Below are 922746 nucleotides of genomic sequence, written 5' to 3'. Positions count from 1 at the left end.
GCTGTCTCGGGGCGGTCATCGATACTGACCATGCCCACGATCCGCGCTGATCGCTCACCGGCCGACTTCCTCGGTGTGCGCACGGTGCGTTTGGACTGCAGCAGGATGCCCTGAGCAGCCAACTCTCCCTTCGGGAGAGCGTAGATCCACCGATAGATCGATTCGTGTGAAATGCGGCGTCCGTGGGCGTTCGGTGATCCCGTCATGGGGTCCACTGTGGAGTCTTCGGACTCGAGTTTCAATCGGCCAGCGATCTGTCTGGGTGTCCGCGATGCGCGCAGGTCGGATCGTACTCGTTCGGCGAGTACCGAGTCGGTGTCGATCGTTCTGGTCTGTGGGCGGGCTCGTCGTGCCTTCGCTTGCTTGTCGGCGTGTATGACGCGATAGGTGCCGGCATTGGTGGCGTTGCGTTTGATCTCTCGCGACACGATCGACTTGTCCCGGCCGATCTGCTCGGCGATCGCGGTGACCGTCATCCCCGCCCGTCTGCCGACGGCGATCTCCGTTCGATCCGCCACCGTCAGCATCATCCGTCCAAGCCCCACCCGGGTCTCCCGTCGTGCTACCTGCAACCCCTGGTGGCCTGCAGTGTTGCTACGACGCTATGACACCGCCCCTCTTTGCCAGCGCCCTATGGGGCCCTGCCGCACCACGAAAACACGATCGCAATTGTGCGCCATGACTGTGAATGGAGCTCTCACCGGCTGGCGCTCTACTTGTAGGTCTTGATCCCGACATGCTGGACGACGAGTCGGTGCTTCTCTGTTTCGAGCGCGAAATGAATACGTCCGCACTCGTTGAAACTGACGGCATCGTTCACCTTGACATGCGGAGTAGCGTTGAGAACTTCGCCTTCGAACTCGAAGCTGTTGAGCCAGCGCATCTCCTTCCTCCTGAACTTGGTGATCGTCTGATCAGTCAGCGCAATGCTCAGACCGTGGCGCTCCTTGAACCACGCGTCGAGATGGGGAATGCTCCCCACCTCGCCGTCGTAGAGCTCGACCGCTGCCCGTGCGAGCGCTATGAGCTGCGCGGTCATGTCATCCGGTTCCGGATAATCGATGTCCGACCACGACTTGTGCGCCCGGTCAGTGAACACGATTCGTTCCGATGCCGCATCGGAAATCGCGAGGAACGTCGCTTCAGGGGCTGTGCGCGGAACGAGATCTGGGATCGCGGCCCAGACGTCCATCGGTTCAGCGGGTTCCACAGACTTACCTGCAGAGAGGTTCCTGTACGAGTCCTGCCACATCTGCGCTTCCTCGCGCGCCCGGTCTCGTTCAGATTCCAACGTCCGCACGCGGTCGCGACTCGCTGCAGCTTCCTGCATCATGCCTTCAAGGACATCTTCGAACTCGACGTTGGTGGCCTGTAACGCGTCGACCTGCTCCTTCAGCGCAGCGATCTCACCTTCCGTATCGCCGCCCTCACGGGCACTAGCCGCCTGGGCAGCAAGCTCTGCGATCCGCGCACTATCGGCGGCAGCCCGAACTCGACGCCACGCTGTGTCCTCGCCGTTGCCGAGCGCCGCGAGCACACCGAGCCGTTGCATGAGATTTTGACGAACGCTATTAGCCCCGAGGTCAGCTAGTTGCTCCGCCGACACGGTCAACGACGGAGCTTTCAGACCGGGCCAGACGATAGCGAGCCCGCCGAAAGGAACCCGAGCGTCCGCGTGTGCCCCGGCGATGACGCTCGCTGTCTCGAAGTTGACTGTCACCGTGCGGACGAGCCCCAGCAGCTTCCTGGCGAGTTCGCCCGCCAAATCCCATGTCTCCTTCGACCTCACATGAATGAGAGCCAGCGGCAGCCGTTCCTCACCGGAGAGGACCTCGGCGACAGCTTGAGCCTCTCCCACCGTCTTCACTGGGATATAGCGTCGATTGACAAGCTGACCTCTGGCTCGAAGGGTGAGATGCTCATCCTCATCAAGAAGTCGCAGAATGCCAGGCTGGTAGATATCGGTCGCACCGACCGGCACCAGGTTCTGGCGTGTCGTCTCACGCCCGATACCGACACGGAAGTGTATAGCGCCATCGATCTCTGTGACTGTGATCCGAGTCGTAACCTCGAGGTCAGTACCAGCCGCCTGCGACACAACGAACTTCAGCGCACGGTGACCTACAACCTCCACGACTTCCCACTCGCCATGGCGAGCGAATTGCCCATGGGGAGTCCGAGCGGGCACGAGCGCGCTAGCACCGCTTGTCAAGAGATCCTCTGGGGCGAGGTGCACTTCGGCGCTTCCCAGCCACCGCGCTAGGTGTGCGATGACACGATCGAATGCACTGTCCCCTTCAACATCGAGATCGACAACGTACAAGAGCTGCATTTGGCGATGCCTTCCCACGTGGCTGTGTGCGTATTATGCAGGTTCGCACAAGGAACGGGCGCGAGCTGGGGGCGGATTGATGGTGCTTCCAATTTCAGATTGCGATGAGTCCATCGGCGAGCTGGTCGCAGTGCAGTAGGGACCGCAAGATGGAGTAGTCGAGGTTGCGGTGCGCTCGCGGAGCAGATCGGCAAGGATCATCGTCTACGAGCCCTACCTCGCCGGAACCCATGACGAGAAGATGTATCGCCTCGTCAACGACCGAGCCTCCTGGTTCGACATCGTGATGGGCGCAAAGGTGGTCGACGACGAGCTCACTACGGACCGCGTCGAGAAGCGAGTGGCACTGCACCCGACCATTGCCGAGGCGGTCCGCATGGACCTGACCTGCGGATAGGTTCTCGTTTTCACTACAGGGAGGTAGCCCAGAATTGTCGTAGGCAGGTGACACACTGCTCGCATGATGTTGCCGCCGGATCCCACCGCAAAGTCCTCCGACTCCTTCGCCTACGACGAGCCGCGCAGCAACTGCCCGAAGTGCGGAAGCGGCGAAGTGACCCACTTCTTCTGGGGCATGCCCACCCAGGCGACCTACGAGAACAGCCCGGCATGGGTGTCGTTCGGAGGGTGCTGTCTCCCCGAGGTCATGGCCGACCGAGCATGCAGCAGCTGCGGCTACGAGTGGGCAATCGACGACGACGGCAATCCGGTGACCCCACGACGACTTGGCAGCAACGGCCGGGTCCGCGCACGACTGTGGAACTTCGACGGCCGGCACAACGGCCTTCCCGGAGTCGTCCCTCTCGGCGTTGACGACCGGGACCGCGTCGTCGAGGGCGAACTCCTCATCGAAGACGTCAACACTCCATTCGGCAAGGTCCAATTCCTTGTCGCCGAAGACGACGGCCAGGTCACCTTGGTGGAAGAAGACACCATCGAGCGGTGGTAGGCGACCGACCGAGTGCCCGGGCCCTCGAGGCCGCCACGCGGTGTGCCGCAATGGTTCGGTGACGGTCGATAGCGTCGGCGCATGATCAACAATCGACCCTGGACAGCCCTCCGTGAGGCCTCGAAAGAGACCTTCGGCATCGTCAGCACCGAGCAATCGGCGCGCTACGGCATCGCTGTCGAGCAACTCGAGGCCGCAGCAGCCCGCGGGGAGGTGTGGAAGACGCCCGACGAGCTGTGGATCGTCGAAGACGTCGACATCTTCCGCATCGAGGACTGGGCGGCCGCATGGCTGGCCATCGACCTGGACACCCCGATCAGTCTGCGGCGCGCCAACCCTGAGTCGTTCGTCAGCCACCAGTCAGCGGCGATGATCCTCAGTATCGGCGACGTCACCACACGGGACTTCATGTTGACCGTGGCGCAGCCACTGCCGTGGGTGCCGGCGATCGTGCGTCAGATGGTCGGTGCACTGGGCCGGCAAGGTGTGGATTGGGAGTTGGTGGACGGACTTCCCGTGGCCACCCCCGCCCGGATCGTCGCCGACCTGGCCGCCGCCCGCAGTGTCGACGGTTCGCATCTGGGCACGGTGCTCTATGACATCCTCGCCGAACAACTCCTCACTGCCGACGAGCTTGCCGAAATCATGCGCCCGTACCTGCACTTCTGGAGCCACCAACCTGAACTAGGTCCGCACTACGTCATGGACCTGCTCATCGCCAGTTTCCGGGGATAGGGCCTGGCTCTCCGACGGGCGCACGCGATATGCCGCAGCGGTTCGGCGCGGGTCGATAGCGTCGGCGCATGACCGTCGACCGACACTGGACAGCCCTCCGCGAGGCCTCGAAAGAGACCTTCGGCATCGTCAGCACCGAGCAGGCTGCGCGCTACGGGGTCGCCGTCGAACAACTCGAGGCCGCAGCCGCCCGCGAGCAGGTGTGGAAGACACCCGACGAGCTATGGGTGGTCGAAGACGTCGACATCTTCCGCATCGAAGACTGGGCAGCGGCATGGTTGTCCATCGATCTTCACACCCCGATCACGCAGCGGCGGCACAGCCCCGAGTCGGTGGTCAGCCACCAGTCGGCGGCGATGGTCCGAAATCTGGGCACGATCACCACCGATTACCTCATTCTCACGGCGCTGCACCCACTGCCGCGCACGCCGAAGATCGTGTGGGAGGTTGCGGGAGACCCGGGTCTGGCCGGGCGCGACTGGGATCTGGTCGACGGACTGCCTGTGTCCACCCCGAGCCGCATCATCACCGATCTCGCCGCCGCGAACGGCGTCGACGGATCACACCTGGGAACTGTGCTCGCCACCATCCTCGACGAGAAGCTCCTCGCGGCCGACGAGGTCGGCGAACTCATGCGCCCCTACCTGCACCGCTGGACACAGCACCCCGAGCTGGGCCCCGGCTACGTCATCGAGCTGCTCATCAACAGCAGCTACGGCTAGCGCGCTGCCTCCCCTAGAGCGAGACGACCGTGGCGCGCACGCCGAAGGCCACCCCGATCTCGACCAGCGCGTCCAGGGAGAAGTCGGCGATCCGACCGGCACTGAGTTCGCGCATGTGCGGCAGGGTGATCCGAGCCCGCTCGGCGGCGGCGCGGGGCGTGAGACCTTCGGCCTCGATCCTGGTGAGGATTGCGGTCATCAGTTCGGCACTCAGCCGCAGGATCGCGGCTTCGCCGAGGGTATCGGTGACCGCCTCGAAGGGATCTGCCTCGATGAGGTCTGGCTCGATGAGGTCTGGGGCGTCGTCGTTCATCACTCTTCCTTCCGTACTTCTCTGCCCCCGGCCCGGGGCAGAGAAGTGGTGATCGGTACCGCTGGTCCGGACTAATAGATCGCGTCGGCGGGGGCGTCGTCGTCGAACAGCTCGGCCGGCAGTTCGGCAATGGCTTCCGCGCAGTCGCCCCGCGGACCCGCTGCGGCGATCATCGCCGCAGCAATGTCTTCGACGATTCGGTCGCCGGTGAACGGACCGAATCGGTAGTACAGGCCGGGCTGCGCGACGAGGACGTCGGACCGCGTCAGCAGCGCGTTCTTCGCCGCCTCGATCCACCCGGGGTCTCCGGACCACGATCCGTCCGCGGACAGGTCGTCGCGGTCGTCGCGCACCCAGCTGATCCAACGGTCGCCGCCATGCTCGTCGATCGTGATCCGCACGCGCCGATCCGGCACCACGCAGACCGGGGTCTGGTCCTCGCCGAGCACCGCGACCGACCGGACCGGGAAGCCGACCACCGAGGAGAACACCGACGCGGCTTCGTCGAGGCGAGTGCGGTCGGCGCACGACGCAGTGAGCGCGGTGAACGTCGCCTGCGGTCCGAAGCGGACCATCGACTGCGCGCCCAGCAGATCAGCGGTCTGCGGATGCCACGCCGGCTCCGACCGGTGCCGATTGCCGAAATCATGCGCCGACGACCGCAGGTTGTAGGCCACCCGCAGCAGATCGGCGCGCACCCCCATGTCCCGGACGATCCCGTAGTCGGAGTCGACCCGCACGTGAATGTTCAAGCGGCGCAACAGTGCTGCCGCCAGCGGCCGCACCTTCGCGTCTCCCTCGTTGTAGGTGGCGACCACCATGAACCCGTCCCGCGCGGTGATCGCCGGCAGATCCGGACGGTCCGCAAGAATCAGTTCGCGACGCTGATCCAGCGCGGACAGCAGCACATCGTCGACATCGGCCGGCGCACGATTGAGCTCGTCGAACAGCAGCACCTTGCCCTCCCGCATGGCACGCGTCAGCGGCCCGTCGGACCAGCGCCAGCCACCGTCGTGCGGCAGATACTGTCCGCACAGCGCAGCCACCGTCAATCCGCGATGCCCCTGGACCGACACCACGTCGTCACTGAACGCCGCCAGCACCGCCGTGGTCTTGCCGGCGCCGGGCGGACCGGACAGACGAGCATGACCGCGCACGGTCCGGAGCTCGCGCAGGAACTCCACGTCGCTCATCCCGAACAGTGGGCGGGGCTGATAGCTGCCGGTCGCCGTCGGCACCGATCGGAACGACGACGGATCGCCGTCGCGGGGTGCGTCCGCGAAGTCGCTGGACACCAGCACCGCCTCGGCGGCCTCGATCTCGGCTGCCGCACGCTCGGCGTACATGTGCACACCCGGCTGCACCTTCACGTACTCGAGCACCGAGTCGACGTCGGCGAGCGTGCCGTCGGCATCCACTGCCGCCGGGAGGTGGAACAGCTCCACCGTGTGCGAACCCAGCGCGGTGTCGGCATCGTCGACCTGCCAGGTGTCGCCCATCAGCAAGTCGGGGCCGATCATCAGGCCGCGCATGGCGTTGACACCGGACGAGTACGTGCGCGTCACAACAGGACGCTCGGGCTCGTCGTACGGGTACCAGCCGCCCGTGTTCCGCACAACCATGGTCCAGACGCCGTCGACCTGGTTGCGGTAAACGATGCGCGTCTCGTTGTAGTTCTGGTCGACGGCCATCGGGATGAGGGGATTGCGAGTCATGGTCTTGCCCTTCTGTGGAGGAAACGTGGTCGGGACCTACGCTCTCAAAGGGGTCCGCCAGGTTGCGGCAACTCGTTGACCAGCAATTTTCTCCAGTAAGCACTCGGCTCCCCGATGAGGACAACGGATCGTCGGGCGCCGAGAAGGCAGGTGCCGCAGCCCGTCCGGGGCACCGACGACGATGTTCGCCATGAACTCCACCAACGCACAGATCGCCGCCCACCTCACCGCTCACATCGCACGGATCAGTCCTCGACACGACCTCGTCGTCACGCTCGACGATCACCTCGACACCGACGCCCGCTACTGCCCCGCCACCTCCGTGATCACCCTCAACCTCGGGCGACTGGTGCACCCCGACGATCGACCGCAGCTCGCGCCCCGGCCGACCGCCGTGCTGAAGTTCCCCGCAGTGCGCGGCGCACTGGCCCGCGCGGCCGGCCATGCCGATCACACCCGACCCCACGCCTTTCCCTCACCGGTCGCCGACTGGATGGCGATCCTCGAGGAACCACGGATCGACCGGATCCAACTCGCCCACGACGACCCCGCCGTCCGTGGTGCCGTTCCGTGCTGGCCGCTGCTGGAATCCACGGAACCGACCGACGCGCTCGACGCGATTCGACTCTTCATCCGCGTCGTCGGGCGCATGCTGGCGGGCGCGCTCGACGCTGCAGCGGCCTGGCAGAGCGTCACTCGCGCCGTCGTGCTGCTGCCCGACGACGACGCCGCCCTGCTTCGGACGCTCACCGTCGAAGCCATCGGCTTGAACGACGACGACCACGAGCAACAGGCTGCACTCGCCGAACAGGTGCACGCGATCGCGCGCCGCAACCTCGGCGAAGCAACCACCTCCGGCTCCGGTGCAGCATCCGACGATCAGCCCCCGACCACCGCCCCCTCCGCGAACACCGCCGAGGATCTTCGTTTACGGCCGCCGTCGTCGTTCTACGACGGGCCGCGAAATGCTCGGCTGCGGCGGGCGCGCCTCCAAAGCTCCCGCACCTCCGACTGGCTCACCGTGCGACCCCTGCCCGCCGAGTCGTACACCGCGCGGGCGGCGGCTCCCGACGACTACGCCACTGCCGCACAACTGAAGTCGCGGCTGCTAGGGAACCAGGAACTCGACGACCTCGACGTCACCGTCCCGTGGCAAGCCCCGCCGGGATCCATCGACATGGCCGAACTGGTACGGGCCACCGCGCAACACGATCTCGGGCTGCGCGTCACCGCGAGCCCATGGCACCGGACGCTGACACGATCCGAACCGTCCGCCCCGATCGATCTCGGGCTGATCGTCGACACGTCCGGCTCGATGCGGGCACAGATGGACCGGGTCGCCACCGCCGGGTGGGCGCTCGATCGTGCCGTCCCGACGCAGACCGGACGGGTCCAGACCTGGGTCTTCAACGCCGCTGCCTACACGCTGCCAACGGTCGGGCCCGACCAGATCGCCGTGCCCCACGCCGCCGACGCGACGGACGCGCTACTCCCGGCGCTGCACGACTACACCCGCTGGGCTCGCCCCTGCGGCACTTCTCGCGTCCTGGTGATCCTGTCCGACGGAATGCTCTCTGGCGATCCAGTGCGCGACGAACTGGTCCGCGTCGCCGACGTCGGGGTCCGAGTCGTCGGTCTGGTGCCCCACCGCAGATTCGTCGAGCACCTCTCCTACCACCTGCCCGATAATGTCGACGTCGACGTGATGGCCGACGACGTCGTCGCACAACTCGCAGAAATGCTGATCCAATGAGTAGGGATGAGGAGAACGTGAACCCCACCGACCGAGACGGTGCGGTCGGACGTCAGCCGGCCATCACCACGATGGCCGAGATCAGCATTCCGTTCGCGCCCGTCACCAGGTTGGCGAGCAGCGCGCGGAGAGCGATCGGCACGACCGACGCTCGGAGCGCGACGGACCGGAACGGTTCCCTCAAAACCCTACAAAGATGCCATCGAAACTCTGTAGAAATCGTACATGTGTTCCCATTAATTGTGGCTTTACTCTGTAAGTAGGGCGACAGCTCTACCTGCTCTCCCCTCCACGAGGGAGGGTGCGCGTTCTTTGAGAAGTTCATATCGACAACCGGAGAAATCCGGGGAGGCCCTGCACCGTGAGAGTGCTCGGCCTCCCCCGGTCGACGAGCCATGCCCGCATCACCCATCCGGGTCGGCCCGAGGCACCGAACTACGTCCTGCGCCAGTTCGCCGGCCGGGTAGTGCCGTGCCGCTCCTGATACTGCGCCCACGACAGTTGGCTGCCGTCGTCGGCGCGGTGGGCGGGAGCGTGCCGTCCGAGGCTGGCGAACCACAGCCCGCATTCGTGGCACTGAGAACGATCACCGTCGTCGAACAAGTCCCCGAACCGGCTCAGCCGGAACGGCGCGGTCGGCGCCCAGGTGTCATCCGGGCGCATGCGCAGCAGCTCGGTCATCACCACCGAATCCTTCACGCCGACTTGATCGGCGAAGTCACGTAGATTCAGGTGCCGCGCCGCCAGATCCGCCAGCGCGTCCTCCCACGATCCGTATCCGTGCGCCGCCAACCGCTCCGTCCACAGATCCTTGGGCTCGCGATCGGTCGGCCGCGCGGTGGCCGCCGCCCACAGGTCGTCGGACAGACCGTGCCGCTCGCGATAGGCCTGCACCGCCAGTTTCCGGCCGTCCACCATGTGCGACGGAATGTGCTTCGTGATCCGCCGGAACCACAGGCCGCACTCGTGGCACTGGGAGTAGTCCCCGTCCCGCGCCAGCACTCCGGGCCTGCTCAATCGGTACGGCTTGTTGGCCGCCCACGGGTCGCCGGAGATCGATTTCGCGATCACCGTCGGCAGCGCATCGCTGCGCACACCCAACTGTTCACCGAGCTCCGCCAACCCGAAGTGCTCAGCCGCCGCAGCGATGATCGCCTCCTCCCACGAGGCATATCCGGCCTGAGCCAGCCGCGGCCCCCACAGGTCTTCCTTGGCGCGGCGCACATTGCCCCGACTACGCAGCGGCAGATCCGCCGGGAGCCCGTGGCGCGTGCGATACCCGTCCTCGGTCAGGCGGTCACCGTCGTCGTCGACGTGCCCGGTCAGGTGTCTCGTCAACGACCCGAACCACAATCCGCACTCGTGGCACTGCAGCCGGTGCCCGTCATCGGCCAGCGTCCCGGCGACGCTGGTGCGCAAGTGCGCGGTGGCAGCGAACGGGTCCCGCGGATTGGCCACGCTGATCCGCTTGAGCAAAGAGTCACCGCGGATATGCACCAGCTCAGCCAGCTCCGTCGACGTCAGATGTTCGACGATGCCGTGCGCCAGCAGGTCGGTGGGATCGGTGAAACCCGCCACGCGCGCCCGCGCGGCCATGTCCTCGAACGACGACAGCTGTTTGCCACGAGCGATGTTCCGTTCGCGGGCGGCGGCGCTGCGGGCGGACCGGTCCAGCGACCAGTCCGGATCCAACCGATCCAACTCGGCGACGGCCCGCCGCGGCAACGTGCCGGCCGCCTTCTCGTAGCGCAGCTGGGTGAGCCAGCTCGACAACGCTCCCCGGGTGTTCAGCAGACTGCCGTGCCGCTCGGCGTGCTCGGCCGCCGCACGCGCCCGACGCTTCCACAGCGGCGGCAGCACCACGCCGTCGGCCAACCCGACCGCACGCGCCTGCTGGTGGGTGATGTCCAGCTTGCGGGCGATATCCGCCCACCCCTTGTCGTGCTCGATGGCCCAGTCGACGGCGGCCTGCCACGACGACCAGCCCGCGTCGGCGAGCCTCCTCGACCACAGTTCCTCCGCCAGCACCTCGTACTCGGCGCCCACCGGACCGCGGTCGGGATAGGTGGCGGCAACAAACCGCGGCAGCTCCATCTCGCCGGCCTGGTCGATCCGCTGCAAAGCGTTGGCCCGCGCCAGATTCCGATGGGCGTCCGCCGCCAGCGGGATGGTGGCCGGCAGATCCCACTCGTATCGGTACTGCTCGGACGTGAGGTCGTGCACGGGCAGGTGGCTCGACAGCGAGCGATACCAGCCGCCGCACTCGTGACACTGCACGCGTTCGCCGTCCGTGGCGAGAATTCCCCGCACCGATTCGGTGGGCATCGAGCCTGTGCTCGTCTTCCCCCTCGTCGCCACGTGTCCCCCTCAGCTACTCGCGTCGTGCGCGTCGGTCTTCCGCGTCGACCCTACGTTGCCGCACGGCGGCTGGGCCTTGCGGAAGCCACAAGACCAGGCCTGCTCACCACAGGCCTCCATGCTGCCGGTCTCCGAACCACTGTCGGACCCTCGTGATTCCATAGCTTCAGAACCGGTGTCGACCGGTAGAGCGGAGGGGAAGTCATGTCCGTGGTGGGCGACGTGTACCGCATCTCGGCTTTACGTTCCGACGATGCAGCGTGGGCCCTGCTGCGCGCAAAGAACGCACCGGTGATCCTCGCGCTCCTCGGCCGGCACTTCGGCGACGGCGTCCGACGACTCCCCGCCCCCGAATTGTTCGCGCTCCTCGACGCCGACCTCGAAGAACTCCGCGACAGCGGAGCAGACCTGCCCAACACGGGCCAGGGCTACTGCGCCGAGTGGGTCCGCTCCGGGTTCCTCCTGCGACGCTCCTCCGCCGCCGCCGCCCGCGAAGAATCGCTGGAGCCGACCGACGGCGCCTTCGCCGCCCTCGACTTCGTCGGCTCCTTGCGCACCCCCGTCACGTCGGTCACCGAATCCCGATTGTCGACGCTGTCGACGCAGCTGAGCGCCCTGGCCCGGGACTCCGATCCGGACACCGAGTCCCGACTCGCCCGACTCCGTGCCGAGCGCGACGCGCTCGACCGCCGGATCGCCGCCGTCGAGTCCGGCGACTTCCCGGTCCTCAGCGGGGCCCGCGCGCTCGAACGCACCCGCGAGATCCTCGCCCTCGCTTCCGAGGTGCCCGCCGACTTCGCGCGAGTCCGCACCGATTTCGACGAACTGAACCGCAGTCTGCGCGCGCGGATCCTCGACGACGAGAACGACCGCGGCGACACCCTCGGCGACGTCTTCCGCGGTGTCGACCTGATCGCCGAGTCCGACTCCGGCCGCAGCTTCGCCGCGTTCTACGACACCATCCTCGATCCGGCCCGCTCCGCCGAGATCGACGATGCGATCACCGCCGTCCTGGACCGACCGTTCGCCGCCGAGCTCGACGCCGACCAGCGTCGCAAGCTGCGCCGACTGCTCACCGACATGGAGGTCGCCGCCGGCGAGGTCCACGAGATCATGACGTCGCTGTCCCGCTCACTGCGCCACTTCGTGCAGTCCCGCGCCTACGAGGAGCACCGCCGCATTCAGCAGCTGATCCGATCGGCGCAGCAGAAGGCCACCGCCGTCGCTGAAGTTCGACGACCGTTCGACGTCCTCGACCTCGACCTGGTTCGGGTGGGCATGGCGATCGAATCGATCACGTCGCTGCGCATGCACAATCCGGCCGACGACCGCGTCACCGACGAGGTGGTGGTGCACCAGTCCGGGGTGGCCGACCTCGCCGCCCTCCGCGCACTGGTCCGCGAGTCCGAAATCGACTTCGACGAACTGACCGCCAACGTCGCCGACCTTCTCGCTGCCAAGGCCCACGCCACCGTCGGCGACGTCCTCGCCGACCACCCCGCGACGCAGGGCCTGGCCAGCGTCGTCGGGCTCCTGGTCCTGGCCACCCGGCACGGACGTCGCGTCGACGGCACCGAACACATCACCTGGACGTCGGTCCGCGGCACCCCGCGCTCGGCGGTCATCGCCCGCCACCAGTACGACCCGACTGCCCCGGAGCTGCAACGATGAGCCCCTACGATCCTCCGTCCGACGCCGACCACGACGCCTCGGCCGATGATCTCGCAACGACGGCGCAATACCCCGGTGACACCGGCGAACTGGCCCTGCCGAGCCGTCGCGCCCTGATCCAGCTCCTCAAAGGCCCGCTGATCACGTCGACGAAGCACGCCGAGATCTGGCGCACCGTGATCAGCGATCAACGCCTCCTCCGGTCCCGCCTCGCGGACGTCTTCCTCGACCTGGTGATCGACGAGGAGAACGAGATCGCCTTCACCCGGCCTGCCGATACCGGCGAGACCGTCGACGCCCCGAGCGTGCTGCGCACCGAACGACTCACCTTCATGGACACCGTGATGCTGCTCGCGCTCCGCCAGTTGCTGCTGCGCGCCCAACCCGGCGAACGCGTGATCATCGATCGCGACGAAATCGCCGACCAGCTCGAGGTGTACCGCCGCCACACCAACACCGACCCGGCCGGCTACCGCAAGCGGATCGACTCGTCGTGGAGCAAGCTCACCAAATACTCCCTGCTGAACAAGACCACCTCGGAAGACCGCATGGAGATCTCCCCGGTACTCCGCCAACTGTTCGACGCCGAGCAGGTAGCACTCGTCGGCGCCGAGTTCGACCGCATTCTCGCCGCGACCGACGACGAGCAGGAGCAGTCATGACCGCCGCGCCCGAACAGCGCCGCCTGGCCCGCGTCCAGATCCACAACTGGGGAACCTTCGACGGCTACCACCAGATCCCGATCTCCCGAGACGGCTACCTGATCACCGGCAATTCCGGCTCCGGCAAGTCGACGCTGCTCGACGCGATCTCGGCCGTTCTGATGTCCGGGGACCGCGTCCAGTTCAACGCCGCTGCGCAGGAATCCGACCGGTCCGGCCGCACCCTCGTCAGCTACATCCGCGGTGCCTGGCGTCGGGACACCGACGCCGAATCGGACGTGCTGGTCAGCAGCTACCTCCGCACCGGTGCCACCCGCAGCGCCGTCGCCCTCACCTATCGAACCGCCGACGACCAGCCGCCGGTCACCCTGCTCAAACTGATGCATCTGGGCCGCGCGAAGAACACCAACGCCGACGTCTCACACCTGCACATCGTGATCGACGACGAACTCGACCTCACCGACATCCTCCCCTTCATGAGCGACGGGATCGACCGCCGCGCCATCCGCAAGCGCTGGCCGGAAGCCGACGTCAATCCGTCCTACGCCCCGTTCGCCCGCAAGTTCCGGTCCCGGCTCGGCATCTCCACCGAGTCCGCGCAGCGACTTCTGCACCGCACCCTGTCGGCCAAGAGCCTGGCCAGCCTCGACCAGCTGTTCCGCGACTACATGCTCGACCCGCCGGAGACCTTCGGCCTCGCCGACCGGGCCGTCGAGCAATTCCAAGACCTGCGCGAGGCGCACCGCGTCGTAGTTGATGCCCGCCGTCAAGTCGAGGCCTTGGCCCCGCTCACCGATCTGGCCCGCACTCGGGAGGAGTCGCTGGCCGTGGCGACCGCCACCGAGGAGGAAGCCACCTGGCTCGACGCGGCCCACGCGCAACGCACCGCCGAGATCCTGCGGGGTGAACTCACCGAGCTCGCCTCGCAGACCCCGCTCATCGAAGAAGCCACCGCCGCGGCCCGCGCCGACGACACGCAGGCCCGCGACGCGGTGCTCGACGCGAAGGTCGCCGTCGAGCAGCTCGGCAGCGGCCGCTTGACGGTGCTGAACAATCAGCGCGAGCAGCAGCAGGAGGCGGTCCGCCGAGTGACGGCTCGGCGCACCCAGCTCGAGCGCGCCGTGACCGCGTGGGGCGGTAGCGTCCCGTCCGACATCGAGGCCTTCACCCGCCTGCAGGGCCAGCTCGAAGACCAGCTCACCGACTCCGCGCGCGGCCACGAAGACCGGCACCGCGAGCTGTACGAACTCTCCGCGCGACGCGCTCAGGCGCAGGAGAAGTCGCGCACGCTCGTCGCCGACCGCGAAGCACTCGCCCGGCGACGCTCCAACCTCGACCCGGAACTGTTGCGTGCACGCGAGATCCTGTGCGCAGCAACATCGTTGACCGAAGATCTGCTCCCGTTCGCCGGTGAGCTGCTGCAGGTCCAGAGCGACCAGTCCGAATGGATCGGCCCCATCGAGCGAGTGCTGGGCCCGCTCGGGCGCACGCTGCTGGTGCCCGACGAGCACTATCGCGCAGTCGCCGCCGCCGTGGACCAGAACCGGATGGGCGCACGCCTCGTCTATCGACGACTCCCGCGGCACACCAACCGGGCACCGCGCCGAACCGGTCCCGCCTCGCTGGTGCGGAAGGTCGACGTCGCCCCCGGACCGATGGCCGAATGGCTCCAACAGCACCTCGCCGACCGGTACGACTACGCGTGCATCGACGACTCCCGGGACTTCGGCGCCCACGACCGCGCCGTGACCCGCGCCGGGCAGGTCAAGCACTCCGCCGAACGGCACGAGAAGGACGACCGACGTGCCATCGATGACCGACGACGCTGGGTACTCGGCTTCGACAACGAGGACAAGCTGAACGACCTGCGCAGTCGGATCGACGAGCTGGACGCCGAGGCCGCCACCCTCACCGCGCGGTTGGATCAGCTCGATCGCGCCGACCAGCAGATCGCGGCCCAGAATCGTGCCGCGCAGACCGTGCTCGACGCCCAGTGGCCGGAGATCGACCTCGCTAGCGCGCAGGCCGAGCTCGACACGCTCGACACCCGGATCGCGCAGTGGCAGCAGGAGAACCCCGAGCACTCCGCGCTGACCCATCGCTACGAGGAGGCCGCCGCCGTCGCCGAACAGTCCGCGGCTGCCCTCGTCGCGGCCGTCTCTGCGGAGCGGGCACACCACGCCGAGATCACGCGCCGCACCGACCTGCTCGCCAAGGGTGCGGCCACTGACCACGAGCCGGTGCCCGACGCGATCGCCCTCCGGCTCGACGAGCGGTACCGGGCCGTCGCCCGCCGCATCACCAGCGGCAACGTCGATTCCGCGTTGCACACGGTGAGCAAGGCGATCACCGCGGAGCAGCAGCGCGCGAGCCGAGAGCTCAGTCGCGCCAACGACGGCATCGTCCGCGTCCTGGCGAAGTACCTCAGTGAATGGTCCGCCAGAACCGGCGAACTGCGCGCCGAACCGGACTTCGCCGACGACGCGCTGGCCGTGCTGAATCGGCTGCGCGCCGAAGGTCTGCCCAACTACGAGAACCGCTTCTTCGAGATGCTCAAGGAGCAGTCCACACAGAATCTCGGTCGGCTCGCGCTGACCATCCGACGGGCACCGGGCGAGATTCGCGACCGGATCGATCCGGTCAACGACTCCCTGCGCGCCTCCCCGTTCGACACCGACCGCTGGCTGCGCATCCAGGTCCGCGAACGCCGATCGCAGCGGGCCGCCGAGTTCCTCGACGCCCTGACCGCCACCTCGACGGGCTCCTGGGCACAGGAGTCGAAGGCCGACGCCGAGGCCCGTTTCCTCCGGATGTCCGAACTGCTCGACCGCCTCGGTTCCTCGGAACCCGCTGACCGACGCTGGCGGCTCCAGGTCCTCGACACCCGCCTGCACGTCGGCTTCATCGGTGAGGAGTTCGACGACGACGGCGAGATCCGCAACTATCACGATTCCTCGGCCGGGCTGTCCGGCGGCCAGGCCCAGAAGCTCGTGTTCTTCTGTCTGGCCGCCGCCCTGCGCTACCAGCTGAGCCCTGACGGCAGCGGCGTCCCGCGCTACGGAACGGTGATCCTGGATGAGGCCTTCGACCGCGCCGACGCCACCTACACCCGGCGCGCTCTCGACGTCTTCGACCAGTTCGGCTTCCACCTGGTGCTGGCCACTCCGCTGAAGCTGCTGCAGACGTTGGAGGACTACATCGGCGGCGCCGCCACCATCAGCATTCGCGACAGCAAGCACTCCCAGATCGACCTCGTCGAATGGTCGACCGATGGCTAACACCGAGGGTCGCCAGCTCAGCCCGGCCCAGACCGCGGACCGCGCCGGCACTGCCGTGCGGTCCCGACTCCGCCAGTGGCTGACCGATCCGATTGCGGCACAGACGGATTCGGTCAGCATCGGCTTGCACCCGCCGACAGAACGACTCGTCGCCGTCGACCCGGATGCCGCCCGCGCGTGGGTCCGGTTGTGGCAGAACTACACCGGGCCCGGCGTCGTCGACTGGGAGCCCCGACGCTGGCCGAGCTTCGGCACCCAGGACGTTCCCGTGCGACTGCGGCTGACCGGCGTCGAGGAGATCTGCCGCTCCGCGGGCGCGGGCGCGCGCTGGCAGCGGCTGCGGACCCGGCGCGATGCGCTGGCCGCGCTGGCGGCACCCGAGGACTTCCCCGCCGTCGTCGCGAAGAACGTCAAGCGTTGGGAGTCGTTGTCCGACACCGACTTCACGAGACTTCTCGCGACGGCGTCCTGGCTTCTCGCCCACCCTGAGTCGGGGCTGTTGATCCGCCAGTTGCCGATCGAAGGCGTCGACACCAAATGGCTCGCCGCGCATCGTGGCCTCGTCGACAGCCTGGTCCTCGGTGCCACCGGATCCACCGACCTCGGTATTCGCACGCTTCCGTCGTTCTACGAGATCGCGCTTCTCGACGACGCGATCCTGCCCGGCATGCCCCGTGTGTTCGCCGCCACCATTGACAGTCTCGCCGCCTTGCCGGTGGCCCCGTCGCGGGTCGTGATCTTGGAGAACCGCGAGGGCGTGCACGCGCTGCCACCCATCGCCGACACCATCGCGCTGCACGGCGGCGGCAACGCGGTCACGTCCATGGCGCACTTCGGCTGGCTCGCCGACGCCGACGTCGTCTACTGGGGTGACCTCGACACGCACGGCTTCGTCATCTTGGATCGGCTGCGCCGCCGGCTCCCGCACGTGCGCAGCCTGCTGATGGACCCGGCGACGTTCCACCGGTGGACGCACCTGGCGATTCCTGAGCCCGCGCCGGCGACCGAAGCACCGACGATCCTGACCGCTACCGAACAGCAGGCGCTGGCGGACGTCCGCGCCGCGTCCCTCCGTTTGGAGCAGGAACGTATCCCGTGGACCTACGTCCTCGAGCGCCTCGCCGCAGCAGGCCTCGCGCCGACCTGACATGGCGGCTGCCCGACGTCACCGGCTCGCGCGGGCGCGCAGGATCTTCTCCAGGTCGCGCTTGCCGGTGACCTTGACGAGCGGAATGCTGTCGATCTGGTCGAAGGTCAGCACCTGCTCGGGTCGGGTGATCCGCGCAACGTCGTCCTTCGACGGCTCGGGCACCGCGGCGGCCGCGTCGCAGAAATCCCAGGCGTCGATCGAGTCGTGCTCCCACTGCCGCTCGCCCTCCGGCAGTTGGTGGTCGGCGGAGATGAACCAGTTGGCGATCAGTCGTTCCTGCCCGGGCAGCAGGGTCCAGAACTTCACGCGATCGATCCGAGCGTGCGCGTCCGGCCGGGACACCGCGACCCACGCGAGGCCGCCGTCGGCGTCGAGCATCCGCCAGAACTGCCACTTCTTGAAATCAACCATCGTCGCTCCCCTCCTACGCAGGACCCCTTGCGGACCGCTCTGCGTGCATGGTCGCAGGCGCATCCGACATCGATCAGGACCAATGTCCCCGCATGTCCGATTCGGCGGACAGCGTCGTCGAACAGCGATTGACTGCAAAGCGATACGCACGCAACGAGATTGAGGAGCAGATCATGGGTGGACGACTCGACGGACAGGTAGCACTGATCACCGGCGCGGCACGCGGACAGGGGCGGGCGCACTGCCTGCGCATGGCCTCCGAAGGCGCCGACATCATCGCCGTCGACCTGGCCGCGCCGCTCCCCGACGCGGTCCCCTACGAGTCGGCCACCCTCGACGACCTCGCCGAAACCCGACGCCTCGTCGAGGAGACCGGCCGCACCATCATCACCGCGCAGGCCGACGTCCGCGACCTCGACGCCCTGCGCACCATCGTCGACGACGCCGTCGCCCAGCTCGGCAAGCTCACCACGGTCGTCGCCAATGCCGGCATCTGTATTCCGGTGATCTGGGATCAGACCTCGCCCGAGTTGTTCGACGACGTGATCGGCGTGAACGTCCGCGGCGTCTGGAACACGGTGATGGTCTCGGCGCAGCACGTGATCGACGCGGGCGGCGGCTCGATCATCCTGATCAGCTCGTACGCCGGCAAGAAGGTCCAGCCGTTCATGGTTCCGTACACCACCAGCAAGCATGCGGTCACCGGCATGACCCGCGCCTTCGCCGCCGAGCTCGGCCAGTACAACGTGCGCGTCAACAGCATTCACCCCGGCGGCGTCGCGACCCCGATGGGCGGCGGGGACATGGTGGCCGAACTCGAACGCACCGGCGCCAGCAACCCGAAGCTCAACCTGATGGCCACCACCTTCACCGAGCAGACCTACGCCGAGCCGGAGGAGATCGCCGCCGTCGCCGCCTTCCTGGCCTCCGACGACGCCAAATTCATGACCTCCGAACACCTCAGCGTCGACGGCGGTTCGCAGTACTTCTAGCCGTGGAAGGCCTCGTCCACCACGTCGGCCACACCGTCGACGCCGCCGGTCATCGCCGGACCGTAGGCCGCGAGGATCGCCGTCAACATCTGGTCGAACGGCAGGTCGGTGTACTGGCCGTGGTCGCGCACGTACTCCATGTGCCGGCGACCGGCGACGTCGTACGCGTGCATCAGTGCGTCCGAGGCGCCGTCGAACTCGAGCATCTTGGTGCCGAACCGCTCGCACATCTCGCGGTTGAACGCGGGGCTCGCCTTGCGCCATTCGCCGTCGACCCAGAGGGTGCTGTAGCCGTGGTAGACGAACAGGTCGGTGCCCATCAGGGCGCGCAGTTTCTCGCTCTGCAGGTGGTTGCGCACGTCGGCGAAACCGAGTCCGGCGGGGATCCCCACTGCACGACAGGCCGCGGTCAGCAGCACCGACTTGGGCACGCACCAGTTGGGGCCGCCGACTAGTACCGCGGAGGCACGGAAGGTCGCCGGGTCGTCGGTGAGGCTGTACGGGTCGTAGCGCCATCCGTCGCGCACGGCGTCGAACAGCGCCACCGCCTTCTCCCGGTCGGTCTGCGCGCCCGCGGCGGCGATGGTGGCGGTCGCGAAGTCGACGATCCGCGGATCGTCGGAGTCGATGAACCACGTCGGCGCGCTGCAGGAATCCTGAGGCGGCGTGGCGACGAGGTCGGCCGAACCGGTGTGCGTCATGCCTCCAGCATGGCCCACGCCGATCCGCCGCAGAACCCGGGTCGACGTCCCGCCGCCGGACATACAGTGGACTCATGGCCCCCACCACTAACTCCTATTCACATCTGCTCGCCCCCGGCACGATCGGCCCGATGACGCTGAGCAACCGCGTCGTCATGTCGGCGATGGACATGAACCTGTCCACCGACGGTGTGATCGAACCCGGCGACGTCGACCACTTCGTCGCCCGCGCAGCCGGCGGCACCGGCATGATCATCACCGGCTGCTGCTCGGTGGGCTATCCGGCGGGCAGCACCAGCACCAAGGAACCCGGCCTCTCGTCGGACCACTTCATCCCGGGGTTGAAGGCGTTGGCCGACGGTGTGCACGCGGCCGGCTCCAAGCTGTGCGTGCAGATGGTGCACCACGGCAAGGTCGCCCGCATCGACACCATTCAGGACCGTCCGCTGCAGGTGGTCTCCGAACCCCGCGACCAATACGACCTGAGCGCCCTCGCCGACAACACCCCCGACGAGCTCGCCAAGATGGCGGCGGTGACCGGCGGCAAGGCGCCCAGCTATCACGCGGTGACGCTCGACGACATCGCCGAGATCACCGCGCAGTTCGCCGACGCGGCCCGGCGTGTGCGCGATGCCGGCGCCGATGCCGTGGAGATCCACTGCGCCCACGGCTATCTCCTCAGCGGCTTCCTCACCCGCGCCGACAACCGCCGCACCGACCAGTACGGCGGCTCCATGGAGAATCGGGCCCGCTTCGCCTGCGAGGTGATCACCGCGGTTCGGAACGTGGTCGGGAACGACCTCGCGATCCTGGTCCGCGTCTCCGGCAGCGAATACGGCGAGGAGGGTTGCCTCACCACCCCCGAGGCGACGATGGCCGCGAAACTGTTCGAGGCCGCCGGCGCCGACGCGATCGACGTGACCGGCTGGGGCCGCAATCCGTTCTCCAACTTCACCGACGGCCCGCTGCCGGACAAGATCGGCGCCTTCGTCGACACCGCCGCCGCGGTGAAGGCCGCCGTGACCATTCCGGTGATGACCGTCGGCCGGGTGCTCCCCGAGGTCGGCGAGCGCGCGCTCGCCGAGGGGAAGGCCGATTTCGTCGCGATGGGCCGCCAGCTGCTGGCCGACCCCGACCTGGTGAACAAGCTCGCCGCCGGCACGCCCGAGCGCGTCCGTCCGTGCATCAACTGCTACGTCTGCGTGCAGGAGAACTTCTGGGACGACACCCCGATCTGCGCGGTGAACCCGGCCCTGGGCGACGAGGACAAGACTCCGCTCACCCGCGTCCGAGCCGCCGTGTCCAAGCACGTCGTGGTGGTCGGCGCCGGCCCCGCCGGGCTGGAGACCGCGCGCGTCGCGGCGCAGCGCGGCCACCGCGTCACCGTGCTCGACAAGGTGGACCGTCTCGGCGGCACGCTGTGGTTCTCGTCGCTCACCACCCCCGCGAATTACCCACTGCTGGAATGGCTTTCCGGTGAGACGGCGCGCCTGGGCGTCGACATCCGACTGAACACCGAGGCGACGGCGTCGTCGATCACGGCGCTCAAGCCCGACGCCGTGGTGATCGCGACCGGCGCCGTCCGCGACCGGCCGACGGTGCCGGGCGGCGACCTGTCGCACGTGCACACCGGCGACACCATGCGCGCTCTGATGACCGGCGTCGGCGACACCTCCGGTCAGGCCTGGTACCTGCGCGCCGCCGGTCGCCTCGGCAAGCTGACCGGGCTCACCAAGACCCCGGCGCGCATCGCCAAGCTCACCCGCACCATCCTGCCGGTGGGCCGCAACGTGGTGGTGATCGGCGGCTCGCTGGTGGGACTGGAGTTGGCCGAGTTCCTCGGCGAACGCGGCCGCCACGTGACGCTCTTGCACGACGGTCAGCAGCTCGGCCTGCCGATGGCGCTGCCCCGCCGGTGGACCGCGGTGCGCCACGCCAAGGAAGCCGGCGTCACCATCCACCGGAACACCCGGGTCACGCGGATCACCCGCGACACCGTCGACTTCGAGATGGACGTGGTGGACCGCCGCGGCACGGTGACCGAGACCAAGACGATGAGCGCGCCCGCCGCGATGGTCATCATGGCCTCCGGCGTCTCAGCCGCCGCGCCCCTCGCCGACCAGCTGCGACCGCTGGTCCCCGAGGTGCACGTGGTGGGCGACGCCGGTGCCGTCGACTACATCCAGGGCGCCATTCACACCGCCTGGCCAGTGGCGTCGGCGCTCTGACCGCGGACGGCGTCGTCGATCCCACCCGGGATTAATACCCCTAAGGGTATAGTGAGAGGCATGCAGAAACTACCGCATCACTACGACGCCTGCGCCCTCAGCGAGCCGGGCGAGGCGATCACCGTCTCCTCGCCCGGTCTCGACGCCCTCACCACCGAGACGCCGCCCGAGTTCGGCGGACCGGAGGGGATGTGGTCGCCGGAGACCCTCATGATGGGCGCGGTCGCGAACTGCTTCATCCTCACGTGGCGGGCCATCGCCGCGCACAACGGTGTCGAGTGGATCGACATGCGCGTCGACGTCACCGGCGAACTGGATCGCGTCGAGCGTGTCACCCGCTTCACCAAGGTCGTCCAAAAGGCTTACCTGGTGGTCCCGACCGGCGCCGACCGCGCCAAGCTCGAGGAACTCCTGGCCAAGACCGAGACGTCGTGCCTGGTGGCCAATTCGATGAACGCCGAATTCGTCCTCGAAACGGAGATCACCGAGGCCTGACCGGCCGATGCGGTGATCGGCGGCGTCGAGTCCGGCCGCTAGACTCGACGCCGTTATGCCGGTTTGTCCGGCGGGTAGTACGACGAGAGGTCCAGGCAGTGACTACGCAGATTCGGGTCGGCATCGTCGGCTACGGCAACCTCGGCCGCGGCGTGGAGACCGCCATCGGACTCAACCCGGACATGAGCCTGGTCGGCGTCTTCACCCGCCGCGCCCCGGAAACCGTTGCGACGGTTGGCGATTCGACGCCGGTCTTCGCGATGAGCGACCTGGAGGCCGGGCGCGACGACATCGACGTCCTCGTCCTGTGCGGCGGCTCGGCCACCGACCTGCCCGAGCAGAGCCCGGCGCTCGCGGCCAAGTACTGCATCGTCGACAGCTACGACAACCACGCGAAGATCCCCGAGCACTTCGCCGCGGTCGACGCCGCGGCCCGCCCGGCCGGCACCACCGCCGTGATCTCCACCGGCTGGGATCCGGGCATGTTCTCGCTGAACCGCGTGTTCGGCGAGGCACTGCTCGCCCAGGGCAGCACCTACACGTTCTGGGGCCGCGGCCTCAGCCAGGGTCATTCCGACGCGCTGCGCCGCGTACCCGGCGTGGCCGGCGGCGTGCAGTACACGCTGCCGTCGGAGACCGCGATCGAGCGCGTCCGCGCCGGCGAGAACCCCGAGCTGTCCACGCGCGAGCGCCACACCCGCCAGTGCTTCGTGGTGCTGGCCGACGGCGCCGACGCCGACACGGTGCGCGCGGCGATCGTGAACATGCCGAACTACTTCGAGCCCTATGACACCACCGTCGAGTTCATCACCGCCGACGAGCTGGAACGCGACCACCAGGGAATGCCGCACGGCGGCTTCGTGATTCGCAGCGGCACCACCTCCGAGGGCACCAAGCAGGTCATCGAGTACAGCCTCACCCTGGAGTCCAATCCGGAGTTCACCGCCAGCGTGCTCGTGGCCTACGCCCGCGCCGCCGCGCGCCTGAACAAGGCCGGCGACATCGGCGCCAAGACCGTGTACGACATCGCCCCCGGTCTCCTCTCCCCGCTCTCCCCCGAGGAACTCCGCGCCAACCACCTCTGAGCGTTCCCGACGCCGGCGGCGCGGACTGCGCGGCGCAGCGGACTCATAATCCGTTGGCCATGTCGTAGGCCCGTGCTTTCCTGACGCCATGGTCAAGCTCGGACTGATCCTCGTCGTCCTCGTCGCGGGCGTCTTCGCGGTGTCCGCTGCCGCGACGCTCCTGTGGTCGTTGTGCGCCATGCTCGCTGCGCTGATCCTCGCTCCGTTCCAGCACGGAACCGCGCGCCGACAGCAGCGGATCGCGCGGCGACGGCGCCGGGCCGAGGACGCCCACCCGCTGGCGCAGTTGGAGCGCCGCCGCCGCGCCGGACGCATCGACCGGCAGGCACAGTGCGACGAGTTGCTTGCCGACGTCCGCGCCCGGCGGTGGACGCGCGAGGACACTCCCCAGAAGGCCCACGGCTATCTGGTGCTGGCGTGGGATCAGTGGACCGGCAATGAGTTCGCCGATCGCCCGGTGCGCTCGTCCGGCTGGTTCAGCAGTCAGGACGGACCGGCCGACGACTCCCTGCCCGCACGCCTGGCGCACGACTACGTCCTCGCCGACGAGGACAAGACCGCGCTGCGCCGGCTGCAGAACCACAGCCTCGGGCAGTTCCCGTGGGTGGCGGCGCAGATCGTCCACCGGATCGCCGGGCGACCGGTGTGGGAGCACGACTTCTTCGACGAGCACGCCGTCCGCCTCGACCTGGTCGACGAGCTGACCGCCATCGGCGCCCGCGCTCGCGCACTCAACGCGCAGCAGGCCCAACTCGGCCCCGCGCCGAGCGGCGACCTCCGCGAAGACCCCGACGTGGTGGACCTCTACGTCCGCAAGGCGGACCTCATCGACGAGGCCGTCGACCAGCTCCTCGAGCGTGTCAGCGCGCTGGCTTCCTACGCGGAGATGGTCGACCGCGTGCAGGCCATGCATCGCGACCAGCGCTACCGCGCTCGCCTGGAATCCTCCGACGACCTCGAGCAGATGGTCGAGACCGAGGTCGACCGCCACGAGAGCGCCCGCGTGCAGCAGGCCGCCGCCGACTCCGCCGCGGCCACTGCCCTGTTCACCTGACGGGGGCGGTCGCGAGACCGACGCACTTGATGGTCACAGCACACCAAGCGCGTCGGTTTCGCGGCAGCGCTGCTTCATCGGCCGGATGAAGAAGAAATACACCGCGAGGAACTACACGGCAGCGCGGGCGGAGAGCTTCACCGAGAACGGGACCGGGCGCAGGGTGCCGCGCTCGGTCATCTCCGGATCCGACCCGGCGGCCGGCTCGGCCAACGACAGCTCGAACGCGTCGCAGATCCGCGACACCAGCAGCGCCGACTCCTGCATGGCGAAGGCCCGGCCGATGCAGCTGCGCGGCCCGGTGCCGAACGGCGTGAAGTAGCGGTCGGGGTACTCGCGCAGCGCCTTCGCCTCCCAACGCTCCGGATCGAAGGCCGCGGCGGTCGGACCCCACACCTCGGGGTCCCGCTGCGCGGCCAGCGTCAGGACGAACACCGCGTAGCCTGCGGGGATGTCGTACCCGCCCAACTGCTGGTCCTTGCGCGAGACCCGGAAGATCCCGGGCACCGGCGGCCACAGCCGCAGCGACTCGTTCAGGATGTTGCGGGTGGTCCGCATGCCGGCCACCCCGGAGTAGTCGAAGCCGCGGGTTCGCGCCTCGTCGGTCACCTGCTGCGCCAGGCCCGGCCGTGCGGCGAGGTACCAGAGCGTCACCTCCAGCAGCGCCGCCGTGGTCTCGTGTCCGGCGACGAGGAAGGTCAGCACCTGGTCGCGCACATTCTGGTGCGGCAGCTTCTCGCCGGTGTCCGGGTCGACGGTGTCGAGCATCAGCCCGAGCAGGTCGTCGCTCGCGGGCTCCTTCCCGCTCACCCGGTCGGCGACGATGCCGTCGATGAATGCCCGCGTCCTCTCCAGGTTCGCCTGGAAGGCCCGCTCCTGGAACAGTCCGCGCACCTGGCCCACGACGGGAAGATCGTTAGTCGATTCCGACGCCCACGTCAGCACCTGGTCGAGCGCCACCAGCAGCGTCTGCGCCTGCGGATCGGCGCCCTCCTGCGTGAACAACCCGAGGTTGCGCGAAAAGCCCGCGCGCGCAATCACTTCCAGCGTCGCGTTGGTCATCGCCGTGTGCACGTCGACCACCTCGCGGCCGGACCAGTACTCGATCAGATCGTCGGCCACCGACTGCATGGCCGCGTGATAGGTCCGCAACGCCGACTGCGCGAAGCCCGGCTCCAGCACCCGCCGCGCCTGGCCCCACAGCGGATCGGAGGTCTTCGCGGTGAACAGCCCGGAGCCGGTGATCCCGCGGAACTTCAGCGTGGGACCGGCCAACGCCCGCGCCCAGTTGTCCTCGTCGTTGCACTGCCCGGCGAGCTCGCCGCCGGCCACCAGCACCAGCCGGACGTCGAGCAGCTTGCGCTCGAAAATCGGCCCGAGTCGCTCCGCGAGAGTCATCTCGTGCTGCGTCGGATTGTTCCGGTCGACACCGAAGACGTCCCCCAACAGCGGAACTCGGGGACCCGGATGCGGAAGGCGCGAATCGAGTTTCACCGGCCCAGTCTGGCACGAACCCGCAGGGCCACCGGCCCGGGGCACCACCGCACGACTTACCCTGTTCACGTGCCAGGCTTCCTCAAGTTCTCCATCAACGACCTCACGCAGGCCGCGGTCTTCGCCGCACTGATCGTGGTCCTCGGCCTGCCCGGTCAGTTCAACCTCGCCGGCGGCGTCCCGATCACCCTGCAAACCATGGGCGTGATGATGGCCGGCGCCATCCTCGGCCCCAAGAAGGGCACCGCCGCCGTGGTCCTCTTCATGGTCCTGGCGATCGCGGGCCTACCGATCCTGGCCGGCTTCCGCACCGGCACCATGGCGCTGAGCTCGCCGACCGCCGGTTACTTCGTGGGCTTCCTGCCCGGTGTGATCGTGATCGGCGTGCTGACCGCGTTCATGATGCCGCGCTACAACCTGTGGCTGGGCATCGGAATCAACCTGCTCGGCGGCGTGCTGGTGATCTACGCGTGCGGCGTCGCCGGCCTCATGCTGCGCACCGACATCTCCTTCACCGCGGCGGTCACCTCGAACGGCGTCTTCGTCGCCGGCGACGTCATCAAGGCCGTGCTCGCGGCCCTCGTCGCGGCCGCCGTGCACCGCGGTCGCCCCGGACTGATCCATCCCCTCCGTATCCGGCGCAGCCAGTTCACCCAGGCCGCGGAATGATCCGGCCATGACCTCCATCGAGTTCGACGACGTCAGCCACTGTTTCGGCGACCGTCCCGTTCTCACCGGCGTCAACCTCACGCTCACCGAACACCGCATCGGAATCATCGGCGCCAACGGCAGCGGCAAATCGACGCTGGCCCGCATGATGAACGGCCTGGTCCGCCCGGACACCGGCACGGTCACCGTCAACGGCCTCAACGTCGCCAAGAACCAGCGCAAGGTCCGCAAGCAGGTCGGCTTCATCTTCTCCGACCCGGATCGGCAGATCATCATGCCGACCGTCCTCGAAGACATCGACCTCTCCCTCACCCGCGTCACCAAGGACAAGCGCGAGCGTCGCGAGCAGGCGATGGCCACGCTCGCCGAGTTCGGCCTCGCCGACCACGCCGACCAGCCGTCGCACACGTTGTCCGGCGGGCAGAAGCAGCTCCTCGCGCTCGCCGCGATCATGGTGATCGGGCCGTCGATCCTGATCGCCGACGAACCCACCACCATGCTCGACCTGCGCAACGCCAACATGCTGCGCGAGGTCCTCGCCGGGCTCGACGAACAGCTCATCGTCCTGACCCACCACCTCGACATGCTCGAGAACTACGACCGCGTGCTGGTGCTCGACGGCGGCCGCGTCGTCGCCGACGACGCCCCGGCCCCGGCCATCGCGTACTACCGCGGGCTGATGGAGTAGTCACCGCTCGCAAGCGGGTAGATACTGAAGTGTCCGCAGAACACGCACCACAGGAACGGTGATCGATCATGGCTGTGACCCCCTACCTCTTCTTCAGCGACAACTGCACCGAGGCGTTCGAGCGCTACCGCGAGATCCTCGGCGGCGAGCTGCAGATCATGCGCAACTCCGACGTCCCGGAGGCCGACCGGATGCCCGGCGGCGGCGACTTCGTGATGCACGCGTCGCTCACCCTGCCCGACGGCGGCCTGCTACTCGGCTCGGACGACCCCACCGGCGACGACGGCCCCAAGACCGGCTTCGCAGTCTCCACCAGCACCCCGGACATCGAAGCGGCCCGCACCGTCCACGCGGCGCTCGCCGACGGCGGAACGGTGTCTATGCCGGTCACCGCGACGTTCTGGTCCGCGGGCTTCGGCATGTGCGTCGACCGTTTCGGCGTGAGCTGGATGGTCGACGTCGAACACGCGAAACAGTGACGCCGCCGTGAGCATGCTCGGCACGTACGTGCCCGGGCGTTCCCCCATCCACCGGTTGCCCGCCGGGTTCAAACTGCTAGCCCTGATCGGCGCGATCATCGCGATGAGCGTGCTGGTGACCACGACGACCGGGGCGGCGGTCGCCGTCGGCGCCACGGTCCTGGTCTTCGCGGCGGCCGGCATCGGACCGGTACGCGCGTGGCCGCTCATGCGCGGGCCGCTGTTCGTCGTCGCCCTGATCTTCGGTTTCCAGCTCTTCATCACCGACTGGCAGCGCGCCGTGGTGGTGGCCGCGATCCTGCTGGCGTCGATCGGCTTGGCGGCCGTCGTCACGCTGACCACGCGCACCTCGGATCTGCTCGCGACGATCGTCGGCGCCCTGCGCCCACTCGAGCGTTTCGGCGTGCGGACGGATTTAATTGCCATGGCTTTAGCCTTGACAATTCGGTCCATACCGCTCATTGCGGAAGTCTTCACCCAGGTCGACCAGGCTCGGCGAGCCCGTGGCCTGCGGCCCGGGCCCCGCGTGCTGTTCGTGCCCGCCATCTTGGCGACGCTGGACACCGCGGACGGATTCGCCGACACTCTGGCCGCCCGGGGGCTGGACTAGGCTCGTTGTCATACGCATCACCCCACCGATGTCAAAGGAATTGCTGTGCCGAATGTGTTCGATGATGTGACCGCTGCCGTCGGTCGCACCCCGCTCGTCCGCCTCAACCGGATCACCGATGGCGCCGGCGCCACGGTGCTCGCCAAGCTTGAGTACTACAACCCCGCCAACTCGGTGAAGGACCGCATCGCGGTCGCCATCATCGACGCTGCCGAAGCCGACGGCACGCTGCCCGCCGGCGGCACCATCGTCGAGGCCACCAGCGGCAACACCGGCATCGCCTTGGCGATGGTCGGCGCGGCCCGCGGCTACAACGTCGTGCTGGCCATGCCGGAGACCATGTCGAAGGAACGTCGTGCCCTGCTGCGCGCCTTCGGCGCCGAACTGATCCTCACCCCGGGTGCCGAGGGCATGGCCGGTGCCGTGCGCCGCTCCGAGGAGATCGCCGCCGAGCGCCCCGGCGCCGTGCTGGCCCGCCAGTTCGCCAACCCCGCCAACGCCGCGATCCACCGCGCCACCACCGGCCCCGAGGTCTGGAATGACACCGACGGCACCGTCGCCGCCTTCGTCGCCGGAATCGGCACCGGCGGCACCATCACCGGTGCCGGCGGCTACCTCAAGAGCCAGAACGCCGACGTGAAGGTCTTCGCCGTCGAGCCGGAAGAGTCGCCCATCCTCAACGGCGGCGCCCCCGGCCCGCACAAGATCCAGGGTCTGGGCGCGAACTTCGTGCCCGAGGTGCTCGACACCGACGTCTACGACGAAGTGATCGACATCAACGCCGAGACCTCCCTCGCGTGGGCCCGTCGTGCCGCCACCGAAGAGGGCCTGCTGGTCGGCATCTCGTCCGGCGCCGCGCTTGCCGCCGCCGTCCAGGTCGCCCAGCGTCCCGAGTTCGCGGGCAAGACCATCGTCGTCGTGCTCCCCGACTTCGGCGAGCGCTACCTCTCGACTCCGCTCTTCGAAGGACTCGTGGACTAGTGACGCCCGACAGTCGCGGACTTCCCGAACGTCCGGGGCTCTTCTTCCTTCTCCGCGAGGACCTGCAGGCGGCCCGGGACCGTGATCCCGCCGCCACCTCCAGGTTCCTCGTGGCGATCGCCTACCCGGGCGTGCACGCGCTGTGGCTGTACCGCATCGCGCACGCGCTCTGGAACAAGAACCGTCTGCTGCGCCTGCCCGCGCGCCTCCTGTCGCAGTTCGCCCGTTTCATGACGGGCGTGGAGATCCACCCGGCCGCGGTCATCGGTCGACGCTTCTTCATCGACCACGGCATGGGCGTGGTGATCGGCGAGACCTCGGTGGTCGGCGAGGACGTCCTGATGTTCCACGGTTCCACCCTCGGCGGCACCAGCATGAACAAGGGCAAGCGGCACCCCACCGTGGGCGACCGCGTCCTCATCGGCGCCGGCGCCAAGATCCTCGGGCCCATCACCCTGGGCGACGACGTGAAGATCGGCGCCAACGCCGTGGTGGTGCACGACGTCCCCACCGGTCACGTCGCGATCGGCGTGGCCGCCAAGTCGCGTCCCGGCCCCGACGTGATCGACCCGTACGCCGAACCCGCGCTCTACATCTGAACAACTGCCCCTCAACCACAGGCCCCGCGGAGTTCCGCGGGGCCTGTGGTTGACTCCTCTTCGTACAACCCACGACCGGAAGGAGCCCGGGTGCACCCCGTGCTGAAGAGTAAGTGGTGGACGCTGGTGATCGTCTGCCTCGGCACCTTCATGCTGCTGCTGGACGTGACCATCGTGATGGTGGCCCTGCCGGACATGGAGCATGACCTGGGCGCGTCGTTCTCCCAGCTCCAGTGGGTCACCGACGCCTACGCACTGTCGTTGGCGGCGCTGCTGCTCACGGCCGGTTCGCTGTCGGACCGATTCGGTCGACGGCTCATCTTCGCCATCGGCCTCGCGATCTTCACCGCAGGCTCGGCCCTGTGCGGCGCCGCCACCAGCCCGGAGATGCTTATCGGATCGCGCGCCGCGCAGGGTGTCGGCGGCGCCATGCTGTTCGCCACGTCGCTGGCCATTCTCGCGGCCAACTTCTCCGGCCGGGACCGCGGCATCGCGTTCGGCGTGTGGGGTGCGATCACCGGTATCGCCACGGCCCTGGGCCCCATTCTGGGTGGCGCCATCACCACCGGGCTCGACTGGCGCGGCATCTTCTACGTCAACGTCCCGCTCGGCGCGATCGCCTTGGTCCTCACCTTCATCCTGATGAGCGAATCGAAGGCGCCGTATGCGCGCCGCATCGACTGGGCCGGCATGATCACCTTCACCGGCGGCCTGTTCGCCCTCGTCTACGCCTTCACCGAAGCCGGTGAAACGTCGTGGACCGACACCACCGTCCTCTGGTGCTTCGGCGTCGCCGCCGCGCTGCTGATCGCCTTCGGCATCGTCGAATGGAAGCTCCGCGAGCCCATGTTCGACCTGGATCTGTTCCGCGTGCCGACCTTCCTCGGCGGCTCCATCGCAGCGTTCTGCATGAACGGCTCCATGTTCGCGATGATGCTCTACTTCGTCCTGTACCTGCAGAACCAGTTGGGCTACAACGCCTTCGACGCCGGGCTCCGCCTCCTCGTGTTCTCCGCGATGACGATGGTGGTGGCCACCATCGCGGGCCGCCTCACCGACCGCGTGCCCGCCCGCTGGATGATCGGCCCGGGTCTGCTGCTGGTCGGCGTCGGATTGCTCACCATGATGGGCCTGGACGACGACAGCACCTGGACCCACCTGGTTGTCGGCTTCGTCCTCGCCGGTATCGGCGCCGGCCTGGTGAACCCGCCGCTGGCCTCCACGGCCGTGGGCGTGGTGACCGTCGACCGCTCCGGCATGGCGTCGGGCATCAACAACACCTTCCGCCAGGTCGGTATCGCCGTCGGTATCGCCGTCTACGGCACGCTGTTCTCGTCGAAGATCGTCGACAGTCTGCGCGAATCGCTCGGGCACACCCGCCTCGCCGACGACGTCGACGGCATCGCCAAGGCGGTCACCGCCGGCGACCAGAAGGCGCTCGTGGAGAAGGTACCCGCCGAGCTGCGCACCGACGCGGCCGACACGATCGCCACCGCCTTCACCGACGGCCTCAATCAGCTGTTCCTGGTCAGCGGCGTGGTCGCGGTCGTCGGCGGTGTCGCCGCGTTCTTCCTGATCCGCAGCAAGGACTTCGTCCAGGCCGAATGACGCCGGCCGGCCCTACGGGGCCAGCCAGGCGCGCGCCGCGGTCACCAGTGCGCTGACGCCCATGGTGAGGGTCGGCTCGATCACCGGGGCGTATTCGGGCGAATGATTCGACGGGATCTCGGCGAGCACCTGGAACAGGTCGGCCGGCGGCGCGAACAGCTGCGGATCGGCACCACCGAGGAACCAGTAGACCGCCGGAGCTGCCGCGGCCGCCCCGAACTGTCCGAAGTCTTCCGAGCCGGTACCCGCGGGGATCTCCATCACCCGGCCGGCGAACTGCTTGTTGAAGGCGCCCAGCACCGTGTCGAGCGCACCGGCATCGTTGTAGGTAGCCGGCCCGCTGTAAAGCGTCACGATCTCCGGTTCGCGCGGCGCACCGGAGGCGGCCGCTTCCGCGCGCACGATGCGGTCGATCGCGGCCAGCACCTTCTCGCGCACCACCGGATCGAAAGTGCGGACCGACAGTTTGAGGGTGGCGGTCTCGGGAATGATGTTGTTCTTGGTTCCGGCCTCGACCACGCCAACGGTCACCACGGCCTGATCGGTGGCCGCCACCTCCCGGCCGACGATGGTCTGCAACCGCAGGATCACCGCGGCGGCCATCACGATCGGATCCACGGTGGCCTCCGGCCGCGAACCGTGCCCACCCCGACCGAACAGGGTGATTTCCAAGGCGTCACTGGCCGACAGCGTGTATCCGGGATGGTAGAAGAGCATGCCCGCAGGGCCCGGTGCCACGTGCTGACCGAGTACCACGCTCGGGCGCGGAACGCGGTCGAGCAACCCGTCGTCGACCATCGCGCGCGCGCCGGACAGGTCCTCCTCGGCGGGCTGGAAGATCGCCACGACGGTGCCGCTCCAGTCGGCCGTGCTGTCCGCCAACTGCTGTGCCGCACCGATCAGAGCCGTGACGTGCATGTCGTGGCCGCAGGCGTGCGCCACCGGCACGGTGTCGCCGTCGGCATCGACCGCGGTCACCGTGCTGGCGTAGTCCAGCCCCGTCTCCTCGCGCACCGGCAGCGCATCCATATCGGCCCGCAGCCACACCACCGGTCCGTCGCCGTTGGTCAAGACGCCGACGACGCCGTAGCCACCGATTCGCTCGGTGACGGTGTACCCGGCCGCCGTCAACGCCGCCGACACGATGCCGGCGGTGCGGACTTCGGCACCCGCCAGTTCCGGATGCTGGTGGAGATCGAGGTAGATCTCAGAGAGCGCAGACATGGCGGGACGGCTTCCTTTCGACAGGGCAGACGGTGTGGGCGGGCACTAGAAGATCAGAAGTTGCAGGCCCAGGCCGATCGCGATCGCGAATCCCGAGCACAGCAGCATGGGCACGAGGAACGAGCCGTTGATGAGGATCGATCCCTGCTTGGTGGAGCCGGTCTTGTCGGTGATGATGCACGCCTGACCGAGGCCGCCCATCGAAGCCAGCAAGTTGTTGCCGCTGGCCGCGCCCAGCATGCCGGTCATCGGTCCCGCACCCAGTCCCGCGGCCGCAGCGGCCGGTACCAGGATCGTCAGCGAGGCCACCTGACTCTGGATCAGCGAGGCCAACATGAACAGCAGCAGCGCGAACAACATCACCGATACACCGATGGCGCTGCCCACGAAGGAGGTGATCGACTCCATGTGCGCATTGACGATGGTGCCGGCCAACACCGGAACGGCCAGCAGGAGCAGCGCGGCGATCAAACCCGTACCGATGATCGGTTCGGCGATCACCGTGGGCGTCTTGACGCGGCAGAAGATCATGATCAGACCGGTCACGGCGAACATCACGATCGGGATCATGAACGACATCGAGACCGCGACGTCGGCGTAGGTGCCGTCGGGCAGCTGCTTGGGGTAGGTCGGGCGGAGCTTCTGGAACAGGCCGAGGACACAGCCGACGATCACGCCGGCAATGAAGAAGTAGACGCTCCACGCTGCGCGCGGGCGCAGCTCGACCGGCGTGCCGTCCGGCGACGTCGACACCGGCGGTTCGATTTCGCCGGCCGCCAGACGGCGCTGGTACTCGGGATCGTCGTCCAGGTCCTTGCCGTAGCGCGACATCACCAACGAGGCCAGGATGGTCGCGATCAACGAGGCCGGCACCGTCACCGCGAGGGTCTTGCCGAGCGTGTTGCCGTCGGCCTCGGTCAGGTTGATGAAGACGTAGGTCACCGCCGCCACCGGGCTGGCCATCAGCGCCAGCTGGGACACCGCATTGGCGGTGGCCAGCACCCGTTCCGGCCGGATCTTGGCGCCGTAGGAGACCTCATACAGGACCGGCACCAGCGCGAAGGTGATGTTGCCGGTGCCGGACATGATCGCGAACAGCCACACCAGCAGCGGGCCGACCACCGGGATTCGTCCCGGATGCTTGCGGAGCCCTGCTCGGCCTTCTGCACCAGCCAGGCCATGCCACCCGCGGCGGTCATCGCCGCCGTGGCACTGATCACCGCGAGGATGATGAAGATCGCCGAGATCGGCGGCTGCCCGGGTACCAGTCGCATCACTTCGACCATGATGAAGATCGACACGCCCGACGCGCCGATCAGTGCCATCGGGCCGTACTTCGCACCGACCACCAACGGCAGTAAGAACAGCAGAATCTGCACCACAACTTGGAACGCCGCCACTGCGAGACACCTCATCGGCCAGGAGTCGGCACCACAGGGCTCGCCGCGAGAACCTGTGAAGTCAAGTGCGCAATGGACTCGGAAAGAGGGTATCGGCCCCGAGTGAGCGAACGCTCACGTTCTGGTGACAACTGTGGTGACGTGTCACGAATTCACGCACTGCGGTCCACAATCAGCCCGTCAATGGAGCATGGACCGCCGCTGCGGTGGGCAGTTCTAGCCCTGGTCGGCGGCTGCCTCCGACTGCGCCGCAGGGGTGTTCTGCACCGGGGTGATCGACAGGCGCAGCGCACCCGGGGCGCTCGCGGGCACCACCGGGGAGACCGGCGCGATCGGATCCATCCGTCGGTAGCTGTCGCCCTGGGCCGGACGCGCATCGTCATCGCCCTTGTTGGGCCACAGCGACGCGGCCCGCTCGGCCTGCGCGCAGATCGACAGCGACGGGTTCACTCCGAGGTTCGCCGAGATCGACGCCCCGTCGGTGATATGCAGCGTCGGGTAGTTCCACACCCGGTGGTACGGATCGATCACACCGTTGGCCGGATCGTCGGAGATCACGCAGCCGCCCAAGTAGTGCGCGGTGAGCGGCATGTTGAAGATGTCGCCCCAGGTGCCGCCGGCCATGCCGCCGGGCAGGAGGTCCGCGGCCCGCTGGTTGGCCTCGTTGCCCTTCGGAATCCAGGTGGGGTTGGGCTCGCCGTGGCCCTGCTTGCTGGTCACGTACTTCAGCGGACCGCGCTTACGCAGGAACGTGGTCAGCGAGTTGTTCGAGTTCTGCATCACCAGGGCGATCACGGTCCGCTCGCTCCACTTGCGCACCCACAGCAGGCGCACCAGCAGCAGCGGATTCTTGATCACCTCGCGCAGGAACTGTCCGAGGCGGTTCGGCACGCTGCCGCCCTGGGTCATCAGGGTCTGCAGGTACGCGATCGCGTTGCTGCCCTTGCCGTAGCGGACCGGCTCCACGTGGGTGTTGGGCTCGGGATAGAACGACGACGTGATCGCCACGCCCTCGGAGTAGTCGCTGGCCGGATCCACCTTGACGGCCTGCGCACCCAGGATCGACTCCGAGTTGGTGCGGGTCAGCACACCCAGCGAATCGGACACCTTGGGCAGCGTCGAGTCCTTGGCACCGAACATGATCTTCTGCGTGTTGAACGTGCCGGCCGCGACGATCACCTGATCGGCGGTGAATTGGCGACGACGCGCGCCGAATGGGCCCCACGCCGACGAGCCGCGGGTGGAGACCACCCAGCTGCCGTCGGTGCGCTGCTCGAGACGGTCGACGGTGGTGCGGTCGATGATCTGCGCACCGTTCGCCTCGGCCAGGCCGAGGTAGTTCTTCATCAGCGTGTTCTTGGCGCCGACGCGGCAGCCGGTCATGCAGGCGCCGCATTCGGTGCACGCGGTACGACGCGGACCGGCCCCGCCGAAGTACGGGTCGTCGACGGTCTGTCCCGGCGCGCCCTCTCCCCCGGTTTTGGCGCCGAAGTACACGCCGACCGGTGTGGAGCCGAAGGTGTCGCCGACACCCATGTCCTCGGCGACCTGCTTCATCACGCGGTCGGAGTTGGTGAACGTCGGGTTGGTGACGACGCCGAGCATGCGACGGGCCTGCTCGTAGTGCGGGGTGAGCTCGGCTTCCCAGTCGGTGATGTGCGCCCACTGCGGGTCGGTGAAGAACGGCGTCGGCGGCTTGTACAGCGTGTTGGCGTAGTTCAGCGAACCGCCGCCCACCCCGGCGCCGGCCAGGATCATCACGTCCTTGAGCGCGTGGATGCGCTGGATGCCGTAGAGGCCCAGGCGGGGCGCCCACAGCCACTTGTGCAGGCGCCAGCTGGTCTTGGCGAACTGGTCGTCCTCGAAGCGGCGACCGGCTTCGATCACGCCGACCCGGTACCCCTTCTCCACCAGGCGCAGCGCGCTGACGCTGCCGCCGAATCCGGAACCGATGATGAGGACGTCGTAGTCGCTGCTGGCCATAGCAAAGACACTAATGACCGTTGTCACGTTTCAGATAGGAAGCATGCCCTTACTTGCCGGTAGGGGGCGCCTCCGCGTCGCGGCGCACTTCTCGGGCGACGACACTCGCCCCGCTGGTCAGCAGGGCGCGACGCCACGGCAGCACGCCCTCGATCTCGATCTGGATGGACAGCGACAAGACGCTCCGAATCAGCACGATGAGACCCAGGATCAGCGCGTCCTCCATCGACGGCTTGGACGTGATGGTCCGAACCAGGTCGGCGGCGACGAGCACCTCCAGGCCCAGCAGGATGGCCCCGCCGAGCGTCCGGCGGATCACGCCGAACGCATCGCTGCCGGGCTGTCCGCGCAGCGCCGCCCGCATACCGAGCGCGATAGCGACCATCGCGCCGACCACCATCGTGACCGCCCCGAGCAACTCGAAACTCAGCGCCACCCAGGAGAAGGCTTCGTCGATCAGTTCTTCCACGCGCTCACCCTAGCCTTGCTCGCCTCCTGAGCCAGTCGAAGGGCAGAAGCCGAAATGCACACGCTCCCCGGGCCGGTCGCACACCCTTCGACAAGTTCAGGGAGCGGACCGCACGGGGAGCGTGTGCGGACGGATCAGGCGCGGACGGAGAGGCCCACCTTCTGGAACTCCTTGAGGTCGCTGTAGCCGGCCTTCGCCATGGAACGACGCAGGGCGCCGATCAGGTTAAGCAGGCCGTCCGGGTCGTCGGACGGGCCGGTCAGGACGCGCTCGAGCGAGGCCCGGCCTTCCGGCGGCGCCACCTGCAGCAGCGCGCCGCGCGGGGTGTCCGGGTGGGCGGCCGCCGACGGCCAGTACCAACCCTTGCCCGGGGCCTCGTCGGCGGCGGCCAGCGGGGTGCCGAGCGAGACCGCGTCGGCGCCACAGGCCAGCGCCTTGGCGATGTCGCCGGAGGTGTGCAGGTCGCCGTCGGCGATCACGTGCACGTACCGGCCGCCGGTCTCGTCCAGGTAGTCCCGACGCGCCGCGGCGGCGTCGGCGATGGCGGTGGCCATCGGCACGCCGATGCCGAGCACCTCGTTGGTGGTCGTCGCACCTTCGGCGGAGCCGTAGCCGACGATCACACCGGCCGCACCGGTCCGCATGAGGTGCAGCGCGGTGCGGTGATCCTGCACGCCGCCGGCGATGACGGGGATGTCCAGGTCGGAGATGAAGGTCTTGAGGTTCAGCGGCTCGGCGACGAGCCCCTCTTCCGTTCCGCGGTCCACCAGCGTCACGTGCTCGGCGGAGATGATGGTGCCGTGCACCACGAGGATCTCCACACCGGCCTCCAGCAGCGCCGGGGTCACCTCGGGCGCGTGCTGCGGGCTGACGCGGACGGCGGTGGTGACACCGGCGGCCCGCACCTGCTCGACGGCGCCCGCGAGCAGTTCCGGCCGCACCGGTGCGCGGTGCAGCTCCTGCAGGAAGGCCACCGCGGCCGACGGGTCGTCGTTGCGGTCGGCGATCTCCAGCAACTCGGCGAGCTTGGCCTCGACGTCGTCGTGGCGGGCCCACAGGCCCTCGCCGTTGAGCACGCCGAGCGCACCCAGGCGCCCGAGCTCGATCACCGTCGCCGGCGAGCCGATGGCATCGGTCGGATGGTTGAGGATCGGGGTTTCGAACCGGTAGGCATCGATCTGCCAGGCCGTCGACACGTCCTTGGACGAACGGGTCCGCCGGGACGGAACGATCGAGATGTCGTCGAGTTCATAGGTCCGACGAGCAGTCCGGCCCATGCCGAATTCCACGAGGTCACGCACGAGGGGCGCCTTTCTTCTTCGCTGCTTAGCGAGTGTAGTAATTCGGCGCTTCGGCCGTGAGTGTCACATCGTGCGGGTGGGACTCCTTGAGTCCGGCCGCGGTGATCTGAACGAACTGGGCCTGCTGCAGCTCGGCGATCGTCTGAGCACCGGTGTAGCCCATGGCCGCCCGCAGGCCGCCGGTCAGCTGGTGGATCACCTGGTTCAGCGGACCGCGGAACGGCACGCGTCCCTCGATGCCCTCGGGCACCAGCTTGTCCTCGGCCAGCACGTCGTCCTGGAAGTAGCGGTCCTTGGAGTACGACTTGCCCTGCCCGCGGCCCTGCATGGCCCCGAGCGAGCCCATGCCGCGGTAGCTCTTGAACTGCTTGCCGTTCACCAGGATCAGTTCGCCCGGCGACTCGGCGGTACCGGCCAGGAGCGAACCGAGCATGGCGGTCGACGCACCGGCGGCGAGGGCCTTGGCGACGTCGCCCGAGTACTGCAGGCCGCCGTCGGCCACCACCGGCACGCCGGCCGCCTGCGCCGCGGCGCACGCTTCCAGGATCGCGGTGATCTGCGGGGCGCCGACACCGGCGACCACGCGGGTGGTGCAGATCGAGCCGGGCCCGACGCCCACCTTGACCGCGTCCACACCGGCGTCGATCAGCGCCTGCGCGCCGCCGCGGGTGGCGACATTGCCGCCGATCAGCTGCACGCGATCGCCGATCTCGGCCTTGAGCTTGCTGATCATCTCCAGCACGCCGCGCGAGTGGCCGTGCGCACTGTCGACCACCAGGACGTCGACGCCGGCCTCGGACAGGGTCATGGCCCGCGTCCACGCCTCGTCGCCCGCGCCCACCGCGGCGCCGACCAGCAGGCGCCCGTCGGCGTCCTTGGTGGCGTCCGGGTGCTGCTCGGTCTTGACGAAGTCCTTGACGGTGATCAGCCCGGTGAGGCGACCGTTGCCGTCGACGATCGGCAGCTTCTCGATCTTGTGGCGACGTAGCAGCCCCAGCGCGGCCTCGGCGGAGACGCCCTCCTGCGCGGTGACCAGCGGCGCCGGGGTCATCACCTCGGAGACCGGACGCGACTGGTCGTGCTCGAAGCGCATGTCGCGGTTAGTGATGATGCCGATCAGCGCACCGGCGTCGTCGACCACCGGCAGGCCGGAGATCCGGAACCGCGCGCACATGGCGTCGACCTCGGCGAGGGTGTTCTCGGGGCTGCAGGTCACCGGATCGGTCACCATGCCTGCCTCGGACCGCTTCACCGTCTCGACCGACGCGGCCTGCGCCTCGATCGACAGGTTGCGGTGCAGCACGCCCATGCCGCCGGCGCGGGCCATCGCGATGGCCATCCGGGATTCGGTGACGGTGTCCATCGCCGAACTCACCAGGGGCACGCGCAGCGTGATCTCCCGGGTCAGTTGCGAGGACGTGTCGACCTTGTTCGGGACCACGTCGGACGCGGCCGGGAGCAACAGGACATCGTCGAAGGTCAGGCCGAGCATCGCGACCTTGTTGGGATCATCTCCACCAGTGCGTACGGGGGTCATCGCTCTATCGTATCGACAGGGTTCCCGAACGGCTCCCGCCGGTGACCGGGTCCACGCCAGAAGGAGCGCCGACCGGCCCCGATCGGCTACGGTGGAGGCGTGCACGACCACTTCCCTCCCGGCATGCCGCCGGACCCGTTCGCCGACGATCCGAGTGACCCGGCCGCCGCGCTCGATGCGCTCGAACCCGCTGTGCCGCTTGATGATCATGAGCGCGAAGCGGTCCGCGAGGATCTGGTCGACCTCGAAGTCTACGAACGCCTCCTCGCGCCCCGCGGCATCCGCGGGCTCGTCGTGATCTGCGAGGACTGTCGGGAAGATCACTTCCACGACTGGGACATGCTGCGCGCCAGCCTGCACCAACTGCTGCTCGACGGCTCGGTCCGTCCGCACGAACCCGCAATGGATCCTCGCCCCGAGGACTACGTCACGTGGGACTACTGCCGCGGCTTCGCCGACGCGCACGCGATCTTCCGCGACCGCCGCTGACGCTCATCTCACCGACGAAACCGGCGCCGACTTCACAGTCGGCGCCGGTTCGCGTTGAGGCTTGAGTCAGTCCTTCGGGGTCAGTTCTTCGGGACCGTGCTGGAAACGCTGCTCGACGACACGCTCGAACTGCCGGACGCCGTCGTCGAGGCCGTTGCCGACGACGAAGACGGCGGTGTCGACGACGAGGGCGGCGGCTCCGGCGAGGTCGGCGGCACCGACGGCGTCACCGTAACGGTCACCGACGTCGATTCCGACGCCTCCGCGGGCGGGGTGGCCGGATCGGTCGACGGGGTCGACGGCCGCGGCGTACTGGGAGCCGGGTCCTTGGCGAGAGCCTCACTGCTGCGAAGTCGGGCGATCCACTGCTGCATGCGCGTGCGAGTGTCCGCGTCCTGCACGGACTCCAGTTCCCGCTCCGCCTGATCGACGAGATCAGATGCATCGCTGATCTCCCCCTCCGACAGTGCGGTCTCGGCCCGCTCGAGGCCGTTCTGCACGTCGAACGCGGCCTGCGTCTGCTGGGCCTCGTCGGCGAAGACCACCTTCTTCACGTTCCACAGCGGGTCGCCGGGCTGCGAGTTCTCCGACAGCACCAACAGACCGGCAGCAGCGACCGCGGTGATGGCGGCGGCACCGGAGATCATCCGCAGGTGCCGCGACACGGCTTGACGCTTGCGGTCGTTGTCGGTGTCGGCGACGGCTTGCTCGACGTCCTCGAGCGTGGGCTCGGCCGGCATCGGCACGGCGAGCACCTCGGTGCGCCACGCGAACAGCAGGGCGCCGAGTTCGGCTTCGGCCGGGTCCACCGGGCCGTCGCCGGGCAGCGCGGTGCCTTCGATGAGCGCCTGCAGGAATTCGTCGTCGTGGTGGACGGCACTGATGTCGACCGACGGGTCGTGCGCGTTCATCGGCCACCTCCCGCGGCAATGATCTTCTTCAACTTCGTGAGCGCGCGGTGCTGGGCCACGCGCACTGCTCCGGGCGTGCTGCCGATCATCTCGGCGGTCTCTTCGGCCGACAGTCCGACCACCAGGCGGAGCACCAGGATCTCGCGCTGTTTCTCGGGGAGCTGGTCGAGCAGCTCACCCATGCGGCGACCGGCGTCGTTGTCGAGCGCTTGCTGTTCCGGACCGGACGAGAAGTCGACGGTCTCCGGAAGGACGTCCACGGGGTCGGCTTTGACGCGGGAGGCCGAGCGCATGGCGTCGGCGACCTTGTGCGAGGCGATGCCGTACACGAAGGCCATGAACGGACGTCCCTGGTCTTCGTACTTGGGTACGGCGGTCATGACGGCCATCAACACCTCCTGCGCAACGTCGTCAGCGGAGAATAGGTGTCGTTCGCCGGCACCTACCCGTGCTCGGCAGTAGCGCAGGACCGGTTCCCGCACGCTCTCGAGCACTGAGCTCAGCGCCGCGCGGTCCCCAGCCACCGCTTCCCGGACCATGCGGTCCAACGCCTCACCTGTCAGTTTCATCGTCACGTCGTGGTCGAAGTGTTACATCGTCGATCCGACGGGCTCGCGCGGCGGCGGGCAGCACGGTTCGACAGGTCACCAAGCCACCCTATCGGCCGTGCCGCTCGTCCGAGGACAAGGGCGCGAAGGGCATGCCGCGGCGGGCCAGCCGATCGCGGAGAACTCCCAGTTCAGACTGATATTCCGGGGCTCCGTCCACCCCCGCCAGCAACGCCGCGGCGGCCCATTGCAACGGCAAGAATCCATGCTCACCGGCGTCGACGAAGACGCCGCGACCGGCCGTCGCGGCAGCCTCGACGTCCCCGTCGGCCGCCGCGACGGCGGCGCCGATCAGCGCGGTCTTGATGCGATGGCGGGGCGACGGGACGACGGCGACCAGGTCGGCCGAGCGCGCGGCCGCGGCGCGGGCGACGTCCATCCGCCCGGAGTAGAGGCCCCATTCGCAGCGCACCCACGACAACCGCAGCGCGGTGCGGGGCGCGGTGCGCCAGTCGGCGCCGTCGTTGCGCGGCTGCGCGGCAGCGTGCGCGGCGGCGCGGTCCAGCAGTCGCCGGGACGCGGCGAAGTCGCCGAGCCCGAGGTTGTCGGCGGCCAGGCCGATCAGGCCGTCGAGCCACGCGGCGTGCAGCCACTCCGATTCGCTCGCTGCCGCGGTCGCGTCGACGGCCAGCAGGCACGCGCGGCCGTCGCCGATCCGCGCCACCCCGTGACCGCCGGCCTGCCGCAGCAGCGAAGCCCGCGTGCTGTGCGCGAGTGAGACCACCGCGGGCGCGGTGCGCGGGTCGTCGACCACCGTGGCCAGCACCCGGCGGGCCGCGGCGGCCCGCCCCTGCGCTCCCAGTTCGACGGCGTGCTGCCACGCCTGCACTCCGGTCGGCTCGCGCCTCATCGTCCTCTTCTCATCAGTTTCCCCAGGGGTAACACTCGGTGACTTCTCGTCGTCGCACCCGGGTCTACGGCCACCTCATGTTTACCCGCTGTTACTTCGCGGCGACGAAACCGCAGGAGCCGCACCGGTTGTTCACCTGGGCGCAAAAATGCAGTTCAACCCGGGTTTTCAAGCGGTTTGACGGGCCGGGAACGTCCGCCCTAGCGTGAGCGATGCACCCAGCCGTATCGAGAGAAGGAACAGCCGTGACCATCACCGCAGACCGACTGCCCGGGCCCAACGCCGACTTCTGGGATTGGCAGCGCGAAGGCGGGTGCCGGGGCCTCGACTCGTCCGTGTTCTTCCATCCCGAGGGCGAGCGCGGCCATGCCCGACTCCAACGCGAACGACAGGCCAAGAAGATCTGCGGCGCGTGCCCGGTGATCGAGCAGTGCCGCTCGCACGCGCTGTCGGTGGACGAGATCTACGGGATCTGGGGCGGACTGTCCGAGCACGAACGCAATCTGATCCGCCGCCGGGAGCCGGCCCGATACCTCGCCTCCTGACGACCGGGGACTCCGAAAAGCCAACTGCGACAACGACTCCGCCCCGGCGGGCCGAGAGGCCTGCCGGGGCGGAGTGGTCTAAGAGGTCAGCTCAGCTGACGCAGCTTCTGAGTCAGCTCAGCTGACGACGGCGAGGATGTCGCGCGCCGACAGGATCAGGTAGGCCTGACCGTTGTAGTTGATCTCGGTGCCGCCGTACTTGCTGTAGATGACGGTGTCGCCCTCAGCGACGTCCAGCGGGATCCGCTTGTCGCCGTCTTCGTCCCAGCGGCCGGGGCCCACTGCGATGACCTTGCCCTCCTGGGGCTTCTCCTTGGCCGAATCCGGAATGACCAGGCCCGAAGGGGTGGTCGTCTCGGCCTCGATGGCCTGAATAAGGATCTTGTCCTCAAGCGGCTTGATGTTCACGCCTGCCACGATGTCAGTCCTTCTCATCTCGTAAAACTGCTGAAGAGTGATCGGCTGGAGTCGGTTGCCGCGTCGTCGCGGGTGCCGCGGCGGTGATCCAGTACCGACTAGCACTCTACCCATGAGAGTGCCAGCGCTTCAACCCTTACCGTCGTCGAACCTCGCGGGACCCGGTCAGAGCTTGCTGACCTGCACCGACATCCCCGGATCGGTGGCCACCGTGAGGGGCGACGGCGGCGCTCCGCCGCCGATCACGTGCGCGCCGAGGGTGGCGACCATGACGCCGTTGTCGGTGCACAGGCGTGGCGCAGGCACTCGCAGTTGCACACCGGCGGCGTCGGCACGCTCCTGCGCGAGCGAACGGATTCGCGAGTTCGCGGTGGCGCCGCCGCCGAGCACCAGCGTGTCGACGCCGCGCTCGGCGACCGCCCGCATGGCCTTGGCGGTGAGGACGTCGGCGACGGCCTCCTGGAACGACGCCGCGACGTCGGGGACGCTCACCTCGCGGCCGGCCCGGACCTCGCCCTCCACGTAGCGGGCGACGGCGGTCTTGAGCCCGGAGAAGGAGAAGTCGTAGGCCGCATCCCGCGGACCGGTCAGTCCGCGCGGGAAGGCGATGGCGTGCGGGTCGCCGTCGCGGGCGGCGACGTCGATCGCCGGTCCGCCCGGGTAGCCCATGTCGAGCAGGCGGGCCACCTTGTCGAAGGCCTCGCCGGCGGCGTCGTCGATGGTGGTGCCGAGTTCGTCGATCGGCGTGGCCAGTGCGTCGATGCCGAGCAGGTGCGTGTGGCCGCCGGAGACCAGCAGCGCCACCGCCGACGGCATCGGCCCGTGCTCCAGGGTGTCGACGGCCACGTGCCCGCCGAGGTGGTTCACCGCGTACAGCGGCACATCCCAGGCCAGCGCGTAGGCCTTGGCCGCGGCCACGCCCACCAGGAGAGCGCCGGCCAGGCCGGGTCCGATGGTCACCGCGATCGCGTCGGGCCGGTCGATGCCGGCCGCTTCGCGGGCGCGCGTCATGGTCGGCACCATCGCCTCCAGGTGCGCGCGCGAGGCCACTTCCGGGACCACGCCGCCGTAGCGCGCGTGCTCGGCCTGACTGGAGGCCACTTCGTCGGCCAGCAGCGTGGCGGCCTCGCCGTCCCAGGAGACGACGCCGACGCCGGTCTCGTCGCAGGAGCTCTCGATGCCCATCACGATCACGACTGGTTCACCTCCGCAGCCGCGGGCCGCACCATGGTGTAGGCGTCGGCGCCGGACGGCTGATAGTAGTTGCGACGCACCCCGGCCACCGCGAAGCCGCTGCGTTCGTAGAGCGAGATCGCCACGGCGTTGTCGGTGCGCACCTCCAGAAATACCGGCGCGGACGCGGCATCGGCAACTTCCAGCAGCGCATCGAGCAGGGCCCGACCCGAACCCCGCCCGCGATGGTCCGGGTCGACGGCGATGGTGTGCACCTCGCATTCGTGCCCGCCGGGCGGGCCGAGCACCGAGATTCCGGCGTAGCCCACCACCGGGGCGTCCGGCTCGGTGCGCAGCGCGAAGTAGTGGTTGTACGACGCCGCGAGCTCGCTGACGAAGCCGCTCAACGGCCACGGCGAGTCGCCGGCGAAGAGTTCGGCTTCGAGGTCGGCGCACCGCGGCAGGTCGCGGGGCGTGAGGGCGTCGACGATCACAGCAGCGACTTGCGGCGCTGGTCCTTGAGCTCCACGGCGTCCGGTCGCCGCAGGTAGAGCGGTGTCAGCTCGGCCGGGGGCGCCGCGAGATCGGCGACGGCCACCAGCGCCGCCGCCGTCGGCACCGTGGCCGACGACACGGGCAGCTCGTACCGGTCGGTGAATCCCGGCGTGCCGGCCACGACGGTCGCCTCCCCGGTGTCCACCGCGTCCGGGGCGGTCACCTCGGGGCCGACGAGACGCTCCCCGTCGCGGTAGCGCGCCCAGTACACCTCGCGGCGTCGGGCGTCGGTCACCACCAGCACCTCGCCGGCCGGATCGGCCTCGGTCGGATCTTCCGTGTCTGAGGGGGTCGCGGCATGCGCGGCGGCGATCGCGTCGAGCGAGCAGACCCCGTAGGCCGGAATGCTCAAGGCATCGGCGTAGGCCGCGGCGGTGGCCATGCCGACCCGCAGCCCGGTGAACGGCCCGGGGCCGCAGCCCACCACCACGTCGGTGAGATCGGCTCCGCGACAACCGCTGTCGGCCAGCACCTGCTGCATCAGGGTGGTCAGCATCTCGGCGTGCCGCCGGTGGTCGTGCACCACCTGCTCGGCGAGAGTCGCCGGGCCGTCGTCGGTCACGGCCACCACGCCGACCACCACCGCGGGGGTGGCGGTGTCCAGCGCGAGCACCAGTCGTTGCGGTTCAGTCATTGCGCACCCATTCCCAGCTCACCTGCCGCACCTCGCTGAGGTCGTCGCGGCGCAGTCGCACCAACAGATATTCGTCGACCAGTCGTTCGGCCACACCTTCGCCCCATTCGACCACCACCACCGACTCGTCCAGGTCGGTATCCAGGTCGAGGGCGTCGAGGTCGTCGAGCCCGCCGAGCCGGTAGGCGTCGACGTGGATCAGGCCCGGCCGGTCCGGCCCGCCGGGCGGATGGGCGCGGGCGATGATGAACGTCGGCGACGACACGCGTCCGCCCACGCCGAGCCCGGCCGCCAACCCGCGGGTCAGGGCCGTCTTGCCCGCGCCGAGCGGTCCGTCGAGGATCACCAGGTCACCGGCGCGCAGCAGCGTGGCCAACGCGGCGCCGAAGGCTTCGGTGTCGGCCACCTCGGGCAGTTCGAGCGTGCCGGCGTCGCCCCGCGCCCCGATATTCATCGCGTCCCCGACGTTCATCGCGCGCCCCAGTACCAGCGCATCTTGGGCCGCGCCGGTGCGCGGCGGGAGCGCTGCACCAGATCGTCGATGCCCTCGGTGACCAGATCCGGCGCCTCCATCGGCAGCATGTGACCGCAGCCCTCGCCCACGCGCAGCCGCGAGTCGTCGCCGAGCGCGGTGAACATGCGCAGCGAGTTCGGCAGCGGCGTCAGGCGGTCGATGTCGCCGCACATCACCACCGACGGCACCTGCGCCAGGACCGGCAGCGCCGTGGACTCGTCGTGGCTTTCCAGCGCGTGCAGGAAGTTGACCATCGTCGAGATGGAAGTGTTCTGGATCATCGACTCCACCGCGTGTCCGGCGGCGGGACTGTAGAAGTCCGGACCGAAGCTCGCAGCCACCAGCACAGGTTCCACGGCTTGGCGGGTGATGCCGCGACCGGCCTGCACCAGTCGCGGGAAGTAGCGGACTGAGACGCGCAGGGCGTCGACCACCGGATTGTTGAGGCCCTCCCCCAGACCGGCCTCGGTGATGCCGCGGGCCGCGGTGGAGACCAGCGCGACGCCGGTGACCCGGCCCTTGTGCCCGAACAGGTCCGGGTGCGCCCGCGCCAGCGCCATGATCGTCATGCCGCCCATGGAATGGCCCACCAGCACCACCGGTCCGGTGGGGGCCACCGCGCGGATCACCGCGGCGAGGTCCTCGCCGAGCTGCGCGATCGACGAGCTGGCCGCCGACGACGGATCGCTGCGGCCGTGGCCGCGCTGGTCGTAGAAGACCATCCGCACGCGCCGCTGCGCCCAGCGTTGGGCCAGCTGGTAGCGCTGGAAGTGCCAGCCCGCCATCCGCAGCGTGAAGCCGTGGACGAAGATCACCGTCAGTTCGGGAGCAAGACCGTTCGCCGGTCCGGTGACGTGGGTGCGCACGGCGAGGGCGACGCCGTCGTCGACGATGACCGTCGACGATTCGTCGTCGTAGATGGTCTTGAAGTCGACGTCGGCGTACGGGTCCACCGCGGTGCCGGTCTTCTTGCGCCGCCGGGTACGCCGCACGTTGCCGCCGAGCGTGGCGCCCAGCGATCCGACGTCGCGCAGACCGGACGCCCAGCCCGCCTTCTCGCGGGCGGCCGTCGTCGCCGGGTTCTTCTGCGTGTCACCGGCGATCGGATCGTCGGAGCCCGTCGACTGCTCGTCTGGGCGACTCACTTGGCCTCCTCGCTCGGGTCGTTCACGTAGCGGCGCTGCGCGCGACCGCGGATACCGGAGATGATCTCGTAGTCGATGGTGTCGATGCGTTCGGCCCAGTCGACGGCCTTCGGCATCGCGGGCTCGCCCGGGACGTCGGCACCGAACAGGATCGCGCGATCGCCTTCGGCGACCCCGCCGCCGTCCGGGCCGAGGTTCACCACCAGCTGGTCCATGCAGATACGGCCCACGCCGGGGAACCGGCGGCCGTTGATCGACACCTCGAAGCGGCCCGACAGCAGGCGCGGCACGCCGTCGGCGTAGCCCGCGGGCAGCACGGCGACGATCGTGTCCTGCGGTGCGATCCAGGTGTGGCTGTACGAAACGCCTTGTCCCGCATCGACTTTCTTCACCAACGCCACCTCGGCGCTGAGGGTCATCGCCGGGACCAGACCGAAGTCGCCGCGGTCCGGGATCGGCGAGCAGCCGTACAGGGCGAGGCCGGGCCGCACCAGGTCGCGGGCCAGGTCCGGGCGGGTGAGCGCGGCCGGCGAGTTGGCCAGGTGCAGCACGTCGGGAATCACGTTGCGGCGCTTCAGGTCTGCCGCGGCCTCGTCCAGGCGCTGCGCCTGCAGCGAGTTCATCGGATGCTCGGGCTCGTCACCGAAGACCAAGTGGCACATCATCGCCCGCAGGCGGACGGCGCCGTCGGCTTGCGCCGCCGCCAGCAGGTCCGCGGTCTCGTCCCACTCGGCCGCGGCGATCCCGCTGCGATTGAGCCCGGTGTCGACCTTGGTGGTCACCGTCGCCGTGACGCCCGCGGCGCGGGCCGCCGCGATCACCGCCGCCAGTTGGCGGGGCGAGGAGACGGCGAGGTCGATATCGGCGGCGATGCCCGCGGCGAAGTCGGTGCTCGGGGTGTGCAGCCAAGAAGTGATGTGCGCATCCAGGCCGGCGGCCCGCAGGGCCAACGCCTCGGTCAGGTGCGCGACGCCCAGTTCGGCGGCACCGGCCGCGAGCGCCGCCCGAGCCACCGGTGCCGCGCCGTGGCCGTAGCCGTCGGCCTTGACCACCGCGATCACCGGGGCGCCGGCGCGTTCGGTCACCACGCGCACGTTGTGCCCGATCGCCGCCAGGTCGACGGTCGCCGCCAGCGCGGGCAGTTCCGTGGTCGTCATGTCCGTTGCACTCCCGTCGCTCCCCGTTCGTCCACCAGCAGGTCCCGCAGCGCCGTAGGGACCGCGCCGAGCAGGTCGGAGGCGCCGATCGGGACACCGCGCGCGGCGGTCTGCGCTGCGCGGGCGTGCACGCGCGCGGCGGCCGCACCGGCCACCAGCGGCGAGCGCCCGGCCGCCAGCAGCGCACCGGCGATCCCGGACAGCACGTCCCCGGCGCCCGCGGTGGCCGCCCACGACGAGCCCGCATCGTTGCCGTACACCTGCCCGGCCGGGTCGGCGACCAGCGTGATCCGGCCCTTGAGCAGTACCGTCGCCCCCAGCTGTGCGGCGAGCTCCCGCGTCGCCGTCAAACGATCGGATCCGACCGGAGCACCGGCCAGGCGCGCGAACTCCCCGGCGTGCGGGGTCAGCAGCGTCGGTGCGGTGCGCCCGGACAGCAGGTCGGGGCGACGCGCGAGGACGGTGAGCCCGTCCGCGTCCACCAGCACCGGAACGTCGGCGGCGACCACGCGCTCCACCGTGGCCTCGGCCTTCTCGTCTACGCCGAGGCCCGGCCCGACCACCCACGCCTGCACGCGCCCGGCGTCGTCGAACTTCTCGACGGCCACCACCTCGGGTCGATGCGCCACCACCTGCGGTGCGGCGGTGCCGACGAAACGCGTCATGCCGGAGGTCGCGGCCACGGCGCCACCGGTGCACAGCACGGCCGCGCCCGGATACTGCTGCGAGCCGGCCACGATGCCGACCACGCCCTGGGTGTACTTGTCGTCGTGCGGACCGGGCACGGGCCAGGCCGCGGCCACGTCGGCGTCGGTGAGCGCGGCCACCGAGCCGTCGCCCGCGGCGCCGAGGCCGATGTCGATCACGGTGACGCGTCCGCACTGCTCGGCGGCCAGCAGGTGGGCGCGCCGGAGGACGCCGAAGGTCACCGTGACGTCGGCGCGCACCGCGGGGCTGTGGATCACACCGGTGTCGGCGTCCACGCCGGACGGCAGGTCGACGGCCACCACCGTGGTGCTCGGGTCGAGGGCGGCGAAGACCGCGGTGGCGGCCGGCCGCAGCGGACCGCGTCCGCCGATGCCGACCACGCCGTCGACCACCGCGTCGAGCCCGGCGGGCAGGCTCGCGACGATGCGGCCGCCCGCGCGACGCAGCGCGGCCAGTCCGCCCTCGTGCGTCTGGTCCGGCGCCAGCAGCACCGCGGTCACCGCGACGCCGCGGCGTCGGAGTTCGGCCCCGGCGTACAGGGCGTCGCCGCCGTTGTTGCCCGCGCCGATCACCAGACCCACCGACCGGCCGTAGCAGCCGCCGGTGCCGCGCAGCTCGGTCAGCACCGCCTGCGCCACGCCGTGGGCGGCGCGCGCCATCAGGGTGCCGCCGGTCAGCAGATCACCGGTGGCCGCTTCGGCCGCCCGGACCTCGTCGGCGGTGCAGTAATAGACCGGCACGGCCCTACTCCACCGTGACGGACTTCGCGAGGTTGCGCGGCTTGTCGACGTCGTAGCCGCGCTCCTGCGCCACCGTCGCCGCGAACACCTGCAGCGGCACCGTGGACACCAGCGGCTGCAGCAGGGTCGGGGTGTGCGGGATCGGAATGAAGTGGTCGGCGATGGCCCGGGAGGCCTCGTCGCCCGGCTCGGCGATCATGATGGTGCGAGCACCGCGGGCCTGGATCTCACGGACGTTGCTGATCATCTTGGAGTGCAGCACGGCGCGCCCCTCCGGCGAGGGCATCACGACGATCACCGGCAGACCGTCCTCGATGAGGGCGATCGGGCCGTGCTTGAGCTCGCCGGCGGCGAAGCCCTCGGCGTGGATGTAGGCGAGTTCCTTGAGCTTGAGCGCGCCCTCGAGGGCCACCGGGTAGCCGACGTGGCGGCCCAGGAACAGCACGGTGTCGCTGGCGGCGTACTGGCGGGCCAGCTCGCGCACCGGCTCCATCTGCTCGAGAACCTTCTCGACGGCGGCCGGGGTCTCCTCGAGCGCCCGGAACTCGCGCACCACTTCGTCGGGGTATTTGGTGCCGACGGCCTGCGCCAAGGCCAGTCCCACCATGTAGGAGGCGGCGATCTGGGCGAGGAAGCACTTGGTGGACGCGACGCCGATCTCGGGACCGGCGTGCGTGTAGAGCACGGCGTCGGACTCGCGCGGGATCTGGGCGCCGTTGGTGTTGCAGATGGCCAGCACGCGGGCCTTCTGATCCTTGGCGTGGCGCACCGCTTCCAGGGTGTCGGCGGTCTCGCCGGACTGGCTGATCGCCACCACCAGCGTCGACCGGTCGAGCACCGGGTCGCGGTAGCGGAACTCGCTGGCCAGCTCCACCTCGACGGGCAGTCGGGTCCAGTGCTCGATGGCGTATTTGGCGATCATGCCCGCGTTGTAGGCGGTGCCGCAGGCCACGACGAAGACCTTGTCGACGTCGCGGAGGTCCTGGTCGGACAGGCGCTGCTCGTCGAGCACGATCCGTCCGTTCTCCAGGTGCCCCAGGAGCGTGTTCGCCAGCGCCTCGGGCTGCTCGGCGATCTCCTTGAGCATGAAGTAGTCGAAGCCGCCCTTCTCGGCGGCGGCCAGATCCCAGTCGATGTGGAACGGGGTGCCGCCGGTCGGATGGCCGTCGAAGTCGGTCACCTCGTAGGAGTCGGCGGTGATCACCACCACCTCGTCCTGGCCGAGTTCGACGGCGTTGCGGGTGTGCTCGATGAACGCGGTCACGTCCGAGGCGAGGAACATCTCGCCGTCGCCCACGCCCACCACCAGCGGCGTCGACCGGCGGGCGGCCACCAGGATGCCCGGGTCGTCGGCCGAGGTGAAGACGACGGTGAAAGCGCCTTCGAGGCGTCGGAGGGTGGCGTACGCGCTGGCCACGAAGTCGCCGGCGTGCGTGCCGGAGGCGTATTCGCGCTGCAGCAGGTGCACGGCGGTCTCGGTGTCGGTGTCCGACTCGAATTCGACGCCGACGTCCTCGAGTTCGGCGCGCAGCGGCGCATAGTTCTCGATGATCCCGTTGTGCACCACGGCGAACTTGCCGTCCAGGCTGCGGTGCGGGTGGGCGTTGCGATCGGTGGGCTTGCCGTGCGTGGCCCACCGGGTGTGGCCGATACCGGTGGCACCGGCGAGCTGGTCCGGGCCCACCTCGGCGATCAGCTTCTCCAGGTTCTCCAGGCGACCGGCCTTCTTCTCCACCGCGAGGTGTCCGGCGCCGTCGACGATGGCCACGCCCGCAGAATCGTAGCCTCGGTATTCCATCCGTCGCAGGGCCTCAACCACGACGTCCAGTGCCTGACGCTGCCCCACATATCCGACGATTCCGCACATGGTGGGCGAGTTTACCTGCCGAGCGCGGGCAGCCTCCGCTTGCTGGCGTCGTCGTCGGGCTTGTAGGCGGGGTTGCCCAGGAGTTGGGCGAAGTGATCGGCGTCGGCACGACGGACCTTGCTCTCCTCGAGGACCTGCGCGGCCCCCATCGAGGTCTCCGGGTCGGCGAACGCGGCGTACTGTTCCTCGCCGGCCAGCCGGTACAGCAGGTAGCCGGTGACCTGCGCCCGAACCGCTGCGTGCACCTTGCGGTCGGCACCGTTGACGCCGAGGAAGCCCTTCACGGTCGGGTTCTCCAGCAGGTCGTTGGCGCTCACGCCGGCCAGTGTGCGCAAAACCACGTCGCCGCCGAGAAGTTCGGTCAGTTCCACGGCGTTGCCGGTCATCGAATCGAGCGCATCGTCGGCCGCCACGAGCAACGCGGGGGCGGTGACCTTCGCCGCGTCGACCCGCAGGTCGGCGGCGGTCGGCGCCGGGAACAGCGGCACCAGGGCGCGCACCGGGATCGGCGGCCGCCCCAGCAGGGTGCGATCGGCGGCAGCGCGCACGGCCGCCGCCGCGCCGAAGCCGTGGCCCACCAGGCCGAGGCGCTCGGCGCTGACCGACACCCGACCGGGCGCGCCCAACTGGACGCCGGAGCACACCGTCAGCGCCGCGCGCAGGTCGGTGGCGAGCTCGATGTCGGAGGCCAGCGGACCGCGCTCGGAATCGGGTGCGGCCACCACGATGCCCCAGGAAGCGAGGTGGAAAAGGAGGTCGCGGTACGACTTGGAGCTGCGCATCCAGCCGTGCGCGAAGGCGACGGCGGGCAGGTCCTTGCCCTCGGTGGGTGCGAAGACCTGGCCGGCCAGTCCGACGATGCCCAGATCGCCGCGGTTGACCTTGTGCGGTCCGCGGCGAGCCAGGAGCTTCATCAGCTCGTCCGGCGGGGGCGCTACGACCTTCTTCTTCCCGAACACGGTCCTACCCTATCCAGTTCCACCGGCACCATCAGTCGCGGTAGCGATTCGGGTTCGTCGACGACCACCGGCGCGGGCGACGCGGGCGGCGCGGAACGACGGTACGCGCCCCGGGCCGCGGCCAGTTGGGCCCGCGCCCGGGCGCCGATCTCCTCCAATCGGGCCTGCGTGCTCACCGATCACCCGCCAGCACCAGTTCGCCCCCAGAGAGGTCCCACGCCGAGCGCCATTCGTCGCCCAGCACGGCGATGCTGTCGTCCACGGCCGCCGACGCCGCGCGCCCCGCCTCCGCCGCCAGTTCCAGGCGGGCGTTCAGCTCGGCACGCGCCTCCGGCAGGGCCAGTCCGGCGGCCAGCGGATCGGTCGCCGCGGACATCGTGGTCCGGTAGTCGTCGAGCACTCCGCTCAGCACGTCCCGCGCCGCGGTCGCCGAGGCGGCATGGCGCGCGACCGCCTCCGCGGTGGGCACCAGGTCGACGGCCAGTCGGCTCGCCGCCGTCTGCAGTGCCGTGGCCGCCGAGCCGGTCCAGCTCTGCGGCACCTCGGCGCCGACGTCGGTCAGTGCGCTCACGGCGTCGTGGAGGGTGCCGGACTGGCGACGGAGGGTGTCGGCCAGCTGCCCGAAGGCGTCCAGGTCGAAGGCACTGACCGCGGCGTGCGGGGCGTGCACGGCGTCGTCGTCGAAGGTCACCGCGCCGCGGTCGCGCCACTGGCGCAGCAACTCCAGGAACAGCTCAATCGGGTTCACCGACCGACTCCCGATCCGCCTGCACCACCGCCGCAGCGTGGCTGCCGATCCGTTCGGCGAGCCCGGCCGCCCCGGCACTGGCCGCCGTCAGGCGCTCGACGATGTGGTCCAGCCGCTGGTCCAGCGCGGCCGCGGCCTCCCGGTGCGCGGGCGACTGCGCCCAGTCGGGCCGCAGCGCCAACCGCTGCGCGCACGCGGCCAGGGTCTGCGCCACAGCGTGCTGTCGTGCGATGAGTCGGTCCAGGCCCGCGGCGTCGAGCCGCACATCTTCGGTCATGTCTGGTTAGACGCACGCCCCGTCGTTCCGGTTCCCCGACACGCCGATCCGCCCCTCCCCGCGTGTCGCGACCCTGTTGACGCGTCGCTCGCGGAGCCCCTTCGGCGACCCGTGAACAGGGTCGCGACTCGCCACGCGGTCGGCGGGGCGACGAGGAAGTGAGCGAACTCAGACGGCGGCGACGACGGCGGCGACGCGCTCGGCGATGGCCTGCGCGGCGTCGGCCGTGGTGGCCTCCACCATCACGCGCACCAACTGCTCGGTGCCCGACGGTCGCAGCAGAATCCGGCCGCTGCCTTCGAGTTCGAGTTCCGCCTCGGCCACCGCCACTTCGACGGTGCGGTCGACGGCGACCTGGTGCTTGTCGCTCACCGGCACGTTGATCAGCACCTGCGGGAGGATCGTCATGACCGACGCCAGGTCGGCCAGACGACGACCCGTTTCCGCGACGCGCCGAGCCAGCAGAAGGCCGGTCAGCACACCGTCGCCGGTGGTGCCGGAGCCGGGGATCACGATGTGGCCGGACTGCTCGCCGCCGAGGGCGTAGCCGCCGGCGCGCAGCTCTTCGAGGACGTACCGGTCGCCCACCCCGGTGATCCGGAGGCCGATACCGGCTTCCTTCATCGCCAGGTGCAGACCGAGGTTGCTCATCACGGTGGCGACGAGGACGTCGTCGGTGAGGGCGCCGCGTTCGTGCATCGCGAGCGCGAGGATCGCCATGATCTGGTCGCCGTCGACCACCGCGCCGGTGGAGTCCACGGCCAGGCAGCGGTCGGCGTCGCCGTCGTGCGCCAGGCCCAGGTCGGCGCCGTGTTCGAGCACCGCGCGCTGCAGGTTCCCCAGGTGCGTGGAACCGCAGTCGTCGTTGATGTTGAGGCCGTCGGGATCGGAGTGGATCGCGATGACGCGCGCGCCGGCCGCTTCGTAGGCGCGCGGGCCGACCTGCGAGGCCGCACCGTTCGCGCAGTCGACCACCAGGGTCAGGCCGTCGAGGTGGCTGCCGCCGGACGCGACGAGGTGTTCCAGGTACCGGTCGACGGCGTCGGGTGCGTCGACCAGACGGCCGACGTCGGCGCCGACGGGACGCGGCTGCGGGGCCGACATGGCGGCCTCGATGGCGTCCTCGACGTCGTCGCCGAGCTTGTGTCCGCCGGCGGCGAAGAACTTGATGCCGTTGTCGGGCATCGGATTGTGGGAGGCGGAGATCATCACGCCGAAGTCCGCCGCGTATTCGGCGGTCAGGAAGGCGACCGCGGGGGTCGGCACCACGCCGACCCGGATCGCGTCGGCGCCTGCGGCGGCGAGGCCGGCGCACAGGGCTGCTTCCAGGAATTCTCCGGACGCTCGCGGGTCACGACCGACCACCACGCGGGGGCGGGTCGAGCCGGGCGCGGCGAGAGCGTCTGCACCGAGAACGCAAACGGCGGCCGAGGCCAGGCCCAACGCCAGCTCTGCAGTGAGCTGATCGTTGGCCCGGCCCCGGACGCCGTCGGTGCCGAAAAGGCGTGCCATTTAGCGCTTGCTGTACTGCGAAGCCTTACGGGCCTTCTTCAGGCCGTACTTCTTGCGCTCGACAGCACGCGCGTCACGGGTGAGGAAGCCGGCCTTCTTGAGGGTCGGACGATCCTCGGGGCTGACCTCGATCAGAGCGCGGGCGATGGCCAGACGCATGGCGCCGGCCTGGCCCGAGGGGCCGCCACCGACGAGGTTGGCCTGGATGTCGAAGACATCGGGGCGCTCGACGGCCACCAGCGGCGACTTGACCAGCTGCTGGTGCACCTTGTTGGGGAAGTACTCCTCCAGGGTGCGGCCGTTCAGCTTGAACTCGCCGTTGCCGGGCAGCACGCGCACGCGCACGACGGCCTCCTTGCGGCGGCCGACGGTCTGGATGGCGCGGTCGAAGACGACCGGGCCGCGCGAAACGACCTCGGTGGCCTCGGCGTCGTCGGACTCAGTGGTGTAGGTCCCGTCTTCCAGGACGATCTCCTCGTCCACGACCTCGACCTCGTTGTTCACGTCTTCGTTGGTCACTGGGCCACCTGCTTGATCTCGAAGGGCGCGGGGTGCTGCGCCGCGTGGGGATGGTTCGGGCCTGCGTAGACCTTCAGCTTCGAGGCGATCTGATCGCCGAGCTTGTTCTTCGGGATCATGCCCTTGACGGCCTTCTCCACCAGACGATCCGGACGGGTCGCGAGGACCTCACCCACGGTGCGGGACTTCAGGCCGCCCGGGTGACCCGAGTGGTGGTAGATCTTCTTATCGGTGGCCTTGTTGCCGCTGATAGCGACCTTTTCGGCGTTGATGATGATGACGTAGTCGCCGGTATCCATATGGGGGGCGTACGTCGGCTTGTGCTTGCCACGGAGCAGCGTCGCTGCCTCCACGGCGAGGCGGCCGAGCACCACATCGCTGGCGTCGATGACATGCCACGTGCGGGTGATGTCACCGGCCTTCGGGCTGTAGGTAGACACAGTAGTCCTCACTGTTTGATGTACTTCTGCCGGTCACAATGCACTGACACAGCTGATTCCCGGCGACCAGTAGAGACCCGGGGCTGACGACGAGGTCATGCACCAGCGGACTAATCTACTGGACCCGGCCGCCGCAGGTCAAAACCGAGGAATAACGGGGCGACCCGCGGGCCGGGATGCGAGGGTGGTGGCATGAGCGATTCCTGGACACTGACCGACGACGACGGCGAGCTCCTCCTGCACACCGGGACAGCCGGCCGCGCCGCGCGCACCGGCCACAAGCTGACGATCGCCATGAAGAAGTGGACGGCCCAGGTGTCCGTGGACGACGGTCGGCCGGTCGCGGTGACCCTCACCGTCGACGTCGACTCCCTCACCGTCCTCAAGGGCGAAGGCGGCATCGCCCCGTGGACCGGCGCCGAGCCCGGCATCGCCCGCAGCAACGCCCTCAAGTCGCTGGAGGTGAAGAAGCACCCGACCATCACCTACGTCTCCACCGGGGTGACCCGCGACGGCGACGTCTACGCGGTCGACGGCGACCTCACCGTGCACGGCGTCACCCGCCCGCACCCGATCACCGTCCGCCAGGACGGTGCCCACTTCACCTGCGAAGCAACAGTCACCCAGACCGACTTCGGGATCAAGCCGTTCTCGTTGATGATGGGGACGGTGAAGGTGGCCGACGACGTGCGCCTGACCATCTCGGCCACCGCGCCGGCCGCCTGAGCGCGCGGCCTGCGACGGCGACCTACGAGAGAAGCCCCGAGACCGCCGTCTGTCGGCGTCGGAAAGGAGGCCGCCGTGCCCGACCTTCAGCACGTCGATCCACGCAGTGCGCGACGCCGCTTCATTCTCACCATTCTCGGCGCGATCTTCGGCGCGGTGATCACCGCGACCGGCGTCGCCATCGCGATCGGCCAATACTCCCAGGCCGACACGGCCGCCTACGTGCAGCGGGCCAAGGAGTGCCAGTCCAAGCTCACGCAGTTCACGCTCGACGGCTACGCGATCGACGTCGAGATCACCAAGGACATGAGGGAGTACGACACCACGGCCACGCTCACCCCCGCCTACCGCGGGCTCGTGCTCACCGGCATGGAGGCCGACGTGGTCTGCTCCACCGGCGAGGGCGACTTCTACTCCAGTGCCACCAGCGACGCGATCGAGCAGATCATCGACTTCTACACCGAGTCCTTCGGCACCGCGACCATGCCCGACGGCAGCCCGCTGACCGACGAGGCCGCCGACACGTACCTGGTCCCCCGCCTGGAGATCGTGGCCGACGCCGCCGAACGCGCCGCCGAGGCGTACGCCGACCGGCTGTCGTGAGCGACGCTCACCTCGCCATTCGATCACCGATGAACGACCGAGGTTAACCGCTAACGAGGTGCACGGCCCCCAGTGCGATCAGCATGAACGGCGCACCCCACGTACAGACGATCACGAATCGACGTGCAGCGCCTTCCGTATTTTCGGCGTCTTCGACTTCTTCACAACCCGGTAATTCCTCCGCCCTCGCCGCGCCATTTCCCCTCGACCATCGAAAGGCGAGGGAAAAACCAAAGACGACGGGCACGGAGAGCGCCACGGTTGCATATAGAACCAGCACCACAACGGCATAGGCAGGATCCAAATCCAGACCATTGAGAACCATCAGGCCACCAAAAAATGGAGCCGAAGTCACCGACTGCACAAAACCAAGTACAAGGCCTGCCCGAAATGAATTCCACCGAGAACCAGTCGTATATCCAACCACCCGCTTTGCGGTCGGATACATGTCTGATCCGCGAATCACCATAACCAGACCGATACCTCCGATTACGATGAACAACCACCCAAAGGCGGGAGATTCCAAGACAGCTGTCACGAGAGACGTGAATCTGCCGAAGAAGACGGCAACAACGATAGACAGACCCAGTACGGCCAGCCAATCGCCAGCCAAGAGAGCGAATGCCGTTCCGCGGTAAGCTTCTTGACCTGCCAGCACCCTCAGCGTTACCAGCACAGCGATCAACAAAACGTTGACCGCGTCGACGAACGCAAAAGAGACTACCGACAGCACCCGTGAGACTGTACACTCACCGGACTGCCGGGTGTTGACGGCATGACTGTGCCACCACCCCGCAGCTTCAGCAAGCAACCATCAGGCGTAATACCACCATTTGCCGTCCCGATGCGTCTCGCAGCCCTTCACATGCAGCCCCGGCGCACCATCGCCCCACTTCATCGCGGCAAGGCAACTCACCCGATTACTGTGCGGGCCGTGCCAGGTGTAGTTGTTCGCAACTTGAACCACAGGACTGCCAGTTGAAGCCTCGGCGGTGCCGACAGCGAGCCAGCTCGCACTCGAAGCCAATAACGTCACGGTTGCCGCGACAACGACCCTTTCATTTCTCCCCGATCTTTGTTGAGTTCAGCATCGACTGATGCTCTCACCAGAATAGAAGCCAGCATACTCCCAAGACGTGAGAGATCCGCCCACACCTCGTTACTCGTGTGCCGAACGGTGAGATGTACGCCACCGCCTTCGTGAGCGACGCTCACCCCGCCACCCGGACGCTGCCCACCGCACGACGGCAGGCATCGTCGACCCGGCCGGCACCGGTGCCCTCCTGACAACCGACGCTCACCTGCAGCCCGCCGTCGACGACGATGTACCAGCGCACCGACGGCCCGGACACCGGCGCCTCCCGATAACTGATCACCTGCCGCCCGCCGTAGGTGCTCGACGCCGCGAACTCCACCACCACGTCGTCGCCGCGCTGGGCCACCCGCTGGGCCAGGCTCGCTGCCACCGACGCTCGATCGGCGCCCGCCCGCAGCGCGGTCACCACCACGATGAGCCTGCGGCCGTCGGCCTCGTCGGCGAAGACCGCACGGATGCCGCGACCGTCCTCGGGCCGGTCCCCGGACAGTTCGGTGCGCTGCCAGCCGCCGGGCACGGTCAACTCCACCGGTCCGACGCGCGCCGCACCGAGATCGACGACGGCAGTCCGCGGCCAGCGCGCCACCAGCCCCGCCAGCCCGAGCGTCAACACCGCCGCGATGACGACCACCAGCAGTGCGCGCCCGCCGCGTCGTCGGGACGGCTCCGGCGGCGGCGGAAAGTCGAAGTCCAGCGGAGCACGCGGCAGATGTCGACCGCCGTGACGTATCAGCAGCGCCGGGTCGACGCGCGCCACCCGCGCATCCGGCAGGTTCCGCGCCAACTCGGCCGCAAGTTCCCGCGGGCGTGGGCCGTCGACCAGCACCACGTCCGCGGCCCGGCCGAGTTCGCGCAGTTCGTCGGGCAGCCCCACCGTCAGTTCGTCCGCCGCGCTGCGCACCACCTCCCACCGTCCGCCATCCCGGTGCAGCACCTGCGCCCGCCACAACGGCGGACCCCACCCGGGCGGCTCGCCCGGCACCAGCAGCTCCTCTATCACCAGGCATGTCTCGGCGGCGGCATCGCTGTGGCTGGCCGCGATCGCCACCGCACGAGGCACGGCCGGAGCGGTCACCGGGCCACCTGCACCATGTCGGCCCGGCGCGACCGCGAGATCAGCTCGCCACGCCCGGCCGGGAGCTTCTGCATGCGGTGCCGTCCCACGATGTAGCCCTCGTCCGGGTCCCCGGACAGCAGCAGCACCTCGCACGACAGGTCCCGCAGCCCGGCGACCAGCGGATCGAAGAGCCCGCGCCCGATGCCGCCGGACCGGCGGGCCAGCACCACCCGCAGCCCGATGTCGCGCGCATGCCCGAGCAGCTCCAACATCGGCGTCAACGGGTTGCCCATCGCGGTGGCGACCAGATCGTAGTCGTCGATCACCAGGTAGACCGTGGGTCCGGTCCACCAGTCGCCGCGCGCCAGCTGTTCAGCGGTCACGTCCTCGCTCGGCAGACGGGCACGCAGGTAGTCGGCGAGTTCGACCATCATCGGCGCGGCCGTCTGCGCCGAACTCGCATACCCGGCGAGGTGATCGGCATCGACCAGCCCCAGCAGGGTGCGCCGATAGTCGACGACAACCAGCTTGCAGACCTCGTGGCTCCCGCTCGCCATCAGTCCGGTGATCAGGGTGCGCAGCGTCTGCGTCTTGCCCGACTCCACGTCGCCGACGATCAGCAGGTGCGGTTCGGTCGCGAAGTCGGTCATCACCGGAGCGAGGTCCGACTCGCGCAGCCCCAGGACCGCTTGCCCGGCGCTCGGCGAATCTCCTTGGGCCGCAACGGCGTCGGTGACCGGACCGAGGGCAACGTCGTCGGCCAGTAACCGCACCCGCGGTGCCGCGCACTCGCCGTAGACCGCGGTCGTCGCGGCGACGAAGGCCGCGGTCCCCTCCGGCAGTGTCTCGACGTCGGCCACTCCGTCGGTGCGTGGGAGCGCCACCAACAGGTGCAGTTCCTCGCCGGTGAGGCCGCGACCCGGCCGCCCCGTCGGCACCGTGGCGGCCGCCTTGCGACTCATCTCCGAATCGAGCGGATCACCGAGCCGCAGCTCGAGCCGGGTGCCGAGGAGGTCCTTCATCGCCGGACGGACGTCGGCCCACCGCGCCGACGCCACCACTACGTGGATTCCGAACGAAAGACCCTGCGCCACAAGAGCGTTGACGTCGTCCTCGAGGGTCTCGAAATCGCTCCGCAAGGTGGTCAGTCCGTCGATCACGAGAACGACGTCACCGTGCGGGTCGTCGGTGTACCGGCCCGCCCGGCGCGCCGCCCGGTACTCCCGCATCGACTCCAGCCCTTCGGCTTCGAAAAGCGCTTCCCTGGTCGTCAAGAGGGTGCGGACCTCGGTGACGGTGCGGCGCACCGCATCCCGGCGCGCCTTGGTGGCGACCCCGGCGACGTGCGGCAAGCCGGCGAGCGCGGCCAGCGTGCCGCCGCCGAAATCCAGGCAGTAGAAGCTCAGCTGCTGCGGCGTGTGCGTCGCCGCGGCCGCGCAGATCAGGGTGCGCAGCGCGGTCGACTTGCCGGCCTGCGGACCGCCGACGACGGCGACGTTGCCCGCCGCTCCCCCGAGCTCCAGCCACAGCGTCTCGCGCCGCTGGTCGTACGGCCGGTCGACCACGCCCATCGGGATGCGCAGATCCCCGATCGAGGTGTGCCCGCTGGTGAAGGCGTCGAGGGTCGCCGCGGACTCCAGCGGCGGCAACCACACCGCGTGCGGGCGACGACCGTGCTCGGCGGCCCGACCGACCAGGGTCTCCAGCAGCGACGGCCTCTCCGACGACGCCGGCGCCGGTGCGTCGTCGACGACGTCGGGCAGCGGTACTCGCTCGGCGGTGAAGCGCAGCACGTCGCCCGTGGCCCGCCCTGAGCCGCGCGTGCCCTCGCCCCCGTGGAGCGGCGGCTCGTACGGCCCCGACACGAACGACGTGTTGAACCGCACCGGTGCCGCCGAGTCGCACTTGAGATAGGCCGCGCCCGGCGTGCTCGGCAGGTGGTAGGCGTCCGGCACGCCGAGGACGGTGCGAGATTCGTTGGCGGAGAACGTCTTCAGGCCGATCCGGTACGACAGGTGGCTGTCCAGGCCGCGCAGTCGACCTTCGTCCAGACGCTGCGACGCCAGCAGCAGATGGATGTGCAACGACCGCCCGAGGCGACCGATCGCGACGAACAGCTCGGCGAACTCCGGTTTCTGCGCCAGCAACTCGGAGAACTCGTCGACGACGATGAACAGCGCCGGCAACGGATCCAGCGGCGCCCCCGCCACCCGTGCCCGCTCGTACTCGCCCACATTCGCGAAGTTGCCCGCCGCGCGTAGCAGTTCTTGCCGCCGGTTGAGCTCCCCGGAGAGTGCATCGGCCATGCGGTCGACCATCGCGAGTTCCTGCTCCAGGTTGGTGATCACCGCCGCCACGTGTCGCGTGGTCAATCCCAAGAACGTGGCACCGCCCTTGAAGTCGACGAGCACGAGATTCAGTTCGTCCGGCGAATGCGTGGCGATCAGCGCGAGGACGAGGGTGCGCAGGAATTCGCTCTTCCCGCTGCCCGTCGCACCGATGCACAACCCGTGCGGCCCCATGCCGCCATGCGCGCTCTCCTTCAGATCGAGGTCCACCGGGGTGCCGTCGACGGTGTAACCGATGGGCACGCGGAGTCGTTGCTGCGCCGATCGGCCCGCCCACGCGCGCTGCGGATCGAACGCCCCCGCATCGGAAATCCCCAGCAGCGCAGGCAGTCCCGGATCGGCGGCCACCTGCGAGATGTCCAGCCCCGGCAGCGGCAAGCTGCTGGCCGGCCGGAACCGCGCAAGCCCGCGCGCCAAGGCTTCGGCGCGACCGAGGGACAGCGTGTCCGCGGTCGCGAATCGTTCGACCCCGGCGACCGTCTGCGCGGAGACACTTCCCGCTTCGACCACCAGTCTCAGTCCTCGTCGCGCCGCCAGGGACTCGGGATCGGGCCGCAGATCGAGCACCGTCAGGCCCTCCCGCCCGGCACCGACCGCCAGCTCTTCGTCGCCGGTGCGCGGCCCGCCGTCGAGCACCACGATCAGGTGCGGCCGGGCCCCGACCGGCGGCGCCGACCTCGAGAATCGGCCGCGTTCGGCCAGGTCGTCGGCGAGGTCGGTCTCCAGCGCGTCGAGGCTGTCGTAGAGCATGCGCGCCGCGCCCAGCCGGTCGCGCGTCGTCGGATGCGCCACGTGCGGCAGCCATTTGGTCCAGTCCCAGTCCGGGGCGCCGGGATCCTCCGCGGCGATCGCGATCAGCACGTGGTCCGGTCCGTGCAGCACCGCCAGTGCGCCGAGCATCGCCCGCACCAGTCCCAGCGTCGCCTCGCGCGGTCCGCTCACCCCGATCGCCGGAAAGCCGCGCAGCGACACCGCGCTCGCCAGGTGCGGCACCGTCGCATGGGTCTGGACGAAGCGTCGTAATGCCAAGGCGCACACCGGTTCCAGATCTTCGGCCGGGGCCACCTCCGGCGGGACGAGCGCGGTGGCGAGCGGTTGGGTGCCTACCCCGAGACGGATCTGTAGGAAGTCGGCGTCGCCCGGTCGGCGTTCCCACATCCGCACCGTGCCGAGCAGAACCGGCAGGGCCTCCGGAGCGGGATGGGACCAGGCCGCGCACGTCCGCTGGTCACGGACCGTCGCGCCGACGCTCTCCCGCGTCTGGGACAGGTAGCGCAGATAGTCCTTGCGATCCTCGTTCAGTTCCGCCGAGCGCGCAGGTCCGCCACGACCACCACCGGCCAGCATGCCCACCATCGACATCACCATCATCAGCGGGAACATCAGGAACAGCGGATTCGACAGCGCGCCCCGGCCGCCGGTCATCATCATCAGCGCGACCATGCCCACCACCGCGACCACCATGACCACGGGCAACAGCCGCACCAACATGCTCTGCGGTACTCCGCGGGCCACTTCCGGCGGCCCGGTGAGAACCAGTTCGCCGCCCGGCGTCACCGGCTGCGCCACGCGTCGCGGGCGCACAAAAGCCACCGTCGTACCCATCGGACTCCCCCCGAAGTCGTGTTCGACGCGATTCCCCCGAATCGCGTGCCGGTCGTCGTCTCCCGTGATTAGAGTCGACCACCATCGTCGCCTCACGGCGATGGTGAAGGTTGTATCAAGAACCTCGGGGGAGGGTTTGCGGAATGACCACGATTGACGATGCGCCACCGGCCGAATCGGGGACGACGGCCGCGGAACCGGAACTGGTGCGGCTGTCCATTCTCGGCGCCGACACCCAGCTCGACGTCGCCCTGCCGACGGGAACGGTGATCGCCGCACTCCTACCGGACCTGCTCGACCTGCTCCGACTGCCCGCCCCGCCGGTCGACGATCCCGACCTGATCGACCGACTTCCTCGCTGGACACTCGCCCGGATCGGCGCGGCGCCGTTCCCGGTGGAGGCCACCCTGGCCGAGGCGGGCGTGGTCGACGGCGAACTGCTCGTGATCGTCGACGACGGACCCTCCGCGCCCGAGGCGTTGGTCGACGACGTGGTCGACGGTCTCGCCCAGCTGGCAGGTCGGCACGCACTCGGCTGGACCGCGGAAACCGCTCGTATGCTCGGCTACGGTGCCGCCCTCGCCGGCACCCTGTTCGCGGTGACCGCGGGCCGTATCGCACCCGTGTCGGCGGTGGTCGGCGCCGCGGTCTTCGGCGCGATGGCGCTGGTGCTGCTGACCGCGGCGATTCTCGGCACCCGCGCGGGCGTCGATCCGCGCAGCACGGCGACGCTGTCGCTGTGCGCCACCCTCACCGCGGCGACAGCGGGTTCGTTTGCGCCGCAACCGAATACCGCGGGACCAGCCCTCGCCACCGCGGGCGCCTGCGGACTGGTCGCCGCCCTCGTCGTCCATCGGAGCACCGGCGTCGGCCCGGCGCTGCATGCGGGCTTGAGCACCCTCTGCGCGCTCGGAGGCGGTGCCGGCCTGATCGCGATGGCGACGTCGGGGAACCTGCGCAGCGCGGCCGCCGTGATCGCCGTCGTCGCCGTGTACGTGATTCTGCTGGCGCCGCGGACGGCGATCGCGGCGGCACGACTACCGCTGCCTCCGGTGCCGACCCTCGCTCCCCCGCTGCCGGAGCAGGTGGACAACGCCGTCGTCGAGGGCGTCGATTCGGTCGCGGCCATCGCGGATCTGGCGCTGGTGGATCTCGACCGGTTCGCGCGTCGGGCGAAGTTGGCGGGCGGCTACCTCACCGGCATCGTGCTGGGCGCCAGCGTCATTGCCGCGGCCGCGGCCGTGGTCGTCGCGACCGGCTGGGGAGGTTCCCTCACCTCACTGCTGCTGTGCGGCACGATCGCCGTCGCGCTGATCGCCCGCGGGCGCACCCACGCGGACCGCACCCAGAGCGCCGCGCTGATCGCCGCGGGCACCGCTTGCCTGCTGGCCACGCTGGCCGGCAGCGATTCGGTCCCCGCCATGGTGGGCGGCGGAATCGGCGTGGCCGCAGCGGCTTTCATGATCGGGACGACCGCCGACGCGCACGAGTTCTCGCCCCTGCAGCGCCGCACCCTGGAGCTGGCCGAGTACGCGGTGATCGTGGCGATCATCCCGCTGCTGCTGTGGCTCCTCGGCACCTACCGCGCCATCCGCGAATTCTGATGGCTGCGTCCGCAACCGCGACCCGACTCGTCGCGGTCGCCGCGCTCGCCGCCCTCGCCGCCGTCCCGGTACCGGCCGGCGCCCGTCCCGATCCCGTTGTCGCAGCACTGGTTCCGGTCAGCGCGCAACCCCTCGGCCCCGCGCAACCGACCGAGCAGCGCACCCAGTGCGCGCGCCCCGCGCCGCTGACCGCCGACCCGGCGGCCGAGCCTGCCGGCCATCGTCTTCTCGACATCGCGCAGGCCTGGCGGTTCAGCCGCGGCGCCGGAGTCACGGTGGCGGTGATCGACACCGGGATCACCCCGCACCAGCGCTTGAACCGGCCGACTGCCGGCGGCGACTACGTGAGCACCGGCGACGGCCTGACCGACTGCGACCTGCACGGCACGCTCGTGGCCGGGATCATCGCGGCCCGGCCGTCGGCTGACGGCTTCGCGGGCGTCGCACCGGAGGCCCGCCTGCTCGCGATCCGCCAGTCCAGCGGCGCCTACGAGGCCCGTGATCGTCGCGGGTCGGCACCGTCGATGGGCGCGGGGTACGGCCCGCTGAGCACGCTCGCGAAGGCGATCGTGCGCGCTACCGAACTCGGCGCGCGGGTCATCAACATCTCCGAGGCCGCCTGTCTCCCCGCCGGAACCGCGGTCGACGACGACGCCGTCGCCAGCGCTCTCGCCTTCGCGCGCAGCCGGGACGCGGTGGTCGTCGCCGCCGCAGGAAACCTCTCCGACGTCGGCGGCTGCCGCGAGCAGAATCCGCCGGCCGCCGCGTCGGCGCGAGACGCCTGGAACCAGGTGCGCTCCACCGCTTCCCCGGCACGGTTCGGTCGCGAGATCCTGACCGTCGGCGCGGTGGATGCGACCACCGCGGCGCCCACCCCCTTCAGCTTGGCCGGTCCGTGGGTCACCGTCGCCGCGCCCGGCACCGAGGTGGTGAGCGTGGCCGGCGGCCGCCTGGTCGACGCGCTCGACGGCGAGGACGGACCGCGCCGCCTGGCCGGCACCAGCTACGCCACCGCCTACGTCTCCGGGGTCGTCGCCCTGGTCCGAGCCCGTTTCCCGGAGCTGTCCGCCGACGAAGTGATCGATCGCATCGTGCGGACCGCCCGCGGCGGCCCCGACCAGGACGCCGCGACCGGTTACGGCGTCGTCGACCCGGTCGCCGCGCTCACCGCGGACCTTCCGAACGCCGCGGCCACACCGCCGCCCACTCGAATGGCCGCTCCCCGCCCGGATCGGCCGGACCACCGCGCCGTGATCACCGTCGTCTGCACCCTGGCTGTCGGCGCCGCGGTCCTGGCCGCGGCCTTCGCGCCGAGACGCCGGCGCAGTCAGCCGTCCGCGTGCACGAGGCGGTGATCGGCCAGCCGGTCAACAAGGACAACTTCAGCCGTCGGATGAAGCCTCCCTGGAACCGCTGCTCGACGACGGAGAACCCGTCCTGGCTGAGAGTCTCCGCGGCCGCCCCGCCGCCCTGTACCGGCTATTCGCCCGGACGCCCCCGGCGAATAGCCGTGGAAATTCCGGACCGGAACCGGAAAATGGGACCAGACCTGGGCATTCGCGACCCTCTCACCGCGATCGTCCGCGCGTGGACTCTAGCGTCGTCGACTATGAACAGTCCGACGACGACCGCGCCGCGCGGTCAGCGTATCCTTCTTTCGAGCCTGCTGGTCGTCGCCGGGGCGATGGTCGCCGCGGTCTCCGTGGCCATCCCCATCGGATTCGGCGCCGGACTGCTCTACGCGGTCGCCTGCATCGGCCTGGCCATCAGCGGCGGCACCCGCGTGATCCCCGCGTGGGTGTTCACTGTCGTGATCGCGGCGTTGCTCCTCGCCGCCGGCGTGGGCCTGACGAACGTACTGCTCCTGACACCCGTCTGACAGACGTACCCCCGCCGTTGGGCGGGGGTACGTCACGGTCTTACGCGAACGCGGGCGCGCTACCGCGGGTTGCGCGCCGGACGCAGTTCCCGCGGCAACGCGAAGGTCAGCGTCTCCTCCGCGGTGGTGATGGTGTCGACGTCGTGGAAGCCGTGTTCGGCGAGCAGCTCCACCACTCCGCGCACCAGGATCTCCGGCACCGAAGCGCCCGAGGTGACGCCGACCGACGTCACGCCGTCGAGCCACGCGGGATCGATCGCGGGCGTAGTCGACCAGGTACGACGCCTGCGCACCGTTCTGCAACGCCACCTCCACGAGACGGACCGAGTTCGACGAGTTCTGCGAACCCACGACGATCACCAGGTCGCACTGCGGCGCCATCGCCTTGACCGCGCTCTGTCGGTTCTGCGTGGCGTAGCAGATGTCGTCCGACGGCGGATCGTTCAGCAGCGGGAAACGCTCGCGCAGCCGGCGCACCGTCTCCATGGTCTCGTCCACCGACAGCGTGGTCTGCGAGAGCCACACCAGCTTGGACTCGTCGCGCACCTGCACGTCGTCGACCTGAGCGGGGCCCTCCACCACCTGAATGTGTTGCGGCGCTTCGCCTTCGGTGCCTTCCACCTCTTCGTGGCCGACGTGGCCGATCAGCAGAATGTCGTAGTCGTCGCGGGCGAAACGCTTGGCTTCCTGGTGCACCTTGGTCACCAGCGGGCACGTCGCGTCGATGGTGCGCAGGTTCCGCTTCTCCGCGTCGGCGTGCACCGCCGGGGAGACACCGTGGGCGGAGAAGACCACGAGCTGCCCCTCGGGCACCTCGTCGGTCTCGTTGACGAAGACGACGCCCTGTTCGGTCAGGGTGTCGACCACATGGCGGTTGTGCACGATCTCCTTGCGGACGTACACCGGGGCACCGTGCTTGGCGAGAGCGCGTTCGACGGTTTCCACCGCTCGATCGACGCCTGCGCAATAGCCCCGCGGTGACGCGAGCAGGACGCGTTTGGTACTGGACATAAGTCCCAGCGTACGGGTGTGGCACAGTAAAAGCATGAGACGTCCTCCGTACCCAGCCCTCGTGGCCGCCGGAGTCTTGGTAACCACCATCGATGAGACCAAGCGCCTGCCCACCCGCATCATCACTTTCCCGATGACGGCGGTCAGCCGCGGCCTGCAGGCCGGCATGCGGTTGCAGCAGAACATCGCCGAAATGGCGATCAAGGGCGACGAATTCTTCGCCCCCTACTGCGAGAAGGCCGAAGAGCAGCCGGAGTGGGCGCGGTTCGACGAGGACGACGACCCGGTGATCTCCATCCCACCCGCCGTGTCGGCGACCGAACCGGCGGTCGTGGCCCCGAAATCGGTCGACACCACCGCGAATGGGGCACCCACGAAGGCCTCGCCCGCGAAGAAGGCCCCCGCCGCAAGGCCCCGCACGCAAGGCCGCAGCGCGCAAGCCCGCCGCCGCCCCGGCCGTCGAGGCCGAGGCTCCCGCTGCGACCGGTCGTTTCGCGCTCTACAGCACCCCGCCGGCCGAGGTCGTCGCCGAGGCCGAAGCCGAGGCACCGGCGGTCGCGACCGGCGATCAGCCCGACGTGGTGATCCTGCTCGACTACGACACCCTGACGCTGGCCCAGCTGCGCGCCAAGCTGCGCGGTCTGAGCGCCGACGAGCTCGGCGAGCTCGCCGACTACGAGCGCGACAACCGCAATCGCGCGCCGTTCGCCACGATGATCGACAACCGCATCGCCAGCCACCAGAAGAAGTCCGGCGCCTGACTCGTGACCCCGACGGACCTCCCGTGACTTCGGGAGCCCCACCGAACTCCGCGGACACCCCCTGGCCGGTGCGGACCCTGAGCCTCAAGCTCGCGGACTGGATTCACCGTCTCGGCCAGGTCTGGGTGGAGGGACAGCTCACCCAGATCAACGCCCGCCCCGGCACGCGCACGGCCTTCCTGACGCTGCGCGACCCGGCCGCAGACCTGTCGCTGTCGGTGACCTGCGATCCGAACCTGTTGCGCCGCAGCGAGATTCCGCTCACCGAAGGCTCGCGCGTGGTGGTCTACGGTCGGCCGAACTTCTACACCGGACGCGGCACGCTGTCCCTGCGCGTCACCGACATCCGACCGGTCGGCATCGGGCAGCTGCTGGCGCGGATCGAACGGATCAAGGGCCTGCTGGCCGCCGAGGGACTGTTCGACGCCCGGCGCAAGCGCCCCCTGCCGTTCCTGCCGCACACCGTCGGCCTGATCAGTGGCCGCAGCAGCGCCGCCCAGCGCGACGTGGTCGCCGTGGCCACCGCCCGGTGGAGCAGCGTCCGCTTCCGCATCGGCGAGGCGCCCGTGCAGGGCCCGACCGCGGTGCCCGCCATCCTCGATCGACTGGCCGTGCTCGACGCCGACCCCGAGGTCGAGGTGATCATCATCGCCCGCGGCGGCGGCAGCGTGGAGGACCTGCTGCCGTTCTCCGACGAGACGCTGCTGCGTGCGGTGGCCGACTGCCGCACCCCGGTGGTCAGCGCGATCGGTCACGAGCCGGACAATCCGCTGCTCGACCTGGTCGCCGACGTCCGTGCCGCCACCCCCACCGACGCCGCCAAGCGGGTGGTCCCGGACGTCGCCGCGGAGACCGCCGCGATCGAGACCCTGCGGAACCGGAATGCGCACGCACTGCGCAACTGGGTCGCCCGCGAACTGCGCACCGTCGAAGGCCTGCGGGCCCGTCCGGTGCTGTCCCGGCCGCAGCGGCTGATCGACGAGCAGCGCACCGTGATCGACCGTTTCCGCGCAGACCTGCGACGCGCCGTCGACCATCACCTCACCGTCGAGCAGCATCGGCACACGCAGCTCGCGGCACGACTGGCCACCCTCGGCCCGGCGCAGACCCTGGCCCGCGGCTACGCCGTGGTGCAACGCATCGACGACGCCGCCCCGCACGCGGTCCGCAGCGTCGATCAGCTGCCGCCGGGGTCGCGGGTGCGTATCCGGGTGGCCGACGGCGCGGTGGGCGCCGTCGTCGACTCGACCGAAGCAGCAACCCCCGACTCGGAAGGAACAGCATCGTGACCGATACGGCAGATGTGACCACCCTCGGCTACGAGGCGGCCCGCGACGAACTCGCGCAGGTCGTATCGACGCTGGAGCACGGCGGCCTGGGCCTCGACGAGTCGCTGGCGCTGTGGGAGCGCGGCGAGAAACTGGCCAAGCACTGCCTGGCGCAGCTGCAGGGCGCGTCCGAGCGCATCGAGTCGGCGCTACAGTCCGGCGACGCCGCCGACGACTAGACCCGCGCACACATCCGCGCGCCGGAGGCGGCAGCGCTGGCCGAAGCCCGAGCTCGCCGCGCGGCTACTGCCAGCAGCCCTTCAGCGTCTGGAAGTCACCGGCGAAGGCGAAGCCCTTGCCGGTGCACACCGGGCCGTTCTTGCCGTCGATCACCACCTGCGCACCGGGCCCGGCGATGCCGATGGCCAGGCCGGGCTTCCATCCGGTCGCGGTCACCGAGGAGTCGGGGCCGAGCGCGATGGCCGCCGGACCGGACAGGCCGCGTGCGTCCGCGGTGGCAACGCCGCCGTTGTCGCTGATCGCCAGACTGATGGCATCGCTTTTCGCGGTCGCCGAGCAGTGGGCCATCGTCGACGACTGGCCGGGCAGTGCGCCGCAGACCTGGGGAGCAGCGCTCGCGGCACCGCCGCCGGCGATGCCCGCGGCACACGCGAATGCGGCGCCGCTGATGAGCATTCCAGCGGCAAAACGTGAGGTCGTCTTCATGATCGCTCCTTTGCTGAATGGCAGTGAGCTCTCTCACTGCACACCGGGCATTCGGAACCGTTCCGCAACCGGATGGGTGCCCCTTACGGCTTGGGCAGCGGCTGCGCCTTCTGCACGGCTTCGGCCAGCGTGGCCAGCGGCGGATCGATCCCGCGGCCCAGCAGTCCGATCCGGACGTCGCCGAGATCAGTGACCCAGACCGTGCGATCGCCCTCGGGATTGTCGTAGGTCACCCACGTGGTGCCGGCGACCTCCGTGGTGCCGGTGCCCATCACACCCTCGCCGCCCAACATCGGGACCAGCGAAACCTCCGGACCGGCCGTCTGGGTGAGCTGCACAAACGTGCCGTTCTCGGTGATCCACCCGACGTTGCTCGCCAGCGACGTGCCGACGGTGTTGGTGGAGCCGGAATTGGACTGCCACTCCGCGGGCACCGCGGGCTCGCGGATCGGGAACGGCATGCTGCGCGCGTCCGCGGTGAACGCGGCTTCGCTGTTGAAGGTCGGCACCTTCTGCTCGTTGGCTGCGTCACCGAAACCCCACGCACAGCTGCCTGCGATGCCGGCGATCACCAGACAGATCAGCAGCAGCGGGATGATGGACCAGACCATGTCTCGGCTGTCCTGCAGGATGCGAGGTTTCTTTTCCGCCATGCCGCCCAGTATCGCAGTCGGGCCGGAGCCCAAGCGAATCGCAGGTCATGGCAGAATTAACGGGATCTCACGCAACGACGCAAGGAGTCGACAGCATGTCGAAGCAAGCCCCGGACCGTAACCTCGCCATGGAACTGGTGCGCGTCACCGAAGCCGCAGCGCTCGCTGCCGGCCGCTGGGTGGGCCGCGGCGACAAGAACAGCGGCGACGGCGCCGCCGTGGACGCCATGCGCGAACTCCTCTCCACCGTCTCGATGCGCGGCACCGTCGTGATCGGCGAGGGCGAGAAGGACGAAGCCCCGATGCTGTACAACGGCGAAGAGGTCGGCAACGGCGAGGGCCCCGAGGTCGACGTCGCCGTCGACCCGATCGACGGCACCACGCTGATGGCCGAGGGCCGCCCCAACTCGATCGCCGTCATCGCCGTCTCCGAGCGCGGCACCATGTACGACCCGTCGGCCGTGTTCTACATGAACAAGATCGCCGTCGGCCCGGATGCCAAGGGCGCCATCGACATCAACCAGCCGGTGGCCTGGAACATCAACTCCGTCGCCGCCGCCAAGGGCATCGACGTCGCCGACCTGACCGTCGTGGTGCTCGACCGTCCCCGCCACGCCGAGCTGATCCGCGAGATCCGCGAGGCCGGCGCCAAGATTCGTCTGATCTCCGACGGCGACGTCGCCGGCGCGGTGGCCGCGGCCGACGACAACAACTCCGTCGACATGCTGATGGGCATCGGCGGCACCCCCGAGGGCATCATCTCGGCCGTCGCCATGAAGTGCATGGGCGGCGAGATCCAGGGCAAGCTGTGGCCGCAGGACGAGGCCGAACGCCAGAAGGCGATCGACGCCGGTCACGACCTGGACATGGTCCTCACCAACGAGATCCTGGTGCGCGGCGAGAACTCGTTCTTCTGCGCCACCGGCGTCACCAACGGCGACATGCTGCGCGGCGTCACCTACCGCCCGAACGGCGCCACCACCCGTTCGCTGGTGATGCGTAGCAAGTCCGGCACCATCCGCCGCATCGAGGCCGTGCACCAGACCACCAAGCTGCGCGAGTACGCACGCCTGGACCTCTGAGTCCCGCCCAACCGTAAGTCCAGCACGGACCGAATACCCCGGCCGCCCTTCCGATTTCGTTCGGAAGGGCGGCCGGGGCCGTTTCGGGGAGTTGCTAGGCGTCGACGAGGTCGCTGTCGAGCAGTCGTCCGTCGAGCATGTGGACCAGCGCGTCCGCACCCGTCGCCGAGCCGACCTCCAACGACTGCAGGTCGTGCGTCACCAGCAGCGCCGCCAGCTCGCGTTCGCGGCTGAGCCGCACGATCAGCTCCACCACCGCGCGGCCACGTGCCTGGTCGAGCGCTGACGTCGGCTCGTCGATCAGCAGCACCTTGCGCGGCCCCATCAGCGCGCGAGCGATGTTGACGCGCTGCCGCATACCGCCGGAGAGCTGGCCGGGCAGCTTGTTCTCGTGCTCGGACAGGCCCACCGCGTCGAGCAGCTCGCGGGCCTGCGCCCGGTTCTTCGACGGGCGTTCACCGCGCACATGCGCCGTCAGCAGGATCTGCTCCAGCGCCGTCAGGTCGGGTAGCAGGTTGTCGTTCTGGAAGACGAAGCCGACGGCCTCGCGCCGGATCTTCGCCCGCTCGGGCTCCTTGAGTTCGCCCACCGCGGTGCCGTCGATCTCGACGACGCCCGAGTCGGGGCGGATCAGGGTCCCGGCCACCGCGAGCACCGAGGACTTGCCGCAGCCGGAGGGGCCGGTCAGGGCGATCACTTGGCCCGGGGCCACCGTCAGGCTCGCACCGTCGACGGCGGTGACACGGCCGTCGTCGCCGTCCGGATAGGTCAGGGTCACGTCGGACAGTCGCAGGCTCATCAGATCTCCTCTGCTCGTAGCGGGTGGGAACGGTGGGTGTTCATCGGTTGAGGGCGGTCAGCGGATCGACGGACGTCAGCGGTCGCAGCGCGAGCACCGCGCCGGCCAGACCGAGCACCGCCATGACGACCACCGGCAGCAGCACACCGCTGGCGGTGATGGCGATGGGGACCACGCCCTCGGCCGCCCAGGCGACTCCGGCGCCGGCCGCCGCACCGACGGCGAGGCCCGTGAAGAGCACCACCGACGCCTGGCCGAGGCCGTCGCGCACCAGGTAACCCTTGCTGGCGCCCATGGCGCGGACCACGGCGAGCGAGGCCAGCCGATGTCCGGTCCACACGGCGAAGAAGGCGCCCACGACCACCGCGGAGATCACCAGCAGCAGCCCCTGGATCAGCAGCAGCGAATTGTGCTCGGACGAGTACCCGGGAATCAGATTCAGTCGAGCGTTGCCGTGCGCGTAGGAGACGCCGTCGATCCCGCTGATCTGCTTGGTCGTGATCATCGCGGAGACGTCATCGCGGTGGGCCGCCTGGCGCCACAGGTCGAGGTTCACTTCGGCGACCGGCGAATGGGCGAACTGCTGGGTGTCACCGATCGACGACACCCGCGACTCGACACCGCCGATCGTGACCGGCGAACCGACCTGCACGCCGAGCGTCTTGGCCGTCTCGTCGTTCAGGCGCACGCCGGGGCCGGCGTTGTCGCGACCGAAGACCGCCACCGCCGAGTTCACGTCCTGAAAGCCCACGCTGGTCATCGTGATGCCCAGCGGCGCGGCACCGGGGTCGGCGGACTCGATCGCCCGGACCGCCGTCGGATCCAGCCGGCTGTCGCCCAGGCCGACCGCTGCCCCCGAGCCGTCGACCTGCACGGCCAGACCGCTGCCCGGCAGGTCCTCGACCGCCGACACCGACTGGTCACGCAAGCCGCCGGTCAGCGCCGACAACGCCACCACCATGAACGCCAGCAGCGCGATCACCCCGGCCATGAGGCCGAACTTTCCCGCCGACCGTCGGATTTCTCGCCATCCGATGTACATCTGCACCTCCCAGATCCCGTGCCTGAAAATCTCTCGAGTCCAGCCTGCTAGCTTCCGCGTCTCGAGGAATCGCGCAGAAGACCGGTTGTGCCTCCATCGAAAGTTGGAGGCGCGCACCGCGCCCGGGCCCGATACTGGTGACGTGCCCACAACCGACCGCCGCCAGCTGACCGTCGACCGGTACATCCAATGGGGCGGCCACCTCCTGTTCGCCGTCCTGATGGCGGTCGGCCTGCTGCGCGCGGTCCAGGACACCGCGAGCAACAATCTCGCGGCCGTTCTCGGCGCCACCGCCCTCGCCGGCTGGTATCTGTTCGGCGTCATGACGATCACGGTGCGGCACAAGCAGATCGCGGTGATGTGGACACTCGTGTTGCTGGCCGGTTGGGCGGTGCTGACCGTCTTCGCCCCCGACTTCATCTGGTTGGCCTTCGTGCTCGCCATGCTCGCCTGGCACTTCTTGCCGCGCGCTCTCGCCATTCCGGCGGAGCTGGTGATCGCCGCGGTGGCCGTTGCCGCCTCGCTGGCCACCGAGCCGGAGGGCGCGGGCGCCGTGGTCGGCCCGGTCATCGGCATCGCCACCGCCGTGGCGGTCACCGAGGCGGTGCGCCGGGTGATCGACGCCTCCGCGGCCCGCGACGCGCTGCTGCAGGAGTTGGCCAGCACGCAGCTGCGCCTGGCCCAAACCGAACGCGAGACAATGCTGGCCGCCGAACGCGAACGCATGGGCGGCGAGATCCACGACGGCGTCGGTCAGGCGCTGGCCGGCATCGTCATGCTGCTGCAGTCGGCCACCGACCGCTCCTCTCCCCCGCCGCAGCAGCGCGCCCAAGCGCTCACCGCACTCGACATGGCGACCAGCGCGCTGGCCCAGACGCGCGGCTTCCTGCGCAGCCTCGACACCCCCACGGTGGCCCCGGACGAACTGCTCGAAGGGCTCAGCGCCGCCGTCGAACAGGCCCGTCGTCTCGGCCTGCCCACCGAACTCCACGTGCACGGCGACGCCGCCGGACTCGACCACGAGGTGCGCGCCACCCTGCTGCGCACCGCCCAGGAGTCGCTCGCGAATGCGGTCCGCCACGCGCACGCGAAGCGCGCCGTGGTCACGCTGACGGTGCTCGACGACGAAGTGCACCTGGACGTCGTCGACGACGGCCGCGGTTTCGATCCGTCGCACACCGGCGGGCACGGCACCGGTTTCGGCCTCGCCGCGCTCCTCGCCCGGGTCGAGCGGGCCGGCGGGACCGCTACCATCGAAACCGACCTCGGCGACGGCACCACGATCGGCGTCTGTCTGCCGCTGCCCACCCCCACCGAAGGCGCGCGATGATCCGGATCATGCTGGTCGACGACCATCCCGTGGTGCGGGCCGGCCTCCGCGCCGTCCTCGAACCGGTCCCCGATCTGGAGGTCGTCGCCGAAGCCGCCGACGCCGACGAGGCCATCGCCCTGGCCGCCGCCGGCGACCTGGACGTGGTGCTGATGGATCTGCGCCTGCAAGGCACGGTGGCCGGCGGGCGCGACGGCGTCGTCGCCACCGCCGAGATCCGGGCGCTGGAGAATCCGCCCCGGGTGCTGATGCTGACCACGTACGCCTCCGACGCCGACATCCTGCGGGCCGTGGACGCCGGGGCGACGGGCTACCTCCTCAAGGACACCGCACCGGAGACGCTGGTGGCCGGGATCCGCAGCGCCGCCGCCGGCGAGACCGTCCTGGGTCCGGCGATCGCCGCACGCCTGCTCGACCGCATGTCCGCGCCGGAGCAGGCCCTCACCGCGCGCGAGTTGGAGATCGTCGAACAGTTGGCGGTGGGCGGTGCCAACAAGGAGATCGCCAAGCGCCTGTTCATCTCCGAGGCAACGGTGAAGTCGCACCTGGTGCACATCTTCGGCAAGCTCGACGTCAACAGCCGCACCAAGGTGGTCGCCGTCGCGCGCGAACGCGGCCTCATCTCCTGAGCGGGACGACGTTCTCGGCGACTCGTCGTCTAAGCCGCTTCGTCGGGCAGGTCGTCGGCGTACCAGGGCCGCGGCCCGTGCCATCCGAACTTGAGCGACGCCAACCGCACGCTGATCGCGATAACCGCGCACGCCAACCCCATCCAGGCCTGATAGTCGGTGTAGCGCAACAGGATCGCCACCACGGCGGCGCACGCGAGAGCCGGGATGGCGTACAGGTGCTCGCCGGGACGCAACACGCTCGGCACCTGCCCGGAGAGCATGTCGCGGATCACGCCGCCGCCGACCGCCGTCATCAGACCGAGTAGCGCGGCGCCCGGCGCCGACAGGCCCCACTGGTACGCCACCACCGTGCCGACCACCGCGAACATGCCCAGGCCCACCGCGTCGGTGATCTCCAACGGCCACCTCGTCAGGCGCGCCGGCACGCGCCAGGAGAAGATCACCATTCCGGTCACCACGGCGGCGATCAGGTAGCGCATGTCGGTGAACGCGTTCGGCGGGGTGTTGCCAATGGTGACGTCGCGCAGGATGCCGCCGCCCAGCGCCGTCGCCACGGCGAGCAGCAGAATGCCCACCACGTCGAGGTTGCGGCGCACGGCCATCAGGGCGCCGGAGGCGGCGAAAGCGATGGTGCCGATGAGTTCGCCGGAATGGTGCAGCAGCATCACGGCATCGTCGAGACGGTTCACAATTGTCCAACCGTACGCGGCCCCGGCGACGATGCGGCCACATCGACTTAGGATGCACTAATTCCCTGGTCAGGGCACGTCCGAAGTACCATCGGAAGCTGTGAGTGACTCAGCCCCCGCCCCCGAATTCCTCTACTCGGATCTGCTGCCGGCCGATCAAGACGACACCCCGTACCGTCTGATCACCACCGAAGGCGTCTCGACGTTCGAAGCCGGGGGACGCACCTTCCTCCAGGTGGAGCCGGAGGCGATTCAGAAACTCACCACCGAGGCGATGCACGACATCAGCCACTACCTGCGCCCCGCGCACCTGAAGCAGCTTCGCAAGATCATCGACGATCCGGAGGCCTCGGGCAACGACCGCTTCGTCGCGCTCGACCTGCTCAAGAACGTCAACATCTCCGCCGGCGGCGTGCTGCCGATGTGCCAGGACACCGGCACCGCGATCGTGATGGGCAAGAAGAGCGAAGGCGTCCTCACCGGTAGCGACGACGCCGAGACCATCTCGCGCGGCGTGTACGACGCGTACACCAAGCTGAATCTGCGCTACTCGCAGCTGGCACCGCTGACCACCTACGAGGAAAAGAACACCGGCACCAACCTGCCCGCGCAGATCGAGATCTACGCGACCGAGCAGGGACCCAAGGGTCCGGAGTACAAGTTCCTGTTCATGGCCAAGGGCGGCGGCAGCGCCAACAAGTCGTTCCTGTTCCAGGAGACCAAGGCCATCCTGAGCCCCAAGAAGATGCTCGCCTTCCTGGACGAGAAGATCCGCTCGCTCGGTACCGCGGCCTGCCCGCCGTACCACCTGGCCGTGGTCATCGGCGGCACCTCCGCCGAGTTCGCTCTCAAGACCGCCAAGTACGCCTCGGCGCACTACCTGGACAACCTGCCCACCGAGGGCTCGATGTCCGCGCACGGCTTCCGCGACACCGAGCTGGAGGAGGAAGTCTTCAAGCTCACCCAGTCGTTCGGGATCGGTGCGCAGTTCGGCGGCAAGTACTTCTGCCACGACGTCCGCGTGGTGCGTCTGCCGCGGCACGGCGCGTCGTGCCCGGTGGCCATCGCGGTCTCCTGTTCGGCCGACCGCCAGGCGCTGGGCAAGATCACCGCCGACGGTGTGTTCCTCGAGCAGCTCGAGACCGACCCGGCCCAGTACATGCCCGACGCCGGGGTGGCCGAGGACATCGACGGCGGCGCCGTGGTCGAGATCGACCTCAATCTGCCGATGGACGAGATCCTCGCCGAGCTCAGCAAGCACCCGGTCAAGACGCGGCTGTCGCTGACCGGCCCGCTGGTGGTGGCCCGCGACATCGCGCACGCGAAGATCGCCGAACGCCTCGACGCCGGTGAGCCGATGCCGGACTACCTGAAGAACCACCCGGTGTACTACGCGGGTCCGGCCAAGACGCCCGAGGGCATGGCCTCCGGTTCCTTCGGCCCCACCACTGCCGGCCGTATGGACAGCTACGTCGAGCAGTTCCAGGCGGCGGGCGGCTCCATGGTGATGCTCGCCAAGGGCAACCGGTCCAAGCAGGTCACGCAGGCCTGCGACAGCCACGGCGGCTTCTACCTCGGCTCCATCGGCGGACCGGCGGCCCGGCTGGCACTGGACTGCATCAAGAGCCAGGAAGTGATCGAGTACCCCGAGCTCGGCATGGAGGCGATCTGGAAGATCGAGGTGGAGAACTTCCCCGCGTTCATCGTCGTCGACGACAAGGGCAACGACTTCTTCACCGACCCGTCGGGCGCCGTGAACGTCCCGATCTCCGGCATCCGCGTCCGTTCCAAGGAGCGCTAGGCTCTCAACCCCCGTCGTTGCCGTCTGGTGCAGTCAGTATGTGACTGCACCAGACGGCAACGCGCGTTCTGGGGCGGGATCGGGGCAGGCTGCGCAACGGACGAACGGACCGGTCCATCCTCGACGACGCAGCACCGCGTCGACCTTCGCGGCCGTGGTGCAGGCGCGCCCGAACACCTGCCGGAACCCGAGTCGCAGCGTCAGCCGATCGGCACCGATCGCGGCGTCCAAGTCGCGCTCCAGGTCCCGGTCGCGCGCAGCGGCGTCGTCGTGCCCTTTGCGCCCGTCGAGTTCCACCACCAGCCCCCACTGCTCGTAGTCGACGTCGCGGAAGCCCGGGCGGCCGACCGTCGTCGGAGCTTGGCGGCGGCCGCACGGCAGACCGTGCGGACGTTCGACCCGGTCCAGGTAGCCGTGTTCCAACGCCGAGCAGGTGCCGTCGCGGATATCGGTCAGCAGACATCGCAGGAATGCACTGCGCGGCAGGCTCGTTCGGGTGGCGAGGGTGCGCAGCACGCGGTCCGCCGTCGTCCGTCGACCGATGCCGTCGGTCAGGACACCGATCGCGGCCGCGGTGGTCGACGCTCCCGCCGCCACGTCCAGCAGCGCCTCCTCCAGGCGCACGGCAGGCGGGTTGGCCGTCCACCGGACCAGGCGCGCGAGATCGGTCCGATAGTGCACCGCGACACCCGCGATCACCTCTACTTTCCGGGTCCGGTCGACGGCGATATGAATCGTGTCCCCACTCCCCGGGTGCAGCACCGACTCGTGACTGAGCGCCGCGGGATAGGCGACGAGCACGGCCGCCCACGCCCGCTGCTTCCAGGTCAGCGCACCCGTGTGGTCGACGTAGATGCCGAGCTGCACGATCGTCAGGTCCCGCTGGCGCACCATCCGCCGCAGATCGTTGTCGGTCGCCCCGCAGGCGACGGCCTGAGCGCGGTGGATGACGCCGTGCTGGCGGTCGAGCGTCGCCGCGAGATCGTCGCCCACCGTCTCCGGCGTCACGTGCACTCGCTGCCGACCGCGCTCATCTTCCCCCATCACCCCAGCCTCATCGCCGTCGACGCCGACCGCCAGTGCCCCGACCGTCGCTTGTGGACAACCCCTGCCGTCTGCTGCCGTCTGCTGCAGTCGGCAGCCGACTGCACCAGACGGCAGTCTGCGGATTTCGGTAGTGTTAGGTAAGCCTAATTTCTCCGACGAAGAGGGACGCAATGACCGAGTACCGCATCGAGCACGACACCATGGGCGAGGTCAAGGTCCCCGTCGACGCGCTCTGGCGTGCGCAGACGCAGCGGGCCGTGGAGAACTTCCCGATCTCGTTCCGTCCCCTCGAGCGCACGCAGGTCCGCGCCATGGGCCTGCTCAAGGCCGCGTGCGCCCGCGTCAACGCCGACCTCGGCCTGCTCGACGAGACCAAGGCGACCGCCATCGTCGACGCCGCGCTGGCGATCGCCGCCGGTGAGCACGACGACCAGTTCCCGATCGACGTCTTCCAGACCGGCTCGGGCACCAGCTCCAACATGAACGCCAACGAGGTGATCGCCTCGATCGCCGCGGCCGCCGGTGTCGACGTGCACCCGAACGACGACGTGAACATGTCGCAGAGCTCCAACGACACCTTCCCCACCGCCACCCACGTCGCCGCCACCGAGGCCGTGGTCAACGACCTGATCCCCGCCCTGGAGCACCTGCAGGACGCCCTCGCCGAGAAGTCGATGCAGTGGCGCGAGGTGGTCAAGAGCGGCCGCACTCACCTGATGGACGCGGTGCCGGTGACGCTGGGCCAGGAGTTCGGCGGCTACGCCCGCCAGGTCCAGGCCGGCGTCGAGCGCGTCACCGCGACCCTCCCGCGCGTCGGCGAGCTGCCGATCGGCGGCACCGCGGTCGGCACCGGCCTCAACGCCCCCGCCGGGTTCGGCACCAAGGTGGTCGACGAGCTGCGTCGTCTCACGCAGGTGCAGCAGCTGGCGCTGGCCGCCGACAACTTCGAGGCACAGGCCGCACGCGACGGCCTCGTGGAGCTGTCCGGTCAGCTCAAGACGGTCGCCGTGTCGCTGACCAAGATCGCCAACGACGTCCGCTGGATGGGCTCGGGCCCGCTGACCGGGCTCGGCGAGATCCACCTCCCCGACCTGCAGCCGGGCAGTTCGATCATGCCGGGCAAGGTGAATCCGGTGCTGCCCGAGGCGGTCACGCAGGTCGCCGCGCAGGTGATCGGCAACGACGCCGCGGTCACCTGGGGTGGCGGCAACGGCGCCTTCGAGCTCAACGTCTACATCCCGATGATGGCGCGCAACGTCCTCGAGTCGATCAGCCTGCTGGCCAACGTCTCTCGCCTGTTCGCCGACCGCTGCATCCGCGGCCTGGAGGCCAACGAGGAGCGGCTGCGCACGCTGGCCGAGTCGAGCCCGTCGATCGTCACCCCGCTCAACAGCGCCATCGGCTACGAGGAGGCGGCCGCCGTCGCCAAGCAGGCGCTGGCCGAGGGCAAGACGATTCGGCAGACGGTGATCGACCGCGGCCTCCTCGGCGAGAACCTGACCGAGGAAGAACTGGATCGTCGCCTCGACGTTCTCGCCATGGCCAACCTCGACCGCGAGCGGTAAGCCGGTACTCCACAGGCCCGCCAACGGGCCCTGGTGCGCGTGTTCCTCCCGTGCTGAGCTGGGGACATGCGGGAGGAGCGCACGTACCATGACAGTTGTGACCACGCAGATCCTGGGCCTGCCGCGGGGACGTGCCCTGACCCGCGCGGATCTGACGAACCTGCCCGACGACGGGCACCGCTATGAGCTCATCGACGGAACGCTGGTCGTGAGTCCCGCGCCGAAGCTGCGCCATCAGCGCGCGGTGACACGTCTGGCAGCGATCCTGCGCGCAGCGGTACCCGATCACCTCGAGGTGCTGGTGGCACCGTTCGACGTCGTCCTCGCCGACGACACGGTGCTGCAGCCCGACGTCCTCGTGGCGCCGATCGATCAGTTCACCGAGCGCGATCTGCGCGGTGCGCCGCTCGTGGCCGTCGAGGTGCTGTCCCCGTCGACGCGGGGCGTCGATCTGCTGTTGAAGAAGGAACGTCTCGCGCGGGCGGGCTGTGCCCACTACTGGATCGTCGATCCCGACGAGCCGTCGATCACCGCGTGGACACTCGTCGACGGCGACTATGCGCCCGCAGGACGAGCGCTGGGCGATCAGGACTTCGCCGGCGCCGTGCCCTTCGGGGTGCGGTGCACTCCACGCGAACTCACGGCCTGAGGCTTACACCTTCGAGGGCACCAGGTACGACGACACTGCCATCAGGATCACCGACAGGACCAGGGCGAGGTCGTAGCCCCACTCCATCTGCAGCGACATCGAGGCGGGGAGTTCGCCGATGTTGAGCCAGATCGTCCGCCCGAGCCAGGTGGACAGGAGCACGAGCAGCGTCACGAAGCCGCCGATCGCCGCGGCCGACGCCGCGGCATGTGCGGTCGGCCGTCGCCACACGATCACCGCGAGGACCACCAGCAGCACCACCAGGACGATCGCCCACATCGGGCTGCTTCCGACCGCAGTGAACCCGGACTGCAACTCGGTCCATCGACCGCTCAGGGTGCTCGACGCCAGCGTCTCGCCGTCCTCGTCGACCCGCACCCACGGCGCCGTGAACGCCAGGAGGCCGATCACGGCCAGGATGATCGTCGTGGCCAGCTGGGGCGCCAGCGCACGGTCGAACGAGGTGTCGGTTTCCGGCGGCGTGGTCATGGCTGCGTCCTCCCTGCGGGAATACCGCTAACGGGGCCGATCGTGTCCGAACGGTCGGAATGCAACTCTAGCGCTCGTCAGCGCACCACTTCGCGGTGGGAGCCGTCGACGCGGCGGGTCCAGCCGCGCGCATCCAGAAACTCCAGCAGCGGGATCGCGACGCGACGCGATGTGCCGAGCGCCTGCCGCGCCTGCGAGGTGGTGAACGGCTGCGGCAGGGCCGCCAGCTCGCGCATGGCCAGCGCCGGCGACTTCGGTGCCAGCACCACGCCGTCCGCCAGCCGGACGAGGCGTCCGGCCCGTTCGGCAGCCGCCAATTCCTTTGTGCCCAAGCGCAAGTGCGCGAGGTCGTCGGCCTCCGGCGCGGCGAACGGTGCCGCCGCGAGACGCTTCTCGAGTTCGACGATGCCGGCTTCGGCAGGTCCCAGATCGGCCCGCAGTTCGGGCAGGAACAGCAGCCCCGCCGCCGACTGCACGCCGGCACCGGCGATCACGTCCGGCAGCAGTTGCGCGTCCGGCAGGGCGATCTGATCGCGGGCCGCCCCGAACGACAGCCCGGCCGCCAGCGGATCCGTGCGGTGTGCCTGCACCACGGCCTCGCGCAGCTGCACCTGCCAGTGGTGCAGCGTCTGCTCGGCCACCCACCAGCGGCCGAGCTCCAGCACACCCTCCGGGGCGGCGTCCACCGGGAGACCGGCTGCGGCCAACTGCTCGACGAGCACCGCGCCGCGTCGCGCCACCTCCTCGAGGACCCGACCCTCGACGTCGCGCTGCGACAGCGCACTGCCGCGGCGGGCGCCGTCGCCGCGTCGCCGCAGGACCGGCGGATCCACGTCGAGAACGGTCGCTCCGCCGACGATGCGACCGGCACTCGGATCGCGCAGCAGGAGCGTGTCCTCGTGCTGCAGCGGCACCGGCCAGGCCAGCGTCAGACGCAGGTGCTCGTCGTCCAGGGCGCGGGAGCGGGCCGGAACGGCTGCGGTGCCGAGGTGCACGGTGAGCCACTCGGGCACTTCGCCGGCGGCACTGCGGACGTCGACGACGGCGGTCTGCGGCCACGCGCCGGGGGTGAGCAGGGCGTCGCCGCGGTGCACCTCGTCGGCCGCGATGCCGCGCAGGTTCACCGCCACGCGACTGACCGGCAGCGCTCGATCCACCTCCCGTCCGTAGCTCTGCAGGCCGCGCACCACCGCGCTCTGCGAGCCGTGTCGACCGACCACCTCCAGCGGCTGATCCAGCGCCAGCGTGCCCGCCGCCAGCGTCCCGGTCACCACGGTGCCCGCACCGGCGATGGTGAAGGATCGGTCCACCCAGAGTCGTACGCGTTCGTCGGTGCTCGGTGCGGGCAGCCCGCCGAGCAGTGCGTCCAGCTCCGCGCGGAGTGCATCGAGGCCGTCACCGGTGATCGCCGAGACGGCCACCGCGGGCGCCTCCGCGAGCCCGGTGCCCGAGAGTTCGTCCCGGGCCTGCCCGATCACCTCGGCGACGCGCTCCGGCGTCGCCCGGTCGGTCCTGGTCACCACGATCAGGCCGGCGGAGATCCCCAAGGCGGCCAACGCATCTCGGTGATCGGACGACTGCGCCATCCACCCCTCGTCGGCGGCGACGATGAACAGCACCACCGGCGCGGGACCGAGTCCGGCCAGCATGTTGCCGAGAAAGCGTTGGTGGCCGGGCACGTCGACGAAGCCGACCTGCCGACCCGAAGACAGTTCGGTCCAGACGAAGCCCAGGTCGATGGTGAGGCCGCGCTCGCGTTCGGCCGCCCAGCGGTCGGGCTCCATGCCGGTCAGCGCCTTGGCCAGGGTGGACTTGCCGTGGTCGACGTGCCCGGCGGTGGCGACGACGAACACGCTCAGATCCCGTGCATCGCCGCGACGACCGCGGCGGTCAGCGCGGCATCAGCCGACTCCGGGACGCAGCGCAGGTCCAGCAGCGCGGCGCCGTCGTGCAGGCGCGGCAGCACCGCGGGCGAGCCCGTCCGCAGCGGTCGGGCCACCGCTTCGGGCAGCCGGACAGCGAAGCCGCGCAACGGAACTCCCGGCGCTCCCCCGCCACCGACCCGGCCGTCGTGTTCGATCACGGCACCGCCGACGGCCGCGGCGAGTGCTTCGGTCCGAGCACGCAGGCGGTCGGGATCGGCGTGCAGGTACCGGGCGACGGGCGCGGTCGGCCCGGCCAGCGTCGCCTCCAGCGCGGCCAGGGCCAGCTTGTCCATGCGCACCGCGCGCGCGAGCGGGTGCTTACTCAGGCGCGTCACCAGGTCCGCGCGGCCCAGCAGCAGACCGGCCTGCGGGCCACCGAGCAGCTTGTCGCCGCTCGCGGTCACCAGGTCGGCGCCGTGACCGAGGGCAGTGGCCGCGTCGGGTTCGTCGGGCAGGATCGGGTCGGGAGCCAGCAGCCCGCTGCCCAGATCCACCACCAGCGGAAGATCGCGGTCGGCCGCCAGCGACGACAGTTCGCGCACCCCGACCGCGGAGGTGAACCCCTCGACGCGGAAGTTGCTCGGGTGCACCTTCAGCAGGCAGCCGGTGTCCGGGCCGATTACGTCGGCGTAGTCGGCCAGGTGGGTGCGGTTGGTGGTGCCCACCTCGCGCAGTCGCGCGCCGGTGGAGGCGATCAGGTCGGGCAGACGGAAGCCCGCGCCGATCTCGACCAATTCCCCGCGCGAGACGATCACCTCGCGGCCCGCGGCCAGAGCCGTCGTCGCGAGGACCAGGGCCGCGGCGCCGTTGTTCACCGCCAGCGCGTCCTCGGCAGCGGGACAGGCCGCCAGCAGGGCGGCGCGGGCGCCGATGCCGCGTCGGCTGCGTGTTCCGGAGGCGAGGTCCAGCTCCACGTCGACGTATCCGGCCGCCTGCACCACCGCGTCGACGGCGGCTTCACTCAGCGGCGCCCGGCCGAGGTTGGTGTGCACCACGACGCCGGTCGCATTCAGCACCGGAGTCTGCGCGGACAGCACCGCCGCGTCCAGTGCGGCGGTCACCACCTCGGCCACCGCGGCCGCCGCCAGCTCGCCGCGGCGCGCCCGGGCCGTCACGTCCCGGATCACGCCGACGATCACGTGCTCGGCCAGGCGGGTGCGCGCAGCCTCGACCGCCGGGAGCGCCAGGAGCACATCCGTGCGCGGAATCGCGCGACGCGCATCCCCTTGTGGCGCAACCTGTTCCACTGCGCACCCCTCCCCTCGATGATTGGCGGAGGCGGACGGGAATCGAACCCGCCAGACCGAGCTACTCGGTCTCACCGGTTTTGAAGACCGGGGGACCCACCAGGAATCCGTACGCCTCCGCAGACCAAGATAGCGCCTATCATCGGCCGCGTGAGCATTCCCAAGCGGCTGACCGACTATGCGCACGGCGGCGGTTGCGCCTGCAAGATTCCGGCCGGCGAACTCGAGGATGCGGTCCGCGGCCTCATCGGCCCCACCTCCGACGACGTGCTGGTGGGCCTCGACCACGGCGACGATGCCGCCGCGGTGCAGATCGCCGACGGCCTCGCGGTGCTCTCCACCGCCGACTTCTTCACCCCGGTGGTCGACGACGCCTACGCCTGGGGCGCCATCGCCGCGGCCAACGCGATCTCCGACATCTACGCGATGGGCGGCCGCCCGGTGGTCGCGATCAACCTGGTCGGCTGGCCCCGCGGCGTACTGCCGATGGAACTGATGACCGAGGTCCTGCGCGGCGGGATGGACATCGGTGCGCAGGCGAACTGCCCGGTGCTCGGCGGCCACACGATCGACGACCCCGAACCCAAGTACGGCATGGCGGTGACCGGCATCGCCGATCCGGATCGGCTGCTGCGCAACGACGCCGCCGCCGCCGGACTCCCCCTGACGCTGACCAAGCCGATCGGCGTGGGTCTGCTGAACAACCGGCACAAGGCCACCGGTGAACGCTTCGAGAACGCGATCGCCTCGATGACCGCGCTCAACCGCGACGCCGCACAGGGCGCGCTGGACGCGGGGGCACGAGCCGCCACCGACGTCACCGGTTTCGGACTGCTCGGCCACCTCTACAAGATGTGCCGGGCGTCGGGCGTCGGCGCGGTGCTCGACGCCGCCGCCGTCCCGGCGCTCGACGGCGCCCGGGAAGCCCTGCGCGACGGTTTCGTCTCCGGCGGCACCCGCCGCAACCTCGACTGGGTGCGCCCGCACCTGCAGTCCGGACCGGGGATCGACGAGGACGAGCTCCTGCTGCTCGCCGACGCGCAGACCTCCGGCGGACTGCTCGTGGTGGGCGAAGTGCCCGGCTACCCGGTGATCGGCCACACGACGGCCGAACCGGGTATCCGCGTCGGCTGATCAGGCCCCGGTGATCGAGTCGCCGGTGATGCCGGCGGCACGACGCTGCGCGAGCCGCCGCTTCTGCGGCTCGATGGTGTAGCGCGGATCGGCGGCCGAGTTCAGGCCCGCCTGGAACACCCCGAACCGGGTGCAGGCCGACGCCGCCATCAGTGCGACGCCGGACAGCGCGGCCAGCACGCGGCGCGCGCGTCCGGGACGGGCACCCGCCGCCAGCGCGCCCACGCCGCCGGCGATCGCGAGGCCCTCGGACCAGCGCATCAATGTGCCGGGGGTACCGGTGTGCAGCGGTTCGGCGGCCACCGGATCCATGCGACGATGCATGGTGCGCGTGGCGATCACTTCGCCGACCACGCCCAGCACCGCCAGGTTGCGGGCCGGTGCTGCCTGCTCGGCGCCGGTGGTGACCAGCGCCAGGCCACAGGCCGCCAGGCTCGCCGAGCTGACGAAGACGAACGGCAGATCCCGGTGCGCGGCGTTCCACGTCGGCATCGCGGTGTCGCTGAGCAGCACCGCGGTGTACGCGGCCAGCGGCGCGCCGAGCAGTCCGGCGCCCAGCCCGGCGGGCGCCTCGACGACCCGCAGCACGCGGCGCAGCGGTCCGAGCGGCAGGCGGTCGCCCAGCATGCGGTCCACCTCGTTGACCGCGGCCAGACCGACGGTTCCGCTGTAGCTCACCAGGATCCACGACCCGACGCTCATCGGCGAGGTCACCTTGAAGGTCCGGAGCATGTGCAGGAAGCGTTCGGGCCGACCGAGATCGGCGAGCAGTGCCACCGCGCCCAGACCGGCCGAGCCCAACCCGGCCAGGCGAGCGTTGCGCCGCAACGTCTTTCGGCCGCTGAGTTGCGCGCCGGCTGCCAGCAGACCCGAGCCGCCGGCCACACCGCCGAGGAACAGGTACGCGCCCACCGGCCACTCCCACGGCGGCGCCTTGACCACCGGGTGGCCGTAGTAGCCGCTCGCGTCGAGCTGCTCCACCTCGACCTGCGGGACCATCAGGTCGTCGCCGCCCCGGCGTCGCCCGCCGGAACCCTTGCGGCCCTTGCCCTTTCGCGGCGGTCGCGGGGGTCGGAACTGGTCGTACTCGGAACTGGTCACCGTCGACGATCCTTCCAGGCTCCCACGAACGACACCGCGACCGCGGCGGCCATGGTGGCCACCGCCAGTCCGGCGCGCTTGTACATCTCGGGCAGGTCCGCCGTCGGCACGCGCGGGTCCGGCGGCAGGCCGTACACCTCGGGCTCGTCGAGCAGCAGGAACACCGAGCCGGTGCCGCCCACGCCGTCGTTCGGATTGGCGCCGTACAGCCGTGCCTCGGTCATGCCCTCGGCGTGCAGCTGGGCCACGCGTTCGTGGGCCTTGGCCACCATGTCCTCGCGCTCACCGAACGAGATCGACGTGGTGGGGCAGGTCTGCGCGCAGGCGGGCGTCTGGTCGTCGCGGAGCCGGTCGTAGCAGAGGGTGCACTTCTGGGCGATGCCCTTGTTCGGGACCTCCGGCTGCTCACCCTTGCGGTCACCGACACCCGTCGTCGGTGCCACGGTGCCGTCGCTGCGTCGTTCCACCACCCCGAACGGGCAGCCCGCGACGCACGTGCCGCAGCCGTTGCAGACATCGGCCTGCACCACGACGGTGCCGAACTCGGTGCGCATCATCGCGCCGGTCGGGCACACATCCAGGCAGCCGGCGTGGGTGCAGTGCTTGCACACGTCCGAGGACATCAGCCAGCGGAACTCCGGGGTGTCCGGCGGCGTGGTGTCGACCGGTTCGGCGGCCGGTTCGGCGGCCGGTTCGGCCCCGCGGATCGACGGCATGCCCAGCCCCACCAGTGCGGCACCGGAGGTGCGGGCCTGCTCGATCCGCTCCTGGTCCTGCTCGATGAAGGCCACGTGCCGCCACGTGCTGGCGCCGAGGGACACCGAGTTGTCGTACGACATCCCGGTGAACTCCAGATCGCCGTCGCGCGGATTGTGGTTCCACTCCTTGCACGCCACCTCGCACGCCTTGCAGCCGATGCAGATGGACGTGTCGGTGAAGAATCCGCGACGCGGCTCATGGATCGGCCAGTGCGCGTCGGCACTCGGATCGGTGGGTCCGCTGAGCTGCCCCATCACTGTCCCTCTCGCGGCGTGAGCCGCACATTGTCGGTGTCGGTGGTGAGCTGCGCCCGCTGCTGGTACTCGCGGACCAGGTCGGCGGTGCCCGAACCGGTGGGTCGACGACCCGCGATCACCGCGCACGAACCGACCTTGGACTCCTGGATCAGCGCGTTCGGATCCATCGTCACACCGATCAGATCGTTCACGGCGTCGCCGGTGACGATCGCGTCCGAGCCGACGCCCCAGTGGTACGGCAGGCCCACCTGGTGCACGGTGCGGTCGTCGATCTGCAGCGGCTTGAGCCGGTCGGTCACCAGCACGCGGGCCTCGATCGCGGCGCGCGGGGAGATGATCGTCGCCCAGCCCTCGTGTTCGAGACCGCATTCGGCGGCCAACTCCGGTGACACCTCGCAGAACATCTCCGGCTGCAGCTCCGCCAGGTACGGCGACCAGCGACTCATGCCGCCCGCCGTGTGGTGCTCGGTGAGCCGGTAGGTGGTGAACACGTACGGGTACACGTCCACGCCCGGCTCGCCGGCGCTCGGCGCATCGAGATTGTCGTTGCGCGGCAACATCAGTCGCGCCGGCGACTGCTGCTGCGGGTAGAGCGCGTTGGCCACCGGCGATTCCTGCGCCTCGTAGTGCGTGGGCAGCGGACCGTCGACCAGTCCGTGCGGCGCGAACAGCCAGCCTTTGCCGTCGTCCTGCATGATGAACGCGTCGTTGCCGCCGATCGCGTCGGCGCCGCGCGCACCCGGCTCGGGCACCGTGCCCGGGGCCCGGTCCACCGGGAAGTCCGGGACGTCCTCGCCGGTCCAGCGTTGGGCGTCGGCGTCCCACCACACGTACTTCTTACGCTCGCTCCACGGGCGTCCGTCCGGATCGGCCGAGGCGCGGTTGTAGAGGATACGACGGTCGGCAGGCCACACCCAGCCCCACTGCGACTGGGTGGTTCCGCCACCGCCCTGCGGCTCGCGCCGGGCCGACTTGTTGACCCCGCCCGCGTAGATGCCCGCGTAGATCCAGCAGCCGGAGATGGTGGATCCGTCGGCCTTCAACTCGGTGTAGGTGTCGACGATCTTGCCCTCGTCGTCGCCGGAGACGTGCCTGCCGTTGATCTCGGCGAGCACCGCCGCCGGGTCGACGTCCCCGTGTTCGTTCATCGGGTAGTCCCACGTCAGATCGAGCAGCGGACGATCGCGCGGATCGTCGGAGTCGGCCAGGCGTTCCCGGATCCGTTGTCCCAGTTGGTAATAGAAGTCCAACTCGCTCTGCGCATCACCCGGCGGACGGACCGCCTGATGGCGCCACTGCACCATCCGCTGGGTCTGGGTGAACGAGCCCGCCTTCTCCACGTGCGTGGCCGCGGGCAGGTAGAAGACCTCGGTGGCGATCTCTTCGGTCTTGAGTTCGCCGGAGGAGATCTCCGGGCCCTCCTTCCACCAGGTGGCGCTCTCGATCATGTTGAGATCGCGCACCACCAGCCACTTCAGCTTCGACATCGCCCTGCGCTGCTGACCGGAGTTGGCCGACCCGACCGCCGGATTCTGGCCGACGATGAAGTAGCCGTCGACGTTGCCCTCGAGCATGTGCACCGTGGTCTGGTAGGTCCCGAGCGGACCGTTCAGATGCGGCAGATAGTCGTACGCCCAGTCGTTCTCGGCCGTCGCGGCGTCGCCCCACCACGCCTTGAGCAGGCTCACCAGGTACGCGTCGGCGTACTCCCAGTAGCCCTTGCCGGACGCCGGCTTCACCTGCGCGAGGTAGGCGTCGAGCGTCGGGTGCTTGTCCGCCGACGGCATCGGCAGGTAGCCGGGCAGCAGGTTGAACAAGGTCGGGATGTCGGTGGAGCCCTGAATGCTGGCGTGTCCGCGCAGCGCCATGATGCCGCTGCCGGGACGTCCGACGTTGCCGAGCAGCAACTGCAGGATCGTCGCCGTGCGGATCACCTGCGCGCCCGTGGTGTGCTGGGTCCAGCCGGTGGCGTAGGCGAAGCAGCCGGTGCGCTCGCGGCCGGAGTTCTCGGTCAGCGCGTTCGCCAGGTACGCGAAGTCGGCCGCGCTCACGCCGCACATCTGCGACACCATCTCGGGGGTGTAGCGCGCGTAGTGCCGCTTGAGGATCGCAAAGACCGACCGCGGATGCGTCAGCGTCTCGTCGCGCTCCCCGGTCATCGCCCAGGTGGACATGTCGTAGGTGCCGGTGGCCTCGTCGAACCCGGAGAACAGGCCGTCCAGGTCTTCGGTGTCCGCGAACTCCTCGCTCACCAGTTCCGCGGCGTTGGTGTACGCGGCCACGAACTCTCCGAAGTGCTTGCCCTCGGTGAGGACGTGGTTGATGAGTCCGCCGAGTAGGACGATGTCCGAACCGGCCCGCATCGAGATGTGCTTGTCGACCACCGCCGAGGTCCGCGTGAACCGCGGATCGACGTGGATGACGCGCGCACCGCGCGCCTTGGCCTCACTCACCCATTGGAAACCGACCGGGTGTGCTTCGGCCATGTTGCCGCCCATGAGCACGATGCAGTCCGCATTGGCCATGTCCTGGAGGAACTGCGTGGCTCCGCCGCGGCCGAACGAGGCTCCCAGACCGGGAACCGTGGCGGAGTGTCAAATACGCGCCTGGTTCTCCACCTGGATGGCGCCGGCGGCGGTGAAGAGCTTCTTGATCAGATAGTTCTCTTCGTTGTCGAGGGTGGCGCCGCCGAGCGAGGCGACGCCGAGGGTGCGGCGCAGCGGTCGTCCGTGCTCGTCGGTGTCCTGCCAGTGGTCGCGGCGCGCCTGCAGGAAGCGGTCGGCGATCATGTCGATCGCGGTGTCGCGGTCGAGGTCCTGCCAGTCCGTCGCGTACGGCGCCCGATAGCGAACCGTGGTCTGGCGCAACGGATTGTTGACGAGTTGCTCGCTGGAGGCGCCCTTCGGGCAGAGCCGTCCGCGGGAGATCGGCGAGTCCGGGTCGCCCTCGATGCCGATCACGCGCTCATCCTTGACGAACACCTTCTGGCCGCAGCCCACGGCGCAGAACGGGCACACACTCTGGACCGCGCGATCGGCGGTCACGGTGCGGGCCACGAGGTTCTTGGTCTTCGCCGACTCCACCGCGGGTCCGCGGCCGAGTCGGTCCCCGGTCCGCAGCTGACGCAGCACCGGCCAGTTCCATGGATTGATCCCAGGCCTCTCCATGGCCTCAGCCTAGCCCGCCGAAACGCGGAGTGTCCCCATCTGCGCCCACGGCGAAACGCAAGGTGCGACTTCACAGGAAGCCGCCACTGCGAGGGTGTCCACAGGCCCGCTGATCGCGCCATTGGCCGACGGGTCGCCCGGCACGACGGTGGACCCATGACCACCAGATCCGTGCCCATTCTCGACACCGACGAGCAGCGTCAGCTCCTCGAAGCCGCCCGCGCGCAGCTGCGGATCCTCCACCTCGATCCGGCCGACAGTGCCGTCGTGGTCGGCGGCGTCACCGCTGCGCGCCTGCACCGCTTGGTGCCGATCACGCCCGACACCGACCGCTACTACACGTCCACCGACTACTACCGCGACGAGTCGATCGACCTGCAGGATCATCGCGCTGCCCCGCAGAAGTTCCGGCGGCTGCCGGTGCGCTGTATGGTCGATCGCCGCCCGTACGATCCGGTCGTCATCGACGGCGTCCCCGTCACCTCGGTGGCACGCACCTTCATCGATCTGTGCCGAGCTCTGCCGCGCGACGACACCGGCATTCTGCTCGGCGACCGGCTGCTGCGCGACGGCGCGATCACCCGCGCCGACCTGGACACCGAACTCCGACTTCTGACCGCGCGGGACCAGCGCGCAGTCCGGGCGCTGCTCGATCGGGTCGACCCGCGGGCCCGCACCGACGACGAGACGCGCAGCCGCCTGGCGCTGCAGCGACTCGGCTGCCCCACGCCGGAATCGGCCGTGGAGATCGTCGACCGCGACGGCGCCGTGGTCGCGACGCCGTCGTTCGTCTGGCCCGACCATCTGGTGGCCGGATTCTGCACGGCCGACGACGATCACGACGACCGATACCTGGATGACGTCGAAAGGGATCGGCGGTACGCCGAACTCGCCGACATCGACGCCCGACTCACCGCGCTCGGCTATCGCGTCTTCCGGTGGCGCGGCGACCGAATCGCCGCCCAGCATTGCGCTGCCTGCGGCCTGCGCCCCGCACTCCGGACGCCCCGACACGTCAGCGGCGAGTACCGCGACCTGGTGGCCTATCGACAGCGGCAGCCGTCGATCTCCGGGTACGGTCGGCGCTATGACGATCGCTGACTTTCCCACCGACTGGTCCAACGCTCTCGTTCTCGTCGCCCACCCGGACGACCCCGAATACGGCATGGCGGCGGCCGTCGCCAAGTGGACCGACGAGGGCAAGAAGGTGACCTACGCTCTGGCCACCAGCGGCGAGGTGGGGATCGAGGGCATGCCCGCCGCGGAGGCCGGCCCGCTGCGCGAGGACGAGCAGCGTCGTTCCGCGGCGATCGTCGGCGTCGACGACGTCGAGTTCTGGGGCTTCGGTGACAGCGAAGTGTTCAACACGCCCGAACTGCGCGCCAAGATCGCCGAGGTGATCGCCCGCGTCGACCCGGACCTGATCCTGACCCTGTACGGCGGCCCCGCGTTCGCCCCCGACCGCCCCAATCAGCGCGACCACATCGAGTTCGCCGCCGCCGTGGTGCAGGTCTTCGACGAGCTCGCCGATCCCCCGACCTGGCTGTTCTCCAACGGCCCGGAGATCACCCACGCCGTCGACGTCGACGGTTACCTCGAGAAGGCCGTCGCCTCGCTCGCCGAGCACAAGGTCTACCTCGAGGTGCTGGACCCGCAGACCCCGGTGATCGACCAGGCCCGCGCCCAGGTGGAGTGGAGCACCGCGCCCAAGGAGGGCTTCCCCGCCGAGCACACGTCTGGCTTCATTCTGCTGCGCCCGCAGTAGCCGCGATCACCGCTACCGCAGAGTTCACCGGCACAGGAGAGGCCACCTTGGTCAATATGACCAAGGTGGCCTTCTCTGTGGCAGCGACCGGCTTGCCGAGTACCGTCACGCTATGACGAACACCCACCTCCCCGCCCGCAGGTAGTCCGGCCATGGCCGAGATCGGAGTGCGCCGGACGCGCGAGGGCTTCGCGCGGCTCATCACCTTCGCCGACGCCGTCGTCGCGATCGCCCTGACTCTGCTGGTCCTGCCGCTGACGGACCTGGCGAACGAAGGCGCCGAGAACGCCGGCTTCACGTCGTTCGTCGCCGAGAACTACCCCGTCATGCTGAGCTTCGCGATCAGCTTCGCGGTGATCTGGGTGCTCTGGCGCAACCACCACCGCATCATGGAGCATTTCGTCGCCTACGACGACGTCCTGGCGAAGCTGCACCTGGTCTGGCTCGCGACGATCATCGTGCTGCCGTTCGCGACGGCGCTGCTCGACAACTCGCGCATGCAGTGGTCGAACGTCTTCTACATCGCGGTGCTCGGGGTGTCCATCATCAGCCTGCGCGGCATCGCCCGCTGGGGCATCGCCCATCCCGCACTCCTCGACGACGACGCCGACACCCGGGCCTGGGCCGCCCAGCCCTCCGACTACGGCACCCTGATCGCAGTCGCCGCCGCCCTGATCGTGGCGATCGTCGTCCCCCAGGCCGACGCGTGGCCGCTCCTCCTGCTCCTGCTCTCCTCGCCGATCGACGCGCTGATCAACCGCTTCCGACACTGATCGCACCGAGCCGGAGATGCGCACCGGGGCCGCGCGCAGTGATCTGCACACGGCCCCGGGCGGGGAAATCGGCGACTACTTGGACGAGCCGGTCACCGACTGAAGCAATTCCGGGATCACGCTGGTGAACTGACCGAGGATCTGGCTCAGCGCGTCATCGCCGAGCGGCTGACCCTGGGGGTCGACGAGCGACGGCGCGTCCTTCACGTCGGCCGGGCTCTTGGTGTTCACCCCGATGCTGATCTTCGGGTTCTTGGCCGGGTCGAGCCACTTCAAGATCTCCACCATCTGCTCGCGACCGATAGCGACGCAACCCCACGTGGGCTCGTTGCCGACGTGCAGGAAGATCGCCGACGCGTTACCCGGAGTGTTGGTGGGGTTGTGCTTGACCTCCACCGCGTAGTCGTACGCCGGACCCATGTCGTACAGGTTCTCGCTGCCCTCGCCCGGAGTACTGGGCTGGCGCACCATCTGGTTATAGGTCGGCGACTTCATGTTGCCGTCCCACCAGTCCTGGTTGTCGACCTTCGTGTACGAGAGCTTGGTGCCCGGATTGTCCTGGCGTCCGAAGGCCCGACCGATCGCGAAGGTCCCCTCCGGCGTGCGGTGGACGTTGTCCTGCGACTTGCCGATGCCCTCGCTGCCGACCCAGGCCGCGGTCGGGCCGATGACCGGCTTCCACTGGCCGTTCGCGTCCTTCTCGAACGCGGTCAGCGTGCCCTGGGTGGCGGTGGCCGACGGCATCGACACCACGACCATCTGGCCGGTGTCGCCCACCGGGTTGCCCGGAAGCGGGGCACCCGGGGTGTCGCCGCCCGGCAGGAAGCCGCGCAGGAGGTTCTCGATCATCGTCTGGACGTCAGGCGTCGACGGCGCCGGGGTGGCCGGCTCGGCAGACGCGGTTCCGGGAACTGCGGCGAGAGCGACGACCGCCGCCAACACCACTAGTCCCAATTGCCACATTCGACTCATCAGTAACTTCAGCACCACACCAGTGTGACAGCGGATCCCGGCGAGTGCCACCCTCAGAGACCATCGTCACCCGACCGCAACACGGATGTTGCCGACTACCCTGGGCGGCATGGCGACAACTCCTCCCCGCTGGATCACCGACACCGACCCCGGTCACAGCGAGTGGTACATCGAACGCTTCCGCGCGATGGCGGCCGACGGCGACGACCTCGACGGCGAGGCCCGCTTCATCGATGCCATGGTTCCGCGCGGGGCCCGCATCCTCGACGCGGGCTGCGGACCCGGCCGCGTCGGCGCCGCCCTGCACGCCGCCGGCCACCGGGTGGTCGGCGTCGACGTGGACCCGACCCTGATCGCCGCCGCCGAGACCGACCATCCCGGGCCCACGTGGCTGGTCGGCGACCTCGCCGAACTCGACCTCCCCGCCCGCGGCATCGACGAGAAGTTCGACGCCATCGTCTGCGCGGGCAACGTGCTGGTCTTCGTGGCCCCGGACACCGAGGCGCAGGTCCTGCGACGGTTGGCCGCGCACCTGAACGACGACGCGCCGCTGGTCGTCGGCTTTCACACGAACCGGCACCTGACGCTGGCCGACTTCGACGACGCCGTCGCCGAAGCCGGCCTGCGCGTGGACCTGCGGCTGGCGTCCTGGGACATCCGCCCGTGGACGCCCGAGTCGGACTGGGCCGTCTCGATCCTGCGCCGCGCCTGAGCTCTCAGCCTGGAGCGCTCAGCCCTGACCGGGCGCGAACTCCTCGAGCATGTCGGTGACCAGCGCGGCGATCGGTGACCGCTCGCTGCGGGTCAGCGTGATGTGCGCGAACAGCGGGTGCCCCTTCAGCTTCTCGATCACCGCGGCGACGCCGTCGTGGCGGCCGACGCGCAGATTGTCACGCTGGGCGACGTCGTGCGTGAGTACCACCCGCGAGCCGGCGCCCAAGCGGGACAGCACGGTCAGCAGCACGTTGCGCTCCAACGACTGCGCCTCGTCGACGATGACGAACGAGTCGTGCAGCGAGCGGCCGCGGATGTGGGTCAGCGGCAGCACCTCGAGCATGCCGCGGGAGAGCACCTCGTCGATCACCTCCGGGGACACCAGCCCCTCCAGGGTGTCGAAGACGGCCTGCGCCCACGGCCCCATCTTCTCGTCGGCGCCGCCGGGCAGGTAGCCGAGCTGCTGGCCGCCGACGGCGTACAGCGGCCGGAAGACCACCACCTTGCGCTGGGTGCGTCGTTCCAGCACGGCTTCCAGGCCCGCGCACAGCGCCAACGCCGACTTGCCGGTGCCGGCTTTGCCGCCCAGCGAGACGATGCCGACCGACGGATCGAGCAGCAGATCCAGCGCCACCCGCTGCTCCGCCGACCGGCCGTGCAGACCGAACACCTCCCGATCCCCGCGCACCAGCTGCACCTGCTTGGTCTCGGTGACCCGGCCCAGCGCACTGCCGGTGGCGCCGACCAGTTTCACGCCGGTGTGGCAGGGCAGCTGGCGGCCGTCGTCGAGGTCGACGACGCCCTCGGCGAAGAGGTCGTCGATGTCGGCGTCGGACACCATCAGCTCGTCCATCCCGGTCCACCCGGACACCACCACGTCCTGCGCGTGGTATTCGTCGGCGGCCAGGCCGACCGCGCCGGCCTTGACCCGCAGCGGCGTGTCCTTGGTGACCAGCGTGACGTCGGCGCCCTCGGCGCGCAGGTTGAGGGCGCAGGCCAGGATCCGCGAGTCGTTGGAGGCGTCGCGGAAGCCGGAGGGCAGCACCGCCGGATCGATGTGGTTGAGCTCCACCTGCAGCGTCCCGCCGTCCTCGCCCACCGGCAGCGGCTGATCCAGCCGCCCGTGTTCTATGCGGAGGTCGTCGAGCAGTCGCAGGGCGGTCCGCGCGAACCAGCCCAGCTCGCTGTGATGGCGTTTGCCCTCGAGTTCGCTGATCACCACCAGCGGCAGGACCACGTGGTGCTCGTCGAAGCGGGTCACCGCCCACGGATCGGAGAGCAGAACAGAGGTGTCGAGAACGTACGTGCGTGCAGTCACGGCTGACTCCGATGTCCCGCGCGGCTCCCGCGCGAGCGAGATCTGTGGCCGGCCGGTTCGCCGTCGTTCTCGGTTATCCGAGGCGGACGAGGACCGGGGCCGGCCCTCTCGTGACAGTCATGTCGTTCACGAATCGAACCTCCCGAACGAACCGCTTCCCCACGGCCCGTCACCCATCAAGCTACGCCGCGCGCCCGAGGCCCCGGGGGACGCGAGGTCGCGTGTCGGTGAACGCTGTGTGACGGCCGGAAACGACGAAACCCACGGCGCCCCTCCCGCGATTCGGGAGGTTGTGCCGTGGGTTTCGACGAGAAGAACTCAGGCCTTGGCGGCGAGCGCGAGGATCCGCGCCCGGGCGGCCTCGGCGTCGGCGCTCAACTCCTGCGCGCTGTCGAGCTTGAGCTCGGCGGCCAGCTTCGCGGCGATCGCAGCGTCGGTCTGCTCGGTCTCGAAGTCGGCGAACAGCGTGCGCTGCGCGTCGAAGTCGGCGACGTCGGAGCCGATGTGCTCGATCTCAGCGAGAGCCTTGTCGACCGCGAGGATCGTGGCCTCCTGGTCGGCGACCATGCCGGCGATGAGGAACGCCTGGAAGGTCGCGGCCTGCACGGCGTCGTCGGTCTTGATCTTCTCCAGGATGGTGTTCAGCTGCGGGTCGGTGCTGCGCTCGACGAGGCGGGCGATGAACTGCGTGCACTGGTTCTCGTGCACGGCCAGCAGTGCCAGCGCGTTCATCGGGCCCAGCTGAGCGACGGCTTCCGGGTTCTGCTTCCAGCCGGCGACGACGTGGATACGACGACGGTTCTCCGCGTCCACCGGATCCATCGCGCGGGTCACGACGAGGTAGTCGCGCAGCGCGATGGCGTGCCGGTTGTCTTCCGCGGTCCAGACGCCGATCAGCTGACGCCAGTCGGAGAACGGCGGGAAGTGGATCGCCAGCACGCGGTGGAAGGACGGGAGGTTGTCCTTGGTCAGCAGCAGCGCCAGCAGCGGTGCCGCCGTCTCCGCGTCCAGAGTCTCCTGGCCGGGCTCGAAGTCGTCACCGCCGAGGAATCGGAAGTTCCGACCCTTGCTCCAGGGCACCCACTCGTGCGGATCCCACGCTGCCGCTCCGGCCTGGTGCTCCTCGGCGATGACCGGGAGAGCCTTTTCCAGAGCGGTGATCAGTTCGTCTTCTTCCAAAACAGCCACGGCTACACCCTAGTCGACGATCAGTGTCCGCTCATCATTCCCCAGTCCTCGAGACCCTCGTAGAGCGGGACGTCGAGGGCCAGCTTGGACACGCGGCCGCGCAGCGCGGCGATGTCAGCGTCCTTGCCTGCCGCCAGTGCGGTGGCGATGATGTCGGCGACCTCGGTGAACTCGGCGTCGCCGAAGCCGCGGGTGGCCAGAGCCGGGTGCCGATACGCAGGCCCGAGGTGACCATCGGCGGGCGCGGGTCGAAGGGCACGGCGTTGCGGTTCACGGTGATGCCGACCTCGTGCAGGAGGTCTTCGCCCTGCTGGCCGTCGAGCGCCGAGTCGCGCAGGTCCACCAGCACCAGGTGCACGTCGGTGCCGCCGGTCAGGACCGTGATGCCGGCGTCGGCCACGTCGGAGCCGGTCAGACGCTCCGCCAGGATCTGGGCGCCGGAGACGGTGCGACGCTGACGCTCGGCGAACTCCTCGCTCGCGGCGATCTTCAGCGCGGCGGCCTTGGCGGCGATGACGTGCATCAGCGGCCCGCCCTGCTGGCCGGGGAAGACCGACGAGTTCAGCTTCTTGGCGTACTCCTGCTTGGCCAGGATCAGACCCGAGCGCGGACCGCCGAGGGTCTTGTGGACCGTGGTGGAGACGACGTCGGCGAAGGGCACCGGGTTGGGGTGCAGTCCGGCGGCGACGAGACCGGCGAAGTGCGCCATGTCGACCCAGAGCTTGGCGCCCACTTCGTCGGCGATCTCCCGGAACGCGGCGAAGTCGAGGGTGCGGGGGTAGGCCGACCAGCCGGCGACGATCACCTTCGGCTGGGTGTCGAGGGCGATCTTGCGCACCTCGTCCATGTCGACCCGGAAGTCTTCCTTGCTGACCCCGTAGAAGTGGTTCTCGTACAGCTTGCCGGAGAAGTTCAGGCGCATGCCGTGGGTGAGGTGACCGCCGTGCGCGAGGTCGAGGCCCAGCATGCGGTCGCCCGGATCCATCAGCGCCATGAGGACGGCGGCGTTGGCCTGCGCGCCCGAGTGCGGCTGGACGTTGGCGAACTCGGCGCCGAACAGTTCCTTCGCGCGGTCGCGGGCGATGTCCTCGACGACGTCGACGTACTCGCAGCCGCCGTAGTAGCGACGCCCCGGGTAGCCCTCGGCGTACTTGTTGGTCAGCACGCTGCCCTGGGCCTGCAGCACCGCGCGCGGCACGAAGTTCTCCGACGCGATCATCTCCAGGGTGTCGCGCTGCCGCGACAGCTCCCCGTTCATCGCCGCAGCGAGATCGGGATCCAGCTCGGCCAGGGACTGCGAAAACTGAGTCATGGCGACCAGTTTAGGCCCCGAGCTCGGCGCGCAGGAGCGCCGGGGTCAACGGCTCGTCGAGGAGTCGGCGGAAGCGGTCCAGTCGGGTCTGACCGGGTGCGACGTCGTCGAGCCAGCCGTCGAGCAGTCGGTAACCCTCCACATAGGTGGAGATGTACGCGCGCCACAGCGGCGACGCGAGGAAGCGCAGCATCTGGCGCGCGCGATCGGCAGGGACCAGCAGCCATTTCTGGAGGAACCGGGCCACGTCGTCGGGGTCGACGTGGCGGTCGTGCAGGGCCAACGCCGCATCCTGGCGCACCGTGAGCAGATCGGCGGTGGCCGCCGACAGGGCGCGCGAGCGTTCGGCGTCGAAGCGCAGCCCGAAGTCGGCGTAGATCTCCGCCGCCCACGACTGCCAGTCCGGGCCCTGCGCCGCGACGAGCGCGTGGTCGGCCAGCCCCTCGGCCATGAGGCACTGCGGGGTGTTGACCAGGAAGATCGTCTGCTCGCGCTGAGCGCCGTCGGCCACCAGCAGCTGCTCCTTGCGGCAGTGTTCGGTGTGGTGCCCGGGGTAGGCCTCGTGCGCCACCAGCGACGGCAGCCCAGACAGGTACTGCGGCAGATCAGTGTTGATCGCGACGGTGGAGCGGTAGTCGCCGAGGTAGTAGTTGAAGCCCGACCACGGCTTGTCCGAGACGATCTCGAACTCGATGGTCTCGGCGGCAGGCAGCCCGAAGGTGCCGCGCACGCGCTCGCGCAGCGCGCCGCTGAGTTCGTCGACCAGCGGCTGGACCAGGGCCGGCGGGATCTCCTCGCTGCGCCGATGGGCGGCGTAGGCCTCACTCAACTGTGCGCCGGTGGCCCCGGGCACGCCGAGCGCGTCGGCGATCCGCGTGTGCGCCTGCGCATAGGCGCCCTCGTCGGCGGGGGCGATGTCGACGTCGAAGTAGGCCTTCACCTCGTCGACGAAGCCGATGTCCTCCCCCGCGAACTTGCGCGCCGAGCACTCCAGCGCCCGCAGGTGCGCGCCGACGAACTCGGCGCGGTCAGCCGGCAGTCCGGCGGGCAGCGCGGCCGCCAGGTCGCGGGCCCGGCGGGCGAGTTCGGCCGGGTCGGGCGCGGGAGCGTTGTCCACCTCGACGCGCAGCGCCGGGTCACCGGTGTAGGCATCGACGAATCCCGGTTCGATGCGGTCGAAACTCAAGCCCAGGCGCAGGTACTCGGTCACCAGGTCTTCGGCAGTGTCGACGCTCATGACGTCCCAGGCTACCGACCGCGCAGCTGCCCTGTAAGGTGCCAGCCATGGCGCGCCTTTCCAGCGATCGCGACCCCGGTCTCTACCTCGAGTTGGACCGTCGCCAGTGGCGCGAACTCCGGCGGTCGATGCCGATGGTGCTCGACGAGCACGACCTCGAGGAGCTCGTCGGTCTCGGCGAGCAGATCGACCTCAAGGAAGTCGCCGAGGTCTACCTCCCCCTGTCTCGTCTGATTCACCTGCAGGTGGAAGCCCGCCAGCGCCTGTTCGCCGCGACGTCGACCTTCCTCGGCGAGCGCCAGCGCAACCGTCAGGTCCCGTTCGTCATCGGCGTCGCCGGGTCGGTGGCGGTCGGGAAATCGACCACCGCGCGCGTGCTGGCCAAGCTGCTCTCCCGCTGGGAGTCGCACCCGAAGGTCGACCTGGTCACCACCGACGGCTTCCTCTACCCCACCGCCGAGTTGCAGCGCCGCGGCCTGATGCACCGCAAGGGCTTCCCGGAGTCGTACGACCGCCGGGCCCTGCTGCGGTTCGTCACCGAGGTGAAGTCGGGCATCGAGTCGGTGCGCGCGCCCGTCTATTCGCACGTGTCCTACGACATCGTGCCGGGCGCCTTCCACACGGTGAACCAGCCGGACATCCTGATCCTGGAGGGCCTCAACGTCCTACAGACCGGTCCGACGCTGACCGTGTCGGACCTGTTCGACTTCTCCATCTACGTGGACGCGAATCTCTCGCACATCGAGGACTGGTACATCTCGCGCTTCCTGCAGATGCGCACTACGTCGTTCACCGACCCGGCGTCACACTTCCACTTCTACGCGTCACTGACCGACGAGCAGGCCACCATCGCGGCCCGGGATATCTGGACGTCGATCAACCGGCCCAACCTGATCGAGAACATCCTGCCGACCCGCCCGCGGGCCACGCTCGTGCTCCGCAAGGACCGCGATCACTCCATCAACCGGGTCCGGCTGCGCAAGCTCTGACTATTCGACTTCCGACAGATTCACCGGGTACGACGGGAGGTCCGCCACCGGCGAGATCGGACGTCCCTCGATGGTCGGTGCACGCAGCAGCGCTTCGACGACGGTGCCGTCGACGGCGCTGACGTACACCGAGTCGTGGTACACCGGCTGCGCGATGGCGATGGATTCGTCGTCGTTCCACACCGCCACCGGGAAGTGTCGGCCGTTCTCCTCGGTGAAGTCGGCGAGTTCGCGGGCCGGAATCCGCAGCTGCAGCAGTCCGCCCTGTTCGATGAACGCGGCGGCATCACCGGTGGCCGGGCGGTCGCGGTCGGCGAGCTGGGCGGAGTCGGCGTAGCCCGACCAGACCAGAACGTTCAGTTCCTCGTCCGAGGCGAAGAGCGTCTGCAGCGAGGTGACGGTCTCGGCGTCGACCATGCCCATCGGCTGCGCGGGACGACGACGGACCGGCGTGCCGGCGGACGCTTCGCGGAAGGTGGTCAGCGCGGACAGGACCGACGGATCGGACTCGGCCCAGCGAATGGTGCCCTCCGGATCCTGCAGCCGGATCAGCGAGAAGACCCGCACCACCGCGGTGTCGGGAAGCGCGTACGCAGCCACTCGCGACAAGTCCCGGTCGATCCCAAACAGACCCACGACGATCTCCTCCAGTCTTCACAGGCTCGCGCCCTCTTCGTCACTTCCAGCCTACGTGGCTGCGTCGAGCCAAGCCTGTGCCGTCGTGGGGGTGGTGATCACGTCGCCGGTCGGCAGCAGTCCGCCCCGCCGGATGGTCGGGCCGCCGTAGTTGATGCCGATGACCCACCGCGGCGCTCCGTCGCGCTCTGCGATCCGGCGAGCTAGATTGCACAGGTCCATCGTCTCCGGGCCGGCCACCTGGATGTCGCCGCCTGGCGTCGTCACCGCGTCGGCGAGGACCTGTGCGGCGTCGGCCGCCGCGCACGGCTGCGACATCATGTGCGGCACCACGGCTACCGGCCCCAGCCGCATCTGCGACATCAGTCGCTGCGCCAGCTCGAACCACTGCGCCGACCAGACCATGGTGATCCGATCTCCGGCCAGCTCGCGATACACGCTCTCCTGCACGGCCTTGCCCTGGTAGTAGCCGAACTTCGCATTCACCGACGGGTGCGCGGCGTTGATGATCGACAGGCACACGATCCGCTCGATACCCGCGCGGTCGGCGGCCGCGACCACGTTGCGGGCGGCGACGCCGAAGAAGTCGCGGGCACGACCGGCGCTCTGCGTCGTCACGCTGAGCGAGTCCACCACCACGTCGGCACCGGCGAAGGCCGCGTCCAGGCCGGTACCCGTGTAGGCGTCCACACCGGTGGCGCGATGCGCGGGCACCACGTCCACGCCGCGGCCGATCAACGCCGGGACGAGCTCGCGTCCCATGTCTCCGCTGGCCCCCAACACCACCGCGCGCATCGCTGCTCCCCTTCCTCGAGTCCCCCGGCCGCTGCTGGTCAGAGCTTGCCGAAGGCCACGCCGCGCCAGCCCCAGCCGCACGCGAGTGCTGCTTCCCCATGGCTGGCCTCCGGACGACGTTTCCCTGTGAGATTACCCGGCAGATCAGGCGACCGCGATGGTCTCCACGATCGCACCGGTCACCGCGATCAGATCGGCTGGCGCCAGTTCGATCTCCAGGCCGCGTTTGCCCGCGCTGGCGAGAATGCTCTCGTACTGCATTGCGGAGGCGTCCACCACGGTCGGCAGCGGCGTCTTCTGTCCCACCGGGGACACGCCGCCGAGGATGTAACCGGTGGTGCGGGTGACCTGCGCGGCCTGCGCCATCACCACCTTCGGGACGCCGAACGCCTTCGCCGCCGCTTTGAGGGAGAGTTGCTGCGGGACCGGCAGCACCGCCACGCCCAACCGACGGTCCCCCAGGTCGACGACGAGTGTCTTGAAGATCTGCCCGGGCTGCACGCCGAGCCGCTCACTCATCACCGCGACCGCTTCGGCGCCGTAGTCGCTGTGCCTGCGGTCGTGGGTGTACTTGTGCACCTCGTGCGCGATGCCTGCGGCCTCCAGGGCCGCGATCGCCGGAGTCGCAGCCATCTACTTGCCGTACCGCCGACCGCGCGCGGCGAAGTCGCGAAGGGCACGGAGGAAGTCCACGCGGCGGAACTCCGGCCAGTAGGCGTCGGTGAACCACATCTCCGAGTACGCGCTCTGCCACAGCAGGAAACCGGACAGTCGCTGCTCCCCCGACGTCCGGATCACCAGGTCGGGATCGGGCTGACCGCTGGTGTAGAGGTTGGCGTCGATCCCGGCGACCGTGACGGCGTCGATCAGTTCCTCGGCCGTGGCACCGGCCGCCAGCTTCGCGCGCAGGAGCGCTTGGACGGCGTCGACGATCTCCTCGCGTCCGCCGTAACCCACCGCGACGTTCACCGTCATCTCCGTGCGGTCCTCGGTGCGCGCGGCCGCATTCCGCAGGCGCTGCGCCACCGCGTCCGGCAGCACGTCGAGGTTGCCGACGATGCGCACGCGCCAGTCGCCCGGCGCGTCGGCGATCTCGTCGACCACGTCCGGAACGATCTCCATCAGGGCGTCGAGTTCGTCGGAAGCGCGCGCCATGTTCTCGGTCGAGAGCAGGTACACGGTGACGGTGCCGATCCCCAGGTCCGAGCACCAGCCCACCATGTCGGCGATCCGCTTGGCGCCGACGCGGTGGCCGTGGGCGACGTCTTCGAAGCCCGCTTCCCGCGCCCACCGGCGATTCCCGTCGGCGATGATCGCGACGTGCCGCGGGATGCTCTCCGGGTCCATGAGCTGGACCAGGCGGGATTCGTAGACCTGATAGAGGCCGCCGCGCACACGATCAGGGATCAGTTTCACAGCGCAGATCTTACTCACTCGCAACCCTACTGGCGCGAAACCTACGGTACCGTAGGTTGCATGACCAGCACGCTCACACCGCCCACCGAGGCGGAGAAGCCGCGCCTGCGGGGCGTCATCCACAAGTACTCGGCGTTCATCGCCGCGTCGGTGGGCATCGTGCTGATCGCCGGTACCGCACTGCAGCGGACGGCGGTCGACGTGGCCGCCGTGGTGGTGTACGTCGTCGGCATCACCGGCTTGTTCACCACGAGCACCGTGTACCACCGCATTCCCTGGCGCAATCCGGCGCATCAGGTGGCGATGAAGCGTGCGGACCACTCGATGATCTTCGTGTTCATCGCCGCCAGCTACACGCCGTTCTGCGTCATGGGTCTGGACTCCCCGACGCGTTGGTGGGTGTTGGGCACCGTGTGGGTCGGCGCGCTGGGCGGCGTCGCACTCAAGGTGATCTGGCCCGGCTCGCCGCGGTGGCTGGGCGTCGTCGCGTACATCCTCCTCGGCTGGGCGATCGTCGTGGTGGCCCCGGCCCTGCTGCACAACGCCGGCGTCGCCGTCTTCGTGATGCTCGCCGTGGGCGGCGTCTTCTACAGCGTCGGCGGCGTGCTGTACGCCCTGAAGTGGCCCGAGCCCTGGCCCGGCGTCTTCGGCCATCACGAGGTCTTCCACGCGTGCACCGCGGTCGCCGCGACCCTGCACTACATCGCGGTGTGGCTGCTGGTGATCAGCGGCTGAACGCCGGGCACTAGTGCCCCGTGTTGGAAATTCATTGTCGGTATCCCGCGGCCAGATGAACGCCTGGCGGCGTTGTCGTCGGTCGCTGTAGCTGCCGCTACGGCTCCCTCCTCCGCCTTGCCATCCGCCCATCTGACTCGCGGGAACCATTCACCAATTTCCAACACGGGGCACTAAACTCTGCGCGTGCCCACCACCGCGCGGCCGATCCCGCCGCACGCCGCCCCCGGAGTACTGCCGCGCCTGCGCGCGGCCGTAGTCGGCGGCACCGGTGCGGGCACCGGCATTCTCGCGCACACCCTGGGCCACGGCGCGCTGCCCGGCGGTGGCGGCCTGCTCGTCGTTCTGGCGGCGGGCGTCGGTTTGGGTGTGCTGGCCGGAGGTCGCAGCACCGGCACGACGTCCACGGCGCCCGGTCGACTGCTCACCCTGCTCGCCGGTGGCCAAGTGCTGGTGCACCTGCTGCTCCTGGCACTCGCCGGCCACCACCAGGAACTGATCACCGGGCCGATGGCCGCGGTGCACACGGTCGGCACGCTCGTCGCGTTCGGGCTGATCGTCAGCGCCGAATCGCTGGTGCGCGCGCTGAGCGGTCGCGCCCGTCGGGTGGCCGCTCTGTGCACCTCGCGCCCGACCATCGACCGCATCACCACCATCGTCGTGGTGACGCCGCCGCGCCGGCCGCAGCGACTGCGGCAGCTGGGGACCGTCGGCACGCGCGGACCGCCCGCCCTCGTCTGAGTTCTGATTCCACTCCACCCGACCCGGGTCGGCGGCATCGTGCCGCGCCGGGCCGGTGGCTTCTGCTTCGACGAAAGGCGATCTCGCCATGTCTTTACCCACTGCCCCGCCAACTTCACCTTCCCCCTCATCGGCGTCCGGAGCGCCCGCCCGTCCGCCGGGCACCACCGCTCGGCTGCTGCGGCGGCTGCACTTCTACGCCGGTGTTCTCGTAGCGCCGTTCCTGCTCATCGCCGCCGTCAGCGGCGGCCTCTACGCGCTGGCCCCGTCCGCGGAGCAGCTGATCTACCGCACCCAGTTGCACACCGATTCGGTCGGGCCCGCCCAGTCGATCGCCGCGCAGACCGCCGCCGCGGTGGCCCACCGGCCGGATCTGACGGTGTCCGCGATCCGTCCCGCCTCCGAGCCCGGCCGCACCACCCGGGTGCTGTTCGACGACCCGACGCTCCCCGAGTCGACGCGGCTGGCCGTCTTCGTGGACCCGGCGACGCTGCGGATCACCGGTGCGCTGCCGAGCTACGGGAGCAGCGGTTCGCTGCCGGTCCGCACCTGGATCGACGGGCTGCACCGGGACCTGCACCTCGGCGAGCCGGGGCGCCTCTACAGCGAGTTCGCCGCGTCATGGCTGTGGGTGATCGCGCTCGCCGGCACCGGGCTGTGGCTCGTCGCCTACCGGAAACGGCGTCGTTCGCACGGCACTGCGCGACTCCTCACCGTCGATCGGACGCAGCGGGGACGGGCTCGCACGATGAGTAGGCACGCCGTGCTCGGTGTATGGATCGTCGTCGCGCTGGTGTTCCTGTCGGCGACGGGGCTCACCTGGTCGCGGTTCGCCGGCGAGAACGTGACCGAGCTGAGGGCGGCACTGCACTGGACGCAGCCGGTCGCGAACACCAGTCTGACCGGCACGAGCCCCTCCGGCGGAAGCGGGCACGGCGGACACGGCGACCACGGCGGCATGTCCCCCACCGGGGCCGACGGCACCGCATTCGCCGCCGAGAACGCCGGCTACGCCGACACCGCGCTGGCACTGGCGCGCTCCGCGGGGGTGGGCCGCGCCGACGCGGTGGAGATCTCGATTCCCGCCGAGCCCGACGTCGCGTTCACCGTCACCGAGGTGCGGGCGCCCTGGCAGTTCTCACCGAACACCGCGGTGGTCGACCCGGCGCACGACCGGGTGGTCGCGGTGAACTGGTTCGCCGATTGGCCGCGGGCGGCGCAGTTGGCGAACCTCGGCATCGCGCTCCACATGGGGATTCTGTTCGGACTGCTCAATCAGGTGGCGTTGTTCGCCGTCGCCGCCGTTCTCGTCGCCATCATCGTGTTCGGCTTCCGGATGTGGTGGCAGCGGCGGCCGCGCGGCAGCGCTCGCCCCGGGCGGGCGCCGTCCGCCGGGGCGCTCCGCGCGCTGCCTTGGCCCGCGATCGCGGCGATCTCGGTAGTGGCGGTGGCCGTCGGCTGGTTCATCCCGCTGCTCGGGTGGCCGCTGCTCGCGTTCCTGGTGGTCGACATCGCCGCCGGTCTGTGGCGGCAACGTCGACGAGCCTGACGACCCGGGGGGGTCAGCGTCCGGCGCGTGCGAGAGCGTCGAGCACCTCGGCGCTGACCTCCCACCCCATGCACTTGTCGGTGACCGACTTGCCGTACACCAGCGGTTCGGCGGTCACCGACTGTGCGCCCGGCTCCAGGAAGCTCTCGAGCATCACGCCGCTGATCGTCGGCTCCACCTTGGCGCGGCGTGCGGCCGCGACCATCTCGGCGACCTCGACCGCCACCTCGGCCTGCCGCTCGTGGTCCTTGCCGGAGTTCGCGTGCGAGCAGTCGATCATCACCTTGGGGCTCAGGCCGGACGCGGCGAGGCTCTCGACCGCGGACGCCACCGACTGCTCGTCGAAATTCGGTCCGGGGGTGCCGCCGCGCAGGATCACGTGGCAGTCCTCGTTGCCCGCGGTCTGCACCACTGCGCCGCGGCCGAAGTCGTCGACGCCGAAGAAGACGTGCCGACTGGCCGCAGCCTTGGCACCGTCGATCGCCACCTGCACGTTGCCGTCGGTGCCGTTCTTGAAACCGATCGGCATCGACAGGCCCGATGCGAGCTGACGGTGCACCTGCGACTCGGTGGTCCGCGCGCCGATGGCGCCCCACGCGACGGCGTCGGCGATGTACTGCGGGCTGGTGGGCTCGAGGAATTCGCAGCCCACCGGCAGGCCCAAGTCGATCACGTCGAGCAGCAGCTTGCGCGCGATTCGCAGGCCCTTCTCCACGTCGAACGACTCGTCCATGTCCGGGTCGTTGATCAGACCCTTCCAGCCGACGGTGGTGCGCGGCTTCTCGAAGTAGACACGCATGACGATCTTCAGGGTGTCGGAGTACGCGGCGGCCAGCGGCGCGAGGCGGCGGGCGTAGTCGAGGGCCGCCACCGGGTCGTGCACCGAGCACGGGCCCACCACGACGATGAGTCGGTCGTCGCGGCCGGCCAGAATGGCGGCGATCTCGTCCCGGTCGCGGGCGACGATCTCGGCGCGACGAGCGGTCAGCGGCAGTTCGTTGCGCAGGCTGTCCGGCGACGGAATCGGCGAGAAGGCGGTGACCCGACGGTCGGACGTCGATGTGGAATCGGCCGCGGGGTTGGTTGCGATGGTCATAAAACTGCCTTTCGGGTTTCGGCTGTAATGATCGGTTCCGGTTCCCGAGTGGCGTTCTGCGTCCCGGAAACGACGAAAGCAGCGACCATCAGGTCACTGCTCGGCTCCGGGATCTGTGCTGTGAGTACGCGTCAGCGCTTCATCGCAGGCTCGCCCGGAGCCTCGATAAAGCGCCAATAGGCGACGCGCACAGAGTTGATCACGGGCTCGACGCTAGCACAGGTCTCGGTGAACGCGCTTTTCTCAGTCGAAGGAGAGGTCGTTCGCCGAGGTCACCGGCAGTCCGCAGACGGTGCCGCGACAGAGGTAGGCGGCGTCGGCGCCGTCGACCGGTCCGCGGTCCTGCAGCAGCGGCAGGCTGTCGCGGGCGCCGGCCACCACCACGGTGCCGCCCGGCACCACACGGCGCACTTGCGCGGCCAGCTCCCCGTCGCTGCTGTCCGACTGGGCGACGGCCACCTGCCACGGACCCGCGAGTCGGGCCAGCGCGACGGCCAGCCAATGTCCGGCCGACCGCGGCATCTTCTCCAGAATCAGACCCGCGCGCGCCAAGGACTGATCGCACAGCGTCGCGTATCGGGCGGCCTCGCCCTCGTCCGGCGCCAGCAGCGACGCGGTGAGCAGGGCTTCGGCGAGCAGGGACGCGCCGGCCGGGGTGGCGCCGTCGACCGGGTCGCGGGGGCGGGTGATCAGCGCTCCGGGCGGTGCATCGAAGTACGCGCCCGGCGCGTCCGGATCAGCGAACCGGTCGATCGCCGCGTCGAGCAGGGTCAGGGCGTTCTCGCGCCAACGGAGATCGCCGGTGACCTGGTGCAGGGTCAGCAGGGCCGTCACGAATGCGGCGTGATCGTCGAGCGCCGCCTGCGGTGCACCGACCCGCCCGCCCAACGACACCCGGCGCAGGTCGCCGTCGACGCGGTGCAATGCCCAGAGCGTGTCCGCGATCTGCGCGGCCCGCTCGATCCAGGCCGGGCGGTCCAGGGTGGCGCCAGCTTCGGCCAGCGCGGTGATCGCGAGCGCATTCCAGGCCAGCACCACTTTGTCGTCGCGCGTCGGCTGCGGGCGTTGGGCCCGGGCGGCGAGCAGTCGTGCACGCACCGAGGCGAACCGGTTCAGGTCGTCGGGATCGCTGAGCAGTTGCAGCGTCGAGGCGCCGTCTTCGAAGGTGCCTTCCGCGGTGACGGTGAACGTGGCTGCGGACCAGGCGCCGTCGTCCTCCCCCAGGACGTCGCGGAGCTGCGCGGGGGTCCAGACGTAGGTGAGGCCCTCGACGCCCTCGGTGTCGGCGTCCAACGACGACGCATAGCCGTGACCGGTCCACAGCGCGTCGTCGAGGAAGCCGACCGTCTCGTCGACCACGCGCAGCGCCAGCGGATCGCCGGTGCGTCGAGCGAGGTGCGCGTACGCGCGCAGCAGCAACGCGTTGTCGTAGAGCATCTTCTCGAAGTGCGGCACCACCCATCCGGCGTCGACCGTGTATCGGGCGAAGCCGCCGGCGAGTTGGTCGTAGAGGCCACCGCGCGCCATCGCCGAGCAGGCCCGTTCGGCCGCGGCCAGAGCGTTCGGGTCGCCGCCGAGTTCGTAGGCGCGCAACAGTCCTTCGAGCGTGGCCGACGGCGGGAACTTGGGCGCGCCGCCGAACCCGCCGGCCGCGTGGTCCTCGTCGGCGAGAACGGACGCCACCGCGGCGGCCAGGAGCTGTCCGTCGATCCCGGGTCCGGGTGGGATGGCACCGGAGTTGGTGCGCAGGTGCTCGGTCACGCTCTGCGCGGCCTGGTGGACCTCGTCGCGCCGGTCCTGCCAGGTGCTGGTGATGGCGTGTAGAACCTGGCCGAAGCCGGGCATGCCGCCGCGCGGCTCGGGCGGGTAGTAGGTACCGCAGTAGAAGGGTTCACCGTCGGGAGTGAGGAAGCAGGTCATGGGCCAGCCGCCCTGGCCGGTCATCGCCACCGTCGCCGCCATGTAGATGGCGTCGATGTCGGGCCGCTCCTCGCGGTCGACCTTCACGCAGACGAAGCCCTCGTTCATCTGCGCTGCCAGCGCTGGATCCTCGAACGTCTCGTGCGCCATCACGTGGCACCAGTGGCAGGCGGCGTAGCCGACCGACAGCAGGATCGGCACGTCCCGTCGTCGCGCTTGCGCGAAGGCCTCGTCGGACCATTCCCGCCAGTGCACCGGGTTCTCCGCGTGCTGGCGGAGGTATGGGCTCGACGAGCTCGCGAGGAGGTTGCTCACGGTCGGGCTCCTTACCTGTGTCGGGCTGCGCCCCGCAGGGCCGGCGGTGACGTCAGTCGATCGCGTTGCCGCTGCCGTCCGGTCCGTTCCGCGGCGGTGCGGTGCCGTCGTTCGACGGCACATCCGGGCTGGTGACGGCCACGCCGTCGACCGTGTCAGTGCCCTCGTCGAAGGCCTGGTCGGCCTCCGGATGCTGTTCGTCGAAGGTCGGCGGCAGCTTCCGGAGCTGCTTGTTCATCGACCGGATCAGCAAGAAGGTGGCCACCAGCAGCACGATGATCACGAGCAGACCGATCGGCGACGCTTTACCGAACTCCGGCCCCTTGGTGTCTTGCGGGGCCGCCAACAGGACGGCGCTATCTGCCAAATACAGCAGGCTGTTCACTCTTCCTCGATTCCGGCGAAGAGGTCATTCTCCGGGATCGCCGTCTGGACGCGCGTCTGCGCCAGCTCGAACTCCTCTGTCGGCCATAGTCTTTGCTGCCATTCCAACGGGACCGCGAAGAAGAACCCGTTGGGATCGATCTGGGTGGCGTGCGCACGGAGTGCGTCGTCGCGCTGCTGGAAGTATTCGCTCGCTTCCACCTGGGTAGTGACGCGCGCCATCATGTCGCCCTGCTCACGCTTCCACTTCGCGAGCCACTCCCGGAACGGGTTCTCCATTCCGGCCTTCTCCAGCTCCTCGGAGAACCGGTAGATCCGGTCCCGGATGAAACCGTGCGTGTAATAGAGCTTCAGCGGCGTCCAGGGTTCGCCCGCATCCGGGTATGCCTCCGGGTCACCGGCCGCGTCGAAGGCGGCGATGGAGACCTCGTGGCACTTGATGTGGTCCGGGTGCGGGTAGCCGCCGTTCTCGTCGTACGTGATGATCACGTGCGGCTTGAACTCTCGCACCGCCTTGACCAGCGGTTCGGTCGCCTCGTCGTGCGGGACGAGCGCAAAGCAGCCCTCGGGCAGCGGTGGCAACGGATCGCCTTCGGGCAACCCCGAATCGACGAATCCCAGCCACATGTGTTCCACGCCCAGCGCCGCGGCGGCCTCAGCCATCTCCTTGCGGCGCACCTCGGGCAGGTTCTCCATGATGCCGGGCCGGTCCATGGCGGGATTGAGGATGTCACCGCGCTCGCCGCCGGTCAGCGTCACGACGAGAACCTCGTGACCTTCTGCTGCGTACTTGGCCAACGTCGCGGCGGCCTTGCTCGACTCATCGTCGGGGTGCGCATGCACCGCCATCAGTCGCAGGGGCCCCGTGCTATCGGTCACGCTTCCTCACCTTCGCTCGGTACTCCCCTACATGGTAGGTATTGACGCGTGAGTAGTTCAGATGGGGTCTCCGACCAGCCGAAACCGCAGAGCGGTCCGCGCGCGACGTATCCGGTCGAGCAATCGGCCAGTAGCAAGCGCCGCTGGTTCCTCATCCTGTCAGTGGGCGTCGTGCTCGCCGGGTTGGTCATCGCCTACATCGGTTTCCAGAAGTTCGGCGACCCCGAGGTGTCGGGATCGGCCACCGGCCACGAGGTTCTCAGCTCGGATCAGATCGCGGTGCAGTACACCGTCAACCGGCAGAACCCCGACGATCCTGTCGCCTGTGTGGTTCGCGCCCGCGCCCGCGACGGCGCCGAAGTGGGACGCCGCGAGGTGTTGATCCCCGCCGGCAACGACGTGCAGGTCGGTGCCCGCACCATCGTCTACACCTCGCGCCCCGCCGTGATCGGCGAAGTCTTCGGCTGCACCGCGTCGGTGCCCGACTACCTGCAACCGGATATGTGAGGCCCAGCCGATGACTGAGGAAGCACCCGCCCACTCTGGGCGGCCGGGCACCCCGACCCCGGCGTTAAAAGCGAACTTCGCAACGATCTCCTCCCCGTACTACCCGGTGCTGATGGCCGTCTTCGTCGGCATCATGCTGATCAGCAACATCGCCGCGACCAAGGGCGTCGGCCTGTTCGGCGGCTCACTCGTCACCGACGGCGCCTTCTTCCTCTTCCCGCTGAGCTACGTGATCGGCGACGTCATCAGCGAAGTCTACGGATTCAAGGCCATGCGCCGGACCATCTGGACCGGTTTCGCCATCCTGCTGCTGGCCTCACTGTCGTTCACCGTGACCATCGCTCTGCCACCGCTCGACGGCTACGAGAACCAGGCCGCCCTCGAGGCGGTGGCCGGCGCGGTGCCGCAGCTGGTCGCGGCCAGCCTGGCCGGCTATCTGATCGGCGAGTTCACCAACTCGTGGGTCCTCGTGCGGATGAAGGAGCACACCGGTGAGCGTCACCTCTGGGCGCGCCTGATCGGCTCGACCGTCGCGGGCGAATTCTTCGACACGATGGTGTTCTGCGCGATCGCAGCACCGGTCATCGGGGTCACCACCTGGGGACAGTTCGCCTCGTTCGTCCTGATCGGTTTCGTGTGGAAGACCTTGATCGAGATCGTGGTCATGCCCGGCACCTACGCCGCCGTGCGCTACCTCAAACGCGCCGAACCGTCGTACGCGCAATCGGAGACCACCGCCTGATCGACCGCCGATTCTCCACGGCGGACCGGCGTCAGCCGTGTGCGGCAAGCCACACTGACTGGTATCCTGGGAGCACACGGCCCCGTCAGGGGTCGTGTTGCTGCATATAGAGAACCATTCGTGCAGCGGCAACGAACACGCAGTCCACTCGCGGACGGCACTAAGGAGATCCACTATGACTGACACCGGCGTGACCTGGCTTACCCCCGAGTCTGCCCAGCGGCTCAAAGAGGAACTCGACTCACTGATCGGCAATCGCGATGCCATCGCCGCCGAGATCAACGAGCGCCGCGAAGAGGGCGACCTCAAGGAGAACGGCGGCTACCACGCTGCGCGCGAGGAGCAGGGCCAGCAGGAGGCGCGTATCCGCCAGCTGCAGGACCTCCTGAACAGCGCGAAGATCGGACAGGCTCCGACCCAGTCCGGCGTCGCACTCCCCGGCTCGGTGGTGACCGTGTACTTCGGCACCGACGAGAAGGACACCGAAACCTTCCTCATCGCCACCCGCGAAGAGAGCATCGCGACCGACGTCGAGGTCTACTCCCCCAGCTCCCCGCTGGGTTCGGCCATCATCGACGCGAAGGTCGGCGAATCTCGCTCGTACCTCGTGCCCAGTGGCGCCGAGATCACCGTGACCTTGGTCAGCGCAGAGCCCTACCAGCACTGAGTTTCTCGGTTCACACACCGACGGAAACCGGGTCGCAGACAACTGCGGCCCGGTTTTCTGTTTCCGCAGCTGTGTTCAGCGGGCCTGCGTCAGAGTCCGGGTTCGTCCGACGGTCGGCCTAGTCGTGCTCGCCACCGCCGGCCGCGGCCTTCTCCGCCGCGATCAACTCGGCGACCTCCGCCTCCACCCGAGACAACGCCATCGCCGACGCCTGCTCCCGCGACCGCGCGGGCAGCACCTTGTCGACGTCCGGCAGCAACCACATCGGCGGGACGTCGAGCGCGCGGGCCAGCCGATAGACGGTCGACAGCTGCGGATCCGAGATGTGGGGCGCCCGGTTGCTGGTGCCGCGTTCCAGGTTCGACACGGCGTTGCGATGCATCCCGCAGCGATGCGCCAGTTCCTCCTGCGACAGCCCTCGCTCCTTGCGGACCAGGAACAGACGGTGCGCGAACGAGTAGGCGTAGGTGTCCCACTCGAGGGATCCGCGTTCTCTGGACGGCACACAACCAATCTGTTCTATTCACAACGAATTGTCTGCCCACCATGATGTGCAACCAAAACCGTTGTGCCAGAACCGATTTCCGCCCGCACCGCCCACCACTGATCAACCGCCGACCAACGGGCGACGGCCGACCGGCCCCAATATAAAATTCTCAAACAACGCTCCGCGCCGGAACGGAAGTTCCGGCACCCATCACCCGCCGCGACACGCATGCCGCCACGGGCGAAACCCAACGAGGCCTGCCACTCAGCGACTCATGGAACCCGCCCCCGGAGGCCGTCGCCAACCTCTAGAACTATGGTGCCATCGAGGTATGACAAGAACAAATGTTTGAATGACTCCGTGCCCGCGATTCCCTCATCACGGCGGCATCTTGTCGATCGTCGCCTTCGTGAAGGCGATGGCTCGGTCGCACACTTCCGAGACAGGCGGGTGCGGAGGCCGGTGGTGAATAACCAAAGTGGTGATGCCGGCCTGCCCGGACTGCACATAAGTCATGCACTCACCCAGGTCGGGAGAGTCCGTCACGCCGACAACTCGCCCATAAACGGTCAAGTCCTCCATCCAATGATCCATCGAGTACTTCTCCTTGTATGCGGCTAACCCGCTGGAGTTCGCGACTGTCTGTGACACCGCCCAACGCTGCCCATCGGCGGTCGCTCGGTAGTCCCACGTACATCCGCGTAATGTCTGCCCATTCGTGCCCGCCGCATCGCGCACCGAACCAGAATCAACACCAACGCTTCCCAACTCCGAGGGCACCAGAGCAGTGCATGGCTCGTACTGACTCCCGTTGTTTGCCTCGTTCCATCGATCTGTGAAGGTCGAGGAGAACGGAAGGGCAACCGATGGACTTGAAGGAGCCGTAATAATAGGTGGCCTGCGGAACGCGGAGATGTCGCCCTGCTCCTCTCCTGAACCGCAGGAACTCACGACCAGCGCCACGAGGCCGAATACTCCAGCGCGACCTACCTTGCGCACGTTAACGCACCATTCGCCCGCTGGCTTGGTCAGCAGATTCGTACTGCGCCGCAGCAATTCGGCAACGCTCAGCGGTCGCCGCGAGACCTACCGTCAAACTGCCCATGTCCGCCTGCCACGCGGAGAGAATCCTGTGCAGTTCCTCAAACAGCGCAATCCCCTCAGCGCAGCCGTTGCCGAAGTAGTTTCTGCGAACGGTGCCTGAAGCCGCCTCTAAAAGGCGATCCAAGTCCTGCGCAGCCTCGTCGGCCATGCGCGCGCGATCTAGCCAGACTGCCGCATCCGCAACCACATCTGTCATGCGTCCACTTCCCGTCATCGTGGGTGTGTTGGAGGCCGGCCCCCCACTTCCGGCCTCCAACACGTTCCCCCCAAGCGCCGATTTCGCCATCCCCCCGGCTACCGAAATTGACGCGTATTAATTAGACGCAGCGGAGGTCCGTTCGGTTCCACATTCTCCGGAACTTTTTTCGAGCGGGCGCCAAGTAGAGTCCCGACCATGGCATATGCACTCGAATCCTTCGACGAAGACTTCTTCGCCACCGCCCCGATGCGCTACGAGATCGACGTGAACATCCCGGTGGCCCCGGACGTCGCCTGGGCGGAGTTCACCCGCCAGAACACCCTGGACTGGTGCCGGGCCCTGCGCGGTGTCACCTACACCTCGCCCGAGCCGTACCAGCCCGGCACCACGCGGTCCGTGGTCCTGGCGCCGGGCTTCATCAAGATGGACGAGGTCTTCTTCATCTGGGACGAGGACTCGGCGACGCAGACCTACCGGCACGCCTTCCACGGCGTCCGCGTCAATATCCCGGGGCTGCGCAAGTTCGGCGAGTACACCGAAGTCTCGCCCGCCGCCCACGGCTCGCGCCTGATCTGGCGCTTCGCCATGGAACTGGCCGGCGCCGGGCTCCCCGGATTCCTCTCCAAGCCGATCTCCGACGGCGCGTTCTCCACCGTCCAAACCGACACGATCAAGCACTTCGCGAGCTTCCCGTCAGCGTAAAGTCCGCCACGCGGCCCAGTGGTGCACCGCGACGCCGCGAAACCAGCGGTCGGTGGCCAGCGCATCGTCGAGCAGCTCGATCTCCCTCAGCAATACCGCGGCACCGTCGTCGGCGAACGTCGCCGACGACGGTATGCCCGGCCCGACCGGCATCGTCTCGACGCCGATCCGATAGGGCCGTCGCGCTGCGTGTGCCGCCTCGATCGCCGGCCGGGCGAATCGCAGAATCGCGTCGGCGCGATCGCGATAGGCGAGCACGGTGATCGACGACGCCGAACTCATCGCCCGACGCGCCTCGACGGGCAGGTCGTCGAACAGCCAGGGCACCACGTCGATCTCGACGGCGGTGCCGGGCAAGGCGTGAGCGCAGGCCTCGACCAGGTCCGCGTAGGCCGCGGCCAACCGTCGGGGATCGTCGGGCCATTCCGGCAACGCCCACGGCTCGACGTCCAGATGCAGTGTGCGGCAACCCGTTCGACGTAGGGCCTCGCGCGACCATGCGATCGCGCGATCGGGTTCCCACACCCACCGCGGGTCGCCGCCGAGGCACGCCGTCGAGACGGCCGCACCCCGCAGCGCGGAACACTGTTGCGCAGCTGCGCCGTCCGCGCCGTTGACGAAGACCTCAGCCAATCTCCGTGCCCGGGCGAACCGCACTACTGCACCGGGTTCGTCGGGCACCTCCCACAGCCAGCAGGCCAGGCGATCGCGGACCATGACGGCCCCGAGTCAGCCCGACAGCCGATCGCGTCAGAGCGCGGTCAGCCCAGCGCCTGCTCGACGTCGGCCACCAGATCCTCGACGTCCTCGATGCCGACCGAGAGTCGCACCAGATCGTCGGGCACCTCCAGCAGCGAACCTGCCGTCGACGCGTGCGTCATGGCGCCCGGGTGCTCGATCAGCGATTCGATGCCACCGAGCGACTCGGCCAGCGTGAAGATCTTGGTCCGCGCGCAGAAGTCGAGCGCGGCCTCGCGACCACCGGCAAGACGCACCGAGATCATGCCGCCGAAGCGCTTCATCTGACGCGCGGCCGCATCGTGGCCGGGATGGTCGGTGAGGCCCGGATACAGCACCGAGGCCACCTTCGGGTGCGCCGCAAGGAGTTCCACCAGCGCCTCGGCGTTGTCGCAGTGCCGCTCCATACGAACGGACAGAGTCTTGATCCCGCGCATGGTGAGGTACGCGTCGAACGGTCCGGGCACCGCGCCGGCACCGTTCTGCAGGAAAGCGATGTCGGCGTCGAACTGCTCGTCGTCGGTCACCATCGCGCCACCGACCACGTCGGAGTGCCCGCCGAGGTACTTGGTGGTCGAGTGCACGACGACATCCGCGCCGAGCTCCAACGGCCGCTGCAGGTAGGGCGTGGCAAAGGTGTTGTCCACCACCAGCTTCGCCCCGCCGGCGTGTGCGGCATCAGCCACGGCGGCGATGTCGCCGACGTTCAGCAGCGGGTTGGTCGGCGTCTCCAGCCACACCAGTTTGGTCTTCGTCGTCATGGCCGCGGCGACGGCGTCGACGTCCGCCACCGGGGCCACCGAGTACTCGATCCCCCACTGCGAGAACACTTTGTCGATGAGTCGGAAGGTGCCGCCGTAGGCGTCGTTCGGAATCACCAGGTGATCACCGGGGCGCAGAGCAGCGCGCAGGATGGCGTCGGTCGCGGCCATGCCTGACGCGAAACCCCGTCCGTACGTACCGTTTTCGATCGCGGCGAGGTTCGCTTCCAGCACCCGACGAGTCGGGTTCCCGGTGCGCGCGTACTCGAAGCCGTCGCGCATGCCGCCGACGCCGTCCTGGGCGAAGGTGGAACTCGCGTAGATCGGCACGTTCACCGCCCCGGTGCGGGCTTCGGGATCCCAGCCCGCGTGAATTGCCTTGGTGGAGAAGCCCTGATCGGTCACAGTGCGCCCTCTCGAGTCGGAAGCGGATGGGTGCTGGCGTACGCCAGGAGGTCGTGTCGGGTGATGACACCGGCGGGCTTGCCGTCGTCGACCACCATCAGCGCGTCGGTCTGGCCCAAGGCCTCCATGGCCGACGACACCGGCTCGCCGGCACCGATCAGCGGGAAGGGTTCGCCCATGTGCTTCGACACCGGGTCGGCCAGCGTGGCACGCCCCTCGAAGACCGCCGACAGCAGGTCCCGCTCGTTCACCGCGCCGGCGATTTCACCGGCCATGATCGGCGGTTCCGCGCCGACCACCGGCATCTGCGAGACGCCGAACTCGCGCAGGATCTCGATGGCGTCGCGAAGCGTCTCCTGCGGGTGCGTGTGCACCAGGTCGGGCAGCGCGCCGTTCTTGCCGCGCAGCACCTCGCCCACCGTCGACTCCGGCTGCTCGCCTTCGAGCGGCGTCCGCAGGAAGCCGTAGCTGCTCATCCAGTCGTCGTTGAAGATCTTCGACAGGTAGCCGCGCCCGCCGTCGGGCAGCAGCACCACGACCACAGCGTCCGGCCCTTCGCGCTCGGCCACCCGGAGCGCCGCGACCACGGCCATGCCGCACGATCCGCCGACCAACAGGCCCTCTTCGCGCGCCAACCGTCGCGTCATCTCGAACGAGTCGGCGTCGGACACGGCGATGATCTCGTCGGGCACCGTCGGGTCGTAGGCGCCCGGCCAGAAGTCCTCGCCGACACCCTCCACCAGGTACGGACGACCCGAGCCGCCGGAGTACACCGAGCCCTCGGGATCCACGCCGACCACCTTGACGCGTCCCTCGGAGACTTCCTTCAGGTAGCGGCCGGTGCCGGTGATGGTGCCGCCGGTGCCGACGCCAGCCACGAAATGGGTGATCGTGCCGTCGGTGTCGGCCCAGATCTCCGGCCCCGTGGTCTCGTAGTGGCTACGCGGACCTTCCGGGTTCTCGTACTGGTTGGGCTTCCACGCGCCGTCGATCTCGCGCACAAGGCGATCGGACACGTTGTAGTAGCTGTCCGGATGCTCGGGCGGCACGGCCGTCGGGCACACCACCACCTGCGCGCCGTAGGCACGCAGCACGTTCCGCTTGTCCTCGGCCACCTTGTCCGGGCACACGAAGACGCACTTGTAGCCACGCTGCTGCGCCACCAGTGCCAGTCCCACGCCGGTGTTGCCCGACGTCGGCTCGACGATGGTGCCACCGGGCTTCAGTTCCCCCGAGGCCTCGGCGGCGTCGATCATTCGGGTGGCGATCCGGTCCTTCGAACTGCCCCCGGGGTTGAGGTATTCGAGCTTCGCCGCGACAAGACCCGAACCCGGTTTGGTGACCGAATTGAGCTTGACGAGCGGGGTGTTTCCGACCAGGTCGACGACGTGATTGGCGATGCGCATACCTCCCATAGTTGCACTCATCGGGAAGCACTGTGCCTCCGGTCGGTTCATTGCGGGGTTGTGAGTTACCCTGACGACATGCCTGAAGCCGTTATTGTTTCCACCGCCCGCTCCCCGATCGGCCGTGCCGGTAAGGGGTCCCTGAAGGATCTTCGTCCCGACGAGCTCGCCCGCCAGATGATCGCCACCGCGATCGCCAAGGTGCCCGAGCTCGACGTCGCCGACATCGAAGACATCCACCTCGGCATCGGCCAGCCGGGCGGTGCGGGCGGTTACAACATCGCGCGCGTCGTCGCCGTCGAGCTGGGCCTGGACCACGTTCCGGGCGTCACCGTGAACCGCTACTGCTCGTCGTCGCTGCAGACCACCCGTATGGCCATGCACGCCATCAAGGCCGGCGAAGGCGACGTCTTCATCTCCGGCGGCGTGGAGAGCGTCTCCAGCTTCGCCACCGCCGGTGCTGCCGACGGTCTCCCCAACTCCAAGAACCCGATCTTTGACGAGGCTGCTGCCCGCACCGTCGCCACCGCTGAAGGCGGCACGGGCGCATGGCACGATCCCCGCGAGGACGGCCTGCTGCCCGACGTCTACATCGCGATGGGCCAGACCGCCGAGAACGTCGTGACCTACACCGGCATCTCCCGCGAGGACCAGGACCGCTGGGGCGTCCTGAGCCAGAACCGCGCCGAGAAGGCCATCGCCGACGGTTTCTTCGCCCGTGAGATCGACGCCGTGACCCTGCCCGACGGCACCATCGTCAACACCGACGACGGCCCGCGCGCCGGCACCACCTACGAGAAGATCAGCCAGCTGCAGCCGGTCTTCCGCCCCGACGGCACCATCACCGCCGGCAACGCCTGCCCGCTGAACGACGGCGCCGCCGCCCTGATGATCATGAGCGACACCAAGGCCAAGGAGCTGGGTCTGACCCCGCTGGCGCGCATCGTCGCCACCGCGGCCACCGGCCTGTCGCCCGAGATCATGGGCCTGGGCCCGATCGAAGCGGTCCGCAAGGTGCTGCGCGTGGCCGGCATGTCGATCAGCGACATCGACATGTACGAGATCAACGAAGCCTTCGCCGTGCAGGTGCTCGGCTCGGCCGACGTCCTCGGCATGGATCACGATCGCCTGAACGTCTCGGGCGGCGCGATCGCGCTGGGCCACCCGTTCGGCATGACCGGTGCCCGTATCACCACCACCCTGCTGAACAACCTCACCACGCACGACAAGACCTTCGGTCTGGAGACCATGTGCGTCGGCGGCGGTCAGGGCATGGCGATGATCATCGAGCGCCTCAGCTGATTCACGAACGACGACGGGCGGTCCGGAGCTTCTCCGGGCCGCCCGATTCGCATCGCACGTCCCCCAGTTGGTTGAACTTGCATGCAAGCGTCACGCGCGGCCGTAGACCCGGGAAGAATGTCGGACGAACCATCTGCCCCTGGTGAAAGAGCCTGCATGCGCTACAACCCGCCCCCGAACTGGCCGCCCCGCCCCGGGTGGCGGCGTTCCGCCGATTGGCGCCCGGACCCGAGCTGGGGCCCGGCGCCGCCCGGCTGGCAGTTCTGGGTGCCCGAGGACTCGACCGGCGCCCGGATTCTGGCCGCCGTGAAACACCCGGCCTGGGCGACGCTCGCCACCCTGGTCTCCGTCGCGGCCGTCGTCCTCGCACTCGTCGGTGTCAAAGCCTTCAGCGGAGCCGCGGACGGCGATTCCGCAGCACTCAAGGTCGCCGCCCTGACCTTCGGCACCCCCACCGACGTCGACGCGAAAGCGTATGGCAGCGGAATTCCGATCGAAGACGCCACCATGATCACCAATTCCGCGACGCCGATCGACATCACATTGAAGAACAGCACCGACTCGCCGATGCGGATCGTCCGTATCGAGACGTCGATCCTCGACGCGAAGACGATCTCCTGCAACCCACAGGGCAGCGGCGCCATGGTGTCGGCGTTCTACTCGGTGAAGATCCCCTTCGAGCCGTTCGCCAACAATCTTCCGTCGAAAACCGTGACCAGCGACATCGACTTCACCGTCAAACCGTCGTCCGTGGATCGCATGGTCATCACCGTCGGTCCTGATCCGATCGGAAACGGCAACCCCGTCGTCGTGTCGCTGTCCATGAAGCTGATTCCGGAATCCGGCGACCCGGTGGTCATCGCGCCCCTCGCACTGAGCCAGCCCGACGGTGTGGACCAGGAACTCCGCAGCATGACGCGGTACGCCTCGATGCAGTCGGCGTGCATCGACAAGACCGTCGGGGTGCTCGACGGTTTCCTCGTTGCAACCCAGATTCACTCACCGGACGTGACCCGCCTCAGCGACGCCTTCCGCGCCGCCTGACGACCCACAGATGCACACTGCCGTCTGGTGCAGTCGGTATACGACTGCAGCAGACGGCAGTGGTGTCTACGACGCCGCCGGGGGCGGCGGCGAGCGGGAGATCTAGTCGCTGTTGAGGTAGCTCAGCAGACGCAGGATCTCGACGTACAGCCACACCAGGGTGACGGTCAGGCCGAGCGCGACGCCCCAAGCGGCCTTCTCCGGTGCACCGGCCTTGACCAGCTTGTCGGCTGCGTCGAAGTCTAGGAGGAACGAGAAGGCGGCCAGCGCGATGCAGACCAGCGAGAAGATGATGGCGATCGGGCCACCGCTGCGAATACCCATGTCCACGCCGAACAGGCCGAGGACCAGGTTGCCCAGCACGAGGACCAGGACGCCGACCATGCCGGCCATCAGCATGCGGGTGAAGCGCGGGGTGACGCGGATGGCGCCGACCTTGTAGACGATGAGCATGCCGACGAAGACGCCGATGGTGCCGAGCACGGCCTGGCCGATCATGGCGCCGGCGCTGGTGCCTTCGGCGACGGCCAGGTTCGCGAACACGAACGAGATGGAGCCGACGAACAGGCCCTGGAAGGCCGCGTAGGCCAGCACGATAGCCGGGTTGTCCTGCTTGCGACCGAAGCTGGCGATCAGCACCAGGACCAAGCCGCCGATACTGCCGACGAGGAGCAGCGGCATGGCCAGCGCGACCTGCGCGTTGGTCTGCGCGGTGCCGACGAGGTCGGCGCCGCGGGTGGCGATCGCCGCGTACACCGCGACGGCCACGGCGATGAGCACCGCGAGGGTCATGCCGGTCTTCATCACCACGTCGTCGATGGTGATCTGACGGCTGGTGGTGGGAGCCTGGACGAAGTCCTGCTGGCTCTGCTGCTGGTACGGGGCCTGCTGATACGGGTTGGCCTGCTGCTGTCCCGCGTTCCAAGCGGCCTGCTGGGCGCCCGGAATCGCTTGGCCGAAACCGGCATAGGGGGCAGGCTGGTTATCGCGGATCACTCCGCGCATAACCGGGTTGCTGCTCTCGCGCACTGTTGTAGCTCCTTGTTGGATGGATGCTGACGCTTCTTACCGACTCAACGTGCCGCGCGCCACTTTAGTTCCGACTTTACCGACTCTTGACGAGATTCGTTCAACACCACCGACGCACCGGCCGAATTGGAACGTGTTCTACCGATCGCGTCCCCCGCGCGCAGGGGCGTGCTTGCATGGGAATCGTGTCTGCCGTTGCTTCGAATGCCGATGAGGGTCGCGAGATCGCGCGGCCCACCCAGTCCCAGCGCGAACCCGAATGGCTCCGCGAACGCCTGCACGCCTGGATCAAGACCCGGGCCGGAGACGACGCCGCCGTCACCGAGGTGGAACTCCCCTCCGCCAACGGCATGTCCAGCGAGACCCTGCTGGTTCAGGCCGTGATCGACGGCGCTCCGGAGAGCCTGGTGGTCCGAGTGGCGCCACTCGAGTCCAGCGACCCCGTCTTCCCGTCGTACGACCTCGACGGGCAGTTCCGACTGATCGGCCACGTCGCGGAGACGACGGACCTGCCGCTGCCGAAGCTGTGGTGGTCCGAACCCGACGACGGACCGCTGGGCGCGCCGTTCTTCGTGATGAGCCGAGTCGACGGCCGGATTCCCCCGGATGTGATGCCCTACACCTTCGGTTCGTGGGTCACCGAGGCCTCCGCCGAAGAGCGCGCGGAGATGGCGCGCCGCAGCGTCGCGGTGATCGCCCAGGTGCACGCCGCACCCACCGACGGGGCCGCCGTGGATCAGCCGCTCCCGGGCGAGACCGCCCTGCAGGCGCACATCCGTCGTCTCCGCGACTTCTATACGTGGGCCAGCCGCGACGGCGAAGGCGCACCGCTCATCGAACGCGGCTTCGCGTGGGTGCAGGAGAATCTGCCGGCCGAATCCGAGCCGGTCCTCTGCTGGGGCGATGCACGGATCGGCAACATGATCTACGACGAGTTCACTCCTGCCGCCGTGCTCGACTGGGAGATGGCCGCCCTCGGGCCGCGCGAGCTCGACGTCGCGTGGATGATCTTCCTTCACCGCTTCTTCCAGGACCTCACCGAAATGGCCGGGATGGAGGGGCTCACCGACTTCCTGACCCGCGAACAGGCCGCCGCCGATTACCAGGCCGCGACCGGTCACGAGCTCCGCGACCTCGACTTCTACACGCTGTACGCGGCACTCATCCACGCCGTCGTGATGTACCGAATCCAAACGCGCGCAATACACTTCGGCCAGGCGGCCGCACCGGACGACCCCGACGACATGATCATGCACCGCAGGACCCTGGAAGCCATGCTCGACGGCACCTACTGGGGGTCGATCAAGTGACGCTCTCCCCCATGGACGACTACCCCGTCCACCAGATCCCCGAAGTGATCCGGCACGTCGGCACGTCGGACCGAAACTTCTACGACCGCTACTACTTCAACTGCCACCGCCGACTGTCCAGCACTGCAGCCACATCCGACGATCCGTGGTTCATCTTCGGGCTCGGCGTGTACCCGAATCTCGGCGTGGTGGACTGCTTCGTGGTGGTGCGTCGCGGCGACGACCATCTCGTCGTGCGCGGTTCGCGCGCACTCGGCGCCGACCGCAACGACCTGCAGGTGGGGCCGTTCCGCGTCGAGGTGCTCGAGGGCCTGCAACGCCTGCGGATCTCGTTGGAGCCGGGTCACGGCGCGGTGTCGTTCGATCTGGAGTTCACCGCCGATGCGCCCGCGGTCCTCGAGCCGCGACACTTCCAGCGCCAGCTCGAGCGAGTCACGTTCGACACCCAGCGCTTCGTGCAGACCGGCGACTGGACCGGCACGCTCACCGTCGACGACGACGCGTTCGTCGTCGAACCCGAGAACTGGCGCGGCAATCGCGACCGGTCATGGGGTGTGCGCCCGGTGGGCGAGGCGGAGCCGCCCGGTCGTCGTGCGGCCGAGAGCGGATCCAACAGCTTCTTCTGGATCTACTCGGTGATGCGCTTCGACGGCTTCGCGGTGGTCGTCGTGGTGCAGGAGACCCGCGAGGGCGAGCGCATCATGGGCGACGCCCGGCTGGTCTGGGACGACCCGACCCGCGACGTCGAGTGGCTGGGCCGCGTCGAGCACGACATCAGCTTCATCCCCGGCGGCCGCGAACCCGGTGCCGCCACACTGCGATTCATCAAGCCGTCGGGTGCGACGACGACGGTCGAGTGCACGCCGCAGCTGGCCAACTTCATCGGCTTCGGCACCGGCTACGGGTTGGAGCAGGACTGGCGCCACGGGATGTGGCAGGGTGAGGAGAAGGTGGAGTCGCTACGACTCAAGATCTCCGAGCTCGACGCGACGATGAAGCTCTTCTGCCCGGTGGACTACCTGGCGTCGTTCCGACTCACGTCCGACGACGGCACGGTCCACCAGGGCGAAGGCCTCTTCGAGTTCTCGGTGATCGGCCCGCACGATCAGTACGGGTTCGCCGACTACGTGGACGTCGCGCCCGAGTAGTGCTCCCAGCCCTGGCGGAGGGCGTCGGTGAAGACTTCCGCCGGCTGGGCGCCGGAGATCACGAAGTGCCGGTTGAGCACGAAGTACGGCACGCCCTGGCAGTTCAATTCGTGGGCGAGCTTCTCGTCGTCGCGCACGGCCTGCGCGTAGCGGGTCTCGTCGGCGAGCACCTCGCGGACCTGCGCTTCGTCGAAGCCTTCGGCGACGGCGATCTCGACCAGCCGCTCGTGGCTGCCGAACAGCGGGCGTTCATCGCCGAAGTTGGCGTGCAGCAGCGCGAGGAGCATGTCCTCGGCGCGCCCGCTCTCGGCGGCGAAGTGCACCAGGCGGTGCATGTCGAAGGAGTCGCCGAAGTCGCGCCCGGACGTGATGTACGGAAGACCGAACTCCTTGGCCTTCTCGGCGAGCTGGAGTTCACCGTTGGCCGAATCTTCCGGCGAGAAGCCGTACTTCTCCGCCAGATGATCGACGACGTTGCCCGACGCGCCGCGTTCCTGGTTCGGATCGAGCTCGAAGGACCGGTGGATCACCTCGATCTGATCGGCCTTGTCGAAGTCGCCGAGCCCGACGAGAAACTGGTGCACTCCCAGGTAACAGAACGGACAGTTGATGTCCGACCAGATCTCGACCTTCATGCGTGCTCCCTCTGCAGTCTGCGCCACCCCTCCATGGAACCATCCCACCGAACCCGCCCTTCGACAAGCTCGGGGAACGCCGTCGACAACCTCCTCGTCGGCTGATCTCGTCGAAGCCCCCCACTCACCGCCCGCTCCCCGAACTCGTCGCGGGGTCCTGGCAAGATGACACCCGCGCCCCCATAGCCCAATTGGCAGAGGCAGCGGACTTAAAATCCGCGCAGTGTCGGTTCGAGTCCGACTGGGGGCACGGCGTCGCCGGTTGTAGCGGCCGACTCTCCGGAGCTGAGAGTGCGTAGCACTCGGCGAGGTCACACCCCTCGAATTTCCCCGGGTGACCACAGTCAGCCGCACCCGGAACTCAGCCATGGGCGCTAGTTCTGTGTCCTGCCAGGCCCCTTAGCGGTGCCTTTCAGGACGTAAAACTTTTCGAAAGCGGCAGGGTCCGGGCTGAGCAGCGTTCAGTGTCGGCTCGAGTCCGACTGGGGGCATCACCCGGCTCAGCTGGCGATAGCGCGCCAGACGCGGCGACGCTACCGTCGAATACTGAAGTCTCCACCGATAGCTGTGTAGCCAGAAGGAACCGCCATGAAGATCATCTCGGCCATCAGTCGTGCGCTGACCGGTATCCCCTACGTCATCCTCGGTTACGGTGCGGCGACCGCGCCCGGACAGCGCGTCGACGCCGCCGGCGCCATGCTGGCCCCGGTGCGAAGCGCCGTTCCGGTCCCGGTGAACGACGAAGCCATCGTCCGCCTCAACGGCGCCGCCCAGGCGGTGGCCGGCGGCATGCTGACCGCAGGCCTCTACCCGCGCGCCTCCGCCGGTGTGCTGCTCGCGTCGCTGGTCCCGACCACCGTCGCCGGCCATGCCTACTGGAACCACGAGGATCCGCAGATGCGGGCCATGCAGCAGGTCCAGTTCCTCAAGAACGTCGCCATGGCCGGTGGCCTGATCGCCATCGCCGCCAAGAAGAAGTAGTCGCAGCAATTGCCCGAATCCCTTAGGGCTGCACGGCTTTCGCCACGCTGATGCACTGAGTGATCCATGCCCGCTCGGAGCTGTCGAGGTCGCGTCGCATCCGCTTCGCGTCCTCGACGGCCCAGTGGGCGTTGAGCACCATGCGCACGATCACCCAGTCGCGGGCGCGCTCCTCGTCGAACCCGGCCGCCTCCACCGCGGTGAAGAATCGCCGCTGGATCGACTCGCGCAGATAGCCTGCCATCTCGTCCCAGCGGTTCCACAGCAGCGGGGCGATCTCGTAGTGCGGATCCCCCGACATCGGCTGCGGATCGATCACCAGCCAGGGCTCACGCTCGGCGGCCAGGACGTTCTCGTAATGCAGGTCGCCGTGAATGATCCGGCCGTCGGTGGCGGCGTCGACGACGAAGTCGCGGCCCAGGCTCAGCGCTTGGTCGATCAGACGGCGCGGCACCGGCATGTCCCGTACATCCGCCGCCATCGCGTCGAGCCACCGCTGGAGGTAGCCGCTCAACGGGTCAAACCGCGGCGACGCAGGCTTGTGCAGCCGCCCGTAGAAGCCCGCGATGAGCTCGCACGCCTGCAGGTCCCATTCCTCTCTCAAATCCGTCGACCCCAACCGCTCCAGCAGCATCGCGCGCCGCGCCGGATCGACGCGATACAGCCGCACCGCGCCGTCGCCTCCCCAGAGCTGCAGTGCCACATGCTCGTGCGCGGTCTCGGCGCTGCCGTCGAAGCCCACTTTCAGCACCGAGGCGCGGCCGTCGGACTCCCGCACCGGCACGACGATCGACGCGAATCCCTGCATGGGATCGCCGGTGGGCGTCAGCTCCCACTCCGCCACCAGGTCGTCGCATCGCCGTCCGAGTCCGTCCAGCCACGCCGCCCAATCCGGTCCCAACGCACGCTGTTTCGCTAGGCCCGCCGGAATCTCCACGACGACAGCGTAGTGCTGCCACAGGCCGCTGTCGGATCGCGGCACCGGCATTAGAATCGGTCCCATGCTGGCAAAGGTGTGCGGACTGACCGCGGTCGACGACGTCGAGGTGGCGGTGGGCGCCGGGGCGGACGCCATCGGTGTGGTGATGAATCGCACCAGCCCGCGCGCGGTGGACGCGGACCTGGCCCGGCGCATCATCGCCGCGGCCGACGGCGCCGTGGACACCGTGCTCGTGGTGAACGACATGCCGTCGGCCGACGCGGCCCGCCTCGCCCAGGAGATCGGCGCGTCGATCCTGCAATTGCACGGCACCTACACCGAAGCGGACTTCGCCGCGGCCGCTGCGATCTTCCCGCGGCTGTGGCGTGCCACGTCGCTCGCCCACTCCCCTGACCTGCGCGTCGGCACCTACGGCGAGGAGGCGTTACTGCTCGATGCCCCGCGCCCGGGCTCCGGTGAGCAGTGGGACCTCTCCGCGCTCACCGGCCGCGCACCGGACGGCCACTGGCTCCTCGCCGGCGGCCTGCGACCGGACAACGTGGCCGCGGCCATCGCCGCCGTCGCCCCCTGGGGCGTCGACGTCTCCAGCGGCGTCGAGTCGTCGCCCGGCGTCAAGGACCACGGACTGATCCGCGCTTTCCTGGCCGAGGTGTGCGCGGCCTCACGCTGAATTCTCCTTGCCGACAAAAGTGTTAGTCAGTAACACTTGTTGGCATGTCCTCTGCACTCTTTCGGCTCGGCCGCTTCTCGTTCCGCCACAAATGGTGGGTGATCGGCACCTGGGTGGCGCTGCTCGCCATCATGGGTGGCCTGGTCGCCGGGCTCAATCCCAAGTTCGCCAAAGACTTCGAACTGCCCGGCACCGACGGCGGCATCGCCATGGAGCAGATGCAGGAGAAGTTCCCGGCATTGTCCGAACAGCAGATGAAGGCGCGCACCACCGTCGTCATCGCCGCCGACGACGGCCTCGCCGCGCACACCGCGCAGATCGAGACTCTGACCACAGAGCTCGCCGCCCTGCCGTCGGTGACCGATCCGAAGCAGATCGTCGATCCGGTCCTCGTCGCCCAGTCCGATCCGGCGATGGCCTCGCAGGTGCTGTCCGACGACGGCAAGATCGGCCTCATCAGTGTCGGCCAGGACATCGACCTAATGGAGCTCGAACCCGCCGACAAACAGGCCCTGCTCGACGTCCTCGAACGCAACAGCGGCAACGGCCTGCAGGTGGAGGCCACCAGCGGCGTCATGGGCGCCATGAGCGGCGGCGGTACCGCTGAAGCACTGGGCTTCGGCGTCGCCTTCGTGGTGATGATCGTCGCCTTCGGTGCGCTGATCGCGGCCTTCATCCCGCTGATCACCGGCATCGTCGGTGTCGGCCTCACCATGCTGATGCTGATGGTCTCCGCGTCGTTCATGACTGTGAACCAGGCGGCCACCGGCATCGTCCTGATGCTCGGCATCGCCGTCTCGATCGACTACGCGCTGTTCATCGTGTCCCGCTTCCGCAATGAGGTGCAGCGCGGCGGCTCACCCGCCGACGCGGCCGGACGCGCGGTCGGTACCGCCGGTACGGCGGTGGTCTTCGCCGGCCTCACCGTGATCATCGCGGTCGTCGCCCTGATGGTGATCGGGATTCCGCTGATCACGCAGATGGGCATGGGCGCCGCCGTCGCGGTCCTGGTGGCTGTGCTGTCGGCCATCACGCTGATCCCGGCCATCCTCGGCGCCGTCGGACGCTTCGCGTTCACGCCGCGGATCCCGTGGATCCGCCACGCCGAACCGTCCGACGACGTCGACACCCTCGGCGTGAAGTTCGGCCGCGCGATCGTCGCCAAACCGATCCCGTTCATCGTCGTGGGCCTCGCGATCCTGGTGGCCGCGGCCATCCCGGTCAAGGGCATGGAGCTGGGCCTGGATATGACCGCCGACGACGAGATCGCCGCGCAGCAGCTGGTCAAGAAGGGCTTCGGCGAGGGCATCAACGGACAGCTGTTCGTGGTGGTCGCCGCCGACGACGACGCCGACGTGGCACCTGCCGCCGAGCGCACCGTGGCCGACATCAAGAAGCTGCCCGACGTCTACCAGCCCGAGTCCGTGGCCTGGATGGGCAACGGCACCGACCCGGCCAATCCCAACGCCGGCGCGAACACCGCGCTCATCGTGGTGACGCCGCTCAGCTCGCCGTCGTCCACCGAAACGCACGACCTGATGGAGTCCATTCGCGCACTGAGCCCGACTCTGGAGCAGCAGCGCGCGCAGCTGCACGTGGGCGGACAGACCGCGATCATGTCCGACCTGTCGACCAAGCTCGACAAGGCGCTGATCCCGTACATCGCAGTGGTCGTGGGCCTGGCGTTCCTGATCATGATCGCCGTGTTCCGCTCCATCTGGGTGCCGCTGATCGGCACCATCGGATTCGTCTTCTCCGTGCTGGCCACGTTCGGCATCACCACCGCGGTGTTCACCGACGGATGGCTGGGCCTGATCGAGAATCCGCGTCCGCTGCTGAGCTTCCTGCCGATCTTCCTGGTCGGCGTGGTCTTCGGCCTCGCCATGGACTATCAGGTGTTCCTGGTGACACGTATGCGTGAAGAATTCCTGCACGGCATGTCGCCCAAGGACGCGATCGTGGCCGGTTACCGCCACGGCGGTCGCGTGGTGACGTCGGCCGCGATCATCATGATCAGCGTCTTCGCCGCCTTCATGCTGTCCCCGGAGACCACCAACAAGATGCTCGGCTTCGCGCTCGCCATCGCCGTGTTCTTCGACGCCTTCATCATCCGCATGATCGTGGTGCCCGCGGTGATCTCGCTGCTCGGCGAGAAGGCCTGGGGTCTGCCGCGCTGGCTCGACAAGCTGGTCCTCAACTTCGACGTCGAGGGCAGTTCCGTCCGCCACCGCGGTGTCGGCACCACGGCCGAAGAAGAGGTCGCCCTGACATGACCGGAGAATCCCGGCTCGGGGTGCGCGCCCAGAACAAGGCGCGCACCCGGAGCGCGATCCGTTTCGCCGCCCTCGACCTGGTGACCAAACAGGGCTATCACGCGACGACGGTGGCGCAGATCGCCGAGGCTGCCGGCGTCTCGCATACCACCCTGTTCCGCTACTTCGAGTCCAAAGAGCAGGTGCTGATCAGCGACGACCTGGTCGAAGCACGGTTGGAGATCTTCGAGAACGCACCCGCCGGCCTCAGCCACTTCGATCTGCTACGGCACATCCTGCGCGAGCTGTTCGCCATCGGAATGGCCGACGAGTGGGCGGCGAACCCCGATCGCGCACACCTGCTACGCAGCGAACCCACGCTCCGGATGGCCAACCAGCTCGCCCTGGACGGCATGCTCCAGGAAGGCATCGCCCTCATCGCCGCATACACCGGCACCGATGAGTCGAGCCTGTCGCTGCGGGTCTTCATCGCCGCCGTCTCCGGGGTGCTGATGCACATCGTCGAGCGTGCCACCCTCCCCGACGAGGAGACCCTCGCCGAGCTCCTGGAGGCCATGGACCTCCTGGAGCGGGGGCTGCCGCTGTAACCTCACTCAGCATGACCGTTCCGGGGGATCGCAGTGGCACCATGCTGGGCCCGTACCGCCTCGTCCGACTGCTCGGGCGCGGCGGTATGGGCGAGGTGTACGAGGCGGTCGACACCGCCAAAGACCGCACTGTGGCACTCAAGCTGCTGCCACCGCAGCTGGCGCACGACGACGAGTACCGGACCCGCTTCCTGCGCGAATCGCAGACCGCGGCGCGCCTCAGCGATCCGCACGTCATCCCGATCCATGACTTCGGGGAGATCGACGGCCAGCTGTTTCTGGACATGCGGATCGTCGACGGCCAGGACCTGCGCGCCCTGATCCGGCAGGGCCCGGTGCCCGCCGACCAGGCGGTCGCGATCATCGAGCAGATCGCCGGTGCGCTCGACACCGCCCACCAGGCCGGGCTGACACACCGCGACGTGAAGCCGGAGAACATCCTGCTCGACCGCCGCGGGTTCGCCTACCTCGTCGACTTCGGGCTCGTGCAATCGGCCGGGCAGACGTCGCTGACCTCCACCGGTTCGGCGATCGGCTCGTTCAACTACATGGCGCCCGAGCGCTTCGGCACCGGCGCGCCGGTGGGCCCGCCCGCCGACGTCTACGCGCTCACCTGCGTGCTGTACGAATGCCTCACCGGAGCGAAGCCGTTCGGCGACGACAGCATGGAACAGATCATCGCCGGGCACCTGCACCGGCCGTTGCCGCCGACCGGCGGACCGCTGGACGCGGTGATCGCCCACGGCACCGCGAAGGATCCGGCGCAGCGCTTCGCCTCGGCCGGCGCGCTCGCCACCGCCGCGCGCCAGACCCTGAACGGCCGGCCGCCCGTCCTCCCGCACGCGACGACCCAGGTGGCGCCGGTCGGCGCCCTGGGTACGCTGCCGCCGCAGCCGCCGATTTCGCCGCAGCCGGTCCCGCCGCAGGGGTCGAACCGCTCGATGAACCTCGTTCTGGCCGGCATCGCCGCGGTCGCCGTGTTCGCCGCCGTCGGAACTGCGATCGCGTTGTGGCCCAGTGGAAACGACGACGATCCAGACCTCGCCGCCACATCGGTCACCACCACGATCGAGGCGAAGACCACCACGATCACCGAATCGGCGGCCGACGAACCGTCGACCACCGCAACCAGCGCACCGAGCAGGACGACGACCACGCTCACCCCGACGTCGACGCGCGGCACCGGCGACCTCGGCCTGTCGACGCCGATCACCACGCCGAGTTGCACGGGCGAGACCGTCACCTTCGTCTTCAACGCGATCACGCCGGGCGCGTACGCACAGGAGGTCGCCGCGGCACTGCAGCAGCATCCGGGAGCGTCGTACCTGCGCACCGATCAGGCCTGCGCGTCGCTCAAGCAGTCCCAGGACGGTAACCCGATCTACGCCGTCTACTACCCCGGCGCCACGGTGTCGGAGACGTGCGCCATCAAGTCCCGCATCGGCGGCGGCAGCTACTCGCGGCGACTGGATCACTCCACCGCGGTCGGCACCGAGATCTGCTGACCGGGCAGCGGCGCCGGGCGAGCTCGATTCCGACTGTGATGTTGGCAACTCCGAGCCCGGACAGCCTGGCCCGGTCGGCCCTGAAATGCCGGGTGGCAGCACTGATGTCTTCAACCCAACGCTGAGGCGAACGGTCCGAATCGTTCACCTTGAGGCGCTACCATCCAGTCGTGCTGGAAAACCTGAACAAGAAGGCCAAGAGTGTCGGCCTGCACATCGCCGATGCGAAGAAGCCGAAGCTGTACACGATCCGCAAGATCAAGAACGGCAAACTGGTCGCGAAGAACGTGTCCGGAGACGAGGCACTGCAGATCATCAAGAAGTACAAGTGATCCCAGGCGCCAGGTTCGTCGCGCAGGCTGCGTTGCGACCCGCGCGATTCCTACTCGACCTTCCCGACGGTTCACGTCCCAGCACCGTGACCTGACCGGCCACCTCGTGGTGATCACCGGCGCCTCCTCGGGCATCGACGAAGCCGCCGCCCATCAATTCGCCGACGCGGGCGCCGAGGTGATCGCCGTCGCGCGCGACCTCGACCGACTCACCGCCGTCTGCGATGCGCTCACTCGGACCGGTGCCACCGCCCACCCGATGACCGCGGACCTGTCCGACGTCGACGCCGCCGCCGACCTCGCCGCGCAGATCCAGGCTCGCTTCGGTACCCCGGAGGTGCTCGTGAACAACGCCGGCCGTTCCATCCGCCGCTCGGTCCTCGACACCGTCGACCGCTTTCACGACTACGAGGGCACCATGGCGCTGAACTACTTCGGCGCGGTCCCCCTGACCACCGCGCTCCTGCCCGCGATGCAGAATCGGGGCCGCGGCCGCATCATCAATGTCGTGACCTGGGGCGTCGCCGCCGGTTCCATGCCCAAGTTCAGCGCCTACCACGCGTCCAAGGCCGCACTCGCCGCCTTCGGCCGCAGCCTGGACGACGAGTGCCGCGGCACCGGCGTCACCGTCAGCAACGTGGGCTTTCCCCTGGTGCGCACCCCGATGATCGCTCCCACCGCCGACTACGACGACGCCGTCGCGCTGTCCGCGGAGGAGGCGGCGAGCTGCATCGAGCAGGCGGCGAAGACCGGCGAGGCCGAGATCTATCCGCGCTACGCGGTGGCCCTGCGCGCCGTCGCCGAGGTGTCGCCCCGCTGGGCGGGCGATCTGATCCGACGCGCCGGAATCTGAGACACTAGCGGGCATGGCCGACTTCATGTCCCGCGCAGACCTCGACTTCCTCCTCCACGACTGGCTGGACGTCGCCGCACTCACCGAACGGCCGCGCTTCGCCGAGCACTCGCGCGAGACCTTCGACGCGGTCCTCGACCTCAGCCACGACATGGCCGCCAAACTGTACGCGCCGCACAACAAGAAGTCGGACCAGACCGAACCGCAGATCGGACCGGACGGCAAGGTGGTTCTGCTCGACGAGATCGCGACCGCGGTGCACGCGTTCGCCGAGGCCGGCCTCAACGCCGGCTCGTTCGACGAGGAGCTGGGCGGAATGCAGTTGCCGCACACCGTTTCTCGCGCGTCGATGGTGAACTTCCAGGCCGCGAACGCGGCGACGTCGTCGTACAGCTTCCTCACCGTCGGCAACGCGAACCTGCTGGCCAAGTACGGCTCGCCCGAGCAGATCGACACCTGGGTGCGCCCCATGCTCGAAGGCCGTTTCTCGGGCACCATGTGCCTGTCCGAGCCGCAGGCCGGATCGTCGCTCGCCGACATCACCACCCGCGCGGTCCCCCAGGGCGACGGCACCTACGCGATCACCGGCACCAAGATGTGGATCTCGGCCGGCGACCACGAGATCACCGAGAACATCGTGCACCTCGTCCTTGCCAAGGCACCCGGCGGCGGCCCCGGCACCAAGGGCATCTCGCTGTTCGTGGTCCCCAAGTTCCTCACCGACGGCACCCGCAACGACGTCGCACTGGTCGGCCTCAACCACAAGATGGGCAATCGCGGCACCACCAACGCGCTGCTCAACTTCGGCGACGGTAGTTTCCCGGTCGACGGCGTCACCGGTGCCGTCGGCTATCTGGTCGGCGAGGAGCACAACGGCCTCCGGTACATGTTCAACATGATGAACGAGGCCCGGATCGGCGTCGGCTTCCTCGCCACCGCCCTCGGTTACGCCGGCTACCTGCAGTCGGTGGAGTACGCGAAGACCCGCGAGCAGGGCCGTCCCGTCGACGCCAAGGGGCCGGACGTGGCACCGGTGCCGATCATCGAGCACGCCGACGTGAAGCGAATGCTGTTGGCGCAGAAGGCCTACGCCGAAGGTGCACTGGCACTCGGTCTGTACGCGTCCCGGTTGGTCGACGACGAGATGACCGCACCGGACGAGGCCGACCGCGCGCGGGCACACACCCTCCTGGAAGTCCTCACCCCGATCGTGAAGAGCTGGCCCAGCCAGTGGTGCCTGGAGGCCAACAGCCTCGCGATCCAGGTGCACGGCGGGTACGGCTACACCCGCGAGTTCGATGTGGAGCAGTACTACCGCGACAACCGCCTCAACCCGATTCATGAAGGCGCACACGGGATTCACGGGCTCGACCTGCTGGGCCGCAAGGTGATCATGAACTCCGGTGAAGGCTTCGCCGTGCTGGCCGACGCCGTCGGCGCCACGGTGGCGCGCGCTGCCGAGGCGGGCGGGGACGCCGCGGTCTACGGCGACGCTCTCGCCGCGTCGCTCGCGCGCCTCGCCGAGGTGACCGCGGCGGCGTGGGCGTCGGGCGACCCGGCACTGGCCCTGGCGAACGCCACCGCGTACCTCGAGGCCGCGGGGCACATCGTGATCGCGTGGATGTGGTTGGAGCAGCTGCTGGCCGTCGGCGACCGCGCGGGCGACTTCTTCAGCGGCAAGCGTGCCGCGGCCCGGTACTTCTTCACCTACGAGCTCCCGAAGACCGGCCCGCAGCTCGACCTGGTGGCCGCCGGCGACCGCACCACGCTCGACGCCGACCCCGCCTGGTTCTGAGGTCGTTCGAACGGTTGAACCTGTGTCCTCCATAACGGGGAAACGCTCGGTATCCGCACCGACCGGCCGCAACCCTGAACATAACCTGAGCGCGCATTAACAACTTCTGAGCATTGGAGACACATGCACGCTCTTCGCCCCACCCTCCGCCAGACCGCGGCCGCGGTCGGCACCGCCTCCGTCGGCGCCGCGATCATCGCCGGCAGCACGCTGGCACCCCTGCCCACGGAAGCGCCGGCTTCAGCACCCGCCGTCGTCGAAGCCTCCCCCGAACTGTCCGCGGCCTTCGGCATTCTCGGTGGCGAGGCCTACGACACCAGCAAGGTCCTCAACGTTCCGGCGGGGACCGACCTGGCGATCGCGCTCGGGCCGGGCGGAGCCAGCGCGGTCGGCACCAAGGGCTCGGTCAGTCTCGCCTTCGCGCTCGGAGGTCTAGCAACTGCGACTTCCGTGGAGATCCCGGAGTACAACCTGAAGCTGGCGAATTCGGCATGCGTTGGAATGCTGACCTTTGCGGTCGCCTCCGGCGGGGCCGGTTGCTTCAACGTGCTCGGCCTCGGCGCGAACCTCAATGTCCCCGCGAGCACCCTGGCGCTGAACCTGTTCAACCCGCTGGCCCTCATTCCGACCCTGCTCGGCATGGATCCGATCGAAGGCATGAAGCCCAACATCGCCACCGTCACGCTGGGCGGCGACAAGGGCATCGAGTTCAGTTCGGACTACTTCGGCAAGAAGGACACGGCCGCGCCGACCCAGCTCGCCGGCGGCGACACGACGAGCCGCAACGCCCTCAGTTTCGGGGTTACCGACACCGACACCGGCACCAACGCCGACACTAACATCAACACCAACACCAACGCCGACACCGACACCACGACGGCGATCGAACTGCCCGCGTCTGGCACCACCAGCAGCCAGAGCAGCAGCAACAATCTCGACCTCGAGTGATCTCACCGAGATCGTAAAGAAAAGGGTTTCGACTCGCTGCCATGCACGCAGCGAGTCGAACCTTTTTCGATGGTAGACCCGGTCGGTGAAGCTGACCGGCCCGGTCAGTGCTCCGCGAGCCAGGCCAGCACGTCGTCGAGCACCTGCTCCTGCTCGGGCTCGTTGAAGATCTCGTGGTAGAGCTCCGGGTAGATCGTGGTGGTCACGTCGGAGCCGCCGCCGAGTTCCCCGATCAGGCGGGTGCCGTCGGCGTTGGCCAGGACATCGCTGCCGCCGTGCAGGGCCAGCGTCGGGACGCTCAGCGTGGGCAGACGTTCGGGGAACGACGCCATGGCGCCGACCAGCGCGCCGCCGAGGCCGGCCGGAATCTTGCCGTGCCACACCAGCGGATCGGCCTCGTACGCGGCGACCACCTGCGGATCGCGGCTCACCCCGGAGGCGGGCAGCGCAGTGGCGGGCAGCCCCGGCAGCAGTCGGCCCAGCACCGGCGCGAGCTTCACCATCACCGGCGGCAGATCGTCGCCCGGGACCACGGCGGGCCCGGACAGGACCAGCCCGGTGAGCTGATCGGGGTGGTTGAGGGCGTAGTCGAGCGCGATGGCGCCGCCCATGCTGTGGCCGAGCATGTACAGCGGCAGGCCGTCGCGCTGCACGCTCGCGATGACCCGTTCCAGATCGGCGCCGAAGTCACTGAAGTCGCTGACGCCCAGTCGCTTGCCGCCCGAGCGCCCGTGACCCGCGTGGTCGGGGGCGATCACCACGTAGCCGGCGGCGGTCAGCCGGTCGATCACGTGGCCGTAGCGGCCCGCGTGCTCGCCGAGACCGTGCACCAGCGCGACGACGCCGATCGGGTCGTTCTCCGGGCGATGCACGTCGTAGACGATGGTGCGTCCGCGACGCCCCTGCAACGAACGCTCTTCGGAAATCATACGACTGCTCCTTCTTACTGTTCTGCCGCGGTGGGCTCGGGGCCGCCGACGATGTCGGGGCGGGCGAACGGAAGCCGTTCCCACATCAGCGGGAACAACACTCCGGCCAGCAGACCGCCGATCAGCGGCGCCAGCCAGAAGACCCACAGCTGCGGCAGTGCGCCGTCGCCGTTGAAGAACGCGACCGCCGTCGACCGTGCCGGATTCACCGACGTGTTGGAGATCGGAATCGAGATGAGGTGGACCAGCGTCAGCGCGAACCCGATCGCCAGACCCGCGAAACCGATCGGTGCCCGACCGTGGGTGGCGCCCAGAACGATGAGCACGAAGAATCCGGTCAGGATCACCTCGGCGACGATCACCGACCCTAGGGAGTACAGTCCGGGCGAATGGTCGCCGTAGCCGTTTGCCGCCATGTTGCCGGTCGCACTGAAACCGGGCTTGCCGTTGGCGATCAGGAACAGCGCGGCACCGGCCAGCAGTCCGCCGATCACCTGGGACAGCCAGTAGCCGGGCAGATCCTTCCAGGGGAAGCGCCCGCTGACCGCGGCGCCCAGGGTCACGGCCGGGTTGAAGTGGCCGCCGGAGATCCAGCCCACGGCGTAGATCATGGTCAGCACCGAGAGACCGAAGGCCAGCGAGACGCCGAGGAAGCCGATGCCGAGTTGGACCTTGCCTACTGCACCGTCCTTGTCGACCAGGAAGGTGGCCGCGAAGATGGCGCTGCCACAACCGCCGAATACCAGCCAGAACGTGCCAAATGCCTCGGCCAACCACTTGGCGGGCTTGGAGTCAGAACTCACACAGGCTCCTCAATCGATGAATGCTCTTCGTCAATCGTAGGAGACAAGCCTCGTCGGACGGCGGACGGTCAAGCCCTGCTCCGGTCCGGCTTGTCGCCGAAGCCCAGCAGACCCACCACGCCGCGGCCGGCCGACTCGATCACCCCGAGCGGGCGCATCGCGACCTCGCCCAGCGCCACCAACTGCTCCACCTGGCCGACGACCCGTTCCAGACGCGTCACCACACCGGCCATACGGTTGACCGTCGTGTCGACTTTGTCCAGGGAGGTGTTGAGCCGTTCCAGGGTGGTCTCGAGATTCTCGATCGCGCCGTCGAGCTCGCCGATGGTGCCGGTCAGCCCCGCCAGCACCGGGCCCATGTCGCCGAGAATGCCCTCGACCTGATCCACCGTCTGGTCCGCGTTCATCGCCGCCTGTGCGAGCTTGCGCAGTCGTTGCCGCTCGCGGGCAGGTCGGTCATTCATGGGATTGATGGCCATACCGTTGATTATGACCGGCCGGGAATAGGTTTCGGTTGCGTTCGGTTACACGGGTTGAGATACTTCAAATCTGAACTAGCTGGAGGAACCCCATGCCCGCCGTGACCGCAGACACCCTGTCCCTGCCCCGCCTGACCGAGGCCGGCCCTGCCGACTCCGAGCGCACCGTCGTCTCGGTGACCAGCGGGCCGCGCTCCTACGAAGGCGAAGGCTTCCCCGTGGTGCGCGCCTTCGCCGGCGTCTCGGCGGCCGCCCTCGACCCGTTCATCCATATGGACCAGATGGGCGAGGTGGAGTACGAGCCGGGCGAACCGAAGGGCACCTCCTGGCACCCGCACCGTGGTTTCGAGACCGTCACCTACATGATCGACGGCCTGTTCCAGCACCAGGACTCCGCCGGTGGCGGTGGCCTGATCACCGACGGTGCGACGCAGTGGATGACCGCCGGATCGGGCATCCTGCACATCGAGACCCCGCCAGCCGAGCTCGTGGAGTCCGGCGGCACGTTCCATGGCATTCAGCTGTGGGTCAACCTGCCGGCCAAGGACAAGTTCCTCACGCCGCAGTACCAGAACCTCGAGGGCGGACAGTCGGCACTGGTCTCCTCGTCCGACGGCGGCGCCCTGCTCCGCGTCATCGCCGGCGACATCGACGGCCACGCCGGTCCGGGATCCACCCACACGCCGATCGCGTTCGCGCACGCCACCATCGCACCGGGCGCTCAGCTGTCGGTGCCGTGGCGCGAGGACTTCAACGGGCTCGTCTACGTGCTCTCGGGCAACGGCACCGTCGGCGCCGAGCAGCGCCCGATCACCGGCGGACAGCTCGCCGTGCTGGGCAAGGGCGACCGCATCACCGTCGCCGCCGACGCGCACGGGCAGGATTCGCACCGCCCCGCGATGGAGGTCCTGCTGCTGGGCGGACAGCCCATCCGCGAGCCCGTCGCCGCCTACGGACCGTTCGTGATGAACACCCGCGAGCAGTTGGTCCAGGCCATCGAGGACTACCAGGCCGGCCGTCTCGGCGTGATCCCCGACGACGCGCTGATGCCGCACGTCATGCGATGAACCTGACCATCGACGACGCCGATCCGCGGAGTCGGGCGTGGCGCCTGTTCATCGAGACCAGCGCACGCCTGACCACCGCGATCGACGAGCAACTCCGCAGCGAATCGGAGATGACCCTCTCCGACTTCCACGTGATGCTGATCCTGTCCGAGGCGCCCGACCAGCGCCTTCGGATGAAGGAGATCGCGCAGCGGATGGTGTTCACCGCCTCCCGTCTGACCTATCAGGTGGACAGTTTGTGCAAGCGAGGGTGGGTGCGCCGCGAAAAGGTCCCCGAGGACGGCCGGGGCAGCTACGCGATCCTCACCGACGAGGGACGCGCAGCCTTCGAGGCCGCCGCCCGCGGCCACCGCGACCTGGTGAACCACCTGTTCTTCACTCCCCTCTCCCGCAATGACGGTCAGGAGCTGGTCGACATCATGACCCGGCTCGCTGAACCTCTCGACCGAATGGAATAGAGCATGTCCGTCGAACTACGCCCCGCCGCCGACCGCCACTACTGGGCCAACGAATGGCTCACGTCCTGGCAGAGCTTCCCGGCCACCGGCAACTACGACCTGTTCGGCAATGCGCACGGCGTCCTGGTGGTGCACAACGACGACGTGGTGGCCGCCGGCGAAGGCTTGGACGCGCACCAGCACCAGAACATGGAGATCCTCACCTGGGTCCTCGAAGGCGCTGTGCGACATAAGGATTCCCGCGGCCACGAGTTGGTCCTGCAGCCGGGCACGCTCGGCTACATGCGCGCCGGTAGCGGTATCACGCACTCGGAGAAGAACGCCGACACCAGCCACCGCGGCGAGCAGCTGCGCGTGGTGCAGATGTGGGTGGCACCGCACAGCGACGGCCTGGAGCCGTCGCACGCCGAACGCGACCTCGCCGCGGCGCTGGCCTCCGGCGAGCCCGTGGTGGCCGCGTCCGGTCGGGCCGAGCATCGCGACTCGGGCGCCATCGAGATCGCCAACCGCTTCGCCGCGCTGCACCTGGCCCAGCCGCGCGCCGGGCAGGCCATCGAGTTGCCGGCCGCGCCGTTCGGCCACCTGTACGTGGCACGCGGGCAGGTCTCGGTGAACGGCGCCGAGCCGATCGTCGAGGGCGACGCGCTGCGCACCACCGACGCCGGTCCGCTGACCGTGACCGCCGTCGACGACGCGGAAATCGTCTACTGGGAGATGCACGCGGCCTTCGACGTGTGACAGTGGAGGTATGACCCAATCGCCTCTCGCCGACCACGTCGACGCCCAGATGCCCCTCGCCCGCACCGACCTGGCCGAACTCGTGAGCTTCGCGTCGGTGCACGGCGACGCCACCCGCGTCGACGCCAACCGGTCCAGCGCCGAGTGGGTGGCGGCGCAGTTCGCCGAGCTCGGCTTCGACTGCGAGGTGGTCGACACCTCGGACGGATCGCAGGCGATCGTCGGCCACCGGCCGGGGCCGGCCGGCAGTCGTACCGTGGCGCTCTACAGCCACCACGACGTGCAGCCCGCGGGCGACGAATCCCTCTGGACCACACCGCCTTTCGCACTGACCGAACGCGACGGCCGCTGGTACGGGCGCGGCGCCGCCGACTGCAAGGGCAACCTGGTGGCCCACCTGACTGCGTTGCGCGCGGTCGGCGCCGACGCCTCGTGTGGAGTCCGCATCATCATCGAGGGGTCGGAGGAGGCCGGCGGCGAGGGCCTGGAGGATCTGGTCCGGACGCGACCGGAACTGTTCGACGCCGACCTCATCGTGATCGGCGACGCCGGGAACATCGAGGTCGGCGTCCCGACGCTCACCACCAGCCTGCGCGGCGTCGTGAACGTCCGCGTACAGATCGACGCCCTGCACACCGCGGTGCACTCCGGCCAGTTCGGCGGCCCCGCACCCGACGCGATGGCGGCCCTGATCGCTCTGCTCGCCACCCTCCGCGACGCCGATGGCAACACGACGATCGACGGACTGCCCGCCGACCAGCGGTGGACCGGCGCCGAGTACCCGCCCGAGCGGTTCCGCCCGGACGCCGGCGTGCGGGACGGCGTCGACCTCCTGGGATCGGGTACCCCAGCCGACATGGCCTGGGCGCGACCGGCGGTCACCGTCATCGGCGTCGACGCCCCGAGCATCGACGAGTGCGCGGCCGCGATCATCCCGTCGGCCGCCGCGCTGCTCAACCTGCGGATCCCGCCCGGCATCGAGCCGGCCCAGGCCTACGACGCGCTGGTCGCCCACCTCGAGCGCCACGTGCCCTGGCACTGCTCCATCGCGATCAGCTCCGACGCCGCAGGCTCACCGTTCGCCGCGCGCACCGACGGACCGGGCTACGCGGCCCTGACCGCGGCGATGACCGAGGCGTACGACGGCGCGACCGTGGTGCATTCGGGTCAGGGCGGCTCCATCCCCCTGTGCAACGTGCTGTTCGAGACGGTGCCGCGCGCGGAGATCGCACTGCTCGGCGTGGAGGAACCGCAGTGCCGGATCCACGCCCCCAACGAGAGCGTCGACCCGGCGGAGATCCGTCGGACCGCGCTCGCCGAAGCCATCCTGCTGACCAGCTTCTAGTCTCCGTCGTCGCGGCGTCCGCTCCGCCTTACAGGCGGCAGTCCCACACATCCGCGGCAGTCGGCTCCACAGGCTGCAGCCTGGGCTGCCTCCTCTGGGGCGGAGTGCCGCCTTCGGCTAGCAGCGCCCGGCGGGGAACTTGTCGAGGTTGCGCAGCAGCCACTTGCCCACCCGCGTGACCATCGCGGTGCCGTCGCTGAACGATCCGCTGCGCGGTAGGGCCGCCACACTCACGCCGTACTGACCGCGCGGGGTGGTGATCACCGCGAGTTGGCGGACCACCTCCCGGCCGTCGGTGTCCGACGACGGACCCCACCCGCCCTTGACCGCGGCCCGCACTCCGCGCGTGCGGGGCTTCGCGACGCCCCACTGCTGGTTGGGCGCCACGTGGCTCATGTAGTTCAGCACCTGCCCGCTGTCGGGCAGGCACGGCAGGTGCGCGGCGAAGATCGACTGATCGGTGAGTGCCCACGGCGTATGGCCGGGGTAACTGCGCGGGCGGTCCACCTCGGACGACACCTGGGTGATCAGGTCATGCCCCTCGCGCAGCACCGCGGTGACCGCGTCCACGGACCGCTGGCCGCCGCCGAGCACGGCCCACAGGTCTTCGGCGGCGGCGTTGTCGGAGAACTCGATGGCCTTCAGTTCCTGCGGAAGCGCCTCCGCGCCGACGTGGCGCTGCGCCGCGATGGACACCGGCACCTTCAACGTCGACCACGCCCGCGCGGTCTTCAACGAGCCGAACGAGATCGGCACGTCCCCGCCTACCGGGGTGATCGCGACGCCGACCTTCCCTGGCAACGACTTGGCCATCGACTTGGTGAGACTACGAAAGCTCTTGTCCAACTGGGCCTTCGGTACCGTCGCCGCGCCGAGACTCCCGTTGCCGAGGCCGAACGGCAGATCCAACGCGTCGGCGGCCCCCGCCCCCGACATCGTCGCGCAGGTCACCGTGATCGTGACGCCCACCCCGAGCAGAAACCGCCGCACCTTAACCACACAAGCCCCTTACGCCTCACCAGTATCAGAGGTAACACTAGGGATCCCGCGGACGACGGCCAAGCCGTGCCGCCCGCCTGAGACCACGGCGTGGCCTGGCCGTTATCGGAGGCCTGTGGCTATGCGGGCGCGATCAGCACCGGCCGCCGGGCAGCGCCGCCAGGTTCGCCCCGATCCACTCACCCACCTGGTTGAGCGCGGCGATGCCGCTGCCCATCGACGCACCGGGCGCATAGGTGCTGAGTGCGACGGCGGTCTGCTTGCCATCCTTGCGAGTCACGATTCCGATCTGCCGGACCACGTAGCCGCCGTCGGGGCTCGGGCCCCAACCGCCTTTGACCGCGGTGGTGCGGTTGGGGATCACTTCGATGCCCCAGCTCTGGTTGGCCGAGACGCGCCCCATCAATCCCACCACCTCGCTGGAGCCGGGCAGGCAGGGCAGGTGCGCGGTGAAGGTCGCCGCGTCGTCGAGTGCCCACACCGTCTGACCGAAGACAGTGAACTCCGGCCGCGACTTCACCGACGGCACGATCGTGTTCTGGTCGCCGCCCTCGCGCAGCACCGCGGTCACCGCCTGCGCGGCCTGCTCGGCGGTTCCGAGGGAAGCCCACAGCGCTTCGGCGGACCCGTTGTCCGAGTCCACGATGGCCGGCGCCTCAGCGGGGAGCACGCCGTTCTTGCGCTGCGCCGCCAGCGCCAACGGCACCTTGATCGTCGACCAGGCGACCTGCGGCACCTGATCGCCGAAGCTCAGGACCTCACCGCCACCGACCGGCGCAATCGACACCCCGACCGGCTGCCCCAGGGCGGCGCTGAGCGTCGTGAACCGCGCGGCCAGCTTGGCTTTGCTCGGCGCTTTCCCGGCGGACGACGGTGCCGACGCACTCGCGCTCACCGACTGGCTCCCGGTCACGTAGACCACTTCGGTGGCCGTCGGGCCCACCGCGTCGTCGCCGGAACACGCCACAAGAGCGCAGCCGAGGATCACCGCGAGCACCGCGCTGCCGCCTCGACGCATGCTTGCACGACCACCCCGCATGAACGTCCCTCGACTCAGTAGATGTGAACCACGGCGTTGTTGCCGCCGCGGCAGACGACGATCCCAGACTCCGGAACACACGACATCTGATAGGTCTCTCCGGTCACCGGACTGGTGGCGCTGACCACTCGCGCTGCGCCATCGGCACCCGACGACAGATACGCGGACCGCACGTTCTCGGCGAACGGGCAGCTGGTGACACCACTGCCGACACCGACCGCCGAATTGCACGGCGTCGACCCGGCCGGCGGCGCCGCCGGGCCCGTCTGCGTCGGCTGCCCGGTCGGGGGAACGGTCGAGGTCAGAGTGGTGGTCGACGGCGACGCGGCGGTGGCGTCGTCGTTCTTGTTCGCGAAGCCGAAGTAGTAGACGGCCAGGCCGATCAGCGCCGCGACCAGCAATCCGATGAAGCCGACCAGAACCATTTGAGTGGTGCGGCCACCACCCGAATCCGTCGCCTGCGACGACGGATAGCCGACCGGCTGCGGGTAGCCGAGCGGCCCCGACTGCTGCGTCGCCGCGTAGCCGAGCGGTTCCGAGTACACCGGCGTCTGCGCCACCTCGGTCCCGGCGTAGGGCTGCGTCGGCGGCGCGACCTGAATGAACTCCGTCGCCGATTCCTGGCTCAGCGCGGCGCGGGCGGCCGCGGTGAGTTCGGCCGCCGACGCGTAACGGCGCGCCGGGTCCTTGGCCAATCCGCGAGCGAGGACGGCGTCCAGTGCAGGCGGGACGTCGGGGTTCAGGGAACTGGGCGTCGGCGCGTCCTGGAGGACGGCGGCCTTGATGATCGAGCTGACCGTCTCCCCGCCGAACGGCGGCCGGCCGGTAAGCATCTCGAACAGCACCGCGGCCAGCGCATAGACGTCCGACGACGGCGCGACGGGAGCGTTGTCGAAGTGTTCCGGCGCCAAGTAGGCCGTCGACCCGATCGCCGTGCCCGCCTTGGTCAGCCCGGAGTCGGTGCCGTCGTGCGCGATGCCGAAGTCCACGAGGTAGGCGAAACCGGTCGGCGTCACCAGGATGTTCTCCGGTTTCACGTCACGGTGGACGAGATGGGAAGCGTGCGCCGCAGAGAGCGCTTCGCCGACCTGCTCGGCGAACGCCACCGCGTCCTCGGCGGGCAGCGGCCCGACCCGACGCAGCACCTGACGTAGGTTCTCGCCCTCCACCAAGCGCATGTCCAGGTACAGGGTGCCGTCGATCGCACCGAAGTCGTGGATCGGAATGATGTGCGGCTCACCGAGTCTCGCCACCAGCCGACATTCGCGGCGGAAGCGCTCGGCGAACGTGCCGTCGTCGGTGCCGGTGCCGCCCAACAGTTTCAGCGCCACTTCGCGGTCGTGCACGGTGTCGTAGGCGCGGTACACCGCACCCATGCCGCCGCGGCCGATCAGTGCTTCGATTCGATAGGGACCGAAGACCGTCCCCACGCGCGAATCAGGCATCAGTCTTCCACTGCCCCATTCCGAGAATCACCATCACCAGCTGCCTCTCAGCGCGCCGGATCAGCTGATCAGCTGCCCCTGGACGACCGTCTCCGTCGAGCAGGTCTGCCACCGCCGTCATCATAATCGTGACGAACAGGTCCGCGGCCGTTTCCAGGTCGTCCGCCTCCCACCGGACCAGGGCCGGCACGCGCGCCAGGTCGATGGCCAACTCACGGGAGAACAACCGCAGCTCGGTGTTGATCGCGCGCCGAACCTCGCTCACACCGCCGTGCTGCTCGCGGATCAGGAACCGGAACTTGGCCTCGTCCGAGCGAACATGGCGGAACAGAATGTCCAATGACTCACGCGCACTGGGCATTCCACTCTTGACCAGATCTCGTCGCCCCTCGCGCAGCGCACGCCGGAGCACCCGCATCGAGTCCTCCACCAGGGTGACTCCGAGATCCTCCATCGAGGCGAAGTGTCGATAGAAGGCGGTCGGCACGATCCCGGCCCCGCGCGAGACCTCACGCAACGACAGGCTTCCGAAAGAACGCTCGTCCACTAATTCGATGGTCGTGTCGAGCAGCGCCTGCCGCGTCTCTTCCTTCTTCTCCGCCCGGGAACGACGACGCGCGTCCCCACCACCACCGGAATCCTTCGACGAAGCCACGTCGAACAGTCTAAGCGGTGACCGGCGCCACACTGCCCGACACTTGCCCGAAGCTCGCCGCATGTGTCATCGTTCTTTGTGTACACCCGTGCACTGAAACAGGAGGGAACCATGGCTTCTCGAATCGCAGGTCTGCTCGAAAACCTCGTCGAAGCGACCGCCACTCCGTACCCAGTGGATCGCTACCTGGAGTTCGTCAACCCGATGCTGACCTGGCGCGAGACCCGCGCCAAGGTGGTCGGCCGCACGCGCCAGACCGACCGCACAGTGACCCTCACCCTGGCCCCGACCCGCCAGTGGAAGGGCCACCTACCCGGCCAGTATGTCGAGGTCAGCACCGTCGTCGACGGCGTTCGCCACCGGCGCTTCTTCTCGCCGGCCAATGCCGCCCAGACCACCGGCACCCTGGAACTGACCATCACCGCCCACGCCGACGGCCTGGTGTCCCGACACCTGCGCGAGCACGTCGAGATCGGCGACGTGGTGGGCCTCTCCGCCCCCGCCGGCGACTTCGTCCTGCCGGCCCGGCGCCCCGAGCGGACCGTCCTGGTGAGCGGAGGTTCCGGTATTACACCCGTCCTCTCAATGTTGCGCACACTCGTGGCAGAAGGTCATTCCAAGCCCGTCACACTCGTGCACTACGCACGGTCCGAGCAGGACGTCCCGTACCTGGCCGAGCTGCAGTCGATCGCCCACATGCTGGGCAACGTCGACGTGGTGGTGCACTGCACCCGCACCGACGCCGACGGTCGCTTCACCGCTGCACATCTCGACGGCCTCGCCGACGCCGACGGTGCACAGGTGTTCCTGTGCGGGCCGTCGTCGTTGATGGACGCGGTGCGCGAGTATCACGACGAACGCGGCCTCACCGATCGCCTGCACAGCGAAGCGTTCACCCTCAATACCGCCCCGGTGCTGGATCCGAACCAGCCGATCACCGGCACCGTCGAGTTCGCCGCCTCCGGTACCGCCGCCGACAACGACGGCCGCACCCTCTTGGAGCAGGCCGAGGCCGCCGGGCTCAATCCCGAGTACGGCTGCCGCATGGGGATCTGCTTCTCATGCACCAAGGTCCGCACCTCCGGCTGCACCCGCAACATCCTCACCGGCGAACTCGACTCCGAAGCCGACCAGCCCATCCAGCTCTGCGTCAACGCGCCGGTCGGCGACGTCGTCGTCGATCTCTGAGACCACTCGCACTCTCGAAAGGACATTCGCCATGGCCATCAACCTCACCACCGCGAAGCGGACCGAAGCCGACCGCACCGAAGTGAATCTCTCGGCCGAACAGGTCGAGGCGATCGGCCGGGAACTCGACGAGTTGCGCGCTCGCATCGTCGCCGACCTGGGCCAGTCCGACCGCGACTACCTGTACAAGGTCATCGGCGCGCAGCGGAAGCTCGAGTTCGCGGGCCGCGCCATGATGTACGCCCCGTTCCTTCCGCCGATCTGGCTGGCCGGTGTCGGCGCCCTCGGCGCGGCCAAGATTCTCGACAACATGGAGATCGGCCACAACGTGATGCACGGCCAGTACGACTGGATGCGCGAGGACACGTACAACTCGCGTGAGTTCGACTGGGACACCGTGTGCCCGGGCGAGCAGTGGAAGCACAGCCACAACTACCTGCACCACACCTTCACCAACGTGATCGGCGAGGACCGGGACATCGGCTACGGCATCCTGCGCATGTCCCGCGACCAGAAGTGGAACCCCTACTTCCTCGGCAATCTCGGCTACGCCACCGCGCTCATGCTCCTGTTCGAGTGGGGCGTCATGCTCCACGACCTCGAAGCCGAGAACGTCCTCGCCGGGCGCCGCAAGTGGTCCGACGTCAAGGGCCTGGTGAAGGGCATGTGGCGCAAGGCCAGCAAGCAGGTCGCCAAGGACTACGTGATCTGGCCTGCTCTCACGGGACCGTTCTTCGTGTCCACGCTGATCGGCAACGCCGGGGCCAACCTGATCCGGAACGTCTGGACCTACTCGATCATCTTCTGCGGCCATTTCCCCACCGGCGCACAGACTTTCACCCAGGAGGAGACCGCCGACGAGACCAAGGGCGAGTGGTACCTCCGGCAGATGCTCGGTTCGGCGAACATCGAGGGCAGCGAACTGTTCCACATCATGAGCGGCAACCTCAGCCACCAGATCGAACACCACCTGTTCCCCGACGTCCCGGCCCACCGCTACCCGGAGATGGCCGTCGAGGTCCGCGCGATCTGCGAGAAGTACGGATTGCCGTACAACACCGGCTCGCTGAGCCGCCAGCTCGGCTCGACGTGGAAGAAGATCGCCAAGCTGTCGCTGCCGAACTCGTTCACCCGCGACGACAACGACATCGTCCTCAACATCGAGCGCTGCGGCGACGCCGCCAAGGCCACCCGCTCCACCAAGGCCGCATAGCGGTCGGGGTCGCCGTCGGCCCCGGTCGGTATCGTCGGTGCCGACGGGCAAGGACGAGAAGGAGTCGACGTGGTGGGCAAGCTGGAACGTAACAAGGACCTGGTGCAAGACATCGTCGAGAACACCGCCCACCGCGTCGGCACCATCGCGTCGATCATCACCACGGCCATCGTCGACGTGACCCGCGAGATCGGCGACCTGGTGACCGACGGCTTCGAGATGCGCGAGGCCGCGAAGGCCGCCCGCAGCGCCGAGACCACCGACGAGGACGCGCAGTAGATCCTCGATGTCCGACCCGCACGAGGTGCTGCGCACCGTCTTCGGTTACGACGCTTTCCGCGGCGACCAGGAACAGATCGTCCGCCAGGTGATCGACGGCGGCGACGCCCTGGTCCTGATGCCGACCGGCGGCGGCAAGAGTCTCTGTTACCAGGTCCCGGCCCTGGTGCGCGACGGCTGCGCCGTGGTGGTGTCCCCGCTGATCGCGCTGATGGCCGATCAGGTGGGCGCCCTGCAGCAGCTCGGCGTCCGCGCGGCGTACCTGAACTCCACCCAGAGCTTTCCCGAACGCATCGCCGTCGAAGAAGCCTACCTCGCCGACGAGCTGGATCTGCTCTACATCGCCCCGGAACGACTGAGCCAACCGCAGATGCGCGAATTCCTCAGTCGCGGAAAGCTGTCGCTGATCGCGATCGACGAAGCGCACTGCGTCAGCCAGTGGGGCCACGACTTCAGGCCCGACTACCTCGCCCTCGGCGAACTCGCCGAGATCTGGCCGGACGTCCCCCGCATCGCGCTCACCGCCACCGCGACCGACCGGACGCGCCGCGAGATCGTCGACCGCCTCCACCTCGGCGGCGCAGAGCAGTTCGTCTCCAGCTTCGACCGCCCCAACATCAGCTACCGCATCGAAGCCAAGGACCGCGTCGCCGGCCAGCTGCTGGACTTCATCAAGACCGAGGGCTTCGACGACGGCGTGCCGCTGACCGGCATCGTCTACGCGCTCAGCCGCAAGAGCGTCGAGAAGTACGCGAAGTACTTGAGCGACAACGGGATCGACGCGATGCCCTATCACGCCGGGCTCCCCGCCGAGGAGCGCGCGGCCACCCTGCGACGGTTCCTGGCCGAGGACGGCACCGTGGTGGTGGCGACCATCGCCTTCGGCATGGGCATCGACAAGCCGGATGTCCGCTTCGTGGCGCACGTGGATCTGCCCAAGAGCGTGGAGGGCTACTACCAGGAGACCGGACGTGCCGGCCGCGACGGCCTGCCGTCGGTCGCCTGGATGGCGTACGGCCTGGCCGACGTGGTGCAGCAACGTCGCATGATCGACATGTCCGACGGCGACCAGACCCACAAGATGGCGCAGGGCCGACTCCTCGACGCCATGCTCGCCCTCTGCGAGACGGCCACCTGCCGCCGCGTGCAGCTGCTGCGGTACTTCGGGCAGGAGATCGCGCCGTGCGGCAACTGCGACACCTGCCTCAGTCCGCCCGCCACCTGGGACGGCACCGTCGCGGCGCAGAAGGTGCTCTCCACCGTCTGGCGGCTCGACCGCGAATACAACGGCCAGCGCTACGGCGCCGGGCACCTGGTGGACATCCTCCTCGGCAAGTCCAACGCCCGCATCCAGCAGCTGGGACACGAGCAGCTGAGCACCTTCGGGATCGGCACCGAACTCGATCAGACCGGCTGGCGCGGCGTGATCCGGCAGCTCATCGCCCAGGGCTTCCTCGCCCCGCACGGCGAGTACGGCGTGCTGACCCTCACCGAAGCCTCCGGCAGCGTGCTCCGCGGCGACACCACGGTGACCTTCCGCGAGGAGGCCAAGCGGGTCCGGTCCTCGGCCGGTCGGCAGGCCAAACGCGCCGCCACCGACCTGTCCGAGCGCGACGGCGAGGTGTTCGAAGCGCTGCGCAGCTGGCGGACGTCGGTGGCCCGCGAACTCGGTGCCCCGCCGTACACGGTCTTCAACAACAACACCCTCGAGGAGATCGCCCAGCGGCGGCCCGTCGACCTGGACGCTCTGCTCGACGTCTCCGGCGTCGGCCAGGGCAAGCTCGCCAAGTACGGCGACGCCGTCCTCGAAGTACTCACCGAATTCCGCTGACGCCGTACCGACGGGACCTCCCCACGCCCGTTGCCCAGAGTTCGCTGGCGGCGTTGAAATCACGGCGGTTTCAATTGTGTCGCCGCCGTTGCCCCGCGACGTAGCCTGAGTCGTCCGGCGGAAGTCCGGCGACGATGGAGGCAGTGGTGACAGACGTGTTCACGAAGGTCGAGACGACGATCGCGGTGGAGGCGACCCCGCTCAGCGGTCCGCGCGCCTGGTTCGCCTTCCCGAACCCCGTCAACGACTACGCCGCGCGCAGCACCGCCGGCCTCGTGATCGCCCTCGCGGTCGCCGCCATCGCCGTCGACCAGTGGTGGCTGTACGCCGTGCTGGCCGTCGGGTTCGTTCTCCGCGTAGCCGGCGGTCCGCGCTATTCGCCGTTCGGCCGTCTCGCCGTGCACGTGATCGTGCCCAAGGTGGTCAAGAAGGAGAAGATCGTTCCGGGGCCGCCGAAGCGATTCGCGCAGGCCGTGGGCGTGGCCTTCTCGGTCACCGCGCTGATTCTCTCGCTGGTCGGCCTGGGCCTGGCGGCGCAGATCGTGGTCGGCGTGCTGATCGTCGCCGCGTTCCTCGAATGCGCCTTCGGCTTCTGCCTCGGCTGCTACGTCTTCGGCCATCTGCAGCGCGCCGGGGTCATCCCTGACTCGGTCTGCGAGGCCTGCGCCCGCTAAAGCGGAGGCAGCGCAGCCAGCTCGACGGCCGTCTCGTCGCCCAGCGACGGGACGGTCTCTGCTGCCGGCACCACCACGGAGATCACCGTCTCCGCCTCGAATTCGGCGCCGCTCGGTTCCACGACCACCAGGTGGTACGAACCGCGGAACTCGATCGCGGCCACCCGGCCGACAGCCTGCTGTCCCGCACGCGACGCGCTGACCGGCGCCAACCGCACCTCGTGCGGACGGACCACGTGCACCTGGCCGTCGAGCGCCACGCGATTCAGGTCGCCGAACAGCTCCCCCACGCGCGCGTCGGCCGGATTCACGTAGACGTCTTCGGGCGTGCCCGACTGCCGGACCTTGCCGTCGAGCAGCACCACCACCTGATCGGCCAACGCCAGTGCTTCCACCGGATCGTGGGTCACCAGCAGCGCGGTGGCACCGTACTGCCGCAGCAGTCGCCCCACCTCGGTGCGCAGCCGCGTGCGCAGCCCGGCGTCGAGCGCCGAGAACGGTTCGTCCAGCCCGATCAGCGACGGCGCCGGTGCCAGCGCTCGGGCCAGCGCCACGCGCTGCCGCTGACCGCCGGACAGCTTCGCCGGTCGACGATCGGCGACGTCGCCCAAGCCCACCAGCTCCACCATCTCCTCGACCCGCGCAGCGCGCCCGGCACGGCTCCGGATGCCGAAGCCGATGTTGCGGCGCACGGTCAGGTGCGGAAAGAGTGCGCCGTCCTGAGGCACCAGGCCCACATCGCGGTGTTCCGGCGCCACCTGGCGGCGATCGTCGGAGACCACCTCCCCGGCGATCGAGATCTGCCCGGCGGTGATCGGTTCCAGTCCGGCGATGGCGCGCAGCAGCGTGGTCTTGCCGCACCCGGACGGCCCGAGGACTGCGGTGATCGATCCGGCGGGCACGGTGAGGTTCACGTCGTCGAGGACGGTCCGGTTGCCGTAGGCCACCGACACCCCCGCCACGTTCAGCATCGTCTCGGTCAACGTCGGCCTCCGTTCGAGAGGAGCAGGGTGGAGAGGATCGCCGCGGGCACCGCGGCCACGGCCATCAGGATCAGGCCGAGGACGGCCGCTTCCCCGGACGCGCCGTCGTTGGACAGGCTCCACATGTGGGTGGCCAGGGTCGACGTCCCGATGGGTCGCAGCAACAGGGTGGCCGGCAGTTCCTTGGCGATGGCCAGGCCGGCGAGCATGGCACCGGCGGCGATGCCCGGCGCCACCAGCGGGAGGCGGACCCGCCACAGCACCGACCAGGGGCTCGCGCCCAGGGTGCGGGCCGCGTCCGACAGCGACCCGGCGGTCGCGTCGAAGCCGGTGCGGATCGGGGCGACGGCCATCGGCAGGAAGAGCATGGCGTAGCAGGCGATGAGCAGGCCGGGCGTGAGGTAGAAGTCGCGGCCGAGGCGAATGCCCAGGAACACGACGGCGAGACCGACGGTGACGCCGGGCAGCGTGTAGCCGAGGTAGGAGACCTGCTCCACCAGGCCCGCGCCGCGGCGCGGCGGTTTCGCGGTGTACAGCGCGATCGGGAGGGCCAGGACCGTGACCACCAGCGCGCCCGCCCCGGCGTAGCCGAGGGTCGCGGCGACGTCGGGCCAGGCCCAGGCCAGGATCTCGCCGACGGACCGACCGGCCAGCCGGCGCGACTGCGTGATCTCCCGAATCAGCGACACCACCGGGATCACGATGGCCACCGTCAGTGTGCCGACCATCGCCACCCACGCCAGCGTCCGCGCCCACGGACCGGCGCTGCGCGACCCGGTCTGCACCCCGCCCAGCGGTCGGCTGTCGGTACGACGGGCACGACGCTCCAAGCCGGCCAGAATGAGTGCCGCGGCGATCAGGATGACGCTGTAGACGGCCGGGAGCACCCGGTCGAACGCGCCGTTGTAGGCGTTGTAGATGCCGACGGTGAACGACTCGAAGCGCACCGACGCGGGGCCGCCGAAGTCGCCGAGTACGTAGAGCGCCACCAGGAGCGCGCCGCCGACGGCGGCCGGGCGGACCAGACGCAGCGTCACGGCTGTGAAGGTGCGCATCGGACCGCGTCCGAGGGTGCGTGCGACGTCGTGCAGGGAGCGGCCCGATCCCGCCAGTGCCGCCGCCACCGGCAGCAGGATCAGCGGGTAGCAGGCCACGGTCATCACCAGCACCGCGGCCCAGAAGCCTTCGAACCCGGGGAACAGCCGGGTCCAGGCGAAACCGGTCAGGTACGACGGCACGGCCAGCGGGGTGGCGAGCACGCCCACCATCCACGACCGACCGCCGCTGACCTGCGCGGCGGCCACCGCCAGGCCCACGCCGAGAATCAGCGAGAAAGCCGTGACGGTGAGCGCGAGACCGACGGTGGCCAGGGCCAGTTCGGCAGTGCGAGCCCGCCAGATGATGCCCCAGACGTCGTCGGCCTCGGCCACGCGAATGACCAGATACACCAACGGCACCGCGACCAAAAGGCAGATCGCGGTGACGATGAGTGTGAGTGCGGCCTTCCTTACAGCGCACCGACCTGAGTCAGGAGCGCTTCGGTGCCGTCCAGATCAGCGAGATCGTCGAGGTCCAGCTTCGGCGGGGAGAGCTCGTTGAGTCGGGGCAGGCCCGGGACGGTCAGCGGCACGTCGACGGCGATCGGGTACTCCCCGGTCTCCTCGGCGAAGTAGCGCTGCGAATCGTCGTTCAGCAGGGCGCGGATCACGTCGAAGGCGGCGTCCTTGTTCGGCGAGGACTCCAACACGCCGACACCGGCGACGTTCACCAGCGCACCGGCGTCGTTCTTGAAGAAGTGCAGGCGAGCGGGAACGTTCTCCTCACCCTTCTCCATCACCGCGGCAGCCCAGTAGTAGTGATTGATCAGGCCGGTCGCGACGGTGCCCGCGTTCACGGCGTCCAGAATCTGACCGTTCTTCTCGAACTTCTGCGGATCGTTGGCGAGGAAGGCGGTGAGCCAGGCGCGGGCGCCGTCCTCACCGCGCAACACGCGCAGCGCGGTCACGAACGACTTGAACGAGGCGTTGGTCGGCGCGTAGCCGATCTGGCCCTTGAACTTGGGATCGAGCAGCCCGTCGATGCCCTCGGGCAGGTCGGCGGCGGCCATCTTCTCCGGGTTGAAGGCCAGCACGCGCGAGCGCGCGGTCACCGGGGCCCAGTTGCCCTCGGCGGTCCGGTACTGCGGGTCGGCCACCTCGGTCAGGTCGGCCGGCAGCTTGGCGAGCAGGCCCGCATCCGAGAGGCGACCGAGCTCGCCCGCGTCCTGCGCGAAGAACAGGTCGGCCGGCGAGGCCTCGCCCTCTTCGAGGATCTGGGTGGCCTTGCGGTCGTAGGAGACCTGGATGTTCATGCCATCGGACTGATAGCGGGTGATCAGGGGGCCGACGAGCTCTTCCGAGCGTCCCGAGTAGAGGGTGACGGCGTCGGAGCTGTCGTCGCTCGAACCGCATGCGGTGAGCAGGCCGGCCGCCATCAGCATGGCGGCGCCCGCCGCCAGAGCCTTCATCGATCGCTTCATGGAGAGGTATTCCCTTCGTGGTGCCAGTTAGGCGAGCGTAGCCTAACCGGGAATCCCTCAGTCCAGCAGGCCCAGTGCGATGCCGTCGAGGATGTCGTGCTCGCTCACCACCAACTCGGAGATCCCGGCCCGACGCGAGAACTCCTGCGCGAGCGCGATGGTCACCAACGCTCCGCCACCGATCACGTCGACGCGGCCCGGGTGCATCGGCCCCATCGCCGCGCGGACGGCCCGCGTGTCCGCCACCAGATCGCGGCAGATCTTCTCCACGTCGGTGAACGCATGGCGGGACAGATGGATGGCGTCCGAATCGTACTCGGTCAGGCCCAGGTCGAGCGCGGCGATCGTCGTCAAGGTACCGGCCACCCCCACCCAGGTCCGCGCCCGCTCCACCGCAACCGCCTCGAAGGCCGGCGCAAGACGTTGCGCCACAAAGGCTTCCGCGCTTTCCACCTCGGCCGGGGTCGGCGGATCCGAGTGCAGCGAATGTTCGGTGAGCCGCACGCAGCCGATGTTCGCCGAGTAGGCGGCGTCGGTCATGACCACCTCGGTGCTGCCGCCGCCGAGGTCGGTGACCACGAACGGACCTTCGGCCGGGTCGAGCCCGCCGACCGCCCCGCGGAAACTCAGGTGCGCTTCCTCGTCGCCGGAGATCACCTCGGCCACCGCGCCCGGGACCACCTGACCGAGGAGCTCAGCGGTCATGGCGAAGAACGCGTCGCGGTTACTCGCGTCCCGCGTGGCCGACGTCGCGACCATCCGAACCCGGTGCACGCCATGGGTTCTCATCGCATCGACGTAACCGGCGAGGGCCACCCGCGTCCGCTCGATGGCGTCGTCACGGAAGCGCCCGGTGGCGTCCACCCCTTCACCGAGGCGAACGATCACCATGTCCCGCACCACGTCGACGAGGCCGCCGGCACCGTCGGAGTCGGCGATGAGCAGACGAATGGAATTGGTGCCGCAGTCGACGGCGGCTACGCGTGCCATCGGCTCAGGAATCCGAAGCCGCAGAAGGCGTTTCCAGGGCCGGCCAGTCGGCGGGCACCGCGATACCGCGCAGCTTCTCGACGTCGGCGAGCAGCGCCACCGTCTCGTCGCCCAGCGGATTCACGCCCGGCCCCTTGGCCAGCGAATGCGCGGCCAGCACGTGCAGGCACTTAACCCGGTCGGGCATGCCGCCGCCGGCGAAGTCGGTGCCGAGCGACTCGATCGCGTCGCGTTCGGCGAGGTAGCTCTCGTAGGCGCGTCGGTACCCGGCGGCGAGCTCGGCGTCGTCGAGCAGTCGTGCCGACATCTCCCGCATCACGCCGCCGGATTCGAGGCGGCTGCACGCACCGGTGAGGCGCGGATCGGTGAGGTAGTAGAGCGTCGGGAAGGGCGTGCCGTCGGGCAACCGCGGCGCGGTCTTGACCACGGCGGGCCGGCCGTCGGGCGTGGTGTAGCTGACTTCCAGCACCCCCCGCGGTTCCCGACCCAGCTGGTCGGCGATGGCGTCGAGTTGCGACTGGGAAATGCTCACTTGTCCTCCGGCGGTGTGGACACCGCGTCCCACAAATTCTGGTACCAGGGATTGGACGCGTACTTGCGTTCCTTCTCCTGTGCTTTCTCTTGCTGCTCGCGCGACGGATACGTCAGCACCAGCGGCTTCTCCCCCGGCATCACGTACTGCAGCTGCTCGCGCGCCGCGGCCTCGATGTAGGCGGGGTCGTTCTGTTCGGTCACGCGACGCTGATAGTGCTCGACGTCGCGGGCCAACTGTTCGTTGGCGGCCTGCAAGCGGTTGAACTCGCCGCGCTGCGACCAGTAGGTGCGCACCGGGACCGCCAGCGTCACCGCCAGCAGTACGAGCACCAGCGCCATGCCGAGCACCCGTCGCGAGTTCACCGAGGTGAACCGGGAGAAGATCGCCGGCAGACGCAGACCTGCGGACCCCGGTGCGTCGTCGAACACCTCGTCGTCGATGATCGGTGCGTCGACGACGGCCACCGACCCGGTCGACGTCGTCGACCCATCGGTGTCCCGACGGTAGCGAGTCCGGGTTCGACGGACCGCGGGCCCGGCCGCTCTGGACGTGCGTGCACGTCCAGAACCCCGCGCCCGGCCGTCTCGCCCGGACTCGCTCGTCGCCATCGTTCTAGCTAATCACGCTCACGCGCCGAAACGCGGGAACGCCTCGGCACCCGCGTAGCGTGCCGCGTCGCCCAGGCCCTCTTCGATCCGCAGGAGCTGGTTGTACTTGGCCACGCGTTCCGAGCGAGCCGGCGCGCCGGTCTTGATCTGACCGCTGCCGCAGGCGACGGCCAGGTCGGCGATGGTGGTGTCCTCGGTCTCGCCCGAGCGATGGCTCATCATGGTGGCGTACGCCGAGTTGTGCGCCATGGTGACGGCGTCCAGGGTCTCGGTGAGCGTGCCGATCTGGTTGACCTTCACCAGCAGCGCGTTCGCGACGCCCTTCTCGATGCCTTCGGCCAGGCGCTCCGGGTTGGTGACGAACAGGTCGTCGCCCACCAACTGCACCTTGTCGCCGAGCGCCTCGGTGAGCGACGCCCAGCCGGCCCAGTCGTCTTCCGCCAGGCCGTCCTCGATGGAGACGATCGGGAACTCGCCGACCAGCTTGGTGTAGAAGTCGATCATCTGATCGGCCGAGAGGTCCTTGCCCTCGAGGCGGTACTTGCCGCCGCTGAAGAACTCGGTCGACGCCGAGTCCAGCGCGATCGCGATGTCACTGCCGAACTTGTAGCCCGCCTTCTCCACGGCCTCGGCGATCGCGGCGATGGCCGACTCGGTGTTCGGCAGGTTCGGGGCGAAGCCGCCCTCGTCGCCGAGCGCCGTGCTCATACCCTGCTTGTGCAGCACCGACTTGAGGGAGTGGTACACCTCGGCGCCCCAGCGGAGCGACTCGGCGAAGGTCGGCGCGCCGATCGGCGCGATCATGAACTCCTGGAAGTCGATGCCGTTGTCGGCGTGCTCGCCACCGTTGATGATGTTCATCATCGGGACCGGCAGCAGGTGCGCATTGGCACCGCCGACGTAGCGGTAGATGGGCAGACCGGCCGACTCGGCGGCGGCGCGCGCCACAGCCAGCGACACACCGAGGGTGGCGTTGGCGCCGACGCGGGACTTGTCCGGCGTGCCGTCGGTCTCGATCAGGATCTGGTCGATGGTGCGCTGGTCGTCGGCGTCGTAGCCGACCACCTCCGGCGCCAGGTCGTCGAGCACGGCCTGCACGGCCTTGGTGACGCCCTTGCCGAGGTAGCGGTCGCCACCGTCCCGCAGTTCCACGGCCTCGTGCTCGCCGGTGGAGGCGCCCGACGGCACCGCTGCCCGCGAGAACGTGCCGTCGTCGAGGAGAACTTCCACCTCGACGGTCGGGTTACCGCGCGAATCCAGAATCTCCCGTGCGCCGACCTGCTCGATAATTGCCACTGCCCAGCCCCATTCGCCAGTCGTGCCGACGCCCGGTGTTGGCGTCGACGAGTTCGGGGTCCAGCCTAATGGAGGTCAGTAGCGCACGTTGACGGAGTAGGCATTGGCGTGGTTGCGCACCCGGATCACGTACGACATGGAGTTGTTGTACGTGAGGACCGCCTTCTCCCAACCGGCCGGCGTCGTCATGTCGCCGCCGGCGGACACGCACAGGTAGCGCGCCGCGGACAGCGCGGCGTCATCGATGTTGTCCGGGTCGGCCACACCGTCGCCGTTGGCGTCGACACCGAAGCGCTGCCAGGTCTCCGGAATGAACTGGAACGGGCCCATCGCACGGTCGTAGAGCGTGTCGCCGTCGAGCTTGCCGCCCTCGGAGTCGCGGATCTCCCAGTTGCCCTTGGTGCCGTCTAGCGCCATGCCGCGGATCTCCGGCCGGACGTCGCCGTTGGCGGCCACTTCCGCGCCGCGATGCTCGCCGTGCTTGCTCTCCACCCCGGCGATACCGGCCAGCGTGGTCCAGGCGAGGCCGCACTCGGGGTGCTGCTGCCGCTGGATCTCCGCGGCGTTGCCGTAGGCCTCGAGCGAGGTGACCGGAATCCCGGTGGCCTCGGCGATCGGCTCGGCCCACTCGCGCATCTTGTCGGCAGTGCGGCCGGGCTGATTGATGTCGATGTACGGCTGCTGCACACCCGGGCCGGGCGGGATGCCTTCGGGAATGTCCGGCTGATCCCACGGCATGGAGACACAAGCCGAGGCGGCCAACGCGACGCTACCGAGGAGCAGCGGCGCGACCAGGCGCCGTCGCAGAGTAGTCATATCGCAGTCGTTCCTTTCACCGATGGGTCAGGATGCCACACCAAGGGGGTAACGCCGCAATCTCGCGCGGAGTTCCCGACGTCGGACGTCGCCCGCCCGCAACGAGGTCTTCCGACCCCGATTCGGTTGCTCCGACCCCCGATTTCTGCAGTCCGACTTTGTGCGCTCCGACGGCCCGCGTTAGTGTTTTCCGAGGCAACTTAGGGTTGCCTACCCGAAACGGACAAACAGTAAGAAGTCACTTTCATGACAGTTCTCGCCGACGCAGCGCCGTCCGTTGTCACCAAGATGGTCGGCAGCGGCCTCATCGGTGTACGCGAGGGACTCGAAGCCGGGATCGTCGTGATGATTCTGATCGCCTTCGCCGCCAAGTCCGGTCGCCGGGATGCCCTGCGCTGGCTGTGGGCGGGTGTGATCGCCGCGCTGGCCATGACCATCGGCACGTTCCTGATCATCCAGTTCGGCACGTCGACCGTCTCCAATCTCACCGCGGAGCTGATCGCCGGAATCGCCTCGCTGGTCGCCGTGGCGATCGTCACATCCATGCTGCTGTGGATGCGCAAGGCGGCCGCCCACCTCTCCGGTGATCTGAAGTCGGGGCTGGCCTCGGCGTTGGAGATCGGCGGGATCGCCGTGTTCAGCGTGGCCTTCCTCGCCGTCGGCCGCGAGGGATTCGAGACCGCCCTGCTGATGGTCGGCTACGCCGAGAACGTCTCCGGCGGCATCTGGCCGCTGGTGGGGTTGCTGATCGGCATCGCGATCGCCGCCGGACTCACCACCCTGCTGTACTTCGGCACCGTCTCGCTCGACTTCAACAAGTTCTTCACCTACACCGGCCTGTTCCTGATCGTGGTGGCCGCCGGCATCCTGTCGTACGGCGTCCACGCCCTGCAGGTCTACGGCTGGCTGCCCGGCATGAACAACGTCGCCTACGACATCAGCTCCTGGTACGACACCAGCAGCTGGTACGGCGCCATCTTCTCCGGAATCTTCAATTTCTCGGCGAACCCGTCGTGGCTGCAGGTCATCGCCTGGGTCGCGTACGTCGGAATCGTCACTCCCCTGTTCCTGCTTCGCGGCCGGATCCCCTCTCGAAAGGTAGTCGCCGATGGCGCATCCGTTTAACGTCCGACGAGTGGCCGCCGTCGGCCTCGCACTCACCGTCCCGCTGACTCTGGCTGCGTGCCAAGCGAAGTCGTCGGCCGACGCGATCGCGGTCAGCTCCACCGACGACAAGTGCGATCTGACCACCAGCGAGGCGGTGACCGGCGACGTCAGCTTCGCCATCACCAACAACGGCAGCAAGGTCACCGAGTTCTACGTCTTCGGCCAGAACAACCGCGTCCTCGGCGAGGTGGAGAACATCGGCCCCGGGCTCAAGAGCACGATGACCGTGCGGTTCACCGAGCCGGGCACCTACCAGGTGGCCTGCAAGCCCGGCATGGTCGGCACCGGCATCCGCAGCGACCTCACGGTGACCGGTGAGGCCAAGGAGAAGTCGCAGGCGCCGGCCGACGTCGAGCAGGCCAAGGAACGCTACCTCACCTACGTGCGCGGGCAGCTCGACGGCCTGGTGGCCCAGACCGAGATCTTCGTCAACGCGGTGAAGTCCGGAAACCTGGACGCCGCGCGCGCCGATTTCGGCCTGACCCGCACCTTCTTCGAACGCGTCGAGCCGGTGGCCGAGAGCTTCCAGGACCTCGACCCGAAGATCGACATGCGCTGGGACGACACCGAGGACGGCCAGCAGGAGTTCACCGGTTTCCACCGCATCGAGAGGTACCTGTGGGCGCCCAAGCCCGAGCAGATCGGCGACGCACCCGGTCAGGTGGCGCCGGCCGACGCCGCACACGCCGCCAAGAACGACGACAAGGCGTCGATCGACAAGATCGCCGACGGCCTGCTCACCGACGTCAAGACTCTGCAGGCCGAGGTCAACAAGCCGGACTTCGACTTCGAGACCCGCATGTTCGTCCAGGGCCCGCAGGCGCTGATCGACGAGATCGCGGCTACCAAGGTCGGCGGCGAAGAGGACCGGTACAGCCACGCCGACCTCTGGGACTTCGCGGCCAACGTCGACGGCGCCGAGACGCTGATCGCCGAGATGGCGCCGATCATCTCCGCGCGCAACCCCGCCCTGATGGACAAGATCACCGAGCAGTTCGGTGTGGTGCGCGGCGAGATCGACGCACTCCGCTCGGGTGACGGCTACGTCTCCTACGACACCGTCTCCGAGGCCAAGCGCCGCGAACTGTCGGACAAGATCGACGCGCTGAGCGCCACCCTGTCCCAGGTGCCCGGCATCGTGATGCAGGAATGAGCGCCCGGTAGGGCCGGCAACGGACCCGGTGCCGCAGGAATTCGAACGAGGTGAAGCAGGAATGAGCAAGGTCAGTCGTCGCGCGGTGATCGGTGCCGCCGGCGTGGGCGCGGCCGCCGTCGGGTTCGGCGGGGGCTACGCCCTCGCCCGCGACGCCGACGTCGAGCGCTCGCACGTCGTCCCGTTCCGCGGACCGCACCAGGCCGGCATCGTCACCGAGGCCCAGGACCGCCTGCACTTCGCCGCCTTCGACGTCATCACCGACAAGCGCGAAGACGTCGTCGACATGCTGCAGAAGTGGACGGCGGCGGCCGAGCGGCTGACCCACGGCCACGAGGTGACGCCCGACGGCGCCGTCGGCCTCGGCGACTACGTGCCGCCCAGCGATACCGGAGAAGCACTCGGACTGTCGGCCGCGCACCTGACCCTGACCATCGGTTTCGGGCCCGGCCTGTTCGGCCCGAGCTCCGCCTACCCGGACCGGCCCGATCGCTTCGGGCTGGCCGCGCGCAAGCCGGCCGGGCTCACCGATCTGCCCGCCTTCGCCGCGGAGAAGATCGAGCCGCAGCGCAGCTACGGCGACATCTGCGTGCAAGCGTGCGCCGACGACCCGCAGGTCGCCGTGCACGCCATCCGCAATCTCGCGCGGATCGGCGTCGGCGTGGTGTCGGTGCGCTGGTCGCAGCTCGGCTTCGGCCGCACGGCGTCGACCACCCGCGCGCAGGACACCCCGCGCAATCTGTTCGGTTTCAAGGACGGCACCGCCAACATCCGGGCTGACGAGACCGACGACCTGAACAAGTGGGTGTGGGTCGACGAGGCCGACAATCCGCCTGCGGCGCAATGGATGACGGGCGGCACCTACCTCGTGGCCCGCCGGATCCGGATGGACATCGAGCCGTGGGATCGCGCCAACCTGCTGGAGCAGGAGCTGATCGTCGGACGCACCAAGGGGCCCGGCGCACCATTGGGTCAGGTCAACGAATTCGACGAGCCCGACTTCCAGGTGACCAGCGGTCGTGCGCCGGTGATTCCGCGCAATTCCCATGTGGCCGTGACGAATCCGAAGAATCGCGGCGGCGTCCGTATCCTCCGGCGCGGCTACAACTTCACCGACGGCTCCGACGGTTTCGGCCACCTCGACGCCGGGCTGTTCTTCATCGCCTTCAACCGCGACTCGCACTCGCAGTTCATTCCGATGCAGCACGACATGTCCCGCAAGGACGCGATGACCGAGTACCTGATCCCGAACGGCTCCGCGCACTTCGCTGTGCCCGCCGGCCTCAAGCCCGGCGAATACTGGGGCCAGCACCTCTTCTCCTGACAGCCCGCCTCCGCCAGCTGAGCAGTCCCGCCGGCTGAGTCGTCCCCGCCGGCTGAGCAGTCCCGCCGGCTGAGCCTGTCGAAGCCTCTTATCTTCACTTAACCCCGTAAGTGAAGATAAGATCGACCCGTGACGTCACCCGACGGAAGCACCTGGCCGAGCGTCGACCTCGAGCAAGTCGACTGGAACCCCACCGTGCCGTCGGAACTGCTCACCCGGGCGCAACGCGCGCGCTATCGCGGACCGTACCTCGCGGCCGCCGTAGCGCCGATCGCCGACCGCACCCCGTATCTCACCCCCGAGCTCCACAGCCTCGTCGACGACGCGAGCACGCTGATCACGCGATTCGATGCAGAACTCGGCGCCGAGCTCGCCCCGTTCGCCACCGTCCTGCTGCGTTCCGAAGCGGCCGCGTCGTCGCAGATCGAGAATCTGTCATCGGGCGCCAAACAGATCGCCCTCGCCGAACTCGGCAGCCGCGAGAAGCGGAACGCCACCGAGATCGTCGGCAATGTCGCCGCCATGCGCGCCGCGCTGGCGCTCGCCGACAACCTCGACGCCGACGCGATCTTGGCGATGCACGACGCGCTGATGTCCCACCACGCTCCGGACATCGCCGGACGCTGGCGCACCGAAGCCGTGTGGATCGGCGGGAGCAGTATCGGGCCGCACGACGCCGACTACGTCGCGCCACAGGCCGCGCACGTGCCCGAACTGATCGACGACCTGATCGGCTTCACTGCGCGCACCGATCTGCCGGCGCTGGCTCAGATCGCCCTGGCGCACGCGCAATTCGAGACGATTCACCCGTTCCCCGACGGCAACGGCCGCACCGGACGCGCGCTGCTCCAGGCGATGCTGATGGCCCTCGGGCTCACCCGCAATGTCACCGTCCCGGTGTCCGCGGGCCTGCTCACCGACACCGACGGCTACTTCCGCGCCCTGGACTCCTACCGCCACGGCGACATCACCCCCATCATCGAAGCCGTCGCGACGGCCGCGCAGACCGCGGTCGTCAACGGCAGTCGCCTCGTCGCCGACATTCGCGCCATCCGCACCGACTGGGATTCGCGGGTGAAACTCCGTGCGGACGCCCGCGCCCGGGACCTGATGGAGGTCCTCGTGCGCCAGCCGGTGGTCGACGGCGCTAGCGCGGCGGAAGCCCTGGGGATCTCCCCGACCAATGCCGCACGCGCGATCGGCCCCCTGGTCGACGCGGGGATCCTGCGCGAGTTCACCGGATTTCGGCGCAACCGGATGTGGTGCGCCACCGACGTCACCGACGCGCTCGACGACTTCGCCCGTCGCGCGCTGCGGAAGACCCCCTGACCGCAGCCGCTCAGCGGAAACGGTATGTGTGACACCCAACACTCCGCGAGTTCGCCGAAGAGTAAGGTCAAGCGACCGGGGGCGGACATGAGGAGTGCTTGGTGAAACTCGGACGACGCGGAGCCGCATTGGCCGGCGCCCTACTATTGTCAGCCGCCGCACTCGCCGGTTGTTCGTCGTCGAACGACGCCGATGATGCCACGCAGGCACTCAGAAACGAGCTGCCCCAACAGATTCGGGACTCCGGCAAGCTCACCGTCGGCACCGACGCCCCGTTCGCCCCCATGGAGTTCGACGAGAACGGCAAGCTGGTCGGCTTCGACGTGGACGTGCTCAACGCCGTCGCCGACAATCTTGGTCTCGAGACCGACTTCCGCCAGACTCCCTTCCCGGCGCTGCTGTCCAGCGTCGCCGACGGCAATAACGACGTCGCCGCCCGCGGCCTCTTCGACACCGTCGCGCGGCAGAAGCAGGTCGACATGGTGACCTACTTCAGCGCCGGGACGCAGTGGGCGCGCAAGGCCGGCACCGACGTCGACCCCAACGACGCGTGCGGGATGAAGGTCGGCGCCGAGACCGCCACCATCCAGTTCCTCATCGAATTGCCGGCCAAGAACGACGCCTGCACCGACACCGGCAAGAAGGCCATCGAGGTGGTCGGGTTCGACAGCCTCGACGCGGCCTTGACCGCGCTGCGCGAGGGTGACATCAACGCCGTGTCGGCGGATTCACCGGCCATCTTGTGGGAGGTCAAGAAGGACCCGACCGCCCTCAGCACCGCCGACGCCCCGTTCGACACCCAGCCGTACGCCTTCGCCGTCGCCAAGGGATCCGCCCTCGGACCGGTGCTGCAGCAATCGATTCAACGCCTGATCGACGATGGCGAGATCAAACGGATCGCGGAGAAATGGGGCTTGGCCGACGGCCTGATCCCGACGTCCCTGCTCAACGGAGCGATGAGCTGATGTCGACGATGCACCGCACCGCCGGCGGCCTGCTCGCCGCCCTGACCGCCGCAGTCCTCGTCGCGGGCTGCTCCACCGACACCGAGGGCAGTGCCGTGCCCGCGCCGATTCCAGCGAGCGAGGCCCCGGAGTCGTTCGCTCAGGTGATCGCGTCGTCGAACGTCGACGCCGAACGTTACGTCTATCCGGTCGCCGAGGGCGAGAGCGACCACGACCAGAACTGGGTGGACCTGTTCATGCCGAAGGGCGATCACCCCGACGGCTCGGTGCCGTTGGTGGTGTTGATCCACGGCGGCTCGTGGCAGTCGCAGATCGGCGCCGACACCTTCGTCACCTTCGCCCGGCGGCTCGCCGAGCGCGGGCTCGCGGTCTACAACCTCGAGTACCGGCGCCTCGGTTCCGGCGGCGGGTATCCGCAGACCTTCGCCGACGTGGCCGCCGCCCTCGACTTCGCGCCGCAGATCGGCAAGGCCAATCCCGCGATCGACATGAAGAACGCCGTCGTCGTCGGGCATTCGGCCGGCGGCCAGCTCGCCATGTGGGCGGGGACCCGACACAAGCTCGACGACGACGAGGTCGGCGCGAAGCCGAAGTACCGGCCCACCAGCGTCGTGTCGTTGGCCGGCCCGCTCGACATGCGCACCGCGGTGAAGCTGGGCGACGACCGGATCGTCCGCGCCCTCGGCGGCACCCCCGAGGAAGTCCCCGAGCGCTACACCTCCGTGGATCCGATCCAGAACATCGACCCGTCCATGCCGACAATCGCGATGGTCGGCGCCAAGGATCGCGTCGTGCCGCCGGTGGTCTCGCGCAACTACGTCGACGCCGCAACCAAAGCCGGCGGCACCGCGAACTTCGTCCTGCTTCCGGACACCAACCACGTGACCATCGTCGACCCCGCCGCCCCGGCCTTCACCCGCGTCTTGGAGACGATCAGCCGCGCCGCGCACAACGCCCACCACGCGTAGACGAACCAGCGGCCGTGCTGGCAGGGTGCCTACAACTGCGCGCCGCCCTCGGCCCATCGCGTGACGGCGATGCGTAGTTTCGCCGCTTGCTCGGCGGTCATCGACGACGACCAGTCGATGTACTCCTCGGCAGCGAGCTTCACTGCCGCGGTACTCACGATCGAATGGTCGACACCGGTCGCAGCGCTGACCTCCGCGATCCACGGCGCAGGATCAGCACCGTAGTCCTCGTCCCGCGGCCAGATGGCTTCGGTGTGCGTGCCGTCGACGAGCGCGGCGGCCGGTCGGTGGAAGCACGTCCATAGATGGACTTGAGTCAGCGATCTGTCCTCCGCCGCGAGCACGAAGACCTCGCTGCTGTGGAGCGTCGGGTCTGACCGGTCGTGGCCTCCCGGAGCGCTTCGCCGATCCCGAACCCAGTCGATCACCTCCACCACGCTCGACGCGTCTGAGACCACCAGCGAACTTCGTGCCAGTGTCGCCCGCGCGGGGTCCCCATACCAGTCGTACACGTAGTACACCGGGTTGGCGTCGACACGTTCCGACAGTCGATCTTGAACTCGCGTGACGTACATAGCGGTCCCGCTCCTCTCGTTGATGGAGTCACTCACTTGCAGACCACGTCACTTTCCGGACCCCACCCTGGTTGGAACGAGGCATATGGTTGCCCGTTGACCACGAAGTAGCCATCGCCGTACCCCTTGTAGATCCCCGATGTGCAGCGAGTGTCACCGTTTGACATGAAGGTGCTGCGTCTGCCCTTTCCCAATGGATCCTCAACAACCCGCATCGCGAAACTCTGATCCACTGAATGCCACTGATCCGGCCGAAGACGGAGTACACGCTTCTCGAAGAAGCCTATCCTCACAACGATTCGATCGATGGGGCCCCAGCAGTTCTTATTGTCCTTTGAGGCCTTGACGTCCATGAACTCAGGAGAGCCTTGTGATTGATGCACGTTGTGAACCTTGATCTCGCAGTAGGCGATCAATTGACTGCCACCGTCGACCTCACGGCGTGCTTCGAAAATGAGTCTGATCAGCGCCCGCTCAATAGGTCCGGCACCGATCGACGAATCGTCAATCGGCGGCTGTCCGGGCTTCACCCCTGACACAGGCTCCACCCGCTCAGTTGGGAGATCGCTCCCCTCGCGCCGTTGCTGCTTGTCATCGCCATGACGCTCAGGATCGTTGAATGGTTCATCGTGAGGTCCGACCGCTCCGGCCGGTGGCGCCGTCGACGGCAATGGCGGCTCCGCGCCGTCGCCCCCACCGCCACATCTGTAGGGCACGGGAGGCGGAGGTGCATCGGCTGCCTTCTTCCCTGGGTTCGCCTGCGCCCACGCGTTCTTCCAAGCGGAGTTGTACGTAGTCGTCTCACGCTTGCATCGTTCGGCGGGCGTCTCCGCTCCTGCCGAACCAGAGGGAACAGTCACCATCAGAATCAGTAGTGCCCCATAGAGTGATGTAGCCCGGTGACCGGGACCATGACGAGCAGCGTGTCGTTGCTCGGAGCGGGAGCGGTCACCGTGTGATCCTTCGAGGAATCTCCTACAACCCACTCGAACGGAGTCATCACGATGACCGCACCACACATTGTCGACCCTTCGGGCTTGCTGAGCCAAGCCCTGAGCGATGCGTCGCCGGACTTGATGCGCGAACTGCTGCAAGCTGTGATCAACGCCCTGCTCTCCGCTGATGCCGACGCGGTATGCGGCGCTGAATGGGGGCAGCGATCAGCTGAGCGCACCAACCAGCGCAACGGATACCGGCACCGCGCCCTCGATACTCGGGTCGGAACGATCGATGTCGCTGTCCCCAAACTGCGGCAGGGCACGTATTTCCCGGAATGGCTGCTCGAGCGGCGCAAACGCTCCGAAGCAGCGTTGATCACCGTGGTCGCTGACTGCTACCTCGCCGGGGTGTCCACCCGCCGCATGGACAAGCTTGTCAAGACACTGGGGATCAACTCGCTGTCGAAGTCCCAGGTCTCGCGGATGGCCGCTGATCTCGATGAGCACGTCGAGCAGTTCCGGCACCGCCCCTTGAGTGAAGCGGGCCCGTTCACGTTCGTCGCCGCGGACGCGTTGACGATGAAGGTCCGTGAAGGTGGTCGCGTGGTCAACGCGGTCGTGCTGGTCGCGACCGGGGTCAACGCCGACGGGCGCCGAGAGGTCTTGGGCCTGCAGGTAGCCACCGCGGAAACCACAGTGGCGTGGAACAGCTTCTTTGCCGACCTGGTCGCCCGCGGCCTGACCGGAGTCCGGCTGGTAACCAGCGATGCTCATGCCGGCCTCGTCGAAGCGATCGCAGCGAACCTGCCCGGGGCAGCATGGCAACGCTGCCGCACCCACTACGCGGCGAACCTGATGAGCGTCACCCCGAAAAGTCTGTGGCCGGCAGTCAAAGCGATGCTGCACTCGGTATACGACCAGCCCGACGCCGCCTCGGTCAACGCCCAGTTCGACCGACTGCTCGACTACGTCGACACCAAACTGCCTGACGCGCACGATCACCTCGACACCGCTCGGGCCGACATCCTGGCCTTCACCGGTTTCCCCGAAGGACTCTGGCAGCAGATCTGGTCTAACAACCCCAACGAACGCCTCAACCGGGAGATCCGACGCCGCACCGACAGCGTTGGGATCTTTCCCAACCGTGACGCGATCGTCCGTCTGGTCGGCGCAGTCCTGGCCGAACAGACCGACGAATGGGCAGAAGGCCGCCGCTACCTCGGCCTGGACATCCTCGCCAAAAGCCGACTCACCCCCGTCCCCGCCACCGGAATCGAGGTAAACGCCGACACCACCCACGAACTCAGCGCTTAACCAGCACCAACGAAGGATCGCAGCGCTACACCACTACTCGGGACTTGACCTCAGAATCACGGCAACGGCTGCCACGAGGCTGCCGACAACCGCCACAGCAGGCGAGCGTGCAGGGCTCCGTGCCGGAGCTACCGTCGTCGATGATCCAACCGATGACCTGGGCATTCTCGAATGAGGTTTCATCACACTCCAAGCTCTCCAAAGTGCCTCGGCCTCGACCCGAAGCTCGCAACGAACGCTAGAGGCAGACGGACGCCCGCGCGCCAAACGTTCTTGCATAGATGCAGGCAGAGGGCGAATAATATGTTTCCGGTCCGGAATTCACCCATTCCATGAACTGGATAACAGCAAGGACACCATCGGATGATCTACGCACCACTGGTTCACGGCGGCGCGCGAAGGTCGCAGATCCGCGAGGATGTCTTCGTCGAGTTCTCCAGCCGCCTGCCCGAGCGCAATCCGACCGCCATCAACGTCGCGCGCCGACGCTCTGGCTCCGGCGACGGCCGCTGAAAGTTCGTCTACGAAACCAACGTCCTCTAAGACACTGGCAAATTGACGAGGCTCGTCGCAGCGCTGAAGCCGAGTTGGCCGACGCTTACGTACCAATAGTCACCGACAGCGAAGCGACGCGCCCGTCGGACGACGAGGTCGGCGCGAGGCCGAAGTACCGGCCCACCAGCGTCGTGTCGTTGGCCGGCCCGCTCGACATGCGCACCGCGGTGAAGCTGGGCGACGACCGGATCGTCCGCGCCCTCGGCGGCACTCCCGAGGAAGTTCCTGAGCGCTACACCTCCGTGGATCCGATCCAGAACTTCGTGCTGCTTCCGGACACCAACCACGTGACCATCGTCGACCCCGCCGCCCCGGCCTTCACCCGCGTCTTGGAGACGGTCAGCCGAGCTGCGCACAACGCCCACCACGACTGAACAAAGCCAGAGGTGATGTCGGCAGCGGCCTCTACGGTCCTCACATGACCATGCCCAGTACGACGCTGTTCGCGGCCGACGCCGCGTCGCCGGTGATCCTCCACGTGCCGCACGCCTCACGGCACATCCCAGCCGAAGACCGCGCCGACTTCCTCATAGAAGGACCGGCGCTGGAACGGGAACTGGACGAGTCCGTCGACACTGCCACCGACCTCATCGCCCGCCTGGCCCGGGAGCAGGCGACGCCCCGGCCGGCGATGGTGATCAATCAATTGAGCCGCCTGGTGGTCGACCCCGAGCGCTTCCCCGATGACACCGAAGCGATGAACGCGCACGGTCGGGGAGCGCTGTACACCCGCACCTGCGACGGTGCTCCGCTGCGCGACCTGTCCGCGGACCGCAGCGACGAACTGCTGACTCGATACTTCAGGCCGTACGCGCAGCAGCTGACCGACCTCGTCGACCAGCGGTTGGCCGCGACCGAGCGCACTGTCGTGATCGACGTGCACTCTTATCCCGCGCAGCCGTCGTCATTCGAAAACCACGGACTCCCCCGCCCGGCGATCTGCCTCGGCGTCGACGAGTTCCACACTCCTCCCGAGCTCATCGACGCGGCCCGCACCGCCTTCGCGACGTTCGACGACATCACACTGAACGCGCCATACGCCGGCTGCTACGTCCCGCTGAAGCAGTACCGCACCAATCCCTCGGTCACCGCGATCATGATCGAGATCCGCAGGGACGTCTATCTTGATCTGCAACTGCGGCCCGACGACGACGCCATGGCTCGACTCGGCGCCGCGCTCGCAGACCTCTGCAAGAACCCACTGGCTTGAAGGGTGCCCGAGCCAGCACCAGGAAGTTTCCTCATCGACGCGAGTCCTCACCATAAGATCAGTGCATGCATGACCTCAACTTCGAATTGCTGAAGCGCGAAGCCCTCATGTCCACACTGGCCAGGAAGTTTGAGGAAGATGCCGTGCTGACCACCGAATGGCTAGAAAGCGTCGACTTCGGATGGGGACCTGAGCGAATCAAAGACACCACCCGCGGGATCTGGAACCCGCGCGGCTACGCAGCGACCCTGACTATCGTGAGTGACCCCAAAAGCGAGTACGACGATGGAGACCACGGCAGCTATCTGTACCGGTATTCGTACGAAAAGCCTCGCGCTGGCGGCGACCCCATGGGTGGCAGAAACGCAAAACTCCGTGCGGCCATGGAACTGGAACTACCTGTGATCATGTTGAGGAAGGTCGCTACGGCACGATTTGTTCCCATCATGCCGGTTTACGTTGTGAAGGATGAGCCGGAGAATCAGAGGTTTCTTCTGGCACTGGACGAAAGCCTTCGATTTATCGACCCAACGTCCGTCCCGGACCCGCAGAAGAGCTATGTCGAACGTCTAATCAGCCAGCGACTTCACCAGCCAGAGTTCCGTTCGCGGGTCCTCCGCGCATATGAGCTCAAGTGCGCCGTCTGCTCCCTCAAGAAGCCAAACCTTCTCGACGCCGCTCACATCATTCCAGATCGGATGCCTGGTGGGCAGCCGATCGTTCGGAACGGACTGGCCCTTTGCAAGATTCACCACGCTACATATGACCAGAATATTATCGGGATTTCCCCTGACTACGAGATCCGCGTAAACCAGGAAGTTCTTGAAGAAGTTGACGGCCCCATGCTGAAGCATGGAATTCAGGAAATGGACCACCGACAACTCTGGCTGCCTCCACGAACAGCTGACCGTCCTGACAAGCAACGCCTGGAACAGCGCTTCGCGGAATTCAAGGCCGCCGGCTGACGGGACCTACTCCCAGAGTGACCACCGTCGCCACCTGACGGTGGTTAACTACAGGCGATTCCGGCCGAAACTATGTTCACCACGAAACGAACCTCTCGTGGCGAGTGACAGTTCGATCGCGTTCCTACTCGTCGTCATCCCACTGGTTGCGAACAACCATCTGGGGGACGTCGACGTTGTAGGACACGGCGACGTCGCGCTCGGTGACCTCGATCGGGTCTGCGTCGACGATGCGATGCTTCGGCGGCGGGCCTGGGAAGTCCTCGGCCTCGGGGAATCCTGACTCGGGCTCCGGCTGAGACGGTTGGCCCCAGACCGGTGCGGCGAACTGGAAGTCCTTCGCCTCCGGCAGTCCGGAGGTGACCGGGATCGGGGTCGTGGTCTCGACAAGTGTGGGCGCCGAGACCGATGATTCGGCGTCGAGCTCGAAGTCGAAGTCGTGTCGGGTGTCTGCGGTCGAGCCGAGTCCGGCTGTTGCGTTGCCGGAGGTGCTCTCCGCTGCCCACGGGTTGTTGTGCTCGTGGTCGTCGTCGCCAGGCCAGACGGGCTCGACGGGCCACGGGATCGACGCGGGCCGGGGGGTTTCGACGAACTCAGCCGGCGAGGCGGGGCTTCGACGAGCTCGACCGGCGGGGCGGGGCTTCGACGAAGCTCAGCCGGCGTGGACGGCTCAGCCGTCGGGGCGGGCTCAACCGGCGGCGAAGTTCGGCGGGAGGAACGTCGTCGTGGGTCATGCCCAGGTACTTGCGCCAGGTGTTTTCGTCGCGGGGGTGGATGCCGTCGATACCGGCGGCGTTCTCGGCGGCGCGTACCTGGTTCATCAGCTGCAGGACAAGGCGGCGTTGGGTGTCCTCGACGCTATCGCGGGCGTGCTTGCGCACCGGGACGTCGATCCGCGTCAGGGACGGGCTGATGGCGTCGCGCGGGAAGTCGGCGCCGGCAAGGCGCTCGAACAGCTTCTGCGTCAACGACAGCACTGGCTGCTGAGTCACCACACCGTCGAGCACGCTCCCCCGATTGCGCTCGGCGGCCTTGCGCTCCTCCCACTCCTGGATTTGCCGTTCCAGGTCGGAGTGCTCGCCGGACAGCACGCCCGGCGTCCGGTACGAGACCTTGTCCACGAAGCTCTGCGCCACGTCGTCGATGGTGAAGGCGTCGACGGCCGAATCCTGGGCGATCCGCGCGTGGAACAGCACCTGCAGGAGCAGGTCACCCAGCTCCGAGCACAGCTCCTTCGCGTCGCCCTGGTCGAAGGCGTCGAGCAGCTCGTAGACCTCCTCCAGGAGGTACCGACGCAGCGAGTCGTGCGTCTGCTGCTGCTCCCACGGTCCGGTGCGCCGCAGCTGATCCATCAGGGCGACGGCCTCGAGCAGTCGCTTGCCCGCAACACCGTCACCGGCGATCACCTCGGCGCCGCGCGAAATCTGCTGCTGCACAAGCGAATGCTTACGGTCGGAGGTCAGCACGACGGCGTCGAACGGCAGGTCCCGCACCGCGCTGGCGAACTCGTACGACGGCAGGTTCCAGAGCAACGACGGGTGCACGTCTTCGGTCACGTAGACATGACCGGTCATCGAAGACACCGCGCGCACCGGAATCAGGTCGGGCAGCGCTGGATCCAACAGGATCACGGGCATGGTGGCACCTCCGCAAGTAGATAGGCAGAACCATACTCAGTGGGGGTCGACGGTGCCCGCACCCACACTGTGATTCCACCGATCGGAATGGACGGAATCCGACAAAGTCGTCGCGACGTGGGTGCTGTAGCCACGTGACCAGGGCGGTCAGGAGCCGATCTGGACGGTTCGGACCTCCGCGCGCACGCCGCGCCCGCGAGCACTGACCCCGGGCTCCACGGTGAGCTCGAAGATCCCGCTGTGCGGCGACGGCCCCACCATCATCGGCCCGCGCCGGTAGCGTTCCAGCAGTTCCTCATCGGTGCGGCGTTCGACGAAGGTCAGCGAGTAGCGCACGCCCTCGTCGTCCCAGGCGTACGACTCCCCCGGCGCCAGCCGGATCTCCTCCCCGGGACCGTCCGCGGCACGCACGAACAGCGTGTCGTCGAGGTAGCCGAACGAATAGTTCGGCGAGATCGGGAGCGGTGGCAGCGCCACGTCGCACCGTCCTTTCGAGTTCGGTCAGCGCGGCTCGGGCAGCATCTGGGTCAGGAACGTCACGAGGTACGTGATCAGCTCGTCGTCGCGCAGTCGCGGCGACCCCATGCCCGCGGTGCGCGGGATCGGCAGCGTCACCGCGTGCGTCGTCGCCCGGTAGTTGGCCGACGAATACAGGCGCGCCAGGCGAACCTGCTCGCTGTCGAGCAGCACCATCGGCGCCAAGCGGATCGACGTCCCCGCCAACGTCACCTCGGTGATCCCCCGCTCACGGCAGCGCAGACGCAGCCGGGCGATCGACGCCAACCGCTCGGTCTCCACCGGCGGCGGACCGTAGCGGTCGTTGAGTTCGTTGAGGACCTCGTCGACGTCGGCGTCGGAGGCGGCCGACGCCAGCTTCCGGTACGCCTCCAGCCGGAGCCGGTCGGCTTCGACGTACTCCACCGGGATGTGCGCGTCGACCGGCAGATCGATCCGCACCTCCTTGGTCTCCTCCTGCGAAACGGTCTCGCCGTCAGCGGCGGCGCGATAGGCCTCCACCGCCTCGCCGACGAGGCGCACGTAGAGGTCGAAGCCGACTCCGGCGACGTGCCCGGACTGCTCGGCGCCCAGCACGTTGCCGGCGCCGCGCAACTCCAGATCCTTCAGTGCCACAGCCATTCCCGCGCCCAGCTCGTTGTTCTGGGCGATGGTGGCGAGGCGGTCGTAGGCGGTCTCGGTCAGCGGCTTGTCTGGGCTGTAGAACAGGTACGCGTAGCCACGCTCACGACTGCGCCCGACGCGCCCGCGCAGCTGGTGCAGCTGACTCAGACCGAAGTTCTCGGCCCGGTCGACGATCAGCGTGTTGGCGTTCGAGATGTCCAGACCGGTCTCGATGATCGTGGTGCACACGAGCACGTCGAACTCGCGGTTCCAGAACGCGTCGACGGTCTTCTCCAGCAGCTCCTCGGGCATCTGGCCGTGCGCCACGGCCACCCGCGCCTCGGGCACCATGCGCGCGATGTCCTTGGCCATCTTGTCGATCGACGACACACGATTGTGCACGTAGAAGACCTGACCGTCGCGCAGCAGCTCGCGTCGGATGGCCGCACCGACCTGCTTGTCGGAGTAGGCGCCCACGTAGGTGAGGACCGGATGACGCTCTTCGGGCGGCGTCAGAATGGTCGACATCTCGCGAATGCCGGCCATCGACATCTCCAGCGTTCGCGGAATCGGCGTCGCCGACATGGTGAGCACGTCGACGTGCGTACGCAGCGACTTGATGTGCTCCTTGTGCTCCACACCGAAACGCTGTTCCTCGTCGACGATCACCAGCCCGAGGTCCTTCCAGACCACGCCGGTCTGCAGCAGTCGGTGGGTGCCGATCACGACGTCGACGTCGCCGGTCGCGAGGTCGGCGATGATCTGCTTGGACTCGGCGGGATCGGTGAAGCGCGACAGCCCGCGCACCTTGACCGGGAACCCGGCCATGCGCTCGGTGAACGTCTGAAGGTGTTGTCCGGCAAGGATTGTGGTGGGCACCAGGACCGCGACCTGCTTGCCGTCCTGCACCGCCTTGAACGCCGCGCGGACCGCGATCTCGGTCTTGCCGTAGCCGACGTCGCCGACGATCACCCGGTCCATCGGGACCGGCTTCTCCATGTCGCCCTTCACCTCGGCGATCACCGTCATCTGATCGACGGTCTCGGTGAAGTCGAACGCGTCCTCCATCTCGCGCTGCCACGGACTGTCCGGGCTGAACGCGAAGCCAGGTGCCGAATGGCGCGCCGCGTACAGCTGCACCAGCTCGCCCGCGATCTCGCGAACGGCCTTGCGCGCCTTGCGTTTCGTGTTCGACCAGTCCGAGCCGCCCAGCTTGGACAGCGACGGCTGCTCGCCGCCGACGTACCGCGACAGCTGATCGAGCGAGTCCATCGGCACGTACAGCCGGTCCCCCGGCTGGCCCCGCTTGCCCGGCGCGTACTCGATCACCAGGTACTCGCGCCGCGCACCGGAGATGGTGCGTTCGATCATCTCGACGAACCGCCCGATGCCGTGCTGGTCGTGCACCACCATGTCGCCGGCGACGAGCGCCAACGGGTCGACTTGGTTGCGGCGCTTGGCCGGCAGCTTGCGGCCGTCCTTCACGCCCACCACGCGGGCGCCGGTCAGGTCGGCCTCGGTGATCACCACGAAGGTCCCCACGAGCAGTCCGTGACGCAAGGTGCCGTGGTACACCGCCACGGCGTCAGCGGGCGGCTCGTCGCCGTCGCTCATCAACCGCGCGGGCACTTCGGCTTCACCGAGACGTTCGACGAACCGCTGCGCCGTCCCCTTGCCCGCCGCCACGACCGCGGCACGCCCGCCGGAGGCGAGCTGCGCCCGCAGGCTCACCAGCAGGTCCGCGATCGCCGAGTCGTCACCGTGCGGGGCCGGCCCGGCCTGCAGGTTCAGTTCCAGTTCCTCGCCGCTGCCGGACGACAACGGGCTCACCGTCCACCAGGAGCGGCCCGCGTCGACGGTGGCCTGCTCCACCTCGGCCACCGGCCGATACGAGCTGGCCTGCAGGTCGACGCTCTCGGCCTGCACCGGCGCACCCGCCCCGAGCGCCGCCGCATTCCACGACGCCTCCAGGAACTCCGCGCCGGTGCGCGCCAGATCCGTTGCGCGCGTGCGGACTTTCTCGGGATCGAGCACCAGCACGCGGGTGTTCTCGGGCAGCACTTCGGTGAGCAGTTGCATCTCGCCCTCGACGAGGGCGGGAATCATCGCCTCCATGCCGTCGACCGGAATGCCCTCGCCCAGTTTGGTCATCATCTCGGCCAGTGCTTCGTCGGCGGTGGTCTCCGCCAGCTCGGCGGCCCGCGCCCGCACCTGCTCGGTGAGCACCAGTTCTCGGCACGGATGGATCTGCACTGAGGGCGTCTCGATCTCCGGCTGGGTGCGCTGGTCGGCGACGGAGAAGGCGCGGATGTCGGTCACCTCGTCGCCCCAGAACTCCACGCGCACAGGGAAATCCGCGGTGGTCGGGAACACGTCGAGGATGCCGCCGCGGACGGCGAACTCGCCGCGTCGACCGACCATGTCGACGCGCTCGTACGCCATCTCCACCAGCTGGGCCACCAGGGCGTCGAAGTCGGAGTCCTCGCCCTCGGTCAGGGTCACCGTCCGCAGGGAACCCAGACCCGGCGCCATCGGCTGGATCAGCGACCGCACGGTGGTGACCACCACGCGCAGCGGCGCCGCGTCGGGATCGGCCAGCCGGTGCAGCACCGCGAGGCGCTGGCCGACGGTGTCCGCGCTCGGCGACAGTCGTTCGTGCGGCAACGTCTCCCAGGACGGGAACTGCGCGACCACCGCAGGACCGTCGTCGAGCAGCTCGCCGAGCTCGGCGGTCAGGTCGTCGGCCTCGCGGCCGTTCGCCGCCACCACCAGCAACGGTCCGGCATCCCGTGCGGCGAGGGTGGCGACGATGAACGGCCGCGCGGCGTCCGGCGCGGTCAGGTCCAGGCGGACCCGGTCGGCGTTCTGCGCCAGTTCGGCGAAGGCGCCGTCGCGCAGTGCATAGGCGGCCAGTCCGGACAGCGAAGGTGAAGTCGACACTCCAACCATTCTAGTGACCCGCTACCGACCGTTCAGCAACGAACCTCCCAGCGGAACCTCCTCGGTCGCGCCGGGCAGAATCGCGTACACCGACGAGCCGATCGGCGTGGTCCACACGTTGAGGTCGTCGTGCTCGGCGAGCCGCTGCTGCGACGGCAGGAACTGCCGCACCGGGTCGCGCTGCACGGTGGAGAAGATCAACCCCGTGTTCGACGTATCCGGCTCCTGCCCTGGCAATGCAGGCGCAGGCGGCTCGTCGTAGTTGTACGCGCGCCGCAGGTACTGCTCGTGGTCCGCGCGCCGATGCGCACGGGCGATGTGCGACGACGCCGGGATCACCGGCAGACCGCCTTCCGTCTTGGCGAAATCGACGGGATCGTGCTCGTTCGTCCCGGTCAACGGTGCGCCGTTGGTCAGGTTCCGTCCGATCACCAGTTCCCGGTTGCCCCGGTCGAGCTCCTCCCAGGTGTCCATGTGCATGGCGATGCGCCGCACCACCATCGAGGTGCCGCCGGCCAGCCAGGGCTGCTCGGCGCCGTCGTCCCAGATGAGGTCGTCGTACCGACTGTTGCGCGGCTGCTCGGTGCCGTCGACCTGACCGAACAGATTGCGCTGCGTCTGACTCTCGGGTTGCGTGCCGCGTGCGGTTCGGAAACCGCGCTGCACCCACCGCACGCGGGCGATGGTGCGCACCTCGGCGGTCAGGATCCGCGTGGCATGCGCCAGCGTCACCGGGTCGTCGGCCGCGATCACCAGCAGCAGGTCGGTCTGGCCCCACTGGTCTTGCAGTCGGTCGATGCTGAACGCGGGCAACGGCTTCAGCCACGACGGTCGACGACCGGCCAAGCGTGGATCGTCGAACACCCGCGGCCCCACCCCCACCGTCACGGTGAGGCGCGACGGCGCTGTGGCCAATTCGGGTTCCGGGTCGGCCAGCGCCGGGACGCCTTGGGTCAACCGTGCCCCGTCCTGCGTCCATAGGGTCAGTACCCCGGACAGCGAACTGAGATCGATCAGATCCACGCCGATGTAATTGGCGAACGCTGCCGGAGCGGTGATCACACCCGCCTGGTGGCGCCCGTAGAACTCCACGGTCTGCCGCGCCGGCTCGGCGTCGGACGATTCACGTTCGACGCCGAGACCGACTGCAGCAGCACCCACACCGACGCCGGCGAGGCCGGCCATTCCGGTGAGGAGTCCTCGGCGCGAGATCCGGGCGGATCCGCGCGAGGTGGTCACGGCTGGTAGTTCTCCTGGTTGCCCGCGAAGTCACGTGCCGTCGCGGTCACCGGGACCGTCGAACCGTCGGACATCCGCAGTTCGACGGTCACTTCCTGGCCGGCCGCGATGGGTTCCTTCTGGTCCATCAGCATGATGTGATCGCCGCCCGGCTTCAGCGTGAGGCTGCCGTGTGCGGGGATGACGTAGCCGTCCTTCTTCTCCTTCATCACGTTGACGCCGCCTTCGGAGACGGTCTCGTGCAGCTGAACTTCCCCGGCGACGGGCGTGCTGCCGGAGACGATCCGGATCTCGCTGTCGCTGTTGTTGCTCAGGGTCCCGAAGAGCGCGGTCATGTGCTCGTCGGAGGCCTTGACCCACTGATCGGTGATCACAAGCGCACTCTTCTGTTCCTGCGAGGCGCTAGCCGACGACGACGTGCTGTTGTCGGAGCTGCTGCTGCATCCGGTCAGGATGAGCAAGGGAGCCGCGGCGGCGATGAGAGCGACGGCGGGACGATGCATACGGCGAATTGCCATGGTGAAACTGCCTTTTCTGGCGTAGGGATAGTCACTTCCGGACTCGGGCCGGAAGTGCGAATGTCGTGGCGGAACTCAACCCAAAACGGGTGGAGCGCGCATCCCTACGGACAGTCGGGGCGTGAGGTCATGGAGAGCGACGGCGGGTTCTGCGGGAGTCACCGACGCCGTGAGTTCGGGTCGCGCAGGCAACGCGACGCGAAGCGCGGCGACGGTCGAGACCAGCAGCCGAAGCACGGCGCTGATCGCGCACAGTGCGATCACCGCGGCCGGGAGGGCGGCCAGATGCCACCCGATCATGGCGGCCGAGTTCATGGTGTGGTGCCCGGACGGCCTCCCGAGCAGAGAGAGCGACAGGTGCGACGCGAGCTGCCCGCCGGCCACCACCCCGGTCACCGCGAGCCACTCCGACGTCGAGCGGCCGCGGGCCCGATGCTGCTGTGCGCGATCGACCTGCGCACCGCGGATCGCCGCGACGCCGAGTCCGATGGCTGCGAGCAACAGCAGCTGACGCCCTTCCGGCCGATAACCACCGGCCAGGCCATGCGCTGCGATACCGAGGATCACGGAAACGGCACCGGCCAGCAGGCCGTTCGCTCGCGTGATCATGGCTCCAGTCTACTACCGGCGGTCGGAGCCGCCCCCATCGCAGCTGTGCGGACGGCTACTCCTGCACCGGTTCGACATAGTCGTGCTCGACGAGCACTGGATCGGGGTCCAAGCGGGTCAGTCCGTTCCAACACAGGTTCACCAGGTGGGCGGCGACCACCTCTTTCGGCGGTTCCCGGACGTCGAGCCACCATTGCGCGGTCACCGAGACCATGCCGACGAGCGCCTGCGCGTACAGGGGGGCAAGCGAGGGATCGAACCCTCGCCGCTCGAAGTCGCCGGCAAGGATGTGTTCCACCTGGCTGATGGCGTCATTGAGCAGGCTCCCGTAGCGCGTGCTCTCGCCGTCTTCTCCGGTAACGATCGACTCTCCGCGCACCAGGATCTGGAAGCCGTCCGTCCGCTCCTCCATGTAGGTGAGCAATGCGAGCGCCACCTGCTGGATCCGGTACAGCGAGCGGTTCTGTGTCAGCGACTTGGTGACCATCTCCAGGAGGGTCTCCATCTCGCGGTCGACGACCACCGCGTACAGGCCTTCCTTGCCACCGAAGTGTTCGTAGACGATGGGCTTGGAAACACCGGCGCGTTGCGCGATCTCCTCGATCGAGGTCCCTTCGAAGCCCCGCTCAGCGAACAGGCCACGGGCCACTTCGATCAGCTGAAGTCGACGCTGCGCGCCCGTCATCCGAGCCCGCGGTGCGCGCACCACTTCGCCACTGCCGTCACCGGGCCGATTCACTGCCATATCTCCACCTTAGGCGTGCGATTGTCGGTCGATGACCACCCCGCCGAGCGCGAGTCCACCACACGCGCACAGTCCCGCGGCGGCAGACAGTTGCCACTTACCCCATCCCCAACGAGGCACGACGACGCACCGACGGCGCCGCACACCAAAGCAGGACTGCCACCGACTCCATCCCCCCGAGGGGGTACGACGACGCACAGGCGGCACCTCGCTGCAAAGGCGGGTCGACGGCCACGCGTGTACCCGCGGCACTGGCAGAGCCTGCAGATGCGAAATGGCCCCCGAACCACAAGGGTCCGGGGGCCATTCCAAGTAATGTTCGGCGGTGTCCTACTCTCCCACACTGATTAGGGTGCAGTACCATCGGCGCTGGTGGGCTTAGCTTCCGGGTTCGGAATGGAGCCGGGCGTTTCCCCACCGCTATCGCCGCCGTAACAAGGCGAAACAAACACACAAAACGTGTGTTGCCTCAGAAAGTACATAGTGGATGCGAGACCAAACATTGGTGTTTGGGTGTTGTTAGTAAGTCCTCGGCCGATTAGTACCAGTCACCTGAACACATTACTGTGCTTACAGTTCTGGCCTATCAACCCCATGGTCTGTAGGGGGCCTTACCCCACCCGAAGGTGGGTGAGAAACCTCATCTTGGAACAGGCTTCCCGCTTAGATGCTTTCAGCGGTTATCCCTTCCGAACGTAGCTAACCAGCAGTGCTCCTGGCGGAACAACTGGCACACCAGAGGTTCGTCCGTCCCGGTCCTCTCGTACTAGGGACAGGTTTCCTCAAGTTTCTAGACGCGCGCGGCGGATAGAGACCGAACTGTCTCACGACGTTCTAAACCCAGCTCGCGTGCCGCTTTAATGGGCGAACAGCCCAACCCTTGGGACCTACTCCAGCCCCAGGATGCGACGAGCCGACATCGAGGTGCCAAACCATCCCGTCGATATGGACTCTTGGGGAAGATCAGCCTGTTATCCCCGGGGTACCTTTTATCCGTTGAGCGACACCGCTTCCACTTGCCGGTGCCGGATCACTAGTCCCGACTTTCGTCCCTGCTCGACATGTACGTCTCACAGTCAAGCTCCCTTGTGCACTTACACTCAACACCTGATTGCCATCCAGGCTGAGGGAACCTTTGGGCGCCTCCGTTACATTTTAGGAGGCAACCGCCCCAGTTAAACTACCCACCAGGCACTGTCCCTGAACCCGATCAGGGTCCGAGGTTAGAAGCCCAATACGATCAGAGTGGTATTTCAACAACGACTCCACGAACACTAGCGTGCCCACTTCACAGTCTCCCACCTATCCTACACAAACCGTACCGAACACCAATACCAAGCTATAGTGAAGGTCCCGGGGTCTTTTCGTCCTGCCGCGCGTAACGAGCATCTTTACTCGTACTGCAATTTCGCCGAGTCTGTGGTTGAGACAGCAGAGAAGTCGTTACGCCATTCGTGCAGGTCGGAACTTACCCGACAAGGAATTTCGCTACCTTAGGATGGTTATAGTTACCACCGCCGTTTACTGGGGCTTAAATTCTCAGCTTCGCCAACAAAGTTGACTAACCGGTCCTCTTAACCTTCCAGCACCGGGCAGGCGTCAGTCCGTATACATCGTCTTACGACTTCGCACGGACCTGTGTTTTTAGTAAACAGTCGCTTCTCTCTGGTCTCTGCGACCACCCCCAGCTCAGACCGAAAAAGTCGTCACCAGAAATGGTCCCCCTTCTCCCGAAGTTACGGGGGCAATTTGCCGAGTTCCTTAACCACAGTTCTCTCGATCGCCTTAGTATTCTCTACCTGACCACCTGTGTCGGTTTGGGGTACGGGCCGTGTACCAACTCACTAGAGGCTTTTCTCGGCAGCATAGGATCACAGAATTCACCTCAACGGCTACGCATCACCTCTCAGGCTACATGGAACACGGATTTACCTATGTTCCGCCCTACAGGCTTACACCAAGACATCCATCACTTGGCCCTGCTACCTTCCTGCGTCACCCCATCGCTTGACTACTACACCCAAGGTCCCACGCAGCCACCACCAAACCAACCCGAAGGAAGGAGAAGTAGCTTTTGGGCGGTTAGTACAGATGATTCATCATTGGGCGCGGATACACGGGTACGGGAATATCAACCCGTTGTCCATCGACTACGCCTGTCGGCCTCGCCTTAGGTCCCGACTCACCCTGGGCGGATTAACCTGGCCCAGGAACCCTTGGTCATTCGGCGGACAAGTTTCTCACTTGTCTTTCGCTACTCATGCCTGCATTCTCACTCCCACACCCTCCACCACACGATCACTCGATGGCTTCAACGGATGCAGGACGCTCCCCTACCCAACCACACCACTACACCACAACCCGCAGATCATGGTGGATGTCTATGTGTGATTGCCGCGGCTTCGGCGGTGTACTTGAGCCCCGCTACATTGTCGGCGCAGGACCACTTGACCAGTGAGCTATTACGCACTCTTTCAAGGGTGGCTGCTTCTAAGCCAACCTCCTGGTTGTCTAAGCAATCCCACATCCTTTTCCACTTAGTACACTCTTAGGGGCCTTAGCCGGCGATCTGGGCTGTTTCCCTCTCGACTACGAAGCTTATCCCCCGCAGTCTCACTGCCACGCTCTCACTTACCGGCATTCGGAGTTTGGTTGACGTCAGTAACCTAGTAGGGCCCATCAGCCATCCAGTAGCTCTACCTCCGGTAAGAAACACGCGACGCTGCACCTAAATGCATTTCGGGGAGAACCAGCTATCACGGAGTTTGATTGGCCTTTCACCCCTACCCACAACTCATCCCCTCCATTTTCAACTGAAGTGGGTTCGGGCCTCCACAGCATCTTACTGCTGCTTCACCCTGGCCATGGGTAGATCACTCCGCTTCGGGTCTAGACCCAGCGACTCAAACGCCCTATTCAGACTCGCTTTCGCTACGGCTACCCCACAACGGGTTAACCTCGCCACTGAGCACTAACTCGCAGGCTCATTCTTCAAAAGGCACGCCATCACCCACCAGCCACCAAAGACTGCACAGGCTCTGACGGATTGTAAGCGTCCGGTTTCAGGTACTATTTCACTCCCCTCCCGGGGTACTTTTCACCTTTCCCTCACGGTACTAGTCCGCTATCGGTTACCAGGAAGTATTTAGGCTTACCGGGTGGTCCCGGCAGATTCACAGCAGATTCCACGAGCCCGCTGCTACTTGGGAAAATATTGAAGCCAGACAGAACATTTTCAGTTACCGGACTCTCACCGTCTACGGCAGACCATTCCAGGCCACTTCACCTAACATCCTGTTTTCTCACTGACCGCCCAGCCGGCAGACCGGGCCACAACACTCCCACAACACCACACGCACAACCCCTGCCGAGTATCACATACGCATGGTTTAGCCTGATCCACTTTCGCTCGCCGCTACTCACGGAATCACAATTGTTTTCTCTTCCTGTGGGTACTGAGATGTTTCACTTCCCCACGTTCCCTCCGCACCGGCTATACATTCACCGGACGGTAACACCACATCACTGGTGCTGGGTTTCCCCATTCGGACACCCTCGGATCACAGCTCGTTTGACAACTCCCCGAGGACTATCGCGGCCTACCACGTCCTTCATCGGCTCCTGGTACCAAGGCATCCACCGAACGCCCTAAAACACTTACAACAACACCCACAAACACACCCACTCACATGGACACGAATGTGGACATTCCACAACATGAGTATTTCTACAAATTCTTACAGAGACACACAAAATAATTGCAGTACAAACACCAAAAACAAGATCTCCTGTAAAATCAACAGTCCTTGACTTTGATGCTCGCATCCACTATGCACTTCTCAAACAACACACACCCACACCACCCAACACCCACCAACCCGAAAGGGCCGACATGGGCGGAAAAGTGTGAGCAACCAAGAAAACCTCTGAACCGACCACCAGCCCCCGAAGGAACCCGTCATCGACCGGTGTTTTCTCAGAACCCCGATAGTGTGCAAAAGTCCAGGCCGGCAATCACTCGCACGGCCACCACAACGTCACAGTGATGATTCACCGTGACGTGTACGCATGGATTTCTTGTGTTTCACCCTCGAACAAACCATGGCCGGCACACATTCGGCACCGAAACCAATGATTAAATGTTTGCTCCTTAGAAAGGAGGTGATCCAGCCGCACCTTCCGGTACGGCTACCTTGTTACGACTTCGTCCCAATCGCCGATCCCACCTTCGACGGCTCCCTCCACAAGGGTTAGGCCACCGGCTTCGGGTGTTACCGACTTTCATGACGTGACGGGCGGTGTGTACAAGGCCCGGGAACGTATTCACCGCAGCGTTGCTGATCTGCGATTACTAGCGACTCCGACTTCATGGGGTCGAGTTGCAGACCCCAATCCGAACTGAGACGCGCTTTAAGGGATTCGCTCCACCTCACGGTCTCGCAGCCCTCTGTACGCGCCATTGTAGCATGTGTGAAGCCCTGGACATAAGGGGCATGATGACTTGACGTCATCCCCACCTTCCTCCGAGTTGACCCCGGCAGTCTCCTGCAAGTCCCCACCATTACGTGCTGGCAATACAGGACAAGGGTTGCGCTCGTTGCGGGACTTAACCCAACATCTCACGACACGAGCTGACGACAGCCATGCACCACCTGTACACCAACCACAAGGGAACCGACATCTCTGCCGGCGTCTGGTGTATGTCAAACCCAGGTAAGGTTCTTCGCGTTGCATCGAATTAATCCACATGCTCCGCCGCTTGTGCGGGCCCCCGTCAATTCCTTTGAGTTTTAGCCTTGCGGCCGTACTCCCCAGGCGGGGTACTTAATGCGTTAGCTACGGCACAGATCTCGTGAAATGAGACCCACACCTAGTACCCACCGTTTACGGCGTGGACTACCAGGGTATCTAATCCTGTTCGCTCCCCACGCTTTCGCTCCTCAGCGTCAGTTACTACCCAGAGACCCGCCTTCGCCACCGGTGTTCCTCCTGATATCTGCGCATTTCACCGCTACACCAGGAATTCCAGTCTCCCCTGTAGTACTCAAGTCTGCCCGTATCGCCTGCACGCCTACAATTGAGTTGCAGGATTTCACAGACGACGTGACAAACCGCCTACGAGCTCTTTACGCCCAGTAATTCCGGACAACGCTCGCACCCTACGTATTACCGCGGCTGCTGGCACGTAGTTGGCCGGTGCTTCTTCTCCAGGTACCGTCACTTGCGCTTCGTCCCTGGCGAAAGGAGTTTACAACCCGAAGGCCGTCATCCCCCACGCGGCGTCGCTGCATCAGGCTTGCGCCCATTGTGCAATATTCCCCACTGCTGCCTCCCGTAGGAGTCTGGGCCGTGTCTCAGTCCCAGTGTGGCCGATCACCCTCTCAGGTCGGCTACCCGTCGTCGCCTTGGTGAGCCATTAACCTCACCAACAAGCTGATAGGCCGCGGGCCCATCTCACACCGCAAAAGCTTTCCACCCCCAACCATGCAGTCAGAGGTCATATCCGGTATTAGACCCAGTTTCCCAGGCTTATCCCAGAGTGCAAGGCAGATCACCCACGTGTTACTCACCCGTTCGCCACTCGAGTACCCAGCAAGCTGGGCCTTTCCGTTCGACTTGCATGTGTTAAGCACGCCGCCAGCGTTCGTCCTGAGCCAGGATCAAACTCTCCAACAAAACTAGACCAAACACACCAACCCCCAAAGAGGCCAGCATAGTTTGAGCACTAGACCAGGAGAAAAGACCTGACCAAAATAATCCTTCAAAAAAAGAATTGACTGGCATCAAAAAACAATCAAAAACAAAAACAAAATTCTTGTCCAAAAAATCCTCGACACCAGCCAAAACATAACTGGCACAAGAAAATTTCTCTTACACACTATCGAGTTCTCAAAAAACACACACCCACCAACACCACACAACAACTTTCGCTGTGCGAACTTCAATGAGCAGAGCCTGTTGTCCGTCTCGCGGGCAACTGTTCCAGACTACATCCGGAACCCGTCCCGGTCAACTCGCTGTGGTCAGCCTCACCAGGAGGCCGGCACCAGACTTCCTGACCGGCAGGATCACTACTGTAAACAATCTTGATCCTGTTTGTCAACCTGCGATTCCGAATTTCTGGAAGAAACTTGGTCGCTGACGACTTGGACTAAGTTACACAGGGCCGAACGGGAACACAACTCGGCTGGTCAGAGGCAGAAACGGGTAGCGTCGTGGCATGCAGACCAGGCAGCCCCGTCGCGGGCGACTTCTTCGAGCCCTCGTTTCCGGTGCTGTAGGGACCGCCGTTGTAGCGGGCGCGACCGCGTGCGGCGACTACCCCAACAACAGGAGCGGTCCGGGCACCGGAGCGAAGGCGGCACAGGTGACCGTCGAAGACTTCGTGTCGTCGTACAACGAAGCCGGCCTCGGCGACGCCGTGGAACGGACGGTATGCACGGAAGCTCAAGCGGACTTCGCCGGCAAGCAGTCGTTGGATGGTTCGCCTTACACCGCCGGGTCGATGACTCAGACACAGCCGGCTTCGGTGAACGGGGACTCGGGACGGGCCGCCGTTCAGGTGGCCAGCGCGCAAGCGACGACGCAGTCGTACGAAGTAGCCCTGGAGCGGGACCGAAGCCAGGGCTGGTGCATCACCGGGCTGACGGCCAAGGACACCGCGCCGGGGCAGAGCTCGTCACCCGCTCAGTAGTGCGAGGGCGCGCCGAGCGCTTCGCGACCCTGTTGCCGCGCCGCGCTCGGGGCTCGGACCGCGACCCGGGATCAGGGTCGCGACACGCCAGGCCGGCGGGCAGGGGTCAGTAGTAGAGGTTCGGCGCGGGGCTGCAGTTGGCCGGGAAGACGGCCGCCGTGCCACGGGGCGGAACGATGGCGATCGACGGGTAGACGATGCCGTTGGGGCAGCGGTACTGACCGAAGCCGATGCCGATCACGTCGCCGCGGTTCTTGCAGATCGCACCGGTGCACGTGATCTGCGGTCCGGCGGCGGCCTCGCCGGCGGCGAGCGTCGTCGCCCCGAGCAGACCGGAGCCCACCACACCCGCGGTGGCCAGGATCGTCGCGATTCGTCGCATGCTCATTCGGTTTCCCCCCGTAGTTTCCCCTGCATACCGTTGCTCCGCCGCCAGGACTCGAACCTGAAATGCCTGAACCAAAATCAGGAGTGTTGCCGATTACACCACGGCGGATCAATGCGGGTTCGATTGTGCCACAGCGTCCGCCGAGCGCTCACGCAGAGGCCGAGTGGTCGGCGCCCTCCCAGAAACCGATCCCTTCCAGGCTCCGGACCAGGCGTTCTCGGGCGTCGACGAACCGGCAGTGGATCTCCGCACGGATGGCGTCGACATCGCCGTCGGCGAGGTGCGTGATCAGTCGACGGTGGCTCGCCACCGCCTGCTCACCCCACTCCACATCGCTCGTATACAGACCGTGCGGCGTGTACCGCGTCGCGGCGGACAGGAACCAGGCGAGCTTCTTACTGCCGCCGGCGAGATTCACGCGGCGATGGAACTCGTACTCGTGCTCACCGACGCGTAGAGCGTCCCCGGCACGGACGCTGCGCTCGAGGTCGTCGACGATCGCGGTCAGCGCGGTGAGTTCGCCGGCCAACGTCGCGCTGCGCGCCGCGTGCGTCGCCAGGCGCGCGGACAGTTCGGCCTGCATCCAGAAGATGTCCTCGATGTCGGCCCGACCGAGTTCGTCGACGATGAAACCGCGGTGCGGCGACGAACGCACCAGTCCTTCTCCACGCAGCGTCACCAGCGCCTCGCGCACCGGCGTGACGCTGCAGCCGAACTCGGCGGCGGCTTCGTCGAGCCGAATGAACTCCCCCGGCCGGACTTCGCCGGTGATGATCCGGGTTCGCAACCGATCGGCCACCTCGTCGGTCAGCTGGGTTCGCCGCACCGGTGCACTCACGCGTCCTCCTTGGTTCGGGATCGTCGTCGTTCGATCGCTTTGACCTCCGTTTAGGCCAAGGTCTGGTGCTCGCGCAGCCGTTCCGCGGAACGACGACGCTGCTTGCGGCCGTTGCGGCGCCGCCACACGCCAGGCCACCACGCCATCCGTCGCCGCCAGCGTCGCACCCGCTTGTCGAAGAGCTGCTGGTGCTCCTGCGACCACTCGACGCCGTAGACCTCCCGCACCTGCGGTCCGGCCGCACCCCACGTCAGCAGCCGGACCGTCGGTGCCATCCGCACGTAGCGGAACGGCAGCGAATAGGTGGAGAAGACCTGCGCGGCAACGTCGCCGGGCAGGAGCCGTTCGGGCGCGTCGCGCGAGTCCGAGCGCGGCAGCCGTGCCGGGAAGGTCCGCTCCCCCGCCTCGATGTACCGCAGGAAGGCGGCGTAGTCCTGCGGCCACTCGTCCACCGTCATCTGCAGCAATCCTCCGACCCGCTCGAAGTCGACGACCAGCTGGTCGAGGACGTCGTCGTCGATGTCGGAGATCATCAGCCGGTAGGCGTCGATCAGGCTGTGCAACCAGGTGGCCGCCACCCAGCCCTGATTGGCCGAATCGAAGGCGGGGCGACGCGGTCCGTCGACGTCGTGATCGACCGGCTGCCGCACCGACGCATGGATGCGGTTCACCTCGCGGATCAGCAGCCGCACCGACTCGTCGTCGTCGGAGGCCACCAGCCGCAGATACTCGATGGTGGCCCGCCACCGGTGCGCGCCGCGGTTGCCGTAGGCGCCGCTCTCCACCTCGGTCGGGGCGATCGCCGGATGGGCCAGCTGCATCAGCGCCGCGCGCGGCCAGAGCAGATAGCTGACCGGCTCGTCGAGCATTCGCTGCAGGGTCGGTCGCGACTTCGTGGACATCCCGGTCCCCTCGCGACTCAGATCATGTCCCGGCTGTGCTTCATGCGCCGCTGCAGATCCTTCATCAGCACGCGGCTGCCGCCGAAGCGGATCGAACGCGGCAGGAACTTGTTGACGATCGAGACGAACGTGAACAGGTGCTCGAAGCGGCGTCGATCGTCGTCGGTCCATTCCAGACCCAGCTGCGCGTGGAACAGCGGCGGCAGGGACCCGATGGTGAGGAACCGCAGCAGGTTCACGAAGGGCAGCCGGATCAACGGGTTGATCATCTTCAGATCGACGAGGTCGTTGAGGAACTCGCACGTGGTGTCGTCGATGACGATGCGCTGGCAGGCGGTGTTCCAATAGTGATCGAACTCGGCGCGGGTGGCCGGCCACATGTCCTCGGGCACCTGCAGCGTGGTGCCGAGCGTCTTGGCCGACTGATAGAAGCCCTCGGCCTCCTCCTCGTCCATCAACCCGTGCAGCAGCTGGTGGCTGTCCTCGATACCGACGAACAGGCAGGCCGCGACCCACAACTGCAGCTCGCGGTTGAAGGCGTTGTACTTCACCGGGCTCCGCTCGTCGGACTTCACGTGCCGGTGCGCGGAGTTCACCGCCTCGCGGAACGCCGTCTTCTCCTCCTCGGAACCGAGGATCGCGACCGCCAGATACTGCGTGGTGGTGCGCGCCCGCTTCCACGGGTGCTTCATCAGCGCGCCCGACTCCACCTTGGACTCCATCACCCCGTAGGCCACTTCCGGCCAGCCGAGCTGCATCACGACGTTGGCCGCGGCGCCCGAGAACGACCAGAAGTCGAGCGCCTCCTGCACCACGGCGGGCTTGCGCAGGCTGGTGACCCGGCGCTTACGCGTGGTGATGGTGATGCGGGTGTCCGCGGTCCGCAGTTCCGGCCGCTCCACGTCGATGTTCGGCAGGTACTTCATCGCGTACTTGCTGCCGGTTCGGTTCTCCAGGTTCGTCATCTCAGTGCTCCTACACCGTCTGAACGTCGTCGACGAGCCACGTGCCGTCGACCTTCTTGAGCTTCACGACCATGCGGTACGGCTGGCTGCGGCCGTCCGGGGCGACGACGTTCTTGGCCGTCTGATCGACGAACAGCAGCACCGTCGCCTGATCGCCCTCCAGCGAGGCCACCGCCGAATGCGTCACCTCGGCGGTCGCCTCGCCCTGACCGTTCGCGACGATCTCGGTGAGTGCGGCCACCATCTCGCCGTACTTCTTGCCGAAGTCCGGCGTGGACATCGCGGTGATCGACGCCCGGTTCTTGTCCAGGTCGCGGTAGTCGAAGCTGGACAGCTTCACCGCGTAGTCGTTGGCGACGGCCAGTACCGCCGCATCCGACGACGCACCGGACTTCGTCGAGGCGTCATCGGCGAAGAATCGGAAGCCGAAGAAGCCGGCCGCGGCGAGCAGCGCGGCGATCGCGACGCCGGCGGCCACCATCTGCCACGACACCCGAGCCGAGCGCACCGGCGCGACCCGGCGGGGCTTCGCCGCGGCGGATTCCCCTGCTGCAGATTCTTCGGCGAGGGTGTCGTCGTCGAGTTCGGGCTTGTCGATGGTTTCAGTTGCCATTTCGTGCTCTTTCCAGGAGTTCGGACCACATCTGCATGAGTTCGGTGCCGTTGGGGACCAACAGCGGATCAGTGACGGCCGGCGGACCGGACGCCCCGCCGGGCGACTTCCAGTTCTGCGTGCCCAGCCCGTTCGGCCGCGGCGCATTGACCGAGCCGCGCTGGCCGAGGCCGTCGCCGGGCGGGCAGTAGCGCGTCAGGTTCGGCTGCGACGGTGAGAGGTCGCCGATGGCGCGCCGCGGCTCGTCGTAGAACAGGCACACCGGGCCCTGCGTGCCGATCAACGCGAAGTCGGCCCGGTTGTTCTTGACGATGGACCGCAGATCCAACAGGCCCTGCGGGATGGTGCGCAGACCGGTGGCCAGCGCCGGCGTGCGATCAGAGATGATCGGCTCGACGGTCGCCAGATTCGCCAGCACACCGCCGAAGGTGCCGCGGTACTCGTCGAACAGCGCCGTCGCCTTGGCCAACCCTTCGGGCGACTGATCGAGCAGGTAGACGAATACCGGCTGCGACGCATCGAGCTGATCGGTGAAGCTCGCCACCGACCGCATGCCGGTCTCGAAACTCGCGCGCGTGTCGTCCATGGCGCCGAGCACGTCGAGCCAGTCGCCCATCAGCGACTTCAGCATCGGCGCGTTGCGGCGCACCACCTTCGCCAGGGCCGCGCCGTTGGTGATGAGCTTGGCGAGCGACTCCTGGTCGCCGCCGAAGGCCTGCGCCAGCTCGGTGCTGACGGTGGCGACCGAACCGGTGCGGAACGTGGCCAGCACCTTCGCGGCCTCGCCGATCAGCTCGTCCATCTGCATCGGCTGCTTCTCGGCGGGGGCGACGATCGCGGCACCGTCCTGCAGGTACACACCGTTGTCGCGGCCGGTCACGATGTCGACGCTCTGAATGCCGGCCATCGACGCCATCGTGACCTGCAGGAACGAGTCGCTCGGGATGCGCGTGTCACCGCGCACCACCAGCTGCACGTCGGCGCCGCGGCCGTCGGTGCGCAGCTGCACCTCCGACACCGTGCCGACGTCGACGCCGCGCACGGTGACCCCGGTGCCCGGCGTGAGGCCGAAGGCGTCGTCCATCTGCGCGTGCAGCCGCAGCTTGTCGCCGAATCCTTCCGGCCCGGCGATGTAGTCGATCCCGAACGGGATGACGAGCGCCGAGATCACCACGAAGAGCAGAAACTGGAACGTGCCCGTGGGAAACCGATCCCTCATCGCGATCCCTCCTTGGTCGTCGGAGCACTGGACTTCTCGGGCGCCTTGCTCGCCGTGGGGTCCGCCTTCTTCGGGGCAGTCTTCTTCTTCGGCGCTGAACTCTTCGGCGCTGAACTCTTCGGGGCTGAACTCTTCGGGGCTGAACTCTTCGGGGCACCCAGACCGCCGGACAGCAGGTCGGCGAGTTCACCGGGCGTCGGCAGCGGCTGCCCGGACAGCAGCAGGCCGCCGGTGAGGATCTTGTCGATACCGCCCGGGATGTCCAGCGCGCCGTCGAAGACGAGGTAGTCGCCGCGGATCGCGCGCGACATGTTCGCCATGAACGAGTTCATCTGCCCGAGCGTCGCTCCCACCTCGCCGTTGACGCTCGCGAGCGCGTCCACCAGCTTCTGTGCGTCCGGCACCAACTGGTTGAGGTCGGCGCGACGACCCTGCGTGATGGTGTCGAGGTTCGCGGCCAGGCCGCTGGTGAGGCTCATCAGCCCAGCGATCTGATCTCGTTGGCGGGCAAGGACATTGACCGCCGCGGGCGTCTGCTCGAGGAACTCGGCGACCTTGCTCTCCTGCGCGGCCAGCAGACTGGTCACGTCCGCGGCCGCCTGCATCGCCGCGTTGAAGTCGGCCGTGTAGGTCGACGACCTGCTGAGCAGCCGGTTCAAGGTGTCGATCAGGTCGCCGACCTTGTCCGAGCGGGTCGCGAAGGCCTCGTTCAGGCTCTGCATCACCGACTGGATCTGCCCCACACCGCTACCGGTGACGAGGTTGCCCAGTGCCGCGAGCGTGCTCTCCACCTGCGGCCCCAGCGACGTCTCGGAGACGTCGATGCGCGAGCCCGCCGTCAGCCGTCCTTCGGGCTGATCCGGTTCGGTGAGCCGGATGAACGGCGTGCCCAGCGCGGACGGGAGTTCCACGGCGGCCTGCACATTCGCCGGCAACGACGTGTCGCCGTCGAGGCTCAGCGTCAGGCGCGCCTGGCCGTCGACCAGGGCGATGTCGGTGACGCGACCGACGATCTGCTGGCCGCTGCGCACGTCGGCGCCGCTGACCACCCCGTCGGCGGTGCGCAGGTCCGCGGTCACCGGGAAGGTCTCGGCGACACCGGCCACCGGCAGGTCCTGCAGCCCGTAGGCGCAGCCGCTCACCGTTACCGCAGAAAGGGTGGCGGCCAGACTCACCGCCACCAGGCGGCCCCGCTTCGCTGTCCGACGTGCAATCATCGCGGACCCTCCTTCGGCGGCAGCTGTCCACCGGTCACCGCCGACACGATCCCGAGCGGATCGGAGGCGGAGATCGGGAACGAGATCGGATTGGTGAGGCCGGCCCCGATGCAGATCGGCATGGGGAAGCGGTCGCACAGCGGCTTGAGCGTCTTGAACTGGGTGAGCGTGGTGGACACGTTGAGGCGGATCCGCCCGCGCCGATCCGGCCCGATGGTGCCCGACAGGTTCTGCATCATCAGCGGCGCCAGGTCCATGAACTCGGCCAGGCCGGACTGGTTGGCCACCAACACCCGACCGAGCTCCTCCAGGTTGGCCGCCACCGTGCCGACCTGGTCGCCGTGCTGCAGAACGAAGGCGTTGATCTGGTCGAAGACCACGCGCAGGTCGGCGATCGGCGTCGCGATGTCCTGATCGGTCCCCGCCCACTGCGTCGACAGTTCGCCCATCGAGGAGATCAGCCCGTCCAACGAGACCTGCTTGGCGTGGAACGACGCCATCAGTCGGTTGAGTCCGGTGATCAGGCCTTCCACGTCCTCGCTGCGGGCACCGACGATGCCGCTGGCCGAGGCCAACTGGTCGAGGGCCTGCTGAAATTCCGGTCCGCGGCCGTCCCACGACTGCGCGGTTTTGGACACCAGGGTGCCCAGGTCCGTGGTGTCCGGTCCCTCCCCGGGACCGAGGATGTCGGTGAGAGCGCCGAGGCTGCCGAGCAGCTGGTCGAACCCGATCGGCGCGTGCGTCCGGCTCAGCGGAATGGTCGCGCCGTCGGCCAGCGTCGGGCCGCCGGTGTACGCCGGGCCCAACTCGAGGTGTCGCTCACTGATCACCGACGGGTTCAGCACGTAGGCGGAGACGTCGGCAGGCAGGTCGACGGCACCGTCGACGGTCATCGTGACCCGCACGTGGTCGCCGCGCGCCGACAACTCGTCGATCCGGCCCACCGGCACCCCGAGGACGGTCACCTTGGAACCGGTGAACAACCCGTTCACGAAGGAGAAGTCGGCGTGCACGGTGCGCACGTCGGGCTTGCGCACCAGAACGAACCAGCCGCCCACCACCAGGGTGGTGACCACCAGCAGGGCCAGGAAGATCCGGCCGCCGTAGCGCTTGCGCTGCCGCACTTCGCGGACTTGACGGAAAGCCATCAGCGGCACCCCGTCATCACGCCGAGCACGCACAGCATGCCGTCCGGAATCACGGCCGACGGCGAGGACACGTCAGCCCAGTTGCCGTTGCCCGTCGCGTCGGTGATGGTCCGCATCGCCGGCGGCAGCTTCTTGAGGAGCTGGTCGATCTGGTCGACATTGCTCTTGAGCGTGCCCGTCACCGCGGCCACATTCGTCACCAGTTCTCCCATCGGAACGGTCGGGAAGGTCTCGGCCATGGTGGAGAGCACCAGGCGCAGGTTGTCGACGAGGCGCGTCAGGACCACCTTGCGGACCACAAGCGTCTGCACGATCGCCTGCGTGCTGCCCATCGCGTTCGACAGCGAATCTGCTTGGCTCGCAGTCACATCCGCCAGCCGCTTGGCCACTCGGAGCAGCTGATCGAGTTGGGCGCCGGTGCCGGAGACGGCCAGGGCCGCCCCGCCGACCCCGTCCATCGCGCCGGACAGCTCATCGGAGTCGGGAACCAGAGCCCGCAGCGTGGTCATCATGGAGCGCACCACCTGCGGATCCACTTCCGCCGACGAGTCGACCGCATCGGACGAGATGTCGTCGAGCGTGTACGGAGAGTCGGTGCGCGACAACGGAATCGTGTTGTTCTCCCCGACCTGGCCGGAGCCGGCGGGGATCACCTCGAAGTACCGCTTGCCCAGGACGGTGCGCAGTCGCACCGTCGCCCGAGTCTGGTCGCCGAGCGGCTGAACGTTGTCGAGCCGGAAGCCGACCCGCACGCGGTCGCCGGCCAGCTCGATGGATTCGATGCGCCCGGCCGGGACGCCCGCCACCAGCACCGGATCAGACGTGATGAGCCCTCCCGCATTGGCCAGTTCGGCCGAGTACGGCGAGGTCTTCACGTGGTAGGAGATCCGCGGGATGCCGATGGCCACCAGCACCAGGACCACCAGCGTGAGGATGCCTGCGGTGCCGAGCACCGCGGGCGACGCGCCCTGCCCGCGCTTGTCGGACTTGAAGACGAACTCCAGGATGCCGACGAAGACGTCGATGAGTCGAACCAGAAACATGCCCCGCCCCTACCTGCACACCGGCGAATGCAGCGGGCCGAAGATGTTGGCCTCCAGATCGAAACCCTTGAGGGTGAAGTTGCAGAGGTACAGCATCATGAAGCCCCCGTAGCGTCCGCTGTGGTTGATTCGGTCGGCGAGCACCGGCATCCGAGCTAGGAAGGTGTCGAACTGCTGGGTCTGCGGGATCCACGCGCCGGTGACGTCACGCAGCCCGCTCAGCGAGTCGGCGAACGACGACCCGGCCGTCGTCATCATCTGCGCGAGCGACCCGAGTGCCCGGTCGCCGGAGTCCAGCAGCCGGGTCAGCTCTCCGTCGTCGCCGACGATGGCCGAGGTCAGCTGCCCGAGGCCGGCGAACAGCTCGGTGAGCTGCCCGCTGCGCGCATCGGCGCTGCCCATCAACGTGTTCAGGTTGGTGACGAGCTGGGCGAACACAGTGGCGTTGTCGGACAGGTTCGCGCCCATGTTGCCGATCTGCCGCAGCAGCAGATCCACCGATTTGGTGCGACCGGCGAACGTGTCGACGAAGCCCTGGGCCAGGTCGTTCACCTGGTCGGGTTCGAGCGAGGCGAACAACGGCTCGAAGCCGTTCATCAGCGCCGTGAGATTCACCGGCGCACTGGTCGCGGCGACCGACACGCGGTTGCCCTCGCGGGCCGGCGCATCCGGTCCCGCATCCGACAGCGCGATGTAGCGCGCGCCGAGCATGTCGCCGTACCGCACCGCGGCGTGCACCCGTTCGGGTACCGGGTGCGCGGCTTCGATCTGGACCGACACCCGCGCCAGCGCCTTGCCTCCGGACTGCGGATCGAGGCTCACCTCGGAGACCCGGCCGATGCGCACCCCGGACATCTTGACCGGATTACCCTCCACCAGCCCCTCGGCGTCGGTGAACATCAGCACGTAGGTGTCGGCCGCACCGCGCACCGGAACCCGCAGGGTGTTGACGGTCAGCGTCGCGGCGATGATGCCGACGAGGATGAAGACGAACGCCTTGGTCACCGTCAGGTACGAGACCTTGGTCATGACAGTTCCACCTGGTTCCCGCGGACCATCGGCCCGAGCATGAGCACCGTGGCAGCGTTCGGCGTGCCGGATGCCGAGGCGGGCGCCACCGCCGACTGGATACGGCCCATCGCGGCAGACTCCGCCTTTCCGTCGATCACTTCGGGCCCGGTGTACGCGGCCGGCGTGTTCCGCGGCTTCCGCTGCAGCACAGTCGAATTGCCCTCCCCCGGTGCACGCACCGCACCGCGCCCGTTCGGCGAGCCGGTGCCGAAGCACTGGGCGCCGCGCAGGCTCCCGTACGTCGGGCAGTCGGCCCCGGTGTACGGCATCGGCTCGGAGAAGGTCGGTACCGCGGTGATGTTGAACCGCCCGGTGGCGAACAGGATGGTCCCGGCCGCGCCGAACTTGCCGGCCTCGGTGATCGTGGTGCTGATCCCGGACGGCTGCTCGGCGACGGTGGCCAGGATCTTGCCGGTGGCGTCGAGGACCGTGATCAGATTCTTCCGCTCGGCGGCAATGAATTCTCCTGTCGCACTGACGAATCCGAGCGCGCTGGTGAAGAACGCGGCCAGCTCGTCGTCGTGCTCGACGATCCCGCGCGAGATGTTGGTGACCGAGTTCAGAGTCTCGATGACGTCGGGTGTCGCGCGGCGCAGCGACTCGGCGACGCGCCGGAACTCCGGGGTGGCGTCGAGGAAACGGTGCACCGTCGACTCCAACTCCTGCGAGGCCGCCCACCAGTCGTCGATCATCACGCCGAGTTCCTGGCCGCGACCGCCGACGGCCCGATTGACCGCCGCCAACGCCACGTTCACCTGGTCCGGCTCCACCTCGGCGATCAGGTCGGACAGTTTGGTGAAGATGTCATAGAGGTTCACCGCATCCGGCCCGTCGTCGACGGCCAGCTCAGCACCCGGGGTGAGCGACTTCCCCTGCTGCACAAGCGCTCCCGGCCGCTGAACCAGCTGCAGGTAGATGTCGCCGAAGAAGGTGCGCGGCAGCACGCGGATCACCACGGTGGCCGGAATCAGATCGAGTGCGCCCTCGTCGATGGTCAACCCGATGCGCGAGGAGTCCGCCCCCGCGTCGATCGAGGTGATCTCCCCGACCTTCACGCCGTGGTACCGCACCGGCGCGCCGGTCTGGATCAGTCCGGCGGACACCGGAATCTCCGCGTACACCTTGGGATCGGAGGAGAGGACACCCGTGCTCCGGGCGACCATCCAGACCGAAAAGGCGAGGATGAGGAGGCCCGCGATCAAGGCGCGCACCATATAGGCCCAGCGGGAGACCGGCTGGCCCGGCAGCATCACCGTCATGGCTACAACCCCAATCCCGGGATCTGCGGGACCAGACCCCACAGACCGAAGGTGAAGATCACGTCGAAGATGCCGATCGCGAGAATCGAGGTCCGCAGCGCCCGGCCGGCGGCCTGGCCCACGCCCTCGGGACCACCGGAGGCGAAGTAGCCGTAGGAGCAGTGCACGAGGGTCACGATCGCCGCGAAGACCACGGCCTTGATCGCCGAATAGAGCAGGTCGGTGGGCGTCAGTGCCAGGTGGAAGTAGTAGTCGTAGGTGCCCGGCGATTCCCCGTTGAACCACACCACCACCAGGCGGGTGGCGATGTAGCTGGCCAGCAGGCCGATCATGTAGATCGGCAGCACGCAGACCATCGCGGCGATCATCCGGGTGGTCGCCAGGAACGGCACCGACCGGATCGCCATCACGTCCAGCGCCGCGATCTCGTCGGAGATCCGCATGGCGCCGATCTGCGCGGTGAAACCGGTGCCGACCTTGGCGGCCAGGGCGATCGCGACCACGACGGGAGCCAGCTCACGCGTGTTGGCGATGGCCGCGAGCATGCCCGACAGCGAGGTCATGCCGACCAGCTGGAGGCCGCGGTAGGTCTCGACGCCGAGCATCATGGCCGCGGCGAGCGACATGGCCAGCACGATGCCCATCGTGCCGCCGCCGGACAGCAGCGACCGGGTGCCGAAGGTCATCTCGGCGATCTGCCGGACGACGTGCTTGCGGTAGTGGATCAGCGTGTACGGCACCGCGGCGATGGCCCGGAGGATGAAGGTGACGTATTCGCCGAACCGCACCACTCCGTCGGCCACCGGCACGACGCGGCGCCGGTAGCCGTCCCGGATCCGGTAGCTGACGTCGACGGACACCATCAGTACGCCCCCACGGCCGGAACCATCACCGAGTACAGCTCGGAGAGCACGGTGTTGAAGATGAAGACCAGCGCGAAGGCGATGACGACGGCCTCGTTGACCGCGTCGGCCACCCCGCTGGGGCCGCCGCGCGCATGCAGGCCCTTGAAGCAGGCGACGAGGGTGGCCAGCAGGGCGAACATCGTCGCCTTCACCAGCGCCATGACGAAGTCGCTGGTGCGGCCGTATTGACTGAACGTCGCCATGAAGGCGCCGGCCGGCAGGTGCTGGACGTACAGGTGATAGGCGTAGCAGGCGCCGACGCCGACGACGGTGATCAGCGAGCACAGCACCAGCGAGACGATCATCGCGGCGGCGATCCGCGGCGCCACCAGCCGCTCGATCACGTTGACACCCATCACCTCCAGGGCGTCGATCTCCTCGCGGATCTTGCGCGAGCCGAGGTCGGTGCAGATGGCCGAACCCGCGACGCCGGCCATCATCAGCGCGCACACCAGGGCCGCGGCCTGACCGACGATGACGAAGGCGACGACCGCGCCCGAGTAGCCGCCGGCGCCGATCCGCCCCGCGAGCTCCCCGACCGAGACCGCGATGAAGACGCCGACCGGGATCATCAGCAGCAGCGACGGGCCCGTGCTGACCCGGCCGATGAAGACCGTCTGATTGAGGGTCTCGCGCAGGGAGAGGCGAAACCGGAGAACCGCGACGACCAGCGCACCGATCGCCTGCAATGCGAACCCGAGGGTGTGACCGGCCTCAACGGCCAGATCACGCACCGGCCCTTTGGCTGCGGGCAGTTCGAACGTCATCTTGACCCCCATCGAGCTGACGACCCAGTGATCGCGGATCGGTGGCATCGAATGTCGCGGTTCCCCGACCTCACATGGCCGATGTTACAGCCACGCGAGAAACGTAACATACATCAAATATGAAATGCGACACTTTTTCCGAAAGAGTTTCATCCAGTGACTTCCGGACGCGATCCAGATCGCCGAACGGCGGCGTTTCCCGACGTCAGCGGGCGTATCGTCCGTTCATGGGAACGCCGAGAAACCGCCGAACCGCTCTGACCACCCTGGCCCTGGCCGCCGTCCTCGGCGCCGCCATCGGCTGTTCCAGCGAATCCCCGCCGGCCGCGCCCGCCCCGAGCGCAACTCCCGCGACGCCGGCCATCGCGAAGGTCAACCCGGCCTGCGGCACGCCCGAGGCGCCGCTGCTGAAGATCGACGTCCCGGAGGGACTGCCGGAGGTCCAGGTGCCGCTCCCGGAAGGGTGGACTACCGGCGGTCCGACGTCGGACAATCCCCCGAAGTCGCTGCGCGCGGTGCTGCACGATCCCGGGACGACCGGGACGCGCGTACAGGTCCTGATCGGTGAGGCCGCGCCGAACTACGACTTCGAAGCCACCATCACGTCACTGCAGAACTACTACGCCCAGAAGGGGACGCCGATCAGCGACGAATCCCGCGGCAAGACCTGCGGGATGGACATGTTCGCCTTCACCGTCTCGGAGACCACCGGCGCCACCGCACTCCAGACCAGCCAGCACACCGTCGTGCTGCCCGCGGCCGCGAACGGAAACGTCCCGAGCGTGACCCTGTCCATGGATGCGCCCACACCCGTCTCCGCCACCGCACGCGCGGCCTTCGACGTCATGCTGACCGGCCTGCAGATCACCCCCGCCGGCTGACCGCCCCGGCTACGACAGCCGCAGCATCGGCAGGATGAACTCCTCGGCCAGCGCGACCAGCGCCGGCTCGTCGTCGAGCGCGATCAGATCGCTGCGCGAGGTGAGGAACGAGCCCGTGATGCGGACGATCAAGTCGGCCGCCAGCCGGGTGGACACCTCCGGCAAGATGTTGCCGGCCTCCTGTTCCCGGGCGATCTGCATGGCGACGAAGTCCCGGACCTGAAACATGGTGCGCGAATCGCCGCCGCCGACCAGACCCGGCACCATCGCCGGCTCCAACTCCAGCAACCGGGTGATCAACGGATTCTGGCCGATGGTGCACAGCGAGGTGACGAAGCCGGCCACCACCCGGTCGGCCACCGTCTCCGCCGTCCGCATCTCGTCGATGAACTGCCCGAAGTACCGCTGGAACTCCCGCAGCATCACCGCGTCGACCAGCGCGTCCTTGCTGTCGAACTTGCGGTAGATGGTGATGCGCGCGGTGCCCGCCCGACGCGCCACCTCTTCCATCGACGTCCGGGCGATCCCCGTCTCGCAGAACTGCTCGTACGCCGCGTCGAGCAGCTTGATCCGCGTCTTGTCCTCCCGCGGGGCCCGAACCGCGGGCCCGTCGGACGCCGCACGCAGGGCGCGTTCGATGAGCGTGCCCTGCTCGGCCTCGTTCGGGTCGCCCCGGAAAGAACCTCGGGTCACCGGGGAATCAGGCCTTCGGGCCGCCGGCGACGTACAGCACCTGGCCGCTGACGTACCTGGCGCGCTCGTCGGCGAAGAAGGAGACCGCGTTCGCGATGTCGTCGGGCTGGCCGGCCAGCTTCACCGCGGTGTCGTCCGCGCAGGCCTTGAGGAAGTCGTCGAACGGCACACCGATCCGCTCGGCGGTCGCGCGGGTCATGTCGGTCTCGATGAACCCCGGGGCGATGGCATTGGCGGTGACACCGAACTTGCCCAGTTCCAGGGCGAGCGTCTTGGTGAAGCCCTGCATGCCGGCCTTGGCCGCCGAGTAGTTGGCCTGCCCGCGATTGCCCAGCGCCGACGTGCTCGACAGGTTCACGATGCGGCCCCAGCCGGCCTCGATCATGTGCCGCTGGCATGCCCGGCTCATCAGGAAGGCCCCGCGCAGGTGCACGGCCATCACCGTGTCCCAGTCCGAGACGCTCATCTTGAACAGCAGGTTGTCGCGCAGCACGCCCGCATTGTTCACCAGCACCGTCGGCGCACCCAGCTCGGCGACGACACTGTCGACCGCCGCGGCCACGTCGTCCTCGCTGGACACGTCCGCACCGACGGCGACGGCCTTGCCACCGGCGGCGGTGATCTCCCCGACGACGCCCGCGCAGGCGCCGGCGTCCAGGTCGAGAACCGCGACGGCCAGGCCGTCGTCGGCGAGACGGCGGGCGACGGCGGCACCGATACCGCGGGCCGCACCGGTGACAATGGCTACTTTCTGCGTGCTCATGCCGGGAACCGTACCTCGGTTGCGTAGGATTTCTCCCGCAGCTTCACATTGCGGCGCCGCCGACGAGCGCCGCACACCCGGAGGACCTGGATGACCGGACAGCCCAGCGGCGCGTACGAGCCCGACAGCGCGTACGACGAACAGCTCGCCGTGATCGTGCTGGCCGCCGGCGCGGGCACCCGGATGAAGTCCAAGACCCCCAAGATCCTGCACCGGATCGCCGGGCGCTCCCTGGTCCACCATGCGCTGGCCGCCGCCCACGAGGTGGCACCCGCGCACGTCATCCCGGTCGTCAGCCACGAGCGCGAGAAGGTCACCGCCGAGATCGAGCGGGTGGCCGCTCCCCTCGGCGACACGCTGAAGGTCGCCGTCCAGGACCGGCCGCTGGGCACCGGCGACGCCGCCCGCGCGGGCCTGACCGGCCTGCCCGACGACTTCACCGGCACCGTGCTGATCACCGTGGCCGATGCGCCGCTGCTCGACGGCGACACCCTGCGCGCCCTGATCGCTACGCACACCGCGCAGCCGGCCGCCGCCGTGACGCTGACCAGTTTCACCGTCGCCGACCCGGCCGGCTACGGGCGCATCGAGCGCACCGACGGCGAGGTCACCGCGATCGTCGAGCACAAGGACGCCACCGCGGTGCAACTGCTGATCGACGAGGTGAACGCCGGCATCTACGCCTTCGATGCCGCGGTCCTGCGCGAGGCGCTGCGCGGCCTGTCGACCGACAACGCCCAGGGCGAGTTCTACCTGACCGACGTGGTGCAAATCGCCCGCGAGGCCGGCCGGGTGGTGCGCGCCCACATCGTCGACGATCCGGCCGTCGTCGCCGGCTGCAACGACCGCGCCCAGCTGGCCGAGCTCGCCGCCGAGCTGAACCGGCGCATCGTGCGCCGCCACCAGCTGGCCGGCGTGAACATCGTCGATCCGGCCACCACCTGGATCGATGTCGACGTGACCATCGGCCGGGACGCCGTCATCGAACCCGGCACCCAGCTGCGCGGGCGCACCGAAATCGGCGACGACGCCGTCGTCGGTCCGGACACCACGCTCACCGACGTGACGATCGGCGCCGGCGCGCAGGTGGTCCGCACCCACGGCAGCGAGGCCGTCGTCGGCGCCGGCGCGACCGTCGGTCCGTTCGCCTTCCTGCGCCCGGGCACCCGGCTCGGCAAGGCCGGCAAGATCGGCGCCTACGTCGAGACCAAGAACGCGCAGATCGGCACCGGCACCAAGATCCCGCACCTGACCTATGTGGGCGACGCGGAGATCGGCGAGTACACCAACATCGGCGCCTCCAGCGTCTTCGTCAACTACGACGGCGAGAAGAAGCACCGCACCGTGATCGGCTCGCACTGCCGCACCGGCTCGGACAACATGTTCGTCGCCCCGGTCACCCTCGGCGACGGCGTCTACACCGGCGCCGGCACCGTCGTGCGTCAGGACGTTCCGTCCGGGGCGCTCGCGGTCTCGGCCGGACCGCAGCGCATCATCGAAGACTGGGTTCTCACCAAACGACCCACCAGCGCCGCCGCACAGGCGGCGCAAGCAGCCCGAGAATCGGCATCCCAGGAGGAGAGCAGCTCATGAAGTGGACCACTGACGCGCGGAAGAACCTGATGCTCTTCTCCGGCCGGGCGCACCCCGAACTGGCCGCCGCGGTGGCCGAGGAACTCGGCGTCACCATCACCCCGCAGACCGCGCGCGACTTCGCCAACGGCGAGATCTTCGTCCGCTTCGAGGAGTCGGTCCGCGGCAGCGACGCCTTCGTCCTGCAGGGCATGCCCTACCCCACCAACCAGTGGATCATGGAGATGCTCATCATGATCGACGCCCTCAAGCGCGGCTCGGCCAAGCGCATCACCGCGGTGCTGCCCTTCTACCCGTACGCCCGCCAGGACAAGAAGCACCGCGGCCGCGAGCCCATCTCGGCCCGTCTCGTCGCCGATCTGCTCAAGACCGCCGGCGCCGACCGCATCATCACCGTCGATCTGCACACCGATCAGATCCAGGGCTTCTTCGACGGCCCCGTCGACCACATGCACGCGCAGGGCCAGCTGGCCGAGTACGTCCGGGAGAACTACGGCACCGACAACATCTGCGTCGTCTCCCCCGACGCCGGCCGCGTCAAGGTCGGCGAGAAGTGGGCCGACGCCCTCGACGGCGCGCCCATGGCCTTCGTGCACAAGACCCGCGATCCCGACGTCGCCAATCAGATCGTGGCCAACCGCGTCGTGGGCGACGTGGCCGGCAAGACCTGCGTGCTGATCGACGACATGATCGACACCGGCGGCACCATCGCCGGCGCGGTGAAGGTCCTCAAGGAGGCCGGCGCCGGCGATGTCATCATCGCCACCACGCACGGCGTCTTCTCCGACCCGGCCACCGAGCGGCTGTCGTCGTGCGGCGCCAAGGAGGTCATCGCCACCGACACCCTGCCGATCGGCCCGGACAAGCAGTTCGCCAACCTGACCGTCCTGTCGATCGCCCCGCTGCTGGCGCAGACCATCCGCGAGGTCTTCGAGAACGGCTCGGTCACCAGCCTGTTCGACGGCAACGCCTGAGGCCGGTCATGGACGCGACGATCTACCACAATCCGCGCTGCTCCACCTCGCGCAAGACGCTCGACAAGCTGCGCGAGGCGGGCCTCGAGCCGACGGTGATCAAGTATCTGGATGCCGGGTGGACGCGCGAACAGCTCCAGCAGCTGTTCGCTGACGCCGGACTCACCCCGCGCGAGGCGGTCCGCAAGCGCGAGGCGCTCTACGCCGAGCTCAACCTCGGCGCGGCCACCGACGACGAGATCCTCGACGCGATGGTGCACCACCCGATCCTGGTGGAGCGGCCGATCGTGGTGACCGACAAGGGCACCCGGCTGGCCCGGCCCATCCAGAACGTCGACGAGATCCTGTAGGCGCCCGCCGAACCCGGCTCGCGCCGCTCAGGCCGTGCGGGCCGGCAGCGCGCTGACCGGCTTGCGCAGCGGTCGGCGCAGCGCGGGAATCGCCAGCGCGGCCACGCCGCGCGCGAAGGCCCGGGCGCAGTTCCAGAAGTCGAAGTAGTCGCGCCACACGACGATCACGCCGTCGCGCACCTCGTTGCGGCCGCACACCCAGAAGGTCATCCGCACCGGTCCGATGCGCAGCTCGTCGATGCGCTCGGTCAGCACGACGCCGTCGTCGTCGGCGCTGATCGCCAGGATCTCGGCGTCGAAGCCGACGCGGTCGCCGTTGAGCGCGCGCATCGCCCGGCCGAAGGCGGCCTTGCCGCGCACGCTCGGCAGGCCGACGTTCTGATAGAGGATCTGCTCGTCGACGACGGCCAGCGCCTGCTCGACACGGCCCGAAGCCAGGTTCGCGAAGAAGTCCGTGACCAGGTCAGCGGGTTTCTGGGAGGTCATCGCCCCATGATAGAGTGATCGCCGTTGTCTCGGCGAGGGTGGCCTGTCCACCGTGATCGGCGCGACCAGAAGTTTCGTCCCCGACTCGGGTGATGGGTGTCTTCCGGCCGTCGTCTGCCGCGAAAACCATCGATCAACGAGTAATGAGGAGACGTTCATGTCGACGCAGACCGCGAAGCTGCAGACCACCACCCGCACCGACACCGGCAAGGGTGCCGCCCGCCGCGCCCGCCGCGAGGGCCAGGTGCCGGCCGTACTATACGGCCACGGCAGCGATCCCAAGCACCTGCTGCTCCCGAACCTGGAGCTCGCCGCCATCCTGCGCGCCAGCGGCGTCAACGCCATCATCGACCTGGACATCGACGGCGAGAGCCAGCTGGCACTGACCCGCCAGGTCGACGTCCACCCGATCAAGAACTACATCCAGCACGTCGACCTGCTGATCGTCCGCCGCGGCGAGAAGGTCATCGTCGAGGTCCCGCTGGTGATCGAGGGCGAGACCGGCCCGGCCGGCGGCCTGGTGGTCCAGGACGCCTCGGTCATCGAGATCGAGGCCGAGGCCCTGCACATCCCCGAGCACATCGTCGTCTCGATCGAGGGCCTGGAGCCGGTCAGCAACGTCCACGCCGGCGATCTGGAGCTGCCCGCGGGCGTCACCCTCGTCTCGCCGGCCGACCTGCTGGTCACCTCGGTGAACGAGGAGAAGAAGTCCGCTGAGCCCGCCGAGGGCGAAGGCGCCGACGCCGAGGCTCCCGCCGCGGAGGCTGCGGAGTAATTCCCGCACTGATCGTCGGACTGGGCAATCCCGGTCCCGCTTACGAGAAGACCAGGCACAACATCGGCGCGATGGTCGCCGACGGCCTGGTCTTCTCGTACGGCGAGAAGTACACCGTGCACCGCAAGTCCGGTGCCGAGCTGGCCACCGTGCGAATCGGCGGCGAGCCGGTGCTCGTGGCGAAGGCCCGAACCTACATGAACACCACGGGCCGCCAGATCGGCCCGCTGGCGAAGTACCACGGCATCGCGCCCGAGGACGTGATCGTGCTGCACGACGAGCTCGACATCGACTTCGGTCAGGTGCGGCTCAAGCGCGGCGGCGGCGAGGGCGGGCACAACGGCCTGCGGTCGCTGACCGCGGCGCTCGGCTCGCGCGACTACCTGCGCGTCCGCCTGGGCATCGGGCGCCCGCCCGGCCGGCAGGATCCCGCCGACTTCGTGCTCAAGCCGTTCCCGTCGGCCGATCGCGCCGAGGTGGACCTGCTGATCCGCAACGGCATCGACGCCACCGAGTTGCTGCTCGGGCAGGGCCTGGAGGCCGCGCAGAACACCGTGCATGCATGGTGACCCCAGTTCTGGGACGGGATCTGACAAGAACTTGTTCTAGTCTGCGCTAGCCTGACTGCGTGTCACACGCTGAACCACTCCCCCTCGACGAGCTGCGCAGGCTGCGCTTCTCCGCCGCGACCGCCGCCTTCCAGATCGAAGGCGCCCGCTCCGCAGACGGCCGCGGCGCCAGCATCTGGGACGACTTCGTCGAGGAGCCCGGCCGCGTCTCCGACGGCTCCGTCGCCGAACCCGGCCCCGACAGCTACCACCGCTGGGCCGAAGACGTCGCCCTGGCCGCCGGTCTCGGCCTGGACCGGTACCGCTTCTCCCTCTCCTGGGTGCGGGTGCAACCCGACGGGCGCGGCGCGGCGCAGCCCGCCGGCCTGGACTACTATTCGCGCCTGGTGGACGACCTGCTGGCCGCCGGCGTCACCCCGTTCCCCACGCTCTACCACTGGGACCTTCCGGTCGGTCTCGAAGCCGACGGCGGCTGGCTGAACCGCGACACCGCGGCCCGGTTCGCCGACTACGCGGCGCTGGTGGCCGACCGGCTCGGCGACCGGGTAAAGCACTGGTACACCCTCAACGAGCCGGCCATGACCACCCTGCAGGGCTATGCGACCGGCGCCCTGGCGCCGGGGAAGTTCCTGCTCTTCGACGCGCTGCCCACCGTGCACCACCAGCTGCTGGCCCACGGGCTGGCCGCGCCCGTGCTGCGCGCCGCCGGCGCCGAGGCCGTCGGCGTGGCCAACAACCACACCTTCGTCCTCACCGCGGGCGACTCGGCCGCCGACCGCGTCGCCGCCGATGCCTACGACATCCTGCACAACCGGATCTTCGCCGACCCGCTGCTGCTGGGCGCCTACCCCGATCTCAGCGCCTTCGGCGGCTACGAGATGCCGGTGCACGACGGCGACCTGGAGCTGATCTCGGCGCAGCAGGACTTCTACGCGATCAACTTCTACAACCCGACCACCATCGGCGCGGCCGCGCCGGACAGCCCGATTCCGTTCGACATGCTGCCCACGCCGGGCGTGCCGGTCACCGGCTTCGGCGAGGAGTGGCCGATCATGCCGTCCGCGCTCACCGATCTGCTCGTCGACTTCACCCGCCGCTACGGCGCCGCCCTGCCGCCGCTGATCGTCAGCGAGAACGGGGCCTCGTTCCCCGAACCGGACACCGCGGGCCGGGTGACGGACACCGAGCGCATCGCCTACCTCGACGGGCACCTGCGCGCCGTCGCCGCGGCGATGGCGGCCGGCGCCGATGTGCACGAGTACACCGTGTGGTCGCTGCTGGACAACTTCGAATGGGCCGACGGCTACACCCAGCGCTTCGGCCTGACGCATGTCGACTTCGCCACCGGCACCCGCACCCCGAAGGCCTCGTACGACTGGTACGCCGGGGTCATCGCCGCCGCCGCGGAGGCCCGCGCATGAGGGCGCGCGTCGGACGCGGCTGGCTGCTGCTGTTCACCCTGGCATGGCTCACCATCTGGATGGTGCAGCTGACGCCCCTGCAGCTGCTGCTGCCGCTGCAGCTGGACGATCAGCTGTCCGCGGGCGGGGATCACTGGGTGCGCGGCGTCGTCTTCTCCGGCCTGATCCTGGGCATCGGCGGTATCGCCGGCGTGATCGCCGGGCCGCTGGCCGGTGCACTCTCGGACCGCACGGGCGGACGTCGCCGGCGCCCCTGGGCCGTCGGAGGCTCGCTGCTGACCGCGGTGTGCCTGGTCCTCACCGGCTTCGCGCACACACCGCTGCTCGTCGGCGCCGCCTGGATCGGGGTCTCGGTGGGCGTAGCGGTCGCCTCGGCCGCCTACACCGCGCTGATCGCCGATCAACTGCCGGCCGATCAGCGCGGCGCGGCCTCGGCCGCCGTCGGCTCGTCGCAGGCCGCGGGCATCGTGGTCGGTGTCGGCGTGGTGGTGACCCTGGGCCTGACGGTGCTGGCCGGCTATCTATTCCTGGCGGTGCTGATCGCCGTGGTCGGCGCGGGTGCGGCTCTGCTGCTCCCCGACCCGGTCAGCGAGCGGCAGAGCCGCGCCGCGCAGCGCGAGCACGATGCGCTGCGCTCACTGCGCGACCCCGACTTCGCCTGGATGCTCGTCGGCCGCTTCGTGGCCAACGTCGGCAACGCGCTGGGGACGTCGTTGTTCCTGTTCTTCCTGCTCTACGGGCTGCACCAGGAGAAGACCGCGGCCGAGGACAATCTGTTGCTGCTGGTGGTGGTGTACACGGTCTTCGTGGTGATCGCGTCCGTCGCCGGTGGCCTCTACTCCGACCGCACCGGCCGCCGGCGCAGCCCGACCGTCGTCGCGGCCATGGTCCAGGCGCTCTCCGGCTTGGTGATCTGCCTGCACCCCACCTTCACCACGACGCTGGTCGGCGCGGCGCTGATGGGCATCGGCTACGGCATCTTCTCCACGACGGGTCTGGCCTTCGCGACCGATCTGCTGCCGCACGAGGAGGACCACGGCCGCGACCTGGGCGTGGTGAACGTCGCCGCGTCCCTGGGCCAGCTGATCGGGCCGATGCTCGGTGCCGGCCTGGTGGCCGCGGTCGGCGGCTTCTGGCTGCTGTTCGCGATGGCCGCCGTGCTGTCGGTGCTGGGCGGTCTGCTCACCCTGCGCGCCCGCGAGAAGACCGTGATCGTCGAGACCCCGGTGACCTAGGGACCTAGGCCTCCCGCGGCGCGATTCGGCGGGTCATTACTATTTCACAACGAGACTCATCATCAGGACGACGTGACACCTGCGCCGGTCCACCAAGAGAACAGGACTGCTCAGTGGCAAAACTGGTCACCACCCAGGGCCATCCGAACGTGTCGATGCTCGGCATCGGCGCCTACCGGCCGGCCCGGCTCGTCACCAACGAGGAACTCTGCAAGGTGCTCGACTCCTCGGACGAGTGGATCTTCGAGCGCAGCGGCATCCACGCACGCCGATGGATCAGCGGTGACGAGGACATGCGGCTGATCGCGACCAAGGCCGCCGAGCGCGCCATCGAGAACTCCGGGATCGACCGCGAAAAGATCGACCTGCTGGTCTTCGGCAGCAGCAGCTGGCCGTCGAACACCCCGCACGGCGCCCCGATCATCGCCGCCGACATCGGCCTCAACGGCATCGCCGCGTTCGACGTCTCGGCCGGCTGCGGCGGCTTCGGCTATGCGCTCGGCACCGCCGTGGATGCGATCCGCGCCGGCAGCGCCACCTACGCGGTGGTGATCGGCGCCGAGACCATGTCGGTGGGCCTGGATCCGACCGACCGCAGCACCGGCTTCATCTTCGGCGACGGCGCCGGCGCCGTGGTGGTCGGCCCGACCGAGGAGAACGGCATCTCGCCGATCGTCGCCGGCAGCGACGGCGAGAACGCCGAAGCCATCGCCCAGAACATCAATACCGTCGACTTCATGGCGCGGGCCGTGGAATACCAGGGCAAGGATCCCGAGACCGATCCTGTCGGCCGCATGGTGATCTACATGGAGGGCCCGCGCGTCTTCCGCTGGGCCGCGGTCACCCTGCCCAAGGCGCTCACCGCGCTGCTCACCGAGTCCGGCGCGAGCGTCGACGACATCGACGTCTTCATCCCGCACCAGGCCAACGCCCGGATCAACGATCTGATGAAGAAGAATCTCGGCTTCCCCGAGGATCTGCCGATGGCCAACGACATCGAGCAGACCGGCAACACCTCGGCCGGTTCCATCCCGCTGGCGATGGAGGAGATGCTCGCGACCGGCAAGGCCAAGGGCGGCGACACCGCGCTGCTGCTCGGCTTCGGCGCCGGGTTGAGCTACGCCGGCGCCGTCGTCACCCTGCCGCCGGCCCCGAAGGTCTCCAGCTTCGACACCCTGGCCGACCAGCCGGTCGGCCCGCTGGCCGCGCATCTGGCCATGATCGACGACTGAGCCCCGCTCCCGCCGCAGACCTCGGCCGGTGCCGAGGCCTCGGCGGGTGCCGCGTCAGACCTCGTCGCTGACGGCGTCGCGGTCCAGGTCGTCGGCCCGGTCGTCGTCCGGCCGGTAGTCCGGCAGGCGCCGCGCCGGGATCATCGCGATCAGCGAGATCCCGGCGAGGATCCAGAATCCGTAGCGCAGGGTGCGCAGGCGCGCATCCTCGTTGAGGGCGACGGCGGCGTCGACCTGTTCGGGCGTCGCATCGGTCTGCGCCAGCACCGCCCGCAGGTCGTCGGTGGTGGTGAAGTTGACGTTGTCCAGGTCTACCTGCGCCGCCAGCGAGGCGGGCAGTTCCGGATGGTCGTCGACCGCAGCGAGCACGCCGAAACTCAGGATCTGCACCAGCAGGGCACCCATCACCGCGGTACCGATGGCCGAGGCCAGATTCTGCGTGGCCCCGCGAATGGAGCCGACATCGCCGGCCAGCCGCTTGGGCGCCGAGGTCACCAGAACGTTGAACACCAGGGTCACCAGGGCGCCCTGGCCGATACCGAAGACGATGAGGCCGAGGATCGTCGGGATCGACTCCCAGTTGTTGTTCACCACGAAGGCCAGCCACACCAGGGCGACGGTGGTGAGCACGAACGAGAAGACGCCGATCTGCCGCGGCGTGAACCGGCGGTAGACGCGGACCACCAGCGTCGCGGTGACGAACACCGTCAGGTTGAACGGGATCATCGCCACGGCGGTGTCGAACGGCGTGCGGCCCTGCACGATCTGCGTGTACACCGGGATGGTGAAGTTGACCGCCGCCTCCATCGCGACGATGACGAACATCGCGTAGACCGCGGAGCGTTCGCGCGGGCTGTGCAGGATCGACAGGTCCACCAGCGGCACCCGGCCGATGGCCATCCGGCGACGCGTCCAGCTGAAGAAGGCCTGCCCGAAGACGATGCCGAGCACCACCATCATCGGGGCCGGTGAGAGACCGGCGAGCGAGAACGGCGCCCCCGGATCGGCGAACAGCACGCCCCAGTTGTTGAGATTGTTGAAGCCGAGGGTCAGCAGCACCACCGCGATACCGATGAGCAGGGCGGCGACGACGTCGATCTCGATTCCCGGGTCGCCCGGCTCGGACCGCAGGGTGAAGCTCAGGGCGAAGACCAGCGCGGCGATGGCCAGCACGATGACGAAGACCGGCCGCCAGCCGACCCAGGTGCCCAGCGCGCCGCCGATGAAGAACGCCGTGAAGCCGGAGATCGCCCGCGCCGAACCGAGCGAGCCGATCGCCGTCGCCTGCTGATCCCCGGAGTAGTTCTGGGCGATGAGCGCCACCAGCGAGGGCACGATGATGGCGGCCGCGGCGCCGGCCAGCGCCTGGCCGCCGATCACCCAGCCCACCGACGGCGAGAGGATCATCATCAGCGACGAGACGGCGAAGACCACCAGCACGACGCGGAAGATCAGCAGCCAGCCGATCCGCTGGCCGAGTTTGGCGCCCACCATGACCAGCGCCGCCACGGCCAGGCCGTAGACGACGATGGTGGTGCTGGCGGTGGTGACCGGGACGTCGAAGGTCTCGGAGATCCCGCCCAGCGACACCGGCAGCGAGGCGACGTTGAACGACATCAGCACCTGCGCGAAGAACAGGCCGATCATCGGTAGCCAAGACTTACCGTCCACCCGGGAATCCTCGGTCATGCTGTCTCCTGTTCGGTGGCGGCCCGGGGTGCCGGGTCGGCGGTGGTCTGCAGCGCCGGGCCGGCGGGCTCGGACGCGAAGAGGTTGAGGCCGAGGGTGCGCGAGAGATACTTGATCGCGCGCTGACCGCGGACGCTGTTGCCGGCCGGGTCGAGCCGCGGCGCGAAGGTGCCGATCCCGCCCTTGCCGGGCGCCACGGCGAGGATGCCGCCGGCCACTCCGGACTTGGCCGGGATCCCGATCTCGAAGAGCCATTGCCCGGAGCGCTCGTACATGCCCGTGGCGGCCAGGACCGCCAAGGTGTCGCGGCACGACTCCTCGCTGACCACTCGGCGGCCGGTCACCGGGTTCACGCCGCCGTCGGCCAGGGTGGCGCCCATGATCGCCAGGTCCTGCGCGGTGACCCGCAGCGCGCACTGGCGGGTGTAGACGTCGACCACCTCGAGCGGGTCGCCCTCGATGCGCCCGTAGCTCTCCAACAGCTGGGCGATCGCCCGGTTCCGCGAGTTCGTCTGCATCTCCGAGTGGTAGACCTCGCCGTCGAGCACCAGCTGGCGCCCGGCGAACTCGGACAGCACGGTGCGCACCGTCTCCCACTGTTCGGCGGCGGTGGCTCCCGGAACCAGCGCGGTGGTCGCCATCGCGCCGGCATTCACCATCGGATTCATCGGATTGCCCGCGTTGAGCTCGATCGCCATCACCGAGTTGAAGGCCAGACCGGTGTTGTCGACGCCGATCCGCTCGCTCACCAGCCGGTGACCGAGTTCCTGCGAGACGTGCGCGTACACCAGCGCCTTGGAGATGGACTGGATGGAGAATTCGACCTCGACATCGCCCGCGCTGTGCCGGCCGCCCGCGGTGTCGGCGACCGCGATGCCGAACAGCTCGGGATCGACGCGGCCGAGGATCGGGATGTAGTCGGCGACGGCGCCCTCGGTGTCTGCGGCGTACCGCCGATGCGCGGCGAGCACCTCGGCGTCCACCTGATCCCAGCCCGGCAGAGTGCCGGTCGAAACCTGTTGTGGCGCGGCGATTTCTGTACGCACTGTGCAACCTTAACATGGCATGAGACATTGGAGGCATGGTTGAACTTGCCCAGACTCCCGGAATCTCGAGCTTCGGCATCCTCGGGATCGGCGCCCACCGCCCCGAACGGGTCGTGACGAACGACGAGATCTGCGAGCACATCGACTCGTCCGACGAGTGGATCTACACCCGCACCGGTATCAAGACCCGCCGCTTCGCGCGGCGCGACGAGGACGTCGTGGAGATGGGGGTGCTGGCCGGCCGCAAGGCGATCGCCAACGCCCTGCTCTCCGGGAGCGACATCGACGCGGTGATTCTGGCGACCAACACGCACCTGCTGCTGACGCCGGCCGGTGCCACCAAGATCGCCACCGAGCTGGGCGCCAACGGCGTGCCCGCCTTCGACGTGACCGTCGGCTGCGCCGGCTTCGGCTATGCGATGGCGCTGGCCGGAGACATGCTGCGCGGCGGCAGCGCCAGCCACATCCTGGTGATCGGCGCCGAGCAGCTCTCGGTGGCGCTCGACATGACCGATCGCACCAACTGCTTCATCTTCGGCGACGGCGCCGGCGCCGTGGTTCTCGGCCCCACGCCCACCCTGGAGGTGGGCCCGGTGGTCTGGGGCAGCGACGGCAGCCAGTACGACGCCATCCGCCAGGACATCGACTGGATCACCTTCCTCGACGGCGACGATCACCAGAACCGGCCGTACCTGCGCCTGGAGGGCACTGCGGTCTTCCGGTGGGCCGCCTTCGAGATGGGCAAGGCCGCCCAGCGCGCCCTGGACGTCGCAAAGGTCGACGCCTCGCAGGTCGACGTCTTCGTGCCGCACCAGGCCAACAGCCGAATCAACGAGTTGCTGGCCCGCAGCCTGCACTTCCCGGAGACCACCCGGATCGCGAACGACATCGAACACACGGGTAACACCTCGGCGGCCTCCATCCCGCTGGCCATGGAGCAGATGCTCTCGACCGGCGAGGCCAAGCCCGGCGACACCGCCCTGCTCCTCGGCTACGGCGCCGGCCTGAGCTACGCCGCCCAGGTGGTCACCATGCCACCCATCCCCTTCGAGTGACGATCCGTCGGCCGATCCTGCTGGAGTCCGATGACCGGATCCCAGCGGCCGCCGTCTGTCTGAAGCGGTATTACGGTGATCCGTTCCTATCCGCCGGCGCGTACTCCGGCGCCTGGTTCGACGAGTGGGACTCCACCCACACCCGGATGTCGGATGCAGACCGATTCACCGCCGACGACCTCATAGCGATCGAGTTCCTCTCGGTCCAGGCCGGACCATCAGCCACACGCGCTCTATTGCACGACGTTGCGGACCGGTTCAACGCGCTCCTGGCGGAGATCGGCGAGGACCGCGACCTCGCCGACGTCAGCGAACCGATCAACAAAGACTGGCCGGCCTGGCGTTTGGAGACCGCGCTGTGCAGCCTGCCTGGAATAGGACTGACGAAGGCGACCAAGCTGATCGCCCGCAAACGTCCCCGTCTCTACCCGATCTAGGACAGCGTCGTCGTCGACGTGCTCGAAACCCGGACTGCCCATCTCGCACCTATTCACGAAACCCTCCGCGAGGATCTCGGACTCAGGAGTCGCCTAGGCACGGCGAGGGAGGAAGCCGGACTTCCAGAGACGATCAGCGAGCTGAGGATTCTCGACGTCATCGCCTGGATGGAAGGCAAGAAATACTGGCCCAAGCCAGAGCACGAACTCCGGTAGCCATCCCTCGACACCGGCGTCAGACGCTTCAGTATCCGCACTGAATTCCTCTTGCCATAGCGGCAGATCAGGCGTAGGTTTGAAGTAGTAATCGAACATACGTTCTAGTTGCGGTCTTCGAGGACGAGGAGGGGCGATGAGTGCACGGGCGAGTGATTCGGCCGGCCGGCGGCCCGCCGAGCCGCGGCGCTGGCGCGACGCCGACCTCACTCCGCTGCACCTCGGCGCCAAGCTCGATCCCGGCGAGGATCCCACCTATCGCGAGCTGCGCGACGCCCAGCTCGACCGCGTTCAGCGTGTGCTGTCGACGTGCCGCGGAGAGTCGTACCTGATGTGGCTGCGCCTGGATGCCGCCGCCGATCTGCTGGTCCAGCACGGCTGCGACACCGACCCGACCGCGGCCGTCGACACCGCCGAGGCCACCCGGCTGCTGGAGCCGCGCACGCAACTGGCCGCGGCGCTGGCGACCGCGCTGTCCATCAGCCGCTTCCGCGCGGACACCCTGCTCGATCAGGGCGAGGCGATGCGCCACCGCATCCCCGAGTGCGGCCTGTTGCTGCGCGACGGCCTCCTGGAGCCCCGCGCCTTCGGTCGCCTGGTCTTCGAGACCGACGGCGTCACCGACGCCGCGCTGCTGGCCGAGATCGACCAGCGCATCGCCGACGCCATCCGCGCCTCCGGCCAGGTCGCGCCGCATGCCGCCGCCTCGCAGGCGCGCAGCATCGTCGCCCTCATCGACGCCGAGGGCGCCCGCACCGACCGCGAGCAGGCCAAGGACGACGTCGGCGTCACCGTGTTCTCGCGGCGCGGTGGCATGGCCACCCTGGAGATCACCGACAGCGCCGAGACCGTCGTCGCCGAAGAGGCCACGATCGACGCGCTGGCCGCCGGCGTCTGCCCCAACGATCCGCGCTCACGCCGGCAGCGTCGCGCCGATGCGGCCGCCGCGCACTTCGGTGCCCGCGCGTTCACCTGCCAGTGCGATCGCGACGACTGCACGGCCTGGATCCCGGCACCGGTCACCGGCGCCGGCGCCCAGCTCGTGGTGCACGTCATCACCGACGGCTCCACCCTGGAGGGCGGCGACAGCCGGGCCATCTCGGCGGCTACGGCACCATCGATGCCTCGCAGGTCCGCGACATCGCCGCGCGCTCGGACACCCGGATCCGCCCGCTGAATCTCACCGACCTCACCGGCCGCGCCGCCCAGCAGGCCGACCCGTACCGCCCGACGGCCGCCCTCGACGCCGTGATCCGCGGGCTGTTCCCCACCTGCACCTGGCCGGGCTGCGACCGCCCCGCCCATCGCTGCCAGCTGGACCACGTCACCGAATTCAACCACCGGAATCCGGAGGCCGGCGGGCCCACCTGCTACTGCAACCTCAATCCCAAGTGTCTCTTCCATCATCAGCTGAAGACCTTCGGCGACGGCTGGCTCGACGACCAGATCGTCGACGCCCACGGCGCCCTCTGGACCGAGGTCACCACGCCGCACGGCATCACCGTGCGCACCCGGGCCCTCAACACCTGGCTGCTGCCGAACCTGGGCCTGATCCCCTGCGGCCACGGACCGCCCACCGCACCCGGGACTACCGAGCCCGGCGACGAACCGACCCGCACGCTCACCCGCACCGAAGCGAAGCACGCCTACCGGCAGCGGCTGCGCGCCCGGAACCGCACCGAAGACCCGCCCTTCTGACCGATGGATGGCCCGGGATGAGGTCTGGGCTAGGGACGATATATGGGGTAGAGATGAAGTCATGGAACCCGAAGCCCCAGAACCCGAAGCCACAGAACCGGAAGTCTTCTTGACCTCGGACCTGGCGCGCGCCGCACGCGCTCTGACGAAGGTGTCGGCACAGGTGATCGCCGACAGCGCCGGCCTGACCCGCAAACAGGTGCGCGACTTCGAGAAGGGCAAGAGCCTGGGCAAGGGCAAGAAGGCACGGCTGCGCGAGGCACTCGAGCGCAACGGCGCCCTCTTCGTCCCCGAGGACGGTGTCGCGGGCTACGGCGTCCGCCGAATCCTCTCCCACGAACGGTTCATGAAGCTGAACACCTGGGAAGGCGAGGGCGGCAGCCTGTCCTGACCGGCAGGGGCGATACCGTGGACCGGTGAATTCTCCAGGGTCATCAGCGAGCACCGGGGCGTCAGCTAACACCATCGCCCGGGAAGTGAAGCGGCGCCGCACCTTCGCCATCATCTCCCACCCCGACGCCGGCAAGTCGACGATGACCGAGGCGCTGGCCCTGCACGCCCGGATGATCAGCGAGGCCGGCGCCGTGCACGGCAAGGGCGGGCGCCGCTCCACCGTCTCGGACTGGATGGAGATGGAGAAGGTCCGCGGCATCTCCGTCAGTTCCACCGCGCTGCAGTTCTCCTACGACGGCGAGCACAGCGGCGACGAACCGAACGTGATCAACCTGGTCGACACCCCCGGCCACGCCGACTTCTCCGAGGACACCTACCGGGTGCTCACCGCGGTCGACGCCGCCGTGATGCTGATCGACGCCGCCAAGGGCCTGGAGCCGCAGACCCTGAAGCTGTTCCAGGTCTGTCGGCACCGCGGTATCCCGGTGATCACCGTGATCAACAAGTGGGACCGGCCCGGCCAGACCCCGCTGGAACTGATCGACGAGATCACCGAGCGGATCGGCCTGATCCCCACCCCGCTGTACGTCCCGGTCGGCATCGCGGGTGATTTCCGCGGGCTGCTGGATCGCCGCACCGGCGACTTCATCAAGTTCACCCGGACCGCCGGCGGCGCGAAGGTGGCGCCCGAGGAACTGGTCGGCGCCGACGCCGCCCTCGACTCCGAGGGCGATGCGTGGATCGCCGCCGTCGAGGAATCCGAGCTGCTCGGCGAGATGGGTCAGGACCACGACCAGGAGATGTTCCTGGCCGGTCAGACCTCGCCGATGATCTTCACCTCCGCGATGCTGAACTTCGGCGTGCGCCAGCTGCTCGAGGCGCTGGTCGAGTTCGCCCCGGCCCCCGAGGGCCGCGCGGGCATCGACGGCGCCGAGCGCACGGTGACCGACCCGTTCAGTGCCGTCGTCTTCAAGGTGCAGGCCGGCATGGACTCCAGCCACCGCGACCGGCTCGCCTACATGCGGATCGTCTCCGGCGAATTCGAGCGCGGCATGGTCGTCACGCACGCCCAGACCGGCAAGCCCTTCGCCACCAAGTACGCCCAGGCCGTCTTCGGCCGCGACCGCTCCACCGTCGACACCGCCTATCCCGGCGACGTGGTGGGCCTGGTCAACGCCATGGCGCTGGCCCCCGGCGACACCCTGTTCACCGAGCCGAAGGTGCAGTACCCGCCGATCCCGTCGTTCGCACCGGAGCATTTCTCCTCGCTGCGCGTCACCACCGCCGACAAGTACAAGCAGTTCCGCAAGGCGATCGACCAGCTCGACGCCGAGGGCGTGGTGCAGGTGCTCCGCAACGACCTCCGCGGCGACGCCGCACCGGTGCTGGCGGCCGTGGGTCCCATGCAGTTCGAGGTGGTCACCGCGCGCATGAAGGCGGAGTTCAACGTCGACACGATCTTGGAGCCGCTCGGCTACTCGCTCGCGCGACGTACCGACGAGGCCAGTGCACCCGAGCTGGATCGCCAGCGCGGCGTGGAGGTGTTCACCCGCAGCGACGGCGCGATCCTCGCGCTGTTCGGCGACAAGTGGCGGCTGCAGTTCATCGAGAAGGAATTCCCCGACCTCGTCCTGGCCCCGCTGGTGGCCGCCGCCGACAACTGATGCGGCGCGCCCTCCACACCCGCTTGGGCCTGCCCGGGCTCGCCGTGATCGGTGTGCTGCTGACCGGCTGCGCCGACACCGGCGAGATGCCCGCCGAGCCCGCCGACGACCGCGCGGTGTCCTCCGCCCAGCCTGCGCCGCGCACCCCGGCACCCGCGCAGCGCCGCGGCCTCGAGGCCTGCGGCCAAACGCCGCCTGCCGGTCGTGTGGTGCGCAGCGGCTACGGCCTGGACTACTCCAGCGGATCGATTCACGTCGCCGTCACGCCGTACGCCGGTCCGGGCGCGGCGTGCGTCGAGTTCGCCAAGAGCGGTGCGGACGACCCGCAGGTGCCGCCGGACACCCTGCTGTTCACCTTCGCCGCCCCGAACGGCGAAGGCGCCCAAGTGGAGTTCGACACGGTCGCGTTGACCGGCGGCGTCCTGCCCCCGCTGGGCAACGGGTACGTCCCGAAGGTCGGCCCGCTCGACTACCCGATCAACGCGCGCGTCGGCGCGTCGATCGGCGGCACGTACTACTTCGCCGATCAGTGCGCGCTCCTGCTGCGCACGGTCACCGCCGAGGGCGCCAGCGGCCGGTTCGACTGTGCGGCCGCGGCGACGCGCGCCGCGAATCCGTTCGCGCCGTCCGACGACGTCGACTACAACCTCGACGACACCGTCCCGCCGCCGCCGACCGCCGTCTTGTCCGGTTGGTTCTCGGTCAAGCACTGACCGGGCCGATGTCGGCCGGGGTGCCGCCTACTGTCCGACGATCTGCGCCACGGCCATCGGGTCGACGTCGTCGAGCGTGGCCGGATCGAAGGCGGGGCTGCGGTCCTTGTCCACCAGGACCGCCCGCACACCTTCGATGAAGTCGTGCGTCGCGGTGATCTTCTCGGCCGCGCGCAGCTCCCGTTCCAGGCACTCCTCCAGCGACGACGACGCGCCCGCTTCCAGTAGCACGGCGGTGACCTGCAGGCTGGTCGGCGAGGCGGCCTCCATCAGGTCCGCGGCCTCTTGCGCCCAGTCGTCGCCGACGGCGCCGCGCAGGCCGCCGAGGAGGCCGGCCGCGTCCGCGCCGATCTCGAAGTAGCCGGCGATCTGCGTCAGCGGCAGGTCGGTGCTCACCGGATCGCGGTGGTCCTCCAGCGCCGCGCGCAGACCGAGCCCGGAGCGAATGGCCTCGGCCACGCCGTCGAGCCGGTCGGACGGCACGAAGTGCGTGGCCAGCCCCACCGCGACCGCGTCCGCGCCGCGCAGCCGCGCACCGGTCAGGCCCAGCCACAGCCCGACGCCGTCCGGCAGCCGCGGCAGGAAGTAGGTGGAGCCGACGTCCGGGATGAAGCCGATCGCGGTCTCCGGCATGGCGATGACGGCGCGTTCGGTCACCACGCGCACCTCGCCGTGCACGCTGATGCCGAGGCCGCCGCCCATCGCCGCGCCGTCGATCAACGCCACGTAGGCCTTGGGGTATTCGGCGATCAGCTGGTTGAGCCGGTACTCACTGGCGAAGTAGGTCGTGATGGCCGCGGCGTCGCCGTCCACCGCGCTCTCCCGGATGGCGCGGATGTCGCCGCCCGCGCAGAAGGCCCGCTCGCTGGCCGAGGTCACCAGCACCGTCTCGATGGCGTCGTCGTCGGCCCAGGCCAGCAGGGTGGCGTAGAGGTCGTCGATCATCGTCTGGTCGAGGGCGTTGAGAGCGCGGGGTCGGTCGAGGATGATCTCGCCGACGTCGCCGTGCACGGCGGTGCGGATATACGACATACCCCCAACGTTAGTGCCCCACTGGTGGACGGAAAACGGGTGGCCGGGACCAGAGGAGAGGCCGTAGCCTCGGTCCCACCATGTCTTCTTCTGCTCTGACCGCCGTCGGCCTGCACTTCGCGTGGCCGGACGGCGCGCCCGTCCTCGACGGCGTCGATCTGGCCCTCGGCCCCGGCCTCACCGCCTTGGTCGGCGACAACGGCGCAGGCAAGACCACCCTGCTGGAGATCCTCGCGGGCCTGCGTACGCCCGACGGCGGCACCGTTACCGCCGAGGGCCTCATCGCGCTGGTGCGCCAGGAGTCGGCGACCCCGGCGACGGCGTCGACGATCGCCGCTGCCCTCGGGGTCGCGGACAATCTGGCGGCGCTGGCCCGCATCGAGGGCGGCAGCGTGGACCCGGCCGACTTCGAAGCCGTCGGCGAGGACTGGGACCTCGCGGCCCGCGCCGTAGCCCAACTGGACCGGCTCGGCCTGCCGATCGACCTCGACCGCCCGCTAGACCGGCTCTCCGGCGGCCAGTTCCGCAGCCTGGCGCTGGCCCGGGCGCTGCTGTCGCAGCCCGGAGTGCTGCTACTCGACGAACCCACCAACGACCTCGACGCCGACTCGCGTGCCCGCCTGCACCGGGCGCTCGACGAGTTCGGCGGCAGCGTGCTCGTGGTGAGCCACGATCTGGAACTGCTCGATCGCGCCGGCCACACCCTGGAACTGCGCGAGGGCCGCGTGCGCGCCTTCGGCGGCAACTACACCCACTATCGCGAGGCGATCGACGCCGAGCTCGCGACGCACGCCGAGCAGGTGGCGACCGCCGCCGCCCAGGTGCGCCGCGAACAGCGCCAGTTCGACGACGCCCAGACCGCGCTGGCGCGACGTCGACGGACCGCCCAGCGCGCTCAGGCCGAGAAGCGGGTGCCGCCGATCGTCGCCGGTCTGCGTGCCAACAAGGCGCAGGTATCCGCGGGCAAACTCGAACGGGGACAACGGGATTCGGTGGCGAGTGCGCGGGCCGACCTGGCCGAGCTGCGCGCCGGCAATCGGCGTTCGGACACGCCGACGTTGCGACTGAACAGCCCGGACGTCGGCACCGGCACACAGGTGATCGTCGATCCGCGGCTGCCGATCACCGGCCCAGAGCGGGTGCTGCTGGCGGGCGGGAACGGTGCCGGGAAGTCCCGGCTACTGGCCGCGCTGACCGCCGACCCCGCCGCGATCGCGGTGCCCTATGCCTTTGTGCCGCAAGTGATCACCTTCGGCGACGAGGACCGCAGCGTGGCCGAGTCCGCCTACGAGTCGGCCGGGGGCACCGAGCCCGAACAGGTGCACGCGCACCTGGCCCGGTTCGGCTTCGTCGGCCAGAGTTCGCAGCGGCGTCTGGCCGATCTGTCCGGCGGCGAACGCCTCCGGGCGGGCCTGGCGGCCGCGCTGCTGGCCACCCCGGACCCGCACCTGCTGATCCTCGACGAGCCGACCAACAACCTGGACATCGCCACCGTCGAAGCGCTGGTGACGGCGTTGTCCGAGTGGACCGGTGCCCTGGTGCTGGTCTCGCACGACCAGGGTTTCGTCGACCGCGTCGACCTCCCCCGCACCGTCGTGATCAGCTAGGTCGACGGCCTACAGCAGGCAGCTGCCGCATTCGGAGCAGAAGACCGCGCCGGGCGGGTTCTGGGCCTGACAGCTCCCGCAGGCGCGGACCGCCGCGAGCGCGTGGCCGCAGTTCCCGCAGAACTTGCCGCCGCTGGTCTGCGACTGGCAGCCGGGGCAACGCGGAATGGACTGCTGCGCCACGTCGATGCCGTCGATCAACGACGTCTCGCGCAGCGCATCGCGCAACTGCGTGGTCCGGGCCTGCGCCTGCAGCTGGGCCAGTTCCTCGGACTGGATCGGCGTGCAGCGGGCGCACTGACCCACCTGATCGTTCCAGCAGACCTGTTCGCAGACCCAGTCGCCGCATCCGCGGCACTGGGTGAACATCGGCGAGATCTCGGTGACCGCCGCCCGCAGCGCCGCATCCTTCTCCGTCGAGTTGGTGCCGCGGTCGAGCGCGTTGCTCGCCTGGTAGGCGAGCGAACTGCCGCGGCCGCCGAGGAACCCGCCGACGCCGCGCAGCAGGGCCCCGCCCGTCTTGCGCATGCTGCGGCGGAAAGCGGATCGGTAGCCGTTCCCGCAGCGTTCGCAACGGAACTCGAACTGGTAGCCGTCACCGTTCGACAAGTCGCGATAGTTGTCGGTGAACGGGAGGGAGGACGACATCGACAAACCTTCCAAATGGGACGAAGTTCCCCCGATACTAACGGCTGCTCGTCACTCGAGCAGTTCGGCGGCGGCCATCCACTCCAGTTCGGCGACTTCCTTGTCCGCGAGCACCTGCTGCAGCTCGTCGTTCAGGGCGGCCAGGCGGTCGGGGTCGACGGCGGCGTCGATCATGGCCGCGTGCAGTTCGTCCTCCCGCTTACCGAGCTTCTCCATCTGTCGCTCGGCACGACTGACCGCCTTGCGCGCGGCCTGGTGTTCGGCCGGCGTCAAACCGGTGCTCGCCGGCGCGGCCGCGGCCTTGGTCGCACCCGCCGCCTTGGCCCGGCTGGTCTGCGCGTTGGCGTCGTCGGCCCGTCGCTCCAGGTACTGGTCGATGCCGCGCGGCAGGTTCGTCAGCTTGCCGTCGCCGAACAGGGCCCACGTGCTGTCGCAGATGCGCTCGATCAGGTACCGGTCGTGACTGATCACCACCAGCGTGCCCGCCCAGCCGTCGAGGATGTCCTCCAACTGCTGGAGCGTGTCGATGTCCAGGTCGTTGGTCGGCTCGTCGAGCAGCAGCACGTTGGGCTCGGCCATCAGGACGCGCGTGAACTGCAGGCGGCGCCGTTCGCCGCCGGACAGGTCCCGGATCGGCGTGCGCTGCCGGGCCGGCGAGAAGCCGAGCCGTTCGGCCAGCTGGCTGGCGGAGAGTTCCTTGTCGCCCACCATCACGTGCCCGGCCACCTCTTCGACGGCGTCGAGCAGGCGCAGGTCCTCGTCGAGGTCGTCGAGCTCCTGCCGCAGCCAGCCCAGCGACACCGTCTTGCCGACGATCCGGCGGCCCGGCGCCACCGGCACCTCGCCGGCCAGAGCGCGCAGCAGCGTGGTCTTGCCGGAGCCGTTGACACCGACCAGACCGATGCGTTCGCCGGGCGCCAGCCGCCAGGTGGTGTCCTCCAGCAGCACGCGCCCCTCGGCGCCGTCGACCGCCGCCGGTGCGCGCACCTGGGCGTCCTCCAGCTCGATCGCCACGCGGCCCAGTCGGCGCTTGGCGAAGGCCGACAGCGAGACGCTGTCCCGCGGGGGCGGCACATCGGAGATCAGCTTCTCGGCGGCCTCCACCCGGTACTTGGGCTTGGAGGTGCGGGCGGGCGGGCCGCGCCGCAGCCACGCCAGTTCCTTGCGTGCGAGGTTGCGGCGGCGTTCCTCGGCGGCGTCGGCCAGTCGCGACCGTTCGGCCCGGGCGAAGACCCAGTCGTTGTAGCCGCCCTCGTACGCGTCGACCCGACCCGAATGCACCTCCCAGGTGCGGTCGGCGACGGTGTCCAGGAACCAGCGATCGTGGGTCACCACCACCAGCGCGCTGCGCCGCGAGGTCAGGTGTTCGGCCAGCCAGTACACGCCCTCGATGTCGAGGTGGTTGGTCGGCTCGTCCAGGATCAGCAGATCGGCATCGGTGATCAGGGCCGCGGCGAGGGCCACGCGTCGCCGCTGACCGCCGGAGAGGGCCGAGACGTCGCGCTCAAGGAGCTCGTCGACGCCCAGTCCGGCCAGGATCCCGCGGATCCGCGCGTCGCCCGCCCACTCGTGTTCGGCGGTGCCCTCACCGAGGACCACGTCGAAAACCGTTGAGCCCGAAGGCAGTTCGCCGCGCTGCGTGACGGTCACCATCTCCAGGCCGCCGGTACGCGTGACGCGTCCGGAGTCCGGCTCGGTGATGCCCGCGATGATCTCCAGGAGGGTGGTCTTGCCGCCGCCGTTGAGGCCGACGACGCCGATGCGTTCACCTTCGTGCACGCCGACGCTCACCTCATCGAGTAGCGGCTTGATGCCGAAGCTCTTGCTCACCTTCTCGACGATCACCAGCGAGGTGTTGGTACCCGCATCCGCCGGACGCCGTGCCATGTTTCTCCGTTCGTTCTTGCCAGTAGTTTCGGGCGGGGTCAGCCGTGCGCCGGGATCAACCGCGCACCGGGCACCGGCCCGTGCGCGGTGCGCACCGCCTTGGCCACCCCGAGCCCGGATAGTTCGGCGGCCACCGCGATGGCCGCGTCGGCGTCGGCGCAGAGGAAGGCGCACGTCGGCCCGGAACCGGACACGATCCCGGCCAGTGCCCCGGCTTCCTTGCCGGCCCGCAGCGTGCGACGCAGCAGCGGCTGCAGCGACAGCGCCGCCGGCTGTAAATCGTTGTGCAGCAACGGCGCCACCGCGTGCACGTCCCCGGACGCCAGTGCCACCATCAGCTCGTCGGGCCGTTCCGGTGCCGGCACCGTCTCCCCGCGCCCGGCTCGCAGGCGGTCTAGCTCGTGATAGACCGCCGGGGTCGACAGCCCGGTCTTGGCCACCACCATCACCCAGTGCAGTTCCCCGCGCTGCAGCACCGGCAGCAGCTTCTCACCGCGGTTGGTGCCGAGCGCCGCGCCGCCGAGGAGGGCGAAGGGCACATCACTGCCGAGTTCGGCGGCGAGGTCCACGAGCGCCTCGCGTTCGATGTCGACTCGCCACAGGCGCGCCGCGGCCAGCATCGCGCCCGCGGCATCCGCGGAACCGCCGGCCATGCCGCCGGCCACCGGGATCTGCTTGGCGATCTCGATCGCCACGTTGGTATCGGACCGTCCGGCGTACTCCGCGACCGCGAGGACACCGCGCGCCGCGAGATTCGTCGGATCGGCGGGCACCTCGCCGGAACTCTCCCCGGTCACCGAGATCGTCAGCTCGTCGGCGGCACGCACCGTCACGTCGTCGTACAGCGAGACGGCACAGAAGACCGTGCTCAGTTCGTGGTAGCCGTCGTCGCGCAGCGGCCCCACGCCCAGGTGCAGGTTGATCTTGGCCGGCACGCGCGCCGTGGCCCCGCCCATCATCGGGAGCCTCCGGCCACGGAGGTCCCGGCGGCTTCGGCCAGGCGGACGAAGTCGGCGACGTCGAGCTTCTCCCCGCGGATCCCGGGGTCGATGTCGGCGGCCCGCAGCAGTTCCTCGGCGCGCGGTGCGCCGCCCGCCCATCCGGACAGCGCCGACCGCATGGTCTTGCGGCGTTGCGCGAAGGCGGCGTCAATGGCGGTGAACGTGGCGCGCCGATGGTCGGCGTCGGTGCCGAACTCGTCGCGGCGGTCGATGCGCACCAGCCCCGACTCGATCTTCGGCTCCGGCCAGAACACGTTGCGGCCCACGGCGCCGGCGCGTTTGACCGCGCCGAAGTAGCGGGCCTTGACGCTGGGGACGCCGTAGATGCGGCTGCCGGGATCGGCGGCGAGGCGGTCGGCCACCTCGGCCTGCACCATCACCAGCGCGGTCTTGATGGTCGGGAAGTGCGCCATCAGGTGCAGGAGCACCGGCACCGCCACGTTGTAGGGCAGGTTCGCCACCAGTGCGGTCGGCGTGACCGGAAGCTGTTCGGGCAGCACGGTCATCGCGTCCGCGGTCACCACGTCGAAGTCGGCGCGCCGCGTCGGAGCGAATTCCTCGATGGTCTGCGGCAGTCGCGCGGCCAGTACCGGATCGATCTCGACGGCCACCACCCGACCGGCGGTCTGCAGCAGTGCCAGGGTCAGCGAACCGAGGCCGGGGCCCACCTCCAGCACCACATCGTCGGGTCCCACGCCGGAGACAGCGACGATGCGGCGCACGGTGTTCGCGTCGTGCACAAAGTTCTGCCCGAGCTGTTTGGTGGGTCGGACGCCGAGTTCGGCGGCCAGGCCGCGGATCTCGGCCGGACCGAGGAGGCGCACGTCGGACGAATCAGTCACCCGGTCATTGTCCCTGGTGCGTCAACCCGCGTGTGCGGCGGGCGCGCGTCAGCGCAGGCCCAGGCGGGAGGTGCAGCTCGGCCAGGCGCCCCAGCCCTGTGCGGCCTGGGTCTTCTTGGCGATGGCGATCTGCTCTTCGCGGGTGGCCAGGTCGGCGCGCGGCGCGTACTCGAGGCCGCCCCAACGCTCCCAGGTGCTCTGGTTGAACTGCAGGCCGCCGTAGTAACCGTTGCCGGTGTTGATGGCCCAGTTGCCGGTGGCCTCGCACTGCGCCAGCGCATCCCACACGCCGTGGGGCACGTGCGGCGCGCCCGGCTTGGTGCCGATCCGGACGGTGGCGGGCTTCGGCTCCACGAGCACCTTCTCGCCCAGCTTCTCGCGCTTGGTGACCTTGCCGTCGACGGTGGTCACCTTGTAGGTCACGTCAGCCTTGCCCGGGGTGCCCGGCTTCTCGACCACCTTGCGGTCGCGGACCAGGGTGGGGTCCTTCTTGGTGATCTCCGGCGGGGCGACCTTCTCGGTGACGGTCTTGTCCTCGGTGCGGATCCGGGTGACCTTGACGGTCATGTCCTTGCTGACCGGGGTGTCGGCGGCCGGGAACACCTTGTCGGTGGGCGCCAGCGGGTTGCCGGTGCGTTCGAAGAGCTCGCGCACGGTCTTCGCCGCGACGACGGTGCGCTCCTTCTTGCCCGCGTCCACCACGACGACCGGCTTGGGCAGCGTCACGTCGAGGTCGGCGCCGGCCACCGGGACCTGGTGGTCGAGCGCGGTGGTGACGGCGGCGGAGGTGAGGCCCTGTTCGGCGAGGATCTCGCCGACGGAGTTCTTGTGCGTGGTCACCAGTTGCACCTGGCCGTCGAGGTTGAGCTCCACCTGCTTGAGGCGGTCGATGCTCAGGACCTGGCCGTTCTGCGGGGAGCTGTCGAGGGCGGCGCTCACCTTGTCGCCCGAGGCGGGCTCGATGCCCTGCTCGTTGAGCAGGTCTTCCACCGAGAACGCCATCGTGGAGACTTCGCGGGTCTGTCCGTCGACTGCCAGCGTCAGTTCCTTGTGCATCACCATGCCGGTGACGCCGCCGCCGGCGAGGGCGACGAGGAGTGCACCGGTGACGGCGCGAGCGCCCACCGAGCGCGTGGCATTAATACGCTGAAAAACAGACAAAACGAAGCTCCTGCACACAAATCCGCCCTACCGTCCCGAACGATGGGGTCACAGCACGGTAACGAAAAGGGGTGTGTTATTGCAACGGTAAGCCGTACGCCCGTCGTGCATTGGCGCCCAACGCCACCGCGAGTTGCTCCGCCGAATCGCCACGCACCTGCGCCAACGCCCGCGCCGTGTAGGGCAGGCAATACGACTGATTCGGCTGGCCACGGTAGGGATGCGGGGTCAGGAAGGGTGCGTCGGTCTCGACCAACAGCTGATCCTGCGGCACCAGTGACGCCGCCTCCCGCAGGGACGCGGCATTAACGAAGCTCACAGTGCCCGCGAAGCTCAACAGGTAGCCGCGGTCGATGCATTCGCGAGCGATCGCGGCGTCGCCGGAGAAGCAGTGCATGATGACCGTTTCCGGGCTGCCTTCGGCGGCGAGGATGTCGAGCAGGTCCCGATCGGCCTCGCGATTGTGGATCATCAGCGGCTTGCCGCTGCGCTTGGCGAGATCGATGTGCCAGGCGAAGACGTCCTTCTGCGTCGCCGGATCGGCGCAGGTGTCCGAATGGACCGTCCAGTAGTAGTCCAGTCCCGTCTCGCCGACGGCCACCACGCGATCGTCGGCGACCATCTCTTCGAGTTCGGCACGGTTCTCGTCGTTCAGGTCCGCGGCGTGCGTGGGATGCAGGCCCACCGCCGCGAACACCCGCGGATCCCAGTGCGCCGCCGCCACCGCCCACCGGGCGTCGACCATGTCGTCGGCCACGGTCACCACCTGCCCCACCCCGACCCGCTCGGCGTGATCGACGATCTCGATCACCGTCTCACGCGTGCGACCGCCACAGGCGGCGAGGTGGGTGTGCGCATCGACCAGGCCGGGCAGCGGCTGCGGGTCCGGCGGCGGCTGGCGCCGCTTGCGCTTGCGGATCTCCTTCGCCGACAGGCCCGACGTCTCGCTGTCGGTTCCGGATTCGTTCACAGTTCCCGGATCGTTCACAGGTCCACCGTCCCGGAGATCACAGTGCGGGTGCGGCCGCCGACCCAGATGTGCGCGCCGTCGTCGACGATCTGCACCCGACCGGTCCGCCCCAGCGCGGTGCCCTGGGCGGCGACGTACCGCTCGGGCACAGCACCGGTGCCGCGCAGCCAGACCGCCAGGCCGGCGTTGAGACTGCCGGTGACCGGATCCTCGGGCACCCCCGTGCCGGGGGCGAAGGCCCGAACTTCGTAGTCGGCGTCACCCGGACCCGGGCTGCCTTCGGCGGCGCGCCACGGACCGATCAGGCCGACGAAGTCGTCGGGTGCGAAGGCCGCCAGGTCCGGCGTCACGTCCAACACCCGCTGCCCGTCGGTCAGCAGCAGCCCCAGCCACGGCGGACCGTTGTCCACCCACTGCGCCGCCACCACGTCGCTGCGCCGCAGGCCACAGGCCGCGCGCACGCGCTCCAGCGTCTGGGCGTCGGGTTCCCCGGTGCGCAGCAGGTTCGGCGCGACGAAGGCGAAGCGATCGTCACCGTCGACGGTCACCGCGACGTTGCCGATGCCGCACTCCTGCACGATTCGGCCCTCGTCGGCGGGCCGCCCACCGGTGGACAGCCAGGCATGGGCCGAGCCCAGCGTCGGATGTCCGGCAAACGGCAGTTCGCCGCCCGGCGTGAAGATCCGGAGTCGGTAGTCGGCGGCCGCATCGACGGGTGCGCACACGAAAGTGGTCTCGGACAGATTGGTCCACCGCGCGAAGCGCGCCATGTCGTCGTCGGTCAGTCCGTCGGCGTCGAGTACCACGGCCACCGGGTTCCCGGTGGCGACGCCGGTGCCGAAGACGTCCACCTGTACAAATCTGCGCACGCTCACAGGGAGCAAGGATAGGGCAGGACAGGTAGCGTTCATCTCGTGCTCGGATTGCCTGCCCAGATCACCGTCGCGCTCTTCGACCTCGACGGAGTCCTCACCACGACCGCGACCGTGCATTCGGAAGCGTGGCGTCGTGCCTTCGACGCCTTCCTGGTGGCGCGTGCCGCCGACGGCGGCGGGCCCGGCGAGGACCTGCGACCGTTCGCCGACCGCGACTATCTCGATCATGTGGACGGCCGCCCCCGCCTCGACGGCGTGCGCGGATTCCTCGCCTCGCGCAGCATCGTGGTCGACGACGCCGCTGTGGAAGCGATCGCCGAAGCCAAGAACACCGAGTTCCTCGCCACCCTGGCCCGCGACGGCGTCACCGCCTACCCCGGCTCGGTGCGCTACTTGAACGCCGCCCGCGAGGCCGGGCTGCGCATCGCGGTGGTCACTTCCAGCAAGAACGGTGCCGCCGTCCTCGAGGCCGCCGGCCTGACGTCGTTCGTCGAACACCGGGTGGACGGCAACACCATCGTCGAGGAGCAGCTGCGGGGTAAGCCCGCACCGGACTCGTACCTGCGTGGCGCCGAACTGATGGGCGTCGCACCCGCGGAAGCGGCAGTCTTCGAAGACGCGATCTCCGGCGTCCAAGCCGGCGCCGCCGGACACTTCGGCTACGTGATCGGCATCGATCGCGTCGGCGGACCCCAGGCGGAGAACATGGCCACCGCGGGCGCCGACGTGGTCGTCACCGACCTCGACGCGCTCCTGTCCCACTGACCACGAGGAGTCTCCATGGCTGACCTGCACGGCAACCTGACCCACACCACGCACGGCGACACCTCCAGCCACACCGACCCGACCAACGTGCCCCATCACGGCGTCCATCCGGTGCACGGCTTCGACGTACACCCGTGGCAATTGTGCTGGCGCGGTTGGGATATCGACCAGATCGGTCGCACCGAGAGCCTGTTCGCGCTGTCGAACGGGCACATCGGACTGCGCGGCACCTTCGAAGAGGGCGAGCCCGTGGAGCAGCCGGGCACCTACCTGAGCGGCTTCTACGAGAAGCGCGCCCTGCCGTACGCCGAGAGCGGCTACGGCTATCCCGAGGCCGGCCAGACCGTGGTGAACGTGACCGACGGGAAGATCATCCGCCTGCTGGTGGAAGACGAGCCGATGGATCTGCGCTACGGCCGCACCGTCGACCACGAGCGGGTCCTGGACTTCCGCACCGGCACGCTGCGTCGCAGCACCCTGTGGACCTCGCCGACGGGCCGAACCGTCCGGATCCGCAGCGAGCGGCTGGTGAGCTTCACCAAGCGCACCATCGTGGCCACCCGGTACGAGGTGGAGCCGATCGGTGAGGACATGAGCCTGGTGCTGCAGTCCGACCTGCTGGCCAACGAGCCGGTCCCGCTGCCCGGGAACGACCCCCGGCTGGCCGCCGCACTCGACCAGCCGTTGGTCTCCGCGCTCGCCGACAGCACCGACACCAGCGCGGTCCTGGTGCACCACACCAAGCGTTCCGGGCTGACCGTCGCCACCGCGATGAGCCACGAGCTCGACGCCCCGGGAAACGCCGACGTGACTATCGGGGCCGACGGCGATCTCGCCCGGATGACCGTCGCCGCGCACGTCCCGCAGGGCAGCCGCCTGGTGCTCACCAAGTACGTCGCCTACGGGTGGTCGGCCCGACGCAGCGTGCCCGCGCTGCGCTCGCAGGTCGAGGCGGCGCTCGCCATGGCCGCCGAAACCGGTTGGGAGGCACTGAAAGCCGAACAGGTCGAGTACCTCGACGAGTTCTGGCGCGACGCCGACATCGAGGTCGACGGCGATCCGGAGGTGCAACAGGCCATTCGGTTCGCGCTCTTCCACGTTCTCCAGGCCGGCGCGCGCGGCCAGTCCCGCGCCATCCCGGCCAAGGGCCTCACCGGTCCCGGCTACGACGGCCACACCTTCTGGGACACCGAGAGTTTCGTCCTGCCGATGCTCACCTACACCGTCCCGGGCGCCGCGGGCGAGGAGTTGCGCTGGCGCCACTCCACACTCGGCCAGGCCAAGGCGCGCGCGGCCGAACTCGCCCAGCAGGGCGCGATGTTCCCGTGGCGCACCATCGAGGGCGACGAATGCTCCGGCTACTGGCCGGCCGGCACCGCCGGCGTGCACGTCTCCGCCGACATCGCGAACGCCACCGCGCGCTACATCCGCGCCACCAACGACGAGGGCTTCGAGATCGAGTGCGGCACCGAGCTTCTCGTGGAGATCGCCCGCTTCTTCGCCGGCTTCGGACACCACGACGTGAACGGCAACTTCCGTATCGACGGCGTCACCGGCCCGGACGAGTACACCGCCATCATCAACAACAACCTGTTCACCAATCTCGCTGCGCAGCAAACACTTCGGGACGCGGCGTGGACCGTGGCACGACAGCCGGCCGTGGCCCGGGACCTCGGGGTGACCGACGACGAGGTGGCCTTCTGGCACTCGTGCGCCGACAACATGACCATCCCGTACGACGAGGCCGCCGGCGTGCACCAGCAGAGCGAGGCCTTCACGCTGCTCGATCGCTGGGACTTCGACGCCTCCCTGGGTCGCTACCCGCTGCTGCTGAACTACCCGTACTTCGACCTGTATCGCAAGCAGGTGGTGAAGCAGGCCGACCTGGTCTTCGCGACCTACCTGTTCGGCGATGCCTTCACGCAGGCCGAGAAGCGCACGATCTTCGACTACTACTACCCGATCACCGTGCGCGACTCGTCGCTGTCGGCGTGCTGCGAATCGGTGTCGGCCGCCGAGGTGGGCTACCTCGACCTCGCCTACGACCTGATGTGCGAGTCGCTGTTCACCGACCTGCACGACCTGCACAGCAACGTCGTCTCCGGCCTGCACATCGCGGCCCTGGGCGGCGCCTGGACCGACTGCGTCGCCGGCTTCGGCGGCATGCGCGACTTCGGCGGCCACATCACGTTCGCACCGCGGCTGCCGTCGCACCTGAACTACATGTCGTTCCGGATGATGGTCCGCGAGTCCCGCATCGTCGTCGCCATCGACACCGACAGCGCGACCTACCGTCTGCTCGACGGACCACCCATCGAACTCGCGCATCACGGTGAACCGTTCACGCTCAGCGACGCGCCGGTGACCCGGCCGATCGCCCCCATTCCCGAGCAGACGCCACCGCTGCCGCCGATCGGGTGCGAGCCCTACCGTCGGACGAGCTGAAGCGCACGCAAGCGAGCCCGACACCACCGGTATCCTTCTACTCACTATGCGTCCTGCCTTCTACGTCACCACGGCCATCGCCTACCCGAACGGCGCGCCCCACATCGGGCACGCCTACGAGTACATCTCCGCCGACACCCTGGCCCGCTTCAAACGACTCGACGGATACGACGTCCTGTTCCTCACCGGAACAGACGAGCACGGCCAGAAGATGCAGCAGACCGCGGAGGCCGAAGGCATCCCCACCGGCGAGTTGGCGCGACGCAACTCCGATCGTTTCCAGGCACTGCAGGAGCGCCTGGGCTCCAGCTTCGATCGGTTCATCCGCACCACCGACGCCGACCACCATCGCGCCTCCGAGGAGATCTGGCGCCGGATGTCCGAGCGCGGCGACATCTACCTGGACTCCTACTCGGGTTGGTACGACGTCCGTGACGAGAACTTCGTCAACGAGGACGACACCACCGTCGACGACGACGGCAACCGCGTGGCCACCGAGAACGGCCACGTCCTGACCTGGACCGAGGAGGAGACCTACTTCTTCCGCCTCTCGGCCTACCAGGACAAGCTGCTCGAGCTGTACAAGACGCAGCCCGACTTCATCGGCCCGGACGTGCGCCGCAACGAGGTCGCCAGCTTCGTGGGCGGCGGCCTCAAGGACCTGTCGGTCTCGCGCACCACCTTCGACTGGGGTGTGCCGGTGCCCGACGGCGACGGCCACGTGATGTACGTGTGGGTCGACGCCCTCACCAACTACCTGACCGGCGCCGGTTTCCCCGACGATCCGGAGACCTTCGCCCGGTTCTGGCCCGCCGACCTGCATGTGATCGGCAAGGACATCATCCGGTTCCACTGCGTGTACTGGCCGGCGTTCCTGATGAGCGCGGGCATCGAGCTGCCCAAGCGCGTCTTCGCGCACGGCTTCCTGTTCAACAACGGGCAGAAGATGAGCAAGTCGCTCGGCAACGTGATCGACCCGGGCGTGCTGCTCGACGAGTTCGGCGTCGACCCGGTCCGCTTCTTCTTCCTGCGCGAGGTGTCCTACGGCCAGGACGGCTCGTACTCGGCCGAGGCCATCGTCGCCCGCACCAACGCCGATCTGGCCAACGAGTACGGCAACCTGGCCCAGCGCACGCTGAGCATGATCGGCAAGTACTTCGACGGCACCCTCCCGGCGCCCGCCGAGCTCACCGACGCCGACCGGGAACTGCTGGCCACCGCCGACGGCCTGCTGCCGATCCTGCGCCAGCACTTCGATGCCCAGGCCATCCACCTCGGCCTGGAAGCGCTGTGGTCCACGCTGGCCGCGACCAACCGCTACATCTCCGCGCAGGAGCCGTGGAAGCTGGCCAAGACCGATCTGGAGCGCACCGGCACCGTCCTGTACGTGTGCGCCGAGGTGATCCGCATCGTGACGCTGCTGGCGCAGCCGGTGATGCCGACCTCCACCGGAACCATCCTGGATCTGCTGGCCGTGTCCGACGACGACCGCGAGTTCGCCGCCGCCGGGAACCGCCTGCAGCCCGGCGTCGCGCTGCCCAAGCCGAGTCCGGTCTTCCCGCGCATCGAGTTGGCCAAGGACGAGTGAACGCGGCGTCGGCGCTGGATCTGTTCGGCGCCCTCGCCGATGCGGCCGACGCTGCGGGGCGACCGGGTCCGGCGGCCCTGATCGGCGATTGGTGCGATGCCGAGGCGGTGATCGCGCCGTCGATCGAACTGGTCCCCGGGCTGCGGCCGCCCGACCGCCCCGACCGATTCTGGTTGGGCTACTTGGGTTTTCCCGTGCGCGGCGAGCAGGGCCCGCTCCCGCCGGCGGTCGGCGGTCTGACCGACGGGATCCTCGTGCTCCGCGACGGCCGGTGGTCGTGGGAGAGCCCGGTCGGAGCGCCGCTCCCCGACTGGCTGCCGCCGTTGTCGGCGGGCGCGCCCGCGCCGCGGTCCGCATGGTCGACGTCGTGGACGCCCCCGGAACGCGCACCGCACCTGGCCGCCGTCTCCTCGTGTCTGGAGGCGATCGCCGCGGGCGAGGTGTACCAAGCCTGCATCTGCACCCGCTTCACCGGTCGTCTCGACGGCGCACCACACCGCTACTTCGCCGATCTCGCCGCCGCCACAAAACCCGCGAAAGCCGCCTTCCTGCACGGTGATTGGGGCACGGTGGCAAGCCTGTCACCGGAGACCTTCCTGTCCCGGCGCAGCACCACCGTGACGTCGTCGCCGATCAAGGGGACCGTGCCGCGCAACGTGGACCCGATGGTGTTGGCCGAGTCCGGCAAGGACATCGCCGAGAACGTGATGATCGTCGACCTGGTCCGCAACGACCTCGGGCGCGTGGCCCGCACCGGCACGGTGCGCGTCCCCGAACTCCTCACTGTGGTCGGCGCCCCCGGCGTGTGGCATCTGGTGTCCACGGTCGCCGCCGAGCTCGACGACGCCGTCGGCAACGACGCACTCCTGGACGCCGCGTTCCCGCCGGCGTCGGTCACCGGAACGCCGAAAATCCGTGCCGCCGAACTCATCTCGGAGTGGGAAGCCCAGCCCCGCGGTGTCTACTGCGGCGCCGTCGGGATCGCCGGCCCGGACGGCCTCCTCGATCTCAACGTCGCGATCCGCACCGTATCGATCACCCCGGACGGCGCGCTGACCCTCGGGGTCGGCGGCGGCATCACCTACGACTCCGACCCGGCCGCCGAATGGCAGGAATGCCTCGACAAAGCGGCGGCCATCCTGGCCCACACCCGCTCGAACTAGCCTCGGGCTTTCATCGCTGAATTCGGCCGACGTGCGGATTTCATGAAGAACGGTGCTCTGACCTGCAATAATCGTTGTTACGACACGACAATCACACGCAGGACGAGGAGCACCTTTCTGGTGAAGAACCGGCGGTGTCAAATCGTGGAAGCAACGTTGTCTTTGAGTAGGCGTTCGAAGGCTTCCCTCGGGGTGTAGAAGCCCAGGCATTGGCGTGGCCGCTCATTGAGCTCGCGGGCGATCGCTTCCAGGTAGAGCTGTCGACGACGCGTGAATACTGACCCCCAGACGACGGGTGAATGTTGACCCCCTTCGACACTCTGGAGGGTGTGATTTCTGTGGAAGATTGGGCCGAGATCCGTCGGCTGCACAAGGCCGAGGGACTACCGATCAAGGCGATCGTCAGGCGGACCGGTGTCGCCAGGAATACGGGCTCTTCGTATCTGAGAGTGCGTAGGTGAGGTTCGGGACGAGCGCGGGCGACCACAACATGTAGGCGGGCCCTGGGTGTGAGAATGAAGGCTCTGACACAAACTTCTCGCCACCACAGGACCCATGAACGAGCCTACTTGCCTCATCGCTGACACCATCTGCCGAACCGTCGAACTCGGCGTCACGATCACCGGGGCTGCCGTCGACGCCGAGGACCGGACCCACATATTCTGCGAGGTCCTCGACCCCGATCGCCGATGCCCGGACTGCAATATGGCAGGTCAACCACGCGATCGGGTCGCACGGGTCCTGACCGACACGCCCGCTGCCGGCCATCCAGTCCTCTTGCACGTGGCGGTTCCGCGGTTCGTGTGCCACACCAGCGACTGCTCCAGGTCGGTCTTCCACGCGAGGATCGATCACATCGCCAGGGCGCGAGCAGTGGTCACGAACAGGACGAAGCGCTGGATCGTGCAGCGCATCGTGGTCGACAAGATGAGCGTGGCCGCAGTCGCCGCCAACCTCGGTATCGCCTGGAGAACGGTCAATACCATCGCCACAGACGCCGCTCGCGCCCTGGTCTACAACGGCGACCACCTCGACGGTGTCCGCTGCCTCGGCGTGGACGAACACAAATGGAAACACGTTCGCGGACAAGGAGATTCGAGTTTCGTCACGGTCTTGATCGATCTGACCACGGTCATCGACGGGACCGGCCCCGCGCGCCTGCTCGACATGATCGGCGGACGCTCCAAACACGTCCTCAAGACGTGGATGGCCGCCCGAGACCAGCAGTTCCGGGATCGGACCTGAGTTGGACCTCTTTAGTGCCTGGATTTGAGGGCGTCGAGGATCGCTGTGGCGTCGGCGTCGAGTGGCGTGCGGGCGGTGATTTGGTGGCCGTTGACGTCAACGACGACGGTGTGAATGCGGCGTAGGTGTTGGATGATCTTCTTGATCGAGTAGCCGGTCGCGTTCTGAAGGTCGCGGGCGATCGCGAGGGCGGCGAATACGATGGTCAGGTGGGCTTCGATGGAGTCGCGGCGGCGGTGGAAGATTGGTCGGGCGGCTAGGTCGGATTTGGCCATCCGGAATGATTGCTCGACTCTCCAGAGGTCACGGTAGGCGGCCACGATGGTGTGGCCGTCCATGGTCGCTGGGTCGATGTTGGTGACGTAGCCCTTGAACCCGGCAGCGTCACGGGCTCGCGCAACGAGATCCTCATCGACGCCCACTTGTTTTCCCGAGACGGTGACGAATCGCTGTTTCTTCAATGATTCGGATTTGTCGGCGACGCGTTGGGCTCGTGCGACCTGGGCGTTGAGGGTTCGGTTGTCGCGGCGGTAACGCTCGAACGAGTAGTGCCACACCACTCGGCGGTTTCGCTGGTGAGGTCCCTGTCCCATCTGTCGGGTCAACTCGACCACTCCGTCGTCGGGTACGTGGGTGCCCTTGACGCCGAAGTGTTCTTCGAGTTCTTTGGGTGCTTTGGAGGTACGCGAGGCGACGATGAACTCCAGGCCGGCGTCCTCGAGAGCATTGAGGTTGGCCGCCGACAGCATGCCGGCATCGGCGACGACGATCATGTTCTTGATGCTGTGGCGTGTCTGGAAGCCTGTGACAACGGGGATCAGTGTCGTGGTCTCGGCCTTGTTGCCCTCGAAAACATGCACGTCTAGGGGGAATCCGTCACGGGCCACGAGCAGGCCGACGGTGATTTGTGGGTCGACCCGGCGTTCCTTGCTCATTCCGACTTTGCGGAGACGATCTTCGTACTCGGCTTCGAAGTACAGGGTGGTCAGGTCGTAGAGAACGACCGCGACACCAGGGCCGCCGTCGGCGGTCACGTGCGCCCAGCATGCTGCGGCGATCTGGGAACGGTAGTCACGTTCAGCGCAGCGGGCCAGCGCGCGTTTGATACTGGACAGGTGCGGGGCGGTCACGCCTAGCTCGGCAACGACGCCGATCGTGTCGAGTTTGCTCGTCGGTTCCACGAGCCGCGCTGCCACCAAAGTGCGGAAGGTGTCGTCGCCGACCTGATCGAAGCCCAGGCGCGCATAGGCGTCGGTGAGCGTATTCCAGAGCAGCTCACTGCGGTGCGCGGCAATAATTGCGTCGGTGCCACCGGCCGCTGGCTGCGCGAAACCCAGTCCGATCTCTTCTTGACCTGAATTGATCTTGGTTTTCGCGGTAGCGATCAGCGCCGCCAACTCGTCCTCGGAATGGGCCGACCCGAGGTGCTCGAGGATCTTGCGGCGACCGTGAACGGTCTGGGCGATCTGGACCGCGGTCGCCCCCGAAGCCGTCTTCACCTTACGAACATACGGAGGCACCCACCGAACATACCCGACCATTTAGTGCCCGAAACTGACCACCCGAACAGCCCTGGCCTGCACCGATCCAAGAACCGCCCCCGAAAATCAGCTCAGGAGGTCCAACTCAGGTCGGATCAAGGTCGTGGCGATGGACGGATTCACCGGCTACAAGAGCGCTACCACCGAAGAACTCCCCGCCGCTCGGGTGGTGATGGATCCGTTCCACGTCGTACACCTGGCCGCGAGCAAACTCGACCAGTGCCGGCAACGGGTCCAGCAGCAGGTATGCGGGCACCGGGGGCGCAAAGACGACCCGCTCTACACGATCCGCCGGATCCTGCATACCCGCACCGAACTCCTCACCGACAAGCAGAAGATCCGCCTGTTCGAGTCACTGACCAGTCACGACGACCATGTCGCTGTCGAGATCACCCACCAGATCTACCAACAGCTGATCGCCGCCTACGAACACCGACACCGCCGCGAGGGCAAGAAACTCATGTACAAGATCCTGCGCCGTATCCGCACCGGACTACCCGCCGGACTGGCCGAGCTGGCCCAACTCGGACGAAGCCTATGGAACCGGCGCGCCGACATCCTGGCCTACTTCGACACCGGCGTCTCCAACGGACCCGTCGAAGCCATCAACGGACGCCTCGAACACCTCCGCGGAATCGCCCAAGGCTTCCGCAACCTCGACCACTACATCTTGCGGTCCCTACTCCACTCCGGTCAGCTCGCCGAAAGGGTCAACGCACTCTGAAAAACGAAGAGCCGGATATGTAGTTCATACATTCTCGGATTGCCAGATTCCGGTCCGGTATCGATACCTCTCCGCATGACGGCGAGGAACCCTCTTACATGAGATCGTCCAGTAGCGCGATATCGCTGACCGTGAAGGGGTCCGATGCGACAAGGTTCGCTAACCACTCTGGGGTCGGTATTCGGCGGTTCTCTTCACGAGAGTTGAGGTCCGTGAAAACAAACTCGCCGTCACCCAGGAGGATGAAGCCGTCCGATTCGACGCGCTCCAGATAGGCGATACTGTTCGATCCGGAACCGACCGCTATCGCGTGGACCCTACGATCCTGAATGTCCGGAGCGATGGCGAATAAATAGCTGGCAAAATCCTGACCGAACCTGATCTCCGACACTTGTCCGTCGGTATCGACGTACCGGATGCCGTCATGGCTGGGCCATGAGATCTTCGCCCCGAAGGGTGCCTGGTATTGAGTATGTAATCCGCCGTGTTCCGCAGAACGCTCGGCCTGTTCGCGCGGGACGGGGGACCACTCGGCGCGGCCATCATCGACGCTCGCCGTCCAGAACCCGGACTTGATCGGCCGGCCTTCGGAAACCCCGTAGCCATCCGACATGTACGTCGAGACCCGTCCTGAACTGTCGCACGAATAGGGCATCCCGCCACCGGAGCCCTTGAAGTCGAAGATTCCTCGGGCTTTCGGGATATCAGGTCGGTTCTTGGACATGTCGATCTCAACTAGTTCGTGGACCTTGTCCGACCCGGCGCTCCCGAAACTGCGGAAGAAAACGGCATAGGGGATACCGGTGCATCTGCCGAAAGAAACGATCCGTCCGTCGATCTTGCGGATCGAAACTGAGCCGGCCGACGATACCGAGATCGCGGTAGTTCGATACTGGCCGTCCACTACACCGTCGTCAAGCCATAAGAAAGCGCCTTCCGTTTGAAGGTCGTACGGTGTTGACGCACGCAGTGACATCCCGCCTGCGTCGTGGGGTTCGACGCGTGTACCGGCTTTGGAGGTCACGAAATATCTCTCGTGGTCCGCAAAGACGATTCCGTCGCGATACCGTGCGATCTGACTTCGAAACATCCCCTTCTGGTGCATGTACCCCAGGGGTGTCATATCTCGATCGACGAAGACCACCCAGGAATTGTCCTGAACGGTGTTATACGAGAACTCGAACATCGGTGGCGCAACCATCACTGCGGCGTACGCCCGCTCAGGGATTCGATCGACTTCGGGCCCCAGAACTGATGTCTCCGGCAGAGCGTCGTCCGAACACGACACAGTGACGGCCACCATAAGCGACACCGCGATACCGACAACCAGACGGACGGGCGACCCCCGCCCCCTCCTTCGGCAAAAACGCATCAGTACGCCACAACTAGCGGAGACCCGGTGAGGTCCTTCGGATACACCCCGGGATTGGGGGACACGTTCCGGCCGAGCCATGATCCATATGAGTCCTTATCGAGGTCGATTCTCGAAGTCTCATAGTAGGCTGCCCACACCAACTGGGAACAGTTGAAATGCCCCACATCGGGGCCACCCTTCCTGTTGTTCGCGAAGCCCGCCGAATTGTACCCCTTACCGTCTTTAGATAGAGCGTATTCTGCCGCTAGGTGCTTCTGGTGGTTCGTCGCGTTCTCAGACTTGACATAGTACTTTTGCGGATTCACTCGCATGGAAGCGGCCGCGTTTTCAACGTCGTGGACCCCTTGATCGTCGCTCGCTTCCATAGTAGCTGACGGGGAGGTGAATATCCCATTGTGGCCATGGTTGTAGCCTCCCAAGCAGGAGTCCGAGTAGAAGAAGTCACCTTCTCCTCTAGCTTGACCGACTGGTTGGTTCGCAGGTTTCCCACACGTCGAATCGGCGCTGGGATTACTTACCTGTACGGCGTCAAAAGCATTCCGCTCGGCACTGGAGAGGACCTCAGAGTAGGGAAGGGACATCTGGCGGGCGAACGTCTGAAGATCGCTACGTAGCTTCCTGATTGAGGTATTGAAGTTCCTTACCGATATGTTGATCAGCTTCCGGAGTTCGTCGTCGGGAATATCTGGATACTCTTCTCTTTCCCCGCCCCCGACAGGACTCTGGTCCTGGTCGACACCGTTGGCTGGCTCGTTGCGCTCTGTCGACGGGTGGAGCGAAGGCCCACTGCTGCCGTCTGCCGGCTCAGCGGAGGTAGAAGGGGGCGGTGTTGCCGTCGAGCTCGGGGGCGCTGGCTCGTCCGGGCTAAACGTGGGAGGCTGGCCGCCGCCCCCGCCGCCCCCGCCGCACCTGTAGGGCACCGGCGGAGGCGGTGCATCAGCCGGTTTCGTTCCGGGATGAGCTCTCACCCAAGACGTCGCCCATGCGGAGTTGTACGCGGCAGTCTCCCTCTTGCAACGCTCCGCCGGCGTTTCGGCCGACGCATTTGCCGACAGCAGCGATGACGCCATCACGAGGGATACAGCGAGGGCGGCAACGCTTGCGCCCATCCCGCTGGATGCCCGCTTCCGCGCCGGTCGGTTGTTATCGATCTTCCTGTCTATCATCCGTGAAGCCCCCGCCTACAGACGGCTGGTCTGGCCGTGGGCGTAGTACACGTACACGCCGGTATCGGTGGTGACCGAGATTTTAGCGAATGGACGCACGCTGATCGGGCCGAGCGCGTTGGTAGCATTGAGCTCCACGTCGGACAGGACGATGTCGGCTACGGGCTGGGTCAACGCGATCTCGGCCAGGGTGACGGTGGTGATCTTGCCGGCCCCGACCTCGAACTCCAGGTCCGCTGACGGAATCACATTCGCTTCCACGCCCGCTTGGGCTCCGAGGTCGCCGAGCTTCGCGCCGCCTCCTGAACCGGAGATGGTGACTTCCGGGGCGACCTTGGCGTTGACCCCGCCGGTGAGCTTCAACTCGGGGGTGTGGGCGGTGACCTTCACTCCGTCGGGAGCGACCGATACCGCATAGCCGATCTTGTAGCCGACCTCGAGCGTGGCGCGCACGATCTTGTTGTCGATGTTCCCGATCCTGGCGTGCACATTTGAGGACAACAGCGCTTGCCCCGACAGCGGCGAGGAGTCCAGCGGCGGGACCGCGCGCGCCGACTGCTGGGCCGCGGTCAGGGCGATCGTTAACCCTTCGCGGGTCTTGTACGTCTTGGCCTCCGCGGGACCGCCGGCCAGCAGTGTGGTCATCGATAGCGCGCCCAACAGGGCGAGCAGAAGGGTGAAACCTCGTCTCATCATCACTCCGAGTTTCGTTGTGTTCGTGTGTGAGCCCCCGACTGAGAGCCCGCGAGAACGCTAAAACCGGTTGGCCAGCCAGTACTGGAGAGCATTTGCGAACTTGCAGGTAGAAGCAAGAAATACGATTCCGGTCCGGAATTTTCCGGAGTGGTGACGGTCAAGTCCCGGTTCACAATGGTGTTGACAACTGTTAGGGAATCTCTTCGTATCTGAGAGTGCGTAGGTGAGGTTCGGGACGAGCGCGGGCGACCACAACATGTAGGCGGGCCCTGGGTGTGATCATGGAAGTTCCTACACACCCTCGACGCACACCACAGGACCCATGACTGAGCTTACTTCCGATGTTGCCGACACGATCTGCCGAACCGTCGAGTTGGGCGTCACGATCACCGGCGCGGCCGTCGGCGCCGACGACCGGACCCATATTTTTCTGCGAGGTCCTCGACCCCGATCGACGATGCCCGAACTGCAACATTGCAGGTCAACCACGCGATCGGGTCGCACGGATCCTGACCGACACTCCTGTCGCCGGCCATCCAGTCCTCCTGCACGTGATGGTTCCGCGGTTCGTGTGCCACACCAGCGACTGCTCCAGGTCGGTCTTCCGCGCGAGGATCGACCACATCGCCAGGGCGCGAGCAGTGGTCACGACCAGGACGCAGCGCTGGATTCTGCAGCGCATCGTGGTCGACAAGATGAGCGTGGCCGCCGTGGCTGCCAACCTCGGTATCGCCTGGAGAACGGTCAATACGATCGCCACAGAGGCCGCTCGCACCCTGGTCTACGACGGCGACCACCTCGACGGGGTCCGCTGCCTCGGTGTGGACGAGCACAAGTGGAAACATGTTCGCGGACAAGGAGATCCGAGTTTCGTCACCGTCCTGATCGATCTGACCCCGGTCATCGACGGGACAGGTCCGGCACGGCTGCTCGATATGATCGGCGGACGATCCAAGCAGGTCCTCAAGACGTGGATGGCCGCCCGGGACCAACGGTTCCGGGATCGGATCAAGGTCGTGGCGATGGACGGATTCACCGGCTACAAGAGCGCTACCACCGAAGAACTCCCCGACGCCCGGGTCGTGATGGACCCGTTCCACGTCGTACACCTGGCCGCGAGCAAACTCGACCAGTGCCGGCAACGGGTCCAGCAGCAGGTCTGCGGGCACCGGGGGCGCAAAGACGACCCGCTCTACAAGATCCGCCGGATCCTGCATACCCGCACCGAACTCCTCACCGACAAACAGAAGATCCGCCTGTTCGAGTCGTTGACCAGCCACGACGCACACGCCGCCGTGGAGATCACCCATCAGGTGTATCAGCAGCTCATCGCCGCCTACGAACACCGACACCGCCGCGAGGGCAAGAAACTCATGTACAAGATCCTGCGACGGATCCGCACCGGACTACCCGCCGGACTGACCGAGCTCGCTCAACTCGGACGAAGCCTATGGAACAGGCGCGCCGACATCTTGGCCTACTTCGACACCGGCGTCTCCAACGGACCCGTCGAAGCCATCAACGGACGCCTCGAACACCTCCGCGGAATCGCCCAAGGCTTCCGCAACCTCGACCACTACATCTTGCGGTCCCTACTGCACTCCGGTCAGCTCGCCGAAAGGGTCAACGCACTCTGAAATACGAAGAGCCACTTTCCCTGGCCACCGCCGAGTGGGTCGTGTTCTACAACCGGCAACGACCAGCTACTGCCACGACCTCACCCCCGACCACGCCGAGCGACTCCACTACGATCGGATTGCCACCCCCAATCCGGAGGGGGCACTCACAAGGTGAACTCTCCGGAAACACCGGGACGGATCACTCACCCCCACCGCATCCATCTGGTCGGCCATCGCGGGCATTCGATGCATTCATTTCTGACCCTCCAGCATCCGATAGATCGTCGGTCGCGATACCCCGCGACCCTGGCCAACCCCGCCACCGTCTCGCCGTTGACCTGCGCCCGGCGAATCGCCGCTTGCGGATCAACTCCCGCTTGGCCTCAGCACGCTCAGCCTTGAGGGACACCTCGCACTCGGCCACCAGCAACAGGATGCCGATCATCATCTGTCCGGTGTAGGTGCCCGAGCCCAGCCCTCGGTCAGCAACCGAACCACGATGCCCCGCTCGTTGAGGTCCCCGCACCAACCATTGGCGCCCCACCGCCGGAATCCACACATAGTGGAATTTCCATTTACGGTCGATTCAAATTTAAATCAATCCACTCCAGCTCCTCTCTGATTGCCGAGATCCGATCGGGAAGAATCGTTTGCAACTGCGTGGCGAGAATTAGATCCGCCTGTTCAACGCTGAAGCCATACATTTCCTTCAGTTTCTCAACCGCCTCGACTCGGCTACTTGCATCAAGAACGGTAGAGCTAACCGCCCCGAAGTTTTCGGCGTAAAAGAGCACCGCCGATAGAAGGCCCCTTCGCTCAAGCGTCCGTAGCTCATCATCGCTAGGCACTAATCCCACGGTTAACTCTCCTAGTTAATCTAGTAGAACCACTGATCACCGTTGTCTGCGGTGAACCATCGAGGAGCAGTAGAAGTCTGGTGATACGCCTCATCGAGACGAGCCCCCTTGTAGTCCATGCGGACACCGAAGGACCACAATCCCCCGATGTAACGCTTCCCCCAACCCTGCCGATACTCCCTGTGGAGTGGTCTCGGCTTCGAGTTGCCGATAGTGGGAGGATTCTTCCCCCGAGGCATATTGGACACCCACGGAGATGATTTGACAAATGCGACGGGGAAGTTTCGCCATATTCTCAGGCCACACGTTCTCCTAGCCTCAATCTTTCGTCGTGGTTTTCTCCCGGCCTGAGCGGTTCGGATTGATTGCGGCGGAGCAGATTATGCAGGTCGGGTACGACAGGCTGGCCGGATGCCGCCGGATCGCGGCCGGGTTTCACGGGCCCGGAGGGTGTCTTTCAGGTCGTTCGGATACCAGCGGGAACTGGTGGTCAGCTGGTGTTGGTGAATGCGTCGAGCCGATGAAGCCCAGCGATGAGCAGCCTGGTGTGCTTGGCGTGGGCATCGAACCGCAGGCGTCGTTGACGGGCGTGGCGAGCGATCCTGGCCGCGATCGCGAACAACCGGAGACGCAATGTCTTCAGCTCCCAGGTTCGGGCGTTCGTGCTGGTCAACGCCAGCATCTGCATCCACGCGTTCAGGTCGAATGCCAGCGCGACGATCGCAGTCCATACCTGGTTCTGCGCGAACGAGAACAGCGGCAGATTCAGCAGGCCACAATCCTTGCTCTGCCGGATCCGATCCTCGCACCGCGCACGGCGGCGATGCCGCAGTTCCAGATCCGCGAGCTGCCCGAGCTTGGTGTTCGTAGCGAATGCGGTCAGCCGCCACCCGTTGCGGTCGGTGATCCGCAGTTGCGCACCCGGATGCGGTTTCTCTCGCCGCACGACCACGGGCATTGCCTGGCCGTAGCAGGATCGTTCCGGCTTCCCCGGCGCCGCCGGGCCCGTGGTCGATGAACGCGGTCATCGGATGGAATCCGTAGCCTCCCTTGTAATTTCCTGCAGCCGATTGCTTGTCGGAGTGCGCGGTGACCAGGGTCGCGTCGAGGTCGATGACCAGTGGCTTCTTCGCTGACATGGCATGGTTCGGCGCGGCGGTGCCGGCCAGCGACCACACGCGTGCCCGGGTCGCCGCTCGCGCGGCGGCGATCGCCGACAGCGCCTGGATCGGCGACTTGGCCAGGGTGGAGATCAGGCGGGACACCGTCGGGTCCGAGGCGACGTGGCCGAAGGTATCGGGGCGTTCGCGGATGGTCGCGATGTCGGCGAGGCAGTCGCCGCCGGCGACCAACGCGACGGCGAGGTCGGCGATGATCTTGCCCGGATCATGCGTCGCCAACGGTGCGCGCCACGGCGCCAGTGCGGTCGATACCTCGGCTGCCAGGCTGCTGGCCTCGACGGTCCGGGTCAACAGGACAGTTCCGGCGTGGGACACGAGGTTCTCGCCGTCGCCGGTGGCCTGGATAGAACACGGTAGAGTTGTTCACCAGAAAGGTGCTCCTTCGCTCTGACGTAATCGTGCTGTCGCAAGAACGATTATCGCAGGTGAGAGCACCTTTCTTCATGCTTTAGGCCTGGCGATTCGAATTCACCGATGAAAGATCCAGGCTAGCCGCGGCTTCATCCGTTCCGAGGAAGTCGAGCCGACGACTGCGCGATCAGTTGTCGGCCGCGCGGCGGGCGGCCAGTACCGCTTCGTAGACCTCGCGGCGACTGAACGGCGTCCCCGCCGCCGCCTGCTCGCACGCATCCTTGAGACGACTGCCAGCGTCGGCCAGCCTCTCGGCCGCGGCCACCACCGACTCGAGGTCCGCTTCGTCGTCGATCGCCGAAGCGCCGGCGACGACCACCGTGATCTCGCCCTTGACGCCGTCGGCGGCCCACCGAGCCAGCTCGCCGAGACCGCCGCGCTTGACCTCCTCGTAGGTCTTGGTCAGTTCGCGGCACACGGCCGCCGGCCGGTCGTCGCCCAGCACCTGCGCGGCGTCGGCCAAGGTCTGCGCCAGCCGGTGCGGAGATTCGAAGAAGACCACGGTGCGCGGCTCGGTGCGCAGCGACGCCAGCCAGTCGTGGCGCGCGCCGGGCTTGCGCGGGGCGAAGCCGTCGAAGCAGAACCGCTCCGAAGGCAGCGCCGACAGCGCCAGCGCGGTGGTCACCGCGGACGGGCCGGGCAGACAGGTCACGCGCAGGTCGGCGGCCGCGCAGGCGGCGACGAGTCGATAACCGGGGTCGCTCACCGACGGCATGCCCGCATCGGTGATCAGCAGAACGGTGGCGCCGTCGGCAATCGCCTCCACCAATTGCGGCGCGCGCTGGGCTTCGACGTGGTCGTAGTAGCTGACCAGCTTTCCGCCGATCGTCACGTCCAACGACGACGCCAAGCCGCGGGCCCGCCGCGTGTCCTCGGCGGCCACGATGTCCGCGGACGCCAAGGCCTCCCGCAGTCGCGGGGAGGCGTCGCCGGGCTGTCCCATCGGAGTACCGGCTAAGACGAGTGCTCCAGTCACCTGGCCAACCTACCTTCCTCTACCATCGGCCAGGTGAGTCCAGCCGTCCTCGATCGCGCCACCGTCGCACCCCGCGCGCGCACCGAGGACCTCGGCACCGCTCCCGGCCCGGAGATTCCCGAGCCGATCTTCGGCGCGACCGACCGTCGACGCGGCTTCATCGTCGGCGTCGTGCTGACCCTGATCGCGATCGTGACGCGCTTCTGGACCTCACCCATCCGACGGACGACGGCACGCCCGTCTTCGACGAGAAGCATTACGTGCCGCAGGGCTGGCAGGCGCTGACCGGCGGCGGCTGGATCGAGGACAATCCCGCGTACGGCCTGGTGGTGCACCCGCCCGTCGGCAAATGGATGCTGGCGATCGGCGAGGCGATGTTCGGCTACGGGCCGATGGGCTGGCGATTCACCGCCGCCGTCTCCGGCGTCATCATCGTCCTGGCGATCTATCTGACGGTGCGGCGGATGTCCCGATCCACGTTGATCGGAGCGCTGGCCGGTATCTTCGCCATCTGCGACGGCGTGCTGTTCGTGCAGTCCCGCATGGGCATGCTCGACATCTTCCAGGCGCTCTTCGTGGTGCTCGCCTTCGCCGCCCTCATCGCCGACCGCGACCAGATGCGCGCACGTATGCACCGCGCCTACGTCGAGGGCCGCATGCACCTGAGCCCGCTCGGACCCCGGCTGGGCTTCCGCTGGTACCGGTTCACCGCCGGCGTGATGTTGGGTCTGGCCTGCGGCACCAAGTGGTCGGGCATGTACTTCGTCGTCTTCTTCACCCTGATGTCCCTCGGCTTCGACCTCGCCGCCCGCAAGGCCTACCACGTGCGCAAGCCGTACAAGGGCGTCCTGGCGCGCGATCTGCTCCCGTCGGGCGCGTCGCTGGCAGTGCTGCCCGTGACGATGTACCTCGCCTTCTTCGCGGTGTGGTTCCGCGCGGAGACCTCGGTATACCGCTACGTGGTGGGCACGGAAGTCGGCGTCGACGGCCCCTTCGCCTGGGTACCGGCCGCCATCCGGTCGTTCTGGTACTACGAGACCGGAATTCTCGAGTTCCATTCCGGCCTCACCAACGCCGCCGGGAATCAACACCCGTGGGAGTCCAAGCCCTGGACGTGGCCGATGGCCCTGCGTCCCATGCTCTACGCGATCTCGTACGGCCCTGACCAGTGCGGCGGCGGCGACTGCATTCGCGCCCAGATGCTCATCGGCACGCCCGCGCTGTGGTGGCTGGCCCTGCCCATGCTGGCGTGGGCGCTCTGGCGCACCATCTTCCGCCGGGACTGGCGCTACGCCGCCGTCCTCGTCGGCTACGGCGCCGCCATCCTCCCCTGGTTCTTCTCGATCGACCGCCAGATGTACTTCTTCTACGCCACCGCGATGGCGCCGTTCCTGGTGATGGGCTTGGCGCTGGTCTGCGGCGACGTCCTCTCCAGTGCGGGAAGAGGGCGATTGTCGACGACGCGGCTGATCGCCGTCCTCGGCGTGGCGCTCTATGTGGGACTCGTGGTGACCAACTTCGCCTTCCACTGGCCGATCCTCACCGGGGTCCCGATCAGCAATCAGCTGTGGAACATGCAGCTCTGGTTGCCCAGCTGGACCTGACCACCCACTCGACCAGCCACCTTCGTCCGGCAAAAGACCTGGTCAAGGGCTTCCCGATGCCTTCAGAAATTCTTCGAAATATTTCTTCTCGAATGCTTGTTCTACTAGAGAGATAGGTGTAACGTGGAGTTAGCACACCAGATCAATCGGTGTGGCTGACTCGCTTGGGGAGGTGAGTAAGCATGACGAAGCTCGCCGCTTCCGCCTGGCCGCAGGCGGACTTGGCTTCCGTCGGCATGCCCTCGTCCACCGTTTCTCTCTCGGAACTGTCGACCGGCGACCTCGCCGAGGCCGTGCACTCGGTCAAGAACGGCCACTGCTTTCTCGACTGGCGGCTGTTCCAGTTCGCGCTGTCGATGTTCGATCACGTCCAGGCCGCTAGTAAGAACGTGGCGGTGACGCAACGGTCCATCCTGGACTTGGAAGCGCAGACCGCGCTCGAGTTGCAGATGAGTCTGGACAGCACCGACCACTTCGCCCGCTCGTTGCTCGACGACGCCGTCTGCGCCCGCGACCGCCTGCCCGCGGTGTTCTCCACCATGCGACTCGGCCTCATCGACCGCGCCCGCTTCCATCGGATCGTCGCCGAAACCCAGCTGGTCCACGACGACGAGATCATGGCCCTGATCGACCAGACCCTCGCCCTGGCGATCATGGGCCTGCGCGGCGGGGTGTCGTCGATGTCGATCACCAAAACCGGCCACATGGCCCGCAAACTGGTCGCCGAATACGACCCCGACGCCGAGAAGCTCGACCGCGACCGCGCCAAGGCGTCTCGGAACGTCGGTTTCCAGGCCCTCGACAGCGGGATGGCGCAGATCTCCATCACCGCGACCGCCGAAGACGTGCGCCTCGTGCGGCAAATGCTCGACGCCGTGATCGCCGGCCTCTGCCCGGACGATCCCCGCACCAAGGCCCAAGCACGCTCCGACGCCGCCATCGCCCTCCTGCAACGCACGCCGTTCAACTGCCAGTGCGACAGCGACGGCTGCACCGCGCAGATCAGCGACGTGCAGCTCGACGCCCGCGCGGCGCGGATCGTCGTCCACGTCCTCTGCGACGCCACCACCCTCGAGGGCGGCGACCGGTGCGGCTACCTCGACGGCTACGGGCCGATCTCCGGCGATCACGTGCGGCAGATCGCCGAGCGCGACGACGCCGTGATCCACCAGCACGACCTGAACGACCTTCTAGAACCCGAACCACTCGGCGACGACGACCTCGACGAGGCGACGGTCCACCGAAAAGGACCCCGCCCCGACAGCCCGGACGAGTGCCGGGCCGATGACCCACGCCCCGACCCGGAAATCGACGAAAACGGCGCGGCCGCAAGCGCATCCGACGCCGGATCCGACACCCAAGCGGCCGACGGCGTCTCCCCGCCGCGCTTCCTGATCGCGAAAACCGCGCTGCCGAGCGACCCCTACCGGCCGAACCTGCTCACCGACCTCGTCGCACGCTTCCTCTGGGGCACCTGTTCCATCCCCGGCTGCGAGCGCGCGGCCTTCGCCTGCGATCTCGACCACGTCGCCGAGTTCGACAACATCTGCCCGAGCAACGGCGGACCCACGTGCATGTGCAATCTGCTACCCAAGTGTCGCTTCCATCACCTGATGAAAACCCATCTGACCGGCTTCCTCGACGACCTCTGGATCGACGACGACAGGCACTACCACTCGTCGGTGACCACCCCGGGCGGCATCACCGTCGAACTCCTCGCACCCAACCAGTGCTGTTCCCGCAACTCGCCGACCTGCGGTGCCGGCACCAACTCGCACAGCAGGCAGCGGCGGGGTCCGCGGCGAGCACCGTCGAGCAGGCCCCGCAACGATCGCAGACCCGCACCGCGGCCAAGCATGCGCGGCGACGGGCCGAGCGGAAGGCCAACTACGAACAGCGCGCCGTCGACCAGGCACGACGGCAGGCCGCCGAAGAAGCCGCGGCCTGGGACCACTACGAGGCGAAACGGGCGATGGGCGAACCGCCGTTCTGACTGTCAGGCCATCGCAGCGCCGATGGCGCCGAAGACCCAGAGCAGGAAGATCATGAGCAGGGCCCACATGCCGCCCTGATAGACCTGCCAGCGACCACCGCTGCGCTGGCTGCGGAAGGCCCGCACCCCGAGCACCACGGCTCCGAGGAAGATCACCGCCGCCGATCCCAGGATCAGCACCTTGAACCAGACACCGCTGGTCACGGCGGCCCCGGCCACGAACAATGCGGCGATGCCGACGGTGACCACCACCTGCAGAATCGTCTGGCGGAGTTCGACGCGCGGCATCTCCGGCTCCAGCTCGCCGCCGGGTGACTGCTGCGGCAGCTCATGCTGCGATTCGATACTCATAACAACCAGGATACCGACGGTTTTTCGGCCGAGCCGAGGTGTGTCGAAGCAAACCGGGGCCCAAAGTCCCCACCCGCCGTGCATCCGGGTGGACGGTACGACAGAATAGTGATGAGGCTTGAAATTACGGATGCGCACTCCGTGCGTCCGGGCCGTAGCGAGCGAGGATGTGGGTTTCACGATGAGCGTGGTTCTTGTCGGTGTCGACGGATCGGCCGAAGCAGTCAACGCAGTGCGCTGGGCGGCGCAGGAAGCGAAACTCGAAGGCGCCGACCTCAAAATCGTTTCGGCCTACACCACCACGACCAGCGATTACGCGCCCGGCCTGGTGATCCCGCAGGACGTGATCGACGCGATCCGCGGCGAGGTCAGCAAGTACGTCCAGGATGCGGCCAAGGTCGCCGAGGAAGCCGCTCCCGGCATCACCATCCACGGCTCCATCGCCGAGGGCGACGCCGCACACGTGATGATCGACTTCAGCGAGGACGCCGAAATGGTGGTCCTGGGCAGCCGTGGCCTCGGTGGCCTGAAGGGCCTGTTCCTGGGTTCGGTCAGCACCAGCGTCTCCGCTCACGCCAAGAGCAAGGTGGTCATCGTGCCGCCCGAGGCCGTCATCGGCGACGGTCCCGTGGTGGTCGGCGTCGACGACTCCAAGGTCAGCGACCCGGCCGTGGCCGAGGCCTACCGCCAGGCCGACCTGCGCAACGCCGAACTCATCGCGGTCCACACCTGGACCCCGCTCGACGCCGACGCGCTGCACGGCTTCGGTCTGAGCGCCGACGAGATCGAGCAGATGAGCGAGCAGGCCGTCGGCGCGGTGGCCGAGCGCCTGGCCGGTTACTCCACCGATCACCCGGACGTGAAGGTCAATCGCGTGGTGATCCCCGAGGAGCCGGGCAAGGCCATCCTGGATACCGCAGGCGACACCGCGTCGCTGATCGTCATGGGCAGCCGCGGCCGCGGCGGCTTCACCGGCCTGCTCCTCGGCTCGCGCAGCCAGAAGGTGCTGCACCACGCCAAGGTGCCGGTGATGATCGTGCGTTCGCAGTCGCACTGACCGCCCGAGTTCGGCCTGATTCCGCGGCATGAAGCATCTCCCCCGCGGTCTGTGGGTTCTTCTGGCGGCCAATGTCGTCATCGCGCTCGGCTACGGACTGATCGCGCCGGCACTGCCGATCTTCGCCAGCACCTTCGGGGTGTCGGTGACGGCAGTGTCGGCGGTGATCTCCGCGTTCGCCGTAATGCGCTTGGCCTTCGCTCCGGCGACCGGCCGCCTGGTCACGGTGCTCGGTGAGCGCCGTATTTATCTGACCGGTCTGATCATCGTCGCCGCCAGCACGCTGGCGTGCGCGTTCGCCGCGTCGTACTGGCAACTTCTGCTCTTTCGCGCCGCGGGCGGCATCGGTTCCACGATGTTCACCGTCTCGGCGATGGCCTTGTTGATCCGGCTCGCCCCGCCGCAGCTCCGCGGCCGCGCCTCCGGCTACTTCTCCGCCGGGTTCCTGATCGGCAATCTCACCGGCCCGCTGATCGGTGCCGCACTGATCGGCGGCGGCCTCAAACTCCCGTTCGTGGTCTACGCCATCGCCCTGGTGATCGCGGCGCTCGGCGTGGCGTTCTTCATGCCCGCGGTGCCCGGCCACGCGGTCGACGGCGCGGGCGGCGCACACAAGGCCGTCGAGACGGTGACCTTCGCGACGGCCTGCCGAGACAACGCCTACCGCGCCGTCCTCGCCTCCAACTTCGCACAGGGCTGGGCGTCGATGGGCGTCCGCATCGCCCTGGTGCCGCTGTTCATCACCCAGGGCCTCGGCGAATCCGACGCCTGGGCCGGCGTGATCCTGGCCTTCTACGCCGGCGGCAACATGATCGCCATCCTGGTGGCCGGCCGGCTCTCCGACACCTACGGTCGTCGCCCGATTCTGCTGCCCGGATTGGCGATCGCCGCGGCGTCGACCCTGACACTCGGCTACTCCCCCAATCTCGCGGTGGCCGTCGCCCTGACCACCATCGCCGGCATCGGCTCGGGCCTGTTCGCACCCACCCATCAGGCCGCCCTCGGCGACGTCCTCGGCACGTCGCAACGCGGCGGCTCGGCGCTGGCCGCCTACGGCATGGCCTCCGACCTCGGCGCCGTGATCGGCCCGCTCGCCGCGGGTGCCGTCGCCACCGTTTTCGGCTTCGGCCCGGCCTTCCTGCTGACCGGCCTCGTGGTGGTCGTCGCCTTCGCGATGTGGCTGCCTGCGCGCGAAACCAACCCGGACGGGCACGTCACCGCTCCGGACGACGCGGTTGCCGTCGAGACGCTCGACTAGCTCTGCAGGCTCAGTTCCTGCGCATCGAGTTTGACCAGTTCGTCGGTGAGGGCACCGGAGCTGTAGGTGCCGCGGTCGCGGAAGGCCAGCAACATACGACGCTGCTCGTCGATCACGCGCCGTCGTACGCGGCGCAGCTCACGCGAGGTCTGCAGGCGCCGATCCAGTGCGTCGATCTCCGAGTCGTCCTCGTCGACGTCGGGATTCTCCAGTTCGCGGATCGCTCGTGCCTGCTCGGCGAGCGTCGGATCGGTGCCGATCACCGCCGGATCGGCCAGCGTCCGCTGCGCCACGTCGAGCATCTCCCCGCGCAACCGCTTGCGTTCGGCCCGGATGTCGGCGCTCTGATCGGGCAGCTTGAGCATGCGCAGCACCTGGCCCATCAGTCCACCCTGCAGGGTCAGCGACAGCGCGGCGACGAAGAAGGCCACCAGTACCAGCAAGGATCGGTACGGCGTATCGATCGGCAGGGTCTGCGCGGCCGCGAGCGTGACCGCACCGCGCAGGCCGCCCCAGACCACCACCAGGCCTTCCCGCGAGCCCATCGCCTCGGCCCGGTAGTAGTCGATGTCGGCTAGACGACGGTCCAGCTGCCGCCGCAGTCGTTGGCCGACGGCGTCGCCGTCGATCTGATCGGTGGGCAACTCTTCCCGCAGCGCCGAGAGCGTGGGTTCGCGGGCGATGACGCGCCGCGCACGACGACCGAGCCACCACACCAGCGGCGCCACGAACGCCCACCGGATGAGCAACGACAGTGCCAGCGCCGCCGCCGCCGGCCACAGTGCGTGCAACCACGTGTCGTGGGATTCGCGCACCTCCACCAGCAGGGTGTTGAGCTCGAGCCCCATCAGGAGGAATACGCCGCCCTCCAGGATCACCTCGATCATCCGCCAGTTCTGCACGTCGGACTGGCGATGCGCGGCCGACAGGTGCCGCACCGCCGTCCGACCGGTCACCAGGCCCGCGGCCACGGCGGCGACCAAGCCCGACGACCCGATCAGCTCGGCGGGCACATACGCCACGTACGGGATCGTGAAGGAGATCGCGGTGGCCACGGCAGGCACCGGGATACGCGCCCGCAGCCGACTGAACAGCCAGCCCACCGCAGCACCGACCACGACCGCGCCGATCAGGGACCACAGGAAGTTCACCGCGACGCCGGCGAAGGAGATGCTCGCGCCGGTGGCGGCGATCGCCGCGCGCAGCACCACCAGGGAGCTGGCGTCGTTGAACAGACTCTCCCCGGACAACACGGTCACGATCCGGTTGGGCGCACCCATCCGTTTGATCGTGCTCGTGGCCACCGCATCCGTCGGACTGAGAATGGCGCCCAGCGCCACCCCCAGCGCATAGTCGACGTTCGGCAGGATCGCGGTGAAGAAGAGCCCCAACAGCAGGGCGGAGACCACCACCAGCACGATCGACAGCGCACCGATCGCCGGGAAGTCGCGCTTGAAGTCCATCACCGGCATTGCGCGCGCCGCCGCATAGAGCAGCGGCGGCAGCAGCCCCACCAGAATCAGTTCCGGATCGACGCGGATCTCCGGCACCCGCGGCAGGAAGCTGACGCCGACGCCGACGGCCACCAATAGCAGGGGCGCCGCGACTCGAAGGCGCGGCGCGAGCGTATTCGCCGCCGCGATGGCCAGCACACACAGGACCGCGACGGCGGCGATCTCGACGGCATCCACGGCACTCATTGTGGCGTATACCGCATCGGTCGCCGCAATCAGCCGGATCCCACACACGCCACCGCCCGCTACCGTGACATTGAACGTTGACAAGATCAATGGGCGATGTCAACGTTAGCTGTGAACACGTTCTCATTCCGCGCCCCCTGCGCGGACCAGGAAAGGGAATGACGATGACCAGCACACAGCCGCGGCCGATCGCCTACGAGCCGCCTGCCGCCAAGACCGGCACCGACATCGACTACGACCAGGTCGTCGAGGACCTCTCGGCCGCCTCGGTCCATCGGAACTTCGACCCGTACATCCACATCGCCTGGGACGCCCCGGAGATGGCCATCGTGCCGAACGATCCGCGCTGGATCCTGGACCCCGAGGTGGATCCGGTCGGCAAGCACCCCTGGTACAAGGCGCTGCCGGAAGAGAAGCAGATCCAGATCGGCATGTGGCGGCAGGCCAACGTCGCCAAGGTGGGCCTGCAGTTCGAGTCGATCCTGATTCGCGGTCTGCTGCAGTACGCGTCGAAGCTGAAGAACGGCGACAAGCGCTTCCGCTACGTGACCCACGAGTCTAAGGAAGAGTGCCAGCACACGCTGATGTTCCAGGAGATGGTGAACCGGGTGGGCATGGACGTGCCCGGCATGCCACGCGGCATGCGCCTCGCCGACCCGATCATCCCGCTGTTCTCCACCTTCTGGCCGACGGTCTTCTTCTTCGGCGTACTCGCCGGCGAAGAGCCGATCGATCACCTGCAGAAGGACTTCCTGCGCGCCGGCGCCAACGTGCACCCGGTGATGGCCGCCGTGATGGAGCTGCACGTGGCCGAGGAGGCCCGCCACATCTCGTTCGCGCACCACCACCTGCGCACCACCATTCCCTCGCGGAGCGCGCCGACGCGCTTCGTGCTGTCGATGGCCATGCCCGTCGTGATGCGCGTGCTCTGCGGCGCCATCGCCCGCCCGCCGGTGCAGTTCCGTCGCGAGTTCGACGTGCCCGACCAGGTCTTCAAGGAGATGTTCTGGAAGTCGGAAGATTCGCGGAACTTCCTGAGCGACGTCTTCGGCGACGTGCGGATGCTGGCCGAGCAGTGCGGGCTGATGAACCCCGTCTCGCGCCGCATCTGGAAGGCGCTGGGCATCGACGGCCGTTCCTCTCGCTACCGCAGCGAGCCGTCGTACAACGCGCGCTGATATGCCGCACGTCATCACGCAACCGTGCTGCGGCGACGCCTCCTGCGTCTACGCCTGCCCGGTGAACTGCATCCATCCCACGCCGGACGAGCCCGATTTCGCGACCGCGGAAATGCTCTACATCGATCCGGACACCTGCGTCGACTGCGGCGCCTGCGTCACCGCCTGCCCGGTGGGCGCGATCGCCCCGATCCATCGGATCCCCGACGGTCAGGAACGCTTCACCGCCGTGAACGCCGAGCATTACGGCGATCAGCCGCCGAGCGTGCCGCGTTTCCCGGTCGACGCTCTCTGGCGCAAGCCGCTGGCGCCGATCAGCAAGCCGAAGGCGTTCGACGGCCTGCCCGATCCGATGGAGATCGCCATCGTGGGCTCGGGTCCGTCGGCCATGTACGCGGCCGACGAACTGCTCAAGCACGCCCAGGTCCGGGTCACTATGTTCGAGCGCCTGTCCGAGCCGTTCGGTCTGGCCCGCTTCGGCGTCGCCCCCGACCACAAGGCCACGCGCAGTGTGGCGGACCTGTTCAACACGATCGCCGCGCACCCGCGCCTGCAGATCTTGCTGAACACGCACATCGGCACCGACCTCACACTGGAGCAGTTGCGCGCCGACTACGACGCCGTGCTGTGGGCCGGTGGCGCCCCGACCGACCGCCGCCTGGAGATCCCCGGCGTCGATCTGCCGGGCGTGCAGAGCGCCACCTCGGTGGTGGGTTGGTACAACGGGCACCCGGATTTCCGGGAGACCGCTCCGGCGCTGACCGGCGACCGTGCCGTGGTCATCGGCAATGGCAACGTCGCCCTCGACGTGGCTCGGATCCTGACCGCCGACCCGAATCGGTTGGCGGACACCGACATCGCGCTCGAGGCCCTCGCCGCCCTGCGCGGATCCACCGTGCGCGAAGTGCTGGTGGTGGGGCGTCGCGGTCCCGAGCACGGTGCGTTCACGCTGCCCGAACTCATCGGACTGGCCGACGGCCCGGCCCGCGTGTGGGTCGACCCGGCCGATCTGACGGACGTCGACGTCGCTGCCCTCGACAGCCGCGAGGACGCGGAGAAGGTGGCGCTGCTGCGCGAGCTCGCCGCCCGCCCGCAGCCCGCCGCACCGTTCATCCGCCTGGCCTTCGGCCTCACGCCGCAGGAAGTGCGCGGCGCGGAGCGGGCGACCGGTGTGCGGTTCGTCCGCACCGGCACCGACGAGACGGTGGACGTGGACGCGTCGCTGGTGTTCACCGCGATCGGCTATCGGGGTCGCCCGATCCCCGACCTGCCGTTCGACGATGCCAACGGCACCGTCGCCAACGTGGCCGGCCGCGTCACCGTCGATCAGGAACCGGTACCGGGCCTGTACGTGACCGGCTGGATCAAGCGTGGTCCCACCGGTTTCATCGGCACCAACAAGACGGACTCACGCGAGACGGTGGACCATCTGCTCGCCGACGCCGACGCCGGGCTGCTGCCGCGTCGTCGCACGGCGGTGGGCGCCTGACCCGCCGCTGACACCGAACCCGAACGCCCGAGCTGTGCACAGCTCGGGCGTTCGTCGTCGTCGCTGTGGACAGCGCCGCGCCGCTCCCGCCGGTACGCGCGTCAATGGAAGGGACCACTTCCATCAGCGACGACGGGATCCCCGATGACCAGTCTCACCCCGGATGAGCTGCGCGCCCTGGCCGCGCAGTGGCGTCGACACGGCCGGTCCGTCAGCGCGCTGACCTTCACCGGCGGCCTCGGACCCGCGCCCGACTGCGCGATCGTCACCGGCCTGCTCGCGTGCACACGTGCCGCCGACGCGGCCACAGACCGGTACGGTGCCGCCGTCGACGGCTTGGGCGCGGCCGTCCACCAGTTCGCCGACCTGACCGAGTCCGCCGACGCCGAGGCCGCCGCGAAGATTCTCGCGACGAGCACGCCGTGACCGGCATCGCCGCCGTCCGCGGCTGGCCGCTGGATCAGCTCGGCGCGGTGGTGTTGGCGCTGGAGGCCGGGGCCGACGAACTGCTCGGCGCCGCGAGCGCGGTGCAGAACTCGGTGGCCGGCGCCGTCGACTGGACCGGCGCGACCCACGACGCGGTGACCCGACGTGTCACCGCACAGACCGCCACCACCCGCCGGACGGCGCACACCGTGGAGGCGGCGGCCGCCGCCGGACGGCAGGCGTGGGAGGAGATGGTGCCCGCGCGCACCCTGCTGGTGCAGTTGGTCGACACCGCGCGCGGCGCCGGGTTCACGGTGCACGACGACGGCGACGTGACGCACCCGTCGTCGTCGCGCACCGCCGACGCCGGGTATCTCGCCACCCGCATCCGGTCGTTGCTGAGCACCCTGCGCGATCTCGACGGCACCTTCGGGCTCCGCCTCACGCAGTTGGCCGGCCTCCTCGCCCGCGACGGGGAGTCCATCCCCCACCCGCTCGGCGGCTGGGCGTCGCCGCGCCAGGTGATCGCCACCCTGCAGGCCCTGCCGCAGGACGCGCGCCGCGACTTCTGGGACACGTTGTCGCCCAACGAGAGACAAGTGCTGATCGACGCCGATCCGCAGGTGATCGGCAACCTCGACGGCGTCGCCTTCACCGACCGGATCACCGCCAACCGGATCAGCATCCAACGCGCCTTGGCCTACGAGACCGCCATGCTGAACACGCTGTTGGCCGATCCCGGCCGGGTGGCCGATCTCAAGGAACTCCTCGCCCCGGCGCCGGGCCCCGACGGTCGGCTCGGGCCCCGGCAGTTCATCGCTTTCGACAACAGCGGCAACGGCCGGTACATCGAGCAGATCGGCGCACTGACGCCCCAGTCGCCGGGCGTCGGGGTGTTCGTGCCCGGCACGGGCGCCAATCTCGGCAACAGCGAAGCCCAGCGGCGTCGTGCCCTCGATCTGGCGCGCAGTTCCGGTGCCCCGGTCTTCGTCTTCGCCGACGGTGACCTGCCCCAGAAGGTCGCCCCGAAGCTCACGCTCGATCCCCGCGACGCCCTGACCGACTCGGCCGCCGATCCCGGTCCCGCGCGCCGGCTCGCCCAGAAGTTGGTGACGTTCGGTCGGGACCTCGATCACGAGGTCGCCGCCGCGACACCGGGCACCCCGGTCACCTACCTGGGGCACTCGTACGGCGGTTCGGTAGTCGGAACCGCCGAGCAGTACGGGTTGCGCGCCGACAACGTCGTCTATGCGTCGTCGGCCGGAACCGGCGTCGGCGACGGCCCCTGGCGCAACGCCAATCCCGACGTGCACCGCTATTCGATGACACCGCCGGGCGATCCGATTCACTACGCGCAGAAGCTCGGCGGCATGGTGCACGGCGGCGACCCGGACACCGCACCCGGCGTGCACCGCATGGATTCCGGGTTCTACTCGACCGACGGCGCCCGTCACGGCCGCCTGGTGTTCGGCACCGACGCCCACGCGGCCTACCTCGACGACCCCGGTTCCACCGCTTTCGGCAACCTGGCGGCGGTGCTGGCCGGGCGCGAGCCCACGCCCTACCTCGGTCGTGCGCCGGACATGCCCGCGGCGGCCGCCGTCGAGCAGACTCTGCACGGCCCGCTGCCCGGCCTCATCGGCTTCACGCTGAAGTTGTCGCTGAAGTCGCTCCTGCATCTGCCCTGACCAGCAGCGCAGCACGGACTGTCGGACAGATCGGACATACTGGAGTGGTTGTCCGAGGATCTGTGTGGGAGTTCGATGTCGAAGGTGTTGCGCCGGTGCGCTGCGGGAGTCGCGGCGGCCGCGGCGACGGTGGTGTTGGCGGGGTGTGAGCCGCTCGATTCGGCGCAGGCCGACGATGTCATGAGCTCGACGTCGACCGCGGTCGAGGCGCCGCGCTTCACCGAGCCGGAGACCACTGCCCCGAGCCTCCCGGAGACCACTCCCGACAGCCGTCCGCTGGACGAGCGGTCCACCGCCGCGCTGACCGCGCTCGCCGACCTGCCGGTGAAGGGACGCGCACCCAAGACCGGCTACTCGCGCGACCTGTTCGGCCAGCGGTGGAGCGACGACGTCGACGTCGAGTACGGCCACAACGGCTGCGACACCCGCAACGACATCCTGCGGCGCGACCTGACCCAGATCGCGACCAAGGCCGGCACCCGCGACTGCGTCGTGCTGTCGGGCACGCTGAACGACCCGTACACCGGCAAGACGATCGAGTTCGTCCGCGGATCGGACAGCTCCAGCGCGGTGCAGATCGATCATGTCGTCGCGCTGTCGGACGCCTGGCAGAAGGGCGCCCAGCAGCTGTCCTCGGACGAGCGGGCGAACTTCGCCAACGATCCGCGGAATCTGCTGGCCGTCGACGGCCCCACCAATCAGCGCAAGAGCGACGGCGACGCCGCGACGTGGCTGCCGCCCAACAAGAGCTACCGCTGCACCTACGTGGCCCGGCAGATCGAGGTGAAGGCCGCCTACCGACTGTGGGTGACCCAGGCCGAGAAGAACGCGATGACCCGTCTGCTCACCGACTGCGGCGGCGATGCGCCGGAGGCCACCGAGGAACCGGCCACGTCCGAGCGCACCACTGATCGCACCGCGGCCCAGCCGCGGCCGCAGCCGCTGGTCGAAACTCCCGATTCCGGCGGCTCCGCCTACTACGCCAACTGCTCGGCGGCCCGTGCCGCGGGTGCGGCACCGCTGCATGCCGGCGACCCCGGCTATTCGCGCAAGCTCGACCGCGACGGCGACGGCGTCGCCTGCGAGTAGGTCAGTCGCCCGGCTCCGGTGCCATCTCGGCGGCCGCCCGTCGTCGATGCGACACCGCCTCGACGGATTTGAGCACCGCCGACAGCACCGGCGCGCCCAGCACCATGCCGAGCAACCCCGCGACGGTGCCGCCGATGATCGTCGCCAGCAGCACCGAGATCGGGTGCAGCCGCAGCGATGAGCCGAGCGCCCACGAGCTGACGGCGCTCTGAATGGTGCCGTTGGAGATCAGGAAGGTGATGGCCATGATCAGCGCCGCCGTGGTGCCGCCGGAGCCGAACGCGATCAGAATCACGAAGCCGCCGGCGATCCAGGCCCCGAGGAACGGCACGAACGACAGCACGAAGTAGAGGATGAAGATCGGGATCGCCAGGGGCACGCCGAGCAGGACCAGCGGCACCATGAAGATCGGCGCCGTCAGCAGCGCGGTGATGGCGGTGCCGCGGAAGTAGCCGCGGATCGACGCGCGGGAGATCTCGGTGACCTCGGTGACCGTGTCCCGGTCCAGGCGGGTCGACGCCGCCAGCCAGTCGCCGAATCGTCGGCCGTCGCGCAAGACGAAGAACAGGAAGAAGAGCGCGAAGAAGGCACCCATGATCGCTGAGATCGCACCGTAGACGGTCGACGACACCGCGCCCAGGACGCCCTGTCCCACCGCGGGCGCGAGGTCCTCGACGGTGGCGCGGACACCGTCGATCAACGCGTCGTCCACGTCGAGCGACTCGAGCCACTTAGCCATGCTGTCCCAGCCGAGTTGCAGCTGCCGCTGGATCTCCGGCCACTGGTCGACGAAACCGCGGATCACGATCACGATGACGCCCACGAGCACGGCCAATGCCGTCAGCAGCGTGATCACCGGCGCCAAAGCGGCTGGAACCCGGTGGCGCACAAGGAAGTCGACCATCGGCTCCAAGACCACGCCGACGATCACCGCGATCACCAAGGGCACCAGGATACCGCTGACCGCCCCGATCGCGAGTGCGACTACCACGACCAACGCGACCATCCCGAGGACCGACCACGCGAAGACCCCGAGGCGGCGCACGCGTCTCAGGTCGATCAACTGCCGTTGCTTGCTCATACTTCCCTCACGCGCTGGCCCCGAACCGGCCGCCGAGGGTCGTCTCAGTATGCCGGACCTCAAGAAGGCCTTCAGACTTGACGTCGACTTCCGCCAGTGAACGGCGCATGTCGTGCGTAAACAGTGCGTGACCGCGGCCTATCCGCCCCGCGCACCCACCCTTCGTCGACATGGGATCAGCGCTGGTCGGCGGGCCCGAGAGAGACACTCGTGACTCGTGCCACAATCGGCGCGAAGTGTGATTTAGGGTAGCCTAACTTCCACGAAAGGGGTTGGCGTGTAACGCTTTTGGCACATCGATCGATGTGAACCGAACTCCGAAAGGACACGCAATGTTCCCCGCTCTGACCCAGTTCTTCAACGACTTCACCGTCTTCGGCGGCGACCTGCTGCACATCGCCATCACCTTCGGTTTCGGCGCCTGATCTAGCGCCACAAACCTGTCGGAGGACACTCACGCCGCCCGCCCCATTCGGGGCCGGCGGCGTGAGTGTTTGTAGAGCGCCGGACAGCACTGCCGTCTGGTGCAGTCACCAGGCGACTGCGCCAGACGGCAGAGTGCCGCCAATGATGCAGGAACCGCCCTCCCCGGAATCCAGGAAGGGCGGTTTTCGGTGGAGCTAGGGAGAATCGAACTCCCGACCTACTCGATGCGAACGAGTCGCGCTACCAACTGCGCCATAGCCCCGTGCTCGTCCTCGGGAAGCCCCTCGGATGAACCGTGCACCAGTTTAACCGGCTGCGCGCGGTAGGTGAAAATCGGGGTCCGCGCGGGGACAGGTAGCGTCGACGGCATGGCCTTGAACGACGCGCAGATCGTCACGATTCTCGACCGCACCGTCGCTGTCGCCGACCCGATTCTGGATGTCCTGGCGCACAGCGATCCGTTCGACCTCAAGCGGCGGACGCACGCGCGCTTGTTGGACCGGCTACCGCTGTCCCCCGGCAACGCCGCGGTCGCCGCACTGCAGGCAGCCGACTGGCCGGGCACCGCCGGCTGGGACGCGCTGAGCATGAACCAGCGGGCCGACTGGTGGGTGGATCGGATCGGCGCGGTCAACACCGTCGCCGTCGCCTTCCCCAGCATGTTCGGTGCGTGGACACGAAAGGTTCCGATCGGCGCCTTCCTCGGCGCCGCGAGCCAGGCCCTGATGGTGCTGGCGGTGGGACGCGAATACGGCGTCGTCGATCGCGCGGAGCAGATCGCCATGCTGGGGTCGGTGCTGTTCGGGCGCGAGGTGTCCGCGGCGTGCGCGAAACCCGCTGTGCGACAAGAGTTTCCCGAGGACGGGTCGGCGCTCGCCAAGGCCGTGCTGAAGGGCCTGTGGGACATCGCCTGGGGGCTGCGCAGCCTCGACAAGGCGCTCGGCGCACGACCGCAGGCACCGCGCCTGATCAGCTCACTGATGTGGCTGCCACTGGTCGGCGGCCCGGCCGCCTATCTCGGCGAGCGCGTAGCGCTGTGCCGGGCGGTCGGCGCCAGCCGACAGTGGATCGTCGATCACCGCACGGCGATCGACGTGTGAATCAGTCGTCGTCTTCGGCGTCGGCCGCAGCGTTGCGCTCGGCCGCGATCTCCAGTGCGCGACGCGCGTCGTCCTCGGTGGCGTACGGGCCCATGCGGGTGAGGGCGTGGGTCGCCTTGCCCTGGCTCACTTCACCGGTGGAGACGTCGTAGTACCAATCGCCAGTCAATCCGCTCATGTCCCCCACCTTAGACGGCGTGACGGTAGTCGTCGGCGATCTGCGCGTCGTTCGCGTAGGCGAAGTCGTAGGTCGGCAGGTGATCGAACGACGGGTCCTCGTCGTCGAGTTCCAGCACCACCATGCCGCCGGGACGACGACGCACCGGCGAGGCCGGCATCTCCGGACGGACCGCCAGGTCCCGCTCCTGCTCGCGGCGCAGACGCTCGTCCTCCGCGGCGTGGCGACGCAGACGCGCGGCACGCTGCGCGCGGTACTGCTGCTCGGCCACCGCCGTACGACGCAGGAAGTAGAGGTACAGGCCGGACAGGACCACCATCACGCCGGTCGCGAGGTAGCCGTAGGGCTGCCAGAAGAAGCAGCTGGCGATGGCCAGCACGGTTGCCGCGACGAGTCCGGCCACGATCCGCTGCCGCTCGCGGTACCGGCGGGCGTCGCGCTCGGCGATCGCGTCCGGCGTGTACGCGCGTCCACGCAGCTCCCGGGGCTTGGCCTCCGGGCGCGCGGGAACGTCTTCGTCGTCGAGGTCCTCGTCCGTGGCCTCGTCGTCATACTCGTCGTCGAGGTCGTCCTCGTACTCGTCGTCCAGATCGTCGTCGAGCTCGTCGTCAAGGTCCTTGTCGAGCTCGTCGTCAAGGTCCTCGTCGAGCTCGTCTTCGAGGTCTTCGTCGAGTTCGTCCTCGAGACCCTCCTCGACGTCGTCGTCCAGGTCCTCGTCCAGCTCCGCCTCGGCCGGCTCCTCGACGGTCTCGGCGTCCACGATGTCGTCCTCGGCGACCTCCACGGCGTCGAGCACATCGGTCACCTCGGCGGCGAGCTCGACATCGTCGACGTCGGCCGTCTTCACAGCCGGCTTCTCCACTGCAGTTTCGTCGATCGCGGAATCGTCCATGGGGGTCTCCTCGAGAACCGGTCGCTGGAGGGCGGGCGAGGTACGGGCGGGTTTACGCACATAGGAGGGGTCGCTCGGGTGCCGTCCGGCGGAACGACGACCGGCCGTGGCGCGTTGACCACCGCGGTGCAGCAGGCGCGTATTGGCCGCCGCCTCGGTGGTCTTGCGCACCTCGGGCCGACCGCGCAACACCATCGGCAGCAGGATGAACAGCCAGGCCACGATGAGGAAGATCCACAACACCGACGAATTCACCGAACGACCTCCGCTTCTGCTCCGATTTGCCGACACTCGACCACATTTCAACCTAGGTCCGCGCACCGCCGCGATCGCTCAGGCGCGCCGCAGGCCCCAGCGAATTCTCATGAGCTACGGTGAGAACGTGACCGAGAACGCAGTCGAGTGCCGCGGCGTGACCGTCAAGCGGGGCAAACACGTGGCGATCGACGACGTCGACGCGGTGGTGCCGCGCGCGTCCATCACCGGCCTCCTCGGGCCGTCCGGTTGCGGCAAGACGACACTGATGCGCGCCGTCATCGGCTCCCAGCGCAACGTGCAGGGCACGGTCACCGTCTTCGGTCTGCCCGCAGGCTCGGCGGCGCTCCGCTCCCGCCTCGGCTATGTCACCCAGGCCGCGTCGGTCTACACCGACCTCTCGGTGCGCGAGAACATCGTCTACTTCGCCCGCCTGCAGAACTCGACGGCCAACGTCGACGAGGCGCTCGCCGCCGTCGATCTGCTCGACGTCGCCGACCAGCGCGCCAAGAACCTCTCCGGCGGCCAGCTCCGGCGCGTCTCCATCGCCGGCGCGCTCGTCAGCCGCCCGGATCTCCTGATCCTCGACGAGCCGACGGTGGGTCTGGATCCGGTGCTGCGCGCCGACCTGTGGCAACGTTTCCGCGCGCTCGCCGACGCCGGCACCACCCTGCTCGTGTCCAGCCACGTGATGGACGAGGCCGACCATTGCGACGGCCTGATTCTGCTGCGCGACGGCAAGCTGGTCGCCACCACCACCGCCGCCGAGATGCGCAGCGACACCGGCGAGGAGAGCCTCGACGAGGCCTTCCTGAAGATCATCACCGAGCAGGGGGCGGCGTGAACCATCTGCGCACCACGGCGGCCACCGTCGTCCGCGTGCTCCAGCAGTTGCGCGCCGACCCGCGCACCATCGCCATGCTGTTGGCGATCCCGCTGGTAATGCTGGTGCTGCTCTACTACATGTTCGCGGCGATGCCCGACGTGCCCGGCCAGCCCACCCACTTCGATCGGGTCGCCACCGCCATGCTCGGCATCATCCCGTTCATCGCGATGTTCCTGGTCACCTCCATCGCCATGCTGCGCGAGCGCAGCTCCGGAACTCTGGAGCGCGTGCTCGCGACGCCGATGAGTAAGGGCGCGCTGATGGGCGGCTACACGCTGGCCTTCGCGCTGTTCGCCGCCGTGCAGGCGGCCCTGACCTGCTGGCTGGCGTTCGGCGGCTTCGGTCTCACCATCGCCGGTTCCGCGGGCGGCGTGATCGGCGTGTGCATTCTGATCGGCGTGCTCGGCGTCGCGCTGGGCCTGCTGTGCAGCGCCTTCGCGCAGACCGAGTTCCAGGCCGTGCAGTTCATGCCCGCGATCGTGTTCCCGCAGCTGTTCGTGTGCGGCCTGTTCGTACCGCGCAACCAGATGCCCGACTGGATGCAGTACCTGTCCGACGTGATGCCGCTGACCTACGCGGTCCAGGCGCTGCAGGAGATCCGCGACCACGCCGCACCGACCGGCCTGCTGTGGCGCGACGTCGGCATTCTCGCGGCCTTCGCGGTGGCCGCGCTGGCATTGGGCGCGGTGACGCTGCGCCGTCGCACCCCCTGAGCCAGCTCAGGCGCGGTCGTCGCAGTTCGCTGCCGAGGCCACGCCTCCCGGGAACATCAGGAACGGACACATCATCATCAGGCGTCGACCCTGGTCGCCCGTCCGGCGCGCACCAGTGTGTCGACCGCACTGTCGGCCACCTCTTCGACGGTGATGGCGAACAGCAGGTGATCGCGCCAGCGATTGTTGACGTCCATGTACCGCTTGAGCAGGCCTTCCTCGCGGAAGCCGACCTTGCGCAGCACTGCCTGGGAACCGCCGTTGGTCGGCTGCACCGTGGCGTCGAGGCGGTGCAGCCCGACCGGGCCGAAGGAGTGGTCCACCCCGAGCGCGACCGCGGCCGAGGCCACCCCCTGCCCGCTGAAGTCGTCGTCGACCCAGTAGCCGATCCACGCGCTGCGCACGGCGCCGCGCTGGATGTTGCCGACGGTCAACTGTCCGGCGTACCGGCCGTCCACCTCGATCACGAAGGGCAGCACGTTCCCGCGCTTGGCCTCGGACTTGAGGACCGAATGCAACGGCGGCCACGCCGACGGCTCATGCCGCCGATTCCACGGCCCCACCCCGGTGGGTTCCCACGGCAACAGGCTGTTCTGATTCTTGATCCGCAGCCGACTCCACTCTTTGCTGTCGCGCATGCGGATCGGGCGCACCGTGACCACCCCGGCCTTCACACGCAGCGGCCCCAGGGTCGCCGGCCATCCCGGGTTGCTCGGCGAATCGACCAGCCATCTCAGCATGGGGCGATCCTAATCGTCGCCGAGCAGCCGCCGATCACCCGCGTTGGGCCAAGAACATGACCTCGACGCGATCGCCGGTCTCCAACTCCTCGACGTCCTCGTCGACGACGATCAAACAGTTCGCGTCGGCCAGTTCGGCGAGCAGATGTGAAGTGCCCGTCGGTGATTCGCCGATCACCTGCACCAGGTACTCACCCGACCGCTCGTCGCGCATCAGTTGGCCGCGCAGATAGCCGGTCCGGCCGGCCACCGAGGCGATCGGACCGATGGTACGAGCGCTAACCGTCCGCCGACGCGGATGACGCTTGCCGAGGGCGATCCGGATCAACGGCCGGACCATCACCTCGAAGGTCACCAGCGCACTGACCGGGTTGGCGGGCAGCCAGAAGGTGGGGATCTCATCGCGCCCGAGCAGTCCGAAACCCTGCACCGAACCCGGATGCATGGCGATCCGACCGATCTCCATGTCGCCCAGATCCGCCAGCGCCTCGACCACCTCCTGCGAGGCCTGTCCGCCCACCGAGCCGCACAGCACGACGATCTCCGAACGGATCAACTGCGCCTCGACCACTTCGCGCAGCCGGTCCTTGTCGCGGACGGCCACACCCACGCGGTGCACGTCGGCGCCGGCGTCGCGCGCAGCGGCCGCCAGCGCGTAGCTGTTCACGTCGTACACCTGGCCCGGGCCGGGATCGCGGTCGATGTCGACCAGTTCGTCGCCCACCGTGATGATCGCGACGCGCGGCCGCGGATGGACCAGCACCCGGGAGCGGCCGACGGCGGCCAGCAGCCCCACTTGGGCCGGGCCGATCACCGCACCTTCCCGGACGGCGACGTCGCCGGGCACCACGTCGTCGCCGATGCGCCGCACGTACTCGCCGCTCTCCACACCGTGCCCGATCATCACGCGCTGCATGCCTCCGTCGGTCCACCGCAGCGGCACCACGGCGTCGGCGAGCGTGGGCATCGGCGCTCCGGTCGCGACCCGGACGGCCTGCCCGGGCTGCAGCCGCGTCGGGGTGCGCGACCCCGCGGCCACCTCACCGACCACCGGCAGGGTCACCACCAGATCGTCGCTGTCGTCGGGGCGGCTCACGTCGAGGCCGCCGGCCTCGAGATCGGCCATCTCCGCGGGCGCGGACGTTCCCGCCAGGGCCACGTCCACCGCACGCACCGCGTAGCCGTCGACGGCCACCTGGTCGAAACCGGGCAACGGCTCGGTGGTCATCACTTCTTCGGCGCACAGCAGACCCTGCGCCTCGGAGATGGCCACCTGGACCGGTCGCGGGGCCACCACCGAAGCGGCCACCAGGCTCAACTGGTCCTGCACCGAGCGCATGTCATCTCCTCACCGCCGGCGAAAACCGGCGTCCGCAGCGGGCTCCGAATCGAGGTTAACCATCGTGCGCCGCCTGGTCCTGCAGGCGCGCGGGCTCGCCGCGCTACTGGTCGAGACGCTCGCGCAGCCAGGCCCGCAGTTCCGGCCCGTAGTCGTCGCGGTCCAGGGCGAAATCGACGGCGGCCTTGAGGTAGCCGCCGGGGTTGCCCAGATCGTGCCGGGTCCCGTGATGCACCACGACGTGCACCGGCTCCCCCTTCTCGATGAGGAGCGCGATCGCGTCGGTCAGCTGCAGTTCGCCGCCGGCGCCGGTGGTGATCTCGCGCAGCGCATCGAAGATCTTCCGATCCAGGATGTATCGGCCGGCCGCGGCCAGGTTCGACGGCGCCTCGTCCGCCGCAGGCTTCTCCACCATGCCCTTGACCCGCTTGACGTGCGGGGTGGCGGGGTCGGCGTCCTCGACGTCGAAAACGCCGTAGGCGCTGATCTTCTCGTCGTCCACCTCGATCGCGCACAGCACACTGCCGCCGTACTCGGCCCGAGTCCGAGCCATCGCACTGAGCACGCCGCCGGGCAGGACCAGGTCGTCGGGCAGCAGGACCGCGATGGCGTCCTCGTCGTCGCCGAGCGCGGTTTCCACGCAGCCCACCGCGTGCCCCAGCCCCAACGGCTGGTCCTGGATCACCGAGGCCACTTCGAGCAGCGACGGCGCATTGCGCACCTTGGCGAGCATCGACTCCTTGCCGCGGGCGGCCAGGGTGTGCTCCAGCACCAGGTCTTGCACGAAGTGCGCGACGACGCCGTCCTTGCCGGGCGAGGTGATGATCAGCAGCCGTTCGGCGCCGGCCGATTTGGCTTCCTCGGCGACCAACTCGATGCCCGGGGTGTCCACGACGGGCAACAGTTCCTTCGGCACCGTCTTGGTGGCAGGCAGGAAACGAGTGCCCAAACCGGCGGCGGGCACCACTGCGGTGCGCGGGATCTTCGACTGCGACATGTCGGTCAGCTTACTGCCGCCCTCTGGCAGGATCGGACGCGAGTGAAGGGACTCCCCGAGATGACGACGTCGGACAAGAACGCGCTGCGGACCGAACTGTTGGCAGCCCGCGATGCGATGAGCCCGTTCGTGCTGTCGCAGGCCATCGGCGATCTCGCCGAGTGGATGTACAACCTGCCGATCGAGGTGGCCGCCGGAGACACCGTCGCCGCGTACGTGCCCACGCGCCGCGAGCCGGGCGGAACCGCCATGCTCGACGCCCTGGTGGACCGCGGGCTGCGCGTGCTGCTGCCGATCGTCCCGGAGGGCGACCCGCAGCGTCTGCAGTGGGGCGTCTACCGCGACGAGCAGACCCTCACCGAGGGGCGCTGGAATCTCCTTGAGCCGCAAGGACTTCGGTTGGATCCGGACACGCTGGTGGAGGCCAAGCTGATTCTGGTGCCCGCGGTCGCGGTGGACCGGCGCGGCGTGCGACTGGGCCGCGGTGCCGGCTACTACGACCGCACGCTGGTGGGCATGCCGGGCCAGATCGTGGTGGTGGTGCACGACACCGAGGTGGTCGACGGCGAACTGCCCGAGGACCGGTACGACGTGCGCGGGCAGTGGATCCTCACGCCGTCCGGCGGCTTCCGCCCCGTCGACTGACCCCGCCCGGCGGCGTACCCGTTAGGACGCAGTGGTGCTGCTGCTGCTCGACGACGAGGACGACGTGCTCGACGACGAACTGCTGCTGCTCGAACTACTCGACGGGACCGAACCCTTGCGCGAGTCGGTGCGGTAGAAGCCGCTGCCCTTGAACACCACGCCGACGGAGTTGAAGAGCTTGCGCAGCTTGCCGTCGCACTGCGGGCAGGTAGTCAGCGCATCGTCGGAGAAGGCCTGCTGAATGTCGAACTTGTTGTCGCAGTCAGTGCACGCATAGCTGTAAGTGGGCACGAAAACCTCCGGGGGATCAAAGACTGTCGTCCAGTGTAACCGCTGCTGGCACTCCCCCATTCCGAGTGCCAAGCCGAGGGCAATCCGCACATTGTCGAACGTGGTGTGTCACACTCGCACCCTGGCCGGGGCACCGGTCTACGAGCCGAACCCACTTTCGGAGACCGGAATGACCGAAACGCTGTCGACCCTGAACAGTTACATCTGGAGCAACGCACTGGTCTACCTGTGCCTCGCGGCCGGGATCTTCTTTTCGGTCCGGACCAGATTCGCGCAGATCCGGCTGTTCAAGGACATGCTGCGGCTGATCTGGCGCGGTAGTTCCTCCGAACAAGGCATCTCGTCGTTCCAGGCGCTGGCGGTGTCGTTGGCCGGCCGCGTCGGCGCGGGCAACATCGTGGGTGTGGCCACGGCGATCGCGTTCGGCGGGCCGGGCGCACTGTTCTGGATGTGGGGTATGGCCTTCCTCGGGGCCTCGACGTCGTTCGTCGAGTGCACGCTGGGCCAGATCTACAAGACGCGCGACGCGGTGACCGGCGAATACCGCGGCGGCCCGGCCTTCTACTTCCGTCAGGCACTGGCCCACACGCGCGGCCGCGGCTTCTTCAAGGTCTACGCGTGGATCTTCGCCCTCGTCACGCTGATCGCGTGCGGCATCCTGATGCCCAACATCCAGGCCAACTCCATCTCCGATTCGATGCACAACGCCTGGGGCGTGGAGAAGTGGGTGGTGGGCACCATCACCGCCGCGCTGCTCGGCTTCGTCATCATCGGCGGCGTCAAGCGCATCGCCGCCTTCGCGTCGATCGTGGTCCCGGCCATGGCGACGGTGTACATCGTGCTGGCCCTCATCGTGGTGCTGATCAACGCTGGCGACGTCCCCGAAGTGATCCGCCTGGTCTTCTCCAGCGCGTTCGGCGCCGACGCCGCCTTCGGCGCGATCATCGGCTCGGCCATCATGTGGGGCGTCAAGCGCGGCATCTACTCCAACGAGGCCGGTCAGGGCACCGGGCCGCACGCCGCCGCGGCGGCCGAGGTGAGCCACCCCGCCAAGCAGGGCCTGGTGCAGTCCTTCGCCGTCTACATCGACACGCTTTTCGTCTGCTCGGCCACCGGCTTCCTGATCCTGGCGACCGGCGCCTACCGGGTGTTCAACGACGAGGCCGAGGCCGGCGGCGTGATGGCCGAGGGCGGCGGCCTGCCGATCCATGTGCCCGGCCAGGAAGAAGTGGGATCGGGCTACGTGCAGCACGGTTTCGACACCATCTGGGCCGGGGCCGGGGCGTCGTTCGTCGCGATCTCGCTGGCCTTCTTCTGCTTCACCACCATCGTCGCCTACTACTACATGGCCGAGGTGAATCTGCGCTTCATGCTGGGCGAGAAGGCCAAGCTGTACATCCGCCCGCTGCGCAGCACGGTCGGCGAAAATCTGCAGATCCTGCTGCAGGCCGTGATCCTGGCCTCGGTGGTCTACGGCGCGATCGCCACCGCGAAGGACGCCTGGACGCTCGGCGACATCGGCGTCGGCACCATGGCGTGGCTGAATCTGCTCGGTATCTTCGTGATCCAGGGTCCGGCGCTGAAGGCCCTGCGCGACTACGAACGGCAGCGCAAGGCCGGAGTGGATCCGGTCTTCCGCCCGCAAGAGCTCGGTATCCAGGGCGCCACCTTCTGGGAGACGTACACCGGACCTCCGTCGCGCGAACAGAAGGTTCCGCTCGGCTGAGCCGCGCAGTTCGATGGACCGCGGCTACTCGATGAGCTGAATGTTGCGGTCGACGATGCCGTCGCGGTTCATGTCCGCGTGTCGCGGGTGTTTGGCGTCCCACCGCAGCAGGGCCCCGCCCAGCACCGCCGCCAGCAGCGAGCCGAACAGGATGCCGACCTTGGCCGCGGACGTGTGACTCTCCGCCGCGCCGCCGGTGAACGACAGCTCGGCGATCAGCAGCGCGACGGTGAAGCCGATGCCGCACAGCAGGCCGATCGGCACGAGGTCGCGCACGCCGATCGCGTCGGGCAGACGCAGCGGAGTCGTGCGGGTCACCACCCAGGTGGTGCCGAGCACGCCGGCCACCTTGCCGACCACCAGTGCCACCACGATGCCGATGCTGACCGGCTGCACCAGGTCGTCGGCGCCGACCACCGTCACACCGGCCGCGGCGAACGCGAACAGCGGCAATGCGATGCCCGACGACCACGGCGTCAGCACTCGGCTGCCGGTGATGGTGCGCGGCAGGATCTCCCCGTGCAGTGCCACCGCCGGCACGGTGAAGCCGAGCAGCACGCCGGCCACGGTCGCGTGCACACCCGAGGCGTGCACGAAGGCCCAGGCGACCAGCGCGATCGGCAGCAGCAGCCACCAGAAGAAGATCCGCTGCCGGACCAGGAAACCGAAGACGACGACGCAGCCCAGGCCCGCGGCGAGCATGCCGAAGTCGATGCTCTCGGTGTAGACCGTCGCGATCACGATGATGCCGAGCAGGTCGTCGACCACCGCCAGGGTCATCAGGAACACGCGCAGGGCGATCGGCAGGCCGCGCCCGAAGACCGCGAGGACCGCCAGGGCGAACGCGATGTCGGTGGCCGCGGGGATCGCCCAGCCGTGCGTGGCATCGGGGGCGGTGGGGGCGACGATCGCCAGATAGAAGAGCGCGGGCACCACCATGCCGCCGACCGCGGCCGCGACCGGAACGCCGGCGCGACGCGGGTTACGGAGACTGCCCGCCACGAACTCGTGCTTGAGTTCCATGCCGACCACGAAGAAGAAGATCGCGAGCAGCCCGTCGGCGGCCCACTGCGACAGGGACAGGTTCAGGTGCAGCGCCGACGGCCCCACCTCGATCGCCAGCAGCGACGCATAGCTGTCGCGCCACGGCGAGTTCGCCCAGATCAGAGCAACCACGGCGGCGGTGAACAACAAGATCCCGCCGCTCACATCGCGGGCGATCCAGCCCTTGAAACGTCCGGTGAATTTGAGCGGTGCCATGTGGACATCCTTCCATCGACAGGCCCCGGCTGTGGAAACGAGACTGCACAGGCCAGCTCCGGAGCCGTACGTTCCGGACATGAGACAACCGCCGTGGCAGCGCCGTCGTCCCCGGTCACGGCACTTGCGCGCGGTCACGGTGCGACGCGCCGCCGCCGTGTCCCTGCTGCTGTGCGCCACTGCCCTGCTGCTCGTCGATCGCAGCCAGGTACGCACCGACGCCGTGGTCGTCGCCGCGCACGACCTCCGCCCCGGGCAGGTGCTCACCGCAGGCGACGTGGCCCTCACCGAGGTGCCCGCCGGCAGCGCGTTGCCCGGGACGTTGCACGAGGCCGCCGCCGCCGTCGGCAGTACCGTGTCCGGTGCCGTGACCGAGGGCGAGGCGATCACCGGCACCCGGTTGCTCTCGTCCCGGCTGCCCGCCGCGCTCACCGGCGACCCGCGCGCCCGCTTGGTGTCGGTTCGTCCGGCCGACCCGGCGGTGACCGGTCTGCTGCGCACCGGTGACGTGGTGGATGTGGTCGACGAGGACGCGAACGTACTGGCCGCGGGGGCCGTCGTCGCTGTTCCGGCCGAGCCGATCCTGCTGGCGGTCCCCGAGACGGCCGCGCGACGCGTCGCCGCAGCAGGCCTCGTTAATGCACTGACGCTGGTGTTTCACTGAGTTACACTCAGTCCCGTGCTCAAGGGATTCAAGGAATTCATCCTTCGGGGGAACGTCGTCGAGCTGGCCACCGCCGTCATCATCGGCGCCGCCTTCACCGCGATCGTCACCGCATTCACCGACAAGATCATCGCCCCGCTGCTGGCCGCTATTCCGACCGGCCAGGACTGTGGTCAGACGATGGACACCGGCGGGGAGACGGCCCAGAGCGCCGCCGTGCAGGTCTGTGGCCTCTCCTACCAACTGAACGACGCCGACGCCGCGACCAAGATGGACTTCGGCGCCGTCATCGCCGCCGGAATCAACTTCGTGATCGTCGCCGCGGTGGTCTACTTCATCATCATCGTGCCGTACAACAAGCTCAACGAGCTGGCCGCGCTGCGTCGCGGCGCCGACGCCGGCGAAGAGGCCGAGGAGACCGAGGTCGGTCTGCTCACCGAGATCCGCGACCTGCTGGCCGCGTCGGACGCCGCTCCGGCCGCGAGCCTCGGCGGCGGCCTGCCGTCCCCGGCCGGGGACAACCTCCCGCCGGCCGACGGACCGCGCCACTCGCGCTGACCCGACCTGCTCGACGAACCGTCGTCCGCGCCTCTTCCGGGGGTGCGGACGACGGTTTTTTCGATGGGCAGGGTACCCTTAGTCCGACAGGTGTACGCCGCACCACATCAGCTTTCAGGAGATACACCATGACCGTTGCTTCGCTCGCCCCCTCCGAACTCGTCATCCTGCCGCTGTCCGCGGCGATGAAGCAGGGCTCGGCGAACGAACACGAGCAGGCGGAGCAGTCCGCGTTCATGGACGCGCTGCTCGGCGGTCGGGTCAGCAAGGCCGGCTACCTCGCCTACCTGCGCACACTGCGCCCGGTCTACGCCGCGCTGGAGAGCGTGGGCCGCGACCTCGCCGCCGATCCGATCGTCGCGCCGATCTTCGACGCCGGGCTCGATCGCCTCGCCTCGATCGATGCCGACCTCGAGCAGTGGGCGCCCGGTGAGGACCAGTCGATCGAGTCGCCCGCCGCCGACGCCTACGCCGCCGCGATCACCGAGTCGGCGTCGTGGCCCGGCCTGTACGTGGCCCACCACTACACCCGCTACCTCGGCGACCTGTCCGGCGGCCAGGCCGTCGGCGCTCTGGTGAACCGGGCCTTCGACCTCGACGGCAAGGGCCTGGACTTCTACGACTTCGCCGAGATCGGCAAGAACAAGCCGTACAAGGACGACTACCGCACCAACCTCGACGCCATCGGCGCCGAGCTGTCGGAGACCGACCGTCTGCACGTGGTCGACGAGGTCTGCAAGGCGTTCCAGCTGAACCAGGGCCTGTTCGCCGAGCTCGCCGGCAAGCTGGAACTGCCCGCGAACTAGTCGGCCAGGACCCCGGTGCGGAAGAAGTCCGCCAGCTGCGCGGCATACGGCGCCGGGTCCAGGCCCTCGCCGACGACCCACTCGTCGGAGTAGTACTTGTCCAGGTACCGGTCCCCCGAGTCACAGAGCAGGGCGACGACGCTGCCGCTGCGCCCCTCGTGGAGCATCTCCGCGCAGATCCGGTAGGCGGCCCACAGGCCCGTGCCGGTGGACCCACCGACGCGTCGGCCCGTCGTCGCCTCCAACTGCCGCAGTGCGGCGATCGTGGCGGCATCGGGCACCACCATCATGCGGTCGATCGCGGTCGGTAGAAAGCTGGGTTCCACGCGCTGGCGTCCGATGCCTTCGATCCGCGAGCCGACGTCGGTCCGGGTGCTCGCATCCCGGTCGCGCCAGCCGGGAAAGAAGGCCGAGTTCTCCGGATCGGCGACGCAGACGCCCGTGCGCCGTCCCGTATAGGCCAGATAGCGCGCCATGGTGGCCGACGTCCCGCCGGTGCCCGCGGTGGCCACGATCCACTCCGGCTCGGGGAAGCGTTCCAGAGACAGCTGCGCGAAGATCGACTCGGCGATGTTGTTGTTGCCCCGCCAGTCGGTGGCCCGTTCCGCGAAGGTGAACTGGTCCATGTAGTGCCCGCCGGTCTCGGCAGCGAGCTGCTGAGCCACCTCGTAGACGCGGCTGGGATCGGCGACGAGGTGGCAGTCGCCGCCCTCGCGTTCGATGAGGTCGATCTTCTGCCGGCTGGTGCTCTCGGCCATCACCGCGATGAATCCGACGCCGATCAGCTTCGCGAAGTAGGCCTCGGACACCGCCGTCGACCCGCTGGAGGCCTCGATCACCGGCGCGTCCCGCCGGATCCAACCGTTGCAGAGTCCGTACAGGAATAGCGATCGCGCGAGCCGATGTTTGAGCGACCCGGTCGGGTGCGTCGACTCGTCCTTCAGATACAGGTCGATGTTCCACTCGGCGGGCAGCGGAAGCGCGATCAGATTGGTGTCGGCGGACCGATTGGCCTCGGCCTGAATCCTGCGGACCGACTCGGCCACCCACCCGCGGTGGTCGGCGTCGTAGCGGTTGAGGTCGACGGTGGATCCCATACCGCTGATCCTGCCACGACGATCCGATTCCCCACCGAACACTGCAGCCACGCCCGATCGGACGTGGCTGCAGTGTTTGTTGGTACAGGCGGGTCAGCCGATGCTGAACGGACGCCCGTAGAGGGTGATGTTGCCCTTGAACTCGGCGTTCGCGACCTTCACGTTCACCAGTGCTCGCGCCTGGGCGAAGCCCGCGCAGCCGTCGACGCCGAAGCGCTCCTGGCTGTAGGCCACACCGCCGCGCTGGCCGGTGAAGGTGAAGCTCTCGACGGGCTGGCCGCTGATCGACGCCTTGATCACCGGGACGAACTTCGCCGCACCCGGGGCCAGCGTGAAGCCGCCACCGACGCCGGAGCCCTTATTGAGCGGCGTGTCGATCGGTATGGGAGTTCCATCCGGTCCCGGCACCGAGGTGGAGAACTGGTCCTTGGAGAGGCTGGTCAGGCCGATGTTGCCGTTCGACCTAGCCCCGAAGTCGAGCTGGCAGCCGATCAGGTAGCCGGTGGTCACCGTGCCGCCCTTGAGTGAGCCGGTGGTGGTGACGCGGACCTTGCCCGAGACATGCACCTCGCGACTGGTCGGCACGTGGGCGACCGGTCGCTGCACCGTGAAACTCTCGTCGAACAGGCGGATCGAGACGCTGCCGCCGGGGACCTTCTTGGCGCCCGAGGCGCCCGGAAGCGGTGCGGCTTCCGCGGTGCCGGTCGTCACGACACCGGTGGCCAGCGTGCCGACCACCGCCGCAGCAGCGACCAATCCGAGCGTGCGTTTGCGCGCAATCATCATCTGCTATCCGAGGCTGAAGGGCTTGCCGTACATGGTGATGTTGCCCTTGAAGGTGTCGGTGGAGACCTTGACGGTCACCTTGGCCATGGCTTCGGCGTAGCCGGCGCAGCCGTCGACGCCGAAGCGCTCCTGGCTGTAGGCGACGCCACCGCGAGCATTGTTGAAGTCGAAGCTGTTGACGGGATTGCCGCCGATGGAGGCCTTGATGACCGGCACGTAGACAGCCTGCCCCGGTGCGATAGCGGCCGTGCCCGTGACGCCGCCGGACGGAGCAAAGGGGGACGCATTGCCGGAAGGGTTGAAGGTATAGGTGCCGCCGCCGCTGACACCGCCGCCGGCGTCGAAGCTCAGCTGGCAGCCGACGAGGTAGCCGACGTTGATGTTGCCGCCCTTGACGCCGCCCTTGGTGGTGACGGCGACCTTGCCGGAGACCTGCACCTCGCGGGAGGTGGGGACGTTGGTCACCGCGCGGGTGATGCGCGCCGACTCGTCGAACAGGCGGATGGTGACGCTGCCTTCATCGAAGCTGCGGGTCTTGGTCGCACCCGGCAGGTTCTTGGCCTCGGCCACACCCGCGGTGACGCCGGTGAGGGCGATCATCGCGGCGCCGGCCACGGCGACGGGGGCCACGACGCGCTTGGTCAGATTCTTCATGTCAGGGTCCTTTTCGCGAGTGGCGGATCAGTTGAGGCTGAAGGGCTTGCCGTACAGGCTCGACTGCACGAAACCGCTGTTGCCGGAGAGGGTGCCGTCAGCGGTGGACATGCCGTCGGCCGCCATCACGGTGACCACCGAGCGGGCCGACGCGTAGCCGCCGCACTGCTGGACGTCGATGTGGAAGCTGTCGACCATCAGGGTGGCCTTGCCCTTGGTGATAGACATGTTGTCGCTGCGGATCAGCGCGACCTGGCCCGGCGAGAGCGGAATCGAGAGGGTGCCGCTGAGCGTCGCACCGCTCAGCGTCAGACCGCCGGACAGACCGCCCTGCAGGCCGGCGATGTCCACCTGGCAGCCGACGAGGTAGCCGACGCTCATGGTGCCGACACCCTTGTTCAGGGTGGCCTTGTAGGTGCCGGAGACGGCGGCGGCGCGGCCGGCGCCGTTGTTGGCGACCGACGGCATCGGGTAGGCGCGCTCACCGGTGCGCTTGATGGTCACCACCTGGCCGTCGATGCCGGACGACTTCTTGACGCCGTTGGGCAGCTTCGCGGCATCCGCGGTGCCCGCGCCGGTGAGCAGGGTGGTCGCGCCGAGCGCACCGATCGTCGCGGCGATCAGGGACGAACGCAGGAAATGCTTGCGCATGGTAATTCTCCTCGCTGGTCAGCAGCGCGCACGGCATGACGGTGTGCGACGCCAGTCGAGAGAAACCGTATCCGATGTGTCACGCCGCTCACCATCAGCCTGAGAAATTCCCGTCAATCAGAGGAATAGTTCTCGATGAACGGATAAGGAGGTGCGACCAGCGGCAGCACGCCGCGTGCCCGATAGCCGGTGGCCACGGCCTAGCCGTGGTGCGGCGGGGTGTTCTGCTCGTACCAATCGCGTCCGCGCGCAGTGTGAGCAGACTCACCCGCGTCCGCCGTCGTTTCCGGGACCACATCCCCGAAAACCGCGTCGAGACGACGCCGTCGCTCCCACTCCGCCTCGGCCGGAACGTCGCTCTCGCCCGTCGGCGGCGCGGCGTCGTCCCTAGAATTCACTGACCTGATCGATGATGAAGCGCGAGAGCGGGATGAGGGTCGCCATGCCGTCGCGGACGGCCGCCCGAGAATCTGCGAGGTTCACCACCAGGGTCTGCCCGGAGATACCGGCCAGACCGCGGGAGAGGCCGCCGTCGGTGGCTCCGGCGGACAGCCCGGACGAACGCAGCGCCTCCTCGATGCCGCGGAGCCGGCGGTCGAGCAGCGGTTCGGTGGCTTCCGGCGTCACATCGCGCGCACGCACGCCGACACCGCCCACCGAGACCACGAGGTCCACGCCGCCGATCACGGCGGTGTTGAGCGCGTTGCGGATCTCCACTTCGTCGCCGAACACCGCGACGGTGGCATCGACGTGGAAGTGTCCCTCTTCCAACAGCTCTCCGACGAGGGCACCCAGCCGACTCGGGTCGCCGTCTTCGGCGATGCGGTCGTCGACCACCACCACCAGTGCGCGAAGCAGCGGCTCCGCGGGCTCGGCCGCGCTGTCGATCAGGTCACGGGCGGCGGCGTCGGCCTCTGCGTCTGCTGCGTCGATCATGTCGAACCTCTCCTCGCTCCGAGCCGACCGAAATCGGCTCAGGACTCTCCTAGTTTCACGGTAACCGTCTGTTCGCGGCCCTGGTGGGTGTAGGTGATCTTGACCGTCTCACCCGGAACCTGCGAGCGGATCGAGGCCACCAGGGCCTCGGACGAGACGATCTTGGTGTCGTTCACCGCGGTAATGAGGGCGCCCTCGGGAATCCGGGCCTCCGCCGCGGGACCGTTCGCGACCACGCTCTGGACGAGCGCGCCGGGCTGGGTCGCATCCGGGCCCGGACGCACGTTGACGCCGAGATTGGCGCGCGTCACCTTCTGGCCGGCCATCAGCTGCTTGGCCACGCGCATCGCCTGATCGATCGGGATGGCGAAGCCGAGGCCGATGGAACCGACCTCGCCCTGCCCGCCACCCACGGTGGCGATCGCGGTGTTGATACCGATCAGCGCGCCCGACGAATTAACCAGGGCGCCACCGGAATTACCCGGGTTGATCGCGGCGTCCGTCTGGATCGCGTTGATCACCGATTCGATGGAGCCGTCGGCGCCGCCGGTGGTGACCGGACGGTTCAGCGCACTGATGATGCCGGTGGTGACCGTGCCTTCCAGGCCCAGCGGGGAACCGATGGCGATGACGTCCTGACCCACCGAGAGGTTGTCGGACGCACCGAGCGTGATCGGCGTGAGACCGGAGCTGTCGGCCTTGATCACCGCGATGTCCGACGTCACGTCGACGCCGACGACGGTGGCCTTGGCCCGCGAGCCGTCGCTGTAGCTCACCAGCACGTTCTCCGCGGGCTTGTCGCCGCCGGCGAGGATCACGTGCGCGTTGGTCAGAATGGTGCCGTCGCTTTCCAGCACCACGCCCGAGCCGGACCCGCTCTGCCGACCGTTGGACACCCCGATGGACACCACCGAGGGCAGCACGCGCGCCGCCACGTCCTGCACCGAACCGGGCTTGGCCGGCGGCTGGGTGCTGACGCGGGTGCTCGGCGAACCGGCGAGCACCTCCGGTGCATCGGCGCCCGAATCGCCCCGCGTCGCGATGACGCCGACCACGCCGCCGAGCAGACCGGCGGCCAGCGCCAGGACGGCGACCATCGCCACCCACATCGGCCCGCGACCCTTCTTCTGCGGCCCGTCCGGTGCGCCCTGCTGCGGCGGCACCGGCGGCTGCGATCCGGGTGGTGGCGGCACCACCGGCTGCGCGCCGGTGTTCGGTCCATAGGGACCGACGCCCGCACCGTAGGCGAGCGTCGGTTGCGGCTGGTGCGGCGCGGGCTGCCGCGGGGGCGGTGCGCCGTACCCGGCCTGCTGGCCGTAGTGCGGTGCCGGGGGTACCGGAGGCATGCCGCTCGCGCCGGGCGCGGGGTGCCCGCCGGGGGGTGCGTACGGATTCGGATCGTCGTCGCGGGGTCCGCGGTCTGTCATGGCGTTCACCTTAGAAGGTTTTCCTGTGAGGGTGCTCAAGGGTTCCTGCCGACACGCCCAGAGCCCCACGGTCGACGATCAGCGGCGGACCAGCATCGGGTCGGGCTCGGTGTGCACCGGACTGCCCGGCAGCGTGATCCGGATCAGAGCGCCGCCCTGCTCCGACTGGCCGGCCGAAACGGTGCCGCCCAGGCGCACCACCACCTGGCGTACGATCGCCAGGCCCAGGCCGGACCCGGGCATCGAGCGCGTCGCCGCGGCCCGATAGAAGCGCTCGAAGACCAGCTCGCGATCCTCCGGCGGAATGCCGGGACCGGCGTCGGCCACCGTGAGCTCGGCGATCTCCGGACCGGTCTGACGCAGACGGATCTGCACCGCGCGGCCCGGCGGACTCCACTTGGCGGCGTTGTCCAGGACGTTCAACACCGCGCGGGACAGGCCGGCGGCCTCGCCGAAGACGAACCACGGCTGCGTGTCCATCTCGAAATCGACGTCGGTGCGACGACGCCGCACCCGTACCAGCGCCTCCTCGATCACCTCGGAGATCTCGCACTCCTCGAAGACCGCGGTGGACGAATCGTCGCGGGCCAGGTCCACGAGGTCGCCGACGAGGGTGGACAGCTCCTCGATCTGCGCCATCACGTCCGATCGCAGTTCGATCATGTCGGCGGCCGGGACCTGACGGGCCCCCGGCTCGGAGGCGGCGATGAGCAGTTCCAGATTGGTGCGCAGCGAGGTGAGCGGCGTCTTCAGTTCGTGGCCGGCGTCGGCGACCAGCCGCGCCTGCTGATCGCGCGACGAGGCCAACGCGGCCAGCATGGCGTTGAACGATTCGGTGAGGCGGACCAGTTCGCCGGTGCCGCTGACCGGGATGGGACGCAGGTCCTGGGTTTTGGCGATTCGTTCGACGGCGCCGGTCAAGCGGGTCACCGGCCGCAGTCCGGCGCGGGCCACCGCGGTGCCCGCGGCCGCCGCGAACGCGACACCGATGCCGCCGGCCACGAAGAGCACCGAGGCCAGTCGGTTGAGGATCGCGTCGGTGCGGTCCAGGCTCTGCGCCAGCACCAGGGTGCTGCCGTCGGACAGTTTGCGCGCCAGCACGCGGTGGTTGCCGACCGTCCGCAGGCTCTGGGCGGGACTGTCCCCGGGGTCGGACGTGGCGATCTCGCGTTCGACGGACTCGAACGGGACCTCGCCGACGCTGAAGACGCGGCCGTTGGGCTGCACCAGCGCGATGGTGATGTTGGTGGAGAACACCGTGCCGGTCAGGAGTCGGCTCGGCTCCGACAGCTGACCGGTGTTGGCCAGCACCGTCATGCCGTCGGCGCGCACGGTGAGCTGAGAGTCGACGTCCTGGTACAGCGCGCGATAGACGAAGACGTAGGTCGCGCCCGCCATCAGGGTGGCCGACAGCACCACCACGGCCGCGACGAGCAGGGCCACCCGGGTGCGCAGGGACACCCCGCGAGTCAGCGCGAGGGGGCTGCGCATGGGGCGACCGGAAGTCCGGGAACTCACGCCGGCACGACCTGCCTCACGGCGCGTTCTCGCGCAGCACGTAGCCGACGCCGCGCACGGTGTGAATCAGTCGGGTCTCGCCGTCGGCTTCGGTCTTGCGTCGCAGGTAGCCGATGTAGACCTCCAGCGCGTTGCCGGACGTCGGGAAGTCGTAGCCCCACACCTCTTCGAGGATCCGGCTGCGCGTGAGCACCCGGCGGGCATTGGCCATCAGCATCTCCAGCAGTGCGAACTCGGTGCGGGTCAGACTGATCTGCCGCTCGCCGCGCGTCACCTCCCGGGTCACCGGGTCGAGCGTCAGGTCCTCGAAGGTGATCGCCTCGGAGTCGAGGTCGTCGTCGCGGGTGGTGCGCCGGGACAGCGCGCGCAGCCGGGCCAGCAGTTCCTCCATCGCGAACGGCTTGGGCAGGTAGTCGTCGGCGCCGGCGTCCAGGCCGCTGACCCGCTCGGACACCGAGTCGCGGGCGGTCAGCACCAGGATCGGGAGGTCGTCGCCGGCCGCGCGCAGACGACGGCACACCTCCAGCCCGTCCAGGCGCGGCATCATCACGTCGAGCACGATCAGGTCCGGCCGGTCGGCCACCACCTTCTCGAGTGCTTCGAGTCCGTCGCCCGCCGTCTCCACGGTGTACCCGTTGAAGGTCAGGGACCGCCGCAGGGACTCGCGGACGGCCCGGTCGTCGTCGACCACAAGGATGCGCATGCCTACAGTCTTATCCCTCCGGGCTTAGAGCGCACTGAGGGCGCGCCGCACATCCGCGGTCAGCGACGACGACGCCCGGCCGCGGCGAGCATGTCGGACAGCTCGGTGAACTTCACGCGCGGGCGCCCCTGTTCCCGGCCCCGCTCACGCTCGGACCGATCGATCGCCGCGATGCCGCGGTAGCCGACCACCGCGCGCTGCCGGGTGCGCAACAGCGCCTCGAACTCGTCGGCGGTGGCCGCGGTCCGGTCCAGGGACCCGGCCGCCGCGTCCTCCAGGAACTTCTCCACGGTCGCGACGGCGTGCAGCTTGTTGGCGCCGATGCCGCCGACCGCGCCGCGACCGGCCCAGCCGAGCACGTAGACGCCCTGCAGCACGGCGCCGGCGTCGTCGAGCATCCGGCCCTCGTCGTTCGGAAACGTGCCGCGGTCGTGATCGAACGGCAGCCCGGCGATGGGCGACGACCGGTACCCGATCGAGCGCACCAGCAGATCGGCGGCCACGTGGTGCTCGCGACCGGCGGTCGCGACGGTGACGTTCTCGACGCGGCCGGCACCCTCGGCGCGCACCGGCGCGGAGTGGAAGAGGAAGACGATGCGTCGTCGCGCCGGGTCGGCCGGGCCGCTCAGGACCGGGATCGGGCCGTCGGCGGCGTCGTGCACCACCACCTGCACACCGTCGATCACCGAGAGTGCGCGGTATTCGGCGGCCGAGTAGGCGGCCGAATCGGGGCCGCGGCGTCCCAGCACCACCACCTCGTGGAGGTTCTGCTCGGCGAGCAGCGCCAGCGCCCGATCGGCGATGTCGGTGCGCGCCAACTGTTCCGGCGGCGACACCAGAATGCGCGCCACGTCGAGGGCGACGTTGCCGGTGCCCACGATCACCGCGCGGCCGCTGCCGCCGGCGGCCAACGGCGGACCGTCGGCGCCGGGCACCGCGTTGTACCAGGCCACCAACTCGGTGGCCGACGTCGATCCGGGCAGCTCCTCCCCCGGAATGCCCAGTGCCTTCGGGTGCGCGGCGCCGACCGCGTAGAACACGGCGTCGAAGTGCTCGGCGAGTTCGGCCGGCGTCACCTCGCCGGCCGCGACGTCGCCGCCGATCCGGACGTTGGTCGCCATGGTCACCGCACGATCGCGGTACAGCCGGTCGAACGTGGCCATCACGTCCTTGGTGCTCGGATGATCGGGCGCGACCCCGGCCCGGACCAGTCCGCCCGGCGTGGGCAGCGCGTCGAACACGGTGATCCGCGCCCGGGTGCGGTTGAGCAGGGTCCGCAGGGCGTAGCCGCCGGACGGGCCGGTCCCGACCACGGCCACCCGCAGACCGTCCGGCAGCCGCGGAATGTCGGGGTAGACCACGTCGGTCCAGCCCGAGGTGATGTCCGGGTTCGCCGCGTAATAGTCGGCGTTGACCTCCGCGAACACCCGGTCCCGCGGCGCGAGGTTCTCGATCGGGAAGATCGCGTTGACCGGGCAGGCGTCGGCGCAGGCGCCGCAGTCGATGCAGGCCACCGGGTCGATGTGCAGGATCTCCGAGGTGCCGAAGCCGCGTTCTTCCGGCGTCGGATGGATGCAGTTCACCGGGCACACCGAAACGCAGGCGGCGTCGCTGCAGCAGGACTGGGTGATGACGAAAGCCACGGGGGCCTCTCAGATCATGTGGGCCTTGCGGTAGAACCGCAGGGCCGGCTTGGTGAGCAGTCCGACTTCGTCGAGGAACTCCATCAGGTGCGTGCAACTGCTGCGGATCATCGAGTGGAAGTGCGCGTTGCCTGCCGCTTCCCGACGGGCACGGGCGACGTCGAGCCCCGCGTCGGCGTAGGCCTGCGGCTGGATCAGGCTCTCGACGATGAGCGAGGCGCCCAGCGCCACCGACAGCGCGCTGGCGTGCCGCCGCTTGGCACTGATGCCCTGCATGGATGCGCGGACCTCCTCGCGCGCGAACTTCATGTGCCGCGACTCTTCGAGCACGTGGATCTCGTTGATGGTCCGGATGAACGGCAGCACCCGGTCGTCGCGCATGCAGCCGCGCTGGAACACGTCGAGCACTTCCTCGGCGACGAGGATCCCGGCGTAGGCCACTTCGTCCTTGGCGATCAGTTTGAAGAGCTTGCCGAGGCGGCCGATCTTCGGGTGCGGGTGATACGAGCGACCGACCATCTTCTCCGAGGCCTTCGCGAACATCAGCGAGTGCCGGCATTCGTCGGCCACTTCGATCAGGGCGAACTGGAACTCGGGGCTGTGGTACTCGCCGAGGTACTGGTCGGTGATCACCATCTGCTGCAGGATCATCTCGAACCAGATCCCGATGCACATGATCGACGCGAACTCGTGGCGGGTGAGCGCGATGCGCTGCTCGGTCGTGAGCTCGTCCCAGTAGTCGGTGCCGTAGAGCGACGACCACTCCGGGCTGCAGCCGTACTTGTCCGGCTCCATCGGCAACGACCAGTCGATCTCGGTCATCGCGTTGCGGGACAGCCGGGCGGCCGACGCGAGGAGTCGTTCGGCGACCTCGTCGGGCCCCTGATCGGGACGGCTCACCGCGGTCTCGCCCACCCCTGTTCCCAGGGCCGGATCCCGCTCGATGGCAGCAGTCATGGTGTTCCACTCCTTGTCGCACTCGGGCTGTGACACAACTAACCGTTACAACGCTTATTGTCACCGTAGCACCTGCTTGCGCACGTAGAAAGGGTCTGGAAACCTACTCGGCAGTAAGGTTGGGTGGACGCGACCGCGTCCGCCGCGGGACGAGCGGAGGACACCATGGGATCGATCTTCATTTCCGGCGGAGCAGCGGGTATCGGCCTGGCGACGGCCGAACGCTTCGCCCGCGAGGGCTGGACCGTGGGCGTCTACGACGTGAGCGAGGAGGCCCTGGCCGCGGTGCGCGAGCAGCACCCCGACTTCGTCACCGGCACCCTCGACGTCCGCGACGCCGACCAGTGGGACGCCGCCCTGGCGGACTTCACCGCGCACACCGGCGGGCAGCTCGACGTGCTCGACAACAACGCCGGCGTGCTGGTCTCCGGCGACCTGGCCGAGCTGACGCCGGCCGCGGTGAAGGCGCAGATCGACATCGACGCGCTGGGCGTCGCACTCGGCGCGCAGGCCGCGCACCGCTACCTGGCCGCCACCCCGGGCGCACACCTGGTGAACATCGCGTCGGCGTCGGCCATCTACGGCCAGCCCGGAATCGCGATCTACAGCGCCACCAAGTTCTTCGTCGCCGGCCTCACCGAGGCATTGGAGCTGGAGTGGCAGAGCGACGACATCCGCGTGGTGTCGATCTGGCCGCTGTGGGCCAAGACCGCCCTCGCCGAGACCGACGCGAAGACCACCAAGACCCTCGGCGTCCGGCTGACCGCCGACGACGTGGCCGAGAAGATCTGGGAGTCGGTGCACCCGAACGCCGTGGACCGACTGACCCGGCGCACCAGCTACTCGGTGGGCGCGCAGACCACCGTGCTGAGCAACGCCGCCAAGTTCATTCCGAACAGCGTGAGCCGCCTGGTCAACAAGGCTCTCGCCCAGTAGCGACCACCCGGCACACGCCGGAAACGAAAAGAACCGCTACCGACCCGGAGGTCGGTAGCGGTTCTTTGTGCTTGAGTTCGCTCAGCGGCGGTCGAGGTCGACCAGGCCCAGCTGCGCAGCCTTGACCAGGCGACGCGGGATCCGGTGGGTCACACCGTTGACCTTCTCCTCCTGCAGGGGAGCGTTGTCCGCCTTCCACTGCGAACGACGACTGCGGGTGTTAGCCCGCGACATCCGGCGCTTCGGTACTGCCATGGTTCCAGCCCTTCTCTTACGTGCTTACTTTCGTGCGCGAGTGGGGTTCGGTGAGACCGATCCGGCCGACTCGCGACCATTGCTCGCTAGGCACGCCCCGCTATTTCACGCGACGCGCAACTTGAACAGACTAACCGGTCAGCGCCGGGTCCTGCAAAACGGCGTCGGGGCACTACCATCACCGGGGTGTCAGGCGTCGCCTCCGGATTCACCGTCATCTTCATCGTGGTGGGCATCGGCTACGTCCTCGGGCGCACGCGTGTGCTCGGCGACCAGGCCGTCACCGTGCTGGCCCGCATGGTCTTCTTCGTCTGCACGCCGGCCCTGATGATCACCTCGCTGTCGAGCAACGACTTGTCGGTGGTGTTCTCCTCCACGCTGGCCGTCGCCGCGATCACCGCCGTCGCCACCGGCGCACTCTACTTCGCCGTGGTGCGCCTGGTGTGGCGCCGCGCGGTCCCCGACGCGGTGATCGGCGCGCTGTCGTCGTCGTACGTCAACAGCGTGAATCTGGGTCTGCCGATCGCCATCTTCGTGCTCGACGATGCCTCGTTCATCGCTCCGCTGCTGCTGTTCCAGATCATGCTGTACTCCCCCATCGCCCTGGTGACGCTGGATCTCACGGCGCTCGACGCCGCGCACCGGCGCTCGCTGTGGCGCACGGTGGCCACGCCGGTGAGCAATCCGATCGTGATCGGCGGGCTGATCGGTCTCGCACTGTCGTTGGCCGGTATCCGCCTGCCCGAGCCGGTGTTCTCGCCGCTGGACATGCTCGGCCAGGCGTCGGTGCCGCTGGCGCTGCTCGCCTTCGGGCTGTCGTTGACCGGGGTGCAGGTGTTCGCCAAGGGCGCGAGTCCGCGCCGGGACACCGCGTTGGCCGCCGCCGGGAAGATGGCCGTGATGCCGGCTCTGGCCTACGTGCTGGCGCGCTGGGGATTCGGCATGACCGGACCGGCACTGTTCGCGCAGGTGGTGATCGCCGCGCTCCCGACCGCGCAGAACGTCTTGGTCTACGCCACGCGGTACGGCCGCGGCGAGATCCTGGCCCGCGACAGCGCGCTGGTGACCACCCTGCTTTCGATCCCGATCATCGCCCTCCTGGCGGCGGTCTTGGCCTAGAACGAGCGTTGCCGTCTGCTGCAGTCACATACTGACTGCAGCAGACGGCAACGTCGAGGAAAGTGCGGGCGGATCAGTTGGGACGACGCGGACCCAGGTTCTGGCCGCGGGGCGCGCGTTCGGTGTCTACACCGCCCATCAGGGCGAAGCCGGTGACGATCACGCGCGGCGCGCCCGGTCGGCCGGCGCCGGCGCCGCGGCCGGAGAAGCCGCCCATGATGCCGGTGCCGTGGACTTCGACGGTCACGTCTTCGGGCACCACGATGCGGATGCCGCCCATGATCGCGCGGCACGCGATGGTCAGCACCGGCGCGGTGAACTCCACGTCGCGCAGGTCGATCTCGACGCCGCCCATCAGCGAGAAGGCCGTGAGGTGGCCGGCGACCACGGCACCGCCGCCGATCGAGCCGCCGGACAGGATGCCCGACACGCGCGTCACCGGGGCTGCGCCCGAGGTGCTCACCGACGTCTCGTCCAGCCTGCCGCTGACCACTGCGCCGCCCAGGCGATCCATCGGCAGATCCGCACAGAGGGCGTCGAGTTCGGCCAGGGTCACGGCCGCCAACGCGGTACCCGCGCGCTCGGTGAACTCCTCCGGCGACAGCGCACCCACGCTCATCGCCGCGGCGAGGATGGCGTTGGCCTCTTCGCGATCGGCCGTGCTGGCCCGCGTCTGTCCTCGCACGTCGTTGCCGAGCGGGACCGGAAAGTACTTGGCGCCATGCGGTTCCTGGGTCACGGGCTCCACCCTAATGGGTGCGGCGTGCGACCGGGCGGCGCCGCGGATCAGCGGGAGCGAAGGTAGTCGCCGACTACCGCGGCGCCCAGACCGTCGAGGTCCGGACTCACCACACGGCCGCCGATGCGGCGGGCGATCTGGTCGACGAAGCGGGCCAGGCCGGGGTCATCGCCCAGCTTGAAGAAGGTGACCTGGGCGCCCATCCGCGAGATGTGGTCGAGTTCGCGGACGGTGAGACCGATGGTCTGCGGATGCGGCGGATAGAAGAAGAACGGCTGGCCGTCCGGCTCCAGGTGCGCGGTGGGTTCACCGTCGGTCACCACCAGCACCACCGGCTGCGCGTTCGGGAAGCGACGCAGATGCCGCTGGGCCAGCATCAGGGCGTGGTGCAGGTTGGTGCCCTGCTCCATGCGCGGTTCCAGGCCGGTCAGCTCGCCCACCGAGGTGTCCCGCGCATAGCGCCCGAACTCGATCAGGTGGAGTTCGTCGGATCGGAAACGCGTGGAGATCAAGTGATTGAGCGCGAGCGCCGTGCGCTTCATCGGCGTCCAGCGGCCCTCCATCACCATCGAGAACGACGTGTCGACGAGCAGCACGACGGCCGCCTGCGGCCGCGCCTCGGTGTCGGTCACCTCCACGTCGCCCATCTCGATCCGCACGCCACCGGAAGCCATGGCGGCCAAGGCGTCGGCACCGTGCGGTGCCGACGACACCGTGCGCAGCACCGCGTTCGAAAGTGTGCGCGTCACATCCCAGGGTTCGGTGTCCCCGTACGCCCACTCGCGGGTGGCGCCGGTCAGTTCGCCGAGGCGGCCCGCGGTGTCCGCGCGCCGCTCCCCCGAGCGCGACGACAGTTGTGCCGCAATGTCTTTCAGGATCGACTCGCCCAGCTGGCGCATCGCCTTCGGCGACAGGCCCAGCCGGCCGTCCGGATCGCGCTGGAAGAAGCCCTGCTCCCGCAGCGCCCGATCGAGCTCGGCGAGGGTGCGCGCGTCGGCGGCGGCCTCGTCGCCGAGCTGCCGCGCGAGGGCGTCCAGGTCGAGGTCTTCCATCTGCGCGCCGGCGTAGGCCTGGGAGAGCTGTTCGGCCAGCTCCTCCAGTTCGCCGATGTCGCGCAGCGCGGCGGCGCCCTCACCCATGCCCATCGACTGATCGCCGGAGAACTCCTGCGACCCATCCCAATTCAGGTCCGGGCGCGCTTCGCGCAGGGCGGAGTCCATCTGCGACAGCTGGTTCATCAGGGCCGGCGAGCCGAAGGCCTGCTGCGAGAGCGCGGCCAACTCGGCCTGCTGCTCCGGACTGAGGGAGTTGAAGAACTGTTGCGCCGCAGCGGATCTGCGCGCCAGGTCGTCGATCAGCTCCTCGGTGTTCTGCGGATTCTCCGGGAAGAACTCACCGTGTTTGTCCATGAACTGTTCGAAGGCCTCGGTGGTGTCCTCGCCGCGATTGTGCGCGTCGAGCAGCTCGTTGAGGTCGGCGAGCATCTCCGAGATCTGTTGCCGGTCTTCGTCGCTCGCCCCCTCCAGTGCCTTCTTCATGCCCGCGAAGCGCTGGTCGAGCGCTTCCCGGCCGAGCAGGTCGGAGATCTGCTGGTACTTCTCCCGCGCCTCCTGGCTGCGCCACTGATAGTCCTGCAGCTCCCGGACGGCCTGGGCGGTGGAGGCCGGCAGGCTGCCGATCTGCATCTCGGCCAGGCGGGCGTCGTCGTCCAGGTCCCGGGCGAGCTGCTTGCGTTCGGCCAGGACCGCGTCGTCGAGCAGCTTGCGGATCTCTTCAAAGGTCCCGTCCAGGTTCCGCGACTTCAGCAGCTCCCGGCGGCGGCGGTTCGCCAGCTCGGCGAGTCGATCGAGGCCGCGCGTCGTCGAACCGCCGCGGCGCAGGAACTCGCGCAGCGCGCGGTCCGGCGAGGTTCCACCCATCACGTCGTCGCCGATGGCCGCGAGTGCCTCCCGCAGATCCACCGGCGGCGCCAGCGGATCGGGGCCGCCGGTGTACCGCTGGTAGCGGGAGCGATGGTGCCGGTTGGTGGTCATGATCAGTCGATTTCGGTGTCGACCGACTCCACGCGGTACACGGTGCGACCGCGCTCGTCGGGTTCCTTGCCGATGCGACGGGCCAGGTACAGCCCTTCCAGCGCGAACTCGACGCCGCTGGCCCGCTCGGCCTCCTCGAGCTCGAGACGTTCGACGAGCTGATCGAGCACCTCGACGACCTCCGGGTCCTCGCCCAACGCGGCGATCACCTCGGCGGCCGGCACGCGGTCGCCGGTCAGCACGGCGTCGCCGCTCTCCAAGCGGTCCACCAGCGGGCGCAGGTCGAGGCCGCCCAGGTCGGCGCGGACCGCATCGGCGGTGGCCTTGCGCAGCAGGTAGTCGAGGATCTCGAGCTCACGGCCCTCTTCGCCGGACTCGAACTCCACCTTGCCGCGCAGCACCTCCACCACGGATTCGAGATCCACCGGGCGGGCCACCGCGAGTTCTTCGCCGACCACCGTGGCACGGTGCAGGGCGGCCGCGGCGACGGTCTCGGCGCCGGCGATCGAGAAGCGCGCCGAGACGCCGGACCGCTGATCGATCGACGGATGCTCGCGCAGGTAGCGCGTGAAGCGCGCCAGGATGCCGATCAGGAACGACGGCACCGTGGCCACCAGATCGGCTTCCTGCTCGATCACGTCCACCTCGTCGTCGAGCTCCAACGGATAGTGGGTGCGGATCTCGGCGCCGAAGCGGTCCTTGAGCGGCGTGATGATGCGGCCGCGGTTGGTGTAGTCCTCCGGGTTGGCGCTGGCCATGACGAGCACGTCGAGCGGCAGCCGCAGGTTGTAGCCGCGGACTTGGATGTCGCGCTCCTCCATCACGTTGAGCATGGAGACCTGGATGCGCTCGGCGAGGTCGGGCAGTTCGTTGATCACGATGAGGCCGCGGTGCGCGCGCGGGATGAGCCCGAAGTGGATGGTCTCCGGGTCGCCCAGGCTGCGGCCCTGCGCCACCTTCATGGGGTCGATGTCGCCCACGAGGTCGGCCACCGAGGTGTCCGGCGTCGCCAGCTTCTCGCTGTAGCGCTCGCTGCGGTGCCGCCATTCGATCGGCAGGTCGTCGCCTGATTCGGTTGCGCGACGGCGCGATTCGGGCAGGATCGGATCGTACGGGTGCTCGTCGAGCTCGGAACCGGCGATCACCGGGGTCCACTCGTCGAGCAGGTTCACCAGGGTGCGCAGCAGTCGGGTCTTGCCCTGGCCGCGCTCGCCCAGCATCACCACGTCGTGCCCGGCGATCAGCGCCCGCTCGAGCTGCGGGATGACCGTCGCCTCGAAGCCGACGATGCCCTCCCACGGGTCGTCGCCTGCGCGCAGCGCGGTCAGCAGGTTGTGGCGGATCTCGTCCCGGACGTCGCGCCGGCGATGGTCACTGGCGCGCAGTTCGCCAAGTGTCGCGGCGGTGGGAGCGGGATTGGCAGCGGTATCGATCACAGTCTCCGAGGGCACGCCGCCCACGCTACCCGTCCGCGCCACGACGGGGTTCGGGTCAGCAGAGGGCCTGCATCGTCGACCCTTCCGGGCGTAGCATCGCGGCATGGCATGGGACGCATTGGACCTGTACACCCACGGCCTCGACTTCTTCTCCGAAGTGGTCGACGCGGTACCCGTCGACAGTTGGAACCGCGCCTCCCCGTGCGCGGGATGGACGGGGAGAGACGTCCTCGGCCACGTCGGCGCCGGGACCGAGATGGGCATCGCGATCCTCTCCGGCAAACCGATGACCTACGAGGCCGTCGATCCGCCCGGCAGTGTGGTGCCCGACGATCCCGCCGCCTGGTGGCGCGACCTGGCCGCCGCAGCGCGCACCGCCCTGGCGACCGTCGAGGACCTCGATCGAGTGGTCGAGTCGCCGGCCGGTCCGCGATCGGTGCGCGACGGGCTGTCGTTCCCGGGGGTGGATCTGTTCCTGCACGGCTGGGATCTCGCGGCCGCCACCGGGCAGAAGGTGGAACTCCCCGCGGAGGCCATCGCGTTCACCGAGCAGATGTTCACGCACATCCCCGATGAGGTGAGCCGGCAGCCCGGAGTCTTCGGACCGGCGCTCGAAGCGCCCGCGGACGCTTCGGCCACGGACCGGTTGCTGTCGTTCACTGGGCGCGACCCGTCGTTCTAGCCCAAGCCGTCGACCAGGGTCTGCAGTTTGGCGTAGCCCTGGTCCACGCCGACTTCCATGCCCGACTTCAGCCAGGCATCGCGACCCTCGAGCGAGTCGACCAGCGACTGCGCATGCAGTCGGGTCCACCCGTCGCCGAGGTCCTCGAAGCGCAGGGTTTCCAGGGAGACGTCGTCGGGCATGCCTTCGAAGGTGAAGGTCTGCACGATCAGGCCCTCGCGCACGGTGTGGAAGCAGCCGCGGAAGCCGTACTCCTCGCCGCCCTCCGGCGCACCGCTCGGGCGAGCGACGTACCGCCACTCCCCGCCGTCGCGCGCGTCCCAGGCCTGCACCAGGGTGTCGAGGCCGTCCGGCCCCACCCAGCGCGCGAAGAGTTCGGGGTCGGTGTGCGCCCGGTGCAGCTGCGCGGGCGTCGCGCGGAAGTCGCGCGTGATGCGGATGAGCGGCAGATTCGGGTCGGCCTCGATGGTGGCCTTCTCGATACGTGTAGCAGTCATGACACTTTTCCTGTCTGTTCGTCGGGCTCCGGCTGTTCCGATTCCTCGTGGCCGAACTCCTGCGCGGGGACGGCGTCCAGGCGCTGGTAGCGCTCCTCCGCGCGACGGCGGTAGCGCTCGATCCAGCCGGTCATCATGTCGAAGACTTCGGCTTCGAGGCGCACCGGTCGTCGTTGGGCGTCACGGCTGCGACTGACCAGGCCTGCCTCCTCGAGCACCTTCAGGTGCCGAGACACCGCTTGCAGACTGATGTCGTACGGCGCCGCCAGGTCGCTGACGGTGGCTTCACCGTCGGTGAGGCGCGCGACGATGTCGCGGCGGGTCGGATCGGCGAGCGCGGCGAACGCGCGGGAGAGTTGATCACTCATGCCGGCACCTCCCGCGATCCATTCTCAACAACTTTGTTGAATACAAGTGAACGCCCCCACGCCCGGGGTTGTCAACACTTTTGTTGAATGCGGCCGGAGGCGGTCAGTCGTGGTCGCCGTCGACATAGAACCAGCGACCGCCTTCGCGCACGAAGCGACTGAGTTCGTGCAGCCGGCCTCGACCGTTCGCGTCGCGATAGACGGCGGTGAACTCGACCGTGCCGCGGTCGTCGAACGGACCACCCGCCGCCGTCGCCTCGACGGCCAGGTGCAGCCAGCGCCGGTCGGGATCCAGCCCCACCCCGACGGGGCGGGTGCTCGGATGCCAGGTGGCGAGCAGGTAGTCCTCATCCCCCACCGCGAAGGCGGTGAAGCGGCTGCACATCAGCGCCCGCGCGGTGGGCGCGACAGCCTCGCCGGCCAAGTACCGCCCGCAGCACGCCGCCAGCACTTCCCCGCTGCCACACGGGCATCTCGTCGAGTCGTTCACGCCCGCCACGCTACGTTCCCGCCCATAGGATCGACATGCGCCCAGGTGAAAGGCCCGCCAAAATCTTTCGAAAAAAGTTTCGACGAACTGTTGTGCGAGCACAATATGAGGCGTAACTTGGAGCTAGACGATGCGGATACCTCTGCCCGTCTGCCGAATCGAGTGGCTGCCGCGACCGACCGTCACGCAGCTCGACCGGTTCACCGCTGTACTCGTTCTCCTACCCGGAGGTGCCCACTCGTGGACGCAGCAGGTCTGACCGAACTCGCCGACTTCATGGTCGACGACGTCACCGACAACAACGACACCGTCGACAATCTGGCGCACTTCCTCGCGCGGGCGCGGGCGGTCGACGATGACCGCGAACTCCTCGCGGTGACCGCGGCGCTGCTGCGACTGCGCAACGTGGTCGACTACTCCCTCGCGGCTGCCTGTGCGGCGATCGAACGGAGCGGTCTGCCCGCCCGCAAGCATGTGCGGTCGGCCGCGGCGATCGTCACCGAACTCGGTGCAGCACCCGCGGTCGCGCACCGAGCGGTCCGCATCGGATGGGCGATCGCCGACGAAGGCCTCCGGGCGGTGACCCGTGGAATCCGCGACGGTGCGGTGTCCGCCGAGAAGGGCGACGCGGTCGTCACCGGCATCGGCCACGTCGAAGGCCGCGTCGTCGACCTCTCCGACGAGGACCGCGCGCGCGTGGTGCATTCGCTGATAGTGCAGACGACTCCGGCGCGCGTGAAGGAGAAGGCCCGCGCGTGGGCCATCAAACTCGCCCCGGTCGAGACCCCCGACGGACAGGTTCCCGTTGCGGAGCGCGACGACCTCAACGAGATGACGATGGACCGGACCGACGACGGCCGCGTCGCCGTGACGATCGACCTGGACACCGTGGCCGCAGAGGAACTGTTCGCCGCGCTGGATCCGCTGACCCGACCGGTTCCCGAACCGGACGGATCGAACGACAAGCGCTCCGCTAAGCGGCGACGAGCCGACGCGATGACCCAGGTGGTGCGGACCTACCTCGCACACTCCGAACGGCCGGAATCGGGCGGCGTTCTGCCGCACGTGACCTTGTCGGTGCCGGCGGCGGTGGTGATGAACGGGCAGGTGCTCGATTCGGTTGCGGGGCAGACGATTTCGATCCCGTTCGCCGGTTCCGATACCGCCGTGCCGTGGCTCGGCTTCGGCGGACCGATCTCCGCACGCACCGCAGAAGTGATCATGTGCGAGGCGTCGGTCGCGATCGCACTGCTCGACGACAACGGCTCCCCACTCAACGTCGGCCGCGAGAAGCGACTGTTCACGCCAGCCATCCGCAAAGCACTCGTCCTCCGTGATCGCGGCTGCGCGTTCCCCGGCTGCGGGCTACCGCCGTCCTGGTGCGACGGCCACCACGTGGACCATTGGGAGCACGGCGGGCAGACCTGCCTCGACAACGGTGTGCTGCTGTGCCGTCGTCACCACATGCTGATTCACCAAAGCGGATGGGAGGTGTTCATCGGCCACGACCGCCACCCCTGGTTCGTGCCACCGGCCGACCCCGAGCACCCGCAGCGCTTCCGGGAACCGATTCCGTCGAATGCCCGCCGGACTCTGACGTTGTTGCCCGGCGCGGCCTGAGTCCGTACCAGCGACGCCTGTTTCACGATCCGAAGTCCCAGCAGCACCAAAAGTGCTGTCCGCCAACAACTCTCGTATCACGCGAGATCTAGAACGTATCTGAATGCAGTGTCGGGAGAGATTTCCCGGCGCGATGTGTTGTTTGAGAATTCCATACTGCGAGCCCTTCGACGGGCTCAGGGACCGGCGAAGGGCGCCGGCCCTGGGCCCGCCGATAGGCGCTGCCCACGACCTGCCGTTGACAGCATCGCCCCCAGGTGTCATGGTTAGTTAGTCGAGTAACTAACCGAAGGACGCGAGCATGATCGACGACGGGCGGCCGCTGTTCCTGCAGATCGCCGACAGCATCGCCGACCAGATCATCGACGGCGACCTGCCCGAGGACGGCCAGGCACCGTCGACCAACGACCTGGCGCGCTTCTACCGGATCAACCCGGCCACCGCGGCCAAGGGCGTGAACCTCCTGGTGGACAAGGGCGTTCTGTACAAGCGTCGCGGGATCGGCATGTTCGTCGCGACCGGCGCGCGGGACGTGCTGCGCGCCGAACGCAGCACCGCGCTCGCCGACCGCTTCCTCGACCCCCTCCTGGCCGAAGCGGCCCGCCTCGGACTGAGCCGCCAAGACGTCATCGACCTCATCAACGCAAGGAGCTAAGACATGTCCGACACCGTCACCGACCCGGCCGTCCGAGTCCGCGAGTTGACCAAGAAGTACGGCCGCACCACCGTGCTCGACGCCATCGACTTCGACATCCCACGCGGCGTGATCTGCGGCCTGTTCGGCCGCAATGGCACCGGCAAGACCACCCTCATGTCGATCCTCACCGCGCAGAACTTCGCGACCTCCGGTCACGCGGAGATCTTCGGCGGCCAGCCGTACGAGAACCCGCGCGTCCTGGAACGCCTGTGCTTTGTCCGCGAAGGCCAGCGCTACCCCGACGATGCGAAACCCAAGCACGCCTTCGCAACCGCCGCACTCTTCTTCCCGAACTGGAACGACGACCTCGCCGCCCAGCTCATCGAGGACTTCCGGCTGCCGGTGAACACCCGAATCAAGAAGCTCTCCCGCGGCCAGCACTCCGCGGTCGGCATCATCATCGGCCTGGCCTCCCGCGCCGAGATCACGTTCTTCGACGAGCCGTACCTCGGCCTGGACGCCGTCGCCCGGCAGCTCTTCTACGACCGGCTACTCACCGACTACGCCGACCATCCGCGCACCGTCGTCATCTCCAGCCACTTGATCGATGAGATCGCCGACCTCATCGAGCAGGTACTGGTGCTCGACGACACGAAGGTGGTGATCGATGAAGCCGCCGATGACCTGCGCAACCGGGCCGTCACCGTGGTCGGCCCGGAAGCCGCGGTCGACGAGTTCATCGTCGGCCGCGAAGTACTGCACCGCGAACGCCTCGGCCCGGTCGCCTCCGTCACCGTGCTCGGTGCCCTCAACGACGACGAGCGGCAGGCCCTGGCCCGCGCCGGACTGACCACCATGCCGGTGTCGCTCCAGGAACTGATCGTGCGGCTCACCCAGGGGCCGCGCCCCGGACTCTCCACCCCCTCCGATCTCGACGCAGGAGCGCAACGATGAACCGCACCGCCAATGTGGTCCGCATGCAGCTGATCAACCGCCAGACCTTCGTCTGGACACCACTGCTGATCTTGTCCGCATCGTTCGCCATCACACTCGCGGTCTTCGGCATCATCGCCGCCGCCGTCAGCACACCGATCACCGAACCGATGTACAGCGGTGCCGTCCAGGCCCCACTCTGGTATTTCGCCGTGGTGGGCATCCAGTCCCTGTATCTGGGATTTCCGTTCTCCCAGGCGATGAGCGTGAGCCGCCGCGAATTCTTCACCGGCACCATGCTGACCGCCGCAGGCACCGCGCTCGGACTCTCCGCGATCTACCTGATCGGCGGCGTCATCGAACAAGCCACCGACGGGTGGGGCATACACGGCTACTTCTTCCGGCTTCCGTGGCTGTGGGATCAGGGCCCGTGGGCGGCAGCACTCTTCTACTTCACCGGGTCCATGCTCGTGTTCCTCATCGGCTTCCTCGGCGCGACGGTCTACCAGCGCTTCGGCTTGCTCTGGCTGATCGTCGGGCTCGTCGGAGTGGCCGCCGTGCTCGTTCTAGCCGCGCTCGGGATCACCCTCACCGACTCGTGGTCGGCCGTCGGCCGCACCCTGGCGCACGCCGAAGCGCTGTACGTGGCGTTGATCGGCGTCGGTGTGGCCGCGGTGCTGGCCGGCCTGAGTTACCTCACGCTGCGGCGCGCGACCCCCTGACTCCGTACCGCGTCAGCCGCCGAACCCCAGCCACAGGGCCAGTCCCAGTCCGGCCACGCCGATCGCGATACGCAACGGTGCGGCCGGGAGGCGTTCGACGATGGGCGGTCCCACCCAGCCGCCGATCAGACAACCGGCCCCCATCGCGAGCGCACCGCCCCAGTGCACGTCCGAGAAGATGATGAAACCGACCGCAGCCACCGCGTTGGCGATACCGAGCAGCGCCGACTTGAGCAGCGTGGCCCGCCAGAGCGGCAGACCGGTCAGTACCATCGCCAGCGCCACGAACATCACGCCGGCACCGGCGCCGAAGTAGCCGCCGTAGATCGACACCACGAACACGCCGACCAGCCACCAGGCGGGATGCTCGGCACGATCACCGACGCGGGCGCGCAGTCGCGGCTGCAGCAGCAGTGCGATGGCGGCCACCGCCACCAGATACGGCACCACCACTTCGAAAACCGACGACGGCGCCAACATCAGCGCCCCGGCGCCGACGGCACCACCGACGAGGGCGATCAGCGACGCCCGGGCCAGCGGTTTGCCGCCGTCCTCGGCCAGGAGCACCCGACCGGACTTGGCGAAGCTCCCCACGCCCACCGCCACCAGCGCCACCGTGTTGGTGACGTTCGCGGTCATCGGCGACAGCCCGGCCATCAGCAGCGCCGGGTAGCTGATGATCGATGCCAGTCCGGTCGCGTAGCCGACGGCACCGGCCGCGATGCCGGCGAGCACCAGCACCAGAATGTCGAGAAGACTCATGCTGTTTCCGTGCTCACCGGCGAGCAGCCGAACTTTTGTGTCCTCGAAGGCCCCTCACAGGTACCTTCGCGGACATAGAACTGCCGATCAGTGCGCGAAGTGCCGGGCACCCGTGAAGTACATGGTGATGCCCGCGGCCTGCGCGGCCTCGATGACCTCGTTGTCGCGGACCGAACCGCCGGGCTGCACCACGGCGCGCACACCGGCGTCGATGAGGACCTGCAGTCCGTCCGGGAACGGGAAGAAGGCGTCCGAGGAGGCCACCGAACCGCGGGCGCGGTCACCGGCGCGATTGACCGCGAGGTGCGCGGAATCGACGCGGTTCACCTGGCCCATGCCGACACCCACCGAGGCGCCGTCGTGTGCCAGCAGGATCGCGTTCGACTTCACCGCGCGCCCCGCGCGCCAGGCGAAGGCCAGGTCGGCGAGGGTCTGCGCGTCGGCGGGCTCGCCCACCGCAAGGGTCCAGTTGGCCGGGTCGTCGCCCTCGGCGTCGAGCACGTCGCGGGCCTGCAGCAGTGCGCCGCCGGAGATCGGGCGCAGCTCGATGCCGGACTCGGTGGGCGGCTGGGCCACCAGGATACGGACGTTCTTCTTGCGCGAGAGCACCTCCACGGCACCGTCGGCGTAACCCGGGGCGATGATGACCTCGGTGAAGATCTCCGCCACCTGCTCGGCCATCTGCACCGAGACCTCGCGGTTGGCGGCGATCACGCCGCCGAAGGCGCTGACCGGGTCGCACTCGTGCGCCTTGCGGTGTGCCTCGGCGATGTCGGCGCCGATCGCGATACCGCACGGGTTGGCGTGCTTGATGATCGCGACGGCCGGCTCGGTGTGGTCGAAGGCGGCGCGCCAGGCGGCGTCACCGTCGGTGTAGTTGTTGAACGACATCTCCTTGCCGTGCAACTGCTCGGCCTGCGCCAGACCCGCCGGGCCACCGTGGTTGGTGTACAGCGCCGCGCTCTGGTGCGGGTTCTCGCCGTAGCGCAACACCGCACTGCGATCCCAGGTGGCGCCGGTCCACACCGGGAACGACGACTCGGCGTCGGGGGCCACCACGCTGCTCATCCAAGAGGCGACGGCCACGTCGTAGTCGGCGGTGTGGCGGAAGGCCTTGGCGGCCAGCGCCTGCCGCTGCGCGAGGTCGAAGCCGCCGGCGGTGACAGCCGCGGCGACCTGCGCGTAGTCGCTCGGGTCCACCACCACGGCCACCGACGGGTGGTTCTTGGCGGCGGCACGGACCATCGACGGTCCGCCGATGTCGATCTGCTCGACGCACTCGTCAGGCGTCGCGCCGGAGGCCACCGTCTCGGTGAACGGGTACAGGTTGACGCACACCAGCTCGAACGGCTTGATGTCCAGGTCGGCCAGCTGCGCGAGGTGGTCGTCCTTGCGGGTGTCGGCCAGCACGCCCGCGTGCACGCGCGGATGCAGGGTCTTGACCCGGCCCTCCAGGCACTCCGGGAAGCCGGTCAGCTCGCTGACCTCGGTCACCGGCACACCGGCGGCGGCGATGGTCTTCGCGGTGGAGCCGGTGGAGACGATCTCCACGCCCGCCGCGTGCAGCGCGGTCGCCAGCTCGGCGAGGCCGGTCTTGTCATAGACGCTGACCAGCGCCCGTCGGATCGGCCGAGTGCCTGCGGATGCGTTCACGAGATTTGTGCCTTTCGTCCATCGGTGACCACACCTCGGGTCACCACGGCCTCCACCACGTCCGGGAGGAGTTCACGTTCTGAGATCTTGATGCGTTCGTGCAGGGTGTCGACGGTGTCGTCGGGCAGCACCGGGACCGTGGCCTGCGCCAGGATGGGGCCGGTGTCCACGCCGCCGTCCACCAGGTGCACCGTGGTGCCGGTGACCTTGACCCCGTAGGCCAGCGCGTCGGCCACCCCGTGCGCGCCGGGAAAGGCCGGCAGCAGCGCCGGGTGGGAGTTCACCACGCGACCGGCGAAGCGGCCAAGGAAGGCGGGCCCGAGGATCTTCATGAAGCCGGCCGTCACCACCCAGTCCGGTGCGAAGCGGTCGACCTCGGCCAACAGCTGCCGGTCCCAGGCGTCGCGATCGGGATGGTCGCCGAGACGACAGACCACCACGGGGAGGTCGGCGGCCTCGCCGATCTCGCGGGCCGCGCAGTCGCGATCGATCACCACAGCCGCCACCCGGAAGGACGACGACGGCGCGGCGGCGCGCTCGATCAGCGCGGCCAGCAGCGAACCGGTACCCGAAGCCATCGCCACGATGGGCACGCGCGAGTCCGACCGGTTGTTCACGCCCTGGATTTTAGTGTCCCGGGTCTGTGCTCTGCCGCTCGGGTGCGTCAGTCGACGCCTCGACCTCGTCGGATGTGACGGGGAGCTCCTCGGTCACCGCGCCCGGCATGTCGGGTTCGACGTCTTCGTCCTCGACTTCCGCGGCCTCGACGACGTCTGCATCCTCGTCGAAATCCTCGTCGACGTCGGCCTCGGCGGCGTCGGTCTCGTCGTCCTCGTCCTCGTCGTCGGTGTCGGTGTCGGTGTCCGCAGCGGTGTCCAGGTCCGGATCCTCGACGATCTCCAGGTCCGCGAACTCCGCATCCTCGGCCAGCAGCCGGTCCAGGTCGAAGTCGTCGTCGGACCCCGCCTCCGCGTCGCCGAACCAACTGGCCGGCGCCACCCGGTGGACCCCCGCGGTCACCGCGCCGAGGATCGCGATCCACGCGAAGGTGTAGACCCCGGCGAGCGGTGCGCTCACGCCCACCCGGCCGAGTTCGCCGACTGCGCCGCCCGACATGCCGCAGGCCAGCACCACCAGCGCGGCGCACGTCGCGGCGGCGACGCCGACGGCGCGCAGGTGCTTGGCGATGTCGTAGCTTCGGCAGTACCAGCCGACGGCCACCCCGACGGCCACCGGCACGACGAAGACGAACGCGCCCAGCGGGCCCATGCTCGACTCGGGAAGCAGCCCCAGGATCGGCAGCGGCGGCACGGCACCGGGATGCACGCTGATCGCGTCGATGGTCGCGGTGCCGACCTGCACGCTGGCACCGACGGCCACACCGAGCGCGCCGACCACCACGTTCGGCAGGTACAGGATCGACAGCAGAATGAGGCCGAGGTAGCCGTCGAAGGAATTGCCGGTCGCGATCAGCTCACCGATCCGGTCCCATTTGACCAGGCCCGCGATCACCACCAGCGCCAGGCCGCCACCGAGCAGCCCGGCGAAGGCCAGCAGCCCGGCGCGTCCGCCCACGCGGTCGGCCACCGGGAACTCGTACATCGCCAGCAGCGGCTGCACGCAGCGGCGGGTCGTGCCGATCGCCACGCCGATACCCTGCACCAGCAGCGTGAAGGCGAAGGCGGGCAGCGGCGCGGGCTGACCGAGCGCGGACACGGCCGCGCCATCGGCCACCACGGCCAAGGCCAAGGCGGTCCACACCAGTGGTCCGGCCAGCGCGGCACCGGCGATCGTCGCCACTTCCTGCAGGCTGTCGACCTCGCGGCAGGCCCGCGCGGTGCCCATCGCGACGGCCGCGATCAGCACCATGGTCGGCAACATCGGCAGTACGCCGACGGTCACCCCGCCGACGGTCAACGGCACCTGGTTCACCGCCAGCCACGCGGCCGCCGACTGGCTGCTGAGCCCGCCGAACGCGCCGCCGGCCAGCAGCTTGGTCACGGTGAGCACCAGCGCCAGGACCACGGTGGTGAGCACCGGCACCAGCAGCGCGACCTTCAGCAGGTTCCAGGTGGCCGTCCGGCCGACCTGGTGCTCGCCACGCCGAGCGACCCGTCCCTGTCGGAGACGGGTGACCAGAGGTTCGGTGGTTGCAGGCATCGCTATCGAGGGTGGCACGTCCGACGGCGCGCTCGAAGGGGCCACGCCGCAGCGACCGAAATTGTGATCGGCGCTGGGCGGGGATGCCGAACGCCGCCGCCCCGGCGGGGCGACGGCGTTCGGCGAAGATACTGCCGGTGCGCGGCAGCCTACTTGCTGGTGCCGTCCGAGCTCTCACCCGAGGTCTCGGTGGACGCCGACGTGTCGGGCAGACCGAAGAAGGTGGTCGCCGAGCTGTCATCGGCCGGGGTGCCCGGATCCGACGACTGGCCGGCGGTCGGCAGCGGGTTGTAGGTGGTCGCAGCGTCGCTGCCGGTCACCGAGGTCGCGGCGTCGTGCGCGGGGCCCGAGCCGTACGAGGGGGTCGAACCGTAGGAGGGGGTCGAACCGTACGAGGGCGCAGCACCGTAGGAGCTGGTCGACGGCGCACTCTGGTCGTAGGCCGGGGTGGCCGGCTGACCGTACGACGCGGCGGGTGCCGCACTGCCGTAGGCGGCCGGTGCGGCAGCGGCAGGCGCCGCAGCGCTCGGGGCCGGTGCGGTCTTGAGGTACTCGGCCTCCACCAGCAGCCAACCGACCGCTGCCAGCGCGCCGACCACGGTGAAGATCAGCAGCACGATGGCACCGGCACCGGTGTCGGCGCCTTCCCAGGCGTCCGAGCCCGCGAACATGAAGATCGTGACCATGGCCGCGGTGATGCTCAGCGCGGCGATTCCGGCGACCAACTGCTTGGTCGCGCCGGCCACCAGGGTGAGGAGCGCCAGAATGCCTGCCACGGCGAAGATGATCCACGGCGCCACGTAGAGCGTGTCGAAGAGCTTGATGGATTCGCTGGTGCGGCGGCCCCCGGCCGTGACAGCCGGCATGAAGCCGCAGAACAGCATGATCACGCCGAGGGCGCCCACCACTGCCGACAGGATCATCGGCGTGTTGTGCGGCAAGCCCTGCGACGGCGGCTTGGGCGCGGCGTACTGCTGCTGCTGACCGTACTGCTGCTGGCCGTACTGCTGCTGGGCCTGCTGGCCGTACTGCTGCTGACCGTACTGGCCGGTGCCGTACTGCTGGCCTTGACCGGAATCGCCCTGGCCGTAGCTCGGGCCTTGCGGATAAGTCACAGAGGTTCTCCTGGCTTGAGGAACGGCCACCGTCGTCAACGATGACCCGCGAACTGCATCCACGCTAGTACAGACACCTCGCGGCGCGTCGTTCCGGCGCAGCGATACGTCACCAACGATGGGCGGCGCCGCGCTCGCGATACCAGTCGATCAGGTCCGGGTCGTCGATCGACTTCGGGTCGACGTTCACGTCGTCGCGCCCGGCCAGAATCGCGGTGACCGGCACCTCCAGCTTCTTGCCGGTGCGGGTGTGCGGAATGCCCGGGGCCACGATGATCTCGTCCGGGACGTGCCGCGGCGACAGTCGCGTCTTGACGTCCGCGGCCACCTGCTTGACCAGTTCGTCGGTGAGCTCGGCGCCGGGCACCAGGGTCACGAACATCGGCATCCAGTAGGCGCCGTCCGGACCGTCGACGCCCAGCACGAAGGCCTCGGCGATCTGCTCGACGCCCTCGACCACCTCGTAGATGTCGGCCGACCCCATCCGGATGCCGTGCCGGTTCAAGGTGGCATCACTGCGGCCGTGGAACAGCAGCGAGCCGCGGTCGGTGACGGTGACCCAGTCGCCGTGCCGCCACACCGGATGCGGCAGCGGACGGTCCCATTCGTGGTCGAAGTAGGCGGCGCGGTAGCGGGCCTGGTCGTCGTCGTTCCAGAACGAGATCGGCATGGACGGCATCGGCGCGGTGACCACCAGCTCGCCCACCTCGCCGATCAGCGGCTGCGCATCCGGCGACCAGCTCTCGAGCGCGACGCCGAGATGGCGCACCGACAGTTCGCCAGCCACCACCGGCACGCCGTCGCTGCCACCGGCGAAGGCGCTGACGATGTCGGTGCCGCCGCTGACCGACGAGATCGGCAGGCCGGCGTCGACGTTCTGGTACACCCACTCGAACAGGTCGGCGGGCAGGGTGGATCCGGTGCTGCCGAGCGTGGCGAGAGCCGACAGATCATGGTCGCGGCCGGGCACCAACCCGGCCTTGCGCGAGGCGTTGAGCTGTCCGGGACTGGTGCCGAAGAAGGTGACGTGCTCGTCGGCGACGATCTGCCACAGCCGGTCGGCGTCCGGGTACAGCGGCGAGCCGCTGTAGGTGACGATCCGCGCACCCACCAGCAGCCCGGCCACCTGGTAGTTCCACATCATCCAGCTGAGCGCCGTGTGCCAGAAGAAGACCGACTTCGAGTCGAGCCCGCAGTGCAGGGCCGTTTCCTTCAAGTGCTCCACCAGGACGCCGCCGTGCCCGTGCACGATGCCCTTCGGGCGGCCGGTGGTGCCGGAGGAGAACAGCACCCACAGCGGATGGTCGGCGGCCACCTTCACCGACGGCATCGTGCGCGAGGTGTCGGTGACGACGGCGGACCACGCTGTCTCGGCCGCGCTGTCCTCGGCGCCGACCTGGATGTGCAGGACCACGTCCTCGAGGAGCCCGGCCAGTTCGGCGCTCTCGGCCCGTTTGTCGACGTCCTTGCCGTTGAAGCGGTAACCGGCGCAGGTGAACAGGGCCTTCGGGCGCAACTGCTCCAAGCGGCCGGCCGCACCCTCGGGCGCGTAGTCCTGGCCGCAGCCCGACCAGATCGCGCCGAGCGACGCCGTGGCCAGGAAAGCGATCGCGGCTTCCGGAATGTCGGGCAGGTAGGCGGCGACCACATCGCCCTCCCCGATCCCGGCGTCGGCGAGCGCCGCCGCGACCGCGGCCACCAGGCCCGGCAGCTCGCGCCAGGCGATCTCGGTGCGGTTGCCGGCCTCGTCGAGCCCGACGATCGCGGCGCCGTCCCGATCGCAATTGCGCAGGACCGCATCGACGTAGTTCAACCGAACCCCGGGGAACCAGGCGGCATCCGGCATCACCGCATCGGCCAGCACTGCCGCGTCGCCGTCGGCGAGCGGCTCGGCGGCGACGTCGTCGAGGTCGAAGAAGTCCCACACGGCGCGCCAGAAGCCGGGCAGCTCGGTCACCGAGTACTGCCACACGTCGTCGTACGACGACAGTGTGCGACCGGTCCGCTCGCGGAGCTGGGCGACGAACTGCTCATAGGGTGTCGCCGAGGCGGCGGGGTGCTCACTCATGGGTCCTACTTCACTCTCTACACAGGTGTTTACGGCTCGAGGCCGAGGAGGTCGATGGCCTGCTCGCGCATCTCCACCTTGCGCACCTTGCCGGTCACGGTCATCGGGAAGCTGTCGACGATATGCACGTACTTGGGGATCTTGTGGCGGGAGATGGAGCCGGTGGCGAACTCGCGCAGACTCTCCGCGGTCATCGGCGCAGCGCCCTCGCGCAACTGCACCCAGACCATCAGTTCCTCGCCGTACTTCTCGTCGGGCACCCCGATCACCTGCGCGTCGACGATGTCCGGGTGGGTGTAGAGGAACTCCTCCACCTCGCGCGGGTAGATGTTCTCGCCACCGCGGATCACCAGGTCCTTGATGCGGCCGGTGATGCGGACATAGCCGTCGTCGCCCATCACCGCGAGGTCACCGGTGCGCATCCAGCCGTCGTCGGTGATCGCCTCGGCGGTCTTCACCGGATCGTTGCGGTAGCCGAGCATCACCGAGTAACCGCGGGTGCACAGCTCGCCGGCCTCGCCGCGCGGCAGTTGCTCGCCGGTCGCCGGATCCACCACCTGGATCTCCAGGTGCGGGCCCACTCGGCCCACGGTGCCGACGCGCAGTTCCAGCGGATCGTCCATGCGGGTCTGCGTGGACACCGGGCTGGTCTCGGTCATGCCGTAGCAGATCGACACCTGCGACATGTGCATCTCGTCGAGCACCCGACGCATCACCGACTCGGGGCAGGTGGAGCCGGCCATGATGCCGGTGCGCAGCGAACTCAGGTCGAACGTCCGACCGGAGTCGAGCAGCGCGAGTTCGGCGATGAACATGGTCGGCACGCCGTACAGGCTGGTGCAGCGGTACTTCTCCACCGCCGCCAGGGTGGCGGCCGGATCGAAGGCCGGCGCCGGGATCACCATGGTGGCACCGTGCGAGGTGGCCGCCAGGTTGGCCATCACCATGCCGAAGCAGTGGTAGTACGGCACCGGCGTGCAGATGGAGTCGTCCGCGGTGTACTCGAGCAGCTCGCCTACCAGGTAGCCGTTGTTGCCGATGTTGCGGTGCGAGAGCGTGACGCCCTTCGGGTTGCCGGTGGTGCCCGACGTGTACTGGATGTTGATCGGATCCTCGGCGCGCAGCGTGGCCGCGGCCGCAGCCAGCTCGTCGAGCTCGGACTCGGTCGGCGGGACCAGCAGTTCGTCGAACTCCGGCGACTCGAACAGGATCACGGTCCGCAGTTCGGGCACCTCGGCCCGCACGTCGTCGAGCATCTGCGCGTAGGCCGAATCGCGGAATGCGGTGGCCGACAAGGCCACCGACGCGCCGGACTGGTTGAGTGCGTAGGCCACCTCGTGCCGACGGTACGACGGGTTGAGCACCACCAGGACGACGCCGGCCTCGGCCGCCGCGAACTGGGTCATCACCCACTCCCACCGGTTCGGCGCCCACAGCGCCAGCCGATCGCCGGGCACCATGCCCAGTCGACGCAGGCCGGCGGCGAGCGCGCGCACCTGCGCGTGGAACTCGGCGTAGGTCCACTGGCGGCCCGCCCCGTCGTCGGCGGCCGCGTCGATCAACGCCATCGAATCCGGGTGCGCGGCAGCGGTTTTCGCGAGCGTGACACCGATGGTGTCTTCCAGCAGCGCCGGGGTGCTCTCGCCCTTGGCGTACGACAGTTCGCTCATCACAGTTCCTCTCCGACGCGGCGCAGCACCGCGACCGCCTGTCCGAAGACGGGCGCGTCGACCATCTGTCCTTCGAATGCGAACACTCCGCCGCGGAACTCCTCGGCGGCGGCGAGCAGACGCCGCGCCCACGCCACTTCCTGCGGGGACGGCGCGTAACCGTCGCGGACCACTTTGGCCTGCGACGGGTGGATGCAGGCGGTACCGGCGAAGCCGAGGGCCACGGCGTCGCGGACCTCCAGGTCCAGGCCGACCACGTCGGCGATGTCGACGTGCACCGCGTCGATGGCGGCCTTGCCGAAGGCGCCGGCGGCCAGGCGGACGCGGGCCCGCGCGAAGCGCGGGACGTCGCGGTAGGCGCCGGCCCCGGGCTCGGAGTCGCCGAACCGACTGGACTTGCCGCCCAAGCCGACGACGAGATCCTCGGCGCCCCACATCAGGCCCACGCAGTTGTCGACCGCGGCGATCTCCTCGCAGCGCACCACCCCCAGCGGGGTCTCGATGAGGGCGACCACCGAGTAGTCGAGTCCGGCGACGACGGCCGCGTCCTGCGCCTTGGCCAGCATGATCACGCGGTACTCGGTCTGTGCCAGGGCGGCCAGGTCGGCGGCGTGCTCGGCGGTGTCGGCCGCGTTGACGCGCACCACTACGCGCGCCGGATCCAGCGGGGTGTCGACCAGCGCCTGGCGGGCGGCGGCCTTGTTCTCCGGGGACACGGCGTCCTCGAGATCGAGGATCACCACGTCGGCGCGCTCGGCCGCCTTCGCGTAGCGCTCGGGTCGGTCGGCCGGGCAGAACAGCAGGGCCGGTCCGGCCGGGAGCCAGCCGTACTCAGTGGGGGCGTCGGTCATCATTGTCCTTCGGGATCGAGACGTACCAGGGTGGAACGGGAGGCACGGGCCACCACGACGCCGTGCTGATTGCGGCCGATGTGGGTCAGCGACACCACACCCTCCCCCGGCCGCGACGTGGACACGCGCTTGCCGGTGCACTCGGTCTCCGCGTACAGCGTGTCGCCGGCGAACATCGGTGCGGGGAAGGCGATGTCGGAGAACCCGAGGTTGGCCACCAGGGTGCCCTGCGTCAGCTGCGCCACCGACAGGCCGACGATCGTCGACAGCGTCAGCATCGAGTTGATCAGGCGCTGGCCGTCGAATCCGGGCTGGGCCGCCGACCACGCCGCATCCAGGTGCAGCGCCTGGGTGTTCATGGTCAGCGTGGTGAACAGGACGTTGTCGGCCTCGGTGAGGGTGCGGCCCGGCCGGTGCTCGTAGATCGCGCCGACTTCGAATTCCTCGAACCACAGGCCGCGCTGGGTGATGCGCACGCCGGACGAGGCGGCGTCGGCGCTCATGCCGGCAGTCCGAGCGAGCGCGCGATCAGCATGAGCTGCACCTCGGTGGTGCCTTCGCCGATCTCCAGGATCTTGGAGTCGCGGTAGTGCCGCGACACCGTGTACTCGTTCATGAAGCCGTAGCCGCCGTGGATCTGCGTGGCCATGCGCGCGTTGTCCATCGCGGCCTCGCTGGAGATCATCTTGGCGATGGAGGCCTCCTTCTTGAAGGGCTTGCCCGCCAGCATCTTCGCCGCGGCGTCGTAGTAGGCGGTGCGCGCCGCGAAGGCCCGGGCCTCCATCCGCGCGATCGCGAACGAGATCGACTGGTACTGGTCGATCGACTTGCCGAACGACTGCCGCTCGGCGGCGTACTTGATCGACTCGTCGACGCAGCCCTGCGCCACACCGGTGGCCAGACCGGCGATCGCGATGCGTCCCTCGTCGAGGATGGACAGGAAGTTGGCGTAGCCGCGGCCGCGCGTGCCCAGCAGGTTCTCCCGCGGCACCCGGACGTCGGTGAAACTCAGCGGATGGGTGTCCGAGGCGTTCCAGCCGACCTTGTCGTAGGCCGGTTCCGCGACGAAGCCGGGCGTGCCCGCGGGCACGATGATGGTGGAGATCTCCTTGCCGCCGTCCGGGCGGGTGCCGGTGACCGCGGTGACGGTGACCAGCGAGGTGATGTCGGTGCCGGAGTTGGTGATGAACTGCTTGCCGCCGTTGATCACCCATTCGTCGCCGTCCTCGACGGCGGTGGTGGCGGTTGCGCCGGCGTCGCTGCCCGCGCCCGGTTCGGTGAGTCCGAAGCCGGCCAGCCGCTTGCCCTCGGCGAGGTCGGGCAGCCACCGCTGTTTCTGCTCCTCGGTGCCGAACTTGTAGATGGGCATGGCGCCGAGGCCGACGCCGGCCTCCAGGGTGATGGCCACCGACTGGTCCACCTTGCCGAGTTCTTCGAGCGCAAGCGCCAGGGCGAAGTAGTCGCCGCCCATGCCGCCGTACTCCTCGGGGAACGGCAGGCCGAACAGGCCCATCTCGCCCATCTGCTTCACCACGTCGTACGGGAACGACTTCTCCTTGTCGTGCTTGTACGACACCGGGGCCACCACCTGCTGGGCGAAGTCGCGCACGCTGCCGATGAGGTCGGTGTATTCCTGGCTCAGTTCCATCTGGGAAGTACCTTCTTGATCGTGGTGTTTCTAGGGCTGACGTTAGTGACTGACCGCGTGTGGACACGGCCTACTGCCGGGTAATGACTCAGGCCTCATTCTCGACGACGACCTGCGCCAGCATCTGCTGGGCATCCACCTTCTGCCCGACCTTGACGGCGATCGACGCGACGCCGGCGGCTGGAGCACGCAGAGTGTGCTCCATCTTCATGGCCTCGACCACCACCAGCGGATCACCGGCCGCGACCGCGGTGCCGTCGACGCCCGGGACGGCGACGACGGTGCCCGGCATCGGGCTGCGGACGTCACCGGCCGCCTCGGCGTCGTCGGTGTCGGCCAGGGTGTGGGCCAACTGCATCACCCAGGTGCCGTCCTCGCCGGACACCCAGCGCGCCGTCGACGACGTCTGCTGGACCACCCAGCGGGCGCCGATGCCGTTGCAGCGCACGGTGACCGCGTGCTCGCCGCGCGGACGGAGGTAGACGGTGCCCTGCCAGACCTCGGCGTCGTCGTCGCCGGTGATGGTTACCTCGGCGTGCAGGGTGCGGGTGTCCGAGTCGGTGACCAGCGCCGAGACCCGGTAGGTCCGACCGTCGCAGACGAGGCGGGTGACGATGGGCGACGGCACGCCGATCCGGAAGGCCACCGCGCTGGTCCACACGTCGTCGGCGTCGCCGAGGTCGAGGGTGCCGAGCGCGCCGGCCACCAGGGCGGCGGGAGTGGGCGTCGGGGCGGCGTAGTCCACCACGAGGCGGTCGAGCAGTTCGGTGTCGAGTTCGCCGGCACGCACCCGCGGCTGCCCCAGCACGTAGCGGCAGAAGTCGATGTTGGTGCCGACGCCGACCAGCGCGGTGTCGGCGAGCGCCTCGTCGAGCCGGTCGAGCGCCTCGGTGCGGTCGGCGCCGTGGCAGATGATCTTGGCCAGCATCGGGTCGTAGTCGGACCCGATCACCGAGCCCTCGTCGATGCCCGAGTCGATCCGGACGTGCGACGCCAGGCCGGTGGGCCACCGCAGCGTACGGACGGCACCGCCGGTCGGCAGGAAACCCTGCGCCGGGTCCTCGGCGTAGATGCGCGCCTCCACCGCGTGGCCGGTGAGCACCACGTCGTCCTGCGCGATGGTCAGGACCTCGCCGCGGGCCACCCGCACCTGCTGCTCCACCAGGTCCACGCCGGTGACCATCTCGGTGACCGGGTGCTCCACCTGCAGGCGGGTGTTCATCTCCATGAAGTAGAAGTCGTCGGGCGCGGAGGCCGAGACGATGAATTCGACGGTGCCTGCGCCGGTGTAGCCGACGCTGCGGGCCGCATCGCAGGCGGCCGCCCCGATGCGGGCGCGCGTCTCGGGGGTCAGCAGCGCCGACGGCGCCTCCTCGATGACCTTCTGGTGGCGGCGCTGCAGCGAGCACTCGCGCTCGCCGAGGTGGATCACGTTGCCGTGCTCGTCGGCCAGCACCTGCACCTCGATGTGGCGCGGGGTCAGCACGAAGTGCTCGAGGAACAGCGCGTCGTCGCCGAAGGCCGACGCGGCTTCGCGACGCGCGGTGATGAGTGCGGCCGGGAGCTCGGCGGGATCGTCGACGCGGTGCATGCCCTTGCCGCCGCCGCCCGCGCTCGGCTTGATGAGGACGGGGAACCCGATGCCGGGCGCGGCCGCGATCAGTTCCTCGTCGGTGAGGCCCGGGCGGGACAGGCCCGGCACCACCGGGACGCCGCGTTCGGTGACCGCGGCGCGCGCGGTGATCTTGTCGCCCATGGTCGCGATGGCCTGCGCCGGCGGGCCGATGAACGCGATGTCGGCGGCGGCCAGCGCGGCGGCGAACTCCTGGTTCTCGGAGAGGAAGCCGTAGCCGGGGTGCACGGCATCGGCGCCGGTGGCGCGGGCGGCCTCGACGACCTTGGCGATGTCGAGGTAGCTCTGCGCGGCAGGCGCCGGGCCGAGTCGGACGGCGATGTCGGCGGCCCGCACGTGCGGGGCGTGTGCGTCGGCGTCGGAGTACACCGCGACCGAGCGGATGCCCATGGTGCGCAGGGTGTCGATCACGCGGCAGGCGATCTCGCCGCGGTTGGCCACCAGCACGCTGCGGATGGTGCGCGGGCTCGCGGTGGCGGTGGAAACAAGTGCGGTTGTCATCGGTGAAGTCCTGTGGTCGTCGCGAAGGGGCGGGTCCGGTGTGCGGGTGGGCCGATCACATGCGGAAGACGCCGTTGTTGACGTCGCCCAGCGGTGCGTGGCGGCAGGCTTCGAGCGCCAGGCCGAGCACGGTGCGGGTGTCGGCGGGGTCGATGATCCCGTCGTCCCAGAGTCGGGCGGTGGAATAGTACGAGTCCGACTGCGTCTCGAACTGCTTGCGGATCGGCTCCTTGAAGGCCTCCTCGTCCGCGGCCGGCCACTGTTCGCCGGAGCGTTCATACTGGCCGCGGCGCACCGTGGCGAGGGTGTCGGCCGCCTGCGGGCCGCCCATCACCGAGATACGGGCGTTGGGCCACATCCACAGGAAGCGCGGCGAGTAGGCCCGGCCGCACATCGAGTAGTTGCCTGCGCCGAAGGAACCGCCGATGATCACGGTCAGCTTGGGCACGCGCGCGCAGGCGACGGCGGTGACCATCTTGGCGCCGTTCTTGGCGATGCCGCCCTCCTCGTACTGGCGACCCACCATGAAGCCGGTGATGTTCTGCAGGAAGATCAGCGGGATCCGGCGGCGATCGCACAGCTCGATGAAGTGCGCGCCCTTCTGCGCGGACTCGGAGAACAGGACGCCGTTGTTGGCGACGAAGCCCACCGGGTGGCCGTGGACAGTGGCGAACGCGGTGACCAGCGAGGTGCCGTAGCCGGCCTTGAACTCGGTGTATTCGCCGCCGTCGCTGAGGGTCTCGATCACCTCGCGCACGTCGTACGGGATACGCGGATCGGTGGGAACCGCGTCGTACAGGTCGGTCTGCGGGCGGATCGGCGCGACGGTCGCGGTGGTCTCCCACTGCGCCGGGTCCTGCGGGCCGAACGTCGCGACGATCTCGCGGACCTTGGCCAGCGCCTGCTCGTCGTTGTCGACGAGGTGGTCGGTGACGCCGGAGACGGTGGAGTGCATGGTGCCGCCGCCGAGGTCTTCGGCGGTGACGTCCTCACCGGTGGCCGCCTTCACCAGCGGCGGACCGGCCAGGAAGATGGTGCCCTGGTTGCGGACGATGACGTTCTCGTCGCTCATCGCCGGGACGTAGGCGCCGCCGGCGGTCGACGATCCGAGCACCGCGGAGATCTGCGGGATGCCGGCCGCGCTCATGTTGGCCTGGTTGTAGAAGATGCGGCCGAAGTGCTCCCGGTCGGGGAAGACGTCGTCCTGGTTCAGCAGCATCGCGCCGCCGGAGTCGACCAGGTAGATGCACGGCAGCCGGTTGGCCGCGGCGATCTCCTGGGCCCGCAGGTGCTTCTTGACCGTCACCGGGTAGTAGGTGCCGCCGGAGACGGTGGCGTCGTTCGCGACGATCATGCATTCGCGTCCGTGGATCCGCCCGATGCCGGCGACGACGCCCGCGGCGGGCGCCTTGCCGTCGTACATGTCGAAGGCGGCGAGCGGAGACACCTCCAGGAACGGAGAGCCCGGGTCGAGCAGACCGTCGATGCGATCGCGCGGCAGCAGTTTGCCGCGGCTCAGGTGCCGTTCCCGCGCCTTGTCCCCGCCGCCCTGGGCGGCCTGCGACAGGCGGTCGCGCAGCACCTCGACGTTGGCGCGATGCGCGTCCGCACCGGTCAGGCCCAGACCGGTCGAGTCCGTACCGGTGATGTCCTCCGTGGTGGTCATCGACGCCCTTTCTGCCGTCTCGAAATATCAGTTATTGATGATTAACTGAATGCAGATTACGTGACGGACGTCCACTTGTACAGCCTCTCACTTCCGCGCCGCGAACGTGACCTGGCACACAGTTCGCTATCCTGAGGTCAGGCCGCACCACCACCGCGGCCGCACACCGCTCGCTGCCGCCCCCACCCGGGATCCGGCCTCGCGAGCTGACACGAAGGCTCAGGTGAACCATGACCATCGCCGATCAGCAGGCCCCAGCGGCCGCGTCCCCGCTCGACGACCGGTACTCCGCCGCATCCGGGCTCGTCCTCCTCCCCGGTATCGCCGCGCTGCTGCGCATGATCGGCGATAGGACCCGCGAGGACCGACGTTCCGGACTGCGCACCGCGTCGTTCGTCTCCGGCTACGAAGGATCGCCGCTGGCCGGCTACGACCTGGAACTCGGTCGTCGCGCCCCCTACCTCGCCGCTCACGACATCACCCACCGCCCGGCGCTCAACGAAGAGCTCGCCGCCACCGCCGTGATGGGTGCACAGCTCGCCGCCCGTATCGGACACCTGTCACCGGACGCCACCGGCGCACCGCGCGACGGCGTCGTCGGCTACTGGTACGGCAAGGCCCCCGGCCTCGACCGCGCCACCGACGCCCTGCGGCACGCCAACATGATCGGCACCCACCCGGCCGGCGGCGCCGTCGCGCTGGTCGGCGACGACCCCGGCGCGAAGAGCTCCACCATCCCGTGCGCCTCCGAGATGGCGCTGGCCGACCTCTACATGCCGATCCTCTACCCCGCCGACAGCAGCGACATCCTCCGCTTCGGTGTGCACGCCGCGCTGATGAGCCGCACCTCCGGCCTGTGGACGTCACTCAAGATCTCCGCGCACGTGGCCGACGGTACGTCGACCGTGCTGCTCGATCCCGACCGCCTCGCAGCCGACTACGGCACACTCGGCCCCAGCCTGCACGTGCCGCACGGCAAACTGCTCGGCCCGGATCTGATGGAGGCCGAACACAATCAGCTGACCATCCGACTCCCGCGCGCGGTGGAGTACGCCCGTCTCAACGGCGTGAATCAGATCGCCGCCCGCACCGGCGACGACCGCCTCGGCATCGTCGCCGCGGGCAAGACCTACCTCGACGTGCGCGAGGCACTGCGCCTGCTCGGCATCGACGACGCCGACCTGGGTCGCCTCGGCATCCGCCTGCTCAAGCTCGGCATGGTGTATCCGCTGGAACCCGGCATCGTCGAGACCTTCATCGACGGGCTCGACGAGGTGATCGTCGTCGAGGAGAAGCGCGACTTCATCGAAACCATGCTGCGCGATCTGCTCTTCGGCCGGCGCGACGTGCCGCGCATCGTCGGCAAGGCCGAGGAGGACGGGACCCCGCTGTTCTCCCGCTTCGGCGAACTCGACGTCGACGCCGTGCTGCGCGGGTTGGCGCGACGCCTCGGCCGCACCCATCGCGTCGAACCGGCCGTGCGGTGGCTGGAGCGGCCCGCCCCGCGCAGCGCCCGGATCCGACTGCCGCTGGCGGTGCGGTCGCCGTACTTCTGCTCGGGCTGCCCGCACAACAGCTCCACCCCGGTGCCGCCGGACACCCTGGTCGGCGCCGGGATCGGCTGCCACGCGATGGTGCTGCTGATGGATCCGGCGCAGGTCGGCGACGTGACCGGCGTGACGCAGATGGGCGGCGAGGGCGCCCAGTGGGTCGGCATGTCGCCGTTCGTGCAGGAGAAGCACTTCGTGCAGAACATCGGCGACGGCACCTTTCTGCACTCGGGCTCGCTGGCCGTGCGTGCCGCCGTCGCGGCCGGGGTGAGCGTGACCTACAAGCTGCTGTTCAACGGCACCGTCGCGATGACCGGCGGGCAGGACCCGGTGGGTCAGATGAGCCTGCCGCAGCTGGTGTCCCTGCTCAAGGCCGAGCGCGTCGCCGCCGTCGTGGTGACCACCGACGATCCGGCGCGCACCCGGCGGGAACTGCGTCGGGCCCAGGTGTCCGCGCCGGTGCGCCACCGCGACGACCTCGAGACCGTGCAGACCGAGCTCGCCGCGGTGCCCGGTGTCACGGTGCTCATCCACGATCAGCCGTGCGCCGCCGAGCTCCGCCGCAAGCGCAAGCGCGACCTGGCGCCCACCCCGCGCACCCGGGTGATGATCAACGAGCGCATCTGCGAGGGCTGCGGCGACTGCGGCGCGAAGTCGAACTGCCTGTCGGTCCACCCGGTGCCGACCGAGTTCGGACGCAAGACCCGCATCGACCAGAGCTCCTGCAACCTCGACGACTCGTGCCTGGACGGCGACTGCCCGGCCTTCGTGACCGTGACTCCGGCCGGTCGTCGAGCCGCGCGCCAGGTGGCGCCGCTGGTCGCGGCGGAGCTGCCCGACCCCGTGCGCCGCGGTGACGCCGACCGCGGGTGCACCGTCCGGATCACCGGCATCGGCGGCACCGGCGTGGTCACGGTGTCGCAGGTGCTGGCCACGGCCGCGGTGTTCGACGGCCTGGACGCCCGCACCGTCGACATGACCGGGCTCGCGCAGAAGGGCGGCGCGGTGGTCAGCGACCTGAAGCTGTCCGTCGACCGCTCCGAGCGCGCCGCCAAACTCGCCACCGGGGAGTGCGACCTCTATCTGGCGTGCGATCAGCTGGTCGGCGCCGATCCGACCAACCTGAAGGTGGTCTCCCCCGAGCGCACCACGGCGGTGGTCTCCACCGCGCAGGTGCCGACCGGAGCGATGGTCAGCGACACCGCGACGACCTTCCCCGATCCCGCGCGCGTGCAGTCGTCGATCGACGCCGACGTCGCCCGCTCGGTGCACTTGGATGCCGCAGGCCTGGCCGACGACCTGTTCGACGACGAGCAGTACGCCAACATGCTGATGGTCGGCGCCGCCTACCAGTCGGGTGCGCTGCCGATCTCGGCCGCGGCGCTCGAGCGGGCCATCGCAGTGAACGGGGTGGCGGTCGACCGCAACGTGCAGGCGTTCCGCCGCGGACGCCAGGCGGTCGCCGATCCGGCCGGGCTGGCCGCCGCGGCTCGCGGCCCCGAACACACCGCACCGGTGGCGAGCGTCGCCGCACGTGCGGCGGCCTCGCTCGACGGCGCCGACGAGCGGGTCCGCGCCACCGTCGCCCGTCGCTACGACGAACTGATCGCCTTCCAGGACGAGGCCTACGCGCAGCGCTGGCTGGCCGACGTCGCGGCCGTGCACACGCGCGTCGGCCACCCCGACCTCACCGACGCGGTGGCGCGCAATCTGTACAAGCTGATGGCCTACAAGGACGAGTACGAGGTGGCCCGACTGACCGCCGACCCCGACTTCGCCGACGAGGTCACCGCTGCGTTCGGCGACGATGCCGCCGTGGCGATCCGCCTGCACCCGCCGCTGCTGCGCGAGCTCGGCATGCGCCGCAAGATCGCCTTCGGGACCTGGTCCACGCCGGTGTTGCGGACCTTGGCCGGCGCCAAGCGACTGCGCGGGACGCGCTGGGATCCGTTCGGCCGCACCGAGGTGCGTCGTACCGAACGCGCGCTGATCGACGAGTACCGTGCCGCGCTGGAGCAGGTGGTGAACGCTCTGGGCACCGCCCCGGACGCCGCCGCGCTGGCCGAGGCCGTCGCGACGGCGGAGCTCCCCGACCTGGTCCGCGGCTACGAGGGCATCAAGATGGCCAACGTGCAGCGCTTCCGCGCCGAGCTCGCGCGGCGGCTAACTTAGGTCGGCGAGGAGGGCGGCCAGCGCCATGCGGGCGAGCAGCGTCCGCAGCGCGGCCTCGTCGAACGACGGCAGGCGCGGCGACGAGTTGAGCAGCCCGAAGCCCGCGTGGACGCGGACGCGGGCTTCGTCGTCGGCGAGCGTGCGGCCGTCCTCGACCGCCACCGCGAGCAGCACCTGCACCCAGCTCTCCACGTAGCGGCGCTGCAGCGAACGCACCCGGCGGTTGGCGTCCGGGCTGAGCGAACCCAGGTCCCGGTCCTGCACGGCGATGAGGTCGGGCTTGGTCACCAGCACGTCGATGTGGAACTCGATGAGGCTGCCGAGCACCTCTCGCGGCGGCCCGCCCCGGTCGATCACCTCGGCGCCGCCGGCGTACAGCCGCTCACTGATGTCGAGGAGAAGCTGGTCCAGGACGTCGTTCTTGGACGCGAAGTGGCGATACATCGCCGGGCCGCTCACGCCCACTTCGGCACCGATGTCCTCCAAGCGGACACCGGCGAAACCGCGGGCCGCCATCTGGCGGGCGGCCGCGGCGAGCAACTCCACCCGCCGGGCAGCCTTCGCTTGGCCTCGGCGGGTGGTGGGTGCTGCGTCGACGGAGTGGTCGGTCACGCCTCTTCGTTGAGCCCGTCCATGATGACCGCCGCACCGATGAGCAGCAGCTGGAACGAACCGAAGATCAGCGCGAGGATGGCGCCGGTCCCCAGGCTGATGAAGCCGGGCAGAGCCAGCGCGCACGCGAGCAGGCCGAGCCAGGAGACGACGACCAGGAAGGCCACGTGCGGCAGGAACCGACGCCACTTGGCGGCCACGAAACCGAACGCTGCGACCGCGGCGGCGCCCAAGCCGAGCAGGAACCAACCGGGCGTGAAGACCATCGTCAGGAACGCCGGAATACCGATGCTGTTGCCCTGGTCCATGGCCCAGTCCTCGGCCTTGGAGTCGATGGTCTCACCGATGGTCACCCACGACAGGAAGCCCATGAAGAAGGTCACCAGGCCCATCAAGCCGGAACCGACCGCCAACTTGATCGGCAGCGGCATCAGGGCGAGGAACGACGGCCGGGCAGGCTGCGCGTACTGCGGGGGACCGGCCTGGGGCGGACCGTACATTCCGGTCTGGCCGGGTGGGATCGGCTGGCCGGTGCCTTGGGTGGGCGGGCCGTAGTTCGGATACGGACCACCGGTCTGCGGCCCCGTGACGTGCTGCGTCGGGGCGCTCGGTGCACCGGGCACCCACTGCTGACCGTAGTTCTCGTTCTCGCTCATCTTCGTATTGAACCATCCCGAAGACGTACTCACCTGTTCGAACGACGTTCCGGCCGCGGCCGGGGCCCGGGATCCAGGTATTCGACGACGTAGTCGAGAATCTGGGCGCGCCCGGTGGCCAGAATGTCGACGAGCCCGGCGCGGTGCAGGTCGACGGCCCAGATGTGCTGCGCCTGCGCCAGGTCGGGCGCGCGCCCCGGATCGCCGTAGACGAGGGCCGCCGACCCCTCCGGCGGCAGCGGCGCCAGCCAGCCGTCGCTCGTGGCGATCACCAGGTCGGCGGGGAACAGCGCCAGCGCGGCACCGCCCGCCCCGGCCCCGGTCAACACCGAGACGGTGGGCACGGGTGCCGCGAGGAAGTCGGAGAGGCAGTGCGCGATCTCCGCCGCCAGACCCTCCTCTTCGGCGCGCACCGACAGTTGGGCGCCGTGGGTGTCGATGACCGTCAGCAGCGGCAACTGCAGCTCCGCTGCCAGTGCGATCCCCCGCCGCGCCGCCCGCAGTGCCGCGACGTCGATCGCCTCGCCGGCACGTTGAGTGGGCCCGTCGGTCCCGACCATGACCACCGCGTGGCCGCCCAGCTGCACCAGCGCCACCTGCACCGGGCCATGATCGACGATCGGCGCGAACGGCACCGCGTCCAGCATCCAGTCGAGGCCGGGTCGGTCCGGTTTTCGCGACTGCTGCACCGCCGACCAGGCGTTCTCCGGATGTCCGGACGTACGGGCCCACGATCGCGGCACTTCGAGCGGGTCGGCCTCCGCCCGCCAGACCGCGAGAAGCCGGGCCACCCGGGCGGGCAGGTCGTCGACGTCGACGACGCCGTCGAGCACGCCGTGGCGATACAGGTTCTCGGCTTGCTGCACGCCCGGCGGGAAGGCCTCCCCGCGCAGCGTCGTCGCGACCTTCGGCCCCAGAAAACCGATGAGCGCGCCCGGAGCGCCCCACACCACGTGCCCCAGCGACCCCCACGAGGCGAGCACCCCGCCGGTCGTCGGATGGCGCAGGTACGCCAGGTACGGCAGGCCCGCGGCCTTGTGGGCGTTGACCGCCGCGGTGATCGCGGCCATCTGCAAGAAGGCCGGCGTGCCCTCTTGCATGCGGGTGCCGCCGGACGCGGGCAGCGCCAGCACGGGCAGTCCGCGGGCCGTGGCCCGCTGCAGGGCCGCCACGACGCGGGTTCCGGCCACCCGTCCGATGGAGCCGCCCAGGAAGCCGAACTCGCTGACGATCAGCACCAACGGAAACCGATCACCGGTGTCCGGGGCGGTCACCATGCCCACACCCGTCAGGATCGACTCGTCGACGCCGGTGCGCTCGGCGGCCCGCGCCAACTGCTCGGCGTAGTCCGAGTGCGCGCCGGAGTCGAGTCGTTCCGGATCGAAGGCGCCCAGATCGGCGTGCACCGGTTGCGGTGCCACCGGAATGTCCCAGCTGCACCAGTCCTCGACCAGCGCCGCGATCAGCTCCCGTGCGTTCACCGTCGACGATGCCCGTAGATCACGCGGCTCCGGGCCGCGATGTCCTGCACTGATCGACGCTTCGGCGACAGCACCACCCAGGCCAATCCCAGCGGGAACAGCGTGCACACCACGGCCCGGCCGAACGCCTGGAGCACGTGCAGATTGGCGGTGGACTTCCGGCGGACCACCTGCAGCCCCATCAGCCCCTGCCCCAGCGTGCGGCCGAACACGGTCCAGGCGATCACCTGATACAGAATGCAGCCCACCAGGAAACCGGGCACGGTGAACAACCACGGCACCGTCGGGAAGTCGAAGCTCCGGACGTCGACCAGAAAGGCCACGAACGCGACCGTGAGATAGGTGCCGGCCAGCATCGCCAGCACGGTGAGCAGGTCCAGGAATGCCGCCAGCGTTCGGCTCACGATCCCCGCGGTCCGCACCTCGGTCATGGCGTCGAGTCCTCATCGTCGGCGGCGTCGGACCGCTCCGTGCCCTTGCGCCGAAGCATGCGATTGACGAACACCTCGACGCGGTCGTCGGCGCGTTCGCTGCCGCCGCGGACATCGGCGATCATCTCCGTGCTCACCGTGGCGCTCGCGCCGCGGACGATGGAGTTCAGGTCGATCTCGTCGACGACGTTGGCGGCCACCGACGCGATGTCGGTGCGCTGCAGAATCGCGTCGATGTCCACGCGGGCCACGATCGCATCGATGTCGATCCGCGCGATGACGGCCTCCAGATCCAGCCCGGCTACCAGCGGGTTGAGGTCGATGGTGGCGAGCAGCGGGTTGAGGTCCACCCCCGCGAGCAGTTCATTCAGGTCGAGGCGGCTCACCAGCGCCTGCAGATCGAGGGCGCCGAGCACCCGGTCGAAGTCGACCGCCGACAGCAGCACCCCGGTCAGGTCCGCTTCCCCGAGGTAGGCGAACACCTCGTCGAGCGCGGCGCGTAAGACGGCCCGCGGCAGACCGACGACGGTGGAGACCGCTGCGCGCGGCACCGCAAGCACCACTTCCGTTGCGGCACGGGCCATTGAAACCAGTGGCAACTGCGCCAGCGCCCCCTCGCTGCGCCCCGTTCCCTCGACTTCAGTCACCGACACAGTATGCCGGATGCACACCGCCCCGAAGAGCCGGATACGGCTACTTCGGGGCGGGTCGACGAGCACTGCTCGTCACAGGTGGTGCTTACAGCGCGTCGAACAGCTCACGTGCCAGGCGGGCGGTCTCGCTCGGCGTCTTGCCGACCTTGACACCGGCGGCCTCGAGGGCCTCCTTCTTGGCCTGCGCGGTGCCCGAGCTGCCGGACACGATGGCGCCGGCGTGGCCCATGGTCTTGCCCTCGGGAGCGGTGAAGCCCGCGACGTAGCCGACGACCGGCTTGGTGACGTTGGCCTTGATGTAATCAGCCGCACGCTCCTCGGCGTCGCCGCCGATCTCACCGATCATCACGATGATCTTGGTCTCGGGGTCAGCCTCGAAAGCCTCGATGGCGTCGATGTGCGTGGTGCCGATGACCGGGTCGCCGCCGATGCCGATGGCGGTGGAGAAACCGAGGTCACGCAGCTCGTACATCATCTGGTAGGTCAGGGTGCCCGACTTCGACACGAGGCCGATCGGACCCTTGCCGGTGATGTTGTTCGGCGTGATACCGACCAGCGACTCGCCCGGGGTGATGATGCCGGGGCAGTTCGGGCCGATGATGCGGGTCTTGGCGCCCTTGTCCACGTTGTAGGCCCAGGCGTACGCCGAGTCCTGCACCGGGATGCCCTCGGTGATGACCACGAGCAGCGGGATCTCCGCGTCGATGGCCTCGAGCATGGCGTCCTTGGAGAACGCCGGCGGCACGAAGGCGATCGAGGTGTCGGCTCCGGTGACCTCCATGGCCTCGGCGACGCTGCCGAAGACCGGCAGTTCCACGGCGTTGCCGTCGGCGTCGACGTGGCTGACAGTGGTGCCGGCCTTGCGGGCGTTGACACCGCCGACGACGTTGGTGCCGGCCTTGAGCATCAGGGCGGTGTGCTTGGTGCCTTCACCGCCGGTGATGCCCTGCACGATGACCTTGTTGTCCTTGTTCAGGTAGATAGACATGTTGTTGCGGCCCCTTACTTGCTTGCCAGTTCGGCAGCCTTGTCGGCGCCTTCGTCCATCGTCTCGGCGAGGGTCACCAGCGGGTGATTGGCCTCAGCCAGGATCTTGCGGCCTTCCTCGACCTTGTTGCCGTCGAGGCGGACCACGAGCGGCTTGGTGGCCGCGTCGCCCAGCTTCGCCAGCGCGCCGACGATGCCGTTGGCGACAGCGTCACATGCGGTGATACCACCGAAGACGTTCACGAAGACGCTCTTGACCTGCGAGTCGCCCAGGATCACGTCCAGGCCGGCGGCCATCACGTCGGCCGAAGCGCCGCCGCCGATGTCCAGGAAGTTGGCGGGCTTCACGCCGCCGTGGTTCTCACCGGCGTAGGCGACGACGTCCAGGGTCGACATGACCAGGCCGGCGCCGTTGCCGATCACGCCGACCTCACCGTCGAGCTTGACGTAGTTGAGGTCGTTCTCCTTGGCCTTGAGCTCAAGGGGGTCGGTGGCGTCGGTGTCCTGGAAGTCGGCATGGCCGGGCTGACGGAAGTCGGCGTTCTCGTCCAGGGTGACCTTGCCGTCGAGGGCCAGGATCTGATCGTCCGGGGTGCGGACCAGCGGGTTGACCTCCACCAGCACGGCGTCTTCGGCGACGAAGACCTCCCAGAGCTTGGCGATGGTCACCGCGGCGGCGTCGAGGACCTCGGCCGGCAGGTGGCCGGCTTCGGCGATCGCGCGAGCGGTGGCCAGGTCGACACCCTTGGTGGGGCTGACCGCGATCTTCGCGAGACGGTCGGGGTTGTTCGCGGCGACTTCCTCGATCTCCACGCCGCCTTCCACCGAGCACATGGCCAGGTAGTTGCGGTTGGCGCGATCGAGCAGGAAGGAGATGTAGTACTCCTCCGCGATGTCGCTGGCCTCGGCGACAAGAAGCTTCTTGACGACGTGGCCCTTGATATCGAGCCCGAGGATGTTATCGGCGTGGGACTGTGCGTCATCGGGGGTACCGGCGTACTTGACGCCTCCGGCCTTACCACGGCCGCCGACCTTCACCTGCGCCTTGACCATCACCGGCTTGCCGATTTCCTCGGCGATCGCCCGTGCGTCGGCTGCGGAGTCGGTAACTCGACCGGGTGTGGTCGGTACCCCATGCTTGGCGAACAGTTCCTTCGCCTGGTACTCGAAGAGATCCATTCAGCTCACCATCTGAGTGTGTTCGGAAATGCCCGCGAGGTAACGCGGACCACAAAGAACTGTAGTCGCGTGGGCGCGCCACGTCGGCCTCGACCCCGGCCCTTGTGCAAAGAATCACTTACCCGTCGGTAGAAATGTCCGCGCCGGTGAGAGGGCCGCGATGTCGAACTCATTGGTGCGGAGAAGACAACGGGTGGACGTGACCCCCCATTGTTGGCTACCGTTCATGAGGTTGATAACGAGAAGGTCACGACGAAGCACGACCTATCGATCTGATTCTGAGGTGAATGACTTGGCTGCACGCAGCGAAATGGGCGCGACGGCCGTCGTCGACCGCACGGACATGGCGTCCCCCATGACCCGCCACGACGCAGCCACGACCCGCGACTTCCCGCTGCCGTCGCGCTCGGCCCGTCTGGGCCTCGGTGGCCCCGCCATCTCGTCACCCGTCACCCCGGCGCCCGACGCGGCCCCGGTCGCCGCGTCGACCACGCAGGATCCCCCGAACAACGACGGCCCGAAGATCACCGCCACCGGACGTCATCGCAGCGGACCGCCGGCCGCCATGAAGGCACGCGCCGCCCTGGTCGCCGTCGCCGCCGGCGCGGTCGCGATGGCCGTCGGCGGGTCGGGCGCCACCGACTCTCCCGCGGCCGAACCCGCGACCACCGACATCGTGCCGTTGGCCGCAGGCGCCGACGGCACCGCGGTCGGCGCCCCCGCGCTCGCCTCCACCACCTCCGACCTCGACGGTGGCGTGGTCCCCGCGGCCAGCAAGGCCGACATGGGCGGCTACGGCAAGCAGTTGGCCGTCGGCAAGCAGCTCGCTGCGGCCGCCGCCGCGCGCGACGCCGCTGCACGCAAGCCGATGTTCGCCGCCCCGATCAAGGCCAAGTACAGCTTCACCTCCGCCTACGCCGAGCGCTGGGGCAGCTTCCACGGCGGCGTCGACCTCGCCGCCCCGCTGGGCACCCCGATCCACGCCGTCTCCGACGGTGTCGTGATCGAGGCCGGACCGGCGTCCGGGTACGGCAACTGGGTACAGGTGAAGGCCGCCGACGGCACCGTCACCATGTACGGCCACATGGCCAGCTCGGGCGTCCTGGTGAAGGAAGGCCAGAAGGTCACCGCGGGCGACATCATCGCGCTGGTCGGCTCCGAAGGCTTCTCCACCGGCCCGCACCTGCACTTCGAGGTGTGGCGCGACGGGTCCACCAAGATCGACCCGATCCCCTGGCTCGCCGCCAAGGGCGTCAGCATTCGCTGACCCGAGACTCGTCCTCCGCGCCGCGGCTCTCTCCGGAGGGCCGCGGCGCTGTCGTTCGGCGCGTCGGCGGTCAGAGTTTCTCGCCGGGCAGGCCGCCCAGCGTCAGGAGCGTCACGCGTCCCACGTTGCCGCCGAAGTCGAAGGTGATCTGTTCGGTCGGCCCGGCGCCCACCTTGGCGACGGCCTTGCCCAGCCCGTACTTCGGGTGACTGATGCGGTCGCCGATCTCGTAGACGACGGACTTGTTGCGTCCGCGGGTGGGATCGGACGAGTACGACGACCGGCCGCGCATCCCCTCCCCCGACGATCCGGTGGAACCGAAGCCGAACGGGCGTCCCGTCGAGCGTGATTCGCCGTCCCGGCCGAAACCGCCGTGCGACGAACGCCGCGGCGCGGTGCGCTTCCAGTCGATCAGGTGCTGCGGAATCTCTTGCAGGAAGCGTGATTCCGGGTTCTCCACCGGCTGCCCCCACGCGGCGCGCATGATCGCGCGGGTCACGTACAGGCGCTCGCGGGCCCGTGTGATGCCGACGTAGGCGAGGCGTCGTTCCTCGCTGAGTTCGGCGGCGTCGCCGAGGGCTCGTGCGTGCGGGAACTGGCCGTCCTCCCAGCCGGTCACGAAGACCACCGGGAACTCCAGGCCCTTGGCGGTGTGCAGGGTCATCAGCGTGACCACCCCGTCGCCCTCGTCGGGCACCTGGTCGGCGTCGGCCACCAACGCGACCTTCTCCAGGAACGCGGCCAACGAGCCCGGCTCGGGCTCCCCGTCCCGCTGCGCGGCCGCGTCCTCGTCGAGGTCGTCGGTGCCAAGGTCCAGGTCGTCGAGTTCCTGCGCGGCTTCCAGGCTGAAGTCGTGGGCGACGGCGACCAGCTCGTTGAGATTGTCCAGGCGCGCACCGTCCTGCGGGTCGTTGGACGCCTCGAATTCGGCACGGTAACCGGAGCGCGCGACGATGGCCTCCACCAGGTCGCCGATGTCGGCGCCCTCGGTGCTCGCGTCGGCGCCGGCCCCGTCGTCGTCGGAGAACGACAGCAGGAACTCCTGCCGCAGTCCCTCGATGAGGTCGACGAACCCGCCGATCTGCTTCACCGCGCGCGTATTCAGCAGCGGCACACGGCCTTCCGCGCCTTCGAGCAGTGCCTGATAGAAGCTGAGATCGAGGTTCTCGGAGTGCACCGCGACGCAGGCCTCCGCGCGGTCGCCGATGCCGCGGCGGGGCGTGTTCAGGATCCGTCGGAGGCTCACCGAGTCGTCCGGGTTGGCCACCACCCGCAGGTAGGCGACGATGTCGCGCACCTCCTTGCGCTCGTAGAAGCGCGTGCCGCCGACCACCTTGTACGGGATGCCGTGCCGGATGAACGCTTCCTCGATGGGCCGGGAGCCGGTGTTGGTGCGGTAGAAGACGGCGATGTCGGAGTACGACGCCGACTGCGCGCCGCCGATCGAGTAATCGGTGAGCTCGTCGATCTCCTTGGCGATGAACTGCGCCTCGGCGCGGTCGGAGTCGGCGACGTAGCCGACGATCAGTTCGCCGTCACCGGAGTCGGTCCAGAGCTTCTTGGCACGACGGTTCGGGTTCTGCGAGATCACCGAGTTGGCGGCGGTCAGGATGGTCTGCGTGGATCGGTAATTCTGTTCCAGCAGAACGGTTTCCGCGTCCGGGTAGTCGCGCTCGAACTCTTCGATGTTGCGGATCGTCGCGCCGCGGAAGGCATAGATCGACTGGTCGGAGTCGCCGACCACGCACAGCTCCGACGGGGCCGTGCCGCCCTGGCCGGGCTCGCCGACGAGCTCGCGGACGAAGACGTACTGCGCGTGGTTGGTGTCCTGGTACTCGTCGACCAGGACGTGCCGGAACCGGCGGCGGTAGTACTCGGCCACCTCGGGGTGCCGCTGCAGCAGCCCCACCGTCTCGCCGATGAGGTCGTCGAAGTCGAAGGCGTTGGCCGCGAGCAGGCGGCGCTGGTACTCGTCGTACACACGCGCGATGTCTTCGGCGGTCTGCCCCTGCTGCGGCTGGATCTCGCCGAGCGTGGCGGCGACCTCCTCCGGCGACTTGAGGTCGTTCTTGAAGTTCGAGATCACCGTCGACAGTCCGCGCGGCGCGTACTTCTTCGGATCCAGATCGAGGTCGCGGACCACCATCGACAGCAGGCGACGCGAATCGTCGGAGTCATAGATGGAGAAGTTGGAGTTGCGGCCCGGCAGCAGCGACGACTGGGCGCGCAGAATCCGCACGCAGGTGGAGTGGAAGGTGGAGACCCACATGTAGTTGGCGCGCGGACCGACCAGCTCGATGACCCGCTCGCGCATCTCGGCGGCGGCCTTGTTGGTGAAGGTGATCGCCAGGATCTGGCCGGGCGTCACATCGCGCTCGGCCAGCAGGTAGGCGATTCGTCGGGTCAGGACGGCGGTCTTGCCCGAACCGGCCCCGGCCACGATGAGCAGGGGCGAGCCCGAATGCAGCACCGCCGCGCGCTGCTGGGGATTGAGGCCGTCGAGGAGCTGGTCAGAAGTGGTCATCATCGCCTGTCCAGGGTACCGGCGGGCTCGGACACTGCACCTTGGGGCACGGTCAGGGCGCGTAGGCGGCGACGATCGGTTCACCGACCCGCCCGGCACCGGTGTGCAGGGCCAGGCCGTCGGTCAGCGGGCGCACCGTGAGGTGCTCGCCGTGGCCGCCCAGCTGGAAGTAGACCGGGTGCAGGCCGGCGCGGACCGGGACCCGCAGTTCGCGGCCGCCGAGCGAGACGCCGATCTCGCCGTCGCGGTTGGCGCAGTAGCTCAGCGACACCGTCCAGCGCCATTCGATGAGCGGTCCGGACAGGGCCAGGCGGGTGCGCTCGGTCAGCCCGGGATCGGCACAGGTGCCCTCGCTGGGTGCCACCTCGCGCATCGGGCTGACGCCGCCGGGCACCATCGACCCCTTCTCGTCGAGCACCATCAGCTTGTCGGTGTGATCACCGAAGCGCGGGCGATCGTCGAGCCGCCCGAAGACCCGGCTGATCTGGTTGTTCGGGTAGGCGACCGGGGTCAGCACCTCCAGCGGCAGGGCCTGGTCGAACATCACCAGGTCCGAGTGCTCGGCCAGGGAGGCCTGCGCGGTCGCCAGGTAGGCACCGGTCGGGTCGCGCTGCCACGACGTCGAGAACGCCGCGGTGCTCACCAGCGCGGACACCAGGATCACCACGGCCCCGGCCAGCACCCCCGCGCGGGCCGCGGGATGCGGCGCGGCCGGGGCTCCGTGCGCCCCGCGCGCCGGGCTGGCCGCCACCAGGGCCATCGCGAGCGCGAAGACGAGCGCGGTGTCGGGCAGGTAGCGCATGGTCTGCGCCAGTTCCAGCGCGGTGGCCTCGCTCGACCGGTTCCACATCACCGGCAGTTGCGCGGCCACCGCGTACAGGGCGGCGCACACCACGATCGACACCGCGCCGCGCCGCGTCTGCCACGCCCACACCGCGGCACCCGCGATCAGCACCCAGCCGGCCACGATCATCCAGACGGCGGGGAACCCCATGGGCGGTGACGGAATCCAGCGGTCCCACTCCCACGGGCCGCCGACGGTCGACGGCACGATCGCCGAATTGAGGCTGCGCCACACCAACTTCCACATCTGGCCGAGCGAGTGCGAGCCGGCCGTCGCGGTCGACACCGACAGGAAGATCACCACCCAGACGACGAAAACGCCGCTCAGCCAGGCCCACAGCGCGCGGGCCCGGGTGAAGGTGACCGTCAGCGCCGACGACCGGTAGTCGCCGGTCCCGACGCCCGGCTGCATGCGGACCACCAGCAGCGCGGCCACCGCCGCCACCGGCAGGATGAACAACGACTTCTCGAAGAAGGTCAGCGCCACCACGAACGCGATCACCGAGGCGATCACCAGGTTGCGGCGCCGTCGCGGGTCGTCGTTCTCCCGCACCAGCAGCACGGCGTTGCCGACGATGAACGCCATGGCGGCCTGCATGGGCAGCGTGTTCAGACCGGCTGCCCACCAGACGTAGGCGCTGACCGTCATCGGGACGAAGAGGTAGAAGCCCAGCGCCACCAGCGCGCCGATCCCGGCGCGGGCGCTGCGACCCACCACGATGCGGATCATCCGCCACACCGCGAGCGAGGCCAGCAGCTGCAGGAGCACCAGCGTCAGCGCGGGCAGCCACCACTGCAGCGGCGCCAGCACGGTGGTGATGCCGGCCAGCAGGAACGCGCCCGGCATGAAGTGGCCGTCGTGGCTGTGCCCGAGGTACTCCCAACTCAGGATCGGACTCGACGACGCGCGCCCGATGATGATCAGGTCGTCCCAGTAGAAGTCGCCGCGGGCCACCAGCACCACCCGCACCACGAGCTGGGCGACGATCAGCACGATCGCGCCCAGTGCGACGCGGGAAATGGCCGGGGCGCGCTCGTCGGTCATTCGACCAGTGTGACACCGCGACCGACACTGGCCCCGGCCCCCTCCGGCCGACATGGCAAAATCACCCATTGTGAGCGACCAGGACCCCCAGCAGCAGTTCTCCGAGATCGACCTGTCGGGCTACGACTTGGGCAGCGATGTGGCCGACCTGCCCGACGACATCGACGAACTGCGCGGCGAGATCGACCGCATGGACGCGGTGATCCTGGCCGCGGTGCAGCGTCGTTCCGCGGTGTCGAAGAAGATCGGCGTCGCACGCATGGCCGCCGGCGGCCCCCGCCTGGTGCACAGCCGCGAGGTGAAGGTGCTCGAGCGGTTCTCCTCGCTCGGCGCCGAGGGCCACACCCTCGCCATGCTTCTGCTGCGCCTGGGCCGCGGACCGCTGGGTCGCTGACCTCCCGGCCCGACCTTCCCGCGAGACGACTCCGCTCCCGCGAGACGTTTCCGTTCCCGCGGGCCTTCCAGAGGTCCGCGGGAACGGAAGCCTTTCGCGGGAGCGGAGTGCTTCCTGGGGAGCGCGACTACGGGGTGCGGCCGCGGGCGGCGCGGTACCAGCGGATCAGCGCATCGGTGGAGCTGTCCGGCAGCGGCGCGGGCGACTGCGGGTCGGTGACGACTGCCAGTCGTGCGTTTGCCACCGCCTTGCCCAGTTCCACGCCCCACTGATCGAACGGGTTGATCCCCCACACCATGGCCTGCACGAACGTCTTGTGCTCGTACAGCGCGATGAGCTGACCGAGGACCGACGGCGTCAGCCGCGGCGCCAGGATCGACGTGGTGGGCCGGCTGCCGGGCATCACCTTGTGCGGCACCAGCTCGGGCGCAACGCCTTCGGCCTTCAGCGCGCGCTCGCGCTTGCCGAAGGCCAAGACCTCGGTCTGCGCGAAGAAGTTGCTCATCAGCAGGTCGTGCATGGATCCGCCGTCGGGCGTCGTGAGGTCGGTGAGCGGCTCGGCGAAACCGATGAAGTCCGCCGGAATCAGCCAGGACCCCTGGTGCAGCAGCTGATAGAAGGCGTGCTGGCCGTTGGTGCCGGGCTCTCCCCAGACCACCGTGGCCGACGCGGCGTTGAGCTTGCGGCCGCCGCGCGTCACCGACTTGCCGTTGGATTCCATCACCAGCTGCTGCAGGTAGGCCGGGAAGCGGGTCAGGTCGTTGGCGTACGGCAGCACCGCGTGCGACTGCGCGTCCCAGAAGTTCGAGTACCAGAGGCCCAGCAGCCCAAGCAGGATCGGCGCGTTCGCCTCGATCGGCGCGGTGCGGAAGTGCTCGTCCATGCGGTGGAAGCCGTCGAGCAGGTCGGCGAAGTTGTCGCGGCCGACGGCGATCATCAGGCTCAGGCCGATGGCGGAGTCCAGGGAGTAGCGACCGCCCACCCAGTCCCAGAAGCCGAACATGTTGTCGGTGTCGATGCCGAATGCCGCGACCTCGGCGGCGTTGGTGCTCACCGCGACGAAATGCTTGGCGATCACCGTCTCGTCGCCGTCGGCCTGCTCCAGCAGCCACGTGCGGGCCACCTTCGCGTTGATCAGCGTCTCCTGGGTGGTGAAGGTCTTGGAGGCGACGATGAACAGCGTGGTCTCCGGGTCCAACTCGGCGAGCGTGGCGATCACATCGCCCGGGTCGACGTTGGAGACGAAGTGTCCGCGGATCCGCGGATGCCGGTAGTACCGCAGCGCCTGGTAGCCCATCGCGGGGCCGAGGTCGGAACCGCCGATGCCGATGTTCACCACGTCGGTGATGGCCTTGCCGGTGTAGCCGGTCCACGCGCCGTCGCGCACGGCGTCGGAGAAGTCGCCCAGGGCGGCGAGGACGCGGTGCACGTCGGCCACCACGTCGTGGCCGTCGACCACCAGTCGCGCGTCCGCGGGCGACCGCAGCGCCACGTGCAGTGCGGCGCGGTCCTCGGAGGTGTTGAGGTGAGCGCCGGCGAGCATCGCATCGCGCAGTTCCTCCACGCGCGCCTCGCGCGCGAGGCCCGCGAGCAGACCGAGCGTGTGCGCGTCGGCCAGATTCTTGGAGTAGTCGATGTGCAGATCGGCCGCGTCGACCACCATCTCGCGGCCGCGGTCCGGTTCGGCCGCGAAGAGATCGCGCATCTGGCGTGTGGCCAGGTCCCGCTGGTGATCGAGCAGGTCCGACCAGGCCGCCGTCGCGGTGATGTCGAGATCGTCGTTGCTCACACGCGCTGCGATGTCGGGGTCCATTACCTCACCCTAGTAGTGCCCGGATTCCGACAGGCGGTGCGTCGGGATTACTCGCCCGTCACGCGTCAAACGAGCTTGGCGGACAACGCATCCGGGAGGTATTTGAGCGCGGCGGCGATCGGCGTCCAGGGCCAGGCCGGCACCTCGGAACGACGGCGCTCGGCCTCGATGGCGGCGACCATGGCGCGCACGCCGTCGTCGGTCTCGGACATCAGCTTGGTCTTGACCCCGCGGTTGATGTCGGTCTCGATGTAGCCCGGCAGGATCACGCTCACGGTGATGGGGCTGCCGGCGAGTTCGGTCTGCAGCCCCTGGCCGAGCGCGGAGACCCCGGCCTTGGAGGCGCTGTAGGCCGCCTGCGCCTTGGGCAGCCCGCGCACCGCACTGATGGAGCTGATCAGCACCAGGTGCCCGTGGTTCTGCGCGCGGAAGATCTCCATCGCCGCCTCGGCCTGAGCGAGGGCCCCGAGGAGATTGGTCTGCACGGTCTCCAGGTTCGCGGCGGCGTTGCCGGTGCCGATCGGGGCGCCCTTGCCGAGTCCGGCGTTGACGATCACGCGGTCCACACCGCCGAGCCCGTCGGCCAGTTCGGCGAACGCGCGGGGCACGTCGTCGAAGTCGGTCACGTCGAGGCCGCGCACCACGACGCGTCCGGCCTGGTCGGCGAGCTCGGCGGCCAGCGCGTCGAGCTTCTCGACGCGGCGCGCGGCGAGCCCCAGGGAACGCCCACGGGCGGCGAACTGGCGGGCCATGCCTTCGCCGAGTCCGGAACTGGCACCGGTGATGATGATCTTGTCGCGGGTCACACCCGAGGAATCTACCGGGTGCTTCGGCGGCGAGCGCCCCACTGCGATCGATGCGCGATCGTGACTCCACTGCGTCCCCGTGGTCCTACGCGATCGCCCGCCTGATCCCTATTGTCACTTTTATAACTCTGGTCACAACAACGGGAGAGCCCATGCGCTCAGCGACGTCCCTGCGTCACCGACTGCGCCTACCGCTGACGGCGACGATCGCGGTCGCCGCCACGTGCGCGGTCAGCCTGGCCGTCGTCGGTCCCGCGAACGCCGCCCCGTGCGGCAACCCCAGCAGCGGGTCGAGCGGATCTCTCGGCGGCCTCGGTTCGCTCGGCGACCAGACCCCGCCGACCAGCCCCGGTGCCGGACCGCAGGGTCCGCTCCCCAGCTGGCGAAACTCCACCTCGCGGGTCGTCTCGTGGGTCACCGGACCGAAGAGCCCGAACGACACGCTCGCGCGGTTCTCCGTCTCCGGTACGGATCTGGGCGTCGCGTGGGACAACGGCCGCGGCCAGACGCTGATGGCCTTCGGCGACTCGTTCGGCTACTGCAACGTCGCCGGACAGCAGTGGCGCAACAACCTGCTGACGCGGACCGACGACGACGATCTGTCCGACGGAGTGACGATCGCCCCCGGTCGCCCCGGCGACACCTCGTCGGGCGCGGTGGTGACGGCGGAGGCACCGAACTTCGCGGTCGAGATGGTCCGCGCCATCAAGCAGGACTTCGTGGAGATCACCACCATCCCCACCGCGGGAATCAGCGTGGGCGGCAAGCAGTACGTCAACTTCATGTCCGTGCGGAAGTGGGGCGCCGCGGGCGTGTGGGACACCAACTACGCCGCCATCGCCGTCTCCGAGGACAACGGCCAGACGTGGACACCGCAACCGTCTACCGCGATGATCAACGCGCCCGTCACGGTCGCTCTGCCCGCTGCCGCCCCGACCTTGAACGTCAACAACAGTCGCTTCCAGCAGAGCGGCTACGTCAAGGGCCACGGCGACGACCCGTACATCTACCAGGTGGGCACCCCCAACGGCCGCTTCGGCCGCGCCTACCTCGCTCGCTTCCGTCCCGAGGACATCCTGAACCTGTCGGCCTACGAGTACTGGCTGGGCACACGCTGGACCAGCGACCTCAGCCTCCTGAGCGACGACTCGGCCATCATCAAGGCCGCCATCACCGAACTGTCCGTCTCGTGGAGCGAGTACCTCGGCAAGTACATCCTGATCGACGGCGACAACGCCATCCGCCTGCGCACCGCCACCACGCCGGAAGGTCCGTGGAGCGCGCCGCGCACGCTGGTGCCCGCGGGGGCCGTCGTCCTGTACGGGGCGATGATGCTGCCGCAGTCGCCCGCTCTCACCAGCGCGACCGATAATCGCTTGTACTTCAACGGATCTCGGTGGAGCGACTACAACGTGATGCTCGTCGAGTCGAAGCTGCAGAAGGGCTGGTGACGCGCCCCCGGCGCGCGCAACGCGGCTACTTCAGCAGTCGGGACATCCGCCGATCGGCGAGCACCTTCCCGCCGGTCTGGCAGGTCGCGCAGTACTGGAACGAGCGGTCGGCGTAAGACACCTCGCGCACTTTGTCGCCGCAGACCGGACACGGAAGTCCTACGCGCGCATGCACTTTCAGTCCGGTGCGCTTCTCCGCCTTGAGCTTGCCCACGCCCAGCCCGGCCAGCCGCTCGGTGGCGTCGATCAGGGTGGACCGCACGGCGTCGTACAGGGTGTCGACCGCCGCGTCATCCAACGACTTGGCGATGGCGAACGGCGACAGCCGTGCCGCGTGCAGGATCTCGTCGGAGTAGGCGTTCCCGATGCCCGACAGCACGCGCTGATCGGTGAGCAGGGTCTTGATCCGTGCTCCACTGCCGGCGAGCAGTGCGCCGAACGCGGCGCGGTCCAGCGACAGCACGTCCGGTCCGAGTCCGGCGATGCGTTCCACCTCGTTCGGGTCGCGAACGACCCACGCGGCCAGTCGTTTCTGGGTGCCGGCCTCGGTCACGTCGAAGCCCTCTCCCGGCAGTCCGCAGTGCACGCGCAGAGCGATCGGCCCCTTGCCGCCGGGCCGCGGCGGAGTCGGCGCGAGCGACTCGCTCCAGCGGATCCAGCCCGCCCTCGACAGGTGGATCACCAGATCGATCTGCGGCTCGGCGTCGGCCGGGTCGCCGGGCACCGTGCGGATCACCAGGTACTTGGCGATCCGTTCGACGCTCGCCACCGTTCGTCCGACCAGCGCGGTGTACGGCGGCTCGGCGGTCTTGAGCACCGACAGCGACGCGACGTCGATCCGCCGAATCGGCAGAGCCGCCATGCGGCCGTCGAGGAACTCGGCGAGGGCGGCCACTTCGGGAAGCTCGGGCATGCCTCCAGTGTGCGCGCAGCAGCGGGTCGGTGTGCTTGGGTAGAGGAATGACGCTCCCCGGCGGGTACCGCCACTCCGATGCCGAACTCGCGGCGATCATCGCCGAAGGCGCCGGACAGCTGTTGCTCGGTGTGGGACACGGAGCGCTCCTGGACCGGGTCCAGTTGGGCGACCTCGGCGACGCCCTCGCGCAGGCCTGGATCTCGCGGGTACTGCAGCGCCAGCGACCCGACGACGCCGTGCTCTCCGAAGAAGCAGAAGACGACCTGACGCGCCTCGCCGCCGAGCGCGTGTGGATCATCGATCCGCTGGACGGCACCTCCGAGTTCTCCCGCGGCACCACGCACTGGGCGGTGCATGTGGCGCTGACCCGCAACGGGATTCCCGACGTCAGCGCCGTCTCGCTGCCCGCGCAGGGACAGCTCTTCCGATCCGATGCAGTGCCGCGGGTGGGCGGCGAGCTCACCGGCCGGATCGCGGTCTCCCGCTACGGGCACTCGTATCCGAGTGCCGCGGTGGCCGAACGGCTCGGGCTGCGCGCCGTGCACATCGGCTCGGCCGGCGCGAAGGCGATGGCCGTGGTCCGCGGCGACGTCGACGCCTACCTCCATGCCGGCGGACAGTACGAGTGGGACAACTGCGCGCCGGTCGGCGTCGCACTCGCGGCGGGCCTGCACTGCTCACGTCTGGACGGCAGCGAGATCGTCTACAACAATCCCAAGCCCTACCTGCCCGACTTCGTGATCTGCCGCACGGAGATTGCCGAGGACGTGCTCGACACCCTCCGCTACTTCACCTGACCCCGCCCGCCGGTGTCAGGCGCGGACCTTGGGAAGTCCGTGAATCCGGGAGCTCAGGTCCAGGACCAGCTGGCGCGGCACCAGGCGGCGCAGGAGGAAGACCACCTCGGCGCGGTTGCCGCGCGCGTAGAACGGCTTGGGCTTCTCGGCCAGCGCCGCACTGACGATCTGCTCGGCCATCGCCTCGGCGGTGATGCCCTTCTTCTCGTTCTCGGCGGTGGTGGTCGAGACGATCTCGTATTCGTCGCGGTACGGCGAGTTCTCACCGATATGGATGGTGCGGCGGTCCCCGATACCGGTGGCGATGGTGCCCGGCTCCACCGAGATCACGCGCACCCCGTACGGCGCCACCTCGCGGCGCAGCGCGAGGGCGTAGCCCTTGATGGCCGACTTCGTGGCGGCGTAGGTGGAGCGGAAGGCGATCGGGAAGCTCGACAGCATGGACCCGACCATGATCACCGTGCCGCGGCGGCGCTCGCGCATACCGGGGAGGACAGCCTTGGTCAGGGCCACCGGGCCGAAGACGTTCACCGCGAAGATGCGCTCGATCTCGTCCATCGGGGTGTCCTCGAAGGCGCCCGCGTGGCTCTCACCGGCGTTGTTGACGAGGATGTCGACCACGCCGACCTCGTCGGCGCAGGTCTGTGCCGTGGACAGATCCGCGTTGTCGAGCCGGACGTAGGTGACACCGGGAATCGGATCGGAGACCGAGTCCGGATTGCGGCTGGTGCCGTAGACCCGGAGGCCGGCGGCGACGAACTGGCGGGCCACCTCGGCACCGATACCGCTGGAGGCACCGGTGACGAGGACGGTCTGGGGCGAAGCAGCGTGCGTCATGTGCTCACCGTACCGGCTAGTACAGGAACTCCTGCGACGCAGAGCATTCCCGGGTGTTAGGGGTTCTCCGGGTCCTGGCTGCCGGCCCGCTGGAATCCGGCGGAGCGCGCCGCGCCCTCGGTGGCGAACCAGACCTGGGCGATCACTTCGGCGAACCAGGGATCGCTCGGCAGGTGGTACAGGTCGGTGTCGACATCGCCCTTGATCGGATAGCCGTCCGGCGCCTGCTGCCGGTCCGACGCCAGCGGAAGGTGCCCGCCGATCGGCACGGGGACCCGGTTGCCGTCCGCGTCGAGGTAGGACCCGACGCCGTCGCCGGTGGCGGTCTTCTTGACTTCGGGCACCGGCGGGGCGGTCGGGACCACCGGCTCCCCCGTCGGCGCGCCGACGAACCCGGACTGCGCCTCCGGTGCCGGGCCGGAGAGATCCACCATCGGCAGATTCGGGTCGTGCGAGTCCGGCCGCGGCGCGTGCCGCACCTCATCGGGGTTCTTGGGTCCCCGGGTGAGCAGCCATCCGCCGCCGATGATCGGAATCAACAGCAGGAGCAGCAGGAGCCACCACCAGGCGGAGATACCCGATCCGCCGCCCTCTTCGGCGAGCAATAGGGCCGGCGCCGCCAGGATCGTGGTCGTCATCGTGTCTCCGCTTCGTCAGTGGCTTTGGCCCCGGATGCTATCGGCTTTCACTCTCCCACTGCGGATTTCACGCGGCGCGGCCGACCTGCGGTTTGTGCTCCCGGCAGGATTCGAACCTGCGACACCCGCTTTAGGAGAGCGGTGCTCTATCCCCTGAGCTACGAGAGCGGATCTGGCGCGGCCGTGCTCGTGGGGTGGACGGCCGCCTGAGGAAGTCTACGTCAGGACGCTCGGGGCCCGTGCCGGCCGTCGCGCCGGACGACAGACCTAGCCGAAGATCTCGCGGAAGCGCTCCAGGGAGCGGTGGACGTCGCCGTGGACGGCCTTGGCGGCGGCCTTGCCGACCGGGCCCATCAGCGGCAGGCCGCCGAGGTCGATCAGGAAGGTCACCTTGGAGCCGGTGCCGTCGGGCTCGACGGTCAGGTCGATCTTGGCCTTCACGCCGCCCTTTCCGTTGCCGGAGAAGCGCACTCGGCGCGGCGGGTCGTAGGTGTCGATGGTCCAGTCGAAGCGGACGCGCGTGCCCTTCGCCTTGACCACCGACGTGGCCTTGGTGCCGACGGCCAGTCCGGTGGGCACCTCGCGGCGCCAGCCGTCGTGGAGCAGCAGCCAGTCGTCGAAGCGGGCCAGATCGGAGGCGGCCGCGAAGGTATCGTCCGGGGTGAGATCGACGGAAATGGAATCACTGGTCTTCGCCATGGTTGATGAGCCTAATGTCTGCGCCGCCGCACGGGCACTGCTGGGCGCGGTGATTCTCGGGCACGACGGCGTGATCGCACGGATCACCGAGACCGAGGCCTACAACGGGCCCGACGACCCCGCCTCGCACGCCTTCACCCGCACCCCGCGCTCGGACCTGATGTACGGCCCGCCCGACCGGCTCTACGTCTATCGGATCCACGGTCATCACTGCGCGAACATCGTCACCAGCGACGAGGGGCAGGGCGCGGCGGTGCTGCTGCGGGCGGGCGAGATCGTCGACGGCCTGCCGGCGGCGCGTGCCCGACGCGACGACGTCCCGGACGTCCAGCTGGGCCGCGGGCCCGGCAATCTCGCCAAGGCGCTGGGCATCACCATGGCCGACCACGGCACCGACGTCCGAGTACCGCCGGGGATCGTCGTGCAACGCCTGCCGGAGCCGCTGCCCAACGAGCAGATCGGCGTGGGTCCGCGGGTCGGCGTCCGACTGGCCGCGGACCGGCCGTGGCGCTTCTGGATAGCGCAAAGCCCGACGGTGTCCGTATATCGGCGGCACCGTCGGGCTCAGACGCGAGCGGGCTAGTTGCCCTCGGGCTTGTTCTCCGGGGCCTTGGCCTCGGGGGCCTTGTTCTCGACGCCGACGGCCTTGCGCGCCGCGTCCTGCGCCTTGTCGACCTGGCCGGCGTACTTGCCGCCGGTGGCCTTGTCGACCATGTCGCCGCCCTTCTCGATGAGATCGGGGTTCTTCTGCAGCGCGGACTTGGCCTGCTTGACCAGATTCTGAAGGTTCATACCGTCGATTCTAGTGGCATCGGCGCCGTTCAGTGCGGTACAGGATCGGCCGCGGAATGCTCCAGCAGTGCGGCGGCTTCCGCCGCGGCACGACGATCCAAGCGCGCCTTGAGAATTCGCGACGAGATCTCGATGATCACCATGCCGATCAGCGCGCACACGCCCGCGCGCCACATCATGGAGCCGTTGGACGAGTCCAGCTTGAACATGTCCTGCGTGAACGGCCAGAGGAAGATGATCACGTAGGCGACGATCGCGGTGGCCACGAGGACGACCTTCCACCAGTTCATCGGCCGGGCCACCACCACGAGCACCCACCAGGCCATCGCGATCATGGCGGCCAGGGTCGCCGTGGCCGCCTGCGTCTGACTGGTGGAGAAGTCCGTTTCGGCGCCGATCACCGACACCGTGGAGGTCTCCGGGCTCACCCACAGGTAGCAGAGGAAGACGAGGCAGCCGATGATCAGTCCGTTGGGAATGGCCTGCGTCAGCACGCGCCGCACGAACCCGGTCTTGGCCCGCTCGTTGTTCGGCGCCAACGACAGCACGAAGGCCGGAACGCCGATGGTGAACCACGCCGAGATGGTGACGTGGATCGGCTGGAACGGATAGCTGATCGGCTGGTCGCCCATCCAGTGCGCCACCAGCCCCGCGATGCCGATCGCCAGGGCCAGGAACACCGCGTAGATGGTCTTGGTGAGGAACAGGTTCGAGACCCGCTCGATGTTGCCGATCACGCGCCGCCCCTCGGCCACGACGTACGGCAGGGTGGCGAACTTGTTGTCGAGCAACACGATCTGCGCCACCGAACGCGCCGCCGACGACCCGGCGCCCATCGCGACGCCGATGTCGGCGTCTTTGAGGGCGAGGACGTCGTTCACGCCGTCGCCGGTCATGGCGACGGTGTGCCCGCGCGACTGCAGCGCCTCGACCATCGCCCGCTTCTGGTCCGGACGCACCCGGCCGAAGGTCACCCCGTCGGTCACCTGGTCGGCGAGTGCGTCGCGGTCGGTGGCCAGCTCGCGCGCGTCGATCGCGGTCGCCGACGTACCCAGGCCGAGCGATTCGGCGACGGCGCCCACCGAGCGGGCGTTGTCGCCGGAGATCACCTTGACGTCGACGCCCTGCGTGGCGAAGTAGCGCAGGGTGTCCCCGGCGTCGGGCCGCACGCGCTGTTCCAGCACGATCAGACCGACCGGGGTCAGGGTGCCGGGCACCCGCGAGTCGCCGGCGGGTTCGGTGTCGACCGGCACGTCGGTGGCGCCGACGAGCAGAATGCGCAGGCCCGTCGCACCGAGCTCGGAGGCCAGCTGCGCGGTCGACGATGCCGGGTCGAGCAGCACGTCGGGGGCGCCGATCAGCCAGTTGCCGTGCGCCGCCCCGTCGGACCCGACGAACGAGACACCGCTGAACTTGTTGGCCGACGCGAACGGCAGCACCGCCGAGGGTGTCCAGTCCGGCGCCTCAGGGTAGGCCTCGAGGATCGCTTCGATGCTGGCGTTGGGGTGCTTGTCGGCGGCGGCGATCGCCGCCAGCGCCGCGGTCACGTCGGCGGCGGCGTAGACGTCGTCGACCACCCGCACCTCCGACAGGCGCATGCCGTTCTCGGTGAGAGTGCCGGTCTTGTCCGTGCACACCACGTCCACGCGGGCCAGGCCTTCGATGGCGGGCAGTTCGTTGACCAGGCACTGCCGTTGGCCGAGCCGGATCACCCCCACCGCGAAGGCGATGGAGGTCATCAGCACCAGCCCCTCGGGCACCATCGGAACCAGGGCGGCGACCATGCCGAGCAGGGCGTCGTTCAGCTCCTGCCGGCTGACCCACAGCTGGTTGTAGATGGTCAGCGCGCCGGCCGGAATCAGGATCACCGTGATGACGGCGAGGATCTTGTTGATGCCGCTGCGCAGCTCCGACGAGACCAGGGTGAACTTGGAGGCCTCGGCGGCCAGCTGCGCCGCGTAGGCGTCGGCCCCGACCTTGGTGGCCCGGTACGAACCGGAGCCGGCCACCACGAAACTGCCCGACATGATCGGGTCGCCCACGGCCTTGTCCACGGCATCGGCCTCGCCGGTCAGCAGCGACTCGTCCACGTCCAGGGCTTCGGATTCGACGGTCTCACCGTCGACGACGATCTGGTCGCCGGGCCCGAGCTCGATGAGGTCGCCGAGCACCACCTCATCGGGCGCGATGGGCGCGCTCACACCGTCACGCCGCACCACGGGCTGTGCCTGCCCGACGATGGAGAGTCGGTCGAGGGTGCGCTTGGCCCGCACCTCTTGAATGATGCCGATCCCGGAGTTGGCGATGATCAGCAGGCCGAACAGGCCGTTGATGAAGGAACCGGTGTAGGCCACGATCGCGAACAGCACACCGAGGATCCCGTTGATCGGCGTGAACACGTTGGCCCGCACGATGTCGGTGACGGTGCGGCCGGTCTTGTCCGGCTGCGAGTTGATCTGCCCGGCGGCGACGCGTTCGGCCACCTCGGCGGCGGTCAGCCCGGTGGGCCGCGTATCGATCGGTGTACTCATGCGCAGCGCTCCCACCAGGTCGGATCGTCGAAGGCCGTGCCGGTGCGCGAGCCCACGTCGGCGGCGGCTCCGGGTCGGGGCACCACCACCGGGATACCCGCGCCGCCCGCGGCGGTGAGCAGGCGCTGCACCGGATCGGCCCACGTGTGCGGCGCCAGCAGGAACGTGCCCCAATGGATCGGGAAGAACAGCGACTCCGCCTTCGCCGGCCCGTTGAGCAGGCGGTGCAGCACCACCGCTTCCTCCGGATTCACGTGCACGTCCGGCCACAGCGGGTCGTACGCGCCGATCGCCATGATCGTCAGGTCGAACGGCCCCAGCAATTCCCCGGTCTCGGCGTACCGCTCGGTGAACCCGGTGTCGCCGGAGAAGAACACTCGGTGGCGGGGTCCGACGACCACCCAGCTGACCCACTGGGACAGGTTGCGCACCAGGCCGCGCCCGGAGAAGTGCCGCGCGGGGGTGGCGTGGAACCGCAGCTGCGTACCGCGCACGTCGAGGGTGACCCGCTCGAACCAGTCGGCGGTGTGGATCCGCTCGGCGGGCACCCCCCACGACCGCAGGTGCGCGTCCACGCCGATCGGCGCCACGAACTGCGCCTGCGGCTGCAGCGCGGCGAGCGCATCGATGGTCGCCATGTCCAGGTGGTCGTAGTGATCGTGCGAGATCAGGACGATGTCCACCGGTCCCAGCGCACCCACCTCGGCGGGCAGCGCGTGCATCCGCTGGGGACCGATCCGCTGCGTCGGCGAGCACCGCTTGCTGAAGACCGGATCGGTCAGCACGCGCACCCCGTCGATCTCGAGCAGCACGCTCGCGTGCCCCAACCAGGTGGCCGCCAGATCGGCGGGCTCGGCGTCGAACTTCGGGGTCAGCACCGGTACCGGCGCGCTCGGCACCCCGGGATTGCGTGCCATCTGGAGCGACATCGAGACGGTGGGACGGGTCGGCGGCGGACTGGGCTCGCGGTTGCCGAAGACTCCGTCGACGGCGAACGCCGACCCGGCGGTGGCGGCGAGAAGGTCCTCGTGGGTGGCGCCGAGCGCCCGCGCGGGAGCGAACCCGCGGTCGGCGAGCAGATCGACGGCGCCGGCGAAGGCGGTCTCGCTGAGCTGCGCTCCGGCGGCCCCGAGCCGGGCGGCCGCGCGGCGACCGCGGACCATGGCCGAGCCCACCGGTTCGGCCACCCCGTCGGACAGAAGACTTCGGATCGATGTCACGCTTGACTAGCCTAATCGCCACCTGCCGCTCCGGCGCTGCAGGTCACACTTCACGCGCCGCGCGCGGCGCCGCATCCGATCCAGGAGGACCCCGCGATGACGTCTCGGCCCACGCCCTACGTGACCGACCCCGCCGAATACTGGGGCGGCATCGACGACGCCGTCGCCCGTGCCGGACTGGATTCCCCGGTCCTCGCCCTGGACCTGGGAGCGCTGGAGTACAACATCGCCGACCTGCGTCGCCGCTCCGGCGGCGTCCCGATCCGCGTGGCCAGCAAGTCGTTGCGCATCCGCTCGGTGATCGACGACGTCCTCTCCCGCCCCGGTTTCGCCGGCGTGCTGGCCTACGACGTGGCCGAGGCGCGATGGCTGGCCACCGCCTCCGGTGTCACCGACGTGCTGCTCGGCTATCCGAGCGTGCGCCGCACCGCCATCGGCGAACTGTTGGCCGACGACGTGGCGCTGGAGCGGGTCACGCTGCTGATCGACGATCCCGCCCAGCTCGACGTGATCGACGCGATCGCCGCGCCCGATCAGCGCGCGCCGCTGCGCGTGGCGATCGACCTCGATGCGTCGCTGCGCATCCTCGGCGGGCGCGTGCACCTCGGCGTGCGCCGCTCCCCCGTTCACGATCTGACGCAGATCCGCCGGTTGGCGCAGACGATCACCTCCCGCGCGGGCTTCACGCTGGTCGGCGTGATGTCGTACGAGGCGCAGGTCGCCGGGGTCGGCAACGGCGTGCCCGGACAGACACTGATGAACACCGCGGTGCGCGCCATGCAGTCGCTGTCGATGACCGAACTGCGGCACCGCCGCGGCCGCGCCATCGCCGCCGTCCGCGAGTACGCCGACCTCGAGTTCGTGAACGCCGGCGGCACCGGTTCGCTGGAGGAGACCGCCAAGGACGCCGCGGTCACCGACATCGCGGTCGGCAGCGGCCTGCTCGGCGGGCACCTGTTCGACACCTACCGGCACTTCCAGCCGGCCCCCGCGCTGGCCTTCGGGCTCGACGTGGTGCGTCGTCCCAGCCCGGACTACGCCACCTGTGCCGGCGGCGGCTGGATCGCCTCCGGTCCGCCGGGACCCGATCGCCTGCCCAAGCCGGTGTGGCCGACGGGTCTGGAATACGTCGATACCGAGGCCGCCGGAGAGGTGCAGACGCCACTGCACGGGAGTCAAGTGAGACACCTCCGTGTCGGAAGCAGAGTATGGTTCCGTCACACTAAGTCTGGGGAAGTGAGCGAGCGCGCCGAACAAGTGGCGTTGATCGCCCGCGACGAAGCCGGCCGAGCCGACGTCGTCGACGTGGTCCCCACCTATCGAGGCGAAGGAAAGTGCTTCCTATGACGACACAGGCCATCTGGACCAACTGGGGCCGCACCGTGCAGTGCCAGCCCAGCCGGTTGATCGCACCGCGCACCCCCGAGGAACTCGCTGCCGACATCCACGCGGCGAGCGAACGCGGCGAGAAGGTCAAGCCGGTCGGCGCCGGCCACAGCTTCTCCGAGATCGCCGTCGCGCCGTCGATCCAGCTCTCCATGGAGGGCATCGGCGGGCTGCTCGACATCGATGCCGCCCGCAGCCGCGTGACCCTCGCGGCCGGCACGCACCTGCACCAGATTCCCGGTCTGCTGGAACCGCACGGGCTGGCGATGGCCAACCTCGGCGACGTCGACCGACAGACGGTGTCCGGCGCGACCTCCACCGGCACGCACGGCACCGGCCTGGCGTTCGGCGGCATCAGCACCCAGATCGTCGGCGCCCAGCTGATCGACGGCCGCGGTGCACTGCACGTCCTCGACGAGGGCCACCCCGATCTGCCCGCCGTGGCCCTCGGCCTCGGCGCGCTCGGCGTGCTGACACAGATCACCCTGCAGTGCGTGGACGCCTACTCGATGCGGGCCCACGAGGCGCCCGGCAAGGCCGATGCGACGATCGACGGCTTCGTGGACAACTGCCGCGCGCACGATCACTACGAGTTCTACTGGTTCCCGCACACCGACTGCACGCTGACCAAGACCAACACGCGGCTGCCGGCGCACACGCCGGTCAGCGGCCCGAGCGTGGCGCGCCGCTACCTCGACGACGAACTGATCTCCAACGGCCTGTTCCGCGCGACCTGCGCGCTCAGCGCCGCGGTCCCGGCCCTGGCACCGAAGATCAACCAGGTGGCCGGCCGCGTGCTGTCGGACCGGACCTTCACCGACCGCTCGGACAAGGTCTTCATCTCCTCGCGCACCGTGCGCTTCCGCGAGATGGAGTACGCGGTGCCGTTCGAGGCCGTGCCCGAGGTGCTGCGGGAACTGCGCGCGATGATCGAGCGCGGCCGCCACCGGGTGAGCTTCCCGATCGAGGTCCGCGCGGCGGCCGCCGACGACCTGATGCTGTCCACGGCCGGCGGCCGCGAGTCCGGGTACATCGCCGTGCACCGCTACCACCGCGACGATCCGGCGGCGTCCGAGCGCTACTTCCGCGATGCGGAGGAGATCTTCACCGCGTACGAGGGCCGTCCACACTGGGGCAAGATGCACACCCGCGACGCCGACTACTTCCGGAGCGTGTACCCGCGGTTCGACGAGTTCCTCGCGGTGCGCGACCGGTACGACCCGAACCGCACGTTCAGCAACCCCTACCTGGACCGGGTACTGGGCGCCTGATCAGACGTCCGGCGATCAGGTGTCGCTGTCGTCGGACTTGCCGAGCGCCCGGAGCACGTACGGCCGGGCCATCTCGGCGAGGCAGATGACGACGGCCAGCGCGCCGAGGACCAGCGACAGCCAGTCCAGCCAGTTCGCCTCGTCGGCGCGCACGCCGTCGTAGCCGCGCACGGCGAACCACCCGCCGAGCAGCGCGAGGAGACCGTAGGCCACCAGCCGCCGCGGCTCGGAGATCCGGGTCGGCTGCTCGCCGGTCATCGTCCGGTGAACTTCGGCGGACGCTTCTCGGTCCGTGCGGCGCGCGCCTCCTGCAGGTCCTCGCTCAGCCAGGCCGCACGCATCGCCTGATCCCGCTCGGCGGGCGGCTGGTCCCGGGCGCCGTCCCCGGTCAGCACCAACTTGTAGTGCTGCAGGGTCAGCGGCGCGAACCCGGCGATGGTGGCCGCCCAGTGCTGGGCCTCGGCGAGGTCGCCGATCCGGTTGGCGAAGCCCAGGGTGTGGGCGCGATCGGCCGACAGCGGGTCGCAGCCGATGAGCATGCCGCGCGCCTGACCGCCGCCGACCAGCGATACGAGGCGGCGGATGGTCCACTCGTCCAGACCGACGCCGATCTTGGCGGCCGGGATACCGGCCAGCGCGGCCGGATCCATCACCCGCAGGTCGGCGGCCATCGCCAGCTGCAGGCCGGCGCCGAGGGCCGCGCCGTTCAGCGCCGCGATCACCGGCACCGGCGTGGTCTCGATCTGCTCCACGAGCGCCACCAGCTGCTCGATGAAACCGTGCTCGTACACCGGACCCGACAGGTCCGCGCCCGCACTGAAGACCTCGCCGCGACCGGTCAGCACGATCGCGCGGGCGCCCGAGGCGACCGCTTCGGTGAAGGCGACGGACAGCGCCTGCACCATCTGCTCGTTCAGGGCATTTCGCTTCTCCGGCCGCACCAATTCGATGGTGGTGACGGCCCCCACTGCGCTGCTCTCGATCATGCGGGAAGCGTACCCCGGGCCTGCCGACCCCCGCCGGTCGTGTGCAACCTTGACATTCTGTTGGGTTTACACAACACTTCGGCGCATGAGTGCAGCACGACGGGCGCAGCGACGTCCGATCTACAACCGCCTGGCGGTTCTGCGCGCCGAACGGAACCTGTCGCGCGCCCAGTTGGCCGAACTCGTCTCGATCAATGTGCAGTCCGTCGGCGCGCTCGAGCGCGGCGACAACTACCCCAGCCTGGATCTGGCCATGCGCATCTGCGAGGTCTTCGGCCTCCCTATCGAGGCAGTCTTCTCCCGCACCCCCTTTACCGCGATGTCCACCGAGCTGTACGGAGGCCCCACCGATGCCTGACCCGAACCTGACCATCCCCGCCGGCAGCATGCCCCGTTGGCTGGTGCGCTCCAACGACCGTCGGATCGCCACCTACGAGCGCCGCGCCGCGCGGTACAGCCACCGGTGGCCGGCGCTACGCACCCGGCGCACGCGTCGCGCCCTCGTGACACTCCTGATGCTCACCCTGTTGGTGGCCGTCGCGTCGTCGATCGCCACCTTCTGGCAATTGGCAGCGGCCACCCCGGTCTTTCTCATCGCGACGTTGGGCAGCCTGATCCCGCTGACCCTGATTCGGATCACCAACGACGCCGTCGCCGACGCTCCCGCTCAGGCGCTCGACGAGATCCAGCTGGCCCAGCGCAACGCCGCGCGCTCGCTGACCTACGTCCTGCTGATCCCGACGGGTATCGCGATCTTCCTCGTCACCAATTTCCTCGGCCACAGCGAGTACGTCGCCGGGGAGACCGTGACGGCCGTCGGCTGGCTGTTCGTCGCCGCCCTGCTCTCCCTGGCCTGCCTGCCGGACATCCTCCTGACCTGGTGGCTACCCGACGACGAGCAGGAGTGACTCGACACCGAACCACGACGCCCCTCGGGTGCGACATCCCCCCCCACCCATTCTTTCGGAGGCGAAACATGACCGACTCCCTGCACATCCATCGACTACAGAAGAATTACGGACCGCTCCGCGCCCTCGACGACGTCACTTTCTCCGTCGCCCCCGGCGAGATCTTCGGCTTCGTCGGCAGCAACGGCGCCGGCAAGTCCACCACCATGCGGATCATCTTGGGAGTCCTCGCCGCCGACTCCGGCGAGGTCCGCCTCGGCGCCGACCTCATCGACCTCGAACGACGACGCCGCATCGGCTACATGCCCGAGGAGCGCGGCCTGTATCCGAAGATGAAGGTGGGTCCGCAGCTGACCTACCTGGCCCGCCTGCACGGCATGAGCGCCGCCGCGGCCGAGACCTCGGCACGGACCTGGACCGAGCGCCTCGGCGTGGCGGCCCGCTTCGACGACGACGTGGCCGACTTGTCCCTCGGCAACCAGCAGCGTGTCCAGTTGGCCGCCGCACTGGTCCACGATCCCGACGTCCTGGTCCTCGACGAACCGTTCTCCGGACTGGACCCGGTGGCCGTCGACGTGATGAGCGATGTACTGAAAGACAAAGCGGCGCAAGGCGTCCCGATCCTCTTCTCGTCGCACCAGCTCGATCTGGTGGAGCGGCTGTGCGACCGGGTCGGCATCATCTCGGCGGGCAGCATCACCGCGCAGGGCAGCGTCGACGAGCTGCGCACCCGGGACGGCCAGATCCTGGAGATCGTCGGCCCACATCCGGACTCCCGGTGGGCCGACGGCCTGCCCGGTGTACTCGCCGCCGACTACGCCTCCGACGCCACCCGGCTGCGGGTGCACGACGACGTCGACGATCAGGCGATCCTGGCCGCCGCCCTGGCCCACGGACCGGTCCACCGGTTCGCCGCGAACCCGCCGTCCCTGACCGATCTGTTCCGAGAGCTGGTGTGACCACCATGAATCCCACTGTGACCACCATCGGCTTGATCGCCGGACGCGAGATCACCACCCGCGTGCGGGAGAAGTCTTTCCTGATCAGCACCGCGGTGCTGATGGTCGTGATCGTGGCCGGCACCATCGTCTGGTCGATCTTCGCCGGCAAGGAGAGCTCGGAGACCATCGGCATGGTGGGCGGCGACCCCGCCCTGTCCGCCGTCCTCGAGCAGACCGGCGAAGCCACCGGGACCACCGTCCGCGTGAAGCTGCTCCCCGATACGGCAGCCGCGCAGCAGCAGGTCCGCGACGGCGACGTCGACGCCGCCGTCCTGGTGGCCGACGGCCCGCGCTACACGCTGCTCTCAGAGAAGGAACTGGGCAGCACGCTCGACGGCGTCCTCCGCAGCGGTCTCGCGCAGTACCAGCTGGCCACGTCGCTGGCCGAACGCGGCGTCGACGTCGCCGACCTGACCGCTCCCGCCATCGACACGACCTACCTGGAACAGGTGGAAGCAGACACCGAGCAACGCCTCTCGGTGGCACTGATCGGCTCGATGCTGCTGATGATGGCGATCATGACCGGCGGACTGATGGTGGCCGTGGGCGTGGTGGAGGAGAAGACCTCCCGGATCGTCGAGATCCTGCTGTCGACGGTGCGCCCGCTCCATCTGCTGTGGGGCAAGATCCTCGGGATCGGCGTGATCTCGCTGGGCCAGGTGGTGGTGCTCGGTGCCACCGCGTTGATCGCGAGTACCGCGACCGGCCTGCTCACCGTCGCCGGGACGGCCGTGTCCATGTTCGTGGCCGTCATCGCCTGGTTCCTGCTGGGTTTCCTGTTCTTCGCCGCCCTCTACGCCGCTGTCGGCGCGATGGTCAGTCGACAGGAGGAGCTCAACGGCGCAGCGAGCCCGCTCACCATGCTCGCGATCCTGGTGCTCTACTCCGGGATCTTCGGCATTCAGGCGCTCGACAGCACCTGGATCCAGGTGCTCAGCTGGATTCCTCCGTTCAGCGCCATCCTGATGCCGATGCGCCTGGCAGTGGGCGACGCCTCGGCGATGACGATGGGCCTGAGCTTCCTCGTGATGATCGCGGTGTGCGCCGTCGTGATCTGGGTGTCCTCGCGGATCTACAGCCGCTCGGTGCTGCGCACGGGCAGTCGGACGAGCTGGTCGGAAGTGGCCGGCATGGTCGCCGGACGCTAAAGCACAGGAATCGGCGGGAACAGAAAACGACGGGAACAGAAAACGACGGGAACAGAAAACGACGGGAACAGAAAACGACTGCGGCGCACCGGGATTCCGGTGCGCCGCAGTCGTTGAAGTGCGTGAAGCGTCAGGCGCCGATCAGGTCGATGACGAAGATCAGCGTCTTGCCCGAGAGGCGGTGTCCGCCACCGGCGGGGCCGTAGGCCAGCTCCGGCGGGACCACGAGGCGACGGCGACCGCCGACCTTCATGCCCGGGATGCCTTCCTGCCAGCCCTGGATGAGGGCGCCCAGCGGGAAGTTGGCGCTCTGGCCGCGGTCCCAGGAGGAGTCGAACTCTTCGCCGGTGTCGTACTCGACGCCGACGTAGTGAACGTCGACCACGCCGCCCGGGACGGCCTCGGGGCCGTCGCCGACGATCAGATCGGTGATCTCCAGGCCGGCCGGGGCCGGGCCTTCGGGGAATTCGACTTCAGGCTTGGACGTCATGTCAGCGATCCTCCATCGGGACGTAGTCCCGCTCGGTGTAGCCGGTGTACAGCTGGCGCGGGCGGCCGATCTTGGTGGCCGGGTCCGCGTGCATCTCGCGCCAGTGGGCGATCCAGCCCGGCAGGCGGCCCAGTGCGAAGAGCACGGTGAACATGCGGGTCGGGAAGCCCATCGCCCGGTAGATCACGCCGGTGTAGAAGTCGACGTTCGGGTACAGGCGACGCTCCACGAAGTAGTCGTCGCTGAGCGCGACTTCCTCGAGGCCCTTGGCGATGTCGAGCAGCGGATCCTGCACGCCCAGCGAGGTGAGGATCTGATCGGCCGTCTGCTTGACGATGGCCGCACGCGGATCGTAGTTCTTGTAGACGCGGTGCCCGAAGCCCATGAGCTTCACGCCGTCTTCCTTGTTCTTGACCTTGCGCATGAAGGCCGCGGTGTCGCCGCCGGAGGCCTGGATCTCCTCGAGCATCTCCAGGACGGCCTGGTTGGCGCCGCCGTGCAGCGGGCCCCACAGTGCGTTGATGCCGGCCGAGACCGAGGTGAACAGGTTGGCCTGCGACGAACCGACCAGGCGCACGGTCGACGTGGAGCAGTTCTGCTCGTGATCGGCGTGCAGGATGAACAGCATGTCCAGCGCCTTGGCGATCTCCGGGTTCACCTCGTAGGGCTCGGCCGGGAAACCGAAGGTGAGTCGCAGGAAGTTCTCCACCAGGCTCAGCGAGTTGTCCGGGTACAGGAACGGCTGTCCCACGGACTTCTTGTAGGCGTAGGCCGCGATGGTCGGCAGCTTGGCCAGCATGCGGATGGTGGAGAGCTCGACCTGCTCGGGATCCTTGGGATCGAGCGAGTCCGGGTAGTACGCCGACAGGGCGTTCGCCGCGCTGGAGACCACCGGCATCGGATGGGCGTTGCGCGGGAAGCCGTCGAAGAAGCGCTTGAGATCCTCGTGCAGCAGCGTGTGCCGACGGATCTTGTTGGTGAACGCCTCCAGCTCGGTGGCGTTCGGCAGCTCGCCGTAAATCAGCAGGTAGCTGACCTCGATGAAGGTCGACTTGCCCGCGAGCTGGTCGATCGGAATGCCGCGGTAACGCAGGATTCCGGCGTCACCGTCGATGTAGGTGATGTCCGACTTGCAGGCGGCGGTGTTCACGAAACCGCCGTCGAACGTCGTCAGACCGGTCTTCGACAGGAAGGGACCGAGCGCGACCGAGTCGCTGCCTTCGGACGCCTTCAGGATCGGCAGATCGATCGAACCACCGGGGTACGTGAAGGTCCCGGTCACCTGATCGTCGGTCGTTGCTTTATCCGCGGACACACATACCCCTTTAACTCGCGGTCTGACCAGTTGTCTGGGTTACAAGCTAGTCTGCTGGCGCCGCTTCGGCCCAACTGAGGGTCCCTCAGGCAGGATCACAGGCGGTTCCCGTTTCGCGCACAGCCTACCCCCAGCCGGTAGCGTGATGTCATGCGAGAGCTTCCCGCGGGCGACGACGCAGTGGTGCTCGACTTCTCCACCACCGCCGACCCGACGGCCGCGAGCCGGGCGGCGCACACCCTCCGAGCAGCCATGGCAGCCGGGACCCTGAATATCAGCGATGCGGTCCCGACCGCGACCGCCGTACTGGTACAGGCCGAACCGGGGACCGGCTTGGACGTCCTGGCGGTACGCCGGATCCTGCACGCGGCGCCCCTCCCCGCGTCGTCGGCGGCACGCGCGGCCGACGCCCCCGTCGTGCACATCCCGGTGCGGTACGACGGCGCCGATCTCAACGACGTGGCCGCCGCCGTGGGCCTTGCGGCCGACGAGGTGATCGCCGCACACACCGCCATCGGATGGCGCGTGCAGTTCATGGGCTTCGCACCCGGTTTCGGCTATCTCGTCCCCGCCACCGGACCCGCCGCCGCGCGCGCGGTCTTCGCCGACCTGACCCGTCGCACACAGTCCCGCCCGGCCGTGCCCGCCGGCGCGGTGGCGGTGGCGGCCGGGTACAGCGCCGTGTATCCGCGCACCAGCCCGGGCGGCTGGTTCCTCTTGGGCCGCACCGACATTCACCTGTGGGACGTGGCGAGCGATCCGCCCGCGCTGCTCGCCGCGGGGACCACCGTGAGGTTCGAATGCGCGGACTGACCGTTCTCGCCACCGGGCCGCTGGCGACGTTCCAAGACCTCGGCCGCCCCGGCTACGCACACCTCGGCGTGCCCCGATCCGGGGCCGCCGACCGCGGCGCCCTGACCCAGGCCAACCGCCTCGTCGGCAACCGCGCCTCCGCGGTGACCGTCGAGACGACGATGGGCGGCTGGGCGGCCCGCGCCACCGGCTTCGTGGTGATCACGGTGACCGGCCCGCCGACCGACGTGACGATCGACGACCGCCGCGTCGGCAGCCACGCGGTGCACGGAGTGCGCCCCGGACAGACGATCGCCGTCGCGCCGCCCCGGCACGGTTGCCGGAACTACGTCGCCGTCCGCGGCGGGTTCGCGGCACCCCGGATGCTGGGCTCGTCGTCCACCGACACGCTGTCCGAGATCGGACCGCCGCCGCTGCGGATCGGCGACGAGCTCGTGGTCGACGCCGCCGCCGACGACTGGCCGCCGATCACCTTCGCCCCCGGCCCGCCGCCCTCGCCGCGCCGGCACGAACTCGACGTGCGCCCCGGCCCTCGACTCGCGGACCTGGCGGACCCGACCGCCCTCGGTCGTCTGCGGTGGATCGTCAACCCGGCGAGCAATCGGATCGGGGTACGCCTGGACCCCGACGGCGAGCACACGCTGGCCCTGCGCCCCGGGCTCGACCCACAGCCGTCCGAAGGCGTGCCGCTGGGCGCGGTCCAGGTGCCGCCGAGCGGGCAGCCGGTGCTGTTCCTGGCCGACCATCCGGTCACCGGCGGCTACCCGGTCGCCGCCGTGCTGACCGCCGCGTCGCTCGATCGGGCCGCCCAACTGGTGGCCGGCGACGTCGTCCGGTTGCGGCTGCGCTGATCACGCCGCACCGATCACGCTGCACTGATCACTCAGGGGCCCTCGGGTAGATCTACCGATGTCCGCACCCGGCGCACCGGGCAGCGTGGGAGGCACCCCTGCGGAAGGACCCCCGATGACCACGCTGCCACCGGCTTCGAGCCGCTGCCGTCGCCGTTCCCGCGGACGAGGTACCGCCCGTTCCCACCCGCCCCGTTCCACCCGGCCCGTCACAGGCCCACCGGTTGCTGGCCGCCGCCCGTCGACCCCGCCCGGCACCACCGTGTTCGCCGCGGCCTGGCTGGTCAACGCCCTCGCCCTGCTCGCGCAGATCGCGACGGTGATCCTGTTCTTCTACGCACTCAACGCCGCGCTGACCGAATCGGACATCGACAACGACACCTTCTTCTGGGCCGTGGCGGCTGGACTCGTGTGCCCGCTGCTGATCTTGATCGGCATCGGCCTCACCTCCTTCTCGGCGGCCCGGCACCATCGCCACCGCCCGGCGTGGAGCACCGCGCTGATCGTGTTCACCGTCGTCTGCGCGTCCCCGGCCTTCGTCGTCCTCAGCTTCCTCTTCATCCGCTAGTCGCTCCAGCCGCGGCACGATTGACACAAATGGTAGCTTCTGTGTCATGACTGAAGTGGCGCCCCTCTCCGCAGCACCCTCCGTCGACGTGCCGCCCGACGATGCAGCGCACGAAGAGGCACCCCGGGAACTCCTCGGCCCGGACTCGGCGACCTGGCGCAACTACGTCGACTGGCGCGGCATGCTGATCGGCCTGTGGTCGGGGTCGATGCAGAACATGCACCCCAAGCTCGCGGCCGGCGTCTGGGAGTACTCGGACTTCTTCGACGAGCGGTGGGAACGACTGCACCGCTCGCTCTACCCGATCAGCGGCGTGGTCTTCGACCGCACACCCGAGACCGGCAGACAGGTGCGCGACTACCACCTCACCATCAAGGGCACCATGCCCGACGGCTCGCGCTACCACGCCCTGGACCCGGATGTCTTCTACTGGGCGCACGCCACGTTCTGGTACGGCAACATCCGCTGCGCCGAAGCCTTCGGCACGCCGATCAGCGAGGCCGACAAGCGGCAGATGTTCGCCGAGTCGCGCACCTGGTACTCGATGTACGGCGTCAGCATGCGGCCCTGCCCGGACACCTACGAGGAGTTCCTCGAGTACTGGGACCACATGTGCCGCCACGTCCTGCGCGACCACGATGCGGTGCGGACGGTCCTGGACATCACGGTGCTCCCGCCGCCCCCGTGGATGCGCGGGTGGATGCCGCTGTGGCTGTGGCGCCGCCAGGTGCAGGTGATCCAGCGGATGTTCCTGTGGATCACCACCGGGCTGTACGACGAGCCGGTCCGCGAACTGCTCGGCCTCACCTGGACGGCGGCCGATCAACGCCGTTTCCGCCTGTTCGGCCGCGGCGTCAACGTCGCCATGCGGCTGCTGCCGTCGCGGTACCGGCTGCACCCGCGCCTGCGCGACGCCTACGACCGCATCAGCGGTCGCGTCCCCGAAGACGCCCCGCGCCTGGAGACGCCCGCGCGGAACCTGCCGTCGCCGGCGGAACGGGACAAGCCGATCCACTACTGCCCGGTGCACGCCCAGCGTCGTGCCCAGCTGCCGTGGCAGAGCAACGACGTCGACGACTGAGCGTCGAGCAGTACCGCGGTCAGCGTTCGACGACCGGCTCGCCCCGCGTGGTGACCCGGTAGCGCCAGAACAGCGGGAAGGCCAGCGCGGCGAGCACCGTCAACACCACGGTGAGCACGCCGCCGCCGGCGAAGGTGACCGCCGTGCCGACCATCGCCGCCGACGCACCGTGGGTGACGTCCGCGATGCGCGGGCCGCCGGCCACCACCACGATGAACACGCCCTGCAGTCGGCCGCGGACGTCGTCGTTGGCGGCGGCTTGCAGCATGGTCTGCCGGAACGCCGCCGACGCCATGTCCGCGGCGCCGCCGACCATCAGCGCCACCACCACGATCGGGAGCACCGGCAGCATGCTGCCGTTCGCGAAGAACAGCGCGCCACCGGCCACCGCGATGGACACGCCCCAGATCAGGATGGCGATCACCACCGCCCGGCCCTGCCGCTGCACCCGCGACACCCAGCCGGAGAACACGCCGCCGAGCACCGCGCCGAGCGGGATCGCGATGAACAGCAACGCGAACGCGATGCCGCCGTCGGTGGGGCCGCCGAAGCTCTCGTGCGCCACCTGCGGGAACAGCGCGCGCGGCATGCCGAAGATCATCGCGATCAGGTCCACCACGAACGAGGCCAGCAGTACCGGGTGGTGGCGCAGGTAGGCGAGGCCGTCGATCACCGACTTCAGTCCGGGAGTGGTCGGTTTCGCGCCGTCGGCCCGCTCGGGCACCAGCGACGGCAGCGCCAGCACCGCCCACAGGGTGGCCAGCAGCGAGACGGCGTCCACGAGGTACAGCAGGGAGAAGCCGAGGACCGGGATCAGCGACGCGCCCACCAGCGGTCCGGCGATGGCACCGGCCTGCATCACCGTCATGTTCAGCGAGTTCGCGGCCGGCAGCAGCTCGTCGTCGAGGATGCGCGGCAGCACCGCGGTCCGGGTGGCTGATTGACCGCGAAGAACGCCTGCTGCACGGCGAACAGTCCCAGCAGGAACCACACGTTGTTCCAGTCGGCGAAGGCCTGCAGCCAGAACAGCACGGCCGTGCCGATCAACCCGAGTGTGGTGACGATGAGGATCTTCCGGCGGTCGAAGACGTCGGCGAGCGAGCCGCCCCACAGCCCGAAGACCACCAGCGGCACCAGCCCGAACAGTCCGGTCAGTCCGACGTACGCGGAGCTGCCGGTGATCGCGTAGATCTGCGCGGGGACCGCGACGACGGTGAGTTGCGCACCGATGACGGTGACGATGTTGGCCCACCAGAGACGCCGGAAGTTGGCGACCGCGAGCGGTCGAGTGTCGGCGAAAATCCGCGCCATGGTCAGGGCTGCAGGCGCTGCACGGTCCAGCCGGTGCCCGTGTCCTCGGTGAGCACCCGGTTGTGCAGGCGATCGGCGCGCCCCTGCCAGAACTCGACGCTCACCGGCTCCAGTCGGTAGCCGCCCCAGTGCGGCGGCACCGGCACCGGGGTCTGGCCGTCGACGCCGCCGAACTCGGCGGCCACGGCCGCGGCCGCGGCGACGAGGTCGGCGCGCGAGCCGATCGGCTCGGACTGCTGCGAGGCGTACGCCGAGAGCTGCGAACCACGCGGACGCGCCTGCCAGTAGGCGAGTGTCTCGGCCGGATCGACCTTCACCACGCGGCCCCGGAAGTGGACCTGTCGTTCCATCGCGATCCACGGAAAGGTCACCGACGCAACGGGATTCGCGGCCAGTGCCCGTCCCTTGCGGGAGTCGTAGCCGGTGAAGAAGACCACGCCGTCGGCATCGGCGCCCTTGCACAGAACGGTGCGGGTGGCCGGGCGGCCGTCGGCGTCAACGGTGCCCAGCACCATCGCGTTGGGTTCGGGAATCTGCGCGGCCACCGCCTCGCCGAGCCAACGCTGGAACAGCGCCGGCCACGGCGGATCGCCGGTCAGCCACGTCGTATCGAGATGTTCGACGACGCCGTCCGCGCCGGTCGAATCGGCCGCGCCGTAACCGACCCGCATGCTCGGCAGGTCCAGATGCTCGCTCACCGCCCGAATCCTACTGCGCGTCCTACCGGGCGCATTTCTTCGGTGATCCGGCATACTGCTGACCGAACCGTCGACACAGCGCCTGGCCCGGGCATGCGAGGAGCAGGCACCATGACCTACCCGGACGACCGCACGCCCGAGTCCTCGGACCCGACCCCGCCGGTGGACCCGTACGCCGGCACCCAGATCGGCAACACGGCCCTTCCCGGCCAGCCGTACGATTCCCAGCCCGACGGCACCCAGTCCTATGGCGGCCCGGCGCCGGAGGCGCAGCAGTTCGGGAGTGAGCAGTTCGGGGGTCAGCCGTATGCAGGCCAGCCGTACGCGGCCCAGCCCTATCCGGGTCAGCCGTACGGGAGTCAGCAGTTCGGGGGTCAGCCTTTCCCGGGTGGCGCCTACCCGCCCGCACCGCAGGGGCCGACGAGTCGACCCGGCTCCGTGGTGAGCGCCGGCGCCATCCTGATCGTCCTCGGCGCACTGGGTCTGCTGGGCACCCTCTCCAGTCGTCTGATGGACACCGGCATCACGGTCGGTGACGGGGCCTACGTCCTCGGCTCGATCATCGGCACGATCATCTCGCTCGTCATCGTGGTGGCCGCCCTGGGCGCCGGTATCGCACTCTTGACTCAACGTTCCAACAACGTGCGCATCCTCGCGACGGTGATCGCCGCGCTGCTCGCCGTGACCTGCATCGGTCTCGTGGCGACCATCGCGGTGCCGATCCTGCTGTGGGCCACCGACTCGGCGAAGTCGTGGTTCGCCGACGCTCCGATCGGTACGCCGCCCGCGCAGTACTGACGCCCCCACCTCCGATCACCCGACTCCCCCGGATGCTCCGAGGAGTGGACGGATCCCGCTCCCGCCGTGGACGCCGCCCGGCGGGCGGAGGCAGGCGAACGGTCGTCGCCGATCCCCGACCTGCTGTCGCCTCGATCACGCCGTAAACTACTGTCCATGACCGATTCGCAGATCACGCTGCCCGCCGAACTCCTGCCCACCGACGGCCGTTTCGGCTGCGGCCCCTCCAAGGTCCGCCCGGCACAGTTGCAGGCGATCGTCGACGGCGGCGCCTCGATCATGGGCACCAGTCACCGTCAGGCCGCGGCGAAGAACGTGGTCGGCGACATCCGGTCCGGCCTCACCGACCTTTTCTCGCTGCCCGACGGCTACGAGGTGGTCCTCTCCAACGGCGGCACCACCGCTTTCTGGGATGCCGCCGCGTTCGGCCTGATCCGCGAGCGCGCCCTGAACCTGACCTACGGCGAGTTCTCGTCGAAGTTCGCCACCGTCTCCAAGAAGGCCCCCTTCCTGGCCGACCCGAAGGTGATCTCCACCGATCCGGGCACCGCGCCGGATCCGGCCGCGCTGACCGCCGCCGACTTCGAGGGCATCGACCTCGTGGGCTGGGCGCAGAACGAGACCTCCACCGGTGTGGCCGTGCCCGTGGTGCGCCCGGCCGCCGCCGGTGACGCCCTCGTGGCCATCGACGCCACCTCCGGTGCCGGCGGTCTGCCCGTCGACATCAGCGCCACCGACGTCTACTACTTCGCCCCGCAGAAGAGCTTCGCCTCCGACGGCGGCCTGTGGGTCGCCATCATGAGCCCGGCCGCGCTCGAGCGGGTCGCCGAGATCGGCGCCTCGGACCGCTGGTGCCCGGAGTTCCTGTCGCTGCCGACCGCCGTCGACAACAGCAGCAAGAACCAGACCTACAACACTCCGGCCGTGGCCTCGCTGATCATGTTCGCCGACCAGATCAAGTGGATGAACGCCAACGGCGGCCTCGACTGGTGCGTCGCGCGGACCGCGGACTCCAGCTCGCGCCTCTACGACTGGGCCGACGCCAGCTCCTTCGCCACCCCGTTCGCCGATCCGGCGCACCGCAGCCAGGTGGTCGGCACCATCGACTTCAACGACGACGTCGACGCCGCGGTCATCGCAAAGACCTTGCGTGCCAACGGCATCCTCGACACCGAGCCGTACCGCAAGCTGGGCCGCAACCAGCTCCGCATCGGCATGTTCCCCGCCATCGAGCCGGAGGACGTCTCCACCCTCACCGCGGCGATCGACTACATCGTCGAACGCCTCTGACGCGGACCCACGATGGACACAAGCGCAGGTCGCCCCGCACGGGGGGCGACCTGCGCTTGCTCGTCGTGTCCGCCGGTCAGGGCGACCGAGGTCGGCTAGGCTGGTCCTCAACCGTCGCCTATGCGGACCGGCCACCGGAGGAGGATCGAATGCGTGAACTGGAGGTGCTGCGCGTCGAGTCCGACGGACAGTACGTCGTCTGCATCGATCGGGAGACCGACGAACACTTCCGTATCCGCGCGGACGACGACCTGCGGGCCGCCGCTCGTGCCGACACCACCGAGCTCGGCCAGATCCCGGTGAGCGGCGACGCCGCACTGCGTCCGCGCGAGATCCAGTCGCGGATTCGGGCCGGCGCGTCGGTGGACGAACTCGCGCAGATCGCCGGCGTCTCGGTCAGCAAGATCGAGCGGTACGCCCACCCGGTGCTGCTCGAACGCGCCCGCGCCGCCGAACTGGCCCGGGCCTCGCACCCGATGGACATGGACGGCCCGAATCCGGCCACCCTCGGCGAACTCGTCGCCGAATGCCTCGTGCTGCGCGGCGAAGTCCCCGCCGACGCCCGCTGGGACTCCTGGAAGGCCGACGACGGCGACTGGGTGGTCCAGGTGTCCTTCTACGAGGGCCCGGACGAGCAGTTCGCCCATTGGCGCTTCCTGCCCGGTTCCTACGGCGGCACCACCGATCCGATCGACGAGCTCGCGGTGGAGCTGACCGACCCCGCACTCTCCCGCGCCGCGCGCCGCACCCGACTGGCCGCGGTGCCTGCCGAGCCGCGGCGCGAGTTCCGGCCCGACGGACACCAGGAGGTGACCGTCGACGCGGACTCGCTGATCGACGCCCAGCAGTCTCGCCCGCCGGAGCGTCCGCGGCCGCCGCTGGCCGACATTCTGGACCTGCAGTACTCGACGGCACCGGCCGCCGAGGCCTACGACAACCTCCGCACTGCCGACGAGGAGCACCAGTCGGGCGACGGCGCCACGGCCGATGAGCGTTCCGGAGCGAGCCGTCACCGCGCCAAGCGCGCCAAGCCGGCCGTCCCCGCCTGGGAGGACGTGCTTCTCGGCGTGCGCAGTCACGACGACTAGTGCCACGGGGCACTAGTCGTCCGTCAGGCCTGCAGTCGACGGGTCCGCTCGTAGAAGGCGATGGCCGCGGCCGTGGCCACGTTCAGCGAATCGGTGCCGCGGCTCATCGGGATGCGCGCCCGGACGTCGCACCGCGCCATGGTCTCCGCGGTCAGCCCCGGCCCTTCGGCACCGACCAGGAAGGCGATGCGGTCGGCGTCGACGGCGGCGTCGAGCGGTACCGAACCCTCCCCCGGGGTGAGCGCGACGAGCGAGAAGCCGGCCCGCGCCGCCGTGTCGAGGTCGTCGGGCCAGGCGTCGGCACGTGCGAACGGCACCAGCAGCGCGTGTCCCATCGAGACGCGAACGCTCCTGCGGTACAAGGGATCTGAGCATCCGGCGCCGAAGATCAGTGCGTCTACGTGCAGACCCGCGGCGTTGCGGAAGATGCTGCCGATGTTCTCGTGGTCGTTGACCCCTTCCAGGACCACCACGGTGCGCGCGTCCGCGAGCACCTCGGCCACCGTCAGCGGGGCCGGGCGATGCGCCGCCGCCAGCACGCCGCGGTTGAGGTGGAAGCCGACGATCGCGGCCATCACGTCGGCGCTCACGCGATAGAACGGAACGCCCGCGAGCGACGGGTGCGAAAGGTCGTTCGAGAGCTGCGCCAACCGATTGGGCACGCCGAGGAAGGCGTGCGGCGTGAAGCGGGAGGCGATCATCCGCTGGGTCACGGTCACGCCCTCGGCGATCACCAGGCCCTTGCCCGCCTCCCCGCCGGGCAGGACCGCCAGATCGGGTCGTCGATCCACCGCGCTGAGGTCCCGGAAGTCGTCGACGCGCGGGTCGTCGGGATCGGTCACATCGATCACGTCGACGGCGAGAGCGTGCTGCACCAGACCACCGTTCCACATCGCCTGTACGCGCTCCAAAGCCGTTTGGCAGACTCGGCAGAGTGACCAGTGAACCGTCGCCCCTGTCCATGCGCCGCGCCCGCAGCGCCGACTGGCCGGAGATCATCGCGCTCGATGCGCGGACCTTCGCCCTCCCCGCGCCCTTGCCGGACGCCGAGGTCGCCGAGTTCCGCGGGCGGGTCACCGACTCGCTGGTGGTGCGCGACGAGGGCAGCGACGGCGCCCCGCTGGTCGCCGTCTCCCTGTACTTCCAGCTGCCGCTGACCGTGCCCGGCGGGGCGTGCCTGGAGACCGGCGGCCTGTCGTGGGTGTCGGTCGCGGGTACGCACCGGCGGCGCGGACTGCTGCGCCGCATGCTGACCGAGCAGTTCGCCGCGTGGCGCGCCGCCGGGCTGCCGCTGGCCATCCTCACCGCCTCCGAGGGCGGCATCTACGAGCGCTTCGGCTTCGGTCCGGCGTGCTTCGCCGAGACCGTCACCGTGGATCCGAGCGCCGTGGCGTGGCGCACCGAGGCGCCCGCCGACTCCCGCGTCCGGTACGGCACCGCGGACCAGATCGCCGCGCGTATCCCCGAGCTGCATGCGCGCTGGGCCGCGACGCGGCCGGGCGCGGTGCACCGCCCGGACTCGTGGTGGCCGTCGATCCTGGCCGACCGCGGCTTCCGCCGGAACTCGCAGACCACGGACCTGTACTACCTGCTGCACGCCGACGGGTACGCCGCCTATCGGATCGATGCCCGCGAGGCGTCGGCCACCGTCGAGGAGTTCGTCGCGGTGACCGACCAGGCGCACACCGATCTGTGGCGGGTCCTCACCGGCCTGGATCTGGTCACCTCGATCAGCGCCAAGGTCCCGGTCGACGACACGCTCGGCCTGCAGCTGCACAATGCGCGCGCCGTCCGGGTCACCGGACGCACCGACGAACTGTGGGTCTCGCTGCTCGACGTGGCGGCGGCGCTGTCCGCGCGCACCTACGGCACCGACGGCGCGGTCCTCCTGGAGGTGTCCGACGGCTGGGACGGGCGCGGCGGCACGTACCGCCTGGACGTGGTGGACGGTCGCGGCGTCGCCGAGCGGGTGTCCTCGTCGACCGACGGGCTGCCGCGCGCGGCGCTCAGCGTTGCCACGCTGAGCTCGCTGTACACCGGTGGGACGCCCGCCCGGGAACTGGTGACCGCCGGGCGCATCGAGTGCGACTCCCCGGCCACCGCCGACCTGCTCGACGCGATGTTCGCCGTCGACCGGGCCCCGTTCGCGGGCACCTACTTCTAGGTCGACTCCCGCGAGAGCATGCCGGTCCCGCGGGCCCGCGCGAGGCCCGCGGGACCGGCATCGTCTCGCGGGAACGGACGGCTGTCGCGCGAGCGGTCGGCGTGCGCGGGGGCTGGCGCTAACCGACCAGGTCGGAGATGGGTCCGCGGGCGAAGTAGAGCACGAACAGGATCGCGACCACCCACAGCAGCGGGTGCACCGTGCGCCACTTGCCGCGCGCCGAGGCCAGCACCACCCAGGCGATGAAGCCGACGCCGATGCCGTTGGCGATCGAGTAGGTGAAAGGCATCACGACGATGGTGAGGAACGCCGGGAGCGCGTACTCGAACCGACTGAAGTCGATGTCGCGGACCTGCGCCATCATCAGCGCGCCCACCACGACGAGCGCCGGGGTGACCGCTTCCATCGGCACGATCTCGTACAGCGGCGTGAAGAACATGGCGACCAGGAACAGCAGACCGGTCACCACGTTGGCCAGGCCGGTGCGCGCACCTTCGGCCACGCCCGCGGCCGATTCGACGAAGACGGTGTTCGACGACGCCGACGCGCCGCCGCCGACGATGGCGCCCGCACCCTCGACCACCAGGCCCTTACCGATGCCCGGCAGGTTGCCCTTCTCATCGGTCAGGCCGCCTTCCTTGCCGATACCGGTCATGGTGCCCATGGCGTCGAAGAAGTTCGACAGCACCAGGGTGAAGACGAAGATGCCGGCGATCAGCACGCTGACGTGCTCGAGGGCGCCGAAGAGGTCCACCTGGCCCACCAGGGTGAGGTCGGGTAGACCGAAGAAGCTGTCCGGAGACCCGGGGGTGTTCATGGCCCAGCCGCCGGGGTTGTCGTCGGACCGACCGCCGACGTTCCAGATCGCCTCGACGATGAGCGACACGATGGTCATCACGACGATGCCGATCAGCAGCGCGCCGGGCACCTTGCGAACGGTCAGCACGCCCATGAGCAGCACACCGACGGCGAACAGCAGGGTCGGCACCGTCGCCACCGAACCGTCCACGCCCAGCTGCACCGGAGGTCCCCCCTCGGTGCGGGACACGAAGCCGGAGTCGACCAGGCCGATGAACGCGATGAACGCGCCGATGCCGGCGGCGATCGCCGATTTGAGTTCCGGCGGCACCGCGTTGAACACCGCGGTCCGGAAACCGGTGAGACCGAGGATCACGATGATGATGCCGTCGATCACCACCAGCCCCATGGCGGCCGGCCAGCTCATCTCCGGGGCGATCGTCACCGCGAGCAGACTGTTGATGCCCAGGCCGGCGGCGATGGCGAACGGGAAGTTGGCCACCAGGCCCATCAGCATGGTCATGATGCCCGCGACCAGCGCCGTCACCGCCGCCACCTGCACCATCGGCAACACGTCACCGTTGATGTCGGCATTGCGGCCGTCGCCCGCGATGCCGCCGATGATGATCGGATTCAGCACCACGATGTAGGCCATCGTGAAGAAGGTGACCAGACCGCCCCGCACCTCGCGGCCGTACGTGGAGCCGCGCTCGGCGATCTTGAAGTACGCGGCGATTCGGTCCGACGCCGGCGGCTTCTGCGCCGGGCTCGCCTCGTCCGTCGTCTCGCTCATGCGCCGACCATCCTTGCCGCTCGTGGACTGGAAATTCCCGACGGAAATCGGGTGCCTACCCGGGAGAAGCTACCGTAATGGCATGGCCGAACCGACTGCAGTCCCCGAGTTGCCCGCGCGACTGCGCGCACCCGAGCCGGTCATCGTCGGCGGCATGCTCGCCTGGTTGATCGCGACCATCGTCGTCGCCGTCACCGACATCGGGCCGGATCGGGCGCTGACGGTGTGCTGGGTGGGGTTGGCCGTCGGCCTGGTCGGCACCGCGATCGTACTGGTCCAGCGGACGGCCGTGCGCCGCGGCAGCAAGGGCGCGCAAGAAGGACTCGACTGACGCGGCAGCGCGGCGCGCGTCCGCTTTCTGCGGGCGTCAGTTCCGGGAGACGCGGACCGGCGGCTCGGTGCGCAACTGCACCCAACGCACGATCTGCTTGTGCGCCAGCAGGCACAGCGCGAGCCAGACGAGCCCGAGCGCCCAGCCCGCCAGCACGTCCGACGCCCAGTGCGCGCCGAGGTAGACCCGGGAGGCGCCGATGATCAACGCCGCTCCGGGCGCCAGCAGCAGCACGCCCGGGTGCAGTCGCACCCACACGTAGAGCCGGTAGACGATCACCGCGGTCAACCCGAAGATCACCGTCGACATCATGGCGTGACCGGAGGGGAACGACAGCGAGCCGATGTCGATCAGCCGGTCCGCGACCGGCGGTCGCGCCCGGCCGAACACGCTCTTGAGCAGCACCATCACCAGGTAGCCGGAGACGCCGCCGAACGCGATGAGGGCGGCGAGGTCGATCCGTTCGCCCACCCAGGCGAGGACGAACACGCCGATCGCCACCAGCGTGAGGGTGAGGGTGTCGCCGAAGACGGTGACCATCTGCCACAGCGAATTCCACGGCTCGGCGCGCACCGACAGGACCCAGTCGAGAGTGCTGTGGTCGAAACCGAAGGGCGACAAGCTCACGGCGTTTCCTCTCGCGGTCGACGGGGATCGGGTCCGGTGGGATCCCACGGTACGCAGTGCTCCACGTGCAGTGTGCCCGCGGTGTCCCGCCAGCGTGGCACGCGGACGCGCCGTTCGGCGTCGTCGTCGTCGAAAACCGCGACGACGAGCGCGTCGTGCGCCACCAGCGGCCCCGACAGGCCCCAGCCGGTGGCGGCCGCCAGCCGCAGCGCCGGACCGGACTCCGGATCCAGGAAGCGTCCGACGGAGACCACGTGCACCGACAGCGTCTCCGAGGCCAGCGGGGCGTCGACCAACGCGGCGAAGTCGGCCGCCGAGCGCGCTTCCGGGTGCGCGCCGACCAGCACGGCGTCCGCCGGCGGCACCACCGCCACCCACCACGGCGCGTCGAGCACCACGGCGTCGGAGCTGACCGATCCGGCCAGGGTGCGCAGCCCGAGCGGCGGGTCGAGTCGGTCCAGCCTGACGCGGCCGGCCCGGTAGGCCTGCACCACGGCGGCGTGCGCTCGGGCGGCGACACCGGGCGGCACGGGGCGGGCCGGGTCGGCGAGCGCAGCCAGCCATCCGTCGGCGTCGTCGGTGTCGTCGGGCTCCGCGCCGACCAGCAGCGCGGTGAGGGCCGCCGCCGACGGATGGTCCAGCGGGTCGAACAGGCCGCGCCAGCTGTCGGTGTCCGGGGCGGCGCACCGGCGCAACGGCGTCCCCGCGATCGGTTCGGCGTGCCGCCGCAGCCACCAGACGGTGTAGCCGTCCGGGTCGGCCAGGTCCGCGGCGATGTCCGGGTCCTGCGCCAGCAGCGTGAGGGCCCGGCCCCAGCGGTCCGGGGCCACCAAGTCCAGGTCGCGGACCGCACGCAGGGCCTCCGGCGGCACCTCGAGCCCGTCCCACCAGTCGGCCTCGCCGTCGAGGTCGTGGTCGGGGGCGGTGGGCAGGTCGTCGTGCACCGTGGTGAAGCCCCACCCCGCGCCGAGTCGACGGAGCGGGCGCGCGCCATAGGCCGCGACGAAGTCCGCGTCGATCACGCCCAGCGGCGCGTCGGCGGCCAGCACCGACGCCAGCGGGCTGCCCGGCAGCAGCAGTTCGTCGGCCGGGCGCAGTTCACCCTCGGAGTCGGGGACGTCCAGCGCGCCCAGCCAGGTCGGCACCGTCGGTTCCGCGTCGCTCGCGTCGAGCAGACGCAGGACCGCGTCGACGAGTTCCTCGTGCTCGGTGTCCGACAACTCGTCCGCGTCGGCCACCCGCTGCTCCAGTCCCGGATGCGCCAGCACCTGCGAGACGGTCAAGCGTTCCAAGCCCAGCCGCTCCAACAGCGGGTGCGCGGCGGCCGGGTGCACCGTCGGCACCCAGTCGAGTACCAGTTCGTCGTCGGCGGGCAGGTCGACGTCGAACACACCCCGAACGCCGCGGTGGCTGCGTCCGTCGGCGCGCGGAATCGGGAGCGCCCCCAGTTCGGCGACGGCGTCCGGGCCGGTCACCAGCGGGTCGAGCGCCGCGTACAGCCGACCCCACCACGACGGCAGGCGGTCGACCCCGGACAGCACGTCGGCCAGCTGCGCCAACCCGAGTTCCTCCGCGCCCAGGCGCAGCACGGCCGCCGCTTCCGGGCCGTCGCTGACCAGCGGATGGGCGAGCGGTTCGAGCACGTCGCCGAGCAGGTCGGCCAAGTCGGGGGTGAGCCCGCGCAGCACCAGCGTCCGTTCCGGCGCGAGTCGGCGGCCGTCGACGCCGGGCACCCAGCGGTCGGCGGCGAGCGTGGCTAGCACCGCGGTGCGCAGCCGTGCGTCCTCGGCGCCGGCGGCGAACGCCGGGGCGGGAACCAGCAGGTGCTTCTGGTCGTCCGGTGCGGCCGCCACCAGCGCGGTGTAGCCGACCGCGGCCGTCGCCAGATCGGCGTCCGGGTGCAGTCCGCGGCGATCCGGGGTCAACGGCAGGTCGGTGACGAGGCGGGCCGGCAACGACAGCGGGATCTGCGTCGGCGTGGGACTGCGCAGCACGTCGTCGGTCAGCGGCTGCAGTCGTCCGTCGACCACCGGCACCAGCCAGTGCGTCCCGCCCGCGCTGCTGCGCAGCCACCGACGGTGCGGATGGCCGTCGACGTCGATCACCACGTGGTCGCCGTCCACCCGGCGGGTGATCGCGGTGTCGTCGACGACGATCTCGACCAGCGCCGACAGCGCCAGCAGCAGGTCCTCAGCCTCCGCCGCAGCGTGCGCCGCGAGCGTCTGCGCCTGGGTCTCGTCGGCGCAGTGCAGCACCACCTCGGTCGCATAGCCGGGGCTCGGCGCCGCGGTCAGCGGCCACGCCAGGCGTTGAGCGGGTACGTCGGGAGCGTCGACTGGCAGCGCCGCCACCGCCGCCGCGGTCGCCTGGCGGTCGAAGGTGATCGCCCCCGATGTGGACAGCAGATCGACGCGGTCGACGAAGCTCGTGGCGCGGAATCCGACCCCGAAACGGCCGATCGCAGCGGGCTCGTCCGCTTTCGGGGACATACCTTTTGGGGACACGCGCAGCGCGGTGAGGGCCTGCACGCCCGCGCGGGTCAGCGGGGCACCGGTGTTCGCGATCCGGACCTGCGCGCCGTCGACCACCACCCGCATCCGTCCGGGCGCCGGTGCGGCGAGCGCCGCATCGGCGGCGTTCGCGGCCAGCTCGGTGAACCAGCGGTCGCGGTACCCGATGTGCCGGAGTTCAGCCTCGGCGGCGACGTCCTCGGCGAGCCGAGTCGGCGAATCGCGCCAAGCAGACAGGGTCGCCGCACGCAGCGCGGCCGTACCGAACGGATCGGCCGGGTGCAGACGCGCCGCCGACGGCGTCATCGAGATTCGACGATCTCCACTGCACCGTCGTCGTAGGCCTCGAAGGCCGGGCTGCCCTGGCCGCCGGGCGGCATCGGGGTATCCGAATGCGCACCGCAGCCGTAATCGAGCGGGACGGCGTGGCCGTCGGCGCCGAACTCGTTGGCGCATACGCCGAACTCGGCGCGCAGCGCACCGGCGAGAGGCAGGAAGAAGCCGCAGGTGCTGCAGGAGTAGCGGGCGTTGCGCGCCATCGCCGATTCCGGGCCGAAGTCGCCGTCGTGCCAGCGCTGCGCCGCCTCGGCGCGGCCCTCGTACGACAGCAGGCGCTTACGACCCAGGCCGATCTCGGCGGCCGCCTGGCCCACCTGGTCGGCGTCGATCGGGTCCACGTCGAGCGTGTCGGTCTGGCCGGGCACCAGGCGCGGATCGTCCGGCGGCGCAGCCAGCAGGTCGCCGGGCCCCAGGTCGCCCGCGGAGATGCGTTCGGCCCACGGCACCCAGTTCGGGGCCAGCAGCGCGCCATCGCCCGGAAGGAGGACCACCTCGGACACGGTCACCTCGTCCGAGCCCGGGGCTGCGGCCAAGACCACGCACCAGTGCCAGCCGCCGTACCCGGGAACCTGCGCCGCAAAACTGTGGGCCACAGCCCACTCGCCTTCCGGTCGTGCCCCCAGGTGTTCGCCGGGCTGCTCCCCGTCGGCCACCAGTACCTGTCGTGCGATCTGCTCGGATTGCTCCAAAAGGGTCGCCTGTGCTGCCACACTCACCCCCTCAGTGTGCCTCAGCGAGGTAGCGAAATGCACGTTGAGGGCGTATCCGCGACGCCCCGGAACGCCCATGCGCCGCGTCGTCGGCACGATAGGGAACAATCGAGCCGTGGCTTCCCGATCAGCGCGCGAGAACCCGGACCATCCGGGGATCCTTCGCGCGCCGCCGACCCGAACCCGATTCAGCGGCGATCACCCGGTTGGCGCAACTATCCGGCCGACCCCGCACCCGGCGCTATCCGCCGCCCGGCGGGACCCCGCCGCCCCGCGCACCCAGAATCGACATCTGCCGCCGCTCGACGACCCGGACACCCAGGTCATCGACGATCCCGCGACCGCTGCGGCGCCGCCCACCCACGGACGCCGCACCGACTACGTGCCGCCGGAGAAGGTGACCGTGATGCGCGTGATGGCGCGCCGGTCCAAGTACTTCGCCGGCCGCGGCGTGGACATGGTGCACCGCGCCGCCACCGCCGACGGGGCCGACCGCTCCGGACTCACCGCCCTCACCATGCCGGTGATCGCCAACAACGCCGTCGACGCGGCGATGGCCGTCGCGCTCGCCAACACCCTGTTCTTCGCCGCCGCGACCGGTGAGTCGAAGGTCAACGTGGGCCTGTACCTGGCCCTGACCATCGCTCCCTTCGCGGTGATCGCACCGCTCATCGGCCCGCTGCTCGACAAGCTGCAGCACGGGCGCCGGATCGCGATGGCGACCACCTTCGGGCTGCGCGCCGTCCTGGCCCTGCTGATCATCGTGAACTCGTCGTGGGATCCGGTGACCCACCAGATGCAGTACAAGCCGTGGATCCTCTATCCGTGCGCGCTGGGACTGATGGTGCTGTCGAAATCGTTCGGCGTTCTCAAGTCCGCCGTCGCGCCGCGGGTACTCCCGCCGACGATCGACCTGGTGCGCGTCAACTCCCGGCTCACCATGTTCGGGCTGATCTTCGGCACCATCGTCGCCGGCGGCCTGGCCGCCGCGATCGACCTGATCCTGGGCACCTGGCTGCCCCTGCACATCCCCGGCGCGATGGTCTTCCTCTGCCTGCTCGCGATCGTGGGCGCGTACTTCTGCATGAAGATCCCGGCCTGGGTGGAGGTGACCGAGGGCGAAGTCCCCACCACTCTCACCTACCGCGACGGCGAGCAGGAGTCGGCCCCGGCCGACGCCGCGACCGGCGGCCGCGGCCGACTGTCCGCCCGCCTCGCGGCCACCATGCGCCAGCCGCTCGGTCGCACCGTGGTGACCAGCCTGTGGGGCAACGGCACCATCCGCATCCTCACCGGCTTCCTGACCCTCTACATCGCGTTCTACGCCAAGGCGCAGTCCGGCTCCAGCGGCTGGGCACAGCTGATGATGCTCGGCGCCGTCGGCGCCGCCGCCGGTATCGGGAACGGTATCGGCAACGGCATCGGCACCCGACTGGAACTCAAGCACCCGCCGCGCATCATCGTCGCCAGCACCGGTGCGGCGGCCGGTGCCGCCGTGCTCACCGCGATCTTCGGCTCATTGCTGATGGTGGTCGTCGCGGCGTTGATCGCCTCGGGTGTGAGCGCGATCGCCAAGGTCTGCTTGGACTCCACCATTCAGGACGACCTGCCCGAGGCCTCCCGCGCGTCGGCCTTCGGTCGTTCCGAGACCGTCCTCCAGCTGTGCTGGGTGCTCGGCGCCAGTCTCGGCGTGGTTCTGCCCACCACCCTGTGGATCGGCTTCACCGTGGTCGCGGTCCTGATGGCGGCCGGTTTCGCCCAGACCGTCATGACCAGTCGCGGCGCCACCCTGGTGCCGGGCGTCGTCGTGACGACGTTCCACCGAGCCCGCCTCACACCGCGGGCTTCGCCACGGTGCCCACTCCCCGGGCCCCGCATCCACGCGTCCCTTCCCGATCGACGACGCTCCGTCCGAGCAGCCCACCGCCGCGCAGCGGTTGGCGCGTCCTTCTCCCGCCCCGAATACCGCCCGCCCGCCCGTCACCGACCGCAGCGTCGGCACCGCCCGACTAGTCCGGGCACCCCCGAGAACGTCCTATCCAGATACGTCCCACCCAGAGAACGTCCCGGCAACTACGACAGTGAGGTCCCCCGGTGTCCCTGCAGCCCGCAGATAAGAAGGCGCTGACCATTCTGGCCGCGGTCGGCGCGGTCATGGTGATCGTCATCGCCGTCGCCACCGCCCTCCTGGTGCGGGCGATGCCCGAGACCGATCCGAAGATCTCGGTGGCAGCGGGCACCGAGTATCAGCAGGTGTCACCGTCGTACTGGTGCACTCTGCAGATGGACGCCTGCCGGCCCGCGTACCTGAGTCTCGAACAACTCGCCGCACTGCCGGTCACCGTGTTCCCGGTGCCGATCGACGAGAGCTTGGTGCTGTCGGTGCCGTCGGAGATCGCGACCAAGCCGTGGACGCTTACCGCGCTCTACGCCACCTCCCGCGGCATCCAGCCGGTGACCTGGATCAAGACCACCGGCGACGCGTACACCGAGATCCTGCCGTCCACGCAGCACCGCGTGCTCCTGGGCATCGAGGTGAAGCCGTTCTCCGCCGTGGTCGAGGATGCGCCCGACGGTCTCGAATCCGGGCAGGGCACCATCCCGTTCCGCGGCCATTACGCGGTGGACACCCGGCCGAAGGGCTTCTCGGTGACGAACGAGACAGTGCTGGGCGAGATCCGCGGCACCGCGTAGCGAAAGCTCGTGACCGGTTAGCGGTCGAGCTCGCGGGTCACCGCGCGGACCACCTCGGAGATACGCCGAGCGGTCTTGCGGTCCGGGTAGCGACCGTTGCGCAGATCGGGCTGCACCTTGCCCTCGAGCAGGGTGATGAGGTCGGCGATCAGGCCGTGCAGTTCGTCGGGCGTGTGCTTCTTGGTGGCCGCCCGCTGGTTCTCCCGCACATTGCGCGCCACGCTGGGCGCCGCGTCGAGCACGGTGACCCGCAGCGCCTGCGGTCCCTGGCGGCCGGCCGCCATGTCGAACTCGACCCGTTGGCCGGCTTTGAGCGCGTCGACGTCCGCGGGCAGCGCCGAGGAACGGACGTACACGTCCTCCCCGCCCTCCTGCGACAGGAAACCGAACCCCTTGGCGGGGTCGTACCACTTCACGTGACCGCTCGGCACAGTGCTCACCTTCAAACTGCTCGGACCAACTCATCAGAATGCGCCCCGCCCGCCACTGCAGATGTCCGAGGGGCGAGCTCGAGGCGCACTTTCGACCGATGGTACGCGTCGGACTACCGTGGATCTCATGCAGACCCAGAAGTCCTCGGCGCTGTTGCCCACGGCCGTGATCCTGGTCGTCATCGGATTCGTCGCCAGCATCGCCCTGCTGTTCCCCGCGGTGCGCGAGTCGAATCAGGCGATCGTGACCCTCACCTACATCCTCGCGATGGGCGCACCCATCGGCTTGCTGCTGGCTCTCGTCTTCGCCCTGATCTCCGGGCGTCGCAGCCGATGACCGACGGACCGTCGCCGCTGGTGCCGGTCGGCGACCCCGGCGCGCTCAAACGCGCGTACAGCTGCTTCCCGTCCGGCGTCGTGGCCGTGTGCCGTCGGACGACGGTCGACGGTCCCGATTTCCCGGCGGGCACCGACATCGGCATGGCGGCGAGTTCGTTCACCACCGTCTCCCTCGATCCGCCCCTGGTGTCGGTGGCGGTACGCCACGAGTCGGCCACCTGGCCGCTGCTGCGCGACGCGGACGAACTCGGTGTCAGCGTGTTCGCCGAGCACCAGGGCGACCTGGCCCGCCAGTTGGCCGGACACCCGGACCGACGGTTCGCCCGGGTGCGCCCGGTGGCCCTCTCCAGCGGTGCACTGTTCATCCCGGGCGGCACCGCTCACCTGCTCTGCACGGTCGCCGGCGAGCTGCCGGCCGGCGACCACACCGTCGTACTGCTGGAGATCCAGTCGCTGCGCAGCGATCCGACGGTGGAGCCGCTGGTCTTCCACGCGAGCACGTTCCGAGCACTGGAAGCCCGCCGCGCCCTCGACGGCGCGTGAGGCGCGTGGCCCGGGCCTCAATCTGGTTGTGACCTTAGTCACATCACGGGGAGATAACGAACCGGCTACGGGACGACCATCAGCACCGTGAACTGCGGAGATACCGAAACAGGCCGAAACCGGCCAGTAGGTAGGGGAAAAACCCCTCCTTCCGACTAGGTGACTTCCCCCGAATGGATTACGTAGTGTTCATTCCGGTCGCCCTCGGGCACCGACAAATACACATCACCCGGCGGTCGCGCCCAACCTCGTTCCGCCACCGGGTACACCGAACAATTCAGTTCAGGAACGAGGGCGGGGGACCCACCATCCCTCCGGATACCGGCGGACCGTCACCGACGGATCGCCTTGGGGTTAAGTCCAGACCGGGCCTCCCGGACCGGACCGAGCACCTCTCAGCTCGAACCCGACAGCTCACTTCGCAGGCGCGTGGAGAGAGGAAACTCAAACAGCAATGGCACGTCACGCTAAGCAGTCGTTCATGTCCAGCAAGACCGTCGCGAAGGTCGCTCTGACCTCCGCAGTCCTCGGCGGCGGCGCCGCGCTCCTCGGTGGCGGCAACGCCTCGGCCGCGACCGACGCCGAGTGGGACCGCGTCGCACAGTGCGAGTCCGGCGGTAACTGGGCCATCAACACCGGTAACGGCTACTACGGCGGCCTGCAGTTCAGCCCGAGCACCTGGACCGGCCACGGCGGCGGCCAGTTCGCCCCGAGCGCCCACCAGGCCAGCAAGGCCGAGCAGATCGTGGTCGCCGAGCGCGTCCTCGCCAGCCAGGGCAAGGGCGCTTGGCCGTCGTGCGGTGTCGGCCTGTCCGGCCACACCCCCCGCCAGGCCCCGGCCACGCCGTCGACCCCGTCGCTGCCGAAGCTGAAGGACCGCGCGGACGCACCGAAGGCCGACGACGCCAAGGACACCAACGACGCCATCTCGCAGGCACGCGCCGGCAGCCCCGAACTGCGCTCGGCCGCCGATGCCCTCGCGAAGTCGGGCTACAAGCTCGATCAGGGCCAGCTGGACCTGTTCAACGACAACAAGGGCCTGCTCGGTCTCTGATCCGAGTCGGCCGCGCCGGACACCGGCGCACAGACCAAGGAACCCCGCACCATCGGTGCGGGGTTCCTGTGCATCTGCCGGGCGGCGGTATCGGTCGAGCGGACTGCAGCCCTCGGGCGACGGCGCCCAGACCGATCGATTCCGCGCCGGACCGACTCTGGACACGCCGAAACCCCGTGCCTACTCAGGCACGGGGTTTCGCTCGTCAGTTCCGGATCAGCGGTTGATGACGGTGTGCGATTGAATGAAGGGCAGCTCGCTCGCCGGCACCGGGAACGGGTTCTCGTTGCCGAACGGCGACAGTGCACCGGCGAGATGCGCGGTGAACTCGGTGACGGCGTGATCCTCTACCGCCACATCCGGCCAGCCATTGTCCACGTAAGTATTCTTCTTAGCCACGGCCTCATTGTGCCATGCGTCCCGAGGCACCGGCGCAGGGACCGGGAAAGCCGGGGTCGGTGGCGAAGACCACGTCGGTAGGATTGTCCGGATGAGAACGGACAGCTCCCTGCGCGGCCTGGCCGAGACGCTGGCCGACCGCTCCGATGCCGACCTCGCCGCCCTGTTGACGCGGCGCGGCGACCTCGCCTCGCCCCCGCCGCGCGGCACGGCGGTCTTGGCGCAGCGTGCCCTGTCGGCGTCGTCGATCGCACAGGCCGGGGAGAGTCTGGACCTGGCGACGGTGGCGGTGATCGAAGCCTTCCTCGAGTGCGGCTCGGACACCGCGCGCAACGACGTGATCGGACCGGTGACCCGCGATCAACTCGTCGCCGCCCTCGGCCGCCGACTCAAACGACCGGCCCTGGACGCCCGCCTGGCCGATCTGGTTGCCCAGGGCCTGATCTGGGATTCGGGAGCGGGCACCGCACGCAAACCGGCGTGGATCGCCGGCATCCATCTCCCGGCCGCACTCCCCTGGCGCGGACACCACCTGGTGGGCCCGCTCGCCACCGCCACACCCGAGCAGATTCAGGACGTGATCGACGGCCTCGACGAACGGCCGCGTGAACTGCTGGCGACGCTCACCGTCGGCTCCCCGCTGGGCCGCAGCCGCGACGCGGCCCCCGACGCCGATGCCGACGCCCCCGTCCCCCGGCTGATCCGCGCCGGCCTGCTGGCCCGGATCGACGAGCAGACCGTGGAACTGGTCCCGATGGTCGGCCGCTTGCTCCGCGGCGAGCCCCCGCTGCCGACCGCCGTGCTGGCACCCCCGCCGATGAGCGACGGCCCCGGCCGCTTCGGCCCGGCCGACGTGGATGCCGCAGGCGCCGGCGAGGCCCTGGAACTGATCCGCCACAGCGCCACCCTGCTCGAGGTGCTCGGCCAGCACCCGGCCGCCATTCTGAAGTCCGGCGGCCTCGGCATCCGGGAACTGCGGCGGCTGGCCAAGGCCACCGGGCTGCCGGTGGCGCGAGTCGGTCTTCTGGTGGAGATCCTGGCCGCACACCGCCTCCTGGACTCCGGCCACCCCGAACCCGAACCGGCCGAGGCCACCGGCGAACCGGTCTTCGCGCCGACCGTCGGCGTCGACGCGTGGCTGCACAGCACGGCCGAACGGAAGTGGCACGGTCTGGCCCAAGCCTGGCTGGACCTGAATCGTCGGCCCTGGCAGATCGGCGACACCGACCGCGACGGCAACACCCTCGCGGCCCTGTCGAGCGAGTTGTTCGACGCCACCGCACCCGTCACCCGACGCCAGGTCCTCGAGTTGCTGGCGGAGGCACCGGAGGCCGCCCCCGTGGAGGTCGACGCCCTCGTCGCGAACCTGGCCTGGCGACACCCGCGGCACCTGCGCCGGTGGACGCGGCGATTCGTCGGCGAGACCCTCGCCGAGGCCCGCGATCTCGGACTAGTGGCGCACGGCGCCCTGACCGCGCCCGCTCGCCTCCTGCTGGCCGGAAGCGACGACGAGGACGACGCGGCCGCCGCGATCCTGGCGGCCATGCTCACCGCGCTACCGACGCCGGTGGAGCACTTCCTGGTCCAGGCCGATCTGACCCTCATGGTCCCCGGACCGATGACGGCCGAGCTGGCCGACCAGGTGGAGGCCATCGCCGACCTCGAATCGGGTGGCGCGGCCTCGGTGTATCGCATCAGCGAGAGCAGCCTGCGTCGCGCGTTCGACGCAGGGCGGTCCGGCGCGGAGATCAAGGCCCTGCTCGAGGCCCGCTCCCGCACGCCGGTGCCGCAGTCGCTGACCTTCCTCGTCGACGACGTGGCGCGCAGTCACGGCAGCCTGCGCGTCGGGGTCGCCGCCGCCTTCGTACGGTGCGAGGATCCGGCGCTGCTGGCCGAGGTGCTGCGCAGCGACGCGGCCGCGGAGGTGGCCCTGCGCGGCCTCGCCGCGACCGTCGCCGTGTCCCCGGCACCGGTGCGCGAGGTGGTCGACGCCCTGCGGCGCGGCGGTTTCGTGCCGGCCGGCGAGGACTCCAGCGGCGCCCTGGTGGATCTGCGCAGCCGCGGCGTCCGCGTAGCCGCCCGCGCGCGCAGTGCCCGACTGCCGCGGCGTCGCAGCAAACTCGGCCTCGGGCAGGCCGAGACCATCGTCGGTCGGCTGCGCGCCGCCGACCGCGCCGAGCAGGTGCCACGCTCGTCCATCACGACCAGCGGCGACGAGAACACGACGGCCCTGATCCAGCTGGCGCTGCGCACCGGGCGGTCGGTGCGGCTGGGCTACGTCGACGCCCAGGGCGCGGCCAGCCGACATCTGGTGAAGCCGAAGGCACTGCAGGCCGGCCAGCTCATCGGCGCCTCCGACGAAGCCGACGATGCGAGTTTCCTCCTGCACCGGATCACCGGCCTCGAACTGCTGTGACGCACCCCGGGTGGCCGCGGCGCGTCGAACCTGGACAATGGGCATGTGACTGACGGACCCCTCATCGTTCAATCGGACAAGACGGTACTGCTGGAGATCGACCATCCGCAGGCCGGTGCCGCGCGCGCCGCGATCGCTCCGTTCGCCGAACTCGAGCGCGCGCCCGAGCACGTGCACACCTATCGGGTCACCCCGCTGGCGCTGTGGAACGCGCGGGCGGCCGGCCACGACGCCGAGCAGGTGGTCGACGCCCTGGTCACCTACTCGCGGTACCCGGTGCCGCAGCCGCTGCTGGTCGACATCGTCGACACCATGGGCCGGTTCGGTCGCCTGCAGCTGGCCAAGCACCCGGCGCACGGTCTGGTGCTGATCTCCCTGGACCGCGCGGTCCTCGAGGAGGTGCTGCGCAACAAGAAGGTCGCCCCCATGCTCGGCGCGCGCATCGACGACGACACCGTGGTGGTGCACCCGTCCGAGCGCGGCCGCCTCAAGCAGGTGCTGCTCAAGATCGGCTGGCCCGCCGAGGACCTCGCCGGCTACGTCGACGGCGAAGCGCACGACATCGACCTGGCGCAGGACGACTGGGAGCTGCGCGACTACCAGCAGATGGCCGCCGACTCGTTCTGGGCGGGCGGCTCGGGCGTGGTGGTGCTCCCCTGCGGCGCGGGCAAGACCATGGTCGGCGCGGCCGCCATGGCCAAGGCCGGCGCCACCACGCTGATCCTGGTGACCAACACCGTCGCCGGACGGCAGTGGAAGCGCGAGCTGATCGCGCGCACCACGCTGACCGAGGACGAGATCGGCGAGTACTCGGGCGAGCGCAAGGAGATCCGCCCGGTCACCATCGCGACCTACCAGGTGATGACGCGTAAATCCAAGGGCGAGTACAAGAATCTGGATCTGTTCGACTCCCGCGACTGGGGCCTGATCATCTACGACGAGGTGCATCTGCTGCCCGCCCCCGTCTTCCGGATGACCGCCGATCTGCAGTCGCGCCGTCGTCTCGGCCTGACCGCGACGCTGGTCCGCGAGGACGGCCGCGAGGGCGACGTCTTCAGCCTCATCGGACCCAAGCGCTACGACGCCCCGTGGAAGGACATCGAGGCGCAGGGCTGGATCGCCCCGGCCGACTGCGTCGAGGTCCGGGTGACCATGTCCGACGACGAGCGCCTGCAGTACGCGGTGGCCGAGGCCGACGCCAAGTACAAGCTCTGCTCCACCGCCCACTCGAAGCTGCGCGTGGTCCGCTCGATCCTGGAGCAGCACCGCGGTGCGCCGACCCTGGTGATCGGCGCCTACATCGACCAGCTGGAGGAGTTGGGGCGCGAGCTCGACGCCCCGGTGATCCAGGGGTCCACCCGCAACGCCGAGCGGGAGAAGCTCTTCGACGCGTTCCGGCGCGGCGAGATCGACACGCTGGTGGTCTCCAAGGTGGCCAACTTCTCCATCGACCTCCCGGAGGCCTCGGTGGCGATCCAGGTCTCGGGCACCTTCGGGTCCCGACAGGAGGAGGCCCAGCGCCTCGGCCGCCTGCTGCGCCCCAAGGCCGACGGCGGCCAGGCGCACTTCTACTCGGTGGTCTCCCGGGACAGCCTCGACGCCGACTACGCGGCGCACCGCCAGCGTTTCCTGGCCGAGCAGGGCTACGCCTACCGGATCATCGACGCCGGCGATCTGCCGCTGGTCTGAGACGGGAGCACCCATGACCCAGGAGCAGTCGGCGCCCCTCGTCGGGCGCCTGCAGCCGTTCGCCGAGACCATCTTCGCCGAGATGTCGGCGCTGGCCGCCCGGCACGACGCCATCAACCTCGGCCAGGGCTTTCCGGACACCGACGGGCCCGCCTCGATGCTGTCCGCGGCCCAGGAGGCCATCGCCACCGGCCACAATCAGTACCCGCCGGGAATCGGCGTGGCGGCGCTGCGGGAGGCGGTCAGTGAGCAGCAGGCCCGCGACTACGGCCTGCAGTACGACCCGGACACGCAGGTGCTGATCACCGTCGGCGCCACCGAGGCCATCGCCGGGGCCGTCCTGGGACTGGTGGAGCCGGGCCGCGAGGTGATCATGATCGAGCCGTACTACGACGCCTACGCCGCGACCGTGGCGCTGGCCGGGGCCGTGCGACGCACCGTCCCGCTGGTGCCCGACGGCGACGGTTTCCGCCTCGATCTGGATGCCCTGCGCGCCGCGTTCACCTCGAACACGGCCGCGGTGATCGTGAACTCGCCGCACAACCCGACCGGCACGGTGCTGACCGACGACGAACTCGCCGAGATCGCGCGCCTGTGCATCGCGCACGACGTCGTCGCGATCACCGACGAGGTCTACGAGCATCTGGTCTTCGGCGAGCGCACCCATCGGTCGCTGGCGACCTTCGACGGCATGGCCGAGCGCACCCTGCGCATCTCGAGCGCCGCCAAGACCTTCCACGTGACCGGCTGGAAGGTCGGTTGGATCAGCGGGCCCGCCGACCTGGTCGCCGCCGCCCGCGGCGCCAAGCAGTATCTGAGCTACGTGGGCAGCGGGCCGTTCCAGCCTGCGGTGGCCCTGGCCCTGCGCACCGAATCGGCGTGGGTCGCCGACCAGACGCGAGACCTGGCCCGACGGCAGGTGGCCCTGTCCGCGGCGCTGGCCGACGCCGGTTTCGGCGTGCACTCCACCGACGGCACCTACTTCGTGCTGGCCGATCCGCGGCCGCTCGGCTACACCGACGGCGCCGCCCTCTGCCGGGCACTGCCCGCCCGCGTCGGGGTGGCCGCGGTGCCCGCGAGCGCCTTCGTCGATCCGGCCCCGGGGCACGACCGCGCCAATCCACAGTGGGACCACCTGGTCCGCTTCGCCTTCTGCAAACAGGACGACGTGATCGTCGAAGCCGCCCGCCGACTGCGCACCCCGGCGAGATAGTAGAACGTCCGTTCGATACGTGGCGTATGCTGGCGCCATGAGCACGGGCATCCAGGACTCGCTCTTCGACATCCCCGCGACGGCCGACGATGCGCCGACCGTGCACCCGCTGGCGACCGGCATCACCCGTCGGGCGCTCGCCGCCGACGCGTGGGTGGATCTGCGGCCCGGCTGGCTCACCGGCACCGTCGGCCTGTTCGACCGGCTGCGCCGGTCCGTGCCGTGGCGCGCCGAGCAGGTCCGCATGTACGACGCCACGCTGCCGGTACCGCGGTTGACCGCCGCCTACCCGGCCGACACTCGCCTGCCCGATCCACTGTTGGGCGAGCTCCGCGCCGCCCTGACCGACCACTACCGGTCGGCGCTGCCCGAGGGCTTCGCCAGCGCGGGCCTGTGCCTGTACCGCGACGGCCGCGACAGCGTCGCCTGGCACGGCGACCGGATCGGCCGCGGCGCCTACCGGGACACCTTGGTCGCCATCGTCTCCCTCGGCGCACCGCGCGTGCTGGCACTGCGCCCGCGCGGCGGCGGCCGCTCCCTGCGCTTCACACTGGGCAGCGGCGACCTGCTGGTGATGGGCGGCAGCTGCCAGCGCACCTGGGACCACGCTGTCCCCAAGGCGCCCGGTGCCGGGCCGCGGATGTCGGTGCAGTTCCGCCCACCCGGCGTGCTCTGAGCGTCGCTGAGCGCCACCGCTGCCGCCGGCGAAAAGTGTTATGTCCCGGTAGGTACCGCAGAGGTACCTACCGGGACATGAAACTTCTCAGACCGCTCAGATGTCGAAGCTGACGCCGGTGAGCTCCTCGGCGGTCGACCAGAGGCGGCCGCGGACGGCGGCGTCGTCGGCCACGCCGCGGTAGCCGGCCTCGGTGGGCGCACCGCGCATGCCGCCGAATTGGGCGGGCCCGTAGAACTTGCCGTTGACCGCCTCCGGCGCGGTGGCCGCGTACAGCGTCGGCAGGGCGCCGTCGGCGGCCGACTGCGCCAGGGGCGTGGCGTTGCCGAGCTTCATCACCCAGTCCACCAGCGATTCGGTGCGGGTCTGCAGCTCGGTCGCGGCGTAGCCGGGGTGCGCGGCGACCGAAATGGTCGACGAGCCCGCCTGCTCCAGCCGCTCGGCCAGTTCCAGCGCCATCATCAGGTCGGCGATCTTCGAATCGCCGTACGCCGCCCAGCGGTTGTACTTGCGGCGCTCCCAGTTCAGGTCGTCGATGTCCAGACGCGCAACGTTGTGCGCCAGCGATGACAGGGTCACCACGCGCTCACCGATCCGGTCCAGCACCAGTCCGGTAAGGGCGAAGTGGCCGAGGAAGTTGGTGCCGATCTGCATCTCGAAGCCGTCGGCGGTACGCCCGAGCGGCAACGCCATCACGCCGGCGTTGTTGATCAGCACGTCCGCACCGTCGAAGCCGTCGGCGAAGGCCCGCACCGACGTCAGGTCGGCGAGGTCGAGCGCCGCCACCGTCGCGTTCTCGCCGATCTCATCGGCCACGCGCTGCGCCTTCTCCACATTGCGGCAGGCCAGGACCACCTCCGCACCGGCGCGCCCCAGCGCCCGCGCCGTCTGCTCCCCCAACCCGCTGTTCGCGCCGGTGACGACGATGCGTCGCCCGCGCTGATCCGGCATGTCCGCGGTCGACCAACCACCCATCAGTTCTTCTCCTGTTTCCTCGGTGAATCCATCATGTGCGGCCACCTGCCCCGACGGGCCGGCAGCTTCATCAACTCCGAGAGCACGCTACCCAATGTGGGCGGTTCGGCCCGTTTCGCCAACTCCATCGGCACGTAGATCTCGGTGTACTCTTTGCGCCCCCGCAGCAGGACGCGCTCCAGCGGCTGCCAGTGGCGGGCCTCGTCCGGGTCGGCGGCGGCGACCGCGGCGTCACTGGCGTAGACCGGGGAGCCGCCCAGTTTGGCCCGATCGGACAGCCGCGCGGCCTCGTTCACCGAGTCGCCGATCACCGTGTACTCGTAGCGGTTCTCCGCGCCGATGTTACCGGCGAAGACGCGGCCGTAGCCGACGCCCATCCCCCACTCGAGCGGAACCTTCTCGCCGAGTCGGTCGCCCAGCTCGCGGGCGGCGGCCAGCGCGGCGCCTGCCGGGTCGGCCAGGGCGGTGGGCGCGCCGAACACCACGAGCGCCGCGTCGCCCTCGAACTTGTTGATCAGGCCGTCGTACTCGGCGACGACCTCGGCCACCACCGAGAAGAAGACGTTGAGCACGGCCGCCGTCTCCCGCGGATCGCCTTCGGCCGCGAACGCCGTCGAGCCGGTCAGGTCCACGAAGATCACCGCGACGTCGGTGTTGGTGCCGACCATCTCTTCGCCCTGCGCGATGGCGAGTTCGGCGACGCGGTCGCCGACGTGCTTGGAGAACAGCGCCCGAATGCGCTCGCGCTCGGAGAGACCGTCGAGCAGGTCGTTGAGTCCGGTCTGCAGGATGCCCAGTTCGGAGGAGTCGTAGACGGCGACCCGGCGACTGAAGTCGCCGTCCGCCGCACCCTCGATCACCTTGCGCATCTCGGTGAGCGGGTCGGTGATGGCCCGGCCCACCAGCATCACGATGCTCAGGCCGGAAGTGAGGGCGACCAGCGCCAGGGCCACCGATGCCCAGTCGAGCGGTCCGGCCGCGGGCGGCAACCACTCGGCCCAGCGGCCGGCGTTGATGGTGATGAGGCCGACCATCGGCACCGCCGAGGACACGCCCCAGACCACCACCATGCGTTCGCGCACGCCGTGCACCACGCGCGCCTCGGAGGTGCCGCTCAGCGCGAGAATGGCCAACGGCCGCGTCGCCGTCTCAGCGATCAGGTAGGTGAGGCTGCAGGAGGTGATCGCGGCCAGCGCGAACGCGCCGCCCACGATGGCCAGAAAGAAGTCACTGACGTCGGCGATCAGGGCGTAGGTGACGAAGCTGACGGCCCAGCCGACCAGGTCGGCCCCGACCTGCCGGATCGGAATGCGGGCCACGGCCCGGCGCTGCGCCGAGTCAGCGGGCGCGCCGGCGATGAACCAGGCGAACTGGGGCCGCATCAGCAGCACCGCGACCACGGTGCTGGCGGCGGTGCCGACGACGGCCGCGATCAGCATGTCGAAGAAGGCCGGGTGGCTGATGTCGGCGTGCAGGGAGATGCGCCCGCCGTTGAAGGCCAGGAGCACCAACGCAAAAGTCTCCAAGCCGATGATCAGCTTGGAGAAGACTCCGAAGAGGAAGGCGACGAACGCGGCCCGGTCCACGAGCCGACTGCGCAGGTCGGTATCGAGCGCCTGCCAGTCCGCGGCCAGCCACTGTTCACGCTCGGCGGGCGAACCGGCGGCGCCCAGGATCGACGTCACCCAGTGCCGCGGCCCCAGGCTTTCCAGCCGGTCGGCGACGGCGTGCAGTGCCACGCGTGAACGCTGAATGGGCACAACACCTCCCGCGACTTGGGCAACAGAGTGAGACTACCCAAAACGCGGGAGGTGCAGGGTGCCTGAGGGCTCAGGCTATGGCGTTTGTGCCGCGGCCGATCAGGCGCCGGCGAGCACGGCCTCGATCTCGAGCGAGATGGTGATCTTGTCACCGACGACGCTGCCACCGGTCTCCAGCGGCATCTCGATGTCGATACCGAAGTCGCGACGGTTGATCACGGCACTGGCTTCGAAGCCGGCGACCTGGCCCGCGCCCATGCCCGGGTTGGTGCCATTGAACTCCAGCTTGAGGTCGACGGTGCGGGTAACGCCCTTGAGGGTGAAGTCACCGGTGAGGATGAAGTCGTCGCCCTTCGGGGTGACCGACTTCGACACGAAGGTGGCCTTCGGGAACTCGTCGGCGTGGAAGAAGTCGGCCGAGCGGATGTGGGCGTCACGCTGGTCGTTCTTGGTGGCGATGGACGCGACGTCGATCACGGCCTCCACCGAGGGGGTGCCGTCCTCGGCGATCTGAATGGCGCCGGAGAATTCGGTGAACTCGCCGCGGACCTTCGACACCATCAGATGGCGGACCGAGAAGCCGACGGTCGAGTGGGCCTGGTCGATGTTCCAGGTGCCGGCGGCGATCAGGGGCAGGGCGTTCAGCGTGGCGGCCATGAGGTCTCCTGTTGAAGCTAGGTGTTTGTGCGGTGACCAACGCCGGGAAGGCGTTTGGTTCCGGGGGGCCTCTTGCGACCCACAGCAAGGATAACCGGACCCCGGTCCGATTGATTCCCCCGGACCTGTTTTGAGGCGCACCTCACACTCCATGCGGGTTCAGACGCTGCTCGACGACGACTCCGGGTCGATGAGGATCTTCGCGTGCACCTCGGGGTCGCCGAGCGCGGCGAAGGCCGCGGAGACCCCGCCGAGCCCGACGGTGCCGGTCAGCAACGGCCGCGCGTCGATCTTGCCGTCGGCCATCAGGTGCAGCGTCGCTCGGAACTCGTCCGGGTCGTAGGCGAAGACGAACCGCAGATCCATCTCCTTGTTGGAGACCAGTGCCGGGCGGATCACGTCCGGTTCCATGCAGACGCCGACCACCACGATCCGCGAGCGATAGGGCATGTCGGTGCAGAGACGGTCGATCATGCCGGGCACGCCCACGCACTCGAAGGCCACCGGCCCCTTCGGCACCTGCCCCAGGCGCGCACCGAGAGCCATCAGCCGCCACCACGGCAGACCGGGGATCACCTGGAGCTTGCGCATCGACTCCAGCGCGAAGTCGATGAGCGCCGGACCGGTCTGGAAGTGCATGCTGTGCTCCCCCAGCGCCGCGGCCAAGTCCTGCGCGGCCGGATCGATCACCACGTCGGCGCCGCACTGCTCGGCGAGACGACGACGGGCCGGCGACAGGTCGCTGGCCACCACTCGGCGCACCCCACGCGCCTTGAGCATGAGGATCACCGCGAGCCCGATGGGGCCGCACCCGACCACGACGGCCACCTCGCCGCGACCGATCTCGCTGCGCGCCACGGCGTGATAGCCGACGGCCAGCGGTTCGGTGAGGGCGGCCAGATCGGAGTCGAGCTCCTCCGGGACGGGCATGGTCACGGCCTCGTCGACCAGCAGGTATTCGGCGAAGGCCCCCGGCGCCTTGGCCGAGAGTCCGGTCAGCTGCACGTCGTCGGCCTCGTCGCGACGGAAGGGCAGCGAGACCACCCGCGTTCCGACCCGCCAGCGCTCGCGGCACTTGGGGCCGTACGCGACCACCTCGCCGACGAACTCGTGGCCGAGGACCACGTCCTGATCGGTGCGCATGAAGTGGTCGTAGCCGATCTCGGTGACCAACTCGGCGGTGTCGTCGGCGTGCACCCGCGCATGCAGGTCGGATCCGCAGATACCGGCCCGCAGCACCTTCAGCAGCACCTGCCCGGGCCCGGGAACGGGCCGCTCGATCTCCTGAACGGCGAACTCGCCCTGGCGGCAGACTGCTGCTTTCATGCACTACTCCTGGTGTTCGGCCCCGTCGTCGAGGTCCGTGTCGGGCACGTCCGAATCCGGTTCGGCGGCTTCCCGCGCAGCGGGGTCCGATGCTTCTGCATCCGGATCTGCCGAGTCAGCTTCTTCCGCGTCCGACTCTCCTACATTCGACGCCGCCGCGTCCGGCTCTTCCGCATTCAGCTCGTCTGCGCCCGACTCTTCTGCGCCCGACTCTTCTGCGCCCGACTCTTCTGGGACCGCCTCGGAGCGATGCAGCCACGCGTGGGTCGCATCGCTGTCGCCGCCGCGGTCGCTGCCGAGCGCGTTGTTGACATAGGCGACGGTCAGCGCCGCAGCGTCTTCGTCCGGGTAGGCCACCACCAGCGCCGACGCGAGCGCCGTCTCGTCGCTGAGGACGATCTCCGGTTCGGCTTCCGCCTCCGGTTCGGGGGCCGACGCGGGCTCCGCAGCGACCGCCTCCTGAGCGACGAGCGCCGCGGGCACCCCGGCGGCCTCCACCTTCGGGGCCTTCTTCTTCGAGGCCTTGTTCTTCGGTGGCTTCTCCGGCGAGGCCTTCTTCTCAGCAGCTTTCTTCTTCTCGGCAGCCTTCTTGTCGGCGGCCTTCTTCTCGACCACCGGTGCCGGCGCCTCGGGCGCGGCCTTCCGGCGACGCAGCCATCGGATCAGCAGTCCAAGCAGGATCAGCGCGAGCAGCACGCCCGCGGCGATCGCCACCCACGGCCACCACTTCTGCCACCACGACTGCTCGGCGGCCGGACCGGCCGCGGCCGCGCTGCTCGCCGGCTCCGCCTCGGTCGTCTGCGCAGCGAGCACCATGTCCGGGTAGGTGGCGGCGAGTTCGGCCGGCACCGTGGTCAGGCCGCTGGTCGACGACCAGGCGATCGCGGTGCCGGCGGGCCCGGCGAACTCCGACTCGTCGGCCCGCCCGGTGTAGGCGGTGTCCGACGTCGGGTAGCCGAACGGTCCGTCGACCCCGCCGGACGCCTGCCAGGCACGCAGCACTCCGCCGGTCACCAGCGAGGCGCGGGTGCTCGGGCTCCAGTAGATGGCCGCGGTCCCCGGTTCCCCGAAGACGCTGAACCGTCCGTCCCCGGCCTGCTGCTCGTCCTGCGTCGGAAATCCGATGGCGGCCGGTCCGCCCACCGCGCGGTACCGCGCGAGGATGGCGCCGAGGACGGCGTGCGCGCCCGTCTCCGGCGAGTAGTAGACGGTCCCGTTGGCGTAGGCCTGCGCCACACCGCCCGGACGCACCGTCCGCAGCGATCCGCGTGGCGCTCCGAGAGCGGCGCTGCGCGTCCCGTCCGCGACGTAGGCGTCGATCGCCGCCTGGCCGTCCGACCGCAGGTCGGCGTGCGCCGACGGTGCCGCGAGCGCGGTCCACACCAGGACGAAGGCGGCCAGCACGATTCCCAGGCGGCCCCGCCGCCCCCGAATCCCCTGCATCAGGAGTGCCGACCCCGCGGAGTGTCGTCATCGTCGTCGTTGCTCGGAACGGCCCACTTCGGGTCGAGCGGACCCTGGACCTCGAGTTCGGGCGAGGAGGACCCGGCGACACCGTCCTCCGGGTGTGCGCCGGTGTGCGCGTCGAGCCACTTGCTGTCGGCCAGGTCCCCGCGTTCGAGGTACTGCGCCTCCGGGTCCACGCCACCGCGCGCCTGGTGGGTCACGGTGCGCTGCGCCGTCGAATCCTCGATGACCCGCTCCACTTCGCGCTCCACCACCTTGCGCACGAAGACCGGCTTCTCGACCACCACCTCGACGATCTTCTCGACCGGCTTCTCGACGATCTTCTCGACCTCGACGTAGACGGGGCGCTCGACGACCTTCTCCACATCGATGAACACGGGCTTCTCCACCACGCGCTCGACAACCTGGTTGATCTCCCGCTCCACCAGCTTCTCCACCAGCACGGGGTTCTCGACGACCTTCTCGAACTCGCGGGTCACCGGCTTCTCCACCAGCTTCTCGGTGATCTCCGGGCGCTCGACGACCTTCTCGACGACGTGCTGCACCGGCTTGTCGATGACCTTCTCGACCACGGTGGGCTTCTCGACGATGCGTTCCACCACGCGGTCGACCGACTTCTCGACGATCTTCTCCACCACGTTCGGCTTCTCCACGATGCGTTCGACGAACCGTTCCACCGGCTGCTCGACGACCTTCTCCACCACGTTCGGCGTCTCGACGATCCGCTCCACCACGCGGTCGACCGACTTCTCGACGATCTTCTCCACCACGTTCGGCGTCTCGACGACCCGCTCCACGATGCGGTCGACGGGCTCCTCGATCACCTTCTCGATGATGTTGAGCTTCTCGACGATCTTCTCCACCTCGCGGTCGACCGGCTGGTCGACAACCTTCTCCACGATATTGGGGACCTCGACGATGCGCTCCACCTCGCGGTCGACGGCCTTCTCGATCACCTTCTCCACCACGTTCGGCGTCTCGACGACGCGCTCGACCACGTGGTCGACCGGCTTCTCGATCACCTTCTCCACGATGTTCGGCATCTCGACGACGCGTTCCACCTCGCGGTCGACCGGCTTCTCGACGACCTTCTCCACGATGTTCGGCATCTCGACCACGCGCTCGACCTCTCGGTCCACCGACTTCTCGACGAGTTCCTCGACGACGTTCGGGGTCTCGACCATGCGCTCGACGATGCGGTCGACCGGCTTCTCCACCACCTGCTCGATGATGTTGGGCTTCTCCACCACGCGTTCGACGACCCGGTCCACCGACTGCTCGACGACCTTCTCCACCACGTTGGGCTTCTCGACGATGCGCTCGACGATGTGGTCGACGACCTTCTCGACCGGCTTCTCGACGATCTGCTCGACGATCACCTCGCGCGGGGTCTCGACGAGTTTGATCACCGGCTTCTCCACGACGAGCTCGACGACCTTCTCGACCTCTTTTTCGACCATCTTGTAGACGATCTTCTCGACGGGGACTTCGACGATCTTCTCGACGATCTGCTCCACCGGCTTCTCGACGAGGACCTCGACGATCTTCTCCACCGGCACTTCGACGATCTTCTCGACGATCTGCTCCACCGGCATCTCGACTTCGCGTTCGACGATGGTGACCAGCGGCTTCTCCACGACACGCTCGATCGTGACTTCCTTCTCCACGATCTGGTCGCGGATGTCGACGATCAGCTTCTCCACGAGGCGATCGACCTCGACCGGGGCGTCGACCACTTCGTCGACGATGGAGACCACCAGCTTCTCCACCAGACGCGGCACGTCCACTTCGCGTTCGACGATCTCGTCGACGAACGACACCACGAGCTTCTCCACCAGGCGCGGCACGTCCACCGGGGTGTCCACCACGTCGTCGACGAAGGTCACCACCGGCTGCTCCACAGCGCGGGACACATCGACCGGCTTCTCGGTGACCTGGTCGACGATCGAGACGACCGGCTTCTCCACCATCCGCTGGATGTTGATCGGCTTCTCGGTGACGTCGTCGACGATCGACACGACCGGACGCTCCACCAGGCGCGGGACGTCGACGGGCTTCTCGACCACTTCGTCGACGACGGTGACGATCGGCTTCTCCACCATGCGGGAGACCGGCTTGGGCTTCTCCACCACGTCGTCGAGGACGGTGACGATCGGCTTCTCCACGAGCCGGCTGACCTCGACGGGCTTCTCCACCACGTCGTCGACGACGGTGACGATCGGCCGCTCCACCATCCGCGTGACGTCGACGGGCTTGTCGACCACGTCGTCGACGATGTTCACGATCGGCTTCTCGACCAGTCGGGAGATGTCGACCGGGACGTCCTGCACGTCGTCGCGCACGCTGACGACGGGGCGCTCCACCAGCCGGCTGACCTCGACGGCCTTGTCCTCGACAGAGTCGACGATGGTCACCACCGGCCGCTCCACCAGGCGGCTGACGGTGGTGGGCTTGTCGACCACCATGTCCACGGTGTCGACCACGAGGCGTTCGACGATCCGCTCGAGGGTGACGGGCTTGTCGACGATCCGCTCGACCGGGTTCTCCACGAGGCGCTCGACGGTGAATTCCCGATCCACTACGTTGTCGACGACCTTGGGGCTCGAGTCCGATTCGATGCGGTCATTCTTAGCCACAGTGCCTCCCTAGTGCTGGCTGTCGTACACGTGAATCACGCCGCCGCGGCGAAACGCCGAATGCTGCGCACAGTGTGGTGCGAGGTGCTCCCGGTTCGAGAGAGTTCCTGCCAGGCAAGACTACGTGAGCGGGCCCATAGACGAACAATCCCCCGGCGCATTGACCGGGGGATTATTCGTTTTCCATGGCGACCCTGACGGGACTCGAACCCGCGACCTCCGCCGTGACAGGGCGGCGCGCTAACCAACTGCGCCACAGGGCCATGAAATTATTCTCTCGTTCGCACGAGTTGTCCCCGCGTCACCGGGGTTACTACTACCCGTCGAAACGGGGTCTTGCGTGGCCAGAGTCGGGATCGAACCGACGACCTTCCGCTTTTCAGGCGGACGCTCGTACCAACTGAGCTACCTGGCCGGGCGGTTGTCGGACAGGAAAAATTCCGACGCCACACCTGGCGACCCTGACGGGACTCGAACCCGCGACCTCCGCCGTGACAGGGCGGCGCGCTAACCAACTGCGCCACAGGGCCATCTTCAATTATCTTCACGACTTGCACCGCAAAGCGTACCCCCTACGGGATTCGAACCCGCGCTACCGCCTTGAAAGGGCGGCGTCCTAGGCCGCTAGACGAAGGGGGCCCGCGTCCCCGTACCTGGGAGCTTGATCAGCGTATGGCACAACCTCCGAGAATCACAAATCGCCAGTTCAGACGCGATGTCGCCGCAATTTCACGCTACGACACGCATGCCGCTTGATACTTGCAATGGGAAGAACAAAGTACGGTCTGTAGCCATGAACGCCTCCGCTGCACCCAGCCGTCGTCGCGGTCGGCCCCGGCAGGACGAGCTCGCCGCCCGCCAGGCCGCGATGCTCGACGCTGCGGTGACCGTGCTCGTCGAGGACGGTTACGACGGTTTCACGGTCAGTGCCGTCGCCGACCGGGCCGGCACCTCCAAGAGCACGGTCTACTCCTGGTTCGGCAGCCGCGACGGACTACTCCAGTCGGTCATCAGCCGATCGCTCGAGGCGCACACCTCGCAGTTCCCGCCGCCGCTGCCGCTGTCGACGGACGAGAGTCCCCGCGACGTGCTGGTCGCGTTCACCGAACGCCTGATCCCGTCGATGCAGAGCGACGTCTCGCTCGCGCTGGCGCGGGCGGCGCTGTCGAATCGGCAGCTGCGTGCGACGCTATTGGCCACCGACGCCGGGGAACGCCCGCTGCTCACCGACTTCCTGGCCCAGCTGCACCGCAACGGCCACCTGCGGATCGACGATCCCGTCGCCGCCGCCAAGGTGTTGGTGGGCCTATTGCTGCAGGACGACCATCTGCTGATCCTGCTCGGCGAGTACCCGATGGACGGGAAGTCGGTCGGCCAACGCGCCGGCTTCGCCGTCGACATGTTCCTGTCGTTGTACGCGCGCGCCTGACTTCAGGTGCCCCCAGCAGGGCTCGAACCTGCGACCTGCGGATTAAAAGTCCGTAGCTCTACCAACTGAGCTATAGGGGCCCGCTTCTCAGCGACGTGCGCGGGGCACGACGGCGAGTGCGAAGTGAGCTTACCGCGCCGCCTCAGGGCAGCAGCACCGCAGGGGTCCGGCGCCGAGCGAGCACCGAACGCACGGCGTCGCCGAAGGCCGGAACGAACTGATCGGCACCGATCACACAGCAGGCGTGTCCGCCGTCGACCGGGAAGTCGAGCGTGTCGGCGATGCCCTCGGACAGCAGGGCCTGGCGCTGCGGCGGCACCGTCTTGTCGCGCGTGGAGATCACCACCGAGGTCGGCACGTCGATCTCGCCGAGCCAGTCGCGCGAGTCGAAGGTGGCCATCGCCTCACTGAAGGCGCCGAGCTTGCTGATCGGCGTGGACAGGAACTGGCTGATCCCCCACTTGGCCGGATGCTGCGACCAGTCGTTCAGGCGCGCATCCGACGGGATGGGCAGGTAACGGTCGAAGCGGCGCGCGATCGACGCCATCTTCTCGTCGCGGGCCAGCTCCTCCGGATCGAGGCTGGAGAAGAACGGTCCGGTGGAGCACAGCACCATGCCGTCGATCCGGTCGGCGTGGCGACGCCAGGCGAGCTGCGCGATGCCACCGCCCATCGAGAAGCCGGCCGCCGTGAAGTGGTTGATGCCGAGGACGTCGGCCACCGCGACCGCGTCGTCGGCGCAGTCCTCGAGCGTGAAGTCGGCCGAGCGGATGCCGCGGCCGTGCCAGCGGTGGTCGATGGTGATGACCCGGAAGTCCTTGGACATCTCCGGAATCACCGGATACCAGCAGAGCAGGCCGGTGGTCGCGACCGAGTGGAGCAGAAACAGTACCGGGGCCTCACGCGGCCCGGAATCGGTGATGAACGTGGTGCCACGCCCCGGCAGTTCGAGGTATTCACCGGTCGGCAGGTCACGGACGGGATACGGACTCACCACATGTCCGATCGCGCGCTTGACGGCACCGAACTTCGCCAAATTGTTACCCACGGACTCGACTTTACGCGCCGAACCGAGACAAATCCTGAGAATCGTTTCACAGTCCGGATGAATACCTGCAATACTGCGCCGGTGATTGCGATTGACCGCCCCAAACTCGAGGGCTCCGTGGCTGTCGGCGACAAGCGACGACGCCGCATCGGTTTTTCCGAGTTCGGTTCCCCCACCGGCCCCGTCGTCATCTGGTTGCACGGCACGCCGGGCGCACGACGTCAGATCCCGTGCGAGGCCCGCGAGTACGCCGAGGAGCGCGGCTTCCGGCTGATCGGACTCGACCGGCCCGGCGTGGGCTCGTCGACCGCCCACCGCTACGCGTCGATCAGTGAGTTCACCTCCGACTTCCAGCTCGTGCTCAGCACCCTCGGCGTCGATCGCTGCTCGGTGATCGGCATGTCCGGCGGCGGCCCCTACACCCTGGCGTGCGCCCGTTTCCTGCCCGACCGCGTGGTCTCCGTCGGCATCGTCGGCGGCGTGGCACCGGTGACCGGCCCGGACGGGATCGCCGGCGGCGCCGTCGACAACATCCGCAGTGTGGAGCCGCTCCTGACCAAGGCCGGCGGCCCGATCGGCAAGGCGGTCAGCGCGGTGCTGTCCGTCGCCCGTCCGATCGCCGAGCCGGCCATCGCCACCTACGGCCGTCTCTCCCCCGACGCCGACCGCGAACTGCTGTCGCGTCCCGAGTTCAAGGCCATGTTCCTCGACGACCTCCTGCACGGCGGCAGCCGCCGCATGGAGGCGCCGTTCGCCGATCTCGCGCTCTTCGTGCGGGACTGGGGTTTCCGAGTCGGCGACGTCACCGTCCCGGTGACCTGGTGGCACGGCGACCGCGACAACATCATTCCGTACGCGCACGGTCAGCACATGGTCACGCTGCTGCCCAACGCCGAGCTGGTCACGGTGCCCGGTCAGAGCCACCTGAGCACGCTCGGCATGTCGGTGGAGATCATCGACCAGGTGCTGGCGGCGCGGCCGGACGAGTCGCTGCGCCACGACCGCACCCCGCTGTCGGCCCTGGCTTAATCGGCGACTAACCCGCGGGTGCGGTGGTCGCCAGTCCGGCGGCCAAGCCCAGCAGTACCGCGAGCACGAGCGTCTCCGCCACGGCACGCCGCAGGGAGACGGCCTCGTCGGTGCGATGCCGGGCGGCCGCGGGTACCCACGTTCGACGCGCATGAGCGGCCAGCGCCAGCGCGGCGACCAGGCCCGCGGCCTTGGCCAGGACCACCCGCCCGTAACCCGTCTGCCACCAGTCCGCACTCCACCCCAACTCGGTGAGGGCGGCGGCCACCCCGGCGACGACGAGCACGCCCACCGCGGGCAACGCCCACCGGAGAAAACCGGGAGCGAGCGCGCCCACCCGCCCCGCCCGCGCACGGTCAGCGCCAGCGCGGCGAGGCTGCCGGCCACCAGGCCGCCAGCACCCGCGTGCACCCGACCAGCAGCGGTCCCCAGCCGGTCACCGCGGCGTGCCCGGTGACCGCCACCGCGAGCACGCCGGTCCCGGCGACGACGGCCACCAGGGTCGACGGTGCGAACGGCCGGTACGCCCAGGCCAGCACCACGATCGCGCCGGCGACGCAGATCAGCGCGGCCAATCCGGTCTGCACGCCGAGCACCATGTCGTCCAGGCGCACCTGCAGCGGTGGCCGACCGGCCCGCTCGGCCACCTGGAGCCAGGCCACGATCAGCGAGGCCGCGCCCCAGCAGCCGGCGGTCCCGGCGATGAGCGCGGGCGCCGGGTCGGCGCCGATCAGGGGCAGCGCCCCGAGCCCGACCAGCAGGCTGCCTGCGGCCAGCGCGATCCCGGCGGGCCAGGCCGAGGAGAGCGGACCGGCCGCCCCGGCCAGGGCCACGCACAGCGCCAGCCCGACGAGGACGCCGAGGAGACCGCCGATCAGGACCAGGCCCGCACGACGGGGCCCGGCGACGGTGAGTTGCGGGAGACTCACTCTTCCCGGCGACGCAGCACCAGCACCACGGCCCCGGCGATCACCAAGAGCACCACCACGACGATCAGCACGATCGCCCACACCGGGAAGCCGCTGCCCTCGTCGGTCACGGCCAGCTCTTCCGCGTCGGCGAGCGCACCGGGCTGTCCGTCACCGGCGACGGTGAGCGTGAAGGTCCGCTGCCCCTGCACGGGGTGGCCGTCGGCCGAGGTGACGCGGAAGTTGACCTTGTACTCGCCCACCGGGCCGAGCGCGTTGACCGGCACCGACACCGTGCGGCCGCTCACCACCGGGTCGCCCTGCTGCCAGAAGTGGCCGTCCGGGCCGATCACCAGCAGCGTCGCGTACTCGGCGCGCAGCTCCTCGTTGAAGGTGACCGACACCTCGCCCGGGGAACGGTCGAGCTCGGCACCGCTGGCCGGCGACGAGCTGATCACACCCGAGTGCGCGGCGGCCGGCCCCGCGGCCGCGAGCCCGACTCCGAAGAACCCGACGAGCAGCGCCACCACCGACGTGATCACCACCGCGGCGGGGCGACGCGCGGGCCGCGCGGCAGCGGAGGTCGAACCGGACACGGGGACGGGAACGATCGAGGTGAGCTTCATGCGCCCCATGATGCCAGGCGGGATAACGTAGAGCGGTGTCGGTCTATTCTCACGGCTTCGCCCGCATCGCCGCCGCCGTGCCGCTCGTGGCACTGGCCGATCCGCAGCGCAACGCCGAACGCACCATCGCCCTGATTCAGCAGGCCCACACCGCGGACGCCGCGCTGGTGGTCTTCCCCGAGCTGGGCCTGTGCGGGTACAGCGTGGACGACCTCGTCCAGCAGGACGCGCTCGGTGACGCGGTGATGGCGGCCCTCGACGAGATCGTCGAGGCGACGCTCGGGCTGCGTCCCCTGGTGGCCGTCGGCGCCCCGCTGCGCGTGGACGACGCCCTGTTCAACTGCGCGATCCTTATCCAAGACGGCCAGATCCTCGGGGTGACCCCCAAGTCGTATCTGCCGAACTACCGCGAGTTCTACGAGCAACGCTACTTCGCCGCCGCCCGCGACGCCGTGGTCGACTCGGTGGTGCTCGGCGGCCAGGAGGTCCCGTTCGGCACCGACCTGATCTTCGAGGCCGCGGACCTGCCCGGCTTCCGCGTGCACGCCGAGGTCTGCGAGGACAGCTGGGTGCCGATCCCGCCGAGCACCCTGGCGTCCCTCGCCGGAGCGACGGTGCTGGTGAACCTGTCCGGCAGCCCGGTGACCGTCGGCAAGGAGGCCTACCGGGAGGCTCTGGTCACCGGTCAGTCGGCCCGCTGCGTGGCCGCGCAGGTGTACGTGGCGTCCGGCTTCGGCGAGTCGACCACCGACCTGGCCTGGGACGGCGACGCCCTGATCGCCGAGAACGGCACCCTCCTGGCCCGCAGCGCAGCCTTCGCGATGGACGAGCAGCTCATCGTCACCGACGTCGACCTCGATCGGCTGCGGCAGGAACGCGCCCGGATGATCAGCCTGCGCGACCAGGTCGGCGACTACGCCGCCGCGGTGCGCGACTTCCGCCGCATCGTTTTCACGCTCGGCGACCTCGACGACGCCGACCCGGACCTGCGCCGGCGCGTGCCCCGCTACCCGTTCGTGCCGACCTCCGAGGCCGACCGCCAGCAGCGGTGCCGCGAGGTGATGAACATTCAGGTCCAGGGTCTGGCCCAGCGCCTGCGCGCCACCGGGCTGACCCGCGTGCTGATCGGCGTCTCCGGCGGCCTGGACTCCACGCTCGCGCTGCTGGCCGCGGTGGAGACCTTCGACCGCCTCGGGTTGGACCGCACCGACATCCACGCGTACACGATGCCGGGCTTCGCGACGGCCTCGCACACGCTGGCGCGCAGCCACGTGCTGATGGATTCGCTGGGCGTCAGCGGCACCGAACTCGACATCCGGCCGTCGTGCCTGCAGATGCTGGCCGATCTGGGGCACCCGTTCGCCGAGGGCGAGCCGGTCTACGACGTCACCTTCGAGAACGTGCAGGCCGGGGAACGGACGTCGCATCTGTTCCGCCTGGCCAACCACCTCGGCGGCATCGTGCTGGGCACCGGCGACCTGTCCGAACTGGCCCTGGGCTGGTGCACCTACGGTGTCGGCGACCAGATGTCGCACTACAACGTGAACGGCTCGGTGCCGAAGTCGCTGATCCAGCACCAGATCCGCGCCATGATCGACGCCGGGTCGTACCTGCCGGAGACCACCGCCGCACTGCGCGAGATCCTCGCCGACGTCATCACCCCGGAGCTGATCCCGCCGGGCGAGGACGGTGCGGTGCAGAGCACCGAGGACACCGTCGGCCCGTACGAGCTGCACGACTTCTTCCTCTACTACCTGACCCGCTTCGGGTACCGGCCGGCCAAGATCGCCTACCTCGCCGAGCAGGCCTGGCGGGACAAGAACACCGGCCACTGGCCGTCGATGATGGCCGACGACGAGCGGAACGAGTACGACGCCGCCACCATCGCCCGGTGGCTGGAGGTGTTCCTCCGCCGCTTCATGGCCAACCAGTTCAAGCGCACGGCCATGCCGAACGGCCCGAAGATCGGGTCCGGCGGCTCACTGTCGCCGCGCGGCGACTGGCGCGCGCCGTCGGACGCCCCGGCCACGGTCTGGCTCGACGGCCTGAAGTAGCGCCTCGCGAGACGCCCCCAGAGACACCGCTGCCCCCTCCGATCAGGAGGGGGCAGCGGTGATCGCGGTTACTCGCCTTCGACGTGCAACACCTTGATCTCGTCGACCACGGCAGCCTCGGCCGCGGCGCGCACCTCCGCGTCCATGGCCTCGGCCACCTCGGTCGCCGCCACCTCGGCGTCGACCGCGGCCGTCAACTCGTCGAGCTGCTTCTCGAAGCCGTCGCAGAGGTCCCAGATGTCCGGGGTGATGTCCGCGCAGGTGAGCAGACCGATGTTGAGCACGCCGCCGGCCGAGAACACGGTGATGTTCAAACCGAGGCCGTGGAAGATCGGCGCCAGCGGGTACACCGACTCCACGCGGCCGCCCAGCAGGTACATGTCGTACGGCGGGCCCGCGACGTTGGAGATCACGGTGTTGAAGATCGGCGGGTGCAGGGCCGACAGGCGACGGTCGGCGTAGAGCCGCATGAACGCCCCGAGCGTGTTGCCGGGCGCGAACTCGGCGAACGCGCGCAGCATGTTCGGGTCGACGTCGCTGTGGTGCGCCTTGGCCTGGTTGGCGTAGATGCCGGCCACGCGCAGCCGCTCGATCGGGTCGGCCACCGTGGTGGGCAGTCGGGTGAACATGCCGGTCACCTTGTTGGTGCCGGCCACCACGAGGTCCTTCTCCTCGGCGCCGCGCACAGACACCGGCACCAGACCGACCAGCGGGTCGTCGGGCAGCTCGGCGCGCTCGTCCAGGTAGTCGCGCAGCGCGCCACCGGTCATGGCCAGCACCACGTCGTTCACCTTGACGCCGAAGTGGTCCTTGATCCGCTTCACCTCGGCCATCGGCAACTGCGTCAGCGCGATCGAGCGGCGCGGCGTGAGCGGCGCGTTGAAGCGGGTGCGCGGTGCGAGGAAGGGTGCGGGCATGCCGTCGCCCGAGCGCACGCGCTTGATCCACTCCACCGGCACCGGCAGGCTCTTCGGGATCAGTTTCACGGCGGCGATCGGACGCTGCCAGAAGTAGTTGAGGGCGCCGCCGACGGCCAGCTCCACGCGCGGCGCTTCCCCCGCGGTGATCGCGACCTGCTCGGGATCGAGCTCGGGCGGATCCGGCGACACGGTGGCCAGTTGACCGAGGATGTCGGCGACCGTGGCGCCGTCGACCGAGGCGTGGTGCATGCGGAGCAGCAGCGCGACGCGGTCGTTCTCCATGCCCTCCATCACCCAGAGGTCCCAGAGCGGCTTCTTACGGTCGAGCTGCTGACCGACGAGATGACTGCACATCTGCGCCACCTCGCGCACGCGCCCCGGCGACGGGATCGCGATACGGACCACGTGCCGCTCGATGTCGAAGTCCTCGTCTTCCACCCACACCGGATGGTCGATGTTGGTCACCGAATCGGCCAGCTTGCGGCGGAAGATCGGCAGACCCTTGACGCGGCGCGCCATCTCGGTCCGCAGCTTCCCGAAGGAGTATCCGCCCGGAATGGTCGACGGATCGATCTGCAGGATCGCCGCGACGCTCATCACCTGCGACGGCGTCTCCAAGTACAGAAAGGAGGCGTCCAGACCACTGAGCCGTTCCATTCAGGTTGCTCCCCTGCTCGTCGAAATTCATCGGGGCCGACCCCGGTGCGGGCCTCAAGTCCACAGTAGACTCGCGACCACCCGCGGGCCCGGCCTTGAAGGAGGCCGAATTCATACCCGCCCCCTGCAATATTAGAACACGTTACAGTTCTTGCGTGACCGACAGATTCTCCGCAGCAGAACTCGATGCCGCTTTCGCCGTGTTCCAACAGACCGTCGCCGAAGTCGCGGTGAGCCGTGACTGGGACCGCTGGACCGACCAGTTCACCGAAGACGCCCATTACGTGGAACACGCCTACGGCACGTTCGACGGACGGGAAGCCATCCGCGCCTGGGTCACCAAGACGATGACGTCGTTCCCGGGCAGCCACATGACCGAGTACCCCTCGCTGTGGCATGTCAGCGACCCGAAGACCGGCCGGGTGATCTGCGAGATCGACAACCCGATGCGCGATCCGGGCGACGGCAGCAGATGGGGCGCCACCAACATCACCATCCTCACCTACGCCGGCGACGGCCTGTGGAGCAGCGAGGAGGACGTCTACAACCCGATGGAGTTCGGGAAGATGACCTACGACTGGTGCGTGCGGGCCGCCGAGTGCGGCACGCTCGACGAACCGGCGCGTCGTTGGATGGAGACCTACGGCGCCGCATTCGCCCCGCGCCGCAAGCGCGCCGACGACTGAGTCCATGGACCCGGATACGGCGCCGAACACCCCGACAGACTTGGGACGACCTCGCAAGTGCCGTAGCCTGAAGAGAGATCTTTCGTCGACAAGTCCGCTTGTCGACGCCGAACGCCCCCGACCCAGAGGATTCACCGATGGCACGTGAACTCACGCAACTCGAGCTTCTCCGGGAGCTCGAGTCGACGGCCGAAGACAACGTCAACCGGCACCTCAAGGTGGCCCGCGACTGGAACCCGCACGACTACGTGCCGTGGTCCGACGGCAAGGATTTCGCCGCCAACGGCGGCGTCGACTACGACCCCGCGGACAGCAAGCTCGACGAGGTCGCCAAGGCCGCGATGATCACCAACCTACTGACCGAGGACAACCTGCCCTCGTACCACCGGGTGATCGCCGACAACTTCTCCATGGACTCCGCCTGGGGCCACTGGGTGGGCCGCTGGACCGCTGAGGAGAACCGCCACTCCATCGTGATGCGCGACTACCTCGTGGTGACCCGCGGCGTGGATCCCGTGGCCCTCGAAGAGGCCCGGATGATCCACATGACCAACGGCTACGACCCGATGCTCGCCGCCGCCGGCCGGACCGAGGAGCTCGAGGGTCAGGACATCGACGGTGTGGGCCTGCTCCACTCGGTCGCCTACGTGACCTTCCAGGAGCTCGCCACCCGGGTGAGCCACCGCAACACCGGCAAGGCCTGCAACGACCCGATCGCCGACCGCATGCTGCAGCGCGTGGCCGCCGACGAGAACCTGCACATGATCTTCTACCGCAACATCTGCGGCGCGGGCATGGACCTGTCGCCGGACCAGACGCTGCGCGCGGTCACCGACATCGTCACCAACTTCCAGATGCCCGGTGCCGGCATGCCGAACTTCCGTCGCCACGGCGTCCTGATGGCCAAGCACGGCATCTACGACCTGCGTCAGCACCTCGAAGAGGTCATCATGCCGGTCCTGCGGAAGTGGAACGTCTTCGAGCGCAACGACTTCGGCGCCGAGGGTGAGAAGACCCGCGACGAGCTGGCCGCCTTCCTGGAGCAGCTGGAGGCCGACGCCTCCCGCTTCGAGGAGATGCGCGACCGTTCCCTCGCCCGCGAAGCGGCCAAGGCCGCCAAGGCCGCTTCCTGATCAGCAAGGACGCGAACCCTGAGTAGCAACACCCTGGCACCGGCGCCCTCGACCACCGAGGGCGCCGGTTCCGTGCTGTTTCCGGCAGACGGCGCGGCGCTCCCGAGCACCGACAAACTGCGGATCGGCTCGATCGAACTGAACAGCCCGGTGGTCCTCGCGCCGATGGCCGGCGTCACCAACGTCGCCTTCCGCATGCTGTGCCGCGAGCTCGAACTCGCCCGCACCGGCACCGTCTCGGGCCTCTACGTCTGCGAGATGGTCACCGCCCGCGCCCTCTACGAGCGCCACCCGGTCACCATGCACATGACCACCTTCGACCCGTCCGAATCGCCGCGCTCGATGCAGCTGTACACGGTGGATCCGGAGTACACCTACCGCGCCGCGAAGATGATCGTCGACGAAGGCCTGGCCGATCACATCGACATGAACTTCGGCTGCCCGGTCCCCAAGGTGACCAAGCGCGGCGGCGGCTCGGCCATCCCGTACAAGCGCCGCCTGTTCCGCCGGATCGTCGCGGCCGCGGTCAAGGCCACCGAGGGCACCGACATCCCGGTGACCGTGAAGTTCCGCATCGGGATCGACGACGACCACCACACCCACCTCGATGCGGGACGCATCGCCGAGGAGGAGGGCGCGGCCGCCGTCGCCCTGCATGCGCGTACCGCCGCGCAGCGCTATTCCGGCACGGCCCACTGGGATCAGATCGCGCGCCTCAAGGAACACGTCACCTCGATTCCGGTGCTCGGCAACGGCGACATCTTCGAACCCGAGGATGCGGTGCGCATGATGACGCAGACCGGATGCGACGGCGTCGTGATCGGCCGCGGCTGCCTCGGCCGCCCGTGGCTGTTCGCCGAACTGTCCGCACGCCTGCGCGGCGAACCAGCCCCCGCGGCGCCGAATCTGGGCGAAGTGGGCCAGATCATGTACCGCCACGGCGAGCTGCTCAGCGCGCACCACGGCGAGGACAAGGGCATGCGCGAGATCCGCAAGCACATCGCCTGGTACCTGCGCGGGTTCCCGGCCGGCTCGGACGTCCGCTCCCAGCTGTCCTTGGTCAGCAGCCTCGCTGACCTGCAGAAGCTGATCGACGGACTGGACGCCGACGCCCCGTTCCCCGACGACGGGCACGGTCCGCGCGGCCGTCAGGGCACCCCGGCGAGCGTGCACCTGCCCGAGGGCTGGCTCGACGATCCCGAAGAGGACATCGTTCCCGAAGGCGCGGAGATCATGCACTCCGGCGGCTGACCGGCCCGCCTACAGATTCCTCTCAGTTGCGCCCATTACGATGTGCCCAGCCTCTGAACCAGCCAGTAAGGACCACCTGTGACTTCGAACGAACCACCCGGCACGCCGCCGGAGCCCCCCGCGGGGCCTGCGCGGCGTTCCCGGCGGGCGAGTCGGACGTCGCAGTCGTACGATTTCCAGAGCCGCTTCGGCGATCCGACCGCCGACGACTCGTCGGAGATCTCCGGCCTGCGCGAACCGGCGCACCGGGAACGCTCGGTCCCCGGCCGGGGCCGCCTGACCGTCCGTCAACTGATGGACGAGATGGGCATGCAGAGCCCTCCGGCGACCCCCGGGTCGCCCGCCGACCCGATCCCCGGGGACGACACCGTGACCCAGGCGCTGCCGACGTTCCGTCGCCCGCAGCCGCCGGTGGATCTGTCCGAGGCCGCCACCGCTGAGCGCTCCCAGGCCGAATCTCGCAATCAGGCCGAATCTCGCAGCCCGGCGACGCCGACTCCGCCCGCTCCTCCGAGCGGACCCGAGACCCCGAGAAACCCCGAGACCCCGAGCGGTCCCGAGCATGCGTCCGGCCCCGCCGACGCCGAGCCCGCCGACGACGACGCCGAGGCCTCCGCGCCCCGGGCGCGCAAGCGCCGCAGCCGCCCGTTGGAGCCGACCCCCGACCTCACCGACGTCGTCACGCGCCTCCGGTCGCGTCGCCGCAAGTCCTCCACCGCCGCGAAGGCACCGGTCAGCGGACGCCGGCTCGCCCAGCAGAGCGGCCGCGTGCTGGTGGCCCTCGTCTGTGTCCTGACCCTGGTCGGCACCGGCTACATGTGGAACCTCAAGCGCGGGTGGAACGGCAGCTGGAACAACGTCGCCGCCGTCGACGGCAACGACCCGAACATCCGGGACAAGGATGCGCAGTACGGCGACGAGACCTACCTGATCGTCGGCACCGACTCGCGTTCCGGCAAGAACGCCAAGATCGGCGGCGGTGACGAGACCTCCATCGAGGGCAGTCGCGCCGACACCATCCTGCTGGTGAACATCCCCGCCGACCGCAGTCGGGTGGTCGCCGTGTCGTGGCCGCGCGACCTGCAGGTGGATCGCCCCGAATGCCAGTCGTGGAATCCGGCGACCGGCGAGTACGCCGGCGACCTCTATCCGGCGACCAACGTGAAGCTCAACAGCGTGTACGCCGACGGCGGACCGTCGTGCATGGTCAAGACGCTTACTCAGATGAGCGGCCTGCACATCAACCACTTCATCGCGATGGACTTCGAGGGCTTCGAGAAGGTCGTCAACGTGATCGGCGGGGTCAACGTGTGCTCCACCGTCCCCCTGTACGACTACGAGCTCGGCTACATCCTCCGCAAGGCCGGCACCAAGAAGCTCACGGGCCGGCGCGCCCTCAACTACGTGCGCGCCCGCAACATCTCGGCCGAGGGCAACGGCGACTACGGCCGTATCAAGCGCCAGCAGCTGTTCCTGTCGTCCCTGCTGCGATCCACGCTGTCCTCGGACGTGCTCTCGAACCCCAGCAAGCTGAACAAGATCGTCAAGACGTTCATCGAGTACTCGACGGTCGACGGCGTCGACACCGACTCGCTGATTCAGCTCGCCGACTCGATGCAGGGCGTCGAAGCCGGCCGGGTCACCTTCCTCACCATCCCGACGTCGGGTACCAGCGTCGACGGCGAGAACAACGAGATTCCGCGGACCGAGGACATCGACGCGATCTTCAACGCGATCATCAACGACAAGCCCCTCCCGGGCGAGAAAAAGGAGTCGAAGTCCACGTCGTCGTCGGCCGCCCCGAAGCCCGCCCCGACCAAGGCGCCGAGCACCAGCAGCCCGGCCGAGGCCACCGCGCAGTACCCGGGCAACGTCTCGGTCCGCGTGCTCAACGGCTCCGGCCAGACCGGCGTGGCCACCGCGGTGATGAATCTACTGATCGCCCAGGGATTCAACGTTCCGGGCGTCGCCGACGCGTCGAGCAACCGCTCCGACACCGTGGTGCGCTACGGCGCCGGTGAGCGCGACTCGGCGGTCACCATCGCCCAGATGTTCCCGGGTGCCCGGATCCAGGAGGACGCCACCGTGAAGGTGGGCGTCGAGATCATCCTGGGCGAGGACTTCGGCGGCACCACCACGATGACCGAAGCCCCCACCCCGGGCAGCACCATCTCGGCCGCGCAGCTCCCGAAGTCCGACTCGGTGTCCGAGCTGCCGAACGACCTCTCGGTGACCAACGCCGGCGACACCACCTGCAGCTGACCGGTCAGGCGTCAGCGACTGTTCACGCCGCCTTCACCCGCACGTCCGCGACCCTCCGAGCCGCAGACGTACCATTGGCCGCATGCGGGATGCCTATCAGGAGCAGATGGTCGCGCTCAACGCGCTGCTCGGCGAGATGTGTGACACTGTCGGCCGCGAGATGGAGAGCGCGACGCAAGCGCTGCTCGACGCCGACCTCGAACGAGCCGAACAGGTGATCAGCGACCACGACGGTTTCGCCGCGCGTTCGGCCGAGGCCGAGGAGATGGCCTTCGAACTCCTCGCCCTGCAGGCGCCGGTGGCCGCCGACCTGCGCAACATCGTCGGCGGCTTCCAGCTCGTCGCCGAGATCGACCGGATGGGCGCGCTGGCCCTGCACGTGGCGAAGGTCGCCCGCCGCCGCCACCCGGCCCGGGTGCTGCCCGAGGAGGTGGCCGGCTACTTCGTGGAGATGGGTCGGCTGGCCGTCGAACTGGCGCACAGCGCCCACCACGTGCTGCAGAGTCAGAACCCCGAAGACGCGTTGACGCTCCTGGAGGACGACGACGCGATGGACGACCTGCACCGTCACCTGTTCACCGTGATGATGGACCGCGACTGGCAGCACGGCGTCACCTCCGCGGTCGATGTGACGCTGCTCGGCCGCTACTACGAGCGCTTCGCCGACCACGCCGTCTCCATCGCCCGCCGCGTCGTGTTCCAGGCCACCGGCAAGACCCCGGAGCAGCTCAAGGAAGCCAGCTGACCGGCTGCTACCCCACCACAGACACCAATAGGAAAGACCCCGGCGCGCACGCCGGGGTCTTTCGCTTATCTCGGGGGTTCAGCCGAAGCGGCCGGAGATGTAGTCCTCGGTCTCCTTGCGCTGCGGGTTGGAGAAGATGTCGACGGTGGCGCCGACCTCCACCAGCTGACCGGGCTGTCCGACGTCCTCCAGGTTGAAGAAGGCCGTCTGGTCGCTGACGCGGGCGGCCTGCTGCATGTTGTGGGTCACGATGACGATCGTGTAGTCCTTCTTCAGCTCGGCGATGAGGTCCTCGATCGCCAGCGTGGAGATGGGGTCCAGCGCCGAGCAGGGCTCGTCCATGAGCAGCACCTGCGGGGACACCGCGATGGCCCGGGCGATGCACAGCCGCTGCTGCTGGCCGCCGGACAGCGCGCCGCCGGGCTTGTTGAGGCGGTCCTTCACCTCGTTCCACAGATTGGCGCCGCGCAGGCTCTGCTCGGCCACCTCGTCCAGGCGCTTGCGGTCGCGCACGCCGGCCAGCTTGAGACCGGCCACCACGTTGTCGCGGATCGACATGGTCGGGAACGGGTTGGCACGCTGAAAGACCATGCCGACCGTGGTGCGTACGCCCACCGGGTCGACGTCCTTGCCGTACAGGTCCAGGTCGTCGAGCATCACCGAACCGGTGGCGTAGGCCCGCGGGGTCACCTCGTGCATGCGGTTGAGGGTGCGCAGCACCGTAGACTTGCCGCAGCCGGACGGCCCGATGAAGGCGGTCACCGACTTGGGCGCGATCTTCAGCGAGACGTCTTTGACGGCGTGGAAGTCGCCGTAGTAGATGTTCAGGTCTTCCAGGGTGAGGCTCTTGGCCATGATCAGCTTCTTTCTGTGCGCGGGCCGGTGAAGGCGGCCAGCAGACGGGCCGCCACGTAGACGATCGCGACCGCGATGACGAGGGTGAGTGCGGAGCCCCAGACGGTTTCGTAGCCGCTCGGCCCGCTGTTGTACTCCTGCAGCATCTGCAGGGGCAGCGACTGCTGGTTACCGACGAACGGATTGACATTCATCGCGCGGGTGGCACCGACCAGGATCAGGACGGGTGCCGATTCGCCCATCACGCGGGCCACCGCCAGCATGATGCCGGTGATGATGCCGCTCATCGCGGTCGGCAGGACCACCCGCAGGATGGTCTTCCACTTGGGCACGCCGAGCGCGTACGACGCTTCCCGCAGTTCGCGCGGGACGATCTTGAGCATCTCCTCGGTGGCCCGCACCACCAGCGGAATCATCAGCAGGACCAGGGCGAGGGCGACGACGAAGCCCGACCGCGGCAGATCCAGCGTGGTGCGCCAGACCGCGTAGACGAAGAGGGCCGCCACGATCGACGGCACGCCGGCCAGGACGTCGACCATGAAGGTGGTGACCTTCACCAGTCGGCCGCCCGCGTCGGCGTACTCCACCAGGTAGATGGCGACGAGGATGCCGAGCGGGATGGCGATGACCGCGGCCAGCGCCGTCTGCATCAGGGTGCCGACGATGGCATTGGCCGCACCGCCGTAGCGCTCGGACCGCAGCCACCAGTCCGGGTCGAGGATCGGGCCGATGCCGCGGGAGACGAGGGTGTACACCAGCCACCCGAGCGGCAGCAGCGCCAGCACCACCGACAGCGTGACCGCGACCCGGGCCACACTGTCGGTCGCGCTGCGCCGCTTGGAGGTGCGGGTGAGGCGGAGGTCGGTCGGCGGCGCGGGGCGGTCGAGTACCGAGCCCGTGGATTCACTGTTCATGTCAGGACTTCCGGGTGATGACGCTGCGCGCGGCGGCGTTCACGATGAAGGTCAGCACGAAGAGCACCAGACCCGCCGAGATGAAGGCGCCGGTCTTCACCGGCGAATCAAACTCGGCGGCGTTGTTGGCGATCGTCGTGGCGAAGGTCTGCCCGCTCTCGAGCAGGTTGAAGTTGATCGGCCCGACCGTCGAGATGATGAGCATCAGGGCCATCGTCTCGCCGAGCGCACGCCCCAGGCCCAGCATGGAGCCCGAGAGGTAGCCGGAGAAACCGAAGGGCAGCACCGCCGTCCGCACCACTTCCCACTTGGTGGCGCCGAGGGCCAGCGCCGCCTCGCGGTGTGCGCGCGGGGTCTGCACGAAGACCTCGCGGGTCACCGCGGTGATCACCGGCAGGATCATCACGGCCAGCACGATGCCCGCGGTGAGCAGAGTGCCGCCGGTGGACATATTGGCCGCGTTCGACGGTTCGGCGAAGAACGGCAGGAAGCCGAGGTTGTCGACCAACCACTGGTTGGGGCCGACCATCGCCGGCCCGAGCACCAGGATGCCCCACAGGCCGTACACGATCGACGGCACGGCGGCGAGCAGGTCGACGATGTACGCGACCGGTCCGGCGATCCGCCGCGGGGCGTACTCGGTGACGAACAGCGCGATGCCCAACGCCACCGGCATGGCGATCGCCAGCGCGATCACCGAGACCAGCACGGTGGCGTAGAACTGCGGCGCGATGCCGAACTTCAGGTCGCTACCGGAGACCACCCACGGCCCGGTGTAGGTGAAGAAGTTCTCGGTGTTCTTCAACAGTGCGGGCACGGCCTGCAGGAGCAGGAACAGCGCGATCAGGCCGATGGCGGCCGACACGAGCAGTCCGGCACCGGTGGCCAGCGTCGCCATGATCCGATCGCCGAACCGCGAGACCGCGGTCAACGCGCCCGACGGCCCGTTCGACGGAGGCGTCGGCGCCGACGGCTCGGGCCGCCCGCCGATCGATGCGGTGGTGACCGGCGGGTTCACGGTGGTCTCCGGGGCGGTCACAGCGCGTCGATCGTGCCGCGCAGGGTGGCCGAGTAGGCCTGCGGCAGCGGCACGAAGCCCAGTTCCTCGAGGCCGGTCTGACCCTTCTCGAGGATGGTGGTGAAGGCCGACTTCATCGCGGGTCCGAGGTCGGCGTTGTCGTAGCCGGCCGAGCACACCACCGAGTACGGGGTGAGCAGCAGCGGGTAGGCGCCTTCCTTGGACATCGAGTACAGCGCGTCGGTGTTCACCACGAGGTTCTTGCTGCCCGGCTCGGCGAAGGTGACGCCGTCGAGGGCGCTGGCCGCCGAACGCGCGGTGAGCTCGGTGGGTCCGGCGCCGAAGTCGATGGCCGCCACCCTCAGGTCGTTCTCGGTGGCGAAGCCCCACTCGACGTAGGTGACGCTGCCCGCGGTCTTCTTCACGGTGTCGCCGACGCCGGTCGACTTGGCCGCGCCCGAGCCGCCCTTGCCCGCCCACTCCTTGGAGTGCTCGTACGGCCAGTCCTGCGGCGCCGCGTCCTGCAGGTAGCGGGTGAAGTTGTCGGTGGTGCCCGAGCTGTCCGAGCGGTGCACCGGCACGATCGCCAGGTCCGGCAGCGCGACGCCCGGGTTGAGGGCGGCGACCTTCGGGTCGTTCCACTTGGCGATCTTCGAGTCGAAGATCTGCGCCAGCACGGCGGCGTTGAGGTTCAGCTTGTCCACGCCGGGCAGGTTGTAGGCGATTGCGACCGGGCCGACGACCATCGGCAGGTGCCAGGCGTCGTTGCCGCCGCAGCGCTCCTTGGCCTGCGCGATCTCGTCGCCCTTCAGCGGCGAGTCGGTACCGGCGAAGTCGACGTCGCCGGCGAGGAACTTCTTCACACCGGCGCCGGAGCCGGAGCCGGTGTAGTCGAGGATGGACCCGCCTTCGTCGGTGAGGACGTCGGCGAAGTGCGTCATCGCCTTCTGCTGCGCGGTGGAACCTTCCCCGGTGATGGTGGTGGAGTCGGAGCCACCGCCACAGGCGGTCAGCACGAGGCCGGCGGCCAGGGCCGCGGACACGACGGCGGTGGTACGAGCGGCGGGCTTAAAAATCGCAGACATGCGAGGGCAGACCTTTCGATTGCTTCGTCAACAAGGCGAAGCTATCGACGCTCGGTGAGATCGAGCCGTCGCGAAGGTGAAGCGCATCCAAACAGCTGACACCGGGCAGGCGAACCTGCTAAGCAGACCTCAGCGGTAGGCGACGTCGATCGCGTGCGAGCGGAAGCCGAGTCCACGGTAGGTGGCGAGCGCGGCGACGTTGTCGCCCTCGACGTACAGTTCCACCTCGCTCATGCCCTGGTGAGCCAGGTGATGCAGGCCCACCAGGGTGAGCAGCGAGCCGAGCCCGCGGCCCTGCTGATCAGGGTCGACGCCCACCACGTAGACCTCGCCCAGGCCGGTGGCCGGGTCGGCGATCTTGGTCCAGTGGAAGCCCAGCAGGCGGCTCGGGTCGGCGACGTCGAAGGCCAGGAACAGTCCGGCCGGATCGAACCAGTCCGCCGACGTCCGATCGTCGATCTGCTGCTGCCCCCAGCCGCCCTGCTCCGGATGCCAGCTGAAGGCGGCGTTGTTCACGCGCAGCAGTTCGGCGTCGTCGGCGGGTCCGGCGTAGGTACGCACCGCGACGTCGTCGCGCTCGGGTACCGGCGGCAGCGGCACCGCCGACGCATCAGCGGGCGGCAGACCGCGGCGCAGCTGCAGCAGTTCGCGCACCCGCTCCAAGCCCAGGTTGCGAGCCAGCCCGGAGGCAGCCGGCAGGTCCCCGTGCGCCCACATCTGCGGGGCGACGCCGCCTGCCGCGTGTCGGGCCTCTCCGAGGGCCGCCGCCACCAGCAGCGCGCCCTCGCCGTTGCCCCGGAACTCCGGATCCACCACGGCCTCCACCGCGCCCCCGCCCGCGGGCGGCAGCACGATGCCGGCGTAGCCGTGTTCGGAGCGCATGTGGAGGGCGTCGGCGGCGTCGAGCGCCAGCCGGAACTGTTCGGAGAGCGGCTCCACCCCGTCGTGGGCGGCGGCCCGGCGTAGCAGGTCGTCGACGGCCGAGCGGTCGGCGGCGCTCAGCGCGCCGTGCAGGAGGCGAGGTGCGGCGTGGTCGGTCATCGTTTCACCGTAACCCGCGGACGCCTCTCCGGCAGGTCACCCCACGTCGTCGACGTCGCCCGAGTCCGGGTCGCCGTCGCGGCTGCGGGCCGGCCGCACCGCCTTGTAGCCGACGTTGCGAACGGTGCCGATGAGCGCCTCGTGGTCGCTGCCGAGCTTCGCGCGCAACCGTCGGACGTGCACGTCGACGGTTCGGGTGCCGCCGAAGAAGTCGTAGCCCCACACCTCGTGCAGCAGCTGCGCCCGGGTGAACACCCGCCCCGCGTTCTGCGCCAGATACTTGAGGAGCTCGAACTCCTTGTAGGTCAGGTCGATGGGCCGCCCGCGCAGCCGGGCGGTGTAGGTGGCCTCGTCGATCACCAGTTCACCGAGGGTCACCAGATCGGTCTGCTCGTCGCCGCCGCCGCCCCGTGCGGCCAGCAGCCGCAGTCGCGCGTCGAGTTCGGCCGGACCGGTCTCCGGCAGCAGGAAGTCGTCGATCCCCCACTCCGCGGTCACCGCGACCAGTCCGCCTTCGGTGACGACCGCGCCCAGCAGTGCGCGACCGCCGTGCAGCAGTCGACACAGGCCGCGGGCCGCCGCCAGATCGCGCCGGGCATCGACCAGCACCACTTCGGCGTCGTCGACGTCGACCAGCGACGACGTGTCCGCCGGCAGGATGCGCACGCGGTGCGGGAGGAGAGAAAGGGAGGGCAGCACCGCTTCCGCGGAGGCCTCTGGGGTCAGCAATAACAAGTCCACTACCACTCCGATCGCGAGGTGGTCTTCGTTGTGGGCTGTCGATCGACGCTGGCCGCAGCACCTGGTTCTTACCAATGACACAATAGCGGCAATGGCTTCCTCGTCTCGCATCCCCGGGTCCGTGCGCGGTCGGCGCACGGCGGCGTGGACCGTGGTGGCCGTCGTCGCACTGCTGGTGATCGCCGTTCTCGGCGACCTGCTGGCCGCCTCCCGCGCCGAGCACCGGCTGGCGCGCGCACTGCTGGCCTCCCCGACCCTCGACTACGAGCCGAACGTCATGTTCAGCGGTTTCCCGTTCCTCCCGTCGGCCGCCGGCGGCGAGTACTCGCTGGTGCACATCAGCGCCGGCGGCGCGCCGATCGAGGGCTGCGCCGACCGCGGTCACTGCACGGCGACCCTCGACGCCGACCTGCACGACGCGGTACTCGGCGACGTGTGGGAGATGTCGGCGACCTCGCCGATCTCCTTCGATCGGCTCACCGCCGAGACCCGCATCGACTCGGTGAACCTGGGTCGGCTGATGAACATCGTCGACCTCTACCTCAACACCCCCGCCCCGGAAGGCGAGGTGGGCGGCGGCGGTCCCGGCGGCACCCTGGCCGAGCGCACCGACGGCATCCTGGTGAGCGGGACGGTGCCGCTGCCCGGTTCGCCCGCCCGGGACGGCAAGTACCCGCCGTCGGCCGACGAATACCGCTTCCCCAAGGTCAAGGTGAGCGTCTCCGCGCGCGTGGAACTGGTCGACGGCCGGATCCGCATCGAGGCGACCGACTTCTACACCGGACCCGAAGAGCACTTCGCCGCCGACGTTCCGGCGGAGTTTGGCTCACACGTACTTAAACTCTTTTCCACGACGCTCCCGATTCTGCCCCTCGCCTGGGACACGCCGCCGACCAGCACTTTCTCCCGCGGAAGTGACCTGATTCTGGCCGGCGAGCGGTCCGCCGGGACCGTCGAGCCCCGCGGCTTCTGAATCGTCGAACCGGCGATCGGCCGGAGCTGTTGTAGTTTCGACAACATGCACAGAGAGCCGTGATCCACACCGCCTTCTCTGCGCTCCTCCCCCTAGACCCGATGGGTACTTCGTCGTACCCGAATACCGCAGGAATACCGAAAGGATTGTGCACATGGCACGTTCAGATGTGCTGGTCAGCGCCGAGTGGGCGCAGGAGAACCTGACCAACCCCGACGTCGTGTTCGTCGAGGTCGACGAGGACACCTCCATCTACGACCTCAACCACATTCCGGGCGCCGTGCGCCTCGACTGGCGCCAGGATCTGCAGGATCCGGTGCGCCGCGACTTCCTCGACGCCGAGGCCTTCGGCAAGCTCCTGGGCGAGCGCGGTATCGGCAACGACGACATCGTGGTGCTCTACGGCGGCAACAACAACTGGTTCGCCGCGTACGCCTACTGGTACTTCAAGATCTACGGCCACCGCGACGTCCGCCTGCTCGACGGCGGCCGCAAGAAGTGGGAGCTCGACGGCCGCCCGCTCGACGGCGAGACCGTGAGCCGCCCGGCCACCACCTACACCGCGGCCCCGGCCGACTCCTCGATCCGCGCCTTCCGCGACGAGGTCGTCGAGTCGATCGGCGTGAAGAACCTGGTCGACGTCCGCAGCCCGGACGAGTTCTCCGGCAAGATCGCCGCTCCGGCGCACCTGCCGCAGGAACAGGCGCAGCAGCGCGGCCACGTCCCCACCGCCATCAACATCCCGTGGTCGACCACCGCGAACGAGGACGGCACCTTCAAGAGCGACGACGAGCTGACCGCTCTCTACGCGGCCAAGGGCTTCGACGACGGCAAGGAGACCATCGCCTACTGCCGTATCGGCGAGCGCTCCAGCCACACCTGGTTCGTCCTGCAGGAACTGCTGGGCAAGAAGAACGTCAAGAACTACGACGGCAGCTGGGTCGAGTACGGCTCCCTCGTCGGCGTCCCGGTCGAGATCTGAGCAAAGGAACCAACTGATATGTGTGCAGCACCCAAGCAGGGCCAGAACATCCCGGCCGGCGTCGACGTGGAGAAGGAGACCGTCCTGACCGGACAGGTCGTCGACGGCGGCGGCACCCCGGTGTCCGGCGCCTTCGTCCGACTGCTCGACTCGACCGGCGAGTTCACCGCCGAAGTGGTGGCCTCGGCCACCGGCGACTTCCGGTTCTTCGCCGCCCCCGGCACCTGGACGCTCCGCGCGCTCAGTGCCCAGGGCAACGGCGACGTGACCATCGCCCCCGACGCGCCGGGCATCCACAGCCAGGATGTCGCCGTCGCGCGGTAATCTCGCGTCACAGACTCCCGCTCCTCGAGCGGATCTCGAAGACCCGGATCCCGTCTGCCTTCCGCAGGCGGGATTCGGTGCATCCCGGACCCCGCACACCGAGGGTGGTGTGCGCCATAACGCACCCGGTCGGGTCGGTTGATCCACGCGCGCGGGGTATCATGAGCGCGTGGTTATCTTCTTCGAGGTTCTTCTGTGGGCAGCCTCCGTGCTGATCATCTGGTTCGCGCTGTACACCCTCTACCGTCTGGTCAACGACGAGTCATGACTCGCTCGGGTAACGAGGCCATCGCCGACGCCGAGCAGCGCGCCGCCGAGACCGGGGACAAGAACGTCCCCGCCGTCGGCGACCTTCCGCTGCCGATCGACACGGCGAACCTGCGCCTCGGTCCCGACCTGCACCCGGGCCTGCTGGCCCTGCTGCCGATGGTGGGCGTCTGGGAGGGCGAGGGCGAGGGCCATCACCCGCTGACCCACGACGACTACCGCTTCGGGCAGCAGATCATCGTCAGCCACGACGGCGGCAACTACCTGTGCTGGCAGTCGCGGTCCTGGGTGATCGATGAAGACGGCGCCTACGTCCGTCCGGATCTGCGCGAGACCGGCTTCTGGCGCATCGGCGAAGACGACACCATCGAACTGATGCTGACGCACGCCGAGGGCTCCATCGAGCTGTACTACGGCCGGCCGCTCAACCAGACGTCGTGGAATCTGACCACCGACGTCACCATCCGCACCGAGACCGGCCAGCACACCGGCGCCGCGAAGCGCCTGTACGGCCTGGTGCCCGACGGCGATCTGGCCTATGTCGAGGAACGCCTCGACGGCGAGGGTGAACTGACCCCCCGCCTGTCGGCGAAGCTCAGCCGCGTCATCGGCTGAGCCGCCCCTTCTCTTTCTCTGCTCGTCCTGCGCCGGGTTCGTTCTGCGCTAGCGCCCCGTGTTGCGTCAGATGGTCACCATGCGGTGGGTCTGCGCCGGGGCGCGTCGACCGCGGATGGCGATCAACTCGCGCGCATGCCGATCTAGCGCCACATCGCCGGGCAGCTGCGGCACCCACGGACGCACCGTCGTCGCATCCCCGTTCTCGTCCAGCGCGGCCAGCACGGTGAGGCTGTGCGCGGCCAGGCGCGCGGCCTGGGCGCCCTCCCGCGGCCAGAACGCGCGGACGTCGACGGCGATGTGCAGGGTCTGCAGGCCGGTGTGGATCAGCCGCGCCGACAACTCCACCACTTGGCCGATCTGAATGGGCCGGTAGAAGCGCACCCCGCCCATGTACGCGGTGGCCACCTCCCCCGCGCACCAGCGCACCCCGCACAGGTAGGCGGCGTCGTCGATCCAATTCATCACCCGGCCGCCGTGCGCCTTCCCGCCCCAGTTCACGTCCGTGGGCGCGGCCAGGAACCGGGTGCCGGTCTCCAGCGCCGCCGTCGGCGCCGCGTAGTCGGCCTGCTCCATCGCCGCGGCGATCGCCGAGCGCACCTGCGACCGCTGCTGCGCGTACTCGCTGCGGGCCACGTCGGCGGCCCGCATGGGTGCCCACTGTCGTACCGGGGTGGGCGCGCCGTCGGCGTCGACGGCCACGAACACCAGCAGACAGGAACTGGCCGGCGCGAAGGTACCCACCCGCGGATCGGCCGAGGACACGGTGCACTCGATGTGCATGGAACTGGTGCCGGTGTAGATCAGCGTCGCGGTGACCTCCACCAGGTCGCCCGAGGAGATGTCCCGCCCGAAGCTGATGTTGCCGACGTACGCCGTCACGCTGTAGCCGCCCGACCAGGCCGCCGCACACGCGTAGGCGGCCTTGTCGACCCACTCCAGGATGCGGCCGCCCCGGACGCCGCCGCCGAGGGTGGCGACGTCGGTGGGGGCGGCCAGGAAACGCAGGGTGATCTGGCGATCGGTGATGGGCACGGGGAACCTCCTGAGTCGACTGCACCCATGCTGAACCCTGCCGCGATCGCACAGCGCGGCGGCTCCGCGGCGTGCGCACCCGGTGATCGGCGCGCAACCCGCGGACACGCCGCGGTCAATCCGCCCGCCCCCGGGCGACGGGCTACTGGCGGCCGCCGCGGTGAGGCTGAGCAGGCGTGCGCCGGCCGCTCCGGCGGCGACGGCGTGCTGGTGGGTCACCATCACCACCACCCGCTCCGGGCCGAAGAGGGCGTCGTCGCCGGTGGAGCAGATCCGTTCCACCATCACCCGGGCGTCCTCGATGTCGAGGTGCTCGGCGGGCTCGTCGAGCAGCACGATCGGCGCCGGATGCAGCAGCGCGCGCGCCACCAGCAGTCGACGACGCTGACCGCCGGACAGGGCCGAACCGCCGCCGGTGAGATCGGTGTCGAGGCCCTCGGGCAGACCCTCGACCCACGCCCACAGCCCGACGTCCTCCAGCGCGGCGCGCACCTGCGCGTCGGTCGCATCGCCGCGGGCCACCAGCAGGTTCTCCCGCACCGAGGTGGAGAACAGGTGCGCCTCCTCGGCGAAGTAGCAGGTGCTCTCGCGCAGGCCGACCGGTGCACCGCCGGGATGGTCGGCCGCCACGGTGCCGCCGAGCGGCTCCAGCAGTCCGGCCACCGTCAGCAACAGCGACGACTTGCCGATGCCGCTCGGGCCCACCACCACGAGGCGCTCGCCCGGCTGCAGGTCCAGGCGCAGGCCGTCGTCCGGGCCGAGCGGGCGGTCCCAACCCCACTGCAGGTCCCGGACGTGCAGCGCCGCCGGCGCCGAATCGATCACCGGGTCGACGGTCTCCTCGGCCCCGGCGGTCGCGGCGCCGTCGATCAGACCCATCACCCGGGCCGCGGCCTGTCGTCCGCGCTGCCACGCGACGGCGGCCTCGGTGAGCGGGCCGGTCATCTCGAACGAGGACAGCGGCAGCAGCACCAGGATGCCGAACAGCATGGGGGTGAACGCGGTGTCCTCCGACGAGACGTTCATCAGCGAACCGCTCAGCCCGGTGGCGAGGTCGACGGCGATCAGCGCGGCCGCCACCACGCTCACGCCCAGTGCCAGCGGCGTGGCCGAGGTACCGGCCACCTGCCAGGCCGCGCCGGAGTCGGTCGCCTTCGCCGCGCGCCGGTCGGCCGCGCGCAGGTCGTCGAGCACGGCCTGTCGTCGGCCGGCGACGGCGAGCTCCGGTCCGTGCCACAGCAGGGTCGTGGACTCGGCGGCCACGTCCTCGCGGGCGCGGGCGCTGCGATGCAGGACCAGCGCCGAGCCGCGGGCGGCGAGCCACGGCGCCACCACGCCGCTGACGATCAACGCGATCGCCAGGATCAGGGCGGCCAGCGGCGAGACCATCGCCATGATGGCGACCGCGGCCACCGACGTCACGGCACCGACGGCCATCGGGATGAGGCCGCGGATCACGGCGTTGCCGATGTCGTCGACGTCGTCGGCGGTGCGGGCCAGCAGCTGCGACTGCCGCATGCTCACCGAGTAAGCGGGGGCGCCGCCGGCCAGCGCGCGGTAGATCGTGGTGCGCGCCGAGGCCATCGCGCCGAGCGCGGTGTCGTGGGTGGCGAGCCGCTCCAGGTAGCGGAACAGGGCGCGGGAGATACCCAGCGCACGCACGCCGGTCACCGCGACCGACAAGTACAGCACCGGCGGCATCTGCCAGGCGCGGGTGATCAGCCAGGCCGACAGCGCTGCCAGCCCGAGCGCGGCGAGCGCACCGGCGACGCCGAAGAACACCGAGACCGCGACCGGTCGGGCCCCCAGGCCCACGAAGCGGAGTGCCCGCAGCAGCGGATCACGCGACACCGCTGACTCCTTCCAGTTCCACGATCTGATCGGCCGCGCCCAGGGCGACGGCGTGGTGGGCCACCATCACGACGGTCGCGCCGTCGCGCGCCCGCTGCGCGATGGCCGCCAACACGGCGTCCTCGCTGTCGGCGTCCAGGTGCGCGGTGGGCTCGTCGAGCAGCAGCAGCGGCGCGGGCGCCGCCAGCACGCGGGCCAGGGCCAGCCGCTGTCGCTGGCCCGCCGAGAGGCCTGCGCCGCCGGCGCCGAGCAGGGTGTCGTAGCCGTCCGGCAGCTCCGCCAGCACTGCGTCGAAGCCGCTGGCGCGGCAGGCCGCGGCCAGGTTCTCGTCGTCCGCGGCGCCGAACAGGGCGAGGTTGTCGCGCACCGTGCCGGGCACCACCACCGGCTGCTGCGGCAGCCAGGCGATCTGCGCGCGGTAGGCGTCCAGGTCCACCTCGTCCAGCGGCACCCCGGCCACCGTGACCGCGCCGGCATCCGGCCGCAGCAGACCGAGCACCACGGCGAGCACGGACGACTTGCCGCTGCCGTTGGGTCCGGTGAGGACGTTCACCGCGCCCGGCTGCACCCGCGCGGTGAGCGCCCGCGGGGCCCAGCCGTCGCGGTCGTGCACGCCGACGCCGTCGATCTCGATGGCCGCACCGGCGAGGTCGACGACGGCACCGGACCGTCCGTCGCGACGCTGCGCGGCGTCGTCGTCGGGCGCCTCGATGAAGGCGAGGATCTCCCGGGAGGCGGTCATGCCGTCTTCGGAGTTGTGGAACTGCGCGCCCACGCGGCGCAGCGGCAGGTAGGCCTCCGGCGCCAGGATCAGCGCCAGCACGCCCGCGTACAGGCTCATGTCGCCGAAGACCAGGCGCAGACCGATGCTCACCGCGACCAGGGCGACGCTGAGCGTGGCGATCAGTTCCAGCGCGGTGCCGGACAGGAAGGCCACGCGCAGCGAGCCCATGGTGGTCTTGCGCAAGTTCTGACCGAGTCGGTCCACCCGCTCCGCCGGCGACTGCGCCCGCCCGAGCGCCCGCAGGGTGGGCAGCCCGGTCAGCAGATCCATCAGCTGGCTGGTGAGCGCGCTCATCGACTCGAGCTTGCGTTCGGTGCGGTCGCGGGTCAGCAGCCCGATCAGCACCATGAACACCGGGATCAGCGGGATGGTGATGAAGATGATCACGGCGGAGGTGAAGTCGACCCAGGCGATCACCACCACGATCACCGGAGTGATGATGATCGTCGCGAGCAGCGCGGGCAGGTAACCGGCGAAGTAGTCGACCAGGCTGTCCAGGCCGCGCAGCGCGACGGTCACCGCGCGCTCGCGCACGGTCAGCAGGGTGCGCGGGGAGGTGTGCACCGGGTCGGTGAGCCGGTCCAGCGCCTGCGCGCGCAGTTCAGCGATCGCGCCCAGTGCGGCACGGTGCGCGTAGCGTCCGGCGACGTAGTCGAGCGCGACCCGCACGGCGAGCGCCGCCGCCAGCACCCACAGGTGGGTGGCCTGCGCCGCGAACGTCCGCTTGCTCGGATCGGTAATGAGTTCGGCCAGCAGCCCGGCCAGGGCCACCGCGGCCACCAGCATGGCGACCACCGTCGCCGCCTGGAAGACGGCGGTGACGATCACGTACCACCGCGCCGACGGCGAGTATTTGAGCAGACGCGGATCCAGCGGGGGCCGTCGGGCCCCCGCTGGATCGGTCTGGTCGGGCGCCGCTGCAGTGTCAGCCACGCCGCGCCCTCACTTGTGCTCGGCCGCCACGACGTCCGTCGACAACGGCAGACCTGCCGCCTTGTCGGGAACGTCGTCGATGGACATCCGCTTGCGGAAGACCCAGTAGCTCCATGCCTGATATGCGATCACAACCGGCGTCATGAAGGCAGCCGCCCAGGTCATCACGACCAGGGTGTAGTGGCTCGACGACGTGTTGTAGATGGTCAGCGTGTTCTCCCCGCCCAGCGTGGAGATCATCACGTTCGGGAACAGGCAGCTGAACAGCAGCGCCACCGTGCCCGCGATACCGATCGCGGTACCCAGGAACGCGATGCCCTCGCGGCGCAGTTGCGTCGCGATCACGGCCACCAACACGCCCAGCGCGGCGACGACGACCAGCGCCCAGGTCCAGTCCTTGCCGTAGGACAGCTGCGTCCACACCAGGAAGGTGCCGCCGATGACCAGCGTGGCGATCGCCAACGCGGCGGCCATCTTGGTCGCGTCCTCGCGCATCTGTCCCTTGGTCTTGAGCGCGATGAAGATGGCGCCGTGCGTCAGGAAGATGGACAGGGTGGTCAGACCGCCGACCAGCGAGTACGGGTTGAGCAGGTTCCAGAACCCGCCGGTGTACACGTGGTTGGGGTCGCGGAACTCCACCGGCACACCGCGCAGCAGGTTGGCGAAGGCCACACCCCACAGCAGTGCGGGCACCCACGAGCCGATCCCGATGCCGACGTCGCACCAGCGACGCCACTTCACGTCGTTGATCTTGGGACGCCACTCGATGGCGCACACGCGGACGATCAGCGCCAGCAGGATCAGGAACAGCGGGATGTAGAAGCCCGAGAACATGGTGGCGTACCAGCCGCCGAACGCGGCGAACAGCGCGCCGCCTGCGGTGAGCAGCCACACCTCGTTGCCGTCCCACACCGGCCCGATGGTGTTGATGATCAGACGGCGACGCTTGTCGCCCTCGGCGCGAGCCTGCTCGGGCGTGAGGTCGCCGGTGGAGTGCCGACCCAGGAAGGGCATCAGCATGCCCACGCCGAAGTCGAATCCTTCAAGGACGAAGTAGCCGACGAACAGAACCGCGATGACGCAGAACCAGAATGCTTCCAAACTCATTCGGACTTCTCCTTAGTACACGAAGGAGAGCTTGTCTTCGCTCTCTTCGTCCTCGGTCGGGGCGTCCGGGTCGACGGGTGCCGTCGGCCCTTCCAGCACGTATCGGCGTTGGAGGTAGAACCAGACCACACCCAGCGCGCCGTAGAGCAGCGTGAAGATGATGAGCGAGCTCAGCACCATACCCGGCGAGTTGAACGACACACCGTCTTGGACGGTCATCATCACCTTGAACGGATCGGCGTCCTCCGGGTTGGCCCAGTTCGGCACGACGACCCACGGCTGACGACCCATCTCCGTGAAGATCCAGCCCGAGGCGTTCGCCAGGAACGGCGTCGGGAGCATCCACAGGGCGAGACGACCGAACTTCTGCGGCACCTCGAAGCGCTTGCGCCGCAGCAGCCACAGGCCGCCGAACGCGACCACCACCGAGCCCAGCGCCCAGGTGATCATGGCGCGGAAGCTCCAGTAGGTGATGAACAGGTTGGGTGCGAAGTTCTGTCCCTCGGGGAAGTTGCTGTTCTCGGTCACCGACCGCGGCAGCTTGCCTTCGTCACGGGCCTTCTGGAAGGCCTCGGTGTACTGCTTCTGCAGGTCCTCCACACCCTGAACGGTGCTGTCGAAGGTGTGATCGGCCAGGAACGAGAGCATGTTCGGGATCACGATGACGTGGTTGATGTGGTCGCAGTTGTTCTGCGTGCCGATACTGAGCACCGAGAAGCCGGCGCCCTCCTCGGTCTGGCACAGCGACTCGGCCGCGGCCATCTTCATCGGCTGCTGCTTGAACATCAGCTGCGCCTGCGCGTCGCCGGTGAGGAACAGTCCGATACCGGAGGCGATCGTCAACCACAGGGCGAACAGAGCCACCGGACGCCACATGGTCCGGTTCTCCTCGAGCAGTTCCTCGCCGGTGGCGCCCAACTGGCTCGGCGCGGTGGTCACCGGCGCGGTGCCTGCGGTGAGCTTCTTGGCGCGGACGGTGTTGCGGGCCATCCAGTACAGGCAGATGATCGCGACCACGGTAGCGGCGGTGAGCCACGCACCGACGATGACGTGCGGGAAGGCCAGCAGCGTCGTGTTGTTGGTCATCACCGCCCAGAAATCGTTCATCTGCGGACGCTGGAGCTGCTCATTCCACTCCACGCCCACCGGATGCTGCATGAACGAGTTGGCGGCGATGATGAAGTAGCCCGAGGCGGTCACGCCGATGGCGACCAGCCAGATGCAGGCCAGGTGCACACCCTTGCTCAGACGACCCCAGCCGAAGAACCACAGGCCCAGGAAGGTCGATTCGAGGAAGAACGCGACCAGACCCTCCAGTGCCAGCGGGGCGCCGAAGACGTCCGCGACGAAGCGGCTGTACTGGCTCCAGTTCATGCCGAACTGGAATTCCTGCACGATGCCGGTCGCGACACCGAGGGCGAAGTTGATCAGGAACAGCTTCCCGAAGAACTTCGTCGCGCGCAGCCACGCCTCGTTGCCGGTCTTGAGCCAGACCGTCTGCATGATGGCGATCATCGGCGCGAGACCGATGGTCAGCGGCACCAGGATGAAGTGGTACACGGTGGTGATACCGAACTGCCACCGTGATATGTCGACCACGTCCACGCGCGGCTCTCCCTTCAACGTCTGCGGACGGGACTGCCGTCCGTCGTACTACCTGCGGTAGTACATCGAGGCCAGGTTACGACCACCTGAGCGTGCGGTCCAACAGCAACGGGACCTAGGTCCCAGGCTTGTGGGGCGATTCACAGGTCCTCACATCATCACCTCGGAACCCATGCTGCGCAGGAGTTTTGGGCAATCGATGACTAATCCGCGGAAACGGCGGCGTCGACCAATTCGGCGACGGGCAGTCCGTCCGGCGCGGAAGCGGGCAGCGTCCGCCCGTCCAGGGTGTGCACGCGCGCGGCCAGCGTGATCGACGACAGCAGCCAGACTCCCGCGGCGCCGTGCAGATCGTCGACGGTCATCTCGACCTCCCGGGCGACGATCCCCCGGGTGCGCGCCAACTCGAACAGCGCCGCCTGCGTGGTGCCCGGCAGGATCGGTCCCGACCGGGGCGGCGTCCGGAGCTCACCGCCGACCTCGAGCACCACGGTCGAGCGCGGCCCCTCCCACACGCGGCCGCCGGGCCCGGTGAAGACGGCGTCGTCGGCGCCGCGGTCGGCCGCGTACCGCAGGGCCGCCATGTTGCTCGCGTACGCCAACGCCTTGGTGCCGGCCAGCAGCCACGGCGACTCCTGCGCCCGAGTTCCCCACCCGCGGTCGAGGGTGAGCACCGAGATCCCGTCGCGCCGCGCGGCGGCGACCCGGTCGGCCACCGGCCCCACCGTCACGTAGCAGGTGGGCCCCGCGGCGGGCCGCGACTCGCGTCCCCGCGAATGACTGATCCGCAACAGCCCCTCGGCCCGGCCCTCCCGCGCGGCCCACGCCCCCGCGGCCACCTCGACGGCCCGGCGCAGACCCGCCCGATCGGGCGCCGGCAGCGCGAGGGCGGCGGCACCGTCGACCAGCCGGTCCAGGTGCGCGTCGATCAGCCGGGCGCGACCCGCGCGCACCAGCAGCGTCTCGAAGACGCCGTCCCCGCGCAGCGCGGCCAGGTCGTCGGCGAACAGCAACGGACGGTCCGGGTCCAACACCCGCCCGTCCCCGCTCACCAGCACACTCATCCGACCGAGACTAGGCCATCGCGCCGCGGGCCCGTGCCGGACATCGAACCTTCCTCGTAGACTGCAGGCATGGCTAGTGCTGGCAGTGTCGCCCGTTCTCCGATCCTCCTCAGCCACCCCTCCGCGGTCCCGACCCCGGACGACGATCTCAGCCCGGGTGTCGCCTGGCACTACGGCGATCCGCTGGGCGAGCAACGCGCCGCCGAACGCGGCGCCGTGGTGGTCGACCGTAGCGATCGCGCGGTGCTGGAACTGGCCGGCCCCGACCGCCTGACCTGGCTGCACACCATCGTCAGCCAGGACGTGGCCGGGCTCCCCGACCGCACCGGTGCCGAGAGCCTGTCCCTGGACGGCAACGGACGCGTCGAGGACCATTTCGTGCTCGCCGATCTGGACCTGGTGACCTGGCTCGACACCGAGCACGCCCGCGGCGAAGCCCTGGCCGCCTACCTGACGCGGATGGTGTTCCGGTCCGACGTGACCGTCACCGCCCGCCCTGACATGGCCGTCCTGACACTCATCGGTCCGGCCGTGCGCACCGGCGCTCTCGCCGAGTTGCTGGAGATCCCCGCCGACGCCGCCGTGTACAGCGCGGGTGATCTGCCCGAACGGCACCACGAGGACGAACCGCTCGGCTTCTGGCGGATCATGCCGCCCACCGGCGAGGGCCGCACCCTGCCGGTGGTGGACGTGGTGGTTCCCGAGACCGAACTGACGCAGTGGTGGCAAGCGTTGACCGCGGCCGGCGCGACCGAAGCCGGCATGTGGGCCGCCGAAGCGCTGCGCGTGGCCGCGATGCGGCCCCGCCTGGGCGCCGACACCGACGACCGCACCATCGCGCACGAAGCCGATTGGATCGGCGGCCCCGCCGAGTTCGGCGCGGTCCATCTGGACAAGGGCTGCTATCGCGGCCAGGAGACGGTAGCCCGGGTGCACAACCTGGGCCGGCCCCCGCGCCGCCTCGTGCTCCTGCACCTGGACGGCAGCGCCGACACCCGACCGGCCACCGGAGACCCGGTCAACGCGGACGGGCGCGCCGTGGGTCGGGTCGGGACCGTGATCGACCACTACGAGTTGGGCCCCGTCGCGCTGGCACTGGTGCGCCGGGCGGTGCCCGTCGACGCCGAACTCACCGTGGGCGACGGAACCGCCGCCCGTATCGAGGCCGACTACTACACCTCCGACGACTCGGTGCCCGCCGGCCGTGCCGCGGTGAACCGCCTGCGCGGACGCGACTGACCCCCGCGGGATAAAACCGCAGGTCACAATGCCTGCCGCGCGCATCACAGTGGCTCGACTACACATTCGCCAGAAGCAGGGTAGACTGTGCAGCAGGAATACAACTAACGAGAAGAACGGGGCCGCCACAAAGTGGCCGCCCCGTCATTGTGCGAGGGGGTCCCTAATGGGCCGTGGCCGGGCAAAAGCAAAGCAGACGAAGGTCGCTCGTCAGCTGAAGTACTCGACTCCGAACACAGACCTAGACAGCCTGCAACGCGAGCTGTCGGGCCACCAAGGTCAGTCCCGCAACCCAGTAGACGACTGGACCGAAGAGGAGTGGCGGCGCGCCTGACGCGCCTGCTCCACCAAGCAGACGAACCCTGCATCACCGCGGATCCGCGTGATGCAGGGTTTTCTGCTACCCACTGAACGGGACCCGATGTCGTCCCGATGTCGTCGTCCTCTCCCCCCGAGGTACCGAAAGGCCGAAGGCCGAAGGCGGAGGGATTCTCCGACGCCGGCCTCCGGCTCAGCTCTGCGGCTGCCCGATCAGAAGCGGGAGTAATCCCCCACCAGCTGGGCGCTGCCCGGCGCACCGGCCTCGTCGCCACGGCTCACCGAGCCCAGGACCCAGTTGTCCACGTGGCGGGCGGTCAGGATGGCCTGCGCCCGGTCGGTGTCTTCCGGCGCGACGATGGCGACCATGCCGACGCCCATGTTGAAGGTGCGCTCCATCTCGGCGCGCTCGACGCGTCCGCGCTGCGCGATCATCGAGAAGATCGGCGCCGGGGTCCACGTGTCGCGGGCCAGTTCCGCGCTCAGGCCGGTCGGCAGCACGCGTGCCAGGTTCTCGGCCAGGCCGCCACCGGTCACGTGCGCGAAGGTGCGCACCTCGGTCTCCGCGGCCAGTGCCAGGCAGTCCTTCGCGTAGATGCGGGTGGGCTCGAGCATCTCCTCGCCGAGCGAGCGGCCGAACTCCTCCACGTGGCCGTTCAGGTCCATCCGACCCCACTCCAGCAGGACCTTGCGGGCCAGCGAGTAACCGTTCGAATGCAGACCGGACGAACCCATCGCGATCACCACGTCGCCGGGACGCACGCGGTCCGGGCCCAGGATGTTCTCCGCCTCGACCACGCCGACGCCGGTCGCGGAGATGTCGTAGTGACCGTCCTCCATCAGGCCGGGGTGCTCGGCAGTCTCGCCGCCCAGCAGTGCACAGCCGGCGTCGAAGCAGCCGTCGGCGATGCCGCGGACGATGTCGGCGACCTTCTCCGGGATCACCTTGCCGATGGCGATGTAGTCCTGCAGGAACAGCGGCTCGGCGCCGCAGACCACGAGGTCGTCCACCACCATCGCGACCAGGTCGCGACCCACCGTGTGGTGGATGTCCATCGCCTGGGCGACGGCCAGCTTGGTGCCCACGCCGTCGCTGGAGGCGGCCAGGATCGGCTCGCGGTAGTCGCCCTTGAGCGCGAAGAGCCCGGCGAAGCCGCCGAGCCCGCCGACGACCTCGGGCCGCGTGGCGCGCTTGGCGTGCGGAGCGAACAACTCGATGGCGCGTTCACCGGCATCGATGTCCACACCGGCGGCCGCGTACGACGCTGCGGCTCCGCTGTCGAGGGGGTTGGCGGGGCCGTCGTTCATGGTCCAAGCACTCCTGGGTCGGTGAAGTTCATGCGGAGATCAGGCTACCGGAGCGGCCCGGCGGCGCTCACGGCCGCATGACCGCGCTGACATTGTCGTTCTCGGCGACAAGCGGATCGAGCACGTCGCCCGACGCGTTCTTACGCATCGTCTCGAGGACCGCCTTGCCCATCGAGGTCTCCTTGGGGAGCTCGATCGGGTAGTGCCCGTCGAAGCATGCCGCGCACAGTGCCTCAGCGGGTTGCTGGGTGGCCGCGACCATCTCGTCGACGCCGAGGTAGGCCAGCGAATCGGCGCCGATGGCCTGGCGCACGCCGTCGACCATCGCTTCCTCGGACTCCATGCCGTTGGCGATCAGCTCGGCGGGCGAGGCGAAGTCGATGCCGTAGAAGCAGGGCCACCGCACGGGCGCCGAGGCGATCCGCACGTGGACCTCGGCCGCGCCCGCCTCCCGCAGCATCCGGATCAGGGCGCGCTGGGTGTTGCCGCGGACGATGGAGTCGTCGACCACCACCAGCTTCTTGCCGCGGATCACTTCCTTGAGCGGATTGAGCTTGAGGCGGATACCGAGCTGACGGATGGTCTGGCTGGGCTGGATGAAGGTGCGGCCCACGTAGGCGTTCTTCATCAGGCCCTGGCCGTAGGGGATGCCCGACTCCTGGGCGTAGCCCACCGCCGCCGGGGTGCCCGATTCGGGCACCGGGATCACCAGGTCGCCCTCGGCGGGCGCGTCGCGGGCTAGGCGGCGGCCGATGTCCACGCGCGTCGAATGCACCGAGCGGCCGTGGATCACGCTGTCCGGGCGGGCCAGGTACACGTATTCGAAGATGCAGCCCTTCGGGGTGGGCTCGGCGAAGCGGCTGCTGCGGACGCCGTCGGCGTCGATGGCGAGCAGTTCACCGGGTTCGATGTCGCGCACGAACGAGGCGCCGACGATGTCCAGCGCCGCGGTCTCCGAGGCGACCACCCAGCCGCGGTCCAGCCGGCCCAGGCTCAGCGGCCGGATCCCGTACGGATCGCGCGCGGCGTACAGCGTGTTCTCGTCCTGGAAGGTGAGGCAGAAGGCGCCGCGCAGCGTGGGCAGCAGTTCGAGGGCCGCCTGCTCCAGCGTCTTGTCGGCGGCACCGTGCGCGAGCAGTGCGCCCACCACGTCCGAGTCCGACGTCGCACCCTCGTTGCGACCGTAGATGCCCAGGTCACGGGCGCGCTGCGCGAGCTCGGCGGTGTTCACCAGATTGCCGTTGTGCCCCAGTGCGACACCGTTGCCCGCGGCCGTGTGCCGGAAGATCGGCTGGGAGTTCTCCCAGCTGGTGGAGCCGGTGGTGGAGTACCGGCAATGGCCCACCGCGATGTGGCCGTGCATCGAGGCGAGCGTCTGCTCGTCGAACACCTGGCTCACCAGACCGAGGTCCTTGAAGACGAGCACCTGGGAGCCGTCGCCCACCGAGATGCCCGCGGCTTCCTGGCCGCGATGCTGCAGCGCGTACAGGCCGTAATAGGTCAGTTTGGCGACGTCCTCGCCGGGCGCCCACACACCGAAGACACCGCATTCTTCGCGCGGTTCGTTCTCCGGTTCGTCGAGGTCGGGGACCACAGGCGTGCTCAGGTCGGACGAGGGGACAGCAGGATCAGACACCTGGACGCTCCGATTTCGGGGAGGGCTGTGTTTCAGGAAGGGCTGGGACGGGCGTACGTAATGCAGAGTTTACGTGGCCGCTCGCGCTGAGCACAGTTTCAGTTGGAAGGTGTGACGCGAACGATGGGCAGCAGGTCCGCGATGTCGGCGGCGCGGTGCCCGGAGGCACTCACCCGATGGTCGTCGATCGCCGCGTCGAGCCGGTCCAGGCCGGTCGCCAGCAGCAGCCAGGTCCGCGGCGACGTCTCGACCACATTCGGCGGGGTGCCCCGCGTGTGCCGCACGCCTTCCAGGCACTGGACCGCCACGAACGGCGGCACCCGCACCTCCACCGCGTTGCCCGGCGCGTCCTGCGCCAGCGCCCGCGCCGACAGCCGCACGGCGGCGGCCAGTGCCGCGCGCGGCGGCGTCGGCAGGGTCTCGTCGCGGAGCCAATCGGTCACCGCGAGCATCGCGGCGCGCAGTTCGGCGGGGTCAACCTTCTTGGCGGGAGGCACGGCCCTACAGCGTAGCCTGAGCGTGTGAGCCTCTCCGCCGATCTACACGTGCACACCAGCTGGTCCGACGGAACCGATTCGGTAGCCGAACTCTATGCCGCCGCGCAGGCGGCCGGGGTAACGACACTGAGCATCACCGATCACGACACCGCCAACCACTGGCCCGACACGCGTGACCTCCGCCCGACCGGTATGCGGGTACTGCCCGGTACCGAGTTCTCCACCAAGCATCCGGCGCCCGACGGTTCGCTGGTGTCGGTCCATCTCCTCGGCTACCTCTTCGATCGGGAGAATCCGGCGATCGTCGCTGAGTGGGAACGGATGCGCGCCGAACGAGCCGGGCGCGGTGGGCGGATCGTGGAGAACCTCATCGCCGCCGGTTTCCCGATCACCCTGGAGCGCGTGCAGGAGATCGCGGGCCGCGGCGCCATCAGCCGCCCGCACATCGGCCGCGCCCTGATGGAGGCCGGCGTGGTCGGATCGGTCAGCGAAGCCTTCGCCGAGACGCTCCACGAAAGCGGTCCCTACTACGCTGCGCTGCGATCGCTGCCGCTCACCGAAGCGATCGAGCTGGTCACCGCGGCCGGCGGTGTCCCGGTCCTCGCCCATCCGCGGGCGCGCGCGGCCGCGGCCGTCCTGACCCCCGACGTCCTGGCCACCCTGGTCCCGCTGGGGCTGCGCGGCCTGGAGGTCGATCACCCCGACCACGACGAGACCGCCCGCACCGAGCTGCGCGGCGTCGCCGCCGATCTCGGTCTGCTGGCCACCGGCTCCAGCGACTACCACGGCGACAACAAGCCGATCCGGATCGGCCAGGAGCGGACCGCCGACGACGTCGTCGAGCAGATCATCGAGCTCGGAGCCCAATCGCCGTTCGTCTGAGTCCCGGTCCGGCACCATGGGGTGCATGGGCGAAGACGTCAGCCGTCAGCAGTTCACCGGTGCCGATCGCGTGCGCTTCCGATCGCAGGTCTCGCGCGGCACCGAGGCCATCGCGCGCATGCTGGTCGAGGGCCTGTTCACCGATCATGGTCGGCCGCCGAAGCCGCTGCTGGGCATGGAGGTGGAGCTGAATCTGATCGACGCCGCGGGCAATCCGGCCATGGCCAACGCCGCCGTGCTGGACGTGATCGCCGATCCGGATTATCAGACCGAACTCGGCCAGTTCAACGTCGAGATCAACGTGGCGCCGCGGCCGTTCGTCGGCGCCGACACCATCGGTCTGGAGCAGGCGCTGCGGGGTTCGCTCAACCGGGCCGAGGCGGCGGCCGCGACCACCGGGAACCACCTGGTGATGATCGGCATGCTGCCGACCCTGCGCGACGAGCACTTCCGCCACCACTGGATCTCGGCCAATCCGCGCTACGACCTGCTCAACGAACAGATCTTCGCCGCCCGCGGCGAGGATCTGGAACTGGACATCACCGGCGTCGAGCTGGCCGACGACCGCGACCGCGAACACCTGCGGGTCACCACCGATTCGATCCTCCCCGAAGCGGCCTGCACCTCGCTGCAACTGCACCTGCGGGTGGCGCCGGAGGACTTCGCCGCGCACTGGAATGCGGCGCAGGCGGTCTCCGGCGTGCAGGTCGCGATCGCCGGGAACTCGCCGTTCCTGGCCGGCAAGGCACTCTGGCACGAGACCCGGATCCCGGTGTTCGAGCAGGCCACCGACACCCGCCCGCTGGAGCTGAAGAATCAGGGGGTGCGGCCACGCGTCTGGTTCGGCGAACGCTGGATCAACACCATCTTCGACCTGTTCGAGGAGAACACCCGCTACTTCCCCGCCCTGCTGCCGGTCTCGACCGACGTCGACCCCCTGGCGGTCCTGGACGCCGGCGGCATCCCCGAGCTCGACGAACTGCGGCTGCACAACGGGACCGTGTACCGCTGGAACCGCCCGGTGTACGACGTGGTGGACGGGCGGGCACATCTGCGCGTGGAGAACCGGGTGCTGCCCGCCGGGCCCACCGTGATCGACATCATGGCCAACGCCGCCTTCTACTACGGGGTGGTGCGCGGCCTCGTCGACTCCGAGCAGCCGGTCTGGTCGCAGATGTCGTTCGACGCCGCGCGGGAGAACCTGGCGGCCGGCGCGCACTGGGGCATGCGGGCGCAACTGTATTGGCCCGACATCGGTTGGGTGCGGCCGGACGAGCTGACCCTGCGCAAGCTGCTCCCCCTCGCCGAACGCGGCCTCACCTCGTTCGGCGTCTCGGAGAAGACCCGTCGCCGGTACCTGGAGGTGATCCGCGGCCGGTGCCTGACCCAGCAGACCGGGTCGGTGTGGCAGCGACGGGCGGTGGCCGCCCGCGAGCGCGCCGGCGATTCACGCGCGCAGGCCCTGCACGGCATGCTGACCGACTACACCGTGCTCATGCACGAGGGCGAGCCGGTCCACACCTGGCCGACCCCCTGATCCGTTCCGGTCAGCCGGCAACGAGCCCGCGGCCGGTCACCAACGGCATGTCCAGCGCGGTCAGGATCCCGGGTGCGGCGGCGACCACGGCGGGTACCGAGTTCACCAGGCGCATGGCGGTGACGATCATGCCCGAGACGTTGTGGTCGCCGTCGCGCCCGTGATGACCGAACTCCACGGTCATCTCCGGCTCCCCGTGCACCATGATCCGATAGCAGCCGTCGCCGCGATCGGGCCGCGGCCACTGCGGGCACTGGTCGGGGTTGGTACGGGTGACGTGTTCGAGGACCACCCGGTCCACGCCGTCGACCTGGCCGACGATCTCGAAGCGCAACGCCGCGAGCGTGCCCGTCGGGATCTCGACGGACACGGTGGAGTAGTCGCGGTCGGCGGGCACGCGTTCGGTCCGCTCGATCAGCGGTTCGTCGAGGGTCACGCCGAGCCCGGCCGCCAGCTGTCGCACCACCGACCCCCACGCCAACGACAGCACGCCCGGCGACGCCAGCACCGACGGGAAGTCCATCGGCTGTCCGAACCCGAACAGCTGGCCCATCGCCACCGGCTGGTTGTAGGTGGAGTAGTCGGCGATCTCCAGGCAGCGCACCTCGTCGATGGACTGCGACAGGCTGGTCATCGACAACGGCAGCACGTCGTTGGCGAAGCCGGGGTCGATCCCGTTGACGTGCAGGCTGGCCCCGCCCTCGCGCGCCGCGGCGGCCACCTGGTCGATGATGGAGTCGGGCAGCACGCCGTAGGGGAACTGCAGGATCACCGGGCCGGAGGAGACCACGTTGATACCCGCGCGCAGGAAGCGCTGGAGATCCTGGATCGACTCCATCACGCGGTCGTCGGTCATCGCCGTGTGCACGATGGCGTCCGGTGCCAGCGCGATCAGGGCGTCGGCATCGCCGGTGGCGAGCACACCCAGGTCGCGGCCGAGTCCGGCCAGCTCGCCGGCGTCGCGGCCCACCTTGGCCGGGTCGGACACCCACACGCCGACCAGTTCCAGCTCCGAATGGGCGTCGATCCCGGCGATCGCATGCCGTCCGACGGTCCCGGTGGACCACTCCACTACGCGCACAGTCATTTCTCGACCGTAGTGGCTCCGGGCCTTCAGTGTCTCGGGCATCCACCGCGGAGGCGTCGCGAAACTGTTGCGGTCGGTGTGCTGTGACCATCAAGCGCGTCGATCTCGCGGCGCCGGTAACGTCGCGGGGGTGGTTCCCCCGGTGGCAGTGACGCACGCGCGCGGCACCACCCTGCTCAAATGGCACCGGGCCCGGCGGACCGCCACCGATCCGCCGTTCACGGCGCAGCGGATCGTCGAAGGCCTGCGCGCCGGCGCCAGTGTGGAAGTGGACCTGCGGATCCACGCCGACCGCGGTTTTGCCGTGCTGCACGACCACCGTCTCGACCGGGAGACCACCGGCCGCGGCGCGGTGGCCGCCACTCCGGCGGCCCGCCTGCGCACCATGGCGTTGCGCGACGGCACCGGGAAACCCAGTGGGCACGGCGTCCTGCTGCTCGAGGATCTCGCCGATCTGCTGGCCGACGCGACCCTCCCCCGCTCGGCACTGCTGCAGCTGGACTACAAGCAGGAGGCGCGCGATCTGGACGCGCGGTCGGTGGCGGCTTTCGCCGCGGCCACGGCGCCGATCGACGAGCACCTGATCCTGTCGTGCGGCGACGCCGACGCCGTCCGCATCCTCACCGACGCCGCCCCGGGCGTCGCGGTCGGCTTCGACCCCTGCCACCGCGGGGCGGCCGGTCGCGCGCTGGCCTCCGGCGACTTCGCGGGGTTCGTCGACCGTGCCTGCCTGGCGTCGCCGCGCGCGACGACGATCTATCTGGAGATCCCGCTGGTGCTCGGTGCCGCGGACGCCGGCTTCGACCTGATCGGCGCCTTCGGTGCGCGCGGACGCGCGGTGGACGCGTACACGCTCGGCGGTGCGGCAAACGTCGGCATGGTGCCGATCGTGGCCGGGCTGCTGGAGCTGGGTGTCGATCAGCTCACCGTCGACGATCCGGAGGGCCTGCTCGCGCTCCTGACCGACGCGGACTGACGCCGGTCGTCGCCGGTCAGGTGCCGTAGGTGCCGGGCTGGTTCGACGTGTTCGGGTCCACGTTCAGGGCCCACACGAAGAAGAACACCACCGCGAGGATCATCACCGCGATTCCGACCGCGCAGCTGATCCATGCCCACAGAGCGAGCGTCCTGGACGAGTCGGCGGCGGCCTCTGCTTCCTGCCGTTGCCCGGCCATCCACAGTCGGTTCACCGAGTTGGCCTTGGTGAAACCGAGGATGCCGAGCACCAACGGCGCCAGGCCGGCCGGCGTGGCGAAGCAGGTCACCAGGAGGATACCGCCGACCACCATCGCGCCGATCGACGACGACTGCCCGGTTGCCGGAGCCGGTCCCTGCGCCGCGAAGACCGATTGCGGCGAGGCGGGATGGGCCGGGTAGGCCGCACCCGGATACGGGGCGATCGAATACGGGACCGGAGGCGGCGCGGCCTGCGAGTAGGGGTCCTGCTGGTGCGGATCCTGTTGGTACGGATCCTGTTGGTACGGGTTCGGGGCGTACGGATTCGGGGTCGCGTGCTGTGTCGGCTCGTACGCCGACCACTGCTCGCCCCGATCCTCCGGTTCGGCGGGCCCGGTCATCGTCACACCTTCCACGCATCGAACGGCGGGAACGGCAGGTTCCGCACCACGGCCCACGCCAGGGTCGCGACGAGCAGCGCCATCGGCGCGTATCGCAGGTGCTGCCATCCGCGCACGCGCCGCCCCTTCCACAGGCCGAGCGTGTACGTCACGAACGACGCGGCCAGCAGCACCAGCGCGACCAGGCCGAAGGCGTTATAACTCACCGCCGCACCGAGGTCACCGTGCATCAGGCTGTACAGCATCCGCGAGGTGCCGCACCCCGGGCAGTTGAGGTGCAGCAGCGCATTGGTCGGGCAGGGCGGAATGATCCCGCCGGGCGTCGTCGGATCGGCGAACCACACCAGCGCGCCCGTCGCGACCGCACCGGCCACGATCACCGCGGGACCGGCGATCCGGTGCCGCGCCACCGCGTAGACGGCAGCGACCACCCGATCCCCGGTTCCCACGGCGGTGGTCATGTCAGGCGTTGTTCACCGCGGCCACGATGATCACGACGTAGATGAGCCCGAAGATCACCCAGGACGCCACCGCAGCGACAGCCGACCAGATCGCGAACTTCTTCGCGTCCTCGGCGGCCTGCTGAGCGCCGGCGTGATCGCCCATCGCCCACAGCTTGCTCACCGACGTCGACTTGATGATCGACACCACGCCCAGCGGCAGGCAGCACAGCACGGTGCTCAGGATGGCCCAGACCAGGTTGTCGTCCGGCGGCATCCCGGGCGCACCACCGAACTGCGACGGCTGCCCGTACTGCGCTTGCCCGTACTGGGGCTGCGCGAACTGGGCACCGTACTGCGGCTGCTGACCGTAATCGGGCTGCCCGAACTGGGGCGTCTCACCGTACTGGGGTGCCTGCCCGTACTGGGGCGTCTGACCGTATTGGGGCTGACCCAACTGGGTCGCGTCATACGGGTTCGGCTCGTACGGCTGGTCCCCGCCGGCATTCCCGTTGTTGTCGTTCGGGTTCGTCATCCCATGCGCCCTCTCGTGCTCAGCCGAAGTACCGGGGCAGCGTACCCTCGTGCACCTCGCGAAGCTCGTCGAGGGGCACCGAGAACTGGCCCTGCACCTCGATGCTGTCGCTGCCCTGATCGACGACGCCGATGCGGACCCACGGCAGCTCGCGCGCGCTGAGCATCGCGGTGAACCGCGACTCCTCGGTGCGCGGCACCGCCACCAGCACGCGGCCGGTCGACTCGGAGAACAGCGTGACGAACGGGTCCGCGCCCTCGGGCAGCACCAGGCGGCAGCCGGTCTCACCGGCCAGCGCCGACTCGGTCACGGCCTGGATCAGGCCGCCCTCGGACAGGTCGTGCGCGGCGGTGATCATGCCGTCGCGGGATCCGGCCACCAGCACCTCGCCGAGGAGTCGCTCGCGCTCCAGATCCACCTGCGGGGGCACGCCGCCGAGGTGATCGTGCTCCACCTGAGCCCAGATGGAACCGTCGAACTCGTCGCGGGTGTCGCCGAGCAGGATCAGCGACTCGCCGGGTTCGGTGCCGAAACCGGTCGGGAGACGACGGTCGACGTCGTCGATCACACCGAGCACCGCGACCACCGGGGTCGGGAGGATCGGGGTGGTGCCGGTCTGGTTGTAGAAGCTCACGTTGCCGCCGGTCACCGGGATACCCAGCTGCGCGCAGCCGTCGGCGAGGCCGCGCACGGCCTGGCTGAACTGCCACATCACGCCCGGGTCCTCGGGGGAACCGAAGTTGAGGCAGTTGCTGACCGCCAGCGGCGTGGAACCGGAGGCGGAGACGTTGCGGTAGGCCTCGGCCAGCGCGAGCTGCGCGCCGCGGTACGGGTCCAGGAAGGTGTAGCGGCCGGAGGCGTCGGTGGCCAGCGCGATGCCGCGACCGGTCTCCTCGTCGATCCGGATCACGCCGGAGTCGGCGGCCTCGGCCAGCACCGTGTTGCCGCGCACGTAGCGGTCGTACTGCTCGGTGATGAACTTGCGGCTGCACAGCGCGGGGCTGGCCAGCAGCTTCAGGTAGGTGGCGCGCAGTTCGTCGCCGGTCACCGGGCGCGCCAGGCCGGCGGTGGTCGAGGCGACCACCGCGTCCTGGTCGGCCGGACGCTCCACCGGGCGGTGGTAGACGGGGCCGTCGTGGGCCACGGTGCGCGGCGGCACGTCGACCACGGTCTCGCCGTGCCAGGTGATCTCCAGGTGCTCACCGTCGGTCACTTCGCCGATCACGGTGGCCAGCACGTCCCACTTGCGGCAGACGTCCATGAAGGCGTCCACGTCTTCGGGCTTGACCACGGCGCACATGCGCTCCTGCGATTCGCTGGAGAGCACCTCGGCCGGCGACATGCCGTCCGCACGGGTGGGCACCTTCTCGAGCTGGATGGACATGCCGCCGTCACCGGCCGCCGCCAATTCCGAGGTGGCGCACGCCAGTCCGGCACCGCCGAGGTCCTGGATGCCGACCACGAGCTCGTTCTGGTACAGCTCCAGGCAGGCCTCGATGAGGACCTTCTCGGTGAACGGGTCGCCCACCTGCACGCTCGGCAGCTTCTTGCGGCTGGGCCCGCCGTCGTCGGAGAAGGTCTCCGAGGCGAGCACCGAGACGCCGCCGATGCCGTCCAGGCCGGTGCGGGCGCCGAACAGGATTATCTTGTTGCCCGCGCCCGAGGCGAACGCCAGGTGCAGGTCCTCGGCGCGCAACAGGCCCGCGCACAGCGCGTTGACCAGCGGGTTGCCCTGGTAGCTGGGGTCGAAGACGGTCTCGCCGCCGACGTTGGGCAGTCCGAGGGAGTTGCCGTAGCCGCCGATGCCGCGCACCGCGCCGTCGAGCACGCGGCGGGTGTCCGGGTGGTCCACCGCACCGAAGCGCAGCTGATCCATCACCGCGATCGGGCGGGCGCCCATCGCCATGATGTCGCGCACGATGCCGCCGACGCCGGTGGCCGCGCCCTGGTAGGGCTCGATGTAGCTGGGGCTGTTGTGCGACTCGACCTTGAAGGTCACCGCCCAGCCGTCGCCGACGTCCACGACGCCCGCGTTCTCACCGATACCGGCGAGCATGCCGGCCCGCATCTGGTCGGTGGTGGTCTCGCCGAAGTACTTCAGGTGCACCTTCGACGACTTGTAGCTGCAGTGCTCGGACCACATCACCGAGTACATGGCCAGCTCGGCGTCGGTGGGTCGACGACCGAGGATCTCGCGCACCCGCGCGTACTCGTCGTCCTTCATACCGAGCTCAGCGAAGGGCTGCGGAAGGTCCGGGGTATCGGCGGCGTGGGAAACGGTATCTACCTGGGCGCTCACAGCAGACAGTCTATGCCAGCGACGAGAGTGCTTCGCCCACGGCGGAACCCGGGCGGCCGCTACAGTCGAAATCGGGCAGTTCGGGGCTGCCGCCAGCGAGGTTCGGGGGGGACCATGACTGATCGACGACGCATCGCGCGCCAACTCTTCGACGCCGGACTGATCCGGCTCGGCCTCGGGCTCGACGGCCACGATCATCCGCCCGATCCAGCCGGGGCCCGACTCGCCTTCACCCGCGCCACCGAAGCCGATCCGACCATGGGCGACGCCTGGCTCGGCCGCCTGGCGACCGGCGACACCGGCGGCGCGACCCTGCTCGGGCTGTACCGGGCGCGCGAGCACATCGGGGCGCAGCAGCGGCGCGTCGGGCTGCCGGTGGGCCTGCTGTGCGGGCGGGCGCCGACCGGCATGTTCGTCGACTATCCGGTCGCCGACGCCACCCAGGCCGCACTGGCTTACGCCGGGTCCCTCCTGATCGGCGACGATCCCGACGGTGCCCGCCGCGTGTTGGAGCCGCTGGACGCGTCGCTGCCGATCGTCGAATTCTCTTGGGCCGCAACACATCTGCGTTCCCGCGCCTGGGCCGAGGCACTCGGCGCCCTCGCGCACCTGGACGCGTGGACCGACGACTGCCTGGCCGCCGCGGGGCAACTCGTGGCGGGTACGGCCTGCGTGCACCTGGGCCTGTTCGACGAAGGGGTCCGGCGGTTGGAGCAGGCCCAGCACGGGCCGCTGACCAACTGCCGGGCGCAGGCGGTCTTCACCATCGCGATGGCGCGACGTGCCCAGGGCGACGAAGCCGCCGCCCGCGCGCTGCTCCAGGAGGCCTACGCTCTGGACCCGGAACTGACCGAGGCCGCCACCGCGCTCGCCGACCCCGCCTACCGGCTGGTGCTCGCCGATGCGGCGTCGAGCGAGCCGGCCGTCGATCCCGACTCCGCGGCACCGCCGCCCGAGGACGTCCGCCTGGCCGAGCTCGAGCGCGAACTCGACGAGCAGGTGGGGCTCGCCGCGGTGAAGCAGGAGGTGGCCCGGCTGCGGTCCACCGCGACGCTGGCCAAGCTGCGGGCCGACCGCGGGCTGCGCACCGGCGACCGCAGCCTGCACCTGGCGTTCACCGGTCCGCCCGGCACCGGCAAGACCACCATCGCGCGGATCGTCGCGAAGCTGTACTGCGCGCTGGGTCTACTCGCCACCGACCGCGTCGTGGAGGCCTCGCGCCGGGATCTGGTGGGCGAACATCTCGGATCCACCGCACCGAAGACCGCGCGGGTGATCGACTCGGCGCTCGACGGCGTGCTGTTCCTCGACGAGGCGTACACCCTGATTCAGGAGGGCTTGTCCGGCGGCGACGCCTTCGGCCGCGAAGCCCTCGACATGCTGCTGGCCCGGATGGAGTCCGACCGCGACCGGCTGGTGGTGATCATCGCCGGCTACGACGACGAGATCGACCGACTGTTGGCCGCCAACGAGGGCCTGGCCTCCCGCTTCGCCCGGCGGATCCGATTCCCGTCGTACACCCCGGACGAGTTGACCCGGATCACCGAGGTGCTGGCCGACCGCCGCGACGCGCGCCTGACCCCGGCGGCCGCGGCCGCCGCGCGCGAGGCCTTCGCCGAGCTGTACGACGCGGTGCTCGACACCCCCGTCGGCCCCCGCCGCGGCACCGACGCCGCGGGCAACGGCCGCTACGCCCGCAACCTGCTGGAGGCGGCCGAGGAGGAGCGCGAGCATCGGCTCGCCACGTCCGCGGACCTGTCCGCCCTCACCGAAGCCGAACTGATGACCGTCGACGTCGCCGACCTCCGCGCCGCCCTGCGCCGCGTCGACCACCGGCGCCCGCTGTCCCTGCCCCTGACCCCACCCTGACCTCCGTGTCGCGACCCTGTCGACGGGTCGCTCGCGGAGCCCCGCGAGCGCCGCGGCAACAGGGTCGCGGCACGCCGGCCGGTCCGGGAGCCGGCGGCTACAGGCCCAGGTTGCGCAGGATCGCCGCGGCGGTGTCGGCGGGGGCGCCGTCGGCCGGGGTCACCACGATGTCCGCGTTCGCCGGGCGCTCGTACGGCGAGTCGATGCCGGTGAACTGGGTGATCTCGCCGGCGCGGGCCTTGGCGTACAGGCCCTTCGGGTCGCGCGCCTCGCACTCGGCCAGCGGGGTGTCCAGGAAGACCTCGTGGAAGGGCAGGCCCTTGGCCTCGTGGATCTCCCGGGCGCGCTGGCGCTCCTGCTCGAACGGACTGATCAGCGAGACGAGCACCACCGCACCGGAATCGGCGAACAGCGCCGCCACTTCCGCGGTGCGCCGGATGTTCTCGCGGCGGTCGTCGTCGCTGAAACCGAGGTCGGCGTTGAGCCCGTGGCGCAGGTTGTCGCCGTCGAGCAGGTACGCCGGCTGCCCGGAGGCCACCAACCTGCGCTCGAGTTCGATGGCGAGCGACGACTTGCCCGAGCCGGACAGCCCGGTCATCCAGATGGTGGCGCCGCGGTAGGCGCGCTGCTCGCGCGTCACCTTGGTGTCCTGCCACACAACGTTGGTGTCGCGCGCGACGGGCCCGGTGATCATGCCCGCGGCGACGGTGGCGTTGGTGGCCTCGTCGATCAGGATGAAGCTGCCGGTCTGCCGGTTGCGGCGGTACTCGTCGAACAGCAGCGGCTGCTGCGCGTGGAGGGTGAGCCGGCCGATCTCGTTGAGCGCCAACGACGTCGCCTGCTCGTCGCGGTGCAGCGTGTTCACGTCGAGGCGATAGTTGAGCCCGGACACGGTGACTCGCGTCTGGCGGGTGCCGCACAGGATCAGGTACGACGATCCCGGCGTCAGCGTGCCGGCCTCGGAGAACCAGCACACCATCGCGTCCACGTCCCGGTCCACGTACGGCCGGTTGTTGGGCGCACGATCATGTCGCCGCGCACGATGTCGATTTCGTCGGACAGTTCCATCGACATGGCCATCGGCGCGAAGGCCTCGGTGAGCTCGCGCCCGCCCGGACCCCACAGCCGCTTGATGGTGGTGCCGAAGCCGCTCGGCAGCACCACCACCTTGTCGCCCACGGAGAAGGAGCCGCCGCTGATGGTCCCCGCGTAGCCGCGGTGGTCCAGCCCGTCGCTGCGCTGCGGCCGGATCACGTACTGCACACCGAAACGCGCGTCGATCAGGTTGCGGTCCGACGAGATGTAGACGTTCTCCAGGTGCCCCAGCAGCGGGCGACCCTCGTACCAGTCCATCGCCGCGCTGCGGGTGACCACGTTGTCGCCCTGCAGTGCCGAGATCGGAATGAAAGTCAGGTCGCCGACCTCGAGCTTGGCCGAGAAGGCGATGAACTCGTCGCGGATCTCCTCGAACCGTTCCTGCGAGTAGTCGACGAGGTCCATCTTGTTGACGCAGATGGTCAGGTGCGGGATCCCCAGCAGCGACGACAGGAAGGCGTGCCGCCGGGTCTGCTCCAGCACGCCCTTGCGCGCGTCGATCAGGATGATCGCCAGGTCGGCGGTCGACGCCCCGGTCACCATGTTGCGCGTGTACTGCACGTGCCCGGGCGAGTCGGCGATGATGAACTTGCGCTCGGGGGTGGAGAAGTAGCGGTAGGCGACGTCGATCGTGATGCCCTGCTCGCGTTCGGCGCGCAGTCCGTCGGTCAGCAGCGACAGGTCGGCGAACTCGTCGCCGCGGCTCGCGCTGGTGCGCTCGATGGCCTCCAGCTGATCGGTGAAGATCGACTTCGAGTCGTAGAGCAGGCGTCCGATCAGCGTGGACTTGCCGTCGTCGACGCTGCCCGCGGTGGCGATGCGCAACAGTTCCCCGGCCATCAGAAGTACCCTTCCTTCTTGCGGTCTTCCATGCCGGCTTCGGAGATCCGATCGTCGGCGCGGGTGGCGCCGCGCTCGGTGATGCGGGTCGACGAGACCTCGGCGATCACCGCTGCGGGCGTGGCGGCGTCGCTTTCCACGCAACCGGTGCAGGTGGCGTCGCCGACGGTGCGGAACCGCACCTGCGCCAGGTGACTGGTCTCGCCGGGCGCCACTTCCAGGAAGCGGGTCTTGGCCAGGAGCATGCCGTCGCGCGGGACCACCTCCCGTTCATGCGCGTAGTAGATCGGCGGCAGGTCGATCTCTTCGGCCTCGATGTAGCGCCAGATGTCGAGCTCGGTCCAGTTGCTCAGCGGGAACACGCGGATGTGCTCGCCCCGGTGGTGGCGGCCGTTGTACAGGTTCCACAGCTCGGGTCGCTGGTTGCGCGGATCCCAGGTGCCGAACGAGTCGCGGAAGCTGAACACGCGCTCCTTGGCGCGCGCCTTCTCCTCGTCGCGGCGGGCCCCGCCGAACACGGCGTCGAACCGGTTCTCGGTGATGCCGCGCAGCAACGCCGCGGTCTGCAGCCGGTTACGGGAGCTGCCGACACCGGTCTGCTCCACCACGCGCCCGGCGTCGATGTCGTCCTGCACGTGCGAGACCAGCAGTTTCACACCGGTTTCGGCGACGACGCGGTCGCGATACTCGATCACCTCGTCGAAGTTGTGGCCGGTGTCGACATGCATCAGGGGGAACGGCATCGGCGCGGGCCAGAACGCCTTGCGCGCCAGGTGGAACATCACCACCGAGTCCTTGCCGCCGGAGAACAACATTCCGGGTCGCTCGAAGGTGGCCGCCACCTCGCGGAAGATGTGGACCGACTCGGCCTCCAACTCCTCCAGGTCCGACAGCTCGTAACCCTGCTTGTCCATCCCGCTCCCATCTGACGCTCACGCGGCATACGGATACGAGGGTAGTGGGCCCCGTCGCTCGGCCGCGGGAGGTGGTGGTGGTTGTCGGACGCGGCGATCCCCGGTATTTTTACAAGTACTAGTCGTTTTAATTCGGGAGGCAGCAGTGTCCGACGTGATCATCGATGTGCGCGAGGTCCCCAAACCGCAGCGGCATCCGCAGATCTTCGGGGCCTTCGACGGCCTGGCGGTGGGCGACGCCGTGATCCTGGTGAACGACCACGATCCGATCCCCCTGCACAATCAGTTCGCCGACCGCCATCCCGGCGGCTTCGCGTGGGATTACCTGGTGCGCGAGCCCGGTGACTTCCGCATCCGGATCAGCAAGACGCTCGACGCACCGGTGCCGCGCGTGCTGGGCAACAGCGCCGACGCCGTGGCCGGCGGCGAGGCCGGGGTGGCCTGGAAGCTCGATCTCGACGACCGCCCGCTGGACGCCAACATCATCACGCTCGCGCCCGGCGGCGGCATCGGCGAACACGTCGGCGGCGAGGTGGACGTACTCATCCACGTCCTCGACGGCACCGGCGTCGTCGGCACCCAGACCGGCCCGGTGCCGGTGGCTGTCGGCGACCTGCTCTGGCTACCCAAGCATTCCCGCCGGTCGTTCAGCGCGGGCGACGGCGGCCTCTCGTATCTGACCGTCCACACCCATCGCGAGCCGACGCTCACCATCACTCCACGCTAGGAGGAATCCCGTGACCTACGTGATCGCGCAGCCGTGCGTCGACGTCCTCGACCGCGCCTGCGTCGAGGAATGCCCGGTGGACTGCATCTACGAGGGCGGGCGCGCGCTGTACATCCATCCCGACGAGTGCGTCGACTGCGGCGCCTGCGAGCCGGTGTGTCCGGTGGATGCCATCTTCTACGAGGACGATCTGCCCGACGAGTGGCTGCCGTACCTCACCGACAACGCCGACTTCTTCACCGCGACTCTGGACGGCCGGGACGCGCCGCTCGGCTCACCCGGCGGCGCCGCGAAGATCGGTGCGACGGGTAGCGATGCGCCCCTCGTGGCCTCGCTGCCGCCGCAGTCCGCGGACTGACACGGCCCGCCGGAACAAGCTGATGACGCTGCGCCAGGACCTGCTCGCGGTGCTGCAGGACGCCGAGGAGCCGCTCACCGTGGACCGACTGGCGGCCGCCACCGGGCGGCCGGCCACCACGGTGCGCTTTCACCTCGATCGCCTGCTGCGCGACGACGCGATCGTCGCGGCGCCGGTCGGGAGTCCCGGGCCCGGGCGGCCCCGCCTGGCCTACACCGCGCACGGTCGGATGGACCCCACCGGCGCCCGCGACTTCGACCTGCTCGCGCAGGCCCTCGCCGCGGCGCTGGCCGACGATCCGGACGGTCCACGGAAGGCCACCGCCGCCGGTGCCGTGCTCGGTGCCGATCGTGCGGACCCCGCTGCCGACCCGCTCGACGACCTCCTCGACGTGCTCATGGAGGCCGGCTTCTCCCCCGCTGTTTCGGGCGGCGACCGGATCCGGCTGCGCCGCTGCCCGTTCCTCGAAGCTGCCCGCGCCCACCCCGCGGTCACCTGCGCGGTGCACCGCGGCCTGATGCAGGGCGTGCTCGACGCGCCGCGCACCGGCACGACCGGCGGCGCCGGCTGGCAGCTGGCCGCGCTGGAGGCCTTCGTCGACGGCGATCACTGCGTAGCGCGGGTGCGTCGACCCGCGCACCGCGCCGAACTCCGCGCGCCCTGAGCTACCAACCAAGCACTTGCTAGGTTAGAGTCGGAGGCATGAGTGCAGCCGTCATTCCGCCGCCCCTGGGCCGCGACGATCTGACCGCCGAGTCCAGTCCGATCGCCTACGAAACCGGCGGTCCCGACAACGCGGTCGCCTACGTGACCCTGAACCGACCCGAGTTCCGCAACGCGCAGAACTCGGTGATGACCTACTCGTTGGACGCCGCCTTCGGCAAGGCCGTCGACGACCCGGCCGTCAAGGTGATCGTGTTGCGCGCCAACGGAAAGCACTTCTCCGCCGGCCACGACATCGGCACCCCCGAGCGCGACTTCGACACCTTCTACCCCAACACCGCGACCCTGCACTGGGACCACACCCGCGGCGACGGCCAACCCCTGGACAGCAACCAGCGCCTGGCCCGGGAGATCGAGGTCTACATGGGGATGTGCCGCCGCTGGCGGGAGATCCCCAAGCCGGTCATCGCGCAGGTGCACGGCGCCTGCATCGCGGGCGGCCTGATGCTCGCGTGGTCGGCCGACTTCATCGTCGCCTCCGACGACGCCTTCTTCTCCGATCCCGTTGCGCGCATGGGCATTCCGGGCGTGGAGTACTTCGCCCACGCCTACGTCCTGGGCGCCCGCCGGGCCAAGGAGATCCTGTTCACCGGCCAGCGCTTCACCGCGGCGCAGGCCCTCGACTGGGGCATGGTGAACCACGTGACCGGGCGCGAGGAACTCGAGGCCAAGGTCGACGACCTCTGCGCGCAGATGGTCGAGATGCCGATGCAGGGCCTGTTCCTGTCGAAGAAGGCCGTCAACATCTGCGAAGACCAGATGGGGATGCGCAACGCGATGGACTCGGTGTTCGGATGGCACCACTTCGCGCACGCGGCCAACGACGCCGACTCCGGCGACTCGCTCGGCGGCATGGACGCGCGCAGCATGCGCGATGCCGCCCAAAAGAAGGGTGACGCCTGATGGATCTGCAATTCGACGACGCCGCCCAGGCCTTCCGCACCGAGGTCCGGGAATGGCTGGCGGCCCACGTGCCCGCCGAGCCGCTGCCGTCCATGGACACCGCGGAAGGCTTTGAGGCACACCGCAAGTGGGAGGCCGAGATGGCCGCCGACAACATGTCGGTGGTCAGCTGGCCGGTGGAGTTCGGCGGCCGCGACGCCCCGCTGCTGCACTGGATCATCTTCGAAGAGGAGTACTACCGCTCCGGCGCGCCCGGCCGCGTGAGTCAGAACGGCATCTTCCTGCTGGCGCCGACCCTCTTCGAGCACGCCAACGACGCCCAGCTGGCACGGATCATGCCGCGCATGGCGCGCGCCGACGACATCTGGGGCCAGGCCTGGAGCGAGCCGGAGGCCGGCAGCGACCTGGCATCCCTGCGCTCGACGGCCACCCGCACCGAGGGCGGCTGGCTGCTCAACGGCCAGAAGACCTGGAGCTCGCGCTCGAGCTTCGCCGACTGGGGCTTCGGCCTCTTCCGCACCGACCCGGACCAGGCCCGCCACAAGGGCATCACCTACTTCATGTTCGATCTGCGCGCACCGGGCGTGACCGTGCGGCCGATCGCCCAGCTCGACGGCGAAGCCGGTTTCGCCGAGCTCTTCCTCGAAGACGTCTTCGTGCCCGACGACCCGGCCGACCCGGGCGCCTCCGGCGTGATCGGCGAGGTGAACAACGGCTGGAAGGTGGCGATGAGCACCGCCGCCAACGAGCGCGGCCTGTCGCTGCGTTCCCCCGGCCGCTTCCTCGCCGCCACCGACCGCCTGCTGCGCCTGTGGCGCGAGCGTCGGGACGACGTCCCAGCCACCGCCGGCGTCGACACCGGCGTCGCCGACGCCTGGATCGGGGCGCGCGCCTACGAGCTGTCCACGTACCAGACGGTCAGCCGCCTGGCCGCGGGCGGACAGCTCGGCATGGAGTCGTCGATCAACAAGGTGTTCTGGTCGCAGTGGGACATCGCCGCCCACGAGACCGCGCTGGACCTGCTCGGCGTCGACGCCGAACTCGACTCGGCCTGGCTCGACGGCTACCTCTTCTCGCTCTCCGGCCCGATCTACGCCGGTACCAACGAGATTCAACGCAACGTGATCGCCGAGCGCCTGCTCGGCCTGCCCCGTGGGGACCGATAACCGTGGACTTCCTTCTCGATTCAATGCACACCGACCTCGCGTCGACCGTCGAGGCCGTGACCGCCCGCGCGGGCGGCATCGCCGTGGCGCGCGCCTGGTCCGAGGGCGATCGTGAGCCCGGCCTGAACGTGTACCGCCAGCTCGCCGAGAGCGGCATCACCGGCCTGCTGGTCGACGATGCGCTCGGCGGCAGCGGCGCGGGCGCCGTCGAAATGGTGGTGGCCCTCGAACAGCTCGGCCGCGTCGCCCTGCCCGGGCCCGTCGCCGAGACCCTCGCCGTGGCACCGGCCCTGCTGGGCGGCGCCGCCGCGAACGACGACCTGGCGCCGCTGCTCGCCGGTGACACCCTGGCCTCGGTCGCGTGCGCGCCGGTCACTCTGCGGGCCGCCGACGCCGAGGGCGCCGCCGTCTACCTGGTGACCGACGACGGGCTGTTCCGCGGCGTCGCCGACGGCGCACAGGCCACCGTTGATCCGGCCCGGACCGTGTCCGCGGTGAGCGCCGGTGATCGACTCGCCGACATCGACACCACTGCCGCCGTCGACCTGGGCGCGCTGGCCACCTCCGCGCTGTCGCTCGGCCTGGCCTCGGCCATGCTGGAGCTGGCCGCCGACTACGCCAAGTCGCGCAACCAGTTCGGCCGCGCGATCGGCTCGTTCCAGGCGGTGAAGCACCATCTCGCCGACGTCGCGATCGCCGTCGAGATGGCTCGCCCGCTGGTGTGGGGCGCCGCCGTGGGTCTGGACGGCTTCGGCCAGGACACCGCCGACGTCTCCCGGACGTCTCGGCCGCCAAGGTCGCCACCGCGGATGCCGCCGACGTCGCGGCCCGTCGGGCACTGCAGGTACTCGGCGCCATCGGCTACACCGCCGAGCACGACTTCTCGCTGTACCTGACCAAGGCCCGCGCCCTCCGCTCCGCGTGGGGCACCCCGGCCTGGCACCGGCAGCGCGTGCTGGATTCCCTGCGCACCGAGCAGGCCCGCTGATGGACGAGCTGAACGCCCTCATCGACGCCGTCCGCGACGTCTGCCGCCGCGGCGGCGGCCCCGCCGCCGTCCGCACCGCGATCACCGCGCAGGGCCGGTACGACGCCGAACTGTGGGAGACGCTGGCCACCCAGATCGGCGTGGCCGCCCTCGCCGTCCCGGAGCAGTACGACGGCGCCGACGCCACCGTGCGCGAGAGCGCCGCGGTGCTGACCGTCCTCGGCGAGACCCTATCCCCGGTGCCGATGTTCTCCTCCGCGGTCCTGGCCACCGGCGCCCTGCTGATCTCCGGTGACGAGGACGCGAGCGCCCGCCTGCTCCCGGGTCTGGCCGCCGGCGAGACCACCGCCGCCCTGTGCTGGACCGGTCCCGCCGGGTGGGACACCCCCGGCGTGCACGCCGAGGCCGGACTGCTCACCGGCACCGCCGAATACGTGATCGACGGCGAGACCGCGGACACCTTCCTGGTGCTGGCGGGTCCGGACGCGGTGACCCTGCACGAGGTCGCCGCCTCCGCGCCGGGCGTCACCGTGACCCCGCTGCCGGTCCTGGACCCGACCCGCCCGCTCGCTCGGGTGAGCTTCGACCAGACCCCGTCGCAGACGGTGCCGGCGCCCGACGACCTCGTCGACCGCCTGCGCACCCTGGCGTGGGCCCTGCTGTCGGCCGAACAGGTCGGCGGCGCGGCCCGCGCGCTGGAGCTCACCGTGGAGCACACCACCTCGCGGAAGCAGTTCGGTCGCGAGCTGGCCAGCTTCCAGGCCCTCAAGCACGCCATGGCCGACATGTACATGCTGGTGGAGACCATGCGGTCGATGTCGGCCGCCGCGGTCGACGCCGTCGCGTCGGGTGCGGAGAACGCGGCCGAACTGGCCGCCGCCGCCCACGTCTACTGCTCGGAGGGCTACGTCGCGGTGACCGGCGAAGCCATCCAGCTGCACGGCGGCATCGGTATCACCGCCGAGCACGACATCGGCCTGTTCTTCAAGCGCGCGCAGGCCGACGCCCAGTTCTTCGGTGCACCGCATCGCGCTGCGGGCCTCATCACGCTGTAGGCCGTCGCCTTCCGCGTCGAAGTCCCCCTCCATCGTACGAATCTGCGTCGATCCGAGGGGGACTTCGTCACCTCTGGACCGATACCGCGGACACCGCTGTGCCGCTCCACCAGAATCGGGGGAATGACCTCCCGAGGACCGTCGCCCAGAGTCCAGCGGCCCAGAGACCAGCGGCCCAGAGACCAGCGGATGGGCGCCTTCGACGCCGTCATGTACGGCATCGAGGGCGACCCGCTGTTGCGCACGGGGATCGTGGCCTTCGTCGCGCTCGACGGATCACCCGATCCCGCCCAGGTCTCCGCCCGCGTCGAGCGACTCACCCGAATCTTTCCGCGGCTGCGCGAGCGCGCGGTGGGCAACCCGATCTCCCCCGCCCCGCCGCGGTGGGAGATCGACCCGAACTTCGATCCCAGCTATCACGTCCGGTGGCGACGACTGCCCGACGACGACGCCACGATGCAGGACGCACTCGACTACGCGGCTCGCGTCAGCGAGTCCGACTTCGATCATTCGCGGCCGCTCTGGGAGATCGCCATCGTCACGGGTCTGGTCGACGGCCGGGCCGCGGTGGTCTTCAAGATCCATCATTCGGTGGCCGACGGTATGGGCGGTCTCGCGATGAGCGCCGCCCTGTTCGACCTCGCCGCCGAGCCCGGCGACCTCGGCCCGCTGCCGGATGCGCCGGATCCGGAGGAGCCCGCCGACCTGCTGGCGCGTTTCGTGCACGCCACCCGGTTCGAGCTCGACGCGGTGGAGGAAGTGGTGGTCGGCGGCGCCAAGTTCGCGCTCCGCACGGCACGCGACCTGCTGACCAGCCCGCTGGACACCACGGTGGCCGCGGGCCGCACCGCCCTCTCGGCGGCGGCCATGCTGGCCCCGCAGGGCGCACCCAAATCGCGGTGGATGGCCGACCGGTCGCTCACCTGCACGTTCACCCTGATCGAGGTGCCGCTGGCCGAGCTGAAAGCGGCGGCACACCGGGCCGAGGTGACGCTCAACGTCGTCTTCATGGCGGCCGTCGCCGACGCCGTCGGCACCTACCATCGCAGGCACGGCCACGACCTCCCCGAGCTCCGCGTGAACATGCCGGTGAATCAGCGTCGTCCCGGCGACGAGCCGACGAGCAACCACTGGGCGCCGGCCCGCTTCCTGGTGCCCGCCGGCGACGAGCACCCGGCGCCCGATCGACTGACCCGACTGCAGCGCCTCCTCGAGGAGGCCCGGACCGATCCCGCACTGGGCCTGTCCGACATGCTCTACAAGGCCCTCGCGCTACTGCCCGACCCGATCACCGAGCGCCTGGCCGGCGGACTGATGAAGGGCGTGGACGTCGCCGCCACCAATGTGCCGGGCCCGCCGGTGCCGGTGTACCTGTGCGGCGCCAAGGTCGACGTCCTGGTGCCGTTCGCGCCGAAGTCGGGGGCGGCGATCAACGTCGCCCTCCTCACCTACGACGACGCGGCCTTCGTCGGCATCAACTCCGACCCCGCGGCGGTGGAGGACCCCGCCGAGTTCACCGCCTGCCTCGCCGAAGCCTTCGCGGCCCTGACGGCCGAGCCCGGGCTGCGCGGCGTTCGCGCGCACTGATCAGGTGTCGCCGACGAACATCAGCACCAGCAGGGTGATGTTCAAGGCCACCACCAGCGCGACGGCCGCCGCCGAGGCCAGTCGCAGTGCGCGGCCGTCGGCGAACTCGCCCATCCGGCGACGGTCGGCGGTGAAGCGGCGCAGCGGGATCAGGGCGAACGGGATGCCGAAGCTCAGCACCGCCTGGGACACGATGAGCGCCCATGTCGGATCCACGCCGACCGCGAGGATCACGACGGCGGGTACCAGGGTCGCCGAGCGCCGCACCACCATCGGGATGCGGATGTTCAGCAACCCCTCCATGATCATGCCGCCCGCGTAGGAGCCCACCGACGTCGACGCGATGCCCGAGGCGAGCAGGCCGATCGCGAACAGCGCCGCGACCACCGGGCCCAGCGCGGACCCGACCGCCGCGTGCGCGCCCTCGATGGTGTCGGTGCCCTCCTTGCCCATCAGGCTGGTCGCGGCCAGCACGAGCAGTGCGATGTTGACAGTGCCGGCGATGACCAGGGCCACCACCACGTCGATCCGCGTCACCCGCAGGAGCCGGGCGATGCGGCCCGGATCCTCGCTGCGGCCGTGGCGATCGATCACCAGCCCCGAGTGCAGATAGATGGCGTGCGGCATCACGGTGGCGCCCAGCATGGACCCGGCCAGCAGCACGGTCTCGCCGCCGTCCAGGCGCGGGATCATGCCGTTCAGCAGCCCACCGACGTCCGGCGGATTCACCGCCAGTCCGCTGAGGAAGCCGACCACGATGATGCACAGCAGGCCGATCACCACGGTCTCGAACCGCTGCTGCCGCTGCCGGTCGGCCAGGGTGAGCACCAGCATGGAGACCACGCCGACGATGAGGCCGCCGATCCACAGCGGCAGACCGAACAGCAGCTTCAGGGCGATCGCGCCACCGACCACTTCGGCGAGGTCGGTCGCGGCCGCCACCACCTCGGCCTGGCCCCAGTAGGCCAGCCGCGCGCGACGCCCGCGCAACGACGTCGCCACCGTCTGCGGCAGCGTCCGGCCGGTCACCACGCCGAGTTTGGCCGACTGGTACTGGATCAGCACGGCGATGACGCTGGCCACCACCAGCACCCACACCAGCAGGTACCCGTACTTGGCGCCGGCGGTGAGGTTGGCCGCCACATTGCCCGGATCCACATAGGCGATCGCCGCCACGAAGGCCGGCCCGAGCAGCATCGCCCGCGGCGCCCGCGGCTTCTTCGTCGTTTCCAGCACCGAGCCAGGCTAACCCCGAAACAGAGTTTCGGTCAACCGAACTTTTTGCGGACGGGCGTCGAAACTAGGCGAAGGCGGCGCGCACCTGGTCCACGGTGAGCCCGTAGTCGTCGAGCGAGTAGCGGTGCTGCGGTCGGCGATCGCCGGACTTGGACTCCTCGTCGAGCGCCGTCATCGCCGCGCGGGCCGCCTCGCTCGGCGCGGTGCCGAGGGCGGCGTAGACCTGATCGACGACGCCCCGCGGGTCCGCCCGCAGGTCGTCGAACGCGACGTCGACGAATTGCGCCGCGGGATAGCGCGCACGAGCCGCGGAGAACTCGCGCAGGCCGCGCGACCACAGCTCGAGCTGCGCCTGCCCGATGGCCGCGCCGGTGAACACCGTTGAATAACCCTCGGTGGCGTGCTCGGCGAGGCTGCACATCGACGCGATGATGGTCTCCGGCTCACGGTGCGTCTGCACCACGATCGCATCCGGATACACCGCCATCAGTGCGTCCAGCGCGAACAGGTGGCTCGGGTTCTTGAGCACCCAGCGCTTGTCCTGATCGTGGAGGCCGATCAGCTGCAGGTTGGCCTTGTGGCGCGCGTAGGCGGGCGTCCAGTCCTGGTCGGCCAGCCACGCCGAGTACGTCGGGAGAGCGGCGAGCGACTCGTACGAGATCGACTGCAGTGACTGCCGCAGCAACTGCCAGCACTCCTCCACTTCGCCGGCACTCATGTAGTGCAGGCCCATGAACTCGGGATTCTCGACGTGATGCTGGGACAGTCCGGCGTCGATCTGCGCGAAGACGGGGTTGGTGGCCCAGGTGTCGCGCGGCGGGCGCGGCTGCGGGAACTCGGTCAGCCACATCTGGAGCCCCTGGTGGGCCGGATCCGCGGCGAGTAGCCGGTGCAGCGCGGTGGTGCCGGTGCGCGGCAGGCCGGTGACGAAGATCGGCCGCTCGATCGGCACCTGGGCGTAGCCGGGGTTGGCCTTCCAGCCGGCCTCGCTGAGCAGCCGCGCGATGAGTGCGCCCTTGAGGAAGTAGCGGAACATCTTGCTGCCGCGTTCGGTGAGCCCGGCGTCGTTCGCGTACGACTCCAGCAGCACCGTCAGGCCTTCGCGGTAACCGTCGTCGCCGAAGTCGTCGAGGCCCACGGTGCGCGCGGCCGAGGCGTGCAGGTCCTCGACGGTGCCGACCAGGGTGCGCGGCTCAGGCATGGTATTCCCCGCAGTTCACGTCGAGGGTCTGCCCGGTCACCGAGCGGGCCAGGTCCGAGGCGAGGAAGACGATCACGTCGGCGATCTCGTCGGGTTCGGGCAGCCGCTTCAGGTCGCTGCGCGAGGCGGTCTGCTCGTAGACCTGCTCGACGGTGATGCCGTACTTCTTCGCGATCTCGCCGAAGTACCACTTGAGCTGGTCGTCCCAGATGTACCCGGGCGCCACGCTGTTGATCCGGATGCCCTGCTCGCCCAGTTCGGTGGCGAGCGACTGCGACATCGCCAGCAACGCCGATTTGGCGATCTTGTAGCTGCCGTAGCGCGGCTCGCTGTGCCGGATCACCATCGAACTCAGGTTGACGATGGCCCCGTCCGACTCCGCGAGCGCGGGCGTGAAGGCCTTGATCACCCGCAGCGTGCCCAGCACCGTCAGGTCCAGGCTGTCGGAGATCTGCCCGAAGTCGGTGCGCCCCAAGGCTTTCATCGACGGCACCGAGAAGGCGTTGTTCACCAGCACGTCGACCCGCCCGAACTCGGCCAGCACGCGTTCGGCGAGGGCATCGACGGCGTCGTGGTCGGTGATGTCGGTGGGCACCACCAGGGCGCGACGGCCCAGCGCGGTGACCTCGGCGGCCACCGACTCGAGTCGTTCGCGGGTGCGGGCGGCCACCACCACGTCCGCCCCGGCCGCGGCGGCGCGCAGGCAGATGGCCCGGCCCAGGCCGGGACCGACGCCGGACACCACCACCACTCGATCGGCCAGCAGGCCCGTGCCGTGCATCGAAGTCTGGGGTGTCTGGGTCGTCATCCGAGCATTCTCTCCGCAAAGCCGCGGCGCCGGGCGGTGATCCGCTCGGCCCAACCGTCGGCGTCGATCCGATTGTGGTCGTAGTACGGCAGCAGTCCGGGCACCTGCGCGAGGTCGACCACCTCGCAGGTGGGCCCCAGGCTCCCGTCGATCGGCGCATCGCTGCGCTGCCAACGGAACTGGAGGATGCCGCGCCGTCGCCCGGTGGTCTCCACCCAGTTGGTCACGCCCGGATCCCGATGGGCGATCACCATGCGGATCATCCCGTCCGGATCATGTTGCGCCTGCACCGTATTGAGGCTCGTCTGGTGGTGCACGTAGTCGAGCGAGATGTACCAGAGGCTGCCGAGCTGGAAGCCCTGGTACGGACTGTCCGAGACCGGCACCGTGATGAGCATGGCCTGATCCGGCGCCAGGTCGTAGTGCCCCACCGACGAGAACTGGGTGCTCAGGCCGCCGGGCGTGGGCCGCGGCACGGTCAGCGTGTTGACCGCCTCGTCGAGGTAGAACCACTTCGGGAAGTTGAACCAGGTGTGGATGCGCGACGTCAGCAGCTTGGCCGCGGTCGCGTACTGGCGTGCCGCGCGCGCACTGTCGAGCGGCCGAGCCGGTTCGTCACGGGTGTCCAGGCGTTCGACGGTGACGCTGCCCTTGTGCTCAGCGATCCAGTCGCCGTAGACCTCGCGGATCGCGAGCATGGAGGCGCCGTCGCCCAGCACGAAGTAGTTCGACGGCGCGTCGTCGATCGGCGGCCCGAAGATCAGTTCGTACGAGCCGTCGTCGGCGATGGTCAGCCGGCGGTCGTCGAAGGCGTCGTCCCCGCCGGGGACTTCGCTGGGGGTGTAATCGCCGCGGAGCACCTGAAAGCTCAGGTCCACGGTGCTTCCCCGGATTCCGCGGATCCGGTAGGTGCCCTCGGGCACCACGTCCGCGTGATAGTAGAGGGTGTCCGGATTGTCCAGGCCCATCTTGGTGTACGGGCCGGTGGACGTGTGCAGCACCGGATGCACTTTGTCGTGCGTGCGGGACTGTTGCAGGACGGCCGCGATACTGCCGGCCAGGTAGTCGTAGCCTTCGGCCAGATCGGCATCGGAGTCGATGAACTCCGCCGCGGCGATCTGACGCTCCGCTGCGGCGATGGCATCGCGCAGCGGAGCAGTCACATCGTCTAGAGCCATTCGTCGCCGCCGGACCACGTGATCAGATCGTCGAGCTGATTCGAGGCCGGGGTGACCCGCGGGTGTTCGGTCGACAGGTAACCGCCGCGGTAGAACAGCAGCGGCTTGTCCTGCAGGACCTCACCGAGAGTCTGCGCCCGTCCGACGACGATGTAGTGATCGCCGCCGTCGAGCACGTTCTCCACGGTGCACTCCACCCAGGTCAGGCTGTGCCGGATCACCGGAAGCCCGAGCGGAGACGGGTCCCAGTCGACCCCGGCGAACTTGTTGTCGCCGGGAGCACCGAACTTGGCACTCACCTCCTGCTGACGGTGAGCGAGGACGTTCACGCAGAACGACCCCCGCGCCTCCATCGCAGGCCAGGTCCGCGACGTCTTCTGCGGGCAGAAGATCACCAGCGGCGGATCCAGCGAGAGCGCGGTGAACGACTGGCAGGCGAAGCCCACCGGTCGGTCATCGTCGCCCATCGAGGTGATGATGGTGATTCCGGAGCAGAACTGCCCCAGGGCGGTGCGGAACTGCCGGGTGTCGAACTCCTGCGTGCCGTACGGCGAGAGCGGCGCCATGGCGACTCAGCCCTTGAATCCGACGCTGAAGTCGTGGCCCCACAGGCTCACGGCCGTCGACTCCCGGGCGACCCAGTCGTCGTCGTCCACTTGCCTTCCCTCGCAACCGAATTCCACGTCGAACCCGCCGGGGGTCTTCATGTAGAAGCTCAGCATGAGGTCGTTCACGTGGCGACCGAGGGTGGCCGACATCGGCACCTTCTTCCGCAGCGCACGGTCGTGCGCCAGACCGACGTCGTCGGTCTCCTCCACCTCGACCATGAGGTGCACGATGCCGGTGCCGTTGGAGAACGGCGAGAAGGCCAGCGAGTGGTGCCGCGGGTTGCACCCGAAGAACCGCAGCCAGGCCGGCTCGTCGCCCTCGGCCCGGCCGACCACCTGCGGCGGCAGCCGCATGGAGTCGCGCAGGCGGAAGCCGAGCACATCCCGGTAGAAGGTGAGCGCCGCGGCGTCGTCGTTGCTGCTGAGCACCACGTGGCCCAGACCCTGCTCGCCGGTCACGAACTTGTGACCGTACGGGCTGACGACGCGACGGTGCTGCAATGCGACGCCGTGGAAGGCCTCCAGGGCGTTCCCGTCCGGGTCGGCGAAGACGATCAGACCGTCGACGGCCCGCTCGCGCTTCTCCTCCGGCGTGCCCTCGCGGAACTCCACGCCACCGGCCGTGAGCCGGTCCCGAACCTCTTGCAGCCCAGCCGCATTCGCGCACTCCCAGCCGGAGACGGCCAGGTGATCGCGATCGGAGGGGACGATCACCAGACGTGCCGGGAAATCGTCCATCCGCAGGTACAGCGCACCGGGGACGGTCCCCTTGCCCTCCACCATGCCGAGAACCTTCAGACCGTATTCACGCCACGCGTCCATGTCGGTGGCGTCGATCCGCATGTATCCGAGGGAACGGATGGGACCCAGATCCTGCTCGCTCATTCTTCTCCTTAGACCATCGTGTCGCCGATGGGCAGCCCGAACTCACCGTTGCCGAAGGCCACGTAGGCCCGCTCGGGATCGTTGGCTGCGTGCACGCGGCCGGCGTGCGCGTCGCGCCAGAAGCGCTGGATCGGGGTGCCGTTCTCCAGCGCGTGGGCGCCGGAGTTCTCGAAGAGACGATCGATGGCTGAGATGGCCCGGCCGGTGGCGCGGACCTGGTCGCGGCGAGCGGCCAGACGCACGTCCATCGGCACCTCTTCGCCGGCGCAGATCAGGTCGTATTCGGCCTGCAGGTTGCCCGACAGCTGGCGCCATGCGGCGTCGATGTCGCTGGCGGCCTCGGCGATGCGAACCTTGGCGAACGGGTCGTCCTTGGACTGCTCGCCGGCGTAGGCCGCGCGCACGCGCTTGCCCTGGTGCTCGACGTGGGCCTCGTAGGCGCCGTAGGCCATGCCGACGATCGGGGTCGAGATGGTGCTGGGATGGATGGTGCCCCACGGCATCTTGTAGACCGGAGCGGTGTTGCGCTCCAGGCCGGGCGCCTCGCCGGTGCTCATCGTGCGGAAGCTGAGCATGCGGTGACGCGGGACGAAGACGTCCTTGACGTCGATGGTGTTCGAGCCGGTGCCGCGCAGGCCGACGACGTTCCAGACGTCGCGGATGGTGTAGTCCTCGCGCGGGATCAGGAAGCTGACGAAGTCGACCGGCTTGCCGTCCTTGAACACCGGACCACCGACGACCGCCCAGTCGGCGATGTCGCAGCCGGAGGACCAGGCCCACGAACCGTTGACCTTGTAGCCGCCTTCGACGACCTCGCCGGCGCCCATCGGGGCGTACGACGACGAGATGCGGGTGTTGGGGTCGGAGCCCCAGACGTCTTCCTGGGCCTGCTGATCGAACAGCGCGAGGTGCCAGTTGTGGATGCCGATGATGCCCGCCACCCAGCCGGTGGAACCGCAGGCGGTGCCGATGCGGCGGACCGCTTCGTAGAAGGTCACCGGGTCGACCTGGTAGCCGCCCCACTGCTCAGGCTGCATCAGCTTGAAGAAGCCGGCGTCGACCAGCATCTCGACCACTTCGTCGGGGATGCGTCGCGCATCCTCCGTCGCCTGGGCGCGCTGCGCGAGCTCCGGCAGCAGTGCGTTGATGTTCTCCAGTACTTGCTGTCCGGCTTCGCTTCGCTGTGCTGCCATGACCGCTCCAATCTCGTTGCTACTTGGGTCTTCGACTCCAATATTAGAACACGTTCTCATTCTGTTTTGAAACATGTTCTAATATTGGGTCAGCAAGAGCTGTTAAAGGAAGGCGACCTGCGATGACGACGAACGATACCGCAGTACGAGAAATTGACACCGGCACTCCGCCGAGCCGTTTTGCCCGCGGTTGGCACTGCATCGGCCTGGTGGACGAGTACACCGACGGCAAGCCCCACTCCCTGGAGATCTTCGGCACCAAGCTGGTGGTCTGGGCGGACACCAAGGGCGAGGTGAAGGCACTCGACGCCTTCTGCCGCCACATGGGCGCCGACCTCGGCCAGGGCAAGGTCCGCGGCGACAACATCGCCTGCCCGTTCCACGGGTGGCAGTGGAACGGCAAGGGCCGCTGCGCCGGCGTGCCGTACGCCAAGCGCAACCCGAAGCTGGCCAAGACCCGCACCTGGCCCACGATGCAGCGCAACGGCCAGGTCTTCATCTACAACGATCCGGAGGGCAACCCGCCGCCGGAGCAGGTGATCATCCCCGAACTCGAGGAGTTCGGCACCGATCAGTGGACCGGGTGGACCTGGAACACGCTGGTCATCGAGGGCTCCAACTGCCGCGAGATCATCGACAACGTGGTCGACATGGCGCACTTCTTCTACGTGCACTACGCCCTGCCGGACTACTTCAAGAACGTCTTCGAGGGCGAGACCGCGGCGCAGTACATGAACAGCCACGGTCGCCCCGACATCGCGATCTCGTCTGCCTACGGTGACACCCGCCTGGAGTCGATCGCCGCGTACTACGGCCCCTCGTACATGCTGAACCCGATGGTGCAGTACTACGGCGGCTACGCGGTCGAGACCATCCTCACCAACTGCCACTACCCGATCGATGAGAACTCCTTCGTCCTCATGTTCGGCGTCATGGCCAAGATCCCCGAGGGCCTCACTCCCGAGCAGGCCGACAAGATGTCGAAGAAGATCTCCGCGGGCATCGAGCTGGGCTTCCTGCAGGACGTCGAGATCTGGAAGCACAAGACCCGCATCGACAACCCGCTGCTGGTGGAGGAGGACGGCCCGGTCTACCAGCTGCGTCGCTGGTACGAGCAGTTCTACGTCGACGTCGACGACATCACCGACGAGATGACCGACCGCTTCGAGTACGAGATCGACACCGCCAAGGCGCTGGAGAACTGGAACATCGAGGTGCAGGAGAACCTGCGTATTCAGGCCGAGGAGAAGGCCGCCGAGGAAGCAGCGGCGGCGCAGCAGCCCGAGAACACGTCGGTCTGATGTCGACGGTCAGCGGAACGGGCTGGGCGAAGGCTCCGGATTACACGGATGATCCGGAGCGCCTGGCCGCGATCGCGGCAGCCACCGCGCGGGATCGGAAGCACTACCTGCGCGGCGGCATGTCGCCGATCGAATGCCGCACGTGTCACGCGAACGTGCTGGTCAAGAAGACCAGTCCGCACCACACGAGCGTGCAGTGGAACGACGACGCGCTCGATGCCTGCCACGAGATCTCCGCGATCCGCGCCGAGGGCGGCAATGCTGCACTGCTGCCGACCTGCCCGCGGCTGTCGGCGTCGATCGACCACGGCGTCGCCGAGGGGCTGGTGCCCCGCGAGTCGCCCGACGTCGATCCGGACGGCTACTGGTGAGCCGTTAGCGGTGACCCATCTCACACGTTGAGAACAACGACGACGCGCCCGAACCGGGCGCGTCGTCGTTGCTTTCGGGGCCGGGTTTTCGGACCCGAACGGTTCCGCTCGTCGGTACCGCGGAGCAGAATCGACGCATGACCGAATACTCCGCCCCGCTGGGCGCTCCCGTCTGGTTCGACCTCGTCAGTTCCGACCCCGCGCGCGCCGCGGAGTTCTACGGCGCCCTCTTCGGCTGGGAGTCCGAGGAGCCCAACGCCGAATTCGCCGGCTACCAGAACTTCACCCTCGGCGGTCGACGGGTCGCGGGCATGCATCCGCACCTGGCCGAGGCCGGCGGGCCGTCGGACATCTGGTCTGTCTATCTGCGCACCGACGACGCCTTCGCCACCCAGGTCAAGGTGGTCGAGAACGGCGGCACCGAGGTGTTCCCGCCGATGCCCGTCGGCGACCTGGGCACCATGGCCTACGCGATCGACCCGGCCGGCGCGATGATCGGCTACTGGCAGTCGGCCGCGCACACCGGCTTCGCCGAGTGGGGCGTGCACGGTGCGCCGTACTGGTTCGAGTGCCTGAGCCTGCATCAGCCCGCCGCCACCGCGTTCTACGAGGTGGTCTTCGGCGCCCGGCCCGAACTGGTACCCGGCGCGCCCGGCAACTACACGCAGCTGTTCTACGGCGAGACCGCTTACGCGGCGCTGATGGACGCGACCGGCATGCTGCCCGCGGAGGTCCCGTCGCACTGGCGTGTGTACATCACCGTCGACGACGTCGCCGCGACCGTCGCCCAGGCCGTCGAACTCGGCGGCGCCTGCGCGATGGAGCCGGAGACCACCCCCTGGGGCACCCTCGCCACCATCACCGACCCGCTCGGCGCGATGATCTGCCTCGGCCACCCGCCCGCCGACATGTAACCCCACCCCGCCACCCCGCCCTCCCCGTGTCGCGACCCCTCGCCGAGTCGATCCGGAGCCGCGCGGCGACCCGCAAACAGGGTCGCGAAGTGCGGGGGGCGGGCGGTTCGGGCACACCCCGGCTACCCCTGGAACATGTTCTCGTTTACTCTCTCTACTGAAACGTGTTCTAGTTCTTCAGTGGCGGCGTTTCCGCCGCTCCCAGGAGGGAAACCGATGGCGCAAGCAGCTATTCCCAGCGAAACCGTCGACGTCGTAGTGGTCGGCGCCGGTGGTGCCGGCCTCGCCGCCGCACTCACCGCGGCCACCAAGGGCCTCGAGACCGTCCTCATCGAGAAGTCGCCCTACTGGGGCGGCTCCACCTCCCGCTCCGGCGGCGGTGTGTGGATCCCGAACAACTCGGTGCTGCGACGCGACGGCGTGACCGACACCGTCGACGAAGCACGCAAGTACGTGCACGCGATCATCGGCCCGCACGCGCCCGCCGAGAACATCGACACCTACATCGACCGCGGCCCCGAGGCACTGGACTACCTGATGTCCAAGTCTCCCCTCGAGCTGGAGTGGGTCAAGGGCTACTCGGACTACTACCCGGAGGCTCCGGGCGGTCGCGTCGGCGGCCGTTCGGTGGAGCCGAAGCCGTTCGACGCCCGCCGTCTGGGCGACGACCTGGCCACCCTGCACCCGCAGTACACCAAGGCGCCGCTGAACATGGTGGTCCTGCAGAGCGACTACAAGTGGATGAACGTCGGCATGCGCCACTGGCGCGGCATCGCCAAGATGGCCAAGGTCGCCGGCCGCTTCACCTGGGCCAAGTCGCGCAACAAGAAGATGATCGCCATGGGCGCGGCGCTGGCCGCCGAACTGCTGATCGGCTGCCGCCAGGCCGGCGTCGACATCCGCCTGAGCACGCCGATGACCGACCTGATCATCGAAGACGGCAAGGTGGTGGGCGTCAAGGCCACCCGCGACGACCAGCCGATCGAGATCCGCGCACGCTACGGCGTGATCCTGGGCAGCGGCGGCTTCGAGCACAACGGCGAGATGCGCGCCGAGTACCAGCGCGCGCCGATCGGCACCGAGTGGACCACCGGTGCGCCGTCGAACACCGGTGACGGCATCGTCGCCGGTATGAAGGCCGGCGCCGGCGTCGCGATGATGGACGACGCCTGGTGGGGTCCCACCATCCCGCTGCCCAAGGGCCCGTGGTTCGCACTGTCCGAGCGCAACGTGCCGGGCACCTTCATGGTGAACGAGCGCGGCGAGCGCTTCATGAACGAGTCGCTCCCCTACGTCGAGGCCGCGCACCAGATGTACGGCGGCGACTTCGGTCAGGGCGAGGGCCCGGGCAAGAACATCCCGGCGTGGATGATCATGGATCAGCGCTGCCGCAACCGCTACCTCTTCGCCGGCATCCCGGCCCGCCAGCCGCTGCCGAAGAGCTGGCTCAAGTCCGGCGTCGTGGTCAAGGCGAACACCATCGCCGAGCTGGCCGAGCAGACCGGACTGCCGGTCGACGCGCTGCTGGCCACCACCGAGCGCTTCAACGGCTTCGCCCGCACCGGTGACGACACCGACTTCCACCGCGGCAAGAGCGGCTACGACAACTACTACGGCGACCCGACCAACAAGCCGAACCCGAACCTCGGCGTGGTCGACAAGGCCCCGTTCTACGCCATCAAGATGGTCCCCGGCGACCTCGGCACCAAGGGCGGCATCACCACCGACGCCACCGGTCGCGCACTGCGCGCCGACGGCAGCGTGATCGACGGCCTCTACGCCTCGGGCAACACCAGCGCCCCGGTGATGGGTCACACCTACGCCGGCCCCGGCGCCACCATCGGCCCGGCCATGGTCTTCGGTTACCTCGCCGCAATCGACGCCGCCGCCAAGGCCAAGTCGACCACCGACCAGCCCGCAGGAGTCTGAGCCATGCCGATCGATCCCACTGTCGCCGTCGGCGCCGACCTCGGCGCGACGACCTTCTCCTGGACCCCGCGCGAGGTGGCGCTGTACAACCTCGCCGTCGGCGCCGCCCACGATCCGATGGATCCGACCGGGCTGCAGTACATCGACGACGCCGCGCCCAAGACGCTGCCGACGTTCGCCACGGTCGCGGCCACCTTCCTGGCCACCGAGGCCCCGAAGGTGTCGTTCCCGGGCGTCGACATCGACCTCGCGAAGGTGGTGCACGGCAGCCAGGAGGTGACCGTGCACCGGCCGCTGCCGGCGTCCGGCACCGCCACCACCCGCACCCGCATCGCCGAGGTGCAGGACAAGGGTTCGGCCGCCGTCATCATCCAGGAGTCGGAGACGGTCGACGAGGCCGGCAATCCGCTGTGGACCGCACGCAGTTCGATCTTCGCCAAGGGCGAGGGCGGCTTCGGCGGCGAGCGCGGATCGTCGACCCGCCTCGCGCTGCCCGACCGCGCTCCCGACCACGAACTGCTGGCACCGACGCTGCCGCAGCAGGCCCTGCTGTACCGCCTATGCGGTGACCGCAATCCACTGCACTCCGATCCGGCGTTCGCCGCGGGCGCGGGTTTCCCGCGGCCGATCCTGCACGGTCTGTGCACTTTCGGCACCGTCTGCCGCACGTTGGTCGACGAAGTGCTGGGCGGGGACACCACCGCGGTGGCCGGCTACGGCGCGAGCTTCGCGGGGGTCGTCTTCCCCGGCGAGACGCTCAAGATCCGCGCCTGGGAAGATGAGGACCGACTGCTGGTGACCGCGGTCGTCGCCGAGCGCGACGACGCGCCCGCCCTGGGCAACGTGGTCCTGACCCGCAGTCACTGATCCGTTCCGCGTTCTTTTCAGAAAGAGGCTGCCCCATGGCGACTTCCCTTGCTCCCCTGCTCACTCAGCGCGACGCGCTGGCCGTCGATCTGGCGGAGGTGATCGAGCAGCAGGTGAAGGCGCAGTCCGGGCTGTCCGGGACCGCGGTGAAGGCGGCCTACGCCGCGGCGAACAAGTTCAAGCCGGGCGTCGTGGTCAAGGCCACCTCCTCGATGCTGCCGGACTTCCTGGACGGCCTTGCGCCGCTGTGGGATTCGCGTCCGGCAGGCACCTCGTTCGGCGCCCACCTGGCCGCCAACGAGGCCTCGGCCACCGAAGCGCTGCTCGCGGTGACCGATCGCCAGGCCGAGAGCGCGCCGAAGCCGTTGGCCAAGGCCTACGCGAGCCTGCGCGGCAAGGCCAAGGGCTACGTGGCCGAGGCACTGGTGCCGGTCGGCGACGTCATCGAGCGCTACGCCGCCTGAGCGACGGGTGCGGCAGGCGTCAGGCGGCTGAGGTGAGAATGATCAGAATCAGCGCTAGGACGCCTGCCAGCACCGCCAGCAGGGCCAGCACGCGCCAGACGTGCAACCCCGTACGGGACAGGTCGGTGACCGAGACGCGTGTGGGTGCCACGTGGTGAGAAGCCATGACGATTCACTTTCAGTGGGAGGCGGACCATGTCCGTGTGACCACTGTGACACAAGTTACGGGGGTTGCGTGTGATGAGCGGTGTGCGTGTCGGATGGAGTTTCCGCACCATCTGGCTGATTCTGGTCGCCTGCATGGCGGTGAGCTTGGTGGTCGCCGCCATGGCGGCCCTGAACACCGCGTTGCCGGGCATCGCGCTCGATCTCGAGGCCTCGTCCTCCCAGATGACCTGGATCATCGACGGCTACACGCTGATCCTGGCCGCCCTGCTGCTCCCGGCCGGCGCCATCGGCGACCGCCTCGGGCGCCGCGGTGTCCTCATGGTCGGCCTGGTGATCTTCGGCATCGCCTCGCTGGCCGCCATCTGGGTGAACACGCCCGGTGAACTCATCGCCACCCGCTTCCTCGCCGGCATCGGCGCCGCGCTGATCATGCCGACCACGCTGTCGCTGATCACCGCGGGCGTTCCGCGCGAACAGCGCGCCATCGGCGTCAGTATCTGGGCGGCCGTGGCCGGCGTCGGCGCGATCATGGGCTTCTTCGTGACCGGCGTGCTGCTGGAGTTCTTCAGCTGGCATTCGGTGTTCGTCACCTTCGCGGTGTCGGCGCTGGCCACACTCCTCCTCACCGTCACCATCGGCAGTTCCAAGGACGACGATCCCGGCGCCTTCGACATCCTCGGTTCGGTGACCTCGATGCTCGCGGTGGCCGGCGTGGTGTTCGGCCTCCTCGAGGCGCCGACCCGCGGCTGGTCCGATCCGCTGATCCTGGTCACGCTGATCGGCGGCCTGGTCCTCGGCGTCGCCTTCGTGGCGATCGAGCTGCGGCGCACTTCGCCACTGCTCGACGTCCGACTGTTCCGCAATCGCGCCTTCGCCTCCGGCTCCCTGTCGGTGGCGCTGCAGTTCTTCGCCTCGTTCGGCGTCTTCTACCTGATCCTGCTGCTACTGCAGCTGGTGTTCGGCTACTCGCCGCTCAAGTCGGCCTTCGCCCTGGTGCCGATGGTGGTCGGCGTCGGCGTCTTCGCACTGCTGGGCAACTGGGTGGCCGTCCGCTTCCACTCGCTTCGGATCGTCCTGGCCGCCGGTATCGCGTGCGCCGGCCTCGGCATTCTGGCCATCGGCATCTTCGATCCCGACGAGTACTGGAAGCTCGCGATCATGCTCGCGGTCTGCGCCGTGGGCATCGGCTTGGCGACGGCGCCGTCGACCACCGCGATCATGTCCAACACCCCGTTGGAGAACCAGGGCGTCGGCTCCGCCGTGAACGACACCGCCCGAGAGCTCGGTGCCGCCATCGGCATCGCTTTGGCGGGCAGCCTGATGGCCGCCGGGTACTCCGACCGGATCGGCCCCACCGCCTCCGCCGCACGCGACCAGCTCGCCGCGTTCGGCGACCCCGCCGCCGCCGACCAGGCCGCCGACGCGATCACCCGATCCCTCGCGGGTGCCGTCGAGGTGGCCAACCAGCTGCCGCCGGGCGCAGCCCAGCTGGCCGAGATGATCCGGCTGGGCTCCGAGCAGGCCTTCATCCCGCCGATGCAGCAGGCCTGCCTGGTCCTCGGCTCCATCCTGATCGCCGGCGGAGTCTTCCTCGGCTGGTTCGCCCCGCGCGAAGTGATCGAGGCCGAGCCGATCGTGGAGTCGTCCGACGCAGCCTGAAACCGGCGAGACCTGGAGTGGTCACCGCGACCACTCCAGGCCCACCTGATGGCGGGCACAGTATGGAATTCTCAAACAACACATCGCACCGGGAAACCTCTCCCGACACTGCATTCAGATACGTACTAGATCTCGCTTGAGACGAGAGTCGTTGGTGGACAGCCTCTTTGGGGCTGCTGGGACGTCAGATCGTGAAACAGGCGTCGCAGGCAGGCGGCAGAATTAGGCCGCGCCGGGCAATAACGTCAGCGTGCGCCGGGCATTCGACGGGATCGGTTCGCGGAAGCGCTTCGGGTGGTCCGGGTCGGCCGGCGGCACGAACCAGGGGTGGCGGTCGTGGCCGATGAACACCTCCCACCCACTCTGGTGGATCAGCATGTGGTGGCGACGGCAGAGCAGGACGCCGTTATCCAGGCAGGTCTGCCCACCGTGCTCCCAGTGCTCCACATGGTGGCCGTCGCACCACGACGACGGCGCACCGCAGCCGGGGAACGCACACCCGCGGTCACGCAACACCAGCGCCTTGCGAATCCCCGGGGTGAACAGCCGCTTCTCGCGCCCCACATTGAGCGGCACACCGTTCTCGTCCATCAGCGCCACCGCCACCGAGGCCTCACACATGATCAGTTCCGCGGTCCGCGCGGACACGGGTCCGCCGAAACCGAGCCACGGCACCGGGGTATCAGCATCGGCGAACGGGATTGAGATGGTCTGTCCCGCAATCGAATCGAGTACCTGGCCGTTCATCACCACCGCCGCCGGCACCGACAGAGTCACGTGCGGGAGTACTCCCCCGCTCTCCGGGCGTTCGGAGTGCGCGAGATAGGTGCGGACCACCTGGGTCATCGCATCCGCGCGCCGACGCTTGGCCGAGCGCTTATCGTTCGAGCCGTCCGGTTCCGGCACCGGTCGTGTCAGCGGATCCAACGCCGAGAACAGTTCCTCCGCGGCTACGGTGTCCAGGTCGATCGTGACCGCGACTCGTCCGTCGTCGGTGCGATCCATCGTCATCTCGTTCAGATCGTCACGCTCGGCGACCGGCACTCGACCGTCCGGGGTCTCGACCGGCGCGAGCTTGATGGCCCACGCACGGGCCTTCTCCTTCACCCGAGCCGGAGTCGTCTGCACCATCAGCGAGTGCACCACGCGCGCGCGATCCTCCTCGGAGAGATCCACGACACGACCTTCCACATGGCCGACACCGGTGACGACGGCATCGCCCTTCTCCGCCGACACCGCACCGTCGCGGATCCCGCGGGTCACCGCACGCAGGCCCTCATCCGCGATCGCCCACCCGATACGAACCGCGCGATGCGCGACCGCCGGGGCCGCACCGAGTTCGGTCATGATCGCCGCCGAGGACCGCACATGCTTGCGGGCAGGCAGTCCACTCCGTTCGATCGCTGCACACACCGCGGCCACCGAGTAATCGACCACGTTGCGCAGCCGCAGCACTGCCGCGGCCACCGCCAGCAGCTCGCGGTCGTCGTCCACCGCGCGCACTCGCGCCAGGAAGCGCGCGAGATTGTCGACACCGTCGTTGTCGGTGACATCGTCGACCATGAAGTCGGCGAGTTCGGTCAAACCTGCTGCGTCCACTTCGGCACCTCCGGTCAGGAGTACGGGTACAGCGGTGAACCGGTCGAGCTGCGGTGACGGTCGGTCAGAGCAGCCACTCGATTCGGCAGACGGGCAGAGGTATCCGCATCGTCTAACTCGAAGTTACGCCTCATATTGCGTTAGTACAACAGTTCGTCGAAACTTTTTTCGAATAATCTTCCGAAGGCGTTCACCTGCACAAATGACTGTTGCGAGGCTCACAGGGGCGCCACTGTCGACACTCCGAGCCGCGGATCGACAGCTGGAAGTAGCCTCGACGCATGAGCTTCGACGGGTTCCCCGAGTCGGCCTTCGACTTCTACGACGACTTGGAGATCGACAACTCGAAGGTCTACTGGGAAGCGAACAAGGCGACCTACCAGTCGGCGGTGCGCGCGCCGATGATCGCGCTGACCGACGCGCTGGCCGAAGAGTTCGGGACCGCGAAGATCTTCCGGCCGCACCGCGACGTCCGCTTCTCCAAGGACAAGACGCCGTACAAGACCCACCAGGGCGCGTTCGTCGCGAAGGCCCCGGCCACCGGCTACTACGCGGAACTCGCCGCACCCGGCTTCCGCGTGGGCGGCGGGTTCTACGAGGCGAGCGCCGATCGGTTGGCGGCGATCCGCACCGCGATCGACCACGAACGCTACGGCGCCGAGCTGGAGAAGATCCTCGCCCGCCTGCGCCGCGCCGGCTGGGAGGTCTCCGGCGAACGGCTCAAGACCGCGCCGCGCGGGTGGGCCAAGGATCATCCGCGCATCGAGTTGCTGCGGTACAAGTCGTTGACCGCCATGCGCAGCTACGGCTTCGACGAGCAGATTCACGCGCCGGCGCTCGTCGAGAAGATCCGCACCGACTGGCGGGCCGTGACGCCGCTGATCGAGTGGGCCGCCCGGCACGGTCAGACGTGACCGACACCGGCCCGCAGCCCCGGCCCGAACTGGAGACGGTCGCCGGCCACGACGACCTCGACACCTTCGGTGTACCGGTCGACGTCGACGAGATCGACGCGACGATCACCCTGGAACGCGAGTTCCTCACCGCCCTGGTCTGGGCACCGCCGTCGACCGCCGCGGCCATCGTGCACGCCCTCATCGGTCCGGACCGACTGCCGGTCGACGCGCCGCTGTTCTATCTGCCCGACCACGGCACCGTGTTCCGCCGCCTCGCGGGCGCCGTCGCCGAGGGCACACCGGTCTCGGCCACCGACCTGGTCACCGCCTTCGACCTCACCGAGCACGACGACAGGTTCGCGCACCTCCTCATGGAGATCGCCTCACCCAACCCGCTCCATCCGTGGCCGCTCCCCACCGAGGCCGATCTGCCCGCCCTGGCCCGGTCGCTGGCCGACCAGTGGCTGCGCCGCGGCTACCAGGCGCTGCTGGCACGTATGCACACCGTTCTCCGCGAGGAGCGGACGTCGACCCTGGACCAACATTGGCTCGCGCTGAGCCGCCATCAGCGCGCCGCCCAGGACGTGCACGACCGGATCCTAACCGCGCTCGACGCGCCCCTCGGCCACGGCGGCGATTGTCCGACCTCCGCGATATAAGGTCCACAACGAGTTGATTGACCAACAGGAGGGGATGCACCGGTGATCACCGGCGAACAGAAGGCCAAGGTAGACGCAGTCTGGGATGCGTTCTGGACCGGCGGAATCTCCAATCCGCTCGAGATCATGGAGCAGATCACCTATCTGCTCTTCATCCGACGCCTCGACGACGAGCAAACCAACGCGCTCAACCGCGCCAACCTCACCAATCGGCCGATCAGCGGCAACCCGTTCCCCGTCGACCGCGACGAGCTGCGCTGGTCCGTCCTCAAGGGTCGGTCACCGGCCGAGATGTTCGAGATCGTCGACGAGCAGGTCTTCCCGTTCATCAAGACGATGGGCAACGATGATTCCACCTACGCGCACTTCATGAAGGACGCGCGCCTCACAGTCCCCAACGCCGCCATGCTCGCGAAGGTGGTGGATCGGTTGGACGCCATCGAGATGCGCGACCTGGACACCAAGGGCGACATCTACGAGTACATGCTCGCCAAAATCGCTTCGGCCGGCCAGAACGGTCAGTTCCGCACGCCCCGCCACATCATCGCGCTGATGGTCGAAATGATGGCGCCGGGCCCGGAAGATGTGATCGTGGACCCGGCCTCGGGCACCTGCGGCTTCCTTGTCGCGGCCACCGAATACCTGCGCCACCACCACGCGGGAGAGATCTCGTCGGGCAAGGGCTCCAAGCACTTTCACGGCCAGTCCGAGCCCGGTATGTTCCACGGCTTCGACTTCGACAACACCATGCTCCGTATCGGATCGATGAACATGATGCTCCACGGCATCACCCATCCCGACGTCCGCTACCGCGACTCCCTGGCCGAAGCGAACACCGGCGACGCCGGCGCCTACTCGCTGGTCCTCGCAAATCCGCCGTTCGCCGGGAGCCTCGACTACGAGAACACCGCCAAAGACCTCCAGCAGATCGTCAAGACCCGGAAGACCGAGTTACTCTTCCTCGCCTTGTTCCTACGACTACTCAAGCCCGGTGGGCGCGCCGCAGTGATCGTGCCCGACGGGGTGCTGTTCGGATCCACCAAGGCCCACAAGGAACTCCGCCGCATGCTGGTCGACGACCACAAGCTCGACGCCGTGGTGAAGCTCCCCTCCGGCGTGTTCAAGCCGTATGCCGGAGTCTCCACCGCGATTCTGTTCTTCACCAAGACCGACTCCGGCGGCACCGACCAGGTGTGGTTCTACGACGTCCAAGCCGACGGCTACTCCCTCGACGACAAGCGCACGCCTCTGCTCGACGACGAGAAGCTCGGTGCCACGGTCAAACGCGACGACGCAGAGCACGCCAAGAACAACCTGCCCGACGTCCTGCACCGCTGGTGGCTCCGCGACACCGGCGAGCGCAACCGCGCCCGCACCGATCAGTCCTTCTGTGTGCCTCGCGACGAGATCGCTGCCAAGGACTACGACCTGAGCCTCAATCGCTACAAGGAGCTCGTCTACGAAGAAGTGGAGCACCGCTCCCCCGAAGAGATCCTCGACGAACTCGATCAACTCGAGTCTGAAATCCAGTCGGGGCTAATGAAACTCCGCCAGATGCTCGGAACCCAGTCGTGACCTGGCCACTCGTTAAACTTGGCGATATTGCAGAATGGGGCAGTGGCGGAACTCCACCGCGAAGCAACCGGGACTACTTCGACGGACAGATACCCTGGGCTGCGATTTCAGACCTCACCGATGGTGATGTCACGCACACCGCCGAATCAATCACCGACCTTGGATTGAAGAATAGCTCGGCAAAGATTGTCTACCCAGGATCACTACTTGTCGCAATGTATGGATCCATCGGAAAGCTGGGAATCCCATCCGTACCGATGGCGACAAACCAGGCAATCGCATTCGCAATCCCGGGCAAAAGTGTCGATCTGCGATTTCTTTACCACTATTTCCTATTTTCGCGGCCCCAGCTGATCGCCGCCGGCAACGGTGGAACCCAGTCCAATATCAGTCAAACGAAGCTGAAGAATTGGATGATCCCCCTGCCGCCACTCACCGAGCAGCGGCGGATCGCAGCCATCCTCGATCAAGCGAATAGCCTCCGAAGCATGCAACGTCACACAATCGAAGAACTGAGTTCGCTTAGGTCCTCGATATTTGATGAGATGTTCGGAAATCCATCCTCCAACAAGCACTCTTTCCCAACAACAACAATCGGGCAACTCGCGGATTCAGTCCAGTACGGAACTTCCGAGAAGAGCGGCCACGACGGCGCCTACCCCGTTCTCGGCATGGGCAATATCACCTCATCCGGACTGATCGATGCCACAAGAACAAAGAGAATGGATCTGGCTTCAGATAAAGTCGATCGCTTTACATTGCGGCGCGGGGACCTACTCTTCAATCGAACCAACAGTCCCGAACTCGTAGGGAAGGCGGCGGTATACGAATCCGACGACCCCGCAGCCTATGCGGGGTACTTGATCCGGGTTCGCACCAATGACGATGCGGAACCGCACTATGTTTCGGGATATCTAAACTCCAGACACGGGAAGGCCACACTCCGAAACATGTGTAAGGCGATCATCGGGATGGCAAACATCAACGCCACTGAACTTAGATCAGTCACCATTCTGGACGCCCCGGCCGAGAAGCAGCACGAATACGCAAACGCCGCCCGGTCACTCAATGCACAAAGGTCCAAACAAGCACAAAGACTCAAACAGCTCGATGCGCTCTTCTCTTCCCTGCAATCCCGAGCCTTCCGAGGTGAACTGTGACTACTGACGATTTCCGACGCGCACCGCGGTGGCAGAAGTTCATTCGCCCTGTCCTCAAGGTCGTCGACGACGGGTCGACGTGGAAGACCAAGGAAATCCATGTTGCCGTCGTCGATGCGATGGGGCTGCAGGAATCGGTCACCCGCGAGGTCAACGATTCCGGTCAACCGAAGGCGCACAACCGCGCAGGATGGGCACTCTCTGCCCTCCGCCGCGCCCAAGCAGTCACGTCCGTCAGGAACGGCGAATCGCAGATCACCGACCTGGGCCGCGAACTCCTCACCACGCACCCCGACGAAATCACGCAGAACGACCTGCGGGAGACACCGGGGTATTGGGACTATGAGCCTCGGTCCCGAAACCCGAAGAACGTGGTCGACTCGGATGATCTGCCCTCCTACTGGTTTGTGGGCGCCGCCTTCGGAGAGGACGGCGGTCCGAGCGAGGATCACACGGCAGAGTTCGTCGAGTCCGGAATATGGCGCGCACAGCAGCCCCACAAGTACGCCGATCTGATCAAGACGATGCGCCCCGGAGAACGGATAGCCATCAAGTCGACGTTCACGCGGAAGCACGATCTGCCCTTCGACATCGACGGACAGACTGCGTCCACCATGCGTATTCGGGCGACCGGCACCATCGTGGAGAATCCAGGCGACGGCGACAGTGTGCTGGTCGCCTGGGATTCCGAAGAGGCTGTCCCCCAAGAGGACTGGTACTTCTACACTTCGCGCGGCACCGTCTGGCAGGTCAAGGAGGACGTGTGGACCGCGCGGGCGCTGGTGGACTTCACCTTCGACGGCGCAGAGCAGGACTACGCCGCATTCCTGCGCGCTCCGTACTGGACGGAGAAGTACTCCACCTGGCCGGACGTGGAGACCGATGATCTCGAGGATGACGAGGAGGAGTTGGTCGACGCCGTCACGTACACCGTCGACGACATCATCGCGAAGGGCTCGTTCGCGTCTGCCGATGAGCTCAACGGCTACTTGGATGCACTGCGACGCAAGAAGAATCTGATCCTGCAGGGACCGCCCGGCACCGGCAAGACGTGGCTGGCCAAGCGCCTGGCGTACGCGTTGATCGGCCGCGAGGATCGCTCCCTCATCCATGCGGTGCAGTTCCATCCGACCGTGTCCTACGAGGACTTCGTGCGGGGCTGGCGTCCCGGCGGCGACGGCCGCCTCACCCTCACCGACGGCCTGTTCCTCGAGGTGATCGAGGCTGCGAAGAGCGAGCCGGACACCACGCACGTGCTCGTCATCGAAGAGATCAACCGCGCCAACCTCGCGCAGGTGATGGGTGAACTCCTCACCCTGCTGGAAGCCGACAAGCGGAAGGGATCCGAGGCACTGCGCCTTGCCTATCCGCGCGGCCGGGACGAACTGATCTTCATTCCGGAGAACCTGTACGTCATCGGCACCATGAACCTCGCCGACCGATCCCTGGCCATCGTCGACTTCGCCTTGCGACGCCGCTTCGCCTTCGCCGACCTGGCACCGCAGTTCAACGCTGCCTGGCGCGCTTGGGTCGGCGCCCGCAACCGGATCGACGACACGTTCCTGCGTGACCTTGCGCGTCGCATCGACACTCTGAACGGAGCCATCGCCGGAGAGCGATCCCTCGGCAGCCAGTACCGGATCGGCCACAGCTTCTTCACGCCGGCAAACCCCACCGCGATCGACGATCCTCAGGCCTGGCTCGCCGACATCGTCGAGCAGGAGATCCATCCGCTGCTCTCCGACTACTGGTTCGACGACCCCGCGCGGGTAGAGAAGGAATCTGCGACACTGCTGGGCCGGTCATGATGACCGAATCCCCGGCAGTCGTCGGCGAACCCGGCGTGATCCTGAGTGGCACCAAGACCAAGATCCCCGTCCGCAATGTCTGGTTACTCATGGTCTATGCCTCGGAACTGTTTCAGCACGACCACGCTCTGCAATCTGCGGGTACCGAGGACAACCCGGACGACCTGGTACATGTCGTCGCCGAGATTCTGGTGAGCGCCGTCGAACGTCGCCTCCGCCGGAACCTCGGCCGTGACTATCGGGCTCGCGATGCGGTCCTGACCCGCGTGCGCGGACGGATCGACGTCCTCGCTACGGAGTCCGGCATGCTGCTGGCCCAGGGCCGCGTGGCATGCCGGTTCGACGAGTTGACCGTCGATAATCCACGCAATCGACTGCTACTGACCGCCCTGGACCAGGTTGCTCGCGGGTTCGCGAAGACTGCCACCAGTCACCGCCACGACGAACTCCGACGACGGGCGCGCGCTCTCGCGACCCAGCTGACGCAATACGGAGTGTCGCCGAGACCCATCGACCGACGGGCTGCCGCAGACATTGTGCTGGGGCGCAACGAGGTCGATGACCGCGATGCCGTCGATGCGGCAAAGTTGTTGCTGGACATGATGATCCTGACCGAGGAAGCAGACCGTCGCGTGTCGCGCACACCGCTGCGCGACGTGGACAAGTTTCGCGCACTCTATGAGAAGGCGGTACGCGGCTTCTATCGCGCGGTCCTGCGCCCAGAGTGGTCGGTGAAGGCTGGCAACACCTGGCGCTACTGGCCTTTGGACGCACGATCCTCTGGCCTACCCACCGTGCTGCCGATTATGAACACCGACATCGAGCTCGAGCGGGGCAGTCGGCGAATCATCATCGAGACCAAGTTCGCCGAAGCGCTCAAATCGAGCCGGAGCTACGACGGCGATCAGGGGAAACCGCTCCTGGCGAGCAAGCACCTGTACCAGCTCTACGCGTACGTCCAATCCCAGCACGACGCCGATACACTCGGCCCCACTGCTGAAGGAGTACTGCTGTACCCGACCGTCGCCCATCACCTGGAGGAGTGGGCGGTGATGCAAGGCCACCGCTACCGATTCCTGAGTGTGGACCTCGCCGGCACCACGTCGAGCATTCGGGAACGGCTGCTCGATGTGACACTTTAGGTCCCCCCAAGGACTGACTTCTCCGGGATTGTCGTAGGCGCGCGGTATGTTTCACGGCTAGCCCGAAGTCGTGCCCGACTACACCTAGGAATGCCGTGCGCACCATCCCCAAGTCACTTCTCGCTGCCGGCGCAGTGCTCGCACTCGTGCCCGCCCTCGCTGCCTGCGACACCGACGAGAACGCTGCAGCGACGCCGTCGATCACCGACGTGAATCCGGCCGACTGGGTGAACCCCATGTATACCGACCACTACACCTGGGCGTACGCCACCGCCGACGGCAATCGAATCTGCACGGCGTTCCCTGCGCGGTCCGGCTATCCCGCTGGGATCTCATGCTCGGCGAACTTCCCCGCGGACGCGCCCGAGGTGAAAAACGACGTATTCGTCGGCCCGCCGAACACCGTTGTCCTCACCAAGGACGGCGTGCAGATCACGATCGACGAAGGCGGCCCCTTTACCCCGAAGGTGATGCCGGAGAACCACCGGATCACGGTGGGAGAGCTGCGGTGCACGACACTCCCCGAGCACGGCATTCAATGTGCGAGTTCCACTGCCGGTTTCACCGCTGACAACGGCACGGTGACCCAGACCGGCGAGATCATCGCTCCGTCCACCGCGCCCGCTTCGACGGCCACCACCACGACGACTATCCCCTCGACCACTGCCGCCGAGACCACTTCGTCGACGCCCCCGGCCGTGATGGACGGCCCGTACACCGAAGGCCCCGAACCGGTGGCGCCCGGCACGATGTGCGGCGTCGCCTCCGGCAACACCCCGGTGCAGGTGGTCAGCGGCTCCATCTCGTGCATCGACGCCATCGCAGTGATCGACGGCTACCTCGCCGCACCCGACGACGGGAGCCACGGCAACGCTCGAATCAAGGAGTACCAGGGCTGGTCGTGCTCGGCGCCGACCTACGGAACCTCCCAGCAATTCGGCTACACAGCCAAGTGCACCAAGGGTGGCATCGAGCTCATCCGACCGACCTTCGGATGAAGGATCAGTCCGGTATGACAGGATCTCACTTCAGTGACGGGAGGCACATGACTGGAAATTTCGGGTTCTTGAAAGCCGAATGGCCGCGAATTCACGAGAGCGCAAAAAGCGCGGAGCGCGACGCCCTCTTCGACGGCCGGACCACGTGCTTCTACACGCGCCATGCCGTGGAGCTCACCGTGAAGTGGGTCTTCACTGCAGAACGCCTCTCCCTGCCGCGTGGGTCCAGAGACCTGAACGGCCGGCTGCACGATCCGCAGTTCCAGAGCATCGTGCCCCGGCGCGTTCGGAGCAAGATGGACTTCATCCGCGAGCGCGCCAATAGAGCGGTGCACGAGGAAGGTGCCGTCCCCAAGAAGGACGGAATCGAGCTGCTCGAGGAGCTGTTCCACATCCTCTGGTGGCTTGCCCACGAGTATGGTTCGGGACCCGATTCCAGGCCGGCTCCGCAGCGGCAGTTCGACCGGTCCCTGCTGCCCAAACCCGGGCACAATCCGGCGATGGCCAAGACCGTTGCCCAGCTGAAGGAACTCACGCAGTCGGTCGAGGCCAAGGACCAACAGCTCGAATCCGCCGAAGCCGAACGCAAATCCCTCGCCGATCAGGTCCGGGCCCGCGACGCGCAACTCGCGCAGACGGACGCTGCGCGTGCGTCGGCCGAGCTCGAATCGGCGTCGAAGGACGAGTTGATCGCCCGCCTCCAGGCCCAGATCGCCGAGGCGAAGGCCGCCGCTGCCGCAACCCCGGACACACACGACTACAACGAAGCCAAGACCCGCGAACGCATCATCGATCTGATGTTGCGCGAGGCCGGCTGGGACCTCGACCAGCAGCGCGATCGCGAATACCCGGTCACCGGTATGCCCGGCGGCACAGGCAACGGCTTTGTCGACTACGTCCTCTGGAGCGCCGACGGTCTCCCCTTGGCCGTCATCGAGGCGAAACGAACCAGCAAGGACGCGTCGGTCGGCAAGCACCAGGCCAAGCTCTACGCCGACGCACTCGAGCAAATGACCGGGCGTCGTCCGTTCATCTTCTACACCAACGGCGACGAGATCTTCTTCTGGGACGACCTTCGCTATCCGCCCCGCCCGGTCGAGGGCTTCTACACCCGCGATCAACTCGAACTCGAACGGCAGCGCCGCACCTCCCGCAGACCGCTCGCCGACGTGCAGGTCAATACCTCGATCGTCGAACGTCCCTATCAGCTGCGCGCGATCCGGCGGGTCACCCAGAGCTTCGACGGAGACAAGCCCCAACGCGCTGCGCTGCTCGTGATGGCCACCGGTTCCGGCAAGACGCGCACGGTGATCGCGTTGTCGGACATCCTGATTCGCGCTAACTGGGCCACCCGGATCCTGGTGCTCGCCGACCGCGTCGCCCTGGTCAAACAGGCTGCGAATGCGTTCAAGACGTTCCTGCCCGACTCGCCGCCGGTCAACCTGCTCACCGACCGGAACACCGACGGTCGGGTGTACGTGTCGACCTACCCCACGATGATGGGGCTGATCAACGAACTCGACAACGGCCGTCGTCGCTTCGGACCCGGTTACTTCGATCTGATCGTGATCGACGAGGCGCACCGGTCCGTCTACCAGAAGTACCGTCGCATCTTCGAGTACTTCGACTCGTACCTACTCGGCCTCACAGCGACGCCGAAGGAGGACGTCGACCACAACACGTACCAGCTGTTTCACCTCGAAACCGGTGTTCCCACCGACGATTACGACCTCGATGAAGCCATCAGCGACGGATGGCTGGTGCCACCCCGCGCCGTGACCATTCCGCTCACCTTCCCTAGCCGGGGCATTCGATATGACGACCTCACCCCGGAGGAACAGGAGCGCTGGGAGGCTCAGGATTGGGGTGACGAGGAGGACACGGAGATCCCCGGCGAGGTCGCCGCGGATGCGGTGAACACGTGGCTGTTCAACACCGACACCGTCGACAAGGTGCTCGAGGTACTGATGACGCGCGGCCACCGCGTCGCCGGCGGTGACCGCCTCGGCAAGACGATCATCTTCGCCAAGAATCAACGTCACGCCGACTTCATCGCTGAACGCTTCGACGCCAACTACCCGGAATACAAGGGACACTTCGCCGCGGTCATCACCCACGCGGTCTCGCACGGCGACGATCTGATCGACAAGTTCGCCCAGGCCGATTCGGCCCCGCACATCGCGGTGTCGGTCGACATGCTCGACACCGGCATCGACGTGCCCGAAGTGGTCAATCTGGTGTTCTTCAAACCCGTGCGGTCCAAGACCAAGTTTTGGCAGATGGTCGGGCGAGGCACGCGTCTGCGCCCGGATCTCTATGGGCCGGGCAACCCCAAGACCGACTTTCTCATCTTCGATGTCTGCGACAACTTCGAGTACTTCCGCGCAAATCCGAAGCCGGCCGAAGCGCGACGCAGCGCGTCGTTGTCGGAGCGGCTCTTCACCTGCCGCGTGGAACTCATCGGGGCACTGGATCGTCGTAAAGCCTCCCCTGGTCTGAGGAGCGGCGTCGCCGACCTGCTCAGCACACAGGTTGCCGGGATGAATCTGGACAACTTCCTGGTGCGCCCGTACCGGCGCAGCGTGGAGACCTACAGCGAGCGCGCCGCGTGGGATTCCTTGACCGAACTGCAGACCGCCGAACTGATCGAGCGACTCGCCGGACTGCCCACCGAAGTCCGGGATCCGGACGAGATGGCCAAACGCTTCGACCTGATCGTGCTGCGCGAGCAGTTCGCCCTCATCACCGGCGACGAGTCGACGGCCGAGCGCGAAGCCGAGCGCGTCCGATCCATCGCCGAGGGACTTCTCGAGCAGCTGACGATTCCCAAGATCGCCGCGCAGGAGCCGCTGCTCCGTGAGGTGGCCTCCGCCGAGTGGTGGACCGATGTGACGCTGGAAATGCTCGAGTCGGCGCGCACCACCCTGCGTTCGCTCGTTGGACTCCTGGAACGGAAGCAGCGCGTCCAGGTGTATTCGGATTTCACCGACACCTTCACCGGTGAGGTCGGCGAGGTAGACATGCCCATCTCGGTGACGGGCACCGACCGCAGCCGTTTCCTCGCGAAGGTGCGCAGCTACCTGCTCGATCGACCCGAGCACCTCGCGCTCCGCAAGCTCCGTTCGGGTTCCCCGCTGACCGACGCCGATCTCGCGTCGCTCCAACAACTCCTCGACGCCAGCGGACTGGGCAGCAACGACGACTTCGCCAACGAGGTGAACGCGGCGCAGGGCCTGGGCCGGTTCATCCGTTCGCTGGTCGGTCTCGATCGCACTGCTGTGAACGGGCTCTTCACCGAGTTCGTGTCGGACACGAACGCCACCGCCGAGCAGATTGACTTCGTCGGCCAGATCGTGGACTACCTGACGCGGAACGGCGAAATGGACCCAGGGCGGCTGTACGAACCACCGTTCACTGACACCGCGCCGCAGGGGCCCAACCAAGTCTTCGACCTCGATCGCCTCCGCGACCTCGTCTCACGTATCGAAGAGGTGAATCGAGCAGCAGGCTAGTGTCCAGGCCTTTTCCGCGATCCCGAAGATCCCAAAGCAGGCGGTTCTCGGCTTCCGCGACCAGTACCAGCATCGCGATGATGAACGAAGTGATCTCGCCCCGGTTCAACGACTGTTCAGCTTCCACTAAGGCCCGGTAATACCGGCTGGGAGATCTCCGGCGGCCAGCACGACCATCGTGCACGACCGGATCCTGGCCGCTCTCGGCAACGACCTCCCCCACGGCGACGCGCAGGCCTTCTCCTGAAGTTCGCTGACATATAGCGGGCACCTTGGTCAATATGACCAAGGTGCCCCGCTATATGCCAGTGACTGGTCTCCGGGCGGGTGAGGCCGCCGGAGCGGCGGGCTACCGGGAAGTGCGGCGTCCCAGCAGCAGGCCGCCGAGCGCAGCGGCGACCACCAGGGCAGCCGTGCCGGCGCCCCAGATCCACGGACTCACCGAGTCATCGGTCGTCGACGTCGCGGCCACGGCCTGGACGTCGGGGTCGGTCGACGCCGAGCCGGGCGACGAAGCGGCGTTCGCCGCCTTGTCGGACGCGGTCTTCCCCTCTGCGGTCTTCCCCTCTGCAGGCTTACCGGCGTCCGCTCCCTTGATGGTCAACGGCGTCGCGGTGTCCTGACTGCGGTCCGCCGATCCGTGCGCCGCCATCGTGTAGATCGCGCACGGGTTCTCGACGCAGTTGCCGGCGGCGAAGACCGGCTCGACGTCGAGCGTCACGGTGAACGAACCGTCGGCGCCGATCTGGTCCGGCCGCACGTAGGTCACGGCCCCGAACGCCGACGCGTCGGTGGTGGAGTACCGCGCCGTCTCGGCGACACCGAGGTACACACCCGGGCCAGCGGTCGAGAAGCCCTTGCCGGAGACGGTGATCGGGGTGGCGCCGGTCGAAGCAATGCTGGTGGTGGACAGACTCACCGCAGCCGTCCCGGCCGCGGCCGGAGGCTCAGCGGCGGGTGACGCCGCCGGCGCATCCGCTCCGGCGGACGGGCCACCGGCGAAGGAGACACCGGTCGACGTGTCCTGGCTGCGATCCGTCGAACCGTGGGCGGCGAGGGTGTACACGGCACACGCGTTCTTGGTGCAGTCGGCTTTGCCGAACCGCGCCGCAACGGGCAACTGCACCGAGAACGAGCCGTCGGAGGACAGCTTGCCGTTCGCGGTGGAGACGAACACCGTGCCCGGACCGAAGGCCGACGCGTCGGTCGACGAGTGCTGGTCAGTCTGCGCGATGCCCACATAGACGCCGGGCCCGGAGGTACCGAAGCCGCGGCCGGTCACGGTGACGGTGTCCCCGGCCGGGTTGAGTCCGGTGGACTTGCTCAGCGAAACCGCCGGCTGACCGGTCGCCGGAGCACCGGGAGCCGGAGCCGCCGGCCCCTGGGCGGCCGGCGCGGTATCGGGCTGCTCGGCACCCGCACCCGCACCGGCACCGGCGAGGGTGATCGGCACCCACGCGTCCTGCGTGCGGTCGGTGAGCTTGGGGAACGCGGTGATGCTGGCGACGAAGCACTTGGTCGCCGAGCAGTCGACGCCGTTGAACGAACGCTGAATCTTCAGCGTGGCGGCGAAAGTGCCGTCACCGCGCACCGTGAGCTTGGCGCCGCCGTCGGCGTAGGTCGACGGGTATCCGGAGCTCGGCTTCGCCACGGTCTGCACCACGTAGAGGTCCTCGCCGGGCCGATAGCCGGATCCGGAGACGGCGACCGTGGAACCGGGCGCGATCGACGACGGTGTGACCGTGAGCACCGGCGTCCCACGGGACGGCCCGTTCCCGCCGCCGCCCATCGGCAGGAACTGCATGAGCTGCTGATACAGCGCCATGCCCTGCTCGGTGAGCTGGGCGCGCAGGCCGTCGAGGAAGGAGGCCTGCCCGGCGGCGGTCAAGTGCTTGGGCAGCACCACCGGCACGCCGTCGCGGTAGGCGACGATCGGCCCGTCGACGGCCGAGCGCTTGGGTGCGACCGGAGCGGGTTTCGGCGCGGGAGCGGACTGCCGGGGCGATCCGGATCGCGGCGCGGTGGGGTCCGCGCTCGCCACGCCGGGGACCGTGAGACCGATGAGTGCCGCAACCCCGAGGGCTGCGACCGACCCCAGCAATGACGTGCGCATGTATGGACCTTCCAAGGTGCTCTTCACCGACCGAAACCAGAACGTCGAACAAGCCAGGCTTGCCTAACCGAATGAAGATAAGCATGACCTAACATCGGGTGTCGAACCGGGCCCCGGAGCGACCGCTCGAAGGGTCAGGCGGGGCGGTCGTCGAACCGGTCGACCATCGCGTCGACGGTGGGCGCGAATTGGCTGGATCCGAAGCGCGGCTTGCCGTCGACCTTGAGGCGATAGCGCTCCAACTGCTCCCGGATCGGATCCTTCATCTCGGCGAACGCCAGGTCGACGGAGTGCTTGGAGAGGTAGTCGTCGAGCTCCACCAGTTCGTCGATCGCGGTGGAGTCGATGTGGGTGATCGGCTCGCAGGCCAGCACCACGGCGGTGATCTCGCGGCCGGCCGACCGAGCAGACCGGTACTCGTCACGCACCCAGTCGTCGAACCGGGCGCCGTTGGCGAAGAACAGCGGCGCGTCGAACCGCAACAGCAGCACGTGCGGGGTCAGTTCGGCTTCCGGGTGGCGCGCCCGGTCGTGGTAGCCGCGCAGGCCGGGGACCCAGCCCAACTCGGCACGATAGGGCCGCGACACCGCATAGATGAAGGCGACGAAGGCCAGGCCGATCGCCACCAGGATGCCTTCCATCACGCCGAGGATCGCGACGCCACCGAAGGCGACGACGCTGATCGCGCCCTCCACGAAGTCGATCCGGAACAGTTCCACCACCGAACGGACGTCGACCAGCGCCAGGGCGGCGGTGATGACCACCGCGGCCAGCGCGGCCGACGGCAGGTATTCGGTGAGACCGGGGACCAGCACCAGCGCGAGGATCAGCAGCGCCGCACCGATCAGCGCCGTCAGCTGGGTCTTGGCGCCGGACTGTTCGGCCACCGCGGTGCGGGAGCTCGACGCCGAGATCGGGAAGCCGCCGAAGAAGCCCGCGGCCACGTTCGACGCCCCGACCGCACCCATCTCGTGGTTGCCGTCGACCGAATGCCCGGCGCGCGCGGCGAAGGTGCGCGACAGCACGCTGGTGTCGGCGAAGGCGATCAACGCGATACCGACCGCGGGCAGCATCAGCGAGACCCAGTCGTCCCAGCTCGCGGACGGCACGGCGGGCGCGGGCAGACCGTCGGGCATGGCCCCGACCACCGGCACGGTGTCCTCCCAGCCGATCGCCCAGACGAAGAGCATCGACCCGGCGACGGCCACCAGCACGCCCGGAATGGTCCGCTTCCACCACTTGAGCGCGACGATCACCACCAGGCACACCAGACCGATCACGACGGCCTTCGGCTGCGCGCGACCGTCGATCACGCCGCGCAGATCGGTGGTCAGCACCTCGATGATCGAGTCGCCGTTCCCGGAGTAGCCGAGCAGCGCCGGAATCTGACCGAGCACGACGACCAGCGCGATGCCGTTCAGGTAGCCGATCCGGATGGGTTTGGCGAGCAGACTCGTCACGAAGCCCAGGCGCAGGACCGCGGCCAAGACGAGCACGACGCCCACCTCGATGGCCAGCACCCCGGCGAGATCCACGCGGCGTTCGCTGTCGATGGCCAGCGGAATCACGGCAGCGGCGATGATCGGCGCCAACGCCGAGTCGGGCCCGAGGACCAGGATGCGCGACGGCCCGAGCACGGCGTAAACGAGGATCGGGATGATGGTCGCGTATAGGCCGGTCACCGGCGGCAGGCCGGCCACCTCGGCGTAACCCAGACCAGCCGGGATCAGCAGCGCGCCGACCGCGATGCCCGCGGCGAGATCGCCGCGCAGCCATCCGCGCCGGTACAAACGCACGGTCTCGGCACCGGGCAGCACCCGAGCGATTCCGCGCAGCGCGGCGCTCCCCCTGGTCATCCCTTGATCCTGCCCTACCGGCTCCGGCCGCGACGCGCCGATCATCGCACCGCCGCCCCGACAAGGGAACAATGACAGGTATGGCCGCCCCCGCAGTGATCTGGTTCCGCCGCGACCTTCGCCTGCGCGATCTCCCGACGCTGCTGTCGGCCGCCGACACGAGCGACGACGCCCTCGCGCTGTTCGTGGTCGATCCGGCGCTGCTGCGCCCGTCCGGCGCGGCCCGCCGGGCCTTCCTCGCCGGCTGCCTGCGCGCCCTCGACGACGACCTCGGAGGACGTCTGCTGATCCGCGCGGGCGACCCGGTCGACGTGGTGCCCGCGGTGGCCGCACAGGTCGGCGCGCGCGACGTCCATGTCAGCGCCGACTACGGCCCCTACGGCAGCCGTCGCGACGCAGCGGTCGCCGCAGCGCTGGCGGAGAACGGCCGCGAGCTGGTCGCCACCGGATCGCCGTACGCCGTCGCTCCGGGCCGGGTGCGCAGTTCGTCGGGCGGCGGGTATCGCGTGTTCACCGCGTACCGTCGTGCCTGGTACGACCACGGGTGGCGCGCACCGGCCGACACCGACGCCGGCACGCTGAACTGGATCGCGCCGCCGTCGGCGAGCGACCCGCTGCCGGAGATCGACGTCGACGCGACCCTGCCCGTCCCCGGTGAAGCGGCCGCCCGCGCGCGCTGGGCCGACTTCCGCACCGGATTCGACGACACGACGGACGCTCCCGGGTATGCGACCGACCGCGACCGCCCCGACCTGGATGCAACCAGCCGCCTCTCGGCCTACCTGAAATTCGGCTGCCTGCACCCGCGGACGCTGCTGCGCGACCTGCGGAACGCGACCGGCGACAACGCCGCGACCTTCCGCAGCGAACTGGCCTGGCGGGACTTCTACGCTGACGTCCTGCACCACCGGCCGGAGACGGCCCGCTGCAACTACGACGCCCGGTTCGACGCCCTCCCGCACGACTCCGGGCCGGACGCCGACCGCGACTTCGAGGCCTGGTGCACCGGCCGCACCGGCTACCCCATCGTCGACGCCGGCATGCGGCAGCTGTTGGCGGAAGGCTGGATGCACAACCGCGTCCGGATGATCACGGCGTCGTTCCTCACCAAGGACCTGCACCTGCCGTGGTGGCGCGGGGCCCGCCACTTCATGACGCACCTGGTCGACGGCGACCTGGCCTCGAACCAACACGGCTGGCAGTGGACTGCCGGCTCCGGCACCGACGCCGCGCCCTACTTCCGCGTCTTCAACCCGGTGACCCAGGGGCGACGGTTCGACCCGGACGGCGACTACGTCCGCCGCTGGGTCCCCGAGCTGCGCGGTATCGCAGGCGGTCGGGTCCACCTCCCGGGTTCCGGCGCACCCGGCTACCCGGCGCCGATCGTCGACCATGCCACCGAACGACTCGCGGCCCTCGACCGTTACGCAACGATCAAGGGCCGCTGAGAGTCACACCTGCTCAGACGTCGACCGCTTAGGCCTCGACCGCCTCCGCGGCAGCCTTGGCCCAGCGGTAGTCGGCCTTGCCGGCCGGGGTGCGGCGCACCTCGTCGACCACCACCAGGGTGCGCGGGACCTTGTAGCGGGCCAGCGTCTGGCGGCAGAACTCCTGGATCTCTTCCAGGGTCGGCTCCGCGGCGCCCGGCTGCAGCTGCACCACGGCGGCGACGCGCTGGCCGTACTTGGGGTCCGGGGCCGGCACGACGAGGGCGTCGGCGACGTCCGGGTGACCGTGCAGTGCGGCCTCGACCTCTTCGGCGTACACCTTCTCGCCGCCGGTGTTGATGCATTGGCTGCCGCGGCCCAGGAACACGGTGCTGCCGTCTTCGTGGACGTAGCCCATGTCGCCGAGCACCGAGATGCGGGTGCCGTCGGCCATGGTCGGGAAGGTCTTGGCGGTCTTCTCCGGGTCCTTGTAGTAGCCCTGCGGGATGTTGCCGACGCGTGCGATGTAGCCCACCTCGCCCGGCGTGGTGATGCGCTCGAACTTCTCGTTGACCACCATCATCCGGTCGGTGGGCGGCATCTTGAGGTTGCCGTTCTCGTCCAGCGAGATCTCGCCGTCGTTGCCCGACTCGGAGGCGCCGAAGTTGTCGCGCAGCACCAGTTCCGGCTTGATCTTGGTGAAGCGATCGCGGACGCTCTGGCTCCAGATGGCGCCGCCCGAGGCGATCATGAACAGCGACGACAGGTCGAGCTCCTCCTGACGACGCTCCATCTCCTCCACCAGCGGCATGCCCATGGCGTCGCCGACGATGAGGATCATCTGAGTCTGGTCGCGCGCGATGTTCCCGACGATCGCCTCCGGGTCGAAGTCGCGCTCCAGGATGAGGCGGCCGCCCAGCGACAGGAAGGTGAACAGCGAGTACGACGCGGCGCCGTGCATCAGCGGGGCGGCGATCAGGAAGGCCAGCGACGGGAAGTTCGCGACCTCGCGGCCCAGCTCCTCGTAGCTTTCGCGGGCCGGTCCGTACGGGTTGCCGCCGGAGATCGGCTTCCGGAAGAAGTCGTCGTGGTGCCACATGACACCCTTCGGGTAGCCGGTGGTGCCACCCGTGTAGATCAGGTACAGCTCTTCGCCGTTGCGCTCGGGGAAGTCGCGTTCGGTCGACTGCTCGGTCCAGTCCGCGAAGTCGACCAGCCCGATGGTGTCGCCGGCGGCGGCCTTCAGTTCCTCGGTGACCTCGCCGATCACGAAGATCACGCGCAGCTCCGGCAGCTTGTCCAGCACCTTCGCCAGCAGCGCCTGGTGCTCGGGCAGTTCGACGATGATCGCCGCCGAGTCCGAGTTGTCGAAGATGTACTCCAGCTCCGGCTCGGTGTAGCGGTAGTTCACGTTGACCGGAACGGCGCCGATCTTGAGCATGCCCAGCAGCGCGGCGACGTGCTCGACGCTGTTCTTCAGGTACAGCGCCACCTTGTCGTCACGGCCGATGCCGTGCGCGGCCAGCAGGTGCGCCACCTGGCTGGTCTGCGCGTCCATGGCGGCGTAGGTGATGCCCTTGCCCTCGTAGGTCAGCACGTCGCGGTCGGGCACCGCGTCGGCGACGGTCTCGAAGACGGTGGCGAGATTGAACTTCATGGAACTTTCTCCTTGCGGAAGAGCGCCTGGCCTGCAGGCCGGTGCGGTGGTGGGAGTGGTGCGACGGTGTGGGGCTAGTCGACGGTCAGGATCAGGCCGGAGGTCGGCACGCCGGTACCGGCGGTGACCAGGGCGGCGGACGCGCCGTCGACCTGATTCACCGAGTCGCCACGCAACTGCCGGACCGCCTCGGTGATGCCGTTCATGCCGTGGATGTAGGCCTCGCCGAGCTGTCCGCCGTGCGTGTTCAGCGGCAGTCGTCCACCCACTTCGAGGGCGCCCGGTTCGCGGACGAAGTCCTTGGCCTCACCGCGTCCGCAGAAGCCGAGTTCTTCGAGCTGCATCAGCGTGTACGGGGTGAAGTGGTCGTACAGGATCGCCAGGTCGACGTCGGACGGGCTCATGCCCGCTTGCGCCCATAGCTGCCGGCCCACCAGACCCATCTCTTCCAGCCCGGCGAGTTCGTCGCGGTAGTAGCTGGTCATGATGAACTGGTCGCGGCCGCTGCCCGACGCGGCGCCGGCGATGGTCACCGGACGCTTCGCCAGATCCTTGGCGCGTTCCGGGGAGACCACGACGACGGCCACGCCGCCGTCGGACTCCTGGCAGCAGTCGAGCAGGTGCAGCGGCTCAGCGATGTACCGGCTGGCCTGGTGATCGGCCAGGGTGATCGGCTTGCCGTAGAAGAACGCGTTCGGGTTGACGGCCGCGTGCTTGCGGTCGACGACGGCGATCCGGCCGAAGTCCTCGCTAGTGGCGCCGTACTCGTGCATGTACCGCTGCGCCACCATCGCGACGAAGGCGGCAGGCGTCGACAGGCCGTGCGGGTACGAGAAGGCGTTGTCGGTGCCCGACGAGTTCTCCTGGTTGGCGACGGCCGAGTTCACCTGACCGAAACGCAGCCCGGACCGCTCGTTGAACGCGCGGTAGGCCACGGCCACCTCGCACACACCGGTCGCGACGGCCATCGCGGCCTGCTGCACGGTGGAGCAGGCGGCGCCGCCGCCGTAGTGGATGCGGGAGAAGTACTTGAGCTCCGGAATCCCGACGGCGCGGGCCACCGCGATCTCGGCGTTGGTGTCCATCGTGAAGGTCACCAGACCGTCGACGTCGGCGGGCGTGAGCCCCGCGTCGGCGAGCGCGGCGTTGACCGCCTCGGCCGCCAGCCGCAGCTCACTGCGACCGGAGTCCTTGGAGAAGTCGGTCGCGCCGATTCCGGCGATGGCCGCCTTGCCGGACAGAGTGCGATCGCTCATCGGTCCCCCTCCCGGGAGAAGGTGACCGTCGAGATCACGTGCTTGCCAAGGGAATTGGTGCCGGTCACCGCCACGGTGACGACGTCGCCGTCGAGGTCGGTGACCTCGCCGGTGAAGGTCAGGCTGTCGTAGGCGTACCAGGGCACACCGAGCTTGAGCTTGATGGAGCCGATCCGCGCGCGCGGGCCGGCCCAGTCGGTGACGAAGCGCTCCACCAGACCGGTGTCGGTGAGGATGTTGACGAAGATGTCCTTGGACCCCTTCGCGTGCGCCAGATCCCGATCGTGGTGGACGTCCTGGAAGTCCCGGGTGGCCAGCGCCGTGGCGACGACGAAGGTCGGCGTCGCGTCAATGGTCAACGGCGGCAAGACATCTCCCACGGAGATCCGGCCGGTGTGGATGGTGTCGGTCATCGCGCACTCCATGCGTACAGGGTCCAGGCCGGGGCATCGTCGGTGGCGTCGAAGTCGAGGAACTCCACCTGCACCGGCATGCCGATCTTCACCTCGGCCGGGTCCACGCCGCGCAGCTCACCGAGCATGCGCACGCCCTCGTCGAGCTCGACGAGCGCCACCACGAAGGGCAGCGCACGACCGGGCACCTTGGGCGCGTGGTGGACCACGAAGCTGAAGACAGTGCCGGTGCCGGCCGCGACCACGTAGTCGGTGCCGGGGTACTGGCCGTCGGCGCCGCGGGGCTTCCAGGTGGCCGGGATCGGCGGATGGTGCAGCGAGCCGTCCTCGAGCTGCTGGATGCGCAGCTCGTGGGCGCCCACGCCTTCCCAGAAGAACGCGGTGTCGCGGGAGACCGACGGGCGCAGCAGCTTCGCGGGCTCGAGGCCCTCCGGCGCCGCGGGCTTCGCCGGTGCGGCCGAGCCGGGCCGGAACTTGAGGATCCGGAACTCCATCACGGCGACCACTTCGTCGCCGACGGACCAGGTGTTGCGGGTGGTGAAGAACCAGCCCTCGCCCAGTGCCGTCTGCTTCGGTCCGGTCACGTCGATGAGCTCGGCCGAGAGCGTCACTTCTTCGCCGGGCCGGGTGTACCGGTGGTAGACGGTGTCGCAGTTGGTGGCCACCACCGAGGTGTAGCCGGCCTCGTCGAACAGTTCGGTGGCCCGACCCAGCGGGTCGTCGGCGGCGCGCACACCGTGCAGGCCGCGCATGGTCCACACCTGCGCCATCGCCGGCGGTGCGACGATGCCGGGGTGCCCTGCGGCGCGGGCGGCCTCGTCGTCGACGTAGATCGGGTTCGCGTCGCCCATCGCCTCGACCCAGTTGTGGATCATCGGCTGGTTGATCGGGTCGCGCCCGCGCAGCGGGGCGCTGGCCCCGGCCGCTTTCAGGTCGGCGGCGGCTGCGCGGATCTGGTCGTGGTCCATCCCGGTCACCTCTTGTTCCGCGGCAGGCCCAGGCCGGCCGTCGCGATCAGGTCGCGCATCACTTCGTTGACGCCGCCACCGAAGGTGATGACCACGTTGCGCTTGGCCTGCAGGTCGAGCCACTCCACGAATGCCGCGGTCGCCGGGTCGGTGAAGTCGCCGTAGGCACCGACCACGTCGTCGATCAGGCGGTAGATCACCTGGAGGCGTTCGGTGGCGAAGACCTTGGTGGCCGACGCATCGGCCATCGAGACCTCACCCGAAGCGGACACCTGCCAGTTGAGGAGTTCGTTGAGCCGCTCGTACGCGCCGATCTGCGCGACGACGCGCCGCACGGCCTGCTGCTCGATCACCGGGGCCCCGTCGTAGGTCGCGGTCGACGCCCATTCGCGCATGCGGTCGCCGAGTCCGCCGATGCGGCCGGCCGGCCCCAACATGACGCGCTCGTGGTTGAGCTGGGTGGTGATCAGTTTCCAGCCGCCACCCTCTTCGCCCACCATCATCGACGCCGGAACCCGGACGTCGTTGTAGTAGGTGGCGTTGACGTGGTGCGCACCGTCGGCGGTGATGATCGGCGTCCACGAGAACCCCGGATCGGTGGTGTCGACGATCAGGATCGAGATGCCCTTGTGCTTGGGCGCGTCCGGATCGGTACGCACCGCCAGCCAGATGTAGTCGGCGTCGTGGCCGCCGGTGGTAAAGATCTTCTGGCCGTTCACCACGTACTCGTCGCCCTCGCGGACGGCGCGGGTGGTCAGCGAGGCCAGGTCGGTGCCGGCGTCGGGCTCGGTGTAGCCGATCGCGAAGTGCACGTCGCCGGACAGGATGGCCGGCAGGAACTTGTCCTTCTGCTCCTGCGTGCCGTACTGCTGCAGCGTCGGCCCGACGGTCTGCAGGGTCACCGAAGGCAGCGGCACATCGGCGCGGACGGCCTCGTTGGTGAAGAGCTGCTGCTCGAACTCGCCGAAGCCCTTGCCGCCGTATTCGGCCGGCCAGCCGACGCCGAGACGGTCGTCGGCGCCCATCTGCTTGATGATGCCGCGGTAGGCCTCGCCGTGCCGCTCGGTGCGCATGGTGACTTCGTCGTCGGCGCTGATCAGCCCGGTGAAGTACTCCCGCAGTTCGTCGCGCAGCGCCCGCTGCGCGTCGGTCATGTCTAGGAACATGCCGCCTCCTCGACGGTGACGTCGGCGAGCACGTCGAGCGCGCCGGTCGAACCGCCGACCACGCGCGCCAGGTCCTTGGCGAGCGAGAAGTAGCGGTGCAGGGGATAGGTGATGTCGACGCCGATCCCGCCGTGCAGGTGCGTCATGGTGCGCAGCGCGCTCGGCAGTTCCGCCGCCACCCAGTAATCGGCGGTCGCCAGATCGGCGGCGGCGTCGAGCTCGTTGGACAGACGCCACGCCACCGAGGTGGCGATCAAGTCGAGCGTGCGGGAGACCACGTAGATGTCGGCCAGCTGCTGCCCCACCGCCTGGAAGGCGGCGATCGGCTTGCCGAACTGTTCGCGGACGGTCACGTGTTCGGCCGTCATCGCCATGGCTCCGGCGAGGAGACCGGCGGAGTACGCGGCCAGCAGCGCGCGGTAGTCCGCGGCGAGCAGCTCCGCGCCGTCGTGCACGTCGTCGGCGGTCACGGCGACCTCGTCGAAGGTCACGGTGAACTCGGCCGCCCCCGAGGAGGTCGGGGTCTTGGTCAGAGTGACGCCGGCGGCCTGCGGATCGACCAGGACCACCCCGTCGGCGGTCACGACGAGCAGCGCCGCGGCGCCCTCCGCGAAGGCGACGCCGGTCTTGACGCCGGTCAGCACGCTCGCGTCACCGTCGGCGCGCAGCGTGATGCGCGACGGCGCACCGAGTGCCTGCCCGCGTTCGGCGACGGCGACGGCGTACCAGCCTTCTTCGGTGGCGACGCGCTCGGCGGCCGCCGGATGCTGCCCGAGCCACGCGGTGGCGGCGAGCGTTCCGACCAGCGGCGTCACCGCTGCGGCACGGCCCGCACTGGTGGCGAGCGGCGCCAGCGCGTCCAGCGGCAGGTCGTCACCGCCCAGTGCCTCGGGCAGCGCGAGCACGGTGAGCCCGGCGCCGGTGAACGCCTCCCACGCCGCCCGGTCGAAACCGTCAGCGTCGAACTTGTCGGTCCAGTCTGGGGCCAATCGGCCCACTACCTCTTGCGTCGCCTCGGCTACTGCCGCTGCCGCCGCTTCCAGGGTGAAGTCCACCCGTTCCTCCGTTCAAACCATCCGCGCACAAAACAAGAACACGTTCCATATTAGAACAGGTTCTACTTCATCGGGTCATCCCCGGGGCAAACCCAGAATCCGCTCGGCGGCCGCCGTCTTCAGGATCTGCGTGGTGCCGCCGGCGATCGACAGGCACCGGTTCAGCAGGAAGAGCTCGCTGGCCTCCCCCGGCACCAGCGCGGCCGGCCCCAGCAGGTCGAGCGCGAACTCCGGCACCGACTGGCGGTGCACCACGCCGATCAGCTTGCGCACGCTCGAGGTGGCACCCGGATCGGTGCCCGACAGACGCTGGGTGAGGGCTCGCGCGTCGAGCACGCGCCCGATGTGCGCGTCGGCGATCAGGCCGCCGAGGGTCTCCGCCGACCGCTCCGACAGCACGGTCTGATCGGCGTCGAGCTGGCGCAGCAGGGCGTCGACCTCCTTGCCCAGGCCGGCACCGCCCATCGCGACGCGCTCGTTGGAGAGCGTGGTGCGCGCGAGCCGCCAGCCGTTGTTCACCTCGCCCACCACGTCGGCATCGGGCACGAAGACGCTGTCGAGGAAGACCTCGTTGAACAGCGCGCGCCCGGTCATCTCGCGCAACGGCCGCACGTCGAGGCCGGCGGCGGCCATGTCGACCAGGAAGTAGGTGATGCCCTTGTGCTTGGGCGCCTGCGCGTCGGTACGCGCCAGGCAGACGGCCCACTGGGCGTCGTGCGCCTGCGAGGTCCAGATCTTCTGACCGGTCAGCTCCCAGCCGCCGTCCACCCGGACCGCCTTGGTGCGCAGCGATGCCAGGTCGCTGCCGGCCTCGGGCTCGCTGAACAGCTGGCACCAGGTGATGTCGCCGGCCAGCGTCGACGCGATGAAGCGCTCGCGCTGCTCGTCGGTGCCGTGCTCCAGGATCGTCGGCAGCGCCCACCCGGCGATCACCAGGTCCGGGCGACGGACGCCGACGCGATCGAGTTCGGCGTCGATCAGCAACTGCAGGGCGGGATCGGCGGACAGCCCGAACGGCGCGTCCCAGTGCGGCATCAGCAGACCGGTGCGGGCCAGCTCGGAACGCCAGGACGCCTCACCCGCTGCGGCCACCTCGGCGGCCAGCGCGGCGATCTCCGGCCGACGGGATTCGACGTCGGCCAGGTCGACAGCGAACTCGCGACGCGCGCCGGCCCGACCCAGCTCGCCGAGGGCGAGCTTGGCGGGGGTGCCACTGTCGAGCTGTGCGCGCACGGCCAGCGCCGACCGCAGGTAGAGGTGCGCCTCGTGCTCGAAGGTAAAGCCGATGCCGCCGAGGATCTGGATCGCATCCTTGGCGTTGGCCACCGACAGATCGGCGGTCAGCGCCGCCGTCGCCAGCGCGCTCAGCCGCACCTGGTCCGCGTCGCGATCGTCGAGTGCGGTCGCCAGATCCCACGACGCCGCAGCCAGCTGCTCGGCGCGGCACAGCATGTCCGCGCAGATGTGCTTGATGGCCTGGAACGAACCGATGGGCGCACCGAACTGGGTGCGCACCTTCGCGTAGTCCACCGCCAGGTCGAGCGTGCGGCGGGCGACGCCCGCCTGGTACGCCGCGAGCGCGCCGATCAGCAGCGCGTGCAGGCGGTCACCGTCGTCCACCGAGATCACCGAGCCGGTGTCCACGCCCTCGAGAATCACGTGCACGGGCGCCACGGTGCCGTCGACGGTCTTACCGACCTCGGCGCTGCGCACCCGCACGCCGCCTGCCGACGGGTCGAGGACGCACCAACCACCGGTCAGGTCCAGCGGCGCGAGAATCACGGCGTCGTCGACGAACCCGGGCACCGCCCCCAGGTCGGCCACCCCGTCGGTGACGGTCAGCGGCGCACCCGCGGCCACCGCGAACGCCGGAATCACCGCCGGGCGCTCACCGAACATCAGCGCCTCGGCCACCGGCAGACCCTGCTCGGCGAGCGCAGCGGCAGCCGCGGCCGTCGCCGCCAGCGGACCGGGCACCAGCTCCACGCCGCTCGCCGACAGCATGGCCGCGGTATCGGCGAAGGTGCCGCCGGCACCGCCGTGCTCCTCCGACACGCCAGCAGCGAAAACACCGAGATCGGCGATCTGCGCCCACAGCGGACGCCACGACGCCGTAGGCTTGTCGACATCGGCGCGCACCAGCTCGCGCACGTCACGCGCCTGGGCCCAGCCCGAAATGGCCTCGATCACGGCCTGCTGCTCAAGGGTGGTGGCGATTGTCACGGCAGTTCCTTCGTTTCGCGCTTGTGACCAACAATTAGAACCTGTTCTACTTAGATAGGGTGTACACCAATACCTAGGGCGGTGCCAACCGCCCCCACACACACACACACACACACGGTCCCAGCGAGTGAAGGATTGCCTGCATGGCAGCATCAGTTTCCGGCGACGCCGACACGACGACCCCGGCACCCCCGGTCGTCGCGCCGACCTCAGGCGCGGAGGTCGGCTCCGCGGCACAGCGGGAACGGCGACGGCGCATTCTGGACTCGACGCTGGCGCTGGCCTCCAAGGGCGGTTACGACGCCGTGCAGATGCGTGCCGTCGCCGACAAGGCCGAAGTGGCCGTCGGCACCCTGTATCGCTATTTCCCGTCGAAGGTGCATCTGCTGGTCACCGCGCTCTCCCGGGAACTCGAACGCGTGGAGGGCCGCGTCGATCGGACCGCCCTGCCGGGTGACACCCCGATCGAGCGGCTCAGCAACGTACTCGACATGATCACTTACGCCATGCAGCGCGATCCCCTGCTGACCGAGGCCATGACCCGCGCCTTCATGTTCGCCGACGCCTCCGCGGCCGGCGAAGTGGATCGCGTCGCCACCACCATCGACCGCTTGCTGGCCGGGGCGATGATGGATCCCGACCGGGAATCCGGCCAGCCGACCGAGTACGAGCTCGCCGTGGCCCGCGTGATCTCGGACGTGTGGATGTCGAACCTGGTGCAGTGGCTCACCCGCCGGGCCTCGGCCACCGACGTGACCAACCGGATGGCGCAGACCGTCCGCCTGCTGCTCGACCGCTGACCCGACAGCCGCGGCGCAACCCTCCCGTTGCGGGTTGAGGTCAGCGGCGCTGCAGATCGGCCGCGATCGACGGCCAGGTGCGGTGCAGGTCGGACTCCCAGTACCCCCACGAATGCGTACCGGTGGGACGCTGGATCAGCGTCGTGTCGACCCGGGCGCGGGCCAGCGCCTCGCCCATCTGCTGCGTGCAGGTGAAGACGGTGGCCTCGATGGCCCCGCCGAGCAGCATCTGATCGGCCAAAACCAGCGGATCGCCCTGGATGAGGCGGGTGCCCAGTCGGTCGTACTCGCCCGGCAGCCCGGTCCCGGTGGTCAGATAGACCTTGGTGCCGCGCAGCTTGTCGGCCTGGAAGTACGGATCGTTGGCGCGCCAGCCGGGACCGTCGAGCGACCCCCACATGTTGGTGACGTCGGCACCGCCGCGGTCCTCGACGACCGTGCGGATGTACGCCTGGCCCAGCGGGTCACTGGTGCGCGCACATCCGCTGTAGGCCGCCACCGAGCGGTACAGCTCGGGAGCCGCGATGGCCAGGTTCAGCACCGAGGTGCCGGCCATCGAGATACCGGCGACCGCGTTCGCGCCGGTGGTGCCCAGCTCCCGGTTCAGCAGCGGCGGCAGTTCGCGCGTCAGGAAGGTCTGCCACTTGTTGCGGCCCAGCACCGGATCGTCGCGCTGCCAGTCGGTGTAGTACGAGAACGCACCACCGATCGGGGTCACCACGTTCACGTGCTTATCGGCGAAGAACTTCGTGTAGTCGGTCTTCGCCGCCCAGCTGGCATCGTCCTCGCCGCCGCCCGCACCGTTCAGCAGGTACAGCACGGGCGCAGGCTTCGCGGTGTCGCGCGGGCGCAAGACCGTCAGCGGGATGTTCCGGTCCATTGCGGCCGAGTAGACCACGATCGTCTCCTGCTGCGGCGCAGGAGCATGCGTCCCGACGATCCGCGACGATCCCTCGGCAGTCTGCGGTGCGGACACCGACGGCTCCGGCGACTGCGGATCGGCGGCGGCCACCCCCGGCACCACCAGCAGCACCGCTGCCGCCGCAACCGCACTCCGGATCACCGCACGCATACAAGACTCCTGTCACATCAGTAACAACGGTCCCAAGAATAACAGGGCGGTGTCCCGGTGCCAGTTACGCGACCCGAGGCCGCCGCACGCTCACCGCACCGGCCACCAGGCCGAGCACCGCACCGATCAACACCAGCCAGAGCCCCACACCCGCCGCGAAATCGCCCGACGCACTGTCGCCGATCGACCCGGATGTGACCGCGGCCAGCGGATCGGTGAAGAAGACGATCACCGCGAGCAAGGCGGCGAGCGCCACCAGCGAGACCAGGAACGCGCTCGCACCGGCGAGCCGCTGGACCAGCAGCCCCACCGCACCGACCGCGATGAGCGCCCCGAAGACCACCGTCCAGATGCCCGGCATCCGGGTGTGTTCCTCCCCCTCGGACGCCTCCTGATCGAGATAGGCCCCATCGAGTTGCGGGAAGCTCGGCGGCGCATCGGCCACCTCGAGATCGAGCGACACCGAGCCCATGCCGCTGATCGTGGCCGAGGTGGTCACCGTCATGGGCACCTCCTCGAACTCCTCCGCCGACGTCTGGCTGGCCGACGCCCAGGTCAGGAAGCTGCCGACGATCAGCAGGGCCGCCGCGGCGAGAGCGACGAGGCCACCGAACATGCGGCGGCGCGAGTAACGAACAGCGGGGCGGTCGCTCATGGGCAGAATCGTCGCACATTCACCGGCGATGCCGACGGGCCCGGCAGAAACTCTGCCGGGCCCGCCGAGACGCATCACCTGCGCGCTGAATCGAGTCGCACGGAATCGATCCTCAGAGAGAGGGCGGGAATCCACCCTGCTGCGGACCGAAGCCACCCTGAGGAGAAGGGAAGCCACCCCGCTGGGGGAATCCGCCCCGTTACGGGTAGCCGCCCGGACCGGTGGGGAACGCGGGTCCGGTGTTCGTCGGAGAATGTGTCGCTCGCCGCCGCCCACGTCAGGAAACTACCGATCACCAGTAGCAGCGCCGCGATCGCCGCGGCCACGCCGACGATCAGACGACGGCGGGACTCCGGGCCGACGAACGCGAGCAGCGCCTCGCTTTCCGCTGACGCCGGCAGCGTACCGCCGGGCATCGGCTGCTGCGGCGGTTGAGCGCCGAACGGATTCGGGCCGGGGTGCGGTCACGGAGGCGGGCCAAATGTCATGCGATTGATCCCCCACTGTTGTCAGCGCAACGATTGCGCTCCGGTCCGATCGTCGCATAACGCCCGCCCCGCGATGCCGAAGGGCCCGGCAGAAACTGCCGGGCCCTTCGGATACTGCTGTGGTCAGCGCTGCGGACTCTAGCCCGCTTCGCCCTCTGCCGCTTCGGTCAGCTCGGCGGGCACGTCGGGCACCTCGCGCGGACGCGGCGTGCCGGAGAAGACGAACTTGGCGCCGTCGTCGTCGCCTTCGCCGTCCCAGCCCTCGACGTCGATCAGGATGATCTGACCGGCGCCGATCTCGTTGAAGAGGATCTTCTCCGAGAGCTGGTCCTCGATCTCGCGCTGAATGGTGCGACGCAGCGGTCGCGCACCCAGCACCGGATCAAAGCCCCGCTTGGCGAGCAGGTTCTTGGCCTTCTCGGTGAGCTCGAGGTCCATGTCCTTGGCCTTGAGCTGCTGCTCCACGCGGCCGATCATCAGGTCGACCATCTTGATGATCTCGTCCTGCGTCAGCTGGTGGAACACGATGACATCGTCGATACGGTTCAGGAACTCCGGGCGGAAGTGCTTCTTCAGCTCGTCGTTGACCTTCTGCTTCATCCGCTCGTAGTTCGAGCCGGTGCCGTCGTCCTTGCTGAAGCCCATACCCACGGCCTTGGAGATGTCCCGGGTTCCGAGGTTCGACGTGAAGATCAGCACCGTGTTCTTGAAGTCCACCGTGCGGCCCTGACCGTCGGTCAGGCGGCCGTCTTCGAGCACCTGCAACAGCGTGTTGTAGATGTCCGAGTGGGCCTTCTCGATCTCGTCGAACAGAACCACCGAGAACGGCTTGCGCCGCACCTTCTCGGTGAGCTGGCCGCCCTCGTCGTAGCCGACGTAGCCCGGAGGGGCACCGAACAGCCGCGTCGCGGTGAAGCGGTCGTGGAACTCGCCCATGTCGATCTGGATGAGCGCGTCGTCCTCGCCGAACAGGAAGTTGGCCAGCGCCTTGGACAGCTCGGTCTTACCGACACCGGACGGGCCGGCGAAGATGAACGAGCCCGACGGACGCTTGGGGTCCTTCAGACCGGCACGCGTACGACGGATCGCCCGCGAGACCGCCTTGACGGCGTCCTCCTGGCCGATGATCCGCTTGTGCAGCTCGTCTTCCATGCGCAGGAGGCGGGTGGTCTCCTCCTCGGTGAGCTTGAAGACCGGGATACCGGTCCAGTTGCCCAGCACCTCGGCGATCTCTTCGTCGTCGACCTCGGCCACGACGTCCAGGTCGCCCGCACGCCACTGCTTCTCGCGCTCGGCGCGCTCGGAGATCAGCTGCTTCTCCTTGTCGCGCAGGCTCGCAGCCTTCTCGAAGTCCTGCGCGTCGATCGCCGACTCCTTCTCCTTACGCGCGTCGGCGATGCGATCGTCGAACTCGCGCAGGTCTGGCGGAGCGGTCATCCGGCGGATACGCATGCGCGCGCCCGCCTCGTCGATCAGGTCGATCGCCTTGTCCGGCAGGAACCGGTCGTTGATGTACCGGTCGGCCAGCGTTGCAGCGGCGGCCAGCGCCCCGTCGGTGATGGACACCTTGTGGTGCTGTTCGTAGCGGTCGCGCAGACCCTTGAGGATCTCGATGGTGTGCTCCACCGACGGCTCGCCGACCTGCACCGGCTGGAAACGACGCTCCAGCGCGGCGTCCTTCTCGATGTACTTGCGGTACTCGTCGAGCGTGGTGGCGCCGATGGTCTGCAGCTCACCGCGAGCCAGCTTCGGCTTCAGGATCGACGCGGCGTCGATCGCACCTTCGGCGGCACCGGCACCGACCAGCTGGTGGAGCTCGTCGATGAACAGGATGATGTCGCCGCGGGTGTTGATCTCCTTGAGGACCTTCTTCAGTCGCTCTTCGAAGTCACCGCGGTAGCGGCTGCCGGCGACCAGCGAACCCAGGTCCAAGCTGTAGAGCTGCTTGTCCTTGAGGGTCTCCGGCACGTTGCCGGCGACGATCGCCTGCGCGAGGCCTTCGACGACGGCCGTCTTGCCGACGCCCGGCTCACCGATCAGCACCGGGTTGTTCTTGGTGCGGCGGGACAGCACCTGCATGACCCGCTCGATCTCCTTCTCGCGCCCGATCACCGGGTCGAGCTTGCCCTCGCCGGCGGCCGCGGTCAGGTTGCGACCGAACTGATCCAGGACGAGCGACGTGGACGGCGTGCCCGCATCGCCGGACGACCGGCCACCGGTGCCTGCGGCCTCGGGCTCCTTGCCCTGGTAGCCGGACAGCAGCTGGATGACCTGCTGGCGCACGCTGTTGAGGTCGGCGCCCAGCTTCACCAGGACCTGGGCGGCGACGCCCTCGCCCTCGCGGATCAGGCCGAGCAGGATGTGCTCGGTGCCGATGTAGTTGTGGCCCAGCTGCAGCGCTTCGCGCAGGCTCAGCTCGAGGACCTTCTTGGCCCGCGGGGTGAAGGGGATGTGACCGGACGGCGCCTGCTGGCCCTGTCCGATGATCTCCTCCACCTGGCTGCGGACGGCCTCCAGCGAGATGCCCAGCGACTCGAGAGCCTTGGCCGCGACACCCTCACCCTCGTGGATCAAACCCAGAAGGATGTGTTCGGTGCCGATGTAGTTGTGATTGAGCATCCGCGCTTCTTCTTGCGCCAGGACGACGACCCGGCGCGCGCGGTCGGTGAACCGTTCGAACATTGTTCTCCTTGTGTTGCTGGCCCCGGCAGCGAGCCATCTGCCTCCACTGTAGTGGTCATCACCCCGGTCGCCGCGGCGAGATCACCGGGGACGACCGTCGCAGCTCGCTTCGGTGGGTCTGTGATCTCCAACGCTGCACGCCCGGGCGATGTTCCCGACCGCGTACGCCCTGAGCGAACGACACTCAAGCTGCGGCCCCGAAGGGCCGTGAAAGACTGAACCCATGTCGCGTTCGGACTATTCCTCCCGCCGTCGGCCCGGTATCGCCGCGGTCGGCATCCTCGGTTCCCTGCTGCTGGTGGTGATCGCGGGCGCCGTCCTGTGGGGCCCGACCGAGCAGGATCATCGAGGCGACGACGGCCTGCTGCGCGACTACTCCGCCGCACCCGAGACGGCATGGACCGTCGACGATCAGTCGCTGCCGGGCTACACCGGCTCCGGCCCGATCACCGTCGCCGATCAGCGCGGCGCCGACTGGTTGCTGTCGTACCCGTCGGGCCTGGGACGGTCCTTCACGCTCGTCGACGGGGTGACCGGCGACCAACGGTGGACGACGCCGGTCCGCGCCGGGCTCGGCGACTGCGCGCTGACCGGGGACCGCCGCGTCGGCTGCGCGGTGAAGCTCGGCGACCGCCCGAACGGCTTCTACCTGATCGACGACGAGGGCACCCCGCAGGAGGCCGGCCCGCTCGACGACACCGTGCAGGTCACCGCGGTCGGCAACGACTTCCTGCGGATCAACCAGTTCGGCAGGCAGGTCACCCTGCGCACCCCGGCCGGGGATGCCCGCTGGGAACGCGGCTTCGCCTCCGCCGCGAAAGCCACCGTGAACGGCGGCCTGCTGGTGGTGACGACCGCCGACGGACGCGGCTTCGTGCTGGACCCGACCACCGGCGCCGACCTGCTCGCGTGCGAGCAGTGTGACGTCCGGGTGTACGAGAGCGGCGTGCTGACCGTGAGCAACGGCCCCGACGGACGTCAGGTGCAGGTCTATCCGCGCACCGACCGCAGCGTCGCCGCCACCCCGGTGCGCACCGCGCGCAGCATGACCGTGGTCAGCGGCGACTCGGTGCTGCCCGTCCTGGCCGGCACCGGGGCGGCCGCGATGATGGAGGATTCCGGACACTACGAGGTGATCGACCCGGCCACCGGCAAGGGTCTGTGGCAGATCGCCGACCCGGAACTGTCCAAGAGCAACACCCGCGCCTGTGGCGACATCGTCGCCTTCGCGCGCAAGGACCGGTCGCGCCGCTTCTTCGACCTGCGCGACGGCGCCGCGCTCGGCTCGATGGCACCGCCCTCGATCACCGACCCCGAGCACAATCTGGACCTGCTGCGCTGCGTGGGATCATCGGGGTCGACGCTGCTCATGGCGAGCCGGGCCACTCTCACCGCCTACGACGCCGCGGCCGGCACCATCGCCTGGGACCGCGAGATCAACGGCACCGCCGCCGCGGTGAACGGCTACGTGGTGCTGACGCAGGGCACCGAGCTCAGCGTGCTCCGCCCCGGGTGAGGAAGGCCTGCAGCGCGGCCGAGTACATCGGCACATCGGCGGCCGCCATGAGCTCGCGGGCGCTGTGCATGGCCAGCTGCGGGGCCCCGACGTCGACCGTCTTCAAGCCGGTGCGCGCCGCGGTGAGCGGTCCGATGGTGGAGCCGCACGGCAGATCGGCGCGGTGCACGTAGCGCTGCAGCGGAACGCCCGCGGCCCGGCAAGCCAGCGCGAACTCGGCCTCGCCGGTCGCATCGGAGGCGTAGCGCAGATTCTGGTTCACCTTCAGCACCGGTCCGCCGCCGAGGTCGATGCGGTGGCCGGGCTCGTGCCGATCCGGGTAGTTCGGGTGGGTGCCGTGCGCCATGTCGCCGGAGACGTGGAAGCTCGCGGCCATCAGCCGCAGGAAGTCGTCCCGGGTGCCGCCGAGTCCGCCGATCAGGCGTTCGCAGACGGTTACCAGGAAGTCCGACGCCGCGCCGCGTTCAGAGCCGGAGCCGACCTCTTCGTGGTCGAAGAGCGCCAGCATCGCGGTGCTCTCATCCTGGACGGTGTCACCCGGCGCGGCGTCGAGCAGCGCGCGCAATCCTGCGTAGCAGGTCCCCTGGTTGTCCAGCCGCGGCGCACTGAGCAGGTCGCGGTCGGTGCCGATCAGCTGCGACGGCGCTAGGTCATGGGTCATCAGTTCCCAACCGAGGACGCTGCCCGGGGTCAGCCCGGCGCGTTCGGTGAGCCACTCCAGGAGCGGCCGGGCCTCTCCGATTCCGCGGATCGCGTCGACGTGCCGCTGCGGATCCAGCTGCACGCCCTTGCGGTCCTCGGACAGGTGGATCGCCAGCTGCGGCACGCGCAGCACCGGCTCGTCAATCAGGACCAACGCGTGGGCCACCCCGCCGTCGTGGGCGTAGGCCAGCCGACCGGACAGACCGAGGTCGCGATCGAGCCAGGAGTTGAGCCACGCGCCGCCGTACGGCTCCAGCGCCACCGTTGCCAGACCGGCGCTGGACCGGTCCGGATGCTGCTTGACCCGCAGGTTGGGGCTGTCGGTATGACCGCCGACGATGCGCAACGGCGCGAGTTCGCAGCCATTCCACGCGATGATCGACCCGCCGCGGATCACGTAGCGGCGCCCGGCCACCCGGCCGTCCCAGGGGTCGGTCTCGAGCAGCTGCTCGTAACCGGCCGCGTCGAGTTCGGCGGCGACGGTGGCGCAGACGTGGAAGGGCGACGGCGACGCGTCGATGAAGGCGCCGAGTCCCTCGGCGCCGGCAGAGGTGGCGATCATCGCTGGTGGTGTCAGACGCTCGCGAGCACCGAGTCGATGGCCGAGTAGAACAGCCCGAGGCCGTCGTCGCTCGGTCCGGTCAGCGCCTCGATGGCGTGCTCGGGGTGCGGCATGAGGCCCACGACGCGCCCGTTCTCGCTGGAGATGCCCGCGATATCGAGCTGGCTGCCGTTCGGGTTGTCGCCCGCGTAGGTGAAGACGATGCGACCCTCGCCCTGCAGTTCGGCGAGCGTGCGCTCGTCAGCCTGGTAGCGACCCTCACCCGACTTCAGCGGGATCAGGATCTCGGCACCGGCCTCGTACCGGGTGGTCCACGCCGAGGAATTGTTCTCCACGCGCAGCCACTGATCGCGGCAGATGAAGTGCAGACCCTCGTTCCGGGTCAGGGCGCCCGGCAGCAGTCCGGCCTCGCAGAGGATCTGGAAGCCGTTGCAGATGCCCAACACCGGCATGCCGCCGCGGGCCGCGTCGACCACCGACTGCATCACCGGCGCGAAGCTGGCGATGGCGCCGCAGCGCAGGTAGTCGCCGTAAGAGAAGCCGCCCGGGACGACGACGGCGTCGACGCCCTGCAGGTCGGCGTCGCCGTGCCACAGGCTGACGGCCTCGGCACCGGCGAGCCGCACGGCGCGAGCCGCGTCGACATCGTCGAGCGTGCCGGGGAAGGTGATGACTCCGATACGCGCGCTCATCGTCGTCACTCCGAGATACGGGTGACGGAGAAGTTCTCGATCACCGTGTTGGTGAGCACTTCTTCGGCGATGCGCTCCAGCGTGGCGTCGTCGACCGAGTCGTCGACCTCCAGCTCGAAACGCTTCCCCTGCCGGACGTCAGTGACGCCGGAGAATCCGAGGCGCCCGAGGGCACCGACGATCGCCTGTCCCTGCGGGTCCAGGATCTCGGCCTTGGGCATCACATCGACCACTACACGCGCCATCTGGGCACCGCTCCTCACAGCTCGTACGACGACGTTCACTGTACCGGCATGGACCGGCCGACGACTAAAGCGCCGCTTCGACCGCCGCGATCACCTCGGGCGCATCGGGTTCGGTGCGCGGACGGAAGCGGCCCAGGACCTGCCCGTCGGCACCGACGAGGAACTTCTCGAAGTTCCACTGGATGTCGCCGGCCTCGCCGTCGGCGTCGGCCGCGCGGGTGAGTTCGGCGTACAGCGGGTGCCGGTCGTCACCGTTCACATCGGCCTTGGCCAGCAGCGGGAAGGTGACCCCGTAGGTCACCGAGCAGAAGGTGGCGATCTCGTCGGCGGTGCCGGGCTCCTGCCCCATGAACTGATTGCACGGCATGCCGACCACGGTGAGACCGCGGTCGCCGTAGGTGCGCGCCAGTTCCTCGAGCTTGGCGTACTGCGGGGTGAGGCCGCACTTGGAGGCGACGTTGACGATCAGCAACGGGCCCGGGAAGTCGGCCAGCGCGAGCGCCGAGCCGTCCAGGGCGGTGACCGGAATGTCCTTGATGCCGTGCGTGTTCTGCGTCATGGTGCACAAGCCTAGCCGCGAAGTGAGCAAGCTCACCATTGGTTGTGTTGCAGCAATAGTTGCGCCTGCGTAACCATATCCGGGTGTCTGCACCCGCCACCTCCGCCGTCGAAGCGACCGCCACCGCCGTGGCGGACTTCATCGACCGACTGCTGAGCGCTGCGCAACTGACCGCCGTCGAGGCCGTCGCCGCCACCGAACTCACCGTGTCCCAGCTGCGCATGCTGTTCGTCCTGGCCCGCGGCAAGGCCTGCCCGGTCCACGAGGTGGCCGACGAGGTGGGCCTGTCGCTCCCGGCGGCCGGCCGCGCCGCCGATCGCCTGGTGGCCCTCGGCTTCGTGGACCGCCGCGAGGACGCCCAGGACCGCCGCGTGAAGCGCCTGTCCCTCACCGGCTCCGGTCACGACCTGCTGACCGAGCAGTTCCGAGTGCACAGCCATTCCGTGCGGGCACCGCTGCAGGCGATCCCCGACGATGTCCGCGACCGGCTGCACCAGGCCGTGGCCGCGGCCGCCGCCTACCTGCCGCCGCCGCTGGTCCACCACGCCTGACCCGCTTCACCCCCTTCGACGTTAAGGAATCCCCATGTCCCAGGCCTCCCCGGCCGTCGCGCCCGACAAGTTGGGTCGCGATGTCTTCATCGTGGCCGGTGTCGTGGTTCTCGGCGCCATCATGTCCATTCTGGACGTCACCGTCGTGGCGGTGGCGCAGCTGCCGTTCATGCAAGAGTTCAACGTGGACAATCCGGCCACCGTCGCCTGGACGATGACCGGCTACACGTTGGCGCTGGCCGCGGTGATTCCCACCGCGGGCTGGGCCGCCTCCCGGTTCGGCACGCGCAACGTCTACATCGCCTCGCTGGTGCTGTTCCTGCTCGGCTCGCTGCTGTGCGCGCTGTCGACCAACATCGGCATGCTGGTGGCCTTCCGCATGATTCAGGGTCTCGGCGGCGGTCTGCTCATGCCGATCGGCATGATGATCATGACCCGCGCGGCCGGACCCGACCGGGTCGGTTCGGTGATGGCCATCCTCGGTATCCCGATGCTGCTGGGCCCGATCGCCGGCCCGATTCTGGGCGGCTGGCTGATCGACATCGCCTCCTGGCACTGGATCTTCCTGATCAACATCCCGCTCGGCCTGATCGCCCTGGTCTACGCCTGGATGGTGCTGCCCACCGACGACAAGAACCCGGGCCGCAAGCTCGACATCGTCGGCCTCTTGCTGCTGTCGCCGGGCCTGGCGCTGTTCCTGTTCGGCGTGTCGTCGTCGGCCGAGGAGGGCACGTTCAACGCCCCGCGCGTCTATGTCTCGATGATCGTCGGCGGCCTGCTGATCCTGGCCTTCGTGTTCTGGGCCCTGCGCGCCAAGTACCCGCTGCTGGACCTGCGCCTGTTCCGCAACCGCACGCTCACCGTCTCGGTGATCACCATGGCCTTCTTCGCCGTCGCCTTCTTCGGCTCGGGCCTGCTGTACCCGCAGTACTTCCAGATGGTCGGAGAGAAGAGCCCGATGATGGCCGGCCTGCTGCTGGCCCCGCAGGGCATCGGCGCCATGCTGACCATGCCGATCGCCGGCAAGCTCACCGACAAGATGGGCCCGGGCAAGTTCGTCCTCGGCGGCCTGGTGCTGATCCTCATCGGTGTCGCGATGTTCATCGCGGTGGGCCCGCAGCCCAACTACGTGTACCTGTGCAGCGCCCTGTTCATCCAGGGTCTGGGCATGGGCATGACCATGATGCCGATCATGTCCGCCGCCCTCGCCTCGCTGCGCGGCGACGACGTGAGCGACGGTTCCACCATGCTGAACGCCCTGCAGCAGACCGCCGCGTCGATCGGCACCGCCGTGATCACGGTGATCTTCACCGGCCTGCTGCTGGCCGACACCCGCGGCATCCTGATGTCCATCGGCATGCCGGGCGTCAACCTGCCGGAGCCGGTCATCGAGGCCGCCAAGGTCGACGCGGCCAACGGCTTCAGCACCACCTTCCTGGTGGCCGCTGTCCTGGTGGCCTGCTGCTTCATCCCGGCGTTCTTCCTGCCCCGCCGGAAGGTCTCCGATTTGGTGACCGAGGACGTGGATCTCGACGCCCCGGCGACGCCGGTGCTGCCGCACTGATCGGCGCCGCGCCGAGGTCCTAGACGGGACCGACGCGCGACAGGAAAGCCTCGACGGCGCCCCGGAACACTTCCGGGGCGTCGTCGTGTATGAGGTGTCCGGCCCCGGGCACCGTCAGATGAGTGGCGAGCCGATTGCGCTCGGCCATCTGCCGCATCTGACCGGCGGGCGCCACCGAGTACTCGGCCTCCAGCAGCAACGACGGCACGCTCACCGCCTCCCACTGCGTCCAGAAGTCGCGGCCGCCCCACTCCTCGGCGATGGCCGCCCAGACCGGGATCGAGCCGTGCAGTCGTCCGTCGTCGAAGGCCTCGTAGAAGTACCGACCGGCGACCGGACCGAAGTGCGCGACCGCCTCGTCGAGGCCGGCGAACCGCTCGGGCCAGCTCTCGAACCACGGCGCCCAGGTGCCGGTGGTCTGCCCGCGGAAGTCCGGAGCCATGTCCTCCACCACCAGCGCGCCCACCAACTCGGGGTAGGCAGCCGCCGTACACCAGGCGTGCAGGCCGCCCATCGAATGGCCGATCAGCGCCACCGGGCCGCGGTCGATCCAGGTGAGCACCTCGGCGACGTCGGCGACGAAACGCTCGGTCGACATCTCCTCGGCCGTCGGCGTGCCGACGCGGTCGGCGCCCTGATGGAAGGCGGCGTCGTAGGTGAAGACCCGGCCGTACCGGCGCAGCCAGGGAATCTGTCGACGCCAGGTGGCGCCCCGACCCATCAGCCCGTGCAGCAGCACGATGGCGCCGAAGCCCTGCTCGAAACCGGCCCGCTCGTCGCCGCCGTGGTCGAGCAGACCGCGTAAGTCGTACTGGCCGCCATGACCCGGCAGACCGGGAGTCTCATCCACGGGATGACACCTTAGTCGCCGCGCGGCCCCGGACGCCGGTAGTCGCGCCGCGTACCCTGCAGTCATGGCAATTGTGAAAATCAACGCGATCAGTGTCCCCGCCGAGCACGGCGCCGAGCTCGAGAAGCGCTTCGCCGGGCGCGCGGGCGTCGTCGAGCAGGCACCCGGCTTCCTCGGCTTCCAGCTGCTGCGCCCCACCAAGGGCGACGACCGGTATTTCGTGGTGACCCAGTGGGCCGACGAGGAGAGCTTCCAGGCGTGGGCCGGCGGCGACGCCCGCGCCGCGCACTCCGGCGATCGCAAGCCGGTGGCCACCGGTGCTGACCTGCTGGAGTTCGATGTGGTGCTCGACGTGAGCCCCAAGTCCTGACCCTGCACTAGAACGTGTTCTAGTATCGGGGGAGACATCCCCCGATACCAGGAGCACGCATGTCCGTCATCACCCCCATCAAGACCGATCAGCTGTATCTCGGCGGTCGCTGGGTGGCACCGCATTCCGCTGAGCGCCTCGAAGTCTTCTCCCCCGCCACCGGTGAGCTCATCGGCAGCGTTCCCAGCGCCGATGCCACGGACGTGGACACCGCCGTGCGCGCGGCCCGCGAGGCCTTCGACTCCGGCGTCTGGCGCAACACCCCGCCGGCCGAGCGCGCCGCCGTGATCCGCCGCGCCGCCGACCTGATCAACGAGCGTTCGGCAGAAATCTGCGCGCTGATCTCCGCCGAAATGGGTGCCACCCCCGGCGACGTCGCCACCCTGCAGCAGCTGGCCGGCACCGGCGTCCTCGCCGGGTACGCCGACGCCGCCGAGGCCTACGAGTGGGAAGAGAAGCGCACCGGCCTGTTCGGCGAGACCCTGGTGGTCCGCGAGCCGGTCGGCGTGGTCGGCGCGATCATCGCGTGGAACGTGCCGCTGTTCCTGCTGTGCAACAAGTTCGGTCCGGCCCTGGCCGCCGGCTGCTCGGTGGTCCTCAAGCCCGCACCCGAGACCCCGATCAACGCCAACGTCCTCGCCGAGCTGTTCACCGAGGCCGGCGTGCCCGAGGGTGTCATCTCCGTGGTGCCCGGCGGCATCGCCACCGGCCAGGCCCTCGTGGAGCACCCCGAGGTCGACAAGATCACCTTTACCGGCTCCACCGCCGCCGGTCGCGCCATCGCCGCGCGCTGCGGTGAGAACCTGAAGCGCTGCTCGCTGGAGCTGGGCGGCAAGTCCGCGGCCATCGTCCTCGACGACGTCGACATCGCCGCCGCCGCTCCCATGCTGGTCTTCTCCGGCATCCTGAACTCCGGCCAGGCGTGCGTCGCGCAGACCCGCGTCCTGGTGCCGCGTTCGCGCCACGACGAGATCGTCGCCGCCATGGTCGACGTCGCCGCCACCTTCACCCCGGGCCTGCCCGAGGACTCGGAGACCAAGATCGGTCCGCTGATCAACGACCGGCAGCACCAGAAGGTCACCGACTACATCGCCAAGGGCAAGGCCGAGGGCGCCACCGCCGTCCTCGAGGTGGCCGCACCGGCCATCGGCACCGAGAACTGGGTGGGCCCGACCATCTTCACCGGCGTCACCAACGACATGACGATCGCCCGCGAGGAGATCTTCGGCCCGGTCATCAGCGTCATCGCCTACGACGACGTCGACGAGGCCATCGCCATCGCCAACGACTCCGACTACGGTCTGGCCGGTTCGGTGTGGAGCGCCGACGTGCCGGGTGCCATCGAGATCGCCAAGCAGGTCCGCACCGGCACCATGGGCATCAACTGGTACGCCATCGACCCGTCGTCGCCGTTCGGTGGCTACAAGGCCTCGGGCATCGGCCGCGAGAACGGTCGCGAGGGCCTGGAGTCGTACCTGGAGCACAAGTCGATCCTGATGCCGATGGGCTACTCGTCCTAAGCGGTCTCACCGACACCGAAGGGGGTCGACGGCGTCTGACGCCGTCGACCCCCTTCGCGTTTCTCCATCGTTGCCCCCCCGTGCAGTCACCCGCGGGACCCTCCGCACAGTTTTATGTCCGCGGAGGCACCTCTGAGGTGCCTCCGCGGACATAAAACTTTCGATCGGGCAGTGTGCTGCCGGAAACCGCTAGCCGGTCGGCACCGGCTCCGGTGTCGGGGTGCTCCCCGGGGCCTGGCTCTCCGCGGTCGACGGCACGGGTGCCGGAATCAGCCCCTCCGAGGGCACCGGCTGGCCGTCGCGCTCAGCCACCACGTCCATCAGCGTCTGGTCGTCGATCAGCTGGCTGTCGTTGATCAGCCAGGTCCCGTCCCGACGTTCCATCGTGTACTGGATACGGCTCGGATTGGTCTGGATCTCCGACGACGTGGCGCTGGAGGCCGACTGGTTGATGAACAGCAGCACGGTCGCGGTGTCGGACGTGTTCGTCACGACGCCGGCCCCCTGCTCGGTGACCTTGGCGACCGACTTCTGTTCCTTCACCAGCTCCGCGATGCGCTCGCCGATCACGTAGCGCTCGTACTGTTCCTTCGCCGTGCCGGTCATGTGCGCCATCATGAAGTTGATGTTGTCCGAGATGGTCTTCTCGTTCCAGGCGAACATCTTCTGGACGTATAACTGGGCCGCGGCCAGGGCGCTGTCGCGGGCCTTCTCCTCGGTGTTCGCGCGGTAGTACATCGTGCCCAGCACCGCGGCGGCGACGAGGGATGCGACGACGAGCGCGGTGAACACGGCTACTGCCACTCTGCGTACGGTCACCAGACAAACTCCAGATCGGTGACCTTCACGTCACCGTTGATGCGCGTCAGACCCACCTTGTAGCGGAACGTCTGGTACAGCGGCTCTTGTTTTCCGTCCTTGGAGCGCGACTCCCAGCCGACCACCATCAGGACCGTGCCCTCGTCTTCGGTCGCCTTGCTGACCGCGTCGGTCAGCACCGTGGTGTTCGTGACCGCGTCGCCCTCGCGAATCAGGTCGGTGACCTGCTTCATGTTGTCGCGGAAGACCTGCTGCGCACGGCCGCTGGTCTTCTCCAGCGCCAACTTGTACATGGCGTCGGCGTTCTCCGAGTTCAGCGTGGTCATCTGCACAACCACCTGCCGCGCAAACGTCGCGTACTCGGCGCGCAACTCGCGGTCTCGGTCGATGCGCTGATAACCGACTGCGAACAGCGCCGCCAGCACGATTCCCGCGACCAGCAGCACCACGCCGGAGATCAGCGCCACCGTCTTCAGCGGACGCGTACCCGCGGACCCGGCCCCGATGGCCGCGGTCAAAGCCACCGGCTTCTTCTTGGCGGCCTTGGCCGCGTCCGCCGCTTCGCGCGCCGTACGACGACGCTGGGCGTCGACGCGCTTGTCACGGTAAGAACCGGTGCCGCTCTCGTCGACGGCTGCGGCCTCGGCCGAGTCGTCCCCGGCGGAGTCGTCGTCAGCGGCCGCACTCGCGGCGGAAGCGTCCTCGACGAGAGCCTCCGCGGCCAGTGCCTCCGCAGCGGACGTGTCCTCGGCTGCCGGCGCCTTTTCCGATGCACTCACCCCAGACGCCTTGGCAACCGCAGGCTTGGCCTTGCGGCCGAGCGGACTGCTCTTGCGCACCACCGGCTTCGCCGCGGGCTTGGACGCAGCCACCTCGGCCGCGTCGCTGTCCGTTACTTCTGCGGTGCCCTCGTCGCCCTGCTTCGGCTCCTCCGGATTCAGGATTGCACCGTCTTCGTGATCAGCTCGTACCATTCGGTCTTCTTAGAACCTGCCTGCTCGCCCAGTCCGGCGTTGTAGATCTTGCCGTCCGGACCGATGAATTCCCCTGTCAAAGGATCGTACGTGGTCGCATAGGTCGCGGGCGTCGGGTCATGGGAGGTCGGGCTGCCCGGAACCACGTGACCTGCGGGTTGCCTCGGCAATCCGGTACCCGGCAGACCGTTCGGGAAGGCCACGTTGTCCTCCGGCGATGCCTTGAAGCCGGTGCGGCACTCGGCCGGCGTCGGCGCACGACGTCCCGGGTACTCCACGCACGGGAAGTTTCGAGCACCGCGGACGGTGGACTGCGCGTCCTGCGGGAGTCGGCACAGCAGCCCCGGCGGCAGATCCTGCGGAGTCTGTTCGCTCGGGAAGCGCCACTGATCACGCGGCACGAAGCCGACGGTACAGGTGGGCGGATCCTGGAAGCCGAGCGTGAAGTTCACGTTCGGACCGTAGGCGCTCGAGCCGTTGTTGATGGCCGTGATGAGCGCCGCCAGCACGCGGGGGTAGAGCACCACCGTCTGCTGCAGATTCGGCAGATAGACGGCCATCGTGCGCGCGTCCACGCTCAAGTTCGACACGGCCGTCGGGAACGACTGGCTCATGTCGCCGAACAGCTTGCCCGCCGCGGTGGCCGTGCCCGGTCCCTTCTGCAGGATGCCGGTCACGTTGGCCTTGTGCGCCCGGATCTGGTCGGTGACCGTGGTCAAGTTGCTGGTCCAGGCCCGGATCTCGTCGGCGGTGCGATTCTGCGTCGCCAGGATCGGTCCGGCTTCGTCGATGAGCGACGTGAACTCGTCGATGTTCTCGTCCGCCGAGTCGGCGAGCAGGATCATCGAGTCCAGCAGCCGCTGCAGCGACTCACCGGTGCCGTTGAAGGCCAGGAAGGCCTCGTCCATCACCGCGCGCAGCTTCGTGTCGTTGACCGTGTTCAGGAGCGCGTCGGCCTGATCGAGCATGGAAGAGATCTCCACCGGCATGTCTTCGACCTCGACGGTCGAACCGTTGTGCAGGTACTCCCCGTCGGTGTTCTGGGGCGGACGGAAGTCGACGAACTGCTCGCCCACCGCCGACATACTGCGGACCACAGCCTCGGAATCGGCCGGAATGTCGGTGCCCGAATTGATGGTCAGCTCGGCGCGCACACCGTCGGAGGTGAGCCACATACCGGTCACCTTGCCGACGTCGACGCCGCGGAAACTCACGTTCGCGTTCTGGTACAGCCCGCCGGAGGACGGCATCTGCAGGTTCACGCGGTAACTGCCGACGCCGAACATCTGCGGGATACGGATGTAGAAGACCGCCATCGCGACGATCGACACCACGGTGACCACCGCGAAGATGTACAGCTGAGCTCGGACGAAGCCGGTGATCTTCATCAGTTGCCTCCGCTCTTACTGGTAGTCGGGCTCTTCGAGCTCGGGGTCTTCGAGCTCGGGGTCTTCGAGCTCGGGGTCTTGCTGGGCGTCTTCTTGCTCGGCTTCTTCTGGTCCATGCCGAACGGCGCCGTCAGCGGATTGGCCGACTGTCGGGCGCTGCCCGCCGAGGAGCCCAGCAGGCCCTCCGGGCCGGTCAGGCCCATCGAGACCATCATGGTCTTGTCCACACGATCGAAGGTCAGGTCCAACACCAGGTCGGAGTTGACGTAATCGCCCTTCACCACGTCCTCGATGCTCTCCTGCAGGAACGGGAAGGTGAGCAGGATGCGCAGCGAGTTGGTCAGTGCCGGACCCGTGCTGGCGAGCTGATCGAGCAGCTCGCGCATGTTCGGCGTGATGACCTTCAGGTCGTCGCTGTTGGCCTCGAGGATCTCGTTGGCGGTCTTGGACAGGTTGCCCACCGACTCCAGCGAGGTCACCAGGTTCTTCCGCTGATCCACCAGCAGCTGCAGGATCTGCGGGCCGGACGCCAGTGCGCGCTGCACCGTCTGCTCCTGCGCATTGATCTGCGCGCTCAGCCGATCGAGACCTTCGGTGGCCTTGATGATGTTGTCGGCCTGCTTGTCCAGGTCGGTCACCAGCGTGGTCATCCGCGGAATCAGCCGGTCGAGGTCGTCGCCGCCGCCGGCGAAGGCCGCGCTGAGTTCGCTGACGATCTCACCGGCCTGCGACAGACCGCCGCCGTTGAGCACCACCGACAGCGAGCTGAGGACCTGCTCGGTGGTCGGATAGCGGCACGCCTGCACTTCCTGCGCGGAGTTGATGTCCGGCACGGCCTTCCCGGCCGGCGCCGCGATGTTGTTCTGCACCGGGCAGTTGGGCGCGTCCAGAGACTGACCCGGCTTCAGGTACTTGCCGTCGGTCTTCTCCGGCTGCAGGATCTCCAGGTGCGAGGAACCGAGCACACTGGTCATGCCGATCATCGCGAAGGAACCCTCGGGGATCTTCACGTCGCGGTTGAGGCGAATGGTGATCTTGGCCTGCCAGTCGGCGACCTGAATGTCGCCGACGCTGCCGATCGTCGCGTCCGCCATCTGCACGGGTGCGTTCTGGACCAGGCCCGCGGCCGACGGAATGCGCGCGGTGATCTCGTACGCGCCGTCGCCGGTGCCTTCCGCACCGATCGCCGACGCACTCGACACCAGGCTCCCGCTACCGCAGGCCGACAGCGGCGCGATCAACGCGAGCGCCGCCACGGCCGCCACCAGTTTCTGTCCGGTCTTCATCAGTTGCCCCCGAACGGCATGAGCAGCTTCAGCATCGGGTCGGCGGGGAACGGCTTCGCGTTATCGATGTCGCGGCCGCGGACGCCGGCCTGGGCGCGCTGCTTCACACTCTGATTCTGGTAGGTGATCTGGTCCTGCGTCGCGGTGCGGCCGATCAGCGGGTTGGTCATGAAGGGCGGGAAGTTCACCGCGAGGTCGCCGATGATCGGCGCCAGCAGATCCACGCACTTCTCGATGTCCGCGTCGGTGTCCATCGGGCGCTCGGTGGAGGCCATCGAACCGCAGAGCAGGGTGATCAGGTTGTTGCCCATACCGAGGCCGAAGACGCCGTCGAGCGATCCGGTCAGCGGGTTGTAGATGTTGAAGAAGTTGGCGAGCTGATTCGGTGCCGAATGCAGCAGGCCGCGCAGGCCTTCGTCGTTGCGCTTGAGGGTGGCCGTGAACGGCACCATCTTGTCCATCACCGACGTCATGGCCGCGGTGTTGTTGTCGAGGAAGGTCTTCAGTTCGCCCATGGCCTCGTCGAGGTTGTCCATGGCGTCGCCGAGTTCCTGCTCGCTTTCCGCGAGGACGCTGCTCACCGACGCCATCCGGCCGTTGAACTGGACCAGCTGGTCCTGGTTCTGCGACAGCAGCTCGGTCAGCTTCTGCAGGTTCTTCACCGTGCCGAACAGGTCGTCCCGGTTCTCCGCGATCGTGCCGGCCACCGTGGACATCTCCTGGAGGGCGGTGGCCATGGCCTTTCCGTTGCCGTCGAGGTTGTCGGCGGCCACGTCGATCAGCTTGGCGGCGGTACCCGGGTCCACCGGGCCGTCCTTGCCGTCCTGCTGCGGACCGAGTGCCTGGCTGAGCTCGTCGAGCTGGGCCTTGACGTCGTCCCATTCCATCGGGACAGCGGTGTGTTCCATCGGAATGTCGAAGTCGCCGGTGCCCATGTCCGGCCCCGAGACGTACCCCGGGGTGAGCTGGACGAAGCGGCCGGAGACCAGTGACTGGGCGACGACCACGGCGCGCACGTCCTTGGGCAGCGGCACGTCGTTGTCCACGCGCATCTCGACGCGCACCTGGCGGTTCTGCGGCTCGATACTGGTTATCGAACCGATGCGCACGCCCACCACCTTCACCGCGTCGCCGGTGTAGACACCGGTGACCGACGGGAAGTAGGCGGTGATGGTGCGCGTGGTGGCCTTCTGCACGCCGAACCACACGAGACCGGCGATGAGCGCCACGACCACCACGGTGGCGACGCCGGCGATGACGCGCTGGGCAGTGGAGAGGCGCTGCAAGCCTGCTGTTACCGCCATGTCAGCGACCTCCTGTCGGTGAGGAAGACTTCGGGGCGGATGGCTTCGGGGCGGCGGTCTTGGGCGCACCGTTGGGCTGCGGCGGAGCGTTGGACGGCGTCGGACGCTTGGGCAGGTCGGGCGATCCGCGGTCGGGCGCCTGACCCCAGTTGCCGGGCCAGCCCGGGAAGCCGGCGTACTTGGTGAAGTACTCGAAGGCCTCCGGGTACTTGCCTTCCAGCACGCGCAGGAAGCTGCCCATGTAATCGCCCCAGGTCGGCAGACCCACGAGCGACGAGAAGTACGGACCCGAGCTGATGGCCTCGCCGAGGATGTTGGCGTAGGGACCCAGGTTGTCGATCGCGGCCGAGAAGTTGTCGGCGTTGTCGTTCAGGATGTCGAGGACCCGGCCGAACTTGTTCAGCACCGGGGTCAGCTGCGCCTCGTTGTCCTGCACGAAACCGGTCAACTCGGCAGCCAGTGCCTCGGCACCGCTGATCACTTGGCGGATCGCGTCGCGCCGCATCTGCAGTTCACCGAGCAGTGCGTTGGCGTCGAGCAGCATGGTCTGCAGCTGTTCGCTGCGCTTGCCGACGATGCCGCTGACCGAGCCGGCCCGGTCGAGGAGTTCGTTGAGCGAGTTGTCGCGGTCGGCGATGGCCGCCGACAGCTTGCCGACGCCCTCGAGGGCGCCCTGCATCTCAGCGGGCGTCTCGGAGAAGGCCTCCGTCATGGTCTGCAGCGCTTCGTTGAGCTGATCGGTGTCGGTGTCGTTCAGCGTGGAGACGGAGTCCTCCAGCGCATCGGTCAGCGAGTACGGCGCCACGGTCTGGTCGATGGGGATGGTGCTCCCTGGCTCCAGCCGCTTGTCTCCCAGTGGAGTGAGCGTCAGGTTGCGTCGACCCAGGACGGTCTCGGTCTTGATGGACCCGCGCGTCCGGTCGCCGATCACCACGGTGTCGTTGAGCAGGAAGGAGACCTTCGCGCGCATGCCTTCCGAGGTCTGCTTCAGGGCGATGTCGGTGATCGAACCGACCTTGACGCCGGCCACGGTCACGATGTCGCCGGAGTTCAGGCCGCCCGCGTCCTCGAAGAGCGCGTCGTAGGTGGTCACCTGGCTGAGGAACGGCAGCCGATCCATCTGCAGGGCGCTGATCACCAGCGCCGCGGTGAGCGCGACCCCGATGATGCCCATCGAGACGCGCGAGCGCGGGCCCCCGCGGCGGAGCCGCTTCGGTGCCCGTGCCCCCGTATCGCCGGGCACTTCGTCGGTCGTCCCGTCGTTGTTCACAGGCTGATCGGTCACGTCGCGCACCTCCCGCCTGCCTTGGTCTTGTCACCCATCGCATCGATGGCGGTGAAGAAGTACTGGCTGTTCCCCGGTCCCGGCATGAGCAGGCGGATACGGCAGAAGTAGATCTGCAGCCAGGCGCCGTAGCTGCCGAGATTGGACAGCGTCTTGAAGTTGCCGGGCAGTTCGCCCAGCATCTCGCGGATGTACGGTTCTGCCTTCAACGCTTCGTTGGAGGTCTCCCCGAGTCCGGCGAGGGCGCCCTTGATGTCCGGGCGCGTGGTCTGCAGCAGGTCGGCCATGCCGGTGGTGGCGCCCGCGGCACGCGTGATGAACTGGCCGATCACGTCGCGGTCGCCGGACAGTCCGGAGATGAGCTGCTGAAGACGGTCGACGCTCTGGTCCAGACCGGTGTAGTCGGCCTGCAACATGCCGAGCGTCGTGTTCAGGTTGTCGATCACCGAGCCGATGAGCGCATCGCGCTCGGCGAGGGTGTTGGTGAACGAGTCGGTCGCCGACAGCAGCTGCTGCAGCGCCGGGCCCTGTCCCTGGAACACCGAGATCAGCGCCGTCGACAGTTCGTTGACCTGTTCGCCGCTCATGGTGCGGAACAGCGGCTTGAAGCCGCCGAGCAGGTTGTCCAGGTCGAGCGCGGGTTCGGTCTGCTCGATCGGAATCTGCGCGCCGGCCGACAGGTACTCGCCGGGCGCCCCGTTGCCGGGCTGCAGTTCCAGGTATCGATCGCCGGTGAGGTTCTGGTAGCGGACCAGGGCGCGCACCGACGTGGGCAGCCGGTAGTCGTCGTTCACGGTGAACTCGACCTCGGCGACGTTGTCGCGGTTGAGCGAGATCTTGTCGACCATGCCGACGTCGACGCCGGCGATCTGCACGTCGCTGCCCGGCTTCATGGCCGAGGCGCTGGTGAAGATCGCGGTGTAGTTGGCCGAGCTGCCGGGCTGGTAGCGGCTGAAGACGACCACCAGACCGGCCATCACCAGCACCATCACCACGACGAAGCTGAACAACTTGACCACGGTGGCCCGGAAGGCCCGTGCCCGCTTGTCGACGAAGTCCGGGGTCCCCGAAGTCGATTTAGCCACGCTGCGGCCCCCCGAACAGCAGATTGAAGAGTCGGAACGGCTGCACCTTCGCGGTGGTCCGCGGCTGGTAGGGCTGCGGGGCGTTGTCGATCACGTAGAAGTCGACCTTTTCCTTCGAGTTCACGTCGCTCAGACCCGCCTCGCACGTGGGCGGTCCGTCGCCGCGCACCTCGGGCAGATCCTCCGGCCAGCGGTACGGATTCTGGCCCGGGATCAGACCGGAATCGAGCAGCAGCATGCCGTTGCGCCCGCCGAGCAGCGGGGTGGCCAGGTCGGCGGCGCCCGACGACGCGGTGATGAAGCAGCGCAGGCCGGGTGCCTGACGGCCGAGCAGCTGGGTCACCGGGTTCAGGTCGGTGAGGGTGGCCATCAGGTCCTTCTTGGACCGACCGAGCACGTCGTTGGCGGTGTCGGCCATGCCGGTCACGTTGATCAGCAGCGCGTCCAAGTTGGCGGTGTTCTCCACCAGGAGATCGCCGATCACGGTCGCGTTGTCGATGGTCCGCATCAGGTCGGGCATGGCGTCGGCGTACACGTTGGTCGCGGTCGCGGCCTGCGTGAGCAGACGATTCAGCTGCGGCAGGTGCTTGTTGGTCTCGCCCAGCACGTGGTTCAGCTCCTGCAGGGCGACGCCCAGGCGTTCACCGTTGCCCGACAGCGCACCGGCGACGGCGCCCATGGTCACGTTGACCTTGTCCGGCTCCAGCTCGGCGAGCACGTTGACCAGCTGCTGGTACACGGTGTTCAGCTCGACCACCACGTGGTCGGCGGTGATGGTGTCGCCGCCGCGCAGCTGACCTTCGGCACCCTCGTCGGGAATCACCAGGTTCACGTTCTTGGCACCGAAGATGGTGTTCGACGAGATGTCGGCACGCACATTGGCCGGCACGTACTTGAGGTCGCTGGTGGCCATGTCCAGTTCGAGGACGGCGCGGTCGCCGTCGTTGGTGACCGTCGCGACGCGACCCACCTCGACGCCCCGCAGCTTCACCTTGGCCGCGGGACTCATCACAAGACCAGCACGCGGCGCGTACAGCGTCACCTTCTGGGTGTCGGCGAACCATCCGAGGAACTGCCCGGAGGCGGCGACGACGATGCCGATGAGCAGGCCGACCATCACGACGGCGGCGAGCTTGCGGACTCCGTGAGAACGACTGTTCACTGCGATCAGCCTGCCAAGTTGAAGTTGCCGTCGGCGCCGTAGATCGCCAGCGAGGTGAGCAGAGTGATGACCACGACCACGACGAGCGAGGCGCGCACCGCGTTACCGACCGCGACGCCCACGCCGACCGGACCACCGGAGGCGTTGAACCCGTAGTAGGTGTGGATCAGCATCACGGCGATCGCCATGCAGATGGCCTGCACGAACGACCACAGGATGTCCGACGGAATGAGGAAGGTGGAGAAGTAGTGGTCGTAGACGCCCGAAGACTGCCCGTAGAGGACCACGGTGGCGAACCGGCTCGCGAGGAACGACGCGAGGGCCGCCAGCGAGTACAGCGGAATGATCGCGAGCATGCCCGCGACGATCCGGGTGCTCACCAGGTACGGAATGGAGGAGATCGCCATGACCTCGAGGGCGTCGATCTCCTCGCTGACGCGCATCGCGCCCAACTGTGCCGTCGCACCGGCGCCGATGGTCGCCGCCAAGGCGATACCGGCGATCACGGGGACCGCGATGCGGACGTTGATGAACGCGGAGAAGAAGCCGGTGAGCGCCTCGACGCCGATGTCGGCGAGCGAGTTGAAGCCCTGGACGGCGATGGTGCCGCCGGTGAACAGCGTCAGGAAGCCGACGACCACCACGGTGCCGCCGATCATGGCGAGCGCACCCGTGCCCATCGAGATCTCCGCGATCAGGCGGAGGGTCTCCTTCTTGTACAGACGCAGCGCTCGCGGGATCGACGCGATCGAATCCCAGTAGAAGAGGGCTTGATCGCCGATCTTGTTCCAGTCGTCGCCGGCGCGCTTGAGCGCGACGCGCGCAGTCAGAAACCTTGTAGTACCCGGTAACACCATGGTTCAGCCCATCGTCACTTTCAGACCGACCGCGGTCACCACAACATTGACCACGAACAGCGCCATGAAGGAGTAGACGACGGTCTCGTTCACCGCGTCGCCGACGCCCTTCGCGCCACCCTTGACGTTCAACCCGCGATAGCAGGCCACGAGGCCTGCGAACAGACCGAAGAGTGCGGCCTTCACCATCGAGATGATGAGCTCGCCGAGCCCGGTCAGCAGGGTCAGGTTCGCAATGAACGCACCCGGGTTCACATCTTGCAGGTAGACCGAGAAGACGAAGCCGCCCGCGATGCCGATGGTGGAAACCAGACCGTTGAGCAGCAGCGCGACACCGGTCGAGGCGATCACGCGGGGCACCACCAGGCGGTGGATCGGGTTGATACCCAGCACGCGCATGGCGTCGATCTCTTCGCGGATGGTGCGGGCACCGAGGTCGGCGCAGATCGCCGTGGCGCCCGCGCCCGCCACGATCAGCACCGTTACGATCGGTCCGATCTGCGTGATGGTGCCGAGCGCGGTGCCGGCGCCGGACAGGTCCTGGGCACCGATCTCGCGAAGCAGGATGTTCAGCGTGAAGCTGACCAGCACCGTGAACGGGATCGCGACCAACAGGGTCGGCACCAGCGAAACGCGTGCGATAGCCCACGCCTGCTCCACTGTTTCGCGCGCCTGGAAGGGGCGACGAAAGAGCTCGCGGGCTGATTCGACGGAGAGGGCGACGAAGTCGCCCACGCCGCCCATCGGGACGGCAAGTCGATTCAGCAAGTCCCCTCCTTGGCATGCGTGCAGGTCAACCTACCACGCACGGTTGTGCGGGTCGGTTCGGTCAATGTCGTTCGATCACATGAGATCTTGCGCGGAGAACGATTGCTTGTCAGCGCTTTCAAAGAACGACGAGAGTTCGACGCCGAGGTCGCTCGGCTGCCATTGATCCCCCGTGGCGGTGAAGACTTCGCGCACGGTGGGCGCGGCCATCAACATCACCTTGGGACCATAAACGACGAACACCTGCCCGCTGACATCGGCGGCTTCCGGGCTGGCCAGGTAGCGCACCAGCGTCACCACATGCTCGGGCGAAAGCGGGTCGACCCGACCTTCCGGCGCGTCGCCGAAGACCTGTGCGGTCATCGCGGTGCGGGCGCGCGGGCAGATCGCGTTGGCGGTGACGCCGAAGCGTTCCAGCGCGCGCGAAGCGGTCAGGGTCAGCGCGGTGATGCCGGCCTTGGCTGCGCCGTAGTTGGCCTGGCCCGCGGGGCCGAGCAGCCCGGCTTCGGACGAGGTGTTGATCAGACGGCCGTAAACCGGCGCGCCGGTCTCCTTCGACAGGTTCCGCCAGTAGGCGGCGGCGTTCCGGTTCAGCAGGAAGTGGCCGCGCAGGTGAACGCGGATCACCGCGTCCCACTGCTCGTCGGTCATGTTGAACAGCATCGCGTCGCGGGTGATCCCGGCGTTGTTGACGACGATGTGCAGGCCGCCGAGCTGCTCGGTGGCGACTTTCAGGATCTCGTCGGCGGTCGACGCTTCGGCGATGTCGCCGGCCACCGGGACCGCGGTCCCGCCGGCTGCGGCGATCACATCGACCACGTCGCTGGCCTCCAGCGCGGAGGCCAGATCGTTGACGATCACGGTGGCTCCGTCGGCCGCGAGGCCGATGGCTTCGGCTCGGCCCAGTCCGGCACCAGCACCGGTGACGACGGCAACCCGTCCCGACAACGACTCAGTCATGTGGATCCTTTCAACGCTCCCTCAGAAGTAGAACATGTTCTAACACATTTGTCACCTCCGCCCCTACCGAACGGCAAGGAGAGCGTCGTCGATCAGTCCATCGACAGCGCCGACCGCGGGCAGCTCGCGACCACCTGACGCATCTCCTCTTCGCGCTCGGCGGGCACCTCCTCCTGCAAAATCACCAGGTAGTCATTGTCGTCGAGCTCGAAGACGTCGGGCGCCATGCCGACGCAGACCGCATTGGACTCGCACAGGTCGAAATCGCACTTGACTCGCATTGGTTTCCTCTCCTCGCCCGCCAACCCGGTTGACGGATCCCGTGATTACACGTTAGAACGTGTTTCAGAACTAGCCAAGCAGGAGATGCTGAATGCGTATCGCTTACACGCCCGAGCAAGAGGGTCTGCGTCGCGAGTTGCGCGCATATTTCACCGGTCTGATGACCCCGGAGCGCCGCGCCGCACTTACCGGCGGTGAGGGTGAGCTCGGTGAGGGCGATGCCTATCGTGACGTGGTGAAACAGATGGGCACCGACGGATGGCTGGCCCTCGGGTGGCCCACCGAGTACGGCGGCGCCAACCGGTCCATGATGGACCAGCTGATCTTCACCGACGAGGCCGCCATCGCCGGCGCGCCGGTGCCGTTCCTGACGATCAACTCGGTCGCGCCGACCATCATGGCGTACGGCACCGACGAGCAGAAGGAGTTCTTCCTTCCGAAGATCGCGGCCGGCGACCTGCACTTCTCTATCGGTTACTCCGAGCCCGGCGCGGGCACCGACCTGGCCGCGCTGCGGACCTCGGCGGTGCGCGAAGGCGACGAGTACGTGATCAACGGTCAGAAGATGTGGACCAGCCTGATTCCGTACGCCGACTACGTCTGGCTGGCCTGTCGCACCGACCCGGAGGCCTCCAAGCACAAGGGTCTGTCGATGCTGATCGTGCCGACCGACGCCGAAGGCTTCTCGTACACTCCGGTGCACACCATGTCCGGCGTCGACACCTCGGCCACCTACTACCAGGACGTGCGCGTCCCGGTCTCCGCGCGCGTCAGCGAGGAAGGAGGCGGCTGGCCGCTGGTGACCAATCAGCTCAACCACGAGCGGGTCGCGCTGTGCAGTGCCGCCCCGATCCAGACGGCGCTGCGCGAGACCATCGACTTCGCCCGCAAGACCACGGCCGCCAACGGCCAGGCGCTGATCGACACCCCGTGGGTGCGCAGCAACCTCGCGCGCGTGCACGCCAAGGTGGAGTACCTGAAGCTGATCAACTGGAAGATCGCTTCGATCGCCGCGCAGGGCGGCTCGCCGTCGCCGGCTGATGCGTCGGCCACCAAGGTCTTCGGCACCGAGTTCGCCACCGAGGCCTACCGACTCCTGATGGAGGTGGTCGGCCCCGCCGCCACGCTCCGTGCCGGCAGCCCCGGCGTGCACGTCGCCGGTCGCCTCGAGCGCTTCCAGCGCACCTCGCTGATCCTGACCTTCGGCGGCGGCACCAACGAGGTCCAGCGCGACATCATCGGCATGCTGGCACTGAAGCTGCCCCCGGCCCGACGCTGACCACCTACCAGGCGAAGAGAGACATCATGGACTTCAATCCTTCCGAAGCCGCCGGCGAGGTGGGCCCCCTGGCCGCCGACATCGCCGCCGCCGTCAGCACCGCGGACCGCGTCGCCGAGTTGGAGGCCGCCGCGGCACCGCTCGACGAGCAGCTGTGGCGTGAACTGGGCTCCGCGGGCCTGCTCGGCCTGGCCGCCGCCCCCGAGGTGAGCGGCGACGACGCCCTCGGCGCCGAGGAGACCGTCGCGGTGGCCACCGCGCTCGGCCGGCACCTGGCTCGCGTCCCCTACGGCCCGCACGCGGTCGCCGCCGTGCCCGCGACCAGCCGCTTCGGTTCGGCCGCCCTCATCGACGAACTGGTGCGCCCGGCGTGCACCGGCGAGGTGATCCTCAGCGCCGCGTTCGAGGAAGACCTCGGCGTGTCCGCGCTGGAGCCGTCGACGACGATCACCGGCGGCGTGCTCTCCGGCGTGAAGGTCAACGTGCCCTACGCCGAAGCCGCGACCGCACTGCTGGTCAACGCCATGGGACCGGACGGCCCCGTGGTCGCCGTGGTCCGTACCGCCGCGACCGGCGTCAACCTCGTCGCCACCCCGAGCACCGGCCTGCTGCCGACCTTCACGGTGGAGTTCGACGGCGTCGTGGTGTCCGACGACGATGTGCTGTCCGGCGGCAGCGCCACCGTGACCCACGTGGCCGATCTGCTGCGCCTCGGCGTGGCCGCCGATCAGTCCGGCGCGGTCTCCGCCGCGCTGGAGGCCACCGCCGTCTACGCCCGCGAACGCGAACAGTTCGGTCGGCCGATCGGCTCGTTCCAGGCCGTCGCGCAGCGTCTGGCCGACGGCTACATCGACGCCCAGGGACTCGCGCTGAGCACCGCGCAGGCAGCGTGGCTGATGTCCGGGCAGGCCGAGTGCACCGCGGACGAGATCACCGGTGCCGTCGCGACGGCCAAATTCTGGGCCGACGACGCCGGCCACCGGGTGGCCCACACCGCCGTACACGTGCACGGCGGGGTCGGCCTGGACACCTCGCACCCGGCGCACCGGTACTTCCTGCGCGCCAAGGCGAACGAGTTCACCTACGGCTCGGCCCCGGTGGTCCTGGACCAGTTGGGCGACCTGATCGCGGCCGGCGCCCTCGGGTGAACGAGCCCGCGGTCACCGACCGCCGCACGCTGACCGAACTGCTGGCCCCGCTCGTCGGGGTCACCGATCGCGGCGTGCACGCCGGCGACGAGTTCGTCTCGTGGCGCGACCATCTGGCAGCCAGTGCGCTGCGGGTGGTCGCGCTGCGGGCGCTGCTCCACCCGGCTCGGCCCCCGCACGTGGGGGTCCTCCTTCCGAACACCCCGGAGTTCAGTTACCTGTTCGGCGCGGCCGCGTTCGGCGGCTGCGTGCTGGTGGGCCTGAATCCCACCCGCCGCGGGGCGGCGTTGATCGCCGACGTCAAGCGGTCGGATTGCCAGGCGGTGCTGGTGGATGCGTCCACCCGCGACCTGCTCGGCGACGACCTGGCCGCTTCCGGAGTGCCGGTGATCGACGTCGACGGCCCCGTCTGGCAGGACCTGCTGGCGACGGCCGCCGCTGACGTTCCGCCGGGTCCACCCGCGGTGCCGCAGGCCGATCCGGACGACCTGGTGATGCTGATCTTCACCTCCGGCACCACCGGGGACCCGAAGGCCGTGCGCTGCAGTCAGCGCAAGTTCGCCGCCGCCGGGAAGATGCTCGCCCATCGCTTCCGCATCGGCGCCGACGACGTGGTGCACCTGGCCATGCCGATGTTCCACTCCAATGCCCTGATCGCGGGCTGGTCGGTGGCCGCGGCAGGCGCGGCGTCGATCGTTCTGCGAAAGCGCTTCTCCGCCAGTGGTTTCGGCGCCGATCTCCGGCGCTACGGCGTGACGTACGCGAACTACGTCGGCAAGCCGCTGCACTACATCCTGGCCACGCCCGAACAGCCCGACGACGCGCAGACGTCGTTGCGCATCATGTACGGCAACGAGGCCACCGCCGCCGATCGCGCCGAGTTCGCCCGTCGCTTCGGCGCCCGGGTGATCGACGGTTTCGGCTCCACCGAGGGCGGCGTGGCGATCACGCGGACCCCGGAGACGCCCGACGATGCGCTCGGTCCGCTGCGCGAGCCGGTGGCCGTCGTGGATCCGGCGACCGGCCGACCGGTCGCGGTGGGCGAGGTCGGCGAGATCGTCAACAGCTCCGGACCGGGCCTGTTCGACGGCTACTACCGCGACGACGCGGCCACCGAGGACCGCCTCCGCGGCGGCATGTACCGCACCGGCGATCTCGGCTGGGTGGACGACGGCGGCTTCGTGCACTTCGCCGGCCGCCTCGGCGACTGGCTGCGCGTGGACGGGGAGAATCTCGGCACCGCGCCCATCGAGCGGGTTCTGCAGCGCCATCCGGCGGTGCAGCACGCGCTGGTCTTCGGCGTCGTCGCCGAGATCGGCGACGAGGTGGGCGCACTGCTCGTCGCGCCCGGCCTGGACCGCGTCGACTTCCTGGATTTCCTTGCGGCACAAGACGATCTGGGTCCCAAGCAGCACCCGACGCAGGTGTGGCTGGTGGACGAACTCCGCGAGACCGCGACGTTCAAGACCTCCCGCGCCGGCCTCACCGCCACCCTCGGCGAACCCGACTGGTGGCTCTGACCGCGCCCGCTCCCTGAGCCACATCGTCGCTCCCTGAGCCCATCGAAGGGTCCGCTCCCGCGAGACGTCTCCGTTGCCGCGAAAGCATTCCGCTCCCGCGGGCCTTCTCCAGGCCCGCGGGAGCGGAATCGTCTCGCGGGAACGACGGTCCCGCCACCGGTGTCAGCCCAGCGACTTGTCCATCCGGGCCACGGCCTCGGTGTACTCGGCGACCATGTCGGCGATCATGTCCGCCACCGGCACGATGTCGTTGCAGCGGCCCACGATCTGACCGGCCGGCATGGCGACCACCTCGGGGTCGTCGCTCACCGAGATGCGCGCGTGCGCCTCGCCGACGAGCAGGTTCTGCAGCGGCATCGGCAGTGCGTCGGGCGCCCCCTCGGCCTCCCAGGCCTGCGTCCACTTGGTCTTGAGCAGACGCGCGGGCTTGCCCGAGTAGATCCGGCTGCGCACGGTGTCGCGCGAGGTGGCCTTCAGGAGCGCCTTCTGGACGGTCGACGGTCCGTCGCCGGATGCGCCCAGCTTGTACTCGGCGGCGGTGAGCCAGTAGGTGCCCATCCACACGCCCTGCGCGCCCAGCGCCAGCGCCGCGGCCATCTGGCGGCCGCTGCCCACGCCGCCGGCAGCGAGCACCGGGGCCGAGCCCACGGCGTCGACCACCTCGGGCCACAGCACCATCGAGGTGACCTCACCGGTGTGGCCGCCGCCCTCGTAGCCCTGAGCGATGACGATGTCGACGCCCGCGCTCACGTGGTTCAGCGCGTGGTGGGTGGAGCCGGCCAGCGCGGCGACGGCGACGCCGTTCTCATGCGAGAGCGCGATGACGTCGTCGGGCGGCGAGCCCAGCGCGTTGGCGATCAGCTTGATCTGGCCGTACTTGCGGGCGTGCTCCATGGAGACGTCGACGTGCGAGCGGGCCACCGAGTGCAGCCAGCCGAGGACGCCGGTGTTGATGCGGTCCTCGCCCTCCGGCAGCGGCGGGACGCCGAGGTCGTCGAGCGTGCGCTCCACGAAGGCCCGGTGCTCAGGCGGGATCATCGAGTCCAGGTCCACCTTGGAGCCCTCGGTGGGGATCTTGGCGGGCATCACGACGTCGACGCCGAAGGGCTTGCCGTCGGTGTTCTCGTGCATCCACTCGAGGACCTCGTCGAGCTCGCCCGGGTCGTTGAAGCGGACACAGCCGAGGACGCCCAGGCCGCCGGCGCGGCTGATGGCCGCGGCGACGTCCTGGCTCGGCGTGAAGCCGAAGATGGGGTAGTCGATGCCGAACTTCTCGGTGAGTGCGGTACGGATCTTGGGTGCGGTCATTTCACACTTTCGTTGCGGTATTGCCGGGGGTGGAGCTGTCATCGGGGTCGCGGGAGGCGGCGATCTCCGCCGCCCAGCGATAGTCGGGTTTGCCTGCGGGAGAGCGCTTCACGACCTCGACGAACCAGACGCTGCGCGGGCACTTGTAGCCGGCGAGCTCGGTGCGAACGGTCGCGTTCAGGTCGTTCAGGGACGGGCGGGCGCCGTCGCGGGTGGCGATCACGGCGGCCACGCGCTGGCCGAAGCGGTCGTCGGGCACGCCGACCACCACGGTGTCGAGCACGGCGGGATGGCCCTTGAGCGCGGCCTCGACTTCCTCCGGGAAGACCTTCTCGCCGCCGGTGTTGATCGAGCCCGAGCCGCGGCCCAGCATGGTGATGGTGCCGTCGGCTTCGAGGACGGCGTGGTCGCCGGGCAGCGAGTACCGCACGCCGTCGTAGACCACGAAGGTCTTCGCGGACTTGACCGGATCGCCGTGGTAGCGCAGCGGGATGTGGCCGGAGCGGGCCAGCACGCCGACTTCCCCGCTGCCGGGGGTCACCGGGGTGCCGTCCTCGCGGAGGACGTGGGTCTCCGGGTCGGCCTTGACCGTCGGCGCGCCGACGCGGCTCTTGCCCTTGACCGCCATGCCCATGCCGCCGAAACCGGTCTCCGAGGAGCCGATGGCGTCGACGATCACCGCGTTCGGGAAGCGTTCGAGGTAGCGGTCCTTGACCGCGGGTGAGAAGAGCGCGGCCGACGAGGCCACCGAGACCACGGTGGAGGTGTCGTAGTCGCGCTCGTCCAGGGCGTCGATCATCGGGCGAGCCATGGCGTCGCCGGTGATGAAGACGACGTTGACCCCGTGGTCGGCGACGGCCTGCCAGATGGCGTGCGGCTCGAACTCCGGGTAGACCACCGCTTTGCCGCCGGCGAACAGCGACTGGAAGATGGCCCACTGGCTGCCGCCGTGGATGAACGGCGGTATCGCGAACCGCACCAGCTGCCCGGAGTCGGCGCCGGTGCGCGCGTGCTCCCACTCGTCCTCGATGGGGCGGCCGCTGTACCAGTCGATGCCGCCGCCGAGGACGCGCCAGACGTCCTCCTGCCGCCAGACGACGCCCTTGGGCTTACCCGTGGTGCCGCCGGTGTAGAGCATGTACAGGTCGTCGTTGGTGCGCTCTTCGAAATCCCGGTCCGTGCGGCCGCGCGCGAGAACGTCCTCGTAGCGGTGTCCGTCGTCGTCGATCGCCGGGGTCTCGTCGTCGATCACGATGCGCGCGGTGATCGCGGTGGGCGTTTTCGATAACACGTTCAGCACGCGGTCGGTGTACTGCTGCTCGTGGATGAGCACCTTCATCCCGGAGTCGGTGAACAGGTGCTCCAGCTCGTGCTCCACGTACCGGTAGTTGACGTTCGCCATCACCGCGCGGGCCTTGAAGATGGCCAGCATCGCCTCGACGGCTTCGATGGTGTTTCTGCTGTACAGGCCCACCGCATCGCCGGGCTGGACCCCCAGCTCACGCAGGGTGTGCGCCAGCGCGTTACTGCGCTCCTCCAACTCCGCGTAGGTGCGCTTGCGGTCGCCCGATTCCAGCGCGATGCGCTCGGGCATCAGGTCGACGGCGTGCTCGAAGAGGTCCCCAATGGTGTAGGCCATGCACTAAAACTAGAACGTGTTACTGTGCGCGGCAAGTGATTGACCAAGGAGGTCTCCATGTCCGATACTGCCCCCGAGTGCCTCGTCGAGAAGCGCGGGCACGTTCTCATCATCACGATGAACCGCCCCGAGGCGCGCAACGCGCTCTCCAGCGAGATGATGCGCATCATGGAAGCGGCCTGGGACCAGGTCGACGCCGATCCCGACATCCGCGTCGCGATCCTGACCGGAGCCGGCGGCTACTTCTGCGCCGGCGCCGACCTCAAGGCGATGAACCGTTCCGCGCCCGGCGACTCGTTCGCCAAGGGCGGCTGGGATCTGACCAAGCTCCCCGCTCTCCTCAAGGGACGACGTCTCACCAAGCCGCTGATCGCCGCGGTGGAGGGCCCGGCCATCGCCGGCGGCACCGAGATCCTGCAGGGCACCGACATCCGCGTCGCCGCCGAGAGCGCCAAGTTCGGTGTCTCCGAAGCCAAGTGGGGCCTGTTCCCGCTGGGCGGCAGCGCCGTGCGCCTGGTTCGCCAGATTCCGTACACCATCGCCTGCGACATCCTGCTGACCGGCCGGCACATCACCGCCGCCGAGGCCAAGGAGTACGGCCTGGTCGGTTACGTCGTACCCGACGGCACCGCGCTGGACAAGGCCCTGGAGATCGCCGACCAGATCGCCGCCAACGGCCCCCTCGCCGTGCAGGCCATCCTCAAGACCATCCGCGACAGCGAAGGCCTGCACGAGGAAGAGGCCTTCAAGATCGACGCCGAGCTGGGCGCGAAGGTCTTCCAGTCGGCCGACGCCAAGATCGGCCCCCGCTCCTTCGCCAACAAGGAGAAGCCGGTCTTCACGGGCCAGTAGTCGCCCGCCCTGCCGGCTGAGCTGGTTCTCGCCGGCTGAGCTTGACCCCGCCGGCGGAGCTTGCGGTCCCTGAGCTTGTCGAAGGGTCGAAGCCCCGCCGATCTCGGCTCGCTCAGTCGTTCTCCGTTCGCCCCGCCGGTCTAGACCGACGGGGCGAACGCATTTCGACAGCTCGAGCCCTCCGCGCTCCTCTCATGGCAAGACGAGAAGACCCTTCGACGAGGTCAGGGAGCGGGCGAGGTCAGACGCCGTCGACCAGGGTGCCCAGCGCCTCGATGGTCGGCACGTCGCGGGCGGTGACCATCAGGGTGGTGACGCCGGAGGCCTCCCAGTCGCCGATCTGCGAGCGCACTTCGTCGGCGGTGCCGAGCAGCATGGTCTCGCGGACCATCTCGTCGGGCACCGCGGCGACGGCCTCGGCCTTACGGCCGGCTTGGAACAGACGGCCGATGTCAGCGACGGCCTCGCCGTAGCCCATCCGCGTGTACAGCTCGGCGTGGAAGTTCCGTTCCTTGGCGCCCATGCCGCCGACGTACAGGGCGGTCGACGGCCGGTAGCGATCCAGTGCGGCGGCGACGTCGTCGGTGATGACGCACTGCACGGTGGCGGCCACCTCGAAGTCCTCGCGGGAACGACGCGCACCGGGGCGCGCGAAGCCTTCGTCGAGCCACTCGTTGTACTGCCCGGCCATGCGCGGGGAGAAGAAGATGGCGAGCCAGCCGTCGGCGATCTCCGCGGTCTGCGCCACATTCTTCGGCCCCTCCGCGCCGAGCCAGATCGGGATGTCCGCGCGCAGCGGGTGGGTGATCGGCTTTAGCGGCTTGCCCAGTCCGGCGGAGCCGGCGGCGTCGGCGGGCAGCGGCAGCGGGTAGTGCGGTCCGGCGCTGGTCACCGGTGCCTCACGGGCCAGGACGTCGCGCACGATCCGCACGTACTCGCGCGTGCGGGCCAGCGGCTTCTCGAAGGGCTGGCCGTACCAGCCCTCCACCACCTGCGGACCGGAGACGCCGAGCCCGATGATGTGCCGACCGCCGGAGAGATGGTCCAGGGTCAGCGCGGCCATCGCCAACGAGGTCGGCGGTCGCGCGGACAGCTGTGCCACCGCGGTGCCGAGGCGCACCCGCGAGGTGGCGGCTCCCCACCACGCCAGCGGGGTGTACGCGTCCGAGCCCCACGACTCCGCGGTGAACACCGAATCGAAGCCGACGTCCTCGGCCGCGCGGATCAGCGCGGCGGCCTCCGTCATCGGGCCCGCGCCCCAATAGCCCAGTTGCAGACCAAGTTTCATTCTCATCCTCCGGTGATGTGCTTGCACGCCATACTAGAACCTGTTCTAATTCGAAAGTGACCACCAGCGCATCGACACCACACGTGCCATCGAGCCCGCAAGTCGAGGTCCCCCTTCCCACCACGAAGATCCTCGAATCCGAGCTCGCCATCTCCTTCGACTACACCCGCTCCCTCGGACCGGTGCTCTCGCCGTTCGCCCTCGCCCTGCGCGACGGCCGCATCCTCGGCGGACGCACCTCCGACGGCCGCACCCTGGTCCCGCCGGTCGAGTTCGACCCGGCCACCGGCCAGCCCACCACTGAACTGGTCGAGGTGGGCAACAGCGGCACCGTCGTCAGCTGGTCCTGGCAGCCGGAACCGATTGTCGGACAGGCGCTTTCGAAGCCGTTCGCCTTCGCTCTGATCAAGCTCGACGGCGCCGACGGCGCTCTCCTGCACGTGGTCGACGTCGACGGTCCCGAGCAGATGTCCACCGGCATGCGCGTGCACGCCACGTGGCGGCCGGTCCGCACCGGCCGTATCGACGACATCGCCGCCTTCGTGCCCGGGGACGCACCGTCGGACGCGGTCAACAGCCCCGACGCCGAATCGATCGCCGACGCCGACGGCAACGTCGTCATCACCACCCCGATCGCGCTGTCGGTGATGCACGCTGCCACCGAGGTGGAGTCCTGGTATCTCGAGGGCCTCAAGAGCGGCAAGCTGCTCGGCGGCCGCGTCGCGACCGGCGAGGTGTACTTCCCGCCGCGCGTGGCCAGCCCGGCCGACGGCTCGCACACCACCGGACAGGTGGAGCTCGCCGACACCGGCACCATCACCACCTTCTGCATCGTCAACGTCCCGTTCCTGGGCCAGCAGATCAAGCCGCCGTACGTGGCCGCCTACGTGCTGCTCGACGGCGCCGACATCCCGTTCCTGCACCTGATCCTGGACACCCCCGCCGAAGACGTCCGCATGGGCATGCGCGTCAAGGCCGTGTGGCGTCCGGAGTCCGAGTGGGACCACACCCTGCGCAATGTCAGTCACTTCGCACCGAGCGGCGAGCCTGACGCGCCGTTCGAGTCGTACCGGAACCACCTGTAGAGGAGGCGTACCCATATGAGTCAGTCAGAACTGCCGAAGATCGCCATCGTGGGGTTTGCGCACAGCCGCAAGGTGCCCTCCACCACCGGCACCACCAACGGTGTCGAAATGCTGATGCCCTGCTTCAACCACCTCTACTCCGAGCTCGGCCTCACCCGGTCGGACATCGACTTCTGGTGCAGCGGATCGTCGGATTACCTTGCGGGACGGGCGTTCTCGTTCATCTCCGCGATCGACGCCATCGGCGCCGTGCCGCCGATCAACGAGTCGCATGTCGAGATGGACGGCGCCTGGGCGCTGTACGAGGCGTGGATCAAGATCCTGACCGGCGAGGTCGACATCGCCTTGGCCTACGGCTTCGGCAAGGCCTCCGCGGGCAACTCGGACAAGACCCTCGCGCTGCAGACCGACCCGTACACGGTCGCTCCCCTGCTGCCCGACGCCCGGTCGATGGCCGGCCTGCAGGCACGCGCCGGGCTGGACGCCGGCACCTGGACCGAGCGGGACATGGCCGAGGTGGCCGCCCGCACCCACGGCGGCGACGTCGAGGAACTGCTGGCCACCGCCTACGTGGCCGATCCGCTGCGCGCGCACGACATCGCGCCGTACGCGGATGCCGCCGCCGCGGTCATCATCGCCACCGAGGAGAAGGCCCGCGAACTGGTCGCCAACCCGGCGTTCATCACCGGCTGGGATCACCGGATCGACAGCCCCACCTTCGGCGCCCGCGACCTGACCGTGTCGCCGTCGACGGCTCTGGCCGGCGACAACGCCTTCGGCGATCGCAGCCGCGCGGTGGACGTCGCCGAGATCGACGCCGCCTACACCCACCAGGAGCTGATCGTGCGCAACGCGCTGCGACTCCCGGACTCGGTGCGCATCAACCCCTCGGGCGGAGCCCTCACCGGCAACTCGCTCTTCTCCAACGGCCTGCAGCGGATCGGCTATGCCGCGCAGGCCATCCTCACCGGTGAGGCGCAGACCGCGCTGGCGCACGCCAGCAGCGGGCCGATGCTTCAGCAGAACATGGTCGTGACACTCGCAGGAGGCGAGAACTGATGGGACGCAATCGTTCTGCGGTGCTGGGCACCGGGCAGACCAAGTACGTGGCCAAGCGCACCGACGTCACCATGGCGGGCATGATCCGCGAGGCGATCGACCGCGCGCTGGTCGACGCGCAGGTGACGATGGACGAGATCGACGCCATCGTCATCGGCAAGGCGCCGGACCTCTTCGAAGGCTCGATGATGCCGGAGCTGGCGATGGCCGAAGCCATCGGCGCCGTGGGCAAGCAGATGATCCGCGTGCACACCGCGGGTTCGGTCGGCGGTTCCACCGCCATCGTCGGCTCGTCGATGGTCTCCTCCGGCGTGCACCGCCGCGTGCTGGCCGTGTCGTGGGAGAAGCAGTCCGAATCCAACGCGATGTGGGCGCTCTCCATCGCCGTGCCGTTCACCATGCCGGTCGGCGCGGGCGCGGGCGGCTTCTTCGCCCCGCACGTGCGCGCCTACATCAACAACTCGGGCGCACCCGGGCACATCGGCGCGATGGTGGCCGCCAAGGACCGCCGCAACGGCGCCAAGAACCCTCTCGCCCACCTGCACCAGCCCGACCTCACCGTCGACAAGGTGATGGCTTCGCAGATGCTGTGGGATCCGATCCGCTACGACGAGACCTGCCCGTCGTCCGACGGCGCCTGCGCCGTGGTGATCGGCGACGAAGCCGCCGCCGACGCCGCGATCGCCGACGGCCGGTCGGTCGCGTGGGTCCATGCCACCGCCATGCGCACCGAGCCGCTGAGCTACAGCCACCGCAACGTGGTGAGCCCGCAGGCCGGTCGGGATGCGGCTGCCGCGCTGTGGCGCGACGCCGGGATCACCAACCCGCTCGAAGAGATCGACGCGGCCGAGATCTACGTGCCGTTCTCCTGGTTCGAGCCGATGTGGCTGGAGAACCTCGGCTTCATGCCAGAGAACGAGGGTTGGAAGCTCACCGAGGCCGGCGAGACCGAGATCGGCGGCAAGCTGCCGGTCAACGCCTCCGGCGGCGTGCTCAGCTCCAACCCGATCGGCGCCTCCGGCATGATCCGGTGCGCCGAGGCCGCCATCCAGGTGATGGGTAAGGCCGGCGACCACCAGGTCGAAGGCGCCCGCAAGGCCTTCGGCCACGCCTACGGCGGCGGCTCGCAGTACTTCTCCATGTGGGTGGTCGGGGCCGACAAGCCGTAACCCTCCCGAGCTCCCAGCGGGCTCAGCGCGGAACAACCAGCGAGGCGGCATCCACTCCGATGCCGTCTCGCTGCTTTGGTGAATCCCCCTCGGCCGCAGCCGAAGTCGAATCCGGCCGACAGATTCTCAGCCCCCGCTCAACATACGGACCTCGGTCCGGTTTATGCTTGTGACTCCATTCCCACAATCAAGGAGTTCGCCCGTGCCGACATCAGCGCAGACACAGTCCATCGCCACCACGATCGCGCGCATCATCCTGGGCGTCATCTTCTTCGCCCACGGCTGGCAGAAGTTCTTCCAGACCGGCATCGGCAATGTCGCCACCGGCTTCGAAGCCATGGGCGTCCCGGCACCCACCTTCTCCGCCTGGTTCGCCGGCATCGTCGAGCTGGTGGGCGGCGCGGCGCTGATCATCGGCCTGGCCGTCCCGGTGGCGGCGATCCTGCTGATCATCGACATGGCCGGCGCCATCATCACCACCCACCTGGACCAGGGCTTCTGGAACGGCGACGGCGGCTACGAATTCAACCTGGCCCTCATCGCCGGCCTGATCGCCGTCGGCTTCGTCGCCCAGGGCCCGCTGTCGGTCGACGGCAACGTGCTCGGCAAGCGCACCGGCAGCTAGACACGCCAACGCGAAAGGCCCCCGTCCAACTTGCGGCCGAGATCTCCGTGCCGTTCTCCTGGTTCGAGCCGATGTGGCTGGAGAACCTCGGCTTCATGCCGGAGAACGAGGACTGGAAGCTCACCGAAGCCGGCGAGGCGGCATCCACTCCGATGCCGCCTCGCTCCGTTCGTAGCCCGAGAATCGATATGCGGCCGGACAAGTCCTACCGCATAGTCACGGACACCCTAGATTTCCTGCAGGTGCCATCGAAGTCGCTCAGCAAACCCCGGACAGTTCGATCTCTCGAGCACATCCACGAGATTGACGCCTCCACAGGGATACCTTGAGGACCAATAGTCGAGTTGCGACTTCGCGACGTTGCGAACGCATTGCGGACCGCTACCGTCCACCAGCATGAAGAATTCGTCGGGGTGATAGATCTCGTACGGCAGGCTGTCGCGCTGGTCCTGTGTCAACGTCGTGAAACCTTTGTCGGCAGTGAGGACGATATCCACTCCGGCCGAGACCGCTGCCGCATGCACGTGCTCGTCGTTGGGATCCTTGCCGAGGTACCGCGCGTCATCGGCCGACTCGAAATTCTCGACGCGATAGTCGAGATTCTCGCTGATCACATCGTGCACCCGACGCGTCAAATGCCCTGGTGCGGATGGCTTTTCACGCCGCAGAGTGTAAACCACCTCGGCAATCACGTCCTCCGTGGCACACAGTGCGAACATGCCCTCAGCTTCCCCACGAAGAAGGAACAACCAATCCCGCAGCGTCCTTGACCGGAGAACGTTCGCATCGACGAAGACCTGAGTGGCACTCACAAGCCGCACACTACCCAGCGCTGCAGAAAATCAGAACGATTCCAGCTCTTCGTCGAGTGCCCGCAAGTCCGCAAACGCCTTGCGTCGCCGTTCTCGCCGAATTCTTTTGAGCTCTAAAACATCCTCGAGACGCACACGGTGGTGGGTGCCGACCTTGTGTGACGCCAACTCGCCACGCTGGATCATCTTCATGACCGCCGGCCGAGAGACTCCGAGCTGGTCTGCCGCCACAGTCGTCGTCAGTTCCTCCGGCAGACGTTCGACGGAGATCTTGGCGCCGTCAGCCACTGCCTCGACCACCGAGACGATCACCGCCACCAGCTCCTTAGGCACGGCGATCATGCGCTGCTCACCGTCGGAGACAGCGAGTGAAGAGAGATCCTCGCCGACCTCAGCCAGCAAGCGTTGCGCGTACTCCTGCTCGCGACCTTCCACCAGGACACTCCGAGTCTTCACAGCCATCTCATTCACCTTCCAGATCGGCTACACCTGCAACCGTAACCAGTTGCGCTTGTGAACGCAACTCGAATTCGCTCGGCCCAACTCGATCCAACCCAGCCCCAAAACGTTCAAGCCCCCGCCAGCGAGGCGAGGGCTTGAACGTAATTCGACGATGCCAGACTAGGCCGGGCGCAGCGACTCCATGGTCTTCTGCACTTCCCAGAAGGCCCGCAGGGCCGCCAGGTTGCCGTCAGCGTCCGCCTTGTAGGTGAAGACGCCTTCGGCCTCGGTGATGTGGCCGGCGATGTGGGTGACGATCTTGCCGATGTAGGCGACCTCGTCGCCGCAGATGATCTCCTTGTCGAAGACGAAGTCGATCTTCTCGGTGGTACCGATGGTCTTGTCCCAGAACTCGGAGAGCGCCTGGGCGCCACGGTGACCGACGCCGGCCTCGTCGAACATCGACGGTCCGACGGGATCTTCGACGATCCCGTCGGCCGCGAAGTTCGCCAGCCATGCGTCCTTGTCACGCGCGGCCACGGCCTCGCGGGAGCGACGGCCGGCCACGACGGCCGGGTTGTTCTCCCGATCGATGTTCAGGTAGGGCGGCAGCTGCGCCGCCACACCGTCACTTGACGCCATAGTCGACCTGGAGTTCCTTGATGCCGTTGATCCAGCCGTGGCGCAGACGACGCGGCTGCTCGAGCTTGGTGATGTCGGGCACCAGATCGGCCAGCGCGTTGAACATCAGGCTGATCTCCATGCGGGCCAGGTTGGCGCCCACGCAGAAGTGGGTGCCGTTGCCGCCGAAGCCCAGGTGCGGGTTGGGGTCGCGCATGATGTTGAAGGTGTACGGATCGTCGAAGACGTCTTCGTCGAAGTTGGCCGAGCCGTAGAACAGGCCGACGCGCTGGCCCTTCTTGATCAGCTGACCGTCGATCTCGACGTCGTTCTTGGCGGTGCGCTGGAAGACGTTCACCGGGGTGGCCCAGCGGACGATCTCGTCGATCGCGGTGGCCGGGCGCTCCTTCTTGAACAGCTCCCACTGATCGGGGTTGTCCAGGAAGGCGTTCATGCCGTGCGTGATCGCGTTACGCGTGGTCTCGTTGCCGGCCACGGTCAGCAGGATGAAGAAGAAGCCGAACTCGGCCTCGTCCAACGCGTGACCGTCGACGTCGGCGTTGACCAGGGTGGTCACGATGTCGTCGGCCGGGCACTTGCGACGCGCTTCGGCCATGTTGTAGCCGTAGCCGAGGATCTCCGCCGACGCGGTCATCGGGTCGGTGGTGAACTCCGGGTCGTCGGCGTTCATCATCGAGTTGGACCAGTCGAACAGCTTGACGCGGTCGGCCTCGGGCACACCGAGCAGGTCGGCGATGGCTTCGAGCGGCAGGTCGACGGCGACCTGGTGCACGAAGTCACCCTTGCCGGACTCGGCGGCGGCCTTCACGATGCGGCGCGCCGAAGCGTCGAGCTTCTCCTCCAGCGCACCGACGGCCTTCGGGGTGAAGGCACGCGAAACGATCTTGCGCTTCTGGGTGTGCTCCGGCGGATCCTGGTTGATCAGGATCGCCTTGGTGACGTCGATCTGGTCCTGGGACATGTCGTCCTCGAAGCGGATGATCGCGCCGTTCTCGGCGGTCGACCAGTCGGCCGCGTTCTTCGAGATGTCGCGAATGTCCTTGTGTCGCGAGATCACCCAGTAGCCGCCGTCATGGAAGCCGCCACCCTTGCCGGGCGCCTGCTCGTTCCACCAGACCGGCGCGGTCTTACGCAGCTCGGCGAACTCCGCGATCGGAATGCCCTGTTCGAGCAGGTCCGGATTGGTGAAGTCCCAACCTTCCTGCTCCATGAACGGGCACTTTCCCTGCGAATCGGACGCCGCGGCACCATTCATCATCTGGGTCACGCCTCCACCTCTATCCACATCCGGCAGTTCTCCGAATGAGAACTGGTTACAGTTTTGGTACTGACGACTGTGCCACACTGCTTGAAAGGTGACAAGAACCTGTTCTAGTTTTGTGGATATTCTCAGTTTCCACCCTTCAGGAAGGCACATCATGGGCGACCCGGTAATCGTCGAAGCGGCACGGACCCCGATCGGCAAGCGCAACGGCTGGCTCTCCGGCCTGCATGCCGCGGAGATCCTCGGCGCAGCTCAGACCGGTGTGATCGAACGCGCTGGCATCGATCCGCTCCTGGTGGAGCAGGTGATCGGCGGCGCCGTGATGCAGGTCGGCGAACAGGGCAACAACGTCACCCGCACCGCATGGCTGCACGCCGGCCTGCCCTGGCAGACCGGTGCCACCACCGTCGACTGCCAGTGCGGCTCGGCCCAGCAGGCCACCCACCTGATCGCCGGCCTGATCTCCACCGGCGCCATCGACGTCGGCATGAGCTGCGGCGTCGAGTGCATGTCGCACGTGCCCCTCGGCGCCAACGTCGGTACCCACGCGGGCCCGCGTCGCCCGGAGTCGTGGAGCATCGACATGCCCGACCAGTTCGCCGCCGCCGAGCGCATCGCGGAACGACGGGGCATCACCCGCGCCGAGGTCGACGCCCTGGGCGTGCGCAGCCAGCAGAACGCCAAGCGCGCCTGGGAGGAGGGTCGGTTCGACCGCGAGGTGCTGACCATGACCGCACCCGAGCGCACCCGCGAGGGCGAGCTCACCGGCGAGACGCTCACCGTGAACCGCGACCAGGGCCTGCGCGAGACCACCCTGGAGACCCTCAGCGCGCTCAAGTCGGTCGTCGAAGGCGGCATCCACACCGCCGGCACGTCGTCGCAGATCTCCGACGGCGCCGCCGCCGTGCTGATCATGGATTCCGACCGCGCCCGCGAGCTGGGGCTCACCCCGCGCGCACGTATCAAGTCGCAGGCCCTCGTCGGCGCCGAGCCGTACTACCACCTCGACGGCCCGGTGCAGGCCACCGAGCGCGTGCTCGCCAAGTCCGGCATGAGCATGTCCGACATCGACCTCGTCGAGATCAACGAGGCCTTCGCCGCGGTGGTCCTGTCGTGGGCGCGCGTGCACAACCCGGACATGGACAAGGTGAACGTCAACGGCGGCGCGATCGCCCTCGGCCACCCGGTCGGCAGCACCGGCGCCCGCTTGATCACCACCGCTCTGCACGAGCTCGAGCGCAGCGATCAGCAGACCGCGCTGGTCACCATGTGTGCCGGCGGCGCCCTGTCGACCGCCACGATTCTGGAGCGCATCTAACCGCCATGGACCCGCAGAACCGACCCGCCCAACTGGACTCCCCGATCGTCGCGACCCTCATCAAGGTCGGCTCCCGCCTGAACACCGGCATGTACCGGCTGTCCGGCGGACGACTCGGCAACCGGTGGCGGGTCGGTGCGGGCCTGCGCAAACCCGCGCCGGTCTGCCTGCTGACCACCACGGGCCGCAAGAGCGGACAGCCGCGGACCGCGCCGCTGATCTACCTGCGCGAGGGCGACGCCTTCGTCGTCGTCGCGTCGCAGGGCGGACTGGCGAACCACCCGGCCTGGTATCTGAACCTCGTCGCGAACCCGGACGTGGAGATCCAGCTCGGCCGCGACAAGTATCCCCTCCGTGCCCGCACCGCCACCGGCGCGGAGCGAGAAGCGTTGTGGGCCAAGCTCGTCGACGTCTACGCCGACTACGACACCTATGACGCATGGACCGAGCGAGACATCCCGGTGGTGGTCTGCGAACCACGGCCTTAACGCCCATGCCTCGGCCCGACGCGCACGCGTAGGGTCGAGGCATGAGCAGGTCCGACCCCCGCGACCTCGCCGACCGCGCCGAGGTCGTCGAGCTGCTCGGCGATTTCTATCTCCGGGCCTTCGCCGACGACTTGCTCGGCCCGGTTTTCGTCGACATCGCGCAGATGGACCTGTCCAAGCATCTGCCCGCCATCACCGATTTCTGGTGCAAGGCGATCCTCAAAGAGGGCGAGTACCGCAACAACGTCTTCGAGCCGCACCGCGAGCTGCACCAGCTCGCGCACTTGGAGCCTCGTCATTTCGAACGCTGGCTGACGTTGTGGCACACCACGATCGACGATCGGCACGCCGGCCCCAAGGCTGATCTCGCCAAACTCCAGGGCGCCCGCATCGCCTACTCGATGTGCCGGATGCTGACCGGTGAACTCGCCACGCCCATCGCCGACTGGCTCGAGGCCACCGGCCATCAGCTCGGCGTACACAGCCCGCACCGCCAGGCGGTGCGGACCGGGCCGCCCCGGCGCACCGCACGCCCCAGAAGCTGACGTGCGGCGCCGCGAGTCAGGCGAACTCGTAGGTCAGGCGAACTGTGCCCGCAACGCCTTCTTGTCCGGCTTGCCCAGCCCGGTCAGCGGCAGCGCGTCGATGTAGACGACGGTCTTGGGCGACTGCACGGCGCCCTTGCGGTCCTTGACCGCCGACTGGATCGCCGCGGTCACCGCGGCGCGACCGGCGTCGTCGGCCTCCTCGCGGAGCACCACCACCGCGGTCACCGCCTCGCCCCACTTCTCGTCGGGCACACCGATCACGCCGACCTGCGCGACGGCCGGATGCTCGGCGATCACGTCTTCCACTTCGCGCGGGAAGACGTTGAAGCCGCCGGTGACGATCATGTCCTTGGTGCGGTCGACGATGTACCAGAAGCCGTCGGCATCTTCGCGCGCGACGTCGCCGGTGCGCAGCCAGCCGTCGCGGAAGGCCTCGGCGGTCTGCTCCGGCAGCCCCAGGTAGCCGCCGGCCAGCAGCGGACCGGACACGCAGATCTCGCCCGGCTCGCCCTGCGGGACCCGATTGCCCTCGTCGTCGAGCAGCGCGGTGCGCAGGAACGCCGACGGCCGACCGCAGCTGGCCAGACGTTCCGGGGTGTGCTCGTCCTTGCGGAGGTAGCTGATCACCATGGGTGCCTCGGACTGTCCGAAGTACTGCGCGAAGATCGGCCCGAAGCGTTCGATGGCCTCGCCCAGCCGCACCGGGTTGATCGCGGAGGCGCCGTAGTAGACGGTCTGCAGCGAGCTCAGGTCGCGGGTCTTCGAGTCCGGGTGGTCCATCAGCGCGTAGAGCATGGACGGCACCAGCATGGTGGCGGTGATCTTCTCCCGCTCGATGGTCGCCAGCACCTCGGCCGGATCGAACTTGCTCAGCACCACCATGCTGCCGCCCTTCATCAGGGTCGGCACGAAGAAGGCGGCGCCCGCGTGCGAGAGCGGCGTGCACATCAGGAAACGGGGGCGGTCGGGCCACTCCCACTCGGCGAGCTGGATCGACGTCATGGTGGCCATCGCCTGCGCGGTGCCGATAACGCCCTTGGGCTTGCCGGTGGTGCCGCCGGTGTAGGTGATGGAGACGACGTGCTCGGGGTCGAGGATCTTGGCGGTCAGCGGCTGCGCCGCGTACTTGTCCGCCTCGGCGATGATGTCGACGCCGACCTCGGCCAGTTCCGCCGGCACCGGGCCGAGCGTCAGGATCCGCTCCAGGCCGGGCACCTTCTCCAGCAGGCCGACGGCCCGCTCCACGAAGCTGGGCACCGGGTCGATCACCAGCGTGGCGACCCCGGCGTCGTTGAGCACGTACGCGTGGTCGTCGAGCGAGCCGAGCGGGTGCAGCGCGGTACGTCGCCAGCCCTGCGTCTGCCCGGCACCGATGACCAGCAGCACCTCGGGGCGGTTCAACGCGAGCAGCCCCACCGCGGTGCCGGTGCCGGCACCGACCGATTCGAAGGCCTGCACATACCGGCTGATCGCGTCGGCCATCTCGCGACCGGTGAGATCTTGGTCACCGATGCTCAGCACCTGCGCATCCGCATGTCGCTTCAGCGCCGACACCATCAGGTCGCCCAGGTGCACGCCCGTTCGCAGGTACTCGTCAGTCAACTCGTGAGTCACATTCTCAGCCATGCATTCACACTAGAACGTGTTTCAGTTTGACGATAGGGCGGTACGTAAACATCTCGCTACAAGCCCACCGCGCCAGCCGATTTCGGCCTACGATCGAAAGCATGATTGATGTGGACAAGGCGACCGCCCGACGTGAAATGACCGAAGCTCTGCTCACCGCACTGGAGCGTCGACACGAGGTTCTCGACGTCGTGGTCGATTCCGACGACCGCGCCGCCGCCGTGTCCGCGATCGCCGAACTCCTCGGCACCTCGCCGCTCGGCGTCGAAGCCGTGCTGAACATGAGCTTCCACCAGCTCACGAAGGATCAGCGCCGTAAGAACCAGGCCGAGCTCGACGATCTCAACGCCGCGATCACCTTCACCGCCGCCGACCGTCCGGCCGCCGCCGGCGAAACCCTGGATCTCCGCCCGTTCTCCGCCGACGCCGACGAGGACATCCTGTCCGAGCGGACCGAGGAGTTGGGCCTGGCAGCCGACGGCTCCGGTGCCCCCTCCGGCGCACTGTCCGACGAGATCGCCAAGGGCGTGGCGCGCGTGGACAACGAGGACGCCGTCTGGCTCGTGGCCCTCGAAGGCGACGCCAAGGTCGGCCTGGTATTCGGCGAACTGTCCGACGGCGAGGTGGACGTCCGCATCTGGATCCGTCCGGGCCAGCGCAAGCACGGCTTCGGCACCGCAGCGCTCCGCAAGTCGCGCTCGGAGATGGCGATGTACTTCCCGGGCGTCCCCATGGTGGTGCGCGCCCCCGGCGCCTGAGCCCACGAACAACGACAGCGGCGCCGGAACCCCGATCGGGGTTCCGGCGCCGCTGTCGTCGGTCGCTCAGCCGCGAACGGGCGCGGAGAAGGTGGCGATGATCTTCGTGATGCGCCCGACCTCGTCGAAGTCGAAGCTCTCGGTGACCCGCGAGGACAACCGCAGGAACTTCGGCTGCACGTGCACCAGGTAACTGGTGTCGACTCGATCGCCGTCGACGGTCGCGGAGAAGTCGCTGACCTGATGGATGAGCCGGAACTGCGGCCCGAACGTCAGACTGCGGGCGATGTGCCCGCCGCTGCGTCCGGTCTTGATCCCCAGTTCGGTGCGCGTGCAGTCCGGGTGCAGTCGCACGTGGGTCGCATCGTGGCTCACCAGCGCATCGACGTACGCCTTGGCCGCGGCGACCTTGTCGTCGTCAGCGAGCGCCATAGGGCTTGACCTGTGTCGGGGACTTCTCGATCAGGTCGGCGACCGCCGCACCGAGCTCGTCCTGCTCCCAGCGGGCACCCTTGTCGATCGACGCGGCGCGCTGCCAGCCGTCGAGCACCGTGATGACGCCGCCCTCCACCTCGAACAGTCGGCCGGTCACGTCGGCGGAGCCGGGCGAGCCCAGCCAGACCACCAGCGGGGAGATGTTGGCCGGGTCCATGGAGTCGAACGAGCCGTCGGCGGGCGCGGCCATCTGCGCGGCCATCGCGTCGCCGGCGCCCATCGTCATCTGCGTGCGCGCGGCCGGGGCGATGCCGTTGACCGTCACGCCGTAGCCGCCGAGTTCGGCGGCGGCCTGAATGGTCAGCTCGGCGATGGCGGCCTTGGCGGCCGCGTAGTTGCCCTGCCCCACCGAGCCGAAGATGCCCGCACCGGACGAGGTGTTGATGACCCGAGCCTGGCGCGCGTTGCCCGCCTTGGCCTCGCTCCGCCAGTACGCACCGGCGTGCCGCAGCAGGACGAAGTGCCCCTTGAGGTGCACCGCACCACCGAATCCCACTCGTCCTCGGACAGCGAGATCAGCATGCGGTCGCGGACGAAGCCGGCGTTGTTCACCAGCACGTCGAGGCCGCCGAACTCGGCGATCGCCGTGGCGACGATGCGCTCGCCGTCGGCCCAGTCGGCCACGTCGCCGGGCGCGGCCACCGCGCGGCCGCCTGCGGCCACGATCTCCGCGGCCACCGCGGTCGCGGCGTCGGCGGCGTAGTCGTTGACCACCACGGCCGCGCCGTCGGCGGCGAAGGCGAGCGCATGCTCGCGTCCGATGCCCTGGCCGGCGCCGGTGACGATGACGACCCGACCTTCATTTCCCTTGTTACTCAAAGTTTTCCACTCTCTCTTACGGAACTTGTCAGACGTCGTTGCCGGCGTTCGCGGCATCCAGGAAGGCGGGCTTCTCGCCGCCGCCGTGCACGGTCAGCGTGGAGCCGGTGATGAACTCCGCCATCGGCGAGAGCAGGAAGGCCACCGCGTTGCCGATGTCGACCGGCTGCGCCAGGCGGCCCATCGGAATGGTGCGGCCGACGGCGGCGATGCCGTCGTCGTCGCCGTAGTGCAGGTGGGACGCCTCGGTCTGCACCGGACCGGCCACCACCGAGTTGATGCGGACGGCGGGCGCCCACTCGACGGCGAGCGAGGTGGTCAGGTTGTCGAGCCCGGCCTTGGCCGCACCGTAGGCGGCGGTGCCCGGCGACGGCCGGTGGCCGCTGACGCTGGACACGTTGACGATCGCGCCGCCGCCGTCCTGGTTCACCATCACCGCGTGCGCAGCGCGGGCCACGGTCATCGGCGCGAGCAGATTGAGCCCGATGATCTTGGCGGTGTAGTTGTCCGAGGCGTCGGCCGCCATCGCGAACGGCGAGCCGCCCGCGTTGTTCACCACGCCGTCGAGCCGCCCGTGACGGTCCACGATCTCGGCGATCATCGCGGCGACGGCGTCGGGATCGCGCACATCGCACGACAGGAACTCGAAGTCGACGTCGCCCGGGCGGCGCGCACACACCACGGGATGGGCGCCGAGGTCGGCCAGCACCTGCGCGATGCCCGCACCCACTCCGCGCACACCACCCGTGACCAGGACGGTCTTACCAGCGAGGCCGAGTCCGGCCTCGTGCACAGCTTCAGTCATGGTGCTACTCTACCAAACAACCAAGCATTTGCTTGGTGCCGTAATGGAGCCCCGGAAGGAGCCCAGGAGTGCCGATCAGCACCGCCCGTCCCGAGGACGGCATCGTCGTCGTCAATGTCGACTATCCCCCGGTCAACGCCCTGCCCAGCGCCGCCTGGTTCGAGCTGGCCGAGACGATCCTCGCCGCCGGAGCAGACCCGACCACCCACGTCGTGATCCTCACGGCGTCCGGCCGCGGCTTCAACGCCGGCGTCGACATCAAGGAGATGCAGGCGACCGAGGGCTTCGACGCCCTCGTCGGCGCCAACCTGGGCTGCGCCGCAGCCTTCTCCGCCGTGTACGACTGCGCCGTCCCGGTGATCTCCGCCGTGCAGGGCTTCTGCGTGGGCGGCGGCATCGGCCTGGTGGGCAACTCCGACGTGATCGTCGCCGCCGAAGGCGCCGTCTTCGGTCTGCCCGAGGTGGACCGCGGCGCGCTCGGCGCAGCCACGCACCTCGCCCGCCTGGTGCCCACGCACATGATGCGGACGCTGTACTTCACCGCGCAGAACATCAGCGCCGAGCAGCTCGAGCACTTCGGCTCGGTGTACCGCGTGGTGCCCGCCGAGCAGCTGCTCGAGACCGCCCTCGAGGTGGCGCGCAAGATCGCCGTCAAGGACACCCGGGTGATCCGCGCGGCCAAGGCCGCCATCAACAACATCGATCCGGTCGATGTGAAGAAGAGCTACCTGCTGGAGCAGCGGTACACCTACGAACTGAACCTGGCCGGAGTGGCCGACGAGCACCGTGACGCATACGTCGAAACGGGCAAGCCGAAGGGAGAGCGCTGACCATGGCGCGGGATAAGACGAGTTCGCTCGATGAGGTCATCGGCGATCTGGAAGACGGAATGACCATCGGCCTGGGCGGCTGGGGCGGTCGGCGCAAGCCGATGGCGCTGGTCCGCGCCCTGGCCCGGTCCGACCTCAAGGATCTGACCGTGGTGGCCTACGGCGGCGCCGACATCGGCCTGCTGTGCGCGGCCGACAAGGTCAAGCGTGCCTACTACGGCTTCGTGTCCCTGGACTCGGCGCCGTTCTACGACCCGTGGTTCGCCAAGGCCCGCACCACCGGCGCCATCGAATCGCGCGAGATGGACGAGGGCATGATCAAGTGCGGCCTGGAGGCCGCCGCTTCGCGCGTGCCGTTCCTGCCGATCCGCGCCGGCCTCGGCTCGGACGTGTCGGCCTTCTGGGAGGGCGAGCTCAAGACCATCGAGTCGCCGTACCCGGACGCCGACGGCCGCACCCAGACGCTGATCGCCATGCCGGCGCTCAAGCTGGACGCCGCGTTCGTGCACCTGGACATCGCCGACGTTCACGGCAACGCCGCCTACACCGGCATCGACCCGTACTTCGACGACCTGTACCTGGCCGCCGCCGAGCGCCGCTACGTCGAGGTGGACCAGCTGGTCAGCACCGCCGAACTGGTCGACGCCGTGCCGCGCGAGCGCCTGATCGTCAACCGGATGAACGTCGACCGCGTGGTGCACGCCCCCAACGGTGCGCACTTCACCTTCGCCGGCGGCTACGACCGCGACGAGGCCTTCCAGAAGTTCTACGTCGCCTCCGCCGGCGACCCGGAGACCTGGGCCGCCTTCCAGCAGCGGTTCCTCGACGTCGACGAGGCCACCTACCAGAACGAAGTGACCGCGTGGCACGCGGAACAGCAGGAGGAAGCTCGATGAGCGAGAACACCACCGACGCCACCCTGGCCGAGTACTGCGTCACCGCGTGCGCGGACATCTTCACCGGCGCGGGCGAGATCATGGCCTCCCCGATGGCCACCATGCCGCTGCTGGGCGCCCGCCTGGCCCGGCTGACCAATGAGCAGGACCTGCTGATCACCGACGGCAACGCGCTGATCCTGGCCGACACCCCGGCCATCGGCAAGGTGGGCCCGGTCGAAGGCTGGATGCCGTTCCGCAAGGTGTTCGACGTGGTGGCCTCCGGCCGTCGCCACGTGGTGATGGGCGCCAACCAGATCGACCGCTACGGCAACCAGAACCTCTCGGCGTTCGGTCCGCTGCAGCAGCCGACCCGCCAGATGTTCGGTCTGCGCGGCGCGCCCGGCAACACCATCAACCACGCGACCAGCTACTGGGTGCCCAAGCACAGCACGCGCGTGTTCACCGAGACCGTCGACATCGTCTGCGGCGTCGGCTTCGACAAGGTGGATCCGGCGAACCCGGCCTACGACGACCTGAACATCCATCGCGTCGTCACCAATCTGGGCGTCTTCGACTTCGGCGGCCCCGACCACACCATGCGGGCGCTGTCCCTGCACCCGGGCGTCACGCCTGCGCAGGTCGCCGAGAACACCGGCTTCCCGGTCGCCGATCTCGACACCGCCCCGGTCACCGCGGCCCCGACCGCCGAGCAGCTCAAGCTGATCCGCGAGGATCTGGATCCGCGGTCGTTCCGCGACCGTGAGGTCCGCGCATGAGAGCAGCCGCCCTCTCCACCCGCTTCACCGAGATGGTCGGGGTGGAGTACCCGATCGTCCAGACCGGCATGGGCTGGGTCTCCGGTCCGTCGCTGACCGCGGCCACCGCGAACGCGGGCGGCCTGGGCATCCTCGCCTCGGCGACGATGACCTACGCCGAGCTCGAGGGAGCGATCCGCAAGACCAAGTCGCTCACCAACCGACCGTTCGGCGTGAATCTGCGCGCCGACGCGACCGACGCGCCCGAGCGGGTGGATCTGATGATCCGCGAGGGCGTGAAGGTGGCCTCGTTCGCGCTGGCCCCGAAGCCGGAGCTGATCGCCAAGCTCAAGGACGCGGGCTCAGTGGTGGTGCCGTCGATCGGTGCGGCCAAGCACGCGGTGAAGGTGGCCTCGTGGGGCGCCGACGCCGTGATCGTGCAGGGCGGCGAAGGCGGCGGGCACACCGGCCCGGTGGCCACCTCGCTGCTGCTGCCGTCGGTGATCGACGCCCTCGGCGGGCAGAACGGCCCCACGTCGATCCCGGTGATCGCCGCGGGCGGTTTCTTCGACGGCCGCGGCCTGGTGGCCGCGCTGGCCTACGGTGCCGACGGCATCGCGATGGGCACCCGGTTTCTGCTGACCTCGGATTCGGCTGTGCCGGAGAGCGTCAAGCAGGAGTACCTCAAGCGGGGTCTGCAAGACACCGTGGTCTCGGTGAAGGTCGACGGCATGCCGCACCGCGTGCTGCGCACCGAACTGGTGGCGGCGCTCGAAAGCGGTTCGCGCGCCAAGGCTCTCATCGCCGCCGCGCGCAATGCCAACGAGTTCAAGCAGCTCACCGGCATGCGCTGGACCACCATGCTCCGCGACGGTCGCACCATGAAGAGCTCGGGTGACCGCACCTGGCAGCAGATCATCATGGCAGGCAACACCCCGATGCTGCTGAAGGCCGGACTGGTCGACGGCAACACCGAGGCCGGCGTCCTGGCGTCCGGTCAGGTGGTCGGCATGATCGACGATCTGCCCAGCTGCGACGAGCTGATCCAGTCGGTGATGACGCAGGCGCACGACCGCCTCGGCATGCTGTCCCGACTGGCCTGATCACACCGCGCCACGCGAAAACGACTGCCCCCGTTCCGGTTTCCCGGAACGGGGGCAGTCGCGTTGCGTCGGTCGACTATTCGGAGTCGCGCACGCCCGGGCTGTCGCGGACCCGCCCGCCAGCGCAGAAGGTGTTGACGATCGCCCACGACCGTTCGTTCTCGACGAGCTGCTTCTTGTTCAGCTGCTTGCCGATCTCGACCACCACTTCCTTCTGCTCGCTGGGAGTCAGTCCCTTGTAAGTGTCGCAGCTCATCGTCATCGCCTTGTCGGCCACTCCGCTCGCCGTCGACGGAGCCGATTCCGACGATGTCCGCGACGACGCGGTGGAGCTCTTCGCCGCCGAACTCTGCTCGGCCGACGTCTTCGCGGTCGAAGTCTTGGGAGCCGCGCTCGTGGCGGCCGCCGACGTCGTCGCACCCGCGGCGTCCGGGACACCGGGTTCGCGCTCGGCGGAGCCGTCGACGGAGCAGCCGACCAGCAGCGTCGCCGCGCTCACCACCGCAGCACTCCACACCATCGGGGTCCGTCGTCGCATGCCTTCGCCTTCCCCGCCCGAACCGCTCGAGCACCCTCGGATTCTACCGACGCGGTCGGCGCCGAACGCCCCTGGCTCGGTAGGCTCCGCATCGTGGAATCCCCGCGCAACCGCCCACCCCAGACGCCCCGCCACCGATGCCGATGCCGCCGACCGCCTGCTCCTCGACGAGGCCGCCGCCGTCATCGCGGCCACGCCCGCCGGGCGTCTCGTGGTGATCGACGACGTCGCGGGCGCCCTCACGCTGGGCGCCGCCGAGCGCGGGGCGCAGCAGATTCGCGTCCACCAGGACCTGATCACCGGTGAACGCGCGCTGGCCGCGGCCGCCGAGGCACGCGGCCTGACGGACCGCTACACGTCGCTGCCGCTGGGCCCGGAACTGTTCGCCGGGGCCACCACGGTGCTGTTGCGACTGCCACGGTCGGTGGATCGGCTCGCCGAGGTCGCGGGCCTGATCGCCGCCTTCGCCGACCCGAGCGTCACGGTGATCGCCGGTGGCCGGATCAAGCACATGTCGGTGTCGATGAACGACGTCCTGCGCACCGTCTTCGACCGGGTCGACGTCAGTCACGCCCGGCAGAAGTCACGCGTGCTCACCGCGACCGGCGCCCGACCGGAGGCGGCACGCGCCGTGCTCGGCGCCTGGCCTCGCACCGCCGATCATCCCGACATCGGCCTGCGGGTGGCCGCCTACGGCGGCGTCTTCGCCGGCACCAAGGTCGACATCGGCACGCGGTTCCTGCTCCAGAATCTGGCGCGACTGCCCAAGACCGCCACCGCGGTGGACCTCGGCTGCGGCACCGGTCTCATCGCCGCCGCCCTCGCCACGGCGAACCCGGACCTCCGTGTCCTGGCCGTCGACCGTTCCGCGGCGGCCGTCGACTCCGCCACCTGGACCGCGGCCGCCAATCAGCTGAGCGACCGCGTCGAGGTGGTCCGCGCCGACGGCCTGGAGACCGTCGCCGACGGCACCGCCGAACTGGTGCTGCTCAATCCGCCGTTCCACAACGACGCGGCGGTGTCGACGGCCATCGCCCGGCACCTGTTCGCCGAGGCCGCGCGGGCCCTGGCCCCGGGCGGCGAACTGTGGTGCGTGTGGAACTCGCACCTGCAGTACCGCCCGTCCCTGGAGAAGATGATCGGCTCCACCCGGCAGGTCGCCCGGAACGGCAAGTTCACCGTCACGTCGTCCCGCCGCCGCTGACCCGCCGGTTTCGGCTCCCCCTGCCGATTTCGGCCGGCCCCGTCGTTCTAGAACGACGGGCCCAACCGAAACCGACGGGCGGAACGGAAACCGACGCGGCAGCGACTAGTTCTGGCGCAGCTTGAAGCGCTGGATCTTGCCGCTCGGGGTCTTCGGCAGTTCGTCGACGAAGTGCACGGCGCGCGGGTAGGCATGGGCCGCGAAGCCCTCCTTGACCAGCACCTGCAGTTCCTGCTCGAGGGCGTCGTCGCCCACCACGCCGTCGGCCAGCACGCAGAACGCCTCGAGGACCTCGCCGCGCAGCTGGTCGGGGCGGCCCACCACGGCCACGTCGATCACTGACGGGTGGGTGATCAGGACGCTCTCCACGTCGAACGGTCCGATGCGGTAGCCGGCCATGATGATCACATCGTCGTCGCGCGCGGTGAAGTAGAAGCGACCGTCCTCCTCCTGACGACCGGCGTCGGCGGTGAGGTACCAGCCGGTGCGGTCGGGCCCGGTGAACCGCTCGGCCGTCTTCTCCGGTGCGTCGAGGTAGCCGGTGAACCACATCAGCGGGCTGGCCGCGGTGTCGATGGCGATCTCACCGCGCTCGATGCCGCAGGTGAAGCCGGGCATCGAGAAGCCCATCGAGCCGGGAATCACCGGCTTGCGCACGTCGTCGTGCCAGTGGTTGTTGATGAACATGCCGTGCTCGGTCTGGCCGTAATGGTCGCGGACCTCGCAGCCCAGCGCGCCGACCGCCCACGACACCACGTCGGGCGTCAGCGGCTCACCCGCCGACGACGCGCGACGCAGGCCGAAGCCGGTGATCGACGGGTTGTTGGACAGGCTGCGGTACACCGTCGGCGCCGACGCCAGGTTGGTGACGCCGAGCTCGCCGAGGACCTTGACGAAGACCTCCGGCGAGAAGCCCGCGTGCAGCAGCAGGTTCCGCTGGCCGATGGCCAGCGGACCGAGGATGCCGTAGTAGAGGCCGTAGGCCCAGCCGGGGTCGGCGGCGTTCCAGTAGACGTCGTCGTCGGACACGTCCAGGCCGTAGTGCATGTACGCGTGGAAGCCGGCCAGTGCGCGCACCGGCACCGGCACGCCCTTCGGGTTGCCGGTGGTACCGCTGGTGAACAGCAGCACCAGCATGCCGTCGCCGCCCACGGCGACCGACTCCGCGAGCGGCTCGCTGTCGGCGATGAGCGCGTCGAACTCGGGTCCGGCCACCAGCGTCTCGACGCCCTCGAGACCCTTGACCTTGTCCACCTGGCTGGGTTCGGTGATCACGAGCTTCGCGGCGCCGCCGGTCAGTCGCATCTCGATGGCCGGGGTGGCGAAGGCGGTGAACAGGGGAATGTAGACCGCGCCGAGGCGGGCGATCGCCAGCAGCGACACCACGAGCTCGGACCGCTTACCCATCAGCACGCCGACGGTGTCGCCGCGGCCGATCCCGCGCGCCGCGAGCGCGGTCGCGAGGCGCCGCGACTGGTCGGCGAGCTGCCCGTAGGTGAGGTCTTCGGTGAGCAGTTCTCCGTCGGCGCCCACCTCGATCTGGGTGAAGGCGACGCGGGCGGGGTCGTGCCGGTCGACGAGGAGGTAGGCCGCGTCGGAGTCGGCGGTGTCGTAGACCGCGAGCCAGTCGTCGATCTGGGTGCTGATTGCAGCGGCGTGTTCACTCATGCGGCCCAGTATGCGCTGTCTCACAAACCTACGCGCGAGTACAGCCACTAATCAGTAAATTGTGATTAACCGAACTGTCACGGGCGGGGCAGGATTCCGTCGAGCACCACCGACAGATACTGATCGGCCACCAGGTCCACCGGCTTGCCGCCGCCGGGCCGGTACCAGCGCACGGCCACCCAGACGGTGTCGCGCAGGAAGCGGTAGACCAGGTCGACGTCGAGATCGGCCCGGAACTCACCGTCGTCGACGCCCCGTCGCAGCACCGATTCCCACAGGTGACGGAACTCGACGTTGCGCTCACCGATGTACTCGAAGCGCTCCTGGCCGGCCAGCTGCCGCGCCTCGTTCTGGTAGATGGCCACCGCCGTGTGCCGCGCATCGATCGACTCGAACGACGCGATCACCAACTGGCGCAACGCGTCAGCCGCCGACAGGCCGGCCTCGGAGATGGTGCGGTAGCGCTCGAACAGCTCGTCCAGGAAGCCGCGGAGCAGCTCATCGACCATCGACTCCTTGGAGTCGAAGTGGTGGTACAGGCTGCCCGAGAGGATGCCCGCGGCATCGGCGATGTCGCGGACCGTCGTCGAGCGCAGGCCCCGATCGGCGAACAGTTCGCCCGCGATGCCGAGTAGTTCGTCGCGACGCGATCCGCCGGTGGTCGTCTTTCCCGCCATGAGCACACCTCCCTTTGCCTCCTACCCTAGCAAGTGCTTGCTTGGGATCGCGGAGACGAGCCCGGAACTGGACAGCACGGCGCCCCGGCGAGCAGTACTCGCCGGGGCGCCGGGACAGCGATCGTCAGCCGCGGGCCGACTTGCGCGACGCGCGTCCGTTCAGGAACTTCCAGAACTTCAGCTGGCCGTTGGTCATCCGGACGTCGCTCTTGGTGAACGGCGCCGCCATGACCTCGGCGAACTTGATCGGCAGGGTCGAGACCGTCACCGCACGCGGATGACTGAAGGTCCGGAACCCGAACTCGCCGTGGTAGTTGCCCATGCCCGAGCGGCCGACGCCGCCGAACGGCAGGCCACCGGAGACCAGGTGCAGACCGAAGTCGTTGCCGCTGATCGAACCGCTGCGGGTGTGGTCGGCGATGTACTGCAGGTTCTCGTTGTCCTTGCCGACCCAGTACAGGGTCAGCGGGTGGCCGGCCGCGTTGATCTTGTCGACCGCTTCGGACAGCGCGCGGTACGGATACACCGTCAGCACCGGACCGAAGACCTCGTCCTCTTCGATCTTCATGCCGGCCTTGACGTCGGTCAGCAGCGTCGGGGCGATCTTCCGCTTGGCCGCGTTCGGCAATTCCTCACCGGCGGGCGCGACCTGGTGTTTGGTGGCGCCGAGCTCCACCGCGTCGTCGATCAGGCCGACGATGCGCTGGTAGTTCTTGTCGTTGATGGTCGACGTGTACTGCGAATTCTCGACGATCGTCGGGTAGTTCGCGGTCCAGCGCGCGAGCACCTTCTCGGTGAACTCGCCGACCTTGCCCTCGGGCACGAAGACGTAGTCCGGGCACAGGCACACCTGGCCGCCGTTGATCATGCGAGCGTCGGCCAGGAAGTTGGCCGCCTCGGTGATGTCGGTGTCCGGGTCCACGACGGCCGGGTTCTTGCCGCCGAGCTCCAGGGTGACCGGGGTTAGCCGCTTGGCCGCCTCCTGCGCCACCGAGGCGCCCACCTCGGGCGAGCCGGTGAAAAACATGTGGTCCACGTCGAGCTTGGCGAACTCCGAACCGCCGCCGTGCTTGCTGGTGATCACCGCGAGCTCGTCGACGTTGAAGTAGTCCGGTGCCAGGCTCGCGATCAGATCGGTGGTCTTCGCGGTGATCGACGACGGGCGCATCAGGACGCGGTTACCGGCGGCGAACGCGGAACCGGCGGGCACGAAGGTCAGGTTCAGCGGGAAGTTCCACGGCCCCATCACGCCGACCACGCCGAGCGGGTCGTGGCGCAGACGCTGCTTGAAGCCCAGCATGCCCTGCAGCTTGGCGACGTTGGTCTCGGCCATCCACTCGGCCACGTGGCGACGCTGGTGAGTGAGGTCGATCATGGTGCCGGCGATGTCGGCGGCCACCGACAGCTCGCGCGGGCGGGTGCCGAAGTCCGCGTCGAGCGCCTCGCAGATCGCTTTCTCGTTGTCGAGCAGCAGCTGGCCGAGACGGTTGATCCGGTCGACGCGCGTGCGCACGTCGGGAATGCCGTCCCGCAGGAATGCGGCTCGCTGAATCTCGAGCAGTTCGGTCATGGTGTGCGCCTCAGAAGACACCTTGTCTCCGGCGCGCACGGTCACATCTGCAGGCTTGGTCATTCGACCCTCCACGTTTCCCCGTGATTGATAGTGAGGCCCTGGGACAAAACAGTGCCTTCGTCTCTCATGCTACCGCAGGCATGAAGCAGATCACATAAGTCCTGTTACGGGTCCCGATCGAGCGCTCAGCCGAGCCGCTCGATGATGGTCACGTTGGCGGTGCCGCCGCCCTCGCACATGGTCTGCAGACCGAAGCGGCCGCCGGTGCGCTCGAGCTCGTTGAGCATGGTGGCGAACAGCTTGGCGCCGGTCGCGCCGAGCGGATGGCCGAGCGCGATACCGCCGCCGTTCGGGTTGACCTTGGCCGGATCGGCGCCGGTCTCCTTGAGCCAGGCCAGCACCACCGGCGCGAAGGCCTCGTTGATCTCGACGACGTCGATGTCGTCGATCGACATGCCGGTCTTGGCGAGTGCGTGCTTGGTGGCCGGGATCGGTGCCGACAGCATCATCACCGGATCGTCGCCGCGGACGGTCATGTGGTGGATGCGGGCGCGCGGGGTGAGGCCGTAGCGCTCCAGCGCGTCCTCGGAGACCACCAGGGTGGCCGACGCCGCGTCGCAGATCTGCGAGGCCATCGCCGCGGTCAGATCCGAGCCCTCCATCAGGACGTCCAGGGTGGCCATCTTCTCCAGGCTCGACTGGCGCGGGCACTGGTCGACGGCGAAGTCGCCGACCGGCACGATCTCGTTGTCGAATCGCCCTTCGGCGATCGCGGCGAAGGCGCGCTCATGGCTCTGCAGCGCCCACTCCTCCATCTCCCGGCGGGAGATGTCCCACTTCTTAGCCATCATGTCGGCGCCGACGAACTGGCTGATCTCGGCGTCGCCGAAGCGCGCGGTCCAGCCCTTCGACTCGGCGGTCGGCGTGGTGAAGCCGAACTGCTGCCCGGCGATCATGGCCTGGCTGATCGGGATGGCGCTCATGTTCTGCACGCCACCGGCCAGCACCACGTCCTGGGTGCCGCTCATCACGGCCTGCGCCGCGAAGTGGATGGCCTGCTGGCTGGAACCGCACTGCCGGTCGACAGTGGTGCCGGGCACGCCGAGCGGCATGCCCGCGGCCAGCCACGCGGTGCGGGCGATGTTGCCCGCCTGCGGGCCGATGGTGTCGACGCAGCCGAAGACCACGTCGTCGACCACCTCCGGATCGATGCCGGTGCGCTCGACGATCGCCGAGATCACGTGGGCGCCCAGATCGGCGGGATGGACCTCCGCGAGGGCGCCGCCGCGCTTGCCGACCGGGGTTCGGATCGCGTCGACGATGTAGGCCTGGGGGCCGGAAGTGCGGGTGTCAGACATCAGGAAAGCTCCTCGGTAGCAACAGGATTCAGCAGCAGAAGGGTTGGGAAGTCAGGCGCGCTGACTGGAGATGGAGACCACTTCACCGGTCAGGTAGGTGGTGTAGTCGGAGGCCAGCATGGCGATGGTCGCGGCGATCTCCCAGACCTCGGCGGCGCGGCCGTAGGCCTCGCGGGAGGCGAGCTCGTCGAGCAGTTCGTCGCTGGTGACCTTGGCCAGGAACGGGTGGCGGGCGATCGACGGCGAAACGGCGTTGATGCGCACGCCGTAGTCCGCCGCTTCCACCGCCGAGCAGCGGGTGAGCGCCATGACGCCGGCCTTGGCGGCCGCGTAGTGGGCCTGGCCGCGCTGCGCGCGCCAACCGAGCACCGAGGCGTTGTTGACGATGATGCCGCCGTGCGGGGCGTCGCGGAAGTAGCGCAGCGCCGCGCGGGTGGCGCGGAAGGTGCTGGTGAGCGTGATGTCCAGGACGCGGTCCCACTGCTCGTCGGTCATGTCCGCGACCGGGGTCTCGCCGCCGAGGCCGGCGTTGTTCACCAGCACGTCGATGCGGCCGAGCTGCGCGGCGGCAGCGTCGATCAGGGCGTCGACCTGCTCGGTGCTGGAGACGTCGCAGACGAAGGTGCTGACCCGATCGGCGCTGAACTCGGCGGCGAGGGTCTCGGCGGTCTCGCCGAGGCGACGCTCATGGAAGTCGGAGATCAGCACGTCGGCGCCCTCGAGCAGGAGGCGGCGCGCGGTGGCGAAACCGATGCCGGTACCGGCCGCGGCGGTGACGACGGCCTTCTTGCCGGCCAGCAGGTTGTGGCCGCCGATCTCCTCGGGCGGGGTGGCCAGCGGCGAAACGGGACGATCGGAACTCATGGGCGGGCCTCTCGGGGAAGGCCGAGCACGCGCTCGGCGATGATGTTGCGCTGCACTTCGTTGGAGCCGCCGTAGATGGTGTCGGCGCGCGTGAACAGCAGGAGTCGTTGCCACTCGTCGAGTTCGACGTGCTCGGGGTCGTAGATGTCGTTGACGCGCCCCTCGGAGGTCTGGTCCGGCCCGAGGAGCCCGGGCGCACCGACCACGTCGATGGCGAGCTGGCCGAGGTCGCGGTGCCAGTTGGCCCACAGCAGCTTGGCCACCGAGGCGGCGCCGGCTTCGGAGACGATGTCGCCGGCGAGGGTGCGGCGAGCGTTGGCCTCCATCACCATCAGCCCGACCTTGGCGCGACGCAGGCGGCTCGCGATCTCCGGATCGTCCACGGCGCCATTGGCTTTCGCCAGGTCGACGAGGTTCTCCAGTTCGCGCGCGAAGCCCACCTGCTGGCCGAGCGTGGAGACGCCGCGCTCGAACTGCAGCAGGCCCATCGCGACCTTCCAGCCGTCGCCGGGCGCGCCGACGATCAGGTCGGCGTCGGTCACCGCGTCGTCGAAGAAGACCTCGTTGAACTCGCTGGTGCCGGTGATCTGCTGGATCGGCCGGATGGTGACGCCCGGCTGATCCAGCGGCACCAGCAGGAAGCTGAGTCCGTGGTGCCGGGTGGAACCCTTCTCGGTGCGGGCGATGACGAACGCCCACTGCGACAGGTGCGCGAGCGAGGTCCAGATCTTCTGGCCGTTGATCACCCACCGGCCGTCGTCGAGGACGGCCGAGGTGGCCACACCGGCGAGGTCGCTGCCGGCACCCGGCTCCGAGTAGCCCTGGGCCCACAGTTCGGTGGCGCCCACGATGCCGGGCAGGAAGCGCGCCTGCTGCTCCGGCGTGCCGTACTCGATGAGCGTCGGTCCGAGCAGTTCCTCGCCGAGGTGGTTCACGCGCGCCGGGGCGTTCGCGCGGGCGTACTCCTGGTGGAACAGGATGCGCTGCTCGATGGTGGCTCCGCGGCCGCCGTGCTCGACGGGCCAGCCGAGGCAGGTCCAGCCGGCGGCGGCGAGATGCCGATCCCATTCCAGGCGCTCGGCGAAGAACTCGTGCTCACTGCCCGGCCCGCCGCGTCCGCGCAGATCGGCGAACCTCCCGGTCAGATTCTGTGCGAGCCAGTCGCGCACCGCGGCGGTGAACACGGCGGCGGCGTCCGGCGTGGCGTCGGCCCATTTGCCGAGGTCGACACTGCGATCGGCGAGGTCGATCGACGAACTCTGTGCGGTCATGTCGCTAGCTTAACCTACCAAGCATTTGCTAGGTTTTGCTTATGCTGCCGAGTCCGATGACCACACCCGCCGCACTCCATCGCGCACGTGCGCAGTGGCCGAACGACCTCGCCGTTCGCGACCATCAGTGGAGTGAGCCGGTCGACCTGACGTGGGCCCAGCTCGCGGACGAGGTCGCGGCGTTCGCGGGCGCACTCGTCGGCCTCGGCGTGGAGCCCGGCGACCGCGTCGCCGTCTGGGCGCCCAACAGCCACCACTGGCCGGTCGCCGCGCTGGGCACCCACTACGCCGGCGCCGTGCTGGTGCCGCTCAACACCCGGTACACGGTAAGCGAGGCGCAGGACATCATCGACCGTTCCGGCGCACTGGTCGTCGTGGCCGCCGACGAGTTCGCGGGCATCAACCGCCTCGCCGAGGTGCTCGCCTCGCCGATCGCCGAGAACCGCACCGTCATCGGTGTCCCGCTGGGATCGTCGGACGACGTCCCGGAGGGCGCGCTCGGCTGGCGCAGCTTCCTCGGCGGCGCCGACGACGTCGCGATCGTCACCGCGCATCGTCGTGCCGAGGCCGTCGCCCCGGACGACCTGAGCGACATCCTCTTCACCTCCGGCACCACCGGTGCCCCGAAGGGCGTACTGGCCGAGCACCGGCACACAGTGGCCGGCGCGCACGGCTGGGGCGCCAACGGACGACTGACGCCGGGCGACCGCTACCTGATGGCCAACCCGTTCTTCCACACCTTCGGTTACAAGGCCGGGATCCTGCCGAGCCTGCTGTTCGGTGCCACCATGCTGCCGCTGGCCGTCTACTCCCCCACCGAGGCGATGCGGCTCGTCGACACCGAGAAGATCACCGTCTTCCCGGGAGCACCCACCATCTTCCAGACCATCCTCGACGACCCCGAGCGCGCTCGGTACGACCTGTCGAGCCTGCGCCTGGTGGTCACCGGCGCCACCATCGTGCCCGTCGTGCTGGTCGAACGCCTGCAGTCCGAGCTCGGCATCGACATCGTGATCACCGCCTACGGGCAGACCGAGACCAGCGGTTTCATCACCACCTGCCGTCCCGACGACGACGCGCTGACCGTCGCCAACACCTGCGGGCGCGCCTACGACGGCATGGAGATCCGTCTGGCCGAGAGCGGCGAGGTGCTGGCCCGCGGCGCGATGGTGATGCGCGGCTACCTCGACAACCCCGAGGCCACCGCCGAGACCATCGACCCGGACGGCTGGCTGCACACCGGCGACGTCGGCGTCCTCGACGAGCGCGGCAACCTCACCATCACCGACCGCCTCAAGGACATGTACATCTGCGGCGGGTTCAACGTGTACCCGGCCGAGGTGGAGCAGGTCCTGCTGCGCGTGCCCGGCGTGACCGAGGCGGCCGTGGTCGGCGTCGAGGATCCCCGCCTCGGCGAGGTGGGCAAGGCCTACCTGACGCGCCGCCCGGATGCGGTCGTGACCGATACCGAGGTGCTCGCCTACGCCAAGGAGCACCTGGCGAACTTCAAGGTGCCGCGCTCGATCGTGTTCGTCGACGCCTTCCCGCGCAACGCGTCCGGCAAGATCCTCAAACGCGAACTGCGCTGAGGCACCCGCCGCGCCGACCGAGCCGTTGCGGCCGGTCAGCCGGCGAGGTTGAGGCCTTCGCCCAGGAAGATCGTGCCGAACACGATCAGCACCACCAGCGTGATGGCGGTCATGTGCGCTTCGATCCACGCACGTGCCTGGCGCAGCGAGCCCGTCGCGCGGCTGCCGCCGATCAGCACCGCCACCAGCGGGATCAGAATGCTCAGGCTCGCCACCGCGGTGAGGATCGCCACCGTGCCGAGACCGCCCGCGGTCGACAGATCCGCGCGGCCCAGCGTGGCACCGGCACTGACGCCCAGCGGGATGTTCTTGATGATCAGCACGGCCTCGGCGACGCCGACGCCGAAGCAGGCCCAGATACCCAGTCCGTCGAGTCGCGCCATCATCCCGGGCTTGGCCTCCTCACCCTCGAGCGGAACGCCGTCTTCCCGATCGCGCGCCGGCCGCTTGATCCACGCGGCGATGGCGAGGAGGAAGAAGAGGATGCCGAACACCAGATGGAGTATGTCGATCCCTTCGGCGGTGCCCGTCGGATCGTCCTCGTCGGCGGCGTCGGTGAACACCATCGCGAGCGCCATCACCGCGAAGAGCACCGCGTACCAGCCGGCTAGGAAGAGCAGGGTCTTGATCCGTCCGCGCGGCGCGGGCAACAGCACCAACGCCGTGGTGGCGGCCACCGGGCTCAATGCCAAGCCCATGGCCATCGGGAGCGTAGGGCCCAATCCTGCCCACATGATGTCCTCGCCTCGCTCCGGTTCGACTGCGTAACAATGGAAGTCAATCACCTCATCGGACAGAACTGGCAATTTCCCATGCAGAACGCACCCGATCCGTCGGACGTCGACCCCGGCGCACCGCTCGTCGACCTTCTCCGCCGCGCCGACGCCCTCGATCCGGGCGCGACCACCGAGCACATCGTCACGCACGGCGCGGTGATCGTCCTCAACGGCGATCGCGCGTGGAAGATGAAGCGGCCGGTGACCTACCGCTACCTGGACTTCTCCGGCATCGCCGACCGCCGTCGGGCCCTCACCGACGAGTACGAGCTGAACCTGCGCACCGCGCCGCAGCTGTACCGCGGCGTCCACGCGATCACCCGCACCGACGCGGGCGTCGAACTCGACGGCCCCGGTGACCCGATCGACTACGTCCTGGAGATGGACCGCTTCCCCGACGACGCGCTGTGCGCGCAGTACGCCGACGACGACCGGCTCGACGACGCCCTCCTGGCCGCCCTCGCCGACCAGCTGGTGCACATGCACGCCGTCGCCGAGGTCAGCGACGACCTCGAGGGTGCCGCCCGCCTGCTCGACGTGGTGGTCGGCAACCTCGGCAGCATGTCCCGGTTCCCGGAGATCCTGCCGCCGGCGCAGGCCGAGTGGCTGACCGACCGCCAACGCGCGCTGATCGCCGAGCACGCCGACCTTCTCGACGCGCGCGCCCGCGCGGGCCGCGTGGTCCGCGGGCACGGGGATCTGCACCTGGCGAACATCGTGGTCCTCGACGACGTCCCGGTCCCGTTCGACTGCCTCGAGTTCGATCCGGAACTGGCCACCACCGACGTGCTCTACGACCTCGCGTTCCTGCTCATGGACCTGTGGCAGCGGGGCCGTCGGCACGAGGCCAACGCGGTCGCCAACGCCTACTTCGACGCCTCCGGTCGGGACGAGGACGGCTATCGGCTGCTGCCGCTGCTGCTCAGCATCCGGGCGACGGTGCGCGCCCACGTGAGCGCGGCCGCCGGGGCGGTCGGTCCGGCGCTCGAATACCTGGCGTTGGCGTCATCGCTGCTCGATCCGGTCCCGCCCGTCGCGCTGGCGATCGGCGGGGCGTCGGGCACCGGCAAGTCGACGGTGGCGCGGGGCGTGGCCCATGCGATGGGTGCGGCGCCCGGCGCGCGCATCCTCCGTTCGGACGTGCTGCGCAAACGTCTCGCCGGGGTGGCGGTGTTCGACCGACTGCCCGCGACCGGCTACACGCGGGAGGCCAGTGCCCGCGTCTACGGCGAGCTGGAACGGCTGGCCGCGGCCGCGCTCGACGGCGGCATGAGCGTGATCGGCGACGCGGTCTTCGGCAGCGCCGCCGAGCAGGACCGGATCGCCGAGGCCGCTACCGCGGCCCACGCGCGTTTCCTCGGTGTCTGGCTGGAGCTGAGCGAACAGGAGCGGATCGCCCGCATCGCCGCGCGCGGCCCGGACGCGTCGGACGCCGATGCCGACGTCGCCCGCGCGCAGACCGCGGCACTGCAGGCCCCGGGCCCGACGTGGCATCGCGTCGACGCCGCGGGCGATGCCCGCGGCGTCGTCGCTCGCCTTATCCAGTCGGCCTGAAAGTCAGTCCGCCCGCGGCTTGACCAGCGGGAACAGCACGGTCTCGCGGATGCCGAGGCCGGTGAGTGCCATCAGTAGGCGATCGATGCCCATGCCGGTGCCGGTGGTCGGCGGCATGGCGTACTCCATCGCGGTGAGGAACTCCTCGTCGAGCACCATGGCCTCGTCGTCGCCCGCCGCGGCCAGACGGGCCTGGTCGACGAACCGCTCGCGCTGGATCACCGGGTCGACGAGCTCGGAGTAGCCGGTGGCCAGCTCGAAGCCGCGCACGTACAGGTCCCACTTCTCCACCACGCCGGGCACGCTGCGGTGCGCGCGCACCAGCGGCGACGTCTCCACCGGGAAGTCCCGGACGAAGACCGGCTGGTCCAGCTTGGCGCCGACCAGGTGCTCCCACAGCTCTTCGACGAGCTTGCCGTGTCCGTAGCCCTTGTCCTTCGGGACGTCCAGGCCCACTTCGTCGGCGATGGCCAGCAGTTCCTCGACGCTGGTCTGCTCCGGAACGATCTCGCGACCCAACGCTTCGGACAGCGACGGGTACATCTCGATGGTCAGCCACTCGCCGGACAGATCGTAGGTGCTGCCGTCGGCCATCGTCGGCGTCAGCGTGCCGACCGCGCCCATCGCGACGGCCTGGATCAGCTCGCGCATCATGGTGGCCGAGTCGTTGTAGTCGCCGTAGGCCTCGTAGGTCTCCAGCATCGCGAACTCGGGCGAATGGGTGGAGTCCGCGCCCTCGTTGCGGAAGTTGCGGTTCACCTCGAAGACCTTGTCGATGCCGCCGACCACGCAGCGCTTGAGGAACAGTTCCGGCGCGATGCGCAGGTACAGGTCCATGTCGAAGGCGTTGGAATGGGTCACGAAGGGACGCGCCGCGGCGCCGCCGTGCAGCGTCTGCAGCATCGGGGTCTCCACCTCGAGGAAGTCGCGACCGGTCATGTACTTGCGCAGCTCGGCCATCACGGCCACGCGCAGGCGCGCGATCTCGCGGGCTTCGGGGCGCACGATGAGGTCGACGTAGCGCTGGCGGACGCGCGACTCCTCGTTCATCTCCTTGTGCGCCACCGGCAGCGGACGCAGCGCCTTGGACGCCATCTCCCAGTGGTCGGCCATCACCGACAGCTCACCAGTGCGCGAGCTGATCATCTCGCCGCGCACGAAGACGATGTCGCCGAGGTCGACGTCGGACTTCCACCGGGCCAGCGACTCCTCGCCGACGCCGTTGAAGCTGATCATCGCCTGCAGCTTGGTGCCGTCGCCTTCCTGCAGCGTGGCGAAGCAGAGCTTGCCCTTGTTGCGCAGGAAGATGACGCGGCCGGCCACCCCGACCCGCACGCCGGTCTCCGTGCCGGCCTCCAGCTCGCCGTACTGCGCGCGCAGTTCGGCGAGGGTATGGGTGCGGGCGACGCCCACCGGGTAGGCCTCGAAGCCCTCGTCGAGCATCCGCGCACGCTTCTCGCGTCGAATCCGCAGCTGCTCGGGGGTCTGATCGTCGGTCTGATCGTCTGTGGGGGGCGCCTGGTCACTCACGAGATATCAGGGTAGGCCCGCCGCTGGTACGCCGCCAATTCCCACCCGCCGGGGCGGGTGCGGGTCAGGAGAAGAACAGGTGCGCGTCGGAGGTGTCGGCCAGACCGACGCCGGCGGCGCGGAGGGCCCGATGACCGCCGAGCAGGAAGCGCGCGCGCCGCACGCCGCGGGCCTGCAGGTGCCAGGCCAGCCATTCCGCGTCGTAGCCGTCGTCGGTCACGAGGAGCCACTGCGCCTGCGTCGACGCGGCCCGCAACGCTTCCGGCGTCCCCGGCGTCAACGCGTCGAGCGCCTCGTCGAGGGGCAGGGCGAGCGCCCCGATCAGGGCGCCGTGCGCGGCACGGTCCGTGTCGTCGCGCAGATCGACGACGACGGCGCCGTCGGCGAGGGCGGTCCGGTAGTGCGCGGTCGGCACCGACAGCGGCGCGGGTTCGGGAGCGATGGAGACGACGGTGGTGACGGGTGCGTCGAGCGTGAGCATCAGAGAAGTCCTGGAGGTGATCGAAGAATGAGTGGGAGGTTTCCATCGACCCGGGCCGCTGCTGCGACGCTCGGGCGACTGCGCTTTCAGCGCTGACAACACTCCGGACAACTCATGATCACGACGTCGAGTCTGCCACAGCTTTCCGGCCGACCCAAGGTTTACGTCAGGCCGAATTTAATACCGCCGGCCAGGTTCGATGCCCCCGGCGTTCGCCGACAGTTAGAGTGTCCGTCATGTCACATTCACCGGATCCCCGCGCGCACGACGGCGTCTCCCGCCGCACCTTCCTGGCCGCGGGCGCAGCCGCAGCCGGTGCGGTCGCCGCGACCAGCGGCGCCGCGGGCCTGGTTCGCGCCGAGCCGAGCGCCCTCGACAGTGCGAACGCCGCGGGCACCACCCTCGATCGGGTGGCGGTGCCGGGCAAGGCCCGCAAGGGCGGTTACCGCAAGCTGACCGAGGGCGCGGGCTGGCCGCTGTACGTCCGGCAGGAACTGGCGGCCGCCCGGTCCGGCCGGGACAGCCGCCGCACGGCGTTGGCGTCGTTCGTCCAGATCACCGACATCCACATCACCGACGTGCAGAGTCCCGCGCGGTTCGAGTACGTGCACCCGATCCAGGGTCCGGCCTTCCGCCCGCAGGAGGCGCTCGGCGCGCAGGGCGCCGTCGCCCTGATCAAGCGGATCAATCAGGTGGCGTCCGGACCGTTCACCGGTCGTCGTTTCGACTGCGTGGTGAGCACCGGCGACAACACCGACAACCACGAGCTCATCGAGCTCACCTGGTTCCAGAAGCTGCTGTCCGGCGGCTCGGTGACCCCGAACACCGGCGCCCGCGACCGCTTCGAAGGCGTCCAGGCGCTCGGCTCGGATCTGTACTGGCGGCCCGAGCTCGCCTCGCGCGACATCTACAAGGACCGCGGCTTCGTGCAGATCCCGGGCTACCTGCGCGCCGCCATGCGCACCCTCCAGAGCCCCGGCCTGGACGCGCCCTGGTACGCCGTCTTCGGCAATCACGACGAACAGTTCCTCGGGACCGTGCCCAACGGCTTCCTCGACTGGATGTACCTGTCGTCGGTGAAGTTCGACCTGCCCGGCAGCGACCCCGCAGTCTCCGAGATCGCCGGCGCCATGACGTCGAATCCCGCCGCCCTCGGGCCGTTGCTGGCGCAGCTGCGGATCACCGGGCCGGCGTTCGACGTGACCCCGGATGCGCGGCGTCGTCCGTTCACCCCGCGGGAGTTCGTCCGCAGCCACTTCAATCCGGCGATCAAGGGCGCGGGTCCGGTGGGCCACGGCTTCCGCGACCCGGACGGTCCCACCTGGTACTCGTTCCAGATCGCGCCGGGCGTGCGCGGCATCGCGATGAACACGTGCAACAGCCTCGGTATCTCCGACGGCTCGATGGGCGAGAAGCAGCTGCGCTGGATCGAGCGCAAGCTGCGTGAGTTCAGCGACGAACTGGTGCTGGTCTTCAGCCACCACACCTCGACGACGATGACCGCCACGCTCCCCAACCCGGAGACCCCCGGCGAGAAGCAGTATCTCGGCGAGGAGCTGGTGGCGGTGCTCAAGCAGCACAAGAACCTGATCGCCTGGGTCAACGGCCACACCCACCAGAACGAGATGATCGCGCACCGCGGCGCCACCGAGAAGAACAGCTTCTGGGAGATCAACACCGCCAGCCACATCGATTTTCCGCAGCTGGCCCGCATCCTGGAGATCACCGACAACGGCGACGGCACCCTCAGCATCTTCACGCCGCTGCTGGAGGCGGACAGCCCGTACACCGCCGACGAGGACGACCTGTCCCCCACCGGACTGGCCAGTCTGTACCGCGAACTGTCGTTCAACGACCTGCACTACGACGCCGAACGGATCGGCAAGGCCGCCGACCGCAACTGCGAGCTCCTGCTGGCCCACCCGCATCGCTGACTGCGCCGTGAGACTGGTGCGCTTGGTGGCCTGAGGACACCAAGCGCACCAGTCTCACGACATGATCGGCGACCTCAGGCGTGCACCACCACTGCGGTGACCGACCGCAGCACCACCCGGTCGCCGGCCATCAGTTCACTGACCGTCGTGACGTCGGCGCGGTCGCGTTCCTCGTCGATCTCCACCGCGTCGACCCGCATCTCGACGTGCAGTGCGTCACCGGGGCGCACCGGACGCAGGAACTCCACCTCGCGCAGCGCGCGCCCGGCGATCACCCGCCAGCCGGTGTAGACCTCCTGCACGGTGAGCCGCTGCATCACGGCCATCGTCTGAATGCCGCTGGCGATCACCCCGCCGTACGGACTGGCCTGCGCCGCCTCCACGTCGACGTGGAAGTACTGCGGATCCCACTGCCGCGCGAAGTCGACGATCGCTTCCTCGGTCAGTTCGTAGGCGCCGGACCGGTAGCGGGCGCCGACCACCAGGTCGCGCCCACCGAGGCGCACCGGCTCGGTCACAGCGAACGCCCGATGAGTTCCTTCATGATCTCGCTGGTGCCGCCGTAGATGGTCTGCACCCGGGTGGCCGCGTACATCTGCGCGATCGGGTACTCCATCATGTAGCCGTAGCCGCCGAAGATCTGCAGGCAGCGGTCCACCACTTCCTTCTGCTTCTCGGTGCCCCACAGCTTGGCGATCGACGCCGTCGCCGGGTCCAGCCGGCCGGCGATCTGCTCGGCGATGCAGTGATCGATGAGGGTCTTGCCGGCGAGCACCTCCGCCTTGCACTCGGCCAGCACGAACTTGGTGTTCTGGAAGCTCAGGATCGGTTTGCCGAACGCCGTCCGCTCTTTGGCGTAGGCGATCGCCTCGGCCACCGCGGTCTCGGCGACGGCCACCGCGCCGACGCCGATGATCAGCCGTTCCCGCTGCAGCTGGCTCATCAACTGGACGAAGCCCTGGCCCTCGACGCCGCCGAGCAGGTTGGCCGCGGGGATCCTCATGTCGGTGAACGACAGTTCCCGGGTGTCCTGACCGTGCTGGCCGATCTTCTCCAGCACCCGGCCCCGTTCGAAGCCCGCCAGATCCTTGGTCTCGGCCACCAGCAGCGAGATGCCCTTGCCGCCCAGGCTGGGATCGGTCTTGGCGACGATCACCAGCAGGTCGCACTGGCTGCCGTTGGAGATGAAGGTCTTGGAGCCGTTGACCACGTAGTGGTCGCCCTCGCGGATCGCCGTGGTCCGCACCGACTGCAGATCCGACCCGGTGCCCGGCTCGGTCATCGCGATGGCCAGCACGCTCTCGCCGCTGGCGCACAGCGGCAGCCAGCGCTTCTTCTGCTCCTCGGTGGCGTACGCGTTGATGTAGTGGGCGACGATCGTCGAGTGCACGGCGTAGCCGAGCGCGGTGTCCAGGCCGTAGGCCAGTTCCTGCTGCACCACCACTTCATGGCCGAAGTCGCCGCCGGAGCCGCCGTACTCGGTCGGCACGTCGAGCAGCAGCAGTCCGGCGTCGCCGGCCCGGTTCCACACGTCGCGATCCACCTCGTGCTGGCGCGCGAAGCGGTCCTGGTGCGGGGTCAGTTCCTTGGCGACGAAGGCGGCGGCGTGCTTGCGCAGGTCGCCGTGCTCCTCGGTCTGCCAGGGCGCGATGTATTCGGGGAAGAGCTTGGTCATCTCGGAGAAACTTTCGTGTCGGTGGATCGGTCGAGGAACTCAGACGAGTTCGATGATGGTGGTGTTGGCGGTGCCGGTGGCCTCGCAGATGGTCAGCAGGCCGCGGCGGGCACCGCGTCGTTCGAGTTCGTGCAGCAGGTCGGTCAGCATGCGCGCACCGGTGGAGCCGAGCGGGTGCCCCACCGCCACCGAGCCGCCGTTCACGTTGAGCTTGTCGTCGTCGATCCCGAAGTGCTGCGCGAACAGCATCGGGACGCCCGCGAAGGCCTCGTTGACCTCGAACAGGTCGATGTCGTCGACGGTCAGGCCGGCCCGCGTGAGCGCCTTCTCGGAGGCGTCGAGGATGGCGGTGAACTGGATGATCGGATCGGCGGCCGCCACCGACGTCGCCAGGAAGCGGGCCCGCGGCGTCATGCCGTGGCTCTCGGCGTACGCGCGGTCGACGATGAGGAGCGCGCCCGCGCCGTCGGACAGCTGCGAGGAGTTGGCCGCGGTGGTGGTGCCGTTCTCGGCGAACACGGTCTTCAGCGCGGCGATCTTGGCCGGATCCTGACTCTCGCGAATGCCTTCGTCCCGGTCGAGGACGGGCGACGACGGGTCGGCCGGATCGACGTGCAGCGGCACCGTCTGCGCGGTGAACTTCCCGGCGGCCGTGGCGGCGGCAGCGCGCTCGTGGCTGCGCACGCCGAACGCGTCCAGCGCTTCGCGGGTGAACGCGTAGCGGGAGTTGAGCAGTTCCGACGACGCGCCCTGCGCCATCAGTCCGCCGTCGTATCGGGCCAGCTCACGCGGGCTGTACTGCGGGCCGAGCGGTGCGCCCGGCACCATGGCGGGCGGCATCGGGATCTGCGACATGGACTCCACGCCCGCCGCGATCACCACGTCCTGCGCGCCGGAGGCCACCGCCTGCGCGGCGAAGCTGACCGCCTGCAGACCTGAACCGCACTGGCGGTCGATGGTCACCGCGGGCACCGACTCGGGCAGGCCCGCGGCCAGCACCGCGTGCCGTCCCAGATTGCCCGACTGCGCCTCGTGCTGCAGCACGGCGCCGACGATCACGTCGTCGATGTCGGCCGGCGCCACTCCGGTGCGCTCGACCAGTGCGGCCAGGGTCTCGCCCATCAGGTCGACCGGGTGCCAGGCGCTGAGCGCACCTCCACGTCGACCCACCGGCGTCCGCACCGCTCCGACGATGACTGCTTCTCGCGTGTTCATCCCTGCGCCTTCCCTCGTGTCGATCACCACTATACGAGCGTATAGCAAACTATCGCGATGTAAAGCCTTGGTAGGCTGCCATCGCAGCAGATTGGAAGGACACCGATGACCGGCCCCCTGATGGACGAGAAGGACCTCACCGCCAAGGCGCGGATCCGCAACGTCGCACTCACCCGGTACGCGCGGGAGGGCGAGGATCGGGTGTCCATGCGGTCGATCGCGGCCGACGCCGGGGTCACCGTGGGCCTGGTGCAGCACCACTTCGGCAACAAGGAGGGGCTGCGCGATGCCGTCGAGGATCTGATCGTCGACTATCACGTGCGCGCGCTGGCGACGGTGCCGACGCAGGGCGACCCGCGCGCGGTGTCCGATGCCCGTAACCTCGCGGTACACCGCATGCTCGACGCCAATCCCGCCATGGTCGACTACATGCGCCGAGTACTGCTCAATCCCTCGACGGAAGCGAATCCGCTGCTCACGCGCCTCACCGAGCTGACGCGCAGCGAGATCGTGAAACTCCGCGCGGCCGGCATCGCGTCACCGGATCGCAGCGAGGCCGAGCAGACCGTGAGCCTGATGATGCAGCAGCTGGGCCGACTGTTCCTGCAGCCGATGGCCGACGCGATGTGGGACCAGCTGGTCGACGACGGCGCCGACCAGCAACCGCGCCTACGGGTGCGCGTCGACTACCCTTCGACGAGCTAGGGGCGCCGGGTACGACTGCGTTCGTAGACGCGGCGTAGGCCGTCGAGTGTGAGCGACGGCGCGTGGTCGGTGAGGGTGCGGCACTCGTCCTTCATCAGTGGCGCGAGGAAGCCGGTCGCGACCACCGCGACGTCCGGGCCGTCGAACCCCGGAAGCTCTTCGCGGATCCGGGTCACCAGGCCGTCGACCTGTCCCGCGAACCCGAAGAGGATGCCCGACTGCAGGGCTTCGACGGTGTTCTTGCCGACCACGCTGCGCGGCGGCCGCAGTTCCACCTTGCGCACCGTGACGGTGTGCTCGCTGAGGGCTTCGACGCCCAGGTTCACGCCGGGCGCGATCGCGCCGCCGAGAAACTCGCCCTTGGCCGACACCGCGTCGATCACCGTCGCGGTCCCGAAGGCCACCACGACGATCGGCTGGTCCGGGAACAGCGCATGCGCGGCCAGCGCGTTGGCGACGCGGTCGGTGCCGACCTCCTTCGGGTTGTCCACCAGCAGCGGGATCCCGGTGCGCACGCCCGGTTCCAGCAGCAGGTGCGGGCCCGCACCGAAGTAGCGGGTCACCATGACCCGTATCTCGCGCAGCAGGGACGGCACGGTCGACAGCGCGGCCACCGCGGTGACCCGCTCGATGTCGTCGCCGAGCAGCCCGCGCAGCGTCAGCGCCAGCTCGTCGGCGGTCAGGTGCGGCCGGGTGTGAATCCGCCAGTCGCGCACCAGTGAAGCATGGTCGCCGGCCCCCGCGAACACCCCGATGTGGATGTTGGTGTTGCCGACGTCGACCGTGAGGAGCATCAGGCGGACACGTCGACCAACCGGCGCGGATCCTTCAGGCCCGAGCCCGCCGGCACGTCGGCCGGATCGTCGGTGAGCGTGACCGGACGGTTCTGCTCGTCGACGAAGACCACCTTGGGCGCGTACTCAGCCACCTCGGCCTCGTTGAGCATGCCGTAGGCGATGATGATCACCAGGTCGCCCGGGTGCACCAGGTGCGCGGCCGCGCCGTTGATGCCGATCACGCCGCTGCCGCGCTCACCGGCGATCGCGTAGGTCTCCAGGCGGTTGCCGTTGTTGATATCGACGATCGCGACCTGCTCGCCCTCGAGCAGACCGGCGGCGTCGAGCAGATCGGCGTCGATGGTCACCGAGCCGACGTAGTGCAGGTCGGCCTGGGTCACCGTGGCGCGGTGGATCTTGGACGTCATCATGGTGCGGAACATTGGCTTAATCCTCATCTCCGCGGGCGTGCGCGCCCGCTGCGAAAAACTCTTCCTGGGCGTCGTCGTCGAAGGCTCGGCGCACTCCGCCGATGTCGACGCCGACGTTGTCGATCAACCGCGTCTGACCCAGGCGCGCCGCCACCAGCAGGCGCCCGTCTCCGGTCTCCGGCGCGGGGCCGAGGGAACGGTCGCGCAGTTCCAGATAGTCGACGTCGATCTCCGGCACGGTGGCGAGCACCGCCTGCGCCGCGGCCAGCGCCGCCGGTCCGCCCTTCTCGCCGGCGTACGCCCCGGCCAGCAGGGCCGCCGAGAGGGTGGTCGCGAGCTCGCGCTCCTGGCTCGACAGGTACCGGTTGCGCGAACTCATCGCCAGACCGTCGGCCTCGCGGACCGTCGGGACCCCGTGGATCTCGACGTCCATGTTGAGGTCGGTGACCATCTGGTTCACCAGCACCAGCTGCTGGTAGTCCTTCTCGCCGAAGTAGGCGGCGTGCGGCGCGGCGATGTTCAGCAACTTGTTGACCACCGTCAACATGCCGGAGAAGTGCGTCGGGCGCTGCGCGGCCTCCAGCGTGCGACCAACCTCACCGGGGTGGATGGTGGTGCGCGGGCCGCTCGGGTACATGCCGGCGACGGTCGGCGCGAAGACCAGCGAGACGCCCATCGCGGCGAGCTTGGCGCAGTCCTCGTCAAAGGTGCGCGGGTAGGCGTCGAGGTCTTCGCCGGCGCCGAACTGCAACGGGTTGACGAAGATCGACACGATCACCACGGTGTTGCCGCGCCCCTTGGCCGTGCGCACCAACTGCAGGTGGCCTTCGTGCAGGGCGCCCATGGTGGGCACCAGCGCGACGCGCTTGCCGGTGGCCCGCAGCGCCATGCTGACGCGGTGCAGTTCCGCGGGATCGCGGTGCACCGTCAACGCGCCGGGGGTGTACGGGGCCTGCGAGGCCTCAAGAATCGTCGTCACTCACTTCACCTCAATCGAGTCGAGCAGATCGGCGGGCGCGCCGGCCTGGACGGCTGCCCGCGCGGACAGCACCCGGTAGCCGAGGGCCACGCCGGGGTCGGGCAGTTCTTCCAGCGCACCGCGGTGTCGCTGCACGGTGGCGCGGTCGCCGCGGGCCACCGGGCCGGTCAGCGCCGAGGGCCCCAGGTTCAGCACGTTCTCCAGCGAGGCGCGCACCAGCGGTCCGAGGATCTGCTCGGGTAGACCCGTCGCGCCGCCGTCCACCGTCGCCTGCGCGGCGAGGTGATGCGGTCCGTCGATCGCGGCCTGCAGGGCCGTCACCGCGTCGGTGATCAGGGCGATCAGATTGTTCGCGCCGTGCGCCAGCGCCGCGTGGTACAGGGTGCGCTGGGCTTCGTCGATCCGCACCGGGGTGCCGCCGAGTTCCAGGACCAGCGCCGCGGCCACCGCGTCGCCGAACGGATCGGCGGTGGTGATGCCGAAGCACGACGACGACAGCCGCTCGGTGTCCTCGGGGCCGCCGACGAAGGTCATCGCCGGATGGATCGCGAGGACCATGCCGCCGCGCTGCGCGATCGGATCCAGAATGTCGACGCCGTGCGCGCCCGCGGTGTGCGCGACGATCTGGCCGGGCCGCAGCGCGGCGGCCACCTGATCGATCACGGTGGGGAGTTCGGTGTCGGGAACGGCCAGCAGCACCAGTTCGGCGGCGGCGACCACGTCGTCGACGGTGCCCAGTCGGGCGGAGGGGAGGCGGCGCTCGGCGCGCTCGCGGGAGGCAGGCGACGGTGCGTGCGCCGCGACCACCCGATGTCCCGCGGCGGCGAGGGCCTCGCCGAGCGCGGTGCCCACGCGACCGGTCGAGCAGATGCCGACGGTCAAGCGCGAGGCAGGGATGGGTGTGGTCACCGTTGTCCTCCAGAGCAGTTCCAGTCCCACCAGCGTGGGTACCAGACGTACACCGCAACGATAGGCGCGTGACGCGGGCGATGCCAGGTCAGTGTGACCGGGTTCACCGGATCCCGAAATGCTCGCGTTCGGCGTCGGTGAGCGGCGGGGATGCGTCGTCGATCCGGGTGTCGGCGTAGGCCGGATCGAGCACGACGACGGTCAGCGCGCCCCGGTCCCCGCCCACCGCGACGGCGTCGCCGTCGGGCAGCACGGCGGCGTACCAGCGCCCGGCGCCCGGTGCGCCGAGCGGCTCGCCCCATTGCCGCGGTTCGGCGGGGTCGGCGGTGTCCCACACCACCATGGTCTGGCCGTCGCCCGCGGTGATCAGGCGGTGGCCGTCGTCGGCGAAGTCGACGGTGCGCACCGTGCCGCCGCCGGCCTGGTGCCGGGTCGCCAGCAGCGACAGTCCGTCGGATTCGACGCGCCACAGCTGCACCAGCCCGCCGTCCCCGCCGGACGCGACGACGTCGCCCGCCCAGGCGAGGGCGTTGATCGCCCGGCGCGGATCGGCCTCGCCGATGCCGAGCTTGCGCGGATGCGCCGGATCGGCCACGTCCCACAGGGTGAGCACGCCGTCCACACCGGTGGTGACCAGGCGCCGGCCGTCCGGACTCCAGGCCGCGGCGGTGGCCCAGGTGCCGGCCGAACCGTGCACCAGCGGTGCGCCGACCCGCGTGGCCGCGCCGTCCGGTGCCACCCGCCAGAGCGCGAACGAGTCGTCGCGGTCACCGGTCAGCATCAGCTGGTCACCGGTGTGCGTGGCGGCCGGTGCGAACGAGACGCGCTGCTGGTCGAGGGTGTCGACCCGCACCGTCGTCGAGGCGCCGAAGCGGCCGGCGTCGTCGATCGGCCAGATCTGCACGGTGCTCGCCGAGGTCGCGGCCGCGGCCAGCCGACCGTCCGGCGACAGCGCGATCTGATCGATGCGGGCCCGGCGCGCGGTGGTGGTCGACGCGAGCAGCGCGGGTGCGGCCTGATCGGTCGACGACCACAGCAGCAGGGTGCCCTCGGCACCGCCGGTGAGCATGCGCCCGGCGGCGATCGACGGTGCGATCACCCGGCCGGTGTGCCCGGCCAGGACCGTGGTCGGCAGCGTCCAGATCCGGATGGTGCCGTCGGCGCCGGCGGTCACCGCGCGGCGCCCGTCGGGGGTGAAGGTGGCCGAGAACACCGAGCTGCCGGCGCCGTCGAGCGTGGGCCCCAGCTGGACGGGCAGTTCCGGCTGCGCGACGCTCCAGACGCGGGCCGAGCCGTCGACCGACGCCGACACCAGGCGCCGGCCACCCGGGCTGAAGCCCACCGACCACACGGGCGCGGTGTGTCCGATCATCGGCCGCCGAGCGCGGGCGCGGCCGGATCGGTCACGTTCCAGAGCCGGATCGTGGCGTCGTCGGAGCCGGTCGCGAGCGTGGCGGAGTCGCCGGCGAAGTCCAGGGCGTGCACGGTGTCGCGGTGTCCGTCGATCACGCCGCGCGGCGCATACGTCGCGCCGTCCCACAGTCGGGCGGTCCGATCCGATCCGCCGGACGCGATCAGTGTCCCGTCCGGACTCCATGCGACCGTCCGCACGTCGGCGGTGTGCCCGTCGAGTTCGGCGAGCTGCGCGCCGGTCGCGGTGTCCCAGACACGCACCGTGCCGTCCATGCCCGCGGTGACCAGCCGTCGTCCGTCCGGCGCCCACGCCGCGTAGACCACGCGTCCGTCGTGTCCGCGCAGCACCGTCGGGTCGGTCTCGGCGGCGCCCGAGTCGGTGAGGGACCAGATCCGCGCGGTGCCGTCGTCGGAGGTGGTGGCCAGCGCCGAGCCGTCCCCGGACCAGGCCACCGAGGTGACGAAGCCGGTGTGGCCGGTGAGCACCAGCGGGTCGGCGTCCGGGTCGTCGATCGTCCAGATCCGTGCGGCGCCGTCGGATCCGGTGCCGGCCACCCGCTTCCCGTCCGGGCTGACGTCCACGGTGTACACCGCGCCGCTGTCGGTGCGGATCGGCATGGCGAGCGGCAGGGCGCCGGTCGCCACCAGTCGCGAATCGGCGGAGTCCGACGGTGCCTCGTCCCGCGCCAGCTGGGTGAGGCGTGCGGACATCGTCGGATCGGAGTCGCGCAGCCGATCTGCTTCGGCGACGAGTCTGCCCAGTTCCGCGGTGGTCCGTTGCGCGACCGCTTCGCTGCGTGCGCGATAGGCGACGACACTGAGCGTCAGTCCGAGCACCGTTGCGAGGACCAGCGCCAGGATCGCCGTGCGCCGCAGGCGCGCGGTGCGCTGCTCGGTCCGGTCCGCAGCGGCCACGAAGGCGCAGGCGGCCGCGGACACTTCCCCGGTGGCGGCCGCGTGCCGAGCCCGCGCCAGCGACGCCCCACGCAGCAGCAGACTGCGATCGCGGCCGGACTCCGACCACGTTTCGGCGGAGGCCTCCAGCTGTTGCCGGGCCAGCAGGTCGGCGCGGTTCTCGTCGATCCAGGTGCGCAGACGCGGCCAGGACCGCATCACGATCTCGTGGGTGAAACCGACCCGCTCGTCGCCGTCCACCACCACCAGGCGTGCGGCCAGCAACTCGTCGAGCGCCGCCAGCCGGGCGTCGCGCTGCGCAGCGTCGCCGGTGAGGAGTTCGGTGCGGGAACGGTACCGGCGGGTGTTGCGACCGGAGTCGTCGAGGTGCACCAGCCGCAGCAGCAGCTGTTTGGCAGCCGTTTGGACCTCGGGCGTCAGCCCGGACCACATCTGTTCGGCGGTGTCGCCGAGCGACCCGAAGACGCCCCCGGAGTTCTCGTAGGCGCGCAGGGTGAGACGGTTCCCGGTGCGATGCCCCCACAGCGTCGCCAAGGCATGGTTGAGCAGCGGCAGCGCGCCCGCGTCGTAGTCCTCCAGGTTCGGTCCGCAGAACTCCACCAGCATCCGCTCGGCCAGGCCCGGCTCGAGCTTCACCCCGACGCTCGCGGCCGGGCTGGTGATCACGTCACGCAGATCGTCGCGACTCATCGGGCCGAGCATGTACGTCCGTTTGTTCAGAGCCTCGAGCAACCGCGGATAGACCAGCCACTCACCCACGAAGTCGGCGCGCAGGCCGATCAGTACCGCGGTCGGATACTCGTCGTCGGCCTCGGTCAGCCCGATCAGGCGATCCAGGAAGGCCGCGAGGTCCGCGCCGTCGGCCACGGTGAACAGTTCCTCGGCCTGGTCGACGATCACCGTCAGCGGCCCGGCCGCTTCCTCGCCCTCGGGTTCGGCCAGCACGCGCGACAGTTCCCGGTCGGGATCGACGCCGGGTGTCATCGCGACCACGCGCATGCCCCGCTGGAGCAGCGCGGGGCGAACGCCGGCGGCCAGCAGCGACGACTTGCCCGAGCCGGACACGCCGACGAGAGCTACCGCACCGCCGCCCTCCGACAGGGCCTCGTCGACCAGCGCGGTGACCGCCTCGACCTGCGCCGTCCGGCCGAAGAAGCGGGCCGCGGTATCCGGCCCGTAGGCCGCCAGCCCCGGATAGGGGCTCTCCACGTCGCGGGTGAGTTCGGCGAGCCGCGCCTGCCGCCAGAGTTCCTCCCACTGCTCCATCCGCACCGGGAGCCCGGCCAGCGCGTCGCGCTTCCGGGCCCGGTCCAGCAGTTCGGCGATGGTGAGGAGTAGAACGCCCTCGAACTCGCGCGGCAGGTGTCGGCCGGCGCGCCAGTCGCTGAGCCGGGCCACCAGGCTGCGGCTCACGGTGATGCCCGCCGGCCGACCGCGCGCGGCGACCGCGGCACTGACGTCCTTCAGCGTGGGGTCGCCCGCGGCAGTCCAAAGGCTTCGTAGTGCGGCAGAAAATGTCATGTCTTCGCTTCGCGGACCGAGAGCCGTCCCCCGACAAGAAGGCTCGTACCCCGCCAGAATAGGCAGCCGACGCCGTCGTCCGACAGACCCGCGACCGCGGCGCGACCGACATCACACCCGTAGCCCTCCTCCCGCATTCGCTTCGCGAACGAGCACTCAGGGCGTCTCCGTACCCACCGCCGACCCGCGGACTTTTATGTCCGAAAGGGTCCCTCAGCGGTACCTCCGAGGACATGAAACTTGCGTCCGGAGGACGAGTGCAAGACACCCGCTGGTGCGGCAGCTTCCGATGAATCCGGGTGGGCACCTTGCCCCGACCGCAAGGTGCCCACCCGAAATCTCTGTGCGGCGGGCCGGAGGGTGGCCCGACCGCCGGACCCGTCAGATGCGGGTCGTCGCGCCGTACGCGTAGTACACGTACACGCCGGTCTCGGAGGTCACCGAGATCTTCGCGAACGGACGCACGCTGATCGGTCCGAGTGCGTTGGTCATGTTCAGGTTCACGCCCGACAGCACGATGTCGGCGACCGGCTGGGTCATCGCGATCTCCGCAAGCGTCACGGTCTTGATCTTCCCGGCCTCCACCTTGAACTCCAGGTCGGCCGACGGGATCACGGTGGCCTCGGCACCGGCTTCCAACCCGACCTCGCCCAGTGCGAGACCGCCGCCGGTGCCGTCGATCGCCACATCCGGCGCCAGCTTCGCGTTGACCCCGCTCGACAGCTTCAGCTCCGGCGTGTGCGCGGTGATCGCGACGCCGTCCGGTGCCACCGACACCGGGTAGCCGATCTGGTAGCCCAGCTCCAGCGTCGCACGCACCTTCTTGTCACCGATGTTCTTCACCGCAGCGCGCACATTCGACGACAGCAACGCTTCACCCGACAACGGCGACGAGTCCAATGGCGCGATCTTGCGGACCGACTGCTGCGCGGCCGACAGCTCGATCGCCAGCCCCTCGCGGGTCTGGTGCGTGGCGGCGCTCGCCGAACCGGCGACCAGACCCGACACCGACAGTGCCCCGACGACGACGGCCAGAACGGCCTTGCGAACCTTCATGATCACTCTCCAGTGAGTCGACATCGGACCGGCGTGACTCGCCGATCCCTCACCGAAGACGCTACGAAGCCGGCACCTGCCCGAACCGCACCGAATATACGAACCTGCAGGTCACAGGCTGAAAGATAAATTCCGGTCCGGAATCCGGACCGACAGCGACCAGGGGAAACAGCACGACTGCCCCGACGGGGCAGGCTACGCACCGACCAGGACGAGCAGGACGGTGAGCAGCATCGCGACCTCGACCAGTTTGGTCAGCGCCCACCAGGACCGACGTTCGTCCGCCATCGCTCCGACCCCCACTCTCCCTGGCAGCGACGTGGCCCGCGACCGCGCGCCACGTCGATCCGCGCCACCCGCAGATCTCTCACCGCACACGCTAGGAAGCCGCGCGCACCCCGAGGGGAAACGAATCCGGAACCGCCAGGTCAGTGACCGAAGAGGGGTTCCGGTCCGGAAGTTCGAACCCGCGCGAACAGGGAGAACGCCGCTGCCGCGACGTCCGAAGACAACGGTGCCGCCGCAGCGTGCGCGAGGCACGCGTGCGACGGCACCGGAGGCCGGGGAGGGCTCAGCGACGGCGGCGGCCGCCACCTGCGTCGCCACTGCCCTGCCGCAGACGATTCAACAGCTCGGAGGCGGGCTGGCCGGCCGAGTGCGCACCGTCGTCGTCCGCGGCGCGGCGCGAACGAGTCGGCATCGGCGGCACCTCGGGCACCGGCGGCACCGGCGAGACCGGGGACACCGGCGGCTCGTAGGCGGCGGCGTCGTAGGCGTCGGCGTACTGGCGACCGGACTGCTGCGGGATCGCCTGGGTGTACTGCTGGTCGACGTACTGCTGCTGCGCGCCGTACTGCTGCTGCTCGACGCCGTAACCCTGCTCGCCGTAACCCTGCTCGCTGTAACCCTGTTCGACGTACTCCTGCTCGCCGTAAGCCTGTTCGACGTACTCCTGCTCGCCGTACTCGGGGCCCGCGGCGGCGGTCTCGGTGTACTCCAGAGCGGTGTACTCGGACGAGGTGTACTCGTACTCCGAGGCGGTGTAATCGGCGGCCGGCGCCTCATCGGTGACCACCGGAATGATCTCGGTCATCTCCACCGCCGACGGGGCGTCCTCGGCACTGTCGTACTCGTACTCGGTGGGCGCCGGCGCGTGCCGGCCGGGCTCCGCGGGCGGCGCGGTGGACTCGAAGTCGAGGTTCGCGGCCACCCGATCATCGGTCAGATCGCCGAGTTCGGAGTAGCCGGCACCGACCAGTCCCGAACCCAGTTCCCGACGGCGTTCCGGGCGCAGCGCCAGCGGCACCTCCGGCAGCGGATTGCCGAGCAACTTCTCCAGGCTGGCTCGCAATGCGAGCACCTGGGTCTTGAGCGCCTCGAACTCCTCGTTGGTCTCCTGCGCCACTTCCTGCCGCACGGCGGTCTCCACCTCGGCCTCGTACTGGCGGCGCGCGGCGATCTCCCGCTCCAACTGCAGCTCGTACACCAGTCGCAGATCGCGGTTGCGCGACTCGGCGACGTCGGCCTGCCTGCGGTACTTGGTCACCAGGACCGCGCCGATCACCGCGGCCCACAGTGCCGCGATCACCGCCAGCGAGCCGGTGATCGAGATGTCTTTGCCGAGCACCATCAACAGGCTCGAGATCAGCGCCAGCACGATGAACAGCCCGATCAGCCACTGTGCGGGCGACACCTGCGAGTTCGTCTTCGCGTTCGGGGCCTTCGAGGCCCCGGCCTTACGACCGCCTCCACCCGTTCCCGCGTCCGACGGCGTAGCTCCCCGTCGCGGCGTACGACGGGTCGCCCGATCTGCGCTGTCTGTGCTGGTCATGCTGGCCAACTTACCTGGCCGTCACACCGACTCCGGGCAGCGGCCTGCGGAGAGTCGCCGTAGAACCCGCCCGGTCGCGGTCCGGTCAGACAGGGTGGGGCGGGGCGTCGGTGGCGTCCGGGCTGGGGTCGTCCGGCGCACGACAGCAATGCTCGAGCCACAACGCCGCCGCCGCGAGCACCAGCCCGCCGACCGCGCCGACGATGGTCGCAGGCATGTCGGCCGCCGCCACGTCGATGTGCAGGCGATCGATGAGGTAGACCAGCATGCCCAGCCAGCCGCCGAGCGCGATCGCCCCGAGGATCGCCGAGGCCTTGGCCAGCGCCACCGACCGCGCCACGTTGATCGGGTGCACCTGCCCCTTGCCGGACCCCACGCGACCGCCGGACACGCGGGCGCGCACCAGGAAGCCGATCACCACTTCCAGCGCCGCCAGCACATACAGCGAGATGCCCGCCAGCCACGGCAACGACGGCAGGAGTCCGTAGTAATAGCGCGCCAACACCCACATCAGCAGACCGGCCACCACGGCGATGGCCGCCAGGTCGCGGATCCGCGTCGGACCGAGCCTGTGCTCGTCGTCGTCCGACGGCGGCAGCGGGTCGGCCCCGTTCGGCATCGTCATCGCGTCGCCTCGGCACGCCGCACACCGCTGCGCTCCGCCGCGGGCAGCGCCTCGAGCAGATCGGTCACCGCGCGTTCACCGGTCGGCGTCCACAGCCGCGCATCCGGCTCGATCTGCAGCCACGGCACCAGGACGAAAGCCCGCTCGGCGGCCCGCGGGTGCGGCAACGTCAGGTCCGGATCGTCCGAGCGCACGGCCACACCGTCGACCTCGACGGAGATCACGTCCACGTCCAGCGTCCGCGGCCCCCACCGCACCTCGCGGGTGCGGTCGGCGGCGCGTTCGCAGTCGTGACAGAACGCCAGCCAGTCGGCCGGGCTCAGGTCGGCCTCGGCGATCAGTGTCTGATTCAGGAAGTCGTCCTGGTGCACCCCGCCCCAGGGCGCGGTGGTGTACACGTCGGAGGCGGCCACCAGCCGGTCGCCGAGGGCCGCGATCACCGACGCCAACCGGGCGTCCCGCTCGGCGAGGTTGGCGCCGACCGACAGGACGACGCGGCTGGCCCCCGGCCGGCCGGTCATCGTGCCGCCCGGCCCGGCGCCGACTTGTACGACCGGCGGGTCACCACCGCGACGTCGTCGAAGGCCAGCGGGATCGGCGCGGACGGCTTGTGCACGGTCACCTCGCACGCGGAGATCCGCTCGTCGGTCATCACCTCGTCGGCGATCTGCGCGCCCACCGTCTCGATCAGGTTCCGTGGCGCACCCGCGACGATGTCGTGGGCCAGCTGCGCCAACGCCCCGTAGTCGACGGTGTCGGAGAGTTCGTCGCTCACCGCCGCGGGCCGCAGATCCAGCCAGAGCGTGATGTCGATGAGGAAGTCCTGGCCGTCCCGACGCTCGTGGTCGAAGACGCCGTGATTGCCGCGCACACGCAGGCCGCGCAGCTCGATCCGATCAGCCATCCGTCAATCCTTTCGTCACCGCGGCCGCGCCCGTGCGGGGGGCTCGGTCGCCACCGTCGCGCCAGGCCGCGGCCACCGCCACCGCATCGCGGCTGGCCGCGACGTCGTGTACACGCACGCCCCACGCACCGCCTGCCGCGGACAGCGCCGAGATCGCCGAGGTCGCCACGTCGCGCCCGTCCGGCTCCCGATCGACGCCGTCGCGGGCGAGCAGGGTGCCGAGGAAGCGTTTGCGAGAGGCCCCGATCAGCACCGGAAAACCCAGACCCACCAGGGTGGGCAGAGCGTGCAGCAGTGCCCAGTTGTGTTCCGCCGTCTTCGCGAATCCCAGACCGGGGTCCAGCACGAGTTGATCCGGATCCACCCCGGCCGCGACGGCCGCGTCGACCCGGCCCAGCAGCTCCCCGGACACTTCGGCCACCACGTCGCGGTAGCCGCCTGCGTCCGCGCTGCGGTGCGTGAAGTGCCGGTCGCCGTCGGCTTCGGTGTCCGACGGTCGCCAATGCATCAGGACCCACGGGAGCCCGGAGTCGGCGATCACCGCGGCCATGCCGGCGTCGGCTCGTCCCCCGGAGACGTCGTTCACCAGGCTTGCACCGGCTTCGATGGCGGCCGCGGCCACCGCGGCGCGCATGGTGTCGACCGACACCCGCACCCCTTCGGCCGCCAGCGCCGCGATCACCGGCGCCACGCGCTGCGCCTCCACCGCCGGATCCACCCGATCGGCGCCCGGCCGCGTCGACTCCCCGCCGACGTCGACGATGTCGGCGCCCGCGGCCGCGAGGGCCAATCCGTGCTCGATCGCCGCCCGCGGATCGAGGTAGCGCCCGCCGTCGGAGAACGAGTCCGCGGTGACGTTGAGGACGCCCATCACGAGGGTCCGCGTCGGCGCCGCGTCCCGGCGGGCGGCCATCAGCGCGTGATCAGGTCGAGTGCTTCACCGCGCGAGACCGCGCTGGTCTGGAAGATGCCGCGCACCGCCGACGTGGTGGTGCTCGCGCCCGGCTTGCGGATGCCCCGCATGCCCATGCACAGGTGCTCGGCCTCGATCACCACGATCGCCCCGCGCGGATTCAGTCGTTCCACCAGCGCGTCGGCGATCTGGCTGGTCAGCCGTTCCTGCACCTGCGGCCGACGCGCGTACAGGTCCACCAGTCGCGCCAGCTTGCTCAAGCCGGTCACCTGTCCGCTGGCGCCCGGGATGTAGCCGACATGCGCGACGCCGTGGAAAGCGACCAGGTGGTGCTCGCACGTGGAGTACATCGGGATGTCCTTGACCAGCACCAACTCGCGGTGATCCTCGTCGAAGACGGTCGCGAGCACGTCGCTCGGCTCGGTGTACAGCCCGCCGAACATCTCGCGGTACGCGCGTGCCACCCGCTCCGGCGTGCGGCGCAGACCCTCGCGGTCGGGGTCCTCGCCGACGGCGAACAGCAGCTCCCGCACCGCGGCCTCGGCGCGCGCCTGATCGAACTTGCGGCCGTCCGCGGTGACCAGCACCTCATCGTCGCTCATGAAGACCGTGCTTCCTTCCTGTGGAACCTGAGTGAATCGGGCACCGAATCAGTTGTTGCGCGGGTCGTCCGCAGGCGGCCATCCGGGTGCCTGCCAGTCGCGCGGTGCACCGTAGTCCGGGCGCGATTGACCGTGTTCGCCGGACTGACCCGGCGCCGGCTGCCCGTATTGGGGCTGCCCGTACTGCGGTTGCTGCCCGTACTGCGGTTGCTGCCCGTACTGGGGCTGACCGGTCTGGGGCTCGCCGTACTGGGGCTGACCGTACTGGGGCTGACCGTTCTGGGGCTGACCGTTCTGTGGCTGACCGTTCTGGGGCTGCGACGGCACCGGCTGACCGTTCGAGCCTGGGTAGTGCCCCGGCGCACGACCGCTCAGGTCCGGATACTGCGGCGCGGGCTGGTGTCCCATGCCCTGGCTCGGTCCCGGATGTCCGTACTGCGGCGGGAACGGCTGCTGCGGCGGCGCCGGAGCGGGCTCGGGCACCGGGGGCCACGGCTCGCCGCGTTCGATCGCCAGTTCGCCCGGCGTCTTGATCGGCGGCTTCGTGCTCGGGGTCCGGTTGCCGAACTCGCTGAACTCGGTCATCCGCGGCCGCTTCTCGACGCCTTCGAGGATCTCCTCCAGGTCCTTGCGGACCAGGGTCTCCTTCTCCAGCAGTGCGCCGGCCAGCTCGTCGAGCTTGTCCCGGTACTGGTCCAGAATGGCCCAGGCCTCGGTGTGCGAGGCCTCGATGAGACGACGCACCTCTTCGTCGATCTCGGCGGCGATGCCCGACGAGTACTCCGGGGTGCCGCCGCCCATGCCGCCGCGACCCAGGAACGGATCGCCCTGGTCGTGGCCGTAGCGGACCGCACCGAGGCGGGCACTCATGCCGTACTCGGTCACCATCGCGCGAGCGATCTTGGTGGCCTGATCGATGTCCGAGCTGGCGCCGGTGGTCGGCTCGTGGAACACCAGTTCCTCGGCGGCACGACCGCCCATCGCCATCACCAGTCGCGCGATCATCTCCGAGCGGGTCATCACGTCCTTGTCCTGCTCCGGCACGGCCAGTGCGTGACCGCCGGTGCGTCCGCGGGCCAGGATGGTGACCTTGTAGATCGGATCGAGATCGGGCATCGCCCACGCGGCCAGCGTGTGACCGGACTCGTGGTAGGCCACGACCTTCTTCTCGTGCTCGCTGATCACGCGGCTCTTACGACGCGGACCGCCGATGACGCGGTCGACCGCCTCCTCGAGCAGCTCGTTGGTGATCACGGTCTTGTTCTCGCGCGCGGTGAGCAGCGCGGCCTCGTTGATCACGTTGGCCAGGTCGGCGCCGGACATGCCCGGGGTGCGCTTGGCCAACCCGTCCAGGTCGGCGTCGGGCGCGATCGGCTTGCCCTTGGCGTGCACGCCCAGGATTGCGCGACGACCGGCGATGTCGGCGTTGCCGACCGGGATCTGCCGGTCGAAACGGCCCGGACGCAGCAGCGCGGGGTCGAGGATGTCGGGGCGGTTGGTGGCCGCCATGACGATGACGCCGGAGCGTTCGCCGAAGCCGTCCATCTCCACCAGCAGCTGGTTCAACGTCTGCTCGCGCTCGTCGTGACCGCCGCCCAGGCCGGCGCCGCGCTGGCGACCGACGGCGTCAATCTCGTCGACGAAGATGATGCAGGGGCTGTTCTCCTTGGCCTGCTCGAACAGGTCGCGGACCCGCGAGGCGCCCACACCGACGAACATCTCCACGAAGTCCGAACCGGAGATCGTGTAGAACGGCACGCCCGCCTCGCCGGCGACGGCGCGCGCGAGCAGGGTCTTACCGGTGCCCGGCGGACCGTAGAGCAGCACGCCCTTGGGGATCTTGGCGCCGAGCGCCTGGTAGCGGGCCGGGTTCTGCAGGAAGTCGCGGATCTCGTCGAGCTCCTCGACGGCCTCGTCGGCGCCGGCGACGTCGGCGAAGGTGGTCTTGGGCATGTCCTTGGTGAGCTGCTTGGCCTTGGACTTGCCGAAGCCCATGACACCGCCGCGGCCGCCGCCCTGCATGCGGCTCATCACGAAGAAGAACAGACCGAACAGGATCACCATCGGCAGCACGAAGATCAGCAGCGACTGCCAGAACCCGGAGTCCTTGGTGATGTGCGTCTGATAGGGAGAGCCGGTGGTGGTGACCGACTGGAAGACACGTGCGGAGACACCGGACGGGTACTGGGTCTCGATCTTGGTGACGTCCTTGTCGTCGACCTTGATCGGATCCTTCAAGGTGATCCGGAGACGCTGCTCTTTGTCGTCGATCTGAATGAACTCGGTGTTCTTGATGTTCAGCTGCGACATCGCGACCGAGGTGTCGACACCGGTGTATTCGTTGTCGTCGGCGGTGAGCACCGAGATGCCCCAGAGGGCCAGGATGACTACGGCCACGATGGCCAGATTCCGGTAGAGCTTCTTTCGGTTCATACTTTTTCGCACGGGTCTGCGCGCACCGCACCCGCTGAGGGCGTGCGTCGACCCTTGTCCTTCCCGTCAGTCTCGCTTTACGAGGCTACCTTTCAACGCCCCGCGACCGGCATTCTGTTCCCGCAGGGCGTAAGCGGTGTCCGACGAAGGACCCGAACGCGAGCCGATCAGCTCGAGTAGACCGCCGGATCCAGCCGACCGATGAACGGCAGATCGCGGTAGCGCTCGGCGTAGTCCAGCCCGTAGCCGACGACGAATTCGTTCTCGATCTCGAAGCCCACGTCGGCCACCTCCACCGCCAACTGCGCCGCCTTCGGCTTGCGCAGCAGGGTCACCACCTCCAGCGACCGGGGCGAGCGGGTCGCGAGGTTCTTCATCAGCCACGACAGCGTCAGGCCCGAGTCGATGATGTCCTCGACGATGAGCACGTCTCGGCCGGCGATGTCGCGGTCCAGGTCCTTGAGGATGCGGACGACGCCCGACGAGGAGGTCGACGAGCCGTAGCTGCTGACCGCCATGAACTCCATCTGGTTGGGCACCGGCAGGGCGCGGGCCAGATCGGTCATGAACATGACCGCACCCTTGAGCACGCCGACCAGCAGGAGGTCGTCGGGCGCGTCCCGATACCGCTCCGCGATCGTCGCGGCCATCTCGGCCGTGCGCTGCGCGATCTGATCTTCAGTGATCAGGATCGTCTCGATGTCGTTTTCCGGGTACCCGTTCGCCACGCCCATTAGTTTCCCACAGCCTCCGGCCGCAGGTACCCGGGTCCCCCCGGTTCACCGCGGCCGGTACTCGGCGCGGAGAAGGCCCGCGCTCCGTCGCACCACGAGACGGCGTTCCGCGTCGCCGCCGATCGCCACCGGCCCCTGCCCGGACCAGTCGACGATCAGGGCCCACACCTGCGCGACGACGGCCGCGGTGGGCTCGGTCGCACCGACCTGCGCCAGCCAGCGTCGCAGCACCCGCGTCCCGACGGCGCCGGGCAGTGCGGCCGCGGCGTCGACGGCCAGGTCGAGGCCGTCGCAGACGTCGGCATGGACCCGGTCGGCCCACTCGGTCAGCGCCGCGTCGTCGGCGCGCAACTGGTCCGCTGTCCGCGCCAAGGCCGACGCCACCCCGCCGCCCAGTGCCTTCTCGAAGCGCGGCAGCAGGTCGTGACGCACCCGCACGCGGGCGTAGCGGCGGTCGGCGTTGTGCGGGTCTTGCCAGGGCGCCAACCCCCAGTCGGCGCAAGCCTGCCGCGTCGTCGCGCGGCGCACCCCGAGCAACGGACGCCCCCAGGGCGCCGCCCACGGGGCCATCCCGGACAACGATCGGGCCCCGGACCCGCGACCCAGCCCCAGCAGCACCGTCTCGGCCTGGTCGTCGAGGGTGTGCCCGAGCAGCACCGGCCGCTCGCCGCGCGCCTGCTCCAGCGCGTCGTACCGCGCTCGGCGCGCCGCCGCCTCGGGGCCGCCCGGCCCGTCGGGCCGCACGGTCAGCACCCGCGCCTGCGCACCGAGTTCGACGGCGGTCGCGGCCGCCCACGCGGCGGTCGCCGCCGATCCGTCCTGCAGTTGATGGTCGACGACCAGCCCGGTCACCGTCAGCCCGGCCCGCACTGCAGCCGCGGTCAGCGCCAACGAGTCCGCGCCGCCGGACACCGCGACGGCCACCTCCGGTCCGGCGAGGTGGTCGCGCGCGAACCCGCGGACCGCCCCGATCACCTCTTGCTGGGCGCGCGAACGCCCGGTCAGAGCACCCGCGCGATCCACTGGTCCGGCTTGTCGATCTCGCCGATCAGCGGCATGGTCTCCGGCGAGGTCCACACCGTGTTGAAGGCATCCATGCCTACCTCGGCCACCACGGCGTCGACGAAGGCCTTGCCCCGGACGTACTGCGCGATCTTGGCGTCCATGCCGATCAACGCCCGAATGAGGCGCTGCAGCGGATTCTGCGGGCGCTGGCGTCGGGCGTCGAAGCCGGCCCGGATATCGGCGACAGTCGGCACCAGCGCCGGGCCCACCGCGTCCATCACGTGATCGGCGTGCCCCTCGAGGAGGGTGCCGAGGACCAGCACGCGGTCCATCGCGTCGCGCTGCTCCGGCGCCTGCAGCAGCTGCATCAGGCCGAGCATGCCCTTCTCCCTCGACCGGCCGCTGCGCACCGACTCGTTGAGACGGGTGATCATGTCCAGCGTCGACTCCCCCGCATCGTCGGTGAGCGTCGCGACGTTCTCCTGCATGTAGCCGGCCAGCCACGGGTTGGCGGAGAACTGCACGCGGTGGGTCACCTCGTGCAGGCAGACCCAGAGGCGGAAGTCCGACGGCACGGCGCGGAGCTGTCGTTCGGCGGCCAGGATATTGGGCGCCACCAGCAGCAACAGCCCGGCCTCGCCGGTCGCGTCGTCGATCGAGAACGGGTCGTACTGACCGAGGATGGCACCGGAGAGGAAGGCCAGCAGGCCTCCTGCCTGCACGCCGGCTACCTTGCCGAGCGCGTTCTGCACCAGTCCGGGGTCCTCGTCCGGGGCCGTCCGATCGCCGAACATCGCGGGCATGGACTGCGCGGCGGCGTTGATCCAGCCGGCGCGGTCGACGATCCGCGCGGTCGGAACTCGTAGCCCGTCGGCCAGTCCGGTCACCTCGCGGACCGGCGCTTCGGCGCGCACCGAGGCCTCGGCGAGTTCGGCGTGGATCTGGTCCATCGTGTAGCGCGTGACGCGCGGACCGGGCCGGGCCACCTTGCGGCCGAGCGACGCCGCCAGGTCCCAGTCGATGTTGGGCGCCGGTGCCGCTTCCGGAGCTTCTGCGTCCGGGGTTGCTTCCTCGATCGGGGTCTCGGTCACCGCGTCAACGCTCCTCATCGATGGGTCCTGCCTGTCTCTGGTGGTGGTGCGCTCGGTGTCAGCCACGGCAGCCGCATTCCCGGAGGGCGCCGGCCAGCGCATCCAACGCGGGCCGCGCATCCGCGGGCGAGGTGCCGCCGGACATGAACGCGAAGGCCAGCACCCGGCCGTCCACGGTCTGCACGATGCCCGTCAGCGAACTGACGCCGGTCAGCGTGCCGGTCTTGGCCCGCACCCAGCCCGCACCGGGATTGGTCTTCGGATCGAAGCGGTCGGTGAGCGTTCCGGTGCCGCCGGCCACCGGGAAGGTGTCCAGCAGCGGGCGCAGCTTCGGCTGCTTGTCGCCCGCGGCCGCCGACACCAGCTCGTCGAGCAGCCGGGCGGGCACCTTGTCCGACGCCGACAGCCCGGAGGCGTCCCGCAGGACCACGCCGCCGACGTCGAAGCCGTTGTCGCGCAACACCGTCACCACCGCGTCCGCGCCGCCGGCGATGCTCGGCGGACCGCCCATCGCTACCGACAGCTCCACGGCGAGGGTCTCGGCGAGGACGTTGTCGCTCAGCCGCATCATGTCGCCGACGCGGGCGCTCAGTGGTGCCGACTGGACCGTGGCCAGCACCGTCGCCGTCGACGCCGGGGTCGCCTCGGCCACCGGGCCGTGCAGATCGAGCGCCTCCGCCAGCGCCCGCCCGGCATCGAGCGCGCCGGTGGTCGACCTGGGCGAGTACTCGTCCATCGGGTCCTTGCGCGCGCCGTCGATCATCAGCGAGGTGATCGGCGCGATGTCGCCGCCTTCGATGTCGGCGTCGTCCCAGGTCTTTTCCATCGCCGGTCCGGTGACCGAGGTGGGCGCCACCGCGACCGACGTGATCTCGGCGCCGGAGCGCTTGAGCTGAGCGGCGAGGTCGGCGATGCGCGGCGCATCGGTGTAATACGTGTCCGAGTCTTCGAACTGCGACGACAGCGTCGGATCGACGGCGCCGACCAGGATCACCTGGCCGTCCTCGCCGGCCACCACTTCGGTGGTGAGGCGGGCGTCGTGGTCCAGCTGCAGCAGCGCCGCGGCCGCAGTAAGGATCTTCGCGTTGGAGGCCGGCGTGCGCGGCTCGTCGGGCGACTTCGACCACAGCGTCTGGCCGGTCAGCGGGTCGGAGACCATGCCGGTGAGCTTGCCGAGGTCGCGGTCCTTGAGGCCCGCCCGCAACTGCGCCGCGACGCCGCTCGGGGTGGGCGCGGGTGCCGACGGATCCACCGGCAGAATGCTCGGGTCCACCGTGGCTGCGGCGGGCTGCGCCGGGGTGCCGACCGGCACCGGCTCGGGCCGCAGGTAGTACCAGTTGTAAGCGAGGAAGCCGCCGACCGCGAGCGCCGCCACCAGCAGAACGCTCAGGGCGGTCAGTAATACCGACCGCCACCGACGTCGGCCGATCTTCGTCGCCACAGGGCTCCCTTCGGGCTCTTCGCTACCCGCGCGCCACAACTTCTGGGCTGCCCGCGTGGGCCTGACTGTTCCCACAGTATCCTTGACCCCTGATCGTCCCCCGCAGACCAGAGGAGTGAGAACGTATGGAGTTCGAGGTCACCGTCGAAATCCCCAAGGGCGCCCGTAACAAGTACGAGGTCGACCACGAGACGGGGAAGGTGTACCTCGATCGGTACCTCTACACCTCGATGGGCTACCCCGCCGATTACGGCTACATCGACCACACCCTCGGTGAGGACGGCGATCCGTTGGACGCGATGGTGCTGCTCACCGAATCGGTGTTCCCGGGCGTGATCGTGCGCTCGCGTGTCATCGGCATGTACACCATGACCGACGAGGCCGGCGGCGACGACAAGCTGCTCGCCGTGCCGGCCGGTGATCCCCGCTGGGATCACATCCAGGACATCGCCGACGTCGACAGTTTCGAGTTGGGCGCCATCGCGCACTTCTTCGAGCACTACAAGGACCTGGAGCCGGGCAAGGAAGTGACCCCCGGCGGCTGGGTCGGCAAGGATGCGGCCATCAAGGTGGCGCAGGCCGCGGTGGATCGCTACCAGCCCTGACCTGACGCGTCAGAAGCTGAGCCTGCAGAGAACAAAGCGGCACTCGGACGCCTTCGCGTCCGGGTGCCGCTTTCGTCGTTCCCGCGTCGAGCGCTCGACCCACCCCGCAAAGGTCGAGCGCTCGCGCGGTCAGGCGGTCAGCTCGGCCAGCGCGGCGAGCAGACGATCGACGTCCTCGGAGCTGGTGCCGAGGCCGAAGCTGACGCGCACCGCTCCTTCCGGGTAGCCCAGGCGGGTGAGCAGCGGGTGCGCGCAGAACTTGCCGTCGCGCACCCCGATGCCGTGGTGGTTGCTCAGGTATTCGGCCACCTCGCGGGCGGCGAAGCCGTCCACCACGAAGCCAGCGATGCCGACGCGGTCGTCGACGTCGTCGAAGATCTGCAGCGGCGTCACCGCGTCGAGCGCGGCCAGGCCCTCGTCGAGGCGGGTGAGCAGGTCGCGCTCGTGGTACCCGATCAGCTCGAAGCCGAGGTTCTTGATGGTGTCGGCGGCCGCGGCGATGGCCACCGCGCCCAGCACGTTGGGGCTGCCGGCCTCGTGGCGGGCGGCACCGGTGTGCCAGTCGGTGCCCGCGTCCAGGTCGACGTGCGCGGTGGCGCCGCCGCCGGCCAGGTAGGGCGCGGCGTCGTCGAGCCAGTCCGATCGGCCGATCAGCACCCCGGCCCCGAACGGGGCGTACACCTTGTGGCCGGAGAACACCAGGTAGTCGACGCCGTAGCTGGCCAACGACACCGGGCGGTGCGCCACCAGCTGGGCCCCGTCGATCAGGATGCGCGCGCCGTGGCGGTGCGCCAGCGCGGTGAGGGCGCGGATCGGCAGCACCTCACCGGTGACGTTCGACGCCGCGGTCACGGCCAGCAGCGCGGCCGGCGTGCGGGACAGTTCCGCCTCGAGCGCCACCAGGGTGTCGGCGAAGGTCGGCTGCGCGGTCACCACGCGGGCCCGCCCGGTGCGCTGCCACGGCAGCAGGTTGGCGTGGTGCTCGATGTCCAGGACCACCACGTCGCCGGGCACCGCGTGCGCGGCCAGGTTGATCGCGTCGGTGGTGTTGCGGGTGAACACGACGGTGTCGTCGGCGCGCCCGCCGACGAAGCTGCGGACCGTTTCGCGGGCCTGCTCGTACCGGGCGGTGGTGACCTGCGACAGGTGGCCGGCGCCGCGGTGCACGCTCGCGTACTGGCCGAGCGCCTCGGTGAAGACCGCGGCGACCTCGGACAACGCCGGGGCGCTGGCCGCGTAGTCGAAGTTGGCGTACCGAACGGCGGTCCCGTCGACGGTGGGCACGGTCTGCTCGGCACCGACCACGTCGGCCAGTGCGGTGACGCCGGCTCCGGCGAACGAATCGGTGAGGTAGGCGGGGGTGTCCAGCACAGCGGTCATGACAAAGCTCCTAGCGAATCCGCGCTTGCCGCGACCGGTCGGCCGACAGCCGGGTCGTCACCGGGAGCACCCCACCGCGGTGGAGGGTTGCCGATCAGCCAGCCCGGGCTTAGACGCTGATACTCGTGACCCGCTGACTACTGTGCCGAATCGGCGACGCTCCCGCGACGGTTAGGAGCGCGGTGAGTTTAACTAGCCTGACCTGCCCTTTCATGACTGTGACGCAGGCCGCGGACCGGCGGGCAGTAGCGTGGACCCGTGCCGCAGCCCAGTTTCGTCCTCGCCCGCGACGGGCACGGTTGTCGCGGTGAGGGCGTCGCCGCCGGCTTCGACGCGGTGGCCGCGGCGCGGGCCGCGTTGGCCGCCGGATCCGCGCCCGTGGTGACCGGGGCCCTCGGTTTCGACACGGCCGCCGCGGCCGCGCTCACCGTTCCCGAACGATGGTCCCGCTCGGCGCCGCTGCGGGCGCACCCGCCCCGACCCGCGCGCCTTCTCGCCGAAACCCTCACCCCCGCGGCCGAGCACGCCGCGCGGGTGCGCGCAGCATTGGCCGCCATCGACGCGGGCACCGTGGCGAAGGTGGTGTTGGCCCGACAAGCGGAGTGGACGCTGGAGTCGGCCGTCGCGCCCACCGATCTGCTGGCCGCGTTCGCCCACATCGGGCCCGGCGCGGCGATCTTCGGTGCCACCCTCGACGCCGCCCCCGGCCACGCCGGACAGTGGCTGCTCGGCGCGAGCCCGGAGCTCCTGGTCCGCCGCGAAGGCCGCACCGTCACGTGCCACCCGTACGCCGGATCCGCGCCCCGTCAGGCGGACCCGGTCGCCGACGAGGCCGCGGCACAGCAGCTGCTGCAGTCGCGCAAGGATCTCGCCGAGCACGCCTTCGTGGTCGATGATCTGCGCACCCGACTGGCCCCGCTCTGCGTGGAACTCGACGTGCCCGCCCGTCCGGTCCTGATGTCGACGGGTGAGATGTGGCACCTGGCCACCCCGATCCACGGCCGGCTGGCCGACGACACGGTCACCGCACTGGATCTGGCTGCACTGCTGAGCCCGACGCCGGCGGTGGGCGGCACCCCGACCGACGCGGCGACCGCGCTGATCACCGAACTCGAGGGTCCCCGCGACTTCTACGCGGGCACGGTCGGCTGGTGCGATGCCGCGGGTGACGGTGAATGGCTGGTGTCCATCCGCTGCTTGGAACTCGGCGCCGACCACCGCACGGTCCGCGCCTGGGCCGGCGGCGGCATCGTCGCCGACTCCGATCCGGACGCCGAAGTGGCCGAGACGACGGCCAAGTTCCGCACCGCGCGCCGAGCCCTGGGGCTCGACCCGACCGGTTAGACGCGGACCGCCGCCGCGGCAGCTGACCTACCCGAGCGCCTGATCCAGGTCGCGGATCAGGTCGTCGACGTTCTCCAGGCCCACCGACAGGCGCACCATGGCGTCGGTGAGGCCGATCGCCGCACGACCGTCCGGCCCCATCGCGCGGTGCGTGGTGGTCGCCGGATGGGTGATCAGGCTCTTCGCATCGCCGAGGTTGTTGGAGATGTCGACGATCGCCAAGCCGTCGAGCACCTCGAAGGCCCGCTCCTTCGCCGACTTCCCGGGCTGCTCGGCCAACTCGAACGTGATCACGGTGCCGCCGCCGGACATCTGCGAGCGCGCCAGCTCGTACTGCGGGTGCGACGGCAGGAACGGGTACAGCGTGGTGGCCACGCGCGGATCGGCGTCGAGGAACTCGGCGATCGTCAGCGCACTGGCCACCGACTGGTCCAGCCGCAGCTTCATGGTCTCCAGGCCCTTGAGCATCACCCAGGCGTTGAACGGGCTCAGCGCCGGACCGGTGTGGCGCATCAGCGCGCGGACCGGGCCGTCGATGAATTCGCTGGTGCCGAGCACCGCGCCGCCCATCACGCGGCCCTGCCCGTCGATGTGCTTGGTGCCCGAGTACACGATCACGTCGGCGCCCATCTCCGGGCCGCGCTGCAGCAGCGGCGTCGCGAAGACGTTGTCGAGCACCACCTGTGCACCGGCGGCGTGCGCCAGCTCGGCGACCGCGCGGACGTCCACCAGGGTCTGCATCGGGTTCGACGGCGTCTCGAAGAACACCGCGTCGGTCGGCACCGAGAGCGCCTGCTCCCACTGCGCGAGGTCTTCGCCGTCGACGAAGACGGTCTCCACGCCCCACGACGGGAGGATCTCGTTGCACACCACGAAGCACGAGCCGAACAGGCTGCGGGCGGCCACCAGACGGCTGCCCTTCTTCAGCAGCGCGCCGAGCGCCACGAAGACCGCCGCCATGCCGCTCGCGGTCGCGAAGCCCGCTTCGGTCCCCTCGATCTGCCGGAGCCGCTCGGTGAACATCTCCACCGTCGGGTTGCCGTACCGCGAGTAGACGAACCGCTTGTCCTCACCGGTGAAGGCGCGTTCGGCGGCCGCGGCCGAGTCGTAGACGTAGCCGCTGTTGAGGAAGAGCGCCTCCGAGGTCTCGAAAAACCCCGACCGCATGGTTCCCCCGCGGACCGCCACGGTTTCGGGCGATACCCATTCAGGCAGGTCACGACTCATCAAAGTCCCCTTTTCTACTGCTGACGCCAGGGCAGGCCCACAGCGCGCCAACCGGTGGATCCGCGGTGGCCGGCTTCGTCCAGCGCGCCTTCGAACCCGTCCAGAATGTTGTACGCCCCCGCGATTCCGTCCGCGGTGGCGGCCTCGGCGGCACTGATCGAGCGGGCGCCCGAGCGGCACAGCAGCAGCAGTTCGGCGTCGTCGGCCACGCCGGCCGCCCGCAGCTGCTCCACGAAGCGCGTGTTCGGCGTCCCACCCGGGAAACCGATCCATTCGATGAGGACGGCCTGCTTGCCGATTCCGCTCAGGTCCGGAACCCCGACAAAGGACCATTCGGCCTCGGTGCGGCAGTCCACCAGGACGGCTTTCGGGTTGCTCTGCAGGCGATCCCAGGCTTCCTGCGGGGTCACGTCACCGGCGTAGCTCATGCGTTGCACACCTTCCATTCGTCGCCCTGCCGGATCACCGTCAGGTCGGTCGTCTGCTTCTCGTCGGGCGTGTCCTCGCGATGCCAGTTCACCTGGACCGCGGCCACGTCGCCCTGCATCTCCACCGCCATGTCCGGGATCACGATCTGGCCGTGCTCGGTACGCGCCGCGCGGTTCTCGTCGGCGAACTCCGCAGCGGTCGGGAAGTCGGCGGCCTGCCGGTCGGCCTCGCAGTGGGCCTCGCGGTACTGCTCGTAGTTCAGCGAGTTGCGCGCGGTGAACGCGTCGTTCACCGCGTGCTGCACCTGAGCCGAATCGCTGAGCCGCTCCGCGGGCGGATCGATCAGTGCCACCCCGGCGATCCCGGCGACCAGGAGCACCACGAAACCGAGGGCCACCATGAAGGGCCAGCGACTGCGTCCCGGATCGTCCGAACCGAACTCCTCGGCCATGGCTTCGGGGTAGCCGTCCGGGGCGCGCTTGGAGTTCGGATAGTCGGCGCCGCCGGGGCTCTGGTCGCTCATGAGGGCCGATTCTATCGGCCCTACCCATTCCGGACCCGCCCCGGTCTCCGGCGCGGGGCGCGCCAATAGCCGAGCACCGCCTCCCGAGTCAAGGGTTTGCCGCAGTTTCGGTATTAGTGAGGGCAGCCTCAGTGGAAATTTTGGTGCTGACTCACCAGCGCATACCGTGGAAGTACCACACGTTCTTTCAGCTGAGGAAGCGACTGACCAATGAGTGAGAACAGCCGCCCGCTGCGCGTAGCGATCGTCGGAGCCGGTCCCGCCGGCATCTACTGTGCCGACGCGCTGATGAAGTCGGACACGGCCGCCGCCCGCGGGGTCAGCATCGACCTGTACGAGCGCATGCCGGCCCCGTTCGGCCTGATCCGGTACGGCGTCGCGCCCGACCATCCCCGCATCAAGGGCATCATCACCGCGCTACACAAGGTGCTCGACAAGCCGCAGGTCCGCCTGCTCGGCAACATCGACTACGGCACCGACATCACGCTGGCCGATCTGAAGACCCACTACGACGCGATCGTGTTCTCCACCGGCGCGACCGACGATCGGGAACTCAAGATCCCGGGCGTCGACCTGGACGGCAGCTACGGCGCCGCCGAGTTCGTCGCCTGGTACGACGGCCACCCCGACTTCCCGCGCGAATGGCCGCTGGAAGCGGAGAAGGTCGCCGTGATCGGTGTCGGCAACGTGGCGCTCGACGTGGCCCGCGTGCTCGCCAAGACCGGCGACGAGCTGCTCCCCACCGAGATCCCGGACAACGTCTACCAGGGCTTGAAGGCCAACAAGGCCGTCGAGGTGCACGTCTTCGGTCGACGCGGCCCCGCCCAGGCGAAGTTCACGCCGCTCGAGCTCAAGGAGCTCGACCACTCGCCGAACATCGAGGTGGTGGTGAACCCGGAGGACATCGAGTACGACGAGGGTTCCGCCGTGGCCCGTCGCGCCTCCAAGATCACCGACCAGGTGGCGACGATCATCGAGAACTACGCCATCCACGAGCCCAAGCAGGGCGCGATCCACAAGCTCTTCCTGCACTTCTTCGAGAGCCCGGTGGAGATCCTCGGCGAAGACGGCAAGGTCGTCGGCCTGCGGACCGAGCGCACCGAGCTCGACGGCACCGGCAACGTCAAGGGCACCGGCCGCACCACCGACTGGGACCTGGGCGCGGTGTATCGCGCCGTCGGCTACCTCTCGGACAACCTGCCGGAGATCCCGTTCGACTCCCAAGCCGGCGTGATCCCCAACGAAGCGGGCCGCGTCTTCGACGAGGGCAAGCACGTGACCGGGCTCTACACCACCGGGTGGATCAAGCGCGGACCCGTCGGTCTGATCGGCCACACCAAGGGCGACGCCAACGAGACCGTCGAATGCCTGGTGGAGGACATGGTGAACGGCGTGCTCAACGAGCCGACCGCTCCCGGCGAGGACGCGGTGATCGACCTGCTGGAGAGCCGTCAGGTTCCGTACACCACCTGGGACGGCTGGTACCGCCTGGACGAGTACGAGCGCGGTCTCGGCGCCGCCGAGGGCCGCGACCGCAAGAAGGTCGTCGAGCGTCACGAGATGCTCGCCGCCTCCGAGCCCGGCAAGGTCGCCAAGAGCTAGCGACCGGTACCCCGCACAAACGCCAGCGGCCCGCCCCTTTCGGGGCGGGCCGCTGGTCTGTGTCCGGGAGGATCCGGGTGGGGTCAGTTGACGCCGGGGATCTGCGGTGCGCGGGGATCGTCGACGCCGCCGCCGGACAGCTGGGTCAGAGCGGCGTTGCTGTCGGGCTTCTTCTCGCCGCGCGGGACCTCGCGCAGGTTCCACCAGAAACCGGCGTTGTCGAGCAGGTTCTCCTGGTAGTCCGAGATCGCGTAGCCGGCGATAGACGACGGGAAGCAGCCCGGCCAGACGGTCTTGATCTCGAGGGTGCGAGGCACCGTCTTGTCGCCGATCTTGCCGGTCGAGGAGAGCCAGGGCGCGAACTTCTTCGGGCCGTTGATCTCCTGGAGCGTGACGTTCTTGAAGTTGCCGTCGTCGGCGGTCACCCGAAGAACGCGAGTCATGTTCCAGATGCCGGCGGTCCACGGCTGCCCCGGCTGCATGCCGAAGTTACAGGTCACGGCGCCGCTGACGCGGAGGTTCGGCACAGCAGCTTCGGCGGGGGCCGCAGCCATGAGGGTGCCGGCGCCGATGGAGCCGGCTGCGGTCACCGCAATGGCCGCGCGAGTGAGAAGCTTCTTCATGATCATGCCCTTCGTTCCGTATGTCTCAGTCAGTCAGATGTGTCCAACGATGCGAGTTCGGCAGCCTTCGAGTGCGATGGCCCCGCATCCTGCGTAACAGGGATCAGTTCCTATTCACAAGGACTTATCGGCCTCTGTGCCGCGAAACGTTACGGGTGAGGTCATCACCCAGTAACCTTAGGACGAGTTAGTTAGGTAAGGTTACCCTTCATGACAAGGGTGAGCGGGGCGCTGCTTCTCGGTGTACTGCTCACCGGATTATGCGTGGTGTCGGTGGCGGTCGGATCCGGGCTGGGTCCGCACGATCTGGGCTACGGCACCGTCGTCGACGGCCTCTTCCATCGCGACAGGGTCGACGGCGAGATCGCGAAACTGATCGACGGTCGGCTCACCCGCACGGCCCTCGGACTGCTCGCCGGTGCAGCGCTGGGCGCCGCGGGCGCACTGACCCAGGGGCACACTCGCAACCCGCTCGCCGATCCCGGGCTCCTCGGCATCAATGCGGGCGCAGCGTGCGCGGTGGTGATCGGAGTCTTCGTCTTCGGCACCACCGGCACGGTATCCACCGCCGCGGCCGCCCTGATCGGTGCGGGCCTGGCGTCGGTCGCGGTCTTCGCGCTGGCCAATGTGTCCGGTGCGACGCCGCTGACCCTGGTGCTCGCCGGCGCCGGACTGTCCGCGTTCCTGATGGCGGTGACGTCCGCGACCGTGCTGTCCGACGGCGCCACGCTCGACGCCTGGCGCACGTGGAACGTGGGCGCGCTCGGCGGTCGCGGCGCCGACGTCCTCGCGACCGTCGCACCTCTCGTCCTCGTCGGCCTCGTCGCAGCGCTGGCCGGCGGCTGGTTCCTTAATCTCCTCAGCCTGGGCGACGACATGGCCACCGCCCTCGGCGGACGGGTCTGGCTGATCCGGCTCTCCGGCATCGCCACCATCACCCTGCTGGCCGGTGCGGCCACCGCTGCGTGCGGGCCGATCGCCTTCCTCGGCCTGGTGGTCCCCCACCTCGCACGGGCGATCACCGGCCCCGACTATCGCTGGGTGGTGCCCTTCTCGGCGTTGCTCGGCGCCGCCCTGCTGGTCGGCTGCGACGTGCTGGGCCGCGTCGTCGCCCGGCCCGGCGAAGTGCCTGCCGGGGTGATGCTGGCCCTGGTCGGCGGCCCGGCCTTGATCCTGATGGTGCGTCGCCGGAGGTTGCCTGCCGTATGAGTATCACTCCCCTGGATCGACGCCCGACCATCGCCGTCGGGCCCGCGACGTGGCCGGTGAACCGCCGCCTGCTGCTGATCGGCGTCGCCGCGGCCGCGGTGGCGGCGGTCGCCTTCCTGGCCGACGTCGCGATCGGGTTCACCACGCCGGTCGACGTCGCCCGCATCCTGCTCGGCGGCGGCACCCGCGCGGAGAACGTGGTGGTCTTCGACGACGCCCTCCCCCGCGCACTGATCGCAGGGCTGGTCGGCTTCGGGCTGGGCCTGGCCGGGTCGTTGACCCAGCTCATCGCCCGCAACCCGCTGGCCACGCCGGACCTCCTCGGCATCACCGCCGGCGCGAGCATCGGCGCGGTCGCCGCCATCACCCTGGGCGCCGCCGGGGACGCGTGGCTGAGCGATCTCGGCGTCCCGGTCGCCGCGCTGCTCGGCGGGCTGATCGCTGCCGCGGCGATGTACGCGTTGTCGTTCCGGCGCGGCAGCGAGTTGAGCATGAGCACCCTGCGGTTGATACTCGTCGGCGTCGGCCTGACCGCGATGCTGCAGGCCCTCGTCGGCTTCCTACTGGCCCGCGCCCAGGAGTGGGACGCGGCCCGCGCCCAGCGCTGGATCGTCGGTTCGGTGTCGTACGGCAGCTGGCAGGTGGTGCCCGCCGCGCTCGTCGCCGTGGTGATCGGCACCGGCTGGTCGATCATCGTTGCTCGCGACCTGCGCACGCTCGGCCTCGGCGTCGACACCGCCCGCGGCCTCGGCGTGCGCGGGGGTCCGGCGATCGCCGGCACCCTCGTGGTCGCGGTGATCGTCGCCGCGCTGTCCGTGTCGGCAGCCGGTCCGATCGCGTTCGTCGGCCTGCTCGCACCCCAGATCGCCCTGCGCTTGGCGCGTTCGGGCACCCCGCCGCCGATCACGTCCGGCCTCCTCGGCGCCGTCCTCGTGCTTCTCGCCGACGTCCTCACCCGCACCGCGCTGCCCGACGGCCTGCCCGTCGGCGTGGTCACCGCGGCCGTCGGCGGCCCCTTCCTGATCTACCTGATGATCACCACCGCTCGAAAGGCCACCGCATGACTCGTTTACGCGCCGACGACCTGTCCGTGGGCTACGACGGCCGGCTCATCATCGACCGCCAGGATTTCGCGGTCCCCGACGATGCGATCACCACGATCATCGGGCCCAACGGCTGCGGGAAGTCGACCATGCTCCGAGCCCTCGCGCGGCTGCTGCCGGCCCGCACCGGGACCGTGACGCTCGACGGCCACGACATCCGTTCGCTGCGGCCCCGGACCGTGGCCCAGACCCTGGGGCTGCTGCCGCAGCAGCCGGTGGCACCGGAAGGCGTGCTCGTCGCCGACCTGGTGGCGCGGGGCCGCCATCCGCATCAGTCCTGGTATCGCCAATGGAGCAGCGACGACGCGGCCGCCGTCGACCGCGCGATGGCGATGACGCACACCGCCGAGCTCTCCGACCGCCCGATCGAAGCACTGTCCGGCGGTCAACGGCAGCGGGTGTGGATCGCCCTCACCCTCGCGCAGGAGACCGATCTCCTGCTGCTCGACGAACCGACCACCTATCTCGACCTCGCCCATTCGGTGGAGGTGCTCGACCTGGTCCACGCCCTCAAACACGAGCACGGCAAGACCGTGGTGATGGTGCTGCACGACCTCAATCTCGCCGCCCGGTACAGCGACTGGATCGTGGTGATGGCCGACGGCGCGGTGATCGCGCAGGGCGCACCGCGCGAGATCCTCACCCCCGAGCTGCTGCTCGAGGCCTTCGGACTGGCCGCGCTAGTGGTGACCGATCCGGTCTCCGGTGGCCCGCTGGTGGTGCCGGTCGGGGCCCGGGTCAGTCCTCCGGCCGGCTCTGCAGCAAAGCCCGCCGACGCTGACCCGGCGTGACTCCGAACCACCGACGGGAGCTCCGCGTCAGCGAACTCTGTTCGGAGTAACCCAGGTGTCGTGAGACGGTCGACATCGGCACATCGGGGTTGGCGAGCAGCCCGTCGGCGGTGTCTCGGCGCACCTGATCGAACACCTCCTCGAAACTTGTTCCTGCCGCCCGCAGTCGCCGTTGCAGCGAGCGCGGATGCACCATCAACAGTTCCGCGATCTGCGGGACGTCGGCGCGCCCGACCGGCATGGAGCGCTTGATCATGTCCGCCGTCGCATCGATGAATGCGGTCTCCCGGTCGGCCCCGGCCATGAACCGGAGTGCCAGATCGTGCGCCAACGGGTCCCCCTCCCGCAGTCGACGCTCCATCAGGGCCCGCGGGAACACCATGCTGCTGCGCGAAGCGTCGAACTCCACCGGACATCCGAAATGCCCCACATACACCGCCCGCTCGGCGATCTGCGGGTGTGCGAAGGTGACGCGGGTGGGATGGAACTCCGGCCCGGCAAGCATGCGGAACGCCGACAGAGTCACCCCGAGCGCCAGCTCGACGACATGGTCGCGGGCGGGCAGCCGTCGCAGCAACGTACGGAACTCGTAGGCCACGTACTGCCCATCGATGTCGAGCTGCGTGGCCAACGCCGGGCTGTACACGTGCGCGTAGTCGGTGACGGCCCGCAGCGCGGCCCCCACCGTGTCGGCATTGCGCGCCGCTATCGCGACGGGACCGAGGATGTCCGGGTGCTGCCGGCCCGCCAGCCGCAGGGCGAAATCCGGCATTCCACACTCGCGCGCGGCCTCGCCGAGCGCCGCGGCCAACGCCGAGAACGGGACGTAGCGGTCGTGCGCGCCCACCACCCGTCGATCGATTCCCACGCGGCGGAAGAAGGCGTCCACGTCCACGCCCAGTTCCGCCAGCATTTCCGGCAACTCGCTGAGCGACGCGGCGCTGATGAGGTCCGACATGGTCTCGAAAGTAAAAAGTATGTCGCGCCAAGTCAAGTAATCGCCCAGCCGGAGCCGAGAGACTGAGCACATCACCACCGCACTATGGCGCTACTCACGCCACCCGAGGAGGAGAACCCGCGCGGCCTATCGGTCCGGCCCGTGGCGCACCCTCGAACCCGGCGACCGAGCCGCCGTCCTTCGCCGGTTCGCCGATGCGCTCGCGTCGCGGTCCGAACTGCGTGCGACCACCGTCAGCCGCGAGAACGGCATGCCGATCGCGTTGGCTCGCTTCGCCGAGGGCGAGGCGCCGGTGCAACTGCTCCGCTACTACGCCGACCTGATCGAAACGCTGCCCGTCGAGGAGCGCAGGGAAAGCCGGCCGATGCCCGGCACCACCGTGGTCCGCCGCGATCCGGTCGGCGTGGTCGCCGCCATCGCCCCGTGGAACTTCCCCGCGGTGCTCTCGATGTTCAAGATCGCACCGGCGTTGGCCGCCGGCTGCACGGTCGTGCTCAAGCCGTCGCCGGAGACCACGCTCGACTCGTATGTCCTCGCCGAAGCCGCCCTCGAAGCCGGCCTGCCCGCCGGCACCTTGAACATCGTCACCGGCGGGGCCGACGTAGGCCGCTACCTCGTCGCCCATCCCGATGTGGACAAGGTCGCGTTCACCGGTTCGACCGCGGCCGGCCGACAGATCGGCAAGGTTTGCGGTGAGCTGATCCGTCCCGTGACACTCGAGCTCGGCGGCAAATCCGCAGCTCTGGTACTCGACGACGCCGACCTGGAAGCCACTGTCAGCGGTCTGGCCACCGCGTCGCTGCTGAATGCCGGCCAGACCTGTTACATGTCCACGCGCATCCTGGTGCCCGCCACCGGCTACGACACCTACCTGGAGGCGATCACCGAGATGGCCCGCGGTCTGCCCGTCGGGGATCCGCTCGACGAGAGCACCTTCATCGGCCCGCTGGTCAGCGGAACCCAGCGCGATCGTGTCCTCGGATTCATCGACCGGGGGCGCGCCGACGGCGGTGTCGTGACCACCGGGGGGCGGCGCCCCCGACGGCATGGACCGCGGCTACTTCGTCGCCCCCACCGTCTTCGGCGGCGTCGACAATGCCAGCGTCATCGCCCGCGAGGAGATCTTCGGACCGGTCCTGACCGTGCTGGCCTACGACGATGTCGACGATGCCGTCGCCCTCGCGAACGACTCCGAGTACGGACTCGGCGGCACGGTGTGGACCACCGACGACGAACGCGGTCTCGACGTCGCGCGACGCGTGGAGACCGGCTCGTTCGGCGTCAACACGTTCAACCTCGACTGGGGTTCACCGTTCGGCGGCGTCAAGTCCAGCGGCATCGGTCGGGAACTCGGGCCCGAAGGCCTGGCGTCGTACCAGGTGACCAAGTCCATCTTCCTCACCGCCTGAAGCAGGCTTCCGGCCTCTCCCCGACCTCCCCGAAAGGAATCTCCGTATGTCCATCGCAGGACTGCGCGCGGCCACCGAACTCGCCGCGACCACCTCGACGATCCTCGATCGTCTCGAACCCGCGGACTGGGCCGCCGACAGCGCGTGCCGCGGCTGGCGCGTCCAAGATCTGGTCGGCCACCTGGGGTTGTTCTTCAACTTCATCGCTGACCCCGAACTCGTGTTCCCGGACAATCCCAGCGGTACCTCCGAGCGTCTCAACGACGCCGCCGTCGTCGAGCGGGCGGACTGGAGCACCGCGCAGGTGCACGACTACTACCTCGCACAGAGCGCAGCCGGTCTGGCCACCCTCGAGGCGTTGCAGAGTCCGGAGCTGCGCGACCAGCCGATCGAGATGCTCGATCTCGGCACCTACCGGCTGAGCCAGCTCGCCGACGCCGTGGCCTTCGACCACCTGGTCCACCTGCAGTCGGACCTGCTGGCACCGCACGGACCGGTCACCCTCGCGGTAGACCTTCCGGTCGCGGCGGCGATCGATCCCGCGATCGACTGGATGATGGCCGGGCTGCCGCCGATGTGCGGATCGTCGATCCGCGCGGCACTGACCGGACCGGTCGGCATCCACCTCACCGGCGCCACCGAACGGGCGTTCCAGGTCTCCGCCTCCGCGGACGTGGCCGACGGCGTGGCCGTCGACGAGGTGAGCGTCGAGGACCTGCCCGCGAACACCGTGCACAGCGACGCGCTCGCCTTCACCTCCTGGGCCACCCGACGCAGCGCCTGGCGCAGCGCCGCCCAGGTGCACGGCGACCCGGCCGCGGTGGCCGCCGTGCTCGACGCACTCGACATCGTCTGACTCGCCGCCCGTTCCCCCTCTCCGCCCTTCATCCCCCTCTGCAAAGGAATCACCGTGTCTGACCACTGCACAACAAAGTCGTTCTCATCACCGGAGTCGGCAGCGGCTTCGGCATCGCCGCCGACGTCACCGACCGAACCCAACTGCAGGCGGCCGTGGCGCGCGCGGTTCAGGAATACGGCGCCGTCGATGTGCTGGTGAACAACGCCGGGGTGATGCCGTTGGCGTACTTCGCCGACCACGCCCGGGCCGCCGACAAGTGGGACCGCGCCATCGACATCAACATCAAGGGCGTCGTGAACGGCATCACCGCCGTCTACGACCAGATGATCGAGCAGGGACGCGGCCAGGTCGTCAACATCTCGTCGATCTACGGCAACGCCGGGATCGCCGGCTCCGGCGTCTACAGCGCCACCAAGGCCGCGGTCACCGTGCTGTCGGACTCACTCCGCATCGAGTCCAAGGGCAAGATCAAGGTCACCACCGTCAAGCCGACCGGGATCACCGGCACCAACCTCGCCAGTTGGATCGTCAACGACACCGCCATCTACGGTCTCGTCGGCCAACGCAGCGCGGAGTACACCGAGCACCTCACCGCGCTGATGGACGGAGAGCTGCCCGCGGCGCTGGCCGACGACGACTCGATCCAGTACTGGCTGATCAAGCCCGAGGATCTCGCCGACGCCGTGGTCCACGTGATCGATCAGCCGTGGGGCATCAGCATCAGCGACATCACCGTGCGCGCCAGCGGCGAGGACTACCTGTACTGATCCGTCCCGACATCTGAAAGGGCCGTCCCCGATGACTCACCTCCCCCTGTTCCCCGACACCTACGCCCACACCGATCCGGATCGGCCCGCCTACGTGATGGCGTCGTCAGGACTCACCGTCACCTACGGCGAGCTGGTCGCCACGTCGCGTGCCGTCGCCGGTCTGCTGCACCAGCGCGGCTTGCGGCACGGCGACACGGTAGCCGTGCTGATGGAGAACAACGAGTACTACTTCCCCGTCGTCTGGGCCTTCCAGCGGGCCGGACTGCGATATGTGGCGCTGTCCACCCGCTTGTCGTCCGACGACGTCGCGTACATCCTGCGCGACGCCCGAGTGCAGACGCTGATCACCAGTCCGCACCACCTGGAGACGGCCCACGCCGCCGCTGAGGCGGCGGGTGTTCCGCATCTGTTCACCACCGGCGCCGACGTCGACGGCGCCGTCGCGCTGACCACCGCGATCGGCGGAGTGGAACCCCATCCCGATGAGGCCGAAGGCGCGGACCTGCTGTACTCGTCGGGCACCACCGGCCGACCGAAGGGGGTCGTCGCCGACCTGCCGTCAGCACCGTTGGGCAGTCCTCCCGGATTCACCACGCTGTTCCACGAACGCTGGGGCCTCGACGCCGACAGCGTGTACCTCTCCCCGGCACCGCTGTATCACGCCGCTCCGCTCCGGGTCGGCATGTCCGTGCACCGGTACGGCGGACTCGTGGTGGTGATGGAGTCCTTCGACGCCCAGTCGGCGCTGGATCTGATCGCCGAGCACCGGGTCACCGTGGCGCAGATGGTTCCGACCATGCTGCTGCGGATGCTCAAGCTGCCGCTGGAACGCCGCCGCGCCGCGGACCTCTCGTCGCTGCGCTGCCTGGTCCACGCCGCCGCACCGATGCCGCAAGCGGCCAAGCGACAGCTCATCGACTGGGTCGGGCCGATCGTCCGCGAGTTCTACTCGGCCACCGAGAACTACCTGTTCACCGAGCTCGATTCGGACGAGTGGCTGGCCCATCCCGGGTCGGTCGGCAAGCCTCTGGTCGGTGCGGTGCACATCCTGGACGGGGACGGCGGCCCCGTCGCGCCGGGGACCGTGGGCGAGATCTGGTCGGCGGGCGGGCCGAGCTTCGCGTACCTCAACGACGCCGCCAAGACCGCGCAAGCGCACAACGACCGTGGGTGGGCCACCGTCGGCGACCTCGGCTACCTCGACGCCGACGGCTACCTGTACCTGTCGGAACGACGATCCGACCTCATCCTGTCCGGCGGCGTGAACATCTACCCGCAGGAAGCCGAGAATCTCCTACTCGTCCATCCGGATGTGGCCGATGCGGCGGTCTTCGGTGTGGACCACGACGAGCTCGGACAGGTGGTGCACGGCGCCGTGCAATTGAGCCCCGGCGTCGCCGCCGATGCGGCGACGCAGGAGCGGCTGCTGCGTCACCTCACCGACCAGCTCTCCGGCTACAAGTGCCCGCGCGCACTCGACTTCGTGAGCCGACTGCCCCGGCTACCGACGGGCAAGCTCCTCCGGCGCGAACTCATGGAGCAACATCGGCAGGTCGCCGACGACCGTCAGTAGCGCGGCGGGGGCGGGCCGGCCGGACGCGGACCGCCGGGTCCGGCCGGACCGGGCATGCCGCGCGGCGGGCGCGGACCGCCCGGCGGGGGGCCCTGCGGCGGGAACGGCGGCCGACGGCCCGGCTGGGTCACTCCCTGCTGGGGTCCCCGCATGCGGTGCTCCCGGGGCGGGAACGGCGACGGCCCTGCGGCGGCACCGGCGGACGCACCACGGAGCACCGATCACGGTCTGCTCGGCGCAACGGGTTCGGGGGCGGACGGTCGGGGCCGCCGGGTCGGTGCCGCCGGAATCGGATCGTCGGCGGCCAGCGGATCACGAGGTCGGCGGCGTGGGCGGCACGTCGTCGTGCCTGGTCGGTGTCGACGCCGGTCGCGACGGCGACACCCATGCGCCGCGTGGCGAAGCTCTCCGGCTTGCCGAACAGCCGCAGATCCACCTGCGGGTCGGCGAGCGCCTGCGCGACCCCGGCGAACCGGATCGCCTCTTCGTCGTGCCGACCGTAGATCACCGCGGAGGCGCCCGGCGAGCGCATCTCGGTGGTCACCGGGAGGCCGAGGACCGCGCGCGCATGCAGTTCGAACTCGGACAGCCGCTGGGTCGCCAGCGTCACCAGCCCGGTGTCGTGCGGGCGGGGGCTGACCTCGGAGAAGAACACCTCGTCGCCCTTGATGAACAGTTCCACGCCGAAGACGCCGCGACCGCTGAACCGCTGATCGGCCGCGCCCATCGCCGAGACCACGCGAGCCGCGATCGACCGGGCCGCACCGTACGCGATCTCGCTCATCGGCTGCGGCTGCCAGCTCTCCACGTAGTCGCCGTCGCTCTGGCGGTGTCCGATCGGCTCGCAGAAGTAGGTCGCCAACTCGCCGGTGGCCGGATCCACCGCGCGCACCGTCAGGAGCGTCACCTCGTAGTCGAAGTCGACGAACCGCTCGACGATGACGCGTTTGCTGCTGACGCGACCGCCGGTCATGGCGATCTCCCACGCCGAGTCGACGTCGGCTTCGCTGCGCATCACCGACTGGCCCTTGCCCGAGGACGACATCACCGGCTTCACCACGCACGGATAGCCCACGCGGTACGCGCCCGCGCGCAACTCCTCGACGGTGTCGGCGAACAGGTACGCCGAGGTCGGCAGGCCCAGCTCCTCGTCGGCCATCCGACGGATGCCTTCGCGGTCCAGGGTCAGGGAAACGCCCTTGGCGCTGGGGATCACCTCGGCCAGACCCTCGGCCTCGACCGCGACCAGCGCGTCGGTGGCGATGGCCTCGATCTCCGGCAGCACGTAGCGGGGCCGGTGCTTGTCGATCACGGCGCGCACCGCGACCGGGTCCATCATGTCGATCACCTCGGCGGTGTGCGCGACCTGGTGCGCGGGCGCGCCCGCGTACCGATCGACGGCGATCACCTCCACGCCGAGTCGCTGCAGCGCGATGGTGACCTCTTTGCCGAGTTCACCGGACCCGAGCAGCATCACTTTCACCGCGGTGGGCGAGCAGGGGGTGCCGAATACTTCGGCGGGACCGAACGGGCCGAGGTCCGCGGCGGGTGCGGCGGCGTCGGTTCCTGAGGCGACGTCATGCCCCGCAGTCTACGGCGAACCCTCGCCCGACTCGCCCGCCGCCGCATTCGGGATCAGCCGCGGGACGTACAGCTGCGTCGGCTCGTCGCGCCCGCGCAGCACCACGCTCGCCACCGGCTTCCAGCGCGTGCGCTCGCTCGGTTCGGCGGCGTCGACCACGCGTCCGCTGGCCCAGGGCACCCGCGGGTCCTGCTTGGCCGATTCGGAGATCCGCGCGCTCTCGTTCACCGGATCGCCGATCACCGTGTATTCGAAGCGCGAGATGGCGCCGACGTTGCCGGCCACCACGGTGCCGTAACTCACGCCGATCCCGGCCTGCAGGTCGGGCACTTCGGTGCGCAGTCGTTGCGCGATCTCCCGGGCCGCCTGCAGCGCGGCGCCGGCCGGGTCGTCGATCACCACCGGAGCGCCGAAGATCGACAGGACGGCGTCGCCCTCGAATTTGTTGACCAATCCGTCGTTGCGTTCGGTGGCCTCGACGATCACCCCGAAGAACTGGTTCAGCAGGTCCACCACCTCGGTGGGCGAGCGTCGGGTGGCGAGCTGCGTGGACCCGATGACGTCGACGAAGACCACCGCCACCACGCGTTCGGCGCCGCCGAGCTCCGGATCGGCCGCCAGCGCGGCGGAGGCCACGTCGCGTCCGACGTGCCGGTTGAACAGGTCCCGCATGCGTTCCTGCTCGCGCAGGCCCGCGACCATGTTGTTGAAGCCGAACTGCAGTTCGCCGAGTTCGGAGGCGTCGTAGACCACCAGATCGTGCTCCACGGCCACGTCGCCGCCGCGCACCCGCGCCATCCCGGTGCGCACGCTGCGGATCGGGCCGGTGACGCTCCACGCGAACAGGATCATCACCAGCATGCCGACGCCCACGGCCACTGCGGTCAGCACGGTGACAGCGACGAAGACGTTCATCTTCGACGTCTCCGGGGAGAAGGCGGCGAAGAAGACCACCAGGAAGATTCCCACCAGCGGAACGCCGGTGCCCACCATCCAGGCCGAGAGGGCGCGCGAGCGCAGCGACGAGCCGCGCCAGCCCAGACCGGCCTGCAGGATCTTGGCCGAGACCGGGCGCAGCATGAGGTCGGTCAGCAGGTTGGAGATGGCGACCACCACCAGCCCGCACATGACGGTGATCAGCACGGCCTTCGGCACCAGTTCGGTGTCGACGGCGCCGTAGAGGAAGCCCAACAGCACCGCGGCGCCCAACCACAGCACGAACTGCATGCCCATCAGCCGACGGCGTGCGGCGAGGGTGCGGCGCACATCCACCGGCGTCGGAATCTGGTCATTGATCGACCACCGCAGCCCGCGTGTGACGATGACGGTGCCGAGCAGGGTGCCGATCAGCAGCGCACCAGCGGCGTAGACCGGAACAGCCACCACGTTGATCTGGAGCAGGTCGCGCCGCAGGAACGACGGTTCGGGGATGCCGACCGCGCCCAGCGACACCGCGATCACGATGCCGATCAGGTTCGCGAAGATCACCGCTCCGGTCAGCAGGACCTGAATCCGGACGCGGACCTGCCGGGGATCCTGGTCGGCCGAGCCCAGCAGGATGGAGCCGTAATCCCGGCTGATCCAGGACGCGCGGCGACGGGGTGTCGCGAACCTGCCGGGCACCGGAGTCCGGTCAGACCAGTTCGCGGCGCACGATCGTCTGATCCCGACCCGGGCCCACACCGATGCACGAAATGTGGGCGCCGGACAGCTCCTCCAGCCGCAGAATGTACTTCTGCGCGTTCACCGGGAGCTCGTCGAAGCTGCGGCAGCCCGAGATGTCCTCGGTCCAGCCGGGCATCGACTCGAAGATCGGCTTCGCGTGGTGGAAGTCGGTCTGGGTCATCGGCATCTCGTCGTGCCGCACGCCGTCGACGTCGTAGGCCACGCAGATCGGGATCTCCGCGATCCCGGACAGCACGTCGAGCTTGGTCAGGAAGTAGTCGGTGATGCCGTTGATGCGCGTCGCATAGCGCGCGATCACCGCGTCGAACCAGCCGCAGCGACGGGCGCGACCGGTGGTCACGCCCACCTCGCCGCCGGTCACGGCCAGGTACTCGCCCCACTCGTCGAAGAGCTCGGTGGGGAACGGTCCCTCGCCGACGCGCGTGGTGTACGCCTTCAGAATGCCCAGGACGGTCTCGATCTTGTTCGGACCGAGGCCTGCGCCCACGGCGGCGCCGCCGGCGGTGGGGTTCGACGACGTCACGTACGGGTAGGTGCCGTGATCCACGTCGAGCAGCGTGCCCTGGCTGCCCTCGAGGAGCACGGTCTCGCCGCGCTCGAGCGCCTGGTTCAGCAGCAGCTGGGTGTTGGCGATGCGGTGCTTGAAGCCTTCGGCCAGCTCCAGCGTCTCGTCCACCACCTGCTGGGCGTCGAGGCCCTTGCGGTTGTAGATCTTGGTGAGCACCTGGTTCTTGAACTCCAGGGCGGCTTCGACCTTCTGGGTGAGGATCTTCTCGTCGAGCACGTCGGCCACACGAACGCCGACGCGGGCGATCTTGTCCTGGTAGCACGGGCCGATGCCGCGACCGGTGGTGCCGATCTTGTTGTTGCCGAGGAATCGCTCGGTGACCTTGTCGATGGCCACGTGGTACGGCATCAGCAGATGCGCGTCCGCGGAGATCATCAGGCCGGTGGTGTCGACGCCGCGATCCTCCAGACCCTTGAGCTCGTTGAGCAACACCGACGGGTCCACGACCACGCCGTTGCCGATCACGTTGTTGACCCCCGGGGTGAGGATGCCGGACGGGATCAAATGGAGGGCGAAGGTCTCGCCGCTCGGCAGGACCACAGTGTGTCCCGCATTGTTTCCGCCCTGGTAGCGGACCACCCACTGGAGCTTTCCGCCCAGTAGATCGGTCGCCTTACCCTTGCCCTCGTCGCCCCATTGGGCACCGATCAGCACAATCGCAGCCATGTCAGGTGCTCCTCCTGTTCGCCGACAACCCTACTGGTTCGGCGACGCAGATACCCTATTGGAGTGGTATCGATCCAGATCGTCCCGCCGCCCGCGGGCAGCGAAGCAGCCGCCCTGACCCGCGTCGTCACCGCCGCGGTCGCCGACCCGAACGTGACCCGGCTGATCGTGACGCCGCCGCCGGAGGAGGCCCTTCCCGACGTCGCACTGTCGGCGGTGGTAGGCGTGCTGATGCGCCACGAACGCCTCGATCTGGAGATCGCCTACGTGGCGCCAGTCGCCACACGCGCCACCAGGATCTACCGGCTGCCGCACGGCGCCGAAGCTCTTGCGCTCGCGGAAAACGGTGTGGCGCAAGAGCTTCCGCTGATCCGCGACGACGCCGCCACCGTCCTGGTGGGCCGGGCCCGACATCTGGGCGCCGAGGGCGCCAAACTGCACGGCGAGACCTACGTCGATTCGGAGCGACTGTTCGACGGCGACGTCCGCGGCGTGGTGATCGAGCCGCTGCCGGAGCTGCCGGGCGTGCGGGCACGCCGGGATCGACGACTCCCCGGCGGCTGGGTGACCGGCCGCGCCGCACAGACCGGTGGCACCAATCTCGTCGTCGAACGCGAAGGCGTGCTGACCGAGCGCGTGGTGAAGCGCTCGACGTTCTACCGCCACCACCTGAACTGGAAGCTGGTCTGCCCGTGACCCCCACGCCCACGATGACCGCGCTGCGCGCGGTCCGGCCCGGCCCGGTGTTCCTCGGTCTGGTCGTGGCCACCGTGGCCGGCGGCATCATGCTGTGGCAGAGCGGATTCGAACGCTCGGCGATGTCGATCGGCGGCATGTGGCTGTTGATCCTCGGCGGCTGGGTGATCTCGCTGTGCCTGCACGAGTTCGCGCACGCCTTCACCGCCTTCCGCTACGGCGACCGGTCGGCGGAACTGCGCGGCTACCTCACCCTGGATCCGCGCAAGTACACCCATCCGGGACTGTCGTTGGGACTGCCGCTGCTGATCATCGTGCTCGGCGGCATCGGTTTCCCCGGCGGCGCGGTGTACCTGCACACCGCCGGCATGACCAACGGGCAGCGCACCCGCGTCAGCCTGGCCGGCCCGGCCACCAACCTGGCCCTCGGCATCGTGCTGCTGCTGGCGGTGCGCTTCATCCCGCTGTCGGAGGAGTACGGGAACCTGCTCGGCGGCCTGACCATGCTCGCGTTCCTGCAGATCACGGCGACCGTCTTGAACCTGATTCCGGTGCCCGGCTTCGACGGCTACGGCGCGATCGAGCCCTACCTGTCGCCGCAGACCCGGCAGAGCGCCGCGAAGATCGCGCCGTGGGGCTTCCTGCTCGTCTTCGCGCTGCTGTTCATTCCGTTCCTGAACCGCGCCTTCTTCGACGTCATCTACGCGATCATCGGACTGTTCGACGTCCCGACTGCGCTGATCTCGGTGGGCTGGCGCCTCTTCCTCTTCTGGGACTACCTCCCCCTGTAGGCCGCACAGGCGCCACTCCCCCACAAAGGCGGCAGTCGCCGTCAGAGGCGGCCGCCCCGGCTGCCGCTTCTGGTGCGGGCTGCCGCCTCTGGGCCTGACTGTCGCCTTTGGGCCGGGCAGCCGCTGGCGGGTCGGGCCGCCGCCTGTGCGTTGGGCTGCCGCTTTCAGCCGCTCACCAGGTCAGCTCTTCGCAGCAGTCGCTCTGGTCGGCCGACGGATTCACCTGCACCGTGGCGTGCACCAGACCGTGCTCAGTGAGGACGGCCCGCGCCTGATGCAGCACGCGGGAGTAGTCGCCGTCGCTCACCACGTGCACGGTGGCCACGTCCATCCCGGTGGTCACCGACCAGACGTGCAGATCGTGCACGTCCAGCACACCGTCGACGGCGAGGAGCTCTTCGCGCAGGGCGGCGACGTCGATGTGGTCCGGCGCCTGCTGGTTGAGGATCTTCAACGCGTCCTTGGCCAGGCGCACGGCGCGCGGCACCACCCAGAGCGCGATGAGCACGGCGACCACCACGTCGGCGTACCGCCACCCGGTGGTCATCGTGACCACGCCGGCGGTGAGGACGCCCACGCTGCCGACGGCGTCGGCGAGCACTTCGAGGTAGGCCCCGCGAACCGCGATCGACGCCTTGGCGTCGGCACGCAGCAGCAGCATCACGACCACGTTGACGGCCAGACCGATCAGCGCGACGATCACCAGCGTCGCACCGGGGATCTCGGGCGCCTCGCCGCCGATCCGTTCGACGGCCTCGTAGAGAATGAACGCCCCCACGCCGATCAGCAGGATCGCGTTGAGCACGGCGGTGAAGACTTCGGCGCGGAACCAGCCGAAGCTGCGCGAGTCGGTGATCCGCCCGTGGCGGGACAGCAGCAACGCGCTCAGCCCCATGGACAGTGCGACCACGTCGGTCAGCATGTGCCCGGCGTCGGCGATCAGCGCCAGCGACTCGATGGCGATACCGACGAAGAGTTCAACGAAGAAGTAGGAGCCGATCAGCCCGACGGCCAGGACCATCGGCCACAGTCGGCGCCGTGACCCACCGGCTGCCAACTCCGCCGCACTCGGCCCGTGCGAATGACCCTCATGGCCATGCGAAGTGCCCATAACCTCAATATATGCGCGTTTACGCATATATGGCAAGCCCCTCAGTCCCCCGTGCGGATCAGCCGATACGCAGCTGCGCGATCGCCGACTCCCTCTTCAGTCCGGCCACCATCAGCATGTCCACCAGCAGGGAACGCAACTCCACCAGCAGCGCCATCTCCGAGATATCGCCGCCGCCCGCCTCGATGAGCTTGCGGGTGTCGTCGATCGCGGGGCGGGCCCGGCGCACGATGGTGCGCAGTTCACGGGCCGCATCGGCCGCATCCGGCGAGCCGCCCGGCTCGGCCAGCATCAGGCGACGGAGGATTTCGAAGCCGTCGGGAAGGGCGGTGATCAGGTTGAGCACCGCCGGTTCCACCGCGACACCCCGCTGGGTGAGGCCCAGCGCCCGACGCGCACAGATCCGAAAATCCCGCATGGCGTTGTCGAGCGGCTCACCGGTCGCGGCGATCTTCGCCAGCCGGGACCGTTCGAACCAGTAGAGCGGGGAGATCCAGCCCACCTCGCGACCGGCCCGCATATTGGCGAACATTGAGTCGATCTGATGCTGCGTCGTGCGCGCGTGGGCCAGGACCCGATACACACCGTCCTCGTCCTCGTCGGCGAGAGCGCGGCCCAGGTCGCGGGAGAGGTCACGCAGCGTCGCCAGCAGATCGGCCGCGTCGCGGCGCGCACGGTGGGCCGGATTGAACGGCACCAACGCGCCGATCGCCAGGGCCACCCCGGCACCGACCATCGCGTCGATGGCCCGTTCGTAGCCGGCGGCGTCGCCGGGCGGGAGCAGCGTGGCGACCAGCACCGCGGAGGCACCGGCCTGGTTGGTCATCATCGGCGCGCCGTCGACCAGCACCGCGGCCGACATGGCCACCACCACCACGACACCGATCTGCCACGGCCCGGAGCCGATCACCGAGATCACCAGATCGCCGACGGCGATGCCGATGAGCACCCCGGCGATCAGTTCGATCGAGCGCCGCCACCGCTTGGCCAAGACCAGGCCGAGGGAGGCGACGGCGGCGATCGGCGCGAAGAACGGGCGCTGGTGATGGAGCAGGTCGAAGGCGATGTACCAGGCGAGACCACCGGCGATCGCGCACTGCAGGATCGGCACCAGGGAGAGCCCGAGGCGCCGCACCCGCTTGGCCACCGGTTTCGGCAGCCGATCGATCAGGCGCGAGCGGGTAGCCCGCATCCGATCGACGGTCATGACACGAGTGCCGTCAGTCCAGGCCGAGTTCGGCGATGGCCCGCGGATCGCTGTCGTTCAGCAGATCCAGGCACCGCAGGTACTCGTCTTCTTCACCGATCATCTGTGCAGCCCGCGCCAGCGACCCGACGCAGCGCAGGAAGCCGCGGTTGGGTTCATGGCTCCACGGCACCGGACCGTAGCCCTTCCAGCCGTGGCGGCGAAGCTGATCCAGACCGCGGTGGTAGCCGGTCCGGGCATAGGCGTAGCCGGCCATCTGACGAGCACGATCCGGCTCTGCCGACGAGTCGGCGTCGGCGAGGCCGTCGAGCGCAGCCTCGGCCAGATAGGCCCAAGCGATCGAGGCGGCCGGGTACTCGGCCGCTACCGCGGCCGGGTCGGCGCCGTTGAGCAGATCGCTTTCGGCGTCGTCGTCTCCGGTCAAAAGCGTCGGCGGGGGTCCCAGGAGGTCTCCGAATGAGGTCACCCCGCCATTCAATCACTCCGCGGGCCCGCCCGGCCCGACGCGGCGATCCGAGGATTCGTTACTCTCGTCGTTGTGTCGCCGCCCGTGGCACGCCGACTCCCTTGAGAAGTAGGAACGACGCAGCATGACTCCGGACAACGACAAGAACAGCGCCGTACAGAAGGTCGTCGACGCCTTCCGCGCCCGCCGCGCCGGCGAGTCCGATCCGGCCGCTGCCGAACCCACGGACACCCCGGACACTCCCGACACAGGCGCGGACGGCGACGCCGCGGCGCCCGCCGAGACCAGCGTGATCAAGATCGAGCCGGGCCAGACGCCCGGCGGCGGCGACTCCGAGTCGCCCACCAAGGCCTTCGCCATTCCCGCGGCCGCTGCTGCCGCGGCCGCTGCTGCCGCCGGCCAGGACACCGAGGAGACCCCGCTGCCCGAGGTCGACGGCGACGAGGACCCCGAGGACGAGGCCGCCGAGCCGGAGTCCGACGACGCGACCGAAGAGGCCCCGGCAGAAGAGGCCCCCGCAACGGAAGACCCGGCCGACGAGGCGCCCGCCGACGACGAGGCCGACGACGAAGCCACCACCGACGAAGCAGCTGCCGACGAGGCCCCCGCCGACGACCCGGCGACCGACGAGCGGGAGACCACCGTCGTCGCGATTCCCGGCACCGGCGAGCGCGCCGAGACCCCGGCCCGCCGCGACGTCGAGTCGGTCGATCCCGATGCCGACCCGCGCGGGCCCATCGTCGAGCACCCGATCGAGCTCGGCGAGACCGAAGCCGACGCGGATGCCGCGTCCGACGAGGCCGCATCCGACGAGTCGGCGACCGAGATCATCGACGCCGCCGCTGTCAGCGCCGCCGCCAACGCCGCGGCACCCACCGAGCAGATCGCGGTGCCCGACGACGTCGCCGCCGCGGCAGCCGCCGAGACCAAGCCCGCCGAGCAGGCCTGGTCCACCTCCGCGCATCAGCCGGAGGTGATCGCCCCGGCCACCACCGACGAGCCGAAGAAGGGCCGCGCGGGCCTGTGGGCCGCGATCGTCGTGGCCCTGGTCATCGTGGCCGCTGTGCTCATCTGGTTCTTCGGCTTCAACGAGTCCGAGCAGGACAAGGTGGCCGATGCCGCCGAGACCTACCAGACCGCGATGGCCGACGGCGACCTGGAGGCCCTGAAGGCCATCACCTGCGGCGAGCAGTACGCGATCTACGCCGACATGTCTCCGGAGGAGTTCACGCAGGCGTACGAGTCGCAGAAGAGCCGCAACCAGATGATGCTCTTCAAGGACGTCAACGCGGTCGCCATCGACGGTGACACCGCCCGCGTCGGCGTCGACGTCTACAGCACCGACGACCCCAACACCACCACCTCCGCGCAGGTGACGCTGAGCAAGGTCAACGGTGAGTGGAAGGTCTGCGCCAAGCCGTAGCCGCAGTCGGCACAGCCCGCGCTGCCCCGGCACCGCCGAAAGCAAAACGACAATCCCCCGCCCTTCGCGAGAAGGACGGGGGATTTTTATGCTGCCGGGATGATCAGGCGCTGATCGACTTGCCCGCCGACTTGAGGTCGTTGCACGCCTCGATGACGCGCTCGGTCATGGCGGCTTCGGCCTTCTTCAGGTAGCTGCGCGGGTCGTAGACCTTCTTGTTGCCCACCTCGCCGTCGACCTTCAGCACACCGTCGTAGTTGCTGAACATGTGGCCGGCCACCGGGCGGGTGAACGCGTACTGGGTGTCGGTGTCGACGTTCATCTTGATGACGCCGTAGCTCAGCGACTCCTCGATGTCCTCGGTCGACGAGCCCGAACCGCCGTGGAAGACGAAGTCGAAGGGCTGACTGCCCGGCTCCAGGCCGAGCTTGGCGACCGCGGCGTTCTGGCCATCCTTGAGAACCGACGGCTTCAGCTTCACGTTGCCCGGCTTGTAGACGCCGTGCACGTTGCCGAAGGTTGCGGCCAGCATGTACTGGCCCTTCTCACCGACGCCGAGGGCGTCGACGGTCTTCTCGAAGTCCTCGATCGAGGTGTACAGCTTGTCGTTGATCTCGGCTTCGACGCCGTCCTCTTCGCCGCCGACGACGCCGATCTCCACCTCGAGGATGATGTTGGCCTTGTTGCTGAGCTCCAGCAGTTCCTTGGCGATCTCGAGGTTCTCGTCGATCGGCACGGCCGAGCCGTCCCACATGTGCGACTGGAACAGCGGGTTCTGGCCGTTGTCGACGCGCTCCTGCGAGATGGCCATCAGCGGACGCACGAAGGTGTCGAGCTTGTCCTTGGGGCAGTGGTCGGTGTGCAGCGCGACAGTGATGTCGTACTTGGCGGCGATCACGTGCGCGAACTCGGCGAGCGCCACGGCACCGGTGACCATGTCCTTCACCCCGAGACCGGAGCCGAACTCGGCACCGCCGGTGGAGAACTGGATGATGCCGTCGCTGCCCGCGTCGGCGAAGCCCTTGATCGCGGCGTTGACGGTCTCCGAAGAAGTGCAGTTGATGGCCGGGTAGGCGTAACCGCCCTCCTTGGCCTTAGCGATCATCTCGATGTACTGCTCGGGCGTTGCGATGGGCATCAGAATCCTCCAACGAATATGGGCCGCATTCAGGCGTTTCTTGTCGCCCTCTAGTATGCCGGTAACCCCTGCGCGATGAGTCATGCCCCCGGGAAGGCCACCAATCTCACAGCGATCAGGCAGGCCGCAGGGTCCGCTTCGGCCGAAATCAGCGGTAACCTGGGGCCTCGTGATCGATGCAACGCCCCCACCGACGACGTCGGACGAACCCGCCGCGACCGCAGCTGCTGCGTCCGAACCTTCTGGTTCCGAACCTCTTGGGACCCGCCAGTCCCCCGGCGAATTCATCGCCAACCTGATCCGCGGGGCGCTCATCGGCATCGCCGAGACCATCCCCGGTGTCTCCGGCGGCACCATCGCCCTGGTCACCGGCATCTACAGTCGGCTGATCGCCGCCGCCAAACACCTGACCGACGTCGGCAAGGCCCTGCTGACCCGCGGCGACTGGAAGACCGCCGCGCGCCAGGTGGACTGGCGACTGCTGATCCCGGTGGCGATCGGCATGGCTCTGGTGGTCTTCTCCATCGCCGGGCTCATGGAGTCGTTCGTCACCGATCAGCCCGTCGCCTCCAAGGCCCTGTTCATGGGCATGATCGCGATGTCGGTGGTGATCCCGTTCCTAGAGATCACCCCCGGTTCGCTGTCGACCACGTCCTCGCGCTGGAGCGCGGTGGCCTGGTTCGTCGGCGCCGCCGCCGCCGTGGGCGTGCTCACGTCGCTGCCCCGCTCGGAGATCACCGATCCCGCGCTGCCCCTGGTTTTCGTGGTGGCCGCTGTCGCGATCTGCGCCCTGGTGCTGCCCGGCGTCTCCGGCTCCTTCGTGCTGCTGGTGGTGGGCCTGTACGCCGCCACCATGAACGCCGTCGACAACCTGGACTTCGCCTACCTCGCCGTGTTCGCGCTGGGCGCGATCTTCGGTCTCGTCGTCTTCGTCCGCGCCCTCGAGTGGGTGCTGGCCCATCACCACACCATCGCCATGGTCGCCGCGGCCGGCCTGATGACCGGTTCGCTGCGCGCACTCTGGCCGTGGCAGGACGACAACGGCGGCCTGCAGGCCGCGGGCGACGACTGGCCGATGGCGCTCGGCCTGTTCGCGGTGGGCGCCGGGCTGGTCGCCATCGTCGCCTACTTCCAGCGCAAGCAGTACAGCGTCGACGCGGCCGGGGCCTGACACTCCAGGAACCGGAACTCCCGGGCCTCTTCTGCTGAGGTCGTGACCTGGCGCTCAGGGGTTTGCCAGGCACCGCCGGGTATCCTTTCCGTTCGTGATCGAAACCGTCCTCGCTCAAACCACCACGGAACTGGCCCTGCTGCCCAGCTTCCTCGACCCGGTGAACCTGCTGAACTCGTTCGGCGGATGGATTCTGGGTGGCCTGCTGCTCGTGGTCTTCATCGAGTCAGGACTGCTGTTCCCCCTGTTGCCCGGCGACTCCCTCCTGTTCACCGCGGGTCTGATCGTGGCGGCGAAATCGGCCGAGGTCGAGCCGTTCGCGCCACTGTGGGTGCTGCTGGTGACGATTCCGATCGCCGCCTTCCTCGGCGATCAGGTGGGCTATTTCATCGGCAACAAGCTTGGCTATTCGCTGTTCAAACCGGGCAACAAGTTCCTCAAAGAGGCCTACATCATCGAGGCGCACGAGTTCTTCGAGAAGCACGGTCCGATCACCATCGTGCTGGCCCGTTTCGTGCCGATCGTCCGCACCTACGCACCGCTGGTCGCCGGTGCCGCTCGCATGCGGTACTCGATCTTCCTCACCTACAACATCGTCGGCGCTGTGCTGTGGGGCTGCGGCGTCACGCTGCTGGGCTACTTCCTCGGCCAGATCCAGTTCATCGCCGACAACGTGGACTTCATCTTCATCATCATCGTGCTGATCTCGGTGATGCCGATCTTCTACGAGGTCTTCAAGCGCTGGCGCGCCAGCCGCGCGCCGATCGTCGAGACGCCGGTCGACTTCGACGAGCCGATCGACCCGCCCGCGCACCGGAGCCAGCGCCCCGAGGCCTGACCGGCTGGGCCGCCGCGACACGGCCACCAACAGCAAGAACACCGCCCGCAACGCTGACCAGCGTTGCGGGCGGTGTTCTTGCTGGGTGCTGCTAGGCGCGTTCCATCCAGAAGTCGAGTTCCAGCTCGTCGACCGGTCCGGGGCCCACCTGGTACTTCGCCAGGTCGGTGACACCGGCCGCGGTCAGCACCTCGTCGTCGATGTAGAACTGCCCGGTCGGGCCGCCCGCCGGACGCGTCAGGATCGCCAGCGCGGCGTCGGCCATGATCTCCGGGGTCCGGCTCGCCGAGATCAAGTTCTCGCCGAGAATGTTCTGCACCGCGGCGGTGGCGATGGTGGTGCGCGGCCACAGCGAGTTCACCGCGACGCCGTCGGCCCGCAGTTCCTGCGCCAAACCGAGCGTCACCAACGACATCGAGAACTTCGAGATGGTGTAGCCGGTGCCGATCTCGTCGAACCACTTCGGGTCCAGATTCAGCGGCGGCGACAGCGTCACGATGTGCGCGTTGTCGGACTTGCGCAGGTGCTCGATCGCCAGCTTGGACAGCAGGAACGACCCGCGCGCGTTGATGTCCTGCATGAGGTCGTACTTCTTCATGCCGAGGTCTTCGGTGCGGGTGATGTCCAGCGCGCTGGCGTTGTTCACCACGATGTCGATGCCGCCGAAGCGGTCGACGGTCTGCGCGACGGCCGCGGCCACCTGCTCGTCGTCGCGGATGTCGCCGACGATCGGCAGGGCCTGCCCGCCGGCTTCCTCGATCGCGGCGGCCGCGGTGAAGATGGTGCCGGGCAGCTTGGGATGCGGCTCGGCGGTCTTGGCGATGAGGGCGATGTTCGCGCCGGCCGCAGCGGCCTTGAGCGCGATCGCTTCGCCGATACCGCGGCTGCCGCCGGACATGATCAGGGTGCGTCCGGCGAGCGGACGGGAGTTCGTGTCAGTCATGGCGCGCCCCCTACTTCGGTGCCATGCGGATGGCGCCGTCGAGACGGATCGTCTCGCCGTTGAGCATGCCGTTCTCGACGATGTGCACCACCAGCGCGGCGTACTCGACGGCCTTGCCCAGGCGCGACGGGTGCGGCACCTGCTGGCCCAGCGAAGCCTGCGCGGCTTCGGGCAGACCGGCCAGCATCGGGGTCTCGAAGATGCCCGGCGCGATGGTCATCACGCGGATCGCCGAGGAGGCGAGTTCGCGGGCGATCGGCAGCGTCATCGCGGCCACCGCGCCCTTGGACGCGGCGTAGGCGGGCTGGCCGATCTGGCCGTCGAAGGCCGCGACCGAGGCGGTGTTGACGATCACGCCGCGGTCGCCGTCGACCGGCTCGTTGCCGACCATGGCGGCGGCCGCCAGGCGGATCACGTTGAACGTGCCGACCAGGTTGATCGCGACGACGCGCTCGAAGGTCTCCAGCGGCAGCGGGCCGCCGCGGCCCAGGACCTTGCCCGGGGTGCCGACGCCGGCACAGTTCACCACGACGCGCAGCGAGCCCAGCTCGGTGGCGGCGGCGACGGCGGCGGCCACGTCGGTCTCGGAGGTCACGTCGGCGGGGACGAAGACCGCGCGCTCGCCGAGGGCAGCGGCCGCGGCGGCGCCGTCGGAGTTCGGGAGGTCCACGAGCACCACGGCTGCGCCGGATTCGTAGAGTGCCCGGGCGGTGGCGTTGCCGAGACCGGAGGCGGCACCGGTGACGAGGGCGACGGAGTCAGTCAACTTCACAGATTGTTCCTTCTTGGACGAGCGGATGGTTGGGGTGAGTGGTCAGAGCGCGGCGAGGCCGCGGGCGATCACCAGACGCTGGATCTGGTTGGTGCCCTCGAAGATCTGGGTGATCTTCGCTTCGCGCATGAAACGTTCGACGCGGAAGTCGCGGGTGTAGCCATTGCCGCCGAAGACCTGCACGGCGTCGGTGGTCACCTTCATCGCGGTGTCGGTGGCGACGAGCTTGGCCACCGAGGCCTGGCGCGAGTACGGCAGGCCGCGGTCCCGGCGTCGCGCCGCATCGAGGTAGGTGGCGCGCGCGGAGTCGACGGCCGCGGCCATATCGGCGAGGAAGAAACCCAGGCCCTGGTGCTCGATGATGGCCTTGCCGAAGGTCTCGCGCTCCTTGGCATAGGCGACGGCGGCGTCGAGCGCGGCCTGCGCGATACCGGTGGCCACCGCCGCGATGCCGAGACGGCCGGAATCCAGTGCACTGAAGGCGATTTGGAGACCCTGCCCCTCGGCCCCGAGACGACGGTCGGCGGGCACGAGGGCATCCTCGTAGGTGGCCGACGTGGTGGGCACGGCGGCCAGACCCATCTTCTCCTCGGGCTTGCCGAAGCTCAGGCCCGCGGTGTCGCCGGGGACCAGGAAGCACGAGATGCCCTTGGAGCCTTCACCGGTGCGGGCGAAGAGGTTGTAGGCGTCGGCGATCCCGCCGTGCGTGATCCACGCCTTGGTGCCGTTGATGCGGTACTCGTCGTCGACCCGCGTGGCACGGCACTGCAGCGCCGCCGCATCCGAGCCGGCGTCGGGTTCGGACAGGCTGTAGGCGCCGATGGCCTCACCGCCGAGCATGCCGGGCAGCCACTGGGCCTTCTGCTCCTCGGTGCCATAGGTGGCGAGCGGGAAGCACGACAGCACGTGCACGCTCATCGCGACGCCGACCGCCGCCCAGCGGGCGCCGATCTCTTCGAGGACCTGCAGGTACACCTCGTACGGCTGGTCGCCGCCGCCGTACTCCTCCGAGTACGGGAGGCCGAGCAGACCGGCCTCGCCGAGCGTGGCGAACACGCCTTCCGGATAGGTCTCGGCCTTCTCGTGCTGGTCGACGATGGGATCGAGCACCTTGTCGGCGATGTCGCGGGTGAGCTCGATGAGGGCGTGGGCCTCATCCGAAGGAAGCAGGCGGTCGACCGGCATGGGACATCTCCTAGAAAGCACAGACAGTACTGAATCTGATCGAACAGTACTGCTTCGCAAGTAGTACTGCAAGAGGTTCACTAGTACTATTTGACGCATGAGCACCCCCGCACCCGAGTTCGCCACGCGTCGCCGCGAGGAGCTCTTCGACGGGATGGTCGACCTGTTTCTGTCTGAGGGCTTCGCCCATCTGACGCTCGACGAGATCGCCGCGCGCCTGCGCTGCTCCAAGTCGACGCTGTACACGCTGGCCGACAGCAAGGCCCATCTCGTGCGCTCGGCCACCGTCCACTTCTTCCGTCGCGCGGTGGCCGACATCGAGGTCCGCACCGCCGGCGTGACCGGTGCCCGCGAGGGGATCATCAGCTTCCTCGAAGCCATCGGCGCCACGCTGGCCCCGGCGTCGGACCAGTTCATGGCCGATCTCGACGCCTTCGCCCCGGCCCGCGAAATCTACGAACAGAACACCCGGATGGCCGCCGACCGGGTGCGCGGCATGATCGACGCGGGAGTGGCCGACGGCGACTTCCGCGGCGTTAACGCCGCCTTCGCCGCCGACCTCGTGGCGACCATGCTGACCCGGATCCAGCAACGCGGGGTCCGGGCCAGCACCGGTCTCGACGACGCCAGCGCCTACCGTGAGCTGGCCGCACTGCTGACCAGCGGTCTCCGCAAGTAGGGGCGCGGCCGACCGGCGGAATCACCCCCGCGGGGTCGGCATCGGAACCGGCTGCGGAGACGGATCCCGCACGGTCTCCGGGTCCGTACCGTCCCAGCACTCCACGCCGGTCAGCCCGGGAATGTCGTCGCGATGGAACACCGGGTCGAGGCCGGCCGCCCGCTGCGCGGAGAAGTGCCGCAAGAGCACCACCGCGACGCCGCCGATCAGGAACAGGCCGACGATGTTCACCGTCGCCATCAGCGAGGAGAAGACGTCGGCGAGGTTCCAGACCAGCGACACCTTGGCGATCGCGCCGAAGAATACGAACCCGATGACCACCAAGCGGAACGAGTTGAGCACCCAGCGACGCGGCGTGAGGTAGGCGATGTTGGTCTCGCCGTAGTAGTAGTTGCCGATCACCGAACTGAAGGCCAGGAAGAACAGGATCACCGCGAGCAGCGGACCGGCCCACGAACCGACGTGGTGCGCGAGCGCGGTCTGGGTGAGTTGGACGCCCTCCAGGTCGCTCCCGTAGTCGGGGTCGGACAGCAGGATGATGAAGGCCGTCGCCGAGCAGACGATCAGGGTGTCGAAGTACACGCCCAGGGTCTGGACCAGGCCCTGCTTGGCCGGGTGCGAGACGGCCGCGGTCGCCGCGGCGTTCGGCGTGGAGCCCATGCCTGCCTCATTGGAGAACAGTCCGCGGCGCATGCCCTGCATGATGGCCGCCCACAATCCTCCGCCGACGAACTCTCGGATACCGAAGGCCGACGTGACGATGTCGCCGATCACGCCGGGCACGGCTGTCAGATTCATCAGCACCACGAACAGGGCCAGGGAGATGTAGAGGACCGCCATCACCGGCACCAGCACCTGCGAGACGCCGGAGATCCGATGCACGCCGCCGAAGATCACCAGGGCGGTGAGCGTCGCCAGCAACGCCCCGACCACGTACGGCACCCAGGCCGCGTCGGCGCCGAGCGCGAGGTCGACCGCCGAGGTGATGGAGTTGGATTGCACCGCGTTGAAGACGAGGCCGTAGGTGAAGGTGATGGCCAGGGCGAACAGCACCGACATCACCAGCCCGAGTCGACGGTTCTTGATGCCCCGCTTCAGGTAGTAGGCGGGGCCGCCGCGGTAGTCGGCGCCGTCGCGCACCTTGTACAGCTGCCCGAGCGTCGACTCGACGAAGGCGGTCGCGCCGCCGACGATCGCCAGTACCCACATCCAGAACACCGCGCCGGGTCCGCCGACCGTGATGGCGACGGCCACGCCGACAACGTTGCCGGTGCCCACGCGGGAGGCGGCCGAGATGCAGAAGGCGCGGAAGGCCGAGATCTGCGCGGCGCCCTCCTTGGTCTTCGGTGTCGGCTCGCTGATCGCGCGGAACATCGCGGGCACCATCCGGAGCAGCGCGACGCGGGTGCGCGCGCCCCACCAGAGTCCGGCACCCACGAGCAGCACGATGAGTACGTACGCGTACCACTCGTTGAACCAGACGACGGCGTTGTCGAGAACGTCCATTCGGGAAGTGTAAGTCCGACGCCGACCCCCGCCCGTCGCAGGCTCGCTGCGGAGCGCCGGATCAGATCACGCGGCCCACATCGTTGGCGACGAGGTCGTCGAGTGCGCGCTCGGCCACCGCGGCGATGGTCATCGACGGATTGCACGCGGCGGTGTTGCCCGGGATGAGAGCACCGTCGACCACGTACAGCCCGCGCTGACCGTGCACCCGTCCGCTGAGGTCGCACACCGTCTCCATGCAGGCCCCGCCGAGCGCGTGCCAGGTGGAGTTGACCACGCCGTTGGTGTCGCCGAGCACGGCGCCCGGGCCGGCGATCGCGGTGGCCGTCGGGTGGATGTGGCCCCACTGGATCTTCCGGTCCCCGCCGGCCGGCCAACGCAAGACGGCGTCGTCGCGCGCCGAGTCGTAGACGAAGCGGCCGCGATCGGCACTGACGCCGAAGCCCACCATCATCGTCGTATGCAGGTCGGCGCCGATCGACGGGATGGATGCCTGGATCACCGTGTGCGCGGTCTTCGGGTCCGACCAGTTGCGGCTGCCGTAGACCACCGGCCCGCCCTGCGTGGCGCCGAAGTCGGCGGTCGGCGACGTCCACGTGTAGATCCGGTCGGCGTTGGTCCCCCAGCCCCGACCGACCTCGTCGGGCAGGTCGGGAATGGCGCCGGTGGCCTTGGCGCGCACCAGAAGTCGTGTCGTGTGCACGCTGCCCGCGGCCATGATGAGCGTGCCCGCGGTCAGGATCTTGCGTTCCACCACCCGGCCGCGCAGATCGGTGCGGTCGACGTGCACGCGCCAGCGCCCATCGGGCGTGCGTGCCACGTCGCGTACCTCGTGCAGGGTCGCCACCGTGAGCCGGCCGGTGGCCCGCGCCTGCTTGAGGTAGGTGACGTCCACGCTGTGCTTGCCGCCGTTGTTCACCCCCATCGCACCGGACCCGTCGGTGTACGACGGTCGCATCTCCCCGCGCAGTTCGGCGAGCGCATAGTTCCAGTCGATCGGCATCGGGATCTTGGACACCGGCCGACCGGCCCGGCGCGCGTGGGCGGCGAAGGCCCGCGCCGCGCGATACTCCGGCGCACGGACCAGCCGATCCGGAGCGACGGCCAACTTCAACATCCGCGCCACCCGCGGATAGTGCACGGCGTCCAGTCGCGACCAGTCCAGCGCCGCCGGCAGGTGCTCTTCGAAGACGTCACGCGACGGCTGCAGCGACATCCCTTGGTAGACAAGCGATCCGCCGCCCAGCCCGGCCGGCGCCAACGCGGTGATGTTGTCGCCGACCACGGTGTCGACGAGACCGACGTACGGCGCCACCTCCAGCGGACGGCCGAACAGTTGCGCCGCGCTGCGATGCCAGAGCATCCGCTCGTCCGGACTGGTCGGGTTGGGGAAGGTCTGGGCGTTGGGCCCGGTGCGCCACTCGCGGCCGCGTTCGAGCAACAGCACCGGCACCCCGGCCTGGGTCAACCGGAGCGCGGCCACGCCGCCACCGAAACCCGAGCCGACCACCACCACGCGATGGTCTTCGCGGGTGAGCCGGACCCGTCCGGGCCGTGCGGCGACGGGCCCGGCTTGGGCGGTCGCCGACAGGCCGGCGGCTCCGGCGAGCACGCCCGCGGCACCCGCGAGGAATCCACGGCGGCTCAGTGCGGTGCGGGGTTCTGCAGTCATGCGTCGTCTCCATTCCAATGCGCGTCAGGTCGACCCTGACGCGGCGACATTCTCAGTCAGTTGCCTTACTTGTGACCACGGGCGGGGCCGACGGAATGCCGACCAAGGACGCCTGCGGACGCCGTCTTACGGCCCCACGAGCACCGTGGGGCATCATGGGCCCATGAGCGGTGAACCCGGCGCGCAAGCCACGCAGACTCGGCACCTGCTGCTCACCGCCGCCGAAGACCTCTTCGCCGAGCGCGGCCTGACCGCCGTCTCCAACCGTCAGATCTGCGAAGCCGCAGGCCAAGGCAACAACTACGCCGTGAGCTACCACTTCGGCTCCCGCGAAGGCCTGCTCGAAGCACTCCTGCGATCACACAATGAGCCGATCGAACACATCCGCCAGCGCATGGTCGACGACCTCGGCTACATCACCGAGGTCCGCGACTGGCTCCGCTGCCTGGTCCAACCCCAGTTGGAGTACATCGGCACCGCGTCCCGGCACACCCATTTCGCCACCCTCTGCGCACAGATGGCCGTCGACCCGGCGAACACCGGAATCCTCTACAAGGCCGCGGCGGATTCACCGTCGCTCCTACAGATCCTCGAGGGTTTCTACCAGGCCCTTCCCGCACTCCCGCAGGAAGCGGTCACGGTACGGAACCTGATGACGCAGAACGTCCTGATCGCGACGTACGCCGACTTCGAGCGTTCCCGCAATGAAGCCGACGCCCCCGACACGGTGTCGTGGCAGGCGTTCTCCGATGCCATGGTCGACGGCCTTCTCGGCCTCTGGCTGGCACCCGCCACCTGAACGGCGCGCACCGGTTCATCCCTTTCGCCACGCTGAGCGCACCCTGCGCCCGACATGAGTTTGAGTCACTTGACTGAGATATGGAAGGCGTGTCAGCCTCTTTGTGACGTGATTCACGATCGCATGGTCATTGCCTGCCGCCACTGAGTCCGTCCACCACTGCCACGGCACACTTCCAACGATCGGGGTCGTTCATGCTGCCAACATCATCGAGAGGTGCGCGGCGCCGTTCGCTGGCGCTCCTCACCGCCTTCACTGCGACGGTCGCGATGGCGCCCGTCGCGGCCGCACCGGCGGCGCCGCTGCCCATTGCCAAGGCCGACTGCGGCCCCGGCTCCCAACCCGAGCGGGGCCTGCAGGGCGACGTCCCCGCCGCCGACCGCGACTCGGGGCGCAGCATGCAGGGCTACTCCTGCAACGTCGAGCGCCTCGGCTCCTACCAGGGCGAAGGCGCGGGCATCACGTCCACCAGCTACGAGAACTGCGGCTACACCGGCAGCATGTTCCCCACCGCGATGGTCGGGGAGAACAGCGGCGTGACGGTGATCGATGCGAGCAACCCGCGAGCGCCGCGCAAGACCGCCTCCCTGCGCGCCCCGGCCTTCCAAGCCGGCACGTGGGAGAGCCTCAAAGCCAATCGCAACAGCAAGCTCCTCGTCGGCGCCGGAGTTCCGTTCCTCACCGGCGCCGGCCTCCTCGCCGTCTACGACATCAGCGACTGCGCCCGCCCGAAGCTGCTCAATCCCGTCGTCGGGTCGCTGTCGGCACCGCTGGCGATCACCGCACACGAGGGCGGCTTCTCCCCCGACGGAAAGACGTACTGGGCCATGGGCATCGGCCCCGGAATGATCAATGCCGTAGATCTCAGCGATCCGAGTCGCCCCAAGGTACTGGCCAACGCGCTGACCGCTCTCGAGAATCACGGTGTCGGAGTGAGCGCCGACGGCAACACGCTGTACGTCTCCCACAACTTCGGCGGAGTGAGTATCTGGGACGTCAGCGCCGTCCAACGTCGCGATCGCAATCCGCAGATTCGGAAGCTGTCGCAGGTCGACTGGACCAGCGGCGCACTGACCCAGCACAGCATTCCGGTGACCTACGACGACCACGACTACCTGTTCACCGTCCTCGAGGGCGGATCCGGCGGCGTGAAGCTGGTCGACGTCGACGATGCACGGAAGCCGAAGGTGGTGAACGAGCTGAAGCTGGAGATCAACCTTCCCCAGCACCGGGACCGCGCCCTCGCTTCCAGCTCCGGCGGCGGGCTGTTCGCCTACGAGTCCCACTACTGCGCCGCTGATCGCCCGGTGAACCCGACCGCGCTCGCCTGCGGATGGACCTCGTCCGGCGTCCGGGTCTTCGATGTCCGAAACCCCAAGCGCGTCAAGGAGATCGCCTACTTCAATCCACCCGCACAGACCGGGCGGCAGCTCGAGCTGCTGAACTCCGCCCACACCCTCGCCTCGGTGATCGGTGTCCCGTTCATCTCCAGCAGCGGCATTCTGGAATCACTGCGTCAAGGACAGTTCGATCCGCGCCAAGCCCGCAGCAACCGCTTGGGCCGCGTGATCGGCGACCTGTCCACCGACTGGTGTTTCTCGCCGCCGGAGTGGCGCGGGGACAAGCTCTACGTCGGCTGCTCGGACAGCGGATTCCAGGTCCTGCAACTCACCAACGACGGGTGAGTCCCCTGGAGTGGTGGGGTTTGGTGGCTCGCTGAGGGCGGTGGACACGCCGGAGAGCTTGGTGTCGCCGTTGGGGTGGGCCATCGCGTGATGATCAGTGAGTTACCTCACAAGTGACTCAACTGAAAGGCAATCACGCGATGACCCACGACCATTCTGCCCTGCTCGAGCAACTGACTGAACTCGGCACACTCCGATCCGATGAACTCGGTCTTGCCGGAGTGCTCCCGGAGATCCTGCGGGCCGGCTTGCAGGCCCTGATCGAGGCCGAGGCGACAGCGGCGATCGGCGCCGGCCGTTACGAGCGCTCGGCGGACCGAACGACGGTCCGCAACGGGCATCGACCCAAGACGATCTCGACGCCGGCCGGTGATGTGCGGGTGAAGATTCCCAAGCTGCGGGCTGGGTCGTTCTTCCCGGTCCTGCTGGAACGACGCCGCCGGATCGACAAGGCCCTCTACGCGGTGATCATGGAGGCCTACGTGCAGGGTATCTCGACCCGCAGTGTCGACGATCTGGTGCGGGCCATGGGCGTGGACTCCGGGGTCTCCAAGAGTGAGGTATCCCGGATCTGTGCAGGTCTCGACGCTGAGATCGCCGAGTTCCGGGAGCGTTCACTGACCCACACCGAGTTCCCGTATGTGTTCTGCGACGCCACGTTCTGCAAGGTCCGTGTCGGCGCGCACGTGGTCTCCCAGGCGCTGATAGTGGCTACCGGCGTGTCGATCACCGGCACCCGCGAGGTCCTGGGTACCGCTGTCGGGCAGAGCGAATCGTACGAGTTCTGGCGCGAGTTCCTGGCAAGCTTGAAGGCCCGTGGGCTGCACGGGGTGCATCTGGTCATCTCTGACGCCCATGCAGGATTGAAAACCGCTGTGGCACAACAGTTTACGGGTGCCACGTGGCAACGGTGCCGCGTCCATTTCATGAGGAACCTGCACGGAGCGGTCGCGGCGAAACAGCAGCCCGTCGTTACCGCCGGAGTGCGGACCATCTTCGCTCACACCGAAGCGAAAGATGTTGCCGCGCAATGGGATCAAGTCGCCAACACCTTCGACGGGCCGTTCCCCAAGGCGGCAGCGATGATGCGGGACGCGAAAACCGACGTGCTGGCATTCTCAGCGTTCCCGAAGCCGCACTGGCAGAAAATCTGGTCGAACAACCCGATCGAGCGACTGAACAAGGAAATCAAACGACGCGCCGACGTCGTGGAGATCTTCCCGAACCCCGCCGCGTTCCTCCGACTCGCGACCGCCGTCGTGATCGACGCACACGACGAATGGCAAGTCACCCGCAGATACATGTCCGAGGTCTCCATGGACGAGCTACGCGAGGTCCTCGCCGAGAAGGACAAGGCCGCCGCACTCATGGACGCGCAAGCCCAAATCGCATAGCGTTCACAACGACTCGTTGATCAGAACGCGTGACTCTACGCCCGATCCGAAGTCCACCACCCCAAGGGGCACTATCCCAACGACGTCTACACCCCGCCTGCCGACCAGCAGTCGCACGTCGGCTCATGACCGCACCGTCGACCCACCTCAGACACCGACTGGTGCTCGGACTGGCGATCTCCACACTCGCGGTCTTCGCCGCGATCGCCGGATTCCTGTTGCGGCCCTTGATGATCGACGATGCGGGGCCCGTCGGCTCGGCGCCGCCATCGCTCAGCGCCGTGGAGGTCGGGTTCCTGCAGGACATGCTCGGCCATCACCAGCAGGCGGTCGCGATGGGCAAACTGATCGACCGTCCCGGCGTCGATGACGCCGTCCGCACGCTCGGCAGGCAGATCGCGGTGACCCAGCAGTTCGAGATGGGCACCATGTCCGGGTGGCTGCGCATGCAGGATGAGCCGTTGGCCAATCCCACGCCGATGAACTCGATGACGCGCTACGGCGCCGTTGCTGAGCCGCACGCTGCGGGACAGCACGGCGAGGCCACCGGTGCCCACGAGATGCCGGGCATGGCTACTCCCGACGAGTTGGCCGCACTCGGCACCCTGCCCGCGCGCGCCGCCGAAGACCAGTTCCTGAAGCTCATGCAGGCTCACCACTACGGCGGCATCGCGATGGCGCAGGACCTCACCGCGCGCTCGCCGAACGGGCTCGTCGCACAACTGGCCGCCGGCATGGTCTCCACCCAGAGCAAGGAGACGGCACTGATCGGCGTGATGCTGAACGAGCACGGCATCCACTCCTGACCCCCGCCGCGTCCGCTCGCTATCCCGTGTCGCGACCCTGATCCCGCGTCGAGGTCGGAGCCCGCACGGCGACTCGGCAACAGGGTCGCGACACGGGCCTACCAGCGGCGGGCGGCGGTGCGGCAGACGGTCGGGCTACCAGGCCTCGCCGAGGTCGGCGTGCCGGGAGATCCACGCGTGCATCACGATGCCCGCGGCCACGCCGGCGTTGATGCTGCGGGTGGACCCGAACTGTGCGATCGACACTGTCAGCGCCGCAGCCGAACTCGCCTCGTCGGTCACGCCGGGCCCCTCCTGCCCGAACAGCAGCAGGCAGTTCTCCGGCAGTTCGGTCTCCTCGAGGCGGACCGAGCCGGGGGTGTTGTCGACGGCCACCACGGTGAGCCCGTGCTCGCGCGCCCAGGCGATCAGCCCGGCGACGTCGTCGTGGTGGTACAGGTGCTGATAGCGGTCGGTCACCATGGCGCCGCGGCGGTTCCAGCGTCGTCGTCCGACGATGTGCACACCCCCGGCGAGGAAGGCGTTCGCGGTGCGCACCACGGTGCCGATGTTCGCGTCGTGGCCCCAGTTCTCGATCGCCACGTGCAGGCGGTGCCGCCGGGTATCGAGGTCGGCGACGATGGCCTCGCGCGTCCAGTAGCGGTAGGCGTCGACCACGTTGCGGCGGTCGCCCTCGGCGAGAAGTTCCGGGTCGTAGCGGGGATCGTCGGGCAGCGGCGCCCCGCGCTCGTCGAGCCACGGTCCCACGCCCACCGGCGCACCGATGCCGCTGTGCCATTCGGTGGGGCCGGCCTCCGACGCGGCATCCCCGGTCGGCGCGGTCACCTCTGACTGGTCGGTCAACGACGCGCGGCTCGGCTCAGGCCAGGCCGAGGTCGGCCAGCCCGAGCAGCGAGCGGTACGGCACGCCCTGCGCGCGGATCACGTCGTCGGCGCCGGTCGCCCGGTCCACGACGGTGGCCACACCGATCACCTCGGCACCGGCTTCCCGCGCGGCGAGAACGGCATTGGCCGGGGAGGCGCCGGTGGTGGAGGTGTCCTCCACCACGAGGACGCGCTTGCCCGCGATGTCCGGGCCCTCGATACGGCGCTGCATGCCGTGTTCCTTGACCGCCTTGCGGACCACGAAGGTGTCGATCGGTCGGCCGTCGGCGTGCATGATCGACGTCGCCACCGGATCCGCACCCAGGGTCAGACCGCCCACGGCGTCGAAGTCCCAGTCCGCGGTCAGCTCACGCATCAGGGCGCCGATCAGGCGGCTCGCCTCGTGGTGCAGAGTGGCTCGACGCAGGTCGACGTAGTAGTCGGCCTCTTTGCCGGACGACAGGGTCACCCGACCGTGGACCACCGCCAGTTCGGTGACCAGTTCGGCCAAACGCTGACGCGCGGTCTCGTCGAGAGCAGGTGAAGCGGCCATGGCGTGCAGGTCTCCCAGGGTCAGGGTTCAGTCGGAATCAGTCGAGCGGATGCGTGTCGCCGCGCGGCGGCAGATCCGGCGGATCGAGCCGATCGCGGGTGGGTCGCTGGCGCATCGGCGCCGGACGCTGCGGAGCGGGACGCTCGTACGACTGCGCCTCGTGCGCGGGGCGCTGCTGGGGTGCCGGGCGCGACGGACGCGGGGCGTCGTAGTAGTCGTCGGACTCCTCGACGTGACGACGCGGGCGGGGCGTGGCGTCCAGCGGCGACGGGCGGGGTCCGCCGGTCGGCGCGCTGTAGGGAGCGGCGGGGAGCGGACCGTCGGCATCGTCGTCGTCATCGAGGCGACGACGACCGCGCCCCTGCTTGTCGCGCAGCGCATCGGTCTTCTCGTCGGCCAGCTCGTCGCTGATCGGACCGTGCGGGTCGCGCGGGGCCGGCGCATCCTGCGGATCCACCGCGGGCGGCAGCACGCGCAGCAGGTCGGCGAAGCGGCGCACCGTGTCGAGTGCGACGTCGAGCCGCTCGTCGTCGGTGGTGAGCGGCATGGAGCCGAGCGCCCAATTGCCCTCGTTCCAGAAGATCTCCAGGTACGACGGCGCCTCGGTGGCCAGTGCCACCATGCGGCGGTCGCAGATCCGTCGGGCCGCGTCGAGGTTGCTCGCGAACATCACGCGCGAACCCATCGCCCCCAGCAGGTCGAGGTCGCCCTCGGCGGGCGCGAGCACGTCCTCGTACCGCAGGTCGACGGACACCGACGACGCCTCCGGGCGTCGCACGGCGACCACGGTCGCGGTCTCGGCGAGGTCGAAGACGACTGCCTCGGCGCCGGCGTAGAGGCCGTAGGCCACGTCGCGCACCTGCACGTGGTCGGGCACGTCCATGGCGGCACGGTGGAACGCCGTCAGCAGCTTGCTGTCGGCGTCACGGAACTTGAAGGAATGCTTCTGGCCCCACACTGCACGCTGGTGATGCACCTGCTGGGACCGGTTATGGTCCAACCAGAGCAGCACGCCTGCGCCGATCAGCGCGAGGGCCGCAATCACGAAATAGACGGTGGTCATCGGGCTTAGCCTACTATCGAACGCTCACGCACCGGAGGACGACTCGACTCCTCCTGCCGGAACTGATGAAAGGACGACGATGAAAACGCCTTCTGCGGCCGCAGTCGATGCCCTCGCCCAGACGGTCGACGTCGCCCTGATCGAAGCTCTGACCAGCACCTTGGTCGAGACGCCCAGCGTGAACCCGGGCGGCACCGAGGCCGCTGCCGCGGCCGTGCTGGCCGACGCCTGCCGCACCGCCGGATTCGCGGTGAGTCTCACCGAGGCCGCCCCCGACCGCCCGAATGTGCTGGCGAGCATGACCGCGGCGGGTTCCGGCCCCGGTCTTCTCCTGCTGGGTCACTCGGACGTGGTTCCGGCCGGCCCCGACTGGACCGGCGACCCGTTCGTCGTCCGGCGCGACGGCGACCTGTTGATCGGGCGCGGAACCACCGACATGAAGGGCGGCCTGGCCGCCGCCGTCGCGGCGATGTCGGCGCTGTCCCGCGCCGGCGAGTTCGGGATCGCACTGTCCGGCCCGGTGCACTTGTTGGCGACCGTGGACGAGGAGGAGCACGGCACCGGCGTCCGCCGGTTCGTCGCCGAGCCCCCGCCGCTGGAGTTCCTCGGCGCCATCGTCGCCGAACCGACCAGCCTGCAGGTGGTCCGCGGGTGCCGCGGAGCGTCGTACCTGGACATCGAGATCACCGGCCGGGCCGCCCACTCGGGCCGCCCCTCCGACGGACGCAGCGCCATCGAGGCCGCCGCCGCGGTGATCGATCTGATCATGACCGACCAGGCCGCCATGGCCGCCCAGTCCGATCCCCTACTCGGCTTCGGCACCTGGAACGTCGGCGTGATCGACGGCGGGCAGGGTATCTCGGTGGTGGCGCCCAACTGCTACCTCGGCGTCGACCGACGCCTGATGCCGGGCGAGTCGATCGAGGTGATCGCCCAGGACCTGGGCGACGCGATCAGCGGCGCCGGGATCGACACCGACGGCATCACCGTGACCCTGCGCCCCACCATGGAGATGCCGGGCTTCGCGACCGACGAGGATCATCCCCTCGTGCGCGCGGTGACCGCGGCCGTCACCGACAGCGGTGCGAGCACCTCGGTCGGCGGCTGGACCGCGGCCTGCGACGGCGGCTTCATCAGCCGCGACCTCGGCGTGCCGACCGTGGTGATGGGACCGGGCGACATCAACGGCCAGGCCCACCAGCCCGACGAGTCGGTCTCGCTCACCGAGCTCGCCACCGCCGCGCGCGCCTACGTCCGCGCCGCCGTCAGCATGCTCGGCTGATCCTGACCGGCAGTCACTCAGACGACGTCGGACACCCGGATCCCGACGGTGCCCGACGCTCCGCGCCGCAACCGCGACCCGAGGATGGTCAACCGGCCGGCCAGGCCGTACTTGCGCTCGATGAGACGGGCTGCCGTGGCCCGGTCGATCACCTCACCGACGCCGGCCACCACCGGACCGAAGGTCTTCTTCCCGCGCGCATCGCAGGCCTGCACCAGCACGTTGTTGTTGTGCCGCAACCGCTTCACCTTCCAGGAATCGGTCACGGTCCAGAGCACCAGCTGATCGCCGTCCGGGGCGGCCCACAGCGGCGACGCCACCGGCGTCCCGTCCTTGCGGTAGGTCGTGAACATCACGTACTGGGCTCGAGCGATCTCGGCGACGGTCGCGGTCATGGCCCTCAGGCTAGTCGAGGCCGCGCCGGGTCTCCGGTGCCGCAACCCGGCGCACTCGCCCCGCGGTCGGGCCCGACCGGCCTACTATCGAGGCGTGAGCACCCCGCGCATTCTCATCGTCTTCTCCAGCCTCTTCGGCGCCAACTCGTCGTTGGGCGCCTTGGCCCAATCCGCGCTGACCGACGCCGGCGCCGAAGTCCGGATCCGCCGCGTCCGGGAGGTGGCGCTGCCCAGGGACGTGCAGCCGGCGGCACAGAACCAGCCGCTCGCCGACGCCGACGATCTCGCGTGGGCCGACGGTTTCGTCTTCACCTCGCCGTCGCACACCGGGCTGCTGTCGGCGTCGATCAAGGCGTTCATCGACGAACACCACGACGCCGCCGTCGCGGGCCACTACTTCAACAAGACCTTCACCGCGATGGCCACCGCGGCCTTCGCCCATTCCGGTCAGGAACGGGTGGTGGACGACCTGAACGCGGTCGGCGCCTCCTGGGGCTGCATCCTGGTCCCGCCGAGCACGGCCAGCGCCACGATGAACAAGCTCGACGGCAACCCGTACGGCCTGAGTTTCGTGCTCAGCCACGGCCAGATCCCGGACCCGGCGATCGCCCGCGAGGTGCTCAACGAGCACCTGGGCCGTTTCGCCGCCGTCACCCGGGCCGTCGCTCCGCTGCGCGGCCGCGACGGTGCGAGCGACTGACGCCGCCTGCCCGCGCTAGCCGACGAACACAAACCGCCCCGCTCCGAGATTCTCGGAGCGGGGCGGTTTTCCTGCGGGCTGCAGAATTGTCGACGGTCAGCCGACCGTGAGCGAGTCCGTCGCCGGGTCGACGTCCACGTGCACCGTGTCGCCGTCGCGGATCTCACCGGCCAGCAGCGCCTTGGCGAGCTTGTCGCCGATGGCCTGCTGCACCAGGCGACGCAGTGGACGGGCGCCGTAGAGCGGGTCGTAACCGCGCTCGCCGAGCCATTCCTTGGCGTCGTCGGTCACGTCGAGCGTGAGTCGACGCTGCGCCAGACGGTCGGCCAGGTTCTTCAGCTGGATGTCGACGATCGCCACCAACTGCTTCGGGCTGAGCGCCTCGAAGATCAGCACGTCGTCGAGCCGGTTGATGAACTCCGGCTTGAACGCCGCACGCACCGCCGCCATCACCTGATCGCGGTCCCCGCCGGCGCCCAGGTTGGACGTCAGGATGAGAATGGTGTTGCGGAAGTCCACCGTGCGACCCTGGCCGTCGGTGAGACGACCTTCGTCGAGCACCTGCAGCAGCACGTCGAAGACGTCCGGGTGGGCCTTCTCCACTTCGTCGAAGAGCACCACCGAGTACGGACGACGACGCACGGCCTCGGTCAGCTGCCCGCCGGCCTCGTACCCGACGTAGCCGGGAGGCGCGCCGACGAGTCGTGCGACGCTGTGCTTCTCGCCGTACTCGCTCATGTCGATCCGGATGATCGCGTGCTCGTCGTCGAACAGGAACTCGGCGAGCGACTTGGCGAGCTCGGTCTTACCCGTGCCCGTCGGTCCGAGGAACAGGAACGAGCCGGTGGGCCGGTTCGGGTCGGCGACGCCGGCCCGGGCACGACGCACCGCGTCGGACACCGCGACGATGGCCTCTTCCTGGCCGATCACGCGCTGACCGATGTGGCTCTCCATGCGGAGCAGCTTCTCGGTCTCGCCCTCGAGCATCTTGCCCGCGGGCACGCCCGTCCACGCCGAGACCACCTCGGCGACGTCGTCGGGACCGACCTCTTCCTGCAACATCACGTCACCGGAAGCGTCGCCGCCGACCTTTTCGATCGCCGCGTCGAGCTCCTTCTCCAGCGCCGGGATACGCCCATACCGGAGTTCAGCGGCCTTGCCCAGGTCACCGTCGCGCTCGGCGCGATCGGCCTCCCCGCGCAGGTTCTCCAGCTCTTCCTTGACGTCGCGGACGGCGTCGAGCGAACCCTTCTCGGCCTGCCAGCGGGCGGTCAGCTCGTTGAGCTTCTCGCGCTGGTCGGCGAGCTCGGCGCGGAGCTTGTCGAGCCGGTCCTTGGACGCGGCGTCGCTCTCCTTCTCCAGGGCGAGCTCTTCCACTTCCAGACGACGGACCATGCGCTCGATCTCGTCGATCGCGATGGGCCGGGAGTCGATCTCCATGCGCAGGCGCGAGGCCGCCTCGTCGACCAGGTCGATCGCCTTGTCGGGCAGGAACCGGGAGGTGATGTAGCGGTCGGACAGGCTGGCCGCGGCGACCAGTGCGGAGTCGGTGATGCGCACGCCGTGGTGCACTTCGTAGCGCTCCTTGAGGCCGCGCAGGATGCCGATGGTGTCCTCCACCGAGGGCTCGCCGACGTACACCTGCTGGAAGCGTCGCTCCAGGGCGGCGTCCTTCTCGATGTACTGGCGGTACTCCTCCAGCGTCGTCGCGCCGACCAGGCGCAGCTCGCCGCGGGCGAGCAACGGCTTGATCATGTTGCCGGCGTCCATCGCCGAGTCGCCGGTCGCGCCGGCGCCGACGATGGTGTGCAGCTCGTCGATGAAGGTGATGATCTGGCCGTCGGCGGCCTTGATCTCGTCGAGGACGGCCTTGAGTCGTTCCTCGAACTCACCGCGGTACTTGGCGCCGGCCACCATCGCACCCAAATCCAGGGAGACGACGGTCTTGTTGCGCAGCGACTCGGGCACATCGCCTTCGACGACGCGCTGCGCCAGGCCTTCGACGATCGCCGTCTTGCCGACGCCGGGCTCGCCGATGAGGACCGGGTTGTTCTTGGTACGACGGCTCAGCACCTGCACCACGCGACGGATCTCGCTGTCGCGGCCGATCACCGGGTCCAGCTCGCCCGCACGGGCACGCTTGGTGAGGTCGGTGGAGTACTTCTCCAGCGACTGGTAGGTGTCCTCCGGGTTCTCGCTGGTCACGCGGGCCGTGCCGCGGACGGCCTGGAAGGCTTCGCGCAGCGCCTCGGGGCCCGCGCCGACGCCCTGCAGCAGCTTGGCCGCGTCGGATTCGCCGGTGGCCAGGCCGACCATGAGGTGTTCGGTGGAGACGTACTCGTCGTTGAGTTCGGTCGCGAGGTTCTGCGCCGCGGTGATGGCGGCGATCGACTCGCGGCTCAGTTGCGGCTGCGCGCTGCTCGACGACACGACGGGCGCACGACCGACGAGGTTCTTGGCCTCGGTCAGGACATGCTTGGGGTCCACCCCGACCGCCTTGAGCAGCGGGGTGGCGATGCCGTCGGCCTGCTCCAGCAGTGCGACGAGGATGTGGGCCGGACGCACATCGGAATTACCCGCGGCGGCGGCGTCTTGAACGGCAGCCTGCAGCGCAGCCTGCGTCTTGGTGGTCGGGGTGAAGCTGTCCACGAGGTTCGCCTTTCTTCAGCGGTTCAAGTCTTCCCCGAAGCCTGGCTTCGGGCCTGCGGTACAGGAAATCTTGTGAGGCGTTTGGGCCTCTCGTGTAGTTCCAACCTCCGCAGGGTTGAGTCTGTTCCGCTAAGGTTTGCCTACAGCCGTGAAGCACATCACACCCACTGCTTCCGCGGGCGCCGACATCCCGGGTTGGGAGTCGAAGAAGTGCCGCAACTGTTCAGCCCTGGGAGCCCATCTACCCGATATATACTCGATATATCTTCGAAGGAGTCGTCATGGTCGCCCGAGTTCTCGTCACCCTGCCCGACGATGTGGCGACTGAGTTGCGCGAGACCATCCCGAAGGGCCAGATCAGCAAGTTCGTCACCGAGCAGGTCCAGCGAGGGCTCCAAGAACACGGCCTGCGGTCCATGGATGACGCGATCGCCGACATCGTCACCCACGACAAGGCCTTGCTGGACCGCCTCGGCAACGTGACCTAACGGTGCTCTGGACACCGCAAATCACCGACATCATCCGCGTCTACCAGGCCGTCTACGGCGAGAGCCCGCAAGTCCGGGACCTGGGCCTGCTGGAAAGCAGTGTCCTCCGCCCCAGCGTCAGCGCTTTCGGCGAACAGCAGTACCCGACCCTCTCGCTCAAGGCCGCGGCACTTCTGGACTCGCTGTGCCGTAACCATGCACTCGTCGACGGCAACAAGCGATGCGGATGGATCGGGGTCCGTCTCATCTACTTCCGCAACACCGGAAAAGTGTGGACCCTCGGCGACGACGCCGCTCACGACCTCATCATCGAAGCCAGCAGCACACACCTCGACCTCGCCGAGCTGGCCCGCCGACTCGATGAGGGATTCACCAGCCAACGGTCGGGCCGGTAACCGCGAACCCGTCCAACTCACGTTGGAATGCGTGGGCTGTAATTAGCCTGGCGAGTGCGGCGAGAACAGCTGAAGGAGAGAATGACTTGAGCAAGCTGGGCAACTTCGTGTGGGGAATCGCGGACCAGCTCCGCGGCGTATACAAGCCGCACCAGTACGGCGGGGTGATCCTGCCGTTCACCATCCTCCGGCGCCTGGACTGCATCCTCGAACCGCACCGCGACGAGATCCGCGCACTGGCAGAGAAGTACGCGGGTGGCGCGCTGGAAGTGCAGGTCAAGCGCAAGACCGGGCTGTCGTTCTACAACACCAGCCCGTTCAACTTCACCACGCTCCTCGAAGACCCCGAGGGCCTGCGCGTGAACCTGATGGACTACATCACCAGCTTCTCGGCGAACATCGACGTCTTCGAACGGTTCAAGTTCGAGAACGAACTCGCCACCCTGGACGAGAAGAACCGCCTGTACCTGATCACCTCGCAGTTCGCGGAAGTGAACCTCCACCCCGACACCGTCCCCAACGCCGAGATGGGCGACCTGTTCGAGCACCTCATCTTCAAGTTCGCCGAAGCCTCCAACGAGGAGGCCGGCGAGCACTACACCCCGCGCGACGCGATCCGACTCATGGTGGATCTGCTGTTCGCCGAGGACAACGAAGCCCTCCTCGAGCCCGGCAGCGTCCGCACCATCTACGACCCGACGGCCGGCACCGGCGGCATGCTGTCGGTCGCCGAAGAACGACTCCTCGAACGCAACCCCAGCGCACGCCTCCGCCTATACGGGCAGGAGATCAACGACCAGTCGTACGCCATCTGCAAATCCGACATGATCGCCAAGGGCCAGGACGTCGACAATATCCGACTCGGCGACACCCTCTCCGACGACCAGTTCTTCGACCGCACCTTCGACTTCTGCATGTCCAACCCTCCATACGGAGTGGACTGGAAGGCCTCCGCCGAGGAGGTGAAGAAGGAAGCACTCGCGCAGAACTCCCGCTTCTCCCACGGACTGCCGGCGATCGGCGACGGCCAGATGCTGTTCCTGACCCACCTCGCCTCCAAAATGCGGACGCCCCACGACGGCGGCGGCCGCGCAGGTATCGTCCTCAACGGCTCACCACTGTTCACCGGCGCCGCGGAATCGGGACCGTCCAAGATCCGGCAGTGGCTCCTCGAATCCGACCTCGTCGAGGCGATCGTCGCCCTGCCGACCAACATGTTCTTCAACACCGGCATCGCCACCTATATCTGGATCCTCGACAACACCAAGCGCTCGGAACGACAGGGCAAAGTCCAGTTGATCGACGCCACCTCGTTCTGGACCAAGATGCGCAAGAGCCTCGGCGCCAAGAACCGCGAGCTCGACGAAGCCGCCCGCGACAAGATCTTGGCCCTGTACGACGCCTTCGACGACGCCGATCCCGACTTCTCCAAGGTGTTCACCGCCGACGATTTCGGCTACTGGACCATCACCGTCGAGCGCCCACTCCTCGACGAGAATGGCAACCCGGTGACCGACCGAAAGGGCACCCCGAAGCCCGACCCCAAGAAGCGCGACACGGAAAACATCCCCTTCACCTACGGCGGCAACACCGATGGCGACCTCGGCCGCGACGCCACCATCAAGCAGTACTTCGCAACCGAAGTCCTCCCCCACGTCCCCGACGCCTGGATCGACGAGAAGAAGACCAAAGTCGGCTACGAAATCCCCTTCACCCGCCACTTCTACAAGTACGTACCGCCACGGCCCCTAGCCGAGATCGACGCGGACCTGGACAAGCAGGTCGCAAAGATCATGGAGCTGCTACGGGAGGTAGAAGGCCAATGATCAGGTGGCACGAACTACCACTGCGGCGACTCGCCGAGTGTTGGGACTATCTGCGAGTACCATTGAACTCAGAGCAGCGAAACGAGCGCCCTGGCGCAATTCCTTACTGGGGCGCCAATTCCATCCAAGGGTACGTCGACATACCTCTCGTGGACGAAGAAGTCGTGCTTATTGGTGAGGATGGGGCACCGTTCTTCGATCGAAACCGGCCCGTCGCATTTCACATTGATGGGCCGATCTGGCCCAACAACCACATACACGTACTGAAACCAAACGGTCAGACGGACGCGCGATGGCTCGCATACGCACTGAATTGCGTCGACTATAGTCGATACATCTACGGATCAACTCGAGACAAGCTGACCCAATCAGCACTCATGCGGATTGTTGTAGCCGTGCCCCCAACTGTCGAAGAGCAGCGCACCATCGCCGACTTCCTGGACCGGGAGACGGCCCGGATCGACACACTCATCGAGGAACAGCAGCGGCTCATCAGCCTACTCCGTGAACGTGAACGCACGGCTACAACAGTCACGTTCGGTTGCCGCGTTACTCGAGGAGAGCGCCTAAAATGGCGGTTCGACGAAATTGACGATCGCGCTGGTACCCGATCGACCGTGCTACCGCTGATGTCGGTATCCATCACGTGGGGCGTGCGCCGACGCGACGAAGTGACCGAGAACATCCCTCGCGCGGAGGATTTATCCAACTACAAGATCTGCCGAGCCGGAGATATTGTAATCAACCGTATGCGAGCCTTTCAGGGTGCACTTGGAGTCTCACGCGAGAACGGAATAGTCAGCCCTGATTACGCCGTGCTACGCACCCGCAACATCGTCAGCACCGAATGGCTAGCAGCAGTAATGAAGAGCGACTTATTTGTCGCTGAAATGGCTAGCCGAATCAAGGGCATCGGTAGCGCCGATCTAGGGTCCGCCCGAACACCACGGATTAATATAAGTGACCTTTCAGAGATTAGGGTCGACATACCGCCCTTCGCCACACAGACGTCAGAAATTGACCAGTACCGCACCCAGAGGGCACGTCTAGTGTCGCTGATTGAAGCAGCAGAGACATTCATAACCTTGGCGCGGGAGCGTCGCACAGCCCTGATCACGGCCGCAGTGACCGGGCAGATCGATGTGCGAGATGAGGTGGCCTGAGTCGTGGCGCAGCACAACGAGATCGAGTTCGAGAAGGAGATCGCCGAGTATCTGGCCGCGCACGGGTGGCTGTACTCGCCGAACGACAAGGGCTACGACCGCGAGCGGGCGCTTTTCCCGGAGGACGTGCTCGACTGGTTGAGGGAAACGCAGCCCGAGCAAGTCGACAAGGTGGTCCGGCCCGACGCCAAGGACGTCGCCAAGCAGGAGGCACAGCTCCTCGATCGGCTGGTGAAGGTGCTCGATCTGCCGTTGGAGAACGGTGGCGGCACGCTGAATGTGCTGCGGAACGGTTTCTCCCACCTGTCCGGCAAGTTCGCGATGTGCGTGTTCCGGCCCGAGTCCACGCTCAACGCCAAACGGAACGCCGAGCATGCGGCGGTGCGGCTGCGGGTGATGCGGCAGGTGCACTTCTCCACCGCGGACAACCGCAGCGTGGATCTGGTGTTCTTCGTCAACGGACTCCCGGTCGCCACGGCGGAGCTCAAGACCGACTTCACTCAGTCGGTGGCTGACGCGATCGTCCAGTACCGGACCACACGGCTGCCGAAGGACCCCAAGTCCGGCGCGGTCCAGCCCTTGTTCGTTTCCGGCGCCCGTGCGCTGGTGCACTTCGCGGTCTCCAACGACGAGGTGTGGATGACCACCAAACTCGCCGGCGACAAGACGCACTTTCTGCCGTTCAACCGCGGCACCTCCGACGGTGGTGCCGGGAATCCGTTGAATCCCAACGGGTCTCCGTCGTCGTACCTGTGGGAGCGAGTGCTGCAGCGCGATGCGTGGCTGAACATCCTGGGCCGGCTGATGTACATCAAGCATGAGCAGTCGACCGATCCGATCAGCGGCAAGACCACACGTTCGTCGTCGTTGCGGTTCCCGCGCTTTCACCAATGGGAGGCTGTCACCGAACTCACCACAGCGGTCACCGCCGAGGGGCCGGGCGAACGCTACCTGATCCAGCATTCGGCCGGGTCGGGCAAGACGGACTCGATCGCGTGGACCGCGCATCGGATGGCGCGGTTGCAGGTGGAGAACAAGAAGGTCTTCGACTCGGTCATCGTGGTGACCGACCGCAACGTCCTCGACGCGCAGTTGCAGGACGCGATCAAGCAGATCGACAACGACCAGGGCATCGTCGTCGCCATCGACCGGGATGAAGCTGCCAAGGCCGGCGGCTCCAAGTCCGGGCTGTTGGCGAAGGCGTTGACCGACGGCAAGCTGATCATCGTCGTGACGATTCAGACGTTCCCGTACGCCATGACGGCGATCCGGGAGAATAAGGGGCTGGCGGGCAAGACGTTCGCGGTGATCGCCGACGAGGCGCACTCGTCGCAGTCGGGGCAGATCGCCGGCAAGCTCAAAGCGGTTCTCACCGCCGAGGAGTTGCAGGATCTGGAGGATGGCGGAGAGGTGGACGTCGAGGCGATCCTCGCGGCGGAGGTCACCGATCGGGCGGTCTCGTCGAACATCTCGTACTTCGCGTTCACCGCGACCCCGAAGGGCAAGACTCTCGAGTTGTTCGGTCGTCGGCCAAGCCCGGACGAGGCGCCGGCGCCGTTCCACATCTACACGATGAAGCAGGCCATCGAAGAGGGCTACATCCTCGACGTGCTGACCGGCTATCACAGCTTCAAGCTGGCGTTCCAGATCGGCCAGAACGCCGCCGCCGAAGTCGACGAGGTGGACCAGTCTGAGGCGACGAAGGCGGTGATGAAGTGGGTGAAGCTGAACCCGCAGACCATCGCGCAGAAGTCGGCGATCATCGTCGAGCACTTCCGGGACAACGTCGCCGGTCTGCTCGACGGGCACGCGAAGGCGATGGTCGTTGCCGACTCCCGCAAGGCCGCCGTCCGGTACAAGCTGGCGATCGACGAGTACATCGCGAAGAAGGGCTACGGTTACGAGACGCTCGTCGCGTTCTCCGGCGGAGTTAAGGACCTCGAATCCGGTCCGGAAGACTTCACCGAGGCCAACATGAACCCGGGCATCCGTGATTTGCGGACCGCGTTCACCGGCGACCGCTACAAGGTGATGATCGTCGCCAACAAGTTCCAGACCGGTTTCGATCAGCCACTGCTGTGCGCGATGTACGTCGACCGGAAGCTCTCGGGAGTGACTGCAGTGCAGACGCTGTCGCGTCTCAACCGGACCTACCGCACGCCGTCGGGCACGCCGAAGACGGCGTCGATGACCCAGGTGGTCGACTTCGTCAATGAGCCGGCCGCGATCCGCGAAGCGTTCGAGCCGTACTTCACCGACGCGTTCCTCGAGACCGAGACCGACCCGAACCTGGTGCACGACCTGTCGGCCAAGCTCGACACCGCCGCGATCTATACCCAGGCCGAGATCGATCAGTGCGCAGACGCGTTCATGAAGAACAAGGGCAACAGCGCACTGTCCGCCGCCGTGGGCCCAGGCCAGAAGCGGTTCGCCGACCGCTATAACGCGGCCCTGATCGATAACGGCGGCGAGGGCGACAAGGCCGAGCTCGCTGTGCTCGACATGTTCCGGCGCGACGTCGGTTCCTTCGTCCGGCTCTACGACTTCATGTCCCAGATCATCGACTACGGCGACCCCGAGCTGGAGAAGAAGCAGATCTACCTGCGCCACCTCGAACGGGTCATCCAACCGGAGAACTACACCGCACCGATCGACCTGAGCGACGTGGTCCTCAAGCAGGTCAAGCAGGTCGACCAGGGCAAGACCGACATCAGCCTCGGCGCCAAGGTCGGTCTGACCGGGATCACTGCGACCGGCTCCGGCGAGCGTCGCGATCCGACAATGGTCGCCTTGCAGCAGGTCCTCGATCGGCTCAACGACCTGTTCGGCTCCGAGGACTTCTCACAGGCCCAGAAACTGTCGTTCGTCGAAGCCCTCCTCAGGACTCTCCTGGACGACGCCGACCTGGTGCAGCAGGCCAAGGTCAACACCGCCAAGCAGTTCACCGAGTCACCGGACTTCGAGTTCGCCGTGACCGGCGCGGTGGCCGACAACCAGGGCGCCCACGCGAAGATGAGCGACTTCTTCTTCAGCAACACCCCCGGCCGCACCCACCTCATGTCCGACATCGCGAAGTGGTTCTACCAGGTCGTAGCCGACCAGAACAATTAGAAGGCGGTCACCGAGTATGGTCCGCTCCTGTAACCAACTGACGCCGCACGCGTTCGCCGCTCCACTACCCGAAACGAATGGAACGTTCAGGACCGCGGACGGCCAGCCGACGGCTACATGCTGGTCACCAAGACCAGTCGCCTCGCAGCTGACTCCCAAACGGATCCTTGTCGACGATCCACCAGCCACCCATCCAACCGCAGGATCGTCTGTGACTAGAGATCCTGCGGACAGCAGAGGGTTCGGCTGCAAGTTGAAGCCGACGCCAGCGAAGGCATACGAAGCAACGTTCGAGGCCTCGGCGTGATGGACATCGAGAAGCCTGTACCTGCCGTCGCGTTCATCGTCAGCGCAGGCGAGGAGCATGGCATTGCCCGGCACAGGTCGTTCGGCTGGAGGGTTGAGGCTAGGAGCACGAGCTTCTACATCAAGGTTATGCATCCTGGCATGAATGACTTCAAGATCAGTCTCCACGGGCCCGACGACAGGCCGCAGATAGGACCTCCCATCCTAAAGCTTGGCTACGAGTCCACCACCGGGCAGCGCGGATCTACTGAGGACCGCGTGGTAGGTCCCGACGTTATCCTCCCCCTTGTGTTCGCTGGCCAGCGGATCACCCCGCACGTTCGCAGGGTTATCCGCTTCAACTTCACATCGGACCTCTTCGCAGAAGACCTACCCCTCGGCTACGACGTGAAGTCGTCCAAGTCTGTTCTGAAGTCCGGTCATCACGCAAAGTGGACCATGCCCAACGCGGGAGGGCTTCATGTTGACGTGTACCTCTCAGAAGCCGGAGCGGACCCTTACTGGCCCAATAAGGAAGCAATCAAGGCCGCACGCGCTGGACTCGGACCGTTGGTTAACACCGCTGGGCAATCTCTTAGCCTCGTTGCGACGCGGGTGAAGTCACCACACAACCGCGACCCGAATCACCAACCCTTGACTGATGCCGAAGTTGCAGATCTAGAGCCGCCGCTGGTCAGATGGGTCTCTATGAAGCCCGATAAAAACGGCTTGCTATGGATCACCGAAAAAGTCGGACCGGCGAAGCTCGACGCAGATGACGCATAGACCAATGGCCTTCCCCGCCGTACAGGAAGGACCTTCGATCAGACCCGAGCTAGACAACATGCGAGTCGGTGATCTCAACCTGTGGCTAGTCGGCCAGCTTCTGGTGCTCGGCAGGGACGCGATACAGGCGATGTGCTTACACGCGTCCACACCGCAAGTGCCTTCGGCACGCCGCGAGTAGAACCCTCATCATGTACGGCACCGAATTCGCTTCGGTGGGAGCAACCAAGCCGCAGGCGTGCGAGCTCACCGCGTTCGCGACGTGAATCCCCCAAGTGAAACTGCCGCTGGTGCTGTCGAGGTCACCCACCCACTCGAATCCCAAGTTTCTGGGCTCTTCGGATCTCAGAGTGCGTTGATGCGTCCGGCGAGCTGACCGGAGTGCAGTAGTGATCGCAAGATGTAGTGGTCGAGGTTGCGGAAGCCTTGTGCGATGCCGCGGAGGTGTTCGAGGCGTCCGTTGATGGCTTCGACGGGGCCGTTGGAGACGCCGACGTCGAAGTAGGCGAGGATCTCCGCCCGGCGAACCCACAGCGTGCGACCGAGTTGTCCCAACTCTGCCAGTCCTGGTGGTAGGCCTTTCTGGATCCGTTTGAGGACCTTCCACATCAGCTTCTTGCCCTCCCGGCGTTGCGGGTGCTCGTAGGCGGCGATGATCTGCAGATAGATCTGGTGCGTCACCTCGACCGCCACATGCTCGTCGCGGCTGGTCAACGCCTCAAACAACCGGATTTTCTGTTTGCCGGTGAGCAGCGCAGTCCGGGTGTGCAGGATCCGGCGCACCATGTAGAGCGGGTCACCGGCCCGTCCTCGGTGCCCGCAGGTGTCCTGCTGGACCCGGGTGCGGCAGCGGTCGAGTTTTTCCCCGGCCAGGCGAACAACGTGGAACGGGTCCATCACGATCCGAGCGTCGGGGAGTTCCTCAGCAGTGGCGGTCTTGTAACCGGTGAACCCGTCCATCGCCACCACCTTCACCCGATCCCGAAACTGCTGGTCACGCCGGGCCATCCACGTTTTGAGGACCAGTTTGGATCGGCCGGCGATCATGTCGAGAAGCCGGGCCGGGCCGGTACCGTCGACGACGGGGGTCAGGTCGATCAGAACGGTCACCCACCCTGAATCGCCTTGTCCGCGAACGTGTTTCCACTTGTGCTCGTCCACCCCGAGATGGCGTACGCCGGCCAGGTGGCCGCCGTCGTAGACCAGTGCTCGGGCTGATTCGACCGCCACCTTGTTGACCGTGGCCCAGTCGATCCCGAGCTGTGCGGCGACCGCGGCCACGCTCATCTTGTCGATCGCGATGCGTTGCAGGATCCACCGTCCGGTGCGGCCGGTGATTACCGCTCGGGGCGCCGCGAGGTGAGTGATGCCGGCGCGGAACACAACCGTCGGGCAGTCGATAGTGCTGCAGGTGAAGCGTGGGACCGCCACGTGCAGCAGAACCGGTCGCCCGGCCGCCGGGATGTCGGTCAGCACCCGATCGACGTGATCACGCCGCTGACCAGCAATGTTACAGCTGGGGCAGTGCCGGTCGGGGTTCAGGACCTCGCAGAAAATATGGGTCCGGTCCTCGGCGTCGACGGCGGCTCCGGTGATCGTGACGCCGAGTTCGACGGTTCGGCAGATCGTGTCGGCAACAGCACAAGTAGGCTCGTTCATGGGTCCTGGTCGTGTGAGTTCGGGTGGTGTGAGAACTTCCATTCTCACACCCAGGACCCGCCTACATGTTGTGGTCGTACGTGCTCGACCCGAACCTCACTTACGCACTCTCAGATCCGAAGAGCCTAAGGGGCTCTTCGTTTTTCAGAGTGCGTTGACCCTTTCGGCGAGCTGACCGGAATGCAGTAGGGATCGCAAGATGTAGTGGTCGAGGTTGCGGAAGCCCTGGGCGATTCCGCGGAGGTGTTCGAGGCGTCCGTTGATGGCTTCGACGGGTCCGTTGGAGACGCCGGTGTCGAAGTAGGCGAGGATGTCGGCGCGCCTGTTCCATAGGCTTCGTCCGAGTTGAGCGAGCTCGGTCAGGCCGGCTGGTAGTCCGGTGCGGATCCGTCGCAGGATCTTGTACATGAGTTTCTTGCCCTCGCGGCGGTGTCGGTGTTCGTAGGCGGCGATGAGTTGCTGATACACCTGATGGGTGATCTCCACGGCGGCGTGTGCGTCGTGGCTGGTCAGCGACTCGAATAGGCGGATCTTCTGTTTGTCGGTGAGGAGTTCGGTGCGGGTGTGCAGGATCCGGCGGATCTTGTAGAGCGGGTCGTCTTTGCGGCCGCGGTGTCCGCATACCTGCTGCTGGATCCGTTGCCGGCACTGGTCGAGTTTGCTCGCGGCCAGGTGTACGACGTGGAACGGATCCATCACCACCCGAGCGGTGGGGAGTTCTTCGGTGGTGGCGCTCTTGTAGCCGGTGAATCCGTCCATCGCCACGACCTTGATCCGATCCCGGAACTGCTGGTCTCGCGCCTGCATCCACTGCTTGAGGACCTGTTTGGATCGTCCGCCGATCATGTCGAGCAGCCGTGCCGGGCCGGTCCCGTCGATGACCGGAGTCAGGTCGATCAGGACCGTGACGAAACTCGGTTCCCCTTGTCCGCGAACGTGTTTCCATTTGTGCTCGTCCACACCGAGGCAGCGGACCCCGTCGAGGTGGTCGCCGTCGTAGACCAGTGCTCGTGCGGCGTCTGTGGCGATCTGGTTGACCGTGTTCCACGAGATCGCGAGGTTCGCGGCCACGGCGGCCACGCTCATCTTGTCGACCACGATGCGCTGCAAAATCCAGCGTTCGGTCCTGGTCGTGACCACTGCTCGCGGTCGGGCGATGTGGTCGATCCTCGCGCGGAAGACCGACCTGGAGCAGTCGCTGGTGTGGCAGACGAACCGCGGAACCGCCACGTGCAGGAGGACTGGATAGCCGGCGGCGGGCGTGTCGGTCAGGACCCGTACGACCCGATCGCGTGGTTGACCTGCCATATTGCAGTCCGGGCAGCGTCGATCGGGGTCGAGGACCTCGCAGAAAATGTGGGTCCGGTCATCGGCGCCGACGGCCGCACCGGTGATCGTCACGCCCAACTCGACGGTTCGGCAGATCGTGTCGGCAACATCGGAAGTAAGCTCAGCCATGGGTCCTGTGGTGTGCGTCGGGGTTGTTGAGGAACTTCCATGATCACACCCAGGGCCCGCCTACATCTTGTGGTCGCCCGCGCTCGTCCCGAACCTCACCTACGCACTCTTAGATCTGAAGAGCCCGTTAAGGTCCTGGTCAATTCTGGCGGGACCACGCATCCACATGGCATCCACAACCCGAGTGACGTCCGATTCTTCCGAAGGCGAGAGCTCGACATTCTCCAACGCAGAAGCAAGCCTCTTGAGTGCTTCCGCGGTCGAATGGACGGGAAATTCCTCCTTGACGTAGCGATAAGGAACTTCCACCTCATCAGCGTCGCGGCCGATATAGATCTCGTTGACGTTCGCCCCCTGGTCGCTCAGGATGTGGCATGGAATTCGGCCTCCATAGTCGGCTCGATACTTGAGGATCTGATCCATCGCGGATCGCTTGCCGCCGGCGACATTCTTGTACGTCCAGAATCGAAGTCCCGACAACTCTTCCTCGGCGATGACGTCACCGTCCAGGACAGCAAGGTTGGCGGCGACCTCGTCGAGGTATCCGTCGTCACAGCGCACCGCCGCACGGTCGAAAAGCAGGCTGTGCGATGCCCAGGTTCCATGTGCTGGTGCACCCAAGGGCTTGTGTTCGCAAATCGCCAATACTTCCTCGTTATCTGGATATGTCACCACCCAGTCGACTCCGTTGCCAGACTCAACGACGTACGGGACGCGGCCGTTCACAAGATCGGCCTCGGTGAGGGATGGCGCGATCATCTGCACGACGGCCCAACGCAGCGCGTCGTTGTCCGAGGATCCGAGCGCCGCAACCGCCTTGTTGATGCCGCCCTCATGGGCTTTGAGGGCAACGCCGGTGCTCGACCGCCATGTGGACCGTAGCGGCTCCGCATACGGTGCGTCGCCGGAACTTCCCAGGTCAATCCCTTGTGCCACGTCCGCTGCAATCCGCTCATCGTTCATTCCGCTAACGTACGCCGCCCATCCGACAACATTCCCGGCCTCAATGAGTCGACACCCGCCGCTGTGTAGTCGGCCGGCTACGGCACCGAACATCGGAAGCTCTGCAAACCGGACTGTGCCCGAGGCGGTGTCGCATCTCGACCCGGCGGGATCTGGCTGTTCGCGCCTCACGCCGGCAACTTCACGAGGGTCTCGCTGTACTCGTCCGTCACCGCGCCGCCGCAGACTTTCCGGTTGACCGGCCACGTCCCACGATGACCGCCCCTCCGCGCTGCCAGTAACTTCCGCGGCCCTCAACCCTTGCCACCGACTCCGGGTTTGCGGTGTGATTAGAGTCACCTTCGCATCGGGCTCTGCCAGGTAGACGGGATCCGACCCGCCGCGCGGAGGTCGGCTGGAAGGACCCCCGATGCCCAGTTCACGACACCTTCTCGCACTCCTCCGCACACGCCGCGAGCGTCACCGACGGCATCGCTCCGGGCCGATCGCCGCTGTCTCGCTCCTGACGGTCGGTCTCCTTGCCCTCACCGGAGTCCCGACCGCCCACGCCGAACCGGGCGCGAACACCGGGTTCGCGCTTCCGTTCTCCGGAGCACCGGCCTTCGAGTACGTCGCACCGACCAAGACAACCGCCCCCAGCAAGATCAACCAGCCCCTCGGCCAGAAGGCCGCCGACGCGCTCGCGGCGCGGATCGGTCTGCATCGCTCAGATGCGTTGTCGCCGAAGCAGGCTCGCGACCTGGTCAGCGGTCGCGGCGTGGGCGGCGATCCGCAAGCCGCCAAGACCATCGACGCCTCCATCGCGATCCTCACCAACACGGTGGGCCGTCCGATGCTGTCCAAGATCAACGGGCAGGTGGTCCCGTCGGTGCTCGGCAGCTACGGCGTGTACGTCAACACCCGCGGCCAGCTGCAGAGCCCCGCGAACGCGGACGCACCGACCCGCAAGGTCAACACGTTGATCGCACCCGGCGGCTACGTCGGCCAGTGGCTGCGCGCCAACGGCGCCACCCACACCCTGCTCGCGCTCTATCGGTCCGCCTACACCGTCGAGGTGCCGTTCGGGTTCGTCGCGCAGCAGATCTCGGGCGACGCCCAGTTGGTCACCAACACCAAGGGCGGCGTGACGACCACGGTCGGCATGTCGATGGCAGCCCCGCTGTGGATCGTGAACTTCGCGTTGATCTACATCGTGAGTCCCCGCCTCGCCGCGGCGATGCCGGCGCACTGGACGCCGATCCCGCCGGAGGTCGTGCGGGCGATCGAAGCCAGCCCCACCGGCCAGGTGCCCTACGCCCGCTACCAGCAGTACTTTCGCTGACCGCAGCGAGCACTGACCACCCGACTTCGTCGAGACGACTCCCGGAATAGACCTCGCGGGGACGACGTTGCACAGGCTGGATCGGTTGCGTTCCGTGTCCCCCGGGCTCAACCCTTTGCCTTCGCGGAGTTCCGTTCGGCTGGAGCCGCGTCGCGCCTTTCGCCGAGAGGCGACCGAGCGCAACCGGTCCGCCCTCCCGGCGGCGACGCCGCCAAGGACTTTCGCACCCACCCAACGTGTAAGGTAAGCCTCACCTATTGGAGAGGTTTGCTCGTGGCTGCTGCCCACCACCCCACAGCAGCCGACGCAGCTCTCATTCCGGCCGGACTGTTGCTCTCCACACGCTCGACGGCCCACCGCCCCGTCGGACACCTCGACGGCTGCGTGGAAGAGCCGCACAGCCACGGCGAGCACACCCTCTTCTGGCCCGAACGAGGCTTCAGCGAAGTCCGCACCCGAGACCAGCTCTGGAACCTGACCGTCGGTCAGGGCCTGTGGGTCCCGGCGGGCACCGAACACTCGGTGGACCGGCGATCGTCGACCACTCCGGCCGCGATGTACATCCGCCCAACAGCGTGGCGACGCGCCGTGGGACCGGTGCGCACCGTGGTGGTCAACACTGCACTTCGCGAACTCCTCGCCCATCTCGACTGGACACCCATGCCCCGCGCACAGCGCCTGCGCGCGCAGGAAGTCTGCCTGGAATTGATCACCGACGGATCGCGGCCGACCATCACCGTGCCACTCCCGCACGACCAGCGCATCGCCGAGATCGCGCGGCAGATCATGGCCGACCCCGCCGACAACCACTCGATCGACGACTGGGCGTACCGGACTTCGCAGAGCTCACGCACCATTGCTCGCGCATTTCGCGCCGAAACCGGGCTCACCTTTACCCAATGGCGCACCCACGCGCGCATGGCCCGCGCAGTCGAGCTCCTCGGCGAAGATCTGCCGGTCGGGGTCGTCGCACGTCGCGTCGGCTACAACACCAGCAGCGCCTTCACGGCCGCCTTCCGTCGCCTGCTGAATCAACCGCCGAGCGAGTTTGTACCCGGCCGCGCCCCCTGACCGCACGGCGTGTCCGCAATGCGACCGAGAGTGTCCGATAGTCGACGACGCGGCCGCATAGCGTGGATCCGACCAAAGATAGGCAACCCTTACTAGGGCCCACCCCTCTGTGAAAGGCACGTTCTCATGTTCCGACTTCGGCGGACGCTCCTGACTGCCACCATCGCTGTGGCCGCGGTCGCAGCCCTCGGCGCCACCACCGCGTGCAGCACCTCCGACAACTCGTCGACGAGCGGCCCGGCCGCCGCGGGCTTCCCCGTCACCATTGAGCACGTCCACGGCGCCACCGAGATCCCCACCAAACCGCAGCGTGTGGTGACTCTGGGCTGGATGGCCGAGGACGTCGTCGCCGCCCTCGGCACCGCGCCGGTCGGTGTCCCCAAATCGTGGGCGGGCGACGACCAAGGCTACGCGCCCTGGTTCCGCGATCAGGTGCAGAACGTCTTGCGCCAGGATCTGCCCGCGGTCCTCAAGGAAGGCGAGGAGCCCGACTACGAGCAGATCCTGCAACTGGACCCTGATCTGATCCTGGCCCCGCACTCGGGCGTCACCGAGAACCAGTACAAGCGGCTGAGCGCTATCGCGCCCACCGTCGCCTACCCGGAACGCGCCTGGCGCTCCGGCACCTGGCAGGACCTCACCGGCGTGGTGGCCACCGCGCTGGGCGAGAAAGCCCGAGGCGACGAACTGATCACCCAGACGCAGAACCAGATCACCGCGGCCTCCGACGCCCATCCGGAGATGAAGGGCAAGTCGTTCCTCTACGGCGTGGCCCTCTCGCCGGGCAGCACCGAGTTGGGCGTGTACGCCGCCGGCGATTCACGGGTGGCCTTCATCCGCGAGTTCGGGCTGGTCGACTCCCCCGATCTTGCCCAGGCGCTCGGCAAGATCGGCAGCGACGAGGTCTACGGCGGGACGAGCCTGGAAAACCTCGGCGACATCGCCAGCGACCTGTTCATCGGATGGTCGTCGAGCACCCAAGAAACCCAGGACACGCTCAAGGATCCGAAGTTCTCGCGGTGGACGCCGATCGTCGACGGAAACTACCTGTTCCTGGAGAGCCGACAGATGGGCATGGCCACCAACGCGCCCTCCCCGCTGAGCATTCCGTGGGCCATTGCCCACGGCTTCGTGCGGGAACTGGCGAGTGCAGTCAGCGGCGGTCGCGTCGTGGTGCCCGCGCCGTGAGCCCCGCATCGTCGCCCACGTCCGAGCACGTCGCCGAACTGCGACGGGTGTACACAGAGCTGCCCGCCGACTACGTCCCCCGCCTACACGTCGGATCCGTGGTGGGCACGTCCACGGTCAGCCCCGGCATGCTGCGTGTGACGCTGGGCGGCGACGATCTGCGAGACTTCCCGACCAGCGGCATCGGCGACGAGTACGTGCGTCTGTTCTTTCCCGACGCCCATCGGGAAACAGTGTGGCCGAGGCTGATCTCGAACAGTTGCGAATATCCCGACGACGCGGCGCCGCTGCCGATGCGGACCTACACGATTCGTGCCCACCGTCCCGGCGAAGTGGACATCGACTTCGTCATCCATCCCGGTGGAATCGCCGCCGACTGGGCCGCCGCGGCGGAGCCGGGACAACAGGTGGGGATCACGCCGCCGCGCCATCTGTACCAGCGACCCGACTGGGCGCACCGGCAGATCCTGCTCGCCGACGAACCGGCGTTGCCGGCGGCGCTGCGCATCGCGGAACTGACCGCCCACCTGATCCCCACCACGGTGATCGGTGAGGTCCGTGGGGCCCACTGCCAGATCGAAGCCGACACCGACGCCGCCGTCGAGTACATCTGGCTGCGCGGCAGCGGCAACGGCCATGCCCCCAGCAGCTTGGAAAAGGTGTTGCGGCGCACCGAGATCGACGAGCAGACCTTCGTCTGGGTCGCCTCCGAGACGCGGATCAATCGGGCCACCCGCAAACTGCTCCGCCATGACCGCAAGCGGCCGGCGGACGGCTATCGGACCGTGGGCTACTGGATCGACAATTCCGAGGAGTGGGAGAGCCGCTACGCCGCGCTCGCCCCGGAGATCCGCGCGCACCTGGACGCCCTATACGAGAGCAGTCAGGGTTCGGAAGAGATCGTCGACGAAGTGTTCCGGATCTATGAGGCCGCCGGCCTGTGACCAGCACACTCCCTGCCGCCGGCCGGCACAGCACGCGGCCTGCATCGTCGGAGTTCCCGGACGCCCGCCCGCACCGGAAGCTGGGACTGGTGCTGGCGGCCGTGGTCCTCGCGGCCACGGTCCTGGCGTCGATCTCGGTCGGCGCCGCGGCGATCTCCCCGAGCACCATCGTCGACGCGCTTCTGCATTACGACGATACGATCGACGCCCACGTCACAATTCACGAGCTACGCATCCCGCGCACCGTCGTCGGGCTCATCGTGGGACCGGCCTTGGGGCTGTGCGGCGCGCTGACCCAGGCCTACACCCGCAATCCGCTGGCCGATCCGGGCGTCCTCGGCGTTAACGCCGGTGCCATGTTCGCGGTGGCCGTCGCTATCGGCTTGCTGGGTGTCACGGCCCCGCTCGGCTACATCTGGTTCGCACTACTCGGCGCCGCGGTGGTGACCGGCCTGGTGTATTTGTTGGGGTCCATCGGCGGCGGACGCGCGACGCCCGCGAAGCTGCTGCTGGCCGGGGTGGCCATCACCGCCGCGCTCGGCGGCCTCACCACCGCATTGATCCTCAAGCAGCGCGAGACTTTCGACAGCATGCGGTACATGCAGATCGGGTCGATCGGCGGACGCGACCTGGTCACCGTCTTGGGCTTCGCTCCCCTGATCGTGGTCGGCATTCTCCTGGGTGCCGCGGCGGCCCGCTCCCTGAACGCGCTGGCACTGGGCGACGCCGTGGCCGCCGGCCACGGGGTACGGACCGGGCTGCTGCGCACCGGGGTGCTCGTATCGATCACGCTGTTGGCTGGCACCGCCACCGCCATCGCCGGACCGATCGGCTTCGTCGGCCTGATGGTGCCCCACGTGGTGCGTTGGTTCGTGGGCCCCGATCAGCGCTGGATCTTCGCCTATACGCTGCTCGTCGCCCCGGCATTGCTGCTGTTCTCCGACGTGCTCGGCCGCATCATCTTGCCCAGTGGCGAGCTGCGCGTCGGCTTGGTCACCGCCTTCGTCGGAGCCCCGGTGCTCATCCTGCTGGCGCGTCGTAAGTCGGTGAGCGGCCTGTGAGCGTCGACCACGGGTATCGCGCCCTGAATGTGCGCCTAGCGCGTGTGCCGGTGTCCGGCACCATCCGGCTGCGGACCGCCGTGGTGTCGGGCGTGCTGGCCGTCGTCCTGCTGCTCACCGCGGTGGTGGCCCTGTGCTTGGGGACCATCGAGCTCACGCCCGGCGAGGTGCTCGCTGCCCTGACCGGACAAGCCGACCCGCGCACCGAGATGCTGGTGCTCGAGTGGCGCCTGCCGCGCGTAGCCTTCGCCGTCGTCTGCGGTGTGGCGCTGGCGGTGGCCGGCACGATCTTCCAATCGCTGACCCGAAATCCGCTGGGTTCGCCGGATATTCTCGGCTTCTCCACCGGCGCGTACACCGGCGCGATCGCGGTGATGCTGTGGTTCGGTTCCACCCGCTACACCGATATCGCGCTCGGATCGTTGGGCGGCGGACTCCTTACCGCTGGCGTGGTCTACCTGCTGGCCTACCACCGCGGTTCGGTGCAGCCGTTCCGCCTGATCATCATGGGTATCGGCGTGGCAGCCATGTTGAGCTCACTCAACGCGGCCCTCCTGCTGTTCATCGACGTCGACACCGCGATGCTCGCAGCCGTGTGGGCTGCCGGGTCGCTCAACGATCTGGGAGCCGAACAGCTGTGGCCGCTCCTGGGCGCGCTGGCGGTAGTGCTGGTCGCCGTCGCGGCGATCGCCTCCCCGCTCACGCAACTCGAACTCGGCGACGACAACGCGCGCGCACTCGGTATCCCGGTAGAAACCATTCGCGGCGCCGCCGTCGTCCTCGGTGTCGGGCTGACCGCCTTGGTCACTGCCGCGGTCGGCCCCATCGCCTTCGTCGCCCTGGCGGCCCCGCAGATCGCCAAGCGACTGACCCGCAGTACCGGCCTCGTGCTGATTCCGTCCGCCCTGGTCGGAGCCCTAGTGCTGCTGGCCTCGGATGTCCTCGCTCAACGCGCAGGCTTCCCCGTCGGCGTCGTCACCGTCTCACTGGGCGGCCTGTATCTGACCTGGCTTCTGGCCTCGGAATATCGGAGGAGAGCATGACCCACATCGCAGAGCTGATCCCCACACTCGTTCCCGCGCCGCCCACCGTGGTGGCCGTCGACGGCGTCAGCGTCGGCTACGACGACAAGGTCATTTGCCGCGACGTCAGCATCGAGGTGGCTCAGGGATCATTCACCGCGATCATCGGCCCGAACGCCTGCGGCAAGTCCACGCTGTTGCGTGCGATCGCGCGGCTCCTGCCGGTCGGCGCCGGCTCCGTGCTGCTCAACGGCAAAGACCTCAGCGACATCCGCACCCGCACGGTGGCCCAGCAGCTGGGGCTGCTGCTCCAAACCTCGCTCGCACCGGAGGGCATCACCGTGACCGATCTGGTGAGCCGCGGCCGCTACCCGCACCAGCGGATGTTCGACCGGTGGTCCAGCCAGGACGAGGCCGCCGTGTCCGAGGCGTTGACCGCCACCGGCACCCTGCCGCTTGCGGGCCGACTGGTCGACGAACTCTCCGGCGGGCAGCGGCAGCGCGTCTGGCTGGCGATGGTCCTGGCCCAGCAGACACCTATTCTGCTCCTCGACGAGCCGACCACGTTCTTGGACATCGCCCACCAGTACAGCCTGCTCGAACTCTGCGAGCGGCTCCGCGTGGAACACGGTCGCACGATCGTGGTGGTGCTGCACGATCTGAATCAGGCGGCACGGTACGCCGACCAGCTGGTGATGATGAAGGACGGCGTCGTCGAGGCCGCCGGCTGTCCGAGCGAGGTGATCACCGCCGAGCGCGTCGAGGCAGTGTACGGCTTGCGATCGCAGGTGATCCCCGATCCCGAGACGGGCTCTCCCCTGGTGATCCCCCGAGCCGGCGACTGCGTCGTCTAGCGTGCCTGGCGCATTCCGAAGCGCCCCACACCGCGCTTGTGAGGACGGTCACTACATGAGAGGCTGAGTACCGAACGATCGGTCGGTCTAGATCGATGGGGGGCGTTCTTTCCGCACGTGACATCCGGGAACAGCACCACCCGGTCGGACCAAGGAGAACTGTGACCACCTCGACTATCGACATCCCCCACCTGGGCGGATCGACCATCGGCTACCGCTTCGGCCGCGAGTACGACCCCGCGCTCCCGACCATGGTGATGGTCAACTCCTTCACTACTTCGGTGGAGCTCTACCGCCCGCAGTTCGCCAATGAAGAACTGCTGGACACGATGAACCTGCTCGCCATCGAGCCCTACGGGCACGGCGCCACCCGCGCCACCTATGAGCAGTTCACCTACTGGGACAGTGCTGTCGCGAACCTGCAGGTCCTCGAGGCGCTCGGCATCTCCGAGGCGTTCGCGCTCGGCACCTCGCAGGGCGGCTGGATCGTGACGCGGATGGCCATGCTCGCGCCGTCGGTGATCAAGGGGATCGTCGTGTTCGGCACCTCGATGGACTACGAGAGCACGGCCAGCATGGAGCGCGGTTGCTGGAACGCCGCCGAGTTCGCCGGCCCCTCGGTAGACGCCCTGGCGACACCGGTCGGCGACGACTGGGTGGTCGACGCCGACTTCGTCACCGCGGTCCTCGGTGCGGGCTTGGGCGAAAACGTGTCGGCCGACGAGCAGCAGTTCTGGATCCGCACGTACCAGGCGAACTACACCGGCGACGCCGGCCGTCGTCGCCTCCGGACCAGCACGATCAACCTCCGCGACCGCGACGGCATCGAAGCCCGGTTGGACGAGGTGACTTGCCCGGTGCTGTGGGTCCAGGGCACTGCGGACCAGGTGTATTCGGTCGCCAACGCCGAGGACGGCATCGCGCGCTTCACCGCGTCCCCGTCTGCGGAGCTGACGATCGTCGACGGAGGCCAACACTTCCTGACCGCGTCCGACCCGGATATCGCCGATCCCGCGATCCGCGCGTTCGTCCAGCGCTGGGCGTAGGCCGCGCCAGATTCACGTGGCCCTTGGGCCCGCAGAGTGTGAGGTTGTGATCGTCTGAGCACCACAACCTCACACTCTGTCGCTGAGCGCAGAATTGTTTCGCCACTGTACGAATATTGTCGTACCGTCGTGAAAATATGTCCTCCAGCGCAGTTCGTGACGGTTCGAGCTGCAGACCGAGCGGAGGACAAGTGCCCGAAGACCAAGTGGAAGAGTCACCGTTCTACGGCGACGCGAGCGACTTTCCGATCCACCTGGGTTTCCTTAGCGACGAGGGCAGGTACTGGCTCCAGAAGACGGACGACCCAGATGTTGCTCTGCTGGCGGAGATCGATGACGAGGCTGTCGAGTACTGGCGTCCAGGCCATGAACCAGCTGCGATTTCCGAGTCCCCAACGCTCCTCGACACACGATGGCTTCCAGACGGCATCCACGATGACGATGGTCTGAGTGACTCTCAACTCGAGGCATTTGCTTTAGCCACAACCACGATGGACCAAGTTATCCAGGGCCTGCTGGCTAGCGGCTGGCGCCTGCGCACTCAGTTCACGGTCTCCGAGCAAAGAGTCCCGCGAATCAAGGTCATTGCCGATCCGCCGAACGATGTCGATGACACCGCTATTCGCCGGGTCACCGACATGTTCAGTCTTCCCTGGGGAACCGCCGAGTTGACCTGGACCGGGCCACCACCGTCGAAATGGGGCGATGACTGGCAGCTCACTGCGGCCAGGGTCGCAGGTCGCGTGGCGCCCACAGACGAAGAGACCCTAAACGAACTGTTGGTCATCGCCATGGTCACGGCTCCACAGTGGACCGTGCGCCCGGGATTCGATCGACCGGTGATCCGGCACAGCGAGGGCGGCCACATGCCGGGGACCGCCATCTCGGTGGTCTTCGATAGCCAAGTCGCGAACCGCTCCTCTGCCGAAATCGCTGATCTGGAACGCAGGGCCGCGGTATGGGGCGATAAGCACAAGTTTGGAGTGGCGATATCGGAACCGACGAAGACGTCGGTACAGGATGCCCTTGACCGGGTCGGAGACGGGATCTCCGGCTACTACCTTCTCGGGTTCGAAAATGGCGATCGGTATCTCGGCCAGTCGACGAACATCCCCGCGAGAATTGAGACCCACAAGCGCGAACGCAAGGGAATCACGTCGGTTCGCCTGCTACCGGATCCCGAAGCCAACACTGCGACATCGCCAGTGAAACAGCTTCTTGCGTCGGAGCGCGCGCTGATTCATTCGCTGCAGCACTCGGGACTGCCGACCCGCAACAAGGCCGAGATGACGTACTGGACGGGTCATCGCGCAGTCGACGACATCTTCCCACCTGTAGACGCGACAGCAGAAGATTGGCTCAACGACCCCGTCGGCATAAACCAGCGCGGGAAGAAGATCCCGCGCATGCACACCGCAGATCTATCCGCTGGCAACGAGGCGATGTCCAAGCTCGCAGAACGCGCGGGCGAGCGACTTCAGCAGATGCTGGCGATCCAACGCGCCTATCTGGATCGGTGTCTCCCACTGCCGTCGCAAACCGAATATGAGTGGTGGGTGGTCAGCTCCCCGCTCACGACGCCTTCTCATGGAACGCTGACGAACCTGTCCGTGGGATGGACCGAATGCCTGCGAATCAACACCACCTTCTCCGGGTTCATCCAGGTGAACGGTGTCGAACTCTTCGGAGAAGACTTCGGTTCTTCCGGGGACTTCGATGACGCAGACGCGATTCGGTTCATGCGACAGCACCCCGGCGCCTACGTTGACAACGCGCCGTACTCCGACGGTGGCGCCTTCAACCTGAACATCTATGCCCCGTCGCTGGAGGTTCTGGCCGACTTGCTCGACGACACAGCGGTGACACGAGCTGCAGCGACGGCCGCTCTCAACTACATGCGGGTGCGGAAGGTCGGGGCGATCAAGAACTCACACAATCCAGTTCTTGCCGCCCTCCTCCTGGATTCCGGAACCGCTACGCAGTAGCCCGCCGCCCGGCCGACCCGCTGAGCGGCCGAGGAGGCACAGCTTGGTCGACAGAGCGTCGTGTTGTGGTTGCCTGAGCACCACAACTCGACACTCTGTGGGCGGCTGGGTCAGAACCGGGCTGGCAGGACGCCTGCGGACGGCTGATCCCCGTCCTATCGTGGGAATATGACCTCCCACGACGGCACGCAGCCCGACATCAAGCCCCGCAGCCGGGACGTGACCGACGGATTGGAGAAGACCGCGGCGCGCGGCATGCTGCGCGCGGTCGGGATGGGCGACGACGACTGGGTGAAACCGCAGATCGGGATCGGATCGTCGTGGAACGAGATCACGCCCTGCAACCTGTCGCTCGATCGCCTGGCCAAGGCCGCGAAGGAAGGCGTCCACGAGGCTGGCGGGTTCCCGCTGGAGTTCGGCACCATCTCCGTCTCCGACGGCATCTCGATGGGCCACGAGGGCATGCACTTCTCGCTGGTCTCCCGCGAGGTGATCGCCGACAGCGTGGAAACGGTGATGAGCGCCGAACGACTCGACGGCTCGGTCCTCCTCGCCGGCTGCGACAAGTCCCTGCCCGGCATGCTCATGGCCGCGGCCCGCCTGAATCTGGCGTCGGTGTTCCTCTATGCAGGGTCGACGCTGCCGGGGTACGCAACGCTGTCCGACGGCGAAGAACGCCAGGTCACCATCATCGACGCGTTCGAGGCGGTCGGCGCGTGCGCGCGCGGACTGATGAGCCGCGAGGACGTCGACACCATCGAACGCTCCATCTGCCCGGGCGAGGGCGCATGCGGCGGCATGTACACCGCCAACACCATGGCCAGTGCCGCCGAAGCGATCGGCATGTCCCTGCCGGGCAGTGCGGCGCCGCCGGCGCCGGATCGTCGTCGCGACCGATACGCCCGCGAGTCGGGGGCGGCCGTGGTCGAGCTGCTGCGCCGCGGGATCACCGCGCGCGACATCATGACCAAGGAGGCCTTCGAGAACGCGATCGCCGTGGTCATGGCGTTCGGCGGCTCCACCAATGCGGTGCTGCACCTGCTGGCCATCGCGCACGAAGCCGAGGTGGACCTGTCGCTCGCGGACTTCGCCCGGGTCGGCGCGAAGGTCCCGCACCTGGCCGACCTCAAGCCGTTCGGCGCGCACGTCATGACCGACGTCGACCGCATCGGCGGCGTCCCTGTGGTGATGAAGGCCCTGCTCGACGCGGGCCTGCTGCACGGCGACTGCCTCACCGTGACCGGTCGAACGGTGGCCGAGAACCTCGCGCACATCAGCCCGCCGAATCCGGACGGCAAGGTGCTGCGCGCCCTGGACCAGCCGATTCACCCGACTGGCGGCATCACGATCCTGCACGGCACGCTCGCGCCGGAGGGCGCGGTGGTCAAGTCGGCAGGCTTCGACACCGACGTCTTCGAGGGCGTGGCCCGCGTCTTCGACCGCGAACGCGCCGCCATGGACGCCCTCGAGGACGGCACCATCACCGCCGGCGACGTGGTGGTGATCCGTTACGAAGGTCCCAAGGGCGGCCCGGGCATGCGGGAGATGCTCGCCATCACCGGCGCCATCAAGGGCGCGGGCCTGGGCAAGGACGTCCTGCTGCTCACCGACGGCCGGTTCTCCGGCGGCACCACCGGCCTGTGCGTGGGCCACGTGGCGCCGGAAGCGGTCGACGCCGGACCCATCTCGGTGGTCCGCGACGGCGACCGCATCCGCCTCGATGTGGCCTCCGGCACCCTGGACCTGCTCGTCGACCCCGACGAGCTGGCCACCCGCGCCAAGGACTTCACCCCGCTCCCGCCGCGCTACACCCGCGGCGTCCTGGCCAAGTACGCCAAGCTCGTCACCTCGGCCTCGCGCGGCGCGATCTGCGAGTAACCCCGGCCCGCGCGGAGCCGCCCGACGCCGAACATTAGGGTCGGCATCATGACCGACGACAGGATCAGCGTCACCGGGTTCGCCCGCGGCGGCACCGACACGCTCTTTCGTTTCCAGGGCGACGACGTGGACGCGAAGCGCAGCACCTTCACCTGCCACGGCGGCCCCTGGCTACGCGACGAGGACGCCGGCGTGGTGCGCGCCGGCCTCGCCCCCGCGCTCGACGAGGCCACTGGCTCGATCGTCGGCACCGGCGCCGAGCACGGTCGGTGGCCGGTGAGCCTGAGCCTCCGCCTGGACTTCCTCGGCGACCCGCCGCTCGACGGCACCCCCGTCACGGTGACCGGCGCCCTCGTCGCCACCGACGCGCAGGGCGCCATCACGCGCGGCGAGGCCCATACCGCCGACGGCACGGTGATCGCCCTGGTCACGCACCGCTCGCACCTGGTGAACGTCGACCACGGCACCTTGCCGAAGCAGGCGGTCCCCGACGTCCCGGCCACCGACGTCACGGTCCGGACCGCCCTCGGTTTCACGGAGAACAAGCCCGGTGAGCTGACCATGGCCCTCAACCCGTACGCCACCAACGGCATGGGCAACGTCCACGGCGGCGTCCTCAGCGTCGGCTCCGAACTGGCCGCGCATTCGCTCTTCCAGTCGGGCTGGCGCACCCGCAGCATCGACATCTCCTTCGTTCGCCCGCGCGTCGGCACCACCCCGACCACGTTCACCGCCGAGCTGGTCTACCTGGGCCGTTCCCTCGGTGTCGCGCACGTGGCCGCCCACGGCCCCGACGGCAAGGTGTGTTCCATGGCGACAGTCACCGCACAGCCGGCCTGACCCCTTAAGGATTGCCTCAAGATCGGCCGTCGGAGAGCGACAACCTCCCGGCCGTCACGCACTATGGAGACATGAACTCCGTGCCCGGCGTCAGCGCGCCTGCCGACGGGCTCCCCGCCGATCGCCCGCGCGCGGGGCTGCACGCCCTGGTGGTGGAGGACGAACCGGACCTCGCCGCCATCGTCGGCGACTACCTGCGCCGCGCCGGCTTCGACGTGACCGTCCTGCACGACGGCACGCAGGCGGTCGCGTCGGCCCAGCAGCACGCGCCCGACGTCGTCGTTCTGGATCTGGGGCTGCCCGGGCTGGACGGCATCGAAGTGTGCCGACGGCTGCGCACCTTCTCCGACGCCTACATCGTGATGCTCACCGCGCGCGCCGCCGAGGTCGACATGCTCATCGGTCTCTCGGTGGGCGCCGACGACTACATCCTCAAACCGTTCAGCCCGCGCGTGCTGATCGCCCGAATCGACGCCATGCTCCGCCGCCCACGACAGGCCGACGCCGACCCGGAACCGGACGAGCCGCCGCGCCGCGTCCGCGAACTCGGCCCGGTGATCGTCGACCTCGACGCCCGCCAGGTGTGGGTCGGCGGCAACCACGTCCACCTCACGCGCACCGAGTTCGACATCCTCGCCGAGCTGATCCGCCGCCCCGGCGTCGTGGTGACCCGCGAGCACCTGATGAACACAGTCTGGGACTCGGACTGGGTCGGCGACACGCACGTGGTCGACGTCCACATCGGGAGCCTGCGCCGCAAACTCGACGACCGCGGCGACGACCGGCTCATCGAAACCGTCCGCGGCGTCGGCTATCGGATCGACACCCCGACCCCGTCGAGCGCGCGCTGATGGCGGGTTCGACGGTGCACTCCCGGTTCGACAGCCGCGTCGGCCTCGGCGCGCGCATCCTGATCGCGATGGCGGTGGTGATCGCCGCGAGCGCGCTGACCATCGTCGTGGTCTCGATGTTGGTGGCGCCCACGCTCTTTCACGATCACCTCGGCCAGGCGGGTCTGCCGAACGACTCCGAGCAGGCCATGCATGTCGAGGAGGCGTTCAACTCGGCCATCGCGGTGACCATCGTCGCGGTGGTCACCACCTCGGCGGTGCTCGCGCTGTCCGCGGCCTGGATCATCACCCGCCGCATCGACCGGTCCATCACCGCCGTGGCCACCGCGGCCGCGCGCATCGGCGACGGCCGGACCGGTGAACGACTCCCGGCAGGCGGCCTCGGCCCCGAGTTCGGCAAGCTCACCGACACCTTCAACAGCGTCCTCGGCCGCCTCGAAACGGTCGACGAAACCCGCCGCCAACTGCTCTCCGACCTGGCCCACGAGATCCGGACCCCGCTGGCCTCGGTCGACGCCAACATCGAGGCCATCGAGGACGGCGTACGACAGCCCGACGCCACCACCTACGCGGCGATCCGCTCGGCCACCGCCCGCCTGGCCCGGCTCGCCGACGACCTCGACGCCGTCTCCGCCGCAGTGGAGGTCGCGGTGCATATCGACCCCGATCCGATCGCCGCCGCAGCCCTGATCGACGAGGCCGCCGCCCGCGTCCGCGACCGCTTCACCGCCGCCGACGTGCACCTCGCGGTCCGCTGCAGCACCCCGACGCCCCTCTCCGTCGACGCCGCGCGCATCGGGCAGGCCCTGGACAATCTGCTGGTCAACGCACTGCGGCACACCCCGGCCGGCGGCACCGTGGTGCTGGCCGGCGACGTGGTCGACGACACGCTGGAGCTCCGCGTGACCGACGACGGCGAGGGCATCGCGGCCGATCATCTGCCGCACGTCTTCGACCGCTTCTACCGCGGCGATCCGGCTCGCTCCCGCGCGTCCGGCGGCACCGGTATCGGCCTCACCATCGTGCGCGGCATCGCGCAGGCCCACGGCGGCCACGTCCGCGCAGCCAGCGACGGCACCGGCCTCGGCAGCACCTTCGTCCTCGCCCTCCCTCTGACCTGACCGCACACCACCGACGAGAGGAACCCTCCCGCCATGTCCCCCATCCCGCGCTCACCGAAACGTCTGCTGGCGACCCTCGTCGCCGCGGTCGCCCTGACCGTGGCGCTCGTCGGCTGCGGCAGCTCCGACACCGACACCGCCGCGCCGTCGTCCGCACCGAGTACCGAGACCTTCCTGGCCGATCACGGACTCGCCGGTCTGGACGCACAGGAGATCATCGACAAGCTCGACGCGACCCCGGTCACGGAGCGCCCCACCGACCTGATGGCGTCGGTCCGGCCCACCGCACTCGTGCTGTCCGACGGAGGGCAGGAAGTGACGCTTCCGCTGCCCGCCGACACCTTCTACGTCTCCTTCGCCCCGTACGTGACGCAGACGCACGAGTGCCACTTCCACAGCCTCACCACACTGCACCTGGTGTCGGCGTGAGCGCTCAGCGCTGGAAGCGGTAGCCCATGCCCGGCTCGGTGATGAGGTGGCGGGGCGCGGCCGGGTCGTCCTCGAGCTTGCGGCGCAGGCTCGCGAGGTACACGCGCAGATAGTTGGTCTGCTGCACATAGCCCGGGCCCCACACCGCGGACAGGATCTCCCGCTGCCCCACCAGCCGCCCCTCGTTCCGGACCAGCAGTTCGAGGATGCCCCACTCGGTGGGCGTCAACCGGACCGGCGCTCCGGCGCGGATCACCTGCTTGCCCGCGAGGTCGATGCTCAGCGCCCCCGCTTCCACCACCGGGGTCTCCGCCGCGGTGACCGTCGTGCCCCGGCGGATCGCGGCGCGCAGCCGGGCCACGAACTCCTCCATCCCGAACGGCTTGGTCACGTAGTCATCGGCGCCGGCGTCGAGCGCCTGCACCTTGTCCGAGGAGTCGGTGCGCGCCGACAGCACGATCACCGGCACCTCGGTCCAGCCGCGCAGCCCGGCCAGCACTTCGAAGCCGTCGATGTCCGGGAGACCCAGATCCAGCACCACGACGTCGGGCATCGTGCGCGCCACCTGCGTCAACGCGGCCGCGCCGGTGTCGGCCGTGGTCACCTCGAAACCGCGGGCGCGCAGGTTGATGCGCAGCGCGCGCAGCAGCTGCGGTTCGTCGTCGACCACGAGCACCCGGCCCCGGTCCACGTGCGGTTCGGTCATGTCCCCTCCCCTCCCGTCGGTGCAATACTCGGCGGCTCCACCGGCAGGTCGATCACCATGGTGGTCCCGCCGCCGGGCGTCTGCCGCGCTTCCACCGTGCCGCCGAGCGCCGACACGAAACCGCTGGCCACCGCGAGCCCGAGACCCACCCCGGTGGCGCCGCCGCGCTGATCGCCGTACTGGTGGAACGGCGCGAAGATCCGGGTGCGCTCCTCCGCCGGAATGCCGGGCCCGCGATCGATCACCTGCAGCAGGCAGCGCGCCTCCCCGTCGGCGCGGACCGCGGGCGTCGTCACCACGTCGACCGGACCGGTGCCGTGCCGGTACGCGTTGTCGACAAGGTTGGCCAGCGCCCGCTCCAGCAGGCCCGCGTCGGTGCACGCCCACGACGACGCGAACTCGACGGCACCGACCCGCTCGGGCCGGCCGACGACTGCCAGCACCCGGTGCACCACCTCGGGCAGATACGTACGACGCAGCACCGGCCGGACCACCCCGGCAGCCAGCCGCGACGAGTCGAGCAGGTTCCCCACCAGCGCGGTCAACTGGTCGATGGACTCCTCGGTGGTGGCCAACAGCTCGGCAGTGTCCTCGGCGTCGAAGAACAGGTCCGGGCTGCGCAGGCTGCTCACCGCGGCTTTCGCCGACGCCAGCGGGGTCCGCAGATCGTGGCTCACCGCGGCCAGCAGCGCCCGCCGCAACTCGTCGGTGCGCGCCAGCTCGTCGGCTTCAGCGGCCTCGGCGGCGAGGCGGTCGCGCTCGAGTGCCGCGGCCACCTGACTGGCCACCGCCGACAGCACGCGCCGGTCCGGCACCGCCACCTTTGGCCCGCGCAACAGCAGCGCGTACCCGCCGCCGGACGACTCGCACACCGTCGTCGCCTCCCCCAGCGCCGCGGGCGGATCGTCGCCCACCGCTGCCCGCAGTTCCGGGGCGGCCCCGCCCAGCCGCACCACCGACACCGCGTCCTGCTGATAGGTCTCGCGGACGCGCGCCAACAGGTCGGGTGCGCCGGCGCCGTCGAGCACCGCGCTGGAAAACATCGAGAGCAGTTCCGCGTCCCGGCCCGCCAGCCGCGCTTCCCGACGCCGCACCGCGGCCGAGTCGACCAGGACCGCGACCGCGATCGCCGCCACCGCCATGCCGACGATGGTCACCACGCTGTCCGGGTCGGTGATGGCCAGGGTGTACCGCGGCGTGGTGTAGAAGAAGTTGAGCAGCAGCCCGGACGCCACCGCCGACAGCACGGCCGGTCCCACACCGCCGAGCAGCGCGACCGCAAGAATGCCGACGAGGAACATCGACGACTCGCCGGCCACCGAGAGAAACCGGTCCACCGGGGCGATCAGGGCGGTGACCAGCGCGGGAATCGCCAGCGCCAACACCCAGGTGAGCGGCCGATGCAGGCGGGTCGCCCGAATGTCGAGCGCCCGACGCGTGGACGCCTCCGGATGGTTGACCATGTGCACGTCGATCCGGCCGCTGTCGCCGACCACCGCCGCGCCGACGCCTTCGTCGAGCACCCGTCGCCACCGCGGCCGCCGCGATGTGCCCAGCACCAGCTGGGTCGCGTTCACCGCCCGCGCGAATTCCAGCAGCGTGGCGGGCACGTCGTCGCCGACCACGGTGCTCAGCGACGCACCGCAGTCCGCGGCCAGCTGCCCCAAACCCGCCAGATCCGCGGACGTGTCGGCGAGACCGTCCCCGCGGGCCACCCGCACCACCAGCAACTCGGCGCTCGACCGCGACGCGATCCGCCGCGCACGCCGGATCAGCGCGCCCGACTCGGGCCCGCCGGTCACCGCCACCACGACCCGCTCGCGCGCCTCCCAGGTCTCGGTGATCGCGTTAGCCGCGCGATAGTCGGCGAGCTTCTCGTCCACCCGATCGGCCAGCCACAACAGCGCCAACTCCCGCAGCGCGGTGAGGTTGCCCTGCCGGAAGAAGTTGGCGAGCGCCCCCTCGGCGCGGTCGGTGCCGTACACGCGGCCCTCGGCGAGTCGACGACGCAGCGCACTCGGCTCGATGTCGACCAGTTCGATCTGATCGGCGCGACGCACCACGTCGTCGGGCACCGTCTCCTGCTGCGGCACCCCGGTGATCTGGGCGACCACGTCGTTCAGACTCTCCAGGTGCTGGATGTTGACCGTCGACAGGACGTCGATCCCGGCCGCGCACAGCTCCTCGATGTCCTGCCAACGTTTCCCGTGGCGCATGCCGGGGGCGTTGGTGTGCGCCAGTTCGTCGACGAGCACCACCTGCGGGCGGCGCGCCAGCACGGCGTCGAGGTCCATCTCCTCGAGCACCACGTCGCGGTGCGGATAGGCCCGGCGGGGGACGATCTCGAGGCCCTCGGTCATCGCTTCGGTGGCCGAGCGCCCGTGCGATTCGACGATGCCGATCACCACGTCCACGCCGTCGGCCAGCAGGTTCTGCGCGTGATCGAGCATCTCGAAGGTCTTGCCCACCCCCGGGGCACAGCCGAGGAACACCTCGAACTGTCCGCGCGCCGGCGCCTGCGCCTCCATCCCGTCGATCCTATCGGCCACGCGGCTCCGACTGAGCGGAGCACGCGGGGGCCCGGTGCCCCAGGTCGAGGTTCACCTGCCGCACGTTTACGCGCGGGGCACCGAGGACGCCGAGCTGGCGCCCCGCGGTGTTGCGGTCGACGATCGCGCGCACCTGCTCGACGGTCATGCCGTTGGTGCGGGCCAACCGCGGGATCTGCAGGGCCGCATAGGCCGGCGAGATGTTCGGATCCAGGCCCGAACCCGAACCGGTGACCGCATCGGCAGGCACGGCCGCGGGGTCGACGCCTTCGCGTGCCGCGATCGTCGCACGTCGTTCGTTCACCAGATCGCGCAGCTGTGGACTGTTGGGTCCCAGGTTCGACGCCCCGGACACCGCCGGATCACCGGAGGGACGGCCGTGCAGGAACGGATCCGGTTGCCCGGCAGCAGGTTCCAGGTCGACGCCGATCAGCGCCGAGCCCACCGGGCAGCCGGCGGCGTCGTAGACCACCGCGCCGTCGGCCGATTCGGCGACCGTGCGCGACATCCCCCACACGAGCACCGGATAACCGATGCCGAGGACCGCGGTGAACGCGAGCAGGATCGTCGCACCCACCAATAGTTGGCGGCCGAAACCGCGCAGCAGAGTCTTCATGGACTCACCCCATTCCGGGTAGGAGACGGACGACGAGGTCGATCAGCGCGATCCCCACGAACGGGGCGATCACCCCGCCGACACCGAAGATCAGGAGATTGCGCCCCAACAGTCGGGACGCGGATCCGGCCCGGTACTTGACGCCGCGCAGGGACAGCGGGATCAGCGCGACGATGATCAGCGCGTTGAAGATCACCGCGGAGAGGATCGCCGACTGCGCCGAGTGCAGGTGCATCACGTTGAGCGTCTCGAGTTGCGGGTAGGTCGCCGCGAACATGGCGGGCAGGATCGCGAAGTACTTCGCCACGTCGTTGGCCAGCGAGAACGTGGTCAGCGCGCCGCGGGTGATGAGCAGCTGTTTGCCGATCGCCACCACCTCGATGAGCTTGGTGGGGTCGGAGTCGAGGTCCACCATGTTCCCGGCCTCCTTGGCCGCCGAGGTCCCGGTGTTCATGGCGACGCCGACGTCGGCCTGCGCCAGGGCCGGCGCGTCGTTGGTGCCGTCGCCGGTCATCGCCACCAGCCGACCCCGTGCCTGCTCGGCGCGGATGAGCTCCAACTTGTCCTCGGGGGTGGCCTGCGCGACGAAGTCGTCGACGCCCGCGGTGGCGGCGATCGAGCGTGCGGTGCGCGGGTTGTCGCCGGTGATCATCACCGTGCGGATTCCCATGGCGCGCAGCTCGGCGAACCGCTCCCGCATGCCGGGCTTCACCACGTCCGACAGCTCGATCACACCGAGCACGCTGGGCGGCTGCCCCTCGCGCGCCAGGCCCACCACCAGCGGCGTGCCGCCGGCGTCGGCGATCTGCGTGACCGTCGTCGTCACGGCCGGGTCGACGACGCCGCCCAGCCCGGCCACCCAGCGCTCCACCGCGTCGGCCGCGCCCTTACGCAGCTGCCGGGAATCGTCGCCGGTCAGGTCCATCCCGCTCATGCGGGTGGTCGCGGTGAACGGCACGATCGCGTACCGCGGATCCGCCCCCGAGCGCGCCGCGGTCACCTCGTCGTCGTCGAGGGCGACCACCTCGAAGCGGTCGACGCACAGGTCCAGAATGCTGCGCCCCTCCGGGGTGTCATCGGCCAGGCTGCACCGATAGGCGACGTCGGCCAGCTCGGCGAGCGACACCTGCGGCGCCGGATGCAGATCGGTGGCCCGGCGATTGCCGAACGTGATGGTGCCGGTCTTGTCCATCAGGAGGGTGTCGATGTCGCCGGCGGCCTCCACCGCACGACCGCTCATCGCCAGCACATTGCGCTGCACCAGCCGGTCCATGCCGGCGATCCCGATAGCCGACAGCAGCGCGCCGATGGTGGTGGGGATCAGGCAGACGAGCAACGCGATGAGCTTGATGGGATCGGCCACCGAGTCGGCGGCGGCGAGCATCGCGCCGGTGGCGACCACCGCGAGCAGGAACATCAGGGTGAGCGCGGTCAGCAGGATCTGCAGGGCCACCTCGTTCGGCGTCTTCTTCCGTTCCGAGCCCTCCACCAGCGCGATCATCCGGTCCACGAAGGTCTGTCCGGGCGCCGTCGTGATCTGCACGACGATCCGGTCCGACAGCACCACGGTGCCGCCGGTGACCGCCGACCGGTCGCCGCCGGACTCGCGGACCACCGGCGCGGATTCACCGGTGATGGCCGATTCGTCGACGGTGGCGATGCCTTCGATCACGTCGCCGTCGCCGGCGATCACTTCCCCGGCCTCCACCACGATGCGGTCGCCGACGGTGAGCTGCGCGCCGCTGATCTCCTCGATGGTCCCGTCGTCGGACAGCCGGCGGGCGACGGTGTCCCGTTTGACCTTGCGCAGGCTGTCGGCCTGCGCCCGGCCGCGACCTTCGGCGACGGCCTCGGCCAGTCCGGCGAAGAGAACGGTGAACCAGAGCCACGCCACCACCAGCCAGGCGAAGCCGGACGGCTGCCAGATCGCCAGCAGGGTCGACAGCACTGCGCCGAGATAGACGACGAGCATCACCGGGTTGCGGGCCTGCGCGCGCGGGGTGAGTTTCCGGGCCGCCTGCGGGAGCGCGGCGATGAGCATCTTCGGGTCGAAGGCGCCACGGGTCGCGAGTTCGGGCGCTTCCGACGCGGTGGTGTCTGACGAGGTCTCCATGGGTGTGGTTCTTTCGGAAGTGCTGGTCATAGAAGGGCCTCCGCGATGGGTCCCAGCGCGAGCGCGGGGAGGAAGGTGAGTCCGGCGATCAGCAGGGTGGTGCCCAACAGCAGCGCGCCGAACAGGGGTCCGGAGGTGGGCAGCACGCCGGCGTCCGACGGGGCCGGCGCCTGCAGGAGCTGCGGCGCCCGAGAGTCCAGTGGCTCGTCGGCCACCGACGACACCAAGGCCTCGGCCTCGACCTCGGCCACCGGATCGTCGTCGCGCGGTTTCTGGCGTGCGAACATCCCGGCCAGGGCCAGCACCAGCACGATCGGCAGGAACCTACCGAAGTACATGACGAGGCCGAGGGACACCTGGAACCAGTCGCTGGTCACGATCAGGCCACCGAAGGCGCTGCCGTTGTTGTTGGCGGTCGACGCGTAGGCATAGAGCACCTCGGTGAAGCCGTGCACCGCGACGGGGCTGCCCGGCGGTCCGTCCTCGGTGAAGTGCCCGGTGCTCGCTCCGGTGGCGAGGGTCAGCGAGGTGCCGGCCAGGACCAGCGTCGGCATCACTAGTACGGACAGAACGGCGACGGTGATCTCCCGCCGACCGACCTTCTTACCCAGGATCTCCGGGGTGCGCCCCACCAGGAGGCCGCCGAGGAAGACGGTGATCGTCGCCAGAATCAGGATTCCGTAGAGGCCCGAGCCGACGCCGCCCGGTGCGACCTCGCCGAGGAGCATGTTCCACAGCACCGCGCCGCCGGCGCCCGGGGACAGGCTGTCGTGCGCGGCGTTGACCGCACCGGTGGAGGTGCCGGTGGTGCTGACCGCGAACAACGAGGTGCCCGGTACCCCGAAGCGGAGTTCGGTGCCCTCCGTGTTCGCACCCGCGGCCACCGCGGCGATGCCGCTGGTCCGCGATTGCAGGAACCAGACGCCTGCCAGCAGTCCGGCCCACAGGGTCGCCATCACGGCGAGCAAGGTGAGGCCCTGGCGACGGTCACCGACCATCGTGCCGTAGGCGCGGGTGAGGCAGACCGGGATCAGCAGGATCGCGAAGACCTGCACCACGTTGGTCAGCGGGGTCGGGTTGGAGAAGGGGTGCGCCGAGTTGGCGCCGAAGGTGCCGCCGCCGTTGGTGCCGAGGACCTTGATGGCCTCCTGGCTGGCGAACGGGCCCAGCGGGCTCGCCTGCGACCGGCCGTCGAGCAGCGTGTAACCGACACCGGTATGCCACGACTGCACCGCACCCTGCAGCAGGAGGATCCCGGCGATCAGGATCGCCACCGGCAGCAGCACGCGCAGCGTGCCGCGCACCAGGTCCACCCAGAAGTTGCCGAGCAGGCCGTTGCCGTTCCGCGCGATCAAGCCGCGGATCAGCGCGACGGCCACCGCCAGCCCGACCGCGGCGGACAGGAAGTTCTGCACCGCGAAGCCCAGCATCTGAGTCAGGTTGCTGACCGTGGTCTCCGGCGAGTACGACTGCCAGTTGGTGTTGGTGACGAACGAGATCGCCGTGTTGAAGGCCATCGCCGGCGTCACGCCGGGCTTGCTGTCGTTCCAGGGGAGCACACCCTGCAGTCGTTGCAGGGCGTAGAGCAGCACGATCGCGGCGAAGGAGAAGCCCAGGACGCTGGTCGCGTAGGCGCGCCACGTCTGCCCGGCGTCGGGGTCGATGCGCGCGAGGCGATACAGACCGCGTTCGGGGGCGAGGTGGCGGCGGGAGCGGAAGACCGCGGCGAGGTAGTCGCCGAAGGGTACGTAGACGAGCGCGAGCACCGCGAGCAGCGCGCCCAGTTGAAGGAGTCCGGCGGTGGTCTCTGTCATGTCAGAACCGATCCGGCGCGATGAGCGCGATCAACAGGTATCCGGCGGTCGCCGCGGCGATCACTACGAGAAGCACGGTCACCGTGCCTGCGAGCGTCATCGCCGCGACCATCCGTCGAGTCCGCGGACGGCCATCAGGCCGCAGCCTGTCGCCGCGATCGCGAGCACGATCATCACAATGTCGGCCATGCCGGCACACCTCCCAGGGGTGGGTCGCGGCCGCACCCTGCGGCCGCGAATCCCACGCTCGTCCTCCGAGAGCGGGGCGCGCCAGAGTCCTTAACGGAATCCATACGCGGACGGGTCAGCTTTTGACGCGGTCCTGTCGTGGCCGCGGTCGGGCCGGGCGGGAGGTGCTTCGACGAGCTCAGCCGGTCGGGAAGTGGCTTCGACGAGCTGCAGCCAGCGTGACTCAGCTGTCGACGATGAGGCCGCGGTGGAGGGCCACCATGCGGTCGGCCCAGTCGTCGGTGATCGTGCCGGTGCGGCCGTACTCGGCCAGGAGCGCGCCGATGATCGAGTCGACCACGGTCCCGGCCTCACCGTGCAAGTGCAGCGAGCCGTCGGCCACCCCGGCCTCCAACTCCTCGGCCAGCGCCCGCCAGTGCTCCTGCAACACCGCGCGGAGGGTGGCGGTGAAGGCGGGGTCGGCGTTGTCGAGCACGGCGCCGGATCCGCCGAAGCCGATCCCGTCCAGCACCATGGCCGCGGCATGCTCCGCCACCCAGCGCAGTCGACCCTCCCCGGAGATGTCGTGCTCATCGGGGCCCGGCGGATCAGCCAGTTCGCGCAATGCGTCGGTCAGCAGTTCGTGGCGATCGGCGAAGCGCCGATAGATCGTCGTCCGGGCCACCCCGGCCTCGGTGGCCACGCGTTCCACGGTGACCGCGGACGGCCCCTTGGTGCGCAACAACTCGCGCGCGGCGTCGGCGATCTTCGACGCACTGCTGGGACGCACGGTCGCCATGGGACCTCCTGCAGGTGCGGCGGAATAAAACTCAGGGATTCGACGCTACACCCACCGTATCGCTACGCTACATGTAGCGTTTCAATCCTCTGGAGGTTCTTTCTCATGGCTTCGACCACGCCGGTCACTCGTCAGCGCGCCGACAAGGTGATGCCCCTGTTCATCGGTTACGTCCTGATGTTGGCGCAGTTCATCCTGCTCGCCCTCTTCATCGCCGGACCCGTGTTCGGCTGGTTCAGCGGTGGCGAACTCGCCGCGATGATCGCCGCGTGGGCCGTGCTGCTGGTGCTCTCCCTGTGGGCGATGGCCCACCAGGCGACGGTCAACCGCTACAACGAGGCCCAGGGCTCGCACCCGAGCCCGCACCTGCTGGTGCCGACCGAAACCCCGGCCCGGATCAGCGCCTACCACGAGCTGTACCGCCCGAGCGCCGCGGCAGCGGCCGTCACCGCCGAGAACGACAGCCCGCTGCAGGCCGAGCGCGCCGCCGCCTGACCGGTCTTTGACCTCATCGGTAAAACAACGGCGTCCTGAGCGTCACCAATGCATATATGCCATCGGTGACCGCCAGGACGCCGTTGTTTTACCGTTCGAACTCGTGAGCGCGGCCGAGGCCGTGGCCGACCTGGCCTCCGAGGGCGACGTCTCCATCGACGCGGCCACCGTCGACCTCCGGCGCAAAGGCGGCAGTTCCCCACGTCCGCGGCAGTCCGCCCCAAGGCGGCTGCCCCGGCTGCCTCCTCTGGTGCCGACTGTCGCCTTTGTGGTCGGCTGCCGCCTTTGTGCCGACGGGGTCAGGGTGCCCGTGAGGTGCGGGTAGCCCTTGTGTCGGTTGAGGATCGACACCGGAGCGGTCGCGTCCGCCGCTACTGGAGCGACGTCAGCAGGCCCCGCATCGTCTCGATCTCTGCGTTCTGCGTAGTGATCACCTGCTGCGCGAGCGCCTTCGCGTCCGGGTTCACGCCGTCCTTCAGCTCATCGTTCGCCATGTCGACGGCGCCCTCGTGGTGCTCGATCATCCCTTCGAGGAACAGCCGCGAGGCCTCGACACCGGTCGCGTCCTTCAGTGCCTGCATCTGATCGGCGCTCAGCATGCCGTCCATCTCGCTCATGTCGTGATCCCCGCTCATGTCGTGGGTACCCATGTCGTGGTCGCCGGCGGAGTCATCGGACACCCCCCACTCCTTGAGCCAGCCCTGCATGGTCTCGATCTCCGGGCCCTGCGCGGCCTTGATCTGGCGAGCCAGTTCGGTCACGCGCGGGTCGATGTCGGTCTTGGCCAGCATGATGTCCGACATCTCGACGGCCTGCTCGTGGTGCGGAATCATCATCTCGGCGAACATCTTGTCCGCATCGTTGACCTGTGAGTTCTGCGCCGAGCCAGTGGTGGCGGCCGACGACGCCGCGCCGCCGTGATGCTGACCGTCGGCGGTGGAGTCGTCGGACGAGCAGCCGGCCAGCAGCAGCACTGCGGCGACACCGGCGGTGGAGGCGGCGGCAACGGAATAGCGGCGAATGTTCATGAGTCCTGTTCCTCGACTTTCGACAACTTTGGTGCGGATCGATTTCCGCGTACTCCTCCACCCTGCCCGCCCGAGGCGCACATTGCCCGCGCAGTTCCTCTGGATTACCTCAAGATCCCGCCGATCACCGCGAAACCTCCCGGTTCGGGCGGCGATGATCGGCCGCCGACGGCACAGGTTAGCCTCGAAGAATGGACACCTTCGACGACGTCGCGCGTCGCCTCGCTGCCTACGGCGCCATCACCCGGATGACCGGATCCGACCACATCGTGGTGTTCGACGACACCGGCCTCACCCTGGACGACGGCGACGAGTACCTGCACCTTCCGCTCGATGGCACGACTCTCGACGAGGTGCCCCCGACGTGGCGCAGCGACGATGCCGCCGATCGCCGCGCGACCCGCTGGATCGAGGACTACCTCGAAGACACCTTCCAGACCCTCGTCATCCGCCGGCACTACATCGACGACCTGGTGCGCGACCCGTTCTCCCCGGTATTCCTCGACCATCTCGCCGACCGTTTCCCGAACGTCGACCTTCCGGAGATCCAGGCCTACCTGGCCGAGATCCGGCAGTGGCTGGCCGGGCGGCCCCGTGCGACCGCGACCGCACCCACCGCCGAGACGTTCACCATCGAGGTGGGCGCGCTCGCCCTCACCGGCGACCGGTGGCCTGCGTCGACCGGCGACGGCACGCACGCGCCGATCCTGATGCTCCACGGCGGCGGCCAGACGCGGCATTCGTGGAACCGCGCCGCCGCGGGCCTCGCCGCGCTCGGGCACGACGTCTACACCATGGACCTGCGCGGACACGGCGACAGCGCATGGCCCGAGGACGCCGACTACGCCGTGGGTGCGTTCACCGAAGACCTCCTCGGGACACTCGACGCGCTGGAGATCAAGCCGGTGATCGTGGGCGCCTCCCTCGGCGGCATCACCGGCCTGAACACCGTCGGCCGCCACCTCGACGTCGCCGCCGGTCTGGTGCTGGTCGACATCGTCGTCGACGTCGAGCCCGCGGGCATCGACCGCATCAAGGAGTTCATGGGCGCCCATATCGACGGGTTCGACACCCTCGACGACGTGGCCGACGCCATCGCCGCCTACAACCCCAGCCGCAAGCGCACCCGCAACCTCGGCGGCCTCACCAAGAACGTCCGCCAGCGCGCCGACGGCCGCTGGTACTGGCACTGGGATCCGCGGTTCCTGCAGGGCGGCGACGAAACCCGCATCACCGACGTCGAGGTGCTGAGCGAGGCCTCACGGGCGGTCACCGTCCCCACCCTGTTGGTGCGCGGCGGGCAGTCGGACGTGGTCTCGCAGGAGGGTATCGACTCGATGCGCACGCTGATCCCGCACGCCGACGTGGCCGACGTCAGCGAGGCCGGACACATGGTCGCCGGCGACGACAACCAGGTGTTCGCCTCCGCGATCGTCGAGTTCCTAGGCCGACACGGCTTAGCCCCCACCGCCCAGCCGCCCCGAGTCGGTACGGTCGATGCCATGGCGAAAATCGTGATCATCGGCGGGCACGGCAAAGTAGCACTTCTCCTGGCACCACTCCTCGCGGAACGGGGCGACGAGGTCACCTCCATCATCCGCACCGCGGAACAGGCGGTCGACGTCGCCGCGGCGGGCGCGAGCCCGCTGCTGCTCGACATCGAAACCGCCTCCGCACCGGAACTGGCCGCCGTGCTGCGCGGCGCCGACGCGGTGGTCTTCAGCGCCGGGGCCGGCGGCGGCGATCCGACCCGGACGTACGCCGTCGACCGCGACGCGGCGATCCGGTCGATGCAGGCCGCCCAGGATGCCGGCGTGCGCCGCTACGTGATGGTGTCCTACCTCGGTGCAGGCCCCGACCACGGTGTGCCGGAAGGTGATTCGTTCTTCCCCTACGCCGAGGCGAAGGCCGCCGCGGACACCGCGCTGCGCGCCTCCGAACTCGACTGGACCATCCTGATGCCCGGTCGGCTCACACTCGACGAGCCCACCGGCGCCGTCGACCTCGGGGCTACCCGCGCGGCCGACAATCCGGGCACCTCCCGCGCGAACGTGGCGGCGATGGCCGCCGCCGTGCTCGCCGATCCGACCACCATCGGCAAGGATCTGCCGTTCACCGACGGCGACGTGCCGGTCGCGAAAGCACTGGCCGCCGCCTCGTGACCGAGCCGGGCCCCGAGGTCGACGCGGTGGTCGCCCTCGGAGCCCGGAGAGACGCGGGTCAGGCCAGCAGTTTGGCCTTGGCAGCGGCGAATTCGTCGTCGGTCAGCAGGCCCTGGGTGCGCAGGTCGGCGAGCTTCATCAGCTCGGCGGTCAGGTCCACGCCTCCGGCCGGCGCAGCGGGCGGCGGAGCCTGCTGCTGGGCCTGCTGCATCTGCTGCTGCTGCATCTGCTGCTGCTGAGCCTGCTGCGCCTCCCAGGCCTGTTGCTGGAGCAGCTGTTGCTGCTGCGTCTCCTGCTGCTGCTGGGCCCGCCGGTTGGCGGCGCGGTTGCCCATCGCGTTGGCGGTTCCGGTCACCACAGCGGTGCGCGCGGCGAGGCCGATGAGTCCTGGTCGTCCGTTTCGCAACATCTGAATTCTCCTGTTCTTCTCAGTTGTCGAGGTTGGCGATCTCGTTGACCACCGCGGACGGAATCCGTTCTGCGGCAATCACTTCGCTGCCTTCCGCGGCCAGCGCCGCGCCCAGGTCCCGCGCCCATACCAGTTCGAGTGCGACGATGGCGGCGCTCTCGCCGACCTCGAGCGACTCGGCCAGCAGGGCGATGTCCTCGTCGCCGGTGAGGCCCGGCAGCGCCAAGTCCATTATCTCGATGCCGACCGCGTCGAGCGACAGTTCGGTGGCCTCGATCTCGTCCTCACCGGCCCGGGTCACCAGCACCAGATCAAGGATGCGGACGGTGCCGGCCCTGACCTGTGCCGCGAGCGCGGCGAGCACCTGCGGTGATATTCCCGTATCGGGCATCGAGACCATCATCAACTCGACGGGGCCGAGCAGAGACGAGTTGTCGGTCATGATTCTCCTGAAGTCGATGGGTTGTTCCCATCCACCGTATGCCTCGACCGTCGGATCAGCGACGTAACCGGCGCCCGGCGTCGAACCGCTCTTCTCGCTGCCCCAGATGCCACGCGTGCCAGCGCCGCCAACGCCGCATCGACGACGCCTGCACCCACCGGTCGACGCCCGGCGACAGCCGGCGCGCCACCTCGGTCGCGACGATCAGGGGTGCGCGCAGGATGAGCACCGCGAGCCCGGGCAGACCGCTCGGCAGCCGATAGTGCCGCCGATTCCACGGGAGCATGAACAGCCGCGTGTACCCGGCCTGCAGGTGCAGGTGATACCTGGCGCGCAGCCGGGTCAGGCCCCGCATGCCGGCGGGCGGCTCGAACGACGGCACGAAGCCCTCCACCAGCTCGGGTCCGAGCGGCCCGGAGTCGTGTTTGCGGGTGGCATCGAAGTAGTACAGCAGCCGCACGCCGTCGAGCACCGACTCCGGATACATCTCGTCGACGCGGCAGCCCACCAGGTGGCCGAGGTAGCGGTTGAAGTGCAGCACCGCGCGGATCTCGGCCGGACTGGTCACGAAACCCAGGGCGTACAGGCCGAGCGCCGGGCCCACGCTGCCACCGAGCAGCGTCAGCATCATTTCGCTCTGGCTGATCGGCAGACCGTGTGCCGCGCTGTCCCACTCCGGATGCTCGGCCACGCGGGCCCGCACCGACACGTGCATCACGCGCACCTTCAGCGAGACCTCGCGCGCCCGCGAGCCGGGTGTCAGCACCGCCCCGGGCTGGCACACCTCCAACCACCAGCGACTGGTCTCCAGGTACCGGTGCAGCGCGCTGGCCCCGGCGTAGCCGCCCGACAGGGACAGCGGAATCGCCAGGGAGCCTTCGGTATACGTGTCCATGGTGCCCGCGTTGCCGACCGCCCCGAGGCTGTAGCCCCAGCGCCGCCAGACCGCGGCGCCCTGCTCGATCAGCACGGGGTCCACCCAGTCCGGGACGGTCTCGAACTCGGTGAACAGGGCACGCATCGACTCCGGGGCGTCATCGATCCCGTCGATCCCGACGGCCAGCGCCTCGTCGAGCAACTCCCGGGCGCGCTCGGCGCCCATCTCGCCGTGATAGGTCTCGGCGACGAATCGCTCGGCCACCGGATCGCCCGCGGTGTGCCCGGCGAGGAACTGCGCGGCCACCGCGGGCCGCGGCAGCAGTTCGAAGCCGGTGAATCGCTTGACCCGGTCCCGCACCCGCTGGTGGGCCTCATTGACGACGAGTTCCATGGCTCTCCTTGTATCACCTACCGTTAGATACAAATCTACAATCTTGTCTCACGGCACGGTAGGTGCGCGCCATCGGTTAGGGTCAGGGCGATATGTAGGCCGCCGTATCTGGAGGAAGTCATGCAGCTCAGCGTCGTCTGGACCATCAACGCCAAATCGGTCGCGATCGGCCGCGCCATCGAGAGCTTGAGCGCACTGCACAACGAAGGTTTTCGGCGCGTGTGGTCCACCCAGATGCCCTACGAGCCGGACGCCCTGACGGCGATCGCGGTGGCCGGCCGCGAGGTCCCCGGCATCGAGTTCGGCACCAGCGTGCTGCCGATGCAGAACCAACATCCGATGTCCCTGGCGCAGCGCGCGCTGACCACCAATTCGATCATCGGCGGCCGCCTCAACCTCGGCCTCGGCCTCAGCCACCAGGTGGTCACCGAGGGCATGTGGGGCATCCCCTACAACAAGCCGGTGCAGCGCACCAACGAGGTGCTCGACGGCCTGCTTCCCCTCCTCGCCGGCGAAAAGGCCAATGCGCCAGGCGATTTCGTCACCACCCGCGGCGCCCTCAGCTTTGTGGACGCGCCCGTTCCGCCGGTCTACCTGGCCGCGCTCGGCCCCAAGATGCTCGGCGTCGCCGGTCGTCGCACGGCGGGCACGGTCACCTGGATGACCGGTCCGACGACCCTGCGCGACCACATCGTGCCGACCCTGCACGCCGCGGCCACCGACGCCGGTCGGCCGGCCGGTGCCGTGCGCACCGTCGCCATGCTGCCGGTGAGCGTCACCGACGACGCGGTCGGCGCCCGCGCAGCCGCCGCCGAGCAGTTCGCGATCTACAACACCCTGCCGTCGTACCGGGCGATGCTCGACCGCGAGGGCTACGAAGCGTCCACGGATGCGGCGATCATCGGCGACGAGGCCGCCGTGACCGCCCGCATCCAGCAGGTCGCCGACGCCGGGGTCGACGAGTTCGTCGCCATCCTCTTCGATCGCGATCCCGAGGCCCGCGCCCGCACCCGGGCGCTCCTGCGGCGGCTCGACGACCTGGCGCCCTCCGGCGTCTGAGTCCGGATCAGGCGGTGTCGACGCGGCGCTGCGGGTCCGACGACCACTGCGAGTAGGAACCCGGGTACAGCGCGGCGCCGTCGATCCCGGCGACCTCCAGCGCCGCGATCTCGTGCGCCGCGTTGACGCCGGAACCGCAGTAGACGACGACCGGCCGGGAATCGGCACCGAGCGCGGCGAAACGCGCCCGCAGTTCGTCGGCGGAACGGAAAGTGCCTGTGGCAGTGAGGTTTTCGGTGGTCGGCGCGCTCACCGAACCCGGGATGTGGCCGGCCGCGGATCCACCGGCTCCACCTCGCCGCGGTAGCGCTCAGCCGCGCGGGCATCCAGCAGCAGCGCCTGCGTCCCGGCGACCTCGTCGATGTCGGCGACGGGCAGGCACCCGCCGGTCAGTGTCACATTGCCGACGCGCGGCACGGCATCGCCGGAGGACAATCGCATCCCGGCGTCGCGCCAGGCACCCAGTCCGCCGTCGAGCAGCTGGACCTGCGCGATGCCGGCCCAGCGCAGTAGCCACCACGCACGCGCGGCGACGGTGCCGCCGGCGTCGTCGTAGACCACCACGGGCACGCCGAAGTCGATGCCCCACCGGCGGGCGGCGGCCTGCAGCGTGTCGAGGTGGGGCAGCGGGTGACGGCCCTGTTCCGCGCTCGGCGGCGCCGCCAGCTCGGTATTCAGGTCGACGTAGACCGCACCCGGCAGGTGCCCCGCCTTGTAGCGGGCGAACCCGTCGTCGGACCCCAACTGCCACCGCACGTCGAGCACCACCGGCGGCCGCGGCCCCAGCATGGCCTCGGCCAGGTCGCTTACCCCGATCAACACGTCCGACATCGCTTCCCTCTCCTCGCCGTCGGCGCTCCCACCGACGCTCCGACCCTACCAGCCCCTCCGACCCCCGCGTGGCTGGGAGAGGCGGGCGCGGGGTCAGGCGCGCTCGAGGAGGAAGAAGTACGGGTGCGGCGAGTTCCGCGTGTCCATCGCGCCGAGGAGGGTGTCCGGCGCGAGGAGGCGGAAGTGGTCGATGATCGGCAGGTCGTCGTAGACCATGGCCGCGCTGACCTGTCCCCGGTACGACACCTCGCGCAGGCGGGCGCGGTACTTGCGGGTGCGCAGCAGGCGGAACGCCGCGCGGCCACCCGGCGGCAGCACCTTGGGCACCGTGTCGCCGAAGCGGTTCAGCGTGCCGAGCGGCAGCAGCTTGGGGTTCACCGCGTACAGCGATCCCGGCGCGCCGAACAGCAACGGGTGCACCTCCTCGGCCGACGCGAAACGCTTGCCGTACCAGCCGGACACGTCGAGCAGCCCGTCCATCGCGTGACCGGTGGGGACCTCGCTGCCGTGCCACGTCCCGAGGATCTGCTCGACGGCCACCGGCGGCAGGGAGTCGAAGAGGTCCTCGGCGGCGACGGCGTCGACGCCGGCCTGCAGGGTCAGCACATCGGTCATCACGCCACCGTAGCCGGATCGGCCGTCGACGCCGTGTCCTCACCCGAAACGCCATGCGGCACAGGGCATCCGCCCGGGAAGGTACCGAGCTGTTCGGTCACCACTTCGCCCGACCGATAGGTCTTCATGCGGCGACTGTGCTCGAAGTCCTTGGCCCGCAACCGCGGCGGCATGAGACGCAGGAACGCGGCGCGAGCGGCCATGGCGCCCAACGAGATTCGTCGCACGATGGGCGACGGCGCCGCATAGCGGAAGGCCTCCAGCAGCGGCTCGTCCATCAGCGACCGGGAGAACTGGTCCACCACCGGGTGCAGCGCCTTGGGGTAGAAGGTGCTCAGCAGATCCAGCGTCATGTCGGCCACCTTGCGGCCGCCCTCGTCGTACGCGAAGTGCTCGGCCTCGTAGTCGTCGAGCAGGTCGGCGAACTCCTCGTAGGTCTCCGGCATGTCCTTGATGTTCATGTGCCGACCGAGCTTGCGGTAGAAGTGCACCGTCGCGGTGACTTCGTCGTAGGTCATCGTGCGCCAGCCGTAGTCGTCGATCCACCGCTTGGGCACCACCACGAAGGTGGCGAGCACGTACAGCATGTCGTCGTTGGAGATGTCGTACGCGCGGTGCATCTGGTTGATCCGACGCAGCGCGGTCTTGCCCTCGGCCGAATCGAAGCCGCAGATGAGCGGCCGCTCCAGCAGGATCGCGGTGTCGTCGTACCGCTTCTGCGTGTCGGCGAAGCCCCCCGACTCGTACAGCAGTCGCCCGACGCTCGGCACCGCATAGGTGCGGAAGAGCGCGAAGCTGAGCGCCTGGTTGAAGTCCCACGGGAAGTCGTACTGCGAGAGGTTGCGGTAGATCTGCTCGTAGTCGGTGCGCGGGTCCAGTCCGCGATTGCGATCCCAGCGAAGCATGGTGATGACCTTTCGTTGCCGTGCACCTCACCATAAGTCAACTTATGCCGCCTGGCAAGGGGTCGCCGCCGAACATGGCAGAATCGATGGACATGAGCCGTGAACAGCGTGAACAAGCAGCCGAGGAGTCCTCGCCGCTGCGCGACCGCTTCCTGGCGGCGGGCATGCAGGTCCTGGCGCGCGACGGCTACGGCGGCTTCAAGCAGGCGGCGGTGTGCGCCGAGACCGGCCTCACCACCGGCGCTTTCTACCACTCGTTCCGCAACTGGAAGGCCTTCGAAACCGCCCTCATCGCGCACTGGCGCAGCGAGGCGACGGACCGGCTCGTGGCCTGGCTCGACGTCCAGCCGTCCCCGCACGAGCGGGTCGAAGCGCTCATCGCCGTCGCGCTCGGCCTACCGCACCGCTCCGAGGCTGCCCTGCGCGTGTGGGCGGCGAGCGACGACGACGTGCGCGCCGCCCTGCTCGCCGTCGACGAGAAGCGGCGCGTGGCCGTCGCCCGCTACACCTGCGAACTCGGCGTTCCCGCCGAGCACGCCGAGCGACTGGCCGCCACGTCGATGCTGCTGCTGATCGGCCACGAGGGGGCCGGCACCGACCTGGCCGACCTCGAATGGAGCATGCGCCACCTGCTGATGACCGATCCGTACGTGCAGGAAGCGCTGGCCGCGTCGATGGCGGCCGCCGCTCAGACGTCGGAGTAGTCGGCCACCTGCCCGCGCGCGGGCGCCTTGTACATCGACCACAGCATCCGGGGCAGCTCCGGCAGCGGAAGACGAGCCGGCCAGTCCCGCGGGCGCAGCAGCGCCTCGGTGCCGCCGTCGACGGTGATCACCGAGCCGACCATGAAGTCCGCGGCCGGCGACAGCATCACGGCGATCCATTCGTCGATCTGCTCGGGCGTGCCGTACTCGCGCGCGGGCACCGGGAACGACCGCACCTGCTTGCCGGTGCCGCTGGCGAGCTGGCCCCGCAACAGCGGCGTCAGCACCGGCCCGGGGGCCAGCAGATTCAGCCGGATACCGGCACCCGCCCACGCCGCCGACACCGCTTCACGGCGGCACCAGTAGCTCACCGCCAGCTTGGATGCGGCGTACGCAGCCGGCGCCGATAGCGGACCACGACGACGGAGTGTCCGCGCCGCCCCCTCGGTGTCGCCGCGCAGCAACTGCCGGATCGCACGACGGGGCACCAACGGCGTGGACGTGGTCGAGTTGGAGCCGATCACCACCACCTTGGCCTTCTCCGACTTCGCCAGCGCGGGGCGCAGACCGGTCAGCAACTCGGTGACACCGAGCACGTTCACCTCGACGATCGTCCGCTCGGCACCCGGCTTGGGTCCGAGACCGGCGGCCAGCACCGCGCCGTCGAGCACCCCGTCGCAGCTGCCCAACACCTCGTCGATCGCCCTTTGCCGACCCTCCGGGGTGGACAGATCGGCCACCACCTCGGCGTCGGCGCGGTCCACGCCGATCACTCGATGCCCCTCGGCCCGCAGCCGTTGCGCGGTCTGCGCACCCATGCCCGACGCCGAGCCGGTGACCAAAAAGATTCCCATGATTTGCTTCCCATCGAGCCGGTGAACGGTCAGTCAGCACGTGATCTTCTGGCGCGATCTTTAGACATCAGTGCGCTCTCACGTAAAACTGACCCTATGCGACGAACGATAGCGGCAGTCACAGTCGGCCTGGCGCTACTACTGGTCGGCGGCGGTCCGGGTCTCGCGCTCGCCGCCCCCGACGACGCCGGCGCGCCGACCAACAGCGGCGCCGGCCTGAGCATCGGACTCGACTACCTCGGCGCCGGAGCGACGGTGACCCTGCCCGGCCAGGATTACGCGTACCCGCTGACCGTCTCGGTGCCGCCCGGCACCGCGCCGACCGTGCTGCGCGGCACCGTCGCGCTGCCGCCGTGGGTCACCGGCGGCACCGTCGACGTCCGGCAGGGCGAGCGCCTGATCTCCCGCACCGCGGTGCCGACCACGCCGAACGCGGCGATCGCGCTGCCGCTGACCGGACTTCGCGTGGACGAGAGGACCAACTCGGCGAATCTGACTCTGCAGAGCTACCTGCGCACCGACGGCTTCTGCCAGTTCGATCCCGCCCAGGCCTTCCGACTCACCGATGCCCGTATCGAGTTCGCCGGACGACCCGCCGGCGTCCGCACAGTCGGCGACTTCCTGCCGCCGGTACTCACCAAGCTGACCCTGTACGTGCCGAGCGATCCGCGCGAGGCCGAGGGCGCCGCGGCGGTGGACGTGGCCGCCGCCGTCGTCGCCCGGTACCAGAACGTGCCCGTGCAGATCGTCACCCGCTCCCTGCCGCGCACCGCCCTGCGCCCGCCGGTCGCGACGAGTCCGTTCGAACGGCAGATCGTGATCGCCGAGGACCTCACGGCGGGCCTGGCGGTGGTCGACGACCGCTACCTGACGCTGGGCGGACCGGACCTGAGCCGGACCGCGGCCTTCCTCACCTCGGACCTGTCGTCGTTGGCCATGGCCGCCGCCGCGGTCCCCGGTCCCGGCGTGGCCGCCCCGCAGCTGCCGCGCGCCGTCACCACGTTGGCCGACCTCGATGTCACCGACCAGCAGGTCACCACCACGGGCTGGCCGTCGCTGTCGATCGGCATCGACCAGACCCGCATCGGACGGCCCGTCAAGGACGTCCGTATCCAGTTGCGCGGCACCTACACCCCGCCGCCGTCCGGCAGCGGGGGCCGCGTGGTGGTCCGCGCCGGCGACACCGTCGTGGACTCGTGGCCGACCGAGTCGCACGGCGGCTTCGACACCTGGGTGACGCTGCCCGACGCCGTCAACCGCTTCACCGACGTCACCGTCACCGTCGAGCGCGGCGACAGCGGAACCCTCTGCGGCGACGCCCACCGGACCAGCCTGTCGCTGTCCGCGGACGGCCTCGTCGAATCCACGCCCGCCGACCCGCCCGTTCCGCCCGGTTTCGGCTCGCTCCCGCAAACGCTGCTGCCGCGGACCCAGCTGGCCTGGACCACCGGGGACCTCGCCGACATCGGCCGCGCCGTGCAGATCGTGACCGGCCTGCAGCGGATGTCGGCGACGCCGCTGGGCATCGACACGGTGGCGGTTTCGGCGCTCAATCCGAAGCTGCCCGCGGTACTGATCGCCGCCGACGGCGAGGGCCTCGGCGACCTACCGCTACCGGTCAAGCGCACCGGGCAGGGCGAGATCACGGTGAACTATGTGGGCGGCGGCCCCGCGGTGACGAACATCCCGCAGGTCCCGTTCGGTTCGCTCCAGGTGGTCCGCCAGAACGACCGCACCGTCCTGGTGGCCACCTCGACGGGCGCACCTGAGCTCCTCGACACCGCCTTGACGTGGCTCGACGACGACCAGAACCGATGGTCGGCGCTCGACGGCACCGCCCTGCTGCAGACCGCCGACCAGCAGCCGGTGCTGGCGGTTCCGCCGACCATCGCCCACGAGGCGGACCGCGGACTGTCCACCGGGGCATGGATCGGGATCGGCGCAGCGGTCGCGGTGGCCGCCCTGGTCAGCAGCGCCCTGATCCTGCGGCGCCGGGGCCGACGACCGGCACCCGGTGACGCCGACGCCGGGCCGTGACCGCACCGGCGCCGCACGCACCGGCTCCATCGGATGAGGCGTCCGTAGCGCGGACGCCGCTGCGGGAGCGCCCGCTCGTCGTCCTCGCGTGGCGGTGGTCGGCGCTGCTGATCCTGACCGTCGCGGCCTTCTGGGACACCCTCGGATCGGTCGGGATGGAACTCGGCGAGGGCACTCTGCTCACCTACCTCCCGGCGGCCGCGGGGCTGTGCGTGCTCGCCGCCATCGGCGTGAGCGTCCGGCACGAGAACGAACCGCCGATCTACGACCGGGACACCGACCACATCGTCGGCATCGTGACGCTGATCCTCGCGACCGCGCTGCTGGGCCTGTTGAATCGCCGCTACCTGCCCGCCTACCTGATGACCCGCACGGACCTGCTGGCACTGGTGGTCTTCCTGTTCGCCGGCTGCGTGCTGCTGTTCGGATTGCGCCCCGCCCTCCGCTACCGGTGGGTGTGGGTGCTGAGCCTGTCCCTGTTCCCGCTGCCGTACCGGGTGCTGGTGATCTCGCTCGGCAACAGTCGCCTGGACGCCGGCGTCGTGATGTTGGTGCTGGGCGTCGCAGCCACCGCAGTGGCCGTCGGCACCACCCGTCGGCGCGCTGTCATCGGCGCCGTCGCCGCGGCGTTCTCGGGCGCCGCGGTGCTCGCCGTCCTGCTCCTGGTGGCGCCGGAGGCCGGTCTCGCGGTGTACCACTGGGTGCCCGCGTTCGGCTGCGGCGCCGCGATCGCGATCTTCGCGTACGTGCAGCGCCGGTTCCCCGATCGGACGCTCAAACCGCTGCCGCACCGGGACGTACGACCGCCCACCGCCGCCGACAACCGCACCGGCACCCTGATCCTGATCGTGTTCACCGTGGTCTTGAACCTGATCGGCGCGCCGACGGTGACGCCGAACGACGGTGTGTACATCGCGGGCATGCGCAGCGAACCACCGCTGCTGGTGCCGTCCGGCTGGCGGCAGATCGAGGCCACCGGCCCGTTTCCGGCCACCGTGAACGGCTGGCAGGCGACGGGGATGCGCCAGATCCTGGAGCAGAACGTCGGCGATCCGGCGTTCGACGTGCACGCCCGGCCACGGCGCGTGGTGGTCGACGCCGTCGAGTCCGCCGTGCCGCTCACCTTCGACATCTATCCGGCCTCCGTGCGCTATGCGGTCTCCGGTGTCCGCACCTCGATCGGCCGGCCCGTCGAGCTGCCGCATGGGATCCTCGGCACCCTGTCCACCGTGGTCGACGACCAGCGTCTACTCACCTACAACGCGCTGTCGTGGCGGTGGAACAACGGCCGAAGGACGCAAGAGGTCACCCTGATCTCGGTGGACAACCACGAGCCGACGGCACAGTTCCTGCAGCTGCGCCGACCGGAGGAGACACTGGATCTCGTCAACGACATCTTGACCCGCGTCTTCCGCGGCAACGCCGTCACCCAGGATCTCGACCCCCGGTTCAAGGATTACGACCTCCTCGTGAAATTGGCCGGCGACCTGATCGACACCCAGATCGCCGCCGCCGAGAGATCGCGATGATCAGCCACCCCGCCGGTTCCCCGGCCACCCGCCCCGTCGCCGAACTGATGGCGAACGACGATTACTGTCAGGCCGCGCTCGTCGAAGCCGTCGACGGGCTGCGCACACGTTTTCCGGATGCTTCGGCCGCCGTCGCCTTCACTCGGCCGCAGAAGACCATCGGATTCGCGGTGGCCGCGGTGGCCGCGGTGGCTGCCGTGCTCTGGCCTCTGCCGACCGCCGCGACCGTCGTCTCGCTGATGACCGTCGTCTACATCCTGGCGATGACCGACCGCCTGCTCCTGTTTCGACGCGGCCTGGTCAACGGCGCCATCGCCGTGACCGACGAACGCGCCCGCGCCATCGACGACGACGCGCTGCCCACCTACACGGTGCTGGTGCCCGCCTACGGCGAACCCGAGGTGATCGGCGACCTGATCGCCCACATGCGGGCGCTGGAGTATCCGCAGGAGAAGATCCAGGTGCTCCTGCTGTTGGAGGCCGACGACACGCCCACCATCGAGGCGGCGCGCAGCATGGGCGAGGATCCGATCGTCACCGTGGTGCTGGTGCCGCCGGCCGAGCCGCGCACCAAACCCAAGGCCTGCAACTACGGCATGGCCTTCGCGACCGGTGAGATCATCACCATCTACGACGCCGAGGACGAACCCGATCCACTGCAACTGCGCCGCGTGGCCGCCGCCTTCGAGGATGCCGACGACGACGTGGTGTGCGTGCAGGGCAAACTCTCCTTCCACAACGCCACCGACAACCTGCTCACCCGCTGGTTCACCGCCGACTACGGCATCTGGTTCGGCACGCTGCTCCCCGGCATCATGGCCAGTCGTTCGCCCATCCCGCTGGGCGGCACGTCGAACCATTTCCGACGCACCCTGCTCGACGAGATCGGCGCGTGGGATCCGCACAACGTGACCGAGGACGCCGACCTCGGCATCCGGATCGCGGCGCGCGGCTATCGCACCGAGGTGATCGACTCGGTGACGATCGAAGAAGCCAATGTCGACGGCATCAACTGGATTCGCCAGCGTTCGCGCTGGTACAAGGGCTACATGCAGACGTGGTTGGTCCACATGCGCCATCCCCTCCAGTTGTGGCGGACGCTCGGCGCGGTGCAGGTCTACCGGTTCACCATGTTGTTGGCCGGCACCCCGCTGATCGCCTGCGTCAACATGGCGTTCTGGCTCATTCTGGTGATCTGGATCAGCGGTGAACCGACCGCGATCGCCGCCCTGTTCCCCGGGCCCGTCTACTACCTGGCGCTGATCTCCCTGGTGATCGGCAACAGCGCGATGATCTACATGAACATCGTCGCCATCCGGGAGGAACGTCGTCCCGAGCTGTTCTGGTCGGCGCTGATCGTCCCGTTCTACTGGGTCCTCATGTCGATCGCCGCGATCAAGGGCATGTGGCAGCTGATCACCAGCCCGTCGTACTGGGAGAAGACCGTCCACGGCCTCACGAGCAGCAGCACGAAGAACGACGAGGCCGCCGACCCCGACGGCGCCGCGAGCGCAGCGCCGTGACCGCCCCGGACCGGGCGCGACAGCGGGACATGCAGCGCCGTCGCACCAGGTTGCGCCCGAACGGGTGGCTGGTCTTCGCGCTGTGCTGGTTGGCGTACCTGACGGTGGGCTACTACCTCGCTGTGGACCAGCAGTTTTTCTTCGGCGACGCGCTCTCCCGTGTGCAGGCCGCGCAGAGCGTCCTGTTCAGCCGCGATCCGCACCTGTCGGCGATCGGCTTCATCTTCACGCCGCTGACGGCGCTGGTCCAACTGCCGTTGATCGCCGTGTCGCCAGTGTTCCCGATACTCACCGTTGATGCACTGTCGGCCGTCATCATGTCGTCGGCGTTCATGGCCGGGTCCGTGGCGATGCTCTACGGGATCGGCCGTGATCGCGGGGTGCCACCCGTATTGCTGGCGATCGTCGTCGCCGCCTACGCGGTGAACCCGATGATCGTGCTCTACGCCGCGAACGGCATGAGCGAAGCGCCGTCGTTGTTCTTCCTGCTGTGGACGGCGCGCCGGGTGATCCGCTGGGTGGACACCGACGACGTCCACGACCTCGTCACCGCCGGCATCGCACTCGCCCTGGGCTTCCTCACCCGCTACGACCTGGGCGCGGCCGCGGTGATCACCGCAGTCTTCGTCGCCACCGTGACATATCGACGCCCGGATCGGACCCGACGTCGGGACCGCGCGCTGATCGACGCCGGACTGGTGCTCCTGCCCGCGGCCGCAGCCTTCGTGGTCTGGTCACTCACCAGTTGGATCATCAACGGCGAACTGCTCGCCCAGTTCACCTCCGAGTACGGCAACGCGGCGATCATCGCCGAATCGGGCGGCAGCGGCTCGTCCTCCCTCGGGTCGGCGCTCGGCTTCTCGTTCACCGAGATGTTCCTGCTGGCCCCGCTCCTTCCCGTGCTGTTGGCCGTCGTCGCAGTGTGGCGGTGGCGACGACGCCGCCTCCGCCCCCTGGTGGCAGCCATCGTCGCCGGTGGCGCGGTCCTCGCCTTCCAGACCTCGACCTACGCGCTCGGCTCCACCTTCGGCTTCCTGCGCTTCTATCTCGCGGTGGTGCCGCTGATGGCCACCGTCGCGTTGCTCGCCGTGCCCGAACGCCGCACCGTGCCGCACCGTCGTCTCGGACACGACGCCCAAGTGCCGCCCCTCTTACCGCCCGGTCGCCACCGGCTGCGGTCGGCGGCTGCGGCGGCACTCGCCGCGGTCACCATGGTGGCGGCGATCGGCGTCACCGCGGTCGGGATCACCTCGCCCCGGTACGCGCCGCAGGAGTTCGCGCTCGCCACCATCGTCCACCCGCAGCCCGACTCGGTGGACCCGGTGCACCTCGACGCCCGCACAGTGGCCCGGTCGTTCTCCACCGAACGCCAACTCGCCGAGTACCTCGACGCCCTCGACCTCCCCGACGGCGCGGTGCTCACCGATACCGTCTACGGGTTCGCGGTGGTGGCCAGGTCGGCCCGACCCAGCCAGTTCGTCATCCCGTCCGACCAGGACTTCGCGGAGATCCTCAACGATCCCGCACGGTACCGCGTCCAATATCTGCTCAGTGTGCCCAACACCGGGCGCGGACGCTCGGACGCGCTCAACCTCCGCTACCCGACGCTGTACGAGAACGGCGCCGACGTGGGCGTCCTCACGCTGGAGGCGCCCAATCAGGGAGCGGACCTCCCGGACTGGCGGATCTATCGCGTCCTACCCCGCCAGGTCGAGCTCCCGTGAGACGCGCAGCTGCCGGCGACCTGTTCGTCGTCGTCGTCGCGGTGATCGCGCTCGCCGTCGGCGTCGTCGTTCGCGGCGACGATCGGCCGACGACCACCGAACCGGTCGCCGCGGTCACCGTCGACAGCACTCGACTGTTGCTCGACGGTGAGCCCTGGTGGCCGGTCGGCTACAACGCCTACCAGCTCACCACCGACTGGTCGCTCAATGTCGGCTGCGGCGCGCAAGTGAACCTGGACGAGTACTTCGGCGCTCTCCCAGCACGTTCGCTGACCCGATTCGCGCTCCTCGCGCCGTCGACGGTCCGCTCCGACGACGGCACCATCGACTACGCCGCCGCCGACGCGGTGTTCGCGGCGGCCGCCCGTCACGACCAGTTGGTGCTGCCCGTCCTGGCGTCCGGCGACGGCGCCTGCGACGGTGAGACCGTCAAAGACATCGACTTCTATCGGGGGCAGTGGCGTACCCGGCAGGCCAGCGCGCACGGCAGCTACGCCGACTGGGTGCGCACGGCGGTGCAGCGCTGGCACGACGCTCCCGCTCTGGTCGGCTGGACGGCGGTCGGCGAGCCCGAGCCCGTGACCTGCCTCGACGCCGCATGCACCGCACCGAGCGGCCGGACCTGTGCACCAGACGCAGCCGAGGTGCTGCGCACCTTCTACGACGACGTCGGTGCGCTGATCGACGAGATCGATCCCGACCACCTCATATTCGCCGGCCTGCTGGGCGGTGACCAGTGCGGCAGCGCGGGCCCGGCCTACGCGAACCTCGGCGCGTCCCCGGGGATCGACGTCCTCGAGTATCACCTGTACCCCACCGATGCCCTGGTCCCCGTCGACGCACGACTGCCCGCTCGCATCGAGATCGCGAAGGACGTGCACAAGCCGCTGCTGGTCGCCGAGGTGGGTATCGAGGCCGGATCGTGCCGTCCCCTGGCCCAACGCGCAGATCTGCTTCGCGCGCAGATCGACACGGCCCGCGATCTCGGCGGCGCGGGCGCTCTCGTGTGGTCGTACGTGCCCGACCCGCGCCCCTCCGAATGCACCTACGACATCGGTCCGGGCGACCCGCTGTGGCCCCGTCTGAACTGACAGCTCAGCCCTCGGTGGCGGCCGGCGGAATCCGGTAGACGCGCTGCGCGTTCTCGGCGAACAGGTGGGCAAGCAGGTAGTCGCCACGCGGACCCAGGACGTCGAGCAGCGCGCCGACGGTCACGCCGATCGTCGCGTTGTGACTGTCCAGCGGCGCATTGGAGCCGAAGATCACCCGCTCGGGACCGAAGCGGTCCACCACGTGCAGCACCAGCGGCCCGATCATGTCGGCCAGGATGCGTTGCCCGCCGATGTTCCCCGCCTTCTCGTCGCCGTAACCGAGGAGTTGCGAGGCGATACCGCTGATCTTCACCAGCACGTTCGGCCGAGCCGCGAGCATGGCCATCCGCTCGCGCCACAGGCTCAGGATGTCCGCCCGCGCGGCGGCCGTCGCGCCCGTCGAACTGCCGATGGGCCCGAAGACGCCGACCGGCAGCCCCAGGTGCTCGACGACGATCGTGGTCTCCGGGAACTCCGAGGCCAGGTCGGCCAGTTGCGCCAGTTCGTGTGAGTAACACAGGGATTCGAAGATCAGCCCGCGCTCGGCGAGCCGGGCGAAGGCCTTCCGGAAGATCGGCGAGCCGAGCGCATCCGGTTCGGTGGACCAGTCGCGCACCAGCGGGTCCGGATGCCGTCCCCAGCGCAGTCGCACGCCGCGGATCAAGCTTTCCTCGTCGTCGAGCACCGTGCGCACACCCAGTCCGGCGACGCGTTCGTCGCCGGGGACGATCAGTCCGCCCAGTGCGGGCGACGGGGCGCCGTAAGACAGCTCCCGCAGGGTGCGCATGTCTTCAGCGATCGCTTCGGGCGCCTCATTGATCGACACCCGCCGCCGCCACTGCGCGTCCACCGGCAGCACCGCAGCGACCGGAACTCCGGCCACCGAGGCCAGTCCCGCCGTGTCGCGCACATACTCGCGCATCTGATAGCGCGCAGACAGCAGACCCGGGCCCGCGACTCCGCTGAGACTCTGCTCATCGGCGATCCGGGTGGCCAAGCGCACGAGCGGATCGGGCAGCGCGCGCAGAATCGGCGTCGGCACCCGGCCGATGCGCGGCAGACCCCACGGCGGTCTCCGCGGATCGAAGAAGTTCACATGAGCGTCCACGATCCCCGGTACACGTCCAGCCAAGGTCGCCACCCTTTTCAGCGTGCCACATTCGCGTGCGCGGCGCGCGCCGACGGCACGACGAGACCGACCGGACTACTCTGTGTAGTCGACTGTGTGACGTCGATGCGAGCGACGCCGAGGGGCGATGCCGACGGTGCCCGGGAAGGAGCGAAGGACGTGAGCGGAGCAACTCCACCGGTGCTGCACCGGCTGCGGGACCTGATTGACGCGGACCGAGACGGCTTCGCGCAGAAGGTCTTTGCGCGATTCTTCGGCAACTCGCCGGAGTTGCGCGACCTGTTCCCCGCGCACATGAGTCACGTCCGCGAGGCCTTCGTCGACGTTCTCGACCACGTGCTCGACGTACTTCCCGGCGACTCCGGGCACGAGGAGCTCATCGAACTGCTCGCGCAGCTGGGGCGGGACCACCGCAAGTATGGGGTCACCGACGCCCACTACAACCAGATGGCGCAGGCGCTGGTCACCGAGTCCGCGCGGCTGCTCGGCACCGAGTGGAACACCGAATCCGCCGAGACCGTGGCCCAGGGCATGCTCCTGACCACCGGCGTGATGCGCGGCGCCGCGCAGACGGTGGAGGGCCCGGCCACCTGGCGGGCGCGCGTGGTGCAGAAGTTCACCATCAACCGCGAGCGCGCCGTGATCCGCCTGGTGGCCGTCGATCCGATGCCGCCGTTCCACTCCGGCCAGTACCTGGAGACGCAGATCCCGCAGTGGCCGCACGTGTGGCGCAACCTGTCGCCCGCGATCCCGCCGAACGACGCCGGCGAGCTCGAGTTCCACGTGCGCGCCGTGCCGGGCGGTGCGTTCAGCGCCGCCGTCGTGGCCGAGACCGCACCCGGCGACGTGTGGACCTTCGCGCAGTCGCACGGACGGCTGCGCATCGACCGCGACCGGCCCGTGCTGATGGTGGCCGGCGGCACCGGACTGGCCCCGCTGCGCGCCCTGCTCCTGGAGATGGCGCGTAGGGCCGACACCCCGCCCACGCATCTCTTCTACGGGGCGCGCTTCCCGGGCGAGCTGTACGACCTCGCCATGCTGCGCGAACTCGCCACCACCAACCCGTGGCTCACCCTCACCGGCGTGGTCGAGGAGCCGACCGATCCCTGGTGGATCAGCGGCGCCGTGGACCCCAGTCAGTGGGGCGTGTCGATCGCCCGCGGCAAGGTCGGCGACGTCGCCGCGCGGTACGCCGACTGGTCCGACCGCCAGGTGCTCATCGCCGGGCCGCCGGACATGGTGATCTCCACCAAGCTGCGGCTGCGGCTGGCGGGGGTGCCCAGCGATCGGATGCACCACGACCCCGTCGCTCAGCACTGACGCGACGGGGCCGTGAATAGCAGTCGTGGTGGGCCGACCGATTACTCGGCTCGACGACGACGCGGCTGCCAGAGCACCACGGAGCTCGAACGCTCCACGTGCACCAACTCGCCGGGCGGACGCCCACGACCTGCGCCGTGCGCGGTCAGCACCTCCACCTCGCGGTGCAGTGCCGCCACCTGGTCGCTCAGCTCGATGATCCGTTTGATGCCCGCCAGGTTCACACCCTCGTCCTGCGACAACCGCTGGATCTCCCGCAAGCGATCGACGTCGCCCTGCGAGTAGCGACGACCGCCGCCCCGGGTCCGTTTCGGGGTCACCAGGCCGAGCCGGTCGTAGGTGCGCAGGGTCTGCGCATGCATGCCGGCGAGTTCGGCGGCCACCGAGATCAGGAAGGTGGCCGAGTCCGGAACCGACGGGCTCTCACGCACCGGCCGCTGCGGCGTCGAGCCGGCGCGTTCGCTCTTGCTCTCGCGCATACCCGATCACCGCCCCCAGCCCGCCCGAGGATCGAAGCCCGCGGCCTGCTCGGCTGCGGCATAGGCCTTCATCGCCTCCACCGCGGAGTCGTCGAGCTTCGGCGGTACCGCGACCTTCACGGTCACCAGCAGGTCGCCCACGCCACCGGCCCGCTTCGGCACGCCGCGGCCCTTGAGCCGCAACGTCCGGCCGTCGGCGGTGTTCGGCGGAATCTTCACGCCCACCGAACCGTCGAGCGTCGGCACCGACACCGTGGTGCCCAGCACCAGTTCCGAGATGCTCACCGGCAGTTGCAGTTTCAGGTCGTGCCCGCTGCGAGTGAACAGCCGGTCCGGCGTGATGTGCACGGTGACGTACAGGTCGCCCGACGGAGCGCCGCGGCGTCCGGCCTCACCCTGACCGGTCAGCCGGATGCGCTGGCCGTCCTCGACGCCGACCGGGATCTTCACGTTGATGGTGCGCGGTCGGACCTGCACGCCGCTGCCGGAGCAGTCGGCGCACGGCTCGTCGATCTTGGTGCCGGTGCCCTGGCACTCGGGATCGGGCTCGGCGAAGCCGAAGTGTCCCTGGTCCCGCTGCAGGAAACCGGTGCCGTTGCACGAGGTGCAGGTGCGCGGGCTGGTGCCCGGCTTGGCGCCGCTGCCGTGACACGTGGTGCACGGCGACGGGCTGGTCACCCGCAGGCTGATCGTGTTGCCCTTGACCGCATCGCGGAAGGCGAGGGTGGTCTCGGTCTCCAGATCGTTGCCGCGGCGCGGTCGCTGCGGTTGCTGCTGGCGCGTTCGGGAACGTGATCGGCCGCCTCCGCCGAAGATGTCGCCGAAGTCGAAGCCGCCCATGCCGGCGCCGCCGCCCGCACCGCCGAACAGGTCACCGAGGTCGAAGCCCCCGGCACCGCCGGTGGTGGTGTAGCCGCCACCGCCGAATCCGCCGGCCCCGTCGCCGCGGAATCGTCCGCTGGCCATGAGCGCGCGCGCTTCGTCGTACTCCTTGCGCTTCTCCGCGTCCGACAGGACGCTGTTGGCTTCGGAGACCTTCTTGAAACGTTCTTCGGCTGCGCTGTCACCGGGATTCCGGTCCGGGTGCAGCTGTGCCGCCAACTTCCGGTAGGCCTTCTTGATGTCACTGGCCGAAGCGTCCGAAGCGACGCCCAGATCGGAGTAGAAGTCACGGTCGAGCCATTCTCGTTGCACCGCCACTCTTCGTCACCTCCTTGGTTCTCCCTAGTTCTTCTAGTTTCTTCGAATGTAGTGCTGCGCGTCCGGCTGTGGGCCGGACGGAAAGTCTGTGTCTGTGCGGCGACCACCGCGGGACCGGCGCAATCTCTCGCTGCCGGTCCCGCGTGGCGCGCTAGGCGTCGCCCGCGGTCGGGGCGGCGCTGGGGGCGGCGTCGGTGACGGTCACCATCGCGTGGCGAATCACCTTGTCGCCCAATCGGTATCCGGCGCGGTACACCATGCCGAGGACCAGTTCCGAGCCGGTGGCATCGTTCTGGATCGCTTCGTGCAGCTCCGGATCGAAGGCGTCGCCCGGTTCCCCGAACTTCACCAGTTGCTCGCCCGCCAGGACCTCGCCGAGCTTGTCGGCGAAGGCCTTCAGCGGCCCGTCGACGAGATCGCCGTGCTCACGTGCACGATCGAGGTCGTCGAGAATGGGCAGCAGCTTGTCGACCAGCTTCGCTCGCCCGCTCGCTGCCGCCTGCGCGAACTCCTCGGCACTGCGCCGACGGAAGTTCACGAACTGGGCCCGCTCGCGCTGCAGCGCCTCGGTCAACTCCGCCACCTGCGGATCGTCTACCGCCTCCGCGGCGGGAGCCTGCTCGGCTCCCGTCGCGGCTGCGGCCTCGTCAGTCACGGCGTCGACGGTGGGGTCGTTCTCGCCCGCGCCGCCCGGCTGCGTCACTTCTGCTCGTCCGCAGGGTCTTCCACGACCTCGGCGTCGACGACGTCGTCGTCGTTACCGCCCGTGGCGCCTGCTGCGGCGTCGCTGCCGGCTTCGGACTCAGCGTTGGCGTAGATCGCCTGACCCATCGCCTGCGAGCGCTCCGAGAGCTTCTCGATCGCGCTGCGGATGGCTGCCGAGTCGGTGCCCTTGAGGGCTTCCTTGGCTTCGTCGACCGCCGCCTTGACGTCGGTGACGACCTCCGCCGGAACCTTGTCCTCGTTGTCCTTCAGCACCTTCTCGGTCTGATTGACCAGCGACTCGGCCTGGTTGCGGGTCTCGGCCTCCTCGCGACGCTGACGGTCTTCCTCAGCGTGCAGCTCGGCGTCCTTGACCATGCGGTCGATCTCGTCCTTGGACAGACCGGAGCCGTCCTGGATCCGGATGCTGTTCTCCTTGCCGGTGCCCTTGTCCTTCGCGGTGACGTGCACGATGCCGTTGGCGTCGATGTCGAAGGTCACCTCGATCTGCGGGACGCCCTGCGGGGCAGGTGCGATGCCGCCCAGCTCGAAGCTGCCGAGCAGCTTGTTGTGGGCCGCGATGTCGCGCTCACCCTGGTACACCTGGATCTGCACCGACGGCTGGCTGTCTTCGGCCGTGGTGTAGGTCTCCGAGCGCTTGGTCGGAATGGTGGTGTTGCGCTCGATCAGCTTGTGCATCACGCCGCCCTTGGTCTCGATACCGAGGGACAGCGGGGTCACGTCGAGCAGCAGCACGTCCTTGACCTCGCCGCGCAGCACGCCGGCCTGCAGGGCAGCGCCCACGGCGACGACCTCGTCCGGGTTCACACCCTTGTTCGGCTCGCGACCGTTGGTCAGATCCTTCACCAGCTCCGAGACGGCGGGCATCCGGGTGGAGCCGCCGACCAGGACCACCTGGTGGATGTCGTCGATCTTGATGCCGGCGTCGGCGATGACCGCCTCGAACGGCTTGCGGCAGCGATCCAGCAGGTCCTGGGTGATCTTCTGGAACTCGCTACGCGAGAGGGTCTCGTCCAGGAACAGCGGGTTCTTGTCCGCGTCGACGGTGATGTACGGCAGGTTGATCGTGGTGCTCTGCGAGGCAGACAGCTCGATCTTGGCCTTCTCCGCAGCCTCACGCAGACGCTGCATCGCCATCTTGTCCTTGGTCAGGTCCATGCCGGAGCTGGCCTTGAACTTCTCGACGAGCCATTCCACGACACGCTCATCCCAGTCGTCGCCGCCCAGCTCATTGTCGCCGGAGGTCGCACGGACCTCTACGACGCCGTCGCCGATCTCCAGGAGGGAGACGTCGAAGGTGCCTCCACCGAGGTCGAAGACCAGGATGGTCTGCTCGTTGCCGCCCTTGTCCAGGCCGTACGCGAGAGCCGCAGCGGTGGGCTCGTTGACGATACGGAGCACCTCGAGGCCGGCGATCTGGCCGGCTTCCTTGGTGGCCTGACGCTGCGCGTCGTTGAAGTAGGCCGGCACGGTGATGACGGCTTCGGTGACGTCCTCGCCCAGGTAGGCCTCGGCGTCGCGCTTGAGCTTCATCAGCGTACGAGCGCTGATCTCCTGCGGGGTGTACTTCTTATCGTCGATCTCCACCGACCAGTTGGCGTCGCCCATGTGGCGCTTCACCGAGCGGACGGTGCGGTCGACGTTGGTGACGGCCTGGTTCTTGGCGGGCTGGCCCACCAGGACCTCGCCGTTGCGCGCGAAAGCGACGACGGACGGCGTGGTGCGCGAACCTTCCGCGTTGGTGACGACGACGGCTTCGCCACCTTCCAGCACCGCGAGTGCGGAGTTGGTGGTGCCGAGGTCGATTCCGACAGCACGTGACATGTGTGTTCCTCCTCGTTCCGGCTCAGCGAGCCGCTTGTCTTTTCCGGCCTGACGGCCTGTGGTCTGCAAATCCAATCTGCGAAACCTCAGTGCCTCACACTCAACTGATAGTCGCGGGATCCGAACCCGTCAACCTTAGTTGAGTCTGCAACACTCAGGTTTCTCGATCGGTTCAACCTCCCACCGGCCACCGTTGTTCCCAGAGTTGAGCCTTTCCGACTGAGGTTTATCGTGATCCTGGTCACCCGACCACGGGCTGCGTGGGCCATCTGCGTCGATGGGATGATGAGGAAGGCAAGACGTGACGCGTACCGGCCGCGACCGCGCGGCCGACAACGAAGGAGCAGCCATGTACCTGGCCACCATCCGCCTGGGCGACACCACGCGTGCAGTCAAACGCATCGAGCGCGACGGCCAGACGCAACTGATCGATCTCGGCTACCCCGACGTGCGGGCAGTGCTCGAGGATCCCGAAGGTCTGACGAGGGCCGCGGCCGTCGTCGACGGCACCGTGTACGCGGCCGGCGCCGCCGACTTCGCACCGCCGGTGGTGGACCCGGGCAAGGTGGTCTGCGTGGCCCACAACTACGGCGAGCACTTCAACCTCCTCGGCCTGAGGGTGCCCGAGCATCCGCGCCTGTCCACCAAGTTTTCCAGCGCCCTCATCGGGCCGAACGACCCGATCGTCGTGCCGTCCGATTCGCACGCCCTCGACCCCGCCGTGGAACTGACCATCATCATCGGCAAGTCCGTCCGCCACGCCGACGACGACGAGGCGGCCGCCGCCATCGCCGGATTCACCGTGCTCAACGACGTCGCCGACCGCAGCCTGGCGTTCGAGACCGACGAGTGGGCGCTCGGCGACGCGTGGGACCGCTCCACCCCGATGGGCCCCTACGTGGTGACTCCGGAAGAACTGTCCGGCGGCATCCGCCCGACGCTGACGCTGTCCACCCGTGTCGACGACACCGAGGTACAGACCGGCGACACCGCTGACCTGCACTTCGATCCGGTGCACGTGGTGCGCCGCGTCTCCCGCTTCATGCAGCTCTCCCCCGGCGACGTCATCGCGACCGGCAGCCCGGTGACGCCCGTGCACCGGCACGGGGCCGACGCCCACTTGAAGCCCGGCCAGGTGGTGGTCGCCGCCATCGACGGCATCGGCGAGTGCCGCAACACCGTCGTCGCACAATGACCGGCCACGTCAGCTACGAGGTGCGCGGGCAGGTCGCGCACGTCCGACTGAACCGGCCGGAGAAGCTCAACGCCCTCACCCTGGACATGATCGACGAGTTGGCTCGCCTCGCCGACCGCGCGGCCAAGGACCGGTCGCTGCGCGCCGTGGTGATCGCCGGCGAAGGATCGTCGTTCAGTTCCGGGCTCGATTTCGCCTCCACGGCCGACCAGCGCGGCCGGATCGTGCGGGCGCTGGTCCCCAAGCGCCGCTCGGCCGCCAACAACTTCCAGGCGGCGGGCTGGGCCTGGCGCTCGGTTCCGGTCCCGGTGATCGCGGTGGTCAGCGGCCATTGCTACGGCGGCGGCCTGCAGATCGCACTCGGCGCGGACTTCCGGTTCGCCACGCCCGACGCCGACTTCTCGATCATGGAATCCCGCTGGGGCCTGATCCCCGACATGTCGCTGTCGGCGAGCATCGCTCAGCTCACCTCGATCGACGTCGCCAAGCGCCTCACCATGACCGGCGAGAGGTTCGACGCCGCGCAGGCACTGGAGTGGGGCCTGGTCAGCGGGGTGTCCGACGATCCGTTCGCAGCCGCCGACGAGCTGATCGCGGCGATCTCGCAGCGGTCGCCGGACGCGGTGGCCGCGTCCAAAGCCCTGTTCGAGCAGACCTGGTACAACGGCTCGCGCCTGTCGTTCCCGGTGGAGCAGGCCCTGCAGGTCCGCCTGCTGACCGGCCGCAACCACACCGCCGCCCGCAAGGCCGGCATGGCCAAGACCGCCCCCGTTTTCACCGACCGCCAGTTCTGAGTTCTCGACGTGAGCATCCGGAAAGCCTTCGACACCGACACGACGTCGGCCTGGGACCGCGTGTTCCCGGCCACCGCTTGGCGGAGCCGGGACGACGACGATCCCGTCGGCGCACTCTGGCGCGGCGCGCAGATCTTCCGGATGCTGGGTTTCCTGTACGCGCTCAGCTTCAACATCACGATCAACGACGAGCTGTCCCGCCCGGCCGTGGCGTGGGTGCTCTTCATGCTCCTCACCGGCGTCAACTTCCTGCTGGCCGCCGGTTATCTCCTGGGCCCCGGGCGACGCTGGTGGTGTATCGGCGCGGAGTTCGCCGTGTTCATCGCCGCGATGCTCTCCACCTTCCTCGTCGCCGACGACGCCTGGATCGCGAACAACCAGACGTGGCCGACCACCCTGTGGGCCGCGAGCGCACTACTGTCGGCGGCGGTGCTCGGCGGCACGTGGGCGGGCGCGCTCGGCGGCCTGCTGATCGGCGTGACCAATTTCGTGGTCAAGGGCGAAGTGTTCATCAACATGGGCAACCCGACGTTCCTGCTGATGGTGGTGGCCGGCATGGCGCTGGGCCTGGCCGCGTCCCGCGCTCGCATCACCCACGCCCAACTCGCCGTCGCGGTCCGGGTGGCCACCCGGGCGCAGGAGCGCGATCGTTTGGCCCGGCACGTGCACGACGGCGTGCTGCAGACCCTCGCCCTGATCTCGCGACGCGGGCAGGAGATCGGCGGTGCCACCGCGGAGCTCGCCGAACTCGCGGCCACGCAGGAGTTGCGCCTCCGTCGACTCATCGCCGAAAGCCCCGTCGACGGCCCCGTCCCGCCGACCGGCACCCTCGACCTGGGACCCGCGCTGCGCGCCCTGGCCGACGAAACCGTCTCGGTGAGCACCCCCGCCGATCCGGTGGTGGTGCACGCCGACACCGGCGCGGAGCTGCTGGCCGCGGTCCGCAACATCCTGAACAACACCGCCCTGCACGCGGGTGCCGAGGCGCGCAGCTTCCTGCTGCTCGAAGACCTCGACGACGAAGTGGTGGTGAGCGTTCGGGACGACGGCTGCGGTATCGCGCCCGGCCGACTCGAGGAGGCCGCCGCGCAGGGCCGGATGGGCATCAGCCGATCCATCATCGGGCGGGTGGAATCGCTCGGCGGCTCGGTTTCGCTGAAATCCGCCCCCGGCGCGGGCACAGAATGGGAACTGACCGCACCGACCGGGTGCACGAGTTCCGCCGCACGGAAGGACACCACCTCATGACCGATACCGCTCCGATCCGAGTGATGGTGGTCGACGATCACCCGATGTGGCGCGACGGCGTCAGCCGCGACCTCACCGACGAGGGCTTCGACGTCGTCGCCAGCGCCGACTGCGTGGCACGCGCCGTCGAGGTCGCGCGGGCGGTGACCCCCGACGTGATCCTCATGGACATGCATCTGCCCGACGGCACCGGCACCCAGGCCACCGCCGGCGTGCTCGCGGTGTCCCCGAAGTCGCGCATCCTGGTCCTGTCGGCGTCGGAGGAACGCGACGACGTCCTCGACGCGGTGAAGGCCGGGGCCACCGGCTACCTGGTCAAGAGTGCCCGCCGCCCCGAACTGGTCGCCGCCGTGGAGGCCACCGCCGCCGGACAGACCGTCTTCACGCCGGGCCTGGCCGGACTGGTGCTCGGCGAGTACCGACGGCTGGCCAAGGAGCCGACGCCGGAGGCGCCCGCCCTCACCGAACGGGAGACCGAGGTCCTGCGCTGGGTGGCCAAGGGCCTCAGCTCCAAGCAGATCGCCGAACGACTGCACCTGAGTCCGCGCACCGTCGAGAACCACGTCGGCGCCGCCCTCCGCAAACTCCAGCTCGGCAACCGTGTCGAACTGGCCCGCTACGCCCTGGAAAACGGCCTTTCCTGACCTCCCGTAGCACCATCTGCGCAGATCAGGGCGCTTCCACCTAGGTAAACTAGGTAGTTCTGCGCATGCCCCGGCGGCGGTCGCGAATCAGACTTATCGGTATGAGCGCAGCCAACGACCCGATGGCCGCCGTCGCATCGATCAACGACGAGCTGGCAGACATCGCCACCCGTCTCACTCGGGTCACCGCTCGGGTCGCCGCCTTGACCGACGGTCTCGCCGCCTCCGCGCTCACCGATTCTCCCCAGGCTTCTGCCGATGCCGCCGTGCCGGCCGCTGTCGACTCCGCCCGGCGCCAGGCTCCGGAACCCGCTGCCGTTCTCGCTCCCCCGGTACGCCCGGTGCCGCCGAAGAACCGCGCCATGGCCCCTCCTGTCACCGCCCCGCCTGTCACCGCCCCGCCGGTCGGCGTGCCCCAACTGCAGTACGCCACCGCGCACACCGGCTTCGCCGCTCCGCAGTATCAGCCCGCCCCGTTCCCCGCGCCGCTGCCGGCTCCGCCGCGCACTCCGGCCGCGCCGAACCGTCTCACCGCGGCCGGTGCCGGGGGCCAGCTCGGCAAGATCCTGGCCTTCGCCGGTGTCGCCATCACCTTGATCGGCGTGGTGCTGCTCCTCGTCCTCGCCGCCCAGGCCGGTCTGCTCGCGCCGCAGGTGCGGGTGACCGGCGGAGCGGTCCTGGCCGCGGCGCTGGTCGGCGCAGGCATCGTCGTCGGCCGGTCCCCGGCCAAGCGGTCGGCGGCTGCCGCCCTCGCCGCCACCGGCATCGCCACCGCGCTGTTCTGCGTGCTGGCGGCGACGAACATCTACCACTGGCTGCCGGCCCTCGCCGCACTCGTGTTGACCGGCATGATCGCCGCGGGCGGCTTCGTCTTGGCCCGCCAGTGGGACAGCCAGCCGCTCGGCCTCGCCGTCGGCGTCGGTCTGGTGCTGTTGGCCCCGTTCCTGGCCGACGGCGACGACGCGGTGCTGCTGGCGTTCCTGCTGGTCTACGCGGCGGCCACCCTGGCCGTCCAGATCGGTCGCGACTGGCCCGCACTGTTCGCGGTCAACACCGCGGCGACGGCCGTTCCGCTGGTGCTGCTGCTCAGCCGCGGCGGCGACGCGTCGGCCACCGCCTTCCTGATCGGCGCCGCCGCAGCGTTCGTCCTCGCGATCGCCTCGGCGATCGTCTTGCTCCGCAGTTCGGGCGCACCGGTCGCACTCGCGCTGACCAGTTCGGTGCCGCTGCTGCCGATGCTCGGCGCCGACGCCGTTCTCGCCACCACCCCCGCCGCCCTGCTGTGGGCCGGCGTCGCGGCGGTCCTGATCACCCTCACCGTGGCCGGTTCCCTGGTGCCCGGCAGCACGCTCGGCACCCGCACCGTCTGGCTGGCCGGCGCGGCTGTCGCCGGTGTCGCCATCGTGGCGATCCTCGGCGGCGCCGACGCTCTGCAACTCGGCTTCCTCGGGGTAGCACTGGCCCTCGGACTGGGATCCCGCTTCGACGCGGAGCTCACCTCGTCGTACCGGATCATCGGCACCGTAGCGTTGGGCGCCGGACTCCTGTCGATCGCACCCCAGGCGGCGATGGCCCTGAGCGACGCCGACTGGCTGGGCGCTGCGCACCGCACCCAGGTGTTCACGGCCGCCGTGCTGGCGCTGGCCGCACTGGCCGCACTCGGTTGGTCGTGGGTCCGCGGGGCGCGCGGTTCGGAATCGACCGTGATCGCCTGCGTCGGCGGCCTGATCGCGCTCGCCCTGATCAACGTCCTCTGCGTCGCCGCGGCCGCCGTCGTCACCGACGGCAGCGACGCCGGGTTCCGCAGCGGCCACCTCGCCGCGACGGTCATCTTCGCCGCCGCCGGAGCGGCCGCACTGATATGGGCGCGCCGCCTGCGCGGCACCAACCGCGCCCTCGCACTGACCGCCGGGCTGCTGGTGCTGGCGACCGCGGTCGCGAAGCTGTTCCTGTTCGACCTGTCGGCGCTCGACGGCATCTTCCGCGTCGCCGCCTTCATCCTCGTCGGCCTGGTTCTCCTCGGACTCGGCGTGGCCTACGCCCAGACCCTGGACGACGATCCGTCGTCGATCCGCCCGTCCTCCCTCGAGGATCCCCCGACCGGGCCCATCCCGGTCGCCCCCATTCCGGTTTCGGTGACACCGCAAAAACACCGCTGAGGGGTCGTTGATGGCCGGCCCTCCCATTCGGGAGGACCGGCCATCACGTGTTTCTACGCCCTATTCGGGGCGTGGCCTACCAGTCCTCTTCGTCGAAGACGACCATGCCGCGGATATTGTTGCCCTCCAGCATGTCGTCGTAGGCCCGGTTGATGTCCTCCAGCTTGTAGGTCTGGGTCACCAGGTCGGCCAGGTTCAGCTGGCCCGCGCGGTACTCGTTGAGGAGCTTGGGCACCTGGGTGCGCGGTCCGGCGCCGCCGAAGATCGCGCCCTGCACGCGCTTCTGCAGCAGCGTCAGCTCGAACAGGTTCAGCTTCACGTCCATGGCCGCGTAGTCGCCCATGCCGACCACGACGACCTGTCCGCCCTTGCCTGCCATCGCCATCGCGGGCGCGATGTACTCGCCCTTCATCTCGCCGACGGTGAGCACCACCGTGTTGGCCATCGTGCCCCAGGTGAGTTCACCGACCACCGGGAGCGCCGCCTCCATGGACTCGAAGACGTGGGTGGCGCCCAGCTTCTCGGCCATGTCGCGCTTGAACTTCACCGGGTCCACCGCGATCACGTGGCGCGCACCCGCGGCCTTGGCGCCCTGCACCGAGTTGATACCGACACCGCCGATCCCCACCACCACCACGGTGTCGCCGACCTTGGAGCCGCCGATCTCGGTGGCCGAGCCCCAGCCGGTGGCCACGCCGCAGCCCAGCAGGGCGGCCTCGCGCAGGGGAATGTCGTCTTCGATCTTCACCAGCGACGCCTGGTTCACGGTGATGTACGGCGAGAAAGTGCCGAGCAAACACATCTGGGTGAGTCCGGTGCCGTCGGCGGTACTGACGCGGTGGGTCTTGTCGGCGATCGACAGACCTGTGAGCAATCCGGCACCTTCGTCGCAGATGTTCTGCTGACCACGCGAGCACGGACCGCAGACGCCGCACGCCGGGATGAACGCGGTCACCACGTGATCGCCCTCCGCGAACCGGGTCACGCCCGGGCCCACCTTGACCACGATGCCAGCGCCCTCGTGTCCACCGACCACCGGGAACGGCGCCGGACTCTGGCCCGTGCGCAGGTGGTGGTCGGAGTGGCACAACCCGGAGGCCACGAGCTTGACCTGCACTTCGCCGGCCACCGGATCGCCGAGTTCCACCTCCTCGATCTGCCACTCTTCGTTCACTCCGTGCAGAACTGCGGCCTTGGTCTTCATTCGCACTTCCTCATCGTCGATACCGGGATCGTTCGGGCGGACTCCGCCGCCTTCCTCGATGGTGGCCCGTAGTATTCGAACGCGAGCCCGATTCACAGAATCGGCGGTGCCCGAGATGCCCGACCACGGCGCGGGGATGCGGGAATAGGGCCCGGATGTGTCTACATTGGGGAGCCGTGGCAGCGAAACACAGGAGAGCACTGGCGACGGAACCGCCGACGCCGAACGAAGACGCGGCCACCGGCAACACTTCCGGCTATCGCCTCGATCTCGACGGCCTCCGGGGCGTCGCGATCTTCCTCGTCGCCGTCTTCCACGTCTGGTTCGGCCGAGTCTCCGGCGGCGTCGACGTCTTCCTGACCCTCTCCGGTTACTTCTTCATCGCTTCGCTGCTCAAGCACGTCACCAACTCGACGTCGCCGTCGGTCAGCTGGAATCGGGCCGTCAATCCGTGGCGGCGCCTCAAGCGACTGCTCCTGCGCCTGATCCCCGCACTGTTCCTGCTGCTGGCCTTCGCCGCGGCGATGATCTGGTGGATCATGCCCACCACCCGCTGGGGACCGCTGGGCGAGGAGATCGTCGCCTCGGCGCTGTACTACCAGAACTACCTGCTGGCCTTCTCCTCGCAGGACTACGGCGCCGCCGACTCCGCGGTGAGCCCGCTGCAGCATCTGTGGTCGATGTCCATGCAGGGCCAGTTCTTCGTCCTCACCCTGCTGGTCGCGCTCGCCCTCGGCGGCCTCCTCAAGCTCGGCGCCAAGCGCTGGGAGGTCCTGGGCCGTCGGAACACGGTGGCCTGGATCGTCGGCTTGGCCCTGCTCGGCGTGGCCGTCGTCTCGTTCGCCTGGGCCAACTACCGCCACGGCATCAACCAGCCGTTCAACTACTACGACACCGTCGCCCGACTCTGGGAGCCGCTCGTCGGCGGCCTGCTGGCCATCTGGATGCCGCGCCTGCCGATGCCGCAGTGGCTGCGCACCCTGCTGACCGTCGTCGGCGTCGCCCTGATCGCGACGTCGGGCATCTGGATCGCCGGCGTGGAGCAGTACCCGGGCGTCATGGCGTGGGTGCCCGTGGGCGCAACGCTGCTGCTGATCTGGGTCGGCTCGTCGCGCACCGCTCGTCATCCCGTCCCCGGCGCCGACCTGTCGCTCGGCGGCAAGGTCCTGGCCCACCCGTGGATCGTGTGGCTCGGTTCCATCGCCTACTCGCTGTACCTGTGGCACTGGCCCATCCTGATCTTCTACCTGACCTGGCGCTTCAAGGACCGGGTGTCGTTCCTCGAAGGCGCAGGCATCCTGCTCCTGTCGGTGCTGATCGCCTGGCTGTGCACCAAGTACATCGAGACGCCGCTGCGCTCCGGACGCGGCAAGGGCTTCAGCGTCCGCTACCGCCGGATCCTCGCGGTGATCGTGGTGGCGCTGACCGTCTTCGGCGGCACCAGCGCCGTCTACTGGCAGGCACGCGCCGCGTCGATGAAGGTCGACACCAGCAACCTGGACCCCCGCCTGTACCCGGGCGCCCGGGCGTTCATGGACGACGCCCCGGTGCCGGCGATCCCGCCGGTGCCGTCGCCCGAAGCCGCCAAGGAAGACTGGCCGCTGAGCCACGGCCCGCACTTCAGCAACTTCGGCGACCTCTCCGTGAAGGTCGGCGTGTACGGCGATCCGACCGCCACCCGGACCATCGCCGTGGTCGGCGGCTCGCATTCCGAGCACTGGATGACCGCGCTCGACGAGCTGGGCAAGCGGCACGGCTTCCGCGTCACCACGTACATGAAGGCCGGTTGCGCATTGAGCACCGAGGCCGTCGTCGAATACCAGGGCCGCAAGCTCACCGAATGCCAGGACTGGGTTCAGAAGGTCATGGACCAGCTCGCCGTCGACAAGCCGGAGATCGTGTTCACGACGAGTACCCGGCCCGTCCCCGGCGCCGCCCCCGGCGACTACGTGCCGCAGGGCTACCTGGACATCTTCGAGGAGTTCCGCGAGCGCGGGCAGAAGGTGATCGCCGTGCGCGATACGCCGTGGGGCATGGATCCGCCGATGGACCCGCCGGACTGCATCGCCGAGGGCCGCAGCCCCAACGTGTGCGGTGTGTCGCGCGACCGGATGCTGTCGCCGGTGAGCCCCACCGAGGAGATCGCCGCGGAGTTCCCGAACATGACGTTCATCGACTACTCCAACGCGGTGTGCAATGACACCTACTGCCCGGCCGTGGTCGGCAACATCCTGGTGTGGCACGACCGCCACCACCTGACCACCGCGTTCGTCCGCAGCCTGATCCCCTACCTGGAGCGGGACATCCAGCAGGCCACCGGCTGGTGGTGACCAGCGCCACAGCTCAACGGCGCAACACAGCTACCTGCCAGGTTCGCCTGTTAGCGTGACCGGCGAGCCTGCGGGCTCAGCTTGCTTATGACGACTACTGACGCCTTCACCCAGACCGCGCCGTCGCCCTCGGGGCCCACGGCCGGTGCGGTGACGGCATCGTCGTCGGACACCTCGACGCAGAAGCCGGCCACTACCAAACGGCCGTATCTGTTCCAGGTCGATCTGATTCGCGCGACGACGTTCGCGCTGGTGATCTTCGTCCACACGCTGACGCAGACCACCGACGAGCTGAACAACATCGGCACCAACAGCACGTCGCTGCTGTTCCATGCGACGCGAAACATCTTCTTCGCGCTCACCGGCTTCGTGCTGATGTACCAGTACCAGGGGCGCGAGGACTTCCGCGCCGTCTCGTTCTGGCGTCGGCGGATGAAGTTGGTGATCCTGCCGTACATCCTGTGGTCGGCGGTTTACTGGGTGATCATCGGGATGTGGGCCTGGGGTCGGCTCGACGAGGTGCCCCACAGTCTGGACGAATTCTGGCAGCAGCTGCGCTGGGGCACCGCGGGCTTCCACCTGTACTTCCTGGTCGTGATGCTGCAGGTGTACCTGCTGTTCCCGCTGATCCGGTGGCTGGTGCAGAAGACCCGCGGCCACCACGGCGCACTGCTGGCGACCAGTTTCGCGCTGCAGATCGCCGTGTTCGCGATCATCACCTACTGGACTCCGCCGGAGAGCTGGTCGAGCTGGTGGTGGCACCACTACGCCACGTTCGTGCCGTACCAGTTCTTCATCATCGCCGGCGCCGTCGCCGCCGCCCACCGCGCGCGGTTCGACGAGTGGATCACCGGCAAGGGCGGCTGGCTCGGCCTCGCGCTCGCCGGCACCGGCGCCTTCGCGGTCGGTCTGTACCTCTACGAGGCCTTCGTGAAGGGCACCGTCCACAGCAACGACAGCGCCTTCGCCGTCACCCTGCTGCCGTGGCTGGTCGTGGCCGCGCTCTCGATCTACGCGCTCGGCCGCCACTGGTCGGCGAACATCCGCCCGCGCGCACCGCGTTTCGCGAAGGCGGTGGCCTACGCGTCCAACCGCAGCTTCCCGGTGTTCCTGGTGCACGTGCTGGTGCTGTTCTTCCTGCTGCGACCGAAGACCGACGGCCAGCCCACGCTGGTGCACGCCCTCGGTCAGCCGTGGGGCACGATCGTCACCTACCTGCTGACCATCGGCATCTCGCTCGCCGCGGTGGAGGCGCTGCGGCGCGTGCCGGGTTCGATCTACCTGACCGGCCGCCCCCGCCTGCCCTTCCGCTGGCAGATCTGACCGACGCCAAAGGCGTTGAACATGGCGCGCGGGCGCGACAGTAGGGCTTCCCGGAAGTAATTACGCACCAACGACAGTCCGGTGCAGCCGTCGCACGGCGCGATCACCCCGGTCACGTCGATCCCCTCGGCCCGGCACAGTCCGACCGCTCGGCCGACATGGAAACCCTGGGTCACGATCAGTGCCCGCCGAACCCCGAACTCCTCCGCCGAACGACGACACGTGGCCGCCGTATTCATGCCGATCGGATCGTCGACGATTGCCACGGCCGGCACCCCGGCGGCCTCCAGGTAGGCACGCATGGTGCGGACTTCCCGGCCCGCGTCGTCACTGTCGTTGCCGGAGTTGAGGATTCGGTCCACCCGGCCGGCGCGGTAGAGCTGGACGGCGACGTCGAGCCGGTTACGCAGATAGGTTCCGGGCTCACCGTCGGCTGCCTTGGCCCCGAGCACGATCAGCGTGGTCGGCGCGCCCGCGGACAGATTCTTCGGTTCGACGACGCGCCCCCGCGCCGCGACCAACGACCACGTCGACGCCACCAGCACCACGAACGAGAGTGCCGTCGCACCCCACCACACCAGCATCGTCGGTCGAATCCTCACCCGCCCAACGGTAGTCGCGAGATGCGTTCGACCCGCTCGCGGTGTCGCGAGCGGGTCGAGCTGTCACTGCCTGCGGTCGGCAGACGACTAGCCGATCGACAGGAGATCTCCCGTACCACCGGGGGAGCCCGCGCCGCTGTCGCCGCCGAGGAGGTCAACGGCCGCGGGAGCGTTCGCACCCGAGTCACCGCCATCGTCAATGACCACAGGCTCCGGAGTCGACTCGACAGTCGAGGCCGGGGCCGGGGCACCGTCGACCTGTGCCGAGAGGGTCTCGGGAGCGGTGGCCGAAGCATTCGTCGTGGCGCTCGTGTCGTTCTGACCGAAGAGTCCGCCGAGGAAGTCCGGCAGATCCGACTCGACCTTCGGCGATCCGCCGTCGAACGAGATACGCACGAGATCGCTCTGGAACTGCGGAACGAACTTGCCGGCCATCAGGTCGATCAGCTCCGGAGGCAGCGGGAGCACACCGCCGAGCCCGGCCATCAGGTCAGCAAAGTTGTCTCCGAAGGGCGACATCAGGCCGACGTCGAAGGGATTCTTGATCGCGTACCAGGTCGGCTCCCCCTCGCCGGCACTATTCTGCTGGAAGATGAACAGGACGCTGGTGCACGACCCCTGACTCTTGCCGTCCTTGTCCGCGATGCTGGCCGTGCCGTAGAGCGCCGTGCAAACCACGTCCCTGTCGCCAAAAATAGTCGTCGTGGCCGTCGCGATACCGCCCAGTGCGGTCGCGTCAGCGCTGCCACCGCCGATAATGGGCATGGCGTTCGCGATCGCGATACCCAGCGGCAACGCCTGGGCAGTCGCGGTACCTGCGACCCCCAGCGCCAAGGCTCCGCCGAAGAGGGCATCAGCATTGGCCGTACCCTCCAAGGCCGCAATCGCGATCGCACCCGATGCGAAGTAGTCCGAGGACGCCGTCGCATTGCCGCCGAGGATCGCCAGCGCCGTGTTGTAGCCAGTGCCCGAAATGGTCGCAAAGGCCGGAACCAGCGTCACCGCGCCGAGCGGATCCTGAACCGGCACTGCAATTGCGCCGTTCAACGACGAGAGACCCAGCGGAAAATCAGGGAGGACCACCCCGAGGATCGCATCACCGATGGTGGCGATCACCGACGTCTGCGCGTCAGTGCAATCCGCCTTCGACTCCGGACCGAGCAGCGGGTCGCTGCTCTCCGACTTTCCCGGGTCACAGGAGACCACTCCCGGCAGGCCGATATCGATCACGGCGTTCGCCGGCGGCGCGGTGATGCCTCCCATGAGGAGCGCAGCAGAGGCGCTGGTGGCGGCCAGGGTCATCGCTGCGCGACGGCGACGGATTCGGCGGGCTGGTGAGGAAGCCATATGAGACTCGATCCTGTGCGTAGATGTACCTGTAATGAATGACCCCAGACACTGTGACACTAGGCATAGGCGAGTCCGATTTTTCGGAAAACTAACTATTTCTACTCAGTGGTCTCAATCCGCCCACCAGCGACCCCTTGCCGGGTAGGGTAGCCGGTCCCGCGATGCGGTTCGGCCCGCTCACCCAGGTGGCGAGCGGGCCGAACTCTGCCTCGACTTCGAGAGTGACGGACCTAGAGCGCGGGCTCGAGTTCGATCGACGTGGCCTCGACTGCGGCGTCGGATCCACCGAGGTCCAGGCCACCGGCCGAACTCGGATCGCTCGGCGCCAGCGTCACTGCGGGCGCCTGGTCGACGACAGGCCGCTCCGCCGCGACCGGCGGTGCGACACGGTCGGCGACGACCGGCGACACGTCCTGCTCCAGCGCTGGTCCGCCGATGCCGTAGCCCGACACGCTCTGCACGTCCGCCTTACTGAGGCCCAGGTCGCTCAGGCCGAGCAGCGGTCCGCTCGCCCGGCTCTGGCCGAAGATGCCCTGGAAGAACTGCGGCAAGTCGGTGGCGAACACCGCCATTCCATCCTGGAACGACACCCGGACGATAGAGCCCTTGAGTTCGGGGACGAACTTGCCCGCCATCGCCTCCACGATCGGATCCGGCAGCGCACCGCCGGTGACCAGCTTGCCCACCTTCGCAAGCAGATCCGCGATGTTGTCGCCGAACGGCGACACCTGGTTCACGTCGAGCGGGTTCTTGATCGCGTACCAGACCGGGCCGTCGCCCTCCTGGTACTGCTGGAAGATGAAGAGCACGCTGGTGCACGACTCGATGTTCTTGCCGTTCTTGGAGTCGGTCACGCTCGCCTGCGCGTACACCGCGGTGCACACGGCATCCTGCGACCCGTCGATGGCCGAGCTTGCGCTGGCGATACCGCCGAGCGCCGTCGCGCTCACATCCGCACCCTTCAAAAGGTGCGCCGAGTTGGCGATCGCAAAGCCCATCGGCAGGGCCTTCGCCGTCGCCGAATTCTTGGTGATCAGCGGGACTGAGATCGCCGTCGCCAGCGCGCCGCCGAACAGCGCATCCGCATTCGCCACACCGCCCATGGCGGCGATCGCGACCGCCCCGGCCATGTAGTAGTCCGACGACGCCGTCGCTTCACCACCCAGGACGACAATCGCTGTGTTGTAACCGGTGCCCTTGATCGTTGCAACGCCAGGGATCGGCCACAGAACACTAATCCCAGGGATAAAGGTGCCCTCCTCGCCGAGACCCGGCGTTGCGATCGCCGTGTTGAACGTCGACAGTTTGAGCGGCATGCCGGGCATGACTACGCCGATCAGCGCGTCCCCGATGGTCGCTAGAATCGAGGGCTGCGCGTCGCGACAATCGGCGGTCCCCGTCAGCTTGACCTTCGGAGCGATGATCGGGTCGAACTCGAACCCATCCTTCTCGTACCCTCCGGGCCCACACTGGGCGACAAACGGCAAGTCACCCAAACCGAACGCGTTCGCCTGGGCCGGCATCAGCCCGCCCGCGAGCAGGGTCGCAGAAGCCCCGACGGCGACGAGCCCGGCGGCCTTCTTGCGACGACGATTCTTACGGTTCAACGAAGTAGCCATGTGTCCTCAAACGTCATCGGGCCCCCGCCCACGCCAGACAGTAGCTGAGAGGACGCTTAACGGCGCGCTCCGATCCCCGTAACACGTCGGATGCACTCCGCGATCGGCGCCGTCCACGACATGAGGCCGGGGTCCCGATCCGCCCGAAAAATGGTACCTGTCACACTGTTCATCGATTAGTGACCCGGCCCTACTTGCAAGTAGGACCGTATGAAGGGAGGCGCCGTGCAGTACATGCCGGTGACGCAGTCGATGTTCCTCATCGCCGAAACTCGCGACCAGCCGATGCATGTCGGCGGCCTGCAACTCTTCCTTCCCCGTGACGGCCAGACCGCCGAGGAGCTGGCCGAGGAGATCCACGAGAAGTTCCTCGCAGCCACCGACATTCAGAGCACCTTCCTCAAGCGTCCGGCCAGCCCCGCCAACCTCGCCGGCTACACCGCCTGGCAGCAGGCGCACGATATCGACTTCGACTACCACGTGCGCCGGATCATCCTGCCGCGTCCGGGCGAGATCAAGAACCTGCTCCGCTACGTCTCGCTCAACCACGGCGCCCTGCTCGACCGGTCGCGCCCGATGTGGGAACTGCACATCATCGAGGGCCTGGCCGACGGCCGCGTCGCCCTCTACAGCAAGATCCACCACTCGTTGGCCGACGGCGTGACCGCACTGCGCATGCTCCAGCGCACCCTGACCACCGACCCGGACGACCGCGGCGGAACCGCCTTCTGGGACAACGACCTGCTGCGCCCTCGACGCAAGCGCCCGTCGGCCCCGAAGCCCAGCCTGCTGTCCCGCGTCACCGGCGCTGTGGGCTCGGCCGTGGAGATGGCCGACGAACTGATCGGCACGGTGCCCGCGGCCGCCAAGATCGCCGCCGCCGGCGTCTTCGACCACGACTTCGTCGCCCCCATGCAGATGGCGCCCGACACCATCTTGAACGTTCCGATCGGATCGGCACGACGATTCGCCGCCCAGGACTGGCCCGTCGAGCGGCTGCGCGCAGCAGCCCGTCGCCACTGCATCACCTTCAACGACGTGGTGCTGGCGATGTGCTCGGGCGCCCTGCGCCGCTACCTGGACGATCAGGACGCGCTGCCCGACGACTCACTCCATGTGTGCCAGCCGGTGTCGCTGCACACCGAGGGCGACAGTGCGTCCAACGCGATCACCGCCATTCTGGCCCGGCTGGCCACCGACGTCGCCGACCCGGCAGAGCGGCTCCGCGAGATCGTCGCCTCCACCGCCAGCGCCAAGGGTGTGGTCCGCGAACTCAAGCCGCTGCAGTCCCTGGCACTGGGCGCCGCCAACGTCTGGCCGCTGGCCTTCGCCCCGGTCCCCGGCTTCGTGAACTACACCCCGCGCGGGTTCAACCTGATGATCTCCACCGTCCCGGGTCCCGAGGAGGACCTGTACTGGAACGGCGCCAAGCTCGACGGCTGCTACCCGGTCTCCATCCCGATGGAGGGCCTGGCCATGAACATCACCATGACCACCGTCGCAGGCAAGGCCAACTTCGGCATCATCGGCGCGCGCGCTCAGCTGCCGCGCCTGCAGCGGATCCTCGACCATCTCGAGATCTCGCTGGTCGAGCTCGAAGAGATGGAACCGCTGCAGCAGGGCGCCTGACGCCGACTGGCCCGCCTTATTACTCGCTGGTAACGTCAGCGGGCACCACACGCGCCACCTGCCGAGTTAGGTAAACCTTTGCAGCGCTGGACCGGGTGCAACCTTTACGGTAAGCCAAAGGAATAGATGCCAGGTTTCCGCTGATGCATCCGCATCACGGGCTGGCCATGGTACGACCTCAAGAAAGGCCGGTACTCCAGTGACGACCACAACGGTTGTGATCGGGTCCATCGCCGTCGTCATCAGCTTGTTCTGCTGGGCGCTCTTCATCAGCGGAGCGACGCGGATCGTACGCGCCGTCGCGCAGGGCGAGAAGGTGGAGGGGAATCGCTTCGCGAGCCCCGTCGCCCGCCTCTGGAACATGCTGGTCGAGTTCGTCGCGCACACCCGGATGGCCAAGTTCCGCACCGTCGGCTGGGCCCACTGGCTGGTGATGTTCGGCTTCCTGATCGGCGCGATCTTCTGGTTCGAGGCGTACGGCCAGATCTTCGACCCGGCGTTCCATTGGCCGGTCATCGGCGCCTGGAACGTCTACATCTTCGCGGACGAGATCCTGGGTCTGGGCACCGTCATCGGCATCACCGCGCTGATCATCATCCGCCAGCTCAACCACCCGCGCCTCCCCAAGCGCCTGTCGCGCTTCTCCGGTTCGGACTTCCGCGCCGCCTACTTCGTCGAGATCGTCGTCCTCATCGAGGGCCTCGGCATGATCTTCGTGAAGACCTTCAAGATCGCGACCGGCCTGGAGAATCCGCCGATCTGGACGTCGTTCTTCACCCATTACTTCGCGCAGCTTTTCGAGGGTTCGTCCACGTACTGGGTCACCGCCGCGGCGGTGATCAAGCTGATGAGCGGCATGATCTGGCTCGCCGTGGTCGGCCTGAACGCCAACTGGGGCGTGGCCTGGCACCGTTTCGCAGCGTTCCCGAACATCCTCTTCAAGCGTGAGACCGACGGCGGCCCCGCCCTCGGCGCCCTGCAGCCGATGATGTCCAACGGCAAGGTCCTGCACATGGACAACGCCGACCCGGACAACGACACCTTCGGTGCGGGCAAGATCGAGGACTTCACGTGGAAGGGCCTGCTCGACTTCACCACCTGTACTGAATGTGGCCGTTGCCAAAGTCAGTGTCCGGCGTGGAACACCGGTAAGCCGCTGTCGCCGAAGCTGATGATGATGTCGCTGCGTGAGCAGGCACTCGGCGTGGCCCCGTACCTGATCGCCGGCGGCAAGAAGGACATGGGCGGCGAGGAGATCGGCCTGCTCGATGCCGACGGCAATCCCGACGAGGCCGCACTCGCCAAGATCCCGGAATCCGCTCGCATCGCCGCCGACCGCAAGCTGGTCGGCGAGTCCGAGGGTCTGACCGGCGCCGTCATCGACGCCGAAGCACTCTGGAGCTGCACCACCTGTGGCGCCTGCGTCGAGCAGTGCCCGGTCGACATCGAGCACATCGACCACTTCGTCGACATGCGCCGCTACCAGGTCCTGATCGAATCGGACTTCCCGACCGAGCTGGCCGGCCTGTTCAAGAACCTGGAGAACAAGGGCAACCCCTGGGGCCAGAACCAGTCCCAGCGCACCGCCTGGATCGACGAGCTCGACTTCCACGTCCCCGTCTACGGGCAGGACGTCGAGTCGTACGAGGGCTACGAGTACCTCTTCTGGGTCGGCTGCGCCGGCGCCTACGAGGACCGCGCCAAGAAGACCACCAAGGCCGTCGCCGAACTGCTGAACATCGCCGCCGTCGACTTCATGGTCCTCGGCCAGGGCGAGACCTGCACCGGCGACTCCGCCCGACGCGCGGGCAACGAGTTCCTGTTCCAGATGCTGGCGCAACAGAACATCGAGACCTTCAACGAGCTGTTCGGCACCGCGCCGACCCAGCGCAAGAAGATCGTGGTGACCTGTGCGCACTGCTTCAACACCATCTACAACGAGTACCCGCAGGTCGCGGCTCTCGACGGCGGTCAGGCCAGCGCCGGCCAGTACGAAGTGGTCCACCACACCCAGCTGCTCAACCGCCTCGTGCGCGAGAAGCGACTGGTTCCGGTGGCCCCGGTCGGCGGCCGCGAAGTGACCTACCACGACCCGTGCTACCTGGGCCGCCACAACACCATCTACGACGCTCCGCGTGAACTGATGGAAGCGTCCGGTTCCACCCTCACCGAGATGCCGCGCCACGGCTCGCGCTCGATGTGCTGTGGCGCCGGTGGCGCCCGGATGTGGATGGAAGAGCAGATCGGCAAGCGCATCAACGTCGACCGCGTCGACGAGGCGCTCGACACGCTGGCCTCCACTCCCACCAAGGACGACACCAAGCTCATCGCGACCGGCTGCCCGTTCTGCCGCGTGATGCTCACCGACGGTGTCGACGCCCAGACCGCGGGCACCGAGCAGGAAGACAAGATCGAGGTGGTCGACGTCGCCCAGATGATTCTGGAAGGCGTCAAGCGCGGTCAGCTCGAGGGGATCACCCGCGGCGACAAGTTCCACGGTCCGAAGCACAAGGCCAAGCCCGAGCCCGAGCCGGTGAAGGCGGCTGCTCCGGCAGCGGCCGTCGCTGCTCCGGCAGCGGCCCCGGCTACCGGTGGCGCAGCCAAGCCTGCGGCCGGCGGTCTTGCACCCAAGGGCGGCCTGAAGAAGCCGGGCGGGTTGAAGAAGCCCGGCGGCGCAGCCGCTCCGGCTGCTGCAGCCCCTGCCGCTGCCGCCGAGACGGCCGCACCGGCCGAAGGCGGCCTGGCGGTCAAGGGCGGACTGAAGAAGCCCGGCGGCCTCAAGAAGCCGGGCGGGATCAAGAAGCCCGGCGCCGCAGCCGCTCCGGCTGCGGCAACCCCTGCCGCTGCCGCTCCCGCCGCACCGACCTCCGACGAGGCCGAGTCCGGCGTGACCACCACGGCCTCGACCGAGGGCAAGGCGAAGGGCTTCGGCATGGCCGGCGGCCTGAAGAAGCCGGGCATCAAGAAGCCGGGCGCACCCAAGCCCGCCGCGGCAGCTCCGGCCGCTGAGACCCCGCTGCGGAAGCACCCGCGACCGAGGCGCCTGCTGCCGAAGCTCCCGCAGAGGCGGCGGCACCGGCGGCTGCGGCCACCACCGCTGCCACGCAGGGCGCGGCCAAGGGCTTCGGCATGGCTGGCGGCCTCAAGAAGCCAGGCATCAAGAAGCCAGGTGCGCCCAAGGCTCCGGCCGCGGCCGCACCGGCAGCGGCGCCCGCCGAGGCACCGGCTGCAGAAGCTCCGGCTGCGGCAGCTCCGGAAGCCGGCGCCACCGAGGCGGCCACCACCGAGGGCACGGCCGGCAAGGCCAAGGGCTTCGGGATGGCCGCGGGCAAGAAGCGCCCCGGCAAGTAGTCAGCACGGCAGAAGTTCCTGCACCGGGCGGCCCCGCACTCCTCGCGAGTGCGGGGCCGCCCGCATCTGCGGTCACTGACTACGGTGGTCCGCATGACTGGGGAGACCACCGCCGCGCCTGCATCGAACGCGTTCCGCCTCACCGATCCGCGCATCGGTGTGCTGCTGGCCGCCTTGCTCGGCACCACGGCGCTGACCGCCGTCCTCGGCATCACCGACACCGCCGCGCCGCTGAGCTACCCGAGCCGGTTCCTGGTCTGGAATCTCTTCCTCGCTTGGATTCCGCTGGGCTTCGCTTTCGCGTTCGTCGGCGTCCGTCGGCGGATCTGGCTGGTGCCCCTCGGCGTCGCCTGGCTCGCGTTCCTCCCCAACGCGCCCTACCTGGTGACCGACCTGGTCCACCTTCGTCACGGCTACGAACTGTGGCGGCACGTCCTGCAGTACGGTTTCGCGGCCTGGACCGGGATCGTGCTCGGCGTGGTGTCCATGCGGCTGATCCACCGCCGCCTGACCGCCGAGTTCGGCCGCGCGGTCGGCTGGGCCGCAATGGCGGTGACGGTGGCCCTGTGCGCCGTAGGCGTGGTGATCGGCCGGTTCCAGCGCTGGAACTCGTGGGACCTGGTGCACCGACCCGAGGCGGTAGTGGCCGGCACCTTCGACTGGGTGCGCAATCCGTTCTCCCACGTGGAGTCCACCGGTGTGGGCCTGGCGGTCGCCGCCTTCCTCGCCCTGGCCTACCTGACGCTCTGGGCTTACGAAGCGGTCGCCGCCCTGCCCCGCCGCACCCCTGACATCCGCCCCAGCCCCTGAGCTGAGTTTCATGTCCTCGAAGCACCCGTCAGGTGCCTCCGCGGACGCAAACTCCCGGCGGGAACGCTGCCCGCAGGCAGACCCTCGATCAGCACCGCCCGCACGGTCCTTGGCAGCACACAAGAAGCCCGGGCGACCAGTACAGACCTGGCTCGACAGTCACCAGCGCGAACCACTGCCGCTGCCCCTATCCCCGGCCACCTCGCCGCCGCAGAAGTTCCACGTCCCCGGAAGCACCCCGGACGTGCCTCCGCGGACACACAACTTTCAGCTCGGACGGAACCGCAGCGAGGCCGCCCGCGTCTAATCCACATGAACGCCGATCTCCGCGCACTCCTGGCCGCCAACGACGGCGTGCTCACTCTCGCCCAGGCCCACGCCTGCGGCCTGACGCGTCGGCAGATCCAAGGGCACGTGAAGCGGAAGGACTGGGAGCGGTACGGGCGCGGCGTCTACCTCTCCACCTCGCACGAGTTCACCGACCGTGCGAAGGTGCGCGCAGTGGTGGCCGCTCACCTCTGCGGTGTCGCCGACCGGCTCACCGCGGCCTGGTGGTTCGGCATGATCGCCCCGCAACCCGGCTCGGACACCGCACCGCTGCCGGCGCCACTGACGGTGTGCGTTCCGCCTACTCGCCACCAAGCGCCCCGACTTCCCGAAGAGGTCAGTGTCCTGCGCCGGGCGATCGCTGCGGAGGACTTGACCGAACGCCACGGACTGGCGATCACCGCGAAGCCGCTCACGGTCTTGGCCGCCGCCGGCCTCATGCCCAGTCCCGCCGGCTTCCTCGACCGCGTCCTCGCCCAGAAGACGGTGACCGTGCCCGAGCTGACCCGGACCGCCGAACGCAATGCGCGCATGCACGGCCTGCGGCCGGCGCGCGACCTGCTCGCCTCGCTCCAGGAGGGCACGGAGTCGGAGGCGGAACGGATCTTCGTGGAGTTGCTGCGCCTGCACCGGATCACCGGGTGGGTGCAGCAACATCGCTTCGGGAAGTGGCGGCTGGACGTGGCATGGCCGGCCGAGCGCGTTTCGGTGGAGATCAACGGGTGGGCCTATCACCGCGACAGCGAGCGCTTCGAGCGCGACAACGCGAAGGCCGCCGAGCTCGCCGCCGCCGGATGGTTGCCGCTGAGCTTCACCTGGAAGCAGCTCATCGAGGAACCCGAGACGTGCATCGCCCGCGTGGCCGCGGCACTGGCACTGCGCCGCGCCTGATGTCAGTCTCGGTAGCGCACCAACAGCGGTGCGTGGTCGGAGAGCCGCTGGTCGGCCGCGGGTTCCTTGTCGACGCTCACCGACACCGCGCGCCGCGCCAACCCCGGGGTCGCCAGCTGGTGATCGATCCGCCAGCCCACGTCCTTGGTGAACGACTCCCCCGCCCAACTCCACCAGGTCAGCGGTCCGGGACGGTCCCCGTGCAGGCGGCGCACCACGTCCACCAGCGTCCGCGGACCGGTGACGGCACCGAACCACTCGCGCTCCTCCGGCAGAAAGCCCTCCATCTTGCGCGCCGCACGCCAGTTGGTCACGTCATGCTCGAGGTACGCCACGTTCAAGTCGCCGACCAGCACGAACTCCCGCCCCGCGCGCAGCGCCGCCAGCCGTGACCGCTGCAGTTCCCGCGCGAAGCCCGCGAGGAACCGCATTTTCCGAGCATGCTTCGCGCCGCCGTCCGGCTTCTCCCGCATGGAACCCGGCCGCTGCAGCTCGGCCGGCAGCCCGCCCTTCGGGAGGTACAGGTTCGCCACCGTGAGCGGACGGTCCGCCAGGTCCACCTCGATGTACCGTCCCTCGGCGGCGAACTCGCCGAGCCCGCGCGCCCGCGGCGGCGTCGTCGCCCAGGTGCGGACGGCCGCGGGTTCGTCGCGGGTCAGCACAGCCACCCCGTTGCGGCCGGGGACCGACCCCACGTCGACGGCGGCGACGTAGCCGGGGAACTCGCCCACCTGCTCTGCGCTGCACCGCAATTCCTGGATCGCGACCACGTCCGGCTGCCGCCGAGCAAGCCACTCGTCGAACCCCCGACGACGCGCCGCCCGGATCCCGTTCACATTGAACGACGCGACGGTGAACCCCGCGTCGGGGTCCGAATCCAGCGGCGGCGGCGTGAACTGCGTCATGGCGTTCACCCTGCCGCACCGGGTTTGCGGAATCCACTTGCGTCCGACTGACAGAATGGAACCCGTGAGCCGACCGTATGTATCCCACCAGAACCTGAACCTGCGCACCCTCGAGCAGTCCGACAAGCTCAAGAACGTGTGCTACGAGATCCGCGGTCCGGTGCACGAGCACGCAGCACGGATGGAGGCCGAAGGCCATCGCATCCTCAAGCTGAACATCGGCAACCCCGCCCTCTTCGGCTTCGAGGCCCCCGACGTGATCATGCGCGACATGATCCACGCCCTGCCGTTCTCCCAGGGCTACTCCGATTCGCTCGGCATCCTGCCCGCCCGCCGCGCGATCGTCACCCGCTACGAGCTCATCGACGACTTCCCGTACTTCGACGTCGACGACGTCCTGCTCGGCAACGGTGTCTCCGAGCTCATCACCATGACCATGCAAGCCCTGCTGAACGACGGCGACGAGGTCCTCATCCCCTCGCCCGACTACCCGCTGTGGACGGCCATGACGGCCCTGTCCGGCGGCACCCCGGTGCACTACCGGTGCGACGAGGACAACGACTGGAACCCGAGCCTCGAGGACATCGAAGCCAAGATCACCGATCGCACCAAGGCCATCGTGGTGATCAACCCGAACAACCCCACCGGCGCGGTCTACTCCCCCGAGATCCTCAAGGGCATGGTGGACCTCGCCCGCAAGCACTCGCTGCTGATCCTCGCCGACGAGATCTACGACAAGATCCTGTACGACGACGCCGTCCACACCTCCATCGCCACCCTCGCCCCGGACATGCTGGTGCTGACGTTCAACGGCCTGAGCAAGGCCTACCGCGTCTGCGGCTACCGCGCCGGCTGGGTGGTGATCACCGGCCCCAAGGACCACGCGCGCGGCTTCATCGAGGGCCTGCACACCCTGGCCTCGACCCGACTGTGCAGCAACGTGCCCGGTCAGCACGCCATCCAGGTGGCGCTCGGCGGCTACCAGAGCATCGACGCCCTCTGCGAGCCGGACGGCCGACTGTACATGCAGCGCACGGTGACCTGGGAGAAGCTCAACGAGATTCCGGGCGTCAGCTGTGTGAAGCCGATGGGCGCCCTCTACGCGTTCCCCCGGCTCGACCCCGAGGTCTACGAGATCCACAACGACGAGAAGTTCGTCCAGGACCTGCTCCTGCAGGAGAAGATCCTGGTGGTGCAGGGCAGCGGTTTCAACCTCCCCGACACCAACCACTTCCGGATCGTGACGCTGCCGTGGCGACAGGATCTGGCGGAAGCTATCGACCGGATCGGCAACTTCCTGTCGTCGTACCGGCAGTGACCTGCGCGTATGCGGCCATCCCCGGCCGCATACGCGCCACCCGACCGGGTGCTAACTAGAGCTAGCAGTTCACTGTTACGAGTGGTAACGTGCATCGCACCAACTCATTCGGCAGAAGGTGAACGCACATGGTGTCGTGGAATCGCTCCTCGATCAGCAGTGACGGAATGGACCTCGCGGTCTTCGAACTCGAGGCGCCCGACGCTCCAGCCGATCGCCCCACCGCGGTCCTGGTGCACGGCTGGCCCGACTCCCATCACCTCTGGGACAACGTCGCCCCGCTGCTGGCCGACGACGTGCGCGTGATCTCGTACGACACCCGCGGCTACGGCGAGAGCACCCGCCCCGACCAGGTCGAGGCCTACCGCCTCGAGCACCTCGCGCAGGATCTGTTCGCCGTGATCGACGCCGTGAGCCCCGGCGTCCCGGTACACGTGATCGGGCACGACTGGGGTTCGGTGCAGGCCTGGGAGGCCGTCACCACGCCCGGTGCCGAGGACCGGATCAAGAGCTTCACCTCGGTGTCCGGTCCCAACCTGGACTTCCTCGGCGAGTGGGCGCACGCCAACATCACCCGCCCCACCCCGGGCAACGTGGGTCGCGCGCTCTCGCAGGTCGCGTCGTCGGCCTACACCGCCTTCTTCCAGCTGCCGGTCCTCCCCCAGGCCTTCTTCTCCGCGTTCGGTTCGGAGAAGGTGTGGACCGAGTTCCTGCACGCGGTCGAGGGCACCCCGCGCGAGAACGTCTCGTTCGCGCCGACCCTGCGCGAGGACATGATCTCCGGCCTGCGCTTCTACAGCGCGAACATCCGCGAGAAGCTGGCCCGCCCCAACCCGCGACCCACCGTCGTGCCGGTGCTGGAAGTGGTCAATGAGCGCGACATCGCGCTGCGTCCGGCCATCTACGACCTGACCCACACCCACGCGAACAAGCTGTGGCGCAAGAACTCCGCCACCGGCCACTGGCTGCCGTACACCAACCCGACCTACCTGGCCGACACCGCGCGCGAGTTCATCGCGATGATCGAGAACGGCACGTCGAGCGCGCCCAACACCATCGATCGAGCGCGTCGTCTCGGCCCGCCGCAGAAGCTCGGCGGCAAGCTCGCCGTGATCACCGGCGCGGGCAGCGGCATCGGTCGCGAGACCGCGTACGCACTGGCCGAGCTGGGCTGCGAAGTGGTCCTGGCCGACATCAACGTGGCCGGTGCGGAAGAGACCGCGACCGAGTGCAAGGCCAAGGGCGTGCTCAGCCACGTCTACGACCTCGACGTCTCGAGCACCACCGCGGTCAACGAGTTCGCCGAGAACGTCCGACGGGCCCACGGCGTCCCGGACATCGTGGTCAACAACGCGGGCATCGCCCTGGCCGGCTCCGCCCTGGCCGCGTCCGACGCGCAGGTGGACCGCCTCTTCGACATCAACCTGCGCGGCGTGATCAGCGGCAGCCGCGCCTTCGGCAAGCAGATGGTGGAGCGCGGCACCGGCGGGCACATCGTCAATCTGGCGTCGGCCGCGGCGTTCACGCCGTCGCGCGAACTGGGGCTGTACTCGGCCAGCAAGGCCGGGGTCCTGATGTTCTGCGAGTCGCTGCGCGCCGAATTGGCCGAGCACAAGATCGGTGTCACCGCGATCTGCCCGGGCATCGTGCACACCAACATCACCTCGGTCACCGAGATCGCCGGCACCGACGACGAAGAGGGCAACCGCAAGCGGATCGACGCCTTCTACGCCAAGCGCGGCTTCACCCCGGACAAGGTGGCCCGCGACATCGCGAAGGCCGTCCTCGCGAACAAGGCCGTGGTCCCGGTGACCCCGGAAGCCAAGTTCGGCTACCGCTCGTACCGATTCTTCCCCTGGGCCTCGCGGATCGCCGCGCGCCAGAAGCTGACGAAGTAAGGATGTCGACGATGACCACCACCCAGCCGACGCATTCCACCCCCGAGACCGATCCGGGCAAGGTGGAACTGCACGCCCGCAACGTCGAGTTCGATCTGAGCCAGACGCCGCTGCACTGGATCCCCGGCCACCCGGTCGCCTCCAACTTCATCACCGTGCTGAACCTGCTGCTGCCCGAGGGCGAGCGCTGGTTCGTGGAGACCTTCAACGAGGCACTGCCGATGATCAAGGACGAGGAGCTCGCCGCCGACATGCGCGGGTTCATCGGCCAGGAGGCCATGCACGCGGAGGCGCACGACCGCGCCGTCGAGGAGTGGCTGAACCGCCACGGCATCGACGCCAAGCCGTACACCGACCAGATGGAGTGGATCTTCCGCCGCGTCTTGGGCCCCAGGGAGGGTGGCACGCCGGAGCAGCGTCAGAAGCACCTCGTCGAGCGCCTGTGGCTGGTCGCCGCGATCGAGCACTACACCGCGATCCTCGGCGACTTCGCCCTGAACTGCACGTGGGCCGAGAACGGCGCCGACCCGAACATGATGGACCTGTTCGTCTGGCACGGCGCCGAAGAGGTGGAGCACCGCGCGGTGGCGCACGACGCCGCCGCCTACTTCACCGACACCATGTTCAACCGCGCCCGCGCCATGGGTCTGGCCCTGCCGTTCCTCGCGCTGCTGCTGGTCCGCGGCTTCCGGTTCATCATGAACGAAGACGGCTCGGTCAGCATCGGCCCGATCGGCAAGGTCGCCGGCTACTACCGCGGCGGTCGCGCCGGGGTGCTGCCGAAGATCCGGCACCTGCTGGGTGCCACGTTCAGCTACTTCAAGCCGAGCTTCCACCCGCACGACATCGGCGACACCGCCCAGGCCGTCGCGTACCTCGCCTCTTCCCCGGGCGCGCGCCGAGCAGCATAAGGCGGACGATGAACCACATCTTCCACGAGCACGAGACCTCGCTGACCACGGAGCCGCCGCACCTGTACGGGCGGTGGCGCCGGGACCCGCTGATGCGGGTCACCACCGGTCTGCGCAAGGTCTGGTTCCCGCTCTTCGCGAAGTTCGAACGCGTCCGGACGCTGTCGGAGGACGACGGCATGCTGACGCTGGAGATCATCGGCCGCGACGTGGTGGCGCGCGACGACAACGTCATCGCCCTCACTCTCGCCGCCCCGAACGGGGCCGTACTGCCCCAGTGGCACCCGGGCGCGCACCTGGATCTGCATCTGGACTCGGGACGGATGCGGTCGTACTCGCTGTGCGGCGATCCCGGTGATCGACGGTCCTACCGCATCGCGGTGCGCCGGATCCCCGACGGCGGCGGTGGTTCGATCGAGGTGCACGACACCCTGAACGTGGGCGACACCGTCTCGATTCGCGGCCCGCGCAACGCTTTTCCGCTCGCCCTGCCCGGTTACGGTTCGTCGGCGCGCACGCTGCGCTTCGTCGCCGCGGGCATCGGCATCACGCCGATCCTGCCCATGTTGGCGATGGCCGACCGCTACGGACTCGAGTGGACGATGATCTACTGCGGCCGCAGCGCCGAGTCGATCCCGTTCATCGACGAGCTCGCGCGCTACGGCGACAAGGTCACCGTGCGCACCGACGACGTCGACGGCCTGCCGACGATGGACGAGCTGGTGGGCCCGCAGCTCGCCGCGAACGCCGAGCTCGCGATCTACACCTGCGGCCCAGTCCCGATGCTGGAGGGTCTGCGGACCCACCTGGCCGGCCGCGGCGACATCGAGCTGCACTTCGAACGCTTCTCGCCGCCGCCGATCCTCGACGGCACCGCGTTCGACGTGACGCTCAACTCCACCGGCGAGACGATCACCGTCGCCGCCGACGAGTCGGTGCTGACCGCGATCCGCGCGGTCCGGCCGGGCGTCCCGTACTCGTGCCAGCAGGGCTTCTGCGGCACCTGCAAGATGCTCACCACCTCCGGCGACGTCGATCATCGGGACGGACTGCTGACCGAACCCGAGCGGGCGGCGGGCTACTTCCTGCCGTGCGTCTCGCGGTGCGACTCCGCCGAATTGGCCGTAGACGCCTGATCGTCGTACGGCCGGTCGTCGTCCTCTACAGCGTCGTCCTCTGCGACAATCGGCCGTATGACCGAGTACCGGATCGACGACCTCGCCCGCGCCGCTGGCACGACGGTCCGCAACGTGCGCGGATACCAGGATCGCGGCCTGATTCCGCGCCCGGTCCGACGCGGACGGGTCGCGATCTACACCGATCAGCACCTCGACCGACTGCGGGTGATCAACGATCTGCTGGGCCGCGGTTTCACGATGGCGCACATCGCGGAGTTCGTGGCCGGCGTGGAGCGCGGCGACGACCTCGTCGAGGTACTCGGCCTGGAGGGGCTGATCACCGAGCCGATCGAGCGGACGCCCACCGCGCAGGTGCCCGCCGCGGAATTGAGCGAACAGCTCGGCGACCCCGAGCCCGAAGTGCTGCAAGAACTTCGGGCGTTCGGACTGATCAGCCCGATCGACGACGACCCCGTCACCGAGTACCTCGTGCACGACACCGAGACCCTGGACGCCTACCGGTCGATGATGGCGATCGGCATTGAACTGCCCTACATCCTCGGTCTGCAGCGGCAGCTCGAGGACGACCTGGCCGTCGCCGCCCGCACGCTGATCACCGCAGGCCGCGGCGCGATCACCGAGGGTCGCTTCGACGGCTGGATCCCGGAGAGCGACGAGGAGTCCGACTGGGCGGCGTCGTTCATCCAACAGCTGCGTCACACCGGCCGGGTCACCGCCCACAACAGCCTCAATCGCGCCCTCGACCGTGAACTGACGCGCCAGCTCGACGACTACCTCTCCATCGCCCGTTCCCGCCGCCGATAGCCGATCTCCCGCCCGAAAACCTTTCCCAACTGCACGAATAGCGATCTGTACAAACGTACATGTACATTTGTACAGATCCATTCCCCCAGGCGAGGACCCCCGATGAACACCGCTCCGCGCGAGCCGAACCCTCGTCGCCAGCAGATCGTCGCCGCCGCGGCCGACCTCCTGCGCAACGGCGAAGGCAAGCTCACCCACCGCCGCGTCGCCGAGCACGCCGGCGTCCCGCTGGGCTCGACGACCTACTATTTCGCCTCGCTCGACGACCTCGTGGCCGACGCCTTCGCGCACCTCGCCGCCGAGGTGGAGACTGATCTCGCCGAAACAGCCCAGCTCATCGAGGACAGCGACCGCACCCCCGAGGCGATCGCCGGACTCCTGCACGGCTACCTGTCCGATCAGCAGCAGGTACGTGCCGAGGCCGCCCTCTACGCCGCCGCCCTGGTGCGCCCCGAACTCGCACACCTGAGCCGACTGTGGTTCGACGGGATCGTCGAGGTCCTCAGCGGCCTCACCGACCGCGATTCCGCGCGGCTCATGGCCGTCTTCCTCGACGGCGCCTGCATGCACGCCGCCATCAACGACACCCCCCTCGAGCTGCGACTGCTCGAAGACCTCTCCCGCACCCTGATGCCCGAAGCAGGACAATCGTGAACCTTCTCGCCACCCCCGCCAGCCGTCCGGACGGCACCCTGACCGCCGACCTCCCCGCATGGCGACGCTGGTCCGCGCTCGGCGTGCTGTCGTTGGCGCTGCTGACCGTCGTGATGGACCTGACGGTCCTGAACGTCGCCCTGCCGTCGATCAGCGCCGAACTGAGACCGTCTGCGACACAACAGCTCTGGATGGTCGACGCTTACTCCCTGGTGTTGGCCGGGCTCCTGATCTCGATGAGCGGGCTCGCCGACCGATGGGGCCGACGGCTCCTCCTGATGTGCGGCTTCGCGGTCTTCGGCCTCGCCTCGCTCCTCATCCTGTGGGCCGACTCGTCGGGCGGCGTGATCGCGCTGCGCGCCCTGCTCGGCCTCGGCGGCGCGATGATCATGCCGACCACCCTGTCCATGCTGCGGGTGCTCTTCACCGACACCCGCGAACGCACCCTGGCCATCGGAGTCTGGGCCGCGGTCTCCGCGGCCGGCGCCGCCGTCGGCCCCATCATCGGCGGCTTCCTGCTGGAGCACTTCTCCTGGCACGCGGCCTTCCTGGTCAACGTGCCGCCGATGGTGCTCGCGCTCATCGGTGCCGTGGTGCTGCTCCCCGAGTCGCGGGTGGCCACCACCGCCCGCTGGGACGGACTCGGCTCGGTGCTGTCGATCAGCGGCGTCGCGGCGCTGGTGTGGTCGATGAAGGAGTTCGGCAAGCGCTTCGTGAACGACGGCCTGGCCAATCCCGCAGCCTGGATCGCCCTGATCGCCGCGGTCCTGCTGCTCACCTGGTTCGTGCTCCGGTGCCTGCGCATTCCCGACCCGCTCCTCGAGGTCCGGCTGTTCCTGCGGCCGCAGCTGACCGCAGGCGTGCTGGCCGCGCTGTTCTCGATGATCGCGATGGGCGGCGGGCTGCTCCTGCTGGCGCAGTGGCTGCAGCTGGTGGAGGGCTACACCCCACTGGAGGCCGGCCTCCGGCTCATGCCGTTCGCCGGCGGCGCGATCATCACTTCCATCTCCGCCCAGTACCTTTCCGACAAGCTCGGCGCACGCGCCGTCATGGGCATCGCGATGCTCCTCCCGGCAGTCGGGTTCGGACTGCTCTACCTCGCCCCCACACCGCTGGGCTACGGCTGGGTGGCCGTCGCGATGATCCTCCAGGGTGCCGGTGCCGGAGCCCTCACCATCGGGTCGGCCATGATCATGGGCGCCAGTCCGCAGGAGAAGGCCGGCAATGCGGCCGCCATCGAGGAGACGGCCTACGACCTGGGCAACGTCTTCGGCGTCGCCTTCCTCGGCACCATCGCCGCGGTGCTCTTCAGTTCCAAGGTAGGGCCCGACGTCCCCGGCGCCGACCAGTCCCTGGCCGCCGCACTGGAGATCGCGCAGGCCACGGGTTCGGCCGAGCTCGCAGCCGTGGCCCAGTCGTCGTTCACCGAGGCCATCAGCTTGGTCGGCCTGATCGGCGCCGTCCTCTTAGCCGCAGCCGCCGTCGCCGTCTACCTGCTGACCCCACGCGGCCTGGACCTCGACGTCCAGCACTGATCAGGCCGGTTCGAGGTCGGAAGCCTCCTCGTCGACGGCGGCAGTACGACTGACAGCCCAGCCGAAGGCCGGGGCCACGATGTACATCAGGATCGAGTAGACCGCCGCCGGGATCGCCACCATCGCGTTGTCGAGCACGCTCAGCGCGATGGTCAGGGCGATGGTGGTGTTGTGGATGCCCACCTCCATCGAGGTGGCGATCGCCTGCGGCCGCGACAGCCGCAGCGCCAACGCCAAACCGTAGCCCGCGGACAGACTGAGCAGGCAGAACAAACCGGTGACCAGTCCGACCTGGCGCGCATAGTCGAGGACGTTCTCGCGCTCCCCGACGATCGCGCCGATGGTCACCGCGACCAGCACGATGATCGAGAACAACCGGACCGGCTTATCGGCCTGCTTGGCGAAGTCCTCCCAGCGGGCGCGCACGATCATGCCGATCACCACCGGCACCAGGACCAGCGCGATCACCTGGGCGACCTTGCCGAACTGCAGACCGAGCTCGCCGTCGACGTCGAAGTAACCGATCGCCAGGTTGGTGATCAGCGGAATGCTGAACGCGGCGAGCACCGAGTTGATCGCGGTCAACGAGATGTTCAGCGCCACGTCGCCGCGGAACAAGTGGCTGAACAGGTTCGCGGTGGTGCCGCCCGGCGAGGCCGCCAGCAGCATCACGCCCACGGCCAGCATCGCCGGCAGGTCGAAGGCCAGCACCAGCCCGAAGGCCACCCCCGGGAGCACCACGATCTGCAGGATCAGCGCGCCGACCACCGCGCGCGGCGACCGGGCGACGCGCGCGAAGTCGGCGGTGGTGAGCGAAAGCCCCAAACCGAACATGATGATCGCCAGCGCGATCGGCAGCCCCGTGGTGATCAATGCCGAATCCTGCACCGCAGGCTCCTCGTCTCCCGTCCACCGTCGATCACAGTGATCTGCGTCGGCGTCGGGTCAGACGAGATCCCCGTCACCCTAACTGGTGACGGACTCAGCGGCGATAGGTGGTGGTGTACGCGGCCCGGGCCTCCGGCTTGTCGGCGGCCACCTCGTACACATTCAGGGTGAGCGACGACGGTTGCACGTCCATCGTCATGAAGCCGCGGTCGGTGTAATTCTCGTACTTCGCCCGGAACTCGCCGCTCGACTTGCTGTGCACCGTCTTGGCCGCCGCACCCGAGACGATCTGCTTGGTCCCCTTGAAGCCGGGTACCGCGTCGATCACCTGCTGGCTGTGGTCGTGGCCGGACAGCAGGAAGTGCGCCCGTCCCGCCACGTGCTTGTCGAAGAACTCCTTGAGCGGCTGCCCGTTCATCGGCGCGGGCAGGCCGTCGTAGGCGCCGGCCGGGCCGTGCGGCCCGTTGTTGGCGTACGGATGGTGGGTGCACACCAGCTTCCACGGCGCCTTCGAGGTCGCCAGCGCCCGGTCCAGCCACTTCGCCTGCCGCGTCATGTAGTGCCCGCCCGGCTCCCACTCCGGCGAGAGGAACGGCGGAATGTAGGCGGCCAAGGGGTTGCCGTCGACGACGAAGATCTCGGCGACACCGAGGTCCACCGAGTAATAGCGCGCCGGCATGTAGAACCGCCGCGACCGCTTGGCGTAGTCCACTTCCTCGTTGCCGCGCAGCAGCCAGCCGCCGTCGCCGGGGAACACCGCCGTGTTGTCGTGGTTGCCCAGCGCCATCAGCCAGGGAAAGTCCAAACCCGCGTTGGGCTTCTCGAACTTGGTGTGGAACTGGGCGTCGTCCGGCCCGTCCGGGCCGCTCTCGTAGATGTTGTCGCCGAGGCCCACCGCGATGTCGAAGGGTTTGGCCGCGTGGATCTTTCGCGCCGCCTTGGTCACCGCGTACTGCGGCGCCTCGCCGGTACCCGCGTCGCCGGTCACCAGGATGTGCAGGCTCTGGGTGTCCGAGCCGGGCATCGGGAAGCGGGGGGCCGCCGAGGCCGTGCCGGACGAGAACTTGCCGAAGGTGGCCGCGGCACCGGCCGCTGCGGCGGCGCCGACCAGGAACGAACGGCGCTTCACGCCGGAGTCGGCCGGCTGGGGAATGTTGTCGGTCATGTCCGGAATGGTGCCACGGACAGGTGAACGACGACCGCGCTTCCTCGTCGTCGGCCGGCTACTCGTCGTTCACTTCGCGGGCACCGAGTCGTGCCCACTGCAGAACCCGCCATCGGCGGGAACTAGCCGAGAAACAGGTAGACGAGCAGCAGGCCCCACCCGACGACCATCGCCCCCAGCACCAGGTACAGGGCCCGGCGGTTCTCCTCGGCGGTGGCGCTGACGGTGAGCGTGGGTCCGCCGAAGCCGCCGAACGCGTAATTCATCTCCAACAGGGCACCCGGCACCACCTCGGCGTCCAACTCCGCCAGGTGCTTGATCTCCGGCCCGTTCCGAATGAAGACCCGGAAGTGGTACCGCCCCGGAAGCACCGGCACCTCGATGCGCCCCCATCGCACCGGCACCAGTTCGTAGCCGTTGAGTTCGATGCTGACCAACGACATCGCGAGCACCGGGTTGAAGACCCGACCGAAAGCGCAGTTGATCGCCGCGCCCTCGGTGATGCGCTGGTCGAGCGGCATCATGCCCAGCGAGATCGGCAGCGGCGACGGAATGGGCCAGAAGAGAGCCGGTGACGGGAATCGAACCCGCGACGGCTGCTTGGGAAGCAGCAGCGTTACCACTACGCCACACCGGCACTGCACCGTGAGAACGTCGTGCGACGGACCCGCGGGGTGCGCCCGCAACATTAGCAAACGCGCGGTGGCCGGGTGCGCACCGACCACGTCCGATAACCTCGAGTCGTGCTGCTTTCCGACCGCGACATCCGCTCCGAAATCCAGGCCGGGCGCCTGGGAATCGATCCCTACGCTGCCGACCTCGTGCAGCCGTCGAGCGTCGACGTCCGCCTCGACAGCCTGTTCCGCGTCTTCAACAACACGCGGTACACCCACATCGACCCGGCCCAGCAGCAGGACGAACTGACCACCCTGGTGGAACCCGCCGAGGGCGAACCCTTCGTGCTGCACCCCGGCGAGTTCGTGCTCGGCTCCACCCTCGAGGTGTGCAGCCTGCCCGACGACCTGGCCGGACGCCTGGAGGGCAAGTCGTCCCTCGGCCGCCTGGGACTGCTGACGCACTCCACCGCGGGTTTCATCGACCCCGGCTTCTCCGGCCACATCACGCTGGAGCTGTCCAACGTCGCGAACCTGCCGATCACTCTCTGGCCGGGCATGAAGATCGGCCAGCTGTGCCTGATCAAGCTCTCCTCTCCGGCGGAGAACCCGTACGGCTCCGCGGCCGTCGGCTCCAAGTACCAGGGGCAGCGCGGCCCCACCCCGTCCAAGGCGTATCTGAACTTCCAGAAGTGACCGTGCGACGACGATGACCGAACCCACCCCGCAGCGCCCCGTCTGGCTCGACGATTTCACGATCCCGGCCGACGCCGCGGGCGCCGTGGTGGCCGTCGACTTCGGCGACGACGGACTCTGGGCCGCCCGAATGGGCGCCGACGGCCGGGTGGAACAGGTGGCCGTCGAACCGCGGATCACGCCCTCGGTGCTCGACATCCGTGTGGCGTCCTATCTGCACCACGGCGAGGCGGTCCCCGGCACCGACGACCCGCAGGTGTTCGCCGAACTGCTCGACCTCTGCCGCCGGGCCCGCACCGTCCTGATCGAGCGCGACAGCGTGATCCTGATGGGCACCGAACACCTGCGCCTGGTGACGATCACGCTCGACACCGCGATGGCCGCCACCGTGCCGGAAGTGAACCGCGCCAACGGATTGATCGTCGAACTCGCCGGCCGCGAACCCGTCGCCGCGGTCTTCCTCGGCCCGGGGATGGACCTGTGGCCCGGCCTGTGGGAGACCCTCACCGATCGCGGCTTCGCGCTCCTCGGACCCGACGATCCGTTCCCGGAGACCTTCGTCGGCGACGACGAGGCCACCCGCGCCCTGGAAGCGCTCCCGGAAACACCGACCTCGCTGGCGTGGGCCACGGCACCGGCCGAAGCACTGCCCGACGCAGCGGCTGCGGCGGAGTTCGCCGAGCGGGCGCCGTCGGCCGCCGCCGCCCGCCGCACCCGGGCGCTGCTGACCGCTGCGGCCCTTGCCGTCATCGCCCTCGGCGGTATCGGGCTGGCCGCCGCGACGATGACCGGCGACGACGATTCTCCACCAGCCGCGGCGGAATCCGGCGCGACGGCCGTCTCGACCCCCGAGCAGGGCGGCGACGAGGCGCCGATCGCCGCCTCGCCCAGCGAACTGCGGGCCGCACGAGCGCCGATGAAGCGGTACGTGCCGCCCAAACCCACATCGAGTTCGACCACCAAGACGTCCGAGGCGCCATTGGGACCGCAGCCGCGGCCCCGCCCGCGGCCGGACAATCGCCGCACCATTCCCAATCCGATTCCGGGTCTGCCGCCGATCATCATCGGCTGACGTCGCCGGCGAGCTTCCCGGCCGGCGGCGTCCGTCGTCAGGCCGGGCGCGACACCTTGGTGAGGCGTCGCGAACCGGCGGCCACCTTCCACGACTGGCCGTGTCGGAACGGCGAGCGGCGCACGGATCGGTCCGTGACGAAGTACCAATCCATCTGCGCCGCAACCGGACTCACCGTCAACACGGCATAGCCGTGCGCGTCGGTGTCCACCCAGCGCGTGTGTCGGTTGGTCGCCATCAGCGCCGCCGACGCCGGCGCGCCCAGGGTCTGTTCGGGTACCGACACCATGTCGTCGAGGTTGTTCGACGTCACCGACGTCACCACGAACTCGGTGGCGAGGCTGCCGGCGCCCGGATAGTTCGCGGGCTCGCGCGGCACCTCGCACGCCCACGACATGTGGATGTCGCCAGTGAGGAAGACCGCGTTGCCGCCGGCGCGCTGCGCGATCGCGGCGAGCAGCGTGCGACGGTCCGCGGTGTAGCCGTCCCAGGCGTCGGCGTTGAGGGACACCCCGTTGCGCGGCAGACCCAGCAGTTCGGTGAGGATCCGACTGCGCTCGGGATCGAGCGGCGGCAGCAGGATCGGGGAGATCATCACCGGATTCCCGATCAGCTGCCAGGTGGTCGGCGAGCTCTCGATCCCGCCGGTGAGCCAGGTCATCTGTTTCCGGCCGGTGATCGACGACGACGCCGAGTCCGTCTTCGACGACGTGGCCGGCACCTGCTTGTCCCGGTAGCTGCGCAGATCCAGCATCGACAGCTCCAGCAGCGTGCCGTAGCGCAGGCGCCGGTACAGGTGCCGCCCGGTGCCGTCGACCTGCGGCCGCACCGGCATCCACTCGTAGTAGGCCTGCTCGGCGGCGGCCTTGCGCGCCGCCCATGCGCCCTGGGTCTTCGGGTCGTGGTTCTCGGCGCCGCGCAGCCACGCGTTGTCGGCCGACTCGTGGTCGTCCCAGGTGCAGATGAACGGGTGCGCCGCGTGCGCGGCCTGCAGGTCGGGGTCGGTCTTGTACTGCGCGTGCCGGATCCGGTAGTCCGCCAGCGAGACGATGTCGCGCGCGGGCTGGTGGGTGCGGACCGGGCCGTGCTTGCCGCCGTACTCGCCGGGCCCGTACTCGTAGAGGTAGTCGCCGAGGTGCACCACCGCGTCGAGTTCATCGCGCCCAGCCAGCTCCCGGTAGGCGCCGAAGTAGCCGGCCTCCCAGTTGGCGCAGCTGGCCACGCCGAACTGCACGCGGCGCACGTCGTCGCCGGCGGCCGGGGCCGTCTTGGTGCGCCCCACCGGGGACACCGCACCGGCGGCCGGGCCGTCGAGCACCCGGAACCGGTACCAGTAGGCAGTCTTGGGAGCCAGGCCCGCGGCGTCGACCTTGACCGTGTGGTCGCTCGCGGCCGTGGTGACCACGGTGCCGGTCGCCGCGATCGACGTGAACTCGCGCGCAGTGGACATCTCCCAGCGCAGGTTCACCGGCCCCCCGCGGCCCGAGCCGGGAGCGGCAGCCGCCTCCGGCGTGACACGCGTCCACAGAATCACCCGATCGGCGAGCGGATCGCCGGACGCCACCCCGTGGACGAAAGCACCGCGGCCGCGCGCGGGGCGCGCCCCGGCGGGAACCGCGTCCACCGCCCCGACACCGAGCACCCCGACACCGGCGGCACCGGCCGCGGCGACGAAGGTACGACGAGAAAGGTTGGCCGAGAGTCGATTTCGCACGCGGCCCACCTTGGCCACCCGAGGTGACGCGTCGGTAACCTCCGCGCGTCCCGGCGGTGGCCCTACCCTGAAGAGATGGTCGACGTCAGCACTCTGCGCGCAGCCCTATCCGAGACGATGGTGGTGACCGACCCGGACATCTTGGCCGCCTACCGCTTCGATCGGGCCGAGGATCCGACCGCCGGGACCCCGCTCGCACTGGTCCGGCCGCAATCCACCGCCGACGTGCAGACCGCGGTGCGCTGGTGCGCCGAGCACCGCGTCCCGATCATCACCCGCGGCGCGGGCACGAGTCTGTCGGGCGGCGCCACCGCGGTCAGCGGTGCGGTGATGATCACCACCGAGAAGATGCGCGGCGTGCAGGTCGACACCACCACGCGCACCGCGGTGTGCGCGCCGGGCATGCTCAACGCCGAAGTGAAGGCGGCGGCCGCCGAGCACGGCCTCTGGTATCCGCCGGACCCGTCGTCGTTCGAGATCTGCACCATCGGCGGCAATGCGGCGACCAACGCAGGCGGGCTGTGCTGCGTCAAATACGGCGTCACCGTCGACTACGTCCTGGGCCTGGAAGTGGTTCTCGCCGACGGTCGCGCGGTGCGCCTGGGCGGCAAGCAGCTCAAGGATTCGGCGGGCCTGTCCCTGACCCGCCTGTTCGTCGGCAGCGAGGGCCTGCTCGGCATCCTCACCGAGGTCACCGTCCGGCTGCTGCCGCCGCAGCCCGCCGCGTGCACCGTGGTCGGCGTGTTTCCGACGGTGCGCGCAGCGAGCCAGGCGGTGCTGGCGGTCACCGCGCAGACCCGTCCGGCGATGCTCGAGTTCATGGACCACACCTCCATCAACGCGGTCGAGGACATGCTCAACATGGGCCTGGACCGGTCCGCCGGCGCGATGTTGATCGCCCAATCCGATGCCCCGGGCCCGGCCGGCATCGCCGAGGTGGCGCTGATCGAGGAGGCCTTCCGCGCCCATCAGGCGGACGAGGTGTTCACCACCGACGACCCGGAGGAGGGCGAGGCCTTCACCGTCGCCCGCCGGGTCGCCATCCCCGCGGTGGAACGACGCGGGTCACTGCTGCTGGAGGACGTCGGCGTTCCCCTTCGGCACTGCCCGATCTGGTCGACGGCGTCGCCGCCATCGCCGCCGACAACCGCGTCACGATCGCGGTGATCGCCCACGCCGGGGACGGCAACACCCATCCGCTGATCGTCTTCGATCCCACCGACGCCGACGAGGCCGGCCGCGCACAGCTCGCCTTCGACCAGATCATGGGGTTGGCCGTCGAGATGGGCGGCACCATCACCGGCGAGCACGGCGTCGGCCGGTTGAAGAAGGGCTGGCTGCCCGCCCAGGTCGGCGCCGACGTGATGGAGCTGACCGCGACCATCAAACAGGCGCTGGATCCGCACGGACTGCTCAACCCCGGCGTGATGCTGTAGTTCGCGCCGATCCGTACCGGGGTCGGCCACTTCTCGGTCAGAATGTCCGAATGGCCATCCTGACCGCGGTGATCGTCATCGCCACCCTGATCGCGATGACCAGTGGCCGGATGCCCGCGGTCTTGGCGTTGATCATCGCCCTCCTGGTCGCGGGCGTCGTCGGAATCGCCACCCCCGCACAGCTTTTCGCCGGGTTGAGCAACGGCGGTGTGATCACCATCGCCGCCATGCTGGTGATCGCGAAGGGCGTGCTGGCGACCGGCGTGGTCTCCCGCGTCACCTTCCGACTTCTGGCGACCGTCACGACGCCGGGTCAGACACTGCGGCGGATCGTCCCGCCGATCGGCATCATCAGCTCGCTCATCAACACCACGCCGATCGTGGCCATGCTGATTCCGGCCACCAAGGAGTTGCAGCAGCGGTCGGGGGTGCCGGCCCGGTCGGTCCTGCTGCCGGTGGCCCATGCCACCACCCTGGCCGGTTCGATGACCCTGATCGGCACCAGCTCCAACCTGATCATCGCGGGCATGGCCGCCCCGTACGGCGTGAACATCACCATGTTCTCGTTCGTGCCGGTGGCGGCATCGCCGTGATCGTGAGCTCGCGGTACCTGTTGAAGGGCAAGCCGAAACCCCCGACGAAAGACCTGCGCTGGCGCGCCGAGATCCCGCTGTCCAGCCGCTCGGTGAGCGTCGGCCGCACCGCCGCCGATGTCGGGATCGCGCGCACCGGCGAATACGAGTTGATCGACGTCCGCCGGTGGGGCAAGTCGGTGGTGACCGACAGCGTTCTCGAAGAGGGCGACGTGCTGGTGTACCGGACCAGCGAAACCGGCGTGCGGATGCTGTGGGAGAGCCCCCACTTCGGACAGGCAAGGCGCCGCAGCCGGGCAAGACCTGGATCGCCCTGGGCGTGCTGCTCGGCGTGATCGTGGCCGCCTCGTTCGGTCTGGCCCCGGTGGAGTTGGCGTCGTCGATCGGTGCGGTGGCGATGGTGGTGACCGGAGTGCTGACACCGCGGTCGGCGGTGCGCGCCCTGGACTGGAACATCCTCGCCATCATCGCCGGTTCCATCGGTCTCGGCGTGATGGTGATCGAGAGCGGCCTCGGCGGCTATCTGTCCGACGCCATCATCTACCTGTCGGCGGGCAGCATCCCGTTGATGGTGACGGTGATCGCGCTCGGCACCACGCTGCTGACCAACCTCGTGACCAACGCCGCGGCGGCGAGCATTCTGACGCCCGTAGCCATCACCGTCGCGAACTCCATGGGCCTGAACCCGATGGTCGTGCTCATCCGCATCGGCACCTGTATCTCGTTCACCTTCCTCAACCCGTTCAGTCACCAGTCGAACCTGATGGTGATGGAGCCGGGCAAGTACACCGTCGCGACGTTCGTGCGCTTCGGCGTTCCGATCACCCTGGTGAGCCTGGCCACCGCGTTCGGCGTGGCCTGGCCGCTGCTCGAGTTCTGGGCCTGATCGCTCGAACTCACCGCGCCGACGCTGAGCGGCGGCCACACTCGCACTCATGCGGACACTCTTCCGGACCACGCTCATCGCCCTGACGATCTGTCTCGTCGCCGTCCTCGCGACGGTGACGCCGGGCCGCGCGCACGCCGTCGGACCGCTGCCCGACGATTTCCTGTGGGGCGTCGCCAGTTCCGGATTCCAGACCGAGGGCTCCTCGCCGGACAGCAACTGGCGGCGCTATGCCCGGGCGGCGGCGAAGCCGGGGGCGTCGTTCCCCGACGGCGTCGGATCGTCGGTCGACTTCCGGCACCGCTACCGCGAGGACGTCCGGCTCGCCGCGGGCATGGGCGTGACGGTCTACCGCGTGGGTATCGAATGGGCGCGGCTGGAACCTCGCCCGGGGTACGACGAGGCGCGCGAATGGGCCTACTACGACGACCTGGTGGCCGCGATCGTCGAGGCCGGGATGCGCCCCATGCTGACCCTGGACCATTGGGTCTATCCCGGTTGGATCGCCGACCGCGGCGGGTGGGCCGACGCCCGGACCCCGGCGGCCTGGCTGCGGCATCAGCGCCGCGTCGTCGACCGCTACGCGCACCACCGTCCGCTGTGGATCACCGTCAACGAAGCCACCGCGTATCTGATGAAGGAGGTCCAGCACGGTGGGCTGCCGCCGCACCTGGCGCCCGTGATGCTCGATCGTCTGGTCGGCGTGCACCGCGCCATCTACGACCACATCCACCGGCGCGATCCCGGCGCGCTGGTCTCCTCCAACGCCGCCTACATCCCCACGGTGCAGCCGGCGCTGGACCAGACCTTCCTGGACCGCGTGCGCGACAAGCTCGACTTCATCGGCTTCGACTATTACTACTCGGTGTCGCCGACGCAGCTGGGCGCCGCGCAGATCCTCGCCGACCGTTCGTGGGAGGCCCCGGTGTCCGCCGACGGCCTGTACTACGCCTTCCGCGACTACGCGCGCCGCTTCCCCGGCAAACCCCTCTACGTGATCGAGACCGGCATGCCGACGCAGAACGGCGCCCCGCGGCCCGACGGCTATCGCCGCGCCGACCACCTCCGCGACCTCGTCTACTGGACGCAACGCGCCCGCGCCGACGGGATCGACGTGATGGGGCTGAACTACTGGAGCCTCACCGACAACTACGAATGGGGCAGCTACACACCGCGATTCGGCCTCTACCGGGTCGACGTCCTCACCGACCCGACTCTGCATCGTGTCCCGACCCCGGCGGTCGCCGCGTACCGCCGGATCATCGCCGACGGCGGCGTCGGCCCGCACTACCGTCCGAGCCGCCCGGCCACCGTCTGTTCCCTGGTCGCGGCGCCGTCGAGCTGCACCCAGCCCGTCCGCTGAGGCCCGCTCAGGCCTGCGGCGGAGGCGGCGGCTTCGGCGCGCCGACCGGCGGCGGGATCTTCGGGTAGCGCCGACCGGCGGCCACCATGTTCGGATTCCCCGGTCCCGGCGGATCGCCCGCACCCGGCATCGGCCGTCCGGGCGACGGATCCCAGTCGGTCTCCACCAGCTTCTTCTGCACCACCACAGCGAGGACCAGGATCACCGCACCGATCGCGATCATCACGAGCACGCCGGGCACCCCGCCGATCTTGGCGGCGTTGCCGAGCAGGAGTCCGTACCAGCCGAAGTCCGCGTCGCCGAAGGTGGTGTTCTCCTCGCCGAAGCCACCGAGCACCCCCACCAGCAGGGCCGGCAGGAAGGTGATCAGCAGACCGTTCGCGAAGGCACCGGTGATGGCACCGAAGCGGCCACCGGTGGCGTTACCGTACACACCGGCCGCACCACCGGTGAAGAAGTGCGGCACCAGACCCGGCAGCACCAGCGCCCAGCCGAACGTCGGCCCCAGCCAGGACGCGAGGATCGCGAGGCCCACGAGACCCGCGGTGAAGCTGGAGAGGAAGCCGATCAGCACCGCGTTCTGGGCGTACGGGAAGACGATCGGCGCGTCCAACGCGGGGACCGCACCCGGCACCACGCGCTCGGCGATGCCCTGGAACGCGGGCACCAGTTCACCGAGGATGGTGCGGACGCCGAACAGGATGACGGCGACGGCCACACCGAAACTCAGGCCCTGCGTCACGCCGCTCATCAGGAAGTTGCCCATCCCGGTGGCGCCGCCCTCGCCGTCGGCGTTCGCGTACGCCAGGTAGGCCTCGGTGCTGCCGACGCGCCCCACGTAGATCAGCGAGATGACGAAGTACATCAGGACCATCGACAGCGCGGTGGCCACCATCGAGTCGCGCAGGAACCGCAGCGACTCGGGCAGCTTCAGATCCTCGGTCGACCGACTGCGCTTGCCGCCGGTCCAGCGTCCGACGATGCCGGCCACCACGTAGCCGAGAGTGCCGAAGTGGCCGATCGCGATCGTGTTGTCACCGGTGATGCGTTTGGTCCACGGCTGGGAGATCGCGGGCAGCGCCACCATCACCACGCCCAGCAGGACGCCGCCGACGATCACCACGGTCACCGCGTTCAGTCCGCTGGTGGCCAGCACGATGGTGAGCAGCGTGGCCATGAACAAGGTGTGATGGCCGGTCAGGAAGACGTACCGCAGCGGGGTGAAACGAGCCAGCACCAGACTGACGACGAAGCCCAGGATCATCAGCCAGGCCACCTGCGCGCCGTAGGTGTCCTGCGCGATGCCGACGATCGCCTCGTTGGTGGGGACCACACCGTGCGAGGTGGTGGACCCGCTGAGCATCACGCCGAGCGGGTCGAGCGAGGCCACCACCAGCGTGGCGCCGGCGCCGATCAGCAGGAAGCCGAGGGTGGCTTTGAGCGCGCCGCCGATCACCTGCCCGATGGATTTGCGCAGCGCGACCAGGCCGACGGCGGTGATGATGCCGATCAGGTAGGCGGGCACCGCCAGGATCTCGTTGACGATGAATTCGGCGGTGACGACGAGCCAGTTCATGGCGCTGCCCCTCAGACGTCGTAGTTGGCACGGAGCGCGGCGTCGAGCTCGGCCGTGCTGGTGAAGTTCTCGATGACGGTCATCGGGACCCCGAGGTCGCCGAGCGCCTTCGCGATCTCACCGGAGGTGAGGATCAGGTCGGCTTCCTTGGCTTTACCCTTCGCCGAGATGGTGTCGGTGGCTTCCACCGTGATGTACGACGCCCAGCCCCAGTCGCTGAGCACCTTCTCCAGGGTGTTCTTCAGGAACAGGCTGGTCCCCAGGCCGTTACCGCAGACGGTGAGGATCTTATTGGTGGTGCGTCGACCCGTCTCGGCGGGTTCGGTGGCGGGAGGTTCGCTCGGTGCGGCCGCGGCCGGTTGTTCGCCCTCGAGGATCGCCAGAATCTCTGCGGGATCGGCGGCCGCCGCGAGCGCCGCGCGGCGAGCGGGATCGCCGATCACCTTGGCCAGCTCCGCCATCGCCGAGGTGTGCGCCTTCGCGTCGGTGGCGGCCAACGCCACCACCAGGTCCACCGGGTCGTTGCGCGGATGCCCGAACTCGACGGGGCTCGCCAGCCGCACCCACGACAAGCCGGTCCGCAGCACCGCGGGCGACGGCCGGGCGTGCGCGAACGCGAAGCCGGGCGCGATCACGATGTACGGGCCCTTCTCCTCCACCGATGCGATCATCTCCGCGGTGTACTCCGCGGTGGCGACGCCGGTCGCCTCCAGCAGTGCGCCGGCGGCGGCGACGGCCTGCTGCCAGTCCGCGGCCTCGAGGTCCAGGGCGACGGCGTCGGGACTCAGCAGATCGGTCAGAGCGCTCACGCCCCGGACGCTAACCCATCGGCTCCTGCGAAATGCACAGATTGCACGGTTCCCGGTCGCCCACCGCCCGGATCGATACCGTCGCCGCAGCCGACACCGATCGGTGCGCCTCGGTCACTGCGCGGCGCGCAACTGCTCCACGCGTGTCATCCAATCGGCGAGCACCAGATCGTCCACGGCACGGTCATCGCGCAGGTTCCGGGTCACTTCCAGACCGCGGACCAGGGCCATCAGCGATTCGAACGCCACCTGGGCCTGCTGGGGGTCGTCGATCCCGACGTGGGCGTCGAACACCGCGTGCACGGCGGTGCCGAGCCGGCGCTCGGCCGGCACCAGCGCCTCGCGCAGTTCCGCGTTGGTCCTCGAGGCCGTCCACAGTTCCATCGCCGCCTGGAACGGCGGCCCGGCCATCGCCTCGCGCACCGCCTGGACCATCCGGCGCAGGCCGTCCGGGTCGTCGCCGAGATCGCCCATCACGTCCGCGACGTGCGCCAGCCGGATGTCGGCGATGTGGTGGATCGCCGCCACCAACAGCTCCGACTTCGATCCGAAGTGATGCAGGAGGGCACCCCGCGAGACTCCGGCTTCGTCTTGAATCCGCTGCGTGGTGGTGTCGGCGTAGCCGTGCACCACCAGGCAGTGGATCGTCGCATTCAGCAGGGTCTCGCGGGTCCGGGCGCGCTGCAGGTCACGGGTAGTGCCACTCACACCCGTCACCCTATCGGCCCTGCTCACAACGGCCGCAGTTCACCGGCCTCGATGCCGTCGCGGAGCCGGAACTTCTGCAGCTTGCCCATCGCGTTGACCGGCAGCTCGGTCACCACGAACCAGTCGCGCGGCGTCTTGTGCGGTGCCAACAGTCCCCGCACGTGCGCGTGCAGGTCGTCCGACGACGGCGCCTCCTGCGCGGGGTCGAGGGTCACCACGGCCACCACCTGTTCGCCCCACGCCTCGTCGCGGCGGCCGAGCACCGCCGCGTTCGCCACTGCCGGGTGCGCCACCAGGGCTTCCTCCACCTCGCGGGGGTAGATGTTCTCACCGCCGCGGATGATCAGGTCCTTGAGTCGGCCGGTCACCGTCACATAGCCGCGGGCGTCCATCGTGCCCAGGTCGCCGGTGTGCAGCCAGCCGTCGGCGTCGACGGTGCGCGCGGTCTCGTCCGGCTGGCCGAGGTAGCCGAGCATCACCTGGTATCCGCGGGCGCAGATCTCGCCCTCGGTCCCGATCGGCACCACATCGCCGGTGCCCGGATCGATGATCGCGACGTCGACGTTCGGCAAGGGCAGGCCGGCGGTGTGCAGCGCGGCCTCGCGGTCGTCGGTCGGACTGGTCTGGCAGATGATCGGACTTGCCTCGGTCTGTCCGTAGACGGCGCTCGATGCGACGCCGTAAGCCTGCGCCCAGCCGTCGACCAGCGCCGCGGGCACTGCGTCGCCGCCGGACATCATCACCTTCAGTGCCGACAGGTCGTAGTCGGCGCGGCCGGGGAAGGCCAACAGCGCGTGCAGCATCAGCGGGACGCCGCCGAACGCCGCGGCGCGGTGATCGGCCATGCCCTTCAGCACGGTCCCCGGGTCGAAGATCTCAGCGAGCACCAAGGTGGCCCGGTCGTAGAACGAGCCCATGGCGGCCAGGCCGCAGCCCGCGGTGTGGAACAGCGGCAGCGCGGTGGCGTAGGTGGCGCCCGGTTCCAGGCCGCAGCGGTCGCGCACGAACGCGGCGTTGCTGACCATCGCCCGGTGCGCCAGCACCGCGGCCTTCGGGCGGCCGGTGGTGCCCGAGGTGAACTGGATCTGGGTGGGGGCATCGGCGGTGACCACGGGCAGCTCGGCGCGCGGGACGGTGTCCCGGACCCGGGTCAGCCAACCGTTGAGGTCGACGGACTCGCGGATCTCGGGGGTATCAGCGCAGACGCGCTCCACCATCGCCGCCATGTCGGTGCCGCGGAACTCGCCGACCGCGAAGATGCCGACGCACTCGGCGCGCTGCAGCGCGTACGCCAGTTCGGCGTCGCGCAGCGCGGGGTTCACCGCGACCAGAACCAGTCCGGCCAGTGCCACGCCGTACTGGAGCACCAGCCATTCCGGGACGTTCGGCGCCCAGACGGCGACGTGCTCGCCCGGTTCGAAGCGTTCGAGGAGCCAGGCTGCGGCCCGCTCGGCGTCGTCGAGCAGTTCGGCGTAGGTCCAGGTCCGGTCCTCGCGTCCCGGGCCCACGGAGACCACCGCGAGCTTGTCGGGAACGTCGGCGGCGGCCTGCCGCAGGAGTTCGCCGACGGTCAGTTCCAGCACCGGGCTGCTCTGATCGGCCTCCCACAGGGACTGCGTCAGATCGCGCATCAGTGGCCCCGATCCTTGGCCTCGAGCTCGGCGCGCATGGCGTCGATCTCGTCGACCGCCGGCACCGCACCGCCGCCGTCGGGGATGAACCGACCCGAGTCGCGCCACTGGACGGCCGCACCGTATCCGTGCTCCTGCGCGAAGTCGACGAACCAGCGGCCCTCCGGCGAGTGGCGCGTGATGCCGTCGAACAGGATCGCCGTGTTCTGGGTGCTCTGCAGGCCCATGTTGTCGTAGGCCTGGTTGATCATCATCTTCTGCATCACCAGCTGGTTGATGGGCACCCCGGCCATGCGATCGGCCAGTCGTTCCACCTCGGCGTCGAGGTCGGCGGCGGGCACGGCGTCGATCACCAGGCCCCACTCCTTGGCCTGCGTGCCGGTGATCGTGTCGCCGGTGAGCAGCATGCGCTTGGCCTTCTCCGCGCCGAGGCGGTACACCCACATCGCCGTGGTGGGGCAACCCCAGATACGCGCGGGCATGTAGCCGATCTTCGCGTCGTCTTCCATCACCACGAGGTCGCACGACAGCGCGATGTCGCTGCCGCCGGCCACCGCGTAGCCGCGGACCTTGGCGATGGTCGGCTTGGCCGAACGCCACAGCGAGAAGAAGTGGTCGGTGTTGGCCTTCATCCCGGCGAAGTCCTTGATCGGATCCCACACGGCACCCTGGTGCGCCTCGCCGGATTCGGCGTAGATCTTCAGGTCGTAGCCGGCGCAGAACGCCCGGCCTTCACCCTGCACGATGATCACGCGCACGTCGTCGTCGGCGTTGGCCGCCTGCACCGCGGCCTCGATCTCCTGCGCCATCTCCATGGTGATGGCATTGAGCCGATCGGGGCGGTTGAGCGTGATGTAGGCGCGGTGGTCGCGCGTCTCGTAACGGACGACGGTCCCGGTGAATGACATGGTTCGACTCCCAGTTGGTTGGTGTGCCGATACCGTTTCACAGTCCGTCTGGACTGTCAATGAGTTGGGAAAGATCGCCGAGGTTCCGCCCGCGACGGCGCCCGACAGCTATTTCACTTCGTTCGTCATCACCCGGTACACGCCGAGCAGACCGGGCAGACCGATCCAGATCACCGCGCACACCAGCACCTGCCCCCAGTCCTGGGCGTCGGGAGCCACTTGGCCGATACCCGACAACGCGTCCCGGGGGTACACCCACGGCGCCACCTTCTCGAAGAGGGTGCCCTCGCCGGCAGTGGTTCCGATCGAGCCGAGCAACAGCACCGTCGGCACGATCACTTCCGGCACCACCAGGTAAGTCACCATCGCGCCCGCGGTGTTCAGGATGGCGATCGCGATCGCGAAGGCCATCAGGACGTCGAACAGCGCCCGGATCCCGTCACCCCGGATCGCATCGGCGGCGTCGGCGAACGAGGCGCCGCGAATCGCCACGATCAGGCTGGTCAGAACCAGCATGCCGGCGAAGATCACGGCCGCCCCGATCGCCACGGCGGTGAGCTTGGCGAGCAGCACCCGTTCCCGTCGCGGCTCGAGCGTGAAGGCCGTCACCACCGAGCGCTGGCCCCATTCGGAGGTCACCAGCAGGATCGCCAAGACGCCCACAAAGATCCGGGTCATCACGCCGAACGACGTCAACAACTCGCCGAAACTTCCGAGCGTGCCCGTCGACAGAGCCACCGCGCAGACCCCGAGCCAGACCAACCCCAGCACGCCCAGCACGATCCACGGGCCACGCGTACCCACCGACTTGCGCAGTTCGACGAGCACCTCGCGCCAGAACGGGATCGACGCCAGGTTCGGATCGATGCCCTTGACGGTCATCGGTGCGCTCATGCTGTTCCTCCCGGAAATTGCTGTGACTGCGGGCCCGGATAATGGGGTTGCCCCGGATAGCCGGGTTGCCCCGGAGGTTGCGGTGGCCCCGGAGGTTGCATCTGCCCGGGCGGCATCATCGGCCCCGCCGGGAGCGGTCCGCGCTGCGCCGCGGCGGTCAACTGGAGGTAGGTCTGCTCGAGCCCGCCGGTGGACGCGGACGCCAGTTCGGTGAGCACCAGTCCGGCAGCCGCGGCCACCTCGCCCACCTGCAGCGTCGACGCGTCCACCACGATCCCGCCGCTCGTCCCCGGTCGGCACGGCAGACCGGCGGCGCCGAGCGCGGCGGCCAGCGCCGTCTCATCCACGGCGCGGACCTGTGTGCCGGGCATTCCGGCCAGCGACTCCTTGGTGCCCTGCGCCATCACCCGGCCGCCGCCGATCACGACGATGTGGTCGGCGATCAGTTCAATCTCGTGAAGCAGGTGTGAGCTGAGCAGAACGGTGCCGCCGGCGTCGGCGAACCCGCGCAGCACGCCGCGCATCCAGTGGATGCCTGCCGGATCGAGACCGTTGACCGGCTCGTCCAGGATCAGCACGCTCGGATCGCCGAGCAACGCGTTCGCCACGCCGAGCCGCTGCCGCATGCCCAGCGAATAGTTGGCCACCCGGCGCCCCGCCTCGGACGGCGACAGCCCCACCACGGCGAGCATCTCGTCCACCCGAGACGTCGGCAGGCCCATCATCTGCGCGCTCAAGCGCAGAGTCTCGCGGGCGCTGCGGCCGGAATGGAAGGCCGAGGCATCGAGCAGCGTGCCGACCTGCATCGCGGGATTGGGGATGTCGCGGTAGGCGTAGCCACCGATCGTCGCCGATCCGGAGGTGGCCGGGGTCAAGCCGGTCAGGACGCGCAGGGTGGTGGACTTGCCCGCCCCGTTCGGTCCGAGGAAGCCCACCACCTGCCCGGGATGGCAGGCGAACGAGACGTCGTCGACGGCGACGAACGGCCCGTACCTCTTGGTCAGACGCTCCACAACGATCATCACCGCATCATGCCCGTCGCGGCGGGCGTGTGCGCGTCGCCGATCCGCGCGCCGCGCCTTCGATGTCTAAACTCGGTCCCGTGCCCGATAACCAGCGCGTCGTCCTGCCCACCGGAGTCGGCCTGTCCGCCACGCTCACCGGAAGCGGCGACGGACCGTTCGTCCTGCTCAATCCCGGCATGTCGATGTCCCAAACCTCATGGGAGCTCACCGAACTCATCGCACCGCTGGTCGACGCGGGTTTCCGCGTGCTGTCCTACACCGCCCGCGGCGTGACCGGCTCGGACGCGCCGCCCCCGCCGTACGACATCCCGTCGATGGCCGACGATGCGGCCGGCCTGCTCGACCACTTCGACATCGACCGCGCCATCCTCGTCGGCTATTCGATGGGCTGCTACATCACGCAGGCACTACTGGAACGTCGCCCCGGCACCGCCCTCGGCGTCGTGATGTGGGCGGGGCTGGGCTCGTCCGAGATCAGCAACTTCGTCAACGAGATGGAATTGGGCCTGTTCGAGCGGTACGGCGAACTGCCGAAGGAAGTCTCCGCGTTCGAGACGATGCTGACCACCCTCGACCGCGCCTCGCTGCAGGATCAAGCGACCGTGCGCGGCTGGCGCGACTTGCTCGTTCACCGCCCCAGTTCGTGGGCGTCACCGGACGGGCACCACGGTCAGCTCGCCGCCTCGCAGTCGTGGGTACTGGCCGGCGAGCCCACCGCGGCCCGGCTGGCGGCCATCGATGTTCCGACACTGGTGATGGCCTACTCGGAGGACCTGTTCTTTCCCCCCGCCACCTCACGTGCCGCGGCCGCACTGATCCCGGACGCACAGTTCGTCGAGATCGACGGCTTCGCCCACGGCGGGTTCATGCTCGACCCGAGCCACACCGCCCCCGGCCACATCGTCGACTTCTGTCGCCGGGTGCGGGACGGCGCGCGCTAGGGCGTAGCGCTCAGATCTGGTGCCCGTCCCATTCGTGGTCGTGCATGAAGCCGCCGGCCAGCCCCACCCGGTAGCGGAGACTGTGCCGCAGAATGTTCGAGTACGCGGGCACCAGCATCACGGCCGGACCCATGTCGCCCTTCTCCGCGATCACATCGTCGGCTGCCCGGAAGTCCCGGAAGAACTGCCGAAAGTTGTTGCCCGGCAAGGAGTCCTTGCGCCAGCCGTAGAGTGCCATCCCGATGCCGATCATGCGCACCCGCCCGGTCGGCGGCTCGATCACTTCGTCGTTCTCGCCGAAGAAGGCCCGGTCGACGTGGTCCTCCGGCGTGAACATCATGATGCCGCTGGTGGCCCGCGGGTTGGCTTCGATGGTCACCAGACCGCGCTCGGGGTGATCGATGAAGTCGAAGCCGATGTGACCGGTGAAGCCGGAGCGCTTGATCACGTCGCGAACCCACTCCTCGATCCCGGCATGCGGTACCTGCTCGAAGGTCAGGCACGACGATCCGCCGATCGCGTACCGCACCGGGTAGGTCGCGTGCGCGTAGACCTCGCCGTCCCGGCAGATCGAGTAGGTGCAGTACCGGTCGCCCTCCAGCCACTCCTGGGCGATCCACGGATTGGTCGGGTCGAACGTCAACTGCTCCAGCCGGTCGCCCGGGTAAGCCTTGATCACGTTCTGCGATCCCCGCGAATAGGCTTGTTTCACGGCGAACGGCGTGTTGAAATCGAGCGCGGCGATGTCGTCCGGGCCGGTGATCGAGGCGAACTTGAGCGTCTCCACACCCATCTCGACCAGCAGTTCCTGGAATTTCAGCTTGTTGTGCAGCGCATCTTCCAGAGCGAAATCGGACAGGAACAGCTCGCACGACGGGGGGAACAGCCCGGCCATCATGGCCAGGATGTCGGTCTCCTCGTGAATCGGGATGACCATGTCGATGCCCTCGGACTCGACGATGGCAGCGATCTGACGGCAGTATTCCTGCGGCTTGTACTTCGGCGGACTGACACGATGGAAGCCCGTGACCGCCGTGGAGAACCGGCTCACCGCGATGGGCACGCTGTCGGCCGTACTCACCCGATGCCCCGCCGCCGCGAGCAGTCGCGCCAAGTTCAGCGTCAGGAACGACCGCCCGAATGTGATCAGAATGTGCTTACGCTTACCTTGGTCCACGACCGCTAGCGTAACCGCTCATACCACGGTCGCCTGATAACGTTCTCAGGCAGCCGAAATCTGCTCCCGCAGCGAGCCCCATCCCGTCGGCAGCCGAACTCACCTGCGAGCCAAAGGATCCGACGTTGTACGTAATCGGCATCATCGCAGGAATGATGGCGGCCGTCGCCTACGGCATGTCGACCGTCCTGCGCGCGTTGGGCGCCCGGCGGGTCGCTGTCGCCGAGCGCGAGGCCGCCGAGAACGAGGGCGCACCGCCGCCGTCCACGGACCCGTCCGCACCGCCGACCATGTCGTCGACGGTAGCCACCCTGGGCGACCCGGCCTTCATTCTGGGCACCGTGATGGTGGTGATCGGCTTCGCCGGCGGAGCGATCGCCGCGCGCTTCCTGCCCCTGTTCCTGGCGCAGTCGATCGTCTCGGCCAACCTGGTGGTCACCGCTCTCGTGGCCACGTTCATGCTCAATATCACGCTGCACACGCGCGACTGGGTGGCCATCTGGATGGTGGTCCTCTCCCTGTGCCTGCTCGGCATCTCCTCGGCTCCGCACGCCGAGGACCACGCGGCACGCTCCTTCCACTGGGGGCTGCTGGCCGCGGCTTTCGTCGTCGGGGCCATCGGCCTGTGGGGCGTGTACAAGTTCGGCAAGTTCGCACCGGTGGTCGGCGGCTTCGCCGGCGGCCTGCAGTTCGGCATCATCGCGATGGCCGTGCGCGTGCTCGACGGCGTGGCCCCGTTCGACGCGGTGGCGCTGCTCACCGACCCTGGCGCCTGGGCGATCGCCGTGGCCGGTGCCAGCGGCTTCTACATTCAGACGGTGGCGCTGCAGGTGGGCGCGGTCAACGGCGTGACCGCCGTGCTGGTGGTCGGCGAGACGGCGGGGCCGAGCATCATCGGCGTCCTCTTCCTCGGCGACCACGCCCAAGCCGGGCTCGGCTGGCTGGCCGTCGCCGGTTTCATCGGCGCGGTGGTCGGCGCGATCCTCGTCGCCTGGTACGGCAGCGGCGACCCCGATCACTTCGGCGAAGCACCGGAGGAGATCGGCGGCTGGCGGCGCGGCCGCGCCGACCCGCCCACCGTCTGATCTCGCCCTCCGGCCCCTTCCCGCGTGTCGCGACCCCGTTCCCAAGTCGCTTTTCGGGCTCGCGGAGCGAGGCGCGAACAGGGTCGCGACTCGGCCAGCAGGGTTCGCGTCAGGGAGTGGTGGGCGACGACGCCTGCGCCCAGAAGCGCTTCGGGATCCGGCCCGCACCGGCGGCGAGTCGTCCGGCCCGCACCGCGTGCGACATGGCGCGGGCCATCGTCACCGGGTCGTGGGCCCGGGTCACGGCGGTCGCGAGAAGCACTGCGTCGCAACCCAATTCCATCGCGAGCGCGGCATCGCTGGCCGTGCCGATCCCGGCGTCGAGCACCACCGGGACGCCCGCTCGGGCCACGATCATCTCGATGTTGTGCGGGTTCGAGATGCCCAGGCCGGTACCGATCGGCGAGCCGAGCGGCATCACCGCGGCCACCCCGGTGTCCTCGAGCTTGCGGGCCAGCACCGGGTCGTCGTTGGTGTAGGCCAGCACGGAGAACCCGTCGGCCACCATGGCGGCGGCGGCGTCGACCAGTTCCAGGGGATCCGGCAGCAGCGTGTGGTCGTCGGCCACCACCTCCAGCTTGATCAGGTCGGTCCCGGTGGCCTCCCGCGCGAGCTGGGCCACCAGCAGCGCTTCGGCGGCCGTGTGACACCCGGCGGTGTTCGGCAGCACGTCGATCCCCAAGCGCCGCAACAGGTCGAGCATGCCGGTCCCGCCACCGGGGCTGACCCGCCGCATGGCGACCGTGGTCAGCTCGGTCCCCGAGGCGGTGAGCGCGGCCTCCAGCACCGCCAGATTCGGGGCGCCACCGGTCCCCATGATCAGACGCGCGGCGAACGTGCGTCCGGCGATGACCAACGGGTCGTCGACCGATTCGACGACGCCGAGCTCAGCCACCCTGCACCGCCGTCAGAACGTCGACCACCGCGCCGTCGGCGATCGGTTCGCTCCAGCGCGACTGCGGGCGGACCACGCCGTCGATCGCCACGGCGACACCGCTGTCCGGCAGATCCAGGTGGGCCAGTAATCCGACCACGTCCAGGTCCGCCGGCAGGGTCAGCGCGTCTCCGTTGACCGTCAGCTCCAATGCTTCCGATGGGGTCGGGTGCGGCACGCTCATGGCGCGCTCCTCTCTTCTCGGTGGGACCGTGCTCGTTCTCCATGAGCACCGGCGCCCAACAGTCCACGTACCCGCCGGGCGGTCCCCGGCGACAGGGCGATGCCGTTGCGGCCGTGACCAGCGGCCACCAGGACGCCCTCGTCGACGCGCCGGACGAGGGGCAGGCCGTCCGCCGACATCGGACGGATCCCGGCCGCGACCTCGGCCAGTTCGTAGGTGCGCAGGCCCGGGTACACCTCGCACGCATCGGCCAGCAGGTCGGCGACACCGCCCACCTGCGGGCCGCGGTCCTGGCCGTCGAGCGCCTCGTACTGGGTGGCGCCGACGACGACGCCGTCCGCACGCGGCACCAGGTAGACGTTGCGCCCGCGCCAGCGCGCCCGAATCACATGCTGCGGCGGGGCCACCGACCATGGGGTGCGCCGCAGCCGCAGGACCTCGCCCTTCTCGCCGCGCAGGCCGTCGAGCCCGCCCGGCAGCACGGCGCCGCTGTCCACGCCTGCCGCCACCAGGGTCTCGTCGGCCGCCACGTCCGCCAGGTCGGTGACGCGCGCGTCGATCAGTTCGGCACCCGCCGCGGTAAGCGCCGCCCGCAGCGCGGCCAACAGGCGCCGGTTGTCCACCGCGCCCTCGCTCGCCAGCCGATAACCCCCGATCGGAAGCCGCGCGACGCCCAGTTCCAGGCCGCGCAACGCGGCTGCCGAGAGCTCCTCGACCGCAGCGTCCGGAAGCGCTTCGCGCGCGAAGGTCATCGCCTCGTCCAGGTAGGCGCGATCGGCGGCGTCCCCGGCCACCAGCAGCGTGTGCTCGGCGGCGGCCACGGACGGATCGCCCAGGCGCCGCAGCAACGCGGGCCAGTGCGCCACCGATCGGGCGGAGGCGGCGAGGAGTTCCGGCTCGCCGGGCCGGGCCTCTCCGAGGCAGCCGAGCATTCCGCCCGCCACCTGCGCGGCACGCCGCCGCGGCCCCGCGTCGTACACGCGCACCCGCCATCCGTCGTCGACGGCCGCGAGGGCACAGATGAGGCCGACGGCACCGCCGCCGACCACCGCCAACAGCGGCGCCGCGCTGGAATCTTTCCGCACTGGTGGACCTTCCTTCGCCGGCATTACCCGGATCAGGTGTGACGGTCCGCGGAGGCGATTCCGCGATCTCAGCCCGGCGGTCCCCCGGGCACCCGTGTCGTGTTCGTGTGCCCCTAGCCTACCGTTGGCGGCATGGATCTCCGCCGCCGCTTGGCCGACGCCCGGCTGTACCTATGCACCGATGCCCGCCGCGAGCGCGGGGACCTCCAAGAGTTCGTCGCGGCGGCCCTGGCCGGCGGCGTCGACATCGTGCAACTGCGCGACAAGGGATCGCCGGGCGCCCAGCAGTTCGGCACACTCGAAGCCGCGCAGGAACTGGAATTGCTCGCTGCGCTGCGCGAGCTGACCCGTGCGGCCGGTGCGCTACTGGCCGTCAACGATCGCGCCGACATCGCCGCCGCCGCCGAGGCCGACGTCTTGCACCTGGGCCAGGGCGATCTGCCGCCGACCACCGCGCGAGGCATCGTCGGCGCCGACATGATCATCGGTCGCTCCACGCACGACGAGGAGCAGATGCGAGCCGCGGTGGCCGACGACGCAGTCGACTACTTCTGCACCGGCCCCTGCTGGTCCACGCCCACCAAACCCGGGCGCACCGCCACCGGCCTCGACCTGGTGCGCGCGACCGCCGCCACCGGCACCGACAAGCCGTGGTTCGCCATCGGCGGCATCGATCTGGCGCGTGTCCCGGAGACCGCTGCGGCCGGCGCCTCCCGCATCGTGGTGGTCCGTGCGCTCACCGCTGCGGCGGATCCGACCGCTGCGGCCCGTGCCTTGCGCGCCGCCCGGTAGTCGCCGAGCGGCGGCCCTACTCGGTTGCAGAACCGTCGGATCCGGGTAGGCTGAACGGCATCATGTCGTGGCACAAGCTTCTCGTAACCCGCCGCAGCGGGGTCTGATTCGACCGACCCCCCGCTGCGGGTCGTCGTGCTTTCCACCATCTTTCGTCGGTCATCTCCCTGTCGACTGAAATGAATCGTCACGATGCCCATAATTCTGAACGCTCGTCAAAGCTGTACTCGTGAACACCACGACAGCTCACCGAGGACCCACAACTTCCGTCCCCGCCCGCCGCGCTGGTTTCCCGCGGGGGCCGCGCGCATGAGCGCCGAGCGCTTCGCGAGCGCCTTCGCCCCGTCCGGCTCGATCACCTTGCAGCACTTGCAGATTCACACCGAGGTCGGTGACACCGTCCGCTGCCGGGCCACCCTGATCGTCGACCAGCGGGAACTGCACCTGGAGACCAGCGCCCACGGCACGATCGGCGCGATGAGCGAGATGCTCTACGGCCTGGGCCTGGGCGTCGAGATCGTCGGGCTGTACCACCAGAACGACGGCGCCGAGGTCACCGCGTATCTGCAGTGCCTGCGCGACGGCGAACGCTGCTGGTCGTACGGTCGCGCCGCCACCGGCGACGAGGCCACCGTCCACGCCCTGATCGCCGCGGCCAATCAGCTCACCGGCCGCCTGCAGGCCGCCTGACCCGCAGACGTTTGCCCCGCCGCGTCAGCGCAATCGTTTACCCCGCCGCGTCAGCGCAATCGTTTACGCAGCGTCGGCCAGGCGTGACCGAAGCCGGGGTGCAGCGGCAGGTGTTCGACGTCCGTCTCGTCCACCCACCGCAATTCCGCGGACTCGCCGTTGGCGACGGTGGCGATCGGTTCGGCGACCCGGGCCAGCACGGTGGTGTAGGTCCAGCCGCTGACCGCCTCGTGGGTCACCTCGGTCTCGAGCACCTCGATCGCGGACTCGTCGATCCCGGCTTCCTCATGGGCTTCCCGGACCGCGGCGTCCACCGCCGACTCGTGCGAGTCCCGGGCGCCGCCCGGCAGACCCCAGGTGCCGCCCTGGTGCGACCAAACCGCGCGATGCTGCAGCAGCACGCCGAGTCCACCGTCGGGCAGGCGGGTACACAGCAGCAACCCCGCCGCTCCGTGCCGACCCCAGTACCGAGCACCGTCGGGGTCGAACACCCAACCGTCGCCATCTCCGCGCACGCGCCGACCTCTCTTTCCAGACCCACCGTACCGGGTGCCGCAGTGACACAGGCCGTTCGCCGACTAGGGTTGTGACACGACAGAAAGGCACCCATTCGTGAGCGGCCAAGACACGTCAGTACGCAGTGCGCTGACGCATGCCGGTCGCCGGGTGTTGCCGGAGAGCACGCAGGCCAATCCGCGCCTGCGGCAGGTGATCGCCGACCGCCGCGAAATCGCTGCGATGACCCGCGATCGGGTGAGCTCGCCGATCACCGCGTTCAAGTTCTACGCCTTGACCACCCCGGGGAAGCTCGGCGTGATCATGTTCGCGATGGTCCTCGCGTGCGCCCTCACCGGTTTCTACGCGTCGTCGAACCTGAACCAGCGCAGCGCGACGATGGAATCGCTGATCGAAAGCAGCGAGCCGCTCGCCGAGGCGGCGGAGGTGTTGTACAGCTCGCTGTCGGTGGCCGACGCGGCCGCGAACTCGGCGTTCATCTCGGGCGGCCGGGAGTCGCCGGACCTGCGCCACCAGTACGCCGACGCGATCGCGAGTTCGGGCACCGCGCTGGTCGCCTCGGCCGACGGCGGCGACCTCGGCGCGACGACCGGACCCTCCGCGGGCGTCTCGGTGCGCGACGACCTGGACACGATGGCCGTGCAGATCCCGTCGTACACGGGCGTGATCGAGACCGCCCGCACCAATAATCGCCTGGGCAATCCGGTCGGATCGGCCTACCTCGTGCAGGCCTCGGCCATCATGCAGGGCAATATCCTGCCCGCCGCCGAACGGCTGTACAACCAGCGGTCGGCCGCCATCTCCGAGCCGCAGCGCACCCTCACCGTGCCGCCGTGGGGCGTGTACGTCGCACTGTTCACCACCATCGCCATGCTGGTGATCTCCGGCCGCTACCTCGCCCGACGCACCCGGCGCCACTTCAACCTCGGCCTGGTCGCCGCCCTCGTCGCCCTCGGCTTCGGCACCGTCTGGCTGTTGGGGACGGGCCTGGCCTCGGTGGCCGCCGCCAACACGGCCAAGACGTCGGGCGCGGAACCGCTGCACGAGCTCACCACCATGCGCATCCTCACCCAGCAGGCCCGCTCGGTGGAGACCCTGAGCCTGGTCCGGCGCGGCGATCCGGGGCAGCTGGACCGCGACTTCAATTCCGCGATCAATCAGATCCGCGGCACCACCGCGAACCTGCTCGCCGACCACGACGATTCCGACATCGTGACGCCCCTGAAGCAGGTGCAGGACTCGCTCGTCCTCTGGGAGCGCGCGCATCGGGAGGTGACGCAGCGGCTGGCCGCCGGCGATTTCAACGCCGCCCGCGCCCTGACCATCGGCACCGGCGACATCAGCACGGCCTCCGGATACGAGCAGGTCAACACCTCGCTGCTGTCGGCGATCGACGAAGCCCGCGACACGTTCCGGAACAACATCAACACCGCCCAGAAACTCCTCGGCTACACCGGAACGGTCATCGGCTGGCTGTGCGTGGTGGCCGGCATCGCGGTGATCGGCGGCCTGGTGGCACGTATTCGGGAGTACCGATGAGAACGGGCGTGCGGGCCTCGGCCGCGGTGGTGATGGCCCTGATGCTGGCCCTCACCGGCTGTTCGACGCAGGAACTCGCAGCGAACGATCCGCCCACGACCAGCGCCGAACTCCCCATCCCGCCGGGCGCGTCGTTCGGGGTGCAGCCGGTCGAGGGCACCGACGCGCAGTCCTGCGATGCCACCACCAGCCTGCGTCCGCTCTCACCCATGCCCGATCCGGGGCAGATGCCGCGCGGATCGACGATGGCCCGGATCGCCGCCCGCGGCCGACTCGTGGTGGGCACCGACATCGGCAGCAACCCGCTCAGCTTCCGCAATCCGATCTCCGGCGACATCGAGGGCTTCGACATCGACGTCGCCCACTGGATCTCCGATGCGATCTTCGGCGACGTCCGCGTCGAGTATCGGATCCTGTCGGCCGGCGACCGGGTGGAAGCACTGCGCGGCGGCGACGTCGACGTGGTCCTCAAATCCCTGAGCATCACCTGCGAGCGCCGCCAGAGAATCGACTTCTCCGCCCCGTACTACGTGGCCTCGCAGCGGATCCTGGTGTACCGCAACTCCGGCATCGAGACCGTCGCGGGACTGGCGCACAAGTCGGTGTGCGCCACCCGGAACTCCACCGCCGTCAGCCGGATCCAGAACCGGGTGCCCAGCGCGCAGATGGTCAGCACCAACACGTGGGCCGACTGCCTGGTCCTCATGCAGCAGGGCCAGGTGGACGCCGTCGTCGGCGACGCCCCCATCCTGTCCGGAATCGCGGCCCAGGACCCGTGGGTCCGTATCGTCGGCGACCCGATCGGTACCGAGTATTACGGCGTGGGCATTCCGCAGGGCGAGAACGATATGGTGCGATTCGTGAACGGCGTCTTGGAGCAGCGCAGGGCCGACGGCAGTTGGCAACGCGCCTACGACCAATGGCTGTCGGTGCTGGGTCCATCGTCCCCTCCGGCCGTCTCCTACCGGGACTGATGCCGTGACCGATTCCGACCCGGATCTCGACGAGCAGCACCTCGACGGGCAGCAGCTCGACGACCAGGTAGACGACGAGCAGTCGTACTCGCACGAGACCGCCCGCACCCAAGCCGCCGTCCCGTTCTCCCTCGACGACTACGACGATGACGACCATCTGCCGACCCAGGCGACGCCGAGCGGCAGCCTCTTCGAGGATCGCCCGTCGTCGCCCACGCTGCGCCGACCGCGCCGCGGCGCCTTCCCCGTGCACGACCGCCGTCTCGGCAGCGACCTGGTGCAGCTGCCGCCGCTGCAGGACATCGATCCGGACGACGCGGTGCTGTCGAATCCGGTCATCGTGGAGAGCAAGCGGTTCTGTTGGAACTGCGGCAAACCGGTCGGCCGCAGCTCCGGCCCCCACAAGGGCCCACTGTCGGGGTACTGCCCGCACTGCGGTTCCCGCTACTCGTTCGTGCCCGGTCTCCAACGCGGCACCATGGTGGCCGACCAGTACGAGATCGCCGGCGCCATCGCGCACGGCGGCATGGGGTGGATCTATCTGGCCGTCGACCACAACGTGTCCGACCGCCCCGTCGTCCTCAAGGGCCTGCTGAATTCGTCGGATTCGGCGGCCCGCGCCGTCGCGATCGCGGAACGACAGTTCCTGGCCTCGGTGAACGACCCCGGCGTGGTCAAGATCTACAACTTCGTCGAGTACACCGACTCCGAGGATCGGCAGCTCGGCTACATCGTCATGGAGTACGTGGGCGGTCACACGCTCAAGCAGCTCACCACCGGGCCCGACGGCGCCAAGGTGAATCTGCCCATCGAGCAGGCGATGGCCTACATCCTCGAGGTGCTCTCGGCCGTCGGGCATCTGCATTCGCTCGGCTTGGCCTACAACGACGTCAAGCCGGACAACATCATGATCACCAGTGACGAGGTGAAGCTGATCGACATGGGTGCGGTGTCGACCATCAACGGCTACGGGCACCTGTACGGCACCCCCGGTTTCCAGGCGCCGGAGATCGTGGAGACCGGACCGCAGGTGGTCACCGACATCTACAGCATCGGTCGCACGCTGGCCGCGCTGACCCTGGACCTGCCGATGACGCAGGGGCGGTACGACGACGGGCTGCCCGACCCGGAGACCACCGAGCTGCTGGCCGCCAATCCGTCGTACTACTACCTGCTGCAGCGGGCCACCTCGCCTGATCCGGCCGAGCGTTTCGAGTCCACCGAGGAAATGACCACGCAGGTCATGGCGGTCCTGCGGGAGACCGTCGCACTCCACACCGGCGTGCCCCGGCCGGCGATGTCGAAGGTCTTCACCCCGCAGCGCTCCACCTTCGGCACCAACCTGATCCTGCGACCGATCGACGGCTTCTTCGACCCGAGTCAGGCCGCCGAACCCGACCCGGCCGACATCGCTCGCGCCCTGCCCGTGCCGCTCGTCGACCCCGAGGATCCGGCCGCCGGCCTGCTCAGCTCGGCCGCGCTGAGTTACCCGCGGCAGGCGCTCGACAGCATCCAGGTGGCCCGGGCCGAGGGCTTCCCCGGCATGCCCGCCGGTTCCACCGAATCGTCCTGCGCCGAGCCGCCGCAGCATCCGTCACCGGAAGTGGATCTCGCGGAGGCGCGTGCCCACCTGGAACTGGGCAACCTCATGATCGCGCAACGACTGCTCGACGAGGTCTCGCGGAACCACGGCGAGTCGTGGCGGCTGCACTGGTATCTCGGCATGTACGCGTTGAAGGACGGCGACGCCGAACTCGCCTACGAACGCTTTCAGACCGTGCTGGAAGCGCTGCCCGGCGAGGTGGCGCCGAAGCTGGCGGTGGCCGGGACCGCCGAGCTGATCGGCTACTGGCTGTCCGAGCAGGACGACACCTCCAACGAGCAGATCGCTCAGATCGAGCACTGGTACGACATCGCTCGGCACCACTACCACGACCTGTGGCTGACCGATCATTCGATCGTCACCGCGGCTTTCGGCCTCGCGCGCATGTTGATCGCCGACGGCCGCCACTTGGAAGCCATCGAACCGCTCGACGAAGTGCCCACCACCAGCCGCCACTACGGGGTGGCGCAGGAGAGCGCGATCCTCTGCCTGGTGCACGGCCGGCCGCCGAGCGAGGTGGCGCGTGAGGAATTGTTCGAGGCGGCCGACCGGCTGGCGCAGCTGCACGACGAGGACCGGCGGCTCGGGCGTCTGCGGCTGATCGTCCTGGGCACCACGCTGGGCTGGATCGACACGCACCGCGAGCAGATCGAAGCGGAGGAGAACGACGGCGACTCCCCCGACGACTTCCTCGGCTTCCCGTTCACCGAGCACGGTCTGCGGGCCGGGACCGAGCGGTCGCTGCGCGAGCTGGCCCGCCGTACCCGGGACAACCGGGCCCACCGATTCCTCCTGGTAGACCTCGCGAATCTGGTTCGCCCCGCCACCCTGTTCTGAGGCTGCAGCCGGAAATATCGGACAGTACGCCCGATCACACGTCCGGCGATATGGTGAGCATCGTGACTGACGCTCCCTCCGCTGCGACCGCTGACTCGGCCGCAGACGAAAGGCCCACCGTCGAGATCAATCGCCGCCTGGTCTACATCATCTACGCGGCCTTGATGGCCGCGATGTTCCTGTCGTCGATGGACCAGTCGGTGGTCAGCACCGCGCTGCCGACCATCGTCGGCGACCTGGGCGCGGTGGCGCACGAGGGCTGGATCATCACCTCGTACCTACTGGCCATCGCCATCGTGATGCCGATCTACGGCAAGATCGGCGACCTCTACGGTCGTCGTTGGCCGTTCCTGTTCGCCATCACGATCTTCGTGATCGGTTCGTTGGCGTCGGCCCTGGCCGGATCGTTCTGGATCCTGGTCGCGGCCCGCACCTTCCAAGGCCTGGGCGCCGGCGGCCTGGTGATCCTGTCGCAGGCGATCATCGCCGACATCGTCTCGGCGCGCGATCGCGGTAAGTACATGGGCCCGATGGGCGCCATCTTCGGTGTCGCCTCGGTGGCCGGTCCGCTGCTGGGCGGCTACTTCACCGAGGGCCCGGGCTGGCGCTGGTGCTTCTGGCTGAACGTGCCGATCGGCCTCACCGCGCTGGTGGTGGCGTTCTTCGCGCTGAAGCTGCCGATGCAGAAGTCCACGCGGCCGTTCGACTGGTGGGGCACCATCCTGCTGACCCTGTTCACGTCGGGCATCGTCTTCCTGACCAGCTGGACCAGCGTGGCCCCGAGCGGCAAGTACGACTGGTCCAACCCGTGGCTCGGCGCCCTGCTGGTGGCCACCATCGTCGCCTTCGGCCTGTTCATCCTGGTCGAAACCCGCGTCGACGAGCCCCTCGTGCCGCTGCGCCTGTTCCGCAGTTCGGTGTTCACCGTCTCGGTCCTCGTCGCGCTGATCCTGGGCATCACGATGTTCGCGGCCCTGAGCTACCTGCCGACCTTCCTGCAGATGGCCCGCGGCGCCGGCCCCACCGATTCGGGTCTGCTCATGTTGCCGATGACCGCCGGCGTCATGCTGACCGCCGTGGTCTCCGGTCTGTTGATCACCAAGACCGGCAAGTACCGGATCTACCCGATCATGGGTATGGCGATCACCACCGCGGGCATCGCCTGGCTCACCCGACTCACCGGCAGCATGTCGATGATCCTCTTCGGCGCCATGATCTTCGTCCTCGGCTTCGGCATGGGCCTGGTGATCCAGACCATCGTCATCGCCGTGCAGAACGCCGTGGATCCGAGCGAAGTCGGTACCGCGACCTCCACGAACAACTTCCTGCGCGAGATCGGCGCGGCCGTCGGCACCTCGATCTTCGGCACCCTGTTCACCAGCAGACTGACCACCAACCTGCACGACGTGATGGACAAGATCCCGCCGGAGGACCTGCCCAAGGGGCTGCTCGACGGCGACCTCACCCCCACCGTGGTCAAGAACCTGCCCGAGCCCCTGCACACGCAGGTGGTCGACGCCTACGTCAACGCCATGGCCCCCACCTTCTGGTTCCTGGTGCCCATCGCCGCGATCGGCTTCATCCTCTCGCTGTTCCTGCGCAACAAGGCCCTCTCCACCCAGGCCGGCCTCGTCGCCAAGGGTCAGGTGGACGAACCCGATGCCCCCTTCAAGGACGCGGCCCCCGCCCCCGTCTCCTAACGTCGCTCGTCCGCCGTTCGCGGCACCGACCAACACCCGCGTCACCCGACCCAAAGGCGGCAGCCCCGGCTGCCGCCTTTGCCCGTCACGGCAGCATTTGTCGTGCACTGCCGCCTGACCTGACCTGAGTTGGACCTCCTGAGCTGATTTTCGGGGGCGGTTCTTGGATCGGTGCAGGCCAGGGCTGTTCGGGTGGTCAGTTTCGGGCACTAAATGGTCGGGTATGTTCGGTGGGTGCCTCCGTATGTTCGTAAGGTGAAGACGGCTTCGGGGGCGACCGCGGTCCAGATCGCCCAGACCGTTCACGGTCGCCGCAAGATCCTCGAGCACCTCGGGTCGGCCCATTCCGAGGACGAGTTGGCGGCGCTGATCGCTACCGCGAAAAACAAGATCAATGCAGGTCAAGAAGAGATCGGACTGGGTTTCGGGCAGCCAGCGGCCGGTGGCACCGACGCAATTATTGCCGCGCACCGCAGTGAGCTGCTCTGGAATACGCTCACCGACGCCTATGCGCGCCTGGGCTTCGATCAGGTCGGCGACGACACCTTCCGCACTTTGGTGGCAGCGCGGCTCGTGGAACCGACGAGCAAACTCGACACGATCGGCGTCGTTGCCGAGCTAGGCGTGACCGCCCCGCACCTGTCCAGTATCAAACGCGCGCTGGCCCGCTGCGTTGAACGTGACTACCGTTCCCAGATCGCCGCAGCATGCTGGGCGCACGTGACCGCCGACGGCGGCCCTGGTGTCGCGGTCGTTCTCTACGATCTGACCACCCTGTACTTCGAAGCCGAGTACGAAGATCGTCTCCGCAAAGTCGGAATGAGCAAGGAACGCCGGGTCGACCCACAAATCACCGTCGGCCTGCTCGTGGCCCGTGACGGATTCCCCCTAGACGTGCATGTTTTCGAGGGCAACAAGGCCGAGACCACGACACTGATCCCTGTTGTCACAGGCTTCCAGACACGCCACAGCATCAAGAACATGATCGTCGTCGCCGATGCCGGCATGCTGTCGGCGGCCAACCTCAATGCTCTCGAGGACGCCGGCCTGGAGTTCATCGTCGCCTCGCGTACCTCCAAAGCACCCAAAGAACTCGAAGAACACTTCGGCGTCAAGGGCACCCACGTACCCGACGACGGAGTGGTCGAGTTGACCCGACAGATGGGACAGGGGCCTCACCAGCGAAACCGCCGAGTGGTGTGGCACTACTCGTTCGAGCGTTACCGCCGCGACAACCGAACCCTCAACGCCCAGGTCGCCTGACTTTTATCACCGACTCGGACATATTGGACTTTGCTTGTTGCGACCTGCGGGTTTAGAGCTGTTTCGGGCTGGATTTGTGCACTAAGGATCGCCGATAGGGTGGGTGGATGGCCTACGTTCGGACCGTGAAGACCGCTTCGGGAGCGCGAGCAGTCCAGATCGTTCACGGTTCGCGGAAGGGGTCGCGGTCGATCGAGCACATCGGGTCAGCGCACACCGACGACGAGTACGCCGCGCTCAAGGCCGTGGCTGCGCGGCGTCTTGCTGCAGGTCAGGGCGAGTTGGACCTAGGCATTGCGGATGTCGTGCCGGCTTCAGCGGAGCCGTTACCGATCCAGTCCTCACGGATGGGGCACCTGTGGGATGGACTCGAGTACCTCTACCGCGAACTCGGCTTCGACGACGCGACCGGCGGTGATCCGGTTTTCCGCGACCTGGTGTTGGCGCGGATCATTGAGCCCACCAGCAAACTCGACTCGATCCGTGTCCTCGAGGAAGTTGGTGTGCCGGCAATGTCGTATCCGACGATGAACCGTCGCCTGCCGATCTACGCCACCGACACCTGGCGACAGAATCTCGCTGCCGCGTGTGCCAAGCATGCAGGCCTGGGGCCTACGACGCTCGTGTTGTACGACGTGACGACGCTGTACTTCGAGACGGACAAGGCCGATGGATTCCGCGAACCCGGATTCTCGAAAGAACGTCGTCTCGAGCCGCAGATCACCGTGGGGATGCTCACCGACGCCACTGGTTTCCCGCTGTTGATCGAGGCGTTCGAGGGCAATAAGAGCGAGAAACTCACGATCGTTCCGACCGTCCTGAAGTTCATGGCAGCCCATGACCTCAGCGACGTCACCGTCGTCGCCGACGCTGGCATGATCTCCGCGGAGAACATGAAAGCGATTGAACGAGAGGATCTTTCGTTCATCCTCGGTGAGCGGATGCCGTCGATCCCGTACCAGATCGCCAAGTGGTCGCCGACCATCCCGATCAGACGCCAGCGGACGGGCTGAACCCTGGCCCAGCACCAGCGCGCACACGCGAAGACGAGCTTTCGGCGCAACCGGTCACCTGATTACCGGTATTCGGCCGATCGGGCTCGGCGGAGCCTGCGCGGGATCAACGAACAGATAGGAAAAGCCGAGAAGGCCGTGGAAGGCAAGATTCCGGTCAAGCGGAACCGGTTCGTCACTCTCAAGGGCGCGGACAAGAGCGTCAATCGCGAGTTGGAGACGAAGGCGCGGACGCTGGCCGGGTGGAAGGCCTACATCACCAACATCGATGGGCCGACTCCGGAGTTCGTGATCGGCGCCTACCATCAGCTGTGGCGGATCGAGAAGAGTTTCCGCATGTCAAAGGGCGATTTGGCGGCGCGGCCGATCTACCACCGGACCGAGGACTCGATCCGTGCGCATTTGGCGATCGTGATGGCAGCACTCGCGGTGACACGGGTGGTCGAGGAACGGACAGGCTGGTCGATCAAGAAGTTCGTGACCACCACCCGCCGCTACCGGACCATCGAGATCCGCGTCGGCGACCAGATCATCACCGCCGCCGACCCACTACCGGACGACCTCGCCGACGTGCTCAGTGCGATCCGAGGTGCGCACTAAATTGATAAAAGTCAGGAAAGAACTCGAAGAACACTTCGGCGTCAAGGGCACCCACGTACCCGACGACGGAGTGGTCGAGTTGACCCGACAGATGGGACAGGAGCCTCACCAGCGAAACCGCCGAGTGGTGTGGCACTACTCGTTCGAGCGTTACCGCCGCGACAACCGCACCCTCAACGCCCAGGTCGCACGAGCCCAACGCGTCGCCGACAAATCCGAATCATTGAAGAAACAGCGATTCGTCACCGTCTCGGGAAAACAAGTGGGCGTCGATCAGGATCTCGTTGCGCGAGCCCGTGACGCTGCCGGGTTCAAGGGCTACGTCACCAACATCGACCCAGCGACCATGGACGGCCACACCATCGTGGCCGCCTACCGTGACCTCTGGAGAGTCGAGCAATCATTCCGAATGGCCAAATCCGACCTAGGGCGTGTCTGACAATTCTTTCGACCAGGCGATCACGGCGTTGAGGACGACTGCTGCGCGGTAGTTGACGGCGTGCTTGTCGTAACGGGTGGCCAGTCCGCGCCACTGCTTGGTGTGGCAGTAGCGGCGTTCGATGACGCTGCGGTTCTTGTAGTCGGCGACATCGAGCGCGACAGGTCTGCCGCCGCGGGAACCGCGCCGCTTGCGGTGGCCCTTCTGATCGTCGGGCTCGGGGATGACGGCCTTGATTCCGCGCGCTCGCAGGTGGGCCCGGATCGCCCGCGACGAGTAAGCCTTGTCGCCGCGGACCGCGTCCGGACGGGTGCGTGGCCGGCCTCGTTCGCGGCCGACCCGCAGCTGGCTCATCAGCGGCAGGAACATCGGCGAGTCACCGGCCTGGCCAGCGGTGAGCAAGGTGACCAGTGGCAGTCCGTTGCCGTCGACGAGCTGGTGAATCTTCGTCGAGAGCCCGCCGCGGGAGCGGCCGACGGCGTGGTCAGGCGGCTCGATCCCCGGATTCGTGTAATTCGATCCAGCCCCCTGTGAGGCGCGTGGTGTTCGTGGCGTGCTGATGGGCGCGAGCGATGGTCGAGTCCACCGACAGCGACCAATCCACCAGTCCCGCAGCATCAGCGGCGGCAGTGAGCTTCGCGTGGACCTGATCCCAGGTGCCCGCCTTCGCCATCCGGTGATGCCACGTCCACACCGTCTGCCACGGCCCGAACACCTCCGGCAGATCACGCCAGGCGATACCGCACCGATACCGGTAGACGATCGCTTCGACCATCGTCCGGGCATCGGAGAACGGACGCCCCTTACGGCCCGTCCGCTTCGGCAGCATGCCCTCGATCAACGACCACTGAGCATCCGAGAGCACCTGAAACCGCGACATGAACCCAGCTTCTCAGATCCCACCCCGCCGATTTGTCAGACACGCCCTAGCCGCCCGACCAATCTTCCACCGCCGCCGCGACTCCATCGAAGCCCACCTGACCATCGTATTCGCCGCCCTCGCGATCGCCCGCGACCTTCAGAACGCGACCGGCTACTCGATCAAGAAGATCATCCAACACCTACGCCGCATTCACACCGTCGTCGTTGACGTCAACGGCCACCAAATCACCGCCCGCACGCCACTCGACGCCGACGCCACAGCGATCCTCGACGCCCTCAAATCCAGGCACTAAAGAGGTCCAACTCAGGCCTGAGTGCGTGACCGCGCGGATCAGTTTATCCGGACTAGCGCGGCCGACGGCCGACCGCGAACCCCACTGCCCTCACCCCATCGACCTCGACAGCGCCTGCCCGACGATGCCGGTCAAGCACTCACCACATTGTCGCCACTGATGACGGCTCTTCGATCTTGAACGGGCAGTCCCTGGTCAGGGCGGTCGCGTGTCGTTGACGTGAAAGGCCCCTGACCTTCGTGATTCTGGATGTTGCGAAGCATTCAAGAATCGAAAGAGGGGCAGGGGCCGTGTCCGAGCCTACGTCGTTGTTGCTGGGTCTGGAAGGTGTGCAGGTCGTTGGGGTCGAGCGACGGCCAGATCGCACCAGGGTGGTCGATGTGGTCACCGCAGATGGGGGCGCGGCGTGTTGCCCTGACTGCGGGGATCGATCGTCCTCGGTGAAGGAAAGGACAATCACTACGCCACGCGATATCGGGTACGGCCCTGACCCAATCCTGTTGCGCTGGAACAAGATTCGCTGGCGTTGCCGAAACCAGGCATGCGAGCGGAGCACGTTCACCGAGGCCATCAATCAGGTGCCGGCCAGGCGACGCACCACCGGACGGCTGCGCGAGCAGATGGGCCTGGCGATCGGAGATGCGGCACGTTCGGTCATCGAGGTTGCCGCCGCGCATGGGGTGTCCTGGCCGACCGCCCATGCCGCGTTCTGCGAGGTCGCCGACCGCGTTCTGCAGCAGCCGCAACCAGTACGGGTCCTCGGGATCGATGAGACTCGTCGGGGCCGGCCACGCTGGGAACGCGACCCTGATGGCCGCTGGTATCGGATAGATCCGTGGGACACTGGATTCGTCGACCTCGCGGGCGATCAGGGCCTACTCGGGCAGGTCACCGGCCGCACCTCGACCTGACTTTTATCAATTTAGTGCGCACCTCGGATCGCACTGAGCACGTCGGCGAGGTCGTCCGGTAGTGGGTCGGCGGCGGTGATGATCTGGTCGCCGACGCGGATCTCGATGGTCCGGTAGCGGCGGGTGGTGGTCACGAACTTCTTGATCGACCAGCCTGTCCGTTCCTCGACCACCCGTGTCACCGCGAGTGCTGCCATCACGATCGCCAAATGCGCACGGATCGAGTCCTCGGTCCGGTGGTAGATCGGCCGCGCCGCCAAATCGCCCTTTGACATGCGGAAACTCTTCTCGATCCGCCACAGCTGATGGTAGGCGCCGATCACGAACTCCGGAGTCGGCCCATCGATGTTGGTGATGTAGGCCTTCCCACCCGGCCAGCGTCCGCGCCTTCGTCTCCAACTCGCGATTGACGCTCTTGTCCGCGCCCTTGAGAGTGACGAACCGGTTCCGCTTGACCGGAATCTTGCCTTCCACGGCCTTCTCGGCTTTTCCTATCTGTTCGTTGATCCCGCGCAGGCTCCGCCGAGCCCGATCGGCCGAATACCGGTAATAGGTGACCCGGTTGCGCCGAAAGCTCGTCTTCGCGTGTGCGCGCTGGTGCTGGGCCAGGGTCAGCCCGTCCGCTGGCGTCTGATCGGGATGGTCGGCGACCCACTTGGCGATCTGGTACGGGATCGACGGCATCCGCTCACCGAGGATGAACGAAAGATCCTCTCGTTCAATCGCTTTCATGTTCTCCGCGGAGATCATGCCAGCGTCGGCGACGACGGTGACGTCGCTGAGGTCATGGGCTGCCATGAACTTCAGGACGGTCGGAACGATCGTGAGTTTCTCGCTCTTATTGGGCTCTCCTGACTGATCTGTGGGTCATTTGCGGCCTGGAAGCACGGGCCGGTGACCGCCGAGACTGAGCATGGCCATGGCGATGAGGGCTTCGGCGGACTTGAAGCCGTAGGCCATCCGGGTGATCAGTCGGATCTTGGTGTTGGTCGACTCGATCAGGCCGTTGGATAGTCGATGCTCGATCGCGGCGAGGATCCGGTCGCGGTGTTTGGCGATGCGTTTTTGGAGTTTCACGAACGCGGGGATCCGGCAGCGACGAGCCCAACTGATCCAGCGGTCCAGGGCTTCAGCGGCCGCGTCATGGGGCAGCGCAAATACCACCCGCAGACCTTCCTTGAGCAGGTAGGCGCGATGCAGCCTCGGGTCGGTCCTGGCGATCCAGGCGAGCTTGGCCTGCTGATTGGCGGTGAGGTTCTCGGGGTTCTTCCACAGCGAGTACCGGGCGCCTTTGAGTGCCTTGGCACGGTCGCTGGCCGGCCTAGGTGGGGCGTCGGACCGTGGGCGTCCACGGCCCCGTTTCGGCTCGGCCCGGGCCTGTTTACGGGCATCGTTCCACCCCTGGCGGCGGACCTCATCGAGGGCGTCAGTGGCCCAGGCGACGATGTGGAACGGATCGGCCACCCCGCACTGCGGCCGGACACCGATCAGTCACGACGGTGTCGATGAAGTCGGCCCCATCGGCGCTGACGTGGGTGATCAGCGCGCACCGCTGCTCACCGAGCAGGTCGAAGAACTCATGCACGGTGGCGCTGGTACGCCCCGGAGCGGCCCACACCAGCCGACGCCGGTCGTGATCGACGACGACCATGAGGTACTTGTGGCCCTTCTTGTAGCTGATCTCGTCGATCCCGATACGCCGCAGCCCATCGAACCGGTCGTGCTGGGCGTCGATGTCCTTCTCCAGACGCGGTCGATGATCGATCCGACGGTGCGCCAGGCGATGCGCATGAACTCAGTCACTGTGGACTTCGAGGCCTGGTCGCCAACCACGCGACCTGATCGTCGAAGGCATAGGTGTGGCCCGCGTCATGGCGGGCCCACGGCACCGCGGCGACCACCACCCCATGCTCGCGGCACCGCACCGAGGCGTATCGGCCTCGAGCTCGGCACGAATCGTGCCCAGGTCCAGCGCCCGCCAGCGCCGCCGCCCCGGCCCGCCATCATATTGGGGACTGCGCCGCCGGCACCTCCCGCACCGGCCACGTTGGCGCGCGACGGGCCGCACATGGGCCACCAGCACCTGCGCGTCCTCGTCGAATACGACCCGCTCCAGCACGGTCTTCTCGATTCCGAGCAGATTCCGCCATAAGCTGACATCACGCACGCCGTTCTCCTGACCACAGGTTTCTGTTTCCTCGACAGTTCAGAACCTATGCAGGACAACGGCGTGCGCCTACTCAGACGCGCTCACCCCACCCACACATGTGTCAGGAGAGCCTCTTATTGCCCTCGAACGCCTCGATCAACAGCGGGAAACCAGTGGCGTCGGTGAGCATCCCCACGGTGATCTGCGGCTCGAGACGACGTTCTTTCGAGAATCCGGGTTCGCGGAATCCATCGGCCTTGTCCGTCTCGAAGTACAGCGTCGTGACGTCGTACAACACGAGCGTCGTAGGCCCCAGGCCTGCATGCTTGGCACACGCGGCAGCGAGATTCTGTCGCCAGGTGTCGGTGGCGTAGATCGGCAGGCGACGGTTCATCGTCGGATACGACATTGCCGGCACACCAACTTCCTCGAGGACACGGATCGAGTCGAGTTTGCTGGTGGGCTCAATGATCCGCGCCAACACCAGGTCGCGGAAAACCGGATCACCGCCGGTCGCGTCGTCGAAGCCGAGTTCGCGGTAGAGGTACTCGAGTCCATCCCACAGGTGCCCCATCCGTGAGGACTGGATCGGTAACGGCTCCGCTGAAGCCGGCACGACATCCGCAATGCCTAGGTCCAACTCGCCCTGACCTGCAGCAAGACGCCGCGCAGCCACGGCCTTGAGCGCGGCGTACTCGTCGTCGGTGTGCGCTGACCCGATGTGCTCGATCGACCGCGACCCCTTCCGCGAACCGTGAACGATCTGGACTGCTCGCGCTCCCGAAGCGGTCTTCACGGTCCGAACGTAGGTCATCCACCCACCCTATCGGCGATCCTTAGTGCACAAATCCAGCCCGAAACAGCTCTAAACCCGCAGGTCGCAACAAGCAAAGTCCAATATGTCCGAGTCGGTGATAAAAGTCAGGTGAGACTCGTCGGGGCCGGCCACGCTGGGAACGCGACCCTGATGGCCGCTGGTATCGGATAGATCCGTGGGACACTGGATTCGTCGACCTCGCGGGCGATCAGGGCCTACTCGGGCAGGTCACCGGCCGCACCTCGATGGCGGTGGCCCAATGGCTCGCCAAGCAGAGTCCTGAGTTTCGGTCCTCGATCACCCACGTTGCGATCGATCCGTGTGCCGCGTACGCCGCCGCCGCAGCCCAGGCGCTGCCCGATGCGCAGCTGGTGGTCGACCACTTCCATGTAATCAAGCTCGCCAACGACATGGTCACCGCGGTTCGGCGGCGGGTCACTTGGGATCAGCGTGGGCGCCGTGGGCGGGCAGTCGATCCAGAATGGGCGAACCGGCGCCGCCTACTCACCGCCCGTGAACGCCTCTCCGAGCACAGTTACGCCAAAATGTGGAATGCGTTGCGCGCCAAAGATCCTGGCAACGAAATACTGGCCGCCTACATCGTGAAGGAAGAACTACGTGGCCTGCTTGCGCTGGCCCGTAGCCGACCCGACGACCACCATCTGGCCTACCAGTTCTACAAGTTCTTGGACCTATGCGCTCAGGTGAATCTGCCAGAAGTTGTCAAGCTCGCAACCACGATCGAGAAGTGGTGGCCAGCGGTGGCGGCATTCATCGGCACCACGATCACCAACGCCCGCACAGAGGGCTACAACCGGCTCGTCAAACAGGTCAAACGCGCCGCATGTGGCTTCCGGAACCTCGAGAACTCACGACGCCGGATACGATTCCACTGCACCCGCAAACAGCGGGCAGGCATCCAGATTCACTGCTGAGGTGCCCGCTCAACTTCGAAGAGCCCTGATGACGGTCTACAGAATGGTCCCGAACGCCGCGACCGTCCCGATCGCGCACTCGAACCTGACTCGTGCCACATTTTGGTGACTTGGCTCGGCGGGTCGTTGCGACCTGGGGTTTTGGCCGCTGGTAGTGCCCGTTTAGGGCACTAAACTGGGTGTCTACGATCGATCGTGTGGGGTTGTTCGTCCGGAAGGTGCGGACCGCGTCGGGTGCGACAGCGGTACAGATCGTGTCGAAGGAACGTGGTGTGCGCCGGATCGTCGAACACATCGGATCGGCGCATTCACCCGAAGAACTCGCGGTGCTGCTCGAGGTCGCCGATACGAAGCTCCATGCAGGTCAGCTCGCTTTCGACTTGTCGGCGTTGGCGCCGGCGAAGGTCTCGGCGGTCCCCGAGGTGGCCGGGTCGCAATCGCGCGTGTTGTGGGAAGTCCTCGAACAGGGCTACCGCGATCTCGGGTTCGACAAGATCGGCACTGACGCGTTCAAACAGTTGGTGCTGGCCAGGATCGTCGAACCGACGAGCAAGGCCGACACGATCCGAGTGCTGGCCGAACTCGGAGTGCCTTCACCATCGCTGCGCACGATCTGGCGCACCCTCACACGCAGTGTCAGCGAGGACTGGCGGACACAGCTCGCTTCGGCGGCGTTGGGGCATGTCACCGCGGGCGGGGCCCTGTCTGTCGTGATGTACGACGTGACGACCCTGTACTTCGAAGCCGAGAACGAAGACACCTTCCGGAAAGTCGGGATGAGCAAGGAACGGCGGGTCGACCCCCAGATCCTCGTCGGGATACTCGTCGACCCGACCGGGTTTCCCCTCGAAGTGCACTCCTTCGCCGGCAACCGGGCAGAGACCAGCACCCTGCTGCCCGTGCTCACCCGGTTCCGCGAACGCCACCACGGCGCTGACGTCGTCGTCGTCGCTGACGCCGGAATGCTGTCGGCCGCTAATCTCAACGCCCTGCAGGAGGCAGGTTTCGATTTCATCGTCGGGTCCCGCACCGGCTCGGCGCCACGTGACCTGGCCGAACACTACGAACGCCGCGGCACCTACCTTCGCGACGGCCAAACCATCGAGACCAAGCGGACCATGGGGACCGGCGCGCACGCTCGCACACGGCGGGTGGTCTGGCACTACTCACGCAAACGCGAGCGCCGCGACAACATCACCTTGAACAAGCAGATCGAACGAGCCCAGGACATCGCCGACGGACGGCGCCGGCCGAAGAAGGACCGATTCGTGGCCCTCGGGAACCAGCCCGGCGTGAACTGGGACGCGGTCGACAAGGCCCGCTCCTACCTCGGCCTCAAAGGCTATGTCACCAGCCTCTCCAAAGACACGCTCTCCGGCCTGACTCGTGCCACATTTTGGTGACTTGGCTCGGCGGGTCGTTGCGACCTGGGGTTTTGGCCGCTGGTAGTGCCCGTTTAGGGCACTAAACTGGGTGTCTACGATCGATCGTGTGGGGTTGTTCGTCCGGAAGGTGCGGACCGCGTCGGGTGCGACAGCGGTACAGATCGTGTCGAAGGAACGTGGTGTGCGCCGGATCGTCGAACACATCGGATCGGCGCATTCACCCGAAGAACTCGCGGTGCTGCTCGAGGTCGCCGATACGAAGCTCCATGCAGGTCAGCTCGCTTTCGACTTGTCGGCGTTGGCGCCGGCGAAGGTCTCGGCGGTCCCCGAGGTGGCCGGGTCGCAATCGCGCGTGTTGTGGGAAGTCCTCGAACAGGGCTACCGCGATCTCGGGTTCGACAAGATCGGCACTGACGCGTTCAAACAGTTGGTGCTGGCCAGGATCGTCGAACCGACGAGCAAGGCCGACACGATCCGAGTGCTGGCCGAACTCGGAGTGCCTTCACCATCGCTGCGCACGATCTGGCGCACCCTCACACGCAGTGTCAGCGAGGACTGGCGGACACAGCTCGCTTCGGCGGCGTTGGGGCATGTCACCGCGGGCGGGGCCCTGTCTGTCGTGATGTACGACGTGACGACCCTGTACTTCGAAGCCGAGAACGAAGACACCTTCCGGAAAGTCGGGATGAGCAAGGAACGGCGGGTCGACCCCCAGATCCTCGTCGGGATGCTCGTCGACCCGACCGGGTTTCCCCTCGAAGTGCACTCCTTCGCCGGCAACCGGGCAGAGACCAGCACCCTGCTGCCCGTGCTCACCCGGTTCCGCGAACGCCACCACGGCGCTGACGTCGTCGTCGTCGCTGACGCCGGAATGCTGTCGGCCGCTAATCTCAACGCCCTGCAGGAGGCAGGTTTCGATTTCATCGTCGGGTCCCGCACCGGCTCGGCGCCACGTGACCTGGCCGAACACTACGAACGCCGCGGCACCTACCTTCGCGACGGCCAAACCATCGAGACCAAGCGGACCATGGGGACCGGCGCGCACGCTCGCACACGGCGGGTGGTCTGGCACTACTCACGCAAACGCGAGCGCCGCGACAACATCACCTTGAACAAGCAGATCGAACGAGCCCAGGACATCGCCGACGGACGGCGCCGGCCGAAGAAGGACCGATTCGTGGCCCTCGGGAACCAGCCCGGCGTGAACTGGGACGCGGTCGACAAGGCCCGCTCCTACCTCGGCCTCAAAGGCTATGTCACCAGCCTCTCCAAAGACACGCTCTCCGGCGAACAAGTCGTCGCGGCCTACCACGACCTCTTCCGAGTCGAGGAATCATTCCGCATGGCCAAAAGCGACCTACGGGCCCGGCCGATGTTCCACCACCAGCGTGACTCCATCGAAGCGCACCTCACCATCGTGTTCGCCGCACTCGCCGTCACCCGCCACCTCACCGACACCACCGGCTACTCCATCAAACGCATCATCACCACACTGCGCCCAGTCCGCGACGTCATGATCCGGGTACGCGGACAACACGTCATGGCCGAAACACCACTCGACGGAACCGCCGCCGACATCATCGCGAAACTCCACGCCTCAACGGGGCACTAAAGTGGCACGACTCGGGTCCGGCGAACAAGTCGTCGCGGCCTACCACGACCTCTTCCGAGTCGAGGAATCATTCCGCATGGCCAAAAGCGACCTACGGGCCCGGCCGATGTTCCACCACCAGCGTGACTCCATCGAAGCGCACCTCACCATCGTGTTCGCCGCACTCGCCGTCACCCGCCACCTCACCGACACCACCGGCTACTCCATCAAACGCATCATCACCACACTGCGCCCAGTCCGCGACGTCATGATCCGGGTACGCGGACAACACGTCATGGCCGAAACACCACTCGACGGAACCGCCGCCGACATCATCGCGAAACTCCACGCCTCAACGGGGCACTAAAGTGGCACGACTCGGGTCGAATCGCGAGCGGCCGGTTCGGTATCGACACCCCTCCGCATGACACGGGGAACCCGTTACGTGAGATCGCTCAGTAGCGCAATATCGCTGACCATGAAGGGATCCGACGCTACAAGGTTCGCTAACCACTCCGGGGTCGGTATACGGCGATCCTCTTCACCAGAATCGAAGTTCGTGAAGACGAACTCCCCGTCACCCAGAAGTATGTAGCCGTCTGAGTCGACGCGTGTCAGATAGGCGATACCGTCCGATCCGGAACCGACCGCTACCGCGTTGATCACACGATCCCGAATGTCCGGAGCCACGGTGAACAAATAGCTGGAGAAGTCCTTACCGAACCTGATCTCCGATACTTGACCCTCGGTATCGACGTATCGCATGCCGTTCCCGCTTGGCCATGAGATGTTCGCCCCAAAGGGCGCAGTGTACTGCGTGAATATTCCGCCGTGTGCCGCAGAACCCGCAGCCTTTTCGCGAGGGACGGGAGACCAGGCGGAGTGTCCGTCGTCGACGCTCGCCGTCCAGAACCCGGACTTGACTGGCTGGCCATCGGAGACATCGTTTCCGTCCGACATGTAGGTCGAGACCTGTCCTGAGCCATCGCACGAGTATGGGATCCCGCCACCGGAGCCGTCGAAGTCGAACATCTTCTGGGACTTCGGGATATCGGGCCGGATCCTTGCCATGTCGATCTCAGCAAGCTCGTGGACCTTATCCGGGCCGCTTCTGCCGAAACTACGCGAGAGGACGGCATAGGGGACTCCTGCACATCTGCCGAAGGAAACGACCAGGCCGTCGATCTTTCGAATCGAATCCGAACTGTCGGGCGATACCGCGATCGCGGTACTTCGGTACCGTCCATCGACTACGCCGTCGTCGAGCCATAAGAATGCGTCTTCCGATTGAATATCGTACGGTGTGGACGCATGCAACGACGTCCCTCCTGCGTCGTGGGGCTCGACGTGGGTACCGGCTTTGGAGGTCACGAAATAGTTCTTATGGTCAGCAAATATGATCCCATCACGATACCGTGCGATCTGACTTCGAAACATCCCTTTCTGATGCATGTAACCGAGCGGCGTCATGTCCCGATCGACGAATACCACCCATGAATTGTCCTGGACGGTGTCGTACGCGAATTCGAACGCCGGAGGCGCAACCATCACTGCGGCGTACGCCTGCTCTGGGATCCTGTCGACTTCTGGCCCCAGAGCGGATTTCTCCGACAGTGGTTCGGAAGAGCACGACACTGTCATGGCCATCAGAAACAACACGGCGATACCGACAACCACGCGGCTGGGCGACCGTCGTACCACGCACGGGCGAAATCGCATTAGTACGCCACAACTAGCGGAGACCCGGTGAGGTCCTTTGGATAAACCCCGGGGTTCGGAGACAGGTTTCGATTGACGAATGATCCGTATGAGTCCTTATCGAGGTCGATTCCCGAGGTCTCATAGTAGGCTGCCCATACCAACTGGGAACAATTGAAGTGACCCACCTCGGGCCCTCCTTTCCTGTTGTTCGCAAATCCCCACTTATTATACCCCTTGCCTACTCTAGATTCAGCGTAATCTACAGCCGAATCCTTCTGATTATTCGTTGCGTTCTCGGCCTTTACATAGTATTTTTGTGGGTTTACGCGCATCGATTCAGCCGCGTTCGCAACGCGGTGAACTCCCTTTTTGTCACTCGCTTCCACGGTAGCCATCGTGCTGACGAATAGCCCATTGTGGCCATGGTTGACTCCCTCCGTACAGGAATCCGAGTAGAAGAAGTCACCTCCCCTCCGCGCCCTACCGACCTTTCTGTTCGCCGGCTTTCCGCACGTCGCATCGGCGCTGGGGTTACCTACCGGAACGGCATCGAAGGCATTTCGCTCGGCACTGGAGAGGACCTCAGAGTAGGGGAGCGACATCTGACGGGAGAACGCCCGAAGTTCGCTACGCAACCTCCCAATCTCGATATGGAAGTTTCTGGCCGATATGTTGATCAACTTGCGTAGTTCGTCCTCCGGAATATCCGAGTACTGCGCTCTCCCTGTGCCGCCGATAGAGGGTTGATCTCTGTCGACACCGCTGGCCGGCTCGTTACGCTCTGTCGACGGACGGACCGCAGGCCCGCTGCCGCCGTCTGTCGGTTGAGCGGAGGTAGAAGGGGACGGCGTTGCCGTTGAACTCGGGGTCGTAGATTTGTCCGGACGGAGTGTCGGCGGCTCGTCCCTTCCACCGCCGCACCGGTAGGGGACCGGCGGAGGCGGTGCGTCATCCGGTTCCGTTCCGGGGTGAGCCGTTACCCAAGATGTCGCCCATGCCGAGTTGTATGCGGCAGTCTCCCTCTTGCAACGCTCCGCTGGCGTTTCGGCGGATGCGTTGGAGGGAACCAGCGACGACGCAATCGCCAGCGATACGGCGAGGGCGGTGACGCTTGCGACCACCCCACCGAAAGCGCTTTGCCGTGGCTGTGGGCCGTTATCGATCTTCTTGTATGCCATCGTTGAAGTTCTCGCCTACAGACGGACGGCGGAGCCGTGGTCGTAGTACACGTACACGCCAGTGTCGGTGGTGACCGAGATCTTGGCGAACGGACGCGCGCTAATCGGGCCGAGCGCGTTGGTGACATTGAGCTCCACACCGGACAGGACGATGTCGGCCACAGGCTGTGTCAACGCGACCTCAGCCAGGGTGACGGTGGCGATCTTCCCGGCCTGGATCTCGAACTCCAGGTCTGCGGATGGAATCACGTTCGCTTCAACGCCCGCTTGGGCTCCGAGGTCGCCGAACTTGGCGCCGCCTCCTGAGCCCGAGATGGTGACTTCCGGGGCGACTTTGGCGTTGACCCCGCCGGTGAGCTTGAGCTCGGGGGTGTGCGCGGTGACTTTCACTCCGTTGGGGGCGACCGATACCGGGTAGCCGATCTTATAGCCGACCTCGAGTGTGGCGCGCACGTTCTTGCCGTCGATGTTCCCGATCGCCGCATGCACGTTCGAGGACAACAGCGCCTGCCCGGACAGGGGCGAGGAGTCCAGCGGCGAAACCGCACTCGCCGACTGCTGCACCGCAGACAACGCGATCGCCAACCCCTCGCGAGTCTGGTGGGTCTTCGCCCCGGCTGGCCCACCGGCCAACAGCGCGGTCATCGACAGCGCGCCGAGCAGGGCGAGCAGAAGGGTGAATGGTCGTCTCATCATCACTCCGAACTTCCTAGTGTTCTACGGGTAAGCCCCCGCGCCTACGGTAGGGGCGCGATGTCAACCATCGGGGCGGTAGATCCTCAAACAAGCAGGTAGAGGGAAGAAATCAAATTCCGGTCCGGAATTTTTCGCTCTACGACGTGCTCAACCTGCTGCCCGAGTCATGGACCGGCGACATCGGCTGACGACGCGGCTGGCCCGGACTGCACAGTCGGCTACCTCGCTGAAGCAGACGGCCTGCGCACCGGAACCATCGAGCGGAGGCGGCGACTCCCTCGAACCTCGGCCTCGCGGAACACCTGCAGATCATCGTGGAACGTCGGTGACCAACAACTTCCTGCGCGAGATCGGCGCCGCCGTCGGCTTCATCCTCTCGCTGTTCCTGCGCAACAAGGCCCTCTCCACCCGAGCCGGCCTCGCCGCCCAGGGCGAGGTCGACGAACCCGACGCCCCCTTCCGAAACGTCCCCAACCCCGCCTGACTCCACTCGGCCGCCGTTCGCGGCACCGACCAACACCCGCGTCAGCCTTTGTGCCCGACTGCCGCCTTGTCTCCTGGTGCGCCGACGACGCGGCTCCCCCGACTTCACTGGCATATACGGGGCCTCCTTGGTCACTATGACCACGGAGGCGTCCTCTGTGCCAGTGAACCTGCGAGATCCACCCCCGCGTCACTCCGTCGGCCCCGCACGGGCGCGGGCGGTGGCCGACCGCAGGCCCCACTGCCCCAGGCGGACCGGCACCACCACCTCGATCAGCAGGTCCTGGCCGTCCACCTCGCACCGCACTACCCGCGGCGGCCCCTCCTGCGCGTCGGCGATCTCCCGCGCCCGCGCACACGGCCGCTCGTCCCCACGCACGTGCGCCGACGCCGCGGCCAGCGCCCCCAGGTCGGCAGCGTTCTGCGCCCGGTGGCGGGCCAGCACACCCGCACCCAGGTAGACGATCGCGATCAACAACGCCGCCAGCCCGGCCATCGTCAGGGCCGCCGCCACCGTCACCGAGCCGTCGTCATTCGCCCACAGTCGCCGCCTCGACCCCGTCCGGTTCCATCGCCGCCACGCTGTGCGCCGAGACGTCGAACAACGGCAACAGCGGAACCTTCGCGCTGACGATCGCCACCACCTGCTCACCCTGACGGTGCACCTCGATCCGCGACCCCTTCGGCGCAACCCGCGCACCCACCGCCTGGGCCTCACTGTCGCCGGCCGCGGAGAGTCGAGCCACCTCACGAGCCGCATCGGTGCACCGCAGTTGCGCTGCGACGGTGCCGATCGCCGCCACGCCGAGCACGACGAACACCGCGAGTGCCGCGAGCGCATAGGCGGCCTCGACCGTCACCATCCCCGTCTCGTCCGCGGCAAGCCGTCGACACCACGACGTCCTCATCCAATCGACGTGGACAGTGCCCGGCTGATGATGCCGGTCAACGCACTCACCACGTTGTCGCCGCTGATGACGGTGTACAGAATCGCGCCGAACGCGGCGGCCGCGACCGTGCCTATGGCATATTCGGCCGTCGACATTCCGGCATCGTCGCTGATCAGCCGCCCGAACTCGGCCCCCGCCCGATCCAACAATCGGCCGCCGAAGTGCTGATTCTTCATGAGATTCCCCCTCGATGAAATGGTTGATACTCGTTTCGACCTTTAGACGCTCGCGACCCCCTCGCGGGTTCCATGACACGCCGCGCGAGGCGGTCACCACTGCCCGAGCATGCCGCTCGCCAAGCCGATCACCACCGGCACGATGCCCAGGCAGACGAACGCCGGGAGGAAGCACAGACCCAGCGGTCCGCTGATGGTGACGCCCGCCCGCTCGGCCCGCGCCAATGCCTGCGTCTGCGCCTGCTCGCGAGTCGCCTCGGCGAGTGCTGCCACCCCGTCGGCCAACGACGACCCCGCCCGCGAGGCACGTCGCGCCAGGGTCGCGAGTTCGCGGAAGTGCTCGCCCGGATCGGCCCCGCCTGTGAGCTCGTCCCGCGCCCAGGCCTGCCCCGGATCGGCGCCCAACGCCAGCAGTTCCGCCGCATGCGCCAGCGCTCCGCCGAGCGGTTCGGGGCTGTGCTCGGCAGCCACCGTCGCCGCGGTCGCGACCGGCAGACCGGCCTTCAGGCACACCGCGAAGAGGTCGTAGCCGGCCGCCACCGCGAACGGGTCGGGCGCCGATCGACGACGCCCCAGCCATCGCGGCTCACCGTGGAACATCGAGCGCTGATCGCCGTCCGGAGCGCACGGAACCACGCGTCGCAGCGCTGCACCGGGCCCCGGCCACAGCAGCAGGGCCAGTGCCACCAGCCCGATCGCGGCGCTCATCGTTTCGCCTTCGCCACGATCGCGTCGGCCCAGAGCACCCCGGCCGCGGCCAAGCCCACCCCGAGCACCAGCAGGATCGAGCCCAGCGGCGTACCCAGCAGCACCGCCAGTGGTGCCGCCCCCATGAGCTGCCCCAGGCCCAGCCCGAGCAGCGGCAATCCCGCCAGCACCATCGCCGTGGCGCGCGGCCCAGCCAGACCGGCGTCGGTGCGCGCAGTGAAGTCTTTGCGCTGCACCAGATCCGCCCGCAACGCCTCCAGCAGCGCCACCATCGGCAGGCCGTGCTGCACGGAGATCGCCCAGGCCTCGCCGACGCGCCGGAGCCCGGGTGGATCGGCGGGCACCGCCGCCGGGTCCACCCCGCCGCCCAACTCCACGCGCGCCGCGATCCGCACCAGTTCACCGGCCACCACCGCGTCGGCCGCGGGCGTCCCGGGGCCCGACAGTTCCTCGGCCGCGGCCCGGCAGGCGCGCACCATCGGCGCGCCGACCGACATCTCCGCCGCCATCACCGTCAGCGCGCGGCACAGCGCGGCATCGCGCTCTGCACGCTGACGGTCTCGACGGGCCCGGCGTCGACGGACGAGACCCACGGCCACGACGATGACCGCAGCGATCCCGGCACCGAGACCGACCAGCGCGCCGACCACCGGGACGGCGACCACCGCCAGCAACTCGGCACGCGGTCGCTGCCGACGATCCGACGACGCTCCGATCAACCGCTCGACCCGTCGGGCCGCGGCCGTCGACGGCCACACCAGCAGCGCGACGGCGACGCAGCACACGACGAGGGCCGCCGTCACGACAGCCAGCCGGGTTCGTCCGTACGCGACCACACCGGACGGATCGCCACGGTGCCATCGGCGGCCGGTTCCACCGCGCCGATTTCGATGAGCCCGCGCCGCCCGTCCGGCCGTCGCGCCACGCCGAAGACCACATCCAGGGCCGCGGCCAGCTGGCTGTGCAAGGCGGTGCGCGCCATGCCGCCGAGCGCGGCCAACGCCTCCATCCGGGCGGGCACCTCGGCCACCGAGTTCGCGTGCAGCGTCCCGGCGCAGCCTTCGTGGCCGGTGTTGAGGGCGGTGAGCAGATCGATCACCTCGGGCCCGCGCACCTCGCCGACGACGATCCGGTCCGGCCGCATCCGCAGCGCCTGCCGGACCAGGGTGCGGACCGAGACCTCACCGATCCCCTCCACGTTCGGGGCGCGCGCCACCAGCCGCACCACGTGCGGGTGCTGCGGGTCCAGCTCCGGCGCATCCTCGACGATCACCAGACGCTCGGCCGGATCCACTTGCCCCAGAAGGCAATTGAGAAGGGTGCTCTTACCCGCGCCGGTACCGCCCACCACCAGGAAGGCCCTGCGGTGCGCGATCACCTCGGTGACCAGTCCGCGCACCTGCTCCGGGATCCCGCCGCCGGCGACGAGGGCCGCGAAGTCCATGGTCGCCGACCGCAGCACGCGCAGCGAGATACAGGTGCCGTCGAGTGCGAGCGGCGGAATCATCGCGTGCAGCCGCACCGCATAGCCGTGCCTGCCGATACCCGAGAGGCGGCCGTCCACCCACGGCTGCGCGTCGTCGAGACGACGACCCGCTCCCGAGGCCAAGCGCACCGCCAGTCGACGGACACTCGCCTCGTCCTCGAAGGCCACCGGTACCCGCTCGAGGCCTGCGCCCCGCTCGATCCACACCCGATCCGGTCCGGTCACCAGAATGTCGGTCACCGCCGGATCGGCGAGCAGCCGCTCCAGCGGTCCCGCCCCGACCAGTTCGGTCTGCAGATACCGCAGTGCCGCAAGGAGATCCGTGTCCGACAGCAGTCCGCCGGACTCGCTGCGCACCGCCTCGGCGATGGTCTCGGCGTCCGGTTCCACCGAGCGCGCCGCCAACTGCTCGCGCACCCGATCCAACAGCTGAGCATTCCGCAGCGCGGGATCGGTGGTCATCGTCGACCCCCGCGCAGCGCGTCCAGCGCCACCAGCACGGCGGTCGCGGCACGCACCTCCGGACTGCGCGGCACCGCGCGGATCCCGCCCTCCTCGCTTGTGCGCGCCAGCGCCGAGCGGCTGCGCAGCGCTGCCACCAGTGGTACGCCCACCGCCTGCGCGACCTGTTCCGCGGCCAGCCCGCCCGGCGCGGGCAGGCGGACCACCAACCGCATCTCGGACCGAATACCGATCCGCGCCAACAGCTTTCGCGTCGCCGACACCCCGGGGACCGACGCGCCCGTGAGCACCGCGATGAGATCCGCGGAGTCGAGCACCCCGGCCGCCGCCGGATCGCTCGCGCGGCCCAGGTCGGCGATCACCAGACCGCCGTCCGAGCGCGCCGCGTCGACCACCGCGAGCACCGTCTCCGCCGACAGCGGACCGCCGTCGTCCCGCCGCTGCGTGAGGATCCGCAGGCGGTCGCCGACACGCGGCAGCGCCGCCGACAGCGCTTGTCCCTGAATGCTTCCCGTCTCACCGGTGATGTCCGACCAGCGCAGGCCGGGCAGGTCCTCGGCACCCAACAGGAGGTCCAGGCCCGCGCCGCCGGGGGCGACGTCGAGGAGCAGGACCCCCGTCTCGGACGGGCTCGCGGTACGCGCGAGCACCGCGGCGAATGTACTCACCCCGACACCGCCGTGCCCACCGACCAACGCGACCACGGCGGCGGCCGAGCGGCGTGGCCGACGCAGTCCGGACAGCGCCGCCACCAGTGCCGCCTCGTCGTCGGGCAGCACGTACCCGCCCTGTGCGCCCACCGACAGCCCCGCGCGCCACAGCGCCGGATCGGCGCCGACACCGGCCGCCACCACGACTCCCGGCCGGGCCGGTGGCCGCACCTGCGCCAAGACCTCCAAGGCGGCACCGTCGACCACCACGGCCGTCGCCCGCAGCCAGTCGCTCCGGCACTGCGCCGGATTCCCGCGCACGATCCGGTAGCCCGCCGCCGCACCGCACCGGGCGGCGTCGTCGTGCACGGCCGACTCGGCCAACACCAGCAGCGTCTCGCTCATACGCCCAGCGTGGGCGCGGCGCCGAGACGCCGCCAACACGGTGTCCACAGCGCCCCGGCGCCCGACCGGACTTATCCACCGGCCGGGCTCCGCGCGCTACATCGTCCGGACGAGATTCTTTTGGATCTTGCCGGTCGACGTCTTCGGCAGCGCGTAGACCACCAGCACCTGCTTGGGCGCCTTGAACCCGGCCAGCTGCTCCTTGGCCCAGTCGCGCAGCTGCTCACCGGTGACGGTGGCGTCCGGCACCAGCACCACCACGGCGGTCACCGCCTCACCCCAGTGGTCATGGGCCCGGCCCACCACCGCGGCCTCGGCGATCTCCGGGTGCCCGAGCAGTGCCCGCTCCACCTCCACCGAGCTGACGTTCTCACCGCTGGTCTTGATGATGTCCTTGGCCCGGTCGGTGAACCAGACGACGCCCTCGTCGTCGAGGTAGCCGATGTCGCCGCCGTGGAACCAGCCGTGTGCGAAGGCCTCGGTGTTCGCGGCGGCGTTGTTCCAGTAGCCGGTCATCAACTGCGGGCTGCGGTAGACGATCTCGCCGATCTCGTTGGGCGGCAGCAGGTTTCCGTCGGCGTCCATGATCGCCACGAGCAGCGGCGCCGGCATGGGCGCCATCGCGTACAGGCCGGTGATCAGGTGCGCGGTGTTCTCGTCGGTGAGCGCGGGCTGCCCGATCACCGCGCCCCACATCATCGGCAGTATCGTCAGGTGCGTGACCCGATGATCGACGAAGGTCTGCGCCACCTGCGCCGGGTCGAAGCCGCGCAGCAGCACCGCGGTGCCGCCGACCACGAGCGTCGGCAGCAGCAGCGCGTCCAGCGCGGTCACGTGGAACAGCGGCAGCACGATCGGCTGCACGGGGTGGTCGGTGTCCGGGCGCAGACCGAGGCCCAGCGCCGACGACAGGTTCGAAACGTGCACGGCCACATGGCTTGTCACCACGCCCTTGGGTCGCGAGGTGGTGCCCGACGTGTACAGGCAGTGCAGGAGGTCGCGGTCTTCGACGATCGTCTCCACGGTGGAGGTGTCGGTGGAGAAGACCGTGTCCCACGAGAGCGCGGGCAGCCCGGCGACCTCGGACGGCGCCTCGCCGACGACCATCACCTCGCGCACCGACGCGCCGTCGACCTCGGCCAGCGCGGCGCCGATGACCGGCAGGAACGGCGTCTCGGTGAGCACCGCCTGCACCCCGCTGTCGCCCAGCTGATAGGCGACGTCGCTCGGCGACAGCAGCAGGTTCAGCGGCAGCGCCACCACCCCGAGCTTGGCCAGCGCGAAGAAGCCGACCACGACCTGCCAGCTGTTCTGCAACTGCAGGTCAGCGGGTCGACACCGGACAGATCGGGGCGCATGCCGGACATGGTTCTCCTACGGGAAGTGGTTGGTTGGTGCCAACACAACTACCGGCCGAGGAGGGCGCCGTCTGCGCTTTCAGCGTTAACACAGGTCGTGACAGTCCGCTTAGCCGGTGAATGGCGGCACGAACGTGCACGGCACCTTCACCGGGCGCTCCGGGTCGAGTGCGTTGAGCACCATGTAGGCCGCGCGGCGCGAACCGGCGATCGCCATGTGATCGCTGTAGTCCTGCTCGCAGCTGTCCTGCACCACGATGTTGGTGACGTTCTCACCGGCCCGACCGGGCACCAGACCCGCCGTGTAGGGCATGACCGCTTCGTCGTACCTCGTCGCGATGTTGGTGTAGTTGATGCCCTTCACGTACGGACTGCCGCCGGCCCAGATCTTCTTGTTCATGGCCGAACCCGGAAGCATGCCGCCGCAGCCGACGCACACCGGCATCGGGATGTTCTGCTCGCCGAAGGCCTTCGCCATCGGACCGATGTCGCCGGTACCGCGCCACAGCGGCGCCAGCGAGACGTAGTTGGTCACCTTGTCCGCGCCGCCCAGGTACTTCACGTAGTAGGTGGGCATGTAGGTGCCCTGCGAGTGACCGACCAGGTCGACCGTCTCCGCACCCGTCGCGGCCAGAACCTTGTCGACGAACCGCGACAACTGCCCCGCACTGACTTCCTGGCGGTCCATGCCGCCGACGGCGGTGGCCGGCCACGGCAGGCCGGGCAGAGCGCCGTAGGTCAGGGCGAAGACGCAGTAGCCGCGGTTGCGCAGCATCGGCACGTACGAGCCCCAGTTGGTGGTCTTCGCGCCACCCGTTCCGTGCACCAGGATCACCGGTCGCGGATGTTCCGGCGACGGCTTGCACGTGAAGTCGTTGGATCCGGGCAGGTCACCGCCAGGATGCTGCAGTTCGTAGGGAATCCCGCCGAAGAAGTTGTAGTTCTCCGGCAGCTTGTCCGGCGGCGCGGCCGCAGCCGGCCCCGTCGCGACCACTCCCAAGACGACGAGTACCGCCGCACAGATCGCACCGAGCAGTTTCCGCACCATATTCCCCAACCCCTGACCATGTACCGAGCGTTTGCTTGGTTTGCGAGAGCGTAACAAGAACCTGCGCTGAGTAACACCCCACCGGGAGGGGCGGCTGGCTCACGCCGCATGTCGCGACGTGGACGGGATCGCATCAGGAACGGAAACGTCGCAAAACCTGCGAGACCGAATTGCGGAGAACCGATAGGAGCGCACCGACGACGACAGCCGCCCGCACACACCGAGGAAAAGACCCCCGGACAGCAGATGACCCCGACCAGGGGGGAGGAGGTCGGGGCCATCTATCTTCAGCCCCGGGGGGTCGGGCTGAAGACACCGACCGTAGCCGGATAACAGCGAACATACACCCGCCCCTGTGTCCTTGCAACCTGAACTATCGATGTTTCAGAAATACCGGCGTTCCCAACGCAACGCATCGATTTGAACGTACTCTCAGTGCCGTGGACTCGACGACGCCCACGCGCACGGCAGCATTCTTCGACCTAGACAAGACAGTCATCGCCCGGTCGAGCGCCCTCGCCTTCACACGCCCGTTCTACGACGGCGGGCTGCTGACTCGTCGCGCGCTGCTCCACTCCGCGATCGCGCAGGTCCAACTGCTCCTCATCTCCGAACCCGCCGAGCACGTGGAACGCCTCCGCCAGTACCTCACCCAGATGTGCGCGGGCTGGGAGGCCGCGACGGTGCGTTCGATCGTCGCCGAAACACTCGACGACGTGGTGCGCCCGGTGATCTTCACCGAGGCCGCCGACCTCATCGCCGAACACAAGGCCGCCGGGCGGGACGTGGTGCTGATCTCGGCGTCGGGCATCGAGATGGTGGAGCCGATCGGCGAGTTGCTCGGCGTGGACCTGGTGCGCGCGACGATATTGGAGATCGTCGACGGCCACTACTCCGGCGCGATCGAGTTCTACTGCTACGGCCAAGAGAAGGCGAACGCCATGCGCGAGCTGGCGATCGAGCACGGCTACGACCTGGCCGACTGCTACGCCTACTCCGACTCGGCCACCGACCTCCCCATGCTCGAGGCCGCCGGCCACCCGGCAGTGGTCAATCCCGATCGCACACTGCGGGCCCACGCAGTCGAGCACGATTGGGAAGTCCTCGAGTTCGCCAACCCCAATCCCAAGACCGAATTGCCCGACCCCGGCCCCCGCGGCTGGACGACGCTGGCACTGGCCGGCATCGGCGCCGTCGCGGCCGCAGCGGCCTACCGATACGCCCATCGACGACACGCGGCGGCCTGACTTTCCCCAAACGCTTGCTGTGACGCGCGTCACCGTGTAGAAAATAGGTACGGAGCCACCCCAGGCAAAGCTCGGACCGGAAGAGAAGGTCCGAACCCCCGAAAGGCAGCTCCCAGCACGGGCGGCAAGCACCCACGCGGAGCGCGCCGCATTGGCAGAAGCGTTGTGCGCCTGCGACATTGAGGACGTCCCGGCTCAGCCGAAGACCTCTTTCCCTCGCCGAGGCGATACCCACAACCCACCTTGCACGCTTGGTAACTTGCGTCCGTGCTCGCGGGCGGCACTCCATTTGGGTGTCGCCCGCAATACTGTGCGGACCCTTCGACAAGCTCAGGGATCGTGCAGGGCTCAGCGCGCGGCGTCGGCGATCGACTTCGCCTCGGCGGCGCCGGCGAACATCGCCTGGCAGCTGAGGACGATCCAGTCGGCGAGCGCCTGCGGGTCGCCGGTGGCGAAGAGCGCAGAAGTCTCCCGGTAGTCACCGAGGCGCGCCAGCCACGTCACCTCGGGCACGCCCAGCAGATGCGGATCCAGCCCGGTGGTCGCCGACACGAGGCGCGACGCTGCGCGGGCCACCACGCCGTTGCCGGCGTCGAACGGCTGCAGCGCGAGGATCTCGCCGTGGACCACGGCGGCCAGGACAGCAGCGGGTACCGCGGTGGCGCCGGTGATGAGCTGCCCCAGCAGATCCAGTCGCTGCGCGATGTGCGGTTCGTCGCGCGGTCGGCCCAGCAGTTCCGGCTCCACCAACTCCGCGGCCGCCAACGAATGCAGCCGCGCCAACGACTGCATCGGCGCGCGCCGGAACACCGAGACTTCCCGGTCGAGGTCGTCGGGGTCGAGTGCCTGTGCCACCCGGATCGCCCCAGACATCACCGGATCGTCGAAGTCGTGCTCGCGGTTGAGCTCGGTGGTGGCCCCCTCCATCGCGGCCGAACTGCGCCCGCCCCGCCACGACGACTCGCGCGAGGTCTTGTCCCAGCCGCGCAGATTCACCGGATGCCGATGCACGGCCGCCAACGCTTCGGCGGCCTCCTCGGCCGCGGCGGCGACGCCGGGCAGATCGAGCAGCGGCACCAACGGATCAGAACTCACACCCCCAGCCTAGTGCCGCCGCACACCGCGGCCGCCGGTCCCCCGAACCGCAGCCCGCCGTCGGCCACCGATCGACTGAGAACTACCGTTCATCGCGCGCATCGCACCCGCAACCTACGCGCGGTTACGCTCGGCCAGTCGGGTGATTACCCTCACAACCAGCGGTCGCATAGACGCGCGACACACGGGGTCGGCGCACGACGACCCGGCGAGCACGCCCCGCCAGCCCTATTCGCGCAACCGAAAGGCAGCCACGATGTCGAATACCGATCAGGTCTATCCCCCGTCCGCGGAGTTCGCGGCGCAGGCCAACGCCACCGCCGAGATGTACCAGCGGGCCAAGGACGACCCGAACGAGTTCTGGGCGGAGCAGGCACGACAGCTCTCCTGGGATACCCCGTTCTCGACCGTCCTGGACTGGTCGGACGCACCGTTCGCCAAGTGGTTCGCCGACGGCAAGCTGAACGTGGCCGTGAACTGCGTGGACCGCCACGTCGACGCTGGCAAGGGCGATCGCGTCGCGATCCACTGGATCGGCGAGCCCGGCGATACCCGCGACATCACCTACAGCCAGCTCAAGGACGAAGTCTCCAAGGCCGCCAACTACTTCACCGCCATCGGCCTGCAGACCGGCGACCGCGTGGCCATCTACATGCCGATGGTCCCCGAGGCCATCATCACCATGCTGGCCTGCGCCCGGCTGGGCCTGACCCACTCGGTGGTCTTCGCCGGCTTCTCGTCGGCCGCGCTCCGCGCTCGCGTCGACGACGCCGCCGCCAAGGTGGTCGTCACCACCGACGGCCAGTACCGTCGCGGCGAGCCGGCCCCGCTGAAGGCCGCCGTCGACGAGGCGCTCGGCACCGGCGACGACGCCGCACCGTCGATCGAGAAGGTCATCGTGGTGCGTCGCACCAATCACGACCCGGATCTGCCGTGGGTCGACGGCCGCGACGTCTGGTGGGAGGACACGGTCGAGGAGTCCTCGCCGGTCCACGAGCCGGAGGCGTTCGACGCCGAGCATCCGTTGTTCCTGCTGTACACCTCCGGCACCACCGGCAGCCCGAAGGGCATCGTCCACAGCTCCGGCGGCTACCTGACCCAGGCCAACTACACCTTCCACAACGTGTTCGACCACAAGGAGGGCCGCGACGTCTTCTGGTGCACCGCCGACATCGGTTGGGTCACCGGCCACACCTACATCGTCTACGGACCGCTGTCGGCCGGCGCCACCGAGATCGTCTACGAGGGCACCCCGAACTCGCCGGACGAGCACCGCCACTTCAACATCATCGAGAAGTACGGCGTCACCACTTACTACACCGCGCCGACGCTGATCCGCACGTTCATGAAGTGGGGCCGCGAGATCCCCGGCGCCCACGACCTGACGTCGCTCCGCCTCCTCGGCACGGTCGGCGAACCGATCAACCCGGAGGCGTGGCGCTGGTACTACGACGTCATCGGCGGCAACCGCTGCCCGATCGTCGACACCTGGTGGCAGACCGAGACCGGCGGCCACATGCTGGCGCCGCTCCCCGGCGTCACCACCTGCACCCCGGGCTCGGCGATGGGCCCGCTGCCCGGCATCAGCGCCAAGATCGTCGACGACAACGGCAACGAGCTGCCTACCGGCGAGCAGGGCTACCTGGTCCTCGACCAGCCGTGGCCGGGCATGCTCCGCGGTATCTGGGGCGACCCGCAGCGCTTCAAGGACACCTACTGGTCGCGCTTCGCCGAGCAGGGCTGGTACTTCGCCGGTGACGGCGCCCGGTACGACGAGAACGGCGCCCTCTGGGTGCTGGGCCGCGTCGACGACGTCATGAACGTCTCCGGCCACCGCATCTCCACCGCCGAGGTGGAGTCCGCCCTCGTCGCGCACCCCGCGGTGGCCGAGGCCGCCGTGATCGGTGCGGCCGACGAGACCACCGGCCAGGGCATCGTCGCCTTCGTCATCCTGATGGAGCACGCCACGCCGGGCGACGAGCTGATCGCCGAGATGCGCAATCAGGTGGCCGTCGACATCTCCCCGATCGCCAAGCCGCGGGAGATCAACATCGTGCCGGAGCTGCCCAAGACGCGCTCGGGCAAGATCATGCGACGCCTGCTCAAGGACGTCGCCGAGGGCCGCGAACTCGGCGACACCTCGACCCTGGTGGATCCGTCGGTCTTCGAGGCCATCCGCTCCCAGCGCGGCTGATTCGCCCGCCCGCACCGTCGTAGGGACGGATCGGCCGAGACCACCCGTGACGGGCTCTCGGCCGATCTGCATCCCCGCACCGACCACGGGCATGGCAACATGAAGCGGAATACGTCGACCCAAGGAGAATTCGTGAGCGGCAATCAGGACACCTGGCCCAGCGAGCCAAAGAACGCTCCGCAGGTGCCGTCGATCCCGATGTCGGATGCGAACCTCGGCGCCGACGGCCAGCCGACCATCGGCAATCTGGTCAAGGATGCCACCGCGAGCGCCTCCACGCTCTTCCGCGCCGAGGTGGCCCTGGCCAAGCGCGAACTCATCGGCGAGGCCAAGAAGGCGGGCGCCGGCACCGGCCTGCTGGTCGGCGCCGCCGTCCTGCTGCTGTACGCGAGCCTGTTCTTCTTCGTCTTCCTCGGGTTCCTGCTCGACGTCTGGCTGCCCACCTGGGCCGCGTTCCTGATCGTCTTCGCCATCCTGATGGCCGTCTCGATCGGCGCCATCATCGTCGGCTACATCCTGTTCCGTCGACTCCGCAAGCCGGAGAAGACCATCGAATCGGTCAAGGAGACGGTGGCGATCCTCCCGGGCCGCGGCGCACCCGCCGACCCGCATGGCACCGCCCACGCGCACCCGCAGATCCCGGCGGCGCACGACCCCTCCCGGAGCTGACCCTGGCCGCGCAGACCGTCCTGCCCGATGCCACCGAGGTCCGGTTCGACGGGCCGTGGCATCACTTCGACGTCCGCGCGAACGGCCTGCGGTTCCATGCCGTCGAAGCGGTGGCCGGATCCATCGCCGACCGGCCCCTGGCCCTACTCCTGCACGGCTTCGGCGAGTTCTGGTGGAGCTGGCGGCACCAGTTCAGCGCCCTCAGCGCGGCCGGCTACCGCGTGGTGGCCGTCGACCTCCGCGGCTACGGCGACTCCGACAAGCCGCCGCGCGGCTATGACGGTTGGACGCTCGCCGGCGACACGCACGGCCTGATCCGCGCCCTCGGCCACAGCCAGGCCACCCTGGTCGGCCACGCCGACGGCGGCCTGGTGTGCTGGGCGACGGCCACGCTGCATCCCCGATCGGTGGCCCACATCGCGGTGCTGGCGTCCCCGCATCCGCGCGCGCTGCGCCAGTCGGTGTGGACCAACCGCCGTGAGCGCGACGCCTTCCTCGGGCCGTTCCTGCACGACCAGCTGCCCCGCCTCGGGGAACGACGACTCACCCGCGACGGCGGCGCCTACCTGGAGGACTACTTCCGCTCACGGTCCGGCACGCAGTGGCGCGACACCCCGGACTTCGACGAGGCCGTGACTCGCAATCGCCTCGCCATCACCATTCCCGGCGTGGCTCACTCCAGCCTCGAATACCGCCGCTGGGCGTTCCGCTCGCAGTTCCGCACCGACGGCTACCGCTTCATGGACCTGATGAACAAGCGGCTGCACATCCCGGTGCTCGCGCTGCGCGGCCGCGAGGACCGCTACATCGTCGACTCGGTGATGGCCGCGAGCAGCCACTGGTCGTCGGACTTCGAGTACCGCGAGGTGCCCGACGCCGGGCACTTCGTCCACGAGGAGAACCCCGAGCACGTCAACGCGGCGCTGCTCGACCTGCTCGACCGCTGATCAGCGCGGCAGGCAGGTCGCGGTGCTCGCCTCGGTGGTCCGCTTCTCCGAGCCGCTCAGATCGGCGGCCACCTGCTCGGCGGTGAGGACGAACCCGGTGTCGTCGGCGACGTTCTCCGAAGCGCCGAAGACCACGCCGAGCACCGAGCCGTCGGGCGCGATCATCGGACCGCCCGAGTTGCCCGACCGAATGCTCCCGCGGACGGTGTACACCTGCCGCTTCACCTTGTCCGGCCGCTGGAAGATGTCCGGCCCCACCAGGTTGATGGTGTTGCGCACGCGCACCGGGGTCACCGTGAACGGGCCGTTCTCCGGGTAGCCCAGGACGATGGCGTCGTCACCGGAGGAGGCGGGCTGCTCCGCGAAATCGAGCGCGGGCGCCTTGAGGCCGGGGACGTCGAGCACGGCCACGTCGTTGCGGTCGTTGAACCAGACGACGGTGGCGGCCAGGTCTCGGCCGCCGGCGGTTTGAATCGACACCTCGTCGGCACCGGCCACCACGTGCGCATTGGTCATCACACGTTCCGGGCTGATCACGAAGCCCGAACCCTCCATCGCCTGGCTGCAACTGCGCGCCACGCCGAGGATCTTCAAGACGCTGGGGCGGACCTTCGCGACCGCGGCGGTGCCGTCGAGCTGCTGATCCGGCGGATCGACGGTGGCCACTTCGGCTTCACCGAACGGGCTGATCACCTGCTTGAGGCCCGAATTGTCGAGCAGTGCGGTGAAGTCGGCGGGGAGTTCACGCATCCAATCCGGCGCCACTCCGTCGACGACGTCGATCACCTTGGAGCCGGACACCGACTGGGCGAAAGAACTGTCGGAGGCGGCGTTCCGGATCGGGGTCGCCAGCAGCCAGGCCGCCACCAGGATGGCCACGAACTGCAGGCCCGCGCCGACCAGGCTGTCCACGCGGCGCAACCGGATCGACTGCAGGCCGCTGCGGGCGGCGCGCCCCACCACCATGCCGGCGATCTCGCCGAGGATCACCAGACCCAGCAGCAGCACGATGGCGGTCAGCATCCGGCCCCGCGGGTCGGCGATGGGGGCCACCAGGTGCGGCACAAGCAGCACACCGGCCAGCACACCGATGACCACGCCGAAGAAGGCCATCGCCGACGCCGCTGCGCCCTGGCGATAGCCGCTGGCCGCCGCCAGTAGCGCGACGACCAGGATGATCACATCCACCCAGACGGCACCGCTCACACGCGGCCCCGGTCCTCGGGAGCCGCGTGGCCGTCGGGGTTGAGTGGGAAGCCGGAGGCCTGACGGCCGCCGGTCTCGGCAATCATCTGCTCGAGGGGTCGAACGTCGTCGGTGTCCCAGGGCACATCCCAGCCGGCCGACTGGCTGATCGCTGCGAGCAGCCCGCCGGTGAAACCCCACACGAGCATGCCGTCGTACAGGAAGGCGGGCCCCTTGTAGGCGGTCGCACCCATGATGGAGCGGCTCACCTGGAATCGGTTGCTCGGGTGCAGCAGTTCGCGCAGATTCACCCGCGCCACGCGCGCGGTCTCGGCCTCGTCGACCACACCCACCCAGCTCGGCTGCGTCCAATGCCCGATCACCGGGGTCACCTCGAAGCCCGAGGGCACCGGGAAGGTCGGCAGGCTGGCCACCACGCGGACACCGTCGGCGCGCAGCCCGGTCTCCTCGCGGGCCTCCCGCATCGCGGTGCCGACCGGATAGTCGTCACCGGGATCGCGACTGCCGCCGGGAAAGGCGATCTGACCGCTGTGGGTGCGCATGGTGGCGGCCCGCTCGGTGAGCAGGACGTCGGCATCGGCCGGCAGACCGCCCGGATGGTCGGCGGCCGCCTCGAACGCGCCCCCGAAGAGAACCAGCACCGCTGCGGCCCGTTGCGCGCGGAACGCCGAGGCCCAGCGCGCGCGGTCCCCGCCGCGGCGCAGCACCGACTCGTTGACCACCGCCGGATCGTCGGTCACGGCGTGCAGCCACGACGGGATCAGGTCCCGATCCACCAGCGCCCCGTAGTCGCCCGACGGCTTGCTCACGACTGGCCTCCGGTCGCGTCCACGCCCAGTTCGTCGCGCACCAGGGTCGCCAGCTCGTCGTAGGACGTGAAGACCTTGGGCAGCGTCACGGCGACGGTGCCGTCGGCCCGGACCAGGATCGTCGACGGATACACGCGCGGGGCCTTCAGCGCTTTGGCGACCGAGCCGTCGGTATCGGCGACGGCCGGCAGGGTGAGGCCCACTTCCTTCATGAACTGCAGGATCGCGTACGGCTTCGTCGCGCCGTCGATCGCGTGCACGGCCAGCACGTCCAAGCGGTCGCCGGCGCGCTGGGACAGTTCGTCGAAGTACGGCAGTTCCTTGCGGCACGGCAGGCACCACACCGCCCACATGTTGATCACCGTCGGACGCCCGGCCGTGGCCTGACCCAGGTTGACCGGTCGGCCGTCGGCCAGACACACGGCGGTGACATTCTTCAACGCCGCGCCGTCGGGCACCGGGGCGGTGCTCTGCGGGCAGGGCGCCAGACCGGCGTCGGTCCGGGCCTGCGCCAGCATCGCCTCGGGCACGTCCTGGTCGGTGACGCCCTGACTGGGCGCCCCGGGGGTGCCGGACGAACGCGTCGGCGTCTCCGTGCTGCGCGGCCACAGCGCGAAGATGAGTGCCGCCATCACCACGACGAACGCGAGCATCGCTTTACCCGCGGGGGTCTTCAGAACGTTCATGCCTCGACTCCGGCCAATGCCAACAGGTGCTCGGTCTCCGGGCCCTTCACCAACGCCGCCGCCGCGGCCTTCTCGGTGGGCCCCTGTCCGTACGACGGGCAGTCCGATGCCAGCTGGCAGACCCCGCACGCGGGCTTACGCGCATGGCAGATACGGCGACCGTGAAAAATGATGCGGTGCGAGAGGTCGGTGTACTCCTTGCGCGGGAACAACTCGCCGACGGCGCGCTCCACCTTCACCGGGTCGGTCTCGGCGGTCCACTCCCAGCGGTTCACCAGCCGCCCGAAGTGGGTGTCCACCGTCAGGCCGGGCACACCGAAAGCGTTGCCCAACACCACATTCGCCGTCTTCCGGCCGAAGCCGGGCAATGTCACCAGTTCCTTGAGCGTGCTCGGGACCTCGCCGTCGAACCGTTCCACGAGGGCCTGGCCGAGGCCGATGATCGAGTTCGCCTTGTTCCGGTAGAAGCCGGTCGACCGGATCATCTCTTCCAGCTCGGTCCGATCCGCCCCGGCGTAGGCCCAGGCGTCCGGATAGCGCGCGAAGAGCGCGGGGGTCACCATGTTGACCCGCACGTCGGTGCACTGCGCCGACAGGATGGTGGCCACCGACAGATCCAGCGGCGTGGTGAAGTCGAGCTCGCAGTACACCTCCGGGAACTCCACCTGCATCGTGCGGTTCATCCGCCGCGCACGACGAACCAGACCAAGTCGGGTCTCCGGCTTCCTTCTGCTCACAACGTCCCAGGCTACCGGTGGTGGGCGGCCGCCCGCCTGGCGCACCTTCCCAGGTCACAACTGAATGACGACGGCCGTCCTGGTTTCCTCCAGACGGAGGGTGGTGGTTAGTTGGAAGGTATGCAAGGTCTGGCCGTGATCGTCTTCCCGTTTCTCCTGCTGCTCTTCGCGCTCGCCATGGAGAAGGTCCAAGCCGGTCTCGATCGGCTGTCCGTCGGCCGCGCCCAGGTGGACGAGTTCCTGGAGAGCGCCGACGAGACCGACGTGAGCAACCTGGCCAAGACCGGGCTGCCCGCCGCACTCGACGAACTCCGCAGTCGCCGCAGCGGCGCGCGCGAGGATGAGAACTGACACCGGACGTTCACCGCAATCCCTTGCGCAAGTGACAGCTGCAACAATTACACTCATCCATCGAGTAGCGTGGATCACTGGCATCCATGTCAGTCGCGACGAGAATGAGAACGAGGAAGGTTCGTAGGTGGACGAGATTCTGGCCCGGGCGGGTATTTTCCAGGGGGTCGAGCCTGCCGCGGTCGCAGCGCTAGCCACCGAACTGACGGAGGTCGAGTTCCCCCGCGGACACGTGATCTTCCACGAGGGCGAACCCGGCGACCGCCTGTACATCATCCTGACCGGCAAGGTGAAGCTCGGTCGTCGTTCCCCGGACGGTCGCGAGAACCTGCTGACCATCATGGGACCGTCGGACATGTTCGGCGAGCTGTCCATCTTCGACCCCGGCCCGCGCACGTCGTCGGCGACCACCGTCACCGAGGTCCGCGCCGCCACCATGGACCGCGATGCGCTCCGCAAGTGGATCAAGGACCGCCCGGAGATCGCTGAGCAGCTGCTGCGCGTGTTGGCCCGACGCCTGCGTCGCACCAACAACAACCTCGCCGACCTGATCTTCACCGACGTCCCCGGCCGTGTCGCGAAGCAGCTGCTGCAGTTGGCACAGCGCTTCGGCACCCAGGAGGGCGGTGCGCTCCGCGTGACGCACGACCTCACGCAGGAAGAGATCGCTCAGCTGGTGGGCGCTTCCCGCGAGACCGTGAACAAGGCCCTGGCCGACTTCGCGCAGCGCGGCTGGCTCCGCCTGGAAGGCAAGAGCGTGCTGATCGCCGACTCCGAGCGTTTGGCGCGACGAGCTCGCTGACCCCGCAGACCACGAAGGGAGTACATCCGCCTCGGCGGATGTACTCCCTTCGTCGTTCGTCGGTGCTGCCGCGTTGTCTGGCTACAGCGCGCGCAGGTACTCGAGCTGCGTCTTGACGCTCATCTTGGCCGCCGGCCACAGCTTGCGGTCGACGTCGGAGTAGACCTTGCGGACCACCTTCATCGGCTTGGCTTCCCGCGGAGTCATCCGCAGGTCGTCGAGCGCCTGTCGGATCTGGTTCAGTCGCTCCTCGCGGTGCGACTTGTAGAACCGCGCCACCGGACCGAGTTCCGCGTGGTCGGGGCCGTGCCCGGGCAGCAGGACCGCGTCCGAAGCGTCGACGATCAGCCGGTTGAGCGAATGGAAGTAGTCGCCGAGGCCGCCGTCCTGCGGGTCGAGCACCGTGGTGCCGTGCCCGAGGATGGTGTCGCCGGTGATCACTGCGCGCTGCCCCTCCCACTCCACCAGGAAACTCATCGAGTCGGCGGTGTGGCCGGGTGTGTGCATCGCAGTGATCTTCAGGCCCGCGGCCTCGATCACCTCCCGGTCGGTCAGCCGCGGCGCGCCGTGACTGAACTCGTCCGAGTGCGCACGGTGCACCGTGCCGGTCTCCTTGCGCATCCGCTTGATCGCGCCGGTGTGATCGAAGTGCCGGTGCGTGATGAGCGTCAGCTCCACCTCGCCGGCCACGTCGGCGACGGCCCGCACATGCTTGCCCGACCGCGGCGGTCCCGGATCGACGACCACCGCCGTGGGGCTGTCGGGGGCGCGCAGGATCCAGGTGTTGGTGCCGTCGAGCTCCATCAGGCCGGGGTTGTCCCGCAGCAGCACCGACGCGAAGTCGGTGACCGGCCGGACCTGACCGTAGGCGGGGTGCTGCACAGACGCGGTCATGTCACCGGACCTGCACGATCAATTCCACCTCGACCGGAGCGCCGAGCGGCAATTCCGCCACGCCGACGGCCGATCGCGCATGAACCCCGGCGTCACCGAAGATCTCGCCGAGGAAGTTCGACGCCCCGTTGAGCACGCCGGGCTGCCCGGTGAAGCCGGGCGCGGAGGCCACGAAACCCACCACCTTGACGATGCGGACGATCGCGTCGACGCCGACGACGGCATCGACCGCAGCCAGCGCGTTCAGCGCGCACTGCTGTGCGGCGGCCTGCGCCTGCTCCGGGGTCACGATGCCCTCGGCACCGTCGGACACCTTGCCGCGCAGCGCGAGTTCGCCGTCGACCACCGGCAGCTGGCCGGAGGTGTAGACCAGGTCGCCCACCCGCAGCGCCGGGGTGTAGCTGCCGACCGGCGCGACGACCGGGGGCAGCGAGATGCCGAGTTCGGCCAGTCGCGCGTTCCAGGTCTGCGCCATGACTAGTTGGTGGGTCGCTTCAGGTACGCGACGTGCTGCTCGCCGGTCGGGCCGGGCAGCACGCTGACCAGCTCCCACCCGTCCGAACCCCATGTGTCGAGGATGTCCTTGGTCGCGTGCGTCAGCAGCGGAATGGTCGCATATTCCCAGGTGGTCAGATCGCTCATAAGCCCAACCTTATCGGTTGGTTCTCGCTCTCGACAGTGCGGTCGATAAGGTGAGGCACGTGACGACTGATGCGTTGACCGTGCCTGGAGGCACGTGGCCGGAGCATGCCCGCAACGCCCGACTGCATTTCGTGTCGGGCAAGGGCGGCACCGGTAAGACCACCGTGGCCGCCGCCTTGGCTATCGCGCTGGCCAGCGAGGGCAAGAAGGTGCTGCTCGTGGAAGTCGAAGGGCGCCAAGGGATCGCGCAGCGGTTCGACGTACCCCCGCTGCCGCCGACCGACCATCAGGTGGCCACCGCGGAGGACGGCGGCGGCGTATGGGCACTCGCCATCGACATCGAGCACGCGCTGCTCGAGTACCTCGACATGTTCTACAACCTCGGCTTCGCCGGGCGCGCCATCAAGAAGGTCGGCGCCATCGACTTCGTCACCACCGTCGCTCCCGGACTGCGCGACGTGGTGATCACCGGCAAGATCAAGGAACGCGTGATCGCCACCGACAAGAAGGGCGCACTGCTCTACGACGTCGTCGTCGTCGACTCGCCGCCGACCGGCCGCATCGGCAACTTCCTCGACGTCACCGCCGCGATGCGCGACCTGGCCAAGACCGGCCCCATTCGCAACCAGAGCGAAGGCGTTGTGACGCTGCTGCATTCGGCGCAGACCGCGGTCCACCTGTGCACCCTGCTCGAGGCCATGCCGATCCAGGAGACCGTCGAGGCCGTCGACGAGCTCGTCGCCAAGGACCTGAACATCGGCGCGGTCTTCGTCAATCGTGTTCGCCCGCACCACCTTCCCGACGATCAGCTCGACGACATCGCCGAAGGCCGCGTCGACGCACCCGCGCTCCGCACCGCGTTGGAGGACGCCGGTCTGGCCACCACCGACGAGGACTTCGCCGGGCTGCTGACCGAGACCATCGATTACGCCATCCGGCTCCAGGCCCAGCAGGTGGCCCGCGCCGATCTCGACGAAGTACCGGCGCCGCAGATCGAACTGCCCGAGCTCGATGAGCACGTCGACCTCGGAGCGCTCTACCAACTCGCCCGCACCATGAAGGAGGCCGGCGTCTGATGTCCGATCTGGAGATGGGCGGGGTCCTGCTCGATCCGGCGACCCGTGTGGTGATCTGTTGCGGCTCAGGCGGTGTCGGTAAGACGACCACCGCGGCCGCCATGGCCCTCTACGCCGCCGAGCGCGGTCGCACCGTCGCGGTGCTGACGATCGACCCGGCACGCCGCCTCGCCCAGTCGCTCGGGATGACCGAACTGACCAACGAACCGCAGCCCGTGCCCACCGAGGGCACCGGCACGCTCGACGCGATGATGCTCGACATGCGCCGCACCTTCGACGACATGGTGGTGGAGCACTCCACCCCCGAGCGCGCCGAGATCATCATGAACAACGCGTTCTACCAGACCGTCGCGTCGTCGTTCTCCGGCACGCAGGAGTACATGGCGATGGAGAAGCTCGGTCGTCTGCTGGAGCAGAACCGCTGGGATCTGATCGTCGTGGACACCCCGCCCTCGCGGAACGCCCTCGACTTCCTCGACGCCCCGCAGCGCCTGGGCTCGTTCCTGTCCGGGCGTCTGATGAAGATGCTGATCGGCGGCGGACGCGGCGTGGGTCGCGTGGTGACCGGCGCGATGAGCCTGGCCATGCGCGGCATCGCCACCATCATCGGCGCCGACATCCTGCGCGACGTCGCCGACTTCGTGCAGTCGCTGGACTCGATGTTCGGCGGCTTCCAGGAGCGCGCCGCCCGCACGTACGAACTCTTGAAGCAGCCGGGCACCAACTTCGTCGTGGTGGCCACGCCGGAGGCGGATGCGCTGCGCGAGGCCACCTTCTTCGTGAACCGCCTGGCGCAGGACTCCATGCCGCTGTGCGGGCTGATCGTCAATCGGACGCATCCCAACCTGACGTCGATCTCCACGCCTGCCGCCCAGGCCGCACAGGAGCGGGCCACCGACGACCTCGCACGTGGTGTGCTGGCGATTCACGTCGATCGTGCGGCGACGGCCCAGCGCGAGCTGCACATGCTGCAGCGTTTCACCTCGGCCAACCCGAGCGTGCCCTGGGTGGGCGTGCCGGCATTGCCGTTCGAGGTGGCCGACTCCGAGGCGCTGCGCGCCGTGTCCGAGCAGATCACCAACCGGGGATAGTCTCCCCGGCTCCGCCGGTCAGGGCCGTCGCGCGTCCGCGGCCGTCGCGAAGTAGGCGGTGCTGTCCGGCCGGTAGAGCAGGTACAGGATGGCGGCGGCCAGCAGGCCGGTGACGATGGCGACCACGTTGAACTGGCCGAGCACGGTGTAGATCGACCCGATCAGCGCCAGCACGCCGAGTCCGGTGGCGGTGGGCCGCGCCCAGCGCTTGGCGGTCCGCGTGGCCCAGGCCATCAGCAGCCACAACGCCGTGAGCGCCACCGTGACCACGGCGACGCCGATCCGCCAACTGGTGACGGCACCGTCGATCAGCGCCTGGGCGTCGCCGCCCACTTGGTCCGCGTACTCGGAGTAGGCGCGCTGCACCGCTTCGCTGTCGCGGAGCCGGCTGATGAAGATGAACATCACCACGCCGACCACCACCTGCACCACGGCACCCGCATACATCAGGCGCACCGCGGTCAGCAGCGGCTGCGGCAGCGACTGCGCGGAACCTGCCGGCGGCGAGCCGGACGCGGGTGTGCTCGGCCCGTACGGATTCGCCGTCTCGGGCACCGCATCGTCGTCGGGCTGCTCGGACGAAGATCGCGACGGCTGGTCAGTCATGCTGCCGACGCTATGGGAGGTGGCGGCGTCAGTGCAATGCGACGCCGCCGGGGAAGACGAGGACGGGGTTCAGTGCACCGCGGTCGCCGGTACCGCGGCCAGGCGCTGGCGGCGACGCTGAGCCTCGAAGAACGCCGACCACGACGTGACATCGGGATGCTGACGCAGCAGTGCGCGACGCTGACGCTCGGTCATGCCGCCCCACACGCCGAACTCGACGCGATTGTCGAGTGCATCTGCACCGCACTCGAGCTGAACCGGGCAGTGCCGACAGATGGTCGCGGCCTTACGTTGCGCCGCACCTCGAACGAACAGGTCGTCCGGGTCACCTCCGCGACAGCGGGCCTGAGCGACCCACGCAAGACGAGCTTCCGAATCTCCGCTGGAAAGAGGGGCCAAAGTCATTGCGGTACTCCGCCTTTCACAAACCCATCGACACTCCCCGCCGGTCGGGGCGTGCATAAGATCTTGCTCGCGCTTTGTCTCTCACTCCCCCCGAAGTGTTAGACAAGTCACGTTTCCCAATCTATTGAGGCCTTCGCGACAAAAGCAAGTCACGGTTTCGAAAAGTGGTACATGCGATTGCAAGCGACACGCAGACGCCTCGCGGTGACGGACGGGTTCGGCGCGCGGGAGGCGGTGGCACGTATCCTGGCCGAGTGCGCAACTCCACGAAGCTCCCCGGCCTTGCGCTGGCCCTAGTGCTGGCGGGCGTTCTCGTCGCCGGCCTCATGTTCCCGTTCGTCGCAGGCACGGCCATGCTGTCCAACCGCGCCGCCGCGACCATGGAGAACACCTCGTCGGAGCTGCTCAACGGCACGGTGCCCGAGGTGACGACGGTGACCGACGTCAACGGCAAGCCGATGGCACTGCTCTACGACCAGTACCGAATCACGGTGGGCTACAACGACATCTCCCAGGACATGATCCGCGCGATCATCTCGGTGGAGGACCGCCGCTTCCTGGAGCACGACGGCGTGGACTGGCGCGGCACCATCCGCGCGGCGCTGAAGAACTCGTCGGCAGGCGAAGTCCAGCAGGGCGCGTCGACGCTCGACCAGCAGTACATCAAGAACTATCAACTCCTCGTCCTCGCGCGCACCGACGCCGATCGCGAAGCCGCGGTCGAGTCCACGCCGGCGCGCAAACTGCGCGAGGCGCGCATGGCGATGACGCTCGAGAAGTCGCTCGTCGAACAGGCGATGCGCGAGAAGGGCCTCGACGAGCCCGCCGCCAAACAGGACGCGAAGAAGCAGATCGTCACGCGCTACCTCAATATGGTCCCGTTCGGCAACAACGCCTACGGCATCGAGGCCGGTGCCCAGACCTATTTCGGCAAGCCGGCGCGAGACCTGAACATCGCCGAGTCCGCGATGCTCGCCGGCATGGTGCAGTCGACGTCGGCACTCAATCCGTACACCGACCCGCAGGCCACCCTGACGCGCCGAAACACCGTGCTCGACACCATGATCGAGAACTTCCCGCAGATGGAGGCGGAGCTGCGGGCGGCAAAGGAACAACCGCTCGGCGTGCTGCCGCAGCCCCGCACCGTGCCGCAGGGCTGCATCTCCGCGGACAACAACGGCTTCTTCTGCGACTACGTGCTCCAGTACCTCGCCGAGAACGGGATCAGCCGCTCGGCGGTATCGCGCGGCGGCTACACCATTCGCACCACCCTCGATCCCGAGGTGCAGGCCAACGCGCTGCGCTCCGCACAGGCGCAGGCTTCGCCCACCGTCGAGGGCCTCGCGAACGTGATGAGCATCGTCCGGCCGGGCACCCAATCGCACGACGTCGTGGCCATGGTCTCCAGCCGTGACTACGGCCTGAAGCAGAACCTCGGGCAAACCGTTCAGCCGCAGCCCTTTTCGCTCGTCGGCGACGGCGCGGGTTCGGTCTTCAAGATCTTCACCACCGCCGCGGCGATGGAGAAGGGCCTCGGCACCAGCGCGGTGCTGAACGTGCCGCCGAGCATCGCGGTCTACGGCATGGGCAACAGCAACGGCGCCTTCGGCTGCCCCGCCAACGCCTACTGTGTGAAGAACGCCGGCCCCTACCCGCCTGCGCTGAGTCTCACCCAGGCGCTTGCGCAGTCGCCGAACACCACGTTCGTGGAGATGCTGCAGCAGGTCGGCGTGAAGCCGGCCGTCGACATGGCGGTGCGTCTCGGCCTCCGCTCGTACACCGCACCGGGATCGTCCGGTCACGGCGAGACGAGCCTCGCCGACTACATCAAGAAGGGCAACTTCGGGTCGTTCACGCTCGGGCCCTTCCCGGTCAACGCCCTCGAGCTGTCGAACGTGGCGGCCACGCTCGCTTCCGGCGGCGTGTGGTGCCCGCCGAGCCCGGTGGTCTCCATCCAACAGGTCAAGCGCGACTCCTACAGCAACGTCGTGATGGGCGAGGACGGCAAGCCGGTGATGACCAACGTGCCGTTCAACCCGCCCCAGTGCGAGCAGGTCGTCGAACGCGGTCTGGCCAACGCGCTCGCGAACGCGATGAGCGAGGACGACCGGGGCGCGGGCACGTCGGCAGCGGCCGCGTCGTCGGCCGGCTGGACCCTGCCGATGTCGGGTAAGACCGGAACCACGGAGGCGCACCGCTCGGCCGCCTTCCTCGGTTTCACCAATCAGCTCGCCGCCGCGGCCTACATCTACAACGACGGCTCGAACCCGTCCGGGATCTGCACCTCGCCGCTGCGGCAGTGCTACGACGGCAACGTCTACGGCGGTATGGAGCCGGCCCGCACGTGGTTCGGCGCCATCGGTCCCGTCGCGCAGAAGTTCGGTCCGGTCCGCATGGCGCCCAATGATCCGCAGTTCGTCCGCGGAAGCAGCCGCGGCCGGATCCCGAACGTCGCGGGACTGCCCGCCAGTCAGGCGGTCTCCCGACTCCAGGAGGCCGGGTTCAAGGTGAAGGAACTCGAGGTCGACAGCGGTAAGCCGAAGGGCACCGTGGTCTTCACTGCGCCGTCGGACAGCGCGATGCCGGGCACCGAGATCGCGATCTACGTGAGCAACGGCAAGAACGAGAGCAGCGGCGGCGGCACACCGACGTCCAAGACCGTCACCGTGCCCGGAGTGGGTCCGGTGGTCATCGAGGTACCCGAAGGCTGATCGGGCCGCGGAGACGGGCGGGCAGCGGGCAGATCGACGCGTATCCTCGTCTTCATGCCTCTTGTCCCGGGTCTTCCCTCTCGCCGCTCCGCTGAACTGTTGAGCGGTACCGGCCGTGTCGCCGTCGGCGCCGCCGGTGCCGCAGCGGCGGGCCTGCTGTATTCGACGGTGATCGAGCGCAACGCGTTCACCCTGCGCCACCTGACCCTGCCGGTGCTCGAGCCCGGCTCGTCGCCGTTGCGCGTACTGCACCTGAGCGACATTCACATGCTGCCGCGACAGGTCCTCAAGCAGTCGTGGATCAGCGGCCTCGAAAGGCTGGAGCCCGACCTGGTGGTCAACACCGGCGACAACCTAGCGCACCCGGGCGCGGTGCCTGCCGTGGTGCAGGCGCTCGGCGGTCTCCTGTCCCGGCCGGGGCTGTTCGTCTTCGGCTCCAACGACTACTTCGGCCCGACCGCCAAGAATCCCCTGAAGTACTTCAAGACCGACCACAAACGTCAGCACGGCGAACCGCTGCCGTGGCAGGACCTGCGCGCCGCCTTCACCGAGCGCGGCTGGCTCGACACCACCCACACGGTGCGCGAGCTGGAAGTGGCCGGCGTGCGCGTAGCCGCCGCCGGCGTGGACGATCCGCACATCGGCCGCGACCGGTACTCGACGATCGCCGGACGCCCGAACCCACTCGCACAACTGCGGCTCGGTCTCACGCACTCCCCCGAGCCGCGGGTACTCGACGAGTTCGCCGCCGACGGCTACGACCTGGTCCTGGCCGGGCACACCCACGGCGGCCAGCTCTGCGTCCCCGGCTACGGCGCGCTGGTGACCAACTGCCATCTCGATCGGTCGCGCGTCAAGGGCGTGTCCAACTGGGGTTCGACGATGAAACTGCACGTCAGCGCAGGCCTGGGTACGTCGCCCTATGCACCCGCCCGCTTCTACTGTCGGCCCGAGGCGTCCCTGCTGACGCTCACCGCGACCCGCAGCGGAGGCGGCGACGAGGACATCGTCGACCAGTCCCTACCGCAGCTCGCGACCACGATCAGCTGATCGCGAAGGCCCCGGTCGCGCGACGATATTCCCCATTCCGGGTGCTCGAAACGATACTTTCAGGTTCAATTGGTTCTACACACTCCGGTGTCCAGATCACCCCACTGCGGAAGTCTCATCTCGGAAGTCTCATTGCGGAAGTTGCGGGGTGTGAAGAGACCCCGACGGGCCCACCCCGCCGGGGTCTTTTCGCCCCCGCGGGAGGGGTACGACCATGACGGCCTTGACCACGTTCTCCGCTGCCGCACAACAGTTCTCGGCCTTGGTGGGCAGGCTTCCGGCGCCCGCGTGGGAGGGCCCGGGACTGGGTGACTGGGATCTGCGGTCCCTGGTGGGGCACACGAGTCGCGCGATGAGCACCGTCGCCGAGTACCTTGACCGGCCCGCGACCGTAATCGACGTGGAGAGCCCCGAGGAGTACTACGCCCGAGCCCGGGCAGCCATCGCCGCCGGCCGGGTCACGGGCATCGTCGAACGCGGCCGACAGGCCGGCCTGGAACTCGGGACAGACCCCGCGGCCGCCGTCGCCGCGCAGGTCGCGGCGGTGCTGGAGAGGCTGGGCGACGGCGCCGACCGCCCGATCCGCGTGATGGGCGGACTGGGCATGCGCCTGCACGCCTACCTGCCCACCCGGACCTTCGAGCTCGCCGTGCACAGCCTCGACATCGCCGCGGCCACCGGCGTCGACTTCCGGCTTCCGATGGACGTCGCGACCGAGACCACCCAATTGGCGGCGCGGACCGCCGTGCAGCTCGGTGCGGCAGCGCCCTTCCTACGCGCGCTGACCGGCCGCGCCCCACTCCCCGATGGCTTCTCGGTGGTCTGAAGCATCGAGGCGCCAGCTCTTGCGGGCACACCGCGGCCCGTAAGTGATCCCGAAGCGCTGCCGTCTGGTGCAGTCACCAGGCGACTGCACCAGACGGCAGAGTGCCGCCGAAGCAGCCCGGGAAAACGAGGAGGCTCTGACTGATTTCTCAGTCAGAGCCTCATCTGCTTCTCAACCAAAGCGTCGGGGTAGCGGGATTCGAACCCACGACCTCTTCGTCCCGAACGAAGCGCGCTACCAAGCTGCGCCATACCCCGTGTTACAACCTCAACGAGAGTACCTGATGCGCGACGGAAGCAAGAAATCGGCTGGTCAAAGGCCTGTTCGGGACGAGCGGTGAGGGACGCGACTAGTCCATCGCCGCCGCCGAGATCGCTCCGGTGGAGACCGCCTCCACCCACTTGGCGTGATCGGCATCGTTGAGCTCGGCGTAGTGCAGCGACCAGTCCGCGATGGCCCGGTCGAAGGACTTCCCGAGGCCGTCCACGTAGTCCGCGATCTCGCCGCGCGCACCGCTACGCGCGTGTGCCTGCGCCAGGACCTTCCCGCACAGTTCCCCGTACATCGCCAGCCGGTCGTCGGGCATGTCCTCGACCACCACCGAGCCCTTACCGTCGCGCAGCTGGCGAATGTAGAAGTCCGAGTCGCCCGCGGTGCTGCTGGCGACGCCCCGCTCGTCGCTCTGGAAGACCGGCGTGCTCAACCAGCCGAGCAGGATGTCACTCGAGGCCTGCAGCAACTGCTGGCCGATCACCACGCGATGGCCTTCGTTCGCGAACGCCACCGGCTCCACGTAGGGCGCCAAGACCGATTGCTGAGCCTCCTTCAGCTGCAGGAACAACGGATCCTGATTCTTCTTGCCGACGAACAGCAGAACCCAGCAGCGGGTGCCGACACTGCCGACCCCGACGACCTTCCGCGCGGCTTCGACGAAGGTGTACTGGTCCAGCAGCGCACTCAGATGCGGCGCTATGCCGGTGCGGTAGATCTCGAACCGGTCGGCGAACATCTGCCGCAGACGGTCAGCGGGCACCCCGGGGAAGATTTCCTCTGCGGGGATCAACAGCGGCGGATCGTACTTGATGCGGAGTTCCCCGTCGCGCACCTCGCAGAGCTTCGTGAGAGCCTGTTCGCTGTTGCGATGCCGGGACTTCTTCAGGAGCTTGCGCACGTTCTTGGTGGTCGCCGTGTCCAGACGGTCACCGACCTCGGCCAGCACCCGGTCCGCGTTCACGTGCGCGTACCAGCAGTCGAGCACGCCCTTGTCGGCCGATCGGACCATCGTGCGCCGGTACGCGCGTGCGGCCAGACGGGCGGCCCGTCGAGCGGTCCGATCGTCCGCTCCGTTGGCCTGCGCAGCCACCACCATGCTCGCCGCCAAGCGCTTCACGTCCCACTCGAACGGCCCCGGATGTGCCTCGTCGAAGTCGTTGAGGTCGAAGACCATGCGCCGCTCCGGCGACAGGAACAGACCGAAGTTACTCAGATGGGCGTCACCGCAGAGCTGGGTGCGGATCCCGGTGTCGGGTACCGAACCCAGGTCGGCCGCCATCAGTCCCGCCGCACCGCGGTAGTGTCGCGTGTCTTTAATTAGTTTTCGGTTGGGCTTTCTTCAGAATGTCCTCGGCGTTCTTGGTCCAGACGAAGGGGTGTTTGCGGTCGTTCCAGCCGTTGATGAAGGCTCGGATCTTTGCATTGAGGTCTTTGACTGAGGTGAAGACGCCTCGGCGGATGGCTTGTCGGTCGATGATGCCGAACCAGACTTCGACGAGGTTGAGCCACGATCCCGAGGTCGGGGTGAAGTGGACGTGGATGTTCGGATGCTGTTCGAGCCAGTTGCGGACTTCGGCTTTCTTGTGGGTGGCGTAGTTGTCCATGACCAGGTGTAGTTCCTGGTCGGGGTAGGTGCGGTCGATCTGCCGCAGGAAGGACAGGAACTCCTGGTGGCGGTGTCGGGGCTTGACCGCTGCGGTCACCTGCCCGGTCGCGATCTCCAACGCCGCGAACAGTGTGGTGGTGCCGTGGCGCTTGTAGTCATGGGTGCGGCGTTCGATCTGCCCGGGCTGCATCGGCAGCATCGGCGCAGTGCGGTCCAGGGCTTGGATCTGCGATTTCTCGTCCACACACAACACGATCGCGTTCTCCGGCGGCTCCAGGTACAAGCCGACGACATCGGTGACCTTGGCGACCAGTTCCGGGTCGGTGGAGAACTTGAATGTTCCCGACCTCCACGGCGCAACCCCGTACTCGCGCCAGGCCCGGGCGACCGTCGCGTTCCCGATGCCGAGATGCCCGGCCAACAACCGCGACGACCAGTGCGTGACCCCGTACTTCTTCGGCGGCGGCATCAACGTCGCCGACACGATATCGGCGTGATCGAGATGCCGTGGCCGACCGGGCCTTTCGGCGTCGAGGAGCCCCGCGAGTCCGTCCTGGAGATACCGGGAACGCCACTTGATGACCGTCGGTATCGAGGTTCCCACAACCTCACTGATCCGAGAATTAGCCATTCCGTCGGCAGCGAGCGTGACGATCCGCGCCCGACGCACCAGACCGGCCGGCGTTGTAGTCGATCGCAACAACTGATCGAGCTCATCCGCATCGCCATCACGCAGTTCCAGGGCCGGTGCAGGAGAATTCGCCATAGCCAATTATCTCAACCCAGGAACCATAAACTAATTAACGACACGCGACAGTAGAAGGTGAACGGGGTGGCCGACATGCGCTGGTGCCGTACCGGGATCAGATCGCTCAACCGATTCCTCTCCTGCTCGACCAGGATCGCGATCGGATCTCGTCCGTCGCGTTCCGGCCCCGCACCGAGTTCCTTCGCGGTCAACGTCATGCATGTGCCTCTCGCCTGCGCCGGACCAATGGGTCCTCGCATTCACTGGTAGGAGATGAAAAAGGGTGTCGGCCGCACGTCCATCGTCGCGGCCGGGCTGAACATCGGCTTGTCCTCGGTGTAGAAATTCTTCCACCCCATCCAGATGTTCGGCGGCAATCCGGCGATCATCCGGTTCCAGGTTCCCATCTTGACCGCGGGCGTGCCGTGGCCGTCGGCGTGCAGGACCACCGCGAGCTCCGGGTGCGAGGTGTCCAGGCGGGTCCGGTCGCCGAGCATGTCGGCGTCGAACTGGTGCAGCACGAACGCCTTCTGCGGCAGGCCCTTGCTCCGCACCAGTTCGGCCAACCAGGCCGCGGTGCGGTTCACCTCGGCCGGCGTCACCGAACCGATCTGTTCCAGGTGGACCTGATCGTTCTTGATCCGCCACTCCGGGTCGAGAGCCAGTCCGACGTTCGGCCGTTCCAGCAGGCTCCGGTACATCTTGGCCTGGGTGAGGAAGTCCATCCGCCCGGGCTGCAGGTCGAGGGTGACGTAGATACCGGCCTGCGCGGCCGCGTCCACCCACGGCTCGATCACCGCGGGATCGAGGACGTTGGTGTACGCCCCGCGGTACCCGGGCTCAGCGGACGCCACGGTCACGATGATCTCGAAGCCGGGCACCACGGGCACGGCAGAGAGCTTGTCGTACTGGGCGACGAGCGTTTGTGCGCGGCGCACGGTGGCCGGCAGATCCTGTCGGCCGAGCGGTCCCAGCTCCTGAGATCCCGGCGAACCGTAGAGCGCGACCACGCGGCGCGACGGGAACATCAACTGGCCGCCGCCGGGCAGTTCCGGCACGGTCCGGGCCAGCCGCACGCGCTCGACGAACTGCTCGGTGGTGCCGAACTCCGCCCCCACGCCGATCACGGCCGCGTCGCCCGCCTCCTTCACCGCGGCGACCGAGGCGCCGCTGGCCCGAGGGTCGGCGACCGGGACCACGATGGCCTCGGCACCGCCGAGTTCGGCGTCGACCGCTGCCGCGGGTTCGGTGGTGAGCACCACGACGTCCGACCGGTCCGACGTCGTCACGCCCGCGCCGAGTCGTGTCTCGTCGGTGGTCTGAGGCAGCCCGAGGTCGGGAATCTCCGCTCCCACGGCGACCACCGTCTGCACGTCGAGTCGGCGCAGTTCGTCGGCGACCACCGCGGTCCGCTCGGGTGCGACGACGAACAGCGGCACGCGGCGGCTGCTACTAGATTCCAGTGCCCGCGCGCGATCGGCGGGCGCGGCGTCGGCGGAGACCACCAGCGCCGACGGCGAGGAAGCCAACAACAGTCGGCTCACCAGCACCTCGTCGGGCGCGCCGGGCTCGGCGAGCACGCGGGTCTCCCCAGGAATAGACGGGGATGGCGCACCGACGACTCCGCCCCCGCCGCTGCCGCCGACGGAAGCCACCAGGATCGCAGCGATCACCACCAGGCCGCCCGCGACCAGGGACGCGCGGAGGGCCCGGCGGGCTGACGGCGTGCGGGGGCTACTCGTCGATCTCACCCTCGTCCGAGGCGTAGGAATCGGCGAACGACACACGGGGAGTGGTCGCGGCGCCGTAGAGCGCGAGCGCCGTGTAAACGATCACCGCGACGCCGAAGCAGAAGGTGAGGATCGCCGAGACGATCCAGAAGACGTCGGCGGCCGAGCCGTCGAGGCTGTCGAAGAACAGCACGGCCGTGGCGGAAAGCAGGGTCGCGAGCAGCGCCCAGGCGGCGCTGCGGGCACGGGGTCCGACGCTGGAGACGTAGAACAGTCGCTGGTACAGGCCCACTTCGAATTCGTCGACGCTGGCGAGGCGGACGGGGTCGCCGTCGGCCAGTTCACGCAGGCCGCGGGCCAGTTCGACGTTGCGCAGCAGCGACGAGGATTCGCGCTGGCGGTACCGCACGTAGGCGACGGTCGCCAGGACCGCAGAGAAGAGGCCGAGGGCAGCGATGATTGCCGGAGTGTTCACGGTCACCCACGGTACCGGTCCGCCGCTGCCGCGTGACGAGCGCCATGCGGCAGCGGCATCGGGGGCGGATCAGACGCTCGTGGTGACCGTGTGCGCGATGTTGCCGCGGGTGGCCTTCGAGTACGGGCAGATGCTGTGCGCCTGGGCTGCGAGATCGTCGGCCTGAGCGGGATCGATGCCGGGGATGGTGACGTGGATGTCGGCCGCCAGGCCCAGTCCGCCGTCGGCGTCGTCGGCACCGATGCCCACGGTGATCTTCACCGTGGTGCCCTCCGGCAGGGTGACGCCGGCTTCCTTGGCCTTGAGGTGCAGGGCGCCGTTGAAGCACGCGGAGTAACCGGCCGAGAACAGCTCCTCCGGGTTGGATCCGTCGCCGCTGCCGCCCATCTCCACCGGCGGACGCAGTTCCATGTCGATGCGGCCGGTCTCGGACACCACTTCGCCGTCGCGGCCACCACCGGTGGACATCGACCACACTCGGTACACGGGATTCACGGTCATCAGATTCGCCTCCATGCGTTGATCCCACCGTCGACGGTGTCGCCGTCGGATGGGCGTCGATCAGTTCCGCATCCGAACGTACTCCGCGGGGCGATTACTCGCGCCAGACCCGAGAAGGCTTGATGCGGTTCGACGCCGGGAGCCAGCGGCCCGCCCCGCCGCTGAAGGTGAGCACCACCGACGCGATCAGCGCGCCCACCGACACCCAGCTCAGGATGCGGTAGGCGATCGACACCTCGGGGTAGGCGAAGAGCAGGTCCGCCACGAGGGGCACGAACAGGATCACCAGCACGCTCACCGCGGCATAGATGCTGCGCAGATTGCGGCTGTGTTGTTTGGCGATGCCCCTCAGCAGCGGATAGGTGATGCCCAGGGCGATCACCCAGCCGACCAGGAGCGCGGGCGGCCAGAAGCTCGCCATCGACGATGCCGTGGCGTCCGCGTCGATCGTGGTGACGTCGGCCATCTGCGGCTTCAGGCGCTCCTCGAGGCGGTCCATCTCGCTGCCGAGGGTCGCGAATCCGTAGACGATGCACACCAGAGCGCTCACCGCCGCCAGGTACCACGCGTACACCGCCCCGGTGGTGAGCGCCCACGGCGGCGGACCCGGATCGGACTTGGGCCGCGGATAGTGCGACGTCAGGTCCGACCGCTCGCGATTGGCGGCCAGCTCGGCCAGGTCCTGCGCGTCGAGTTCGGCCTGAGTCGGGATGGGCTCACCATCGCCGGGCTGCCCCCACGAGCTCGGATACGTCATCGGGAGATCTTCACCATCCGGCTCAGCGTGCCCTGCCAGAGGGATCCGTCCGGCGCGATCATGCCGGTCAGCTGCAGCGGCTCGTCGATCGGCGCGATGCCGATCTCACGGGTCACGACGCGCTTGCCGGTGCGGAAGTCGACGGCCACGTAGTTCACCGGACCCAGCTGCTGCGGTCCGCCGCGGTACGGGCCGTAGCCGAGCGAGTGGATCAGGCCGTCGGCGGTGGACAGGCGCGGCAGCGTGGCCATCCGGTCGTGGCTCTCCCACACCCGGGTGCACTTGCCCGGCGCCACGTCGATCCTGGTCATCGCGCCGACGAAGGGCGCGAAGAGCGGCGCCGCCGGGCCGCCGCTCTCGGCGATCGGCGGGTACTGGAAGCCGTAGGTGCTCGGGATCACCAGGGTGTTGCCGGTCGCCATCGGCGAGTTCTCGGTGCCCTGGTTGGCCGTCGGGAAGGCCCGCATCGAGCAGACCGGGGTGCCGTCATCACTGCGGAAGACGTGCAGGCGCGGCACGGCCGCACTGTCGACGATCGCGACCCAGTCGGTGCCGCCCGGCCCGAAGTAGGTGGGCGTGGTGCCCGAACCCCAGGTGAGCTGGCCGGGCTTGCGGGCCGCACCGCGGTCGTAGGCACGACGCCACGTGGTGGTCGGCACGCCGTCGGCGCCGGCCCACATCTCGTACAGTGCGTGGGTGGTCAGCACGGACACGCCGCCGGGTCGCACCGACAGCCCGTTGCCGAGCTCTTCGCCGCGTGGCAGGTGCATGGAGGCCACCTTCTTGCCGGTGACCGTGCCGACGAGGCCGCGGGTGGTGACCCACCAGATGCGCCCGGTGTGATCCGGGGCCAGGCCGGTCACCGCGTCCCCGCGCAGGTGCTTGGAGATGTCGATCCGTTCGGAGACGTACAGCTGCCAGCCGCCCGAGGTACGACGGTGCGCCACCCGCAGGATGGCGCCGCTGCCGTCGGCCACCACCACGCGGTTGCGGTCGTCGAGGTAGCCGTAGACGCCGCCGAGCAGACCGCCCTTGGTCAACGGGAGCTTGGCCAGGACGGCCGCCGTGTTCTTGTCGAACAGGGTCACCACGGGGGTGGCGAACTGCGGCGGACTGCCGGCGATCACGTTGGTGCACAGGGATACCGGCATCTGATCGGAGCCGATGAAGGTGGCCGCGCACGGTCCGCCCGGAACGCTCGAGGCGGCCAGGCGCGCGGTCTTGCCCGGTCCGCGGAACGCGGTGCTGTCGGTGGACGCCAGGTCGCCGTGCATCAGCGACGTCCACTTGGGGCCGAGGCCCGGAATACCGCTGGGCTCGGCCGACGCCGGTGCGGCGACGGAGCCGGAGAACGCGAAAGTCGCGGCGGCGGCCACCGCAGTGACCACCGCCGCGACCGGACGGAACCTCAGTTTTGCCATGACGGCAGTTCATCACATCGCACCGCGCGGGGTGCGAGGTAGTGCCCCTTCGGGGTCAGCGGTGGAACTCTCCCAGGATGAAGCTGGTGCCGGGCAACAGGAACTGGAGCATCGGCAGAGCGTGATTCACCACGAGGCCCGGGAGGATCGGCGGGATGTAGCTGGTCGTCAACTTCACGTCGGCGCCCTGTGCCCGCCAGTCGCGGTACAGCTGCTTGACCTGCCCGGCGGGGATCACGTCGTCGTGCACGCCGATGGAGATCAGCACCGGGGCGTTCGGCTTGAGCCGACCGATCCGCTGATCGTCGAGCATCTGCTGCACTTCGGGCCGGCGCGCGATCACGGCCGACAGCGGCTTGCCGTCGCGCGTCCACTGCGACGAGCGCTGGAAGCCCGCGGCCAGACCGGTGTCGCCGATGCACTGGGTGGCGGCGTTCGCCAGCACCTGGCGACCCTGCGCGGTGAGTTCCTTGCGCAGGATCGGCGTCAGGGCCGGGTAGCGGGCCTGCAGGCCGTTGATCGCGTAGCCGATGCCGCCAGCGATGAACGTGCCGTCGATCTGATCGATCACCTTGCTCAGGTCGGCCGGCGGCGCGCCCGCATAGGTCGCCTTCACGTTCACGTCGGGGGCGTAGCCCTGCGCGAGCTCAGCGGCCGACGCCGCGGCGCCGCCGCCCTGCGAGTAGCCGGAGAAGGCCACCGGCGCGTTCTTGGGTGCCTTGCTGATGGTGAGCGCGGCGCGCGCGGCGTCGAGCATGGCCCGACCGGACTCGACCCGGTTCACATACGTGTGAACGCCGGGGGTGCCCATGCCCACGTAGTCGGTCACCGCCACCCGCACGCCGTTCAGCAGCAGCAGGTGCATCTCCAGTCCGGCGTAGTTGACCCCGATGCTGGGCTTGAACGGATCCAAGTTCATCGGCAGTGCCAGCATCTTGGACCCGGCGCACTGGTCGCCCTGACCCACGGTGCCCGGACCGATCACGACGGTCGGACGCGGGCCCTTGCCCTGCCACGGAGCGGTCGGTTCGACGACGTAGCCGGTGACCGCGGTGGGCTTACCGTTCTGCAGCGTCGACGTGTACATCATCTTCTTGGCGTTGCCCGGCCACTGGTTGGGCAGGCCCGGAATCTGCAGCAGCAGCGGCGTGGCCGCGGTGCGGATCACGCAGCCCGGCGTGGCCGAATAGGAGGCCGGCGGGCGATAGAAATCGCCGACCGCCGCAGCGGGCGCCGCCGTGACCGCGGCCGTCGCGCTGACCAGGGTGGTGCTGAGCACCAGTGCCCCCAGACCTCGCAGCGGCCGACGACGGCTCGTTGACATGTACTTTGAGATGAATCCCCGACCTGGTTTCATTTTAGCGATACTAGAGGACACACATACTGATCCGTGTTACGGGCCCTCCGACAGCACGCAGTGCGCCCGCCGAGTCTCGCTCGACGGGCGCACTGCCACTTGCTGTGAAATTGTGTAGGGCGACTCAGACCAGCAGTTCAGCGATCTGAATCGTGTTCAACGCGGCACCCTTGCGCAGGTTGTCGCCGGCGACGAACAGCGCGAGACCGTGACCGTCCGGGGCACCCGGATCCTGGCGGATCCGACCGACCAGCGAGACGTCGCTGCCGGCCGCGGCGAGCGGCGTCGGGACGTCGACCACCGTGACGCCGGCCGCCTCGGCCAGAATGGCACGCGCCTCGTCGGGAGTCACCGCCTCGTCGAACTCGGCGTTGATCGACAGCGAGTGCCCGGTGAAGACCGGCACCCGCACGCAGGTCCCGCTCACCAGCAGATCGGGCAGGCCCAGGATCTTGCGCGACTCGAAGCGCAGCTTCTGGTCCTCGTCCGTCTCGCCGGAGCCGTCGTCGACGAAGTCGCCGGCCAGCGGCACCACGTTGAAGGCGATCGGCGCCACGTACTTGACCGGCTCGCCCAGGTCCACCGCGGAACCGTTGTAGACGAGCTGCTCGGCGCCGTCGATCCCCTTGCGAACCTGGGTCGCGAGTTCCTCGACGCCGGCGAGCCCGCTACCGGAGACCGCCTGATAGCTGGAGATCACCAGGCGACGCAGCCCCTTGGCCGCGTGCAGCGGCTTGAGGACCGGCATGGCGGCCATCGTGGTGCAGTTCGGGTTGGCGATGATGCCCTTGGGCGGGTTCTGCGCCAACTCGCCGTTGACCTCGGCCACCACCAGCGGCACGTCGTCGTCCTTGCGCCAGGCCGACGAGTTGTCGATCACGGTGGCACCGGCCGCCGCGAAGCGCGGGGCCTGCACCTTCGACATGGTGCCGCCCGCGGAGAACAGCGCGATGTCCAGACCCGTCGGGTCGGCCGTCGTCGCGTCCTCGATGACGATCTCGCCGCCGTTCCACGGCAGGGTCTTGCCCGCCGACCGCGGCGAGGCGAAGAACCGCACCTGGTCCGCCGGGAAGTTCCGGTCCTGCAGGAGCTGGCGCATCACGCCGCCCACCTGGCCGGTCGCGCCGACCACTCCGAGGCTCACCATGTCTATCGACCCGTTCCGCCGTGCACCACGGCCTCTTCGTCGCCGCCGAGATCGAACTCCTTGTGGAGGGCGCGGACGGCGTCGTCGAGCTCCTCTTCCTGGCACAGCACCGAAATCCGGATCTCCGAGGTGGAGATCAGTTCGATGTTCACACCGGCCTCGCTGAGCGCCTCGCAGAAGGTCGCCGTGACGCCCGGGTGGCTCTTCATACCGGCGCCGACCAGCGACACCTTGCCGATGTTCTCGTCGAGGACGAGCTTGGAGAAGCCGATCTCGTCCTGCAGTGCACTGAGCTTCTCGATCGCCAGCTGGCCGAGCTCCCGCGGCAGGGTGAAGGTGATGTCGGTCTTGCCGGTCTCCTCCTTCGAGATGTTCTGCAGCACCATGTCGATGTTGATCTCGGCGTCGGCGACGGCACGGAAGATCCGCGCCGCGTTGCCCGGGGTGTCGTCGATACCGAAGATCGTCACCTGAGCTTCGCTGCGGTCATGTGCCACACCGGTGAGAATCGCGTCTTCCACGGGGATGTCCTCCATCGATCCGGACACCATGGTGCCGGGCTTGGTCGAGTACGACGAGCGCACGTGAACGGGAACGTTGTAGCGGCGCGCGTACTCCACGCACCGGAGCATGAGGATCTTCGCGCCGCACGCGGCCATCTCGAGCATCTCCTCGAAGGAGACCTGCGACAGGTGCCGGGCGTCCGGCACGATCCGCGGATCGGCGGTGTAGATGCCGTCGACGTCGGTGTAGATCTCGCAGACGTCGGCGCCGAGGGCCGCGGCCAGCGCCACGGCTGTCGTATCCGAACCGCCGCGACCGAGCGTGGTCACGTCCTTGGTGTCCTGGGCGACGCCCTGAAAACCGGCGACGAGGACGATCTTGCCGTCGTCGAGTGCGCTGCGCACGCGACCGGGGGTCACATCGATGATCTTGGCCTTGCCGTGGCTGGAGGTGGTGATCACCCCGGCCTGCGAACCCGTGAAACTCTGCGCGTCCTCGCCCAACGCCGAAATCGCCATCGCGACAAGCGAATTCGAGATGCGCTCACCGGAGGTCAGGAGCATGTCCATCTCCCGCGCCGGCGGATTCGGGTTGACCTGTTCCGCCAGGTCGAGCAGTTCGTCGGTGGTGTCGCCCATTGCGGAGACGACCACGACGACGTCGTTGCCCTGCCGTTTGGTTTCGACGATGCGTTCCGCGACGCGGCGGATCCGTTCCGCGTCGGACACCGACGAGCCACCGTACTTCTGGACCACCAATGCCACGTTCGGGGGCCTTCCTATACTCGGTCTACTCGCGTGCTTCTTTCGGTGGCCACTGTACCGGTCCCGACCTGGGTCTCCGAAGTGAGCGGCCTGCGTACGATCGTTGCGGTGACGCCCGCAACCGCCTCGACCCGGCCGCGCACCGGTGTCCCGCAGTGGAGTCCGGCCATTCTCGTCTACCTCGCCGTGCGAGGCATCGGCGTCCTGGTGCTCGGCCTGATGGCGGCCCGACACGACGAGCCGCTCTCGAGCGTGCTCGCCGAATGGGACGGCCAATGGCTGCTGGCCATCGCCACGCACGGGTACGACGGCGTGCCGTCGACCCTCACCGACGCGCAGGGCATCCACACCGCGGAGACCGCCTACGCCTTCTTCCCGGGCTATCCCCTGGTGGTCGGGTGGCTCGCCGCGGTCCCCGGCATCAGCCCCGTCGGCGCCGCCGTGGTCCTCAACGTGATCTTCGGCGCGGTCGCCGCCGTCGCCGTGGCCAGCCTGGGTGCCCTGTGCGCGCGGCACACCCGGACCGGCGGCGACCCCGACCGCGCCGGGCTGTACCTGGTGGTGCTGTTCGCTGCGACCCCCATGTCGGTGGTGCTGACCATGACCTACACCGAAGCGCTGTTCTGCGCGCTGGCCGCCTGGGCCCTGGTCTGGGTGCTGGAGCGCCAGTGGCTGGCGGCCGGCCTCGCCGCGCTGCTCATCGGTCTGGTCCGCCCCACCGGCGTCGCGGTGATCGCGGTGGTGATGCTGGCCGCCCTGCTGGCCGCCCTGCTGGCTCGGCGCGACGGACCGCGCGCCTGGGCCGCGGTGGTGCTGGCTCCTCTCGGCTATCTGGGCTACCTCGGTTACGTGGGAATGATGACCGGCTCGTTGACGGGCTGGTTCACCGTCCAGACCAACGGCTGGAACACGAGCATCGACTTCGGCGCCGCCGCCGGCCGCTTCCTGATCGACGCCTTCACCACTGCCGAAGATTTCGCGACCATCGCCACCGCCCTGGTGATGGTCGGCACCGTCGGACTCCTCGCGTGGTCGTTCTCCGCGCGCCTGCCGTGGCCGGTGCTGCTGTACGGCGCGCTGGTCACGGCGTCGATCCTGCTGTCGAGCGGGCTGATGATGAGTCGCGCCCGCCTGCTGCTGCCCGCCTTCGTCCTGCTGATCCCGTTGGCGCTGGTCCTGTCGCGGCAACGGTCGAGCACCGCGGTCGCCGTCCTGGCCCCCGTCGTCGTCGGCAGCGCCTGGTTCGGCGCCTATATGCTGACCGTCTTCCAGTACGCGATCTGACCTCCAGGAGCCTGCACCGATGTCCACCGGGATCAGCGAACGTCGGGCCTGGGTGGGACTGGGAGTCCTCACCCTGCCGGTGATCCTGGTGTCGATGGACTTCTCCGTCCTCTATCTCGCCATGCCGACCATCGCCCGCTCGCTGGAGCCGAACGCCACGCAGGAACTGTGGATCCTCGACGTCTACGGCTTCCTGATCGCCGGCCTGCTGATCACCATGGGCAACCTGGGCGATCGGATCGGGCGACGACGCATCCTGCTGGCCGGCGCGGCAGTGTTCGGCGTGGCCTCCGTGGCCGCGGCGTTCGCCCCGTCGGCCGGCGCGTTGATCGCGGCCCGCGCCTTCATGGGGCTGGGCGGCGCTACCCTGCTGCCCGCGAGTCTGGCCTTGATCGCGAACATGTTCCCGCGCGACGAGGTCCGAGCGCACGCCATCGGCATCTGGACGGCGGCCTTCGCCGGCGGCGCCGCGATCGGGCCGGTGGTCGGCGGCGCCCTGCTGCACCACTACTGGTGGGGCGTGGTCTTCCTGATCAACATCCCGGTGCTCGCCGCGCTGTTCCTGCTCGGCCCGTTCGTGCTCCCCGAGTACCGCATGAAGGCCACCCATCCGTTCGACGTCCTCGGCGTGGTGCTGTCGCTGCTCGGCATCCTGCCACTGGTCTACGCGGTGAAATCGGCCGCCGCACACGGCATCTCGCTGGGCAACGTCCTCCTCGGCCTGGCCGGCATCGCACTGTTGGCCGCCTTCTTCATGCACCAGAAACGCGCTCCGGCCCCGCTGGTGAATCTGCAGCTGTTCGCCAACGCCACCTTCAGCGCGTGTATCGCCGTGGCCCTCGTCGGCATGATGGCGCAGGGCGGGATGTCGTACCTGATCAACGTCTACCTGCAGTCGGTGCGCGACTTCGACGTCCTCGACGCTGCGCTGGCCGGCCTGCCGATGGCGGTGACCGTCGCGACGTTCTCGATCGGCGCCTCCCGCGTGGCGCGGTGGGTGGGGGTCCGCCGCGCGTTGAGCCTGGCCGTCGCGCTGGCCGCCGCTGGCAACCTCGGTCTGCTCGCTCTGTCCACGACCAGCCCCCTGTGGGTGTTCCTGGCCCTGACCGCGGTGACCGGTGTCGGCTACGGCTTGCAGTTCGCCTTGGTCACCGACGCCGTCGTCGGGTCGGTGCCGCCCCAGCACGCCGGTGCCGCCTCCGGCATCTCGGAGACCAGTTTCGAGCTCGGCACGGCGCTCGGCCTGGCGCTGTTCGGGTCACTCGCCACCGCGGTGTTCCTGTCCCGGGGCGACGGCCGATTCGCCGACTCGCTCGGCGCCACCCTGGACCTGGCCGACGGCGCCGCCGGCTCGGAGCTGGAACTCGTCGCCAAGCAGGCCTTCGTCGACGGCATGCACGCGGCCGCGCTGGCCGGCGGCCTGGCCTTGGCGATCCTCAGCGTCGTCGTGGCCTTCGTCATGCGCGAGCGCCACTGAGTCTCTCCTCCCCTACCGTGGAGGCATGCCCGAAACCAGCACCCGCGTCGACGTGCACCCGCTGATCGCGGAGCGGTGGAGCGCGCGCGGATACGACCCCACCGCCGTCATCGACGACGACGACCTCACCGCCATCCTCGAAGCAGGTCGCTGGGCCCCCACGTGGGGCGGCCTCGCGCCGGTGCGCTTCGTCGTCGGACGTCGCGGGGACGAGACCTTCGAGGCGCTCACCGCCGTCATGAAGCGCGGCAACCGCACTTGGGCACCGGCCGCAGCCGCCCTCATCCTCGTGTGCACCACCAACGAGCCCGACGACGTGATGAAGCACGAGTACGGCGCCCTGGACGCGGGCCTGGCACTGAGCCAGATGATCGTGCAGTCCGTCGCCCTCGGCTTCAACGGCCATCCGATGGCCGGTTTCGACAAGACCGCGGCCGCCGAGACGTTCGGCGTCCCGGCACATCTGCGTCCGATCGCCATGCTCGCCGTGGGCCGCGTCGCCGACGATCCGACGTCGGTGCCCGCGGAGATCCGTGAGCGCGATGCCGTGCCGCGCACGCGATTGCCGCTGGACCACATCGCCTTCGCCGGGCAGTGGGGCCGTCCCTTCGAGTGAACCGTCCGGTCCGCGCCGGTGCGGGATGCGCCACGTTTTCTTGGCAGTGCCTGAACCGCTGTCGTAGACTGGCCCTGTGCAGCGCGTTCTTCTTCTCGGATGCCGCGGCGGGGTCTGATTCGACCGGCCCTCCGTCGCGGGCCCTTTCGACGCGCCGGTCAAACCCCTTCCTTTCTCTCATAGGAGCTTGACCAGTCATGTCACCAGCAGACGTATTCGCTTCCGGCCCGAGTCGCATCGTGACCCCGAACGGTCCGATCCCGGCCGGCCAGCCCGCCTACAACCCGCAGCGCAATTCGACGATGCCCGCGCATCGCTACCGCAGCTTCGCCGACGAGGTGGAGCAGATCTCGCTGCCCGACCGCACCTGGCCGGACAAGGTCATCGACCGCGCCCCGCTGTGGTGCGCCGTGGACCTGCGCGACGGCAACCAGGCGCTGATCGACCCGATGAGCCCGGCCCGCAAGCGCCGCATGTTCGATCTGCTGGTCCGCATGGGCTACAAGGAGATCGAGGTGGGCTTCCCGTCGGCCAGCCAGACCGACTTCGACTTCGTCCGCGAGATCATCGAAGACGGCGCCATCCCGTCCGACGTGACCATTCAGGTCCTCACCCAGGCCCGCCAGGAGCTGATCGAGCGCACCTTCGAGGCATGCGACGGTGCACCGAACGTGATCGTGCACTTCTACAACTCGACGTCGATCCTGCAGCGCCGCGTGGTCTTCCGTGCCGATCAGGAGGCGATCACCAAGATCGCCACCGACGCCGCGAAGCTGTGCCTGCAGACCGAGAAGCAGTACCCGGACACCAACTGGCGCTACGAGTACTCCCCGGAGAGCTACACCGGCACCGAGCTGAGCTACGCCCGCGACGTCTGCGACGCCGTCTCCGAGGTGATCGCTCCGACCCCGGACAAGCCGCTGATCATCAATCTGCCGGCGACGGTGGAGATGACCACCCCGAACGTCTACGCCGACTCGATCGAGTGGATGAGCCGCAACCTGGCCCGTCGCGACTCGATCATCCTGAGCCTGCACCCGCACAACGACCGCGGTGAAGGCGTCGCGGCGGCCGAGCTGGGCTACATGGCCGGCGCCGACCGCATCGAGGGCTGCCTGTTCGGCAACGGCGAACGCACCGGCAACGTGTGCCTGGTGACGCTGGGCATGAACATGTTCTCCCGCGGCGTCGACCCGCAGATCAACTTCTCCGACATCGACGAGATCCGTCGCACCGTGGAGTACTGCAACCAGCTGAACGTGCCCGAGCGCCACCCGTACGGCGGCGACCTGGTCTTCACCGCCTTCTCCGGCAGCCACCAGGACGCCATCAACAAGGGCCTGGATCAGATGAAGATCGACGCCGACGCGCAGGACTCCGACGTCGAGGACATCGTCTGGCAGGTGCCGTACCTGCCGATCGACCCGAAGGACGTCGGCCGCAGCTACGAGGCCGTGATCCGCGTGAACAGCCAGTCCGGCAAGGGCGGCGTCGCGTACATCATGAAGGCCGACCACGGTATGGAACTGCCGCGTCGTCTGCAGATCGAGTTCAGCCGCGAGATCCAGAAGATCACCGACGGCGAGGGCGGCGAGGTGAACCCGAAGGAGATGTGGGACGTCTTCGCCCAGGAATACCTGGAGCCGATCACCCCACTGGAGCGGATGCGCCAGAAGGTCGACGCCGCGGAGGAGGACGGCGGCAAGGACTCGATCACCGCGGTGGTCCGGGTGGACGGCACCGAGCGCGAGATCGCCGGTTCGGGCAACGGCCCGCTGGCCGCGTTCGTCGACGCCCTGGGCACCGTCGGCTTCGACGTGCGGATCCTGGACTACTACGAGCACGCGCTCACCGCGGGCGGCGACGCCAACGCGGCCTGCTACGTGGAGACCGAGATCAACGGTGAGACCGTGTGGGGCGTCGGCGTCGCGTCGTCGATCACCACCGCCAGCCTGCGCGCCGTGGTCTCCGCGGTGAACCGCGCGCACCGCGTCGCGGGCGAAGCAGAGGTCGAAGCGGCCGCCGAGGGCGCCCGCACCTGGGCCCCGTAGGACCCCAGCGCCCCGCAGATCACAGCCTCCAGGGTCGGGCGATAGGCGATACAGTGCGGATGACCGCGCTTGCGCCCCGCCCGACCCCGGAGGCTTTCTGATGTCTGCACGCACCGCTGCACTCGACGACCTGCTGCGCCGAGCGACCACCACGGACGACCCGCAGGCGCGGGTGCCGGGCGTGGTCGCGGCGGTGACGCGGGCCGACGGCACGCTGTACGAGGGCGCGGCCGGGGTGCGCTCGGTGGGCGACGACGCGCCGATGACCGTCGACACGGTGTTCGCCGGCTACTCAATCACCAAGGCGGTCACCGGCACCGCCGTGATGCAGTGTGTGGAGGACGGACTGCTCGATCTGGACGCCCCCGCCGCCGAATACCTACCCGAGCTCGATGAGCTGCAGGTGATCGAGGGCTTCGCCGACGACGGCAGTCAGGTGTTGCGGGCGCCGTCGACCCGGATCACCACCCGCATGCTGATGCTGCACACCGCCGGATTCGGCTACGCGTTCTTCTCCGAGGTGTACGGGCGGCTGCTGGCCGAGACCGGGCAGCCGGACATCACCGGCGCCACCAAGGCCGCGCTGATGACCCCGCTGCTCTTCGACCCGGGCACCCGGTGGAACTACGGCACCAGCATGGACTGGGCCGGGCTGGTGGTGGAGGCGGTACGCGGCCGCCGGCTCGGCGAGGTGATGGCCGAGCGGATCTTCGCACCGCTGGGGATGGCCGACACCGGTTTCACCATGACGCCGTCGATGGCCGAGCGACGGGCCACCGTGCACATGCGCACCCCGGACGGCACCCTCAAGCCCACGCGCGCCGTGCTGCCACAGGACCCGGAGATCCAGATGGGCGGGCACGGCCTCTATACGACGATGCCCGACTTCACGCGCTTCCTCCGAATGTGGCTGCGCGACGGCGACGGCGAGCACGGCCGGGTGCTGCGCCCGGAGACCGTCGCGGCGGCCGCCGCGAACGGGCTGGGCGAACTGAAAGTGGGTCCGCTCGCCACGTCGTCCCCGGCGCTGGCCCGCAGCACCGAGTTCTTCCCCGGGCTCAGCAAGTCTTGGGCGTACTCGTTCATGGTCAACGACGACTCCGCGCCCACCGGTCGCAGCGCCGGCTCACTGGGCTGGGCGGGCCTGGCGAACCTGTACTTCTGGATCGACCGCTCCGCCGACGTGGCCGGTATCTGGGGCAGCCAGATCCTGCCGTTCGGCGACCCCGGCGCGCTGTCGGCCTACCTCGACCTCGAGACCGCCGTCTATCTCTCGCTGCCCTGACTGCTGGTGGCGCCGTCACCCGTGCGCAGCAACAGCAGGCTCACCACCACCAGACAGAGCCCGAGCAGCCCCCACCACCCGAGTGTCTGTCCGAGAATCAACCAACCCAGCAGCGCGGCCACGGCCGGGAGGGTCACCGTGAGGATCGCGAAGGTGTGCGGCGACATCACCTTCAAGCACAGGAGGTCGATCACGTAGGGCACGACGCTGGCCAGCACCGCGATGCCCACCAACTGTCCCCACGTCGAGAGCGTCATCGTGGTCCAGGGAGACGCATCGCCGACCCCGGACGCGATCAACCCGGTACTCACCCCACCGAGTGCCAGACCGATGCCGAACCCGACGAGGCGTTCTTGCACCGATTCCGTCGAGTGGCCGAGCCGGATATAGGTGGCCCAGAGCGCCGCTGAGGCGAGGGCCAGCAGCAGACCGAGCCCGGCGGTGTCTGCGAACTGCGGAACGCCCACGCGGAGATACAGCACCACCACTCCGGCCAGTCCGGACATCACCATGATCGCCGATCGCGCGGACCGTGCAGCCACTGCAGCCAGGGCGATCGGCCCCACGAACTCGAGGGCGGTGGCAACACCCAGGGGCAAGGTTCCCGCGGCCCCGAAGGACGCGATGTTCATCACCGACGCAACGATCCCCAACAGCAGCCCCTCGCGCGACATCCGCGCCGATCGACGCGCGAGGACCAGTCCGACAGCGAGAAAGATCAGTCCGGAGAAGAATGCACGGGCGGAGCCGATCAGCCACATCGGTGTGCTGTCGGCCAACATGACCGCGAGCGAGTAGCCGAAATACTGGACCACCACACCGATGAGAAAGAGCGCCGACATACCGTCACCCGCATATCGGAATCGGGTGGCGCTCACCTACCCGAGACCCATCGGGATGAACGCCATTGAATTGACATCCATCCTCCCCCGACAGTACATTCCGATCGTGTCAGACACATCGGCTCCGCTACGAATCCCCACTCTGGCCGAGCTACGCGAAAAAGACCGCGCGAAGCGCATTGCGATCATACTACCCATCGTGGCGCTACTGGTGATCGGCCTGGTGGTGATCACCCGGGTAAACATGGAGGCACTGTTTCCCGCGCGACGCGTGATTGCACTGACCGAGCAGTGGGGGCCGACCACTCTCACGAACGCCGACAACGGCGGGCCGGCCGGAGAATTGGTCAAGTCGACGCTGGGCGCGGCCGGCTACGATGTCGACCTGAAGTTCACCAACTGGGAAATCGCCTACAGCCGGGTGGCGAACAACGAAGCATTCACCGCCTTCCCGATCGTGAAGAGCGCCGAGCGCGATGAGAAGTACCGATTCTCGGATCCTTTCTTCTCGGTCGAGTACGTGGTCTTCTATCGTCGCGACCATATCGATGCGCAGCGCTTGACGGCCGAGGACCTGAAATCCATGAGCACCGTCTTCCTCAGCGGATACGACTATTGGCCTAGCGCCGCCTCGACATTCGCCACTAAAGCACAGAACATTCGGCTCGGAAACACCGACTTCACAGCCAACGAGGCCTTTGTGGCGCTCGCGAACGGAGAGGTCGACTTCGTGATCGAGGGCCGCGCACAGGGCGAGTTCATTCTCAATTCTTCAACCTTCCCCGCAAGCGCTCACGAATTCGCCACCCTCGACCCGAAATATTTCGAACCACTCGGAATCACCGTGGCAAACACCACTCCGCTCCATATGATCTTCCCGAAGTCGACCAATAGCGATGTCATCGACAAGATCAATGCCGCCCTCAGAGATTTCCGCAGGGGCGACAAATACCCGCTACTCGCGGCGCAAGCGAGCGGAGGCGACTGCGGACTGGACTCCGCACGCATCATCGATGGCGCGGCACTCATCCGTACCGGGGCCGGCGCAGTCGTCACGCCCGTGGACGGCACGGCGGTCACCGTCCTCGCTTGGGGCGCACCGGGGACCCGCTGCACCGTCCCGAAAGGCTTGCCGACTCCGGGTGACGGCGAGGCACTGATCAAGTTCGGTCCCGGTCCCACCGAAGGGACGGTCGCCGTTGCCCCGATCACCCGCCTGACGTTCGGGGCCGACTCGTGATCTTCTATTCGGTATCCCCCTTCGCCACGCCGTACCGAGAGCAACTCGGCCGCAGTGAGTACCAGCCGTCGAACTACCAGGCGAGCTGGCGACAAGTCCGCGACCAGTTTCCCAAGAACAAAAACCTCGACGCTGCCCGCTTCCCACGAGCCGGATCCGAGAACCGCGACTTCGAGCCCGAATCGACCAGTGGCTTCCGGCACCGCAGCGAGGTCGCCGTCTTCGATCTGACACCGCCGAGTTCGGTGTTCTCCGAGGGCGACACCATCGTCGAACACCTACGACTGTCCGTGTATCCCCACGGCACCGCACTCCTCGAATGCGTGTGGCGCATCGAGGAACCGGACTTCACCGCCCTCAACGGTGACCTGGTCGACATCCACGAACGCGTTCTCGAGAGCGTCGGCGGCACCGTGCAGTTCTTGTTGGCCAGCCTCAGTTCGCTGGCTTTCGATGCGGGCATCCTCGCTAAACTCCCGGCGAAGACCAGTGCGACGGCGCAGCTCTCGCCCCGCTGGACATCCGGCGCGATGATCCTCGACGCAGAGGTGGTGCCGCACACGTCCGTCGCCGAATGGCTCGGCGCCCAGGGCCTCGAGGACGCGGAGATCGCGCAGTTCTGCAGCGGCGATCGCAGCCAGGTGGCGACCTGGATGCGGTACGTCTACCGAATCGCCGGGGCCCGATCGAGTTCCCTTCTCGATTCCCAAGAGATCCGTCCGATGCGCTACTGCCAGTACATCTACGCCGCCGCCGAGATCGCCGACGAGGGACTCTCCGTGGCGCTGGGCCGCTCGTACGACAATGTCCGCCACCGCGAGGTTTCGGCGGTGCGCACAACGCTCAACGAGTCCGCCAATCGGCTCCGCGTGCTCGACCTGGAGCACTCGGCGCTCCTCAAGAAGATCTCGCCCGGCGAGCGCAGCGCAATCGCGCAGATCCTCACCCACTGGGAGTTCAGCGACCTGGTCGTCACACCCGCTGAAGCGAAAGGAACCGCAGCCCGCGAACGACTGGCCGAGCTCACGTCGCGGAATCAGCGCACCGCCGCGCTGATCAGCGAAGTCATCTTGCTCGGCATCGCCCTGACCTCACTGTTCGCCACGGTGCTGGCGCTCATGCAGTACGGACGATCGATGGTCTCGGACCCGACCTACAGCAGTTACGCGCAGGAATCCGGATCATTCCTGGATCAACTGTCAGGTGTCTCGACCAACGCGATGCTGATCGGCACCTTCACCATCTGCATCGTGCTGTCGGCCGCCTACCTGGCGGTGAAGATGCGGGACCGCTGACTCGGCGTCAGCTCAGCGCATCGACGACCGCGGCACCCATGCGCGCCATGTACTCCCGTGCGTCCGGCGAAATCAGGGTCATATTGACGAACCCGTGAATCATCGAACCCGCACGCTCGAGCGTCACCGACACCCCGGCCGCGCGCATCGCCTCGGCGTACGCGATGCCCTCGTCACGCAGCGGATCGAAGCCTGCGACGACGACGTAGGCCGGCGGCAGGCCGGTCAGATCGTCGGCGCGCAGCGGGGACACACGAGGGTCGGCGAGCTGCGCGGGATCGGTCACATAGCGTTCGGTGTAGTAGTCCATGTCGGCGCCGGTGAGGAAGTACCCCTCGTTGAACTCACGACGAGACTCGGTCTCGGCGGCCATGTCGGTGACCGGGTAGATCAGCAGCTGCAGCTTCGGCACCACGGCCTCCCCGCGCGTCAGCTGGGCCACCACTGCCGCCATCGCGCCGCCCGCCGAGTCGCCGGCGACCACGATGTTCGTCGGATCGATCCCCCACGTCGGGGCCTGCTCGACGGCGTAGCGCCAGGCGGCGAGCGCATCGTCGATCGCGGCCGGGAACGGGTCCTCCGGTGCCAGCCGATACTCGATCGACAGCACGTCGACACCCGATTCCACCGCGAGGCGGCGGACCGCACTGTCGTGGCTGCGCCGCGAACCGAGCGCGAAGCCGCCGCCGTGGAAGTACACGATCAGGCCCTGCGCGGCCCCGGGCTCGGCGCGATAGCGGGTGGCCTCGAGCCGTCCGCCGGGGCCGTCGAAGGCCAGGTCCTCTTCCACCGCGAAGGGCGGGAACGTCTCGGCCAACGACGCCGCCGACGCATCCATGTTCTTGCGCGCCGCGACCGGCGGCGGGCCGGTCATCGCCATCCCGGGCACCTTGCTGGTCACCAACGCCACCAGCGCCATCTCCGGAGCCAGCCGCTCCCCAGCGGAGTTGACCTGGGTGACCCGACTCGCCAGGCCGAGCACCGAGGCAGGAATCCGCCCGGCGGCTCGGAACAGGCCGCGCTGCACGCGGTCGGAAGCGGAAAGGTGGACGACTGTTGCATGGCTCACAGCGCCGACGCTATCACCGCGGTCCGGGGCGGCTGCCGACAGCACCGCCGGACCCCGGGCCCTAGACTTCTGCGTATGCGCCTGCCACTTCGCACCCGGGCCGCCCTCGCCGCGGCCGCCTCCGCACGCTGGGCTTCGCGCGCCGCCGGCCGCGGCAAGGGCTCGATGATCGGCGGCCTCGTCGCCGAGAAGATCGACCCGCAGATCATGTCCCGCCTCGCCGCAGGCAAGCGCACGATGCTGATCACCGGCACCAACGGGAAGTCGACCACCACGCGCATGGCCGCGGCCGCGCTCACCGATCTCGGCGACGTGGCGACGCAGCCCGACGGCGCCAACATGGATGCCGGGATCATCGCCACCCTGTCCCTGGCCCGGACCGCCCCGATCGCTGCACTCGAAGTGGACGAGCTGCACGTCCCGCACGTCAGTGACGCCACCGATCCGCAGGTGCTGATCCTGCTGAACCTCTCTCGCGACCAGCTCGATCGGGTCGGTGAGATCAACGCCATCGAACGCCGCCTGCGCACAGGTATCGACCGCCATCCGAAGACCGTCGTCGTGGCCAACTGCGACGACGTTCTGGTGACCTCCGCGGCGTTCAACGCGCCCTCCGTGATCTGGGTGGCCGCCGGCGCCGGCTGGGTGGGCGACTCGGTGAGCTGCCCGCGCACCGGCGAACCGATCGTGCGTCGCGGCGACGACTGGTACTCCACCGGGGACGCCGAGTTCCGCAGGCCCGCTCCGGACTGGTGGTACGACGACGAGAACCTCTACGGTCCCAACGGTTTTCAGGCGCCGATGACCCTGGCGGTGCCGGGCCGTGCGAATCGCGGCAACGCCGCCCAAGCGGTCGCCGCCGCCGTCGCGATGGGCGCAGATCCGGCCGCCGCGACCGCTGCCGTCGGCACCGTCGGCGAGGTGGCCGGTCGCTACGGCTCCGTACAGCTGGGGCAGCACCGGGTCCGCACCCTGCTCGCCAAGAATCCGGCCGGCTGGCAGGAGGCGCTGTCGATGATCGACACCGAGGCCGACTCCCTGGTGATCGCCGTCAACGGGCAGGTTCCCGACGGCGAAGACCTGTCGTGGCTGTGGGACGTCCGCTTCGAAGCCTTCGAGACCATGAAGGTCATCGCCTCCGGCGAACGGGCCGCCGACCTGAGCGTGCGGCTGCTCTACGCGGGCGCCGAGCACGTGGTGATCGACGATCCGTTCAAGGCCATCGCCTCCTGCCCGCCGGGCCGGGTGGAAGTGCTCGCCAACTACACGGCCTTCCGCGACCTCGGCGTCGCCCTGGAACGCGCCGGTGCCACGCCCCTCCCGTCCACCCCGGCAAAGGACGACAGATGAGTGAATCCACCCTGCGCATCGGCCTGGTGCTGCCCGACGTGATGGGCACCTACGGCGACGGCGGCAACGCACTGGTGCTCCGGCAACGCGCCCGGATGCGTGGCATCGAGGCCGAGATCGTTCAGATCACCCTCGACGACGACGTCCCCGACTCGCTGGACGTGTACACCCTCGGCGGTGCCGAGGACTTTGCGCAGCGGCTGGCCACGCGCCATCTGACCAAGCACGCGGGCATGCAGCGCGCCGCCGCGGCCGGTCGTCCGGTGCTCGCCATCTGTGCGGCGATCCAGGTGCTGGGCCACTGGTACGAGACCGCCGCGGGCGAACGCGTCGACGGCGTCGGGCTCTTCGACGCCACCACGTCCCCGATGGCCGAGCGCGCCATCGGCGAGCTGGTCACCGCCCCGCTGGTCGACGGCCTCACCCAGCCGCTGACCGGCTTCGAGAACCACCGCGGCGCAACATCTTTGGGCGCCGATGCACGTCCGCTCGGCACCGTACGCCACGGCACCGGCAATGCTCTCGGCGGCGGCGTCGAGGGCGTCGTGCAGGGCAGCGTTCTCGGCACCTACATGCACGGTCCGCTCTTGGCCCGGAACCCCGAGTTGGCCGACTACCTCCTGGCACAGGCGACCGGCGCCCCCCTTGCACCGCTGGAACTGCCCGAGGTGGACCGGCTGCGCCGCGAACGCCTCGCCGCCGCCCGCTGATTTTCCCGGTCACTGACATATAGCGGGTCACCTTGGTCATATTGACCACGGTGGCCCGCTATATGACGGTGAACTCGCGACGGCCGCCCATCGGCGCGGTCTCAGGCCGGTTCTTCGCCGGTCATGACCACTTTGTCGGCCGCCTGATCCCAGTGGAATTGAGCCGTCGACCGACCGGTGGCACCGGCGGTGGTCTCGCCTGGCCGCTTCCAGGTCCACACCACGTCGATCGTCGAATCGTCGACGCGCGTCACCTTCGGCGCGAAGCCGTGTGCGCGTTCGGTCGCGGTTCCGATGTACTCACCGTTGTGAAACAGCATGAGCTGGAACGGCGACGACGCTGTCGGGCCCTCGATCGGCAGTACGATCCACGACAGCGCCAGACACGAGTCGTAGTTCTCGACGCTCGCATGACGGGGGTCCCACGCCCAGCCTCGGAACCTCGGGACCTTCGCGACGTTCGCAGCCACCGCCTGCTCCCCCGTCATCGAGCTGCACTTGTGGGCGCCGGTCGACGACGCGGGGGCGGCGGTGAACAGTTCGGTGCGCTCCCGCGCCATGAATGCCCCGGCACCCGAGGTGCTGTCCCAGCAGGTCAGACCTACCTCGGCCGAGTGACACACGTATTGCCCGTAGTACACGGTCTGGCCGTAGCCGACCACTTGCGGAGTAAGTCGATCGTCGGCCCCATACGCCCCGACAGCCCAGGGCGGAACATCGCTACCGTGGTACGACATGTCTGCGACGCCGCCTTTGATGGTGATGGTGTCGATAGCGCCGCCCTGCCGGTCGAGCCCGTACGGCTTGTCCTTGTTGTAGCTGGACACCCGGCACTGCAAGCCGGTGCTCTCGATCCCGCAGCCGATGTTTCCGGACGGGACCTTGAACACGGCCACCGGCGACCCGTATCGCGGCTTCTTGATGGTGCTGATCTGAGTGGCCCCGGACGGGACCGGACCGCCGGCCTCAGCCGGCGCACCGGGTACGGGCCCAGCCGGCGCGGGGTCCTCGTTCGCACTCGGCGACCCGGCTGCCGCCGGGGTATCGTCGCCGGTCGACGAGGTCGACGGTGCCGCTGTTTTCGCTTCGTCGGAATCGACGCTACGGACAACCAGGAACGCCACCACCGCGACGACGACGGTGAGAACCCCGGCGATCGCCAGCAGCACGTTGGTGCTCAGCAGTGCTTTCGATTTCACGGTGCACCACCGCACACCGATCGATTTCGGAACATATGCCCCAAACTTCCCCCTCAGAATCTCGCAACAGCTTACGGGAGCAAACGAGCGGGCACCCGCCGGTACGGGCTTCAAGCGGGTTCTCGTGCTACCGGAGCACCAGGTCGCAGCGATCGCGCGTCCCGTCGACGGCGAACCAGCCCTCTTCGAAGCGCTGCCACGCAGCGAGCAGCGGTCGGGACTCCTCGCCGTCGCGGCCGACCGCGCGGGACAGCCGGGCGGCGCTGTCGGGACCGTCGATCCAGAAGGCGCGGTCGAGCCGATCGGCGATGGCCGAGCGGGCCGCGGTGACGCCTTCCACGATCAGCAGCGGCGCCCAGCGGACCAGTTGCACCGGTCCCAGACGCGGCACGCCGTCGATCCAGACGCGCGGACGGTAGGCGACGTCATGGTTGCGGCGGAAGGGTGCGATGACGTCGCGTTCCAGCTCGGGCCACCACGAGGCGGGGTCGTCCCAGGTGGCGTAGTCGTCGGTGCGGATCAGGACCGCGGGACGACCGCGGTCGGCGAGGCCGGCGACCAGAGCGTCTGCGAAGGTGCTCTTGCCGGCACCCGACGGGCCGTCGATCGCGACGATACCGCTGGCCACATCGCCGGTGTCGGCGATCCGGTGCGCGGCGGCGACCAGGTCACTCGTCCCGCCGTCAGCCATGGGTACGACTCTTCGACACGGGCTTCAGGCTACGCGAGGATACGGCGCCCGGACAGTGCCCGGCCGAGCGTGAGCTCGTCGGCGAACTCCAGGTCGCTGCCCATCGGCAGCCCGGAGGCCAGGCGGGTCATCGACAGCCCCGGGAAGTCCTTGAGCATGCGCAGCAGATAGGTCGCCGTCGCCTCGCCCTCGGTGTTCGGGTCGGTCGCGATGATGATCTCGCTGACGTCGACGCCGTCGGGCTGGTTGGCCAGTCGCTGCAGGAGTTCGCGGATCCGCAACTGGTCGGGACCGATGCCCGACAGCGGATCCAGGGCGCCGCCGAGCACGTGGTAGCGGCCGTCGAACTCCTTGGTCCGCTCGATCGCGTAGATGTCCTTCGGCTCTTCGACGACACAGATCTTGGTCGCGTCCCGCCGTGCGTCACTGCAGATGCGGCAGAGTCGCGCGGCGGCGATGTTGCCGCACTCGGCGCAGAAGGCGACGTTGTCGCGGACCTCGCCGAGCGCGGCGACCAGCCGGTCGATCTCGCTCTTGTCGCCGGCCAGCAGCGCGAACGCGATGCGCTGGGCGCCCTTCGGCCCCAGCCCGGGCAGTTTCGCCAGCTGGTCGATCAGTACCTGGATCGGCCCCTCGTACATCAGGCCCCTTCAACAGTGGTGGTTCAGCCGGTGGCGCTTCAGCCCAGGCCGGGCATGCCGCCGGCCAGCGGGCCGAGCATCTCCGACGACAGCGCGTCCCGCTTCGTCGCGAGGTCGGCGAGCGCACCGAGGAGCAGGTCCTGCAGGGTCTCGACGTCTTCCGGGTCGACCACCTCGGGCGAGATGTTCACCCCGGTCACGTCGCCGGTGCCGTTACCGGTCACCGTGACCAGGCCGTTTCCAGCCTGTCCGGTCACGACCGCGGCCGCGATCTCCTGCTGTGCGGCCAACAGCTTGGCCTGCATCTCCTGTGCCTGGGCGAGCAGGCCTGCCATCGGGTTCTCGCCGCCGCCACCGAGGAGGGCGCTGGGATCGAATGCGTCAGTCACGCCCTCCAGAGTAGTCGCTGGGACCGACGACGGTCCGCGCGCCGAGCCGACGCGTGTCAGCCGAGGTCGATGAGGCCGTCCGGGGTCCGCGGGACGGACCCGTCGCCGCCGAAGCCGAAGTCCGGCTCGGCGAAACCGCTGGAGTGCCCGGTCATCTTCTGCTCCACCAGCCCGGCCCGACGCTGCGCGAGGTCGGCGAGCGCGTCGACGATGTGGTTCTGCAGGCCGTCGAGGTCGTCGCGATCGAGCGCGGGATCGATGCGGACGGCGGCGACGTTGCCGACGCCGTCGCCGATCACGGTGACCTCCCCGCCGCTGCTGCGGCCGGTCAGTTCGGCGGACATGATCTCCTGCTGCACGGCGACGAGTCGTTCCTGCAGCTGCTGGGGGTCGAAGGCCTCGGTCATGCTGCCAGGTTAGGTCAGCCGAGAATCCGGGTGAGCTGCGCCGCCAGTTCGTCGACGGTCTGACCGGCGGCGGCTTCCACCTCGAACGACAGCACGTCGTCGGCGAACAGCGCCGTGGCCCGGCGGTTGAGCGCGAACTCGAAGCGGTCCTCGACGCGCCGCCACTGCGTCACCCCGCCGTAGACCGGGGCACTCGCCCCGGTGGTGACACAGTGCTCGTCCGGGCGGCGCCCACCCGGCAGGTCTCGCTGGATCTGGAAGCAGGCGTCGGACTCGGAGTCCAGGAACACCACGGCCTCGCAGCCCAAGTCCGGGTGGTGCTCGTAGGAACCGATGATCGCCATGTCCGCCACCGTAGTCAGCGCCGGTCGGAGGTGAAGTGCCGCTGCGCGCCGGTGATCGGATCGACGAACCGGAGCGACGACGCGATCAGGTGGAGTGGCCGTGAGAAGTCGCCGCGCTCGGGCGCCGAAGCCAGCTCCGGATCGACGTCGGGGTAGAGCGGGTCGCCGAGGATCGGCACGCCCAGACCCGCCATGTGCAGGCGCAACTGGTGAGTGCGGCCGGTGTGCGGGAGCAGGCGGTACTCGCCCAAACCGTCGTCGCGCACACGCAGCAGAGTGATCTCGCTGATCGCGTTCACCGGGCCGTCGACCACTCGCGCACGCAGGTCACCGGAGGTCTTCTCGATGCGATTCTCGATGCGCACGCCCTCGGCCAGCTCCGGCCGCGAAGCCGCGGCGAGGGCGCGATACTCCTTGTGCACCAGGCGATCTGCGAACAGGGACTGGTACGCGGCGCGCTCGGTGGGCTTGCGCGTGAAGAGCAGCACCCCGGCGGTGAGCCGGTCCAGACGGTGCGCGGGCGCGAGGTGATCCTCGCCCAGCAGTCGACGCAGGCGCACCAGCGCCGTCTGCGTCACGTGCTGCCCGCGCGGCATCGTCGCGAGGAAATGCGGCTTGTCCACCACCAGCAGGGACCGGTCCTGATGGAGGATCGGCAGGTCGAAGGGCACGTCGAACTCGGCGGGCAGACCGCGGTACAGGTAGATCGGCGTGGCGCGCAGGACCGGGCCGGCCAGGTCGACGGGGGCGCCGTCGAGGTCGACCACCTCACCGGCGGTGGCCTGGGCGCGCAGTTCGTCGAGCGACAGCCCGGCGAGCGTGGGCGTCGCCAGCAGTGCCTCGGCGACGGTGGGCGTGCGGCCGGGCCACAGGTCCGGCCGCAGCACCACGCGCGTCGCATCCACTCCGTTGCGCGGCGGCAACGGTTTGGTACGGCGGCGCCCTCGTCGGCTCAGCGGTTCAGCTTTCCAAATGGCGCTTGAGGTTTCCGAGCAGCTCGGCCTGAATCCGGGCCAGGCCCTTGGGCGCGAAGGTCCGCTCGAAGACGCCGCCGATGCCGGTGGCGCCCTTCCAGCTGGTGGTGGTCTCCAGGCGGGTGCCTGCGCCGGCGGGGCGGACCCGGTAAACGGTGACCAGCGTCGAGTTACGGTCGGTCTCGGTGACCGTGTCGGTGCTGACGGTGACGTCGGCGAGGACATCGCGCGAACGCTTCTCGGTGGCCTGCAGGATCCAGTGCACCACGGTGCCCGCGCCGGTTCCGCCGGCGTCGACGCGGTAGTCGCGGTAGTTCGCGGGGAGGACCTCGGGGCGCACCGACTGGTAGTCGGACACCGCGGCAAGCACCTGCTCGGTGGTGGCGGCGATGTCGATGGAAGAGGTGGCAGAAACCTGGCCCACGGCGGAAACTCCTTGTGCCGCACCCGAAAATGCGACTTAGCAGGGGAATGACCCGATTAGTACCGGGTCGACTCCAGGGTACCGAGCCGCGCGCTACGGTGGTCGGGTGACTTCTGCGCGACTCGAGTACGGCACTGCGGCATTCGACCGGGGAGTGAAACGCCTGCTGACGAGCTACCGCGCGATCCCGGACGGGGCGGGCGTCCGCCTGGCGAAGAAGACGTCGAACCTGTTCCGCAAACGCGCCGAGACCTCGGCGCCCGGCCTCGACGTCTCCGGCTTGCAGCGCGTGATCTCGGTGGATCCCGTCACCCGCACGGCGCAGGTGGCCGGGATGACCACCTACGAGGATCTGGTGGCCGCGACGCTGCCGTACGGGCTGGCCCCGAAGGTGGTTCCGCAGCTCAAGACCATCACCCTCGGCGGCGCGGTGACCGGCCTGGGCATCGAGAGCACGTCGTTCCGCAACGGACTCCCCCACGAGTCGGTGCGCGAGATGGAAATCCTCAGTGCCACAGGCGATCTCGTCGTCGCACGGCCGGACAACGAACATGCCGACCTGTTCTACGGCTTCCCCAACTCGTACGGCACCCTCGGCTATTCGGTGCGCCTGGAAATCGACCTGGAACCGGTCCCGCCCTACGTGGAACTGCGGCACGTGCGATTCCGGTCGATCGAGGACCTGCAGGCCGCGATGATCACCATCGTCGACTCGCACGACTACCGCGGCGAACGTGTCGACTACCTCGACGGCGTCGTCTTCGCCCGGGACGAGTGTTACCTGGTGCTGGGGCGGCAGACCGACGAACCCGGACCGGTGAGCGACTACACCGACGACCAGATCTTCTACCGGTCCATCCAGCACGACGACGTCGACGAGCCCAAACGGGACCGTCTCACCATCAGCGACTACCTCTGGCGCTGGGACACCGACTGGTTCTGGTGCTCGCGCGCGTTCGGCGCCCAGAACCCGCGGATCCGCCGGTTCTGGCCCAAGCGCTACCTGCGTTCGAGCTTCTACTGGAAGCTCATCGGCTACGACCACCGCTGGAACATCGGCGACAAGCTCAACGCACGCAAGGGCGAGCCGCCCAGCGAACGCGTGGTGCAGGACATCGAAGTCCCCATCGAACGCACCGCCGACTTCATCAACTGGTTCCTCGACGAGATCCCGATCGAACCGGTGTGGCTGTGCCCGTTGAAGCTGGCCTTCGACGACGAGGCGCCGGCCGCAGAGGCCGTCACCGATCCGGACCAGCCGTGGTCGCTGTACCCGCTGCAACGGGGGCACGCCTACACCAACGTCGGATTCTGGTCGGGTGTGCCGGTGACGCCCGGCGAGCCCGGATACGCCAACCGCCGCATCGAGCTCAAGGTCAGCGAGTTGGGCGGCCACAAATCTCTCTACTCCGAGTCGTTCTACCCGGAGGAGGAGTTCGATCGACTGTACGGCTCAACGGCCTACCGAACGCTCAAGGACAAGTACGATCCCCGCGGACGGCTGCTGAGTCTCTACGAGAAAGCAGTGAAGCGCGCATGAACCTGGCACAGATCTTCTCCACTCTCCTCGGCAAGGATTTGGCGATCCGGTTCACCGCCTACGACGGTTCCAGCGCGGGACCGGAGGACGCGGAGTACGGCCTCGACCTGCTGACCCCGCGAGGTACCACCTACCTGGTGACCGCGCCCGGCGAGCTCGGTCTGGCCCGCGCCTACGTGTCGGGCGACCTCGCCCTCATCGGCAGTCACCCCGGCGACCCCTACGGGGCGTTGCAGGCGCTGGCCGGCGACCTGAAGTTCAGCAAGCCGAGTGCGGTGCAGCTGGCTGCGATCGCGAAGTCGTTGGGCCGGGAGCATTTCAAGCTCATCCCGCCGCCGCAGCAGGAGGCGTTGCCACGGTGGCGCCGCATCGCCGAAGGGCTGCGCCACAGCCGCGGGCGGGACGCCGACGCCATCGGTTACCACTACGACGTCTCCAACGATTTCTACGAGATGGTGCTCGGCCCGGCCATGACCTACACGTGCGCGGTCTACGGCGACCGCGACGCCACCCTGGAGGAGGCGCAGGAGAACAAGTACCGGCTGATCTTCGAGAAGCTGGCGCTCCAGCCCGGCGATCGGCTGCTCGACATCGGCTGCGGTTGGGGCGGCATGGTGCGGTACGCCGCACGACGCGGTGTGCACGCCCTGGGTGTCACCTTGTCGACCGAGCAGGCGCAGTGGGCGCAGCAGACCATCGTCGAACAGGGCCTCGGCGAATACGCCGAGGTGCGCCACAGCGACTACCGGGACGTGGCCGAAGGCGGCTTCGACGCGGTCAGTTCGATCGGTTTGACCGAGCACATCGGCGTCGCGAACTACCCGTCGTACTTCGAGTTCATGCGCGACAAACTGCGTCCGGGCGGGCTGCTGCTGAACCATTGCATCACGCGGCCGGTCAACAGTGCGCGCAGCAAAGCGGGTCCGTTCATCGACCGCTACGTGTTCCCGGACGGTGAGCTGACCGGGGTGGGCACCATCATCACCGCGGCGCAGAACATCGGCGGCCTGGAAGTGCTGCACGAGGAGAACTTCCGCGAGCACTACGCCATGACGCTGCGCGACTGGAACAAGAACCTGATGGAGAACTGGGACGCCGCCGTCGCTGAAGTGGGCGAAGGCACGGCCCGCCAGTGGGGCCTGTACATGGCCGGCTGCCGGATGGGTTTTGAGATGGAGATGGTGGAACTGCACCACGTGCTCGCCGTCAAGACCGACGACGACAGCCGCCCGAACACCCCGCTGCGCCCCTGGTGGACGCCCTAGTGCCCCTTGGCACTAGCGCATCGACGCCTACCGACCTTGCGGTCCCGCTGCGGCCGCACCCTGCTGATGCCGACTGATCGCGACGGCCGTGGCGACGACGCTGGCCGTCGTCAGCAGCACGATCAGCAGCCAGAAGGTCAGCGTCGACAGACCCGATCGGACCGTGAGATACCACGTGACCTCCAGGGCGAGCAGGAACGCGCCGGCGGACACCACCAGCCAGCCGACCGCCCGGTCGGCGAACTGCAGGAACGCTACGCGTTGGGCCCCGCTCCACTCCGATTCCCACAGCCGCCGCAGACGTCGCTCACGGATCCACAGCAACCCCACCGCGGCCGGCGGGACCAGCCACCACCACGCCGAGACACCGCTCGCCGCGTCGGGCTCGTCGTCGACCGGGAAGTCGTCGACGACGTCGGACAGTTCCAGCGCACCTTGATAAAGCGGTCCCGCCACCAGCAGCCAGGCACCGATGGTGCCGCACCACATGATGAACGTCTCCACGTCAGCGGCCGTTGTCGACGGGGCGGGCCCCCAGCTCGGACTTGAGGATCTCCAGGGCCACCTGATCGGGGTCCAGTCGCTCGTCGGGTGCACTGTGACGGGCGTGCGCGACCATCTCGTCGCGCTCGGCGTCGGTGAGTTCTTCGTCCGGGACCGGCTCGGCAGGTCGCGGTTCCTCGGGCTCGGGCGGAGCCTCCGGCGGCGGACCGTCGTGATCGGCGCCGCCCCGCCCACCCGCCTGCGCGGGCTGACTGGGCCGGACGAAGGTCTGCCGTTTCGGAGCCGCCGGTGCGGCCGCACGCGACGACTGCGCCGCCGGTGCCGGACCGGTCGCGTGAATCACCTGGACCGCCCAGGTGCCGCCGAAGAGTTCGGCGAAGATCTCGCCGAACATCTGCAGGCGAGCGGGGTCGGACAGTCGGCCCACCAGCGGCGGGTTGTTGTGGCCCAGCACCACGGTGCCGTCGCCGACGGCCTGCACGGTCGCCGCCGAGAGCATCGGCTCCAGAACCTTGCCCGCGGGGCGTTCGCGCACGGCCGCCCGGATGTCGTTCCAGCGCGCCGACACCGATTGCACGGTCAGCGCGGGTTCCGGCTCCGGCTCGGGTTCGGGCTCGGGTTCCGGCGTGGGCGCAGGCGCGGGCGTCGGTGCGACGGGCCGCTCGACGGTCCGGCTCGGTGCGGTGCGGCGCGGCAGCACCACGCCTTCGGGCGGAGCGTCGTAGTCGGGCTCCTCCGGCGGCGGGATGTCGTCGTAGGGGTCCGGCGAGGCGTACGACTCGGAGTACGGCTCCGGCTCCGGCGCGGGTGCCCGGCGGGATTCCGGCTCCGGCGTCGGCTCGGGCCGGGATTCCGGTGCGGGTTCACGGCGCAGTTCCGGCTCCGGCGCTCGTTGCGGCTCCGGCTCCGGCGCGGTCTCGCGGCGGAGTTCCTGCGTCGGTTCGAGTACCGGTTCGCGGCGAGGCTCGGGTGCGGGCTCGCGGAGCGGCCGCGGAGTCGGCTCCGGCGCCGATTCGGCGGGTACCGGGGACTCGGCGTGCTCGTTCGCGGCAGGGTCTACCCGCGCAGCGGTCGGGGTCGCGGCCGAGGTCGCTTCGCCGGTCGCGGGCGCACCGGCCAGCGATTCGTCGGCAGCCGGTTCAGGGGTCGGGGACTCAGCCACCGGAGGTACCGGCGGACCAGCTGCGACCGCAGGAGCAGGCGCGACATGCGCATCTTCCATCGACGGTGCCGCAGGTGATGGCGCAGGGGTCGGCGCCACAGGTGCCACCGGATCAGGCGAAACAGTAGGCGACGGTGCAGCTGCTGGAACCACGTCGACTCTCGGCGCATCGGGCGCCCCTTCCACCGATGGAGCGGCCGGTGCCGCGTCGACCGCGGCTTCGGCGCGTCGCTGGGACGGTCGGACGAAGCGCGACGGCGGCTCGTCCGCCGCGGGCGGCGGCGGTCCGGGCGCGAGCGGGGCCGCACCACTCGCCGCGGGCGCGGCGACGGCGGCCGCACCGGCGGCGGCGGGTCGTCGTTCCAGGGTCTCCAGTCGCTGCAGCAGCGCGGCGTCGTCGGCGCTGGCCGCGGGGAGCAGCAGGCGGGCGCACATCACTTCGAGGAGCAGGCGCGGCGAGGTGGTGCCGCGCATCTCGCCGAGGGCCGCGTGGGCCACTTCGGCGTACCGGGTGAGCGTGGCCATGCCGAGGAACTCGGTGACCGAACGCATCCGCGTGACCTGGTCGGCGGGCGCTTCGACGAGTCCGCGTTCGGCGGCGTCGGGCACCGCCTGCAACAGCAGGAGGTCGCGGAAGCGGTCGAGGAGGTCGATCGCGAAGCGACGGGGGTCGTGTCCGGCATCCACCACGCGTTCCACCACGCCGAACAGTGCCGAGCCGTCGCCGGCGGCGAGTGCATCCACGGCGCCGTCGATCAGCGCCACGTCGGTCACGCCGAGGAGGCTGAGGGCGCGGTCGTAGGTGACGCCGTCCGGTCCGGCGCCGGCGAGCAGCTGGTCCAGGATCGACAGCGAGTCACGCGGGGATCCGCCACCGGCCCGAATGACCAGCGGGAACACCTCGGGTGCCACCACTGCGCCCTCGCGGGAGCAGATGCTCTCGAGCAGGCCGCGCATCACCGGCGGCGCGAGCAGCCGGAACGGGTAGTGGTGCGTACGCGAGCGGATGGTGGTGAGGACCTTCTCCGGCTCGGTGGTCGCGAAGATGAAGATGAGGTGCTCGGGCGGCTCTTCGACGATCTTCAACAGCGCGTTGAAGCCCGCCGACGAGACCATGTGCGCCTCGTCGATGATGAAGACGCGGTAGCGCGATTCGGCGGGCGCGTAGAAGGCACGATCACGCAGTTCGCGGGTGTCGTCGACGCCACCGTGGCTGGCCGCGTCGAGCTCCACCACGTCGAGGTTGCCCGGACCGCCCGGTCCCAGTGCCACACACGACGCGCACTGTCCACACGGCGTCGAGGTCGGTCCCTGCTCGCAGTTGAGCGAGCGGGCCAGGATACGCGCCGACGACGTCTTGCCGCAGCCGCGCGGGCCGGAGAAGAGGTAGGCGTGGTTGATGCGGCCGCTGTCGAGGGCACGACTCAACGGATCGGTGACGTGCTCCTGGCCGACGACCTCGGCGAATGTCGCGGGTCGGTAGGTGCGATAGAGAGCCACGCGAGCAACCCTACCGGCGACCGGTGACAGCGTCTGCGGGCGGCGTCGATCGGCCCACACCGAAGCCGTAGACGACGATCACGGCCACCGCGGTGACCACCAGAATCACGTTGTAGGGCTGCACGGTGAAGAACCGGTACCAGTGGCCGACACCCTTGAAGAACATGCCGGTCAGGTAGGCCTCGTCGACCGCCCGATTCACATACCAGATCGGATGGTCCAGGTGATGGCGCCAGGCGATCGAGATCGCGAAACCGCCGCCCGCGGCGGCGGCCACCAGACCGCGGCCCAGAACGCCGGGGAGCGTGAGGACCAGGTGGATCGCCACGATCAGCAGCGGCAGCAGCCACACCCAGTGGTGCCCCCAGGAGACCGGGGAGACCGCGCAGGAGGTCATGCCGACCAGTGACAGCGCCAGCAGTTCCGAACCGTGCCGGTGGGCGAGCACGGCGGCGCCGAGGCCGAGGAGCGCCACGACGGCCGACAGCGCCAGCCACGCGAGCGTGCTCGGGTGATCGGTGTGGCCCAGATTGGCCAGCGCGCCGCGGATGGACTGATTGCCCGCGGTCTGCGGGGACGCCACGCGATCGGAGTCGAAGAGCGTGTCGGTCCAGTAGGCCCAGGAGGCACGCGGCATGATCGCGAACCCGACGACGATGGTGGCCGCGAACGCGCCGACCAGGGTCGCCGCGGCCCGCCACTGGCGGATCGCCACCAAGTAGACCGCGAACAGCAGCGGAGTCAGTTTGATGCCGGCCGCGAGGCCGGTGCCGGCGCCGCGCAGCACGGAGTCGGGCCCGCGGAGCAGATCCCACAGGATCAGGAGCAGGAGGAAGACGTTGATCTGGCCGAACCAGATGGTGGTGCGGATCGGTTCCAGCAGCGTCGAGATGACGACGAGGAAGATCGCGATCAGATGCAGACGCCACGTGACCTGGTGGCCCAGGCTGCGGAAGCCCAGGATGATCACGCCGTAGAGGGCCACCAGGACGCCGACGCTCCACAGCACGTGCGCGAATCCGGTGGACAGCAGCGCGAGCGGAATGAAGAACGGGATGGAGATCGGCGCGTAGGTGAAGTCCATCTGGCCGAGCAGTTTGACCCGGTAGAGGTCGTCGCCGTCGAGCACCGCCTGCGCACCGGCGCGGTAGACGTCGAGGTCGAATTGGTAGTCGAACAGCCCCCAGTGCGGCTGCGTCAGCGGGATGATCGTGTGCTGCGCCCACACGGCGAGCGCTGCGAGGACGCCGAAGACGATCAGCAGCGGCGTCGACCGTTCGAGTTTCACTCCGTCACCCGATCAGGCGAGGTCGAGCAGCTTCTCCGTCGCTGCCAGGAGCGCGCACGTCGCGACACCGTCCATTGCGGTGGCGAGTTCGTCGATCGGCGGGAAGGTCGGGGCCAGCCGGATGTTCCGATCGTGCGGGTCGTTCTTGTACGGGAAGGTGGCGCCGGCGCCGGTCAGCGCGATGCCGGCCTGCTTGGCGAGCGACACGGTACGCGCGGCGGTGCCGTCGATCACGTCGAGGCTGATGAAGTAACCGCCCTCGGGCTCGGTCCAGTGCGCGATCTTCGACGCGCCGAGGCGGTCTTCGAGGATCTGCAGGACCAGTTCGAACTTGGGCGCGATCAGTGCGCGATGGCGGGCCATGTGGGCGCGCACCCCGTCGGCGTCGCCGAAGAACTGCAGGTGACGAAGCTGGTTGAGCTTGTCGGGACCGATCGTGGCGATCGACGCGTGGCCGGTGTACCAGTCGAGGTTCTCCGGCGACGAGCCGAAGAAGGCGACGCCGCCGCCGGCGAAGGTGATCTTGCTGGTGGAACCGAAGACGTACACGCGGTTGGGGTGTCCGGCTTCGGCGGCGAGGTCGAGGATCGGGAGCGGCGTCGGCGTCTCCTCGACCAGCGTGTGCACCGCGTACGCGTTGTCCCAGTAGATCCGGAAGTCGGGGGCGGCGGTCGGCATGGCGACAAGCGCGCGCGCCACCTCCTCGCTCACCGAGTAGCCGGTCGGGTTGGAGTAGGTGGGGACCACCCACATGCCCTTTATCGACGGGTCGTCGGCCACCAGTTCGGCGCAGGCCTCGACGTCAGGACCGTCCGGGTTCATCGGGACGGTGATCATCTCGATGCCGTACTGCTCGGTGATCGCGAAGTGGCGGTCGTAGCCGGGCGCCGGGCAGAGGAACTTGATCGGGCTGTCGTGCTTGGACCACGGCTGCTCGGAGTCGGGGGTGCCGCCGAGCAGGGCGAAGACGGTGAGGTCGTGCATGATCTGCAGGCTGGCGTTGTTCTGGGCGACGATCCGGTCGGCGCCGGTGCCGAGCAGTTCGCCGAAGATCTCGCGCAGGGCGGGCAGACCGGCCACACCGCCGTAGTTGCGGCAGTCGGTGCCGTCGGGGCTGGTGTGATTACCGACGCCGGGCAGCGCGAGGAGCTCTTCGGAGAGATCCAGCTGATCGGGGGCGGGCTTACCGCGAGTGAGATTCAGCGACAGTCCGGCGGCACAGAGCGCCTCGTAGCGCTTCTGCAGGTCGGCCTGGGTGTCGCGAAGCTGGTCGGCACTCATCGAGTGGAAGTTCAACGCCGGAACCCTTCAAAAAACCAGGCAGAGTGTGTGTCCGCTAAAAAGTAAGCGGACCCCGCGCACCCGAGAGAGCCCGTTGACCCTTGCTGCCTTCCGGCCCTGGGGGAGTTCACAGGATGCACGCCGCGCGGGATCCGTGGACCAGTGTAGCGGGCCTCGTTTTGAGTTCATACCCGGCCACCCGTTACGATCATCACCGCTGGAGGATTCGCCTAGTGGCCTATGGCGCTCGCCTGGAACGCGGGTTGGGTTAATAGCCCTCAGGGGTTCGAATCCCCTATCCTCCGCCATGCAGATTGCCCCCGCCCGAAGAATGAGGGTGGGGGCAATCTGCATCTACGGGCAGAGCGATTCGAGGAGGAGCGAAGCGACGGAGTCCCTATCCTCCGCCCTCGCCTCACCCCCCTCAGCCGCACCCGTCGCCCCAAAAACCCCACCACCGGCACGTCCCCGAAGCCCTTCCCAGCCAAGTCGCGACCCTGCTCTCGCCTCGCTCCCCGAGCCCGCGCGCGCGACCCGTAAACAGGGTCGCGACACGCCGATGGACTGTGTGGCATGTTGCACTCGACGGCGAACTCGCACGTCGCGACCCTAATCCGCCTCGCTCCGCGTGCGACCCGCAATCGGGTCGCGACACGCGCGCCGAGCTGCGGGGTTAGGCGGGGGTCGGGAGCGGGGGTTCGGGTCGGGGGACGGTCGACGGCGAGCGCCAGCCGCGGAGGATCACGCGGCGCACCCAGGCGGTGAGGCGGCTGTCCTTGCGCGGTTCGTCGTACTCGGTCTTGCCCGGGCGCCACCGCAGCGCGGTGTCGAGGAAGGCCACGAACGGGACGGCCAGTAGGCCGCCGATGATGCCGGCCAGCATCAGACCCATGCCGATGGCGAGGATGATCGCGACCGGGTGCAGGCGGACCGAGTGCCCGAGCACGAACGGCTGCAGGATGTGCCCCTCGAAGGCCATCACGAACACCAGGATGCCCAGCACGATCAGCGCGTTGAGCCAGCCCTGCGTGGTCAGCGCGACGAGCACGGCCAGGGTGCCCGCGGCAAACGAGCCGACGATCGGGATGAACGCACCGAGGAAGATCACCGCCACCAGTGGGAGGACGAGCGGCACCTTCAGAATCGCGAGCGCGATGCCGATGATCACGGCGTCGACGGCCGCGACGATGACGGTGGCGCGGACGTACGACTCCAGCGTCGTGAAGCCGGCGGCCGTGGCGCCGCGCACGTGGTCGCGGTTGGCCGACGGGACCAGCCGGGTGACGCAGCCCCAGATACGAGGGCCGTCGTACAGGAAGAAGATCAGCAGGAAGATGGTCAGCAGCACGCCGGTGCCGATCCGGCCCACGAACTCGAGGGTGCTGACCGCACTGACCGCGAGGCTGCTCTCGTGCGACTGCGCCCAGTGCACCATTTCTCCGGCCAGTGCGCTGAGCCGGGCGTCGTCGAAGTGCAGCGGGCTGGCGAGTAGCCAGTTCCGCACGTCGTCGACGGTCTTGGTGAACTCGGAGACCAGTTCGGGGCCGCCGGAGACGGCCTGCTGCACCACGAACGCCAGCAGTCCGAGGACGGCGAGCAGGGTCAGCAGCACCCAGCCGAGCACCGCCACCAGCCGGGGCACGCCCTTGCGCACCGACCACTCGACCAGCGGGCGCAGCATGGCGGTGAACAGCAGCGCCAGAGTGATCGGGAAGGTGACGTCCTCGTAGCGCTTGAACAGCCAGCCCAAGACCACCACGCCGACACCGATCAGCAGCAGGCGCCAGGTCCAGGCGGCGGCCGCCCGGACCGCGGGCGTCACCTTGGCGTCGTCCGCGCCGCGAAGGCCGATCGACGGCTGCGGAGATTCGGGCTCAATGGTCACGTTGCCGAGCTTATCCACCTGCGCCGACGAGACCGCCCCGACACCGCGGAGCGGTATCGGGGCGGCACGAATCGGCGCTCAGCGGGTCAGAACAGGATGCTGACCGGCGATGCGGCCCCCAGCGACAGGCCGGCGAGCAGCGTCGGGGTGATGCCGCCGCGGAAGGCCGCCGGAATACCGACGACGTCCTGGCTGTCGGCGAGGCGAGCGAGCTGGGCGCGCGTCAGCGTCAGATCCGCGATGTCGACGCGACGCAGCACGTCGACGCCGTTCTGATCAGTGGTCGACGTTTTCATGCTGAGCACGGCCTTGGTGCCGTCGACCCGGATGATCGGGTCCACCAGCGCGATCTCGTACAGGTGGAACTTCGTGTAGGCGACGACGGTGCCGCGGTAGCGGAGTTCACCCTTGCCGTTGCGCACGGTGTTGGACTCAAGCTCGTACGACAGCGTGCCGTCCTTGGCCGCGGCCGCGCCGTTGCTACCGGCCACCGCGCCCTGCGTGGACTCGACGAAGGTGGAGTAGAAGTTCGGCGAGTACGCCCACACCAGGTTCTTCACCGCGGGCTGCGGCGTGTTCGGGCCCGGCTCGGTGGAGTAGTTGATCGGGACGAAACGCTCCTGCGCCGCGTTCACCGCGTCGGCGCCGCCGAAGGTGTAAATGCCCCAGCGCCCGTCGGCCGGTGCATCCTTGGGGGTGGTGAGCTTGATCTTCGCGGTGAAGGTGCCGTCGCGGTGCAGCGGCACCGAGCCCACGCGCACCGTGCGGCGCATATCGAAGGGCACATTGGGCACCTGGTTCAGCGCAGCGTCGGAGATGGCCCACTTGGTCTGCGTGCGGTCCGTGGTGCGCGCCGACTCGGGCGCCCCCTTCGACGGGCGCCAGTTCTGGTCGAACGACCCGAAGGTGACGAAGGTGCCGTGCGGGACGCCGGGCGGCACCGGGACCGGGAGGCCGCCGGTGGTGTTGGCGTTCGGGTCGTAGCCGCGCCCCTTGACCACGACGGTGTCGCCGGGGTGCAGCTGCGTCTGGCCCACCGGGGTGACGCCGTCGGCGAGATAGACATCGATGGCGGCCGACGGCGCCGCCTGCGCGGGCGATGCCCACACGAGACCGGCCAGAGCGGTGCACATCGCGAGCAGACTGATGAGCGCAGAACGAACGAACTTCATTAGCTGAGCCTAACCGACCTTTCTCCCCGCCAAACAGGGACCTAAGGCCCACCACACCGAGATCTCGGCCACCGTCAGAAGCATCGGATCGTGCCGATTCGTTCAATACCCACTACCCGCCCGCGGAGCAGACTCGAGACATGGACACCACAGCACTCGACCGCAACATCTGGCCCGGACTCGCCTACGACGACCCGCTCGCCGCCCGCGCCTGGCTCACCCGCCTCGGCTTCGAACCGGGGATCCTGGTGGAGGGCGACGGCGATCGCCAGGTGCAGCACTCGGAGATGCGCTGGCCCGAGGGCGGGCGCGTCATGATCCACTCTGCGGCGCCCGACTTTCCGTCGGTAGCGGGCAGCGGCAATGTCTACGTGGTGGTGTCCGACCCGGATGCCGTCTACGCCGCGGCCCGCGAACTCGGCGCACCCCTGGTCCGAGACCTCAAAGACGAGGACTATGGATCACGAGGATTCACCGTCACCGACCCCGAGGGCAACGCATGGAGCTTCGGCACCTACGTCGGCTGAGCGGTACGACGATCACGCCGTACCGGATCCTCGGCGCGGCCCCGGGCACCCACCTGGGGCTGCCGTCCCCCACCGTCACCCTCATCGTCGACTTGGGCCGCGGCCTGACCTTGAGCACCGACACCGAGGCGCCGCGCACGTTCGACGTGGCCGTCGGCGGCATGCATCCGCGACCGGTGGTGATCCATCACGACGGCAGCCAGGTCGGGGTGCAGTTGGCCCTGCCACCGCACGCGGTCCGCGCCCTGCTCGGCGTCCGCGCCGGGGACGTGTACTCGGCGAATCTGCCGCTCGAGGCGCTCCGGCCCGGACTGGCCCGCCGCTTGCACGACGGCCTCGGTGCGCTGGCCGACCTCCCCTCCGACGCGGTCGACGACGACTCGGCTGTCGCGCAGCGCCGGGTCACCGTCGCTCTGCTGGCGGACGCACTGTCCGGCCCGCACCCGGACGTCCCCGTCGATCCGGACGCCGAACACGTCTGGGCCCGGCTCGCGGCCACCCGCGGCCGGGTGACCGTGGCGCAGCTCGTCGAGGAATCCGGCTGGTCGGCGCGCAAACTGACGGCGTCGTTCCACGCCGAGTATGGCCTCGGTATCAAGGCGGCGGCACGGCTGTTCCGTTTCGACCACGCGCTGGCCGCGCTGTCGGCCGGGGTTCCCCTCGCAGAGACGGCGGCTGCCTGCGGGTACGCCGATCAGGCCCACCTGAGCCGCGAGTTCACCGCGCACAGCGGCCTGCCGCCGCGGGCACTGCTGCGACGCCGGGCCGCCGAGTTCGCCGACGCCGCTTGACCGACTATTCGATCCGGTTGCCCTGTTCGTCCCAGTGCTCGGCGACCTTCTTGCTGGGCTGCACACGCGGCGGCTCGCCCGGCATCTTCGGGTAGCTGGGCGGGTACGGCAGGTCGCCGAGGCCATCGGCGTCGTCGCGCGCCACCATCTCCAGCAGCGGCTCCAACCCGACCCGGGCCCGCGTCATCTCCGACCACGGATCGCCGCGCCGTTCCAGCAGATCGGGGACGGTGGCGATGGTGAAGTGGTCCGGTTCGGCCGTCACCAGCTCGTCCCAGGTCAGCGGGGTGGAGACCCGCGCGTTGGGGCTCTTGCGCACCGAATAGGGCGACGCCATGCTGCGGTCGCGCGCATTCTGGTTGAAGTCGATGAAGATCCGGTCGCCGCGTTCCTCTTTCCACCACGAGCTCGTGACGCGGTCCGGGGCACGACGCTCCAGCTCCCGCGCGAGGGCGATCACCGCGCGCCGGGTGGCGATGAAGTCCCAGCCCGGCTCGATCGGCACGTAGACGTGCACACCGCGACTGCCCGAGGTCTTCGGGAAGCCGGTCATGCCGAGCTCGGCGAGCAGCGGCTGCAGCAGGTCGAGCGCGACGCGGCGCGCGTCGTCGAAGGCGGTGTCCCCGAACGGATCCAGGTCCAAGCGCAGTTGGTCCGGATGGTCGTTGTCCGGCGCGATCGTGGGCCAGGTGTGGAAGGTGACCGTCCCGAGGTTGGCCGCCCACACCGCGTCGGCCGGGATCTGCGGACAGAACGCCTGCCCGGTCCGGCGCGACGGGAAGACGATGCGCGTGGACTGCACGTGCTCGGGGTGATATTTCGTCAGGTGCTTCTGGTAGATCTGGTCGCCGTCCACCCCGTCGGGGAAGCGCTGCAGATAAGTGGGCCGGTCCCGCAGCGCCGTCATCAGCGGACCGCCGACGGCCACCGTGCGGTAGTAGTCGACGAGGTCGCGCTTGCGGCCGCCGTCCGCGCCCAGCTCGGGGAAGTAGATCTTGTCCGGGTTCGAGAGCTTCACCTCGACGCCGTCGACGTCGAGCATCTCCGGGGGCGGCTTGGCCATGTCAGGCTCCTTCGAGGACGTCGTACAGGTCGTAGGTGAGCGGCACTTCGAGCTGGTCGTACGTGCACGACTCCGGGTCCCGATCGGGGCGCCACCGCAGGAACTTCACCGTGTGCCGGAAGCGCGCCTTCTCCATCTGGTCGTAGGCCACCTCCACCACCAGCTCGGGCCGGATCGGGATCCACTCCCCCGACTCCGACGACCGCCAGCGGTTCACCTCGCCCTGCGCCACCGCGTCCGGGTCGAGTCGCATGGGTTCGAAAAGCTGTTGCAGCTCAACACGTTTGGCGTCGGAGAAGGCGCTCGATCCGCCGACCATGCGGACGTTGCCGTCGTCGCCGTACAGACCCAGCAGCATGGAACCCAGGCCGGTGCCGCTCTTGTGCACGCGGTAGCCGAGGACCACGCAGTCGGCGGTGCGCTTGTGCTTGACCTTCACCATCTCGCGCTTGCCCGGCACGTAGAGTCCGGCCAGCCGCTTGGCGACGACGCCGTCCAGGCCGGCGCCTTCGAACGCGGTGAACCAGTCCTGTGCCTCCTGCGGATCGGCGGTGACGCGACTGACCTGCAGCGTCGATCCCGGCCCGCCGCCGCCGACGGCGTCGAGCAGTCCCCCGCGGCGGACCTCGAAGCCCTCGCCGGTCAGGTTGCGGTCGCCGAGTGCGAGCGCGTCGAACCCGATGAAGATCGCCGGGGTCTCCTGCGACAGCTTCGCCACCCGGGAGGCCGCCGGATGAATGCGCTGGGACAGCGAGTCCCAGTCCAGGCGGACCACGCCGTCGAAGCTCTTCGGCACGCACACCTCGCCGTCGACCACCACGCGTTCGGGCAACTCGGTGCGTGCCGCCTCGACCACTTCCGGGAAGTAGCGGGCGAGGTCCTTGCCGCCGCGCGAGGCGATCACCACCTCGTCGCCGTCGCGAAAGATCAAGCCGCGGAAGCCATCCCACTTCGGCTCGTACGACCACTCCGGCCCGCTGTCGGGCTGGGTCGGCACGGCGGCGACCGCCTTGGCCAGCATGGGGGCGACGGGCGGGTTCACCGGAAGGTCCACACCGTTCACGCTACCGCCGCGCGTCGACCCCGCGCACCGTTGTTTTCTTCAGCGCCGCGGTCAGCTGCGAACCTCGCTGCGGTCGCCCTCCCACACGATGTGGAAGTGGCCGGGCGCGTCGGTGCGCTCGTAGGTGTGCGAACCGAAGAAGTCGCGCAGCAACTGCACCAGCGCCGTCGGCAGCGAGCCGGTCATCAGCATCGCCTGGTGGTTGAGGGCGGCGGCCATCGCCGGGACCGGCACGCACGCGGCCATCGCGGCCGTGGTCACCGTGCTGAGGCTGGGCAGGCGCTCGATCAGCTCGGTGCGGAAGGGCTCCAGCGCCAGGAACGACGTCGCCCCCGGATTGTCGGCGTAGGCCTTCGACAGCGCATCGAGGAACCGCGCGCGGATGATGCAGCCGGCCCGCCAGATGCGCACCACCTGCGAGAGCTCCACGTTCCAGCCGAACTCCTCGGAGGCGACCGCCAGCAGGGCCAGACCCTGCTGGTAGGCGACCGAACGCGCAGCGAGGTAGCCGTGTTCGACGACGTCCACCGGCACGTCGACCAGCGTCGTCGACACCGCATCGGGCTGCCAGACGGCGCGTTCGGCGGTGGCCGACGACGTCGACCGCGCGAACAGCGCCTCGGCGATGACGCTGACCGAGACCCCCTGCTCAGCGGCCGCGATCACCGTCCAGGCGCCGGTGCCCTTGCCCTTCGCGTGGTCGGACACCAACTCGATGAGTTCGGCGCCGGTCTGCGGATCGTCCTGCGCCAGCACCGTCGCGGCGCTCTCCAGCAGGTAGGAGCGGCCCTCGCCGGCGTTCCACGCGGCGAAGATCTCGCCCACCTCGCGGCCGCTGCGGCCGCCGGCGCGCAGCACCGCGTACGACTCGGCGATCAGCTGCAGGTCGGCGTACTCGATGCCGTTGTGCACCATTTTGGTGAAGTGCCCGGACGCACCCGAACCGACCAGCGCGACGCACGGCTGGCCGTCGTCGGCGCGTGCCGCGATGGGCTCCAGCAGACCCTTGATGTCGGCCCAGACGCTCGGGTCGCCGCCGGCCATCATGGCCGGGCCGAGCAGCGCGCCCTGCTCGCCGCCGGAGACGCCCATGCCGATGAACCGGAGGCCGTCGGCCGCGCAGCCGGCGACCCGTCGCTGCGTGTCCGGGTAGTGCGAGTTGCCGCCGTCGATGATGATGTCGCCCTTGTCGAGCAGCGGCGTCAGGGAGGCCACGGCCGCGTCGACCGGAGCGCCCGCGGGCACCATCAGCAGAATCACGCGCGGCGACGACAGCCCGGCGACGAAGTCGGGCATGTCGGAGAAGCCGACCAGGTCCTCGCCCGGATGGGTCGCGATCAGCGTGTCGATCTTGGCCTGGTCCAGGTCGAAGACCGCCACCGAGCCCTCGACGTTCCGCGCCAGGTTCCGGGCCAGACTCGCACCCATCACCCCGGTGCCGACCACGCCGATGGGCGTGGCGCCGTCGCCTGTTTGCTGGGTCTGTCCGGTGGTGGACGAGGTCATGCCGTCTCCTGGAAGGTATCGCCGATGAGGCCTGCGGACATCGATGTCTCGATCCTAGGGGACCGCCCTCCGATGGTGACCCCACTCACCGGCCGGCGGGCGGCCGGTAGTCTCGAACGCCATGACTGCTGCCGGCCGCTTCGCCCCGTCCCCGTCGGGTGATCTGCACGTCGGCAACCTGCGGACCGCCCTGCTGGCCTGGCTGTTCGCCCGGTCCAGCGGACGCGACTTCCGGATCCGCATGGAAGACCTCGACCGCGTGAAAGCCGGTGCGGCACAACGACAATTGGCCGACCTCGCCGCACTCGGACTCGACTGGTCGCTACCGGTGGTCGCGCAGTCGGACCGGCTTTCGACCTACCGAGCCACGGTCGATCGCCTGGCCGCCGCCGGCGAGACCTTCGAGTGCTTCTGCACGCGCCGGGAGATCCTCGATGCGCCGTCGGCCCCGCACGCACCGCCGGGCGCCTACCCGGGAACCTGCCGGGACCTCACCGACGCCGAACGCGCCGAACGCCGCCGAGACCGACCGGCCGCCATCCGATTGCGCGCCGCCGTCACCGGCTTCACCGTGCACGATCAGTTGCACGGCGGCTACACCGGCGACGTCGACGACTTCGTACTGCTCCGCGGCGACGGCACGCCCGCCTACAACCTGGCCGTGGTGGTCGACGACGCCGCCTTCGACATCGATCAGGTGGTCCGCGGCGACGATCTGCTGTCGTCGGCGCCCCGCCAGGCGTACCTCGCCCAGCGCCTCGGATACCCGGTCCCCGAGTACGCGCACGTGCCGATGGTGCTGAACGACAAGGGCATTCGGCTGTCCAAGCGCGACGGCGCGATCACCCTCGCCCAGCTCGCCGAGCTCGGCTACGACGCGCCCCGCGTGCTGAGCATGATGGCGACGTCGCTGGGGATGGCTGCCCCGGACGAACCGGTCACGGCCCGAGAGTTGTTGCAGCGCTTCGATCCTGCGGCCCTCCCCCGGACGCCCTGGACGTTCGTGGCCCCCGCTGCTTAGCGCGCGGCGGCAGTGCCCGCGTAGTAGCGGGCGAGGAAGGCGTCGCGGTACTCGAAGTAGTTGCCCTCTTCGATGGCGCGACGCGCGCGGTCGACCAGCGTCACCGTGAACGACAGATTGTGCAGGGTCGCCAGGGTGGGCCCGAGGCCCTCCTTGGCCTTGAACAGGTGGTGCAGGTAGGCCCGGGTGTACTGGGTGGAGTAGTTGTCCAGCTCAGCGTCGAGCGGCGAGAAGTCACTGCGGTAACGGGCGTTGGTCACGTTGTACCGGCCGTCGAACGAATAGATGGCGCCGTTGCGGGCCACCCGCGTCGGCGAGACGCAGTCGAAGGTGTCCGCGCCGTTCTCGATGGCGGTGAAGATGTCGTCGGGCTCGCTGATGCCCAGCAGGTGCCGCGGGGCGTCGTCGGGCAGCTCATCGGTGACCCAGCCGACGATGGTGCCGAGATTGGCCTTCTCCAGCGCACCGCCGATGCCGTAGCCGCCGAAGCCCTTGCCGCCGTTCTCGCGGTCGATCCGGCTGAGCTCGACGAGGTCCCGCGTGGCCTTGCGGCGCAGGTCCTCGTACTGCGCCCCCTGGACCACACCCCACAGCGCCTGCTGCGGCCGGTGCGAGCGCTCGGTGGACAGCCGGTTGTGTTCGGCGAGGCAGCGGATGGCCCACTGTCGGGTCCGTTCCAGCGACTCCTCCTGGTAGCCGCGGGTGTTCATCAGCGTGGTGAGCTCGTCGAAGGCGAAGATGATGTCGGCGCCCAGCTGGTGCTGGATCTGCATCGACACCTCCGGGGTGAAGCGGTGTCGTGAGCCGTCGAGGTGCGATTTGAAGGTGACGCCGTCGTCGTCGACGTTCGCCAGGCGTTCCTTGCCCTCGGCGATCGCGGTGTCGTCCTGCTTGCCCTCGACGTCCATCGAGATGACCTTCTTGAACCCGACACCGAGGCTCATCACCTGGAAACCGCCGCTGTCGGTGTAGGTGGGACCCGGCCAGTTCATGAAAGCGCCCAGGCCACCGGCCTGGTCGACGATCTCCGGGCCGGGCTGCAGGTACAGGTGGTAGGCGTTGGCCAGCACCGCCTGCGCGCCGAGCGCGGCCACCGATTCGGGCAGCACCGTCTTGACCGTCGCCTTGGTGCCGACCGGCACGAAGGCCGGCGTCGCGATCTCGCCGTGCGGACTGACGATGGTGCCGGTACGCCCGGCCGTTCCGTCGAGGGTGGCGCGCCGAACGAATTCACTGGTGGTCACTCGGCCGATTCTCCCATAGCGTGGCAGGCATGAACGCGACGAACCTGACTCGTACGACGAAGCTGGCCGCGACCGCCCTCTTCGCGTGCGCCCTGGGCCTGACCCTGACGGCCTGCGGCGACGAACAGCAGGCACCGACCGCCGGCTCCGGCGTCGCGACCCCGCCCGCCGACCGCAGCGTGCCGGTGGTCGGCGGTCCCAGCAAGAAGGCGCCCTCGACCACCAGCACCGCCAAGGACGACTCCGAGTGCGGTCGCGTCGGCGGACCGGACGGTGCCCTGCACGTCCGCGTCGTCGAGGGCGACGTCTCGTGCGAGACCAGCATGTCGATCGCCAAGGAGTACAGCCCGCTCATCGCCACCGGCAAGGCGCAGACGGTGTCCGGCTGGGACTGCGGACCGTCGACCGTCGGCGGCGAACTGGCCCGCTGCACCCGCGACGATCAGGCCATCGCCTTCACCGTGCAGTAGCCGCCCGTTTCCCAGCGGTCGCTGGCATATAGCGGGGCACCTTGGTCATATTGACCAAGGTGCCCCGCTATATGCCGGTGAACTTCAGGAAAGGGCGGGGAACTTCAGGAGAGGGCCTGCGCGACGCGTTCCAGAGCGGCCACGCGGCTGCCCTTGACCAGTACCGCGTCACCTTCCACCAGGTCGCCGAGCGCGCCGACAGCGCCGGCGACGTCGGCCACGTGGGTCACCGCGTCGCCGTAGTGCGGCTCGTCCACCGCGATCACGGTGATGCCGAGGGCCTGGGCCTGCTCGGCGATCTCCCGGTGCGCGGCCGGGCCGTCGGCACCCAATTCGGCCATGGTGCCCAGCACCGCGAACCGGCGCCGGGCATCGAGCAGCGCCAACGACGACAGTGCGGCGGTCATCGACGTGGGGTTGGCGTTGTAGGCGTCGTTGATCACGATCACGCCGGCCGACGTGGTGGTCAGCTCCATCCGCAGTCCGGACAGGCGCGCCGCGCTGAGCCCGGCGGCGATCGCCTCCACCGACACCCCCATGCCGCCGCCCGCGGCGGCCGCGGCCAGCGCGTTCGGCACCTGGTGCTCGCCGCGGGCGCCCAGCGCGACGCGGGCCGAGCCCCACGGGGTCAGCAGATCGAAAGCGGCCCGCAGCTGGTCGTCGAGGACCACGTTCTCCGCGCGCACGTCGGCGCCGGCCGCGAGGCCGTAGGTCAGCACCCGCGCCTGCGTGCGGGTATCCATGGCGGCGACCACCTCGTGGTCGGCGTTGAGCACGGCCAGGCCGTCGGACGGGAGCGACTCCACCAGTTCGCCCTTGGCCTGCGCGACGTCGGCGAGTGAGCCGAACATCTCCAGGTGCACCGCCTCCACGCGAGTCAGCACGCCGACGGTGGGCGAGGCGATCTCGCAGAGCAGCTGGATGTGGCCCACTCCGCGGGCGCCCATCTCCAGCACCACGGCCTCGGTGTCGTCGGGTGCACCCAGCAGGGTCAGCGGCAGGCCGAGTTCGTTGTTGAACGACTTCTCGCTGGCGGCGGTCACATAGGTGGTCTCCAGGACACCGGCGAGCAGGTCCTTGGTGGAGGTCTTGCCGACCGAGCCGGTGACCCCGACGACACGGTCGGGAACCCGACGCCGTGCTTCGCGCCCCAGGTCGGCGAGCGCCACCGCGGTGTCGGCCACCTGCACGGCGGTCGCCGCGAGGGCCGGATCGGGGGCACGATCGGTCAGGTAAGCGGTCGCTCCCGCAGCCACGGCGGCGGCGATGAAGTCGTGCCCGTCGCGGGCGGCGACGATCGGTACGAACAGCTGTCCGGGGCTCGCGGCGCGGGAATCGATGCCGGCCGAATCGACGCGAACGTCCGGGCCGTGGAGGGTGCCGCCGGTGGCGGCGGCGATCTGACTGGCGAGAAGGTGCACGTCGGAAACGCTACTCGTCGCCACGTATCCTGGCACCCATGCCTACTCCCCTTTTGCGGCTGGTGGTCCTCTACGGCGGAGCCTCCGCCGAGCACGACGTCTCGCGGGTCACCGCGGCCCACGTCCTGGCCGCAGCCGATCGCAGCAAGTACACGCTGGTGCCCGTCGGCATCGCCAAGAACGGCAGCTGGCACCGCAACGACTTCGCCGCGGCCGCCCTCGAGGCCGGCGACGACCTCGGCAACAGCCTTCCGATCGACGGCCCGCTCGTCGACCCGGTCGCGGTCCTGACCGGCCCCGGCGAGCAGGAGACAGTGGTGCTGCCGCTGCTGCACGGCCCGCACGGCGAGGACGGCACCATCCAGGGCATGCTCGAGCTGTTCAAGGTCCCGTATGTGGGCTGCGGCGTGCTGTCGTCGGCGCTGTGCATGGACAAGGGCATGGCCAAGGAGGTCGCCGCCCGCGCCGACATCCCGCAGTGCCGCTGGATCACGCTCCGGAACGAGGTCGACGATCCCGCCGCGATCGCCGCGCGCGCCATCGACGAGCTCGGGCTGCCGCTGTTCGTGAAGCCCGCCAACATGGGCTCCTCGGTGGGCGTCTCGCGCGCCGCGTCGGCCGCCGAGCTCGACGCCGCCATCACCGAGGCGCTGCGCTACGACGACGTCGTGGTGATCGAAGAGTCGGTGACTGGCCGCGAGATCGAGGTCGGCGTGGTGGGCAACGGACTTCCGGAGACCACGGTGCCCGGCGAGATCGTGCCGGGCAGCGACTTCTACGACTACGAGGACAAGTACGTCACCGGCAGCGCCGAACTGGTGATTCCGGCCGCGGTGTCCGACGAGGCAGCCGCCGAGGTCCGCGAGCTGGCGGCCCGCGCCTTCACCGCCCTGCGCTGCACCGGCATGGCCCGCGTCGACTTCTTCTACGAGGAGCCCGGCCGCGGCTGGCTGCTGAACGAGGTGAACACGATCCCCGGCTTCACCCCGGCGTCGATGTTCCCGAAGATGTGGGAGGCCACCGGCGTCGCCTACCCCGACCTGATCGACCGGCTCGTCGAGTCCGCCCGCTCACTGCACCGCCGTCGCGCCCGGTTCTCCACCGAACACTGACCCAACAACGAGTGCGCGATGGACCCGTTCGAGAAGGCACCGTGGTCGGGTACGAAGCTCGCCAAGCTAGGCAAAGCACTCCTGGATGAGTCGCGACCGCCTGCAAGACGGCCCGTCGTACAGCGATGTCATGGAGTGGCATTCCGACCTGTGCGCCGATATTGCCGCAAGCACTTTCACCCATCCGTGGGAATCCCTGGCCACCGACGACTTCGATATCGCAGCCCGAGCGAAAACCTTTGACACACTGAAGCAGAAGCTCGTCCGCGAGGACTGGATGACCTTGAACCAAGTTCAGGACCTTGCGGGCGTACGCGTCGACGGCGACTTCTCGCTCAGGCAACAGACCGCCTTCGCTCACGAAATCGTGCACCACTTTGCCGGAGCCGCAGGGAAGGTCAAGGACCTTCGCGAGTCGCCCCACAGCGGATATCGCGCCGTTCATGTCTGGCTACGCCTCCCCGCGGGCAGGGTCGAAGTTCAGATCCGCACCCGGGGGCAGAACGCTTGGGCAAACGCCTACGAACAGCTCGCCGACACTGTGGGCCGCCAGATCCGGTATGGCGAGGATCACGAAGACCCATCCGTTCAAGAGATCGTCGAGTACCTCCACGCCGAGTCGGCGTCGTTGGCGGCGCTGGAGAACGCCCTACAGGAACTCCTCGACATCGGCGACGGCGTCGATCGTGCGATGGAGCTCCACACCGACCGAGTTGCTACGAAGATCGCTGAGCTGGCCAACCGGATGGAAGATTTCCAGCGTAAGCTGGAGATCCAACCCCCAGCGACAAATGCAGAGGAGTGAAGCGTGCCGTCGTATGTGATCCAGTTCAACAGACGCACTCGCCAGCGTGCGATCCGTAGCTTCGCCACGTCGCGCGAGGCCATGGACTACCGCCTGATGCTGGAAGGCGAGCGCCAAGATTCTGACGTCGAGATCGCAGCCCTGACCAGCCGTTCCATCGAGAGCCTGCAGCGCACTCACGCTCGGTACTTCACGGGCGAGGACATTTCCGGCGCCGCTGCACCCTGCGCGTAATTCCGAACCAGCGAGCGACGCTTCCTTCGAATCAAGGTCTGCACCGGGTCTCCCGGGGCGGTTCTGTTCACCTCGATCGACCCCGCAGACAGCGCTGCCGTCTGGTGCAGTTACCAGGTGACTGCACCAGACGGCAGAGTGCCGCCGAATGGTAAGCACGGTCCAACCCCGGGAATGGGGAAGGCCCCCATCTGCGCTGCAGATGGGGGCCTTGGCGGTGGCGGTGGGATTTGAACCCACGGTACGGGGTCACCGTACACAGCATTTCGAGTGCTGCACCTTCGGCCGCTCGGACACGCCACCGCGGAAGACTTTACCTGAGCACCACGGTGAGGTGAAATCGCCTGGTCAGTCCTACTTTTGAGCCGAATCTCCGCCGGTGAGGCGGTCCTTCAGCTCGGTGGCCTTCTCGGTGGCGGTATTGATGGCGCCCTGCACCTGCTCGTTGGCGAGCAGTTCGCTGAGCTTGTCCTGAGCAGTGTTGACCGCGCCCTGCACCTGCTCGTTCGACGCCAACTCGTTCAGCTTGGTCTTGGCGGTCTCGATCACCGAATGCACCTGCTCGGAGTCGGCCAGGCCGGTGACCTTCTCCCGGGCGGTGTCGATGATCTCGTTGATCTTGTCCATCGGATCGGACATGGGACTTCCCTTCGTCGGCAACTGACGCGCGGAATGCGCTGCTTGCCGGCGATTTTATCGTCAGTCCGACGTTCCCCGCCGAGCCGCGAAGAAATCCCTGACCAGACCGCCGCACTCGTCGGCGAGCACACCGCCGCGCACCTGCGGGCGGTGCAGCAGACGCTGATCACGCAGCAGATCCCAGAGCGAGCCCACGGCGCCGGTCTTGGGTTCCCACGCGCCGAAGACCACCGAGGAGACGCGGGCCAGTCCGATGGCGCCGGCGCACATGGCGCACGGTTCCACGGTCACTGCGAGCGTGCAGCCCTCCAGCCGCCAGCCGTCGCCGTGGAGCTTCGCCGCGGCGCGCAGCGCGAGGATCTCGGCGTGCGCGGTGGGGTCGCCGTCGGCCTCGCGTCGATTGGTGGCCCGGGCCAGTTCGCGGCCGTCCGGACCGAACACCACGGCCCCGATCGGGACGTCGTCGGCGGGCGTGTCCGCGGCGGCCGACAGCGCCGCCCGGATCTGCGTCAGCGCGGTCTCCGGCACCACCGGGTCAGATCCCGAGCGTGTCGAGCACCTGCGCCAGTTCGTCGCCGAAGCCCAGGCGCGCGGCGATCATGCCGAGCTGTTCGTCGGCGTACAGGTCGTTGTCGCCGACGATGATGCTCATGACACCGTCGGGCAGCCCGAGGTCGGCGAGCACCGCGAGGTCGCCCTCCTCCCACGGATCCACGTCGTCCACCTCGTCGGGGTCCAGGTCGGGCACATCCACGTGCAGCCGATCCAGCACGTCCTCGGCGACGTCGTAATCGAGGGCCGCGGTCGCGTCCGAGAGCAGCAGGCCGGCGCCGTTGGGCGCGGGGCGTACCACCACGAAGAACTCGTCGTCGACGTTCAAGAGCCCGAAAACCGCTCCGGCAGCGCGCAATTCGCGCAGCTGGAGTTCGGCGTCCTCGAGGCTGTCCAGCGCGCTGGAGTTCAGCGGGGTGACCTTCCAGCCGGCGTCCTCGCGGACCACCGCCACCGCATAACCCTCGATATCGGGATCGGAATCGTTCGTTCCAGCGGCAGCCATGCTGGCCACGGTAGCCGCTTTCGCACACTCTCCCAAGTCCGTTCGGTCCGCATGTGCCACGCTGATCAGGTGTCTTCTTCCACTGCGCGCCCGGTCTGCATTCTCGGTCTCGGACTGATCGGCGGTTCCCTGCTCCGCCGACTCGCCGACGACGGCCATCGTGCCTACGGATACAACCGATCGACGCCGACGGTGACCGAGGCGACCGCCGCCGGATACGACGCCACCGGAGACCTGTCCGCCGTGCTGGCGCGCGCCGCCGACGAGGACGCGATCGTCGTGCTGGCCACCCCGGTGCCCGCGTTGGCGGCCATGGTCGCCGCCGTCGCCGAGCACGCGCCGTCGTGCCTGTTGACCGATGTCGTCAGCGTGAAGACCGAGGTGGCGGCCGTGGTGGCCGCCGGCCATCCGGGCGCCCGGTACGTCGGCGGCCATCCGATGGCGGGCACCGCGCATTCGGGGTGGGCGGCCACCGATCCGGATCTGTTCGTCGGCGCTATGTGGATGGTGTCCACGCCCGACGACGTCGATCCGACGGACTGGCGGGCCGTGGCGGAGCTGGCGCACCGGGCGGGCGCCGTGGTGGTGCCCGCCGCCGACGACGCGCACGACCGCGCCGTGGCCGCGATCTCGCACAACCCGCACCTCACCGCGGCCGTCACCGCCGCGGTGGGCGCCGGGGAGAGCGGTCTGGCGTTGCGCTTGGCCGCGGGCAGCTTCCGCGACGGCACCCGGGTGGCCGGGACCGCGCCGGAACTGCAGCGCGCCATGCTCGAGGGCAACGCGATGGCCCTGTTGAACACGCTCAGCGAGACCATCGACCGCCTCGTCGCCGCGCGCGATCAGCTGCGCGACCACGGCAGCGTGGAGGTGCTGGTGGCCGACGGCCATCGGGCCCGTCGTCGTTACGAGGAGGTCGCCGCCGCGCAGGTGCCGATCACCGAGGTGACGATCGGCGCGGACGGCTGGGCCGCCGAACTGCGACGCCAAGCCCACCTGGGCCGCACCTGGCTGCCCGTCGACGGGAACTGAATCCCGTCCGGGGTCAGAGCCGGTCGGCGATCCCGGAGAAGCTGGTGATCAGGCCGAACTCGTCGACCGTCATGTCCCACGATCCGCGCGCTGAGCTCATGGTGACCGCGCCCTCGGCGGATCCCACCCGATCAAAGGTGTACGACTTCTCGATGAGGTCGACGCTGAACTCCGGCAGGCTCAGCTCCACCACCGGAACGTCGATCGCGGCCTGACCGCCGAGCAGGCCGTGGCGACGGATCACCGCGGACTTGAGGAACGGCGAGTGCCACAGGTCGACGGTGTCGGCGCCGGCGAAGTCGCTGCGCACGATGCTGTCCGGGGTCTGCACCATCCAGCGGCCGTCCATGTCACGGCTGATGTCGAGCGCGCTCTCCCCGCTCGCCTTGAGCATGCGGACCGAGAGTCGGCGCGTACTTCCGTTGTCGTTGGTGACGAACTCGTACGACACCGAGAACGCCTCGTGGTCGTCGGCAGCCGCGCTGATGATCCGCCCGTAGGCGCGGATACGGCGGCCGTTGATGTTCATGCGGACCTGCTCCAGGCTGTCCGCGTACACCGCGCGCCACGTGTGCATGGCCTTGACGTCGTTCGACGATTCACGAGGAGACACGGCTCTACGGTAACCCCTATCCGCTCTCACACGTGAGCAGGCGAACGCTCGTCGACGCCTCGATCTGCCCGGTCGCCACTTCCTCGCCGTCGATCGTGATCCGGCACGACGCCGCTTCGCCCTCCGGGACGAGCAGCGTGATGCGCGCCTGACCGTCGTAGGTGACGGTGGACTGGACCCACGGCCCGCCGGGCGCGTCGCCCACCGTCATCCGTCCGCGGCTGAGGAACACCACGGCGGTGGGCGACTCCGTGGTCACCTCGTACACGGTCGGCGCCATCGCTCCGGGCGCGCCCGGAGTGGTCCTCCGCGGCGTGCTCGGCGCGTTCGGGTCGACCGAGGGCCCGGGATCCTCGAGGTCGTCGAGGTAGGGGTCGTCGAGCGGCTGGGTCGCCGGCGGCACCGAGCGCTGGGCGAACTGGTTGTCGTCGTCGCGGGAGAAGAAGGTGAGCGCGGCGGCCAGAGCCAGGACGAAGACCAGCACCGCGGCGAGACCGCCGAGCATGCGCTTCTTCGGGTCCTGCGGGGGCTTCGGCGGGCTCGCCACCGGGGTCGGCGGTTCCACCGGCGGCGGGGTGACGGTCGGCGCCGCGGCCGGGGTGGGCGGCTGGTACTGATACTGCGGCGCACCGTCGGCGGTGAAGCCGAGCGGCGGATAGCTCTGCCCCCGCGCGACCGGCTGCCGATAGGGCGGCGCGGTCCGCGGAGCACGGGATGGCCGGGTCATGGCTTCCATTGTGCCGGTCGAGAGAAGGACGAACGCGCCCCCACCGTGAGATCGCACCGCGACGCGATTCATTTCGGGCGGGTTAGCGGTGGGCCGAACGGCGGACATGAAGAAAGCCCCTCACCATTGTGCTGGTGAGGGGCCTTTCTCAGTGCGCCCGTAGGGATTCGAACCTCAAACCTTCTGCTAGAAATCGCGGCTATCGGGGTCTATCTCGATAGTGCTCGGGAGATGCGCTCAGCAGCGGCGACGACCATTTCGAGCGGCACGTCGATAGACTGAGATACCCGGTGATATCCACCGAAAACGGTGACTATTCGGTGACCGGGGTCGAAACTCGCTGATCGCCCGTCAACTCCCGAGACGGACCGCTGCTGTCGTAACCTGTCTGTCAGTGGCGGATGAGAACATGCCAGAAACAGCGAGAAACTGACAGGAGGTGGCCCGGTGGGTGCCGATTACGCAGACGAACAACGGGTCGCCCTCGTGGCCCTCGTTCAGTCGCGGCCCGATGGCCTCTCCTACCCCGAGCTCACTGCCGAGGTCATCGAGGCCGGCGATGCCCTGACCGTGTGGGAGCAGCACTACCCGACCGGTCTGTTCGACAACGCCGACGCCGAGAAGCTGCTCGCCGAGGCGCGCCACACTCTGCGCGAGTGGGAGGCCGGGCCGTTCACGTTGCACACGCTGTTCGATGCCAGCTACCCCGAGCAGGTCCGATCGGTTCGACAGATGCCTCCGCTGCTGTTCACACAGGGCGAGGTCGTCGCCGCTGATCGCGCGGTATCGGTAGTCGGCTCGCGTCGAGCGAGTGCTCGCGGGCTGCAGTTTGCCGAGCGAGTCGCACAGTTACTCACCGACTACCAACTGACCGTCGTCGCCGGACTCGCCGAGGGCATCGACACCGCTGCCCACACCGCCGCGCTGCGTGCGGGGGGCCGGACGGTCGCGGTTCTTGGGAACGGCCTGGACTACTTCTACCCGCGATCGAACCGCGACCTGCAGGCCGAGATCGGGCGGCGCGGAATGCTGCTGTCGCAATTCGCTCCCGGCTTCGCGCCGACCAAGTGGTCCTTTCCTGCGCGCAACGCAGTGATGAGCGCGTACGGCATCGCGACCGTGATCGCCGAGGCCGGCGAGCACAGCGGCACGCGGATTCAGGCTCGCGAGGCTGTCGCGCATGGTCGTGCGGTGGTGCTGAGCGAGGCCGTTGCGCTGGCGACGTCGTGGGGAGCCGCGCTCGTGGGTCAGCCGGGCGTGCACGTCGCTCGGACACCTGACGAGGCGCTGCGTCATGTGGAGCAGATCGTCGAGCTCGACGACCGGGTCACGGAACTGTTGGCGTCCGTTGGTTGATGCGGCCACTGCGGCCACACTGGCTGCGGTTGTCAAAGGCAGGGTCGGCGGGTTCCTGCGGAATGTGTACGAGATCGGCCATGCGGGAACGTGCGACGTCTGCAGGGGACCGTCGGCTGGATCTGCCGTATGCGGGCAATGCAGCAATGCGCGCGCCGAACTCAATGGCCTCATGTGCGACCACACGTTGATGCTCACATACGCACAGGGCGACAACCGGCCGTACCTGCACCAATCTGCGCACCTGATGCAGACCTACAAGGCGACGCCGCCTGTGCAGCGCTCGGTCGACGACCTACGCCTGATAGTCAACATCGGCACGCTTCTGCACGGTGACTGCATTCGGCAGGAACTGGGGCACCTGTGGGACTCGGTCACATACGTTCCATCGTCACGCGGGCGCCAGGGCGATCATCCCGTTCAGCAACTCGCCACCGCAGTCAGACAGGTCGTCGACCCGGCTGCCGTTCAGCGGTTCCTGCTCGACCTTGGTCCCGGCTACGTCCCTGGGTGTACGCGAGTCCGACGGGCAGACCGCTTCGCGGTCTCCGACGAGTGGCAGGGTGCGGTCCGCGGTAAACACGTCCTCGTTGTCGATGACACATGGACAACGGGCGCGAGTATTCAGTCGGCAGCCGCCGCGTTGAAACTCGCAGGCGCAGAGAGCGTTACAGGCCTGTGTGCTGCTCGATGGTTGAAGTGGAGTTGGCCCGATCATGCCGCGTTGCTGGGGATGTGCACGTCGGACTACGACGCGCTGCGGTGCATGGTGCGCGAGGGCCGCTGCCTGGTGGGTCGCCAGCCATGAGGTGTCTGACGATGATGATTCGCGTGTACGGGCACGTCGACGGTGACGCGTCGACGCGGGCTGATGCATCGCTGTTCGGGCAGGCGGCGAGCGAATGACCGAACCTGAGCCGACGAGTATGAACGGCGAGATCGGCATCGTGTTCGTCGTGCAGAGCAGGGTGACGGGCATCCTGAGTGGGGCGTGGAATATCCGGTCTCACCGCACGTCGTTCTACCTGTCGCCGCTCGGCGTTGGCGCGACTCCGCTCAAGCTCAGCTTGCACGGTGCCGACGACAGGCCGCACACGAGCGAACCAGGGTTCAAGCTCGACGTCGTGCGCGAGAACCTTGGGCGGGCAGCCGAACAGGGCTCACGAATCATCGACGTCAGCGGCTACCTGCCGCAGTGGTTCACCGGTCGCGAGGTTGCGCCGGGCGTACGGCATGTCCTGCGGTTCATGTATCGGCCCGCGATGTTCGTCGGGGGAACCCCATCGGCACCGATGCCGGAGCCAGCGGCGTCGGCGACGATTCACTCACGGTTCGCGGCACCTGTGGACGACGAGGTCGTGTATCTCGATGTGTGCGTGAGTCAACGGAAACCGTTCTGGGAGAACGTCGACGAGACCCGAGCGGCAGACGCCGGCATTGGGCCGATCGTGAACACGAATCGCGAGTACCTGACCGTTATCGCTCGCAAGGTGCCCTACCGCGAAGAACTCGACCCGTTCAGCGGCGACTACCAGCCGCTCGACGACCACGATCCCGATGCCGACGGGCCAGTGCGCCGCGTTGAGGCGTTCCGCCACGACGCACACGGTGTCATGTGGATTACCGAGGTGCTGATGCCCGAGCGTGTGATCGACGACCCGGCGAACGCGTACAAGCTGCCACCGAAACGGTCGTGACCACGGTGTCCGAGCGCGAGGACGCCGCTGACCGTTTCCGGCGACTGCTGTCGAGTCACATCGGCTTCCTCAAGCGGTCCTGCTGGCTGTTCGACCAGGGCCACGAGGACGAGGCGCTGCGCATCGCGACCTCGCTGCGCGTGTTGTTCCACGACACTGGCACGCGACGTCGCTGCTCACACACCTCGGGATGAACGGACCCGAGGCGCTGATGCTCGGCACCGAACACAATCGGCACGGTCCCGACTGGTGGATGGACTTCTTTGTCGTGCACCTGGACCTCAACGGGCCGGAGCCGGTGCGCGTGAGCGCGGCCCGTGCGCAGCGGTACACCGCGCGACCAGTCGCCGACTGGTGGTCGGGTGAGACGTTGTTCTCCTACGACGGCACTGGCTACACGCGGCGGGCTGTCGTGCGGGCCATGACCGACCACGACGGCGGCGCGCACGTCGACGCCGTCCTGGCCGGGTTCTACGAATCGCTGATGCGGCACGGTGAGGGCTTGTCGATCGTCGCCGAGTTCGAGCGGCTGGGCGCGGCACCATTCGAGAACGGGGTGCCGCAGTACGCCGGCAACGCTCACCTCGCGTTGATGCGGCAGCTTGCGCACGATGTTCTGGCGACGGTGAGCTATTTCGCGTGGCCGGTGCAGGATTCACCGATCGTGCCGTGGACGACCCGCTACCCGACCAAGGCGAACGCCACGATGACACCGCACCCCGACGAGTGAAGGTGACACGCCCTCGGCACACCGCGCTGATCGGTGGTCGCGTCGGTCGAGCGCGAGGCGTCACTGACCGATGCGGCTGCGCAACTCGGGCACTCGGGCACCGAGGTCACGACTCGGCATTACGTGCAGCGGGCACAGGTCGCACCGGACCTCTCGGGCATCCTTGATCTGCTCGCCCCGACACCCTCCGAGAGGGACTGACGTCGACGAAAACAGTGACTATTCGGTGACATCGGTCGCCTCGACTCCGTGAAGTAGAAACACCCCGCACCTGTTTGCGCAGGTGGCGGGGTGTTTCTGTGGTGCGCCCGTAGGGATTCGAACCCCAAACCTTCTGATCCGTAGTCAGATGCTCTATCCGTTGAGCTACGGGCGCGTATACGCAGAACGAGTGTACTAGGTAGACCTGCTCTGACGCTATTCGGTTGTCCGGGCTAGCCCGGTCAGCGGAGACGAGAGGATTTGAACCTCCGGTCCCTTTTTCAAGAGACAACTCATTAGCAGTGAGTCCCATTCGGCCGCTCTGGCACGTCTCCTGGTCTCAAGCCCTTCCGGACTCGCTCGCCTTGCAAGACACTACACACGGCCCCGACGCAGAGGCAAATCGCCTGGACCCGACGTGAATCGACGCGGTTCCACGGCCTACATTCAATACTTGTGACGCTGCGCATCCGCCCCGATCTCGACTCGCTGCCCGCCTACGTGCCGGGCAAGACCTTCCCCGGAGCTCTGAAGCTCGCGAGTAACGAGGTGACCGAGCCGCCCCTGCCCGCTGTAGTGGAGGCCATCGCCGCCGCGGCCGCCGGGATCAACCGCTACCCGGACAACGGCGCAGTGGCGCTCACCGAGGCACTGGCCGCGAAGCTGGGGGTCACGACGAGCGAGATCCAGACCGGTGACGGCTCGGTGACGCTCTGCCAGAACCTGATCACCATCACCAGCGGGCCGGGCGACGAGGTGCTGTTCGGCTGGCGCAGCTTCGAGACCTATCCGTTGGCCACTCGGGTGGCCGGCGCGACGCCGGTGCAGGTGCCGTTGACCGGCGACGCCGTGCACGACCTCGAGGCGATGGCCGCGGCGGTCACCGACCGCACCCGCCTGATCTTCGTGTGCAACCCGAACAACCCGACCGGCACCGTCGTGTCGGCGGAGGCGCTGCGGTCCTTCCTGCAGCGGGTGCCGAGCGATCTCATCGTCGCCCTCGACGAGGCCTACATCGAATACGTGCGTCCCGATGCGGCGCACGCCGTCGACGCTCTGGCCCTGCGCCGCGAGTTCCCCAACCTGGTGGTGCTGCGCACCTTCTCGAAGGCGTATGGCTTGGCCGGGTTGCGCGTCGGTTACGCCGTCGCCGACCCCGAAGTGGTGGCCGCCCTCAGCAAGGTGCACGTGCCGTTCTCGGTCAACAGCCTCGCGCAGGCGGCCGCGATCGCCGCGCTCGGCGCTCAGGACCAGTTGTTGGCGCGCACCGACGCGGTGGCCGTCGAACGGGCACGGGTGAGCGACGAACTGCGCGCCCTCGGGTACCCGGTGAGCGAGTCGCAGGCCAATTTCGTCTGGCTGGCATTGGGCGACGACGCCGCGGCGTTCGCGACCGCGGCCATCGAGGCCGGCGTGGTGGTGCGCCCGTTCGCCGGCGAAGGCGTCCGGGTCACCGTCACGGTGTCCGACGAGAACGACGCCTTCCTGGCGTTCGCGCGGTCCTGGAAGGCCTGATCAGGCGATGGCCGGACCCAGCGTCGCCCAGGCGTTGGGCAGGTCGCGCTTCCAGTAGTCCCAGCTGTGGGTGCCGATCAGTCGGAAGCCGGGCGTGAAGTTGATACCCGCCGACGACAGCTGGGTCGCGAACTGCAGCGAGCAGCGGTACGCGCCCACCTCGAGCGCCGATCCGGCGGCGATCTGCGCGTCGGCCGGCCCCTCCTTCGGGTCCCGCTTCGCGGTGAGGTCCAGCGGTCCGACGGCGCCGGAACCGGCACTGAGGAACAGCGCCTTGCCGCGGAGAGCTTCCAGACGCAGCGACGGGTCGTGCGCCTTCCACTGCTTGCTGCCGGTGCGACCCCACATGTTGTCGGCATTGCCGCCGCCCTTGGCGACGGTGGTCCGCACGTACGCCTCGTTGGCCGGCTCGGACACCGGCGGGCAACCGCTCAGCGAGGCGACGCCGCGGTACAGCTCCGGGTGCCGGGAAGCCAGCGCAAAGGCCGACTGACCGCCCATCGACAGGCCCATGACCGCGTTGCGGCCGTTGGAGCCGAACTGCGCGGCGATCACCTTGGGCAGTTCTTCGGTCAGGAAGGTCTCCCACTGAGGCTTCCCGAGCTCGCCGTCCTTGCGAATCCAGTTGGTATAGAAGGAGCCCGCGCCACCGGCCGGGAGCACGACGTTCACGTTGCGGCCGGCGAAGAACTGGCCGGCCCCGCCCTTGGTGATCCAGTCGCTGACCTTCTCACCGGCGTCGGCGCCGTCGAGCATGTAGAGGGTGCCGCGGGGGGCCGCGCCGCCCGGCGAGAGCACGGTCACCGGCACGGTGCCGTTCATGGCTTCGCTCTTGATCTCGAGATCGGTGCGGTGTATGCCGCGCTGCTTCTTCTCCACCACGTGCGCCCCGTTCGGTGCCGCCTTGGCCGGCGCGGCCGCGATCATCGGAGCCAGCAGGGCAGCCGTGGTGAAGGCGGTCAGGGCGAATCTACGAGACGGCTTGCGCATGGTCGCCAAAGATACCGTCCGCAAGTATCGGCGGGGTAAAGCGAGACTTATCTCTCCCTGAGAATCGTCGATCCGACGGGGCATAAACTGCGCCCATGACCGACACCGCCTCGCAGTTCGCCTTCGTCGCCCACATCCCCGTGCGCTGGTCGGACGCCGATGCCTTCGGCCACATCAATCACGCCCGCATGGTGACGCTGATGGAGGAAGCACGCATCCAGTGGCTGCTGAGCGCTGGCGAGGAGTACGCGCCGCTGATCAAGAGCGCGATGATCGTGCACGTGGAGATCCGCTATCAGGCGCAGCTCCGGCATCACGACAGCCCGCTGTCGATCGGCATGTGGATCAAGGGACATCGGTCCGTCGACTTCACCATCGGTTACGAGATCCGCGGCGCCGAGGCCGCGCTCGACTCGCGTCCGGCCTGCGTGGCCAGCACGCAGATGGCGGTGGTCGACATCGAGGCGCACACCCTGCGGCGGCTCACCGACGTGGAGAAGGGCTATCTCACGAGCTGGGGTCGTCCCGAAGCCTGAACGCCCCGGGTGCCGACCGCGGCTACGACGGGCCGGGTTCGTAGCGTTCGGGCAGTTCCATCGGCGCCTGGTGCGGCGCGATGCGGGCGATGTTGCCCTGCAGCACGTCCCGGTAGATGCGCAGCTGTTCCTCGCCGGCGCGCACCTGCTCGGAGAGGCGGCGGGTGTTGTCGGCCGAGAGTTCGCGGTCGCCGGAGCGCGCAACGAGGTGATCGATGCGGGCGTCGAGGGTCGACGTGCGGTCGTACTCGTCGAGGATCCGCAGTTCCGCGGATGCCGATTCCACGGTCTGCGCGATCTCGACGAGCGCCTGCACGCGGGAGAGCAATTCGGTCCACACCGGGCGCAGCGCGGCCTCGCGCTGATCCAGGTGCTCGACGAAACCGCGGTCGTAGCCGCCGCTGGCCCGCGCCTGATCCAGATCGACGCGCAGGGTGCGCAGCGTGACGACGTCGGCGGCGATCTCGGCCAGTTCGGCGTGCAGGTTCACGGCCGAGCGCTGGAGTTCGAAGAAGTCCGACCGCCACGCAGGGCTGTGCTGAATGCGGTCGTAGAAGTGGCCGGCGACGAACTGCAAGGCCTCGTAGCCATCGCTGAAGTCGGCACCGCCACGGCCGGACGGCGCCGGCTTCCCGTCGCTGCCGAGGGCTTCGTTGATCCACTCCTCCACGTTCTGCGCGGCGTTGCGACCGGCGAGCGAGCCGACGAAACCGGCGATCCGATCCACGGCGGCGCTCCCGGCTCGGCGCACGCCACCGCCGACCGGCAGGTTGGCGACCGGGGTGTAGAGCACACCGGTGAAGAGCTTTTCGCGCTCGTCGATCTCCAGGTAGAGGTTCTCGCGGCGTTCACGACGAATGGCGCGCGTGCTGGTGGCGAAGACGCCCTTGCCGCCGACCACCACGCGGCGCGCGTCCTCGCGCCGACGGGTCATGCCGGAAAGGCGAGTGCGGAGGACGGTCGCCACCACGTTCGGGATCATCCCGGTGGCGAGTTGCTGTTCGAGGTGCCCGATCGCGTGCTGCAGTCGTCGCAGTTCGCCGTACGACCCGCTCAGCCGCGGCAGCGGGAGGCCCATCGACATCCGACGCACCACCAGGGCGCGCCCACCGGGCGACAGGTGCCCCGAGGCGATCAGGAGGGCGGCGTCGTCGGACAGCGGCGGCGGATCCCCCGGCAACCGCGCTTCCTGCGCCCATCGCCGCAGATCGGCCATGGTCACGGGCACGCTTGCAGAGTTCATGGAGTCATCCTACCGACGCGTCCGACGCGGCACCGATGCGCGAGTTCCGGTCGCGGGCCCAGAACCGGGCACGGGCGCGGGCGTCGGGGGTGGCCACCAGCAGGTGCAGCAGCCACGCGATCGGCGTCGCGACCGCCACCGTGGTCAGGAAGGCCAGCGCGGTGGAGCCGGTGAAGATCGGATAGTCGAGCCAACCCATCACGAACTCCAGCACGATCACGTGGACCAGGAAGAACTCGTAGGAGATCTCGCCGAACCACACCACCGGACGCGACCCGAGCAGTCGACGCCAGGGGTCGGGGGCGTCGTCGGACCCCAGCCCGACGGCCAGCGGTCCGATCAGCCCCAAGGCCACCACGAGATAGAGGAAGTGTTTGACGATGGTCTGTCCGGCCTCGTCGGGGATGATGGTCGGCCCGCCGGCGAACGCGCCCGCCGAGACCAGGAAGGCGACGACGGCGATCGGCACCGACACCCGCCAGTCCCACCGGCGCACCAGCTCCACCAACACCGCCAGGGCCATGCCGCCGACGAACCAGCTCGCGAAGGCGGGCGGCCACAGGCGCGCGGTCGGATCGGCGTCGGGCATGCCGTGCACCGCGATGGTCCACACCGGCGAGATCAGCGCGAGCACGCCGAGACTGACCAGGAGCAGGTCCGGGCGCCAACGACGCTTGCAGACCAGCACGGCGATCGGCCAGGCCAGCAGCGGCAGCACCACGTAGAAGGCCATCTCGGCGGCCATGCTCCACATCTGGCTCAGTCCGGTCCGCAGGTGCCCGAAGCCATAGACCTGCGTGAACGTCATGTTGCGGAGAAAGCTTCCCCAACCGTGGCCCGTCTGGCCGGGGTCTTCACGCACGAGGAAGATCAGATACACCGCGATCACGGTGATCCAGTACGCGGGCACCACTCGACGAAACCGGTGCCAGGCGTATCGACTCGTCGACGGCAACACCGCGTCGCCCGACACCTGCGCCCGTCCCGCCGACTGCGTATGTCCCGCCGGTTGAGCTTGTCGAAGCCCCCGCACCCACGGCCGGAACAGCAGGAAGCCCGACAGCACGAAGAAGATCGCGACCCCGATCTCGAACCGCGCGAAGAAGCGGCCCTCGAGGTCGTCGGTGTAGCGCCCGGTCCAGAACGCGGCGTGGGTCAGGCAGACCGCCAGGGCCGCCAACGCACGGATCCCGGTCAACGGTGCCGAGCGCGAGGACTTCACTGCCCCATCATGACGCAGCCATGCCGGGGCTACACATCCACCGCCGGCGCCCGACCCTTCCGACGACCGTGCCACCCTTCACGATCGAAAGGGTGGCACGGTACTCACGGGCAACGACGACGCGATGGAGGCATTGCCCGGCGAGCGGTCAAGCCTGCGGCCAGGCCGTCAAAACCAGACTTTTCGTCCAGCGACGGGACGGCCCAGCGCCCCCGCGATCCACAGGACCGCTCCGATGACCACCAGCGCGACACCGATATACGTCAGGATCGCGAGCGAGAACACCCAGCCCAGAATCAGAAGAATCACTCCGAGAAGAATCATCGATTTTTCCTTTCACCTCGACCCTCAGGTCTGTTGTCGGTCATTCACTCGGTTCGGGGATTCGAACGTTGCAGTCGTCCACCTTCGGGTTGACACCGGCGTAGTTGAGCGGCCCGGTGACGATCGTCAACGCGATGGTCCCGGCCGTCGCGCAGTTGGCGTCCGAACTCTTGAAGTAATCGCGCTGCACGGCCGCGACCACACCGATCACGAGCCAAATGAGGACGATCACGCCGATGATTCCGCTACTGCGCCTTCCCATGGTCTTCGCCGCCTTCCGGTTAATCACCTGTGTGAAACTCGGGTGTACCCACACTGAGCGTCCGCTAAACAAGAGTGAAGGAAACAGGACTGGAGGGACAGGCAGCGTGGAGGTTCGACAAGCGCAACCGGTGACGGCGGTCAGCGGCCGGTGCGGCGTCGACCTTTCGAGGCCTGCGAGCGGCCGGACGACTTGCCGCCCTTCGCCAGGCGCGGGGGCACTTTGCCGGAGGCCTCCAACGACGCACGCCGGGCCGCGGCCTTCTCCTTGGCCGAGCGCTTCGGCGTGGGTTCGCTCTGACCGCGCGACGAACCGGGACGACGACCGCGGACGACGCCGATGAACTCCTCCACCAGTTCCGGCGTCGGTGCGTCGCCCGCCGCGGCGACCCACAGCAGTCCGACGGAGGCCACCGCTCCGTCGGCCAGCGGGCGGTAGGTCAGGTCGCGCCGATGATGCAGCCGCGCCAAAGACATCGGCACCACCAGCACGCCCAACCCGGCGGCCACCAACTCCACGGCGGCCGCTGTAGTCTCCGGGCGATGCTCGATCACCGTGCCGGGGTTGCCGGTCCAGCCCAGGACATCGTCGTCGGGCAGCAGGTACTGCTCGCCCGCCAGATCGGCGACCGCCACCTCATCGACCGCGGTGAACACGTGATCCTTGGGCACCACCGCGACGGGCACCTCGTCGTACAGGCGGATCACCGACAGTCCGTCCACCTCGCCGACGTCGGGGCGGGCCAATGCCGCGTCGACCAGACCCGCGCGCAACCGGCGGGCCACGTCGGCCGCCGGGCAGTCCACCAACTCAACGGAGACGCCGGGTCGTCGTTCCTCGAACACCCGCACCCACTTGGCCGGCATCACGCCGGGAACATACGCGAGCCGGAAGACCTGCGCGCTCTCTTCTGCCGTCACCGGCCTACCGTCCCGCCTGCTCCGCCCGGCCCGATTCGGCCAGGTCGCACCACGATTATTGCCGAGGTCACACTCTGAATGCAGAATCGAAGGTATAGCTCAAGGTCGAGTTGAACCGAATCGCCCGCGCAGGTCGCCGCGGGCCGCAACCGGAGGCGCCATGGCAGAAGCCGCGATGTCGCACATCCGCCGTGCCTACGAACAGCTCCTCGCCTCCGGTGAACCGCCGGCCGAAGCCGTCCGCACCATGGTGGCCGACTCGTGGCTTCGCTCCGTGCAACGCGGCATCGACCCCGTCGACGCCGAGCCGACCGCCTCCATACTCACCCCGACCGACTTCGAGGAGTACCGCAAGACGCATCGGCTCACCGCGATCCGCGAACTGGTGCAGTCCCTGATGCTCGACGACATCGCCGACTCCGGCGTGGTGGTGGCCCTCGCCGACAGCGAGGGGCGGCTGCTCTGGATCGAGGGAGACAGCGCCGCACGCGACCGCGCCGCCGCCATCAACTTCGTCGAAGGCTCGCTGTGGAGCGAGGACGCGGTCGGCACCAACGCCCCCGGCCTGGCCCTGTCGTTGGGCCGCGGCGTGCAGATCCTCGGCCCGGAACACTTCGCCAGCTCAGTGCAGGACTGGAACTGCGCCGCCGCCCCCGTGCACGACCCGCTGACCGGCGAACTCCTCGGCGTGATCGACGTGACCGGCGGCTCCGCGGCCGCCGCCCCGTTCGCACTCGCGGCGGTGCGATCGGTGGTGGCCGCCGTGGAACGCGAGCTACGGTTCGCCGGACGGCCCACCCTGCCGAACGGCGCCGTCGACCTGGCCCGAGCAGCCATGCGCCCGTCCACGACCACCGCCACCGTCGTTCCCGAGACGGCCGGCAACCGACTCACCGTGCTCACCGCTCCCACCTGGACCCCGGCGACCGGACTCCACGTGCCACTCTCGCCGCGACACGCGGAGATCCTGCTGCTGCTCAGCACCCATCCGGAAGGCCTGGGCACCGAGCAACTGGCCATGCTGCTGTCCGACGGCGATCTCGGCGCGGTGACCGTGCGCGCGGAGATCTCCCGGCTGCGGCGCGACCTCGGCGACCTGATCGCCGCCCGCCCCTACCGGCTCACCGTCGACCTGCAGTCCGACTACGGCACCGTCCGCGAACTCCTCGCCCGCGGCGCACTCGCCGAGGCGATCACCGCACTCGGCCGCGGCGGGCTGCTGGCCGAGTCGACGGCGCCCGGCGTCGTCGAACTCTTCGAAGACCTGCGCGAAGACCTCCGCTCGCGCGTGGTGACCACCGGCGATCCGGCGGTGCTGACCGCGTGGACGTCGTCGCCGCACGGCCGCGACGACACCGAGGCCTGGCAGGCCCTGGCGCAGGCCCTCCCGGCGGGCGGTGCCGAACGGGCCGTGGCCACCGGCCGTCTACGGCTGCTGGATCGTCGCCTCGGACTCGGCTGACCCGGCGCGTCGTTGCAGGTGGGAACCTAATCGCCACGGTTGCAACGTGACTGCAACCACGTAGCATCTACTGTGTGTTCCAGATCACCAACCGCAGGTGACTTGATCGCCAAGCCACCCCACGCACAAAGGAGTTCGCGATGACTGTTTTCGCCAAGCCCGGTACCGACGGCTCGCTGATGAGCTACCAGTCCCGCTACGACAATTTCATCGGCGGAGCGTGGGTCCCGCCGGTCAAGGGCCAGTATTTTGAGAACCCGTCGCCCATCGACGGCAAGGTCTTCTGCGAGGTGGCCCGCTCCACCGCTGAGGACATCGACCTGGCACTGGACGCCGCGCACGCCGCCGCTCCCGCCTGGGGCAAGACCACCGTCGCCGCCCGCGCCCAGGTCCTGAACAAGATCGCCGACACCATGGAGGCGAACCTGGAGGCCATCGCGGTGGCCGAGAGCTGGGAGAACGGCAAGGCGGTCCGCGAGACCCTGGCCGCCGACATCCCGCTGGCCATCGACCACTTCCGCTACTTCGCCGGTGTGATCCGCGCGCAGGAAGGCGGCATCTCCGAGATCGACAACGACACCGTCGCCTACCACTTCCAGGAGCCGCTGGGCGTCGTCGGCCAGATCATCCCCTGGAACTTCCCGATCCTGATGGCCGTCTGGAAGCTGGCCCCGGCGCTGGCCGCGGGCAACTGCGTGGTCCTCAAGCCGGCCGAGCAGACCCCGGCGTCGATCCTCTACCTGATGAGCCTGCTCACCGACGTCCTCCCGGCCGGCGTGATCAACGTGGTCAACGGCTTCGGCGTCGAGGCCGGCAAGCCGCTGGCGTCCAGCAACCGGATCCGCAAGATCGCCTTCACCGGTGAGACCACCACCGGTCGCCTGATCTCGCAGTACGCCTCCGAGAACCTGATCCCGGTGACCCTGGAACTGGGCGGCAAGAGCCCGAACATGTTCTTCGACGACGTGATGAGCGCCGAGGACGGCTTCCTCGAGCGCGCCCTCGAAGGCTTCGCGATGTTCGCCCTCAACCAGGGCGAGGTCTGCACCTGCCCGAGCCGCGCCCTGATTCAGGAAGGCATCTACGACGCGTTCCTGGAGAAGGCCGTCGACCGCGTCTCCAAGATCAAGATGGGCAACCCCCTCGACACCGAGACCATGATGGGCGCCCAGGCGTCGAACGATCAGTACGTGAAGATCCAGTCGTACCTGACCATCGGTCGCGACGAGGGCGCCGAGGTGCTCATCGGCGGCGAGGCCGCAGATCTCGGCGGCGACCTGTCGGGCGGCTTCTACATCAAGCCGACCGTCTTCCGCGGCAACAACGACATGCGCATCTTCCAGGAGGAGATCTTCGGTCCGGTGCTCGCGGTGACCAGCTTCCGCGACTACGAGGACGGCATCCGGATCGCCAACGACACCCTGTACGGCCTCGGCGCCGGCGTGTGGAGCCGTAACGGCACCGTCGCCTACCGCGCCGGCCGCGACATCCAGGCCGGTCGTGTGTGGACCAACACCTACCACGACTACCCGGCGCACGCGGCCTTCGGCGGCTACAAGCAGTCCGGTATCGGCCGCGAGAACCACCTGATGATGCTCTCGCACTACCAGCAGACCAAGGCCCTCCTGGTCGGCTACTCGGGTCAGCCGAAGGGCTTCTTCTAAGCCTTCCGCTTCACCCCCTCTGCGCCCCGCGGTGCAGTCCCCAGCAACGCGCCCCGGAGGTGGTTACCTCCGGGGCGCGTTATCCATTTTTTGCGAGCGAATCGAATGAGTGAAGCGAGAGGGAGATCGACGATGAGCGAGAACTCTGCACCCGACCGGGTGGTGGCCACCGAAGCGGCCACGGAGCTGCTGACCAAGCTCACCGAGCTGCACGGCGGGCTGATGATGCACCAGTCGGGCGGCTGCTGCGACGGTTCGGCCCCGATGTGTTACCCGGTGGGCGAATACCGCATCGGCCAGCGTGACGTCCTCGTCGGCGAACTGGACCTGCCCGATCCACTGCCGACGGTGCGCGTGTGGATCAACGGCGACCAGTTCGAGCTGTGGAAGCACACCCAGCTGATCCTCGACGTGGTGCCCGGCCGCGGCGCCGGCTTCTCGCTGGAAGCACCCGAGGGAGTCCGGTTCCTGTCCCGGTCGCGGGCGTTCTCCGACGACGAGAACACGGCCCTCGCCGCCGATCCGCCGCGCACCGGCGCCGACCTGGCGGTGTGATCCGCGAGGTCGGGCCGGGTCGTCCTACTCCGCGAGCATCGGGAAGGTCCAGGTTCCGTCGGCGATCTCCGGCCGAGGGCGGTACAGCCGCACCAGGTAGTTCCAGCCCTCGGTCACCGGGATGGCGTTGGGCACGTCGACCGGGTAGTCGCCGAACCGGACGGTGACGCTGCCGTCGTCGTTGCGGACGCCGGTGATGTTGTTGACCGTGTACGCGCCGCGCTCGTTCGGCTCGAAGAAGCCGTCAGCGTTGTAGACCGAGATCGACCAGAAGCCGTCGACCGGGACGTCGGCGCCGACGGTCAGCTCGTACTTGCCCTGCGGCAGGCGGGGATCAACGCCGATGTAGACGGCCTCGCTCACCGGCAGTCCGCCCCAACCGGCGGCGGTGCCGATGAGGCGGCGGATCGGATCCACTTGATCGCGGGTGCCGAACGCGCCGTCGAAATTAGTCATGTTGCGGGCCAGATCCAGCAGCGAACGACGGGTCTCGTCGAGGGTCGGCGCGTCGTAGTCGGGCAGTTCGAACGGCACCGACGACCCCGCCGTCACCGCGAGCTGATCCTGCAGCGCCGCCACCGCGGCGAGGTCGGCGGGGTCGGCCGGATCCACCAGGATGCGCACCGCCACCGCCACGTACCGGGTGCCGAACTTCTCCCGGGTCAGCTCGTAGGTCCCGGCGTCGTGGAAGATCTCGTTGATGAAGTGGTCCTCGTTGACCACCATCGCCGACAGGTACCGCTCCCCGTGCTCGGGGAGCGTCAGCGTCGCGCCTTCGCGCAGGTCGACGACGGCGAAGCTGTACAGGGTGTCGCGGTTGAGGCGGATCACCAGCTGGTGCGCGATGTCGGCGGGTTCGCGCTCATGACTGAACCGATTGACACCGCCCGACTTACGCTGCAGGTCGGCCAACATGCGACCGGTCTCGGCGCGCACGAAATTGTCGACGTTCACACGAATGCTCATGGTCAGATCTTGGCACGACGCCGACCACCCGACCACTGGACTCGGCGTCAGTAGTCGGCGGCCGGATCGACGACGGACAGCAACTCCTCGCCGGCGATGAATCGTCGGACGTTCTCGGCGAGCCACGGCGCCATCTCCCGGGTCAGTCCGGGGGCCGGATTGGCGATGTGCGGTGTGAGGATCAGGTTGGGATAGCTGTACAGCGGATCGTCGTCGGCCGGTGGCTCCGGATCGGTCACGTCGAGCGCGGCCCCGGCGATGGTGCCCGCACGCAGCGCTCGCCCGAGCGCCTCCTGATCGATCAGCGAACCGCGGGCCACGTTCACCACCCAACTGTGCGGCTTCAGCAGGGCCAGCGTGCGGTCGTTGAGCAGGTGGCGGGTGGCCGCAGTCGACGGTGCCGCCAGCACCACGTGATCGGTGTCGGTCAGGACCTGCTCGGTGTATTCGGCGGACACGGTCCGATCGGCGCCCTCCACCGGGCGGCCGGAGCGGTTCACCGCGATTACCGTCGCGCCGCACGCCCGCAGTCGTGGGGCCAGTTCCCGGCCGATACCGCCCGCGCCGATGATCGCCACCGTCGCGCCGCGCAGGGTGCGGACCCTGGGCGGGATCACGTCGTCGTTCCAGCCCAGCAGCACGCTGGCGGGGATCTGCCGCAGGCCCGCCAGCAGCAGCGCGAGGGCGTGTTCGGCACAACCCGCGGCATAGAAGCCTGAGGCGTTGGTCCAGCGGCGCCGGTCGTCGAGCACGCCCGCATCCTTGAAGCCTTCGATCCCGGCGGTCTTGAGGGCCACCCACTCGATCGTGTCGGGCAGCGTCGGGAAGTCGGCCGGCGGCCCGATCCACACGAGAGCACGCGCCTCGCTCAGCGGCACGACGACGCCTCCGCCCGCTTCGACCGCGGCGACGAGATGCCGATCCTGTTCGGGCTCGATCGCGACGGGCAGTGGGACGGAGGCGTCAGAGCTCATGGCTCAGGTGTACGCGAGAAGTCAGCCGACCAGCAACGCTCCGGCCAGACCCAGACCGACGACCCAGGTGGTGCCGATCGCGCCGAGCACGAACGGGCGGGGTCCGACGGCGCGCAGCGCGCTGATCCGGACGCCGGTACCGAGGGCGAACATCGCCGCGCTCAGCAGCGCCACCTGGACGTGGCCGGCCACCTGCAGCACGCCGTCGGGCACCACGCCCACCGAGCGCAGGGTGACGCAGGCGAGGAAGCCGAGAACGAACACCGGCACCAGCGGCGGGCGCTGGCCTGCCGGGGCGTGGCGCCGCTGGCGCAGGCTGATCACGGCCATCACCGGGGCGAGCATGAGGACGCGGCCGAGCTTGACCACCACGGCGACGGCCAGTGCGCCCGAGCCGATCATGCCGCCGGCCGCCACCACCTGCGCGACCTCGTGAATGGACGCTCCGGCCCAGATGCCGCCGATCTCCGGGCCGAGGGACAGGAAGTGCACGGCCAGCGGAAGCAGACCGAGGAGCATGGTGCCGAAGACCACGACGGTGCCGATCGCGGTGGCGACGTCCTCGTCGTCGGCGTCGATCACCCCGTCGACGGCGGCCACGGCCGCCGCACCGCAGATGGAGGTGCCACACGCGATGAGCAGTCGTTGCGCGGGACTCAGGCCCAGCTTGGCGCCCACCCAGAGAATGCCGCCGATACCGAAGACCACCACGCACACGATCACCGCGATCACGCCGGCGCCGAGGCCGAGGATGTCACCGAAGACCAACTGGAGGCCGAGCAGCGCGATGCCGATGCGCAGCAGCGGCCGCGACGCGATCGCCATACCGGGGGCGTAGCGCGGGCCGAGCGGCGCGATGTTCGTCGCGATCGCGCCGAGCACGATCGCGATGAGCAGCGGGCTGACCATCGGGAGCCACCAGTTCACGGCCATCGCTACAGCGGTGGCGAGGGCGCAGACGAGCAGTCCGGGCACCGGTCCGGTCGCGGGCGGCGACGGCGGTGCTTGCTGCACGGATTCGAGTTGGCGGGTCATGGTTTCCAGGTTCGCCCGTATTGTCGTCGTGCAGAAGCCCCCGCTTCCGCATGGGGACATATCGAATTGATCTATCTCCATCGGCGCATAGGCATGCCGAGTAGTCTCGCGATCGTGCGTCCCGGCTCGCTCGACCTCACCGCGCTGGAGTTGCTCGTCGGCGTCGACGACCACGGCAGCCTCAGCGCTGCTGCGCGCGATCTGCATATGGCGCAGCCGAATGCGAGCCGTGCGATCGGCCGCCTGGAACGACAGCTCGACGTCGTCCTCCTCGAGCGCACCACCAGCGGTTCCCGTCTGACCGCCGAGGGCACCGTGCTGGTGCACTGGGCGCGCGAAACCTTGACCGGGGCACGACAATTCCTCGACGTCGCCGACGGCCTGCGCGACGACCGGAACGCCGAACTGACCGTCGCCGCCTCACTGTCGGTGGCCGAACACCTGATACCGCGCTGGCTCGGCGCGTTCCGCGCCGACCATCCGGAGACCACGGTGCACCTGAAGGTACAGAACTCCGCCGGGGTACTGGAACTGCTCGGCGCCGGTGGCTGCGATGTGGGCTTCATCGAGACCCCGAGCCTCCCCAAGGGCGTCTACAGCGCGGTCGTGGCCCGCGACCGCCTGGTGGTGATCGTCGCGCCGGACCATCCGTGGGCACGACGACGCCAACCCCTCTCGGTGTCCGAACTGGCCGGGACCCCGCTGCTGGTCCGCGAACCCGGCTCCGGCACCCGCGACACGCTCGACGCCGCGCTCGAAGGACACACCCGCGCCGCACCGCTCCTCGAACTGGGCAGCAGTGCCGCCCTCACCACCGCGGTGGCCGACGGCGTCGGCCCCGCGGTGCTCAGCACTCTCGCCGTCGACGGCGCCGTACGCGCCGGCGCGGTACAGATCGTCGACGTTCCCGGGCTCCGCGTGGAGCGCGACCTACGCGCCGTGTGGCAGCCGCCCGCCCAACTCGCCGGACCGGCCGGCGACCTCGTGCGGATCGCCCAGCACGGTCGCTGATCATGCCCTACGCGGGGTGATCTCGGCGTGGCCGGTCGGGCACGAAGCCATGCTGTGCACCCCACAGGACGGCTTGCGCCCGGGTGGTCACGCCGATGCGACGGTACCCGGTCCGTATGTAGGTCTTCACCGAGTTGATCGACAGGCCGGTCTGCGCCGCGATGTCGGCGTTGCTCAGACCCTGCGTGATCAGGGCGATCACCTCGGCCTCCCGTTGTGTGAGGCCTTCTTCGCGCCCCGGCCAGTCGCCCACGTTCAGCGCCGCCGTCGAGCTGCTGCCGGAGAACGATTGCGGCGCGCCCTCGGCGAGGTGGATCTTCTCCAGCGCCTCCACGAGTTTCGCAGCCGGCAGTCGCTTGGAGATGAATCCCGCCGCGCCCGCGGTCAGCGCGGCACCGGCGATCGGTTCCGACGCATCCCAGGAATAGACCACCACCTTCCCGACGTGCCCGTTCGCGGCAAGGTCAGCGATGATCTGGTGATCGGCGGGCGGGTTGGCGAACGAGTCGTACAGCGCGATGTCGACGTCGTCGAAAATCTCGCCCGAGGTTGACAGCGCCTGGACGCTCACCCGGTCCGTGTAGCGCCGTAGCATGGTTTCCAGGCCGCGCACCACCACGTCGTAGTCATCGATGAGTGCCACCCGGATCGGTCCCATATCCAACCGTAACCCCCATGAATACACCCGTAGGGGTGAGCCTCCTAACCCTCGACGCACTTAAGGTCGATGTCATCGGCGACAGTCCCGTCGCTCACCCGGAGCAGGAGGTCGCGATTGCGCGGAGAACACGTCACCAACCCACCGAGCGGCTTGGCCGCTGCCCCCGGCACCTGCAGCTCCGCCGAGCCCGCCGAGCCCGCCGACGCGATGGACGCCGACGAGGTGGCCCGCCGGCGGGCGACGATCGAGCGAGTCAAAGGCGCCTTGATGTTCGCCTATCGACTCACCCCGCAGCAAGCCTTCGACCTCCTCGTCTGGCGCTCACAGGAATCGAACGTGAAGCTCTATGCTCTGGCCGCAGCCATCGAGGCCCGCATCTCCGACGTCGATCTCCCGTCGGAGGCGCGCTCGAGTTTCGATCGGATCGTGCACGGCGCGCACGAGGACGTACAGCGCCGCTGAGGACGCCGGAGGGAACGGACTGGGAACGCCTCGGCGGTCCGGGCCCGCTGGACTTACCTACACGCTCGGTGACCTGCCCCCATAGCCTGGGCGCCGGCCGAGGATGTTTGATCGTCACCGCGCCGGGTACCCGATGGAGCGGGATCGCGCACGGCGATCTCCACTCGCCACTCAACGCAAGGAGAACAGGCATGGCTACATCAGGAATCGAAAAGCATAACGCCAACCGCTTGATCGAGCTCCTGCAGAACCGGCTCAGCGCTCTGAACGACCTGCATCTGACGCTCAAGCATGTGCACTGGAACGTGGTGGGACCCACCTTCATCGGTGTCCACCAGATGATCGATCCGCAGGTGGAAACGGTGCGCGGTTACGCCGATGTGCTCGCCGAGCGCATCGCCGCGCTCGGCGGCTCGCCCGCGGGCACCCCCACCGCGATCGAACGAGACCGCACGTGGGACGACTACAGTCTCGGCCGTGACACGGTGAACGCTCACCTCGCCGCGCTCGACGTGGTCTACGAGGGCGTGATCGGCTCCCACCGCAGCGCGATCGAAGAGGCGGGCAAGATCGACCCGGTATCCGAAGACATCCTCATCGGTCAGACCGGCGAACTGGAAAAGTTCCAGTGGTTCATGCGGGCCCACCTGGAAGATCCGAGCGGCAGGGTGCCGCATGCCGCCCAGGGCACCGAGAGCGGGGCCGCGGCCACCGCCCGCTGACCGCGCTCCGCGGGCAGTCACCTTCCGACATCGAAACGACGACGGCCGACCGGTTCATTCCGGTCGACCGTCGTCTCGCACCGCTACCCCGCCGACCTGCTGCCGGGCGCACGCGACGGGTCCTACTTCCGCGAGGCCTTCCGGTTGGCCCGCTCGATCGCATCGACGAGCTCGGCTTTTCGCATCGTGGAGCGTCCGCGGATGTCCAGATCGCGAGCGACCTCCAACAGGTGTTCCTTGGTGGCCTCCGCGTCGACCCCGCCATGGCTGGTCCCGGAGGGCCGACGGCCACCGCTGCGGGTCACGTCTCGAGTAGTGGTGGAGCGCACTGTTGATCCTTCGTGGGTGGGCAAGTGGCCACCAACAAGACCACAGCCTCTGGCATATATGCGTCGAAGGCATCGAGCCGCCGTGCAGGCCGGATCGCCTCGGCGACGTCTTCTGGTGCTCCGGATTCGCTCCTCTGGGCGAGAACGAGGACCGAGTCGCAGTCCTGGCGGGTCGGGCCGGGACAAACATCAACACCGCCTTCAATCGTTGGTACACCCGCGCGGAGACGGCTTCGTCGGACAGACCGACGCGGCGGCCTTCCTCCTCGGCGCCGTCCTGCCGGTCCTGCTGCCGATCCTGGCCCCGTTTCGACTTCCGACCTGAGTTGGACCTCCTGAGCTGATTTTCGAGGGTGGTTCTTGGATCGGTGCAGGCCAGGGCTGTTCGTCCTGCCGGTCCTGCTGCAGATCCTGGCCCCATTCGACTTCCGGTCCTGGCTGACGCTGACCATCGCCGGGGTGTCGCTGACCGTGACCGCCGTCGTCTTCTCCCCGCGCGGTCACTACCGCGTCGCCTTCGCCATCCTCCGCGGCCTCTGCCTCGGCCTCGGCATGCTGGCTCTGACCTACGCCCTCGGCGACGTGCTCATGTAGTGACCGCCAGTAGGATGCATGCCGCGACCACTCGGCGGCCCACCCCGCCGCCAGCGTACGGAAAGCCCGAGGAAGACGTGCCCAAGATCAGCGCCGACACTCTCGCCGAACACCGCGAGGAAGTCCTGTCATCGCTAATGGAAGGGACCAAGCGCATTCTCCTCAGCGGCGGCGAACGCAAGCTGACGGCCGCGTCGGTGGCCGCCGAGGCCGGTATTGCGCGCAACAGCATCTACCGGTACGTCTCGTCGGTGGACGATCTCGTCGACCTGGTCGTGGCGCAGGGATTCACCGATTGGGCGGCGGCCGTGGCGGCCGCGGTCGACGACGCTCCCGACGCGCGCGCCGGCGTCGTCGCCTACGTTCGCAGCAACCTGACACTCGCCGCCAGCGGCGAGCACATGTTGCAGAGTTCGCTCTCGCGGGCTCGTCTGTCCGAGTCGGCTCGACGTCGAATCGTCGAGATGCACGAGCAGATCTCCGCGGTCCTGCACGACACCGTCGCACAGCTCGACGCGCCGCGGCCGGACCTGATCATCACGGCGATCGACGCCCTGGTGAATTCCTCGTTGCCACTGGTGGGACCCGACGCACCCGCCGATGAGGTCATCGACTTCATGTGCGGCGCCGCGGCCGCCATCGTCAACCCCTGACCTCCCCTTTTGAGACACCCTGTCGCAACGCTGTACCGTCTGGTCGCGACAGGGTGTCTCAATAGATGGGAGTGGCAGTGTTCATCGCATTGCGCGAACTGCGAGCGGCCTGGGGCCGCTTCGCAATGATCGGACTGGTGGTGGCGCTCGTCGCGGCACTCGTCGGTATGGTCTCCGGATTCACAATCGGCCTCGGCAACGACACGGTGTCCGCATTGCGGGCCATGAACGCGAAGTCGGTGGCGTTCGCCGACGGCGCCAACGACTTCAACCGGAGCACGATCTCCGCCACGGACGTCCAGGCATGGCATGACCTCCCCGACGTCGACTCGACGCCGTTCGGCATCACCATGGCCCACGGCGAGACCGACTCGGGCTCGGTGGCCGACCTCGCAGTGATCGGCGTGAACCCGGAGGGTCCGCTGACCCCGGCCGCCGAGGCCGGCGAACGTCTGGGCACCGCACCCGGCGAGATCGTCGTCTCCACCAAACTGCTCGACGAGGGCATCACGATCGGTGACGAGATCACCGTCGACAACACCGACGTGGTGCTGCGCGTGGTCGGCACCGTGGAACCGACCTCATACGGCCACGTCCCCGCCGCGTACACGTCACTGGAGACCTGGCGCACGGTCCGGTACGGCACCACCGACCTGAACGACCGCCAGCGCGGCACCGCTGCAGCGATCGCGATCCTGGGCGGCAATCCCCCGGCGACCGTCGGCGCGACCACCGTCTCGCCGGAGACCACGATGCTCGAGGCCGCCCCCGGCTACTCGGGCGAGCGCCTCACGATGAACTCGATCCTGGCGTTCCTCTACGTGATCGCGCCGCTGATCGTCGCGGCCTTCTTCGCGGTCTGGATCCTGCAGCGCCACGGCGTGTACGCCCTCCAGCGGGCGCTCGGCGTGTCCCGGTGGTCACTCATCGGCGCCACTCTCGCGCAGGCCACCGTGGTGGTCGGCCTGTCGACGATCATCGGATCGGCCGTCGCCTACGGACTGGGCCTCCTCCTCGGCGACGCCGTGCCGTTCGACCTCCCCTTCGCCTCGCTGGCGACCACCACACTCGCGGTGATCGCGGCCTCGCTGGTCGGATCCGCCGTCACCCTCCGCTGGGTCGTCACCGCCGACCCCTTGACCATGCTGGGAGCCTCCCGATGAGCCTCGACCTTCGCGATGTCACCGTCGAATACCGTTCCGGCGACGACCCGCTGCTGATCCTCGACGGCTTCACGGAGACCTTCGCGGACAGGCAGGTCACCGCGATCGTGGGACCGTCGGGCTCGGGCAAGTCGACGTTGCTGGGCGTCTGCGGGATCCTGCGGCACCCCGACTCCGGGACCGTCACGCTCGACGACACCGACGTCAGCGCTCTCTCGACCCGCGCAGGCGACCGGTTGCGTCGCACGCACATCGGTTACGTCTTCCAATCCGGAAACCTGTTCCCCGGGCTCACCGTGCTCGACCAGGTGGTCGCGATGGGCGTCATCTCCGGTAAGCGCCCCTCGCAGGTGCGCTCGCGCGCGGAAGAACTGCTCGAGGAAGTCGGCATGTCGACCCACCTCAAGACCCGACCGGAGCACCTGTCCGGCGGGCAGCGACAGCGGGTGGCGATCGCCCGCGCGATGGTCCACCGCCCCTCGCTGCTGCTGGTCGACGAGCCGACCGCCGCGGTGGATCGCAGCCAGGCCGGGCAGATCGTCGAGCTGATCAACCGGGTGACCGCCGAGTCCGGATGCGTCACCGTCGTCGCAACACACGACCCCGAGGTGGTCGCCGCCGCGGACCGCGTGGTTCCCCTCGTCGCAGGCTGATCGCCGCCGGGCTTCGACCGGCTGCCGCGGTGTACCTGCCGATCGCGCAGGTACTGACATGAGGTCAGGGGCGGTTTCTCGAGAATCGCCCCTGACCTGCTGCGGAAGCGGAGGGATTTGAACCCCCGGTCCTTTTACAGACGCTCGCTTTCAAGGCGAGTGCATTCGGCCGCTCTGCCACGCTTCCCTGGTGCCTCGACCATCGTACGAGGTCGCGGTCCGACCCGAACCCAGACCCCGGGACCTCGGCGAACCGGTCTCCGCTCCGATCCCGCGCACGAGGCCGAACTTCCGCTATCCCTCGACGCCCCCGCCCAGCGCTGGAAGACTCGAGGGCATGTACGCCATCACCGGCAGCGAGCAGCTGCAGTTGACGCAGGTTCCCGATCCGACGCCGGCCGCGGACGAGGTGGTGATCGCGGTGGTCGCCGCCGGCGTGAATCGCGCCGACGTGCTGCAACGGTCCGGCTTCTATCCGCCACCGCCCGGCACGTCGGAGATCCTCGGGCTGGAGGTCTCCGGGCACATCGCGGCCCTCGGCGCGGACGTGGCGGGGTGGGCGATCGGCGACCCGGTGTGCGCACTGCTGTCCGGCGGTGGCTTCGCCGAGAAGGTCGCGGTGCCCGCGGCACAACTGCTGCCGGTGCCCGACGGGGTGAGCGTGCGCGATGCCGCGGCCCTGCCCGAGGTGGCCTGCACGGTGATGTCGAACGTCTTCACCGCCGCGCACCTGCAGCCGGGCGAGATGCTGCTCATTCACGGCGGATCCAGCGGCATCGGCACCCACGCGATCCAGGTCGCGAAGGCTTACGGCGCCACGGTGGCGGTCACCGCGCGCAACCCGGAGAAGCTGGCCCGCTGCGGCGAACTCGGCGCGGACATCCTCATCGACTACAGCTACGAGGACTTCGTCGCCGCACTCAAACCGCACGGCGGCGCCGACGTGATCCTCGACGTGGTGGGCGCCCAGTACCTCCCGCGCAACATCGACGTACTCGCGAAGGACGGTCGCCTGGTGGTGATCGGCATGCTCGGCGGGAGCAAGGGCGAGCTCGATCTGGGCAAGGTGCTGGCAAAGCGCGCGACGATCATGGGCACCACCCTCCGCGCCCGACCCGCCTCCGGCCCCGGCTCGAAAGCCGAAGTGGTCGCGGCCACGCTGGAGGGGACCTGGCCGCTGATCGCGGCCGGTGCGGTGCGCCCGGTGATCGACACGGTCTACCCGCTGGCGGAAGCCGGAACCGCGCTCGACCGACTGGTCGACGGTTCGGCGATCGGCAAGATCCTGCTGGAGGTCAGCGGGTAAGCACCCCGTTCAGGCGTCCGCGTCGACAGCGGCGATGCGGTCGGCGGCGGCGACGCGGTCGCCCACGCGTCGCATCATGCCGACGAGGTCCTCCATCTCCGCCGGGGACAGCACGTCGAAGACCAGGGCCTGCGCGGCTCGGTCGCGCGCAGCGTCGATCGGCAGCTGCGCCGCCCGCCCCTCGGGAGTGATGCAGACCCACTTCTGCCGTGCGTCCCCGCGAGCGCCTACGGCGACCTCGATGAACCCGGCGCCGATCAGACGGCTCACCTGGCGAGACACGGTGCTCATGCCGATATGCGTGCGCTCCGCGAGATCGGAGATACGCAGCCGCGGCGACCTCGACAGCGCGTCGAGCAGGCGCCACTCCGAATGCGTCAGAAACGACGCCTCATCTGTACGCCGACGAACCTCGTGGTAAAGGTCCCACCCGGCCTCCGCGAAATCACGCCACTGCTGATGCTGCACCGACGACAAGACGCCCCGGTCCGTGACACCACCGACATTCCCCTGCTCGGCCAAGTCATTCCCTCCCCGCAAAACGTCAACGCAACAAAAACGCGCTGGTCATACAGTACCGAAAAGGATTATTAACTACAGTTAGTAGAGCCTGAAAACATCGTTTCTCACCGAAATTCACCCGAACGAACCAAGGACCCGGGCGAGCTGATCGATCTCGTACGGCAGTGCGTACGGTCCCAGGCCCACGGTGACCGCTCCGCCGACGTCGGTAGCCCCGATCCTGGTCAATGCCCGACTCGGCACATCCGAGAGCGCGCTGATGCCGTTGTCGGCCAGTCGTTGCGCGACTTTCGCCGCCGACACGCCGTCGACCACGAAGCTGACCGCCGGAATGCGGTGCGTGTCGGCGCCGATGACGTGGACGCGGCCGAGCTGCGTCAGCGAGTTCACCAGGTAGTGCGTGAGGCGCTGCACGTAGTCGTAGGTGCTGTCCAACGAGGTGGTCAGACGACGACGGCGTTTACCGTCGGCCGACGGGTCGAGTCCGGCCAGGTGTTCCACCGACGCCACCACACCGGTGAGCAGCGAGGCCGGCATGGGTTCGGCTTCCAATCGGCGAGGCCCGGTGCTTCGTGGGTCCATCGACACGCGGGTCAACGACTCCAGGCGTGCCGGGTCGGCGAAGACCATGGCCGCCATCCGCGGGCCGCCCCAGCGCGCCGGGCTCAGGAGCACCACGTCGGCGCCGAGTTCGGCCATCGACATCCGGACGTACGGCGCCGCCGAGGAGGCGTCGACCACGAGGAGCGCCCCCGAGTCGCGGGCGTAGTTCGCGATCTGGGCGACGTCGACGATCGCGCCGGTAACCGATGAGGCCAACGTCACCGCGATCACTTTGGTGCGCGCGTTCACGAGGTCCGCGTACTGCCATTCCGGCAGAGTTCCGTCGGAGATGTCGAGCTCGGCCCAGCGGACGCTCGCGCCGTGTGCCCGCGCACCCCGCAGCCACGGGACGATGTTCTCCTCGTCGTCCAACCGGGAGCAGATCACTTCGCCGTCCCAGTCCGCCGCCGACATGGCATCGGCCAACGCCGTCACCAAGACGCTGCGCGACGGCCCGAGGACCACCGCGGCCGGATCGGCGTCGAGCAGATCAGCGAGGGCGCGGCGCGCATTCTGCTCCACCTCGGCGGCGGCGAGCGCCTGCGGATACGCCCCGCGCGGATCCACCGGGAGGGCTCGGAGCCCGGTGCTCATCGCGCTGGCCACCGCATCGGGAACCTGCTGCCCGGCCTGAACGTCGAGATGGATCCACCCGTCTCCGAGAGTGGGGAACAGTCCCCGCACCGAGGCGACGTCGAAGGGCATGCACCACACGATAGACAGTGCGCCCGACGATAATGAACGTTGTCCGCACACAGCGCCCCGCACCTTGCCGAAGCGGACCGTCAGCTCATCGCCTGTATCGTCAACCGTTGTGTCAGTGGCAAACCTCGACGACGATATTCCCCCGGCCCCGCCCATCTCGGACTCGCGGACCTTCCGCCGGGGCATCAAGGACCTCGTCGACGGCTTCCGCGACTCGGAACTGTGGCTGCACCTGGGCTGGACCGACATCAAGCAGCGCTACAAGCGCTCGGTGCTCGGCCCGCTGTGGATCACCATCGCCACCGGCGTCACCGCGTTCGCGATGGGCCTGCTGTACGGCGAACTGTTCGGCCAGGACCTCAACTGGTTCCTCCCGTACGTCGCGCTCGGCTTCATCTTCTGGAACTTCATCTCCAATTCGATCCTCGACGGCTCGGTGGTGTTCTCCACCAACGAGGGCCTGATCAAACAGCTGCCCGCGCCGATCAGCGTGCACGTGTACCGCATCGTGTGGCGACAGCTGATCATCTTCGCCCACAACATCGTCATCTACGTCGTCATCCTGATCCTGTTCCCGCAGCCGCTGAACTGGACTGCGCTGCTGGTAATTCCGGCGATCGGCCTGTTCGTGCTCAACGCCGTGTGGGTGACGATCGTGTTCGGCGTCCTCTCCACTCGTTTCCGCGACATCGGCGAGCTGCTGAAGACCGCGGTGAACCTGGTGTTCTTCCTGACGCCGATCATCTGGTCCACCAACACCTTCACCGGCGATCAGGGCGAACGGGTTTCCGGGCGCATGCGTCTGGTGGAGCTCAATCCGATGTACCACTACCTGGAGATCGCCCGCGGCCCGCTGATGGGCGAATCCGTCGCCGCCTACCACTGGTGGGTGGTCATCGGCTGCACCGCCGTCGGCCTGGCCGCTGCACTCGTGGTGATGCGTAACTACCGCGCCCGCGTGGCGTACTGGGTTTAGGAGTACCCGTGGCAAATTCGGAAATCCGGGTCGACACCTGGGACGCCTGCGTCGACTTCCCCATCTTCGACGCCAAGACCCGCTCGCTGAAGAAGGCCGTCATCGGCGCGGCCGGCGGCGTGATCGGCGCCAACAACTCGCGCACCGTGGTGGTCGAGGCGTTGCGCGACATCAATCTGCATCTCAAGCACGGCGACCGCGTGGGCCTGGTGGGCCACAACGGCGCAGGCAAGTCGACGCTGCTGCGCCTGCTCAGCGGCATCTACGAGCCCACGCGCGGCAGCTGCCAGGTGAAGGGCCGGGTGGCCCCGGTCTTCGACCTCGGCGTGGGCATGGACCCGGAGATCTCCGGCTACGAGAACATCCTCATCCGCGGCATGTTCCTGGGCATGTCCCGCAAGCAGATGCTGGCCAAGACCGATGAGATCGCCGAGTTCTCCGAACTGGGCGAATACCTGGAGATGCCGCTCCGCACCTACTCCACCGGTATGCGCGTGCGCCTGGCCCTGGGCGTGGTGACCAGCATCGACCCCGAGATCCTGATCCTCGACGAGGGCATCGGCGCCGTCGACGCCGAATTCATGAAGAAGGCCCGCGTCCGCCTGCAGGCGCTGGTGGAGCGCTCGGGCATCCTGGTCTTCGCCAGCCACTCCAACGAGTTCCTGGCGCAGCTGTGCGACCGCGCGCTGTGGATCGACCACGGCCAGATCCGCATGGACGGCGGCATCGAAGAGGTGGTGGGCGCCTACCAGGGACCCGAGTCCGCCGCGCAGGTCCGCAAGGTGCTGACCGAGTTGGGCAAGTCGTCGGAGACCGACGCATGAGTGAACGCATCATCGGCGTCGTCGTGACGCATCGGCGTCGGGAACTGCTGGCCGAGTCGCTTCAAGTGCTGTGCGCCCAGGATCGGCCGCTGGATCACCTGATCGTGGTCGACAACGCCGCCGAACCGGAGGTGGCCGAACTGGTCGCCGCGCAGTCGATCTCCACGACGTATCTGCCGTCCCAGCACAATCTGGGCGGCGCCGGCGGCTTCGCGCTCGGCATGCTGCACGCATTGGCGCTGGGCGCCGACTGGGTGTGGTGCGCCGACGACGACGGCCGCCCGGAGGGTCCGCAGGTGCTGTCGACGCTGCTGAGCTGCGCGCATCGGCACGGCCTCGGCCAGGTCTCCCCGGTGGTGGTGAACATCGACGAGCCCGACGCCCTGGCCTTCCCGCTGCGCCGCGGCCTGGTGTGGCGTCGTCGTCGCAGCGAACTGTTCGCCGACGGTGAGACGCAGACCGACGACCTCCTGCCCGACATCGCCTCCCTGATGAACGGCGCCCTGTTCGCCGCCGCCACCCTCGATCGCATCGGCGTCCCTGACCTGCGCTTGTTCGTCCGCGGCGACGAGGTGGAGATGCATCGACGTCTGGCCCGCTCGGGGATCCCGTTCGGCACCTGCCTGACCACCGCGTACCTGCACCCCGACGGGAGCGACGAGTTCCGGCCGATCCTCGGAGGACGCATGCACACCCAGTACCCGGACAACGAGACCAAGCGCTACTTCACCTACCGCAACCGCGGCTACCTGATGAACCAGCCGGGCATGCGTAAGCTGCTGCCGCAGGAATACGCCCGTTTCGGCTGGTACTTCCTAGTGCAGCAACGCGACGTCGCCGGCTTCCGGGAATGGCTGCGACTGCGGCGCCTGGGCCGCAACGAACGATTCGGCGGCCCAGGCCAAGGGTGAGCACCCGCCCCGACCCTGCGGAGGAACGATGAACGAGGCGATCGCCGGTTATCGCGTGCTGTCCCGGATCGGCGACGGCGGCATGGGCTCGGTGTACCTGGTCCAGCATCCCCGGCTGCCCCGCCAGGAGGCCCTCAAACTGGTGGCCGCCGAGCTGAGCAGCGATGCGGTGTACCGGGCGCGCTTCGCCCGCGAGGCCGACGTCCTGGCCGCGCTGGACCATCCGAACATCGTCCGCCTGCACGACCGCGGCGAGGTGGGCGGCCAACTCTGGCTCACCATGGAGTACGTCGACGGCCCGGACGCCTCGACGCTGCTGGCGCGGCAGGGACGACTGCCGATGCCGACCGTTCTCGACATCGTGCGCGGCGTGGCCGCGGCCCTCGACTACGCGTGGAGCACCAGCCACCTGGCGCACCGCGATGTGAAGCCCGCGAACATCCTGGTGGGCCAGCGGTCGGCCGGGGGCGGGCCACCGATCATCAAGCTCGCCGACTTCGGTGTCGCCACCGGGCCGGAACGCACTCGGCTGACCGCCACCGGCATGGCCGTCGGCACCTTGAGCTACCTGTCGCCGGAGAGCCTGGGCGAAGGGCGGGTGGACGATCGCTCCGACCAGTACTCGCTCGCCTGCACCGCCTACCACCTGATCACCGGGCACCCGCCGTTCGGCGAAGGGTCGCCGGCGACGTTGCTGCGCGCGCACCTGTACGAACCACCGCCGGTGCCGTCGGCGCAGGTCCCCGGGATGCCGCCGCATGTCGACGCGGCCATTGCCCGCGCCACCGCCAAGGATCCGCGCGACCGCTTCGCGTCGAGCACCGCCTTCGCGCAAGCCCTGGCCGGGGCGCCCACTGTCGTCCCCGCGGCACCGTCGTACAGCCGGCAGCCGCCGCACCCCGGTGGCCCTCCCCCGATGGCCCCTCCGCCGATGGCCCGGCCTCGATGTCCCGCCGCCACCGGAACCGCCGAGGTCGACGCGGATGATGCCGGCCGCGCAGTTCCCGCCCGGTCCGCCGTCGCCACCCGCACCGTCGGCCGCCGGCTCCTCCGACGGGAACCGATCGCGAAATCGCATGCTGATCGGCGGTGGGATCGCGGTCCTCGTGCTCCTGCTGCTGGCCGGACTCGGCGCCTTCCTGGTGCTCCGCGACTCGGGTGGATCCGATCCCGTGCCGCTCGCCGGGTCGTCGACCACCACCAGCAGCACCACCACGTCGTCGACCACCTCCGCGACGAGGTCGACGACCACCTCGACGTCGGCCGACAGCGCTCCGCTCTCCACGATTCTCGGCAAGTGGACGGGCACCTACACGTGCGGTCAGGGCGAGACCGCGGTGACCTTCACCATCGAGAGCGGTCTGATCGACGACCAGGTCAATGCGACCTTCGCGTTCGGCCCGACGCGCGCCAATCCAGACACCGAGCGCGGCTCCTTCGAGATGGCCGGCATTCGGGTGGGTGAGGACGTCATGTTCACGCCGGTGCGCTGGATCGACAAGCCCGGCACCTACGACATGGTGATCGTGCAGCTGGACGGACCGATCACCGCGAACATGACCCGGCTGAGCGGACGCGTCATCTCGCCCGGCTGCAGCACCATCAGCCTCCGTCGCTGATTCCGGGGACACCCGGCCCACCATTGCTAGAACGTGTTCTAGTCTGAGTGGCATGCGTTTCACCTTCGCTGAGGCGATGACCGACACCAGCTACTACGCTCCGCTCGCGCAGGCCGCCGAGACCGCCGGCTTCTCCGGCATGACGATCCCGGATTCGCTGGCGTATCCGGAAGAGTCCGACGCCACCTACCCGTACACCCCGGACGGCAACCGCGAGTTCCTCGACGGCAAGGATTTCGTCGAGACCTTCATTCAGATCGCGGCGCTCGGTGCGGTGACCAGCACCCTGCGGTTCCTGCCGTTCGTGCTGAAGCTCCCGGTCCGTCCGCCGGCGCTGGTGGCCAAGCAGGCCTCGTCGATCGCGCACCTCACCGGCAATCGGCTGGGTCTGGGCATCGGCACCAGCCCGTGGCCGGAGGACTACGACATCATGGGCGTCGACTTCGCGCGCCGCGGCAAGCGCATGGACGAGTGCATGGACATCATCCGCGGCCTCACCTCCGGCGAGTACTTCGAGTTCCACGGCGAGTTCTACGACATCCCGAAGATCAAGATGGCGCCGGCCCCCACCGAGCCGATCCCGCTGCTGGTCGGCGGCCACGCCGACCTCGCGCTGCGTCGTGCCGTGGTGCGCGGCGACGGCTGGATGCACGGCGGCGGCCCGGGCGAGGAGCTCGACGCCCTGCTCGACAAGATCGCCGCCATCCGGAAGGCCGAGGGCAAGGAGAACGACCCCTTCGAGATCCACGTGATCTCCATGGACGCCTACACCATCGACGGCATCAAGCGACTCGAGGACAAGGGCATCACCGACGTGATCGTCGGCTTCCGCCTGCCGTACATCATCGGCAACGACACCGAGCCGCTGCAGAAGAAGATCGACCACCTGAACTGGTACGGCGAGAACATCATCGCCAAGATCGACAGCTGACCCGGCACGTCCGCGAAGGTCGCCGCGCGCCGGCGGCCTTCGCTCACCGGCACTACTTGATCTTGAAGATCACCGCGCGCTGGACCACGAAGTTGATCACCGTCGCCACGCCCTGGGCGACGACGAAGGCGCCCGCGGAGTAGAGCCAGGCCTCCGGCCACACCGTCGACAGCCAGGCGTACAGCCCGACGTTGACCGCGAACGTGGTCGCGTACAGCAGCAGCACCGCGACGAAGCGCGCGGCGCTGGGCTCGGCGCGGAAGGTCCAGCGCCGGTTGATCAGGTAGGCCACCGTGGTGCCGAGGATGAACCCGCCGGCCTTGGCGACGGCGAACGGCGCGCCGACGGCGTACTGCAGCAGCATGGTGAGGCCGTAGTCGAGCACCGCCGAGCCGGCGCCGGTCATTACGAACCGGATCAGCTGGGTCTTCAGATCGACGTCGGTCGAGGCCTCTTCGTCGTCGAGCGGCAGCTCCATCGGCATCGGCGCGTGACGCGTCGCGAAGTCCTCGTGGTGCAGCGGGTGCGACGGGTCGTGGCGGGGATCGATGTCGGGCACCCTGACAGCCTAGTGCCCCGACACCGGCATCCCGACCGACCGGGCGGCGGCGTCGTATCTCGTCGAGACCACCGGGAAACACCGAACCGTCCCCTAATCTGGGAACTCATGAAGCCTCTGCTGCGTCGGGTCGCCACCACAGTCCTCGCATTCGCCTGCGCGAGCACCCTCGCCGTGACGGCGGCTCCGGCGCATGCCGACCCCACCCCGGCGCCGTCGTGGTCGGGGCTCGACGCGCGCGACTACTCGGGGCCGATCGGCACGCCGGGCACGCTGTTGGCGCAGACCCCGCTGAACCCGGCGCTCTCGCTGCCCGCCGCGGGTTCGGCCTACCGCATCCTCTACGCCACCACCGACGTGCACGGAAAGCCCGCCACCAGCACCGGCGCGATCTTCCTGCCGCGCAAGGCCGCCCCGAAGGGTGGCTATCCGGTGATCGCCTGGGCGCACGGCACCACCGGCCTCGGCGACGACTGCACGCCGTCGGCCCTGCCCCGCTCCGAACGCGACGCCGCCTACCTCAGCCACTGGCTGCGCGAGGGCTACGCCATCGTCGCCACCGACTATGCGGGCCTCGGAACACCCGGGCTGATGAGCTATCTCAACGGCGAGGTGGCTGCCCATTCGGTGGTCGACTCGGTGAAGGCCACCCAGCAGACCGGCCTGCCGCTCTCGAAGAAGTGGGCCATCGTCGGGCAGTCGCAGGGCGCGGGCGGGGCACTGAACGCCGCGCGCCGGGCCACCGCCTACTCGCGCGGCAGCGGACTCGACTACCGCGGCGTCGTCGCCACCGGCACGCCGGCCAACATCGAACACGTCATCTGGCAGGCCGGGCCGGCGTTTCCGCCCGTCGCCCTCCCCGCGGGCCTGAACGTGTACGCCGCATACATCCTGGCCGGCTTCACCGACGCCCGCCCCGACCTGCGCGTCGAGTCGGTCCTGACGCCGCGCGGGCGCACGGTGGTCTCGATGGCCGAGAAGCTCTGCTACTCCGAGCTCGCCGACGCCCTCACCGGTGAACGCGCCAACACCTGGTTCACCCGCCCGCTGGCGAGCATCCCCGGCATTCAGGGCGCGCTGGTCGAATACATGAGCACCCCGTACTCCGGGTACGACAGGCCGATCTTCCTCGGCCAGGGCCTGCTCGACACCGACGTCCCCGCCGTGTCCGCGGGCTCGCTGTACGCGCAGATGCTGGCGGCCGGCCAGCCGGTCGATTTCCGCCTCTACCCGGGTGAGGACCACTCCGGCACGGTCCTGGCGTCGATCCCCGACTCCACCCCGTTCCTCGCGCGGATCATGCGCTGACCGCGGTCAGGGCTCCACTTCGGTGCCGCTGAGCTGCGGCGTCTCGGCGCGGTCGTCGATGTCGGCGGCCGCCGTCGTCGGCTGGCGATGCTCGGCGGACGGTTTCACCACGAGCACCGGCTTGTTGCAGGAGACGAGCAGGTACTGCGACGTGCTGCCCAGCAGCAGCTTGCCCACCTGTGTCCGACGACGCATCCCGATGACCAGCATCTCCGCGTCCGGGCGCTCCATGGCGTTCAGCAGTTCCTCTGCCGGTGTCGCACCGATCGGCTGCTGCAGCCGGTACCGCAGACCGGACGCCTTCAGCCGCTGCTCCACGTCGGCGATCTCGTCGGCGTCGGCGATCCGTCGTCCACGCACCTCCGACACCGCGCTGATCACCAGCAGTTCGGTGTCGCGCAGGCGGGCCTCGACGATCCCCTGCTCCAGACAGACCCGACCGAAAGCCCCCGGCGCGTAGCCCACCACGATCATCGCCACCGTCTCCTTTCGTCGTGCCGTCGTATGTCTCCGGTTTGAGAGTATCGGACGGCAGTCCCCGAAAACGGAGCCGAAATGTCCGTTTTAATCGGGTCTGACGCACCACATCTAGGCAATCCACAGACTCCGACGAGTACTCTCCTAGGCGATGACGAACCAAGATGTACTCCCGATCGAGACCCGGACGCTGATGGGCTGGGGTCGCACCATGCCCGTCGAGGGTCACGTGCTGTCGACCCCGTACCCGGAGGTCATTGCCCAAGCCGTCGCGCAGGTCGCCGACAGCCAGGCCGACAAGCCGTCGTACCTCAAGCGCGGCATCATCGCCCGCGGCATGGGCCGCTCGTACGGTGAGAACGCCCAGAACGCCGGCGGCCTCACGATCGACATGACGGCGCTGACCCGGATCTACTCGATCGACAGCGACACCGCGATCGTCGACGTCGACGCCGGCGTGGACCTCGACACGCTGATGCGCGTCGCCCTGCCGCACGGCCTGTGGGTGCCGGTCCTGCCGGGCACTCGCCAGGTGACCGTCGGCGGCGCCATCGCCTGCGACATCCACGGCAAGAACCACCACAGCGCGGGCAGCTTCGGCAACCACGTCGCGGAGATGCACCTCCTCGTGGCCTCCGGCGACATCCTGACGCTGACCCCCGAGGGCACCCCCGACGACCCGGACGCCTCCATCTTCTGGGCGACGGTCGGCGGCATCGGTCTGACCGGCATCATCCTGCGCGCCAAGATCAAGATGACGCGCACCGAGACCGCCTATTTCATCGCCGACGGCGCCGTGACGCGCTCGCTCGACGAGACCATCGCGCTGCACACCGACGGCTCCGAGGAGAACTACACCTACAGCTCGGGCTGGTTCGACGCGATCAGCAAGCCGCCGAAGCTGGGCCGCGGCACCTTCTCGCGCGGTTCGCTGGCCACCCTCGATCAGCTGCCCGACAAGCTCGCCAAGGATCCGCTCAAGTTCGACGCGCCGACCCTGGTGAACTTCCCCGACGTGTTCCCCAACGGGCTGGCCAACAAGTTCAACTTCTCCATGATCGGCGAGGCGTACTACCGCATGGGCGGGAACTACACCGGCAAGATCCAGAATCTGACGCAGTTCTACCACCCGCTCGATCTGTTCGGGAATTGGAATCGCGCCTACGGTTCCAAGGGTTTTCTGCAGTACCAGTTCATCGTGCCGCCGGAGGCCGTCGAAGAGTTCAAGGGCATCATCTACGACATCCAGGGCTCCGGACACGTCAGCTTCCTGAACGTCTTCAAGCTGTTCGGCGAAGGCAATCAGGCGCCGCTGAGCTTCCCGATGCCGGGCTGGAACATCTGCGTGGACTTCCCCATCAAGAAGGGCCTGCACGAGTTCGTCTCCGAACTCGACCGGCGCGTGATGTCCATCGGCGGACGCCTGTACACGGCCAAGGATTCACGCACCACCGCCGAGAGCTTCCACACCATGTACCCGCGCGTCGACGAGTGGCTCGAGGTGCGTCGCCGCGTGGACCCGGACAAGGTCTTCATGTCGGACATGGGTCGACGACTCGAGCTCATCTGAGCGACGCCCGACCCTTCGACCCTTCGACAAGCTCGGGGCGCGGATCACCCCGCACTCCGGCTTCAACTGAAAGAGATCTCCCCATGTTCAACGCCGTCGGCGTTCCCCAGTCCGTCCTCGTCCTCGGCGGCAGTTCCGAGATCGGCCTCGCCATCACCGCCGAGTTCCTCTCCCGCGGCCCGATGCGTGTGGTCCTGGCCACCGTGCCGAACGACCCGGCCGCCGCGACCGCCGTCGAGCAGATGAAGGCCGCCGGCGCGACCAGCGTCGAGCAGATCGACTTCGACGCCCTCGACACCGATTCGCACCCCGGCGTGATCGACGCGGCCTTCGCCGGCGGCGACATCGACGTGGCCATCGTCGCCTTCGGTATCCAGGGCGACGACGAGCAGGCCTGGCAGGACCAGAAACTCGCCGTGCTCGAAGCCGACATCAACTACACCGCCGCCGTCTCCGTCGGCGTGCTGCTCGGCGAGAAGATGCGGGCGCAGCGCCACGGCCAGATCATCGCCATGAGCTCGGTGGCCGGCGAGCGGGTGCGTCGCTCCAACTTCGTCTACGGCTCCACCAAGGCGGGCCTGGACGGCTTCTACCTGGGCCTCGGCGAGGCCGTGCGCGCCGACGGCGTGCGCGTGCTCGTGGTCCGCCCCGGCCAGGTCCGCACCCGCCTGTCGGCGCACGTCGCCGAGGCGCCGCTCACGGTGAACAAGGAAGACGTCGCGCAGCGCGTCGTCGCCGCCGTGGACAAGGGCAAGGACGTCATCTGGGTGCCCGGTCCGTTCCGTTTCATCATGATGGTCCTGCGGCACATCCCGCGGCCCATCTTCCGCAAGCTCCCCGTCTAGGCGATGACGAGCGCACCGCGCCGAGGCCGCGACCTACTCGAACTGCTCGGCGCGCTCCTCCTCGGCGGAGTGGTCGGCTTCGTGGGACTCCGCGTCATCGACGCGGCGGCGTGGCCGGCCTACAACACCTCCAACGTCACCCGCGCGCTGACCACCCTGGGCCAGGTGCTGTTCGTCCTGGTCGCGGTGGTCGCCGTGGTGGCCGCACGCTACCGGCCGTCGTGGCGGCTCGGCACGTCGTGGCTGGGCTCGGTCGCCTCCGCCGGCCTCGTGACGGTGAGCCTCGGCATGCCGCTGGGTGCCACCAAGCTGTACCTGCATGGCCTGACCGCTGACCAGCAGTTCCGCACCGAGTACCTCACCCGTCTCACCAGCAGCCCGCACCTGGCCGACATGACCTACGTGGACCTGCCGCCGTACTACCCGGCGACGTGGTTCTGGTTCGGCGGTCGATACGCCGACCTGCTCGGTCTGCCCGGCTGGGAGGCTTACAAGCCGTGGGCCATCATCTCGATGGCCGCGGCCGCCGCGCTCGGCGTGGCGCTGTGGAACCGCATGGTCGGCGTCGGCGTGGGCACCGCCGTCGGCATGGCCGTGACCGCCGCGACCCTGTACTTCGCCTCGCCCGAGCCCTATGCCGCGGTGCTGATCCTGGTCGGCGTGCCCATGCTGGTGGTCATCGCCTCCGCGCTCCGCGGACGCGGACGTCTCACCGACGGCCCGACGTCGTTGGCGCAGACCAGCTGGCTCGCCGTGATCGCCGCGGGCCTGTTCCTCGGGGTCTCGGCGACGGTCTACACCCTGTACACCGCGCTCTTCGCCGGCAGCGCGATCCTGATCGCCCTGGTCTACCTGGTGCAGGTCTGGGTCGCGGCCCGCAACAGCGCCGTGCCCGATGATGCCCTGAGCGCGGAGCGGCGCGGCCCGTTGGTCGGCGTCGTGGTGCGCCTGCTGGTGATGGGCGTCCTGGCCTGCGCCGTCGCTCTGACCTTCTGGGCCCCGTACCTGCTCAAGCGGTTCGGCTCCAACGTCACGGTGTCCGGGGCCGCCGAGCACTATCTGCCCGAGAATGGCGCGATTCTGCCGCTGCCCATGTTCCAGCTGACCCTGCTCGGGCTCCTGGCCCTGGTCGGGCTGATCTGGGCGGTGCTGCGCATGCGTCGTCGGACCATCGCGTTCGCGTTCGCCGTGGCGCTGGTCGGCATCGTGGTCCTGACCCTGGCGTCGCTGGCGCGCACCGCCATCGGCAGCACCCTGCTGTCGTTCCGCCTGGAAGCGGTGAGCGCCGCGATCCTCGCCGCCGCGGGCGTGTTCGGCGTCGTCGAACTCTCCCGACTCGCGGTGGGACGCTTCGGCGACATCCGCACCGTGATCGGCGTCCTGGCGGCCGTGGGCGCGGTCGGCGTGGCCCAGCAGGTGCCCGCGACCCTGTCCAGCGAGATCACCATCGCCTACACCGACACCGACGGCTACGGTCAGCGCGGCGATCAACGGCCGGCCGGCTCGGAGTCGTACTACGCGCAGCTGCACCGCCTGATCCGCGAGCAGACCGGCCGCCCGGCCACCGAGAACGTGGTGCTCACCGCCGATTTCAGCTTCCTGTCGATCTACCCGTACTGGGGATTCCAGGGCCTCACCTCGCACTACGCGAACCCGCTGGCCGAGTTCGACGCCCGCGCCGCGACCATCGCGAAGTGGGCGGAGGCCGCCGATCCGGCCGAGTTGGCGTCGCTGATGCAGGCCAGCCCGTGGCGGACCCCGGACGCGTTCGTGTTCCGCTACAGCGCCGACGGCTACACCTTGCGTCTGGCCAAGGACGTCTACCCGAACGATCCGAACATCAAGCGGTACACGGTGACCTTCGATCCGGCCGTCTTCGACGATCCGGCCTATACGGTGACCGAAGTGGGCCCGTTCGTTCTGGTGGTCCGCAACTAGTTCGGGAGCGCGGAGTGGACCTGCAGATCACCAGCCTGACCGGGGCGTCGGGCAGCACCCATTTCGTCGCCACCGACACCGTGAACTGGGTGATTCTGCAGGCCGACGACGGTGTGACCCTGATCGACGGCGGTTACCCCGGCCACGCCGACGCGGTGACCGAGTCGTTGCGTCGGGTCGGCAGCGCCCCCGAGGAGATCCGGGCCGCGCTCCTCACCCACGCGCACGTCGACCACCTCGGCGGCCTGGTGAAGCTGCGGCAGAAATACGCCTTCGACGTCTACGCCGATCCCCACGAGGTGGCCCACGCTCGGCGCGACTATCTGGAACAGGCGAACGCGGCGAGCCTGGCACCCATCGCCTGGCAGCCCCGCGTGTTGCGCTGGCTGAGCCGGATCCTTCCGCTGGGGGCCCTCGACAAGACCGGCCTGCCCGACGCCACCCCCTTTCCCGACCTCGCCGGGCTCCCCGGCGCACCGGTCCCGATCGCGGCGCCCGGACACACCCGCGGCCACAGCGCCTTCCTGGTGGCCGACGGCGAAGCCCTGGTCTCCGGCGACGCCCTGATCAGCGCACATCCGACCACCACCCCGCCCGGGCCACAGTGCCTGGGCCCGGTGTTCACCCACGACCCCGAGCGCAACGCCGCCTCGCTGGAGAACCTGGCCGCCACCGACGCGCGCCTGCTGTTCCCCGGCCACGGCCCGCAGTGGGCGGGCCGCATGCGCACCGCCGTCGACCAGGCGCTCGCCCGCGGCTGAGGGTCAGAGGCCGCCGAGGCCCTTGCCGACGAGCACCACACCGAGCACCACGAACAGCACCGCCATCACGGCCTGATTGTTCGCGTCCAGCCACTCCTTGATCGCGTTCAACGGGCCACGGAGCGCGTCCGCGGCGACAAGGTAGGCGATCACCGGAAGTAGAACACTCGCGGAGGCCAGCACCACGAAGACGGCAGCTGAGCCGATCAGCGGGCCCATCGCGAGATCGGCCGAGCCGATCGCGACGCCCGCGGCGGCGCAGAGCATGAGGTTCTTGGGGTTCACGGCAGCGAGCAGGAAGCCGAGCCCGGTCGCCTTGGCCCAGGTCAGTCCCTCGATGGCAGTCAGCCACTTCGGGGTGCCGCTGCTCTGCGCGCGGAACTGGTTGATGCCGGCGATCAGCAGCCCGCTGCCCAGCACGATCTTGATCCAGCCGACTGCGGCCCCGGGCTCGTCGGTCTGCTTCACGGCGTCGCCGAGGGCGATGAAGACCGCGGTCGCGCCGATGAGGCCGCCCACCCAACCCACGGCGAAGCCGAGGCCCTTGGTGCGCGCACTGCCGCCGAGCAGCATGAGGATCACGGCGATGATCGGCATCGGCGAGATCGCCACGCCCACCGCCATGGGCAGAATCTCGCCGATGACCGGGTTCATCGCGGGGCACCTCTCGCTCGATCAGCGCCGACGGCGCGATTCCATCGAAGACACTATCCGCTTGGTAAAACGACGGCGTCCTGACGCCGACCGATGGCATATATGCATTCGGTCGCGTCAGGACGCCGTTGTTTTACCGCGCTGTCGGTGTACCCGCGGTCAGCGCGCGGTGGGTGCGCCCGCCGGGCGACGCGCACTGCGGCGACGACGCTGCGCCGGGGCGCCGGCGCCCTCGGTGCGCTGCTGCGACGACGACGAGGTGTACACGCGCTGGCCGGACTCGCCGGCGCTGTCGGAACGACGACCGCCGGTCCCGCGACCGCGGCCGCCGCCGGTGCTGCCGGCATTGCCGGAGCCGCCCGCACCGCGACCGGAGCCACGACCCTGCCCGCCGCCGCGACCCGACCGGGCCTGGCCGCCGCCACCGCCGGAACGACGACGCGGCTGCTGCTGCTGGGGCGCCGGTGCCGGAGCGGGCTCCCGGTACGGGGCGCGCTCGCCGACCAACTCGTCGACGGCCGCCGACGAGGCGGTGACCTGCTGCGGCGTCACCTTGATGGCCGCCTTCTGCAGCATCTTGCGCAGGTCGGCGCGCTGCTCGGGCAGGCACACCGTCACCACGTCGCCGTTGCTGCCGGCGCGGGCGGTACGGCCCGAGCGGTGCAGGAAGGCCTTGTGCTCGGCCGGCGGATCCACGTGGACCACCAGCTCGACGTCGTCCACGTGCACGCCGCGGGCGGCCACGTCGGTGGCGACGAGGACGCGGGCGCCGTCGTCGGCCGCGAACGAGGCCAGGTTGCGGTCGCGCTGGTTCTGCGACAGGTTGCCGTGCAGGTCCACCGACGGGATACCGGCGGCGGTGAGTTTCTTGGCCAGTTTCTTGGCCTGGTGCTTGGTGCGCATGAACAGGATCCGTCGCCCGGTGCCGGAGGCCAGCTCCTGGACGAGGTCGTTCTTGTCACCGGTCGAGCGCACCTCGAACACGTGGTGCGTCATCTTCTCGACGGGGCTGGTGGCCTCTTCGAGCGAGTGCGTGACCGGCTGGTTCAGGAAGCGCTTGACCAGCTTATCGACGCCGTTGTCCAGGGTGGCGGAGAACAGCATGCGCTGCCCGCCCTTGGGGGTGGCGTTCAGAATCCGGGTCACTCCGGGCAGGAAGCCGAGGTCGGCCATGTGGTCGGCCTCGTCGAGCACGGTCACGGCCACGTCGTCGAGCGAGACGATGCGCTGGCCCATCAGGTCCTCGAGTCGACCGGGGCAGGCGACGACGATGTCGACGCCTGCGCGCATCGCGCGCTCCTGGCCGGCCTGCTTCACGCCGCCGAAGACGGTGGTGACCTTGAGGCCCATCGCGTCGGCCATCGGGGTCAGCGCGGTGGCGATCTGCGTCGCCAGCTCGCGGGTGGGCGCCAGGATCAGTCCGGTCGGGCGACCCGGGGTGCGCTTGCGGCCGGCTGCTGCGAGGCGCGCGACGAGGGGAATGGAGAAGGCCAGGGTCTTGCCCGAGCCGGTCTTGCCGCGGCCGAGCACGTCGCGGCCGGCCAGGCTGTCGGGGAGCGTGTGCTCCTGAATCGGGAACGCGGTGGTCTTGCCGTCGGCGGCCAGCGCGGCGACGATCGGCGAGGGAACGCCGAGATCAGCGAAAGTGGTGGTCATATGGTGTCAGCCCTTTACGGCTTAGGGACTTCCCGGCGCACATGAGCGGGCCGCGCGCACAACAGGCGCGGCCGAGCCACAGCATGGAAGTCAGGTGGCGAACACGCAGGTGTGCGTATCCGTTCGCCGCAGGAAAGTCAGTGATCGGCCGGCAGGATTGACATCGGCTGCGATCTCCGGAGCGTTCTACGACGCGCGGTGCCGAAGCACCGATGGGTCCACCGTACGCGTCCGACGACGCCGACGGCGCATCAAGAGATGAGCGTCACCAGTCGCCGGACGGCGTATTCGTAGCCCGCGATGCCGAAGCCGGCGATCACCCCGGCGGCGATCGGCGACACATAGGAATGCTGCCGGAACGGCTCGCGCGCGTGCACATTCGAGATGTGCACCTCGATGATCGGCACCTCCGGGATCACCAGGGCGTCGTGCAGCGCCACCGAGGTGTGCGTCCAGGCACCCGGGTTGATCACGATGCCGCTGACCGCACCGCGCGCCGCGTGGATCGCGTCGAGCATCTCGCCCTCGTGATTGGTCTGCAACGCCAGCACGCCGACGCCCGCTTCCGCCGCGGTGCGCTCCACCAGCGCCACGACGTCATCGAGGGTGGCCGGCCCGTAGACCTCCGGTTGCCGCGTTCCGAGCATGTTCAGGTTCGGCCCGTTGAGCAGCAGAATGGGCAGCGGTGCAGCGACGACAGGACGATCGGTGGACATGCTGCGAAGTCTACGAGAGATCGCAGTCAGATCACCGGACCAGCACGATCCGCGTCATATCGTCCTCGGTGGCGACGTGTGTGCAGCAGAAACCAACGAGCACCGAACCGTCGTGGTACTTACACACCATGACCATCAATAACGACAACCCGCAATACGCACCCGATCGAAACCCCGGCAACCCGTGGGCTGCCGGCACCACCTGGGCCGCCGCCGCGCTGCTGCTGGTCGCCTCGGTCCTCGCCTTCTTCCAGGGCATCGCCGCCGTCGCCAACGACGAAACCTTCGTCGCGGTGACCGCCGACTACATCTATGCCTTCAACCTCACCACGTGGGGTTGGATCCACATAGTGCTCGGCGTGATCGGCGTCTGCATCGCGATCGGCCTCTTCATCGGCGCCACCTGGGCCCGCATCTTGACCATCGTCATCGCGTCGCTGTCGATCGTGGCCAACTTCCTCTGGCTGCCCTACACCCCGTGGTGGTCGATCCTCATCATCGCCATCGACATCCTGGTGATCTGGGCCGTGGCCAACTGGAACGGCGACATCTGATTCCGCCGCTCCCGGCACACCACGCCTGATCCGATGGCACGGGGGCATCGCTACGATGCCCCTGTGCCATCCTTCTCTGTCCGGCGAGCCCAGATCACCGCCATCATCACGGGCCTCGTCGGTTTCTTCCTGGCACTCCTGTCTCCTCTGCTGCCGGTGCAGCAGACGACCGCCGACATCAGCTGGCCGCAGGACGGCACCGTCAACTCGGTGTCGGCACCGCTGATCTCGTACGCACCCATCACGCTCGACGCCTCCATTCCGTGCGCCGCCGTCGGCGATCTGCCGCGCGGACAGCAGATCCTGCTGGCCACCACGTCTCCGTCCGCGCCGAGGTCCGCCGAGCGCGGCCTGTTCGTCCGGGTCACCGGCGCGGCCGACAATCCTGCCGCGCAGCGTTCCGTGGAAGTGGTCAACCGCAACATCCCGCTGCTGTCGGCACCGCTGGACCAGGTCGTGGCCGCGGACTGCCAGGCGATCACGATCTCCGCGGACGCCGACGCCGTGACCGCCGCGTTCGTCGGATTGCGCGACGACGACGGCGAGCCGCGCACCGCGTCGACCAGCGACACCGACCTCGGCGACCAGCGCCCGCAGGTTACCGGCCTGTTCACCCAGCTGTCCGGCCCGGCCGCCGATCTGCCCGGCCTGACCGCGCACGTGCAGATCGACTCCCGCTACAGCACCAGCCCCACCCTGCTCAAGTGGCTCGCGATCATCGTCGGCGTCGCGGCCACGTTGATCTCGCTGCTCGCGCTCGCGCGTCTGGACGCCACCGACGGCCGCGGCCACCGACGGGTGTTCCCGGCGCGCTGGTGGCGGCTCAACGCCCGCGACGGCATGGTGATCGGTCTGCTGCTCGTCTGGCATTTCGTGGGGCCCAACACGTCCGACGACGGCTATCTGATGACCATGTCGCGGGTGGCGCAGGACAGCGACTACACCGCCAACTACTTCCGCTGGTTCGGGGCGCCGGAGTCGCCGTTCGGCTGGTACTACCAGGTCTTCGGCCTGCTCAGCCAGGTCAGCGTGGCCAGCCCGTGGATGCGTCTGCCCGCCCTGGCGTGCGGCATCGCGAGCTGGCTCATCATCAGTCACGAGATCCTGCCGCGGCTGGGTCGCGCCACCGCCGGGGCCCGCAGCCACCTGCACACGGCGAGCACGGCACCGGCCTGGACAGCCGCCGCGGTGTTCCTGGCCTGCTGGTTCCCGTTCAACAACGGGCTGCGCCCGGAACCGATCATCGCCCTGGGAGCGCTACTGGCGTGGTGTTCGGTGGAACGCTCCATCGCCACCGGCCGCCTGCTGCCCGCGGCACTCGCGTGCCTGATCGCCGCCTTCTCCATCGCCGCCGGACCCACCGGTGTGCTGGCCGTCGCCGCCCTGGTCGCCGGGGCGCGGCCGATGCTGCTGGCCCTGGTCAAGCGGGCCCGGGAGGTCACCGCGCAGACCGGCCGGGCCGCGAAGTGGGCCTACCTCAGCCTGCTCGCACCGATCCTGGCCGCAGGCACCTTCGTCCTGTTCGTGGTGTTCACCAATCTGACGCTCGCCGCGTTCCTGCAGAGCTCCACCATGAAGACCGCCGTCGGACCGTCGGCGAACTGGTACAACGAGATCGACCGCTACTCCTCGCTGTTCGCGTTCTCCGCCGACGGCTCCATCATGCGGCGATTCGCCGTGCTGGCGATGGTGCTCTCGCTGGTGGTGGCCGGTGCGGTCCTGATCCGGAAGGGCCGTATCCCCGGCACCGCCGCGGGCCCGGCGCAACGCATCGTCGGCATCACCTTCGCGTCCCTGCTCTTCCTCATGTTCACGCCCACCAAGTGGACGCACCACTTCGGCGTCTTCGCCGGTCTGGCGGCGGCGCTCGCCGCGCTGGCCGCGGTGGCGGCCAGCGCGGGGGCCACCCATTCGCGCCGGAACCGCACCCTGTTCGGGGCGTTGGTGGTCTTCATCGCCGGCCTGGCTCTGACCGCCCCCAACTCGTACTACTACTCCTCCGCGTGGGGCATGCCGTGGGGCGTCTGGCAGGTGACCATCGGCGGTGCCATGGTGGGCCAGGTCCTGCTGTACCTGACGCTGATCCTGCTCGCGGTGGCTCTCTGGTTCCACTTCCGCGAACCGTTCACCGGCACCGATCCGGTGCTCGACGACCCCGAGCACGTGCGGTGGCCGCGACTGCGCCGCAGCGTGGCCTGGCCGGGTCGCGCGCCGATGGGCGTCGCCGCGGGCCTCCTCGTCGCCTTCGCCCTGGTCACGGCCATCGTCGCGGGCATCAACCAGTCCGGCTCCTACTCGGTGCCGCGCAGCAACCTCGAAGCGCTGGCCGGCCGCCCGTGCAGTATGGCCGACAAGGTGTGGGTGGAGTCGAACCCGAGCGACTATCTGCTGACCCCGGTGGACTCGACCCTGCGTGATCCGCTCGCCGGACCCACCAGCCAACCGGCGGGCTCCGATCGCAGCGCCACCACCGGGTTCTCCGCCAACGGCATTCCGGACGACGTGAACGCGCGGGCCTCGTCGGGCAGCCTCGGCGTGCTCGCGGGTGCGGCCGCCGCCGACCCCGATCTACTCATCGCCAACAGCGGCGGCACCGGCGGCGGCGTGATCAGCACACCCGGCCTCAACGGCAGCCTCGCCGCCCTGCCCTTCGGCCTGGACCCCGAACGCACCGCCGTCCTGGGCAGCTACTCCGGCGACGTCCAGAGCCCGGCCGGCCTCACCTCCGGCTGGTACCGCCTGCCCACCGACTACCGGGATCGCCCGCTGATCACCTTCTCCGTCGCCGGCGACTTCTACCAGGGCGAACTCCGCCTGGAATACACCGACGAGCCGATCGGCCCCACCACCACCGACGGATCGCTGTCGCCGACCGGCGGCATCGCCATGATCGATCCGGGCCCCAATCCGTCGTGGCGGAACGTCCGCATCGATACGACCGGACTGCCGTCGAACCTCACGGCCATCCGCATCGTCGCCGACGACCACAACCTGGCCGCGGACCACTACCTGGTGGTGACCCCGCCGCGGCTACCCGAGATGACCACTCTGCAGGACACCGTCGGCAGTACCGACCCGGTCCATGCGGACTGGACGTCCGGGCTGGTGGTGCCGTGCCAGCGGCCGTTCAACTTCCACGCCGGCGTCGCCGAGGTGCCGATGTGGCGGATCAAGCCGGGCGCCGACCTGGCCGCGGCCGTCGGAGCCTGGCAGAGCGCGCCGGGCGGCGGACCGCTCGGTTGGCTGGACGTCTCCCAACGCGCGGAGACGGTGGCGACCTATCTGCAGGGCGACATCGGCCGGGACTGGGGCGCCCTGGAGCGCTACTCGGCGTACGACGAGGCGCGCCCCGCCGTGATCGAGTACGACACCGAGGTCCGCAGCGGACTGTGGAGTCCGGCACCGATCCGATACTGACCACGCCCGTGCGCGTTTGGGACGTGCTCAGCTTGTTCGACTAACCTCAGAAGTCGTGCCTGAGCCGACAACTGAGATCGAAGACACCGAGCGCCCACCGCGATCGGCCCCGCTGTCGGCTCCGTCGGCGCGGATGCTCGCCACGATCTCGGGCGTCATCGCCGTGCTGGCCGCCATCGCGGTGCCCTTCGTCCCGGTGTCGACGACGCAGGCGACCATCACCTGGCCGCAGGGCCAGCAGCTGAACGCCGACGATCCGTCGATCGTCGCCCCGCTCATCGCCCAGACCTCCCAGGCGCTGGACATCCGGATCCCGTGCGCGCCGCTGGCCGAGGCCGCCCGCACCTCGGGCACCGTGCTGACCACCATGCCGCCGGGAGCGCAGCGGCAGACCAACAACGCGCTGATCGTCAACAGCAACGGCGAGCGCGTCACCGTGCTGTTCCGCGCCAACAACGCGGGTGGGGCCACACTCGAGCAGTTGGCCTCCGGTGACTGCAAGAACCTGCACATCTTCTCCTCGCCCGCGGGCACCGGCGCCCAGTTCGTGGGCTTGGGCCCGACCAAACTGCTGCCGCCGGACACCCGCCCGCAGATCGACGGCCTGTTCACCGATCTGTCCACCGAGCAGGTGCAGAGCCTCGCCGCCGCGGGCCTGCGTTCGACGATCACCGTCGACAATCGCTACGAGTCGTCGGCCTCGATCCTCAAGACCCTCGTGATGATCATCGCGGTGCTGGCCACCCTGGTGGCGCTGTTCGCGCTGTACTGCCTCGACCGCCTGCGCGGCTACCGCGCGCCGCCCAATCGCCGCGGCAGCGCGACGGCGTGGATCCGGTCCCTGCGCCCCCGCCTCACCGACCTCGTCGTCACCGCCGTCCTGCTGATCTGGCTGTTCCTCGGCGCGGGTGCCCCCGACGACGGCTACATCCTGAACATGGGCCGCACCGCCGACGCGGCCGGTTATCTCTCCAACTACTACCGCTACTTCGGCATCGCCGAGGCCCCGTTCGACTGGTACTACGGCTTCCTCGCGCAGTGGGCCAAGGTGTCCCCGTCACTGCTCTGGATGCATCTGCCCGCCCTGGCGGCCGGCCTGGCCTCCTGGTACCTGCTCAGCCGCGTGGTCCTGCCCAGCCTCGGCACCGCCGTGAAGGCCACCGGCTGGACCGGTTGGGCCGCCGCGTCGGTCTTCGTCGCGTTCTGGCTGCCGTTCTGCGCCGGTCTGCGCACCGAGGGCATCATCGTGCTCGGCACCCTGCTGGTCTGGTGGGCCGCGGAGAAGGCGATCGCGACCAAGCAGCTGCTGCCTGCCGCGCTGGCCGCGCTGGCCGCCGCGTTCACGCTCGCGCTCGCCCCGCAGGGCGTGATCGCCGTCGCGATCCTGCTGGTCTCGGCCCGTTCGCTGCTGCGCATCCTGGTGGATCGACGCCGCGAGGACCCGCTGCTCTCGCTCCTGGCACCGATCGCCGCGGCAGGCACGGTGGTCTTGGTGGTGGTCTTCCGCGACCAGACGCTGATGACGGTCATCGAGGCGATGAAGACCCGCTACCAGGTGGGCCCGATCATTCCGTGGAGCCAGGAGTTCCTGCGCTACTACTTCCTCACCGTGACCACACCCGACGGCTCCATCGCCCGCCGTATCCCGGTGCTGCTGCTCTTCGCCGGGGCCATCGTCACCGCCGCGCTGCTGCTGCGCCGCGGGACCATCGACGGTGTGCGCCCGCGCCCGGCGTGGCGCCTGGTCGGCGCCTTCGCGGTGACCCTGATCCTGTTCTTCTTCATTCCGGTCAAGTGGACCATCCAGTTCGGTGTCTTCGCGGGTCTCGCGGCGGCGCTGGCCGCCACCGGCACCCTCGCGGTGGCCCAGGCCGCGGCGCGGTCGAGCCGCAACCTCACGGTCTTCATCGCCGGGCTGCTCTTCGGTCTCGCCGCCGTCGCCGCCGGCTACAACGCGTGGCCGTACGTGGCGCGCTATGACATCGCGTGGTTCGACCAGGCACCGTCGATCGCCGGACGTCCGGTGTCGTCGCTGATCCTGATCCTCGCGGTGATCGCGGTGGCCGTCGCCCTGTGGCAGACGCTGCGCCTGGACTACGTGAAGAACCGCGGCATGGCTCATCACACGGCTGGCCAGCCGGACAGCTCCGCGGATGTCCGGCGGATGGCCGTCGCCTCGTCGCCGATCACCGTGATCGCCGCCCTCACCGTGCTCATCACGCTGGCGATGTTCGGCAAGGCCGTCGTGAATCGCGGGGACGCGATGACGAGTCTGAGCAACAATCTCGCCTCCATCGGCGGCGACTCCTGCGGCATGGCCGATCAGGTGCTGGCCGAACCCGATCCGAACGCGAACTTCCTGACCCCGGCGAACGGCCGCTCGGCCTCGGCCGCGCTGGCCGGTACCGAGGGCGTCGGGTTCACCCCGAACGGCGTGGCAGGCGACCTCTCGCCCGAGCCGATCGTCTCCCGCCCCGGCCAGATGCACGTCTCCGGCTCCACGTCCAAGCCGTTCTCCACCGTCGGCACGCTCGGCGCGGGCACCACCGGCGGTACCGGTCCGCGCACGGTGAACGGTTCCACGGTCGCGCTGCCGTTCGGCCTGAACCCGGCCATCACGCCGGTGCTGGGCAGCTACGGCTACCAGGGCAACGCACACCTGCGCACCGACTGGTACCAGCTGCCCGACCGCAACGCCTCGCCGCTGCTGGTCTTCGCCACCGCGGGCTCGGTCGGCTCGATCGACGCCAACGGCGCGCACATCCCCGGCCAGGCGCTGGTGGTCCAGTTCGGCAAGCCGGGCGCGAACGGCGAGTTCGAGCGCATCGGCCCGAACGTGCTGCCGATCGACCCGGGACCCAAGATCGCCAACCGTCCGTGGCGCAACCTGCGCGTCCCGATGTCCTCGGCGCCCGCCGGCGCCACCGTGATGCGCCTGGTGCTCGACGACACCAACCTCGGCCCCATGCAGTTCCTCGGCATCACGCCGCCGCGCGCGCCGAAGCTGGTGACCCTGCAGGAGCTGGTCGGCTCGCAGGACCCGACCCTGATCGATTTCGCGGTGGGCGCGTTCTTCCCGTGCCAGCAACCGCTGACCTTCCGACACGGTGTCGCGCAGGTCCCGCAATGGCGCATCCTCCCCGACTACGTGACGATGAACATGCAGTCCAAGACGTGGATGTCGACGAGCGGCGGCGGTCTGCTGGCGATCACCGAGGCCACCACCAAGGCCACGGTGGTGCCGACCTATCTGAACCATGACTGGCACCAGGACTGGGGCACGCTCGAGAAGCTCGCCCCGCTCGCCCCGGACGCCGCCACCGCCGTCGTCACGACGGAACGGGTGACGCAGTCCGGCCTGGCCCGCGCCGGCTCGATCCGCCTGGAGCCCACGAAATGACCGCTGAGCATCCCGTCGACACTGCGACGGCCCCCGACTCCCCCGACTCCACCGACTCCCCCGACTCCACCGACCGGTGGGCGTTCCTGAAGAACAACGACTACCGCGTCACCAAACTGGTCGCGGCGATCGCGGGCCTCATCGGCCTGTGCATGGCGATCGCCACACCGCTGCTGCCGGTGCAGCAGCGCAGCGCCGCTCTGCAGTGGCCGCAGTCCGACACCATCGGCAACGTGACCGCACCGCTGGTCGCGTTCGTGCCCACCGACATGTCCGTCACCGTGCCGTGTTCGCTGGCCGAGGACCTGCCCGCCTCCGGCGGCGTGCTGCTGTCCACGATCCCCGCGGCGGGCAAGCAGGCCTCGGCCCGCGGCCTGTTCGTCAAGGCCGACCAGGACCGCCTGGTGATGACAGTGCGCGACGTCCTGCTGCTCAGCGTCGACCGCAAGGCCGCGCAGGCGAACGCGAACTGCACCTTCGCGCTGACCGGTAACGCCGACGGCGTGACGGCCCAGGTCTTGGGCATGGAGGGGGACGGCACCAGCTACCGCACCGACGACACCGACATGCGTCCGCAGATCGTGGGCGTGTTCTCCGATCTGCCCGCCGATGCGTCGCGCGCCGGCTTGTCGCTGCACGCCGACATCGACACCCGCTACGTCAACTCCCCCACCCCGCTGAAGCTGGCCGCGATCATCGTCGGCATCGTGATGACGCTGCTGGCGCTGCTGGCCCTCGGGGTCCTCGACTCCCGGGACGGTCGCCGCCACAAGCGGTTCCTGCCGCGCGGCTGGTTCACCATTCGCGGCCCCGACGCCGTGGTCATCGTGGTGCTGGCCCTGTGGTGGCTGATCGGCGGCAACACCTCCGACGACGGCTACAACATCACCGTCGCCCGCATCACCGAAGAAGCCGGCTACGCCGACAACTATTTCCGCTATTTCGGCGTCCCCCAGGACCCGTTCGGCTGGCCGTACCAGGTGCTGTCGTGGATGACGCAGATCAGCGTCAGTGCGCCCTGGCTGCGTCTGCCCGCCTTCCTCGTCGGCCTGCTCGGCTGGTGGCTGCTCAGCCGCGAGGTGATCCCGAGGCTCGGTCGTGCGGTGCGCACCAACCAGGCGGCCATCTGGTCCAGCGCCCTGGTGTTCCTGGCGATCTGGCTGCCGTACAACAACGGCATCCGTTTCGAGCCGCTCGAAGCCATCGGCGCCCTGCTGACCTGGTGCGCCGTCGAACGCGCCATCGCCACCCGCCGCCTGCTGCCGTACGCGGTGGCGGCGATCATCGGCGCCTTCACCCTCGCCGTCGCACCGGGCGGCCTGATGGCCGTCGCCGCACTCCTCGCCGGTCTGCGACCGGTAGTGCGCGGCATCGTGTCCCGTCGTCAGCGCGACGGCCTGCTGCCGATGATCGCGCCGGTCCTCGCCGCGGGCACCGCGGTGCTGTACCTGGTCTTCTACTGGCAGCCGCTGATGCCGCTCATCGAGAGCAGCACCACCGCCTCCGAGGTGGGCCCCACCCTCGAGTGGTGGCAGGAGCCGGTCCGGTACTACTACCTGATCCTGCAGACCGGCGACGGCACGTTCTCGCGGCGCTTCGGCATTCTGATCATGTTCCTGGCCCTGGTGGTGGTGATCTTCCGCCTGCTGTCCAAGAGCCCGCTGAACGGCGTCGCCCGCGCACCGATCTGGCGTCTGGTCGCGATCATGCTCGGCACCATGTTCTTCATCTCGTTCACGCCCACCAAGTGGACCCACCACCTGGGCATCTACGCCGGTATCGGCGCGGGCCTGGTGGCCGCGGCGGCGGCCATGATGTCGCCTGCGCTGCTGCGTTCGCGCGGCAACCGCGCGTTCTTCGCCTCGGCCGTCCTACTGGTCACCGCGGTCGCGGCCACCGGCACCAACATGTGGTGGTACGTCGGCAGCTACGGCATCCCCTGGTGGGACCGCCCGATCGAGGTGGCCGGCATCAAGCTCGGCTGGGTGGTGTTGGCGCTCTCCATCTTCTGCGCGTTGATGGGCCTCTGGTATTACTTCCGCAACGACTACGTCGACGAGGCCAAGCGCACCGGCTACCAGCGCACCGGCCTGAACCGTCTCAAGGTCTCGCCGCTGCCGGTGATCTCGGCCCTGGTGATTCTGTTCATGCTCGGCTCCTTCGCGAAGGGCGCCTGGGTACAGCGGGACAGCTGGTCGTGGGCCAAGTCCAACGTCCGCGCTCTGACCGGCGACGAATGCGCGCTGGCCAACGACGTCCTCGTCGAAAGCGACCCCAACGCGTCGATCCTGCAGCCCGCGTCTGTCGACGGCCGTCCGGCGCCCGCACCGAAGGCCGCCCTGGCCGGCGAGAACGTCGGCTTCACCCCCGACGGCCTGCCGTCGAACGTCGGGATCGATCCGCTCGAACGCAAGTCCAGCGGTGATTCCGAGGACGCCGGCCCGCAGACCTCGCTCCCGACCACCGACGACGTCAGCGGCGAGGACAGCGACGACGGCAGCGGAGAATCCGGCAGCGGCGACACCGCTACCGGTGAGGCCGACACGCCTGAACCGCAGAGCACCTCGGTCCGCCTGCCTTACGGCCTGAACCCGGCCACCACGCCGGTCCTGGGCAGCTACCGCACGCAGGGCCCGGCCACGGTCACCACCGACTGGTACCTGCTGCCGTTCGCCGCCGGGCAGGCACCGGACTCGTCGCCGCTGCTCACGGTGGCGGCGGCCGGCTCGATCGAGGCGATCAACGGCCTCGGCGCCGTGGTCCCCGGCCGCAAGCTGGTGGCCCAGTACGGTCGCGTCGGCGCCGACGGGAAGGTCGTCCCGGTGGGTGCGCCGCAGACCCCGATCGACGCGATCGAGACCAAGAGCGAGTGGCGCAGCCTGCGCTTCCCGCTCGCGGACGCCGCCCCGGGCGCCACCCTGGTGCGTCTGAACGTCGTCGACGAAGCACCCGCGCTCGCCGAGTGGCTGGCGTTCACGCCGCCGCGCGTCCCCGAGCTGGCCACGCTCAACGACGTCGTCGGCCGCACCGATCCGGTGCTCATCGACTGGCTGCCCGGCCTGGTGTTCCCGTGCCAGCGGCCGATCGCGGTGCGCAACGGCGTTCTGGAGCTGCCCGAGTGGCGGATCATGCCCGACGCCGACGCCACCCAGAAGAACAGCCAGACGTGGATGGCGGGCAAGTCCGGCGGTCCGCTGGGCATCACCGACGCGCTGCTGTCGCACACGCTGGTGCCGAGCTACCTCCGCAACAACTGGGGTCGCGACTGGGGCGGCCTGGAGCGGTTCACCCCGCTGGTGCCCGACGCCACGCCCGCCGAGCTGGAGCTGGGCTACCGCACGGTGAACGGTTTCTGGAGCCCCGCCCCGATGCGCTCGGCCGGGTACTGACGCTTTCGGTACGTCCCGCCGCTTTCGGGTGGTGCTGTCGTTCTAGAACGACGGGCCCGCCCGAAAGCGACGGTGACACCCAAAAGCGAAGGGGCCGACCGAGGACGACGGGCACTGGGTAGCCTTCGAGGCACTGTCACCGAAATGAAGGACACGCCCGTGCAGATCGTCAATGTCCGTTTCTACGTCAAGCCCGAACTGGCCGACGAGTTCCCGAGCGCGCTCACCGAACTGACCGAGGCGACCCGCAACGAGCCGGGTAACCTCTGGTACCACTGGTCGCGCAGCATCGACGATCCCAACGAGTACGTGGTGCTCGAGGGCTACACCGACGACGGCTTCATGGCGCACGCGACCAGCGAGCACTTCCGCACCGGCGGCGCGCTGATCCAGCCGTTCCTGTCCCGGACCCCGGACATCATCGCCCGGCAGGTGGAGGGCGAAGGCTGGGATCAGCTGAGCGTGCTCGCCGTCGACTGATGACGACCACGGACGCCAATCCGCACGCCCACGACTCCGAGCCGCACGGCGGCGGATTGGCGAACCGTCTCAATCGGCTGCGCGCCGGCGTGCTCGGCGCCAACGACGGCATCGTGTCCACCGCGGGCATCGTCGTGGGTGTGGCTGCGGCCGGCGCGGCGCGCGGCCCCATCTTCACCGCCGGTATCGCGGCACTGGCCGCCGGCGCCGTGTCGATGGCGCTCGGCGAATACGTCTCGGTGAGCACCCAGCGCGACACCGAGGCGGCGCTGCTGATCAAGGAACGACGGGAACTGGCCGACGACCCCGACGCCGAGCTCGACGAGCTGGCCGGCCTCTACGAGGCCAAGGGTCTCAGCTCGGCCACTGCGCACCAGGTGGCGCGCGAACTCACCGAACACGACGCCCTCGCCGCCCACGCCGACGCCGAACTCCACCTCGATCCCGAGGAACTGGTGAACCCATGGATGGCCGCGGTCAGCTCCGCCATCTCCTTCACCCTCGGCGCGCTGCTGCCGTTGATCGCGGTGCTGCTGCCGCCTCAGTCTTGGCGGGTGCCGACGGTGTTCATCGTCGTGCTGGCGGCGCTGGCCCTCACCGGCACCATCGGCGCGCTCCTCGGCGGCGCGAAGCCGCTGCGCCCGACGCTGCGCGTGATGGTCGGCGGCGCGATAGCCATGGGCGTCACCTACGGCATCGGTACGGCGTTCGGCACGGCCGTCGCCTAGCGCCGGCGCGCCACAGGCGGCAGTGCCACCCACAGGCGTCAGCCGACACCACAGGCGGCAGCCGGGCTGCCGCCTGTGGTGCGGACTGTCGCGAACGTGTGCGGCTGACGCCTAGATCGGCATCAGGTAGTGCTTGCGCGGGGCGCGCAGCACCTGCTTGTCCTGCAGCTGAGCGAGCGCCTTACGCAGTTGCAGGCGCGTGTCGGCGGGCTCGATCACCGCGTCGATGTAGCCGCGCTCGGCCGCAAGGTACGGGGTGGCCATCATCGCGTTGTAGAACGTGATGAAGTCCTGGCGCACCTTGTCGGCGTCGGCCGCCGAGAGGCCTTCGGTCTGGTGGCGGGTCAGGATCACGGCGGCGGACTCGGCGCCCATCACGGCGATCTTGGCCGTCGGCCACGCGAAGTTGATGTCCGCACCCAGCTGCTTGCAGCCCATCACCGCGTACGCGCCGCCGTAGGCCTTGCGCAGCACCACGGTGACCTTGGGAACGCTCGCCTCGACGTAGGCGTACAGGAACTTGCCCGAACGCCGGATGGTGCCCTTCGCTTCCTCGACCACACCGGGCAGAATGCCGGGCGTATCGACCAGGAAGATCAGCGGGATGTTGTAGGCGTTGCAGATGCGGACGAACCGGGTCGCCTTCTCCGAGGCGTCGGTGTCCAGGGTGCCCGCCATCACGGCGGGCTGGTTGGCGACGACGCCCACACTGCGACCGTCGACGCGCGCGAAACCGGTGATGATGTTCGGCGCGAACAGTTCCGCGACCTCGTGGAAGGCGCCGTCGTCGAAGAGCCGCACGATGAGGTCGTGCATGTCGTAGCCGGCGTTGTCGTTGTCCGGCATGAAGGTGTTCAGCGAGAGATCCGACTCGGTGATCTCCGGCTCCAGGCCCGGGTTGATCACCGGCGGCTGCTCATGGCAGGTCATCGGCATGTACTGCAGGTACTCGCGCACCCACTCGAAGGCCGCTTTCTCGTCCTGCGCGACGTGGTGGATGTTGCCCCAGCGCGCCTGGTTGTGGGCGCTGCCGAGATCCTCCGCCGACACCTCTTCGCCGTTGACGGCGCGGAGGATGTCCGGGCCGGTGACGAACATGTAGCTCTTGTCCTCCACGCCGACGAGCACGTCGGTGTTCGCGGGGGTGTACACGGCGCCGCCGGCGCACTTGCCCAGGATCACCGACACCTGCGGCGACAGGCCGGACAGCAAGTCGTTGCGTCGACCCATCTCGGCGTACCAGGCCAGCGAGGTCACGGCATCCTGGATGCGGGCACCGGCGGAGTCGTTGATGCCGACCATCGGGCAGCCGAGCTTGCCCGCCCACTCCATCAGGTTGGAGACCTTGCGGCCGAACATCTCGCCGACGGTGCCGCCGAGCACGCTCTGGTCGTGGCTGAAGGCCGCGACCGGACGCCCGTGCACCAGGCCGTGGCCGGTCACCACACCGTCGCCGTACCCGGTGTCGGCGGCACCCGGCATCTTGGCCAGCGCGCCGACCTCGACGAAGGTGCCCGGATCGAACAGCATCTCCAGCCGCTCACGCGGGGAGCAGATGCCCTTGTGCTCACGCTTGGCGATCGCCTTGGCGCCGCCCGGTTCCTGCGCCAGGGCCAGCTTCTCGCGCAGGTCGGCGAGCTTGCCCGCGGTGGTGTGATCGATCGTCACGCTCAGGACTCCTTCTGGTTCACTTGCGCAATCCGACTCGTCAGATCGGCGCCGACCTTGGCCACATAGGGCTCGTCGACGATGGACAGGTGGTCGCCGCCGATGTGGACGATCTCGAGATCGTCGACCACCTCGCTCCAGCGCCCGTCCTCGTCGATCTCGGCCCACTGCGGTTCGAGTTCGATGGCGCCGTCGTGCATCTTGTCGGCGCGGTACAGCACCACCTTGCCCGCGTACGGGGTCGGCGCGATGTTGGTGAGCGCGCGGTTGTCGAGGAACGACGTCCGCTGGTGCTCGATGATGCCGCCGGGGATCTTGGTCCCGGACATCGACATCATCTCCATGATGATGGCGAACTGCTCGTCGTCGTCGGCCTCGACCAGACGATCCATCGGCAGCGGAATGTCGTCGTCGAGGTCGTAGGTCTTGACCGCGAAGTCCTTCCAGCGTTCCAGGCGGGCCCGCTTGGTCTCCGGGGTCTCCACCACGTCTTCGCGGGGACGGACGACGTCGATCAGGCCCACGAACGCGATCTCCTCGCCGGCTTCGCGCAGCACCTGGGCCGCACCGTAGGCCAGGACGCCGCCGAGCGACCAGCCGACCAGCACGTACGGCCCGTGCGGCTGAATCTCGCGGAGCTTGGGCAGGTACTGGTGCACCCGCTCCTCGATGGAGCCTTCGACGCGGTCGAAGCCGATCACCGGCTGATCCTCCGGCAGACGCTTGAGCAGCGCCTCGTAGGCGGACGTGTTGCCGCCGGCCGGGTGGAAGACCAGCATCGGCATCGGATCGCCGGCCGCGGTGTCGAAGGTGTGCTGTCGTTCCCCGTTCGCGCCGGTCGGCACGCGCAGGTAGCGGACGAAGCCGTCGACGTCGGCCGCGGCCTCCATGTGCCGGCGCACGTACTCGCTCATGTCCTCGATGGTCTCCGAGTCGAGGATGTCCTCCACGTCGATGTCGCCGCCGGTGCGGTCGTTCAACCGGTCGGTGAGCTTCTGCGCGGACTCTTCGTCGAGGACGGGCAGCTTGTTGAAGATGCCGCCGGCCGACTTGCCGGTCACCACGGCGTAGGCACCGAAGGTGAGACGCTCGGCCGCGTCGCGCGGCGGGACGTCGGCACCGGCCGCGGCCGCCACCTGGGCCTGATCGGTCAGGTCCGCGGCGGGGGCTTCGGCGGGCGGAGTCGGCGTAGCGGGCTCCACCGGCGCAGCCGGCACCTCGACCGCGGGCGCCTCGACCTCGGGTTCGTCGACCTGGGGCTCTTCGACCTGGGGCGCGGCGGCCTTGCGGCGTTCGCCTCGTCGATCAGGGCGCTGAGAGCGGCGGTGTCCAGTTCCTGGCCGTCGCCGGCACCGTGGGCGAGCAGGTCCACCTGGTCCCGGTTCTCCACCGCGAAGGTGACGAACTTGGTGACGTCGGCGAGATTCGCCTGCCGCATGGCCTGCAGCTGCAGCTGCGGGATGTCGAACTCGTACTCCACGCGGTTCTTGATCCGCACCGCCATCAGCGAGTCCAGACCCAGCTCGATCAGCGGGACCTCACGCGGCAGGTCGTCCGGGTCGTAACCCATCGACTCGCCGACGATCACCGCGAGCCGCTGCTCCACGGTCTGGCCGGATTCCGGCGTCCACTGATCGCCGATGTCGTCGATCACCTCGTCTTCGACGACGAGCGGCCCGGACGACTCCTCGACGGGCGTCGGCACGACAGCAGGTGCCTGCGCCACCGGCACCACGGCACCGGTGAGCGGACCGCCGGTGACGGACGCCTCGAACAGCAGCGCGTGCCCGTGCGCGGCATCGGCGAAGATCGCCAGTGCGCCACCGCCCGGGTGGCGGGTGTACACGGTGGTCAGCGTGCCCTCGCCGGGCAGTTCGCCGTACGAGTCGGCGGCGGCGACGGCCGGCGAGTCCAAGACGTGCTTGGCGGCGGCCAGCACCAGCTCGCGCGGATCCTTCACCACCGAGGCGGTCACCTCGAAGGCGTGCCGACCGTCGGGCAGCGCCACGTGCGCGCCCGGCATGGTGCTGGTCCCGGAGCCGCTGTCGACCGCGGCGGTGAGCCAGTACGGCTTGCGCTCGAAGCTGGTCCGCGGGACGTCGGCATACGGCAGGTCCTGGCCGATGCCGAACAGTGCACCCACATCCACCGCGTGCCCGTGGACCCACAGCTTCATCAGCGCGGTCACCAGGCCGACGTTCTCGTCTTCCTTGCGGCGCAGGGTCTCGATGAGTTCGGCGTTGTGGATACCGGCGCCGAAGGCGGCGGCCGCCACCGAGATCAGCACGGCCGGGTTCGGCGCGAGTTCGATGAACGTGCGGTGGCCGTTCGCGACGGCCTTGTCGATGGCCTGCGCGAACCAGACGCTGTGGCGCAGCCCCTTGGTGAAGTACTCGATGGTGTGCACCGGCTCGGCGCCGGGACGGTAGAACACTTCGCGGTCCACCGAGCTGTAGAAGCCGGTGGTCGGCGACAGCGGCTCGATGCCGGTCAGCTCGTAGGCGAGCTCACCGAGCAGCGGATCCATCTGCGAGGTGTGGCTGGCGCCCTTGGTGGCCAGCTTGCGGCCGAGCTTGCCCTCGGCCTCGGCGCGCGCCACGATCGCGTCGACCTGCGGCTCGGGGCCGCCGATCACCGTGTGCGTGGGCGCCGCGTAGACGCAGATCTCCAGATCGGGGAAGTCGACGAGGACGTCGTTGATGTCGTCGGCGCTGTACTCGACCAGTGCCATCAGGCGGATGTCGTCGCCCACCAGCATCGACTCGCCCTCGCCCATCAGCCGCGAGCGCTGGCAGATGACCCGGGTGGCGTCGGCCAGCGACAGGCCGCCGCTGATGTAGGCCGCCGAGGCCTCGCCCATCGAATGCGGGATCAGCACGCCGGGCTCGGCGCCGTAGTGGCGCATGGTGTCGGCCAGGGCCACCTGAATGGTGTAGATCCCGACCTGCGAGGTCTCGATGCCGTAGGTCTGCTCGTCGTCGAGGAACACCTCGGCGATCGAGTAGCCGAGCTCGTTCTGCACGTACTCGTCGACGCGGTCCACGTTCTTCGCGAAGACCGGATTGTCTTGGTACAGCTGCTTGGCCATCTTGCGGTGCTGCGAGCCGAAGCCGCTGAGCAGCCACACGGCCGACGCCGCATCCGGGGAGTCGGAGGTGAAGACGAACGGCGCGTTCTTACCCTCGGCGACCGCGGTGGCGCCCTTGATCGCGTCGGCGTGGCTGCGGGCCATGATCACCGAGCGCGTGCGCCCGTGGTTGCGGCGGGCCAGCGTCCGGCCGATCTCCACCAGCGGGGTGGCCGCGCCCTCCTCGGTCTGCAGCCACTGCGCGAGTTCCGCGGCGGCACGACGACGCCGCGACGGCAGGAAGCCGCTGATCACCAGCGGCACCACCGCGTCGGGACCGGCGACCGGGGCGAAGCCCGCGGTCGGATCCGCCTCGACGACCTCGACCACGGGCTCGGTCTTGCGTGCCTGCGCCGCGAGCACCGCGCGCTCGGCCTCGGTGAGGAAGTCCTCGTCGTCGTCGAAGTCGTCCACGGGCGCCGCGACCGGATCGGCGGCCGGCGCCGCGGCCACCGCTGCGGGGTTCAGGTCTTCCGGGGTCACTTCGCGCACCACGATGTGGGCGTTGGTGCCGCCGAAGCCGAAGCCGGAGAGGCCGGCGATCGCGTTGCCGGAGTAGCGCGGCCACGCGGTGTTCTCGGCGGTCACCTTCAGGTTGGTGGCCTCGAACTGGATGTACGGGTTGGGGCCGACGTAGTTGAGCGACGCCGGGATCTGGTCGTGCTGCAGCGACAGCACCACCTTGGCCAGCGCGCCGGCGCCGGCGGCCGACTCCATGTGGCCGTAGTTGGTCTTGGCCGAGCCGAGCAGCGCCGGGGCGTCCGCACTGCGGCCGCGGCCCACCACGCGTCCGAGGGCGTCGGCCTCGATCGGGTCGCCGAGCACCGTGCCGGTGCCGTGCGCCTCGATGTAGTCGACGGTGCGCGGGTCGATGGCCGCGTCGGCGTACGCATCGCGCAGCACGTCGACCTGGGCGTCCGGGTTCGGCGCGAAGATGCCGTTGGACCGGCCGTCGGAGTTCACCGCGGAACCGGCGATCACAGCGAGCACCTGGTCGCCGTCGGCGCGGGCCGCGGACAGCCGCTTGAGGACGAAGACGCCGCCGCCCTCGGCGCGGATCATGCCGTCCGCGTCGGAGGAGAAGGCCTTGATCTTGCCGTTCGGCGCCTGCGCACCGATGCTGTCGAAGCCCAGCGTCACCGCCGGGGTGACGATCATGTTGACGCCGCCGGCCAGGGCCACGTCGGTCTCACCGGTGCGGAGGCTGCGCACCGCCTGGTGGACGGCCACCAGCGACGACGAGCACGCGGTGTCCACGGCGATCGACGGACCGCGGAAGTCGAAGAAGTAGGAGACGCGGTTGGCGACGATCGACGTCGCGGTGCCGGTCAGCGCGTAGGCCGCGGTCTCACTGGCGCCTTCGCCCAGGCCCATGGTGGCGAGCATCTGGTAGTCGTTGGTCGAGGTGCCCAGGAACACGCCGACCGGTGCGCCCTTGAGGTCGCTGGCCGGCAGGTGCGCGTTCTCCAGCGCCTCCCAGGTCAGTTCCAGGACCAGGCGCTGTTGCGGATCGACCATCTCGACCTCGCGCGGGCTCATCTGGAAGAAGTCCGCGTCGAAACCGCGCACGTCGTCGAGGTAGCCGCCGTGCACGTTGGCCTCGGCGATCACCTCGGCCAGCCGCGGATCGGCCTTGAACTCGGCCCAGCGGTCCTCGGGGAGGTCGGTGATGCCGTCGACGCCGGTGATCAGTGCTTCCCAGGTGGACTCCGGGGTGTAGCCGCCCTTCGGGAAGCGCGTGGCCAGCCCGATGATCGCGATGTCGTCGTCGGCGTCGCGGTCGCGTTCCCAGAACCGGTCGGCGTCGAGATCGAGGCCCTCGTCCGGGTCGCCCTCGATGATGCGCTTGGCGAGCATCGCGATGGTCGGGTGGTTGTAGGCGGCGGTCGCCGTCAGGATCACACCGGTCCGGTCCTCGACGTCGGCGGCCAGCGCCACCGCGTCGCGCGAGGACAGCCCGAACTCCTCCATCGGCCGGTCGTCGGCGATCTGGTCGATGGGCTGACCGGTGGTGGTCGAGACCCACTCCCGCAGCCAGTCGCGCAGCTCTTCGACGGTCAGGCCGCCGGCGGTCTCGCCCGCGGTCCCTGCGTGATCGGGGTGCTCGGTGGTCGACTCGGTGGAGTCGGCGCCGTGGTTCTCAATGTCAGACATCGCTCTACAGCCTACTGATTCGAAGAAGTCGGTTAGTACGCGTCAAGCCCGGTATGTCGACGACATACCGGGCTTTCCGCTCGAAGGTCACGATTTATTCGCCGGCGTCCGGGAAGGCCGTCTGCTGATAGCCACCGCGCAGGGTGCCGTCGACGTAGGCCGCCTTGGTGGCCCGGCGAGCGATCTTGCCGCTCGAGGTACGCGGAATGGAGCCCGCGGGGACCAGCAGCAGATCGCGCACCATCACGCCGTGGCGCCCGGCGACCGCCGCGCGCACGGTGTCGGCGATCTCCTGCGGATCGACCTTGCGTCCGGGGCCGCGCTCGGCCACGATCACCAGCTGCTCGGACGCATCGTCGGCGTCGAAGGTGAGGCCGGAGAAGCCGCCCTCGAAGACTTCGGCGGGGAGCTGGTTGGCCGGGACCGCGAAGGCCGCGACGAAACCGGGACGCAGGTTGACACTCGCCTCCTGGGCGCTCGCCTCCAGGTCCTGCGGGTAGTGGTTGCGACCGTCGACGATCACCAGGTCCTTGACGCGACCGGTGATGTACAGCTCGCCGTCGTAGATGACGCCGAAGTCGCCGGTGCGCATCCACTGCGCGTCGTCCGGCGTGCCCTCGGCGTGGCTGCCCTCGGGCAGACGGGTGGTGAGGAGATTGTGGAAGGTCTCCTCTGTCTCGTCGTCCTTGTTCCAGTAGCCCTTGCCGATGTTCAGGCCGTGCAGCCAGATCTCGCCGACCCGGCCGTCGGGCACCTCCGACGCGGTGTCGCCGTCGACGATGCAGGCCCACTGGCTGAGCGCGACCTGACCGCAGGAGACCTGCGCGATCGCGTTCTCGGCGTCCTCGGCGACGGGCACGAACTCGCCCGCGTTCAGCTTGTCGCGGTCGACGTAGCTGATCAGGGCCGCATTGTCGCGCTGCGTCGCGGACACGAACAGGGTGGCCTCGGCCATGCCGTAGCAGGGCTTGATGGCCTTGGGCGAGAGTCCGTAGGGCTCGAACGCCTCGTTGAATTTGCGCATCGAGCTCACGGTGACCGGCTCGGACCCGTTGATCAGACCGATCACGTTCGACAGGTCCAGCTCTTCGCCGTCCGCGGGCAGACCGCGGGCGGCGGCGTGCTCGTAGGCGAAGTTCGGTGCTGCGGCGTAGGTGGGGGCGCGGTCGTCGGCGGCCGCGAGTTCACGGATCCACCGGCCCGGACGGCGCACGAAGGCCGCCGGACTCATGATCGTGATGTACTTGCCGCCCAGCGCGGGCAGGATCACGGTGAGCAGGCCCATGTCGTGGAACATCGGCAGCCAGGTGACGCCGCGCGAGTTGCGGTCGATCTCGATGCAGTCGTAGATCTGCAGGCAGTTGGCGGCGACGGCCTCGTAGGTGATCTCGACGCCGGCCGGCACGCGCGTGGAGCCGGAGGTGTACTGCAGGTAGGCCACCGTGTCGCGGTTGTGGTCGGTGCCGGCCACCGGCGCCACCCAGGTGGAGCCCACCGAGTCGGGCACCGCGTCGACGGCGATCACGCGCGGACGGTCCTTGGCGGGCCGGTCCGAGAAGAAGTCGCGGACGGCCTCGGCCGACTTGGTGGAGGTCAGGATCGCCGTGGGCTGGCAGTCGGCCAGCACGCCGTGCAGGCGGTCGGTGTGACCGGGCTCGTCCGGGCTGAACAGCGGGACGGCGATGTTGCTCGCGTACAGGGCGGCGAAGAAGCCGATCACGTACTCCAGCGACTGCGGCGCCAGGATGGCCACGCGGTCACCGGGCTTGGTGACCTGCTGAAGCCGGGCCGCCACCGCACGCAGGCGCTTGCCGAACTGGGCCCACGTCAGATCCTGGGCCTCCCCGTCACGCTCACGGCTGTAGTCGATGAACCGGTACGCCAGAGTGTCGGCCTGCTCGCGGACGTTTCGTTCCACGTAGTCCACCAGGGTGGCGTCTTCGGTGATTCGAAGGTTGCCGGATTCGTCGAGGAACTCCTCGAATTCGGTCTTCAGCATTGCAAACTCCTGTACCGCACGCGCGGCGTCTTCTCATTCACATCGGTGCCGTATCCACCACCCCGAGGTATCGGCACCCTGTCTCCGCCCCGCTCTTCGACGCTTCGCATCGAGCCGGGCACACAAAACCTTGGCTGATTCTACTCCTCCCGCAGCAGCGGGATGACAGGTGCGAAGGCATCCAGCTGGGTCGGGAAGACTCCCACGTAACTCATGGTGGTTTGCCTGCGCACTTCTCGAACCTGTTCGGCGATCTCTTCGAAGGTGCCGAAGGCCAGATAGGGCGAGGCCAGGATATCGTCGACGGTCAGCTCGACGTCCCGCGCGATGTTCGGCGGATACCCCTGCTCGAGCGCCTTGAGCGCCATCTCCGCGGTCCCCACCCGGTCGTCGGTGATCACGATCGTCGCAATGGTCCAGTTCAGCTCGATGTCGTCGAACCGGTCGCCGGCCGCCTGCCGGATGCGGTCCACCCGCTCCTTGGTCTTTGCCATCGTCATGTCCGAGAGTCGCAGCAGCCCCTCCGGAGTGGAACCGGTGGCCACCGAGATGATGTCGGCGTGCTTGGCGGCCAGCGCCAGCATCCGGGGTCCACCACCGCCGACGGCGATCGGCGGACGCGGACCCTGCCGCGGGCGCGGACTGCCTTCGAGGCCGCGAATGCGATAGAACTCACCATCGAAATCGACGGTCTCGCCCCGCATCAGGCGGTCCAGGATGGTCAGCGCCTCGTCGAGCTTCCGGATCCGCTCGGCGGGCGTGCCGAACTCGAGGCCGGCCTTGTCGAACTCGTCCTTCATCCACCCCGCGCCGATGCCCAGCTCCAGCCGCCCCTTGGACAGGACGTCGATCGTGGTGGCTTCCTTGGCCAGGATCGCCGGGTGCCGGAAGCCGTTGGCCAGCACGGACGTGGCCAGCCGAATCTTGCTGGTGGCCTGGGTGAGGGCGCCGAGCGCCGCCAGCGGACCCACCTGGTTGCCCAGATGGTCCGGGATCGCGAAGGTGTCGTAGCCGTATTCCTCCGCGGTCTGCGCGAGCTTCACGAACCGGCGGGCGCCGCCCTCGTCCTTGTTGCCCTCGCCGCCGGCACCGAAGCGGAACTTACGGAATCCCTCGGCGGTGTGGGTCGCCGGGTTCGGAGTCCGGTCTGCAGTCACCGACATCCTCCCTGTAGTTGCCGTCGCAATGTCACGAAAAGGTTAACTTAGCAGGTGACGAACCTGAAAACGGCTCGACCCGCCGGACCTCGTCTCCGCTCAGGAGTGCGCCGGATGCGGTGCTTCGTCGATCAGCCTGCTGGCCCACGCGAACATCCACTGGGTGGCGGTGGAACCGCCCGCCGACCAGTAGCGCGTGGTCGCGTACATGGCGTGCACGGGATTGTTCGCGGCGTTCGCCAGTTTGCCGATGGCGCTGAGCGGATTGGTGACGCGCGGTGCATCGCAGATCAGGTCGCCGGACGCACAGATCGAATAGGTCCGCTCCTCCAGGGTGCCGAATCCGCCCGGCCGAGGGCCGGTCATCTCGATACCGGGGACCAGCGAACCGAACGGTGCCAGGGTGATCTCGGCGCCGACGCCGTCCGGACTCGGCGCGACGTCGTTCTGCTTGCCCGATTCCCGACGACCGTCGGCGATCAGGCCGACGCCGAGCACCAGGTCGGCGTCCTGCTCCGGGATCGGTCCGCGGCCGTTGCCGATGTCGGAGGCGATGTCGCCGACGATCACCGCACCCTGCGAGAAGCCCATCAGCACGTAGCTGGTCAGCGGGCAGTGGCCGTGCGTCTCGGCCAGCTTCGCCGACGCACGACGCTTACCCTGGGCCCGCGAATCGTTGTAGTCGCGCTGCTTGTCGGTCAGCACCGTCGGGTTCCGGAACTGCGCGACGTAGGGCACCGTGTAGACCTCGGCGCGGCTCTGCGGGAACTTGCCCTGCAGTGCCTTGGTGATGCGCAGCATCAGCGACCGGCTGTTGGCCGTGGGCCGGTACGGATCGTCGTTCGCCTTCGACTCCCAGGTGCCCGGCACCGACAGCACCAGCACGTCCGGGCAGTCGGCCGGCTGCGCCTCGGGGCGATGCTCGGGTTGCGTGGTCGGGCCGGACGGCCCCTTCGGCGGCGGCGGAGCGGGCGACAACATGGTGATCACCAACACCACCACCAGCACGATGGCGGCGATCGCCAGGAAGCCGAGGCCGAACGCCACCCTCTTGGTACGGCGCTTCACGCGGTCAGCAGAGGTTCTTCTCGGCGGCAG

830 protein-coding genes, 17 tRNA genes, 3 rRNA genes, 1 other RNA gene, 33 pseudogenes and 3 riboswitches (2 of these 887 only partly in view) are annotated in these 922746 nt (G+C 68.8%); of the genes and pseudogenes, 398 read left to right on the top strand and 486 right to left on the bottom strand.

From position 1 onward, the window contains the following. Together MUG78_RS10970 and MUG78_RS10965 are read right to left on the bottom strand one after the other, a co-directional pair. On the bottom strand, positions 1-527 hold the 5' portion of the coding sequence (locus MUG78_RS10970) for an IS30 family transposase (protein ID WP_246996808.1). The gene continues 493 nt to the left of window position 1, outside the view; the window shows 527 of its 1020 coding nt (coding positions 1-527); its start codon is at positions 525-527; its stop codon lies off the left edge, out of view. Between the two features lie 185 nt (positions 528-712). Next, positions 713-2332: a hypothetical protein gene (locus tag MUG78_RS10965; RefSeq protein WP_246994737.1), complete on the bottom strand. Its 1620-nt coding sequence runs from the start codon at positions 2330-2332 to the stop codon at positions 713-715. A 169-nt stretch (positions 2333-2501) separates the two neighbouring features. Between MUG78_RS10965 and MUG78_RS10960 the strand changes: the two genes are divergently transcribed. The 4 genes from MUG78_RS10960 to MUG78_RS10945 all read left to right on the top strand — a co-directional run bounded on the left by MUG78_RS10960 (position 2502) and on the right by MUG78_RS10945 (position 4738). Beyond that, positions 2502-2729 (top strand): hypothetical protein, encoded by a 228-nt coding sequence (locus MUG78_RS10960; protein WP_246994735.1) that lies wholly within the window; start codon positions 2502-2504, stop codon positions 2727-2729. A gap of 63 nt (positions 2730-2792) precedes the next feature. Then, entirely contained in the window at positions 2793-3281 is a 489-nt protein-coding gene (locus MUG78_RS10955) for a hypothetical protein (RefSeq protein ID WP_246994733.1), read from the top strand. 81 nt (positions 3282-3362) lie between these two features. After that, on the top strand, positions 3363-4016 hold the full coding sequence (locus tag MUG78_RS10950) for a hypothetical protein (RefSeq protein ID WP_246994731.1): 654 nt from the start codon (positions 3363-3365) through the stop codon (positions 4014-4016). 68 nt (positions 4017-4084) lie between these two features. Then, on the top strand, positions 4085-4738 hold the full coding sequence (locus tag MUG78_RS10945; RefSeq protein WP_246994730.1) for a hypothetical protein: 654 nt from the start codon (positions 4085-4087) through the stop codon (positions 4736-4738). Positions 4739-4751: 13 nt separating this feature from the next. Here MUG78_RS10945 and MUG78_RS10940 read toward each other — a convergent pair whose 3' ends face one another. Next, positions 4752-5051 (bottom strand): XRE family transcriptional regulator, encoded by a 300-nt coding sequence (locus MUG78_RS10940; RefSeq protein WP_246994728.1) that lies wholly within the window; start codon positions 5049-5051, stop codon positions 4752-4754. Positions 5052-5122: 71 nt separating this feature from the next. Further along, positions 5123-6766: an ATP-binding protein gene (locus MUG78_RS10935; RefSeq protein ID WP_246994726.1), complete on the bottom strand. Its 1644-nt coding sequence runs from the start codon at positions 6764-6766 to the stop codon at positions 5123-5125. A gap of 190 nt (positions 6767-6956) precedes the next feature. Between MUG78_RS10935 and MUG78_RS10930 the strand changes: the two genes are divergently transcribed. Further along, complete coding sequence (locus tag MUG78_RS10930; protein ID WP_246994724.1) at positions 6957-8519, top strand: vWA domain-containing protein; 1563 nt, start codon at positions 6957-6959, stop codon at positions 8517-8519. A gap of 435 nt (positions 8520-8954) precedes the next feature. On the opposite strand, the gene MUG78_RS10925 is transcribed toward MUG78_RS10930, so the two are convergent. Beyond that, on the bottom strand, positions 8955-10844 hold the full coding sequence (locus MUG78_RS10925) for a MucR family transcriptional regulator (RefSeq protein ID WP_246994722.1): 1890 nt from the start codon (positions 10842-10844) through the stop codon (positions 8955-8957). A 237-nt stretch (positions 10845-11081) separates the two neighbouring features. Between MUG78_RS10925 and MUG78_RS10920 the strand changes: the two genes are divergently transcribed. The 4 genes from MUG78_RS10920 to MUG78_RS10905 are packed head-to-tail and all read left to right on the top strand — an operon-like array spanning position 11082 to position 17635. Further along, a complete protein-coding gene (locus MUG78_RS10920; protein ID WP_246994720.1) occupies positions 11082-12548 on the top strand; it encodes a DUF3375 domain-containing protein in 1467 nt (488 codons plus the stop codon). Beyond that, a complete protein-coding gene (locus MUG78_RS10915; protein WP_246994718.1) occupies positions 12545-13210 on the top strand; it encodes a DUF4194 domain-containing protein in 666 nt (221 codons plus the stop codon). Before MUG78_RS10920 ends, MUG78_RS10915 begins: the two co-directional genes overlap by 4 nt. Further along, the gene (locus MUG78_RS10910; RefSeq protein WP_246994716.1) at positions 13207-16488 is read left to right on the top strand and encodes an ATP-binding protein; all 3282 of its coding nucleotides are present in this window, start codon (positions 13207-13209) and stop codon (positions 16486-16488) included. Before MUG78_RS10915 ends, MUG78_RS10910 begins: the two co-directional genes overlap by 4 nt. Continuing rightward, positions 16481-17635, top strand: coding sequence for a Wadjet anti-phage system protein JetD domain-containing protein (locus MUG78_RS10905; RefSeq protein ID WP_246994714.1), 1155 nt, complete (start codon positions 16481-16483; stop codon positions 17633-17635). Before MUG78_RS10910 ends, MUG78_RS10905 begins: the two co-directional genes overlap by 8 nt. Before the next feature lie 18 nt (positions 17636-17653). Here MUG78_RS10905 and MUG78_RS10900 read toward each other — a convergent pair whose 3' ends face one another. Continuing rightward, positions 17654-18049, bottom strand: coding sequence for a hypothetical protein (locus MUG78_RS10900; protein ID WP_246994712.1), 396 nt, complete (start codon positions 18047-18049; stop codon positions 17654-17656). 173 nt (positions 18050-18222) lie between these two features. Here MUG78_RS10900 and MUG78_RS10895 point away from each other — a divergent pair, with 173 nt between their 5' ends. Further along, the gene (locus MUG78_RS10895; protein ID WP_246996973.1) at positions 18223-19041 is read left to right on the top strand and encodes a mycofactocin-coupled SDR family oxidoreductase; all 819 of its coding nucleotides are present in this window, start codon (positions 18223-18225) and stop codon (positions 19039-19041) included. On the opposite strand, the gene MUG78_RS10890 is transcribed toward MUG78_RS10895, so the two are convergent. Next, positions 19038-19742, bottom strand: coding sequence for a transglutaminase-like domain-containing protein (locus MUG78_RS10890; RefSeq protein WP_246994711.1), 705 nt, complete (start codon positions 19740-19742; stop codon positions 19038-19040). The genes MUG78_RS10895 and MUG78_RS10890 overlap by 4 nt on opposite strands. Before the next feature lie 74 nt (positions 19743-19816). Between MUG78_RS10890 and MUG78_RS10885 the strand changes: the two genes are divergently transcribed. The 4 genes from MUG78_RS10885 (at position 19817) to MUG78_RS10870 (ending at position 24604) form a co-directional block, all read left to right on the top strand. Further along, positions 19817-21970 (top strand): NAD(P)/FAD-dependent oxidoreductase, encoded by a 2154-nt coding sequence (locus MUG78_RS10885; RefSeq protein WP_246994708.1) that lies wholly within the window; start codon positions 19817-19819, stop codon positions 21968-21970. A gap of 60 nt (positions 21971-22030) precedes the next feature. Further along, entirely contained in the window at positions 22031-22465 is a 435-nt protein-coding gene (locus MUG78_RS10880) for an OsmC family protein (protein WP_246994706.1), read from the top strand. 98 nt (positions 22466-22563) lie between these two features. Further along, on the top strand, positions 22564-23550 hold the full coding sequence (locus tag MUG78_RS10875) for a diaminopimelate dehydrogenase (protein ID WP_246994704.1): 987 nt from the start codon (positions 22564-22566) through the stop codon (positions 23548-23550). A gap of 88 nt (positions 23551-23638) precedes the next feature. Further along, positions 23639-24604, top strand: coding sequence for a hypothetical protein (locus tag MUG78_RS10870; RefSeq protein ID WP_246994702.1), 966 nt, complete (start codon positions 23639-23641; stop codon positions 24602-24604). A 111-nt stretch (positions 24605-24715) separates the two neighbouring features. Here MUG78_RS10870 and MUG78_RS10865 read toward each other — a convergent pair whose 3' ends face one another. Further along, entirely contained in the window at positions 24716-26098 is a 1383-nt protein-coding gene (locus MUG78_RS10865; protein ID WP_246994699.1) for a cytochrome P450, read from the bottom strand. A 69-nt stretch (positions 26099-26167) separates the two neighbouring features. Between MUG78_RS10865 and MUG78_RS10860 the strand changes: the two genes are divergently transcribed. The 7 genes from MUG78_RS10860 to MUG78_RS10830 all read left to right on the top strand — a co-directional run bounded on the left by MUG78_RS10860 (position 26168) and on the right by MUG78_RS10830 (position 31732). Beyond that, complete coding sequence (locus MUG78_RS10860) at positions 26168-26767, top strand: biotin transporter BioY (RefSeq protein ID WP_246994697.1); 600 nt, start codon at positions 26168-26170, stop codon at positions 26765-26767. 7 nt (positions 26768-26774) lie between these two features. After that, positions 26775-27455: an energy-coupling factor ABC transporter ATP-binding protein gene (locus tag MUG78_RS10855; RefSeq protein WP_246994696.1), complete on the top strand. Its 681-nt coding sequence runs from the start codon at positions 26775-26777 to the stop codon at positions 27453-27455. 68 nt (positions 27456-27523) lie between these two features. Continuing rightward, positions 27524-27934, top strand: a complete 411-nt coding sequence (locus MUG78_RS10850) for a VOC family protein (RefSeq protein WP_246994695.1) — start codon at positions 27524-27526, stop codon at positions 27932-27934. A 7-nt stretch (positions 27935-27941) separates the two neighbouring features. Next, the gene (locus tag MUG78_RS10845; protein WP_246994694.1) at positions 27942-28544 is read left to right on the top strand and encodes an energy-coupling factor transporter transmembrane component T family protein; all 603 of its coding nucleotides are present in this window, start codon (positions 27942-27944) and stop codon (positions 28542-28544) included. Between the two features lie 45 nt (positions 28545-28589). Further along, positions 28590-29525, top strand: coding sequence for a cysteine synthase A (gene cysK / locus MUG78_RS10840; protein WP_246994693.1), 936 nt, complete (start codon positions 28590-28592; stop codon positions 29523-29525). Continuing rightward, on the top strand, positions 29525-30124 hold the full coding sequence (gene cysE, locus MUG78_RS10835; RefSeq protein ID WP_246994692.1) for a serine O-acetyltransferase: 600 nt from the start codon (positions 29525-29527) through the stop codon (positions 30122-30124). The genes cysK and cysE overlap by 1 nt, the downstream gene beginning before the upstream one ends. 102 nt (positions 30125-30226) lie before the next feature. Further along, positions 30227-31732 carry an MFS transporter gene (locus tag MUG78_RS10830; protein WP_281500200.1) on the top strand — a complete coding sequence of 502 codons (1506 nt, stop codon included), beginning with the start codon at positions 30227-30229 and terminating at the stop codon, positions 31730-31732. Between the two features lie 12 nt (positions 31733-31744). Here the strand turns inward: MUG78_RS10830 and MUG78_RS10825 are convergent, their stop codons facing one another. The 7 genes and pseudogenes from MUG78_RS10825 to guaB form a co-directional block, all read right to left on the bottom strand. Further along, a complete protein-coding gene (locus MUG78_RS10825) occupies positions 31745-32956 on the bottom strand; it encodes an amidohydrolase (RefSeq protein ID WP_246994689.1) in 1212 nt (403 codons plus the stop codon). 45 nt (positions 32957-33001) lie between these two features. After that, on the bottom strand, positions 33002-34078 hold the full coding sequence (locus MUG78_RS10820) for an anaerobic C4-dicarboxylate transporter family protein (protein ID WP_308221352.1): 1077 nt from the start codon (positions 34076-34078) through the stop codon (positions 33002-33004). An 89-nt stretch (positions 34079-34167) separates the two neighbouring features. After that, a pseudogene (locus MUG78_RS18130) lies at positions 34168-34281 on the bottom strand (hypothetical protein); the annotation flags it as partial. 291 nt (positions 34282-34572) lie between these two features. Then, positions 34573-36339, bottom strand: coding sequence for a GMC family oxidoreductase (locus tag MUG78_RS10810; RefSeq protein ID WP_246994687.1), 1767 nt, complete (start codon positions 36337-36339; stop codon positions 34573-34575). Positions 36340-36388: 49 nt separating this feature from the next. Continuing rightward, on the bottom strand, positions 36389-36808 hold the full coding sequence (locus tag MUG78_RS10805; protein WP_246994685.1) for a DUF1622 domain-containing protein: 420 nt from the start codon (positions 36806-36808) through the stop codon (positions 36389-36391). Positions 36809-36942: 134 nt separating this feature from the next. Continuing rightward, positions 36943-38109 carry a GuaB3 family IMP dehydrogenase-related protein gene (locus tag MUG78_RS10800; RefSeq protein ID WP_246994683.1) on the bottom strand — a complete coding sequence of 389 codons (1167 nt, stop codon included), beginning with the start codon at positions 38107-38109 and terminating at the stop codon, positions 36943-36945. 25 nt (positions 38110-38134) lie between these two features. Beyond that, complete coding sequence (gene guaB, locus MUG78_RS10795; protein ID WP_246994681.1) at positions 38135-39646, bottom strand: IMP dehydrogenase; 1512 nt, start codon at positions 39644-39646, stop codon at positions 38135-38137. A 99-nt stretch (positions 39647-39745) separates the two neighbouring features. Here guaB and MUG78_RS10790 point away from each other — a divergent pair, with 99 nt between their 5' ends. After that, positions 39746-40135 carry a DUF5319 domain-containing protein gene (locus MUG78_RS10790; protein WP_246994679.1) on the top strand — a complete coding sequence of 130 codons (390 nt, stop codon included), beginning with the start codon at positions 39746-39748 and terminating at the stop codon, positions 40133-40135. Between the two features lie 80 nt (positions 40136-40215). Here the strand turns inward: MUG78_RS10790 and MUG78_RS10785 are convergent, their stop codons facing one another. From MUG78_RS10785 to MUG78_RS10775, 3 genes are all read right to left on the bottom strand, one after another. Further along, complete coding sequence (locus tag MUG78_RS10785; protein WP_246994677.1) at positions 40216-41046, bottom strand: anti-sigma-D factor RsdA; 831 nt, start codon at positions 41044-41046, stop codon at positions 40216-40218. Beyond that, positions 41043-41615 carry a sigma-70 family RNA polymerase sigma factor gene (locus tag MUG78_RS10780; protein ID WP_246994675.1) on the bottom strand — a complete coding sequence of 191 codons (573 nt, stop codon included), beginning with the start codon at positions 41613-41615 and terminating at the stop codon, positions 41043-41045. The genes MUG78_RS10785 and MUG78_RS10780 overlap by 4 nt, the downstream gene beginning before the upstream one ends. A gap of 88 nt (positions 41616-41703) precedes the next feature. Continuing rightward, positions 41704-42504, bottom strand: a complete 801-nt coding sequence (locus tag MUG78_RS10775) for a hypothetical protein (RefSeq protein ID WP_246994673.1) — start codon at positions 42502-42504, stop codon at positions 41704-41706. 245 nt (positions 42505-42749) lie between these two features. Here MUG78_RS10775 and MUG78_RS10770 point away from each other — a divergent pair, with 245 nt between their 5' ends. After that, positions 42750-43049 (top strand): WhiB family transcriptional regulator, encoded by a 300-nt coding sequence (locus MUG78_RS10770; protein WP_246994671.1) that lies wholly within the window; start codon positions 42750-42752, stop codon positions 43047-43049. A 117-nt stretch (positions 43050-43166) separates the two neighbouring features. Here MUG78_RS10770 and groES read toward each other — a convergent pair whose 3' ends face one another. From groES to rplM, 15 genes are all read right to left on the bottom strand, one after another. Beyond that, positions 43167-43466, bottom strand: a complete 300-nt coding sequence (groES, locus tag MUG78_RS10765; protein WP_246994669.1) for a co-chaperone GroES — start codon at positions 43464-43466, stop codon at positions 43167-43169. A 165-nt stretch (positions 43467-43631) separates the two neighbouring features. Then, on the bottom strand, positions 43632-44660 hold the full coding sequence (gene tsaD, locus MUG78_RS10760; protein WP_246994667.1) for a tRNA (adenosine(37)-N6)-threonylcarbamoyltransferase complex transferase subunit TsaD: 1029 nt from the start codon (positions 44658-44660) through the stop codon (positions 43632-43634). Continuing rightward, on the bottom strand, positions 44657-45133 hold the full coding sequence (gene rimI / locus MUG78_RS10755; RefSeq protein WP_246994665.1) for a ribosomal protein S18-alanine N-acetyltransferase: 477 nt from the start codon (positions 45131-45133) through the stop codon (positions 44657-44659). Before rimI ends, tsaD begins: the two co-directional genes overlap by 4 nt. Beyond that, on the bottom strand, positions 45130-45828 hold the full coding sequence (gene tsaB / locus MUG78_RS10750) for a tRNA (adenosine(37)-N6)-threonylcarbamoyltransferase complex dimerization subunit type 1 TsaB (protein ID WP_246994663.1): 699 nt from the start codon (positions 45826-45828) through the stop codon (positions 45130-45132). The genes rimI and tsaB overlap by 4 nt, the downstream gene beginning before the upstream one ends. Beyond that, positions 45821-46300 carry a tRNA (adenosine(37)-N6)-threonylcarbamoyltransferase complex ATPase subunit type 1 TsaE gene (tsaE, locus tag MUG78_RS10745; RefSeq protein ID WP_246994661.1) on the bottom strand — a complete coding sequence of 160 codons (480 nt, stop codon included), beginning with the start codon at positions 46298-46300 and terminating at the stop codon, positions 45821-45823. The genes tsaB and tsaE overlap by 8 nt, the downstream gene beginning before the upstream one ends. Further along, entirely contained in the window at positions 46297-47376 is a 1080-nt protein-coding gene (locus tag MUG78_RS10740; protein WP_372493289.1) for an alpha/beta fold hydrolase, read from the bottom strand. The genes tsaE and MUG78_RS10740 overlap by 4 nt, the downstream gene beginning before the upstream one ends. A gap of 107 nt (positions 47377-47483) precedes the next feature. Continuing rightward, on the bottom strand, positions 47484-48644 hold the full coding sequence (alr, locus tag MUG78_RS10735; RefSeq protein ID WP_246994659.1) for an alanine racemase: 1161 nt from the start codon (positions 48642-48644) through the stop codon (positions 47484-47486). Next, a complete protein-coding gene (locus tag MUG78_RS10730) occupies positions 48641-50092 on the bottom strand; it encodes an NAD(P)H-hydrate dehydratase (protein WP_246994657.1) in 1452 nt (483 codons plus the stop codon). The genes alr and MUG78_RS10730 overlap by 4 nt, the downstream gene beginning before the upstream one ends. 4 nt (positions 50093-50096) lie before the next feature. Further along, positions 50097-51959, bottom strand: coding sequence for a glutamine--fructose-6-phosphate transaminase (isomerizing) (gene glmS, locus MUG78_RS10725; protein ID WP_246994655.1), 1863 nt, complete (start codon positions 51957-51959; stop codon positions 50097-50099). Between the two features lie 11 nt (positions 51960-51970). Then, positions 51971-52918 carry a dienelactone hydrolase family protein gene (locus MUG78_RS10720; protein WP_246994654.1) on the bottom strand — a complete coding sequence of 316 codons (948 nt, stop codon included), beginning with the start codon at positions 52916-52918 and terminating at the stop codon, positions 51971-51973. 172 nt (positions 52919-53090) lie between these two features. After that, positions 53091-53666 (bottom strand): hypothetical protein, encoded by a 576-nt coding sequence (locus MUG78_RS10715; RefSeq protein WP_246994652.1) that lies wholly within the window; start codon positions 53664-53666, stop codon positions 53091-53093. Then, positions 53653-53943, bottom strand: a complete 291-nt coding sequence (locus tag MUG78_RS10710) for a hypothetical protein (protein ID WP_246994650.1) — start codon at positions 53941-53943, stop codon at positions 53653-53655. Before MUG78_RS10710 ends, MUG78_RS10715 begins: the two co-directional genes overlap by 14 nt. Positions 53944-54111: 168 nt before the next feature. Then, positions 54112-55455 carry a phosphoglucosamine mutase gene (gene glmM, locus MUG78_RS10705; protein WP_246994648.1) on the bottom strand — a complete coding sequence of 448 codons (1344 nt, stop codon included), beginning with the start codon at positions 55453-55455 and terminating at the stop codon, positions 54112-54114. Beyond that, positions 55456-55974, bottom strand: coding sequence for a 30S ribosomal protein S9 (rpsI, locus tag MUG78_RS10700; protein ID WP_246994646.1), 519 nt, complete (start codon positions 55972-55974; stop codon positions 55456-55458). After that, positions 55971-56414: a 50S ribosomal protein L13 gene (rplM, locus tag MUG78_RS10695; protein WP_246994645.1), complete on the bottom strand. Its 444-nt coding sequence runs from the start codon at positions 56412-56414 to the stop codon at positions 55971-55973. The genes rpsI and rplM overlap by 4 nt, the downstream gene beginning before the upstream one ends. 192 nt (positions 56415-56606) lie before the next feature. Between rplM and MUG78_RS10690 the strand changes: the two genes are divergently transcribed. Both MUG78_RS10690 and MUG78_RS10685 read left to right on the top strand, forming a co-directional pair. Next, on the top strand, positions 56607-57140 hold the full coding sequence (locus tag MUG78_RS10690; RefSeq protein ID WP_246994643.1) for a YceI family protein: 534 nt from the start codon (positions 56607-56609) through the stop codon (positions 57138-57140). 75 nt (positions 57141-57215) lie between these two features. Next, on the top strand, positions 57216-57743 hold the full coding sequence (locus MUG78_RS10685; protein WP_246994641.1) for a hypothetical protein: 528 nt from the start codon (positions 57216-57218) through the stop codon (positions 57741-57743). Between the two features lie 43 nt (positions 57744-57786). Here the strand turns inward: MUG78_RS10685 and MUG78_RS10680 are convergent, their stop codons facing one another. From MUG78_RS10680 to eccCa, 3 genes are all read right to left on the bottom strand, one after another. After that, positions 57787-58476, bottom strand: coding sequence for a sulfite exporter TauE/SafE family protein (locus MUG78_RS10680; protein ID WP_246994639.1), 690 nt, complete (start codon positions 58474-58476; stop codon positions 57787-57789). A 478-nt stretch (positions 58477-58954) separates the two neighbouring features. After that, positions 58955-59914 carry a type VII secretion-associated protein gene (locus tag MUG78_RS18295; RefSeq protein ID WP_246994637.1) on the bottom strand — a complete coding sequence of 320 codons (960 nt, stop codon included), beginning with the start codon at positions 59912-59914 and terminating at the stop codon, positions 58955-58957. Further along, positions 59911-63849, bottom strand: a complete 3939-nt coding sequence (gene eccCa / locus MUG78_RS10670; RefSeq protein ID WP_246994635.1) for a type VII secretion protein EccCa — start codon at positions 63847-63849, stop codon at positions 59911-59913. The genes MUG78_RS18295 and eccCa overlap by 4 nt, the downstream gene beginning before the upstream one ends. A gap of 143 nt (positions 63850-63992) precedes the next feature. Between eccCa and eccD the strand changes: the two genes are divergently transcribed. From eccD to MUG78_RS10655, 3 genes are all read left to right on the top strand, one after another. Then, positions 63993-65453, top strand: coding sequence for a type VII secretion integral membrane protein EccD (gene eccD, locus MUG78_RS10665; protein ID WP_246994634.1), 1461 nt, complete (start codon positions 63993-63995; stop codon positions 65451-65453). Further along, on the top strand, positions 65453-66808 hold the full coding sequence (gene mycP, locus MUG78_RS10660) for a type VII secretion-associated serine protease mycosin (RefSeq protein ID WP_246994632.1): 1356 nt from the start codon (positions 65453-65455) through the stop codon (positions 66806-66808). The genes eccD and mycP overlap by 1 nt, the downstream gene beginning before the upstream one ends. 254 nt (positions 66809-67062) lie before the next feature. Next, the gene (locus MUG78_RS10655) at positions 67063-67332 is read left to right on the top strand and encodes a hypothetical protein (RefSeq protein WP_246994630.1); all 270 of its coding nucleotides are present in this window, start codon (positions 67063-67065) and stop codon (positions 67330-67332) included. 59 nt (positions 67333-67391) lie between these two features. On the opposite strand, the pseudogene MUG78_RS10650 reads toward MUG78_RS10655, so the two are convergent. Continuing rightward, positions 67392-68343: pseudogene (locus MUG78_RS10650) on the bottom strand (4-hydroxy-3-methylbut-2-enyl diphosphate reductase). A 34-nt stretch (positions 68344-68377) separates the two neighbouring features. Here MUG78_RS10650 and MUG78_RS18290 point away from each other — a divergent pair. From MUG78_RS18290 to MUG78_RS10635, 4 genes and pseudogenes are all read left to right on the top strand, one after another. Beyond that, a pseudogene (locus MUG78_RS18290) lies at positions 68378-68704 on the top strand (lipid droplet-associated protein); the annotation flags it as partial. A 1-nt stretch (position 68705) separates the two neighbouring features. Further along, positions 68706-69104 (top strand): hypothetical protein, encoded by a 399-nt coding sequence (locus MUG78_RS18285; protein ID WP_308221399.1) that lies wholly within the window; start codon positions 68706-68708, stop codon positions 69102-69104. Positions 69105-69127: 23 nt separating this feature from the next. Continuing rightward, positions 69128-70393 carry an exodeoxyribonuclease VII large subunit gene (gene xseA / locus MUG78_RS10640; protein ID WP_246994628.1) on the top strand — a complete coding sequence of 422 codons (1266 nt, stop codon included), beginning with the start codon at positions 69128-69130 and terminating at the stop codon, positions 70391-70393. Beyond that, positions 70390-70611 (top strand): exodeoxyribonuclease VII small subunit, encoded by a 222-nt coding sequence (locus MUG78_RS10635; protein ID WP_246994626.1) that lies wholly within the window; start codon positions 70390-70392, stop codon positions 70609-70611. The genes xseA and MUG78_RS10635 overlap by 4 nt, the downstream gene beginning before the upstream one ends. 64 nt (positions 70612-70675) lie before the next feature. Here MUG78_RS10635 and MUG78_RS10630 read toward each other — a convergent pair whose 3' ends face one another. Together MUG78_RS10630 and MUG78_RS10625 are read right to left on the bottom strand one after the other, a co-directional pair. Beyond that, positions 70676-71098, bottom strand: coding sequence for a DUF6764 family protein (locus MUG78_RS10630; RefSeq protein WP_246994624.1), 423 nt, complete (start codon positions 71096-71098; stop codon positions 70676-70678). Positions 71099-71181: 83 nt separating this feature from the next. Further along, the gene (locus tag MUG78_RS10625) at positions 71182-71751 is read right to left on the bottom strand and encodes a DUF4245 domain-containing protein (RefSeq protein WP_246994623.1); all 570 of its coding nucleotides are present in this window, start codon (positions 71749-71751) and stop codon (positions 71182-71184) included. A 95-nt stretch (positions 71752-71846) separates the two neighbouring features. Between MUG78_RS10625 and glpX the strand changes: the two genes are divergently transcribed. Next, complete coding sequence (gene glpX / locus MUG78_RS10620) at positions 71847-72833, top strand: class II fructose-bisphosphatase (RefSeq protein WP_246994621.1); 987 nt, start codon at positions 71847-71849, stop codon at positions 72831-72833. Between the two features lie 94 nt (positions 72834-72927). Here glpX and MUG78_RS10615 read toward each other — a convergent pair whose 3' ends face one another. Both MUG78_RS10615 and MUG78_RS10610 read right to left on the bottom strand, forming a co-directional pair. Then, on the bottom strand, positions 72928-73632 hold the full coding sequence (locus MUG78_RS10615; protein WP_246994619.1) for an ABC transporter ATP-binding protein: 705 nt from the start codon (positions 73630-73632) through the stop codon (positions 72928-72930). Between the two features lie 40 nt (positions 73633-73672). Then, complete coding sequence (locus MUG78_RS10610) at positions 73673-74623, bottom strand: FtsX-like permease family protein (protein ID WP_246994617.1); 951 nt, start codon at positions 74621-74623, stop codon at positions 73673-73675. Between the two features lie 193 nt (positions 74624-74816). Between MUG78_RS10610 and MUG78_RS10605 the strand changes: the two genes are divergently transcribed. Both MUG78_RS10605 and MUG78_RS10600 read left to right on the top strand, forming a co-directional pair. Then, positions 74817-76004: a sensor histidine kinase gene (locus MUG78_RS10605; protein WP_246994615.1), complete on the top strand. Its 1188-nt coding sequence runs from the start codon at positions 74817-74819 to the stop codon at positions 76002-76004. Next, entirely contained in the window at positions 76001-76633 is a 633-nt protein-coding gene (locus MUG78_RS10600) for a response regulator (RefSeq protein WP_246994613.1), read from the top strand. Before MUG78_RS10605 ends, MUG78_RS10600 begins: the two co-directional genes overlap by 4 nt. Before the next feature lie 29 nt (positions 76634-76662). Here the strand turns inward: MUG78_RS10600 and MUG78_RS10595 are convergent, their stop codons facing one another. Next, positions 76663-77325 (bottom strand): trimeric intracellular cation channel family protein, encoded by a 663-nt coding sequence (locus tag MUG78_RS10595; protein ID WP_308221351.1) that lies wholly within the window; start codon positions 77323-77325, stop codon positions 76663-76665. A gap of 100 nt (positions 77326-77425) precedes the next feature. On the opposite strand from MUG78_RS10595, the gene MUG78_RS10590 reads away from it, so the two are divergent. After that, complete coding sequence (locus MUG78_RS10590; RefSeq protein ID WP_246994611.1) at positions 77426-79126, top strand: fumarate hydratase; 1701 nt, start codon at positions 77426-77428, stop codon at positions 79124-79126. 33 nt (positions 79127-79159) lie between these two features. Here the strand turns inward: MUG78_RS10590 and MUG78_RS10585 are convergent, their stop codons facing one another. After that, the gene (locus MUG78_RS10585) at positions 79160-80170 is read right to left on the bottom strand and encodes a putative endonuclease domain-containing protein (protein WP_246994609.1); all 1011 of its coding nucleotides are present in this window, start codon (positions 80168-80170) and stop codon (positions 79160-79162) included. A gap of 173 nt (positions 80171-80343) precedes the next feature. On the opposite strand from MUG78_RS10585, the gene MUG78_RS10580 reads away from it, so the two are divergent. After that, entirely contained in the window at positions 80344-81738 is a 1395-nt protein-coding gene (locus MUG78_RS10580) for a class II fumarate hydratase (RefSeq protein WP_246994607.1), read from the top strand. 88 nt (positions 81739-81826) lie between these two features. Beyond that, on the top strand, positions 81827-82387 hold the full coding sequence (locus tag MUG78_RS10575) for a Uma2 family endonuclease (protein ID WP_246994605.1): 561 nt from the start codon (positions 81827-81829) through the stop codon (positions 82385-82387). 3 nt (positions 82388-82390) lie between these two features. On the opposite strand, the gene MUG78_RS10570 is transcribed toward MUG78_RS10575, so the two are convergent. The 4 genes from MUG78_RS10570 to MUG78_RS10555 all read right to left on the bottom strand — a co-directional run bounded on the left by MUG78_RS10570 (position 82391) and on the right by MUG78_RS10555 (position 86167). Further along, positions 82391-82876 (bottom strand): hypothetical protein, encoded by a 486-nt coding sequence (locus tag MUG78_RS10570; RefSeq protein WP_246994603.1) that lies wholly within the window; start codon positions 82874-82876, stop codon positions 82391-82393. 77 nt (positions 82877-82953) lie between these two features. After that, the gene (selB, locus tag MUG78_RS10565; protein WP_246994601.1) at positions 82954-84729 is read right to left on the bottom strand and encodes a selenocysteine-specific translation elongation factor; all 1776 of its coding nucleotides are present in this window, start codon (positions 84727-84729) and stop codon (positions 82954-82956) included. Positions 84730-84731: 2 nt separating this feature from the next. Continuing rightward, on the bottom strand, positions 84732-86048 hold the full coding sequence (gene selA, locus MUG78_RS10560; RefSeq protein ID WP_246994599.1) for an L-seryl-tRNA(Sec) selenium transferase: 1317 nt from the start codon (positions 86046-86048) through the stop codon (positions 84732-84734). 23 nt (positions 86049-86071) lie between these two features. After that, positions 86072-86167, bottom strand: a tRNA-Sec gene (locus MUG78_RS10555). 31 nt (positions 86168-86198) lie between these two features. Between MUG78_RS10555 and selD the strand changes: the two genes are divergently transcribed. Then, positions 86199-87182: a selenide, water dikinase SelD gene (gene selD, locus MUG78_RS10550; protein WP_246994597.1), complete on the top strand. Its 984-nt coding sequence runs from the start codon at positions 86199-86201 to the stop codon at positions 87180-87182. Here selD and nrfD read toward each other — a convergent pair whose 3' ends face one another. From nrfD to fdnG, 3 genes are read right to left on the bottom strand one after another with little or no spacing between them, the layout of a single operon-like run. Continuing rightward, positions 87183-88283 carry an NrfD/PsrC family molybdoenzyme membrane anchor subunit gene (gene nrfD / locus MUG78_RS10545; RefSeq protein ID WP_246994595.1) on the bottom strand — a complete coding sequence of 367 codons (1101 nt, stop codon included), beginning with the start codon at positions 88281-88283 and terminating at the stop codon, positions 87183-87185. It lies immediately after the preceding gene. Continuing rightward, a complete protein-coding gene (locus MUG78_RS10540) occupies positions 88280-89296 on the bottom strand; it encodes a 4Fe-4S dicluster domain-containing protein (protein WP_246994593.1) in 1017 nt (338 codons plus the stop codon). The genes nrfD and MUG78_RS10540 overlap by 4 nt, the downstream gene beginning before the upstream one ends. Next, entirely contained in the window at positions 89296-92466 is a 3171-nt protein-coding gene (gene fdnG, locus MUG78_RS10535; protein ID WP_246994591.1) for a formate dehydrogenase-N subunit alpha, read from the bottom strand. Before fdnG ends, MUG78_RS10540 begins: the two co-directional genes overlap by 1 nt. A gap of 156 nt (positions 92467-92622) precedes the next feature. Between fdnG and MUG78_RS10530 the strand changes: the two genes are divergently transcribed. The 3 genes from MUG78_RS10530 to MUG78_RS10520 all read left to right on the top strand — a co-directional run bounded on the left by MUG78_RS10530 (position 92623) and on the right by MUG78_RS10520 (position 95004). After that, entirely contained in the window at positions 92623-93567 is a 945-nt protein-coding gene (locus tag MUG78_RS10530; RefSeq protein WP_246994589.1) for a hypothetical protein, read from the top strand. Then, entirely contained in the window at positions 93554-94231 is a 678-nt protein-coding gene (locus tag MUG78_RS10525) for a PIG-L deacetylase family protein (protein WP_246994587.1), read from the top strand. The genes MUG78_RS10530 and MUG78_RS10525 overlap by 14 nt, the downstream gene beginning before the upstream one ends. A gap of 152 nt (positions 94232-94383) precedes the next feature. After that, on the top strand, positions 94384-95004 hold the full coding sequence (locus MUG78_RS10520) for a TMEM175 family protein (protein ID WP_246994585.1): 621 nt from the start codon (positions 94384-94386) through the stop codon (positions 95002-95004). 75 nt (positions 95005-95079) lie between these two features. On the opposite strand, the gene MUG78_RS10515 is transcribed toward MUG78_RS10520, so the two are convergent. Then, positions 95080-95853 carry a L,D-transpeptidase family protein gene (locus MUG78_RS10515; protein ID WP_308221350.1) on the bottom strand — a complete coding sequence of 258 codons (774 nt, stop codon included), beginning with the start codon at positions 95851-95853 and terminating at the stop codon, positions 95080-95082. A gap of 232 nt (positions 95854-96085) precedes the next feature. Here MUG78_RS10515 and MUG78_RS10510 point away from each other — a divergent pair, with 232 nt between their 5' ends. Further along, the gene (locus MUG78_RS10510) at positions 96086-96688 is read left to right on the top strand and encodes a class I SAM-dependent methyltransferase (RefSeq protein WP_246994584.1); all 603 of its coding nucleotides are present in this window, start codon (positions 96086-96088) and stop codon (positions 96686-96688) included. An 18-nt stretch (positions 96689-96706) separates the two neighbouring features. Here MUG78_RS10510 and phoH2 read toward each other — a convergent pair whose 3' ends face one another. The 4 genes and pseudogenes from phoH2 to MUG78_RS10490 all read right to left on the bottom strand — a co-directional run bounded on the left by phoH2 (position 96707) and on the right by MUG78_RS10490 (position 101745). Then, positions 96707-98008 carry an RNA 5'-3' helicase PhoH2 gene (gene phoH2 / locus MUG78_RS10505; RefSeq protein WP_246994582.1) on the bottom strand — a complete coding sequence of 434 codons (1302 nt, stop codon included), beginning with the start codon at positions 98006-98008 and terminating at the stop codon, positions 96707-96709. 318 nt (positions 98009-98326) lie between these two features. After that, positions 98327-99196, bottom strand: a complete 870-nt coding sequence (locus MUG78_RS10500) for an acyl-ACP desaturase (protein WP_246994580.1) — start codon at positions 99194-99196, stop codon at positions 98327-98329. A 20-nt stretch (positions 99197-99216) separates the two neighbouring features. After that, positions 99217-100508: pseudogene (gene glyA, locus MUG78_RS10495) on the bottom strand (serine hydroxymethyltransferase). Positions 100509-100518: 10 nt separating this feature from the next. Continuing rightward, positions 100519-101745: a DUF885 domain-containing protein gene (locus MUG78_RS10490; protein WP_246994578.1), complete on the bottom strand. Its 1227-nt coding sequence runs from the start codon at positions 101743-101745 to the stop codon at positions 100519-100521. A 47-nt stretch (positions 101746-101792) separates the two neighbouring features. On the opposite strand from MUG78_RS10490, the gene coaA reads away from it, so the two are divergent. Further along, positions 101793-102734, top strand: coding sequence for a type I pantothenate kinase (coaA, locus tag MUG78_RS10485; protein WP_246994576.1), 942 nt, complete (start codon positions 101793-101795; stop codon positions 102732-102734). On the opposite strand, the gene MUG78_RS10480 is transcribed toward coaA, so the two are convergent. The 4 genes from MUG78_RS10480 to MUG78_RS10465 form a co-directional block, all read right to left on the bottom strand. Beyond that, positions 102735-103370 (bottom strand): hypothetical protein, encoded by a 636-nt coding sequence (locus MUG78_RS10480; RefSeq protein WP_246994574.1) that lies wholly within the window; start codon positions 103368-103370, stop codon positions 102735-102737. Positions 103371-103421: 51 nt separating this feature from the next. Next, positions 103422-104165 (bottom strand): SDR family oxidoreductase, encoded by a 744-nt coding sequence (locus MUG78_RS10475; RefSeq protein ID WP_281499820.1) that lies wholly within the window; start codon positions 104163-104165, stop codon positions 103422-103424. Between the two features lie 144 nt (positions 104166-104309). Further along, a complete protein-coding gene (gene ybaK / locus MUG78_RS10470) occupies positions 104310-104798 on the bottom strand; it encodes a Cys-tRNA(Pro) deacylase (protein WP_246994570.1) in 489 nt (162 codons plus the stop codon). Beyond that, positions 104799-105581 (bottom strand): isoprenyl transferase, encoded by a 783-nt coding sequence (locus MUG78_RS10465; protein WP_246994568.1) that lies wholly within the window; start codon positions 105579-105581, stop codon positions 104799-104801. 60 nt (positions 105582-105641) lie between these two features. On the opposite strand from MUG78_RS10465, the gene trhA reads away from it, so the two are divergent. The 3 genes from trhA to MUG78_RS10450 all read left to right on the top strand — a co-directional run bounded on the left by trhA (position 105642) and on the right by MUG78_RS10450 (position 108606). After that, on the top strand, positions 105642-106316 hold the full coding sequence (gene trhA, locus MUG78_RS10460) for a PAQR family membrane homeostasis protein TrhA (protein ID WP_246994566.1): 675 nt from the start codon (positions 105642-105644) through the stop codon (positions 106314-106316). 186 nt (positions 106317-106502) lie between these two features. Next, the gene (locus tag MUG78_RS10455; RefSeq protein ID WP_246994565.1) at positions 106503-107057 is read left to right on the top strand and encodes a hypothetical protein; all 555 of its coding nucleotides are present in this window, start codon (positions 106503-106505) and stop codon (positions 107055-107057) included. Between the two features lie 88 nt (positions 107058-107145). Further along, on the top strand, positions 107146-108606 hold the full coding sequence (locus MUG78_RS10450; RefSeq protein ID WP_246994563.1) for a PepSY-associated TM helix domain-containing protein: 1461 nt from the start codon (positions 107146-107148) through the stop codon (positions 108604-108606). 13 nt (positions 108607-108619) lie between these two features. Here the strand turns inward: MUG78_RS10450 and MUG78_RS10445 are convergent, their stop codons facing one another. From MUG78_RS10445 to mca, 4 genes are all read right to left on the bottom strand, one after another. Further along, entirely contained in the window at positions 108620-109702 is a 1083-nt protein-coding gene (locus MUG78_RS10445) for a 3-deoxy-7-phosphoheptulonate synthase (RefSeq protein WP_246994561.1), read from the bottom strand. Positions 109703-109945: 243 nt separating this feature from the next. Then, on the bottom strand, positions 109946-111937 hold the full coding sequence (locus tag MUG78_RS10440) for a thioredoxin domain-containing protein (protein ID WP_246994559.1): 1992 nt from the start codon (positions 111935-111937) through the stop codon (positions 109946-109948). Positions 111938-111989: 52 nt separating this feature from the next. Continuing rightward, entirely contained in the window at positions 111990-112322 is a 333-nt protein-coding gene (locus MUG78_RS10435) for a hypothetical protein (RefSeq protein ID WP_246994557.1), read from the bottom strand. After that, positions 112319-113170: a mycothiol conjugate amidase Mca gene (gene mca, locus MUG78_RS10430; protein ID WP_246996966.1), complete on the bottom strand. Its 852-nt coding sequence runs from the start codon at positions 113168-113170 to the stop codon at positions 112319-112321. The genes MUG78_RS10435 and mca overlap by 4 nt, the downstream gene beginning before the upstream one ends. A 78-nt stretch (positions 113171-113248) precedes the next feature. Between mca and MUG78_RS10425 the strand changes: the two genes are divergently transcribed. From MUG78_RS10425 to greA, 3 genes are all read left to right on the top strand, one after another. After that, positions 113249-113707 (top strand): DUF4307 domain-containing protein, encoded by a 459-nt coding sequence (locus tag MUG78_RS10425; RefSeq protein WP_246994555.1) that lies wholly within the window; start codon positions 113249-113251, stop codon positions 113705-113707. A gap of 10 nt (positions 113708-113717) precedes the next feature. Further along, the gene (locus MUG78_RS10420; RefSeq protein ID WP_246994553.1) at positions 113718-114449 is read left to right on the top strand and encodes a queuosine precursor transporter; all 732 of its coding nucleotides are present in this window, start codon (positions 113718-113720) and stop codon (positions 114447-114449) included. A 175-nt stretch (positions 114450-114624) separates the two neighbouring features. Next, a complete protein-coding gene (greA, locus tag MUG78_RS10415; protein ID WP_246994551.1) occupies positions 114625-115116 on the top strand; it encodes a transcription elongation factor GreA in 492 nt (163 codons plus the stop codon). A gap of 118 nt (positions 115117-115234) precedes the next feature. On the opposite strand, the gene MUG78_RS10410 is transcribed toward greA, so the two are convergent. From MUG78_RS10410 to MUG78_RS10400, 3 genes are all read right to left on the bottom strand, one after another. Further along, positions 115235-115621, bottom strand: a complete 387-nt coding sequence (locus MUG78_RS10410; protein WP_246994549.1) for a helix-turn-helix domain-containing protein — start codon at positions 115619-115621, stop codon at positions 115235-115237. 360 nt (positions 115622-115981) lie between these two features. Further along, positions 115982-116554, bottom strand: coding sequence for a DUF3558 family protein (locus tag MUG78_RS10405; RefSeq protein ID WP_246996964.1), 573 nt, complete (start codon positions 116552-116554; stop codon positions 115982-115984). A gap of 49 nt (positions 116555-116603) precedes the next feature. Then, positions 116604-116903, bottom strand: coding sequence for a hypothetical protein (locus MUG78_RS10400; RefSeq protein ID WP_246994547.1), 300 nt, complete (start codon positions 116901-116903; stop codon positions 116604-116606). 198 nt (positions 116904-117101) lie between these two features. Here MUG78_RS10400 and MUG78_RS10395 point away from each other — a divergent pair, with 198 nt between their 5' ends. Beyond that, the gene (locus MUG78_RS10395) at positions 117102-117608 is read left to right on the top strand and encodes an SRPBCC family protein (RefSeq protein WP_246994546.1); all 507 of its coding nucleotides are present in this window, start codon (positions 117102-117104) and stop codon (positions 117606-117608) included. On the opposite strand, the gene MUG78_RS10390 is transcribed toward MUG78_RS10395, so the two are convergent. Genes MUG78_RS10390 through MUG78_RS10380 form a run of 3 tightly spaced genes read right to left on the bottom strand, consistent with a single transcriptional unit; the run spans position 117600 to position 120918 of the window. Further along, positions 117600-118325, bottom strand: coding sequence for a hypothetical protein (locus MUG78_RS10390; RefSeq protein ID WP_246994544.1), 726 nt, complete (start codon positions 118323-118325; stop codon positions 117600-117602). The genes MUG78_RS10395 and MUG78_RS10390 overlap by 9 nt on opposite strands. A 44-nt stretch (positions 118326-118369) precedes the next feature. Continuing rightward, positions 118370-119512 carry a cystathionine gamma-synthase gene (locus MUG78_RS10385; RefSeq protein WP_246994542.1) on the bottom strand — a complete coding sequence of 381 codons (1143 nt, stop codon included), beginning with the start codon at positions 119510-119512 and terminating at the stop codon, positions 118370-118372. Beyond that, the gene (locus MUG78_RS10380; RefSeq protein ID WP_246996961.1) at positions 119509-120918 is read right to left on the bottom strand and encodes a cystathionine beta-synthase; all 1410 of its coding nucleotides are present in this window, start codon (positions 120916-120918) and stop codon (positions 119509-119511) included. Before MUG78_RS10380 ends, MUG78_RS10385 begins: the two co-directional genes overlap by 4 nt. A 78-nt stretch (positions 120919-120996) precedes the next feature. Between MUG78_RS10380 and MUG78_RS10375 the strand changes: the two genes are divergently transcribed. Both MUG78_RS10375 and MUG78_RS10370 read left to right on the top strand, forming a co-directional pair. Continuing rightward, on the top strand, positions 120997-122220 hold the full coding sequence (locus tag MUG78_RS10375) for an acetyl-CoA C-acetyltransferase (RefSeq protein ID WP_246994540.1): 1224 nt from the start codon (positions 120997-120999) through the stop codon (positions 122218-122220). A gap of 156 nt (positions 122221-122376) precedes the next feature. Next, positions 122377-123264 (top strand): hypothetical protein, encoded by an 888-nt coding sequence (locus MUG78_RS10370; RefSeq protein ID WP_246994538.1) that lies wholly within the window; start codon positions 122377-122379, stop codon positions 123262-123264. Between the two features lie 102 nt (positions 123265-123366). Here the strand turns inward: MUG78_RS10370 and MUG78_RS10365 are convergent, their stop codons facing one another. After that, positions 123367-124293, bottom strand: coding sequence for a Bax inhibitor-1/YccA family protein (locus tag MUG78_RS10365; protein WP_246994536.1), 927 nt, complete (start codon positions 124291-124293; stop codon positions 123367-123369). Between the two features lie 185 nt (positions 124294-124478). Between MUG78_RS10365 and MUG78_RS10360 the strand changes: the two genes are divergently transcribed. Then, positions 124479-125603: a phosphotransferase family protein gene (locus MUG78_RS10360; RefSeq protein WP_372493188.1), complete on the top strand. Its 1125-nt coding sequence runs from the start codon at positions 124479-124481 to the stop codon at positions 125601-125603. Between the two features lie 11 nt (positions 125604-125614). After that, the gene (locus MUG78_RS10355; protein ID WP_246994532.1) at positions 125615-126751 is read left to right on the top strand and encodes an Rv3169 family protein; all 1137 of its coding nucleotides are present in this window, start codon (positions 125615-125617) and stop codon (positions 126749-126751) included. On the opposite strand, the gene MUG78_RS10350 is transcribed toward MUG78_RS10355, so the two are convergent. Beyond that, entirely contained in the window at positions 126727-127386 is a 660-nt protein-coding gene (locus MUG78_RS10350) for a DsbA family oxidoreductase (RefSeq protein ID WP_246994529.1), read from the bottom strand. The two genes, MUG78_RS10355 and MUG78_RS10350, sit on opposite strands and share 25 nt — an antisense overlap. 176 nt (positions 127387-127562) lie before the next feature. Here MUG78_RS10350 and MUG78_RS10345 point away from each other — a divergent pair. Continuing rightward, positions 127563-127636, top strand: a tRNA-Leu gene (locus tag MUG78_RS10345). Positions 127637-127974: 338 nt separating this feature from the next. Beyond that, on the top strand, positions 127975-128367 hold the full coding sequence (locus MUG78_RS10340; RefSeq protein ID WP_246994527.1) for a DoxX family protein: 393 nt from the start codon (positions 127975-127977) through the stop codon (positions 128365-128367). Between the two features lie 22 nt (positions 128368-128389). On the opposite strand, the gene MUG78_RS10335 is transcribed toward MUG78_RS10340, so the two are convergent. Next, positions 128390-129304 carry an aminoglycoside phosphotransferase family protein gene (locus MUG78_RS10335; protein WP_246994526.1) on the bottom strand — a complete coding sequence of 305 codons (915 nt, stop codon included), beginning with the start codon at positions 129302-129304 and terminating at the stop codon, positions 128390-128392. Between the two features lie 64 nt (positions 129305-129368). Here MUG78_RS10335 and MUG78_RS10330 point away from each other — a divergent pair, with 64 nt between their 5' ends. From MUG78_RS10330 to MUG78_RS10295, 8 genes are all read left to right on the top strand, one after another. Continuing rightward, on the top strand, positions 129369-129977 hold the full coding sequence (locus MUG78_RS10330) for a phosphoribosylanthranilate isomerase (RefSeq protein WP_246994524.1): 609 nt from the start codon (positions 129369-129371) through the stop codon (positions 129975-129977). A 44-nt stretch (positions 129978-130021) separates the two neighbouring features. Continuing rightward, positions 130022-132250 (top strand): MMPL family transporter, encoded by a 2229-nt coding sequence (locus tag MUG78_RS10325; protein ID WP_246994522.1) that lies wholly within the window; start codon positions 130022-130024, stop codon positions 132248-132250. After that, positions 132247-132837 carry a TetR/AcrR family transcriptional regulator gene (locus MUG78_RS10320; RefSeq protein ID WP_246994520.1) on the top strand — a complete coding sequence of 197 codons (591 nt, stop codon included), beginning with the start codon at positions 132247-132249 and terminating at the stop codon, positions 132835-132837. The genes MUG78_RS10325 and MUG78_RS10320 overlap by 4 nt, the downstream gene beginning before the upstream one ends. An 11-nt stretch (positions 132838-132848) precedes the next feature. Continuing rightward, complete coding sequence (locus tag MUG78_RS10315; protein ID WP_246994518.1) at positions 132849-134342, top strand: serine/threonine-protein kinase; 1494 nt, start codon at positions 132849-132851, stop codon at positions 134340-134342. Between the two features lie 170 nt (positions 134343-134512). After that, complete coding sequence (locus MUG78_RS10310) at positions 134513-134674, top strand: hypothetical protein (RefSeq protein ID WP_246994516.1); 162 nt, start codon at positions 134513-134515, stop codon at positions 134672-134674. 106 nt (positions 134675-134780) lie between these two features. Next, complete coding sequence (locus tag MUG78_RS10305) at positions 134781-135527, top strand: SDR family NAD(P)-dependent oxidoreductase (RefSeq protein WP_246994514.1); 747 nt, start codon at positions 134781-134783, stop codon at positions 135525-135527. 13 nt (positions 135528-135540) lie between these two features. Beyond that, a complete protein-coding gene (locus tag MUG78_RS10300) occupies positions 135541-137322 on the top strand; it encodes an acyl-CoA dehydrogenase (protein ID WP_246994512.1) in 1782 nt (593 codons plus the stop codon). A gap of 123 nt (positions 137323-137445) precedes the next feature. Next, entirely contained in the window at positions 137446-138270 is an 825-nt protein-coding gene (locus tag MUG78_RS10295; RefSeq protein WP_246994510.1) for a hypothetical protein, read from the top strand. A gap of 104 nt (positions 138271-138374) precedes the next feature. On the opposite strand, the gene MUG78_RS10290 is transcribed toward MUG78_RS10295, so the two are convergent. The 3 genes from MUG78_RS10290 to MUG78_RS10280 all read right to left on the bottom strand — a co-directional run bounded on the left by MUG78_RS10290 (position 138375) and on the right by MUG78_RS10280 (position 140481). Further along, a complete protein-coding gene (locus MUG78_RS10290) occupies positions 138375-139199 on the bottom strand; it encodes an alpha/beta hydrolase (RefSeq protein WP_246994508.1) in 825 nt (274 codons plus the stop codon). A 14-nt stretch (positions 139200-139213) separates the two neighbouring features. After that, entirely contained in the window at positions 139214-140002 is a 789-nt protein-coding gene (gene aqpZ / locus MUG78_RS10285) for an aquaporin Z (RefSeq protein WP_246994505.1), read from the bottom strand. Positions 140003-140070: 68 nt separating this feature from the next. Beyond that, entirely contained in the window at positions 140071-140481 is a 411-nt protein-coding gene (locus MUG78_RS10280; protein ID WP_246994504.1) for a hypothetical protein, read from the bottom strand. A 92-nt stretch (positions 140482-140573) separates the two neighbouring features. Between MUG78_RS10280 and MUG78_RS10275 the strand changes: the two genes are divergently transcribed. The 4 genes from MUG78_RS10275 to MUG78_RS10260 are packed head-to-tail and all read left to right on the top strand — an operon-like array spanning position 140574 to position 144089. Then, positions 140574-141548 carry a pirin family protein gene (locus tag MUG78_RS10275; RefSeq protein ID WP_246994502.1) on the top strand — a complete coding sequence of 325 codons (975 nt, stop codon included), beginning with the start codon at positions 140574-140576 and terminating at the stop codon, positions 141546-141548. Beyond that, positions 141545-142006, top strand: coding sequence for a MarR family winged helix-turn-helix transcriptional regulator (locus MUG78_RS10270; RefSeq protein ID WP_246994499.1), 462 nt, complete (start codon positions 141545-141547; stop codon positions 142004-142006). Before MUG78_RS10275 ends, MUG78_RS10270 begins: the two co-directional genes overlap by 4 nt. A 3-nt stretch (positions 142007-142009) precedes the next feature. Then, positions 142010-142744: a pirin family protein gene (locus MUG78_RS10265; RefSeq protein WP_246994497.1), complete on the top strand. Its 735-nt coding sequence runs from the start codon at positions 142010-142012 to the stop codon at positions 142742-142744. 10 nt (positions 142745-142754) lie between these two features. After that, the gene (locus MUG78_RS10260; protein WP_246994496.1) at positions 142755-144089 is read left to right on the top strand and encodes a dipeptidase; all 1335 of its coding nucleotides are present in this window, start codon (positions 142755-142757) and stop codon (positions 144087-144089) included. Between the two features lie 117 nt (positions 144090-144206). Here the strand turns inward: MUG78_RS10260 and MUG78_RS10255 are convergent, their stop codons facing one another. From MUG78_RS10255 to MUG78_RS10240, 4 genes are all read right to left on the bottom strand, one after another. Then, a complete protein-coding gene (locus MUG78_RS10255; protein WP_372493187.1) occupies positions 144207-145088 on the bottom strand; it encodes a serine hydrolase in 882 nt (293 codons plus the stop codon). 133 nt (positions 145089-145221) lie between these two features. Beyond that, positions 145222-146106 (bottom strand): serine hydrolase, encoded by an 885-nt coding sequence (locus MUG78_RS10250; RefSeq protein WP_246994494.1) that lies wholly within the window; start codon positions 146104-146106, stop codon positions 145222-145224. A gap of 35 nt (positions 146107-146141) precedes the next feature. Beyond that, positions 146142-147572: a serine/threonine-protein kinase gene (locus MUG78_RS10245; protein WP_246994485.1), complete on the bottom strand. Its 1431-nt coding sequence runs from the start codon at positions 147570-147572 to the stop codon at positions 146142-146144. Next, positions 147565-148290, bottom strand: a complete 726-nt coding sequence (locus MUG78_RS10240) for a TetR family transcriptional regulator (RefSeq protein WP_372493186.1) — start codon at positions 148288-148290, stop codon at positions 147565-147567. The genes MUG78_RS10245 and MUG78_RS10240 overlap by 8 nt, the downstream gene beginning before the upstream one ends. A 48-nt stretch (positions 148291-148338) precedes the next feature. Between MUG78_RS10240 and MUG78_RS10235 the strand changes: the two genes are divergently transcribed. From MUG78_RS10235 to MUG78_RS10215, 5 genes are all read left to right on the top strand, one after another. After that, a complete protein-coding gene (locus MUG78_RS10235; RefSeq protein ID WP_246994481.1) occupies positions 148339-149415 on the top strand; it encodes a ferredoxin reductase in 1077 nt (358 codons plus the stop codon). Between the two features lie 31 nt (positions 149416-149446). Beyond that, positions 149447-150628, top strand: coding sequence for a fatty acid desaturase family protein (locus MUG78_RS10230; protein WP_246994479.1), 1182 nt, complete (start codon positions 149447-149449; stop codon positions 150626-150628). A 69-nt stretch (positions 150629-150697) separates the two neighbouring features. Next, a complete protein-coding gene (locus MUG78_RS10225) occupies positions 150698-150907 on the top strand; it encodes a hypothetical protein (protein WP_246994478.1) in 210 nt (69 codons plus the stop codon). A gap of 7 nt (positions 150908-150914) precedes the next feature. After that, positions 150915-152738, top strand: a complete 1824-nt coding sequence (gene recQ, locus MUG78_RS10220) for a DNA helicase RecQ (RefSeq protein WP_246994476.1) — start codon at positions 150915-150917, stop codon at positions 152736-152738. Positions 152739-152893: 155 nt separating this feature from the next. Next, complete coding sequence (locus MUG78_RS10215) at positions 152894-153412, top strand: DUF4395 domain-containing protein (protein ID WP_372493288.1); 519 nt, start codon at positions 152894-152896, stop codon at positions 153410-153412. Here the strand turns inward: MUG78_RS10215 and MUG78_RS10210 are convergent. The 8 genes from MUG78_RS10210 to MUG78_RS10175 form a co-directional block, all read right to left on the bottom strand. After that, the gene (locus MUG78_RS10210; RefSeq protein WP_246994473.1) at positions 153409-154395 is read right to left on the bottom strand and encodes an ABC transporter ATP-binding protein; all 987 of its coding nucleotides are present in this window, start codon (positions 154393-154395) and stop codon (positions 153409-153411) included. The two genes, MUG78_RS10215 and MUG78_RS10210, sit on opposite strands and share 4 nt — an antisense overlap. Then, positions 154392-155843, bottom strand: a complete 1452-nt coding sequence (locus MUG78_RS10205; protein WP_246994471.1) for an ABC transporter permease — start codon at positions 155841-155843, stop codon at positions 154392-154394. Before MUG78_RS10205 ends, MUG78_RS10210 begins: the two co-directional genes overlap by 4 nt. A gap of 59 nt (positions 155844-155902) precedes the next feature. Next, complete coding sequence (locus MUG78_RS10200) at positions 155903-156913, bottom strand: extracellular solute-binding protein (protein WP_246994469.1); 1011 nt, start codon at positions 156911-156913, stop codon at positions 155903-155905. Between the two features lie 57 nt (positions 156914-156970). Then, a complete protein-coding gene (locus MUG78_RS10195; RefSeq protein ID WP_246994467.1) occupies positions 156971-157903 on the bottom strand; it encodes a Ppx/GppA phosphatase family protein in 933 nt (310 codons plus the stop codon). 4 nt (positions 157904-157907) lie between these two features. Continuing rightward, complete coding sequence (locus tag MUG78_RS10190) at positions 157908-158435, bottom strand: DUF501 domain-containing protein (RefSeq protein ID WP_246994465.1); 528 nt, start codon at positions 158433-158435, stop codon at positions 157908-157910. Then, positions 158432-158902 (bottom strand): FtsB family cell division protein, encoded by a 471-nt coding sequence (locus MUG78_RS10185; protein WP_246994463.1) that lies wholly within the window; start codon positions 158900-158902, stop codon positions 158432-158434. Before MUG78_RS10185 ends, MUG78_RS10190 begins: the two co-directional genes overlap by 4 nt. Before the next feature lie 162 nt (positions 158903-159064). Further along, positions 159065-160342, bottom strand: coding sequence for a phosphopyruvate hydratase (gene eno / locus MUG78_RS10180; RefSeq protein WP_246994461.1), 1278 nt, complete (start codon positions 160340-160342; stop codon positions 159065-159067). Positions 160343-160417: 75 nt separating this feature from the next. Continuing rightward, positions 160418-161158 (bottom strand): lytic transglycosylase domain-containing protein, encoded by a 741-nt coding sequence (locus tag MUG78_RS10175; protein ID WP_246994459.1) that lies wholly within the window; start codon positions 161156-161158, stop codon positions 160418-160420. 246 nt (positions 161159-161404) lie between these two features. On the opposite strand from MUG78_RS10175, the gene efeU reads away from it, so the two are divergent. The 6 genes from efeU (at position 161405) to MUG78_RS10145 (ending at position 168064) form a co-directional block, all read left to right on the top strand. Continuing rightward, positions 161405-162283, top strand: a complete 879-nt coding sequence (gene efeU / locus MUG78_RS10170; RefSeq protein WP_246994457.1) for an iron uptake transporter permease EfeU — start codon at positions 161405-161407, stop codon at positions 162281-162283. Next, a complete protein-coding gene (efeO, locus tag MUG78_RS10165; RefSeq protein ID WP_246994455.1) occupies positions 162267-163478 on the top strand; it encodes an iron uptake system protein EfeO in 1212 nt (403 codons plus the stop codon). Before efeU ends, efeO begins: the two co-directional genes overlap by 17 nt. Positions 163479-163539: 61 nt before the next feature. After that, positions 163540-164802, top strand: coding sequence for an iron uptake transporter deferrochelatase/peroxidase subunit (efeB, locus tag MUG78_RS10160; protein WP_246994453.1), 1263 nt, complete (start codon positions 163540-163542; stop codon positions 164800-164802). A gap of 129 nt (positions 164803-164931) precedes the next feature. Further along, entirely contained in the window at positions 164932-166131 is a 1200-nt protein-coding gene (locus tag MUG78_RS10155; RefSeq protein WP_246994451.1) for a Fic family protein, read from the top strand. 101 nt (positions 166132-166232) lie between these two features. Beyond that, positions 166233-167096, top strand: a complete 864-nt coding sequence (locus MUG78_RS10150) for an ABC transporter substrate-binding protein (protein WP_246994449.1) — start codon at positions 166233-166235, stop codon at positions 167094-167096. Beyond that, the gene (locus MUG78_RS10145; RefSeq protein ID WP_246994447.1) at positions 167096-168064 is read left to right on the top strand and encodes an alpha/beta hydrolase family protein; all 969 of its coding nucleotides are present in this window, start codon (positions 167096-167098) and stop codon (positions 168062-168064) included. Before MUG78_RS10150 ends, MUG78_RS10145 begins: the two co-directional genes overlap by 1 nt. A gap of 29 nt (positions 168065-168093) precedes the next feature. Here MUG78_RS10145 and MUG78_RS10140 read toward each other — a convergent pair whose 3' ends face one another. Both MUG78_RS10140 and MUG78_RS10135 read right to left on the bottom strand, forming a co-directional pair. Continuing rightward, the gene (locus MUG78_RS10140; protein ID WP_246994445.1) at positions 168094-168639 is read right to left on the bottom strand and encodes a hypothetical protein; all 546 of its coding nucleotides are present in this window, start codon (positions 168637-168639) and stop codon (positions 168094-168096) included. 32 nt (positions 168640-168671) lie between these two features. Further along, complete coding sequence (locus MUG78_RS10135) at positions 168672-169502, bottom strand: hypothetical protein (protein ID WP_246994443.1); 831 nt, start codon at positions 169500-169502, stop codon at positions 168672-168674. A 141-nt stretch (positions 169503-169643) separates the two neighbouring features. On the opposite strand from MUG78_RS10135, the gene MUG78_RS10130 reads away from it, so the two are divergent. The 6 genes from MUG78_RS10130 to MUG78_RS10105 all read left to right on the top strand — a co-directional run bounded on the left by MUG78_RS10130 (position 169644) and on the right by MUG78_RS10105 (position 173904). Continuing rightward, complete coding sequence (locus MUG78_RS10130) at positions 169644-170891, top strand: IS256 family transposase (RefSeq protein WP_246994441.1); 1248 nt, start codon at positions 169644-169646, stop codon at positions 170889-170891. 363 nt (positions 170892-171254) lie between these two features. Continuing rightward, the gene (locus MUG78_RS10125) at positions 171255-171404 is read left to right on the top strand and encodes a hypothetical protein (protein ID WP_246994439.1); all 150 of its coding nucleotides are present in this window, start codon (positions 171255-171257) and stop codon (positions 171402-171404) included. 74 nt (positions 171405-171478) lie between these two features. After that, entirely contained in the window at positions 171479-171820 is a 342-nt protein-coding gene (locus MUG78_RS10120; RefSeq protein ID WP_372493184.1) for a hypothetical protein, read from the top strand. A 44-nt stretch (positions 171821-171864) separates the two neighbouring features. Continuing rightward, complete coding sequence (locus tag MUG78_RS10115; protein ID WP_246994437.1) at positions 171865-172656, top strand: N-formylglutamate amidohydrolase; 792 nt, start codon at positions 171865-171867, stop codon at positions 172654-172656. 65 nt (positions 172657-172721) lie between these two features. Next, positions 172722-173621: an HNH endonuclease gene (locus MUG78_RS10110; protein ID WP_246994436.1), complete on the top strand. Its 900-nt coding sequence runs from the start codon at positions 172722-172724 to the stop codon at positions 173619-173621. A 97-nt stretch (positions 173622-173718) separates the two neighbouring features. Beyond that, positions 173719-173904, top strand: a complete 186-nt coding sequence (locus MUG78_RS10105) for a hypothetical protein (protein WP_246994434.1) — start codon at positions 173719-173721, stop codon at positions 173902-173904. Between the two features lie 310 nt (positions 173905-174214). Here MUG78_RS10105 and MUG78_RS10100 read toward each other — a convergent pair whose 3' ends face one another. The 10 genes from MUG78_RS10100 to MUG78_RS10055 all read right to left on the bottom strand — a co-directional run bounded on the left by MUG78_RS10100 (position 174215) and on the right by MUG78_RS10055 (position 188104). Further along, positions 174215-175258 (bottom strand): nucleoside triphosphate pyrophosphohydrolase, encoded by a 1044-nt coding sequence (locus MUG78_RS10100; RefSeq protein WP_246994432.1) that lies wholly within the window; start codon positions 175256-175258, stop codon positions 174215-174217. A gap of 147 nt (positions 175259-175405) precedes the next feature. Beyond that, positions 175406-175735 carry a hypothetical protein gene (locus tag MUG78_RS10095; protein ID WP_246994430.1) on the bottom strand — a complete coding sequence of 110 codons (330 nt, stop codon included), beginning with the start codon at positions 175733-175735 and terminating at the stop codon, positions 175406-175408. 24 nt (positions 175736-175759) lie between these two features. After that, positions 175760-179317, bottom strand: coding sequence for a transcription-repair coupling factor (gene mfd, locus MUG78_RS10090; RefSeq protein WP_246994428.1), 3558 nt, complete (start codon positions 179315-179317; stop codon positions 175760-175762). A 21-nt stretch (positions 179318-179338) separates the two neighbouring features. After that, positions 179339-180556, bottom strand: a complete 1218-nt coding sequence (locus MUG78_RS10085) for a Dyp-type peroxidase (RefSeq protein WP_246994426.1) — start codon at positions 180554-180556, stop codon at positions 179339-179341. Beyond that, positions 180553-181074, bottom strand: a complete 522-nt coding sequence (locus tag MUG78_RS10080; RefSeq protein WP_246994424.1) for a copper chaperone PCu(A)C — start codon at positions 181072-181074, stop codon at positions 180553-180555. Before MUG78_RS10080 ends, MUG78_RS10085 begins: the two co-directional genes overlap by 4 nt. A 75-nt stretch (positions 181075-181149) precedes the next feature. Further along, a complete protein-coding gene (locus MUG78_RS10075) occupies positions 181150-181683 on the bottom strand; it encodes a hypothetical protein (protein ID WP_246994422.1) in 534 nt (177 codons plus the stop codon). Positions 181684-181738: 55 nt separating this feature from the next. Continuing rightward, on the bottom strand, positions 181739-182428 hold the full coding sequence (locus tag MUG78_RS10070; protein WP_246994420.1) for a TetR/AcrR family transcriptional regulator: 690 nt from the start codon (positions 182426-182428) through the stop codon (positions 181739-181741). A 317-nt stretch (positions 182429-182745) separates the two neighbouring features. Continuing rightward, a 5S ribosomal RNA gene (gene rrf / locus MUG78_RS10065) occupies positions 182746-182862 on the bottom strand. An 84-nt stretch (positions 182863-182946) separates the two neighbouring features. Further along, positions 182947-186091 (bottom strand): 23S ribosomal RNA (locus tag MUG78_RS10060). Between the two features lie 491 nt (positions 186092-186582). Beyond that, positions 186583-188104 (bottom strand): 16S ribosomal RNA (locus tag MUG78_RS10055). The 16S, 23S and 5S rRNA genes sit together here, the layout of an rRNA operon. Before the next feature lie 691 nt (positions 188105-188795). Here MUG78_RS10055 and MUG78_RS10050 point away from each other — a divergent pair. Next, on the top strand, positions 188796-189122 hold the full coding sequence (locus MUG78_RS10050) for a hypothetical protein (RefSeq protein ID WP_246994419.1): 327 nt from the start codon (positions 188796-188798) through the stop codon (positions 189120-189122). 106 nt (positions 189123-189228) lie between these two features. Here MUG78_RS10050 and MUG78_RS10045 read toward each other — a convergent pair whose 3' ends face one another. The 14 genes from MUG78_RS10045 to MUG78_RS09980 form a co-directional block, all read right to left on the bottom strand. Beyond that, positions 189229-189510 (bottom strand): hypothetical protein, encoded by a 282-nt coding sequence (locus MUG78_RS10045; RefSeq protein WP_246994417.1) that lies wholly within the window; start codon positions 189508-189510, stop codon positions 189229-189231. A 36-nt stretch (positions 189511-189546) separates the two neighbouring features. Then, a tRNA-Gln gene (locus MUG78_RS10040) sits at positions 189547-189618 on the bottom strand. A gap of 40 nt (positions 189619-189658) precedes the next feature. Further along, positions 189659-190348, bottom strand: coding sequence for a GntR family transcriptional regulator (locus tag MUG78_RS10035; protein WP_246994415.1), 690 nt, complete (start codon positions 190346-190348; stop codon positions 189659-189661). Positions 190349-190398: 50 nt separating this feature from the next. Continuing rightward, positions 190399-191250 (bottom strand): oxygenase MpaB family protein, encoded by an 852-nt coding sequence (locus MUG78_RS10030; protein ID WP_246994413.1) that lies wholly within the window; start codon positions 191248-191250, stop codon positions 190399-190401. Between the two features lie 17 nt (positions 191251-191267). Further along, positions 191268-192215: an oxygenase MpaB family protein gene (locus MUG78_RS10025; RefSeq protein WP_246994411.1), complete on the bottom strand. Its 948-nt coding sequence runs from the start codon at positions 192213-192215 to the stop codon at positions 191268-191270. Positions 192216-192225: 10 nt separating this feature from the next. Beyond that, positions 192226-192828, bottom strand: coding sequence for an Rv1363c family protein (locus MUG78_RS10020; RefSeq protein ID WP_246994404.1), 603 nt, complete (start codon positions 192826-192828; stop codon positions 192226-192228). Continuing rightward, the gene (locus tag MUG78_RS10015) at positions 192818-194047 is read right to left on the bottom strand and encodes an MlaD family protein (protein ID WP_246994402.1); all 1230 of its coding nucleotides are present in this window, start codon (positions 194045-194047) and stop codon (positions 192818-192820) included. Before MUG78_RS10015 ends, MUG78_RS10020 begins: the two co-directional genes overlap by 11 nt. Then, a complete protein-coding gene (locus MUG78_RS10010) occupies positions 194044-195264 on the bottom strand; it encodes an MCE family protein (RefSeq protein ID WP_246994400.1) in 1221 nt (406 codons plus the stop codon). The genes MUG78_RS10015 and MUG78_RS10010 overlap by 4 nt, the downstream gene beginning before the upstream one ends. Beyond that, positions 195261-196412 (bottom strand): MCE family protein, encoded by a 1152-nt coding sequence (locus MUG78_RS10005; RefSeq protein WP_246994393.1) that lies wholly within the window; start codon positions 196410-196412, stop codon positions 195261-195263. The genes MUG78_RS10010 and MUG78_RS10005 overlap by 4 nt, the downstream gene beginning before the upstream one ends. After that, on the bottom strand, positions 196412-197455 hold the full coding sequence (locus MUG78_RS10000; RefSeq protein WP_246994391.1) for an MlaD family protein: 1044 nt from the start codon (positions 197453-197455) through the stop codon (positions 196412-196414). Before MUG78_RS10000 ends, MUG78_RS10005 begins: the two co-directional genes overlap by 1 nt. 9 nt (positions 197456-197464) lie before the next feature. Continuing rightward, on the bottom strand, positions 197465-198484 hold the full coding sequence (locus tag MUG78_RS09995) for an MlaD family protein (protein ID WP_246994389.1): 1020 nt from the start codon (positions 198482-198484) through the stop codon (positions 197465-197467). Then, positions 198481-199785 carry an MCE family protein gene (locus tag MUG78_RS09990; protein WP_246994387.1) on the bottom strand — a complete coding sequence of 435 codons (1305 nt, stop codon included), beginning with the start codon at positions 199783-199785 and terminating at the stop codon, positions 198481-198483. Before MUG78_RS09990 ends, MUG78_RS09995 begins: the two co-directional genes overlap by 4 nt. A 2-nt stretch (positions 199786-199787) precedes the next feature. Continuing rightward, the gene (locus MUG78_RS09985; RefSeq protein ID WP_246994385.1) at positions 199788-200648 is read right to left on the bottom strand and encodes an MlaE family ABC transporter permease; all 861 of its coding nucleotides are present in this window, start codon (positions 200646-200648) and stop codon (positions 199788-199790) included. Further along, complete coding sequence (locus tag MUG78_RS09980) at positions 200648-201457, bottom strand: MlaE family ABC transporter permease (protein WP_246994383.1); 810 nt, start codon at positions 201455-201457, stop codon at positions 200648-200650. Before MUG78_RS09980 ends, MUG78_RS09985 begins: the two co-directional genes overlap by 1 nt. A gap of 227 nt (positions 201458-201684) precedes the next feature. Here MUG78_RS09980 and MUG78_RS09975 point away from each other — a divergent pair, with 227 nt between their 5' ends. Then, a complete protein-coding gene (locus MUG78_RS09975; protein ID WP_246994381.1) occupies positions 201685-202338 on the top strand; it encodes a hypothetical protein in 654 nt (217 codons plus the stop codon). Between the two features lie 9 nt (positions 202339-202347). On the opposite strand, the gene MUG78_RS09970 is transcribed toward MUG78_RS09975, so the two are convergent. Beyond that, on the bottom strand, positions 202348-203031 hold the full coding sequence (locus tag MUG78_RS09970; protein ID WP_246994379.1) for a TetR/AcrR family transcriptional regulator: 684 nt from the start codon (positions 203029-203031) through the stop codon (positions 202348-202350). Positions 203032-203038: 7 nt separating this feature from the next. Beyond that, positions 203039-203794 (bottom strand): SDR family oxidoreductase, encoded by a 756-nt coding sequence (locus MUG78_RS09965; RefSeq protein ID WP_246994377.1) that lies wholly within the window; start codon positions 203792-203794, stop codon positions 203039-203041. A 90-nt stretch (positions 203795-203884) separates the two neighbouring features. On the opposite strand from MUG78_RS09965, the gene glmU reads away from it, so the two are divergent. From glmU to arsC, 3 genes are read left to right on the top strand one after another with little or no spacing between them, the layout of a single operon-like run. Then, positions 203885-205387, top strand: a complete 1503-nt coding sequence (glmU, locus tag MUG78_RS09960) for a bifunctional UDP-N-acetylglucosamine diphosphorylase/glucosamine-1-phosphate N-acetyltransferase GlmU (RefSeq protein ID WP_246994375.1) — start codon at positions 203885-203887, stop codon at positions 205385-205387. Continuing rightward, on the top strand, positions 205384-206361 hold the full coding sequence (locus MUG78_RS09955) for a ribose-phosphate diphosphokinase (RefSeq protein WP_246994373.1): 978 nt from the start codon (positions 205384-205386) through the stop codon (positions 206359-206361). The genes glmU and MUG78_RS09955 overlap by 4 nt, the downstream gene beginning before the upstream one ends. A gap of 8 nt (positions 206362-206369) precedes the next feature. After that, complete coding sequence (gene arsC / locus MUG78_RS09950) at positions 206370-206711, top strand: arsenate reductase (glutaredoxin) (protein ID WP_246994371.1); 342 nt, start codon at positions 206370-206372, stop codon at positions 206709-206711. Positions 206712-206738: 27 nt separating this feature from the next. On the opposite strand, the gene MUG78_RS09945 is transcribed toward arsC, so the two are convergent. After that, the gene (locus MUG78_RS09945; RefSeq protein WP_246994369.1) at positions 206739-207197 is read right to left on the bottom strand and encodes a limonene-1,2-epoxide hydrolase family protein; all 459 of its coding nucleotides are present in this window, start codon (positions 207195-207197) and stop codon (positions 206739-206741) included. 157 nt (positions 207198-207354) lie between these two features. On the opposite strand from MUG78_RS09945, the gene MUG78_RS09940 reads away from it, so the two are divergent. From MUG78_RS09940 to MUG78_RS09920, 5 genes are all read left to right on the top strand, one after another. Further along, a complete protein-coding gene (locus MUG78_RS09940; protein WP_246994367.1) occupies positions 207355-207972 on the top strand; it encodes a 50S ribosomal protein L25/general stress protein Ctc in 618 nt (205 codons plus the stop codon). 8 nt (positions 207973-207980) lie between these two features. Continuing rightward, entirely contained in the window at positions 207981-208541 is a 561-nt protein-coding gene (gene pth, locus MUG78_RS09935) for an aminoacyl-tRNA hydrolase (protein WP_281500166.1), read from the top strand. Positions 208542-208600: 59 nt separating this feature from the next. Next, positions 208601-209962 carry a GH1 family beta-glucosidase gene (locus tag MUG78_RS09930; RefSeq protein WP_246994365.1) on the top strand — a complete coding sequence of 454 codons (1362 nt, stop codon included), beginning with the start codon at positions 208601-208603 and terminating at the stop codon, positions 209960-209962. After that, positions 209959-211197, top strand: coding sequence for an MFS transporter (locus MUG78_RS09925; protein ID WP_246994363.1), 1239 nt, complete (start codon positions 209959-209961; stop codon positions 211195-211197). The genes MUG78_RS09930 and MUG78_RS09925 overlap by 4 nt, the downstream gene beginning before the upstream one ends. Before the next feature lie 113 nt (positions 211198-211310). Next, positions 211311-212429, top strand: a complete 1119-nt coding sequence (locus MUG78_RS09920) for a beta-ketoacyl-ACP synthase III (protein WP_246994361.1) — start codon at positions 211311-211313, stop codon at positions 212427-212429. A gap of 54 nt (positions 212430-212483) precedes the next feature. Here MUG78_RS09920 and MUG78_RS09915 read toward each other — a convergent pair whose 3' ends face one another. Both MUG78_RS09915 and glsA read right to left on the bottom strand, forming a co-directional pair. Next, positions 212484-214118: an MFS transporter gene (locus MUG78_RS09915; protein WP_246994359.1), complete on the bottom strand. Its 1635-nt coding sequence runs from the start codon at positions 214116-214118 to the stop codon at positions 212484-212486. Continuing rightward, the gene (glsA, locus tag MUG78_RS09910; RefSeq protein ID WP_246994357.1) at positions 214115-215164 is read right to left on the bottom strand and encodes a glutaminase A; all 1050 of its coding nucleotides are present in this window, start codon (positions 215162-215164) and stop codon (positions 214115-214117) included. Before glsA ends, MUG78_RS09915 begins: the two co-directional genes overlap by 4 nt. 35 nt (positions 215165-215199) lie before the next feature. On the opposite strand from glsA, the gene MUG78_RS09905 reads away from it, so the two are divergent. The 7 genes and pseudogenes from MUG78_RS09905 (at position 215200) to MUG78_RS09875 (ending at position 221340) form a co-directional block, all read left to right on the top strand. Then, positions 215200-216219: a beta-ketoacyl-ACP synthase III gene (locus MUG78_RS09905; RefSeq protein WP_246994355.1), complete on the top strand. Its 1020-nt coding sequence runs from the start codon at positions 215200-215202 to the stop codon at positions 216217-216219. Continuing rightward, a pseudogene (locus tag MUG78_RS09900) lies at positions 216216-216872 on the top strand (DUF6308 family protein). Before MUG78_RS09905 ends, MUG78_RS09900 begins: the two are co-directional and overlap by 4 nt. 136 nt (positions 216873-217008) lie before the next feature. Then, positions 217009-218049 (top strand): DUF222 domain-containing protein, encoded by a 1041-nt coding sequence (locus MUG78_RS09895; RefSeq protein ID WP_246994353.1) that lies wholly within the window; start codon positions 217009-217011, stop codon positions 218047-218049. A gap of 71 nt (positions 218050-218120) precedes the next feature. Continuing rightward, the gene (locus MUG78_RS09890; protein ID WP_246994351.1) at positions 218121-218570 is read left to right on the top strand and encodes a hypothetical protein; all 450 of its coding nucleotides are present in this window, start codon (positions 218121-218123) and stop codon (positions 218568-218570) included. 61 nt (positions 218571-218631) lie between these two features. Further along, positions 218632-218961 carry a hypothetical protein gene (locus MUG78_RS09885; RefSeq protein ID WP_246994349.1) on the top strand — a complete coding sequence of 110 codons (330 nt, stop codon included), beginning with the start codon at positions 218632-218634 and terminating at the stop codon, positions 218959-218961. Positions 218962-218986: 25 nt separating this feature from the next. Then, the gene (locus tag MUG78_RS09880; RefSeq protein ID WP_372493182.1) at positions 218987-220627 is read left to right on the top strand and encodes a peptide chain release factor 3; all 1641 of its coding nucleotides are present in this window, start codon (positions 218987-218989) and stop codon (positions 220625-220627) included. Then, positions 220627-221340, top strand: coding sequence for a hypothetical protein (locus tag MUG78_RS09875; RefSeq protein WP_246994347.1), 714 nt, complete (start codon positions 220627-220629; stop codon positions 221338-221340). Before MUG78_RS09880 ends, MUG78_RS09875 begins: the two co-directional genes overlap by 1 nt. A 27-nt stretch (positions 221341-221367) precedes the next feature. Here MUG78_RS09875 and MUG78_RS09870 read toward each other — a convergent pair whose 3' ends face one another. Continuing rightward, on the bottom strand, positions 221368-222372 hold the full coding sequence (locus MUG78_RS09870; protein ID WP_246994345.1) for an enoyl-CoA hydratase/isomerase family protein: 1005 nt from the start codon (positions 222370-222372) through the stop codon (positions 221368-221370). A gap of 80 nt (positions 222373-222452) precedes the next feature. Between MUG78_RS09870 and MUG78_RS09865 the strand changes: the two genes are divergently transcribed. Continuing rightward, entirely contained in the window at positions 222453-223979 is a 1527-nt protein-coding gene (locus MUG78_RS09865; protein WP_246994343.1) for an ATP-binding cassette domain-containing protein, read from the top strand. Between the two features lie 9 nt (positions 223980-223988). Here MUG78_RS09865 and MUG78_RS09860 read toward each other — a convergent pair whose 3' ends face one another. The 7 genes from MUG78_RS09860 to MUG78_RS09830 all read right to left on the bottom strand — a co-directional run bounded on the left by MUG78_RS09860 (position 223989) and on the right by MUG78_RS09830 (position 231399). Continuing rightward, positions 223989-224627 carry a zinc ribbon domain-containing protein gene (locus tag MUG78_RS09860; RefSeq protein ID WP_246994341.1) on the bottom strand — a complete coding sequence of 213 codons (639 nt, stop codon included), beginning with the start codon at positions 224625-224627 and terminating at the stop codon, positions 223989-223991. 51 nt (positions 224628-224678) lie between these two features. Next, a complete protein-coding gene (locus tag MUG78_RS09855) occupies positions 224679-226514 on the bottom strand; it encodes an ABC-F family ATP-binding cassette domain-containing protein (protein WP_246994339.1) in 1836 nt (611 codons plus the stop codon). A 38-nt stretch (positions 226515-226552) separates the two neighbouring features. Further along, positions 226553-227473 (bottom strand): 4-(cytidine 5'-diphospho)-2-C-methyl-D-erythritol kinase, encoded by a 921-nt coding sequence (locus tag MUG78_RS09850; protein ID WP_246994337.1) that lies wholly within the window; start codon positions 227471-227473, stop codon positions 226553-226555. Continuing rightward, complete coding sequence (gene rsmA / locus MUG78_RS09845; protein ID WP_246994335.1) at positions 227470-228357, bottom strand: 16S rRNA (adenine(1518)-N(6)/adenine(1519)-N(6))-dimethyltransferase RsmA; 888 nt, start codon at positions 228355-228357, stop codon at positions 227470-227472. The genes MUG78_RS09850 and rsmA overlap by 4 nt, the downstream gene beginning before the upstream one ends. Positions 228358-228405: 48 nt before the next feature. After that, the gene (locus MUG78_RS09840) at positions 228406-229518 is read right to left on the bottom strand and encodes a resuscitation-promoting factor (RefSeq protein ID WP_246994333.1); all 1113 of its coding nucleotides are present in this window, start codon (positions 229516-229518) and stop codon (positions 228406-228408) included. Positions 229519-229594: 76 nt separating this feature from the next. Then, entirely contained in the window at positions 229595-230488 is an 894-nt protein-coding gene (locus tag MUG78_RS09835) for a TatD family hydrolase (RefSeq protein ID WP_246994331.1), read from the bottom strand. A 14-nt stretch (positions 230489-230502) separates the two neighbouring features. Continuing rightward, positions 230503-231399 (bottom strand): PhzF family phenazine biosynthesis protein, encoded by an 897-nt coding sequence (locus tag MUG78_RS09830; protein ID WP_246994329.1) that lies wholly within the window; start codon positions 231397-231399, stop codon positions 230503-230505. A 3-nt stretch (positions 231400-231402) separates the two neighbouring features. Here MUG78_RS09830 and MUG78_RS09825 point away from each other — a divergent pair, with 3 nt between their 5' ends. From MUG78_RS09825 to MUG78_RS09810, 4 genes are read left to right on the top strand one after another with little or no spacing between them, the layout of a single operon-like run. After that, complete coding sequence (locus MUG78_RS09825; RefSeq protein WP_246994327.1) at positions 231403-232128, top strand: HAD family hydrolase; 726 nt, start codon at positions 231403-231405, stop codon at positions 232126-232128. Positions 232129-232143: 15 nt separating this feature from the next. Continuing rightward, positions 232144-234573 (top strand): glycoside hydrolase family 65 protein, encoded by a 2430-nt coding sequence (locus MUG78_RS09820; protein ID WP_246994325.1) that lies wholly within the window; start codon positions 232144-232146, stop codon positions 234571-234573. Positions 234574-234619: 46 nt separating this feature from the next. Next, positions 234620-236161: a methionine--tRNA ligase gene (metG, locus tag MUG78_RS09815; RefSeq protein WP_246994323.1), complete on the top strand. Its 1542-nt coding sequence runs from the start codon at positions 234620-234622 to the stop codon at positions 236159-236161. Then, positions 236158-237324 carry an aminodeoxychorismate synthase component I gene (locus MUG78_RS09810; protein WP_246994321.1) on the top strand — a complete coding sequence of 389 codons (1167 nt, stop codon included), beginning with the start codon at positions 236158-236160 and terminating at the stop codon, positions 237322-237324. Before metG ends, MUG78_RS09810 begins: the two co-directional genes overlap by 4 nt. Before the next feature lie 137 nt (positions 237325-237461). Here the strand turns inward: MUG78_RS09810 and MUG78_RS18495 are convergent. Further along, positions 237462-237584 (bottom strand): annotated as a pseudogene (locus MUG78_RS18495) (IS30 family transposase); the annotation flags it as partial. Between the two features lie 69 nt (positions 237585-237653). Between MUG78_RS18495 and MUG78_RS09805 the strand changes: the two are divergent. Beyond that, positions 237654-237755, top strand: a pseudogene (locus MUG78_RS09805) (helix-turn-helix domain-containing protein); the annotation flags it as partial. Between the two features lie 124 nt (positions 237756-237879). Beyond that, a pseudogene (locus tag MUG78_RS09800) lies at positions 237880-238563 on the top strand (helix-turn-helix domain-containing protein); the annotation flags it as partial. Positions 238564-238580: 17 nt separating this feature from the next. Here MUG78_RS09800 and MUG78_RS09795 read toward each other — a convergent pair. Continuing rightward, positions 238581-240089: an IS1634 family transposase gene (locus MUG78_RS09795; RefSeq protein WP_443669987.1), complete on the bottom strand. Its 1509-nt coding sequence runs from the start codon at positions 240087-240089 to the stop codon at positions 238581-238583. Between the two features lie 43 nt (positions 240090-240132). Here MUG78_RS09795 and MUG78_RS09790 point away from each other — a divergent pair. Beyond that, positions 240133-240834: pseudogene (locus MUG78_RS09790) on the top strand (ISL3 family transposase); the annotation flags it as partial. 94 nt (positions 240835-240928) lie between these two features. Here the strand turns inward: MUG78_RS09790 and MUG78_RS09785 are convergent. From MUG78_RS09785 to MUG78_RS09775, 3 genes are all read right to left on the bottom strand, one after another. Beyond that, complete coding sequence (locus MUG78_RS09785) at positions 240929-242137, bottom strand: hypothetical protein (protein ID WP_246994319.1); 1209 nt, start codon at positions 242135-242137, stop codon at positions 240929-240931. A gap of 68 nt (positions 242138-242205) precedes the next feature. Beyond that, positions 242206-243375, bottom strand: coding sequence for a hypothetical protein (locus tag MUG78_RS09780; RefSeq protein WP_246994317.1), 1170 nt, complete (start codon positions 243373-243375; stop codon positions 242206-242208). Positions 243376-243390: 15 nt separating this feature from the next. Beyond that, positions 243391-244020, bottom strand: coding sequence for an MspA family porin (locus MUG78_RS09775; protein ID WP_246994315.1), 630 nt, complete (start codon positions 244018-244020; stop codon positions 243391-243393). A gap of 373 nt (positions 244021-244393) precedes the next feature. Here MUG78_RS09775 and MUG78_RS09770 point away from each other — a divergent pair. Then, positions 244394-245708, top strand: a pseudogene (locus MUG78_RS09770) (ISL3 family transposase). Between the two features lie 557 nt (positions 245709-246265). On the opposite strand, the gene MUG78_RS09765 reads toward MUG78_RS09770, so the two are convergent. From MUG78_RS09765 to rsmI, 3 genes and pseudogenes are all read right to left on the bottom strand, one after another. After that, on the bottom strand, positions 246266-246538 hold the full coding sequence (locus tag MUG78_RS09765; protein ID WP_246994313.1) for a hypothetical protein: 273 nt from the start codon (positions 246536-246538) through the stop codon (positions 246266-246268). Between the two features lie 499 nt (positions 246539-247037). Next, positions 247038-248043 (bottom strand): annotated as a pseudogene (locus tag MUG78_RS09760) (transposase). Positions 248044-248266: 223 nt separating this feature from the next. Next, a complete protein-coding gene (gene rsmI, locus MUG78_RS09755; protein WP_308221348.1) occupies positions 248267-249115 on the bottom strand; it encodes a 16S rRNA (cytidine(1402)-2'-O)-methyltransferase in 849 nt (282 codons plus the stop codon). Positions 249116-249229: 114 nt separating this feature from the next. On the opposite strand from rsmI, the pseudogene MUG78_RS09750 reads away from it, so the two are divergent. After that, a pseudogene (locus tag MUG78_RS09750) lies at positions 249230-250719 on the top strand (dolichyl-phosphate-mannose--protein mannosyltransferase). A gap of 182 nt (positions 250720-250901) precedes the next feature. Further along, a complete protein-coding gene (locus MUG78_RS09745) occupies positions 250902-252791 on the top strand; it encodes an HNH endonuclease signature motif containing protein (RefSeq protein WP_246994311.1) in 1890 nt (629 codons plus the stop codon). On the opposite strand, the gene MUG78_RS09740 is transcribed toward MUG78_RS09745, so the two are convergent. Beyond that, entirely contained in the window at positions 252716-253063 is a 348-nt protein-coding gene (locus tag MUG78_RS09740) for a hypothetical protein (RefSeq protein ID WP_246994309.1), read from the bottom strand. The two genes, MUG78_RS09745 and MUG78_RS09740, sit on opposite strands and share 76 nt — an antisense overlap. A gap of 181 nt (positions 253064-253244) precedes the next feature. Here MUG78_RS09740 and MUG78_RS09735 point away from each other — a divergent pair, with 181 nt between their 5' ends. Then, positions 253245-254120: a universal stress protein gene (locus MUG78_RS09735; RefSeq protein WP_246994307.1), complete on the top strand. Its 876-nt coding sequence runs from the start codon at positions 253245-253247 to the stop codon at positions 254118-254120. 28 nt (positions 254121-254148) lie between these two features. Next, the gene (locus MUG78_RS09730; protein WP_246994304.1) at positions 254149-255378 is read left to right on the top strand and encodes an MFS transporter; all 1230 of its coding nucleotides are present in this window, start codon (positions 254149-254151) and stop codon (positions 255376-255378) included. On the opposite strand, the gene MUG78_RS09725 is transcribed toward MUG78_RS09730, so the two are convergent. Continuing rightward, the gene (locus MUG78_RS09725; RefSeq protein WP_246994302.1) at positions 255375-257078 is read right to left on the bottom strand and encodes a cation:proton antiporter; all 1704 of its coding nucleotides are present in this window, start codon (positions 257076-257078) and stop codon (positions 255375-255377) included. The genes MUG78_RS09730 and MUG78_RS09725 overlap by 4 nt on opposite strands. A gap of 164 nt (positions 257079-257242) precedes the next feature. Here MUG78_RS09725 and MUG78_RS09720 point away from each other — a divergent pair, with 164 nt between their 5' ends. From MUG78_RS09720 to MUG78_RS09700, 5 genes are all read left to right on the top strand, one after another. Continuing rightward, positions 257243-258256: an AurF N-oxygenase family protein gene (locus MUG78_RS09720; RefSeq protein WP_246994301.1), complete on the top strand. Its 1014-nt coding sequence runs from the start codon at positions 257243-257245 to the stop codon at positions 258254-258256. Between the two features lies 1 nt (position 258257). Beyond that, on the top strand, positions 258258-259745 hold the full coding sequence (locus MUG78_RS09715) for an FAD-dependent oxidoreductase (RefSeq protein WP_246994299.1): 1488 nt from the start codon (positions 258258-258260) through the stop codon (positions 259743-259745). Between the two features lie 144 nt (positions 259746-259889). Then, on the top strand, positions 259890-260171 hold the full coding sequence (locus MUG78_RS09710; RefSeq protein WP_246994297.1) for a hypothetical protein: 282 nt from the start codon (positions 259890-259892) through the stop codon (positions 260169-260171). Then, positions 260168-261859, top strand: a complete 1692-nt coding sequence (locus tag MUG78_RS18280) for an alpha/beta hydrolase (protein ID WP_246994295.1) — start codon at positions 260168-260170, stop codon at positions 261857-261859. The genes MUG78_RS09710 and MUG78_RS18280 overlap by 4 nt, the downstream gene beginning before the upstream one ends. A 75-nt stretch (positions 261860-261934) precedes the next feature. Next, the gene (locus MUG78_RS09700; protein WP_246994293.1) at positions 261935-262948 is read left to right on the top strand and encodes a GmrSD restriction endonuclease domain-containing protein; all 1014 of its coding nucleotides are present in this window, start codon (positions 261935-261937) and stop codon (positions 262946-262948) included. 1 nt (position 262949) lies between these two features. Here MUG78_RS09700 and MUG78_RS09695 read toward each other — a convergent pair whose 3' ends face one another. Further along, on the bottom strand, positions 262950-264029 hold the full coding sequence (locus tag MUG78_RS09695) for an AI-2E family transporter (RefSeq protein ID WP_246994291.1): 1080 nt from the start codon (positions 264027-264029) through the stop codon (positions 262950-262952). Positions 264030-264644: 615 nt separating this feature from the next. Beyond that, a tRNA-Ala gene (locus MUG78_RS09690) sits at positions 264645-264717 on the bottom strand. Between the two features lie 106 nt (positions 264718-264823). Here MUG78_RS09690 and MUG78_RS09685 point away from each other — a divergent pair. After that, positions 264824-265555, top strand: a complete 732-nt coding sequence (locus tag MUG78_RS09685; RefSeq protein ID WP_246994289.1) for a hypothetical protein — start codon at positions 264824-264826, stop codon at positions 265553-265555. A 1-nt stretch (position 265556) separates the two neighbouring features. Here MUG78_RS09685 and MUG78_RS09680 read toward each other — a convergent pair whose 3' ends face one another. Both MUG78_RS09680 and sepX read right to left on the bottom strand, forming a co-directional pair. Beyond that, positions 265557-265733, bottom strand: coding sequence for a hypothetical protein (locus MUG78_RS09680; protein ID WP_246994287.1), 177 nt, complete (start codon positions 265731-265733; stop codon positions 265557-265559). 10 nt (positions 265734-265743) lie between these two features. Then, positions 265744-266880 carry a divisome protein SepX/GlpR gene (gene sepX / locus MUG78_RS09675; RefSeq protein ID WP_246994285.1) on the bottom strand — a complete coding sequence of 379 codons (1137 nt, stop codon included), beginning with the start codon at positions 266878-266880 and terminating at the stop codon, positions 265744-265746. Between the two features lie 127 nt (positions 266881-267007). Here sepX and MUG78_RS09670 point away from each other — a divergent pair, with 127 nt between their 5' ends. Then, on the top strand, positions 267008-267724 hold the full coding sequence (locus tag MUG78_RS09670) for an ABC transporter ATP-binding protein (protein ID WP_246994284.1): 717 nt from the start codon (positions 267008-267010) through the stop codon (positions 267722-267724). Continuing rightward, positions 267721-268479: an ABC transporter permease gene (locus MUG78_RS09665; RefSeq protein ID WP_246994282.1), complete on the top strand. Its 759-nt coding sequence runs from the start codon at positions 267721-267723 to the stop codon at positions 268477-268479. Before MUG78_RS09670 ends, MUG78_RS09665 begins: the two co-directional genes overlap by 4 nt. Positions 268480-268556: 77 nt before the next feature. On the opposite strand, the gene MUG78_RS09660 is transcribed toward MUG78_RS09665, so the two are convergent. The 3 genes from MUG78_RS09660 to MUG78_RS09650 form a co-directional block, all read right to left on the bottom strand. After that, positions 268557-269219, bottom strand: coding sequence for a GNAT family N-acetyltransferase (locus tag MUG78_RS09660; RefSeq protein WP_246994280.1), 663 nt, complete (start codon positions 269217-269219; stop codon positions 268557-268559). 34 nt (positions 269220-269253) lie between these two features. After that, positions 269254-270558: a molybdotransferase-like divisome protein Glp gene (glp, locus tag MUG78_RS09655; protein ID WP_246994278.1), complete on the bottom strand. Its 1305-nt coding sequence runs from the start codon at positions 270556-270558 to the stop codon at positions 269254-269256. A gap of 103 nt (positions 270559-270661) precedes the next feature. Further along, positions 270662-271555 carry a UTP--glucose-1-phosphate uridylyltransferase gene (locus MUG78_RS09650; RefSeq protein WP_246994276.1) on the bottom strand — a complete coding sequence of 298 codons (894 nt, stop codon included), beginning with the start codon at positions 271553-271555 and terminating at the stop codon, positions 270662-270664. Positions 271556-271615: 60 nt separating this feature from the next. Between MUG78_RS09650 and MUG78_RS09645 the strand changes: the two genes are divergently transcribed. Continuing rightward, a complete protein-coding gene (locus MUG78_RS09645; RefSeq protein ID WP_246996951.1) occupies positions 271616-272200 on the top strand; it encodes a 5-formyltetrahydrofolate cyclo-ligase in 585 nt (194 codons plus the stop codon). Between the two features lie 21 nt (positions 272201-272221). Here MUG78_RS09645 and MUG78_RS09640 read toward each other — a convergent pair whose 3' ends face one another. Beyond that, the gene (locus MUG78_RS09640) at positions 272222-272491 is read right to left on the bottom strand and encodes an FmdB family zinc ribbon protein (protein ID WP_246994274.1); all 270 of its coding nucleotides are present in this window, start codon (positions 272489-272491) and stop codon (positions 272222-272224) included. Positions 272492-272660: 169 nt separating this feature from the next. On the opposite strand from MUG78_RS09640, the gene MUG78_RS09635 reads away from it, so the two are divergent. Then, entirely contained in the window at positions 272661-274217 is a 1557-nt protein-coding gene (locus MUG78_RS09635) for an alanine/glycine:cation symporter family protein (protein ID WP_246994272.1), read from the top strand. Between the two features lie 24 nt (positions 274218-274241). Here MUG78_RS09635 and nhaA read toward each other — a convergent pair whose 3' ends face one another. Continuing rightward, positions 274242-275477 (bottom strand): Na+/H+ antiporter NhaA, encoded by a 1236-nt coding sequence (gene nhaA / locus MUG78_RS09630; RefSeq protein ID WP_246994270.1) that lies wholly within the window; start codon positions 275475-275477, stop codon positions 274242-274244. 79 nt (positions 275478-275556) lie between these two features. Here nhaA and MUG78_RS09625 point away from each other — a divergent pair, with 79 nt between their 5' ends. The 3 genes from MUG78_RS09625 to MUG78_RS09615 all read left to right on the top strand — a co-directional run bounded on the left by MUG78_RS09625 (position 275557) and on the right by MUG78_RS09615 (position 277505). Further along, positions 275557-276141, top strand: a complete 585-nt coding sequence (locus MUG78_RS09625) for an SAF domain-containing protein (RefSeq protein ID WP_246994268.1) — start codon at positions 275557-275559, stop codon at positions 276139-276141. A 15-nt stretch (positions 276142-276156) separates the two neighbouring features. Continuing rightward, positions 276157-276699: an MscL family protein gene (locus MUG78_RS09620; protein WP_372493180.1), complete on the top strand. Its 543-nt coding sequence runs from the start codon at positions 276157-276159 to the stop codon at positions 276697-276699. A gap of 128 nt (positions 276700-276827) precedes the next feature. Further along, positions 276828-277505 carry a biliverdin-producing heme oxygenase gene (locus MUG78_RS09615; RefSeq protein ID WP_246994265.1) on the top strand — a complete coding sequence of 226 codons (678 nt, stop codon included), beginning with the start codon at positions 276828-276830 and terminating at the stop codon, positions 277503-277505. Here the strand turns inward: MUG78_RS09615 and MUG78_RS09610 are convergent. The 10 genes from MUG78_RS09610 to MUG78_RS09565 form a co-directional block, all read right to left on the bottom strand. Continuing rightward, positions 277502-278602 (bottom strand): PLP-dependent cysteine synthase family protein, encoded by a 1101-nt coding sequence (locus MUG78_RS09610; RefSeq protein ID WP_246994263.1) that lies wholly within the window; start codon positions 278600-278602, stop codon positions 277502-277504. The two genes, MUG78_RS09615 and MUG78_RS09610, sit on opposite strands and share 4 nt — an antisense overlap. Before the next feature lie 93 nt (positions 278603-278695). Further along, the gene (locus MUG78_RS09605) at positions 278696-279388 is read right to left on the bottom strand and encodes an MspA family porin (RefSeq protein ID WP_246994261.1); all 693 of its coding nucleotides are present in this window, start codon (positions 279386-279388) and stop codon (positions 278696-278698) included. A gap of 3 nt (positions 279389-279391) precedes the next feature. Further along, on the bottom strand, positions 279392-280042 hold the full coding sequence (locus MUG78_RS09600) for an MspA family porin (RefSeq protein WP_246994259.1): 651 nt from the start codon (positions 280040-280042) through the stop codon (positions 279392-279394). Between the two features lie 27 nt (positions 280043-280069). After that, positions 280070-280693 carry an MspA family porin gene (locus MUG78_RS09595; protein WP_246994257.1) on the bottom strand — a complete coding sequence of 208 codons (624 nt, stop codon included), beginning with the start codon at positions 280691-280693 and terminating at the stop codon, positions 280070-280072. Positions 280694-281080: 387 nt separating this feature from the next. Next, positions 281081-281629, bottom strand: a complete 549-nt coding sequence (locus MUG78_RS09590; RefSeq protein ID WP_246994255.1) for a MogA/MoaB family molybdenum cofactor biosynthesis protein — start codon at positions 281627-281629, stop codon at positions 281081-281083. Between the two features lie 38 nt (positions 281630-281667). Then, positions 281668-283056 (bottom strand): S1C family serine protease, encoded by a 1389-nt coding sequence (locus tag MUG78_RS09585; RefSeq protein ID WP_246994254.1) that lies wholly within the window; start codon positions 283054-283056, stop codon positions 281668-281670. A gap of 78 nt (positions 283057-283134) precedes the next feature. Then, on the bottom strand, positions 283135-284547 hold the full coding sequence (locus MUG78_RS09580; RefSeq protein ID WP_246994252.1) for a HAMP domain-containing sensor histidine kinase: 1413 nt from the start codon (positions 284545-284547) through the stop codon (positions 283135-283137). Between the two features lie 43 nt (positions 284548-284590). Beyond that, the gene (locus tag MUG78_RS09575; protein WP_246994250.1) at positions 284591-285277 is read right to left on the bottom strand and encodes a response regulator transcription factor; all 687 of its coding nucleotides are present in this window, start codon (positions 285275-285277) and stop codon (positions 284591-284593) included. Positions 285278-285336: 59 nt separating this feature from the next. Continuing rightward, positions 285337-286920: an FAD-dependent oxidoreductase gene (locus MUG78_RS09570; protein WP_246994248.1), complete on the bottom strand. Its 1584-nt coding sequence runs from the start codon at positions 286918-286920 to the stop codon at positions 285337-285339. Between the two features lie 9 nt (positions 286921-286929). After that, the gene (locus MUG78_RS09565) at positions 286930-287877 is read right to left on the bottom strand and encodes an AurF N-oxygenase family protein (protein ID WP_246994246.1); all 948 of its coding nucleotides are present in this window, start codon (positions 287875-287877) and stop codon (positions 286930-286932) included. Positions 287878-288042: 165 nt separating this feature from the next. Here MUG78_RS09565 and MUG78_RS09560 point away from each other — a divergent pair, with 165 nt between their 5' ends. Then, complete coding sequence (locus MUG78_RS09560; RefSeq protein ID WP_246994243.1) at positions 288043-288813, top strand: SDR family oxidoreductase; 771 nt, start codon at positions 288043-288045, stop codon at positions 288811-288813. An 81-nt stretch (positions 288814-288894) separates the two neighbouring features. On the opposite strand, the gene rpmF is transcribed toward MUG78_RS09560, so the two are convergent. After that, the gene (rpmF, locus tag MUG78_RS09555) at positions 288895-289068 is read right to left on the bottom strand and encodes a 50S ribosomal protein L32 (RefSeq protein WP_246994241.1); all 174 of its coding nucleotides are present in this window, start codon (positions 289066-289068) and stop codon (positions 288895-288897) included. A 186-nt stretch (positions 289069-289254) separates the two neighbouring features. On the opposite strand from rpmF, the gene MUG78_RS09550 reads away from it, so the two are divergent. After that, on the top strand, positions 289255-290187 hold the full coding sequence (locus MUG78_RS09550; protein WP_246994239.1) for an AEC family transporter: 933 nt from the start codon (positions 289255-289257) through the stop codon (positions 290185-290187). 73 nt (positions 290188-290260) lie between these two features. Here the strand turns inward: MUG78_RS09550 and MUG78_RS09545 are convergent, their stop codons facing one another. From MUG78_RS09545 to MUG78_RS09535, 3 genes are read right to left on the bottom strand one after another with little or no spacing between them, the layout of a single operon-like run. Next, positions 290261-290926 (bottom strand): DUF1707 SHOCT-like domain-containing protein, encoded by a 666-nt coding sequence (locus tag MUG78_RS09545; RefSeq protein WP_246994238.1) that lies wholly within the window; start codon positions 290924-290926, stop codon positions 290261-290263. Between the two features lie 47 nt (positions 290927-290973). Then, positions 290974-292959: a vWA domain-containing protein gene (locus tag MUG78_RS09540; RefSeq protein ID WP_246994236.1), complete on the bottom strand. Its 1986-nt coding sequence runs from the start codon at positions 292957-292959 to the stop codon at positions 290974-290976. A 2-nt stretch (positions 292960-292961) separates the two neighbouring features. Continuing rightward, positions 292962-294410 (bottom strand): sigma 54-interacting transcriptional regulator, encoded by a 1449-nt coding sequence (locus MUG78_RS09535; RefSeq protein WP_246994234.1) that lies wholly within the window; start codon positions 294408-294410, stop codon positions 292962-292964. An 88-nt stretch (positions 294411-294498) separates the two neighbouring features. Between MUG78_RS09535 and MUG78_RS09530 the strand changes: the two genes are divergently transcribed. Further along, positions 294499-295077, top strand: coding sequence for a TIGR03086 family metal-binding protein (locus tag MUG78_RS09530; RefSeq protein ID WP_246994227.1), 579 nt, complete (start codon positions 294499-294501; stop codon positions 295075-295077). On the opposite strand, the gene MUG78_RS09525 is transcribed toward MUG78_RS09530, so the two are convergent. The 3 genes from MUG78_RS09525 to MUG78_RS09515 form a co-directional block, all read right to left on the bottom strand. After that, positions 295074-295574 (bottom strand): SRPBCC domain-containing protein, encoded by a 501-nt coding sequence (locus tag MUG78_RS09525; protein WP_246994225.1) that lies wholly within the window; start codon positions 295572-295574, stop codon positions 295074-295076. The genes MUG78_RS09530 and MUG78_RS09525 overlap by 4 nt on opposite strands. Next, positions 295571-295942, bottom strand: coding sequence for an ArsR/SmtB family transcription factor (locus tag MUG78_RS09520; RefSeq protein ID WP_246994223.1), 372 nt, complete (start codon positions 295940-295942; stop codon positions 295571-295573). Before MUG78_RS09520 ends, MUG78_RS09525 begins: the two co-directional genes overlap by 4 nt. A gap of 103 nt (positions 295943-296045) precedes the next feature. Further along, a complete protein-coding gene (locus tag MUG78_RS09515; protein ID WP_246994221.1) occupies positions 296046-296441 on the bottom strand; it encodes a YchJ family protein in 396 nt (131 codons plus the stop codon). 231 nt (positions 296442-296672) lie between these two features. Here MUG78_RS09515 and MUG78_RS09510 point away from each other — a divergent pair, with 231 nt between their 5' ends. The 4 genes from MUG78_RS09510 (at position 296673) to MUG78_RS09495 (ending at position 300344) form a co-directional block, all read left to right on the top strand. Then, positions 296673-298052: an HNH endonuclease signature motif containing protein gene (locus MUG78_RS09510; protein ID WP_246994219.1), complete on the top strand. Its 1380-nt coding sequence runs from the start codon at positions 296673-296675 to the stop codon at positions 298050-298052. A 301-nt stretch (positions 298053-298353) separates the two neighbouring features. Continuing rightward, the gene (locus MUG78_RS09505) at positions 298354-298707 is read left to right on the top strand and encodes a GntR family transcriptional regulator (protein ID WP_246994217.1); all 354 of its coding nucleotides are present in this window, start codon (positions 298354-298356) and stop codon (positions 298705-298707) included. 3 nt (positions 298708-298710) lie between these two features. Next, positions 298711-299643: an ATP-binding cassette domain-containing protein gene (locus MUG78_RS09500; RefSeq protein WP_246994208.1), complete on the top strand. Its 933-nt coding sequence runs from the start codon at positions 298711-298713 to the stop codon at positions 299641-299643. Continuing rightward, a complete protein-coding gene (locus MUG78_RS09495) occupies positions 299640-300344 on the top strand; it encodes a hypothetical protein (protein WP_246994206.1) in 705 nt (234 codons plus the stop codon). The genes MUG78_RS09500 and MUG78_RS09495 overlap by 4 nt, the downstream gene beginning before the upstream one ends. A 12-nt stretch (positions 300345-300356) precedes the next feature. Here MUG78_RS09495 and MUG78_RS09490 read toward each other — a convergent pair whose 3' ends face one another. The 12 genes from MUG78_RS09490 to MUG78_RS09435 form a co-directional block, all read right to left on the bottom strand. Then, positions 300357-301106, bottom strand: coding sequence for a sulfite exporter TauE/SafE family protein (locus tag MUG78_RS09490; protein ID WP_246994204.1), 750 nt, complete (start codon positions 301104-301106; stop codon positions 300357-300359). An 87-nt stretch (positions 301107-301193) separates the two neighbouring features. Beyond that, positions 301194-302759, bottom strand: coding sequence for a bifunctional phosphoribosylaminoimidazolecarboxamide formyltransferase/IMP cyclohydrolase (purH, locus tag MUG78_RS09485; protein WP_246994202.1), 1566 nt, complete (start codon positions 302757-302759; stop codon positions 301194-301196). Further along, positions 302756-303337 carry a phosphoribosylglycinamide formyltransferase gene (purN, locus tag MUG78_RS09480; protein WP_246996949.1) on the bottom strand — a complete coding sequence of 194 codons (582 nt, stop codon included), beginning with the start codon at positions 303335-303337 and terminating at the stop codon, positions 302756-302758. Before purN ends, purH begins: the two co-directional genes overlap by 4 nt. Before the next feature lie 49 nt (positions 303338-303386). Beyond that, a complete protein-coding gene (locus tag MUG78_RS09475) occupies positions 303387-304919 on the bottom strand; it encodes a cell division protein PerM (protein WP_246994200.1) in 1533 nt (510 codons plus the stop codon). 149 nt (positions 304920-305068) lie between these two features. Beyond that, on the bottom strand, positions 305069-306034 hold the full coding sequence (locus tag MUG78_RS09470) for a DUF5336 domain-containing protein (RefSeq protein WP_246994198.1): 966 nt from the start codon (positions 306032-306034) through the stop codon (positions 305069-305071). A gap of 109 nt (positions 306035-306143) precedes the next feature. Next, positions 306144-308102 carry an acetoacetate--CoA ligase gene (locus MUG78_RS09465; protein ID WP_246994196.1) on the bottom strand — a complete coding sequence of 653 codons (1959 nt, stop codon included), beginning with the start codon at positions 308100-308102 and terminating at the stop codon, positions 306144-306146. Between the two features lie 29 nt (positions 308103-308131). Further along, a complete protein-coding gene (locus MUG78_RS09460) occupies positions 308132-309772 on the bottom strand; it encodes an AMP-binding protein (protein WP_246994194.1) in 1641 nt (546 codons plus the stop codon). Then, positions 309772-310623: an HpcH/HpaI aldolase/citrate lyase family protein gene (locus tag MUG78_RS09455; protein ID WP_246994192.1), complete on the bottom strand. Its 852-nt coding sequence runs from the start codon at positions 310621-310623 to the stop codon at positions 309772-309774. Before MUG78_RS09455 ends, MUG78_RS09460 begins: the two co-directional genes overlap by 1 nt. Continuing rightward, entirely contained in the window at positions 310623-311126 is a 504-nt protein-coding gene (locus MUG78_RS09450; protein WP_246994190.1) for a MaoC family dehydratase, read from the bottom strand. Before MUG78_RS09450 ends, MUG78_RS09455 begins: the two co-directional genes overlap by 1 nt. Further along, on the bottom strand, positions 311123-312271 hold the full coding sequence (locus tag MUG78_RS09445; RefSeq protein ID WP_246994188.1) for an acyl-CoA dehydrogenase family protein: 1149 nt from the start codon (positions 312269-312271) through the stop codon (positions 311123-311125). The genes MUG78_RS09450 and MUG78_RS09445 overlap by 4 nt, the downstream gene beginning before the upstream one ends. Before the next feature lie 88 nt (positions 312272-312359). Beyond that, a complete protein-coding gene (locus MUG78_RS09440; protein ID WP_246994186.1) occupies positions 312360-314405 on the bottom strand; it encodes an acetyl/propionyl/methylcrotonyl-CoA carboxylase subunit alpha in 2046 nt (681 codons plus the stop codon). 55 nt (positions 314406-314460) lie between these two features. After that, positions 314461-316071, bottom strand: coding sequence for a carboxyl transferase domain-containing protein (locus tag MUG78_RS09435; protein ID WP_246994184.1), 1611 nt, complete (start codon positions 316069-316071; stop codon positions 314461-314463). A 230-nt stretch (positions 316072-316301) separates the two neighbouring features. On the opposite strand from MUG78_RS09435, the gene MUG78_RS09430 reads away from it, so the two are divergent. Further along, positions 316302-319793 carry an indolepyruvate ferredoxin oxidoreductase family protein gene (locus MUG78_RS09430; protein WP_246994182.1) on the top strand — a complete coding sequence of 1164 codons (3492 nt, stop codon included), beginning with the start codon at positions 316302-316304 and terminating at the stop codon, positions 319791-319793. On the opposite strand, the gene MUG78_RS09425 is transcribed toward MUG78_RS09430, so the two are convergent. The 7 genes from MUG78_RS09425 to sucC form a co-directional block, all read right to left on the bottom strand. Next, entirely contained in the window at positions 319785-320405 is a 621-nt protein-coding gene (locus MUG78_RS09425) for a TetR/AcrR family transcriptional regulator (RefSeq protein WP_246994180.1), read from the bottom strand. The two genes, MUG78_RS09430 and MUG78_RS09425, sit on opposite strands and share 9 nt — an antisense overlap. Then, a complete protein-coding gene (locus tag MUG78_RS09420; RefSeq protein WP_246994171.1) occupies positions 320402-321061 on the bottom strand; it encodes a DUF5336 domain-containing protein in 660 nt (219 codons plus the stop codon). Before MUG78_RS09420 ends, MUG78_RS09425 begins: the two co-directional genes overlap by 4 nt. Before the next feature lie 29 nt (positions 321062-321090). Next, positions 321091-322542 carry a carboxyl transferase domain-containing protein gene (locus MUG78_RS09415; RefSeq protein WP_246994169.1) on the bottom strand — a complete coding sequence of 484 codons (1452 nt, stop codon included), beginning with the start codon at positions 322540-322542 and terminating at the stop codon, positions 321091-321093. Then, positions 322539-322973 (bottom strand): RDD family protein, encoded by a 435-nt coding sequence (locus MUG78_RS09410; protein WP_246994168.1) that lies wholly within the window; start codon positions 322971-322973, stop codon positions 322539-322541. Before MUG78_RS09410 ends, MUG78_RS09415 begins: the two co-directional genes overlap by 4 nt. Beyond that, positions 322970-323620, bottom strand: a complete 651-nt coding sequence (locus tag MUG78_RS09405) for a hypothetical protein (RefSeq protein ID WP_246994166.1) — start codon at positions 323618-323620, stop codon at positions 322970-322972. Before MUG78_RS09405 ends, MUG78_RS09410 begins: the two co-directional genes overlap by 4 nt. Positions 323621-323711: 91 nt before the next feature. Then, complete coding sequence (gene sucD, locus MUG78_RS09400; RefSeq protein WP_246994164.1) at positions 323712-324614, bottom strand: succinate--CoA ligase subunit alpha; 903 nt, start codon at positions 324612-324614, stop codon at positions 323712-323714. A 14-nt stretch (positions 324615-324628) separates the two neighbouring features. Beyond that, entirely contained in the window at positions 324629-325792 is a 1164-nt protein-coding gene (gene sucC, locus MUG78_RS09395; RefSeq protein WP_246994162.1) for an ADP-forming succinate--CoA ligase subunit beta, read from the bottom strand. A gap of 283 nt (positions 325793-326075) precedes the next feature. Between sucC and MUG78_RS09390 the strand changes: the two genes are divergently transcribed. Continuing rightward, entirely contained in the window at positions 326076-327059 is a 984-nt protein-coding gene (locus tag MUG78_RS09390; RefSeq protein ID WP_246994160.1) for a M23 family metallopeptidase, read from the top strand. 70 nt (positions 327060-327129) lie between these two features. Here the strand turns inward: MUG78_RS09390 and MUG78_RS09385 are convergent, their stop codons facing one another. Both MUG78_RS09385 and MUG78_RS09380 read right to left on the bottom strand, forming a co-directional pair. Beyond that, positions 327130-329586, bottom strand: coding sequence for a UvrD-helicase domain-containing protein (locus tag MUG78_RS09385; protein WP_246994158.1), 2457 nt, complete (start codon positions 329584-329586; stop codon positions 327130-327132). Between the two features lie 49 nt (positions 329587-329635). Then, positions 329636-331471, bottom strand: a complete 1836-nt coding sequence (locus MUG78_RS09380) for a hypothetical protein (RefSeq protein ID WP_246994156.1) — start codon at positions 331469-331471, stop codon at positions 329636-329638. Between the two features lie 70 nt (positions 331472-331541). On the opposite strand from MUG78_RS09380, the gene MUG78_RS09375 reads away from it, so the two are divergent. Then, positions 331542-331865 (top strand): chorismate mutase, encoded by a 324-nt coding sequence (locus MUG78_RS09375; RefSeq protein WP_372493179.1) that lies wholly within the window; start codon positions 331542-331544, stop codon positions 331863-331865. Between the two features lie 127 nt (positions 331866-331992). Here MUG78_RS09375 and pgi read toward each other — a convergent pair whose 3' ends face one another. Together pgi and MUG78_RS09365 are read right to left on the bottom strand one after the other, a co-directional pair. Next, positions 331993-333678, bottom strand: coding sequence for a glucose-6-phosphate isomerase (pgi, locus tag MUG78_RS09370; RefSeq protein ID WP_246994153.1), 1686 nt, complete (start codon positions 333676-333678; stop codon positions 331993-331995). A gap of 65 nt (positions 333679-333743) precedes the next feature. After that, positions 333744-334484, bottom strand: a complete 741-nt coding sequence (locus MUG78_RS09365) for an SDR family oxidoreductase (protein WP_308221346.1) — start codon at positions 334482-334484, stop codon at positions 333744-333746. A gap of 152 nt (positions 334485-334636) precedes the next feature. Here MUG78_RS09365 and MUG78_RS09360 point away from each other — a divergent pair, with 152 nt between their 5' ends. Beyond that, positions 334637-335935, top strand: a complete 1299-nt coding sequence (locus MUG78_RS09360) for a glycoside hydrolase family 183 protein (protein WP_246994151.1) — start codon at positions 334637-334639, stop codon at positions 335933-335935. Positions 335936-335960: 25 nt separating this feature from the next. On the opposite strand, the gene MUG78_RS09355 is transcribed toward MUG78_RS09360, so the two are convergent. Beyond that, entirely contained in the window at positions 335961-336848 is an 888-nt protein-coding gene (locus MUG78_RS09355; protein WP_246994149.1) for a DNA-formamidopyrimidine glycosylase family protein, read from the bottom strand. A 47-nt stretch (positions 336849-336895) separates the two neighbouring features. Between MUG78_RS09355 and MUG78_RS09350 the strand changes: the two genes are divergently transcribed. Beyond that, positions 336896-337648: a 3'(2'),5'-bisphosphate nucleotidase CysQ gene (locus tag MUG78_RS09350; protein WP_246994147.1), complete on the top strand. Its 753-nt coding sequence runs from the start codon at positions 336896-336898 to the stop codon at positions 337646-337648. A gap of 15 nt (positions 337649-337663) precedes the next feature. Here the strand turns inward: MUG78_RS09350 and MUG78_RS09345 are convergent, their stop codons facing one another. The 4 genes from MUG78_RS09345 to MUG78_RS09330 all read right to left on the bottom strand — a co-directional run bounded on the left by MUG78_RS09345 (position 337664) and on the right by MUG78_RS09330 (position 339822). Further along, positions 337664-338485: an SDR family oxidoreductase gene (locus tag MUG78_RS09345; RefSeq protein ID WP_246994145.1), complete on the bottom strand. Its 822-nt coding sequence runs from the start codon at positions 338483-338485 to the stop codon at positions 337664-337666. A 56-nt stretch (positions 338486-338541) separates the two neighbouring features. After that, positions 338542-339123, bottom strand: coding sequence for a sunset domain-containing protein (locus MUG78_RS09340; protein ID WP_246994144.1), 582 nt, complete (start codon positions 339121-339123; stop codon positions 338542-338544). Between the two features lie 95 nt (positions 339124-339218). Next, positions 339219-339291: transfer RNA gene (locus MUG78_RS09335), tRNA-Arg, on the bottom strand. Positions 339292-339390: 99 nt separating this feature from the next. After that, entirely contained in the window at positions 339391-339822 is a 432-nt protein-coding gene (locus MUG78_RS09330) for a type II toxin-antitoxin system Rv0910 family toxin (RefSeq protein ID WP_246994142.1), read from the bottom strand. Between MUG78_RS09330 and MUG78_RS09325 the strand changes: the two genes are divergently transcribed. Beyond that, entirely contained in the window at positions 339800-340405 is a 606-nt protein-coding gene (locus MUG78_RS09325) for a DNA-3-methyladenine glycosylase (protein WP_246994140.1), read from the top strand. The genes MUG78_RS09330 and MUG78_RS09325 overlap by 23 nt on opposite strands. Here MUG78_RS09325 and MUG78_RS09320 read toward each other — a convergent pair. Genes MUG78_RS09320 through MUG78_RS09310 form a run of 3 tightly spaced genes read right to left on the bottom strand, consistent with a single transcriptional unit; the run spans position 340402 to position 344365 of the window. Next, positions 340402-340614 (bottom strand): antitoxin, encoded by a 213-nt coding sequence (locus MUG78_RS09320; protein ID WP_246994138.1) that lies wholly within the window; start codon positions 340612-340614, stop codon positions 340402-340404. The genes MUG78_RS09325 and MUG78_RS09320 overlap by 4 nt on opposite strands. Positions 340615-340643: 29 nt before the next feature. Beyond that, positions 340644-343145: an HAD-IC family P-type ATPase gene (locus tag MUG78_RS09315; protein ID WP_246994136.1), complete on the bottom strand. Its 2502-nt coding sequence runs from the start codon at positions 343143-343145 to the stop codon at positions 340644-340646. Next, positions 343142-344365 carry an MBL fold metallo-hydrolase gene (locus MUG78_RS09310; protein WP_246994134.1) on the bottom strand — a complete coding sequence of 408 codons (1224 nt, stop codon included), beginning with the start codon at positions 344363-344365 and terminating at the stop codon, positions 343142-343144. Before MUG78_RS09310 ends, MUG78_RS09315 begins: the two co-directional genes overlap by 4 nt. Positions 344366-344461: 96 nt before the next feature. Here MUG78_RS09310 and MUG78_RS09305 point away from each other — a divergent pair, with 96 nt between their 5' ends. Both MUG78_RS09305 and MUG78_RS09300 read left to right on the top strand, forming a co-directional pair. Beyond that, on the top strand, positions 344462-345712 hold the full coding sequence (locus tag MUG78_RS09305; protein WP_246994131.1) for an alanine racemase: 1251 nt from the start codon (positions 344462-344464) through the stop codon (positions 345710-345712). After that, positions 345709-347022, top strand: a complete 1314-nt coding sequence (locus MUG78_RS09300) for a D-arabinono-1,4-lactone oxidase (RefSeq protein ID WP_246994129.1) — start codon at positions 345709-345711, stop codon at positions 347020-347022. The genes MUG78_RS09305 and MUG78_RS09300 overlap by 4 nt, the downstream gene beginning before the upstream one ends. Before the next feature lie 15 nt (positions 347023-347037). Here the strand turns inward: MUG78_RS09300 and MUG78_RS09295 are convergent, their stop codons facing one another. After that, positions 347038-347280: a hypothetical protein gene (locus MUG78_RS09295; RefSeq protein WP_246994127.1), complete on the bottom strand. Its 243-nt coding sequence runs from the start codon at positions 347278-347280 to the stop codon at positions 347038-347040. Then, a complete protein-coding gene (locus MUG78_RS09290; protein ID WP_246994126.1) occupies positions 347277-348008 on the bottom strand; it encodes an enoyl-CoA hydratase in 732 nt (243 codons plus the stop codon). Before MUG78_RS09290 ends, MUG78_RS09295 begins: the two co-directional genes overlap by 4 nt. Before the next feature lie 85 nt (positions 348009-348093). Between MUG78_RS09290 and MUG78_RS09285 the strand changes: the two genes are divergently transcribed. The 4 genes from MUG78_RS09285 to MUG78_RS09270 all read left to right on the top strand — a co-directional run bounded on the left by MUG78_RS09285 (position 348094) and on the right by MUG78_RS09270 (position 351065). Further along, positions 348094-348366, top strand: coding sequence for a helix-turn-helix transcriptional regulator (locus MUG78_RS09285; RefSeq protein WP_246994124.1), 273 nt, complete (start codon positions 348094-348096; stop codon positions 348364-348366). Beyond that, positions 348359-348916 carry a hypothetical protein gene (locus MUG78_RS09280; protein WP_246994122.1) on the top strand — a complete coding sequence of 186 codons (558 nt, stop codon included), beginning with the start codon at positions 348359-348361 and terminating at the stop codon, positions 348914-348916. Before MUG78_RS09285 ends, MUG78_RS09280 begins: the two co-directional genes overlap by 8 nt. A gap of 68 nt (positions 348917-348984) precedes the next feature. Then, positions 348985-349875: an ABC transporter ATP-binding protein gene (locus tag MUG78_RS09275; RefSeq protein ID WP_246994120.1), complete on the top strand. Its 891-nt coding sequence runs from the start codon at positions 348985-348987 to the stop codon at positions 349873-349875. 5 nt (positions 349876-349880) lie between these two features. Further along, positions 349881-351065 (top strand): ABC transporter permease, encoded by a 1185-nt coding sequence (locus tag MUG78_RS09270; protein WP_246994118.1) that lies wholly within the window; start codon positions 349881-349883, stop codon positions 351063-351065. Between the two features lie 130 nt (positions 351066-351195). Here MUG78_RS09270 and MUG78_RS09265 read toward each other — a convergent pair whose 3' ends face one another. Together MUG78_RS09265 and MUG78_RS09260 are read right to left on the bottom strand one after the other, a co-directional pair. After that, positions 351196-351555: an FKBP-type peptidyl-prolyl cis-trans isomerase gene (locus MUG78_RS09265; protein ID WP_246994116.1), complete on the bottom strand. Its 360-nt coding sequence runs from the start codon at positions 351553-351555 to the stop codon at positions 351196-351198. Between the two features lies 1 nt (position 351556). Further along, on the bottom strand, positions 351557-352870 hold the full coding sequence (locus MUG78_RS09260; RefSeq protein WP_246994114.1) for a citrate synthase: 1314 nt from the start codon (positions 352868-352870) through the stop codon (positions 351557-351559). 150 nt (positions 352871-353020) lie between these two features. On the opposite strand from MUG78_RS09260, the gene MUG78_RS09255 reads away from it, so the two are divergent. From MUG78_RS09255 to MUG78_RS09240, 4 genes are all read left to right on the top strand, one after another. Then, complete coding sequence (locus tag MUG78_RS09255) at positions 353021-353683, top strand: 5-oxoprolinase subunit B family protein (RefSeq protein WP_246994112.1); 663 nt, start codon at positions 353021-353023, stop codon at positions 353681-353683. Then, positions 353671-354534 carry a 5-oxoprolinase subunit C family protein gene (locus MUG78_RS09250; protein WP_246994110.1) on the top strand — a complete coding sequence of 288 codons (864 nt, stop codon included), beginning with the start codon at positions 353671-353673 and terminating at the stop codon, positions 354532-354534. Before MUG78_RS09255 ends, MUG78_RS09250 begins: the two co-directional genes overlap by 13 nt. A 115-nt stretch (positions 354535-354649) precedes the next feature. After that, positions 354650-355102: a hypothetical protein gene (locus MUG78_RS09245; RefSeq protein ID WP_246994107.1), complete on the top strand. Its 453-nt coding sequence runs from the start codon at positions 354650-354652 to the stop codon at positions 355100-355102. Positions 355103-355148: 46 nt separating this feature from the next. Beyond that, positions 355149-356183: an oxygenase MpaB family protein gene (locus MUG78_RS09240; RefSeq protein ID WP_246994105.1), complete on the top strand. Its 1035-nt coding sequence runs from the start codon at positions 355149-355151 to the stop codon at positions 356181-356183. Positions 356184-356202: 19 nt separating this feature from the next. On the opposite strand, the pseudogene MUG78_RS09235 reads toward MUG78_RS09240, so the two are convergent. Together MUG78_RS09235 and pdxH are read right to left on the bottom strand one after the other, a co-directional pair. After that, positions 356203-357494, bottom strand: a pseudogene (locus tag MUG78_RS09235) (MFS transporter). 2 nt (positions 357495-357496) lie between these two features. Then, on the bottom strand, positions 357497-358165 hold the full coding sequence (gene pdxH, locus MUG78_RS09230; protein WP_246996945.1) for a pyridoxamine 5'-phosphate oxidase: 669 nt from the start codon (positions 358163-358165) through the stop codon (positions 357497-357499). 138 nt (positions 358166-358303) lie between these two features. On the opposite strand from pdxH, the gene MUG78_RS09225 reads away from it, so the two are divergent. The 3 genes from MUG78_RS09225 to sepH all read left to right on the top strand — a co-directional run bounded on the left by MUG78_RS09225 (position 358304) and on the right by sepH (position 361368). Next, positions 358304-358990 carry an SLC41A family transporter gene (locus MUG78_RS09225; RefSeq protein ID WP_246994101.1) on the top strand — a complete coding sequence of 229 codons (687 nt, stop codon included), beginning with the start codon at positions 358304-358306 and terminating at the stop codon, positions 358988-358990. 156 nt (positions 358991-359146) lie between these two features. Continuing rightward, complete coding sequence (serC, locus tag MUG78_RS09220; RefSeq protein WP_246994100.1) at positions 359147-360280, top strand: phosphoserine transaminase; 1134 nt, start codon at positions 359147-359149, stop codon at positions 360278-360280. A gap of 149 nt (positions 360281-360429) precedes the next feature. Next, on the top strand, positions 360430-361368 hold the full coding sequence (gene sepH / locus MUG78_RS09215) for a septation protein SepH (protein ID WP_246994094.1): 939 nt from the start codon (positions 360430-360432) through the stop codon (positions 361366-361368). Between the two features lie 23 nt (positions 361369-361391). Here the strand turns inward: sepH and MUG78_RS09210 are convergent, their stop codons facing one another. Next, on the bottom strand, positions 361392-362243 hold the full coding sequence (locus MUG78_RS09210; protein ID WP_246994092.1) for a TrmH family RNA methyltransferase: 852 nt from the start codon (positions 362241-362243) through the stop codon (positions 361392-361394). 59 nt (positions 362244-362302) lie between these two features. Here MUG78_RS09210 and MUG78_RS09205 point away from each other — a divergent pair, with 59 nt between their 5' ends. Continuing rightward, positions 362303-363532 (top strand): GNAT family N-acetyltransferase, encoded by a 1230-nt coding sequence (locus tag MUG78_RS09205; RefSeq protein ID WP_246994090.1) that lies wholly within the window; start codon positions 362303-362305, stop codon positions 363530-363532. Between the two features lie 118 nt (positions 363533-363650). Here the strand turns inward: MUG78_RS09205 and MUG78_RS09200 are convergent, their stop codons facing one another. Further along, positions 363651-365123, bottom strand: coding sequence for an NCS2 family permease (locus MUG78_RS09200; protein ID WP_246994088.1), 1473 nt, complete (start codon positions 365121-365123; stop codon positions 363651-363653). 82 nt (positions 365124-365205) lie between these two features. On the opposite strand from MUG78_RS09200, the gene MUG78_RS09195 reads away from it, so the two are divergent. Beyond that, on the top strand, positions 365206-365454 hold the full coding sequence (locus MUG78_RS09195; RefSeq protein WP_246994080.1) for a DUF2530 domain-containing protein: 249 nt from the start codon (positions 365206-365208) through the stop codon (positions 365452-365454). 36 nt (positions 365455-365490) lie between these two features. Here the strand turns inward: MUG78_RS09195 and MUG78_RS09190 are convergent, their stop codons facing one another. From MUG78_RS09190 to MUG78_RS09180, 3 genes are read right to left on the bottom strand one after another with little or no spacing between them, the layout of a single operon-like run. After that, a complete protein-coding gene (locus MUG78_RS09190; RefSeq protein ID WP_246994078.1) occupies positions 365491-366081 on the bottom strand; it encodes a phosphatase PAP2 family protein in 591 nt (196 codons plus the stop codon). After that, on the bottom strand, positions 366078-368897 hold the full coding sequence (locus MUG78_RS09185) for a sacsin N-terminal ATP-binding-like domain-containing protein (protein WP_246994075.1): 2820 nt from the start codon (positions 368895-368897) through the stop codon (positions 366078-366080). The genes MUG78_RS09190 and MUG78_RS09185 overlap by 4 nt, the downstream gene beginning before the upstream one ends. Then, complete coding sequence (locus MUG78_RS09180; RefSeq protein ID WP_246994074.1) at positions 368894-369646, bottom strand: DUF3027 domain-containing protein; 753 nt, start codon at positions 369644-369646, stop codon at positions 368894-368896. The genes MUG78_RS09185 and MUG78_RS09180 overlap by 4 nt, the downstream gene beginning before the upstream one ends. 109 nt (positions 369647-369755) lie before the next feature. Between MUG78_RS09180 and MUG78_RS09175 the strand changes: the two genes are divergently transcribed. Continuing rightward, complete coding sequence (locus tag MUG78_RS09175) at positions 369756-371768, top strand: MFS transporter (RefSeq protein ID WP_372493175.1); 2013 nt, start codon at positions 369756-369758, stop codon at positions 371766-371768. Continuing rightward, positions 371735-372334: a DUF2771 family protein gene (locus MUG78_RS09170; protein ID WP_246994069.1), complete on the top strand. Its 600-nt coding sequence runs from the start codon at positions 371735-371737 to the stop codon at positions 372332-372334. The genes MUG78_RS09175 and MUG78_RS09170 overlap by 34 nt, the downstream gene beginning before the upstream one ends. A gap of 17 nt (positions 372335-372351) precedes the next feature. On the opposite strand, the gene MUG78_RS09165 is transcribed toward MUG78_RS09170, so the two are convergent. Beyond that, positions 372352-372765: a cold-shock protein gene (locus tag MUG78_RS09165; protein WP_246996943.1), complete on the bottom strand. Its 414-nt coding sequence runs from the start codon at positions 372763-372765 to the stop codon at positions 372352-372354. A 127-nt stretch (positions 372766-372892) separates the two neighbouring features. On the opposite strand from MUG78_RS09165, the gene MUG78_RS09160 reads away from it, so the two are divergent. From MUG78_RS09160 to MUG78_RS09150, 3 genes are all read left to right on the top strand, one after another. Beyond that, on the top strand, positions 372893-373102 hold the full coding sequence (locus MUG78_RS09160; RefSeq protein WP_246994067.1) for a hypothetical protein: 210 nt from the start codon (positions 372893-372895) through the stop codon (positions 373100-373102). Further along, on the top strand, positions 373099-373647 hold the full coding sequence (locus tag MUG78_RS09155; protein WP_246994065.1) for a flavin reductase family protein: 549 nt from the start codon (positions 373099-373101) through the stop codon (positions 373645-373647). The genes MUG78_RS09160 and MUG78_RS09155 overlap by 4 nt, the downstream gene beginning before the upstream one ends. A 256-nt stretch (positions 373648-373903) precedes the next feature. Beyond that, positions 373904-374091, top strand: a riboswitch (cyclic di-AMP (ydaO/yuaA leader). Between the two features lie 10 nt (positions 374092-374101). Next, the gene (locus tag MUG78_RS09150) at positions 374102-374701 is read left to right on the top strand and encodes a transglycosylase family protein (RefSeq protein WP_246994063.1); all 600 of its coding nucleotides are present in this window, start codon (positions 374102-374104) and stop codon (positions 374699-374701) included. 216 nt (positions 374702-374917) lie between these two features. Here the strand turns inward: MUG78_RS09150 and MUG78_RS09145 are convergent, their stop codons facing one another. Then, entirely contained in the window at positions 374918-375100 is a 183-nt protein-coding gene (locus tag MUG78_RS09145; protein ID WP_246994062.1) for a hypothetical protein, read from the bottom strand. A gap of 91 nt (positions 375101-375191) precedes the next feature. Here MUG78_RS09145 and MUG78_RS09140 point away from each other — a divergent pair, with 91 nt between their 5' ends. Genes MUG78_RS09140 through MUG78_RS09125 form a run of 4 tightly spaced genes read left to right on the top strand, consistent with a single transcriptional unit; the run spans position 375192 to position 381094 of the window. After that, positions 375192-377516: a helicase-associated domain-containing protein gene (locus MUG78_RS09140; RefSeq protein ID WP_246994060.1), complete on the top strand. Its 2325-nt coding sequence runs from the start codon at positions 375192-375194 to the stop codon at positions 377514-377516. A gap of 45 nt (positions 377517-377561) precedes the next feature. After that, positions 377562-379205, top strand: a complete 1644-nt coding sequence (locus MUG78_RS09135; protein ID WP_246994058.1) for a DNA repair helicase XPB — start codon at positions 377562-377564, stop codon at positions 379203-379205. 13 nt (positions 379206-379218) lie between these two features. Further along, positions 379219-380418: a pyridoxal phosphate-dependent aminotransferase gene (locus MUG78_RS09130; RefSeq protein WP_246994056.1), complete on the top strand. Its 1200-nt coding sequence runs from the start codon at positions 379219-379221 to the stop codon at positions 380416-380418. 37 nt (positions 380419-380455) lie between these two features. Beyond that, positions 380456-381094 (top strand): alpha-ketoglutarate-dependent dioxygenase AlkB, encoded by a 639-nt coding sequence (locus tag MUG78_RS09125; protein WP_246994054.1) that lies wholly within the window; start codon positions 380456-380458, stop codon positions 381092-381094. A 96-nt stretch (positions 381095-381190) separates the two neighbouring features. Here the strand turns inward: MUG78_RS09125 and MUG78_RS09120 are convergent, their stop codons facing one another. The 10 genes from MUG78_RS09120 to MUG78_RS09075 all read right to left on the bottom strand — a co-directional run bounded on the left by MUG78_RS09120 (position 381191) and on the right by MUG78_RS09075 (position 390554). Further along, on the bottom strand, positions 381191-382069 hold the full coding sequence (locus MUG78_RS09120; RefSeq protein WP_246994052.1) for an oxidoreductase: 879 nt from the start codon (positions 382067-382069) through the stop codon (positions 381191-381193). Then, positions 382069-383808, bottom strand: coding sequence for an adenylate/guanylate cyclase domain-containing protein (locus tag MUG78_RS09115; RefSeq protein ID WP_246994050.1), 1740 nt, complete (start codon positions 383806-383808; stop codon positions 382069-382071). Before MUG78_RS09115 ends, MUG78_RS09120 begins: the two co-directional genes overlap by 1 nt. 120 nt (positions 383809-383928) lie before the next feature. Continuing rightward, complete coding sequence (locus tag MUG78_RS09110) at positions 383929-384486, bottom strand: YceI family protein (protein ID WP_246994048.1); 558 nt, start codon at positions 384484-384486, stop codon at positions 383929-383931. A gap of 159 nt (positions 384487-384645) precedes the next feature. After that, on the bottom strand, positions 384646-385812 hold the full coding sequence (locus MUG78_RS09105) for a zinc-binding dehydrogenase (protein ID WP_246994046.1): 1167 nt from the start codon (positions 385810-385812) through the stop codon (positions 384646-384648). A gap of 3 nt (positions 385813-385815) precedes the next feature. Beyond that, on the bottom strand, positions 385816-387255 hold the full coding sequence (locus MUG78_RS09100) for a hypothetical protein (RefSeq protein WP_246994044.1): 1440 nt from the start codon (positions 387253-387255) through the stop codon (positions 385816-385818). Beyond that, positions 387255-389915 (bottom strand): hypothetical protein, encoded by a 2661-nt coding sequence (locus MUG78_RS09095; RefSeq protein ID WP_246994042.1) that lies wholly within the window; start codon positions 389913-389915, stop codon positions 387255-387257. The genes MUG78_RS09100 and MUG78_RS09095 overlap by 1 nt, the downstream gene beginning before the upstream one ends. Positions 389916-390101: 186 nt before the next feature. Then, positions 390102-390178: transfer RNA gene (locus MUG78_RS09090), tRNA-Asp, on the bottom strand. Positions 390179-390256: 78 nt separating this feature from the next. After that, a tRNA-Phe gene (locus MUG78_RS09085) sits at positions 390257-390330 on the bottom strand. Between the two features lie 38 nt (positions 390331-390368). After that, positions 390369-390445: transfer RNA gene (locus MUG78_RS09080), tRNA-Asp, on the bottom strand. Positions 390446-390481: 36 nt separating this feature from the next. Beyond that, a tRNA-Glu gene (locus MUG78_RS09075) sits at positions 390482-390554 on the bottom strand. A gap of 154 nt (positions 390555-390708) precedes the next feature. On the opposite strand from MUG78_RS09075, the gene MUG78_RS09070 reads away from it, so the two are divergent. Continuing rightward, positions 390709-391344, top strand: a complete 636-nt coding sequence (locus tag MUG78_RS09070; protein WP_246994040.1) for a TetR/AcrR family transcriptional regulator — start codon at positions 390709-390711, stop codon at positions 391342-391344. A 7-nt stretch (positions 391345-391351) separates the two neighbouring features. Here MUG78_RS09070 and MUG78_RS09065 read toward each other — a convergent pair. Beyond that, positions 391352-391424, bottom strand: a tRNA-Lys gene (locus MUG78_RS09065). Positions 391425-391486: 62 nt separating this feature from the next. Further along, a complete protein-coding gene (locus tag MUG78_RS09060; RefSeq protein WP_246994038.1) occupies positions 391487-392392 on the bottom strand; it encodes an alpha/beta fold hydrolase in 906 nt (301 codons plus the stop codon). 81 nt (positions 392393-392473) lie between these two features. On the opposite strand from MUG78_RS09060, the gene MUG78_RS09055 reads away from it, so the two are divergent. Beyond that, complete coding sequence (locus MUG78_RS09055; RefSeq protein WP_246994036.1) at positions 392474-393421, top strand: alpha/beta fold hydrolase; 948 nt, start codon at positions 392474-392476, stop codon at positions 393419-393421. 7 nt (positions 393422-393428) lie between these two features. On the opposite strand, the gene MUG78_RS09050 is transcribed toward MUG78_RS09055, so the two are convergent. From MUG78_RS09050 to MUG78_RS09040, 3 genes are read right to left on the bottom strand one after another with little or no spacing between them, the layout of a single operon-like run. Further along, complete coding sequence (locus MUG78_RS09050; RefSeq protein WP_246994033.1) at positions 393429-393758, bottom strand: CopD family protein; 330 nt, start codon at positions 393756-393758, stop codon at positions 393429-393431. A 19-nt stretch (positions 393759-393777) separates the two neighbouring features. Then, positions 393778-394350 (bottom strand): hypothetical protein, encoded by a 573-nt coding sequence (locus MUG78_RS09045; RefSeq protein ID WP_246994031.1) that lies wholly within the window; start codon positions 394348-394350, stop codon positions 393778-393780. Then, positions 394347-394955, bottom strand: a complete 609-nt coding sequence (locus MUG78_RS09040) for a copper resistance CopC family protein (RefSeq protein WP_246994029.1) — start codon at positions 394953-394955, stop codon at positions 394347-394349. The genes MUG78_RS09045 and MUG78_RS09040 overlap by 4 nt, the downstream gene beginning before the upstream one ends. Before the next feature lie 35 nt (positions 394956-394990). On the opposite strand from MUG78_RS09040, the gene MUG78_RS09035 reads away from it, so the two are divergent. Further along, the gene (locus MUG78_RS09035; RefSeq protein ID WP_246994027.1) at positions 394991-397009 is read left to right on the top strand and encodes an NAD(+) synthase; all 2019 of its coding nucleotides are present in this window, start codon (positions 394991-394993) and stop codon (positions 397007-397009) included. Positions 397010-397077: 68 nt separating this feature from the next. On the opposite strand, the gene MUG78_RS09030 is transcribed toward MUG78_RS09035, so the two are convergent. Further along, positions 397078-398586, bottom strand: a complete 1509-nt coding sequence (locus MUG78_RS09030) for a WS/DGAT/MGAT family O-acyltransferase (protein ID WP_246994025.1) — start codon at positions 398584-398586, stop codon at positions 397078-397080. Between the two features lie 155 nt (positions 398587-398741). Between MUG78_RS09030 and MUG78_RS09025 the strand changes: the two genes are divergently transcribed. The 5 genes from MUG78_RS09025 to phoU all read left to right on the top strand — a co-directional run bounded on the left by MUG78_RS09025 (position 398742) and on the right by phoU (position 404663). After that, a complete protein-coding gene (locus MUG78_RS09025; protein ID WP_246994023.1) occupies positions 398742-399272 on the top strand; it encodes a nuclear transport factor 2 family protein in 531 nt (176 codons plus the stop codon). 137 nt (positions 399273-399409) lie between these two features. Beyond that, on the top strand, positions 399410-400405 hold the full coding sequence (locus MUG78_RS09020) for an acyl-ACP desaturase (protein WP_246994021.1): 996 nt from the start codon (positions 399410-399412) through the stop codon (positions 400403-400405). A 75-nt stretch (positions 400406-400480) separates the two neighbouring features. Next, complete coding sequence (gene dusB / locus MUG78_RS09015) at positions 400481-401656, top strand: tRNA dihydrouridine synthase DusB (RefSeq protein ID WP_281500139.1); 1176 nt, start codon at positions 400481-400483, stop codon at positions 401654-401656. Positions 401657-401734: 78 nt separating this feature from the next. Then, positions 401735-403918 (top strand): LCP family protein, encoded by a 2184-nt coding sequence (locus MUG78_RS09010; protein ID WP_246994019.1) that lies wholly within the window; start codon positions 401735-401737, stop codon positions 403916-403918. A gap of 82 nt (positions 403919-404000) precedes the next feature. Beyond that, positions 404001-404663, top strand: a complete 663-nt coding sequence (phoU, locus tag MUG78_RS09005) for a phosphate signaling complex protein PhoU (RefSeq protein WP_246994017.1) — start codon at positions 404001-404003, stop codon at positions 404661-404663. 78 nt (positions 404664-404741) lie between these two features. On the opposite strand, the gene pstB is transcribed toward phoU, so the two are convergent. The 6 genes from pstB to MUG78_RS08975 all read right to left on the bottom strand — a co-directional run bounded on the left by pstB (position 404742) and on the right by MUG78_RS08975 (position 410317). Next, positions 404742-405518, bottom strand: a complete 777-nt coding sequence (gene pstB / locus MUG78_RS09000; RefSeq protein WP_246994015.1) for a phosphate ABC transporter ATP-binding protein PstB — start codon at positions 405516-405518, stop codon at positions 404742-404744. A gap of 2 nt (positions 405519-405520) precedes the next feature. Further along, positions 405521-406432 carry a phosphate ABC transporter permease PstA gene (gene pstA, locus MUG78_RS08995; protein WP_246994013.1) on the bottom strand — a complete coding sequence of 304 codons (912 nt, stop codon included), beginning with the start codon at positions 406430-406432 and terminating at the stop codon, positions 405521-405523. Between the two features lies 1 nt (position 406433). Then, positions 406434-407471, bottom strand: a complete 1038-nt coding sequence (pstC, locus tag MUG78_RS08990) for a phosphate ABC transporter permease subunit PstC (protein WP_246994011.1) — start codon at positions 407469-407471, stop codon at positions 406434-406436. Beyond that, positions 407468-408535 carry a phosphate ABC transporter substrate-binding protein PstS gene (gene pstS, locus MUG78_RS08985; protein ID WP_246994008.1) on the bottom strand — a complete coding sequence of 356 codons (1068 nt, stop codon included), beginning with the start codon at positions 408533-408535 and terminating at the stop codon, positions 407468-407470. The genes pstC and pstS overlap by 4 nt, the downstream gene beginning before the upstream one ends. Before the next feature lie 129 nt (positions 408536-408664). Next, the gene (gene mshD / locus MUG78_RS08980) at positions 408665-409576 is read right to left on the bottom strand and encodes a mycothiol synthase (protein WP_246994006.1); all 912 of its coding nucleotides are present in this window, start codon (positions 409574-409576) and stop codon (positions 408665-408667) included. A 36-nt stretch (positions 409577-409612) separates the two neighbouring features. After that, positions 409613-410317 (bottom strand): winged helix-turn-helix domain-containing protein, encoded by a 705-nt coding sequence (locus MUG78_RS08975; protein WP_246994005.1) that lies wholly within the window; start codon positions 410315-410317, stop codon positions 409613-409615. 91 nt (positions 410318-410408) lie between these two features. Between MUG78_RS08975 and MUG78_RS08970 the strand changes: the two genes are divergently transcribed. From MUG78_RS08970 to MUG78_RS08955, 4 genes are all read left to right on the top strand, one after another. Further along, entirely contained in the window at positions 410409-411290 is an 882-nt protein-coding gene (locus MUG78_RS08970) for an LmeA family phospholipid-binding protein (RefSeq protein WP_246994003.1), read from the top strand. Positions 411291-411444: 154 nt separating this feature from the next. Continuing rightward, complete coding sequence (locus MUG78_RS08965; RefSeq protein ID WP_246994001.1) at positions 411445-412272, top strand: sulfurtransferase; 828 nt, start codon at positions 411445-411447, stop codon at positions 412270-412272. An 18-nt stretch (positions 412273-412290) separates the two neighbouring features. After that, a complete protein-coding gene (locus MUG78_RS08960; RefSeq protein ID WP_246993999.1) occupies positions 412291-412596 on the top strand; it encodes a DUF1416 domain-containing protein in 306 nt (101 codons plus the stop codon). 264 nt (positions 412597-412860) lie between these two features. Further along, positions 412861-413478 carry a heme-binding beta-barrel domain-containing protein gene (locus MUG78_RS08955; protein ID WP_246993997.1) on the top strand — a complete coding sequence of 206 codons (618 nt, stop codon included), beginning with the start codon at positions 412861-412863 and terminating at the stop codon, positions 413476-413478. Between the two features lie 66 nt (positions 413479-413544). Here the strand turns inward: MUG78_RS08955 and cydC are convergent, their stop codons facing one another. From cydC to MUG78_RS08930, 5 genes are all read right to left on the bottom strand, one after another. Continuing rightward, entirely contained in the window at positions 413545-416364 is a 2820-nt protein-coding gene (gene cydC, locus MUG78_RS18490; protein WP_246993995.1) for a thiol reductant ABC exporter subunit CydC, read from the bottom strand. After that, positions 416354-418081 carry a thiol reductant ABC exporter subunit CydD gene (gene cydD, locus MUG78_RS08945; protein ID WP_246993993.1) on the bottom strand — a complete coding sequence of 576 codons (1728 nt, stop codon included), beginning with the start codon at positions 418079-418081 and terminating at the stop codon, positions 416354-416356. Before cydD ends, cydC begins: the two co-directional genes overlap by 11 nt. Before the next feature lie 9 nt (positions 418082-418090). Further along, positions 418091-419188: a cytochrome d ubiquinol oxidase subunit II gene (gene cydB / locus MUG78_RS08940; RefSeq protein WP_246993991.1), complete on the bottom strand. Its 1098-nt coding sequence runs from the start codon at positions 419186-419188 to the stop codon at positions 418091-418093. Positions 419189-419200: 12 nt separating this feature from the next. After that, positions 419201-420793, bottom strand: a complete 1593-nt coding sequence (locus MUG78_RS08935) for a cytochrome ubiquinol oxidase subunit I (protein WP_246993989.1) — start codon at positions 420791-420793, stop codon at positions 419201-419203. A 203-nt stretch (positions 420794-420996) separates the two neighbouring features. Then, positions 420997-421857, bottom strand: coding sequence for an aminodeoxychorismate lyase (locus MUG78_RS08930; protein ID WP_246993987.1), 861 nt, complete (start codon positions 421855-421857; stop codon positions 420997-420999). 69 nt (positions 421858-421926) lie between these two features. Between MUG78_RS08930 and ygfZ the strand changes: the two genes are divergently transcribed. Beyond that, positions 421927-423096, top strand: a complete 1170-nt coding sequence (ygfZ, locus tag MUG78_RS08925) for a CAF17-like 4Fe-4S cluster assembly/insertion protein YgfZ (protein WP_246993985.1) — start codon at positions 421927-421929, stop codon at positions 423094-423096. Positions 423097-423262: 166 nt separating this feature from the next. Beyond that, positions 423263-423430: a DUF3073 domain-containing protein gene (locus tag MUG78_RS08920; protein WP_246993983.1), complete on the top strand. Its 168-nt coding sequence runs from the start codon at positions 423263-423265 to the stop codon at positions 423428-423430. A 197-nt stretch (positions 423431-423627) separates the two neighbouring features. Here the strand turns inward: MUG78_RS08920 and purM are convergent, their stop codons facing one another. From purM to MUG78_RS08905, 3 genes are all read right to left on the bottom strand, one after another. After that, positions 423628-424722 (bottom strand): phosphoribosylformylglycinamidine cyclo-ligase, encoded by a 1095-nt coding sequence (purM, locus tag MUG78_RS08915; protein WP_246993981.1) that lies wholly within the window; start codon positions 424720-424722, stop codon positions 423628-423630. 67 nt (positions 424723-424789) lie between these two features. After that, a complete protein-coding gene (gene purF / locus MUG78_RS08910) occupies positions 424790-426358 on the bottom strand; it encodes an amidophosphoribosyltransferase (protein WP_246993978.1) in 1569 nt (522 codons plus the stop codon). A gap of 98 nt (positions 426359-426456) precedes the next feature. Next, on the bottom strand, positions 426457-426810 hold the full coding sequence (locus tag MUG78_RS08905; RefSeq protein ID WP_281500135.1) for a sterol carrier family protein: 354 nt from the start codon (positions 426808-426810) through the stop codon (positions 426457-426459). Between the two features lie 69 nt (positions 426811-426879). On the opposite strand from MUG78_RS08905, the gene MUG78_RS08900 reads away from it, so the two are divergent. Together MUG78_RS08900 and MUG78_RS08895 are read left to right on the top strand one after the other, a co-directional pair. Next, on the top strand, positions 426880-427737 hold the full coding sequence (locus MUG78_RS08900; RefSeq protein ID WP_246993974.1) for a PHP domain-containing protein: 858 nt from the start codon (positions 426880-426882) through the stop codon (positions 427735-427737). Between the two features lie 25 nt (positions 427738-427762). Beyond that, on the top strand, positions 427763-429274 hold the full coding sequence (locus MUG78_RS08895; RefSeq protein WP_246993972.1) for a glutamate-cysteine ligase family protein: 1512 nt from the start codon (positions 427763-427765) through the stop codon (positions 429272-429274). A gap of 10 nt (positions 429275-429284) precedes the next feature. On the opposite strand, the gene MUG78_RS08890 is transcribed toward MUG78_RS08895, so the two are convergent. Next, positions 429285-430361, bottom strand: coding sequence for an NAD(P)H-dependent amine dehydrogenase family protein (locus tag MUG78_RS08890; RefSeq protein ID WP_246993970.1), 1077 nt, complete (start codon positions 430359-430361; stop codon positions 429285-429287). 142 nt (positions 430362-430503) lie between these two features. Here MUG78_RS08890 and MUG78_RS08885 point away from each other — a divergent pair, with 142 nt between their 5' ends. Beyond that, complete coding sequence (locus MUG78_RS08885) at positions 430504-431337, top strand: glycerophosphodiester phosphodiesterase (protein ID WP_246993968.1); 834 nt, start codon at positions 430504-430506, stop codon at positions 431335-431337. Positions 431338-431353: 16 nt separating this feature from the next. On the opposite strand, the gene MUG78_RS08880 is transcribed toward MUG78_RS08885, so the two are convergent. Genes MUG78_RS08880 through purL form a run of 4 tightly spaced genes read right to left on the bottom strand, consistent with a single transcriptional unit; the run spans position 431354 to position 435212 of the window. Continuing rightward, complete coding sequence (locus MUG78_RS08880) at positions 431354-431938, bottom strand: CD225/dispanin family protein (protein WP_246993965.1); 585 nt, start codon at positions 431936-431938, stop codon at positions 431354-431356. Positions 431939-431940: 2 nt separating this feature from the next. Beyond that, on the bottom strand, positions 431941-432399 hold the full coding sequence (locus MUG78_RS08875) for a DUF2752 domain-containing protein (protein WP_246993964.1): 459 nt from the start codon (positions 432397-432399) through the stop codon (positions 431941-431943). Position 432400: 1 nt separating this feature from the next. After that, on the bottom strand, positions 432401-432913 hold the full coding sequence (locus tag MUG78_RS08870; protein WP_372493171.1) for a CD225/dispanin family protein: 513 nt from the start codon (positions 432911-432913) through the stop codon (positions 432401-432403). Positions 432914-432932: 19 nt separating this feature from the next. Next, positions 432933-435212, bottom strand: a complete 2280-nt coding sequence (gene purL / locus MUG78_RS08865) for a phosphoribosylformylglycinamidine synthase subunit PurL (RefSeq protein WP_246993963.1) — start codon at positions 435210-435212, stop codon at positions 432933-432935. A 114-nt stretch (positions 435213-435326) separates the two neighbouring features. Here purL and eccA point away from each other — a divergent pair, with 114 nt between their 5' ends. Continuing rightward, positions 435327-437081 (top strand): type VII secretion AAA-ATPase EccA, encoded by a 1755-nt coding sequence (gene eccA, locus MUG78_RS08860; RefSeq protein ID WP_246993962.1) that lies wholly within the window; start codon positions 435327-435329, stop codon positions 437079-437081. Positions 437082-437178: 97 nt separating this feature from the next. Here eccA and cysC read toward each other — a convergent pair. Together cysC and cysD are read right to left on the bottom strand one after the other, a co-directional pair. Then, positions 437179-439016 (bottom strand): annotated as a pseudogene (gene cysC, locus MUG78_RS08855) (adenylyl-sulfate kinase). Beyond that, positions 439016-439930: a sulfate adenylyltransferase subunit CysD gene (cysD, locus tag MUG78_RS08850; protein WP_246993961.1), complete on the bottom strand. Its 915-nt coding sequence runs from the start codon at positions 439928-439930 to the stop codon at positions 439016-439018. The pseudogene cysC and the gene cysD overlap by 1 nt, the downstream one beginning before the upstream one ends. A 145-nt stretch (positions 439931-440075) precedes the next feature. On the opposite strand from cysD, the gene MUG78_RS08845 reads away from it, so the two are divergent. The 8 genes and pseudogenes from MUG78_RS08845 to MUG78_RS08810 all read left to right on the top strand — a co-directional run bounded on the left by MUG78_RS08845 (position 440076) and on the right by MUG78_RS08810 (position 447437). Continuing rightward, entirely contained in the window at positions 440076-440657 is a 582-nt protein-coding gene (locus MUG78_RS08845) for a DUF2249 domain-containing protein (protein ID WP_246993960.1), read from the top strand. Between the two features lie 10 nt (positions 440658-440667). Beyond that, the gene (gene fdxA / locus MUG78_RS08840) at positions 440668-441015 is read left to right on the top strand and encodes a ferredoxin (RefSeq protein ID WP_246993959.1); all 348 of its coding nucleotides are present in this window, start codon (positions 440668-440670) and stop codon (positions 441013-441015) included. A 22-nt stretch (positions 441016-441037) separates the two neighbouring features. Continuing rightward, positions 441038-441679, top strand: a complete 642-nt coding sequence (locus tag MUG78_RS08835; protein WP_246993958.1) for a helix-turn-helix domain-containing protein — start codon at positions 441038-441040, stop codon at positions 441677-441679. 38 nt (positions 441680-441717) lie between these two features. Next, entirely contained in the window at positions 441718-442641 is a 924-nt protein-coding gene (locus MUG78_RS08830; protein ID WP_246993957.1) for an enoyl-CoA hydratase, read from the top strand. Beyond that, positions 442641-443807 (top strand): acyl-CoA dehydrogenase family protein, encoded by a 1167-nt coding sequence (locus MUG78_RS08825; RefSeq protein WP_246993956.1) that lies wholly within the window; start codon positions 442641-442643, stop codon positions 443805-443807. Before MUG78_RS08830 ends, MUG78_RS08825 begins: the two co-directional genes overlap by 1 nt. A 2-nt stretch (positions 443808-443809) precedes the next feature. Further along, positions 443810-444795 (top strand): annotated as a pseudogene (locus tag MUG78_RS08820) (acyl-CoA dehydrogenase family protein). Further along, complete coding sequence (locus tag MUG78_RS08815; protein ID WP_246993955.1) at positions 444795-445850, top strand: acyl-CoA dehydrogenase family protein; 1056 nt, start codon at positions 444795-444797, stop codon at positions 445848-445850. Before MUG78_RS08820 ends, MUG78_RS08815 begins: the two are co-directional and overlap by 1 nt. Positions 445851-446039: 189 nt before the next feature. Then, on the top strand, positions 446040-447437 hold the full coding sequence (locus tag MUG78_RS08810) for a wax ester/triacylglycerol synthase domain-containing protein (RefSeq protein ID WP_246993954.1): 1398 nt from the start codon (positions 446040-446042) through the stop codon (positions 447435-447437). Here MUG78_RS08810 and MUG78_RS08805 read toward each other — a convergent pair whose 3' ends face one another. The 7 genes from MUG78_RS08805 to hsaA form a co-directional block, all read right to left on the bottom strand. Next, complete coding sequence (locus MUG78_RS08805) at positions 447438-448673, bottom strand: Nramp family divalent metal transporter (RefSeq protein ID WP_308221345.1); 1236 nt, start codon at positions 448671-448673, stop codon at positions 447438-447440. It abuts the gene before it with no gap. A gap of 64 nt (positions 448674-448737) precedes the next feature. Further along, entirely contained in the window at positions 448738-449874 is a 1137-nt protein-coding gene (locus MUG78_RS08800; RefSeq protein WP_246993953.1) for a sulfotransferase family protein, read from the bottom strand. Further along, positions 449867-450682, bottom strand: a complete 816-nt coding sequence (locus MUG78_RS08795; RefSeq protein ID WP_246993952.1) for an SDR family oxidoreductase — start codon at positions 450680-450682, stop codon at positions 449867-449869. Before MUG78_RS08795 ends, MUG78_RS08800 begins: the two co-directional genes overlap by 8 nt. Continuing rightward, positions 450679-451860, bottom strand: coding sequence for a hypothetical protein (locus MUG78_RS08790; protein ID WP_246993951.1), 1182 nt, complete (start codon positions 451858-451860; stop codon positions 450679-450681). The genes MUG78_RS08795 and MUG78_RS08790 overlap by 4 nt, the downstream gene beginning before the upstream one ends. After that, the gene (gene hsaB / locus MUG78_RS08785; protein WP_246993950.1) at positions 451851-452426 is read right to left on the bottom strand and encodes a 3-hydroxy-9,10-secoandrosta-1,3,5(10)-triene-9,17-dione monooxygenase reductase subunit; all 576 of its coding nucleotides are present in this window, start codon (positions 452424-452426) and stop codon (positions 451851-451853) included. The genes MUG78_RS08790 and hsaB overlap by 10 nt, the downstream gene beginning before the upstream one ends. 6 nt (positions 452427-452432) lie before the next feature. Further along, positions 452433-453353, bottom strand: a complete 921-nt coding sequence (gene hsaC / locus MUG78_RS08780; RefSeq protein ID WP_246993949.1) for an iron-dependent extradiol dioxygenase HsaC — start codon at positions 453351-453353, stop codon at positions 452433-452435. A gap of 8 nt (positions 453354-453361) precedes the next feature. Beyond that, positions 453362-454546, bottom strand: coding sequence for a 3-hydroxy-9,10-secoandrosta-1,3,5(10)-triene-9,17-dione monooxygenase oxygenase subunit (gene hsaA / locus MUG78_RS08775; RefSeq protein ID WP_246993947.1), 1185 nt, complete (start codon positions 454544-454546; stop codon positions 453362-453364). Positions 454547-454668: 122 nt separating this feature from the next. On the opposite strand from hsaA, the gene MUG78_RS08770 reads away from it, so the two are divergent. From MUG78_RS08770 to MUG78_RS08745, 6 genes are all read left to right on the top strand, one after another. Next, a complete protein-coding gene (locus MUG78_RS08770; protein ID WP_246993945.1) occupies positions 454669-455847 on the top strand; it encodes a 3-ketosteroid-9-alpha-monooxygenase, oxygenase component in 1179 nt (392 codons plus the stop codon). After that, on the top strand, positions 455847-456218 hold the full coding sequence (locus MUG78_RS08765) for a hypothetical protein (protein WP_246993943.1): 372 nt from the start codon (positions 455847-455849) through the stop codon (positions 456216-456218). Before MUG78_RS08770 ends, MUG78_RS08765 begins: the two co-directional genes overlap by 1 nt. A gap of 137 nt (positions 456219-456355) precedes the next feature. After that, on the top strand, positions 456356-457132 hold the full coding sequence (locus MUG78_RS08760) for a VOC family protein (protein WP_246993941.1): 777 nt from the start codon (positions 456356-456358) through the stop codon (positions 457130-457132). A gap of 216 nt (positions 457133-457348) precedes the next feature. Continuing rightward, positions 457349-459061 (top strand): 3-oxosteroid 1-dehydrogenase, encoded by a 1713-nt coding sequence (gene kstD / locus MUG78_RS08755; protein WP_246993939.1) that lies wholly within the window; start codon positions 457349-457351, stop codon positions 459059-459061. Positions 459062-459064: 3 nt separating this feature from the next. Further along, the gene (gene chsH3, locus MUG78_RS08750) at positions 459065-459928 is read left to right on the top strand and encodes an enoyl-CoA hydratase ChsH3 (protein WP_246993937.1); all 864 of its coding nucleotides are present in this window, start codon (positions 459065-459067) and stop codon (positions 459926-459928) included. 35 nt (positions 459929-459963) lie between these two features. Further along, positions 459964-460392, top strand: a complete 429-nt coding sequence (locus tag MUG78_RS08745) for a DUF6918 family protein (RefSeq protein ID WP_246993935.1) — start codon at positions 459964-459966, stop codon at positions 460390-460392. 19 nt (positions 460393-460411) lie between these two features. On the opposite strand, the gene MUG78_RS08740 is transcribed toward MUG78_RS08745, so the two are convergent. Beyond that, positions 460412-460558 carry a hypothetical protein gene (locus tag MUG78_RS08740; protein ID WP_246993933.1) on the bottom strand — a complete coding sequence of 49 codons (147 nt, stop codon included), beginning with the start codon at positions 460556-460558 and terminating at the stop codon, positions 460412-460414. A gap of 74 nt (positions 460559-460632) precedes the next feature. Between MUG78_RS08740 and MUG78_RS08735 the strand changes: the two genes are divergently transcribed. After that, positions 460633-462219 carry an MFS transporter gene (locus MUG78_RS08735; protein ID WP_246993931.1) on the top strand — a complete coding sequence of 529 codons (1587 nt, stop codon included), beginning with the start codon at positions 460633-460635 and terminating at the stop codon, positions 462217-462219. A gap of 222 nt (positions 462220-462441) precedes the next feature. On the opposite strand, the gene MUG78_RS08730 is transcribed toward MUG78_RS08735, so the two are convergent. After that, positions 462442-463818, bottom strand: coding sequence for an HNH endonuclease signature motif containing protein (locus MUG78_RS08730; RefSeq protein ID WP_246993929.1), 1377 nt, complete (start codon positions 463816-463818; stop codon positions 462442-462444). A gap of 281 nt (positions 463819-464099) precedes the next feature. On the opposite strand from MUG78_RS08730, the gene MUG78_RS08725 reads away from it, so the two are divergent. The 8 genes from MUG78_RS08725 to MUG78_RS08690 all read left to right on the top strand — a co-directional run bounded on the left by MUG78_RS08725 (position 464100) and on the right by MUG78_RS08690 (position 475568). Then, positions 464100-464732, top strand: coding sequence for a DUF2461 domain-containing protein (locus MUG78_RS08725; RefSeq protein ID WP_246993927.1), 633 nt, complete (start codon positions 464100-464102; stop codon positions 464730-464732). After that, positions 464729-465373 carry a hypothetical protein gene (locus MUG78_RS08720; RefSeq protein ID WP_246993919.1) on the top strand — a complete coding sequence of 215 codons (645 nt, stop codon included), beginning with the start codon at positions 464729-464731 and terminating at the stop codon, positions 465371-465373. The genes MUG78_RS08725 and MUG78_RS08720 overlap by 4 nt, the downstream gene beginning before the upstream one ends. A gap of 42 nt (positions 465374-465415) precedes the next feature. Beyond that, complete coding sequence (locus MUG78_RS08715) at positions 465416-466948, top strand: type I restriction-modification system subunit M (RefSeq protein ID WP_246993917.1); 1533 nt, start codon at positions 465416-465418, stop codon at positions 466946-466948. Then, entirely contained in the window at positions 466945-468108 is a 1164-nt protein-coding gene (locus MUG78_RS08710; protein WP_246993915.1) for a restriction endonuclease subunit S, read from the top strand. Before MUG78_RS08715 ends, MUG78_RS08710 begins: the two co-directional genes overlap by 4 nt. After that, positions 468105-469916, top strand: coding sequence for an AAA family ATPase (locus MUG78_RS08705; protein WP_246993913.1), 1812 nt, complete (start codon positions 468105-468107; stop codon positions 469914-469916). Before MUG78_RS08710 ends, MUG78_RS08705 begins: the two co-directional genes overlap by 4 nt. After that, positions 469913-471058: a 5-methylcytosine restriction system specificity protein McrC gene (locus tag MUG78_RS08700; RefSeq protein WP_246993911.1), complete on the top strand. Its 1146-nt coding sequence runs from the start codon at positions 469913-469915 to the stop codon at positions 471056-471058. The genes MUG78_RS08705 and MUG78_RS08700 overlap by 4 nt, the downstream gene beginning before the upstream one ends. A gap of 95 nt (positions 471059-471153) precedes the next feature. Beyond that, positions 471154-472056 carry a hypothetical protein gene (locus MUG78_RS08695; RefSeq protein ID WP_246993909.1) on the top strand — a complete coding sequence of 301 codons (903 nt, stop codon included), beginning with the start codon at positions 471154-471156 and terminating at the stop codon, positions 472054-472056. Positions 472057-472103: 47 nt separating this feature from the next. Continuing rightward, positions 472104-475568 (top strand): DEAD/DEAH box helicase family protein, encoded by a 3465-nt coding sequence (locus MUG78_RS08690; RefSeq protein WP_246993907.1) that lies wholly within the window; start codon positions 472104-472106, stop codon positions 475566-475568. A gap of 349 nt (positions 475569-475917) precedes the next feature. Here the strand turns inward: MUG78_RS08690 and MUG78_RS08685 are convergent, their stop codons facing one another. Beyond that, complete coding sequence (locus MUG78_RS08685) at positions 475918-477681, bottom strand: neocarzinostatin apoprotein domain-containing protein (protein WP_246993905.1); 1764 nt, start codon at positions 477679-477681, stop codon at positions 475918-475920. A gap of 134 nt (positions 477682-477815) precedes the next feature. Beyond that, positions 477816-479537, bottom strand: a complete 1722-nt coding sequence (locus tag MUG78_RS08680) for a SulP family inorganic anion transporter (protein ID WP_246993902.1) — start codon at positions 479535-479537, stop codon at positions 477816-477818. Between the two features lie 80 nt (positions 479538-479617). On the opposite strand from MUG78_RS08680, the gene MUG78_RS08675 reads away from it, so the two are divergent. Then, complete coding sequence (locus tag MUG78_RS08675; protein WP_246993900.1) at positions 479618-480985, top strand: cryptochrome/photolyase family protein; 1368 nt, start codon at positions 479618-479620, stop codon at positions 480983-480985. Positions 480986-481013: 28 nt separating this feature from the next. Here the strand turns inward: MUG78_RS08675 and MUG78_RS08670 are convergent, their stop codons facing one another. From MUG78_RS08670 to MUG78_RS08640, 7 genes are all read right to left on the bottom strand, one after another. After that, positions 481014-482621 (bottom strand): AMP-binding protein, encoded by a 1608-nt coding sequence (locus MUG78_RS08670; protein ID WP_246993899.1) that lies wholly within the window; start codon positions 482619-482621, stop codon positions 481014-481016. 74 nt (positions 482622-482695) lie between these two features. Beyond that, on the bottom strand, positions 482696-483877 hold the full coding sequence (locus MUG78_RS08665; protein ID WP_246993897.1) for a lipid-transfer protein: 1182 nt from the start codon (positions 483875-483877) through the stop codon (positions 482696-482698). Continuing rightward, on the bottom strand, positions 483874-484290 hold the full coding sequence (locus MUG78_RS08660; RefSeq protein WP_246993895.1) for a MaoC family dehydratase: 417 nt from the start codon (positions 484288-484290) through the stop codon (positions 483874-483876). Before MUG78_RS08660 ends, MUG78_RS08665 begins: the two co-directional genes overlap by 4 nt. Beyond that, complete coding sequence (locus tag MUG78_RS08655) at positions 484287-485258, bottom strand: bifunctional MaoC family dehydratase N-terminal/OB-fold nucleic acid binding domain-containing protein (protein ID WP_281499810.1); 972 nt, start codon at positions 485256-485258, stop codon at positions 484287-484289. The genes MUG78_RS08660 and MUG78_RS08655 overlap by 4 nt, the downstream gene beginning before the upstream one ends. Before the next feature lie 5 nt (positions 485259-485263). Further along, positions 485264-486424 (bottom strand): acyl-CoA dehydrogenase family protein, encoded by a 1161-nt coding sequence (locus MUG78_RS08650; RefSeq protein ID WP_246993891.1) that lies wholly within the window; start codon positions 486422-486424, stop codon positions 485264-485266. Next, positions 486415-487479 (bottom strand): acyl-CoA dehydrogenase family protein, encoded by a 1065-nt coding sequence (locus tag MUG78_RS08645; protein WP_246993889.1) that lies wholly within the window; start codon positions 487477-487479, stop codon positions 486415-486417. The genes MUG78_RS08650 and MUG78_RS08645 overlap by 10 nt, the downstream gene beginning before the upstream one ends. Before the next feature lie 75 nt (positions 487480-487554). After that, a complete protein-coding gene (locus tag MUG78_RS08640) occupies positions 487555-489702 on the bottom strand; it encodes an acyl-CoA dehydrogenase family protein (protein WP_246993887.1) in 2148 nt (715 codons plus the stop codon). Positions 489703-489845: 143 nt separating this feature from the next. On the opposite strand from MUG78_RS08640, the gene kstR reads away from it, so the two are divergent. Beyond that, positions 489846-490502, top strand: coding sequence for a cholesterol catabolism transcriptional regulator KstR (kstR, locus tag MUG78_RS08635; protein ID WP_246993885.1), 657 nt, complete (start codon positions 489846-489848; stop codon positions 490500-490502). Positions 490503-490542: 40 nt separating this feature from the next. Here kstR and MUG78_RS08630 read toward each other — a convergent pair whose 3' ends face one another. The 3 genes from MUG78_RS08630 to MUG78_RS08620 all read right to left on the bottom strand — a co-directional run bounded on the left by MUG78_RS08630 (position 490543) and on the right by MUG78_RS08620 (position 495399). After that, positions 490543-491574 (bottom strand): alpha/beta hydrolase, encoded by a 1032-nt coding sequence (locus MUG78_RS08630; protein ID WP_246993883.1) that lies wholly within the window; start codon positions 491572-491574, stop codon positions 490543-490545. Positions 491575-491638: 64 nt separating this feature from the next. Next, positions 491639-492229 (bottom strand): hypothetical protein, encoded by a 591-nt coding sequence (locus tag MUG78_RS08625; protein ID WP_246993881.1) that lies wholly within the window; start codon positions 492227-492229, stop codon positions 491639-491641. Positions 492230-492855: 626 nt separating this feature from the next. Beyond that, positions 492856-495399: an ATP-dependent Clp protease ATP-binding subunit gene (locus tag MUG78_RS08620; RefSeq protein WP_246993879.1), complete on the bottom strand. Its 2544-nt coding sequence runs from the start codon at positions 495397-495399 to the stop codon at positions 492856-492858. A 223-nt stretch (positions 495400-495622) separates the two neighbouring features. Here MUG78_RS08620 and MUG78_RS08615 point away from each other — a divergent pair, with 223 nt between their 5' ends. Continuing rightward, a complete protein-coding gene (locus tag MUG78_RS08615; protein WP_246993877.1) occupies positions 495623-496915 on the top strand; it encodes an outer membrane protein assembly factor BamB family protein in 1293 nt (430 codons plus the stop codon). Here the strand turns inward: MUG78_RS08615 and MUG78_RS08610 are convergent. The 4 genes from MUG78_RS08610 to MUG78_RS08595 all read right to left on the bottom strand — a co-directional run bounded on the left by MUG78_RS08610 (position 496893) and on the right by MUG78_RS08595 (position 499675). Next, the gene (locus MUG78_RS08610; RefSeq protein WP_246993875.1) at positions 496893-498179 is read right to left on the bottom strand and encodes a M18 family aminopeptidase; all 1287 of its coding nucleotides are present in this window, start codon (positions 498177-498179) and stop codon (positions 496893-496895) included. The genes MUG78_RS08615 and MUG78_RS08610 overlap by 23 nt on opposite strands. An 11-nt stretch (positions 498180-498190) precedes the next feature. Continuing rightward, positions 498191-498871, bottom strand: coding sequence for a phosphoribosylformylglycinamidine synthase subunit PurQ (gene purQ / locus MUG78_RS08605; RefSeq protein ID WP_246993873.1), 681 nt, complete (start codon positions 498869-498871; stop codon positions 498191-498193). A 5-nt stretch (positions 498872-498876) separates the two neighbouring features. Then, positions 498877-499116 carry a phosphoribosylformylglycinamidine synthase subunit PurS gene (gene purS / locus MUG78_RS08600; protein ID WP_246993871.1) on the bottom strand — a complete coding sequence of 80 codons (240 nt, stop codon included), beginning with the start codon at positions 499114-499116 and terminating at the stop codon, positions 498877-498879. A gap of 64 nt (positions 499117-499180) precedes the next feature. Next, a complete protein-coding gene (locus MUG78_RS08595; protein ID WP_246993869.1) occupies positions 499181-499675 on the bottom strand; it encodes a glutathione peroxidase in 495 nt (164 codons plus the stop codon). An 83-nt stretch (positions 499676-499758) separates the two neighbouring features. Between MUG78_RS08595 and MUG78_RS08590 the strand changes: the two genes are divergently transcribed. Then, positions 499759-500226 (top strand): MarR family winged helix-turn-helix transcriptional regulator, encoded by a 468-nt coding sequence (locus tag MUG78_RS08590; protein ID WP_246993867.1) that lies wholly within the window; start codon positions 499759-499761, stop codon positions 500224-500226. A gap of 34 nt (positions 500227-500260) precedes the next feature. Next, the gene (locus tag MUG78_RS08585; protein ID WP_246993865.1) at positions 500261-501790 is read left to right on the top strand and encodes a DHA2 family efflux MFS transporter permease subunit; all 1530 of its coding nucleotides are present in this window, start codon (positions 500261-500263) and stop codon (positions 501788-501790) included. Positions 501791-501809: 19 nt separating this feature from the next. Here the strand turns inward: MUG78_RS08585 and MUG78_RS08580 are convergent, their stop codons facing one another. Beyond that, a complete protein-coding gene (locus MUG78_RS08580) occupies positions 501810-502640 on the bottom strand; it encodes an alpha/beta fold hydrolase (RefSeq protein WP_372493168.1) in 831 nt (276 codons plus the stop codon). A gap of 64 nt (positions 502641-502704) precedes the next feature. On the opposite strand from MUG78_RS08580, the gene MUG78_RS08575 reads away from it, so the two are divergent. Together MUG78_RS08575 and MUG78_RS08570 are read left to right on the top strand one after the other, a co-directional pair. Beyond that, a complete protein-coding gene (locus MUG78_RS08575) occupies positions 502705-503010 on the top strand; it encodes an antibiotic biosynthesis monooxygenase family protein (protein ID WP_246993863.1) in 306 nt (101 codons plus the stop codon). Between the two features lie 59 nt (positions 503011-503069). Beyond that, positions 503070-504530, top strand: coding sequence for an aldehyde dehydrogenase (locus MUG78_RS08570; protein ID WP_246993861.1), 1461 nt, complete (start codon positions 503070-503072; stop codon positions 504528-504530). A gap of 189 nt (positions 504531-504719) precedes the next feature. Here the strand turns inward: MUG78_RS08570 and MUG78_RS08565 are convergent, their stop codons facing one another. From MUG78_RS08565 to MUG78_RS08510, 12 genes are all read right to left on the bottom strand, one after another. Next, entirely contained in the window at positions 504720-505334 is a 615-nt protein-coding gene (locus tag MUG78_RS08565; RefSeq protein WP_246993859.1) for a hypothetical protein, read from the bottom strand. A gap of 11 nt (positions 505335-505345) precedes the next feature. After that, complete coding sequence (locus MUG78_RS08560) at positions 505346-506323, bottom strand: Rv1363c family protein (protein WP_246993857.1); 978 nt, start codon at positions 506321-506323, stop codon at positions 505346-505348. Then, on the bottom strand, positions 506287-507711 hold the full coding sequence (locus MUG78_RS08555; RefSeq protein WP_246993855.1) for an MCE family protein: 1425 nt from the start codon (positions 507709-507711) through the stop codon (positions 506287-506289). Before MUG78_RS08555 ends, MUG78_RS08560 begins: the two co-directional genes overlap by 37 nt. Next, the gene (locus tag MUG78_RS08550; RefSeq protein ID WP_246993854.1) at positions 507711-508997 is read right to left on the bottom strand and encodes an MlaD family protein; all 1287 of its coding nucleotides are present in this window, start codon (positions 508995-508997) and stop codon (positions 507711-507713) included. Before MUG78_RS08550 ends, MUG78_RS08555 begins: the two co-directional genes overlap by 1 nt. Beyond that, complete coding sequence (locus tag MUG78_RS08545; protein ID WP_246993852.1) at positions 508997-510301, bottom strand: MCE family protein; 1305 nt, start codon at positions 510299-510301, stop codon at positions 508997-508999. Before MUG78_RS08545 ends, MUG78_RS08550 begins: the two co-directional genes overlap by 1 nt. A gap of 1 nt (position 510302) precedes the next feature. Beyond that, positions 510303-511475 carry an MCE family protein gene (locus tag MUG78_RS08540; protein WP_246996933.1) on the bottom strand — a complete coding sequence of 391 codons (1173 nt, stop codon included), beginning with the start codon at positions 511473-511475 and terminating at the stop codon, positions 510303-510305. A gap of 107 nt (positions 511476-511582) precedes the next feature. Beyond that, on the bottom strand, positions 511583-512671 hold the full coding sequence (locus MUG78_RS08535; RefSeq protein ID WP_246993851.1) for an MCE family protein: 1089 nt from the start codon (positions 512669-512671) through the stop codon (positions 511583-511585). Beyond that, the gene (locus MUG78_RS08530; protein ID WP_246996931.1) at positions 512664-513842 is read right to left on the bottom strand and encodes an MCE family protein; all 1179 of its coding nucleotides are present in this window, start codon (positions 513840-513842) and stop codon (positions 512664-512666) included. Before MUG78_RS08530 ends, MUG78_RS08535 begins: the two co-directional genes overlap by 8 nt. Continuing rightward, positions 513839-514690, bottom strand: coding sequence for an MlaE family ABC transporter permease (locus MUG78_RS08525; RefSeq protein ID WP_246993849.1), 852 nt, complete (start codon positions 514688-514690; stop codon positions 513839-513841). Before MUG78_RS08525 ends, MUG78_RS08530 begins: the two co-directional genes overlap by 4 nt. A 3-nt stretch (positions 514691-514693) precedes the next feature. Then, positions 514694-515458: an MlaE family ABC transporter permease gene (locus MUG78_RS08520; protein WP_246993847.1), complete on the bottom strand. Its 765-nt coding sequence runs from the start codon at positions 515456-515458 to the stop codon at positions 514694-514696. Positions 515459-515533: 75 nt separating this feature from the next. After that, positions 515534-516418: a 3-oxoacyl-ACP reductase gene (locus MUG78_RS08515; protein ID WP_246993845.1), complete on the bottom strand. Its 885-nt coding sequence runs from the start codon at positions 516416-516418 to the stop codon at positions 515534-515536. 92 nt (positions 516419-516510) lie between these two features. Continuing rightward, positions 516511-516699 (bottom strand): ferredoxin, encoded by a 189-nt coding sequence (locus MUG78_RS08510; RefSeq protein WP_246993843.1) that lies wholly within the window; start codon positions 516697-516699, stop codon positions 516511-516513. Positions 516700-516791: 92 nt separating this feature from the next. Here MUG78_RS08510 and MUG78_RS08505 point away from each other — a divergent pair, with 92 nt between their 5' ends. Genes MUG78_RS08505 through MUG78_RS08495 form a run of 3 tightly spaced genes read left to right on the top strand, consistent with a single transcriptional unit; the run spans position 516792 to position 520647 of the window. After that, the gene (locus MUG78_RS08505; protein WP_246993841.1) at positions 516792-517979 is read left to right on the top strand and encodes an acyl-CoA dehydrogenase family protein; all 1188 of its coding nucleotides are present in this window, start codon (positions 516792-516794) and stop codon (positions 517977-517979) included. A 26-nt stretch (positions 517980-518005) separates the two neighbouring features. After that, positions 518006-519127: an acyl-CoA dehydrogenase family protein gene (locus MUG78_RS08500; protein WP_246993840.1), complete on the top strand. Its 1122-nt coding sequence runs from the start codon at positions 518006-518008 to the stop codon at positions 519125-519127. Then, positions 519124-520647: an AMP-binding protein gene (locus MUG78_RS08495; protein WP_246993838.1), complete on the top strand. Its 1524-nt coding sequence runs from the start codon at positions 519124-519126 to the stop codon at positions 520645-520647. The genes MUG78_RS08500 and MUG78_RS08495 overlap by 4 nt, the downstream gene beginning before the upstream one ends. Positions 520648-520809: 162 nt before the next feature. Here the strand turns inward: MUG78_RS08495 and MUG78_RS08490 are convergent, their stop codons facing one another. Both MUG78_RS08490 and MUG78_RS08485 read right to left on the bottom strand, forming a co-directional pair. Next, positions 520810-521940 (bottom strand): NAD(P)H-dependent flavin oxidoreductase, encoded by a 1131-nt coding sequence (locus MUG78_RS08490; protein WP_246996929.1) that lies wholly within the window; start codon positions 521938-521940, stop codon positions 520810-520812. 16 nt (positions 521941-521956) lie between these two features. Continuing rightward, entirely contained in the window at positions 521957-523594 is a 1638-nt protein-coding gene (locus MUG78_RS08485; RefSeq protein WP_246993836.1) for an acyl-CoA synthetase, read from the bottom strand. Between the two features lie 57 nt (positions 523595-523651). On the opposite strand from MUG78_RS08485, the gene MUG78_RS08480 reads away from it, so the two are divergent. After that, entirely contained in the window at positions 523652-524446 is a 795-nt protein-coding gene (locus MUG78_RS08480; protein ID WP_246993834.1) for a crotonase/enoyl-CoA hydratase family protein, read from the top strand. A gap of 241 nt (positions 524447-524687) precedes the next feature. Here MUG78_RS08480 and MUG78_RS08475 read toward each other — a convergent pair whose 3' ends face one another. Continuing rightward, positions 524688-525734 carry an LLM class F420-dependent oxidoreductase gene (locus MUG78_RS08475; protein WP_246993832.1) on the bottom strand — a complete coding sequence of 349 codons (1047 nt, stop codon included), beginning with the start codon at positions 525732-525734 and terminating at the stop codon, positions 524688-524690. A 56-nt stretch (positions 525735-525790) separates the two neighbouring features. Between MUG78_RS08475 and MUG78_RS08470 the strand changes: the two genes are divergently transcribed. The 5 genes and pseudogenes from MUG78_RS08470 to MUG78_RS18430 form a co-directional block, all read left to right on the top strand. Further along, complete coding sequence (locus MUG78_RS08470; protein ID WP_246993830.1) at positions 525791-526819, top strand: Zn-ribbon domain-containing OB-fold protein; 1029 nt, start codon at positions 525791-525793, stop codon at positions 526817-526819. A gap of 15 nt (positions 526820-526834) precedes the next feature. Then, the gene (locus tag MUG78_RS08465; protein ID WP_246993828.1) at positions 526835-527878 is read left to right on the top strand and encodes a thiolase family protein; all 1044 of its coding nucleotides are present in this window, start codon (positions 526835-526837) and stop codon (positions 527876-527878) included. Continuing rightward, positions 527878-529047, top strand: a complete 1170-nt coding sequence (locus tag MUG78_RS08460; protein WP_246993826.1) for a thiolase family protein — start codon at positions 527878-527880, stop codon at positions 529045-529047. The genes MUG78_RS08465 and MUG78_RS08460 overlap by 1 nt, the downstream gene beginning before the upstream one ends. 202 nt (positions 529048-529249) lie before the next feature. Continuing rightward, entirely contained in the window at positions 529250-529672 is a 423-nt protein-coding gene (locus tag MUG78_RS08455; RefSeq protein ID WP_246993824.1) for a DoxX family protein, read from the top strand. Then, positions 529633-529809: pseudogene (locus tag MUG78_RS18430) on the top strand (thiolase domain-containing protein); the annotation flags it as partial. The gene MUG78_RS08455 and the pseudogene MUG78_RS18430, both read left to right, overlap by 40 nt. Positions 529810-529899: 90 nt before the next feature. On the opposite strand, the gene MUG78_RS08450 reads toward MUG78_RS18430, so the two are convergent. From MUG78_RS08450 to MUG78_RS08435, 4 genes are all read right to left on the bottom strand, one after another. Continuing rightward, on the bottom strand, positions 529900-530484 hold the full coding sequence (locus tag MUG78_RS08450) for a type II toxin-antitoxin system VapC family toxin (protein WP_246993822.1): 585 nt from the start codon (positions 530482-530484) through the stop codon (positions 529900-529902). Positions 530485-530514: 30 nt separating this feature from the next. Then, positions 530515-530946 carry a helix-turn-helix domain-containing protein gene (locus MUG78_RS08445; protein ID WP_246993820.1) on the bottom strand — a complete coding sequence of 144 codons (432 nt, stop codon included), beginning with the start codon at positions 530944-530946 and terminating at the stop codon, positions 530515-530517. Positions 530947-531105: 159 nt separating this feature from the next. Further along, positions 531106-531567 carry a nuclear transport factor 2 family protein gene (locus MUG78_RS08440; RefSeq protein WP_246993818.1) on the bottom strand — a complete coding sequence of 154 codons (462 nt, stop codon included), beginning with the start codon at positions 531565-531567 and terminating at the stop codon, positions 531106-531108. After that, a complete protein-coding gene (locus MUG78_RS08435; RefSeq protein WP_246996927.1) occupies positions 531554-532825 on the bottom strand; it encodes a cytochrome P450 in 1272 nt (423 codons plus the stop codon). The genes MUG78_RS08440 and MUG78_RS08435 overlap by 14 nt, the downstream gene beginning before the upstream one ends. Before the next feature lie 160 nt (positions 532826-532985). Here MUG78_RS08435 and MUG78_RS08430 point away from each other — a divergent pair, with 160 nt between their 5' ends. From MUG78_RS08430 to MUG78_RS08420, 3 genes are read left to right on the top strand one after another with little or no spacing between them, the layout of a single operon-like run. Next, positions 532986-534149, top strand: coding sequence for a steroid 3-ketoacyl-CoA thiolase (locus tag MUG78_RS08430; RefSeq protein WP_246993816.1), 1164 nt, complete (start codon positions 532986-532988; stop codon positions 534147-534149). A 5-nt stretch (positions 534150-534154) separates the two neighbouring features. Beyond that, positions 534155-534637, top strand: coding sequence for a nitroreductase family deazaflavin-dependent oxidoreductase (locus MUG78_RS08425; protein WP_246993814.1), 483 nt, complete (start codon positions 534155-534157; stop codon positions 534635-534637). A 41-nt stretch (positions 534638-534678) separates the two neighbouring features. Next, positions 534679-535182, top strand: coding sequence for a group III truncated hemoglobin (locus tag MUG78_RS08420; RefSeq protein ID WP_246993812.1), 504 nt, complete (start codon positions 534679-534681; stop codon positions 535180-535182). A gap of 33 nt (positions 535183-535215) precedes the next feature. Here MUG78_RS08420 and fadD8 read toward each other — a convergent pair whose 3' ends face one another. Further along, positions 535216-536811, bottom strand: a complete 1596-nt coding sequence (fadD8, locus tag MUG78_RS08415; RefSeq protein WP_246993810.1) for a fatty-acid--CoA ligase FadD8 — start codon at positions 536809-536811, stop codon at positions 535216-535218. 101 nt (positions 536812-536912) lie between these two features. Between fadD8 and MUG78_RS08410 the strand changes: the two genes are divergently transcribed. Beyond that, positions 536913-537569, top strand: a complete 657-nt coding sequence (locus MUG78_RS08410; protein WP_246993808.1) for a GNAT family N-acetyltransferase — start codon at positions 536913-536915, stop codon at positions 537567-537569. A gap of 66 nt (positions 537570-537635) precedes the next feature. Here the strand turns inward: MUG78_RS08410 and MUG78_RS08405 are convergent, their stop codons facing one another. From MUG78_RS08405 to MUG78_RS08395, 3 genes and pseudogenes are all read right to left on the bottom strand, one after another. Further along, a complete protein-coding gene (locus MUG78_RS08405; RefSeq protein ID WP_246993806.1) occupies positions 537636-538001 on the bottom strand; it encodes a DUF8021 domain-containing protein in 366 nt (121 codons plus the stop codon). Then, positions 537988-538883: pseudogene (locus tag MUG78_RS08400) on the bottom strand (SDR family oxidoreductase). Before MUG78_RS08400 ends, MUG78_RS08405 begins: the two are co-directional and overlap by 14 nt. 28 nt (positions 538884-538911) lie before the next feature. After that, positions 538912-539688, bottom strand: a complete 777-nt coding sequence (locus MUG78_RS08395) for an SDR family oxidoreductase (protein WP_246993804.1) — start codon at positions 539686-539688, stop codon at positions 538912-538914. A gap of 68 nt (positions 539689-539756) precedes the next feature. Between MUG78_RS08395 and MUG78_RS08390 the strand changes: the two genes are divergently transcribed. The 4 genes from MUG78_RS08390 to MUG78_RS08375 are packed head-to-tail and all read left to right on the top strand — an operon-like array spanning position 539757 to position 543254. Beyond that, positions 539757-540518, top strand: coding sequence for an enoyl-CoA hydratase family protein (locus tag MUG78_RS08390; RefSeq protein ID WP_246993802.1), 762 nt, complete (start codon positions 539757-539759; stop codon positions 540516-540518). A gap of 2 nt (positions 540519-540520) precedes the next feature. Further along, a complete protein-coding gene (locus MUG78_RS08385) occupies positions 540521-541414 on the top strand; it encodes a CoA transferase subunit A (RefSeq protein ID WP_246993800.1) in 894 nt (297 codons plus the stop codon). Then, the gene (locus MUG78_RS08380; RefSeq protein ID WP_246993798.1) at positions 541411-542172 is read left to right on the top strand and encodes a CoA-transferase subunit beta; all 762 of its coding nucleotides are present in this window, start codon (positions 541411-541413) and stop codon (positions 542170-542172) included. The genes MUG78_RS08385 and MUG78_RS08380 overlap by 4 nt, the downstream gene beginning before the upstream one ends. Further along, entirely contained in the window at positions 542169-543254 is a 1086-nt protein-coding gene (locus tag MUG78_RS08375; RefSeq protein WP_246993796.1) for an NAD(P)H-dependent flavin oxidoreductase, read from the top strand. The genes MUG78_RS08380 and MUG78_RS08375 overlap by 4 nt, the downstream gene beginning before the upstream one ends. 76 nt (positions 543255-543330) lie before the next feature. On the opposite strand, the gene MUG78_RS08370 is transcribed toward MUG78_RS08375, so the two are convergent. Beyond that, the gene (locus tag MUG78_RS08370) at positions 543331-543510 is read right to left on the bottom strand and encodes a hypothetical protein (protein ID WP_246993794.1); all 180 of its coding nucleotides are present in this window, start codon (positions 543508-543510) and stop codon (positions 543331-543333) included. 10 nt (positions 543511-543520) lie between these two features. On the opposite strand from MUG78_RS08370, the gene MUG78_RS08365 reads away from it, so the two are divergent. Beyond that, positions 543521-544996 (top strand): methyltransferase, encoded by a 1476-nt coding sequence (locus tag MUG78_RS08365; RefSeq protein ID WP_246993792.1) that lies wholly within the window; start codon positions 543521-543523, stop codon positions 544994-544996. A gap of 105 nt (positions 544997-545101) precedes the next feature. On the opposite strand, the gene MUG78_RS08360 is transcribed toward MUG78_RS08365, so the two are convergent. From MUG78_RS08360 to MUG78_RS08335, 6 genes are all read right to left on the bottom strand, one after another. Continuing rightward, positions 545102-546664, bottom strand: coding sequence for an AMP-binding protein (locus MUG78_RS08360; protein ID WP_246993790.1), 1563 nt, complete (start codon positions 546662-546664; stop codon positions 545102-545104). Between the two features lie 77 nt (positions 546665-546741). Continuing rightward, positions 546742-547341, bottom strand: coding sequence for a TetR/AcrR family transcriptional regulator (locus MUG78_RS08355; protein WP_246993788.1), 600 nt, complete (start codon positions 547339-547341; stop codon positions 546742-546744). A 124-nt stretch (positions 547342-547465) separates the two neighbouring features. Continuing rightward, the gene (locus MUG78_RS08350; protein WP_246993786.1) at positions 547466-548974 is read right to left on the bottom strand and encodes an aldehyde dehydrogenase family protein; all 1509 of its coding nucleotides are present in this window, start codon (positions 548972-548974) and stop codon (positions 547466-547468) included. Between the two features lie 125 nt (positions 548975-549099). Next, a complete protein-coding gene (locus MUG78_RS08345) occupies positions 549100-550272 on the bottom strand; it encodes an acetyl-CoA C-acetyltransferase (RefSeq protein WP_246993784.1) in 1173 nt (390 codons plus the stop codon). 51 nt (positions 550273-550323) lie between these two features. Further along, a complete protein-coding gene (locus tag MUG78_RS08340; protein WP_246993782.1) occupies positions 550324-551136 on the bottom strand; it encodes an SDR family oxidoreductase in 813 nt (270 codons plus the stop codon). Next, on the bottom strand, positions 551133-552407 hold the full coding sequence (locus MUG78_RS08335; protein ID WP_246993780.1) for an acyl-CoA dehydrogenase family protein: 1275 nt from the start codon (positions 552405-552407) through the stop codon (positions 551133-551135). The genes MUG78_RS08340 and MUG78_RS08335 overlap by 4 nt, the downstream gene beginning before the upstream one ends. 41 nt (positions 552408-552448) lie before the next feature. Between MUG78_RS08335 and MUG78_RS08330 the strand changes: the two genes are divergently transcribed. Continuing rightward, on the top strand, positions 552449-553996 hold the full coding sequence (locus MUG78_RS08330; RefSeq protein ID WP_246993778.1) for a FadD3 family acyl-CoA ligase: 1548 nt from the start codon (positions 552449-552451) through the stop codon (positions 553994-553996). A gap of 35 nt (positions 553997-554031) precedes the next feature. Here MUG78_RS08330 and MUG78_RS08325 read toward each other — a convergent pair whose 3' ends face one another. Beyond that, on the bottom strand, positions 554032-554700 hold the full coding sequence (locus MUG78_RS08325) for a GAP family protein (protein ID WP_246993776.1): 669 nt from the start codon (positions 554698-554700) through the stop codon (positions 554032-554034). A gap of 108 nt (positions 554701-554808) precedes the next feature. Between MUG78_RS08325 and MUG78_RS08320 the strand changes: the two genes are divergently transcribed. Further along, the gene (locus MUG78_RS08320) at positions 554809-556326 is read left to right on the top strand and encodes a bifunctional aminoglycoside phosphotransferase/ATP-binding protein (RefSeq protein ID WP_246993774.1); all 1518 of its coding nucleotides are present in this window, start codon (positions 554809-554811) and stop codon (positions 556324-556326) included. Positions 556327-556329: 3 nt separating this feature from the next. On the opposite strand, the gene lysS is transcribed toward MUG78_RS08320, so the two are convergent. Both lysS and MUG78_RS08310 read right to left on the bottom strand, forming a co-directional pair. Further along, the gene (lysS, locus tag MUG78_RS08315) at positions 556330-557856 is read right to left on the bottom strand and encodes a lysine--tRNA ligase (protein WP_246993772.1); all 1527 of its coding nucleotides are present in this window, start codon (positions 557854-557856) and stop codon (positions 556330-556332) included. A 64-nt stretch (positions 557857-557920) separates the two neighbouring features. Next, the gene (locus MUG78_RS08310; protein ID WP_246993770.1) at positions 557921-558337 is read right to left on the bottom strand and encodes a rhodanese-like domain-containing protein; all 417 of its coding nucleotides are present in this window, start codon (positions 558335-558337) and stop codon (positions 557921-557923) included. A gap of 236 nt (positions 558338-558573) precedes the next feature. On the opposite strand from MUG78_RS08310, the gene MUG78_RS08305 reads away from it, so the two are divergent. Continuing rightward, the gene (locus tag MUG78_RS08305) at positions 558574-560271 is read left to right on the top strand and encodes a TIGR03767 family metallophosphoesterase (protein ID WP_246993768.1); all 1698 of its coding nucleotides are present in this window, start codon (positions 558574-558576) and stop codon (positions 560269-560271) included. A 74-nt stretch (positions 560272-560345) separates the two neighbouring features. Here the strand turns inward: MUG78_RS08305 and MUG78_RS08300 are convergent, their stop codons facing one another. From MUG78_RS08300 to MUG78_RS08290, 3 genes are read right to left on the bottom strand one after another with little or no spacing between them, the layout of a single operon-like run. Continuing rightward, complete coding sequence (locus MUG78_RS08300; protein ID WP_246993767.1) at positions 560346-560789, bottom strand: MaoC/PaaZ C-terminal domain-containing protein; 444 nt, start codon at positions 560787-560789, stop codon at positions 560346-560348. After that, positions 560786-561946: an acyl-CoA dehydrogenase family protein gene (locus MUG78_RS08295; RefSeq protein ID WP_246993765.1), complete on the bottom strand. Its 1161-nt coding sequence runs from the start codon at positions 561944-561946 to the stop codon at positions 560786-560788. Before MUG78_RS08295 ends, MUG78_RS08300 begins: the two co-directional genes overlap by 4 nt. Positions 561947-561985: 39 nt before the next feature. Next, complete coding sequence (locus MUG78_RS08290; protein WP_246993763.1) at positions 561986-563161, bottom strand: thiolase family protein; 1176 nt, start codon at positions 563159-563161, stop codon at positions 561986-561988. Between the two features lie 105 nt (positions 563162-563266). Here MUG78_RS08290 and MUG78_RS08285 point away from each other — a divergent pair, with 105 nt between their 5' ends. Continuing rightward, a complete protein-coding gene (locus MUG78_RS08285) occupies positions 563267-563866 on the top strand; it encodes a TetR/AcrR family transcriptional regulator (RefSeq protein WP_246993761.1) in 600 nt (199 codons plus the stop codon). Here MUG78_RS08285 and MUG78_RS08280 read toward each other — a convergent pair. The 18 genes from MUG78_RS08280 to dacB all read right to left on the bottom strand — a co-directional run bounded on the left by MUG78_RS08280 (position 563863) and on the right by dacB (position 583445). Continuing rightward, positions 563863-564660: a type III pantothenate kinase gene (locus MUG78_RS08280; RefSeq protein WP_246993760.1), complete on the bottom strand. Its 798-nt coding sequence runs from the start codon at positions 564658-564660 to the stop codon at positions 563863-563865. The two genes, MUG78_RS08285 and MUG78_RS08280, sit on opposite strands and share 4 nt — an antisense overlap. Next, positions 564660-565085, bottom strand: a complete 426-nt coding sequence (gene panD, locus MUG78_RS08275) for an aspartate 1-decarboxylase (RefSeq protein WP_246993759.1) — start codon at positions 565083-565085, stop codon at positions 564660-564662. The genes MUG78_RS08280 and panD overlap by 1 nt, the downstream gene beginning before the upstream one ends. Before the next feature lie 4 nt (positions 565086-565089). Beyond that, the gene (gene panC, locus MUG78_RS08270; protein WP_246993758.1) at positions 565090-566052 is read right to left on the bottom strand and encodes a pantoate--beta-alanine ligase; all 963 of its coding nucleotides are present in this window, start codon (positions 566050-566052) and stop codon (positions 565090-565092) included. Next, complete coding sequence (locus MUG78_RS08265; protein ID WP_246993757.1) at positions 566053-566961, bottom strand: Rossmann-like and DUF2520 domain-containing protein; 909 nt, start codon at positions 566959-566961, stop codon at positions 566053-566055. 103 nt (positions 566962-567064) lie between these two features. Further along, positions 567065-568333: a WD40 repeat domain-containing protein gene (locus tag MUG78_RS08260; protein ID WP_246993756.1), complete on the bottom strand. Its 1269-nt coding sequence runs from the start codon at positions 568331-568333 to the stop codon at positions 567065-567067. Continuing rightward, entirely contained in the window at positions 568330-570810 is a 2481-nt protein-coding gene (locus MUG78_RS08255; protein ID WP_246993755.1) for an NACHT and WD repeat domain-containing protein, read from the bottom strand. The genes MUG78_RS08260 and MUG78_RS08255 overlap by 4 nt, the downstream gene beginning before the upstream one ends. A gap of 381 nt (positions 570811-571191) precedes the next feature. Beyond that, complete coding sequence (locus MUG78_RS08250; RefSeq protein ID WP_246993754.1) at positions 571192-571866, bottom strand: MspA family porin; 675 nt, start codon at positions 571864-571866, stop codon at positions 571192-571194. Positions 571867-572437: 571 nt separating this feature from the next. After that, positions 572438-573697 (bottom strand): DUF6779 domain-containing protein, encoded by a 1260-nt coding sequence (locus tag MUG78_RS08245; protein ID WP_246993753.1) that lies wholly within the window; start codon positions 573695-573697, stop codon positions 572438-572440. Positions 573698-573782: 85 nt separating this feature from the next. After that, positions 573783-574322 carry a DUF3180 domain-containing protein gene (locus tag MUG78_RS08240; protein ID WP_246993752.1) on the bottom strand — a complete coding sequence of 180 codons (540 nt, stop codon included), beginning with the start codon at positions 574320-574322 and terminating at the stop codon, positions 573783-573785. Then, positions 574319-574843, bottom strand: coding sequence for a 2-amino-4-hydroxy-6-hydroxymethyldihydropteridine diphosphokinase (gene folK, locus MUG78_RS08235; RefSeq protein WP_246993751.1), 525 nt, complete (start codon positions 574841-574843; stop codon positions 574319-574321). The genes MUG78_RS08240 and folK overlap by 4 nt, the downstream gene beginning before the upstream one ends. After that, positions 574840-575226: a dihydroneopterin aldolase gene (gene folB / locus MUG78_RS08230; protein ID WP_246993750.1), complete on the bottom strand. Its 387-nt coding sequence runs from the start codon at positions 575224-575226 to the stop codon at positions 574840-574842. Before folB ends, folK begins: the two co-directional genes overlap by 4 nt. Next, positions 575219-576139 (bottom strand): dihydropteroate synthase, encoded by a 921-nt coding sequence (folP, locus tag MUG78_RS08225; RefSeq protein ID WP_246993749.1) that lies wholly within the window; start codon positions 576137-576139, stop codon positions 575219-575221. The genes folB and folP overlap by 8 nt, the downstream gene beginning before the upstream one ends. Next, positions 576139-576741, bottom strand: coding sequence for a GTP cyclohydrolase I FolE (folE, locus tag MUG78_RS08220; RefSeq protein WP_246993748.1), 603 nt, complete (start codon positions 576739-576741; stop codon positions 576139-576141). The genes folP and folE overlap by 1 nt, the downstream gene beginning before the upstream one ends. A 48-nt stretch (positions 576742-576789) precedes the next feature. Further along, positions 576790-579174: an ATP-dependent zinc metalloprotease FtsH gene (gene ftsH / locus MUG78_RS08215; protein ID WP_246993747.1), complete on the bottom strand. Its 2385-nt coding sequence runs from the start codon at positions 579172-579174 to the stop codon at positions 576790-576792. A gap of 167 nt (positions 579175-579341) precedes the next feature. After that, positions 579342-579908 carry a hypoxanthine phosphoribosyltransferase gene (gene hpt, locus MUG78_RS08210; RefSeq protein WP_246993746.1) on the bottom strand — a complete coding sequence of 189 codons (567 nt, stop codon included), beginning with the start codon at positions 579906-579908 and terminating at the stop codon, positions 579342-579344. A 45-nt stretch (positions 579909-579953) separates the two neighbouring features. Next, positions 579954-580931, bottom strand: coding sequence for a tRNA lysidine(34) synthetase TilS (tilS, locus tag MUG78_RS08205; RefSeq protein ID WP_246993745.1), 978 nt, complete (start codon positions 580929-580931; stop codon positions 579954-579956). Then, entirely contained in the window at positions 580910-582022 is a 1113-nt protein-coding gene (locus MUG78_RS08200) for an Rv3626c family coenzyme F420 biosynthesis-associated protein (protein WP_246993744.1), read from the bottom strand. The genes tilS and MUG78_RS08200 overlap by 22 nt, the downstream gene beginning before the upstream one ends. Before the next feature lie 40 nt (positions 582023-582062). Next, positions 582063-583445: a D-alanyl-D-alanine carboxypeptidase/D-alanyl-D-alanine endopeptidase gene (dacB, locus tag MUG78_RS08195; protein WP_246993743.1), complete on the bottom strand. Its 1383-nt coding sequence runs from the start codon at positions 583443-583445 to the stop codon at positions 582063-582065. 125 nt (positions 583446-583570) lie between these two features. On the opposite strand from dacB, the gene MUG78_RS08190 reads away from it, so the two are divergent. Then, positions 583571-584050, top strand: a complete 480-nt coding sequence (locus MUG78_RS08190; RefSeq protein ID WP_246993742.1) for an inorganic diphosphatase — start codon at positions 583571-583573, stop codon at positions 584048-584050. A gap of 129 nt (positions 584051-584179) precedes the next feature. Here the strand turns inward: MUG78_RS08190 and MUG78_RS08185 are convergent, their stop codons facing one another. Continuing rightward, a complete protein-coding gene (locus tag MUG78_RS08185) occupies positions 584180-585430 on the bottom strand; it encodes an aminotransferase class V-fold PLP-dependent enzyme (protein ID WP_246993741.1) in 1251 nt (416 codons plus the stop codon). 16 nt (positions 585431-585446) lie between these two features. Further along, positions 585447-585561, bottom strand: a riboswitch (SAM riboswitch). Positions 585562-585688: 127 nt separating this feature from the next. On the opposite strand from MUG78_RS08185, the gene MUG78_RS08180 reads away from it, so the two are divergent. Then, positions 585689-586774: an isochorismate synthase gene (locus MUG78_RS08180; protein ID WP_246993740.1), complete on the top strand. Its 1086-nt coding sequence runs from the start codon at positions 585689-585691 to the stop codon at positions 586772-586774. A 27-nt stretch (positions 586775-586801) separates the two neighbouring features. On the opposite strand, the gene MUG78_RS08175 is transcribed toward MUG78_RS08180, so the two are convergent. The 3 genes from MUG78_RS08175 to MUG78_RS08165 are packed head-to-tail and all read right to left on the bottom strand — an operon-like array spanning position 586802 to position 588953. Then, positions 586802-588001, bottom strand: coding sequence for an O-succinylhomoserine sulfhydrylase (locus MUG78_RS08175; RefSeq protein WP_246993739.1), 1200 nt, complete (start codon positions 587999-588001; stop codon positions 586802-586804). A 14-nt stretch (positions 588002-588015) separates the two neighbouring features. Beyond that, positions 588016-588429, bottom strand: coding sequence for a rhodanese-like domain-containing protein (locus MUG78_RS08170; protein WP_246993738.1), 414 nt, complete (start codon positions 588427-588429; stop codon positions 588016-588018). Further along, positions 588426-588953: an Rv0361 family membrane protein gene (locus MUG78_RS08165; protein ID WP_246993737.1), complete on the bottom strand. Its 528-nt coding sequence runs from the start codon at positions 588951-588953 to the stop codon at positions 588426-588428. The genes MUG78_RS08170 and MUG78_RS08165 overlap by 4 nt, the downstream gene beginning before the upstream one ends. A 210-nt stretch (positions 588954-589163) precedes the next feature. Between MUG78_RS08165 and MUG78_RS08160 the strand changes: the two genes are divergently transcribed. Next, the gene (locus tag MUG78_RS08160; protein ID WP_246993736.1) at positions 589164-590555 is read left to right on the top strand and encodes an FAD-dependent oxidoreductase; all 1392 of its coding nucleotides are present in this window, start codon (positions 589164-589166) and stop codon (positions 590553-590555) included. Positions 590556-590638: 83 nt separating this feature from the next. Here the strand turns inward: MUG78_RS08160 and MUG78_RS08155 are convergent, their stop codons facing one another. Further along, positions 590639-591178, bottom strand: coding sequence for a hypothetical protein (locus MUG78_RS08155; RefSeq protein WP_246993735.1), 540 nt, complete (start codon positions 591176-591178; stop codon positions 590639-590641). A 210-nt stretch (positions 591179-591388) separates the two neighbouring features. Between MUG78_RS08155 and MUG78_RS08150 the strand changes: the two genes are divergently transcribed. The 3 genes from MUG78_RS08150 to MUG78_RS08140 are packed head-to-tail and all read left to right on the top strand — an operon-like array spanning position 591389 to position 594281. Beyond that, positions 591389-592387 carry a FecCD family ABC transporter permease gene (locus tag MUG78_RS08150; protein WP_246993734.1) on the top strand — a complete coding sequence of 333 codons (999 nt, stop codon included), beginning with the start codon at positions 591389-591391 and terminating at the stop codon, positions 592385-592387. Next, positions 592384-593451 (top strand): FecCD family ABC transporter permease, encoded by a 1068-nt coding sequence (locus MUG78_RS08145; protein WP_246993733.1) that lies wholly within the window; start codon positions 592384-592386, stop codon positions 593449-593451. The genes MUG78_RS08150 and MUG78_RS08145 overlap by 4 nt, the downstream gene beginning before the upstream one ends. Next, positions 593448-594281 (top strand): ABC transporter ATP-binding protein, encoded by an 834-nt coding sequence (locus MUG78_RS08140; protein ID WP_246993732.1) that lies wholly within the window; start codon positions 593448-593450, stop codon positions 594279-594281. Before MUG78_RS08145 ends, MUG78_RS08140 begins: the two co-directional genes overlap by 4 nt. Here MUG78_RS08140 and MUG78_RS08135 read toward each other — a convergent pair. Then, positions 594229-595239 (bottom strand): AraC family transcriptional regulator, encoded by a 1011-nt coding sequence (locus tag MUG78_RS08135; protein WP_246993731.1) that lies wholly within the window; start codon positions 595237-595239, stop codon positions 594229-594231. The genes MUG78_RS08140 and MUG78_RS08135 overlap by 53 nt on opposite strands. A gap of 118 nt (positions 595240-595357) precedes the next feature. Here MUG78_RS08135 and MUG78_RS08130 point away from each other — a divergent pair. The 4 genes and pseudogenes from MUG78_RS08130 to MUG78_RS08115 all read left to right on the top strand — a co-directional run. Then, positions 595358-596648 (top strand): annotated as a pseudogene (locus MUG78_RS08130) (aldehyde dehydrogenase); the annotation flags it as partial. Positions 596649-596694: 46 nt separating this feature from the next. Further along, positions 596695-597504 carry a maleylpyruvate isomerase N-terminal domain-containing protein gene (locus tag MUG78_RS08125; protein ID WP_246993730.1) on the top strand — a complete coding sequence of 270 codons (810 nt, stop codon included), beginning with the start codon at positions 596695-596697 and terminating at the stop codon, positions 597502-597504. A gap of 65 nt (positions 597505-597569) precedes the next feature. Next, complete coding sequence (locus MUG78_RS08120) at positions 597570-598274, top strand: SDR family oxidoreductase (RefSeq protein ID WP_246996925.1); 705 nt, start codon at positions 597570-597572, stop codon at positions 598272-598274. 31 nt (positions 598275-598305) lie between these two features. After that, positions 598306-599850: an AMP-binding protein gene (locus MUG78_RS08115; protein ID WP_246993729.1), complete on the top strand. Its 1545-nt coding sequence runs from the start codon at positions 598306-598308 to the stop codon at positions 599848-599850. A 127-nt stretch (positions 599851-599977) separates the two neighbouring features. On the opposite strand, the gene purT is transcribed toward MUG78_RS08115, so the two are convergent. The 3 genes from purT to MUG78_RS08100 form a co-directional block, all read right to left on the bottom strand. After that, positions 599978-601324, bottom strand: a complete 1347-nt coding sequence (gene purT / locus MUG78_RS08110) for a formate-dependent phosphoribosylglycinamide formyltransferase (protein WP_372493164.1) — start codon at positions 601322-601324, stop codon at positions 599978-599980. A gap of 117 nt (positions 601325-601441) precedes the next feature. Then, positions 601442-603055: an adenylate/guanylate cyclase domain-containing protein gene (locus MUG78_RS08105; protein WP_246993728.1), complete on the bottom strand. Its 1614-nt coding sequence runs from the start codon at positions 603053-603055 to the stop codon at positions 601442-601444. A 10-nt stretch (positions 603056-603065) separates the two neighbouring features. Beyond that, positions 603066-604352: an adenylosuccinate synthase gene (locus tag MUG78_RS08100; RefSeq protein WP_246993727.1), complete on the bottom strand. Its 1287-nt coding sequence runs from the start codon at positions 604350-604352 to the stop codon at positions 603066-603068. Between the two features lie 63 nt (positions 604353-604415). On the opposite strand from MUG78_RS08100, the gene MUG78_RS08095 reads away from it, so the two are divergent. Together MUG78_RS08095 and MUG78_RS08090 are read left to right on the top strand one after the other, a co-directional pair. Continuing rightward, positions 604416-605048: a hypothetical protein gene (locus MUG78_RS08095; RefSeq protein WP_246993726.1), complete on the top strand. Its 633-nt coding sequence runs from the start codon at positions 604416-604418 to the stop codon at positions 605046-605048. A 14-nt stretch (positions 605049-605062) separates the two neighbouring features. After that, entirely contained in the window at positions 605063-605839 is a 777-nt protein-coding gene (locus MUG78_RS08090) for a site-2 protease family protein (protein ID WP_246996923.1), read from the top strand. A 172-nt stretch (positions 605840-606011) separates the two neighbouring features. On the opposite strand, the gene MUG78_RS08085 is transcribed toward MUG78_RS08090, so the two are convergent. Genes MUG78_RS08085 through MUG78_RS08075 form a run of 3 tightly spaced genes read right to left on the bottom strand, consistent with a single transcriptional unit; the run spans position 606012 to position 608623 of the window. Next, positions 606012-606950, bottom strand: coding sequence for a cation diffusion facilitator family transporter (locus MUG78_RS08085; protein ID WP_246993725.1), 939 nt, complete (start codon positions 606948-606950; stop codon positions 606012-606014). Positions 606951-607008: 58 nt separating this feature from the next. Continuing rightward, positions 607009-608157, bottom strand: a complete 1149-nt coding sequence (locus MUG78_RS08080; RefSeq protein WP_246993724.1) for an FUSC family protein — start codon at positions 608155-608157, stop codon at positions 607009-607011. Between the two features lie 13 nt (positions 608158-608170). Beyond that, entirely contained in the window at positions 608171-608623 is a 453-nt protein-coding gene (locus MUG78_RS08075) for a DUF3151 domain-containing protein (RefSeq protein ID WP_246993723.1), read from the bottom strand. A gap of 124 nt (positions 608624-608747) precedes the next feature. On the opposite strand from MUG78_RS08075, the gene MUG78_RS08070 reads away from it, so the two are divergent. Then, positions 608748-610046, top strand: a complete 1299-nt coding sequence (locus tag MUG78_RS08070) for an Rv0361 family membrane protein (protein WP_246993722.1) — start codon at positions 608748-608750, stop codon at positions 610044-610046. Between the two features lie 103 nt (positions 610047-610149). Here MUG78_RS08070 and fbaA read toward each other — a convergent pair whose 3' ends face one another. Then, positions 610150-611184, bottom strand: a complete 1035-nt coding sequence (fbaA, locus tag MUG78_RS08065; RefSeq protein ID WP_246993721.1) for a class II fructose-bisphosphate aldolase — start codon at positions 611182-611184, stop codon at positions 610150-610152. A 169-nt stretch (positions 611185-611353) separates the two neighbouring features. Between fbaA and MUG78_RS08060 the strand changes: the two genes are divergently transcribed. Continuing rightward, positions 611354-612355, top strand: coding sequence for a DUF368 domain-containing protein (locus tag MUG78_RS08060; protein WP_246993720.1), 1002 nt, complete (start codon positions 611354-611356; stop codon positions 612353-612355). A gap of 94 nt (positions 612356-612449) precedes the next feature. Next, the gene (locus MUG78_RS08055) at positions 612450-613193 is read left to right on the top strand and encodes a DedA family protein (RefSeq protein ID WP_246993719.1); all 744 of its coding nucleotides are present in this window, start codon (positions 612450-612452) and stop codon (positions 613191-613193) included. A 91-nt stretch (positions 613194-613284) separates the two neighbouring features. Here MUG78_RS08055 and MUG78_RS08050 read toward each other — a convergent pair whose 3' ends face one another. From MUG78_RS08050 to MUG78_RS08040, 3 genes are read right to left on the bottom strand one after another with little or no spacing between them, the layout of a single operon-like run. Next, on the bottom strand, positions 613285-614136 hold the full coding sequence (locus MUG78_RS08050) for an SDR family oxidoreductase (protein WP_246993718.1): 852 nt from the start codon (positions 614134-614136) through the stop codon (positions 613285-613287). Between the two features lie 10 nt (positions 614137-614146). Then, positions 614147-614908, bottom strand: a complete 762-nt coding sequence (locus tag MUG78_RS08045) for an SDR family NAD(P)-dependent oxidoreductase (protein ID WP_246993717.1) — start codon at positions 614906-614908, stop codon at positions 614147-614149. 42 nt (positions 614909-614950) lie between these two features. Continuing rightward, positions 614951-616093 carry an acyl-CoA dehydrogenase family protein gene (locus MUG78_RS08040; protein ID WP_246993716.1) on the bottom strand — a complete coding sequence of 381 codons (1143 nt, stop codon included), beginning with the start codon at positions 616091-616093 and terminating at the stop codon, positions 614951-614953. 97 nt (positions 616094-616190) lie between these two features. Between MUG78_RS08040 and MUG78_RS08035 the strand changes: the two genes are divergently transcribed. Continuing rightward, positions 616191-616772, top strand: coding sequence for a TetR/AcrR family transcriptional regulator (locus MUG78_RS08035; RefSeq protein WP_246993715.1), 582 nt, complete (start codon positions 616191-616193; stop codon positions 616770-616772). Positions 616773-616793: 21 nt separating this feature from the next. Here the strand turns inward: MUG78_RS08035 and MUG78_RS08030 are convergent, their stop codons facing one another. Then, positions 616794-618278: an alanine/glycine:cation symporter family protein gene (locus MUG78_RS08030; RefSeq protein ID WP_246993714.1), complete on the bottom strand. Its 1485-nt coding sequence runs from the start codon at positions 618276-618278 to the stop codon at positions 616794-616796. A gap of 61 nt (positions 618279-618339) precedes the next feature. Beyond that, positions 618340-619950: a GMC oxidoreductase gene (locus MUG78_RS08025; protein ID WP_246993713.1), complete on the bottom strand. Its 1611-nt coding sequence runs from the start codon at positions 619948-619950 to the stop codon at positions 618340-618342. A 163-nt stretch (positions 619951-620113) separates the two neighbouring features. Between MUG78_RS08025 and MUG78_RS08020 the strand changes: the two genes are divergently transcribed. The 4 genes from MUG78_RS08020 (at position 620114) to MUG78_RS08005 (ending at position 624634) form a co-directional block, all read left to right on the top strand. Continuing rightward, complete coding sequence (locus tag MUG78_RS08020; RefSeq protein WP_246993712.1) at positions 620114-620749, top strand: TetR/AcrR family transcriptional regulator; 636 nt, start codon at positions 620114-620116, stop codon at positions 620747-620749. Between the two features lie 194 nt (positions 620750-620943). Continuing rightward, a complete protein-coding gene (locus MUG78_RS08015) occupies positions 620944-622434 on the top strand; it encodes an LVIVD repeat-containing protein (RefSeq protein ID WP_372493162.1) in 1491 nt (496 codons plus the stop codon). Between the two features lie 140 nt (positions 622435-622574). After that, positions 622575-623828, top strand: a complete 1254-nt coding sequence (locus tag MUG78_RS08010; RefSeq protein WP_246996919.1) for an IS256 family transposase — start codon at positions 622575-622577, stop codon at positions 623826-623828. 125 nt (positions 623829-623953) lie between these two features. Further along, positions 623954-624634 (top strand): DUF305 domain-containing protein, encoded by a 681-nt coding sequence (locus MUG78_RS08005; RefSeq protein ID WP_246993711.1) that lies wholly within the window; start codon positions 623954-623956, stop codon positions 624632-624634. 135 nt (positions 624635-624769) lie between these two features. On the opposite strand, the gene MUG78_RS08000 is transcribed toward MUG78_RS08005, so the two are convergent. From MUG78_RS08000 to MUG78_RS07990, 3 genes are read right to left on the bottom strand one after another with little or no spacing between them, the layout of a single operon-like run. Further along, a complete protein-coding gene (locus MUG78_RS08000; RefSeq protein ID WP_246993710.1) occupies positions 624770-625477 on the bottom strand; it encodes a TrmH family RNA methyltransferase in 708 nt (235 codons plus the stop codon). A 16-nt stretch (positions 625478-625493) separates the two neighbouring features. Continuing rightward, positions 625494-626051 carry an orotate phosphoribosyltransferase gene (gene pyrE, locus MUG78_RS07995; RefSeq protein WP_246993709.1) on the bottom strand — a complete coding sequence of 186 codons (558 nt, stop codon included), beginning with the start codon at positions 626049-626051 and terminating at the stop codon, positions 625494-625496. Positions 626052-626088: 37 nt separating this feature from the next. Beyond that, positions 626089-627114, bottom strand: coding sequence for a TtfA family protein (locus tag MUG78_RS07990; RefSeq protein WP_246993708.1), 1026 nt, complete (start codon positions 627112-627114; stop codon positions 626089-626091). Positions 627115-627193: 79 nt separating this feature from the next. On the opposite strand from MUG78_RS07990, the gene MUG78_RS07985 reads away from it, so the two are divergent. Then, the gene (locus MUG78_RS07985; RefSeq protein ID WP_246993707.1) at positions 627194-628396 is read left to right on the top strand and encodes a M20 family metallopeptidase; all 1203 of its coding nucleotides are present in this window, start codon (positions 627194-627196) and stop codon (positions 628394-628396) included. A gap of 17 nt (positions 628397-628413) precedes the next feature. On the opposite strand, the gene MUG78_RS07980 is transcribed toward MUG78_RS07985, so the two are convergent. Then, on the bottom strand, positions 628414-628791 hold the full coding sequence (locus tag MUG78_RS07980; RefSeq protein ID WP_246993706.1) for a PPOX class F420-dependent oxidoreductase: 378 nt from the start codon (positions 628789-628791) through the stop codon (positions 628414-628416). A gap of 94 nt (positions 628792-628885) precedes the next feature. On the opposite strand from MUG78_RS07980, the gene MUG78_RS07975 reads away from it, so the two are divergent. Then, positions 628886-629491, top strand: coding sequence for an NAD(P)H-dependent oxidoreductase (locus tag MUG78_RS07975; RefSeq protein WP_246993705.1), 606 nt, complete (start codon positions 628886-628888; stop codon positions 629489-629491). 96 nt (positions 629492-629587) lie between these two features. On the opposite strand, the gene clpB is transcribed toward MUG78_RS07975, so the two are convergent. Then, positions 629588-632140, bottom strand: coding sequence for an ATP-dependent chaperone ClpB (gene clpB / locus MUG78_RS07970; RefSeq protein WP_246993704.1), 2553 nt, complete (start codon positions 632138-632140; stop codon positions 629588-629590). Between the two features lie 281 nt (positions 632141-632421). Here clpB and MUG78_RS07965 point away from each other — a divergent pair, with 281 nt between their 5' ends. The 6 genes from MUG78_RS07965 to MUG78_RS07940 all read left to right on the top strand — a co-directional run bounded on the left by MUG78_RS07965 (position 632422) and on the right by MUG78_RS07940 (position 640194). Beyond that, positions 632422-632628: a hypothetical protein gene (locus tag MUG78_RS07965; protein ID WP_246993703.1), complete on the top strand. Its 207-nt coding sequence runs from the start codon at positions 632422-632424 to the stop codon at positions 632626-632628. A 20-nt stretch (positions 632629-632648) separates the two neighbouring features. Continuing rightward, entirely contained in the window at positions 632649-633023 is a 375-nt protein-coding gene (locus tag MUG78_RS07960; RefSeq protein ID WP_372493286.1) for a type II toxin-antitoxin system death-on-curing family toxin, read from the top strand. An 86-nt stretch (positions 633024-633109) separates the two neighbouring features. Further along, positions 633110-634849, top strand: coding sequence for a type I restriction-modification system subunit M (locus tag MUG78_RS07955; protein ID WP_246993701.1), 1740 nt, complete (start codon positions 633110-633112; stop codon positions 634847-634849). After that, positions 634846-636012: a restriction endonuclease subunit S gene (locus MUG78_RS07950; RefSeq protein ID WP_246993700.1), complete on the top strand. Its 1167-nt coding sequence runs from the start codon at positions 634846-634848 to the stop codon at positions 636010-636012. Before MUG78_RS07955 ends, MUG78_RS07950 begins: the two co-directional genes overlap by 4 nt. A gap of 3 nt (positions 636013-636015) precedes the next feature. Then, the gene (locus MUG78_RS07945) at positions 636016-639123 is read left to right on the top strand and encodes a type I restriction endonuclease subunit R (RefSeq protein ID WP_246993699.1); all 3108 of its coding nucleotides are present in this window, start codon (positions 636016-636018) and stop codon (positions 639121-639123) included. A gap of 306 nt (positions 639124-639429) precedes the next feature. Beyond that, entirely contained in the window at positions 639430-640194 is a 765-nt protein-coding gene (locus MUG78_RS07940; RefSeq protein ID WP_246993698.1) for a hypothetical protein, read from the top strand. Positions 640195-640539: 345 nt separating this feature from the next. Here the strand turns inward: MUG78_RS07940 and MUG78_RS07935 are convergent, their stop codons facing one another. From MUG78_RS07935 to MUG78_RS07925, 3 genes are all read right to left on the bottom strand, one after another. Beyond that, positions 640540-641853 carry an ISL3 family transposase gene (locus tag MUG78_RS07935; RefSeq protein WP_246993697.1) on the bottom strand — a complete coding sequence of 438 codons (1314 nt, stop codon included), beginning with the start codon at positions 641851-641853 and terminating at the stop codon, positions 640540-640542. A 144-nt stretch (positions 641854-641997) separates the two neighbouring features. Next, the gene (locus MUG78_RS07930; protein ID WP_246993696.1) at positions 641998-643311 is read right to left on the bottom strand and encodes an ISL3 family transposase; all 1314 of its coding nucleotides are present in this window, start codon (positions 643309-643311) and stop codon (positions 641998-642000) included. Between the two features lie 99 nt (positions 643312-643410). Further along, a complete protein-coding gene (locus tag MUG78_RS07925; RefSeq protein ID WP_246993695.1) occupies positions 643411-644274 on the bottom strand; it encodes a hypothetical protein in 864 nt (287 codons plus the stop codon). Positions 644275-644683: 409 nt separating this feature from the next. Between MUG78_RS07925 and MUG78_RS07920 the strand changes: the two genes are divergently transcribed. From MUG78_RS07920 to MUG78_RS07855, 14 genes are all read left to right on the top strand, one after another. Further along, positions 644684-645595: a hypothetical protein gene (locus MUG78_RS07920; protein ID WP_246993694.1), complete on the top strand. Its 912-nt coding sequence runs from the start codon at positions 644684-644686 to the stop codon at positions 645593-645595. Between the two features lie 273 nt (positions 645596-645868). Further along, positions 645869-646666 (top strand): helix-turn-helix transcriptional regulator, encoded by a 798-nt coding sequence (locus MUG78_RS18275; protein ID WP_246993693.1) that lies wholly within the window; start codon positions 645869-645871, stop codon positions 646664-646666. A 126-nt stretch (positions 646667-646792) separates the two neighbouring features. Beyond that, positions 646793-647854, top strand: a complete 1062-nt coding sequence (locus MUG78_RS07910; protein WP_246993692.1) for an ABC transporter substrate-binding protein — start codon at positions 646793-646795, stop codon at positions 647852-647854. Continuing rightward, on the top strand, positions 647851-648798 hold the full coding sequence (locus tag MUG78_RS07905) for a siderophore-interacting protein (protein WP_246993691.1): 948 nt from the start codon (positions 647851-647853) through the stop codon (positions 648796-648798). Before MUG78_RS07910 ends, MUG78_RS07905 begins: the two co-directional genes overlap by 4 nt. Then, positions 648795-649859 carry a FecCD family ABC transporter permease gene (locus MUG78_RS07900; RefSeq protein ID WP_246993690.1) on the top strand — a complete coding sequence of 355 codons (1065 nt, stop codon included), beginning with the start codon at positions 648795-648797 and terminating at the stop codon, positions 649857-649859. The genes MUG78_RS07905 and MUG78_RS07900 overlap by 4 nt, the downstream gene beginning before the upstream one ends. A gap of 50 nt (positions 649860-649909) precedes the next feature. Next, on the top strand, positions 649910-650902 hold the full coding sequence (locus MUG78_RS07895) for a FecCD family ABC transporter permease (protein ID WP_246993689.1): 993 nt from the start codon (positions 649910-649912) through the stop codon (positions 650900-650902). Beyond that, entirely contained in the window at positions 650899-651735 is an 837-nt protein-coding gene (locus MUG78_RS07890) for an ABC transporter ATP-binding protein (RefSeq protein WP_246993688.1), read from the top strand. The genes MUG78_RS07895 and MUG78_RS07890 overlap by 4 nt, the downstream gene beginning before the upstream one ends. A 161-nt stretch (positions 651736-651896) precedes the next feature. Next, positions 651897-652781 (top strand): alpha/beta fold hydrolase, encoded by an 885-nt coding sequence (locus MUG78_RS07885; protein WP_246993687.1) that lies wholly within the window; start codon positions 651897-651899, stop codon positions 652779-652781. A gap of 191 nt (positions 652782-652972) precedes the next feature. Then, positions 652973-654766: a GIY-YIG nuclease family protein gene (locus MUG78_RS07880; protein ID WP_246993686.1), complete on the top strand. Its 1794-nt coding sequence runs from the start codon at positions 652973-652975 to the stop codon at positions 654764-654766. 168 nt (positions 654767-654934) lie between these two features. Next, a complete protein-coding gene (gene ilvD / locus MUG78_RS07875; protein WP_246993685.1) occupies positions 654935-656644 on the top strand; it encodes a dihydroxy-acid dehydratase in 1710 nt (569 codons plus the stop codon). Positions 656645-656692: 48 nt separating this feature from the next. Next, positions 656693-657484 (top strand): PaaI family thioesterase, encoded by a 792-nt coding sequence (locus MUG78_RS07870; RefSeq protein ID WP_246993684.1) that lies wholly within the window; start codon positions 656693-656695, stop codon positions 657482-657484. A gap of 71 nt (positions 657485-657555) precedes the next feature. Then, complete coding sequence (locus tag MUG78_RS07865) at positions 657556-658335, top strand: response regulator transcription factor (RefSeq protein ID WP_246993683.1); 780 nt, start codon at positions 657556-657558, stop codon at positions 658333-658335. Next, the gene (locus tag MUG78_RS07860) at positions 658335-659456 is read left to right on the top strand and encodes a sensor histidine kinase (RefSeq protein WP_246993682.1); all 1122 of its coding nucleotides are present in this window, start codon (positions 658335-658337) and stop codon (positions 659454-659456) included. Before MUG78_RS07865 ends, MUG78_RS07860 begins: the two co-directional genes overlap by 1 nt. A 33-nt stretch (positions 659457-659489) precedes the next feature. Further along, entirely contained in the window at positions 659490-659885 is a 396-nt protein-coding gene (locus MUG78_RS07855; protein WP_246993681.1) for a CueP family metal-binding protein, read from the top strand. Between the two features lie 4 nt (positions 659886-659889). Here MUG78_RS07855 and MUG78_RS07850 read toward each other — a convergent pair whose 3' ends face one another. From MUG78_RS07850 to MUG78_RS07820, 7 genes are all read right to left on the bottom strand, one after another. Beyond that, entirely contained in the window at positions 659890-660591 is a 702-nt protein-coding gene (locus MUG78_RS07850; protein ID WP_246993680.1) for a response regulator, read from the bottom strand. Beyond that, a complete protein-coding gene (locus MUG78_RS07845; RefSeq protein WP_246996917.1) occupies positions 660588-663119 on the bottom strand; it encodes a sensor histidine kinase in 2532 nt (843 codons plus the stop codon). The genes MUG78_RS07850 and MUG78_RS07845 overlap by 4 nt, the downstream gene beginning before the upstream one ends. Positions 663120-663129: 10 nt before the next feature. Continuing rightward, on the bottom strand, positions 663130-663756 hold the full coding sequence (locus tag MUG78_RS07840; RefSeq protein WP_246993679.1) for a potassium-transporting ATPase subunit C: 627 nt from the start codon (positions 663754-663756) through the stop codon (positions 663130-663132). A 4-nt stretch (positions 663757-663760) separates the two neighbouring features. Continuing rightward, positions 663761-665869, bottom strand: coding sequence for a potassium-transporting ATPase subunit KdpB (gene kdpB / locus MUG78_RS07835; RefSeq protein ID WP_246993678.1), 2109 nt, complete (start codon positions 665867-665869; stop codon positions 663761-663763). A 26-nt stretch (positions 665870-665895) separates the two neighbouring features. Then, on the bottom strand, positions 665896-667683 hold the full coding sequence (kdpA, locus tag MUG78_RS07830) for a potassium-transporting ATPase subunit KdpA (RefSeq protein ID WP_246993677.1): 1788 nt from the start codon (positions 667681-667683) through the stop codon (positions 665896-665898). Position 667684: 1 nt separating this feature from the next. After that, positions 667685-667783, bottom strand: coding sequence for a potassium-transporting ATPase subunit F (locus tag MUG78_RS07825; RefSeq protein ID WP_246993676.1), 99 nt, complete (start codon positions 667781-667783; stop codon positions 667685-667687). Positions 667784-668095: 312 nt separating this feature from the next. Next, positions 668096-668650 carry a TetR/AcrR family transcriptional regulator gene (locus MUG78_RS07820; protein WP_246993675.1) on the bottom strand — a complete coding sequence of 185 codons (555 nt, stop codon included), beginning with the start codon at positions 668648-668650 and terminating at the stop codon, positions 668096-668098. Positions 668651-668755: 105 nt separating this feature from the next. Between MUG78_RS07820 and MUG78_RS07815 the strand changes: the two genes are divergently transcribed. Beyond that, on the top strand, positions 668756-669145 hold the full coding sequence (locus MUG78_RS07815; RefSeq protein ID WP_246993674.1) for a hypothetical protein: 390 nt from the start codon (positions 668756-668758) through the stop codon (positions 669143-669145). 371 nt (positions 669146-669516) lie between these two features. Here MUG78_RS07815 and MUG78_RS07810 read toward each other — a convergent pair whose 3' ends face one another. Further along, positions 669517-670173: a DUF305 domain-containing protein gene (locus MUG78_RS07810; protein WP_246993673.1), complete on the bottom strand. Its 657-nt coding sequence runs from the start codon at positions 670171-670173 to the stop codon at positions 669517-669519. 191 nt (positions 670174-670364) lie between these two features. Here MUG78_RS07810 and MUG78_RS07805 point away from each other — a divergent pair. Then, positions 670365-671588 (top strand): annotated as a pseudogene (locus tag MUG78_RS07805) (alpha/beta fold hydrolase); the annotation flags it as partial. 87 nt (positions 671589-671675) lie between these two features. Next, on the top strand, positions 671676-672335 hold the full coding sequence (locus MUG78_RS07800; protein WP_246996915.1) for an NAD(P)H-binding protein: 660 nt from the start codon (positions 671676-671678) through the stop codon (positions 672333-672335). A 58-nt stretch (positions 672336-672393) separates the two neighbouring features. Here the strand turns inward: MUG78_RS07800 and MUG78_RS07795 are convergent, their stop codons facing one another. The 3 genes from MUG78_RS07795 to MUG78_RS07785 are packed head-to-tail and all read right to left on the bottom strand — an operon-like array spanning position 672394 to position 674456. Continuing rightward, the gene (locus tag MUG78_RS07795; protein ID WP_246993672.1) at positions 672394-672744 is read right to left on the bottom strand and encodes an SHOCT domain-containing protein; all 351 of its coding nucleotides are present in this window, start codon (positions 672742-672744) and stop codon (positions 672394-672396) included. A gap of 19 nt (positions 672745-672763) precedes the next feature. Continuing rightward, a complete protein-coding gene (locus tag MUG78_RS07790) occupies positions 672764-673186 on the bottom strand; it encodes a DUF6325 family protein (protein WP_246993671.1) in 423 nt (140 codons plus the stop codon). Between the two features lie 55 nt (positions 673187-673241). After that, positions 673242-674456, bottom strand: a complete 1215-nt coding sequence (locus MUG78_RS07785) for an oxygenase MpaB family protein (RefSeq protein ID WP_246993670.1) — start codon at positions 674454-674456, stop codon at positions 673242-673244. Positions 674457-674576: 120 nt separating this feature from the next. Here MUG78_RS07785 and MUG78_RS07780 point away from each other — a divergent pair, with 120 nt between their 5' ends. Beyond that, entirely contained in the window at positions 674577-675515 is a 939-nt protein-coding gene (locus MUG78_RS07780) for a TIGR03564 family F420-dependent LLM class oxidoreductase (RefSeq protein WP_246993669.1), read from the top strand. A gap of 7 nt (positions 675516-675522) precedes the next feature. Here MUG78_RS07780 and MUG78_RS07775 read toward each other — a convergent pair. From MUG78_RS07775 to MUG78_RS07765, 3 genes and pseudogenes are all read right to left on the bottom strand, one after another. After that, a pseudogene (locus MUG78_RS07775) lies at positions 675523-676346 on the bottom strand (sulfurtransferase). A 93-nt stretch (positions 676347-676439) separates the two neighbouring features. Next, the gene (locus MUG78_RS07770; RefSeq protein WP_246993668.1) at positions 676440-676961 is read right to left on the bottom strand and encodes a DUF4334 domain-containing protein; all 522 of its coding nucleotides are present in this window, start codon (positions 676959-676961) and stop codon (positions 676440-676442) included. Next, a complete protein-coding gene (locus MUG78_RS07765) occupies positions 676961-677866 on the bottom strand; it encodes an oxygenase MpaB family protein (RefSeq protein WP_246993667.1) in 906 nt (301 codons plus the stop codon). The genes MUG78_RS07770 and MUG78_RS07765 overlap by 1 nt, the downstream gene beginning before the upstream one ends. Before the next feature lie 92 nt (positions 677867-677958). Between MUG78_RS07765 and MUG78_RS07760 the strand changes: the two genes are divergently transcribed. Then, entirely contained in the window at positions 677959-678570 is a 612-nt protein-coding gene (locus MUG78_RS07760; protein ID WP_246993666.1) for a TetR/AcrR family transcriptional regulator, read from the top strand. On the opposite strand, the gene MUG78_RS07755 is transcribed toward MUG78_RS07760, so the two are convergent. Beyond that, entirely contained in the window at positions 678555-679424 is an 870-nt protein-coding gene (locus MUG78_RS07755; protein WP_246993665.1) for an SDR family oxidoreductase, read from the bottom strand. The genes MUG78_RS07760 and MUG78_RS07755 overlap by 16 nt on opposite strands. Before the next feature lie 96 nt (positions 679425-679520). Here MUG78_RS07755 and MUG78_RS07750 point away from each other — a divergent pair, with 96 nt between their 5' ends. The 5 genes from MUG78_RS07750 to MUG78_RS07730 are packed head-to-tail and all read left to right on the top strand — an operon-like array spanning position 679521 to position 687328. Beyond that, complete coding sequence (locus MUG78_RS07750) at positions 679521-681461, top strand: hypothetical protein (protein ID WP_246993664.1); 1941 nt, start codon at positions 679521-679523, stop codon at positions 681459-681461. Next, positions 681458-682990: a hypothetical protein gene (locus tag MUG78_RS07745; RefSeq protein WP_246993663.1), complete on the top strand. Its 1533-nt coding sequence runs from the start codon at positions 681458-681460 to the stop codon at positions 682988-682990. Before MUG78_RS07750 ends, MUG78_RS07745 begins: the two co-directional genes overlap by 4 nt. After that, the gene (locus MUG78_RS07740; protein ID WP_246993662.1) at positions 682987-684513 is read left to right on the top strand and encodes a glycosyltransferase family 2 protein; all 1527 of its coding nucleotides are present in this window, start codon (positions 682987-682989) and stop codon (positions 684511-684513) included. Before MUG78_RS07745 ends, MUG78_RS07740 begins: the two co-directional genes overlap by 4 nt. Positions 684514-684542: 29 nt before the next feature. Continuing rightward, complete coding sequence (locus MUG78_RS07735) at positions 684543-686237, top strand: glycosyltransferase family 39 protein (protein ID WP_246996913.1); 1695 nt, start codon at positions 684543-684545, stop codon at positions 686235-686237. Next, on the top strand, positions 686234-687328 hold the full coding sequence (locus MUG78_RS07730; protein WP_246993661.1) for a glycoside hydrolase 5 family protein: 1095 nt from the start codon (positions 686234-686236) through the stop codon (positions 687326-687328). Before MUG78_RS07735 ends, MUG78_RS07730 begins: the two co-directional genes overlap by 4 nt. 4 nt (positions 687329-687332) lie before the next feature. Here MUG78_RS07730 and MUG78_RS07725 read toward each other — a convergent pair whose 3' ends face one another. Continuing rightward, positions 687333-688469, bottom strand: coding sequence for an amidohydrolase family protein (locus tag MUG78_RS07725; protein WP_246993660.1), 1137 nt, complete (start codon positions 688467-688469; stop codon positions 687333-687335). Between the two features lie 147 nt (positions 688470-688616). On the opposite strand from MUG78_RS07725, the gene MUG78_RS07720 reads away from it, so the two are divergent. Continuing rightward, positions 688617-689777, top strand: a complete 1161-nt coding sequence (locus MUG78_RS07720; protein WP_246993659.1) for an FAD-binding oxidoreductase — start codon at positions 688617-688619, stop codon at positions 689775-689777. Positions 689778-689818: 41 nt separating this feature from the next. On the opposite strand, the gene MUG78_RS07715 is transcribed toward MUG78_RS07720, so the two are convergent. From MUG78_RS07715 to dnaK, 4 genes are all read right to left on the bottom strand, one after another. Next, complete coding sequence (locus tag MUG78_RS07715) at positions 689819-690256, bottom strand: heat shock protein transcriptional repressor HspR (RefSeq protein WP_281499804.1); 438 nt, start codon at positions 690254-690256, stop codon at positions 689819-689821. Between the two features lie 6 nt (positions 690257-690262). Then, entirely contained in the window at positions 690263-691456 is a 1194-nt protein-coding gene (gene dnaJ / locus MUG78_RS07710) for a molecular chaperone DnaJ (protein WP_246993658.1), read from the bottom strand. 151 nt (positions 691457-691607) lie between these two features. Continuing rightward, positions 691608-692159: a nucleotide exchange factor GrpE gene (gene grpE, locus MUG78_RS07705; RefSeq protein ID WP_246993657.1), complete on the bottom strand. Its 552-nt coding sequence runs from the start codon at positions 692157-692159 to the stop codon at positions 691608-691610. Next, positions 692156-694003, bottom strand: a complete 1848-nt coding sequence (gene dnaK / locus MUG78_RS07700) for a molecular chaperone DnaK (RefSeq protein WP_246993656.1) — start codon at positions 694001-694003, stop codon at positions 692156-692158. Before dnaK ends, grpE begins: the two co-directional genes overlap by 4 nt. A 301-nt stretch (positions 694004-694304) precedes the next feature. On the opposite strand from dnaK, the gene MUG78_RS07695 reads away from it, so the two are divergent. From MUG78_RS07695 to MUG78_RS07675, 5 genes are all read left to right on the top strand, one after another. Further along, positions 694305-695198, top strand: a complete 894-nt coding sequence (locus tag MUG78_RS07695) for a fumarylacetoacetate hydrolase family protein (RefSeq protein ID WP_246993655.1) — start codon at positions 694305-694307, stop codon at positions 695196-695198. Then, positions 695195-695992, top strand: coding sequence for a crotonase/enoyl-CoA hydratase family protein (locus MUG78_RS07690; protein WP_246993654.1), 798 nt, complete (start codon positions 695195-695197; stop codon positions 695990-695992). The genes MUG78_RS07695 and MUG78_RS07690 overlap by 4 nt, the downstream gene beginning before the upstream one ends. A gap of 15 nt (positions 695993-696007) precedes the next feature. Further along, complete coding sequence (gene macS, locus MUG78_RS07685; RefSeq protein WP_372493285.1) at positions 696008-697240, top strand: MacS family sensor histidine kinase; 1233 nt, start codon at positions 696008-696010, stop codon at positions 697238-697240. Next, on the top strand, positions 697237-697884 hold the full coding sequence (locus MUG78_RS07680) for a response regulator (protein ID WP_246993652.1): 648 nt from the start codon (positions 697237-697239) through the stop codon (positions 697882-697884). The genes macS and MUG78_RS07680 overlap by 4 nt, the downstream gene beginning before the upstream one ends. Positions 697885-697985: 101 nt before the next feature. Next, complete coding sequence (locus MUG78_RS07675; RefSeq protein WP_246993651.1) at positions 697986-700043, top strand: DUF2339 domain-containing protein; 2058 nt, start codon at positions 697986-697988, stop codon at positions 700041-700043. A 76-nt stretch (positions 700044-700119) separates the two neighbouring features. Here the strand turns inward: MUG78_RS07675 and MUG78_RS07670 are convergent, their stop codons facing one another. Then, entirely contained in the window at positions 700120-701247 is a 1128-nt protein-coding gene (locus MUG78_RS07670) for an NDMA-dependent alcohol dehydrogenase (RefSeq protein ID WP_246993650.1), read from the bottom strand. 155 nt (positions 701248-701402) lie between these two features. Between MUG78_RS07670 and MUG78_RS07665 the strand changes: the two genes are divergently transcribed. After that, positions 701403-703577 carry an acyltransferase family protein gene (locus MUG78_RS07665; protein WP_372493158.1) on the top strand — a complete coding sequence of 725 codons (2175 nt, stop codon included), beginning with the start codon at positions 701403-701405 and terminating at the stop codon, positions 703575-703577. Between the two features lie 87 nt (positions 703578-703664). Then, entirely contained in the window at positions 703665-704900 is a 1236-nt protein-coding gene (locus tag MUG78_RS07660) for an acyltransferase (protein ID WP_246993648.1), read from the top strand. On the opposite strand, the gene MUG78_RS07655 is transcribed toward MUG78_RS07660, so the two are convergent. The 3 genes from MUG78_RS07655 to MUG78_RS07645 form a co-directional block, all read right to left on the bottom strand. Continuing rightward, positions 704855-705502, bottom strand: a complete 648-nt coding sequence (locus MUG78_RS07655) for a SanA/YdcF family protein (RefSeq protein ID WP_246993647.1) — start codon at positions 705500-705502, stop codon at positions 704855-704857. The genes MUG78_RS07660 and MUG78_RS07655 overlap by 46 nt on opposite strands. Positions 705503-705589: 87 nt before the next feature. Next, positions 705590-706804 carry a hypothetical protein gene (locus MUG78_RS07650; RefSeq protein ID WP_246993646.1) on the bottom strand — a complete coding sequence of 405 codons (1215 nt, stop codon included), beginning with the start codon at positions 706802-706804 and terminating at the stop codon, positions 705590-705592. Positions 706805-707082: 278 nt separating this feature from the next. Continuing rightward, positions 707083-708471, bottom strand: coding sequence for a hypothetical protein (locus MUG78_RS07645; protein WP_246993645.1), 1389 nt, complete (start codon positions 708469-708471; stop codon positions 707083-707085). Positions 708472-708681: 210 nt separating this feature from the next. Between MUG78_RS07645 and MUG78_RS07640 the strand changes: the two genes are divergently transcribed. From MUG78_RS07640 to MUG78_RS07625, 4 genes and pseudogenes are all read left to right on the top strand, one after another. Further along, complete coding sequence (locus MUG78_RS07640; RefSeq protein ID WP_281499803.1) at positions 708682-710100, top strand: WS/DGAT/MGAT family O-acyltransferase; 1419 nt, start codon at positions 708682-708684, stop codon at positions 710098-710100. 199 nt (positions 710101-710299) lie between these two features. After that, positions 710300-713451 (top strand): annotated as a pseudogene (locus tag MUG78_RS07635) ((Fe-S)-binding protein). Positions 713452-713544: 93 nt separating this feature from the next. Then, positions 713545-714261, top strand: a complete 717-nt coding sequence (locus MUG78_RS07630; protein ID WP_246993644.1) for a DUF1361 domain-containing protein — start codon at positions 713545-713547, stop codon at positions 714259-714261. A gap of 312 nt (positions 714262-714573) precedes the next feature. Continuing rightward, positions 714574-715479, top strand: a complete 906-nt coding sequence (locus MUG78_RS07625; protein ID WP_246993643.1) for a type IV toxin-antitoxin system AbiEi family antitoxin domain-containing protein — start codon at positions 714574-714576, stop codon at positions 715477-715479. A 2-nt stretch (positions 715480-715481) separates the two neighbouring features. Here the strand turns inward: MUG78_RS07625 and MUG78_RS07620 are convergent, their stop codons facing one another. Further along, positions 715482-716384, bottom strand: coding sequence for an exodeoxyribonuclease III (locus MUG78_RS07620; protein ID WP_246993642.1), 903 nt, complete (start codon positions 716382-716384; stop codon positions 715482-715484). Positions 716385-716448: 64 nt separating this feature from the next. Here MUG78_RS07620 and MUG78_RS07615 point away from each other — a divergent pair, with 64 nt between their 5' ends. The 7 genes from MUG78_RS07615 to MUG78_RS07585 all read left to right on the top strand — a co-directional run bounded on the left by MUG78_RS07615 (position 716449) and on the right by MUG78_RS07585 (position 724643). Further along, positions 716449-717702, top strand: coding sequence for a pyridoxal phosphate-dependent aminotransferase (locus MUG78_RS07615; RefSeq protein WP_308221343.1), 1254 nt, complete (start codon positions 716449-716451; stop codon positions 717700-717702). A gap of 128 nt (positions 717703-717830) precedes the next feature. Further along, positions 717831-719600 (top strand): SDR family oxidoreductase, encoded by a 1770-nt coding sequence (locus tag MUG78_RS07610; protein ID WP_246993640.1) that lies wholly within the window; start codon positions 717831-717833, stop codon positions 719598-719600. An 11-nt stretch (positions 719601-719611) separates the two neighbouring features. After that, the gene (locus MUG78_RS07605; protein WP_246993639.1) at positions 719612-720511 is read left to right on the top strand and encodes a metal-dependent hydrolase; all 900 of its coding nucleotides are present in this window, start codon (positions 719612-719614) and stop codon (positions 720509-720511) included. 8 nt (positions 720512-720519) lie between these two features. Beyond that, positions 720520-721647 (top strand): PDR/VanB family oxidoreductase, encoded by a 1128-nt coding sequence (locus MUG78_RS07600; RefSeq protein WP_246993638.1) that lies wholly within the window; start codon positions 720520-720522, stop codon positions 721645-721647. Positions 721648-721704: 57 nt separating this feature from the next. Then, complete coding sequence (locus tag MUG78_RS07595) at positions 721705-722454, top strand: MerR family transcriptional regulator (RefSeq protein WP_246993637.1); 750 nt, start codon at positions 721705-721707, stop codon at positions 722452-722454. 102 nt (positions 722455-722556) lie between these two features. After that, the gene (locus MUG78_RS07590; protein ID WP_246993636.1) at positions 722557-723108 is read left to right on the top strand and encodes a TetR/AcrR family transcriptional regulator; all 552 of its coding nucleotides are present in this window, start codon (positions 722557-722559) and stop codon (positions 723106-723108) included. After that, positions 723105-724643 carry an MFS transporter gene (locus MUG78_RS07585; protein ID WP_308221342.1) on the top strand — a complete coding sequence of 513 codons (1539 nt, stop codon included), beginning with the start codon at positions 723105-723107 and terminating at the stop codon, positions 724641-724643. The genes MUG78_RS07590 and MUG78_RS07585 overlap by 4 nt, the downstream gene beginning before the upstream one ends. Here the strand turns inward: MUG78_RS07585 and MUG78_RS07580 are convergent, their stop codons facing one another. From MUG78_RS07580 to MUG78_RS07565, 4 genes are all read right to left on the bottom strand, one after another. Beyond that, on the bottom strand, positions 724644-725531 hold the full coding sequence (locus MUG78_RS07580; protein ID WP_246993635.1) for a bile acid:sodium symporter family protein: 888 nt from the start codon (positions 725529-725531) through the stop codon (positions 724644-724646). A 94-nt stretch (positions 725532-725625) separates the two neighbouring features. Next, positions 725626-726696: a metallophosphoesterase gene (locus tag MUG78_RS07575; RefSeq protein WP_246993634.1), complete on the bottom strand. Its 1071-nt coding sequence runs from the start codon at positions 726694-726696 to the stop codon at positions 725626-725628. A gap of 122 nt (positions 726697-726818) precedes the next feature. After that, the gene (locus MUG78_RS07570; RefSeq protein WP_246993633.1) at positions 726819-727220 is read right to left on the bottom strand and encodes a hypothetical protein; all 402 of its coding nucleotides are present in this window, start codon (positions 727218-727220) and stop codon (positions 726819-726821) included. Positions 727221-727262: 42 nt separating this feature from the next. After that, positions 727263-727333 (bottom strand) — tRNA-Gly (locus MUG78_RS07565). A gap of 106 nt (positions 727334-727439) precedes the next feature. Between MUG78_RS07565 and dcd the strand changes: the two genes are divergently transcribed. Both dcd and MUG78_RS07555 read left to right on the top strand, forming a co-directional pair. Beyond that, positions 727440-728006, top strand: a complete 567-nt coding sequence (dcd, locus tag MUG78_RS07560) for a dCTP deaminase (RefSeq protein WP_246993632.1) — start codon at positions 727440-727442, stop codon at positions 728004-728006. Positions 728007-728019: 13 nt separating this feature from the next. Next, positions 728020-729078, top strand: a complete 1059-nt coding sequence (locus MUG78_RS07555; protein WP_246993631.1) for a hypothetical protein — start codon at positions 728020-728022, stop codon at positions 729076-729078. A gap of 37 nt (positions 729079-729115) precedes the next feature. Here MUG78_RS07555 and MUG78_RS07550 read toward each other — a convergent pair whose 3' ends face one another. After that, the gene (locus MUG78_RS07550; protein ID WP_246993630.1) at positions 729116-730792 is read right to left on the bottom strand and encodes an alkaline phosphatase D family protein; all 1677 of its coding nucleotides are present in this window, start codon (positions 730790-730792) and stop codon (positions 729116-729118) included. Between the two features lie 75 nt (positions 730793-730867). Between MUG78_RS07550 and MUG78_RS07545 the strand changes: the two are divergent. From MUG78_RS07545 to MUG78_RS07525, 5 genes and pseudogenes are all read left to right on the top strand, one after another. Continuing rightward, a pseudogene (locus MUG78_RS07545) lies at positions 730868-732228 on the top strand (FAD-binding oxidoreductase). A gap of 50 nt (positions 732229-732278) precedes the next feature. Beyond that, the gene (locus MUG78_RS07540) at positions 732279-732821 is read left to right on the top strand and encodes an SLC13 family permease (RefSeq protein ID WP_246993629.1); all 543 of its coding nucleotides are present in this window, start codon (positions 732279-732281) and stop codon (positions 732819-732821) included. Positions 732822-732823: 2 nt separating this feature from the next. Continuing rightward, a complete protein-coding gene (locus tag MUG78_RS07535) occupies positions 732824-733156 on the top strand; it encodes a TrkA C-terminal domain-containing protein (RefSeq protein WP_246993628.1) in 333 nt (110 codons plus the stop codon). Further along, positions 733075-733707, top strand: coding sequence for an SLC13 family permease (locus tag MUG78_RS07530; protein ID WP_246993627.1), 633 nt, complete (start codon positions 733075-733077; stop codon positions 733705-733707). Before MUG78_RS07535 ends, MUG78_RS07530 begins: the two co-directional genes overlap by 82 nt. A 49-nt stretch (positions 733708-733756) precedes the next feature. Further along, the gene (locus MUG78_RS07525) at positions 733757-735070 is read left to right on the top strand and encodes a family 1 glycosylhydrolase (protein WP_246993626.1); all 1314 of its coding nucleotides are present in this window, start codon (positions 733757-733759) and stop codon (positions 735068-735070) included. A gap of 7 nt (positions 735071-735077) precedes the next feature. On the opposite strand, the gene ulaA is transcribed toward MUG78_RS07525, so the two are convergent. The 7 genes from ulaA to MUG78_RS07490 all read right to left on the bottom strand — a co-directional run bounded on the left by ulaA (position 735078) and on the right by MUG78_RS07490 (position 742618). Further along, a complete protein-coding gene (gene ulaA, locus MUG78_RS07520; protein WP_246993625.1) occupies positions 735078-736646 on the bottom strand; it encodes a PTS ascorbate transporter subunit IIC in 1569 nt (522 codons plus the stop codon). 11 nt (positions 736647-736657) lie between these two features. After that, a complete protein-coding gene (locus tag MUG78_RS07515) occupies positions 736658-737455 on the bottom strand; it encodes a PTS sugar transporter subunit IIAB (RefSeq protein ID WP_246993624.1) in 798 nt (265 codons plus the stop codon). Positions 737456-737569: 114 nt separating this feature from the next. Further along, positions 737570-738163, bottom strand: coding sequence for a TetR/AcrR family transcriptional regulator (locus MUG78_RS07510; RefSeq protein ID WP_246993623.1), 594 nt, complete (start codon positions 738161-738163; stop codon positions 737570-737572). 23 nt (positions 738164-738186) lie between these two features. Continuing rightward, on the bottom strand, positions 738187-739794 hold the full coding sequence (locus MUG78_RS07505; protein WP_246993622.1) for a class I adenylate-forming enzyme family protein: 1608 nt from the start codon (positions 739792-739794) through the stop codon (positions 738187-738189). Continuing rightward, on the bottom strand, positions 739794-740702 hold the full coding sequence (locus MUG78_RS07500) for a crotonase/enoyl-CoA hydratase family protein (RefSeq protein WP_246993621.1): 909 nt from the start codon (positions 740700-740702) through the stop codon (positions 739794-739796). The genes MUG78_RS07505 and MUG78_RS07500 overlap by 1 nt, the downstream gene beginning before the upstream one ends. A 108-nt stretch (positions 740703-740810) precedes the next feature. Next, entirely contained in the window at positions 740811-741596 is a 786-nt protein-coding gene (locus tag MUG78_RS07495) for a hypothetical protein (protein ID WP_246993620.1), read from the bottom strand. Further along, complete coding sequence (locus tag MUG78_RS07490) at positions 741593-742618, bottom strand: ABC transporter ATP-binding protein (RefSeq protein WP_246993619.1); 1026 nt, start codon at positions 742616-742618, stop codon at positions 741593-741595. Before MUG78_RS07490 ends, MUG78_RS07495 begins: the two co-directional genes overlap by 4 nt. Positions 742619-742698: 80 nt before the next feature. Here MUG78_RS07490 and MUG78_RS07485 point away from each other — a divergent pair, with 80 nt between their 5' ends. Further along, a complete protein-coding gene (locus MUG78_RS07485; RefSeq protein ID WP_246993618.1) occupies positions 742699-743562 on the top strand; it encodes an alpha/beta fold hydrolase in 864 nt (287 codons plus the stop codon). A 10-nt stretch (positions 743563-743572) separates the two neighbouring features. On the opposite strand, the gene MUG78_RS07480 is transcribed toward MUG78_RS07485, so the two are convergent. Beyond that, complete coding sequence (locus MUG78_RS07480) at positions 743573-744739, bottom strand: ATP-grasp domain-containing protein (RefSeq protein WP_246993617.1); 1167 nt, start codon at positions 744737-744739, stop codon at positions 743573-743575. Positions 744740-744864: 125 nt separating this feature from the next. On the opposite strand from MUG78_RS07480, the gene MUG78_RS07475 reads away from it, so the two are divergent. After that, a complete protein-coding gene (locus tag MUG78_RS07475) occupies positions 744865-745824 on the top strand; it encodes a DMT family transporter (RefSeq protein ID WP_246993616.1) in 960 nt (319 codons plus the stop codon). 109 nt (positions 745825-745933) lie between these two features. Here MUG78_RS07475 and MUG78_RS07470 read toward each other — a convergent pair whose 3' ends face one another. The 3 genes from MUG78_RS07470 to MUG78_RS07460 all read right to left on the bottom strand — a co-directional run bounded on the left by MUG78_RS07470 (position 745934) and on the right by MUG78_RS07460 (position 748051). Further along, positions 745934-746719: a thiazole synthase gene (locus MUG78_RS07470; RefSeq protein ID WP_308221341.1), complete on the bottom strand. Its 786-nt coding sequence runs from the start codon at positions 746717-746719 to the stop codon at positions 745934-745936. Next, positions 746712-746942 carry a sulfur carrier protein ThiS gene (gene thiS / locus MUG78_RS07465; protein ID WP_372493157.1) on the bottom strand — a complete coding sequence of 77 codons (231 nt, stop codon included), beginning with the start codon at positions 746940-746942 and terminating at the stop codon, positions 746712-746714. Before thiS ends, MUG78_RS07470 begins: the two co-directional genes overlap by 8 nt. Further along, positions 746939-748051, bottom strand: coding sequence for an FAD-dependent oxidoreductase (locus MUG78_RS07460; protein ID WP_246993615.1), 1113 nt, complete (start codon positions 748049-748051; stop codon positions 746939-746941). The genes thiS and MUG78_RS07460 overlap by 4 nt, the downstream gene beginning before the upstream one ends. Next, positions 748019-748133: riboswitch (TPP riboswitch) on the bottom strand. (Overlaps the previous gene by 33 nt.) 26 nt (positions 748134-748159) lie before the next feature. On the opposite strand from MUG78_RS07460, the gene thiE reads away from it, so the two are divergent. Next, positions 748160-748819 (top strand): thiamine phosphate synthase, encoded by a 660-nt coding sequence (gene thiE / locus MUG78_RS07455; protein WP_246993614.1) that lies wholly within the window; start codon positions 748160-748162, stop codon positions 748817-748819. Between the two features lie 309 nt (positions 748820-749128). Next, positions 749129-749509 carry a 2-isopropylmalate synthase gene (locus MUG78_RS07450; protein WP_246993613.1) on the top strand — a complete coding sequence of 127 codons (381 nt, stop codon included), beginning with the start codon at positions 749129-749131 and terminating at the stop codon, positions 749507-749509. A gap of 50 nt (positions 749510-749559) precedes the next feature. Here MUG78_RS07450 and MUG78_RS07445 read toward each other — a convergent pair whose 3' ends face one another. Continuing rightward, entirely contained in the window at positions 749560-750024 is a 465-nt protein-coding gene (locus tag MUG78_RS07445; protein WP_246993612.1) for an NUDIX hydrolase, read from the bottom strand. A gap of 97 nt (positions 750025-750121) precedes the next feature. On the opposite strand from MUG78_RS07445, the gene MUG78_RS07440 reads away from it, so the two are divergent. From MUG78_RS07440 to MUG78_RS07410, 7 genes and pseudogenes are all read left to right on the top strand, one after another. Beyond that, the gene (locus tag MUG78_RS07440) at positions 750122-751564 is read left to right on the top strand and encodes a GlnX family signal transduction membrane protein (RefSeq protein ID WP_246993611.1); all 1443 of its coding nucleotides are present in this window, start codon (positions 750122-750124) and stop codon (positions 751562-751564) included. After that, positions 751561-752538: a glutamate ABC transporter substrate-binding protein gene (locus MUG78_RS07435; RefSeq protein WP_246993610.1), complete on the top strand. Its 978-nt coding sequence runs from the start codon at positions 751561-751563 to the stop codon at positions 752536-752538. Before MUG78_RS07440 ends, MUG78_RS07435 begins: the two co-directional genes overlap by 4 nt. Before the next feature lie 4 nt (positions 752539-752542). Next, complete coding sequence (locus tag MUG78_RS07430; RefSeq protein ID WP_246993609.1) at positions 752543-754978, top strand: serine/threonine-protein kinase; 2436 nt, start codon at positions 752543-752545, stop codon at positions 754976-754978. 62 nt (positions 754979-755040) lie between these two features. Then, positions 755041-756678, top strand: coding sequence for an MDR family MFS transporter (locus MUG78_RS07425; protein ID WP_246993608.1), 1638 nt, complete (start codon positions 755041-755043; stop codon positions 756676-756678). A 234-nt stretch (positions 756679-756912) separates the two neighbouring features. Continuing rightward, positions 756913-757935: pseudogene (locus MUG78_RS07420) on the top strand (IS1634 family transposase); the annotation flags it as partial. A 113-nt stretch (positions 757936-758048) separates the two neighbouring features. Beyond that, positions 758049-759554: pseudogene (locus MUG78_RS07415) on the top strand (IS1634 family transposase). Beyond that, positions 759544-759981, top strand: a pseudogene (locus MUG78_RS07410) (IS1634 family transposase); the annotation flags it as partial. The pseudogenes MUG78_RS07415 and MUG78_RS07410, both read left to right, overlap by 11 nt. Here the strand turns inward: MUG78_RS07410 and MUG78_RS18105 are convergent. Together MUG78_RS18105 and MUG78_RS18100 are read right to left on the bottom strand one after the other, a co-directional pair. Then, positions 759979-760491: an IS5 family transposase gene (locus tag MUG78_RS18105; RefSeq protein ID WP_075051973.1), complete on the bottom strand. Its 513-nt coding sequence runs from the start codon at positions 760489-760491 to the stop codon at positions 759979-759981. The pseudogene MUG78_RS07410 and the gene MUG78_RS18105 overlap by 3 nt on opposite strands. Beyond that, entirely contained in the window at positions 760478-760873 is a 396-nt protein-coding gene (locus MUG78_RS18100) for an IS5 family transposase (protein ID WP_008382579.1), read from the bottom strand. The genes MUG78_RS18105 and MUG78_RS18100 overlap by 14 nt, the downstream gene beginning before the upstream one ends. A 46-nt stretch (positions 760874-760919) precedes the next feature. Here MUG78_RS18100 and MUG78_RS07400 point away from each other — a divergent pair. Continuing rightward, positions 760920-761168: pseudogene (locus MUG78_RS07400) on the top strand (IS1634 family transposase); the annotation flags it as partial. A gap of 290 nt (positions 761169-761458) precedes the next feature. Further along, complete coding sequence (locus MUG78_RS07395; protein ID WP_246993604.1) at positions 761459-762079, top strand: transposase family protein; 621 nt, start codon at positions 761459-761461, stop codon at positions 762077-762079. An 11-nt stretch (positions 762080-762090) separates the two neighbouring features. Here the strand turns inward: MUG78_RS07395 and MUG78_RS07390 are convergent. The 3 pseudogenes from MUG78_RS07390 to MUG78_RS07380 all read right to left on the bottom strand — a co-directional run. Continuing rightward, positions 762091-762928, bottom strand: a pseudogene (locus tag MUG78_RS07390) (IS1634 family transposase); the annotation flags it as partial. Between the two features lie 18 nt (positions 762929-762946). Continuing rightward, positions 762947-764246, bottom strand: a pseudogene (locus MUG78_RS07385) (ISL3 family transposase). Between the two features lie 115 nt (positions 764247-764361). Next, positions 764362-765042: pseudogene (locus MUG78_RS07380) on the bottom strand (IS1634 family transposase); the annotation flags it as partial. Positions 765043-765212: 170 nt separating this feature from the next. Here MUG78_RS07380 and MUG78_RS07375 point away from each other — a divergent pair. The 4 genes and pseudogenes from MUG78_RS07375 to MUG78_RS18425 form a co-directional block, all read left to right on the top strand. After that, a complete protein-coding gene (locus MUG78_RS07375; RefSeq protein WP_246996902.1) occupies positions 765213-765980 on the top strand; it encodes a transposase in 768 nt (255 codons plus the stop codon). A gap of 197 nt (positions 765981-766177) precedes the next feature. Continuing rightward, positions 766178-767359: pseudogene (locus MUG78_RS07370) on the top strand (IS1634 family transposase); the annotation flags it as partial. A 112-nt stretch (positions 767360-767471) separates the two neighbouring features. After that, positions 767472-768977: an IS1634 family transposase gene (locus MUG78_RS07365; RefSeq protein ID WP_443669986.1), complete on the top strand. Its 1506-nt coding sequence runs from the start codon at positions 767472-767474 to the stop codon at positions 768975-768977. 16 nt (positions 768978-768993) lie between these two features. Next, positions 768994-769323 (top strand): annotated as a pseudogene (locus MUG78_RS18425) (IS1634 family transposase); the annotation flags it as partial. Between the two features lie 74 nt (positions 769324-769397). Here MUG78_RS18425 and MUG78_RS07355 read toward each other — a convergent pair. The 3 genes from MUG78_RS07355 to MUG78_RS07345 are packed head-to-tail and all read right to left on the bottom strand — an operon-like array spanning position 769398 to position 772480. Next, complete coding sequence (locus MUG78_RS07355; protein ID WP_246993601.1) at positions 769398-770633, bottom strand: hypothetical protein; 1236 nt, start codon at positions 770631-770633, stop codon at positions 769398-769400. Between the two features lie 41 nt (positions 770634-770674). Further along, positions 770675-771835 carry a hypothetical protein gene (locus MUG78_RS07350; RefSeq protein ID WP_246993600.1) on the bottom strand — a complete coding sequence of 387 codons (1161 nt, stop codon included), beginning with the start codon at positions 771833-771835 and terminating at the stop codon, positions 770675-770677. A gap of 15 nt (positions 771836-771850) precedes the next feature. Next, a complete protein-coding gene (locus MUG78_RS07345) occupies positions 771851-772480 on the bottom strand; it encodes an MspA family porin (protein WP_246993599.1) in 630 nt (209 codons plus the stop codon). A gap of 376 nt (positions 772481-772856) precedes the next feature. On the opposite strand from MUG78_RS07345, the gene MUG78_RS07340 reads away from it, so the two are divergent. Next, on the top strand, positions 772857-773015 hold the full coding sequence (locus tag MUG78_RS07340; protein ID WP_246993598.1) for a hypothetical protein: 159 nt from the start codon (positions 772857-772859) through the stop codon (positions 773013-773015). A 189-nt stretch (positions 773016-773204) separates the two neighbouring features. Here the strand turns inward: MUG78_RS07340 and MUG78_RS07335 are convergent, their stop codons facing one another. From MUG78_RS07335 to MUG78_RS07295, 9 genes are all read right to left on the bottom strand, one after another. Beyond that, positions 773205-773534 carry an Rv3654c family TadE-like protein gene (locus MUG78_RS07335; RefSeq protein WP_246993597.1) on the bottom strand — a complete coding sequence of 110 codons (330 nt, stop codon included), beginning with the start codon at positions 773532-773534 and terminating at the stop codon, positions 773205-773207. 10 nt (positions 773535-773544) lie between these two features. Beyond that, positions 773545-773877 carry a TadE family type IV pilus minor pilin gene (locus MUG78_RS07330; RefSeq protein WP_246993596.1) on the bottom strand — a complete coding sequence of 111 codons (333 nt, stop codon included), beginning with the start codon at positions 773875-773877 and terminating at the stop codon, positions 773545-773547. Positions 773878-773918: 41 nt separating this feature from the next. Further along, positions 773919-774140, bottom strand: a complete 222-nt coding sequence (locus MUG78_RS07325; RefSeq protein ID WP_246993595.1) for a DUF4244 domain-containing protein — start codon at positions 774138-774140, stop codon at positions 773919-773921. A 93-nt stretch (positions 774141-774233) separates the two neighbouring features. Next, complete coding sequence (locus tag MUG78_RS07320) at positions 774234-774848, bottom strand: type II secretion system F family protein (protein WP_246993594.1); 615 nt, start codon at positions 774846-774848, stop codon at positions 774234-774236. Further along, complete coding sequence (locus MUG78_RS07315; protein WP_246993593.1) at positions 774845-775651, bottom strand: type II secretion system F family protein; 807 nt, start codon at positions 775649-775651, stop codon at positions 774845-774847. The genes MUG78_RS07320 and MUG78_RS07315 overlap by 4 nt, the downstream gene beginning before the upstream one ends. After that, positions 775648-776796 carry a TadA family conjugal transfer-associated ATPase gene (locus tag MUG78_RS07310; RefSeq protein WP_246993592.1) on the bottom strand — a complete coding sequence of 383 codons (1149 nt, stop codon included), beginning with the start codon at positions 776794-776796 and terminating at the stop codon, positions 775648-775650. The genes MUG78_RS07315 and MUG78_RS07310 overlap by 4 nt, the downstream gene beginning before the upstream one ends. Beyond that, entirely contained in the window at positions 776793-777851 is a 1059-nt protein-coding gene (gene ssd / locus MUG78_RS07305) for a septum site-determining protein Ssd (RefSeq protein ID WP_246993591.1), read from the bottom strand. The genes MUG78_RS07310 and ssd overlap by 4 nt, the downstream gene beginning before the upstream one ends. Positions 777852-777947: 96 nt before the next feature. After that, on the bottom strand, positions 777948-779168 hold the full coding sequence (locus MUG78_RS07300; RefSeq protein ID WP_246993590.1) for an AMP-binding protein: 1221 nt from the start codon (positions 779166-779168) through the stop codon (positions 777948-777950). Positions 779169-779318: 150 nt separating this feature from the next. Beyond that, positions 779319-780257, bottom strand: a complete 939-nt coding sequence (locus MUG78_RS07295; RefSeq protein WP_246993589.1) for an esterase/lipase family protein — start codon at positions 780255-780257, stop codon at positions 779319-779321. Between the two features lie 440 nt (positions 780258-780697). Between MUG78_RS07295 and MUG78_RS07290 the strand changes: the two genes are divergently transcribed. Beyond that, the gene (locus MUG78_RS07290; protein ID WP_246993588.1) at positions 780698-781504 is read left to right on the top strand and encodes an HAD family hydrolase; all 807 of its coding nucleotides are present in this window, start codon (positions 780698-780700) and stop codon (positions 781502-781504) included. 348 nt (positions 781505-781852) lie between these two features. Here MUG78_RS07290 and MUG78_RS07285 read toward each other — a convergent pair whose 3' ends face one another. Further along, complete coding sequence (locus MUG78_RS07285; RefSeq protein WP_246993587.1) at positions 781853-782599, bottom strand: Fic family protein; 747 nt, start codon at positions 782597-782599, stop codon at positions 781853-781855. A 256-nt stretch (positions 782600-782855) separates the two neighbouring features. On the opposite strand from MUG78_RS07285, the gene acs reads away from it, so the two are divergent. From acs to MUG78_RS07270, 3 genes are all read left to right on the top strand, one after another. Next, positions 782856-784793: an acetate--CoA ligase gene (acs, locus tag MUG78_RS07280; RefSeq protein ID WP_246993586.1), complete on the top strand. Its 1938-nt coding sequence runs from the start codon at positions 782856-782858 to the stop codon at positions 784791-784793. Between the two features lie 132 nt (positions 784794-784925). Continuing rightward, the gene (locus tag MUG78_RS07275) at positions 784926-785462 is read left to right on the top strand and encodes a phage holin family protein (protein ID WP_246993585.1); all 537 of its coding nucleotides are present in this window, start codon (positions 784926-784928) and stop codon (positions 785460-785462) included. A gap of 20 nt (positions 785463-785482) precedes the next feature. Beyond that, positions 785483-786409 (top strand): alpha/beta fold hydrolase, encoded by a 927-nt coding sequence (locus MUG78_RS07270; RefSeq protein ID WP_372493284.1) that lies wholly within the window; start codon positions 785483-785485, stop codon positions 786407-786409. Here the strand turns inward: MUG78_RS07270 and MUG78_RS07265 are convergent, their stop codons facing one another. From MUG78_RS07265 to nth, 4 genes are read right to left on the bottom strand one after another with little or no spacing between them, the layout of a single operon-like run. Beyond that, positions 786410-787615 carry a MarP family serine protease gene (locus MUG78_RS07265; RefSeq protein ID WP_246993584.1) on the bottom strand — a complete coding sequence of 402 codons (1206 nt, stop codon included), beginning with the start codon at positions 787613-787615 and terminating at the stop codon, positions 786410-786412. After that, positions 787612-788424 (bottom strand): NUDIX hydrolase, encoded by an 813-nt coding sequence (locus MUG78_RS07260; RefSeq protein WP_246993583.1) that lies wholly within the window; start codon positions 788422-788424, stop codon positions 787612-787614. Before MUG78_RS07260 ends, MUG78_RS07265 begins: the two co-directional genes overlap by 4 nt. Beyond that, positions 788421-789110, bottom strand: a complete 690-nt coding sequence (locus MUG78_RS07255; RefSeq protein ID WP_246993582.1) for a TlpA family protein disulfide reductase — start codon at positions 789108-789110, stop codon at positions 788421-788423. Before MUG78_RS07255 ends, MUG78_RS07260 begins: the two co-directional genes overlap by 4 nt. After that, positions 789107-789793, bottom strand: coding sequence for an endonuclease III (nth, locus tag MUG78_RS07250; protein ID WP_246996898.1), 687 nt, complete (start codon positions 789791-789793; stop codon positions 789107-789109). The genes MUG78_RS07255 and nth overlap by 4 nt, the downstream gene beginning before the upstream one ends. A gap of 174 nt (positions 789794-789967) precedes the next feature. Between nth and MUG78_RS07245 the strand changes: the two genes are divergently transcribed. Both MUG78_RS07245 and MUG78_RS07240 read left to right on the top strand, forming a co-directional pair. Then, complete coding sequence (locus tag MUG78_RS07245) at positions 789968-790198, top strand: hypothetical protein (protein WP_246996896.1); 231 nt, start codon at positions 789968-789970, stop codon at positions 790196-790198. Positions 790199-790325: 127 nt separating this feature from the next. After that, the gene (locus MUG78_RS07240) at positions 790326-791000 is read left to right on the top strand and encodes a Crp/Fnr family transcriptional regulator (RefSeq protein WP_246993581.1); all 675 of its coding nucleotides are present in this window, start codon (positions 790326-790328) and stop codon (positions 790998-791000) included. Between the two features lie 81 nt (positions 791001-791081). On the opposite strand, the gene MUG78_RS07235 is transcribed toward MUG78_RS07240, so the two are convergent. From MUG78_RS07235 to sp36, 3 genes are read right to left on the bottom strand one after another with little or no spacing between them, the layout of a single operon-like run. After that, complete coding sequence (locus MUG78_RS07235) at positions 791082-791894, bottom strand: MBL fold metallo-hydrolase (RefSeq protein WP_246993580.1); 813 nt, start codon at positions 791892-791894, stop codon at positions 791082-791084. Position 791895: 1 nt separating this feature from the next. Continuing rightward, on the bottom strand, positions 791896-792369 hold the full coding sequence (locus tag MUG78_RS07230) for a RidA family protein (RefSeq protein ID WP_246993579.1): 474 nt from the start codon (positions 792367-792369) through the stop codon (positions 791896-791898). Between the two features lie 2 nt (positions 792370-792371). Next, complete coding sequence (gene sp36 / locus MUG78_RS07225) at positions 792372-792536, bottom strand: Sp36 family protein (protein WP_246993578.1); 165 nt, start codon at positions 792534-792536, stop codon at positions 792372-792374. A 50-nt stretch (positions 792537-792586) separates the two neighbouring features. On the opposite strand from sp36, the gene bagA reads away from it, so the two are divergent. Together bagA and bagB are read left to right on the top strand one after the other, a co-directional pair. Beyond that, positions 792587-793612, top strand: a complete 1026-nt coding sequence (bagA, locus tag MUG78_RS07220) for an ATPase BagA (protein ID WP_372493152.1) — start codon at positions 792587-792589, stop codon at positions 793610-793612. Continuing rightward, positions 793609-794703, top strand: coding sequence for an ArsA family ATPase (gene bagB / locus MUG78_RS07215; RefSeq protein ID WP_246996895.1), 1095 nt, complete (start codon positions 793609-793611; stop codon positions 794701-794703). The genes bagA and bagB overlap by 4 nt, the downstream gene beginning before the upstream one ends. 18 nt (positions 794704-794721) lie before the next feature. On the opposite strand, the gene MUG78_RS07210 is transcribed toward bagB, so the two are convergent. Then, positions 794722-795309: a hypothetical protein gene (locus MUG78_RS07210; RefSeq protein WP_246993576.1), complete on the bottom strand. Its 588-nt coding sequence runs from the start codon at positions 795307-795309 to the stop codon at positions 794722-794724. A gap of 69 nt (positions 795310-795378) precedes the next feature. Next, positions 795379-795714 carry a WhiB family transcriptional regulator gene (locus tag MUG78_RS07205; protein ID WP_246993575.1) on the bottom strand — a complete coding sequence of 112 codons (336 nt, stop codon included), beginning with the start codon at positions 795712-795714 and terminating at the stop codon, positions 795379-795381. A 254-nt stretch (positions 795715-795968) separates the two neighbouring features. On the opposite strand from MUG78_RS07205, the gene MUG78_RS07200 reads away from it, so the two are divergent. The 3 genes from MUG78_RS07200 to MUG78_RS07190 all read left to right on the top strand — a co-directional run bounded on the left by MUG78_RS07200 (position 795969) and on the right by MUG78_RS07190 (position 800301). Next, positions 795969-798425, top strand: a complete 2457-nt coding sequence (locus tag MUG78_RS07200) for a penicillin-binding protein (RefSeq protein ID WP_246993574.1) — start codon at positions 795969-795971, stop codon at positions 798423-798425. A 54-nt stretch (positions 798426-798479) separates the two neighbouring features. Continuing rightward, complete coding sequence (locus MUG78_RS07195; RefSeq protein ID WP_246993573.1) at positions 798480-799475, top strand: metallophosphoesterase; 996 nt, start codon at positions 798480-798482, stop codon at positions 799473-799475. A gap of 214 nt (positions 799476-799689) precedes the next feature. Next, positions 799690-800301: a maleylpyruvate isomerase N-terminal domain-containing protein gene (locus MUG78_RS07190; RefSeq protein WP_246993572.1), complete on the top strand. Its 612-nt coding sequence runs from the start codon at positions 799690-799692 to the stop codon at positions 800299-800301. A 183-nt stretch (positions 800302-800484) separates the two neighbouring features. Here the strand turns inward: MUG78_RS07190 and MUG78_RS07185 are convergent. The 12 genes from MUG78_RS07185 to MUG78_RS07130 all read right to left on the bottom strand — a co-directional run bounded on the left by MUG78_RS07185 (position 800485) and on the right by MUG78_RS07130 (position 811584). Next, positions 800485-800558, bottom strand: a tRNA-Pro gene (locus MUG78_RS07185). Positions 800559-800650: 92 nt separating this feature from the next. Continuing rightward, positions 800651-801853: a DUF2252 domain-containing protein gene (locus MUG78_RS07180; protein WP_246993571.1), complete on the bottom strand. Its 1203-nt coding sequence runs from the start codon at positions 801851-801853 to the stop codon at positions 800651-800653. Positions 801854-801887: 34 nt separating this feature from the next. Beyond that, positions 801888-802946 (bottom strand): IS630 family transposase, encoded by a 1059-nt coding sequence (locus MUG78_RS07175; protein ID WP_246991490.1) that lies wholly within the window; start codon positions 802944-802946, stop codon positions 801888-801890. Positions 802947-802957: 11 nt separating this feature from the next. Next, positions 802958-803146 (bottom strand): hypothetical protein, encoded by a 189-nt coding sequence (locus tag MUG78_RS07170; protein ID WP_308221340.1) that lies wholly within the window; start codon positions 803144-803146, stop codon positions 802958-802960. Between the two features lie 42 nt (positions 803147-803188). Next, on the bottom strand, positions 803189-804508 hold the full coding sequence (locus MUG78_RS07165) for a hypothetical protein (RefSeq protein ID WP_246993570.1): 1320 nt from the start codon (positions 804506-804508) through the stop codon (positions 803189-803191). Positions 804509-804662: 154 nt separating this feature from the next. Further along, complete coding sequence (locus tag MUG78_RS07160) at positions 804663-805133, bottom strand: hypothetical protein (protein WP_246993569.1); 471 nt, start codon at positions 805131-805133, stop codon at positions 804663-804665. A 69-nt stretch (positions 805134-805202) separates the two neighbouring features. Beyond that, entirely contained in the window at positions 805203-805634 is a 432-nt protein-coding gene (locus MUG78_RS07155) for an Ohr family peroxiredoxin (RefSeq protein WP_246993568.1), read from the bottom strand. 94 nt (positions 805635-805728) lie between these two features. Continuing rightward, positions 805729-806391, bottom strand: coding sequence for a hypothetical protein (locus tag MUG78_RS07150; protein WP_246993566.1), 663 nt, complete (start codon positions 806389-806391; stop codon positions 805729-805731). Beyond that, complete coding sequence (locus tag MUG78_RS07145; RefSeq protein ID WP_246993564.1) at positions 806388-807812, bottom strand: hypothetical protein; 1425 nt, start codon at positions 807810-807812, stop codon at positions 806388-806390. Before MUG78_RS07145 ends, MUG78_RS07150 begins: the two co-directional genes overlap by 4 nt. 55 nt (positions 807813-807867) lie before the next feature. After that, on the bottom strand, positions 807868-809136 hold the full coding sequence (locus tag MUG78_RS07140; protein WP_246993563.1) for a lipase family protein: 1269 nt from the start codon (positions 809134-809136) through the stop codon (positions 807868-807870). A 157-nt stretch (positions 809137-809293) separates the two neighbouring features. Then, positions 809294-810316, bottom strand: a complete 1023-nt coding sequence (locus tag MUG78_RS07135) for an aspartate-semialdehyde dehydrogenase (protein WP_246993561.1) — start codon at positions 810314-810316, stop codon at positions 809294-809296. A gap of 2 nt (positions 810317-810318) precedes the next feature. After that, positions 810319-811584 (bottom strand): aspartate kinase, encoded by a 1266-nt coding sequence (locus MUG78_RS07130; protein WP_246993559.1) that lies wholly within the window; start codon positions 811582-811584, stop codon positions 810319-810321. Positions 811585-811692: 108 nt separating this feature from the next. On the opposite strand from MUG78_RS07130, the gene MUG78_RS07125 reads away from it, so the two are divergent. From MUG78_RS07125 to acmB, 5 genes are all read left to right on the top strand, one after another. Beyond that, on the top strand, positions 811693-812868 hold the full coding sequence (locus MUG78_RS07125; RefSeq protein ID WP_246993557.1) for a putative hexosyltransferase: 1176 nt from the start codon (positions 811693-811695) through the stop codon (positions 812866-812868). 19 nt (positions 812869-812887) lie between these two features. Further along, positions 812888-814345 (top strand): MFS transporter, encoded by a 1458-nt coding sequence (locus MUG78_RS07120; protein WP_246993555.1) that lies wholly within the window; start codon positions 812888-812890, stop codon positions 814343-814345. Positions 814346-814397: 52 nt separating this feature from the next. Further along, complete coding sequence (locus MUG78_RS07115; protein ID WP_246996893.1) at positions 814398-814961, top strand: nitroreductase family protein; 564 nt, start codon at positions 814398-814400, stop codon at positions 814959-814961. Between the two features lie 197 nt (positions 814962-815158). After that, positions 815159-817012 carry a 2-isopropylmalate synthase gene (leuA, locus tag MUG78_RS07110; protein WP_246993553.1) on the top strand — a complete coding sequence of 618 codons (1854 nt, stop codon included), beginning with the start codon at positions 815159-815161 and terminating at the stop codon, positions 817010-817012. A gap of 100 nt (positions 817013-817112) precedes the next feature. Next, positions 817113-818297, top strand: coding sequence for a methyl acetate hydrolase AcmB (acmB, locus tag MUG78_RS07105; RefSeq protein WP_246993551.1), 1185 nt, complete (start codon positions 817113-817115; stop codon positions 818295-818297). On the opposite strand, the gene MUG78_RS07100 is transcribed toward acmB, so the two are convergent. Continuing rightward, positions 818279-819139, bottom strand: a complete 861-nt coding sequence (locus MUG78_RS07100) for an EamA family transporter (protein WP_246993549.1) — start codon at positions 819137-819139, stop codon at positions 818279-818281. The genes acmB and MUG78_RS07100 overlap by 19 nt on opposite strands. 55 nt (positions 819140-819194) lie before the next feature. Here MUG78_RS07100 and MUG78_RS07095 point away from each other — a divergent pair, with 55 nt between their 5' ends. Together MUG78_RS07095 and MUG78_RS07090 are read left to right on the top strand one after the other, a co-directional pair. Next, the gene (locus MUG78_RS07095; protein ID WP_246993547.1) at positions 819195-820379 is read left to right on the top strand and encodes a substrate-binding periplasmic protein; all 1185 of its coding nucleotides are present in this window, start codon (positions 819195-819197) and stop codon (positions 820377-820379) included. Continuing rightward, positions 820376-821674 carry a hypothetical protein gene (locus MUG78_RS07090; RefSeq protein WP_246993545.1) on the top strand — a complete coding sequence of 433 codons (1299 nt, stop codon included), beginning with the start codon at positions 820376-820378 and terminating at the stop codon, positions 821672-821674. The genes MUG78_RS07095 and MUG78_RS07090 overlap by 4 nt, the downstream gene beginning before the upstream one ends. 7 nt (positions 821675-821681) lie before the next feature. Here MUG78_RS07090 and MUG78_RS07085 read toward each other — a convergent pair whose 3' ends face one another. Next, on the bottom strand, positions 821682-822743 hold the full coding sequence (locus tag MUG78_RS07085; RefSeq protein WP_246993544.1) for an alpha/beta hydrolase: 1062 nt from the start codon (positions 822741-822743) through the stop codon (positions 821682-821684). 75 nt (positions 822744-822818) lie between these two features. Here MUG78_RS07085 and MUG78_RS07080 point away from each other — a divergent pair, with 75 nt between their 5' ends. Further along, entirely contained in the window at positions 822819-824093 is a 1275-nt protein-coding gene (locus tag MUG78_RS07080; RefSeq protein WP_246993542.1) for a MurT ligase domain-containing protein, read from the top strand. Continuing rightward, a complete protein-coding gene (locus MUG78_RS07075) occupies positions 824090-824803 on the top strand; it encodes a type 1 glutamine amidotransferase (protein WP_246993540.1) in 714 nt (237 codons plus the stop codon). Before MUG78_RS07080 ends, MUG78_RS07075 begins: the two co-directional genes overlap by 4 nt. 101 nt (positions 824804-824904) lie before the next feature. On the opposite strand, the gene MUG78_RS18270 is transcribed toward MUG78_RS07075, so the two are convergent. The 8 genes from MUG78_RS18270 to MUG78_RS07035 form a co-directional block, all read right to left on the bottom strand. Continuing rightward, on the bottom strand, positions 824905-826002 hold the full coding sequence (locus MUG78_RS18270; protein WP_246993538.1) for an LppP/LprE family lipoprotein: 1098 nt from the start codon (positions 826000-826002) through the stop codon (positions 824905-824907). A gap of 127 nt (positions 826003-826129) precedes the next feature. Further along, on the bottom strand, positions 826130-826693 hold the full coding sequence (locus tag MUG78_RS07065) for a uridine kinase family protein (protein WP_246993536.1): 564 nt from the start codon (positions 826691-826693) through the stop codon (positions 826130-826132). A 29-nt stretch (positions 826694-826722) separates the two neighbouring features. Further along, positions 826723-827334, bottom strand: coding sequence for a recombination mediator RecR (gene recR / locus MUG78_RS07060; protein WP_246993534.1), 612 nt, complete (start codon positions 827332-827334; stop codon positions 826723-826725). Between the two features lie 38 nt (positions 827335-827372). Then, complete coding sequence (locus MUG78_RS07055; protein ID WP_246993532.1) at positions 827373-827723, bottom strand: YbaB/EbfC family nucleoid-associated protein; 351 nt, start codon at positions 827721-827723, stop codon at positions 827373-827375. Between the two features lie 56 nt (positions 827724-827779). After that, on the bottom strand, positions 827780-828130 hold the full coding sequence (locus tag MUG78_RS07050; RefSeq protein WP_246993530.1) for a YbaB/EbfC family nucleoid-associated protein: 351 nt from the start codon (positions 828128-828130) through the stop codon (positions 827780-827782). 14 nt (positions 828131-828144) lie between these two features. Further along, on the bottom strand, positions 828145-828474 hold the full coding sequence (locus MUG78_RS07045) for a hypothetical protein (RefSeq protein ID WP_246993529.1): 330 nt from the start codon (positions 828472-828474) through the stop codon (positions 828145-828147). Positions 828475-828488: 14 nt separating this feature from the next. Beyond that, a complete protein-coding gene (locus MUG78_RS07040; RefSeq protein WP_246993527.1) occupies positions 828489-829397 on the bottom strand; it encodes a pseudouridine synthase in 909 nt (302 codons plus the stop codon). 37 nt (positions 829398-829434) lie between these two features. Beyond that, positions 829435-829872, bottom strand: a complete 438-nt coding sequence (locus MUG78_RS07035; protein WP_246993525.1) for an SRPBCC family protein — start codon at positions 829870-829872, stop codon at positions 829435-829437. 106 nt (positions 829873-829978) lie between these two features. Here MUG78_RS07035 and MUG78_RS07030 point away from each other — a divergent pair, with 106 nt between their 5' ends. After that, positions 829979-831412 carry an FAD-binding oxidoreductase gene (locus tag MUG78_RS07030; RefSeq protein ID WP_246993523.1) on the top strand — a complete coding sequence of 478 codons (1434 nt, stop codon included), beginning with the start codon at positions 829979-829981 and terminating at the stop codon, positions 831410-831412. Then, the gene (locus tag MUG78_RS07025) at positions 831409-832677 is read left to right on the top strand and encodes a class I SAM-dependent methyltransferase (RefSeq protein ID WP_246993521.1); all 1269 of its coding nucleotides are present in this window, start codon (positions 831409-831411) and stop codon (positions 832675-832677) included. The genes MUG78_RS07030 and MUG78_RS07025 overlap by 4 nt, the downstream gene beginning before the upstream one ends. A gap of 27 nt (positions 832678-832704) precedes the next feature. Here the strand turns inward: MUG78_RS07025 and MUG78_RS07020 are convergent, their stop codons facing one another. The 5 genes from MUG78_RS07020 to ffs form a co-directional block, all read right to left on the bottom strand. Beyond that, positions 832705-833181: a hypothetical protein gene (locus tag MUG78_RS07020; RefSeq protein WP_246993519.1), complete on the bottom strand. Its 477-nt coding sequence runs from the start codon at positions 833179-833181 to the stop codon at positions 832705-832707. Between the two features lies 1 nt (position 833182). Continuing rightward, positions 833183-835843, bottom strand: coding sequence for a DNA polymerase III subunit gamma and tau (locus MUG78_RS07015; RefSeq protein ID WP_246993517.1), 2661 nt, complete (start codon positions 835841-835843; stop codon positions 833183-833185). 10 nt (positions 835844-835853) lie between these two features. Then, complete coding sequence (locus tag MUG78_RS07010) at positions 835854-837131, bottom strand: glycosyltransferase 87 family protein (RefSeq protein WP_246993515.1); 1278 nt, start codon at positions 837129-837131, stop codon at positions 835854-835856. Between the two features lie 12 nt (positions 837132-837143). After that, positions 837144-838427, bottom strand: a complete 1284-nt coding sequence (locus tag MUG78_RS07005; RefSeq protein ID WP_246993513.1) for an aspartate aminotransferase type Ic — start codon at positions 838425-838427, stop codon at positions 837144-837146. A gap of 46 nt (positions 838428-838473) precedes the next feature. Further along, positions 838474-838570: signal recognition particle sRNA small type (ffs, locus tag MUG78_RS07000), an RNA gene on the bottom strand. A gap of 61 nt (positions 838571-838631) precedes the next feature. On the opposite strand from ffs, the gene MUG78_RS06995 reads away from it, so the two are divergent. Further along, positions 838632-838720, top strand: a tRNA-Ser gene (locus MUG78_RS06995). Positions 838721-839085: 365 nt separating this feature from the next. Here the strand turns inward: MUG78_RS06995 and MUG78_RS06990 are convergent. Then, positions 839086-840297 (bottom strand): AI-2E family transporter, encoded by a 1212-nt coding sequence (locus MUG78_RS06990; protein WP_246993511.1) that lies wholly within the window; start codon positions 840295-840297, stop codon positions 839086-839088. Between the two features lie 86 nt (positions 840298-840383). Then, positions 840384-841469, bottom strand: a complete 1086-nt coding sequence (locus MUG78_RS06985; protein WP_246993509.1) for an HtaA domain-containing protein — start codon at positions 841467-841469, stop codon at positions 840384-840386. Between the two features lie 140 nt (positions 841470-841609). On the opposite strand from MUG78_RS06985, the gene MUG78_RS06980 reads away from it, so the two are divergent. Both MUG78_RS06980 and MUG78_RS06975 read left to right on the top strand, forming a co-directional pair. Continuing rightward, on the top strand, positions 841610-841996 hold the full coding sequence (locus tag MUG78_RS06980) for a VOC family protein (protein ID WP_246993507.1): 387 nt from the start codon (positions 841610-841612) through the stop codon (positions 841994-841996). Beyond that, positions 841969-842787: a helix-turn-helix domain-containing protein gene (locus MUG78_RS06975; protein ID WP_246993505.1), complete on the top strand. Its 819-nt coding sequence runs from the start codon at positions 841969-841971 to the stop codon at positions 842785-842787. Before MUG78_RS06980 ends, MUG78_RS06975 begins: the two co-directional genes overlap by 28 nt. A gap of 4 nt (positions 842788-842791) precedes the next feature. Here MUG78_RS06975 and MUG78_RS06970 read toward each other — a convergent pair whose 3' ends face one another. The 3 genes from MUG78_RS06970 to gnd are packed head-to-tail and all read right to left on the bottom strand — an operon-like array spanning position 842792 to position 846419. After that, the gene (locus MUG78_RS06970) at positions 842792-843850 is read right to left on the bottom strand and encodes a DNA polymerase domain-containing protein (protein WP_246993503.1); all 1059 of its coding nucleotides are present in this window, start codon (positions 843848-843850) and stop codon (positions 842792-842794) included. A gap of 1 nt (position 843851) precedes the next feature. After that, positions 843852-844904 (bottom strand): ATP-dependent DNA ligase, encoded by a 1053-nt coding sequence (locus tag MUG78_RS06965; protein WP_246993501.1) that lies wholly within the window; start codon positions 844902-844904, stop codon positions 843852-843854. 60 nt (positions 844905-844964) lie between these two features. Further along, complete coding sequence (gene gnd, locus MUG78_RS06960) at positions 844965-846419, bottom strand: NADP-dependent phosphogluconate dehydrogenase (protein WP_246993499.1); 1455 nt, start codon at positions 846417-846419, stop codon at positions 844965-844967. Positions 846420-846540: 121 nt separating this feature from the next. On the opposite strand from gnd, the gene gluQRS reads away from it, so the two are divergent. Continuing rightward, positions 846541-847440 carry a tRNA glutamyl-Q(34) synthetase GluQRS gene (gene gluQRS / locus MUG78_RS06955; RefSeq protein WP_246993497.1) on the top strand — a complete coding sequence of 300 codons (900 nt, stop codon included), beginning with the start codon at positions 846541-846543 and terminating at the stop codon, positions 847438-847440. Here the strand turns inward: gluQRS and tgt are convergent. Beyond that, entirely contained in the window at positions 847437-848684 is a 1248-nt protein-coding gene (gene tgt, locus MUG78_RS06950) for a tRNA guanosine(34) transglycosylase Tgt (protein ID WP_246993495.1), read from the bottom strand. The two genes, gluQRS and tgt, sit on opposite strands and share 4 nt — an antisense overlap. A gap of 29 nt (positions 848685-848713) precedes the next feature. Between tgt and MUG78_RS06945 the strand changes: the two genes are divergently transcribed. Continuing rightward, positions 848714-849154, top strand: a complete 441-nt coding sequence (locus MUG78_RS06945; RefSeq protein WP_246993493.1) for a hypothetical protein — start codon at positions 848714-848716, stop codon at positions 849152-849154. Between the two features lie 104 nt (positions 849155-849258). Here the strand turns inward: MUG78_RS06945 and MUG78_RS06940 are convergent, their stop codons facing one another. Beyond that, positions 849259-850575 (bottom strand): UDP-N-acetylmuramoyl-tripeptide--D-alanyl-D-alanine ligase, encoded by a 1317-nt coding sequence (locus MUG78_RS06940; protein WP_246993490.1) that lies wholly within the window; start codon positions 850573-850575, stop codon positions 849259-849261. A gap of 38 nt (positions 850576-850613) precedes the next feature. Here MUG78_RS06940 and MUG78_RS06935 point away from each other — a divergent pair, with 38 nt between their 5' ends. From MUG78_RS06935 to MUG78_RS06925, 3 genes are all read left to right on the top strand, one after another. Then, positions 850614-851687, top strand: a complete 1074-nt coding sequence (locus MUG78_RS06935) for a D-alanine--D-alanine ligase family protein (protein WP_246993488.1) — start codon at positions 850614-850616, stop codon at positions 851685-851687. Between the two features lie 85 nt (positions 851688-851772). After that, positions 851773-852492 carry a RelA/SpoT-related domain-containing protein gene (locus MUG78_RS06930; protein ID WP_246993486.1) on the top strand — a complete coding sequence of 240 codons (720 nt, stop codon included), beginning with the start codon at positions 851773-851775 and terminating at the stop codon, positions 852490-852492. Between the two features lie 3 nt (positions 852493-852495). Beyond that, positions 852496-852726 (top strand): hypothetical protein, encoded by a 231-nt coding sequence (locus tag MUG78_RS06925; protein ID WP_246993484.1) that lies wholly within the window; start codon positions 852496-852498, stop codon positions 852724-852726. 212 nt (positions 852727-852938) lie between these two features. Here the strand turns inward: MUG78_RS06925 and MUG78_RS06920 are convergent. The 4 genes from MUG78_RS06920 to MUG78_RS06905 all read right to left on the bottom strand — a co-directional run bounded on the left by MUG78_RS06920 (position 852939) and on the right by MUG78_RS06905 (position 854422). Beyond that, positions 852939-853029, bottom strand: a tRNA-Ser gene (locus MUG78_RS06920). Positions 853030-853080: 51 nt separating this feature from the next. Next, entirely contained in the window at positions 853081-853365 is a 285-nt protein-coding gene (locus MUG78_RS06915; protein WP_246993482.1) for a hypothetical protein, read from the bottom strand. 60 nt (positions 853366-853425) lie between these two features. After that, the gene (locus MUG78_RS06910; RefSeq protein WP_246993480.1) at positions 853426-853896 is read right to left on the bottom strand and encodes a nucleoside deaminase; all 471 of its coding nucleotides are present in this window, start codon (positions 853894-853896) and stop codon (positions 853426-853428) included. Positions 853897-853900: 4 nt separating this feature from the next. Beyond that, positions 853901-854422: a tRNA adenosine deaminase-associated protein gene (locus tag MUG78_RS06905; protein ID WP_246993478.1), complete on the bottom strand. Its 522-nt coding sequence runs from the start codon at positions 854420-854422 to the stop codon at positions 853901-853903. 51 nt (positions 854423-854473) lie between these two features. Here MUG78_RS06905 and MUG78_RS06900 point away from each other — a divergent pair, with 51 nt between their 5' ends. After that, positions 854474-855454, top strand: coding sequence for a prephenate dehydrogenase (locus MUG78_RS06900; protein WP_246993476.1), 981 nt, complete (start codon positions 854474-854476; stop codon positions 855452-855454). A 13-nt stretch (positions 855455-855467) separates the two neighbouring features. Here MUG78_RS06900 and MUG78_RS06895 read toward each other — a convergent pair whose 3' ends face one another. Beyond that, the gene (locus MUG78_RS06895; RefSeq protein ID WP_246993474.1) at positions 855468-856067 is read right to left on the bottom strand and encodes a putative glycolipid-binding domain-containing protein; all 600 of its coding nucleotides are present in this window, start codon (positions 856065-856067) and stop codon (positions 855468-855470) included. 16 nt (positions 856068-856083) lie between these two features. Beyond that, entirely contained in the window at positions 856084-856794 is a 711-nt protein-coding gene (locus MUG78_RS06890) for a hypothetical protein (RefSeq protein WP_246993471.1), read from the bottom strand. 447 nt (positions 856795-857241) lie between these two features. Here MUG78_RS06890 and MUG78_RS06885 point away from each other — a divergent pair, with 447 nt between their 5' ends. The 5 genes from MUG78_RS06885 (at position 857242) to MUG78_RS06865 (ending at position 860577) form a co-directional block, all read left to right on the top strand. After that, positions 857242-858150, top strand: a complete 909-nt coding sequence (locus tag MUG78_RS06885) for a DNA-processing protein DprA (protein ID WP_246993468.1) — start codon at positions 857242-857244, stop codon at positions 858148-858150. 64 nt (positions 858151-858214) lie between these two features. Then, a complete protein-coding gene (locus tag MUG78_RS06880; protein ID WP_246993467.1) occupies positions 858215-858958 on the top strand; it encodes a phosphoribosyltransferase in 744 nt (247 codons plus the stop codon). A 94-nt stretch (positions 858959-859052) separates the two neighbouring features. Further along, the gene (locus tag MUG78_RS06875) at positions 859053-859847 is read left to right on the top strand and encodes a hypothetical protein (protein ID WP_246993465.1); all 795 of its coding nucleotides are present in this window, start codon (positions 859053-859055) and stop codon (positions 859845-859847) included. Beyond that, positions 859844-860041, top strand: coding sequence for a hypothetical protein (locus tag MUG78_RS06870; RefSeq protein ID WP_246993463.1), 198 nt, complete (start codon positions 859844-859846; stop codon positions 860039-860041). Before MUG78_RS06875 ends, MUG78_RS06870 begins: the two co-directional genes overlap by 4 nt. Next, complete coding sequence (locus MUG78_RS06865; protein WP_246993461.1) at positions 860038-860577, top strand: hypothetical protein; 540 nt, start codon at positions 860038-860040, stop codon at positions 860575-860577. Before MUG78_RS06870 ends, MUG78_RS06865 begins: the two co-directional genes overlap by 4 nt. Positions 860578-860877: 300 nt before the next feature. On the opposite strand, the gene MUG78_RS06860 is transcribed toward MUG78_RS06865, so the two are convergent. Together MUG78_RS06860 and MUG78_RS06855 are read right to left on the bottom strand one after the other, a co-directional pair. Next, positions 860878-860953, bottom strand: a tRNA-Arg gene (locus MUG78_RS06860). Positions 860954-861024: 71 nt separating this feature from the next. Then, a tRNA-Ser gene (locus tag MUG78_RS06855) sits at positions 861025-861113 on the bottom strand. 121 nt (positions 861114-861234) lie between these two features. On the opposite strand from MUG78_RS06855, the gene hisC reads away from it, so the two are divergent. Continuing rightward, the gene (gene hisC, locus MUG78_RS06850; RefSeq protein WP_246993459.1) at positions 861235-862293 is read left to right on the top strand and encodes a histidinol-phosphate transaminase; all 1059 of its coding nucleotides are present in this window, start codon (positions 861235-861237) and stop codon (positions 862291-862293) included. On the opposite strand, the gene MUG78_RS06845 is transcribed toward hisC, so the two are convergent. Next, the gene (locus MUG78_RS06845; protein WP_246993457.1) at positions 862294-863283 is read right to left on the bottom strand and encodes an alpha/beta hydrolase; all 990 of its coding nucleotides are present in this window, start codon (positions 863281-863283) and stop codon (positions 862294-862296) included. Between the two features lie 95 nt (positions 863284-863378). On the opposite strand from MUG78_RS06845, the gene MUG78_RS06840 reads away from it, so the two are divergent. Then, positions 863379-863819: an acyl-CoA thioesterase gene (locus tag MUG78_RS06840; RefSeq protein ID WP_246993455.1), complete on the top strand. Its 441-nt coding sequence runs from the start codon at positions 863379-863381 to the stop codon at positions 863817-863819. Positions 863820-863841: 22 nt separating this feature from the next. Here the strand turns inward: MUG78_RS06840 and MUG78_RS06835 are convergent, their stop codons facing one another. The 5 genes from MUG78_RS06835 to MUG78_RS06815 form a co-directional block, all read right to left on the bottom strand. Then, a complete protein-coding gene (locus tag MUG78_RS06835; protein WP_246993453.1) occupies positions 863842-865062 on the bottom strand; it encodes an AAA family ATPase in 1221 nt (406 codons plus the stop codon). Between the two features lie 4 nt (positions 865063-865066). Continuing rightward, the gene (locus MUG78_RS06830; RefSeq protein WP_246993451.1) at positions 865067-866284 is read right to left on the bottom strand and encodes an acyltransferase family protein; all 1218 of its coding nucleotides are present in this window, start codon (positions 866282-866284) and stop codon (positions 865067-865069) included. Between the two features lie 168 nt (positions 866285-866452). Next, on the bottom strand, positions 866453-866608 hold the full coding sequence (locus tag MUG78_RS06825; protein WP_246993449.1) for a hypothetical protein: 156 nt from the start codon (positions 866606-866608) through the stop codon (positions 866453-866455). Between the two features lie 40 nt (positions 866609-866648). Then, on the bottom strand, positions 866649-866870 hold the full coding sequence (locus MUG78_RS06820; protein ID WP_246993447.1) for a hypothetical protein: 222 nt from the start codon (positions 866868-866870) through the stop codon (positions 866649-866651). A 140-nt stretch (positions 866871-867010) separates the two neighbouring features. Beyond that, positions 867011-867736, bottom strand: a complete 726-nt coding sequence (locus MUG78_RS06815; RefSeq protein ID WP_246996891.1) for a LysR family transcriptional regulator substrate-binding protein — start codon at positions 867734-867736, stop codon at positions 867011-867013. A 214-nt stretch (positions 867737-867950) separates the two neighbouring features. Here MUG78_RS06815 and MUG78_RS06810 point away from each other — a divergent pair, with 214 nt between their 5' ends. The 3 genes from MUG78_RS06810 (at position 867951) to MUG78_RS06800 (ending at position 871471) form a co-directional block, all read left to right on the top strand. Next, a complete protein-coding gene (locus MUG78_RS06810) occupies positions 867951-869252 on the top strand; it encodes a helix-turn-helix domain-containing protein (RefSeq protein ID WP_246993445.1) in 1302 nt (433 codons plus the stop codon). Positions 869253-869392: 140 nt separating this feature from the next. After that, positions 869393-870916, top strand: a complete 1524-nt coding sequence (gene exaC, locus MUG78_RS06805) for an acetaldehyde dehydrogenase ExaC (RefSeq protein ID WP_246993443.1) — start codon at positions 869393-869395, stop codon at positions 870914-870916. A 132-nt stretch (positions 870917-871048) separates the two neighbouring features. Then, positions 871049-871471: a DUF779 domain-containing protein gene (locus MUG78_RS06800; protein ID WP_246993441.1), complete on the top strand. Its 423-nt coding sequence runs from the start codon at positions 871049-871051 to the stop codon at positions 871469-871471. A gap of 24 nt (positions 871472-871495) precedes the next feature. On the opposite strand, the gene MUG78_RS06795 is transcribed toward MUG78_RS06800, so the two are convergent. From MUG78_RS06795 to MUG78_RS06785, 3 genes are read right to left on the bottom strand one after another with little or no spacing between them, the layout of a single operon-like run. Beyond that, the gene (locus MUG78_RS06795; RefSeq protein WP_246993439.1) at positions 871496-872437 is read right to left on the bottom strand and encodes a DUF1214 domain-containing protein; all 942 of its coding nucleotides are present in this window, start codon (positions 872435-872437) and stop codon (positions 871496-871498) included. Between the two features lie 47 nt (positions 872438-872484). Next, entirely contained in the window at positions 872485-873411 is a 927-nt protein-coding gene (locus MUG78_RS06790) for a D-isomer specific 2-hydroxyacid dehydrogenase family protein (RefSeq protein WP_246993436.1), read from the bottom strand. Positions 873412-873432: 21 nt separating this feature from the next. Continuing rightward, positions 873433-874446 carry a YeiH family protein gene (locus MUG78_RS06785; RefSeq protein WP_246993434.1) on the bottom strand — a complete coding sequence of 338 codons (1014 nt, stop codon included), beginning with the start codon at positions 874444-874446 and terminating at the stop codon, positions 873433-873435. A 93-nt stretch (positions 874447-874539) separates the two neighbouring features. Between MUG78_RS06785 and MUG78_RS06780 the strand changes: the two genes are divergently transcribed. Further along, complete coding sequence (locus tag MUG78_RS06780) at positions 874540-875457, top strand: LysR family transcriptional regulator (protein WP_246993432.1); 918 nt, start codon at positions 874540-874542, stop codon at positions 875455-875457. Between the two features lie 7 nt (positions 875458-875464). Here MUG78_RS06780 and MUG78_RS06775 read toward each other — a convergent pair whose 3' ends face one another. Then, positions 875465-876076 (bottom strand): response regulator transcription factor, encoded by a 612-nt coding sequence (locus MUG78_RS06775; protein ID WP_308221339.1) that lies wholly within the window; start codon positions 876074-876076, stop codon positions 875465-875467. A 156-nt stretch (positions 876077-876232) separates the two neighbouring features. Between MUG78_RS06775 and MUG78_RS06770 the strand changes: the two genes are divergently transcribed. Next, on the top strand, positions 876233-876580 hold the full coding sequence (locus MUG78_RS06770) for an ANTAR domain-containing protein (RefSeq protein WP_246993428.1): 348 nt from the start codon (positions 876233-876235) through the stop codon (positions 876578-876580). A gap of 191 nt (positions 876581-876771) precedes the next feature. Next, the gene (locus tag MUG78_RS06765; RefSeq protein WP_246996890.1) at positions 876772-877302 is read left to right on the top strand and encodes a Dps family protein; all 531 of its coding nucleotides are present in this window, start codon (positions 876772-876774) and stop codon (positions 877300-877302) included. Between the two features lie 122 nt (positions 877303-877424). Here the strand turns inward: MUG78_RS06765 and MUG78_RS06760 are convergent. Further along, positions 877425-877601 (bottom strand): annotated as a pseudogene (locus MUG78_RS06760) (Rho termination factor N-terminal domain-containing protein); the annotation flags it as partial. Positions 877602-877991: 390 nt separating this feature from the next. On the opposite strand from MUG78_RS06760, the gene MUG78_RS06755 reads away from it, so the two are divergent. From MUG78_RS06755 to MUG78_RS06740, 4 genes are all read left to right on the top strand, one after another. After that, a complete protein-coding gene (locus MUG78_RS06755) occupies positions 877992-878225 on the top strand; it encodes a VIT1/CCC1 transporter family protein (RefSeq protein ID WP_246993426.1) in 234 nt (77 codons plus the stop codon). Positions 878226-878302: 77 nt separating this feature from the next. Further along, entirely contained in the window at positions 878303-878878 is a 576-nt protein-coding gene (locus tag MUG78_RS06750; protein ID WP_246993424.1) for a TetR/AcrR family transcriptional regulator, read from the top strand. Positions 878879-878955: 77 nt separating this feature from the next. Next, positions 878956-880041 (top strand): ABC transporter permease, encoded by a 1086-nt coding sequence (locus tag MUG78_RS06745; protein ID WP_246996888.1) that lies wholly within the window; start codon positions 878956-878958, stop codon positions 880039-880041. Then, the gene (locus MUG78_RS06740) at positions 880038-880694 is read left to right on the top strand and encodes an ABC transporter ATP-binding protein (protein ID WP_246993422.1); all 657 of its coding nucleotides are present in this window, start codon (positions 880038-880040) and stop codon (positions 880692-880694) included. The genes MUG78_RS06745 and MUG78_RS06740 overlap by 4 nt, the downstream gene beginning before the upstream one ends. Before the next feature lie 102 nt (positions 880695-880796). Here MUG78_RS06740 and MUG78_RS06735 read toward each other — a convergent pair. Further along, positions 880797-880881, bottom strand: a tRNA-Ser gene (locus tag MUG78_RS06735). Positions 880882-881031: 150 nt separating this feature from the next. On the opposite strand from MUG78_RS06735, the gene MUG78_RS06730 reads away from it, so the two are divergent. After that, positions 881032-882000: an NAD(P)H-quinone oxidoreductase gene (locus MUG78_RS06730; RefSeq protein WP_246993420.1), complete on the top strand. Its 969-nt coding sequence runs from the start codon at positions 881032-881034 to the stop codon at positions 881998-882000. A gap of 9 nt (positions 882001-882009) precedes the next feature. Here MUG78_RS06730 and MUG78_RS06725 read toward each other — a convergent pair whose 3' ends face one another. Both MUG78_RS06725 and MUG78_RS06720 read right to left on the bottom strand, forming a co-directional pair. After that, positions 882010-882468 (bottom strand): MarR family winged helix-turn-helix transcriptional regulator, encoded by a 459-nt coding sequence (locus MUG78_RS06725; RefSeq protein ID WP_246996887.1) that lies wholly within the window; start codon positions 882466-882468, stop codon positions 882010-882012. A gap of 168 nt (positions 882469-882636) precedes the next feature. Continuing rightward, the gene (locus MUG78_RS06720; RefSeq protein WP_246993419.1) at positions 882637-883830 is read right to left on the bottom strand and encodes an aminotransferase class V-fold PLP-dependent enzyme; all 1194 of its coding nucleotides are present in this window, start codon (positions 883828-883830) and stop codon (positions 882637-882639) included. 109 nt (positions 883831-883939) lie between these two features. On the opposite strand from MUG78_RS06720, the gene wzm reads away from it, so the two are divergent. From wzm to MUG78_RS06690, 6 genes are read left to right on the top strand one after another with little or no spacing between them, the layout of a single operon-like run. Next, complete coding sequence (wzm, locus tag MUG78_RS06715; RefSeq protein ID WP_372493147.1) at positions 883940-884806, top strand: galactan export ABC transporter permease subunit Wzm/RfbD; 867 nt, start codon at positions 883940-883942, stop codon at positions 884804-884806. 8 nt (positions 884807-884814) lie between these two features. After that, positions 884815-885630: a galactan export ABC transporter ATP-binding subunit Wzt/RfbE gene (gene wzt / locus MUG78_RS06710; protein WP_246993415.1), complete on the top strand. Its 816-nt coding sequence runs from the start codon at positions 884815-884817 to the stop codon at positions 885628-885630. Next, positions 885627-886541: a galactofuranosyltransferase GlfT1 gene (gene glfT1, locus MUG78_RS06705; RefSeq protein ID WP_246993413.1), complete on the top strand. Its 915-nt coding sequence runs from the start codon at positions 885627-885629 to the stop codon at positions 886539-886541. The genes wzt and glfT1 overlap by 4 nt, the downstream gene beginning before the upstream one ends. Before the next feature lie 28 nt (positions 886542-886569). After that, positions 886570-888006 carry a serine/threonine protein kinase gene (locus MUG78_RS06700; RefSeq protein WP_246993411.1) on the top strand — a complete coding sequence of 479 codons (1437 nt, stop codon included), beginning with the start codon at positions 886570-886572 and terminating at the stop codon, positions 888004-888006. A 7-nt stretch (positions 888007-888013) separates the two neighbouring features. Beyond that, positions 888014-888160 (top strand): hypothetical protein, encoded by a 147-nt coding sequence (locus MUG78_RS06695; RefSeq protein ID WP_246993409.1) that lies wholly within the window; start codon positions 888014-888016, stop codon positions 888158-888160. 52 nt (positions 888161-888212) lie between these two features. Continuing rightward, positions 888213-889091: a TIGR03619 family F420-dependent LLM class oxidoreductase gene (locus MUG78_RS06690; protein ID WP_246993407.1), complete on the top strand. Its 879-nt coding sequence runs from the start codon at positions 888213-888215 to the stop codon at positions 889089-889091. A 52-nt stretch (positions 889092-889143) separates the two neighbouring features. On the opposite strand, the gene MUG78_RS06685 is transcribed toward MUG78_RS06690, so the two are convergent. Continuing rightward, a complete protein-coding gene (locus tag MUG78_RS06685) occupies positions 889144-889575 on the bottom strand; it encodes a GtrA family protein (RefSeq protein ID WP_246996885.1) in 432 nt (143 codons plus the stop codon). A 183-nt stretch (positions 889576-889758) separates the two neighbouring features. On the opposite strand from MUG78_RS06685, the gene MUG78_RS06680 reads away from it, so the two are divergent. Next, positions 889759-890958: a lipase family protein gene (locus MUG78_RS06680; protein ID WP_246993405.1), complete on the top strand. Its 1200-nt coding sequence runs from the start codon at positions 889759-889761 to the stop codon at positions 890956-890958. Between the two features lie 6 nt (positions 890959-890964). Here the strand turns inward: MUG78_RS06680 and MUG78_RS06675 are convergent, their stop codons facing one another. Further along, positions 890965-891432 (bottom strand): universal stress protein, encoded by a 468-nt coding sequence (locus MUG78_RS06675; RefSeq protein WP_246996883.1) that lies wholly within the window; start codon positions 891430-891432, stop codon positions 890965-890967. Positions 891433-891586: 154 nt separating this feature from the next. On the opposite strand from MUG78_RS06675, the gene dprE1 reads away from it, so the two are divergent. The 4 genes from dprE1 (at position 891587) to MUG78_RS06655 (ending at position 896549) form a co-directional block, all read left to right on the top strand. After that, positions 891587-893005 (top strand): decaprenylphosphoryl-beta-D-ribose oxidase, encoded by a 1419-nt coding sequence (gene dprE1, locus MUG78_RS06670; protein WP_246993402.1) that lies wholly within the window; start codon positions 891587-891589, stop codon positions 893003-893005. Positions 893006-893088: 83 nt separating this feature from the next. Further along, positions 893089-893850 carry a decaprenylphospho-beta-D-erythro-pentofuranosid-2-ulose 2-reductase gene (gene dprE2 / locus MUG78_RS06665; protein WP_246993400.1) on the top strand — a complete coding sequence of 254 codons (762 nt, stop codon included), beginning with the start codon at positions 893089-893091 and terminating at the stop codon, positions 893848-893850. 3 nt (positions 893851-893853) lie between these two features. After that, positions 893854-895788, top strand: coding sequence for an arabinofuranosyltransferase (locus tag MUG78_RS06660; RefSeq protein ID WP_246993399.1), 1935 nt, complete (start codon positions 893854-893856; stop codon positions 895786-895788). Between the two features lie 14 nt (positions 895789-895802). Next, positions 895803-896549 (top strand): MBL fold metallo-hydrolase, encoded by a 747-nt coding sequence (locus MUG78_RS06655; RefSeq protein ID WP_246993397.1) that lies wholly within the window; start codon positions 895803-895805, stop codon positions 896547-896549. A 3-nt stretch (positions 896550-896552) separates the two neighbouring features. Here MUG78_RS06655 and MUG78_RS06650 read toward each other — a convergent pair whose 3' ends face one another. The 3 genes from MUG78_RS06650 to aroQ form a co-directional block, all read right to left on the bottom strand. Further along, positions 896553-897203 (bottom strand): GAP family protein, encoded by a 651-nt coding sequence (locus MUG78_RS06650; protein WP_246993395.1) that lies wholly within the window; start codon positions 897201-897203, stop codon positions 896553-896555. 159 nt (positions 897204-897362) lie between these two features. Then, positions 897363-898859: a DEAD/DEAH box helicase gene (locus MUG78_RS06645; RefSeq protein ID WP_246993393.1), complete on the bottom strand. Its 1497-nt coding sequence runs from the start codon at positions 898857-898859 to the stop codon at positions 897363-897365. Positions 898860-899110: 251 nt separating this feature from the next. Continuing rightward, positions 899111-899575 carry a type II 3-dehydroquinate dehydratase gene (gene aroQ, locus MUG78_RS06640; protein ID WP_246993391.1) on the bottom strand — a complete coding sequence of 155 codons (465 nt, stop codon included), beginning with the start codon at positions 899573-899575 and terminating at the stop codon, positions 899111-899113. A 128-nt stretch (positions 899576-899703) separates the two neighbouring features. Between aroQ and MUG78_RS06635 the strand changes: the two genes are divergently transcribed. The 6 genes from MUG78_RS06635 (at position 899704) to MUG78_RS06610 (ending at position 911543) form a co-directional block, all read left to right on the top strand. Then, entirely contained in the window at positions 899704-900129 is a 426-nt protein-coding gene (locus MUG78_RS06635) for a DUF7144 family membrane protein (RefSeq protein WP_246993390.1), read from the top strand. 63 nt (positions 900130-900192) lie between these two features. Continuing rightward, positions 900193-903546, top strand: a complete 3354-nt coding sequence (locus tag MUG78_RS06630) for an arabinosyltransferase domain-containing protein (protein ID WP_246993388.1) — start codon at positions 900193-900195, stop codon at positions 903544-903546. A 133-nt stretch (positions 903547-903679) separates the two neighbouring features. Further along, positions 903680-906946: an arabinosyltransferase domain-containing protein gene (locus MUG78_RS06625; RefSeq protein WP_246996881.1), complete on the top strand. Its 3267-nt coding sequence runs from the start codon at positions 903680-903682 to the stop codon at positions 906944-906946. Beyond that, on the top strand, positions 906943-910335 hold the full coding sequence (locus MUG78_RS06620; protein WP_246993386.1) for an arabinosyltransferase domain-containing protein: 3393 nt from the start codon (positions 906943-906945) through the stop codon (positions 910333-910335). Before MUG78_RS06625 ends, MUG78_RS06620 begins: the two co-directional genes overlap by 4 nt. Positions 910336-910479: 144 nt before the next feature. Next, complete coding sequence (locus MUG78_RS06615; RefSeq protein WP_246993384.1) at positions 910480-910815, top strand: putative quinol monooxygenase; 336 nt, start codon at positions 910480-910482, stop codon at positions 910813-910815. Continuing rightward, complete coding sequence (locus MUG78_RS06610) at positions 910815-911543, top strand: VIT1/CCC1 transporter family protein (protein ID WP_246993382.1); 729 nt, start codon at positions 910815-910817, stop codon at positions 911541-911543. Before MUG78_RS06615 ends, MUG78_RS06610 begins: the two co-directional genes overlap by 1 nt. A 111-nt stretch (positions 911544-911654) precedes the next feature. On the opposite strand, the gene MUG78_RS06605 is transcribed toward MUG78_RS06610, so the two are convergent. From MUG78_RS06605 to MUG78_RS06580, 7 genes and pseudogenes are all read right to left on the bottom strand, one after another. After that, positions 911655-913205 carry an acyl-CoA carboxylase subunit beta gene (locus tag MUG78_RS06605; protein ID WP_246996879.1) on the bottom strand — a complete coding sequence of 517 codons (1551 nt, stop codon included), beginning with the start codon at positions 913203-913205 and terminating at the stop codon, positions 911655-911657. An 8-nt stretch (positions 913206-913213) separates the two neighbouring features. Next, positions 913214-914407 (bottom strand): annotated as a pseudogene (locus MUG78_RS18420) (thioesterase domain-containing protein); the annotation flags it as partial. Next, complete coding sequence (pks13, locus tag MUG78_RS06600) at positions 914362-918492, bottom strand: polyketide synthase Pks13 (RefSeq protein WP_372493145.1); 4131 nt, start codon at positions 918490-918492, stop codon at positions 914362-914364. The pseudogene MUG78_RS18420 and the gene pks13, both read right to left, overlap by 46 nt. 94 nt (positions 918493-918586) lie before the next feature. Further along, entirely contained in the window at positions 918587-920491 is a 1905-nt protein-coding gene (gene fadD32, locus MUG78_RS06595; protein WP_246993380.1) for a long-chain-fatty-acid--AMP ligase FadD32, read from the bottom strand. Positions 920492-920631: 140 nt separating this feature from the next. Continuing rightward, on the bottom strand, positions 920632-921648 hold the full coding sequence (locus tag MUG78_RS06590) for an LLM class F420-dependent oxidoreductase (protein WP_246993378.1): 1017 nt from the start codon (positions 921646-921648) through the stop codon (positions 920632-920634). A gap of 99 nt (positions 921649-921747) precedes the next feature. After that, positions 921748-922716, bottom strand: coding sequence for a cutinase family protein (locus MUG78_RS06585; RefSeq protein ID WP_246993376.1), 969 nt, complete (start codon positions 922714-922716; stop codon positions 921748-921750). Between the two features lie 4 nt (positions 922717-922720). Then, on the bottom strand, positions 922721-922746 hold the 3' end of the coding sequence (locus MUG78_RS06580; protein WP_246993375.1) for a hypothetical protein. It continues 511 nt past the right edge of the window; 26 of the gene's 537 nt are visible here — the last part of the coding sequence; its start codon lies beyond the right edge, outside the window; the stop codon is at positions 922721-922723.

Source organism: Gordonia alkaliphila (assembly GCF_023017165.1).
In the GTDB taxonomy this organism is placed as follows: domain Bacteria; phylum Actinomycetota; class Actinomycetes; order Mycobacteriales; family Mycobacteriaceae; genus Gordonia; species Gordonia alkaliphila.
This window is presented reverse-complemented; position numbering and strand designations above follow the sequence as displayed.

Coding starts and splice junctions, on each gene's coding strand:
- MUG78_RS10965 (WP_246994737.1), bottom strand. CDS start 2,332: ATGCAGCTCTTGTACGTTGTCGATCTCGATGTTGAAGGGGACAGTGCA.
- MUG78_RS10955 (WP_246994733.1), top strand. CDS start 2,793: ATGATGTTGCCGCCGGATCCCACCGCAAAGTCCTCCGACTCCTTCGCC.
- MUG78_RS10950 (WP_246994731.1), top strand. CDS start 3,363: ATGATCAACAATCGACCCTGGACAGCCCTCCGTGAGGCCTCGAAAGAG.
- MUG78_RS10945 (WP_246994730.1), top strand. CDS start 4,085: ATGACCGTCGACCGACACTGGACAGCCCTCCGCGAGGCCTCGAAAGAG.
- MUG78_RS10940 (WP_246994728.1), bottom strand. CDS start 5,051: ATGAACGACGACGCCCCAGACCTCATCGAGCCAGACCTCATCGAGGCA.
- MUG78_RS10935 (WP_246994726.1), bottom strand. CDS start 6,766: ATGACTCGCAATCCCCTCATCCCGATGGCCGTCGACCAGAACTACAAC.
- MUG78_RS10930 (WP_246994724.1), top strand. CDS start 6,957: ATGAACTCCACCAACGCACAGATCGCCGCCCACCTCACCGCTCACATC.
- MUG78_RS10925 (WP_246994722.1), bottom strand. CDS start 10,844: ATGCCCACCGAATCGGTGCGGGGAATTCTCGCCACGGACGGCGAACGC.
- MUG78_RS10920 (WP_246994720.1), top strand. CDS start 11,082: ATGTCCGTGGTGGGCGACGTGTACCGCATCTCGGCTTTACGTTCCGAC.
- MUG78_RS10915 (WP_246994718.1), top strand. CDS start 12,545: ATGAGCCCCTACGATCCTCCGTCCGACGCCGACCACGACGCCTCGGCC.
- MUG78_RS10910 (WP_246994716.1), top strand. CDS start 13,207: ATGACCGCCGCGCCCGAACAGCGCCGCCTGGCCCGCGTCCAGATCCAC.
- MUG78_RS10905 (WP_246994714.1), top strand. CDS start 16,481: ATGGCTAACACCGAGGGTCGCCAGCTCAGCCCGGCCCAGACCGCGGAC.
- MUG78_RS10900 (WP_246994712.1), bottom strand. CDS start 18,049: ATGGTTGATTTCAAGAAGTGGCAGTTCTGGCGGATGCTCGACGCCGAC.
- MUG78_RS10895 (WP_246996973.1), top strand. CDS start 18,223: ATGGGTGGACGACTCGACGGACAGGTAGCACTGATCACCGGCGCGGCA.
- MUG78_RS10890 (WP_246994711.1), bottom strand. CDS start 19,742: ATGACGCACACCGGTTCGGCCGACCTCGTCGCCACGCCGCCTCAGGAT.
- MUG78_RS10885 (WP_246994708.1), top strand. CDS start 19,817: ATGGCCCCCACCACTAACTCCTATTCACATCTGCTCGCCCCCGGCACG.
- MUG78_RS10880 (WP_246994706.1), top strand. CDS start 22,031: ATGCAGAAACTACCGCATCACTACGACGCCTGCGCCCTCAGCGAGCCG.
- MUG78_RS10870 (WP_246994702.1), top strand. CDS start 23,639: ATGGTCAAGCTCGGACTGATCCTCGTCGTCCTCGTCGCGGGCGTCTTC.
- MUG78_RS10855 (WP_246994696.1), top strand. CDS start 26,775: ATGACCTCCATCGAGTTCGACGACGTCAGCCACTGTTTCGGCGACCGT.
- MUG78_RS10850 (WP_246994695.1), top strand. CDS start 27,524: ATGGCTGTGACCCCCTACCTCTTCTTCAGCGACAACTGCACCGAGGCG.
- MUG78_RS10825 (WP_246994689.1), bottom strand. CDS start 32,956: ATGTCTGCGCTCTCTGAGATCTACCTCGATCTCCACCAGCATCCGGAA.
- MUG78_RS10810 (WP_246994687.1), bottom strand. CDS start 36,339: ATGGCCAGCAGCGACTACGACGTCCTCATCATCGGTTCCGGATTCGGC.
- guaB (WP_246994681.1), bottom strand. CDS start 39,646: ATGACCCCCGTACGCACTGGTGGAGATGATCCCAACAAGGTCGCGATG.
- MUG78_RS10785 (WP_246994677.1), bottom strand. CDS start 41,046: ATGAACGCGCACGACCCGTCGGTCGACATCAGTGCCGTCCACCACGAC.
- MUG78_RS10780 (WP_246994675.1), bottom strand. CDS start 41,615: ATGAAACTGACAGGTGAGGCGTTGGACCGCATGGTCCGGGAAGCGGTG.
- MUG78_RS10775 (WP_246994673.1), bottom strand. CDS start 42,504: ATGAGGCGCGAGCCGACCGGAGTGCAGGCGTGGCAGCACGCCGTCGAA.
- tsaB (WP_246994663.1), bottom strand. CDS start 45,828: ATGACTGAACCGCAACGACTGGTGCTCGCGCTGGACACCGCCACCCCC.
- tsaE (WP_246994661.1), bottom strand. CDS start 46,300: ATGAACGTCGGGGACGCGATGAATATCGGGGCGCGGGGCGACGCCGGC.
- alr (WP_246994659.1), bottom strand. CDS start 48,644: ATGACGACCACGGAACTGCCCGCGCTGGCGGCGACCGTCGACCTGGCG.
- glmS (WP_246994655.1), bottom strand. CDS start 51,959: ATGTGCGGAATCGTCGGATATGTGGGGCAGCGTCAGGCACTGGACGTC.
- MUG78_RS10710 (WP_246994650.1), bottom strand. CDS start 53,943: ATGACCGAAGATGTGCGGCTCGACGCCGCGGGCCTGGACCGACTCATC.
- glmM (WP_246994648.1), bottom strand. CDS start 55,455: ATGGCACGCCTTTTCGGCACCGACGGCGTCCGGGGCCGGGCCAACGAT.
- MUG78_RS10690 (WP_246994643.1), top strand. CDS start 56,607: ATGAGCGATTCCTGGACACTGACCGACGACGACGGCGAGCTCCTCCTG.
- eccCa (WP_246994635.1), bottom strand. CDS start 63,849: ATGGGTACGACGGTGGCTTTTGTGCGCCCGCGACGCGTGGCGCAGCCG.
- eccD (WP_246994634.1), top strand. CDS start 63,993: ATGACCACGATTGACGATGCGCCACCGGCCGAATCGGGGACGACGGCC.
- mycP (WP_246994632.1), top strand. CDS start 65,453: ATGGCTGCGTCCGCAACCGCGACCCGACTCGTCGCGGTCGCCGCGCTC.
- MUG78_RS10655 (WP_246994630.1), top strand. CDS start 67,063: ATGAACAGTCCGACGACGACCGCGCCGCGCGGTCAGCGTATCCTTCTT.
- MUG78_RS18285 (WP_308221399.1), top strand. CDS start 68,706: ATGGGGCACCCACGAAGGCCTCGCCCGCGAAGAAGGCCCCCGCCGCAA.
- MUG78_RS10630 (WP_246994624.1), bottom strand. CDS start 71,098: ATGAAGACGACCTCACGTTTTGCCGCTGGAATGCTCATCAGCGGCGCC.
- MUG78_RS10625 (WP_246994623.1), bottom strand. CDS start 71,751: ATGGCGGAAAAGAAACCTCGCATCCTGCAGGACAGCCGAGACATGGTC.
- glpX (WP_246994621.1), top strand. CDS start 71,847: ATGTCGAAGCAAGCCCCGGACCGTAACCTCGCCATGGAACTGGTGCGC.
- MUG78_RS10615 (WP_246994619.1), bottom strand. CDS start 73,632: ATGAGCCTGCGACTGTCCGACGTGACCCTGACCTATCCGGACGGCGAC.
- MUG78_RS10610 (WP_246994617.1), bottom strand. CDS start 74,623: ATGGCCGGGGTGATCGCGCTGCTGGCGTTCATGGTGGTGGCGTTGTCG.
- MUG78_RS10600 (WP_246994613.1), top strand. CDS start 76,001: ATGATCCGGATCATGCTGGTCGACGACCATCCCGTGGTGCGGGCCGGC.
- MUG78_RS10585 (WP_246994609.1), bottom strand. CDS start 80,170: ATGGGGGAAGATGAGCGCGGTCGGCAGCGAGTGCACGTGACGCCGGAG.
- MUG78_RS10580 (WP_246994607.1), top strand. CDS start 80,344: ATGACCGAGTACCGCATCGAGCACGACACCATGGGCGAGGTCAAGGTC.
- MUG78_RS10575 (WP_246994605.1), top strand. CDS start 81,827: ATGACAGTTGTGACCACGCAGATCCTGGGCCTGCCGCGGGGACGTGCC.
- MUG78_RS10570 (WP_246994603.1), bottom strand. CDS start 82,876: ATGACCACGCCGCCGGAAACCGACACCTCGTTCGACCGTGCGCTGGCG.
- MUG78_RS10540 (WP_246994593.1), bottom strand. CDS start 89,296: ATGGGGCAGCTCAGCGGACCCACCGATCCGAGTGCCGACGCGCACTGG.
- MUG78_RS10530 (WP_246994589.1), top strand. CDS start 92,623: ATGACCACCAGATCCGTGCCCATTCTCGACACCGACGAGCAGCGTCAG.
- MUG78_RS10525 (WP_246994587.1), top strand. CDS start 93,554: ATGACGATCGCTGACTTTCCCACCGACTGGTCCAACGCTCTCGTTCTC.
- MUG78_RS10520 (WP_246994585.1), top strand. CDS start 94,384: ATGGCCGAGATCGGAGTGCGCCGGACGCGCGAGGGCTTCGCGCGGCTC.
- MUG78_RS10515 (WP_308221350.1), bottom strand. CDS start 95,853: ATGATCGAGAACCTCCTGCGCGGCTTCCTGCCGGGCGGCGACACCCCG.
- MUG78_RS10510 (WP_246994584.1), top strand. CDS start 96,086: ATGGCGACAACTCCTCCCCGCTGGATCACCGACACCGACCCCGGTCAC.
- MUG78_RS10490 (WP_246994578.1), bottom strand. CDS start 101,745: ATGAGCGTCGACACTGCCGAAGACCTGGTGACCGAGTACCTGCGCCTG.
- coaA (WP_246994576.1), top strand. CDS start 101,793: ATGGCGCGCCTTTCCAGCGATCGCGACCCCGGTCTCTACCTCGAGTTG.
- MUG78_RS10475 (WP_281499820.1), bottom strand. CDS start 104,165: ATGCGCGCGGTGGTGTTGGGGGCCAGCGGAGACATGGGACGCGAGCTC.
- ybaK (WP_246994570.1), bottom strand. CDS start 104,798: ATGGCTGCGACTCCGGCGATCGCGGCCCTGGAGGCCGCAGGCATCGCG.
- trhA (WP_246994566.1), top strand. CDS start 105,642: ATGACCAGCACGCTCACACCGCCCACCGAGGCGGAGAAGCCGCGCCTG.
- MUG78_RS10450 (WP_246994563.1), top strand. CDS start 107,146: ATGTCTTTACCCACTGCCCCGCCAACTTCACCTTCCCCCTCATCGGCG.
- MUG78_RS10445 (WP_246994561.1), bottom strand. CDS start 109,702: ATGACCATCGCAACCAACCCCGCGGCCGATTCCACATCGACGTCCGAC.
- mca (WP_246996966.1), bottom strand. CDS start 113,170: ATGGCGGTGCATGCGCACCCCGACGATGAGTCGAGCAAGGCCGCCGCG.
- MUG78_RS10420 (WP_246994553.1), top strand. CDS start 113,718: ATGACTGAGGAAGCACCCGCCCACTCTGGGCGGCCGGGCACCCCGACC.
- greA (WP_246994551.1), top strand. CDS start 114,625: ATGACTGACACCGGCGTGACCTGGCTTACCCCCGAGTCTGCCCAGCGG.
- MUG78_RS10400 (WP_246994547.1), bottom strand. CDS start 116,903: ATGACAGATGTGGTTGCGGATGCGGCAGTCTGGCTAGATCGCGCGCGC.
- MUG78_RS10395 (WP_246994546.1), top strand. CDS start 117,102: ATGGCATATGCACTCGAATCCTTCGACGAAGACTTCTTCGCCACCGCC.
- MUG78_RS10390 (WP_246994544.1), bottom strand. CDS start 118,325: ATGGTCCGCGATCGCCTGGCCTGCTGGCTGTGGGAGGTGCCCGACGAA.
- MUG78_RS10380 (WP_246996961.1), bottom strand. CDS start 120,918: ATGCGCATCGCCAATCACGTCGTCGACCTGGTCGGAAACACCCCGCTC.
- MUG78_RS10375 (WP_246994540.1), top strand. CDS start 120,997: ATGCCTGAAGCCGTTATTGTTTCCACCGCCCGCTCCCCGATCGGCCGT.
- MUG78_RS10370 (WP_246994538.1), top strand. CDS start 122,377: ATGCGCTACAACCCGCCCCCGAACTGGCCGCCCCGCCCCGGGTGGCGG.
- MUG78_RS10355 (WP_246994532.1), top strand. CDS start 125,615: ATGGACGACTACCCCGTCCACCAGATCCCCGAAGTGATCCGGCACGTC.
- MUG78_RS10350 (WP_246994529.1), bottom strand. CDS start 127,386: ATGAAGGTCGAGATCTGGTCGGACATCAACTGTCCGTTCTGTTACCTG.
- MUG78_RS10340 (WP_246994527.1), top strand. CDS start 127,975: ATGAAGATCATCTCGGCCATCAGTCGTGCGCTGACCGGTATCCCCTAC.
- MUG78_RS10330 (WP_246994524.1), top strand. CDS start 129,369: ATGCTGGCAAAGGTGTGCGGACTGACCGCGGTCGACGACGTCGAGGTG.
- MUG78_RS10325 (WP_246994522.1), top strand. CDS start 130,022: ATGTCCTCTGCACTCTTTCGGCTCGGCCGCTTCTCGTTCCGCCACAAA.
- MUG78_RS10320 (WP_246994520.1), top strand. CDS start 132,247: ATGACCGGAGAATCCCGGCTCGGGGTGCGCGCCCAGAACAAGGCGCGC.
- MUG78_RS10315 (WP_246994518.1), top strand. CDS start 132,849: ATGACCGTTCCGGGGGATCGCAGTGGCACCATGCTGGGCCCGTACCGC.
- MUG78_RS10300 (WP_246994512.1), top strand. CDS start 135,541: ATGGCCGACTTCATGTCCCGCGCAGACCTCGACTTCCTCCTCCACGAC.
- MUG78_RS10295 (WP_246994510.1), top strand. CDS start 137,446: ATGCACGCTCTTCGCCCCACCCTCCGCCAGACCGCGGCCGCGGTCGGC.
- MUG78_RS10290 (WP_246994508.1), bottom strand. CDS start 139,199: ATGATTTCCGAAGAGCGTTCGTTGCAGGGGCGTCGCGGACGCACCATC.
- MUG78_RS10280 (WP_246994504.1), bottom strand. CDS start 140,481: ATGGCCATCAATCCCATGAATGACCGACCTGCCCGCGAGCGGCAACGA.
- MUG78_RS10275 (WP_246994502.1), top strand. CDS start 140,574: ATGCCCGCCGTGACCGCAGACACCCTGTCCCTGCCCCGCCTGACCGAG.
- MUG78_RS10270 (WP_246994499.1), top strand. CDS start 141,545: ATGAACCTGACCATCGACGACGCCGATCCGCGGAGTCGGGCGTGGCGC.
- MUG78_RS10265 (WP_246994497.1), top strand. CDS start 142,010: ATGTCCGTCGAACTACGCCCCGCCGCCGACCGCCACTACTGGGCCAAC.
- MUG78_RS10260 (WP_246994496.1), top strand. CDS start 142,755: ATGACCCAATCGCCTCTCGCCGACCACGTCGACGCCCAGATGCCCCTC.
- MUG78_RS10250 (WP_246994494.1), bottom strand. CDS start 146,106: ATGCGTCGAGGCGGCAGCGCGGTGCTCGCGGTGATCCTCGGCTGCGCT.
- MUG78_RS10245 (WP_246994485.1), bottom strand. CDS start 147,572: ATGCCTGATTCGCGCGTGGGGACGGTCTTCGGTCCCTATCGAATCGAA.
- MUG78_RS10240 (WP_372493186.1), bottom strand. CDS start 148,290: ATGCGGCGAGCTTCGGGCAAGTGTCGGGCAGTGTGGCGCCGGTCACCG.
- MUG78_RS10235 (WP_246994481.1), top strand. CDS start 148,339: ATGGCTTCTCGAATCGCAGGTCTGCTCGAAAACCTCGTCGAAGCGACC.
- MUG78_RS10230 (WP_246994479.1), top strand. CDS start 149,447: ATGGCCATCAACCTCACCACCGCGAAGCGGACCGAAGCCGACCGCACC.
- recQ (WP_246994476.1), top strand. CDS start 150,915: ATGTCCGACCCGCACGAGGTGCTGCGCACCGTCTTCGGTTACGACGCT.
- MUG78_RS10200 (WP_246994469.1), bottom strand. CDS start 156,913: ATGAAGCGATCGATGAAGGCTCTGGCGGCGGGCGCCGCCATGCTGATG.
- MUG78_RS10195 (WP_246994467.1), bottom strand. CDS start 157,903: ATGGCACGCGTAGCCGCCGTCGACTGCGGCACCAATTCCATTCGTCTG.
- MUG78_RS10175 (WP_246994459.1), bottom strand. CDS start 161,158: ATGACTACTCTGCGACGGCGCCTGGTCGCGCCGCTGCTCCTCGGTAGC.
- efeU (WP_246994457.1), top strand. CDS start 161,405: ATGACAGTTCTCGCCGACGCAGCGCCGTCCGTTGTCACCAAGATGGTC.
- efeO (WP_246994455.1), top strand. CDS start 162,267: ATGGCGCATCCGTTTAACGTCCGACGAGTGGCCGCCGTCGGCCTCGCA.
- efeB (WP_246994453.1), top strand. CDS start 163,540: ATGAGCAAGGTCAGTCGTCGCGCGGTGATCGGTGCCGCCGGCGTGGGC.
- MUG78_RS10145 (WP_246994447.1), top strand. CDS start 167,096: ATGTCGACGATGCACCGCACCGCCGGCGGCCTGCTCGCCGCCCTGACC.
- MUG78_RS10140 (WP_246994445.1), bottom strand. CDS start 168,639: ATGTACGTCACGCGAGTTCAAGATCGACTGTCGGAACGTGTCGACGCC.
- MUG78_RS10135 (WP_246994443.1), bottom strand. CDS start 169,502: ATGGTGACTGTTCCCTCTGGTTCGGCAGGAGCGGAGACGCCCGCCGAA.
- MUG78_RS10130 (WP_246994441.1), top strand. CDS start 169,644: ATGACCGCACCACACATTGTCGACCCTTCGGGCTTGCTGAGCCAAGCC.
- MUG78_RS10125 (WP_246994439.1), top strand. CDS start 171,255: ATGATCTACGCACCACTGGTTCACGGCGGCGCGCGAAGGTCGCAGATC.
- MUG78_RS10115 (WP_246994437.1), top strand. CDS start 171,865: ATGACCATGCCCAGTACGACGCTGTTCGCGGCCGACGCCGCGTCGCCG.
- MUG78_RS10110 (WP_246994436.1), top strand. CDS start 172,722: ATGCATGACCTCAACTTCGAATTGCTGAAGCGCGAAGCCCTCATGTCC.
- MUG78_RS10100 (WP_246994432.1), bottom strand. CDS start 175,258: ATGCCCGTGATCCTGTTGGATCCAGCGCTGCCCGACCTGATTCCGGTG.
- MUG78_RS10080 (WP_246994424.1), bottom strand. CDS start 181,074: ATGGCAATTCGCCGTATGCATCGTCCCGCCGTCGCTCTCATCGCCGCC.
- MUG78_RS10075 (WP_246994422.1), bottom strand. CDS start 181,683: ATGATCACGCGAGCGAACGGCCTGCTGGCCGGTGCCGTTTCCGTGATC.
- MUG78_RS10070 (WP_246994420.1), bottom strand. CDS start 182,428: ATGGCAGTGAATCGGCCCGGTGACGGCAGTGGCGAAGTGGTGCGCGCA.
- MUG78_RS10045 (WP_246994417.1), bottom strand. CDS start 189,510: ATGAGCATGCGACGAATCGCGACGATCCTGGCCACCGCGGGTGTGGTG.
- MUG78_RS10030 (WP_246994413.1), bottom strand. CDS start 191,250: ATGTCCACGAAGTCGCGACCGACCCTGCAGCGAATGCTCGACGAGCCG.
- MUG78_RS10025 (WP_246994411.1), bottom strand. CDS start 192,215: ATGACGAACCTGGAGAACCGAACCGGCAGCAAGTACGCGATGAAGTAC.
- MUG78_RS10020 (WP_246994404.1), bottom strand. CDS start 192,828: ATGGCAACTGAAACCATCGACAAGCCCGAACTCGACGACGACACCCTC.
- MUG78_RS10015 (WP_246994402.1), bottom strand. CDS start 194,047: ATGAGGGATCGGTTTCCCACGGGCACGTTCCAGTTTCTGCTCTTCGTG.
- MUG78_RS10010 (WP_246994400.1), bottom strand. CDS start 195,264: ATGATTGCACGTCGGACAGCGAAGCGGGGCCGCCTGGTGGCGGTGAGT.
- MUG78_RS10005 (WP_246994393.1), bottom strand. CDS start 196,412: ATGGCTTTCCGTCAAGTCCGCGAAGTGCGGCAGCGCAAGCGCTACGGC.
- MUG78_RS10000 (WP_246994391.1), bottom strand. CDS start 197,455: ATGTTTCTGGTTCGACTCATCGACGTCTTCGTCGGCATCCTGGAGTTC.
- MUG78_RS09995 (WP_246994389.1), bottom strand. CDS start 198,484: ATGACCAAGGTCTCGTACCTGACGGTGACCAAGGCGTTCGTCTTCATC.
- MUG78_RS09990 (WP_246994387.1), bottom strand. CDS start 199,785: ATGACGGTGATGCTGCCGGGCCAGCCGGTCTCCCGCTGGGCCTATATG.
- MUG78_RS09985 (WP_246994385.1), bottom strand. CDS start 200,648: ATGGTGTCCGTCGACGTCAGCTACCGGATCCGGGACGGCTACCGGCGC.
- MUG78_RS09980 (WP_246994383.1), bottom strand. CDS start 201,457: ATGACGTTCGAACTGCCCGCAGCCAAAGGGCCGGTGCGTGATCTGGCC.
- MUG78_RS09975 (WP_246994381.1), top strand. CDS start 201,685: ATGGGAACGCCGAGAAACCGCCGAACCGCTCTGACCACCCTGGCCCTG.
- MUG78_RS09965 (WP_246994377.1), bottom strand. CDS start 203,794: ATGAGCACGCAGAAAGTAGCCATTGTCACCGGTGCGGCCCGCGGTATC.
- glmU (WP_246994375.1), top strand. CDS start 203,885: ATGACCGGACAGCCCAGCGGCGCGTACGAGCCCGACAGCGCGTACGAC.
- MUG78_RS09955 (WP_246994373.1), top strand. CDS start 205,384: ATGAAGTGGACCACTGACGCGCGGAAGAACCTGATGCTCTTCTCCGGC.
- arsC (WP_246994371.1), top strand. CDS start 206,370: ATGGACGCGACGATCTACCACAATCCGCGCTGCTCCACCTCGCGCAAG.
- MUG78_RS09945 (WP_246994369.1), bottom strand. CDS start 207,197: ATGACCTCCCAGAAACCCGCTGACCTGGTCACGGACTTCTTCGCGAAC.
- MUG78_RS09940 (WP_246994367.1), top strand. CDS start 207,355: ATGTCGACGCAGACCGCGAAGCTGCAGACCACCACCCGCACCGACACC.
- MUG78_RS09925 (WP_246994363.1), top strand. CDS start 209,959: ATGAGGGCGCGCGTCGGACGCGGCTGGCTGCTGCTGTTCACCCTGGCA.
- MUG78_RS09915 (WP_246994359.1), bottom strand. CDS start 214,118: ATGACCGAGGATTCCCGGGTGGACGGTAAGTCTTGGCTACCGATGATC.
- MUG78_RS09905 (WP_246994355.1), top strand. CDS start 215,200: ATGGTTGAACTTGCCCAGACTCCCGGAATCTCGAGCTTCGGCATCCTC.
- MUG78_RS09895 (WP_246994353.1), top strand. CDS start 217,009: ATGAGTGCACGGGCGAGTGATTCGGCCGGCCGGCGGCCCGCCGAGCCG.
- MUG78_RS09885 (WP_246994349.1), top strand. CDS start 218,632: ATGGAACCCGAAGCCCCAGAACCCGAAGCCACAGAACCGGAAGTCTTC.
- MUG78_RS09875 (WP_246994347.1), top strand. CDS start 220,627: ATGCGGCGCGCCCTCCACACCCGCTTGGGCCTGCCCGGGCTCGCCGTG.
- MUG78_RS09870 (WP_246994345.1), bottom strand. CDS start 222,372: ATGTCGTATATCCGCACCGCCGTGCACGGCGACGTCGGCGAGATCATC.
- MUG78_RS09865 (WP_246994343.1), top strand. CDS start 222,453: ATGTCTTCTTCTGCTCTGACCGCCGTCGGCCTGCACTTCGCGTGGCCG.
- MUG78_RS09860 (WP_246994341.1), bottom strand. CDS start 224,627: ATGTCGTCCTCCCTCCCGTTCACCGACAACTATCGCGACTTGTCGAAC.
- MUG78_RS09855 (WP_246994339.1), bottom strand. CDS start 226,514: ATGGCACGGCGTCCGGCGGATGCGGGTACCAACACCTCGCTGGTGATC.
- MUG78_RS09850 (WP_246994337.1), bottom strand. CDS start 227,473: ATGATGGGCGGGGCCACGGCGCGCGTGCCGGCCAAGATCAACCTGCAC.
- MUG78_RS09830 (WP_246994329.1), bottom strand. CDS start 231,399: ATGAACGCTACCTGTCCTGCCCTATCCTTGCTCCCTGTGAGCGTGCGC.
- MUG78_RS09820 (WP_246994325.1), top strand. CDS start 232,144: ATGGCTGACCTGCACGGCAACCTGACCCACACCACGCACGGCGACACC.
- metG (WP_246994323.1), top strand. CDS start 234,620: ATGCGTCCTGCCTTCTACGTCACCACGGCCATCGCCTACCCGAACGGC.
- MUG78_RS09785 (WP_246994319.1), bottom strand. CDS start 242,137: ATGGTGGCCGTCACTGTGTCGTGTTCGGACGACGCTCTGCCGGAGACA.
- MUG78_RS09780 (WP_246994317.1), bottom strand. CDS start 243,375: ATGATAGACAGGAAGATCGATAACAACCGACCGGCGCGGAAGCGGGCA.
- MUG78_RS09775 (WP_246994315.1), bottom strand. CDS start 244,020: ATGACCACACTGCTGGCCGGCGGTCCCGCGGAGGCCAAGACGTACAAG.
- MUG78_RS09745 (WP_246994311.1), top strand. CDS start 250,902: ATGACGAAGCTCGCCGCTTCCGCCTGGCCGCAGGCGGACTTGGCTTCC.
- MUG78_RS09740 (WP_246994309.1), bottom strand. CDS start 253,063: ATGAGTATCGAATCGCAGCATGAGCTGCCGCAGCAGTCACCCGGCGGC.
- MUG78_RS09735 (WP_246994307.1), top strand. CDS start 253,245: ATGAGCGTGGTTCTTGTCGGTGTCGACGGATCGGCCGAAGCAGTCAAC.
- MUG78_RS09730 (WP_246994304.1), top strand. CDS start 254,149: ATGAAGCATCTCCCCCGCGGTCTGTGGGTTCTTCTGGCGGCCAATGTC.
- MUG78_RS09725 (WP_246994302.1), bottom strand. CDS start 257,078: ATGAGTGCCGTGGATGCCGTCGAGATCGCCGCCGTCGCGGTCCTGTGT.
- MUG78_RS09720 (WP_246994301.1), top strand. CDS start 257,243: ATGACCAGCACACAGCCGCGGCCGATCGCCTACGAGCCGCCTGCCGCC.
- MUG78_RS09715 (WP_246994299.1), top strand. CDS start 258,258: ATGCCGCACGTCATCACGCAACCGTGCTGCGGCGACGCCTCCTGCGTC.
- MUG78_RS09710 (WP_246994297.1), top strand. CDS start 259,890: ATGACCAGTCTCACCCCGGATGAGCTGCGCGCCCTGGCCGCGCAGTGG.
- MUG78_RS09700 (WP_246994293.1), top strand. CDS start 261,935: ATGTCGAAGGTGTTGCGCCGGTGCGCTGCGGGAGTCGCGGCGGCCGCG.
- MUG78_RS09695 (WP_246994291.1), bottom strand. CDS start 264,029: ATGAGCAAGCAACGGCAGTTGATCGACCTGAGACGCGTGCGCCGCCTC.
- MUG78_RS09685 (WP_246994289.1), top strand. CDS start 264,824: ATGGCCTTGAACGACGCGCAGATCGTCACGATTCTCGACCGCACCGTC.
- MUG78_RS09680 (WP_246994287.1), bottom strand. CDS start 265,733: ATGAGCGGATTGACTGGCGATTGGTACTACGACGTCTCCACCGGTGAA.
- MUG78_RS09660 (WP_246994280.1), bottom strand. CDS start 269,219: ATGCTGAGATGGCTGGTCGATTCGCCGAGCAACCCGGGATGGCCGGCG.
- glp (WP_246994278.1), bottom strand. CDS start 270,558: ATGCGCTCGGTGCAGGACCAGTTGAGCCTGGTGGCCGCTTCGGTGGTG.
- MUG78_RS09650 (WP_246994276.1), bottom strand. CDS start 271,555: ATGTCGCAGTCGAAGATCCCGCGCACCGCAGTGGTGCCCGCCGCCGGT.
- MUG78_RS09645 (WP_246996951.1), top strand. CDS start 271,616: ATGACGACGTCGGACAAGAACGCGCTGCGGACCGAACTGTTGGCAGCC.
- MUG78_RS09635 (WP_246994272.1), top strand. CDS start 272,661: ATGACCGAAACGCTGTCGACCCTGAACAGTTACATCTGGAGCAACGCA.
- nhaA (WP_246994270.1), bottom strand. CDS start 275,477: ATGGCACCGCTCAAATTCACCGGACGTTTCAAGGGCTGGATCGCCCGC.
- MUG78_RS09625 (WP_246994268.1), top strand. CDS start 275,557: ATGAGACAACCGCCGTGGCAGCGCCGTCGTCCCCGGTCACGGCACTTG.
- MUG78_RS09615 (WP_246994265.1), top strand. CDS start 276,828: ATGACCGTTGCTTCGCTCGCCCCCTCCGAACTCGTCATCCTGCCGCTG.
- MUG78_RS09610 (WP_246994263.1), bottom strand. CDS start 278,602: ATGGGATCCACCGTCGACCTCAACCGCTACGACGCCGACCACCGCGGG.
- MUG78_RS09605 (WP_246994261.1), bottom strand. CDS start 279,388: ATGATGATTGCGCGCAAACGCACGCTCGGATTGGTCGCTGCTGCGGCG.
- MUG78_RS09600 (WP_246994259.1), bottom strand. CDS start 280,042: ATGAAGAATCTGACCAAGCGCGTCGTGGCCCCCGTCGCCGTGGCCGGC.
- MUG78_RS09595 (WP_246994257.1), bottom strand. CDS start 280,693: ATGCGCAAGCATTTCCTGCGTTCGTCCCTGATCGCCGCGACGATCGGT.
- MUG78_RS09590 (WP_246994255.1), bottom strand. CDS start 281,629: ATGATCGACGCAGCAGACGCAGAGGCCGACGCCGCCGCCCGTGACCTG.
- MUG78_RS09585 (WP_246994254.1), bottom strand. CDS start 283,056: ATGACAGACCGCGGACCCCGCGACGACGATCCGAATCCGTACGCACCC.
- MUG78_RS09580 (WP_246994252.1), bottom strand. CDS start 284,547: ATGCGCAGCCCCCTCGCGCTGACTCGCGGGGTGTCCCTGCGCACCCGG.
- MUG78_RS09575 (WP_246994250.1), bottom strand. CDS start 285,277: ATGCGCATCCTTGTGGTCGACGACGACCGGGCCGTCCGCGAGTCCCTG.
- MUG78_RS09565 (WP_246994246.1), bottom strand. CDS start 287,877: ATGACTGCTGCCATCGAGCGGGATCCGGCCCTGGGAACAGGGGTGGGC.
- MUG78_RS09560 (WP_246994243.1), top strand. CDS start 288,043: ATGGGATCGATCTTCATTTCCGGCGGAGCAGCGGGTATCGGCCTGGCG.
- rpmF (WP_246994241.1), bottom strand. CDS start 289,068: ATGGCAGTACCGAAGCGCCGGATGTCGCGGGCTAACACCCGCAGTCGT.
- MUG78_RS09540 (WP_246994236.1), bottom strand. CDS start 292,959: ATGACCACCAACCGGCACCATCGCTCCCGCTACCAGCGGTACACCGGC.
- MUG78_RS09530 (WP_246994227.1), top strand. CDS start 294,499: ATGGCATGGGACGCATTGGACCTGTACACCCACGGCCTCGACTTCTTC.
- MUG78_RS09525 (WP_246994225.1), bottom strand. CDS start 295,574: ATGACTGCTACACGTATCGAGAAGGCCACCATCGAGGCCGACCCGAAT.
- MUG78_RS09520 (WP_246994223.1), bottom strand. CDS start 295,942: ATGAGTGATCAACTCTCCCGCGCGTTCGCCGCGCTCGCCGATCCGACC.
- MUG78_RS09505 (WP_246994217.1), top strand. CDS start 298,354: ATGATCGACGACGGGCGGCCGCTGTTCCTGCAGATCGCCGACAGCATC.
- MUG78_RS09500 (WP_246994208.1), top strand. CDS start 298,711: ATGTCCGACACCGTCACCGACCCGGCCGTCCGAGTCCGCGAGTTGACC.
- MUG78_RS09495 (WP_246994206.1), top strand. CDS start 299,640: ATGAACCGCACCGCCAATGTGGTCCGCATGCAGCTGATCAACCGCCAG.
- MUG78_RS09490 (WP_246994204.1), bottom strand. CDS start 301,106: ATGAGTCTTCTCGACATTCTGGTGCTGGTGCTCGCCGGCATCGCGGCC.
- purN (WP_246996949.1), bottom strand. CDS start 303,337: ATGGCTTCGGGTACCGGTTCGCTGCTGGCCGCGCTGATCGAGCGCGCC.
- MUG78_RS09475 (WP_246994200.1), bottom strand. CDS start 304,919: ATGCCTGCAACCACCGAACCTCTGGTCACCCGTCTCCGACAGGGACGG.
- MUG78_RS09465 (WP_246994196.1), bottom strand. CDS start 308,102: ATGAGTGAGCACCCCGCCGCCTCGGCGACACCCTATGAGCAGTTCGTC.
- MUG78_RS09460 (WP_246994194.1), bottom strand. CDS start 309,772: ATGAGCGAACTGTCGTACGCCAAGGGCGAGAGCACCCCGGCGCTGCTG.
- MUG78_RS09455 (WP_246994192.1), bottom strand. CDS start 310,623: ATGACCGACGCCCCCACTGAGTACGGCTGGCTCCCGGCCGGACCGGCC.
- MUG78_RS09450 (WP_246994190.1), bottom strand. CDS start 311,126: ATGAGCGCCGACGCCGCCTCGTCCGGCGTGCGCATCACCCAGCGCGGC.
- MUG78_RS09445 (WP_246994188.1), bottom strand. CDS start 312,271: ATGGAACTGAGCCAGGAATACACCGACCTCATCGGCAGCGTGCGCGAC.
- MUG78_RS09440 (WP_246994186.1), bottom strand. CDS start 314,405: ATGACAACCGCACTTGTTTCCACCGCCACCGCGAGCCCGCGCACCATC.
- MUG78_RS09435 (WP_246994184.1), bottom strand. CDS start 316,071: ATGACCACCACGGAGGACATCACCGGTACGGACTCGACCGGTCTGGGC.
- MUG78_RS09430 (WP_246994182.1), top strand. CDS start 316,302: ATGACCATCGCCGATCAGCAGGCCCCAGCGGCCGCGTCCCCGCTCGAC.
- MUG78_RS09420 (WP_246994171.1), bottom strand. CDS start 321,061: ATGAGCGAGAACGAGAACTACGGTCAGCAGTGGGTGCCCGGTGCACCG.
- MUG78_RS09410 (WP_246994168.1), bottom strand. CDS start 322,973: ATGACCGAGGTGCGGACCGCGGGGATCGTGAGCCGAACGCTGGCGGCA.
- sucD (WP_246994164.1), bottom strand. CDS start 324,614: ATGTCTATCTACCTGAACAAGGACAACAAGGTCATCGTGCAGGGCATC.
- sucC (WP_246994162.1), bottom strand. CDS start 325,792: ATGGATCTCTTCGAGTACCAGGCGAAGGAACTGTTCGCCAAGCATGGG.
- MUG78_RS09385 (WP_246994158.1), bottom strand. CDS start 329,586: ATGATGACCACTTCTGACCAGCTCCTCGACGGCCTCAATCCCCAGCAG.
- MUG78_RS09380 (WP_246994156.1), bottom strand. CDS start 331,471: ATGACCGACGAGCGCGCCCCGGCCATTTCCCGCGTCGCACTGGGCGCG.
- pgi (WP_246994153.1), bottom strand. CDS start 333,678: ATGGACCCCGACATCGCAGCGCGTGTGAGCAACGACGATCTCGACATC.
- MUG78_RS09360 (WP_246994151.1), top strand. CDS start 334,637: ATGCGCTCAGCGACGTCCCTGCGTCACCGACTGCGCCTACCGCTGACG.
- MUG78_RS09355 (WP_246994149.1), bottom strand. CDS start 336,848: ATGCCCGAGCTTCCCGAAGTGGCCGCCCTCGCCGAGTTCCTCGACGGC.
- MUG78_RS09350 (WP_246994147.1), top strand. CDS start 336,896: ATGACGCTCCCCGGCGGGTACCGCCACTCCGATGCCGAACTCGCGGCG.
- MUG78_RS09345 (WP_246994145.1), bottom strand. CDS start 338,485: ATGACGCACGCTGCTTCGCCCCAGACCGTCCTCGTCACCGGTGCCTCC.
- MUG78_RS09340 (WP_246994144.1), bottom strand. CDS start 339,123: ATGACGACCACGATCCTGGCGGCGCCGGCCCTATTGCTCGCCGAAGAG.
- MUG78_RS09325 (WP_246994140.1), top strand. CDS start 339,800: ATGGAATCACTGGTCTTCGCCATGGTTGATGAGCCTAATGTCTGCGCC.
- MUG78_RS09330 (WP_246994142.1), bottom strand. CDS start 339,822: ATGGCGAAGACCAGTGATTCCATTTCCGTCGATCTCACCCCGGACGAT.
- MUG78_RS09320 (WP_246994138.1), bottom strand. CDS start 340,614: ATGAACCTTCAGAATCTGGTCAAGCAGGCCAAGTCCGCGCTGCAGAAG.
- MUG78_RS09315 (WP_246994136.1), bottom strand. CDS start 343,145: ATGAGTACACCGATCGATACGCGGCCCACCGGGCTGACCGCCGCCGAG.
- MUG78_RS09305 (WP_246994131.1), top strand. CDS start 344,462: ATGACGTCTCGGCCCACGCCCTACGTGACCGACCCCGCCGAATACTGG.
- MUG78_RS09300 (WP_246994129.1), top strand. CDS start 345,709: ATGACGACACAGGCCATCTGGACCAACTGGGGCCGCACCGTGCAGTGC.
- MUG78_RS09295 (WP_246994127.1), bottom strand. CDS start 347,280: ATGACCGGCGAGCAGCCGACCCGGATCTCCGAGCCGCGGCGGCTGGTG.
- MUG78_RS09290 (WP_246994126.1), bottom strand. CDS start 348,008: ATGATCGAGAGCAGCGCAGTGGGGGCCGTCACCACCATCGAATTGGTG.
- MUG78_RS09285 (WP_246994124.1), top strand. CDS start 348,094: ATGAGTGCAGCACGACGGGCGCAGCGACGTCCGATCTACAACCGCCTG.
- MUG78_RS09280 (WP_246994122.1), top strand. CDS start 348,359: ATGCCTGACCCGAACCTGACCATCCCCGCCGGCAGCATGCCCCGTTGG.
- MUG78_RS09275 (WP_246994120.1), top strand. CDS start 348,985: ATGACCGACTCCCTGCACATCCATCGACTACAGAAGAATTACGGACCG.
- MUG78_RS09270 (WP_246994118.1), top strand. CDS start 349,881: ATGAATCCCACTGTGACCACCATCGGCTTGATCGCCGGACGCGAGATC.
- MUG78_RS09265 (WP_246994116.1), bottom strand. CDS start 351,555: ATGACGTCCAAGCCTGAAGTCGAATTCCCCGAAGGCCCGGCCCCGGCC.
- MUG78_RS09255 (WP_246994112.1), top strand. CDS start 353,021: ATGCGAGAGCTTCCCGCGGGCGACGACGCAGTGGTGCTCGACTTCTCC.
- MUG78_RS09250 (WP_246994110.1), top strand. CDS start 353,671: ATGCGCGGACTGACCGTTCTCGCCACCGGGCCGCTGGCGACGTTCCAA.
- MUG78_RS09245 (WP_246994107.1), top strand. CDS start 354,650: ATGACCACGCTGCCACCGGCTTCGAGCCGCTGCCGTCGCCGTTCCCGC.
- MUG78_RS09240 (WP_246994105.1), top strand. CDS start 355,149: ATGACTGAAGTGGCGCCCCTCTCCGCAGCACCCTCCGTCGACGTGCCG.
- pdxH (WP_246996945.1), bottom strand. CDS start 358,165: ATGCGGGTCGGTTACGGCGCGGCCGATTCGACCGGCGCGGACGGCGTC.
- MUG78_RS09225 (WP_246994101.1), top strand. CDS start 358,304: ATGACCTACCCGGACGACCGCACGCCCGAGTCCTCGGACCCGACCCCG.
- serC (WP_246994100.1), top strand. CDS start 359,147: ATGACCGATTCGCAGATCACGCTGCCCGCCGAACTCCTGCCCACCGAC.
- sepH (WP_246994094.1), top strand. CDS start 360,430: ATGCGTGAACTGGAGGTGCTGCGCGTCGAGTCCGACGGACAGTACGTC.
- MUG78_RS09200 (WP_246994088.1), bottom strand. CDS start 365,123: ATGAGCGAGACGACGGACGAGGCGAGCCCGGCGCAGAAGCCGCCGGCG.
- MUG78_RS09195 (WP_246994080.1), top strand. CDS start 365,206: ATGGCCGAACCGACTGCAGTCCCCGAGTTGCCCGCGCGACTGCGCGCA.
- MUG78_RS09185 (WP_246994075.1), bottom strand. CDS start 368,897: ATGACGCCGTCGGCGGCGCGTCTGCACCCGGCCGATCCGTTCGGTACG.
- MUG78_RS09160 (WP_246994067.1), top strand. CDS start 372,893: ATGCAGACCCAGAAGTCCTCGGCGCTGTTGCCCACGGCCGTGATCCTG.
- MUG78_RS09155 (WP_246994065.1), top strand. CDS start 373,099: ATGACCGACGGACCGTCGCCGCTGGTGCCGGTCGGCGACCCCGGCGCG.
- MUG78_RS09150 (WP_246994063.1), top strand. CDS start 374,102: ATGGCACGTCACGCTAAGCAGTCGTTCATGTCCAGCAAGACCGTCGCG.
- MUG78_RS09140 (WP_246994060.1), top strand. CDS start 375,192: ATGAGAACGGACAGCTCCCTGCGCGGCCTGGCCGAGACGCTGGCCGAC.
- MUG78_RS09130 (WP_246994056.1), top strand. CDS start 379,219: ATGACCCAGGAGCAGTCGGCGCCCCTCGTCGGGCGCCTGCAGCCGTTC.
- MUG78_RS09125 (WP_246994054.1), top strand. CDS start 380,456: ATGAGCACGGGCATCCAGGACTCGCTCTTCGACATCCCCGCGACGGCC.
- MUG78_RS09120 (WP_246994052.1), bottom strand. CDS start 382,069: ATGGGTGGTTGGTCGACCGCGGACATGCCGGATCAGCGCGGGCGACGC.
- MUG78_RS09110 (WP_246994048.1), bottom strand. CDS start 384,486: ATGGCCGCCACGCTGAACGCCCTGCCCCTGATCGCCGCCGGCACCTGG.
- MUG78_RS09105 (WP_246994046.1), bottom strand. CDS start 385,812: ATGAAAGCAGCAGTCTGCCGCCAGGGCGAGTTCGCCGTTCAGGAGATC.
- MUG78_RS09100 (WP_246994044.1), bottom strand. CDS start 387,255: ATGCAGGGGATTCGGGGGCGGCGGGGCCGCCTGGGAATCGTGCTGGCC.
- MUG78_RS09070 (WP_246994040.1), top strand. CDS start 390,709: ATGAACGCCTCCGCTGCACCCAGCCGTCGTCGCGGTCGGCCCCGGCAG.
- MUG78_RS09040 (WP_246994029.1), bottom strand. CDS start 394,955: ATGAAGCTCACCTCGATCGTTCCCGTCCCCGTGTCCGGTTCGACCTCC.
- MUG78_RS09030 (WP_246994025.1), bottom strand. CDS start 398,586: ATGGAACGGCTCAGTGGTCTGGACGCCTCCTTTCTGTACTTGGAGACG.
- MUG78_RS09020 (WP_246994021.1), top strand. CDS start 399,410: ATGGCACGTGAACTCACGCAACTCGAGCTTCTCCGGGAGCTCGAGTCG.
- phoU (WP_246994017.1), top strand. CDS start 404,001: ATGCGGGATGCCTATCAGGAGCAGATGGTCGCGCTCAACGCGCTGCTC.
- pstB (WP_246994015.1), bottom strand. CDS start 405,518: ATGGCCAAGAGCCTCACCCTGGAAGACCTGAACATCTACTACGGCGAC.
- pstA (WP_246994013.1), bottom strand. CDS start 406,432: ATGAACAGTGAATCCACGGGCTCGGTACTCGACCGCCCCGCGCCGCCG.
- pstS (WP_246994008.1), bottom strand. CDS start 408,535: ATGTCTGCGATTTTTAAGCCCGCCGCTCGTACCACCGCCGTCGTGTCC.
- mshD (WP_246994006.1), bottom strand. CDS start 409,576: ATGACCGACCACGCCGCACCTCGCCTCCTGCACGGCGCGCTGAGCGCC.
- MUG78_RS08970 (WP_246994003.1), top strand. CDS start 410,409: ATGGCTTCCTCGTCTCGCATCCCCGGGTCCGTGCGCGGTCGGCGCACG.
- MUG78_RS08965 (WP_246994001.1), top strand. CDS start 411,445: ATGGCACGTTCAGATGTGCTGGTCAGCGCCGAGTGGGCGCAGGAGAAC.
- MUG78_RS08960 (WP_246993999.1), top strand. CDS start 412,291: ATGTGTGCAGCACCCAAGCAGGGCCAGAACATCCCGGCCGGCGTCGAC.
- MUG78_RS08955 (WP_246993997.1), top strand. CDS start 412,861: ATGACTCGCTCGGGTAACGAGGCCATCGCCGACGCCGAGCAGCGCGCC.
- cydB (WP_246993991.1), bottom strand. CDS start 419,188: ATGAGTTTGGAAGCATTCTGGTTCTGCGTCATCGCGGTTCTGTTCGTC.
- MUG78_RS08930 (WP_246993987.1), bottom strand. CDS start 421,857: ATGAGTGTGCTGGTGAGCGGGGACGGGCGGGTGTTGGACCCGGACCGT.
- ygfZ (WP_246993985.1), top strand. CDS start 421,927: ATGGCTAGTGCTGGCAGTGTCGCCCGTTCTCCGATCCTCCTCAGCCAC.
- MUG78_RS08920 (WP_246993983.1), top strand. CDS start 423,263: ATGGGCCGTGGCCGGGCAAAAGCAAAGCAGACGAAGGTCGCTCGTCAG.
- purM (WP_246993981.1), bottom strand. CDS start 424,722: ATGAACGACGGCCCCGCCAACCCCCTCGACAGCGGAGCCGCAGCGTCG.
- MUG78_RS08905 (WP_281500135.1), bottom strand. CDS start 426,810: ATGCTCGCGGTGACCGATTGGCTCCGCGACGAGACCCTGCCGACGCCG.
- MUG78_RS08895 (WP_246993972.1), top strand. CDS start 427,763: ATGGGCGAAGACGTCAGCCGTCAGCAGTTCACCGGTGCCGATCGCGTG.
- MUG78_RS08890 (WP_246993970.1), bottom strand. CDS start 430,361: ATGACTGTGCGCGTAGTGGAGTGGTCCACCGGGACCGTCGGACGGCAT.
- MUG78_RS08880 (WP_246993965.1), bottom strand. CDS start 431,938: ATGACCGGGCCCGCCGAACCGGAGGATCGGGGCGAGCAGTGGTCGGCG.
- MUG78_RS08875 (WP_246993964.1), bottom strand. CDS start 432,399: ATGACCACCGCCGTGGGAACCGGGGATCGGGTGGTCGCTGCCGTCTAC.
- MUG78_RS08870 (WP_372493171.1), bottom strand. CDS start 432,913: ATGACGAACCCGAACGACAACAACGGGAATGCCGGCGGGGACCAGCCG.
- eccA (WP_246993962.1), top strand. CDS start 435,327: ATGACTGATCGACGACGCATCGCGCGCCAACTCTTCGACGCCGGACTG.
- cysD (WP_246993961.1), bottom strand. CDS start 439,930: ATGGACAAGCAGGGTTACGAGCTGTCGGACCTGGAGGAGTTGGAGGCC.
- MUG78_RS08835 (WP_246993958.1), top strand. CDS start 441,038: ATGACGCTGCGCCAGGACCTGCTCGCGGTGCTGCAGGACGCCGAGGAG.
- MUG78_RS08830 (WP_246993957.1), top strand. CDS start 441,718: ATGAGTGCAGCCGTCATTCCGCCGCCCCTGGGCCGCGACGATCTGACC.
- MUG78_RS08825 (WP_246993956.1), top strand. CDS start 442,641: ATGGATCTGCAATTCGACGACGCCGCCCAGGCCTTCCGCACCGAGGTC.
- MUG78_RS08815 (WP_246993955.1), top strand. CDS start 444,795: ATGGACGAGCTGAACGCCCTCATCGACGCCGTCCGCGACGTCTGCCGC.
- MUG78_RS08810 (WP_246993954.1), top strand. CDS start 446,040: ATGGGCGCCTTCGACGCCGTCATGTACGGCATCGAGGGCGACCCGCTG.
- MUG78_RS08800 (WP_246993953.1), bottom strand. CDS start 449,874: ATGCCTGAGCCGCGCACCCTGGTCGGCACCGTCGAGGACCTGCACGCC.
- MUG78_RS08795 (WP_246993952.1), bottom strand. CDS start 450,682: ATGACGACCCAGACACCCCAGACTTCGATGCACGGCACGGGCCTGCTG.
- MUG78_RS08790 (WP_246993951.1), bottom strand. CDS start 451,860: ATGGCTCTAGACGATGTGACTGCTCCGCTGCGCGATGCCATCGCCGCA.
- hsaB (WP_246993950.1), bottom strand. CDS start 452,426: ATGGCGCCGCTCTCGCCGTACGGCACGCAGGAGTTCGACACCCGGCAG.
- hsaC (WP_246993949.1), bottom strand. CDS start 453,353: ATGAGCGAGCAGGATCTGGGTCCCATCCGTTCCCTCGGATACATGCGG.
- hsaA (WP_246993947.1), bottom strand. CDS start 454,546: ATGGCAGCACAGCGAAGCGAAGCCGGACAGCAAGTACTGGAGAACATC.
- MUG78_RS08770 (WP_246993945.1), top strand. CDS start 454,669: ATGACGACGAACGATACCGCAGTACGAGAAATTGACACCGGCACTCCG.
- MUG78_RS08765 (WP_246993943.1), top strand. CDS start 455,847: ATGTCGACGGTCAGCGGAACGGGCTGGGCGAAGGCTCCGGATTACACG.
- MUG78_RS08760 (WP_246993941.1), top strand. CDS start 456,356: ATGACCGAATACTCCGCCCCGCTGGGCGCTCCCGTCTGGTTCGACCTC.
- kstD (WP_246993939.1), top strand. CDS start 457,349: ATGGCGCAAGCAGCTATTCCCAGCGAAACCGTCGACGTCGTAGTGGTC.
- chsH3 (WP_246993937.1), top strand. CDS start 459,065: ATGCCGATCGATCCCACTGTCGCCGTCGGCGCCGACCTCGGCGCGACG.
- MUG78_RS08745 (WP_246993935.1), top strand. CDS start 459,964: ATGGCGACTTCCCTTGCTCCCCTGCTCACTCAGCGCGACGCGCTGGCC.
- MUG78_RS08740 (WP_246993933.1), bottom strand. CDS start 460,558: ATGGCTTCTCACCACGTGGCACCCACACGCGTCTCGGTCACCGACCTG.
- MUG78_RS08735 (WP_246993931.1), top strand. CDS start 460,633: ATGAGCGGTGTGCGTGTCGGATGGAGTTTCCGCACCATCTGGCTGATT.
- MUG78_RS08725 (WP_246993927.1), top strand. CDS start 464,100: ATGAGCTTCGACGGGTTCCCCGAGTCGGCCTTCGACTTCTACGACGAC.
- MUG78_RS08700 (WP_246993911.1), top strand. CDS start 469,913: ATGATGACCGAATCCCCGGCAGTCGTCGGCGAACCCGGCGTGATCCTG.
- MUG78_RS08690 (WP_246993907.1), top strand. CDS start 472,104: ATGACTGGAAATTTCGGGTTCTTGAAAGCCGAATGGCCGCGAATTCAC.
- MUG78_RS08685 (WP_246993905.1), bottom strand. CDS start 477,681: ATGCGCACGTCATTGCTGGGGTCGGTCGCAGCCCTCGGGGTTGCGGCA.
- MUG78_RS08680 (WP_246993902.1), bottom strand. CDS start 479,537: ATGACCAGGGGGAGCGCCGCGCTGCGCGGAATCGCTCGGGTGCTGCCC.
- MUG78_RS08675 (WP_246993900.1), top strand. CDS start 479,618: ATGGCCGCCCCCGCAGTGATCTGGTTCCGCCGCGACCTTCGCCTGCGC.
- MUG78_RS08670 (WP_246993899.1), bottom strand. CDS start 482,621: ATGAAGTTCAATCTCGCCACCGTCTTCGAGACCGTCGCCGACGCGGTG.
- MUG78_RS08665 (WP_246993897.1), bottom strand. CDS start 483,877: ATGAGCGATCGCACTCTGTCCGGCAAGGCGGCCATCGCCGGAATCGGC.
- MUG78_RS08660 (WP_246993895.1), bottom strand. CDS start 484,290: ATGACCGACACCATCCACACCGGCCGGATCTCCGTGGGAGATGTCTTG.
- MUG78_RS08655 (WP_281499810.1), bottom strand. CDS start 485,258: ATGGACCACGACCAGATCCGCGCAGCCGCCGCCGACCTGAAAGCGGCC.
- MUG78_RS08650 (WP_246993891.1), bottom strand. CDS start 486,424: ATGTTCCTAGACATGACCGACGCGCAGCGGGCGCTGCGCGACGAACTG.
- kstR (WP_246993885.1), top strand. CDS start 489,846: ATGGCAGCATCAGTTTCCGGCGACGCCGACACGACGACCCCGGCACCC.
- MUG78_RS08630 (WP_246993883.1), bottom strand. CDS start 491,574: ATGCGTGCGGTGATCCGGAGTGCGGTTGCGGCGGCAGCGGTGCTGCTG.
- MUG78_RS08625 (WP_246993881.1), bottom strand. CDS start 492,229: ATGAGCGACCGCCCCGCTGTTCGTTACTCGCGCCGCCGCATGTTCGGT.
- MUG78_RS08620 (WP_246993879.1), bottom strand. CDS start 495,399: ATGTTCGAACGGTTCACCGACCGCGCGCGCCGGGTCGTCGTCCTGGCG.
- MUG78_RS08615 (WP_246993877.1), top strand. CDS start 495,623: ATGTCGCGTTCGGACTATTCCTCCCGCCGTCGGCCCGGTATCGCCGCG.
- MUG78_RS08610 (WP_246993875.1), bottom strand. CDS start 498,179: ATGATCGCCACCTCTGCCGGCGCCGAGGGACTCGGCGCCTTCATCGAC.
- purQ (WP_246993873.1), bottom strand. CDS start 498,871: ATGAGCGCGCGTATCGGAGTCATCACCTTCCCCGGCACGCTCGACGAT.
- purS (WP_246993871.1), bottom strand. CDS start 499,116: ATGGCGCGTGTAGTGGTCGATGTGATGCCCAAGGCCGAGATCCTGGAC.
- MUG78_RS08595 (WP_246993869.1), bottom strand. CDS start 499,675: ATGACGCAGAACACGCACGGCATCAAGGACATTCCGGTCACCGCCCTG.
- MUG78_RS08585 (WP_246993865.1), top strand. CDS start 500,261: ATGTCCCAGGCCTCCCCGGCCGTCGCGCCCGACAAGTTGGGTCGCGAT.
- MUG78_RS08575 (WP_246993863.1), top strand. CDS start 502,705: ATGGCAATTGTGAAAATCAACGCGATCAGTGTCCCCGCCGAGCACGGC.
- MUG78_RS08570 (WP_246993861.1), top strand. CDS start 503,070: ATGTCCGTCATCACCCCCATCAAGACCGATCAGCTGTATCTCGGCGGT.
- MUG78_RS08560 (WP_246993857.1), bottom strand. CDS start 506,323: ATGGTACGAGCTGATCACGAAGACGGTGCAATCCTGAATCCGGAGGAG.
- MUG78_RS08555 (WP_246993855.1), bottom strand. CDS start 507,711: ATGAAGATCACCGGCTTCGTCCGAGCTCAGCTGTACATCTTCGCGGTG.
- MUG78_RS08550 (WP_246993854.1), bottom strand. CDS start 508,997: ATGAAGACCGGACAGAAACTGGTGGCGGCCGTGGCGGCGCTCGCGTTG.
- MUG78_RS08545 (WP_246993852.1), bottom strand. CDS start 510,301: ATGGCGGTAACAGCAGGCTTGCAGCGCCTCTCCACTGCCCAGCGCGTC.
- MUG78_RS08540 (WP_246996933.1), bottom strand. CDS start 511,475: ATGGGCATCATCGGGGTCGCGCTCACCGCGGCGCTGGTGATCAGCGCC.
- MUG78_RS08525 (WP_246993849.1), bottom strand. CDS start 514,690: ATGGTGTTACCGGGTACTACAAGGTTTCTGACTGCGCGCGTCGCGCTC.
- MUG78_RS08515 (WP_246993845.1), bottom strand. CDS start 516,418: ATGACTGAGTCGTTGTCGGGACGGGTTGCCGTCGTCACCGGTGCTGGT.
- MUG78_RS08510 (WP_246993843.1), bottom strand. CDS start 516,699: ATGCGAGTCAAGTGCGATTTCGACCTGTGCGAGTCCAATGCGGTCTGC.
- MUG78_RS08505 (WP_246993841.1), top strand. CDS start 516,792: ATGCGTATCGCTTACACGCCCGAGCAAGAGGGTCTGCGTCGCGAGTTG.
- MUG78_RS08500 (WP_246993840.1), top strand. CDS start 518,006: ATGGACTTCAATCCTTCCGAAGCCGCCGGCGAGGTGGGCCCCCTGGCC.
- MUG78_RS08485 (WP_246993836.1), bottom strand. CDS start 523,594: ATGGCCTACACCATTGGGGACCTCTTCGAGCACGCCGTCGACCTGATG.
- MUG78_RS08480 (WP_246993834.1), top strand. CDS start 523,652: ATGTCCGATACTGCCCCCGAGTGCCTCGTCGAGAAGCGCGGGCACGTT.
- MUG78_RS08475 (WP_246993832.1), bottom strand. CDS start 525,734: ATGAAACTTGGTCTGCAACTGGGCTATTGGGGCGCGGGCCCGATGACG.
- MUG78_RS08465 (WP_246993828.1), top strand. CDS start 526,835: ATGAGTCAGTCAGAACTGCCGAAGATCGCCATCGTGGGGTTTGCGCAC.
- MUG78_RS08460 (WP_246993826.1), top strand. CDS start 527,878: ATGGGACGCAATCGTTCTGCGGTGCTGGGCACCGGGCAGACCAAGTAC.
- MUG78_RS08445 (WP_246993820.1), bottom strand. CDS start 530,946: ATGGCTGTGAAGACTCGGAGTGTCCTGGTGGAAGGTCGCGAGCAGGAG.
- MUG78_RS08440 (WP_246993818.1), bottom strand. CDS start 531,567: ATGGCGTCAAGTGACGGTGTGGCGGCGCAGCTGCCGCCCTACCTGAAC.
- MUG78_RS08435 (WP_246996927.1), bottom strand. CDS start 532,825: ATGATGAATGGTGCCGCGGCGTCCGATTCGCAGGGAAAGTGCCCGTTC.
- MUG78_RS08430 (WP_246993816.1), top strand. CDS start 532,986: ATGGGCGACCCGGTAATCGTCGAAGCGGCACGGACCCCGATCGGCAAG.
- MUG78_RS08425 (WP_246993814.1), top strand. CDS start 534,155: ATGGACCCGCAGAACCGACCCGCCCAACTGGACTCCCCGATCGTCGCG.
- MUG78_RS08420 (WP_246993812.1), top strand. CDS start 534,679: ATGAGCAGGTCCGACCCCCGCGACCTCGCCGACCGCGCCGAGGTCGTC.
- fadD8 (WP_246993810.1), bottom strand. CDS start 536,811: ATGGCTGAGAATGTGACTCACGAGTTGACTGACGAGTACCTGCGAACG.
- MUG78_RS08410 (WP_246993808.1), top strand. CDS start 536,913: ATGATTGATGTGGACAAGGCGACCGCCCGACGTGAAATGACCGAAGCT.
- MUG78_RS08405 (WP_246993806.1), bottom strand. CDS start 538,001: ATGGCGCTCGCTGACGACGACAAGGTCGCCGCGGCCAAGGCGTACGTC.
- MUG78_RS08395 (WP_246993804.1), bottom strand. CDS start 539,688: ATGACTGAAGCTGTGCACGAGGCCGGACTCGGCCTCGCTGGTAAGACC.
- MUG78_RS08385 (WP_246993800.1), top strand. CDS start 540,521: ATGGCGCGGGATAAGACGAGTTCGCTCGATGAGGTCATCGGCGATCTG.
- MUG78_RS08380 (WP_246993798.1), top strand. CDS start 541,411: ATGAGCGAGAACACCACCGACGCCACCCTGGCCGAGTACTGCGTCACC.
- MUG78_RS08375 (WP_246993796.1), top strand. CDS start 542,169: ATGAGAGCAGCCGCCCTCTCCACCCGCTTCACCGAGATGGTCGGGGTG.
- MUG78_RS08370 (WP_246993794.1), bottom strand. CDS start 543,510: ATGAGCTGCGACACTTACAAGGGACTGACTCCCAGCGAGCAGAAGGAA.
- MUG78_RS08360 (WP_246993790.1), bottom strand. CDS start 546,664: ATGAGTGAACACGCCGCTGCAATCAGCACCCAGATCGACGACTGGCTC.
- MUG78_RS08355 (WP_246993788.1), bottom strand. CDS start 547,341: ATGGCGGGAAAGACGACCACCGGCGGATCGCGTCGCGACGAACTACTC.
- MUG78_RS08350 (WP_246993786.1), bottom strand. CDS start 548,974: ATGACCAAGCCTGCAGATGTGACCGTGCGCGCCGGAGACAAGGTGTCT.
- MUG78_RS08345 (WP_246993784.1), bottom strand. CDS start 550,272: ATGTCTGACACCCGCACTTCCGGCCCCCAGGCCTACATCGTCGACGCG.
- MUG78_RS08340 (WP_246993782.1), bottom strand. CDS start 551,136: ATGAGTTCCGATCGTCCCGTTTCGCCGCTGGCCACCCCGCCCGAGGAG.
- MUG78_RS08335 (WP_246993780.1), bottom strand. CDS start 552,407: ATGACCGCACAGAGTTCGTCGATCGACCTCGCCGATCGCAGTGTCGAC.
- MUG78_RS08330 (WP_246993778.1), top strand. CDS start 552,449: ATGCTGCCGAGTCCGATGACCACACCCGCCGCACTCCATCGCGCACGT.
- MUG78_RS08325 (WP_246993776.1), bottom strand. CDS start 554,700: ATGGCCATGGGCTTGGCATTGAGCCCGGTGGCCGCCACCACGGCGTTG.
- MUG78_RS08320 (WP_246993774.1), top strand. CDS start 554,809: ATGCAGAACGCACCCGATCCGTCGGACGTCGACCCCGGCGCACCGCTC.
- MUG78_RS08310 (WP_246993770.1), bottom strand. CDS start 558,337: ATGCTCACGCTCGACGCACCCGTCACCACCGTCGTCTCCATCGCTCCC.
- MUG78_RS08305 (WP_246993768.1), top strand. CDS start 558,574: ATGTCACATTCACCGGATCCCCGCGCGCACGACGGCGTCTCCCGCCGC.
- MUG78_RS08295 (WP_246993765.1), bottom strand. CDS start 561,946: ATGACCAAGCTCTTCCCCGAATACATCGCGCCCTGGCAGACCGAGGAG.
- MUG78_RS08290 (WP_246993763.1), bottom strand. CDS start 563,161: ATGAACACGCGAGAAGCAGTCATCGTCGGAGCGGTGCGGACGCCGGTG.
- MUG78_RS08285 (WP_246993761.1), top strand. CDS start 563,267: ATGACCGGCCCCCTGATGGACGAGAAGGACCTCACCGCCAAGGCGCGG.
- MUG78_RS08280 (WP_246993760.1), bottom strand. CDS start 564,660: ATGCTCCTCACGGTCGACGTCGGCAACACCAACATCCACATCGGGGTG.
- panD (WP_246993759.1), bottom strand. CDS start 565,085: ATGTTCCGCACCATGATGACGTCCAAGATCCACCGCGCCACGGTGACC.
- MUG78_RS08260 (WP_246993756.1), bottom strand. CDS start 568,333: ATGATCGGACACACCGCGCCCGTGTGGTCGGTGGGCTTCAGCCCGGGT.
- MUG78_RS08255 (WP_246993755.1), bottom strand. CDS start 570,810: ATGACATTTTCTGCCGCACTACGAAGCCTTTGGACTGCCGCGGGCGAC.
- MUG78_RS08250 (WP_246993754.1), bottom strand. CDS start 571,866: ATGAAGGTTCGCAAGGCCGTTCTGGCCGTCGTCGTCGGGGCACTGTCG.
- MUG78_RS08245 (WP_246993753.1), bottom strand. CDS start 573,697: ATGACCAGCACAGACAGCGCAGATCGGGCGACCCGTCGTACGCCGCGA.
- MUG78_RS08240 (WP_246993752.1), bottom strand. CDS start 574,322: ATGACGATGCCGAACGGGGCCGACCCGCTGCCGCCGTCGGACGACGAC.
- folK (WP_246993751.1), bottom strand. CDS start 574,843: ATGACCGGCCGGCCGGGGGCCAGCCGCGTCGTCCTGTCGGTCGGCGCC.
- folB (WP_246993750.1), bottom strand. CDS start 575,226: ATGGCTGATCGGATCGAGCTGCGCGGCCTGCGTGTGCGCGGCAATCAC.
- folP (WP_246993749.1), bottom strand. CDS start 576,139: ATGGCCGCCCGCCGGGACGCGGCGCCGACGCGGACCCTCGTGATGGGC.
- folE (WP_246993748.1), bottom strand. CDS start 576,741: ATGAGCGACGATGAGGTGCTGGTCACCGCGGACGGCCGCAAGTTCGAT.
- ftsH (WP_246993747.1), bottom strand. CDS start 579,174: ATGAACCGAAAGAAGCTCTACCGGAATCTGGCCATCGTGGCCGTAGTC.
- hpt (WP_246993746.1), bottom strand. CDS start 579,908: ATGGGCGTGGCGAACGGGTACCCGGAAAACGACATCGAGACGATCCTG.
- MUG78_RS08200 (WP_246993744.1), bottom strand. CDS start 582,022: ATGAGGAGCGTTGACGCGGTGACCGAGACCCCGATCGAGGAAGCAACC.
- MUG78_RS08190 (WP_246993742.1), top strand. CDS start 583,571: ATGGAGTTCGAGGTCACCGTCGAAATCCCCAAGGGCGCCCGTAACAAG.
- MUG78_RS08185 (WP_246993741.1), bottom strand. CDS start 585,430: ATGACCGCTGTGCTGGACACCCCCGCCTACCTCACCGATTCGTTCGCC.
- MUG78_RS08175 (WP_246993739.1), bottom strand. CDS start 588,001: ATGAGTCGTGACCTGCCTGAATGGGTATCGCCCGAAACCGTGGCGGTC.
- MUG78_RS08170 (WP_246993738.1), bottom strand. CDS start 588,429: ATGAGCTACGCCGGTGACGTGACCCCGCAGGAAGCCTGGGATCGCCTG.
- MUG78_RS08165 (WP_246993737.1), bottom strand. CDS start 588,953: ATGAGCGACCAGAGCCCCGGCGGCGCCGACTATCCGAACTCCAAGCGC.
- MUG78_RS08160 (WP_246993736.1), top strand. CDS start 589,164: ATGAGTGAGAACAGCCGCCCGCTGCGCGTAGCGATCGTCGGAGCCGGT.
- MUG78_RS08155 (WP_246993735.1), bottom strand. CDS start 591,178: ATGAAGAAGCTTCTCACTCGCGCGGCCATTGCGGTGACCGCAGCCGGC.
- MUG78_RS08150 (WP_246993734.1), top strand. CDS start 591,389: ATGACAAGGGTGAGCGGGGCGCTGCTTCTCGGTGTACTGCTCACCGGA.
- MUG78_RS08145 (WP_246993733.1), top strand. CDS start 592,384: ATGAGTATCACTCCCCTGGATCGACGCCCGACCATCGCCGTCGGGCCC.
- MUG78_RS08140 (WP_246993732.1), top strand. CDS start 593,448: ATGACTCGTTTACGCGCCGACGACCTGTCCGTGGGCTACGACGGCCGG.
- MUG78_RS08135 (WP_246993731.1), bottom strand. CDS start 595,239: ATGTCGGACCTCATCAGCGCCGCGTCGCTCAGCGAGTTGCCGGAAATG.
- MUG78_RS08125 (WP_246993730.1), top strand. CDS start 596,695: ATGTCCATCGCAGGACTGCGCGCGGCCACCGAACTCGCCGCGACCACC.
- MUG78_RS08115 (WP_246993729.1), top strand. CDS start 598,306: ATGACTCACCTCCCCCTGTTCCCCGACACCTACGCCCACACCGATCCG.
- purT (WP_372493164.1), bottom strand. CDS start 601,324: ATGCTGCTCGGGTCCGGTGAACTCGGCAAAGAGGTCACCATCGCGCTG.
- MUG78_RS08100 (WP_246993727.1), bottom strand. CDS start 604,352: ATGGCTGCGATTGTGCTGATCGGTGCCCAATGGGGCGACGAGGGCAAG.
- MUG78_RS08090 (WP_246996923.1), top strand. CDS start 605,063: ATGACCGCGCTGCGCGCGGTCCGGCCCGGCCCGGTGTTCCTCGGTCTG.
- MUG78_RS08085 (WP_246993725.1), bottom strand. CDS start 606,950: ATGGGCACTTCGCATGGCCATGAGGGTCATTCGCACGGGCCGAGTGCG.
- MUG78_RS08080 (WP_246993724.1), bottom strand. CDS start 608,157: ATGACCGTCGATCGGATGCGGGCTACCCGCTCGCGCCTGATCGATCGG.
- MUG78_RS08070 (WP_246993722.1), top strand. CDS start 608,748: ATGACTCCGGACAACGACAAGAACAGCGCCGTACAGAAGGTCGTCGAC.
- fbaA (WP_246993721.1), bottom strand. CDS start 611,184: ATGCCCATCGCAACGCCCGAGCAGTACATCGAGATGATCGCTAAGGCC.
- MUG78_RS08050 (WP_246993718.1), bottom strand. CDS start 614,136: ATGACTGACACGAACTCCCGTCCGCTCGCCGGACGCACCCTGATCATG.
- MUG78_RS08040 (WP_246993716.1), bottom strand. CDS start 616,093: ATGCCGGTCGACCGCCTGCTTCCTTCGGATGAGGCCCACGCCCTCATC.
- MUG78_RS08035 (WP_246993715.1), top strand. CDS start 616,191: ATGAGCACCCCCGCACCCGAGTTCGCCACGCGTCGCCGCGAGGAGCTC.
- MUG78_RS08030 (WP_246993714.1), bottom strand. CDS start 618,278: ATGGACGTTCTCGACAACGCCGTCGTCTGGTTCAACGAGTGGTACGCG.
- MUG78_RS08025 (WP_246993713.1), bottom strand. CDS start 619,950: ATGACTGCAGAACCCCGCACCGCACTGAGCCGCCGTGGATTCCTCGCG.
- MUG78_RS08020 (WP_246993712.1), top strand. CDS start 620,114: ATGAGCGGTGAACCCGGCGCGCAAGCCACGCAGACTCGGCACCTGCTG.
- MUG78_RS08015 (WP_372493162.1), top strand. CDS start 620,944: ATGCTGCCAACATCATCGAGAGGTGCGCGGCGCCGTTCGCTGGCGCTC.
- MUG78_RS08010 (WP_246996919.1), top strand. CDS start 622,575: ATGACCCACGACCATTCTGCCCTGCTCGAGCAACTGACTGAACTCGGC.
- MUG78_RS08005 (WP_246993711.1), top strand. CDS start 623,954: ATGACCGCACCGTCGACCCACCTCAGACACCGACTGGTGCTCGGACTG.
- pyrE (WP_246993709.1), bottom strand. CDS start 626,051: ATGGCCGCTTCACCTGCTCTCGACGAGACCGCGCGTCAGCGTTTGGCC.
- MUG78_RS07990 (WP_246993708.1), bottom strand. CDS start 627,114: ATGACCACCGTCTATTTCGTGATTGCGGCCCTCGCGCTGATCGGCGCA.
- MUG78_RS07985 (WP_246993707.1), top strand. CDS start 627,194: ATGAAAACGCCTTCTGCGGCCGCAGTCGATGCCCTCGCCCAGACGGTC.
- MUG78_RS07980 (WP_246993706.1), bottom strand. CDS start 628,791: ATGACCGCGACCGTCGCCGAGATCGCTCGAGCCCAGTACGTGATGTTC.
- MUG78_RS07965 (WP_246993703.1), top strand. CDS start 632,422: ATGGTCGCCCGAGTTCTCGTCACCCTGCCCGACGATGTGGCGACTGAG.
- MUG78_RS07950 (WP_246993700.1), top strand. CDS start 634,846: ATGATCAGGTGGCACGAACTACCACTGCGGCGACTCGCCGAGTGTTGG.
- MUG78_RS07940 (WP_246993698.1), top strand. CDS start 639,430: ATGGACATCGAGAAGCCTGTACCTGCCGTCGCGTTCATCGTCAGCGCA.
- MUG78_RS07935 (WP_246993697.1), bottom strand. CDS start 641,853: ATGAACGAGCCTACTTGTGCTGTTGCCGACACGATCTGCCGAACCGTC.
- MUG78_RS07930 (WP_246993696.1), bottom strand. CDS start 643,311: ATGGCTGAGCTTACTTCCGATGTTGCCGACACGATCTGCCGAACCGTC.
- MUG78_RS07925 (WP_246993695.1), bottom strand. CDS start 644,274: ATGAACGATGAGCGGATTGCAGCGGACGTGGCACAAGGGATTGACCTG.
- MUG78_RS07920 (WP_246993694.1), top strand. CDS start 644,684: ATGCCCAGTTCACGACACCTTCTCGCACTCCTCCGCACACGCCGCGAG.
- MUG78_RS07910 (WP_246993692.1), top strand. CDS start 646,793: ATGTTCCGACTTCGGCGGACGCTCCTGACTGCCACCATCGCTGTGGCC.
- MUG78_RS07890 (WP_246993688.1), top strand. CDS start 650,899: ATGACCCACATCGCAGAGCTGATCCCCACACTCGTTCCCGCGCCGCCC.
- ilvD (WP_246993685.1), top strand. CDS start 654,935: ATGACCTCCCACGACGGCACGCAGCCCGACATCAAGCCCCGCAGCCGG.
- MUG78_RS07870 (WP_246993684.1), top strand. CDS start 656,693: ATGACCGACGACAGGATCAGCGTCACCGGGTTCGCCCGCGGCGGCACC.
- MUG78_RS07865 (WP_246993683.1), top strand. CDS start 657,556: ATGAACTCCGTGCCCGGCGTCAGCGCGCCTGCCGACGGGCTCCCCGCC.
- MUG78_RS07860 (WP_246993682.1), top strand. CDS start 658,335: ATGGCGGGTTCGACGGTGCACTCCCGGTTCGACAGCCGCGTCGGCCTC.
- MUG78_RS07855 (WP_246993681.1), top strand. CDS start 659,490: ATGTCCCCCATCCCGCGCTCACCGAAACGTCTGCTGGCGACCCTCGTC.
- MUG78_RS07850 (WP_246993680.1), bottom strand. CDS start 660,591: ATGACCGAACCGCACGTGGACCGGGGCCGGGTGCTCGTGGTCGACGAC.
- MUG78_RS07845 (WP_246996917.1), bottom strand. CDS start 663,119: ATGGAGGCGCAGGCGCCGGCGCGCGGACAGTTCGAGGTGTTCCTCGGC.
- MUG78_RS07840 (WP_246993679.1), bottom strand. CDS start 663,756: ATGAAGACTCTGCTGCGCGGTTTCGGCCGCCAACTATTGGTGGGTGCG.
- kdpB (WP_246993678.1), bottom strand. CDS start 665,869: ATGGAGACCTCGTCAGACACCACCGCGTCGGAAGCGCCCGAACTCGCG.
- kdpA (WP_246993677.1), bottom strand. CDS start 667,683: ATGACAGAGACCACCGCCGGACTCCTTCAACTGGGCGCGCTGCTCGCG.
- MUG78_RS07825 (WP_246993676.1), bottom strand. CDS start 667,783: ATGACGCTCGCAGGCACGGTGACCGTGCTTCTCGTAGTGATCGCCGCG.
- MUG78_RS07820 (WP_246993675.1), bottom strand. CDS start 668,650: ATGGCGACCGTGCGTCCCAGCAGTGCGTCGAAGATCGCCGACGCCGCG.
- MUG78_RS07815 (WP_246993674.1), top strand. CDS start 668,756: ATGGCTTCGACCACGCCGGTCACTCGTCAGCGCGCCGACAAGGTGATG.
- MUG78_RS07810 (WP_246993673.1), bottom strand. CDS start 670,173: ATGAACATTCGCCGCTATTCCGTTGCCGCCGCCTCCACCGCCGGTGTC.
- MUG78_RS07800 (WP_246996915.1), top strand. CDS start 671,676: ATGGCGAAAATCGTGATCATCGGCGGGCACGGCAAAGTAGCACTTCTC.
- MUG78_RS07795 (WP_246993672.1), bottom strand. CDS start 672,744: ATGTTGCGAAACGGACGACCAGGACTCATCGGCCTCGCCGCGCGCACC.
- MUG78_RS07790 (WP_246993671.1), bottom strand. CDS start 673,186: ATGACCGACAACTCGTCTCTGCTCGGCCCCGTCGAGTTGATGATGGTC.
- MUG78_RS07785 (WP_246993670.1), bottom strand. CDS start 674,456: ATGGAACTCGTCGTCAATGAGGCCCACCAGCGGGTGCGGGACCGGGTC.
- MUG78_RS07780 (WP_246993669.1), top strand. CDS start 674,577: ATGCAGCTCAGCGTCGTCTGGACCATCAACGCCAAATCGGTCGCGATC.
- MUG78_RS07770 (WP_246993668.1), bottom strand. CDS start 676,961: ATGACCGATGTGCTGACCCTGCAGGCCGGCGTCGACGCCGTCGCCGCC.
- MUG78_RS07765 (WP_246993667.1), bottom strand. CDS start 677,866: ATGCTTCGCTGGGATCGCAATCGCGGACTGGACCCGCGCACCGACTAC.
- MUG78_RS07760 (WP_246993666.1), top strand. CDS start 677,959: ATGAGCCGTGAACAGCGTGAACAAGCAGCCGAGGAGTCCTCGCCGCTG.
- MUG78_RS07755 (WP_246993665.1), bottom strand. CDS start 679,424: ATGGGAATCTTTTTGGTCACCGGCTCGGCGTCGGGCATGGGTGCGCAG.
- MUG78_RS07750 (WP_246993664.1), top strand. CDS start 679,521: ATGCGACGAACGATAGCGGCAGTCACAGTCGGCCTGGCGCTACTACTG.
- MUG78_RS07740 (WP_246993662.1), top strand. CDS start 682,987: ATGATCAGCCACCCCGCCGGTTCCCCGGCCACCCGCCCCGTCGCCGAA.
- MUG78_RS07735 (WP_246996913.1), top strand. CDS start 684,543: ATGCAGCGCCGTCGCACCAGGTTGCGCCCGAACGGGTGGCTGGTCTTC.
- MUG78_RS07715 (WP_281499804.1), bottom strand. CDS start 690,256: ATGCGCGAGAGCAAGAGCGAACGCGCCGGCTCGACGCCGCAGCGGCCG.
- dnaK (WP_246993656.1), bottom strand. CDS start 694,003: ATGTCACGTGCTGTCGGAATCGACCTCGGCACCACCAACTCCGCACTC.
- MUG78_RS07690 (WP_246993654.1), top strand. CDS start 695,195: ATGACCGGCCACGTCAGCTACGAGGTGCGCGGGCAGGTCGCGCACGTC.
- MUG78_RS07680 (WP_246993652.1), top strand. CDS start 697,237: ATGACCGATACCGCTCCGATCCGAGTGATGGTGGTCGACGATCACCCG.
- MUG78_RS07675 (WP_246993651.1), top strand. CDS start 697,986: ATGAGCGCAGCCAACGACCCGATGGCCGCCGTCGCATCGATCAACGAC.
- MUG78_RS07670 (WP_246993650.1), bottom strand. CDS start 701,247: ATGAAGACCAAGGCCGCAGTTCTGCACGGAGTGAACGAAGAGTGGCAG.
- MUG78_RS07665 (WP_372493158.1), top strand. CDS start 701,403: ATGTGTCTACATTGGGGAGCCGTGGCAGCGAAACACAGGAGAGCACTG.
- MUG78_RS07660 (WP_246993648.1), top strand. CDS start 703,665: ATGACGACTACTGACGCCTTCACCCAGACCGCGCCGTCGCCCTCGGGG.
- MUG78_RS07650 (WP_246993646.1), bottom strand. CDS start 706,804: ATGACCCTGGCCGCCACCAGCGCCTCTGCTGCGCTCCTCATGGGAGGC.
- MUG78_RS07645 (WP_246993645.1), bottom strand. CDS start 708,471: ATGGCTACTTCGTTGAACCGTAAGAATCGTCGTCGCAAGAAGGCCGCC.
- MUG78_RS07640 (WP_281499803.1), top strand. CDS start 708,682: ATGAAGGGAGGCGCCGTGCAGTACATGCCGGTGACGCAGTCGATGTTC.
- MUG78_RS07630 (WP_246993644.1), top strand. CDS start 713,545: ATGACTGGGGAGACCACCGCCGCGCCTGCATCGAACGCGTTCCGCCTC.
- MUG78_RS07625 (WP_246993643.1), top strand. CDS start 714,574: ATGAACGCCGATCTCCGCGCACTCCTGGCCGCCAACGACGGCGTGCTC.
- MUG78_RS07620 (WP_246993642.1), bottom strand. CDS start 716,384: ATGACGCAGTTCACGCCGCCGCCGCTGGATTCGGACCCCGACGCGGGG.
- MUG78_RS07610 (WP_246993640.1), top strand. CDS start 717,831: ATGGTGTCGTGGAATCGCTCCTCGATCAGCAGTGACGGAATGGACCTC.
- MUG78_RS07605 (WP_246993639.1), top strand. CDS start 719,612: ATGACCACCACCCAGCCGACGCATTCCACCCCCGAGACCGATCCGGGC.
- MUG78_RS07600 (WP_246993638.1), top strand. CDS start 720,520: ATGAACCACATCTTCCACGAGCACGAGACCTCGCTGACCACGGAGCCG.
- MUG78_RS07595 (WP_246993637.1), top strand. CDS start 721,705: ATGACCGAGTACCGGATCGACGACCTCGCCCGCGCCGCTGGCACGACG.
- MUG78_RS07590 (WP_246993636.1), top strand. CDS start 722,557: ATGAACACCGCTCCGCGCGAGCCGAACCCTCGTCGCCAGCAGATCGTC.
- MUG78_RS07575 (WP_246993634.1), bottom strand. CDS start 726,696: ATGACCGACAACATTCCCCAGCCGGCCGACTCCGGCGTGAAGCGCCGT.
- MUG78_RS07570 (WP_246993633.1), bottom strand. CDS start 727,220: ATGATGCCGCTCGACCAGCGCATCACCGAGGGCGCGGCGATCAACTGC.
- MUG78_RS07555 (WP_246993631.1), top strand. CDS start 728,020: ATGACCGAACCCACCCCGCAGCGCCCCGTCTGGCTCGACGATTTCACG.
- MUG78_RS07540 (WP_246993629.1), top strand. CDS start 732,279: ATGGCCATCCTGACCGCGGTGATCGTCATCGCCACCCTGATCGCGATG.
- MUG78_RS07525 (WP_246993626.1), top strand. CDS start 733,757: ATGCGGACACTCTTCCGGACCACGCTCATCGCCCTGACGATCTGTCTC.
- ulaA (WP_246993625.1), bottom strand. CDS start 736,646: ATGAACTGGCTCGTCGTCACCGCCGAATTCATCGTCAACGAGATCCTG.
- MUG78_RS07505 (WP_246993622.1), bottom strand. CDS start 739,794: ATGCGCGATCTGACGCAGTCCCTGTGGGAGGCCGATCAGAGCAGCCCG.
- MUG78_RS07500 (WP_246993621.1), bottom strand. CDS start 740,702: ATGTCATTCACCGGGACCGTCGTCCGTTACGAGACGCGCGACCACCGC.
- MUG78_RS07495 (WP_246993620.1), bottom strand. CDS start 741,596: ATGAGCGCACCGATGACCGTCAAGGGCATCGATCCGAACCTGGCGTCG.
- MUG78_RS07490 (WP_246993619.1), bottom strand. CDS start 742,618: ATGATCGTTGTGGAGCGTCTGACCAAGAGGTACGGGCCGTTCGTCGCC.
- thiS (WP_372493157.1), bottom strand. CDS start 746,942: ATGAGCGTGCCGCACCCGACCCCATCGGAAGCATTGGAGCTGACGGTC.
- MUG78_RS07460 (WP_246993615.1), bottom strand. CDS start 748,051: ATGCCGGCGAAGGAAGGTCCACCAGTGCGGAAAGATTCCAGCGCGGCG.
- thiE (WP_246993614.1), top strand. CDS start 748,160: ATGGATCTCCGCCGCCGCTTGGCCGACGCCCGGCTGTACCTATGCACC.
- MUG78_RS07450 (WP_246993613.1), top strand. CDS start 749,129: ATGAGCGCCGAGCGCTTCGCGAGCGCCTTCGCCCCGTCCGGCTCGATC.
- MUG78_RS07435 (WP_246993610.1), top strand. CDS start 751,561: ATGAGAACGGGCGTGCGGGCCTCGGCCGCGGTGGTGATGGCCCTGATG.
- MUG78_RS18100 (WP_008382579.1), bottom strand. CDS start 760,873: ATGTCGCGGTTTCAGGTGCTCTCGGATGCTCAGTGGTCGTTGATCGAG.
- MUG78_RS07350 (WP_246993600.1), bottom strand. CDS start 771,835: ATGGCATACAAGAAGATCGATAACGGCCCACAGCCACGGCAAAGCGCT.
- MUG78_RS07345 (WP_246993599.1), bottom strand. CDS start 772,480: ATGACCGCGCTGTTGGCCGGTGGGCCAGCCGGGGCGAAGACCCACCAG.
- MUG78_RS07330 (WP_246993596.1), bottom strand. CDS start 773,877: ATGGTGACGGTCGAGGCCGCCTATGCGCTCGCGGCACTCGCGGTGTTC.
- MUG78_RS07325 (WP_246993595.1), bottom strand. CDS start 774,140: ATGAAGAATCAGCACTTCGGCGGCCGATTGTTGGATCGGGCGGGGGCC.
- MUG78_RS07320 (WP_246993594.1), bottom strand. CDS start 774,848: ATGAGCGCCGCGATCGGGCTGGTGGCACTGGCCCTGCTGCTGTGGCCG.
- MUG78_RS07310 (WP_246993592.1), bottom strand. CDS start 776,796: ATGACCACCGATCCCGCGCTGCGGAATGCTCAGCTGTTGGATCGGGTG.
- ssd (WP_246993591.1), bottom strand. CDS start 777,851: ATGAGCGAGACGCTGCTGGTGTTGGCCGAGTCGGCCGTGCACGACGAC.
- MUG78_RS07295 (WP_246993589.1), bottom strand. CDS start 780,257: ATGGTGCGGAAACTGCTCGGTGCGATCTGTGCGGCGGTACTCGTCGTC.
- acs (WP_246993586.1), top strand. CDS start 782,856: ATGTCGAATACCGATCAGGTCTATCCCCCGTCCGCGGAGTTCGCGGCG.
- MUG78_RS07255 (WP_246993582.1), bottom strand. CDS start 789,110: ATGAACGTTCTGAAGACCCCCGCGGGTAAAGCGATGCTCGCGTTCGTC.
- nth (WP_246996898.1), bottom strand. CDS start 789,793: ATGAACCGCACGATGCAGGTGGAGTTCCCGGAGGTGTACTGCGAGCTC.
- MUG78_RS07245 (WP_246996896.1), top strand. CDS start 789,968: ATGCAAGGTCTGGCCGTGATCGTCTTCCCGTTTCTCCTGCTGCTCTTC.
- MUG78_RS07235 (WP_246993580.1), bottom strand. CDS start 791,894: ATGACCGCGTCTGTGCAGCACCCCGCCTACGGTCAGGTCCGGCCGGTC.
- MUG78_RS07230 (WP_246993579.1), bottom strand. CDS start 792,369: ATGGCGCAGACCTGGAACGCGCGACTGGCCGAACTCGGCATCTCGCTG.
- sp36 (WP_246993578.1), bottom strand. CDS start 792,536: ATGAGCGATCTGACCACCTGGGAATATGCGACCATTCCGCTGCTGACG.
- MUG78_RS07210 (WP_246993576.1), bottom strand. CDS start 795,309: ATGACTGACCAGCCGTCGCGATCTTCGTCCGAGCAGCCCGACGACGAT.
- MUG78_RS07205 (WP_246993575.1), bottom strand. CDS start 795,714: ATGACTTTGGCCCCTCTTTCCAGCGGAGATTCGGAAGCTCGTCTTGCG.
- MUG78_RS07195 (WP_246993573.1), top strand. CDS start 798,480: ATGCCTCTTGTCCCGGGTCTTCCCTCTCGCCGCTCCGCTGAACTGTTG.
- MUG78_RS07190 (WP_246993572.1), top strand. CDS start 799,690: ATGACGGCCTTGACCACGTTCTCCGCTGCCGCACAACAGTTCTCGGCC.
- MUG78_RS07180 (WP_246993571.1), bottom strand. CDS start 801,853: ATGGCGGCCGACCTGGGTTCGGTACCCGACACCGGGATCCGCACCCAG.
- MUG78_RS07175 (WP_246991490.1), bottom strand. CDS start 802,946: ATGGCGAATTCTCCTGCACCGGCCCTGGAACTGCGTGATGGCGATGCG.
- MUG78_RS07170 (WP_308221340.1), bottom strand. CDS start 803,146: ATGACGTTGACCGCGAAGGAACTCGGTGCGGGGCCGGAACGCGACGGA.
- MUG78_RS07155 (WP_246993568.1), bottom strand. CDS start 805,634: ATGACCGTGAATCCCGTGTACCGAGTGTGGTCGATGTCCACCGGTGGT.
- MUG78_RS07150 (WP_246993566.1), bottom strand. CDS start 806,391: ATGACGTATCCGAGCTCGTGGGGGCAGCCCGGCGATGGTGAGCCCATC.
- MUG78_RS07145 (WP_246993564.1), bottom strand. CDS start 807,812: ATGGCAAAACTGAGGTTCCGTCCGGTCGCGGCGGTGGTCACTGCGGTG.
- MUG78_RS07140 (WP_246993563.1), bottom strand. CDS start 809,136: ATGTCAACGAGCCGTCGTCGGCCGCTGCGAGGTCTGGGGGCACTGGTG.
- MUG78_RS07135 (WP_246993561.1), bottom strand. CDS start 810,316: ATGGTGAGCCTCGGAGTGGTCGGCGCGACCGGCCAGGTGGGCGGCGTG.
- MUG78_RS07120 (WP_246993555.1), top strand. CDS start 812,888: ATGTCCACCGGGATCAGCGAACGTCGGGCCTGGGTGGGACTGGGAGTC.
- leuA (WP_246993553.1), top strand. CDS start 815,159: ATGTCACCAGCAGACGTATTCGCTTCCGGCCCGAGTCGCATCGTGACC.
- acmB (WP_246993551.1), top strand. CDS start 817,113: ATGTCTGCACGCACCGCTGCACTCGACGACCTGCTGCGCCGAGCGACC.
- MUG78_RS07100 (WP_246993549.1), bottom strand. CDS start 819,139: ATGTCGGCGCTCTTTCTCATCGGTGTGGTGGTCCAGTATTTCGGCTAC.
- MUG78_RS07095 (WP_246993547.1), top strand. CDS start 819,195: ATGAACGCCATTGAATTGACATCCATCCTCCCCCGACAGTACATTCCG.
- MUG78_RS07080 (WP_246993542.1), top strand. CDS start 822,819: ATGCGCCTGCCACTTCGCACCCGGGCCGCCCTCGCCGCGGCCGCCTCC.
- MUG78_RS07075 (WP_246993540.1), top strand. CDS start 824,090: ATGAGTGAATCCACCCTGCGCATCGGCCTGGTGCTGCCCGACGTGATG.
- MUG78_RS07065 (WP_246993536.1), bottom strand. CDS start 826,693: ATGGCTGACGGCGGGACGAGTGACCTGGTCGCCGCCGCGCACCGGATC.
- recR (WP_246993534.1), bottom strand. CDS start 827,334: ATGTACGAGGGGCCGATCCAGGTACTGATCGACCAGCTGGCGAAACTG.
- MUG78_RS07050 (WP_246993530.1), bottom strand. CDS start 828,130: ATGACCGAGGCCTTCGACCCCCAGCAGCTGCAGGAACGACTCGTCGCC.
- MUG78_RS07045 (WP_246993529.1), bottom strand. CDS start 828,474: ATGGCGATCATCGGTTCCTACGAGCACCACCCGGACTTGGGCTGCGAG.
- MUG78_RS07025 (WP_246993521.1), top strand. CDS start 831,409: ATGAACCTGGCACAGATCTTCTCCACTCTCCTCGGCAAGGATTTGGCG.
- MUG78_RS06985 (WP_246993509.1), bottom strand. CDS start 841,469: ATGAAGTTCGTTCGTTCTGCGCTCATCAGTCTGCTCGCGATGTGCACC.
- MUG78_RS06980 (WP_246993507.1), top strand. CDS start 841,610: ATGGACACCACAGCACTCGACCGCAACATCTGGCCCGGACTCGCCTAC.
- MUG78_RS06975 (WP_246993505.1), top strand. CDS start 841,969: ATGGAGCTTCGGCACCTACGTCGGCTGAGCGGTACGACGATCACGCCG.
- MUG78_RS06970 (WP_246993503.1), bottom strand. CDS start 843,850: ATGGCCAAGCCGCCCCCGGAGATGCTCGACGTCGACGGCGTCGAGGTG.
- gnd (WP_246993499.1), bottom strand. CDS start 846,419: ATGACCTCGTCCACCACCGGACAGACCCAGCAAACAGGCGACGGCGCC.
- gluQRS (WP_246993497.1), top strand. CDS start 846,541: ATGACTGCTGCCGGCCGCTTCGCCCCGTCCCCGTCGGGTGATCTGCAC.
- MUG78_RS06945 (WP_246993493.1), top strand. CDS start 848,714: ATGAACGCGACGAACCTGACTCGTACGACGAAGCTGGCCGCGACCGCC.
- MUG78_RS06935 (WP_246993488.1), top strand. CDS start 850,614: ATGCCTACTCCCCTTTTGCGGCTGGTGGTCCTCTACGGCGGAGCCTCC.
- MUG78_RS06930 (WP_246993486.1), top strand. CDS start 851,773: ATGAGTCGCGACCGCCTGCAAGACGGCCCGTCGTACAGCGATGTCATG.
- MUG78_RS06915 (WP_246993482.1), bottom strand. CDS start 853,365: ATGTCCGATCCGATGGACAAGATCAACGAGATCATCGACACCGCCCGG.
- MUG78_RS06905 (WP_246993478.1), bottom strand. CDS start 854,422: ATGGCTGCCGCTGGAACGAACGATTCCGATCCCGATATCGAGGGTTAT.
- MUG78_RS06900 (WP_246993476.1), top strand. CDS start 854,474: ATGTGCCACGCTGATCAGGTGTCTTCTTCCACTGCGCGCCCGGTCTGC.
- MUG78_RS06890 (WP_246993471.1), bottom strand. CDS start 856,794: ATGACCCGGCCATCCCGTGCTCCGCGGACCGCGCCGCCCTATCGGCAG.
- MUG78_RS06875 (WP_246993465.1), top strand. CDS start 859,053: ATGACCGAACCTGAGCCGACGAGTATGAACGGCGAGATCGGCATCGTG.
- MUG78_RS06865 (WP_246993461.1), top strand. CDS start 860,038: ATGAACGGACCCGAGGCGCTGATGCTCGGCACCGAACACAATCGGCAC.
- MUG78_RS06845 (WP_246993457.1), bottom strand. CDS start 863,283: ATGCGCAAGCCGTCTCGTAGATTCGCCCTGACCGCCTTCACCACGGCT.
- MUG78_RS06840 (WP_246993455.1), top strand. CDS start 863,379: ATGACCGACACCGCCTCGCAGTTCGCCTTCGTCGCCCACATCCCCGTG.
- MUG78_RS06835 (WP_246993453.1), bottom strand. CDS start 865,062: ATGAACTCTGCAAGCGTGCCCGTGACCATGGCCGATCTGCGGCGATGG.
- MUG78_RS06825 (WP_246993449.1), bottom strand. CDS start 866,608: ATGATTCTTCTCGGAGTGATTCTTCTGATTCTGGGCTGGGTGTTCTCG.
- MUG78_RS06820 (WP_246993447.1), bottom strand. CDS start 866,870: ATGGGAAGGCGCAGTAGCGGAATCATCGGCGTGATCGTCCTCATTTGG.
- MUG78_RS06815 (WP_246996891.1), bottom strand. CDS start 867,736: ATGCCGGCCAAGTGGGTGCGGGTGTTCGAGGAACGACGACCCGGCGTC.
- MUG78_RS06810 (WP_246993445.1), top strand. CDS start 867,951: ATGGCAGAAGCCGCGATGTCGCACATCCGCCGTGCCTACGAACAGCTC.
- exaC (WP_246993443.1), top strand. CDS start 869,393: ATGACTGTTTTCGCCAAGCCCGGTACCGACGGCTCGCTGATGAGCTAC.
- MUG78_RS06800 (WP_246993441.1), top strand. CDS start 871,049: ATGAGCGAGAACTCTGCACCCGACCGGGTGGTGGCCACCGAAGCGGCC.
- MUG78_RS06795 (WP_246993439.1), bottom strand. CDS start 872,437: ATGAGCATTCGTGTGAACGTCGACAATTTCGTGCGCGCCGAGACCGGT.
- MUG78_RS06790 (WP_246993436.1), bottom strand. CDS start 873,411: ATGAGCTCTGACGCCTCCGTCCCACTGCCCGTCGCGATCGAGCCCGAA.
- MUG78_RS06785 (WP_246993434.1), bottom strand. CDS start 874,446: ATGACCCGCCAACTCGAATCCGTGCAGCAAGCACCGCCGTCGCCGCCC.
- MUG78_RS06780 (WP_246993432.1), top strand. CDS start 874,540: ATGCCGAGTAGTCTCGCGATCGTGCGTCCCGGCTCGCTCGACCTCACC.
- MUG78_RS06765 (WP_246996890.1), top strand. CDS start 876,772: ATGGCTACATCAGGAATCGAAAAGCATAACGCCAACCGCTTGATCGAG.
- MUG78_RS06740 (WP_246993422.1), top strand. CDS start 880,038: ATGAGCCTCGACCTTCGCGATGTCACCGTCGAATACCGTTCCGGCGAC.
- MUG78_RS06730 (WP_246993420.1), top strand. CDS start 881,032: ATGTACGCCATCACCGGCAGCGAGCAGCTGCAGTTGACGCAGGTTCCC.
- MUG78_RS06720 (WP_246993419.1), bottom strand. CDS start 883,830: ATGCCCTTCGACGTCGCCTCGGTGCGGGGACTGTTCCCCACTCTCGGA.
- glfT1 (WP_246993413.1), top strand. CDS start 885,627: ATGAGTGAACGCATCATCGGCGTCGTCGTGACGCATCGGCGTCGGGAA.
- MUG78_RS06700 (WP_246993411.1), top strand. CDS start 886,570: ATGAACGAGGCGATCGCCGGTTATCGCGTGCTGTCCCGGATCGGCGAC.
- MUG78_RS06695 (WP_246993409.1), top strand. CDS start 888,014: ATGTTCACGCCGGTGCGCTGGATCGACAAGCCCGGCACCTACGACATG.
- MUG78_RS06690 (WP_246993407.1), top strand. CDS start 888,213: ATGCGTTTCACCTTCGCTGAGGCGATGACCGACACCAGCTACTACGCT.
- MUG78_RS06685 (WP_246996885.1), bottom strand. CDS start 889,575: ATGCCGATGGAGCTGCCGCTCGACGACGAAGAGGCCTCGACCGACGTC.
- MUG78_RS06680 (WP_246993405.1), top strand. CDS start 889,759: ATGAAGCCTCTGCTGCGTCGGGTCGCCACCACAGTCCTCGCATTCGCC.
- MUG78_RS06675 (WP_246996883.1), bottom strand. CDS start 891,432: ATGATCGTGGTGGGCTACGCGCCGGGGGCTTTCGGTCGGGTCTGTCTG.
- dprE1 (WP_246993402.1), top strand. CDS start 891,587: ATGACGAACCAAGATGTACTCCCGATCGAGACCCGGACGCTGATGGGC.
- dprE2 (WP_246993400.1), top strand. CDS start 893,089: ATGTTCAACGCCGTCGGCGTTCCCCAGTCCGTCCTCGTCCTCGGCGGC.
- MUG78_RS06660 (WP_246993399.1), top strand. CDS start 893,854: ATGACGAGCGCACCGCGCCGAGGCCGCGACCTACTCGAACTGCTCGGC.
- MUG78_RS06650 (WP_246993395.1), bottom strand. CDS start 897,203: ATGAACCCGGTCATCGGCGAGATTCTGCCCATGGCGGTGGGCGTGGCG.
- MUG78_RS06645 (WP_246993393.1), bottom strand. CDS start 898,859: ATGACCACCACTTTCGCTGATCTCGGCGTTCCCTCGCCGATCGTCGCC.
- aroQ (WP_246993391.1), bottom strand. CDS start 899,575: ATGTCCACCGATCGTCCTGTCGTCGCTGCACCGCTGCCCATTCTGCTG.
- MUG78_RS06635 (WP_246993390.1), top strand. CDS start 899,704: ATGACCATCAATAACGACAACCCGCAATACGCACCCGATCGAAACCCC.
- MUG78_RS06625 (WP_246996881.1), top strand. CDS start 903,680: ATGCTCGCCACGATCTCGGGCGTCATCGCCGTGCTGGCCGCCATCGCG.
- MUG78_RS06620 (WP_246993386.1), top strand. CDS start 906,943: ATGACCGCTGAGCATCCCGTCGACACTGCGACGGCCCCCGACTCCCCC.
- MUG78_RS06615 (WP_246993384.1), top strand. CDS start 910,480: ATGAAGGACACGCCCGTGCAGATCGTCAATGTCCGTTTCTACGTCAAG.
- MUG78_RS06610 (WP_246993382.1), top strand. CDS start 910,815: ATGACGACCACGGACGCCAATCCGCACGCCCACGACTCCGAGCCGCAC.
- pks13 (WP_372493145.1), bottom strand. CDS start 918,492: ATGTCTGACATTGAGAACCACGGCGCCGACTCCACCGAGTCGACCACC.
- fadD32 (WP_246993380.1), bottom strand. CDS start 920,491: ATGCTGAAGACCGAATTCGAGGAGTTCCTCGACGAATCCGGCAACCTT.